Genomic DNA, 722,033 nt, shown 5'->3' with positions numbered 1-722,033 from the left:
TATGTCACCACCTACAACCACATGTCACGGTTCGGGCGCGGCATCTCCGCGGGCGCCAAAGTCCGTCAGGGACAGGTGATCGGCTACGTCGGATCCACCGGCCTCTCGACCGGCGCGCATCTCCATTACGAGGTCGTCATCAACGGCCACTTCGTCGACCCGATGAAGATCCGCGTGCCCCGCGGGCGGGAGCTCGACGGGCGGCTGCTCGCCGAGTTCAAGCGGCAGCGCGAGCAGATCGAGGCCGTGATGCAGAAATCGAAGAGCGCCACCGCGATGGCCCAGCGCGACGCGATGCGCTGACAATTCAAGCCTTGGCCGGGAAGCCGAGGCCGATGCGTACCGCTGCCGGACTGTCCCCGCGCGTCCGCAGATCGGCGAGGGAGACCGAGCCCCGCGATTTCGCGAGCTTCCCGCCCCCTCGTCCACGATCAACGCGTGGTGATGATAGGCCGGGCTCGGGAGGCCGAGGAGGCGCTGCAGGAGCACGTGCAGGTCGGTCGCCGCCTCGAGATCCTGACCCCGCACCACATGCGTGATCCCCTGCGCCGCGTCGTCGAGGACGACGGAGAGATGGTAGCTCGTCGGAACGTCGCGGCGGCCGACCAGCGCGTCGCCCCAGCGGGTCGGATCAGAGGCGACCCGGCGCTCGCCTCCATCAGGGTCGAAGACCGACCAAGTCTGCGGGCCGGGCGCATCGGCGCGGGCGCGCTCCATGTTGAGCCGCCACGTGTGCGGCTCGCCGGCCGCACGGCGGGCGGCCGCCTCTCCGGCCGGCAGATGGCGGCAGGTGCCGGGATAGTGCGGCGTGCCGTCCGGATCGGTCGCTCGGTCAATCTCCTCGGCGGCGAGCGCCGCGACGCGAGCGGCGACGGCGCCGCGGGAGCAGAAGCAGGGATAGACGAGGCCGCGCTCGCCGAGATTCATGAGGCTGGCACGGTACGCGGCGATGTGCTCGGATTGCCGGCGCACCGGCTCCGGGAAGTGCAGGCCGAGCCAGGCGAGATCCTCGACGATCCCCGCGATGTATTCGGGTCGCGAGCGCACCGGATCGATATCCTCGATGCGGAGCAGGAGGCGGCCGCCGAGGATGCCCGCGATCCTCGCGTTGAGGAGCGCCGAGTAGGCGTGACCGAGGTGAAGCCGCCCGTTCGGGCTCGGCGCGAAGCGGAGGACCGGTGCGTTCACCCGCCGGCGCGGCGCAGGCAGCGGAATACCTCCGGCGTGCAGGCAATGCCGGGCAGCGAGCAGGCCGGCCCCTCGGGCAGGCGCTGGCAGACCCGGCAGCCGTCACTCCATTCGAGGCAGGCGACGTCGCCGGAGGGCTCCGCTGCGGAGGCCGGACCCTGCGCCGGATGGCCGGGAAGAAGCGCACCGAGAAGGACCGTGGCGGCGACGAGCCCGCCCAGCGCGGCGACGACGAGACCGTCCCGCGATGCCGTCTTCGAATCCGGGTTCGTCATGCGGTTCTGTTCGCGCAAGGACGCCCTGCCTGTCAACGCCGCCGCTCAGGCCGCGCGACGATCGAGGAGCGCGGGCAGCGCCTTCAGGTTGAGGGGCTTGGCAAGGAAGCCGTCGAAGCCGGCCGCCCGCGCGGCGCGCTCGTCCTCGCGACCGGCATTGGCGGTCAGGGCCACGAGATGCAGCGGCCTCTCTCCCGACGCCGCCTCAGCGGCGCGGATGCGCCGGGCGGTCTCCAGCCCGTCGAGTCCTGGCATGCGGATGTCGATCAGCGCGAGGTCGAAGGGCTGGCGCGCGATTCCTGCCTCGGCGAGGCGCGCCAGCGCCTCAACCCCGTCGCGGGCCAGCACCACGCTGGCACCGAGGCGTTCCAGAGCCTTGCCGGCCAGCAGCGCGTTGATGGGATTGTCCTCCGCGAGCAGCACGCGGGCCTGAGCGTGCGCGGCCGCCGCGGGCGGCGGGAATGCGGCCGGCCCGGCATCGATCGGCGTGGCCGGCGCGAGCAGGCGGTCGAACAGGGAGCGGGCGCGCACGGGCTTGATCAAATAGCTGTCGAAACCCGCCGCGTGCGGCGCACCGAACTCGCGCCGGTCGAAGGGCGAGAGCAGGATCAGGCTGCAGCGGACCCCGCAGCGCCGCGCCTCGTCGGCGAGCCGCCGCACGGCCGCATCCCCCAGCGCCCGGTCGGCGATGAGGGCGTCGAAACTGGCACCGGCGAGCGCGTCGAGCCCGGCCTCGACGCTGCCCACCACCACCGCGGCGGCGCCGGAGCGCGACAGGCGGCGGGCGAGGTAGGGGGCCTGAAAGGGCGATTCGGCGACGATCAGGATGCGGCGGTCGTCGAGGATGACGCCCGGGGCCGGCTCCGCCTCCTCCGCCTCGGGCAGCGGCAGCACCACCCGGAAGGTCGAGCCGCGCCCGACCTTCGACATGGTCTCGATGCGCCCGCCCATGCGGGCGACGAGGCGCCGGGTGATGGCGAGACCGAGCCCGGTCCCCTCGTGGGGACGGCTCGCGCTGCCGTCGCCCTGCTCGAACTCCTCGAACAGAGTGGGGATCCGCTCTTCCGGGATGCCGGGACCGGTATCCGCGATGGCAAGGGCAAGCCCGCCATCCGCGCGCGTCAGGGTGACGCCGACGCCCCCGTGCGCGGTGAACTTGATGGCGTTGCCGGCGAGGTTGATCAGGATCTGGCGGACGCGGTCGGCGTCGCCGATCACGCGCGGGTTGAGGTCGTCGGCGATGTCGAGGGCAATCTCGATGCCCTTGTCCTGGGCGCGGGGCGCCAGGAGTTCGACGACGGCCTCGGTGAGCGCGGCGATGTCGAAGGGCTCGGCGGCGAGGTCGAGGCGACCCGCCTCGATGCGCGAGAAATCGAGGATGCCGTCGATCAGCGTCAGCAGGGCCTTGCCGCTCGTGCGCACCGACTCGACGTAGGTGCGCTGTTCCGGGTCGAGGCCCGTGTCGAGGACGAGGTCGGCCATGCCGAGAATGCCGTTGAGCGGCGTGCGGAACTCGTGGCTCACGGTGGCGAGGAAGCGGGATTTCGCGACGCTCGCCGCCTCGGCGTTGGCCAGCGCCTCGTCGAGGGAGCGCGCCGCCTCGACGCGGGTGGTGATATCGTAGCCCGCTCGCAGCCACTGGACCGGCCCGTCCGCGCGGGCGACCGGCATCTCGACGAGGGAGAACCAGCGCGGCAGACCGTCGACGGGCAGCACCCGGGCCTCGAGATGCCGCACGCCGTCGGGCCCGCGGGTCAGCGGCCCCTGCTCCAGGATCTCCAAGTCGACCGTCGCCCCGACGAGATCGAGGGGTTGGCGACCGAGAAGCCGGGCGAAGCCCTCGTTGGCGAAGGTGATTCGCCCGAGCGCGTCGCGCTGGACGATGACCTCCATCGTGGCTTCGACGAGGGCCCGATAGCGCTCCTCGCTCTCCGAGATCCGCCAGATGCGGTCGTGCAGATCCTCGACGCCGGGCTCCTCCCGTCGCGTGGGCCGCCCGCGCCAGACCATCGCCGCGAGGCTGAAGCCGGCGGCGAGCAGGGCGAGGACGAGGGCGATGTCCTTGAGGTCCATGCGGGTCTCTTCCCAGCGCGGAACGCGCCGGTCGGAGAGGGAGGATCGCAGGTGGGCCTGAAGGAGCGCTTGCGAAAGGTGTTTAAGGACAAGTTGCCGGAATGCGGAGGATTTTCTTGGATGTCCGCGGGAGCCGGCAGCGGCGGCCGGGTCTCCTAACGGTGCATCTTGTCCGCCGTCCCGATCGCGCATTGCTGGATGAGGAGAGCCACGAGGCCAGACCATCCGGTCTGGTGGGAGGCGCCGAGCCCCCGTCCCGTGTCGCCGTGGTAGTATTCGTAGAACAGCACGTGGTCGCGGAAATGCGGGTCGTCCTGCTCGATGCGGCTGTCGCCGTAGACCGGGCGCCCGGCGGGGCCGCGGGTCGAGAGCCCGACGAGGCGGCGCGACAGGTCGTCGGCAACCTCCTGCAGCGACAGGGTTTTCCCTGAGCCGGTCGGTGCCTCCACCCGGAAGTCAGGCCCGTAATAGCCGTGGAAGCGGTGCAGGCTCTCGATGAGCAGGTAATTCACCGGCATCCAGACCGGTCCCCGCCAGTTCGAGTTGCCGCCGAACAGCCGCGAGCGCGATTCCGCGGGCTCGTAGGCGAGGCCGAGGTCGCGGCCCTCGTAGGGGAAGCGGAAGGGAGCGTCCGCGTAGACCCGCGAGACCGCGCGGATGCCGTGGTCGGAGAGGAACTCGGCCGGGTCGAGCATCCGCCGCAGCAGCGCCTTCAGGCGGTGGCCGCGCAGGAGGGAGAGCAGCGCCGTGCGGCCCTGGCCCGGCTCGTTCCAGCGGGAGACGAGGCGGGCGAGGTCCGGCCGGTTCACGAGGAAGAAGCGCAGACGCTCGACGAGGCGCGGCAGGCGCGCGACGTCCGACTCCGACAGCACGGCGACCGCGAAGATCGGGATGAGGCCGACCATGGTGCGGACCCGGATCGGCCGGCGCTCGCCGCCGGCCGTCTCGATCACGTCGTAGAAGAAGCCGTCCCGCTCTTCCCAGACTCCCTCTCCCGTCGCCGCCGCGATCAGCAGGAAGTGCTCGAAGAATTTTTCGGCCATGTCCTCGTAGGCCGGATCCGCCGGAGCGATCTCGATCGCGACACGCAGAAGGTTGATCGCGAACATGGCCATCCAGGCGGTGGCATCGGATTGGGTGAGCGTGTCGCCGTTGGCGAGCGGCTTCGAGCGGTCGAAGATCCCGATGTTGTCGAGGCCGAGGAAGCCGCCCTGGAACAGGTTGTGCCCGGCGGCGTCCTTGCGGTTCACCCACCATGTGAAGTTGAGGGCGAGCTTGTTGAAGGCGCGCTTGAGGAAGGCGTGGTCGGGCACGCCCGTGAGCGCCCGGTCGAGTTCGAACACCCGCCAGGCCGCCCAGGCGTGGAGCGGCGGGTTGGCGTCGGAGAACCCCCATTCATAAGCCGGCAAAGCGGCATTCGGGTGGGTGTAGGCCTCGTCGATGAGGAGGAGGATCTGGCCCTTGGCGAAGTCGGGGTCGATCATCGCGAGCACGAGGCTCTGCAGGGCGAGGTCCCAGGAGGCGAACCAGGGATATTCCCAGGCGTCCGGCATCGAGATGATGTCGTTGGCCCGCACGTGCGCCCAGTCGCTGTTGCGGCCGGATTTGCGGCTCTCCGGCGGCGCCGGCTGGGCGGGATCGCCCGCGAGCCATTCCCGCACGTCGTAATGGTAGAGCTGCTTCGACCAGAGCATGCCGGCGAGCGCCTGCCGCTGGACGGAGCGCAGATCCGGATCCGCGATGCCGGCTTGGAGCGCCGCGTAGAAGGCGTCCGCTTCCGCCTCCCGCTCGGCGAAGACCGCGTCGAAATCGGCGAAGGGATCGTCCGGCGTGCCGGACGGGCGGAAGCGCAGGCGGAGCGTCCGGCTCTCGCCGGGGCCGAGATCGAGCCGGTGCAGGGCGGCGCATTTGGTGCCGTGCCGGGCCGGATTGACCGCACCCCTCTCGCCCTCGACGAGGTAGCGGCCGATGCCGTCCTTGTAGAAGCCACCCGGATCGCCGACGCCGAAGAGCCGGGGCTCGTTGGTGTCGTTCTCGGTGAAGAGCAATTCGGCCGGGCCTTCCACATGGAGGCGCATCGGGCCGAGGCTCGGATGGAGGGCGCGGACCGCTCTGTCCCCGTCCAGGGAGAGTTCAGGCCGCAGGGCGCCCGCCCGCCAGGACCAGACGTTGCGGGCGAAGAGCTGCGGCAGGACGCGGAGAGGAGCCGGCTCAGGACCGCGGTTCGCGATCGTGACGCGCATCAGGACGTCGTCCGGCGCGGCCTTGGCGTAGGCGATCTCGACGTCGAAGTACCGGTTCTCGTCGAAGGCACCCGTGTCGAGGATCTCGAATTCCGGGTCGTCGAGGCCCCGGGCCCGGTTCTCGGCGACGAGCCGCTCGTAGGGGAAGGCGGCCTGTGGGTACTTGTAGAGCATCCGCATGAGGGAATGGGTCGGCGTCCCGTCGAGGTAGTAGTAGAGTTCCTTGACGTCCTCCCCGTGGTTGCCCTCCTGGTTGGTGAGCCCGAACAGGCGCTCCTTCAGGATCGGGTCGCGCTCGTTCCAGAGGGCGAGCGACAGGCACCAGTTGAGGTGCGTGTCGCCGAAGCCGCCGATCCCGTCCTCGCCCCAGCGATAGGCGCGGGACCGGGCGTGGTCGTGGGGCAGGTAGTCCCAGGCGTCGCCCCCCGCGCTGTAATCCTCGCGGACGGTTCCCCATTGCCGCTCGCTGAGATACGGCCCCCAGCGTCGCCAGGCGGGATCCGTGCGGGCGAGCGCGAGACGGGCCCCCTCGGCGGTCTCGAAGATGCGGGGCGCCTCGCAGGCGCCGGATCCAGGGTCAGGCATGGGCGTGTCCGGTTCCGGGCTCGGCCGATGCTCAGCCATATGGGCCGCGCCGGACCCGCGCCCACGGCGGGAGGACGGGAAGGTCGGATAGCGCGCGCCTCGCGCTTCACGGGCGCGCCCCGATGGTGTAGGCGCGGCGGCTTGAGCCCGCTCCGGCTCCGGCCGGCCCGCGCCCACGAGCCCCCGCCCACGAGCCCCGCCCACGAGGCGCCCGAGACCGCAAGCGATGACGAGCCGCATCGAAGCCACTTTCGCCCGCTGCCGCGCGGAAGGCCGCGCCGCCCTCGTGACCTACGTGATGGCGGGGGATCCTGATCCCGAGACCTCCCTGAAGGTTCTGGAGGCGCTGCCGCGCTCGGGCGCCGACATCGTGGAGTTCGGGCTGCCCTTCACGGACCCGATGGCCGACGGGCCGGCGATCCAGGCGGCGGGCCTGCGCGCGCTCAAGGCGGGCCAGAACGTCGTGAAGACCCTCGACCTCGTGCGCCGCTTCCGGGGCGGCAACGGCGAGACGCCCGTGATCCTGATGGGCTACTACAACCCGATCCACACCTACGGCGTCGACCGCTTCCTCGCCGACGCGATCGAGGCGGGGGTCGACGGCCTCATCGTCGTCGATCTGCCGCCGGAGGAGGACGACGAGCTCTGCCTTCCGGCGCTCGCCAAGGGTCTCGCCTTCATCCGCCTCGCCACGCCGACGACGGACGAGCGGCGCCTGCCGGCCGTCCTCGCGAACACGGCGGGGTTCGTCTACTACGTCTCGATCACGGGGATCACCGGCACGGCGACGCCGGATTTCGGGAAGGTCTCGGACGCGGTCGCCCGCATCCGCCGCCACACCGACCTGCCCGTGGTGGTGGGCTTCGGCGTGAAGAGCGGCGCCCACGCGGCCGCGATCGCGCGGGGCGCGGACGGCGTCGTCGTCGGCTCGGCCCTCGTCGACACCCTGTTCCGCTCCCTCGACGCAGAGGGCAGGGCGCAGGGGGACAGCGTCGAGGCGGTGTCGAGCCTCGTGCGGGAACTCGCGGACGGCGTGCGCTCGGCCGCCTGAGGACGGCCACACTGGCGGTCTAGGGGCGCACACCTGATATCAGCTTCGGCTCAGAGCGAACGGCGCTTCATGATGGTGGAACCGATGAACTGGATCTCGGAGGTCGTGCGCCCCAAGATCAAGACCCTGTTCAAGCGCGAGACTCCGGAGAACCTCTGGATCAAGTGCCCGGACACGGGCCAGATGGTGTTCCACAAGGAGGTGGAGGGGAACCACTGGGTGATCCCCGGCTCCGAGCACCACCTGAAGATGAGCGCCCAGGCGCGCCTCAAGATGATGTTCGACGAGGGCACCTGGATCGACGTGCCCCTGCCCGAGGTCGCCGCCGACCCGCTCAAGTTCCGCGACGAGAAGCGCTACGTCGACCGCCTCAAGGAGGCGCGCACCAAGACCGGCATGGCGGACGCCTTCAAGATCGGCTTCGGCCGGGTCGGCGGCATCCCGATGACGCTCGCGGCCCAGGAATTCGGCTTCATGGCGGGCTCCCTCGGGATGGCCGCGGGCGAGGCCTTCATCCGCGGCGCCGAGACGGCGCTGGACAAGCGCACCCCCTACGTCCTGTTCTCGGCCTCCGGCGGCGCGCGCATGCAGGAGGGCATCCTCTCGCTGATGCAGATGCCGCGCACCACGGTCGCCGTGCGGCGCCTCAACGCGGCCAAGCTCCCCTACATCGTGGTGCTGACGAACCCGACCACGGGCGGCGTCACCGCCTCCTACGCCATGCTCGGCGACGTGCACCTGGCCGAGCCCGGCGCCCTGATCTGCTTCGCGGGCCCCGCGTCATCGAGCAGACGATCCGCGAGAAGCTGCCCGACGGCTTCCAGCGCGCCGAGTACCTGCGCGAGCACGGCATGGTCGATCAGGTTGTGCACCGGCACGCCCTGAAGGAGACGATCGCCCGGCTCTGCGGCCTCCTCATGAACACGGCCCCGGACGCCGCCCGCACCGCGACGCCCGCCCAGATCCCGGCCCCGATTCCCGAGCCGGCCTGACAGAACGCGACACGAGACCGCGACACGAGACATGGACTCCTCCGACGCGCTGATGGCGCGCTTCCTCGCCCTTCACCCGCGCACGATCGACCTCTCGCTCGGGCGCATCGAGGGATTGCTCGCCAAGCTGAACCATCCGGAGCGGCGCCTGCCGCCCGTGATCCACGTGGCCGGCACCAACGGCAAGGGCTCCACCATCGCCTTCATGCGGGCGATCCTGGAGGCCGGCGGCCTGTCGGCCCACGTCTACACCTCGCCCCACCTCGTGCGCTTCCACGAGCGGATCCGGCTCGGGGCGATCGGCGGCGGCCATTTCGTCGGCGAGGACCGACTCGCCGATGCCTTCGCCCGCTGCGAGGCGGCCAATGGCGGCGACCCGATCACCGTGTTCGAGATCACGACGGCCGCGGCCCTGCTGCTCTTCTCGGAGGCGCCCGCCGACGTGCTGCTCCTCGAGGTCGGCCTCGGCGGACGCGTCGACGCGACCAACGTGATCGACCGGCCGGCGGCGGCCGTCGTCACGCCGATCGGGCGCGACCACGCCGAGTATCTCGGCGACACGGTCGAGGCGGTGGCGGGCGAGAAGGCCGGCATCTTCAAGCGCGGCTGCCCGGCGGTGATCGCCGCCCAGGATTATGCCGAGGCCGATTCGGTGCTCTGCCGCCACGCGGAGGCGGTCGGTGCGACGCCGATCCTCGTCGGCAACCAGGATTTCTCGGTCCACGAGGAGAGCGGCCGCCTCGTCTTCCAGGACGAGACCGACCTGTTCGACCTGCCCAAGCCCCGCCTGATCGGTCGCCATCAGCTCACCAATGCCGGCACCGCCATCGCGGCCCTGCGGGCGGCGGGCTTCGGGGACATCGGCACCGCCGCCCTGGAGACGGGGTTGCGCCGGGTCGACTGGCCGGGCCGCCTGCAGCGGCTGAGCCGCGGCCACCTCGCCGAGCTGGTGCCGGCGGGTTCCGAGCTCTGGCTCGACGGCGGCCACAACATCGACGGCGGCCGCATCCTGGCCACGGCCGCCGCCGATCTCGGCGAGCGCAGCGACGTGCCCCTCGTGCTCATCGTCGGGCTGCTCGGCACGAAGGACGCGGAAGGCTTCCTGCGCAACTTCGTCGGCCTGTCGCGGGCGCTGATCGCCGTTCCGATCGCCGGCCAGATGGCGGCGCGCCCGGCCGAGGAAGTCGCGGAGATCGCGGGCAGCGTGGGCCTGAGCGCCCGCATCGCCCCGAGCGTCGAGGCCGCCCTCTCGCTCGTCGGCGACATCGCCTTCGAGAAGCCGCCGCGCATCCTGATCTGCGGGTCGCTCTACCTCGCCGGGGCAGTGCTGACGGCCAACGGGACGCCGCCGGTCTGATCATCCGGCGGTGCGAAACCTTCAACTGTGAAGTGCAGCCGGCGCACGGCATCAGAGATCGTCCGGCGACGGCCCTCCGGGACTGAAGGACGGGCTGGATCCCCGTTCTCCACCGACTCCCCGGGCAAGTTGTCGAGTGCCAGCCGGTGTGGCCTCAGCGCTACATCTTAACTGTGGAAAATCCCTTAGTTTCGCCACCGATCGGGCATAATGCTGGGGATCAAAAAGTGAAAAAGCTTCTCTCGACACTCGCCGCCTTCACGGCGCTCACCGCGGCCGCTTCGGCCGCCGATCTGCCGCGCCGCGCTGCGCCGCCGATCTTCACGCCGGTTCCGGTTTTCACCTGGACGGGCTTCTACGCCGGTTTCAACGCTGGTTACGCTTTCGACGCCGGTAACACCGTCGGCAACGGCTTCACCCAGACGCTTGGCAACCCTGTCACGCTGACGGGCCCCGGCGGCGCGCCGGTCGCCACCTCCATCCTGCCGGTCGGCGCCTCGCTCGCCTACCGCAATGCGGAGCGTGACGGCTTCTCCGGCGGTGGCCAGATCGGCTACAACTACCAGTTCACGCCGGGTTCGGGCGTGGTCGTCGGTATCGAGGCCGACGCCCAGTACCTCGACTTCGGTTCGGGCCGGAACAACCGCTTCACCACGAACGCGCCGATCGGCACGATCAACCCGAACTTCGTCCCGGTGAACGGCGTGCTCAGCACGCTCGACTTCTTCGGCACCGTTCGCGGCCGCATCGGTTACGCCTTCGACCGCGTCCTGTTCTACGGCACCGGCGGTTTCGCCTACGCTTCGGGCGACAGCCGCCTGAACCAGTTCGCGAACGTCGCCCGTGGCAGCGACTTCCTCACCGGCTGGGCCGTCGGTGGTGGCGTCGAGTACGCTCTCCCGACCGACTCGTTCCTGAACTTCTTCCGCTCCTCGGCGGTGACGATCAAGGTCGAAGGTCTGTACGTGAACCTCGATCGCGGTCGGGGCACCAACTTCCCGATCGTCGGCGGCCTCAACACCGCTGCGGGCCTGGTCCCGGTCTACAACACCCTCGGCACCGTCCGTCGCGAGACCGAGTTCGCCGTCGTCCGCGCCGGCCTCAACTACAAGTTCGGCACCTACTAAGCCGAATATCGGGTCTTGAAACCAGGAAGCCCGGCCGCAAGGCCGGGCTTTTCTGCTTCATGGCCTCGGTGAGTCGCCAGGTCAGCTCAGAACGTAAAAAAAGCCCGGCCTCGCGGCCGGGCTTCTCGCATCCTGAACGGGCGTTCGCGGGATTACGCCGAGGCGGACTGGATCCAGCGGGACAGGTCGCCCTTCGGCGCCGCGCCGACCTTCTGGTCCACCCGCTCGCCGTTCTTGAACAGGAGCAGGGTGGGAATCGAGCGGATGCCGTACTGCGAGGCGATGCCCGGATTCTCGTCGACGTTCACCTTGGCGATCTTCACGCGGCCCTGAAGGTCCGCGGAGATCTCCTCGAGCGCGGGGCCGATCTGCCGACAGGGGCCGCACCACTCCGCCCAGAAATCCACGACGACGGGCTCGGCGGACTTGAGAACGTCCTGCTCGAAGCTCGCGTCGGTCACTTTCACCGTCGCCATCACAGTCCCTTTCCGGTTTCGCGGGCGGAAGGACATTTCCGAACGGGTCCTCGCCGCGACTGCGGCAGAATTGGCGACGCCCCGACGCAGGGTCAAGGCGCCGTGCGCCCCGGGCAGGCCAGGACCGCACCCCATTCATGAAGCGGCATTGGGTAACCGGGCCGCGGCGATTCTCCCAGCGGAGCTGGGCCGAATCGTCTCGCCGAGGCGCCTCAGGCCTCGCCGTGGCGCTCGACGCGCCCCATCTCCCCGCCCACTGGCCGCCACCGAGCGGCGCCTGCCCTCGCCCTCGACGCCGTGTCGCGCGCCCCGCGCGGCCGGCACGACCCCGGCGAGGCGGACCGCATGGAGGAACACCGCACGTGACGCGCATCCAGCCCATCCTGCTCGCCACCATGGCCGCGCTGGGCCTCGGCCTGCCGGCCCTCGCCCAGAACGCCGCCCCCGAGCCGAGGCCCTCCCGGGTGGAGGGCGACGCCTTCACCGCTCCGAGCCCCGATTCGGCGGGCTCCGTCCCGGCCGAGACCGCGGAGCCGAACACGAGCTACAAGCCGCTCCTGCCGAATCAGACCCGGGCTCCGAAGCCGGCCGAGGCCGCGCGGGTCGACGTGGCGACGGTGGCCAAGGGCCTCGCCAGCCCCTGGGCGATGGAGTTCCTGCCGGACGGGCGCATGATCGTCACCGAGAAGGCCGGCAAGATCCGGATCGTCTCGAAGGACGGCAAGGTCGGCGCCGCCTTCGCCAACGTGCCGAAGGTCGATGCGCGGGGCCAAGGCGGCCTCCTCGACATCGCGCTGAGCCCGAACTTCAAGAACGACCGCACGGTCTATTTCAGCTACGCGGAGCCCCGCGAGAAGGGCAACGGCACCACGGTGGCGAAGGCGACGCTGACCGAGAGCGGCGACGGCGGCAGCCTCGACAATCTCAAGGTGATCTTCCGGCAGACGCCGGCCTACGAGGGCGACAAGCATTTCGGCTCGCGGCTCGTCTTCGCGCCGGACGGCAAGCTCTTCGTCACGGTGGGCGAGCGCTCGGACAAGGGGCCACGCGTGCAGGCGCAGGACCTGTCGAGCGGTCTCGGCAAGGTCTTCCGCATCGACACGGACGGCAACGCCCCGAAGGACAACCCCTTCGTCGGCAGCGAGAAGGCGAAGCCCGAGATCTGGTCCTACGGGCACCGGAACGTGCAGGGCGCGACGCTGGACGGCCAGGGCCGGCTCTGGACGATCGAGCACGGGCCCCGCGGCGGCGACGAGCTAAACCGGCCGCGGCCCGGCCTCAACTACGGCTGGCCGACCGTGACCTACGGCATCGAGTATTCGGGCGAGAAGATCGGCGAGGGCATCACCCAGGCCGGCGGCACGGTGCAGCCGGTCTATTACTGGGATCCGGTGATCGCGCCCTCCAGCCTCGCCTATTACGACGCCGCGCTGTTTCCCGCCTTCAAGGGCGACTTCGTGATCGGCGGCCTGATCCACCCCGGCCTCGTGGTGCTCAAGCTCGACGGCGACAAGGTGGTGACGGAGGAGCGCATCGACCTCGGCGATCGGATCCGCGACGTGAAGGTCGGCCCGGACGGGGCGATCTACGCGGTGACCGATGGACCCGACGGCAAGATCCTCAAGCTCACGCCGAAGAACCGGGAGGGGTGACGGCGATACCCTGAAGCGCTCCCCGCACCTCGGCCTCGCCGAGGCGGCGGATCACCGGGCCCGAGGTCCAGACCAGCATCGGCACGACGCGGTGGTCCGGATAGACCCGGCCGAGGAGCGCGGCGTAGAGGGCGATCTGCGCTGCGGCGGCCTCCGGCAACGGAGCGTCGTCGTCCGGCGGCCGGCCGGTCTTGAAATCGGCGAGCCAGACCGTGCCGTCGCGAACCGCGAGGCGATCGACGCGGCCGTAGACCGGGCGCTCGCTCCCCCGGCCAGCACGCGGCCTGACAGCGTGACCTCGGCGCGGGCCTCACGGGCGAAAAGGGGGCGAGATCCGGCGCGTCGATGAGGCGGAGCGCCGCCTGCGCGATGGCCCGGCGCTTCGGCTCGGGCAGGCCCGGTGCGCGCGCCCGCACGAAGGTGGCGGCGGCCTCCGCGCGTCGCTCGGGATCGAGGCGCGGCAGGTGCTCCAGGAGGGCGTGGATCAGCACGCCGCGGCGGCGCGCCTCCGCGTCCGCGAGACGGCGCTCGGCATCGCGCGGGCCCTCCGCTCCCCGCAGGCTGCCCGAGGGGCTGAGGGGCGGCGCCGCATCCGTCTCGGGCGCGACTGGCGCCCGCAGCCAGGGCGGCAGCGGCACGGGCTCGGAGGCCGCCCGCGCGGCGGCGAGGCTCAAGCCCTCGTGCTCTCCGTCCCGCCAGAGGGTGACCGGGCCGTATTCCGTCTCGACCGTCTCGCCGGGGCCGAACTGGCGCTCCAGACCCGCCTGCACCATCCGGCACCACGCGGTCTCGGCGGCCTCCGTGCGGCCCCGGTAGGGCGCGATCACGAGGCGGTCGGCGGCCCGCGTCATGGCGACGTAGAGGAGGCGGTTGTGCTCCTCGCGGGCGCGGGCCTGGATCTCGGCGCGCGCGGACGCGGTCGCGGCGCAATCGTGGGCCCGGGCGCTCGACCAGACGGGTGGCAGCGGGGCCCCTCCCCGGCCGGCATGGCGAGGAGCGGCGGGTCGTTACGCCCTAAGGGCTCGCAGCCGTCGATGACGACGACGACCGGGGCCTCCAGGCCCTTGGCGCCGTGGACGGTCATCACCCGCACCTCGTCGCGCCCGGCCTCCAGGTCGCGCTTGACCGTGTGGCCGCCCTCGCGCGCGGCCGATCCCGTGAAGCGGGCGAGGAAGCCGCCGAGGGAGGGCGCGTCGCTCCCCTGCTCGGCCTGGGCGGCGGAGGCGAGGAAGACGTCGATCGCGTCGCCGGCCTCGCCGCCAAGGCGCGAGACGAGGCGCGCGCGTCCGTTCATCGGCCCGAGCAGCGCCGCGTAGAATCCGAACGGCCCGTGCGCGGCGGCGAGCCGGATCCAGCCGGCGAGCGCCGCGCGGCCCCGGATCGCGGCCGGATCGCCGGCCTCTGCGTGCCGATGAAGCGCGTCCTCCAGGGTCTCGGAGAGGTCGCGGCGGGCCGCGATCCGAAGCAGGTCCTCGTCGGTCAGCCCGACGAGCGGTGTCTTGAGTGCGGTGGCGAGGGTCAGGTCGTCGGCGGGCAGGAGCCCGGCCCGCCCGGCCGCGACGAGGTCGTTGACCGCGATGTGGGCGGCGACGTCGAGGCGGTCCTGGCCGGCGACCGGCACGCCGAGTCCCTTGAGGGAGCGGATCACCTCCTCGAAGGCCGTGCCGCGCTTGCGCACGAGGATCAGGATCTCGCCGGGCGATCGGCGGCGCCCCTGCTCGTCGCCCGCCGCGATCCAGGTCTTTACCGCGCGGGCGATGCGGCGCGCCGTGCGGATCGCGGGGGCGTTCGTCTCGGGCGCGTCGACGGGGGCGGCCCAGGCGTCGGGCTCGATCTCCTCGGCGGGCTCCTCGATGCACCAGAGCTCGACGGCGCCGGCTTCCGCGCCGCGGGCGGTGGAGTGGACGGTACCGATCGCCGTGTCGTCGAAGGAGAGGCCGCGATAATGGTCGGGCAATGCGAAGGTGGCGTCGACCGCCCGCAGCACGCCGCGGGCCGAACGGAACGACAGCGTCAACCCGACATCGGCGAAGGCGTGGTCGGCGGCGCGCGCCTCGCCCGCCCAGGCCCGGCGCGTCACCTCGAACTCGCGGGGCTCGGCACCCTGGAAGCTATAGATCGATTGCTTGGGGTCACCCACCGCGAAACGGGTGCGGCGCACGAGCCTGGCGCCATCGCCCGCCGCGAACTCGGCGGTGATCCGGCGCAGGATCTCCCATTGATGCGGGTTCGTGTCCTGCGCCTCGTCGATCAGCACGTGGTCGACGCCACGGTCGAGCTTGTACAGGACCCAGGAGGCGCCGACCCGCGAGAGCAGGTCGAGGGTCTTGTGGATGAGGTCGTCGAAGTCGAGCGCGCCGAGCCGCGCCTTCTGCGCCTCGACGCGCCGGTGGATCTCGGCGGCGAGCGTGAACAGGGCGCGGGTGCGGGCATGGGCTCGCACTGCCCGCAGGCGCTCGAACAGCGCCTCCAGCCGGTCGCGCTCGGCGACGAGTGCCTCCCGCAAGCCCTCCGGCACCGCCTTGGTGCCGAGGCCTTTCGCCGATTTCGGCTCGTCCTTCTGGGTGAAGAAGACCGAGCGGTAGGCGTCGAGCGCGCCGACGGTGTCCTCCGCGGCGAGGGCCCGGCGCGCGTCGAGGAGGGCGTCGGCGAGCCCCTCGTCCGTGCTCTTGCCGGTGCGCAGGGCGTCCGCCTGCCCTGCGAGGTCGGGGAGCCCGTCGAGGATTTGCGCCTCGATGGCTTGCGCGTTCTCCTCCGCCGCCAGCCCGAGGGAGGCCGAGAGCGCGGCAAATAGCGGGTCGAGCCCGCCGCGCGCCCCGAGGACGTGCCGGGCCTGGATCGCGGCGCGGATGGCTTTCCGCAGGACGTCGCCCGTCGCCTCGGGCGCCACGAGGGCGTGGGCCTCCGTCAGGTGCGGATGGAGCGTGCCGATCGCGTCGGCCAGCACGTTGTCCGTCTCGACCGCGAAGGCCTCGCGGGACTGGTTCTCGTCGAGCACCACGAAGCGGGCCGGCACGTTCGCCTCGAAGGGGAACATATGCAGGAGCCGTTCGCACAGGGCGTGCAGGGTCTCGATCTTGAGGCCCCCCGGCGTCTCGACGGCGCGGGCGAACAGGCGGCGGGCCGCCTCCAGCGTCGTCCGCGAGGGTCGCTCGCCTGTCAGCTCGGTCAACTCGGCGGTGAGCGCCGCGTCGTCGAGGGTCACCCAGCGGCCGAGCCGCTGGAAGACGCGGATCGACATGTTGGCGGCGGCCGCCTTCGTGAAGGTGAGGCAGAGGATGCGGCCCGGCGCCGCCCCGTCGAGGAGGAGGCGCACGACGCGGTCGGTGAGGACTTTGGTCTTGCCCGCGCCCGCATTGGCCGAGACCCAGGCGGAGGCGCGCGGGTCCGCCGCCAGACGCTGGGCGGCGACCGTGAGCGCGTCGACGAGGAAGGGCGTGGTGCGGGCGGACATCAGCCCTCCTCCTCGCCGCCGAGCGACCATTCGATCACCCGGGCGAGGTGGTCGTAATCGCCGTAGGCGCGGGCGTATTTCGGGTAGGGCCGCGAGACGTAGGCCGCCTCGCCCGTGAGGAAGCGGGCGATGAGGCCGCGCAGGCGCTCGGCGTGCTCGGCCACGATGGCCTCGACGGGGCGCGCGTCGCCGCGGGGAGGCTTCACGGGCACCGGATGGAAAGGCTTCCGGCCGCCGGACGCGTACATGTAGAGGAGGTCGGGCGTCGCCTTCGCGGCCGGCAGTCCCTCGAAGGCGCCATGCATCAGCATGGCGGCCTCCAGCGTCAATTGCGGCGAGAAGCCCGCGAAGACCTCGCGGGCGCTCGGCGGCGCCCCGGTCTTAAAATCGACGATGCAGGCGCCCCCGTCGCGGCGCCACTCGATCCGGTCGGCCCGGGCGCGCAGCGTGAAGGTCTCCGAGCCCATCGGGATCACCCACTTGCCGGAGATCTCGGGATGCACGCGGGCGAGGTCCGAGCGGCGCTGAAGCTCCCAGGGCAGGTAGGCCGCCGCCATCCGCTCGTAGCGGGGCCACCATTCCGCGTAGAGCTCTGGATAGACGTCCTGGATCGGGCCGAAGGCGTTCAGCGCGAAGGCGAAGAGCAATTCCTCGGCCCGCGCCGGCAGAGCCTCGGGATGGGCCTGCGCGAAGGCGCCGAGGATCGCATGGATCAGGGTGCCGCGCTCGCTCGCCCCCGGCAGGGCCGCCACCGGCTCCAGCGGGTCGAGGCCGAGCACGTGGCGGGCGAAGATGACGTAGGGGTCGCGCACCAGTGTCTCGATCTCGGTGACGCTCAAGGTGCGCGGGAACAGGGCCGGATCGGCCTTCGGCTTCGGCTGGGTCAGGCGCGGCTGCGGCACCTCGGCGCCGCCGTCGATGGCGGCGGCATAGGCCGCGAGGCGCCGGCCACGCCCGAGCGCGTCCTGCCAAGTCACCTCGCCGACGAAGGCGCGCATGCGCTGGAGGAAGCGCGAGGGCACGGTCGGCGCGCCCTCGCGCTTGCCCGAGCGGGTGATCACCGCGTCGCGGCAGCCCAGCGCCTGCACGAAATCGTGGGCGCTCTGGCCGATGCGCCGCTCCGGCGGGTTGAGACCGACGCGCTCGCGCATCGGGCGGTTGAGGAAGGCGTCGGTGACCGTCTTCATCGGCCAGACGCCCTCGTCGAGGCCGCCGAGCACCACCCGGTCGACGCTGAGGAGCCGGGCCTCCAGGAGGCCGAGGATGCGCAGGCGCGGATGCGGCGCCGCGACGGCACAGGGCACCACGCGCTCGCGGGCGAGCGCCGTGAAGAAGGCCGGATAATCGCCGAAGCGACCGGGCAGGAGGCCCGAATCGGCGAGTTCGAGATCGTCGAACAGGGCGTCGAGGCAGGACAGCGAGGCGTCGGGCTCGGCCTCCGGCGCCTCGTCCGGCCCGAGGATCAGCCAGTCGCAGGTCTCCCGGTGGCGGCCCGCCACGGCGACGAGGTCGCAGATGCCGCGGGCGTCGTCGCCCGGGAACGCGGCGAAGGCGAGAGCCAGGCGTTCGACCAGCGCCTCGGCGAGTTCCCAGTCGACCGGCTTGAGCCGGCGCTTGGCGCGCGGGCGCCGCTCGCCGTCCCGCGGGTTCCGCGCCTCATCGAGCGCTCGGCGCAGGCCCTCGAAGCCCGGTGCGGGGGCGGGGCCGCGCAGCACGCCGATCTCGAGGGCGGCGGCGGCGCGCACCACGTCGTCGCGGTCGAGGCCGAGCCGGACCAGCGGGTGGGCAAGAAGCGTGATCAGGCGGGCCGGATGGAGATCCGCAGCGAGTTCGGCCGCGAGCCGGGCGAGGCGTCCGGCCGAGCTCTGCGCGAGAGCGAGTCCCGCCGAATCCTCGGCCACGATGCCCCAGCGGGCGAGCTCGGCCGCGACCCGGGTCGCGAGTCCGCGATCCGGCGTGACGAGGGCCGCGGTGGCACCGGGTCTCTCCAGCGTCTCGCGCAGGGCGAGCGCGGCGATCAACGCCTCCTCGCGCTCGTCCGTAGCCTCGGCGACGGCGACGTCCGCGAGGCCGCGGGACGCAATCTCGGAGCGCGTGGCCGGCTCGATCCGCGCCCAGGCATCGGTGGTCTCGGCCGGGCGCAGGGCCTCCGAGAGGAGGCGCGCCCGCGCCGCGAGGTCCGGCGCAGGTGCCCCGAGGGGCGTCACCGCCGGGCGCTCAAGGCGCAGGCCGCTGGGTCCGAGGAGCCGGTGCAGCACGGCCTGCGGGTGGCCGTGCGCGATCTGCCGCTCGAAACCCTCTCCGGTCTCGATCCCGTCCCAGCCCGCCGCGTCGAGGTCGAGGTCGAGCCCCGGCAGCACTACCGCGCCGCGGGGCAGCCCGGCCACCGCCGCGATCAGGCGGGCGGTTGCCGGCACCGAGCCCGTCGAGCCCGCCACGACGACCGGATCGGCCGGGCGCTCGCGCGTCAGGCGATCCGCCTCGGCGAGGACGAGGCGGCGCGCCCGGGAGACCGGATCGCTGAGGCCGCGCTCGGCCAGGATCTTCGGCCAGTTCTCGGCGGCGATGCGCACGAAATCGAGGGTGAGGCCGAAATACTGCGAATATTCCGCCTCGACGGCGCTGCCGATCTCGGACCAGGGCAGCCCCTCGACGGTGAGCGCGTCCATGAGCCGTTCGAGATCGGCCGCGAGGCCGATCGCGTCCGAGGGCGAGGACGGCACGAGGAAGGGCACGTCGTCGTCGATCGGCAGGAGCTTGCGGTCGACGGTCTCGGCCCAGGCCTGGACGAGGCGGGCGAGGATGAGGCGCCGCTCCAGCGGCGGCATCGAGGGGTGGAGGGCGTCCGGCCCGTTCTCCAAGAGCGGGTTCGCCGCGAGGTCGAGTTCCGCCTCGTCGGCCTCTCCGAGCGGGATCATCCGCGGCAGGAGGGCGGCCGCTCCGAGGCGCTCAGCCAGCACCGTTCCCAGCGCCCGGGCCGCGCGGCGAGTCGGCAGGTAGATCGTCACGGCGGCGAGCGCCAGCGGATCGCTCCCGAGGCCGCCGACGAGGCGCCCGTCGATGAGGGCTTCGGCCAGCGCCGGCAGGAAGGACGCGCCCGGCGGGATGGTGAAGACGCGGGACTCAGTCATGGGCAACGCAGCCGCCACGGATCAGGCGCGGGTCCCCTCTCGTTCCGAGAGGGACAGGGTGAGGGGTTCGCCGCATCCGAGGGGGTCGCCCCCTCACCCGGTGCGCTGGCGCGCACGCGACCTCTCCCGAACGGGAGCGGTGGGACGTCGAGACGAACCCGGGGATGGGGAGAAACCTGCCGGCCATCACCACGTCTTCGTCTCGCCTGCCGATCGCCATCGCCGATTGTCGCTGAAGCCGGATTACACGTAACCGTTCGCTCTTCGTTCCGCAATGAAGCGTGGCCTCACGGCAGCTGTGCGCTCGTCCGAACCCGATCCTCCGCGGCGGCGATCGCCTCCGGGGTGCCGACATGGAGCCACTGGCCGTCGAGGCGCAGGCCGTAGAGCCGTTCCCGGGCGATGGCGCGGTCGAACAGGAGGTTGAGGGAGAACGAGCCCTCGGGCGTGCCCGCGAAGAGTTCCGGCTTCAGGATGGCGACGCCCGCGTAGATGAAGGGTGCGACCTCGCGCTCGCCCCGCCGCTCCAGCCGCCCGTCCGGGTCCATCACGAAATCGCCCGCGCCCTCGTAGCCGAGGCTGGTCGCCGTCGGCGCGACGAGGAGCAGGATGTCCATCGCCGCCGGATCCCATTTGGCGATGAGGCGCGCGAGATTCGACTCCGGCCCTTCGAGCCAGAAGGAATCCGAGTTGAAGACCACGAACGGGTCGGCCCCGACGAGGCCGAGGGCCTTGCGCACGCCGCCGCCGGTCTCGAGGAGCGCGGCGCGCTCGTCCGAGACCGCGATCTCGGGCAGGCCGTCCCGCCGGGCGAGATGCCCCTCGATCAGGTCGGCGAGCCAGTGGACGTTGACGACGGCCCGCGTGATGCCGCCCTCGGCCGCCCGGTCGAGGGCGTGGTCGAGGAGCGCCTTTCCGGCGACCTCGACGAGGGGCTTCGGCAAGGTCGCCGTGACCGGCCGCATGCGCTTGCCGAGCCCGGCCGCGAGGACGAAGGCGCAGGTGATGGCGGGCGGATTCGTGACGTGCGCGCTCATGCGTGGGCTCGCGGGACCGGTCGTTGCAGGGGGTGGTTCAAGCCTCGGGCCTCGCCACGAGGGCGGCGAGGTCGGGCAGGTGCTCCTCGTGCCACAGGCGCAGGCGCGCGAGCGCCGGGTGGGCGAGGTTGCGGGCGAGGTAGCCCTCGATGCGCGGCAGGTGGGCGAGGTAGCCCGGCTTGCCGTCGCGCCGGTCGAGGCGGGCGAAGATGCCGAGGATCTTGGTGGCGCGCTGCGCGGCCAGCAGCGCGTAGGCGCGGGCGAAGCCCTGCATGTCGAAATCGGGCTCGCGGGCCCGGCGCTCGCGCACGTAGAGGCCGAGGAGCCGCAATTCGAACTCGGCACTCGCGTCGACGCGGGCGTCCTGCAGGAGCGAGGCGACATCGTAGGCCGGGTGGCCGAGCACCGCATCCTGGAAGTCGATCAGGCCGACCCGCTCCAGCCCGTCGCGCTCGGGCAGCCAGATCAGGTTCGGCGAATGGTAGTCGCGCAGCGTCCAGGTCGGGCGCTCAGGGATCGCGCCGCGGAGGGCCTCGGCCCAGAGTGCGAGGAAGTCGTCCCGGGCCGCGGGCGAGAGCGTGACGCCGCGGATCGCGGGCGCGTACCATTCGGGCAGCAATTCGGCCTCGAACAGCAGCGCCTCCGCATCGTAGGTCGGCAGGACGTGCTCGATCCCGTCCGCCACCGGCAGCACGTTCGGCAACTCCATGGCGTGGAGCTTGGCGAGCACCCGCACCGCCTCCGCGTAGCGCTCGGGCCGCGGGCCGCTCGCGTCGACGACCGGCTCGGTGCCGAGATCCTCCAGGATCAGGAGGCCCGAGGCGAGGTCCTCGCCGTAGATCCGGGGCGCCGAGAAGCCGAGCGCCCGTAGGCCGCGGTCGACGGCGACGAAAGCGTGCACGCTCTCGGCGAGCCTCACGATGGCGCTGTAGGGCTTGCCGTCGCGCACGGGCGGCCCGTCGGCGCGCGGCGGCGAGATGACGAGGATCGCCGTCGTGCCGTCGGTCTTGCGCAGGCGCTCGTAGGCGCGGGTGGACGCGTCGCCCTGCATGGGCTCGCGCTCGGCCTCGTCCCAGCCGGCGCGCACGAGGAGCCCCCGGAGGGCGCGGGCCCGGTCGAGGCGGGCGCGTATGCCGCCGCTGCCGTCGATGCTGGCGAAGCGCGAGCCCTCGCCGAACTCGCGCCGGAGCGACAGGTCGACCGAGAGGACCGGGCCCTCGCGCGGCGGCAGGCGCTCGGGCCACTCGACGAGGGTGATGGCCTCCTCCGTCATCTCGTCGAAGCCGAGTTCGACGAGTTCGTCCGGTCCGCGGAGGCGATAGAGGTCGGCGTGGACGATCGCACGCCCGCGCAGGCCCTCGTAGGGCTGGACCAGGGTGAAGGTCGGGCTCGGCACGTCGAGGTCCGGCTCGCCGGTCAGCTCGCGGATCAGGGCGCGGGCGAGCGTCGTCTTGCCGCCGCCGAGGCCGCCGGAGAGCGCCACGAGGTCGCCGGGCTGGAGCAGTTCGGCGAGGAAACGGCCGAGATCCTCCGTCGCGCTCTCTTCGGGAAGCACGATCTCCCAGGGGGGCGCGGTCGCGGGGCCGTGCGCCTGCATGTCCGGACCGTCCTCACTCACCGCCATGTCCTCCGAACCCTGCAGCGGGCGTTCTCACAGGGGGAAACGCACATGCAACCGTTCTTAGCGAAGGTTTCTTAACCAAAATCGCCCGGCGGCTTAAGTCGCGCGAGGGCGCATACGCGCCCTCGCGCTGGCGGTCACCGCGTGCGGCGGCGCGTCCCGTCGGCAGAGGCAATCTTCGGCCGGCGACGGCGTCAGTTCTTCGCCGAAGCCGTCTTCTCGGCGGGTTTGGCCTCGGCCTTGGCCTCGGGCTTCGACGTCTTCGCAGGGGGGTTGCCGCCTCCTTGCGGGCGGCCTGAGCGGGCGCCGGCGTCACGGCCTGGGCGGTCTTGGCGGGCGGCACCGGCTTGACGGGCGCCGTCGCCTTCACGGCGTGCGCCGGCTTGACGGGCTTCGGCGGCTCCGGAGCAGCGACGACAGCCGGCACGGTTGCGGCATCCGCGGCGGGCGTCGCGGGGGCCGGATTCCCCTTGGCGAACAGGTTGCCGAACACCTTCTGATAGGCAGAGGGGTCGCCGTCGGCGTCCGCCACGGTGACCCGGGCGGGCGTCGCCGGCTTGGCTGCCTCGGTTGCAGGCGCCGCCTGCGCCACGAGGCTCGGTTCCTCCTTGCGCGTGCCCTTCCGCTCCTCCTCGCGGGCCAGGGCCGCGGCCGCGGCCTTCGTCGGGATCGGCGCCTCGATGCTCGCCGTCATCAGGGGCCGGCCCTTGGCGTCGACCTCGATCTCGCGCGGGCCCGCAGCGAGGGTCTCGGGCCGGCTCACCTCCCCGAGATTGTGCCGGGCATAGTCCTTCGGCGCGTAGGCGACGCCCTCCTCGGCGCCGCTCCCGAGGCTCGCGAAGGCGCTCGCCTGCTGGGGCTGCTGACGGAAGACCGGGTTCTGGCCGCCGTCGTCGTAGACCACCCGCGTCGCCGTCGTGCCCTTGCCAACGAGTTCGGCGATCTCGCGGTTGTCGCGCTCGCGCTTCTCGGCGACCAGCGTATCGACCTTCGGGCTGCAGGAGCCCGCGGCCGCATCGGCGCCGCCGAACACGTAGCGGTTGCCGCACAGGCCGACGCGCGGCTCGTCCTTCAGAGCCTCGAAGTAATCCGACCCTTCCTTCAGGTTCTTCCAGAAGGCCGCATTCGGATCGTTGCGGAACCGGGCGAAGTTCTGCGCCGTCATCCGGAACGGATAGGACTGGAACTGGAAGCCCCGCTGCCCGCCTGCGAAGGCCTCGCGCGCGATGGCGTAGATTTCCGCCATCGATTCGTCGGTCATCGCGAAGCACCCTGCGGACGAGCAGGTGCCGTGCACCATGATGTAGTTGCCGTTGCGACCGTTCGCCCGGTCGAAGGCGTTCGGGTAGCCGGTGTCGAAGGAGAGATAATAGGACGAATTCGGATTCATCTGACCCGGCGTGATCGTGTAGAAGCCCTCCGGCGCCTGCCGGTCCCCCTGCTTCGTCTTCGGCCCGAGCTGGCCCGACCAGCGGCAGATCGGGAAGGTCTTGAGCAGGGCGTACTGACCCGACGAGCCGCGCTTCCACACCTCCATCTCCGCCTCCTTCTTGTAGGCGCGGATCAGGATGGGGTCAGTCTGCGACATGCCCTTCGTCTGCATCAAGGCGAGGGTCTTCTGCGGGATGGGCGTGAGATGGCGGGTCGAGCCGCCGCCGCCGAATGTGCTGTCCTGGCAAGCGCCGAGGGAGATCGCGAGCGCAACGAGACTCGCAGCCGCGAGCGGACGCACAGCCATGGGGAACCCCGGTCCTCGAAATCACCGCCCGCGGGATGGTCTCCCGTCGAACGTCACTCCCCAACCCATTAGCTTCGTTAAACTTACCCGCCCCTTACCGCAATGATCGGGAAGACACGCTCTCGACCGCCTGTGAACAGCGGTTACGGCGCGGCTTCCGCGGTGACGAGATCGGCGAGGAGGGCGTCGTCCTCCGCCCGGCCGAAGCGCAGGCCGACCGAGGCCGAGATCATCTCGACCCTGATCGAGCGCAGGTTGTGCCGGCCGGGGGGCATCGGGACGAGGCGCGCACCCTCTTGGCCGGGCACGAGATGCAGGAAGGTCAGCCGGTTCCCTGCACCATGATGCGCCAAAAGGTCGCAGATCTCGTTCGCGAGATCCGCCGGCGTCTCGTAGGCCGTCATCAACCAAAAATGGTTCGACGCGTCTCGGTTCGCGAGCGCGGAGCGCAGCCGGCGCACGCCCGCCGACAGGAAGGCGTAATCCGCCTCGCTTTCGGCGGGGTCGTGATGGTTGAAGACGCAGGGCAGCCCGTAGCGCTCGGCATAGAGCCGGTGGCGGCAGCGCTGGATGCCGGGCTCGAGGCGCTCGGCGACGGGGATCGTCTCGTAGTGCGAGCGGTCGAGCAGGGCCGCGAAATCGTCCGCGAGGCAGTCGCGGACCATGCCGGGCATGGTGAAGATCCAGTCGAACGGGCCCGACCACGTCCGCAGCCCGAGCGTCTTGAGCACCTGCGCGGTGTGGCAGTGGCTGCCGAGCGAGACGTGATTGACGAGCCCCGGCTCGCGGGCGTCGCCGCGCACGCGCCGGAGCGAGCGCAGCAGGCCGGCGGCGAGGGGGCGGATCCCGAGCGGCCCCTCCCCCGGGAGCCTCACAGCTTCCGGCCGATCTCGAGGAACTTCGCCGCGCGCCGGTCGCGGATTTCGGCGGCGCCCACGCCGTCGAACTCGGCGAGCGCCGCGGCCAGGGCATTGCCCGCCGCCGCGATCGCCGCCTCGCGGTCGCGGTGGGCCCCGCCCGTCGCCTCGGGCACGATCGTGTCGATGATGCCGAGGCGCAGCAGGTCCTGGGCGGTGATCTTCATGGCGGTCGCGGCGTCGTGCGCCCGGCCCTGGTCGCGCCACAGGATCGAGGCGGCGCCCTCGGGCGAGATCACCCCGTAGATCGCGTGCTCCAGCATCAGGACGCGGTTGGCCGTGGCGATGGCGATCGCGCCGCCCGAGCCCCCCTCGCCGATGACGAGGGCGATGTTGGGAACGCCGAGGGACAGGCAGGCTTCCGTCGAGCGGGCGATCGCCTCGGCCTGGCCGCGCTCCTCCGCCTCGATGCCCGGGAAGGCGCCGGCCGTGTCGACGAAGGCGAGCACCGGCAGGCCGAAGCGGTCGGCGAGCTCCATCAGGCGCACCGCCTTGCGGTAGCCCTCGGGCTTCGCCATCCCGAAATTGTGGCGCAGGCGCGTCTCGGTGGTCGAGCCCTTCTCCTGCCCGAGCACGCAGACCGGCCGGCCGCGGAAGCGCCCGAACCCGCCGACGATCGCCTCGTCCTCTCCGAAGCTGCGGTCGCCCGCGAGCGGCGAGAACTCGGTGATGAGCCCGGCGCAGTAATCGACGAAGTGGGGCCGCAGCGGATGGCGGGCGACCTGCGTCTTCTGCCAGGGGGTCAGGTTCGCGTAGACCTCGGCCAGCGCCTGGGCGGCCTTGGTCTCGAGCCGGCCGACCTCCTCGCTGATCGAGACGGCGCCGTCGCGGGCGCCCATCGCCTTGAGCTCCTCGACTTTCGCCTCCAACTCCGCGACGGGCTTTTCGAAGTCGAGATAGGAGCGCATCACACCGTCTGAAAATCGTTCGGGAGGGCACCGGACCGACAACGCGGACGTGCACGCCACGCGGGCCATTGGCAGGCCGATATGGCGACGATGCGGCGGCGCGGCGAGGAGCCGGCGCGCATCGGCCTCGCGGATGGCCGGTCCTCGAGCGGCGCGGAAACTGGCGAAGCGCGGCTGGCCTGTCAACGGCGGCCCGGAGAAGCGACAAGATCCGGCGAGCGTCAGGCCCTCCCCCCGCTCCCCCGGGTGACCGCGCCCGCTCCCTGCCGCTACAACGGGCGTCCGAGGCCGCGGCCGCTCCGCGCCACGGCCGCCAGCGAGGCGCACCATGATTCTTCAATCCAAGGCCGCCGTGGTCACGGGCTCGACGAGCGGCATCGGGCTCGCGATCGCCAAGGCCCTCGCCCGGGAGGGGGCGGACGTGATGATCAACGGCCTCGGCGATCCGGGCCAGATCGAGCGGACCCGCGCCGGCATCGAGGCGGAGAGCGGGGTGCGCGTGCTTTACTCGGGCGCCGACATGACGAAGCCGTCCGAGATCGCCGGCATGATGGCGGAGGCCGAGGGGGCCTTCGGCCGCGTCGATGTGCTCGTGAACAATGCGGGCATCCAGTACGTGTCGCCGGTCGAGGAATTTCCGACCGAGAAATGGGACGCGATCCTCGCGATCAACCTGTCCTCGGCCTTCCACACCATCCGCGCGGCCGTGCCCGGCATGAAGGCGCGGGGCTTCGGGCGGATCGTCAACATCGCATCGGCCCACTCGCTCGTCGCCTCGCCGTTCAAGTCCGCCTACGTGGCGGCCAAGCACGGGCTCGTCGGCATGACCAAGTCGGTCGCCCTCGAACTCGCGACCCATGGGGTCACCGTGAACTGCATCTCGCCGGGCTACGTCTGGACGCCGCTCGTCGAGAGCCAGATCCCGGACACGATGAAGGCCCGCAACATGACGAAGGAGCAGGTGATCGAGGAGGTGCTGCTGAAGGCGCAGCCGACCAAGGACTTCGTCACCGTCGATCAGGTGGCGGCGATCGCCGTGTTCCTGTGCTCGGACGCGGCGACGCAGATGACCGGCGCGAATCTCTCCGTCGACGGCGGCTGGACGGCGCAGTGAGGGGCGCCGCCCCCCCGGCCGCCGGGGCCAGGGGGGGCGCGCTCTCGTCCTATCGGCGGCCGTGCAGCAGCAAGGCGAGGCCGTAGCCGACGGCGCCCGCGATCAGGAGCGCGATGAGCGGGTTCTCCTCGACGCGCTCGCCCACGACCCGGCGGCCATCGCGGACATAGGCGCCGCCGCGCTCGTAGGCGTCGCCCGCGTAGTCCGACAGGTCGTCCGCCACGTTGCGGAGCGTGTCCTTGGCCTGCCCGTAGGCGTCCTGCGCGCGCCCCTGCGCCTCGCGGAAGCGGCCCTCGACCGAGTCGCGGGACGAGCCGGCGAAGTCGCCCGCCGCGCCCTGCACCTTTCCGCCGACTTCCTTGGCGGTCCCGACGATGCGATCCGTATCAACCATGGCTGATCTCCTCTCTCGGTCGCCGTGCGTCCGCGGGGGCGGGCCGCCGGCTCCGTCGGACTTGCAAACGCCCGAGGAGGCATTTGTGCACCGCCAAGGTCCGCACTTTTTGGTGCGGTGCCCGCGGACGAGGCCCGGATGTCGCTCCCCCGCGAGGGGCTGCTTCAGAAGCCTCGGCCTGCGCGCCGGGTCAGCATCCTCGCGACGGCGGCGAGCGCCCTGCCCGTCCGCTGCGGATCGAGGGCGGGCCGGGCGCCCGGCGGGCGGCGGGTGCGGGGACCTGGCGGAATATGGACGAACAGCACCGGGCAGGGTTCGGCGAGCGCCCGGAAGTAACTGGCGTTGCAGAGGTATCGCCCGGCATCCCGCGAGGCCGCGACCGGCACGCCGTGGCGGCGCAGGATCGCGACCGCGGCGGGAGCCGCCGGACTCGTCCGCTCGGAGGGCCCTACCGGATCGAGGGCGAGGCGCGCGGCCCGGCGCCCGGTCGCGTCGGGAAACAGCCGGCTCGCGCGGTTGCGGGCCCGGACTTCGATCCGCATCCGCCGGGCGCGGCCGGACACGCCGAACATGAGCACAGCCGCGGGAGTCTCCGCGAGGGCCGGCTCCAGGATTTCGGGTATGGCATCGTAGGCCGTCCGCAGCACGAGCACGCGCGGCGAGCCGCCGAGGGCCAGCCGCAGGGCCGGCAGGGCGCCGAGGCGCCGGGCGAGCGCCGCGCTGGGATTGCGCGTCATGCCGGGGAACGGCCCGAAACCGGTGACCAAGAGGTGCCCGCTCACAGCCCGATCAGGGTCGCGATCGCCTCCGCGCCCGCGGCCGGGGAATGCGTCCCGCCCGCGACGTCCGCCTCGGCCTGGGCGGTGGCCTTTCGCACCTCCGCCGAGCCGACGAGGCGCTGATGCAGGCGCTCGTGCACGAGGGCCCACATCCATTTCACGTCCTGCTCGCGGCGGCGCTTGGCGATCTCGCCCGTGGCGGTGAGCTTCTCGCGGTGGTCGACGATCTTCTGCCAGAGCGTGTCGAGGCGCTTGTTGTTGAGGCCCGAGACGGTGACGACCGGCGGCGTCCAAGTGGCGGAGGCCGGCGTCATGATGTGGAGCGCGGCCCGATATTCCGAGGCCGCCGCGTTCGCCCGCCGCTCGCCCTCGCCGTCGTCGGCCTTGTTGACCGCGATCATGTCGGCGAGTTCGAGGATGCCCTTCTTGATCCCCTGGAGCTCGTCGCCGGCGCCCGGCAGCATCAGGACGAGGAAGAAGTCGGTGAGGTCGGCCACCGCCGTCTCGGACTGGCCGACGCCCACCGTCTCGACGAGGATCACGTCGAAGCCCGCCGCCTCGCAGAGCAGCATCGTCTCGCGGGTCTTGGCGGCGACGCCGCCGAGCGTGCCCGAGGAGGGCGAGGGCCGTATGAAGGCGTTCGGATCGATGGCGAGCCGCGCCATCCGGGTCTTGTCGCCGAGGATCGAACCGCCGGTGCGCGTCGAGGACGGGTCGACGGCGAGGACCGCGACCTTGTGGCCGGCCTCCGTCAGGTTGGCCCCGAGGGCGTCGATCGTCGTCGACTTGCCGACGCCGGGCACTCCGGTGATGCCGACCCGGATCGCCTTGCCGGTCCGGGGGAGCACGGCGTCGATGAGGTCGCGCGCCGCCGCCCGGTGGTCGGCGCGCCGCGATTCGGCGAGGGTGATGGCGCGGGCCAGGGCGGCGCGGTCGCCCGCGAGCAGGCGCTCGCGGATCCGGTCGAGATCGAGGGGCGGAGGGGCCATGGCCCCTACATGCCGGGAGCGCGGCCGTTCGTCGAGGGGCGGCAGGAAATTGAAACGGGACGAGTCCGGATCGCGCCGCCGGGACGCATGCCCGGCCGCGCGAGCGATCAGGAACGCGACGCCGGCGCGTTGATCGCGATCATGCTCCACCGCGGCAGGAAACTCCGGGCGCGAGCCGCCCGCCTGTGCCGCGCACGCCACACTCCACCCCCTGCCCGCAATCCACATGCGGGCCCGTCACGCCCGTGCCCTGTCATGGCCAAGATTGTGGGCCAGGGGCTAGGGAGACCGGCCCGGCCTCCCTCGCGAGACCGGCCACCGAGCGGGGCCAGCGACGATGACGATGCGTGAGACAGACCGGCCCACCCGACGCAGATTCGTCCGTCTCGCGGCGCTTCTCGGCGCGACGGCCCTGGCGCCCGGCCTCGGCGCCTGCGTCGCCGACGGCCTCGTGACGGGTGCCGTCGTCGGGCCCGAGCGCCAATCGGCCCTCGACGTGATGCCGGTGCTCCTCGTGGCAACGACGCGCAAGCCGGTCGGCAGCCCGCCGAAGGCGCCCTATTTCAGCTCCGAGCGCGGTCGGGGCCTCAGCTTCGCCGAGGTGCGCCTGTCGCCGCCCGACCGCTCGCTCCTCGGCAAGGTCTCCTCCGTCGTCACCGGCGACTGGACCATCGGGGCCGTGCCGAAGGTCGAGACGGGCGGGGGCGCACCCGAGGCTTTCGCGCAGGCCGCCCTCGGGCGCGACGTGCTGATCTACGTCCACGGCTACCGCGAATCCTTCGAATCGGCCGCGGTCAGCGCGGCGCGCCTCTCGGACGGCATCCGCTTCCGCGGCGTCTCGGGGCTGTTCACCTGGCCCTCCGCGGCGGCCACCTTCGATTACGGCTACGACCGCGAGAGCGCGCTCTGGTCCCGCGACGCGTTCGAGGACCTGCTCAAGGCGCTCGCCGCCTCGCCGAGCGGCGGCCGCATCAACCTCGTCGCCCACTCGATGGGCACGCTGCTGACCCTCGAGACCCTGCGGATGCTGCGGGCCGAGGCGGGCGAGGCCGCGATGGCCCGGATCGGCGCCGTGGTGCTCGCCGCGCCCGACATCGACATCGACCTGTTCACGAAGGGCGTCGAGCGGCTGGGGCCGGACGTGAACAAGATCACCGTGATCTCCTCCACGAACGACCGGGCACTCGAATTGTCGAGCACCATCGCGGGCGGCGTCGTCCGCGCGGGCGCCGCCGACCGGGAGCGGCTCGAGGCGCTCGGCGTGCGGGTGGCCGACGCCTCCGATTACGGCGGCGGGCTCATCAACCACGACCTGTTCCTGTCGAACCCCGAGGTGCAGGGCGTGGTCAAGCGCGCCATCGCGCGGGTCGGCGGCGGCGCCTGACGCCGCGATCGCCGCGAGCCGAGCCGGCGCCCGGCGCCGCCATCACACGAGCATGCCGGGACGGCGCCAAGACGTCTTGGCGCGGCCCGGCAACCCTCGTACACGGGCGCCTCGGCAGACAGGGAGTCGCCCATGTTCACCCTTGAGATCGACGGAACCGCAGTGGCGGTCATCAACGGCACCGAGGAGGTGGCGCGCGACCTCTTCACCTGCGACGGCTTCAAGGAAGACATCCAGGCGATGACGAGCGAGGGCCGCCCGCTCTGGAACGGCACCTCCGAGCTGAAGGTGCGCCCGGCCACCGAGGACGAGATCGAGGTCTTCGAGGACGCGCTGGCCGAGGACGATGCGGACGCGGATTTCGAGACCGACCCGCGCCACGCCGAATCCGAGGAGGACGAGGACGAGGCCGACATCGTCTTCCTCCTCGACATCGACGAGGACGCGGACGACGACGCCCTCCACTCCTAGTCCGCCCGCAGCCACTCCGCGACGCCCGCGGCCGAGCGGAAATCCTCCAGCGCGTGGATCCGGGCCCCGGGCAGCGCCGCCCGCGCCATCGTGGCCAGCGCGTGGCCGGGCCCCAGTTCGAGGACCCGGGTCGCGCCGTATTCCCGGGCCGCCTCCAGGCAGGCGGCCCAGTCGATCGTGTGCGAGATCTGCCGGCCGAGCTTCTCCAGTCCGGCATCCCCGTCGAAGACGGGCGCGCCGTCGAGGCCGCTGAGGAGGCGCGGGGCGCCGCGGGGCGGCCGCGTCGCGGGCGCGCTCCGGAGGATGCCCTGGAACGCCGCCGTCGCCCCGGCCAGGATCGGCGTGTGCGAGGGCGTGTGCACGGGCAGCACCACGGCGCGCTGGGCGCCGGCCGCCAACGCCTCCGTGCAGACGGTTTCCAGGGACGGCAGCGCCCCGCCCACCACCACGCTGTCGGGTGCGTTCAGGATGGCGAGGTGGCAGCCCCGCGCCTCGGCCATCGCGCCGATCCGTGACCGGGGCAGGCCGCGGATGCCGGCGAGCCCCTGTCCGGAGGCGGCGGCCGCATCCATCGCCTCGGCGCGCGCCGCGGCGAGGCGCAGCACCGTCTCCGGCGCGAACCGGCCGGCGCAGCCCCAGGCGGCGAGGTCGCCGATGCTGTATCCCGCGACGAGGCTGCGCGCCGGGCTCGCGTCCCGCACCAGGGTCCATGCGGCGAGCGCCGCGGTGCAGACGAGGATCTGCCCCGCGCGATTCTCGTGGAGGCGGGGACCGCCCGCCCGAACCAGCGCGCGCGGATCGTCGCCGAGGAGGGAAGCGGCCGCCGCGAAGATGGCCTCCGCCTCCGGCAGATCGGCCGTGAGGTCGAACATGCCGGGATGCTGGCCGCCCTGGCCGGAGAGCAGGACGGCGAGGGTCACGCCCCGCCCCCCTCGACGGCGTCGACGAACAGCGTCATGGCGAGGAGGTCGGCCGCCCCGCCGGGGCTGAGGTTGCGGGCGACGAAGCCGCGATGCAGCGCCTCGGCGCGGACGCGCCAATCCGCGCGGCCCACCCCGCCCTCCGCGATGAAGCGGGCAGCCTCCTCGCGCGCGAAGGCGTAGCCCTCGGTGCCACCCCGGTGCAGCAGGTTGGTGTCCTCGAGCGCGGCGATCAGCGCGAGGCAGGTCTCGACGCGGGCCGCCTCCGGATCGCCGGGCCGCAGCCGGCGCCCCCGATGCAGAGCCGGCAAACCGACGCGGTAGAGAGTCGGGAACCCCGCAGCCGCCTCGGCCGGTGCGCCTCCGACTCCGTGCCGCCGCCGTGCCCGTGCCCCGGGGGCGTGGAGCAGTTCCGGCCCGTCGAGGATGCCCTCCGCGTAGCGCGCCCGGACGCGCGCGCCGAGCCGCCCCTGCGGCTCTGCGGGCTCTGCCGGGTCCCGGCCCGCGGCAGCACAGAGCAGGCCGAGGCCGAAGATGGCGCCCCGGTGGGTGTTCACGCCGCCCGTCGCCGCCCGCATCTCGGCCTCGGCCGCGATGCCGAGGCGGCGCAGGGCCGGCATCGGCTCGCCCGCCTCGCCAGCCCGGGCAAGGGCGGCGAACCAGGGTTCGAGGGCGGCGGCGCTCGCCCGGAAGGTCGCCGCCTCCATGTCCGCGTGGCTGCCGCTGTCGACGTGGCTGACGAGGCCGGGCTTCGGATAGGTCTCCAGTTCGAGGCGCAGGGCCTCGACCGCGAGCCGGCCGATGGCAGCGGCCCGGTCGTCGCCCCGCTCGGAGGCGCGTCGGAGCGCGAGCGCGCTCAAACCGCGCCCCCGGCCAGCACGGCGTCGGCGGGGCGAAGGGCGGCCCGGTCGATGCCCTTCACGAGCACGCTGGCGCCGGGTTCGGCCGCGCGCAGCTCGCGCCAGTTCACGCCGCTGCCGTCGGGCAGCAGGATCTCGCCGTCGAGGCGCATCGGTGCCCCGGCCTCGATCGCCGCGATGCCGTCGAGGAGGCCCGGCGGCACGGCGCCGGAGACGGGCCAGAGCAGGTCGAGGTCGGAGGTGGCCGAGAGGTAGGCGAGGCCCGTCAGGTGCTGCCAGAGGAGCCCGCCGAACAGGTGCGGGACGACGCCGTGGCGGCGCCCGAGGCCGTCGAGGTCTTCGAGGACCGGCCGCCATGCCTCGGGGGCCGCCGCGACGGCCCGCGCCGCGGCGACGGGTGCGCGCGCCTGCACCGATCCGGGCGGCAGGGCGAGGCCGATGCGGCGCTTCCCGTCGGCGGGCGGAAGGGGGAGGCCGACCGGCACGGGTCCCGCCGCCTCGCCCGGATGGCGCCGCCGCACGATGACGGGGAAGCCCCGCCGAACCCAGTCCGCCACTTGCGGAGCGCCGTCGAGGTCGGTGCGGCTCGCGAGCGCCGCCTCCCAGGCGCCGGGCTCCACGTCGAGGAGATCGTGGCGCCGGAAGGCGTCAGCCAAGGCTCGCGTCCCGCGCCACCTCGGCGGCGATGGCCTGCGCCACCGGCCGCCCGCCCCGCTCGGCGCCGAGGGCGTCGCGGGTGTCGGAGGCCGGCAGAGCGTCGATCAGGCCCGCGATCTGGGGCCCGAGCGGCTGCGCGGGATCGAGCACGGCGTGGACGGCGCCGGTCTTCACCATGTTGTCGAGGCCGGGGGCGAAGACGGGGGTGTCCCTGGCCATCGCCTCCAGCCGGTCGAGGGGCAGCTTGGTGACGCGGGCGACGGAGGGCAGGTCCATCACGCTCGGGCTGGCGCCGGGCAGGCCCGCCAGCACCCGGGTCGCGAGCGCGGTCGCGATGAAGGCGCCGGCCGCCGTGTGGCCGTAGACGAGGCCGATCGTCGGGTGGCCGCTGCGGTCGGCGAGTAGGAGGCACTTGGCGAGGTGGGCGAGATACTCGTTCAGACCGAGGAGCTCGTCGCGCCTGCTCATGCGCTGGCTGTCGGAATCGATGGCGACGAGGATCGGGGTGCCCCCGCCCCGGCGCACCACGTCGAGGACGGACCCCGCGAGGCGGGCGGCGCCCTCGACGCCGAGAGGGGTGTTGCCGTCGATCCCGACGACGGCGAGCCGGCCGTTCCGGAAGGGGCCGTCGCCGCTCACGAGGCCGTCCGCGACGGTGACGTCGTGGCCCTCGGGGAAGAGCGAGGCGAGGATCTCAGCGAGCGTCATGGGTGGTCTCCCGCAATCCCGCGACGAGGGCGTCGAAATCGGCCGCCGTCAGGCCGGGCACCTCGGCCGGATCGTTGACGCCGAGCCGGCCCCAGATCTCGGTCGCGTCACGGCAATCGCCGAAATCTGACAGGCGCCGCTCCAGCCGCGCCTGCTCGGCCTCGAGCGTCGCGAGGTCGAAGGCCGGGGCCCGGCCGATCAGGTCGAGGGCGGCCGCGCGGAAGGCCGCCACCGTGTCGTCCACGAAGGCGTCGGCGCCCCCGATCAGGCGGCGGTGCTTGCCGCCCATGGTGCGCCAGACCAGGGCCCGGTCGCGGGAATCGAACTCCTCCGCGCCCTTGTTGGTCTCGATCACCTCCGGGCCCGAGACGCTGATGCGCCCGCCCTCGGAGACGGCGAGCCGCGAGCAGGTGCCGGCGATGAGGCCGCCGCCGCCATAGGCGCCGGCCCGGCCGCCGATCAGGCCGATCACGGGGATGCCGGCCGCGCGCACCTCGGCGATCGCCCGCATCACCTCGGCGATGGCGGTCTCGCCGGCATTGGCCTCCTGCAGGCGCACGCCGCCGGTGTCGAACAGGATGAGGACGGCCGCCGGCTTGAGCGCCGGGGCGGCGCGCAGGAGCCCGACGAGCTTGGCCCCGTGCACCTCGCCGAAGGCGCCGCCCATGAAGCGGCCCTCCTGGGCGGCGACGAGCACCGGCCTTCCGTCGAGGCGGCCGGAGCCCACGACCATGCCGTCGTCGAAGGCCCGCGGCAGGTCGAAGAGCGGCAGGTGCGGGCTCATCCTGCGCTGCTCGGGGCCGAGGATCTCGGTGAAGCTGCCGGGGTCGAGCAGCCCGTCGAGGCGGGCCCGCGCGCTCGCCTCGTACCAGCTCGCGGCGCGGGGATCGGTGATGCGCTCGCTCAACGTCACGCCTCCATCAGCCTTGCGCCCTGGAGAAGGCGCAGGGACACCGTGTCGGGGCGGGCGCCCCCGTCGTTGATCGTGATGCGCAGGCCCCCGGGCTGCGCGCGGGCGACGAAATCCGCCACCACCGCCTCCCAGACGTCGCCGTAGCCGTGGATCGGCGTCTCGATCTCGACCGTGCAGGCATCGGGCGGCAGGGTCCGCTCCAGGAGCACTTCGAGGTTGCCCGAGGCGACGACGCCGGTGATCGCGAGGGGTTTCGCCCCGGCGAGCGGCGCCTTGGTGGCGTGCCGGAAGGTCAGTCTTTCCATGGCGTCAGCCTTCCTCGATTCCGGATCCGACCGGGGAAACGCGCCGCACCACCTCTCCCGTTCGGGAGAGGTCGAGTCCGCAGGATGCGGACCGGGTGAGGGGTGCGACCCGTCCGGACGAACCTGTATCCCTCACCCTGTCCCTCTCGGAACGAGAGGGGACCCGCGCCCTGTCCGGCGCAACCTGTTCCGGCGGTGAGCGGCATCGCCCGCGTCCTCACCAGTTCCGGAACCGGGCCGGCGGGTCGTAGAGGCCGCCCGACCAGTGCACGAGATCCTTGATCGACTTGGCCGCGAGCAGCGAGCGGTCCGCGTCGAGGGGCTCGATGCCGAGATCCTCCGGGCGGCGCACGATACCCCGCGCGCGCAGCGACTCGACCATGGCGCGGTCGCGCCCGCGCCCGACCTCGGTGTAGCCCGCGACCCCGCGGATCGCCTGCTCGCGCTCGTCCGCCGTACGGCAGAGGAGGAGGTTGGCGATGCCCTCCTCGGTGACGATGTGGGTGACGTCGTCGGCGTAGACCATCACGGGGGCGAGTTCGAGCCCGATCTTCTTCGCGAGTTCCAGCGCGTCGAGCCGTTCGACGAAGGCCGGCGCGAGCTTGTCGCCGAAGGTCTCGACGATCTGCACCACGAGCTTGCGCCCGCGCATCAGGGCCGGGTCGCCGACGATCTCTGCCTCGCGCCCCGCCTTCATCCAGGTGTCGGAGGGGTGGCGGCGCCCGTGCGGGTCCGAGCCCATGTTCGGCGCGCCGCCGAAGCCCGCCACCCGCGACTGCGTCACCGTGGAGGAATGGCCCGCGAGGTCGATCTGGAGCGTCGAGCCGATGAAGAGGTCGCAGGCGTAGAGGCCGGCCGTCTGGCAGAAGGCCCGGTTCGAGCGCAGGCTGCCGTCGGCGCCCGTGAAGAACACGTCCGGCCGCTCGCGGATGTAGCGGTCCATGCCGACTTCCGAGCCGAAGCAATGGACCTGCTGCACCCAGCCCGACTCGATCGCCGGGATCAGGGTCGGGTGCGGGTTGAGCGCCCAGTGGGTGGCGATCCTGCCCTTGAGGCCGAGCTTCTCGGCGTAGGTCGGCAGCAGCAGCTCGATCGCCGCCGTGCCGAAGCCGATGCCGTGGTTGAGGCGGCGGATGCCGTACTCGGCGTAGATCCCCTTGATCGCCATCATCGCCATCAGGATCTGCGTCTCGGTCATCGCGGCCGGATCGCGGGTGAAGAGGGGCTCGACGTAGAAGGGCCTGTCGGCCTCGACCACGAAGTCGATCCGGTCGCCCGGGATGTCGACGCGGGGCACGCGCTCCACGATCTCGTTGACCTGCGCGACGACGACGCCGTTCTTGAAGGCGGTGGCCTCGACCACCGTCGGCGTGTCCTCGGTGTTCGGCCCCGTGTAGAGGTTGCCGTCCCGGTCCGCCGAGACGCCCGCGATCAGCGCCACCTGCGGCGTCAGGTCGACGAAGTAGCGGGCGAAGAGTTCGAGGTAGGTGTGGACCGCCCCGAGCTCGATCTGCCCGCCGAACAGCATCCGGGCGATACGCCCGCCCTGCGGCCCGGAATACGAGTAGTCGAGCCGCTTCGCGATGCCCTGCTCGAAGATGTCGAGGTGCTCCGGCAGCACGATGCCGGACTGGACCATGTGCAGGTCGTGGACCTTCGCCGGGTCGCAGAGGCTCAGTGCCCGGGCGAGGCAATCCGCCTGCTTCTGGTTGTCGCCCTCCAGGCAGACCCGGTCGCCCGGCCGCAGGACCGCCTCGAGGAGATCGACCGCGCGCCCGGCCGGCACGACCTTCCCGGAGGCGTGGGCGCGCCCCGCCTCGATCCGCGCGTCCCGCTCCGCACGCTCCTGGCGCCAGCCCGACATCCGATCCGCTCCCTGATCGTGGGCTCATCCGCATACAGGGACCCTCGATCGGGGCGGCTCTGCATCCGGACGGCCGGTACGGCTCCCTGTCTGAGCCCGTGCGGGCCGGAAGTCAAATTTTTCGTATACATGACTGCCGGATGTACGGGGTTCGTGATACGGATGGCGGACGTATAGGGAGACTCGCATACAGGCGGGCCTCCGTCGGAAGGATCGGACAGGCCCCATGGACGAGAGTGTCGGAGCGCGCGGGCTGCTCTCGGACCAGATCCGCAACGCGCTGACGGACGAGATCGCGGCGGGCACGCTGGCGGCCGGCATCGCGCTCGACGAGCAGGACCTCGCCGACCGCTTCGGCGCCTCGCGCACGCCGGTCCGCGAGGCCCTGCGCCAGCTCGCCGTGAGCGGCCTCGTGGAGGTGCGCCCGCGCCGCGGCGTCGTCGTCACCCGGATGACGCCCGAGCGCATCATGGACATGTTCGAGACGACCGCCGAGGTCGAGGCGATGTGCGTGCGGCTGGCCACCTACCGGATGACGCCGCTGGAGCGGAGCGGGCTCCTCGACCTGCACGAGAGCGCGGGCGCCATGGTCGAGGCGGGGGATGTCGACGCCTACGACGCCCTCAACCGCGCCTTCCACGAGGCGCTCTACCGGGCGACCCACAACGCCTTCATGGCCGAGCAAGCGCTCGCGATCCGCACAAGGCTCGCGGCCTTCCGCCGGACGCAGCTCCGCCAGGGCGAGCGCATCCAGCGCTCGCGCATCGAGCACGGCGAGATCCTGGCGGCGATCGCGGAGGGCGACGGCGAGGCGGCCGCCCGCCGGATGCGCGCCCACATGCTCAACGCCGCGAGCGCGCTCGGGCGCTACATCGCCGAGCACACGGGCGACTGACTCCTCAGGTGATCACCACTACCTTGGTGCCGACGCCGACGCGGCCGTAGAGGTCGATCACGTCCTGGTTGATCATGCGGATGCAGCCCGAAGACACGCTGTGGCCGATCGAGGTCGGCTCCAGCGTCCCGTGGATGCGGAAGAGCGTGTCCTTGTTCCCCTGCCACAGGTAGAGGGCCCGGGCGCCGAGCGGATTGCGGGTGCCGCCCGGCACGCCGAGGCCGCTCTGGAGCTGGCTGACCTCGCGGGCGAGTTTCGGCGTGCGGGCGATCATCTCCTTGGGGGGGTACCAGTCCGGCCAGGCCTGCTTCGAGTTGATGGTCGCGTTGCCCGACCACGAGAAGCCCTGCTTGCCGACGCCGACCCCGTAGCGCCGCGCCCGCCCGCCCGACTGGACGAGGAAGAGGTGGTGGGCGCGCGGATCGACCACGATGGTCCCGGGCTCGTAGCGGCCGTTGAAGGAGACCTCCTGGCGCAGGAAGACCGGGTTCGCCTTCTTCCAGTTGAAGGGCTGGATCGGGAAGGCGTCGTCGGCGATCCCCGCATAGGCGCGGGCGAAGTCGATCGGGCCGTCGTCGATCGGGCGGTTCTCGCCGAGCTTGGGTACCGGCGCGCCCTTCGGCGGGGGCGCCTCGTCTGCGCTCTGGCGGGGCGGCGGGGCGCGCTCGGTGCCCGGCACCGGCCGGCCGTAGGATTCGCGGCCCGAATAGGGCACGTACTGGCCGCCGCGGCGGCGGTAGAGCTGTCCGGCCTCGTCGCGGTAGAGCCGGTCGTCGTCGTAGCCGCCGAAGCCGTCGATCGCGTCCTCGGGCGGCGGCCCGCCCTGGGCGAGGCCGGGGATCGTGGAATGGAGCAGCGCGAGGCTCGTCATCGAGCCTGTGAGCAGCGTGCGGCGCGTCAGTCTGGACATGGAATGCGAAACGTCCCTTCGGGGCCCGTGCCGTCGTCCGACCGTGGTTGGGCGGCGGGCCTTGGAACCGGGCCTTGGAGCCGAGTTCGCGCCGTCCGAGCGCGGCGGCCAAGCTCGGTCTTGACCTGCCTTAGCAAATGTGGGGCTCGCCCGTCACGTCCCGCGACGCGGAGCCGGGCCGCGTCGCGCGGGCAACGTTACCGATCCGACACAGGCCCGGCCGGACCTACACCTTCCGGGTGAGGCTCCTCTTCACCATTTCGGATGACGGCATGGGGAAAGAGGGGTCGCGGCGATTGCGGGGCGGTCGGGGCGAGCGCATATCCAACCGCGATTCGCCGTCTCCCCATCCTGGATTCGTCCCGTGCCGGTTCTCCTGTCTCGGCCCGTCCGCGCGACCTTCCTCGCGCTCGCGCTCGCCGCATCGTGGATGGTCGCCCCCGCCGAGGCGCGCGCGGGCAAGAAGCCGGCGGCCGCGGAGCCGGCGGCCGCGGCGCGCGCTGCGCCCACGCAGGCGTCCGCAAAGGTGCCCGGGGCGCCCCGGCCGTCACTTGGACCGCCGGCGAGGCCCCGGCGGCCAATTGCACCCGCAGCCGGCGCAAGCTCTGGCAGGAGGGCGAGGGCTGGATCGTGCGGACGGTCACCGCCTGCCGCTGAGGCCGGCGCGGTCCCCCTCTCCCATCCGGGAGGCCTGAGTCGGCGTCAGCCGACCGGGTGAGGGGTGCGCCTTCTCCGGAAAGACCTGAATACCGCATCCGGTGCGCTCCTGCGCACTCGACCTCTCGTGTCCGGGAAAGGTGGGCGGGGTTACCGCCCGTTTCCTGGGCAGGCTGCCTTGCGGTGCAGCAAACATCCGGATCGTCGCAGCGGCCCGGGCGCCGTCCGCTCCTGAGCGCAGCCATTCTCCCGTCCATGCCTCTGGCACATTTGCTGCTTTGCCGCCCCCGTCGCGCCCCGGCGCGGCGCGCGGGGCAACGGCGCCCCGCAATGCGGACGGTGTGAGTCCGGCTTCCCCGGCAGAGCGGCAGCGTGCGCGCGCCGCACCAAGAGACGAGCACCTTCGAATGGCCAGCTTCAAGACCGTGATGAAGTCGGGTCACCCCCCGACCCTGTTCGCCGCGTTCCTCTACTTCGATTTCTGCTTCGCGATCTGGGTCCTGAACGGCGCCATGGGCCCGTTCATCACCGAGACCTACCATCTCAGCCCGGCCCAGACCGGGTTCATGATCTCGCTGCCGATCATGGCGGGCGCGATCATGCGCTTCCCGCTCGGCGTGCTCGCCCAGTATATCGGCCGCAAGAACGCGGCGATCACCGAGATGAGCCTCATCATCGCGGCGATGGCCTTCGGCTTCTTCCTGGTCCACACCTTCAACGACGTGCTCGCCATGGGCGTGCTGCTCGGCATCGCCGGCGCCTCCTTCGGCGTCGCCCTGTCGCTCGGCTCCGGCTGGTTCCCGCCCCAGCACAAGGGCCTCGCCATGGGCATCGCGGGGGCCGGCAACTCGGGCACGGTGCTCGCCGTGCTGTTCGCGCCCCCGCTCGCCCAGGCCTACGGCTGGCAGGCCGTCTACGGCTTCGCGGGCGTCGTGATGCTGATCCCCCTCGTCGTGATGATCGTCTTCGCCAAGGAGCCGCCGGACCGCGAGCACCAATCCTTCCGCCAGCACGTCGCCTGCCTGTTCCAGAAGGACGGCTGGGCGTTCAGCCTCGTCTACATCATCACCTTCGGCGGCTTCATCGGCCTGTCGAACTTCCTGCCGACCTTCTTCTACGAGCAGTTCGCCGTCACCAAGGTCGAGGCCGGGCGCCTCACCATGCTCGCCGCCATCATGGGCTCGGGCATCCGCATCGTCGGCGGCTACTTCGCCGACCGGGTCGGCGGCGTGCTGGTGCTCACCGTGGTGCTGCTCGCGGCCATCGCCTCCTTCCTGCTCCTCACCTCGGCCCCCTCGCTCGCGCTGACCACGATCCTGTTCATGCTCTGCTTCGCGGCGCTCGGCGCCGGCAACGGCGCGCTGTTCCAGCTCGTGCCGCTGCGCTGGCCCACCAACACGGCGGTGGCCGGCTCGATGATCGGCGAGGTCGGCGCGCTCGGCGGCGCGATCCTGCCCAACGTGATGGGTCTGTCCAAGCAGTACACGGGCTCCTTCGCCCTCGGCTTCGTCGGCTACGCCGCCTTCGCGGCCCTGGTGCTCGGCTGTCTCGTCCTCTGGCAGCGCCGCTGGGTCGGCCAGTGGATCGGGCCGCGCGGCACGGTGCTGGCCGAGCCCGCGCCCGTTCCGGCCGGGCGGCTGGAGCCCGCACCGGTCTGATCCGCCGCGCCCGCGCGGATTGCGGGACGGGGGCCGGTCGGTCCCCGTTTTCGTGTCCGCGGTATGCGCAAGGGTGCCGTCCGCGCGGGCGCGCTTGTCAGCCCTGCGCGCCCATGCTCAACCCTCAGTATGTCGGACACAACCAGCTCCGTCCCGCGGCAGACCAAGCGCTTCGCCGAGAAGCGCCAGGCGATCCTCGACGCGGCGGCCAAGCGCTTCAACGAGCGGGGCATCCGCGGCACCTCACTCGCCGATGTCTCGGGCAGCGTCGGCCTGATGACGAACTCGATCACCTACTATTACCGCCGCAAGGAGGACCTCGCGGCGGCCTGCTTCCTGGCCAAGATCGCGTGGCTCGACGCGCTGATCGCGGAGGCCGAGGCGGAGCCGACGCCCGAGGCGCGCCTGCGCGGCTTCCTCGACCGCTACGCGCGGGGCCTCGCCGCCATGGCCGCGGGCGAGCGGCCGGCCCTGATCCGCTTCCACGACGTGCGCGCGCTGCCGAGTCCGCAGGCCGGGACGGTGTTTGCCGCCTACAACGCCTTCTACCGGCGCATGCGGGCGCTGCTCGTCGGACCGGAGGCGCTGCCCGGGCTCGACCGGATCGCCCGCAACGCCCGCACCCACCTCCTCGTCTCGGTGGTGCAGACCCTGCGCGTCTGGATCGAGCGCTACGAGCCGGACGACTACGCCCGCGTCGCGGAGCGCGTGGCGGATCTCCTCCTGCGCGGCCTCGCGGGGCCGGAAAGTCCCTGGCCGCCCACCCGCCGCGTCGAGGTGCCGGCGCCGGAGGCCGGGCCGACCGACGCCTTCCTGCGCGCGGCCACGATCCTCATCAACGAGCAGGGCTACCGCGGCGCCTCGGTGGAGAAGATCTCGGCGCAGCTGCGCGTCACCAAGGGCTCGTTCTACCACCACAACGACAACAAGGACGACCTCGTCGCCAACTGCTTCACCCGCACCTTCGACCGGATCCGCCGCACGCAGGACGCGGCGGAGGCGGCCGGGGGGACGGGCTGGGAGCGGCTCGGGGCGCTGAGCTGCGCGCTGGTGCGCCACCAGCTCTCGGAATCCGGGCCGCTGCTGCGCTGGATCGCGGTGGGCGCCCTGCCGGACAACCTGCGCGGCGGCGTCACCGGCACGATGCACCGGCTCTGGGACCGCGTCGCCTTCCCCATCGTCGACGGGGTGGCGGACGGCTCGATCCGCGCCTGCGACCCGGCGATCGCCGCCCAGGTCGTCAACAGCATGATCGACGCCGCGTCCGAGCTCGACGCCTGGGCGGAGGGCATCGACGCGGCAGCGGCCGAGCGCCACTACGTCCATCCGCTCCTCGCGGGGTTCTATGCGACGGAGGCGGGGTAACGGCCGGTCGCGACCGGCTCTGCCCGGCGCCGGGTGCTGGCTCCCGGGTGGTGAGCCGTCGTTGAGGCGCTGCCCGGCAACCGACACGCGGCACAGCGCCCCTTCGGGTCGTCCGGCAGACGCGCGCGGCCTCTCCGACGCGAACGTTCGCGGGCTGGGCGTTGTGGATCTCGCCGCCGATCAGGCCGAGGCTTGCCGACGCGAGAGCTGCGTGCTGCCTGTCTGGATCCGGGCTAGGGCCTCAGTGGCTAGACCGGCCACGGCCTCGACGCGGGCAACGGTCCCCTCATCCAGGAACGTCAGCGCGCACCAGTATGCGCCGAGTGCCGCAACCGGCTCGGGCGAGCCGATCGGGGCCATCACGAGGCTGCGTATCGCCTTGTTCTGGTAGGGCGCGACCGGGACGCGCGGGTCGAAGCTCACGTCCGGAACGACGGCCGTCTCCGCATTCAGCATCGCCCAGCCCGAGACACACGCCTCGAGCGGGAAGCGCTGGCCCTTCCAGAGCATCTGGATGGCGTCCTCGGCAACGTAGTTGCAGCAGCCGTCATCCCGCAGGACGACGGCGATGCCGTCACAGGCGATCGCCAGTCTTGCGGACTGGCCCAAGGCAGCCACGACATCGTCGAGAGACCGAGCCGCTGCCAGGCGTTCACCGACGCGCTCCAGTCGCAGATCGAGCTGGGCCTGATCATCGAACATGGTCGTAAGCTAAGGCTTGGACGGGCATTCCGATAGGGCTTGCCGATAGGGCTTGTCCGATCAGCGTTAGCAGGGCCGGATGCTCTCGCAGGCTCGGCGTCATGGAAGCTTGCCCCCTCCGGCCCTCCTGCCGCGACGCTGCGAAGGCCCGTTTCGAGGCAAAAATCGAAGGCGTTGCGCATCACCCGTGACGAAGATCCGGTTCGAATTCAGGCCTTTCGGGATCGGGCCTCCGTGAGGAGAAGGTCGACGAGCGCCGGGAAACGCCGGCGCAACTCCGCCGCGCGCAACCGGTTGGTGCGGCTGTTTCCCTGATCGACCTGATGGATGAGGCCCGCTTCCCGCAACACGCGAAAATGATGGGTGCGCGTCGCCTTGGTGACCGGCAGGTCGAACGAACTGCAGTCTCGGACGACGTCCGGGTCGGCGGCGAGCGTCATGACCACCTGGCGACGGAGCGGGTCGGCCAGTGCCGCGAAGATCGCTCCCAGGTCCATCTCGTCCATGGTCGGGTGGCTGAGTTCATCGGGCATCGCGCGGCTCGCAAGGTATGACTTGCATCGTACCTGAGATCGTGTGTGATATCGCGCCCTCTCATGGAGCCGCCCTCGCATGACCTCAAGACGCGTTGTCACCCTCGCCGAATTTGGCCGGCCGGACGTGATGTCGGTCGTGTCGGAGGAGCTTCCGGTACCGATGCCGGGCGAGGTGCGGGTCAGGCACTCCGCCATCGGCTTCAACTTCATCGACATCTACCAACGCAAGGGGATCTATCCGCTCCCGCTGCCGACCGGCTTGGGCTTCGAGGCGGCGGGCGTCGTCGACGCGCTCGGCGCCGGCGTCACGGGCATCCGGACGGGCGACAGGGTCGCCTACATGAACGCCGGCGTCGGCGCCTATACGGACCTTCGCAACGTGCCGGCCGACAAGCTTGTCGCACTGCCTGACACGGTCAGCGACGCGGCTGCGGCGACCCTCCTCTTCAAGGGCATGACGGCCCAGTACCTGCTGCGCAAGACGCACGCGGTGCAGGCGAACGACCTCTTGCTCGTGCACTCGGCCGCCGGCGGTGTCGGGCAGATCTTGACCCGTTGGGCGACGGCGCTGGGCGCGACGGTGGTGGGGACCACGGGCTCGCCACGAAAGCGCGAGGCGGCGCTCGCGGCCGGCTGCGTGGATGTCGTCGACCTCAACGACCCGGATTGGCCGCAAGCCTTCCTGGCAGCGACCGGGGGCCGAAAGGCCCGCGTCGTCTACGATGCCGTCGGCAAGGACACCCTGATCAGGTCCCTCGATTGCGCGGCGCCGTTCGGCCTCGTCGTCTGTTACGGCGCCTCGTCCGGCAAGGCTCCAGCGGTGGACCCCGAGCTCCTCAACAAGAAGGGGTGTCTCTTCCTGACACGACCCTCCGTCTTCCCCCACAATGCCGATGCGGCGACGTTCCGCGCCAATGCGGCCGACCTGTTCGACGCCATCGCCCGAGGCCACGTCACCGTCGACATCGGAGGACGCTTCTCCCTCGAGGAGATCGTGGAGGCCCACCGCGCCGCCGAGGAGCGTCGGATCGGCGGCGCCATCCTGATCACGCCGTAGGTCGGCGTTCCAGGCGGGCTTGCGCGCACGGACGTTCCACCTGCCGACGCACCGCGTGCCCCGGTCGCTCGCCCGAAGACCGCCGGTCCGCCCTCGGCCAGCGTCGGCCGTTCGGGGCCGGCGATCCGCCTGCGAGGACGCGGACCTCGTCGCGCGAGCCCCGTACGGACGACAAGGCCGTCCCCTGCGGGTTCTGCCGGGCCGGATCTGGATCGCGTCGCGCCCGCCCTACCCCGGCCTTCGGTCGAGGTCGGCGAAGCGGCCACCCTCCGCGGCGAGGCGCTCGATGAGGGACGAGGGCGCGTGGTCGGGTCCGTGGCTGTCCGCGCGGGCGCGCAGGCGGTCCCGCAGGGCGGGGAGTCCCTGCGCGTCCGCCCCGTGCATCGGGCCGCCCCGGTAGGCCGGCCAGCCGTAGCCCGCGAGCCAGACCACGTCGATGTCCGAGGCGCGCAGGGCCTCGCCCGCCTCCAGGATCCGCGCGCCCGCATCGACCAGGGTGTCGAGGCAGCGCTCCAGGATCTCGTCGTCCGAGACGGCCCGGCGGTGGTGTCCGGCGACCGGCTCGCCGTCCGGCGCTACGGCGCCGAGCCCGAGCGGGGCGGCCGCGAGCCCGAATTCCGTCAGGACGCGCGCGACCTGCTCCGGGCTCGCGCCCTCGCGGACGAGGCGGCCGGCCTCCTGCCGCAGGCGCCCGAGCATGCGCGGGCCGATGAAGCCGCCCCGCGTCACCACCGCGACCCGGCCGAGGCCCCGCGCGAGGCCCAGCGCGGTGGCGAGCACGTCCGGCGCCGTGGCCGGGCCGCGCAGGATCTCGAGGAGGCGGGCACCGGGCAAGGCTGCGCCGGGGTGAAGCCCGAGCACCCGCTCCGCCCCCGATCCGGCCGCGAGGGCGGCGGGATCGGGGGCGTCGGCCGCGACGGCGCGGATCGCCTCCGGGCCCGCGTCGAGGGGCGCGAGGTCCCGCATCCGCGCCGCGAGGACGAGATCGCAGCTCGCGAGATCGGGCGGGGCCGCTCCCGCGGCGCGCAGAACCGTCAGCCCGGCGTCCTGCGAGAGGATCGCGGCGAGGCGCGCGGCCGGGCCCTCCGCCGCCCCGGAGGACCCGGCCCCCGCGAGATCCGAGCCGACGAGCGCGACCTGCCGCACCGGCCGCTTCGGCGTCGCCGCCGGCAGATCCGGGATCTTGGCCGCCTCGCGCTCGGCGAAGAAGGCGTGGCGCTGCGCGATCGATTGCGCGCTCCTCATCAGCGCGAAGAAGGTGCGCTCCTCGAAGGCGAGCGCCTCCGCGAAGGGGAGCGTGCCGGCAGCCTCGACGCAGGCGATGCAGGCCTGCGGCGCCTCGAAGCCGCGATAGCGGCGCGCCGCCTCCTCCCGCGCCGCCGCGAACAGGCCGAGGCGGCCGGGCTCCAGGCGGCTGTCGTCCTCGCGCACGCGGCGGGGCCCCTGCCCCTCCGCGAGGAGCCGCTCAGCGAACGCCACCGCCTCCGCCTCCAAGCGATCCTCCGGGGCGATCGCGTCGACGAGGCCGAGGTCGCGGGCGGCGGGCCCGTCGACGGGCTCGCCCGAGACGATCATGGCCAGGGCCTTCTCGGTGCCGATCAGGCGGGGCAGGCGCTGCGTCCCGCCCGCGCCCGGCACGAGGCCGAGCTTCACCTCGGGCTGGCCGAGCCGGGCGGCGGGCGTCGCGATCCGGTAATGGCAGGCGAGCGCCAGTTCGAGGCCGCCGCCCAAAGCCATCCCGTGGATCGCGGCGACGACCGGCTTCTCCGTATCCTCCACCGCGTCGAGGAGCGCGCCGAGGCCGATCCCCTGCCAGGGCCGGCCGAACTCGGTGATGTCGGCGCCCCCGCAGAACATCCGGCCGGCGCCGATCAGCACGATCGCCGAGACCTCCGAATCCGCCTCGGCCACCGCGACCGCGTCCCGGATGCCGAGGCGCAGGGCTTCCGAGAGGGCGTTCACCGGCGGCGAGGCGAGGGTGAGGATCGCGATCGCCCCGGCGCGGCGCAGCTCGGTGACGGCCTTCCGGCTTCCGAGGGTGTTCGGGCTTCCCATGGCGGCTCCATCCGGTTCTCCGGCCTGCCCCTAGCACGGGACGGGCCGGAGGCGGAGGCGTAGCGGGGCCGGAGGGCGATGGGCCCTATTTCGGGTCGCAATCCATGCCGTTGCGCCGCGCGTTGGCGATGCAGTCGCTCTTGTTCACGTACGCCTCCGTGGAAGCGCCTACGGGTTCGCCGTTGCGGGCGGTCCGGCGCCAGCGCCACTGGCCGCCGGACTGGTAGATCTCCCAGGTGTCGCCGTTACTGCCGCGACAGGTGCTCATGCGGGTCGTCTCCAAATTTTACTCTAGGTTATTTTTCCAACCCTAGAGATGCAATCTCGCGCTGTCCAGCCGTTCGGCTCTCGCCGCTCCCGCGGCCTCGCTCCGTCCGCGGTTGCGCCCCCTGCCGCCGGCTCGCTATGGCATGCCAGATCGATGCGTCCCCGGCCGGACCGGCGCGGGGGCAGGCCGTACGGAGACGCGATGACAGCGACGACGAAGCCGCAGAGATCTGGCCCGCTCGCGGGCGTGCGGGTGGTGGAGCTCGCCCACATCATGGCGGGGCCCGTCTGCGGGCTGATGCTCGGCGACATGGGCGCCGAGGTGATCAAGGTCGAGAAGATCGAGGGCGGCGACGACACGCGCCGCTCGGTGCCGCCGGCCATCGCGGGCGAGAGCGCGGCCTACATGATGATGAACCGGGGCAAGCGCGGCATCGCCCTCGACCTCAAGAGCGAGGACGGCAAGGCGATCCTGCGCCGGCTCCTCGCGGAGGCCGACGTGCTGATCGAGAATTACCGGGCCGGCACGATGGAGCGGCTCGGCCTCGGCTACGAGACGCTGAGAGCGGAGTTCCCCGGACTGATCTACTGCTCCCTGTCCGGCTTCGGCCGCTCCGGGCCGTATGCCGAGCGGGCGGGCTTCGACCTCGTGGCGCAGGGCATGAGCGGGCTCATGAGCATCACCGGCGAGGGCCCGGGCCGGCCGCCCATGAAGTGCGGCCCGCCGGTCACCGACATCACCGCCGGCATCCTGGCGGGCATGGGCGTGCTCGCCGCCTACGCGCACAAGCTGAAGACCGGCGAGGGGCAGGTCGTCGACACCTCCCTGTTCGAGGCCGGCATCACGCTGACCTACTGGCAATCGGCGATCAGTATGGCGACAGGCGCGGCGCCGGGCCCGATGGGCTCGGCCCACCCGCTCAACGCCCCCTACGAGGCCTTCGAGACGGCCGACGGCTGGATCACGATCGGTGCGGCGAACCAGACGAACTGGCTGCGCCTCCTCGCCGTCCTCGGGGCGGAGGACCTCGCCGCCGACCCGCGCTTCGCGCAGAACCGGGACCGGATGGCGAACCGCGAGGCGCTGGCCGACGCCCTCGGCCCGCATTTCCGGACCGCGCCCTCCGCGGACTGGCTCGCGCGGCTGGAGGCCGGCGGCGTGCCGGCCGGCCCCGTCCTCGACGTGGCGGCGATGCACCGCGACCCGCAGACCCTCGCCCGCGAGATGGTGGTCGAGGTCGACCATCCCCGCGCCGGCCGGATGCGGACCCTCGGCCTGCCGGTGAAGTTCTCCGCCACGCCCGGCCGCGTCCACGGGCCCGCCCCGCTGCTGGGCGAGCACAGCCGCACGATCCTCGCCGACGCGGGCTACGACGCGGCCGCGATCGACGACCTGATCGCGCGCGGCGTCGTGCGCGAGACGCAGGCGTGATAGGCGGGGCGGCAGCCGCAACGACGGACGCCGCCCTCCGCGCAACGAAGGGCGGACGCGAATCAGGGATCCTGCGACGATGACCGACCCGACCTCCCCCACCGAGGAACTCCTGTTCACGAAGGACGAGGCCGGCATCGCCCGCATCGTCCTCAACCGGCCGCAGGCGCGCAACGCCCTCACCTTCGGCATGTACGAGGGGCTGATCACCCTGTGCGGGCAGGTGGCGGAGGATCCCACGGTCAAGGCGCTGATCGTGACGGGCGCCGGCGAGAAGGCCTTCGCCGCCGGCACCGACATCGCGCAGTTCCGCAGCTTCAAGACGCCCGAGGATGCGCTTGGCTACGAGCGCTTCATGGACCGGGTGCTCGGCACCCTGGAGCGCCTGCGCGTGCCGACGATCGCCGCCGTCGCCGGAGCCTGCACGGGCGGCGGCGCCGCCATCGCCGCGGCCTGCGACCTGCGGATCGCGACCCAGGACGCCCGCTTCGGCTTCCCGATCGCGCGGACCCTCGGCAATTGCCTGTCGCAGGGGAACCTCAAGCGGCTCTCGGCCCTGATCGGCCCGGCGCGGGTGAAGGACATCCTGTTCACCGCCCGCCTCGTCGGCGCCGACGAGGCGCTGGCGGTCGGCCTCGTCACCGAGGTGGTGGCCGACGCCGAGGCGCTCGAGGGCCGCGCGGCGGAACTCGCGACGCTGCTGGCCGGCCACGCCCCGCTGACGCTCCAGGCCACGAAGGAGGGCCTGCGCCGCCTGCAGGAGGGCGATACGGGCGCGGGCGAGGACCTGATCCTGCAATGCTACATGAGCCAGGATTTCCGCGAGGGCATGGAGGCCTTCCTCGCCAAGCGCCCGCCGCACTGGACGGGGCGGTAGGGCCGCGGACGCAAACGGCCCGGACCATCCGGTCCGGGCCGCTCGCGCGAAGCGTTCCGCCTGCGCCCGCTACCGCGTCGTCGGCAGGAGGGTATTGGGCAGCCACATGGCGATGCCGGGGACGAGGCACAGGATCAGGATCGCCACCGCCATCAGGATCACGAAGGGCAGCGTGCCCCAGATGATGTCCGAGAGCGGGATGTCGGGGGCGATGTTCTTGATGACGAAGATGTTGAGGCCCACCGGCGGGTGGATCAGCCCCATCTCCATGGTGATCGTCATCACGACGCCGAACCAGACGAGGTCGAACCCGGCGGCCTTGAGCGGCGGCAGGATGATCGGCGCCGTCATCAGGATGATCGAGACCGGCGGCAGGAAGAAGCCGAGGCCGATCACAAGAAGCAGGATCGTGACGAGGAGGAGCCAGGGCGAGAGCTGCATGGCGACGATCGCCGCCGCCGCCGCCTGACTGATGTGGAGGTAGCTCATCACGTAGGCGTAGAGGAGCGACATGCCGATGATCAGCATCAGCATCGTCGATTCCCGGAGCGTCGCCGTGAGGATCGGGCTGACGTCCTTCGGGCGCCAGACGCCGTAGATCACCGCGATCAGGGCGAGGGCCAGCAGGCCGCCGAGGCCGGCCGTCTCGGAGGGCGTGGCGTAGCCGCCGTAGAGCGCCACCATCACGCCGGTGAGCAGGATGACGAAGGGCAGCACCCGCGGCAGCGTCGAGAAGCGCTCCCGCATGCTGTACTTGTCCTCCGCCAGGATCGGCGAGGCGGTGCCGTTGCGCTCGTAGGCGACCTTCGCCGCCGCGAATTCCGAGCGGAAGCGGTAGACCGCCCAGCCCGCGAACAGCGCGACGAGGAGGATGCCCGGCCCGATGCCGGCGAGGAAGAGCCGGCCCAGCGACTGCTCGGCCGCCACCGCGTAGAGGATCATGGTGATCGAGGGCGGCAGCAGGATGCCGAGCGTGCCGCCCGCCGCGATGATGCCCGCGGCGAAGCCCGGCGAGTAGCCGCGCTTGCGCATCTCCGGGATGCCCGCCGAGCCGATGGCCGAGCAGGTGGCCGGGCTCGAACCCGCCATGGCGGCGAACAGCGCGCAGGCGAAGACGTTGGCGATGCCGAGGCCCCCGGGGATGCGGTGCATCCAGGCGTGCATGGCCGAGTAGAGGTCCTGGCCGGCCTTCGACCGGCCGATCGCCGCCCCCTTCAGGATGAAGAGCGGGATCGACAGCAGCGTGATCGAGGCCATCTCCTCGTAGACGTTCTGCGCCACGGTATCGAGCGACGAGCCGGGCATGAACGCGACCATGAAGGCCAGCGCCACGAAGCCGAGGGCGAAGGCGATGGGGATGCCCGCGAGCATCACGCTCAGCGTCGCCCCCGCGTAGAGGAAGCCGATTGCCGCGACGCTCATTGGTGCCTCCCCGTGGTCTGCGTGCCCATCACGTCGGGGCCGCTCGGCGTCAGGTCGGGACGGTCCTTCAGGTCCCGGTTGATGTCGGCGCCGACGCCGATCTTCGGCTTGGCCCAGCCGGCCTTGTCGGGGCCGTAGAGGATCGCCTCCGCAATCTGCAGGACGAACTGCACGGAGAGCAGGCTCATGCCCACCGCCATCAGCGAGTAGGGGATCCAGAGCGGCGGGCCCCAGGTCGATTGCGAGACCTGCCCGTCGACCCAGGCCTCGTGCAGGAGCGACCAGCTCTTCCAGGCGAAGAACACCACGAAGACGAAGCTGATGACGTCGGCCATCAGCAGGCGGGCCCGGTTCAGCCGCGGCGAGAGGAGGCCGGTCAGGGCCTCGATCGCCACGTGGCCGCGCTTGGCCTGGACGGCAGCGGCGGAGAAGAAGGTGGCGCCCACGATCAGGAACACCGCCATCTCGTCCTGCCAGTCGGTCGGCTCGTGCAGGACGTAGCGGATGACCACGCTGTAGCTCAGCACGAGGCAGGCGCAGACGAGCGCGACGCCGCCGAGCAGCATGATCACGTGGTTGACGGATTTGACGCCCCGATCGAGCGTGCCGAGGAGCCCCGGGATGCGGGGCTCCGGGGTGCTGTGGGTTTCGGCGGCGGCGGAGGCCGCGTCGAAGGCGTGGCTCATGACACCTGCTCCGCCAGCTTGAGGAGCTCGGCACAATTGGCGTTCTTGCCGGCGTAGTCCTTCCAGGCGGTCTCGCGGGCGATCTCGCGCCACTTGCCCATGGTCGCCTCGTCGAGGTTCTGGACCTTGGCGCCGGCCTTGGTGAAGACCTCCTCGACCCGGGTGTCGTCGGCCTTGGCACCGGCCTGCCCGAAGGCCTCGAGCTCCTCGCCGACCGACATGATCAGGTCCTGCTGGTCCTTCGGGAGGCCCGAGAACACGATCTTCGACATCATGATCGGCTCCAGCATGAACCAGTAGGAGCGCTCGCGGCCGGAGGTGAGGGCCTTCGCCAGTTCCTCCAGGCGGAACGAGATCAGGCTGGTGGAGGAGGTGATGACCGCATCGCACGCGCCCGTCTGCATGGCGGCGTAGGATTCGTTCGAGGGGATCGAGAGGGTGGCCGCGCCCGCCTGCTTCATCATCAGGTCCATCTCGCGCGAGCCGCCGCGGACCTTGAGGCCCTTGGCGTCCGCCGGCGCGTAGAGCGGCCGCTCGCGGCTCGCGACGCCGCCCGCCTGCCAGACCCAGGAGACGAGGATGATGCCCTTGGAATCGAGGATCTCGGTGAGCTTCCGGCCGACCGGCGCCTTCTTCCAGGCCACGCCCTGCGCGTAGGAGGTCACCAGGGCCGGCATCAGGCCGATGTTCAGCTCCGGCACCTCGCCGCCCGCGTAGGGCGAGGGATAGAGCGACATGTCGAGCGCCCCTTTGCGCATCGCGCCGAACTGGGCGTTCGTCTTCATCAGCGACGAGCCCGGATAGACCTGCACCTCCAGGGCGCCCTTCGCGCGCTCGGCGATCGTCGCGGCGAACTTGCGGCACATGCGATCGCGGAAATCGCCCTCGTCGATCGTGCCGCCCGGGAACTGGTGCGACAGCTTGAGGGTGGTGGCCGCCTGCGCGGCGCCGAGACCGAACTTGAGGAGGGCGGGTGCGGCGAGGCCCGAGGCGAGAATGTGGCGTCGAGTGAGAGGCATGGCGTGTTTCTCCCGCGGCGCGCGATGCGGCGCCGATCTTGTGCAGCGCAATATTTATACTGAATGCGCCTTCTGGTATTCAGAAAAGACCGACTTGTATATTTTGTCAACTCCCTTGCATAATGGCGGCGGCCGGAAAATGCTGCCGCTCGGGAGGATACCGCAATGAGCCAGGCCCAGCGCCTCAAACAGACGATCGAGGACGAGATCGTCGACGGTCGCCTCCCCCTTGGCGCGCGCCTCGACGAGGTCCAGCTCGCCGAGCGATTCGGGGTGTCGCGCACGCCGATCCGCGAGGCCCTGATCCAGCTCGCGATGACCGGTCTCGTCGAGACCAAGCCCCGCCGGGGCACGATCGTGAGCGCGCCGGAGCCGCAGCACCTGCTGGCGATGTTCGAGACGATGGCGGAGATCGAGGCGTCCTGCGGCCGCCTCGCGGCCCGCCGCCTGGTGCCGGAGGACGAGGCGGCCCTGAAGGAGGCGCTCGCGGCCTGCGCCCGCGCCGCCGAGGCCGGCGACACCGAGGCCTATTACCAAGAGAACTACGTCTTCCACACGGTGGTCTACCGGGCCTGCCGGAACGAGTTCCTGTGCGAGCAGGCCCGCACGCTCCACCGCCGCCTCGCCCCGTTCCGCCGCCTGCAGCTGCGCGCCCGCCAGCGGCTCACGCAGTCGCTCGCCGAGCACACGGCGATCGTGGACGCGATCGTCTCAGGCGACGAGGCGCGGGCCGCGGAGGTCCTGCGCGCGCATGTGGTGGTTCAGGGGGACCGCTTCGCCGACCTCGTGGCGAACATGCGCTCGATCAACAACGCGGCCGCGTGAGGCCAAGCCGACCGCGCGAGAGCCGACCGCGCGAGAGCCGGCCGGCCCGGCCTCAGCCGTCGGCCTCGCCGTAGCTCGCGGCGATCACCTGCTTCTTGCCGCGGATGTGCTCGCGCATCAGCGGAGACAGACCGGCCCCGTCGCGGGCATGGAGGAGATTGACCATCTGCTCGTGCTCGCGGACCGCCCGCTCCCATTGCTCGGCGGTCTGGTGCGCCTTGTAACGCGAGCGCTGGATGCGCCCCGACAGGCTCATGTAGATGCCGGACAACGTGACGTTGCGGCTCGCCTGCATGATCGCTTCGTGGATGCTGCGGTTGATGCGGAAATACTCCGCCTCGTCCGCCGCCTTCCAGGCCGCGACCATCGCCGCATGCTCGACCTCGATCGCCGCGACCTCCTCGTCGGTGATGCGGCGGCAGGCAAGTTCCGCGGCCGTCGCCTCGAGGCCGGCGATGACCTCGACCATCTCCTCGATCTCGCCCTGCGAGATGCTGGCGACGCGCGCGCCGCGGTTGGGCAGGAGTTCGAGCAGGCCCTCGGTCGCCAGGATCTTGATCGCCTCACGCAAGGGGGTGCGCGAGATGCCGAAGCGCTCCGTCAGCTCGCCCTCGTTGATGCGGGCGCGCGGCTCCATCTCGCCGGACTGGATGAGTTCCCGCATCCGGTCGGCGACCTCGTCGTGGAGGTAGCGCCGGCTGATGCCGAGACCCGGATCGATTTTATTCATCGGGCAACTGGGTCGGAGAGCACGGTCGAGATCATACGCTACGTTTAGGCTCCGCCGAAATCAGTGTCGAGGGACCAGCGCGCGATCAAGCACGCGGGCCACATGTTCTGCGTGAATCCCGAGCCCATCGTGGATCTGGTGGCGGCAGCTCGTGCCGTCGGCGACGACGAGATCGTCCGGGCCGGCCTTGCGCAGCGTCGGGAACAGGGAGAGCTCGGCCATCGCGAAGGAGACGTCGATCGTGTCGGCGCCGTAGCCGAAGGCGCCCGCCATGCCGCAGCAGCTCGACTCGATGAGCCGCACCTCGAGGCCCGGCACCCGGCGCAGCACGGTCTCGACCGAGCCCATCACGCCGAACGACTTCTGATGGCAGTGCCCGTGCAGATGCGCGACCCGGCCGCCCTGGTCGGCGAGCGGCAGCTCGATGCGCCCGGCGGCGAGGTCGGCGGCGAGAAGCTCCTCGAACAGGAAGCTGCTCCGGGCGAGCACGCCCGCATACTCGCCGGGCAGCAGGGCGGCGAACTCGTCGCGGAAGGTGAGGAGGCAGGAGGGCTCCAGCCCGACCACGCGGGCGCCGGCGCGGATGAAGGGGAGCAGCGTCTCCAGCGTCCGCCGCGCCTCGGCCCGGGCCCGGTCGGTCTGGCCGGAGGCAAGGTAGGTGCGCCCGCAACAGAGCGGCCGGCGGCCCTTTGCCGGGAAGACCCGGTGCAGGCGGTAGCCCGCGGCGGCAAGCACCCGCTCGGCCGCCTCCAGGTTCTCCCGCTCGAAGGCCCGGTTGAACGTGTCGCCGAACAGGATGAGGTCGCGGAAATCCCCCGTGACGTCCTGCGGGTGGGCGGCCTCGCCGGTCTCGGCCCAGGCCCGGCGCCAGCGCGGCAGGCTGCGCCGGGCCGAGAGGCCGGCGACGCGCTCGGAGAGGCGCGCGAGCGGCGCGTAGCGGTCGCGCAGGTTGAGGAGCGGCGCGAGCTTGGCCGCGATGCCGGCGTAGCGGGGCATCTCCGCCACGAGCCGCTCCTTCAGGGGCAACCCGTGCCGGCCGTGGTAATGGTGCAGGAACTCGATCTTCATCTTGGCCATGTCGACGCCGGTCGGGCATTCCCGGCGGCAGGCCTTGCAGGAGACGCAGAGATCGAGCGTCCGCTTCATCTCGGGGCTGGTGAAGGCCTCCGGGCCGAGCTGGCCGGAGATCGCGAGGCGCAGGGAGTTCGCCCGGCCGCGGGTGAGGTGCTGCTCGTCGCGCGTCGCCCGGTAGGAGGGGCACATCGCCCCGCCCGCGAGCTTCCGGCAGGTGCCGTTGTTGTTGCACATCTCGACCGCGCCGCCGAACCCGCCCCATTCCGACCAGTCGAGGGCGGTCTGCAGGGGCTGGCTCACGGCGTAGCCAGGCTGGAAGCGCATCAGGGAGCGGTCGTCCATCTTCAGCGGCCGCACGATCTTGCCGGGGTTGAGGCGGTTCTGCGGGTCGAAGGAATCCTTCACCGTCTCGAAGGCGCGGGTCAGGCGCGACCCGAACAGAGGCTCGACATATTCCGAGCGCGAGATGCCGTCGCCGTGCTCGCCCGAGTAGGAGCCCTTGTAGCGGCGCACCAGCTCCGAGGTCTCCTCGGCGATGGCGCGCATCTTCGCGACGTCCTCCCCCTCCTTCATGTTGAGGATCGGGCGCACGTGCAGGCAGCCGACGGAGGCGTGGGCGTACCACGTGCCGCGGGTGCCGTGCTTCGTGAAGACCTCGGTGACCGCGTCGGTGTAGTCGGCGAGGTGCTCCAGCGGCACCGCGCAATCCTCGATGAAGGAGACGGGCTTCGCGTCGCCCTTCATCGACATCATGATGTTGAGGCAGGCCTCGCGCACCTCCCAGACCGATTTCTGGCGGGCGGGCTCGGGCACCTCGACCACGGCGTCGGGGAAGCCGTGGTCGCCCATGCAGGCGTCGAGGCGTTTCAGGTCGGCCAGCAGCGCGTCGCGGTCGTCCCCGGCGAACTCGGCGAGCAACAGGCAGTTGGGCTTGCCCCGGGTGATGTCGGCGAGCGTCGTGCGGAAGAGGGGGATGTCGGCGCCGAGCACCAGCACGTTGTTGTCGACGAGCTCGACCGCGACGGGGTTCAGGTCGACGATCGCCTTCGTGGTCTCCATCGCCGCCCGGAAGGACGGGAAATGGCAGACCCCCATGACCCGGTGCGTCGGCAGCCGCGAGAGCTTCAGGGTGACGGAGGTCGTCGCGGCCAGCGTCCCCTCCGAGCCGACGAGGAGATGGGCGAGGTTCGGGCGCGCCTCGATCAGCGCATCGAGGTTGTAGCCGCCGACGCGCCGCTGCACCTGCGGGTACATGCGCAGGATCTCGGCGCGCTCGGATTCGGCAAGCGCCCGCATCCGCCGGGCAAGATCCTCCGCCCGGGGGCCGCCCGTTGCGCCGCTCGCCTCGTTGCCGGTGAGCCCGAAGCCGAAGGGTTCGCCGTCGTGGAACAGCGCCTCCATGCCGAGCACGTTGTCGCTCATCTTGCCGAAGCGGAGCGAGCGGGCGCCGCAGGAATTGTTGCCGGCCATGCCGCCGATGGTGCAGCGGGTGGCGGTCGAGGGCTCGACGGGGAAGAACCAGCCGTCCGCCTTCACCCGCGTGTTCAGGCGCTCCAGCACCATGCCGGGCTCGACCGTGATGGTGCCGCCCTCCGCGTCGTAGGCCAGCACCCCGTTGAAGTGGCGTGAGCAATCGACGACGAGGCCGCGCCCGATCGGCTGGCCGTTCTGCGAGGTGCCGCCGCCCCGCAGGATGACGGGCACCCCGTGCTCTGCCGCGATCTTGAGCGTCGCGGCGATGTCGGCCCCGTTGCGGGGAAAGACGACGCCCGCCGGCACGATCTGGTAGATCGAGGCGTCGGTCGCGTAGCGCCCGCGGGTGAAGGCATCGAAGCGCACCTCGCCCTGCAGCGCCTCGGCGAGGCGCCGCGTCAGCCCCGCATCGTTGCGCGCGGCGGCCCTCTGGCTCGTCGCCGGCTCGGGCGTCGCTCCCATCCCATCCTCCCGTGTGCCCGCCGGACCGGATCCTGACGCCGGCGGGCTTGTTGCCTCGAATTGAATTTGTAATACAAAATTCAATTCGGTTAAAGCCGCCGTCGCGACCCTGGGCATCAGGCCGCCCGCTTGTTAGGACGTCGGCCCGCCCGCTCGCGCGGGGGACCGCATATCGGATGACAGCCACCACGAGTGTAGCCCCGTGACGATCGATCTCTACAGCGACACCCAGACGCGACCGACCCCCGGCATGCGCGAGGCGATGGCCCGCGCCGTGGTCGGCGACGAGCAGTCGGATTCCGACCCGACGACGCGGGCCCTGTGCGAGCGGGTGGCCGCGCTCCTCGGACAGGAGGACGGGGTCTTCATGCCGTCGGGCACGATGTGCAACCTCGTGGCGATCCTGGTGCAGACGCGGGCCGGCGACGAGATCATCGTCGACGACCAGTCCCACATCTACAACACGGAGGCTGCGGGTTCGGCGGCGATCGGCGGCGTCTCGGTGGCGGCGCTGCGCACGCCCGCCGGCATCTACACGCCGGAGCAGTTCGAGGCGGCGATCCGCACGCCCGCCCGCACGGCGCCGCGTTCGGCCCTGGTCTCGGTGGAGCAGACCACGAGCTTCAGCGGCGGCTCGGTCTGGGACCTCGCCGACATGCGCCGCATCCGCGACATCGCCCATGCCCGGGGCCTGAAGGCCCATATCGACGGGGCGCGCCTGCTCAACGCCGTCGTCGCCACCGGCATCCCGGCGGCCGAGTACGCGAAGGGGTTCGACAGCGTCTGGCTCGACCTCAGCAAGGGCCTCGGCTGCCCGGTCGGCGCGGTGCTCTGCGGCACGAAGGACTTCGTGGTGGAGGCGTGGCGCTGGAAGTACCGGCTCGGCGGCGCCATGCGCCAGTCGGGCGTGATCGCGGCGGCCGGGCTCTACGCCCTCGATCACCACATCGAGCAACTCGCCGCCGACAACGCGAACCTGCGCCTCATCCACGAGGCGGTCCGGGACCTGCCGGGGCTCGCCTTCGACCCGACGGCGGGTCAATCGAACATCCTGGTCTTCTCGGTCGAGGGGCTTGGCGTCACGGCGGCGGCCTTCGCGGAGCGCTGCCTCGCCGAGGACGTGCGGGTGCGGGCGATCGGCGCCTTCCAGATCCGCGTGACCACACATCTCGACGTCGACCGGCCGGGCGCGGAGCGGGCGGCCGAGGTGATCCGCGCCGTGGCGCAGGGCTTCGCCGAGCGGCGATAGGATCCGCCGGCGAATCTGGTCAACGGGGCGGCGGGAAGGTCCAGAAGAACTCGCCGGTCCGGCCGCCGCCGAGCGTGGCCTGCCGCGTCAGGAACCGGCACTCGGCCTGCAGCGCTGCCTCGCTCCAGCCGGTGCAGGAGATCATCTTGAGGGTGACCGGGTCGTAATCGAGCCGGTGCTCGGGGGGCGAGCGCACCATCAGGCCGGAGGGCAGCACCACGCAGTGATAGACGCGCAGCGCGCAGGGGAGCCGGCGGGCGCGCTCGAAATTGCGCCGGAAGGTCTCGGGATTGTCGCCGGGCAGGCCGAGGATGATCTCGACGGCGAGGCTCGCCACGGCGTCGAGCTTGCCGAAGGTCTCGTCGAAGCGCCGCTCGTCATAGGTGCGGTCGACATGCGCCAGCACCGCGTTGTCGAAGCTCTGCAGGCCGATGCCCACGTAGGCGTTGCTGACCGAGCCGAGGAAATCCAGGTGCTCCTGGCGCACCGCCGCCGGATAGACCTCGCAGATCAGGCCGTGCCTCTCGAAGAAGCCGCTCTCCTCAGCGGCGCGCTTGAGGTTGAGGAAGGCGTTCCGGTTGAGGTTGAGCCCGGCATCGACGAGGAGCGCCGCATAGACGTCGTGGCGGGCGATCGCCTGCAATTCCCGGTCGAGGTGGTCGACCGCGCGCACGCGCTTGGGCGATTCCATCGTGCCCCACTCGCAGAACGAGCAGGTGAAGGGGCAGCCCCGGTAGGTCTGCAGCACGCCGAGCCCGCCGTGCTGGACGAGGTCGAGGGCGTAGGGCGAGGCGAGGCTGTCGAGGTCGGCGAGCGGGCGGGCGGGCGTCTCGCGCCAGCCCTGCTCCTCCTTGACGGCGACGCCGCGCAGGGCGCCGAGGGCGGACGGCCTGCGCTCCGTCAGCGAGACGATCTCCCGGAAGGTCTCCTCGCCCTCGTTGATGACGAGGACGTCGATATCCTCCTGGTACCCCGAGAAGGGCGGCTTGGCGAACATCACCGGGCGCGCGGAGGGCCCGCCGAACACGACGAGGCGCCCCGGATCGTCCTGCTTGATCAGCGCTGCCACCCGGCAGAGGAAGGGCAGCGACCAGAGATAGGCCGAGAAGCCGACGATGTCGGGATCGAAGGCCAGGATCTCGCGGGCGACCGTGCCCGCATCGCCCCCCGCGAGGTCCCAGGTCCGGCAGGCGAGATCGGGAAATCCCGCTGCGCGGATCGAGGCCTCGACCATGCGCAGGCCGAGATTCGGCACGAAGCTCGGCATCGCCGGATCGCGCTCCGGATACTGCGCGACGAGCGCGACGCGCCGGCCGGTGCGGAGCGCGCTCATCGCGCCGCGGCCTGCCGCCACGACCGGTGCAGGCTCGGGCGCTCCTCCTGCCGCGGGAAGGACCACCAGAATTCGCCGGCCTTGCCGCCGGCCGCGAGAGCCCGCCCCCGCAGCTCGGCGCGAACCTGCGCCACCGCCTCCTCGCTCCAGCCCGCGCAGGAGCGCATGGTGAGGGTGACGGGATCGAAATCGATGCTCCATTCCGGCCGGCTGCGGGTCAGCAGGGCGTCGGGCAGGACGAGGCAGTGGTAGACCCGCACGCTGGCGGGCAGGGACAGGGCGTAATCGAGGGTCCGGCGGAAGCCCTCCGGCGTGTCGCCGGGCAGGACGGCGATGATCTGCAACTCGATGTTGGTGACGCGGGCGAGTGCCCGCACCGCCGCCTCGAAGCGCGGCGAATCCGAGGGGCGGTCGTGCAGCCGCAGCACCGCCGGATCCATCGACTGCATGCCGACGCCCAGATAGGCGGTGCCGATCTCCTCGATGAAGGCGAGGTGCTCGTCGCGCACGACCGAGGGGTAGATCTCGGCCCAGAACAGCGCCTCCTTCAGGAAGCCGGAGCGCTGGTTGGCGAGCCGCAGGTTGCGGAAGGCGCCCATGTTCAGGTTGAGGCCCGCGTCGAGCAGGAACACGGCCGGCGCCTCGTGTTGGCGGAAGGCGTCGAGCTCGGCCGCGATGTAGTCGGCCGAGAAGGCCGCCTTGGTGTTCTCCTTCGAGCCCCATTCGCAGAAGCGGCAGGAGAGCGGGCAGCCGCGGAACGTCTCGAGATACGCGACGCCGCCCTGCGGCATCAGACCGTGCGCGTAGGGCGAGGCGATCCGGTCGAGGGCGGCGATCTGCGGACGCGGCGGCGTGCGGATCCAGCCTGCCTCGGTCGGCAGGGTCAGGCCGCGCACGCTCTCCCAGGCGGCGCGGGAGAAGGCCGGCAGCTTGGCGATGTCCCGGATGATCTCCTCGCCGTCGCCCTCGCAGAGGGCGTCGAGATAGGCGTGCGCCGGGCGGTAGGGGTCGAGATCGAAGAAGGCCGAGCGGGCGGAGGGACCGCCGAACACGATGGCGAGGGCGGGACGGCGCGCGCGCAGGCCGCGCGCCACCGCGATCAGGGTCGGGGCCGACCAGACGTAGACCGAGAAGCCGACGAGATCGGGCGCGAAGGCCAGGATCTCCTCGACGTAGCCCGCGACGTCGTCCTCCCGGCGGTCGATCAGGGCGACCTGCGCGTCGGCGAGATCGGGGTCGCTCAGGAGCGCGGCCTGGATGCGCCGGATTCCGAAGCTCGGAAGGCGCAAGGATCCGAGTTCCTGTGCGTCCGGACGTGGGGTCAGGCAGACGAGGGCGACGCGCCGCGCGGGAAGATCGGGTCCGGGCATGGGATCGGAGGTTTCGAGACCTGTCGCAGCCTGGCGGATGCCGGATGAGCGGGGAGAACGCGGCAGGAATACAGGATCGGCACCGAAGGTCCGCGCGGCAGGAGGCCGACCACGCAGTGTCTCCGGAGATTGATCCGACGCGATGCGCGCGCACAACAGTCGCGCCGGGCGCGCCGCCGCCGTCTCGTTGGTCGATCCGGCGGAACGCGGCGCCTGTTCAAGATGTCGCCGCGCAAAGCGCCGTTTCTGAGGCCGCCCCGCCAAGCCCGGCCGATGGTCCGCGAAATCGGCGACGGCGCCCGGCCCCGCTCTACCCACGGTCCTGGAGGCGGCGTAACCCTGACGGGCGCGCGGTGGGGCACGATCCCGCCGCTCCCGGAGACCCCGGCCGGGAACCGGGTTCAGCACAGGAGACAGCATGCAGGCCTACCTCGCCCTGGAACGCCGCTTCGCCCGGCTTCACGCCCTCGGCGACGCCTCCGGGATCCTCGGCTGGGACGCGCAGACCCTGATGCCGGACGGCGCCGCCGAGGGCCGCGCCGACCAGCTCGCCGTCCTGAAGGGCCTAGCCCACGACATCCTGACGGGCCCGAGACCGCCGACCTCCTGGCGGGGGCCGAGGACGAGGGCGCGGGCCTCGACCCCTGGCAGCGGGCGAATCTGCGCGAGATGCGCCGAGCCCACCTCCACGCCGCCTCCGTGCCGCGCGACCTCGTCGAGGCGAATTCGCGGGCGGTCTCGCGCTCCGAGATGATCTGGCGGCAGGCGCGCCAGGATGCGGATTTCCCGCTGCTCGCGCCCGCGCTCAGCGAGGTGCTGCGCCTGCAGCGGGACATCGGCCGGGCGAAGGGCGAGCGCCTCGGCCTCACGCCTTACGACGCGCTCCTCGACGCCTACGACCCCGGCATGCGCCAGGCCCGGATCGACCCGCTCTTCGCGGAGCTGCGGGATTTCCTGCCCGGCCTCGTCGGGCAGGCGCGGGCGCGGCAGGCGGCGGAGCCGGCGCCGCTCCCCCTCGAGGGGCCGTTCCCGGTCGACTTGCAGCGGCAGGTCGGCCTCGCCCTGATGGGGGCCGTCGGGTTCGATTTCGCCCGCGGGCGGCTCGACGTCAGCCTGCACCCGTTCTGCGGCGGCGCCACGGACGACGTGCGCATCACCACCCGCTACGACGCGGAGGACGTCACCCGCGCGCTCCTCGGCGTGCTGCACGAGACGGGGCACGCCCTCTACGAGCAGGGCCGGCCGGCGGCGTGGCGGAGCCAGCCGGTCGGGGAGGCCCGCGGCATGAGCCTGCACGAGAGCCAGTCGCTCATCGTCGAGATGCAGGCCTGCCGCTCGCGCCCCTTCACCGCCTGGCTCGCGCCGCTGCTGCGGGAGACCTTCGGGCGGACGGGGCCGGCCTTCGACGCGGAGAACCTCTACCGGCTGCACACGCGGGTGGAGCCGGGCTTCATCCGGGTCGACGCCGACGAGATGACCTACCCCGCCCACATCCTGCTCCGCTACGGCTTGGAGACCGCGATGATCGCGGGAGACCTCGCGGTGGCGGACCTGCCGGGTGCCTTCAACGACGGGATGCGCGACCTCCTGGGCCTCCACGTGCCGAACGACCGGCTCGGCTGCCTGCAGGACATCCACTGGCCGGGCGGAAGCTGGGGCTACTTCCCGACCTACACCCTCGGCGCGATGGCGGCGGCCCAGCTGTTCCGGGCGGCGGAAGACGCGGAGCCCGACCTCTTGCCCGCCCTCGGGCGCGGCGACTTCACGCCGCTGCGGACCTGGCTGCGGGCGACGGTGCACGGACGGGGGAGCCTCCTCGACACCGACGCCATCCTGGAGGAGGCGACCGGCGCGCCGCTCGGGACCTCTTCGTTCAGGCGGCACCTGGAGGCGCGCTACCTCGGTACGCCGTGAGGGCGAACCTGAGCCGCATTGCGGCGTTGGGGCGGGGAAGGAGAACCACGATGTCCGCGATACGCCACCTCGCCGCCGGCCTGACGCTCGCCGCCCTGTCGGTCCTGCCCGCCGCTGCTCAGGCCCCGGCCGAGACCGGGACCGGCGGCGGCCCGGCCTCGACGGTCACGGCGCCCAACACCTCCTCGGTCGGCCGCACCAAGCCGCCGGGCGCGGCGGCCGGCGGCACGACCTCGGGCGACCGGACGGAGCGGACGCCGCAGCAGAAGGAGGACGACCGGATCCAGAAGGGCATCTGCATCGGCTGCGGGCCGAAATAGCGGGGGCCGGACCCTGGGCCTCAGGCGCTGAGCTTGTGGGCTTCCCGCTGGATGCGCTCGTTCATGGCGCGCAGGCCGCCGGCCCGCTTCGAGGTGATGTGGTTCGAGAAATCGAGCTGGCGGAAGACGTCGAGGCCGTCGGTCGCGGCGATCTCCTCGGGGCTCTTGCCGGCGTAGATCGCGATCATCAGGGCGACGAGCCCGCGGGTGATGCTCGAATCGCTCTCGCCCTCAAGGGTGAGGATCGGCTTGCCACCGGATTCGTCGAGCCGCGATTCGAGCCAGACCTGGCTCTCGCAGCCGTGGACCCGGTTCTCCTCCGTGCAGCGCTCGGGCGGCAGCCGCGGCATCTCGCGGCCGAGTTCGATCACGTAGGCGTAGCGGTCCTCCCACTCGTCCATGAACTCGAAATTCTCGATGATGGTCGGCAGGGGGGCAAGCATCGGCGGCCGGTCGGGAGGTCAGCGTCGGACGGGATATAGGGGTGCGGGCCGGCGGATGCGAATCGCGCGGCCGTTTCAGGAGGCGGTGCCGAGCCGCGTCTCGGGGAGCTGCAGCTCCAGGGGGTCCGACATCGAGGCGGAGCCCCGCACGGCGATCTCGGCCTGGGCCGCGTAGGCGGCGATCAGGCGCGGCCCGAGCTTCGGCACGTCCGGGCGCCCGGCCTCCGCCGCCTCGCCGGCGCCCGAGGCGATGCTGAGGCTCACTGGGCCGCCCGCCGCGGCGTCGATAGTGATGGCGATGGTGCAGGCCACCGTCTCGGCCGTGGCGTCGAGGCACTCGGCCACCACCTCGGCGACGATCATGCCGAGCGCGTTGGCGGTGCGGGGCTCGACGTAGCCGGTGCCGCTGCCGTCGACCGTGACGCCGATCCGGCCGGCCCGCCGCAGCTGGCCGAGGCCGGAGGCGAGGCGGTGCAGGTACTCGCGCAGGTCGATCGAGGCGATGTGGGGCGCCTCGTGCAGATGCTGCTGCACCAGCGCGATCGCCCGGACGCGCTGGCCCAGCGCCTCGAAACTGCCGCGGCAGGGCTCCGGCGCGGCCCGGCCGTAGAGGCCGATCAGGCTGACCATCACCTGCAGGTTGTTGCGGACCCGGTGGTAGACCTCGGCGAGCAGCGCCTCCTTCTCGGCGAGCGCCCGCTCGATGTGCTCCTCCGCGTGCTTGCGGTCGGTGATGTCGAAGCAGGAGCCGAGATAGCCGTGGAATCCGGCATCGTCCTCGAGCGGCCGGCCGGTCTCGAGGAGCCAGCGGTAGGCCCCGTCGTGGCGGCGCAGGCGGAACTCGACGGTGAAGGGGCGGCGCGCGGCGTAGGCCTCGCCGACGAGGGCGGCGTGGCGGGTGAAATCGTCCGGATGCAGACCGCGCCGCCAGCCGTCGCCGATCTCCTCCTCGGCGCTGCGACCGGTGAATTCGAGCCAGCAATCGTTGTGGTGGACCGCGTGCCCCTCGGGATCGGCGCGCCACATCATCAGCGGGACGAAATCGGCGAACCGCCGAAACGCGTCCCCGACCTCGAAGCGGCCCTGGCCGATCTCGGACGCTGGTGTTTCCGCTGCCATGACTCTCCCGATTCGCCCTTTGCCCTCGCTGATGTGCGCAATGCAGGCGCCGGTCAACGTGCCGCGCCATGCGCCGTTCCGGCCCGAGCCGCGTGCGGATCCCGGCGGCCCCGTCGCGATGGCGTCCCGCCCCGTCGCCGCCGGCCCGGACCGCCCCATATGGAGGCCCATGACAGCCCTCGATCCGCTCCTGAAGACCCTCGACGGCCTCGCCGCGGCCGACGACCCCGCCGCCGTCGAGCAGGCGGACCGCGCCATCTGGGATTACCTCTCTGGCGTCGACGGGATCACGGCCCAGGCCCGGGCCGTCGACGCGCTGGCCGAAGCGCTCGACGCGTGGCCGGTGAATGCCTCGCTGAGCCCGGCGATCCGGGACGTGGTGGCGCGCCATCGCGCCCGGCTCGCCGAACCCTCGGCCTGAGGGGCCGCTTGGCCGGTTCCTCCGGCCCGCGACGCGCCGGAGGTTCGGGACGCGGCTCTCCGGCCCCGGCCAAGACCGGGACGGTGCTTCGGAAAATATGCCTTCGACTAGGTTTTTATAGTTGACAGCGGGACGCTCGTCCTGTACAAAACAAGAACACTCCAGAAGTGTGACGAGACGGCGGGCGCCATGTCGGGGATCGGCCGGTACCCGCCAGACCGCGTCGCCGCCGCCGAGGCGCTGGTGCGCGGCACACAGCGCAGCCTCAAGGCGCTCGCGGGCGAGATCGGAGTCGCGCCGCTCACCCTGCGGCGCTGGAACCGCGTGTTCGGCTGGCGCGAGACGGGCGGGGCCAAGCCGCGGACGGCCTGGACCCCGGAGCGCGTCGCCAGCCTCGGCCGCCTCCACCACAACCCGACGATCGACCCGCGCGACCTCGAAGCGGTGCTCTCCCCGAGCCGGGGGGCCGCCCGCGGCCTGCTCCGCTCCCACGGGCTGAGCGCGCGCCGACGCGCCGCCGCGGGCCGGACGATCCGGCGCGAGGCGGACGGGTTCGCCGGCCCGGCCCTGCGGGCGGCGCTCCACGCCCAGGTCGCCCGCCAGATCGTGCGGTTCGACGCGGCGCTCCGCGAGGAGGCGGCCCTGCCCGATTCCGCGCGGGTGCTGCGCGACCTCGGCGGCCTGAAGCGCCTCCTCGACGACCTCGACGCGGCGCCGCCGCAGCGTGACGGAGACGGGCATGCCGAGCGCCGAGCGGACCCAGAGACCGGCGAGCCGGCCGCCGACGGGGCCGGACCGCCCCTCGACCTGCCCGCCCTGCGCGCGGAGATCGCGCGCCGCTATGCGGCGTTCGCTGGCGAGCGGGCGGATGCCGGCCTTCCTGGAGAGTCTGCCGCCCCATCTCCTGCTGGCCCTGGCCCGTGACTGGCTGCACCTCGCCCGCGCCGACCAGCTGCCCCCTTGCGGGCCCGGTTCCGGGCGCTGGACCACCTGGGCGGTGATCGGCGGCCGCGGCTGCGGCAAGACCCGGACCGGCGCCGAGTGGGTGAGCGCCCTCGGCGACCCGGCCTTCACGGAGGAGCCGGTCGGCCGCATCGCCCTCGTCGGCGAGACCTTCGCGGATGTGCGCGACGTGATGATCGAGGGGCCCTCCGGCCTCCTCGGGCTGCCCCACCGGGGTGCCCGGCCGCGCTGGTCGCCCTCGCGGCGCCGGGTCGAGTGGCCGAACGGCGCGGTGGCGACCGCCTTCTCGGCCGAGGAGCCGGACTCGCTCCGCGGCCCGCAATTCGGGGCCGCGTGGTCGGACGAGGTCGCGAAGTGGCGCCATCCGGAGGCCGCCTACGACATGCTGCAATTCGGCCTGCGCCTGGGGCGGTCTCCGCGCGGGCTGGTGACGACGACGCCGCGGCCGATCCCGCTGATCCGGCGGCTGCTCTCCGACCCGCGCACGGTGGTGGCCCGCGCCCGGACCGTCGACAACGCCGACAACCTCGCGCCCGCCTTCCTGGCGGAGGTGGTCGGCCGCTATTCCGGCACCCGCCTCGGCCGCCAGGAACTCGACGGCGAGCTGATCGAGGACCGGGCGGACGCGCTCTGGACCCGGCAGGGTCTGGAGGCGGCGCGCGTCGCCGCCGCGCCCGGGGCGCTGGCGCGGATCGTGGTGGCGGTCGATCCGCCGGCCTCCTCGCGAGCGGGGCCGATGCCTGCGGGATCGTGGCGGCCGGCGCCCTCGGGCAGAATGCCTACGTGCTCGCCGACGCGACCCTGGCGCGGGCCGCGCCGCAGGCCTGGGCCTCGGCGGCGCTCGCCCTCTACCACCGGCTGCAGGCCGACGCCCTCGTCGTCGAGGTGAACCAGGGCGGCGAGATGGCCGAGGCGGTGCTGCGCGAGGTCGACCGGAGCGTGCCGGTGACGACGGTGCGGGCGAGCCGGGGCAAGTATCTGCGGGCCGAGCCCGTCTCGGTGCTCTACGCGAAAGGACGCGTCCGCCATGTCGGCGCGCTGCCGGCGCTGGAGGACGAGATGTGCGATTTCGGCCCCGACGGCCTCTCCACCGGCGCCTCGCCGGACCGCCTCGACGCCCTCGTCTGGGCGCTGACCCACCTGCTGCTTCGGGGGGCGCCGGAACCGCGCATCCGGCGGCTGTAGGCCGAGCGCCGACCACTGGCAGGCAGCCACCTCTCCCGTTCGGGAGAGGTCGAGTCGGCGTGCGCCGACCGGGTGAGGGATGCGACGCATCCGGAGCGGTCGCACCCCTCACCCCAACCCTCTCCCGGACGGGAGAGGGGGCCCGCGGCGTCTCTCGACAAGGATCCTCCATGCCGAACCTCATCACCCGGCTGGCGCGTGCCGCGGGATTCGTGCCGGCCGTGAAGGCCGCGCCCCTCTCGGGGCCGACCTTCGCCCTCTATGGAGACGGGCGCGCCGTCTGGACGGCGCGGGAGGGCACCGCGCTCGTCCGCGAAGGTTTTCAGCGCAACGCGGTGGTGCACCGGGCGGTGCGGCTCGTCGCCGAGGCGGCGGCCGCCCTGCCGCTGATCCTCACGGGGCCGAGCGCCGAGGCCGCGCGCCCGCTGACCGCGCTCCTCGCCCGCCCGAACCCCCGCCAGGGCGGGGCGCGGCTCCTCGAAGCGCTCTACGGGCACCTGATCGTCTCGGGCAACGCGTATCTCGAAGCCGTCAGCCTCGACGGGCGCCCCCGCGAGATCCACGTGCTGCGGCCCGACCGGATGCGGGTGGTGCCGGGCCCCGACGGCTGGCCCGCCTCCTACGCCTACGACGTCGGCGGCCGATGCCTGCACTACGACCAGGCCGGCGCGGGCGTGCCGCCGATCCTGCACCTGACCCAGTTCCACCCCTCGACGACCATTACGGCCTCTCCCCGATGGAGGCTGCGGCGGTGGCCCTCGACATCCACAACGCGGCCGGCGCCTGGAACAAGGCGCTGCTCGACAACGCGGCGCGCCCCTCCGGCGCCCTCGTCTTCGGCGGCCCCGGCGGCACCCTGAGCGAGGCGCAGTTCCACCGGCTCAAGGGCGAGCTCGAGGCGAATTACCAGGGCGCTGGCAATGCCGGGCGCCCCCTCCTCCTCGAAGGGGGCTCGACTGGAAGCCCCTCGCCCTCTCGCCGAAGGACATGGATTTCGTGGAGGCGAAGGCGGGCGCGGCCCGCGAGATCGCGCTGGCCTTCGGCGTGCCGCCGCTCCTCCTCGGCCTGCCCGGCGACAACACCCACGCCAATTACGCCGAGGCCAACCGCGCCTTCTACCGCCAGACCGTGATCCCGCTGGTGCGCCGCACCGCCGAGAGCCTCGCCCACTGGCTGGAGCCCGCCTTCGGCCCGGCGAGCCTGGAGCCCGACCTCGACGCGATCGAGGCGCTGGCGCCCGAGCGCGAATCCCTCTGGCGCCGGGTGCAGGCGGCGGATTTCCTCACCCCCGACGAGAAGCGCGAGGCGGTGGGCTACGGCCCGGGCGCCTGAGACGACACCGACGGCGCGACCGGCTCCCTCTCCCGTTCGGGAGAGGTGATCGGCCGTCGCTCAGGCGCGATCCGTCAGCGCGAAATCCTCGCCCTTGTCGAGAAGGCGGGCCCCGTATGCCCGGACGCAGGAATAGGCATAGCAATCGCCCATGTTGAGCCGGGCCGGGTGGCGGCCCTTGCCGAAGCGCGCGAAGGCCTCGACCGCCAGCGCGTGCTCGGCCTCGGATTTCGTCACGCCGACCGTGCGGGCGAGCTCTGCCACCAGCTCGGCCGTCGCGTCGTCCTTGATGGTGAGCGGCACGGATGCCTCCGGGATATCCCTTGTTGGAGATGGATATCCCTCGGCGCTGACTCAGCCCAGCCTTGGCGCCGTCACGTCGCGCCGCGCGCCCCTTCCTCGCGAGGTACCCTGATGGATGGCCATTTTGCCGGCTATGCCAGCCTGTTCGGCGTGCCCGATCTCGGGCGCGACGTGGTGGCGGCGGGCGCCTTCGCGGAGACGCTCCGCGCCCGCGGACCGGCGGGCGTGCGCATGCTCTGGCAGCACGATCCGGCCGAGCCGATCGGGCGCTGGATCGCCCTCGCCGAGGATGCGCGCGGCCTGCGCGTCGAGGGCCGTCTCAACCTCGCCGTGCAGCGGGCCCGCGAGATCGACGCGCTGATGCGGGAGGGCGCGGTCGACGGGCTCTCGATCGGCTTCCGCACCGTGCGGTCCGCGCCCGACCGGGCGGGCTACCGGCACCTGCGGGCGCTCGACCTCTGGGAGATCTCCCTCGTCACCTTCCCGCTGCAGCCCGGCGCCCGCATCGCCGGGAGCGACGCCGGCTCCCTCGTCGCCGAGATCCGCTCGCTCGCCCGGCAGCTCGCGCCGCCGCGGCGAGCCCCGAGCCTCCAGGCCCGCTCCCATCCCCGCCCCGCGATCCGGCTGCGGCCGGCCATGCGGGCCTGATCCCCTCTCACAACCGCGAGACGCCTCATGACCCGCACCGACACGATCGAGACCAAGACCGGCCCCGCCCTGGAGAACAAGGCGGGCGCCGGCGAGACCAAGGCGGCGCTCGCCGACCTCGCCACCGCCTTCGAGGCCTTCAAGGCGACGAACGACACCCGCCTGGCCGAGATCGACCGGCGCCTCTCGACCGACGTGGTCACCGAGGAGAAGCTCGCCCGCATCGACGCGGCCCTCGATGCCGCCCGCACCCGCCTCGACCGGATCAGCCTGGAGCGTGCCCGGCCGCCGCTGGCCGGCGCCGAGGCCGCGGCGCGGGACGGGATCGGGGCCGAGCACAAGGCGGCCTTCGACCTCTACGTGCGGGCCGGCGAGAGCGCCGGGCTGAAGCGGCTGGAGGAGAAGGCGCTCTCGGCGGGCTCGGGCCCCGACGGCGGCTACCTCGTGCCGCCGGCGATCGAGCGCGAGGTGCTGCGCCGGCTCGCCGCCCTCTCGCCGATCCGGGCGCTCGCCACCGTGCGCACCATCTCGGCCGGCCAGTACAAGCGGGCGATGTCGGTGACCGCGGCCGCGGCCGGCTGGGTCGCCGAGACCGCGGCGCGCCCGCAGACCGACGCCCCGACCCTGTCCGAGCTGAGCTTCCCGGCCATGGAGCTCTACGCCATGCCGGCCGCGACCCAGACGCTCCTCGACGATGCGGTGGTCGACATCGACGCCTGGCTCGCCGACGAGGTCGAGACCGCCTTCGCCGAGCAGGAGGGCACCGCCTTCGTCACGGGCAACGGGGTGAGCCGCCCGAAGGGCTTCCTCACCGCCGACACGGTGGCCAACGGCGCCTGGGTGCCGGGCAAGATCGGCTTCGTCCCGACCGGGGTCTCGGCGGGCTTCCCGGCCTCGACCCCCTCCGACGTGCTGTTCGACCTCGTCTACGGCCTGCGTGCCGCCTACCGCCAGAACGGCACCTTCGTGATGAACCGGCGCGTGCAGAGCACGATCCGCAAGTTCAAGGACGCGGACGGCAACTACCTCTGGCAGCCGCCGCTGGCCGCGGGCGCGGCCGCCACCCTCCTCGGCTTCCCCGTGGCGGAGGCGGAGGCCATGCCCGACATCGCCGCAGGCAGCCTCTCCCTCGCCTTCGGCGATTTTCGCCGCGGCTACCTCGTGGTCGACCGCGCCGGCCTGCGGATGCTGCGCGACCCCTATTCCGCCAAGCCCTACGTCCTGTTCTACACGACGAAGCGCGTCGGCGGCGGCGTGCAGGACCACGAGGCGATCAAGCTCCTGCGCTTCGCCTGAGGATGGACCGCGGGGGCGCCGCACGCCGCGCCCCCGCACGGGACACTATCCGCATCGCTTGAGTTGTCAAAACTTGTCTCTATCCCGTCACAATCCCTTGTTTTGATAACCTCAGGTGAATTTTTTTGGGAACACTTCCTTTCCCTCGCTCTTGATCGGGCCTTACATGCCGCATCTTGAGCAAGGGATTGGGCAGGTATGAACCTGGACGGGGCCAAGAACGCCAAGGCCGAGATCTTCGAGAAGGTGTTCAGGTTCGAGGAGACGCCCGTGGCGTTCTCGCCCGGCGTCTCGCAGGGCTCGTTCCTGCCCCGTCTCGGCAGCGAGATCGACAGCCGCATCCGGGAGGGACGTCTCAAGCGCCGGCTCGATCCCGTCGACATGATCGCGGTGGGTTTCGCGGTCGATCCGCGGCGCGAGCACCAGGTGAGCCTCGCCCTGCTTCTTCAGAGCAGGACGCTCCTGCATCATCCGATCGTCGAGGAGGCGGTCCGGCGCGTCGGCGATGCCGAGATGCGCCTGATCGTGACCGGTCCGGTCAGCCCGCGATCCGTGGCGAATGGCGGCCGCTGCCGCCCCCTCCGGATCGGGGCCTCCATCGGTCACGTGAACGTGACGGCGGGGAGCCTGGGCTGCTTCGCGACCTGCCGCAAGGAAGGAACCCTCGGCTTCCTCTCGAACAATCACGTGCTGGCCGATTCCAACAACGCGCAGGCCGGCGACCTCATCGTCCAGCCCGGTGTCGAGGACGGCGCCGATTGCGGGGATCCGGCCACGCATGTCGCGCGCCTGCACCGCTACCACCCGATCGACTTCAGGCCCGGGGCGACGAACTACGTGGATTGCGCCTTCGCCGAGCTGATCGCGGATGTCGAGCACGAGCCGGACCGGATCGGATTTCCCGCCGGCAGCCTGTCCGATTGCGTGCTGGGCGAGCCCGAAGACCTCGTCATCGACCAGATGCCCGTGATGAAGGTCGGACGGACGACGGGCCACACGCGCGGCTCGGTGACGGTCGTGAGCATCGACAACGTGACCACGGGCTATCCCGGGTACCGCTTCGCACGTTTCGACAGGCAGGTTGCCATCCGCGGCGCGACGGGCCCATTCTCCGCGCGCGGGGACAGCGGCGCCCTCGTCGTCACGCAGGACGGGCGCCCGATCGCGCTCCTCTACTCGGGCACCTCACATGGCATCACTTATGCGAACCCGATCCAGGCCGTTCTCGATACGTTAAGCGTTGATATTCAGACTCGTCCCTGAGGGATGCTGAGCATGGTTGACCAGCGCGAGCATTTGCGGGCTTCGAAGTCAGCGGCTTTGGCGGCCAAGGACGCCTTCGTCTCCCGATATGCGAGCGGGCGCGACGACCGCGCGGTCGGGATCGGCCTCAGCAGAAGCGGCAACGCCTGGGCCGTGAAGGTCATGGTCCACACGCAAGCGGCGGCCCAGGAGTTGCCCCGCCGGTTCCGTGATTTCGAGGTCGATGTCGAGATCGTCGGGCTCGCGGAAGCGCTCTGAGGCCACCCGGGCGGGCCACCCGGGCGCCGAGCCGCTCCGGGCGCGCTACCGCCGCCGGCCGGGCCGGGCCATCCAGTCGGTGCGGGCGGGGGCCCGGGCGGCCGCCTCGCCCGCCTGCACCTGGGAGAGTTCGGAGGCGCGGGCGCTGATCCAGCTCGCGTGCTCGCCGAGGGGCGTCACGGCCGTGAAGCCGCCGCAGGCGGTGCGGTGGCGGGTGTTCTGCTGCATGGCGCCGCTCGACCAGCTCACCACGCCGACGAACTGGTAGCCGCCGGGGCCGCCCCGCAGGATCGGGCCGCCGGAATCGCCGAGGCAGGCGCCCGCCCCCACCGTCTCGGCGAAGCGCCGCCGGTCCGTCACCACCGTGACGCGGTTGGCGACCTGCAGCGAGCCGATCGAGACGAGATGCGCCTGGCGGAGCGTGCGCGCGGTGTTGCGGCGGTTCTCCGCCACCACGCCGAACCCCGCGATGTCGACCGCGTCGCCCTTGGCGATCGAGCCGGCGCCGCGCGGGTCGAGGGGCTGGAAGTCCGGCCCCAGCGGCTGCGCCAGCTTGATCATGGCGAGGTCGACGCCGGGCTGGTCCTCCGGCGTCGTGCCGGGCACGAAATCCGGGTGCATCGAGGCCGCCAGGGCGGAGATGCGGCGCTGACGGAAATTGCGGTCGACGACGACGACGCTGTAGCCGGCCCGGTGCATCACGCAATGGGCGGCGGTCAGCACGAGGTCGGGCGCGATCAGGGTTCCCGAGCAGATCTCGCCCTGCGTGCTCTCGATCCGCACCACCGAGGCGCGCAGCCCGTTCGGGTCCCGCGAGACCTCGCCCTGGATCACGGCCTGCGCCGGCAACGCCCCGAGGGGGCTCAGCGCCAGCGCGGCGCCGAGGACGGCCTTGCGGAAGGGGATCGCGAACATCGTGTCTCTCTCGCGCAAGCCGGGTCCAAGTCGGGGCAGTCGTTCGAGGCAGTCGAACGGAGCGTAGCGTAAGGCAATGGGCCGGCCAAGCTCCGGTTCCCTCCGGCCGCATCACGGAGCGGTCGGGCCGGCACGCGGATGCTCCACAGGGTGGAGTGCTGAGACGCATTGCGGCACTGAGTGAGAACTTCGGTGAGAACCTCGCGCGAGGCCATGGGACGCGCGAGCGCGGGTCCTTCGCCCTCTCACTCCCAGACCGCCCTGCGCCCCCAGCCCTGCAGGGTGCGGTCGAGCCAGTCCCGCTGCGGGCCGACGAGAACGCCCTGCGAGATCGCGCCGCAGGGCCCGCCCCCGACCCAGGCCGTGACCGCGACGACCGCGCCGTCCCCGCGCGCGATCGGCCCGCCGGAATCGCCCTGGCAGGCGCCGGACGGGCCGGCGGCGGGCTTCAGCCAGACCAGGATACGGCTCGGGCCGTAGGGCTCGACCACGGGCAGGCTCGCGCTGCGGAAGGTGCCCGTCGTGCGCGCCGCGCCGGGGCGCGCGACGCCGTAGCCCGACAGGACGAGGCTCTCGCCGGCCCGCGGCCCGTCCGCGGCGAGGCGGGCGGGCGCGAAGCGGGCGGGCAGCGGGGTCGCCGTGCGCAGGAGCGCGAGGTCGATCGAGCGGCGGCGCCCGGCGATGGCGCCGGCATCGTAGCCCGGATGCAGCGCCCGGCCCGCGAGCTCGACCAGGACCGGCTCCGCGCCCTCCCGGTAATGCACCCGGTGCTCGGCCCGGCCGGCCGCGCAATGGGCCGCCGTCAGGACCGTGTCGGGGGCGAGCACCACGGCGCTGCAGACGCCCCCGTCCGAGGACAGGACCATGACGCTGCCGGAGGCCGCCTCGGGCGCCTCGCGGCCCCCGACCACCGCCCCCGCCGGCCCGGCGAGCGACCCGAGGGCGAGCGCGACTGCGAACCCGCCGAGGCGAGCCCCGACACGCAAGCCCCCCGCGCGCCGCCCGATCGGCCGCGCCCGGCCGGAGATGGAATCCATGAGCCCTGTCCTCCCGACGCCTCCGATACGGCTCGACGGCCCCGCCGTCGAGCCAGTGAGCCTCGCCGAGATGCGGCTCGACTTGCGCCTCGATGCCGACGACACGGCTGAGGACGGGCTCGTCGCCGCCCTCGTGACGGCCGCCCGCGCGCGGATCGAGGCGGAGACCCGGCGCGTCCTCGTGCCGGGCCGCTTCCGCCTCGCCGTCTCAGCCTGGCCGGCGGCCGGAACGCTGCCGCTGCCGCTCGGCCCCGTCGTCGAGCTTCAGGCCGCGAGCCTGATCGCCCGCGACGGCACCGCGACGGCGCTGCCGGTCGGGCTCCTTCGCCTCGGGCCGGACCTCGCCGAGGCGCCGGCCCTCCTCGTCGAGGGCATTCCGCCGCCGCTCATGGGCCGGACCCTCGCGATCGAGCTTCAGGCCGGCCACGGCGGGGTCGGGCCGCCGGTGCCGCCGCCGATCCTGCTCGCGATCCGCCGCCTCGCGGCGCTCTGGTTCGAGCATCGCGGGGACGAGCCGGCCGCCGGCCTGCCGCCGGACGTCGCCGCCCTCGCCGCGCCCTTCCGCCGCCTGACCCTCTGACCGCGAGATCCCGCCATGATGCGCTCCTCCCCGCGGCCCGCCCTCGGGGCGCGGCGCCGCCGTTTCGTGCTCGAACGCGTGGTGGAGGATCCGGATGGATTCGGCGGAATGCTCCGCCGCTTCGTCCCAGGCCCGGTCCTGTGGGGGTCGATCGAGCCCGTGGCCGAGGCGGAGCGCACGCGCCTGCGGGGCGGGCGCGCCGACGCGGTCGCCACCCACCGCATCATCCTGCGGGCGCGGAGCGGCCTCGCCCCCGCGATGCGGCTCTCCGCCGGCCCGCGCCGCTTCGTGATCCGCAGCCTCGCGCCCGCCGGGCCGCCGGGCCGCGACCTCGTCTGCCGCGTCGAGGAGGTTCCGGAGGAGACGCCGTGAGCGCGAGCCCCCTCCTCGCCCTCAGGGCGGCGATCCTGGCGCGGCTCTCCACCGACGCGACGCTCATCGGCCTGATGGGCGGGCGCCTGCGCCTCCACGACGAGCCGCCGCGGGGCGCCGCGCCCGTCTACGCGATGTTCGGCGATGCCGAGATCCGCGACGCCTCCGTCGACGGGGCGGCGCGCCACGCCCACAGCCACGCCCTCGTCGTCTTCGCCAAGCCCGGCTCCGCCCGCACCGGCCTCGACGCCGCCGCGCGCATCGCCGCGCTCTTGAGCGAGGGCGGCCTCGCCCCCGCGGGCCACGCCCTCGTGACCTGCCGGGTCGCGGCGCTGAGGGCCACGCGCGACGAGGCGAGCGGCGAGGCGCGCTGCACCCTCACCCTCGAGGCCGTCACCGAGACGGCCTGACCCCGCGCGACTGGAGCCCCCGATGACCGCCCAGAAAGGCAAGGACCTCCTCATCAAGGCCGGCAACGGCAGCGGCGGCTTCGTCGCCGTGGCGGGCCTGCGCGCCCGCCAGATCGCCTTCAACGCGGAGGCCGTCGACGTCACGAACGCGGATTCGGCCGGGCGCTGGCGGGAATTGCTCGCCGGGGCGGGCGTGCGCCGCGCCGCGATTTCGGGCGCGGGCGTGTTCCGCGACGAGGCCTCGGACCTGCGCCTGCGCCAGATCTTCTTCGACGGTCTGATCGAGACCTTCCAGGTCGTGGTGCCCTCCTTCGGCATCCTGGAAGGGCCCTTCCAAGTCGCGGCGCTGGAGTATCGCGGCGACCACGCGGGCGAGGTGACCTTCGACATGGCGCTGGAATCGGCCGGCGCCCTCGGCTTCACGGCGATCTGAGCATGGGCAACCGGATGGCCAACCGCCGCCGCGGCGAGGTGCCCCTCGACCTCGGTGGCGAGCGCCTCACCCTCTGCCTCACCCTCGGGGCGCTCGCCGAACTGGAGACGGCGCTCGGCGCACCCGACCTCGCGGGCCTCGCCGAGCGCTTCGCGGGCGGGCGCCTCGCCGCCCGCGACCTGATCGCGCTCCTCGGCGCGGCGCTGCGCGGGGGCGGCCACGACATCGACGATGCGGGCGTCGCCAGGCTGCCGCTGGCGGGCGGCATCGAGGCGGTCACCGGCGCGCTCGGCGAGGCCCTCGCCGCCGCCTTCGGGGAGCCCGCACCGGACCCCTCGCCGGACCCCTCGCCGGACCCTTGCCCGCCACGGGAGGCCGAGAGCCGGGAGACATCCCCGCCTTTCCGTGGGATTCCGCGCTGACGCTCGGGCTCCACGCCCTGCGCTGGCGCCCGCAGGACGTCTGGGCCGCCACGCCGCGGGAGCTGGCGCTGGCGGCCGGCGCCGCGCGCCGGCCCGAGGCGGCGGGCCGCGCCGACCTCGCGCGCCTCTTGGAGGCGTTTCCGGACGGGGCGTGAGGCAGTCCGCGTCCCGGCGCCGCCTCACCTCTCCCGTTCGGGAGAGGTCGCGTGCGCGTCGGCGCACCGGGTGAGGGATCAGGTCATTCCGGACAGGTCGCACCCCTCACCCTGTCCCTCTCCCGGACGGGAGAGGGGACCCGCGCTCGATCATCCAAGGACGCAGGCCGCGCTCACGACGGAGCCCCCATGACCGAGACCGACCTCGACCGCGCCAACGCGGCCCGCGTGAAGCAGCTCGACACCCTCGACCGGCTCGCCCAGAAATTCGGGCAGAGCCTCTCGACCGCGCTCGCCCGCAATCTCGGGACGGGGCGCCAGCTCGACAGCCTGCTCGGTTCACTCGCCTCGAAGCTCGCCGGCCTCGCCGTCAAGGCGGCGCTGAACCCGGTCAAGCAGGGCATCACCAGCCTCGTGAACGGGCTCCTCGGCACGCCCTCCCTCGGCGGCGAGGCGGCCTTCGCCCGCGGCGGCGTCATCGCCGCGGGCCGGGTGCGGCCCTTCGCGGCCGGCGGTGTCGTGGCCGCGCCCACCTATTTCCCGATGCGCGACGGCACCGGCCTGATGGGCGAGGCGGGGCCTGAAGCGATCCTGCCGCTGAGGCGCGGCAGCGACGGGCGCCTCGGCGTCGCGGCCGGGGCGGACCGGCGCCCCGTCTCGATCACCGTCCACATCGCGACCCCCGACGTGGCGGCCTTCCGGCGCTCCGAGGCGCAGGTCGCCGCCCAGCTCGCCCGCGCCGTCGCCCGCGGGCGCCGCGCGCTGTGACCGCCCCGCCGCCCGGGGCTCACGCCGCCAACCGGAGCTCCCGATGCCAGCCGATTTCCACGAGGTGCGCTTTCCCCTCGACGTGTCGTTGCGCGGCAGCGGCGGCCCGAGCCGGCTCACCGAGATCGTGACGCTGGCCTCGGGGCGGGAGCACCGCAACAGCCGCTGGGCGGATTCGCGGCGCCGCTACGACGCGGGCTTCGGCATCCGCACCCTCGACGCGCTGCACGCCGTCGTGAGCTTCTTCGAGGAGCGGCGCGGGCGGCTCTACGGCTTCCGCTATCGCGACCGGGTCGATTTCCGCTCCGGACCGCCGGGCCGGGCGATCGCACCGACCGACCAGCCCCTCGGCACCGGGGATGGGACCACCCGCGTCTTCGCGCTGGCCAAGACCTACGGCGGCGGGCCCCTGCCCTATCGGCGCCCGATCGCCAAGCCCGTCGCCGAGACGGTGCGGGTGGCGGTGGCCGGAATCGAGGTGGCGCAGGCGACGTTCGCCTGCGACGCCACGACCGGCCTCGTCACCTTCGCGAGCGGGGCCACGCCCCCTTCCGGCGCCCTCGTCACCGCGGGCTTCGCGTTCGACGTGCCCGTCCGCTTCGACACCGACGACCTCACGGTCAACCTCGAAGCCTTCACGGCGGGCGAGATCCCGAAGGTGCCCCTCGTCGAGATCGTGCCCTGACCGGAGGTTCCGATGCGCGACCTGCCCCCCGGGCTCGCGGCCCGCCTCGCCTCGGGCGCGACCACGCTCTGCCATTGCTGGTCGCTGACGCGCCGCGACGGCCTGCGCCTCGGCTTCACCGACCACGACCGCGACCTCACCCTCGGCGGGCTCGTCCACGCCGCCCGCACCGGCCTCGCGGCGGCGGAGGCCAGCGCCGAGCTTGGCTTCGCCGTCTCGGGCGGGGACGTCGCGGGCGCGCTCACCGCGCTCGGCCTCACCGAGGCCGACATCGCGGCCGGCCTCTACGACGGGGCCAGCGTCGAGACCTGGCTCGTCGACTGGGCGGAGCCGGAGGCGCGGCTCCTCCTCGATGTCGGCAGCCTCGGCGAGATCCGCCGGGCGGGCGATGCCTTCGTGGCCGAGCTCCGCAGCCTGATGGAGCGGCTCGACGCCGAGCGCGGCCGCAGCTTCCGCGCCACCTGCGACGCCGAACTCGGCGACGCGCGCTGTGCCGTCGACCTCGCCCCCGTCCGGACGACCGGCCGCGTGCTCGGCGAGCCGGAGCGGGGCAGCCTCGCGGTGAGCCTCGCCGGCCGCTTCGCGCAGGCGCATTTTTCCGGCGGCCGCCTCGCCTGGACGGGAGGCGCCAATGCGGGACTCTCCGCCGACATCCGGGCGCATGTCGCGGGGCGTGACGGGGTGCGCCTGGATCTGCGGGAGGCCCCGCCCGCGCCGTCGCGCCGGGCGACGCCTTCACGCTGGTTCCGGGCTGCGACAAGCGCCTCGCGACCTGCGCCGGGCGCTACCGGAACGCCGCGAATTTCCGCGGCTTCCCGCACCTGCCGGGCAACGATTTCGTGCTGCGCCAGGCGTCCGGCGGGGCCGGCGGCCCGGTGCTCGACGGCGGCAGCCTGTTCCGCGCCGGCTGAGGGAGGAAGACGCATGAATCTGGCGGACAGCGTGGTCGAGGCCGCGCGGGGCTGGATCGGCACGCCCTACCGGCATCAGACCTCCCTCAAGGGGGTTGCCTGCGACTGCCTCGGCCTCGTGCGCGGCGTCTGGCGCGACTGCCTCGGCCCGAGCCCGAGGCGGCCCCGCCCTACGCGGCTTCCTGGGCGGAATCGGCCGTCCCCGGCACCGACCCGCTGGCGGAGGCCGCCGCCCGCCACCTCGTCCCGGTGGCGGCCGGCGAAGGCTATGAGCCCGCCCCCGGCGACGTCCTGCTCTTCGCCTTCCGCGCCCACCTGCCGGCCCGCCACTGCGCCATCGCCACGGGCATGGGCTCCATGATCCACGCCCATGACGGGGCGGCGGTGGCGGAGGTGGCCCTCACCGGCTGGTGGCGCCGCCACCTCGCCCACGCCTTCCGGTTCCCGGAGGCGGCCGAGACTCAGCCCTGCGGGGAGACCGTCAGCCGCACGCCGAGCACGTCCATCACCTTGCGCACCGTCTCGTAGCGGACCTTCGAGCCGGGCGTCAGCGCCTTGTAGAGGCTCTCGCGCCCGAGCCCGGCCTCGCGGGCGATCTGGGTCATGCCGCGCGCCTTGGCGACGTCGCCGAGGGCCGCGACGAACAGATCCGGGTCGGGATCCTCGAGAGCCGCCGCGAGGTATTCCGCGATGCTCTCCTCGCTGTCGAGGAACTCGGACGCGTCGAACGGGGTGAAGCGCGCTGGGGTCGATGTCATGGGAAGCTCCGATCGAGATCGACGGCCATCGCCTTGGCCTTGAGGATCTCGCGGGACGGGCTGGATTTGTCGCCGCCGACGAGCAGCAGGTAGGAGCCTCGCCGCGACGCGCGACGTCGAGCCGGTATCCCGGCCCGTGTGGATGCGCATCTCGAAGAGGCCCTCGCCGACCGGCTGGACATCGCCGAAATGGCCGAGCGTCGCCGCACGGATGCGGGCCGTGATCCGCGCCTTCGCGCGCTGGTCGCGCAAGCCCGTCAGCCAGCGCTTGAAGGTGTCTGGCAGCAGGATGTCCGGCAACCGCGTTCGTATCCGGCCGGATACTTCCTTGCAAGCGTGGCCGTTCGTTTCCCCATCTCCGGAGCCCGCCATGGCGACCCTGATCCTGTCCACGGCGGGCGCCGCCCTCGGCACGGCGCTCGGCGGGCCGGTCGGCGGGCTGATCGGGCGGGTGGCCGGCGCCGCGGCGGGCGCCGCGATCGACGGGGCGCTGTTCGGGCCGGGCTCCGCCGCGCGCCAGGTCGAGGGGCCGCGGCTGACCGATCTCGCGGGCCTGTCCTCGACGGAGGGCGATCCTGTGCCCCGGGTCTACGGCCGCGCCCGCATCGGCGGCACCCTGATCTGGGCGACGCGGCCGCTCGAGGTCGCGACGAAGACGGTCGAGCGCGGCGGCTCCGGCGCCAAGGGCAGCGGCGGCGGCAAGACCGTGCGCACCGCCTACGCCTACTACGCCAACCTCGCGGTCGGCCTCTGCGAGGGCGAGATCGCCCTCGTGCGCCGGGTCTGGGCGAACGGGCAGGAGATCGACCTGACGACGCTGACGCACCGCGTCCATACCGGCCGCGCCGATCAGGCGCCGGACCCGCTGATCGTCGCGAAGGAAGGGCCGGAGAGCACCCCCGCCTATCGCGGCCTCGCCTACGTGGTGTTCGAGCGGATGCCGCTGTCCGATTACGGCAACCGCATCCCGCAGCTCGCCTTCGAGATTGTGCGGCCGGTGGCGGGGCTCGGCCGGATGATCCGGGCCGTCAACCTGATTCCCGGAGCCACTGAGTCCGGGCTCGACCCGCTCCCCGTCACGGAGGATCTCGGCCTCGGCGCGAGCCGGGCGGCGAACCGCGTCCAGCTCCAGGCGGCGACCGACGTCCTCGCCTCCCTCGACGCCCTGCAGGCGCTCTGCCCGCGCCTCGAACAGGTGTCGGTGGTGGTCTCCTGGTTCGGGGACGACCTCCGGGCCGGGCGCTGCACGGTGGCGCCGCGGGTCGAGGACGGGGCCAAGCGGAGCCTCGGCGCGGACTGGAGCGTGGCGGGCCTCGCGCGGAGCGCCGCCCGCACCGTCTCGCGGGGGCCGGACGGCGGACCGGCCTACGGGGGCACGCCGTCGGATGCCGGGCTCGGCCGCCTCGTGGCGGAACTCCGCCGGCGCGGCCTCAAGGTCGTGCTCTACCCGTTCCTGATGATGGACGTGCCGGCCGGCAACGCCCTGCCCGACCCGCGCGACCCGGGCGCGGGCCGCCAGCCGGCCTATCCCTGGCGCGGGCGCATCACCTGCGACCCGGCACCGGGCGTCGCGGGCAGCCCGGACGGGACGGCGGAGGCGGGCGCGCAGGTCGCGGCCTTCTTCGAGAGGCCCTCCGGCTACCGCCGCATGGTGCTGCACTACGCGGACCTCGCCGCGTTCTGGGCGGCGGCGGGCCTGCGCCTCTCCGGCTTCATCCTCGGCAGCGAGCTCGTCGGCCTCACCCGCGTGCGGGAGGCGGGCGGGCGCTATCCCGCCGTCGAGGCCCTGCGCGACCTCGCCCGAGCCGTGCGCCAGCGCCTGCCGGGAACCGCCCTCGTCTACGCGGCGGACTGGACCGAGTACGGCGCCGATGTGCGCGACGGGGGCGCCAGCGTGCGCTTCCCCCTCGACGCGCTCTTCGCCGATGCCAGCATCGACGCGGTCGGCATCGACTATTACCCGCCGCTCTCCGACTGGCGCGACGGGCCGGGCCACGCCGACCTCGCCGAGGCGCCCGAGATCTACGACCGCGCCTACCTGCGCCGCCGCCTCGGCGCGGGCGAGGCCTTCGACTGGTACTACGCGAGCGAGGCGGCGCGGCAGGCGCAGGCACGCACGCCGATCACCGACGGCGCCGCCGGCAAGCCCTGGATCCACCGGGCGAAGGACCTCGTCGCCTGGTGGTCGAACCCGCACGTGGAGCGCGACGGCGGGGTCGAGACCCGCACGACTGCCTGGCAGCCGCGCAGCAAGCCGATCTGGCTCACCGAGATCGGGGTGCCGGCGGTCGACAAGGGCACGAACGGGCCGAACGTCTTCCCCGACCCGAAATCCGCCGAGAACGCCGCCCCGCCCCTCTCCCGCGGCTCCCGCGACGACCTGATCCAGCTCCGCGCCTCGAGGCGATCCTCGGCCGCTTCGACCCCGCCGTGCCGGGCTTCGATCCCGCCCACAACCCGGTCTCGCCGGTCTACGGCGGGCCGATGGTGCCGCCAGGTGCCGTCTTCGTCTGGGCCTGGGACGCGCGGCCCTTCCCGGCCTTCCCGGACTACGCAGGAATCTGGGCCGACGCGCCGAACTGGGGCCTCGGCCACTGGATCACGGGGCGCGTCGAGGGGCTGGACCTCGACCGGCTGATCCCGGCGATCCTCGCCGATCTCGGCGTCGCGGCACCCCTCGACATCGCGGCCTCGGCCTACCTCGACGGCTACGTGATCGACCGGCCGCTCTCCGCCCGCGCCGCCCTGGAGCCGCTGGCCCAGCTCTACGGCCTCGACGTCTCGACGGTCGCAGGAAGCTTGCGGGTGCGCGGCCCCCGCCGCGAGGCCGCCGAGACGATTCTTGCCGCCGACCTCGTGCGCAGCGACGACGAGGCTCCGCTACGCCGCGTGCGGGCCGAGGACGGCGCGCTGCCCGCCCGCATCGAGATCGGCTTCACCGACGCGGAGAGCCCCGAGTACCGCCGGGCCGCTGCGGCGGCCGCGCGCGGGAGCGCCGGGCGGACCCGCGAGATCCGCCTGGAGGCCGCGATCGTCACGCGGCGGGCCGAGGCCGAGGCCCTGGCCGAGGGGCTCCTCGATGCCGGGCTCGCCGCCCGCGACACGGCCGCGTTCCGGCTGAGTCCGCACCGGCTCGCCCTCGAGCCCGGCGACCTCGTGGCGCTCCCGGAAACGGCCGCGCCGCACCGGATCCTGCGCATCGACGACGGCCCGGCCGGGCGCCGGATCGAGACCCGCGCCGTGTCCCTGCACCGGACCGGGACCCCGCCGACGCGGCCGGCGCCGGTCCGGCCGAGCCCGCCGCCCCCGGCGCTCCCCGGGCCGCCGCTCGCCCTCGTGCTCGACCTCCCGGCCGACCGCGGCGAGCCGACCGTGCTGCAATCCCTCGCGGTCGCGGCGACGCCCTGGCCCGGCGCTGTCGCGGTCTGGCGGGCGGAGGGCCCCGGCGCGCCGCTCGCCCTGCGCGGGATCGTCGACTATCCGGCCTGCCTCGGGCGGACGCTGACCCCGCTGCCGCCGGGACCGCTCTGGCGCTTCGACCGGGGCGCGCGCCTCGACGCCGCGTTCCGCCCCGGCGCGACCTTGAGCGCCGTCGACGACCGGGCGGCGCTCTCCGGCCAGAACCTGTTCGCCCTGATCGCTCCGGACGGCACGGTCGAGATCCTCTCGGCCGCGGGCGCCGAGCTGACCGGCCCCGACACCTGGCGCCTGTCGCGCCTCCTGCGGGGGCTCTCGGGCAGCGAGGCGGCGGCGGAACGGACCACGCCGGCGGGGAGCTGGCTCGTGCGCCTCGACGACGGCGCCCCGGTGCCCCTCGTCGATCGCCTCGACGAGGCCGGGCGCAGCTTCCGCTACCGGATCGGCCCGGCCGCGCGCGATCCCGGCGACGCGGCCTTCACGGAGATCGTCGCGAGCGCCGGCCTCTCGGCCCTGCGCCCCTTGAGCCCGGTCGGCCTGCGGGCACGGCGCGAGGCGGGGGGCGTGCGCTTCCGCTGGATCCGCCGGGCCCGGCGGACGGCGGACGCCTGGGAGCCCGTCGAGATCCCCCTCGACGAGGCCGCGGAGCGCTACCGCCTCGACATCCACGCCGCGGACGGGCGGCTCCTGCGCAGCCTCTCCGCTGCGCAGCCGAGCCTCCTCTACCCGGGCACCGACGAAGCGGCCGATTTCGGCGGCCCGCAGCGCGAGATCGAGGCGGCGGTCGCGCAGGTCGGCGCGGTCGCCGGAATCGGCGCCCCCCTCCGCGCCCGCGTGGCCGTGCGGGCGGGCTGACCCAGGACGTCGAGCCGGGGCCCTCTCGGGCCTCCGGGCCGGCGCCTCGGGCCTCGGCGACCCGGCCCCGCGGCCCCCTTCACCGTCCTGGAGACCCCGATGTCGACGACCCGCCACCTCGCCCTGCCGCTGCTGGCGGCGGCGCAGGCGCAGAAGCACGTGACGCACAACGAGGCGCTGGCCCTCCTCGACGCGCTGGTGCAGCTCGCCTGCCTCGACAAGGACCGCACGGCGCCCCCGGCGAGTCCGGCCGAGGGCGACCGCTACCTCCTCGCCGCGCAGAACCCGACCGGCGCCTGGGCGGGACTGTCCGGCCAGATCGCCTGCTTCGAGGACGGCGTCTGGATCGGGCTGCAGCCGCGGCCCGGCTGGCTCGCCTACCTCGTCGACGAGGCCGAGCTCTACCTCTGCACCGGCGGCGGCTGGACGCCGCTCCGCACGACGCTCCAGAGCCTGCAGAACCTCACCCGGCTCGGCATCAACACCGCGGCCGACGGGGGCGAACCGGCTCGCCGTGAAGGCGGACGCCGCCCTGTTCTCGTGGGACGACGTCACGCCGGGCTCGGGCCACATGCGCGTGACCCTCAACCGGCGCTCCGGCGCCGAGGAGGCCGCCCTCGTCTTCCAGAGTGGCTACCAGACGCGAGCCCTGCTCGGCCTCCTCGGCAACGACCTCGTCGGCCTCAAGGTTAGCGCCGACGGGACGACCTTCGCGCCGGGCTACAGCGTGCACCCGGTCAGCGGCTGCTTCGGGCTCGGCCTTACCGCGGCGCCGACCGCGGGTCTCCATCTCACGACGCTCCGCAACGGCACGGGGGCGGGCGTCGTCACGCAGGACGTCCAGATCAACAGCTTCAGCGGCGAGGCGGGCAACATCCCCCGGTCGTCTCCTTCGTGGCGCAGGTCGCCCGCGGAACGCCCGCGAACCCGGCGCCGATCAAGGCTCTCGACCGGTTCTTCGGCTTCTTCGGGGCCGGCTGGCGCACGGACGGCGCCTATTCCAGCAACGTCGTCGCCTTCAACGGCTTCGCGGAGGAGGATTTCACCGCCTCCGGCAACGGCACCGGCATCGACTTCCTGACGACGCCGGTCGGCGCCACGAGCCGGCGCTCCGCGGTGAAGTTCCGCGCCAACGGCGCCCTGGAGCTGCAGCCCCAGGCGGGCGCGCCCACCCTCGGCACCGCGGCCGGGCAGATCGTGTTCGACGCGAACGCGGGCGCCTTCAAGGGCCACGACGGCACCCGCTGGTGGCGGCTCACCAACCTGCCGCGGTTCTCCGCCACGACGAATGTCGACCATTACCTCGCGGCCGGCGCCTGGACGCGGATCCCGTTCAACGTGGCCGAGGCCAACGATCAGGGCGCCTTCGCGGCCGCGGCGGGCCGCTTCACCGCCGCCGAGGCGGGCCTGCACGCCTTCCACGCGAACCTCGCCTACAGGCGCAACGGGACGAGCGCGCCAACCGCCTTCGAGGCCCAGCTCTATCGCAACGGCGCCCCTGCCGGCGGGGCCGGGCGGCGCTGACCGGCGGCCTCGTGGACGGCGTCTCCTGCCTCGGCCTCGGCGCGGCGCTGACGCTCGCAGCCGGGGACACGGTCGAGGTCTACGCCCGCCTCACCGGCGCGGACGGATACGTGGCGGCGGCCGATTCGCAGTTCGGCGGCGGGCAGCTGCCGTGAGCTCGGATCGTCCGGCCGGCGAACCGGCACCGGAGCGTCAGGCGGCCCCGATCCTGGCCCTCACGTCGAAATCCGACCAGCTCGGCTTGCCCGTCGTCCGGCTCCGGTGGAACCAGAGATTCCCGTAGAGCTGCGTGCGCTGCGTTTCCAGATGGTCGTAGCGCGCCCGGACGGCATGAAGGGTGTCGTCCGCCGGCTGGAAGAGCACGATCGTATTGTTCCGGGTCTGCCTCTTGACCGTCTCGCACCAGCTCCACGGCACCCAGCACCGGTCGAGATCCGGATTGCCGTTCCAGAACGCCTGGACATACGCCTTCTCGCGCCGGAACCGCATGTAGTGGGTGTGGTAATCGATGTCCGCCGAACGGTCCGACGGGTTGATGTTGACCATGTAGGTCAGGGCCTTGGCCCGGATGTCGGCGTGCGGACTGATCTCGTATCCGTCCAGGTACTTCTGGATGCCCCCATCCGCGTAGACCGCGGCGCGATCGATCGCGAACTTGGCGGCGATGGCGTCGAGCCACGCGTCGGATCGCAGGAACGTCATCAGGTCGCCGATCAAGGCGGTCCGCGCCGATTGCAGGCGCAGCGTCACGCCCACGCCCTCGCAGAGGTCCCGGTTCGTCATCGCTCCGTTCTCCGGAACGTCGAGATCCCGCTTCGCGTGCCACGCGATGTAGGAGGCGAGGTCCGTCGTCGTTCCGGGAAAGTTGATCTCCCTGTAGCCGGCGGCGTGCAGGGCCTCGATCAACCCCTGGTCGTCCTCGGCGCGCCCGATGGCGATCTCGGCCGCGGACGTGATCGCCCCGAAATGCTCGTCCGAGAAGAAATCCTCGATGGAGACGTGGCGGAACGGCTCGTCTGAGACGGGCGCGTCGCGCAGCTTCCGGATCAGATACGCGAACATCCCTCGCCCCGCCCCGCGACGACTTCCGCCACGAGCCGAAAGGCTAATTTTCCCACATCGATCAAGTCACGATCGCGCGATGCGAGGTCCATCGCACGTCGGTGACGATCCAATTCCCGGAGATCCCCATGATGCTCACCCAGACGGGCCGCGCGGTCCTCATCGCGCGGGAGGGACGCCGCCTGTCCGCCTATCGCGACTCGGCCGGCATCTGGACGATCGGGGTCAGGCATACCTCCGCGGCGGGGCCGCCCCGGGTGACACCCGGCCTGACGCTGACGGAAGAGGCCTGCGACGCGCTCTTCGCCCGCGACGTCGCCCGCTTCGAGGCCGCCGTGCGGGAGACGGTGCCGCCGGACCTGCCCGACCACGCCTTCGACGCTCTCGTCTCCCTCTGCTTCAACATCGGCACCGACGCCTTCCGGCGCTCGACCGTCGTGCGGCGCCTGCGCGCCGGGGATCGCGCGGGGGCTGGCGCGGCGATCCTGCTGTGGAACCGGCCGCCCGAACTGATCCCGCGGCGGCAGGCCGAGGCCGACCAGTTCCGCACGCCCTACGCCGAGGGCCTGCCCCGTGCCCGGCGGGGCGACCCGGCCACCGTTCCCGGGCCGCCTCCGGCCTCCCTGCCCCCCTCCCTGCCGCCCTCGCGCCGGCCCGTGCCGTCCGCCCCCGTCGTCCGGACGGGCGGGCCCGGCCCGGCCGGACCGGGCCCCCTCGCCCGCCTCTGGCGCCGCCTGCGGGCGCGCCTCGGCCGGACCTGACGCGCGCCCTCCCCCCGCTCCCCACCACGGAACCGACGCCATGATCCTGCACAGCCCCGCCCGCGCCGCTCTCGCGATGCTCGCCGCCCTCCTCGTTCCGGAGGCCGCCCTCGCGGCGGCCGACCCGACCTCCGCCGTGCTGCCCTGGGGCGACGCGCTCGCCGCGGCGGCGCAGGGCGCGGGGAGCGCGGTGGTGCCCGTCGCCGCGGCCGCCGCGACGGCGGCGCTCGCCCGGGTCGCCGGTCCCCTGCGGCTCCTCGTGGCGAACACCCTCGTCGAGCGCCTCGTGCGGAATGTCGGGGATTACGCGCTCAACGCGGTCGCGGGCGCGGTGAAGGGCCGGACGCTCACCGTGCCCCTCGGTTCCGCCGTGATCGCGGCGGCGGTGCAGCGCGCCGCCGACCAGGCGCCCGCCTGGCTCCTCCGGGAGGCCGGCGGGCTCGAAGGTCTTGCCGAGAAGGTGTTCCGCAGCCTCTCCCTCGAGGCGGCGGCGGATGCGGCCAACACCCTGCGGCCGGCGCTCGATGCCGCCCGGCGGGGCGGCGCTCCCGCCTCCTGAGGCGGAACGGGACCCCGCGACCGGCGGGAGGGAGGGCAGGTCCGTGGAGAAGCTCGCGCTGGAGGCCGCCCGCCTGCTCTTCACCGAGGGCGGGGCCGGCTGGATCGTCGCGGCCCTGCTCGGGCTCGCCTGCCTGCATCTCCACCGCGAGAGCCTGCGGGCCCTGGAGGCCCGCATCGGGGACGCGGGCGCCGCAGCGACGGCCCTGGAGCGCACCGCCCAGACCAACGCGGCGGTGGCGGCGGCGCTGGAGAGCCGCACCCGCGTGCTGGAGGATCTCGCGCGCCTCGTCGCCGAGATCGCCCGCGGGGTCGACCGCAACGACGGCCGCGCCCGCGAGAAGCTCGACGAGATCCTGCGTCTCGTCGCCGATCTCCGCCACCCCGTCCGCTGAGCGCGGCGGATCCCGAGGAGCGAGCGGCCATGACGATCCTGGACGGACAAACCCCGGCGCGCGGCCGCCCGGACCGACGCGCGGATCGCGCCGCCGGCCGGCTGCGCGCGGCGCGGCGCGGCTACGAGCGCTCCGCCGCGCATCTGCGATCGGCGGCCCTCGATCAGGTCGAGCGCCACGGCCTCATCAGCGCGGTGCTCCGTGCGAGCCTGGGGCGCCTCGCGCAGTCGTGTCCGGCCGATTCGTGAGGCTCCGGGGGTCGGACGGGAACCGGATTGCGCCTCGCGCCGTAACCTCTGCCGGAACCCCGCTTGCAGACCATGAGATCGTCGCGTCCCCTCCCCCGTGCCTGTCCCCACCCTCGGGAAACATTCCCGCCGGACACGGATGCTGAACGGACTGGGCGCGGCGGTATTCAGGGCGTATTCAGTGCCCGGGGCCGAGATTCCTTCCCCATGCGCTACGCCCTCGCCCTGATCGCGGCCTGCCTGACGCTTGCGGCCATCGCCGCGGGCGATCTCGGCACGCTCGCCGAGGAGACGGCCCAGCCCGGCGCCCGCCTCAACGCCGTCCAGAGCGCCGCGCCGCCCCGCAGCGAGAACTGCCTCGCCCCGGCGGACCTGCGCGAGGCGGTCGCCGAGCGCCGGGTGATCGAGCCCGTGGCGGCGATCCGGGCGGCCCGGACCGTGATCCCGCGGGCCGACATCCAGCGCGCGAGCCTGTGCCGCCACGAGGACGGCCTCGTCTACATGCTGACCGCCTTGCGCCGGGACGGGCACTTCGTGCACGTCATGGTCGACGCCAAGACGGGACAGGTCGCCGGGCAGTACTAGCCGCCCGGCGCGGACTGAACGAACGGAGTGAGCCAAGGTGCGTCTGCTCGTCGTGGAGGATGACCGGGACATCAACCGGCAGGTTGTGAACGCCCTGGAGGAGGCCGGCTACGTCGCCGACAAGGCCTTCGACGGGGAGGAGGGCGCCTATCTCGGCGAGAACGAGCCCTACGACGCGATCATCCTCGACATGGGCCTGCCCAAGGCCGACGGCGTCACCGTGCTGCAGAAGTGGCGCCGGGCCGGCATCAAGACCCCCGTCATCATCCTCACCGCCCGCGATCGCTGGTCGGACAAGGTCGACGGGTTCGACGCGGGCGCGGACGACTACGTGACGAAGCCCTTCCATATGGAGGAGCTGATGGCGCGGGTGCGCGCGCTCCTGCGCCGCACCGCCGGCCACGCGACGAGCCAGATCACCTGCGGGCCCGTCACCCTCGACACCCGCTCGGGCCGCGTGTTCGTGGACGGCAACCCGGTCAAGCTCACCAGCCACGAGTACCGGCTGCTCTCCTACCTGATGCACCATACCGGCCGCGTGGTCTCCCGCGCCGAGCTGACCGAGCACCTCTACGACCAGGATTTCGACCGCGACTCGAACACGATCGAGGTCTTCGTCGGGCGCCTGCGCAAGAAGCTCGCCGTCGACCTGATCCAGACCGTGCGCGGCCTCGGCTACCTCGTCGATCCGACCCAGCCGGCCGCGCGGGTCTGAGCGCGCCGCCCAAGCGGCTCCCTCCCAGGTCACGAGGCGGCGACGCCGCAGCTGACCGCCTGGCTGTCGTAGACGGAGATCGTCCACCGGCGCAGCGTCCTGCCGGTCTGGCTCATGAAGGCGCGGGCGATGCCGGGCAGGAGCGTCCGGTAATCCGACTGGATCACCACGACGATCGCGGTGTCCCCGTCCGCGAGCACGGACTGGGCAGCCTGGGCCACGTCCGCGTCGAGGTAGGTCATCGGACCGGCGCAGACGTGGAGGGCGCCCCGGACCCGGGAGATCTGCGCGATGCCGACGGAGGCGGCGGACGGCAGGCCGACCAGCGCGTTCGCCTTCCGGTCGCGGTAATCCTGCATCGTCCGGCTGAGGCACCCGTCGCTGCCCTGGCGCGGGCAACTCGTCAGGATCGCCGCCACGTGCGTCGAGGAGCGCTCCATCTCCCGCATCTTCCCCGACAGGCTGACGAGGTCGATCACGCCGCCGAACACCACGAGGAGGATCGACGCCAGCAGCGCGAACTCGACGCCCAGTCCCCCCTCCCGGTCCGAGAGGCCGGCGCGCCATCCCTGCCCGGCCATCAGGTCCTCCGGTAGACCACGGAGGATTGCACCGTCACCGCCGGGACGAAGGGAATGACGATCGGGATCGGGAGCGCCGCGCGCAGCAGCATGACCTCCTTCGGCAGGCCCGCCGAGAAGCTGGCACCCCTGACCGGCGTCGGGGCCGTCGGGCTCGCCGAGAGGGGCGCTAGCTCCACGACGAGCCGTGCCTGGCAGGTCGCCGAGGGCACGACGACGATCTTCCCGCACAGGAGCGCCCTGTAGCCGGCCCGGTCGCCGAGCAGGAGCTCGGCCTCGGGCCTCGAGGCCGAGAGGTGCAGCCGGTCGCTGAGAACGACCTGCGCGTACTGGACGACGGCGTACTGGAGGATGCCGAGGACGAGGCCGATCATCGGCCAGGCCAGCAGCGCGAACTCCACCGCGGAGGCGCCGCGCGCGCAGGCGCCGAACCGCCGGAACGCGCCCGCGATGCGCAACCCCCGGCACCATCGCCGGGCATCAGAGCGGGCAGGCATTGCGGCAGATCCGGAGGTAGTCGATCAGCCCGCCATAGGTGTCCTCGCGGCCCGCCGCCCGCCAGCTGATCCGGTATTCCGAGGCGTCCTTGACGGTGAAGTTGACGACCCGCTCGGTCCACGAATCGGCCTGCACGCAGACGTCGACCATGTTCGCGGGCTGGAACGTGTACTGGCCCGATTTCTCGACGTAGACCTCGATGCGGTTGGTCTGCCCGGCGACCTGATACCAATCCACGTCGCTGCCCTTCGCGCCGCAGATGATCTGGCCGGGCCGGGCCGGGTCGCGCAGGCGGGCGATGTACCAGTAGCGGACCTGATAATCGCCCGGCGTCAGGTTCAGGATGCGCGACATGGTCGAGTTCGAGTGGCAGTCGGGGCTGCCGCGGGCGGCCCATGCGTACTCGCAGTCGCTGTCGAGCTCGGCGAAGAAGTCGCCGAAGCGGATCGAGTTGCTCGCCAGTTCCCGCTGGCCGTTGATCTCGATGCCGCCCGCCTGCGTGGTCCAGCCGTTCCAGGCTCGGCCGTTCCCGACCGTTCCGAGCACGGCCCAGGTGTTGTAGTTCACGCCGTGGCTCGGCCGCTCGAACGACTCGGAGATGAGCACCTCCGGCTTGCCGCTGCTCGCGGCCAGCTCGACCGGGCAGTCCCGGCTCGCGCCGATGGTGACGTTGTCCGTCCTCAGGATGCGGCCGAGGATGAGCGGCAGGGTCGCGCGGGCCTCCACGTGAAGGTTGGTGTAGGTCGGTCGCGTCACGGCCTTGACGCCGCCGAGATCCTTGGCCGCGAAGTTGCGCGCGGCGATCTCGTCGACCTCGCGCTGGTAGTCCCGCGTCAGCGTCCCGGCCTCGAAATCCGCGGCCCGGCGCATCGTCAGGAAGGCCTGCCCCTGCGTGCAGGTCAGTTCCACCGCACTGGTGAGACGGTGTCGGTAGGAGACGGCGCGCGACGCCTCGATGGAACCGCCCGCGCCGACGAGGAGCACGGGCAGCGCGATCGCGAGGATGACGGCGATACTGCCGCGTCTGTCGTCTGCGAACATCTCGGCACAGCTCGAAGTTTAGTCCGGTCGATGCGAGTGTAGCGCTGCATCGATAAAGGAAGACTGGCCGAGTCAACGGAATATCAGAGGACATTCCTCTGCTATTGGACAAAAACGGTTCATTTAAACCTGAAAAAGACGCCATCTCGTCAGTTCTGGCGAGGTTTCGCGCATCGCCCGGCGGGGCGATCGGGCCGAGGACGGCCATTGCGGGGCCGACGACCCGTCAAGATGGGGGCAGCGGACCGACTGGCTTAGGCCACGCGGAGGTCGGAACAATACAGCCTAGATCTGTTCATTACAACGTGAACTCGATCAATGTAGAATATTGTCAATGTTAATGTCTTGTTGATCATTCTTCGGCATTGCTTCGGACCACACGCATCGCGAGGCCGCTCTCAGTCATGCTGGGCAATCTTTCCCGCCGCTCCGCCGTCAACCAAGCCTGGGGCGAGGCGATCGACCGTTCGCTCGGAACGATCGAGTTCGGCTTGGACGGGACCATCCTGAACGCGAACGGCAACTTCCTCGCCCTCGTCGGCTACGGCCTCGACGAGATCCGCGGCCGTCATCACCGGATGTTCGTCCTGCCGGACGAGGCCGGGAGCGCGGCCTACGAAGCCTTCTGGCGCGACCTTCGTGCCGGCACGTTCCAGTCGGGCGAGTACGAGCGCGTCGGCCGCGACGGGCGCCGGATCTGGCTGCAGGCGACCTACAACCCCGTTCTCGACCCGCGCGGGCGCGCGGTGAGCGTGGTGAAGTTCGCCGCCAACATCACCGCCCAGAAGCGCCTCGACGCCGAGTTCCGGGGCGAGATCGACGCCATCGGCCTGTCGCAGGCGGTCATTCAGTTCGACCTTGACGGCAACATCCTGTCGGCGAACCGCAACTTCCTCGACGCCGTCGGCTACCGCCTCGACGAGATCGTGGGACGTCACCACAGCATATTCGTCGAGCCGGACTACGCGGAGAGCCCCGACTACGCGGCATTCTGGGCCGCGCTCCGGCGCGGGGAGTACGGGGCCGGCGAGTACAGGCGGCGCGGGCGCGACGGCCGCGAGATCTGGCTGCAGGCGAGCTACAATCCGATTCGGAATCTCGACGGGTCGGTCTTCAAGGTTGTCAAATACGCGACCGACATCACGACCGAGAAGCGGGCCAATGCCGACGCCGCCGGGCAGCTCGCCGCCGTCAACCGCTCGCAGGCGGTGATCCAGTTCGATCCGAGCGGGCGCATCCTTGACGCGAACGAGAACTTCCTCGCCGCAATCGGCTACCGGGTCGACGAGGTGCGGGGCCGGCACCACAGCATGTTCGTGGAGCCCGACTACGCCAGGAGCCCGGAATACGCCGCCTTCTGGGAGCGCCTGCGCCAGGGCGACTTCATCGCCGGCATGTTCCAGCGCTTCGGCCGAAACGGCCGCTCGGTCTGGATCCAGGCGAGCTACAATCCCGTCTTCGGCCCGGACGGGCGGCTCGCGAAGGTGGTGAAGTACGCCACCGACGTGACCGCCAGCATGGAGGCCCGCAAGGTCGCCATCGACGCGGCGGAGCGGACGCTCGACAACGTGCAGACGGTGACGGACGCCGCCGAGGCGATGGACGTGTCCGCCCAGTCGATCTCGCGGAGCATGGCGCGATCGAAGGCGGCGGTGGACGACATCCACGGCCGGACGCACGAGGCCGACGCCTCGACGGTGCGCCTGCGCGAGGCCGCGGACGCGATGGGCAGCGTGGTCCAGCTGATCACCGGCATCGCCGAGCAGATCAACCTCCTCGCCCTCAACGCCACGATCGAGGCCGCGCGCGCCGGCGCGGCGGGCCGCGGCTTCGCGGTCGTCGCGGCCGAGGTGAAGAGCCTCGCGACGCAGACCACCACCGCGACGGGCAAGATCTCCTCGGAGATCGCCGACATGCAGGGCGCCTCGGCCGACGTCGCGGCAAAGCTCGGCGCGATCACCGCGGCCATCGGTACGATCAGCGGCTACGTCGACGAGGTCGCGTCCGCGACCGTCCGTCAGAGCGCGTCGACCGGTGCGATCCTCGGCAGCATGCGGCAAGCGGCCAACGGCGTGTCGAGCATTAGCATGAGCCTCGACGACTGGACGGTGGGCATGGAGGAGCGCCGGGCCGACCGCCGCACCCGCGTCCTCCTCGCGGCGACGATCGACCTCGGCGGCGGCCGCACGCTGGATTGCACGATCCGCAACCTCTCGGCGAGCGGCGCCAAGATCCACCTGCACGACGCGCCCCCCTGCCCGATCGGATCACCCTGGTGACCGGCCATGACGGGCGGCGCCAGGCCTGCACGGTCACGCGGCGCGAGGGCCACGAGGTCGGCCTGCAGTTCGTCTGAGGGGCGGACGCCTTCTCGGCCGGGCCCGGGGGTGCTACCGCAGGGGCCCGACCTCGCGAGACCACAAGGCGGCCGGCCAGCGGCCCGGCCCGCAGCCCGCCATGACCGCCCTCCTCACCTTCTTCTCCCTCCGGCAGCGCTCCATCGCGGTGCGGCTTGCCGTCTCGGCGCTGCTGGCGAGTTCCGCGATCCTGCTGATCGCGGCCTGGATCCTGACCACCCTCTACCGCGAGAATACCGAGCGCGCCTTCGACAGCCGGCTCCTCGTCTTCGCCAACAACCTCGCCACCGATCTCGTCTCGCCGAGCGACCCCGAGAGCCGCTCCTTCTCGCTCGGCGACCCGCGCTTCGACCTGCCGCTCTCCGGCTGGTACTGGCAGGTCGGGCGCCCCGACGCGAAGCCGCGGGACCTGCGCACCTCGCGCTCCCTCGTCGGCGTGCCCCTGAAAGCCGCCACCAACCCGGACGGCCGGGCCGGAATCGGCCAGATCCGCCAGGGCTACGGCCGCGCCCAGGACGACCGGCTGCTGCGCATCATCGAGCGCGACGTCGATCTCGGCGAGGAGGGCCGCTACACGGTGCGCATCGCCGGCCCGGCCGACGAGATCGTGAACGACGTCGACCGCTTCCGCTTCTCGCTCTTCGTCACCTTCGGCCTGCTCGGCCTGTTCCTGGCGCTCACCACGCTCCTGCAGATCCGCTTCGGCCTCGCGCCGCTGGCGCAGCTGCGCGCGGCGCTCGGCGCCATCCGCCGCGGCGAGGCCGACCGGATCACCGGCTCCTACCCGCCCGACATCGCGCCGCTCGCGGGAGAGGTGAACCTCCTCATCGAGACGAACCGGGAGATCCTGGAGCGGGCCCGCACCCAGGTCGGCAATCTCGCCCACGCCCTGAAGACGCCGCTCTCGATCATCGTCAACGAGGTCGGCAGCGCCGACGCCCCGGAGGAGCTGTCGGCCAAGATCCGCGAGCAGGCGAGCCTGATGCGCGACCAAGTGAACTACTACCTCGACCGCGCCCGCGCGGCCGCGCTCGCGGGCACGCTCGGCACCTCGACGGAGGTCGAGCCGGCGCTCGCCGGGCTGGTTCGCACCTTCGGCAAGATCTACCGCGACAAGGACATCGCCTACGAGGTCAGCGTGCCGGCGGGCCTGCGCTTCCGCGGCGAGCGCCAGGATTTCGAGGAGATGGTGGGCAACCTCGTCGACAACGCCTCGAAATGGGCGCACGGGCGCGTCGCGATCCGCGCCGAGGCGATCGGGAAGGACGATTATCCCCACCTCCTCGTCGCCATCGAGGACGACGGCCCCGGCCTGCCGCCGGAGGCCCGCGAGGCCGTGATCGGCCGCGGGCGCCGCCTCGACGAGACGAAGCCGGGCTCCGGCCTCGGCCTCTCGATCGTCGCCGACCTCGCCGCCCTCTATCGCGGGCGCTTCCGCCTGGAGCAGGCGAGCCTCGGGGGCCTGCGGGCGGTGCTGGAGGTGCCGGGCGACGCGCCGGCCGCGGCGGCGCACCACTGAATTCCAGGTCCCGGCCGGCTGCCGGCCGGCCCCGCGCTTGTCACCGCGCCGTCTCGCGTGACACCGTGTCGCCCGGCGGACGCGTCGTGCGGGGCTCCGCGCGGCTTTACATGGATCGCAACACACGGGATCGCGTCCACGAGGATCGCGGGAAGGCGCGGGCGGGCCGGGACGGTCCGCGGATCCGGGCAATCTGAGGTTCGATGACGGCGATCTGGTTCATCCTGGCGTTCATGACCGGCGCGGCGGTTCTCGCCCTGCTCTGGCCGATGTCGCGCCGCGCCAACGCCGTCGCCGAGGCCGGGCAAGCCGCGACCGAGACCGGATTCTACGAGGACCAGCTCGCCGAGATCGAGCGCGACCTCGGCCGCGGCCTGATCGCGCCGACCGAGGCCGAGGCCGCCCGCACGGAGGCCGCCCGCCGCCTGCTGCGGGCGAACCGCGCGGGTGTCGCCACCGACGCGAAGGGCCTCGCCGAGCCGCATCTGCGCCAGCGCCGCGCGGCCTCCGCCTTCGCGCTCTCGACCATCCCCCTCGTCGCGCTCCTCGCCTACGGCCTCTACGGCTCGCCGAACCTGCCCGCGCAGAGTGCGGCCGACCGGCAGGCGGCGCAGACGAGCAACGACGACCTGATGAAGGCGATCGGCCAGATCGAGGCCAAGCTCGCCGCCGATCCCGGCGACGCCCGCGGCTGGGCCGTGCTGGCCCCCGTCTACATGCGGCTCGGCCGCTTCGACGACGCGGCCCGCGCCTATGAGGCGGTGGCCCGGCTCAAGGGCGAGACGCCGCAGGTGCTCGGCGATTGGGGCGAGGCCCTGGTCGCGGCCGGCAACGGCGTCGTGCCGCCCGAGGCGAAGGCCATCTTCGAGCGCGCCGTCGCCCTCGACGCCGCCTCGGCCAAGCCGCGCTTCTACCTCGCCCGCGCGGCCGAGCAGGCCGGCGACACGGCGGGTGCGATCCAGCATTATACGACGCTCGCCGAGGCGGGGCCGGCGGACGCGCCCTGGCAGGGCATGGTGCGCGAGAACCTCGCCCGCCTGAAGGCCGAGCCTGCGGCGCCGGGTGCGCCGCAGGAGGCCGGTGCCGCGCCCGACCCGAACGCCGCGATCCGCGGCATGGTCGACGGCCTCGACCAGCGCCTCGCCAAGCAGGGCGGCACGGTGGAGGAATGGCTGCGCCTCGTGCGCTCGCGCAGCGTGCTCGGCGAGCGCGACAAGGCGCTCTCGGCCTTGGAACGCGCCCGCTCCGCCCTCGGCGCCGACGGGACGGCGCTGGAGCGCCTCGACGCCCAGGCGAAGGAGCTCGGCCTCGCTCCCGGCAAGGCGACCGACACGAACCCCGAGCCCCGCACGCGGGCCAATCCGCTGTCCGGGACGGTGGCGAAACCCGCGGTGGCGGACGCCGAGTCGCGGGCCGACACCGAGGCGGCGGTGGCCGCCGTCAAGGCGATGCCGGCGGCCGAGCGCGACGCGGCGATCCGCGGCATGGTGGCCGGCCTCGACCGGCGGCTCTCCGCCAAGGGCGGCACCCCGGACGAGTGGCTGCGCCTCGTGCGCTCCTACAGCGCGCTCGGTGAGCGCAAGCAGGCGAGCCGCACCCTCGACCGGGCCCGCATGGCGCTTGCGGCGGATACGGGCGCGGTGGAGCGCCTCGACGCCCTCGCCCGCGAGCTCGACCTGCACGGGACGAGCACGAAGCCGTGAGCCACCCCTGACAATCGGTCCCGGCCGCGGCCCTTGACCCGCGCGGCGCCCGAGCCGACACCCTTCTCCCGTTAATGTATGCGAAGACCGGTGCGCGGGGCCGATGCCCGGTCGCGCCGTCCGCTCCGGCAGCAGGATCCCGAAACCGTGACCCGCAAGAGCCGCCGCCTCGTCCTGATCACCGCCTGCGGCGCCGTGCTGGCGCTCGCGGTCGGGCTGATCCTGTCCGCGATGAGCGGCTCGATCGTGTTCTTCCGCTCGCCCACCGAGGTCGCGAATCAGGGGGTGGCCCCCGGCACGCGCTTCCGCCTCGGCGGGCTCGTGAAGGAGGGCTCGCTCCAGCGCGGCACGGACCAGAAGATCGATTTCGCCGTCACCGACACCAACGCCACCGTGCAGGTCACCTACAAGGGCCTGCTGCCGGACCTGTTCCGCGAGGGCCAGGGCGTGGTGACGGAGGGGGTGCTGGAGCCCGGCGGCCTCTTCCGCGCCGACACCGTGCTCGCCAAGCACGACGAATCCTACATGCCCCGCGAGGTGGCCGACGCGCTGAAGGCGCAGGGGCGATGGCAGGAGGGTTCGGGCAAGGACGCGGGCAAGGACGCAGCCGGCAAGGACGCGGGCAAATCCGCGACGGCCAACGACAAGGCCCTCGGACCGCGCAGCGAGCGATGACGCGCGTGGGACAGGCAAGGGAAGGATAGCCAGTGCTCGTCGAGGTCGGCCATTTCGCGCTCGCGCTCGCGCTCGCGCTCTCCCTCGTCCAGGCGGTGATGCCGGTCTGGGCCGCCCGCACGGGCGATTCGGCCCTGCGCCAGGTGGCCACGCCCGCGGCGCTCGGCGCCTTCGCCTGCGTGCTCTTCGCCTTCGCGGCGCTCACCTACGCGCACGCGACCTCCGACTTCTCGGTCCAGAACGTCGTCGAGAACTCGCACACCACCAAGCCCTTCCTCTACAAGCTCTCCGGCGTCTGGGGAACCACGAGGGGTCGATGCTCCTCTGGATCCTGATCCTCACCCTGTTCGGGGCGCTGGTGGCGGCGGCCCACGATTCGGTGCCGCCGGTGCTGCGGGCCAACACCCTCGCGGTGCAGGGCCTCATCACCTTCGTGTTCGTCCTGTTCATCATCACGACCTCGAACCCCTTCACCCGCGCCATGCCAGCGCCGATCGAGGGCAACGACCTCAACCCGCTCCTGCAGGATGTCGGCCTCGCGGTGCACCCGCCGCTCCTCTACGTGGGCTATGTCGGCTTCTCGATCACCTTCGCCTTCGCGGCGGCCGCGCTCATCGAGGGCCGCATCGACGCCGTCTGGGCCCGGGCCGTGCGGCCCTGGACTCTGATCGCCTGGAGCTTCCTGACGCTCGGCATCGCGATGGGCTCGTACTGGGCCTATTACGAGCTCGGCTGGGGCGGCTGGTGGTTCTGGGACCCGGTCGAGAACGCCTCGCTGATGCCCTGGATCGCCGGGACCGCGCTCCTGCACTCCACCGTCGTCATGGAGAAGCGCGACGCCCTCAAGGTCTGGACGGTGCTGCTGTCGATCCTGACCTTCTCGCTGTCGCTGCTCGGCACCTTCATCGTGCGCTCGGGGCTGCTCACCTCGGTCCACACCTTCGCCACCGACCCGACCCGCGGCGTCTTCATCCTCGCCATCCTGGTCCTGTTCATCGGCGGCTCGCTGACGCTGTTCGCGTGGCGGGCGCCGCTCCTGCGCCAGGGCGGCCTGTTCGCGCCGATCTCCCGCGAGGGGGCGCTCGTGATGAACAACCTGTTCCTGGTCGCGGCCTGCGCCACCGTCCTCGTCGGCACGCTGTATCCCCTCGTCCTGGAGATGGCGACGGGGGACAAGATCTCGGTCGGTCCGCCCTTCTTCAACACGACCTTCGTGCCGCTCGCGGTGCCGCTCCTCCTGATCGTCCCCTTCGGCCAGACGCTCGCCTGGAAGCGGGGCGACGCGCTCGCCGCCACGCAACGCCTGTTCGCGGCCCTGGCGCTGGCCCTCGTCGTCGGCCTCGCCACGCTGGCCCTGACCTGGGGCGGGCCGGTCCTCGCCCCCGTCGGGATCGGCCTCGGCGCCTACCTCGTGGTCGGTTCGGCCCTGGAGATCATCAGCCGCGCCCGCGGCTACGGCTCGAACCGCACCGCCGCGCCCGGCCTGATCTGGCGGCGGGCCATCGGCCTGCCGCGCTCGGCCTGGGGCACGGCGCTGGCGCATGGCGGCGTCGGCATCGTGGTGCTCGGCATCGCCGCGCAGGGCTGGGCGACGGAGGGTCTCGCCACCCTCAAGCCCGGCGAGACGCTGGCGACCGGCCCCTACGTGGCGACCCTGGAGCGGGTCTCGCCGCGCTCCGGCCCGAACTACGAGGAGACGGCGGCCATCCTCACCGTCCGCAACCGGCACGGCGATGCGGTCGGCTCCGTCGATACCGGCAAGCGCTTCTACCCGAGCCGGCGCATGACCGTGACGGAATCCGGCCTGCTGACGGTCGGCGCCAGCCAGGTCTACGCCAGCCTCGGCGAGGTGCATCCGGACGGCACGATCGGCCTGCGCCTCTACTACAAGCCGCTCGTGCTGCTGATCTGGCTCGGCGCAGTGGTAATGGCGCTCGGCGGCGCCGTCTCGCTCACCGACCGCCGCATGCGCGTCGGCGCCCCGACCCGGGCGCGGGCGAAATCCCTGCCGCCGAACGCGGTGCCGGCCGAATGACGACGCGCAGCCACGCCCGGACACTTCTGCTGGCGGCGGCCCTGCTCGCGGGCGGCGCGGCTCAGGCCGTGCAGCCCGAGGAGGTGATGAAGGATCCCGCGCAGGAGGCCCGCGCCCGCGAGATCTCGGCGGGCCTGCGCTGCCTCGTCTGCCAGAACCAGTCGATCGACGATTCGGACGCGCCGCTCGCCAGGGACCTGCGCCTCATCGTGCGCGAGCGCATCCGCGCGGGCGACGACAACCAGCAGGTCGAGGATTTCGTGGTGCGCCGCTACGGCGAGTTCGTGCTGCTGCGCCCCGTCCTCGGATGGCACACGCTGCTCCTGTGGCTGACGCCGCTCGCCGCACTGCTCCTCGGCGCCCTCGGGATCTGGCGCCTGGCCCGCCGCAGGGCCCTTCCGCCGCCCGCCGGCCTCTCGGCCTCCGAGGAAGCGGAAGTGGCCGCGCTGCTGCGGCGGAAATAGAGGCCACGCCCGAGCGGTGCGATGTCTCCGGGCAGCTCGCACCGGGGCCCTGTCGCCTTTTCCCTTAACCCGGCTCTCGAACGGGCGACGGAAGCCGCGCCCCTCACGCCATGTCCTTCGCCACCTACCGAGACCGCAAAACTCGCTGCGGGATTCGGCGAACCTCGACTTCGAAAAATTTTGCAAGCCGGCCGCGTGCGGCTCAAGTTCGAATCACCAAGCCATGCATTCTTGTGCATTTATGGGTGAATAATCGCACAAGGTATGATTTCTGTGCATTTGTGCGCCGCGAAAATCATGTCTTCGCGGCGCAGCATCGTGCCGGCATAGTGCGGTCTCCCGGTGCCACCGGCTTTCCGTACGGGCGCTCCCGGCGGACAGTAACCGCACAGGACTCACATCATGCGTACCCTCTCGCTCGCCCTCGCCGCGGCCGCGCTCTCGCTCGCCTCGGTCACCGCGGCCTCCGCCGTCGAGCTGAAGCCGCTCAAGGCGAATACCGTCGATCTCGGCTCGTTCCGCGGCTCGATCTACTACACCGCCGAGAAGGACGGTTACCGGGTCGTGGCGACGCTCGCCGCCCTGAACGGCCACAGCGAGCAGCCGCAGGTCGTGCGCCTCGTCACGACGCTGAACGCCGACCAGACCGTCCAGCTCTCGGTGCCCGGCAGCATCGGCGCCGACGGCCGCGACGCAACCATCGCGTTCTCGCGCCGCGGCGACATCGTCGAGGTCGCCTCGGCCGACTGAACCGGCGCCCGAAGCGGGCGCAACGGATCCGGCAGGGCATCGTCGCGGCAAGGCTGCGGCGGTGCCCTTCGCATGAGCGGGGCGAAGTGCCCCGAAGGCGGGCCCTGGACACGACGCCCGACTTTCGCCCAACTGGACCGCGAGGAACGCGGTCAGCCGGGCGCCCCGTCGAGGGACGGCCGCTTCAGGTTTCGTTAACCCCGTCACGCGAGCGTCCCGCGACCATGCCGATCGCCTCGCCCCTCCTCCGCCGCGCGCTTCTCGCCCTAAGCCTGCCGGCCGCCGGCCTCCTCGCCGGGCCGGCTCACGCCCACCCGCATGTCTGGGTCGTCGCGAAGGCCGAGATCGACTACGCGGAGGGCGGCAGGGTCACGGGCATCCGCCACGCCTGGACCTTCGACGCGTCCTACTCCGCCTTCATCACGCAGGGTCTCGACAAGAACGGCGACGGCAAGCTGACGCCGGACGAGCTCGCCGGGCTCGCTGCCGAGAACACCGCGAACCTCGCCGAATTCGGCTACTTCACGAAGCTGAAGGTGGCGGGCAAGGAGCAGGCCTTCGCCGAGCCCGCCGAGCCACGCATGGCGGTGGAGGGCGGCGCCCTCACCCTGAGCTTCCTGCTGCCCCTGAAGAGCCCGGCGCCGCAGGGCCGCGGCGTCGTGGCGCTCGAGGTCTACGACCCGGCCTACTTCGTCTCGTTCAGCCTCGCGGAGGGCGCCGACGCCGCGCGCCTCGCCGGCGCGCCGGGGGCTGCGCCGCCACCGTCACGCGCCCGAAGCCCGCCGAGGCCAAGACCGCGGACGCCGCCAAGCCCGGCATGACGGAGGCTTTCTTCGAGGCGCTCACCGCCGCCTCGAATTACGGCGTGCAATTCGCCAACCGCGTGATCGTGGCCTGCCCGTGAGCCCGCCCGCCGTCCTCGCCGCCACCGGGCCCGCGCGCGTCCCGGGGGCCCGGCTCGGGGCCCGCCTCGCCCTCGCCGCGGGGGCCGTGGCCCTCGCGTCCCTGCTGCTGGCCGGGCTGATGTGGCTCGTGGCGCCCGGTCTCGCGGCGCCGCCGCCCCGCTCGCCCTTCGGCATGGGTCTGCGCGAGGCGGCCCCCGCAGCCACCGGCCTCGGCGGCTGGCTCCTCGCGGTGCAGGGAAGCTTCTCGCGCAGCCTCCAGGCAGCGGTCGCCGCATTCCGGAGCGAGGGCGGATCCTGGCCCATCGTCGCACTCGGCTTCGCCTACGGCGTGTTCCACGCCGCCGGGCCCGGCCACGGCAAGGCGGTGATCGCGGGCTACATCGTGGCGGGCGAGCGGGCGCTGCTGCGGGGCTTCGCGCTCAGCTTCGCCGCCGCGCTCCTCCAGGCGCTCGTGGCGATCCTCATCGTGACGGTCGGGATCTTCCTCCTCAACACCACCGCCGCGGGCATGAGCCGGGCCGGCAGCGTGATCGAGACCGTGAGCTTCGCCCTCGTCGCCCTCGTCGGTCTCGCGCTGACGTGGCGCAAGGCCGGTCGCCTCGCCGCCCTCGGCACGCCGGCCGCCGCCTGCGGGCCGGATTGCGGGCACCTCCACCTCACCGACGCGGAGCGCGTCAGCCGGCTCCGCACCTGGCGGGAGCGGGCGGGCGTCGTGCTGGCGGCGGGCTCGCGCCCCTGCGCGGGGGCGATCCTCATCCTCGTCTTCGCCGCCTCGCAGGGTATGCTCGGCGCCGGCATCCTCGCCACCCTCGCCATGGCGCTCGGCACCGCCCTGACGACGGGGGCGCTGGCGAGCCTTGCGGTCTTCGCCAAGGCGCTCGCCCTGCGCCTCGCCGGCGGGCGCGGACAGGCGGGCCCGGTGGCGGTGGCGGGCCTCGAACTCCTCGCCGCCGCCTTCGTGCTCGCACTCGGAGCCGCGATGCTCGCCGGCCTCGCCGCCGGGCCGGGCGCCTGAGGGCCGCGGGAACAGGCCCCTCGCCAAACGCCGTCCCGCCGTGCCAGTCTCGATCGGAGGAGGCGCGGGCATGAGCGCAGGCTTCGAGCATATCCTGAACTGGCGGCTGCTGCCGGGCTCCCACGCCTTTCCGGGGCCGGACGGCGGCACCTGCATCAACGAGGCGGCGATCGTGGCGGCCGGACTGCCCTACCGGTCCGTCACCGCCTCCTCCGACCTTCCGCCCTGCTTCTCGCGGCCGCTCGCGGCCTACGCGCTCGGTCTCAACGACGCGATGCCCGACGCCGAGCGGCCGCGCCTGATGGCCTTCGTGCTGCGCCTGTCGGGCTCGGCCGACACGGAAGCTGTGGAAGCGGAGCGCACCCGCTTCCTCGCCCGCGAGAGCATCCGCCGCATCCTGCCCCCGCTCCTCGACCGGGCCGCCATGCCCGACCTCGCGGCCCGCTGCGAGGGCGCGGACGACCTTCAGGCGGCGCTCGCCGCGGCGCGCGCGGCCGCGTGGCGGGGCGGGACGGCGGCCGAGGCGGCGGCCCGGCGCCGCGCCTGGATGGCGGGGGCGCTCGCGGCCTCTGTCGGGCGCGCCGCCACGGCGTCGATCGCGGCGGCGGAAGATGCGCGCTGCGCGGCCGAGGTGGCGGAGGGCGCGGCGCCCTTCGCGCCGGGCACCTGGGGGCACGCCGCCGCGATCCTCGACGAGGCGCTCGGCATCGGTCGCCGGGCGCCGTCGGTCGATGTCATCCGGGCGCGCGACCGGCTCGACGCCGCGAGAGCCGGACGCGCGGCGGCGCGAGCCTGAACCCGCAAGGCGGCCCGCGGGTTTCTCCCGCGGTCAGGCGGGCGCCCGAGCGGACGGCCCGCGCCTCACGCATGCCGGCAGGAAGCCATGTCCCCGAAAGCAACCGCCCTCGTCCTCGCCCTCCTCGCCGCCGGCACGGCGGGCGCGCTCGCGCAATCCGGCGCTCCGGCGGATCCGGCTCAGGCCGCCCGCGAGAAGGAATGCGGCGCCAAGGCCGACGAGAATGCCATGCAGGGCACGCTGCGCGAGACCTTCATGACCGAGTGCATCGCCGGCGAGAAGGTGAGCGAGCCGAAGGCGGGCGACAAGACGTAGAGCATCTTCCGCTGAAGCGGGTGCCGGTTCGGCGCGAGAGAATGCTTCCCACTCAGATAGCTGGAGCCCTCACGCCAGCGCCGGCTCGGCCGCGAGGTCGAGTTCCACGCTCCCGCAATTGTCGAGCCACTGCCCCGTCAGGTGGAAGAAGAAGGTCCCGTGCCCGACGACCGCGATGGTGCGCTCCGGGCGCGCGCTGAGCCAGGCGCGGAATTCGAGGACGCGGGCGTCGAACAGGTGGCGCGGCTCGACATGAATGCCGTCCGCGTTCGGCTCCCCGTCCGCGTGCCACCAGATCTCGGGCAGGTGACCGACCTGCAGGTGCGGGAACTCCGCCGCGATCTGCGAGGCGGCGCGGCCGACGTCGCAGCTGCTCTCCTGGCACTCCCGGTGCAGGACCTCGACGAGGATCCGGGGTGAGGCCGGGTGTTCCCCGAACAGGCCCATCGTCGTCTCGATCGCCCGCGTCAGGGGGGACGTGACCACGAGATCGAAGGGGATGTCGCGCAGGCGCCCGCGGGCCGCTCGCACCTGCCCGTGGCCGCGCTCGGTCAGCCGCGCGTCGGTGTGGAGCGGGTCGCGGCCGGTCGCCCGGTGGGCGGCGTTGAAGGTCGATTCGCCGTGGCGGATGCAGACGATGCGGGTCGGAGCGGTCATGGGTTCTCGGGTCGGGTCCAGTTCGCCAGGACCGTCGCGGTGGTGACGGTCTCGACCTGTTGGCCGTAGCGCGACCGGTACAGGGTGAGGAGGGCGTCGTGCGCCTCGTCGGAGGAGGAGCAGAGCGCATCGGTGACGATCACGACGCGGTAGCCGTGATCGACCGCGCCGAGAACCGTGCTGAGAACGCACACATCGGTCTCGCCCCCCGTCACCACAAGTGTGTCGATCCCGCGCGCCTGCAGGCGGGCGTCGAGGGCCCCGTCCACCCAGGGGGAGTAGAGCGTCTTGTCGAAGATCTCGCCGGGCGGCACGTGGCGGGCGAGTTCGGGCAGGAGCTCGATCAATCCCGGATCGAGCCGCTCCCGCGTCATGCTCGCCCAGCGCTCGTAGTACCGTGCCCAGGTTCCGCGGCCCTCGCCCGGATGGGCGGCCGGAATGAAACGGGTGAACAGCGTGCGGGGGGCCTGAGCCTCGACGAGCCGGGCGACGTTCGGCCGGACGCGGTCCATCCAGGGTGTGTGCCAGTCCGTCTCCTCCGCGAACATTCCCTGCATGTCGACGCACAGGTGCAGGCAGGTTGCGCCCAAGTTTCCGTGGCGCAGTTTATCGTCATCCAACGCAATCATGGCTGTTTTTTCTTGGAATGGGACGCCGATAACGGCGAGACCGCATCGATGTTCCGCGCGGTCGACGACCTACGGGATACAAGATCGGAAGCTGCACAGTCCGATACTCGTCGTGATCGACTGAAAATTGGTCTCCGACAAAGCTGGAAGCCCCCGGCGATCTGAGCTATGGAAGCAAGTGGAACGCGGTGCGTTCCGGCTCCGGTGCGCCGCGAGCGCCCGACCGGACACGACGCTGAGGCGCGAGCGAGAGAGTATCCGTGAGCGAGCGAGCGAACGAATCCGGGCCGACCGAAGACGCCGACGACGCGGTCGCCGAGAGCACCGCGCCGATGATCGTCGGCATCGGCGCCACGAGCGCCGCGATCGAGTCCGTCGACCGCTTCTTCGGGCATCTCGGCGAGAGCGGCAACCTCGCCTACGTCATCGTCCTGCAGCAGCGGGAGGCGGCCGAGCCGGAGCGCGTGCTGCGCGAGATCCACGCCTCGCCGCTTCTCACCCTCGCGGCGATCGTCGACGGCGCCCCCATCGAGGCCGACCACGTCTACCTCGCCGATGCCGGGACCATCCTGGCGGTGCGCGAGGGCCGCTTCAGCGTGGCGGCCGTCGAGGCCGATTCCGCCGAGCGCGGCTCGATCGACAGCTTCCTCGTCTCGCTGGCCGAGGACCAGAACGAGCGCGCGGTCGCGGTCATTCTCGACGGAACCGGCAGCGACGGGACGCTCGGCGCCACCGCCGTGAAGGAGCGGGGCGGATTGACGCTGGCCGAGCAGCGCGTGGACGACCGCGACACCGGCATCACCACGAGTAGCGCCGCGGCGGCGATCGTCGATTTCGTGATGCGGCCCGAGCAGATGCCGGAGCACATCGCGACCTATGCGGGGCATCTCGAGCGCATCACCCGGTCGCGCTCCGCCGGCGCGCTCCGTCAGACGGTCACGCGCAACCTCACACGCATCGCCGCGGTGCTGCGCAACAAGACCGGCCACGATTTCCACGGCTACAAGCAGAACACCTTCCTGCGTCGGGTCCAGCGGCGGATGCTCGTCGCCCAGGCGGATTCGATCGAGGGCTACATCGACTTCCTGCGCTCCGACCCGGCCGAGGTGCAGCACCTCTTCAACGACCTCCTGATCGGCGTGACCCAGTTCTTCCGGGATGCGGGCGAGTTCGAGTTCCTCGAAACTGAGGTCGTGCCGAAGCTGTTTGCCGGCAAGGGTCCGGGGGACCAGGTCCGTATCTGGGTTCTCGGCTGCGCGACGGGCGAGGAGGCCTATTCCATCGCGATCCTTCTGCGCGAGCACATGGCCAAGCTCGACTTGGTGCCGCAGGTACAGATCTTCGCCACCGACATCGACGGCCGGGCTTTGGCCGCGGCCCGCGTCGGCCGCTACACCGAGACCATCGCGCAGACCATGAGCCGGGAACGGCTCGCCCGCTGGTTCGTGCGGGAGGGCAACACCTACTGTGTCGTCAAGGAGTTGCGGGAGATGTGCATCTTCTCCCAGCACAGCGTGATCAAGGACGCGCCCTTCTCGCGCCTCGACCTCGTCTCCTGCCGCAACCTCTTGATCTACCTCAACAACGACCTGCAGAACCGGGTCATTCCCCTGTTCCACTTCGCCCTGCGCCCAGGCGGCTACCTGTTCCTCGGCAATTCCGAGAACGTCACCCGCCACAACAAGATCTTCGTGCCGGCAGACCGGCGCTACCGGATCTTTCGCCGGCTCGACAGCGTCACCCGCGTCCTGCCCGATTTCCCCCTAGCGGCGTCGAGCGATCGGAATGGGCCCGCGGCCGAGAAGGACGTGCGCACCCGCGAGGTCACCGGCACCCTGACGCGACGGGCGGAGCAGGTCGCCGAGCGCTACGCCCCGGCCTACGTGATCACGGATTCGGCCTACGAGGTGCTGCACTTCTCCGGCCGGACCGGGCACTATCTCGCGCCCTCGCCGGGCGCGGCGAGCCTCAACCTCCTCAATCTCGCGCACCGCGACCTGCGCCTCGACCTGCGGGCAGCCCTCCACAAAGCGGAGGCCGAGGGCAAGCCGGTGAAGGCCGAACGCATCCAGATCGGGCTGAACGGGCATCGTCGGGTGGTCACCTTGGTCGTCGAGCCGATCCGCCTGAGCCCGGACGACGCGACGAGCTACGTGGTCCTGTTCCAGGACGGCGAGATCCTGGAGGGCGACGAGGCCGCCGAGCCTGCACCGAACTTCGTCCGCGACGAGCACGTGCAGCGCCTCGAAGCGGAACTGCGCCTCACCCGCGAGCGCCTGCAGGCGACGATCGAGGAACTGGAGAGCACGAACGAGGAGCTGAAATCCTCGAACGAGGAATACCAGTCCGTCAACGAGGAGTTGCAATCGGCCAACGAGGAGTTGGAGACCTCGAAGGAGGAGCTGCAATCGACGAACGAGGAATTGCAGACCGTCAACAGCGAGCTGGGCCACCGCGTCAACGAGCTCGACCGGGCGAACAGCGACCTCAAGAACCTGCTCGAGAGCACGCAGATCGCGACCGTGTTCCTCGACAATAACTTCTGCGTGAAGAGTTTCACGCCGTCAGTCGTCGAGATCTTCCACCTGATCGAGAGCGACCTCGGCCGGCCGATCACCCACATCGCGCCGCTCATCGCGTACCAGGACCTTCAGGATGATATCCGGCGCGTCCTGCGCACGCTCGGCACCATCGAACGAGAGGTGGAAAATCCGAGTTCGGGCGCGCGCTATCTCGTACGTGTGCTACCTTACAGAAACATCGACAACTTCATCGCCGGCGTGGTGATGACCTTCCTCGACATCACGGCAGCCGCGCGGGCCGAGCGCGCCCTCAAGGAGACGCAGGAGCGGTACCACCACATGGAGCGGGCCGTGCCCGCCTTCCTGTTCACGATGACGCCGGAGGTCCAGTGCGATTACGTGCACCCGCGCTTCTACGAGTACACCGGCTTGGAGGACGGAAGGGCACTCGGCCAGGGTTGGACATCGGCGGTCCATCCGGAGGACCGGGAGGCGACGGACGCCGCCTGGGCCAAGGCAGGCGAGAGCGGCCGCTCCTTCGAGGTGGAGTTGCGGTTCCGCGACCGGAAGGGCCACTATCGCTGGTTCACCACGCGCGCCGAGGCCATGCGCGACGCCGACGGCACGATCGTGAAGTGGTTCGGCTCCTGCACGGACACGCACGAGCGGCGCCGCGCCGAGGATCGCCAGCGCCTCCTCCTCGCCGAGTTGCAGCACCGGGTGAAGAACATCCTGGCCGTGGTGCGCTCGCTCGCCAAGCGCACCGCCGAGAGCACCGCGACCCTGGACGGGTTCCTGGCCCATTTCGACGGGCGCATCGGCGCTCTTGCGCGGACCCAGAACATCCTGACCCGCACGGCCGATTCGAGCATCGACTTGGCCGAACTGATCGGCGACGAAGTCATCCACCACGCGGCCCGCGACGGCGCGCAGGTCTCCCTCTCGGGCCCCGGCGTGCGCCTGCGCCAGAAGGCCGCCGAGACCCTGGGGCTCGCTCTCCACGAACTCGTGACGAACGCGATCAAGTACGGCGCGCTCACCGGCCCGGACGGGCACGTGACGATCTCTTGGCGTGCCTTCGGCCAGGACGGCGACCGGCGCCTCCTGCTCGAGTGGCGCGAGAGCGGGGTCCGGATGTTGGATACCGGCCCGGCCCGGCGCGGCTTCGGCCGCGAGCTGATCGAGGACGGCCTCACCTACGAGCTCGGCGCGACGACCGCCCTCGAATTCTCGCCCGGCGGCGTCCGCTGCGTGATCGAGATGCCCTTGAGTGATTCCGCCGAGGCGGTCCTCATCGAGGTCGAAGCCCACGCGGCGGACGAAGCTGGGGGTTGAGCGATGGCGGATTCAGGCGACGCTGCCTTGCTCTCTGGCCGCCGCGTGCTGGTGGTCGAGGACCAGTACATCCTGGCCTGCGACATCGCTCAGGCCCTGGGCGCGCAGGGCGCGCAGGTGGTCGGGCCGGCACCGAACCTGGAGCGCGCTCTCAGTCTCAGCCGGACGCAGGCCGTCGACATCGCGATCCTCGATATCAACCTGCCCGGCGAGGACGTCTACCGTCTCGCCGAGGAACTCATGCGCAAGGATGTGCCCATCGTGTTCGCGACGGGTGTCGACGAGGGGATCCTGCCGCCGACCTTCAGCGGTGTGCCGCGCGTAGAGAAGCCGTTCCGGGCGGCCGATCTGATGCGGGCGGTGGCGAGGCTGATCGACCGGCCCGGAGGTCGGCTCTCGTGATCGCGGCCCGGGATGAGACCCTCTCGGCTCCGATCGAGCCGCTCGCCCGTCGCATCGAGGCGCTGGCCGCGTTCCCGTCCGGCGTCATGGAACCCCTCCGCGAGACGCTGGCCGGCCTCGGCCTGCGCGCGCGGTCCGCTCCCCCCCGCACCGGCCTCGCGGGCGCCGAGGGTCCGGCGGGCGCGCCCCTCCTCGTCGGGGCGGGATGGGGCGCGCGCCAGCGCATCCTCGCCGACGGGCGCAGGCAGATCCTCGGCTTCGTGCTGCCCGGCGACGTGATCGGGGTCGATCCGCACCGCGCGCCCCTGCGCTACGCCGCCGCCGTGAGCTTGACCGCCATGGTCGTGGCGGATGCCGAGCCGCTCCGGACGATGGGCCTCGCGCTGCCGAGCCGGGACGCGCCGCTGGCCCGGGCCCTGCGCGCCCTCGCCGCCGCCGAGGAGGCGCTCCTCTCCCATCAGGTGACGCGGCTCGGCCGGCAGACCGCCTACGAGCGCGTCGGCCCTCTCTTCCTCGAACTGCGCGAGCGGCTGTGCCTCGCAGGGGTCGAGAAGGGCGACAGCTTCACCCTGCCTGTCACGCAGGAGATCCTGGCCGACACGCTGGGCCTCAGCATCGTCCACACCAACCGGACGATCCAGCAATTGCGCCGCGACGGCCTCGTCCGCATCACCGGAACGCAGGTGACCCTCGTCGAGCCGAAGAGCCTCGCCGGCCTGACCGATTACGTCCCGCTCGCGACGATGCTGGGCCGCTCCTGAGGCTGCCCTCCGGCGCTCAGGCGAAACGGCCGCCCCGCTGGATCACCTCGATCTTGTAGCCGTCCGGATCCGTCGCGAAGAAGAACTTGGCGAGCGGCGTATCGCCGTGCTTCAGCTCCTTCACCGGAGTGGCGGGCAGGCCCTCCTTCGCGAAGCGGGCGTGCTCGGCCTCCACGTCGTCGACGACCACGGCGATGTGGCCGTACCCGTCGCCGAGGTTGTAGGGTTCGCTGCGCCCCTTGTTGACCGTCAGCTCGAGCTCGAACGGCGAGGCGGGATCGCGCAGGTAGATCAGGGTGAAGTCGGGAAAATCGAACCGGTCGGCGACTTCGAGGCCGAAGGCGCGGGCGTAGTAGTCGCGCGATCGCGCCTCGTCGAGGATGCGGACCATGCTGTGGACGGGCTTGGACATGTGCGGGAAACGCCTCTCTCTGAACGGCCCACCCGTATCTGGCGGCCATCGCCGATCCGGCGAGCCCCTTACGCTTCGCAACGGAGCGTCAACCGGCGCGAGCCTATCCCAATCGTGACCCACCACGCGGCAGGATCCCGGATGCCAGCTCCCCCGGCCCTCGACCCCACGCCACCCGGAGACGCGGCCCTGCGGGAGGCGGTGCGGGCCTGGGCGGACGGGCTCAGCCGCGAGCGCCGGATGGCGCGCAACACGGTCGAGGCCTACGAGCGCGACCTGCGCCAGTTCCTGCTCCATCTCGATGCGCGGCGCGGTACGCCCCGCATCCCCGACCTCGTCGCGCTGAAGCCGCGCGACGTGCGCGCCTTCATGGCGGCGCGGCGGGCGGAGGGCATCGGCGGACGCTCCCTGATGCGGGCGCTCGCCGGCGTGCGTTCCTTCGCCCGCTACTTGGAGCGCGAGGGCCACGGCACCGTGGCCGCCCTCGGCGCCGTGCGCTCGCCCAAGGTCGAGCGGCGCCTGCCCCGCCCGCTCGGGGTCGCGGCCGCTCGCGCGATGACGCGGACCGACCTGCGGGAAGGCGAGGACCGCGAGCCCTGGATCCTCGCCCGGGACGCCGCGGTGCTGGCGCTCCTCTACGGGGCGGGCCTGCGCATCTCGGAGGCGCTCGGGATCGCCCGCAAGGACGCGCCCCTGACCGGGATCGACGCCGTCACGGTGACGGGCAAGGGCGGCAAGGTCCGCATGGTCCCGGTCCTGCCCGTGGTGGCCGAGGCGGTGGCGGCGTACCTCAAGGCCTGCCCCTACACCCTCGACCCGGACGACGCGCTCTTCGTCGGCGCCCGCGGCGGCCCGCTCTCCCCCGCGTCATCCAGTACGCCGTGGCCGCCATGCGGGGCGCCCTCGGCCTGCCGGACAGCGCCACGCCGCATGCCCTGCGCCACTCCTTCGCGACGCATCTCCTCGCCCGCCGGGGAGAGCTGCGGGCGATCCAGGAGCTGCTCGGTCACGCCTCGCTCTCGACGACGCAGCTCTACACGAAGCTCGACGCCGCACGATTGATGAGCGCCTTCGACGCGGCTCATCCCCGGGCCGCTCAGCGCCCGTGACTCAAATTATCCTCCGTTGATTACGAAGAGACCGAAACTGGACTGCTTTGTTTCAGTCCGACGAAAATTTCATCGCGCGAAGCCGGGTGGACGCAACGGAAATTCAAGTTAAGGGCCCGCACACCTTTCCCGAGCTACGATCTGCCGGAAACGACCTTCGAGCCGACGGATTGCCATGCCGGACTCCCACCCCGCGCCGCGTGCCCCGGAGACGGGCACAGCGACCGTCCTCATCGCGGATGCCGATGCCGGCCGCCGGACGAGCCTCGCCGCGATCGTTCGGCGGTTCGATCCGGCCGCCACGATCGTCGAGGCGAAATCGGGCGAGGATCTCATCGACGCCGTCCTGACGCACCGGCCGGCCCTCGGCTTCGTCGGCCTGCAGCTCGACGGCCTGAGCGGACCGGAGGCGGTGGCCCTCGCCCGCAAGCGCGGCGCGACGCTGCCCTGCCTCGTCCTCGTCGCGGCCCGCGTCTTCCCGCAATGGCAGGAGCTTGCCCAGAGCCTCAACGCCTACGAGGTCCTGAAGACGCCTCTCGACCCCGAGCACATCGAGAACCTGCTGCGGGCGAATGCCCGTCGCCGGCAGCCGACCTCGGTGCTCTTGGCCTCCTCCTCGGAGGCCGGGCGCGGCATGATCGGGCGCGTGCTGACGCGCAGCGGCTTCAACCTCGCGGTCGATGAGACCGACAGCGGACGGCACGCTCTGAAGCTCCTGCGGATGGGGTCCTACGCGCTGGCCTTCATCGACGCCAATCTCGCGGGGCTCGACGGGCTCGAACTGGCCTGCCAAGTCCAGCCCCTCAAGCTGCCGACGCAACTGACCCTGATGACGAGCGGCGACCCAGAGCCGATCGCCCATGCGGCGCGCTTCTTCGGCGTGTCGTTCGTACTGAAGATGCCGTTCTACGCGCGCGACATCGACCTCGCGCTGCACCACGCGCTCGGCCTGCGCCGCCCCTATCTCCTCAACGCGCAGACCGCCGCGCCCGCGCCGACCGCGCTCCTGCGGGTCGCCGACTTCGTCCCGGCCCGGCGCAGCGCCTGAGGAGCGCCGTCAGATGTGAAGCGCGCGCTTGCCGACGGCGAGCGCCGCCTCCTTGACCGCCTCCGTGAGGGTCGGGTGCGCGTGGCAGGTGCGCGCGACGTCCTCCGCGCTCGCGCCGAACTCCATCGCGACCGCGACCTCGGCGATGAGGTTGCCTGCATCCGCCCCGACGATGTGGACGCCCAGCACCCGGTCGGTGTCGGCGTCGGCCAGGATCTTCACGAAGCCGTCGGTGGTGTGGTTCACCTTCGCGCGGCCGTTCGCCGTGAAGGGGAACTTGCCCGCATTGTAGCGGATGCCCTCCTTCTTCAGCTCCTCCTCGGTCCGGCCGACCGAGGCCACCTCCGGGAAGGTGTAGACCACGTTCGGGATCACCCCGTAATTCACGTGGCCCGACTGGCCGGCCAGGATCTCGGCGACCGCGACGCCCTCGTCCTCCGCCTTGTGGGCGAGCATCGGCCCTGCGATCACGTCGCCGATCGCGTAGATGCCGGTGACGTTGGTGGCGTACTGGCTGTCCGTCTGGATGCGGCCCTTGTTGTCGGTCTGGACGCCGACCGTCTCCAGCCCGAGCCCGTCCGTGAAGGGAACGCGGCCGATGGCGACGAGGACGACGTCGGCCTGGATCTTCTCGGCCTCGCCACCCGCAGCCGGCTCGACGGTGACGGTGGCGCCGCCCTTCTTGCCCACTTCGACGCCGGTGACCTTCGCCGACAGCTTGAAGGTGATGCCCTGCTTGCCAAGGATCCGCTGGAACTGCTTGCCGACCTCGCCGTCCATGCCCGGCAGCACCCGGTCGAGATACTCGACCACCACGACCTCGGAGCCGAGCCGGCGCCAGACCGAGCCGAGTTCGAGCCCGATCACGCCTGCGCCGATCACGACGAGCTTCTTCGGTACGCTTTCCAGTTCGAGCGCGCCCGTGGAGGAGACGACGACCCTCTCGTCGATGCTGACCCCGGGCAGCTTCGCCACGTCCGAGCCCGTGGCGATGACCACGTTCTTGGTCTCGAGGAGTTGGTTGCCGCCATCCTCGGCGATCACCTCGACGCGGCCGGCGCCGGCGAGGCGGCCGGTGCCGTGATAGGTGTCGACGCCGTTCTTCTTGAGCAGGAACTCGACGCCCTTGGTGTTGCCGGCGACGCCCTCGTCCTTGAAGGCCATCATCTTCGTGAGGTCGAGCTTCGGCTCGCCGACGATCACGCCGAGATCGGCGAAGTGCTTGCCCGCCTCCTGGAACGCCTCGGAGGCGTGGAGCAGCGCCTTCGAGGGAATGCAGCCGACGTTGAGGCAGGTGCCGCCATGGGTCGCCCGCTTCTCCACGACCGCCGTCTTCAGCCCGAGCTGGGCCGCCCGGATGGCGCAGACATAGCCCCCGGGGCCGGTGCCGATGACGACGAGATCGTAGCTGCTCATGGTATGCGGTCTTCCTTCCGGCATCTCGGGCTCGATGGCACGCCGCAGCTATCCTTGCGGCCCAGCGATGCCGGACACCTCGTCTTCCGGATCGGCGCGCGTCCCTCGTGACCCCGAGGGCTCGCGCTCTGAATGGGTGGGCTGTGAGACGCCGCGATTACAGGTCCAGCACGAGCCGGCCCGGATCCTCCAGGGCCTCCTTGACCCGCACGAGGAAGGTCACGGCCTCCTTCCCGTCCACGATGCGGTGGTCGTAGGACAGGGCGAGGTACATCATCGGCCGCGCCTCGATCTTGCCGGCGCGGACCACCGGGCGCTCCTCGATGCGATGCATGCCGAGGATGCCCGATTGCGGCGCGTTGAGGATCGGCGTCGACATCAGCGAGCCGTAGATGCCGCCGTTGGTGATCGTGAAGGTGCCGCCCTGCATCTCGTCGATCGACAGCTTGCCCTCGCGGGCCTTCTTGCCGAAGCCGGCGATCTTCTTCTCGATGCCGGCGATGGACAGATCGTCCGCGTCGCGCACCACCGGCACGACGAGGCCCTTGTCCGTGCCGACCGCGATGCCGACGTGGTAGTAGTTCTTGTAGACGATGTCCTGCCCGTCGATCTCGGCGTTGACGGCCGGCACGTCCTTGAGCGCGCCGATCACCGCCTTCGTGAAGAAGCCCATGAAGCCGAGCTTCGTGCCGTGCTTCTTCTCGAAAATGTCCTTGTACTGGGCGCGCATCGCCATGACGGCGGACATGTCGACGTCGTTGAACGTCGTCAGCATCGCGGCCGTGTCCTGCGCGTCCTTGAGGCGGCGCGCGATGGTCTGGCGCAGCTTCGTCATGCGCACGCGCTCCTCGCGCGCGGCGTCGTCCGGTGCGGACGGCGCCCGCGGCAGGGTGGGCCGCGCCTCCTTGGCGGGGGCCGGCTGGGCGGGGCCCTTGGCCATCGCCGCCAGCATGTCGCCCTTCGTCACCCGGCCGTCCTTGCCGCTGCCGTTGATGCTCGACGGATCGACGCCCGATTCGCGGGCGAGCTTCGCCACGGCCGGGCCGTGGTCGCTGCCCTGGCGGGCGCCGGCCGGCGCCGCGTCGCCGTGGTTGCCGTAGGCCGCGGCCGATTCCCGGGCGGGTGCGTCCTCGGCGCCCCGCTTCGGAGCCTCGCTGCGGCTCTCGGCCTTGGTCTCGGTCTTCGCAGCCGGCTTCTCGGGCGCCTTGGAGCCGCCCGCGCCGGCCTCCACGATCGAGCCGAGGAGCGCGCCGGGCTCCACCGTCTCGCCGTCCTGGACCAGGATCTCGCCGAGCTCGCCCGCGGCCGGGGCGTTGACCTCGAGCGTCACCTTGTCGGTCTCCAGCTCGACGAGGGGCTCGTCGGCCGCCACCGTATCGCCGGGCTTCTTGAACCAGCGGCCGATCGTGGCCTCGCTCACGGATTCGCCGAGCGTCGGGACGAGGATGTCGGTTGCCATGCTCTCTATGCCCCCGCTGCGGGGACCTCCTCTGACTAGTGCGCGGCCGGGCTCAATGGGGCCGCAGGATCAACGACGGAACGGCCGAGACGGCGTAGGTGAACCCGGCTGCCGCGAGGATGACCGGGTCGCCCTCCCCGAGGGCGCGCGCGGCGTCCTCGTCCTCCGCCTCGACGAGGGCGAGGCCCCAGGCGCCCGAAGCCTCGAAGACCGGCCCGACCGCGAGGGCGGCGCCGGCCTCGGCCCGCTCCAACCAGTAGGCCGCGTGCTCGTGGAACAGCGCCTTCTCGCCTTCCGTCGCGTCGAACGGGAAGGTCGGCCGAGGCGGCGTCAGGCGGAGCAGGAAGTAGGCCATCGTCCGCTCAGACCGCCAGCGCCTCGTTGAGGAAGGCCTGGAGCTGCGCCTGATGCTTCGACATCTGGCCCACCGCCGTCGAGGCGGAGGCCGGGCGGCCGACGTAGCGGACCCGCTTCACCGAGGCGCCGGCCTGGCCGAGCACCCACTCGAGGTAGGGCTCGACGAAGCTCCAAGAGCCCATGTTCTTGGGCTCCTCCTGGCACCAGACCACCTCCGCGTTGCGGAAGCGGCTCATCTCCGTGGCGAGGGCCTTGAGGGGGAACGGGTAGAGCTGCTCGACGCGCATCAGGTAGACATCGCTGACGCCGCGCTTCTCGCGCTCCTCGTAGAGGTCGTAGTAGACCTTGCCCGAACAGAGCACGACGCGCCGCACCTTGTCGTCCTTGACGAGCTTGATGCCGCCCTCCTCGTGCTCCGCGTCGTCCCACAGGATGCGGTGGAAGGTCGAATCCTCCGAGATCGCGTCGAGGCTCGAGACCGCCCGCTTGTGGCGCAGGAGCGATTTCGGGGTCATCAGCACGAGCGGCTTGCGGAAGTCGCGCTTCAACTGGCGACGCAGGATGTGGAAGTAGTTCGAGGGCGTGGTGACGTTGGCGACCTGCATGTTGTCCTCGGCGCACATCTGCAGGTAGCGCTCAAGGCGCGCGGAGGAGTGCTCCGGGCCCTGCCCCTCGTAGCCGTGCGGCAGCAGCATCACGAGGCCGGACATGCGCAGCCACTTGCGCTCGCCGCTCGAGATGAACTGGTCGACGACGACCTGCGCGCCGTTGGCGAAGTCGCCGAACTGCGCCTCCCACAGGACGAGGGCGTTCGGCTCGGCGAGCGAGTAGCCGTACTCGAAGCCGAGCACCGCCTCCTCGGAGAGCATCGAGTTGATGACCTCCAGGTGCGCCTGCCCCTCGCGGACGGAATTTAGCGGCGTGTAGCGCTGCTCGTTCTCCTGGTCGACCACGACGGCGTGGCGCTGCGAGAAGGTGCCGCGCTCGACGTCCTGGCCGGAAAGACGGACCCGGTGGCCTTCGAGGAGGAGAGAGCCGAAGGCCAGCGCCTCGGCGGTCGCCCAATCGATGCCCTGCCCCGTCTCCACCGCCTTGGCGCGGTTGTCGAGGAAGCGCTGGATGGTCCGGTGCAGGTGGAAGCCGGGGGGCGCCTGCGTGATCTTCTGGCCGATCTCGCGGAGCGTCTCGGCGGGCACGCCGGTGCGCCCGCGGCGCGGATCGTCCACGTCCTCGCGCACGGCCTTGAAGCCGGACCAGCGGCCGTCGAGCCAATCCGCCTTGTTGGCCTTGTAGTTGCCGGCGACGTCCAGTTCGCTGTCGAGCATGCCCCGGAACTCGGCCTTGCGGGCGTCGAGGGCCTCCTGCGTGACGGCGCCCGATTCGACGAGCTTGCGGCCGTAGGTCTCCAGCACCGTCGGATGCTTGCGGATCCGCTGGTACATCTTCGGCTGCGTGAAGGCGGGCTCGTCGCCCTCGTTGTGGCCGAAGCGCCGGTAGCAGAGCATGTCCACCACGACGGGCTTGCCGAATTTCTGCCGGTACTCGGTGGCGACCTTGGCCGCGAAGGTCACGGCCTCCGGGTCGTCGCCGTTGCAGTGGAAGATCGGCGCCTCGACCATCTTCGCCACGTCGGACGGATAGGGCGAGGAGCGCGAGAAGCGCGGGTCGGTCGTGAAGCCGATCTGGTTGTTGATGATGAAGTGGACGGAGCCGCCGGTGCGGTGGCCCTTCAGGCCCGACAGGCCGAAGCACTCCGCCACCACGCCCTGGCCCGCGAAGGCCGCGTCGCCGTGGATGAGGAGTGGCAGCACCTTCTTGCGGTCGACATTGGGCTTGGCCAACTGATCCTGCTTGGCGCGCACCTTACCCAGCACCACCGGATCGACGATCTCGAGATGCGAGGGGTTGGCGGTGAGCGAGAGGTGGACGTCGTTGCCGTCGAAGTTGCGGTCGGACGAGGCGCCGAGATGGTATTTCACGTCGCCCGAGCCCTCGACCTCGGCCGGCGAGGACGAACCGCCCTTGAACTCGTTGAAGACCGCCCGGAAGGGCTTGGCCATCACGTTGGTCAGCACGTTGAGGCGGCCGCGATGGGCCATGCCCAGCACGATCTCCTCGACGCCGAGGGCGCCACCGCGCTTGATGATCTGCTCCAACGCCGGGACCATCGATTCCGAGCCGTCGAGGCCGAAGCGCTTGGTGCCGGTGTACTTGAGGTCGAGGAACTTCTCGAAGCCCTCCGCCTCGATCAGCTTGTTGAGGATCGCGCGGCGCCCTTCCGGCGTGAACGAGATCTCCTTGTCCTTGCCCTCGATGCGCTCCTGGATCCAAGCCTTCTCGGCCGGGTCGGAGATGTGCATGAACTCGACGCCGAGCGTCTGGCAATAGGTGCGCTCCAGGATCTTCACGATCTCGCGGATGGTCGAGAACTCGAGACCGAGCACGTTGTCGAGGAAGATCGGGCGGTCCCAGTCCGGCTCCTGGAAACCGTAATGCTGCGGGTGCAGCTCCTCGTGGTCGCCGCGCGGGGCGAGACCGAGGGGATCGAGCTTGGCGTGGAGATGGCCGCGCATGCGGTAGGCGCGGATCAGCATGATCGCGCGGACCGAATCCTTGGTCGCCTGCTCGACCGAGACGCCGGTCTTGGCGACGATGGCGGCGCCGGCGGCCCCCTTCTCCTTGCCGGCGTCGCGCGCGACGATCTTGTCGCCGATCGCCTTCTCCAGGGCGCCCCAGTTCCCGTCGAGGGCGGAGACGATCTCGCCGTTGAGCGGCACCGGCCAGTTCGGCTTCTCCCAGGATGCGCCGGCGGCGTTCTTCTCGACGAGGGTCCCATCCTCGCCGAGGGAGCGGAAGAAGTCCTGCCACTCGGGATCGACCGAGCTCGGGTCGCGCGCGAAGGCCGCCTGCAATTCCTCGATATAGGCGGCGTTGCCGCCGTAGAGGAACGAGGTTTCGAGGAGCGCTTCGTTGACGTCCTGACGTGCCATCGTCCGTCCATCCCAGAGTTGCGCGGAGGATTCCTGGGGCCGCTCGCGCGGCCGGCTCCGCCTTGAACCGTCTTCGGACCGCGTCCCGGGCTATCGGCCGGAGCGCGTCTGCCGCTCATATGGGTACGCGGCGGCTGCGGCAGCCGCAGGGCAGCTGCCGGCGGGCCTCATCCCTTGAGGGTATCGACGAGGGTTGATCCGAGGCGGGCGGGCGAGGGCGAGACCCGGATGCCCGCCGCCTCCATCGCCGCGATCTTGTCCTCGGCGCCCCCCTTGCCCCCCGAGATGATCGCCCCCGCGTGACCCATCCGCCGCCCCGGCGGCGCCGTCCGCCCCGCGATGAACCCCACCGTCGGCTTCCGGCGGCCCCGCCGCGCCTCGTCCGCCAGGAACTGCGCCGCCTCCTCCTCCGCAGAGCCCCCGATCTCCCCGATCATCACGATCGACTCCGTCTTCGGATCCGCCAGGAACAGCTCCAGGACGTCGATGAACTCCGTCCCCTTGACCGGGTCCCCCCGATCCCAACCGCCGTCGTCTGGCCAAGACCCGCCGTCGTCGTCTGGAACACCGCCTCGTAGGTCAGCGTGCCCGACCGCGACACGATCCCCACGCTGCCCGGACGGAAGATGTTGGCCGGCATGATCCCGATCTTGCTCTCCCCCGCCGTCACGATCCCGGGGCAGTTCGGGCCCACAAGCCGCGACTTCGAGCCCACCAGCGCCCGCTTCACCCGCACCATGTCGAGGACCGGGATCCCCTCCGTGATGCACACGATCAACGGCACCTCCGCCGCCACCGCCTCCAGGATCGCGTCCGCCGCTCCCGGCGGCGGCACGTAGACCACGCTCGCCTCCGCCCCCGTGGCTTCCCGCGCCTCCGCCACCGTGTCGAACACCGGCAGCCCCAGATGCGTCGCCCCGCCTTTGCCCGGGCTCGTGCCCCCCACCATCTTGGTGCCGTAGGCGATCGCCTGCTCCGAGTGGAAGGTGCCGTTCTTGCCCGTGAAGCCCTGGCAGATCACCCGGGTGTTGGCATCGATCATCACCGACATGTCAGGCTCCCTTCACCGCGGCCACGATCTTCTGCGCGGCATCGTCCAGATCGTCGGCCGGGATCACGTTGAGCCCCGAGCCCCGGATGATCGCCTTGCCCTCCTCCACGTTCGTGCCCTCCAGCCGCACCACCAGCGGCACCGACAGCCCCACCGTCTTCACCGCCGCGATCACCCCGCGCGCGATCACGTCGCACTTCATGATCCCGCCGAAGATGTTGACCAGAATCCCCTTCACGTTCGGATCGGCCGTGATGATCTGGAAGGCCGCCGTCACCTTCTCCTCGCTGGCGCCCCCGCCCACATCCAGGAAGTTGGCCGGCTCCTCGCCGTAGAGCTTGATGATGTCGAGCGTGGCCATGGCCAGCCCCGCCCCGTTGACCATGCAGCCGATCGTGCCATCCAGCGCGATGTAGGCGAGATCGTGCTTGGAGGCCTCGATCTCCTTGGCGTCCTCCTCGGTCTCGTCGCGAAGGCCCACGATGTCGGGATGGCGGTAGAGCGCGTTGCCGTCGAAGGCGATCTTGGCGTCCAGGCACTTGAGCTCGCCCGTGGCGGTCAGCACCAGCGGGTTGATCTCGAGCAGGCTCATGTCCTTCTCGACAAACGCCCGGTAGAGATTGGCGCTCAGCGCCTCGGCCTGCTTGGCCTGGGCCCCCGACAGGCCGAGGGCGCGCGCCACCGCGCGGCCGTGATGGGGCTGGATGCCGGTGGCCGGATCGACCGGGATGGTGTGGATCTTCTCCGGGCTGTCGTGGGCAACCGCCTCGATGTCCATGCCGCCCTCGGTCGAGACCACGAAGGCGACGCCGCCCGTGGCCCGGTCGACCAGCATCGAGAGGTAGAACTCGGCCGCGATCTGGGCGCCCTCCTCGATGTAGAGGCGGTTGACCTGCTTGCCGGCCGGCCCGGTCTGCACGGTGACCAGGGTCTGGCCCAGCATCTCGCGGGCGTTCTGGACGACCTCCTCGGCCGACTTGGAGACGCGCACGCCGCCCTTGGCGCCCGGCGCCGCGCCCTGGAAGCTGCCCTTGCCGCGCCCGCCCGCGTGGATCTGGCTCTTGACCACCCAGACCGGACCGCCAAGCTCGCGCGCCGCGCCCTCCGCCTCCGATGCGTCGAAGATCGCAACACCCCGCGAGACCGGAACCCCGAACTCCCGCAAAACCCCCTTCGCCTGATACTCGTGTATGTTCATGGCAGCCTCGTCCGGGGGTGCGAGCAGCGGAAGGGGAGGCGGGCGGACGGCCTCCGGCCTCCCGCCCGAAACGCTCAGGCGAGCGAGGCGTTGATGCCCTTGCAGGCCTCGATCAGGCCCTTCACCGAGGCGATCGACTTGTCGAACATCGCCTTCTCGTCCCCGTTGAACGTGACCTCGAGAACGCGCTCGACGCCGTCCGCCCCGATCACGATCGGCACGCCGATGAACAGGCCGTCGATGCCGTACTGACCGGACAGGTAGGCAGCGCAGGGCAGGACGCGCTTCTTGTCGCGCAGGTAGCTCTCCGCCATCGCGATGGCCGAGGCCGCGGGCGCGTAGAAGGCCGAGCCGGTCTTGAGGAGGTTGACGATCTCGCCGCCCCCTTCCGGGTCCGCTCGACCATGGCGTCGAGCTTCTCCTGCGTCGTCCAGCCGAGCTTGACGAGGTCGGTCAGCGGCACGCCGGCCACCGTCGAGTAGCGCACCAGCGGGACCATGTCGTCGCCGTGGCCGCCGAGCACGAAGGCGGTGACGTCCTCCACCGAGACCTTGAACTCGTCGGCGAGGAAGTGGCGGAAGCGCGCGGAATCGAGAACGCCCGCCATGCCGACGATCTTGTTGGTCGGCAGCCCCGAGAATTTCTGGAGCGCCCAGACCATCGCGTCGAGCGGGTTGGTGATGCAGATGACGAAGGCGTTCGGCGCGTATTGCTTGATGCCGGCGCCGACCGCTTCCATCACCTTGAGGTTGATCCCGATGAGGTCGTCGCGGCTCATGCCGGGCTTGCGCGGCACGCCCGCCGTCACGATCACGACATCGGCGCCCTCGATCGCCGAATAGTCGCTGGCGCCCGAGAACTTGGCGTCGAAGCCGTCGACGGGGGCGGATTCTGCGATGTCCAGCCCTTTGCCCTGAGGCACGCCGTCCGCGATGTCGAACAGGACGACGTCGCCGAGTTCCTTCAGGCCGGCCAGATGCGCGAGGGTTCCGCCGATCTGCCCGGCGCCGATGAGCGCGATCTTGCTACGTGCCATGGAAAAGAAACCTCCGCTGCCAGAATGATGCCTGCCGACGGCCCTGTTCGATCGAGCCGCGGGATCTGCGTCGAAGCGCGCGCCTGTCACGGTCGCTGGCGTGGCTGGGTGTGTGGCGGAAAAGCCCCCCTGCTTCAACCCGACCGAAAGTCGGGCAAGCACGCTTCGGGCCAGAGAGAGGATCCCGGTTTCAAACCGGTCTGCCGCGAAACCTCAGCGGGACGAAGGCTTTAGGCTGGCCACGCGGTCCGGCTGGCCGCCGGGAGCACGAAGTGACAGATATTAAATCCTGTCACTTCGCCTACAAAATGCCCGCGCGCAGGACGCGCTGGATCGCGTGGATCACGGCGCCGAGCCGGGCCTCGACAAGATCGCGGGGCACGTCCGAGTCGTGCTGGATCGCGAGGGGATGGGTGAAGCGGTAGCTCGCGTCGAAGATGTAGGCGATGGCCCGCTCGCGGTCCCGGGCCGAGAAGGCGCCGGTCGCCATGCCCTCCTCGACGATCCGCTCCACGAGGCTGCGCAGCCGGACCCGGTGACGCCGTGCGATCGGGCGCGCCTCGACGGTCGCGTCGAGATGCACCGCGAACAGGTTGGGCTCGTCGACGAGGGCATCCCGCTGCACCGCCGAGAGGGCGCCGAGCAGCCGTTCGATCTTGTCGTCGGCGGGATCGGGCCCATCGGCGATACCGGCGAGGCGGGTCTCGACGTCGCGCAGCCAGCGCCCGGCCACGGCGTCGAGGAGCGCGTCCTTCGACGGGAAGTAGCGGTAGACGTTCGCATGGGTCATGCCGGCTTCGGCGGCCACCGCGACGACGGTGACGCGCTTCGGGCCGAGGCGGGCGAGGTGCTCCGTCGCGATGGCGAGCAGCCGAACGTCCGCAGAGACCGGCGTCGGGCGTGCGCGCGCCGCCGGACCCGTCAGGCGGGCCGTCGATCGACCGGGCATGCGGACAGGGCCGTGGGCCTCCTCGACCGCGACTGGCTCAAGCCTGTCTTCGCGGACGGTCTCGGTCCGTTCGGGTTCGTCGGCGCGTTCCGGCTGTACGAAAGGGAGAGGAAGGCGGGAGGGGGAGAGATGATACGGCGAGACAGACCCCCATCTGACCAACGGAAGCGCGCCACTGCACGCTTCTGACGACGTGTGCGCAGCCCCGCCGGGGCCGTGAGCGATGGAGCGTTTCAAAGCTCCACCGCTGTCATATGTTCAGTTTTGTTTGAGATGGCAATAAATTTTTCTTGAATGGTTCGGATCAGAACCGATTCTTCCACGCTCTCAGGGCCACGAACACCGCGGCCGGGTCGGCCCCGGGGCTGAGATCGACCGCACGGGCGAGCGCCGACTCGGTGCTGCGCAGGAAAGGATTCGTAGCCCGCTCGATGCCGAGCGTCGAGGGGATGAGGAAGCGGTTCTCCCGGCTCGCGCGCTCGGCCTCCTCGGCACGCGCTTTCAAGTTTTCGTTATCGGGCTCCGCGGCCAGGGCGAAGCGGGCGTTCGACAGGACGTAATCGTGGCCGCTGAAGACTTCCGTCCCATCGGGCAGGGCGAGAAAGCGGGTCAGCGAGTGCCACAGGGTCTCGGGCGGGCTCTCCATCACCCGGCCGCAGCCGAGGGTGAACAGGGTGTCGCCCGCGAAGACGATCCCGGCATCACGGAACCAGTAGGTGACGTGGTCGGCGCAGTGCCCCGGCGTCTCCCAGACCTGCCCCGCGAGGTCGCCGACCCGCACCGTGTCGCCCTCGGAGACGGCGACGTCGACCTCCGGCACCGCGCCGCCCGCCTTGGCGGGCGCCGTGACCCGGGCGCCCGTCGCCCGCTTCACCTCGGGAATGCCCTCGATGTGGTCGGCGTGGCGGTGCGTGACGAGGATGTCGGTCAGGCGCCAGCCCGTCTCGTCGAGGACCTTCAGCACCGGAGCGGCCTCGGGCACGTCGATCGCCGCGCAGGCCCCCGTGGCGGGGTCGCGCATCAGCACGCCGATATTGTCGCTGCGGCAGAGGAAGGTGCGGATCTCGGGCTTCGGGGCGGCCATGGCGGATCTCCTCGTCTGCCGACTCAATCCCGCGGAGAACCTGGGCCGGCGCGGCGAGTTCCGGGCCGACCCGCTTGCCGCGGGCGCTCGGCAACCCCATTGAAGCATTTGGAGCCATTCGGCGAGGGGTCCGGGCGGAGCAATCCCGTGCCGCCTCCCGACGCCGACGTATCGTAACCCGCCGCCCATGCGTCTCGACGTCACCGACCTGCGTGCCTTCTACGCGTCGCCCCTCGGGGGCGTGACGCACCGGATCGTGGGCCGGGCCATCCACGGATTCCTCGGCTCGGTCTCCGGCCTGCGCGTCCTCGGGCTCGGCTACGCGACGCCCTATCTCGGCCCCGTCCACTGTATCGCCGAGCGCACCCTCGCCTTCATGCCGGCGACGCAGGGCGTGGTGAACTGGCCGGGTTCCGGCCGTTCCTGCTCGGCGCTTGCCGACCCGACCATGATGCCGCTGCCCGAGGCGGCGGTGGACCGCGTGATCCTCGTGCACGCCCTCGAATCCGTCGAGAGCCCGACCGAGCTGCTGCAGGAAGTCTGGCGCACCCTGACCCCGGGGCCGGATGATTCTGGTGGTGCCGAACCGCCGAGGGGTCTGGGCGCGGCGGGAGGCAACGCCCTTCGGCCACGGCCAGCCCTACAGCCGCTCACAGCTCGGCCGCCTGATGCGCGACACGCTGTTCTCACCGGAGGGATGGGCCGAGGCCCTCTATATGCCTCCCGTGCGCGGGCGCCTGATCCTGCAGACGGCCGGCGCCTGGGAGCGGTTCGGCACGGCGCTGTCCCTGCCCTTCGCGGGGCTGCACGTGGTCGACGCCACGAAGCAGCTCTACCGCCCCGTCGCCGTGCGGCAGGTGCGCCGCGCCGCCCGCCTCGCGCCCGCCCGCGTGCTGGTGCCGGCCCCCTCCCCCGGCTGAGGGCCCGTTTTCAGGGCGTGCGCGCCTTAGCGGCGATCCGCTCCAGCCATCGGACGAGGCGGGCCCGGTTCCCGCCGAGATCGTGCAGCGCGACCTGGCTGCGGGAATAGAGGGCGAGCGTCGATCGCTCCTCCCCGGCGCCGATAATCGCCACGTTGATCGTGTCCGGCAGGCGCAGCCAGAACGAGCGGGTGACGTAGCGGTCCTCCTCCGCCCAGCGGGCCTGGAAGACGGGCTCTGTGCCGGGCATCTCCGTGGCCACCTCGGCGACGATGGCGCGCAACCGCTCGCCCGAGACCGGCAGCAGCGGCGGGACGAGATCGGGAACGGCGTTGCGGCAGTGTTCCGGCGGGCAGGCGAGCGCATCGATGGGGAGCCGCGCGCGCCGCAGCGTCGGAAAATCGACCGCCCCCAGGTCGGGCGGGCCGAGGAGCAGCCAGACCTCCTCGATGCCGCCGGGCTCCGCACCTCGCGCGACGAGGAGGAGGAGGCCCATCGCGGCGCAGCCGAGGCCGGCGAGCATCAGGCCGATCAGGATCCTGCCGATTTCCGTCCTCCTCCCGCGGGTCTCCCTCGCCGTCGAGACGCGGCGCGGCGGGCCTCCCGAGGAAAGCCCGCCCCTGCCGACCGATTGCTTCAGGCCGTTCGTCAGATCGTCGGCAGCGTGGCGAAGGTGCCGTAGAGGAGCGCGTGGCCCACATAATAGAGGGCGAGGAAGCTCGCCAGCGCCGCGCCGTAATAGGCGGGGGCCAGCACGACGTCCCGGCGGGTCGCCGCGGTGCGGGCGTCGTCGGCGGCGATGCCGAGCAGCACCACGATGATGCCGGAATGGCCCACCGCGTCGATCTTGCCGAACTCGAAGACCGCCGAGATGAAGATGGCGGCCAGCAGGATGGCGGCGACGCGGCGCACGAGGGGCGTCCAGATCAGCGCGAAGGCGAGGGTGAACTCGATGACGCCCGCGGCCTTCATGAAGAGCTCCGGGCTTGCCCCGAGCGTCATGGCGGGCTTGGCCGCGAGGAGCGGCGCGGTCCAATCCGGGTAAGCCCACTTCTCCACGGAGGCCCACATCAGGGTCACCGCGGCGGTGACGCGCACCACGTCGATCGGACGGATGCCGAACGGCGTCCGGTCGAGCCCGGTGAGCGCCAGGTAGGCGGCGATGCCGAGGAAGACCGGGTAGTCGGCGAGATGAAACGCACCGTAGGTCCAAGTCGCGAGGCCGAACAGGAACACGATGCCCAGCGCCGCGACGGGCAGCGTCCGCTTCCAGATCAGCATCGCGGCGATGCCGAGTTGCAGCCAGGAGACCCAGGCGGCGTCGGTCTTCAGTTCGGGCGTGAGGATGATGCCGCCGAGGTTCCACAGGGACACGAAGAAGAAGCCGCAGACGACCCGCACGAGGAGCCCGGTATCCGTCCGCAGCCGTGTCGTCACCCGGTCTAGGGCGTTGAGCAGCGCGGTGCCGAGGGGCGTGCCTTCCATGAGGCAGCCGCCCATCAGGCAGAGGAGCGCGATGGCGACCAGCCACTCGAAATTGGGGCAGAGGACGTTCTGCAGCCCCTCGGGCTGCCCGGCGACGTTGAAGGCGCAGAACCACTTCACGTGGGCCTGTGCCTGCGCCGTGCCAAGCACGCCGAGCGGCAGCGCGACGATCGCTGCCAGGCCGGAGTGAAGCAAACTCTTCCTGAAATGAGACATCGGCGCCTCGGCAGCGGAGAATTGATGAAGGCTGTCCGAGACAGTTAACTTGTGATTGAGGGATCGTGCCAACGATTTGTTAACAAAGCTTACCGAAAGGTTAACGCTGTGAGTCGCGTGCAGAACGGGGGCGGCGCTTCGTCTTGACGATGTTTGGAGCGCGACCGCGTTGCGCGCGCGTTCAGGCCATGCCCGCACGCAGGGGCACGGGCGCCAGGGCGCGATCCCGGATCAGGGGCGCGGCGTGTCCGGGGTGAGGTCGGCCAGCGCCGGCACCCGGCCGGGCTCCGACGAGAGCGTCCTGAGGAAGGCGACGAGGTCGGCCTTCTCCGACGGGGCGAGGCCGAGGGGCCGGATGTCCGGAGAGCGGCTCGGCCGCTCGATGCCGCCGCGGTCATAGAGATCGATGACCGCCTCGAGCGTCGGCACCGCCCCATTGTGCATGTAGGGCGCCCGCCGCGAGACCTCGCGCAGTCCCGGCGTCTTGAAGGCGTAGCGCAGGGCCGGCGAACCCGGGAAGAAGCGGCCGCGGCCGATATCCGTACCGGTCGCGGTGCCGATGTCGTGGAAGGAGCCGTCGCTGAACGACCAGCCACTGTGGCAGGCCGCACAGCGGGCCTTGCCGTTGAAGAGGTCGAAGCCGCGCTTGGCCGCCGCCTCGATCGCCCCCTCGTCCCCTGCGATCCAGCGGTCGAAGGGCGCGGGCCGCGAGACGATGAGGCGCTCGAACGTGGCGAGCGCGGCCTCGACCCGCTCCTTCGTCACGGCGGGATCGGGGAAGGCCTCGGCGAAGGCGCGGGCGTAACCCTCGTCCTCCGACAGCCGGCGGAGGGCCTCCGCGGTCGGGAGGTTCATGTTCGCGGGCCCGTTGATCGGGAAGAAGCTCACGGATTCGAGGGTCCGGAACTTCCCGTCCCAGCCGAGGCGCTCCTGCCAGGCGAGGTTGAGCAGGCTCGGCGTGCGCAGGTCCATGTCGCCGGCGTTGAGGTCGGCCGCCCGCGCCCGGCCGTCGGCCCAGCCGAGATTCGGGACGTGACAACTCGCGCAGGACCGGTCGCGGTCGCCGGACAGGATCGGGTCGAAGAACAGGCGCCGGCCGAGTTCGGCCTTCGCCTCGGTATAGGGATTGGATTCGGGAAAGGGGATCGCCGCCGGGGCGCGATAGTCGCGGCGCCAGATCCCGCGCTGCGTCGCATCCTGCCGTGCGGGTGCATGCTCGGAGGCGGGACCGACCGCGGCCGAGTTCGATACCCAGAGCAGCACGAGGAGCGACGCCAGCGCGCCGCCGACCTTCCACGCCATGACCGACCTCTCCTCCGCCCTCTACGACGCAACCCGTTGAGGAACGGTGAACGGATAGTTGCGGCCACGCGCGGACGCCCGTTTCCGGATCGTATCCGGCCGCGGAGGATCAGCGTGGATCGAGGGCGGCCCGGGTGAGGGCGTCGGCCCCGATGTCGTCGGTGCCTTCGAGCCCGAGTGCCTCGATGAGGCGCAGGCGAGCGCGGCTGACCCGGCTCTTGACGGTGCCGACCGCGACGCCGCAGATCTCCGCGGCCTCCTCGTAGGTGAAATTCTGCGCGCCCACGAGGACCAGCGCCTCGCGCTGCGCGAAGGGCAGCAGGTTGAGGGCGGCCTGGAATTCCCGCATCTCGACGCGGACCTCCTGCTCGGGCAGGCTCGTCAGGCGTCCGGCGAGAACGCCGTCGGCATCCTCCACCTCGCGCTTGCGCTTGCGCTGCTCGGAATAGAACAGGTTGCGCAGGATGGTGAACAGCCACGCGGTGAGGTTCGTGCCGCGGCGAAAGGTGTCGGCCTTGGTCCAGGCGCGCACGAGGGTGTCCTGGACGAGGTCGTCGCTGCGGTCGAGATCGTAGGTGAGCGAGAAGGCGAAGGCCCGGAGCGCGGGAATCGCACCGAGCAGGAGATCGCGCATCTCGGCATCGGCCCCGCTCGGCGTGCCGACAGGCGTCGCGGTCTGCATCATCGCGAAGGCTCCTCAGGCTCGAGAGACGCGGCGAGATCCGCGAGCAAAGTCTCGAAGCGCTCCGGCAGCGGCTGGGAGAGCACCTCGGCGTAGAGCGCCCGCAGGTTCTGGCCGATGCGCCGCCGTGCGGCGGGATCGAGACGGTTCCGGCGCTTCCGCGCAGCCGTTGCCGGGCTCGGCTCCGGCCATGACTGTCTGTCGTCCGGTTCGCGTGTCATCACCGCCCTGCGCGTGGATGCGACAGCGCCGGCCCGTCTCGTCCGTCGCCGTGCCGGCCGTCGTGAGACGGGCCTGCACCGGACGGACGCGAGGCGATCACCGTCGTGTCACCGCGGTGCTATCGAGACGGGATTTAACGGGTTCTGAAAAATGCATTCATCGGATCTTCAGCCGATCATCACGGCTTGAAGACCGGCGGACATCAGAGAACCTGAGCCGAATACCGCCGCCCTGTGAGCAGAGCTTGACGATGGCGACCTTGTGAACTGCCGCGCTTGAACCGAGTCTGAATGCGCGTGACGCCGCAGCGGAACGAAAGATTTTGCGGATCGGTCGGCGCGGGCCGGGTGTGGTGCCAGTGGAGAGGATCGAACTCCCGAGGAAACGACCACACGCCAGCTATTACAATGACTTACGAGCAACCCGGAGCCGCATTGTGTGAGACTCGCGTGTGACCGTCAAGCCGTGAGGTGAACGATAGCGTGGCGAAGGCTTACGGCACCGTGACCCTAACAACCATGAGAGACGCCTAGGAGCGAATCTGGGTGATATGAGCCTGCTTGCTACCGCGCTCAGCCATCAGTGTCGGTAAACCTGCGCTACGCCGCCGAGTTGTTCCTAGCGCCCGTGTCGCGATTGGCGGAGCTATCGGAGACGACGCCGACGGCATATCGTCCTTTGAGGAATAGCAAGGTGGCCTGACTTATTTGATATTTCTGGCGCATCTAGCCGATAGTGTTTCTATTGCTGCTTTCAGATCTACCTCGATTTGCGAAACGATATGCTTTTCATCTCGGCTGCTGCCAAAATTAATTTCAATGTACTTCGATAGCACGGTTGTGGGCGTAATATCCTGCTGCTTTGAGAGGAAGCTCATAAATTCCTCCTCCTTCTGCTCCCTAGTAGTCTTCTGACTATCAAATAGACGCTCAACTTCATCAATATCGTCCGAGCTGACCGAGCATATCGCTGCCTTCGCTGGTGAGGCGACTAGAACGACTGTGAGGAAGATCAAACCTCGCGTGGACATGGCTCGAAACCGAACGCAACTGACCTACGGCAGATCTGGTGATGGCAAATCCTGATTGGATTAATGTCGCCGACCCGCTGCCGGATCCCGGGGCTATGGTGAGGGTGCGGTCACGTTCCTGAAGAACCTACGGCATTCGAGGTCACAGCCATCAGCTCGCCTCCCTCTCAGCCAGCCTTGACCGTAGGAACCGAATCAGATTGTTCGCTCTTTGTTCTCACAGAGGGTCGGGCCATGGCTGACGCAACGAAGAAGCGCACTCCGGGTGACGTGGCAGCTATCGCGGTGGCCTACCTCGCCAAGAGCCGGGGTGATGCTGTCAGGGCTCTCCATGATGCCATCTCCGACGCCTTGGATGACCTCAGTGAGGTCGACGAACGGGAGAAGGCCAAGGATCGCCTGATTAGCCACGGTTACGTCCGCGCTTGGCTGCACCTGACCCGGCAATGAGCATCCCGGAGCGGCTGAGCCGGTATCCGTATGTGGTGGTCCGCTTTGACCGCATCTTCTGCCCTTGGAGAAAGGGGCGTTACCGGCTTGCACGATTGGCTGAACGGTTCGGGGCTGAGGCGACGCTTGATCATGTGCGGGATGAGATCAGCCGGAAGTGACAAGTCTGGTACACGGACCTGGTAACCGGTAGGCCACACGATGTTCCACGTGAGGAATAGATGGACCTGCGCCAGCTTAGTCTTAGTAGTTAGGCATTAATCACATGCCGTGATTGCATCGCCTCGGCTCATGCGAGATTGCGCTCAAGGCAACCGTACGTTATATGCTATTGATCTGAGGTTTTACTAGATTCATGATCGCGAATGAGCACGCAGTAGAACCTCGCTAAAAGAGGTCCCCACGATCGTCTGTCCTTGAGTCGGCCTGCAGCAGCGCTGAAGGGGAAGTGACGTCGATGAGTCAGAGAGGCCATATCGGAGTAATCCTGATTGCGGCATTGAGCTTTGTGCTGGCTTCTACGCAAGTGAAAGCACAATCTTGCCGATGGGCGGGGACGGCGCCATTCTGTGCCGGTGAATGTGGCTCGGACGAGCAGGAAGTATCTCGGCTCGACGCTATACCTAGCCATTGGATCTATCCATTCGTAAATGTGAATCCTCCATTCGGCGCGGGCTGCGCGACGGGCACAAAGGCTCTGTGCTGCAAAGTTCCTGGAGGATCATCTACGCGAAGTTGCCGCTGGGATGGGACGGCTCCTTTCTGCGCTGGCTCCTGTAACACTGACGAGAGTCGGGCGACTCCTCCTGAAGGTTCATCAAGTGGTGCAGGTTGCTGGACAGGATCGAAAGTTTACTGCTGTAAGAGTGCAGGCACGGTTCGGCAGCCGCTTACAGGTGCACGAGATTGCTCTTATGGGCCAGATACATGCGTACAAGGCTTGATCTGGCGCGAAGCCAATCCAAATGATCATGTATGTGTGACACCTGACGTTCGTGACCAAGCACAAAAGGACAACTCTCAGGCTGCGGCGCGGCGTAGTCCTACAGGCGGCCCCTCTGGTCCAGACGCCTGCATCCAAGGATTCGTTTGGCGGGAGGCATTCCCAGGCGACCACGTCTGCGTTCTTCCTGAAATCAGATCGGGAGCCGCGCTAGACAATGGCTGGGCCGATGTTCGGAAGGCCTGTCCTTAAGCCACAAGTCCTTCTGCCTAGCATCCCCGAATAGGCCGGCCGTGGGCGACACGAGATTCGGCCGTTCCTCGGGCTCTCCCGGATTAGACGCTGAGTCTTGCTTTGGTGCCGCTGGTGGTCGCGCCTAGGTGAAGGCAGAGCGTAGGCGACGAGGAATGAAGGCCAACGGCTGTTTGATCAGCCGCGGGTACGTCCGCGTTTGGCTGCACCTAACTCAACGCTGAGTGGCAGGCTCAAGCGGCTGAACCAGTACCCGTATCCCGTTTGAATGATGGTGCGCTGCCAGAACATGGGATGGCAGGCCTTGTTGAGCGTTTGGGCTTCCGATGGAACAAGTGGGCCCTTGCCTAGGGTTGGTTCCTCATGAGAGCCAGCATGAACGTAGACAGGCCGGACGAACGTTTCGCAGCCTTAGAGAGCTACATACAAGTTTTCGAAGACCCTATGTATGTGTTTGGCACCTGGATCGAAGAACACGATGATGATGGCCACGAGGTCACTAGGCACTTCGAACCTAGTGCAACTGCAGATGCCTTTGTTCATACATGTTACGCCCTTGGATGGATCCTCCCGGACTTCCCGTGGGCAGAGTGGACGCAATCGGACGAATGGCGCTCGCTGCGGGACGACCCTACAACCCTTGCCCGGGCGACGACACGCCAGATTGCGCAAGTGTTGACGGTGCTGGTCCGTCTAAATCGTTCCAGCGAGGGCGCCCTAGCAGAGGCGTTCAACAGCGGGCTTCTCACCATGATCGTGCGGCGAGTGAGGGAAATCCGGTTGGAAGAAACTTAGCTTGGCTAAAAGCCGCTAACTCACAAGGCAGCGGTTCCCAAAGCATCAAGCCAGCGCCTGATTTACATGATCAGAACGGAATGCGAGGCGATGAGTAACCGTTCGGCTGGCACCACGCCGGTGTGAGCGCGGCGTGCTAATCTGCTCTGATGGCGGTCGACGAGCAGCGCATTGACGAGGCGGTGCTCGCCCTTCTGTGGCTGACGCTCCACGACGAGCGTCGAGCTTGGAAGGGCTTCGACTGGACCGTGCTTAGACGTCTTCACGCCAAAGGGCTGATTGCGGATCCGGTCGGACGCGCCAAGTCGGTAGTGCTGACTGACGAGGGGCTGCGTCAATCCGAGGCGCTGTTCCGGACCCTGTTCACGCGGCCCGACTGATGTGAGAACCGGAGCGTTCTCAGGCCACAGCTTGGAGGGTGGGTGTGCTCGGGTAGCCCCAGGGCAGAAGCTCGTCGAGGCGCCGCTGCGGATGGCCTTGGACGATGCGGATGATGACGTCGGCCAGGTAGGCTTGCGGCTCGACGCCGTTGAGCTTGCAGGTTTCGATCAGCGAGGCGATCACCGCCCAGTGCTCGCCGCCACCGTCGGATCCAGCGAAGAGCGCATTCTTCCGTGTCAGAGCCAACGGACGGATGGCCCGCTCCACCACGTTCGAGTCGATCTCGACCCGGCCGTTCTCAAGGAAGAGCGACAGGCCGGCCCAGCGGCCGAGCGCGTAGCGGATGGCTTCAGCGAGTTTGCTCTTCTGGCTGACCAGCGCGAGCTTTTCCCGCAGCCAAGGCTCCAAGGCCTCGATCACAGGGCGGCTGCGCTCTTGGCGCGCTGCGCGCCGCTCCTCGGCCGAGCGGCCGCGGATCTCGGCCTCGATCCGATACAGCCCCGCAATACGGGCCAGCATCTCTGACGCGATGGGCGCCGGGCCGGCTTGTGCCAGCTCGTAGAAGCGGCGGCGGACATGAGCCCAGCAGTAGGCCAGTTGCACCGGACCGCGCTCGGCCAGAACCTTGTAGCCCGCGTAGCCGTCCACCTGCAGCACACCTTCGAACCCGGACAGATGCGCCGCCGGTCGCTCGGCCATGCGGTCGGGCGCGTAGAGGTAGACGACACCGGGCGGGTCGGTGCCGCCCCAGGGTCGATCATCCCGAGCATAAGCCCAGAGCTGGCCTGTCTTGGTGCGCCCGCGCCCTGGGTCGAGCACCGGCGCGGTGGTCTCGTCGGCAAACAGCTTGCCCGAGGCTTTCAGATGCTCCAGCAGCCGCGCGTGCACCGGCCGCAGCAGGAAGGCGGCGCGTCCGACCCAGTCCGCGAGGGTGGAGCGGTCGAGGCTGATCCCCTGACGCGCATAGATCTGTGCCTGACGGTAGAGCGGTAGGTGGTCGGCGTATTTCGAGACCAGCACCTGCGCAACGAGGGCGTCGGTGGGCAGCCCGCCCTCGATCAGCCGTGCCGGTGCCGGGGCTTGCACGACGACCTCCTCGCAGGCCCGGCAGGCATATTTCGGCCGGCGGATCACCAGCACCCGGAACTGAGCTGGCACGATGTCGAGGCGCTCGGACACATCCTCGCCCATCCAGTGCAGCGAGCCTGAGCAGCACGGGCAAGTTGTGCTCGCGATGTCGATGAGCCTCTCGATCCGCGGAAGGTGGCCGGGCAGTGCGCCTCGGTTTGTGCGCCGCTTGGCAATCCGTGCCGCCTTCACGGTCGGCGCCGTTTCCTCGCCGCCGGCGTGATCGGCGGCCTCGACCTGCTCGGCCTCCTCCAGCGCCAGCAGCAACTGGTCCTCGGGCCAGCTCTCGGCACGGCGTCCAAAGCGATGACGCTGCAGCTCCCGAATGATCTGCCGCAGCCGCTCACTCTCGGCGCGTGCCTCCAGCAGCATCGCCTTGAGGGTCTCAGGGTCATCCGGCAGGGGCTGCGTGGTCGCGCTCACGGAGCAGATTAGATCATACCGATCAGCGGCTTGCAGCCAGTTTGATGAGGTCTGGCGTTCTTTTCTGCTCAGCTTGCGACGAGCGGAACCGGCACCGCCCGCGGTTCGTGCACGCGTTTCCAGTCCAGTCCTTCGAGTAAAGCGGAGAGCTGCGCCGCGCTCAGCCGCATCACGCCGTCCTGCACCTTCGGCCAGCGGAACTCACCCTGCTCCAGCCGCTTGGCCACCAGCACCACGCCAGTACCATCCCAGAAGAGCAGCTTCACGCGGTCGCCGCGTTTGGAGCGGAACACGTAGACGGCCCCGAGAACGGATCGGCATCCATCGCCTCCCGCACCAAGCCAGCAAGCCCGTCCATGCCCTTGCGGAAGTCGACCGGCTTTGTGGCGACCATCACCCGTACCGCACCGGTCGGGCCGATCACGAGCCAGCCTTCAACGCGCGGATCACGGCTGTGATCGCATCGGGCTGCGCGCCGGCGCCGATGCGCACTACTGCGCCGCCGATCTCCACCTCGATGCCATGCCTCGGCAGCGAGCGACACGCTGGCTCGTGGGGTGGAACCGCCATGCGCGGCTCCTGCGGGATCGGTTCGACCACGGCCGGCACGAACAGAGGCGAAGGGGCAGCGGCCCGACGCGCCTGTCGGGCCAAGCGGCGCCAGGTGAACAGGTGTTGCGGCGAGAGACCGTGCCGGCGGGCCACCTCGGAGACCACCGCTCCCGGTCTCAACGCCTCCTGCAGGATGCGGTCCTTCGCCTCGTCCGACCAGCGTCGCCGGCCCGTGACCCCGGTGAAGAGTTCCAGTCGCCGTACGGTTCGCGGCTCAAGCATATGGTCGAGCATAGACACAAAACGATCTCCTCGGAGATCATCCTCGCCCCACATCGCAGCTGCCGGAAGGTGTGCTTCGAACACCGCTTACGGCGATGACGAGTTCTTGGCAATCTATCGACACTGCCCCAACAGAGGAAGGCACCAAGGCTTTGCTATTCGACGGTCGGGACCAGTTCGTGGGTGTTCTCACGCATTACAGCCGCAAGGGGCAATGGCGGCTATGGACGGGCGAAACGACGGTGCCCTGGGATGGTCCAAACCCGACACACTGGATGCCGCTGGCCGAACCACCGGAAGGGATTGAGCCGGTCGATGTAAGCCCTGAATCTGGCACCGCAGCCGCAGTTTGACCCTGCGACCCACCAGTGAAGACGCTCGAAGTGATGTGGCGGGTACTCAGAAGCAGTGTGTCAGTGAAACAACGGCAGGCTTCCAGCCAACATCGCGAGTCCGGCGATGAGAAGAGTTCCAGAAATGCTCTCTAGGCGCGACCCTTGTGCGGAACACCGCAGCGAGGCGTAAGCCGCACTTGCGGACAGCGTAAGCAACGCAGCGACGATCAGTGGCGCAAAATTCATAACGGCCCCCATCAAGGATGGGTTTACACTTCTCTAGAGGCTAAGCCAGGGGTGCAGCGCGGTTATCCCAAGGCATGTCGTGCACTAATCCAAGTTAATCGGTGCCACCAGATGCCAATCGCAACTACCTAGGGTTCTGTGGGGTGGGAACCAGCGAGTCCCTGAGTGCTGACGGTCTACTGGAAGCCTCGCCGGTAGATGGAGGTAGAAGACCCTGGCTTTGCTCCTGGCGATCAGAAGGGCATGCCACAAAGAAATAGCCCCGCCTCTGCGCCCGTTAAGACGAAGAAGCGAGGCTATCCCCGCACGTCGAGAAGTTAACATCCATCAGAGCCACACGAGACCATGCCACTAGCACTCGTGTATCGGTCAATCCTGGTGTAGCAGCAGGGTTCCTGAGGCATCCAGATAAGATTCTACCATTAATCTGCATCAAGGCTCCCATGGCTAAGCCTAAACGAGACTTGTGCTTGAGAGTGGCTGAGTCTGAGCGCTCTCCTGGTGTTGGCTAAGACAGCGACTCGGTTTGTCAGAGTTCGTACCGGGTCAGTGCCTCGTACGAGAGCGGACTCGCTCTATGAAACAAGTCTGGTTGAAGGTAGAAGAAGAATCGTTGCTGGAGGCGGCGTAGCCATATGTACTATCCATATTCGCCCATCATCCTCCTGGGTGCGCTTCTTCCTTTTCAGTTTGCGGTCGCGTATTTTCTAGCTTGGGTTGCCAACTAGCAGCAGCGAGTAAAGGGCAGCAAGCCGACCTGCTTGCTTCACCTCAGCAGCCTCGCTCGTGCAGCCGTAGTTCTGCCTCGGGGCTACTCAGGCATCCGAAACCACTCCGTTGCCGCCAGTGACGCCGCCCTGGTGATCAGCAGGCGCTTCCTTGGCGCTGCTCCGTGCTTGGCCGTCAGTAGTTAGCTTTCCCGGGTATGACCCCGCGGACGCCACCTCTGGGCTGCTCAACGTCACCACGGCGCCTCGGGATCAAGTGAATGTGCGCGTGAGGCACCGTCTGCCCGGCATCGTCGCCGCAGTTCATGCCGATGTTGAACCCGGTTACGGCTGGATCTGCGCTTCGTATTTGTGACCTCGCCTCATCCAGCAGCAGGTTCATCGCTCGCCGCTCAGGCTCATAAAGATCGAAGAAGGTCGCCGCATGCCGACGCGGGATGACCAAGGTGTGCAGTGGAGTGACAGGGTAGAGGTCGCGGAAAGCAACGGCGAGGCTGTTCTCAGCTACGAGTTCTCGTCCCGTGGTGTCACAGAAAGGGCAGCTGGCCTCTCGGGCGTCACTCTCGGCTCGGACAGCCCTGAAGTCGGTTGCGTCTTTGGCTCCCTTGTTCCCGTTGCACTGGTAGCAGAGGGCTTGGAGGTTGGCTCGGTCATCGCTCCCACCATGTCGCCTCGGAATGATGTGATCGACGTGCAAGAAGCGTTCGTCGGCGGGGACGCCACAAAGCTCACAGCGGTACCCAGCCCCCTTCAGCACCTCGTAGCGGTCATTGCCTGAGATGAAGCCGAGAGCGGCTTGCCGGTGAGCGTAGAGCCGTTTGCCGCGCTTCTCGACGTAAGCTGCTACTGCATCATCACAGAGCCGTAGGAGTTGCGCCTTTTCCTCCTCGGATAGCGCGAGAGCATCCGGGATCAGCCGAAAGCCACTACCCTCCCGCTCCACCAGCCCGTGGGCAGCCAGCACCCGTCCGGGCATCCGCTTCACGATCTCGGAGTAGTAGTCGATCTGGCTCTCGTCTCGCTCAAGGAAGGCCGAGGCGACCGTCCGTGTTGATGCCCAACCACCTCCCTCAAGAAGCGCCTTCAGCATCAGGGGTTGGTAGATGTGCGACATCCTCATCTGCTCGGTGATGAAGCGGCGCAGCTCGTGGAAGGGCGAGGTCATACAAGCCTTACAGCCTGACCCCGGAGAAAAGGGGAAGAGCGCAAGCGAAGGTGTGCCGGTACTCTCCCCATGTTTGGCCTGAGCGGCACCCCCGGGAAGTGCGCTCGTACAGCCGGGGTTCTGCCTTAGGGCTACTCAGGCACTAATGACGGCTCCGTCGCCGCTGCTGAGGCTGCCCTGGTGCTCAGGTTCGATCCTACGGCTGGATAGCTTCTCGGCCCTGCGTCTCTCCTTCAACGGGTAAGGCTCGTAGCTTCCCAGGGTCGGCCCATCTCGGCCATTCTCGACCACAGTCAGTTTTGCCGCTGAGCCGAGGGTGGACCGGAGTGAGTCATGGGCTGACCCTTGGTGCCTCATGGTCAGGCTGGTGTTTGGATCGTAGCCCCTTGAGAGCAGTTCTCGGGCTCCGTCGAAGAACGGGATGCGAGAGGTGGTCAGGAGGGTTTCACCGAGGTAGGCGTCATAGCGATGCCGGTGTCGGCTGGATGGGATGATAGTGATTTCGATAGACATGAGGGTTCGTTCACGGAAGCGGGGGTGAAGCCGCCTGTGTTGAAGGATCGGGATTTATTTGTTGTGGGAGATAGTTAGGTGCCCAAGAGAAGGACCGGAGAGATCCTTACGGGCTCTTATAAGGGATGGTTAGCTTGGTTGTGTTATCTTGGTATAGGTATCTATGATCCCATATGGTTTCTTGCTCTCTGTCTCATTCTCTATGTACCAAGGCTTATGCTCTACGATTGATTTTAGACCTGACTGCCTCCTGAACACATTGGCCATAACCTCCTCTGCTTCATGCCTTCTGGATCTAGGAACAAGGATGGCATCATGGAGAGGTAGAGCTATGACACCCTTCCTCCTGAGTTTGATCAGAACCTCCACCAGAACCTGACTCTCAAGATACTGGAGGTGATGGCCGATCCCTGTTTCGAAGTATGTAGATATCTCAGGGTGTTTGTCTCTCAACATCTGCACCAGCTCGGGTGCTGAGTACCGCCTAGGGAGCTGTCTGGCTGTACCCTTGGGCTTACTCTCGATGGTCTTTTCCATGAACAAGATCGCGTTCAGGAGCTTCTTGAGTCCCTTCCTGCACTCCTTCCGGTCTGGCTCATTGGCTAACTCCGGTATTGCGTAAAGATCTCCATCTGGAGGTGTCTTTCCGACTAACCCATAGAGTAACCGTGGAGCTATCTGACCGTAATCAAGCTCACTTGCTGGTTCTCCTTCGATGATGAGTCCATATCGATGCTCCTTCTTGAGACTCTGCCAGAACCCTCCGAAGAGCCGTCCACCTGAGGTGAACCTCTGTCTCGTGAAGATCCGTCTCATACCGGTCGACGGTGATAGCGACTCACGAGGTTTCGTATCGGCGGCGGATCTGGTTCGATGAGGCGAACCGGGAGGGTTTGCCATGTCCGCTGCGGTTGCTCTGCGTGAGGATTTCAACGCCGACGATCTTCGACGTCTGGCCAAGGCCAGCCGAGACGCGGGCCAGAGCCGCCGGCTGCTGGCGCTGGCCGAGATCTACGAGGGCGGCAGCCGCACGGATGCGGCTCGGATCGGGGTGGTAGGGTTGCAGACGGTGCGCGATTGGGTGCTCGCCTTCAACGCAGCCGGCCCGGCCGGGCTGATCAACCGCAAGGCCCCGGGCAACCCAGCCAAGTTGAGCGATGCGCAGCGTCAAGCGCTGGCGCAGATCGTCGAGAGCGGGCCGGACCCGGATCGACACGGCGTGGTGCGCTGGCGGCTGAAGGATCTCGCCGCCTGGATCTACGCCAGCTTCGGCGTGAGCCTGGACGAGAGCACGGTGGGCCGCACGGTGAAACAACTCGGCTTCCGCAAGCTGTCGGCACGCCCGCGCCATCATGAGCAGGACCCGGCCGCACTGGCAGCCTTCAAAAAAACTTGCCAGCCGAGGTGAGGGCGATCCGAGCCCGGCTGCCGGCTGGCGCGGCCATCGAGGTGTGGTGGTCAGACGAGGCTCGGGTCGGCCAGAAGAACACGCTGCCCCGCCGCTGGGCGCGCCGCGGCAGCCGGCCCTCGGCGCCCAAGGACCAACGTACGGCCCACGCCTACATCTTCGGAGCGATCTGTCCCGAGAAGGGCAAGGGTGCCGGCCTCATCATGCCGAGATGCGATACCGCGGCGATGAACGAGCACCTCAGGGAGATCAGCTGCAGCGTCGAGGAAGGCGCCCACGCCGTGCTGATCCTCGATGGGGCGGGCTGGCACGTCGCCCACGACCTCGTCGTGCCCGCCAACATCACCCTGCTGCCGCTGCCAGCCTGCGCCCCGGAACTCAACCCGGTCGAGAATGTCTGGCAGTTCCTGCGCGACAACTGGCTCGGCGACCGCGTCTTCTCGTCCTACGAGGACATTGTCGAGCAGTGCTGTCAGGTCTGGAACCGGTTCATCGACCAGCCTTGGAAGATCATGTCCATCGGCCTGCGTGACTGGGCCTATCAGTTATGATCACCACCGATTGGTATCAGGCATCGGTTATGGATGTCTACCGGGCTGTCTACCTGGGCGAGGCTTTGGTTGAACCCGATGTTGGCCCTGCCTAGCCAATCATTGATGAGCTGCATCTCTGTTCTCATCGAGTGAGTCTCTGGTGTATCATCGTAGTTGATAGCTTGTGTCTGATCCCAGTAGCCTTCCTTGGTTGACTTCAGGATGATGCACTCTGTTGGTGGTCTGTAGCGGATGTCCTCCAGTTGGATGTCATGCTCGGTAACCAGCCGTTCCAAAGTAATCCCAGGCCAGATCTTGGTGAGGTTCCCCTTCTTAGCTCCGGGTTCCCTGGTGCCGATCTCCTGTCTGATGAGGCTCAGCTTCGGGTCAGCCATCAGATCAAGGATGTCAGGCAGGGTCTTACCGATGAAGGATGGCTTGTACCGGGACTTTACCGACAGCAGCGCGATAGAGCGGGTTAAGACGATGCCTTCAGTGTGTCCGATGAGAACGCAGTGAGTCAGGTCGCACACAAGAGCAGACACGGCTTCGTTGAAGTTAGCCTGTGCGTCTCCCTTGCGAGTACGCTTTCTGGGCCTGGCCAGAACCTCGTGGGAGCGGAGGACGTAATCGATCTTGTTTAGAAGTTTCTTCATCTTCGGGCTGACAGGGACTCTCCAGGGTTCAAAGAAGCGGTCTTTGTGTTTCCGTTGCCATTCTCGGTCGTCAGGTGAGGTCAACAGGTTGTCATCAAGGTTGTCATCATGACCTGACCGGCTGGCTTTGGACCGGGCTGATTGCGAGGATCAGCCAGGATCGGAGGAGCTGGAAATGAGGCGAGGACAGAGGCCGAGTGCCGAGCAGGTGGTGCTGACGCTGCGCCAGATCGAGGTGCAGACAGCCCAGGGGCAAGAGCATCGCCATTGCCTGCAAAGAGGCGGGCATCTGCGAGCAGAGCTACTATCGCTGGCGCAAGGAGTACGGCGGCCTGCAGGTCGATCAGGCGCGTCGGATGAAGGATCTGGAGCGTGAGAACGCCCGCCTGCGGCGCCTTGTGGCGGACCTGTCCCTGGAGAAGCAGGTGCTCAAGGACGTCGCGGCGGGAAACTTGTAGCCCCCGAGCGACGCCGGCAGGCGGTCTCTGGCATCCGGGAGAAGTACGGCCTCTCGGAACGTCACGCCTGCCGGATCGTCGGCCAGCACCGCGGCACGCAGCGCTACGTGCCCACCGTGCTAGCCGACGAGGATGCGCTGACCCGCGCCATCATCAGCCTGGCGTCCGAGTACGGGCGCTACGGCTACCGCCGTGTCACGGCTCTGCTGCAGGCAGGTGGTTGGCAGGTGGGCAAGGATCGGGTTCAGCGCATCTGGCGTCGTGAGGGGCTGAAGGTCCCGCACAAGCACCGGCCACGCAGCCGGCTGTGGCTGAACGACGGCTCCTGCGTGCGGCTGCGGCCGCAGCATCGCAACCACGTCTGGAGCTTCGACTTCGTGCAGGCGCAGACCCACGATGGCCGCAGCTTGCGCATCCTGACGCTGATCGACGAGCACAGCCGAGCCTGCTTGGCGCTGAAGGTGGCGCGGCGCATCAACAGCCTGGGCGTGATCGAGGCGCTGGCGGAGGCGATGTGCCTGCACGGCATCCCGGAGAACGTCCGCTGCGACAATGGCCCTGAGATGGTTGCGAAGGCGCTGCGCAAGTGGGTCGCCCAAGCTGGATCACAGATCCAGTACATCGCGCCGGGCTCACCGTGGGAGAACGGCTATTGTGAGAGCTTCAACGGCAAGCTGCGCGACGAGTGCCTGCGCCAGGAGATCTTCTACTCGCTCAAAGAGGCACAAGCTGTGATCGGGCTTTGGCAAGCCACTTACAACCGCGTCCGGCCGCACTCGTCCTTGGGGTATCGACCGCCCGCGCCCGTCAGCTTCCCGGATCTGGCCTTCCGCCTACCCATGGCCGCTACCATGCAGTAGCCTCGCAACTGGCTCGGTCCAAAATGCCGGTCAGGTCAATCATCAGGGTTAGCTTTGTGGTTCATAGTGTAGGTACTCTCTGGTGTTATCGGGTTGAACAGAGTTGAAGACAGGCGTTTTACCCCCGCAGCACAGGCAAGCAGGCGCAAAGAAACTCCTTTGGTCTTGTTGGTGTGATGAAGGGGGGTGAAGACGGGCGGGCACCGGTTGGGCCACGGGCGCTTTTCTTCAGATAGTAAGGGACAACCCTAAGTGACTGACCGTGCTTGGCTTTTGTCGGGCGCGGGATGATTGGGATAAGCAGCAGTGGGGCCGCTTGGCTTCTATTAGTGGTGACAACCTCTAAGTGGCTGAGCGGGCTTGCAGATTGGCCCTGGAGGTGAGCATGGGGTGATGCTCGCTGTGGCCGCCTCCTACTTATAGTGAAGGGACAACCGCAGACCAGGGAGCAGCCGCCCTCTTCTGATAGTGGAGGGACAACCCCGGAGCAGAGCCTATGAACTTATGCCGGCCGGCTTCTAGAGTAGGCGACAACCCGGGCCAGCGGCGGCAAGTGAGGTGCAGCCTGTTCCCTAAAGGTAGGCAACAACCCTCTTCAGGCAGGGGCAGCACCCTTCTCCTCAGGTTCATTTCCATAATGGAGGGGACAACGCCTTTGCGCTGCAGGTTCGTCAGAGCCAGGTTTGCGGCGTTCTTCTGCTAAAGGGGAGGGACAAGCTGCCGGTTACGCGCCAAGGTTTTCAGCGTCTGTCTGGATATATGTGTCCCACAACCCCAGACACCGGTTTCCGTCGCTAGCCCTGCGGTCAAAAACGGCCAAGGCATCACCCGGGCAGGTGAACTACCTCAGGCAGCTATCGACCGTCCTGGGAGGCCGCATGAGCAAAGCCGCCAGAGTGCGTCTCCGCGGCTCAGCCTCTGTCTGCTATCAGCAGCCACAACCCTCAGGCACCCATTTTCTTCACCAGGGCAGCACTCAGAACGGCAAGGGTGCGGTCCGGGGGCAGGGAGCCTGAGCAGTCAAACGACCGCCTGTGAGGCCCTGATCAGCCAGTAGCCCCGTGTTAGGCCGGACAGCCGGGGTGAGCGACAATGGTTTCGGAGAGGTCCTACCGAGATACTGCCCTCAGAAAATAGCTCTCCCTGAGTACCCCGGGTGATTAGATACTCGACATACTCCCTCAAGCTCCTTCTCTTTACGGCGTGGCGGCGGTACGATGCGGATCCATGGCCTTCGGATACTATGCCCAGCGGAGGTCAGCAGTGAGGGGGATCAGATGATGTGGCCGTTCACAGTGGTGGCATCTTACGAGAGCGAGCTGTCACACCTCTCTGCAACCCAGATCAGCGAGAGAGTGGTGAACGCCTCGCTTGAGTACTATGAGGATCATCGTCGCGAATTCGCCGAAGATATGCGTGCGTCTGACATTGTGTATGACGTAGAGGACTTCCTCAGAGCCGTTGAAAAGAACGACGGCCGAGTTGCGATAGAGTGCTTGTACAAAGAGTGCTGCGAAAACGAGTGGAAGTTCGACGTATCCAAGCTGCTGCGTGAGGTCTATGGCAGCGACACCGACGCTTACTGGCCAAACAGGAACACTGCGACTAACGCTGAATCTGTTCTGAGATAACCGCATAGCGTGCCGGTACCCCTTTCCTTCACCAGGGCAGCGCCGAGAATGGCAAGGAAGGCATTCAGGGTAAGCGACCAGCCTGAGCACCAAGCGACCGCCCACGAGGCTGTACTCAGTTTGCCTGAGCCCGGCCTTCTGTTGCACCGGTCTCGCTCCTGAGAGCCCGGTAGACACTCGCCACTCCAATCCCGAGCTGCTTGGCTATCGCCTCCCGGGTCAGCCCCTGCCCAGCTAAGCGCCTCACCTCGTCAGCCTTGGCCATCGCCGTGGGCTTGCGGCCCTTGTAGCGCTTCTCGGCCTTGGCCTTGGCAATCCCCTCCCGCTGCCGCTCCAGCATCAGATCACGCTCGAACTCAGCCACGGATCCCAAGAGGTTCAGCATCAGCTTGCCCGTGGGTGTGCCGGTGTCGAGCGACAGGGCCAGCACCTTCAGGGATGCCTTCTTCGCCTGAATGGTTTTGATGATGCCCACGAGGTCGGCCACGGAGCGAGCCAGCCGGTCGAGCTTGGTCACCACCAGGGCGTCACCCTCTCGCAGGTAGTCCAAGGCTTCGGTCAGTGCCTTCCGTGGTCCGGTCGCGCTGGTCTGCTCTTGGTAGATCCGCTCCACCCCGGCAGCCCTGAGGTCTCGCTCCTGCGCCTCCAGGCCGGCGATCTGCTCGACCGTGCTCGTCCTGGCGTACCCGATCAGCATCACCCATCCTCCACGTTATCAATAGGATCGAGAAAGATGCGATCTGAAGCTATCAGAATTCCGATGTCAACGTGTGTGATAGGTTCTCGGCAGGGTTCTTCACCCTCTCACAAGGGCCTGCCCTACTGATCGGCTCAGCTTGGGAACGGATCGGCCGCGCTGAACGTAATGGGCTCCCCTCAGTGAGCCCTGCCATGGACACAGCATCCGAGACCCGCTCCCTCCACCCTCTCGTTGTCACCTGTCAGTCGCCCAGGATCGCAGGGGATGAGCCCGTCATGAAGCGCTGGGTTGTTCTCTCGGAGAGTGCTGAAGCGGCTGCGGAGTTGGTTCGCGAGAGAGTAGCCCCGGCTTGCGAGGTGGCGGCCACGGACGAGGTCCTGAGCCAAGAGGAGGCAGACGGGATCGGGCTAAAGCCCCACCATCCTGTAGCTCTGTGATGCGTTAAGCTGAGAGCAAAGAAGAGCCGCCCACGAGGAGCGGCCCGAGTCTATGGAGGAAACGCCCATCGCAAGGACGGGAGTGAGACGAAGCCAAAACCATGCCAGTGGCGCGGGTCGATAAAGAAAAGCCCCGGCAAGAGCCAGGGCTAAAGGAGAAGGACCGTTACATGCGCACAGCCGAAGGGGGGATAGATTCAGCCGTGCATGAACTAACGCCCCTCTACTTCAGCTGTTCCCCCGGTCCTACCCCTGCCGAAACGAAAGCACGGAGGGGGTGGCACGGGGGAACACGGGTGAACCGGGGTTAGCGGTAGGGCTCTGAGATTTTTGCGGTGGAATCGGGCTACCCTAAACCCCTCTCCCAACGCCATCTCAGTGATCGCTCGTGTGGCCACTGTGGGCCGGCTGCGATCTGATGCCTCGTGACCCGCAGTTCATCCAGGGAATAGGATCCGCCTGCAAGCACAGAACGAGTGTTCGGATTGATCCTCAGTAGGCCAGAGTCAAACATCCGGTGGTGCAGAGCGCATAATACCAGAGCATTACGATGGTCGTCTGCGCCATCATGTTCTTTAGGGACGATATGGGCGGCTTCCAGAACCTCTGGAATGCTCATGCTGCAAAACGCACACTCCATTCCTTGCTTGGAAATGGTGCCTTGCCTGAATCTCTGCTGAGCCGCTCGCGCCTTCACCATGCGAAGGTGTATCTGCAGATTGTTTGCAAAGGCCTGGAAGTCGCTTGCTTGATCCTCCGGGTTTACTCCTGTGGTTGTCAGCAAGTGCGAGATAAAGCCTTCTTCCGTTTGCCATGGCGAAGAACCGATACGCTCACTGGAGAGGCGCATCGTATTGCCGCGCATATGATACCCGTCAGCGAATGAGAAGTCTGCGCAGAAGTTTGTCCAAGGATAAGAGGTCAGTTCGCCTTGCAAGAATACCACGAGCGGGAAACGGGCTTCTCCCCATATGTGCCTTGATAGGTCCCAACAGGGCTCTGATAAGCGGTGCAGTACCTGTCCGACGAACTTGAAGTCCGTGTTTTCCAACAGCATCAGGAAATCTCCGTCCTCCATGTTCTTGATGGCATCCCGCGCTCCTTCAGGTAAACCCCAGACCTGAAAGCCAGTCGGTGCAAGCTCTGTCATCTTAGAGTGCGCGGCGGCCAGTTCAGAAGGAGGAATGTTCTGGAGGTGCTTCTCAATCTCTGGCAGCCGAAAGCGCCGTAATCCGCCCTCTGGTGTTCCAATACTTTTAGGTGCGTCACGACGCCAAAGAGCCTCACCAATGTGCTGGTAGAACACTGACATTCCATAGCCTCGCTGATTTTTACTGACGTTCCTAGAGATCAGCCTCAGATCTCATACCTGGGGAACCGCCTCATAGCGCCAGCCAGCATAGACAGTGAGGGTGTCTCGTACTTCCGCCCGACGGATGCGACCCGATGGCCTGTCACTGCATCCCTGAGCCGTTCTTCGATCCCAACCCCGAGCGCCCTGGTCTTCCAAGTGTGCCGCCATCCGTGATTGGGATCGACGTCAGGATCGAGCTTCACCGTGTCTCGCACCCACTTGGCTACCTTGTTCGCTCTCAGTTCAGCCGGTGAGGCAGCGGAGCCCTTCCCGTGCCTAGCAGAATCGTAGAACAGCGGCCCTGATCCTGATGCCTTCACGAACTCAAGGAAGCCCTGTTCGATGAGGTGGGCATGGAGCGGCACCGTCCTTGGCTCTCCGGTCTTCGTCACCCGTAGGTCCATCACGGTAATTCCGCTTTCAACCCGGATGTCACGACCCTCAAGGTGGGTAAGCTCAGCGATGCGGGCTCCGGAATAGGCAGCAAGCCAAGGACACCAGCGGCAAGCATCAGTGAGAGTAGGGTTCCTTTCGTCAGGCTTCACCGCTGAGGCTGCATTGAGGATCGCAGCTATCTCGCCTCCCCTGAACGTCTTTTCCCGCTTGGCGACCTTCCTTGGCTCATCAAGGTGTATGCCCTTCACGGGGTTCTCAGAGAGCAACAGCTTGCCTTGACGGCTTGCAGCCCACCCTAATACCAAGCCTCGTTGAGCAGGACTCACGCTGGGTAGCGGTGCAGAACGGGTCGTGATTCATTTCTCGGGTTTGTAGCCTGAGGAGGATGGGATGGCCGCTCCTGTGCCGCTGCGGCCAGACTTCGATGCCGAGGCCTTGCGAGCTCTGGCCAAGAGCTCGCGCGACCCGGATCAGACCCGTCGCCTGCTGGCGCTGTCAGCGATCTATGCTGGCGGCTCGCGCTCCGAGGCGGCGGCTCTCGGTGGGGTTGGCCTGCAGACGGTGCGGGACTGGGTTCTGGCCTTCAACGCCGACGGGCCGGATGGGCTGATCGGCGGCAAAGCCCCTGGCGCCCGCCCGCGCCTGAACGCTGAGCAGCGTGAGGCGCTGCGGGCCTTGGTTGAGGCGGGACCCACGCCGGCTGCGCACGGGCTGGTGCGCTGGCGGCTGGTCGATCTCGCTCAGTTCCTGGTGGAGGAGCACGGCGTCTCAGTCTCCGAGCAGACCTTGAGCCGGGTTCTGCGGGGCCTGGGCTACGCCAAGCTCTCGGCTCGTCCGCGCCATCATGCTCAGGATCAGGACGCCATCCCGGCTTTTAAAAAGCCTTCCCCGCTCGCTTGGCGGAGGTCGCGCAGGCTGTCGGCGGCAAGCCGATAGAGGTCTGGTTCGCCGACGAGGCCCGGGTCGGTCAGAAGAACTCCATCACACGTCGTTGGGCACGCCGCGGCACACGGCCTGCAGCCTCAAAGGACCAGCGCACCGCCTCCGCCTACATCTTCGGCGCGATCTGCCCGGCTCGTGGCACGGGAGCCGGGCTCGTCATGCCCCGCTGCACCACCGAGGCGATGAACCTGCACCTGGCCGAGATCGCCAGGGCCGTCACCGCCGGTGCGCACGCTGTGCTGCTGCTCGATCAGGCCGGCTGGCACATGACCAAGAAGCTCATCGTCCCAGCCAACATCACGCTGCTGCCGCTGCCGGCGCGCTCGCCCGAGTTGAACCCGGTCGAGAACCTCTGGCAGTTCATCCGCGAGAACTGGCTCGGCAACCGGATCTTTGCGTCATACGAGGCCATCCTCGATCATTGCTGCGACGCTTGGAACAAGCTCATCGACCAACCCTGGCGCATCATGTCCATCGGCCTGCGCGCCTGGGCTCATGAGTTCTGATCAGTGAGGGTTGGTATAAGACGGCACTGGCTGCCACAAAGTCGTTCTTGTTGATGGACTGAGGCGAAACCCCTTCGGCGTCCCTCCGGTGCTCAGCCCACGCATAGAGGTCATCAGGGGTCAGTGACCGAACGTCTCGATCCTTGGCGAACTGAACGAGAGATTGAAGGCTTCCCCTGTACCGCTTGATGGTCCCTGCCGCCTTCTTGTCGGCGTTGTAGGCAGCCCACCGGCCGAACAGCTCGACCACTGTGATGCGCTCAGCCTTGGCGTCACCGGAGGGTTCTGCACCCGACCGACTCTCCCACGCGGGGTACTTCAGCGCAGCTACATCGGGGGAGTAGTCGAACCGGGCGTTACGAGTGAGCTTCGCTGACGCATCGTCCATCGCTGAGGCAATGGTGCTGAGCAGGAGGTCACGGCTTTTCTGATCGACCACGAGCCCTTCACGAGCCAGGACAGCATCAGCAAAACCGCCGAACCGATCCTCCATCGAAGCCCGTTGGTTCGCCTCTTTCCCTATTGCCAGCCCGAGACCCAACTCCCCGGCACGAGCTTTGGCATTCAACCGAAGCGCCTTCTCCCAACGCTCAGGAGGACCAGGATCATCAGCAAGGACCGATGTGAAGGCCGTATAGAGTGTCCCGGCGAGAGCCACCGCCTCCCTTGTGGTCAAGCTGGTGGGTCCGGCCTCCTGTGCCTCCCAGAACCGCTTCAGCGCACCATCGGCAACCGCATGTCGCTTCCGTGCCTCGCTGGCCTCCTTGGTCTTCAGCGAAGCCTGAACGATGTCCCCGATCTTCACAGAGGCGAAGCCATCCGCCACCGGGAGAGTCACCGATTGTCCCCTCACGCGAGCCAATAGCTTACGAGGAGTGCGCTGTCTGAGATGATAGACCCCGGTGCTTGGGTCCTTCCAAGGGCGAGCAGTCATGAGGGCCATGTGAGGGACCGCTGTGTGAGAGTGCGGTGTAATTACCCACGCCTCTGATGGGGGCGCCGTTCAGGCGACGGTGGCGAGGATCGTCGCGAACGGGCTGGCGCCGGAGAGGCGGGCGGTGTCGACGACGGTGCGGATGTCGGCCTCGCCGGTAGCGGCCCACATCGCACGGTAGCCATTGGTCATCTTCCGTTGCACGACGGCGGGACGGAGCAGGCGCTCGCAGCCGTTGTTTGTGACCGCGACCGTGCCGGGATGATCGAGGAAGACCAGGAGTTGATCGCGGGCCCGACCAATCCTGGCCTGCAGTTCGTAGGTCAGGTCACAGCGGCTCGGGGCGGACAGGATGTCGGAAAGCCGCCGCTCCAGCGCCCGCCGTTTGGCCGCGAGCGTCGAGGCGGCCAGATCGGTGACGCGCTCGGCCAGGGCGAACACGGCCTGCAGCCAGAACTGGAGGCGCAGTGGCACCGGATCGGCGCTCACCTCGACGGCGTAGGCCACGTCGCGGGCGAGATGCGCCAGGCAGGTCTGGTGGCGGACGCCATGACCCTGCTGAGCGGTGTAGCGGTCGGAGATCCAGACCGCGGGCCGGTGCCCATCCATCATCTCCCGCACCACGACGGCGCCGCGCGTCGGCGAGGCTGTGTGCACCACCGCGTCCGTCGAGTGGAAGACCCAGTGATAGGAGTTCGAGCCCTCGATGCGCACCCCGGTCTCGTCCGAGGCGACGACCTCGGCACGGCGCAGCTTTGCGACGGCGGCCTCGCGGCCGGCCCGAAAGCGCGCCTGCGCGCGGCGGAGCAGGTTCATCAGCCCGCCCTGACTGAGCGTCAGGCCGAACAGATCCGACAGCGCCGCCTGCAGCCGCTCGTAGGACAGAGCCTGGAAGGTCTTCAGATACGTCGCCACCGCGTGCAGCCGCGGACCAAACGGCGTGCCCCGCGCGGCCTGCGGCACCGGCGCGACGCCGCGCCCCCCGCAGGACGGGCACTGCACGGCCAGCCGCCGATGCCGGGTCACCACCGGCGCCACGGCGGGCAACTCGATCCGCTCGGACACGCTCACGACCTCGGCGGGAAGGTCCCCGTGCAAGGCGCCGCCGCAGCACGCGCACCGATCCGGACGATGATCGACGACCGCGTCGGGATCCTCGCTCAGCACACGGCTATGGCCCTCGTGACCGGGCTTGGCTCCGCCGGGCTTGGCCTGCTCCCGCCGCTCCTTGCGGTCGGTGGACGGCGGCTTTGAGGAGGTGCGCGAGGTCTTCTGCGGGCGCTGCAGCCGCAGCACCAGCTCGATCAGTTCTTCCCGGCTCAGACGTTCGAGATCGCTGCGGCCCATCCCACGAACGAATCAGCCAAACCGGCCCCGCACAAGGCCCCCGCACGACCCCCGCGCCGCCGCACGTCCTTCGAACCTGGCGCTCAAACCGCGTGGGTAATTACAGTGCGGTTGCCCTTAAGCCGCTGTATGACACTAACTCTTTGCCCAGCAAGAGCGTTTGAGTGGTGCCGGTGGAGAGGATCGAACTCCCGACCTTCGGTTTACAAAACCGCTGCACTACCGCTGTGCTACACCGGCCCTCGCTTGGCTTGCTAGCAGGCCGGGATCGGGCGTTCAACCCGACGCCTGCCCGGCATGATCTACCTGTCCTGATCGCGCGATGCGGGCTGAGCTTGTTCCCCGCCAACGGGTCAGACATCGCGTGACCGGATCTTCATGCGTTGGGCGATGCCGAGGTTGGATGGGCGAGAGCGTCGCGCCAAACCGCGGTCCCTGCGCCGGCCGGAAGCCGAGCAGGGAGCGTCAGCACTGCGGCGGGCAGGATTTCCGAGCGCCTCAGGGCGGGCCGGGTCGTGCTCATGGCTGCAGCGGACACGCCAAACCCTCCGGTTCGCCGCATCGAATCAAACCCGTCGCCGCTGAGCACCTCGGCGGCCACGATCACCATTGGTTGGCATCAGATCGGGCCCAGAGCTTTAACGGTGCCTCGAGATCTGCCCTGGGAAGCTTTGCAAAACGTCGCTACCGGATTCAGACGCACCCAGGCCTCCTGGAATGGGTTCGTTCTGCCATTTGCTGTGCGGCTGTCCAGTCTGGGTTCCTCCTGATCGATCGCGGCGGGAGGGTGAGCGGCGTGGTCACCACCCCGCAGACGCGGCCCGTGCTGCACGAGCGTTTCACGATTTCGAAACGGAACTTGGTGGTTTTCCGTGCGATATCTTGTATTTAAAAATGATAATCTAAAATTTTTCAGGTAAACCATCCTGTATATTTATAAAAATGCTCTCGATCGAGCATTAACCTCAACCATCCATTGGAGATAATCGCCGTCGTCCTAGTGACTCCACTTCCACTCGGCATCTCAAAGAGGGGAGCCGCGCGATATCCTGCGCTTCGCCCTTCGACGATGGCGCGATTGAAAAGGCGACGCTGCTCCAAGGCATCCGCATCGATGCTGTGGCAGATAGCAAACGCTTGATCGCGAGCGTTCATCGCCGCGATCGCGGCCTCAGGATCCGGATGAAGATTGATGCCAAATTGCTCGGCCCAGAACTTACCTTCCGTCATGGATGTCTTGTACTGAGTTTTCAGATCGAACTTGTGCGAGTGATAGACGACCGCCTCATTGACATAGGCCTTCTGGAATCCAAGTTTCAACATTTCGTTCGCCCAAACCTGGTCTTCGCCCCATTCTATTTCAGGATAGGACAGCACTTTCCACGCCTCTCGAGACATCGCCGAATTGTTGTCCGAGTAGAAGTGCATCAGCATCTGCCATGTCTGACCTCCCGGATAGATGTAGCTCGGCAAGCCGTTGTCACGGTCGATCACGTCCGGCAGGAGCGCTAATCCGTCGAACATCTCGGTCATGTCACGGCGGGTAAAGGCGTCGTGCTCGGGATACGCTTCGTGGCGCCCGATGACGCCCGCCACCCGTGGTCCGCGGCTGAAGCCGCCGATGAGGTGTTGAAGCCAGTGCGAATTGCGCGGGCAGGCATCCTGCGTGATCAGGGCGACATACGCGCCCTCGGAGCGCTCGATTCCGAGATTTCGGGTACGCCCGTGCTGAAACTCGGCTTTCGGGATCCGCTCGATGCGGACGCCCCGATCCGCGTAGCCCTTCGCGAGGTCGTAGGTGCCATCGGTCGATTCACTGTCGATGATCAGGATGTCGTAGGCGAAATCGCAGGCCTGACGCGTCACCTGATCGAGGACTTGGGCGAACGACGCTCCGGCATTGTAGGTCGGGATGAGGACCGTCGCCTTGGGCTTGTCGACGACGACCGGCGCTGGAAAGGGCTCTGGCGACAGGGCCGTGTAGCCGAGTTCCGCGATGCGCTCGCGGATGGCGGACTCGACAGCCCTGGCACTGCGCTCCCACGAGGTGCGCTCCACGAAGGCGCGCCCCCGTTCGCGCTGCTGAGCTTGCCGGTCTTTATCGTTCAGCAGAGCTTCGATCGCATCCGCAATCCCGTAGGGCGTCGGCGACGCGAAGTAGACCTCATCGTTCTTGAAGACTGCGCGCGTGCTCGGCACGTCGATCTCGACGACCGGCAGGTCGCAAGCCATCATTTCAAGGGGGATCAGGGAATAGTTTGTCGAGGAAAAGACAACACCGATATCGCTGTTGCGGTACAGATCACTGAGCTCTTCATGCGTCAGGACACCGTGCTGCGTATGAGCAAAATCGAATTCAGCTTCGAGATTGGCCTCCCCGAACAACTCGACATGGAAATTCACGCCTCGGCGATGCAAAATCTCAAACGCTGCAAAGCCTAGTCCTACCGCGCGCCGAGGGGTGTAAGGCCGCGCATAGAAGGCAATGCGGATTGGCCGCTCGCCAACGGGCGGCCGGATACCTGGATAATAGACCTCGTGTTCGGCGCAGAGGTCCCAGCAACGCGTCCAGAGACCGCGCTCCCGCATCAGCTGGCCGAGCCATGGCCCGGCGCACAGAGCTGCAAATCCGAAATCGTACGTCGCTTCTGTCAGGATCTGAAGCTCGCCGGCCGGATAGAAGCTCGGCTCGAAGTCCTGCACGAAGTAGAAGCGCTCCTTGAAGTTGACCGCCAGCGAGGCCGGAAACGCGCTCCAGCGTTCGGTCGCAATCAACGCGTCGCCAGAGAGTTGCCGGATATCCTCGGGCAGGAAGCGGACGTGCACGTTCTGACCGATAGGCCGGTACCATTGCTGAGCGCGGCTCCGCGCTTCTGCTTGATCCGAAAAGTCGATCGCGCTTTGCAGCCACAGCGTCTGATGGTGGCCGAAACGCTCCAGGAACTCCACCATGCGGAAGATACTCATGTGGCCGCCGGCGCCCCTCGCGTTGAACGAGGGGATGATCCAGTGAATGTTCAGGCAGCGCTCATTGTAGACTCGACTTGCCGGTGCAGTCGGTAGGACCGGATGGCGCGCAATGTTCGGAGTATCGCCGATCCAGCGATCCGGAATATCCATATAGGTGTTCTCACGCGCCGGAAAATCGGCACGCGGAATCAGGCGAGATCGCCGAGACGTCGTGTAGCTGCAGACCCGATAGCCCGACGCGCGCACCACGAGCGGCAGGATCCGCTCCAAGGCATGCGCGAACGTGAAGTCGAGCTGCCTCGCTTCCTCCTCGAACTGATCGTAACTGTCGATGGATTCGGTGAGCGCGGTCAGCGCGCTGGTCCGATACCATGCCATTGATCCGGCAGGGTAGTCGGATTGCTGCAGCGTCTCTCTTCCATAGCCCAGGCGCTGCATCATCGCTTCGATGACCGACGTGTTGCCTTCCTTCTGCGTGAAACGACGGATTTTGCAGAAATTGCGCGGGTAGAGGCACCCCAAGTCTGCCTCCGCCTGAAACCGACTCAATACATCATTGACAAGCCCTTCCGAGCCAAACGTCTGATCGAGCAAGTATTCGCGCCAGTGCTTGCCCCAGCGGATGTGAGGGCTCACCTTCGTGTGAACGTGAACCACGATATCAAAGTCGCGCCATATGTCCCGGCACCCGATGAGAAAGGGACCGAGGTCGCGGCCGCGATTAGGAACTTGCCGAACCTCGACGGCTTGCGGAAAGGCCTCACGGGAGAGGCGTTTCTGTATGAACTCCTTGTCGGGTTCTGAGCAAGTTGTGATGACCACCTTGGCCGTGGCCGGCAAGTTCGCGAAGCCCGGCAGGACCTCGCTCAGGAGTTCCGGGTAATAGCAGTGTGCATGAACGCAGATCTTCAGGTCGTGTGTCGCGGGTGATATCGTCCGCGTATCGAGATTAATCGCATCCGCAGGTTGTGTCGCTGCACCTTGCGGCCGCCCTTGCCGAACGTAGTGAAAGATCGGGTTTCCAAGAAGCTCGTCCGTTGACCTGATTTTGCTTCTGTAAAATCCGATATCGAATTCCGGCGCTGGATCACGGTCCTCATATTGACCGCGATTGATAAAATGATAGTAGGGATCCTCACCAGCTTCGCAGGTGTCGATATTCATAGACCTGTAAAAGTCAGGATCAAATCTCGATTTGAAAGCGTGAACGACATCCTCTGGTAGGACGACGGAGCGATATTGCTCCTGTGTCCAATCGTAGCCACCATATTTCTCGACGCAAAACTCGGCTGGATTTTGAGTGCGCGGATCCAACTCAGCGTGCGCCGCACAAAATGCCGCGACGTCAAAATCCTTAACAGGCCATCTGAACTCCTGCGCGCCTTCCGTGAGGTAATGTACGAGAGGATTCGCTCCAACCTTTCGAACATCCTCGTAGGCGCTTAAGTAAAAATTTACATCAAAAAACCGAGATGGATTAAATCCTTTTTTCCAGCCAATTTTGCAAAAATGCTCGGCTGCATCTATGTGCCTGCTGAGGCCGTAGACCTGCGCGTAATAAGCACTGTCGAATAATATACTCTTCCTGACGATTGATTTGCTTCTCTTTAATCTTGCTCTTGCTCGAAAAAAATTCACCCGCATGGCATATTCCATAAATTTCCCGATAGACGGGTCTTGTAATTCCTGCAGAGATTTGGGTCGAGCGAACCGCATTTGCCCGACCTTGCACTGATTTTACTCTTGCGACGCGGCACCAGACCTCCGGCGGGTCGACCGAAGCCATAGCGCGAGGTGCAAAGCAGAGCTGCAACAAATTCGCCTATCGCTGGCCGACCATGGTTTGCCGTTTCGCCACGCCCGGCGCAACTCTTCGGGGTTGTCCGCCTCGTCAGCCGAAGACTCCTTTCCGTTGAGCGACTCATTGGCGCGTTTGACTAACGGATGAAGAGCGGGGTGGCACGCCACCAGGCGCCGAGTCCAACTGGCAAACTGCGCCATTTGGCTTCGTTCTGATAACTTCAGGAAGCAGTCGTGACAGTACAGTGTAGACTCAGAGGCGGCGTCTCGCTCTTTGGTAAAACAGATCAATACCTGAGCTTCCAACTTTGCTATTTGCTCTTCCGACAGCATCTACCTTCTCATTTAGAAGGGGAGATACGCTGTCCGCATCAATTGGCTCCAGAAATCACAGCCGGTAAAATCAATTCCGCCGCTTGAGTCCGTGGGCGCCTCCATCTTCACAAATGAATTCTATCCCTGCTTCTTCCAAAGCGTCTTTAATCGCCCGAACAGATTCGTCAGATACTAGGCGTCTCTCTTTTTCGAAGTCGACAATAGTCGACAACCCAAGCCCAGCAGCTTGTGCTAGTTCGGACTGCGTCATGCCTAGTAGCGCGCGAGCGGCGCGAGCGAGAGCTGGCGACACGCGATTCAACAATTTTTGTTGACTGGCTTCACGCCGGCCGGTATCAACATTTTATGTTGATTGATCATGGAGCGAGCTTTCTCATGTGCCATCGCCGTTCCATCTCGTGGTCCTCCGCGCTTCAGCACCTACGCGCTGACCGTGCGCAGATTTCATCCTGTGACCGTCGCGCCCAGACTGCAGCAGCAGGGTTTGCTAAGATCGCTGCAGCTCGCGCACAAGCTTCTATGCGAACGCGCCCACTCTTCGTGGGAGGCGCTTACAACCGCCGTGCTATCATGAGCGCCGCCACTGAGGCGGCCCGAGCCCGTCGCACGGTGACTGGCGAGTCCTGGAACATCTGTCTCTCCGCTGCCCTCAAAGGAACCTGGAAGGCCGCAAGGGAAGCTCGTGCATTCGCGGCTCGTCAGGCACAGCAAGCCGTCGCACCAGCGCAGCTGACGAAATCGCGAACGGCCTCGGATCAGGTAATCTCACCAGCAGCGGAGGGATACCCGGATTCGCCTCACAGCCCGCAATCGTCAACGATTCCCGATCCTCGGCAACATTCGCTACCCGAATCTGTCACGCATCACGACGTCAGGCCACCGCCACACCGGTGCATCTCAGTCCCTGGTCCCTGCGCTGCACTGAGCTAAGCCTGCTGACAAAGCCCTGCTGAGTCTCAGGCGTCAGCCCCCTCCCTATCCTTCCTAACAACCTGCGAGGCACGCCATGCCCAGCAAGAGACCGCGCTCACGCGCGATTGATCCCGCACGCCTGACTGTCGCGTCCTTGGGCCTTCGCGCCAAGCTCGTGCCCGAGGAGCAGGACGCCGAGCTCCGAGCCCTGATCGAGCGCTACGAGCAGCTCCTCTGCGACTGGGAGAGCCTCTCCCATCGCGCCCTCAAAGCCCTCTCCGGCCGCTCAACTCGCACGGACAAGCGTCATGCCCCTCATCACCCCTGAGGATATCGGCACGACGCCGCGCAGCCGCCTCTCCCCGCGCCGGCGTCTCCAAGCCTGGGAGCGCACGAACGGCAGATGCGTGGTCTGCGGCGAGCGCATCGACGGGGCCCGCGAGCGCTGGATCGTCGAGCACATCCGAGCGCTTGAGCTCGGGGGCATGGACGAGCTCGGCAACATGGGCCCCGCCCACGAGGCCTGCGGCCGTGAGAAGACCCGGGACGATCACGCTCGCACGGCGCGCGCCAAGCGGCAGAAGCTCCGCCACATCGGCGCGACCGCACCCGAGCGACTTCTGCCGGGTTCGAGGGCAAGCCCGTTGAAGCGTAAACTCAGTGGGGCTGTAGTGCCGAGAGAAACTGCGCTGTTCGGTATATCGGCCGGATCAGCTAAGAAGATGCCCGGATTTGGACGATCTTTGTGGAGGAAGGCGGCTGAAGCCGAAAAACCATTGGCAGAACGAATCGCGAACCTTCAAAAGTACGCGCCTGCGCAGGTCGCCGCGGCGCTGACGCACCAGAGGCCGCCTACACGCAACCAGTCATCCATCGGGTTTGGAATGTCGAGCGCGCCGAAGCGAGAGGACCAGCAGGTTCTGGCAGGAAGTCTGGAGGCGCTCATCCCACCGGAGATCGCTTCGCTTCTCACGCCACCACCGCTCCTGCCCGACGAGGACCCGGACGGCTACGGCCGGCTGCTGACCGCCGTGGGGGTGTCGGTCGAGCCCCGGGACACGATCGAGTGGCTGTGGGTCAAGGATGTCGTCGATCTCCTATGGGAGGCGCAACGCCTGAGGCGGCTCAGAACAGTGTTGCTCAGAACGGCGCGTCGGCAAGGTCTCAGCTACCTTCTAGATCTCTATGGGGAGCCTGAACAGGACACCTTCCAAATGAAGCGCGACGAGCTCGTTCGTGGGTGGAGCTCGGGGAAGCGAGAGGCGGTGCGCCAGGTTGCAGCGCTTCTCGCCAAGCACGGGCTCACCGACGAGGCAATCTCGGCCCAGGCACTCTCCGGCAAGCTGGACGACCTCGACCGCATCGAGCGCATGATCGCCAACGCCGACGGCCGCCGGAATGGCGTGCTGCGCGAGATCGACAGGCGGCGGTCGGCGTTGGGTGCCCGCCTGCGCGCCGCCTCTGACCAAGTCATCGAGGGCGAAGCGATTGATGCGTCCAGCGATCAACGCGGGTCGGCGCGGCGGTGACCTCACCCGCACAGACAGCCGCCAATCGCGAGAACGCGCGGAAGAGCACAGGTCCCCGTACGCGGGCGGGCAAAGATCGGGCGAGCCGCAACGCGTTCCGGCACGGGCTGGCCGTCGATCTCAGCGCAGACCCGCGATGGGGGTTGCAGGTCGAGGAGGTCGCTCGCGCGATCGCGGGGCCTCGAGCAGGAGAGGGGCCGGCGCTCGCCGCAGCCCGCCTCGTGGCAGAGGCGCAGCTTCACCTCGTTAGGATCCGGAGCATTCGTGCGGGGTTGCTGTCGGAACTGGACCGCCTGCTTCGGGAAATGGAGAAGGGTGGGGCGGAGCCATCAACCTTGACCCTGGTCAAGGCGGGCCTCGATGCGGGGCTCAACAATAAGGAAATCCACGCGATGGTGGCCGCTACCCGCAGATCGCAACCCGCGGCGCGGGTCAGCGGGCTGATCGGCCAACTCTCCCGACTTGATCGCTACGAGCGACGAGCTATAGCGCGCCGCAAGTCGCTTGTGCGCGAACTGGATGCTCCATAAGCGGCGGTCAAGCAGCGCGCGATCGAAATGACGGTGCCCGAAACGGGACCGCTTTCCCCCCGGCTGATGGCGGGTCGCTCGCAGAAGCCAGCCTTATGCCTCTCGCCAGCACCAGAGCAGGCACCCGCGCCCTCGCCCATGGCGTGCAGGCTGACGGCGGCTCTACCGGAGTGAGGCGCCCCGATCCACGCCCAGACGCAGGAGTGCTCGGGACAGTACTGCCGCTCCTTCGAGACCGCCCGATCGTCTTCAAACTACCGCCAATCCAGGCGCCGATGGATCTCCCTACGGCGACCGCGGCCTTGCTGCGCTGGGTAACAAGCGGGGAAATCACACCGGTGGAGGCAGAGGCGCTCCGCAAGGTAATCGAAACGCACAGCGCTGCCCTCAAACTTTTCAATCTAGCTGAACGCTTGACACTTCTTGATTAAAGTACGGAGCAATGATAAATTTTTGGAGTCATCGAGCGTCGAGCGCGAATCCATTAAAATCACCCCTAAAACTCATTATATTTGCTAGTCATTCTGACCTATTGTTAATAGAATACTCAATCCGAAATAGCGAAATCACCTGAGAAAAGCGACCTGCGTAACGTAAAAATCTTAATACTCGCAAAAGCTTTAGGAGACCGAGGTTTTCGATGTTGCAAAGGCGAAAACGACGAATATTAGGATTCAGGCAACATGCGCGCAACCGATGTTGTATGCCCAAGCTCTAAATTTCGTGATATAAGGACAGCGCTCTCGCGTGCATGCTAGCTTCTCAAGGCGATAACTGGCGCTTGACAGCGGCACCAAACAGCTGGCAGCCGGCGTCGACGAATGTCGGAGGCGATCGCCGTCTCGGCGGAGCAAATCACCGCGCAAGCGAGCATCCTGGATGAAGGTAATTCCCACAGACATTCCCGCGGTGACGCGTGTCGTTCCGCAGCGGTTCGGTGACGATCGCGGCTGGTTCTCCGAGACCTATCGCGCCGACGTCCTTGCCGATAGTGGTATCGACATCGCCTTTGTGCAGGACAATCAGTCCTTCTCCGCGCCGAAGGGCACGGTGCGCGGCCTGCACTTCCAGGTCCACCCGGCGCCCCAAGCCAAGCTCGTGCGCGTACTGCAGGGCGCTATCCTGGATGTGGCCGTCGACCTGCGCCGCTCCTCCGCCACCTATGGCCAGCACGTGGCGGTCCGCCTCGATGCGGAAGGGGGAGAGCAACTGTTCATCCCACACGGTTTCGCTCACGGCTTCTGCACCCTGACGCCCGACACCATGGTCGCCTACAAGGTCGATGCCTACTACAGCCCCGAGCACGACCGGGCGCTGCTCTGGAACGATCTGGCCCTCGCCATTGCCTGGCCGGTCGCGGCCGAGCAGGCTATCCTCTCGGACAAGGACAAGGTTGCTCCGCGGCTGGCGGACCTGCCGCACCTGTTCGACTAATCGCCCCATCGGCGACACGATCTTGGGTCAAGCGCCCGCACCACGGCCCGACTTTCAGCGAGACTGATCCCATGCGCATCCTGGTGACCGGCGGCTGCGGCTTCATTGGCTCTGCCCTCGTCCTCCACCTCGTCCAGGATCTCGGCCACGAGGTGCTGACCCTCGACGCGCTCACCTACGCGGCCAATCCCGTCTCGCTCGCACCGCTTGAGGCCAACCCGCGCCACCGCCTGATCGAGGCCGATATCTGCGATTCGGCCGCCGTCAACGCCGCCTTCCGCGAGTTTGCGCCGCAAGCGGTGATGCACTTGGCCGCCGAGAGCCACGTCGACCGCTCCATCACCGAGCCCGGCGCCTTCATCCGCACCAACGTCACCGGCACGCAGGTCATGCTCGATGCTGCCCGCAGCCACTACGAGGGCCTAACAGGCGAGGCGCGCACCGCCTTCCGCTTCCTGCACGTCTCCACCGACGAGGTCTACGGCTCGCTGCCGCCCGGCGGCTTCTTCACCGAGGACAGCCGCTACGATCCGCGCTCGCCCTACTCGGCCTCGAAAGCGGCCTCCGACCACCTGGCTCGGGCCTGGCACGAGACCTACGGCCTGCCGGTGCTGGTGACGAACTGCTCGAACAACTACGGCCCACGCCACTTCCCCGAGAAGCTGATCCCGCTGATGATCCTCAATGCGCTCGAAGGGAAGCCGCTGCCGGTCTACGGTGATGGGCTGAACGAGCGTGACTGGATCCACGTGGAGGACCACGCCCGCGGCCTCGTTGCCGTGCTGGAGCGCGGCCGGGTCGGACAGACCTACCTGCTCGGCGGGCGGGCGGTGCGCAACAATCTCGCGGTCGTGAAGGCTCTGTGCGCCGCCTTCGACCGGCTGCGGCCGCAGGCCGCCCCGCACGAGCGGTTGATTACCTTCGTGGCCGACCGGCCCGGCCACGACCGCCGCTACGCGATCGACCCGGGCAAGGCCGAGGCCGAGCTCGGCTGGGCACCGACGAGGAGCTTCGAGGCGGCCTTGGAGGACACCATCGCTTGGTACCTCGACAACGAGGCTTGGTGGCGCCCGATCCGGGAGGGCCGCTACCGGGGCGAGCGCCTAGGGCTGGCGCCAGCGCGCAAGGCGGGCTGAGGCACGATGGAGATCCTGATCCTCGGCGGTGCCGGCCAAGTCGGCACCGAGCTGCAGGCGCTCGCATGGGGCGAGGGCGTGCGCCTGCACGCGCCGACGCGGGTTGAGCTCGACATCACCGACGAGAGGGCGGTCGCCGAAGCTCTCACGGGGCGCGGCTACGCGGCGGTGATCAACACGGCCGCCTACACCGCGGTGGACAAGGCCGAGAGCGAGGTCGCGGCGGCCTGGCGGCTCAACGCGCTGGCGCCGGCCTACCTCGCTGCGGCGACGAAGGTCGCCGGCATCCCGCTGGTGCAGGTCTCGACCGACTACGTGTTCGATGGCAGCAAGCCGGGAGCCTACGAGCCGGACGACCCCATCGACCCGAGAAGCGTCTACGGCGCCTCGAAGGCGGCCGGGGAACTCGCCGTGCGCACCGGCAACCCGCGCCACGCGATCCTGCGCACGGCTTGGGTGGTGAGCCCGCACCGGGCGAACTTCGTCAAGACCATGCTGCGGCTCTCAGCCGAGCGGGAGCGGCTGAGCGTGGTCGAGGATCAGCACGGCTGCCCGACCTCGGCTGCCGACCTGGCTGACGCACTAAGGGTCGTAACACTGCGGCTGGTTTCGGACGCGGCGGCGCCGACCGGCACCTTCCACTGCGTGAATGCGGGCGTCACCACTTGGCGCAGCTTCGCCCGCGCGATCGTTGAGGGCAGCGCGCGCCGGGGCGGGCGGGCCGTGCCGGTGGACGGCATCCCGAGCTCGGCCTATCCGACGCCGGCGCAGCGGCCGGCGAATTCGCAGCTCTCGACCGCGAGCCTGACGGCGGCCTACGGCCTCACGATGCGGCCCTGGGCAAAGGCTCTCGAGGACATCCTCGACCGGCTCGTCGGGCCGGCCCGCGGAGACGACACGATGAGGGGCGTCAGATCATGAAGGGCATCGTCCTGGCCGGCGGCTCGGGCACGCGGCTGCACCCCGCCACGCTGTCGATCAACAAGCAGCTACTGCCAATCTACGACAAGCCAATGATCTACTACCCGGTCTCGGTGCTGATGCTGGCGGGCATCCGCGAGATCCTGATCATCTCCTCGCCCGAGCACCTGGACAACTACAAGCGCCTGTTCGGCACCGGCGAGCAGTTCGGCTTAAGCTTCTCCTACGCGGTGCAGCCGCGACCTGAAGGACTAGCTCAGGCCTTCGTGATTGGGCGCGAGTTCGTCGGAAACGACTCTGTGGCGCTGATCCTGGGCGACAACCTGTTCTTCGGCGCTGGCATGAGCGAGCTCTTGGCCCGCGCGGCCGCGCGGCGCGAGGGAGCGACGGTGTTTGCGTACCACGTCGAGAACCCGCAGGCCTACGGCGTGGTTAGCCTCGACGCGTCCGGCCGTCCGACCCGGATCGTGGAAAAGCCGCAGGAGCCTGATTCCACCTGGGCGGTGACGGGTCTGTACTTCTACGACAACCAAGTGCTCGACATCGCTGCCGCGGTGCGGCCGTCAGCGCGGGGTGAACTCGAGATCACGAGCGTGAACAAGGCCTATCTCGAGCGCGGGCAGTTGCATGTGGAGCGGATGAGCCGAGGCTACGCGTGGCTCGACACAGGCACGCACGACAGCCTTCTAGAGGCCTCTGAGTTCGTGCGGGTGCTGCAGCACCGTCAGGGCTTACAGGTGGCGTGCCTAGAGGAGATTGCCTACCTGCAGGGCTTCATCGGCCGCGAGCAACTGATTGCCCGCGGCGAGCTATTCTCGAAGACCAACTACGGACAAAACCTCCTGAGGTTGGCGCGGGAACACTGAGCCTACGGCCTGTGATCGCTTGAACTGTCTGATGCGGTTAGCGTTTCGCCTCTCCTGAGCGAGGAGGAGCGATGCTGTCGACTGGTCGCTCTAAGAAAAGGTTATCACGATTCCATGAAAAAGGCTCTTATTACCGGCATCACTGGCCAAGATGGCGCCTATCTTGCCCAGCTGCTTCTGGACAAAGGCTACGCAGTATATGGGCTTGTTCGTCGCTCAAGCACAACGGACGTGAATGACATACGCCTACGATGGCTTGGTATTGCAGACCAAGTCCGGTTGATCGATGGAGACCTGTCCGATCTTTCGAGTTTGCTGCGCGCAGTGCGGGAGGTTCAGCCGGACGAGGTTTACAATCTCGCGGCTCAGTCTTTCGTGAAGACGTCCTGGCAGCAGCCGCTCTTAACCGGCGCCATCACTGCCTTAGGCTGTGCAAATGTCCTTGAGTCGATCCGCATCGAGAAGCCAGACGCGCGCTTTTACCAGGCCTCCTCGTCAGAAATGTATGGCCTGATCCAAGAGCCGGAACAATCTGAGACAACACCGTTCTATCCGCGCTCACCTTACGCAGCTGCGAAGCTTTACGCGCACTGGATGACCGTCAACTATCGTGAGAGCTTCGGCATCCACGCCTCTAGTGGGATTCTCTTTAATCACGAAAGCCCACTCCGCGGCATCGAATTCGTTACCCGCAAGGTCACCGACGGTGTTGCCCGGATCAAGCTCGGGCTCGGGAACGACTTGCGCTTGGGAAATATCGATGCCAAGCGCGACTGGGGACATGCACGCGATTACGTGCGAGCCATGTGGCTCATGTTACAGCAGGAAGAGGCGGATGATTACGTCGTCGCAACCGGTCGGACGGTGACTGTGCGCGAGATGTGTCAGATTGCCTTCAATCATGCGGGTCTTTCGATGGACAAGCACTTGGTGATTGATCCCGAACTGTTCCGTCCTGCTGAGGTTGATGTGCTGCTCGGCAATCCGGCGAAGGCTAAGAGCAAGCTGGGGTGGGAGGCCGAGACAACGTTGGAGTCCATGATTACGGAGATGGTGGACGCAGACCTGAGGCGCCTGTCCGCCGTTAAGTAGGACGAAGAAACTGATCACCCGCACGTCGTGTGCTGAGGCGGTATGTTCGATCGAATCCTTGTGACCGGCGCCGCTGGCTTCGTCGGCTATCACCTGCTCCAGGTGCTCGCGTCTCGGGCCGACGCGAGTGCCCGCCTGTTTGCGGCACAGCGCACCCATGTTGTCCTCCCGAGCACGCGATGCGAGCTGATCCGGCTGGACATCACAGATCCTGAGCAGGTGAAAGCAGCGATCCGTGAGACGCGCCCGACGTGCGTCGTTCACTTAGCTGCTATCTCGGCTCCTCGGGTAGCGGCCCGCGGCCCGAGGCACACCTTCGACGTGAATGTTGCGGGGACTCTGAATCTCGCCGCTGCGATCCTTCAAGATGCTCCCGAAGCACGCTTCCTGTTCATCGGAACCTCTGAAGTTTATGGCGGCAGTTTTCAAAGATGCACGAGCCGCTTGATGAAACCGCCCTACTAGACCCAACAAGCACGTATGCCGCCTCGAAAGCAGCTGCTGACCTTATGATCGGACAGATGGTACGTGATGGATTACGAGCGATCCGGTTTTGCCCGTTCAACCATACGGGACCAGGCCAAACAGAGGCGTTTGTTACTCCAGCTTTCGCCGCGCAGATTGCGCGGATAGAGGCAGCTCAGCAACCGCCTGTTGTGCGAGTTGGCAACCTAGAGGCACTTCGCGATTTCCTCGATGTGCGCGACGTCGTAGAGGCGTACGTACAGGGTATCGTTCGGCCAAACCTTCCGAGTGGTGCTATCTATAATATCGCCTCTGGGGTGCCTCGTCGCATCGCGGATATTCTTTATAGCCTCCTCGCACAAGCTCGTGTTGCCATCACTGTTGAAGCTGACGCAGCGCGCATGCGGCCCAATGATACACCGCTGGCTATCGGTAGTTCGTCGCGAGCTGCCGTAGACCTTGGTTGGAGGCCACGCATCACGTGGGAAGCTACTCTTGCCGATACTCTTGCATACTGGCGCAGCAAAATTGCATCAGAGCATTCTTAAACTCGGGTGCAGAGCTTGAATTGGCGAATAAATCTCGATACAGCAGCACCCGAAACCCACCGGAGCACCTAATATCGTCAGAGCGGGCGCGCGAATTCGCGCGAATCAATTCGCTTGTGTGAGCGGTAGCAAACGCCTGCTTGAAAGATCTAACCGCTTTACGGATGAGTAATGTCTGATTTTAACGTAAATTCCGCAGTCTTTCCTGTGATCCTGTGCGGCGGCTCGGGCACGCGGCTGTGGCCCGCCTCCCGCGAGAGCATGCCGAAGCAGTTCTCGCGCCTCGTCAGCGAGCATTCCTCCACCTTCCAGGACACGGCCCGGCGGGTCACCGACGAGGCCACGTTCGGCCGCCTCAGCGTGCTCACCCACACGGAGGCCCGCTTCATCGTCGCCGAGCAGCTCGCCGAGGCCCGCATCCCCGCCGACATCCTGCTCGAGCCCGAGCGGCGCGACTCCGCCGCCGCGGTCGCTGTCGCGGCGCTCCATGCCGCCCGCGTCGATCCGCAGGCCGTCGTCCTGATCCTGGCCGCCGACCACGTCATCGGCGATGCCCGCGCCTTCGTCGCCGCCGTCGAGGCCGCCGCGGTCGGCGCGCGCGCCGGCCACATCATGACGCTCGGCATCGAACCGACGCAGCCGGCGACCGCCTACGGCTACATCCACCCGGGCGAGCCGCTCCCCGCGAGCCCCGGCACCTACAAGATCGCCCGCTTCGTCGAGAAGCCGGACCGGGCCGGCGCCGAGCGCCTGATCGCGGAGGGCGCGGTCTGGAACTCGGGCTACTTCCTGTTCCGCGCCGACGTGATGCTCGACGAGCTGGAGGCGCACGCGCCCGCCGTGCTCTCGGCCGCCCGGGCCGCCCTGGAGAACGCGGCGCGGGACCTCGACTTCGTGCGCCTCGACGCGGACGCCTTCGCGCAGGCCCCCAAGACCTCGATCGACTACGCGGTGATGGAGCGGACGCGCCACGCGGGCGTGCTGCCGGTCTCCTTCGCGTGGTCGGATGTCGGCACCTGGGACGCGGTCTGGAGCGTGCTGGCGCAGGACGAGAGCGGGAACGCGGTGCGCGGCCGCGTCGAGCTGATCGAGACCCGCGGCAGCCTGGTCCACAGCGAGGGCGAGCAGGTCACCGCGGTGGTGGGGCTCGAGGACGTCGTGGTGGTCTCGACCCCCGACGCGGTTCTGGTCAGCTCCAAGGCGCGCTCGGGCGAGGTGAAGACGCTGGTGGAGCGGCTGCGCGCGAAGGCTTATCCGGAGGCGGACGCGCACCGGCGGATGTACCGGCCCTGGGGCTGGTACCAGCGCATCGACATCGGCGAGCGTTTCCAGGTGAAGCGGATCATGGTGACGCCGGGCGGGCGCCTCTCCTTGCAGAAGCACTATCACCGGGCGGAGCATTGGGTGGTGGTGAAGGGCACGGCCGAGGTGACGCTGAACGAGCGGGTCGTGCTGGTCCACGAGAACGAGGCGATCTACCTGCCGATCGGCTCGATGCACCGCCTGTCGAACCCGGGCAAGATCCCGCTGGAGCTGATCGAGGTCCAGGTCGGGTCCTACACCGGCGAGGACGACATCATCCGCGTCGAGGACGTGTACGGACGCTGACACGAGCGAGTTGTCCTGAAGCAGGCACCCAATCTTAACCTCGGCTGAGCCGGCCAAAGAGGGGCAGACAGGATGAGACAGCGACCAACGCGGTGGGCTCCGCGCCCGATACCCGCGGCTCTCGCTCTCGGCTCCTGTCCGTCCCCGCGATCGCCGCAGACGGCCTGGACGTGCGCTGGCCTTCGCCCGAGGGCCGCGCCTCCATCGCCCAGCCCTTTGCTGGCTCGCAGATCGTCCTGAGCGCGTCGTCCCGCACGGCCGGCGCCATCGACAGCCTCGCCTGGAACGGCCGCGAATTCCTCAATCGCTTCGATCACGGCCGCGAGCTGCAATCGGCCGCCTCCTTCGACGGCTACGGTGAGTGCCTCAACCCGACGGAGGCTGGTTCCGACGCCGACGGCATGGGCCCCGAGAGCACCAGCCGTCTCATCAGCCTGCGTGTGCAGGACAAGCGCCTGCACACCCGGACCCGCATGGCGTGGTGGGTGGAGCCCGGCGAAACCTCGCGGGAATGCCCGAAGGGGCCGGGCGGCTACGCCTCCCCCCTCTCGGACGCGGTCCTGACCAAGGACGTCGAGATCGGCGTCCACGGGGTCGCAAACGCCATCGCCTACCGGGCCACCTTCAGCGTGCCCCACGCCTTCGCGTCGGCCAATTTCGAGGTCCTGACCGGCTACATGCCGCCCGACTTCTCCCGGTTCTGGAGCTACGATCCGGCGAGCGATCCAGGCGCTGTCGCGCACGCAGGCCTCGCGGCCGATGAAGCCGGGTCGGCCGGCAACCCGCACCCACGATTACAAGCGTCACGGCACCACGACGCTGTTTGCCGCCCTCAACGTGCTGGAGGGCACGGTCATCGGCCGCTGCATGCAGCACCATCGGCACCAGGAGTCCATCCGTTTCCTCAACAGCGTCGAAGCGGTGGTGCACGCGGGCAAGCTCGTGCATGCCATGCTCGACAACTATGCCGTTCACAAGCATCCGAAGGTACGGGCCTAGACCAGATGTTCGCCCGAGAGGGGGCGACCCGTCTCACATGATGCAGATTGACGAGGGTTGCGCCGGATTCCGGTGCCGAGCCTCATGCATAGGAGATGGGTCGTGGAGCAGGTTATCACGTATGTCGGACTGGACGTGCACAAGGACACGATTGCGGTCGCCCTTGCTGAAGCGGACCAGCGCGGCGCGGTGCGGGAGTACGGTAAGATCGCCAATACGCCCACGGCCGTGAAGACACTCGCGGCCAAGCTGGCGCGGACCGACCGGGAGCTGCAGTTCTACTATGAGGCGGGCCCGTGCGGCTACGGCATCCAACGTCAGCTGACGCTGGCCGGGCACGGCTGCGCGGTGGTCGCCCCCTCCTTGATCCCGCGCAAACCCGGCGAGCGGATCAAGACGGACCGGCGGGATGCGATCAACCTGGCCAAGCTGCATCGTGCCGGCGATTTGACCGCGGTCTGGGTACCCGACCCCAAGCATGAGGCCATGCGCGACCTCGTGCGAGCGCGGCAAGCCGCGGTGCGCGCCCTGCGCCAGGCGCGTCAGCAACTCAGCGGCTTCCTGCTGCGACAGGGCCGTCATTACAGTCGACCAGCTTGGACGCTGATGCACCGCCGCTGGCTGGCAGGTCTGCGCTTCGAGCAGGCGGTTCATCACATCGTGCTGGAGGATGGCATCGCGGCGGTTGAGGCGGCCACAGCCCGCCGTGACCGTTTGGAGACCCAGATTGCGGCGGCGCTGTCGGACTGGTCGCTTGCCCCGGTCGTGCGTGCACTGCAGGCGCTGCGCGGCATGGCGCTGATTGCGGCGACAACGCTCGTTGCCGAACTCGGCGACATCAGCCGCTTTGCCAATCCGCGTCAGCTGATGGCCTATCTCGGCCTGGTGCCGTCTGAGCATTCCAGCGGCAGCACGCGGCGTCAGGGCGGCATCACCAAGGCCGGCAACGGTGCGGCCCGTCGCACCTTGATCGAGGCAGCCTGGAGCTACCGGTTTCCAGCTCGGATCAGCCGCGAGCAACTCCTGAGACAGGAGGGACTGGCCCAGTCGATCCGCGATACGGCTTGGAAGGCGCAGGAGCGGCTATGCCGCCGCTACTGTACGCTGTCCCGGTCGGGAAAGCCCCCGACCGTCGTCGTCACCGCGATTGCACGCGAGTTGGCGGGCTTCGTCTGGGCGATCGTCCGATTGGAGCCGCCGATCGGCGCGCGTTGAGATGAACCCTGCCGCCCGCCAGAACCCAAGGAGGTCATCGCCGGCACATACCATCCAAGGCTGAGCAAGGCCGGAGGCACGATCCCGGTCAGGAGAACCCTCGCCACCACTACCAGACAGGTCTCATCCGACGCTGGATCCTAGACAGAGGACGCTCCGCGACGCATCCGGTCCGGCGGTATCCAACCCGCGCATCAGAGCAGGATCAACCGTCGTCTCAGGATCGTGCCTCCAGCCCTGCTCAGCCGCGGCCACAAGGATCAGCTCGACAGCGAGCAACGATTTGGCGTGCCCACATCTTGAAGTGGCGAACATGAGAGAGCGGTCTGAGTTAGAAGTGTGCTTGCAGAAACGTGCGACGTTGGCCAGGACCTCGTCGGCGGTCTTCGTCCAGACGAACGGCTTGGGATGAGCGTTCGTCTCGGCGATGTAGCCTTGAATGGCTGCCTCCAAGTCTGCTGTGCTGGTGAAAGCACCGCGCTCCAGACGGCGCCTGCTCAGCACCGCAAACCAGCACTCAACCAAGTTCAGCCACGATGCACTCGTCGGCGTAAAATGCAGATGAACCCGCGGGTGCCGCACCAGCCAGTCGTGAACCAGTTGCGCCTTGTGCGTCTTCAGATTGTCGAGCACGAGATGCACCTCAAGCTCAGGCTCAACGCGGCTGTCGACCTGCTCCAAGAACTTGCGAAACTCCACACTGCGATGACGCTGCTCGCAGCAGCCGATCACCGTGCCAGCTTTCACATCAAGTGCCGCGAACAGGTCGAGGGTGCCATGCCGGCGATAGTCGTGGGTGGCGCGTTCGGGCTGGCCCGGCCGCAAGGGGAAGGTCGGAGCTGTGCCTTGTGCCGCCTGGATCTGGGGCTTCTCGTCCACGCAGAGCACCAGCGCCCGGTCAGGCGGCGCGAGGTAGAGCCCCACGACGTCCCGCACCTTCTCGACGAAGGCCGGATCTGACGAGAGCTTGAAGGTCTCAGCCTGATGCGGCCGCAGGCCGAACGCGCGCCAGATGCGTGAGACCGCGGGCTGGCTCATGCCGCTGCGGCGCGCCATCGTGCGCGTGCTCCAATGGGTTGCGTTGTTGGGTGCCTTCTCCAGAGTGAGGGTGATCACGCGCTCAACAGCCTCGTCCCCGATGCTGCGCGGGGCGCCAGGCCGAGGAGCATCGACCAACCCCTCTAGGCGGTGTGCGGCAAAGCGGCTCCGCCATAAGGCGACGGTCTGCCGGCCCACGCTTAAAGCCGCGGCGACGCCCAGGTTTGTCGCTTCGGGCTGGGCACAGGCCAGGATGATGCGCACGCGTTGAGCCAGGGCCTGACCGGTCCCGTGCCGCCGTAACAGACGCTGCAAGGCAGCGTGCTCGTTCTCGCTCAGATGCAGAGCGACGGCCTTGGGTCCGCGCGACATGGCACACCTCCTGGCTCGGTGCGCTCCAGTCTGCGACCTTCGCTCGCAAATGCACTCACACTTCTAACTCAGACCGCTCTCTCATGTTCGCCACTTCAAGATGTGGGCACGCCAAATCGTTGCTCGCTGTCGAGCTGATCCTTGTGGCCGCGGCTGAGCAGGGCTGGAGGCACGATCCTGAGACGACGGTTGATCCTGCTCTGATGCGCGGGTTGGATACCGCCGGACCGGATGCGTCGCGGAGCGTCCTCTGTCTAGGATCCAGCGTCGGATGAGACCTGTCTGGTAGTGGTGGCGAGGGTTCTCCTGACCGGGATCGTGCCTCCGGCCTTGCTCAGCCTTGGATGGTATGTGCCGGCGATGACCTCCTTGGGTTCTGGCGGGCGGCAGGGTTCATCTCAACGCGCGCCGATCGGCGGCTCCAATCGGACGATCGCCCAGACGAAGCCCGCCAACTCGCGTGCAATCGCGGTGACGACGACGGTCGGGGGCTTTCCCGACCGGGACAGCGTACAGTAGCGGCGGCATAGCCGCTCCTGCGCCTTCCAAGCCGTATCGCGGATCGACTGGGCCAGTCCCTCCTGTCTCAGGAGTTGCTCGCGGCTGATCCGAGCTGGAAACCGGTAGCTCCAGGCTGCCTCGATCAAGGTGCGACGGGCCGCACCGTTGCCGGCCTTGGTGATGCCGCCCTGACGCCGCGTGCTGCCGCTGGAATGCTCAGACGGCACCAGGCCGAGATAGGCCATCAGCTGACGCGGATTGGCAAAGCGGCTGATGTCGCCGAGTTCGGCAACGAGCGTTGTCGCCGCAATCAGCGCCATGCCGCGCAGCGCCTGCAGTGCACGCACGACCGGGGCAAGCGACCAGTCCGACAGCGCCGCCGCAATCTGGGTCTCCAAACGGTCACGGCGGGCTGTGGCCGCCTCAACCGCCGCGATGCCATCCTCCAGCACGATGTGATGAACCGCCTGCTCGAAGCGCAGACCTGCCAGCCAGCGGCGGTGCATCAGCGTCCAAGCTGGTCGACTGTAATGACGGCCCTGTCGCAGCAGGAAGCCGCTGAGTTGCTGACGCGCCTGGCGCAGGGCGCGCACCGCGGCTTGCCGCGCTCGCACGAGGTCGCGCATGGCCTCATGCTTGGGGTCGGGTACCCAGACCGCGGTCAAATCGCCGGCACGATGCAGCTTGGCCAGGTTGATCGCATCCCGCCGGTCCGTCTTGATCCGCTCGCCGGGTTTGCGCGGGATCAAGGAGGGGGCGACCACCGCGCAGCCGTGCCCGGCCAGCGTCAGCTGACGTTGGATGCCGTAGCCGCACGGGCCCGCCTCATAGTAGAACTGCAGCTCCCGGTCGGTCCGCGCCAGCTTGGCCGCGAGTGTCTTCACGGCCGTGGGCGTATTGGCGATCTTACCGTACTCCCGCACCGCGCCGCGCTGGTCCGCTTCAGCAAGGGCGACCGCAATCGTGTCCTTGTGCACGTCCAGTCCGACATACGTGATAACCTGCTCCACGACCCATCTCCTATGCATGAGGCTCGGCACCGGAATCCGGCGCAACCCTCGTCAATCTGCATCATGTGAGACGGGTCGCCCCCTCTCGGGCGAACATCTGGTCTAGCTCGACCGCCACCTGCGCTGGACCTTCCACTTCACTCCGGCCTTTACCTCTTGGCTGAACGCGGCGGAGGGATTCGTTGCCAAGCGCACATCCCAGCGGCTGCGTCGAGGAGTGTTCGGCTCACTCGTCGAGGTGCAGGCCGCCATCAAGTGCTTCATCGCCCAAACCAACGGCGACCCGCGGCCCGCCGTCTGGGCTGCCGATCCCGATCGCATCATCAAGGCCGCCAAACGCGGGCACCAAGCGTTAAACTCAGGCCACTAGGCTGATAGGGTGCCCCGCCCCGTCCGCGGCCTCACTGATGGCCGCTTCAATTTCAACCCGAATATCTACCGCATTAATGGACGCAACCCAGCGCCGATCGAGGGCTGGCGAACATCCGGAGCTGACAGCAACATCCATATTTCGGACGCGATCATGCATGACATAACGGCAGCCTCCTAGACGCTCGAGTAGCCATGATCAGCGATACGGCAGCGCCGCTAGCTCGGCGCAGTGCGGCGGAATCCTACCTTCGCGTCCTGCACGCGCTAATGCTGCGCGATATGCGGACACGCTTCGGCGGGTCGCATCTCGGCTACGCGGTGGTCGTCCTCTGGCCAGTCGTGCATACTTTCATGCTGGTTGGGATTTATGTCTTCCGGAAAGTGCCGGCCCCGATCGGAGATAGTCGCGCCCTCTTCTTTGCCACTGGCGCCGTGCCGTGCCTGATCTTCCAATATGTCTCGCGCGAGGTGATGAAGGCGGTGATGATGAACCGTCCGCTCACATACTATCCGCAGGTAAAGGTTTTTGATGTTGTCCTTGCGCGCATCATCGTCGAGATTGTGACAGGTTTCCTTGGACTGCTTGTCGTTTGTGCGATATTGGTCGCGTTCGGAATCGATCCTCGGCCAGCCGATGCAATCATTGCGGTTGGTGGCTACTGCGCTGCGATTCTCCTAGGCATCGGCATCGGCACTATCAATGTCGGCATCATATCTTTCTTTCCAGCCTGGATTATGGGCTATCAGCTTTTTAGCATTGCGATGTATATCCTTAGTGGCGTAATGTTTTTGCCACAATATCTTCCGCCGGAAATCTACCACGTCCTTAAATATAACCCGGCCACGCAGATCATTGAGTGGGTCAGACTTGGTTACTATCCTAACTTAGGAGCTCAGGTCGATTATTATTATGTTATACTGTTCGCTCTTTTTTCATTAACGATCGGCTTGCTCCTGGAACGTTTCGTCGTTCGGCAACGCACCTGATCAAGGTTGATAACGACCTTGTCTACAGGTGGCTGTTACTCACAACCTTTGCAGCGATAATTCGCCGTCACAGCAGGCTCGATCTCAGTCGGCGGCCGCCATTGAGGAGGAGCGGGATGGGACCTCGGGCGTTTCGAGTCTTCGGGCTTCTTTCCATCCTCGCTCTGGTGCAGCCTGTGCTAGCCGAGGATGGGCCGGACGTGCGCTGGCCTTCGCCCGAGGGCCGCGCCTCCATCGCCCAGCCCTTTGCTGGCTCGCAGATCGTCCTGAGCGCGTCGTCCCGCACGGCCGGCGCCATCGACAGCCTCGCCTGGAACGGCCGCGAATTCCTCAATCGCTTCGATCACGGCCGCGAGCTGCAATCGGCCGCCTCCTTCGACGGCTACGGTGAGTGCCTCAACCCGACGGAGGCTGGTTCCGACGCCGACGGCATGGGCCCCGAGAGCACCAGCCGTCTCATCAGCCTGCGTGTGCAGGACAAGCGCCTGCACACCCGGACCCGCATGGCGTGGTGGGTGGAGCCCGGCGAAACCTCGCGGGAATGCCCGAAGGGGCCGGGCGGCTACGCCTCCCCCCTCTCGGACGCGGTCCTGACCAAGGACGTCGAGATCGGCGTCCACGGGGTCGCAAACGCCATCGCCTACCGGGCCACCTTCAGCGTGCCCCACGCCTTCGCGTCGGCCAATTTCGAGGTCCTGACCGGCTACATGCCGCCCGACTTCTCCCGGTTCTGGAGCTACGATCCGCGCAGCGGCCGGCGCGCGCCGCTCTCGGACGGACCCGGCGAGCAGCCGGTGCCGGTGATCCTGGCGACCGAGGATGGCGCCTACGCGATGGGCGTCTACAGCCCAGACCTGCCCCAGGCCGCGCATCCGGATGCGGGCTTCGGCCGCTTCCGCTTTCCCGCGCCGAGAGGCCCCGAGGGCAACGCCACCGTCAAGTGGAACTGCGTCTACCGGCACGGGGCCGGCGGGCCCGGCCCCTACGCCTTCACCTGCTACACGCTCGTCGGGACCCTGGAAGCGGTCGAGGCGGGCCTGAGCCGCCTCCACGCCGCCCTGAGCGGGGCGCGGACACCGGGCTCGCGATGAGCTATGCTGCGCCCCGGCCGCCCGGGCCGTTCATGAGGCCGGACGCAGGGGCAAGCCGGCCCGGAGGGAAGTGTATGCGCCTGATCCTGCTCGGAATCCTCGTGGCGCTCCTGCCCGTGCCGGCCGCAGCGACCTGCTCCTGCATCTGCGTCGGCGGCGAGGCGCGCTCCCTGTGCTCGAGCCCGACCGAGCTCGAGCCGGTCTGCGCCCGCATCTGCCCGCAATCGCTCGGGGCAAGGTCGGTGAGCCCGGGACCCGTGACGATGCCGGGCAGCATCATCACGGGCGGGGCCGATGGATCAGAGGACGGCGCAGGCCCTCCCCGCGGCGGGATGGGGCTCGGCGGCGCAGGGCTCGGCGCGGCCACGGGCCTGGGCGGCGGCCTGCGGTAGGCGGACTGCCCGAAGGTCGCATTTGCGCGGATTTCGTTCCTCGTGCATGCCGGCACGCGGGCGGCGCGCCACGCCGCCGAAACTGCCCCGTCTGCCCGGAGACCCGCGCCCGTGACGAACCCGACGCCGCGCCAGCCCGACCACGCGGTCGACCCGCTCTTCGTCGAGCGCCGCTCGCCGCGCGCCTTCACGGGCGAGGCGGTGCCCGAGGCGGAACTGATGCGGATGTTCGAGGCGGCGCGCTGGGCGCCCTCCTCCTACAATTCGCAGCCCTGGCGCTTCATCTATGCCCTGCGCGGCGACGCCAACTGGGACCGGCTGTTCGACCTCATCTCCCCCGGCAACCAGAGATGGGTGGCGGGAACCGGCGCCCTCGTCATCCTCGTCTCCAGCACCCGCATGAAGGTGGGGGAGAACCTGCAGCCCTCCTGGAGCCACTCCCTGGACGCGGGCGCGGCTTCCCTCGCCTTTCAGTTGCAGGCGATCCGCCAGGGCTGGCACGCCCACGGCATGACCGGCTTCGACAAGGAGCGCGCCGTCGGCGCGCTCAACGTGCCGGAGCATCACCGGGTCGAGGCGGCCTACGCGGTCGGGCGCGCCATCCCGCCGGCCGAGATGACCGACGAGCAGCGCACCCGCGAGACGCCGAACGGACGCCGGCCGATCACCGACTTCGTCTTCGCCGGCGCCTTCCCCGCCCGCGACGCGTGAGCGCTCCGTGCTGAGCCCCGCGCCCGACTACGACACCCTCCGCGCCCGGTTCCGCTGGGACATCCCCGCCCGCTACAACATGGGCGTCGACGTCTGCGACGTCTTCGGGGCGCGCGAGCCGGAACGACCGGCGATCCTGGAGGTCGGCCCCGACGGCGCGGTCGAGACGATCCCCTTCGGACGGCTCAGGGCGGATTCGAACCGGCTCGCGGGGGCTTTGCGGGCCCGCGGCGTCGGGCCGGGCGACCGGGTGGCGGTGCTGCTGCCGCAATCGGCCGCCGTCGTGGTGGCCCACGCCGCCGCCTACAAGCTCGGGGCGGTGGCCCTGCCGCTCGCCGGCCTGTTCGGCCCGGAGGCGCTGGCCTACCGGCTCGCCGATTCGGGCGCGCGGGCGATCGTCACGGACGCGGCGGGGCTCGCCAAGCTCGGGCCGCTCCGCGCCGGGTTGCCGGGCCTCGACCTCGTGATCTGCCGCGAGGGCGCGGCGGACGGCGCGCTCGGCCTCGACGACCTCCTCGCGGAGGGGAGCGAGAACTTCGCGCCCGTCGAGACGGGCCCCGACGACCCGGCCCTGATGATCTACACCTCCGGCACCACGGGCGCGCCGAAGGGGGCGCTGCACGGGCACCGGGTGCTGCCCGGCCACCTGCCGGGCTGGCGGATGATGCACGATTTCGCGCCCCACGGCGGCGACCTGATGTGGACGCCCTCCGATTGGGCCTGGGCCGGCGGCCTCCTCAACGTGCTGATGCCGAGCCTGCATCTCGGCATGCCGGTGGTGGCCCGCCCCGGTCGCTTCGAGGCTGAGGATGCCCTCGGCCTGATCGCGCGGCTCGGCATCACCAACGTCTTCCTGCCGCCGACCGCCCTGCGCATGCTGCGCGGCGTCGAGTCGCCGCGCGAGCGCTTCGACCTGTCCCGCCTGCGCAACATCGCCTCGGCGGGCGAGGCGCTCGGCCCCGAGACCTTCACCTGGGCCCGGGACGCCCTCGGGCTGACCATCGGCGAGGCCTACGGGCAGACCGAGTGCAACCTCGTGCTCGCCGCCTGCCGCGCCGCCGGAATCGCCCGGCCGGGATCGACCGGCAAGCCGGTCCCGGGCCATCGCGTCGCGATCCTGCGGCCCGACGGCAGCGAGGCCGGGATCGACGAGCCCGGCGAGATCTGCGTCGCCCGGCCCGACCCGGTGATGTTCCTCGGCTACTGGAACCAGCCGGAGGCGACGGCGCGGAAATTCCGCGGCGACTGGATGCTGACGGGCGACCAGGCACGGCGCGACGCGGACGGCTACATCCACTTCGTCGGGCGCGACGACGACCTCATCACCTCGGCCGCCTACCGGATCGGCCCGACCGAGATCGAGGATTGCCTCCTGCGCCATCCGGCGGTCGCGCTCGCCGCCGCGATCGGCAAGCCCGATCCCCTGCGCACTGAGATCGTGAAGGCCTTCGTGGTGCTGCGCGAGGGATATGCCGCCTCCGACGCCCTGCGCGATGAGATCCTCGAATTCGCCCGCGCCCGGCTCTCGGCCCATGAGAGGCCGCGCGAACTCGCCTTCCGGGCGGAGCTGCCGATGACGACCACGGGCAAGATCATCCGGCGCCAGCTGCGCGCGGAGGGATGAGGCGCGAGCCTTCGCTCATGTCCCTCCTTGGAGTTCGTATAAAGACATCTTTATGTCTTGATTGCCTCCCACGACCGTCCCTGTTATAGGCTGGCCTCAGACAGCCAACGGACACGGAGCATCGGGCACATGGCCAAGGACTACATCGTCAGGGACATCGGGCTGGCCGATTACGGCCGCAAGGAGATCTCCATCGCCGAGAGCGAGATGCCGGGCCTGATGGCCGTGCGCGAGGAATACGCGGCGCGCCAGCCCCTCAAGGGCGCCAAGATCGCTGGCTCGCTGCACATGACGATCCAGACGGCCGTGCTGATCGAGACCCTGAAGGCGCTCGGCGCCGACATCCGCTGGGTCTCCTGCAACATCTACTCGACGCAGGACCATGCCGCCGCCGCGATCGCGGCCGCCGGCATCCCGGTCTTCGCCGTGAAGGGCGAGACGCTGGAGGAGTACTGGGACTACACGTCGCGCCTGTTCGACTGGCATGACGGCGGCATGCCGAACATGATCCTCGACGACGGCGGCGACGCCACGATGTTCGTGCATCTCGGCCTGCGCGCCGAGCAGGGCGACACCGCCTTCCTCGACAAGCCGAGCTCCGAGGAGGAGGAGATCTTCTTCGCGCTCCTCAAGAAGAAGCTCAAGGAGAAGCCGAAGGGCTGGTTCGCGGGCCTCGCGGATTCGATCAAGGGCGTCTCCGAGGAGACGACCACGGGCGTGCACCGCCTCTACATCCTCGCCAAGGAGGGCAAGCTGCTCTTCCCGGCGATCAACGTGAACGACTCGGTCACGAAATCGAAGTTCGACAACCTCTACGGCTGCCGCGAATCGCTCGTCGACGGCATCCGCCGCGGCACCGACGTGATGATGGCCGGCAAGGTCGCCATGGTCGCGGGCTTCGGCGACGTCGGCAAGGGCTCGGCCTCCTCGCTCCGCCACGCCGGCTGCCGCGTGCTCGTCTCCGAGATCGACCCGATCTGCGCGCTCCAGGCCGCGATGGAGGGCTACGAGGTGGTCACAATGGAAGATGCCGCGCCCCGCGCCGACATCTTCGTGACGGCCACCGGCAACAAGGACATCATCACGATCGAGCACATGCGGGCCATGAAGGACCGGGCGATCGTGTGCAACATCGGCCACTTCGACAACGAGATCCAGGTCGCGGGCCTCAAGAACCTCAAGTGGACGAACATCAAGCCGCAGGTCGACGAGATCGAGTTCGCCGACGGCCACCGCATCATCCTCCTCTCGGAGGGGCGGCTGGTGAACCTCGGCAACGCGACGGGTCACCCGTCCTTCGTGATGTCGGCCTCGTTCACGAACCAGACGCTCGCCCAGATCGAGCTCTGGACGAACCCGGGCAAGTACGAGCGGCAGGTCTACACCCTGCCCAAGACCCTCGACGAGAAGGTCGCGCTCCTGCATCTCGAGAAGATCGGCGCCAAGCTCTCGAAGCTGCGCCCCGATCAGGCCTCCTATATCGGCGTGCCGGAGAGCGGCCCGTTCAAGCCGGATCACTACCGCTACTGAGCGCCCGGCCGGCCTTCCGCCAGCCACCAAGCCCTGATGAAAGCCCGGCCCTCGCGCCGGGCTTTCTCGCATTCGCGGGCCTCGCGGCCGCTCCGTGCACCCGCACCGATTGCGGCAGGTCCCGTGCGAAAGTGTGTCTTTCGTGTGTCGGGTTCGGTCCGACATGCACCCCAGGGTTCATTGTTCCGCTCGACCCCCTTCCGGCGCGATTCCGCACCGGGGTACAGTATCCCGATTCCTCAGATGAGGTGCCCCGCGGGACGGCCCGAGCGGCCGCTACGCGGGAACGGCGCGGTTCGCGCCGTGGGGCCGCGTTCGCGTGCCTCATCGAAGATTCGTGGAGGCGGTGCGGATCATGAGGGTCGAAGGAGCGGCGCGCCTCACGGCCTGCGCCGGCGCTCTCATCGTCGCTGCGACCGGGCCTGTCGGCAAGGCCTTGGCGGCCCCGCAGGCGGAGGCGTCCGGGGCCATCGCCGGCCTGCACACCCACAACCTCGCCGGGCTCTCGATCCTGATCGGGCTCACGGTCTTCGCCACGATCCTGTCCCTTCTCCACCTGCACGAGCGGTCGCGCTGGACGCGGCGCGAGCGCGAGCAGGCGGTGGCGCTCGGGGCGCTGCGCGGCGCGCATGACCGGGCCGAGATGCTGCTCAACGCCGAGCGTCAGGTCATCATCACCTGGGAGGGCCTGGGCGAACCGGTGATCGAGGGCGATGTCGGCCTCGCCTTCGACGGCGCCCGGCCAGCCGCGACCGCGGCGCGCCGCATCCTCGCCTTCGGCACCTGGCTCGCCCCCGCGGATGCCGCGGCGCTGGAGGCCGGCGTCGAGACCCTGCGGGTCCGGGGCACCGGTTTTCGGCTCACCCTGCGCAGCCAGTCCGGCCAGAGCGTCGAGGCGCAGGGTCAGGCGGTGGCGGGCCGGGCGCTGCTGCGCCTGCGCGAGACCACGGAGGAGCGGCGCGAGCTGATGGAGCTGCGCGAGACCCTCGACGAGGCCCGCCGCGGCCTCGCCGCGCTCGCCGGCCTTCTCGATGCGATCCCGCAGCCCGTCTGGCGGCGCAACCGCGACGGCGGGCTCGCCTGGGTGAACACGGCCTATGTCGGCGCGGTCGAGGCACCGAGCCGCGAGGCCGCCCTGGAGGCAGGTGTCGAACTCCTCGACCGGCCGGCCCGCGAACTGATCGCCCGCGAGGAGGCGAGCCGCCGTCCCACGGCCGGCCCGCGCCAGGCCCTGCGGCTCTCGGCGGTGGTGGCGGGCGGGCGCCGCATCCTCGACGTCACCGAGACGGCCCAGGAGAACGGCCGCGTCGGCATCGCGGTGGACGTCTCGGAGCTCGAGAGCGTGCGCGCCGACCTTCAGCGCCAGATGGACGCGAACGTCCGCACCCTCGACCAATTGCCCACCGCCGTCGCGATCTTCGATGCCCGCCAGCGCCTGATCTTCCACAACGCCGCCTACCGGCAGCTCTGGGACCTCGATCCCGCCTTCCTCGACGGCCGCCCCCTCGACGGCGAGATTCTCGACCACCTGCGCTCGCAGCGGAAGCTGCCCGAGCAGGCCGATTTCCGTTCCTGGAAGCAGGGCGTGCTCGCCGCCTACAGGGCGGCCGAGGCCAACGAGACTTGGTGGTACCTGCCGGACGGGCGCACCTTCCGCGTCGTGGCCGACCCGAATCCGCAAGGGGGGCTGACCTACCTGTTCGACGACGTCTCGGACCGGATGAAGCTCGAATCCCGCTACAACGCCCTGATGCGGGTGCAGGCGGAGACCCTCGACACGCTGAAGGAGCCGGTCGCGGTGTTCGGCGCCGACGGGCGCCTCACCTTCGCCAACCGCGCCTTCGCCACCGTCTGGCGCCTCGACACCGCGACCCTCGAATCGCGTCCGCGTATCGACGCGGTGATCGCCGCCTGCCGGGCGCTCGCCCCGGCCGAGGAGCCGTGGATGGACATCCGCGACGCGGTGACGGGCCTCGAATCGCGCTCCGGCCTCGCCTGCCGCCTGGAAGTGGTGGACGGCACCGTCCTCGACTGCGCCGCCCAGCCGCTGCCGGAGGGCGCGACGCTCCTCACCCTCATCGACGTCACCGCGAGCGTGAACGTCGAGCGGGCGCTCACCGAGAAGAACGAGGCGCTGGAGAAGGCGGCGCAGCTGCGCGATACCTTCGTCCACCACGTCTCCTACGAATTGCGCTCGCCGCTCACGAACATCATCGGCTTCACGCAGCTCCTCGGAGACGAGACCGTGGGCGCGCTCAACGAGCGCCAACGCGAGTATTCGGACCACATCCTGCGATCGTCGGGCTCTCTCCTGGTCATCATCAACGATATCCTCGACCTCGCCTCGATCGACGCGGGGTCCCTGGAATTGCAGCGCGAGCGGGTGGACGTGCGCTCGACCATCGAGGCGGCGGTGCGCGGCATCGAGGACCGGCTCGCGGAATCCGACGTCAGCCTCGACCTCGACGTGCCGGCGGACATCGGCAGCGTCGTGGCCGACGGCAAGCGCGTCCGCCAGATCCTGTTCAACCTGCTCTCGAACGCCGTCGGCTTCTCCCGCTCCGGCCAGCGGGTCGCGGTCACCGCCCGCCGCACCGCGAGCGACCTCGTCCTCACGGTGCGCGACGAGGGCCGCGGCATGCCCCCGAGGTCGCCGCCCGGGTCTTCGACCGCTTCGAGAGCCACACCCTCGGCACCCGCCACCGGGGCGTCGGCCTCGGTCTCTCGATCGTGCGCTCCTTCGTGGAGCTTCACGGCGGCCGAGTCTCGCTGGACACCGCGCCGGATGCCGGCACGCGGGTGACCTGCACCTTCCCGCTCGTCGAGCCGGAGCCGCATATGGAGGCGGCGGAGTAGACGGGAGGCACCGCGATGAGACTGATCCTGTTCGGCGCGACCGGCATGATCGGCCAGGGGGTGCTGCGCGAATCGCTCCGCGACGCGCGTGTCGATTCCGTTCTGTCGATCTCCCGAAGGCCCTCCGGACGGATCCACCCGAAGTTCCGCGAGATCGTGCGTGCGGATCCCGGCGACCTGTCGGGCCTTGAGGCGGAGCTGAAGGGGCGCGACGCCTGCCTGTTCTGTCTCGGCATCTCGTCGGTGGGATTGCGCGAGGCGCAATATGCCGCCGTGACGGAGCAGCTCACCCTGCGCGTGGCGACCGCCCTCGCCGGGCTCGATCCCGGCATGACCTTCGTCTACGTCTCGGCCGCCGGCAGCGACGCGAGCGAGCGTGGCCGGGTGATGTGGGCCCGCGTGCGTGGGCGGACCGAGAATGCCCTGTTCCGGCTGCCCTTCAAGCGCGTCTACGCGGTGCGGCCGGCCGGGATCCGTCCGCGCCACGGCATCCGCTCGCGCACGCCCTACGTCGACGCGTTCTATCGCCTGCTCGCGCCCGCCCTGCCGGTGATCCAGCGCGCGCTGCCCTCCGTCCTCACCGACACCGACGAGCTCGCCCGCGCCATGCTCCGGCTGGCGCGGGAGGGCGGCATGGTCCGGGTCATCGAGGCGCGGGACATTCCGGGCCTCGGGCGCACCGAACCCTGAGAGCCGCCGGCTCCTAAGGCCCGAGCAGATCGATCAGGAACGGGATCAGCGGCGCGTCGGCCGGCGGCATCGGCAGATCGCGCAGAGCGCGCGGACGCACCCAGCGCAGGGCCTGCCCTTCGAGCGAGCGGGGCGTGCCCTCCCAGCGGCGGCAGACGTAGAGGGGCATCAGGAGATGGAAGTCCGGGTAGGCGTGGCTCGCGAAGGTGAGCGGCGCGAGGCACGGCTCCTCCACCGTGATGCCGAGTTCCTCCGCCAGTTCGCGGATCAGGGTCGCCTCGGGGCGCTCGCCGGGCTCGACCTTGCCGCCGGGAAACTCCCACAGTCCCGCGAGCTGCTTGCCCGGCGGGCGCTGGGCGAGGAGAACCCGCCCGTCGGCGTCGACGAGCGCGACGGCGACGACGAGGAGGAGCCGCACGCCCGCGGACTCGGTCACGGCAGGATCGCGAAGGTGGCGGCGACCTCGGCACTCGCCTCGATGGTGCCGGCGACGAGCGGCACCGCGACGCCGCCGCGGCCCTTCGCCCGCATCGGCGCGGCCGCGGCCATCAGGATCGGGGGCGGAACGCTCGCGCGGGGGGGCGCCTGAATCGAAACCACGCGGCCGAGCCTCACTCCCGCCGCCTCGGCGAGCCGGGCGGCCTGTGCGCCCGCGTCCTTCATGGCGGCGATCCGCACCGCGGCCTCCGCCGCCTCCGGGTCCTTGAGGCCGAAGGCGACACCGTCGATGCGGTTGGCTCCCGCCTCCAGTGCCCGCCGCATCAGGTCGCCGAGGCGGCCCATGTCGGCAAGCCGCAGGCGCACCTGATTCGCGGCCCGGTAGCCGTCCGGCTTCTCGGTGACGGTGCCGTCCGGCTGGCGCATCGTGCGGGTGACGGGCTGGAGCGTGACGGCGGTGGTGCCGATGTCGCTCTCGGGCACCCCGAATTCGGACGCGAGCGCCACGATCCGCCGCGCCGCCTCGCTGGTGCCGTCGAGCGCCGCGGCCGGCGTCGCGCCCCGCACCTCGACGCCGATCTCAACGCTCGCGAAATCCGGCGCCGTCTCGGTGCGCGCCCGGCCGATCACGCTGATCAGGCCGTCGCCGACGCCGCCCTCTTCGGCGCGCAGGGGTGCCGCGAGACCGAGGGCGAGGAGGCCGAGGGCCGCGAGGGGAAGCGCCCTCATGAGCGGTAATCCCCGTTGATCTCGATGTAGCCCTTGGTCAGATCGCAGGTCCAGACACGGGCCCGGCCCTCCCCCAGGCCGAGATCGACCCGAACCGTGACGGCGGCCTCGCGCATGACGGCGCTCGCCGCCGCCTCGCTGTAGGCCGGATCGCGGGCACCGGCGACCGCCACCCGCACATCGCCGAACCAGATCGCGAGGCGGTCCCGGTCGGCGGGCTCGCCCGCCTTGCCCACCGCCATCACCACGCGGCCCCAATTCGCGTCCTCGCCCGCCACCGCGGTCTTGACGAGCGGCGAATTGGCGATGGAGAGCGCGATGCGCCGGGCCGAGGCGTCGCTCTCGGCGCCGCCGACCTCGACGGTGACGAACTTGCGCGCCCCCTCCCCGTCCCTGGCCACGAGCTGGGCGAGCTCGATCAGGAGGTCGTCGAGCGCCGCGCGGAAACCGGCGAGGCGCGGGTCGCCCGCATCCGCGATCCCGGAATTGCCGGCCAGACCCGTCGCGAACAGCAGCAGGGTGTCGGAGGTCGAGGTGTCGCCGTCGACCGTCACGCAGTTGAAGCTCTTGTCCGTCCCCTCCGTCAGCAGCGCCTGCAGTACGGGCTGGGGCAGGCTCGCATCCGTGAACACGAAGGAGAGCATCGTCGCCATGTCGGGGGCGATCATGCCCGCGCCCTTGGCGATGCCGTTGAGCGTGACCCGCGTGCCCGCGATCTCGGCCGTGCGGGTCGCGAGCTTCGGGAACGTGTCAGTGGTCATGATGGCGCGGGCGGCCGCATCCCACGCCTCCGGGCCGTCCTCGGCGCGGGCCGCGCAATCGGCCAGCACGCCCTCGAACTTGCTGGCGTCGAGGGGCTCGCCGATCACCCCCGTCGAGGCGATGAAGATCGCGTCCTCCGGGCAGCCGGCGGCAGCGGCCGCGATCCGGGCCGTGAGCGCCACGGCCTCGCGGCCCTTCAGGCCGGTGAAGGCGTTGGCGTTGCCCGAGTTGACGACGAGGGCCCGGGCCGATTCCCCGCGCAGCGCGTCGCGGCACCAGTCGACCGGAGCGGAGGGACATTTCGAGCGCGTGAAGACGCCCGCCGCCCGGGTGCCGGGCTCGAGGCCGACATACAGCACGTCGGTGCGCCCGGAATAGCGGATGCCCGCCTGCGCGGTGGCGAGCCGGACACCGGGAACGGGCGGCAGCGCAGGCACCGATTCGGGGGCGAGGGGCGATACGGGTGGCGACTTGGCGGACGACATCGATCTCGCGGGCTCCATCGCAGGGGCGCGGCCCTGTTGCCCGGCCCGATTGCCTGCGTCAACCGCATGCCGGCTATGCTTCCCTGCCTGAAAGACGGTCACTCCGTTCAGGCTTGCGGCGCAAATGCGGCAGGGGACTTGTGCGCCCACGCGGCCTCGGACTAGCATGGTGCAATGCAATGCGAACACGACGTCGAGGGCGCGATGGCTCGTCCTGAAATCGGATCCGCTGCCATGAGCGCCGTTGCCGGGGCGAATGCCAGGGCGAGCGTCTACGGTGTCCAGGTTCTCATTGCCGGCCGTCAGAAGCAGTGGCGCGACGAGATCGCGGGGCAGATCCGGCGGGCCGGCTACAGCGCCACGGCCTGCGATTGCGGGGTCGACGCCCTCACCGTGCTGGCCCTCGGGCTCCCGGTCGACGTGCTCGTCGCCGATATCTCGCTGACCGGCGAGCTCTGCTGCTCGCAATTGGCGCTCGAGGCGCGGGCGCTGCGGCCCGGACTTCGCATCGTGCTGGCGAGCGAGGTCGCGGACGCGGATCTGACGGCGGCCGAGCTGATGCCGGACGCCCTCCTTGTCGCCCGTCACCTGCGCGACGGCTCGGTGGCAAGCACGGTCCGCGAGGCGCTGGCGAACCGGAACTGACGGGACGCGCGCCCTCTACTTCTTCGCCTCGTCCTTCTTCTGCTGGCCGAGATAGACGTATTCCGGCGCGGCGCGCAGTTGATCCTTGTCGGTGTTGATCGTCGCCTTGAGCTTGTCGCCGTCGGCGCGGGCGAGGCGCAGCGCGCTCGGATCCACGGCGACGTACTTCGTGCCGATCCCGAGGAAGCCGCCGACGCCGACGATCCAGGCCTTCACCTTGGTGCCTTCGTCGAGGACCACGTCGGCGATCTCGCCGATCGTCTCGTTGCCGGCGTTCTGAATCGTCAGCCCGACGAGCTTCGAGGCCACCATGTCCGTCGGAGCCTGAGCCACGAAGGTCGGGCGGAGTTCCCCCGTCAGGGTCGCGGGCTGGCCCGGTGCCGGCTCCACGGGCGCGGCCGCCTCCGGCTTCGGGGCGGGGGCCGGCTGGCCCGCATCCGGCGCCTGGGCGAGGGCGAGGGACGCGCCCGTCATGAGAAGGACCGTGGCGGCGAGCAGGCTGCGCATGGACGATATCTCTCTCGGTGATCGATTGTGCACCCGCACAAGCGATACCCCGCCGGAAGGTTCCCCTGGTGTTGGACGGGACGCGCACGCAAACTAGATTGTGCGCCGGAGAATGCCCGCCGGGAATGCGCCATGACCCTGTTGCGCCGCCAAGCCCTCGTCCTGATCGGTGCCGCGCTCGCCGGCCCGCATGCCGTCGCTGCCGAGCGGAGCGGCGCGAGAGCCGGAACCTTCGCCTTCGACCGGCCGGAGGGCGGGGCCCTGCCCCTCAGCGACTTCACCGGCAAACCGATCCTCGTCGTCAACACCGCCACAGCCTGCGGCTTCGCCGGCCAGCTCGCCGGCCTGCAGACCCTCTGGACGCGCTTCCAGGACAGGGGCCTCACCGTGATCGGCGTGCCCTCGCCCGATTTCGGCAACCAGGAGCCCCTCGACGGGGCGGCGATCGTGGAGGCGGCGCGCAAGAACCACGGCGTCACCTTCCCGCTGACGGCCAAGACCCGGGTGCGAATGCCGAACGCCCACCCGTTCTATCAATGGGCGGCCGCCGAGAAGCCCGGCGAGACGCCCCGCTGGAATTTCCACAAGTACCTCGTCGCCCGCGACGGCACGCTCGCGGCGGCCTTCGCCACGCAGGTCGAGCCGACCGACCCGCGCCTCATCAGCGCTATCGCGAACGCCCTCGACAAAGCCTAGGATCGTCAGCGCGGCACCGCGATCGGGCCGAGCCCGGCGTTGCACGGGAAGAGATTCAGGCTGCCGCCGTTCGCGAGCCGGGCGATCCACGCCGTCACCGGGCGATCCGGCCGGGTGGCAGCGGACGCTCGCGCACGACCCGGCGGGGGCGGTGGACGCGCGGGCCTGGGCGCTCCACCATGACGGGCGGGGGCGCCGAGGGATGGTTCGAGGCGAACGGGTTCGTCGGCACGCCGGCGGCCGGCAGGCCGACGCTGCTCCCTGCGAATCCCGCCCCCATCTGCGCGGCGGCCGGGCCGGCAGCGAGCGCGAGCAGGGCGACGATGGCGGCGCGGATCGGCATGTCGGGTCTCCTCGACGTCGTCCGGCCGACAGATAGCGCGGGCCGCGGGCGGGACGAGGAGAGGATCGGAGGCAGGCATGGAGCCGCATCGTTTCGAGCAGGACGGCGAGCGTTTCGAGGCACGCTTCGAGCGGGCTGATACGGGTTGGCTCGCCCACATCCGCCGTCTGGACGACGGGCGCGTCCGGACGGTCGCCTTCCCGGACGGGGCGGGCTACGCGGAGGACGATCTGCGCGGCTCGCTGATCGCGGGCTGCGAGGCGGCGGTGGCGCAGCTTCGCGCCGCACAACCCACACGCCACTGAGCGCCCGGAGGAACCGGGCGCATGCCCAGCGGGTTCGCGCACCAGCGAACCGATGATGACGGAGGAGCGTCCATGAGCGAGATCACCTACCGGATCGTCGAGCACGACGGCGGCTTCGCCTACAAGGTCGGCGACGTGTTCTCCGAGACCTTCCGGAGCCGCGAGGAGGCCCTCCGGGCCGCCCAGCGCGCCGCGGCCGAACAGCAGGTGCCGGGCTCGACCGAGGGGATCCGCTATCAGGACGGCCAGGGAGCCTGGCACGACGAGACGTCGGACGGCCACGACCGCCCGATCGCGCGGGTGGTCGAGTAGCAGTCTCCCTCGGGCGTGCGCCCGGCGCTGGAGGAATCGGCGGGACCGATGGCACGCAAGCCCGTCGCGAAGGCTGAGCCCGCGCCGAAGAGCGCGCGCGCACCGGCGCGCAAGGGCGCACGGCGCACCACGCCCTCCGTCGAGACCCTGTCCGCGCTGCCGCCGGACCGGCTGATCGGCCTCGTCCTCGGGGAAACAGAGCGCAACCCGGCCTTCAAGAAGATCGTCAGCGCGGCGCTCGCCGCTCTGCAAGGGCCGGACGCGGTCGCCGCCATCGTCGACCGGCGCCTCGGGGCGCTGGAGGGCGCGCGCGGCTTCATCGACTGGCAGAAGCGGCGCGCCTTCACGGCAGATCTCAACGCCACCGTCTCGGTGATCCTCAACGAGCTGCGTCCCCTCGATCCGGGGGCGGCCCTCGACCGGCTGGTGCGCTTCCTGAACGGCGCCGCGGGCGTGCTCGGCCGGGTCGACGACAGCCTCGGCATCACGGAGGGGGTCTACGAGCGCGCGGGCGAGGCCGCGATCGAGATTGCGGGCAGCCTGCCCGAAGCGGAGGCCACGCGCTTCGCAGCCCGGCTCCTGGCCCTCGTCTCGGGCGACCCGGACGGGCCGCTCGGGATGCTCTTCCTCGACCTGATCCCCCGCCTGCCGGAGAGCGCCCTGCCCGCCCTCGACGCGGATCTCGGGGAGGCCCTCTCCGACCTGCCGGCGGAGACGGGCGATTGGCGCTCCGCCCGGGCGCGCGGCCGTCTGCTGCGCGCGCGCCAGGACATCGCCGACCGGCGGGGTGACGTCGATGCCTTCATCGCCCTCGAGGAGGCGGTGGCCGGCGCGGCAGCGGACAACCTCGCGGTCGCGGAGCGCCTCCTCGCTGCCGGCCGCACCGACGAGGCCCTGGAGCGGATCCGCCGGCCCCAGCAGCGCAATGCGAACGTCCTCAGCGGGGAGGCGCTGATCACCGGCCGCATCGACACCGAGGCGCCGGCGCGGGCGCGGACCGTCCTCACGATCCGCATCCTCGACGCGCTGGGGCGCGCGGAGGAGGCGCAGGCGCTGCGCTGGGAGCGCTTCTGCGACACGCTCGATGCGGAGATGCTGCGCGACTACCTCGCCAAGCTGCCCGATTTCGAGGACGACGAGGCGCTGCGCCACGCCTTCGATCGGGCGATGGCCTTCCCGCAGCCCTACCGGGCCCTGACCTTCCTCATCAACTGGCCGGATCTCGACCGAGCCGGCCGCCTCGTCCTCGACCGGGCGAAGACCTGGGAGGGCGAGCGCTACGAGGTTCTGGCCCCGGCGGCCGAGAGGCTGGAACAGGCGCGGCCGGAGGCCGCCGCCCTGCTCTACCGCCGGCTGATCGACGACATCCTGCAGCGCGGGCGCACGCAGGCCTATGCCCACGCGGCGCGCTACCTCATGCAGCTCGATGCGATCGATCCGGCCTCCGCCTCCTACCGCGACATCCTGCGCCGCGACCACGGCCGCAAGCACGGCTTCTGGAGCCTCGTCGGCGGCCGCTGAAGGCAGCGGCAAGTCGCCCGCGAAGCGGAACTCCCGGAGGGCGGCGAACCTTTTCCCTCCACTCAATTTCAGAGGGAATCTGCTATGAAAAATCATCTTCTAGTTGCTGCCTGCCTGGCTGCGCTCACCCTGCCCGCGGCCTCGCCCGGCCTGGCCCAGTCGCTCAGCGAAAAGAGCGGCCTGAACACGCTCGTCGGAGCCGCACCATCGACCGCGGACTTCGTGAAGGAGGCGGCGATCAGCGACATGTTCGAGATCCAGTCGAGCCAGCTCGCGGTCGAGCGGGGCGACGACGCCACGAAGACCTACGCCAAGCAGATGATCGACGAGCACAAGAAGACGACCAGCGACCTGAAGGGCTTCGTCGAGGGCGGCAAGGTGCAGGCGACCCTGCCGACGGAACTCGACAGCACGCACCAGAGCAAGCTCGACAAGCTGAAGGGCCTGCAGGGCAACGACTTCAACAAGCAGTACCACAGCGATCAGGTGAAGGCGCACAAAGACGCCGTGGACCTGTTCGGGCGCTACGCGAAGAGCGGCGACAATGCCGACCTGAAATCCTGGGCCGGCAAGACCCAGCCGCATCTCGACCACCACCTGAAGATGGCGCAGGACCTCGACAAGTAGGAGCAGGCGCGTCGCACCCACCCGGATCGGCTTCGCCCGGTCCGGACCAGCAAGGACCGATCTCGGGCACGCCCGAGATCGGCTAAAAGCGAGGGCGGGCCGCCTTCTACGCGTCCTCGATCGCGTCGACCTTGTCCGGGTAGAAGGCGAGGTGCCCGCGAATGGCGTTCACCGCCGGGAACGGGTCCTCGTAGCTCCAGACCGCGTTCGGGCGCACCTCGCCGTCGACGACGAGGTCGTAGTAGCTGGCCTCGCCCTTGTAAGGGCAGTGGCTGGTGCGGGTGCTCCTGCGGAACAGCTCGAACCGGGCGTCCGCCCGCGGGATGTAGAGGACCGGCAGGTAGCTCGCCTCGCTGAGGCGCAGGGCGCGGCGCGAATCGGCGACGGACTGGCCACGCGCGCTCACGCGGACGCGATTGGCGTGCGGCGCGATTCCGATCGGATGGTCGGGGCCGGGCTCTCTCATCGCTGGCTCCTCTCGGCGGGGGTGCTGTCGGGACCGATCTCGCTCGTGTTCAGGGCATCGGCGAGCCGCGCCTTGGCGCTGCCGGGCCGGAGCGGCTTCTGCTGGCTCTCGTGCGGCGCCCAGCCCGAGACCCAGAGGATCTCGAAGCTCGCCCGCAGGCGCCCGTCCGGGTCGGCGAAGCGGTCGGCGTAGATCTCGGCCGCGCGGACGAGCGTCGCGCGCCGCAGCGGCGTGCGGCGGCGCTCCGTCAGGATGTTGGTCAGCCCCATCGCGCGCAGATCCCGCATCAGGGCGAAGGGATCGGGATAGCGCACCGTCAGGGTCTCGGTGTCGGTGACCGGCAGGGCAAAGCCCGCCCGCTGGAGAAGGCCGCCGATCTCGCGCACCTCGGCGAAGGGCGCGATGCGCGGACTGATCCCGTCCTCGATCTCGCTCTCGGCCGCCGCGAAGGCTTGGCGCAGCTCCGTGAGGGTGCGTCCGCCGAGGAGGCAGCCGATGAAGAGCCCGTCCGGCCGCAGGGCCCGGCGGAGCTGGACCAGGGCACCAGGCAGGTCGTTGACGTGCTGGAGCGCCAGCAGCGAGACCGCGAGGTCGAAGCTCTCGGCGGCGAAGGGCAGCGATTCGGGGTCTCCGACGACGCGCAGAAGCCCGTCGGCCGCCTCCGGCACGGGCGCGAGGCGCAGGACGGATCCCGCGCGCCCGCCGGCCGCAAGGCGCTGTGCCGCCGCGGGCATCGGCGAGGCGAGATCGAGAGCGCGGGAGAAGGTCCGCAGCACGGCGGCGAGCCGATCCTCCAGATCCTCAATCGTGCGGGCGAGCAGGAAGTCGGCGTAGCCGCCCGCGCGGGCCCGGGCGAGGCGGCGGCGGCCGAGCGGCGTGTCGAACAGGGGAATCGGCGCGTCCATCGGCAGACAATGGGGCGATGGCGGTGCGGTTGCCAGCGGGCCGGGATGCTCGCGGCATGCGTGCGACGAAAGGCTCGGCCCCGAGCCTCCCATCACGCTTGCGCGAGACCGGAACGGCAGAGGAGCCGGATCGTTTCTGCTCCACCTTGACCGGAGTATTCAGCGATGAAGCGCATTGTCCTCGGAGCCGCGATGGTCCTCACGGCCCTCTCCCTCAGCAACGCGGCCGAAGCCAAGGGCTGCCTCAAGGGCGCCATCGTCGGCGGCGTCGCCGGCCACATGGCCGGGCACGGGGTCGTCGGCGCAGCCGCAGGCTGCGCCATCGGGCGCCACCGCGCCAACAAGGAGGAGCGCCGGAACAACGCGGGCCAGCCGCCCGCCCAGACGGCGCATTAGGAACCCGCGTGCGGGCACCGCTTCTCGCATCGGTGCCCGCGTTCCGGTCGCTGCTCCGCCACGCGCTCGGTCTCGTCTACCCGCCGACCTGCGCCGCCTGCGGCGCCGCGACCGCCGATCCCGGCGCCCTCTGCCCCGCCTGCTGGACCGGCCTACGCCTGATCGAGGCACCCTACTGCCCGCGCTACGGGACCCCGTTCGCCCTCGATCTCGGGATCGGGCCCCTCCTCTCGCCCCGCGCCATCGCCGAGCCGCCTGTCTTCGGACGAGGACGGGCCGTCGCTCTCTACGACGGCACGGCGCGCGAGATCGTCCATCGCCTCAAATACGAGGACCGGCTCGATCTCGCCGTGCCGATGGCCCGGATGATGGCCGCGCGCGGGCGCGAGCTGCTCGCCGAGGCGGATTGCGTCGTGCCGGTGCCGCTCCATCGCTGGCGCCTGTTCCGGCGCCGCTTCAACCAATCCGCCCTCCTCGCCCGTCCGATCGCCCGCTCGTCCGGACTGCCCTTCGAGCCCGGCGCGCTGAAGCGCGTGCGGGCGACCCGCTCCCAGGTGGGCCTGAGCCGGGCGGGGCGCGCCGCGAACCTCCAAGGGGCCTTTCGAGTCCCGGAGGCGGGGCGCCCGCGGCTGCAGGGCCGGCGTGTGCTCCTCGTCGACGACGTCACCACGACCGGTGCCACCGCGAACGCCGCCGCCCGCGCGCTGCTGCGGGGCGGAGCGGCCGACGTCGACCTCCTCACCTTCGCCCTCGTCGCGCAGGATCCGCTCTGAGGGGTCCGGTACCGACCGATTGCGGGCGGGATTTCGACCGCGGAACGGTTCGAGACGCGCTCCCGTTCCTGGTCCTCGATCCGACCCGAGCCGCGCATGACTGCCAGCAGCCGCGCCGCCGGCTTCGCGCGGCATCTTGGGCACGATAGTCTTTCCCAAAAAAATTGCACCCGATTCGTTGCCGCGCCAAAAATCATCTGCGCGATTGCCGAAAAACCATAAGAAAATTTCGGAACGATATCGGACAGCCGCGCATTTCAAGCCGCGAATATCGGGATTATGGCTCGATATCAGAATCGAATTTGGAGGAAATCTATGTTGCTGAAGCAGATTCGCGTCGCAGCCCTGGCGACCACCTTCGTCGTGGGCGGCGCGGCGCTCGCTCTCGCCCAGTCGAGCTCGACCGTCGGCACGGGCGGCTCCTCGGCCGGCGGCGGCACCAGCTCGTCCACGGTGGGCACCGGCGGCTCCTCGGCGGGCTCCGGCAGCGGCTCCTCCTCGACGCTCGGGACCGGCGGCTCGTCCGCAGGCAGCGGCAAGAGCTCGTCCACGGTCGGCACCGGCGGCTCCTCGGCGGGCAACACCACCGGCTCGACGGTGGGCACGGGTGGCTCCTCGGCCGGCTCCGGCAGCGGCATGAAGGACGGCCCCGGCAAGTCCGGCGAGCACGGCAAGGCGGGCGAGCACGGCCAGCACAAGGGCCTCGACAAGCGCTGACGCGCCGCGGGCGGTCCCGATGGGGCCGCTCGTTTCCGCATCCGGGAGATCCTGAGTCGACGCCCAGGGAGACGCTCATGTCGCGCTTCAGCTTCCCCAGCCTGCTCCTGCCCGTTTTCGGTGTCGCGGCCCTGACGGGCGCCGTGGCGGCGGGCTACGCGCAGACCAGCACCGTCACGGCCGGGCCGGGCGGGGTGTCGGGGGGCACCACCGTCACCAACAGCGAGGGCAAGCCCTGCCGTGTGGTGGAGGATCGCTCGAAGTCCGACGGCAGCGTGACGAGTTCCGTCACCGCCGGCCCGGCGGCACCACGAGTTCCAGCACGGGCGGCAACTCGGTCACCGTCCGCTCCGGCGACGGCCGTTCCAGCTCGTCCGTCAGCACCAGCGGCAACGGCTCGGCCGTGGTCGCGGGCTCCGGCGACTGCGTCGTCACCCGCCACCCCGACAAGAAGTGAGGCGACCCATGCTCCGCATCCTCCTGCCCGTGGCGCTCTGCGCCACCCTCCTCGCCGCACCGGTCCTGGCGCAGACGAGCGTCACCGGCGGCAGCGCCGGCTCCGCGGCCGCGGGCGGCACCTCGGCCTCGAGCGTCGGCACCGGCGGCACCTCGACGGGCGCGGACGGGCGCACCGGCTCCTCCCTCGCCACCGGCGGCACTGCGGCCGGCGACAAGGCGAAGAGCCGCTCGCACGCGAACGAGACCGGGCAGGGCCTCAACGGCCAGTCGAAGGCGATGGCCCATGACGGGGGCACCTTCTCGAAATCGCAGACCAAGACCAAGGTCCGGGACGGTGAATCCGTGGAATCGCGGACCAGGACGATGTCGCACGTGCCCGGCGAGAAGCCGGTGAAGTCGACCTCGACGACCGGCCGGTAAGGGCGCGGACGCGCGATGGATGCCCTCCGGTGCGCCGGAGGGCCGGGGGGCGGAGCCCGGGCCTCGCGGGGTCCGGGCTCTCGTGCGTCGGAACGGGTCTTCGTACCGGCTGCGCGTCAGCGCAGATCTTCGTGCCACGTGCGCCCGTCGCGCTCGATCAGGGCGATCGCCGCGGTCGGCCCCCAGGAGCCGGCGGCGTAGGGGCGCGGCGCCTCGGGCCGGTCGGCCCAGGCCTTCAGCAGCGAATCCGCCCAGGCCCAGGCGACCTCGACCTCGTCGCGGCGCATGAACAGGGTCGGGTTGCCGCGCACCACGTCCATCAGCAGGCGCTCGTAGGCGTCGGGGTAGCGCTGCTTGAAGGTCTCCTCGAAGGAGATGTCGAGGGCGGTCGGCCGCAGGCGCATGCCGCCGGGGCCGGGATCCTTCGTCATCACCTCGAGCTTCATGCCCTCCTGCGGCTGCAGGCGGATGACGAGGCGGTTCGGCTCGCGCCCGAAGGCTTCCTCGGGGAAGATCGAGAAGGGCGAGGCGCGGAACTGCACCACGATCTCGGACATCTTCTGCGGCAGCCGCTTGCCGGTGCGAAGGTAGAAGGGCACGCCGGCCCAGCGCCAGGATTGCACTTCGAGCTTGAGCGCCACGAAGGTCTCGGTGCGGCTCTGCGAGCCGGGGCCGAGGTCGGCGAGGTAGCCCTCCACCGGCCTGCCTTCGACGGCGCCCGCCGCGTACTGGCCGCGCACGGTGACGTGCTGCACGTCGTTGACCGTGATCGGCTTGAGCGCCCGCAGAACCTTCAGCTTCTCATCGCGCACGGAGTTCGCGTCGAGGTTGAGCGGGCTCTCCATCGCGGTGAGGCAGAGGAGTTGCAGGAGGTGGTTCTGCACCATGTCCCGCAGGGCGCCGGAGGTGTCGTAATATCCGGCGCGGCCCTCGACGCCGACGGTCTCGCCGACCGTGATCTGGACGTGGTCGATCACGTCGGCGGTCCAGAGCCGCTCGAAGATCGTGTTGGCGAAGCGCAGCGCCAGCAGGTTCTGGACCGTCTCCTTGCCGAGATAATGGTCGATCCGGAAGATCTGCTCCTCGGGGAAGACCTCGCCGACCGCGTCGTTGATGGCGCGGGCGGATTTCAGGTCCTTGCCGATCGGCTTCTCCAGGACGACGCGGCTCTTCTCGCCGATGAGCCCGTGGCGGGCGAGGTTCCGGCAGATCGCGCCGTAGAGGTCGGGCGAGGTGGCGAGGTAATAGGGCCGCACCTGATCCGGGCGCTCGGCGAGCTTTACCGCGAGATCCTCCCAGCCGTCCTCGCCCGCGCCGTCGACCGCGACGTAGTCGAGATGGTCGACGAAGGCCGAGAGCGCCTCCTCGGAGAGGTCGTGGCCTGGCACGAAGCGCTTGAGGGCGTCCCGCGCCCGCTCGCGGAACTGGTCTCCCGTGATCTCCGAGCGGGAGGCGCCGATGATGCGGCTCGTCGGCGGGATCTGCCCGTCCTTGTAGCGGTAATAGAGGGCCGGCAGGAGCTTGCGGGTGGTGAGGTCTCCCGTGGCGCCGAAGACGACGCAGTCGAAGGAAGCGACGGGGATGATCGTGGCCAAGGGCGGCTCCCGTGTTCGTGCGGCCACCGGGGCGGAGGGCAGGGCTCGCGGCCCGCGCCCCCTGCCCGGCGGCGACCCGGATTATACCCCTCGCAAGAGGTTCGCCAGCCGGGGCCGTCTCACGAGGGCGACACCGGGCTCACGCGGGCCGCCGGGCCCCGAGGCCGGCGGGCCGCGTGAGCCCGGCGATGCCGGTGAGCACGACGAGGAGAATGAAGGCCGGCATCGCCATGGTCACGGGGTCGCCCGCCCGCAGGTGGCTTCCCACCGCGCCGAGCATGATCACGGCGAGGAGCGCCGCGCCGAGGGCGGCCGTGCCGCGCATCGCGAGGAGCAGTGCGCCGACGACCTGGAGGGCGCCCACCACGTACATGAACCAGAGGGCGTAGCCGAAGCGCTCGAATCCCGCGACCTCGAACGCGGTGCCCGCGAACTTCATCCCCGCCGCGACGAGGAAGAAGAGGGCGATGAGGATCCGCAGGATCTGCCCCGCGGTTCCCGTGCTCACGCCTGTCGTCATGTTCGGTCCCGCCACTCGCAAGAGCGCGGCCGGAGATCGGCCGCGGGCGGGACGATTAGGTGAGGGCCATGTCCGGGCGATTGCGCGAAATGTTGCGTGGGCCGTGCGGCTCGTGCCGGACACGCCCCTTCAGCCCGCCATGTGCCGCCTGAACGCCTCGGCGTGATCCGGGTGCCAGCGCGACAGCGCCGGACGGTTCTCGATGATGTCGCCGGCCGCCCAGGCGATGCGGCGCTCGTCCTGCGCCCGCGAGGTCTCGTTGTCGGGGCAGAGGATGTAGAAATCGTCCAACCGCTCCAGCAGGAAGGCGATCGTCTCCTCCGGCGTCCAGGCGCCCTCCGGCTTCTCGGCGACCCCGCGGGCCCTGGCGAGGCCCGTATAGACGAAGCCCGGGATGAAGAGATGCGCGCTGACGGGGCAGCCCGCGCGCCCGCGCAGGTCGTGGGCGAGCGCCTCGGTGACGACCTTCACGCCCGCCTTCGAGACGTTGTAGGGCGTGTTGCCAGGCGGCGTGGTGATGCCCTGCTTCGAGCCCGTGACGATGACGGCGCCGGGCCGGCCCGCCTCGATCATGCCCGGCACGAAGGCGCCGATGCCGTTGACCACGCCCCAGAGGTTGGTGTCGAGGATGCGGTGCCAGAGGTCGAGGTCGGAGAAGAGCGTGCCGCCGCCCTCGATGCCGGCATTCAGCATCAGCACGGCCGGAGGGCCGCCCTGCGCGAGCATGGCCTCGCGCAGGGCGGCCACGGCCTCGCGGCTCCCGACATCGGTCGGCACCGCCCGCACCTCGACGGCCGCGAGGGCCGCGACCTCGGCGCGCGCGGCCTCCAGCGCCTCGCCCGGCAGGTCCGCGAGCCAGACGTTCATGCCCAGGCCGGCGAAGGCCCTGGCGGCGGCGAGCCCGAGGCCGCTCGCGGCGCCGGTCACGAGGGCGGCGCGGCCGGGGCTGAGGGCGGGATGCTGGGGCATGGGGACGGTCTCCGGTCGCGCTGAAGCCGCCGTGAGGGTGGGGCGTGCAGACGCGTTGTCGAGGGGATGCTCGCACGCCGCACGCGGTCGTGCTTACAATGTCTCTCCGCCTTTCCTCCTCCCGGACCGATCCTGTGCGCATCCCTGACCCGAGCCGGCGCGCGGTGATCGCCGGGCTCGCCGGTACCATCGCGGCGCCCGCCCAGGCCGGCGCAGGGCGGGGCTCGTGGTCGGCCGACAGCCTCCACGCGGCCGCCGCCCGCACCGGCCTCGCCTACGGCACCGCGGTTCCGGTCGAGCGGATGCAGGACCGGGCCTACCTCGCGGTCGTCGCCCGCGAGTGCGGCATCCTCGTCCCCAACACCCAGACGAAGATGCTGAGCATCCTCACTGCTCCGGGCGTCGAGGATTTCTCCGAAACCGACAAGGTGCTGCGGCTCGCCCGGGCCAACGGGCAGCGCCTGCGCGGGCACACCCTGGTCTGGCACGACGGCATCCCAGCCTGGGCGCAGCCGCTCATCGCCCGCGCCAGCGCCTACCAGGCGGAGAGCTTCCTGCGGCGCTGGATCGGCGCCGTGGCGGGCCATTGCCGCGGCCGGATCGAGGCCTGGGACGTGATCAACGAGGTGCTGGCGCAGGGCGAGATCCGCCGCGCCGACGGCCTGCGCGAGACGCCCTGGCTCGCCGCCCTCGGGCCCGACTACATCGACCTCGCCTTCCGGATCCTGCACGAGGTCGATCCGAAGGCCGCGGGCACTTGGAACGAGGACGCGGTGGAGCAGAGCGTCCCCTGGATGGAGGCGCGCCGCAACCTGGTGCTGCGCCGGATCGAGGGCATGCGCGCCCGCGGCGTGCCGATCCACCGCTTCGGCCTGCAATCGCACCTCGCGAGCCCGATCCCGATCGACGAGCGGCAATTGCGGCGCTTCCTGCGCGAGCTCGGCCAGATGGGGCTCGGCATCGAGATCACCGAGCTCGACTTCGACGACCGCGCCTTCCCCGCCGACATCGCGACCCGCGACCGGATGGTGGCGGATTACGCCCGGCGCTACCTCGACGTGGTGCTCGACGAGCCGGCCGTGCTCAACATCCTGACCTGGGATTTCTACGACCCCGCCACCTGGCTCAACCGTCACCCCGACCGCCGCCGCCCGGACGGGCTGCCGCAGCGGGCGCTGCCCTTCGACGCCGCCTACCGCCGCAAGCCGCTCTGGCACGCGATGCACAGGGCCTTCGCGGCCGCGCCGGATCATGGGGCGGCCCGTGAGCGCCTGCGCCGGGTGTGAGTCACCGCACCTGTCACCGAAGCTCGACGCGTTGTCCCGTCGCCGTTCAGGGGAATGGTAACCATCCCCGCCCATGATCCCGCGCACGCACCTCCGAAAGGCCCGCGATGCGCTCGCGTCTGTTCCCGTCCCCCTTCCGCCTGCGCGCGGGCCTCTCGCCGCTGGCGCTGATCGCGGCGCTCGGCACCGCCGCCGCGCAGACGCCGCCGATCGCGCCGCAGCCCGCGGCGGAGCCGCCCGCCGCCGCGGCGGCGCCCGCGCCGCCCGCCCCGTCCCTGCCCGCCCCGCCCGCGCAACCGCTGGCGGAGTCACCCGCACCCGCTGCGCCGGCGAAGAAATCCCGCGAGCCGGCGCCGCTCGTCTACGCCCGCGTCTCCGAGGATCCGGTGCCGACGCTCGCGCCCTCGACCTTCCTCGACACGCTCCGCATGGCCGAGCGATACCAGGCCTATGCCGAGGCGGGCGGCTGGGAGAGCCTCGCGGCGGATCTCGTGCTGAAGCCGGGCGCCCAGAGCCCGTCCGTGCCGAGCCTGCGCCACCACCTGACGCTCACCGGCGACCTGCCCGCGGACGCGACCCCGAGCGACCGGCACGACGCGGCGCTGGTCGCCGCCGTCAAATCCTTCCAGGCCCGCCACGGCCTGCCCGAGACCGGAATCGTCGCCCGCCAGACGGTGGCGGCGCTCAACGTGCCGGCCGCCGTCCGCCAGCGCCAGCTCGCGGCCTCCGCCGCCCGCCTGATGGGCTCGAACTTCCCCTTCGGCGAGCGCTACGTCACCGTGAACATCCCCTCCGCCACCGTCGAGGCGGTGGAGAAGGGCGCGGTCGCCCGCCGCTACGTCGCGGTGGTCGGCTCCACCGACAAGCCGACGCCCGCCGTCGAGACGCGCATCACCGACGTCAATCTCAATCCGACCTGGACGGTCCCGGTCTCGGTGGTGAGGAACGAGATCATCCCGAAGATGCGCAAGGATCCGACTTGGCTCGCCAAGAACCGGATCCGCATCCTCGGACCGGGCGGCATCGAGGTGGACCCGACCACGGTCGACTGGAAGACGGAGCGGGCGGTGAACTACACGCTGCGCCAGGATTCCGGCCTCGACAACTCGCTGGGCCAAGTGCGCATCGACATGCCGAACCGCCACGCGGTCTACATGCACGACACGCCCTCGAAGTCGCTCTTCGCTCGCTCGGTGCGATTCCACTCGCACGGCTGCGTGCGCGTCGGCCAGGTTAAGGAATTCGCGGGCTGGCTCCTCGCGAGCACGCCGGGGCCGAACGGGCCCGGCACCGCCTGGGGCCCGATGGAGATCGAGACCGGGATCGCCATGGGTGATCGCCGGGACATCAAGCTGACGAAGCCGGTCCCCGTCACCTTCGTGTATCTCACGGGCTACGCCACCCCGGACGGGCGGGCGCATTTCCGCGACGACATCTACGGGCTTGATACGCCGAGCGCCGCACCCGCACCGTCCGCCGCAGCGCCCGAGCCGCAGACCACCGGATCGATTCCGGCCCGGCCCGCCGCCCCGAAGCCGCCCCGCACCGAACCCGTGCCGAGCGCCGCTCCGAAGCCCGAGGCCCGCAAGCCGATCCCGCCCACCGCGGCGGCACCCAGGGCAATCGCCCGCGAGCCGGTGCTGCTGCCCCCGGGCCTCGTGGGCCCGCGGGCCTGAGCGCCGGCGTCCAGACCGGCGCCCTGTCCACGCGGATACCCCGCCCGTGAATGCCCGGTCGGACCGATGCCGGGGCCGGTGCCGGGGCTTCCGGACCCGCGCCCGCCTGGCCTTTCCGGGTTCGCTCTGCCAAGCTCGCGGCCCGGTTCGGGGGCGGCCTCACATGACGCGGCGGGACAGCAGGACTTTCGGCATCCGTCTCGGCGCGAGCCTGATCGCCGGCCTGCTGGCCCTCGGTCCAGCGGCAGCGCAGGCGCCCCCGCCGCCCGCCCGGCCGAAGCCCCCACCGCCCCGGCGCCCGCAGCGCCCGACCCGGGCTTCGAGGCGGCCAAAGCCGCTTTCGAGGCGCTGCCGGAGGCGGAGCGCAAGGGGCTGCAGGACGCCCTCGTCTGGACCGGCGACTACAACAGCGTGATCACCGGTACGTTCGGGCGCCGCACCTTCGAGGCGCTCGCGAGCTTCCGGACCCGGGCCGGTGCGGGAACCGAGGACCCGCTCGCGCCGCGCCTGCGCACCGCGATCCTCGCGGGCGGCGAGGCGGCGCGGAAAGCCGCCCGCTTCACCGTCAAGCCCGATCCGGCGAGCGGGGCGGTGCTCGGCGTGCCGGAGCGGCTGCTGACGAAGCGCACTGCCATTCCCGGCGGCAGCCGCTGGCAGAGCGCGGACGGGCGCGTGACGCTGGAAAGCCGCTCGTTCAAGCCTGGGGAGACGGGCCTCGACGTCCTGTTCGAGCGTGCCACCAATCCGGGGCCGGACCGCAAGATCACCTACAAGCTGAAGCGGCCGGACTTCGTCGTCGTGACCGGCGAGACGGGAGCGGGCCGGTCCTACATCCGCTACGCCGCGGGGGAGGCCGGCATCCGCGGCTTCACGATCGGCTACGACAAGGCACTGGCGGGCGAGGTGGACCGGCTCGTGATCGCGATCGCCAACGCCTTCCTCCCGTTTCCGGAGGCCGCGCCCGCCGTCGCGGCGGCTCCAATCCCCCCACCTCCTGTGCCGATCCGGGAGGCGCCGCCGGCCGCCGCGACGCCGTCGATCGCGGCAACGGGCCTCGCCGTCGCGCCCGGGCGCGTGCTCACGGCCTCGGCCGCGCTCGAGGGCTGCGCGGCGCCGCGGATCGGTGGGGCGGCCGCGCGCGTCCTCAGGAGCGATCCGGCCCGCGGCCTCGCCCTCCTCGAAGCCCCGTCCGCTCCGGGCTCCGTCCTGCCCTCGCCCCGCCCGGACCCGGCCGGGCCGGACGACGCGCTCGGCGTGATCGGCGCAGGCGCGGGCGGCACCACCCTGGCGCCGGGCACGGGCAGCCCTGCTGGCGGCGTGGTCGCGCCGCTGCAGCCGGGGGCTGCGGGAGCCCCCGCGATCGACCGGGCCGGGCGGCTCGCGGGCATCGTCGCCCGCTTCCCCGCGGCGCCGCGTCTCGTCGCCGGGGTCGCGCCGCCGATGAGCTATCCCCTGATCGCGGGGCCGGCTGTCGCCGCGTTCCTCGCCGAGACCGGCCTTCGGCCGGGCGCCAGGCAGGACGGCGCGGCGGCGAGCCTGGGCCAAGCCGCCGCGCCCGTGGCGAGCGCGATCGTCGCGATCACCTGCCCGCGCTGAGCCGCGCCGTCAGACCCGGCCGGTGACAAGGAGCACGATGAGGATGATGACGAGCAGGCCGCCGAGGCCGAAGCTCGGGCCCCGATAGGCCCCGCCGCCGAGGAAGTTGCCGCCGCCGAGGACGATCAGGATCAGGATGATGAGGAGGATGGTGGTCAGCGTCATGAGGGCGGTCTCCGCAGCACGCAGGGCGCGAGCTTGACCGTTCCAACGTCGCAGGGATGAATTCTGTTCAAGCTTCGTGCGAAGGCTCAACAGAAATCGTATTTTCAGTTCAGGCGCGCCAGTCCGGCAAGGGGTCGGTGGGGGCCGAGAGCCAGCCCGGCACCGGCAGGCCGCGCTCCGTGAGGAAAGCCGGGTTGAACAGCTTCGAGGCGTAGCGGGCCGCGCCATCGCACAGGATGGTCGCGATGGTGTGGCCGGGCCCGAGTTCGCGGGCGAGCCGGATCGCGCCGGCCACGTTGATGCCGGACGAGCCGCCGAGCGACAGGCCCTCCTCGCGCATCAGCCGGAACACGATGTCGAGGGCCTCCCCATCCGGGATGCGGAAGGAGTGGTCGGGCCGGAAGCCTTCAAGGTTGCCGGTCACCCGGCCCTGGCCGATCCCTTCGGTGATCGAGGAGCCCTCCGCCTTGAGGGTTCCGGTCGTGTAATAGGCGTGGAGCGCCGAGCCCTCGGGGTCCGAGAGGGCGATCCGGACGCCCGGATCGCGTGCCCGCAGCGCCTCGGCGACGCCGGCGAGCGTCCCGCCGGTGCCGGCCGCGCAGACGAAGCCGTCGATGCGCCCGCCCGTCTCCGCGAAGATCTCGGGGCCGGTGCCCTCGACATGGGCGCGGCGGTTGGCGACGTTGTCGAACTGATCGGCGAAGAAGGCGCCGGCCGCCTCCGTCGCGGCGAGCCGCTCGGCGAGGCGGCGGGCGACATGGACGTAGTTGTTCGGGTTAGCGAAGGGCACGGCCGGCACCTCGACGAGGCGGGCGCCCGCGAGCCGCAGGGTCTGCTTCTTCTCCTCCGACTGGGTCTCGGGGATGACGATGAGCGTCCGGTAGCCGCGCACGCTCGCCACGAGGGCGAGCCCGATGCCGGTGTTGCCCGCCGTGCCCTCCACGATGGTGCCGCCGGGCCGGATCAGCCCGCGCGCCTCCGCATCCTGGACGATGGCGAGGGCCGCCCGGTCCTTCACCGAGAGACCGGGATTCAGGAATTCCGCCTTGCCGAGGATCGTGCAGCCGGTCTCCTCCGAGGCGCGGCGCAGGCGGATGAGCGGCGTGGCGCCGATGGCGGCGAGGACGTCGGGACGGGGATGGGTCAGGCTCGTGCTCATGGACGCTTTTTCGGGCGGCGCGGCATGGGGTTCAAGCCGGCACCTGTTCGGTACGAAGGCGTCTTTGCCGGATGAGCCGCGGATCCCCAACCCTTCGGAGAGGGGACCGGCGCCTCACGGGGACCGGCCTGTGCCGCTCAGGCGAACACATAGCCTCCGTTGATGCGCAGGCCGACCGCGCGGCCCGCGGCGTAGCGGTCGCCGTCGAAATCCTCGACCACGACGAGGCGCCCGTCCGGCCGCTCGACCTCGACGCGCTGGCGGCCCTGGCTGCGGTGGGAGGCGCGCACCGTGCCGGAGAGTTGGGCCTCGGCCGGCTCGACGAACTGGAGCTGCCACGGCCGCACGTAGAGGCGCGCCGGGCCGATCACCCCGCGGGGCGCGGTGACCGGCGTCGGGCGCCCGTCGACGAGGACCCGCTCGCCCTCGACGATCGCCTCGAACTCGACCGCGTCGCCCAGGAACTTCAGCACCGTGGCCGAGGCCGGCCGGTCCTGCACCTCGTCGGGCGTGCCGACCTGCTCCAGGCGGCCCTTGTCGAGGACGGCGACCCGGTCGGAGAGCTCCAGGGCCTCGTCCTGGTCGTGGGTGACGAAGATCGTGGTCTGGCCGGTGCGGTCGTGGATCTCGCGCAGCCAGCGGCGCAGGTCCTTGCGCACCTGCGCGTCGAGCGCCCCGAAGGGCTCGTCGAGGAGCAGCACCCTGGGCTCGACGGCGAGGGCGCGGGCCAGCGCGATGCGCTGGCGCTGGCCGCCCGAGAGCTGGGACGGGTAGCGGTCGGCGAAGCCCGACAGCTTGATCAGGTCGAGGAGGTCGCCGACGCGGCGGCGGATCTCGGCCTTGCCCGGCCGGTCCGCGCGCTTCCGGGCGTTGAGCCCGTAGGCGATGTTGTCGGCCACGCTCATGTGCTTGAACAGGGCGTAGTGCTGGAACACGAAGCCCACCGCCCGCTGCTGCACCGGCAGGCCGGTGGCGTCGTCGCCCCCGAACAGGACGCGGCCGCGATCGGGGAAGTCGAGCCCGGCGATGATGCGCAACAGCGTCGTCTTGCCCGAGCCCGAGGGGCCGAGGAGGCCGAGCAATTCGCCCGCCCGCACGTCGAGATGGAAGTCGTGCAGGACGGCCGCCGTGTCGAAGGTCTTCGACAGGCCCTCGACCCGGATCGCCGTGGAGCCGGACCGGTCGGCCGCGCCGCTAGTGCCGGGCGCCGGCCGCGAGGTCCCCGGCGTAGCGCCATTCCAGGACGGACTTGATGACGAGAGTGACGAGGGCGAGCCCGGCGAGGAGGGAGGCGACGGCGAACGCGCCAACGAAATTGTATTCATTGTAGAGGATCTCCACGTGGAGCGGGAGCGTGTTGGTCAATCCGCGGATATGGCCGGACACCACCGAGACGGCGCCGAACTCGCCCATCGCGCGGGCATTGCAGAGGAGGACGCTGTAGAGGAGGCCCCAGCGGATGTTGGGCAGCGTCACCGTCCGGAAGGCGTGCCAGCCGGAGGCCCCGAGGGTGAGGGCCGCCTCCTCCTCGGCCGTGCCCTGCTCCTGCATGAGCGGGATCAGCTCGCGGGCGATGAAGGGGAAGGTCACGAAGATCGTGGCGAGTACGATGCCCGGAACCGCGAAGATGATCTGGATGCCGTGCTCGATGAAGAACGCCCCGAACAGCCCCTGCGAGCCGAAGACGAGCACGTAGATCATCCCCGAGACGACCGGCGACACCGAGAAGGGCAGGTCGATCAGCGTGATCAGCACGCTCTTGCCGGGGAACTCGAACTTGGCGATGGCCCAGGCCGCCGCCACCCCGAAGACGAGGTTGAAGGGCACGCTGATCGCCGCGACCGTGAGCGTCAGGCGGATCGCGGATCGCGCGTCGGGCTCCGCGAAGGCGTCGAAATAGGCCGCCCAGCCGCGGGCCAGCGCCTGCGCGAAGACGGTGAGCAGCGGCAGCACCAGGAACAGCGCGAGGAACACGATCGCGATGCCGGTGAGCAGCCAGCGCACGCTCCGCCCCTCGGAGGTGACGCTGCGCGGACGGGGCGCCGCCTCCCTCGTCTTGAGCGCGATGCCCTCAGACATAGCCGAACCTCCGCCGGCTCCAGGCCTGGATCAGGTTGATGGCGAGCAGCGTCAGGAACGAGATCCCGAGCATGATCGTGGCGATGGCCGCCGCCCCCGCGTAGTCGAACTCGGAGAGCTTGATGACGATGAGGAGCGGCGCGATCTCGGAGACGAAGGGGAGGTTCCCCGCGATGAAGATGATCGAGCCGTACTCGCCCACGCCGCGGGCGAAGGCGAGCGCGAAGCCCGTCAGCACCGCGGGGATGAGGGGCGGCAGCACCACGCGGGCCAGGGTCATCAGGCGGGTCGCGCCGAGGGTGGCGGACGCCTCCTCCACCTCCTTGTCGATCTCGGCGATCAGCGGCTGCACCGTGCGCACGGCAAACGGCAGGCCGATGAACACCATGGCGATGAAGATGCCCAGCGGCGTGTAGGCGGCCTGGATGCCGACCTTGGCGAGTTCCGCGCCGACGAGCCCGTTCGGGGCGTAGAGGGAGGCCAGCGCGATGCCGGCCACCGCTGTCGGCAGGGCGAAGGGCAGGTCGACGGCCGCGTCGACGATCCGGCGGCCGGGGAACTCGTAGCGGGTCAGCACCCAGGCGACGACGAAGCCGAACACCGAGGCCGTGAGCGCGGCCGCGAGCGACACCCCGAAGCTGAGCCGCAGCGCGCTCGCCACCCGCGGGTCGCGGGCGACCTCCCAGATGCCGGACAGGCCGAGGCCGGAAGCCTTCGCCACCAGGGCGGCCAGCGGCAGCAGCACGACGAGGCTGAGGCAGGTGAGCGCGTAGCCCAGCGTGAGCCCGAAGCCCGGGATCACGCTGGGGCGGCGGAAGAGGAACCGCCGAGGTGGCGTCGCGACCATGGGAAGACCCTCAGCGCCCGGCTTTGCTCAGTTGGTCGAACAGCCCGCCGTTGTCGAAGTTCTTCTTCTGGATGTCGTCCCAGTTGCCCTGCAGATCCTCGATCTTGAAGAGCTTAACGTCCGGCAGGAAGGCGAGATCCGCCTTGTTGGCCGCCTCGCGCTTGAGCGGACGGTAGCGGTGCTTGGCGAAGATCGCCTGAGCCTTGTCCGAGTAGAGAAAGGCGAGATAGGCCTCGGCCTGCTTGCGGGTGCCCTTGCGGTCGACGTTGGCGTCGACGAGGGCAACCGGCGGCTCGGCGTAGATCGACGTCGGTGGCACCACGATGTCGAACTTGTCGGCGCCGAATTCCTGCAGGACGAGAAAGGCCTCGTTCTCCCAGGTCGGCAGCACGTCGCCCAGGCCCCGCTGGGCGAAGGTGACGGTGGAGCCCCGCGCGCCCGTGTCGAGGATGGGCACGTTCTTGTAGATCTGGCCCACGAAGGCGTTGGCCTTCTCGGCATCCTTGTCCTGGTTGTAGGCGTAGCCCCAGGCGGCGAGGAAGTTCCAGCGCCCGCCGGCCGAGGTCTTCGGGTTCGGGGTGATCACCTTCACGTCGGGCTTGCCGAGGTCGTTCCAGTCCTTCACGCCCTTCGGGTTGCCCTTGCGGACGAGGAACACCACCGTCGAGGTGTAGGGCAGGCCCTGGTTCGGCTGCTTGTCGCGCCAATCGGCCGAAATCTTCTTGGTGAGCTTGACGATGGCGTCGATGTCGGAGGGGATGCCGAGCGTCACGACGTCGGCATCGACCCCGTCGATCACCGTGCGGGCCTGCGAACCGGAGCCCCCGTGCGAGGCGCGCACCGTGATGGTCTCGCCGGTCTTGGCCTTCCACTCCTCCGTGAAAGCCGCGTTGACCTCCCGGTAGAGTTCCCGGGTCGGGTCGTAGGAGACGTTGAGGAGCGCCGTCTCGGCGGCGAGGGCCGGAGACGCGAGGCCGAGCGCCGGTGCTAGGCAGGCCGCGAGCAGCAGGCTGCGGAGGCGGTAGGCCGGGCGGGTGGCTCTCGTCACAGGCGTCTGCATGGTTCGTCCTTCGGATACGGCCGAGGCAGCGGGACTACGTGGAGGGGATCCGATCGCTGCACCGCACGGCACGACCCAGCTTGTCGTTCGTTTTATCGAACATTGTCAAGCCACCACTACGCCGTGCCCGGCGACGAAACTTCCCTATGGAAGAGCATAGCAGAGGGCGTGAGAAGGATTTTTCTTTTCAAACGGTCCGTGAGAGAACGAGTTTGTCGCCGGACTGGCGTTCTCTAGAAAGAACAGATCGGTCGATCTGCGTGCTATGCCCCGGGCCCAAGCCTAAAATCGTCCTCCCACGCCGGGGCCCGGCCCGAAGCGGCCGCGTACCGGCGCCCGAGTCGGCGCATGGCGGGAGGATCGACGGGATGGCCGAGGCGGGAAGCGCATCGCGCTGCAGCGCGATCGACGCGCGCCCTGCCGGGTCGCCGTCGGCGCCAGATCCCGCAGGGGCGGCGGGACTCCTCAGGGCGCGGAACCCGGTTTGCGGGATGTTCTCTCGGGTTCGGCGGGCGCGGAGCCGGGCTCAGGCCCGCAGGTAGCCCGCCTCTCGCAGCGCAGTCTCGACGGCCTCGAACAGGCTCTCGTTCATCGCGTCCGGCGCGATGTCGTCTGGGCCGGCGCGATCCGCTGGATCGTCCGCATCCGGACTCGCCGCGCCGAGCGGCAGGAGGCCGGTGCGAAGAGCACCGAGGCCGAAGATGCTGGAGGCCGCACTCAGCGCCTCGCCGATCGACACCAACGCCATCGCTCCCTCCGCCGGTCAGGGCTCCATCGCGCGCCGAATGAACGAATCCTTAATCACACTGTCTCGGTTCGGAGCGTGAGGCAAGCACGCGGAGGGAGGCGTGGCCCGCGCGCATCGCCGTCAACCTTATCGCGCGCGACATGGGGGAAATCCGGTCGGTGTGGGCGCTTCGTGAACCGGTTGCCTCTACAAGCACGGTGCGCCGTACGGTGCCGTACACCTCTTCAGCCAGCCTTCACCTGAGCCCCAGACGCCATGACCGTGATCGCCCTCGTCCTCGCCGGCAATCTCATGCTCGCCGGCCTGTTCTCCCTCGTCGCCGTCGCGCTGGATTGAGGCGCGCGGCGCGCTGGATCGAGGCACGCGGCGCGCTCCAGGCGCGGTCGCACGCCGCGATGCCTGGCCTGTGGGAATGGATCGCCCGAAACGTCCGGGCCGCCGCCTCAGGACCGCCCCAGCAATCGGGCGAGGACGGCTTCGAGGCGCGGGCCAACCGGCGCCTTGAGCGCGTCCGCGTAGAAGGATTGCAGGCTCTGGCCGAGATGGCGGCGCACGCTGTCGCTCAGCGTGGGCCCGCGCATGTCGGCGTCGGGCTTCCGATCCGTCCGCATCTTGAGCATGGCCCCGGCCCGTCCTGCACACCCACGACGCCCCAGGCTGCCCTGCACATGGTTAAGAGATCGTAACCAGACAGGAGCGAATCCGCCGGGCTCGGATCACGATCCGACCATTTACTGTATTCGTCGGCATCCTCACCTCTTCACCATATTCCGCCGATCAGCTTGAAGCAGAAATATCGCGAGACTATCCTCCTGATATAGAACTTTCGAGGATCTCAGGATGTCGGCACGGTTAATCATCATCGAGAACATCGAGCAGGTTGCCGCGGAGCAGGAGAAGGCGCTCGCGCCGCTGACCGACGATCTGGTGCTGCTCGAATCCGGCCTCGATTCCCTCTGCTTCGCGATCCTGGTGAGCCGGCTGGAGGACGATCTCGGCGTCGATCCCTTCACGGCGTCGGACGAGATCGAGTTCCCCGTCACCCTCGGCGACTTCGTCGCGCTCTACGAGGCCGCGCGGGTCGATGAAGCGGCCTGACTCGCGCTCGCTGCGCGAGGCGCTGGCGCGGGAGGCTAGCGCCGCGGGGCAATCCCGGATGCTGCATGGGCTCGCGCACGGCGTCGCGCTGCCCGATCTCCTCGACCTGAGCTGTCTGAACGGCGACGTCGGCGGGCAGCGGCTCTTGCTCGTCACAGAGGACCAGTTCCTCGCCGGCCTCGCGCTGATCGCCGTCGACGGCCTCGCCGAGGCGGTCGTGCTGTGCCCGCCCGACCTCGCCGCCGAGCACCTGCCCGTGATCGCGGAGCGCGCGGGCGCGACCTCCATCCTCACCGACCGGCCGCGCTCCGCCCTGCCGGGCCTCGACGCGCTGCCGTTGATCGACTGCGCCTGGCCTCCCGTGCCCGCCGCCCGCGAGCCCGAGTTCGAGCGGGCGACGGAGTGGCTGCTCCTCACCTCCGGCACCACCGGCGTGCCGAAGCTCGTGCGCCACGATCTCGCGGGGCTGACCGCGGCGATCCGGCCGCGGCCCGAGGGGGAGGCGCCGCCGGTCTGGGCGACCTTCTACGACATCCGCCGCTACGGCGGCCTGCAGATCTTCCTGCGCGGTATCCTCGCGGGCGGCTCGCTCATCCTCTCGGGCGGCAGCGCGGAAGCGGTCTCGGACCATCTCGCCCGCCTCGGGCGCCACGGCGTCACCCATGTCTCGGGCACGCCCTCGCACTGGCGGCGCGTGCTGATGAGCCCGGCTCGGGGGCTGATCGACCCCGCCTATCTCCGCCTCTCCGGCGAGATCGCCGACCAAGCGGTGCTCGACGGCCTGCGCGACGCCTATCCCCGCGCCTCGATCGGCCACGCCTACGCCTCGACCGAGGCCGGCGTCGGCTTCGAGGTCACGGACGGGCTCGAGGGCTTCCCCAAGGATTTCGTCGGCCGGCCCGGTGAGGTCGCGATGCGGGTGGTCGACGGGTCGCTGCGCATCCGCTCGCGCCGCACGGCCTCGGGCTATGTCGGCTCGGACGATCTCGCGCTCGCCGACGCGGAGGGCTTCGTCGACACCGGCGACATGGTGGAGGAGCGCGTCGTCGACGGGGCGGCCCGCTACCACTTCGTCGGACGCCGCGGCGGCATCATCAATGTCGGGGGCCTCAAGGTGCATCCGGAGGAGATCGAGGCCGTCATCAACCGGCACGCCCGCGTGCGGATGTCCCTCGTCGAGGGGCGGCGCAACCCGATCACCGGGGCCATCGTCCAGGCGAGCGTCGTGCTCGACGAGGCCGCCGATCCCGCTCCGCCCGAGGAGATCCGTAAGGAGATCCTGGCCGCCTGCCGGGCCGAGCTCAGCCCGCACAAGGTGCCGGCGCTCCTTCGGATCGTGCCCCGCCTCGACGTCACGGCCGCCGGCAAGCTCGCCCGGCGCCCCGCCTGACCCGGAGAGACCGCGATGCCCAACGTCCTCGTCACCGGCGGCAGCCGCGGCCTCGGGCTCGCCATCGCGACCCGGCTCGCCGCCTGCGGCCACGACGTGATCGCGGTGGCGCGGCGGGATTCCGAGGGGCTGCTCGCGGCAGCCGAGGCGGCGCGCGCCGCCGAGACCGGCTCGATCCGTTTCCGCGCGGCCGACCTCTCCGACATCGAGACCCTGCCGGCGCTCGTGCGCGAGACCCGGCGCGAGTTCGGCAAGCTTTACGGTCTCGTGAACAATGCCGGCCTCGGCACCGAGGGGCTGCTCGCCACGATGCAGAACCCGCATATCGAGGCGCTGATCCGGCTCAACACCCTCTCTCCGATCATGCTCACCAAGTTCGTGGTACGGGGCATGATGGCCGATGGCGGCGGGCGCATCGTCAACCTCGCCTCGATCATCGCCGCGACGGGCTATTCCGGTCTCTCGGTCTACGCGGCGACGAAGGCGTCCCTCGTCGGATTCACCAAGTCGCTCGCCCGCGAGGTCGGGCATCTCGGCATCACCGTCAACGCGGTGGCGCCGGGCTTCATCGACACGGAGATGACGGAAGGGCTCGGCGCGGAGGGCCGGGAGCGCATCGTGCGCCGCTCGGCGCTGCGCCGCCTCGCGGGCGCCGAGGACGTCGCCCACGCCGTCGAGTACCTGCTCGGGCCGGGCGGCCGCAACGTCACCGGCACGGTGCTGACGGTGGACGCCGGCAACACCGCCTGAACCGGGATCAGGCGGGCCAGCGCGGCGCCCGCTTCTGCAGGAAGGCGTCGATGCCCTCCGCCGCCTCCTCCATCATCATGTTCCGGGCCATCACATCCGCCGTGTAGGCGTAGGCCTCCTCCAGGCCGAGCTCGCCCTGGCGGGCGTAGGCCGCCTTGCCGAGGGCGACGACCCGGCGCGGCTTCTCCGCGATCACCCGCGCCAACGCGAAGGTGGCCGCCACCAGCTCGTCTCCCGGCACCACCCGGTTGACGAGGCCGATGCGCAGCGCCTCCGCCGCCCCGATCGGCTCGCCGAGGAGCAGCATCTCGAGGGCCGCCTTGCGCGGGACCGCTCGCGACAGTGCCACCATCGGCGTCGAGCAGAACAGGCCGATATCGACGCCGGGCGTGGCGAAGCGCGCGTCCCCGGAGGCCACGGCGAGGTCGCAGGTCGCCACGAGCTGGCAGCCCGCGGCGGTGGCAACGCCGTGCACTTGCGCAATCACAGGCTGCGGCAAGCGGATGATCGCGATCATCATGCGCGAGCACGCTTTGAAGATCGCATCGATGGACTCGTGATCGCGGTCCGACCGCATCTCCTTGAGGTCGTGACCCGCGCAGAAGGCGGGCCCGGCGCCCTTCAGGACGACGACCCGCACCGCCGGATCCGCCCCGATCGCGTCGAGCGCGCCCTGCAGCGCCTCCATCAGGGCCAGCGACAGGGCGTTGCGGGTCGCCCCCCGATTCAGCGTGAGACTCGCGACGCCATCCCGGTCCTCCCGCAGGAGGAGCGGCGCTTCGGGGGAGGCAGCGAGGGCGGCAACCATGCAGACGGCTCCGGGCGGACAGCAACCCGGAGCAGTAGCATGCCCATTCGGCGCTGTCGGCCTCAGCCGACCACCTCCGCAAGCTCCCGCCCGATCATCGCCAGCGCCGGACGCCCGGCGGGAACGAGGCCGCCGAGGCCGTAGAAGAAGTGGATCATCCCCGGGTGGCAGGTGTGGCGGACGGGGACGCCCGCTTCCGTGAGACGGGCGGCGTAGGCCGTGCCGTCGTCCCGGACGATGTCGTGCTCCGCGGTGTGGATGATGGCGGGCGGCAGGCCGGCGAGGGAGGCCGCCCGGAGGGGCGACAGGCGCGGGTCGGAGAGGTCGTGGCCCGTCAATCCCAGGGCATCGATATCGCGGGCGATCGTCGCCGCGTCGAGGAAGTGGCCGCTGGCATAGTCGGTGCGGGAGGCGCCCTCCCCCACCCCGTCGAGGACGGGGCAGAGCAGAACCTGGGCGGCGATGGGTGGCCCGTGCTCCCGCGCCTCCTGGGCGAGGCGCGCCGCGAGCCCGGCTCCGGCCGAATCGCCGCCGAGCGCGAGGCGCGCGGGATCGATGCCGAGGGCCGGGCCTTGCGCGGCGACCCAGGCGAGGCTCGCGCGCGCATCCTCGAGCGCGGCCGGGAAGGGGTGCTCCGGGGCGAGCCTGTAGGCGACCGATACGGTGCGGCATCCGGAAGCCGCCGTCAGCGCCCGGCAGATCCCGTCATGGGTGTCGAGATCGCCCGCGACGAAGCCGCCGCCGTGGAAGAAGAGGAGGCCGGCGCGCGGACGCGCATCCGAACCCGGCGGTGCGTAGAGCCTGGCATGGAGCGGCCCGCCGGGGCTGGGCAGGATGAGGTCGCGGGTCTCGGCCGCCTCGGCGCCGCGGGCGGCGAGCCGGGCGAGATTGCGCAGGGAGACCCGCCGCCCGGCAACCGTCGGCTCGGCCACGCCGCCCAGGGCGATCATGTCGAGGAAGCGCCGGGCGTGCGGATCGAGGGTCATCGGCGGCTCGGTCGCCTCAGAGCCGCAGGGCGGCGCGCACCGTCTGCGGCCAGTCGGCGACGTCGCGCCCGTGCGTGGCGAAGAGGGCGACCGCGAGACGGTCCATCCCGAAGGCGACGCAGCCGGTATGGGCGGGCTCGCCGTCCGCGTCGCGCAGGTTCCAGGTCGTGCCGAAATGCTCGCGATGGTAGTTGAAGCTCATGCAGGCCGTGCCGGCGGCCTCGCCGCGCAGCGGCACCAGGAGCTCGAACTTCAGGGATTGCTCCAGCTGGCTGAAGGCCATGATCTGGCCGACGCGGCCGAAGAACGGGTCGCTTGCCTGCTCGATCCGGTAGGGCAGGCCGAGTTCGTCGGCGAGCGCCGTCGCGCGGATGATCCAGCGCTCGCGGAAGTCGCGCACCTCATCCGGCGTGCCGATGCGGACGTACTCCCGCATGCGGAAGGATTGCAGCCGGTCGAGATGCGACGACGGCTCGCGGCGAAAACAGTCGCAGGCGACGTCGAAGCGGTATCCGCCCGCCGGCACCGGACCGCGCGCGGCGGCGATCGGGTAGACCGGATAGCAGGCGGCCGGGGTCAGAACGAGGTCGGCGGTCTCGAGTTCCGCCGTCCAGTCGCCGCCCACGGCGTGCAGGTCGGCGGCGGCGCGGATCTCCGCCTCGCTGCCCTCGAGGCAGGAGACGCAGCCGAGGAGGTTCGGGAAGCTCTTCAGGTAGCCGTGGCGCTCCAGATGCGCCCGGCTCATCACGGGGGGAAAGCGGAAAACCTCCGTTTCCGCGTCGCGCTTCGAGGAGATGAGGGCCGCGAGCGCCTCGACCACCGATTCGTAGGCGCCGGTGCGCGCGTAGACGCCCTGCGCGTTCATCGGCCGGAACATCGCGTCGAAGAGCGCGTCCAGCGGATCCTGCGCCGGCGGCGCGGCCGGCACGTCCATGACCTTCATGTTCATGTAGGCGGTTCCTTTGAGCGATTTCTCGGCCGGTCAGTCCCGCAGGGAGGCGGCGACGGGGGACATCAGGGTGAGGGTGGAGAGGTTCGCGAGGATCCGGTCATTGTGGATCATGACCGGCGCCGAGAGGATGTCGCGCAGAGCCCGGCCGACGCTGAAATCGCCGTCCTGCCGGTAGCCCGCGAGGCCGTTGGCGCGTAGCGCGCTCGACACGGCGGCGACCGCGAGTTCGGAGACCTCGACCTTCAGCATCGTCAGCGTCGTCTGGACGTCGAGGGCAGAGAGCCGGGACGGGTCGTCGCCGGCCTGCGCGAACAGGTCGATCGCCTGCGCGATCAGGGCGCGGGCTTGGCGCAGGCTTGAGACGGCGCGGGCGTAATGGACGGCGCCGGGCGGTGCCTGGCCACCCGCTCCGCGAGCTGCCGTCCGGGTGAAGGCCTGCGCCCTGTCGACGGCGCCCGCCGCGATGCCGGCCCAGGCGCTCGACCACAGGATGTGCGAGACTGGGGTCATGGTCTGGCCGTGGATTTCCTGGTAGCGGGCGGCGAGCACCTGCTCGGACTTGGCCCGGGCGCGCAGGCGAAACCCTGCGCTGCAGGTGCCGCGCATGCCGAGCGTCTCCCAGCCGCTGAGGCGCTCCAGAGTGTAGTCCTCCTTCAGGAAGACGCAGAGCACCTGGTCGGAGGCGGCAGCGTCGGCGGACCGGCGCGCGACCGTGACGATCCCGTCGGCCTCCGCCCCGTAGGAGATCACCGTGGCGGCGCGCTCGAGCGTGACCCAGTCGCCGTCCGGCTCGATCGCGGCCGCGGACGAGCGGACGTTTCCGCCGCCCTGCCCCTCGGTGGTCGAGGAGGCCATAAGGAGTTGCTCCGCACCGATGCGGCGCATCACGCCCTCGCACCAGGTCTCGCGCCCGCCGTGGCGAACGATGCAGGCGACCTTGGTCTGGTGCATCGCGAAGATCATGGCGGTGGAGGCGCAGGCGCGGCCGAGCGCGTAGGCGACCTCGGCGAGGTCCTCCGTCGTGGCTCCCTCGCCGCCGAAGGCGATCGGAATGCCGGCGCCGAGGAGTCGCTCGGCGCGGAGTGCCTCCAGCGCCTCGGCGGGAAATCGCGCCTCGCGGTCCACGGCCTCGGCATGCAACGCTGCGATGGCGGCGGCGGCCGCCGCCCGCGCGCGCAGGTCGCTCCCGGTCTCGATGGAGGAGACCGCGTGCCCGTGCTGGATCGTCATGGAACCTCTCGCGCCGTCGCGGGCTTCGGGGCCCGGGCCCCCGGCCGCCAGAATGCGGGCCCGTGGTCCGGCCACTGAAGTACGGCTACTGCTAAAACACCCTTATGCTGATCCTCGAAAACTACTCAGATCGTCCGCAGCGCGGATTAACGAGGATTATCGTTAAATTTGCGCGCTTATTGATTCTGGAGATCGTAGCATCTATTCAAGCTGCAACGGACATCCGCGCGTTAACCTTCGCGCCGAACACAGTCGATTCAGGCATCGGAGGCGCGAGAGCAGCATGTCGCAGATCGTATCGAGTGAGGTGACCGACCGCGCGATGGCGCTCGCCCGCGACATCGCGGCTCAGCATGACGGGATCCGGGAATTCCGGCCGGGCGACGCGCTTGTCGATGTGGGTCTGACGTCCCTCGACCTCGTGAACCTGATGCTGGCGATCGAGGCGGAGTTCGACATCATGATCCCGCCCACCTGCCTCAACCCACAGAACTTCCACTCGATCGAGGCGATTTCCCGCATGGTCGAGGCGGTGCGCACCGGGGCGCATTGAAGGTGGGTGCACGGGCGCCGCGCCCACCATCGCGGGCCGGGGCATCCGAGCGGACGAGGCGGACCTAGAGCGTGGCGCCGGAGCTCCGGGTGACCGGCGGCGGCGCCCAGGAACCATTCAGCAGCGCATCCCGCGGCCAGTAGGTCCTCAGCATCAGGACGAAGGGGCCGGCCGGAGCGGGCAGCCAGTTCGACTCTCTCTGGGCGCCGGGGCTCTCGTGCTGGATGACGAGATCGAGCGAGCCGTCCGGATTGGTCTTGAGGTCGTTGCGCGGGCTGACCGAGTAGCGGTCGAGCGGGTTCTCCACGAAGAAGTAGTCCGCGTCGTACATCGTCAGCGACCAGAACCCGTCGACGGGCGGCAATTCGCCCGCCGGGAAGCGCATCACGTAGGACGCGGTCCCGTTCAGCCGCCGGCCCGCCGCATCGACGGTGGTGGTCGGATAGACCGCATCCTGCGGCAGGTTGCAGCCGAGTCCCACGGCGGCAATGAGGGCGCGCTGCAGGTAGTCTTTGCCGTAATCGCCACCGTCGGTCGTGAAGGTCCAGCCGTTCACGTGGCGGCCGGTCACCTTCATGTGTTCCATGTTCATGTGTTCCATGATGCGGGCCAGCGCCCGCTGCGGCGCCTGCTCGATCGCGCCTCGGACGGAGGGGGCTGGCGCGTCGGATCGAAGGGCGCGCCGGGCACGATGCCGAGGGAGGCCATCTTGGCGACGGCGACCCCGTCCGCGAGGGCCGGCGGATTGTCCTTCATCAGCGCGGCCAGCAAGTTGAAGTAGGTGGCCGCATCCATGCGGTTGACCTGATCGCGCACGGTCGTCTTCGTATCGACGCTCGGATCGACCCGCCCGGCCGGCGGGGTATAGGACCGTCCGGCCGCGCTGGCCGGGACGAGCCGGTACTGGTCCTGCAGCGCGTGGACGGCCTTGTAGTCGTCGGGCGTGCCCGTGCAGTAGGTCCGGCCGAGGATCCAGATCAGGCTGGTGGGCGCCTGGATCAGCTTCGCGCCCGAGGGCACGCTGCCGCTCCAGCCGGGCCCGGCGATGAAGTAGGTCTGCGGACCGGTGCCGGTCGTGCGCTTGCCGGGCACCGCGAAGACGTCCGTCCAGGCGCTCAGCATCGGCATCAGGAAGTAGCGCCCATCCGCCTCCGGGATGCTGAGCAGGACGGGGTCCTTCCCGACATCGACGAACGCGCTCGAATACAGTGTGTCCGCGTTGGGAGCGGTCACGGCCCGGAACTGGGCGTCCGGGTAGGTCCGCATATTGGCGAACTGCCCCATCGGGGCGCTCTTGTCCTCGGGCGCCGCCACGTTGGTGAGAACGCGGCGGGTCATCTCCATGGTCACGAGCGGGTAGCCGTAGATGTAGGCCTCGGTCGCGAGTTCCAGCGGATCCGCCACCGCGTTGTTGCCGATGAGCGGGGCGTCCTGCGCCGTGTTCTGGGCCCGGGCGGGCGGGCATGCGGCGCCGACGAACGGAACCGTGACGGCGCCTGCGGTGAAGATCAGCCGGGTGACATCCATGATCGCCTCCTCGGGATGACCCGCCGATACGGATCGCGCCAGAACCGGTCGATCCGTTGACCAAGTGGCCGACAGCAAGCTCGAAGACGCGCGAGGCTCCGTTCCGGGGCGCCGCCTGGGCCGCCCAAGTCGTGCTGCCCGAGTATCTGCTGCACAAGTCCTGCCGCGCGAACGAGCTTGCCGCGGGATGACTTTCAGAATTCAGGCCGGACCGTATCACCTCTCCAGCCGAAGACGACAAACAAATGCGAAGTGCTCCGAGTCGGCATATTCCGCTCCCTTGAGGCTCAAGCAGTACGGATCACGCACGTTCTTGCTTGGAAAAATCGGGTCCGACCGAAATCCTTTGCGGGGACTTGCATCGGGTCATCCTGCCGTTGAGCCTGGCGGAGGCTCCTGCCCTCACGGGTTCGAGACGACGGGCGGCTTTCCGTCCGTCGTGAATGCGGCCTCGAAGGCACCCCTCTCCGTGTCGGCGCGGCAGCGGACCGTGCCCGGCGGCTTGTAGGGGTTGGAGAAACGGCAGGCGCCGACCGCCTTCGCGCGCTCGGACCTTCCGCCCGTGCCGAAGATGATGCCGTCGATCGGCTGCACGGCGCTGTCGGAGTTCGGCTTCACCTGGTCGCTGCCCATCCCCGTGAAAGTGAGCGCCGCACCATCCTCGGCGATGAAGTAGAAGCCGACCCGGCCGTTTCGGTAGATCGTGTTGAGGAAGCGCCCCTTGCAGCTGCGCGACAGATCGCGGCCCGCGACGACGAGGCGCTCGCAGATGCCGTCGGCCGAGACGAAGGTCGGCAGCGCGGCCGGCTCCGGCGCCGCCCGAACGGCGCCCGGAGGGACGAGGATCGCGGCGAGCGCGAGGGCGGCGGGTCGGATCATCCGGCCACGATAGCCGTGCGCGTCCTCCTGTCGAGGCGCCCTCAGAGGCGCATCGTCCCGTCGCAGATCCGGGCGAAGGTCGAATCGTCGAGGGGGCGGTAGGCGTTCGCGTCCGAGACGAGAAGCGGATCGGACACCCGCGCCGGATCGAACCCCTCGGACGCGAGCGCCGCCTTCTTCTGCTTGAAGGTCTCGGTCAGCCCGATCTCGGAGCAGAGCCGCAGGGCGACCGGGCGCGCGTAAGGAGGCAGCCGCTCGGCGATCTCGGCGTGGAGGCGGGCGCCGTCGAAATGGGGCTCGACGGTGAGGGCCGCCATGCCGGCGCGGCCGTCGGAACCGGGGACCGCGACTCCGTAGACCATCGCCTCGCGCACGCCGGTGCAGGCGCACAGCGCCTCGGCGACCTCGGTCGTGGCGACGTTCTCGCCCTTCCAGCGGAAGGTGTCGCCGATCCGGTCGACGAAGTGGAAGAAGCCCTGCGCGTCCTGGCGCATCAGGTCGCCGGTGCGCATCCAGGCGTCGCCCGGCTTCAGCACATCGCGCAGCACCTTCCGGTCGCTGTCCGCCGCGCTCGTGTAGCCCTCGAACCGGTGCTCGGCCTTGGCCGAGAGGCGCCCGAGCAATTCCCCGGTCTCGCCCCGGTCGCAGGGGAGGCAGAAGCCGTCGGCACCGCGGACGGGCGCTCCGGCCTCGACGTCGTGGCGCACGAGGAGAGCGGGCGAGCGGTGGGCCATGAAGCTCGGCACGCGGCCCACAGCCCCCACCCTGCCCTCGACATTGTAGAGCGAGACCGTGCCCTCCGTCGCCGCGTAGAATTCGAGGATGCGGGGAATCGCGAAGCGGCTCTCGAAGCGCGCCCAGACATCGGGGCGCAGGCCGTTGCCGGCGCAGAGGCGCAGGGCATGCGCGCGCTCCAGCGGGTGTTCGGGGGCGAGCGTGAGGTAGCGGCAGAGCTCGCCGATATACTGGAACAGGGTGCAGTCCTCGCCGACCACGTCGTCCCAGAAGCGGCGGGCCGAGAATTTCTCCCGGATCACCACCGAGCCGCCGCCGAGGAGCACGCTGCCCGTCGCCACGACGCCGCCGACGCTGTGGTAGAGCGGCAGGCAATTGTAGGTCCGGTCCTCCGGCGTCGGCTCGATCAACCCGGCGAACCAGTGCGTCCACATCATGATGCGGTGGTGGCTCACGCGGGCCGCCTTCGGCAGGCCGGTGGTGCCCGAAGTGTAGATGAGGAGCGCCTCGTCGGTGAGGGTCACGGCGGGCGCCTCGTCCTCGGCGAGCGGTCCGCCCGCATACTCGGCGGCGGCGTCCCCGATCCGTTGGAAATCGGCGCCCGCCCCGTGCCACCAGACCGCGGGACGCTCGGCGAGATGCCCCTGCGCGCCCGCGAGCACCTCGGCGAGGCCGACCTCGACGATCAGGCAGCGGGGAGCGGCGACGGCGATGCAGTGGGCGAGTCCCGCTCCGCGCAGGTTCGTGTTGAGAAGCGCGACCCGCACGCCCACCCGGGTCAGCCCGAGCCAGAGGGCGAGGTAATCTGGCCGGTTGCGCATCAGCAGGCCGACCGTGTCGCCCTTGGCAAGGCCCTCGGCGAGCGCCCAGCGGGCGTAGCGGTTCTGGCGGGCGGCGAGGTCGGCGTGGCTCAGCCGCTCGTCCTCGCCGATCAGCGCCGGCCTGTCGCCGTGCAGGGCGGCCAGCTCGTCGATGACGCGCGGGAAGGTGCGCTCGGGCCGGGCGTCGATCTGCGCCGTGCGCTCGAGGGCGCCGATCCAGCCGAAGGTGGAGGAGCGCTTCGCGGGGATGGGGGCTGAGGCGAGCATGAGAATGCCGTGAGGACCGGGTCGTTATCGGTGGCGGTGCGGAAGCCGCGCCGCCCACCTCTCCCGTTCGGGAGAGGTCGCGTGCGCGTGAGCGCACCGGGTGAGGGGTGCGACTTGTCCGGAAGAACCTGTATCCCTCACCCCAACCCTCTCCCGAACGGGAGAGGGAGCCCGTCGACGGCGTCAGGAGCGATCGGTCTTCCCGCGTATCGCGTGGGGTCCTCCGAGACCGGCACGCTCGGCCGCAAGGTCCGCCGTGCCACCTCCCCGAGCCAGGCGCGGAACAGGCGTGCGGCCTCGGCCTGCCAGGCGGTCTGAAGGGGCGGGGCCGGGTCGATGGCGGGATAGTCCGCGAAACGACCGCCCCTGGAGACGAAGGCCGAGAGGTGCGCGGCCGCCTCCGGGGCGAAATAATGCGCGGGCAGCACCGGCGCGGTCGCGCGCTCGTCGGCGAGAAAGCGGCCGACATCGCGGCGATATTCCCGGGCGAGGCTGTCGCCGTCGTATTCCGGATGACCCTGCAGGAAGACGAGGAGGCTCGCGCCCTCGCGCGCGAACAGGTCGACGCCGACCTCCTCCGAGCGGCGCAGCACCGTGTAGCCGGCGGCCGTGAGGTCAGCCTCGCCGAGGTCGTTCCAGCGGGAATGGGGCACGGGCACGACGCGGGGCGCGCCCGCGATCAGGGGATGGCGCGTGGCGGCCGCGCAGGCGTAGATGCCCGAATGCTTGGCCTGGAGCGGGCGCCGCTCGACGCCATCGAGATGAAGCACCGCGGCGTGGGCAGCCAAGCACGAGAACAGGGTCGAGACGGTGTTCCGCGCGGCCCAATCCACGATCTCCCTGAAGACCGGGTAGTAGGGCTCGTCCGAGAGACGGGCAGCCCGCGGCTCGCAGCCCGTGACGACCAGCGCGTCGAGGCCCGCATGGGCGAGGGCGGTGTGGGGGGCGTAGGCCGCATCGAGATGGGCCTGCGCCTGCGCGCCGCGCTCCAGCCCGGCCAGCGAGAACAGGCGCAGGTCGACCGTGACGCCCGACGTCTCGAGCAGGCGGCGGAACTGGCGCTCGGTCGCGACGAGGGCCGCGTCCGGCATGTTGTTGAGGAGGCCGACGGTCAGGCGCGGTGCGGGAGCGGCGGCATGACTGGCGGCCTGCGAGCCGGGCGGCAGCACGATCGGCTCTCCCGCCCCGTCACCCTGCGGCACCTCCAGCATGTCGGCCTCTCCTCGGAATTCGGATTCAGGCGGCAAGTGAAGCGGGTCGGGCGGCCGCGAGCGCCTGCTCCAGATCGGCCTTGATGTCATCGATGTGCTCGATGCCGACGCTGAGACGGATCATCTCGGGGAAGACGCCCGCGCTGCGCTGCTCGTCGGACTTCATCTGCCGGTGCGTGGTGGAGGCCGGGTGGCAGGCGAGCGACTTCGCGTCGCCGATGTTGACGAGACGCTTCACGAGCTTCAGCGCGTCGTAGAAGCTCTTGCCGGCCTCGAAGCCGCCCTTCACCCCGAAGGTCAGGAGCGAGGAGCCCTGACCGCCGAGATATTTCCGGGCCATCGCGTGATGCGGGCTGTCGGGAAAGCCCGCGTAGTTCACCCAGTCGACGTCCGGATGCGCCCGCAGGTATTCGGCGACCTTGCGGCCGTTCTCCACGTGCCGCTCGACGCGCAGCGCCACCGTCTCGATGCCCTGCAGGAGGAGGAACGCGCTCAGCGCCGGCAGCACCGCGCCGGTGGTGCGCTGGTAGACGCTGCGCGCGCGGGCGACGAAGGCGCCGGGGCCGAAATGCTCGGCGTAGACGAGCCCGTGATACGAGGCGTCCGGCGTGCAGAACATCGGGAAGCGCTCGGGCTCCGCCATCCAGTCGAAGCGCCCGGCCTCCACGATGACGCCACCGAGCGTCGTGCCGTGGCCGCCCATGAACTTGGTGAGCGAGGCGATCACGATATCGGCTCCGTGCTCGATCGGCCTCAGCAGGATCGGCGTCGCGACCGTATTGTCGACGACGAGCGGCACCCCGTGGGCGTGGGCGACGCGGGCGAGCGCCGCGATGTCGCAGATGTTGCCGGCCGGATTGCCGATCGACTCGCAGTAGACCGCGCGCGTATCGGCATCGATGAGCTTGGCGATGTCCTCGGGGCTGTCGCTCGCGGCGAAGCGCGTCGTGATGCCCTGGCGGGGCAGCACGTGGGCGAGCAGCGTATGGGTGGTGCCGTAGAGCTGGGGCACCGAGACGATGTTCCCGCCATGGTCGGCGAGCGTCGCGATGGCATAGTGCAGCGCCGCCTGACCGGTGGCGACGGCGAGCGCGGCGTGGCCGCCCTCGAGGGCCGCCACCCGCTGCTCCAGCACCGAGACGGTCGGGTTCGCGATGCGGCTGTAGCGGAAGCCCTCCTCCTCCAGGTTGAACAGGGCGGCGCCGTGGTCGGCGCTGTCGAAGGCGTAGGCCACGCTCTGGTAGATCGGCACCGCCACCGCGTGCGTGGTCGGATCGTGCTCGAAGCCGGCGTGGACGGCGATCGTCTCGCTGCGCATGGAAGGTCCGTCGTGAGAGGCGCTGGGGGCGTCCTGCACCGGGCGATGCGCAAGGCCCGCGCCAAGCCTTGCTGTTCCACGCCGGTACGATTGCTGAAGACAGATGGTTAAGACTCAGGCCGCCCGCGGATGCGGTGAATCATCTGCGAAGATCTGATGTTTCCGGCTCGCTCTGCTTCTGTCCTTCATGACCGGCAGGCCGCCGGATCTCGGCGCTTTATCCGCACGGCGTCTCGTCGCGGGCCGGCAGTCGCGCGTGCGGAGCAACGACCCTGTACCGGCGCGAGACGGAATCGTCCCGACATTGGATGAGTGATCCAGCGATACCAATAAATCCCGGCCCAGATCAGAAAAACCAAGCCGCGACGCAATTAATCATGTCGCCATATCGGATCTTGCGGTCCGCGATGACCTGCCGCTTATAGGAAGGCACGGACCCGATCTTTCAGCCCGACGATCCAAGACAGGGAGCCTGCCGTGCCGACGACCCCGATGATCCCTTCCGTCACCACGGTGGACCTGAAACCCGCCCCGATCGAGCCGAGCTGGATCCGCGAAGGGCAGCCCGTGGCGCGCAACGCCACGCTCTCGCGGAGCGCGGACGGCATGGCGAGCACCCTGGTCTGGGATTGCACGGCCGGCACGTTCGACTGGTTCTACGACATCGACGAGACGATCCACTTCCTCGAAGGCTCCGCCACGATCAGCGACGGGCACGCGCCCCCGAAAACCTTCCGGGCCGGCGACGTGCTGTTCCTGCCCCAGGGCGCGGTCTGCCGCTGGCACGTGGAGAGCTACGTCCGCAAGGTCGCGTTCTGCCGGCGCGTTCAGCCGAAGGCGGTGACGCTGGCCATCCGCGTGCTGGGCCGCCTCAAGCGGACGCTCGGCCGCAAGCCAGCCCGGAAGACGTCCGGCTTCCTCGAAGCCGCCTGATCCCTCCCCCCGACCTTCCTGGAGGCGGCCCCATGGCCACGGCATCGCCCGAGACGACGTCTGAGACGACCTGGACCTTCTTCGAGGGCGCCTGGCACCCCGGCAACGTGCGGATGATGGGCCCGCGCACCCATGGGGCCTGGCTCGGCTCGACGGTGTTCGACGGGGCCCGCGCCTTCGAGGGCGTGACGCCGGACCTCGACCGGCACCTCGCGCGGGTCAACCGCTCGGCCGTGGCGCTCGGGCTCAAGCCGAAGGTCGCCGAGGGGGAATGGCTCGCCCTGGTCGAGGAGGGGCTGCGGCGCTTCCCCCACGACGCCGAGCTCTACATCCGGCCGATGTACTGGGCGGAGGACGGGTTCGCGGGGGGCGTGCGCTTCGATCCCGAATCGACCAACTGGTGCCTCAGCCTCTACCACGCGCCGATGCCGCTGCCCGTGGGCGCGCGCGCGACGCTCTCGCCCTACCGGCGCCCCTCGATCGAGACGGCGCCGGTCGATGCCAAGGCCGGCTGCCTCTACCCGAACGGGACGCGGGCCTTGATCGAGGCGCATGGGCGCGGCTTCGGCAATTGCCTGATGCGGGACGGGCTCGGCAACGTCGCCGAATTCGCCAACGCCAACGCCTTCTTCGCCCGCGACGGGGTGGTGTTCACGCCGGTGCCGAACGGCTCGTTCCTGGCCGGCATCACCCGGGCGCGGGTGATCGGCGTCCTGCGCGAGGCCGGCGTCACGGTGGTCGAGGCGACGCTGGCTTACGAGGATTTTCTCAAGGCGGACGAAGTGTTTACGGCCGGCAACTTCGCCAAGCTCGCCCCCATCACCGCCCTCGACGAGGCCCGCTTCGAGCCGGGCCCGATCTTCCGCAAGGCGCGCCAGCTCTACTGGGATTTCGCACACGGGTGAGGCGGGACCTCAGCGCTCCCGCAGCGCCTGCTCCCGGATCGCCGTCAGCGTCAGGCCCGGCGAGATGGCCTCCTTGGCGACCTTCAGGTGGATGATCGAGGGCTGGCCCGAGGCGCGGGCGGCTTCGAGCGCGGCGGGAAATTCCTCGGTCGCCTCCACCGTCACGCCGAAGCCGCCGAAGGCGCGGGCGTAGGCGGCGAAGTCGGGATTGCGGAGATCCGTCGCCGAGACCCGGCCCGGAAAATCTCGCTCCTGGTGCATCCGGATGGTCCCGTAGCTGCCATTGTCGGCCACGATGCAGACCAACGGCAGGTTGTACTGGACGGCGGTCGCGAATTCCTGAGCGCTCATCAAAACGTCACCGTCGCCGTTGATCGCGATCACGGTGCGGGCGGGGTGCAGGATCTGCATCGCCACCGCCGCCGGCAGGCCGTAACCCATTGATCCGGAAGTGGGAGCGATGTGCGTGCCGGGCTGCCGGAAGCGGTAGAACCGGTGGATCCAGGCCGCGTAATTGCCCGCGCCGTTGCAGATGATCGCGTCACCCGGCAGGGCGTCGCGCAGATGCACCATCACGGCGCCCAGATTGACGCGGCCGGGCTGGGGCGTCGGAACCTCGCTCCAGGCCAGGTACTCCGCGTGCGCGGCTTCCGTCTCGGCGGCCCAGGGGAGACGGGCGGGGGGTTCGAGCCGCGCCAGCGCCGCGGCGGTGCGGTTCGCCGAGGCGTTGACGGGCAGGTGCGGCACGTAGACCCGGCCGATCTCCTCCGCCCCTGGATGGATGTGGACGAGGCGCGTCCGCGGCCCCGGGATGTCGAGGAGGGCGTAGCCCTGGCTCGGCACCTCGCCGAGGCGCCCGCCGAGCACGATCAGGAGGTCGGCGGCCCGCACCCGGGCGGCGAGCTTCGGGTTCGCCGCGAGGCCGAGGTCGCCGGCATAGGACGGGTGCAGCGGGTCGAACAGGGGCAGGCGCCGGTAGCTCGTGGCGACGGGCAGCCGGAACCGCTCCGCGAAGGTGCGCACGTCCGCGCAGGCGGCCTCCGTCCAGCGGCTGCCGCCGAGGAGAAGGAGGGGCCGCTCGGCCTCCGCCAGGAGGGCTTCGAGCCGCTCCATCTCCTCAGGCCCCGGCGCGGCCTCGACCGGCTGCCAGGCCGGCGCGAGCGGGCCGGGGCAGGGCTCCTTCAGCATGTCCTTCGGCAGGGCGAGCACCACGGGGCCGGGCCGGCCCGAAGTGGCGGCGTGGAAGGCACGGGAGACGTATTCGGGCACGCGGGCGCCCTGGTCGATCTCGGCCGCCCACTTCGCGAGCGGCCCGAAGGCCGCGCGGTAATCGACCTCCTGCCACGCGTCGCGGTCGCGGTAGCCCCGCTCGACCTGACCGACGAACAGGATCATCGGCGAGGAATCCTGCTGGGCGATGTGGATGCCGGCCGAGGCGTTGGTGGCGCCCGGCCCCCGCGTCACGAAGCAGATGCCCGGCCGCCCCGTCGCCTTGCCGTGCGCCTCCGCCATCATGGCGGCGCCCCCCTCCTGGCGGCAGACGGTGACGGCGATGTCGGCGTCGTAGAGCGCGTCGAGCACGGGCAGGAAGCTCTCGCCCGGCACCGTGAAGACGTGGCGCACCCCGTTCGCCTGAAGCTGCGCGACGAGGGCCTGGGCGGCGGTGCGGGCTTCGATCGTCATGGGGCTCCGGTCTCCGCGGCGCGCGCCTCTCCCCGCAGGAAGGGTGCCGGCACCCTACCCGCGAAACGTTAGCGGGACGTCTCGGGCGCCTCGTCGCGCAGGGCCACGCCCTCGAACAGGTGGCGGCCGAGCGGGTCCATGCGGAAGCCGACGACGCTCCGGCGGAGCGCCATGTGCACCACGGTGTGGGCGAGGGGCACCCAGGGCGCCTCCCGCCGGAAGATCCCTTGCGCGTGCCGGTAGAGCGCCGTGCGGGCGGCGACGTCGCTCGTGCGGCGGGCCGCCTGGATGGCGGAATCGTACTCCGCGTCGCACCAGCGGGCGAGGTTGGCGCCGCCGGGCTCGGCGGCCTTGCAGCCGAGCAGCACGTTGAGGAAATTGTCCGGGTCGCCGTTGTCCCCGGTCCAGCCGTAGAGCATCGCCTGCGGCACGCCGCCGTAGAGGGCCGCGCGGTAGGCGCTCCAGGGCTCGGTGACGAGGCGGGCGCGCACCCCGATCCGGGCGAGGTCGGCCTGGATCATGTCGGCGACGCGGCGTCCGTCCGGGTTGTAGGGCCGGCTGACCGGCGGGTACCAGAGGTCGGTCTCGAACCCGTGCCCGTGGCCCGCCTCCTTGAGGAGCTGCAGCGCCTCCGCCCGGTCGAACGGGATGTCGGGCAGGCCCGTATCGCTGGCCCAGAGGCCCGGCGGCAGGGGCCCGCGCGCGACGAGGCCCGCCGCCCCGTAGGCCGCCTCCACGATGGCGCGCCGGTCGATGGCGAGGTTGATCGCCCGGCGCACGCGCACGTCGTCGAACGGCGCCTTTCGGGTGTTCAGCGCGAGATAGGCGACGTTGAGCTCGGCCTTCGAGATCAGCGTGAGGTTCGGGTCCGCCTCGATGGTGGGGAGGTCCGTCGGCGCGGGGAAGGCCATCACCTGGCACTCGCCCGCCTTCAGCTTGGCGAGGCGCACCGCCGGGTTCGGCGTGATCGAGAAGACGAGGCCGTCGATCGGTTCGAGGCCGGGCTCCAGCGCCTCGGGCGCGCGCCAATAGGCGGCAAAGCCCCGGTAGCGCACCGCGATGTCCGGCCTGTAGCCGGCAAAGCTGAACGGACCGGTGCCGATCGGCGCCCGTTCCAGCTCGTCGTGGGCGCCGGCCGCCGCGAGGATGTCGGCGTATTCGGCCGAGTGGATGGCCGCGAAGGCCTGGGCGAGGTTCGGCAGGAAGGTCGCGTCCGGCTCCTTCAGGCGGAAGCGGATCGTGCGGGCATCGAGCGCCTCGACGCCCTCCAGGAGGTCCGCGAGGCCGAGATCGCGGAAGTAGGTGAAGCCGCTCCGGGCGCGATGGAACGGGTGGTCCGGCTTCCACTGGCGCAGGAAACTGAACAGCACGTCCTGCGCCTCCAGGGTCCGGCTCGGCGTGAAGCGGGCATTGGCGTGGAAGCGCACGCCCGTGCGCAGGGTGAAATCGTAGGTCCGCCCGTCCTCCGAGACCCGCCAGGACTCGGCGAGGCCGGGCCGGATCACGGTGGTGCCGGGGCTGAACTCGACCAGCGTGTTGAACATCTGCCAGGTGACGTTCATCGCCGTCGTGGTGGTCACCGCCGCCGGGTCGAGGGATTCCGGGTTGCCCTCCGAGCAGAAGACGAGGGTGCGGGCCGAGGCCGGGAGGGGGAGCCCCGCGAGACCGACGCCGAGGGCGGCCGAGAGGGCGGCGATGGCGAGCCTCATCCGACCGCCTTCGCGAGCACGGGGCGCTCGCCCTCCGCGAGGGAGGCCGGGAACTCGATGCGGACGCGGGTGCCCTCCCCCGGCCGGCTCTCGATGGCGATGCGGCCGCCGAGCTTGGCGGTGACGAGGTTGTGGACGATGTGCATGCCGAGCCCCGTGCTGCCCCGCGAGCGGGCGGTGGTGAAGAACGGATCGTAGATCCGGTCGAGGTTCTCGGGCGGGATGCCGCGCCCGTCGTCGGCGATCTCCAGGCGGATCGTGCCGGGCCGAACCTCGGCGACCGTGACCGCGATGTGCCCCGGCCGTCCGCCCGCGAAGCCGTGCACCACCGCGTTGGTGATGCAGTTCGTGACCACCTGGGCGAGGGCGCCGGGATTGGTCTCGACGGAGAGGGCCGGGCAGGTGCGGGAGACGGCGTGGCCGCCCTGGCGCAGCAGGGGCTTCAGGCTCGCGAGGAGTTCGTCGAGCCACGCGTCGAGGGGAAGCGGCGCTGCTCGTCGCTGACGCGGTCGACGGCGACCTGCTTGAAGCCGTGCACGAGGTCGGCGGCGCGGGCGAGGTTGGTGCAGAGGAGGGCCGCGCCCTCGCGAACCCGCTCGACGTAATGGGTCAGGCGCGAGCGGGAGAGCTGGCCGGAGGCCAGCGTCTCGTCGAAGGCCCGGGTCTCGTCGCGCACGACCGTGGCGGTGGTGAGCGCGAGGCCGAGCGGCGTGTTGATCTCGTGGGCGACGCCCGCCACGAGCTGGCCCAGCGAGGCGAGCTTCTCGGCCTGGATCAGGTCGGTCTGGGCCTGGCGCAGGTCGAGGAGGGCGGCGTCCGCCTGGTCCTTGGCGCGGCGAAGCGCCTGCTCGCGCCGGGCAATCTCGGTGACGAAGACGTGCGTCGCCCGGGCGATGTCGCCGAGCTCGTCCCCGCGGGAGAGGCCGCTGACCTGTCCGCGCGCGGGGTTCGCCGCGAGCGCGATCATGTCCCCCTGCAGCGCCCGCAGCGGCGTCGTGATCGAGCGGGCGACCGCGAGCGCGACCAGGGTGCCGACGAGGAGGCCCGCCGTCGCCCCCGCGAGCAGGATCCGGCGGACGGAGGCGCCGAAGCTCTCGGCATCGCCGATGAAGGCGTCGTTGAGGCTCTGGGCGCTGGTGCTCACGGCCCCGGCGAGCTGGTCCATCTCGGCCAGCATCTCGTTCTGGCGCTCCAGGCCGCCGACCGTCGTGGTCAGCCGCTTGCGCCAGCCGTCGACGGCATCGACCATCTCGGCCTGGATCAGGGGCGAGATCGGCAGGGCCTCGGCGCGGGCCGAGAGGCGCTCGCCCTCCCCGAGCATCGCCTTGACCGCCAGAACGTCGCGGCGCCCGAGCGCGTCGGCGGTGCGCTGCCCGAGCCGCAGGGTGGTGACGGCGATGTTCTGGGTGGCCTGCTCGGTCTCGTTGGCCTCGACCGCGTAGGTGAGGAGCTGGGCCACCTCCTCGTGCAGGGTGCGCTGGCCGGACGCGTCGATCTTGAGGAGGCGCTCGGACCATTCCACGAGGTCGCGCCCCACGCGCTCGCGCGACGCCGCGGCCTCGTCCGCGGCGCGCTCGGCGAGGCCCGAGAGCTCGTCCGCCTCGCGGGTCCGTCCCTGCGCGCGCAGGGCCTCGCCGAGGCCGCGGGCCGAATCCCGCAGGCGCTGCCCGGCGAGCGGCTCGGAGGAAGGGGCCCCGCCGGGGCCGGCCTCGGCGGCGGCGGCCCGCACGCCGTTGATCTGGCTCAGCACCTCGCGGGTGGCGCTCAGGCGCTGCACCTTCTCGGTGAGCGAGAGCACGAGATCGGCGTTCGAGGCCTGCTGGCGCAGGCGGGCCCGGTCGGCGAGCTCGACGAGGCGCCCGGCCCGGGTCGCCATCTCGCTCACCAGGGCGTCGTTCTCGCGGGTGACGCGGACGAAATCCCGCATCCGCGCGAGGTAGCGGGCGAGCGCCCCGCGCGCGGATTCGATGCGGGCCATCTGGTCGGTGGTGCGGACGTAGAGCTTCAGGCCGTCGAGGCCGGTCCCGGCCTCCGCGGTGAGCAGGACGAAGCGATCGGCATGGGCGGCGCGCTCGCTCGCGCGGGCACCGACGTAATCGTCGCGCACCATCCGGGCCAGCGCGAGGACGCGGTCGACCTGGCCGGCGAGGACGGCGCCGCCGCGGGCGCGCTCCTCCTGCGCGAGGACGAGCCAGCCGGCCGCGGCGATCGCGGCGGCGATCAGGATCGGGACGCCGCCGACGAGGAGAATCTTCCGCCCGACCCGCATCGATACGCCTATCAAACCCCTCGCCCCGCGCGGCATCGCGGAAGGAGGGCCCGCGCGGGCGGAGGTCTCGCGGGAAACACCGGCTCCGGCGCGTGAAACCCGTCGAACGAACGGGCGCCAGTGTAGATTTTTCGTGCAGGCGGGCAAGCGCGAGGCTGCGCCGGAGGTCCGGCGGCCCGGCGCTCAGGGCGTCACGAGGGCCTTCGCGCGGGTGCCGGCGGGCGGGCCGCCCCGGGCGCCGGTCCGGCGCGGGCGCGCACCGGGGCGGCCGGGCTTGCGGTCCGGACCGGCCGCCGCCGCGCCGAAGCGCTCGGCGAGGCTCGGCACCGCGGGAGCGGGGGCCCCGCCCCCGTGCAGCAAGTCCGCCAGGCGCTGGGCGGCCTCGGGATCGGCGTCGAGCAGGCTCTTCTCGAAATGGGACATGGTCTCTGTCCGGATCCTCGGCGGATCGGCGATGAGGGTGCGGGATTCGCCTTGCGGGCTGCCTCAGGCGATCCGTCGAATTGCGCGGATCCCTCGGCATTTCGCGGCGGATCCGCCGCGATCAGGGATGCTGGCCGCCGCGCATCTGCGGCGGGGTGCCCGCGAAGGAGATCACCCGCACGAGGCGGCCGTTCGGGCCCGCCGTCCCGGCCGAGCAGGCGGCCACCGCGTAGGGCCACGCCGCCTCGCGGCAGAGGGGGGCGCGGGCCGGCTCCGCCGCCGGAGCGGCCACCGGCGCGGCGAGCGCGGCACGCGGCGCCTCCCGGACCACGTCCTGAACCGTCTCCTGAGCGGCCTTCGCGTGGTCTCCGGCGCCCGGCGTCGCGAGGGCGAGGCCGGCGGCCAGGGCGGCGCTGACGCCAGCGAGATGAACGAAGATCGACATGGCACCCTCCCGCCCCTGTGCGGCCGTTCCCGCTGCCAGGATGTAGCGCGTGCGCATGTCCGCCGTTTTGCGTCGGCCGTGACAGGATCCGGTGACGGGCCCCGAAATGTTGCGTCCGGCCGCGCCGACGCAACAAAGCGGGCGGCTGCGACGCCGCGAGCCCCGCGGGCCTGAGACGATTCGCCGGTCCGCGGCGCCTCGCGGCGCCCCTTGGTGGGGGCGGCGGCGTGATCTATCTCGCTTCCCGTCAAGCGGCCCGCGCTCCAACGAGGCCGCACCAGAGGAACGTCGTCCAGGATGCGCAAACACCCCACCCTCGCCGCGGGCCTTGCCGCGGCTCTCGCTGCATGTCTCGCCGCGCCGCCGGCCGAGGCGCAGATCCGCAATGCGCCGGCGCCCCGCGCGCTCGAATTCGCCGCCTATATCTTCGCGGCCTCGAACGTGTGCGGCTACCGCATCGGCACCGAGCAGTTCGAGGCGCTGCTCGCCAAGCAGAACACCCGCGCCGAGGATGTCAGCCCCCGCGGGCCCTTCGGCAACCGGGTGCAGACCATGTTCGCCCTGATGTCGAACCAGATGGCGCAGAACCGCGAGCGGGCCTGCCTCGCGGTGGCCGGCGAGTACGGGCCCGAGGGCAACGTCGCCAAGAACGTGCTGCTGCCGGCAGCCGCGGCGGCGCCGCAAGGGTCCGAGACGCCGGCCGCGCCGCCGGCGTCCGCGCCACCCGCTGAGGCTCCGAAACCCGCGCAATAGGGCCGGCCCACCCCGGCGCGGCGTCTGCTAAGAGGGGTCTCGACCGCGCTGGAGACCCGCCATGCCCGACGCCCTCAACCCCTTCCGCGACTGCCTCGGCGAGGGCGGCGTGCTGTCGGAGCCCGTCCGCATCGCCGCCTACACCCTCGACCACCGCGCGCTGATGCGGGGGGAGACGGAGGCGGTGCTGCGCCCGCGCAGCGTCGAGGCGGTGCAGGGGCTGGTGCGGCTCGCCCGCCGGCATGGCTACGGGCTCGTGCCGCAAGGGGGCAATACCGGCTATGTCGGCGGCGCGACCCCGGAGCCCGGCCGGCGCCAGCTCGTGGTGAGCCTGGAGCGGATGACCCGCATCCGCGCCGTCGACCCGCTGAACTTCACGCTGGCCTGCGACGCGGGCACGATCCTCGCCGAGGCGCAAGCGGCGGCGGCCGAGCACGACCTGCTGCTGCCCTTGAGCCTCGGCGCGGAGGGGAGCTGCCGGCTCGGCGGCAATCTCGGCACCAATGCGGGCGGCCTGCAGGTGCTGCGCTACGGCATGACCCGCGACCTCGTGCTCGGCCTCGAGGCGGTGCTGGCGGACGGCGCGCTGTTCTCCGACATGCGGACCCTGCGCAAGAACAACGTCGGCACCGACCTGAAGCAAACCTTCATCGGGGCCGAGGGCACCCTCGGCATCGTCACCGGGATCGTCCTGAAGCTGTGGCCGGCGCAGAGCTTCCGCGCCACCGCGTGGCTCGAACTGAGCGCGGGCGCGCCGCTCCCCGAGATCGCGGCGCTGGTGCGCCGGGAGACGTCCGATCTCGCCAGCACCTTCGAGCTGATCTCGGCCTCCTCGCTGGGCCTCGTCGCCGAGATGCGCGGGTCGGACCCTGGCGTGAAGGCCGGGCCCGGCGGGGCGGTCCTCCTCGAGCTCCAGGCCTCCTCCGCCCGCATCCCCCTCGACGACGTGCTGCTGGGGACCCTCGAACTCCTGATGGAGCGGGGCTACGTCGCGGACGCGGTGCTCGCCCAGTCCGAGGCGCAGCGCCGGGCGATGTGGGCGATCCGCGAGACCATCCCCGAGGGCGAGAAGCACGCGGGCGGCTCGGTGAAGCTCGACATCGCGCTGCCGGTCTCGCAGCTCACCGCCTTCCTGGAGCGGGGCGGGGCGCTGCTGGCCGCGCGGATGCCGGAGGTGCGGCTCTCCTTCTACGGCCATGTCGGCGACGGCAACATCCACTACAACCTCGTGGTGCCGCAGGGGCAGGACCGCCTCGCCTTCACCCGCGCGGTCGAGGCCGGGATCGCCCACGACCTCTACGCCCTCGCGATCGACCTCGGCGGCAGCTTCAGCGCCGAGTACGGCATCGGCCGCTTCAAGCGCGATCTCCTCGCCCGCTACGGCGACCCGACGCGTCTGCGCCTGATCGCGGCGGTGAAGCGCGCCTTCGACCCGGAGGGCGTGATGAACGCCGGGGCGATGCTGCCCGATTGAGGGGGCCCTCACGCCTGCGGCAGGTCCGGCACGATGCCGAGCGCGTCGAGGCCCTCGTCGAGGAGGTCGCCCGCGTCGGGCGTGCCGAGGAGCTCGTGCGCCGCGCCCTCGCCCACGCCCTCGCGCTCGCGGGCGAAGCGCACCGCGTCGGCCCATTCCTCGGGCTCGTAATCGCCCCGCCCGACGTAGAGGAGCGCCAGGAGGTTCGCCCGCTCGTCGTCGTTGAGGCCCGCGATCATGCCGCGCACCTCGCCCTCGGTGGCGTCGTCCGTGCCGGAGACGAGGACGTCCGTCGAGCCGTCGTCGATCGGGTTCGAGCCCGAATCCGGATCGGTCGCCCCTTCCTTCACCTCGATCGCCCGCAGACGCAGGATGATCTCGGTGACTTTGTCGACGGCGATGTCCATGGGTGACTCCTGAGACGGGAGGGGCGGGACGCCCCGGCGCACCGACAACCCCCGAGCGGGCGAGCGGTTCGGCCGCAAGCGCGCGCAGCCGCCTGTGGGCCGCGGCGCGCGCGGTCCTTTCCGGCCGGGCTTGGCCGCTCTAACTCGGCTCGCGTGCCGACGATCCTGCCAGACCTGCCCGCTCCCTTGCCCGCCCTCCGCCGCCGCGCGGCCGCCGGCCTCGCGCTCGCGACGATCCCGCTCATACCCCTCGGCGCAAGCGCGCAGGGCGAGGGCGCGGCGCCGGCCTGCTTCCTCACCGGCGGCGGCGGCCTGGAGATCTGCCGCAGCGGCGGCGAGGCGGAGGGCGTGCTGTTCACGCCGCGCCCCTGCGAGTACGCGGCCGGCGTCCAGGTGCTGCGGCTCACCGGCGTGAAGGGCGCGCCGGGCCCGCTCCAGGCCGTCTACCAGGGCGAGACCCCGCCGGAGCGGGCCCGCGGGCGCCGCGGAGAGGCCGCCCCTTGCGAGTTGCGCCGGGCCACGAACCCCCTCGACGGCGGCTCCGTCCGCTCCGGCCGCAGCCCCGAGCAGCTCGCCACCACCCTGCCGCCGACCGGCTACCGCCTCTGGGAGATGGCGCGCGAGGCCGCCCGGCCCGAGCGCCCCCGCAAGCGGCGCGGCGGGCGCGGGAGCGCGAGCGCGCGGAGGCGCCGGCCGAGGCCGCTGCGGAGGGGATCGGCGCCCGCGACCCCGTGGTGGTGACGGGCCGCAACTGGGCCGGCGACGAGTATTATTACGTCTTCCTCCTCGCCACCGCGACGACGGAGGGCGGCAACCGCCGCGTCCAGATCCAGGCCCGCACCTACGATTTCGAGCGCTTCGACGTCCGCGGCAAGGGCGAGGACGGCAACCCGGCCTGGGTGCCCTTCCAGCCCGAGGAGGAGCCGGGCCGCCGGCGCCGGCGCGGACGCCCGCGGGAGGCGGACAACCCGAGCCCGGCGGCGGTGCTCGACGAGGCCGGCAAGCCGATCCTCGGCCATTGCCCCGGCCAGGGCTTCGACACCCAGGGGCTCGTCGGCTCGATCAGCGTGGTCGATCAGGTCTACCACTGGTTCTACACGGACGTGCTGCCCTCCGATTGCAACGAGCCCGTCCTCAAGCGGCGCACCGCCCTGTATCTCCGCACCAGCCGCGACCTGACCGCCGACCGGGTCTGGTCGGCGCCCCGCACCGTGGCCGAGCCGCTGCCGGCGGCGAGCCGCGTGCGCGTAGCCAAGGCGAAGGGCATGGAGCGCTGGGCCGTGGCCTACGCCTGCAACCGGCCGGCCAACGCCCCGGGCGGACCGGTCGCGGATCTCTGCGTGCAGTACACGGCCGATCTCTCGATCGGGACGCTGGCCGGGCTGGCCTGGTACGCCGAGCCCGTGGCGGCGATGCGCTCGCCCCACTATCTCGGCCTGCGCTCGGGCGGCGACGGCAGCGGCCGCTACGGCCGGTCCCACCATTTCTGGATGACCGACCGCTACGGCAACCTCGACACGCCGGCGAGCTTCTCGGCCAAGGCCGGCTTCCTGACCTGGCTCGACCGCCTCGCGCCCCGGGAGGACGGGACGGAGGCGTCGAGCGTCTACGGCCGGCCGGTCTACTGGGCGACGTGGTCGGTGCGGGTCGTGGGCGCGCGGTAGCGGCCGGTTCGGGTGAGCCGCCCGAGCGCGGATGAAGCGCGGGTCACCTTTGCCGAACGGGAGAGGGCGCGCGGTCTGGCCGGCCGACCGGACTTGGCAGCCCCAGGCTGACCCTGTACCCCGCGCACAGGACGATCTTCGGCAGGATGGGAACGATGCGGCTCGTCGTGGTCGGCGCCGACGGGCGCATGGGGCGGATGCTGATCCGCGCGGTGGCGGAGGCGGAAGGGTGCACGCTCGCCGGCGCGATCGAGCGCCCGGGCTCGGCGGCGATCGGCCAGGATGCCGGCACCCTCGCCGGGCTCCCGCCGCTTGGCGTGCCCGTGACCGACGATCCCCTGCCCGTCTTCGCCGCCGCCGAGGGCGTCCTCGACTTCACGGCGCCCGCCGCCACCACCCACTTCGCCGAGCTCGCCGCGCAGGCGCGCATCGTGCACGTCGTCGGCACGACCGGCCTGTCGGAGGACGACCTCGCCAAGCTCGCGGCCGCCGCCCACCATGCCCGCATCGTGCGCTCGGGCAACATGTCGCTCGGCGTCAACCTCGTGGCGGGGCTCGTGCGCAAGGTCGCGGCGGCCCTCGGCGAAGAATTCGACATCGAGATCGTCGAGATGCATCACCGCATGAAGGTCGACGCCCCCTCGGGCACCGCCCTCCTCCTCGGCGAGGCGGCGGCGGAGGGGCGCGGCGTCAGCCTGCCCGACGTGCGGGTCTCCACCCGCGACGGCCATACCGGTGCCCGCCGCCCCGGCGACATCGGCTTCGCGACCCTGCGCGGCGGCACCGTCGTCGGCGACCACAGCGTCACCTTCGCCGGTCCGGGCGAGCGCATCACGGTCAGCCACCACGCGGAGGACCGGGCCATCTTCGCCCGCGGCGCCGTGAAGGCCGCGCTCTGGGCCTTCCCGAAGCGGCCCGGCCTCTACGGCATGACAGACGTCCTCGGCCTGTAACGGCGCCCAAGCTTCAGCGCCCTCCCCCCCTCTGCTAGAGCGCCCTTGTAGAGCGTCCCTGGAGACGCCCTGCCCGAACCGCACAAGGAACCGTCCCGATGGACCGCCTGCTCGTCCTCGCTCGCCACGGCCAGAGCGACTGGAACCTGAAGAAGCTGTTCACCGGCTGGCGCGACCCGGACCTGACGGATCTCGGCGTCGAGGAGGCCCGCCGGGCCGGGCGCTGGCTGCGGGACCAGGGCTACGGCTTCGACGTCGCCTTCACCTCCAACCTGAAGCGCGCGCAGCGCACCTGCTCGCTCATCCTCGGCGAGATGGACCTCTCCGACATCGAGGTGATCCGCGCCCAGGCCCTCAACGAGCGCGATTACGGCGATCTCTCGGGCCTCAACAAGGACGATGCCCGCGAGCGCTGGGGCGCCGAGCAGGTGCACCAGTGGCGCCGCTCCTACGACGTGCCGCCCCCCGGCGGCGAGAGCCTGAAGGACACCGCCGCCCGCGTCCTGCCCTACTACATCGAGACCATCCTGCCCCGCGTGATGGCGGGCGACCGGGTGCTGGTGGCCGCCCACGGCAACTCGCTCCGCGCCCTCGTCATGGTCCTCGACCGGATGACGCCCGCGACCATCGCGGCCCTCGAGATCGCCACCGGCATCCCCCTCGTCTATCGCCTGAAGGCCGACACCACGGTCCTGATGAAGACCGTGCTGGAGCGCGACATCGACCCGGATTGAGGCCGAGGGGGTGCGTCGCGCCCGCACGGGTTTCCCGGTCCCCGCCTCCGAGGCGCCGTCCTTCACCCCTCGGCGCGGGAGAGGGGGGCCGCTCCCGACGGGCGGAGATCCGCTCAGGGCGCCCGCCGGGCGTCCCGACAGGAGGCCCGCACGCCCGCGCCGGGACCCGGACGCGTTGAGCATGCGTTCAGGTTCTGATTGCTAACGAGATTGGAATCACTTTAATCGGCCAAGCTGTGCTACGGCTCAGCTTCCGCTGCCGAGGGTTTCGATCAGGTATGACAAGCAGCTTTCAAGAGAAGGACGCCGCGAGGCGGGTGGACGCGGAGGAGATCGCCGAGCTCGGCCGCGAGGATCTGTCGGCGGCGATCCGCAATTACCTCGCGGTGCCGCTGCAGGATTATTTCCGCCTCGCCGAGCAGGAGCCGCTGACCCCGCGCCTCGCGAGCCTCGTGACGCGCTTCGAGGCGGCGCTCGCTGCGCAGGGGCGCGCGGTCGCGGCCGGCTTCCGGGACGACCTGATCAAGGCACTGCCGGCGCTGCGGACCTTCGCCCTGTCCCTGTGCGGCAATGTCAGCCGTGTCGACGACCTCGTCCAGGAGACCATGATCAAGGCCTGGGCGAACCAGGAGCGCTTCCGGCCCGGCACCAACTTCACCGCCTGGGTGTTCACCATCCTGCGCAACCAGTTCTACACGGAGATGCGGCGGGCCAAGCGCGAGGTCGAGGACGCGGACGGCGCCCATGCGGGGCGCCTGACCGCGCCGGCAGACCAGGAGGATGCCAGCACGCTCCGGGCGGTCTGGGAGAAGATCGCCGCCCTGCCCCAATCCCAGCAGCAGGCCCTCATCCTCGTCGGCGCCGAGGGCTGCACCTACGAGGAGGCGGCCGCGCGTCTCGGCTGCCAAGTGGGCACGGTGAAGAGCCGGGTGAGCCGTGCCCGGGCGAGCCTCGCCGGCGCGCTCGCCGACGGGGCGGATGGGCTCCGGCCCGTCCCGGCCTGAGGATCGCCCCTCAACCCGCTTCCGCCGCGGGGGAGGCTTCCGCGCAGTTCGGGCAATCGGGAAACGGCTGCCAGTCGGTGAAGGCGTCCTGCGGGTAGCTGTGCTCGCAGAAGGCGACGTGCCAGGGTCTCGCATCGCCGCAGCGGCGGGGATCCCAGCGGATCACCGCGCGCCGGTCGGGATCGTGGCGGTCGATGGCGATGATCCACCGGCCGTCCTGGGGCGCCCGGTTCATGGGCCGCCAACTCATCATCGCGCGCTCCTGCCCAACCGCTTGCCCGAACCGCTTGCCCCAACCGTCCGCCGAACCGCCGGAGGCCGCAGAAACGCGCGAGGGTGCCGAACCGTTCGAACGCCGAGGCGGTACGCAGCGCCGCCTCGCATCGGACGCGATGTCGCAGGGTGGATCCGGCCCGAACCGTTTGGTCACCGCCGCCGTTCCTGCCCTCCCGAGGGTGCACGGCCGAAGGCTGCGTCGGCGACGCGGCCCGGACCAGGACAGGGCCCGACCCCGGTACATGCCGGGGCGTCGCGGCATGGCCGAATAGAGCCCGCGTATTCCCTGCCTGCGGATCGTAAAGTTCCGGCTAACAATTCCGCAACCATCGGTGATTGCAGGGCTTTTCCGCAAGATTGCAATTTACTGTACGGTATTCGCCCTCAATGTACTGGATCGTACTTGACACTCCGTTAAGCATTCTTCAGCTTGCCGACCTTGGCCGCAAGGGGGAAGACATGCGACAGATCTTGTCTGTGCCTTCGCGTGTTCGCGAGAACGAGCACGGCTCCTATAGCCTGTACGACGGGGACGAAGAGGTTATTTCCGGGCTATCCTACGACGATATGGTCGCTTTCTATTTCGAGACGACCAACGGAAAATTTAATCTCGTGCCCGCGGAACCGGCTGACATGACGGCGCGAGCGGTCCCCGAGACGCGCGCCGGCGAGGCCCGGCCGGCCGCACGCCATGCGCGGCGGCCGGCCCGGCGGCGCGGGCGGCAGCTCTCGCTCCTGCCCCACGCCGCCTTCGTGCGCAAAGCCATGGAGCGCGACCCCAACATCCGGCCGATGATGATGGCGCTGCTGCTGAACCAGTACGGCGTCAAGGTCCATTCCCTGAACCCGGTGCGCAGCATCATGGCCTATTGCGAGCGCTGAGGGCGCCGATGGGCGACGCGGCGATCCTCGCACCGGGTCTGATCCACCATCGGGGCCATCTCGACGCCGGGCGGCAGGCCGAGCTCGCGCGGGAGATCGAGGCGGGGCTCTCGCGCGCGCCCTTCTACACCCCGCGCATGCCCCGCACGGGCAAGCCCTTCTCGGTCCGCATGACCAATCGCGGCCCTCTCGGCTGGGTCTCGGACGCGGCGGGCTACCGCTACCAGCCGGCGCATCCGGAGACCGGCGCGCCCTGGCCGGACCTGCCCGCCGTCGCGAGGGACGCCTGGGAGCGCCTCGCCGCCTGGCCGGCCCCGCCCGAGGCCTGCCTCGTCAACCTCTACGCGCCGCAGGCCCGGATGGGGCTGCACCAGGACCGGGACGAGGAGGATCTCGACGCACCCGTCCTGTCCCTCTCCCTCGGGGCACCCGCCCTGTTCCGCTACGGGGGCCTGAGGCGGAGCGACCCGACCCGCTCGGTGCGGCTGATGCCGGGCGACGCCCTGGTGATCGGGGGACCCTCGCGCCTGGTCTTCCACGGCGTCGACCGCGTCCTGCCGGAGGAGGCCGACCTCCTCTCCGGCGCGGCTCCCGCGCGGCCGGGCTTCCTGCCCCCGGGCTGGCGCTGCAACCTGACGCTGCGCCGCGTGACGCGGCCGGGTACGGGCCGGACGGCTTGACACCGGCGCCACGGGCGCCGACCCATCGCATCCGGAGGAGACGTCGCCCGGGAAGGCCCGAGGCCGTTGCCTGGTCCCCGGCCGAACCGGGGTGAGATGCGGAGAAGCCTGTCCGATGCGGTTGCGTCACGCCACCCGTTTCACCGCGCGTGCCACCGCGCGTGCCTGCGCTCGCCCGCTCGCGGGCCGGCTCGCGGCACTCGGCCTCGCCGCGATCCTCGCCGGCCCGGCTCTCGCCGAGCCAGTCTTCCCGTCGGGCTCCCGCTTCGGCTTCGAGCCGCCCTCCGACATGGCGCCCTCGCGCCGCTTCTCCGGCTTCGAGCGCAAGGAGGGGGCGCCACGGTCTCGGTGGTGGAGCTGCCGGCCGCGGCCTACGCGGATCTCGAGAAGAATTTCACCGACGAGAACCTGAAGAGCCAGGGCTTCGTCGTGCAGAAGCGCGAGAGCCTCAAGGTCGCGGGGGGCGCCGACGCCGTCCTCTACACCGGCGAGCAGCCGCCGGAGGGCGGGACGGGCGGCCCGGCGATCCAGAAATGGCTCCTCCTCGTCGGTGATCCGAGCGTGACCGGCATCATCATCGCGCAGACCCTGCCCGGCTCCGAGACCGAGGAGACCATGCGGGGCATGGTGACGGGGGTGACGATCCGGCCCGCGCTGAGCCTCGAGCAGCAGGTCGAGGCGCTGCCCTTCCGCATCGGAAACCCCGGCGGCTTCCGGCCGGTGCGGGTGCTCGCCGGCAACTCGGTGCTGCTGACGCAGGGGCCGAAGGACCAGATGGTCAATCTCGAGCAGCCGATCCTGGTGCTCGCCCAGGCGGTGCAGCCCCCGCCCGCGACCGAGCAGCGCGACGGCTTCGCCCGCGCCGCGCTCTACGCCAACCAGACCATGAAGGACTTCGTGATCGAGCGCTCGCAGAGCTACCGGCAGAACGGCGTCGACTGGCACGAGATCGTGGCCCGGGCGACCGACCTGCCGACGAACGTGCCGGTGGTGGTCTCGCAGACGATCCGCTTCGCGCCGGACGGCTACCTGCGGGCGGTCGGCGTGGTGCGCGAGGACCAGCGCGAGGGCACGCTCGCGAAGTTCCGCGAGATCGTCGACAGCGTGCAGATCAAGTAGGCCGGGACCGCGCCGCCGTCAGATCGCGCCGAGGAGGCGCAGGACGAGCCCGGCCGCGGCGCAGGCGGCGAGCGTCGTCACCATCCCGGCCCGGAGCCGGAACACCGCGACGAGGGCGGCGAGCGCGAGGGCGAGGGCGTAGGGGTCGAGGCTCGCGAGGACCGGCGCGTCGATGCGCACCGGGCCGAGGGCGAGCGTGCGCACCTCCCGGAAGATCGTGTGGAGGGCGAACCAGACCGCGAGGTTCAGGATCACGCCGACCACCGCCGCCGTCACGCAGGCGAGCGCCGCCGCGAGGGCCCGGTTGCCCCGCAGCCGCTCGACGTAGGGCGCGCCGAGGAAGATCCAGAGGAAGCAGGGCGCGAAGGTGACCCAGGTGGTGAGCAGGCCCCCGAGCGTGCCCGCGACGAGGGGCGGCAGGCCGCCCGGCGTCCGGTAGGCGGCGAGGAAGCCCACGAACTGCGTGACCATGATGAGCGGGCCGGGCGTGGTCTCGGCCATGCCGAGGCCGTCCAGCATCTCGCCGGGCTTCAGCCAGCCGTAATGCTCGACCGCCTGCTGGGCGACGTAGGTGAGCACCGCGTAGGCCCCCCCGAAGGTCACCATCGCCATCTTGGAGAAGAACACCGCGATCTCGGAGAACACGTCGCCGGGGCCGAGGAGGACGAGCAGCGCGAGGACGGGCGCCAGCCAGAGCGTTCCCCAGATCCCGAGGACGCGCGGAACGTGACCGTGCGAGGCCCGCTCCTGCGGAAGGGCCTCGTCGCCGAGCAGGTAGGGGCCGCCGTCGTCCCTGGCCGAGGCGCCGTGGCCGCCGGCCCTGAACGGAGGCAGGTCGGCCCGGCCGCCGAGATAGCCGATCACTCCGGCCGCCAGCACGATGACGGGGAACGGCACGTCGAGGACGAAGATGCCGACGAAGGAAGCGCCCGCCAGCGCCACCATGACGGGGCCCTTCAGCGCCCGGCGGCCGATGCGCAGCACCGCCTCCGCCACGATGGCGAGCACCGCCGCCTTAAGGCCGAAGAACAGGCCGGCGACGAGGCCGACCTCGCCGTAGAGGGCGTAGATCCAGCTGAGCGCCATGATGGCGAGGAGCCCCGGCAGGACGAACAGCCCGCCGGCGAGAAGGCCGCCGCGGGTGCCGTGCATGAGCCAGCCGATATAGGTGGCGAGCTGCTGCGCCTCCGGCCCCGGCAGCAGGGTGCAGAAGTTCAGCGCGTGCAGGAAGCGGCTCTCGGAGACCCAGCGCCGCTCCTCGACGAGGATGCGGTGCATCACGGCGATCTGCCCGGCCGGCCCGCCGAAGGAGAGGGCGGCGATGCGCGCCCAGACCGGCAGCGCCGCGCGTAAGGTGACCGGTGCGACCTCGGACCGGGGCGGCAGGGTGGATGACAGGGTGGCGCCGGCCATGACGGGACGGATCCTCGTGGGGTGTTCGGGTCGGGAGCCGTGCCCCCTCTCCCGTGTCGGGAGAGGGCTGGGGTGAGGGACCTCAGGCGTCCGGACGGAGCACGACGCCCTGCGACCTCTGCGGAGAGGTCGTCCCCCTCACCCGGTACACTGTCGCGCACGCGACCTCTCCCGAACGGGAGAGGGGACCCGCGCTCGACGTTCCGCCGTCGCGGCGTCCTCGGGGCGTGACGGCGCCGGACGGGCCGTCACCGGCGGCGCTCAGGCCGCGATGCGGCCGTCCAGGGGGAAGACCTTGGCGGGGTTCATCAGCCAGGCCGGGTCGAACACGTTCTTGACCCGCATCTGCTGCTCGAGGTCCGCTTGGCTGTACTGGAAGCGCATCAGCTCCCGCTTCTCGATGCCGACGCCGTGCTCGCCGGTGAGGCAGCCGCCGACCTCGACGCAGAGCTTCAGGATCTCGTCGCCCGCTTCCTCCGCCTTCTGCAGCTCGCCCGGCTTGTTGATGTCGAACAGGATCAGCGGGTGCAGGTTGCCGTCGCCCGCGTGGAAGACGTTGGCGACCCGGAGGCTGTGGCGGGCGCAGATCGCGCCGATGCGCTCCAGCACGTGGCCGAGGCGCCCGGTCGGGATGGTGCCGTCCATGCAGATGTAGTCCGAGATGCGGCCCGTGGCGCCGAAGGCGGATTTCCGCCCCTTCCAGATCGCGGCGCTCTCGGCCTCGGAACGGGACACCTTGAGGCTCGTCGGCCGGAAGCCTTCGGCGATCGACGCGATGCGGCCGAGCATGTCGTCGATCTCGGCGTCCGAGCCCTCGACCTCGATGATCAGCATCGCCTCGGCGTCGCGGGGATAGCCGGCCTGCGCGAAATCCTCGGTGATCAGGATCGCCTCGCGGTCCATGTACTCGATCGCCACCGGGATGATGCCGGCCCCGATGATCGCCGCGACGCAATCGCCCGCATCCTCCACCGAGGAGAAGCCGACGAGGGCGGGCCGCGCCCCTTCCGCCGCCCGCAGGATGCGCACCGTGGCCTCCGTGACGACGCCGAGCTGCCCTTCCGAGCCGCAGATCAGGCCGAGGAGATCGTAGCCGCCGCTGTCGAGGTGCTGGCCGCCGATCTCGACCACGGTGCCGTCGTTCATCACCAGGGTGACGCCGAGCAGGTTGTTGGTGGTCACCCCGTATTTCAGGCAATGCGCGCCGCCCGAGTTCATGGCGATGTTGCCCGCGATGGTGCAGGCGAGCTGGCTCGACGGGTCGGGGGCGTAGAAGAAGCCCTCGTGGCTGACCGCGCCCGAGATCGCGAGGTTGGTGATGCCGGACTGCACCCGCGCGGTGCGGTTGGCGAAGTCGAGGTCGAGGACGCGGGTCATCTTGCCGACGCCGAGGATCACCGCGTCCTCCTGCGCGATGGCGCCGCCCGCCAGCGAGGTTCCCGCCCCGCGGGGCACCACCCGCACGCCGTTGCGGTGGCAATAGGCCATCACCGCGGAGACCTCCTCGGTGGTCGAGGGCAGGATCACGGCGAGCGGCATCTTGCGGTAGGCGGTGAGCCCGTCCGTCTCGAAGGCGCGGCGCTCGTCCTCGCTGGTGATCAGCGCCTCGGCCGCCACGAGGGGGCGCAGGCCCTCGATGATCGCCTCGCGGCGCGCGACGATCTCCGGGTCGGGGGCGGGGAAGGCGATCGACATGGCGTTCTCCCAGATGTTCGGCCGGCGGAAGGATCCGCCTTCAGCGCGCGCTCAGGTTCGGAGGCTCAAGGTCGCGCTCGGTCCCACGCGCCGTTCTAGCCGAAAGGCGCGCGGCGCGCATCCGGAACCGATTTGCGGCGTCAGGGCTTCCTTTCGTCGCAGATGCCCTAGATGCCGGCCTAGCGTTCGCAGTCTCGATCTGTTCTAAACGCCAAGCTCGGCTATAAGCCCCGGTGGTCTCACACGACCGTCACCACGGAGGAAAAAAGATGCGTCACCTCATTCTCGGCGCCGCCCTCGCGCTGATGCTGCCGATCTCCGCCCAGGCGCAGGACGCCGGCGACGCGGCGGCCGGCGAGAAGGCGTTCGCGCCCTGCAAGGCCTGCCACGCCTTCGGCAAGAACGGCGTCGGGCCGGACCTGAAGGGCGTCGTCGGCCGCAAGGCGGGCGTGCACGAGGGCTACAACTATTCCGCCGCACTGAAGGGCTCGGGCCTCACCTGGGACGAGGCGAACCTCAAGGAGTGGCTGAAGGACCCGAAGGCCAAGGTGCCGGGCAACAAGATGGTCTACCCGGGCCTGAAGGACGACAAGAAGCTCAGCGACCTAATCGCCTATCTCAAGACCCAGTCGTAAGGCTCGGGCCGCAGGTTCGGACGAACGGGCCGCCCTCGCGACGCGGGGGCGGCCTTTTCCTTGCCCGATCCCTGCACTCAGGCGGCGTCGGCGCTCTCCGGCGCCGGCTTCTCGGCGAGCGCGCCCTCGTGCAGGCCCGTCCTCAGGGTGACGAGGTGGTCGAGGAGGGCGTGGCGCGTGTCGAGGTCGAGGCCGGTCATGCCGCCGGCCTGATCGGGAATGCAGGCGAGGCGCTCCTGCAGGCTGCGCCCCTTCGGCGTCAGGAAGATGCTCACCTGCCGCTCGTCGGCCCGGTCGCGGGCGCGGCGGACATGGCCCGAGGCTTCCAGCCGCTTCAGGAGCGGCGTCAGCGTGCCCGAATCGAGGAACAGACGGGTGCCGATCTCCTTCACCGTCAGCCCCTCCTCCTCCCAGAGGACGAGCAGCACGAGATATTGCGGATAGGTGAGATCGTGCTCGCCGAGGAGCGCCCTGTAGGCGCGGCCGAACGCGTGCGCCGCAGCGTAGACGGCGAAGCAGAGCTGGGCGCCGAGGCGCTGGTCCTCGTTCGGCGCGACGGCGGAGACGGATCCCGCGCCGGCGCCCCTCGGTTCCCCTCCACGCGGGTCTGACCGGCCCGGCATGCGCGTCACTCCCCTCTCCGCGCCGCGACGCGGAAAAAACTCACGAACCCCAACATCCTAGTCAACTCGCCGGGTGCGCACAATCGAGGCACAACCCTCAATTCAGTTGCGCGCAATCGAAAAACATGCGAGAGACGGATATCGATCGTGCGCAATTGACCTTCGGGCCTCGGCAGGCTCGCGGTGCAAAATCCGGTCCGCCACACCGGAATGCACTATCACATGTCAATCCGGTCCTATTTTTTCGCTGTTTCCCGATGCGGCCGGGCCGCTCATCAGAGGAGTTCATCATGCAAGCGCTGTATACCGCTCATGCACACGCCACCGGTGGCCGCGAGGGCTCGGCCGCGACGGATGACGGCCGGCTCGACCTCCGGCTCGCCACGCCGAAGGAACTTGGCGGCGGCGGCGGTGCCGGCACCAACCCGGAGCAACTCTTCGCCGCGGGCTACGCCGCCTGCTTCCTCGGCGCGATCAAGTTCGTGGCCGCGCAGGACAAGGTGAAGATCTCCGACGACGCCAAGGTCGAGTCGAGCGTCGGCATCGGCAAGCGCGAGGACGGCAGCGGCTTCGGCCTCACCGTGACCCTGAAGGCGACGCTGCCGGGTATCGACCACGATACGGCGCAGGCGCTCGTGCAACGGGCCGACGTGGTCTGCCCCTACTCGCACGCGACCCGCGGCAACATCCGGGTCGACGTCTCGGCGGCCTGACCGGGCTCGCGCCGGACGAGGCAGGTGGCGACCCGGTAGGTGACCCGGGCGCCGTCCGCCTCGAAGCTCCGCAGCACCCGGCGCAACGCTCCCGGGGACAGGGGCCGGCCGCCCTCCCCGGGCGTGCGGGCCCCGATCGCCCGGAGTGCGGCGAGGAAGGCGCGCCCGTCCGGGTGCGCTTCCACGAACGGCTCCTCCGCCACGCTCAGCGTGCAGCCGGGCGGCGCCAGCGCCCGCAGCGTCCGCAGCGGCGGATAGGCCGGGGTGGCGGCCCGGGTGCCGGACGTCGCGTGCGCGCGGCCCCATTCACCGAAGGTACCCTCGGCCAGCGTCGCCAGGGCGAGCCAGCCGCCCGGGGCGAGGAGATGGCTCAGGCCCGCGACCGCGCCCGGCAGGTCCTCGAACCATTGCGCGGCGAGGCTCGAGGCGATCAGGTCGAAGCGGGGGCCGGGGGCGAGGCAGGGACGCTCGCCGTCCATCACGAGATAGCGGAGATCGGGACCGTCCGGCGCCCGCGCCTTCGCCCGCGCGACCATGCCGGGGGCGATGTCGGTAGCCAGGAGCGCGCGGGGGGCGAGCCGCTCGCGCAGGGCCCGCGTGAGGAAGCCGGTGCCGCAGCCGATTTCCAGCACACGGGGGCGGGGCCCCAGCGGCAGGCCCGCGATCCGCTCCACGAGGCTCGCCGCGACCCGCGCCTGGACGCCGGCGGCCCGGTCGTAGCCCTCGGCGCCGTCGAAGGCGCGCGCGACGGCCTGCTTCCATGACGACATCGGAGTGTTTCGGGACGGTTCGGACGCGGGAGCCGATCGCTTAGCGCGCGGTGGGGTAGGGCTCAACCCGGGGTGGCCCCGAGGCTGCCGGGCGCCTTCGGCGCCTCACGCCTCGGCCGGCGCCTCGTCCGCCTCGTCCATCAGCGGGTGCAGGTCGCGCACCATGCCCTTCAGGCGCTCGTCGAGGACGTGGGTGTAGATCTGGGTCGTCGAGATGTCGGCGTGGCCGAGCAGCTCCTGCACGATGCGCAGGTCCGCACCGTTCTGCAGGAGATGGCTCGCGAAGGCGTGGCGCAGGACGTGGGGGCTGACGCGGTCGGCCCGCAGGCCCGCCGCGCCCGCCGCGACCTTCAGGTCGCGGGCGAAGGCCTGGCGCGTCAGGTGGCCGCTCTCGCTGTCGGCCGGGAACAGCCAGGCGCTCTCGGAGGGGCTCGCCGCGAGGTGATCGCGCATGGCGGCCCGCGCCATCTCGGTCAGCGGGACGAGGCGCTCGCGGCCGCCCTTGCCCTTGACCACGAGGAAGCGCTCCCGCGCCGAGGCCGCGCTGCGCGGCAGCGCGATCAGCTCCGAGACGCGCAGGCCCGTGGCGTAGAGGAGCTCGATCAGGCACAGCATCCGCCGCGCCCGGCCGAGCCCCCCAGGGCCCGCATCCGCGGCCGCCGCCCCCTCGCGGGCGACCGCGATGAGGCGGTCCACCTCGGCGACCGAGAGTACCTTCGGCAGGGCGCGCCCGCGGCGGGGTCCGGCGACCGGCGCGCTCGGGTCCCCCTCAGCCATCCCCTCCGCGTAGAGGAACTTGTGGAAGCCGCGGATGCAGGAGAGGCGGCGGGCGGCCGAGGCGCTCTTCAGGCCCCGGGTGTCCAGCCCCGCCAGGTAGGCCCGCAGGGTCCCGACCTCGACCTCGGCCGGATCGACCCCCTCCTCGGACAGGAAGTCGAGATAATCGTCGAGGTCGCGCCGGTAGGCGTCGAGGGTGTTGCGCGCCGCCCCCCGCTCGGCGGCCAGCATATCGAGATAGGCCGCGATCTCGGGCGCCGGCTTGGCCTGCAGCTTGGCCTGCAGCTTGGCCGGTCTCCCGGCCCCTTCCGCGCGGTCGCGCCCGCGCGTCACCGGTTGCCCGGCTGGAGCTTCGCGGCGGGGATCGTCACGCTCATCTCCCGCGGGGTCGGCTCCACGAAGGTCGCCAGGGCGAACATGCCGGCGAAGACGAGGCCGGCCAGGACCGCGAGCGTGGCGATGAAACGGAACAGGGTCGGCACGTCGGGCGAACCTCGGGCGGGCGCGGGGGCGGGTGTTGCGCTGCGGCGTCAAGGGGTTCCATCACGCGAGCCGGACGATGGCAAGGTCCGCGAAGCCACAGCAACCGCTTCGCGGCGATCCGCCGGTCCCGGCGCGCGGACGTCGCGCCGCTGCGGGCGGAGGAACACGCCTCCGGTGTTTCACGCCCGCCGCAAAACGCGGTAAGACCCCTGCTTTCCGTGCAGACTGGTCGATGCGTAGATCCGAGCCATGACAGAGCCTGAACCGGCAGGCGAACCGATCGAACTGCGCTTGCGCCGGGCCCTCGGGCCGCGGTCGATCGTGCTCGTCGGGCTCATGGGTGCGGGCAAGAGCACGGTCGGCCGGCGCCTGGCCGGCCGCCTCGGCATGATCTTCAAGGACGCCGACAACGAGATCGAGGCCGCGGCCGGCCTCTCGATCCCCGACATCTTCGCGATCTACGGGGAGCCGAGCTTCCGCGAGGGCGAGGAGCGGGTGATCTCCCGCCTGATCCGCGAGGGCCCGATGGTGCTCGCCACGGGCGGGGGCGCCTTCATGCGCGAATCCACCCGGGCCCGCATCGCCGAGGGCGGCGTCTCGGTCTGGCTCAAGGCCGATCTCGACGTGCTGATGCGGCGGGTGCGCAAGCGCGGCAACCGGCCCCTCCTCCAGACCGAGGATCCGGAGGAGACGATGCGCCTGCTCATGGAGGCGCGCCACCCCGTCTACGGCGGCGCCGACGTGATGGTGCTCTCCCGCGACGTCTCCCACGACCGGGTGGTGCAGGACGTGCTCGAAGCCATCGACGCCCATCTCACCGGCCCCACCAACCGCGGCGTCGCCGCCCAGTGATCGAGACCGTGACCGAGACCGAGCGCGCCCCCCTCACCGTGCACGTCCCCCTCGACGGAGGACGCGACTACGACATCCTGATCGGGCGGGGCCTGCTCGCGAGCGCAGGCGCCCGCGTGGCCGCGCTCGGCGCGCGGGCGGCCGTCATCGTCACCGACGAGACCGTGGCCGCCCTCTACGGCGACCGGGTGCGGGAAAGCCTCGAGGCGGCGGGCCTACGCTCGGGCGTGATCGCGGTGGCGCCGGGCGAGGCCTCGAAATCCTACGCGACCTACGCCGCCGTCTCGGACGGGCTCCTCGCCCACAGGGTCGAGCGCAACGACCTCGTCGTGGCCCTCGGCGGCGGCGTGGTCGGCGACCTCGCGGGGTTCGCGGCGGCGACGCTGCGGCGGGGCGTCCGCTTCGTCCAGGCCCCGACGACGCTGCTCGCGCAGGTCGATTCCTCGGTCGGCGGCAAGACCGGCATCAATTCGCCGCTCGGCAAGAACCTGATCGGCGCCTTCCACCAGCCCCGCCTGGTGCTGGCCGACACCGCCGCCCTCGACACCCTCACCCAGCGCGAGATGCGGGCAGGCTACGCGGAGGTCGCGAAGTACGGCCTGATCGGCGATGCGGGCTTCTTCGCGTGGTGCGAGGCGAATTGGCGCGGCCTCTTCGCGGGTGGGCCGGAGCGCGACGAGGCGGTGGCGATCTGCTGCCGGGCCAAGGCCGCCGTCGTGGTGCGCGACGAGCGCGAGGACGGGGAGCGGGCCCTTCTCAACCTCGGCCACACCTTCGGCCACGCCCTGGAGCGGCTGACAGGCTACGATTCCGGGCGCCTCGTCCACGGCGAGGGCGTCGCGATCGGCCTCTCCCTCGCCTTCCGCTTCTCGGCCCGGCTCGGCCTCTGCCCCGGCCAGGAGGCGGGGCGCGTGGCCAATCACCTGGCGCTCGCCGGCCTGCCGACCCGCCTGCAGCAGGTCCCCGGCGGCTGCGGCGACGCCGAGGCGATCCTCGACGCGATGGCCCAGGACAAGAAGGTCCGCGACGGCGCCCTGACCTTCATCCTCGCCCGCGGCATCGGCAAGAGCTTCATCGCGCCGGGCATCGACCGGGCCGAGGTGCGCGCCTTCCTCGACGACGAGTTGCGGGCGGGCTGACCGCCCTCCCCGTCGGTGTCCGGGGTCACGCAGTCCGTCCCGGCGGGCCGGCATTAACGAATTGCGCCTATCCTGGCCGCGGTCCAGAGCGGCGGGTCGGCCCATGAACGTCCCCATCAGCGTTGCAAGAGCCGGAAGCGGGTTGCGGCGGGACCTCGCGGGGCTTCTGACGAGCGACGCCCGGCTGCACGCCTTCGCCCGCCGCGCCGCGCTCGCCCTGGTGCCGCTGACTCTCCTCATCGCCTTCGGGCTGCTCGGCACCGGGCCGGTCCCGATGCGGAACTGGCTCGGGGAGCTCCTCGGCTACGACTTCTCGCAGGTCTGGCTCGCCGGACGGGCGGCGCTGGAGGGACGGGCCGCCACCCCCTACGACCTGCAGGCCCATCTCGCCGCGCAGGCCGCCGTCTTCGGCCCAGACGCGGACCGCTTCGCGTGGCACTATCCGCCGGTCTTCCTGCTGCCGGCAGCGCTCCTCGGCCTCATGCCCTACGGGGCCGCCTTCCCGCTCTGGATGCTGCTCACCCTCGGCCTGTTCGTCCTCGCCCTTCGACAAGCGACCGACAGCCGCGACGCCGTCCTGATCGCCTGCGCCCACCCGCTCGTGCTGTGCAATCTCGCCTACGGGCAGAACGGGCTTCTCACCGCCGGGCTCCTGACGCTCGGCGCGCTGCGCATCGACCGGCGGCCGGTCCTGGCGGGTGTGCTCCTCGCCTGCGTCGCCTACAAGCCGCAACTCGCCGCCCTCGCCCCCGCCCTCCTCCTCGTCACCGGGCGCTGGCGCGCGCTCGCCGCCTTCGCGGGGGCCCTCGGTGGGCTCTGCGCCCTCTCCGTCCTGGCCTTCGGCCTCGCGCCCTGGCAGGCCTTCCTCGGCACCCTCGCCGAGACGAACCGCCTCGCGCTGCGGGAGGCGTGGTCGGGCCTCGACATCAACGCCAGCGCCTTCGGGGCGGTGCGGCTTCTCGGCGGCCCGATCGCCGCGGCCTGGGCCGCGCAGGTCGCGGTCGCCCTCCTGGCGATCGGCACGGCGTGGCGCGTCTGGGCGAGCGGCGCGCCCCTGACCCTGAGGGCGGCTGCCCTCCTCGCCGCCGCCCCCCTCGTCTCGCCCTACGTCCCCCTCTACGACCTCGCGCCGCTGGTGCCGGCGAGCGCGCTCCTCGCGATCGAGGCGCATCGCCGCGGCGGGCTGAGCGGGGCAGAGCGGGCCCTCCTGATCGCCTCGCCGCTCGCGTCCGCCGCGCTCCGAACGGTGGCCGGCGCGACCGGCCTGTCACTCGGTCTCGCCCTCGCCCTCGCGACGCTCGGCCTCGTCGCGGCCCGGGCGCTGCCGCGGACGGAGCGCGATCCCATCCCTTCACCCGCTCCCTCGCCCATCCCCTCGCCAGTCCCTTCGGGAACCGGAATCCTCTAAGACGGGCGCTCACGCCGCGCGGTTTCCTCGGCACACCGGCCGCGCGGAGACGATACGGGTCCGATGGAATCCCACACCGACCTCTGGCTCGCCGCGAGCATCGTGACGATCTCGCTCCTGCTCTCGGCCTTCTTCGCGGGCGCCGAGACGGCCTTCACCGCGGCCTCGCGGGCGCGCATGCTATCCCTCGAGACATCGGGCGACCCGCGGGCGGGCATCGTCAACCGGATCCTGGCGATCCGGGAGCGCTTCATCGGCTCCATGCTGATCGGCTACAACATCGTGGCGATCGGCGCCTCGGCCTTCACGACCAGCGTGCTGACCTCGATCTTCGGCAAGAGCGGCGTCCTTTACGCCACGGGGGCGATGTCGGTGCTCGTCATCGTCTTCGCGGAGGTGCTGCCGAAGACGCTCGCCATCTCGAAGCCCGATCGTGCGGCCCTCCTGATGGCCCGGCCCGTCGCCTTCACGGTGGCGCTCCTCGGGCCGCTCGCCATCGCCATCGAGAACCTCGTGCGGCTGATGCTGCGCCCCTTCGGCATCACCATCGGCGAGCATCAGTCGATCCTCTCGGCCACGGAAGAGATCCGCGGCCAGGTGGCGCTCCTCCACCGGGAGGGCGGCGTCGCCAAGGCCGAGCGCGACATGCTGGGCGGCCTCCTCGACCTCTCCGACCTCACGGTCTCGGAGGTGATGGTCCACCGCACCAAGATGCGCACGATCAACGCGGACCTGCCCTCCGAGGAGATCGTGCGCGAGGTGCTGTCCTCGCCCTACACGCGGATGCCGCTCTGGCGGGGCAGCTCGGAGAACATCGTGGGCGTGCTCCACGCCAAGGACCTGCTGCGCGCCCTCGACGCGGCGGGCGGCGACGCGTCCGGCCTCAAGGTCGAGGCGCTGGCGCTGGAGACGTGGTTCGTGCCGGGCACGACCTCGCTGCGCGACCAGCTCAAGGCCTTCCTCACCAAGAAGACCCACTTCGCCCTCGTCGTCGACGAGTACGGCGAGGTAATGGGGCTCGTGACCCTGGAGGACATCCTCGAGGAGATCGTGGGCGACATCGCTGACGAGCACGACGTCACGGTCTCGGGCGTGCGCCCGCAAGGCGACGGCTCGGTGAACGCGGACGGCTCCGTCCCGATCCGCGATCTCAACCGGGCGATGGACTGGAACCTGCCCGACGACGAGGCGACGACCATCGCCGGCCTCGTGATCCACGAGGCGCGGGCGATCCCCGACCAGGGCACCGCCTTCAACTTCCACGGCTTCCGCTTCCAGGTCCTGCGCAAGGCCAAGAACCGCATCACCACCCTGCGCATCACCCCACTCGGGCCGACGCCGCCCGCGCGTCGGTCGGCCGACCCGGAATCCTGAAGACAGTATTCAGATTTCTCGATGCAGTCCGGCCACAGGCCGCCCCGATCGAACCTGTCGGGGCGAAGATCAGGCCCGTCCTCGACCTGCAACCGTTGAGACCGCACCCTGCCCCGGGTAGGTTGCATTCGCGGGTTCGCCTTTACGAACCCGACAGCATGGGCCGTCTATCGATTCGACCGGCAGCGATGCCCGGGCGAGCCGGGCCGGCACCGGAACGGATCGATGCGTCTCGACACCCCGACCCTGCTGCTCGTGACCGTGATCGTCACGTTCATGGTCGGCACCCTGTTCCTCCTGTCCTGGGGGCAGGACCGCCGGGCTCGCTCGCTGGCGATCTGGGGCGTCGCGCACATCGCCGGCGCCGTGGCCTCGGGCCTGCTCGCCCTGCGCGGGGTGATCCCCGATGCGGTCTCGGTCGGCGTCGCCAACACCGTGATGATCGGGGCCTACGGCCTGATCTGGAGCGGCGTTCGCGCCTTCGAGGGGCGCCCTCTCCGCCTCGGCCTCGCCCTGTCCGGCGGCGCCCTCTGGGGCTGCCTCTGCCTCGTGCCCGAATTCTACGGCTCGCTGGCGGCCCGGGTCATCCTCGCCTCGGCCGTCGCCGGGACGTTCTGCGCCGCTTGCGCCTACGAGATCTGGCGCGGGCGGGGCGAGGCCCTGGTCTCCCGCTACCCGGCGATGATCCTGCTCGGCGCCTACGGGCTCGTCTACTACGTGCGCATCCCCCTGGCGCTCCTGACCCCGCTGCCGACGAACCAGAACCTGATGCAATCCGCCTGGCTCGCGATCCTGTGCTTTGCCGGCATGCTGTTCACGGTCGCGATCGCCTTCACCTTCATGGCGCTCACCAAGGAGCGGGTCGAGCGGGTGCAGCGGCAGGCGGCCGAGACCGACCCGCTGACCGGCGTCGCGAGCCGCCGCGCCCTGGTGGCGGGCGCGGAGGCCCTGCTCGCCGATCCCGCCCGGCCGGTGACCCTCCTCCTGTTCGACCTCGACCATTTCAAGAGCATCAACGACGCCCACGGCCACATGGTCGGCGACGGGGTGCTGGTGGGTTTCTGCTGCATCGTGCAGGCCCTGTTGCCGCCCGGCGCCCTGTTCGGCCGGATGGGCGGAGAGGAATTCGCCTGCGTGCTGCCCGGCCGCGACGTCGAGGGCGCGCTCCGCCACGCCGGGCTGATCCGCGCGGCAGTGGCCCGCCTCTCGGTTCCGAGCCTGCCCGCGCTCTCGGTCAGCGTGAGCATCGGCGCGGCGGGCGCCCCGGCTACGGGGCGGGACCTCGACGCGCTCCTGCGCCGGGCCGACGCCGCCCTCTACCGCGCCAAGCGCAACGGCCGGAACCGGATCGAGGTCTCCCCCGCCCTCCTGGCCGCGTGACCCGACAGGGCCGCGTGACCCGGCAGGGCCGCGCGATCAGATCTCGATCTCGGTGCCCACCTCGATCACCTGCCGGGTCGGCACGCAGAAGTAGGCGCCCGTGCGCTCGCCGTTGCGCTGCATGAAGGCGAACAGCTTCTCCCGCCAGTGCGACATGCCGCGCCGGTCGTCCCGCGGGATCACCGTCTCGTGGCCGATGAAGACCGTGACGTCCTCCACGAATTCGGGCGGCAGCAGGCCGTGCCCGACCGCGCAGGCTAGGCCCTCGGGGATCGAGGCGTCCTGCATGAAGCCGTAGCGCAGGACGATCCGGTAGAAGTCGGGGGCGATCTGCGAGACCTCGGCCCGCACGCTGTCGGGCACGGTCGGGGTCTCCTCGTAGAGCGCGGTGATGATGAGAAGGCGCTCGGCCAGCGCGTGGCTGCGCTCGAGGAAGCGCGAGAGGGGCAGCGGGATGCCGTGGGTGGCGGAGGAGAGGTACGCCGCTGCGCAGGGGAGCCGCACCGGCGGGTCCTGCCGCAGCCGCTCCAGGAAGTCGGCCTCCGGCATGCGCAGGGACGCGCGGGTCTCCTCGATGATCGCCGTGCCCTTCTTCCAGGTCAGCATCATCATGGCGACGAAGCCCGCCAGCACCAGCGGAAACCAGCCGCCCTCGAACAGCTTCACACTGTTGGCGCCGAGGAAGACGAGGTCGATGACGAGGAAGAAGCCATTCACGGCCGCCACCGCGACGGGGTTGTAGCCCCATTTGAGCGCGATCAGGGCGGCGAGCAGCGTGGTGATCGCCATCAGCATCGAGACCGCGATGCCGTAGGCGCCGGCCAGGGCGTCGGACGAGCCGAACACGACGACGGCGGTCAGCGTCGCGATGGCGAGGAGCCCGTTCACGGCGGGCACGTAGATCTGGCCGCGCTCGTCCGACGCGGTCTGGACGATGCGCATGGTCGGCAGGAAGCCGAGCTGGATCGCCTGCTGGGTCAGAGAGAACACGCCCGAGATGATGGCCTGCGAGGCGATCACGGTGGCGAGCGTCGCGAGCGCGATGAGGGGATAATGCGCCCAGTCCGGGGCGAGCGCGTAGAACGGGTTCTCGATCGCGGCAGGCTCGGCGAGGAGGACCGCGCCCTGGCCGAAATAGTTGATCACGAGGGCCGGCAGCACGAGGGCGAACCACGCGAGGCGGATCGCCCGGGCGCCGAAATGGCCGAGATCGGCGTACATCGCCTCGCCACCCGTCACTGCCAGGAAGGCGGCGCCGAGCATCGCGAAGCTGACGTGCCAGCCCGCATGCGTCAGGAAGTCGAACGCCTCGAACGGGTTCAAGGCCCGCAGGATCTCCGGCCGGTGCAGGATGCCGCCGACGCCGAGCAGCGCCAGCACGCCGAACCAGACCAGCATCACGGGACCGAAGATGCGACCGATGAAGGCGACGCCCTTGCTCTGGACAAGGAACAGCCCGACCAGGATCGCCAGCGTGATCGGCACCACGAACCGGTGGAGGGCGGGCGCGTCGACCTTGAGGCCCTCGACCGCCGAGAGGACCGAGATCGCGGGCGTGATCGCGCCGTCGCCATAGAGGAGGGCCGCGCCGATCAGGCCGACCACGAGGAGGAGCGCCTGCCAGGATCCGGGCTTGGCGTGGCGGGCGCCGAGCAGCGCCAGCATGGCGACGATGCCGCCCTCGCCCCGGTTGTCGGCCCGCAGGATCAGGACCGCGTATTTCAGCGAGACGATGAGGATCAGCGCCCACAGGATCAGCGAGACGGCGCCGATCACGGCCGCCGGCTCGGCGGTGCCGGTGCTGCGGCTCGCTGCCCGCACCGCCTCCTTGAAGGCGTAGAGCGGGCTCGTGCCGATGTCGCCGTAGACGATGCCGAGCGCGCCGAGCAGGATCGCGGGCCGGACCGTCCCGCCGCGCTGCCCACCCGCACCCTCGCGGGCTGCGATCTCATGGGTTGCGAGCTGGCTCACGGGAACGACTCCGCCGTCGGGCCGCGCCGATTCGGGTCTGGCCGTTTTCCGCGAAGGTAGAAGGCGGCGGCCGCTCGTCCAGGGCCGGGGCGCGGCAGCGGGACGGGAATCACGCGCTCGTGTCGGCCGCAGCCCGCGGCTCCGCTCACCCGGCCGCGAGGGCGGCCAGCGCCTCGGGGCATTCCTCCCCCCGCCGCAGGCAGAAGACGGGCGCGGCGATCCGGCCCGCGATCGCCCCGGCGACGGTTTCCGGCGGCGTCGGCGCACCAGCGCTCTCGCTCACCGCGACGGCGACGAGGGGGCAGGCATGCGCCCGCAGGGTCTCGGTCGCCGTCAACGCGTGGCTGATCGCGCCGAGATAGCTGCCGGAGACGAGGAGAGCGGGCAGGCGCAGGGCTTTGAGCCAGTCGAGGCCGGTCTCGGCCGCGGTGATCGGGCTCATCAGGCCGCCGACGCCCTCGATCACCACGGTGGTGCCGGGCTCCGCGGCCGCGATCTGCGCCGCGCACCAGCGTACCAGATCAGAGTGCGCGAGGCTGCGGCCCTCGCGGGCGGCAGCGAGATCGGGGGCGAGGGGCGCCAGGAAGCGCCAGGGCGAGCAGGCGGCGACCGTTTCCCGCGTCACTGGCAGGCCTTGCGCGGCGAGCAACCGGGCCGTGTCGCTCTCCGAGAAATCCGGATGGTCGAGGGACGGGACGCCACTGGCGAGGGGCTTCAGGGCGCGGACGGGGCGGCCCATCGCCCGCAGGCGCCGGACCAGCGCCGCGGTGACGTAGGTCTTGCCGATCTCGGTCCCGGCGCCCGCGACGAACACGGCCCGCATCGGGGCCGCCTATTTCTCGACGAAGGCCTTCTCGATGACGAAGTGCCCGGCCTCGCCGTGGTTGCCCTCCTCGTAGCCGCCCTCAGTCAGGAGCTGGCGCGTGTCGCGGATCATCTCCGGGCTGCCGCACAGCATGAACCGGTCCGCCTCCCGGCTCATCGCCGGCAGGCCCACATCCGCAAACAGCTTGCCCGACACCATCAGGTCGGTGATCCGGCCCCGGTTGCGGAACGGCTCGCGCGTCACGGTGGGATAGTAGACCAGCTGCTGGCTGATCATGTCGCCCAGGAACTCGTGGCGCGGCAGATCCTGCGTGATCGTCTCGCCGTAGGCGAGCTCGGAGACCTGCCGGCAGCCATGCACCAGCACCACGCGCTCGAAGCGCTCGTAGGTCTCCGGGTCCTTGATGATCGACAGGAACGGCGCCAGCCCCGTGCCGGTGCCGAGGAGGTAGAGGTGGCGGCCCGGCAGCAGGTTGTCGAGCACCAGCGTGCCGGTCGGCTTCTTGCCGACCATGATCGGATCGCCGACCTTGAGGTGCTGGAGCTTGCTCGTCAGCGGGCCGTTCGGGACCTTGATGGAGAAGAACTCCAGCTCCTCCTCGTAATTGGCCGAGACCACCGAGTAGGCGCGCAGGAGCGGCCGGCCCTCGACCTCGATGCCGATCATGGTGAACTCGCCGTTGCGGAAGCGGAACGAGGGGTCGCGGGTGGTGCGGAAGGAGAACAGCGTGTCCGTCCAGTGGTGCACCGACAGCACCCGCTCCTCGTTGTACTTGCTCATCGGTGAAGGTGACTCCGAATCTCGCCCACTTTTGGCGCGTCTTCTCGCATGTGCAGCACGCCCGTCAAGGCATGGCAGCACCGCATGCGGGGGATGGTTCTACTGTCTAGAACCGCTCTGAATTCTTAAGACCTCCGGTCGCCACTGGCTCACAGCGGCTTGAGTCCCGCCTCGATCTCGGCCCGGCGCGGCTCCAGGAAGGGCGGCAGGGCGAGGCGCTCGCCCAAGGATTCCAGGGGCTCGTCGGCGGTGAAGCCGGGTCCGTCCGTAGCGATCTCGAACAGGATGCCGTTCGGCTCGCGGAAGTAGAGGCTGCGGAAATAGTAGCGGTCGACCGGGCCGCTGGAGGGCATCCGCCGCGCCTTAAGGCGGTCGGCCCAGGCCTCGTAATCCGCGTCCGGGATGCGGAAGGCGACGTGATGCACCGCGCCCGCGCCCTGGCGTGCCGGGGCGGCGGCGTCCCGCATCACCTGGATTTCGGCGCCGGCACCCCCCTCCCCCATCGCGTAGACCCGGACCTCCCCCTCGGGCAATTCGAAGGTCCGCTCGTGGCGCATCCCGAGCACCTCGGTCAGCACCGCCTCGGTGCGCCCGATTTCCGCGACCGCGAGGCGGACGGGCCCGAGCCCGCGGATCTGGTGGGGCGCCGGCACCGGGCTGCCGGTCCAGGGATGGGCTGGGCCGGTGCCGCCATCGTCGACGAGGCTGAGGCGCTGACCTTCCCCGTCCTCGAAATCGAGGGTCAGGCGCCCGTCCCGCTCGATCGGGACCGCGTGGACGACGCCCTCGCGGGCGAGGTGCTCGCGCCACCACGCGATCGCGTCGGGGCCGGCAACCCGCAGGCCGGTGCGCACGATGCTGTTTGCGCCGCGCCGCTCGGGAGGCGCCGGCCAGTCGAAGAAGGTGATGTCGGTGCCGGGCGCCGCGATCCCGTCCGCGTAGAACAGGTGATAGGCCGAGAGATCGTCCTGGTTCACCGTCTTCTTGACGAGGCGCAGGCCGAGGATCCGGGTGTAGAAGGCGAGGTTGTCCGCCGCCCGGGCCGTGATCGCGGTGAGGTGGTGGAGTCCGCTGAGCTGCATGGGGTCCTGTCCGCTGGCGGCCGGGCCCCTTGAGATGGTGACGGCGCGCCCGGTTGCCAGCCTCTTGGGCAGGCGCGCCGCGGCCGCGCTCAGAAGTCCGTCGGCCGGCCGGCGGCGACGACGAGCATGCGCCCGTCCGCGAAGGTGCGGCCCGCGGCGCGCCGGATGTCGGCCTGGGTCACCGACGCCACCATGTCGTTGCGGCGCGCGATGTAGTCCATGCCGAGTCCCTCGAAGGCGATCTGCACGATCTGGTGCGCGATCTTGGTCGAGGTGTCGAAGCCGAGCGCGTAGGAGCCGGTGAGGTAGTCCTTGGCCTTCTGCAGCTCCTCGTCGGAGGGCCCTTCGGTGATCAGGCGGCCGATCTCGTCGCCGATCACGGCGAGCGCCTCGCCGACGCGCTCGTTCTTGGTGGCGGTGTAGCCCCAGGTCATGGCCGCCGAGCGGTGGCTGACGAGTGAGGTGCCGACCGAGTAGGCGAGGCCGCGCTTCTCGCGCACCTCCTGGAACAGGCGGGAGGTGAAGGCGCCGCCGCCGAGGATGTGGTTCAGCACGTAGGCCGGGATGAAGTCCGGGTCGCGCCAGGGCACGCCCGCCATGCCGAAGCGGATCACCGATTGCGGCACGTCGAGATCGACGACGACGCGGCGGCCGAGATCCTGCACGGTGGTGCGCGGCACGGCGCGCAGCGTTCCGGCCTCCGGCAGGGCGCCGAAGGAGCGGCTGAGCGCGTCGGCCAGCGCCGCTGCGTCGATGGCGCCCACCGCCGCGACCTTCACGGCGCCGCGCCCGATCACCTGCGCGTGCAGGGCGAGGAGATCGTCGCGGGTGATGGCCGAGATGCTCTCGATCGTGCCGGAGGAGGGCCGGCCATAGGGATGGCCGGCGAAGGCCTCCTTGAAGAAGCGCCGCGAGGCCAACACACCCGGGTCGTTCTGCTGGTAGCGGAGGCCCGCGATGGTCTGCGCGCGCACGCGCTCGATCGCGTCCTGGTCGAGCCGGGGCTTGGTCAGCGCCAGCGCGAGGAGATCGATCGCCTCGTCGGTGTGCTTCACGAGGGTCTTCAGCGAGCCGCCGACCGCGTCGGGCCCGGCATGGAACGAGAGCTCGATGGCGCGGGCCGCGAGGCGCTCCTGGAAGGCGTCGGAGGTGAGATCGCCCGCGCCCTCGTCGAGGAGGCGCGCCAGCATCTGGGCGCAGCCAGCCTTGCCCTCCGGATCCTGCGCGGCGCCGCCCTCGAAGGTGAAGGCCAGCGCCACCATCGGCACGACCGGAGATTCGACGTGCCACGCCTCGACCCCGCCGACGGCGGCGACGGATTTCGCCTGGGTGGGCGAGGTCGCGGTGCGGGTGGGCGTCTCGGCCAAGTTCATGGGAACCTCGTTGTTCTTGTGCGGGTGCGGCCCGGGATGTCGGCTGCGGCGCCTCAGGCGGCCGCGACGGTGACCGGGGCGGCGGGATCGCGCGTCTTGATGAGGTAGCCGGTCACGGAGCGGGCCGGGGCAAGGTAGCGCTCGGCCACCGCCGCGAGACGCTCCCTGCTCACGCCCTCGATGTCGACGGGCCAGCGGCGCACTTCCTCGATGGTCTCGCCGATGGCGAGCGCCGAGCCGTAGATGCGGGCGAGCGAGGACTGGCTGTCCGAGGAATAGACGGTCTCGGCCACCAGCCGGGTCTTGGCGCGCTCGATCGCCTCCGGGTCCAGCGCCTCGGTGGGTGCGCGGCGCAGCACCCGGTCGAGCGCCTCCTCCAGCTTCTCCAGGCTGACGCCCTCGGCGGGCACCGCGTAGACGGAGAAGCGGGTGTCATCGATCGCCGAGCCCATGTACCAGGCCCCGGCATTGACCGCGATGCCGGCTTCCAGAACGAGCTTCCGGTAGAGGTAGGAGGTGGCGCCCCCGCCGAGCACCTCGGCGAGGAGTTCCAGGGCGTGGCACTCGCCGTCGCGGGCCGTGATGCAGGAGGGCGCGAGGTAGAGCCGCTGCAGGGTCGGCTGCTCGACCTTCGGGTCGGCGACGCTGATGCGGCGAAGCGCTTTCGGCTCCGGCTCGCGGGCCCGGACGCGCTGCGGCCGGGCGCCCTGCGGGGTCACGCGGCCATAGGTGCCGTCGGCGAGCCGGCGCACCGCGTCCGGCGTCACGTCGCCGGCGACGACGAGGATCGCGTTCTCCGGCGTGTAGAAGCGCTTGTAATAGTCGAGGGCGTGGTGGCGGTTCAGCTCCTCGATCTCGTGCATCCAGCCGATGATCGGGGTGCCGTAGGGATGGTGGACGAAGAGCGAGGCCGCCATCGCCTCGGAGAGCTGGGCGGAGGGGTCGGTCTCGACCCGCATGCGCCGCTCCTCCAGCACCACGTCGCGCTCGGGCGCGACCACGGCGTCGTCGAGGACGAGGCCGGTCATGCGGTCCGCCTCGAACGCCATCATGGTCTCGAGATGGTCGCGGGCGACGCGCTGGAAATAGGCGGTGTAGTCGTAGCTGGTGAAGGCGTTCTCCTGGCCGCCGAGGCCCGAGACCGCCTTCGAGAAGGCGCCGACCGGGTGCCGCTCGGTTCCCTTGAACATCAGGTGCTCGAGGAAGTGGGCGATGCCGGACTGGCCCAGCGGATCGTCCGCCGAGCCGTTGCGGTACCAGATCATGTGGGTGACGACCGGGGCCCGGTGGTCGGGCACCACCACGACGTCGAGGCCGTTGTCGAGGGTGAACGACGAGACCTCGGGCCCGCCGGCCTCCGAGCGCCCGAACGGCGCGGCCTCGAGGCGCCCGGCATGGGCGAGCACGGGGGCCTCGACGCGGCTCGGCCGGCGCAGGGCCGTGACGGGCTTGGGCTTCCGGAAGAGGTGCATCCTGATGTCCTTTGCGGCCCGTCCCGCGGGCCGTCCGGTTCTGGCTCACGCCCCTGGCCTCGATCTCCGCGAGATCGAGAGCCGGGCAAATCTCATACCGCGGTCCGCGCGAAGATCCGGCAGCCGCTCAGCGTCCCCGCGACCTTAGATAGGTCCCCGGATCCGCTTCTTCCCGTTCCCGGCTCGCGTTGTTGACCGGCTCGCGGCCCTCGACCACCACCTTGCGCGGCGCCTTGCGGTAGCCGTTCGGCGGATCCGTGAGGGTGTCGCGGCTCGGCTCGGCCACGGACGGCTCGACCTTCTCCTGGCCGACGCCGCGCATCAGCTCCAGCGGGTTCACCCAGAACGAATCGCGGTTGTTGTCGCCGGGCTTGCGCTCGGGCTCCGTCGTCATGTTCGCGTCGGCGCGGCGGCCCGAGCGGATATCATCGACGCTGAGCGTCGCGTTGTTGTCGTTGTAGCGCCCGCGCGCCTGGTTGCCCTTCGGCACGCGGCGCTCCGCCTCGTCGCGCTCGCGCTGCAGCACCTCGGGCTCCTTCGGCCATTGCGGCGAGGCGGTGCGGGGCCGGGGCGCGGGCAGCGCCTTGCCGTCGAGCTTCGGCGGCATCACGAGCGGCGCGCGCTCGCGGTAATTGATCGCCGGCTGGTCCTTCTCGAGGAGGCCGAGGTTGCTCAGCGTGTCCCGCATGAGTTCGCCCCGCTCCTGGCCCTGGGCGGCTCCGGCGGCGAGGAGCCCGGCGACGGTTGCAAGGAGGAAACGGCGATACCCGGTCATGCTGCCCCACAGGTTCCGGCCGGGCCTCCGAGAGCCCTGGACAGGGCCCGGGGCGGTCGCGCTCGCGGCGATCTGATCCGGCCTCCTCGGCCTGATCCCGGTTTCGGGCGATCGTATGGCGCCTTGACTGCACTGCACCAGAGCGGAGCGGCGAGAGAACGCCGCTGTGGTTTACGCATCACACGAGCGGAGCATTTTTCTCCGCCGGCTTCGCGGATGTCCGCTGCGGCAGGAGCCCGTCGAGAATCAGCCCGATCACGCCCGCGACGATCGCTGCGTCGGCCACATTGAACACGTACCAGGACCATGTGCCCGCGTGCAGGTGCACGAAGTCGAATACCGCGCCGTAGGCGGCCCGGTCGACGGCGTTGCCGAGGGCGCCCCCCGCGATCAGGCCGAGCGAGAGCGCGAGCAGCCGCGACGGCGCCCGGGCCATCCAGATGCCGAGGCCGAGGGCCGCGACGAGCGAGAGGCCCACGAGGAGCCAGCGCCCGATCGACCCGTCCTGCTGGAACAGCCCGTACGAGACGCCGCGGTTCCAGACCACGACCAGCTCGGCATAGGGGCCGAAGCGCCAGGGCTGGGTCAGCACGAGGTCCGTTCCGAAATAGAGCCCGAGCTTCGAGACCTGATCGAGGACGAGGGTCGCGAGCAGCGCCGCGAGGCCGAGGCGGAAGGGCGTCATGGACGCGCGCCGAACGCACGCCCCTCCCCGCCCGGAGGCGGGAAATGGCGCGCGATGATCGAGCCCGGCCTCACGCCGCGCTCGCCGTGCCGTGCGCCGCGTCCCACTCGCGCAGGGCCCGGGCGTCGCGGGGCGTCACATCGGGATAGTCCCCGTCCATCCCGACATCCGGCGTGACGCGCCAGGAGCGGGCGCATTTGCGCCCTTCGGCCAGAGCCGGCACCACGGCGACGCCGCGGACCTCGTCGAGGCGGAAGGCGTCGGGCGGGCCCTCGCCGGCCTCGATCCGGATGGCCGAGGTGATGCAGACCTCCGCGAAGTCGATCCCGTCGAGGGCTCCGAGGAGGTCCGGATCGGAGACGTGGACGATCGGCGCGGCCTCCAGGCTCGCGCCGATGCGCTTCTGGGCCCGCTCGATCTCGAGGGCGCCCGTCACCACGCGACGCACCCGCCGGATCTTCTGCCAGCGCGCGGCCAGGGCGTCGTCGCGCCATGCCGCGGGCGTCTCCGGCAGGATCTGCAGATGCACCGAGCCGTCCTCGGACGGGTAACGGTCGAGCCAAGCCTCGTCGGCCGTGAAGGCGAGGACCGGCGCCAGCCAGATCGTGACCCGCCGGAAGGTCTCGTCGATGACCTGCAGCGCCGCGCGCCGGGCGGTCGAGGAGATCGGATCGCAGTAGAGCGTGTCCTTGCGGACGTCGAAGTAGAAGGCCGAGAGGTCGCCCGTCATGAAGCCGTTGAGGAGCGCCACCACCCGCTTCGTGTCGAAGCTGCGGTAGGCCTCGCGGATCTCGCCATCGAGCTCGGCGAGGCGGTGGAGGATGAAGCGCTCCAGCTCCGGCATCCGCCCGTGCGGCACGTCCTCGCCGGGCACGCGGTGCGCGAGGGAGCCGAGCATCCAGCGGAGCGAATTGCGCAGCTTCCGGTAGGTCTCGGCGAAGGTCTTGATGATCTCCGGCCCGATGCGCAGGTCGTCCGCATAGTCGGAGGCCGCCACCCAGAGGCGCAGGATGTCGGCGCCCGAATCCTTGATGACGTTCTGGGGTGCCACGACGTTGCCCTTCGACTTCGACATCTTCAGCCCCTTCGGGTCGAGGACGAAGCCGTGGGTCAGCACGATGTCGTAGGGCGCGCGGCCCCGCGTGCCGGCGGATTCGAGCAGCGAGGACTGGAACCAGCCGCGATGCTGGTCCGAGCCCTCGAGATACATCACCGTGTCGGCGCCCCCGTCGCGCCTGCGGCGCACACCGGCCAGCCCCGGGAACGCCTCCGGATCGTCGAGCACGAAGGCGTGCGTCGAGCCCGAATCGAACCAGACGTCGAGGACGTCGGTGACCTTCTCGTAGTCGGCCGGGTCGTGGTCGGGCGCGAGGAAGCGGGCACCGTCCGAATCCGTGAACCACGCATCCGCGCCTTCCGCCGCGAAGGCCTCCACGATGCGGGCGTTGACGCGCTCGTCGCGCAGCACCTCGCTTGTGCCCTTCCTGACGAAGACCGTGATCGGCACGCCCCAGGCGCGCTGGCGCGAGACCACCCAGTCGGGCCGGTTCTCGACCATGCCGTTGATGCGGTTGCGCCCCTGCGGCGGCACCCACTCGGTGTCGGCGATGGCCTGGAGCGAGACCTCGCGCAGGGTCCGGTGGCGCAAGCTCTCGACCGGCTTGTCGAGGGCGATGAACCATTGCGGCGTGTTGCGGAAGATGACCGGCTTCTTCGAGCGCCAGGAATGCGGGTAGCTGTGGCGCAGCACGCCGCGGGCGATCAGGTTGCCCGATTCGGTCAGGGCCGCGATCACCGCCTTGTTGGCGTCGCCCTTCTCGCCCTTATGGTTAAGAACGAGTTTTCCCGTGAAACCGGGCGCCTCCCCGGTCAGCGCCCCGTCGGCGTCGACGGTGTAGGGGATGCGCGTGTCGATGCCGCGCTGCGCCAGCATGCGCCCGCTCGCCGTCCAGATCTCGAAATCCTCGCGGCCGTGACCCGGCGCCGTATGGACGAAGCCGGTGCCCGCCTCCTCCGTGACGTGCTCGCCGTCGAGGAGCGGCACCGGGAAGTCGTAACCCGAGATGTGGCCGCCGAGCGGGTGCGACAGGGTGAGGCCGGCAAGCTCCTCCGGCGCCACGTCGCGCAGGCGCTCCTGCGCCTCGACGCGGGCGGCCGAGAACACCCCGGAGGCCAGGGTGTCGGCGAGGATGAACGTGTCGCCGGGCCTTGCCCAGTTGTCGTCCGGCGCCTGCGTGACCCGATAGAGGCCGTAGGAAACCTTCCGGGAGTAGGCGACGGCGCGGTTGCCGGGGATGGTCCAGGGCGTCGTCGTCCAGATCACGATGCGAGCACCGTCGAGGTCGCCCGCCGCGCCCTCGCGGATCGGGAAGGCGGCGAAGATCGTGTCGCTGACGTGGTCCTCGTACTCGACCTCTGCCTCGGCGAGCGCCGTCTTCTCGACGACCGACCACATCACCGGCTTCGAGCCGCGGTAGAGCTGTCCGGTCATGGCGAAGGTGAGCAATTCGCGGGCGATCGCGGCCTCGGCCGGGAAGGCCATGGTCGCGTAGGGGTGGTCCCAGTCGCCGGTGACGCCGAGGCGCTTGAATTCCTCCCGCTGCACGTCGAGCCAGTGGCCCGCGAAGGTGCGGCATTCCTGGCGGAACTCGATGACCGGCACCTCGTCCTTGTTCCGGCCCTTGGCGCGGTACTGCTCCTCGATCTTCCACTCGATCGGCAGGCCGTGGCAGTCCCAGCCCGGCACGTAATTGGCGTCGTAGCCCAGCGCACCCTGGCTGCGGACGATCACGTCCTTGAGGATCTTGTTGAGCGCGGTGCCGATGTGGATGTTGCCGTTGGCGTAGGGCGGGCCGTCGTGCAGCACGAATTTCGGGCGGCCCGCGGCCGCATTCCGGATGCGGCCGTAGAGGTCGATCCCCGCCCAGCGCTCCAGGAGATGCGGCTCGCGCACGGGCAGGCCCGCCCGCATCGGGAACTCGGTGCGGGGCAGGAACAGGGTCTGCGAGTAGTCCCGGGCGGCCGGGGCGGCGTCGGTGGTGTCGCTCATGGGGTCAGGCGTCTTCGCGCTCGTCTGGCGGGTCTGTCGGGCCGGCCGTCGACCGGCGGCTTCGCTCTCCCGGCATCCGGGGCTCCCGCGCGGGCGCGGAGCCTCACACGGAGGCCGGGCCCGTAATTCGGGTGGGGCGGCGCAAGCCGCGCGGATCGCAGACGTCGCGCATGGGAAGGCGCTTCTAGCAGCGGTGCAGGCTGGAGACCAGCGGCCATGCGCCCCCCGGCCTGTTGCGCATTCACCACGGAGCCGACTTACCCGCGCGGCCCTGCCACCTTTTTCAAGCTCGGCCGTTGATCCGGCAACCTTCCGGGTGCCGCGCGCCGGCCTCAGGAAGCGAGACAACGCAATGAGGAATCACTCGCCGTGAAACGCATTCTCGTCGCCGCCACGCTCGCGCTGTCGGCCCTCACCCTGTCCGGCGCCGCCGAGGCGCAGGGCCTGCCGGGCGGCGTCCGCCGCGGCGCGGCCGAGGGCGACCGGGTCGCCGGCCCGGTCGGCGGCATCGTGGGCGGCGCCGTCGGTGGCGCGGTCGGCACCGTCAACGGTGCGCTCGGCATCGATCCGGGCCGGCGCGCCTACCGCACCGACCTGCGCTCGCGCCGCCATTACCGCCACCACCGCCGGCATCACCGCCGCTGAGGCGCCCCGCACGGCCGGTTCCTCGGGCATTCGGCCGCGCCCGGTCCGCCAGCGCGGACCCAGCCCGCCCGATCCTCAAAGCGGGCGGGCCAGGACGTCAGGCGCGATCAGCGCCTCGTCCTCGTCCTCGCCGTCGATCTCGGCCTCCGCCTCGTGTCCCACGGCGCCCGTGACGTCGGCGAGATTGCGGGCCACCTTGCGCAAGAGCTTGCGCAGGCGGCGGCGCTCCTTGTTGTCGAACCCGTCGAGCAGCTCGGCCTCGACCTCGTCCCAGAGGCGCTCGATCGCGGCCGCCCGGGCAAGACCCGTCTCGGTGAGCCGCACCCGCACGATGCGGCCGTCGCCGGCCTCGGCCCGTCGCTCCACGAAGCCGAGGGCGGCGAGCCGCGAGATCGTCTTCGAGGCGGTGGGCGGGCGCACCCGCAGGGTCGCAGCGAGATCGCCCATCGTCATGGTGCCGGCGGCGGCGAGCGCCTGCACCACCTGCTCCTGGCCGGCGAACAGGTCGAGGGCGGCCAGCCGGTCGCCGATGCGGGAGCGGTGGAGGCGGGCCGCCTGGACGAGGGCCCAGCCCACGCTCTTGGCGCCCGGAGGCCGGAGGCGCCTCTGCGCCTCCCGCGCGGACCGGCCCTCAGCGAGGGCGGAATCCTTGCCGGGATCCTTGCTGGCTTCCTTGGCCGGCTTGACCTTGCCGCTCGCCTGCATGCCGGAGACTTCGTCGCTCGACGCGGCCGACAGACCATCCTCCGCCGCTCTCATCGCCTACACCTTCTCACGCTGCCTGTCCGGCCGAAACGGCCAAGGCCGAACGCCCGGCCCCGCGAGGGGTCGAGTCCGACCGGAACGGCATGTCGCGCGTTCGTGTGAAGCTGCGATGACAGCGCTGGGCGGCGATCCCTACCCGGGCCGCCTCAGCAGGGGAGCAGGCTCCTCAGCTGGTCGAGGATGTCCTCGCCGCTGCAGGGGCGGGCGATGAAGCGGGCGCCGGCCGGCATCCGCTCGGGATCCGGCGCCGCGCGGCCCGAGACGATGACGATGGGCAGCTGCGGCCGCGCTTCCGCCACCGAGTTGGCGAGGTCGAACCCGTTGGTGCGCCCCGACAATTCGACGTCGGTGACGAGGCCGCAGATGTCGGGCCGCGCCTGCAGGATGCTGAGCGCCCGCTCCGCGGAAGCGCATTGCACGGTCTCGTAGCCGCCGTTCTCCAGCACGTCTCCGAGATCCATGATGGTGAGAGCCTCATCCTCGACGAGGAGAATCACGGGCCGGTCGTCCGAGGGGCTCGTCGTCTCGTTCGTCACCGTGTGCGTCCTCCCAGGTCCAGGGCCGGCGCGCGGGGCAGGCGTCCCGGCAAACCGCGTCGCAATCCCAACTGTGGAACCATCCTCCGGGTTGCAGCACCGTCTCAGGCGGAAACCGCTTCCCGCACGCCCGCATTCACGCTCGCCAGCAGGTGGTCGAGATCGCCCGGCCCGATGGTGAGGGCGGGCGTGAGGTAGAGGATGTCGCCGAAGGGACGCACCCAGGTGCCGCGCGCGACGAGCCCGCGCTTCAGCGCCGCGAGATCGGGCGGCGATGCGAACTGCACGACGCCGATCGCGCCGAGCGTCCGCACGTCCCGGACGCCCGAAAGTCGAGCCAGCTGCGCCAGCCCCTCGGCGAGGCGGGCGCCGATGGCGCGGGCCTGGTCCAGGCGAGGCTCACGCTCGAATAGGTCGAGGCTGGCATTGGCCGCCGCGCAGGCCAGCGGGTTCGCCATGAAGGTCGGCCCGTGCATCAGCGCCGCGGCCGGATCGTCCGACCAGAAGCCCTCGAAGACCTCGGTGCGGGCGACCGTGGCGGCGAGCGCCATTGTGCCCCCGGTCAGCGCCTTCGACAGGCAGAGGATGTCGGGCACGATCCCCGCCTGCTCGCAGGCGAACAGCGTGCCGGTGCGCCCGAAGCCCGTGAAGATCTCGTCGAGGATGAGCGGCAGGCCGTGGCGGCGGGCGAGCCGGGCGATCGTCGCCAGCGTCTCGGGCGGATGCATCCGCATGCCGCCGGCCCCCTGCACCAGGGGCTCGACGATGACGGCGGCGAGTTCGGAGCCGTGGCGGGCCAGCGCCGCGTCGAGGGCCGCGCTCGTCTCCGCGTCGCGGGGAAGGTCGCGGAAGACTTGGCCCGGCAGATAGGCGCCGAAGCGGCGGTGCATGCCCTCGTCCGGATCGCAGACCGACATCGCACCCAGCGTGTCGCCGTGATAGCCCTCGCGGAAGGCGAGGATCCGGGTCCGACCCGCGACGCCGCGGTTGATCCAGAGCTGGACCGCCATCTTGAGGGCGACCTCGACGGCGACCGAGCCAGAATCCGTGAAGAAGACGTGGTCGAGGTCCCCGGCAACAGGGCGGCGAGGCGGGAAGCCAGGCGCTCGGCCGGGGCGTGGGTGAGGCCGCCGAACATCACGTGCGGCATCGCCTCGGCCTGGGCGACCAGGGCCTCGCGTATGTGGGGGTGGTTGTAGCCGTGCACCGCCGTCCACCACGAGGCGATGCCGTCGATAAGCTCCCGCCCGTCGGCGAGCACGATGCGGCTGCCGTGGGTGCGCACCGCCTCGAGCGGCGGGGTCGCCGCCTTCATCTGCGTGTAGGGCCGCCAGAGATGGGTGTCGTGCGCGGGCATCGCGGCCGGGATTGCGGCGCCCGGGCGGCGCGGTCAAGGGGCGGCGCAAGGGCCGGCGCTTGACATCCGGGCAGCAGCGGGAGCCTTCAGGCCGCATGTCCGATTCCGGAACGAGCCTCGAAACCTTCGCGCAGCGGAAGCTTGCCGAGCTCGACGCATCGGCCCTGCGCCGCCGCCTGCGGCCGACGATCCGCAGCGCGGGCGCCCTGGCCGAGCGCGACGGCCGCACCCTGGTCTCCTTCTCCTGCAACGACTATCTCGGCCTCGCGAACGAGCCGCGGGTGATCGCGGCGGCGCAAGGTGCGACGGCGCGCTACGGCGCCGGCGCGGGCGGCTCCCGGCTCGTGACCGGCAACCACCCGCTCCTCGCCGCGCTGGAGGAGCGGCTCGCCCACCACAAGGGCAAGGAGGCGGCTCTCGTCTTCGGCAGCGGCTATCTCGCCAATCTCGGCATCACGCCGGCCCTCGTCGGGCCCCGCGACCTCGTGCTCGCGGACGCGCTCTCCCATTCCTGCCTGTGGGCGGGGGCGCGGGTCTCGGGCGCGGAGGTGGTCCGCTTCCGCCACAACGATCTCGCCGACCTGCGGCGCCTCCTCGACCGGCACCGGCCGGCGCACAAGCGGGCGCTGATCCTGACCGAGCGGGTCTTCAGCATGGACGGGGACCGGGCGCCCCTCCCGGAGATGCTGGCGCTGGCGGCGGATTTCGACGCCTGGACCCTTGTCGACGACGCGCACGGCCTCGGTGTGGTCGAGGCCGGCACGCGGGCGCCGCTCGAGATGGGCACGCTCTCGAAGAGCCTCGGCTCCTACGGGGGCTACGTCTGCGCGAGCCGGGCCGTGATCGACCTCCTGACGAGCCGGGCGCGCAGCTTCGTCTACACGACGGGCCTGCCGCCGGCCTCCGCGGCCGCCGCCCTCGCCGCCCTCGACATCCTGGAGGCGGAGCCCGAGCGCCGCCCGGCCCCTGCGGCTCGCCCGCCGCCTCACCGCCCGGCTCGGGTTGCCGGAAGCCGAGAGCGCGGTGGTGCCGGTGCTGGTCGGCGAGGCGGAAGCGGCGCTCGCGCTCTCCACGGCACTGGAGGCCCGGGGATTTCTCGTCGTCGCCATCCGTCCGCCCACCGTGCCGGCCGGCACCGCCCGCCTGCGGATCGCCCTGTCGGCGGCGCATACCGAGGCGCAGGTCGACGCTCTGGCGGAGGCGGTGCGGGACTTGCGCTGATCGACGGCGCCCCCTCTCCCGTTCGGGAGAGGGGGCGTGCCGTGGGCTGCATGAAGCGGGTCGAGGCCCCGTCTCTCGGCCTGGATGAGCCCTACGCCGCCTCCACCGCCTGCGCCCGCTCGCGGGCGAGCCGCGTGACGCCGACCTGATCGACCTTGCCGGTACCGAGCATCGGGATCCGGTCGAGGATCACCACCTCGGCGGGGATCGCGATCTCGGTGGCCCCGCGGCCCTTGGCGAAGCTCTGGTACTCGGCCCGCGTCGCGCCCTTCCGCTCGGTGAACAGGATCAGCCGCTCGCCCTTGCGCGCGTCCGGCACCGCCGCGACGGCGCTCGGCGCATCCGGCCAGAGATCGGCGGCGAGGGCCTCGACGGCGGCGAGCGAGACCATCTCGCCCGCGACCTTGGCGAAGCGCTTGGCGCGGCCCTTGATGGTGATGAAGCCGAGGGGGTCGGTCGTCACGATGTCGCCGGTGTCGTGCCAGCCGTCCGCGGGCGGCTCCAGCACGCCCGGCTTCTCGGCGCGGAGGTAGCCGAGCATGATGTTCGGCCCGCGCACGAAGAGGCGCCCGCCCGCCTCGATGCCGGGCACGGATTCGAGCCGCGCCTCCATGCCGGGCATCAGCCGGCCGACCGTGCCGAAGCGGTTGAACATCGGGGTGTTGAGCGCCAGGACCGGGCCGCACTCGGTGACGCCGTAGCCTTCGAGGATCCGCAGGCCGAACTTTTCCGCCCAGGTCCGCCGGGTCGAGTCCTTCACCGCCTCGGCGCCCGCGAGCACGTAGCGGAGCGAGCGCAGGTCGTAGGCATGGGCGGCGCGGGCGTAGCCCGCCAGGAACGTGTCGGTCCCGAACAGGATGGTGCTGTTCGAGCCGTAGATCAGCTCCGGCACGATCCGGTAATGCAGCGGCGAGGGATAGAGATAGACCGGGACGCCCGAGACCAGCGGCAGCACGAGGCCGACCGTCAGCCCGAAGGCGTGGAACACCGGCAGCACGTTGAAGACCTTGTCGGTGCGGCCGAAATCGATGCGGGCGGCGGCCTGGGCGGTGTTCGCCAGCATGTTGCGGTTGGCGAGCACCACGCCCTTCGGCGTGCCCTCGGACCCCGAGGTGAACAGGATCGCGGCCGGGTCGTCTCCTTTTCGCGCCACGATGGGCTTGCGGGGGCGGAGGAAGCCCCGGACCTTGTCGCCGAGGGACACGGTGGCGCGAACGTCCTCGAGGTAGAGGATCTCGACCTCGCCGCGGATCGCCTCGATCAGGCCGGTCAGCCGGCCCTTCTCGATGAAGGCGCGGGAGGTGAGCACCGTGCGCACCTCGGCCGCCTTGCAGGCCGAGAGGATGTTGGCGGGCCCGGCCGAGAAGTTGATCATCGCGGGGACCCGGCCGGCCGAGGCGAGCGCGAAGAAGGTGACGGCCGCGCCGTTGGCGTTCGGCAGCATCACCCCGACGGGCCGGCCCACGGGGGCGAGCGGCATCAGCTTGCGGGCCAGGATGTTGGCGCCCATCACGAGGCGGCCGTAGGAGAGCGTGCCGCCGATCGGATCCTCGACCGCCGTGCGGCGCCAGCCGTGGCGGTCGCCCGCCTCGATCAGGGCCTCCATCAGGCCGCGGTCGATGTCGGCGGTGCGGAAGACGAGGTCCGACATGATGCCGTAGAGGGCCGCGCCCGCCGCCTGCCGCCGCGCCTTGCCCTTCAGCTCCGGGTCGACCGAGAGCCGGACCGGTTCCAGCACCGTCACGGTGACCTTCGGCCACCAGCGGCGGCGGACCTGGGCGCGCGAAAGACGCGAGAAGGCGGTCTGTTCCAGACCCTCGATCTTCACCGGGACCACCATCGCCCCCGACTTGTCGGCGATGAGGCCGGCGCCGTCGTAGACCTTCATCAGGCTGCCCGTGACCGTCAGGCGCCCCTCGGGGAAGATGATCAGCGTCTCGCCGGCCTTCACCGCGTTGATCAGCGTGCGGGTGGCGAGCGGCCGCGTCGGGTCGAGCGGCATCGCCTTGGTGATCTTCAGGAAGGGCTTCACCCACCAGCGCTGCGCGATGCCGTGATCGATGGCGAAGACGGGCTCCTGCTCCAGGAGCGAGAGGGCGAGCGGCGCGTCGAGGAAGGAGACGTGATTCAGGGCGATGATGGCGTTCGGTCCCGCCTTCTCGACGTTCTCCAGACCCCGCACCTCCAGCCGGTAGAAGGCGCGGAACAGGATCGACAGGAAGTCGCGGAACGGGCTCGTGGGCAGCGTCGCGAAGATCACCGCGCCGACGATCAGGTTGAGGATCGCGACGAGCGCCAGCAGCGCGGCCATCGAGAAGCCGGCGCCCTGGAGCGCGGCGAGCGCCAGGGTGCCCGCCACCATGAAGGCGGCGGTGAGCACGTTGACGGCGCCGATGACGCGGGCGCGCTTGGCCTTGTCTGTCCAGGCCTGCACCGCGGCGAAGGAGGGCACGATGTAGAGGCCGCCCGCCATAGCGAGGCCGAGGAAGTCGATCGCCACGCGCAGGCCCGTGCCGGTGCGCAGGAACTCGGCCGCGCCGACCATCGGGCCCGAGGCGGGGGGCAGGTGCGCCACCGTCCAGGCGAGGTCGAGGCCGAACAGGCCCATCAGCACCGCGCCGACCGGGACCGGCAGCAGCACGATGCGCCCGCTCGCGAGCCAGGAGGCGAGGCCGGAGCCCAGCGCGATGCCGACCGAGAAGGTGGCGAGGAGCAGCGTCACCACCGTCTCGGAGCCGTTGAGACCCGACTTCACGAGGACCGGCAGCAGCGACAGCACGACGGCGCCGACGAGCCAGAACCAGCTCACGATCACGGAGCCGCGCCACAGGCGCGAATCGGCCCAGAGGTCGCGCAGGAGGTCGCGGGTGGAGCGGGCGACGTTGGGATCGACCTTGAGATCCGGCGCGCCCTCCCCGGTCCGGGGATCAGCCGGGCCGAGAGCCAGCACAGCAGGGCGAAGCCCATGATCATGGCGCCGAAGGCCGCCCCGCTGCCGCCCGCGGCGGTGGCGAGCCCCGCCACGATCGTGCCGAGCAGGATCGCCAGGAAGGTCGCGCCCTCGACGAGCGCGTTGCCGGCCGGCAGCTCCTCGCGCCGCAGGTGGTCGGGCAGGATGCCGTACTTGATGGGACCGAACAGGGCCGCGATCACCCCGAACAGGCCGAGCGCCACGAACAGGACGGGCACGGAGTGGAGGAAGAAGCCGAGGACGGCTGCAGCGGCGGCGAAGATCTCGGCGAACTTGAGCCGGCGGGCCATGAGGGCCTTGTCGTAGCGGTCGGCGAGCTGGCCGCCGAGGCCGGACAGGATGAAGAACGGGCCGATGAAGACGGCGCTCGCCAGCGTGATCAGGATGCCGGAATGCCCCGGATCATGCGCGCCGATCTTGAACAGGATCAGGAAGGCGAGGGCGTTCTTGAGGAAGTTGTCGTTGAAGGCCGAGAAGAACTGGCACCAGAACAAGGGCGCGAAGCGACGCGCCGTCATCAGCGAGCGGAACATGGTTGCCTCCCCGGCTGAGCGCATGACTGCCCGCCGAATGGTGAAGCGTCAAATTCGGTTTCGTCCGCAGGTTGCGGCCGCCGTTTTTGAACGATGTGCAAAAACTAGATCCGGCCTATTCGGTCCGCAAGGTTGAATTTGCACGCCGTGCAATCTAGAAGGCCCGTGGAGTGCGGGTGCGCACGCGATTTCGAGGATACGGGACAAAGGTGGCGGGAAAGCGAGAGACGCGGCGCGGCACCGGTCCGCGCGGCGAGCACGACCGAGAGGCCTTCCTCACCCTGGTGACGGAGACGGCCGAGGGCCTCCTCCGGGCCGAGGGCCTGCGCGGCCTCGGGATGCGCCGCCTCGCGGGCGCGATCGGCTACGCGCCGAACTCGATCTACAACGCGGTCGGCGACCTCGATCAGGTGGTGCTGCGGGTCAACGCCCGCACCTTCGGGCGCCTGCGCGACACCCTCGTCGCGGCAACCCGGCCGGAGGTGTCGGCGCGCGACAACGCGCTGGCGCTGGCCGACGCCTACCTCGCCTTCGTGGCGGAGGATCCGGCGGTGTGGAGCCTCGTCTCGGAATACACGACCGTGCCCGGCGCCGCCTTCCCGGACTGGTACGCGGAGGCGCTCTCCGAAGCGATCCGCCCGGTCGACGCGGTCCTCGCGCCGCTGATCCCGGAGGCGGAGGAGCGGCGGCAGGCGGTGGCGGCCCTCTGGGCCGCGCTTCACGGGCTCGCCGCCCTCTCGACCTCCCGCAAGCTCGCCATGCTGACCGCGGAATCGCCCCGCGCGCTCGGGCGGATGCTGGTCGGGCGGTTCCTCGGGTGATCGGTGTTGAAAGGCGAGCGCATTCATGGCCAAGCAATTCCCACGGCTCGACGAGCGCCTGCGCGATTTCATCGGGCGCCAGCACGTTTTCTTCACGGCCTCGGCGGCTGCGGGCACGCGGGTGAACGTGTCGCCGCGCAGCACGCGGGAGTTGCGCATCCTCGGCGACACGGAGGCGGCCTATCTCGACCTCACCGGCAGTGGCAACGAGACCGCGGCGCATCTCCGCGCCGACGGGCGCCTGACCCTGATGCTCTGCGCGTTCGAGGGCCTGCCGATGATCCTTCGGCTCTACGGGCGGGGCTCGGTCCTGGCGCGGGGCGGCGCGGACTACGCGCGCCTCCTCGACACGGCCTTCGGAGGCACGGAGCCGCCCGGCGCCCGCCAGATCGTGCACATCGCCATCGACCTCGTGCAGACCTCCTGCGGCTACGCGGTGCCCCTCTTCGACTATGGCGGCGAGCGGGAAAACCTCGACCGCTGGGCTGCCGCCAAGGGCGAGGCCGGGCTCGACGCCTACCGGCGCGAGAAGAACGCCCGCAGCCTCGACGGCCTGCCGACCGGCCTGTTCGACGGGGCCTGAGGCCCGCCTAGGGGGCCTCGGCCTGCAGCGTCTTGTAGGCGCGCCCGTGTTCGCAATAGCCCTCGACGATGCGGCTCATCATGGCGCGCTTCTCGGCGTCGAGGGGACCGAGAATCCGGGCCGGGCGTCCGCCCCAGAGCTGGCCGCCCTCGAGGAGTTGGCCCGGATCGGTGGCGGCGCCGGCTGCCAGCATCACGTCGTCGGCGATGACGGTGCCCGGCGCGATGCTGGCACCGATACCGATCAGGCTGCGAGCGCCGATCCGGCAATCGGCCATGCGCACGTTGTGGCCGATCGTGGTGTCGCGGCCGATCACGATGCCCTCGCCCCGGCTGCGCAGGACGCTGTTGTCTTGGATGTTGGTGTCGGCCCCGACCACGATCGGGCCGGCCTCCGCGCTCAATTCGCAGGAGAACAGCACGGTCGAGCCGGCGCCGAGCGCGATGCGCCCGCGCAGCCGCGCGGTGCGGGCGACGAACACGCTCTCCTCGACGTCCGGCTCGTCGGCCGGCGGCACGGGGGCGCTGTCGCCGGTGGCCTCCCGCAGGCGCTCGGCCCGCTCGGCGATCTCCTCGGGCGTGAGCGGGCGCTTAGGCTTGGCGGGGCTGCCCGCGTAGACGAAGCCGGCGGCCAAGTTCGCGCGGGGAAACACCGTCGAGCCCGCCTCGATCACCACGCTGCTCTCGACGGTGGCGCCGTCGAGGATGACGACGTCGTCCTCGATCACCACGTCGGAGCCCACCTCGCAGGCATGGACCACGGCGTTGCGCCCCACCGTCACCCGGTCCCCGACGCGGGTGCCGTGGGTGAAGGTGGCGATGTGCACGGTCGAGCGGTGGCCGAGCCAGAGCCGGTCGCCGAGGGTCACGGTCTGGCCGTCGGCGCGGATCACGGCGTCGTCGCCGAGCCAGGCCTGCGCGCCGAGGGTCGCGGCGCCGATCACCGTGCTGCCCCGCCCGCACCAGACCGGGCGGGAGGCGAATTGCGGCAGCACGCCGTCATGGGGCAGGATCAGGTCGGGCGTCACACGGGTTGTCCTTCGAATCTCGAACGGGCCGGCCGCGACTCGCGTGGGCCCCATAGGCGCACGCGGATGCCAGCGGAGTCGAGCGTTTCCGCATCTCGCCGGGAGCCTCCGGCCCGGAGCCCTGGCGTCGGGGAGAGAGTTCTGCGACAGGCTCTTAGCGCCGATCGCGCGGATTTGTCACCCGAGCGCAGCGGCGCCCTCAAGCCACCGGGAAAAGCCTTGGCCACGTCCCCTCCCCCGTCAGCATCCAGGCCGAGCCCTTCGACGTGGCCGAGGAGATCGCCCGCCTGTCCGCCGAGACGGCGGGCCGGGCCGGCGCGGTCGTGACCTTCACCGGCCTCTGCCGCGACGAGGGCGGGCGCCTGACCGCCCTGGAGCTGGAGCATTATCCCGGCATGGCGGAGGCCGAGATCGCCCGCGTCGTCGAGGAGGCCCGGGACCGCTGGCCGCTCTCGGGCGTGCGCGTCGTCCACCGCCACGGGCGCGTGGCGCCCGGCGACGGAATCGTGCTCGTGCTGACCGCCTCGGCCCACCGCACCGCCGCCTTCGAGGCCGCGAGCTTCCTGATGGACTACCTCAAGACCTGCGCCCCGTTCTGGAAGCGGGAGCACCTCGCCGACGGCAGCGTCGGCGGCTGGGTCGAGGCGACGGCGGCAGACGATGCGGCCGCCGGGCGCTGGGAGGGCTGAGCCCTCAGTAGAGGACCGGCAGTCGCAGGTTCGGGATCGGGAACGGCCCGAGCATCAGGCGCCCGTCCGCGAGCCGCAAGGGGGGCAGTGGCTTGAGCGCAGGGTCTCCCGCCCGCCGCTCGCCCTCGGCCGGGGCGTCCGGCTCCCGGTCCTGGCGCCGGATCCCGCCGAGGAACTGCCCGACGAGGTTGCCGATCAGGGCGCCCTTCTCCGCGCCCATGCGCTGGCCCATGATCTGGCCGACGATCGATTCGAGGCCAGCGGCCCGCAGGTCGAGCTGGCCGGCCGGGCGGTGCGCCTCGTCGATGTCGAGGGTGCCGCGGGCCTGGAGGCGGCGGTCGCCCTTGGCGAAGGACAGCATCGTCAGGTCGAGGCTGCCATCGGCCTGCCGCCACGCTTCGAGCTCCTGCGGGACGGGGCCCGTGCGCAGCACCGTGGCGCGGTTCACGGTCGCGTCGAGGGCAAGGTCGGCCGGCGCCGCGCTGCCGACGAAGGCGTCGATGACCGGCAGCAGCACCTGCGCCGCGCGCAGGCTCACATCGACGGCGCCGTCCTTTTCGAAGCGGCCGGGCGTCGGGCGGGCGTGGAGTTCGAGGTGCTTCGTGGCGAAGTCGATCGGCTCCGGCCCGGCGCCGCGCACGCTGCCCTTCGGCTCGTCGACGACGAGGGAGGCCCGGACGAAGCCGCCCGACGCGCCGTGGAAGCTGCCCTCCAGGGCCTTCCAGGTCACATCGGCGCTGAGGTCGCCCTGGTCGACGTGGAAGGGCCCTTGCGCCATCAGGAGCCCGTGGCGCGGCTGGTAGATCTGAACGAGGGCCGTGACCGGCCCGAGGGTGAAGCCGCCGTCGGAGCGGGCAAGCTTGAGCGAGGCACAGCGCAGCTCGATGCGGAAGGGATAGCCGCCGAGGGAGCGGTCGGCGCAGGTCCAGGCGCGGCCGGCCGCGGCCTCGCGGGCGATCCAGGAATCCATCTCGCGCGCGGCGCGGTCGCGGATGAAGAACCAGCCGGCGGACCAGAGAACGACGAGGGCGAGAAGCAGGCCGAAGGGCAGGAAGAGGCCGATCCGCGAGCGGGGCTTGGCGGTCAGGGCCTGCTCGGCCCGCGCTTCCGGATCACCCACCATGTCGTCTCCGCTCCCTGAACAGGCCCGCGGGCTCAGGTCGTCCCGGCGGCGGGCGCGCCAAGGGCCTGATCGACCTCCCGGCGGCCTCAGGCAGCGTCATGGTCGGTCCAAGGGGGCGAAAGCATGGCGGGCCCGCCGCCTCGCGGAGGCGACCGGCCTCAGGCGCGGGCGGGCGCGCCCACGTCGCTCCTCAGGTCGTCGACGATGGCGCTGCGCTCGTCCGCGCTGCCGGCCAAGCGGTGCACGTGCATCTCGTTGGCACCGCTCGTGCGCACGCGAGCAAGCCAGTTGCGGTGCAGGCGCTCGCGCGGGCTCCCACCGGCGGCCGCCACCGCCACCAGCTCGGCGATGCCCGCCTCGTCGCGGCGCACCGCGATCACGACGGCCTCGCCCATCTCGTCGAGATCGGGCTCGCTCAGGTCGTGGACGCCGACGACGTAGCGCTTGCCCGAGCGGCCGCGCCACGCGCTCAGCGCCAGCGCCGGGGTGCCGCGCAGGCTCGCCGTCGTTCTCAGACGCTCTTCGCGCACGTCCTGTCTCCGTGAACGGTCGTCCTTGAGGTCGCGGAGCGCGGCCGACCAGGACAAAGCTCTCTTGTTCGCCATTTGTTCTACACTATCCCGCTCGATTCGCACGCGTCAAGAACGCCGCTACCGTACCCGGAAAGTGGGGATCACGGGGTTATCCACAAGCCGGACGAGGTCCCCCGAGGCGTCATATCGCACCTCGGACACGGGCTTTCGGTCCTGTTCAGGCGCTGCTCCGGCTCCGCTCGGGCTTCGGCGGCGTCTCGGCCATCGGCACGCTCAGCCCGGCCGCCGCGAGATCGGCGCGGCCGCTCGCGATCAGCGCGTTCGAGGCGGTCTCGATGCGCGCTTCGACGACCTCCAGGAAGGCGGCGCGTGCGAGCCCGTGCGGGATCGGCGGCAGGAATTCGATCACGGCAGTGCCGGGGCGACGCTTCAGGCTGCGGCGGGGCCAGTAGAGCCCGGTGTTGAGGGCGACGGGCAGGCAGGGCACGCCGAGCGCCACGTAGAGGTGGGTCAGGCCGAGCTTGTAGGCGGGCGGAGCGTTGGGCGGGCGGCGGGTCCCCTCGGGGAAGATGATGAGCTGGCGCCCCTCCCGGATCGCGCCGATTGCCGCCTCGTTCATCAGCGCCATGGCGCGGGTGCCCTTGCTGCGGTCGATCGCCACCATGCCGCTGCGCGACAGGTACCAGCCGATCAGCGGGATCCAGAGCAGCTCCCGCTTCAGGATGTAGGCGAAGTCGTCGAACATCGTGACGAGGGCCAGCGTCTCCAGCGCCGATTGGTGCTTGGCCGCGATCAGCACCGGCCCCTTCGGGATGTTGGCAAGGCCCCGGAACTCGACCCGCAAGCCCCCCACCACGCGCAGGAGCCACAGCGTCCCCCCCGCCCAGGCCTGCGCCAGCCGGATCACGGCGCGCTGCGAGACGAGGGTCGGCAGGCCGCCGACCGCGAGCAGCGTGGTGAAGAGGTAGAAGCAGATGTTGAAGGCGAGCGAGCGCAGGGCGAGCATGGGCGACCGGGATCTGCGCCGGGAGCGGCGCGGGCTCCCTTTAGCCTGCCCGGCGCGTCACCACCAACCGTCAGTATCCATCCGCCAGGGTGCCGCGCTGGCGCGGGTCCGAGGCGCCCGCGAGCAGTCCGTCGACGCGCATCACGGAATTCGCCGAGCCGGAGCTCGGCCCCACCTTCACCTTGTGGCCGCGGCTCCTCAGGATCGCCAGGGTGTCGGGGGAGAGGCCCTCCTCGGCCAGGAGCACGTCCGGCTGCCACTGGTGGTGGATGCGCGGCGCGGCAACGGCCTCGGCGAGATTCATGCGGAAATCGAGCACGTTCACGATCACCTGCAGCACCGTCGTGATGATGCGGCTGCCGCCGGGGCTGCCGGTGACGAGGAGGAGGCGCCCGTCCCTGAAGACGAAGGTCGGGGTCATCGAGGAGAGCGGGCGCGCGCCCGGCGCCACCGCGTTCGCCGCGCCCCCGACGAGGCCGTAGGCGTTGCGCGCGCCGGTCTTGGCGGAGAAGTCGTCCATCTCGTTGTTGAGGAGGACGCCCGTGCCCTCGGCCACGAGCCCGATCCCGTAGGAGAAGTTGAGGGTGTAGGTGTTCGAGACGGCGTTGCCCTCGGCATCGACCACCGAGAAATGCGTGGTCTCGGTGTGCTCGAAGGGCAGCGGGTCGCCCGCCTTCACGGCCTCGGCGGGTCGCGCCCGCTCGGGGTCGATCGCGGCCCGGAGCGCGTCGGCGTAGGGCTTGGCGATCAGCCCCTTCACCGGCACCCGCGTGCGGGCGGGGTCGCCGAGCCAAGTGGCGCGGTCGGCGTAGGCGGGCTTCATCGCCTCGGCCAGCGTGTGCAGGGCCGCGGCGCTCCCCGCACCCATCCCGGCGAGGTCGAAGCCCTCCAGCACGTTGAGGATCTCGATGAGGTGGACCCCCCCTGAGCTCGGCGGCGGCATCGAGACGATGTCGTAGCCCCGGTAGGTGCCGCGCACCGGCAGCCGGGTCTCGGGCCTGTAGGCGGCGAGGTCGGCCTCCGTCATCACGCCGCCGGCCCCCTGCACGGCGGCGGCGATGCGGGCGGCGACCGGCCCGCGGTAGAAGGCGTCCGGCCCGCCCTCGGCGACGGCGCGGAGCGTGTCGGCGAGGTCGCGCTGGACCAGCGTCTCCCCGCGCTGGAGCGTCCGGTCACCGGAGAAGAAGATCGCCCGGCTCGACGGCCACTGCCCGAGGAGGCCCGAGGCACGGGGCAGCGAATCGGCGAGCCCCGCCTCGACCGGGATGCCCTCGCGGGCGAGCCTTTCTGCCGGCGCGATCAGGTCTACGAGGCTGAGGCGGCCCGAGCCGTAGAGCCGGTGCGCCTCGGCAAGCCCCCGCACCGTGCCCGGCACGCCGACGGCCTTGCCGGTGCGGGTCGAGGCGGCGCGGTCCGGCTCGCCGTCGGGACCGAGGAACATGGTCTCGGTGGCGGCGGCGGGCGCGGTCTCCCGGTAATCGATGGCTACGGTCTCGTTGCGGGCCGCCAGATGCACCATCATGAAGCCGCCGCCGCCGAGATTGCCCGCCCGCGGCAAGGTGACGGCAAGCGCGAAGCCCACCGCCACCGCGGCGTCGACGGCGTTGCCGCCCTGCCGCAGGATCTCGACGCCGACGCGGCTCGCCCGCGCCTCCTGCGACGAGACCATGCCGTGGCTCGCCAGGACGGGCAGCATCCGCTCGTCGTCGGCCTGGATCGGGGCGGTCCCGGGCGCGGGCGGCGCCTGCGCACGGGCGGGCGCCGAGACCGCGAGAAGGAGGGCGAGGGCGAGGGAGCCGGTGCGGGTCATGGCGCTCCAGATAGGGCGCAAGCTTCGCGCCGGCCGCAACGGCTACTCCCCCTGGCGCCGTGTGACGAGGGTGCGGTTCGGCTCGACCTCGCCCTTGTCCTGGTAGAGGGGCACGATCGCGCGGAGCCAGCCTCGGGTCTCCAGGCCCCCGTAATTCCGCTCCACCACGTCGCGGGTGAGGTAGGCCTGCAGGGTCACGGGCCCGAAATTGTAGCCGACGAGGCCGCCCATCGCGAACTGCCCCTGCGGCCGGTAGCCCGCGACGCCGGTCGGCAGGTCGGAGGAGCCGAAGGCCACGGCACCGACCTGCCACCGGCCGAACTTGCGCGCCGCCGTGAGGTCGAGGTTGAGATAGTCCGGATAGAGGGTGCCGGTGGGCGAGCGGGTGTCGAGGAAGATCCCGTAGAGGAGGTTCGCCGTCAGGTTCCAGCCGTTGCCGGTGTAGCTCGCCGCGAAGCGGTGCGAGAGCGAGGCCGATTGCGTCAGGAAGCGGGTATCAGCGGGTAGGTAGCCGCCGAACAGGTAGCTGACGCCGAGGTCGCCGCCGAGATCCCAGGCGAGCTGGGCGGCGAGCAGGGTCTGGCCGAGCCCGCTCTCGTAGGGCGCGCCGCGCGCGCTCGCGGCGACGACGGGCTGCGTCACGAAAAAATGCAGTCGGGCATCGAGGACCTGCCAGGGCGTCGACCACGCGAAGGTCGGCAGGTTGACGTTCGACCTTGAATCCCGCGGCAGGGTCCCGCGCACGCCGAAGCTCGATGTATCGACGAGGTAGAGCCCCACCGGCAGCTGGGCGCCGGTCGGGAGGCCGAGGGTCTGGCCGGGCTGGGCGGCCGATCCCGCCAGCGCCCCTCCCGGGGAGGCGAGGCAGGCCGCGGCGGTGAGCGTGCGGGCGATCGTCAGGGATCGACGGTTCATCAGGTCTCCGGTGCGGGTCTTCGGTGGCGCCACCCTCCCCCTGTCTGACGGCCGAGCTTCGGCTCCCATCGCACGGACCCGTCGCCGCACCGACGCGCCGCGCGGCGGCGGCGGCGGCGCCCTCGGACCTAGCGGGCGTCCCCGCCGCGGCCCGCCACGAGCCAGTAGACGAGGCCTGCCGCGGCGCCCGCGAGGAAGAGGATCGCGCTGAGACGCCCCTCGGCCGCGAGGCGCTCGACACTGCCACCCGGCCGCGGAGCGCCCCGCATCAGCCAGGGCAGGGCCGCGGTGAGCAGGCCGCAGGCGCCGCCGTACCAGGCGAGGCTGCGCAGGCGCAGCGTCTCGCCGATCAGGGCGATCAGGACCGGCGGCAGGACGAGGAGCCCGAACAGCGCCTGCGCGAGGCCCGCCAGCACGATCAGCATCGTCTCGGGGGCGAGGCCGGCGGCGAGATCGGGCAGGAGCGCGTCGAGCCCGGCCAGCGCGCCGTTCGCGAGCCAGCCCTGCGCGGCCGGATCGAGGAGGAGGAGCAGGGTCAGCGCCCCGGCGCCGGCGGGGATCGCGAGGAGGAGGCCGAGGGCCATGAGGACGAGGCGGCCGAGGATGGGCATGGCCCCGTCATAGCGCGATCGGATCGTCCGGCCTCAATCGCCCTCGGGGCGGAAGACGTAGCCGAGGCCGCGCACGGTGCGGATGAAGCGGGGATTGGCCGGGTCCGGCTCGATCTTCTTGCGGATGCGGTTGATGCGGACGTCGATCGCCCGGTCGAAGGCGTCGGGGTCGCGGGCGTCGGCGAGGTCGAGAAGCCGCTCGCGGGAGAGCGCCCGCTTCGGGTGGTCCGCGAAGGCCTTCAGGAGATCGTATTCCGAGCGGGTCAGGGGCTGGGCGAGGCCCTCGTCGTCGCTGAGGCGCAGGGAATCGGGCTCCAGCCACTTCGTGCCGAAGCGGATCCGGCGCAGGGCGGGCGCGGATTCCGCGGGCGCCTCCGGCCGGGGCGCGCCCTGCGCCCGCCGCAGGACGGAGCGGACCCGCGCCACGAGCTCGCGCAATTCGCAGGGTTTCGGAAGGTAATCGTCGGCGCCGAGTTCGAGGCCGACCACCCGGTCGATCGGGCTCGCCGTGGCGGTGAGCATGATGATCGGGATCGCGCTCCGGGCCTTGAGGTCGCGCACGATCGAGAGCCCGTCCTCCTCGGGCATGTTGAGGTCGAGGACGACGAGGTCGGGCGTCCGCTCGGCGATGTGTGCGCGCAGCGCGCGGCCCCCATCGCACTGGACGACGTCGAACCCGTGCAGGCGCAGGTAGTCGCCGATCATGGCGCGGGCCTCGGCCTCGTCGTCGACGACGACCACGTGAGCGGCGCTGGCGCTCACGGGCGGCTCCGTCCCGGCTCGGTTCGGGTCTGGCGCATCGGGCTGGGGGGCACGCGGGTGTCGGGATCGGTCGCGGGGGCTCGCAACGGGCGGTCGGGCATCCGCGGATGCCCGGCGTTGCTACACCGCAGGATTGCATCATGCATCATCTGAGCCCCTCTGGCGACGCGCGCCCCGTCCTGTCAACGATCGCTTTTCACCGCCGGCCGGTTCCCCTCGGATCTTCGCGAAACCTATCGAGGGCGGTCCGGCCGGATCATCAAGCCTGAACGCAGGCCGTATGCCAGGGCGCGGTCGCGGCGTTCCACAGTCTTGAGGACTGGGAGGGGGCGGGGCGCACAGGCCGATCAACAGGTTAGGGATGCACGGACGCGATCGCTGTAGTTGGTGCTCTCCCGCACCGAACCCACCGTACGGCCGCCACAATGCGCTTTCATCTCCAGCCGGCTTGAGGACAATGCGGCCCCATCGGCGCCGGAGTCATGAAACCCGCGGTTGCGGCCCGATCGGAACGGTACGATGGACGACGATATCCTCCACCTGATCCCGGACGAGGTGCCGTCCCTGCCAGAGCGGGCCGGGACTTGGGCCGTCGCGGTCGTCGACGACGACCCGGCGGTGCACGAGGGCACTCGCTACGCGCTCGCCGGCTACATGCTCGACGGGCGGGGGCTCGAGATCCTCTCCGCCCATTCCGCCGAGGAGGCGCGCGCTCTCCTGCGGGCGCGCCGCGACATCGCCGTGGTGCTCCTCGACGTGGTGATGGAGACGGACGATGCCGGCCTCGTCCTCGTCGACTTCATCCGCCGCGAATTGCGGGACGAGACGGCGCGCATCATCCTGCGCACGGGCCAGCCGGGGCAGGCGCCGGAGCGGCGCGTCATCGTCGATTACGACATCAACGACTACAAGGCGAAGACGGAACTGACCGCCGACAAGCTCTTCACGAGCCTCACGGCGGCGCTTCGCGCCTACCAGCAATTGAAGCGGCTCGACGAGACCCGGCGGGGCCTCGAGATCATCATCGACGCCGCCCCGATGCTCCTCGACCACAAGTCGATGCAGCTCCTCGCCGAAGGGATGCTCACCCAGGTCGCCTCGCTCCTCAACGTCGATTGCGCGGGCATCCTGGTCCTGCGCGAGAACGGGGGCGCGGACGAGCGCTTCTGCGTGCTCGCGGGCTCCGGCTGCTATCACCATTACATGGGCCGCGAGCCGGCTTGGCCCCTCGACGCGGACGTGCACCCGATCGTGGCGCGCACCTTCTCCGAGCGCCGCCACAGCTTCGGGACCCGCTGCTCGACCCTCTATCTCGAGACCTCCAGCGGCAGCGAGATCGTGGCGCTGATCGACGCCGACCGCTCGCTCTCCGACACCGACCGGGCGCTGATCGACCTGTTCACGAGCCGGCTCTCGATCGCCTTCGACAACGTCATCCTCTACGAGCAATTGCAGCAGGCGAATGTCGGCCTCGAGCAGCGCGTGGTCGAGCGCACCGCCGAGCTGATCCGAGCCAACCGGCGCCTCGGCATGCAGCGCTCGGACCTGCGCCGGGCCAACGGCCTCAAGACCGAGATCCTCGGCACCATCGCCCACGATCTCAAGAACCCGCTCGCGGTCATCCTGGGGCGGGCCGAGATGCTCAACGACCTGACCGGGATGAGCCCGCCGCCCGTGGAGCAGATGCGCGCGCAGGCCGACCACATCCGCAGCTCGGCCAAGCGCCTGACCGGCATGATCGAGAGCCTGATGGCGGATGCCATGAACGACGCCCTCGACATCAGCCTGCGGCGGGAGCCCGTGGACCTCGCCGCCCTCGCCCGCGAGGTCTGCGAGGCGAACCGGCCGCTCGCCGACCTGAAGGGGCAGAGCCTGGAGGCGGCGCTCCCGGCCGAAACCTGGCTCTGCGGCGACACGGAGCGGCTGCGCGAGGCGATCGACAACCTCGTCTCGAACGCGATCAAGTACAGCTTCCCCAGCGGCGCGATCCGGATCGCGGTCGGGCGGGAGGCGGGCGAGACGGTCTGCGCCGTCAGCGACCACGGTCCCGGCCTCTCGCCGGAGGATGCGGGACGCCTGTTCGGGCGATTCCAGCGCCTCTCGGCGAAGCCCACCGCGGGCGAGGGCTCGACCGGCCTCGGCCTCTCCATCGTCAAGCGCATCGCGGAGCTGCACGGCGGCCGCGCCACGGCCGAGAGCGAGGGCCCCGGCCGGGGCGCCACCTTCGCGATCCGCTTCCCCGACGCGGCCGTGGAACTGATCTGAGGGGCCGCGTACAATCGGGGCATGGCCTCCCCTCTCTCGCGGATCTTCGTCCTTACCGGCGCCGGCATCTCGGCGGAGAGCGGTCTCGGCACCTTCCGGGACCGGGGCGGGATCTGGGACCGTTTCGACCCGTTGCGGCTCGCGACGCCGGAAGCCTTCGCGGCCGATCCCGACACCGTGCTCGACTTCTACAACTGGCGCCGCCGCAACGCGCTGGCGGCCGAGCCGAACCCCGCCCACCGGGCGCTCGCGCGGGCCGAGGCGCGGCTCGCCGCGGCGGGGGGAGAGCTGTTCCTGTGCACGCAGAACGTCGACGACCTGCACGAGCGGGGCGGCGCGCGCGGTGTGGTGCACATGCACGGCGAGCTCCTGAGGGCCCGCTGCACGGAGTGCGGCCACACCTTCGCCTGCCGCGACGACATCGCGCGCACGGATCCCTGCCCCCACTGCGCGCGCATCGGCCTGCGGCCCGACATCGTCTGGTTCGGCGAGATGCCGATGCATCTGGAGGCGATCGACGCGGCCCTGGCGCGCGCCGATCTCTTCGTCGCCGTCGGCACCTCTGGCTCCGTCTATCCGGCCGCGGGCTACGTCGCGCAGGCGCGCCGGCTCGGCATCCGCACCTGCGAGGTGAACCTGGAGCCCTCCGACAACGCGGCCCTGTTCGACGAGAGGCGCTACGGGCCGGCGGGGAGATCGTGCCCGCCTTCCTCGCCGGCCACGGCCTCGGTTGAGCTGCCCGAAAGGCTCGGCAAGTGGCTCGGCAGGGAGGTCGCAGGTGCTCGGCGAAGGGCTCGGCAAGGGGGCCGCGCCGCGCTACGATCCAGCGCGGGGTTGCCCCCGCTCCGTACGGAGACGTCCCTGCAACTGCAGGACGTAACTCGGCCCAACGACTTATCGGGCCGGCGCGGCCCCGGCCCCGTCGGGAGCCGCGCCCGAATCACCACGACCGCGCGCGTCAAGATATGGACGCCCCCGTTGCCGAAGGGTTACAACAGTCAAGCTTGGTTGAGTCGTCGCGCGGCCTCTCCCAAGCGTTCGTTGCAGCCTTAGGGGAATAAACGGCCCATGCAGAACATAACTGTGACTGCCCGCGAGCGTGATACCGTCCTTGCGGCTCTGCGCTATTACCAATTCTACCGGATGCAGGGGCATCCTTTCGATCCGAGACAGGATCATCTTATCGATGCTATCGCGAGCGAGAATGGTGACGCTCTGGATTTGACCGAAGTCGACGATCTGTGTGCTGGCCTGAACGGCAACAAGCACGCGCTGCGCGCCAGCGCCTGAGCGCGACTCCCGGGGCGGAGCGATCCGCCCCTATCCCGGAAGGCCCTTCGGCCGTCACGGCTCGGAATTCAACTTCCCCTTGTTCTCGGGCTCGACCTCAGAAGGTCGAGGCGATCCGAACCGGCCTTTCCCCCAATCCCGTCTCGGCCAGGCTCGGCACGACGAGCGCGTAGGCCGTCAGGATGGTGCCGGCAGCGAAGAGCTTGATGAGATCGCGCATCATGGTCGTCCCCTCGTGGTGGAGCCCGCGTCACGGCCGGCTCTCGTTGGGGACGGAGTTAACGGCGGCATATTGCAGGCCGATTGCGTCGCGAGCCCCGGGAGATTGCGTTGCAGGCGCAACCGACCCTTCGTCCCGCCCGCGCTGAAACCTTCCGCCCGCCCGTGCCGTAGGAGGGCCCGCTCCCGCAAGGTCGGGAGCCGCGGAAGACCGCCGCTCAGGCGGCCCGGGTCCGGGGGAAACTCCACGGAGCAGCGGGCGGGGCACCCGGCACGGGCGCCCCGCCCCATTCGGGCTCACGGGCTCGCGGCGAGTTCCTGCTTGGCCCGCGCCACGGCCGCCTCGCAGCCCTTGGCATCCCCCTTCGTGTCGGCGGTGCGCGCCTCGTCGAGGGCGACCTTGGCCTGCTGCGCCTTGTCCGCCCCCTTGCCGGCCTCGGCCGACTTGTCGGGGGGCGCCTCGGACACGGAGGGCTGTCCGGCCCGGCCGGGCTCGATCCCCTGACCCTCGCGGGCCGCGGCGACGGACTTGCCGCTCGTCGAGGCCGAGATCGCCTCCCGCGCCTCGTCCTTCACGCGCTTGTCGAGGGCCGCGATCTGATCCCCGCACGGCGAGGCCAGGGCTGCCCCGGGCAGGATCGCCAGGGCGAGGGTGAGACAGGCGGCGAGCGGCCGGACGAGACGCGTCATAGGCGGAGGATCCTCGGTTTCGGGTGGCGCCGTTTCGGGCGAGACGCCCCGGGATGGGAATCGCGGGAGGAACGCGTCACGGCGGTCCCGCGATCCCGGGGCGGACCTCCCCTCCCCCCCAATAGGAGGAGAGGAAGCCACGCCGTCAGGCGCTCAGCTTGTCGCGGATCGGCAGCTCGCGGATGCGCCGGCCCGTGGCCGCGAAGACGGCGTTGGCGATGGCGGGCGCCACGGGGGGCACGCCCGGCTCGCCGACGCCGCCGAGCGGGGCCCGGTAATCCGGGTTGGGCAGCAGATGGACGTGGACCTCCGGGGCGGCGTCGATCCGGACAATCTCGTAACCGTCGAAGTTGTTCTGCTGCGCCCTTCCCTGCTTGAAGGTGATCTCGGAGGTGAGCGCGAGGCCCATCCCCATCACCACCGCGCCCTCCATCTGCGAGCGCACCCGCTCCGGGTTCACCTGCGGCCCGCAATCGACCGCGATGTGGACGCGCTTGACCGCGACCTGTCCCTTGTCGCTCACCGCCACCTCGGCCGCGACCGCCGTGTAGGTGACGAAGCTGTAATGGCCAGCGATGCCGAGGCCGCGGCCCTTCTCCATCTTGCGGCCCCAGCCGATGCCGCCCGCCGCCGCCTCGATGACGCGGCGCAGGCGCCCCGTCTCGATCGGGTAGCGCTTCGGATCCTCGCCGTAGTTCCAGACATCACCGATCTCGGTCGGGTCGATCTTCCGGTCGGGGCCGATCAGATCGAGCAGGTAGTCCTTCGGGTCGCGGCCCGCCTCGTGCGCGAGCTCGGCCACGAAGGACTGGATCGCGAACGCGTGCGGGATGTTCGAGACAGAGCGGAACCAGCCGATGCGCACGTGGGCTGCGGCTTCCGGGTTCTCCAGCCGGATGTTGGGCACGTTGAAGGGCGTGTTGACGAGGCCCATGCCGAGCTCGAAGGGCAGCTCGTGCTTCGGGTCCGGCGCGAAGATTGAGCCGATCGTCGGCGCGGTCGAGCGGTGGAGCCAGGCCACCGGCATGCCCTTCTCGTCGAGGCCGGCCTCCACGTGCTCCACCGAGATCGTGTGGTAGTAGCCGTGATGGATGTCGTCCTCGCGGGTCCAAGTGAGCTTGACCGGCGCGCCGCCGACCGCCTGCGAACAGAGCGCGGCCTCGACCACGTAGTCGGGCTTCGACTTGCGGCCGAAGCCGCCGCCGAGCAGCGTGACGTTCACCTTCACCTTGTCGGCCGGGAGCTTGAGGGCCTTGACGAGGCGGTCATGGGCCGCCTGCGGACCCTGTGTGCAGGCCCAGGCCTCGCAGACCCCGTCCTTCACGAAGGCCACCGCGGCCGGGGGCTCCATCGGCGCCTGGACGAGGTGGGGCACGAAATACTCGGCCGTGAGCCGCTTCTTGGCCTTGGCCAGGGCGCCGTCCACGTCGCCCTGGTTGCGCACCACCTTGCCGGGCGCGCGGGCCGCCTTCTCCAGCTCGCCCCGGAAGGCGTCGGTGTCGTAGCCCGCGTTCGGGCCGTCGTCCCAGGTGATCTTGAGGGCGTCGCGCGCCTTCATGGCCGCCCAGGTGTTCTTGGCCACCACCGCCACGCCGCCAAGCGGCATGAATTCGGAGGGGATCGGCGCGCCCTCGATCTGGAAGATCTTCACGACGCCGGGGACCTTCTTGGCCTCCGAATCGTCGAGGCTCGCGACCTTGCCGCCGTAGACGGGCGGGCGGGCGATGAGCGCGTAGAGCATCCCGTCGAGGCGGGTGTCGAGGCCGTAGATCGCCTTGCCGGTCGTGATGTCCCGGTTGTCGATGAGGCCGATCTCGCCCTTGCCGATGTAGCGGAAGGCCTTCGGATCCTTCAGAGCGACACTCTCGCGGGCCGGGACGGGAAGCGCGGCGGCAGCCGCCGCGGCCTCGCCGTAGCCCATCTGGCGCTTCGACTTGGCGTGGGCGACGACGTGCTTCTCGGCCGTGACCTCGGAGACCGGCACGCCCCATTGCTTGGCGGCGGCCTCGCGCAGCATCAGGCGGGCGGCGGCGCCGACATGGCGGAAATGCTGGAAGAAGTGGCGCAGGCTGCGCGAGCCGTCGGTGTCCTGGTTGCCGAAGCGGGTCTCCTCGCCCCAGGCCTGGACGACCTTGACCTTCGACCACTCGGCCTCGAGCTCGTCGGCCACCACGAGGGCGACCGAGGTGCGCACGCCCTGGCCCATCTCGGAGCGATGGTTCGTCACCGTCACGGTGCCGTCGGGCGCGATGGCGACGAAAACCTTCGGATCGTCCTTCCAGCCGTTCGGCATGCCGTCGGCGCCGAATTTCTTGGGCTCGTCCTTCTTCTCCTCGGCCTCCGCGCGCTCACGCAGCGAGAGGGCGAGCGCGAAGGCGCCGAGGCCGCCCAGCACCGCGCGGCGGCTGACATTGGCGAGGACGGCCGGCACGGCGGCCTTCGGGGTCTCGGCCGCGAGTTCGGCCATCAGCTTGGCGTCGTGGATCACAGGCGCTCTCCCTTGGCTCCGGGGGCGGATTTGGGCTGGCCGGCGGCCTGGTGGATGGCGGCGCGGATGCGCGGATAGGTGCCGCAGCGGCAGAGGTTGCCGCTCATCACCTCGTCGATCTGGGCGTCGGTCGGCTGCGGCGTATCCTTGAGGAGGGAGGCCGCCTGCATGATCTGGCCGGGCTGGCAATAGCCGCACTGGGAGACGTTGAGCTCGCGCCAAGCGGCCTGGACCGGGTGCTCGCCGTCCGGCGAGAGGCCCTCGATCGTCGTCACGGCCTGGCCCTCGGCCGCCGAGACCGGGGTGACGCAGCCGCGCACGGCCGTGCCGCCGAGATGGATCGTGCAGGCGCCGCAGAGGGCCTGACCGCAGCCGAACTTGGTGCCGGTGAGCCCCAGCTCGTCCCGGAGGTACCAGAGCAGGGGCATGTCGGGATCGCCGTCGAAGCTGCGCTCAGCTCCGTTCACGGTGAGTTTGATCATCAGCCATCGTCCTGTCCGTGAGGCACGGGCCCGAGCGGGGCGGCGGGTGCCCCGGGCAGCGCAAAGCGGTGCCAGGGTGCCCGCGTCCGGATCCCCCGCACGGGAGACCAGAATCGCGACCGCCCCCGGTCCGCGCCGTCTTCAGAATGAATTCAATCTAGGGCACGCATCGGCCGCACGGCAACACGGGCAGGCCGTCCGAGAAGGCCCGAACCCTGCGCCGGACGCATGGTCTGTGCCCTTTCGCACAGGCCGCGTGGACCTCCTCAAACCGTGACCTGCGTGCCGACCTCGACGACGCGGCCCGTGGGGATTTGGAAGAAGTCCGTCGCGTCGTTGGCGTTCTTGGCGAGCGTGATGAAGATCCGGTCCTGCCAGAGCGGCATGCCCGAATGCGCCGCCGGCCGGATCGAGCGGCGCGACAGGAAGAACGACGTCGCCATGATGTCGAACTTGAAGCCCTGCTTGCGCAGGAGGGTCAGGGTCTTGGGGATGTTCGGCTGCTCCATGTAGCCGAACTTCATGACGACCTTCGAGAAATGCGGCCCGATCGGCTCGATGCGGACCTTGTCCGCCTCGTTCGAGCGGGGCGTGTCGACCGTCTCGACGGTGAGGACGACGTTCTTCTCGTGCAGCACCTTGTTGTGCTTGAGGTTGTGCAGGAGGGCGGCGGGCGCGATCTCGGGATCGCTCGTGAGGAACACCGCGGTGCCGCGTACGTGGTGGGGCGGGCTCTTCTCCAGCATGCCGACGAGCTCGACCAGCGGCACGTCTGTCTTGCGGGTCTTGTTGAACAGGATGGTGACGCCCCGCACCCAGGTCCACATCAGCACGATGAGGCAGCCAGCCACGAGCAGCGGCACGTAGCCACCCTCGAACACCTTGAGGAGGTTCGAGAGCATGAACAGGAACTCGACCACGATGAAGGGCATGATCGCCGCAGCGGCCGCGATCGGCGACCAGCGCCAGTAGCGCCAGAGCACGATGAAGGAGAGCGAGGCGGTGAGCAGCATCGTCCCGGTCACGGCGATGCCGTAGGCCGAGGCCAGCGCCGAGGAGGAGCGGAACAGCACCGCCAGCACCACGACGCCGATCATCAGGAGCAGGTTGATCTGCGGCAGGTAGATCTGGCCCGAATGCGATTCCGAGGTGTGGCGGATCTCGAGGCGCGGCAGCAGGCCGAGCTGGATCGCCTGGCGCGAGAGCGAGAAGGCGCCGGTGATCACCGCCTGGCTCGCCGTCACCGTCGCCAGCGTCGCCAGCACCACCATCGGGATCAGGCCCCAATCGGGGACGAGCTGGTAGAACGGGTCGGTCGTGTCGGGTTTCGCCAGCACCAGCGCGGTCTGGCCGAGGTAGTTGAGGACGAGGCAGGGCGCGACGAGGCCGAGCCACGCCACCTGGATCGGGCGCCGCCCGAAATGGCCGAGATCGGCGAACAGCGCCTCCGCTCCCGTCACCGCCAGGAAGACGGCGCCGAGCGCCACCAGCGCGCCAGAGCCGTGGCCGAGCAGGTAGTGGACCGCGTACCAGGGGTGGAAGGCCCAGAACACGCCGGGATTGGCGAGGATGTGCGGCAGGGCGGCCAGCGCCAGCGCCAGGAACCACACCACCATGACCGGCCCGAAGAAGGCCGCGACCTTGCTGGTGCCCCGGCTCTGCACGAGGAAGAGCGCGACGATGATGCCGACCGTGATCGGCAGCACCGAGTTCTCGAAGGCGGGGGTGACGAGCTTCAATCCTTCCACCGCCGAGAGCACGGAGATGGCGGGCGTGATGACGGCGTCGCCGTAGAACAGCGAGGCGCCGAGGAGCCCGAGGGTGAAGACGAGGCGCGAGCCGCCGAGCGACTTCCGGGCGAGCGCCATCAGCGAGAGGATGCCGCCCTCGCCGTTGTTGTCCATCCGCAGGAGGATGGCGACGTACTTGATCGTGACGATGAGGAGCAAGGCCCACAGGATCAGCGAGGCGGTGCCGAGCACCTCCTCGGCGAGCAGGATGTTGTCGGCGCGCGCCGGCGCCAGCGCCTCGCGGAAGGCGTAGAGCGGGCTCGTGCCGATGTCGCCGTAGACGACGCCGACGGAGCCGACGACGAGGGTCCAGAAGCTCGCGGGGGCGTGCCCCTCCTCGGGACTGTCCAGCACACCGGCCGAGGTCGCGAGGGCGCCGCCGCCCTCGCCGGGCGCGGGTCCGCCGGCCACGGGGGCCGTGCCGGAAGCGCCCGCGGCTGTGGCTTGAGCGGCGGGGACGCTCGGTGTGGCGGAATGCGTCATGAAGGGCGATCTAGGGTGAGGGCTGCCCGAAGGCTCGCGACGCGGCGCATCGAGGACGCCATGGGGACGCGATGCCTTCCGGCCACGCGCGCCCGGCGCTCGCCGGGCCGCTCAAAGGGATCGTGCCGGCACGCTTAGCACGCGGCCGGAGCGGCGGAAACAGCGACCTTTCGGCAAGGCGGCTTGGCAAGGTGGCTTGGCGAGGCGGCTCGGCAAAGTGGCGCGGCGAGGCGGCCACGCGGCCGGACGGACGGCCCGGCCCCTGGATCAGCGGGCGATCCTCACTCCGCCGCGCTGCGGGCGCCCTGGCCGAAGCGGCGCTCGATGTAGTCGATGACGATGGTCTCGAAGTCCTTGGCGAGGGTGGCGCCGCGCAGCGTCATCGCCTTCTTGCCGTCGATGAAGACCGGCGCGCTCGGGGTCTCGCCGGTGCCGGGCAGGGAGATGCCGATGTCGGCGTGCTTCGACTCGCCGGGCCCGTTCACGATGCAGCCCATCACGGCGACGTTCAGCCCCTCGACCCCCGGATAGGTCTTCTTCCATTCCGGCATCGAGGTGGTGATCCAGGTCTGGATGTCGCGGGCGAGCTCCTGGAAGGTCGTCGAGGTGGTGCGCCCGCAGCCGGGGCAGGCCGCCACCAGCGGCACGAAGGTGCGGAAGCCCATCGTCTGCAGGAGTTCCTGGCTCGTCTTCACCTCCAGCGTCCGGTCGCCGCCGGGCTCGGGGGTGAGCGAGTAGCGGATCGTGTCGCCGATGCCTTCCTGCAGGAGGACGCCGATGGCGGCCGAGGCCGCGACGATCCCCTTCGAGCCCATGCCGGCCTCGGTCAGGCCGAGATGGATCGCGTAGTCCGAGCGGCGGGCGACCTCGCGGTAGACCGCGATCAGGTCCTGCACCGCCGAGACCTTGGCCGAGAGGATGATGCGGTCCTTCGGGAGGCCGAGATCCTCGGCACGCTGGGCCGAGGAGAGGGCCGACTGCACCATCGCCTCGCGCATGACCGCGCGGGCATCGATGGGCCGCGGGGACTTCGCGTTCTCGTCCATCAGGTGCGTCAGGAGTTCGCCGTCGAGCGAGCCCCAGTTCGCGCCGATGCGCACGGTCTTCCCGTACCGGATCGCCTGCTCGATGATCGTCGAGAACTGGGTGTCCTTCTTCTCCTTGAAGCCGACATTGCCCGGGTTGATCCGGTACTTGGCGAGCGCCTCGGCGCAGGCCGGATGGTCGGAGAGGAGCTTGTGGCCGATGTAGTGGAAGTCGCCGACGAGCGGCACGTGCACGCCGATGCGGTCGAGGCGCTCGCGGATCTTCGGCACGGCGGCGGCGGCCTCGTCGCGGTCGACGGTGATGCGGACGAGTTCCGAGCCGACCCGGGCGAGCTGGGCGACCTGCGCCACGGTGGCGTCGATGTCCGCCGTGTCGGTGTTCGTCATCGACTGGACGACGACGGGGGCGCCCCCGCCGACGGTCACCGCGCCCTCGCCCTCGCCGACGCGCACGCCGACCGTGCGGTGCCGGGGGGCCGGCCCTGCGATCTCGGGGCCGGTTCCGCCGAGGGTCCCGGGAGCGGCTGCGGCTGTGGTGAGTTCCATCGATGGACCTTGTCTGCAGGATCTCGTCTGCGACCCTTCGGGGCCCGCGGAGCCCAGCCGGCAGGGCTCCCGCCCCGCCCGCGCCCGGGCTTCGCTGCCCCTGGCGGCTCGGGCCCGCTCGTTCGGAGCCGGCGCGCCGCCAGGATCAACTCAAGAGATGCGCAGGATACGCGCGCGTTGGTTTAGCTGAGATTGCCGGCCCGCAGCGTCAAGCCGCGACCGTGCATGGCAGCATCGCGCGTGTCATGTCGCATCCGGGCGCGAATGTCGAGGCGAAGCGACATTCCCCGCGATTCCAATGCCCTGCGACCGGGAGGCACCGGGCGCGCCCTCCCGCCGGCCGGGCGAAGGTCCGGCGCCGGCGCTCCGATTCGCGGAACGGAGACTCCGGCCGGCCGTTTGGCCTGGCCGTTGCTGTTGCAGCGCAACATCCCATGTTGAGAGGCATGACGGAACCGATGAACCGCTCCGAGACGCCCGCTCCGCCCGCGACGAGCCCGCACGGGCCCGAGCCGCACAACCCGGCCACCGCCGTGCCCGAGCCCCCGCGCTCCGAGGACGGGATCGGGATCCGGTCCGAGGCCAGGCCGCCGATGCACGTCCTGGCCGGCGCGCGCGCGGAGAAGATTGTCGCCCTCGCCCTCCAGGGCGGCGGCGCGCACGGCGCCTTCACCTGGGGCGTGCTCGACGCCCTGATCGCGGATGGGCGCCTCGGCTTCGAGGCGGTCACGGGCGCGAGCGCGGGCGCCATGAACGGCGTCGTGATGATCGACGGCTGGATCTCCGGGGGCCCCGAGGGCGCGCGCGAGGCTCTGGAGCGGTTCTGGCGCGAGGTCAGCCTCGACGGCGACCTCGCGCCCGCCCAGCGCAGCGTCTTCAGCGGGATGCTCGGCCTGTGGCAGGGCAACCCGGTCGCCGAGTTCTGGACGAAGGCGCTGATGCCGAGCCCCTACGTCGCCAACCCCTCAACGTGAACCCGCTGCGCAAGGCGCTGGCCAAGCAGGTCGATTTCGAGCGGCTGCGGGCGGCCGACACGGCGGGCGTCTACGTCTCGGCCACCAACGTCTGGACCGGCAAGCTCGCCGTGTTCGAGCGCGAGCGGCTCACCGTCGACCACCTGATGGCCTCGGCCTGCCTGCCCACCGTGTTCCAGGCGGTCGAGATCGACGGCGTGCCGTACTGGGACGGCGGCTATCTCGGCAACCCACCCCTCTACCCCCTGCACCGGGGCGCGCGGACCCGGGACATCCTCCTCGTCCAGATCAACCCGGTCGAGCGGCGGGTGACGCCGCGCACCGAGGCCGAGATCCAGGACCGGCTCAACGAGATCACCTTCAACGCCAATCTGATGCGGGAATTGCGCGCCATCGACTTCGTCGACAACCTGATCGAGGAGGGCGTCCTCGGACAGGGCGCCTACGAGCGGGTGCGGGTCCACCGGATCGACGGCACCGACGCGCTCGAGGATTACCGGGCCTCCTCGCGCCTCGACGCCCGCTGGCGGGTGTTCCAGCGCCTGCGCGACAAGGGCCGCGCGGCGGCCGAGGCGTGGCTCACGGAGCATTTCGAGCGGGTCGGCCGCGAATGCACCCTCGATCTGCACGCTGCCTACCAGTAATATCAAGCACAGCCCCGTTCGCCTTCGGGGCGGACGGGGATTAAAGGTGCCGCCGCACCCGTTTGCATCGATATGACCTCCGATAAGTTGAAGCGCCCCGACATCGTCGATCTGCTGGTGCCGCTGCGGCGGTACGCGCGCGCGCTCACCCGCGACACCCTGCGGGCGGACGACCTCGTGCACGACACCCTCGTGCGCGCCCTCGAATCGCAGGCGACCCTGCGGCCGAGCACGAACCTGCGCACCTGGATGATGACGGTGCTGCACAACGTCTTCATCGACGACCAGCGCCGCAAGCGGGTCGAGGCCCGCCACGCCGACGTGCTGGTGCAGATGAGCGACGAGGTCGCCCTGCCCGCGCAGGAGGGTCAGGTCCGCCTCGCCCAGATCCGCGAAGCCTTCCAGACCCTGCCCGAGGAGCAGCGGGCGGCCCTGCATCTCGTCACGATCGAGGGCATGGCCTACGCGGATGCTGCGGCGGTGCTCGGTATCCCGATCGGAACGCTGATGTCGCGGCTCGGCCGCGGACGGGCGGCGCTCCGGGCCTTCGAGGAGGGCCGGCCCGCCCGCGGCAAGCCGCCCGAGCGGGAGGGGGGAGGCTCGGAGCGACCGCATCTGCGCCTCGTGTCGCCGAGCGGTCAGCCGGAGATCCGGGGCATCCCGCCCCACAGCCACGAGAGCCGGGCCGTCGGGGAAGCCTGAGGCCCGCCCAGACCGGCCGCCGCAAGCCGGCCGGCTTCGCGATCGTTGAAGATGCGCCCGGACAGGGCATGAGGACGTGCCGTCATGGTCGACCCGATTACCGATTCCGATCTCATCGCCTTCGTGGACGGCGAGCTCGACGTCATGCGGCGCCTCGAGGTCGAGGCGCATCTCGCGCGCCACCCCGAGGTGGCCGCCCGCATCATGGCGGAGATGCACGACAGCGACGCCCTGCGCGCCGCCTTCGCCCGGCTGCCCGGGCCGGGTCCGGAGCGCAACCTCGCCGCGGCCCGCCGCCTCGACCGCTCGCTGCGCTGGCGCTCCGTCGGCGCCCGCCTGCGCCGCGCCGCCGCCATCGCGATCCTGGTGGGCGCCGGCTGGCTCGCCCACGCGGAGGTCGGCCTGTTCGGCGTGCCGGACACCTTCGCCTCGCCCATCGACCCCGCCTTCGTGGAGGACGCGGCGCAGGCCCGCCAGACCGCGCAGCTGCGCGCCCGCATGGCCTCGCAGCGGCCGACCCCGGCCTACGACCGGGCCGACATCGAGGCCGCCACCGGCATCCGCCTGCCGGACCTGCCCGCGGGCTGGACCGTGCGGGACGTGCAGGTCTTCCCCGCCCATCGCGGCGCGGGCGTCGAGGTCGCCATCGACGCGGGCAATCTCGGCGATGTCTCCCTGTTCGCGACGCATCGCAAGTCGGGCGCCCGCGAGAAGGAGGTCGTCCGCTCCGGCGACGGCACCACCGCCTACTGGACGGTGGGCGGCTCTACCTACGCCCTGAGCGGCTTCAAGGACGCGACCGACCTGCGCCAGGCGGCGGCCGGCCTCGCGGCCGAGATGGGCCGGGAGAAGCTCTGAGGCTGAGGCGCTGGCGAAAGCCGCGCCGCGCTTCCTCTCCCGTTCGGGAGGTCTGAGTCCGGGGGACGCGGACCGGGTCAGGGACCTCACGCGCCCGGATGACGCGGCGCCTTGCGCACGCTCCCGAACGCGCGGCCGTGAACGGCGGGCCCGCCGACCCTAGCGCCCGCCCTCCAGCATCGACGGGGTCCGGTCCTCCGCGAGGTGGGCGCGGGCCTCGGCCGCGTCGACGTCCATGCGGGCGATCAGGGCTTCGGCGCTCGCGAAGCGCTCCTCGCCGCGGATGAAGGCGACGAACTCCACGTCGAGCACCTGCCCGTAGAGATCGCCCGCGAAATCGAACAGGTTGACCTCGAGGAGCGGCGCCCCATCGTCGAAGGTGGGGCGCCGTCCGTAGCTCGCCACGCCCGTGACGATGCGCCCGCCCGGCAGCCGCGCCCGCACCGCGTAGATGCCGTGGGCGAGGTCGCAATCACTGAGCGCGATATTGGCGGTCGGGTAGCCGAGGGTGCGCCCGCGCTTGTCGCCGTGGCGCACGGCGCCCTGCACGAACCAGCGGTAGCCGAGGAGCGCGTTCGCCCGCTCGACGGCGCCGCCGGCCAGTGCCGCCCGGATCGCGCTCGACGAGACCGGATCCGCCTCCGCCGGCAGCGCGAAGGGCGGGATGACGCGGCAGAGGATGCCTTCCTCGCGGCAGAGTTCGGCGAGGAGGGCCGGATTGCCCTCGCGCCCGCGGCCGAAATGGAAATCGTGGCCGATCACGACGCCCGAGAGACCGAGATCGTCCCTCAGGAGGCGCCTCACGAAGTCGCGCGCGCCGGTGCCGGCGAGCTCCGCGTCGAAGCGGCGCACGACGAGCCCGTCGAGGCCGAGATGCCGGAACACGACCTCCTTCGCGCCGGGTCCGGTCAGCCGGAACAGGGGGAGGTGCGGCGCGAAATAGGCGCGCGGGTGCGGCTCGAAGGTGAGGATCACGGCGGGCCGTCCGCCTTCCGCGGCACTCTCGCGCACCGCCTGCACGAGGACGCGGTGCCCACGATGCACGCCGTCGAAATTGCCGATCGCCGCGACGGCGCCGCGCAGGTGCGGGGGCAGCGGCTCGTCCTCGCGGCAGACCGTGAAGGACCGCGCGGGCTTCTCGTCGGCGGACGACATCGGGCTCATCGGGCGTTGCGGGATGGGTTCGGCCGGGCTGCGGGGCATCTGGCCGGGCGGACCCTGTCGAAAAGCGCCCGGAGGGTCAAGCGAGGCACCCGGCCCCGGGCGGCGGCGCGCGTACGGAGGCGCGCGCAGTTAACCGGTTCGCAATCGGGCCTGCGGTAATTTCGCGGTCACGAGGCGCCGCGTTGCCGGGCGCTTCCCTCGATGCGCAGGGGACGCCGCCGCACCGTCCCCCGGGAATACGGAGCATACACCCCCATGGCCCTCGACCTCAGCATGCCGATCCTGGTCGTCGACGATTACCAGACGATGGTCCGCATCATCCGCAACCTCTTGAAGCAGCTCGGCTTCGAGGAGGTGGACGACGCCTCCGACGGCACCGCGGCGCTCGCCCGCCTGAAGAGCCGCAAGTACGGCCTCGTCATCTCCGACTGGAACATGGAGCCGATGACGGGCTACGAGCTCCTGCGCCACGTGCGGGCCGACGAGTCCCTGCGCACCACGCCCTTCATCATGGTCACCGCCGAGTCGAAGACCGAGAACGTGATCGCGGCCAAGAAGGCCGGCGTGAACAACTACATCGTGAAGCCGTTCAACGCGGCCACGCTCAAGAGCAAGATCGAGGCGGTCTGCGGGGCCTGAGGCGCCCGAACCCCGCCGAGGGCCGGCCTCCCGGAAAAGGGGCCGGCGCGCGTATGGCGGCGCCCCGGCGCCGCCCTGTGGAGTCAGTGTCCGATGCTGTTCGCACGCAAGCCGCGGGAGACGGCTCCCGAACGGACCCAGCCGGCGGTGATCCACGAGCTCGTGGAGATCGCCGAGTACATCAGCCACCTGCGCCAGGAGATCGCGGCGCTGCGGGCGAACGAGATCACCCGCGACCGCATCCCGATGGCGCACGAGGAGCTCGGCAACGTGCTCGAGGCGACGGCCGGCGCCACCAACCGGATCATGGCCACCGCCGAGGAGATGCTGTCCCTGCCCGACGACGCCGAGTACCGCGCGAATGTCGAGGGGAAGATCTACGAGATCTTCGAGGCCTGCGCTTTCCAGGACATCACCGGCCAGCGCATCTCGAAGGTGGTCGAGGCCCTGCGCCAGCTCGAATTGCGGCTCGCCCGCTTCGCGAACGCCGTGAAGGCGCGGGACGAATCCGCGATCGATCCGACCGAGGCCGAGCGCCGCGGCCGCGCCGAGCGCCTCCTCCTCAACGGGCCCCAGATCGGCGGGCCCGCCACCTCCCAGGACGACATCGACGCCCTGTTCGCCTGAGGTCTACCAGACCAGCCGCTCGATCAGCGCGTCCGGATGCACGCTCTGGCGGGCGAGCCAGGCGGCCGCGTCGCCGAGCCGGTCGTGCTCGCCGAGCACGCCAAGCTCCTCCGCGTGGATGCCGCGGGCGACGAGCAGGCTCGGGATCCCGAACGCGGCCGCCCCCGCGATGTCGGTGCGGAGCGCGTCGCCGATGGCGAGCACGCGGGCCGTCTCCGGCGGGCCCGCGCCGTCGAGGGCGCCCGCCTGCTCCAGCGCCGCCTCGTAGACCGGCCGGTAGGGCTTGCCCGCGTAGACGACCTCGCCCCCGATCTTCGCGTAGGCCGCCGCGATCAGCCCCGCGCAGGGGATGAGCTTCTTGTCGCGCTCGACCACGAGATCGGGATTGGCGCAGATCATCGGCACCCCGCGCGCCCGGAAGGCGGCGAGGGCCTCCGCGTAATCGTCTTCCGTCTCGCGGGTGTCGTCGAACAGGCCCGTGCAGACGACGAGCCCCGCCGCCTCGGCGCCGACGAGCGTGAGGTCGAGCCCCTCGAAGATCGGCGCGTCCCGCTCCGGCCCGAGATGGTAGACCCGCGCGCCCGGATGACGGGCGATGAGGTCGCGGGTGAGGTCGCCGGAGGTGAGGATCGCGTCGTAGGCCTCCCGCGGCACGCCGTAGCCGTCGAGGATCCGCTGCACGCCCGGCCAGGGCCGCGGCGCGTTCGAGACGAGGATCACCCGGCGCGGCCGGCCCTCGGGCGCGAGGCCGCGGAAGCGGATCAGAGCCTCGCCCGCCGGGCGATGGCCGACCGTGCCGTCGTGCAGCACGCCCCAGACGTCGCACAGGATGAGATCGTAGCGGAGCGCGATGCCGGCGATGCCGGACAGGACCGGGATGGCCGACGGGCTCCGGGCCGGAGCCGCCGCGGCGGATGGGGCTGACATGAACGGTTCCGAATTGGCGCTTCGCGGGCCCGGTTAGGCGGCCTGCCGGCCGATTGCAACGCCCGGGGCCTCAGCTCGCCCGGCGCAGGAAGTCGCGGAAGGGGCGCCGCTGCGGCGGCGGCTCGGGCTCGTCCGCCGGCGGCGGGGGCGGAGCGGGGGGCGCGGCGAGGACGTCCGCCCGCACGGCACGGGGGGCGGCGAAGACGCTGCCCTGCGCGAAGGGCACGTCGAGGTCGATCAGGTCCGGCACGTCGCCCTCGTGCTCGACGGCGCAGGCGACGAGGCGGATGCCGGCGCGGGCGAGCGCCGTCACGAGATCCTCGACCGCGATGTCGGAGAGGTGGCCCTGGCCCGGCGCCTGCCGCAGCAGCAGGTCGGCCGGCACCTTGATCTGGGCGACGCCGCGCTCGGCGAGCGACAGGGCGTCGAAGCGCAGATCGGTCGGCCGGTCGAGGGTGAAGCCGATCCGGCCGCGCAGCGCGGCAAGCGCCGCGACCTGCTCGGCGTCGAGGTTGCGCCAGCTCGCCTGCGGCAGCGCCACCACGATCCGCCCCGCGAGGCCGGATTCCGTCGCGACGAGGCGCACCAGCGAGCGCAGGAAGCCGGGCTCGTAGAGGGAGAGCGGCGACAGGCCGTAGGCCACCGCCGCCTCGCTGCCGCGGCCCGCGAGGTGCCGGGCGATGGTGGCGACCCGCTGCAGCATGCGGCGGTCGAGGTCGGTGGTGCGGCCGTGGCGCTCCAGCACGGGCAGGAACGCCTCCGGCGGCAGCAATTCGCCCTCGACGCGCAGCCGCGCCAGCGCCTCGTAGGAAACGACTCTGCGCTGGGGCAGCACCACCACGGGCTGCAGGTGCACCTCCAGCCCGTCGCGGTCGAACGCCGCCACGAGGGAACTCTCTCGGGCACTCTCTCGGGCATTCTGGTGCGATGTCCCGGCCCCCGCCGGCACCGCGACGACCGGCCCGTGGAAATCCTCGGGCTCCGGCGCCCGCGGCAGCGGCGGAATCGGGCGGGGCGTGAGGGCGGCGGGCCGCACGGGCGGGGCGACCGCGACGATGGCGGCGGGCGCCGGCATCGGCACCGCCGCCACGGCCGGAGCCGGCTGCGGGAGGGGTTGGGGGCTTGGCCGGGGCGCCTGCGCCTCGGCCTTGAGGCGGGCGATCTCGCCGTCCTGCGTGGCGACGACGGAGGCGAGATCGCGCACGATGCCGCTGAGGAGGCCGATCTCGACCGTCACCTCCTCGATGCCGGTGGCGAGCGCCGCCGCGTCGGCGGCTGGCTCGGCGGCCGGGGCGGCCGGGACGGGCGATGCCCCGGATTCGAGCCGGATCAGGCGCTTCGCGAGCACGTCGAACTCGGCCGAGAGCTTGTCGCAGCGCCGCGTCAGCGCGGTTGCCCGCCGGTGGGACAGGAGCGCGGCCAGGGCCGCCACCAGGGTCAGGGCGAGGGAAGCGGCGAGCGGCGAGACGATCGCGAGGGGGCCCAGCACGAGGAGCCCGAGGAGACCCAGGGCCAACAGGCTGCTGCGCCGGCCGAAGATCCGGTCCATCGGACGAAACCCAAACCCTCGCATGCGGGAACGTTCAAGACTGCACCGCACGGACCGCGCCGAATCGGGGCATCCCACCTTGTCGCCGAGGCGATACGGCGCGGCAAGGCGCGAGCCGGCGCCCGCATCCGATTTCCGGGCGGTGTGACATGGACTTGCGCGCCTCTCGGACTTGCGCGCCTCTCGGACTTGCGCGCATCCCGGACTTGCGCGGGTCCCGGACTTGCGCGGGTCCGGGGATTCAATTCCCGATCCCGCTTGCATCGGGCCGCCGGCCGCCCGACATGGGGAGGCCGGTCGGAACGAACGGGAAGGCGGAGCGCATGGACGGGACGCGGACGGACCTCCTGATGCAGGTCGAGGGCATGACCTGTGACGGCTGCGCGCAATCGGTGCGCCGCACGATCCGGCATCTCGACCCGGGCGCCGAGGTGGAGGTCGACCTCGCCCACGGTCGCGTCGCGGTGCGCACGAGCGCCCAGAGCCTCGACGTGGCGCAGGCGCTGACGAAGGCCAGCTACACCGCGACCGCGATGACGGGCTGACGGGCGCCCGATGCCCGCCCCGCGCCCGGGCCCACATCCAGCCCCCTTGCCGGGCCCGAACGACCTCGGCGCGTGGTGGATGCCGTTCACGGCCAACCGCGCCTTCCGCCGCAAGCCGCGCCTCGTCTCCGGCGCGGAGGGCATGCATTACATCACCCCGGACGGGCGCCACGTCCTCGACGGGATCGCCGGCCTCTGGTGCTGCAACGCGGGCCACGCCCGCGAGCCGATCGTCCGGGCGATCCGGGCGCAGGCGGGCGAACTCGACTACGCGCCGCCCTTCCAGTTCGGGCACCCGGCGGCCTTCGCCCTGGCGGGGCGGCTCGCGGCGCTCGCGCCCGCCGACCTCGACCGGGTCTTCCTGTGCAATTCGGGCTCGGAGGCGGTCGACACGGCCCTCAAGATCGCGCTGGCCTACTGGCAGGCCCGCGGCGAGGGCCGGCGCACCCGGCTGATCGGGCGCGAGCGCGGCTATCACGGTGTCGGCTTCGGCGGGATCTCGGTCGGCGGCATCGCGGCCAACCGCCGGGCCTTCGGGCCGGGGCTTCCGGGCACCGACCACCTGCCCCACACCTACGACCGCGAGACTCAGGCCTTCACGGTCGGCGAGCCGGACTGGGGCGCGCATCTCGCCGACGACCTGGAGCGGATCGTCGCCCTCCACGATGCCTCCACCATCGCCGCCGTGATCGTCGAGCCGATGGCGGGCTCGACCGGGGTGCTGCCGCCGCCGAAGGGCTACCTCGAACGGCTCCGCGCGATCTGCGACCGGCACGGGCTGCTGCTCATCTTCGACGAGGTGATCACCGGCTTCGGCCGCCTCGGCCACGCCTTCGCCGCCGAGCGCTACGGCGTCGTGCCCGACATGATCACCTTCGCCAAGGCGGTGAATTCCGGCACCGTGCCGCTGGGCGGCGTGATCGTGCGCGAGCCCGTCCACGCGGCCCTGATGCAGGGGCCGGAGCATATGGTCGAGCTGTTCCACGGCTACACCTATTCGGGCCATCCGCTGGCATGCGCCGCGGCGCTCGCCACCCTCGACCTCTACCGGGACGAGGACCTGTTCGCCCGTGCCCGGGCGCTGGAGCCCGCCTTCGGGCAGGCGGTGATGAGCCTGCGCGGCCTGCCCGGCATCCTCGACATCCGCACCGTGGGGCTCGCCGCCGCGATCGATCTCGCGGGCCGGCCCGACGCGCCGGGCTTGCGCGCCTTCACCATCATGGACCGCGCCTTCGAGGCGGGCCTCGTGGTGCGGGCCGCGGGCGACACCCTGGCGCTCACCCCGCCCCTGATCGTCCGCGAGGACCAGATCGGCGAGATGGTCGATCGCCTGGAGCCGGTGATCCGCGCGAACCCGTGAGGCGATCCGCCCGGCAAGGATTCGCCCGGCAAGAATGAAAATTTGCCGCCACCTTCAAAATTTCCGACGCGCAATTCCGGTCACCTTCGCGCAAACTGCTCCGATTGTTCAGGCTCGGCCCTTGGCCTGCGCGCCTCGCGGCCTATGAGAGGCGCAAGGCCCGGACCGACGGCCCTCGGGGGTAGCGCACCCGTCCCCGGCCAGAAACGTGAACGCCACACGACGCCTTCGTGAACAGGTGAGGAAACCATGCCCTCAGACATCGAGATCGCCCGCGCGGCGACCCTGAAGCCGATCGCACAGGTCGCCGAGAAGCTCGGCATCCCGGAGGACGCGCTTCACAATTACGGCAAGCACATCGCCAAGATCGACCACGGCTACATCGCCTCCCTGGAGAGCCGGCCCGAGGGCAAGCTCGTCCTCGTGACCGCGATCAGCCCGACGCCGGCCGGCGAGGGCAAGACCACGACGACGGTCGGTCTCGGCGACGCGCTGAACCGCATCGGCCAGAAGACCATGATCTGCCTGCGCGAGCCCTCGCTCGGCCCCTGCTTCGGCATGAAGGGCGGTGCGGCCGGCGGCGGCAAGGCGCAGGTCGTGCCGATGGAGCAGATCAACCTGCACTTCACCGGCGACTTCCACGCCATCACCTCGGCCCACTCGCTGGCCGCGGCGCTGATCGACAACCACATCTACTGGGCGAACGAGCTCAACATCGACGTGCGGCGCATCTTCTGGCGCCGCGTCGTCGACATGAACGACCGGGCTTTGCGCGCCATCAACCAGTCGCTCGGCGGCGTCGCCAACGGCTTCCCCCGCGAGGACGGCTTCGACATCACGGTCGCCTCCGAGGTGATGGCGGTGTTCTGCCTCGCCAAGAACCTCGAGGACCTCGAGGAGCGCCTCGGCCGCATCGTCATCGCCGAGACCCGCGACCGCAAGCTCGTGACCCTCAAGGACGTGAAGGCCACGGGCGCGATGACCGTGCTCCTCAAGGACGCGCTGCAGCCGAACCTCGTTCAGACGCTGGAGGGCAACCCGGCCCTCATCCACGGCGGCCCCTTCGCCAACATCGCCCACGGCTGCAACTCGGTGATCGCCACCCGCTCCGGCCTGCGCCTCGCCGACTACACGGTGACGGAAGCCGGCTTCGGCGCCGATCTCGGCGCGGAGAAGTTCATCGACATCAAGTGCCGCCAGGCCGGGCTTAAGCCCTCGGCCGTCGTCATCGTCGCGACGGTGCGGGCGCTGAAGATGCACGGCGGCGTCAACAAGAAGGACCTCGGCTCGGAGAACATCGAGGCCCTGGAGCGGGGCTTCGAGAACCTCGCCCGCCACGTCACCAACGTGCGCAATTTCGGCCTGCCCGTCGTCGTCGGCGTCAACCACTTCTACGCCGACACCGACGCCGAGCACGAGAAGCTGAAGGCGCTGTGCGCCGAGAAGCTGCAGGTCGAGGCCATCACCTGCAAGCACTGGGCGGATGGTGGCGCCGGCGCGGAGGCCCTCGCCCACGCGGTGGTGAAGCTCGCCGAGGGCGAGCAGAAGCCGCTCGCCTACACCTACGAGTCCGAGGGCAAGCTCACCGACAAGATCAAGGCCATCGCGACGAAGCTCTACGGGGCGTCCGACATCCAGATCGAGTCGAAGGCCGCCACCAAGCTCGCCGCCTTCGACAAGGAGGGCTACGGCCACCTGCCGGTCTGCATGGCCAAGACCCAGTACTCGTTCTCGACGGACCCGAACCTGATGGGCGCGCCGTCGGGCCACATCATCGGGGTGCGCGACGTCCGCCTCTCCGCGGGCGCCGGCTTCGTGGTGGTGATCTGCGGTGAGATCATGACCATGCCGGGCCTGCCCCGGGTCCCGGCCGCGGACACGATCCGCCTCGACGCGAACGGCCAGATCGACGGGTTGTTCTGAGCCGAGCGCGCCCCGGGTCTCGGCCCGGGGCGTCCGCCTCTGTCAGGCGGCGAGCGCCCGGTTCACCGTGGAGCGCAGGTCGGCCAGCGAGAACGGCTTCGTCAGCACGTCGGTGACGATGGCGTCGAGGCCGCGGGCGCGCTCGCGCTGGTCGGCGAAGCCCGTCATCAGCAGGATCGTCAGGTTCGGGAAGTCGCGCTTGGCCGCGAGCGCCAGCGCGATGCCGTCCATCAGCGGCATGCGGATGTCCGTGAGCATCAGGTCGAAGGCCCCGTCCGCCTCGGTGAGGCGGTCGAGCCCGTCGCTGCCGTCGATCGCCGTCACGACCGCGTGGCCGTCGATCTCCAGCCCCCGCTTGAGGAAGCCGCGGACCGTCTCTTCGTCGTCGACGAGCAGTATGCGCGCCATGCCGTCCCGTCTGGAAAAACCGTTGCGCCGACAAGCGGCTCGCGAATCACGCAAGTGCCTGTTCGCCTGTCAAGATTCGAGCGGCCGGAACAGTTCCGGCGCTCCACCTCTGTGCGCAAATGCCGCGAGATTTCTGAAGATGGGGTTGCGACCGGGGGCCCGCTCAGGTGCCGCCGAACAAGTCGGGCTCGCTGCTCTCGTAATCCACAAGGCCGACGAAGGGCAGCTGCCGGAAGGCGTGCGCCACGTCCATGCCGTAGCCGACCACGAACACGTCCGGGCAGGTGAAGCCGACGAAGTCGGCGTCGATCGTCACGGCGCGCTTGCCGGGCTTCTCCAGGAGCACGGCCGTCATCACGCGCTTGGCGCCGCGGGCCATCAGCAGATCCTTGGCGAAGACGATGGTGCGGCCGGATTCGAGGATGTCGTCGACGAGGAGCACGTCGCGCCCCTTCACCTCGCTCTCCACGTCGCGCAGGATCTCGACCTGCCCCGAGGAGACGGTGGCGGTGCGGTAGCTCGACAGGTGCACGAACTCCACCTGGGGCGAGAGCCCGGCCCGGTGCAGCGCCCGCAGCAGGTCGGCCGCGAACATGAAGCTGCCCTTGAGGACGGCCACGACGAGCAGGTCCCGCGGCTGCGTCGCGAGGATCTCCTGCGCGAGTTCCTCGTTGCGCCGGGCGATGGCGGTTTCGTCGAACAGGACGCGAACGCGTCGGGAGGGGCTGGTCATGGGCTTTTCATAGAGCATTTCGCGCGCCCCTGCCCACGCCCCGGGGTGCAAAAAGTCGGGGCCCGCCCCCGTCAGGGATGCGCCGCGCCCGCGATGGCCGCGAAGCGGACCTCGATCGCGCGGCCGTCGGCCGGCGGGTCGTCGAACCGGGCGGAGAAGCGGGCCCGCTCGGCCGTCTCCAGGGTCGGCCGCGGGGCGGGAATCGTGAAGATCCTGAGCGGGCGGCCGTCGGCGTCGCGCACCTCGACCTCGATCGGGGGGACCGGGACGGCGTGCGGGGCGAGGCCGAGGACGTCGCCCTCGACGCTGAGGCGCGCCGGCACGCCGTCCGAAGCGGGGCCCGGAAGGCGACGACTTCGCGCAGGTCCAGCCCGCGCAGGTTCACCGGCAGGCCGAGCCGGGCGTAGAGCCCCGCCGTCTGCGGCATCGCCCGCACCACGGTGGCGCGGCCGAGCAGGACGAGCGGCAGCGCCGCCAGCAGCGCGAGGGCGGCCGCGGTCGCGGGCGAGAGGCCGGCCAGGCCCTTGCGCCGGGCGGGCTTCCCGTTCGCCGGACGCCGGGCGGTCCCGAGCCGGCGCTTCGGCGCCGGGCTCGGCGGCACGTTCTCGACCACCGGGCCGGCCTCGACGGGGCGCGACGGGCCGGCCGGGTCGGCGCCCGCCTCCCACGCCGCCTCGAGCTCGGCGCTGCGCCCGGCGAGCACGTCGGCCGGGCTGACGAACCACGTCTCGCGGCAGGCGGCGCAGCGGACCGAGCGGCCCTCCATCCCGACGCGGTCCGCCTCGATCCGGTACTCGCTGGCGCAGGCGGGGCAGACGATCAGCATGGGTGTGGGGCCTCCGGCCCCGAATCGGCGGTTGCCGCCCGTGAAGAAACCACGCACATGGTTGTCGCGGCTCAGGGTTAATCCCCGGTGAAGCCGCCGGGCGGGGTCGATCCGGGGATCGCGGTGAGCACCACAGGTTGGGCGAACGGGTGAAGACAGGCAGCCTTCTCTCCGGCGCAGAGGAGCCGGTGGTGCAGTTCGAGAATGTCGGGATGCGCTACGGCCTCGGGCCGGAGGTGCTCTCCGACGTGAGCTTCCGCATCGCGCCGCGCTCGTTCCAGTTCCTCACCGGGCCCTCGGGGGCGGGCAAGACCACGCTGCTGCGCCTCATCCTGCTCTCGGTCCGGCCGACCCGGGGCCTCGTCTCGGTCTTCGGCGAGGAGGTGAGCGGCATCTCCAGCGAGGCGCTGACGGGCCTGCGCCGCCGCATGGGCGTCGTCTTCCAGGATTTCCGGCTGCTCGATCACCTCACGACCTACGAGAACGTGGCGCTTCCCTTGCGCGTCCAGGGCCGGGCCGAGACGAGCTACCGGGCGGAGGTGGTCGAGCTCCTGCGCTGGGTCGGCCTCGGCGAGCGCATGCACGTGCTGCCGCCGCTCCTGTCGGGCGGGGAGAAGCAGCGCGCCGCCATCGCCCGCGCCCTGATCGCCCGGCCGGAGCTGCTGCTCGCCGACGAGCCGACCGGCAACGTCGATCCCGGCCTCGGCCGCCGGCTCCTGCGTCTCTTCGTGGAGCTGAACAAGCTCGGCACCTCCGTGATCATCGCCACTCACGATTTCGGCCTGATGGAGCTCTTCCCGACGCGGCGGATGGTGCTCGGCCACGGCCGCCTGCACATCGAGGAATGATGGCCGCATCCCCCGCCCCGGCCGCGCCGGCCCACGAGCCCGCCCTGCCCCCGACGCTCCGCCGGAACGCGCCGCTGGTGCCGACGGATTCGGCCGCGAGCCGGTCGCTCGCCGCCGTCATCGCCATCCTCACCTTCCTGGCCGCCCTCTGCGCGGGGGCCGCCGAGATCGTCGCCTCCAGCGCCGACCAGTGGCAGGGCGCGGTGGCGCAGGAGGTCACGATCCAGGTGCGCCCCGGCCCCGGCCGCGATCTCGACGCCGACATCGCCAGGGCCGAGGCGGTCGCGAAGGCCGAGCCGGGAATCCGCGCGACCCGGATCTTCTCGAAGGCCGAGGCCGAGCGCCTGCTGGAGCCCTGGCTCGGCAGCGGCCTCGACCTGTCGGACCTGCCGGTGCCCCGCCTCATCACCCTGAAGCTCGCGGACAGCCCGGTCCCCGACCTCAAGCATCTGCGCGCCGCGCTGACCGAGGCGCTGCCGGGCGTCGCCAGCCTCGACGACCACGCCCTGTGGCAGCAGCGGCTCTCGACGATGGCCACGACCTTCGTGGGCGTCGGAATCGGCATCGTCGCCCTGGTGCTGGTCGCGACCGGTCTCGCCGTCGCCTTCGCGACGCGGGGCGCCATGGCGGGCAACCGCGAGGTGGTGGAGGTGCTCCACTTCGTCGGGGCCGACGACGACTACATCGCCCGTGCCTTCCAGCGCCGCTTCTTCGGCCTCGGCCTGCGGGGCGGCGGTATCGGGGCGGGGCTCGCGCTCGCGGCCTTCGCGCTCGCCGGGCTCCTCGCCCGCGCCTGGCGCTCGGGGCCGGCGGGGGAGGAAATCGAGGCCCTGTTCGGCGCCTTCCACATCGGCTGGCGGGGCTATGCCAGCGTCCTCCTCATCGGGGTCATCGCCTCGCTCGTCACGGGCGTGGTCTCGCGCCTGACGGTCCGGCGCTTCCTGGCCTGACGGAGGCGCGCGTTTCTCCCACCAGCGTACGGACTTGACCGGGGCGTTAACCCTTTGTGAACCTTTGGGGGAGCGGAATACTTGCCTCCGGAGTGCCGCAATCGACACTATCCTCTGGGAGCATGAACCCGCGGATGCCACGCGTTCCCGACATCAGGCCGGCCGACGCCTTCGGCTGGGCTTGGCAGGAAGCGGGCCGGTCCGCAGCCCCGCTCCCGCCGGCCGGTCCGACTTCTTCTGGTCCGAGTGCGGGCCCGAGTCCGGCACCAAGCCCGGCTTCAAGTCCGGAGAAGCCCGCCGCGCAGCTCGGCCTCCTCGGCCCGATCCTGCTCGGGTTCGGCGGCCTCGGCTGCGTCGCGCTCATCGCGGGCTTCCTCGCCTTCGTCGCCTGCCTGGAGCGCACCGAGCGGGTGCCGCCAGGCCGGGCCGACGGCATCGTCGCGCTGACGGGCGGCGCCGAGCGCATCGGCGAGGCGATCGACCTGCTCGCGGGCGGCTACGGAAGGCGGCTCCTCATCACGGGGGTCAACGAGCGCACCAGCCGCGACCAGATCGCCCGCCTCAATCCGAGCCAGCGCTACTGGATCGAGTGCTGCGTCGACCTCGATTACCGGGCGCGCAACACGATCGGCAACGCCATCGAGACCCGCCGCTGGATGCAGCAGAACCGCTTCAACACCGTGGCGGTGGTGACCTCGAACTACCACATGCCTCGCACCCTGATCGAGCTCGACCACGCGCTCACGGGCGAGGACCGGGTGGTGCCCCATCCCGTCGTCGCGGAAGGGTTCGACGCGGGCCGCTGGTGGTCCCACCCGCCCGCCGCCCGGCTGCTGGCCGCCGAGTACGTCAAGTTCCTGGCGGCCTGGCTGCGGACACGCTTCGAGACCGATCCCGAGCACTCGCACGCGGCGGTGATCATCGGCCGCGGCAAGCCCGTGAAGATGGTCGCCGAGCCCGTCGCCCGCGGCCTGGAATGAGGCGCGCCGGGACGGCCGCCACGCAGGCTGCCGGACAGGAAGCGATGTCGACGCGCGTGCTGCTTCATGCAGCCTCAGCAGCCCTGTGCGGCACGAGGGCTTCTTCGGACACCCAGACGCGCCAAGAACCAGTCGTCGTCTCGCGCGGCAACTCAACCAACGCAAGACCATCACGTTTGTCAATTGAGAAGCCGGCATCCACCGAGTTATCGACTATGGATCGGGCAGCAACCACAAGTCGCGCGGATCCGTCCGCAGTCCTGATCGCGACGACAACCTCGCTGGGATGCAATCCTTCGCTGGTACGTCCAATCTTGACACGCATCATCAGTCTCTCCGACCCCGCGTCAGGTTGTTCATGGCTACGCGATCAAACTATCGCAGTTCCAAATCTTGACCATTCCCGCGCAGGCGGTCGACCTCGAGAAAGCCAAGCTGTGGTCGGCCCGCAATTGGAACATAAAGCGAACATGAGCGGGGCGCCAAGTCTACGCCAAAGATAAGTTTCTGTGATGCCAATGGTTTAACGCCAGTCCTCGCGAGCCCGAGCGCGGACGCGCGCCGATCAGGCAGCGAAGCCGGCGCACGCAGCGCCGCGCGCACGATCAACACGATGATTTGAACCGGCCGGCCCGCGATGCCGCGTCCGATAGGCCGCCGGGTGACCGCGCATTCGCCGAGCGCGTCCCGGCCTCGTCACATCCCCCGGCAGCGGGTCTTGATCAGCCCCGAGAACTCCTTCTCCGAGCCCTGGACCTGGGCGAGCCGCTCCGTGCGCTCGCCTCCCGACAGGCAGCGCCCGTAGACGGTCGCCACCCGGCGCATGGTCTCGACGTGGCGGCGCCAGATGCGGCAGCGGGAAGCGTCGTCGCCCTCCGCCTGCTCCAGCTGGTCGACCGCCTGCCGCTGCATCGACTGGGCGACGAGGACGTCGCGGGCGCAGGCCGTATCCCCGCCCTGGGCGCGGGCGGCCGGGGGGCCAAGGCGAGGGAGATGGCGAGGGAGATGGCGAGGGGACGGCGAGCGGGGTCGCGAGCAGGGCGACGCGCGTGCCCGCGCGGTGGAAGGACGGTCGGCTCACGGGACAGGCTCTCACGCGGCCTGCGAGGCCGAGGTGTGGGTCAGGAGCGCGTAGAGGGCGCTGGCGTCGCGGGCGGCGCGGATCCGCTCCAGCATGCCGGGCTCGCGCAGGATGCGGGCGACCTGGGCGAGCGCCTTCAGGTGGTCGGCCCCCGCCCCCTCGGGCGCGAGCAGCAGGAAGGCGATGTCCACGGGCTGCCCGTCCAGGGCCTCGAAATCGACCGGCCGCTCCAGGCGGGCGACGAGGCCGAACAGCCGGTCGAGCCCCGGCAGCTTGCCGTGCGGGATCGCGACGCCGTCGCCGATGCCCGTCGAGCCGAGGCGCTCGCGCTGCAGCAGGGTCTCGAACACCTCCCGCTCGTCGAGGGCGGGCAGCCGGCGCACGGCCTGGGCGCTCAGATCCTGCAGCACCTGCTTCTTGGCGCGGGCGCGCAGCGAGGGCATCACGGAATTCGGATCGAGGAATTCCAGCACTGACATGGAGGACCGCTGCCCCGTCGGCAGGGCTCGCGATGAACCCCGCGCAGTGAGTGTGGTGCCGCGGGCCCCGGGCTTGAAGCCCGGACCCGCTCGGCCCTTTGGTCAATGAGCGGCGTCCGAGGCCGGTTCCGGCCCCGCTCCGCGCGCGTCGGTTTCAGGACGCGGCGTCGGGCGGATCGACCCAGCCGATCGCTCCGTCGCTGCGCCGATATACGACGTTGATGCGTCCGGTGCCAGCGTGAACGAAGACGATGACCGGCGCCCCCGTCATGTCGAGCGCGCTCACCGCCTCGCTGACCGAGCGGCGCTGGAGGGTCTTGGTGCTCTCGGCCACCACCGGCGGGTGGGCCGCGCCGTCCACCTCGTCCTCGGCCTCCTCCGGCTCCTCCTCGGGGGCGGCGAACACGGCGTAGGCCGCCTCGACCGTCGCGCCGTTGTGCTCGGCCGCACCGTGGTCCTTGAGCTTGTGCTTGTAGCGGCGCAGGCGCTTCTCCAGCCGGTCCGCCGTCTGCTCGAAGCTCGAGCGGGCGTCGTGGGCGGCGGACGAGGCCTCGATCGTCAGGCCGGAGACGAGATGCAGCACGCAGTCGGTCCGGTAGGCGGTGCCGTCGCGGCGGAGCGTGACGTGCCCGGAGCACGTCCCGTTCATGTGGCTGTCGAGGTATTTCGAGAGGGTGGCTGCCATCCGCTCTTCGACGCGCCCCCGCAGGGACTCGCCAAGGTCCAGGCCGTGGCCTGTGACGCGCAATGACCCCATGATTCCTCCGGTCTCTCGATGTGGTTACGCGGAGTTAAGGATTGCCGCCTTCAGAAGTCAACGCGCGCGCTCGCCCGATTCGGGGCGCGGCGGGTCAGCGCAGGGCCTGCGCGAAGTTCCCCCGGCGCCGCTCGATCGAGGAGGGGATGCGCAGCGACTCCCGGTACTTCGCCACCGTGCGGCGGGCGATGTCGATGCCCTCGTCTCGCAATTTCTGCACGAGCGCGTCGTCCGAGAGCACGTCGCTCGGCGTCTCCCCGTCCACGAGCTGCTTGATGCGGTGGCGCACGGCCTCGGAGGAATGCGCCGCCGCCCCCGCCGCGCCGGGGATCGCGGCGGTGAAGAAGTACTTCATCTCCAGCGTGCCGCGGCCCGTGCCGATCGACTTGTTGGAGGTGACCCGCGAGACCGTGCTCTCGTGCATGCCGATCGCCTCGGCCACGGTCTTCAGGTTGAGGGGGCGCAGGTGCGTGACCCCGTGCACGAAGAAGCCGTCCTGCTGGCGCACGATCTCGGTGGCGACCTTCAGGATGGTGCGGGCCCGCTGCTCCAGGCTCCGCGTCAGCCAGTTCGCGGTCTGCAGGCACTCGGAGAGGAACGCCTTGTCGCCCTCGGCCACCGAGCCCTTCGAGACCCGGGCATAGTAGCTCTGGTTGACGAGGACGCGGGGCAGCGCCTCGCCGTTGAGCTCGACGAGCCAGGAGCCGTCCGGCGCCGCGCGCACGAACACGTCGGGGATCAGCACCTCGACGGCGCTCGTGCCGAAGGCGCGGCCGGGCTTCGGATCGAGGCGGCGGATCTCGGCCAGCATCTCGACGAGGTCCTCGTCGTCGACGCCGCAGACCCGGCGGAGCGCCGGGAAATCGCGCTTGGCGACGAGGTCGAGCCGGGAGACCAGCGCCTGCATCGCCGGGTCGTAGCGGTCCTTCTCGCGGAGCTGGATCGCGAGGCACTCGGCGAGGTCGCGCGCCGCGACCCCCGCCGGGTCGAAGCCCTGGACGATCTTCAGGACGCGGGCCACCGTGTCGAGGCTCGTGCCGAGCCGCTCGGCGATCCCGTCGATCGATTCCCGCAGGTAACCCGCCTCGTCGACCGCGTCGATCAGGAAGCCGCCGATCAGGCGCTCGACGGGATCGCGGGTGGCGAGGTCGAGCTGGCCCGCGAGATGCTCGCGCAGGGAGGTCTCGGCCGTGAGCGACGCCTCGAAATCGGGCGCCTCGGCGTCGAAGCTGCCGCCCGTGTTGCCGTAGGGCGCGGGCGTCAGCGAGAGCACGTCGCCGGAGCCCGCCTCCCGGGCCGGGCTCGGGTTCTCGTCGGGGAAGACGTTGTCGAGGCGCGTGTCGAAATCGCCCTCGATCTCGCCGCGGTCCGGGCTCATGTCGTGGGTGAGCCAGGATTCGGGCTCGCCGCCCTCGGCCTCGCCGCCCTCGCCCGCCTCGCCGCCGCCGCTCTCGGGCTGCTCGGCCGATCCGTGGGCCTCGCCGTCGACCCGCTCCAAGAGCGGGTTGCGCTCGAGCTCGGCATCGACGTAGGCGGCGAGGTCGAGCTGGGAAAGCTGGAGAAGCTTGATGGCCTGCAGGAGCTGCGGCGTCATCACCAGGGCCTGACCCTGGCGCATCTCCAGCCGTTGCAGCAAACTCATCGCGAAGCCCCGATTCTCCGATGCGACGTGGAAACCCCTGCCGTCGGCGACGGCACGTTTCTTGCTTCTTTCCCGAGATCCAGATTTAGACCCATTGCGCGGACACGTCAAAGCGTGATCGCACACGGCGCGTCGCGGCGTGCCGCCGTGGCCGCGGCGGCACAATCGGCGCAGTCGGAAGTGTCGGACAGATTGCTTTCCGGTTGGTGTGCGGCCCGGTAGCCCCGATGATCGCGATCAACGCGCCCGCGTCGCGTTCGTGATCGCTCCCCTAGAGGCGGAAATCCTCGCCGAGATAGAGCCGGCGCGCCTCCGGGTTCGCCACGATCTCCTCCGGCGTACCTTCGGTGAGGATCCGGCCGGAATGGGCGATGTAGGCCCGGTCGATCAGGCCCAGCGTCTCGCGGACATTGTGGTCGGTGATGAGCACGCCGATGCCGCGGCCCTTCAGGTGCTTCACGAGGTCCTGGATGTCGCCGACCGCGATCGGGTCGATGCCGGCGAAGGGCTCGTCGAGCAGCATGAAGCTCGGCGAGGAGGCCAGCGCCCGGGCGATCTCGCAGCGGCGCCGCTCGCCGCCCGACAGGGCGATGGAGGGCGACTTGCGCAGGCGCGTGATGTTGAACTCCTCGAGCAGGGCGTCGAGCTTGCGGGCGCGCTCCTTCCGGTCGGGCTCGGCCACTTCGAGCACCGCCCGGATGTTGTCCTCGACGGTGAGCCCGCGGAAGATCGAGGCCTCCTGCGGCAGGTAGCCGATGCCGAGCCGGGCCCGCTGGTACATCGGCAGGTGGGTGATCGGCATCCCGTCGAGGGTGATGTGGCCCTGGTCGGCCGAGACGAGGCCGGTGATCATGTAGAAGATCGTGGTCTTGCCCGCGCCGTTCGGCCCGAGCAGCCCCACCGCCTCGCCGTTGTGGACGGTGAGCCCCGCCTCGTGCACCACGGTGCGGCTGCCGTAGCTCTTGCGCAGGCCCCGCACGCAGAGGATGCCGGGCCCGCCCTCGGCGGGCTCCCCGTCGGTGTCCGGGGCCGGGCGATGGCGGCCGAGCAGGCGGCCGAGGAGGGAGGGCGCGCGCACGCGCGAGGCCGTGCCCGCGGCATGCGTCCGCAGGGGCTGCGCCGCCTGGAGGGGTAGGGACGAGGCGCTCAACGGGGGCTCACGGAGCCTGGGCCCGCGCCTTCCCGGCGGGCTGGTCGGCGCCGTCCGGCGCCTTCTTGGCGATGTCCGGCTTGGCGGAATCCGGCCTGGCGAGGTTCGGCGGCGGCGGACAGCCCTTGGCGCCGCCCTTGGCGTCGCCCTTCTCGCCCGGCACGAACAGGGCGGAGACGCGCCCGCCCGCGACCGGGTCCATGTTCGCCCGGCCGGTGCCCATGTCGTAGACGAGGCGCGAGCCGCGGGTGACGTTCTGGCACTGGCTCAGCACGACGTTGCCGGTGAGCACGATGCGGCGGGCCGTCTGATCGAACACGGCGTTGTCGCCGGTGGCGACCTGATCCTTCTGGACCACGGTGACGGGGCCGGCGCACTCGACCTTCTGGATGCCGTTCTCGGCCATGGGGGGCTTCTCGGCCGCCTCCTCGCCGGGCGTGCCCTCCGTCTTCTTCGCCTCCTTGCCGCGCTTGTAATGCACGGTCAGGCTGGAGCAGCGGATGGTGCTGTCGCCCTGGACCGCCACGACGTTGCCGGCGAACACCGCCTTGTTCTCGCGGTCGAAGACATCGAGCCGGTCGGCGTCGATCTTGATCGGGTCCTTGCCGCCGCCACCGAGGGCGCCGAGCGGCGCGCTCTCCTTGCGGGGCGCCGGCGCGACCGCGGGGGCGGCCGGCTTCTGGGCGAGCGCCGGCACCGCGCCGAGGGCGAGGCCGCCCGCGGCGAGGGCCGCGGCGAGCCGGAGGGGAAGGCGCCGGCTCATGGGTGCCCGTCCGTCGGCTCGGCCGCCGAGGTGCGGATGCGGGCGCTGCCCGTCTCGGCCGCCTCCCGCTCTGGCGCCTGGAACACGGTGCGCACGTTGCCGACGAAGGAGATCACCTTGCCGTTCTCGACGACGTCGAGGCTGTCGGCGGTGACCGAGCCGCTCGGCACCGTCACGGTGACGGGCTCGCGCGACGTCACGGAGCCGGCCTTGAAGTCGATGGCGGCCGAGCGCAGCCGGATCTCCTCGCCCTTGTCGGTCCAGAGCCGGATGTCCCGCTCCAGCGTCAGCGCCTCGCGGCCGGTGTCGAACAGGCCGGTCGCCGCCTCGAGCCGGGCGATTCCGCCCTTGTCGTCGGTGGCCATGTGGCCGCGCATGGCCTCGAGCTCGATCAGGCTCGGGCGCCGCATGTCCTGGAGGGCCGCGGCCGCCGTGACCTCGTAGCCGCGATCACCCTTGCGGAAACCCGAGAGGCGCGGATTCTCCATCTTGACCTTGCTGCCCGTCAGGCTGACCGGACCGACCGAGACGGAGGGCGCGCTGCCGCCGAAGGGGTTGAGCAGGGCCGCCGCGAGGAGGAGCCCGGCGGCGCCCGTCGCCACCGGGATGACGAGGCGCAGCCGGCGCACCCGGGCGCTGTGGCTGCGCGCGCGGGCATGCGCGCGCGTCCGAAGCGCGCTCTCGCGGCTCGCGGCCTCCCTCGTCTCGACGGCGTCCACCACTGGCATGACTTTCCCGAAGGGACTGAGCCCGGACGATCGCGACCCGGGCAGCTTCACGCGCGCTTGCAGCCGCAGCGGCCATGAATCCCGCCATGAATCCCGCGTCGGCGGGAGCCGGATGCGCCCGCCGGGTGGCGAAGTTATGGCCTGAGCGTTTCCGAATGTTCAACCATGACGCGCGGTTGCGGGATGAAGAGACCCCCTCTCACCGTAGGGATGTGCGTCGTCGCACCCGGTCGGTCGCCGCATTCAGGAATGGGCGAAGATGTCGATCTCGGACCAGCCCGCCAGATCGAGCCGGGCGCGGGTCGGCAGGAAGGCGAAGCAGGCCTGCGCGAGGTCGGTGCGGCCCTCGCGGGCGAGCATCGCGTCGAGGCGCGCCCGGGCGGCGTGCAGGTGCAGCACGTCGGACGCCGCGTACTCGACCTGCGCCTGGCTGAGGGTCTCCGCCCCCCAGTCGGAGGATTGCTGCTGCTTCGACAGGTCCGTTCCGACGAGTTCGCGGACCACGTCCTTGAGCCCGTGCCGGTCGGTGTAGGTGCGGGCGAGCTTCGAGGCGATCTTGGTGCAGTAGACCGGCGCCGGCATCACGCCGAGATAGCGGAACAGCACCGCGAGGTCGAAGCGGGCGAAGTGGAAGATCTTGAGCACGGCCGGATCGGCGAGTACCCGCTTCAGCACCTCGGGCGCAGGCCCCTCGGGCAGGATCTGGACGACGTCGGCGCTGCCGTCGCCGCGGGAGATCTGCACGACGCAGAGCCGGTCGCGATGGGGGTTGAGGCCCAGCGTCTCGGTGTCGATCGCGATGGCGGGGCCCGCCTCGTAATCGGCAGGCAGGTCGCCGCGGTGGAGGCGGATGGTCGGTGAGGCGGGCATCGGCTCAGGTCTTTGAGGGACAAGCGGTTTTCGCCGCCTACCATCCGCGCCCGCCGCCCGCAAGCCCGGTCCGCGGGACGCGGGCCGGGCTCGGCCCCGGACGCCTATTTCTGCTTGGCGATGACCTTGTCCTTGATGGACTCGTAGACGTTCTGCGGGACGATCTTCCGCGACAGGAGCTCGTCCTTGCCCTTGTAGGGCCGGCCCTTGATGATCGCCGCCGAGCGCGCCGCGCCGATGCCGGGCAGCGCGTCGAGTTCCTCGGCGCTGGCGCTGTTGAGGTCGACGAGCGCGGCCTTGGCGGCGTTCGGCGCGCCCGCGACGGGGGCGCTGGGCTTCGTCGGCGCCGCGGGGGCGGCCGGCGCGGCCGGGGCCATCGGGTTCGGCTTGGTGGGCGGCGCGGGGGCCGGCGACTGCGCGAGCGCGGGGGCCGCGGCGAGGCAGAATGCGAGGGCGAGGCTGCGCACCAGGGACGCGGGGGTGAGCGACGAGGTCATGGCGGGATCTCCCGGCGCCGTGACGGCCCGGACGGCCGCATCGGCAGGCAACGGCTAGGCCCCGCGGCTTGAACCGGCCCTTAATGAGGCGTTCACCGGACCGAGCGCAGACGCGCGGGCCCCGCGCTCGCCATCTCTCGCCGCCGCCCTGCCGCCTCCCCGCGCCCCGCCTGCGGGACGGCTCTAGCCAGACGGGGTGCGGGCCGCTATAAGCGCGCCCTCGAATCTCCGTTTGAACACGGTGCGCGAGGCGATCCTTCGGCGAGACGGGGGAGCCGCCCGGGCGCCGCTTTGGCATAAGCAGGATCCCGCCATGGCCGTTCCGAAGCGAAAGACCTCCCCCTCGCGGCGCGGCATGCGCCGCTCCGCCGATGCCCTCAAGGCCCCGACCTACGTCGAGGACAAGGATTCCGGCGAGCTCCGCCGCCCCCACCACATCGATCTGAAGACCGGCATGTACCGCGGCCGTCAGGTCCTCAAGGTGAAGTCGGCCGAGGCCTGACGGGCTTCGCCGCGCGGGCGCGTCCTCAAGCGCGCCTGCGCGCGGCGTCGGCGTAGACCGCCGCAGCGCATCGGGTCCGCTCCGCCCGCGACGGGCGCAGACGCGGATCCTCGCTCACGATCAGCTGTGCCACGAAGCCCGCGAGCGGCCTGCGCGCGGGCTTTCTGGCGTGCGTGCCCGAACCGCACGGCGACACGATCGCGAGAGCGTTGCCCGGGCCGGCCGGTTCCGTTTCGGGACGATCGCCCGTCTCACCCTGCACCATCGCGCCCGCCCTCCGCGTTCCTCAACGCGGATGCTGCAAGGGTGGAGCCGCCGTTAACGCCCCGTCAACCGTCTTTGCGGGACGGCCGCAGCCTATTTCTTGGCAAGCGCCTCGAGGCGCTGCTGCATCTCGGCCATCTGGCGCTTGAGGTCGTCGAGGTCGCTGCCGGCCGGTACTGGAACGGGCGCGGGGGGCGCGGCGACCGGGTTCGCCGCCCCCGCCCCCTGCGCGGCGCCGCCGAAATTCGAGAACATCTTCATGGCGTCGCCGAAGAAGCTCATGTTGGCCCGCACCTGCTCCTCGAGCGCGTGCTGGAAGGCGGAGGGGCCGAAGCTCTGCGAGAGCTTCTCGCGCAGGCCATCCTGGTCGCGGGCGAAGTTCGCCATCGAGAATTCGAGGAAGCTCGGCACCATCGTGCGCATGCTGTCGCCGTAGAAGCGGATCAGCTGGCGCAGGAAGGCGACGGGCAGCAGGTTGTCCTCGCCGGCCTTGTTCTCCTGCTCGAAGATGATCTGCGTGAGCACCGAGCGGGTGATGTCGTCGCCCGAACGGGCGTCGTAGACGACGAAGTCTTCCCCGCTCTGCACCATCGTGGCGAGATCTTCCAGGGTGACGTAGGTCGAGGTGCCGGTGTGATAGAGGCGCCGGTTGGCGTATTTCTTGATGACGGTCTGATGTGCCTTGCCGTTTTCCGCCATCTGTGCGGCCTCTCCCGACCCGAACCTGCCGGCGCCGGCCTGATCGAAGGCTCGCGCGTCCGGGCAGGGCGCAGCTTTCGCGCCCGCGTCGACCTTAAGACTTTCGCCCGCCGACGAAAACAGCAATTTCCTGCTCATCCCCGCAGAATAATGCCGGCGGCGTCCGGTTCCAAGCATGTTCAATCCTGCGCCGACGTCACACGCCCCTGCTCAGCCTGCTTGACTTCATCTGGCCCAGGGCTTTCATCCGGAGAACGGCATCAGAGCGCGCGAAACCCGAAGAGCCCAAGCAGCGCCGGCCGCGAGAGGAGAACGTCAGATGGCAGGCAACGAAGAGATCGTGATCGTCGGTGCGGCGCGCACCCCGGTCGGCTCCTTCGGCGGTGCGTTCGGCAGCGTGCCGGCGCACGAACTCGGCAAGGTCGCGATCAAGGCGGCGCTTGAGCGCGCCGGCGTCTCGCCGGACGATGTGGACGAGGTGATCTTCGGCCAGGTGCTCACCGCGGGCGCCGGCCAGAACCCCGCCCGGCAGGCCGCCATCGCCGCCGGCATCCCGGAGAAGGCCACCGCCTGGGGCCTCAATCAGGTCTGCGGCTCGGGGCTTCGCACCGTCGCGATCGGCATGCAGCAGATCGCCAACGGCGATGCCACCGTCATCGTCGCGGGCGGCCAGGAATCCATGTCTCTGTCCCCCCACGCCCAGTACCTGCGCGGCGGCCAGAAGATGGGCGACGTGAAGCTCGTCGACACGATGATCAAGGATGGGCTCTGGGACGCTTTCAACGGCTACCACATGGGCACCACCGCCGAGAACGTGGCCCAGGCCTTCCAGCTCACCCGCGAGCAGCAGGACGCGTTCGCGGCCCGCTCGCAGAACAAGGCCGAGGCCGCCCGCAAGGAGGGCCGCTTCAAGGAGGAAATCGTCCCCGTGACGGTGCCCGGCCGCAAGGGTGACACCATCGTCGACACCGACGAGTACATCCGCGACGGCGCCACCGCCGAGGCGATGGGCAAGCTCAAGCCCGCCTTCTCGAAGGACGGCACGGTGACGGCCGGCAACGCCTCGGGCCTCAACGACGGCGCCGCCGCGATCGTGCTGATGTCGGCGTCCGAGGCCGAGCGCCGGGGCCTCAAGCCGCTCGCCAAGATCGTTTCCTGGGCGACCGCCGGCGTCGACCCGAAGGTGATGGGCACCGGCCCGATCCCGGCCTCCCGCAAGGCGCTGGAGAAGGCCGGCTGGAAGGCCTCCGACCTCGACCTGATCGAGGCGAACGAGGCCTTCGCGGCCCAGGCGCTCGCGGTCAACAAGGACATGGGCTGGGACGACGAGAAGGTGAACGTCAATGGCGGCGCCATCGCCATCGGCCACCCGATCGGCGCGTCCGGCGCCCGCGTCCTCGTCACGCTCCTGCACGAGCTGAAGCGGCGCGACGCCAAGCGCGGCCTCGCCACCCTCTGCATCGGCGGCGGCATGGGCGTCGCCATGTGCGTCGAGCGCCCCTGAGCCCTCCCCGCGCGGGCCTCAAAACCTCTTGAGGCCCGCCGCAATTTTATTGGCGTGCGGCCGGCCCGTACGGGCGGCAGAATGCGCCATCCGAAATCGTCATAAGAACATCAGGAGGAAACCATGGCTCAGGAACGCGTCGCCCTCGTCACGGGCGGGACGCGCGGCATCGGTGCCGCCATCTCGAAGGGTCTTCAGGCCAAGGGCTACAAGGTGGCCGCCAATTACGGCGGCAACGACGAGGCGGCCAACGCCTTCAAGGCCGAGACCGGCATCCCGGTCTTCAAGTTCGACGTCGGCGACATGGCCTCCTGCGAGGAGGGCATCAGGAAGATCGAGGCCGAGGTCGGGCCGATCGACATCCTGGTCAACAACGCCGGCATCACCCGCGACGGCGCCTTCCACAAGATGACCTTCGAGAAGTGGCAGGCGGTGATCCGCACGAACCTCGACTCGATGTTCACCTGCACCCGCCCCCTCATCGAGGGCATGCGCAACCGCGGCTTCGGGCGCATCATCCTGATCTCGTCGATCAACGGCCAGAAGGGCCAGGCCGGCCAGACCAATTACTCGGCCGCCAAGGCCGGCGTGATCGGCTTCGCCAAGGCGCTGGCGCAGGAGAGCGCGTCCAAGGGCGTCACCGTCAACGTGATCGCGCCGGGCTACATCGCCACCGAGATGGTGATGGCCGTGCCGGAGGATATCCGCAACAAGATCATCGCGACGATCCCCACGGGCCGTCTCGGCGAGGCCGAGGAGATCGCCCGCGCCGTCGAGTACCTCGCGGCCGACGATTCCGGCTTCATCACCGGCTCGACCCTGACGATCAACGGCGGCCAGTACTTCACCTGATCCGACCGGTAGCCGGGCCGCCCGAGGGTGGCCCGGCCTCCCGTCCATCAGTTCCCGCGTGCCCGTTCCGGTTCGAGCGCGCTGATCTCCAGCACGAATTTCTGGCGCAGGGCGCGGGCGAAATCGCCGTAGCCCTTGGCCGCGAGCAGGAAGGCGCCGGGGCCGGTGAGCACGTGGTCGCGGTACCAGCGGTCGAGCGTGGTCTCACCGCCCTGCGGCCCGATCGGCAGGGCGCGCAGGCCGTAGCCCGGCGAGCGGAAGGCGCCCGCCCCCACCACGTCGTTCTCGCCCGGCACCAGGATCGGCAGGCCGTTGATGGTGGCGCCGCCCCGCGCCAGGGCGTCGCGCTCGGCGTGGATCGCCTCGACGTCGGTGCAATTGTCGATGCCGTCGCCCGAGACGTCGATCACCACGCGATCGGCGGCGACCGGCAGGGCCGGCAGCACGCTCGCGCCGACCGTGCGCAGCATCTGACCGAGGCAGGTGAAATCCCCCGCCTGGCGCGGCACGGCCCGGACGAGGGCCGCCGCGGCCGCCGCCTCCCCGCGGCTCGCGATCCGGCGCCAGCCGACGGCGAGGCTGGCCTTGTCGGCCCAGGTCACCATCGCGAACATGATGCCCCCGGCATTGCCGGTGATGGCGGCGAGGACGGAGGGATCCTCCAGCGCCTCGGCGATCCCCTCCATCTGCAGCCGGAAGCGGTCCTCGTCGACGGATTGCGAGACGTCGACCGACACGACGAGGGCGGTCGCGACGCTCTCCCCGGCCGCGGCTGCCGGCCCGTGCCCGGCGAGGCCGACCGCGAGAACGAGGGCGCCGCGGCGGGCCCATCGCGCCGCGGCGCCGCGCTTTAGGATCCAGACCCCCATGCCGCCCCCTCGCCCTTGGCCCGCGGGCCGATCTCCGGCGGCCTCCCGGCCATTGTCGAGGCTCGGCCGCTGCCCGGCAAGCCCGCGCGGGCGCTGCCCGCCTCAGCCCCGCGGCGTCGGGCGCCAGTCCGGCGGGGCCATCTCGAAGCCCTCGAACTGGAAGGCCGGCGAGACCGTGCAGCCGACGAGCGTCCAGGCGCCGAGGCTCGTCGCGGTCTGCCAATGCCCCGCCGGCACCACGATCTGCGGATGCTGCGCGCGGGCGATGTCGGGGCCGAGATGCCGGGCGGTCGCGTCGTGCCCGTTCGGGCTCACGGTGAGGACGAGGGGGGCGCCCGCGTACCAGTGCCAGATCTCGGCGGCATCGACCCGGTGCCAGGCCGAGGTCTCGCCGACATCGAGCAGGTAGTAGATCGCGCTGCCGACGGAGCGGCCCGCGACGAGGCGCGAATCACGGAAGGTCTCGCGGTAATGACCGCCCTCGGGATGGGGCTGGAGTCCGAGGGTCGCGATCACTTCTGCGGCCGTCATCGTCGTCGACATGTCCGTCATCTCCGGGGCCGAACCTTAATCATCGGTGAAATCTCGAATCTTCCGATCGCTGTGCAAAGAACACGAACTGTCCTTAACCACGCTTACTGACACATCATCAGCATTTTCGTGATCAATTGACGGGTGACATCACCGAGACCCTGCCCGAGGACCTACCATGCCGCTGCGGCATCCCCGTTTCCGGACGGATCAGCGCGGAAACATCGCGATCATGTTCGGCCTCTCCCTCTTGCCCGTGCTGGCGCTCTCGGGCGCCGCGATCGACTACAGCCAGGCGACGACGCTGCGCGCCCGCCTGCAGGCCGCGACCGACGCCACGGCCCTGCGCCTGTGCCAGCTCCCGCGGACGACCTCGGCCGCCGACATCAAGACCAAGGCGCTCGCCTGGATGAAGAGCTATATGGGCAACGACCTCGTGACGATGCCGGCCGCCGACTTCAAGGTGACGGACGATCCGCGCCAGATCGAGATGAAGTCCCTGATGGCCTCGCCGACCTATTTCGGCAAGATCTACAAGATGCTCGGTTCGGGCCCCTCCCTGGACGGGATCCCGGTCGGCGCGTCGGCGCGCTGCGCCGCCCCCGTGCCGCAGGATTTCGAGATCGCCCTCGTCGTCGACACGACGGGCTCGATGGACGGGACCGACAAGAAGGGCGTCTCGAAGATTGTGTCCCTGCGCAAGGCCGCCAAGGACTTCGTGGATTTCGTCGCCGACAACCCGGCCTTCTCGGCGCAGACGCGGATCGCCCTCGTCCCCTTCGCCTCCTCGGTGGCGGTCGACCCGACCACGATCACCAACGCGGTCTGGCTCGACAAGGACGCAAAGTCGCCGATTCACTGGAACAATTTCGAGAGTGACAAGAAATACTTCAAGAGCCGCTTCGAGATCTTCGACTCGCTCAAGAAGAAATATACCGACTGGAAGTGGTCCGGCTGCTTCGAATCCCTGCCCTACCCGCTGAACGCCACGGATACGGGCTTCGATCCGGGCCGGAACGAGAGCTACTACGTGCCGCTGCTCGCCCCCGATGAGCCCGGCGATGCGAACACGTCGAACGAGGTCACCTATTACGGATCCGGCGACAAGTCGTCGTACTATTACGGCAGCTATGCGCAGATCAGCACGAACAGCTACATGAACGATGCCAGCAACGACAGCGGCTGCACCTCCCAGCCCGGCGATGCGGTCTCGGCGGAGCGGCGGACCTGCAAGTACGTCAATCCCAAGAATGCCCAGAATCGCCCCTCCTCCGGTCTCAGCGTCGGAAACGGGCCGAACTACAGCTGCACCAGCCAAGCCCTGACGCGCCTGACCACCGATTTCACCGGCCTGAAGGCGAAGATCGACACGCTCTACTCGCGCGGGGCGACCAATATCCAGGAAGGGCTGATCTGGGGCTGGCGCACGCTCTCGCCGAACAGCGTCTTCGCGGACGGATACGCCTATTCGCGGCCGAACTCGCGCAAGGTGCTGATCCTGATGACGGACGGCATGAACACCTGGAATCCGACCTCGCAGAACTACTCCATCAACAAGTCGGTCTACAGCAGCTTCGGCTACTACGTGAACGCGGACGGTTCGAAGGCGGCCGATTACGGAAAGCCGACCAACCGGTTCCCGGAAGCGACCGCCAATCCCGTCGACGCGGACGACGCCCGCGCGGCGATGGACAAGCTGACGAGCACCACCTGCGCCAACATCGCCAACATGTCGACGCCCATCGAGGTCTTCACCATCGGCTTCAGCGTCGACAACGACAAGATCGACCAGAAGGGCATCGACCTGCTCGCCGGCTGCGCGAGCAAGCCGACCACGAACCACGCCTTCGTCGCCAATGACTCGGCGGCCCTGCTCGCGGTGTTCCGGCAGATCGCGACCTCGATCGGGGCGCTGCGCCTGACGCAGTGACGGCCGGCCCCTACTCCGCGATCGCCCCCTGAGGGAGGCCGAAGGGGGGCGTCTGCGGGGCGGGCTTGCCCGCCGCCTTCTCGCGGGGCCGCGCCTTGGGAGCGGGCGCAGGGCCCTCGTTCACGGCGCCCGCCGCGCCCCCCTCCCCCTCGGGCTTGGCGGCGGCGCGGCGCGGGGGCTGGCCCTTCGCCGGCTCCTTCACCTTGGCCTCGGGCGCCGCCTTCACGGCCGGCGCCTCCGCGCAGCCGCGAAAGCTCAGGCTCGCCAGGGTCTCGCCGGCCTCCGAGACGATCGTGATCGGATCGGGCAGGGCGGGAAGGGAGCTCTCCCAGCGGATCGGGCCGCCGAGTTGCGCCTCGAGCACCGCCGGCGCGCTGCCGCGGCGCAGGGCGGCGAGATCCGGCCCGTAGGCCGTCGCGAGCTTGGCCCCGATCACCACCTGCAGCACCTGCGTGACCTCGGGCGTGAGCGGGAGCAGGGGATTCTCGACCTCCGCCCTGCCCTTCCGGGTGACGAACAGCGCGAAGCCCTTCTGGCCCTCGTAGCGGGCCGCCTGTGCCCCGCAAGGCCCCGGCGCCGGGCCGGCCGCGGGCGTGGCGACCGGAGCCGGGGCAGGAGCCGTGACAGGGGCCGGCGCACGGGCCGGGGCCGTGGCCGGAACAGGTTCGCGCGCCGCCCTGACAGGGGGAGAAGGGAGGGGCGGTGGATCGGCAGGAGGTGCATCGGCAGAGGGCACCTTGGCCACCGGCGGCTCAGGCGCCGGCACCTTGGCCACCGGCGGCTTGGGCGCCGACGGCTTGGCCACCGACGGCTTGGGCGCCGGCTTCTTCACGGGAGGCGCCTTCTTGGCGGGCGCCTTCGCGGGCGGCTCCTGATCGGTCTGTGTCTGGTCGGCCGGCGCCGGGTCGGCCGGCGTCTGCGCCAGGGCCGGGCCGCTGAGAGCGAGGGCGAGCGCCGCCAGGGCGCGGAGGGAGCCTCTCGGGACGTCTCGGTCCACTCGGTGTCGCCGCGTCATCGTTCCTCGCCGGGCCCCGGCCGGGCCCGCTCCGGTCCATCTCCCGCCGGGTCTCGCCCGGCTTCCGCTCGATCCGCTCGAAATCGACCGGCTCGAGATCGAGGATCTGGGCCGAGCGGTCGATCGGGCTCTCGCGCCGTCCCACGCCGTCGAGCAGGATGGCCTCGTCGCGATCGTCGACGTCGTTCGGCATGCGCATGGGCGGGCGCCGGCCGCGGGCCGTCATCGCGGCGACCATCGTGCCGGCGATCATGAGGGCCGCCACCGCGACCAGGATCAGGATGGTTTCCATAAGCCTTCCCTGCGCCGACAGCGTTACCCCAAGGCGGCGGCCGATGCACCCGCCTGGCGCGCCGGCGCGCCTGTGGTATGCCAGCCCTGCTCAGGGCGCGGCTTGGCCCTGACGGAACGGTCCTTGCGTCGCCGCTCCCGCGCGACGAGAACGGTGCCCGCGCGCGACGATGACGACGGGCGCGCCGGATTTGAACCGCGTGAGCGACCCGATGCCCGAAGGCCGATCCATGCGCACGGACGAGACCACCCGCACGCCCGAGGAGCTGGAGGCCCATCTCCTCGGCCTGATCGAGACCTCGCGCGAGCAGGCGAGCGAGGACCCGTTCCGCAATCCCGTCCTCGCCGTGACGCTCGCGATCACCCGCCGGTTCGACCGCGGCGAGATCGGCCCGGCGACCTCGACGCGCTGTTCGTGCATCTGCGCGAGCAGTCGCTGGCCGAGCGCGCGGCGCGCCTGCGCGCCTATGTCGGGCTCGACGCGGAGCCGGGTTTCGCGAGCGACGCCGCGATGCCAGCTCGGCTCGTCGCCGCGATCCCGAAGGGTCCGGGCGATTTCGAGACGCTGCGCGACCTCGTCGGGCGCACGGCCTTCGCCGTCGTGTTCACGGCGCACCCGACCTTCGGCATGCCGAGGGCGGTGGCCGGCCTGATCGCGGCGGCCGCGAGCGAGGCGAAGGGATCGGCGCGGGAGCCGATCGTCGCCGAGGCGGCCGCCCTCTCGACGCGGCCCGATCCCGTCATCACCCTCGACGGTGAGTTCGAGCAGGCCTGCATCGCGGCCAATCACGGCCGCGCCGCCCTCGACGCCTTCAACGCCGCCCTCCTCGACGCCGCCCGCGCCCGCTGGCCCGACCGCTGGACCGAACTCGTGCCGCGCCCCTTCGCCATCGCGAGCTGGGTCGGCTGCGACACGGACGGGCGCACCGACATCGGCTGGTGGGATACCCTGCGCTACCGGCTCGAATCGAAGCGGATGCAGCTGGAGCGCGTCGCGCGCGAATTGCCCGAGATCCCCGCCACCCGCGTGGTGAGCGAGCTCACCGGGAACGCGCTCTCCGCGGTCAACCGGCAGCTCGCCGTGGCGCCGCGCCTCGGCACGCAGCCCTCGCTGGAGGCCGTGCACCGCTTCGCCCTCGCCCTCATCATCGAGCGGGAGCGTGCCCAGACCGACGCGGGGCCCTGCTCGCCGGCCTCGCCGCGGCGATGACGGCGACGGATGACGAGGCGGACCGGCGCACCATCGCGATTCTGCGCTCCGGCATCGCGACGCACGGGCTCTCGAACGCCCTGCCCCATTTCCGGCTCAACGCGTCGCAGATCCACAACGCGGTGCGCCGGGTGATCGACCTCGACGGCGAGCCGACCGACGCGGCGCAGCGCCGCTCGCATCTCGCCACGATCCACAGCCTGCTCAACGACGTGCAGCCCGTCGCCGTCGATTTCGGGGCGCTCGCCGCCGAGCGCGCTTCGGCGGCGCGCCTGATGATGACGATCGCGCAGATCCTCAAGCACGTCGACGGCACGCACCCCGTGCGCTTCCTGATCGCCGAGACCGAGACGGGCTACACGCTGTTGGCCGCCCTCTGGCTCGCGCGCCATTACGGGATCGGCGACAAGGTCGAGATCACGCCGCTCTTCGAGACGGCCTCCGCGCTGGAACAGGGCATCCGCGTCCTCGACGACGCGCTCCGCAACCCGCACTGGCGCCAGTACCTGAAGCGGATCGGCCGGCTCGCCGTGCAGTTCGGCTACTCGGATTCGGGCCGCTACGTCGGCCAGCTCGCCGCGACCTTCTGGATCGAGCGGCTGCGCCTGCGGCTGACGGAACTCCTCGTGCAGAACGACCTCGCGGGCGTCGAGCTCGTGATCTTCGACACTCACGGCGAGTCGATCGGCCGGGGCGCGCACCCCTCCTCCCTGCGCGACCGGCTCGCCTACCTCGCGCCGGAGGATGCCCGCCGCCGCAACCGGGGGGCTGGCATTAGGGTGCGCCTCGAATCGAGCTTCCAGGGCTCGGACGGCTACCTGATGTTCGGCACGGGCCCCCTCGCCCAGGCGAGCGTCGCCCGCATCGCCGAGCACGTCTTCGCTCTCGACGTGGCGGACGAGGACGCGTTCGCCGATTACGTGCTCTCCGATCCGCAGACCGGGGCCGACGAGGCGGACGATCCCGTCTACGCCGAGACCGACTTCGCCACCGAGTTCTTCACGGTGGTGCGCCAGGACATGGAGGCGCTCGTCGACGATCCGGGCTACGCGGCGCTGCTCGGCACCTTCGGTCCGAGCCTGATCGACCGCACGGGCTCGCGCCCCGTCGTCCGGCAGTCGGATTCGGGCGGGCCCGCCATGATCACGCATCCGCGCCAGATGCGGGCGATCCCGAACAACGCGATTCTGCACCAGCTCGGCTACCTCGCGAATTCCCTGCACGGGATGGGCCGCGCGGCGGGCCGGGCGCCGGACCTGTTCCGGGACATGCGGCGCGACTCGGTGCGCTTCTCGCGCGCCTTCCGCCTCGTCCAGCACGCGGCGAGCGTCGGCGATCTCGACGTGCTGCGCGCCTACATCGACACCCTCGATCCGGCGGTCTGGCTGGAGCGGGCGCGGCGCACGCAGCGGGATACGCGGCGCGACGAGCTCGTGATCATCGCGGGCGCCCTCGACCGGCTCAACCTTGCCCCGAACCTGCGCCGCCTGTTCGGGCGCCTCACCACGGACTGGCTGAGCCTGCGGCAGGCCGCCCCCGACCTCGGCAAGATGTCGCTGCGCCTGACCCTGCTCCACGCGATTCGCCTCGCCCTGATCCACCGGATCTGGTTCCTGGCGGTCCACATCCCGGGCTTCCGGCCCCAGGCCGGCGTGACCCGGGAGCAGCTGCTGGAGCGCTTCCTGCGCCTCGACATCGATGCCTGCCTGACGCTGCTCGCCGAGATCTTCCCGGTCACCCCGGACCCGACGCTCGGCCTCAATTTCGGCGAGCCGGCGGGCCCGCGCGACGTCGGCACCTACGAGGCCGAGCATACCGGCCTGTTCGAGCCGATCGGCCGGATGTTCGCGCAGGTGCGGGAGATCTCGGGGATGATCCAGCACGAGGTCGGGGCGTTCGGCTAGGCGAGGCCCCGCGCCTGCCTCGCCCGAGACGCACCGGGTGCGGGTCTCCCCGTTCCGAGAGGGACAGGGTGAGGGGTGCGACATCTCCGGAAAGGACGCCCCCCGCACCAGGTCCGCGTGCCCCGGACTCGACCTCTCCCGGATGGGAGAGGTGGGGGCCGGAACTCACACCGGCGCCACTGTCAGAACCGTCCCGGTCATCCCCGTCACCCGCACACGCGCGCCGGCCGGAAGATCGGGCCCCGTGACGCGCCAGAGGGTGTCGTCGAAGCAGATCGACCCGGCGCCGCCGACGATGGCCGCCGCGAGCGCGCCCTCACGCCCGATCAGGCCGCGGTCCGCCCGGTTGAGGCCGGAGATCGGCCGCTTCGTGAGCCGGCTCGCGATCGTCACGCTCGCCACGGCGAGGCCGGCGAAGACGAGGAGCTGCGCTTGCCAGGGCAGGGTCACGAGGGCCGTCAGCAGCCCGGTCATGAGTGCAGCCAGCCCGAGCCAGACCAGGAACACGCCGGGCAGCGCCAGTTCCGTGCCCATCAGGAGAAGGCCGGCGAGGATCCAGGCCCAGGCGGGTCCGATTTCGGCCGTGAGTTGGCTCAGCATCGTCGCTTTCACGCCTTCGGAACGGTGCCGGCGTTCGGCGGCAGGCCGGAGCGGGCGCGGGGCGCCGGCGTCCCCTCCCCTCCGAACACGGCCCGCGTGATCTCGCCGATGCCGCCGAGGGTGCCGGCGAGGGCTGCCGCCTCGATCGGCACCATCACGACGCGCTGGTTCGGCGCGGTGGCGATGGCCCGCAGGGCCTCGACGTACTTCTCGGCGACGAGGAAATTCGCCGCCGCAAGGTCGCCCTTGGCGATCGCCTCGCTCACCATCGCGGTCGCCTTCGCCTCGGCCTCGGCGCCGCGCTCGCGGGCCTCGGCATCGCGGAAGGCCGCCTCGCGCCGCCCCTCGGCCTCCAGGATCGTCGCCTCCTTGCGGCCTTGCGCCCGCAGGATCTCGGCCTGCCTCTGGCCTTCCGCCTCCAGCACCGAGGCGCGCTTCTCGCGCTCGGCCTTCATCTGGCGGGCCATGGCGCCGGCGAGATCGGCCGGCGGCACGATGTCCTTGATCTCGATGCGGGTCATCTTCACGCCCCAGGGCGAGGCGGCGGCGTCCATCACCCGCAGGAGGCGCTCGTTGATCTCGTCCCGGTGCGAGAGGAGCTGATCGAGGTCCATCGAGCCGACCACGGTGCGGATATTCGTCATGGTCAGCGTCATCATCGCGACTTCGAGGTTCGAGACCTCATACGAGGCGCGGGGCGCGTCGAGCACTTGGTAGAACACCACCGCGTCGATGGTGACGCCGGCATTGTCCCGCGTGAACGCCTCCTGGCTCGGCACCTCGATGACCTGCTCCATGATGTTCACGCGCCGGCCGATCCGCTCGACATACGGCACGATCAGCCCGAGCCCGGCCTCGAGGTTGCGCGCGTAGCGCCCGAACCGCTCCACCGTGTAGACGTAGCCCTGCGGCACGATGTTGATGCCGATGGCGAGCGTCACGATGACGAGCACGGCCAGCGCCACCGCCACGGCGCTCAGGCCGATCGAGAGATCCATGCTCCGCCCCCGGAAGTCCGCCCCTGTCGGGGACCATTGAGGCGGAGGCTGCGCCGTTCCGCAAGGGGAGGCGTGACGAGGAGGCGTGACGGGAGGGCGCCTCAGCGCTTCCAGACGCCGAGGCGCTCGCTGCGCGCGTGATCCTCGGCGGCCACGAGGTCGGGCGTCGCCTCGGGCGAGGCCCGGCCGCCGCCGTTGAACAGCACCACTTCCGAGAGGTCGCGCCCCTCGACCTGGCAGAGCACGTTCTGGCTGCCCGTCACCGGCTGGCAGGTGACGGTGCGCCCGGCGAGGTAGCGCGTCAGGTCCTCGGCTTGGCCGCCGCGCACCCACTCGACGCCGAACAGGCGCACGAGCTTGCCGCCGACCCGCAGCGTCGCGGTGTCGATCACCTCGGCCGGGCCGCTGATCTCGTTGGGGTTCGCGGGGGTGCCGGCGGCGCCTCGCCCCCGGCCGCCCGGTTTTCGGGATCGGTGGAATTCGTCTGGCTGGCCGCCCCCGGAGCGGGCGCGGGATTCGTGTCCGCGCCGGGCGCCGACCCGATGCGGGCGGCGGACGGACGGCCGGAGGGCTCCTGGCGGCTCGTCACGAGCGCGGCCGCGCCGACGGCGAGGACCACGGCACCGAGGCCGGCCAGGAGATAACGACGCCGGGCGAGGTCGTCGGAGGCGAACGCGTCGCCGAGCCGCTCCCGGGCGCGTTGCAGCCGCTCGCGCCACATCCCCGTGCCCGCCTCCGGCGTGGCCTCCGCCCGCGCGGGCCCGGAGGCCGCCTCGGGCGCGGTCTCGGTCCTCGCGGCCCGGCGGGCGTCGAGGCGCTCGCGAAAGGCCCCGACCGAGGTTCCGAGCCGCGCCGCCAGCGCCCGCCCGCGGGCCGACGAGGTCGCGACGAGCGATTTCGCGAGGACGGATTGCGTCTCGACGAACCGCGCCGTCGCGGCCTTCACATCAGAGCTGGCCTCCGGCTCGGTCTCGGCCGCGGGCGGCTCCGGGGCGCGCTCGGGTTCCGGCAGGAACAGGGCGGGATGGCGCCGTCTCAGCTCGGCGACGAGGTCGTCGAGGCTCAGGGGCTCGTCGGCAGGGGCTCGCGTGGAGTCTTGCGCGGGAGCCTGCGCCGGGGTCTGCGCGGCGCCCTCCTCCTGCCGCTCCCGCAGGCGCGGCGCGCCCGTCCGCGGGTCGACGATCCGGTATCCGGCCGCCGAGGCGTCTGGCTCCACGGCCGCCTGCGCCAGAAGCTCCAGCGTGCGCAGCGCGACCGGCTGCGGCCGCGCGGCCTCGATCGCGGCCCGGATGCGCGCGCGCAGCCGCGCCCGCTCGTCGGCGGTGGGCAGGCTCGACGCGGATTCTGGCAGCGGGCGCTCGTTCAAAACCTCTGGGGCCTCCGACAACGTCAACGCGGATCCTCGATCTCGGCTCACGTCAGGCCCGGCCGGCCGCGGACGGCGCCGCGCTGTAGGCGGCGCCCCGGCGCAGGACGCGGCTCGATTCCGACACGATGACGGGCCGACCGCCCGCGAAGCTCACCTCGAGCGTCAGGTCGGACACGCCCTGTGAGAGCGCGCCCGTCGCTGGGTTCCGGGCCTGGAAGCTGAAGACGGCGCGCACGACGCAGGTCGCGGCGGCGCCGTTGCAGGCCGTGCGCATCGTGCCGGGCTGCAGCTCGTAGCGCCGGTCGGGCCAGCGGCGGGCGAAGCGCCGCTTCTCGGCCACCAGCGCCGGCAGCGACATCACGCGGCCGTGGAAGCGCACCTGCTCGGCGTAGAAGCGCGGCGCCGTGGTGGCCAGGCCCGCGCCCGTGCCCGAGACGCTGTCGACGTAATCGTCGGCGAGCCGCTGGGCCGTCTCGGCCCACTCGCCGAACCGCGCATCCGCCGCCGGGGCGGCCATCGCGGGCGGGGGTGCGGGCGTCTCGGCCAGCCGCCGCGACGGCGCGTGGCGGATCGGGGCGTGGTGGGCCTGCGCGCGGCGGCGCTCCGCGCGCTCGGTCCGGGCGGAGCGGCGGCGCTCGGCGCGGCGGCGGGGCGCCGGCTCGGATTCCGGGCTCGCGGCCTGCGGCGCCGCGGGCTTCGATGCCGCGGGTTTGGGCGCCGCAGCCTCGGGCGCGGGCTTCGCCGCCTTGCTCGGCGGGTCGACCCAGCCCGGCTGCGCCCCGGCCTCGCCGGCGCACAGCAGGGTGCCGAGCAGCGCGGCGACGGAGACGGTACGGAGGAAAGAGCGCATGCAGATCACCGGGTCGCGAGGCGACGGAGACGGGTTGCCGGGAGGTTCATACCCGGCCGGCCCGCTTCCCGAGCCGGAATGAAACGCCGCCGGAGGTGCGGAGGGTTCCATGAGGCGCGAGCCTGCCGCCCGATGGCATGCCACGGGCTTGGCCGCCGGAGCAAGGCTCCCGCGACGCTCTGCCCGCAATCCCGGAAATCCCCTGGACCCGCCGCGCCACGCGGCGCGCCGAGGGCTGCGGCGGGTGCGGCGCCAGGGCCGCACCAAGAACTCGTGAACCAGCCGCGGCACATTTCAGGCGCCGCCCACCCTTGAGATCGTGGCGTGGGCAACCAAGTTCCTCGGCAACCCGGGTCCGGGCCCCTCTGGCGGTCGAGGCGTCGACCGTGATGTCGGACCTCTTCCCTGCCTTTGCGTTGACGCGGCGCGAATGCACCGGAGAGTTCTCCTTGGCCGCCCGTTCGAGACGTCCCAAGCCGGCGGAGCCGTGCTCTGAGCCGGCGGAGCCCCGCTCATGAGCGCGGCCGCCCCGCCCCGCCGGGCGCTCCTTCTCGCCAATCCCAAGGCCCGCAACGGCGGCGCCGGCCTCGACGAGATCCGCGCGATCCTGCGCGGCGGCGGCATCGCGCCGTTCGAGCCGCCCGAGAATTCCGATTGCAGCGACACGATCCGGCGTCACGCGAGCGCCTGCGACCTCGTGATCCTCGGCGGCGGCGACGGGACCATGAATGCGGGGGCGGCGGGCCTCGTCGAGACCGGGCTGCCACTCGGCATCCTGCCGCTCGGCACCGCCAACGACCTCGCGCGCTCGCTGGGGCTCCCCCTCGACCCGGCTGCGGCGGCGCGCCTCATCACGACGGCCGAGCCGCGACCGGTCGATCTCGGCTGGGTCAACGGCCACTATTACTTCAACGTCGCCAGCGTCGGCTTCTCGGCGGAGCTCGCGGGCGACCTGACGGCCGAGTCGAAGAAGGCCTGGGGCACGCTCGGCTACGGCATCGCCGCGATCCGGGTCTTGCGCCGGGTCCGCCCCTTCACGGTGACGATCGAGCACGACGGCACGCTCGAGAAGGTGACGACGATCCAGGTCTCGGTCGGCAACGGGCGCCATTACGGCGGCGGCATGACGGTGGAGGAGGGCGCGGCGGTCGATGACGGCCTGCTCGATTTCTACAGCCTGGAGATCGCCCATTGGTGGCGGCTCATCGCCCTGCTGCCGGCGCTCCGCCGGGGCACGCAGGGTCAGTCGAGGGACGTGCGCGCCTTCAAGACCACCGAGATCGTCCTCCGGACGCGCAAGCCCCGTCCGGTGAACACGGACGGCGAGCTCACCACCCACACGCCGGCCCACTTCAAGGTGATGCCGGGCGCGCTCCGCATCTTTGCGCCCTCCCGCGCCGAGCAGGCGGCCGCGCAGAGCGCGGCCAGCCGCCTTCTCCCCCTCTAGCCTCGCCCTCTAGCCCCGGAACCAGGCCACAGTGGACAACCTCCTCCAGCTCGCCGCCGACCCCACCGTCTGGGCGGCGCTCGCCACCCTGATCGTGATGGAGGTCGTCCTCGGCGTCGACAACCTGATCTTCATCTCGATCCTGACGAACAAGCTGCCGGCCGAGCAGCAGCAGAAGGCCCGCCGGATCGGCATCGGCCTCGCCCTGGTGCTGCGGCTCGGTCTGCTCGGCACCGTGGCCTACATCGTCCACCTCACGCAGCCCGTCTTCGAGGTGTTCGGCAGGGGCTTCTCCTGGCGGGACATGATCCTGATCGCGGGCGGCCTGTTCCTGCTCTGGAAGGCCACCAAGGAGATCCACGAGAGCGTCGATCCGCATCCGGAGGACGAGAAGGGCGGCGCGTCCCTGAGCTTCGCCGCGGCGATCGGCCAGATCCTGATGCTCGATCTCGTCTTCTCGATCGACAGCATCATCACGGCGGTCGGCATGACCGAGCACGTGCCGGTGATGATGATTGCGGTCGTCGTCGCCGTGATCGTGATGCTGGTGGCGGCCGATCCGCTCTCGCGCTTCATCGCGGCCAACCCCACCGTGGTGATGCTGGCGCTCGGCTTCCTCATCATGATCGGCATGACGCTGATCGCGGAGGGTTTCGGCGCGCACGTGCCCAAGGGCTACATCTACACCGCCATGGCCTTCTCGGCGGCGGTGGAGGGCCTCAACATGCTGGTCCGCCGCCGCAAGCGGCGGAAGGCGGGCGGCAGCCCGGAGACGGCCGCGCAGGCCGTGCCGGTGCAGCGGCAGGCGAAGGCCTGACCGGCTTTATGCCCGGCCCGGCGCGAGCCGCCGCGCGGGGCCAGCCCGTCACCAGCGGTAGATCAGGCTGCCGATCACGGTGGCCGGCGCGCCGCGGTAGCAGAAGCCCGCCTGGCAGTTGGTGTAGTTGCGGTCGAAGATGTTGAAGGCGTTCACCTGCGCCCGGAAGCCCGCGTATTTCGGATCGAGCGCCGCGAAATCGTAGGCGATCAGGGCGTCGAACAGCGTGACGGTGGGGTTGCGCACCGTGTTCTCGTCGTCGGCGAAGCTCGAACTCGCGTAGCGGATGCCGCCGCCGATCTGGAGGCCGTGCAGGGGCGAGGAGGGCGGGAACAGGTAGGTGCCGAACACCTTGATGGTGTCGCCGGGGATGCCCGACAGGTAATTGCCGTCGATCGGCTGGCCGGTCACCAGCGAGGTCTGGCTCACGAACTGGAAGTTGAGGTGCGTGTAGGCGAGGGTGAGGTTCGTGCCCGGCGCGAGATTGGCGATCAGCTCGCCCTCGAAGCCGCGGGAGCGGACCTCGCCGGTGGCCACCGTGAAGGCGAGGTTGTTCGGATCCTGGCGCAGGATGCTGGTCTGGACGATGTCGAAGCCCGCGAAGGCGGCGGTGATGTTGGTGCCCGGGACGGCGTATTTCACGCCCGCCTCGATCTGATCACCGGTGGCGGGCCGGAAGGACCGGCCGCTCGCGTCCGCGCCGACCTGCGGCGTGAAGGTGGTGGCGTAGCTCGCGTAGGGCACGAGTCCCGGCGCCAGCGTGTAGTTCAGGCCGACGCGGCCGGTGAAGGCGGTGTCGCTCTGGGTGGTCGAGGGGCCGAGCGCCCCGGGCACGCCGCTCGCCGTGGTCTGCGAGACCCAGTCGTGCCGGCCCGTCAGCGTCAGCACGAAGCGATCCCACTTCGCCTGCTCCTGCAGGTAGAGGCCGACCTGATCCTGCGACTGGCGCGCCGCGAGCGTCAGGACCGGCCGCGGGATGAACTGCCGCCCGTAATTCAGGGTCGTGAGGTCGAGGTCGGGCGCCGTGCCGAAGCCGCCCACGCGGTCCCAGTCGTAGTGCAGGTAGTCGAGCCCGCCGAGGAGGGTGTGGGCGATGGGGCCGGTCTGGATGTGTCCCTCGATCTGGTTGTCGAGCGCGACCGATTGCAGGTTCTCGATGAACAGGCCCGTCGAGCGCTGTGCGGTCAGGCCGGTCACGGAATCGATCTGGACGTAGGGGAAGTCGCCGTTGACCCCGTAATAGCGGAAGTTCTGCCGGACGATCAGGTCCGGGGTGAACCTGTGCTCGAAGGCGTAGCCGATCCGGTATTGCTGCTGCGTGAAGGCGTTGAAGGCCCCGTCGCCCTGGTAGAGGCGCGACACCCGAAATCCGGGAAAATTGTAGAAGGCCGAGGTGCCCGGCAGCTTCGAGTTCTGGAACTCGGTCAGCAGGGTGAATGTGGTGTCGGCGGACGGCTTCCAGGTGAAGGCCGGCGCGATGTTGAAGCGGTCGTCGGTCGCGCCGGGCAGGAAGGTGTCGGACTGGCGCACGACGCCGGTGAGCCGGTAGGCCATCGTCCCGTCCGAGCCCTCGACCGGACCGCCGAAATCGAAATTCCCCTGGAAGCGGTCGTAATTGCCGGCCTGGAACCAGAGTTCGCCGAAGCGCGCGAAGACGGGGCGCTTCGTCGTCACGTCGACGATGCCGCCGGGCGAGCCGAGGCCGTAGAGGCCGGAGGCCGGCCCGCGCAGGATGGTGACGGCCTCCGTGCCGTAGGGCTCGATGCGCGGCACCGCGAGGCCGACCGCGGATTGGCGCAGGCCGTCGCGGAAGACGCCGTCGTAGGTCGCCGAGAAGCCGCGGATGTAGAAGGCGTCGAAGCGCGGGTCGAAGCCGAACACGTCCGTGGAGGTGCCCGGCGCGTAGGCCAGGGCCTGGTTGAGATCCTGGACGTTGCGGTCGTTCAGCTGCTCTCGGGTGACTACGGTCACCGATTGCGGCGTCTCGATCAGGGGGGTGTTGGTCTTGGTCGCGGTCGGGCTCGCCTTGGCGGTGTAGCCGACGACGCCGCTCGGGCCGCCACCGCCCCCGCTCGTTGCGGCTCCATTGCCGAGCCCGGGTCCCGGCTGCGGCACGCCGCTGCCCTCCACCGAGATCTGGTCGAGCTGAACGCTGCGCTCCTGCGCGGCGGCGCCGGCCATGTGCAGGGCGAGGGGCGCGAGGGCGACGGTGGCGGCCAGGCGGAGGGGGATGCGCATCGGCGAAACTCGGGACAAGACCTCGGACATTGCGCGTTTCCTGCGCAATCCGGGGAGACTTGCCCTGCCAAGCTTAGCCGATCAAGACAAAAAGTTGTTGTCTTATCTAGACTTAGAAGACTTACAATCTGCAGTTAGGCATCTCTCGGAAGATCTTACGGCACGCCGAGCCCCGGACGATCTGACCCGGCCCGCGCGCGGCCTGCCCTTCTCCCCCGATCGTGCGATCCCTACAGTTCCGGCATCCGCGAGGCCGCCTCCTCGCGGGCGCAATGGGCTTGGTCCGGCACCGGGCCGCCGCTCGCCATCGCCTTGCCGAGGTCGGCCCGGGCCCGTTCCAGATCGGCCCGGAACGTCGCGTTGGCCTGGAGCGCGGCGACGATCGCGGCTCCGTTGGTGCGGCCGGCCTCCACGTCGCTCATCCAGTGCACGCCGCAGACGACGCGGCTCTCGCCGTAGGCGCGGCCGCGCACGAGGATCGCGCTCGCCTTCTCGGGCACCAGCGAGGCCATGATCAGCGCGTAGGCCCAGCCCTGCGAGGCGTGGCCGGAGGGGTAGCTGTAGCTGTCCGTGAGCTGCTGGGTCCGCTGCACGCAGATCGGCGCTTCGTTGCCGACGAAGGGGCGCAGCCGCCGGTAATGCACCTTGGGGCCGCGGGTGCCCCGGGCGATGTCGAGCCGGGCCCGCTCGAGGAGCGTCATCAGCGTGGGCACGCGGGCCTGATCGAGCTTCGTGCCCAGCACGCAGGCGAAGTTGTCGAGGATCGCGGCGGCGCCTTCCGCCACGTCCGCGGCGGCAAGCTCCCAGCGGGTCGTCCCCTTCAGCGCGCGGGTCGCATTGAACGCGGCGCGGTCGGCCGCCTCGGCGGCGGAATGGCTGGCGGGCGGCGGCGGCAGGATCGCGACCGTGTCGGGCACCAGCGCGTCGGTCAGGTAAGGCTGGTGGGCGGGTGCGCCGGGCTTGAGCGTGTCGGTCCCCACGGAGGGGGCCGCCTTGTCCTGCGCGGAGGCGGGCGCCGGCAGGCCCGTCGCGGAGGCCAGCAGGGCGAGGGTGGCGAGGGCCGGCAGGAAACGGGGCATCGGAGGACCTTGGGCGGCGGAGGCCGGGCGGGGTTAGGATGGGTCGGTGACGGGCGCGTGACGAGGGGCTCAGGCGGCCCGGATCGCGGCGGCGACCTCGCCGGCATATTCCTCGTGCGGGCTGAGCGCGCCCGGCACCGTCACCTTGACGACGCGGCCGGTGGCGACGAGGGCATCCATCTCCGCGCCGGAGCGCCGGGGAGCCCGCTCGGGCCGCAGAACTCGCACGGGCGGTAGTTTGCCGTCAAACAAAGCCAGGAACTCCTCGCGGGTCTCGACCGGGTCGAGGGCGCCGGTGACGAAGGCTGCGGTGCCGAAGCGCCCGCCCGGCTGGCGGGTGATGGCGTGCTTGTCGGCGATGACGCCTGGCGTGACGTGGGCGGGATCTGCGTAGACGTGGGCGCGCAGCATCCGGCCGATCACCGGCGGACTGATGTTGATGCGGTAGAGCACGTCGCCGAGGAAGGGCGATTCGACGAGGCGGCGCAGGCCCCGGAACAGGCCGCGCCGCTCCGGCCCCATCACGGTCGGCAGGGGGCCGCGCCAGGTCGGCGCCACGAGGATCAGGCGGCCGAACCGGCCCGGATGGCGGCGGGCGGCCGCGACGAGATAGGGCGCGGCGTGGCCCGCCGCGACGCCGAGGGCGTAGGGGCCGGGCAGCGTTGCCAGCAGCGCGTCCAGGAAGGCGTCGAGGGTCCGCGGCGCCAGCGGCAGCCGCGCCCTCGGCTGGTCCCCGAAGCCCGGCCAGTCCGGGATCAGGCAGCGGAAATCGTGGCCGAGATCCTTGGCGAGCGCGCGCATCTCGGAGCGGGCCGAGATCGAGGAGAGGGCCGGCAGCAGGAGCGCCTCCGGCCCGTGGCCCACCACGTCGCAGGGCGTCGGGACCCGCTGGCCCGCCACGTCGAGGGACAGGGTACGGGTGGCGTGCGCCGGCTCGACCATCTCTCGCGGGTCCCTCGCTCAAGGTCGCCGGGCGGCTCGTGGCCGAATCGTGTCGGCTGCCCGCCCCGGCGAGATGTAGCGTGTTTCTCGGGCCTGATCCGCGCGACACGTCGCTCCGCGCGGGGGCGCGAGCCTCCGCTCAGGTCCGCAGGAGCTCGTTGATGCCGGTCTTGGCCCGCGTGCCCGCATCGACCCGCTTGACGATGACGACGCAGTAGAGGCTCGGGCCGGGGCTGCCGTCCGGCAGCGGCTTGCCGGGGGTCGTGCCGGAGACGACCACGGAATAGGGCGGCACGCGGCCGTAGGAGACCTCGCCCGTGGTGCGGTCGATGATCTTGGTGGAGGCGCCGATATAGACGCCCATCGAGAGCACGCTGCCCTCGCCGATGATCACGCCCTCGGCCACCTCGGCGCGGGCGCCGACGAAGCAATTGTCCTCGATGATGACGGGGTTGGCCTGGAGCGGCTCCAGCACGCCCGCAATGCCGGCGCCGCCCGAGATGTGGCAATTCTCGCCGACCTGCGCGCAGGAGCCGATCGTCACCCAGGTGTCGACCATGGTACCGCGGCCGACATGCGCCCCGAGGTTGATGAAGGAGGGCATCAGGACCGCGCCCGGCGCGATGAAGGAGCCGCGGCGCACGAAGCAGCCCGGAACGGCCCGGAAGCCCGCCTGCCGGAAGGCGGCCTCGTCCCAGCCCTCGAACTTCGAGGGCACCTTGTCCCACCAGGGCGCGCCGCCGGGGCCACCCTGGATCGGCGCCATGTCGTTGAGGCGGAACGAGAGCAGGACGGCCTTCTTGAGCCACTGATTCACCTGCCAGTCGCCGTCGACCTTCTCGGCGACCCGCGCCCGGCCGGAATCGAGGAGCGCCAGCGCCTCGTCCACGGCCTCGCGCACGGGACCGCGCGTGCCCGTGTCGATGCCGGCGCGCTCCTCCCAGGCGGTTTCGATGGTGGTCGCGAGGTCGGCGTGGGACATGGATGCGGTCTCGGAAGGCTGTCGCGATCGGATGCGGTGAGGCGTGCTTACAAAAGCCCGCTCCCGCTGTCACCTCGCCGGGGCCGGGACCGCGTCGAGCAGCCGGCGGACCTGATCCAGCCCCTGCACCAGCCCGGCGAGATCCTCGGCCAGGGTGTCCTCGATCGCGGCCGCGGCGTCGGGGAATTCCTCCAGCACGCGGCGCATCAGGGTGGGCGTGATGCGCATCACCTCGGCGGGGGCGGTGGCGCGGGCGTCCGAGGGCCGCTCGCCGCGCAGGAACAGGGCGAGCTGGCCGATCAGCGCCGAGCGGCCCGCCGCGACCGGCTCGCCGCCGGCCACCCGCGGCGCCAGCTCGATGATTCCCGACAGCACCACGAAGCCGCCATCGGCGGCCTCGCCCGCGCGAACAGGAGGTCGCCGGAGGCGAGGCTGCGCCGCTCGGCCGCGAAGGTGAGGAGGCGCAGGGCGTCGCGCCCCATCAGGCCGAAGATGGGCGCCGCGCCGAGGATCGCGATGTCGTCGTCGAGCGCCAACCCCGAGCTCCGCTGCTTCCAAGCCCCGGCCACGATCCGGTCGCGGGGTTGTTTAGCCGAAGGTTACGGCGCGCACCACGTTTCCGGCGCGGGAGGGCCTCGCGGGGCGGGCGCGCGCCTCAGGGCAGCAGCTTGTAGCCGCCGCCCTCCGTCACGAGGATCGCCGCGGTCGCCGGGTTCGGCTCGATCTTCTGGCGCAGGCGGTAGATGTGGGTCTCGAGGGTGTGGGTGGTGACGTGGGCGTTGTAGCCCCAGACCTCGGCGAGGAGCGTGTCGCGGCCCACCACCTCGCGCCCCGCGCGGTAGAGGAAGCGCAGGATCGCGGTCTCCTTCTCGGTGAGCTTCAGCTTGGAGCCGCGCTCGCCCACGAGAAGCTTCGCTCCGGGCCGGAACGTGTAGGGTCCGATCTGGAAGATCGCGTCCTCGCTCGCCTCGTGCTGGCGCAGATGCGCCCGGATGCGGGCGAGGAGCACGGCGAACTTGAAGGGCTTGGTCACGTAGTCGTTGGCGCCCGCCTCCAGCCCCTCGACCGTGTCCTCCTCCGAATCCTGGGCGGTGAGCATGATCACGGGGCCGCGGAAGCCGTTCCGGCGCATCGCCCGCACGGCCTCGCGCCCGTCGAGGTCGGGCAGGCCCACATCCATCACCGCGAGGTCGACGCGGTCGTCGGCGACCCGGTTGATCGCGCCGGTGGCGTCAGCCTCGCTCAGCACGATGAATTCGTCGTAGAGATCGAGCTGCTCGGTCAGCGTCTCGCGAAGCGTCGCGTCGTCGTCGCAGATCAGAATGCGATGGGGGTTCGGCATCGTCCGTGGGACTCTTCCAACAGGGCGCAGGCTTGTCCGAAGCCGGGTGTCGCCGGGTCCACCCGGCCCTTCATCGGGAGATGAGAAGATCGGAACGGGAAGGCGGCAGAGGTGAGGCGACGGGCTCGATCGCGGATCAGAAGCCCGGCCGCAGGGATCCGGGCATACGCATCAAAATAATGCGGTTTCGGCGGGTGGGAATTGGTTTGCGCACAATTCTACAGCATTTTCCGCCACGCAGACAGACACATCCGCCGGCCCGCCCTGCTTTGCCGGCTCCTCTGTTTTTCGGATAACAACGAGCAGTTGAATGCGTTTGAGACGGACAAGCCTGCCGAGCCTGCGCGTCCGGCCCGTCATCGGCGATCCGACCCGCGGCCACCTCATCGCCGGGCCGACGGTCATCTCCTGCGCCCTCGGGCGCTCCGGCCTCACCCGCACGAAGCGGGAGGGCGACGGCGCCTCGCCGAGGGCGCGCCTTCGCCTGCTCGGCGGCTTCTACCGGGCGGACCATTTCGGGGCCCGGCCGCGGACGAACCTGATGCTGCGTCCGACGGGGCGGCAGGACGGCTGGTGCGACGACCCGCGCGACCGGCGCTACAACCGCCCGATCCGGCTCCCCGCTCCGGGTGTGAGTGCAGAGGAACTCTGGCGCTCGGACGGCCTCTACGACCTCGTCGTCGATCTCGACTGGAACCGCGGGCCGATCCGCCCCGGGCGCGGCTCGGCGATCTTCCTGCACGTCGCGCGGCCGGGCTACCTGCCGACGGAGGGCTGCGTGGCGTTGAAGCGGGCGGACCTCGTGCGCCTGTTGCGGCGGCTCGGTCCGCGGACGCGCCTCCGCATCGGCTGATCAGTTAGCCGGCACAGCGTTTGGCAGGAGTGCGCCCTCGCTCCGGGGTCGCCCAATCACGAGGATCAGGGCCGCGCCGACGAGGCAGAGGGCGCCGGCGATGAAGAAAGCCGGCAAATAACTGGCGAGCTCCGAGCGCGACAGGCCGGCCCCGTAGGCAGCGGCCGCCGCACCGAGCTGGTGGCCGGCGAAGACCCAGCCGAAGACGAGGTTCGCGCGTGCCCGTCCGAACCGGGCGGCGGTGAGCTTCACGGTCGGCGGCACCGTGGCGATCCAGTCGAGCCCGTAGAAGACCGCGAACAGCGAGAGGCCCAGGAACGAGAAGTCGGTGAAGGGCAGCGCCAGCAGCGAGAGGCCGCGCAGGCCGTAATACCAGAACAGGAGCCAGCGATTGTTGTAACGGTCCGACAGCCAGCCGGAGGCGACCGTGCCGACGAAGTCGAACACGCCCATCGCCGCCAGCACGCTCGCCGCCTCGACCGGGCGCAGGCCGAAATCGGCGCAGAGCGGCACGAAATGGGTCTGGATCAGCCCGTTGGTGCTGGCGCCGCAGATGAAGAACGTGGCGAACAGGATCCAGAAGACGCGGGTGCGCGCCGCCTCCCGCAGAACCGCGACGGCACCGACCTGGGACGGGACCGGCGCGACCGTGGCGGCTGCTGGGGCGCGCTCGCCGTAGGGCGTCAGCCCGATCTCCTCCGGGCTGTCCCGCATCAGCAGGAACACGGCCAGGGCCGCGAGCCCGAGCAGGCCGCAGATGAGAAGGAGGGCCGCCCGCCAGCCATGCGCCTCCGTGAGGCCGGCGAGCAGCGGCAGCACGATGAGCTGGCCCGTCGCGGAACTCGCGGTCAGCAGGCCGACGACGAGGCCGCGCCGCTGCGAGAACCAGCGGGTCGCGACCGTCGCGCCGAGGACGAGGGCGGTCAGACCGGTGCCGAGGCCGACGCCGATGCCCCAGAGCAGCACGAGCTGCCAGACGCGCTCCATGGCCAGCGAGGCCGCGAGGCTCGCGCCGATCAGGGCGAGGGCGGACAGGACGATGCGACGGGGCCCGTAGGCGTTCATCAGGGCCGCCGCGAAGGGGCCCATCAGGCCGAACAGCACGAGGCGTATGGCGAGCGCCGAGGAGATCTCGGCGGTGCTCCAGCCGAATTCCTTTTGCAGCGGAAGGATCAGGACGCCCGGTGCTCCCACCGCGCCCGCCGTCACGAGCATCGTCAGGAAGGTCGTGGCTGCCACCACCCAGCCATAATGGATGCGGCGCTGCGCGAAGAACCGGGGCAGCGCCCCCTCGGCGACGGGTCCGGTCATGGTAGGATGGCCTCGGCGGGTTTGGCGTGACGGCACAATGCTCCGCCAGATACATGCATATGCACTCTTTACTCGCCGCTGCCAATCGGCCACAGGCCTTCTGGGGATTTATGCAATCCGGGGTTGCGTTCATGGACGAGAAGCTGACGCTGACGCCTTGCCACTGCCTCGCGGTTCGGCAGGCGGCGCGGCAGGTCACCCAACTCTACGACCGGCATCTCGCGCCGACCGGGCTCCGGGCGACGCAATTCGCCCTGCTCTCCGTCCTCGACCGGCTGGGTTCACTCGCGGTGCACGAACTCGCCGCCCATCTCGTCATGGATCGCACGGCCACGGGCCGCGCCCTGCGGCCGCTGGAGCGCGATGGCCTCGTCCGGATCGGCCCGGGGCGCGACGCGCGCACGCGCGCCCTCAGCCTGACGCCGGCCGGTCATGACCGCCTTGAGGGCGCCCGGCCGCTCTGGGAGCAGGCCCAATCCGCCTTTCAGGCGGAGTACGGCGAGGCCGAGGCCGACGCCCTGCGCCGCGCGCTGGGGCGGGTGGTCGGGCGGCTGCCGGAGCCGCAGGAAGGCAGGCAAGCCTGAGGGCGTCTGCTACGGCTTCGGACGCGCCCCGAAGATGGCGGTCCCGACCCGCACATGGGTCGCGCCCATCTGGATCGCGGCCGGATAGTCGGCGCTCATGCCCATCGACAGGATCGGCAGGTTGTGGCGTGCGGCGATGGCGGCGAGCAGGGCGAAGTGGGCCGAGGGCGGGTCCTCGGCCGGGGGGATGCACATCAGCCCGTTGATCGCGAGCCCGTGCGTGTCGCGGCACTCGGCGAGCAGCACGTCGACCTGGGCGGGCGAGATGCCGCCCTTCTGCGGCTCGTCGCCGGTATTGACCTGTATGAGGAGCTTCGGCGCGCGGCCTTCGCGCGCGATCTCCTTGGCGAGCGCCGCCGCGAGCGAGAGCCTGTCGAGGGAGTGGATCACGTCGAACAGGGCGACCGCCTCGCGGGCCTTGTTCGACTGAAGCGGCCCGATCAGGTGAAGCTCGGCGTCCGGATAGGCCTCCCGGAGCGCCGGCCACTTGGCGCGGGCCTCCTGCACGTAGTTCTCGCCGAAGAGCCGCTGCCCGGCCTCCAGCGCCGGGCGAATGCCGTCGGCCGGAACGGTCTTCGAGACCGCGATCAGGTGGATGCGGGCGGGGTCGCGCTCCGAATCCTCGGCCGCCCGGCGGATGCCCGCCCGCACCTCCTCGAGCCCGGCCACGACATCGGCGTGCTGCGAATCTACGGTCTCGGTCATGATCTCACGCGTATCGAGGAATTGGGGGATCGAGGCCGGGAGGTATCACCGGGGGCGCCCGGGGCAAGAGGCAGGCGAGAGAGCAAGGAGACGGGCGACGAAGCGGGGCGGGCAGGGGAGGCATGACGGATCGGTTGACCGCGCACCGTCCTCCTGTGGTAGTCCGGCCGCCTGCAACGCCGGCCAAAGGGCTGGCGCTCCACCCGTTTCCCGCCTTTCCGCATCGAGCCCTGGCGCCCTCCGCATGACGAACGCCGCAACCCCGTCCACCGCTCTGGAGCGCTACAACGCCAAGGAGTCCGAGCCGCGCTGGCGGAAGGCCTGGGACGAGGCCCGCCTGTTCGAGACGCAGAACGACGATCCGCGCCCGAAATACTACGTGCTGGAGATGTTCCCCTATCCGTCCGGGCGCATCCACATGGGCCACGTGCGCAACTACGCGATGGGCGACGTGGTGGCCCGCTACAAGCGCGCCAAGGGGTTCAACGTGCTCCACCCGATGGGCTGGGACGCGTTCGGCCTGCCGGCCGAGAACGCCGCGATGGAGCGGGGCGTCAACCCGCGGGACTGGACCTACGCCAACATCGCGGCGATGCGGACGCAATTGCAGTCGATGGGCCTGTCGCTGGACTGGAGCCGGGAGATCGCGACCTGCGATCCCGACTATTACAAGCACCAGCAGCGGATGTTCCTGGACTTCCTGAAGGCCGGGCTCGTCACGCGCCGCACCGCCAAGGTGAACTGGGATCCGGTCGATCACACCGTTCTCGCCAACGAGCAGGTGATCGACGGGCGCGGCTGGCGCTCGGGCGCGCTCGTGGAGAGCCGCGAGCTGACGCAGTGGTTCTTCAAGATCACGGACTTCGCCGACGACCTCCTCTCGGCCCTCGATCGCCTCGACCGCTGGCCGGAGAAGGTCCGGCTGATGCAGAAGAACTGGATCGGCCGCTCGGAGGGGCTTGAGGTGCGCTTCCGCCTCGCCGAGCCGCCGCCGGGTGCGGACGGGACGGTCACGGTCTACACGACGCGCCCCGACACCCTGTTCGGCGCGAAGTTCCTGGCGATCGCGGGCGACCATCCGCTCGCCGCGACGCTGGCTGCCGGAAACCCGGAGCTGCAGGTCTTCATCGAGGAATGCCGCCGTACCGGCACGGCGCAGGCCGCAATCGACACGGCCGAGAAGCTCGGCTTCGACACCGGGCTGAAGGTCCACCATCCCCTCGATCCGGACTGGCTGCTGCCGGTCTACGTCGCGAATTTCGTGCTGATGGAGTACGGCACCGGCGCCGTCTTCGGCTGCCCGGCCCACGACCAGCGCGACCTCGACTTCGCCAACAAGTACGGCCTTGGCAACACGCCCGTAGTCTGCCCGGATGGGCAGGACCCTGCGAGCTTCGTGATCACCGACACCGCCTATGATGGGGAGGGGCGCCTCATCAATTCGCGCTTCCTCGACGGGATGAGCACGGAGGCCGCGTTCGCCGCTGTCGCCGACCGCCTGGAGGCCGAGGCGATCGGCGACGAGCCGGTGGCGCGCCGCAAGGTGCAGTTCCGCCTGCGCGACTGGGGCGTCTCGCGCCAGCGCTACTGGGGCTGCCCGATCCCGATCATCCATTGCGAATCCTGCGGGCCCGTGCCGGTGCCGATCGAGGACTTGCCGGTGAAGCTTCCCGAGGAGGTCTCGTTCGACGTGCCAGGCAACCCGCTGGAGCGGGATACCGCTTGGCGCAACGTCTCCTGCCCGCAATGCGGAGGGCCGGCCCGCCGCGAGACCGACACGATGGACACCTTCGTCGACTCGTCGTGGTACTATGCCCGGTTCACGGCACCCTGGCTCACGGACGCTCCGACGGAGCGAGGTGCTGTCGATCACTGGCTCGCCGTCGACCAGTATATCGGCGGCATCGAGCACGCGATCCTGCACCTGCTCTACGCCCGCTTCTTCATGCGCGCCATGAAGGCGACGGAATGGTCGGGCGTGGCCGAGCCCTTCGCCGGCCTGTTCACGCAGGGCATGGTCGTCCACGAGACCTACAAGGACGCGGCCGGCGCCTGGGTGCAGCCGGCCGACATCCGCCTCGTCAGCGAGGGCGGGGAGCGACGCGCGTTTCACGTGAAAACCGAGGCGCCCGTCTCGATCGGCCCGATCGAGAAGATGTCCAAGTCGAAAAAGAATGTCGTCGATCCCGACGACATCATCGCGAGCTACGGTGCCGACACTGCCCGCTGGTTCATGCTCTCGGACTCGCCGCCCGAGCGCGACGTGATCTGGACCGAGGAGGGTGTCCAAGGGGCGGCCCGCTTCGTCCAGCGGGTCTGGCGCCTCGTCAACGCGGCCGCCCTCGCGCAGGGGTCGGGCGGCGCCGCCGATGCTGACCTCCGCAAGGCTGCCCACAAGGCGCTGGCCGCCGTCGAGGAGGATGTGGAGCGGCTGCGCTTCAACCGCTGCGTGGCGCACATCTACACCCTGGCGAACGCGCTGGAGGAGGGGCTGCGCGCCACCGTTTCAGCCGCCGCGGCCGGGGAGGCGGCCGGCATCCTGGTACAGCTCATCGCGCCGATGATGCCGCATCTCGCCGAGAGTTCCTGGGCACTGCTCGGCCGCACGGGCCTCGTTGCGGAGGCCGCCTGGCCCGAAGCCGACCGCGCCCTCCTCGTCGAGGACGAGATCACCCTCCCCGTCCAGATCAACGGCAAGAAACGCGCGGACGTCACCGTCCCGCGGGACGCCGACGCAGCAGCGGTGGAGGCGGCGACGCTCGCGCTCGATCCGGTGCAGCGAGCGCTGGAGGGCCGTGCGCCGCGCAAGGTGATCGTGGTGCCGGGCCGGATCGTGAATCTCGTGGTCTGACGCGACCTCCGCCCTGCTGTCGCCCTGAAGGAGTCGTAAAGCTCGGCGCTTCATATAGGAGTGACGCACCGGCTCGCCTCGGCGTAAGAGGCGGGGCTGGGTGCAAGCGGGGCGGCGGCGACTGATGATGCGTTTGGCTCGGGCCGGGATGAAGCGTGAAATCGCCGGCAGGGTGGCGCGGCTCGCGCTCGCCGGGGCACTCGCCCTCAACCTCTCGGCCTGCTTCCGCCCGCTCTACGGGCCGACCGCTTCCGGCGAATCGATGGGCGTCCTCCTCGCCTCGATCCAGGTCGATGAGATCTCGATGGCGCAGGGCCAGGAGCGCATCGGCCATTACCTGCGCAGCGAGCTGATCTTCGATCTCGACGGGTCCGGCCAGCCGTCCTCGAAGCGCTACCGCCTCAAGATGCAGGGCAGCGAGACGGTGCAGACGCCGATCGTCTCATCGCAGACGGGCCGCGCGGAATCCGGCACCATCATCGCGAACGTGAAATACGCCCTCGAATCCCTCGACGGCACCCGCATCATCACCGAGGGCGTCGCCACCTCCACCGCCACCTACGATCGCTCGGTGCAGCGCTTCGCCTCGCTGCGGGCTGCGCGCGACGCCGAGATCCGCCTCGCCAGGGTGCTCGCCGACCAGATCAAGACCCGCATCGCTTCGGTGATGGCGGCCAAGCCTTGACGGCGGTCAAGGCGGGGGACGTCGAGGGCCTGATCCGGCGCGGGCCCGATCCGAAGATCCCGGTGATCCTCGTCTATGGGCCCGATACCGGCCTCGTCGGCGAGCGAGCGAAGCGCTTGGCCGAGGGCGCGGTCGCCGATCCGGACGACCCGTTCGCCCTGGTGAAGATCGACGGGGACGCCCTCGCCTCCGATCCCGGCCGCCTGATCGACGAGGCCGGCACGGTCGGCCTGTTCGGGGACCGGCGCACGATCTGGGTGAAGGCCGGCAGCCGCAATTACGCGCCGGCCGTCGAGGCCGTCCTCAAGAGCGACATCACGGGAACCCGGATCGTCGTGGAGGGGGGTGATCTCGGCAAATCCGCGCCCCTGCGCACCCTCTGCGAGCGCTCGGCCCGGGCGCTCGCCCTGCCCTGCTACCCGGACGACGCGCGGGCGCTGGCCGAACTCGTCCGCCAGACCCTGCAGGATCGGGGCCTGAGGATCGAGCCCGGGGCCCGCGACCTCCTCGTGGCGAGCCTCGGCGGAGACCGCCGCGCCAGCCTGTCGGAGATCGAGAAGCTGGCGCTCTACGCGTCCGGCCAGGACACGGTCACGAGCGACGATGTCGAGGCCGTGGTGAGCGACGTCGCCGGCAGCGTGCTCAACACCCTGATCGACGCCGCCTTCACCGGGCGCGGCGGCGAGGTCGAGCGGGATTATCGCCGCTTCCGCCACGAGGGGCTCGACGGCTCGGTGATCCTCGGCGCGGCCCTGCGCCATGCGCTCACGCTGCTCGCCACGCGGCTCGACGGCGAGGGCAAAGCCCCGAGCCTGATGGCGGCGGGCTGGCGCGGCCTGCATTTCCGTAGGCGGGCGGACGTCGAGGCGCAGCTCGCACGCTGGTCGCCGGCGGCCCTTCGCCAGGCCGTTCAGATCCTGCAGGAGGCCGTGCTCGCTTCGCGACGGGTGGGCCCGGACCTCGCCCACGCTCACGCCTCCGCCGCGTTGCTGCGCATCGCGGGGGAATCGCGGCGCCGGGGGTAGGGCGGACATCCGGCCGAAACACGGGCGTGTTTCGAGGGCGCGTGCTATCGGTCCCCGAGCGACCGGTGCGGATCGGCCCGCTCTCCGGAGGATGCCATGCCCCCGTTCACCTCCCGCCGCAGCCTGTTCGCCGCGCTCGGCGCGGGTGCCGCCGGCCTCCTGCCGCGGGGCGCGCGGGCCGCGACGGCCATGGACAGCGGGGCCGAGATCTGCGTCCTGACGCCCCAATCGATCGAGGGTCCGTTCTACCGCGACCCGAAGCTCGTACGCGCCGACATCGGCGAGGGCCGGCCCGGCGTGCCCCTGCGGATGCGCCTGCGCGTCGTCGAGGCGGACTCCTGCCAGCCGGTGCCGGGCGCCCGCGTCGACATCTGGCACTGCGACGCGCAGGGGCTCTACTCGGGCTATCCGGGGCAGGGGGATTCGCGCAGCCTCGACACCTCCGGGCAGACGTTCCTGCGCGGCAGCCAGAATACGGATGCGGCTGGGTGGGTCGGCTTCGACACGATCTACCCGGGCTGGTACGCGGGCCGGGCCACGCATATCCACGTCAAGGTGTTCCTCGACACGCGCACGATGCTGACGGGACAGATCTACTTCCCCGACGCGCTCAACGAGTTCCTCTACACGCAGGTGCCCGCCTATCAGGGACGCCGGGCCGAGCGCTTCATCGTCAACGCCAATGACGGGATCGCCCGCGAGGAGGATCCGCACCGGCGCGCCTTCTGCGCCGTGAAGGAGGAGGCGGAGCGCTACGTGGCGACGCTCACCCTCGGGGTAGACCGCAGCCGCGATGGGCGGAGCGGCGAGCGCCGCGAGAGCCGGGGCGGGCGCCCCGAACGTCCGGAGCCGGGTCCGGACGGCGGCCCGCCGCCCGAGATGCGCCGCCCTGCCCGGCTGACGATGAAGGATCGCCTCGCCGCCCTGGTGCCGGGCCTGCGCCGGTCGCCCTAGGCTCAGTCGCCGGACGCGTCGAGGCGGCGCCGCAGCGCCTCGAGTTCCTCCGGGCTGCCGTAGCGGATGCGGATCTCGCCGACCCCTTCCGCCTTCGCCTTGATGACGACGACGCCCACCCCGAGGGCGCGGGTGAGGCTCTGCTCCAGGGAGCGGAGGGCCGCATCCTTCTCCGGGCCGCGGCGGGGACGGCCGGGGCGGGGCTCGTCGCTCTCGGGCACCTCGGCGGAGGCCAGCGCCTCGACCTCGCGCACCGAGAGCCCCTCCTCCACGATGCGCCGCGCCACGCCCTCCGGGTCCCGCATCCCGAGGAGCGCGCGGGCATGGCCCGCGGTGATCTCGCCCGCCGTCACCCGGTCCTGGATGGTCGGCGGCAACTGGAGCAGGCGGAGGGTGTTGGCGAGGTGGCTGCGGCTCTTTCCGAGGATGTCGGCGAGTTCCCGCTGGCTGTAGGCGAACTCGCTCATCAGCCGCTCGTAGCCCGCGGCCTCCTCGATGGCGTTGAGGTCGGTGCGCTGGACGTTCTCCAGGATCGCGTATTCGAGCGAGGTCTTGTCGTCGATCTCGACGACGACGACCGGCACCTCGGTGAGGCCGGCGCGCTGGGCCGCGCGCCAGCGCCGCTCGCCCGCCACGATCTCGTAAGTGCCGGGCACGTTCGCCAGCGCCCGCACGACGATCGGCTGGATGACGCCTCGCGTCCGGATCGAGGCCGAGAGTTCCTCCAGATCCGCCTCCTGGAAGCGGCGGCGCGGGTTGCGCGGGTTCGGCCGCAGGAATTCCACCGCGACCTTGCGCTGGCCCTCGGAGCGGCCGCCCTCCGCGGCATCCTGCCCGAAATCCCCGATCAGGGCCGCGAGGCCGCGCCCCAGGCGGGGGCGTGCCGATTCGTCCGCCATCGCTGCCACTCGCTCAAACTCCGTTACGCTGTTGGTACGCTGAACCGGGCGCCGCGTCAGGCCGCGACGGGAATGCGGCCTTCCCGCTGGATGACCTCGGAGGCGAGGCGCAGATAGGCCTGCGAGCCCGCGCATTTCAGGTCGTAGAGCAGGACCGGCTTCCCGTGCGAGGGCGCCTCGGACACGCGCACGTTGCGGGGGATCATGGTCTCGTAGACCTTCTCGCCCATGAAGCCGCGCACGTCCGCCACCACCTGCGCCGAGAGGTTGTTGCGCGGGTCGAACATGGTGAGCACGATGCCCTGGATGGTCAGGCGCGGATTGAGCGCGCCGCGGACCTGCTCCACCGTGCGCAGGAGCTGGCTCAACCCTTCGAGCGCGAAGAACTCGCATTGCAGCGGCACCAGCACCGCGTCGGCGGCGGCGAGCGCATTGATGGTCAGGAGGTTCAGCGAGGGCGGGCAGTCGATCAGGACGTAGGTGACGCCCTCCGTGCTGGTGCCCGGCGCGTTGATGTCCTTGAGGACATTGCGCAGGCGATGCGACCGGTCGGCGGCGCTCGCCATCTCCAGCTCCAGCCCGAGCAGGTCCATGGTCGAGGGCGCCACCGAGAGGCGCGGCACGGCGGTCGGGATCACGGCCTGGGACAGGGCCGCGTCGCCGGCAAGCACGTGATAGGTCGAGACCCGGCGCTGGCGCCGGTCGATGCCCAGCCCGGTCGAGGCGTTGCCCTGCGGGTCGAGATCGAACACCAGCACGGTCTCGCCGATGGCGGCGAGCGCCGTGCCGAGATTGATCGCCGTCGTGGTCTTGCCGACGCCGCCCTTCTGGTTGGCGAGCGCCAGGATCCGCAGCGGACGCTTGGTCTCGGCGGCGGAGGAGGGGGTATCGCTCGTCATGGCTCCACGCGGTCGAGGGCGGTGACGCGGACGATCCGCGCCGCCGAGTCGGTCTGGCTCGGCAGCAGATCGTAAACGAATCTCCACCGCCGCGCAGCTTCGGTCAATTCGGCCTCGACCTCCCGGCCCTTCGGAAACAGACCGGTGGTGCCCGATTTCAACACCGGCTCGGTCCAGGCCAGCAACTGGTCGAGGGAGGCGAGCGCCCGCGCGCAGACGATCTCGACACCGACGTGATCGGCGATCACCGCCTCGATCCGGGCGTTGCGGACCCGGGCCGGGGCGCCGGTGATGCGGATCGCCTCGGTGAGGAAGGCGCATTTGCGCGCGTTGCTTTCCACGAGATCGACCCGGAATCCGGGCCGTTCGGCACCCGCGATGGCGAGGATCAGGCCGGGAATGCCGGCCCCCGAGCCGAGGTCGAGCCAGGTCCGCGCGTTCGGTGCGAGGGCGAGGAGTTGGAGGGCATCGGCGACGTGGCGCGTCCAGACTTCGGACAGCGTCGCCGGGCCGACGAGGTTCTTTACGCTCTGCCAGCGCTGGAGCTGGCTCACGTAGAGGTCGAGGCGCGTGGCTGTTTCACGTGAAACACCGGCCGCCGTGAGGACACGCTCCCTGTCGGACATCACAATGCCGCCGCGCCGGCGCCCCCCGGCGGGCATGGGCGGCGAGCAGGGTGAGGGCGGCCGGGGTCACGCCCTCGATCCGCGCCGCCTGGCCAAGCGTGCCGGGACGCACCGCCTCGAGCTTTGCGCGCATCTCGTTCGAGAGCCCGGCGATGGCGGCATAGTCGAGACGCTGGGGCAGTGCCACGGCCTCGTCGCGCCGGAAGGCGGCGATGTCGGCCTGTTGCCGGTCGAGATAGACGGCGTAGGTCGCATCCGTCCGCAGCCTGTCGGCGACAAGCGGCGCGACCGCGTCGAGCTCCGGCCAGATCGCCGCGAGCCGCGCCCAATCGATCTCCGGGTAAGAGAGAAGCTGGAAGGCCGAGCGCCGGATGCCGTCGCGGTTGAGGCTGATGCCGTGGCGGCGGGCCTCGTCGGGCGTCAGGGTCAGGGCGTCGAGGCGCGCGCGCGCCGCGCACAACGCCTCCTGCCCGGCCGCGAAATGCTCCGCCCGGCGGGTGCCGACGCAGCCGAGCGCCAGACCGCGCGGGGTCAGCCGCGCGTCGGCGTTGTCGATGCGCAGCGACAGCCGGTATTCCGAGCGCGAGGTGAACATGCGGTAGGGCTCGCTCACCCCGTGGGTGACGAGATCGTCGATCATCACGCCGAGATAGGATTCGGCCCGGTCGAAGATGGCGGGGGCTGAATTCCCGGCGCGGCGCGCCGCGTTGAGACCGGCCACCAGCCCTTGCGCCGCCGCTTCCTCGTAGCCGGTGGTGCCGTTGATCTGGCCAGCGAGGAACAGGCCGGGCAGGCGCCGCGTCTGCAGCGTCGCGTCGAGCTCGCGCGGGTCGACGTAATCGTACTCGATGGCGTAGCCCGGCCGCACGATCGCGGCGCGTTCGAGGCCGGGGATCAGGGCGATGAGGTCGCGCTGCACCGCCTCGGGCAGGGCGGTCGAGATCCCGTTGGGGTAGACGGTCGGGTCGTCGAGACCTTCCGGCTCCAGGAAGATCTGGTGCCCGTCGCGGTCGCCGAAGCGCACCACCTTGTCCTCGATCGAGGGGCAGTAGCGCGGGCCCCGGCTCGCGATGCCGCCCGAGTACATCGGCGAGCGGTGGAGATTGGCGCGGATCAGGTCGTGGACGGCAAGCGTCGTGCGAGTGATGCCGCAGCGGATCTGCGGCGTGGTGATGCGCTCGGTCAGCGTCGAGAACGGCACGGGATCGGCATCCGCCTCCTGCATCTCCAGCCCCGCCCAGTCGATGGTGCGGCCGTCGAGCCGGGGCGGCGTGCCGGTCTTCAGGCGGCCGAGGCCGAAGCCCAGCCGTTCGAGGGTCGCCGCGAGCCCAAGGGCCGGCGCCTCCCCGACGCGGCCCGCCGGCACCTGGACCTCGCCGATATGGATGAGGCCGCGCAGGAACGTGCCGGTGGTGATCACGACGGCGCCGCAGGAGAGGGTGCGCCCGTCGGCGAGCGCGACCCCGGCCACGCGGCCCCCGGCCACGACGAGATCCTCGCAGGCACCCGCGACGACATCGAGGCCGGGGGTCTCTGCCACCGCGGCCTGCATGGCGGCGGCGTAGAGCTTCCGGTCGGCCTGGGTGCGGGGACCGCGCACGGCCGGCCCCTTGCGCCGGTTGAGCAGGCGGAACTGGATGCCGCTCGCATCCGCCACGCGCCCCATCAGCCCGTCAAGGGCATCGACCTCCCGGACGAGATGACCCTTGCCGAGGCCGCCGATCGCCGGATTGCAGGACATGGCGCCGATCGTCGCCGGGTCGTGCGTCACGAGCGCTGTGCGGGCGCCGAACCGCGCCGCAGCGGCTGCCGCCTCGACGCCGGCATGGCCGCCGCCGACGACGACGACGTCGTAGGATGAGGAAGAGATGTCGCGCATGGGCGGTGATTACGCGCGCGACGGGATTTCCGTCAACGCGCCGTCTCACCGCTCCCAGCGTGATGGCGGTTCCGCCCCACCTCTCCCGCGCGGGAGTGGTCGAGTCCGCGGCACGCCGACCGGGTGTCGGGTGCGACCTCTCCGGAAGGACTTGGATCCGTCACCCTGTCCCTATCCCGAACAGGAGAGGGAACCCGCGCCCGAGCCGTTCCACGCAGTGCTGAAGCATCGGGCAGAAGGCGCACTAAACTATTGATAGAAAATAACTTTCAAAAATCACTTGCCGATGCAAAATCACTTGCCGATGCAGAAGCCGGCGAACAGGCGGTCCAGCATCTCCTCGACCCCGACATGGCCGCCGACCTCGCCGAGGGCGCGCACCGCGAGGCGCAGATCCTCGGCGACGAGTTCGGGAAGCGGCGCGCCGGCCACCACCCGGTCGAGGCTCGCGACGCAGCGGGTGAGGGCGTCCCGGTGCCGCTCGCGGGTGATGAGGGCGTCGCCGCCGCCGAGATCGGCCCGAGCACGGGCCTCGATCGCGTCGAGCAGATGGTCGAGGCCCCGTCCGGTCACGGCGGAGACGGCAAGGCCCGCCCCGCCCGCCTCCGCCAGATCCGCCTTGGTCGTCACGAGGAGGCCGCTCGGGCCGCCGTCCGACCGCTCGCGCGCCGGCTCGTCCGCGGCCGAGAGATGCAGCACGAGGTCGGCGCTCGCCATCCGGGCACGGGTGCGCCGGATGCCCTCGGCCTCGACGCGATCCTCCGTCTCGCGCAAGCCCGCCGTGTCGACGAGGAGGATTGGCAGGCCGCCGAGATCGCAGCGGACCTCGATCGCGTCGCGGGTGGTGCCCGGCATGTCGGAGACGATCGCCGCCTCGCGCCGGCTCAGCGCGTTGAGGAGGGTGGACTTGCCGGCATTCGGCGGGCCGGCGAGCACCACGCAGAACCCCTCGCGCAGCCGCTCGCCGCGGCGGTCGTCGTGGAGCGCGGCGGCGATCTCGTCGCGGAGGGCGGAGGCCTTGCCGAGGAGGGCCGCGTCGAGCCCCGCCGCGTCGACGTCGCCCTCGTCGGAGAAGTCGAGGGCGGCCTCGGCGCCCGCGAGGCATTCGATCGCCCGGGTCCGCCACTCGGCCACCTGGCGGCCAAGCGCTCCGTCGAGCTGGCGGAGCGCCTGACGCCGCTGCGCCTCGGTCTCCGCGTCGATGAGATCGCCGATGCCCTCGGCCTCGGTGAGGCCGAGGCGCCCGTGATCGACGGCGCGGCGGGTGAAGGCACCGGGCTCGGCCGCCCGGCATCCGGGAAAGGCGGAGAGCGCCCGGATCACGCCCGCGCGCACGGCGAGGCCGCCGTGGAGGTGGAGTTCCGCCATGTCCTCGCCCGTGTAGGTCGCCGGGCCCGGCAGCCACGCGACGAGGGCGCGGTCGAGGATCTCTCCCGTGTCCGGATCGCGCAGGGTTCTGAGGCTGAGGCGCCGCGGCGGCGGGCAGGTGCCCGCGAGCGCGCTCAGCAGGGACTCGCAGGCCGGGCCGGTGAGCCGGATGACGGCGATGGCCGCCCGGCCGAAGCCGCTCGCGGGGGCGAAGAGGGTGGGGGGCTCGCCATGCGGGCGCGCGTCCGGCGAGGGCGGGGCCGCGCCGGGCGCGGCCCGCGCGGGCTCTCAGGTGTTCATCGAGTCGAAGAAGTCGCCGTTGCTCTTCGTCTGGCGCAGCTTGTCGAGCAGGAACTCGATCGCGTCGGTGACGCCCATCGGGTTGAGGATGCGGCGCAGCACGTAGGTCTTCTTGAGCGCGTCCGGCGGCACCAGGAGCTCCTCCTTGCGGGTGCCGGAGCGGGTGATGTCGATGGCCGGGAAGATGCGCTTGTCGGAGACCTTGCGGTCCAGGATGATCTCGGAATTGCCGGTGCCCTTGAACTCCTCGAAGATCACCTCGTCCATGCGCGAGCCGGTGTCGATCAGCGCGGTCGCGATGATGGTGAGCGAGCCGCCCTCCTCGATGTTGCGGGCCGCGCCGAAGAAGCGCTTCGGGCGCTGCAGGGCGTTGGCGTCGACGCCGCCCGTCAGCACCTTGCCGGAGGAGGGCACCACCGTGTTGTAGGCGCGGCCGAGGCGGGTGATCGAGTCGAGCAGGATGACGACGTCGCGCCCGTGCTCGACGAGGCGCTTGGCCTTCTCGATCACCATCTCGGCCACCTGCACGTGGCGGGTCGCCGGCTCGTCGAAGGTCGAGGCGATGACCTCGCCCTTCACCGAGCGCTGCATGTCGGTCACCTCCTCGGGCCGCTCGTCGATGAGCAGCACGATGAGGTAGCATTCGGGGTGGTTGAGGGTGATCGACTGGGCGATGTTCTGCATCAGCACGGTCTTGCCCGTGCGGGGCGGCGCCACGATCAGCGCGCGCTGGCCCTTCCCGATCGGCGCGACGATGTCGATGATGCGCGGCGAGAAATCCTTCTTGGTCGGGTTGTCCAGCTCGAGCTTGAACCGCTTCGTCGGGAAGAGCGGCGTCAGGTTGTCGAAATGGACCTTGTGCTTGATCTTCTCCGGGTTCTCGAAGTTGATCGTGTTGACCTTGAGGAGCGCGAAGTAGCGCTCGCCGTCCTTGGGCCCGCGGATCGGGCCCTCGACGGTGTCGCCGGTGCGCAGGCCGAAGCGGCGGATCTGGGTCGGCGAGATGTAGATGTCGTCCGGGCCCGGCAGGTAGTTCGAGTCGTTCGAGCGCAGGAAGCCGAAGCCGTCCTGCAGCACCTCGACGGTGCCGGAGCCGATGATCTCGACCTCCTTGGCAGCGAGCTGCTTCAGGATGGCGAACATCAGCTCCTGCTTGCGCATGGTCGAGGCGTTCTCGACCTCGACCTCCTCGGCGAAGGCGATCAGGTCGGTCGGCGTCTTCGACTTGAGGTCCTGGAGCTTGATCTCACGGATGCCGTCGAGATCGGCAGCGGCGATGCTGCCATCGGTCGGCAGGTCCGCGGTGGCGAGGACATCGGGGGTTTGCGTCATGTGGAGCGATAGACCGGCAAAGGGGGACGTTGACGGGACGGGAATGATGTTTCGCGCCGGGCGCCGCGGGGGCGCCAACAAGTCAGGTCACGCAGTGTTTGGTGGCCCCGAGCATCGACTTGGCTGAGCCCACGCGGCTCACGGATGCGGTACGGCGCTTGTAGGAGGGCACCTGTCCATACCGCGTTTCGTGGTCGGGCTCAAGTCCCGCTCGGGGCCGCCGGCTGCCGGTCGCGGACGGCCCGTCAGCGCCGGCGCAACCGGACGTAGAGGGCGCCTTCCCCACCGTGATGGCGCGCCGCCGCCTCGAAGCCCAGCACGATGCCGCGCAGATCCGGTCCGCGCAGCCAGTGGGGCACGCTCCGGCGCAGCACGCCGCGCTCCGAGAAGGCGTCGTCGAAGGACGGCCCGCCCTTGCCCGTCACGACGAGGACGTGGGCGTGGCCGGCCGCCCGGCAGCGCATCAGGAAGCCGACGAGGGCCGCGTGCGCCTCGGCCTGATAGAGCCCGTGCAGGTCGATCCGGGCCTCGACGGGCAGCGTGCCGCGCTTGAGGCCGATGCGGGCGCGCCGCTCCAGGCCGCCGGTCGCCGGGGGCGGCACGGGCGGGGGCGCCTGGTAGGGCGGCATCGTCGGCGCGGCGAGCCGGGCGGAGGGACGAACCGAGGCCCCTGGCACCGGGCCCTCCCGGACCGGAACGTTCGCCGGCGGTTTCACGGCCACCTTGCCCACGGGCTTGGCCACGGATTTGGCGGGCTTGGCCACAGGTTTGGCCGTGGCGGCCTCCGGCTCCGGGAGCTTCGGCCGCGCCCGCCCGCGCAAGGGGGTCACGAGCCGCGCGATCTCGTTCCAGAGGCGGCTCTCCGCCTCGGTGAGCGCACGGGTGCGCCGGGCGGTCTCATGGCGTGGCCGGCTTCGGCAGCAGCACCACGAAGCCCACCGCGTCGCGCAGGTTGCCGGCCGCCACCCCGGCCTCGGCGCCGGTGCCGAGATAGAGATCGCCCCGCGCCGGCCCGACGATCGCCGAGCCCGTATCGGCCGCGACGACGAGGCGGCCCGCCTCGGCAGCACCGCCCGGCAGGCGCCCCTCCAGCCAGAAGGGCAGGCCGTAGCGCCAGAGGTTGGCGTCGACGGCGAGGCTGCGCCCGGGCGAGAGCGGCGCGCCGGCGGCTCCCGGCGGCCCGAGCGCGGCATCCTCCACCGCCGCGAGGCGGAAGAAGATGTAGGAGGCGTTCTTCCGCATCAGGCGGCGCCCGTCCGCCGGGTTGTCGCGCAGCCAGGCCGTCCAGCGGGCGAGCGTCAGGCCCTCCAGCGGCAGCCGGCCCTCCGCCACGATCAGCTTGGCGACCGAGGTGTAGGGGCGGCCGTTGCGCCCGTCGTAGAGCACCCGGACGGAGCGCCCGTCCGGCAGCCGCACCCGCCCCGAGCCCTGCACCTGCAGCACGAACAGGTCGACCGCGTCGCGCAGGTAGAGGAGGGGCCTGCCCCGCTCGGCCAGGGCGCCGTCCTCGATCGCGGCCCGGTCCGGATAGGGCTCGAAGCCGTCCCCGACGGCGCGGGCAGCGCGGAGCGCCGGGTCGAGGCCCGGCCGGGTCTCGCCCGGCTCGAAGCTCACGAGGTCGTCCGGCCGCGCGAGGACCGGGGCGGTGTGGTTCGGATCCGGTGTGAGCGAGCCCACGAGTTCCGGCTCGAAATAGCCGGTGAGGAAGCCCGCGCGCCGCTCCGGGTTCGTCCCGTCGGCAGGCCGCACCACCCGGTAGGCCTCGAAGCGTCCCGCGAAGAAGGCGCCGGCCGCCTCGGGAGCCACGCTCTGCGCCGCGTCGCAGGCCGCCGCGAGATCCCCGGCCCGGCCCGCCACGGCGGCGAGCTGGAGGGCCGGATTGCCGGCGCAGGTGCGGCGGAAGGCGTCGAGGGCGGCGGCCGGATCGGCGCCGGGGAAGCCGGGCAGGGCATCGGCCGCGACGGGCTCCAGCACGGCGTCGCCGACGCGCGTCGGCCCGGCGGGCGCATCGCCGACGCGCAACGGCTCGGCCGCGCGGGCGGCCGAGCCGGCATGTGGGCAGGACTGGGCGAAGGACAGGGACAGGATCGCGGCCGCGAGCGCGGCCCCGGTCCGGGCCGCGCGGCGTCCTACCGTTTCGTCACGCACGGCATCAGCAGGATCAGTTGCCGGCCTCGGTGGCGACGAGCTGCCAGTTCGGGTCGCGGCTGCCGAGGGTGCGGGCGAAGGTCCAGACATCGGGCACCTCGACCACGGTCTCGGCGCTGCCGTCGACGACGGCGCCCTCGGCGTTGCGGGTCGCCGTGATCAGGTTCGAGAGGAAGCGCACGGTGATCTGGGCGACGCGGTTGCGCACGTCGACCGCGACGATCTCGGCCTTGTCGATCGAGACGAAGGTGGTCTCGACGGTCTGGCGGTTGCGCTCGCGCTCGCCGATGGCCCGCTCGAAGCCCTCGCCCACCTCGCGGGAGAGGAGCGTGCGCAGGGTCTTGCGGTCGCCCTTGGCGAAGGCGATGACGATGGTCTCGTAGGCGGATTTGGCGCCGTCCACGAAGGCGCGCGGATCGAAGGCCGGCTCGATCTGCACGACCTGCTCCAGGCCGCGGGCGACCGCCGAACCCGGCTCCGCGATGCCGCGCCAGTCCCGCACCTCGGCGACGGCAGCCTGACCCCGGTCGGCCGGCTGCGCCCGGTCGGCGCCCGGCAGGCGCACGACGTTGTCGCCCTCCTGGCGGCCGGCCGGCGGCTCGGTGCGGCTGCGGTCGAGCGGCTTGAAGGGCGAGCGCTCCGCGCCGGTCTTCTGGCCGAGCACGGAGCGGAGGCGCCAGATCACGAAGACCGCGAGAGCCAGAAAGATCAGGGTCGTAATATCGAAGGAATCCTGCATCACCGATCCGATGGTGGCCGCCGCACCGCTTGCCAGAGGGTCCGTCCGTTCGCCGCACGCCCCTTCATGCCCGTCATGACGCACCGCGAGCAAGGCGAAGGTGAGGCCGCCGGCCGGGCCTGAATGTCATGTCGGGCTCTTAACGGACCCCTGCGCAAGGATCGAGCCGGAGTTTGAAGGTCCGATCCGCATGATCGGGCATATGGGGCGTCGTGCCGGAGGGTTCCAGGCGCGCCGGCGCACGATCTGCGGGACCTGCACGCAGGCGTGGTGTCGCGCCGGCATCCCGGCCCGCGCCCGCCCCCGCGTCTTGCTTGTTCCCGCCGGGCGGGCATGTTAGCGCGCTCCCGCACCGGCTTCGCGGGACCCGGGCTCGCCGTAACCCGCGACCCGCCAGCGACGGCACCGGGATCCCGGCCGCTCCAGACGATCTTCGAGGAGGATGAACCGCCATGGCCGACTCTCCGGCACCGAACGGCAACGGTGGCGCCACGGCGCAGGCCGACAACGCGCCCGCGATCAACGCGCTGGCCCAGTACGCCAAGGACCTGTCGTTCGAGAACCCGAATGCGCCGCGCTCGCTGCAGCCGCAGGAGGGCCAGGGCCCGCAGATCAACATCCAGGTCAACGTCAACGCCCAGCAGCTCGCGGAGGCCGATTTCGAGGTCGAGCTGACGCTGGAGGGCGACGCCAAGATCAACAACGAGGTGCTGTTCGCCTTCGACCTGAAGTACGCCGGCATCTTCCGCATGCGCAACATCCCGCAGGACCAGCTCCATCCGGCGGTGATGATCGAGTGCCCGCGCCTGCTCTTCCCCTTCGCGCGTCAGATCGTCGCCGAGGCGGTGCGCAACGGCGGTTTCCCGCCCCTCTACATCGATCCGATCGATTTCGTCGGCCTCTACCGCCAGAAGGCGATGGAAGCGCAGGGCCAGCAGGCCGGCGGCCCCCTGGACGCCTGAGCTCCGCCGCGGCCCCCGGAACGCAGCCCGGCCGGATCGAGCGCGGGTCCCCTCTCCCGTTCGGGAGAGGGTCGGGGGTGACGGGTACAGGTCTTTCCGGAAAGCTCGCACCCCTCACCCGGTCGGCTTCGCCGACTCGACCTCTCCCGAACGGGAGAGGTGGGGGCACGATCACAGGAAAACGCCCGCGCGCGGGATCCATCTGGCCAGGCTTGCGCATTGAGGGGGGCGCGGCGCCGTCGCCGTCGCCGTCCCACCGCCAGTTTCCGGATTCATGAACGCCACCACCCATCTCGGCCTCATCAACGTCTTCATCGGTGACATTCAGGGCGGCCTCGGGCCGTTTCTCGGCACCTGGCTCGCGGAGACCGGCTCGTGGAGCCCGGCCCGGGTCGGCTTCGTCACCACCCTCGTCGGCATCGGCACCCTCTTCCTCAGCGGGCCCTTCGGCGCCCTCGTCGACCGGCTCGGGCGGCCGCGCCTCCTGATCGGGGCCGCCTGCGCGGCGATCCTCGCCGGGACGCTGCTGCTGCTGCCGGCCCGGGCCTTCGGAACCGTGTTCGCGGCCCAGCTCCTCGCGGCGGCGGGCGGCACCCTGCTCCTGCCCGCGGTGACGGCCCTGACCCTCGGCATCGTCGGCAAGGACAGATTCCCGAAGCAGCAGGGCCGCAACCAGGCCTACAACCACGTCGGCATACTGATCGCGGCCGGGCTCATCAGCGTCGGCACGCCCTATCTCGGGCCGGCGGTCGCCTTCTGGGTGCTCGGCGCGATGGCGGTGCTCGCCATCGTCGCCACCGCGACGACGCCCGGCCATTGCTACAGCGAGCGCCGGGCGGTCGGCTGGAAGGAGGACGATCCGGACGACCATCCCGAGCGGGCGGGCATCCGCAGCGTGCTGTCGAGCCGCAAGCTGATGGTGCTGGCGCTGGCGCTCGCCCTGTTCAACCTCGGCAACGGCGGCATGCTGACCCTGCTCGGCCAGAAGCTCGTCGCCACCGCGGCCGACGCCACGAGCTGGACCGCGCGCTACGTCATGGTGGCCCAGCTCGTGATGATCCCGGTCGCCCTGTTCGCCGGCTCGCTCGCCGACAAGCGCGGACGCCGCAAGCTCCTCCTGGTCGCCTTCGCGGTCCTGCCGGTGCGGGCCGCGCTCTCCGGCTTCATCGACGATCCGCTCTGGCTGATCTCGGCGGAGATCCTCGACGGCGTCGCCTCCGGCATCGTCGGCGTCGCGGTGCCGGTCGTGGTGGCCGACCTGACCTGGGGCTCGGGCCGGACCCAGACGGCGCTCGGCACCGTCAACGCCGTGCAGGGGATCGGCGGGGCGCTCTCCGCCTGGTACGGGGGCCTCGCCCAGTCCTTCCTCGGCTGGACCGGCGCGTTCCTGGCGCTCGGCGCCCCGGCCCTTGTGGCGCTCGCCCTCGTGATCTGGCTCGACGCCACCACCGAGCCCGGCCGCCGCTCCCGCCGCCGCGAGGCCCGTGCCGCCCTGCAGGCGGCCTGAGCCCCCGGGAACCGGCGCGACCCGCGCCGGTTCCCCGTGCGGATCGGCCCTTGCGGGAGAGAGGATGCGGCAGGACGCGACCGGACGCACCGTCACGGCCCACGAACCGCGCGAGACGCCGTGGCTCAGCGTGGTCCTCGGCTACGGGCCGATGCTGCCGATCCTCGCGGGTGCGGCCGCCGCCTGGGCGCTGCCGGGCGAGGCCGGCCGCCTCGCCGGCACGCTCGCAATCCTCTGGGCGAACGCGATCCTGCTGTTCCTGTCGGGCGTGCGCCGCGGTGTCTCCTTCCGCACCGAAGGGGGCCCGACCGCGATGCAGATCGGCACCATGATGCTCCTGTTCAGCCTCGGCTTCGCGGCGCTCGCCGCGCTGCAGTTCGGGCGGGAAACGGGGGCGATCGCCCTCCTCGTCCTCGGCTTCGGCGCGGTGGCGGTGCTCGACCCGATCGCGGCGGCCCGCGGCGAGGCGCCCCTGTTCTTCGCCCGCCTGCGCCCGCTCCAGATCCCCATCGGCCTCGCCGGCCTCCTGGGGCTCCTCACGCTGAAGCTCTCCGGCGGGTCGTGATCAGCGCGGGTCCCCTCTCGTTCCGAGAGAGACAGGGTGAGAGATACAGGTTCTTCCGGACAGGTCGCATCCCTCACCCGGTCCGCGTGCCGCGGACTCGACCTCTCCCGAACGGGAGAGGTGGGCGGCGCGGCATACCCTTCGCGGATCGCCGGCATGAGGATGAGCGTCAGAGCGTCCTGATCTGCCCCAGGGCATCCTCGGTATATTCGATCTCGCCGTCCCAGTATCGGGTGAGAACGTCGATGTTCTTCTCGATCCAGGCTTCGAGGAGCTTTTCCTCGTGCGGAGGTAGCCTGCGCCCGTCCGTATGCCGGCAGGGGCGTGCCGCGTAGGATCCCATCTCGTCGGCGCGCACCTTCGCGCTCGCGGAAACCTTGACCCGTACGTCGTGCCGGGCCCCATCCTTCTGCGAGATGAAGACCACGAACGGCAGGCCGGTTCTCTCGCTGCGCAGGTTCGCCATCCCGAACGTGGCCTGTCCTTGTCGGGCATGATCGGACGAGACGGGATGAAAATTCACGCTGACCTCCGCCGCTGTCCCTCAGGCGCGGAAGCCTACACGCGTCATCCGCCCGTGTCGCATCACGAATCGGATCCACCCGGCCTCCGGGATCCTGCAGGCCGGCGTGAGCCGAGCAACGAGACAAGAGCACGGCCCCCTGCGCTTGCCGCCTCCCCCGCGCGCGTTAGAGCCCGGCGGAATCCCGCGGCGCGAGCACGAAGCGAAACCGAGCCATGTCCAAGGCGGAGAAGGTCAAGGCCGAGACGGTCAAGGCCGACACCCTCAAGCCGCGCCTGCCCCGCGGCCTCCTCGACCGGCGCGCCGACGAGATCGCGGCGCAGGGCCGGATGCTGGAGGTGATCCGCGACACCTTCACGCTCTACGGCTTCGAGGCGCTGGAGACGCCGTTCATCGAGTACACCGAGGCGCTCGGCAAGTTCCTGCCCGACCTCGACCGGCCGAACGAGGGCGTGTTCTCCTTCCAGGACGACGACGAATCCTGGCTGTCCCTGCGCTACGACCTCACGGCGCCGCTCGCCCGCTTCGTCGCCGAGAATTTCGACGCGCTCCCGAAGCCCTACCGGAGCTTCCGCGCCGGATACGTCTTCCGCAACGAGAAGCCGGGGCCGGGGCGCTTCCGCCAGTTCATGCAATTCGACGCCGACATCGTCGGGGCGGGCTCCGTCGCGGCCGATGCCGAGATCTGCATGATGGCCGCCGACACCCTCGACCGGCTGGGGCTGAAGGGCCAGTACCTCATCAAGGTGAACAACCGGAAGGTGCTCGACGGGATGATGGAGGCGATCGGGCTCGCTGGCGAGGAGCAGGCCGGGCGCCGCCTCACCGTGCTGCGCGCCATCGACAAGCTCGACCGACTCGGGCCCGACGGGGTGCGCCTCCTGCTCGGCCCCGGCCGCAAGGACGAGAGCGGCGACTTCACCAAGGGCGCGGGGCTCGACGAGGCCGCCATCGAGCGCATCCTCGCCTACGTCTCGTTCCAGGCCTCCCCCAGCGACGGGGGCGACCGGGTGCATTTCTGGGAGCAGTTCTTCCGCTCCTGGAGCGACGTGGTCGGCGAGTCCGAGACGGGACGCGAGGGCATCGCGGAACTCCACGCCATCATGCGGCTCTGCGCGGCCGCCGGCTACGGCCACGACCAGATCCGGGCGGACCCGTCCGTGGTGCGCGGCCTCGAATACTACACCGGCCCGGTCTACGAGGCGGAGCTGACCTTCCCCGTCACCAACGAGGAGGGCCAGGTGGTGCGCTTCGGCTCGGTGGCGGGCGGCGGGCGCTACGACGGGCTCGTCGGGCGCTTCCGGGCGGAGCCCGTGCCGGCGACGGGCTTCTCGATCGGCGTCTCGCGCCTGTTCTCGGCGCTGCAGCTCGTGCGGAGCCCGCTGGTCCGGGGCGCGGAGAGCCCCGGCCCCGTGGTGGTCCTCGTCCTCGACCGGGAATGCATCGCCGATTACCAGCGCCTCGTGGCGGCCCTGCGCGGGGCCGGCATCCGGGCCGAGCTCTACCTCGGCGGCGCCGGCATGAAGGCGCAGATGAAATACGCCGACCGCCGCCGCGCGCCGGTGGCGATCATCCAGGGCTCGAACGAGCGCGAGGCCGGCGAGGTCCAGATCAAGGACCTGATCGAGGGGGCCAAGGCCGCCGAGAGCATCGCCAGCAACGCGGAGTGGAAGGCGGCGCGCCCGGCGCAATTCTCGGTGCCGGAGGGCGAGCTGGTCGAGCGGGTGCGCGCGGTGCTGGCGCGCCACTTCCCGCAGCCGGGGCCTTGAGCGCGGATCTTACGCTCTCGGCAATCATCCCGGGCGGTTGCGGTCGCCAAGCGTCGCCAAGCGTCGCTAAGTGTCGCCAAGTTCGGCCCCGGTTGCTAGAGAGCCGGTCGACAGCGAGCGGGTTACCATCATGATGCGAGCGGAGGCAGGCGGCCCGGCGGGCACCCACGAGGCGCAGGCGCGGCTCTCGGCGCATCTCGCCGCGGCGGGCTACCGCGCGGTGACGCCGCCGGTGCTCCAGCCCGTCGAGCCCTTCCTCGAACTCTCCGGCGAGGACATCCGCCGCCGCATCTTCGTTACCCAGGACGAGGCGGGCGCGGAACTCTGCCTGCGGCCCGAATTCACGATTCCCGTCTGCCGCCTGCACCGGGCGCTCGCGGACGGGCAGGCCGCCGATTACAGCTATCTCGGCCCCGTCTTCCGCCTGGGCGGACGGGAGCCCGACGAGTTCCTGCAGGCCGGCATCGAGTCGATCGGGCGGACCGACACGCCGGCCGCCGACGCCGAGGTGCTCGGCCTCGCCCTCGAAGGTCTGGCGCTGCTCGGCCGCCCGGACGCGGAGGTCCGGCTCGGCGACATGGGGCTCACCGTGGCGCTCCTCGACGGGCTCGGCGTGCCGCCGGCCGCCAAGCGCCGCACGCTGCGCGCGCTCGCCGCCGGCCGCGGCCTCGACGGGGTGATGAACACGGCCCAGAGCGAGGACCGGCACGCGGGGCTCCTCGCCACCATCCAGGGCCAGGATCCGAAGGGCGTGCGGGCCTTCGTGGAGGACGTGCTCTCGATCGCCGGCATCTCGGCGGTGGGCGGGCGCAGCGCCGGCGAGATCGCCGAGCGCTTCCTCGCCAAGGCCGCCGCGCAGGCCAATGGCGGGGCCGGCCTCAACGCCGAGAACCGCGCGGTCATCGAGCGCTACCGGGCGATCTCGGGCGATCCGGACGCGGCGGCGCGCGACCTGCGGGCGCTCGCCGACGAGGCCGGGCTCCTGCGCCACGCGCCCTTCGCGGGCGCGCTCGCCCTGTTCGAGGAGCGCACCGGCTTCATGGCGGCCCGCGGCCTGCCGGTCGAGCGCTTCCGCTTCGCGGGAAGCTTCGCCCGCAACCTCGACTATTATACGGGCTTCATCTTCGAGGTGACGGCGCCCGCCGGGGGCGAACGGCCCGGGCCCGTCCTCGTCGGCGGCGGCCGCTACGACGGCCTCCTCAGCCATCTCGGCAGCCCGGCGCCGCTCCCGGCCGTCGGCTGCGCCTTCTGGCTCGACCGCGCCGCCCGCAACGCCTCTTCCAGCGAGACGCCCGATGCCTGAGACCGATGGGGCCCTCGTCCTCGCCGTGCCCTCGAAGGGCCGGCTGCAGGAGAACGCCGCCGCCTTCTTCGCCCGGGCCGGCCTGAAGCTCGCGCAGGGGGCCGGCGCGCGGGATTACCGCGGCAAGCTCGTCGGCGTGCCCGGCGTCGAGGTGCGCTACCTCTCGGCCTCCGAGATCGCGGGCCAGCTCGCGAGCGGGGCCGCCCATCTCGGCATCACCGGCGAGGACCTGATCCGCGAGACCCTGCCGGACGCTCGCGGCCGGGTCGAGCTCCTGACGCCGCTCGGCTTCGGCCAGGCGACGGTGGTGGTGGCGGTGCCTCAGGCCTGGATCGACGTCCGCGCCATGGGTGACCTCGACGAGGTGGCCGCCGAGATGCGGGCCCATCACGGAAGGCGGCTGCGCATCGCCACGAAATACGTGAACCTGACGCGCCGCTTCTTCGCCGAGAAGGGCGTCGCCGATTACCGCATCGTCGAGAGCCTCGGCGCCACCGAGGGCGCGCCCGCAGCGGGCTCGGCCGAGATCGTCGTGGACATCACGACGACGGGGGCGACGCTCCAGGCCAACGCCCTGAAGATCCTCGACGACGGGATCATCCTGCGTTCCGAGGCGAACCTCGTCGCCTCCCTGCGGGCGGCCTGGGGCGAGAGCCAGCGGACGGCTTTGCGCGCCGTGCTCGGCCGCATCGCTGCCGAGGAGCGCGCCCGCACCACCCGCGAGGTGCGGGCGGGCCTGCCGGAGAGCGGCGCCATCGACCTCGCGACGATCGCCGGCCTCCACGAGGCGGAATTGCCCTACGGCGCCCCGCGGGGCCCGGACGGCGAGATCGTGCTGCGCTGCCCGGCCGACGCGGTCTTCGCCCTCTCCGACGCCCTGGTCCAGGCCGGCGCCCGCTCGGTCACGGTGCGCCGCATCGACTACGCCTTCGCGGCCGAGAACCCGCTCGCGGAGCGCCTGCTGGCGCGGTTGTGAAGGTGACGGCTACCGGCCCTCGGGCTTGGCCTTCGCGCGGGGACGACGCCCCGTAGCCTTCGCGCCGCTTCCTGCTCTCGCCTTCGCCGCCGTCATGTCCCCGAGAGTTTCGAGGCGGACCGGCGCATGCGCGGGAAGACGCACGATCAGTTCGAGTTGCCCGCCGACCGCCTCCACGTAGCTCCGAAGGGTCGACAGATACATGTCGGCCTGCTTCTCGATCTTGGAGACGGAGGGCTGCTTGATCTGGAGCGCCGACGCGATCTCGGCCTGCGCCCGTCCGGCCAAGCGGCGCAGCTCGCCGAGGCTCTCGACCTCGTCCTTCAAGCGCTGAAACCGGGCTTCGACGGCGTCGCGCCGCTCCTCCGGCAGCGCGGCGATCACGTCATCGAGATTGCGGCCCATCGCCGTCTCCCTTCGCGTCCGCTAAGCCGTCGAGATGGGCCCGATAGCGCCCATCGGCCTTGGCGATCAGGGTCTTGTAGAACCGCTGCTCGCCGAGTCCCGCCTTGTCGCCGGCGACGAGCAGGATCGCCTTCCGCCGCGGATCGAACGCGAAGGCCACGCGCCAGACCCCGTCGTCTGCGGAGAAGCGCAGCTTCTTCATGTTCGCGAAGGAGGACCCGTTCAGCGTGTCGACGTGCGGACGCCCGAGCTGCGGGCCGAACGCGGCGAGGAGCTTGGCCGATGCCAGCAATTCATCCTGCACCGGTCGCGGCAACGCTTCGAACTCCGCATCGAATGCGTCCCCGAAGGCGACATCCCAGCTCATATATAGCCTTCAAGCTATGTTCGTCCAGCCACCGGAACCGTCAGGCGACGCTCGCTCACGGCCCCTGCTTGGCGAATTCCGAGAAGACCGCCCGCAGGGTCTTCAGCCGGCCTGCATAGGCCTCCCGCAGGCAGGCGGCATCGGCCCCGCAGGCGCGGCGTTCGGTGAGCCAGGTCTCCTGGTCGTCCCGCAGCTTGCCGCGCCCGCCCATCGGCAGGAGCTCCTTCAGGATCGCGAAGCGCACCGCCATCTCGACGTCGAGGTCGTTGAGCGCCCGGTCGGCGCAGACCGCCTTCTCGTCGGCGGCCTGCACGCCCTCGCAGGGGAAGCTCGCCGCGCGGGCGGGCCCCGCGGCGAGGAGGAGGACCAGGGCGGCGGCCGGAACGCGGAGCATGGCGGGTCTCCTCTCGGGGCGCGGGCGAGATCCCGTCGTCACGGGTTCCCGGCCGCATCCCGTCGAGTGTTCACCATCCGAAGCTCGGTTTCACCACCGCCAGGATCACGATCGCGATCATCAGGAGCGTCGGGACCTCGTTGACGATCCGGTAGAAGCGGTGGTCCCGCCGGTTCCGGTCGGCGGCGAAGTCCTTGACCATGCGGGCGAACCAGCCGTGCATGCCCGACATCGCGAGGACGAGCAGGAACTTCGCCTGCAGCCAGCCCGCGGCGTAGAGGCCGCTCATCCAGGCGAGGCTCAGGCCGAAGATCCAGGTCGCGATCATGGCGGGCGTCATGATCGCCTTGAGGAGGCGGCGCTCCATCACCTTGAAGGTCTCGGATTGCGCGCCCGAGCCCGGCGGCAACGCGGCGTGGTAGACGAAGAGCCGGGGCAGGTAGAGCATCGCCGCCATCCAGGCGATCAGCGCGATGACGTGGCCGGCCTTGATCCAGGCGTAGAGCATCGGCTCAGGCGCCCCGCAGCCGGGCGAGCATCCGCTCCACATGGGCGACGGGCGTCTGCGGCGTGATGCCGTGGCCGAGGTTGAAGATGTGCGGCAGGCCCCGCGTCGCTTCGAGCACCGCGTCGACCGCTTCGTCGAGCGCCTCCCCGCCCTCGATCAGGATGTCCGGATGCAGGTTTCCCTGCGTCACGGTGCTCGCCGGCAGGCGCCGGCGCAGTTCCGCGAGGTCGACCGCCCAATCGACGCCGACGGCGTCGGCGCCCGTCTCCGGGACGACGCGGGCATGGCCGTCGAGGCCCGAGCCGCGGGCGAAGACGATGATCCTGGCGCCGGGCACCTCGGCGCGGATCCCCTCGATCATCCGGGATATCGGCCGGAACGACCAGCGAGCGAGCGGGTCCGCCCCGTCCGAGCCCGCCTCCGGCAGGGTGCCGGCATGCGATTCGAAGATCTGCACGGCGTCGGCGCCGGCCCGGAGCTGGCGCACGAGGTACTCCGTCTGCACGGCGACCAGCCGGTCGATCAGCGCGTTGAGGAGGGCGGGGTCGGCCTTCGCGAGCGCCCGGGCGGGGGCGAGGTCCGGCGTGCCGCGCCCACCGATCATGTAGCTCGCCACCGTCCAGGGCGCGCCGCAGAAGCCGAGCAGCGTGGTCTCGGCGGGCAGTTCGCGGCGCAGGCGCGCCACGGTCTCGAAGACGGGGGCGAGATGGTCGAACACGGCCGGGTCCTCGGCCGCCCGCAGCCGCTCGAACTCCGCCCGCCCGTGCAAGGGATCGAGCCGCGGCCCCTCCCCTTCCACGAAGCGCACGTCCTGGCCGAGCGCGTGGGGCACGACGAGGATGTCCGAGAACAGGATCGACGCCTCGAAGCCGAAGCGGCGGATCGGCTGCAGGGTCACCTCGACGGCGAAATCCGGGCTGTAGCAGAGGTCGAGGAAGGAGCCGGCCTGCGCCCGCGTCGCGCGATATTCCGGCAGGTAGCGACCGGCCTGGCGCATCATCCAGGCCGGCGGCGGCGAGAGCGCCTCGCCCGAGAGCACGCGCAGGACCTTGCGGTCCACCTGGTTCACCTCGGCCATGCCGTCTCCCCCGCATCCCTCTCCGCGTCGATCCGCGGGAGGCGCTGTCCGTTCCGAAAACCCCTTGGGGAGGCCGGTCGCTCGACCGCGACCTGTCCGTCCCCACCCCGGCTCTCTTCAGAGAAGAGAGATTCTAGGACTCTGTTTTTTCTCTTGGAGGCTGGATCGCGGGATCGCAACCGCGTCCACAGGCCGTCCCCGCCGCCACGGCGTTAAGGGAGCTTTAACAGATTGGGTCCAATGTCTGCGATAGGGCAGTCTCGCCAGCGGCTTGGATCGCGGGGCGGGCCTTGCTGCCGACGGATGTCCCGGATTCTCCCATCGGGCCCGATTCCGCGCGCCCTCATGACGCTGTGTTGACGGCGGAGTCGACGGTTCCGGGGCGGCTCGCGCTGGACCGTGGCGGCGGGCCGCCTTATCCACACTCATCGACTCCCTGACGGCGCGCGGTGGACAAGGCCCGATTCCAGCCTCCTCGCCCGGAGGAGACCGGGACCGGATGAGCCGCAGCTACTTTCACCTTCACCTCGTCTCGGACTCGACCGGCGAGACGCTGATCAATGTCGGGCGCGCGGCCGCCGCCCAGTACGAGGGCGTCTCGGCGATCGAGCACGTCTACCCGCTCGTGCGCTCCGGCCCGCAGCTGGAGCGGGTCATCTCCGAGATCGAGGCGGCGCCGGGCCTCGTCCTCTTCACCCTGGTCGCGCACGAACTCGTCGACCGGCTGGAGGCCGCCTGCCGCGAGACGGGCTCGCCCTGCCTCTCCGTGCTGCAGCCGGTCCACGCCCTGCTGCAATCCTATCTCGGGGCCCAGACGACGGCCCGGCCCGGCGCCCAGCACATGCTGAACGCGGAGTATTTCAAGCGCATCGACGCGATGAACTTCACGCTTGCCCACGACGACGGCAACCTGCCGGAGAACCTGGAGGAAGCCGACGTCGTGCTGATCGGGGTGAGCCGCACCTCGAAGACGCCGACCTCGATCTACCTCGCCAATCGCGGGCTGAAGACCACCAACATCCCTCTCGTCCCCGGCATGCCGCTGCCGCCGGCGCTGGAGCAGGTGAAGCGGCCCCTCGTGGTCGGCCTCATCGCCAGTCCCGAGCGCATCGTGCAGATCCGCCAGAACCGGCTCCTCAGCCTGAAGGCCGACGATTCCTCCCTCTACGTCGACCGCGACGCCGTGGCCGACGAGGTCGCGACCTCCCGCCGGCTCTGCGCCAAGCACCGCTGGCCGACGATCGACGTCACCCGCCGCTCCATCGAGGAGACCGCGGCCGCGATCCTTGACCTCTACCGCGAGCACCGCCTGCGCTTCATCGCGAGCTGAGGGGAGGCGCGCCGCACCCCCTCTCGCGTTCGGGAGAGGGTTGGGGCGAGGGATGCGACCTTTCCGGAAAGACCTGATCCCTCACCCGGTGCGCTGACGCGCACGCGACCTCTCCCGAACGGGAAAGGTGGGAGGCGCGGGTCCCCTCTCCCGTTCGGGAGAGGGACAGGGTGAGGGGTGCAAGGCTTCCGGAGAGGTCGCACCCCTCACCCGCTGCGCCGCCACGCATGCGACCTCTCCCGGGCGGGAGGGGCGGGGCTCCGCGCCGACGCGCGGGGCTCGATCGCGGGTGCCGCAACCCCGAAGGCCGGTCTCAAATGATGTTGTCGTGCGGGTCCGCACATCAGTATCCCTGGCGCCGGCCGCCGACGGAATCAGTCACGGCGCGGCCATATTCGCTCCCGAACACGGGTCCGGCCCGACACGAGCAGGAGCCTCAGACGATGAGCCCGAGCCTGAACGACGCGATCTCCCACGGCGCCCTCGCCTTCCGGCAGGCGGTCCCGACCCACGGCTGCGGCGGCTTTCCCGCCGCGCTCCGCGACGTCACCGAGGCCCGCCGCGCGGTCGAGCGGGAGCGCCTGCCGCTGATCCGCTCCAACGCCGCCTGGCTCGCGGTCTACAACCGGCTCCTCGTCGCGCAGGCGAGCGGCACCGAGGCCGACATCGAGGCCGCGCGCCAAGCCCTCGCGGCGGCGCTGGAGACCGATTCCACGCCGCAGCGGGCGGCCTGACCGCCCGAGCCTTGCGGGGGCCGGCCCGATCGGTGACAGGTCAGGGGATGGATCACGCTCCCACCGCCTGGGCCCTCCCCGCCCCTCTCCTCCTCGCCTCGACCAGCGCGACGCGCCGCCTCCTCCTGGAGAGCGCGGCGCTTCCCGTCGAGACGGAGCGGCCCGGCGTCGACGAGCGCGCCGTCGAGCGGGAGGCCGCCGGCCTCGCGCCGGCCGCGCTCGCGCGGCGCCTCGCCGAGGCGAAATGCGCTGCCGTCGCCGCCCGGCACCCGGACCGGATCGTCGTCGGCGCCGATCAGGTGCTGGACCTCGACGGCGAGGTCTTCCACAAGCCCGCCGATCCTGCGGGCGCCCACGCCCAGCTCGGCCGCCTCGCCGGCCGCAGCCACGCCCTCCATGCCGCGGTGGCGATCGGCGTTGGGAGCCGCGTCGCCGAGAGCTTCGTCGAGACGGCGCGGCTGACGCTGCGCCCCTCGATGCCGCGGCGATCGCGGCCTATGTGGAGCTGGCCGGCGCGGAGCGCGTGACCGCGAGCGTCGGCGCCTACCAACTCGAGGGGCTCGGCATCCACCTGTTCTCCGAGATCGCGGGCGACCACAGCACGATCCTCGGCCTGCCGCTCCTGCCCCTCCTCGCCCGCCTGCGCGAGCGCGGGTGCCTGCGCCTGTGAGCCTGCTTCGAGGATCCCGGACGTGACCGGACACGCACACGAACCCGGCCCCTCCGGCCATGATCGCGATCTACGCGGGGCGGCGCACGATCATGATCCCTCGGGCCACGACCATGATCGCGATCATCACAACCACAAGCATGGGCACGGCCACGGTCACGTCCACGCGCCGAAGGATTTCGGGCGGGCCTTCGCCATCGGCATCGGCCTGAACGCGGCCTTCGTCGTCGTCGAGGCGGGCTACGGCTTCGCCGCCAACGCCATGTCCCTGGTGGCCGATGCGGGGCACAACCTGTCGGACGTTCTCGGCCTCCTCGTCGCCTGGGTCGCCTCCGTGCTGGTCCGGCGCCGGGCCAGCGCGCGCTACACCTACGGGTTGCGCGGCTCCTCGATCCTGGCCGCCCTGTTCAACGCCGTCTTCCTGCTCGTCGCCACCGGGGCGATCCTGTGGGAGGCGCTCACCCGCCTCGTCCACCCCGAGCCCGTGGCGGGGCTGACCGTGATGGTGGTGGCCGGGATCGGCATCCTGGTGAACGGGTGCACGGCCTGGCTGTTCGCCGCGGGGGCCAAGGGCGACATCAACATCCGCGGCGCCTTCCTGCACATGGCCGCCGACGCCGCAGTCTCGGCCGGCGTCGTCGCGGCCGGCCTCCTGATCTGGCTCACCGGCCTCGACTGGATCGACCCCCTCGTCAGCCTCGGCATCGCCGGGCTGATCGTCTGGGCCTCCTGGGGCCTGCTCACCGAGAGCGTCGCCATGGCGCTGTCGGCGGTGCCCCCCGGCATCGAGCCGGAGCGGGTGCGGGACTACCTGCGCGGGCAGGCCGGCGTCGCCGACCTGCACGACCTCCACATCTGGCCGATGAGCACGACCGAGGTGGCGCTGACCGCACATCTTGTGATGGTAGAGGGGCACCCTGGCAACGGCTTCCTCCGGGAGGTCGCGGGGGAGTTGCACGCCCGCTTCGGCATCGCCCACGCCACCCTGCAGATCGAGGAGGCGGGCGGTCCGCCCTGCCTGATCGCGCAGGATTGCGCCGTGTGATACGCCCCCCGCTCCAACCCGAGATCCACGGTCCCGCATGAAGAAGGCCTTCGTCGTCGGCCACCCGATCGCCCATTCGCGCTCGCCGCTGATCCACAACCACTGGCTGGGCGTCCACGGCATCGCCGGCTCCTACGAGCGCCTCGACGTCACCCCCGACGCCTTTCCGGATTTCGTGCGCGCCCTGCCCGCGTCGGGCTTCGCCGGCGGCAACGTCACCATTCCCCACAAGGAGGCGGCCTTCCGCCTCGCTGACGAACTGACGCCACGGGCCGAGCGGATCGGCGCCGTCAACACCCTCGTCGTCGGCGCGAACGGGCGGATCCGGGGCGACAATACGGACGCGCCGGGCTTCATCGCCCATCTCGACCAGAGCCTCGGCGGCGACTGGCCGGAACGCACGGGCGGCACCGCCCTGGTGCTGGGCGCCGGGGGCGCGGCCCGCGCCGTCGTCGTCGGCCTCGCCGAGCGCGGGCTTCGTCGCATCCTCATCGCCAACCGGACGCCGGAGCGCGCCGCCGCCCTCGTCCCGCTCGCGCCCGGCGCGGCCGAATCCGTCGCCTGGGACGACCTGCCCGGTCTCCTCCCGGGGACGGGCCTCCTCGTGAACACGACCTCCCTCGGCATGACGGGGCACCCACCCCTCGACCTCGACCTCGCCCCCCTCTCCGCCCGGGCGGCGGTCGCCGACATCGTCTACGCACCCCTGGAGACGCCGCTCCTGGCCGCCGCCCGCGCCCGGGATCTCGCCGCGGTGGACGGGCTCGGCATGCTGCTGCACCAGGCGGTGCCGGGCTTCGAGGCGTGGTTCGGGCTGCGGCCGGCGGTCACCGACGACCTGCGCGCCCGCATCGTCGCGGATCTGCGGCCGGCATGAGCGCCGAGATGCCCCGCGTCCGGCCCTTCGTCCTCGGCCTCACCGGCTCGATCGGCATGGGCAAGTCCGCCACCGCCGCGATGTTTGCCGAGTGCGGCGTACCGGTCCACGACGCGGACGCCGCCGTCCACGCCCTCTACGGGCCCGAAGGCGCTGCCGGCCCCGCGATCGGGCAGGCGTTTCCGGGCACGGTCGGCCCGGACGGCGCCGTCGACCGGGCGGCCCTGCGCGCGGCGGTGATCGGGCATCCGGACCGGCTCGCCCGGCTCGAATCCATCGTGCATCCCCTCGTCCGGGCGGCGGAGGCCGACTTCCTGCGCCGCCACGCGGAGGCGCCCCTCGTCCTCCTCGACATCCCCCTCCTCTACGAGACGGACGGCGCAGCGCGCTGCGACGCCGTCCTGGTGGTGACGGCGCCGCCCGAGGTGCAGCGCGCCCGCGTCCTGGCCCGCCCCGGCCTGTCGGAGACGGATTTCGAGGCGATCCGCGCCAAGCAGATGCCGGATGCCGAGAAGCGGGCCCGGGCCGATTTCGTGATCGACACGAGCCACGGCTTCGCGCACGCGAAAGAGGCGGTGGAACGCATCGTCGCGCGCGTGGGAAGGGACCGGGACACAGCCGGTTGATGCCCGGCGGCGGTTCAGGACGCGCCTTTCCGACATGTCAGAAGGCGAGACGCCCGAGGAAGCTCTGCACAACGTCCGCTTCGCCATCGAATCCGGGATTGAGGTGGCGCGGGAACTCCGACATCCAGTTCCGGATCCGCCACGCCATCGCGAGCGGGCGGCCGGTTAACTCTGGCTTAGCCACTACTTGGCTCCTCTCAAGTTGCCGCCGATAGCCCCAGGACCCGACATGCTCCGCGAGATCGTCCTCGACACCGAGACCACCGGCACCGACGCCAAGGGCGGCGACCGGCTGATCGAGATCGGCTGCGTCGAACTCGTCAACCACATCCAGACCGGCCGTACCTTCCACCGCTACATCAACCCGCAACGGGCGGTGTCCGAGGGCGCCTTCGCGGTCCATGGCCTGTCCGACGCCTTCCTCGCCGACAAGCCGGTCTTCGCCGATGTCGTGGACGCGTTTCGCGACTTCTGCGGCGACGGCCGGCTCGTGATCCACAACGCGCCCTTCGACGTCGGCTTCCTCAACGCCGAGTTCGCGCGCTTCGGCGCCGCCGCTCCGCCCGCCATCGATCTGGAGGCGGTCGTCGACACCCTGATCATGGCCCGGCGCAAGCATCCGGGCGCGGCCAACAATCTCGACGCCCTCTGCAATCGCTACGGCATCGACACGACGCGGCGCACCAAGCACGGGGCGCTCCTCGACGCGCAGATCCTGGCCGAGGTCTACATCGAGCTCCTCGGCGGCAAGCAGACGAGCCTCGGCCTCGGAATGGTCGAGGTGAAGGAGGCGGTGGCCGTCGAGGAGGAGGGCGGCGAGCCGGTCACCGTCGGGGTACGCAAGGTGCGGTCCCGTCTTACGCCGGAGGAGCAGGCGCGTCACGAGGCCTTCCTGGCCGGCCTAGGGGCCCAGGCGATCTGGCGCGACTACCTCGGCGAGGAGGGCAGCGCCTGACGCGTGTTTTGCGTCGCAACAAATAATCCATTGCATCGCACAAAAAACCGCCCATATACCATCCACACGGATGGTCGATGGATGGAATCTTCACAGCGATGCTCGATCTGATGCCCCGCCAACGCCCGGTCGCCCGCTCGGCCGAGAGCGAGAAGATCACGATCAATCTCGGCTTCGTCGACCTCGGACATATCGATCTCCTCGTCGCCGAGGGAGTTTACGGCAACCGGAGCGACTTCATCCGCACGGCGATCCGCCGCGAGATCGAGCGCCACGCCGAGATCACGCGCCAGTCGGTTGCCCGCAAGAGCGTCGAGCTCGGGCTGCGCCCGATCCGCCGCGCCGAGCTCGAAGAGGCGCGGGCTGCCGGCCGCACCCTCGACATCCGCGTCCTGGGCCTCGCCAGCATCGAGCCCGACGTCACCCCCGACCTCGCCCGCGAGACCATCGCCTCCCTCGAAGTGCTGGGCAGCCTGCAGGCGAGTCCAGCCGTCAAGGCCGCTCTCGCCGACCGGCTGCGCTGAGGCGCGCTTCCGCCCGGCGCGAGGCTCGACCCCCGCGCCGCCCATCCCCGATTCCACGAAAGCCAGCCCATGACCGAACACGCAGCCCGGATGCAGGTGCGTCTTGCCGACATGCTGGAAGCCACCCGGTTGACCGGCGCCGGCCGCCTCGACGAGGCCACCGCCCTGATCCAGCGCAACCTGCGCGAGCGGCCCACTCCGGCCCAGGCTCCCCGGGCGGAGCGCATCGAGCCGCCGACGATCGATCTCGTGGCCGAGCGGGTCGGCGAGGAGCCCCGACCTGAGACCCCCCGCACCGGAAAGGCTGCCGCGGAGGAACCCTCCGCCGGTCCCTGGGTCGATGCCGAGATGTTCGGCGACGGCACGCACCCGGCGCTCATCCCGGAGCGCCTGCGCGAGGTGCTGCGCGGCCTCGGGCGCGGCGTCGCGCCGGTGCTGAAGGGGCTCAATGGCGCGGGCCTCGCTTCGGGTCTCGCTTCCGGCCTAACCTCCGGCCCGCTGCCCGGCATGCACACCGGTCGCCCGACCCCGCCGCCCGCGCCCGGAGAGGGTCAGTTCGTGGCCCGCTCGTTCTCGAGCCAGGCCGGCGCCCGCGACTACAAGCTGTTCATCCCGAGCCGGCCCGCGGCCGGCGCCGCCCTCGTCGTCATGCTGCACGGCTGCACGCAGTCGCCCGACGATTTCGCGGCCGGCACTAACATGAACGTCCTCGCCGGAGCCGAGGGGATCTACGTCGCCTACCCCGCCCAGAGTGCGCGGGCGAACGGTCAGCGCTGCTGGAACTGGTTCCAGCCGGGCGACCAGGGTCGCGAGGCGGGCGAGGCGGCGATCATCGCCGGCCTGACCCGGGCGATCCTGGCCGAGTTCCCGATCGATCCGAAGCGCGTCTACATCGCCGGCCTCTCGGCGGGTGGTGCCGCCGCGGCCAATATCGCGCAGGCCTATCCCGATCTCTACGCCGCGGTCGGCGTGCATTCGGGCCTCGCCGCCGGCTGCGCGCGCGATCTCTCCTCGGCCCTCATGGCCATGCAGGTCGGCGCTCCCGGCCAGAGCGCGCCGACGGGCTTCGGGGCTCCCGGCGAGGGCCTGCGCGTGCCGACCATCGTATTCCACGGCGACGAGGACGGCACGGTGAGCCCGCGCAACGCCGATCAGGTGCTGGCCCAGGCGGGGGCCGGTTCGCTGCGCGCCGAGAGCCGGTCCGTCGACGGTGACGGGCGGTCCTTCACCCGGACCCGTTACGCCGATGCGGCGGGCCGCGTCGTGGTGGAGGATTGGCGGGTGCGCGGCCTCGGCCACGCGTGGTCGGGCGGCTCTCAGGCCGGCAGCTACACCGATCCCCAGGGCCCCGACGCCTCCCGCGCCATGCTCGATTTCTTCGCCGCCCACCCGCTGCAGGCCGCCGACGCCTGATTCACACCGGCAGGTTGTCGATGAGCCGGGTGCGGCCGAGATAGGCCGCCGCGAGAACCCGCGCCGGACCCTCGACTCGGGGGAGCGGCGCCAGGGTCTCGGCATCGCAGACCGCGAGATACTGGACCGGCACGAAGCCGGCGGCCTCGAGTTCGGCGCGGCCGCGGGCGAGGAGCGGTTCGGCCTCGCCCCCGTCGCGGACCCCTGCCGCGATCTCCGTCAGGACCCCGTGGAGCCGCGGCGCCCGCGCCCGCTCCTCGGCCGAGAGGTAGCGGTTGCGGGAGGAGAGGGCGAGGCCGTCCGCCTCGCGGACCGTCGGCACGCCGCGGATCTCGAAGGGCAGGTCGAGGTCGCGCACGGCGCGGCGGATCACCTGGAGCTGCTGGAAATCCTTCTCGCCGAACAGTGCGATGTCGGGACGCACTTGGTTGAGGAGCTTCGTCACCACCGTCGCGACGCCCGAGAAGTGGCCCGGGCGGTAGGCGCCGCACAGGCCCTCGCTGAGGCCCGAGACCTCGATCCGCGTCGCGTAGCCATCCGGGTACATGGTCTCGGCCTCGGGCGTCCAGGCCGCGTCGCAGCCCGCCCCGGCGAGGAGCCCGAGATCGGCCTCGACGTCCCGCGGGTATCGCGAGAAATCCTCGTTCGGGCCGAACTGGGTCGGGTTGACGAAGATGCTCGCCACCGCGCGCTGCCCGATCGCGCGGGCATGGGCGATCAGGGCGAGGTGGCCCGCGTGCAGCGCGCCCATCGTCGGCACCAGCACGACGCGCTCGCCGGCCTGCCGCCACGCTGCCACCTGCGCGCGCATCGGCGCGAGGTCCGTGAAGCGCCGGCAGACCGGGGAGAGGGGCGGGGATTCGGGCACGGTGAAGGGCTCCGGCAGGGAACGGCCGGCACGACTTAAGGGCCGGTCCGCTCCGGCGCCAGAGCTGTCAGCGGCAATAGGGCAGGAGCGGGCGGCCGTACGGATCATCGATGCCGAGGGGCGGGGTCAGGCCGTAGTAGCTCGGGCGCGAGAGGCCGTAGGCGGAACCGACATAGCTCGGGTCGTCCGGCGCGTTGGTCGGTACCGGCACCCGGCGCGGCAGGCAGCCGACGGGGCGCGGGCGGGGCCGCACCAGCACGACCGCCTCCTCGGATCCGTCGCCGCGCGGGAAGTAGCGCGGCGCGGGCGGGTCGGCGGGATAGGGAGGCGGGCCCCAGATCAGGTCCGCCGCGGGGGCGCCCGGGCAGGCGAGAAGAAACAGGCCGAGCATCAGCGAAGCGCGCCGCGCCGCCGCATTCGCCCGTCCCGCCATGCCGCCCTCCGTCGAACGCGTCACCCTGACAGCGACAGGGTAAACGGATCGTCAACGGTCCGGTCAGGTCAGCGGGACGACGCGCGCCTCCAGCACGGCGACGAGGTCGGCCGGCCTCAGGCGCACCTGCAGGCCGCGGCCGCCGCCGTTGAGATAGATCTCGTCGTGGCCTGCCGAGAGGGCGGCATCGTCGATCAGCACGGGCAGGCGCCTCTTCTGGCCGAGCGGGCTTATGCCGCCGACATGGTAGCCGGTGATCCGCTCGGCCTCCGCTGGCTTCAGCATCGCGGCTGATTTCGCCCCGCAGGCAGCGGCGAGCCGTTTCAGGCTGACCTCCCGGTCGGAGGCTACGAGCACGCAGACGGGCTTGCCATCAGCCTCCGCCATCAGCGTCTTGAGGATCCGGTCCGGCGACAGCCCGAGGGCCTCAGCGGCCTGGAGTCCGATGCGCGGCGCCTCCGGGTCGTAGGCGTAGGCGTGCACGCTGTAGGCGATGCCGGCGCGGTCGAGGACCTGGGTCGCGCGGGTGGCCTTCGACATCGGGCAAGCTCCTCAGAAGGTCACGGCAACGAGCCGCCCGATCTCGGCATGGGCGGCGTCCCGCTCTTCCGCCGTGCTTATCGAGCCCGTCAGGTAGATGGCGGCGACAAGGGGCGCGCGGCCCGGCGGGCGCAGGATCGCGACGACATTGGCGGTGGCGTTGTCGCCGCTGCCCGTCTTGTCGCCAACCGCCCAGTCCTGGGGCAAGCCGGCCCGCAGCCGCTTCAGGCCGGTCCGCGCCGCGACCATCCAGCCCTCGAGCCGCCCCCGGCTCGCGGGCGAGAGGACGTCGCCGATCAGCAGCCGCTCGAGATCCTCGGCGATCGCGGCGGGACTCGTCGTGTCGCGCGGGTCGCCGGGAATCGCGGTGTTGAGGGTCGGCTCCGTCCGGTCGAGACGGCTCGTCTGATCGCCGATCCCGCGCAGCCACGCGGTGAGGGCAGGGGGCCCGCCGAGCGCCTGCAGCATCAGGTTCGCCGCCGTGTTGTCGCTCCAGACGACGGCCGCCGCGCAGAGGTCGGCGAGGCTCATCGTCCCAGCCTCCCCGCCGGCCTCCTTCAGGGCGCCGCCGGTCACCGGTGCGTGGCTGTCGAGGTCGGCGGCCGTGAAGGGCATCGTCCGCTCCAAGCGCTCGCGGCCCGCATCGACCCGAGCCAGGATCGCGGCGGCGGCGAGAACCTTGAAGGTGCTGCACATCGGGAAGCGCGCGTCGGCCCGGTGGAGGAGGGCGCGGCCCGAGCTGGTGTCGCGCACGGCGACGCCGAGGCGCCCCCCGAGGCGATCCTCGATCACCCGCAGGCTCTGCCGTGCCCCAGCCAGCGCGTCCGAGGCGAGGGGAGGGCGGGGCGCGGCGGCCAGCGCGGCCGCGGCGAAGCCAGCCCGGAGGGCGGTGCGGCGGGTCGGGATGAGCAAGCGATTCCTCGGGGCGGAGCGTGCGGGGCGGCCAGGAGCCGGGCAAGCTTGGCCGAATCGTGGCGGGGCTTCGCGCGGCGGCGTTCGGGTTCAGGGCCTGTCCGGCACCCCGTCGAGGGGTTTCAGCGGGTCCGTCTCCCGGACGCTGCCCGGCTGCCGGACCGGGCGGGAGAGGCGGGTGGCGAGGCGGCGGAGGTCGGGTGTCTCGGCGCCGCCCGGCGCGTAGACGGCCCGGTCGAGGGCGGCGAGGGAAGCGGCCGTCTCCGGCTGCCCCCGCCAGACCCGGGCGATCTCGGGCTCGGCCTGCAGGCTCTGTCCCAGAGCGGCGCGGAAGGCGGTGGCGTCGCCGGCCGTCGCGGCCCGCCTGAGGGCCCGACGGCTCGCGGCGTCGAGGCGCAGCCGTCCCGTCCCGCCGACGCCGTAGCCGAGGAGCGCGAGGCCGAGGCCGAAGGCGGCGAGCCCGGAGGCCGCGACCGCGTAGGGCGAGGCGGAGACCTCCCGAGGCGCCTCGCCCGCGCGGTCGGGCAGGCCGCCGCCGATCTGGCGGGCCGGGATCTCGGCCTCCCGCATGGTCCGCGAGACCGTGTCGAACCAGGGGACGGTGATGGCGTTCAGGGGGATGATCTCGTCGATGGCCGGCTTCACGTCCCACTGGTAGGTCACCCGGGCGACCGGCCCCTGCGGCGTGATGATCGTCTCGCGGTTCACCGGTCCGGCGAAGGTGAGGATGCCGCGGGTGCGCATGACGGGGCGGGGCGGCAGGCCCTCGGCGACCATGCCCTGCGCTTCGACGGTGACGATGCGGCGCGCCGATTCGCCGACCTTCAGCGTCTCCGGGTCCGGGCTCCAGGAATCAGTGATCGAGACGTCGCGGGCCGGCAGCCACCAGGGCTCCTTGGCGTCCGGCCCGCCCGCGCCCTTCCAAGTCGCGACCGGCAAGGAGATCGGGCCGGAGCGGACGTCCACCACCTTGCGCTCGCCCGCGTCGCTGAGGGTGAGGCGATGGATGAACGGGTCGAGGGTGAAGTCGCCCGCATGGTGCGGGAAGATCGCGATCACCCGGTCGAAGGCGATGGCGCTCTGCCCGTCGGAAAGCTTCGTGCGGGACCAAGCGTCGCGGCCGAGCTGCGTCCAGCTGAAGTTGGCGAGCGTCGGCTGCACCACCTCCTCCAGCAGGATCTGTTGCTTGTAGACCCCGTGGATGCGCAGCAGCACCATCTCGCGGGCGAAGGGGTCCGCATTGCCGTTGCGCTCCGGCGTGACGGTGAGCGTCAGGTCCCCGGGCTCGATCTCGGCGCGGGCAGGTCCGGCGGCAAGGGTGCCGAGCAGCATCAGGGTCAGGAATAGGCGGCTCACCACGGGTTGCTCCCCGCCGGCATGGCGGTGCCGGCCTCGATACGCCTTGCCTGCTCGGCCTTGAGGCGCAGCTTCAGATAGCGGCCCGGATCGTCCGGCAGCGTCTGCAGCCAGAGCCGGTCGGGCCGGATCTCGTGGGCCTCGAAGCTCTTCGTGACCCGGCGGGCCTCGCGCTCGGGCGCCGCCGCGACCATGGCCGAGCCGCCCCCTTTCCGTCCGCGCCCGGCCGCGTCGCCGACCGAGCCTCGGGCCTGCCCCTCGCCGGACTCGATCGATTGCTGCTCGGCCTTGCCGCGGCGGGAGACCGCGCTGTTGCCGGGGATCGAGGCGCTGGAACTCGATTCCTTGTTGCCGGCCAACCCCTCGCCGCTCGACGTGGCCTGGATGTCGTCGTTCTGGTCCTGGTTCGCGGTGTTGTTGTAGCGGGCGCCGTACTGCGCAGAGGCGTTGGCGATGCCGCCCCCCTTGCCGCGGTCGATCTCCTCGGCGAGGAGGCGGTTGATGAGGGAGCGGTTCGCCTGCGCGTCCGCGTCCCGCGGGTTGAACTGGAGGGCGGAATCGTAGGCCGCGATGGCGCCCGCGAAATCACCCTGGCGCGCGAGCGCGTTGCCGAGGTTGTACGAATTGCGCCGACCGCCCTCGCGGAAGATCGCGGCGGCCTCTGCGTAGCGGCCGGCCTCGTAGAGCGCGGGCCCGCGCCAGGCCGGATCGCTGATCACGCGGGCAGCGAGGTCGGGCAGGCCGATCCCCATCAGCAGGCGCCCGAACCCGGTGCGAGGCTCCGAGACGAGGGTGAGGCCGAGGATGCCGGCGCCCGCAAGCGCCAGGCCGCCCAACCGCGCCGAGCGGCGCCAGGCGCGCGGGAACGCTGCGGGGAGGGGAGGGCGCAGGGCGGATCCGGTCGGCATCAGGCGCTCCTGCGAAACAGGAGGAGGGCGGGGAGAAGGGCGGCCAGCAGGAGCCAGCGCCCGAGGTCGGCGTAGGCGAGCACGGTGTAGCCGCCGGCGGCGAGATGCTGCGCCGTGCTGGCACCGACCGCGTCGAGGATCGAAGCCGGCGCGCCGACATCCGCGACGAGGCCGCCGCCCGTGCCGACCACGCCGTCGAGGGCGGCGCGGTCGGGCTTCGGCGAGCCCGGCGGCAGCGCCTTGTCCGCCGGCACGAACAGGCCGTGCAGGCGCCAGCCCCTGTCGCGGAGCGCCCGCGCCTCGCGGGATGCGGCCTCGCCGATGCCGTCGCCGTCGGTGATGAGCACGACGTCGGCCGCAACCACCGCGGCCTCGCTCAGGGTCCGGCGGGCGAGCGCGAGGCCCCGCTCCGGGTGGCTGCCCCGGTCCGGCACCGTGTCGGCGTCGAGGGCGAAGAGCGTGGTGGCGAGGCTGTCGCGGTCGGTGGTCGGCGGCGCGGCGAGGTAGGCGTCCCCCGCGTAGACGACGACCGCGACGGAGCGGGTGCCCGTCGCATCGGCGATCCCCTGCGCGGCCTGCCGCACGGCCTTGAGGTCGCCGCCCTCGGCCACCGAGCGCGAGAGGTCGATCACGAGCACGGTGGCGTCGAGGTTGCGGAAGGTCGCGGAATCCGCTCGCTCCACCGCCGGCCCGGTCAGCGCCAGGGCGACGATCCCGGCCGCGATGGCCGCCGCGAGGTTCGCCTGCCGGCGCCCGCCGAGCACCGCGCCGCGGCGGGCCAGCGCCGCCATCAGGGCCGGGTCGACCACCCGGTTCCAATCGCCGAGCGGCGCCGAGCGCCACGCGGCGCGGAGCGCGAGCAGCGCGACGAGGGGGATCGCGGCGAGCCACCAGGGCCGCAGGATCGCGAGGTCGGCGAGGCTCATGCGGCCCTCCGGGTCGCCAGGAGGCCGGCGGCGCAAAGGAAGGCCAGAGCCGCCGGCCAGGGCCAGAGGTCGCGCCGCAGGGGCAGGGGCGGGGCCTGGGCACGCCCGCCCTCCAGCGCGTCGATGGCGTTCGCGACCCCGATCAGGTCGTCCGTGGTCTTCACGCGGAAGGCTCTGCCGCCGCTGATCGTCGCCATGTCGCGCAGGGTCTCGGCATCGACCACGTCCTGCTCGCCCTCGGCATTGGCGAGGTCGCGGGGTCCCAGCGCGATCGTGTAGACCTTCACCCCGAGGTCGCGGGCGAGCTCCGCCACGTCGCGGGGCGTGGTCTGGCCCGCATTGTTGGTGCCGTCCGAGAGCAGAATCGCGACCTTGGCGGTCCGCGGCCCCTCGGCCTCGCCCTCCGGCCCCTGGGGGGCGAGGCGCTTCAGGGCGAGGCCGAGCCCGTCGCCGATTCCGGTGGAGCGCCCGACGAGGCCGATGGTCGCCTCCTCCAGGGCGTGCGCGACGGTGGCGGTATCGAAGCTCGGGCTCGCCGCGACGTAGGAATCGTTGGCGAAGATCACGAGGCCGATCCGGTCGCCGGCCCGGCGGCGGATGAAGTCGGCGCCGACGCGCTTGACGGCCTCCAGCCGACTCACGGTCTGCCCGTCGAGGTCGAAGTCGCGCCGTTCCATCGAGCCGGACAAGTCCATCGCGATCATGATGTCGCGGCCGGATGCCGGCAGCGCGGTCGCCGACAGGACGAGGCGGGGCCCGGCGAGAGCCACGACGAGGGCGGTCCAGAGGATCGCGATCAGGACGAGCCGCGTGCGGCCCCGGGCGGCGATGCCGGCGCCGGCCCGCGCCTGCGCCACGACCGAGGCCGGAACGCGCAGCGCGCCGCTGCCGCCGGCCGTCTCGGCGGGCATCAGGCGGGCGGCCAGCAGCGGCAACGGCAGGAGGAGCAGCGCGAGCGGGCTGGCGAGGTCGAAGGCGGAGGCGAGGGCGCTGAACCAAGCGGGCATGGCGTCAGGCCCTGATCCGCGCGAGGAGTCGGGCGAGCTCGGCGTCGATCGCCGCGACGTCCGGCGTGGCGCGGCGGCCGTAGAGCCCGTCGACGAGGACGCGGCCCGCGCCCTTGCCGAAGAAGTCGGTGGCGAAGATCCGGTCGAGCCGGGCCGCCCAGTCGGACCCGCGCAGGTCCGCCACCGCATCTCCGTCGAGGGTGCGGGCGGTGCGCCGCAGGAGCCTCGCCTGCGCCACGAGGCGCGCCTCGGGCTCCAGGGCCCGCGCTGCCTGCAGGTCCCGCAGGGCGGCGCGGCGCACCGTGCTGCGGCGGCGGGCGCGCCAGTACCGGAGGGCGCCGACGAGGAGGGCGGCCGCGAAGCCGAGGATGATCGCGGCGACGACCTCGCCCTGGATCGCGCCGGCGGCGTTCGCGGGCAGGTGCAGGCCGCGCAGGTCGGCGAGGTTTGGGGCGGACTCGGCGGAGGGCGTCACGGCGCTTCTCCCTCACAGGACCGCATCGAGGCGCTCCATCAAGGGGGCGTAGACCTCCGGCCCCGCCTCGACGTCGAGGCGCAGACCCTCGATGCCGCGGCGGGCGTACTCGGCGAGGCGCTCCTCGGTCCGGGCCTCGGCGCCCCGGTGACCGCCCTCGAGCGTGCCGCGGCGCCCGTCCGCGGTGGCGAAGGGGTAGTAGCCGGCGGGCCGCGCACGCTCGAAGGCGTCGCTGACGAGGAGGAGGCGGATCGAGAGGCGCTCGGCGAGCACCGTCAGGAGCCGGTCTAAATCCGGCCCCGGGGCGTCGAGGGCGCTCGCGATGACGAGGTGGCCGCCGGAGGGCAGCAGGCTCGCGGCGAGCGTCAGCAGGGGATCGAGGGGCGGATCGTCGCCGGCCGCCGCAAGTGCGCGGGCATGCGCCAGGGCGAGGGCGCCCGTCACGGCGGTCATCGCCCGCTCGCCTCCGGCCGGACGCAGGGCGGCGGGCTCGCCCGCGCTGCCGACCACGAGGCCGACGCGGCCCCCGTCGCCGACGATCCGCCAGCCGAGGAGCGCCAGGGCTTCCGCCGCCGCCACCGAGCGCAGGGCGCGCCGCGTGCCGAACAGCATCGAGGGCCGGAAATCGGCGAGCAGCACCACGGCGCGGTCGCGCTCGTCGTGGTGGGTGCGCACGTGCAGGATCCCGGTGCGGGCGGTGGCGTTGCGGTCGATGTGGCGCATGTCGTCGCCCTCCGACCAAAGGCGCACGTCGTCGGGCTCCGAGCCGCGCCCGCGCCGCTTCGTGACGATGCCGCCGGGCAGGCCGGCCAGCGTGCGCGTCGCCGGAGAGACGCCGCGGCGGGCGAGGTGGCGCAGGCCCATCAGCGCCTCGCCGGAGAGGCGCACGCCGGGATGGTCGGACAACGCGCCCGCCGGGCCTTGCGAGGCGGCCACGCTCAGAGGGCCCGCACGCGCCGGACCAGCCCCTCGACGATGCCGCGGGCGGTCTGGCCCTCGGCGGCGGCGCGCCAGGTGAGGCCGATCCGGTGGCTGAGGGCATCGACGGCGAGGTCGGCCACGTCCTCCGGGATGACGTGATCGCGCCCGTGCAGATACGCGCGGGCCTTGCCGGCTACCATCAGCGCCAGCGTGCCGCGCGGGGAGGCCGGGTGCTCGATCGCCGCGCGCAGGTCCGGCGCGGCGGCGTCCGTGCGGGTGCCTGCCACGAGGCGCACGAGATAATCCTTCAGCGCCGGCGAGACGTAGATCCCGAGCGCGGCCTCGCGGGCCGCCCGCACCTCTTCGAGGGTCAGCTTCACCGGCATCGCCTCGGCGTGGTGGTTCAATTCGCCTTCGACGAGGTCGAGGATGCGCCGCTCGGACGCCTCGTCGGGCATGTCGACGACGACGTGCAACAGGAAGCGGTCGAGCTGCGCCTCGGGCAGTGGAAAGGTGCCCGCGTGCTCGATCGGGTTCTGGGTCGCCACCACCATGAAGGGGTCGGGCAGGGGGTGGGTGTGCCCCGCCACCGTGATCTGCCCCTCGGCCATCGCCTCAAGGAGCGCCGACTGCACCTTGGGCGGGGCGCGGTTCACCTCGTCGACGAGGATCAGCGAGTGGAACAGGGGTCCGGCCAGGAACTCGAAGGTGCCGCTGTCCTGGCGCCACACCGTCGTGCCGGTGAGATCGGCGGGCATCAGGTCGGGTGTGCACTGGATGCGGGCGAAGGAGCCGTCGAGCCCGTCCGACAGGCGCTTGACCGCCCGGGTCTTGGCGAGGCCAGGCGCGCCCTCCACGAGAATGTGACCGCCGGTGAGGAGCCCGATCAGCAGACGCTCCACGAGTCCGGTGCAGCCGATGAGGCCGTGCTCCAGCCCGTCGCGCAGGGCGAGGATGCGGGCGCGCAACGCCACATCGGCCGTGCCCTGGGCAGCGGCGGGGCGCTCGGCGAGGGTGGCGCCGCTCATGAGAGCGCACCCGCCGCAGGGACCGGAACCTGCATCCGAAACTTCTCCTTGCACGTCTCCCCACGGGCTCTTAGGCGGCCCATAAGACTTGCGGAAGGGTGTGCCCGCAGGGCGGCCCGGGCGTCAATCCCGCGCGCAATCGAATGGCGTCCCCGGTCAATTTGCCCGGGGAGACAACCGGATTTCCCGCTGTCACGGTTCCGTCATGGGGCGCCGACATGGAGACCGGATGAGCGCACTTCTCGCCGGGCCGCTCCCGGAATCCCTGAACTCCGCGATCAGCCTGATCGTCGCCTTCGTCCTCGGCACCCTGATCGGCGCGGAGCGGCAGTACCGGCAGCGCACGGCGGGCCTGCGCACGAACGTGCTCGTGGCGCTGGGCGCGGCGGCCTTCGTCGATCTCGGCATGCGGCTCGAGGGCGCGGCCGGCGGCACCCGCACGGTGGCCTACGTGATCTCGGGCGTCGGCTTCCTCGGCGCGGGCGTGATCATGAAGGAGGGCATGAACGTGCGCGGCCTCAACACGGCCGCGACCCTCTGGTGCTCGGCCGCGGTCGGCGCCTTCGCCGGGGCCGACCTGCCCGTGGAGGCTCTGTTCGTCACCGTGGCGGTGCTTGCCGGCAACACGCTGCTGCGCCCCCTCGTCAATACCATCAACCGGGCGCCGATTGACGAGAGCGCCACGGAGGCGACCTACGAGGTCCAGGTGACGACGGCGCCCGAGGAGGCCGGCCCCGCCCGCGACCTCCTCGTCGAGCGGCTGGAGGCGGCGAGCTACCCGGTCGGCGGCATCGAGGTCGTGGAGCGCGGCGAGGACGCGGTCGAGGTGGTGGCCACCCTCGTCGCCACGGCGGTGGAGGCGGCGGAACTCGACGCGGTCACGGCGGCGCTTGCCCGGATGCCCGGCATCCGCCACGCCACCTGGTCGGTGCAGACAGCGGATTGAGGCGCGTGCGCGCCCGCACCGCGCGGCCGGCCTCCGCCTGTCCGGCGGCCGCCGGCGCCCAACCTGCCCCACCCTAGGGCCGGCGGCCGGGCCGGTCCTGTCAGGAGATCCGAATCATGTCCGAGAACCGGAAGAGCGCGCTCATCGTCGGGGCCTCGCGCGGCCTCGGCCTCGGCCTCGCCGCGGCCTTCGCCGAGCGCGGCTGGCACGTGACGGCGACGCAGCGCTCGCCCTCGCCGGGCCTCGGCGCGCTCGCCTCGGATGCCGTGCGCGTCGAGACCGTCGACATCGACGACGACGGGGCCGTCCGGTCGCTCCGCGAGCGGCTGGGATCCCAGACCTTCGACCTCATCTTCGTGGTGGCGGGGGTGGCCACGCAGGCCCACGAGCCGATCCACTCCGTCCCGCGCGCCGTGGCGGCCCAGGTGTACCTCACGAATGCCGTGAGCCCGATCCGCTTCGCGGAGACCTTCAGCGATGCGCTGCACCCCCGTGGGATTCTGGCCCTGATGAGCTCGATCCTCGGCAGCGTGGCACTGAACGAGGATGGCGGCTGGGAGAGCTACCGGGCGAGCAAGGCCGCCCTCAACACCTACGCCCGCAGCTTCGAGATCCGCCACCGCGCGGCGGGCTTCGGCGTCCTCGTGCTGCATCCGGGCTGGGTCCGCACCGAGATGGGCGGTGCAGACGCGGATATCGATGTCGAGACGAGCGCCGCCGGCCTGGTCTCGGTCATCGAGGGCCGGCTCGGCCGCGAGGGCATCGCCTATCTCGACTACCGGGGCGAGACGCTCGCCTGGTAGGCGTCAGCGTCGTCCGTCGAAGGGCGGCCGGCCGCGCCGCTCCACCACCACGGGTGCCCGCGTGCGGCGCTCCACGATGACGGTTCGCGGCGCACGGGACGGCGTCGCCGGGCTCAGCAGGCGCTCGGGCGCCCGGTCGTAACGGGGCTCGGGCTTGCGCTCGGCCGCGAGCACGTGGGGCCGGATCTCGTCCGGGGGCAGGCCGATCAGGCCGGCCGCGATCTCCACCTGCTGATCCACGTCATCGGCGAGATCCTGCGCGGCGGAGACCGCCTCGGCGATCGTCGGCGGCTCCCGGCGCACGCGAATCGGCGGCAGGTCGGCCTGGGATTTCGAGGGTCTCTTCACGGCACGGCTCACGGTCGTCATGGCGCGAACATAGTCCATCGCGCTGATTTGTGCACTGCATCAGAGCACGATCTGTCGCCCGTGCAGCGCAACGGCCGATGCCAAGCAGGATGCATTCCAGATCGGCCGCCGCGCCAACGCATAGGATAAGCTTGGGTCGCGAAGAGTCCTGCCTGCGGCGCGAGGCCGCGGGCACGCGGATCTATCCCGCGCACGCGGTTGCGGATCGGGGCTTGCCCGCGATACGGCTGGGCCCATGACGAAGACGGCCCATGCCGACCGCGATCCGCGACTGACCCCGGCCCGCCCCGACCTCGCCGACATCGCCCTGAGAGGTCTCGTGGAAGCCGCCGCCTACGTGGAAGGCGTGCCACGCCGGATCTGCGCCCCCTCAGCCCCCCTGCGCCGCGCGCCGCGCGCCGATTCGGGCATCGACACCGAGGCGGTGATGGGCGATTCGGTGAACGTCTACGAGGTGAAGGACGGGTTCGCCTACGTCCAGCTCGTGCATGACGGGTACGTGGGCTACCTGCCAGCCGAGGCGATCGGCCCGGCGGAGCCGCCGCCGACCCATCGGGTGCGGGCGTTGCGCACCTTCCTCTACCCGGCGCCGGACCTGAAGCGGCCGCATCGCGGCCATCTCGGCCTCGGCGCCGCCTTCGCCGCATTGGAGCGCGAGGGCGATTATCTGCGCCTCGCGGAAGAATCGTTCGTCTTCGCCCCCCATTGCGAGTCGGTCGCCTGGCGGGAGCCCGATTTTGCCGCGACCGCCGAGCGACTCGTCGGGACGCCCTATCTCTGGGGCGGCCGCACCAGCCTCGGCCTCGACTGCTCGGGCCTCGTGCAGCTCGCGCTGGAACTTGCCGGCCTGCCCTGCCCCCGGGACGCCGACCAGCAGGAGCGGGCCCTCGGCCGGCCGCTTCCCCTCGAAGACCTCGGCTCCCTCCACCGGGGCGATCTCGTGTTCTGGCGTGGCCATGTCGGACTGATGCTCGATGCCGAACGTCTGATCCACGCGAACGGCCACCATATGGCGGTGGCTGTCGAGCCGCTCGCCGTTGCTGTCGCCCGAATCCGAGAAAAGAGCTACGGGCCCATCACCTCGCTCCGGCGCGTCACGCCCGTGTGAGAGCGAAGTCGAGCCTCGCAGACCTCATTCCCAAAGCTGGCCGCAAACCTGTCGGCTGTGAGGCCTGCCTCCGAACACCCGACGCCCGCCCACAGCTATGGATTGAACGAGAAACTATCTTCTACCTTGAACATAAACCCATTTGAAAGATTCCAGCGCTTAAAGATGACCTCAGAGGATAGAATCCGTCCGATCAAAATTCAAGCTATTCGGCAATCATTCTCCCAATAGAAGGAGTTCCGGGTGCGGGATCGTTTGAATAGCATCGATGCGATACGAGGAATTTGTCTGGTCAGTATTTTTACGGCTCATCTTGGTCTTCATGATCTGCCGTCCCTGACAATCGCGGGCATCGGCTTCATCGACAGCGCCGACATTTTCGTCCTGCTATCCGGGATTTCAGTTTTTTTCGCCTACGGATCGCTCGCGACAGAACGAAAATCAGATCAGCTTGTCGCAGTTCTATGGCATCGCGCCCTGAAACTCTATCTCGTCTATGTCGCGTTACTCGTCGCGACAATCTCGGTCTCGGCGGGATTTGCCACCGCATTCGGCTCGCAAGCGTTGCACGCCGAACTCCTTCGAGGTGAGGTCCTGGAAGTCGGAGGCTTCGACGGCCTGACGCTCAGGACGGTCTGGAGCCTCGTCACCTTCGAGCACCGCATCGGATACTCGGCGATCCTGCGCCTCTACACCGGGCTGATGCTGCTCGCGCCGCCCCTCGTCTGGCTCGCGGCGCGCCGCTGGTGGCTGCCTCTCCTGCCGGCCACCTGCGTCTGGCTCGTTGCCGGGCATCTCGGCCTGATCGTGTCCTGCCGGCTGAGCGGCGAGCCGCTCACCCTACCGATCCTGCCCTGGCTCGTCGTGTTCGTCCTCGGTCTCTCCCTCGGTGCGGCGATCCGGCAGGGCGTGCGGCTGCCCGCATCGCGCCTCGCGGTGGGCCTCGCACTCCTCTATCTCACTGGCGTCCTGCTTCTCTCCGTCGTTCTCGTCCGCTTCGTCCCCGAGGTGGCGGCCTGGACGGACCGGCGGCATGATCTGTTCTGGCTGGGTGCGAGCAAGCTCTATCAATCGCCGTTGCGCATCGCCCAGCTCGTCGCGCTCGCCTACCTCGTCCTCGCTCTGCCGCAAGCTCCGCTCTTGCGCCTGATACGCACGGCGCGGCCCGATTCCCTGTTCTGCCGGCTCGGGCGACGCTCGCTGCCCGTCTTCGCCGCCGGAATCGTCTGCGCGCTCTTCGGCAACGAGGTGCTGCACCTGCTACGCCCCGAGGGGGGAACGGCAACGGGTTTGCGGCTCGTCGCCGAGGCCGCCCTCCTCGGCCTCGGCCTCCTCGCGATGCTGGCCGCCGCCGAGGGAGTGAGGCCGCGGCGCCTCGCAACACCCTGGCCCGCGGAGCATCCTATCCCTTCAGCCGGCTCTTGATTCGGTAGATCAGGCCGTCGCGCACGTCGCGGTAGCCGTCGAGGCGCTGCTCGCGGCTGCCCTCCTGCAGGATCGTCGGGTCCGGCGTCGGCCAGTACTCGACATCTGCCGCCAGCGTCCGGGTCAGCTCCAGGGCCGCGTGATGGGCTTCCGGAGCGAGCGTCACGATGAGATCGAAGTTCAGGCCCTCCCATTCCTCAAGCTGCTCGAGGGTCCGCGGCCTGTGGCGCGCGGCATCGATGCCGATCTCATCGAGAGCCGCGATCATGAAGGGGTCGGCCGGCTCGCCGGAACGCACCCCCGCCGACTGGATGTAGATCGACTTGCCGAAGTAATGGCGTGCGATCGCCTCCGCCGCGAGCGAGCGCACGGCGTTGTAATTGCACATGAACAGGGCGGATTGCACCCGTTTCTTCTTCGGCGCGATCCCGTCCATCGCGGGTCCGGCCTCAAGCTCGGGGGACGCGCGGGTCTCGCCGCGGATCTGGCGTCGTCACGCGGGTCAGCCCTTCCAATGAAGGGCGAAGATGAGGGTGAAGAGGCGGCGCGCCGTGTCGTGGTCGAGGTCGACCTTGCCGTCGAGGCGCTGCTTGAGGGTCTCGGAGGCCTCGTTGTGCAGGCCGCGCCGCCCCATGTCGATCGCCTCGATCTGAGTCGGCGAAGCGGTGCGGATCGCGTTGTAATAGCTCTCGCAGATCATCTCGTAATCGCGGATCACCCGCCGGAACGGGGTCAGCGAGAGGAGGTGGGTGATGACGGGCTCGCCCTCGGGCGTCGCGATAGCGAAGGAGAGCTTGTTCTCGACGAGACCAAGGGTCAGGGCGTAGGGCCCCTCCTTGCCGGGGATCGCGAAATGGTTCTCCTCCAAGATGTCGAAGATCGCGATGGCGCGCTCGTGCTCCTGGTCGGGATTGCCGCGGCCGATCGAACCCTCGTCGAGGGCGACGGCCGCCAGCCGGTTCGACCCCTTCGCCCCCTTCCCATCGCTGGCCATGCGGACGCTTCCCCCTCCGTGCCGAGGCGTTCCCGCCGAGGACCCGGTCCGCCGAGGACCCAGGACCCCGCCCGGACGCCGATCATCCCGCCGTCACGGTTCTCGCGCTCGCTGGTATCACAGGTTCAGGCGGATCGCGACGGAGCGGGCATGCCCCTCCAGACCCTCGGAGCGTCCGAGGGCGATGGCGGCCGGCCCGATCGCCCGCAGGGCGTGCGGGTCGCAGCGCAGGATGGTCGTGCGCTTCATGAAGTCGAGGACGCCGAGGCCGGAGGAGAACCGGGCCGAGCGGGCGGTCGGCAGCACGTGGTTCGGGCCGCCGACATAGTCGCCGATCGCCTCCGGCGTGTGCGAACCGAGGAAGATCGCGCCGGCATTGCGCACCTTGGCGGCGAGCGCTTCGGCGTCCGCGGTCTCGATCTCCAGGTGTTCCGGCGCCAGCCGGTCGACGAGGGGGACCGCCTCGTCGAAATTGCGCACCCGGATGATGGCGCCGTAGTCGCGCCAGCTCGCCCGGGCGATCTCAGCCCGCGGCAGGGTCGCCAGCGCCCGCTCGACCGCGGCCTCGGCGGCCTCGGCGAGGTCGGCGCTGTCCGTGATCAGGATCGCCTGGGCGGCGGTGTCGTGCTCGGCCTGCGCCAGGAGGTCGGCGGCGATCCAGTCCGGGTTCGCGTGGCCGTCGGCCAGGATCAGCACCTCGGAAGGACCGGCGATCATGTCGATGCCGACCTGTCCGAACACCCGACGCTTGGCCGCCGCGACCCAGGCGTTGCCGGGGCCGACGATCTTGGCGACCGGCGCGATCGTCTCGGTGCCGTGGGCGAGTGCCGCCACGGCCTGCGCGCCGCCGACGCGGTAGATCTCGTCGACGCCCGAGATGCGGGCGGCGGCGAGAACCAGGGGATTGAGCTGCCCGTCCGGCGTCGGCACCACCATGACGATGCGGGGCACGCCGGCGACGCGGGCCGGGATCGCGTTCATCAGCACCGAGGAGGGATAGCTCGCGGTGCCGCCCGGCACGTAGAGGCCGACCGATTCGAGGGCCGTCCAGCGCCAGCCCGCGGTGACGCCGAGGGCGTCGGTGGCGCTGTGGTCGCCCGGCACCTGCGCCCGATGGAACGCCTCGATCCGCTCGGCGGCGAGCCTCAACGCGTCGAGGGCCTCGGCCGGGCAGGCGTCGAGCGCCGCGTCGACCTCCGCGGCCGTCACCGCGAGGCGGGCGGCGGAGAAGTCGTCCCCGAGCCGGTCGAAGCGGCGGGTGTAGTCGACGAGCGCCGCATCGCCGCCCGCGATCACGCCCGCGATGATGCCGCGCACGGTCTCGTCGACATCCTCCGAGATCTCGCGCTTGACGGTGAGGAGCCGCGCGAAATCCTGCGCGAAATCGGGATGGGTGCTGTCGAGGCGGATCATCGGGCGTTCGGCCAGTCGGGTGTGGAATCGGGACGTCAGGGCGTCGGCGCGTCGAGGACGGGTGCGCTGCCGGGACTGTGGGCCGGCCGCGCCTCCGCCTCCCAGACGGGCCCGAGATCCTTCATGCGGACCTCGACGCACTCGACGTCGAGGCGGATGGCGGCGCCGCCGGAGAAGACCAGGGTGACGGTGCCGGAGGGCGCGTCGCCGGGCTCGAAGGTGACGGCGAGCAGGCTCAGGGCCGCGTCCGAATCCTGGCCCGGCGCGATGCCGCGGGTGCGCACGCCGAGCACCCGCTCGAAATGCACCCCCGCGAGGCGGCGGCGCGGCGGCTCGCCCGCGGCGGCCGACCAGTCGAAGCGGCGCACGACGAGGACGAAGCGATGCTCGGCGGCGAGATAGGTCAGGTCGCCCGCCCGCAGGATCGCGTCCTGCAGATGGGCCGAGATGACGGTGAGATCCTCGGCGTCGAGGGCGGCGAGCTTGAGAAGCTCCATGGCGCGGCTGCGATACTCTCGGCGCGAAGGGCTCGCGCATGGGACGGGGTCCGGCCGGTAGGTAGCGGCGCGCCCCCCGTCCGGCAACCGCCGCGTGTCAGGCCCGAACGCGCCGGATCTCGGCTCCGCAGCGCCCGAGCTTGGCCTCCAGCGCCTCGAAGCCGCGGTCGAGGTGATAGACCCGGTTGATCTGGGTCTCGCCCTCGGCTGCGAGCCCCGCGATGACGAGGGAGACGGAGGCGCGCAGATCGGTGGCCATCACCGGCGCGCCCTTGAGGCGCTCCACGCCCTCGACGACGGCGAGATCGCCCTCGAGGCGGATCTTGGCGCCGAGGCGGGCCAGTTCCTGCACGTGCATGAAGCGGTTCTCGAAGATCGTCTCGCGGATGTGCGAGCGGCCCTTGGCCAGCGTCATCAGCGCCATGAACTGGGCCTGGAGATCGGTCGGGAAGCCGGGGAAGGGGTCCGTCGTCACGTCGACGGCGGCGATGCCCGCGCCGTTGCGGCGGATGCGGATGCCCTTGTCCGTCGAGGTGACCTCCGTGCCCGTGGTCGCCAGCACGTCGAGAGCCGAATGCAGGAGGTCGGCGCGGGTGTCCTCCAGCGTCACGTCTCCCCCCGCCATGGCCACCGCCATGGCGTAGGTGCCGGTCTCGATCCGGTCGGGCAGCACCTCGTGACGGGCGCCGTGCAGGCGTGAGACGCCCTCGACCACGATGCGCGGCGTGCCCGCGCCCTCGATCCGGGCGCCCATCTTGATCAGGCACTCGGCGAGATCGACGACCTCCGGCTCGCGAGCCGCGTTCTCGATCACCGTGGTGCCGTAGGCGAGGGCCGCTCCCATCAGGGCGACGTGCGTGCCGCCGACCGTCACCTTGGGGAAGCTGATCTCGCCGCCGCGCAGGCCGTTCTTCGTGCGGGCGACGACGTAGCCGCCGTCGATCTCGATCCGCGCGCCGAGCTTCTCCAGCGCCATGATCAGGAGGTCGACGGGACGCGTGCCGATGGCGCAGCCGCCCGGCAGCGAGACCTTGGCCTCACCGAAGCGGGCGAGCAGCGGCGCCACCACCCAGAAGCTCGCCCGCATGGTGGAGACGAGGTCGTAGGGGGCCGTGGTGTCGATGATGTTCGAGGCGGTCAGCCGGATGGTCTGGCCCGTCTCGGTCGTCTGCCCCGGCCGCTTGCCGACCACCATGTGGTCGACGCCGTGATTGCCGAGGATGCGCGACAGCGAGGCGATGTCGGCGAGGCGCGGCACGTTGACGAGCTCCAGCGTCTCGCCCGTGAGGAGGCTCGCGATCATCAGGGGCAGGGCCGCGTTCTTCGCGCCGGAGATCGGGATCACGCCGTTGAGCGGCGTGCCGCCGGTGATGTGGATGCGGTCCATTCCAGTCCTCTCGCGCGCCCGCGGCCCGTCTTCGGGCTCCGTCTCGTGCGCCGGTCATTCCCCTGAAGGGTGCCGCGTTGTGCGTGCGCCCCGTGCGTTACGGCCCTATAGGCGAGTTTTGGCGGAATCGGGACGGTTTCGATCGAGGATCCGCGCCGTCTTCAGGACTGCGCATCCGGACCCGTGTCCTTCGGCGCGGGCTCCGGATCCGTGCGCCCCTCCGTCCGCCCGCGTCCCTGCGCCTTGCGCCGGCGCAGGTTGTCCCGCAGCGCGGCCTTGAGGCGCTCCGCCCGCTCGCTGTCGTTTCGCGTGGTCATGAACGGTTGCCCTCAAGACGTCGTCAAACCGATCCGAACTGGTAAGGACGCGCGCGACCCATCGTCGCCAGTCCGATCCCAGCCTTTGCCCCACGCTACCGAAAGGTGCAAAGCAGCAATGCCACCGTGCACCTTGAACCGATTCCAAGTCCGCCTGTATCTTCTCCTCGGAGATCGCCTCTCAAGACGGTCGTAAGGAAACACCCTCACCTGATGCGAGATCGGGCCGGGCCTTGCATTCCAAGGCCGCCCGCTCGCGGGCTCGGACGAGCGGGCCCTCCTCGACGATTTCGCCCCGGGTCCTGGGATATGCACCCTGGAATTCCGGTCAGCCACGCGAAGGACGAGCCCTTGAACCGGATGCCCGCGCAAACGACGCTCACCGACACGAATTCCGGGCCAGGCAACAGGACCGATTACGAGGGCCATTTCCGCGCCGCGCTCGACCGGCTGCACGGCGAGCGCCGCTACCGCGTCTTCGCCGACATCGAGCGCATCGCCGGCCGCTTCCCGACCGCCAACTGGCGCAAGCCCGACGGATCGGTGCGGGAGATCACGGTCTGGTGCTCGAACGATTATCTCGGCATGGGCCAGCACCCGGAGGTGGTGGGCGCCATGACCCGCACGGCGGAGCGCTGCGGCGTCGGTGCGGGCGGCACCCGCAACATCGCGGGCAACAACTCGCCGCTCGTCGATCTCGAGCGCGAGCTCGCGGATCTGCACGGCAAGGAGGCGGGCCTCGTCTTCACCTCGGGCTACGTCTCGAACCAAGCCGGCATCTCGACGATCGCCAAGCTGATCCCGAACTGCCTGATCCTGTCGGATGCCTACAACCACAACTCGATGATCGAAGGCGTGCGCCACTCGGGCTGCGAGAAGCGCGTCTTCCGCCACAACGACCTCGTGCATCTTGAGGAGCTGCTGATCGAGGCCGGCGACCGGCCGAAGCTGATCGCGTTCGAGAGCGTCTACTCGATGGACGGAGACGTGGCGCCGATCGGCAGGATCTGCGACCTCGCCGACCGCTACGGCGCCATGACCTATCTCGATGAGGTGCACGCGGTCGGCCTCTACGGCGAGCGCGGCGCCGGCATCGCCGAGCGCGACGGGGTGATGCACCGGGTCGACGTGATCGAGGGCACGCTCGCCAAGGGCTTCGGCTGCGTCGGGGGCTACATCACGGGCTCCTCGCTCCTCTGCGACGCGGTGCGCAGCCACGCGGCGGGCTTCATCTTCACGACCGCCCTGCCGCCCGCCATCGCCGCGGCCGCCCGGGCCTCGGTGCGCTACCTGAAGCGCTCGCAAGCCGAGCGCGCGGCGCATCAGCGCCAGGCCGCCCGGACCAAGGCGGCCCTGGAGGCCGCGGGCCTGCCGGTGCTGCACACCGAGACCCACATCGTCCCGGTGATGGTGGGCGATGCCGAGCTGTGCAAGGCGGCCGCCGACCACCTGCTGGAGCGCCACGCCATCTACATCCAGCCGATCAACTACCCGACCGTACCGCGCGGCACCGAGCGGCTGCGCATCACGCCCTCGCCCTTCCACGACGAGACGAGCATCGCCCGCCTCACCGCGGCGCTCGCCGAGACCTGGGACACGCTCGACCTGCCGCGGGCCGGCACCGTCTTCGTCGAGGCGGCGGAGTAGCGCGTCAGATCGCCAGCACCATCCCGTCCTCGGCCGCGATGTAGCGGCCGGCCGGGTCGTTCGCGATCATCTCCGGGCTCATGTGGGTGAGCACGAGGCGCTTCGGCCGGATCTCGGGCAGGCGCGCGGCGAGCGTCGCCCAGCTCAGATGGAACCTCACCGGCCGCTCCACCGTGTAGCCCTCCGCGATCAGGAGGTCGGCCTCGCGACCGAGCGGGATCAGATCCTCCACCCATTCCGTGTCGCCGGTGTAGCTCAAGACCTTGCCGCCGGCCTCGATCCGCAGGCCGTGGGAGGGTGCCCCCGACGGGTGGCGCACGGAAAACGGCGTCACCGCGACGCCCCCGACCTCCGACCGCCGGCCCGCTTCGATCTCGACGACCTCGACCGTGAAGGCCCGCTCCGCCGTGCTGGAGCCCGGGAACAGCGCCTCCATCGCGGCGCTCAGCCGCGCCCCCGTCCCGACCGGGCCCGCGATCACCAGGGGCTTCGTACGCCGGCTCACGAGCTGCCCGTCGAGGATCAGCCAGGGCAGGCCGCCGAAATGGTCGCCGTGGAGATGGGTCAGCAACACCGCGTCGATCCCGTTCGGATCGACGCCGAAGCGGCGCATGGCGATGAGGCTCGATGCGCCGCAATCGATCAGGAAGCCCGGTCCCGCTCCGCTCACGTGGAAGCAGGTGTTGAAGCGCCCGCCCGAGCCGAAGGCGTCCCCGCATCCGAGAATCTGCAGCCGCATCGGTTCGGTCTCCTCGCTCGTGCCCGGCCCTGCCGCATTGCCTCCGGGCCCCGGATAGGCTGTGACTCGGCCCCAACGAATCAACGGGGGCACAGAGCATGTCGGGTGGTCACGGAGCGGTCGAGGGGTCCAACAAGCGCGTCGCGCTGCTCATCTCGGTCCTGGCGCTGTTCCTCGCCTTCAGCGAGACCCTGGGCAAGGCGTCGCAGACCGACGCGCTCGGCGCCAACATCGAGGCCTCAAACCTCTGGGCCTACTTCCAGGCCCGCACCATCCGCGGCACGGTGGTGAAGACGGCCGACGAGCTCGCGACCCTGCTGCCGCCCGGCACCAGCCCGGAGGCGACCCAGGCCAAGCGCGCGGAATGGGCCAAGACTCTGGCACGCTGGGAATCCGAGCCCGCCACCGGCGAGGGCCGCAAGGAACTCGCGGCGAAGGCTCAGGCGGCGCAGGAGAAGCGGGACCTGGCGCTCGAGCGCTACCACCATTACGAGCTGGCCTCGGCCGCCTTCCAGATCGGCATCGTCCTGGCCTCGGCCGAGGTCATCACGGGGGTGGTGGCCCTCGTCTTCGCCGGGGGCTTCGTCGGGCTCGCGGGCGCGGCTCTTCTGGGCTTCGGCTACTTCGCGCCGCACGCCCTGCACCTGTTCCACTGACGAGCCCATCACGCGAGAATTGATCACCCCTCCGGACCGCTATCCGGCTCGGCCGCTCTATCTCCCTCTCTTGGTCACGGCGCCGGGGAGGACGACATGGCCGAGGCTCCGGAGAACGAAGGACGCCTGACGCGGATCTCCGCCTTCGTCTTCCTGCACACCGAGCACGCGATCTACGCCGTGCTCGGGCTGCTCCTCGCTGTCACCGCGGTTCTCGCCCTCGTCGACGCGACCGGTCTCACCTGGGAGGCGATGCACGCCCTCGGGGGGGCGCCGCAACTCCTCGAAGTCGTGGATCGGCTGCTCTTCCTGCTGATGCTCGTCGAGATCCTGCACACGGTGCGGGTGTCGATGCGCTCCGGCAGGCTCACCTGCGAGCCCTTCCTGATCGTCGGGCTGATCGCCTCGATCCGGCGCGTCCTCGTCATCACGCTCCAATCCTCGGAGATCATGCACGCCAAGGAATGGTCGGCCGAGAAGGAGGCCCTGTTCCGCGCCTCGATGATCGAGCTCGGCGTGCTCGCGGTGCTGATCCTGACGATGGTCGTCTCGATCTTCCTCCTGCACCGGGCCCGCGACGATGACAGGCCGGCGGGCGAGGAGGAGCCCGGGCCGGAGTCGAAGGGAGCCTGATCCGGCCAGCCGGATCAGCTCTTGCGGCCGCCTTGCGGCTGGCCCTTGGCGAGCGCTGCCCGGCGCAGGGCCTCGGCCAGCGCGCCGCCGGATTCGGATGCCGGCTTTGCCTGCGGGCTCGGCCGCGTCGCTGCGGACCGCTGTCCACCCGCCGGCCGCTCCTCCCGCCGGGCCGGGCGCGGGGCCGCCTCGTCCGAGCGCATCGAGAGGGCGATCCGCTTGCGGGGGGCATCGACCTCGACGACGCGCACCTGCACCACGTCGCCGGGCTTCACCACATCGCGCGGATCCTTCACGAAGCGGTCGGCCAGCATCGAGATGTGCACGAGCCCGTCCTGGTGGACGCCGATGTCGACGAAGGCGCCGAAGGCCGCGACGTTCGTCACCACGCCTTCGAGCCGCATGCCGGGCCTCAGGTCCTGGATCGTCTCGACGCCCTCCTGAAAGGTCGCCGTGCGGAAGGCGGGGCGCGGGTCGCGGCCGGGCTTCTCCAGCTCCGCGAGGATGTCGGTCACCGTCGGCAGGCCGAAGGTCGCGTCGGTGAAGCGCTTCGGATCGAGGCTGCGGAGCACGGCGCCGTTGCCGATGAGGGCTCCGACCGGCTGGCCCGTGGCGGCGAGGATCTTGCGCACCACCGGATAGGCTTCCGGATGCACGCCAGAAGCGTCGAGCGGGTCGTCGCCCTCGCGGATGCGCAGGAAACCCGCCGCCAGTTCGTAGGCCTTCGGACCGAGGCCCGAGACCTTCCGAAGGCCCGAGCGGCTGCGGAAGGGTCCGTTCGCGTCCCGATGGACCACGATGTTGCCGGCGACCCGCTCGGTCAGGCCCGAGACGCGGGCGAGGAGGGGCGCGGAGGCGGTATTCACGTCGACGCCGACGCCGTTCACGCAATCCTCCACCACCGCGTCGAGGGAGCGGGAGAGCTTTCCCTCGGCGAGGTCGTGCTGGTACTGGCCGACGCCGATGGCGCGGGGCTCGATCTTCACGAGCTCGGCGAGGGGGTCCTGCAGGCGCCGCGCGATCGAGACCGCGCCCCGCAGGGTCACGTCGAGGCCCGGCAGCTCGGCCGAGGCGTAGGCGCTCGCGGAATAGACCGAGGCGCCGGCCTCCGAGACCATCACCTTGGTGAGGCGCAGCTCCGGCTGCTTGGCGACGAGCTCGGCGGCGAGCCTATCGGTCTCCCGCGAGGCGGTGCCGTTGCCGATCGCGATCAGCTCCACCCTGTGGGCGCGGCAAAGCTTGGCCAGCGTCACCAGGGCGCCATTCCAGTCGCGGCGCGGCTCGTGCGGGTAGATCGTGTCGGTGGCCAACACCTTGCCGGTGGCGTCGACCACCGCGACCTTCACGCCCGTGCGGTAGCCGGGGTCGAGCCCGAGGGTCGGGCGCGGGCCGGCGGGGGCGGCGAGCAGCAGGTCGCGCAGGTTGCCGGCGAAGACCTTGACCGCTCCCGCCTCGGCCACGGCCCAGAGGCGGGCACGCAGGTCCGTGTCGAGGGCAGGCTTCAGCTTGGTCCGCCAGGCCCGCCGCACGGTGTCCGCAAGGAAGCGGTCGCCCGGCCGGCCCCGGTCGGCGAGGCCGAAGGCTTTGGCGATGCGCAATTCCTGCCAGCCGGGCTGGTTGGGAGGGGCCGAATCGCCCGGCGCGTCGCCGATATCGAGGTCGAGCACCTCCTCCTTCTCGCCGCGGAAGAGGGCGAGGATGCGGTGGGAGGGGAGCTTCGTCAGGGGCTCGGCGAAATCGAAATAATCGGCGAACTTCTCGCCGGCTGCCACCTTGCCCTTGCGCACCGAGGAGCCGAGGCGGCCGCGCTGCCACGTCGTCTCGCGCAAGGACCCGACCAGTTCCGGCTCCTCGCTGAAGCGCTCGATCAGGATGGAGCGGGCGCCCTCCAGCGCGGCTTCCGTGTCCGCGATGCCCTTTCCCGCATCGACGAAGGGCTTGGCGGCGGCCTCGGGCACCTGCTCGGGCCGGGCGAGCAGCGCCTCGGCGAGGGGCTCGAGGCCGGCCTCGCGGGCCAGCTGGGCCTTGGTGCGGCGCTTCTGCCGGAAGGGTAAATAGAGATCCTCCAGCCGCGCCTTGGTCTCGGCCTGGGCGATGCGGGCCTCCAGCGCGGGATCGAGCTTGCCCTGCTCGCGGATGCTGTCGAGGATCGCGGCGCGGCGGCTCTCGAGCTCGCGCAGGTAGCCGAGGCGCTCCTCGAGGGTCCGCAACTGCGCGTCGTCGAGAGCGCCCGTCGCTTCCTTGCGGTAGCGAGCGATGAAGGGCACCGTAGCCCCGCCGTCGAGGAGGTCGACCGCCGCCGTCACCTGTCCTTCGCCGACGCCGAGTTCCGTGGCGATGCGCCGGGTGATGCTGGTCATGGGCCGCTCCCTCCTCCTGCCGGAGGGCCCGTTTAACGGGCGCGGGCCCTCGCTCCAACCCGGACGGCCTCAGGGGGCGGCATTTACATGTCTCACGTGAAAACTCTTCCTTAACCGCGTCTCTCAGTTGAGGCGCAGGATCGCCGCGTTCAGCAGCGTCGCGAAGGAGACCCAGGCGGCGTAGGGGACAAGGAGCCAGGCGGCGAGCCGGTCGTAGCGCCAGGACAGGCGGATCGTCCACAGCACCATGACGAGGAGCACCACGACTACGACGAGAGCCGCGCCGACCGCCTGGGCGGCGAAGAAGACCGGACTCCAGGCCGCGTTGAGGGCGAGCTGGACGTAGAAGGCGGCGAGCGCCAGCCACCAGCCGCGCCGGGATGATCCCATGCGAGCGATCACGCCGAGGAACCTCCACGCGTAGATCGCGATCATGGAGTAGAGGATCGTCCAGGCAACCGGAAACACCCAGTTCGGCGGGTTGAAGCTCGGCTTGTTCAGGCCCGCGTACCAGGTCGGGATGCTCTCCTGCGTCGAGGCGGAGCCGATATAGGCGGTCGCGGCCACCGGCAGGATCGCGGCGGCGGCGCGCAGCCAGGGCGACAGGACGGGCGCATCCGGAAAGGGCGTGGCCGTGGGCATGCGGAAATCCTCTCCATCCGGGAGGGCGTCCCGCCGGGTTGCGAGGTCGCGCCGGTTCGTGTCAGGCGGCAAAAACCGCTCGAAAGCAAGCCAGACCCCGTGCCGCAGGAGAACGCGATGCCCTCATCCACCCCGCCGCAGGACGACGCCGAGACGGGCCCGTCGCGGCGCAGCCTCGTGGCCCAGGCGATGGGGCGGATCGACCCCGTGACGCGGGGCGTCGTGCCGCCGCTCCACGTCTCCACCACCTTCATCCGCGATCCCGACAATGCCTACAGTTCGGGCTATTCCTACGCGCGGCCCGACAACGCCACGGTGCGCGAGGCCGAATCCGTCATCGCCATGCTGGAGGGAGCGGAGGCCGGGGCCCTGCTGTTCGGCTCCGGCATGGCGGCGGCGACCGCCGTGTTCACGGCGCTGGAGCCCGGCGATCACGTGGTGGCGCCGAAGGTGATGTACTGGGCGCTGCGCCGCTGGCTGCGGGAGGAGGCGCCCCGCCGCACCCTGGCGGTCGATTTCGTCGACGGGGACGACCTCGATGCGCTGCGCGCCGCGATGCGGCCCGGCCGGACGAAGCTCGTCTGGATCGAGACCCCGGGCAACCCGCTCTGGACGGTGACCGACATCGCGGCGGCCGCCGACATCGCGCACGCGGCGGGCGCCCGGCTCGCCGTCGACTCGACCGCGGCCTCGCCGATCCACACGCGGCCGCTGGCGCTCGGTGCCGACATCGTGATGCACTCGGCCACCAAGATCCTGAACGGCCACTCGGACGTGGTGGCGGGCGTCCTCGCCGCGGGCCGGGCCGACGCGTTCTGGGAGCGGATCGGCGCGATCCGAGCGAATGGCGGCGCGATCCTCGGCCCCTTCGAGGCCTATCTCCTGATGCGCTCGCTGCGCACCCTGCCGCTGCGCGCCGCCGCCCAGGCCGCGGGTGCCCTCGACCTCGCCCGGCGCCTGCAGCGCCACGCCTTCGTGGCCTCGGTCCTCTATCCCGGCCTGCCCGACGATCCCGGCCACGCGGTCGCCGCGCGCCAGATGGAGGGGGGCTTCGGCTACATGCTCTCGATCCGGGTGCGGGGCGGGGAGGCGGCGGCGATCGGCACCGCCGCTCGGGTGCGGCTGTGGAAGCGGGCGACCTCGCTCGGCGGCGTCGAGAGCCTGATCGAGCACCGCGCCTCCGTCGAGGGGCCGGGCTCGCCCTGCCCGCCGGACCTCCTGCGCCTCTCGACCGGCATCGAGGACCCGGCCGACCTCTACCGCGATCTCGACGCGGCGCTCTGGGCCGCGCACGGGGGTGACGCATCGCACCCCTGAGGCGAGGCTCGATTTTTCGCCCTCGTCAGCTGTGCCGATCGCGGGATCTGCGCGTTGTGCCCGATGCGGGCGCAACGATGCCGAGCTTGAGCGAGACCCGGGAGGCCGTCATGACCCATGCGAGAATGATCCTGGCGGGCGCCGCGGCGCTCGCGACCCTCGGCCTCTCCGTCGGCACCGCCGCGGCGGACGGACCGCCGAAGCTCGACGTCGACGCGACCTGCCGGTCGGCGGCCCGGGCCGAGGTCAGCGTCAGCGACAATGCGAGCGTCGAGGGCTGCCTGCGCTCGGAGCGGGACGCCCGAAAGGAGGCCGAGCGGCGCTGGGGCGATTACTCCTCGGCCGCCAAGCGCCAGTGCGAGCAGCAATTCCAGGCCGGCGGCTACCCGTCCTACGTCGAGATGGTGACCTGCCTCGAACTCGCGAGCGGCACGGTGCCGACCCAGTCCGGCGGTGGGGGCGCGGCGACGGCCGGGCCCGGCGCTCCCCAGAGGACCACGGGCGGCGCCGAGCGCGGCGCGGGCGACGTCACCCGCGAACCCTCCCCGAGCGACCGGACGAACCCGATCGAGGTCCTGAACAAGCCGTAGGCGGCGCCCGCCCCATCGCGATCGACGTGCGGCGCGCTCCCGCCCCGCAAGGGGAGGGTGCGCGCACCCCACGAATCAGGCGATGAGATTGCGGCCCGCCTCACAAGCCGAGGGCACCGCCGTCCGAGCGGGGGTCGTGCATCGCCTCGATGCGGCCGTCCTGCGGGTGGCGCACGAGCATGCCAGCATGGCCCAGCGAGTCGATGTAGGCGCCGCCCAGCTCCTCGATGTCGTGGCCCATGTGCCGGAGCGCGGCGATGTGGGCCGGATCGAAGCGGTCCTCGACCTTCACGGACAGCGATTCCGCGCCCCAGGTCCGCCCATAAAGCAGGCGGGGCGCGTCGATCGCGGCGGCGGGGCTCATCCCGTAATCCGCATAGCGGGTGAACACCTGTGCCTGAAATTGCGGCTGCCCGTCGCCGCCCATGCTGCCGTAGGCGGTGACCCGGCCGTCCTCGAAGGCGGCCAGCGCCGGGATCAGGGTGTGGAACGGGCGCCGGCCTGGCTCCAGCGGGTTCACGGCGCGCGGATCGAGCGAGAACGACATGCCGCGGTTCTGCCAGTGGATGCCGGTCTTCGGCAGCACGGTGCCCGAGCCGTACTCCCAGTAGATCGACTGGATGAAGGAGACGGCGAGCCCGTCACGGTCGATTGCCCCCATCCAGACGGTGTCGCCCTCGCCGGGATTGCGCAGGGGCACCGCGGCGGCCCGCCCCATGTCGATCGCGGCCGCCTCCCGCGCGAGGCGCTCGGGCGTCAGGAAGCTCGCCGGATCGGCGCGGAGCCGGTCGAAATCGGTGACGACCCGGTCGCGGATCGCGAAGGCGCGCTTCGTCGCCTCGATCAGGCCGTGGTAATGCGCGACCGTCTCCGGCTCGCGGATGTCGAGCCGGTCGAAGATCCCGAGGATCAGGAGGGCCGCGAGCCCCTGGGTCGGCGGAGGGAAATTGTAGATCGTGGCACCGCGCCGCCGGATCGACAGGGCGGCGCGCTCGGCCGCGCGGTAGGCTTCGAGGTCGGCCCGCGTCACGGGCGCGCCGAGCTGTTCGAGGTCCGTGGCGATCTCGCGCCCGACATCGCCCCGGTAGAAATCGTCGAGCCCCGCATGGGCGAGCTGTTCCAGCGTCGCGGCGAGCGCGGGCAGGCGGCGGGTCTCGCCGGCTGGCCAGGGCTGCCCGTCCTTCAGGAAGGTCTCGGCGAAGTTCGGCGCGTCGTGCAGCGTGTCGAGTTCCTTCGGCACGTAGCGCGCCTCCGAGGCCGAGACCGCGCATCCCTCGCGCGCATGCCGGATCGCGTCGCCGAGGAGGATGTCGAGGGGCAGGCGGCCGCCGAGCGCCCGGGCGAACTCCCGCGCCATGCTCCAGCCCCCGACCGTCCCGGCGACGGTGACGGCCGCGTCCGGGCCGCGCGCGGGAATCGCGTCGAGTCCCCTGTCGCGGTAGCGCGCGATCGTGGCGAGGCGCCCGGCCGGTCCGCAGGCCTCGATGCCGCGCACGCGCCCCCCGCATCGCGCACCAGCCAGAAGCCGTCGCCGCCGATGCCGTTCATGTGCGGGTAGACGACGGCGATCGCCGCCGCCATGGCGATCATCGCCTCGATCGCGTTGCCCCCTTGGGCCAGCACATTGCGGCCGGCCTCCGCGGCGAGGCTGTGCGGGGCGGCGACCGCGCCGTGGGAGAAGGTCGGGGTCTCGGGGCTCTGTGTCTCGGGCATGGGGATCCGCTCGCAAGGCTCGAACCGCGCCGACTTAGGCGAGCGGGGCGCTCGGGGAAAGGCATCGCGACCCGGCATCGCGGTCATCGGTGCGCCGTCGTCACCGCGACGAGCCCGCCCGCCGACGTGCCGCGCCGGCCCTTCGCGCCCGCCATCGCCGCCCTATTTTCAATCACGGAATGGTGATCTTCGAGTGGGTCGTAGGCGTCCTCCTGGGCGCGGTGTTGCTGGCGGCGCTCGCCAGGCGGGTGGGCGCTCCCTATCCCGCCTTCCTGGCGCTCGGCGGCGTGGCGCTCGCCTTCGTGCCGGGCGTGCCGAACCTGAAGCTCGATCCCGAACTGGCGCTCGCCCTCTTCCTCGCGCCGGTTCTCCTCGATGCCGGCTACGACACCTCGCTCCGCGACCTGAAGGAGAACTGGCGGCCGATCGGGGGCCTCGCCCTCGGCGCGGTGGCGGTGACGACGGTCGCGGTCGCGGTGGTGGCGAAGGCGATCGTGCCCGAGATGCCCTTCGCCGCCTGCGTGGTGCTCGGCGCGGTGGTGGCGCCCCGGACGCAGTGGCGGCCCTCTCCGTGCTGCGCCACGTGCCGCTGCCGCACCGGCTGACCACGATCCTGCGCGGCGAGAGCCTCCTCAACGATGCGGGCTCCCTGCTGATCTACCGACTCGGCGTGGCGGCAGCGGTCACGGGCAGCTTCCATCCGGGCGAGATCGCGCCGACCTTCCTGCTCGGCGTCGTCGGCAGCCTCGTGGCGGGCCCGGTCCTCGCCTTCCTCTACGTCGCGGCGATGCGCCACGTGGAGGATGCGGCGAGCACCATCGTGCTCCAGTTCGTCGCGGCCTTCGGCATCTGGATCGCGGCGGAGGGCGTCGAGATGTCGGGGGTGCTGACGGTCGTCAGCTTCGCGATCACGGTGGCCCGCTTCTCGCCCGGCATCACGCCGCCACGCACCCGCATCCTGTCCTACGCGGTCTGGGACACGTCGGTGTTCGTGCTGAACGTGCTGGCCTTCGTCCTGATCGGCATCCAGATCAGCCCGATCCTCGAACGGCTCAACGCGGCCGAGCAGACGACGGCGATGATCCTCGCCGGCATGGTGTTCCTCACGGTGGTGCTCGTGCGCATCGCCTGGGTCCTGCCCGCGAGCGGCCTCGACCGGCTCGAATTCTCCAGTCGGCGCCGGCCGCAATCCGGCCGCGCGGATTCGGTGCTCGGCCTCAAGGCGGCGCTCGCCCTGTCGTGGTCGGGCATGCGCGGCATCGTCACCATCGCGGCGGCGCTGGCCCTGCCGCAGGGGGGCTCGAACGGCGGCTTCCCCCACCGCGACCTCATCGTGTTCACGGCCTTCTGCACGGTGATCGGCACCCTGGTGCTCCAGGGCCTGACCCTCGGGCCGCTGCTCGCCCGGCTCGGGCTCGAGGACGACGACCCGGTCGGACGCGAGGTCGGGCGCGCCCGGGCGGAGGCCTATGCCGCGGCCCTCGACAGTCTCGATCCGGAGGAGGGCGCCTCGACGCAGGCCCTGCGGGAGGAGTTCGTGGCCGCGCTCGATGAGGCCAGGAGCCACGAGGAGGGCCTCGCCCCCGAATCCCTGCCGGCCGACGAGGCCCGCCGCCGCGCGATCGGCGCCGCCCGCGACCGCGTGCTGGCGCTGCGGCGCGAGGGTCGGATCGGCGACGACGCCTATTACGTGCTGGAGGAGGAGTTCGACTGGGCCGAGCTCAACGTGACGCCGCGGGCCGAGACCTGAGCCGCGCCCCTACCTCTCCCGTCCGGGAGAGGTCGAGTCCGCGAGAGCGGACCGGGTGAGGGATCAGGTCCCTGAGGCCTCGCACCCCTCGCCCGGTCCTTCTCGGAACGAGAGGGAGCCCGCGTCCGGTCCGTCCCGGTCGAGCGGTACCCGGAGAGCCCCCCGGATCTCAGGTCGAGCGGCCGAGCCGGCCCTCGATAGTGTCCCAGACCGCGACGGCGAGGTCGGGGCCGCCGAGCCGCCTGATCGCCCGGATGCCGGTCGGCGAGGTCACGTTGATCTCGGTGAGATGCCCGTCGATCACGTCGATGCCGACGAGGATCAGGCCGCGCCGCCGAAGCTCCGGGCCGATCGTCGCGCAGATCTCGCGCTCCCGCTCCGTCAGGTCGGAGGCCGCGGCCGCCCCGCCCCGCACCATGTTCGAGCGGATGTCGTTGAGGGCCGGGACGCGGTTGATCGCGCCCATCGGCTCGCCGTCGACGAGGATGATGCGCTTGTCCCCCTCGGTGATCTTGTCGAGGAAGCGCTGCACCACCCACTGCTCCCGGAAGGTCGCGGCGAAGAGGTCGAACATCGAGCCGAAATTCGGGTCCGTCTCCGAGACCCGGAACACCGCGGCACCCCCGTGCCCGTGGAGCGGCTTCATGGCGATGGTGCCGTGCTCGCGCCGGAACTCCTCGATCTCCGCCTTGTCGCGGGTGATCAGGGTGGGGGGCATCAGCTCGGGGAAATCGAGGACGAACAGCTTCTCCGGGGCGTTGCGCACCTCGGACGGGTTGTTCACGACGAGCGTGCGCGGATGGAGCCGCTCCAGGATGTGGGTGGCCGTGATGTAGGCCATGTCGAAGGGCGGGTCCTGGCGCATCAGCACCACGTCGGCCTCGGCGAGGTCGATCCGCTCGATGCCCCGAGGCTCGCATGCGCCCCCTCGACGTCGCGCACGGTGAGCGGCTCGACGCGGGCCGTGACGAGTCGACCCTGCAGGGAGAGCCGCTCCGGCGTGTAGTAGAGGAGCCTGTGTCCCCGCGCCTGGGCTTCCAGCAGGAGCGCGAAGGTGGTGTCCCCGGCGATGCGGATCGCCTGGATCGGGTCCATCTGGACCGCCACGGTGAGGGCCATGTTCGTCGTCGATGCTCCGCGATGCCCGATTGCGGGAGGCTGCCCCCCCCTGCGTCCCCGGACGCGGGGTTATGTCAGTTGTCGGGCATCGATTTGCTACCCGTGCGCCGGTCGTAATCGCCGATCGCGGCGCGGCACTCGGGGGACAGGCGCTTGCGGTTGCGGTTCATGCAGCGCTCGGCATCGTCGCTGTTCGGGTCGACGCCCGCGCAGAGCCGGAAATAATCGTTCGCGCAGCCGAGCTGCAGGCCCTGGTCCTCGCGCTGCGCCTGGGCGGGGCTCGCGGCCAGCATCAGCAGGGCGAGCGGTGCGACCTTCAGGGCGGCCGAACGGCCCGCGGAGAGGCGGTCTCGGACGTTCATCCGGGAGTGCGTCGGTCGTGGCATGTCCAGTCGCATCCAGCGGTGTCCTTCGCTGTGGATTCAGTGGGGAGGGCATATCGGTCAATCCGTCGGCTAGGCAAGCCGCCGCGGATGGCCGCGGTTCCGTGCACCTGCCCCTGAAACAAAAAGGCCTCGCTCGATGCGCGAGCGAGGCCGAGTGCAAGGGAGGAAACGCCCGCCATGGGCAGCGGGAGGCGATGCAAGTCGCAAGCCATCCCCGCCCCGGCGCCGGCTGCGGGATCAGCGAAACGGACCGTTAACCATGCCGTGCTGATCTGTGCCGCGCCGAGACACCGGTCGCCCGAAGCGGGCGCCCGGTCGAGCCCGGAACCGACACCGCGACCCAGGGCGATTGCCGGGATCATCGTCAGGAATCGAGTCATGAAGCCCGACACCACGCAGCCGCCGAGCGCCGGCAACGTCCTGGCCTTCCCGCCGGCGGGCGCGCGCCCGGTGCGCCGAGAGGCCGCGGCGGGCGAGGCCCGGGGCGAGATCCTGCTCTTCCTCGGCGTCCGCTACGAGCGCCTGCCCGAGCCCGAGGCGGTGCCCGCCCCCCGCCGGCGCCGCTCCTGAGGCGCGCGTCTCACGCTCCAGATTTCCCCGACCGCGCCGGGACGATGCCGGCCAGCCCGGATGCCGAGAGCCGTTGCCGGATGCCCAGAGTCCCGAGGTCCGTGCCCGCGTGCCCGCCGGAGCGCCCGCTTCCGGCGCCCGCGCGGACCCTCCGCGCCGCGCCCCCGTTCGCGGCGCTGGCGGCCCTCGCGCTCCTCGGCGCCTGCGCGCAGGAGGGCGATTTCGGCCGGCCCAAGGCGGGCGCCTGGAACAGTCTCGTCGATGCGACGGGCACGCTCGCCGCCCGCGAGCGCGGCGAGCCGGCCTCCGCCTTTCCCCTCACCGACGACGAGCGCACCCTGCGGGATCGGGCCTGGCGCTTCCTGATGCCGGCCGCGGGCCGGGACGCCTTCCTCGACGTGCTCGCCAACCTCACCCGGGCCCGCGTGCTGCCCCCGCCTTCGGGCGTCCGGCCGACATCGCCGCCTACCACGACACCCTGCTCGCCGAAGCCTTCCGCTCGCCGGTCTCGCGCTACCGCCGCCTGTCCGAGGACGCCACCGCCGACGCGCGCCTGATCCCGCCCTTCGCGGCGACGGCCGCCCGGGTGAACGAGGCCGATGCCCTGCGCCTGCGCAGCCTGCCCTTCGTCAAGGTGCTCGACGACGCGGAGGTGCGCCACGCCGCCATGCGGGTGGCCGAGAACCGCTGCCTGATCGCCTGGGTGCGCCTCGAAGCGGGCGAGCGGCTTGCCCGCTACCGCTACGCGCTGGAGCACCTCGTCATCGAGGTGCCGGGCCCCGAGGCTCTGCCCGTCGAGCGGACGCTCGCGGCGCTGAACGGCCGCCGCGCCCTCCTCGACCCGCTCCTGCCCCCCGACGCGGCGCTCCGCTGCGGGCTCGTCCCGCCGGAGGCCGCCATCGCCGCGCTGCCGGTCGTGACGAAGGACTGACGGGCGCGATCCGCGGCGGCCAAGCGGCCGCCGGCATCCGCCTACTTGGCGGGCTCCTTACCGGGTTCCTTGCCCGGCTCCTCGCCCGGGCTGTCGATCGTGCAGGAGACCGCCTGCACCGCCTCGTTCGCCGCCGCGCGCTGGCTCGGCAAGGCCGCGATCACCCGCACCGTGACGAACCCCTGGCGCTCCGGCGCGACGATGCGGACGTCGCGGCTCGGCTCGTTCTCGTCCTCGTTGGCAAGCGCCTCGTCGTACTGGGCGCGGGTGAGGATGACGAGGTCGAGGGCGCCCCGGATCGCGGCCTGGTCGGTCACCGCGTAGAAGGCGCCCCGCCGCCCGTGCGCGGCGAGCGAGAGCATCTGCGCCCCCGTGCGGGCCGAGACCCGCATCGGCCCGTCGTCGAGGTCGTAGGCGCAGACGCCGAGCGCCACGGCGGGATCGGGCGTCGGCAGCCACGCCTCGGCCGGGGCCGGGTCGTCGGCGGTGGAGAGCGTGTAGAGGCGCTGCGGGTGGTCGAGGGTCTCGCTGCCGCGGGCCCGCGAGAGCGCGTCCGTCTCCGACAGGAGCGGGATCGCCAGCACCGTGACGATGTGGACGAGGCCGGCCAGCACGAGGCCGCAGAGCGTCGCGTAGAGGAAGCCGAGTCTCATGCGCCGCATCCGAGCCGCGTGATCGCGGGCAGGCTGTCGCGATCGAGGGAGCCGGTCCCGGCCGCGACCGGGGTGTCGTAGAGGCGCAGGCCGAGACGGAGCGCGCCGGAGGCCGCCGGGCTCGGCAGCCAGTTGCCCGGCCGCGCCGCGGGGGCGAGGCTGATCACGAAATGCCCGTCGCGCTCGCGCAGGATCTCCGTTGAGGTGAAGCCGCTGCGCAGGGCCGGCCGGCCGGGCTCCGGCGCCCCGCGGCCGGTGACCGTCAGGGTCCAGCCCCGGGCCGGGGGCGTGTGGCCGGCGATGCTGTAGCTGCAGCCGGCCTCGAGCCCGCGCCCGGAATCGTCCGTCGTCGCCGAGAGCAGCAGCCCCTCGCCGACCGCGAGGGGGATTTCGCCGCGGCGCGCGTTGACGGCGCGGGCGTAAGGGTCGGCATTCGATGCGCCCGCCCGGGGCCACGCGGTCCAGGGGCCCACCGTGACGCCGCCGAACGGGTAGCGGCCCCGCGTCGCCCAGTCGGCGCTGACGAGCCCGAGCCCCGCGCCGAGGCCGAGCGCGTAGAGCGCGAGGCCGACTCGCGAGGTCTTGCCCAGGAGGTCGCGCACGCGGCCCGCGATCCGGCCGGGGAGGCCGCCCGCCGGATGCGGCCGGGCCGCGGCGCGCGCGGGCGTCCCCATCGCGTCTCTCTCCGCCACGCTCGTCACCGGCACGCCCTCAGCGGGTCTCGATGCGGCCGCCGCCGGAGCGGCTGCCCTCGGCGAGGTTGCCGGAGACGGGCTCCGCGGCCGCGGCCGGCTTGAAGCCCGCTTTCGGCTGGCCAGGCCCGGCGACGGCGGGCTCGACCGAGCGGAACAGCCCGTTGAGGCCGCCGATCACCTCGAAGGAGCGGCGCGAGAGCTTGCCCGCGGCGGTAGCCCCGCCGCCTGCCGGCGCGGCCGGGCCGCTGCTCGCCTGCGCGGCCGGGCGGCCGCCCTCCTTGAGGCCGGGCATCACCTTTAGCTCGATGCCCTGGTGGGCGGTTTCCATCACGTCGTGCCAGAGCATGGCGGGCAGCGAGCCGCCGGTCATCTTGTTGGAGGGGCTGTGATCGTCGTTGCCGACCCAGACCGCCCCGACGTAATTGCCCGTATAGCCGACGAACCACGCGTCGCGGTAGGCGTTCGTGGTGCCGGTCTTGCCCGCGACCTTGACGCCCTCGATCTGGGCGCGCCGGGCCGTGCCCTCCTCCACCACCTTGTTGAGCATGAAGTTCATGTCGGAGACGACCTGGGTCGAGAGCACCTGCTCGGGCTTCTCGTCGTCGTGGCGGAAGATCACCTCGCCGGCGGAGTTCTTCACCTCCATCGCCGCGTAGGGCTTGGCCCGCCGACCGCCATTGGCGAACACCGCGTAGCCCGCCGCCTGGTCGATCACCGTCACCTCGGCCGAGCCGATCGGCAGGGAGACCGAGTCGGTGAGCGGGGTGGTGATGCCCATCTTGTGGGCGGTCTCGATGATCTTGACGCGCCCGGCCTTGGCCGCCCGGGCCTCGTGGGAGATGCCCATCGCCTTGCCGAGCGCGATCGAGATCTGGATCGGGATCGTGTTGATCGACTTCGTCACCGCGACCGTGAGGTTCGTCGCCCCCGCGAAGGAGCGGCCGTAATTCTGCGGGCACCAATTGCCGATGCAGACCGGGCGGTCGACCACCTTCGTCTCCGGCCGGTACTGCCCGGAGGCGAGCGCCGCCGCGTAGACGTAGGGCTTGAAGGAGGAGCCGGGCTGGCGCAGCGCGTCGGTGGCGCGGTTGAACTGGCTCTCGCCGTAATCGGCGCCGCCGACCATGGCGCGCAGCGCCCCGTCCGGGTCGAGGATGACCATCGCCGCCTCGTCGACCTCGTACTGATCGCCGTACTGGCGCAGCACGTTCTCGACCACCTGGTCGGCCCGCTTCTGGATGCCGATGTCGAGGGGCGTCTTCACGGTCAGCACGCGGTCGCTGCGCAAGCGCCCGGCATCCGCCAGACCCTTGATCTCGTTGAAGGCCCAGTCGAGGTAGTAATCGGCGGTGATGTCGCGCTGGCGCGTCACCGGGGTCGCGGGGTTGCGCAGAGCCGTCTGGATCTGGCCTTCCGTGACGAAGCCCGCCTCCACCATATTGTGCAGCACGTCCACGGCGCGGGCGCGGGCGGCCGGCAGGTTGACGTGGGGCGCGTACTTCGTCGGCGCCTTGAACAGGCCGGCGAGCATCGCGGCCTCGGCGAGGCTTATGTCCTTGAGCGGCTTGCCGAAATAGTAATCGGCCGCGGCCACCGCCCCGAAGGTGCCGCCGCCCATGTAGGCGCGGTCGAGATAGAGCTTCAGGATCTCGTTCTTGGTGAGGTGGCTCTCAAGCCAGAGCGCCAGGAACGCCTCGTTGACCTTGCGCTCCAGCGAGCGCTCGTTCGTCAGGAACAGGTTCTTGGCGAGCTGCTGCGTGATCGAGGAGCCGCCCTGCGTGCCGCCGCCGCCGCGGGAATTGTTGACGAGGGCGCGCGCCGTGCCGATCGGGTCGATGCCCCAGTGCTCGTAGAAGCGCCGGTCCTCCGTCGAGACCAGCGCCTTGATCATGATGTCGGGGAAGTCGTCGAGCTTGAGCGAATCGTCGTGCTTGATGCCGCGCCGCCCGACCTCGGTGCCGTAGCGGTCGAGGAAGGTGACCGCGAGATCCTGCTGCTTCAGCCAGTTGTCGCTCGTCAGGTTGAAGGCGGGCTGGGCGAGCGCCAGCATCAGGATGGCGCCGCCGGTGCCGATCGTGACGCCCTCGCTGGTGAGATCGAGCGCGACGCGCTTCCAGCCGCGCACCGAGAACACGCTCATGCGCTCCTGGAAGCGCTCGTAGGCCTCGCCCGTGGAGCGGCCGCCGTCGTACAGGCTCGCGTTGACCCAGGCGTCGAAGGCGAGGGCCGCGTGCTTCACGCGCGTCAGGAGCGTCTTGGCATTCGGAAGGCGCACGGCGTGGTCCGGTTCCTCGGGCACCGCAGGGTCCGACGCCGGTCGGCACGGCGCCCCGCACTCTCTCTATCAAGCCCCGCGCCCGTCCGCGAGGCTTGCCGATGCGCGACCGTTGATATCGGCGGGCGCAAGCCCTCAACGCGCGAGGCGGCCGGGCCGCCTCGGACGGCGTTCCGCAAGGTCCGATTAACCTTGATGCGGGATTGGGGCGCCCCGGTGGCGGTGCCGCACGGCGTCTTCCGGCCTCGCTTGCACCGGCGGTGGGCTTGCGGCACAGGGGGGCCGGGCGCCACCGCCGCGGGCGGGTGCAGCGCATGTCTTCTGAAGCCACACGAGGAATCCCGATGGGGAGAGCCGGGCCCCGCGCCGCGCCCGCGCGGCCGCCGTCGAGCCGTTCTGGCGCACCAAATCCCTCGACGCGATGAGTGCGGCCGAGTGGGAGAGCCTGTGCGACGGCTGCGGGCGCTGCTGCCTGATCAAGCTCGAGGACGAGGAGACCGGCGAGGTGCACCACACCGACATCGGCTGCACCCTCCTCGACGGGATCGGCTGCCGCTGCCGCGATTATGCCCGGCGCCAGAAGCGGGTGCCGGATTGCGTGCGCCTGACGCCGGAGGCGGTCCGCACCATCCCCTGGCTGCCGCCGACCTGCGCCTACCGCCTCGTCCGCGACGGGCTCGACCTCTACGACTGGCACCCGCTCGTCTCGGGCCGGGCCGCGAGCGTCCACGAGGCCGGCATCTCGGTGCGTGGACGGCTGTCCGGCAACGAGGAGGAGTTCGCCGAGGAGGAGTATCCGGAGCGCATCGTCGCGTGGCCGGGCCAGGGCCCGGGCGAGGAGGATGTCGACGCGGAGGATCCGAGCGACGTGCCGACCCGGCCATCAAGTTGAACTGAAGTCAAGCTTAGGAACTTGCCCGTCCGCACATCGTTCTCCAGCCAACTTGGCGGATCGCGAACGATCAGCGTCCGCAAGCTCAAGCATTCAGGGAGATGGGCGATGGGACTCTTCACGACTCCGATCAAAACGATGGATGATTTGTTCACGCATATGCTGCAGGACATCTACTATGCCGAGCAACAGATCACCAAAGCTTTGCCGAAGATGATCGAGAAGGCCGGAGAGCCGCAGCTCAAGCAGGGCTTCGAGAAGCACCTGCGCGAGACCGAGGGGCAGGTCCAGCGCCTGGAGCAGGTGTTCCAGCAGCTCGGCAAGACGGCCAAGGGCGTCGAGTGCGCGGCGATCAACGGCATCATCTCCGAGACCAAGGAGATCATGAGCGATGTCGGCGACCAGCAGGTCCTCGACGCCGCCCTGATCGCGGGCGCGCAGGCGGTCGAGCATTACGAGATCACGCGCTACGGCACGATCATCGCCTACGCCAAGCAGCTCGGCCACACCAACGTGGTCGGCCTCCTGGAGCAGACGCTCGGGGAGGAGAAGGCGACCGACAAGACCCTGACGGCGCTCGCCGAGGCGAACGTCAACCGCAAGGCGGCCTGAGGGCGGGCCTCGGGCGGTGCCGCTCTCAGAGCCGCGCCGCGCCGAGGATCCGGCCGTCCGCCGCCTGCACGATCACGGCCGCCTCCGCCCCCGGCGGGAGCGGCTCGGAGAAGTCTCGGGCCGCTCCGGTCCAGGCCCCGAGGGCGCGGACGGAGCGCACGACGTTGGCCTGCGGAATCGTTCGCCCCGCATTCTCGCCGCGTGCGACCCGCGTCTCGTGGCGTGGATCGAAGCCGATGAGGAGGATCTGCCCGGTCCCTGCGCCCGCCCCGAGGCGGATCGCGAGCCGACCGCCTTCGCGGGCGAGGGCGACGGGCGTGGCCGCCTCCCGCTCGCCGCGGGCCTGCGTGATCGCCGTGCTCACCGCCTCGCGCCGGGAGCCGACCACGCTGCGGCGGCCGTCGACGACGATCTGCGGCGTGAAGGTTCCGTCGCCGAGGCGCGCCGCGTAGGCCTGCTGCCGCTCGGTCGCCTCGGGCAGCGAGAAGGTGTCGCGCCAGTTCAGCCGGTTCCAGTAGGTGACGTGGAAGGCGAGCGGCAGGACGTCGCCCCCGGCACCGGCAAGCTCCCCCAGGAGGGCCTCGGCGGGCGGGCAGGATGAGCAGCTCTGCGAGGTGAAGAGTTCCACGACGACCGGGCGGCCAGCCGCCCAGGCGGCATTCGGCAGGCCGGCGAGGGCGAGGAGCGCGGCTCCGGCAACGAACGGGATCGGTGAGGGCACGGGGGGCGTCTCCGGGCTGATGCCGATCGAATTCGCGCGTTCGCCCCCGGGGTTACGGCGTGGCGAGGTCGAAGCGGTCGATGTCGCGCAGGAGCGCGACGAAGGCGCGCGCGCCGTGGTCGAGGGCGGCGCGGCCGGCCTCGGCGGTGCCGAGGCGCGCGTCGCCGATCGCGCCCGAGGGGTGGAGGTCGCCCGCCTTCCAGGCGAAGGCGGCGGGGCGGCCGGCCCGGAGATGCGTGAAGCTGCGCTCCATCGCGACCGTGCGGGGCGCGAAATCCGCGATGCCCGCGCGCCGCACGAGGTCGGGCCGGAGCGCCAGCATCAGCGCGGTCTCGATGCCGCCCGCGTGGATGCCGTGGCGGATCTCCGCCTCCGGGAACAGGCCGTCGGGATAGCCGAGGCGGCTCCACGAGGTCGTCACCGCCACCATGTCGAGGCGGCCCCGCAATTCGCCTGCGACGAGGTCGATGAGCGCGCTGTTGCCGCCGTGCGCCGTGACGATGACGAGCTTGCCGATGCCGGACCGGTGCAGGCTCGCGCCGATCTCGGTCCAGGCCCGCAGGGCCGTCGCGGCCGTGAGCGTCAGCGTGCCCGGGAAGGCGTCGTGCTCATCCGACTTGCCGACGCTCTGGACGGGCAGCGCCAGCACGTCGAGATCGTCCGGTGCGAGCTCGGCGACGCGCGCGAGGTAGCCCTCCGCGATGAGGAGGTCGGTCGCGAGCGGCAGGTGGGGGCCGTGCTGCTCGATGGCGGCGACAGGCAGGATCGCGATCGTGCGCGCCGCCTCGCGGCCCGCGAGATCCTGCGTCGTCAGGTCGCCCCAGTGACGAACGGGCATGGGCTTGAGCCTCCGCGGGCCCTGCGACGGATATCGTCCCCGGGCCAGCCCCCGCCTCTAAGGGATCGACGCGCATGAAAAAAGGCGCCCCGCGGCGGGGCGCCTGGCTTCAGGCCGGTGTCAGCGGGCGCGGCGCGTCAGCCAGCCGAGGCTGAAGGCCGCGGCCGCGACGAGCAGCAGGGTCGCCGTCTTGTTGTCCTCGGCCCGGCGCGCGACGGCCCGGCCGCGATGCACGGCCTCGTTCCGGTAGCGCTGCCCGCGCTCCTCCAGATCCTCGGCGACGTCGCGCCCGCGGCGGCCGGCCTCCGCGACGAGATGCGCGCCGTCCCGGCGCAGGTCCCGCGCGGTCTCGCGCGCCTGACCGTAGGCGTACTGGGCCGCGCCCGCCACCTGATCGATCGCGCCCTCGACCTGCGGCAGCGGCCGCCCGGCCACGGCACCGACCGCGGTCTTCGCGCGGCCGCGGAGATGGCGGATGCCGCCCTCGACCCGATCCCTGTTCATGCTGGTGTCCTCGCGGTCTGCGGGGGCCGGCGGCGCCGGCCCGGATTCCCTCGAGGCGCGGACGGGGCGATGGGCCCCGTCCGCGCCCGTCGCGCGGCCGCGATCAGATCTTCTTGACGGCGTCGGCGGCACTCTGGGCGGCGTTCTTCACACCGTCCTTGGCCTCGCCCACCGTCTTCTGAGCCTCGCCCTTCAGCTCCTGCGCCTTGCCCTCGGCCTGGAGCTTCTCGTTGCCGGTCACATTGCCGACGCCCTGCTTCACGTTGCCGATCGCCTCGTTGGCGAGACCCTTGATCTTGTCGGTGGTGCTGCTCATCGAAATGCTCCTTTGCGAGCGCTGACGGGGCGGTGCGGCCTCTCGGATCAGGCCCGAGCCCCGGTCGAAGCCCGAGGCTCAAGCGTGGCCGCCCGCTCTCGGGAGGTCAGAACGGGGCCTGCTTCCGAATGTTCCATCACGAAGCCGAGCGGCGGAGCGATCCGTCTGATGCGACACAGGATGATCGGAGCGAAATACAACTCAGGGGCGAAATCCCGACAGTCGACGCAAATTTTTCCTGCGCTCCTGCCAAAAATTTTGCGCGGGACTTCGGGGGGCGATTTGGGCGATGCTTCTGGCATTCAAAATACTGTCGGCCTGAACCGGACCGGCCAGAAACGACCCGAGGACACGCCCTCGCTGACCGAGCAGCCCCCGAGCCCGCCCTCTCCGCGCGGCTCCAGCGACCGAAGGAAGGTTTCATGAGCATCGCGATCGTCGGCGCCGGCGCCATCGGCGGCCAACTGGGCGTCAAGCTCGCCCTGGCGGGCGAGAAGGTCACCTTCATCGCCCGCGGCGCCAATCTCGAGGCGATCCGGTCCGGCGGCATGCGCCTGATCGACGAGGACGGCACCACCCATCACGCCCGCGACGTGCGGGCGACGCAGTCGATGGCTGAGGCGGGCGTGCACGACATCGTGCTGCTGACCGTCAAGGCGCATCAGGTCGGCCCGATCGCCGAGGATCTGCGGCACATGATCGGTCCCGACACGGTGGTCGTCACCCTCCAGAACGGGATCCCGTGGTGGTACTTCGCGGGCGGCCACGGCGGCGCGCACGCGGGGACGCACATCGAATCCGCCGATCCGGGCGGCCTCATCGCCCGGAACCTCGACCCGGCCCAGGTCATCGGCTCCGTCGTCTACCCGGCCGCGATCCTGACCGAGCCGGGCGTCGTCCAGGTGGTCGAGGGGCAGCGCTACGGCCTCGGCGAGCTCGACGGCTCGAAGAGCGCGCGCGTGCTCGACCTCGCCGAGCGCTTCACGCGGGCCGGCTTCAAGGCTCCTGTCTTCGACGACATCCGGGCCGAGATCTGGCTCAAGCTGTGGGGCAACCTCAGCTTCAACCCGATCTCCGCGCTGACGCACGCGACCCTCGTCGACATCTGCCAGTTCCCCGACACGCGGGCGCTCGCACGGTCGATGATGGAGGAGGCGGAGACGATCGCGGGCAAGCTCGGCATCGGCTTCCGCGTCGGCATCGACCGCCGCATCGCGGGCGCCGAGAAGGTCGGCGCGCACAAGACATCGATGCTGCAGGACGTGGAGAACGGCCGGGCGATCGAGCTCGAGGCGCTCGTCGGCTCGGTGATCGAGCTCGGGCGCCTGACGGACACGCCGACGCCGCACATCGACACGGTCTACGCGCTGATGCGGCTCCTAGCCCGCAGCCTCGAGAGCGTGAACGGCCGCCTCGCGATCCAGGCGGCCTGAGCGGCCCAGGCGGCCTGAGCGGCCGCCGCAGCTCCGGAATCGCGGCTCATTCCCGGCGCAGCAGGAACACCCCCTGCGCGCCGATCAGGTTCCAGACCCACCAGGGCATCGAGAAGCGCATCGGATGGCCCCGCGCGTCGAGGGCGGTGGCCTTCTCGATGCGCGCGCCGACGACCCGGCACAGGCCGACGAAGTCGCGGATCGTGCAGTGGTGGATGTTCTGGGTCTCGTACCACGCCTCCGGCAGCATGGCGGTGACGGGCATGCGCCCGCGGAAGGCGAGCTCGGCCCGCACCCGCCAATGACCGAAATTCGGGAAGGAGATGATCACCTGCCGGCCGATGCGCAGCAGGTGCTCCAGCACGATGCGCGGGTTGCGGGTCGCCTGGATGGTCTGGGACAGAACCACCACGTCGAAGGCGCCGTCGGGGTAGTTCGCCAGATCCGTGTCGGCGTCGCCCTGGATCACCGAGAGGCCGCGGGCGAGGCAGGTGTTGACGCCCTCCCGCGACAGCTCGATGCCGCGCCCGTCGACGCCGCGCCGGTCGCGCAGCAGCGCCAGCAGGGTGCCGTCGCCGCAGCCGATGTCGAGGACGCGGGCGCCGGGCTGCACCAGCCCCAGCACGACGAGGTGGTCGACGCGCGCCCCCCCGGCCTCGCCGGAGCGCGGCAGGGCCTCGGCCGCGTCCCAGGGGGCGCCGGCATCGCCCATGATGTCGGGCTGCGCGCTCATAGGCCGCGCGCCCGGGCGGCCGCGTCGATGAAGCCCTTGGCGGCCGAGAATAGGGCGGGCTCGTCGAGGAGAAAGGCGTCGTGGCCCTTGTCGCTCTCCACCTCCACGAAGGCGACCGGCGCGGAGGCGGCGTTGAGCGCGTGCACGATCGCCCGGGAATCGGCGGTCGGGAACAGCCAGTCGGAGGTGAAGGACATCACGCAGAAGCGGGTCCGCGTGCCCCGGAAGGCGTTGGCGAGCACGCCGCCATGATCCTCGGCGAGGTCGAAGTAATCCATCGCCCGGGTGAGGTAGAGATAGGCGTTCGCGTCGAAGCGCTCGACGAAGCTGAGGCCCTGGTGGCGCAGGTAGCTCTCGATCTGGAAGTCGGCGTTGAACGAGAAGGTCGGCGCCGAGCCCGCCTGGAAGCGGCGGCCGAATTTCCGGTGGAGCGCGGCCTCCGACAGGTAGGTGATGTGGGCTCCCATCCGGGCGACGCCGAGGCCCTTCGCGGGGCGTGTGCCGGCCTCGAGGTAGCGCCCGTCCGCCCAGGCCGGGTCGGCCATGATCGCCTGCCGGCCGACCTCGTGAAAGGCGATGTTCTGGGCCGAGTGGCGGGCGCCGGTGGCGATCGGCATCGCCGCGAAGACCCGCTCCGGGTAGAGCGCGGCCCATTGCAGCACCTGCATCCCGCCCATCGAGCCGCCGATGCAGAGGAGGAGGTCGCCGATCCCGAGATGGTCGAGCAGCATCGCCTGCGCCCGCACCATGTCGCGGATGGTGACGAGCGGGAAGTCGAGCCCGTAGGGCCGGTCCGTCTCGGGGTTGAGGGAGGCCGGACCCGTCGACCCCATGCAGGAGCCGATCACGTTCGAGCAGACGACGAAGTACCGGTCGGTGTCGACGGGCTTGCCGGGCCCGACCAGCGTCTCCCACCAGCCGGGCTTGCCGGTGACGGGGTGCGTGTGCGCGAAGTGCTGGTCGCCGGTCAGCGCGTGGCAGATCAGAACCGCGTTCGAGCGGTCGGCGTTCAGCGTTCCGGCCGTCTGGTAGGCGACCTGGAAGGGCGCGAGCATCACCCCTGAATCCATCGGCAGCGGCCGGTCCGCCCCGAATCGCGCGACCGGGCTTTTCGGGTCGAGGGCCTGGGACGGCTCGCGGGCCGTGTCGCGGACGGCGGCAGCCGGATCCGCGCGGGAATCGAGGCAGGATTCGGGGGAAGTGTCCATGACGCGTCTTGAGGGATGCCGTCGCCGTCTTCGAGCCCGCGCCGGGCCCGGTGCGGCCGGCGAGGCGGGCCGTCTCGCACGGCTGCCCCCCGCTCCGTGGAGTTAGTGTGTGCGCCCGCGAGCGTCAACGAACGGCGCGGCAGCGGTCGCGCTCTGTCACGCCGGGGCGCTGGCCCTCCGGCTCGCCGGATCGTAAACACGGGCTGACGTCACCCCGGCCCCACGCGATCCCCGACCCCGCATGCGCTTTTCGAAGAGAGCCGCGCCGCCGCTCGACAACCTCGCGGATCTCCGCGCGGAGATCGACCGGATCGACGCCGAGATGCATGCCCTGCTGATCCAGCGCGGCTCGATCATCGACCGGCTGATCGCGGTCAAGGGCACCTCCGCCTCGGGCTCCGCCTTCCGGCCGGGCCGCGAGGCCGCGATGATGCGGCGGGTGGCCGAGCGCCACCGGGGCCTCCTGCCCCTCGACACGGTGGAGGGGATCTGGCGTGTCATCATCGCGACCTTCACCTACGTGCAGGCGCCGTTCTCGGTGCACGCGGACATTTCGGGCGGGGACGCGGCGATGCGCGATTCCGCCCGCTTCCATTTCGGCTTCACGGTGCCCTACCGGCCCCACCCCACCTGCGCGGCGGTGATCGAGGCGGTGGCGGCCTCCCGGGGCGATCTCGGCATCTTCCGCTTCGACCCACGGGGCGCGCGGGCGCCGCTCGCGGGTGCGGCGTGGTGGGACGGGCTCGTCGGCGCCGGCCGCCCGAAGGTGATCGCGCGGCTTCCCTTCATCGAGCGTCCGACCCACCCGGCCGGCACGCCGATCTTCGTGGTGGCCAAACCCCTCGACGATCCCTCCGCCGCCCAGCGCGACTGGGTGCTGCACGCCGCCCGCGTCGCCCGCTGGACACCGGAGGCCGAGCGCGCCCTGCAGGATCTCTACGGCGAGGTGGTGGCCCGCGCCGCGCCCCTCTCGGGCGAGGAGCGCCTCCTCATCGCGGTGCCCGGCGGGGTCGGGCCGCGCCAGCTGCGCGAGGGCCTCGAGCGGGCCGGCGCCGCTCTCGGCGCCCTCGACGAGACGGGAAGCCACGCCGCCCGCTTCCGGGTGTAGGGCGCATTTCACGGCAAGCGGTGTCCAAGGCGCCGCGAACCCTGTAGAGGGGCGGGCCTGACTCCTCGTTCTGCCCCAAGCCGCGCCATGACCGCCCCCGCTCCCCGAGACGCCGCTCTCGCCCGTCCGACGCCGCGCCCCGGCGTGCTCGCCATCGAGGCCTACGTGCCGGGCAAGAGCGGGGCACCCGGCGCGCACAAGGTCCACAAGCTCTCCTCGAACGAGACGCCGCTGGGGCCGAGCCCCGCCGCGGTCGCGGCGATGCGCGAGGCGGCGGGGAGCCTCGCCCTCTACCCGGACGGCAGCGCGACCCAGCTGCGCGCGGCCATCGCCCGCAAGTTCGGTCTCGATCCGGACCGGATCGTCTGCGGGGCGGGCTCCGACGAGCTGCTCTCGCTCCTCGCCTACGCCTATGTCGGCCCCGGCGACGAGGGCATCTTCACCGAGCACGGGTTCCTGGTCTACCGGATCGCGATCCTGGCCGCGGGGGGCGCCCCGGTCGTGGCGCCCGAGTGCGACCTCACCACGGACGTCGACGCGATCCTCGCCGCGGTGACGCCGCGGACCCGCATCGTCTTCGTCGCGAACCCCAACAACCCGACGGGCACCTACCTGCCCTTCGCGGAGGTGCGCCGGCTACACGCCGGTTTGCCGGCAAACGTCCTCCTCGTCCTCGACGGGGCCTACGCGGAATACGTCCGCGCCAACGATTACTCGGCCGGGCTCGACCTCGTGCTCGGCTCCGAGAACGTCGTGATGACCCGCACCTTCTCGAAGATCCACGGGCTGGCGGCGCTGCGCATCGGCTGGATGGTGGGGCCGGCCCCGGTGGTCGACGCGCTCAACCGGATTCGCGGACCCTTCAACCTGTCGGCGGCCGGCATCGCGGCGGGGGCGGCGGCGATCGCCGACGAGGCCCATGTCGCGGCCTCCGTCGCCCACAACGCGGCCTGGCTGCCGCGCCTGACCGAGGCGGTGACCGGCCTCGGCCTGCGGGTGACGCCGAGCGTCGGCAACTTCATCCTCGTGCACTTCCCCGAGGAGCCCGGCCGCGATGCGGGTGCGGCCGATGCGTTCCTGACGCGGCGGGGCGTCATCACCCGGCGCGTCGCCTCCTACGGCCTGCCGAACGCGCTGCGCGTCACGGTCGGCAGCGGGGAGGCGAACGAGGCCTTCCTCGCCGCCCTCGGCGATTTCCAGCGGGGGCAGGCGCATGCCTGAGGCGGGACTGCCTGAGGTGGGACTGGCTGAGGCGGGAACGGCCGAGCCGGTTCTGGACCGGCTCGCCATCGTCGGGCTCGGGCTGATCGGCTCCTCGATCGCCCGCGGCGCCCGCCAGTTCGGCCTCTGCCGGACGATCGTCGCGATCGACCGGGACGAGGCCGTCCGCGCGCGGGTGCGGGACCTCGGCCTCGCCGACAGCGTGACGGACGACGCCGCCGAAGGCGTCGCGGGCGCCGACCTCGTGATCCTGTGCGTGCCGGTCGGCGCCGCGGGCGCGGTCGCGCAGGCGATCCGCGGCCGCATGAAGCCGGGCTCCGTCCTCTCCGACGTCGGCTCGGTGAAGGGCGCGGTGGTGGCCGCGGTGAGCCCGCACTTGAGCGAGGGCGTCGTCTTCATCCCGGCCCATCCCGTGGCGGGCACCGAGTATTCGGGGCCGGATGCCGGCTTCTCGACCCTGTTCTCGGGCCGCTGGTGCATTCTGACCCCGCCGGAAGGCGCGGACGAGGCGGCGGTCGAGCGCGTGCGGGCGCTCTGGCAGGGGCTCGGCGCCATCGTCGAGACGATGAGCGCCGAGCACCACGACCTCGTGCTCGCCATCACGAGCCACGTGCCGCACCTGATCGCCTACAACATCGTCGGCACGGCCGCCGACCTCGAGACCGTGACGCAATCCGAGGTCATCAAGTTCTCGGCCGGCGGCTTCCGCGATTTCACCCGCATCGCCGCCTCGGACCCGACCATGTGGCGCGACGTCTTCCTGAACAACAAGGACGCGGTCCTGGAGATGCTCGGGCGCTTCAACGAGGACCTGGCGGCGCTGGCGCGCGCGATCCGCTGGGGCGACGGCGACGCGCTCCACGACCTCTTCACCCGCACCCGCGCCATCCGCCGCGGCATCGTGGCGATGGGCCAGGAGACGGCCGAGCCCGATTTCGGCCGGGCCCGTCCGGCTCCCGAGCCGCAGAGGGCGCCGGAGCCGCAAGAGGCGCCCGGCTCGCGAGAGGCCCGCCAAGCATGAAGCCGCAAGCACCGGGCGCCGCGCCCCTCCCGCCGGCCGCCGCCCGGACGCCGCGCGCGCTGGCTCTCGCCGGCATCGCGGTCGTCGCCTTCGCCGCGCTGCTGGCGCTCGCCTGGCTGTCGGCCGCGACGCTCCTCCTGATCTTCGCTGGAAGCCTGTTCGGCGTGTTCCTCGACGGGCTGACGCGAGGGCTCGGCCATGTCCTGCCCGTGCGACGCTCATTGCGGCTCGCCATCGCCAGCGTCGCGCTCGCCGCCTGCACGGTCGGCCTCGTCGCGTTCGGCGGGGCGACCGTGGCGCAGCAGGGGCGCGACCTCGGCCAGACCATCCGCCAGCAGACGGGCACGGTCAGCGAGTGGCTGAAGGCGCACGGCCTCGACGTGCCGCTCCTCAACGCCGTGGAGGGGACCGGGCAGGAGGGTGGCGGCGAGCCGGCCTCCGGTCAGGCCGAGAAGACGAACAAGCCGGAGGACGGGCACGGGCAGAAGTCCGGCGGCCTCGCCGGCCTCGCTTCCGGGGCGCTGAAGAGCCCCGGCACGCTCCTGTCGGACGCGGGCAGCGTGCTCGGCCCCGCGGCCTCCGTGATCCTCGGCCTGTTCAACGCGCTCGGCAACGTGCTCGTCATCGTCTTCCTCGGCGTCGCCTTCGCGGCCGATCCGGGGAGCTACCGGGACGGGCTCCTGCGCTTCGTGCCGCCGCGCCACCGCTGGCGGGGCGCCAAGGTGCTCGACGGCATGGGCGAGACCCTGCGCCACTGGCTGTTCGGCCAGCTCGTCACCATGGCGGTGATCTTCCTGTGCACCTGGGCCGGCCTCTGGTTTCTCGGCGTCGGCGGCTCGCTGATCCTCGGCCTGCAGGCGGGGCTCCTGGCCTTCATCCCGACGATCGGCCCGCTGATCGCCGGCATCGTGATCCTGCTGGCGAGCCTCGCCACGGGTCTCAGCGCCGTGCTCGGCGCGCTTGGCGTCTACCTCGCGGTGCAGACGCTGGAGAGCTACCTGCTCACCCCCATCATCCAGAAGCGGGCCCTCGACATCCCGCCCGCGACGATCTTCGCCGGCCAGCTGCTGCTCGGCGTCCTGTTCGGCCTCTGGGGCATCGCCCTGGCGCTGCCGCTGCTCGCCGTGATGAAGGTACTCTTGGAGCAGCTCTACGTCGAGGAGACGCTGGGCGAGGAGGCGAGCTAGCCCGCCGCCAGCCCCCGCTCGATCATCCGGGCGGCGGCGAGCGCCCGGCCGTCGTCGCCGAAGCGGGCGACGACCTGGACGCCGAGCGGCGGGCCGTCGCCCGGCACCGGCAAGTTCACGCAGGGCACGCCCATCAGGGTCCAGAGCCTGTTGAAGCGCGGGTCGCCCGTGGAGCCGAGGCCCTCCGGGGCATAGCCCGGGGCCGAGTAGGTCAGCAGCACGTCGAACTCCGCGAACAGGTCCTTGAGGACGCCCGGGCCCGGTGGGCGTGGCGTCGGGCGTCGTCGTAGGCCGCGGCCGTGATGTCCTGCGCCCGGTCGAGCTGGGCCCCGAGCTTCCCGGAGAGGGCCGCGCGATGCGCGGCGTATTCCCAGGCGAGCGCCTGGCGCGCCTCGAAATCCTGGATGATGCCGTGGCGGGCCCACGCCTCCGGCAGGGGCTCCGGCAGGGCGAGGTCCCGCACGCGGGCGCCTGCCCCTTCCGCGGCGCGGACGGCCCGGCCGAGCGCCGCCTCGGCCTCCGGGTCGGCGGCGCCCGCGAAGTCCAGGCGCACGAGGCCGATGCGCGGCGCGCCGGGCTCGGTGGCGGGCAGGTCGATCGCCGGCCGCTCGGCGATCAGCGCCAGCGCGTGGGCGACGTCGCGGATGCCGGCGCCGAACAATCCCAGCGTGTCGAGCGCCCAGGAGAAGGTCTTCACCCCCACCATCGGCAGCAGCCGGAACGAGGGCTTGATCGCCGCGACCCCGCAGAAGGCGGCGGGCCGGATCACCGAGCCGCCGGTCTGCGTGCCGAGCGCCAGCGGCAGCATCCCGGCGGCCACCGCGGCGGCCGAGCCCGCCGAGGAGCCGCCCGGCGTGCGCCGGGGGCGTTCGGGTTCAGCGTCGCCGTCGGGTCGAGGCTCGCGAAAGGCGAGGTCGTCGTCTTCACGAGCGGCACCGCGCCGAGGCTCTTGAGCCGGCTCACGATCGCCGCGTCCGCCTTCGGCTGCCAGCCCGCATAGAGGGGCGAGCCCAGCTGCGTCGGCAGATCGGCGGTGTCGATGATGTCCTTGATCCCGACCGCGATGCCGGCGAGCGGCCCCCCTCGGAGATCACCGGTGCATGATCCTGCGCGGCGATGGCCCCCACGTTGGGCTCGCCTTGCGCGATGGCTGCCTCGACCAGGCGGACGGCGCCGGCCGCCGTCAGCGTGCCGGCTTCGATGCGGGTGCGGAGATCGACGAGGGACAGCATGGCGGCGGAGTTCGGCCGAAGCGCCCCTCTCTGTCAACGCGTCGGCCCGCGGCCCCAGCGTTGACGGTCCCTTTACACAACCTGCGGCATCTTCCGGACCATGTGGCGTAGCGTCTTCGCGTTCTCCGCCCTGGCGCTGTTCGGCGCGGGGCTCACCGGCTGTGCGCTCAACAAGTTTGAGCGGCGCGAGCCGTGGCGCGACCAGGCGGAGCAGATCTGCCTCTCGCGCAAGCTCGTGCAGCAGACCGAGTTCGTGACGCCGGCCAAGGAGATCGACGGGCCGGGCCCCTGCGGCATGCAGCAGCCGTTCCGGGTCACGCGGCTCGGCAACGGCTCGGTCGCCCTCAAGCAGCGCATGACGCTCGCCTGCCCGGCGCTGGCCGAGGCCGAGGCGTGGCTCGCCGACACGATCCAGCCGGCGGCGAACCTGTATTTCGGCCAACCCGTGGCCGAGATCAACGCGGGCTCCTACGCCTGCCGCGGCCGCAACAACCAAGCGGGCGCCAAGCTCTCGGAGCATTCCTTCGGCAACGCCGTGGACATCATGTCCTTCAAGCTCGCCGACGGCTCCGTCATCACCGTCAAGGGCGGCTGGCGCGGCACCGAGGCCGAGCAGGGCTTCCTGCGCGAGGTGTTCCTCGGCGCCTGCCAGCGCTTCACCACGGTGCTGGCCCCGGGCTCCAACGTGTTCCACTACGACCACATCCACGTGGACCTCGCCCGGCACGACCCGCGCGGCCTGAAGCGCCTCTGCCAACCGCTGATCAAGTTCGTGCCGCAGCTCGGCGCCGAGGGCGCCCGCTCGTCCTATCCGCGCCCGCCCGCACGCCAGCCGGCCCCGCCGCAGGCGCCGATCGACGTCGAGGAGGACGATCCCTACGGCCTCACGCCGATGTCGGCGCGGGGCACGCCGACGAAGGTCGCCCGCTCGCCCGCGGCACCCGCGCCCTCGGCCTACACCGCCGCGCCCGCGCCGCGCCCCTACCGCCCGCAGGCGCCTGCCTCCCGCCTCGCCTCCGCACCCGCCTACGAGGAGCCCGCTCCGGGCTTCGAGGAGGAGCCGCTCTCGCTCACCGCCCCCGGCCTCGGCAGCGGCCCGATCTACTGACGAGGGGGTGTGCCCCGCACACCCCACTGGCCCGAGCGAGGGGTGTGCCCCGCACACCCCACTGGCCCGAGAAAGCGCAGCGTGAGGCGAGCCGCGGGTTGACTCCGCGGGGCCACCGTCCATCGTCGCAAGCTCAGGTATTTCCAGCGGAAGACGCCGGCATGCGCCCGTATCCCACCCTCGCCGCCCTGTGCCTCGGCCTCGCCTTCGTCGGCGCGATCGAGCCCGCCCTCGCCCGCTCGGCGCGCGAGGAGATCGAGCCCGCCGAGGAGCGCACCTTCCCGTTCGACGCCAACATCCCGGGCTGCCAGGACCCGGGCGTGCTGGAGAAGGTCGCGACCCAGTTCGCCGAGAAGGAGGCGAAGTTCTGGAACTCGTCGCTGACGATCGTCTCCTACGACCGGATCGAGCGCACGGCCTGGCGCCCCTGGGGCCTCGACTATTACCCGCGCCGCTTCTGCACCGCGACCGCCACCACCTCGGACGGGGTGCGCCGCAAGGTCGATTACTCGGTGCGCGAGAGTCTCGGCATCATCGGCTCGACCTGGGGCGTCGAGTTCTGCGTGCACGGGCTCGACCGCAACCTCGCCTACGCCTACGCCACGGCCTGCCGGATGGCGCGTCCGTAAGCGTTCGGTCCGGCTCGCTTCTGCCTCGGGGAGGGTGATGAAGCAGGGTGTTCGGGGATTCGCGGCGCTCGCCGCGCTGCTCTTGGCCGCGCCGGCGCCGGCGCAGGATGACGGCGGCTTCGGGCGCGGCCGGCCGGGCGATTTCGACTTCTACGTGCTGGCGCTCTCCTGGTCGCCGACCTATTGCGGGGGCGCGGGCGCCTCCCGCGACGAGCGCCAGTGCATGCCGGGGCGCGGCCTCGGCTTCGTGGTGCACGGCCTCTGGCCGCAATACACCCGCGGCTACCCGACGAACTGCTCGGCCTTCGAGCGCGCGCCGACCCGGCAGGCCATGGAGATCGCCGGCGAGGTCTTCCCGAGCGAGGGGCTCGCCCGCTACGAGTGGCGCAAGCACGGCACCTGCTCGGGCCTCGACCCGGCCTCCTATTTCCGCGCCGCCCGCGAGGCCCGCGCCGCGGTGACGATCCCCGACGCGCTCAAGGCCGCGGGCGGCGACCAGCGCCTCGCGCCGATCGAGATCGCGCGGCAATTCGTGCTGGCGAACAAGGGGCTGCGGCCCGACATGATGGCGGTGGCCTGCGCCCGCGGGCGCTTGCAGGAGGTGCGCCTCTGCTTCACCAAGGATCTGCGCGGCTTCACCTCCTGCCCCGAGGTGGCGCGCCAGAATTGCCGCGCCCCGGAGATCGCCGTCGAGGCTGCCCGCTGAGGCGGCGATCCCGTCGCGGCCGGCCCGAGCGAGCATGAACTACCGACACGCCTTCCACGCCGGCAATTTCGCCGATGTCCTGAAGCACCTCGTCCTGACGCGGGTGCTCGCCCACCTGCAGCGCAAGCCGGCGCCCTTCCGGGCGATCGACGCCTTCGCGGGAATCGGCTTCTACGACCTCGCCGGGGACGAGGCCGGGCGAACGGCGGAGTGGCGGGACGGCTGGGGCCGCCTCGACGAGCCCTTCCCCGCCGAGATCGAGGCGCTGTTCGCGCCCTACCGGGCGGCGGTGGCCGCGGTGATCGCGCGCTACGGCGCCAGCGTCTATCCCGGATCGCCCGCGCTCATCCGCGAGGCCCTGCGCCCGATCGATCAGGGCGTGCTCGTCGAGCTGCACCCGGCCGATGCCGAGACCCTGCGCACCCGCTACAACCAGGACCCGCGCACCAAGGTGCTGCACCTCGACGGCTGGACGGCGTTGAACAGCCTGATCCCGCCGCCGGAGCGGCGCGGCCTCGTCCTGATCGACCCGCCCTACGAGAAGCCAGGGGAGATCGAGCGCCTCGGCACCCGCCTCGCGAAAGCGGTGGCGAAATGGCCGACCGGCCTCTTCCTGGCGTGGTACCCGATCAAGGACGTCGCGGCCGTCGACCGCATGGTCGCCGACCTCGACGCCGCCCTGGAGCGGCCGGCGCTCCGCCTCGACCTGATGATCGACCGCCCGGATCCAAGCCGCCTCACCGGCACCGGCCTCGTCGTCGTCAACCCGCCCTGGACGCTCGCCGAGGAGGCCGGCCTGTTCCTGCCGGCGCTGGCCGAGCGCCTGGCCCGCGCCGATTACGGCGCCTTCCGCTGCGAGGCGCTGGGCGCGCCGGGGTGAGGAGGCCCTGCCGTCAATCGCCGTGATGGGACGCGCCGATGACGAGGGCTCGATATCCCCGTATCCCATTCTTGCCCCGCCCCCTTGCCCCGGCCCCGGTTCGCGTTTCGGCCGCTTTTCCCCTATATGCGGCGGATATCCCTCTCCGAAGGCTCCGAGACGATCATGGCGACGGCGTCGTTCGACACCGCCCGGCGCGCAGGCAGCGCCGTTCCCGCAATCGAGAAGACGCCCGAGTTCCGGCCCGAGGCGGATGCCCCCCTGCCGGGCCGGCGCGCCTCCCTCGTCGGGCTCACCCGGGCGGATCTGAAGGCGCGGCTCGTCGCCGTCGGCGTGCCGGAGCGCGAGAGCCGCATGCGCTCGGGCCAGATCTGGCACTGGCTCAACGTGCGCGGCGCCCGCGACTTCGATCAGATGACGAATGTCGGCAAGGGCCTGAAGGCGCTGCTCGCCGAGCACTACACCCTCGACCGGCCCGAGATCGTCACCGCCCAGGTCTCCCGCGACGGCACCCGCAAGTGGCTCCTGCGCATGGCGCCGACCGGCGCGCACGATCACAATCGCGGCGCCGAGATCGAGTGCGTCTACATCCCGGGGCCGGACCGGGGCACGCTCTGCGTCTCGTCCCAGGTCGGCTGCACGCTGACCTGCTCGTTCTGCCACACGGGCACCCAGCGCCTCGTGCGCAACCTCTCGACGGCCGAGATCGTCTCGCAGCTGATCGTGGCGCGCGACGAGCTCGGCGACTTCGTCGGCCAGATGCCCTCGCGCGACGCGAGCGGCGGCGGCGAGGTGGGGCGCCTCGTCACGAACATCGTGTTCATGGGCATGGGCGAGCCCCTCTACAACGTCGACAACGTGATCGACGCGGTCGGCGTGATGTCGGACCAGGAGGGCCTCGGCCTGTCGCGCCGCCGCATCACGGTCTCGACCTCCGGCGTGGTGCCGCAGATGCAGCGGCTCGGCGAGGAGGCGCACGCCATGCTGGCGATCTCGCTCCACGCGGTGCGCGACGACCTGCGCGACGAGCTGGTGCCCTTGAACCGCAGATACCCGATCGCCGATCTCCTCGATGCCTGCCGCCGCTACCCGGGACTCAACAACGCCCGCCGCATCACCTTCGAGTACGTGATGCTCAAGGGCGTCAACGATACGGACGCCGATGCGCGCGAGCTGGTGCGCCTCCTCAAGGGGATCCCGGCCAAGATCAACCTGATCCCGTTCAACCCCTGGCCCGGCAGCCGCTACGAATGCTCCGACTGGGAGCGGATCGAGCGCTTCTCCGAGATCGTGTTCAACGCCGGCTACGCCTCGCCCGTGCGCACGCCGCGGGGGCGGGACATCCTGGCGGCCTGCGGCCAGCTCAAGAGCGAGACCGAGAAGCTGCGCGCCCGCGCCCGGCTGATGCTGGAGGAGGGCATGGCCGAGCGGATGTACGCGGGCGGCGACGACGACTGAGCCCGGGCTACAGCCGCCATTCGATCGGCGCGAGCCCCCGCGTCTCCAGCCACGCATTCGCCCGTCCGAACGGGTCGGAGCCCGGGAAGTCGCGGGCCCGGTTCAGGGGGGAGGGGTGCCCGCTCTCGATCACGCAGTGGCGCTCGCCGTCGATCAGGACGGCCCGTCCCCGGGCCTGCGCCCCCCAGAGCAGGAACGCGGCGGGTTCGGGCCGGGCGGACACCGCCGCCACCGCCTCGTCGGTGAGGCGCGCCCAGCCGTAGCGCAGATGCGCCCCGGACTTGCCCGCCTCCACGGTCAGCGCGCTGTTGAGGAGGAGCACCCCCTGGCGCGCCCAGGGCGTGAGGTCGCCGCTCCCCGGCCGGCCCGGCGCCACCTCCGCCAGGATGACCTTGAGCGAGGCCGGCAGGCGGCCCGTCCCCACGTAGGAGAAGGCGAGCCCGTTGGCGTCGCCCGGCGTCGGGTAGGGGTCCTGCCCCAGGATCACGACCTTGACGGAATCCGGCGGGGTCAGGGCGAGCGCCCGGAAGATGTTCCCGGGGTCGGGCAGCACGTGCGCGCCGGACGCGATGCGGGCATCGACCCGTTCGGCCACCCGCTCGGCGGCGCCGTCGGCGAAGAAGGGAAGCTCGGCCCAGGGCGAGCCGGAGGCGCGGAAGCGCGCGAGCGCCGCGGCAACGGGCGTGACTGTCATCAGCGGACCAGGATGCGCTGCCCGGAGGCGACGTCGAGGGGGGCGTTGGCCCGGATGTAGGCCATCACCTCGTTGGCGACGAGCTTGCCGTCGGTGGCGCCGATGAGCGTGCGGCCCTTCGCGAGCACCCCGTAGCCGTTGCCCCCGTCGTAGAGGAAGCTGTTCGAGGCGACCCGGTAGGTGCGGCCCGGGTCGAGGGGTTCGCCTCCGACTGCGATCGAGACCACCCGCGCCCCCCGCGGCGCCTCCGGATCGAGGGTCACAATCAGCCCCGAGACCTGCAGCATCCGCCCGGCCGTGCGCCCGAAATCGGCGAGCCCGTTCTCGATCGCGGCGCGCAGCTGCGCGCCCGAGATCGCGACGAGCACGGTCGTGTTGCCGAAGGGAAGCTCCGTCAGGATGTCCCGCCGCGTCAGCACGCTTCCCGCCGGGTAGAGGCGGTTCCCCCGGATGCCGCCGCCGTTCATGATCGCGGCCTCGGCACCGGTGGCGGCGCGGAGCGCGTCGGCGACGAGGTCGCCGAAACTCGATTCGCGGGCCCGCACCGTGGCGACGCGGCTGTCGAGGGCCGTGCGCGTCGCGCCGAGCGGCGCGTCGAGCTCGCGGGAGAGTTCCCCTTCGAGCCGGTTCACGATCGCCAGCGTCTCCGGGTCCGGCGTCACGGTCGCGGTGTCGTGGATGCGGAAGCGCGGGCGCCACGTCACGCGCCGGGCCGGTCCCTCGCCCGTCACCGTCACGGTGACGTCGATCGAGGTGACGTAGTGGGCGTCGACGCTCGATTCCGCCAGCACCCGCTGCCCGTCGTAATGGACGAGGAGGTCGTGGTCGTGGCCGGAGAGCAGGATGTCGACGAGGCCCGCCGCCACGATCGCCCGGTCGGTGGGCCGCGCGGTGTGGGCGACGCCGACGACGATCTCCGCTCCTTCCCGGCGGAGCTGCTCGGCCTGGTCGGCGAGCGTCTCCATCTCGGGGCCGCAGCGGAGGTCGCCGCTCTGCGACTTTTCCGGGGTGCTGGCCAGCGAAATCCCGACGATGCCGACCCGGATTCCGCCGAGCTCCACGATGGTCCGGTCCTGCACGCCCGTGAGGGGCCTGCCGTCCGCGCCCCGGAGGTTCGCGGCAAAGACCGGGAAGGCCGCCTCGCGCATGCGCTGGAAGAACACGGCCGGGCCGAAATCGAACTCGTGATTGCCGGGCACGAACACGTCGGGCGGGGCGCGGTCGAGGAGTTCGACGATGTGCGCGCCCTTGTCGATGCCCGACATCAGGGAGGGCGAGAGCGTGTCGCCCGCATGCGCGTAGAGCATCGGCACGCCGCGCGCCCGCTCCGCCTTCACCACGGCGTTGAGCCGCGCGAAGCCGCCCCAGCCGTCGACCTCGGCCATCTGGTAGACGTCGTTGACGAGGAGCAGGCTGAAGGTGGCCTCGGGCGCGGCCGGGCGCTCCTCCGCCGCGGCCGGCAACCCCGCGGCGAGCCCGGCGCCGAGACCGAGGCCGAGGGTCTGGCGGCGGCTGGGTTGCGACATCGCGCGGCTGTCTCCGGAAGGGGGCCGATCGGTCTAGCGCATCAGCGCGACGCGAAGGTGTCGCGCACGGCCTTGGCGTTCCGGCGCACCATCGGCCAGATCCAGGCGCCGGAGGCGAGGTAGGCGCCGGGCGGCATCGGCTTCAATTCCTCAGCGAGGCGCCGGGCGAGGCCGGGGGCGGCGAGCCGGCCCACGGGCTCGTCCGTCTTCCGGTAGACGACCGTGGTGTCCTCCCGCCAGTAATCGGTGTGGGGCACGAGGCCGGCCCGGCGGGCGGTGAGATCGAAGGTCTCGCGCACGAAGCCGTGGACGTGGGCGAAGTGGAAGCGCTCGTGCGGGGGCTTGGCGGTGGCCGCCATGTTGGGCACGGCCGCGTAGAGCACGCCGTCCGGCTTCAGCCAGCGGGCGAGGCGCTCCATCACGTCGGCCGGGTCGCGCAGGTGCTCCATCACGTGGTGGGTGGTGATCACGTCGAAGTAGCCGGGCTCGAAGCGCTCGTCGCCCGCGTCGTCCAGCACCTCGACCCCGTGCGTCTGCCGGGCATAGGCCGCGTAGTCGCGGCCGGGCTCGACGCCGATCGCCTCGCAGCCCCGCGCCCGCACGGCGGCGAGGAACTCGCCCGAGCCCGAGCCGAAATCGAGGACGCGGGCACCCGGCCGCAGCATCGGCGCGAGGAGATCGGCGCGGAATGCCGCCTCCCGGGCCGAGCGGTTGAGGTGGTGGCGAGGCGGACCGCCCGCGAAGGCGAGCTGGTAATCGGCCCGGTAGGCGTTCGCGTAATACTCCGCGAGCTCGGCCGGCGTCGGCATCGGATCGGTGCGAATCAGCCCGCACTCCGTGCAGGCGATCGAGCGCAGGGTCTTGAGCCGGCGGTCCGTCTCCGCCACCGTGACCGCCTCTCGCGAGCCGCACAGATTGCAGGCCGTGGGCGCACCCGTGTAGGGGTAGCCCGTGAACGGCATGAAGTGGTTGATGAAGTAGCGGGGAGACGGCATGTCGCGGCCTGTCCTGTCGTGTCTTCGCTGGCAGGCTCCGTGCTCTAGATAGATATGGACGCGCGGACAACCGCGGCGTGGTCGCGCGCGGATCCGCCCCATCCTCACGAAACCGTGTCGCCGGCCTCCTCGGCGGCCGTGCCAGAAAGCGGCCCTCGGGCCGGAAACCGATGAACGAACGCGTCGAACCCGCCACGCTCCAGACCGGCCAGGCCATCCTGCCGCAGGCTTCGGCCGGGATTGCGGGCGCGCAGGGCGCACCGCTTCCCGCCGAGCACCCGCCGGTGCGCTGGGGCCGCGTCGGCGTGCTCCTGATGAATCTCGGCACGCCCGAGGGCACCAGCTACTGGCCGATGCGGCGCTACCTGAAGGAGTTTCTCTCCGACCGGCGCGTCATCGAGGTGCCGCGCCTGATCTGGTGGCCGCTCCTCAACCTGATCATCCTGACGAAGCGGCCGGGCCCCAAGGGCCGGGACTACGCCAGCGTCTGGAACAACGAGCGCGATGAGGGCCCGCTCAAGACCATCACCCGCGGCCAGTGCGAGAAGCTGCAGGCGGCGATGGGCGATTCGGTCGTGGTCGACTGGGCGATGCGCTACGGCAAGCCCGAGGTCTCGCTGCGCATCCAGGCGCTCCTCGACCAGGGCTGCGAGCGGATCCTGCTGGTGCCCCTCTACCCGCAATACGCCGCCGCGACCTCGGCCACCGCCTGCGACCAAGCCTTCAAGGCGCTCATGCAGATGCGCTGGCAGCCGACGGTGAGGGTCTCGCCGCCCTACCACGACGATCCCGTCTACATCGAGGCGATTGCCCGATCGATCCGCGAGGGACTGGCCAAGCTCGATTTCGAGCCGGAGGTGATCCTCACCTCCTTCCACGGCGTGCCGAAGAGCTACCTCCTCAAGGGCGACCCCTACCATTGCCAGTGCGTGAAGACCGGTCGCCTGATCCGCGAGGCGCTGGGCTTCTCGCCCGAGCGGATGCGCGTCACCTTCCAGTCGCGCTTCGGCAACGAGGAATGGCTGAAGCCCTACACCGACGAGACGGTGCAGGCCCTGGCCAGGAGCGGCGTGAAGCGGCTCGCCATCGTGGCGCCGGGCTTCACCGCCGATTGTCTGGAAACCCTCGAAGAACTGGACGGCGAGAACCGCCACTATTTCGAGGAGAACGGCGGCGAGCACTTCGCCTACATTCCCTGCCTCAACGATTCCGACCTCGGCATGCGTGTGATCGAGCACATCGTGCGACGGGAACTCCAGGGTTGGGTCTGAAAAGGGCCCGACGAAAGCTGCCGATACTTTCCTCTCCTGATTTGACTGCGTAGCCTCCCGGGCAGGCTCCCGCGCATCATCTCGCGCAGGTGCCGCCGGAGGGCCGATGCACCTCGACGATGACAGTCTACGCGGCATCGAGGAGACGCTGATCTCGGCCGCGATCCGGCCCGAGGCGTGGCCTGAGGCGGTCTCCCGGATTGTCGCGGCGACGGGCAGCCGGGGCGCCGGGGCGCTGCCCATCCAGGGCCGGGTGCCGGGCATACCGTCGAGCGACTCGATGGAGGCGCTGACGGCGGCCTATTTCAGCACCGGATGGTTCGAGCACGATTACCGGGCCCACGGCATCCCGAAGCTGATCCGCACCGGCCTCCTCGTCGACCAGGACATCACCACCCCCGAGGCGATGCGCACGAACCCGTTCTACAGCGAGTTCCTGGGCTCGCACGGGTTCCAGTGGTTCGCCGGCCTCCTCGTCACCGTCGGCGACGACGTCTGGTGCCTCACCCTGCAGCGCACGATCGAGCAGGGCCCGTTCACGCCGGACGAGCAGCGGGCCGTGCGGCGGCTCATCGCCCCCCTCGGCCGGGCCGCCACCCTGGCACGGGACGTCGGCATGACCCGGCTCGACGGGATCGTCGACACGATCGAATCGCTGCGCGTGCCGGCGCTTCTCCTCGACCGGACAGGGCGCGTGCTGCGCACCGGCAGCGCCGCGGAGCGCTTCCTCGGCGGGCCCCTCGACGTACGGCGGGGCGCCCTCGTGGTCCCGGGCGACCTGCGGGCGAGCGCAGCGCTGCAGGCGCATGTCGCGGCCGCGATCTGGTCCGGGCTGCAGCCCGACAGCCCGGCGCTGGCCCCCGTCATCGTCGAGCGGCCGGGCCGCCGGCCGCTCCTTCTGCGGGCCCAGCCCCTGCACAAGGCCGGGCTCCAATATTTCGACGGCGCCCGCGCCCTCCTCAGGATCATCGACCTCGAGGAGACCAAGCTGCCGGACGAGGGCATCCTGAAGCGGCTCTACGGCCTGACGCCCCGCGAGATCGCCCTCTGCGAGGCGCTGCTCTCGGGCCGCGGCGTGGCGGAATGCGCCGCCGCCCTCAGGATCTCGATGCCGACGGCGCGCTCGCACCTCAAGGCGATCTTCGCCAAGACCGGTACGGCGGGGCAGGGCGAGCTCCTGCTGCTCCTCGGCCGCCATGAACCACGCTGACACCGCGCCACCCTGAAACCGCGCCGCGCCGAGGCGGGCCGCCGGGAGCGGGTCGCGCTGCGAGCGAAGCCGTCTTGCTGAGACGGCGCACCGTCCTATCCTTGTACGGCCAAGGCCGATCAGGCCGTCGCTCACGAGGGATCAGATGGCCTTCTTCATCGGAATCGGCTGCCCCTGGCTCGTCCTGGCCATCCTGGAGCTGATGGCGCAGCGCCGCGCGGGGGAGATGAGCCCCGTCGTGTCGACGCCGGCGTCAGCCTCGTCCTACCTGACCCCGACGTCGCCTGACCGTCCGGCTTGATCGCGATCAACGCAGCGCGGTCAGGATAATGATCGTTGCGGCGAGGCCGAGGCCGGTGCGCACCGCGTGCAGGCGCGCCCAGCGCTCGATCAGGCGGCGGCTCTCCGGGCCGGCCTCGGCGGGTCTCGTCGCCATGAGGAGCCGGTTCGTCGGCAGGATGCCGAGGAGCGTGTAGGGCCAGTTGGCGAGGAGCACGAGGCCGCCGATCAGGAAGGCGCGGTGGCCGGTCTGCCACCACGCGGCGGCCGCGCACAGGAAGCCGAGCACGGCGAGCGTGGCCTGCATGGCGTAGCCGCGCCGGTAGGCCGGCTGCCACTGCGCGAGCAGGGCGCGGTCGTCGAGCCCCAGGCGGGCCGGCTGCTCGGCGACGTTGATGTAGAGCGCGGCGCCCGAGAACAGCGCGGCGACCGTGAGCGCGAGCAATCCGGCCAGCATGGTCCGCCTCCGCGAGGCCCGGGGTGGTGAGGCGAGGGCGGGCGTCCTCGCCTCGGCATCGCCGTGCCTCCGAAGGGAAGCCCGGTCCTCAGGGCTTCTTCGTCTCGGGCGGCGGAGGCGCCACGGCGGGGGCGGCGTCGGTGCGCTCCACCTTGGCGCCCTCGCGCAGCTTCACGATGAGGTCCTGCTGCGCCTTGCGGGTCAGGTACTGGTCGACCTGCTCCTTCATCTCCTCGAAGCCCGGGATCGGCTTCGTGCGCTTCTCCTCGACCTTGATCACGTGCCAGCCGAACTGCGTCTTGACCGGGTCCGAGACCTGGCCGACCGGCAGCTTAAAGGCGGCCTCGGCGAAGGGCGCCACCATGCGCTCCTTGGTGAACCAGCCGAGATCGCCCCCTTCGGTCTTCGAGCCCGGATCCTTCGAGGCCTCGGCCGCGACCTTGGCGAAGTCCTCGCCGCCCTTGATGCGCTCGGCGATCTTCTTCGCGTCGCCCTCGTTGTCGACGAGGATGTGCCGGGCGTGGATCTCCTCCTCGGGCTTCATCGCCTTGACCGTCTGGTCGTAGAGGGCGCGGGCCGCCTCGGGCGTCGCCGCCTTCTTGGCCTCGCGGTCGAGGTACTCGTCGAGGAGGAGCTTGTCGCGGAAATAGGCGAGCTTGCGCTTGAAGTCCGGCGTCTCGCCGACCTTGGCGGCCTCGGCCGCCTGCGCACCGACCTTGAGGTCGATCATGTAGTCGACGAGGAGGTTCTTCTTCTGCGCATCCTCGACGCCCGGCAGCGAGAGCGCCGGATCCTCGCCCGCCACGTTTAGGTCCCCCTGCGTGATCGGGGCGCCGTTCACCTTGGCGACGACCGTCTCGGGCGCGGCGGAGGGCGCCGGCGCGGCGGCGGGCGTCGTCGTCTGGGCCCAGGCCGTGGCCGGCAAGCTCAGGACCAGCGCGAGCGCGCTGGCGCGGCGCAGGGTGTGGAGGATCGGCATGCGGTCGGAATCCTTGGGCAGTCGGCCCCTGGGCCTTCGTCCGGGGCGCCGGCGGAGGTCTCGTTCGGGGCATCGGAAGCGGCGCGGCGGCCGCGGGCATCGGCGACACAGGTGGAATGGCTCGCGTCCGAACGCAAGCTTTGCCGCGTCGGAGGGCGAGGCCGGCACACCCGATCGTGAGGAACGCTTCGCGAAGCTCGGCCGTTCTCCGGCATCGGTCGACGGCCCCGCGGCAGCGGTCGCCGAACGGGGCCTCTTTCAGATGCGCCCGCCGATATTTACCTCTATAAGCCCGCCCCATTCGCTTTGACTGCTCGCACGACCGCAGGTTCACGATGCTCGGTGCCCTCGCCAAGAAGATTTTCGGTTCGTCCAACGACCGGCGCGTCAAGGGCTATCGTCCGCGTGTCGCCGCGATCAATGCCCTCGAATCCGAGATCGCCGCGCTGTCCGACGATCAGCTGCGCGCCCGCACCGACGCGCTGAAGGCCGAGCTCGCGGCCGGCAAGAGCCTCGACGACATCCTAGTCCCCGCCTTCGCCACCGTCCGCGAGGCGGCCAAGCGCGTGCTCGGCCAGCGCCATTTCGACGTTCAGCTCATCGGCGGCATGGTGCTGCACGAGAGCGGCATCGCCGAGATGAAGACCGGCGAGGGCAAGACGCTGGTGGCGACGCTGCCCGTCTACCTCAACGCCCTCGCGGGCAAGGGCGTGCACGTCGTCACCGTCAACGACTACCTCGCCTCGCGCGACGCCGAGTGGATGGGCCGGATCTACCGCTTCCTCGGCATGTCGGTCGGCATCATCGTGCACGGGCTCGACGACGAGCAGCGCAAGGCGAGTTACGCCTGCGACATCACCTACGGCACGAACAACGAGTTCGGCTTCGATTACCTTCGCGACAACATGAAGTACGAGATGTCCCAGCTCTCGCAGCGTGGGCACAACTTCGCCATCGTCGACGAGGTCGATTCGATCCTGATCGACGAGGCGCGCACGCCGCTCATCATCTCCGGCCCCGTCGACGACCGCTCCGAGCTCTACGTCTCCGTCGACGCGATCATGCCCCGCCTCGTGAAGGCGCATTACGACCTCGACGAGAAGCAGCGCACCGTCTCGCTCACGGAAGAGGGCAACGAGTTCGTCGAGGAGGCGATGCGCGAGGCCGGCCTCCTCAAGGAGGGCGACCTCTACGACGCGCACAACGTCACCCTCGTCCACCACGTGAACCAGGCGCTCCGGGCCAACACCCTGTTCACGCGCGACAAGGACTACATCGTCCGCAACGACGAGGTGGTGATCATCGACGAGTTCACCGGCCGCATGATGCAGGGACGGCGCTACTCGGAAGGGCTGCACCAGGCGCTGGAAGCCAAGGAGCGCGTCACGATCCAGCCCGAGAACCAGACGCTCGCCTCGATCACCTTCCAGAACTACTTCCGCCTCTACAAGAAGCTCGCCGGCATGACCGGAACGGCCGCGACTGAGGCCGACGAGTTCGCCGAGATCTACAAGCTCGAAGTCGTCGAGATCCCGACCAACAAGGAGGTCGAGCGCGTCGACGAGGACGACGAGGTCTACCGCACGGTCGAGGAGAAGTACGCCGGCATCATCGCGGAGATCGACAAGGCGCATGGTCGCCACCAGCCGATCCTCGTCGGCACCGGCTCGATCGAGAAGTCCGAGTACCTCGCCGAGCTTCTGAAGAAGCACGGCTACAGCCTGCTCGACTACTCGGACCCGCACGCCCTGACCGACGTCTACGCGGCCGCCCGTGAGGGCCGGGTCACGAAGCGCTTCGCGGTGCTGAACGCCCGCTTCCACGAGCAGGAGGCCTACATCGTGGCCGAGGCCGGCGTGCCCGGCGCCATCACGATCGCCACGAACATGGCCGGCCGCGGCACCGACATCAAGCTCGGCGGCAACCTGGAGATGCGCATCGAGAAGGAGCTCGCCGACCTGCCCGAGGGGCCGAGCGCGAGGCCGCGATCGCGCGGATCAAGACCGAGATCGACGAGAACCGCGCCAAGGTGCTGGCGTCGGGCGAACCGGCCGACGCGGAGGCCGGCCGCAAGAAGGCCCTGCCCGGCGGCCTCTACATCATCGGCACCGAGCGCCACGAATCGCGGCGCATCGACAACCAGCTCCGCGGCCGCTCCGGGCGCCAGGGCGATCCCGGCCGCTCGAAGTTCTACCTGTCGCTCCAAGATGATCTCATGCGCATCTTCGGCTCCGACCGCATGGACGGGATGCTGCAGCGCCTCGGCCTGGAGCAGGGCGAGGCGATCATCCACCCCTGGATCAACAAGGCCATCGAGAAGGCGCAGCAGAAGGTCGAGGCGCGCAACTTCGACATGCGCAAGAACGTGCTCAAGTACGACAACGTGATGAACGACCAGCGCAAGGTGGTCTTCGAGCAGCGCCGCGACTTCATGGGCCAGGAGAGCGTGCGCGAGACGGTCGACGACATGCGCCACGGCGTCGTGGACGATCTCGTGAGCGTGCACATCCCCGAGAACGCCTACGCCGAGCAGTGGGACGTGGCGGGCCTGCGCGAGCGCGTCCAGGGCGTGCTCAACCTCGACGTGCCGGTGGAGGATTGGGCGAAGGAGGAGGGCATCGCCGACGAGGAGATGCGCGAGCGCCTGCGCAAGTCCGCCGACGAGGCCTACGCGGAGCGCGTCGAGAAAAACACGCCCGAGGTGATGACCTACATCGAGAAGCAGGTTCTCCTGCAGACACTCGACCATCTCTGGCGCGAGCACCTCGTCACCCTCGACCATCTGCGGCAGGTGATCGGCTGGCGCGGCTTCGCCCAGCGCGACCCCCTGAACGAGTACAAGTCCGAGGCCTTCGACCTCTTCAACGGCCTCGTGGCGAACCTGCGCGAGCAGGTCACCGGCCAGCTTGCGCGCATCGAAATCGTCTACCAGGAGCCGGAGGCCGGGGGGAGCGGCCCGTTCGGCGGGCTGGAGAGCCCCGAATTGCCGCCGATGTTCGCCCAGCATCTCGACCCCGTGACCGGCGAGAACGAGATGGCCTATGGCGGCCGCGGCACGGGCAGCGACGGCGGAGCGGGCCCGGCCTACGGCTACGCGGCCCAGGAACTCTCGGCGGACGCGGCCGTGCTGGAGCGCGACCCCTCGGACGCCACGACCTGGGGCCGCGTCGGCCGCAACGAGCCCTGCCCTTGCGGCTCGGGCAAGAAGTACAAGCACTGCCACGGCAGCTACTCGGCCTGAGGGCATGGCGACGCCCGGCATCGCCTACGGCGTCGAGCCGGCCTTGAGCGCGGCGGAGTTCCGCCGCGTGCTGGCCGCTTCCGGTCTGGCCGCCCGGCGGCCCGGGGACGAGCCGCGCCTCGCCCGCATGCTCGCCGGCGCGAACCTGATCGTGACGGCCCGGGCGCTGGTGCCGGAGCGCAACCTCGTCGGCGTCGCGCGGGTGATCACCGATTTCGCGTGGTGCGCCTACGTCTCCGATCTCGCGGTGGACCGCGCCGTCCAGGGCCGCGGCATCGGCCGCCGCCTCCTCGAGATCGTGCGGGAGAGGACGGGGCCGGAGGTGGCGGTGATGCTCGCCGCCGCCCCCGGAGCCGACGCCTTCTACGAGCGCATCGGCATGCCGCGCCTCGCGGGCGCCTTCCGCTTCGACCGGGAGTCGTAGGCCTTCCTCGACGCACGCGGTGTTACCGATGGACGCCTGCCGCGGATCCGCCATTCTGATCCCGATCGGACGAACCGGTTCGATTGAGCGAGACTGTTGCCTCGCGGCGTGGCAGGTCGGCAGCGCTGGCATGGCGGCCGGAGCCACCTTCTTCGGTGCGGGAATCGCCTTCGCGACGTTCCTCGGCGCGTGAGCGCTACGCCGCCGCCTCGCCCCCCACGAGTTCCCGCACCTCCCGCGCCAGATCCGCGAGGCTCAGCGAGCCCTTGGCGATCACACGGTCCGCTTGTCCCGCGAGGCGGCGGCGATCCTCGGCGGTGATGTCCTTGGCGGTGAGAACCACGATGGGGATGTCGCGCCAATCGGCCCGGGCGCGCAGGCGGCGCAGGAAGGCGAAGCCGTCCACCTCCGGCATCATCAGGTCGAGCAGGATCAGGCCCGGCTTCTCGGCCGCCACGGCGGTCAGCGCGGTGCCGCCGTGCTCGGCCGTGCGCACGGGAAGGTTCTCGCGGGTCAGGTAGGCGGCCAGCCGCTCGCGGGCATCCGCGTCGTCGTCCACGACGAGGATCGGGCCGCCGCCGGGGCCGGGCCGGAAGCGGTCGGTGACCGCCTTCAGGTGGTCCCACTCGATCGGCTTGTGCAGGTAGTCGGTGGCGCCGAGGGAGAAGGCGAGGGTCTCCTCGTCGAGCACCGTGACCATGATGATCGGCGTCGCCCCGAGGTCCGGGTCGGCGCGCAGCGCCCGCAGCACCGACCAGCCGTCCATGTGAGGCATGGTGACGTCGAGGAGGATGGCGCGGGGGCGCAGGCTCCTGGCGCGCTCCAGGCCCGTCCGGCCGTCGCTTGCTGTGGCGACCCGGAAGCCGTCGCGCTCCAGGAAGCGGGCGAGGAGATCGCGGGTCGCGGCGTCATCGTCGATGACGAGGATGCCGGCGCCCTCGCCGCTCCCGGCCGGCGCGGGCAGGGGCGCCTCCTCGGCGGGCGGGACGTAGCGGGCAGGCAGGCTCAGGGTGAAGCGGGTGCCCTCGCCCTCCCGGCTCTCGACCGCGATGTCGCCGCCGAGCATGTGCGCGAAGGCGCGGGTGATCGAGAGGCCGAGCCCCGTGCCGCCGAAGCGGCGGGTGGTCGAGGCGTCGGCCTGGACGAAACGCTCGAACAGACGGCCGACCTGCTCCGGGTTCATGCCGATGCCGGTGTCGGTGACGGTGAAGCGGAGCGTGTCGTCCGCCTCCCGCGCGACCGCGAGCGAGATCTCCCCGCCCTGCGTGAACTTCGCCGCGTTGCTGAGGAGGTTGATCAGGCACTGGCGCAGCTTCGTCACGTCGGTGTGGGCCGTGCCGATCTCGCCGGCGACCGTCAGGTTCAGCCGGTTGCCCTTCTTCTCGACCAAGCCCTCGACGGTGGCGGCGACCTCCTCGACCACCTCGGCGACCGAGAAATCCTCTGCGAAGATCTCGACGCGCTCGGCCTCGATCTTCGAGAGGTCGAGGACGTCGTTGATGAGGCCGAGGAGGTGGCGGGCGTTCGACTCGATCTTGCGCATGTCGGCGATCAGAGCGGGCTCGCCGAGATCCTCCAGCTCCTCCTGCAGCATCTCGGAATAGCCGATGACCGCCGAGAGGGGCGTGCGCAGCTCGTGGCTCATGTTGGCGAGGAACTGACTCTTCGCCCGGTTCGCCTCCTCGGCAGCCTCCTTAGCAGCGGCGATCTGCGCCTCGGCCTCCTTGCGCTCGGTGATGTCGGCGTGTGTGCCGACCCATTCCCGCAGGGTGCCGCCTTCCTCCAGGATCGGCACGGCGCGCACGCTCATGTGGCGGTCGGCGCCGTCCCGGCGGCGCAGGCGGTGCTCGGTCTCGTAGGGGGTGAGGGTCTGCACCGCGTGGGCCCAGGCGGCACGGGTGTGGGCACGGTCGTCCGGGTGGACGGCGTCGAGGAAGCCGAGCCCCGCATAGGCCGCCTCGTCCTGACCCGTGAAGCGGGCCCAGGCGGTCTGGCGCGGGTGCAGGTTGCCCTCGGGATCGGCGGTCCAGACGATCGCGGCGGAGGCCTCGATGAGGGAGCGGAAGCGCTCCTCGCTGCGAGCCAGGCGCTCCTGCGCCATCCGCCGGATCGTCTCGTCGAGGACGACGAGGCCGACGCCCTCGACGTCCCGCTCGTGCGCCGCGCCGCGCAGCGGATAGAAGCTCATCGAGAAGTGGCGGACGCCGCCCGGCGCGCTCGGCGCCGGAACCGCCACCGGCACGTCGGGCGTGACGAGGCCCTCCTGCAGGGCGGCGGCGAGCTTCGGGGCGAGCTCTTCCCGGAGCGTCGGCAGCATCGCCCAGATCGGCGCCCCGAGATCGGCCCCGAAGCCGCGCTCGCTCATGGTGGCGAGCGCCCGGTTCATGTGGCGGATCTTGAGGTCCCGGTCGAGGAAGCCGAGGCCGACGGGGGCGTTGGCCAGCACTCCGTCGAGGAGGCGCGTCATGCGCAGCGACTCGCGGCGCCGCACCAGGGCGAGGCGGGCGAGGAGCACGATCGCGCCGAGCGCCGACAGTCCGCTGACGAGGGAGAGGAGGAGCGCGCGCAGGCGGTCCCGGTCCTGAATGCCCTCGATGCGGCGGCCGGTCTCCGCCTGGATCGCGGCGGACTCGGCCCGGATCGCATCCATGATCCGCTTGCCCTCCTCGGTGCGCACGAGGGCGGTGGCCGCCTCGAACCCCTGCTCCGTGCGCAGGGCCACGACCCGGGCGGCGAAATCGCGCTTCTCGGCGACCAGGGTGGCGAGCGACTTTCCGCCCGTCGCCGCGTCCCGCCCCGGCGCGGCGGCGGTGGCTCCCAGCGCGGCGAGCCGCGCGTCGATGGCGCCGAGCGACGCCGTGTAGGTGGCGAGGTAGCGCTCGCCCCCGACGATGACGTAGCCCCGCTCGCCGGTCTCCAGATCCTTCACCGAGGAGAGCAGGCGCTCCACGCCCGCGATGGTGCCGGTGCCGCGTTCCACCTCCGCCCGCCGCGCCTCGCCGGCGAGGTAGTTCCAGAAGCCGGCCACGAGGGCGAGCGCGAGGAGCCCGAAGGCCAGCGGCGCACCGAGCCACCCGCTCCGGCCGGGGGTCCCGCGCCAGGTCCAGCGGCGTAGCGCGGCGATCGGCACGTTCATCGGGACTTTCAGGATCCTGGCGGGGAGGGCCGGACGCGGCCGGGAAGAGGGCGAGCGCTGGTAAATGCGCCGCCGGCCCGGCTTGCCAAGGCTGAGCCCGGGCCCAATTTGCCGCTCCCCAGCCCCCGCTCAGGTCTCGACGAGGCCGGTGCTCGCCCCTGTCGCCTCGGAGTCGCCGCGCCCGTGCGGCAGGGCGAGGTACTCGGAGGAGCGCATCTCGATGAGGCGGGAGACCGTGCGGTCGAACTCGAAGGCCTCGCGGCCCTCCGTGACCGGGTAGAGGTCCCGCGCCTCGGCCTCGGCGGAGGCCACGAGCTTCACATGGGCGTCGTAGAGTGTGTCGACGAGCGTGATGAAGCGCTTGGCCTCGTTGCGTTGCGCCTCCCCCATCACGGGGATGCCCTCGACGATCAGCGTGTGGAAGGTGCTGGCGAGCGCCATGTAGTCGGAGGCGCCCAGCGGCTGCGCGCAGAGGTCGGCGAAGCCGAAGCGGGCGACGCCGGCCGCCTCCTCGGGCACCGCGACGTCGCGCCCCTTCACCCGGATCGTGGCGGCTCGCCCCTTCGCCTTGCCGGTCAGTCCCTTGAAGGCCCGGTCGAGGGCCGCCCGCGCCGCCCCGTCCGCCGGCACGTGGTAGACCGAGGCGCCGCCGAGCTTCTCCAGGCGGAAATCCGTGCGCGCATCGAGGCGCAACACCGCCACGCGCTCCGTCAGCTCCGCGACGAAGGGCAGGAACAGGGCGCGGTTGAGGCCGCCCTCGTAGAGCCGGTCCGGCTCGACGTTGGAAGTCGCCACCACGGTGACGCCGTGACGGAACAGGGCGCCGAACAGGCGCCCGAGGATCATCGCATCGGCGATGTCGGTCACCGTGAACTCGTCGAAGCAGAGGAGCTTCGCCTCCGCTGCGAGCGCCTCGGCCACCGGCGGAATCGGATCGTCGCCCTTCACCTCGCCCCGCTTCAAGGCTTGGCGGTAGGCATGAATGCGCTCGTGCGCATCCGCGAGGAAGCCGTGGAAGTGGACCCGCCGCTTCGGCCCCGGCGCCGCCTCGTGGAAGAGATCCATCAGCATGGTCTTGCCGCGGCCGACCGAGCCCCAGATGTAGAGCCCCTTCGGCGGCCCGCCCGCATCGTCCTTGCGGCCGAACAGCCAGCCGAGCGCGCTGCCTTTCTTGGCCCGGCGCCGCCGCTCGAGATCCTGAAGGAGTCCGTCGAGGGCGCGCACGAGGCGGATCTGCGCCGGATCGCGCTCAATGGCGCCGGAGGCCACCAGCGCCTCGTAGCGCTCGTGGACCGGGCCCCGGGGAGGGCGCCGGCGCGCACCTCGGGCGACGGGGCAGGGCCGGATGCCTGACTGGACAAGGTCACCTCGCGCGTTCGAGCCGGAGCCTCACCTCACGGAAACGATGGCGGGCGCGAGATGAACGGGAGCCGGCCCGGTCTGCCGCGGGTCCACGCCCGGATCAAGCCCGCTCACGCTGGGATCGGTGACAGGTGACACCCGGTTCCATCCAACCCACGCATGGCGGCCCTGGTGCCGGCGGGGTAGGTCGTTTTGCTGCATTGCACAATGTATTCGCCCATGCCAATTCAGCTCGGCCTTGAGGGAGGTTTCGTCCGGATCTGCAGCGCGTGCCTCGCGCAAACCGACCGGAGACCGGCATGGCACTGCCCCATCTTCCAGCGACCGGACAATTCCATGTCCGGCGCCTCTGGCCGAGCGACCGCGCGGCCATCGTCGATTACTTCCTGCGGCTCGATCCCGAGACCCGGGCCGGGCGCTTCATGGGCGCAGTGAGCGCGGCGGGCGTGCGCGCCTATGCCGAGCGCTCGGTGAGGGCCGAGGGATTGATGTTCGGCGCGTTCAAGGACGGAATGCTGCGCGGCCTCGGCGAATTGCGGCCCGCGGGCCCGCCCCCGCCCGGCATGATCCTGGGTCCGGAGGCGGAGGCCGCCTTCGCGGTCGAGCGCGACTTCCGCCGCACCGGCCTCGGTTCGGCCCTGTTCGCCCGGATCGCCGATGCAGCCCGCAATCGCGGCGTCAGCGACCTGCATGTGCGCTGCCTGACCCGGAACGGCCCGATGCGGGGCCTCGCGGCCAAGCTCGGCGCCGATCTGCGCCCGGCCGGCCCCGAGACGGAGGGGGCCCTTCATCTCGCGCGCCCGACGCCCTTCTCCCTCTGGCACGAGGGCATCGCCGAGGCTTTCGACCTGACGCTCGCTTTCGCGGCGGCCGGCCGGGGACGTGGCGGGAGGCATCGTAGCGCTCGAACGCTCAAGCTGCCTTCTTCCGGCCCGAGGCCTCCGCGATGGTGGCTCAGGGCCGCCCCGCCAGAGGGCGCCCGCACGAGGGGCTGACATCCATGCTCGACACCGATGCCTCGGCGGCCGTGGGCCGCCTGGAGCGCTCCGTCGACGCGACGTTGCGCGTCATCGCCGCCGCCCGCTCCGAGCGGCAGGCGGCGCCGGTCAGCGCGGCGCGCCGCGAACTGGCCGAAGCCTACGGCGCGAGCCGCCTGCGCAAGCGCCTGGAGCGCGAGCGCCGCGGCGCCTGAGCATCACGCCACCGCGTCCCAGGTTTCGCTGATCTTGGCGCCGCCGCGCACGAGGTGGGCACGCAGCACCACGTCGCCCGGCGGCATCTCGGCGGGCGGTCGCCACTCCACGTAGAGGCGCCAGCCGCCCGTCTGAGGCACCGGCTCGGTGACGGGATCGACCATCGTGCCGGCGCTCGCCGAGACGTCGGCCGTGATGCCGGAGGCGCCCGCGAGGCCGGGCCCCTCGAAATCCACCACGTAGAGGCGCCGGACGGGGCTCGGCGGGTTCGTCGGGCGCAGGCGCTCGGCCGAGCCGACCCGCGTCGAGACGACCCGGGCGAGATGGCCCGGCATGCCGGGCGCCGGCTCCGCCCCGACCGTCGTCAGCCCGTAGGCGAGGGCGAGCGGCCGGCCGGGCGCCGCGGGCTCGCGCGGCACGAAGGCCGCCACGATGTTGTCCATGTACTCCTCGCGGGACGGGATCTCGAAGAGTTGGACCTCGCCCGCCGCGAAGGCTCCGCCCGCCGCCTCGTCCCTGGCCGGCTCTACCCAGAGGCCGGGCCGCGATTCGTGGCGGGCCTGCACGTCGAGATAGGCGGCAAAGCTCCGCTCCCGCTGGAGCAGACCGAAACCTTTCAGCGGCTCGGCGCGGAAGGCCGAGACCTGCGGCGCCCGCCGCCCGTTGACGAGAGGCCGCCAGAGCCGGTCGCCCGGCGTCTCGACCGCGAGCCCGTCCGAATCGTGCACTTGGGGCCGGAAATCGTCGAAGCCGTCCGCTCCGCGGGCGCCCGGCCCGTTCTGCCCGTGGACGAACATGCTCGTCAGCGGCGCGAGGCCGAGCCGCTCGATCGGGCGGCGCGGGTGGAGCGCGGCGGAGACGGCGATGCGGGACGGGTCGCCGGGCTCGACGACGAAGCGGTAGGCGCCCGCGAGGCTCGGGCTGTCGAGCAGCGACAGGACCGTGATCGCGCGCGCGCCCTCCTCCGGCTCGCAGATCCAATGGGCCACGAAATCCGGGAACTCCTCTGGCGCCGGCAGGCCGGTGCCGATCGCGGCCGCCCGCGCCGAGAGCCCGTATTCCTGGCCCAGGCCCCGCAGCCGGAAGTAGGAGGCACCGAGGAAGACGAGGAACTCCTCCTGGGCCTGCGGTCGCGCCCGGTCGAAGGCGTAGTGCAGGCGGAAGCCCGCGAACCCGAGATCGCTCGGGAAGCTCGCACCGGCGAGCCCGCGCCCGAGGTCGAACAGGCGGCTCGCGTAGACGACGGGCTGCGGCGGCCCCTGGCGGGGCTGCACGAACAGGTCGACCCTCTTCCTCTGCAGGAAGCCCCGGTGGAAGAGCTGCGCCGAGAACAGGTTGCCGAGGCGCAGGCTCTCGCCGGGCCTGAAGGTGATGGCGCGGTAGCCGTCGTAGCTGAGCGCGGCGAGCGCCGGCGGCAGATCGTTGGCCGGCGGCCGGTAGGGGGCGGCAGCGAGGGCTCCGGCCCGGGTGCCCAGTGCCTCGAAGGTCATCGGCGCGGCCGCCGGCTGAACGGCCTCGCCCGCCATCGTTCTGGCGACATTCAGGTCGAAGGCGCTAGGTAGGATCGTGCCGGCAGCCGCGGTCAAGCCCGTCCGAAGCCCCGATCGAAGGAGATGGCGGCGGGAGAGCGCGGCGGGTTCGCCGGGGCTGGGGTCGGTCGGCTCGGCCGGTCCCGGTTCAATGTCGCGTCTCTCGGTGCGCTCGCTCATCGGCCTCTCGGGTCTCCGGTGACGGGTGGTCGGTGTCCCTCCTCGCTCGAGTTCCACGCCCCCCATGTCCACCACACCGTTGTCGCACGAGGACCCGGCGGTCGAAATCCTGCCGGACATGGTTTCGGCGGCCGAGCCCGCGCCCGCCAAGTCGGGCACGGCCAAGTCGGACGCGTCCAAGCCGCTGCCGGCCGAACTGACGGCGGAGGTCGCGGAGACCCGGGAGGCGTGGCACGCCGGCGGCCGCGCGCCCTTGCGCTGGCGTCGCCTTGCCCTGGCGCTGCCCTCGCTGGCGACTGGGCTCGCCATCGCGGCCCTCGCATTCGCCGCCTACGGCCCGCCCACGGGCTGGCTCGCCGGGACCGTGCTGGTGCTGTTCGGCCTCGTGATGGCGTGGCAATCCTTCGTCGCGTGGCAGTATCTCTACGGCCTGATCGCGGCCGTGCTCGGCGACCGGGCGAGATCCGCCCTGGAGCGGCGCTCCGAATCCGTGCCGGCCCGCCCCACCGGCCTCAGCCGCACCGCGGCCGTCGTCGCGATTCACGCCGAGGACGCGGTCGCCGTGTTCGCGGCGTTGCGCGTCATGGCGCGCTCGCTCGCCCGCGAGGGCGGCAGCGGCTCCGACATCGACATCTTCGTCCTTTCCGACACCCGCGACGGCGCCATCGCGGCCGTGGAGGAGCACGAGTTCGCCCGCATCGAGGCGTGGCGCCGGGCGAACGGGCCTGGCCTGCCGCAGATCCGCTACCGGCGGCGGCGCGAGAATGTCGGTCGCAAGGCCGGCAACATCGCCGAGTTCTGCGAGTCCCACGGGCACGAATACGACTACATGATCGTGCTCGACGCCGACAGCCTGATGACCGGACAGGCCATGCGCCGCCTCGTGCGGTTGATGGAGGAGAGCCCCCGGGTCGGCCTCATCCAGACCGTGTCCTACGCGGCCGGCCGCGACACCCTGTTCGCCCGCATCCAGCAATTCGCCGTGCGGCTCTACGCGCCGCTGGCGCTGCGCTGCCTGGAGACCTGGCAGGGGCCGGACGGCAGCTACTGGGGCCACAACGCGATCCTGCGTATCGAGGCGTTCGCCGACAACGCGCAATTGCCCGTCCTGCCCGGCAAGGCACCGCTCGGCGGCGAGATCCTCTGCCACGACATCGTCGAGGGCGCGTTCCTGCGCCGGGCCGGCTGGGAGGTGCGCCTGCTGCCGGAGATGGGCGGCACCTGGGAGGAGATGCCGACGAACCTCGTCGACCTGCTCGGCCGCGAGCGCCGCTGGTGCCAGGGTAACCTGCAGCACATGCGCGTCGTGCCGATGCCGGGGCTCGTCGCCGCGAGCCGCTGGCACCTCCTCGTCGGCATCCTGTCCTACGGCGTGCTGCCGCTCTGGATCGCGTTCCTTGCGGCCGGCACGCTGCTGGCCGGCAGGACCGGCGATCTCGGCCTCCTCGCCTACGGGTTGACCGGACCGGGCGCGGCCGCCCACGCGCTCGCCGCCCTCTGCGTCGCGGTGCTGGCGCTGCCGAAGCTCCTGTGCCTCGGCCACGTGCTGGCCTCGGCCGAACGGCGCGCGTCCTTCGGCGGCACGGCCTCGCTCCTCAAGAGCGCGGCCCTGGAGCAGGTGGTCTGGGTGCTGCTCTGGCCGGTGATGACCCTGTTCACCGCGGGCGCCGTGCTCTCAACCTTCGCCGGCCGCGTGGTGCGCTGGGATTCCCAGGCGCGCGACGACCGCCACGTGCCGTGGTCGGAGGCCTTCCGTCTGCAGGCCGACGCGGTAATCGTCGGCGCCGCGCTCGCCCTCGGCCTCGCGCTGGCGGGTGATGTCTGGCTCGCCCTCTGGATGGCGCCGCTCGCCGTTGCGCTGATCACGAGCCCGGCCCACAGCGTGCTGACGAGCCGGGCCGATCTCGGCCGCCTCGCCCGGGCGCGCGGTCTGTTCCTGACCGTCGACGACACCGATCAGGCCCCGGAACTCGCCGACCTCGCTCAGAGCCGCTCCGCGCCGCTGGCGTCGGCTCCGGCCGCGCGGGAAACGCAGGCCCGCGTCTGCCTCGCCACCGAGGAAGCTTGAAGGCTGGGCCGAGGCCGTACCCTCGTGCCTGCTTCCGCACCTGCCGCGCTGCCTGAGGCTGCATCGGGGTGCCTCGGGGGCGCTCGCCGAAGCAATGTCCGTAGGCACGCAGCGACGAGGCTGGGTTGCCGATCCTGCCACGTCCTTAGGCAGGCGCATCGGCATTCGAGCGGCGGGAGGCAGGCCGGACGGCTCCTCCGCCAGCGTCGTGCAGGGATGAGAGGTTCGGCCGGTCGCTGAGCCTCCAGCATCGCGAACATCGACCGCCGGGATCCTTCAGCGAAGAACCGAATGCTCCGAGAGGGGAAGCAGGCGACCGGGCCTCGCGAGGTTTCGCGGGCAGAGCCCAGGTCTTCGGACTTGCGAAGCACCAGCTCCATCTGCTGTTATCGCGTCGACCAACCCCGAAATCCGATCGGGAGGATGTATTTCAGGACGCGCGAAGACGCGCGCCCGTCGCGAGATCGCTTCATCCATCGCGACACGCCCACGCCTCCTGGCGATCGTCTTCGACGCTCCGGCTCAGGACCGGAACGGCTCCGAGCCTGATCTCGCCAGCTTCTGCGGGCGTCAACGCGGCACTTCCCTGGCACGGACGTTGCTAACGCCTGCAATCGCAAGGAGCGCATAATGGATACAACAACCTCGTCCCGCCGCTGGATACAACTTCTGCTTGGATTGATCGTCATGATGACGATCTCCAGCCCGCAATATGTCTGGACCCTGTTCGTCAAACCCTTCCAAACGACGACGGGCGCGTCGCTGGCCGCCGTCCAGGTCACCTTCACGCTGGTGATCGTGCTGCAGACCTTCTTCTCGCCGGTCCAGGGCTGGCTGATCGATCGGTTCAGCCCGAAGCTGATGATCGCGCTCGGCGCTCTTCTGAGCGGTGCCGGCTGGGTCGCCGCCTCCTATGCCGAGAGCCTGCTCGCTCTCTACGCCACCTACGGCCTCCTCTGCGGGCTCGGCACCGGCATCGTCTATGTCGGCATCGTCGGCCTGATGGTGCGCTGGTTCCCCGATCGGCGGGGCTTCGCGGTGGGCGTGGTGGCGGCCGGCTACGGCATGGGCGCGATGATCACGACCTTCCCGATCACCAACCTGATGGCGGCGACCGACTTCCGCCACACGCTGCTCGTGTTCGGCCTCGTCCTCGGGGCCGTCGGCCTCATCGCGGCGCTCGGCCTGCGCGCCCCGCGCCCCGGCGAGATGGAGGCGCTGCCGGACACGAAGGTGATCACGGCGGCCGGGGACACGGCGCCGAAGGCCATGCTGCGCACGCCGCTGTTCTGGCTGATGTTCGGCATGATGGCGATGATGTCGACGGGCGGCCTGATGGTTGTCGCGAACTTCGCCAACTTCGCCCGCGAGTTCGGCGTGGCGGACGAGACGCTGATCTTCTTCGGCGTCGCCTTCGCGGCCCTGCCCTTCGCGCTCACCTTCGACCGCGTCACGAACGGCCTGACCCGGCCCTTCTTCGGCTGGGTCTCGGACCATATCGGCCGCGAGAACACGATGGCGATCGCATTCGCCCTCGAGGCCTGCGCGATCTGCCTGCTGCTCTACTACCGGCAGAACGCCTACGCCTTCGCCCTCCTCTCGGGGCTGGTGTTCTTCGCCTGGGGTGAGATCTTCTCGCTGTTCCCCTCGATCCTCACCGACACGTTCGGGACCAAGCACGCGACCACGAATTACGGCTTCCTCTACATGGCCCAGGGCGTCGGCTCGCTGCTCGGCGGCCCGGTCGCAGCGCTGATCCACGACGCGGCAGGAAACTGGATCCCGGTCTTCGGCATCGCCATCGCTCTCGATCTGCTGACCGCGGTGCTGGCCTTCTTCGTGCTGAAGCCGATGCGGCGCTCGTGGCTCGGCGCCTCGCGGCCGGCCGAGCATGCGGCGCTCGCGAAGCCGGCGATGGTCTGAGCGACCGCAACGGCCCGACACGCGAAGGGGGCGGCATGGCCTACATCCCGCCCCCTTCGTCGTTTCGTGTCCGGGTTCGGGGTCGCGTCAGGCCTTGCCCGCGCTCACGGCCAGTTCCGGCCGGTGGTTCAGGGTCTGGAAGACCACGCAGTAGCGCTCCGTCAGCTTGAGGAGCTGGTCGAGCTTCTCCTGCGGCGCGTCCGTGTCGAGCTGGAAGGCGAGGCGGATGGCGCGGAAGCCCACCGGCGCCTCCTTGTCGACGCCGAGCGTCCCGCGGAAATCGAGGTCGCCCTCCGCCGAGACGGTGCCGGCGCGCAGCGGGATCTCCAGGGCGGTCGCGACAGCCTTCAGGGTCACGCCCGCGCAGGCGACGAGGGCCTCGAGCAGCATGTCGCCCGAGCACAGCTCCGCACCGGAACCGCCGGTGGCCGGGTGCAGGCCCGCGACGGCAAGCGCGCGGCCGGTCTCGACCTTGCAGGCGATGCTGGTGTCGTCGAGGGAGCCCTTGGCCTTCAGGGTGATCACGGCGTCATCGGGCGTGCTGCGGTATTGATCCTTCAGCGGAGCCTGGAGTGCGCGCAGGGCGGTGGCGTCCATGGGTGTTTCCTCGTTCTGGTCGACCAAGGCCCGCGGTCTAGCCTGCCCCGGCCCGCTCGGCCAGCGGCGCCCTACCACCAGTTCGCGTTCTGCGGGGCGGCCTCGGCCGGGCGCAGGGAGCGGTCGAGGGCCGCGAGGATCTTTCGCGCGGCGGCTTCGCTCTGGGGGGCGGCCGGGTCGCGCGGGCGCGGCAGGGGCAGCGGCACCGTCTCGTCGAGGCGGCCGGGCTTCGGGCGCATCACCACGGCCCGGTCGGCCAGAGCCACCGCCTCGCCGACATCGTGGGTGACGATGAGCACCGTCGGACGCACCTCGTCCCACAGGGCGAGGAGGTGCCGGTGCAGGTCGCGCCGGGTGAAGGCGTCGAGGGCTGAGAAGGGCTCGTCGAGGAGGAGCACCCGCGGGTTCGCCACGAAGGCGCGAGCGATCGAGACCCGCTGCTGCTGCCCGCCCGAGAGTTCCCGCGGCCAGCGCCGCGCATGCTCGGCGAGCCCCACCCGCTCCAGCGCGTGCGCGATCCGGGCCCGGCGCTCGCCGGCCGGCAGATGCGCGAGGCCGAAGCCGACATTGTCGGCGACGCTCAGCCAGGGCAGCAGGCGCGATTCCTGGAAGACGAGGCCGACGCCGGGATGCGGGGCCGTGATCGCCTCGCCGTCGAGCCGGATCTGGCCGGAACTCGCCCGGTCGAGGCCGGCGACGAGCCGCAGAAGCGTGGTCTTGCCGCAGCCCGAGCCGCCGATCAGGGCGACGATCTCGCCGGCTGGCACATCGAGGCCGATGTTCGAGAGCGCTTGCGTGCCGTCGGCGTAGGTCTTGGACAGATCCGCGACGGTCAGCACGGGTGGCCTCCGGCTGCCGGATCGCGCGATCGCATCGCATTCCGTGACGTGTCCATGAAACGAAATATTTCTCGGCGCATTGTCATGCTCGTGCGGCGACGGGCCGCACTTCGATGAAACGAGAGTGAGCGGCTGCGGGAAAGGCGTGTCGCGGGAGACGGTTTCACCATGGTCCGGAGCGATTTCAACCCACCCCACGCAGGTCCGGCCTCGGACCCGGTCCTGTATGGGGTCGCCAAGGGGCTCGCCGAACTGTTTCCCCCGGTGGAGACGATCCGCCCGCAGCGGCGTGAGCCGAATGCCGCCTCCGAGCACGAGGAGGAGCGGGAAGAACCCGAGGCCTGACCCCGGTCAGAGGCTGTCACGGGCCGTGTCCTGCCAGCGGATCAGCGGCCGGGTGAGCGCGACGAGCGTTGCGTCGGCGAGCTTGCCGAGGATCGCGAAGGCGATGATCGCGGCGAGGATCTGATCCGGCTTGCTGAATTGCTGACCGTCGACGAGGAGGTAGCCGAGGCCCTCCGACGCGCCCATCAACTCGGCCGCCACCACGAACAGGAAGCCGAGGCCGAGGCCCGTGCGCAGCGACACCAGGGTCGCCGGCAGCACGGCCGGCAGCAGGATGCGGCGCGCCAGCGCCGTCTTCGAGAGGCGGAAGATCCGACCCACCTCCACGAGCTTGCGGTCGACCGAGGCGATGGCGCCGGCGACGCCCACGTAGACCGGGAAGAACACCCCGACCGCGATGAGTGCGATCTTCGGCGTTTCCAGAATCCCTAACCAGAGGATGAACAGGGGGACCCAGGCGAGCGAGGGGACGGCGCGCAGGGCCTGCAGGCTCGGGTCGAGGAGGTGGCGCGCGAAGGGCAGCGTTCCCGTCAGCGCCCCGACCAGGATGCCCGCCACCGCCCCGAAGGCGAAGCCGAGGGCGACGCGCAGAAGGGTCGCCGTGACGTGGGTCCACAGCTCGCCCGAGGCGGCGAGCTCGTAGAGGGCCGCGCCGATCCGGCTCGGTGGCGGCAGCAGGCGCCCCTGCGCGAGCCCGTATCGGACCGCCAGTTCCCAGCCGAGCGCCAGCGCCACCGGCAGCGCGAGGCCGACGAGGGTGCGGGCCCCGTGCCCGAGGACCGAGGCGCCGCGGCGGCCGATCGCGGGGGAAACGGGCGCCGCCGCGCCCTCGGAAGCCAAGGTCTGAGCCGTCATGCGGCTCGCCCTACCACAGGCGGGCGCGAAAGATCAGACGGTCAGGGCTTCGCGCCGGGGTTGAACTGCGGGTCGATCAGCCCATCGACGGCGGCCGCGACGTTCGTGTCGGCCGGAATCACTCCGGCCTGCTGCAGGGCGAGGCCGGCGGCGCGGATGGCCTCGGCCTGGACCGGGCCGACATTCGGCTGACTCAGATCCGTCCGCTCGATCTGACGGGCGATCACCGGGTCGGGCAGCTTCGTCGCCGCGACGAGGGCGCTCTTCAGCGCGTCCGGATTCGCGATCGCGAAGGCGCGGGCCTTCTCGTAGGCCGCGATCACGGTGCGCACCAGCTCCGGGTTCGCCTTGGCGAAGTCCTCGCGCACGTCGAGCACGCCCCAGGTGTTGGCGTTGGCGTCGCGGAAGAACAGCACGTCGTCGTTCTCGATCTCGGCCGCCGCCATCATCGGATCGAGGCCGGCCCAGGCGTCGACGTCGCCGCGGTCGAGCGCCGTGCGTCCGTCCGGGTGCTGCAGCAGGACGAGCTTGGCGTCCTTCTCGGTGAGGCCGGCACCCTGGAGGGCGCGGATCAGGAAGATGTGCGGATCGGTGCCGCGGGTCACCGCGACGCGCTTGCCCTTGAGGTCGGCGACCTTGGTGATGCCGGTCTCTTTGCGGGTGACCAGCGCGGTCCATTCCGGCCGCGAGTAGGCGTAGACGACCTTGATCGGGTTGCCGTTGATGCGCGCGAGGAGCGCCGCCGCACCTGCGGAGGAGCCGAAATCGATGGCCCCGCCATTGAGGAATTCGAGCGCCTTGTTCGAGCCGAGGGATTGCGTCCAGCGCACCTTGATGCCCTGCGGCTTCAGGGCCTCCTCCAGGAAGCCCTTCTCCTTCAGGACCAGGCTGACCGGGTTGTAGGTCGCCCAGTCGAGGCGGACCTCCTTGACGTCGGCCGCCTGAGAGGGCCGGGGCAGGGCCGCGACGACGATGGCGAGGGCACCGAGGGTGTATGCAAAAGTCCTGCGGTCGAGGCGCAGCATCATCGATCTCCCCTGCCGAGCGCGCCTATTATCCCGCGCGTGAGGCGGATCAGCTAGGCAATTCCGTTCGTTTCGTCAAACAAAATTTCCGGATAGGAGAACGCCCTCCGGATTCCGGGCCCGGGAGAAGAAGCCCACTGTTCCCGCCGTGTTCCGCCCGCTGGCAGCTTCGGCGTAACGTGCTAACGGGATAGGCATGTTCGACGCTGCCGCCGCCCTGAGCAAAGTCCTCGACAACCTCGATCGCGAGGCCCGTGAGCCGACGAAGCTGCGCGCCATCCTCGTGCCGGAGCTGCGCGCCGTGATCGAGCGCGGCCACAAGGAGGCGGAGAAGCAGCTCCTGCGCGACCGGGACGGCATCGCCTGCGCGCAGGCCCTGTCGAACCTCACCGACGCCGTGGTGCGGGCGATCCACGACGCGGTCGTCTGGCGCCTCTATCCGAACGACAATCCCTCGACCGGCGAGCAACTCGCGGTGGTGGCCACCGGCGGCTACGGCCGGGGCACGATGGCCCCGGGCTCGGACATCGATCTCCTGTTCCTGCTGCCCTACAAGCAGACCGCGTGGTCGGAGAGCGTCGTCGAGGCGATGCTCTACGTGCTCTGGGACCTCAAACTGAAGGTCGGCCACGCCACGCGCTCGGTGGAGGAGTGCCTGCGCGAGGGGCGCGCGGACATGACGATTCGCACCGCGCTCCTCGAGGCGCGCTTCCTGTTCGGCGCGCGCAGCCTGTTCGAGGAACTCGTCACCCGCTTCGACGCCGAACTGGTGATGGGCACGGCCCACGAGTTCGTCGAGGCGAAGCTGCGTGAGCGCGATGCCCGCGTCGCCAAGGCCGGCGCCTCCCGCTACCTCGTCGAGCCGAACGTCAAGGACGGCAAGGGCGGCCTGCGCGACCTCAACACCCTGTTCTGGATCGCGAAATATACCTACCGGGTGCGCGATCAGGCCGAGCTCGTCGCGGCCGGCCTGTTCACGCCCGAGGAGTTCAAGCTGTTCGAGCGCTGCGACGAGTTCCTGTGGCGGGTGCGCTGCCACATGCACTTCGCCACGGGCCGGGCGGAGGAGCGCCTCTCCTTCGGGCTGCAGCCGCGGATCGCGGAGCGGATCGGCTTCGGTGCGCGCGGCGGTCTGTCGGGCGTCGAGCGCTTCATGAAGGCGTATTTCCTGATCGCCAAGGACGTCGGTGACCTCACTGCCATCGTCTGTGCGGAACTCGAGGCGCGCCACGCCAAGCGAACACCGGTCCTCGACCGCTGGATCGGCCGCTTCCGCGACCGTTTCCGGGCGACCGCCATCGAGGCGGAGGATTTCTGGATCGACCACGGCCGGGTGAACCTGCGCGCCGAGGACGCCTTCGAGCGCGATCCCGTCAACCTGATCCGGCTGTTCTGGCTCGCCGACCGGCACAACCTCGCGATTCACCCGGATGCCAAGCGCCTCGCCAACCGCAGCCTGCGCCTGATCAACCCCACGCTGCGGGCGGACGAGGAGGCGAACCGCCTGTTCCTCGACATCCTGACCTCGAAGAACTCGCCCGAGACCATCCTGCGCCAGATGAACGAGGCGGGCGTGCTCGGCCGCTTCATCCCGGATTTCGGCCGCATCGTCGCGATGATGCAGTTCAACATGTACCACCACTTCACCGTGGACGAGCACCTGCTGCGCACCCTCGGCGTGCTGGCGGCGATCGATTCCGGCCGGGCCGAGGAGGAGTTCCCCCTCGTCTCGCGCCTCATCGGCACGATCCACAACCGCACCGCCCTCTACGTCGCGATCCTCCTGCACGACATCGCCAAGGGGCGTCCGGAGGACCACTCGATCGCGGGCGCGGCCATCGCCCAGAAGCTCGGGCCGCGCTTCGGCCTCTCCCAGGCCGAGACCGAGATGGTGGCCTGGCTCGTGGAGCATCACCTCCTGATGTCGATGACGGCCCAGAGCCGCGACCTCTCGGACCCGAAGACGATCGAGAAGTTCGCGAGCGTCGTGCAGACGCTGGAGCGCCTGCGCCTCCTCGCCATCCTGACGGTGGCCGACATCACGGCGGTCGGGCCCGGCGTCTGGACCGCCTGGAAGGGCACGCTGATCCGCACCCTCTACGACGAGACCGAGGTGGTGCTCTCGGGCGGTCACTCGGAGATCGCGCGCACGGACCGGGTCCGCCTGATCCAGATGGCGCTCCGCGAGCAGCTCTCGGCCTGGTCCTCGGAGGAATTCGACGCCTATGCCGCCCGCCACAACCAAGCTTACTGGCTCAAGGTCGAGGCGGTGCGCCAGTTCAAGAACGCAGGCTTCATCAAGCGCCTGACCGGGGAGGGCCGGACGGTCGCGACCGAGGTCGAGACCGATCCGGTCCGCGGCGTCACGGAACTCACCGTCTACTCGCCCGATCACCCGAGGCTCCTGGCCATCGTGACCGGCGCCTGCGCGGCGGCCGGCGGCAACATCGTGGACGCGCAGATCTTCACGACGACGGACGGCTTCGCCCTCGACTCGATCTTCGTCTCCCGCGCCTTCGAGCGGGACGAGGACGAGTTGCGCCGCGCCAAGCGCATCACCGCGGCGATCGAGCGGGCGCTCAAGGGCGAGATCAAGATCGCCGAGCTCGTGGCCGACAAGCACCCCCCGACGAGCACCCGCGCCAAGACCTTCCCGGTGCCGCCGGACGTGTTCATCGACAACGCCCTGTCGAGCCGCGAGACGGTGGTCGAGATCACCGGCCTCGACCGGCCGGGCCTGCTCTACGAGCTGACGACGGCCCTCAGCCGCCTCTCCCTCAACATCACCTCGGCGCACGTGGCGACCTTCGGCGAGCGGGCGGTCGACGTCTTCTACGTCACCGACCTCACCGGCACCCGGGTCATCCAGCCGGACCGGCAGGCCGCGATCCGCAGCGCCGTGATGGAGGTGTTCGCGGGCGACGTGGCGGCCCTCAAGGCGGAGGGCCTGGAGGCGCTCGTCGCGGCGCCGCCGCCGCGGGAGGCCTGAGACCGGCCGCGGGTTGATTTCGCGGGCGCGCCGCCTGATATCAGCGGCCATCCCCGAATCCTTGGCCACGACAGAATCGCGATGATGAGCAACGACATGGAGCAAGACGGCCGGCACGAGGACGCGAGCCGGAACGCGGAGCAGGCGCCCGAGACCGGCCTGGACGGATCGGCTCCGGACGCGCAGCCCAGCGCGGACGCCGTCGCCGGCGTCATCGCCGAGCGGGACGAGCTGAAGGACCGCGTCCTGCGCACGCTGGCCGAGATGGAGAACCTGCGGCGCCGGACCGAGCGCGAGGTGGCCGACGCCCGCACCTACGCGGTGACGAACTTCGCCCGCGACATGCTGAACGTCGCCGACAACGTCCGCCGCGCCATCGAGAGCGTGCCGGCCGAGGCGCGGGCCGGGGCGGAGGGCGCCCTGAAGGGTCTCCTCGACGGGATCGACCTGACCGAGCGCGACCTCGCCAAGACCCTGGAGCGGCACGGGGTGAAGATCGTGGATCCCCAGGGGCAGCGCTTCGACCCGAACCGGCATCAGGCGATGTTCGAGGTGCCGAATGCCGAGGTACCGTCGGGCACGGTGGTTCAGGTGGTCCAGGCCGGCTACGTCATCGGCGAGCGCGTCCTGCGCCCCGCCCTCGTCGGCGTCGCCAAGGGCGGCCCGAAGCCGGCCCCGGCGACCGACGCGGGGTGAGACGGCGTCAATCCAGGCAGGGCAGCAGCATCGCCCCGTCCGAGATGAACTTCGCCTTGTCGCGGATCGCCCGCGGCACCGCCGGGTTGCGGGCGACGAGTCCGGCTTCCGCGTGCAGCCGGTCGTGACAGGCGCAGTGCGGAAGTTTGCCGGGCGGTGGCGTGCAGGCATCGTGGTGCATGCAGGCGAGGTCGAGGGCGTCGACCGGCGGGTAGGCCGGCCCGCGATTGCCCGGCCCGCAGTAATTGCCGTGGATGAGGAGGGCGCCGCGGCCGGGATCGAGTTGCGGCAGATCCTGGCCGAGGGCCGGGCCGGCGATCGTGAGCGCGAGGCCGAGAACCGCCGCGGTGCCGATCCGGCAACCCCTCGGGCGGGCGAGCATCGAGACGTTCAAGGCAGGTCCTTCCGTGTCCGGAATTGCCCCTCCGCCGCTCAAGATGGGAGCCTGCCGCGCTGCGGCAAGGCTCAGCTTCGCTCCAAGGTTGTGCAGAATTACCAGCGGTAGTTGAGGCCGGCGCGCACGACCGCGAAGCCCGGATCGGTGCGGCCGATGCCGTAATAGGCCGGCACGCTCGCATCGAAGACGGTCGCGGAATTCGCCCAGCTGCGGCGCAGATTGACGTAGAGGGCCTCGATCTTGGCCGACCAGCGGTCGGCGAAGGCATATTCGAGGCCGCCGCCCACCGCGTAGCCGATCCGGCTCGAATCCGGCAGCGTGCCGGTATAGGCGCCGGCATAGCCGGAGCGTCCGCCCCCGCCGTAGGCGAAGCCGCCCGTGCCGTAGATCATCACCCGGTCGAAGGCGTAGCCGACGCGGCCGCGGGCCGTGCCGAAATAATCGAGGTTCGGCGCCACGCTGTAATAGGGGGTCGTGCCCAGATAGGCCGCGTCGGCCCTGGCGAAAGCCGTGCCCTGGACGTCGGTCTCCAGGCCGAGGACGAGACCGGAGCCCGGGCTCAGCTGATAATTGTAGCCGGCCTGCACGCCGCCGAGAAAGCCGCCGCGGTCCCGGCTCGATTGCGTGACGGTGCCGTAGGTGGCGTCCCCGAACGTCGAGGGCGCGCCGCGGAAGCCGTAGCCTGCGTTCACGCCGAGATAGAAGCCTGTCCAGGTGAAAGCGGGCGGGATCGGCAGGGCCGGAAGCGGCGCCTCCCGGCGTGGCAGATCGGCGGCGGAGGCCCCGTCCAGGCTCGCGGGCAGCAGCGCGGCGAGCGTCAGGCAGGCAGCCGGAAGCGTTCTCAGCATCGGATCATCTCGTGTTGTGGGAAGCGGGCCGGCCCTCAGAGCGCCAGCATCAGCAGGGTGATGATGGCGACGGCGAGGATCAGGCAGATCGCGAGATCGAGGATCCGGGCGCCGCCGCAGGTGTCGGATTCCTCGACCCGGCACAGGGCCGAACCGACGGAGGCGGATCGCTCGCTCATGGGCGCTGCCGGAGATCGAGCGTCACGAGGGTGGTCCCGCCGGAGCGGGGACCGAGGGAGAGAGCCGCCGCCCCGCGCGAGGGGGTGAGCGGGGCGGCGGCCTGCGGCGTCCCGGAGCGGTTCGCGCGGTGGACCTGATCCGCGAGGCCGATTCCGAGGACGGGTAGGGCGAGGGCGACCAGGCAGAACAGGCCGCGACGAACGGGAGCGAGAGCGAAGACCGGCGCGATCCGAGAGCGGGTTGCGGCCGGAGGATGGAGCGGCGGCAGCGCGGCGTCTTGGAGATGGATCCGGATTGCGCTCATCGGCTCTCGTCCGTGGGAAATTTGACCACGCCAGAGACTTATGTGTGCAAAATTCCCACGTCAATTGAAAATCCGATTGTCCCGGTGCGAGAACGCACCTCGTGGGATTGCGTCCCACGCAGCGCTCCGTAAGTTCGGCGCATGAGCGAGACCGCCCCGACAGCCCCCGAAGGCGCAAGCCTGCACGCGCCCGTGGCGCGCCTGCTGCGTCCGCTGGTCCGGCTGTTCGTCGCGCGCGGCATCACCTTCCCGGCCCTGACGAACCTGCTGCGCGAGCTCTACGTGAATGTCGCGGAGTACGACTTCGCTCTGCCCGGCAAGGAGCAGACCGACAGCCGCGTCAGCCTGCTCACCGGCATTCACCGCAAGGAGGTGCGCCGCCTGCGCGGGGCGGGCGCACCGGTAAGCGCGGTGCCGGTCGCGGTCTCGCGCACAAGCCGGATCGTCGCCCGCTGGCTCGCCGACCCCGCATTCACCGACCGGGCCGGTCGGCCATCGCCGCTGCCACGCTCGGCCGAGGGCGGGGCGGCCTCCTTCGAGAGCCTCGTCGCGGGCGTGACGCGGGACCTGCGCCCCCGCGCCGTCCTCGACGAATGGCTCGACCGAGGTTTTGCGACGATCGACCCGGAAGGGCGGATCGTGCTCACCGAGAGCGCCTACGTGCCGAAGGGCGGGGGCGAGCCGCAGCTCTACTATTTCGGCCGCAACCTGCACGACCATATCGCGGCGAGCGTGGCCAACATCGTCGGCGACACGCCGCCCTTCCTGGAGCGGGCGGTGCATTACGACGGGCTCTCGGAGGATCTCGCCAAGCGCCTCGAAGCCCGAGCCCGCGAGATCGCGATGGAGGCCCTGCAACAGGCCAACCGCGAGGCGCACGCCGCCTGCGAGACCGATCCCGGCGGCAGCCACCGCTGGAACTTCGGCCTCTACGTCTACGCCGAGAGCGTTCCTCCCGCCGCCTCCGGCGATCCGGCGTGACGGCTCCCCGCATGCGCGCATCCGCTCCGACCCGCCGCGGCCTCCTGCGCCTCCTCGCCGGGCTCGGCGCCCTGTGGCTGCCGGGGCCCGGGCAGGCCGCGCCCGATGCCCCCATCCGCGACCAGGGAATCGGCGGCACGGGCGCCCGCCCCGGCGAGGGGGAGGGCGGCAGCCCGGGCGAGGGCGACCGCGGCATCGGCGGCACCGGCGTCATCGGCACGATCCGCCGATTCGGGTCGATCGTCGTCAACGACCTGCGCATCGCCTACCCGGCGGACGTCGCGGTGCGCATCGACGGCGCGGCGGCGGCGGCCTCCGATCTCAGGATCGGCCACGTGGTGCGGGTCGTCGCCCGCGATTCCGGGGGCGGCCTCTCGACGGGCCGGATCGAGGTGACGAGCGAGGTGGTCGGTCCGGTTGAGGCTGTCGCGAAGGGTGGCTTCACAGTCCTCGGCCAAGCCGTCTCGACGGCGGGGCTCGGCGCCGATTGGCGCAAGTCCTGGCCGGGCGGGCTCAAGGTCGGCGACCGCGTCGCCGTGAGCGGGCTGCGCCGTCCCGACGGGACGATCGTGGCGAGCCTCGTCGAGCCGCGGACGGGCGGAGCCGCGCGGGTCGCGGGCCCGGTTCGGAAGGCCAAGGACGGAGCGCCGACGATCGGACGGCTGCGCCTCGCCTCCCTGGATCCCGGCCTCGTCGGCCGCCGGATCCTCGTCACGGGCGAGCTGAGTCCGTCCGGCCTCACGGTCGCGAGCGTCGAGGAGGCGGGCGCGAAATTCGGCGCCGGACTGAAGCGGGTCTCAATCGAGGCCTATATCGGCCGGCGCGGAGACCGGCTCGCCCTCGGTTCGGGCATCGACGTGGCGGGGGCCCAAGCGCCGCGGTGCCGCGGCGCGGCAGCGTGCGCGCGGTCCTGACGACCGACATCGCCCGCGACGGTCGCCTGACGGTCGAGCGCCTGCGCATCGACGAGCGCGCCGCGCCCGGTCCCGCGCCGGAGCGGCAGCCGGGGGCGCCGAACCGCTTCGATCGCCTGCCGGACCGAATCGACCTTCGGAACGGGCTCCCCGGGCAAGGCGGACCGGACGGGTTCGGCCGTCCGGGCGGCGGTCGCGCCGGCGGCAGTCCCGGCGGCCTCGGCGGTGCCGGGCCGCGCGGGCTCGACATCGACCCACGCCCGTTCCAGGGCGACCGGCCGAGCGGATTCGGTGGAATCGGGGGCGGGCCCGGCGGCGGGCCGGGCGGGCTCGGCGGTCCGGGAGACGCGGTGCGCGGGGCGGGCTCGGCGGCCCGGGGGGCTGGGTGGTCCCGGCGGTCTCGGAGGCCCGGGCGGATTCGGCGGCCGTCGATGAGCGGCCTGCTCCGTCCGCTCAGGTCAGCATGTAGGTGAGGAGCGAGCGCAGCTGCGCCGGCTTGATCGGCTTATGCACCAGCTCCGCGCCGATGCCGGCGACCTCGCGCTCGATCTCGGGCGAGTAATCCGCCGTGGTGACGATCACGGGCAGCGCCGCCTGGGCGATGTTGCGGAGATAGGCCGCCACGTCGAGGCCGCAGGCGCCGTCGTCGAGATGGTAATCGAGAATGAGAAGGTCGGGCGCGACCGAGCCCGCCCCGACGCCCGCCGCGACGGCCGCGAGGTCGCGGTAGGCGGCTACCTCCGCGTCCCAGTTCCTCAGGAGGCGCTGGAGCGCGTCCGCCGTGGACTGGTCGTTCTCGACGATGAGGATGCGGGCGCCCGAGAGCCGCGTGGCGATCGGCGCGACGCGGATCTCCTCGGCCGCCTGCTCCGTGCCGATCGGCAGGGTCAGCGCCATGCGGGTGCCGTGGCCGGGACGGGAGGCGAGTTCGAGCGGGTGGCCGAGGGCCTGCGCCATGCGGCGCACGATCGAGAGGCCGAGGCCGAGGCCCGGCTCCTCGCCGCGCCCGCCCTCGCCGGCGGCTGCGCCGACCGCGCTCTTGCCGCCGCCCCCGCGGTAGAACTCCTCGAAGACGAGGTCGCGCTCGCCCTCGCCGATGCCGCGGCCGGTATCCACCACCTCGATCCGGCAGGTCCCGCCGCGGCGGCGGGCGGCGATCAGCACGCCGCCGCTCTCGGTGTAGCGGATCGCGTTCGAGACGAGGTTCTGCAGGATGCGCTGCAGGAGCACCACGTCGGTCGTCACCACGAGGCCGGACCCGCGCAAGGTCAGGCGCAGGCCCTTGCGCTCGGCGAAGGGCTTGAAGCTCGCCACGAGGCCGCCGAACAGGTCGCGCAGGGCGGCCGGCTTCACCACCGGGCGGACGATGCCGGCATCGAGCTTCGAGATGTCGAGGAGAGTCTTGATCAGGTCCTCGATGGTCTGGAGCCCGCGCTCGACTTGGCCGGCGATGGCGACGGCGTCCGGCGTCAGCGGAAGGTCGGTCAGGGCCGAGACCGACAGGCGCGCCGCGTTGAGCGGCTGCAGGAGGTCGTGGCTCGCTGCCGCCAGGAAGCGGGTCTTCGAGCGGTTGGCGTTCTCCGCCTCCTCCTTGGCCGCCACCAGCGCCTCATTGGAGCGTTCGAGTCGCCGCATCAAGCCGGTCAGCTCCTCGGTCCGCGAGCGGACGCGGCCCTCCAGCATGATCGCGGTCTGGAACAGGGAATAGGCGCCGCCCTGCTGGTCCATGCTGCGCTCGACATGGGCCATCAGCGCCGCGTTGATGCGCTCCAGCTTCTCGATGCGCCGCTGGAGCGTCTCGTCCGCGGCTTCGGCCATCGCGATCATGGCAGGCGGGCGGCCGGCTCCGGCGCCGAGCGCCCGATGGCGATGCCCGTGAAGGTCTGGTTGAGGTGCATCGAGCGGTACTGCTCGCCGTAGGTCTCGAAGCCGACGACGTTGTAGAGCCGGTAGAGATCGGCGATGCCGTGGCGCACCTGCCGGCTCTCGGCGTCGAGCCGGCGCAGGATGCACTCGAAGCCGATCACGAGATCGATGCCGCCGAGCGCCTCGTCGAGGCGGGAGAGTTCGGCCCGGGTCGCCGCCACGATGTCGCGCGGCTGGGCCAGGGTGAGCACCACGCCCTCATCGATGGCGCAGAAGAAGCTCAGCGAGCCGTCCGCGTTCATGCGCCGGATCGAGCGGCAGAAATACTCGCCGCCGATCTTCACGGCGAGCGGATAGGCGGCGAAGCTCATCGGCGAGAGCGTCTCGGGGTCGAGCCCCACCGCCATCGCGTATTCCCGGGCCGCCGGCTCGGCATTGAGCTCGTGGACGATGCGCTTCTCGTCGTCGGAGGCGGTCACGACGAACTTGGTGCCGGTCGGCTCGAAATTGTCGCTCTTGAAGATCTGGACCGGAAACTCCGTCTCGACGAGGATCACGACGGCGGCGTTGCGGTGGATCGAACCGTCGTGCAGCAGCACCGTGTCGCGGAAGGTGAGATCGTCGCCCGCCGAGCCGCCGACGAGGGGGATGCCGTCGAGCGCCCAGCCGATCGCCGAGACCACCGTCTCCTCCGCGTTGGCGAGCCCGTCGATCAGCGAGAGCGCGAAGCGGTGGTCGGTCGTGTCCCCGGTGCTGCCGACCTCGAGGGTGCGGCGCAGCGCCCGGACGGCGCCGGCGGTGCGCTCGACGTCAAGATGGTCGATCGCGTCGAGCAGCGTCGAGACGATGCGGAAGCCCCGGCGCGGGAACGCGATAGCGACGAGGCCGCGGTCGAGACCGCCCGCGGGCGAGAAGCCGCCGGACATGGTGCAGCCGGTGACCGCGGCACTGGGAAAGCGCTCACGAAAGGTCCGGTTCAGCTCGTCCGGATCGTAATCGGGAGAGAAGAACGCCACGATCTGCACGGGGTCGGCGCCCGCGAAGGAATCGGCGATCTCGGCCACCGCCTCGCTCGCCCGCCCCGCCTCGGTCCACGCCGTCCGGATCCCGCACAGATGCGCGCGCATCTGCGTGCCCTGTCCCACGTCCCGCTCCCGTCGATCTGTCGGGCGCGCAGGCCCTTTATCGTTGGGCGGGAGTATGTCGGGCGCGCTGAACCGGCGCAACAGGACACGTTCGACAGCCTTTCGCGGGGTTCGAGCCGGCCGAAGGGCGGTCGGCTGGCGCGGGCTCATCACGCCTTCGCGACGACCCGCATCGCGCAACCGGGATGCCGCGCCACGAGGTCGCGGCCCCGCCTCTCGCCGAGCACCATCGCCGTCGTCGAGAGGCCGTCCGCCAGGAGGCCGGTCGGCGCCGTCACCGTGACCGAGGCGAGGCTGCGCGGCGAGCGCCCGGTGGCGGGATCGAAGATGTGGTGGTCAGCATGGTCGGGCGAAAAGCTCGTGGCATAGTCCCCTGACGTCGCGGCAAAGCCCGAGAACGGCGCGATCACCTCGCGGATTCGGGCGGGCTCGCGCGGATCGGCGATGCCGAGCCGCCAGGGTACGCCGTCCGGATGCGCGCCCCGCGCGCCGAATTCGCCGGTGTCGACGAAGGCGTTGGCGATGCCGCGAGCCTCCAGCACCGCCATGACCCGGTCGGCGGCGAAGCCCTGGACGATTCCGTTCAGGGTGAGCCCCATCCCGGCGGGCAACCGGATCGCGTCGTCGGCGATCCTGACGCGGGTCCAGCCGACCCGGGCGAGCGTCTCGCGGAGCGCCGCCGCATCCGGGCGCCCGCCGCGGGCGGCGGCTTCCGCCCACAGGGTCCAGAGGGGCTGCACGGTCGGGTCGAAGGCGCCGCCGGTCTCGGCTGCGAGGTCGAGGGCGAAGCGCAAGAGGGCGAGGAGAAGCGGGTCGGGCCGCTGCAGCACGCCGTCCCGGTTGAGGCGCGAGAGGGCACTGTCCGCCCGGAACAGGCTCGCGGCGGCCTCGACGGCCCGGATCGCGCGGAACGCCTCCGTCAGCGCGGCCTCGGCCTCGGGTGCTTCCGCGGCGGCGACCGTGAGCGAGACGGTGGTGCCGAAGGCGAGGCCGGCGCCGGTGCGGGCCGCCAGCCCGCGGGCGCGGGCGAGCGTCCGGAAGGCGCCGGCGCCGAGGCTTGCGGCCGCGATGGCGCCCGCCGCACCGAGGAGCAGCCTGCGCCGCGGGAGGAAACGCCGCGCCGTCATTCCGCCGCCACCGGTTGAGGGATGATCCGCCGCCCGCGCTTGCGTGCCAGTACCTGCGGGACGCACTGACCCGGATCGTGGATGATCGTCACGCAGTCCATGCACTGGAAGCACTCGGCGTAGTCGACCCGCCCCGTGGGCTCGATGGCGCCGTAGCGGCAGCGCACCTTGCAGAGCTGGCAGGGGCTGCCGCACTCGGACCGCCGCGGGATCCAGTCGAGGAGGCGCAGGCGCCCGCCGAGGGCGAGGCTCGCCCCGAGCGGGCAGAGGTAGCGACAGAATCCCTTGTAGACGAAGAGGTTGAGGAGGATCAGCCCGGCCGCGTAGGCGACGAACGGCCAGGAGCGGACGAAATACAGGGTGATCGCGGTCTTGAACGGCTCGATCTCGGCGAAGCTGTCGGTCAGCGGCGAGGAGAGCGCCGCGGCGCCGAGGATCGCGGCAAGCAGCCCGTACTTCACGAGCCGCAGGCCCCGGTCGAGGGCGGGCGGCACTGCGACCTGCCGCAGCCCGAGGCGCTTGGCCGGCCAGGCTGCGAGCTCCTGCAGGGCGCCGAAGGGGCAAAGCCAGCCACAGAAGGTGCCCCGCCCCCACACGACGAGGCTCGCCAGCGCGAAGGCCCAGAGGAGGAGCGAGGGCGGATCGTAGAGGAGGAAGCTCAAGTCTCCGCTGCCGACGGCCGCCCGCACGAGCCCGACCAGGGTCACGATCGAGAGCTGCGCCTGCGCGTACCAGCCGATGAACAGGAGGGTGAAGGCCAGGAAGGCGAGGCGGAAGGGTTCGAACCGGCGCTGGTCGGCGACGAGGCCCCGCTGGCGCACCAGCACCGGGATGAGGAGGCCGAGCGAGGCCGCGATGGCGCCGAGCTCCCAGCCGCGTGCCGCCCAGGAATCGGCCCAGCTCGGCCCCGCATCCGGCTTCTCGCGGGTGAAGAGGGTGTCCGGCAGGGCGTAGCCGATCGCGAAGTCGCGCGAGACCTTCTCGGTGAGGATCTGTCCGCGCTCGCGGACGATCCTCTCGGACAGCGTCCAGGGCCGGCTCGGGTCGAAACCGGCCTGGGAGGCGATCTTCAGGATGGTCCAGGGGCCCTCGGGCAGGCCCGCCATGCCGGCGCCGCGGCGCTCGATCGCCATGTCGCGGGCGTTGATGACGAGGCCCTCCTGCTGGATCGCGATCCGGTCGGGGATCGAGCCCATCACGAAATCCTCGCCGAGCGGGTTGAGGGGCCCGGCGCTGACGACGAGCACGGCGTGGTCGCCGGGGCCCAACTCCCGCATCAGCGCGGAAAAGCGGTTCTCGCCGAGGAGGTTGCGGCCGATCGTGGGGACGTTGAGGTAGGCGATCACGAGATCGGTGAGGGGCGCGTCCGGCGGCCCTTCGGCCCGTCCCTCGACGCTCGTGCCCCGGAAGGCGGCCTCGGCCTCGCCGTTCGTCACGACGAAACGCCTCGCGTAGCCCTGCGCGATGAGATCATCAAACGTCATCGGCGCGTAGATCGCGATCTTCGCCTCGACCTTCAGGCCGACATTGGCGGCGGCCCCGAATCCGAGCTTCCGGCGCGCCACGGCGAGGGAGGCGTTGAGGATCGACTCGTTGATCACCCGGGTCGAGGCGGTCGCCATCGAGATCCCGTCGACGACCGATTGGGGCGCCGCCCCGTTCGCCCGCGCGTTCGCGCGGCCCACCCGGATCGCGCGGCGGGCGGAGAGGCCGACATACTGCTCGACGAAGGCGAAGAGCGGCTCCGAGCCCAATCCTTCGAGGAAGACGGGCTCGTGGTGGGAGAGCACCTTCACGTCCCGGAAGCTGCCGTCCGGCGCCAGCGCCACGAGGAGGTTCGGCGGGGTTCCCCCGAAGCCGGGAATGGGCGCGAGGTCGATCGATTCGAAGGCGTAGGCGAAGACCTCGTAGGACCCGGCCTCCTGCTTCAGGATCGGCCAGACCGGCACCGTATCGTCCCGCTCGCCGACGACGAGCGGCGCGGGGAAGAAGCGCTCGATCCCGGCCCGGTCGAGGCTGCCGGCGCGGGCGGGGAGGGCGAGGAGGAGGAGGCCGAGGAAGGCGAGCCACGCCGGATGAAGCCCCCGACGGGCTCCCTCTCCCGTTCGGGAGAGGGTCGGGGTGAGGGGGCGACCTCTCCGGAAAGTCCTGATCCCTCACCCGGTCCGCAGACGCGGACTCGACCTCTCCCGAACGGGAGAGGTGAGGGCCGCACCCGATCGCGCGACGGCGCCGGAAATCCTGCCCTCACGGCACCGCGCCCGCGGAGCGGTCGGTCCCGCTGGGGCGCACGGCCGCGCCCCAGGGGAAGCGGCCGACCTTGATGCTCTTGATCGCCTTCTGGGTGGCGACGTCGATCACCGTGACGTCGCCCGAGACGCCGTTCGTCGTCAGCATCCGGCTCTCGTCCGGCAGCAGGGCGAGGTGCCAGACCCGGCGCCCGACGAGGATGTAGTTCACGACCTTGTAGGTCTTGGCGTCGACCACGGCGACGCGATCCGAGGGGCCGAGCGCCACGAACGCGAAGCGCCCGTCCCGCGTCAGGGCGATCCCGACCGGCTGGATGCGGTCGCCCGCGATGCCCTTGATCTCGAAGCGGATCGTCTCGATCACCTGCCGGGTCGCCACGTCGATCACCGCGACGCTGCCGCCGATCTCGGAGGAGACCCAGAGTCGGCGGCCGTCGCGGCTGAACTCCGCGTGGCGCGGGCGCTGCTCGACGGCGGTCGCGTCCACCGCCTTCAGGCTCGGCACGTCGATCCAGTGGACCATGTTGGTGGTCTCGGAGGTGGTGACCGCGATCCGGCCGTCCGGGCTCACCGCCATGCCCTCGGGCTCGATGCCCACGTCGATCTGGGCCAGCACCTTGCGGCTCTCGGCGTCGACCACCGTCGTCGTGGCGTTCTCCTCGTTGGCGATGAACAGCGTCCGGTCGTCGGGGGCCAGCGCGAACTGCTCCGGGTCCTCGCCGGAGGGCAGGTTGTGCAGGAGCCGGCCCGTCTCCGGATCGATCACCTGCACGGCGTCGGAATCGCTCGCGCAGACGTAGAGACGCCGCCCGTCCCGCGAGAAGGTGACGCCGCGCGGGCGCCGTCCCACCGGGAAGGTGCGCACCACCTCGAGGCTCGTCCCGTCGATCACCGAGACGGTGTTGTCCCGCTCGTTCGAGACGAAGATCTCTTCCGCCGCAACCGGGGTCGCGACCAGCAGCGCGAGGAGGCAGAGCCGGATCATGCGCAATCTCCCGAGGTTCATCCGGCGCGTCCCCGAAGGCCCGGCAGGCGCTCTCGGGCTCGTCGAGGCCGAGCGTGTCGAGCTCGGTGCGCTTGTGCAGGAAGCCCTCCACGGGAGCCGTCGCGACGACCGCTCCCGGCCAGAGCAGGAAGAGGGGCTGCCGGAGCTGCCCGTTCCAGGGGCGGAAGCTCAAGGAGCGTCCCTTGAAGCCGCCGACCTCGAAGCGAGGCGAGAGCATCAGGGCCTGGATCGCGGCCGGATCGAGGCTCTTGAGCTTCGCGGCCGCGGTGCCGACCGCGTGGACGGCGAGCCATCCCGCGTAGTCGATGGGCCGCATCGCCCGGCCGGCGAGCTTGCGGAAGCGAACCTGCAGCTGCACCCCGGCCCAGGCCTCAACGGGCCGGCCCCAGGCGGCGGGGGAGAGCCCCTGCGTGCCGACGACGGGCCGCGGCGCGGCGGTGTTGTAGACGAGGTTCGTGCCGAAGGCGCCCGCCTCGTCGGCCACCGCCACGACGTCGTGGTCGGCTCCCCGCGTGACGAGGGCGAATTCGCGGAGCGCCGAGTCGCGGATGTCGGCCCCGTGCACGTCGAAGCGCGCCTCGCCGACGATCCGCGCCCCGAACTTGCGGGCACTGGCCTTGAGCGCGTCGGCATAGAGCGCGTCGGCCGGCTCCGTCCCCGAGACGAGGAGGATGCGGCCCCAGCGCTTGAAGACGAGGAACTGCACGAGCGCGTCGGCCAGCATGGCGCGGGACGGCAGCACGTGCAGGAGCCGCGCCCGGCAATCGCGGTCGCGCAGGCGCGTGTCGGGGGCACCGACGTTGAGGAAGACCGTGTCCTTCGCCTCGGGAAGGTCGGCAAGCGCCAGCACGTCCTCGGCCGGGGCGTTCACCACGACGAAGCGGGGGGCGCCGAGCTTGCCGAACGCCTCCGCCAGGTCCGCGCCGGGCTCGACGAGCGTGCGCGTCAGCGTGAAGGACAAGCCGAGGAAGCGCCCCGTCGCGTTCGAGTCCGCCAGGCCCAGTTCCGCCCCGGCCGCGCCCTCGTCGTCGGGGATCGGGTCCTCGTTGTTGAGCGGGCTCGGGCGCTCGACGCGCCGCTCCAGGTAGCGGATCGCCAGCGGCGCCTCGGCGGCGGCGGCAAAACCGGGGAGAAGAAGCCCGGCCAGGAGGGCGAGGCATAGGGCGAGGCATAGGGCGAGGCATGCGGCGACCCGTGCGGAAGCGGCGTGCCGTCCCGTCGCGCCGTGCCCGCGCTCACCTTCAGCCCGCATCGCGGCCGATCTCGCTTCCACCCTGGATCGTCTGTTGTCGGACGACGATAGGGGGCAAGAGCACCCGGCCGATATTGGACCAAGGTGCACAAGGTCGGAGACCTGAAGCTGTACCAAAGCACAATGGGTTCGGCGTGGGGGGCTTGCTACCGTCCTTCTCAAGATCAGGAGGAAACGGTATGCGGAAGGTCTCCCGGCTCGCGGGGAGCGCGACGCTCGCGCTCGGTCTCGTCCTCTCGGCCCAGCACGTGCTCGCCCATGGCGACGTCCAGCCCCAGCCCGTCGACACCACCGGCCTCGAACCCCTCGGCGACGAGTGGCGCAGCGAGAATCCCTATCGCGGCAACGCCAAGGCCGTCGCGATCGGCGATTCCGGCTACAATCAGAACTGCGCCCGCTGCCACGGCCTCCAGGTGATCTCGGGCGGCCTCGCGCCGGATCTGCGCTACCTGGAGAAGGGCCAGGAGGGCGACACCTGGTTCCAGGAACGCGTGCGCCACGGCGCCCTGATCAACGGCGTCACCAAGATGCCGGCCTTCGAGGGCGTGCTCTCGCAGGAAGCCCTCTGGGCGATCCGCAGCTACCTCGAATCGAAGCACGAGGAGTAGGATGCGGCTCACGCTCCGCGCCCTCGCGCTCTCGGGTCTCGCGCTCCTCGCGGCCGGGGCGGCCGACGCCCGGCCCCTCGACGAGGTCGTGGCCTCCGGCACCCTGCGGGTCGCGCTCTACGGCGACAACGCGCCCTTCTCGGAGGAGCGGGCCGGCAAGCCGCGGGGCATCGACGTCGATCTCGCGCGCGCCATCGCCGAGAAGCTCGGCGTGCGCCTCGACCTCAGGATCGTGGACGCGGGCGAGAACGTCGATGGCGATTTCCGCCTCAACCTGTGGAAGGGCGACCTCGCGGGCAGCCCGCTCGCGGACCTGATGCTTCACGTCCCCCACGACAGGATGCTCGCCACCCGCAACGAGCAGATCTTCCTGACGAACCCCTACTACGACCAGCACCTCGCCTTCGCCTACCGCAGGGACAAGGTCGAGGGATTGCGGGCGCTCGGCGACATCGAGGGACATTCGGTGGCCGTCGAGGGAGCGAGCGCCTCAGACCTCCAGCTGCTGACGGCCGAGGGCGGGCGCCACCGCGGCGCGCTCAAGCATTTCCGTAGCTTCGACGAGGCCGCCAAGGCGTATCTCGCCGGCGAGGCGCCGATCCTGGCCGGCACCCGCTCCTCGATCGAGGCGGCGCTCCACGCGGGCGGGGCCGCGCGGGACGAGAACCCGGTCGTCGAGATCGCGATCCCCGGCATGGTGAAGGCGCATTGGGACCTCGGCGGCGCCGTGCGCACCGATTCCCGCGACCTCGCCTACGCGATCGGCGACGCGATCACGGCGCTCACCGCGGAGGGACGGCTGAAGGCGATCTGCGAGACCTACGGCGTCAGCTTCACGGCGCCGAAGGGCTACTAGGCCGCGGGCCGGCCCTCCCCGGAATGGGCGGGATGATCTGATGAGGTGGCCTCCTGCCCAAGTCCTTGGGCCGGGCGGGTCAGGTTTTGTCCTGTCGCGAGCCGCCGAAACCTGAGAAAGATCTGAGAACTTTCGACTAATGGCCAATAAGAGCCCGCCTCGCGCCGCTCTACGCTCGGGCACAAGGGGCTCCTTCGAATCGGGGAGCGAGGCCCTGACGGCGCCCGGGAACCGGGGCCGCGCGACCATAACGGAGGAAACGCCATGAGGGTACGCAAGGAATTCCTGGGCGCGGCGGGGGCGCTCGCGCTCATCGCCGGCACGGCCGGCCTGTCGGCGCGGGCCGAGGGCGTCAGCGATCAGGACATCCTGAACGACGCCAAGACCACCCAGGACGTCGTCACCTACGGCCTCGGCCCGGAGGCCCAGCGCTACAGCCCGCTGAAGACGATCAACCGCGACACCATCAAGGGCCTCGTTCCCGCCTACTCGTTCTCCTTCGGCGGCGAGAAGCAGCGCGGCCAGGAGAGCCAGGCGCTCGTCAAGGACGGCGTCATCTACGTCACCGGCTCCTACTCGCGCCTCTACGCGATCAATTCCCGCACCGGCGAGAAGATCTGGGAATACGCCGCGCGCCTGCCCGAGGGCATCCTGCCCTGCTGCGACGTCGTGAACCGCGGTGCGGCCCTCTACAAGGACAAGGTGATCTTCGGCACCCTCGACGCCAAGCTCGTGGCGCTCGACCAGAAGACCGGCAAGGTCGTCTGGAAGAAGGACATCGACGATTTCAAGGCCGGCTACAGCTACACGGCCGCCCCGATCATCGTGAAGGGCAAGGTCATCACCGGCGTGTCGGGCGGCGAGTTCGGCATCGTCGGCCGGGTCGAGGCGCGCGACGCCGAGACGGGCGAGCTCGTCTGGCAGCGCCCGGTCATCGAGGGCCATATGGGCACCCTCAACGGCAAGCCCTCGACCATGACAGGCAAGGTCAACGAGACCTGGCCGGGCGACATGTGGAAGTTCGGCGGCGGCGCCACCTGGCTCGGCGGCACCTACGACCCGGGCACGAACCTGATCTACTTCGGCACCGGCAACCCGGGCCCGTGGAACTCGGCGCTGCGGCCCGGCGACAACAAGTGGTCGGCCTCGCGCATCGCGCTCAACCCGGAGAACGGCGAGATCGTCTGGGGCTTCCAGACCACGCCGCACGACGGCTGGGACTTCGACGGCGTGAACGAGTTCGTGCCCTTCGACATGCAGAAGGACGGCAAGACCGTGAAGGCCGGCGCCACCGCCGACCGCAACGGCTTCTTCTACGTGCTCGACCGGACGAACGGGAAGTTCATCTCGGCCTCGCCTTTCGTCGCCAAGATCAACTGGGCCAAGGGCATCGATAAGGACGGTCGCCCGATCTACGACGACGCGTTCCGCCCCGGCGATCCGACGAAGTCCGAGGACGGCAAGAAGGGCAAGACCGTGTTCGCGGTGCCGAGCTTCCTCGGCGGCAAAAACTGGATGCCGATCGGCTACAGCCCGGACACCAAGCTGTTCTACGTCCCCTCGAACGAGTGGGGCATGGACATCTGGAATGAGCCGGTGAACTACAAGAAGGGCGCCGCCTATCTCGGCGCCGGCTTCACCATCAAGCCGATCTTCGACACCCATATCGGCTCGCTCAAGGCCATCGACCCGACGAACGGCAAGGTCGTCTGGGAATACAAGAACAAGGCGCCGCTCTGGGCGGGCGTCCTCACCACCGCGGGGAACCTCGTCTTCACGGGCACGCCCGAGGGCTTCCTCAAGGCCTTCGACGCCAAGACCGGCGAGGAAGTCTGGAAGTTCCAGGTCGGCACCGGCGTCGTCGCCTCGCCGATCACCTGGGAGCAGGACGGCGAGCAATGGGTCGGCGTCGCGGCGGGCTGGGGCGGCGCGGTCCCGCTCTGGGGCGGCGAGGTGGCGAAATCCACCGCCGGCATCAACCAGGGCGGCAGCTTCTGGGCCTTCAAGCTGCCGAAGACCCTGGCCTCCCGCTGAGGTGAGTCCCCGCCGCCTTACGGCGGCGGGTTCTCCGGGACCTCGGGAGCCGGGGCGGTTTTCTCAACGCCCGTCCAGGCACCCGGGGTCGCCGGATCCGACCCAGACCGATCTCCTGGACCGTGATCGTCCGGGTTCCGGTCCCGATCCGGGTCCGTCTGCGAGGGAGGAAGCGAGTTGGACCGGGGCGCGGGATCGTGGGACAACGGGGCTCCCGCTGAGGACGGTGCGGGAGGGGCACCAATGCAACTCTTGATCGTCGATGACCACCCGCTGTTCCGGGATGCCCTCGCGAGCGCGATCCGCCTCGCCTACCCGGACGCGGTGCTCCACGAGGCCCACGGCATCGCCAGCGCCTGCGCCGTGCTTGCCGCCAACCGCGGCATCGACCTCACCCTCCTCGACCTCTCCATGCAGGGGGTGGCGGGCTTCGACGGCCTCGTCACCATCCGCACCCGCTTCCCCCGCGTGCCGATCCTCATCGTCTCGGGCCACGAGGATCCGCGCATCATGCGCGAGGCGCTCCAGCACGGGGCGGCGGGCTACGTGCCGAAGGCGGTCGACAAATCGACGCTGACGCGGGCGATCTCCGACGTGCTGAGCGGGGCGCTGGCGATCCCGCCGGAGCTCGCCCAGGCGGCGAGCGCCCCGGTCTCGGCCACGGGTCGGGGCAAGGCACCCCTCGCCGAGCGTGTGGCCCGCCTCACCCCGCAGCAATTGCGGGTCCTGATGATGATCCGGCAGGGCAAGCTCAACAAGCAGATCGCCCACGAGCTGCAGGTCGGCGACTCGACCGTGAAGGCCCACGTCTCCGAGATCCTGCGCAAGCTCGAGGTGATCAGCCGCACGCAGATCGTGATCGAGACCGCGCTCCTCGATTTCGAGCAGATCCACAACACGCATCCGGGCTGAGGCCGGGCGTCCCGCGAAAACATCGAACAATCTTGCGTCGACGGTGAACCGACCGGCGGGGTGGCGCGACCAACGGATGTCGGGGCCGCGATGGACGGCCCGGACGGTCTTCCGAAGGATCCCCGCCATGGCCCGCTCCGCCCTCCTGCCGATCGCCCTCTCCGCCCTTGTCCTCGCCGGCCTCGGCGGCGGCGCCCGGGCCGACCAGTTCAAGATCGCGCCCTGCGCCCTCTCCGGCACCTGCTTCGGGCCGAAGAAGGCCCCTCCGATCAAGGTCATCCCTGGCCTCGGCGTGAAGAAGCCGGGCGGCTACGGCTACGGCTACGGCTACGGGCCGGGCTGGGGCTACGGCGCCGCCGCGCTCGCGGGCGGCCTCGCCCTCGGCGCCATCGCGGCGAGCGCCGCCGAGGCCGGCTCCTGCACCATCGAGCGGCAGCGCGTCGAGGACGAGGAGGGCAACGTCTACGTCCGCCGGGTCCGCGTCTGCGAGTGAGACCCCGTCTTCGCGCCGGTCCGCCGCGTCCAGGCGATGCCGTGGACCTGGCGGACCGCCTCATCTAAAGTCGAGCTTCCCCGCGGCCTCCGCGCATGCGGGGCTCGCCGAAGGGGCCATCCTGCCATGCGGGAGCCGTTCGACACGCTGCCCTCCCGGGCCGGTCCGCTCGGCCGGCTCGCCGCCATCCTTCTCCTGCTCGCCGGCGGTCTCGCGCCGGCCGCGGCCCAGACCCGGCCCGGCGCCGTCCTCGACCGGGGCGTGCCCAGCCGCGGCGGCTACGGCGGCGGCCCGACGATCGGGCTGCCCGGCCTCATCGGCATCGTGCCGCGCCTGATCCCGCCGCCCCGCGCGGTGGTCGAGGAGGAGGACGAGCCGCCACCTCGCCGCCGCCCGGAGGCCGAGCGTCCGGCGCGGCGCCCCTCGCAGGTCCGCGCCGTTCCCGAATCCCGGCCGCCGCCCCCGCGCCGGCAGGCCGCCCCGGAGCCCGTGCGCAGGACGCCGAAACTCGCCCCGAAGCTCGTGACGAAGCCGCCCGGCCCGCCGCCGGCGCGGCCCGCACCGCGGCATGTGGCGGCGCCCGCGCCGGTCCAGGCCGCCTCCGCCGAGCCCGGCGAGGTCCCGGGCGAGGTGCTGTTCGCGCTCCGCCCCGGCGCCGGCGCGCTCCGGACGATCCTGACCCGCCAGCGGCTCGATCTCGTCTCCTCCGACACCTTCACGCTGGTGCCGGTGACGCTGCACCGCGCCCGCATCCGCGGCGGCCGGTCCGTGGGCTCGGTGGTCGCGGCGCTGGCGCAGGACCGCCAGGTCGAGACCGCGCAGGCCAACCACGCCTACAGCCTCGTCGGCGCGGCGCCGACCTTCGCGAGCGTCCAGTACGCCGCCGCCAAGCTCCGCCTCGACGAGGCCCACCGTGCGGCGACCGGGCGGGACGTGGCCGTCGCGGTGATCGATTCGGGCGTCGACGAGGCGCATCCGGCGCTCCTGGGCGCGGTCGCCGAGCGCTACGACGCGCTGGGCAAGGCCGGCCCCCCGCACCCGCACGGTACCGCGATCGCCGGCATTCTCGGGGCCCGGGCCCAGCTCGCGAGCGCCGCGCCCGAGGCGAGGCTCCTCGCCGCGCGGGCCTTCTCCGCGGAGACGGCCTCGGGCGCACAGGGCACCACGCTCCACATCCTGCGGAGCATCGACTGGGCGGCGCGGACGAAGGCGCGGGTCGTCAACATGAGCTTCGCCGGACCGCGCGACGAGGCGCTGGCCCGCTTCCTCGCGGCCGGGACGCGGGGCGGCACGGTCTACGTGGCGGCCGCCGGCAATGCCGGGCCCGACGCGCCGCCGCTCTACCCGGCGGCGGATCCGAACGTGATCGCGGTGACGGCGACGGATGCCGAGGACCGGCTGTTTCCCGCCGCCAACCGGGGTGCCCATGTCTGCGTCGCCGCGCCCGGCGTCGAGGTCCTGGTGGCCGCACCCGCCGGCGCCTATGGCTTCTCCTCCGGCACCTCGATGGCGGCGGCGCAGGTGAGCGGCATCGTCGCCCTGATGCTGCAGGCGCGGCCCGCGCTCTCACCCGGCGAGGTCCGCAGCGCCCTGGCCCGCGGCGCCCGCGACCTCGGTGCGCCGGGACCGGATCCCGAATTCGGCGCTGGCTTCGCCGATGCGGAGAACGTCCTGCGGGCGCTGCCCGCGCCCGAGGTCGCGGCGCAGCAGGCCTCCGGCGGCATGAGCGCGACCCCGGCCCGCGATCCGGGCCAGGAAAGCCCGTGACGGCCGGGCGGAATCGCGCGCCGGCCGGTGAACCGGAGGCCGGCCTCGCGCGACGAACCGGGGAGCACGGATGAGGGACATGCCGGACGCGGACCTCGTCGCGCGCATCGCCAAGGGCGACCGCGCCGCGATGCAGGCCCTCTACGCCCGCCACGCCACCGCCGTGTACCGGTTCCTGGTGCGCCTCCTCCGGGATGCGAGCCGCGCGGAGGATCTCGTGAGCGACGTGTTCTTCGATGTCTGGCAGCAGGCCGGCCGCTACGAGGGCCGGGCCAGCGTCACGACCTGGCTCCTGTCGATCGCCCGCTTCAAGGCGCTCTCGGCCCTGCGCCGCAGGTCGCATGCGGAATGGGAGCCGGAGGTGGCCGAGGCCGTGCCCGACGAGGCCGACACGCCCGAGACCGTCCTGCAGAAGGCCGGCAAGGCGGAGGCCCTGCGCCGCTGCATCGCTGCGCTCTCGGCCGAGCATCGGGGCGTGGTCGATCTCGTCTACTATCACGAGCTCTCCGTCGAGGAGGTCGCGCAGGTCCTCGCGATCCCGGCCGGCACCGTGAAGACCCGCCTGTTCCACGCGCGCAAGCGCCTGTCCGAACTCCTGCTCGCCGCCGGCATCGACCGCGGCTGGCCGTGAGGTGAGACCCCGATGATGCCTCCGCGCACGCCTCCCGGCGAACCCGACGATCTCGACCTCATCCTGCCCTGGCGGGCGACGGGCCGCCTCGGCCCGGCGGAGGCCGAGCGCGTCGAGGCGGCGCTCGCGCGCGACCCCGACCTCGCCCGGCGCCTCGCCCTGGCCGAGGCCGAGCGGGCCGGGACCGTCGCGGTCAACGAGGCGCTGGGCCATCCCACGGGCGCGGCCCGCGACGCGCTCTTCGCCCGCATCGACGCGGATCTCGCGGCGGATGCGCGGGCCGGCTCCCGCGGCTGGATCGCCCGCCTCGGCGAGGCGCTCGCCGCCCTGTCGCCGCCGGCGCTGGCCGGTCTCGGGCTCGCGGCCTGCCTCGTGATCCTGGCCCAGGTCGGCCTCCTGGCGGGCGCGATGCTGCGGGCCCCGACGGGCCCCGCCTACGAGACTGCCTCGCAGGGCGGCGCGGGCGCGGCGGGTGCCGGCACCTTCGCCCTCGTCGCCTTCGCGCCCGCGGCCACAGCCGCGCAGATCGCGGATGGCCTGCGGGAGGTCGGCGCCGTCATCGTGGACGGGCCCCGGCCCGGGGGCCTCTACCGCCTGCGCCTCGCCTCCGAACCGGTTTCCCCCGCGGCCGCCGAGGCAATCCTCGGCAAGCTGCGGGCGAGGCCCGGCCTCGTCCAGTTCGCGGCGCCCGAGGCCGCTCCCGGCCCCTAAGCGCGAGGCGGGGTGCGGCCCGGCTCGCCCGTACGGGATACACACAGCGTTAACCCAATCTTAACCGCCCGATTGCCGGCGGGCCCGGGGCGTGAGACGTTCGTTAAGGAAAGCTTAACGAATTGGGCGCGGCGATGCGGTTCGCAGGTTCGAAGCGGCGGGTTTCGGTGTCGGCCCGTCACGGGCTGAGAAGTGCGCTCGCGGGGCTCGCGCTTGCCGCCCTCGCCGCGCCGGTGGGCGCCCAGACCTACGCGGCGCTGCCGGCGGTGCCGAGCGCGGCGACCGTCTCCGGCGAGGCCCGGCCGATCTCCGCCTGGGTCACCTTCTGCCAGAGCTACGCGGCCGAGTGCGCGGTCGACCGCAGCGAGCCCGCCACCATCACCCTGACGCCCGCGATCTGGAACACTGTCATCTCGGTCAACCGCCGGGTGAACAAGGCGGTGCGGGCCATGACCGACATGGATCATCTCAACGTCCCCGACCGCTGGGACATGGCCGAGGACGGGATCGGCGATTGCGAGGATTTCCAGCTCCTCAAGCGCCACATGCTCGCCGAGGCCGGCCTGCCGCGCCGGGCCATGCGGATGACCGTCGTGATCGACGAGAAGGGCGAGGGCCACGCGGTGCTGACGCTGATCACCGACCGGGGCGACTTCATCCTCGACAACAAGACGAATGCGGTCCTGCCGTGGCGCCAGACGGGCTACGCCTTCATCAAGCGCGAGAGCCAGGACGCGGTCGCCTGGGTCTCGATCGGCCGCGCGCCGTCCCCGACCACGACGGCCAACCGTTAGGGGCGCGTCCCGAAGCGGGACGGCAGGGCGGAGGGATTCTTCAATCTTCGTCAAGCACGCTGCGCGAGGCTGGCCCCTGACCCGGAGCCGCCCCGCATGACGAAACGCCGCCTCGCCGTCCGGATGCTGGGGGGCTGCTTGTCATGTCCGCGCATCCGGCGCTCGCCGGCCAAGCCGCGGACCTCCATCAGGCGTGGCAGGGCTGCCTTCGGCGCAGCTTCACCCTCCAGGCCGCTCTCTCGAGCCGCGATCTCGCCGCGGACTCGGCGCTCCGGGCCTGCCGGGACGCCGAGACGGCCTACCTGTCCGCCCTGAGCGTCTCGCCGCTCCTCGACGGCGATGACGTGTCCCGCGTGCGCCCCGCCCTCATCCTGCGGGCCAGAGGCTGGCTCCTTCGCCGGAACGGCGCCCGCGTCCTGTGAACCGGTCGGTCGCGGCCGGTCAGGCCGCCACGGTGGCCTTGCGGCTCGCGCGCTTGCCGCTGCCGCCATTGGCCGGACGGCGACGCTCCTCGCCCGGTGCGGGGTGCGGCTCGGCCGGCGTCGCCGCTGCCGCATTGTCCGTCCCCAGCCGGCCCGGCTGACCGAGACCCAGACTCTTGGCGAGGGCGGAGCGCTGCGCCGAGTAGTTTGCGGAGGTGGTCGGGTAATCGGCGGGCAGGCCGTAGCGCTCGCGGTAGCTGTGCGGGTCGAGCCCGTGCTTGGTCAGGTGGCGCTTCAGCGTCTTGTAGGATTTGCCGTCGATGAAGCTGATCAGTCCGTCCGGACGGATCGACTTGCGGACCTGAGCGGTGCTCGGCTTCTCCACGACGTCGGCCTCCGTCTGGACCGGTCCGTTGGCGAGGCTCTTCAGTGCGTCGTGGACGCTGGTGATGAGAGCCGGGAGATCGGCAGTCGGGACGGAATTGTTCGACACGTAGGCGGAGACGACATCGACAGTGCGTTCGATGTCGACACTGTGCGGTGCTGTTGCAACCTCTGACATTTTCAGAATCCTCAACGCTGAATCCCCACCGCGACGCAAGTTATGACGATACGCGCGGAACGCAAGGACAAATGTGTAGCTGTTTGCTGGACAAACACCGAATTAGCATGAATTCACTCAGCGCATGCTCGAAACGAGTCCGGCAAATGTCTCGGATGCATGCTGCGAACGCTGCCCACTTCATGAGCGAATGTTGTGCTTCGTACGGTGGGATGCGCCGAGAGAGGTGATTAGTGTCCGGAAAAATTTGAAATCCCGCCGCCGCGGAGGCAATGCGGGCGCAGCGGCTGCCCGATCATCACCGCGCGGGTCGCGCGCTCCGCCCGAAAGCGTACGAACCGTGCTGGGCACCTCGGGACGAACGAGTCGGCGGCTCGCCGAGCGATATCCAAAACTTCTCAGATCGTCGATAGATCTCAAGATGACATAGAGCATATTATCGTCATTGAACCAGTTCACATTTTTGTGATCGGCATTAAATAGAAACTTTTCACGTCATTTTCAATGAATGCTGACCGATACAAGCACAAGGTGAAACGCCTCGCGCCGCGGTTCGGTCGCATCGCGACCGGAATGCGCCCGGCGTCCGCGATCGACATGCTTTTTGGGCGCGAATGCATTTTCGAAGCGACGATCACCTCTCGGAGGACACGCCGTACGCTGCCAGTGATGTGCGGCGGTCGTCTCTGCCCGAGCGGAGGCAACCAAGAATTAAATCACCGGTTGTGTTCGCGCGCCTTCACAAGCCGCGCATTCCCGCGTGCGCCGGGCGCCACGAGGTAGACCCATGAGAAAGTCCGTCGCCGCCAGCGCGCTCGCCCTTCTGATCGCCGCGCCGGTGCTCGTCACGCCGGCCCTGTCGCAGGGCCGCGATCCGCAGAGCTCGTCCGCCGCCTCCGGCAACGCCGAGGAGAACAACAAGCCGACCTCGAACAGCGCCGGCGGCGGCGGCGGCAGCGGCCGCTGAGGGACCGCGACGGCGGCCCGTGCCGCGGTTCGCCCCGCGGCACGGCCGGGATCCGTCGGACCGGCGTCAGGAAAAGGTCTTGCGCGGGTCGAAGGCGTCGCGCACCGCCTCGCCGGCGAAGATCAGGAGGCTCAGCATCGTCGCCACGACGGCGAAGCCCGTGAGCCCGAGCCAGGGCGCCTGGATGTTGTCCTTGCCCTGGGCGAGCAGCTCCCCGAGGGAGGGCGAGCCCGGCGGCAGGCCGAATCCGAGGAAGTCGAGCGAGGTCAGTGTCGTGATCGAGCCGTTCAGGATGAACGGCAGGAAGGTCAGCGTCGCCACCATCGCGTTCGGCAGGAGGTGCACGGCCATGATGCGCAGGTTCGAGAGGCCGAGGGCGCGAGCCGCCCGCACGTACTCGAAATTGCGGGCGCGCAGGAATTCGGCCCGCACCACGCCGACGAGCGCGACCCACGAGAACAGCAGCAGGATGCCGAGCAGCACGAAGAAGCCCGGTGCGATGAAGGCCGAGATGATGATGATGAGGTACAGGGTCGGTATGCCGCTCCAGACCTCGATGAAGCGCTGGAAGGCGAGATCGACCCAGCCGCCGAAATAGCCCTGCACGGCGCCCGCCACCACGCCGATCACCGACGAGATCAGGGCGAGGACCAGCCCGAACAGCACCGAGATCCGGAACCCGTAGATGATCCGCGCCAGCACGTCGCGCGTGGTGTTGTCGGTGCCGAGCCAGTGCCACTCGATGTCCCGGCACCCCGTGCCGCCCGTCCTCTTGGCGACGGGACGGCACTGCTCGTCGGTGAGCATCCAGGTGGGCGGCGAGGGCGAGGGCGTCGGCAGGCCGGTGAGGATCGTGTCGTAGGAATACGGGATCGGCGGCCAGACCGCCCAGCCGTTCTCGGCGATCTCCTTCCGGGTCTCCTGCGAGCGGTAGTCGGTCCGCGCGAGGAAGCCGCCGAACTTCTCGTCCGGATAGTCGATCAGGACGGGAAACAGGATCTCGCCCTTGTAGGAGACGACGATCGGCTTGTCGTTCGCGATCACCTCCGCGAACAGGCTGACGACGAACAGCGCGAGGAAGATGGCGAAGGACCAGAAGCCGAGGCGGTTGCGCCGGAAATTGGCGAGCCGCCGCCGGTTGAGGGGCGAGAGGCCGCGCCGGGTCACGGGCGCGGCGACGATGCCTTGAGCCCCCGGCACGGGCAGCGCGACGGCCTCGCCGGCCGGAGGCGGAGCGAGCTCGTTCACCGGCCGATCTCCCGAACCCCGGCCGCCATCAGTCGAGGCGCCTCGCCGTCCCGTCGATCTCGTTCGGGCGCACGGCGCCGCTGCGCTCTAGGTGCTTGCGCAGCAGCCGCACGTTGCGGCGGTTGGCCTTGAAGGCGGCGTCGAACAGGTCTCCCGCCAGCGGCACCACACCCACCGCCCCGTCGAAGGCGATGTTCAGCGCCATCCGGGCCAGCACCCAGCGCGGCACCCCGAGGCGCTTGGCCTCGAAGAGGATGTAGGACGAGAGCGCGACGCCCGCGATGTCGCCGATCACCGGCACGAGGCCGATCACCGCTTCGAGCCCGACCCGCCGGTTGACGCCGGGGATCAGGAAGGCCGAATCGAGAAGGTAGGCCAGCTTCTCCAGGCGGGCGAGGCTCGCCTCCCGGCTCGTGTCCGTGAAGCGGAAGGGCGGGCTGGCGCCGGGGCTCTGGCCGAAGGCCGTCCCGGGATCCCGGGGGAAGGCGCGGAAGGGCTCGGAGGTGCTCATGCGGCCTGATGTGGCCCCGCGCCCCGGCCGCGGCAAGACGCGCGGCAAGACGCACGGCAAGCCGCGCGCCCGCGCGATCCGTCGCGCGCGCTCTCACGCCGCCCTCCGGGCGAGGTGGCTCAGGCGGTCGAGGGCGGCGTCGATCGTCGCGTCGCTCTTGGCGAAGCAGAGACGCACGAGGTTGCGCACGGGATCCTCCGCGTAGAAGGCGCTGACCGGGATGGCGGCGACCCCGTGCCGGCGCACCAGGGTCTCGCAGAAGGCCGCGTCGTCGGCGACGCCGAGGGGCGCCACGTCGAGGTTGAGGAAGTAGGTCGCGGCACTCGGCAGCACGGTGAGGCCGAGGCCCTGCAATCCGTCCGCGAGGCGGTCGCGCGAGCGGGCGAAGTCCCGCCGCATGCCGGCGAAGTAGGCATCGTCCTTGGACAGCCCGTAGGCCACCGCCTCCTGCAGGTTCGGGGGCGTCGTGAAGGTGAGGTACTGGTGGGCCTTGGCGAGCACCCGCATCAAGGGCGGGGCCGCCATCACGAAGCCGACCTTCCAGCCCGTCAGGCTGAAGATCTTCCCGGCCGAGCCGATCTTCACCGTCCGCTCCCGCATGCCCGGCAGGGTGATCAGGGGGATGTGGGCGCGCCCATCGAAGACGACGTGCTCCCAGACCTCGTCGCAGATCGCGACCGCGTCGTGGCGGCGGCAGAAGCCCGCCAGCATCTCCAGGTCCGCGCGGGAGAACATCGTGGCGCTCGGGTTGAGCGGGTTGTTGAGGAGCACCACCCGGGTCCGCGGGCCGAAGGCCACGGCGAGCGAAGCCGCGTCGAGACCGAAGGCGGGCGGGCGCAGGGTCACGATGCGGGGCACGCCCCCGGCCCGTCGGACGAGCGGCAGGTAGGCGTCGTAGAGGGGCGCGAACAGCACCACCTCGTCGCCGGGCTCGATCAGCGCGAGGAGCGCCCCCGCCAGCGCCTCGGTGGCGCCCGAGGTCACCATCACCTCGGTCGCGGGATCGAGATCGAGCCCCTGGTGCCGGGCGTAATGGGCGGCGACGGCCTCCCGCAGGGCGGGCAGCCCCATCATCGGCGGGTACTGGTTGAAGCCCTCGACCAGGGCCTCGGCCCCGCGCGCGCGGATGTCGGCGGGGCCGGGATCGTCGGGGAAGCCCTGGCCGAGATTGATCGCCCCATGCTCGCGGGCGAGGCGCGACATCGTCTCGAAGACCGAGGTCTGAAGGTCGGCGAAGACGGGGTTCATGCCATCCTGGTCGGGCGTCGGGCGCAGCCCGGCGGGCGTCGGCCGCGGCCGGAAGCGGCTGCTCTAGCATGGGCGCGCGTGGCCGCGAAACGTGCGAAACGGCACGTCCTCGTCCCCTGAACCACCGACCGGGAGCCTTTGGCAACTGACGATTATTGACATTCATCAGCCGTGAGATACCTCTTGGGCACACGGCTGGAGCGGTGCTCTGCGGGGACGGAACTCCGCCCCCTCGTTCCGAACCCGCGAGGTACCGCTCCGGTCGTGGATCGGGCCGCCTGGATACGGGCGGCCCGCTTCGTGCGGCTCCGCGGGCGCCCCTCCGCCTCGCGGGCCGCCGAATGCGGCCCGGCCTGCCGCGGGCTCCCTTTTCCAACCGCGCATCCCCATCTCCAGGCTACGGCGTTCCGGGTCCCATTCCGCCCGTTATGGGCGCGGTGCGACCAGCAACACGCCGGAAACCTCGGTGCCGTACTGGTGGCGCATTGGCCGGGCATGGACGCCGGCCCCGCAGAAGCCTGACAGCGCACCCGATCCGTCCGGCGGAGAATGAAGTGCCGCACCAGGACATCTGCCGAAATCCTGTACACTTCGCGACGGCGCCGACCGAGGAGGGGGCGCGCGGGAGGGAGCGTCGCCCTCCACCCGGGCCGGGGCAAGGCCGCATGACGGAGCCTCCGGTCCGGCGCCTCCGGGGAACGCAGCAGCAAGCACGCACGGCATGAACGAGAGCTCACCGATCCGCACCGAGACGGCGCGCGAGTACCCCGCGGCGCCCGTGCGTGCGCGCCCGCGCCGTCGCAGCCGCCTCATCCGCTGGCTCCTGGTGCTGCTCGTCCTCGGCGCGGCGGGCGCCGTCGCGCATCGCTGGTACGACAAGTCGCGCACCGAGGTCGCGGGCGAGCCCGGCGCCACGAACGGCAGGGGTGGCCCGGGCCGCGGCGGGCGCGGGCACGACCAGCCGCAGGCCGTCGGCATCGCCTCCGTCACCAAGGGCGACATGCCCGTGGTGCTGCAGGGCCTCGGCACGGTGACGCCGCTCGCGACCGTGACCGTGCGCTCGCAGATCAGCGGCTACCTCACCGAGATCGGCTACCGCGAGGGCCAGATGGTCAAGAAGGGCGACTTCCTCGCCCAGATCGACTCGCGCCCCTACGAGGCGCTGCTCGCGCAGTACCAGGGCCAGCTCGCCCGCGACCAGGCCCTCCTGCAGAACTCGAAGCTCGACCTCGCCCGCTTCCAGCGCCTGGCGCAGCAGGATTCGATCTCGAAGCAGAACGTGGACACGCAAGGCGCCCTCGTGAAGCAGAACGAGGGCACGGTCGCGGCCGATCAGGCCCTCGTCGACCAGCAGAAGCTCAACATCGCCTACACGCGCATCACCTCGCCGGTCGACGGGCGCGTCGGCCTGCGGCAGGTGGACCAGGGCAACTACATCACGGCGGCCAGCACCGCGATCGTCGTCGTCACGCAGCTCCACCCGATCTCGGTGGTCTTCACGCTGCCGGAGGATGACGTGGCGCGGGTGATGCGGCGCGTCCGCTCGGGCGCGAAGCTGACGGTGCGCGCCTACGACCGGGGCGACGCCCACGAGATCGCCACCGGCATCCTCGACACGGTCGACAACCAGATCGACACGACGACCGGCACCGTGAAGCTGCGCGCCCTGTTCCAGAACGACGACGAGGCGCTGTTCCCGAACCAGTTCGTCAACGCCAAGCTCACGGTCGACACCGTGCACGACGCGGCCGTGGTTCCCACCGGCGCGATCCTGCGGGGCACGCCCGGCACCTACGTCTACCTGATGGACGGTGACGACAAGGTCGTGGTGCGCGCGATCAAGGTCGGCGAGAGCGACGGCGCGCGCACCGTGGCGGTCGAGGGGCTCGCGGTCGGCGACCGGGTCGTCGTCGATGGCACAGACCGCCTGCGCGACGGCGCCAGCGTGCGCATCACGGGCGGCCCCGCCGCGGGAGAGGCCAACGCGGAGGGCAAGCCCCGGGGAACGGCGCCACCGCGGGCGAGGCGCCGCCGGCCGAAACCGGGCGCCGGCAGCGCCGGCAGCGGTCGTCACCGTGAGCGGGGCGAGCCACCCTGCGGAGCGCGTCGCCCACCTCTCCCGTTCGGGAGAGGTCGCGTGCGCGTCAGCGCACCGGGTGAGGGGTTCAGGTTTATCCCGAGCGTTCGCACCCCTCACCCCAACCCTCTCCCGAACGGGAGAGGGGGCCTGCCGTGGATGTGAGGACGGTGCGGGCACCGCGCACGCGGACATGTCCCCATGAACCCGTCCCGCATCTTCATCCTGCGGCCGGTCGCGACGACGCTCCTGATGCTGGCGATCCTGATCGTCGGTCTCGTGTCGTACCTGAACCTGCCGGTCTCGGCCCTGCCGTCGGTCGACTACCCGACGATCCAGGTGCAGACCTTCTATCCGGGCGCCAGCCCGGAGGTGATGACCTCGTCCGTGACGGCGCCGCTGGAGCGCCAGTTCGGGCAGCTCGCCAACCTCAACCAGATGACCTCGCAGAGCTCGGCCGGCGCCTCCGTCATCACCCTGCAATTCAGCCTCGATCTCCCCCTCGACATCGCCGAGCAGCAGGTGCAGGCCGCGATCAACGCGGCCGGCAACCTGCTGCCCTCGGACCTGCCCGCTCCCCCGATCTACGCCAAGGTGAACCCCGCCGACGCGCCGATCCTGACGCTGGCGCTCACCTCGAAGACGCTGGCGCTGACGCAGGTGCGCGACCTCGCCGAGACCCGGCTCGCCCAGAAGATCTCGCAGGTCGCGGGCGTCGGCCTCGTCAGCATGGGCGGCGGCCAGCGGCCGGCGGTCCGGGTGCGCTTCAATTCCCGGGCGCTCGCGGCCTACGGGCTCAACATCGACGACCTGCGCACCACGATCACGAACCTCAACGTCAACACGCCGAAGGGCACGATCGACGGGCCGACCCAGTCCTACGCGATCAACGCCAACGATCAGATCCGCGACCCGAACACCTACAAGGACGCGATCATCGCCTACCGCAACGGCGCGCCGGTGCGCCTCTCGGACGTGGCCGACGTGGTGGACGGGCCGGAGAACACCAAGCTCGGCGCCTGGATGGACGAGACGCCGGCCGTCATCCTCAACATCCAGCGCCAGCCCGGCGCCAACGTCATCGCCACCGTCGACAAGATCAAGGCGCTGCTGCCCCAGCTTCAGGCGACACTGCCCGCCGCCATCACGGTGACGCCGCTCACCGACCGCACGGTGACGATCCGCGCCTCGGTCGAGGACGTGCAGTTCGAGCTCGGGCTGGCCATCGCCCTCGTGGTGATGGTGATCTTCCTGTTCCTGCGCAGCCTCTCGGCGACGCTGATCCCGAGCCTGTCGGTGCCGCTCTCCCTCGTCGGCGCGCTGGCGATCATGGACCTCTACGGCTTCTCCCTCGACAACCTGTCGCTGATGGCGCTCACCATCGCCACGGGCTTCGTCGTGGACGACGCCATCGTCGTCATCGAGAACATCGCCCGCCACGTCGAGGACGGCGACTCGCCGCTGGAGGCGGCGCTGAAGGGCTCGCGCGAGATCGGCTTCACCATCATCTCGCTCACCGTCTCGCTGATCGCGGTGCTGATCCCGCTCCTGTTCATGGGCGACGTGGTCGGCCGCCTGTTCCACGAATTCGCGATCACGCTCGCGGCCACCATCATCATCTCGGGCGTCGTCTCGCTGACCCTCGTGCCGATGCTCTGCGCGCGCCTCCTCAAGCACGCGCCGGAGGGTCACGCCCCGCGCCGCGAGGGCGTCCTGTCGCGGATGGGCCGGGCCGCCGTCGATCGCACCATCGCGGCCTACGGGCGAGCCTTGCGGGTGGTGCTGCGCCACCAGGGCCTCACCCTCCTCGTCACGGTCGGCACGGTGGTGCTGACCGGCTACCTGTTCGTGGCGATCCCGAAGGGCTTCTTCCCCGTGCAGGACACGGGCGTGATCCAGGGTGTCACCCAGGCCGACCAGACGGTCTCCTACGCGGCGATGGCCGAGCGCCAGCAGCGGCTGGCGAGCCTGATCCTGAAGGACCCGGCGGTGGCGAGCCTGTCCTCCTTCATCGGGGTCGACGGCCAGAACGTGACGCTGAACTCGGGCCGCTTCCTCATCAACCTGAAGCCGCGCGACGAACGGTCGGCCTCGGCCAGCGCCGTCATCGATCGGCTGAAGCGCATCTCCGGCGAGGTGCCGGGCATCCGCCTCTACATGCAGCCGGTGCAGGACCTCACCATCGACACCGCGGTCTCGGCGACGCAGTACCAAGTGATCTTGGAAAACCCGAACCTCGACGAGTTCGAGACCTGGGTGCCCCGCTTCGTCGCCGCGCTGCGGCGCTCGCCCCTCCTGTCCGACGTGGCGAGCGACCTTCAGGGCAGCGGGCTCTCCGCCTACGTCACGATCGACCGGGCCACCGCCGGCCGCTACGGCATCACGCCGGCCACCATCGACAACGCCCTCTACGACGCCTTCGGGCAGCGCATCATCTCGACGATCTTCACCCAGTCGAACCAGTACCGGGTGATCCTGGAGGCCGACCCGGAACTCCACAAGACGCTCGAGAGCCTCAACGCGATTTACCTGCCCTCCTCGGCGGCGAGCACGGGACAGGTGCCGCTCTCGGCGGTGGCGCGCGTCAGCGAGCGGCGGGCGCCGCTCCTGATCAGCCATCTCGGGCAGTTTCCCGCCACCACCGTCTCGTTCAACCTCGCCCCCGGCGCGGCGCTCGGGCAGGCGGTCGAGGCGATCGAGGGGGTTCGGCGGGAGATCGATCTGCCGCCGAGCTTCCGGATCGTGCCGCAGGGCTCGGTCTTCGCCTTCCAGGCGGCGCTCGGCAACGAGCTGTTCCTCGTGCTGGCCGCGATCGTCACCGTCTACATCGTGCTGGGCGTGCTCTACGAGAGCTTCATCCACCCGATCACGATCCTCTCGACGCTGCCGTCCGCCGGTATCGGGGCGCTTCTCGGGCTGATGCTGTTCGGGCTCTCCCTCGATGTGATCGCGATCATCGGCATCGTGCTCCTGATCGGGATCGTCAAGAAGAACGCGATCATGATGATCGACTTCGCGCTCCAGGCCGAGCGCGAGGAGGGGATGAGCCCGCGGGACGCGATCTTCGAGGCCTGCCTCCTGCGCTTCCGCCCCATCCTGATGACGACGCTCGCCGCCCTCTTCGCGGCAATCCCGCTCATCCTCGGCACCGGCGTCGGCTCGGAGCTGCGCCAGCCGCTCGGCATCTGCATCGCGGGCGGCCTCATCGTCAGCCAGGTGCTGACGCTCTTCACCACGCCGGTGATCTACCTCGCCTTCGACCGCCTTGAGCGGCGCGTCACGGGGCGGCGCGAGGGGGGCGTGCCGACCGGCGAGGCCGTCCCGTGAACGTCTCCGAGCCGTTCATCCGGCGCCCGGTCGCCACCACGCTCCTGACGATCGGGGTGCTGCTCGCCGGCATCTTCGCCTTCCTGAAGCTGCCCGTCGCGCCGCTGCCGCAGGTCGATTTTCCCGTCATCCTGGTCCAGGCGCAGATGGCCGGCGCCTCGCCCGAGACCATGGCGACGACGGTCGCCGCGCCGCTGGAGCGGCGCCTCGGCGCCATCGCCGACGTCAACGAGATGACCTCGACGAGTTCCACCGGCACGGTGCGCATCGTCCTGCTGTTCGGCCTCAACCGGAACATCGACGGGGCCGCCCGCGACGTGCAGGCCGCAATCAACGCGGCGCGTGCCGACCTGCCGACGGCTCTGCGCACCAACCCGACCTACCGCAAGTTCAACCCGGCCGACGCGCCGATCCTGATCCTGGGGCTGACCTCCGAGACCCTGACGCCGGGCCAGCTCTACGATTCGGCGGCGACCGTCGTGCAGCAGAAGATGTCCCAGCTCCCCGGTGTCGGGAATGTCGACATCGGCGGCTCGTCGCTGCCGGCCGTGCGCGTCGAGCTCGATCCGACGGCGCTCTTCCACTACGGGATCGGGCTCGAGGGCATCCGGGCGGCGCTGGCCTCGGCCAACGCCAACTCGCCCAAAGGCGCGATCGAGACGGATTCGCGCCGCTACCAGCTCTACGCCAACGACCAGGGCCGCACGGCGGCCGATTACCGCGACATCGTCGTGGCCTACCGCAACGGGGCGGGCGTGCGCCTCAACGATGTCGGCCAAGTGGTCGACGGGGTCGAGGACCGGCGCAATCTCGGCCTCATCAACGGCAAGCCCGGCGTCATCCTGTTCATCTACAAGCAGCCGGGCTCGAACGTCGTCGAGACGATCAAGGGCGTGAAGGCGGCGATCCCGCAGGTCCGGGCGGCGTTGCCAGGCGACATCGACCTGACCATCACGGGCGACCGCAGCGCCACGATTCGCGCTTCGCTGGCCGAGACCGAGCAGACGCTCCTCATCGCGGTCGGCCTCGTCGTGTTCGTGGTCTTCGTGTTCCTGCGCTCGTGGCGGGCGACCCTGATCCCGGCGGTCGCCGTGCCGATCTCCATCGTCGGCACCTTCTCGGCGATGTACCTGTTCGACTATTCCCTCGATATCCTGTCGCTGATGGCGCTCATCATCGCCACGGGCTTCGTCGTGGACGACGCCATCGTGGTGCTGGAGAACATCCAGCGCCACATCGAGCAGGGCAAGCCGCGCCTCGAGGCGGCGCTGCTCGGCGCCCGGGAGGTCGGCTTCACCGTCATCTCGATGAGCCTGTCGCTGGTGGCGGTCTTCCTGCCGATCCTGCTGATGGGCGGCCTCGTCGGGCGCCTGTTCCAGGAATTCGCCGTGACGCTGTCGCTGGCGATCCTGATCTCGCTGGTGCTCTCGCTCACCACCACCCCGATGATGTGCGCGCGCCTCCTGAAGCCGGAGCCGCACGGCGCGGCGCAGAAGCGCCCGAACGTCGTCTTCCGCGCGCTCGAGGACGGGTTCGACCGAATGCTCGGCGCCTACGAGCGCACGCTCGACACGGCCTTGCGCCACCGCCGCCTCGTGCTGCTGTCGCTCTTCGCCACGATCGGTCTCAACGTCTACCTCTACGTCATCGTGCCGAAAGGCTTCTTCCCCGAGCAGGATACGGGGCAGATGATGGGCGGCATCCAGGCCGACCAGCGCATCTCCTTCCAGGCGATGGAGCAGAAGCTCCGGCAGGCCACCGCGATCGTGCAGGCGGATCCGGCCGTCGACTACGTCGTCGGCTTCACGGGCGGGCGCGGCACCAACTCCGCGAACGTGTTCGTGAGCCTGAAGCCGCGCTCCGAGCGCCCGCCGATCTCCGAGGTGATGAACCGCCTGCGCCCGAAGCTCGCGCGGGTGGCGGGCGCGCGCCTGTTCCTGTTCCCGCGCCAGGATCTTCGCATGGGCGGGCGCCAGAGCTTCGCGCAGTACCAGTACACGCTCCAGGGCGACACGGCGGACGAGCTCTACGCGGCCGCGCCCCAGCTCCTCGCGGCGCTCCAGAAGAACCCGATCTTCGCCGACGTGACCTCGGACCAGCAGGAGGGGGCTTGGAAAGCCGGCTCGTGATCGACCGGGCCACCGCCTTCCGCTACGGCATTACCCCCGACAAGATCGACAACACGCTCTACGACGCCTTCGGCCAGCGGCAGGTCTCGACGATCTACAACCCGCTCAACCAGTATCACGTCGTGATGGAGATCGCGCCGCGCTACCTGCAGAGCCCCGAGACGCTCAAGATGATCTACGTCTCGACCTCGGGCGGCAAGGCGCGGGGCTCGGCGACGACGAACGCGGTGGCCGGCACGGTGGCGGCGAACGGCGCCGCCAACACCAACGGCACGGGCGCCGCCGCGACGACCGACACCACGGCGACCGACCCTTCGGCGACGGCCGCCGCCATCGCCAGCGATTCGGCGCGCAACGCCGCCTCGAACGCCATCGCGGCGAGCAAGGGCGGCGCCTCCTCGAGCGCGCCGGTGTCGAGCGCCAAGGAGACGATGATCCCGCTCTCGGCCTTCGCCCGGCTCGAGACCGGCAACGCGCCGGTCCAGGTGAGCCACCAGGGCCTGTTCGTGGCGACCACGATCTCGTTCAACCTCGCCAGCGGCAAGAGCCTGTCGGACGCCACCGCCGCGATCGAGGAGGCGATGGCCTCGCTCAGGCTGCCCGCAACCATCCACGGCGAGTTCGCGGGCGCGGCCAAGAACTATCAGGCCTCGGCCTCGCGCCAGCCGCTGCTGATCCTCGCCGCCATCCTCGCCGTCTACACGATCCTCGGAATCCTCTACGAGAGCTTTGTGCACCCGATCACGATCCTCTCGACCCTGCCCTCCGCCGGCATCGGGGCGCTGCTCGCGCTCCTCGTCTCGGGCACGGAATTCACGGTGATCGCGCTCATCGCCGTGTTCCTGCTCATCGGCATCGTGAAGAAGAACGCCATCATGATGATCGACTTCGCCCTCGATGCGGAGCGCACCCGCGGTGCCGCCCCGCGCGACGCGATCTTCGAGGCCTGCCTCTTGCGCTTCCGGCCGATCATGATGACAACGCTGGCCGCGCTGCTCGGCGCGGCGCCCCTGATCCTCGCCGGCGGCGAGGGCTCGGAGCTGCGCCGGCCCTTGGGCATCGCGATCGTCGGCGGCCTGATCGTGAGCCAGATCCTGACCCTCTACACGACCCCCGTCGTCTACCTGTACCTCGACCGGATGCGGCACCGCGTTCTCGCCCGCCGCCGCGGCTCGGGCACCGCCCCGCTTCCGGCCGCCGAGTGATGCGGGTTCCGAGTCTTCTGGCGGCGGCCAGCCTTGCCGCCTCCCTCGGCGGCTGCATGGTCGGGCCCGACTACGCGCGGCCCTCCGTCGAGACGCCGCTCGCCTTCAAGGAGGGCGGCCAGCGCGAGGACAGCGCCTCCCACGTCGCGTCGAAGAAGGGCTGGCGCCTCGCCCAGCCGAATGACGGGGCCGAGCGCGGCGACTGGTGGCGGGTGTTCAACGACCCCACCCTCGACCGGCTCGTGCGCCTCGTCGACGTCGACAGCCAGACCCTGCGCCAGGCGGTCGCCGGCTACCGGCAGGCACGCGCCCTCGTCGAGCAGGCCCGCGCCGCCCTCTACCCGACCGTGATCGGCGCGCCCTCGATCACCCGGGTGCGCACGGCGGGCGTCGAGCGGACCAACGTCTCGCTGCAAGGGCAGGCGAGCTGGGAGCTCGATCTGTTCGGCGGCATCCGGCGCAACATCGAGAGCGAGGTCGCCGCCGCCCAGGCCGACGCCGCCCAGGTCGGCGCCGTGCGCCTGGCGGTCCAGGCCGAGCTCGTCACGAACTACCTGCAGCTCCGCTACAACGACGCCCTGCAGCGGGTGCTCAACGAGAACGTCGAGAACTTCAAGAAGACGCTCGCGATCACCGAGAACCAGTACAACGCGGGCGTCGCCGCCCGCTCCGACGTGATCACCGCCCAGACGCAGGTCCAGACGACGCAGGCCGCGGCCATCGCGGTCGGCCTGCAGCGGGCGACCTTCGAGCATGCCATCGCGGTCCTCGTCGGGCGCCCGCCCTCCGAGGTCTCGGTTCCCGTGGCCTCCCTGGCGAGCCGCCCGCCCGCGGTTCCGGTCGGCATCCCCTCCGATCTTCTGGAGCGGCGCCCCGACGTCGCCCAGGCCGAGCGGGCGGTACAGCAGCAGAGCGAACTGATCGGGGTCGCCGTCGCGGCCTTCTACCCGACCGTGACGCTCTCGGCCTCGGGCGGCATCTCGGGTGATCCGCGCAACGGCCTGTTCTCGGCCGCGAACCAGGTCTGGTCGGTGGCCGCCGCCGGCACCGAGGTGCTGTTCGACGGGGCGCCCGCGCCGCCGCCCTCCAGGGCGCGCGGGCGGCCTATGACGGAGCGGTGGCCAATTACCGGCAGGTGGTCCTCACCGCCTTCGGCGAGGTCGAGAACGGGCTTGCCGGCGTGCGCATCCTCGCCCGCCAGCAGGTGGCGCAGGACGCCGCCCTCGCCTCCGCCCGCCGCGCCGTCGAGATCACCCTCAACGAGTACCGCGCCGGCACCCAGAACTTCACGACCGTCGTGACCGCGCAGAGTCTCGCCCTCAACAACGAGGTCGCCGCGTTGCAGGTGCGGCTCAACCGCTTCACCACCGCCGTCTCGCTGATTCGGGCGCTCGGCGGCGGCTGGGACGTGCGCAGCCTGCCGGGCGGTCCTGAGCTGAAGGGCCCGCGCCTGCCGATCGACCGGGGCGGCCAGGCCGTGCGGACGGACGAGTAGCGCCGTACACGGCCTCACGAACCCGGAACGGGCGCCGGGATCGCCCGTTTGACGTGCGAGCCCTCCGGCCGAGCTTCCGGCGGGCACGCACCCGGAGCCTGCCGATGGACCCCACCGTCACCCCGAGCGGGCGCGCCGCCTGCGGCACGCAGGCCGCGCCGCCCTGCACCCTCGTCATCTTCGGCGCGGCTGGCGACCTGACGAAGCGCCTCCTGATGCCCGCTCTCTACAACCTGTCGAGCGCGGGCCTCCTCGCCGACGGCTTCAAGATCCTCGGCGTCGACCACAACGACAACACCGACGAGGGCCTGCGCACGGACCTCACCGCGACGATGGACTCCTTCACGAAGGACAAGACCTCCGAGTTCCACGCCGACCGGATCGACCCGAAAGCCTGGGGCTTCGTGCGAGAGCGCATCCACTTCCTGAAGGGCGACTTCGAGGACCCAGCTTCCTACGCCGCGCTGAAGGAGCGGGTCGGGGGCAGCGTCGTCTTCTACCTCGCGGTGGCAGCCCGGTTCTTCGGCTCGATCGTCGAGCAGCTCGGGCAGGCCGGGCTTCTCGCCCAAGCAGAGGGCGCCTTCCGCCGGGTCGTCATCGAGAAGCCGTTCGGCTCCGACCTCGCCTCGGCGCAGGCGCTGAACGCCCGCATCCTGAAGCAGGCCGACGAGAGCCAGTTCTTCCGGATCGACCATTTCCTCGGCAAGGAGACGGTGCAGAGCCTGATGGCCCTGCGCTTCGCCAACGGCATGCTGGAGCCGGTCTGGCGGCGGGAATACGTCGACCACGTCCAGATCACCGCGGCCGAGACGATCGGCGTCGAGGAGCGCGGCGCCTTCTACGAGCCGACCGGGGCGCTGCGGGACATGGTGCCGAATCACCTGTTCCAGCTCCTCTGCATGGTGGCGATGGAGCCGCCGAACTCGTTCGACGCCGAGGCCGTGCGGACCGAGAAGGCGAAGCTCGCCGAGGCTGTGCGGCCGATCGAGCCCGGCGACGCGGTCCGCGGCCAGTACGTGGCCGGGATCGAGCAGGGGCAGGCGGTCCCCGCCTACCGGGACGAGCCGCACGTGGCCCCGGATTCGCGCACCGAGACCTACGTGGCGCTCAAGCTTTCGATCGAGAACTGGCGCTGGGCCGGCGTGCCCTTCTACCTGCGCACGGGCAAGCGCATGACGGACCGCCTCACCGAGATCGCGATCCACTTCAAGCCGCCGCCCTTTCACCTGTTCCGCGAGACCGAGGTGACGGAGCTGGCGCCCAACGTGATGCGGCTCACCATCGACCCCGAGCAGGGATCGAGCACCATCCTCAACGTGAAGCGGCCGGGCCGAAGATGGAGCTCGGCAGCGTCGCGACGCGCTTCCACTACGCCGATTTCTTCCAGGAGAAGCCGAATGTCGGCTACGAGACCCTGATCTACGATTGCATGGTCGGCGACGCGACCCTGTTCCAGCGGGCCGACAACATCGAGGCCGGCTGGGCCGCGGTCGACCCGCTCCTGAAGGCGTGGGCGAATGCCGACGTCGCCTTCTACGCCGCGGGCACGGACGGGCCGAAGGAGGCCGACGACCTCCTCGCCCGCGACGGGCGGCGCTGGCTGCCACTCGGCCAGGAGCCTTGATCACGCGCCCTGATCAACGGGCGCGGCCGCCGCGGATCTGCCGGACCGGATGGAGGTCGGGAAGTTCGTCGTGGTGGAGAAGATGCACGCCGGTCGCGGCGGCGAGCTTGCGGGCGGCCGGAGTGAATCCGGCATTGGTCACCACGGCCGCCATGTCGCCCGACCAGTAGCGGGCGGCCGCAGCGACCTCCTGCACGGCGGCGTTGCCCACCGGCTTGCCGTAGCGCTTGCACTGGACGACGAGGCGAACCCGGTCGCGCTCGGCCACGATGTCGGCACCCTGGTCGCCGCTCGCCCGGGTGGTGTGGGCGCGCCAGCCCGCCTCCGTCAGGCGGTCGGCGCAGAATTGCTCGTAGCCGACCCCGTCGTCGGGCGCCTCAGTCTCGTCGGGCAGCTCGACCGAGGCCGCCACCGCCTCGACGATCTCGACCATCTCGTCGAAGCGCTCCTCGGCATAGTCGGAGAAGCCCCGGTTCTCGATCTCGGGCAGAACCGTGCGGACGACGAAGTATTCCCGCTCCCGCAGCCAGCCGTCGCGGACGAGGTTGCCGTAGGCGTCGACGAAGCTCTCCTGGCGCTGTCGCAGGGCCAGCGTGTCGGCGTGCCGTCGCGCCACCCGGCGCACCAGCCGCCGGAACCGGGCCGGGCGATCGAGCGCCCGCAGCAGGACGAGAAGCGCGGCGAGACCGGTCGCGACGAGGGCCGGGCGCCCGAGCCAGAGGGCAGCCGTGCCGCCGACGACGCTCGTCCAGAACAGAGGTGCCGCGAGCGATCCCCGGCCGGCCATGATCCCATCCCCGTGGCCTCGACCTCGGGCCGCCACGCCGGAAAGCCTTGCCGCGGCCGGCTTGCCCGATCTCTAACGGGGCCGCCCGCCGGCACGGTCAAGCCGATCGACCTGTGGATATCGAGGCCCGTTCGCCGGGAACGAGCCTCGGCCGCCGGGACGCGCGGCCGGGCTTATTCCGCCTCGGCCGGCGCCGCCTTGGCGCGGCGCGCCCGCGGAGCGGCCGCCTTGCCGTCGGCCGCCTTCGCGCGCGACTTCCGACGCTGCTGGCCGAGGCCCATGCTCTTGGCGAGCTCCGAGCGCGCCGCCGCGTAGTTCGGCGCCACCATCGGGTAGTCGACCGGGAGGTTCCACTTCTGCCGATACTCGTCCGGCGTCATGTCGTAGCGGGTGCGCAGATGGCGCTTGAGCGATTTGAACTTCTTTCCGTCCTCCAAGCAGACGATGAAGTCGGGCGTGATCGAGCGCTTCACTGACACGGCCGGCTGCGGCGGCTCCACCTTCTCCTCGGTCGGGCCGTTCGAGAGGCGGCCCAGCGTCGAGTGCACGGACGCGATGAGTCCCGGCAATTCGGTGACCGGCACGGAGTTGTTGCTCACGAAAGCCGAAACGATGTCCGCGGCGAGCTCGATATAGTTCGGCAAACCGCTGTTCTCCGCCGTCATTAGCGTCCCCTGTGGTGGAAGAATGATCCCGGCCGGCTGTCCCGAGGCTTATGCCTGTCCACGCGGACCTGGAAAAGGTGGTGATTTGTGAGCGACTACGATGTCCGAAATTTTCGTAGCCGATGCAAGATCAATGGCGAGAATTATGGGAAAATTCAACTGGACAATAGCCGTTCACAACGCCCCATTTCCAAGAAGGACCCCTCTCGGGAAATGGAAGGTCGGGACCTTCCTTCCTCCGGGCGTCTCTGATGCGAACGTTGCATGGACGCCTGCCGCGGGGTTGGAACTTCGACGTGAGGGTGTTGAGAGACGATTATCGCTCAACTTTAGCAACTCAGAGTTGAAATATACGGGCTGCTCCCGCTGCGTGTGCGCAACCGCCCAGAACTGAGCGTTGCGTTCTCAGACCTCCAGGATCAGGCTGGAGGAACACCTTAGATCGCGTGAGATGACGCTTCGAAAAAGCAAAGGTCAGATCACATTCTCGCGATGATCCGATGAGCTGTGGAGAAACGCAGATCTCCGTCGCCGGCATTATGCTGCCATCTCACGAAAAAACCTGAGATGTGCGCCGGCGTGTGGCGGAAATTAACTTATGATGTCGAACTGATGAGATTCTACTAAGGACTATCTGCCCTGAGGTATCGTCAGGAAGCCCGACCGGTCTTCGATCCGGCGTCGATCGTGCGCGGCCCGTACGACTTGAACCGCTCCACGGTGCGGGCGATCTCCGCATCGTCGAGCACGACCGGCGTGCCGACTTGGAGCGCGATCGCGTACTGGCGGCAGAGCGCCTCGACCTCGACGGCGAGCCAGAGGGCCTTGGCGAGATCGGCGCCCGTCGCGATCAGGCCGTGGTTGGCGAGGAGGCAGCAGCTCCGCCCTTCGAGGGCGGCGAGCGCCACCTCGGACAGGGCCTCCGTGCCGTAGGGCGCGTAGGGCGCGCAGCGAATGGTCGGCCCGCCTGCCATCGCGATCATGTAATGCACGGCCGGGATCTCCCGTCCGCAGATCGCGAAGCCCGTGGCGTAGGGCGGGTGCGCGTGGACGACGGCACCGACCTCGGGCCGGTTCGCGAGGATGTCCCTGTGGAACCGCCACTCCGAGGAGGGGGCGAGGGGATGCGCGTGGCGCCCGGCGAAATCCATCGGCACGATGTGCTCGGGCGCGAGATCCTCGGGCGGGATGCCCGAGGGCGTCACCAGGAAGCCCTCCCCGAACCGGACCGAGATGTTGCCGGAGGTTCCCTGGCTGAGACCCAGCGCGATCACGCGGGACGAGGCCGCGACGATGGCGCTGCGCAGGTCGGATTCGGTCGGAGCGTCGGCGGGCATGCCCGGCCTCCTAGAGCATGCGGCGGCCAAGGGAAATGCGGCCGACCGGAAACATCCTGCGACACGGCCGGCGACGCCACCTCCGATGCAGGGGAGCGGTGCCCCGTTGACGGGCGCGCCGATTTCGCGTCCCCAGAGGCCGCGGAGCCCCGGCGCGGCCGGGCGCGGTATCGGGGGCCGGCCATGAGCACCTACCGCTTCGAGGCGCTGCTGCACCCGCGCTCGGTCGCCCTGGCAGGGGCCGGCGAGCGGGAGGGGTCGCTCGGCCGCGCGGTTCTGGAGAACCTGCGCCGATGCGGATTCGCCGGGCCGGTCTTTCCGGTGAACCCGCGCCATGCCGAGGTCGACGGCGCGCCCTGCTTCGACCGCGTGAGCGATCTTCCGGAGGCGCCGGACCTCGTCATCGTCGCGGCCCCGCCCCCTGTCGTGCCCGGCATCATCGAGGACGCTTGCCGCCGCGGCGCCGGCGCGGCCGCCATCCTCACCGCCGATCTCGGGGAGGGGCCCGACGATCCGGGCCCGCGCACGCAGGCGATCGCGCGAGCCCACGGCCTGCGGCTCCTCGGCCCCAACAGCATCGGCCTCGCGGTTCCGGGCCGGCGCCTCAACGCGAGCCTCCTGGCCCACATGCCGGCGCGCGGCGACCTCGCCCTGGTCTCGCAATCCGGCACGGTCGCCTCCGGAATCGTGGAATGGGCGGCCCGCCGCGCGGTCGGCTTCTCCGCCGTGCTGTCGCTCGGCCGCTCCGCGGATATCGACGTGGCGGATTGCCTCGACCATTTCGCGGGCGATCTCGGCACCCGGGCGATCCTGCTCTGCCTGAAGACGGTGCCGGACGCGCGCAAGTTCATGTCGGCCGCCCGCGCCGCCGCCCGCGCCAAGCCCGTCGTGGTCCTGCGCATCGGCCGGCGCGACGCGGACGGCCCCGCCCCCGAGACGCACACCGGCGCCCTCGCCAAGCCCGACGCCGTCTACCAGGCCGCCTTCCGCCGGGCAGGGCTGCTCGCCGTGCGCGACCTCGACGAGATGTTCTCGGCGGTCGAGACCCTCGGGCGCCAGCGCCCCTTTCCCGGCAAGCGGCTCGCGATCCTGGCGAACGGCCGTGGCATCGGCGCGCTCGCGGCCGACCGGCTCGCCGATCTCGGCGGCAGCCTGGCCGGGATCACCCCGGCCGACGGCTTCTCGGGGCGCAATCCCGTCGATCTCGGGGTCGATGCCGACGCCGACGCCTATCGGCACGCCCTCGCGCCGCTGATCGCCGACCGCGCCAACGACGCCGTGCTCGCGATCCACGTGCCCACCGCCCGCTCCGGCGGCGAGGCGGTCGCCGCGGCGATCGCCGACACGGTGCGGTCGGCCCGCGCCTCGGGCGGGCGCAAGAAGCCGGTCTTCGCCGTCTCCCTCGGCGAGGGCGAGGCGGCGAGCGAGCATCTCGCCGAGGCCGGGATCCCGCGCTTCGCCACCGATTCCGACGCGGTCGAGGGTTTCCTCCATCTGGTGCGCTACCGCGAGGCGCAGGACGACCTGATGCGGACGCCAGACTCGCTGCCGCGCGACTTCGCGCCGCGAGCCGACGAGGCCCGCGCCATCGTCGCCCGCGCGCTGGCGCAGGGCGCGACCTGGCTCGATCCGGTGAGCGTCGTGGAGCTGCTCGCCGCATACGACATCCCGAGCGTGCCGCTCAGCCTCGCTCCCGGCATCGACGCGGCGGCCGAGGCCGCCTGGCCGATCCTGGCCCGGGGCGAGACGGTCGCCCTCAAGGTCGTCTCGCCCGACATCGTGCACAAATCCGACATCGGCGGCGTGCGGCTCGATCTCACGAGCGAGGCCGACGTACGGGCGGCCGCCCGCGAGATCCTGGCCTGCGCCCGCCGCGAGCGCCCGCAGGCGCGCATTCAGGGCTTCGCGGTGCAGCCGATGGTGCGGCGGGGCCGGCGGCGCGAGCTGATCGCGGGGCTCGCCGAGGATCCGACCTTCGGTCCCGTCGTCGTGTTCGGCCGGGGCGGCACCGCGGTCGAGGTCATCGACGACCGGGCGCTCGCGCTGCCGCCCCTCGACCTCGCGCTGGCGAGCGAGCTGATCTCCCGCACCCGCGTCGCCCGGCGGCTCGCCGCCTACCGGGACGTGCCGGCCGTCGACCTGCGGGCACTCAGCCTCGTCCTCGTGAAGCTCGCTCAGCTCGCCGCCGACCTGCCGCAGGTGCGCGAGCTCGATCTCAATCCGCTGCTCGCCGACGATGCCGGCGCCGTGGCGCTCGACGCCCGGGTCCGGATCTCGCGTGCCGTCGGCATGCCGGGCCGCACCGCCCGCGGGGCCGGGCACCCGCGCTTCGCGATCCGGCCCTACCCGGCCGAGTGGGAGCGCACCATGACGCTGCGGGGGCGCCCGATCCAGGTGCGCCCGGTGCGGCCGGAGGACGAGGGCCTGTTCGCGACCTTCTTCCATCAGGTCACAGAAGAGGATTTGCGCCTGCGCTTCTTCTCGCCGGTGCGCGACTTCAGCCACACCTTCCTCGCCCGGCTGACGCAGCTCGACTATGCCCGCGCCATCGCCTTCGTGGCGACCGACGTCGAGAGCGGCGCGATGCTCGGGGCCGTGCGCCTCCACGCGGACGCGAACCACACGAGCGGCGAGTACGCGATCCTGATCCGCTCCGACCGCAAGGGCACCGGCCTCGGCTTCGCCCTGATGCGGCTGATGATCGACTGGGCCCGCGCCGACGGGCTGAAGCGGGTCGAGGGCTCCGTCCTGCCCGAGAACCGGCCGATGCTCGCCGTCTGCCGCCGCCTCGGCTTCACGGTGCACCCGGACCGGGATGATCCGGGCGTGATGAAGGTGGGACTGGAGCTGTGATCCCCCCGAAACGGAGGGAGCCCCGCACCGGGGGTGCAGGGCTCCGCGGATCCTGTCGGCGTCAGGCCGGCCGGTGCAGTCGTCAGTGGCCGCCGTCCGTGGCGTTCCGGGTCGACTCGTAAAGGAACCACGTGCGCTCCTCGGACTGGTCGATCCACTCTTCGAGGAGGCTCGTCGTCGAGACGTCGTTCGCCTCGTCCGTGACCTCGTGCAGCTCGCGCATGTGCGCGGTCAGCGCCTTGTTGTCGTCCCGCAGCTCGATCAGCATGTCGAGCGGGCTGACATACTCGGCATCGTTGTCCTGCACGCGCTTCAGCTTGCTCGCCTGACCGATCGACCGCAGGGTCGTGCCGCCGATCTTGCGGGCGCGCTCGCCGACCGCGTCGATGATCGCGAAGATCTGCTGCGACTGCTCGTCGAGAAGGAGGTGGTAATCGCGGAAGTTCGGGCCGCTGACGTGCCAATGGAAGTTCTTCGTCTTGATGTAGAGGGCGAAGAGATCGGACAGCAGGACCGTGAGGCCTTCGGCAATCTTCTTGGTGTCGGCCGGGTCGAGATCGGTCGGGGTGTTCAGGCGGTCGCTCTCGACGCGCACGGGCTTGGCCTTGGCCATGGTCTCAATCTCCGTCGATGTTGCCGATGGGTTTTCTTGGGCGCTGGCACGGGCGTGCGGCGCCTCTCGATCGGCAGAATGAACGGTGAAGCCGAATGTTCCGCGGCGCGGGTCAGCACTGCCGTGAGCGGATAGCTTGGAGCGGTTCCAAACAGCGGGGCGCCCGGCACGGGGGCGCAGCCTCGGCGCGCGAACGGGACGGCTCGATGGGAGGGATTGAGCGGGCTCGAACGCTCCCGAGCCGCGATCGTCCGGCACGCCGTTGCGGCCGCCCACGCAAGTGCTACGGTCGCGCCTCGACGGCGCCCTTCGAGGAATCGCCGGCCCCGTCGAGGCCGGCCGAGGCGCCTGACGCGCGAGGCGGATCATGGCGGGTTCTTCGAGGCTCGGGCGCCGGATCGGCCTCTGCGCGGCGCTCCTCACCGCAGGTCTCCTCGCCGGGACGGCGGGGCCGGCCGCCGCTCAAGCACAGCCGACGCCCGCCGCCCGCGTCGCGCCGAAGGCCGCTTCCCAGAAGACCTTCGTGCGCGAGGCGCTCGCCAGTTCCGGCGTGCGCCTCGAATCGGCCCTCAAGGCCGAGGCGGCCAAGCCCCTGAAGCCCGCCGCGCAGGCGCGGGCCGAGGGCGAGGCGCGGATGGAGGCGGACGACGCGAAGGGCGCGCTCGCGCCGCTCGCCGCGTCCGTCGCGGTCGACCCCGCGGATGCGCGCAACTGGCTGGCCTTCGCCCGCGCCGCCGACGCCCTCGGCAACGACGAGCAGAGGGGCGGCGACTACGCCGCCCGCTACCGGCTCCGCGAGCGGGCGCTCGCCGCCGCCTATCAGGCCTATCTGCGGGCGAAGGCCGCGCCCGACGAGGCCGAGGCGCTGGCCTTCCTCGCCGAGGCCTACGGCAATCAGTCCGAGTGGCGCCCGGCGCTCGAAGCCTACCGGGCGAGCCTCGCCCTGGCCGACGACGCGGAGGTCCGGCAGGCCTACGAGGAGGTCCGGGCCGAGCACGGCTTTCGCATCCTCGATTACAAGGTCGATTCGGACGCGGCCGCCCCGCGGGTCTGCTTCCAGTTCTCGGAGACGCTCGCGCCGAAGACGGATTTCGCCCCCTTCGTCGCCGTCTCGGGCGCGGCGAACGCCGCCGTGACGGCGGAGGGCCAGCAGGTCTGCGTCGAGGGGCTGAAGCACAGCCAGCGCTACGCCTTCGTGCTCCGCGAGGGCCTGCCCTCCTCGGTCGGCGAGACCCTGCTGAAATCGGTCGATTACGAGGTCTACGTCCGCGACCGCGCCCCCCAGGTCCGCTTCACAGGCCGCAACTACGTCCTGCCCCGCACCGGTCAGGCGGGCGTGCCGCTCGTATCGGTCAATGCGGGCAAGCTCGACGTCGAGGTGCTGCGCATCGGCGACCGCGGCCTGCTGCCGGCGCTTCGCTCGGAAGAGTTCCTGAGCCAGCTCAACGGCTCGACCGCGCGCACCATCGCCGACCAGAAGGGCGTGCAGGTCTGGAAGGGCAGCCTCGAAACGGCCAAGGCCGAGCCGAACCAGGAGGTCGTCACCGCCTTCCCCGTGCTGGAGGCGGTCGGCAAGCTGGAGCCCGGCCTCTACATCATGATGGCGCGCCCCTCCGGGAGCGGCTCTCCCACGGATGAGGGGGAGGGCGGCTACGAGCAGCAGGCGACCCAGTGGTTCGTGGTCTCGGACCTGGGGCTCACCGCCTTCAAGGGCCGGGACGGGGTGCACGTTCTCGCCCGTTCGCTGGCGAGCGCCGAGGCCGTCGCGGGTGCCGAGATCCGGCTCGTCGCCCGCAACAACGAGGTGCTGGCCACCCGCAGGACGGATGCCGCCGGTCACGCCGCCTTCGATCCGGGCCTCGCCCGCGGGGAGGGGGGCATCGCGCCGGGCCTCGTCGTGGCCCAGCTCGGGGACGATTACGGCTTCCTCGACCTCGCGCAGACCGCCTTCGACCTGACCGACCGCGGCGTGAAGGGGCGTCCGGCGCCGGGCGCCGTCGACGCCTACGTCGTCTTCCCGAGCGCGGGGTCTACCGCTCCGGCGAGACGGTGCAGCTCACGGCCCTCCTGCGGGACGCGCAGGGCCAGGCGGTCGCGGGGCTCCCGCTGACCCTCGTGGTGAAGCGGCCGGACGGTGTCGAGTACCGGCGCGTCCAGGTCGCGGACCAGGGGCTCGGCGGCCGCGCTCTGCCGCTGCCGCTCCTGTCCGGGGCGATGCACGGGACGTGGCGCGTCTCCGCCCACACCGACCCGAAGGCGCCGGCCATCGGCGAGGCGAGCTTCCTCGTCGAGGATTACGTGCCCGAGCGCCTGGAGGTGAGCCTCACCCCGAAGGCGCCCGCCCTGCGCCGGGGAGAACCCGCCGAGATCGCGGTGGCCGCCCGCTACCTCTACGGCGCGCCGGGCTCCGGGCTCGACGTCTCCGGCAACGTCGTCGTGCAGGCGGCGGTGGGGTCCGGCATCAAGGGGCTCGAGGGCTTCTCGATCGGGCTCGACGACGAGGCGGTGGAGGCGGCGAGCGCAGAGATCGAGCAGCGCGCCACCACGGACGCCAAGGGCGAGGCGTCGCTCGCCGTGCCGGTCGAGGCGCCGGCCGCACCCCGGGCGCTCGAGGCGCGGATCACCCTGCAGGTCGGCGAGCCCGGCGGGCGGGCGCTCTCCCGCAGCCTCACCCTGCCGATCCTGCCCGCCGCGCCCGTGCTCGCGATCCGCAAAGGGTTCTCGGGCGACCTGCCCGAGGGGGCACCGCGAGCTTCGACCTCGTGATGGCGACGCCAGAGGGCCGGCGCCTCGCCCGGCCCGGCGTGACCTGGACCCTGTCGCGGCTGGAGCAGACCTATCAATGGTACCGGGCGGACGGGCGCTGGTCCTACGAGCCCGTGAAATCCGTCCGCCGGGTGGCGGACGGGCGCGTGGACCTGAAGGCCGACGAGCCGGCCCGGATCGTGGCACCGGCGAGCTTCGGGAAGTACCGCCTGGAGGCGAGCGTGCCGGGCGAGCCCGGCGCCGGTGCGAGCGTGACGTTCAGCGTCGGCTGGAGCGGCGGCGAGACCGCCGACGTGCCCGACCTCCTCGACCTCACCCTCGACAAGGCGGCCTACGCTGGCGGCGAGACCCTGCGGGCGCGCCTCGCGCCGAAGTTCAAGGGCCGCGCGAGCCTCGCGATCGTCGGCGACAAGGTGCACGCGGTGCTGGATGTCGCGGTGCCCGACGGCGGCACCACGGTCGAGATCCCGGTGAAGCCCGAATGGGGGTCGGGCGCCTATCTCGTGGCAAGCGCCGTCCGGCCCCTCGACCAGGCGGCCAAGCGCCTGCCCGGCCGGGCGCTCGGCCTCGCGTGGTTCGCGGTCGACCGTGACAAGCGCGACCTCGCGGTCACGGTCACGGCGCCCGAGAAGACGCGGCCGCGCCGGGACCTGACCTTGCCCGTGCGGGTCGGCAACCTCGCGCCCGGCGAGGAGGCGCGGGTCACCGTAGCGCTCGTCGATGTCGGCATCCTCAACCTCACCCGCTATGAGGCGCCGAACCCGTTCCAGCACTTCTTCGGCCAGAAGGCGCTCGGCCCCGAGATCCGCGACCTCTACGGATACCTGATCGACGGCATGCAGGGGACGCTCGGCACCATCCGATCCGGCGGCGACGGCGGCGCGACGCTCTCCGAATCACCCCCGACCCAGGCCCCGCTCGCCCTCTATTCGGGCCTCGTCGCCGTGGGGGCGGACGGCACGGCGCAGGTGACCTTCCCGCTGCCGGCCTTCAACGGGACCGGCCGGGTGATGGTCAGCGCCTGGAGCGGCACGCGCGTGGGCCAAGCGCAGGCCGACGTGATCATCCGCGATCCCGTCGTGGTGTCCGGCACCCTGCCGCGCTTCCTCAACGTCGGCGACCGCTCGCGCATCTTCCTCGCCCTCGACAACGTCGAGGGGGCAGGGGGCGCCTACACGGTCGATCTCGACCTCGCCGGGCCGGTGCTCGTGGGGGCGGAGGCCCTGCGCCGGACGGTGACGCTCAACCCCGGCGCCAAGGCCGAGGTCGCGATCCCGCTCACCGCCGCCGGGCCCGGCCTCGCCCGGCTCGACGTGACCCTGTCGGGCCCGGGGCTTGAGGCCGGCATCGGCCAGAGCTTCGCGCTCGGCATCTCTCCCGGCACAGGCGCGCTGGTGCGGCGGGAGCTGCGCCCGCTGGCGCCGGGCGCCGGCCTCCAGATCGACGGGGCGCTGCTCGCCGACATCCTGCCGGGCACCGGCACCGTCTCGGTCTCGGCCTCGGTGCTGCCCGGCCTCGATGTGCCGGCCCTGCTCCAGGCCCTCGACCGCTACCCTTACGGCTGCTCCGAGCAGGTGGTGAGCCGGGCGATGCCGCTCCTCTACGTCAACCGCCTCGCCGCGATGGACCGGCTCGCCCTCGACGACAGGGCGGACCAGCGCGTCCGCGAGGCAATCGAGCGCGTCCTGTCGCGGCAGGATTCGAGCGGCGATTTCGGCCTCTGGTCGGTGGGCGGCATGAGCGACGTCTGGCTCAACGCCTACGTCACCGACTTCCTCACCCGCGCCCGCGAGCGCGGCTTCGCGGTGCCGCAGACGGCCTTCAACGCCGCCCTCGACCGGCTGCGCAACGCGGTGGCCAACACCACGGAGGTGCGCGAGGGCGGCATGGACATCGCCTACGCGGCCTATGTGCTCGCTCGCAACGGCCGCCCGGTGATGGGGGATCTGCGCTACCTCGCCGACACCAGGATCGGCGATTTCTCGACGCCGCTCGGGCGCGGCCAGATCGCGGCGGCGCTCGCATTGCTCGGCGATCGCGGGCGGGCGGGCAAGGCGTTCGAGTCGGCCCTGACGTCGTTGAAGGCCGAGCGCGACGCGAAGGCCTACCGGGCGGATTACGGCTCGCGCCTGCGCGACGGGGCAGGCCTCCTGGCCCTGGCGACGGAATCCGGCCTGACGCGGGAGGCGCTGCAGCCGGTCGGCGCGGTGCTCGCCGAGGAGCGGGCGAGCGGGCGGCTCACCAGCACGCAGGAGAACGCCTGGATGGTGCTGGCGGCTGCGGGCCTCACCAAGGAATCCGAGGCGCTCTCCGTCTCGGTCGACGGTGTGCCCGAGCCCGGCGCCCTCGCCCGGACTTTCCGGCAGGCCGCCCTCGACGCGAAGCCCGTGATGCTCCGCAACGAGGGCCGCGCGCCCGTGCAGGTCTCGGTCGGCGTCTCGGGCAATCCGGTGAGCCCGGAGCCCGCGGCCTCCCAGGGCTACTCGATCGAGCGGACCTATCACCGTCTCGACGGAACGGCCGTGGATCCGGCCCAGGGCTTGCGTCAGAACGACCGGCTCGTCGTGGTCCTGAAAGTGACGGAGGCGCAGGCGAGCGCCGGCCGCCTCCTCCTCGTCGACCGGCTGCCGGCGGGGCTCGAGATCGACAACCCGAAGCTCCTCGACGCGGACGCGCTGACCGGCCTCGCCTTCGCCAAGAGCGACGTGCAGCCGGTCCACACCGAGTTCCGCGACGACCGCTTCGTGGCGGCCTACGAGCGCAGCCCCGGCCAGTCGGCCTTCTTCACGGCGGCCTACACGGTGCGGGCGGTCTCTCCCGGCACCTACGTGCATCCGGGCGCGACGATCGAGGACATGTACCGCCCCGAGCGTTACGGCCGCACCGCCTTCGGCACGGTCGAGGTCGGGGCGGCGCGGTGAGCGAGGAGGGAGGCGCCCACCTTTCCCGTCCGGGAGAGATCGCGTCCGCCGCAGGCGGACCGGGTGAGGGGGACAGGTTTTTCCGGAGCGGTCGCACCCCTCACCCTGTCCCTCTCCCGAACGGGAGAGGGGACCCGCGCCGCGGACGGCGCACCGCGAGGCGGATCGCCCTCCTCCTGCCCCTCTGCTGCGCCCTCGGCCTCTGGCGCTACGCCGCCGCCCTGCCGCCCCTCGACCTCGCCCAGGCGGGCTCGCGCTCCACGATCGTCCTCGACCGGGACGGGCGGCTCCTGCGCCCCTTCGCCACCGCGGACGGGCGCTGGCGGCTGCCGCTCTCGGCGACGGGCGTCGACCCGCGCATGCTCGCCATGCTGACCGCATACGAGGACTGGCGCTTCGCGAGCCACCCCGGCATCGATCCCGTCGCAATCCTGCGGGCCGCGGGGCAGTGGCTGGTGCACGGGCGCATCGTGTCGGGGGCTCGACCCTGTCGATGCAGGTGGCTCGGCTCGTCGAGCCGCGCTCCGAGCGCTCGCTCGCGCAGAAGCTCCGCCAGATGGTGCGCGCCGTGGAGCTGGAGCGGCGGCTCGGCAAGGCCGGCGTGCTCGACCTCTACCTGGCGCTCGCGCCCTATGGCGGCGCCGTGGAAGGATTGCGGGCGGCGAGCCTCGCCTATTTCGGGCGCGAACCCGCCCGCCTGTCCTTCGCCGAGGCCGCGCTCCTCGTGGCGCTGCCGCAATCCCCCGAGGCGCGCCGGCCGGACCGGGCGCCGGAGGCCGCGCGCCGCGCCCGCGACCGCGTGCTCGACATCGCCGGCCGGCGCGGCGTCATCACCCGGGCGGAGGCCGAGGCCGCCAAGCAGGAGCCGGTGCCGACCGGCAGGCGGCCCTTCCCGATGCTCGCCGCACACGCGGCCGAGGCGGCGGTGGCGGCCGAGCCGGGCGCGCGGGTGCTCAGGCTCTCCCTCGACGGACGCCTGCAGGCGGGCCTGGAGACACTCGCCGCCGAGCGCGCGGCTTCCGCCGGGGCCGGGCTGTCGGCGGCGATCCTCGCCATCGACAATCGCACCGGCGCCGTCCTCGCCCATGTCGGCAGCGCGGCCTATCTCGACGCGTCCCGGCGCGGCGCCATCGACATGACGGCGGCGATCCGCTCGCCGGGCTCGGCGCTGAAGCCCTTCATCTACGCCCTCGCCTTCGAGAACGGGCTCGCCCATCCGGAGACGCTCCTCGACGACCGCCCGGCGCGCTTTTCCGCCACCTACGCGCCCGAGAACTTCGATCTCACCTTCCAGGGCACGGTGACGGCGCGCCGGGCGCTCCAGCTCTCGCTCAACGTGCCGGCGGTCGACCTGATGGAGGCGCTGGGGCCCGCCCGGTTCATCGCCCGGCTGCGGGGAGCCGGAGCGGGAATCGCGCTGCCGCGGGACGCGGCGCCAGGGCTCCCGGTGGCCCTCGGCGGCCTCGGCATCACGCTGACCGATCTCGCCCGGCTCTATTCCGGCCTCGCCCGGGGTGGGCCCGCACCGGACCTCGTGCGGCGCCTCGACCCGCCGGAGCCGCGGGCGGGCTCCACGAGCATGCCGGTCGCCGATCCGGTCGCCGCCTGGTACGTCGCCGACATCCTGCGCGGCGCGGCGCCGCCCGAGAACGCCCTGGCGAACCGCATCGCCTACAAGACCGGGACCTCCTACGGGTACCGCGATGCCTGGGCCGCCGGCTTCGACCGGCGCGTCACGATCGCGGTCTGGGTCGGGCGGGCGGACGGGGCGGCGGTGCCCGGCCTCGTCGGGCGGCTGGTCGCCGCGCCGATCCTGTTCGACGCCTTCTCCCGCTACGGGGGCGAACCGGAGCCGGTGAGCCAACCCCGCGAGGCGCTCGTCACTACAAGCGCCGGCCTGCCGCCGCCCCTGCGCCACATCCGGCGGGACGGCCCGAAGACGCTTGCGGCGACCCTCAGCGCGCCCCTGAAGATCGCCTACCCGCCGGACGGCGCCCGGATCGATCTCGGCCTGTCGGAGGCGGGCCATTCCGCCGCCCTCGCCCTCAAGGCGCTCGGCGGCGTGCCGCCGCTGACCTGGCTCGTGGACAGCCTGCCGGTGACGTCCGGCGCTCGGCGCCAGTCCGAATGGCGGCCGGACGGGGCGGGCTTCGCCCGGATCTCTGTGATGGATGCGGCCGGCGCCAGCGACAGCGTGGTGGTGCGGATGGAGTGAGGCTCGGCGCCTCACGCCGCCGGGGCGGCGCGGGACAGCTTCGGAGTGAGGGCGGCGGCCTCGATCAGGAGGGCGAGCTCCCGGCCCGCGGCCGCGACGCGCTCGGCGACACCGGCATCGGCCACGGCGCAATCCTCCATCTCCGCCCCGCCCGCATAGACCGAGGTCGGCGCGATGTGCGCGGCGAAGAAGCCGAACAGCGGGCGCAGCGAATGCTCCACGATGAGGGCGTGGCGCAGGCCGCCGCCGGTCGCCGTGAGCACCACCGGCTTGCCCACCATGTGCTCGGGCGCCACGAAATCGAGCATGTGCTTGAACAGGCCCGAGTAGGAGCCCTTGTAGACGGGCGTGCCGACGATGAGTGCGTCCGCCCCCTCGATCGCCTCGACGATGCGGGCAGCCGGCAGCGGAAGGGCCTCGCGGTTCGTCACGCCGATGCCGGGCCCGGCATCGAGAAGGTCGTAGATCCGCAGGTCGATCCGGCGATGGCGGGCGAGTTCCGCGGCCACCGCCTCGACGAGGCCGCGGGTGCGCGAGGGCCGGTTGGAGCTCGCGGAGAAGGCGACGACGCGGGGCAGGGACACGGGGCTTCGTCTCCGGGCTTCGGTTTCACCGTCTCGGCCCTCGCGGGCAGGCTGCGAGCACGCGCTCGGGCTGATACGGGAACCTAACGCTCCGATTGCAAGGGGCGGACCGGGGCGGAATGTCCCATAGCGGGAAAACCGCGCGTTTTTCGAGACCGATCCGGAACGCGGGTGCCGAGGCGCGAGCCCGCTCGAAACGGAGAGCCGCCGAAGGACCTGCTGCCTCGGCTGAACGGATCGCCTATCGGGTCGTGCTCTGCAGGCTGGTTGCCGGGCGGTGCGCATCCGGCTCTGAGGGTTGCGGCGTTATCGCGTGTGCGAACGTCATGCCGGCGGTGACGATCAGGATCAGAGCCACAATCCGCCAGGGCTCGATGATCGGCGGCAGGGAGGGGGTCGGCTCAGCAGACATCGGTCATAAACTCCGGATGGACGCCTTCGCGAACGGCATTCTTGGACGCCGTCGCAGGTGCGCGCCGTGTCACCCCGCACGCGGCGGGGCGGATGAAATCCGAGGCCGCGCTCCGACGGATTCCGATGCGAGCGGGCGGCGTGCGGGGAGGCACGCTCAGACGAAGTGCCGGTAGACGACCTGAACCTCCTCGGTTTCCGCCTTCATCCGGTCGTCGATGTCGGGCGGTCCGGCATCGAGGGGAACGAGCAGGGCCAGTAGCGCCAGCAATCGGCGGAGTGCGCGGGCGGCTCGCATGTATACCTCGTCGCTGGGGTCTGAGCGGCCCGTCGCACCGGCCGGCGGCCGAACCTCGCCCGGCGCACACATGCGCCCCCCGCGCCGCTTCGACCGTGACGGGCGTCACGGAAGCCCCCGTGCCGATCTCAGCGGCTCAGGCCGGTCTCGGCGTTCAGATGCCGCTCGACCTGGCCGATCACGAGGCAGGGATCGTAGCCGCGCTCCTTCGCGAGCAGCAGCAGGTCGGTCATGAGGTCGACGATATCGCAGGCCGGAATGCCCGCTCCCCAGCGGCGCTCGGCGGCTTCCGCTCGCAGGTAGGCCTCCAGCGCGATCCGGGCGGCCCTTGCAGCTTCCGTCGGCATGAGCGTCCTCCTCGGCCGTTCAGCCATCGTTTCGGGGGCCAGGGTGGCTGTCACGACATCAACGGGAAAGGCCGAGCCTGGCTCGTCGTCGGACCCGCTTCATTCACCGACGCACCGGTGCTCACATCGCTGCGCGCACCCCGTTCCAATCCAAGAAGAGTGCACCGGCATCGTTGCGCGCCTTGACGTGCGAAACGACGGCGAGGGCGGCCGCCAGAGTCAGCGCGATAGCCAGCAGAATGATGGTCGCGCGCTGCGGTCGGCGTGATGTCAGAGGTCGCATGGAGGGCTCCGTCTTTGAAGGGTCCATGCGGCGAATGCGGGGCCGTGTCCGTGAGGGATGTCACAGTTGGTGCCGGTGGCAGGGCTTGCGCCTGCGAGGGTGCAGAATAGCGCGAGCGGACACTGTTCTGCGGGAACCATAATGCAGAAATGTGGGGTCTCGGGTCATTCAGGAGGCGAGGCATGCAAACCGCGAATATGTGGCGTGTGGCATCTGGCATGCCAAAGAGTGTTGTGCGGTGCCATAAATGCTGCAACGCAAACACCACACGGGATGTCCACGATGCTCTCTCTCGTCATCACCGCCGCGATCGCCGTCGGCGCCGTCAACGTCGCTCTGGTTGCCTTCCTGGCCGACCGCCTGACCCCGAAGGCCGGAATCCTCGCTGCCGGCGAGCTTGCCGCCGTCGCCGAGAACGCGCCCGCCTCCGCCAAGGCCGCCGTCCGGCCGGTCAACGAGAACACCCTGGCCGCGGGTGCGCGCGTCGCCGCCTGAGCGACCGCAACCCATCCGCTCGGAAGCGAGCCCCGCCGATCCCGGCGGGGCTTTTTCATGTCCGGGCCGAAACGGGATCAGGCGCGGAAACGCCAGACGCTGGAGCGCTTGATCTCCGAATCCTCCAGCGCCCGCGTCACCGGCACCTCGTAGGTCGCGACGACGTCGAGGCGGTCCCGGGGCAGGTAGGATCGGCCGGGATCGCCGATCAGCACCGCGGCTCCGCCGGCCTCGAGTTCGGAGAGCCAGTCGCCGACGCGGGCGGCGAGGTCGCGCTCGTAGAAGATGTCGGCGGCGAGGACGAGGCCAGCGCCCGGCCGCGTGCCGACGAGATCGATCTCGATCGCCGTGATCCGGTCGGCGACGCCGTTCGCCGCGGCGTTGAGGCCGATCGCGGGGATCGCGAAGGGATCGAGATCGGTCGCGGTCACGTGCGCCGCGCCGGCCTTGGCCGCCGCGATCGCGACGAGGCCCGAGCCCGAGGCGAAGTCGAGCACCTGTCGTCCCACGGCGATCTCCGGATGGTCGAGGAGATAGCGGGCGAGCGCCTGGCCCCCTGCCCAGGCGAAGGCCCAGAAGGGCGGCGGCAGGCCGATCTCGGCCAGTTCCTCCTCGGTCCTCTGCCAGAGTTCGGTCGCCTCGTCGGCGACGTGGAGCACGATTTCGGGCGCGTGCGGCACCGGTCGCAGGCAGGTCTCGGCCCTGATGAAGGCGAGGGCCTCCTCGGGCCGGATCGGCGCGCTCATGCGGTGAGCAGTCCCGCGTACAGGTGAGCGACCGACGCCCTCGCGGGCTCGTCCGCGAGGCTGCCCGAGAGCAGGGTCACGCCCGTGTCGAGGGGGTCGAGGCCGAGCGCCCGCGCCTCGGCCGCTTCCTCGAGGAGGAACCGGGTGCGGCGCGTGGCGAGAGGGCCCCGGATCAGGCGGCCGAACCCGGCTCGGGCGAGGCGGCCGGCCGCGCCGCTCCGCCGACCCAGAGCCCCGAAGCCGGCCGGCGTGTAGATCCGCGCATCGACCCCTGCCATCGCCGCCGCCGTGCCCCCGACGAGGATGCCGCGCGGGCCGATCGCGTGGACGATGTCGGCCTTGAGGCCTTTCAGGGCCGCGGCGAGCTGCCCCGCCGCGTAGCCGGCCGTCATCGGATTGATCCCCGAGCCCTCGTCGCCGAGCGACACGACGCGGGCGCCCCCCGCCTCGATCGCCCCCTGATGCGGGCCGGCGCGCGTCGCCACGAAGACGGAGAGGCCCGCCCCGGCGGCGATCCCGGTCAGCCACCGGTAGCGCTCGGCGAAGAGCCGGTCGTCCGGGGCCACGAGCACGAGGCGCCGCATCGGCACGGGCGGAGCGGAATCGGCGCGCGGCTCGGGCGAGGGGAGGTCGGTCATGGGGCTGGCTTTAGCATGGCCCGCCCCGTCCGTGTGCGGCCGATTGCCGGGCCCGGAACAGGCCGCCCGCGTGCCCGGTTGACGCTCGACCAGTGTGGAGGACGCGTTCCATGGCCTCGGACGGGGACGAGTGCGGCGGGGTCGCCGATCCGCGGGAGGCGGCCGAGGAGGCCGGCCTGCGCTACGTCGACGACGGCATGCCGGGACTGACGCGCCGGAAGAGCGGAAAGGGCTTCAGCTACCGGGACGCCAAGGGCCAGCCGGTGCGCGACGCGAAGACCCTCGCCCGCATCCGCTCGCTGGCGATTCCGCCCGCCTACACCGAGGTCTGGATCTGCCCGCGTGCGAACGGCCACATCCAGGCCACAGGCCGCGACGCCAAGGGGCGCAAGCAGTACCGCTATCATCCCGATTTCCGGGAGGCGCGGGAGTCGAGCAAGTTCAGCCACATCATGGCCTTCGCCGGCGCGCTGCCCGGCATCCGGGCGCGCATCGATCAGGACATGCGCCGCGCCGGGCTGCCGCGCGAGAAGGTGCTCGCCACCGTGGTGCATCTCCTGGAGAGCACCCTGATCCGGGTCGGCAACGACGATTACGCCCGCGCGAACAAGAGCTACGGCCTCACCACCCTGCGCGATCCGCACGTGCGGATCGAGGGCTCGGACCTCACCTTCCGTTTCAAGGGCAAGAGCGGCAAGACCTGGAACCTGTCGGTGAAGGACCGGCGCATCGCGCGCATCGTCAAGGCCTGCCAGGATCTGCCCGGCCAGGAGCTCTTCCAGTACATCGACGAGGCGGGCGAGCGGCGCGACGTCACCTCGGCGGATGTCAACGCGTACCTGCGCGAGATCACGGGGCAGGACATCACCGCCAAGGATTTCCGCACCTGGGCCGGCACGGTGCTGGCGGCGCTCGCTCTGCAGGAATTCGAGACCTTCGACAGTCAGGCCAAGGCCAAGAAGAACGTCCGCACGGCGATCGAGTCGGTGGCCGCCCGCCTCGGCAACACGCCGACCATCTGCCGCAAGTGCTACATCCACCCGCAGATCCTCGACGGTTATCTCGAGGGCGACCTCCTCCTGCAGATCCAGGATGCGGTCGAGACCGAGCTCTGCGAGGATCTCAACCGGCTGAAGCCCGAGGAGGCGGCCGTGCTGAGCCTGCTGCGCACCCGCCTGGAGGCGGCGAAGGGGCGCCCGGACGGAGACGATCAGGGACGCGCCGAGGCCCGCAGGCCGGCCAAGCGGGCGAGCAGGACGGGGCGGGCCGGGAAGGGTGTTGCGGCCCGCGCACGGCGGGGCACGGCGCAGGGGGCCGGAGCCGCGGCGAGCGCCTGAGCATCCGACAACGGACCTGACGCGGGCCGGCGCGACGCGTCCTCCCCCGAGCGGGCACGGTGGCGCGCGTCCCGCTCTTGATGCCAACTGCACAAACGTCGTTTACTTCGCTCTCAGAAGCCCTCCAGGGGGCCGGGCCAGGAGACACGCACCATGGAACTCGACGCGCTCATGCTCTCGCGCATCCAGTTCGGGTTCACCATGGCGTTCCACATCATCTTCCCGGCCTTCACGATCGGGCTCGCGAGCTTTCTCGCGCGGCTCGAGGCGCAGTGGCTGTGGACCGGCAACCCGATGTACCGGAACCTCTACCAGTTCTGGGTGAAGGCCTTCGCCGTGTCCTTCGGCCTCGGCGTCGTCTCCGGGATCGTGATGAGCTACCAGCTTGGCACGAACTGGTCGCGCTACTCCGACTTCACCGGCAACGTGCTCGGGCCCTTGATCCAGTACGAGGTCATCACCGCCTTCTTCCTGGAGGCGGGCTTCCTCGGGATCATGCTGTTCGGCTGGGAGCGGGTGGGCGACCGCCTGCACTTCCTCTCGACCTGCATGGTGGCGCTCGGCACCCTGATCTCGGCCTTCTGGATCCTGTCGGCCAATTCCTGGATGCAGACGCCCGCGGGCTTCGTCGTCGAGAACGGCCGCGCGGTGGCGACCGACTGGCTGAAGGTGATCTTCAACCCCTCCTTCCCGATCCGCTACGCCCACATGGTGCTCGGCTGCTTCCTCACCACCGCCTTCGCGGTTGCGGGCATGTCGGCCTGGATGATCCTGCGCGGCCGCAAGGAGCCACCGGCCAAGGTGGCGGGCGCCCGGCTCTCGCTCTCGATGGCGCTGTGGTTCGCGGTGATCTGCACGCCGCTCCAGATCTTCATCGGCGATGCGCACGGGCTCGCCGTGCTCAAGCTGCAGCCGACGAAGCTCGCGGCGATCGAGGCGAACTGGGAGACGCAGAAGGACATGCCGCTCCTCCTGTTCGCGATCCCGAACGAGAAGGAAGAGCGCAACGATTTCGAGATCGGCATCCCGAAGCTCGGCAGCTTCATCCTCACGCACGATTTCTCCGGCGTGGTGCCGGGCCTCAAGGACGTAAAGCCCGACGAGCGGCCCCCGGTCTGGCCGGTCTTCTACTCGTTCCGCATCATGGTCGCGATCGGCATGGCGATGCTGGGCCTGAGCCTGTGGAGCCTGTACCTGCGCTGGCGCGGCACCCTCTACACGAACCGCACCTTCCTCACCTGCGCCATGATAATGACGCCCTCGGGCTTCGGCGCGGTGCTGTTCGGCTGGTTCACGGCCGAGATCGGCCGCCAGCCCTACATCGTCTACGGTCAGTTGCGGACTGCGGACGCTCACTCGCCGCTGACCGCCCAGGCCGTGACCACCTCGCTCGTCGCCTTCCTGATCGCCTACACGATCATCTTCGGCTTCGGCAGCTACTACCTCGCCAAGCTCCTGCGCAAAGGTCCGGAGCCGCTGGAAGAGGCGGTGCGCGGGGACGACGTCTCCCGCAAGCCCAAGCGCCCGCTCTCGGCCGTCAACGAGGACCTGAAGCCGAACCCGGCCTGAGCCACGGCCAAGCCGGGCTGCCCTCAGTGGCGGGCGGCCCCGTCCGGGCTGGTGATGCGCGCGCCGTCGCCCAGGCGGCGCGCGGTGTCGCTGTCGACGACGGGCGAGAGGCCGAGCTGACGGGCGAGCGACACGAGATCCTTGAGTCGCCCGGTCTGGGTCTTGCGGCGCAGGTTGAGCCGGTGCGTCTCCACCGTGCGCACGCTGAGGGTGAGGCGGCGGGCCACCTCCTTGTTGCTGAAGCCGGCGCTGAGGAAGCGCAGCACCTCGGCCTCGCGGGGCGTCAGCCCAAGGGCGTCGGGCGCTTCGGGAGCCGGAATCTCGCGGGCTTCGGCGAGGGAGGCCGCCCCCTCGACGAGGGCCAGCAATGCCGTGCAGATCGAATGCGGGGAGGCGGAGCGGGCCACGAAGCCATCGGCGCCCGCCTCCAGCAGGGTGTTCAGATCCGGGGCCGTCAGGGCCTCGAAGGCGATGAGCGTCCGAAGCGCCGGCAGCCGCTCCCGCAGGCCCGTGACGCGGGCCACCGCATCGGCGGCGCGGCCGTCCACGAAGACGAGGGCGACCGTGTTGTGGGGATCGGCCGTCGCCAAGTCCGCCTCGCCGATCGTGTGGACGGCGGGCAGATGCTCCAGCGTCGCACGAAAGGTCGGACACACCTCCTGGGGGCCGTCCACCACCAGAACTCCCACTGCTCGACTCATCCCGGTCACCCCTTCGATCCCGGCTCGAAACAGATTCGCCGGGTTGGAGGGGGTATTTCAAGAGTCATTCCAGGGGTTTAGGCGGGTTCAAAATGGTTAAGTGTGCGTGAAATTCGGATTCTGCGCCGGTGCAGGAAGAACGCTGTGCCGCAAAGAAACAGAATCTTTAACGGCCCCTGTTCCGAATCATGCCGGTGATCGCGAACAACGTGGCGCGGTCTGCGCGAGGACTCCTCGCGGACCGCTGACGATACCGTTTCGGGCTTCTGAATTCGGACGAGCCCGATCCCGTCGGGGCAGGAGCACCCGGATCCCGGCGCCTCGGCGAGCCTCGCACACCGGTGCCGCAGCCGCGGGAGGGGGCCTCGTCCGCTCAGCCGGCGCGCGCCAGGACGAGTTCGGTCTCGGCGGAGACCACGCGGTCGCGGCCCGTGGATTTCGCCTCGTAGAGCGCGATGTCGGCCCGCTTGAGCAGGCCCGCCACGGTCTCACCCTCGGTCCAGCAGCTCACGCCGAAGCTGCAGGTGAGGCGCACCGGGCCACGGCTGCCGCGGATGCGCAGGTCGCGGGCGAGAAGGCGCAGGCGCCCGGCATGGGCCTCGCCCTCCTCCAGGGAGCGGTTCGGCAGCGCGAGGGCGAATTCCTCGCCGCCGAGACGCCCAGCGATGCCCTCGCCGCTGAGAAGGCGCGCCACGGCCTGGATCGCCGCGTCGCCGACATCGTGGCCGTGCTCGTCGTTGATCCGCTTGAAATGGTCGATGTCGACGAGGATCGCGGACATCCGGCCGTGATTGCCGACCCGGTCGGCCGCCGCCTGGATGCGCGCGAAGAAGGCGCGGCGGTTGAGCAGGCCGGTAAGCGGGTCCGTCTCCGCGAGACGGATCAATTCGTCCTGCATGGTGGTGAGCCGCTCGGCGGCGCGCAGGCGCGCGTGCAACTCCTCGGCGCCCGGCGGCTTCTCGATGAAGTCGTCGGCGCCGCTGTCGAGGGCTTCGGCGAGATTGCGGGCATTCCGGGCCGAGGACATCGTGATCACGTAGAGGGGGCGGCGGGCCTCGGCGAGAAGCCGGGCGGACCAGCACAGTTCCAGCCCGCTCAAGGGGCGTACTTCGAGGCTGGTGATCAGCACCCGCACCGTGGCCGTGTGCGTGAGGAAGGCCAGGGCTTCCTCGGAATCCGTGAAGGCGTCGACCTGATACCCGCGCGGTTCGAGCAGTCCAGCGACGATCTTGAGCACGACGCGGCTCGAATCGACGATGACGATGTGCATGGGAGCAGGACTCGATGCGAGCGAATGGGTCGATCTTGGGCGCCAAGTCTTAATTTGTCGCGAAGGGCGAGCATCCCGATCCGGGTTCGCAACTCAGGAGTACGTGTCGGTGGATGAATTCCCTCGGCGAGCGGGAGGCCCTGCGCCCGTCACGCCCGACGGTCGCTACATCGTGGTGCGGGGTCGCCTCTGGCGCCGCGCGAATCCGGATCTGGCCGAGGAGCGCCGCGAGGCGCTGGTGCACGCGCTGATGGCGGCACGCCGGGCCGTACGGGATGCCAAGGCGGCGCAGCGACGGGGCGAGGCGCAGGCCTCCGCCAAGCTCGCGGCGGCACGGAGCGCGGTCGACGCCGCGAAGGTCGGGCTCGGCGAGCGCGGTCCGGTCTGGTGGCGGGACGGTGCGCCGGACGAGAATCGGCGTCTCGCGCGCAGCACCGGCTACGCCGCGTGGTACGCCGGCCTCAAATTCGAGGCGGCTGAGCCCGACGATCCGGTCAGCGGCGGGGGACGGAGACGGTGATCACGCGGACACCGCCCGCTGAGGCCGCGCCGGAATCGAGCCGCGACCATTGTCCGTCTCGCGCGCGAGACTGGATCCGCGACTTGGCCGGCGTCGTTCTGCCCGAGACTCTGGAGCGGGCGGCGGGCGCGTCGATCACGTAGAGTGTCGGCTCGCCGACCGGGGCTTGGCGCTTGCCGGAGAAGGTCGGCACGCCGTAGGTGCCGTAGGTCCAGGGGGCCGGCACGATCTCGCTCGGGCGCGGCACCCGGGTGAAGGGGGCGCCGATATAGGAGCCTCCGACCAGGCCATCCGCGAAGCCGTAGGCGCCGCCATATCCGGCATTGCCGTATCCGACGATGACGCCGCCCTCCCGATAGGGGTCCGCGAGGGCGGGCCCGGCGAGCGCGAGGCCGAGGGCGGTAGCGGCTACGAGACGGGCGCGAGAGTTCGAGGGCATGCGGCAACGCTCCGACGCGACGACAGCAATCCGGGAAACCCGTACGGCGCAGCCTCGTTCCGCGCGCCCGCAGCAGCCAGCCGCGCAGAGTGCGTAGGAGTGGGGGGCTCGACCCATGAAAAACCCCGCGGTGGACGCGGGGCTCCGGCGCTCAGTGGATCGGGCGTCGGTTCAACGGCAGGTGGTGACGCGCCGGACGATCCAGCCTTCGCCCTCGACCCAGAGGCGGCGGCGGGAGCGGCTGCAATTGGCCGTATCATCCTCGCCCTCGGTCACCGAAGCGACGGGCCGCACGGTCTGGCTCGCGTCGGCGACGCGGGTCGGGCTCTGGTCCGCCGCCGGAGCGGCGAGTGCCCCCGACTCTCCCCGAGCAGAACAGAGGCGGCCAGGATCGCGGACACAGCGGTTTTCTTCAGAATCATCGTTCTGCTCGCACGCCGATGACGGCGCGTCCTACGTTTCTGGATTGTACAGCGGCGTACTGCTGCCTGTCTGGATCGGTAATTCGCGACGGGGCCATTCGGTTGCAGGACTTTTCGGCTTTCGTTCACGCGCCCGTGAAGGCGGCGTACGGCCCTTGCTGCGATCGGCGGCCGGAGTTCGTGCAAGCCCCGCGCCCCTGCGCCGCGTGCAATCGTCTTGCCGCAACGCCCGCGCGGTACTAGTCAGGGCGCGGAAAGCAGATCCTCGATCTTTCTCAGATCTGACTCGTGAATCGTCCTTCTTAAGAACGCTTCTAAGCTTCGATGCGACAGGTTTGGGCCTGCCCGCATCTCATTCGAACACTTCTAAACTGGAGTCTCATCATGGCGGACGGATCGACGTTCGTTCAGGCCTTCACGATCCTGTTCCGCGAGGGATTGGAGGCACTTCTGGTCATCGCGGCGCTGGCTGCCTTCCTGCGGCGGGCGGGTGCGCCCGAGAAGATCACCCCGCTGTATGCCGGTGCGGCCGCGGCAGCACTCGCCAGTCTCGCGATGGCCTGGGTCTTCGAGACCTACTACGACGGCAACCACAACGACCTCGTCGAGGCGGCGGTGATGCTGCTCGCCGCTGCTCTGATGTTCTACATGAGCGGCTGGCTGTTCCTGCGGCAGGATCCGAGGGCCTGGCAGGCGGACCTGAACCGGATGGCCGAGCGGGCGCTCGGCGCGGGCACCGTCCTGTCGCTCGCCGGCATCGCCTTCCTGGCCGTGTTCCGTGAGGGCGCCGAGACCGTGCTGTTCCTGCACGCGCTGGCGCGGACGGCGAACGGCTTCGACGGCTCGCTGCTGGGCGGCCTCGCCGTCGCGACGGTGGCGCTCACGGCGATGTTCGTCGCCATGCAGTGGCTGGCGCTGCGCCTGCCGCTGCGGCCGATGTTCCTGATCACCTCCGCCTTCCTGTTCGTGATGGGCCTGCGCCTCGTCGGTCAGGCCCTGCAGGAGATGCAGGAGCAGACGATCGTGTCCGTGCACAATGACGGCGTGCCGGAACTCGTGACCGATCTCGGCTTCAACGGCAGCTGGGAAGCGCTCGGCGTCCAGGGCGCCCTCGTGGTCGCAGCCATCCTCTGCCTGACCCTGCTCTCGGTCCGCAAGTCGGGCCGGGCGTCGGACGGCAAGGCCAAAGCGGCGCAGGCCCTGTCCTGAGCGTGTCGGCCGGACGGCGCGCCCTCAGTTCGGGCGCGCACCATCCGCCGTCACGGAGAGCATCGGCAGCGTCACGGAGATCTGCGCGGGCTCGGGCGGACGCTCCCGCGGATGCACGGCGATGGCGCCGATGCCGAGGGCGAGGCTGAGGACGAGGAGCGACGCCTCGACGCCGCGATAGAAGCCGTCCATCCGAGGTCTCCGGAGCGGTCCTGAATCGCCTCCATCATCGCCCGGAAGGGGTGAGTAAATCGTGTAGGGTTCTCAGGCGCGGCCCGCCGCCGGCATCCGCGCGAGATCGGGTCCGCGCTCGGGCGCCAGCAGCGCGGCGGCGAGGTTCGCCTCCAGCACGATCAGGTCACTGTCGGGATCGGGCTCCCAGCCGCAGCGGCAGCCATTCGGCCCCTCGTGGGCGCGGGCCACCTGCGCATAGAGGATGCCCACCACCCGTGCCGCCGCCTCAAGCGCCGTCATCGGCGGCAGCGGATCGTTCCCGAGGCTCTGCCAGAATGTGCGCAGCAGGGCCTGTTCGAGCTTGCTGAGCCGTCGCTCCTCTTCCGCGCAGCAGGGCGCGGCCTCCCTCGCCACGATCGTCACCGGCGCACCTCCCGGCGCGCGGGGACCGGCGCGGGGCTCGTGGCGACGAAATCGATCAGGTCGGTGAGGCGGTGCAGGCGCATGTCGAGGCAGGAGCCGTCCCACCACGCGAGCCGCGCGCAGCCTCGTATCAGGTTCAGGGCCCGTGCCATCCTGGTCTCCTTCGCGCATCGCGGCGCCGCGAAGACAGATGGACAGTGTTGGCCCGAGTAATCAAGCGAATCGAGAAAGATTAGAAATCATTTAAGTTTGGGGAGATCGACAGTTTACAGTCGCTTCAAATTGGATTCGTTCCATCAACGGCGAAACCCGCAGGCATGCGCGCGGCTTGGATGGTTCCACGCGGCACGATGAACCGCTCCGATAGCCCGGTGCCTCAGCCCGCAAAGGCGACGAGCATCGCGCCCGCCGCGATCAGCCCGACGCCGATCCAGCTGAGGAACGAGAGCGATTCGCCGAGGAAGAGCGCGCCGAACAGGGCCACCAGCACGACGCTCAGCTTGTCGATCGGCGCCACACGGGCCGCGTCGCCGAGGGATAGCGCCCGGAAGTAGCAGAGCCAGGAGGCGCCGGTGGCGAGCCCCGACAGGACGAGGAAGACGAGGCTTCGGCCGGACAGGCTGCCGAGCCCCTGCACCTGTCCCGTCACGGCCAGGATGGCGCCGGTCAGGAGCAGAACCACGGCGGTGCGCACGAAGGTGGCGGCATCCGCACTGACCCCGGTGACGCCGACCTTGGCGAGGATCGCGGTGGCGGCAGCGAAGGCTGCGGCGAGGAGCGCCCAGAAGCGCCAGGATTCGAGGAGCGGGCCCACGGGGCGCCGGCCCTACAGGATCGCCCGCATCGCCAGGAGGCCGAGGAACAGGCCGCCGAGGCCGAGCAGCACCGAGCCGAGAATGTAGAGGAGCGCCGCGCCGACAGCGCCCCGCTCCAGGAGGACGACCGCCTCCAGCGAGTAGGTCGAGAAGGTGGTGAAGCCGCCGAGCACGCCGGTCGCCAGGAACAGCCGCGCCCCCAGTGCCCCGCCGCGCAGGGCGAACCAACCCGTGAGCACGCCCATCAGCACCGAGCCGAGGACGTTGATGACGAGGGTGCCATAGGGAAAGTCGGAACCTGCCCGGAGCGCGGCGAGGTTGACCCCGTGGCGGGCCATGCCGCCGAGGCCGGCGCCGAGGAACACGAGGAGATAGTTCATCCGGTCGAAGCCTCCGCCGCCCGTGCCGCGCTTACGCAGGACGCCCGGGTCTATCAAGCCCGACACCGCCGGTCGCGCTCAGATCTCCAGGAGCGCGTAGGGGCGACCGTTCGGCTTCTCGATGTGCAGGGCCACGTTGTAGACCGGCGCGCCGCCGGGCGTGCGCCCCTCGTAGGCGCCGCGATGGGCGTGGCCGTGGACGACCGCGCTCACGCGGAAACGGTCGATGGTCTCGGCGAGGCGCGAACTGCCGAGGAAGGGGAAGATCTCGGGCGGCTCGCCGGCGACGGTCTCAGGGATCGGCGCGTAATGCAGCACGACGAGGGCGCGCTCGCTGCGCACCTGCCGCATGGCGTTCTCCAGGCGGATCGTCTCGTTGACGCTCTCGGCCACGATCGCCTTGATGGCGGGTTCGCCGAAGGAGCCGAGCATCCGCCGGCCGAAACCGCCGACGAACCCCTTCACGCCGACGAAGCCGACGCCCTCGATCTCGGTGCTCTGCCCGTCGAGCAGGCGCATGCCGCCCTGGCGCAGGATACGGGCGACCTCCTCGGCGCAGTCGCTCTCGTAATCGTGGTTGCCGAGCACGGCGACGACGGGGATCGAGCAGGCGCGTAAGTCCTCGGCTAAGAGCTCCGCCTCCCGCGGCTTGCCGAGATCGGTGAGATCACCCGCGATCACCAGCACGTCCGCCTCGCGGGAGATCTCGCCGAACAGGTCGCGGTAGGACGCGACGGCATCCTCCTTGACGTGGAGGTCGCCGATCGCCGCCACGCGCAGGCGGCCCGAATCCGTCATGCCGTCTCTCCTCTCGTCCTCAGCGCCAATCGCCCTCACCGCCGACATCCGCGAAGCCCCATTCCTTCACGTCGATCTCGTAGTCGATGCGCGAGAGCATGCGCCCGCGGCAGATCTTCATCTGCGGCGGCGGCAGGGCACGCTGCTTGGCGAGGCGATCGAGCAGCTCGTCGAGGAGCCAGGCGGGGATGTGGTCGCGCTCCGTCGGGTAGATCCAGCGGAAGCTGAGGAGATGAACGAGCAGCAGCTCCCAGTGCACCTCGAGATAGGCGAGCAGCCGCATCCAGTCGATCTCGGCATGGGTCTTCAGGAGGACGTGCGCGACGTCCGCCCGTCGTAGCGGTGGCGCAGCTTGATGAAGGACTTGGAGAAGACGAGCTCGGTCGGCCCGACGATGCGGATCGGCAGGCCAAACGCCTCCGTCAGCCTCGCATGCTCCATCCAGCCTTCCGTCACCGGCGTCGAACCGCTCGGTGAGGCGAAGATCACGTCGAAGAAGTGACCGTCCTTGAAGACCTTGCCGAGCCAGCGCTCGTCCTCGATCTCGACCCGGTATCCCAGATCCTGGAAGTGGGCGAGGATGCGCGGCCAATCCCCCGCCTTGCAGAAGATGTCGAGGTCCTTCGTCTCGCGCACGATGCCGGTGTAGGCGCTCACCGCGAAGGTGCCGGCGAGGAGGAAGGGAAGGCCGGATTCGGTCAGGCTCCGGATCGCCTCGGTGTAGAACCCTTCGGCCTCCGGGTGGGCGAGCGTCGGCTCAGCCTTGGCATCGACGGTGGGAAGGTGTTCCGTGGCCTGCGAGTCGGGCGGGAGCATGGGACCGGAACGCGGGACGGCGGAGGTTTGATCCCGGGAGAGATCCCCTCCCCGCGAGGAGAGGGGGATGTTTCGACCTCAGCCGATGATCTTGTCGATCGTGATCGGCAGTTCCCGGATGCGCTTGCCGGTGGCGTGGAAGACCGCGTTGGCGACCGCCGCCATCGTGCCGACGATGCCGATCTCGCCGAGGCCCTTCACCCCCATCGGGTTCGCCTTGTCCACCTCGTCGACGAAGATCACGTCGATGTCGTGGATGTCGGCGTGGACCGGCACGTGATACTCGCCGAGATTGTGGTTCATGATCCGGCCGAGGCGCTGGTCGAGCATCGCCTCCTCCTCCAGCGCACCGCCGATCCCCATCACGACACCGCCGAGGATCTGGCTGCGGGCGGTCTTCGGGTTGATGACCCGGCCCGCCGCGATGGCGCTGACGACGCGGGTGACGCGCACTTGGCCCAGTTCCTCGTCGATCTTCACTTCGGCGAAAATCGCCGAGTGCGTGTAGGCCGAGAACTCCTTCTGGTGGCTCGAATCCGGCCCCGCCGATTCCGTGGCCTCGACCTTGTCGACACCGCCGGCCTTCATCGCCTCGACGAGCGAGACGCTGCGGGACGGGTCGTCGGCCACCGCGATGCGGCCGTCGCGGAACACGACGCGGTCGAGATCGACGTTGGCGAGCGGCGAGTGATCCATCCGGCGCGCCATCGTGAAGACTTGGCTCGCGATGGTGCGGCAGGCCTTCATCACGGCGGTGCCGGAGGAGGCCGCCGTCCAGGAGCCGCCCGCCACCGGCGCCTCGGCGAGCGCCGTGTCGCCGAGCTTCGTCGTCACGTCCTCCATCCTGAGGCCGAGCGCGTCGGCAGCGATCTGGGTCAGGATGGTGTAGGTGCCGGTGCCGATGTCGCCGGTCGAGTTGCCGACCACGAGCTTGCCGTCGGCGGTCAGCGTCGCCTGCGCGCTCGACTTCTGCATCAGCGATTCCCAGACGCCCGTCGCCATGCCCCAGCCGACGAGTTCCTTGCCCTCCCGCATGGAGCGGGGCTCGGGCGAGCGCTTGGCCCAGCCGAAACGCTCGGCGCCCTGCTCGAAGCAGGCCCGCAATGCCTTAGAGCCGAAGGGCTTGCCCTCCGTCTGGTCCATCTCGCTGTAGTTCTTGAGCCTCAGCGCGATCGGGTCCTGGCCCGTCGCGTAGGCGAGCTCGTCCATCGCGATCTCGAGGGCGAAGACGCCGGTCACCGCGCCCGGCGCCCGCATGTCGCCGGGGTCGGCAGGTCGAGATGGGTCAGCTTGTAGGTGAGGGCGACGTTCTCGCACTTGTAGAGGATGGCCGCCCAGTTGACGACGACCTCCTGGTAATCCTCGAAGCGCGAGGTGCCCGAGACCGCGTCGTGCCGCAGGGCCTTGAGGGCACCGTCCGCGTCGGCACCGAGGGAGACGGTCTGCAGCACGTCGGGACGGTGGGTGAAGGTGAACATCTGGTCGCGGGTCAGCGTCACCCGAACCGAGCGCTCCAGCTCCCGTGCGGCCATAACGGCGAGGAAGAGCTGGTATTGCGGCCGCAGCCCCGAGCCGAAGCCGCCGCCGAGATAGGGGTTGAGCACCCGGACCTCGTCCTTCTTCAATCCGAACACGCCGGTGAGATAGCCCTGGCTGTTCGAGACACCCTGGATCTTGTCGTAGACGGTAAGGTGCCCGTCGCCCTCCCAGACTACGGTCGAGGCGTGCGGCTCCATCGGGTTGTGGAATTCGATCGCGTGGCGATACTCCTGGCGCAGCTTGACCGGCGCACCGTCGAAGGCCGCGTCCGCGTCCCCCACGGCTCCGGCGGCGGCTTGATGCCGGCCCGCTTCATCGGCGGCGTGTAGGAGAGGTCGCGCTGACGCACGACGTCGGTCTCGGGCTCCTCCGCCTCGTAGGCGAGCTTGACGAGGGATGCGGCGTAGCGCGCCGTCTCGAAATCCTCGGCGACGACGAGGGCGACCGGCTGACCGCTGAAGTGGATCTTCTCGTCGTAGAGCGCCCGGAACGGCGAGCCGGGCGGCGCCACCGCGTCCTGGTAATTGTAGTCGAGCCAGGCCGTGCGCGGCCGATTCTCGTGGGTGAACACCTTGATCACGCCGGGCACGGCCTCGGCTTCGGCGGTCTGGATCTGCGCGATCTTGCCCCGGGTGATCGCGGAGGAGACCACGTAGCCGTGGGCGAGATCGGGCGCCTCGAACTCGCCGGCGTATTTGGCCTGTCCGGTGACCTTGGCGGGACCGTCGACGCGGCTGAGGGCGGTGCCGAAATAGGTTTCGGGGCTGCTGGCCATGGACTCTCTCACCTTCAGGCGATGCGCTTGTCGGATTGCGACTGGGGCGTGCCGGCGGCGGCCTGCTCCAGGGCGCGCACGATGGCGCGGCGGGCGAGCTCGACCTTGAAGCCGTTCTCGGACTGGGGCTTGGCCTCTGAGACGACCCGGTCGGCGGCGGCCGAGAAGGTCTCGCGGGTGGCGGGCTTGCCCAGCAGCATCCTCTCGGCCTCCTCGTTGCGCCAGGGCTTGTGGGCGACGCCGCCGAGGGCGAAGCGCGCCGCCTTGATGGTCTTGCCCTCAAGTTCCATCACCGCGGCGACCGAGACGAGGGCGAAGGCGTAGGACAGGCGGTCCCTCAGCTTCAGGTAGGTGTGATGCCCGGCGAAGCCCTCCGCCGGCAGGTCGACGGAGAGGACGATCTCGTCGGCGCCGAGCGTGGTGTCGCGCTCCGGCTCGTCGCCCGGCAGGCGGTGGAACTCGGAGAGCGGAATCGTGCGCTCGCCCGAAGGACCGGCGACCCGCACCGTGGCTTCGAGTGCCGCGAGCGCCACGCACATGTCGGAGGGGTGCGTGGCGATGCACTGATCGCTCGTGCCGAAGATCGCGTGGATGCGGTTGACGCCGCCGATGGCTCCGCAACCCGAGCCCGGCAGGCGTTTGTTGCAGGGTGTGCCCTCGTCGTAGAAGTAGTAACAGCGGGTCCGCTGCAGCAGGTTGCCGCCGGTGGTCGCGGCGTTGCGCAACTGACCCGTGGCGCCGGCGAGGATCGCGCTCGACAGGACCGGGTAGCGGTCCTCGACCCGCCCGTCGTAGGCGACGGCGGCATTCGTCACGAGGGCGCCGATGCGCAGGCCCCCGTCCTGTTCCTCGATACGGTCGAGGGGCAGGCGCGTGATGTCGACCAGGCGGCCCGGCCGCTCAACGTTGTACTTCATCAGGTCGACGAGGTTGGTGCCGCCGGCGATGAAGCGCGCGTTGGCGCCCGAGGCGATTGCTTGCACGGCCTCCTCGACCGTGCCGGCGCGGACGTAATCGAAGCGGTTCATCCCTGGGCTCCCGACTGCATCACGTCCTCGATGGCATCGACGATGTTGGTGTAGGCGCCGCACCGGCAGATGTTGCCGCTCATCGCCTCGCGGATCTCGTCTCGGGACTTGGCGTGACCCTCGGAGAGCACGCCCGCGGCCGAGCAGAGCTGGCCCGGGGTGCAGTAACCGCACTGGAAGGCGTCGTGCGCGACGAACGCCTCCTGGAGCGGATGCAGCCCGTTGCCGCCGCTGAGCTTCGCGAGACCCTCGACGGTGGTGATCTCGGCCCCGTCCTTCATGACCGCGAGGGCGAGGCAGGAATTCACCCGGGTACCGTTCACGAGCACCGTGCAGGCGCCGCACTGGCCGTGGTCGCAGCCCTTCTTGGTGCCGGTGAGGTCGAGCTGCTCGCGCAGGAGGTCGAGGAGGGTGGTCCAGGGCGCGACCTGCAGCTGGCGCGCCTCGCCGTTGATGGTGAGGCTGATCTCGACCCTCGTGTCCGCGGCGACGGGCGAACCGCTTTCGATGAGCATGGGACGTCCCACATGGCTTGAGGCCGGCCGCGCCGGATTGCGGGCCGGTCGGAATTCGAGAGACCGCGCGCCGCGCTGGGCGGCCGGGCATGGCCTGGAGCCGCGCGAAGGCGCGCCCTGCCCGAGGCCACTCGATAACCGTTCCAAGGTGCCGCTGTTCCCAGGTCGTACCGCGACGCGGCTGCAACGTCCGGTTATCGACGGCGGCGATTCCGTTTCCGGCCGGGCTCGGCTAACGCTAGCGCGGTTCCCGTTCCCGGCCGGACCGCGGCGCGGGGCCCTCGACGAAGGATGGACCGATGGCTGCGCTCGACCCGATCCTCAACGACATCGACCGCGACCTCGACAACGCGCTCGATCGCTTGTTCGAATTCCTGCGGATCCCCTCGATCTCGACGGACCCGGCCTATGCGGGCGAGTGCCGCCGGGCCGCGCAGTGGCTCGCCGGCACCCTCGACGCCCTCGGCTTCGAGACCGCGATCAGCGAGACGTCGCTCCACCCGGTCGTGCTCGCCCACGCGCCGAAGCCGGGCGCCCCTCACGTCCTGTTCTACGGCCATTACGACGTGCAGCCGGTCGATCCCCTCGATCTCTGGGAGACGCCGCCCTTCGAGCCGCGGATCGCCGAAGGGCCCGACGGCGCCAAGCGGATCGTCGCCCGCGGCGCCTCCGACGACAAGGGACAGGTGATGACCTTCGTCGAGGCCTGCCGGGCCTGGAAGGCGATGGCGGGCGAGCTTCCCTGCGGCGTCACCATCTTGGTCGAGGGCGCCGAGGAGAACGGCTCGCAGGGCTTGCCCGAATGGGTCGCGGAGAACCGCGACAGGCTCGGCGCCGACATCGTCCTCGTCTGCGACACCAGCATGTGGAACGCGGGCACGCCGGCCATCACCACCTCGCTGCGGGGACTCGCCTATTTCGAGGTGAAGGTCCGCTGCGCCGACCGCGACCTGCATTCGGGTTTCTTCGGGGGCGCGGCGGCCAACCCGATCCATGTCCTCGCCCGCATCATCGCGGGGCTCCACGACGCGGATGGGCGCGTCACCCTGCCGGGCTTCTACGAGGGCGTGCGCGAGACGCCGCCCGAGATCTTGGAGCAGTGGCGCGGCCTCGATCTCAGCCCGGAAAAATTCCTCGGGCCGATCGGCCTGAAGGAGCCGGCCGGCGAGCGGGGGCGGATGCTGATCGAGCAGATCCAGTCGCGGCCCGCCTGCGACGCCAACGGAATCATCGGCGGCTACACGGGGGAGGGGACGAAGACCGTGATCGCCGGTGAGGCGAGCGCCAAGGTCTCCTTCCGCCTCGTGGACGATCAGGACCCGGAGGTGCTGGCCAGGACCTTCGAGGCCTACGTGCGCGAGCGGGTGCCCGCCGACTGCTCGGTCGAGGTGATCTGCTACAAGGGCTCGCGGGCGATCAGCCTGCCCTTCGACATGCCGGAACTGGAGACGGCCCGCGCCGCGCTCGAGGCCGAGTGGGGCGTGCCTCCCGTGACGGTGGGGGCGGGCGGCTCGATCCCGATCGTCGGCGATTTCAAGCGCATCCTCGATCGCAACACCCTGCTGATCGGCTTCGGGCTCGACGACGATCGCATCCACTCGCCGAACGAGAAATACGACCTCCGGAGCTTCCACAAAGGCACCCGCTCCTGGGCCCGCATCCTCGCCGCCCTCGGCGAGGCCGGAAGGCGGGGCTGAGCCGGCCCCGGCTTGGCGCGCCCGCCCGCCATCGTGTATCGGGCGGGCCGCGAGACCCCGCCCCGCCGCGCGTCCCGCGGCCCTTCCCGTCTCCGGCCGGTGCAGGATGCGCCGGGCCCCGAGGATGACCCGCCTTGTCCCTTCTGCGCGCCGCGATCTCCCTTCTCACCGGCCGAACCGCCCGCCGCCGGGCCGCCGCCGAGGCGAAGATCCGCGCATCCGGACTGTTCGACACCGCCTGGTACGCCGGCCAGAAGGGTGGCCGCACCCGCGCGCCGCTACGCCACTTCATGGCCCGCGCCTTTCGCGAGAGCGCGCCTTGGCCGAACCCGCTCTTCGACCCGGTCTTCTATTGCGAAGGTCATCCCGACCTGAAGCGGATGCGCTTCAACCCGCTGCTTCACTACGCCGAGTACGGCGAGGCGGAGGGGCGGCGCCCGAACCTGTCGTTCGATCCGGTCTGGTACGCGAACGAGCACGGGCTCGACGGGCCGGAAGGCGCGCTCCGCCACTATCTCACGGAGGGGGCGCGCCTCGGGCTGCGACCGGCGCGGGACTTCGACCCCGAGGCCTACCTGGAGAACCATCCCGATCTCGGCCTCACGGCGGCCCAGGCCTTCGCCCACCACGTCCGGACGACGGCCGAGGCCAGCGCCGGCGCCAAGGGGCAGATCTTCAACGGCCTCGCGTACCGGGCCGAGGGAGGCGAGCGCCCGCGCTACCGTTTCGAGAAGGGCGTCCAGCCCTATTGCTACGTGCCTCCGCGCCGGCCCGACGACGTCGAGGCGCGGCTCGCCCATCTCGGCGCGCGGCCGCTCTTCTCGATCGTCACGCCCGTCTACAACGTCGAGCGGCGCTTCCTGGAGGCGGCCATCGCCTCCGTCGCGGCGCAGTGGTACCCGGATTGGGAACTCGTCCTCGTGGACGATTGCAGCACGAGGGCCGAGACCCGGGCGGCGCTGGAAGCGATCGACGATCCCCGCATCAAGGTGCGCTTCAGCCCGCACAACCGGGGCATCGCGCCGACGACGAACGCCGCGCTCGCCGAGGCCACGGGCGACTACGTCGTGTTCCTCGACAACGACGACGAGCTGACCCCCGACTGCCTCTACGAGCTCGCCCTCTGCATCGACCGGACCGGGGCCGACTTCGTCTACAGCGACGAGGACAAGATCGACGGCGAGGGCCTGTTCTCGATGCCGTTCTTCAAGCCGGACTGGTCGCCCGATGCCCTGATGAGCATCATGTACACCTGCCACGTCTCCTGCATGCGCCGCAGCCTGATCGAGGCGGCGGGCAGCCTGCGGCAGGGATTCGAGGGTGCGCAGGATTACGACCTGACCCTGCGGGTGACCGAGCGGACGACGGCGATCGCGCACGTGCCGAAGGTGCTCTACCACTGGCGCACCCTGCCGAGCTCGCTCGCCTCCGACATGGCGGCCAAGCCCTACGCCCACGATTCCGTGCGCCGCCTGAAGGAGGAGGCGCTCGCCCGCCGCGGGATTCCCGGCACGGTCGAGCCGGTCGCCGCGATGCCGGGCCAGTTCCGTGTCAATTACAGCCCGCGCGGCACGCCGACGGTTTCGATCGTGATCCCGTCGAAGGACAATCCGGCGATGCTCCGCCGCTGCGTCGACTCGATCCTCAAGGTCAGCACCTACCGGTCCTTCGAGATCGTCGTGATCGACAATGGCAGCACGCAACGCCCGGCGCTGAAGGCCCTCGAGGAATTGCGCAGGCTCGACGCCGTCACGATCCTGTCGGACCCGCGCCCCTTCAACTATTCGGCGATCAACAATCTCGGCGCGCGGACGGCACGCGGCGAGATCCTGCTCTTCCTGAACGACGACACCGAGATCCTGAGCCCGGACTGGCTGGAGCGCCTCGTCGGCTACGCCCAGCGCGACCACGTCGGGGCGGTCGGTGCACGCCTCCTCTTCCCGGACGGGAAGATCCAGCATTGCGGCATCGTCAATCTCTACGATGGGCCGGGCCACGCCTTCTACCGGCGCAACGACGATCAGGTCGCTGATTTCGGCCGGAACACCCTCGAATTCGACTGGATTGCCGTCACGGGTGCCTGCCTCGCCATCGAGCGGCGCAAGTTCGCGGCGGTCGGCGGCTTCGATGAGACGCTGCCCGTCGCCTACAACGACGTCGAGCTGTGCTTCCGGCTGGTCGAGGCCGGCTACTTCAACGTGGTCTGCCAGAACGTCCGGCTCGTCCACCACGAATCCGTCACCCGCGGGGACGACCAGGCGAGCCGCGAGAAGCGGGAGCGCCTCAGGCGGGACATGATGCGCCTCTACGCGCGCCATCCGGGCTTTCTCGCCCGCGACCCGTTCCACAGCCGCAACCTCAATCCCCTGAGCGGCCTCTTCCTGCCGAACCCGGTCTGAGCATGACGTTCGCCACCACCCTCGCGAGGCCCGCGCAAGCACCGGCCCCGGCCACCTCCGCAGGATCCCTCGCGGATCGCCTGCGCGACCGGATCGCCGCGGCCGAGGCCGTCTCCTTCGACGTGTTCGACACCCTGTTCGTCCGATTGCTGGCCTCTCCGGAGGACGTGTTCGACCTCATCGGCGCCCGCTACGGCATCCCGGACTTCCACCGTCACCGGACGGCCGCACAGACCCGCGCCTTCCAGGTCATGCACGAGCGCGAGCGCCAGGAGATCGACCTCGACGGCATCTACGAATGCCTGCCCGATCTCGGCGTCCCGGCCGAGACCTTGAAGCGCGCGGAGTGGGAGATCGAGCTCGCGGTGCTGCGCCTCAATCCCGAGATGGAGGCTGTCCTGCGGCTCGCGCGCGAGATGGGGAAGCGCTGCGTCCTCAACTCGGACATGTACCTCCCGCGCGCATTCTTCGAGGAACTCTGCGCTCGGGAGGGTATCGCGGTCGACGCGACCTACGTCTCGTCCGAGCGTCAGGCGACGAAGCGCGATCATGGCGCCCTGTTCACCCTGGTGGCGCAGGATCTCGCGCTCGCGCCCGCGCGCATCCTCCACATCGGCGACAACCCGGCCTCCGACATCCGGCGCGGGGACGAGATGGGGTTCGCGACGTTCCACTATGTCGCGAACCTGCCCGAGCGCGATGTTGCCCCCGACCCGGCCCACTCGCTGGCCACCGGTGTCTCGCGGTTCGCCGCCTATCATACGGAGCGCTCGCCCTGGTGGCGCCTCGGCTACGCGGCCGGCGGCCCGGCGCATCTCGCCCTCGTGCGCTGGCTGGAGGCCCGCACGCGAGCTGACGGGATCGATCTCCTGCTGTTCCTGTCGCGGGATGGATTCACGCTGCACCGTCTCTGGCCGAAGACGGGCGTGCCCAGCCTCTACTTCAAGTGCTCGCGGGTTCTGCTCATCCTCGCCTCGATCACGGAGCGCAATTTCGAGGAGAACATCCCGTTCCTGCTCTCGGGCGCAGAGGGGCTGTGCCTCGCCGACATCTCGGCGCGCATCGGCCTGGATCTGCCCGACGAGGGCTTTCTCGCCGATCTCGGGCTCGGGGCCGGCACCGTCCACGGGCGGGGCAACCGCAAGCGCTTCGAGTCGTATCTGCGGGTGATGCGCTGGCGCATCCTGCAGATCTGCACCGAATGTCGCCGGGGTCTCCACGCCTACGGCCTCAAAGCGGGCCTGCGAAGCGGAATGCGAATCGGCCTCGTCGATGTCGGCTGGAAAGGCAGTACGCAGACAGCATTCGTGCGCTTCGCCGAGCCCACCTTCGGCGTGAGCGTCAAAGGTTACTACGTCTGCCTGCACCGGGACGCCCGGCGCGAGCGGCCCGGCCTCGACATGGAGGCGCTGATCACGGAGCGGACCCATTCGGCGGAGACGATTCGGGATCTCTACGCGAACCGGGTCGTGGCGGAGCTGTGTTTCTCGGCGCCGCACGGCTCGATCATCGGCGCCGACCTCGGTGAGGACGGCAGCGTCGCCTTCGCGGAAGATCCCGGCCGCGGAGCGGACCCGCGCCTGCCCGGGATCGCGGCGGAAGTCGATGCGGGCATCCAGGCCGCGGTGGCCGATCTCGAGCGTCTCGTCGCGGACCTGAAGGATCTGCCCGTGGATCTCACGGTTCCCGCGCTCACCGCGCCCCTCCTGCGGCTGGCCCGCGCCCCGAGCCCGGCCGAGGCCGAGGTGATCGGGTCGATCCATAATTTCGACAGCTGGGGCAGCAGCGTGCTCTTCACGAACTACGCCGCCTCGCTGAAGGCCCGGGGCGCCGCCCGAGGCGATTCCTGGCCGGCAGGCCTCGCCGCCCTGAGGGCGGCGGGGCGCTGAGCGTTCAGATGCGGCGGCTCCCGTCGAGGCTGAGGGCGCCGGGGCCGGCCGCCGCGAGGTAGAGGAAGACGAAGCAGAACAGGATCGCCGCGTCGCCCCCGTTCAGGGTCGGGAAGAAGTTCTTCGGCGCGTGGAACATGAAGTAGGCCACCGCCATCTCGCCGCTGAGGAGAAGGGCGACGGGACGGGTGAAGAGACCGAGCACGATGAGCGCGCCGCCGACGAGCTCCAGGATGCCGCCGATCCCGAACAGCGAGAGCAACTCCGGCGCCGGGTTCGTGCGCGGCGGAATGCCGAGGAGCTTCTGCGAGCCGTGGGCCAGGAACAGCAGGCCCGCCATGATCCGGAGGGCGGCGAGCGCGTAGGGCGCGAGCCCCGAGAGGCGGGTGGTAAGGGCTGCCATGGGGAGTGTCGTCTCGGTGAGGGAGGAGAGCCCGCATCGCGGCCCGGAACGGACCGCGATGTCAAGCAAGCGCCGCCCTCGGTCGTGCGCGGACGCACAGGGCGTCCCGACTAACCTTCCTTGAAGCCGTATTCGGGCACGCCCTCGTCGTTGCCGTAGTACTTGTAGGGCAGGAACTTACCCGACATCGCGAGCTTGACCCGGTCGCCCTTGTTGTTGGGCTCGCGCTCCATCGTCATGTTGAAGTCGATCGCCGACATGATGCCGTCGCCGAACTCCTCCTGGATCAGCTCCTTCCAAGTCGTGCCGTAGACCATGACCAGCTCGTAGAAGCGGTAGATCAGGGGGTCCGTCGGCGGCATCTGGGGGATCGAGCCGCGATAGGGCGCCTCGTTCAGCATCCGCTCCTCGGCCTTCGAGAGGCCGAACAGATCCGCGGCCTTGGCGGCCTGAGCCTTCGGCAGCTTCATCTGGCCCAGGCAGGCCGCCGTGATCAGGATCGGCGAGATCCCGCCGATCTCCTCTTGGATGTGCTTCCAGGTCCAGCCCTTCTCGCGCTTGATGTCGAGGAGCTTCTCAGTGAGGTCTGCGCGCTTCATGGGGTCTCCGGGATTCAGGATCGCGGGGAGCGTCGAAGGCGCTCCCGGATGCGGGCGCGGTGCCGGCAGATCACGACGGTCCGGATTGGCAAGCGGCGTGCCAAGCCGCGGGCGACCGCAGCCTGTGCGGCACCCGCCCCCGGATTGGCCGGTTGCGCGCAGCGCGGTTAATGGAAAACGAACGCGTTTCGCCTAGCGCATGTTCGAGCGAAGCGGATTCCGGTTCGCGTGAAGAACATGCGTTGTCTCAAGAGGTTGAAGCATGTTCCATGATCCTTGGATCATGGAACATGCTCAAGGGCCGGTCGTCGAGGCGCGGCATGCGGGGTTCTGATGGCGCTGGTCCCGGTCTGGACGATGGCGGTGCTCGCCGGCACCATGATCGTCAAGCACTACATCGCCGACTTCGTGCTCCAGACCGACTGGATGGCGCGGGGGAAGGAGCAGGAGCACGGCTGGCTCCTGCCCCTCTCTGCGCACGTCGCCTGCCACGCCCTCGCGACGCTCTGCATCGCCCTCGTCGTCGCGCCGCGGCTCTGGTGGCTGGCCCTCGTCGACTTCGCGATCCATTTCTGCATCGACCGGACCAAGGGCGTGATCTCCCGCCGCACACGCTGGAATCCGGGTCAGGTCCAGTTCTGGTGGCTCCTCGGCTTCGATCAGATGCTACATGCGCTGACGGATCTCGGGCTCGCGGCCTCCTTCCTCAGCCTGTAGCGGGACGATGCCCGATAGGCGGATTGGCGGTCTCGGAAACCGACCCGAAAGCATTTTCCTAGATTCAGCTTCAAATTGTATTTGTCGTGTCGGGCCGTTCTTCGCGCGAGAGAAGATCATCGCGGGAATCGTGTGATCGAGCCGCGCTTCGATGCGGGCGCTTGAGGTTTGTTTAACGGGCCCGTGCCAGGAGGAATGCTGTCGCCTGGAGGCGGGCGAGGCGAAGACCTCATGCACGACCCCTACGCCCACATCACGCTCAGCGCCGGCACGATCCTCTTCGAGGAAGGGGACGCAGGCGATTACGCCTACCTGATCACGCGCGGGCGCATCGAGATCTTCCTCCGGCGGGACGGGGGCGAGGTGCGGCTCGCCCTGCGCAGCCCCGGCGAGATCTTCGGCGAGATGGCGATCCTCGATTTCGATCCCCGCTCGGCCTCGGCGCGGGCCCTGGAGGATTGCGAACTGGTGCCCGTGAGCGAGGCCCAGATCCGCCAGCGGCTTTCGGAATCCGACCCGGTGCTGCGCCTCTGCCTCGGCGTCGTGATGGCGCGCTATCGCGAAACCGTGACCCTCCTCAGGGAGCACGGCATCGCGGCCCGGCACGACCTGCCGCAGCCCGCCGCGCCGTCGCCCGCGGCGCGGGCGGATTTCGATGCGGCGATCACCGCCGTCGTGCTGGAGCGCGAGCTGCGCCGCGCCCTCGACCGCCAGGAATTCGAGCTCTTTTTCCAGCCGATCGTCCGGCTCGGCACCGGCATTCTGGCCGGCTTCGAGGCGCTGATCCGCTGGCGCCACCCGGAGCGCGGCCTCGTCCTGCCCGGCGGCTTCATCGCCGTCGCGGAGGAGAGCGGGCTCATCGTCGACATCACGGCCTGGGTCGTCTCCGAGATCGGCCGCGTCCTGCCCGAGATCATGCGGGTGGGCTTGGGCAATGCCGTCGCGGTCGAGGGCCCGCTCTTCGTCAGCATCAACGTTTCAGGCCACGACCTCGCCCGGGCGACCTTTCCGGCATGGTCTGCGAGATGCTGACCACCCGCGGAATCCCGGCGGGCAGCCTCAAGCTTGAGATCACCGAGAGCACGCTGATGCGCGATCCGGTGACCGCCGCCGACGCACTGACGCGCTGCCGCGCCAGCGGGATGGGCATCGCGATCGACGATTTCGGCACCGGCTACTCGTCGCTGAGCTATCTGAGCACGCTCCCGATCACGACCCTCAAGGTCGACCGGGCCTTCGTGCGGGCGATGCTCTCCGAGCCGCGGGACCACCGGATCGTCCAGACCATCCTGCGGCTCGCCGACGAGATCGGCATCCCGGCCGTCGCCGAGGGCATCGAGGAGCCGGCCGAGGCGCTGGCGCTCGCGGGGATGGGCTGCGCCTACGGCCAGGGCTACCTGTTCGGCCGCCCGGCGCCGCTGCCCGAGACCCTCGCCCTGATCCGATCGTGGAACCGCGCCGACGCCGCAGATCCTCGCGCCTCGGCCGCCTGAGGGGCCGTCCGACAGGCAGGATGGGTTCCGTCTCCCGACACGGAGAGCTGAGGCCCGACGCTTCGAAGGTCGGACTCAGCCCATGAAAAAGGGGGCCTTTCGGCCCCCTCTCGGATCTGCACCGGCGCGCCCGCTCACATGCCGCGGCGCATGTCCCGACGCATATCACGGCGCATCATCTCGCGGCGCATCATGCGGCGCTCCATGTGCCGGCGCATCATGCGGCGCTCCATCATGCGGCGCTCCATTGGCGTCATGTAGACCTGGGTCACCGCGTCGGGGGCGGCCACGCCCATCGGCGCGCCCGGAGCCGCGGAGGCAGAGGTGGCGAGGCCCGCGGTGCCGAGCGAACCCAGGAGGGCAATGGCGAAGGTGAATTTCCTCACGAACGAGATTCCTTTTCTCTGTTCCCCGAGCGCGGCACCCGGTCTCTTCCCCGAAAGCGACGGCTCCGGAGATGGCAATCGCGCGTCGATCGCGCGGCGGGCCTCCGTCGGGGCCCGCCCCGCTACAACTTTCGGGCTACAGATTCGTTTCCTCGAACGCCTTCACCCATTCGGCGCAGATGCCGGAGCGGACGATGTCGTCGCGGGTGAACTCCACGACAGGGATCGGCATCATCCGGCTCTTCACGAGGTGGATGACCGTGCGCAGCCCGCTCGTCTCGCGCAGGTCCGTCTGCGAGACGTCGCCGTTGATGATGACCTGGCAATCGTCGCCGATGCGGGTCAGGAACATCTTGATCTCGGCGGTGGTGGTGTTCTGCGCCTCGTCAAGGATCACGAGGCAGTTCTTGAAGGTGCGACCGCGCATCACCTCGAAGGGGACGATCTCGATGTCGCCGGTCTTGAGCGCGATCTCGAAGGCCGCCTGGCCCATCCGCTCCTTCATGGCCTCGGTCAGCGGGGCGACCCAAGGGGCGATCTTATCCTCCAGCGTGCCCGGGAAGAAGCCGAGCGAGCGACCGGAGGGCACGTTCGGCCGCGTGATCACCACCTTGGCGATGCGACGCTGGCGGAGCTGGTCGGCGGCACGGGTGCCGGCGATGAAGGTCTTGCCGGTGCCGGCGGGCCCCAGCACGATGACTTGCGCGTGAGAGGCGAGTGCTTCGAGGTATTGTCCTTGTCGTTCGGTCAGAGGTTGGATCGGGCTTAGGTGACGTTCCTCGTCGAACCGGGTCCGGTGCAGCCGGACCGGGCGATCTTCCACCAGCTCAAGTCGTGCGCGCCGTCTTTTCATCGATCAACACTCCACTTGGACTTGCCAACCTGGACTTGTCACTGCGCGAGCTTGTCAAACCTGTATTGCCGGATGTCTCCCGTCGTTTGTGAGCCAATCGCAAGCGAGCGCGCAGGTTCCATCGCGCCGCGCATTGCTTGTGGAGAGCACCCGGGTTCGAGCACACGCGGCACGAAATGCCGCATGCAACGCGCGCACCATGCCTGGCCCGCCATGACGGCGGTACGACGCAAACCTGCGCGTGTGACGAAAAAGAAACGATGAGCGAGGGAGGAGACGATCAGCCGCCCGCGAGGCGCCCGGCACAGTCGGGATGACGGAGCATCCGGCACGACCTCAGCCCTTGCTCGCCGCGTTCGGCGATGCCGGCCGGCCCTGCCGCCCCTGAAGTCCGGGCTTGGCCGGCGGGACAGTCTTCAGCCCTGTTGGACGAAGCTGTCGAGAACCATCTTGCGGCCGGCCTTGTCGAAGTCAACGGTGAGCTTGTTGCCGTCGACGCCCGCCACGGTTCCGGGCCCGAACTTGGTGTGGAAGACCCGCATGCCGCCCGAATAGGCGGAGGGCGTGCCCGTGGATTTGGCAACGAGCTCGCCCTCGATCTGACGCGGGCCGCCGCGGCCGCCCGGCGGGGCATTGTAGGACGAGCCGAAGCCGCGGCCGCCGCTGGCGGCGGTGTTCGCCTGCGCCCGCTGCCAGCCCGGCGTACCGTAGGAGGAGCCGAACGGTGCCGGGTTCCGGTCGAAGCGAGAGGCGCCGGCCGAGAAATGGGCGGGCGCCTCCACCACGTCGACACTGGCCGGCGGCAACTCGTCGATGAAGCGGGAGGGGATGGTCGAGGACCAGAGGCCGTGAATGCGGCGGTTGACCGCGAAGGACAGCTTGGCGCGCTTGCGCGCCCGGGTCAGCCCGACATGGGCGAGGCGGCGCTCCTCCTCGAGCCCGGCGCGCCCGCTCTCGTCGATGGCGCGCTGGTTGGGAAACAGGCCGTCCTCCCAGCCGGGCAGGAACACGGTGTCGAATTCCAGGCCCTTGGCGGCGTGCAGCGTCATCAGGCTGACGCGCTCGGCCCCTTCCGCCTCGCTCGCGTCCATGACGAGGGCGACGTGCTCCAGGAAGCCCGCGAGGTCCGGGAATTCCTCCATGGAGCGCACGAATTCCTTGAGGTTCTCGAGCCGTCCCGCGGCGTCGGCCGAGCGGTCCTTCTGCCACATCTCGGTGTAGCCGGATTCCTCCAAGATGGTCTGCGCCACCTCGGAATGCGGCATCGTCTCGATCGAGCGCGCCCAGCGGGAGAAACTCTCGACGAGGGCGCGCAGCGTGGAGCGCACGCGCGGCTTCAGCTCGTCGGTCTCGATGAGGCGGCGGGCGGCGAGCAGCAGCGGGATCCGCTCGGCGCGGGCATGGGCGTGGAGCTGCTGCAAGGTCGCGTCGCCCAGCCCCCGCTTCGGCGTGTTGATGATGCGCTCGAAAGCGAGGTCGTCGGCGGGGTTGGCGGTGGCGCGCAGATAGGCCAGCGCGTCGCGGATCTCGGCTCGCTCGTAGAAGCGCGGGCCGCCGATCACCCGGTAGGGGAGGCCCAGTTGGACGAAGCGGTCCTCGATCTCGCGCATCTGCGCCGAGATTCGCACCAGCACGGCGATCTCGGAGAGGGGATGCTTGCGGGCCTGCAGCGATTCGATCGATTCGGCGAGGAGCCGCGCCTCCTCCTCCGAATCCCAGGCGCCGCTGACGGTGACGCGCTCGCCCGCCTCGTCCTCGGTGCGCAGGGTCTTGCCGAGGCGCCCCTCATTCCTGGCGATGAGGCCCGAGGCCGCGGCGAGGATGTGGCCTGTCGATCGGTAGTTGCGCTCCAGGCGGATGACGGCCGCGCCCGGAAAGTCGTGCTCGAAACGCAGGATGTTGTCGACCTCGGCGCCGCGCCAACCGTAGATCGACTGGTCGTCGTCGCCGACGCAGGCGACGTTGCGGTGCCCCTGCGCCAGGAGCCGCAGCCAGAGATACTGGGCTACGTTCGTGTCCTGGTACTCGTCGACGAGGATGTAGCGGAAGCGGCTCTGGTAGTTCTCCAGCACGTCCGGGTTCTCGCGCCAGAGCTTGAGGCACAGGAGCAGGAGATCGCCGAAATCGACGGCGTTCAGCGTCGCGAGCCGCGCCTGGTAGGCGGTGTAGAGCGCGCCGCCCTTGCCGAAGGCGAAGGCCCCGGCCTCCCCCGGCGGCACCTGCTCGGGAGCGAGGCCGCGGTTCTTCCAGCCGTCGATGGCGTGGCCGAGGGCGCGTGCCGGCCAGCGCTTCTCGTCGATGTTCTGGTCGGCGATGACCTGCTTCATCAGGCGGAGCTGGTCGTCCGTCCCGAGGATCGTGAAGTCGGATTTCAGCCCGACGAGCTCGGCGTGGCGGCGCAGGATCTTGGTGCCGATGGCGTGGAAGGTGCCGAGCCAGGGCATGCCCTCGCCCGCCGGGCCGATCAGGGCGCCGATGCGCGCCTTCATCTCGCGGGCCGCCTTGTTGGTGAAGGTCACCGCCAGGATGTCGTAGGGGCGAGCCTTCCCGGTCGCGATGAGGTGGGCGATTCGCGTCGTCAGCACCCGCGTCTTGCCGGTGCCGGCCCCCGCCAGAACGAGGACGGGACCGTCCGTGGTCTCGACGGCCCGGCGCTGCTCTGGGTTGAGCCCTTCGAGATAGGAGGAGGCGCCGGGCCGAAGGGTGGCCATGGCGCGGGCCGCGATCGAGGTGGGAGCGGAATCGGGCTGCGGCCCGGGCGCCGCCGCCGCATCGGAATGCTTCTGCATGGCCCCTCACTGGACCAAAACGCGAACGGCGTCGAGGGCGCCGCGGCCGCAGAACCGGAACTTGCGCGCGTGCTGCCGCGTCGTCACATCGATCCCGGGTCTTCGGGTCCCGAGCCGTCCAGTCCCGAAACGTCCAGTCCCAATTGGTCCAGTCCCGAGTCCATGACCGAACAGAGGCCCACCGCCATGCGCGCCGCGCCCCTCGCCCTCCTCGCTCTCGCCATCGCCACGCCAGCGCTCGCGCAGGGGTTGCCGAGCTCGAACCTCAACAGCATCAACAATTCCCTCTCACAGCAGAGCCAGAACCGGCAGCTGCGCCAGCAGCAGCAGAGCGACACGGCCAACACGCGCATGCAGATCCGCCGCAGCGAATCGTTCCGGCAGGCTCCGACGCCGGCACCTATCGTCGTGCCGAAGCGCTGAGATCGCGCCGCCGGACCTCCGCCCGGATTGGACGGGCGCCGCCGCTCCGCTACGCTATGTCCAGAGGGGGGCACGGGGCGGACGGCCGGACGGTCGAGGCCGGTCGCCTTGGCGTGCACCTCGGGCACCCGCCACAGGAGCGGGACGTGAGGCGGAACGAGAACGGTGCGTGATATCCTGACCGCTCTTGCCGGCGCCGTCATCCTGATCCTCGTCGCGGCGCTCGCCGTTCCGCCCTTCGTCGACTGGCAGGGCCAGCGCGCGGCCGTCGACGGGGCAATCGCCCGCTCGCTCGGCCTGCCGGCCCGCAGCGAAGGGCGTGTCGCGGTGCGGCTCCTGCCCTCGCCACGCCTGCGGCTCGACCGGCTGCATCTCGGCGAGGAGTCCGACAAGCCCGCCCTCGATGCGCGCTTCGTCAGCGCGGAGATCGCGCTGACGCCCCTCCTCAAGGGCGAGATCCGCTTCACTGAGACCGAGATCCGGCGCGCCGAGATCAAGCTCCCCGTCGGCGAGGGCGATGCCCTGCTCGTGCCGGCGGACTTCGCCGAGGCCCTGCGGGCGCGCGACCTCGCTATCGACGACCTGCGCATCCGCCAGCTGTTCCTGACCACGTTCGTGCCGGCGACGGGCCGGACCGACCAGATCCAGGCCGAATCGCTGAGCCTGCAGGCTCCCTCCCTGGTCGGGCCCTGGCGCGTCGAGGGCGCGAGCGGCGGCGTGCCGTTCCGCCTCGCCACCGGCGAGCCCGCCGCGGATGGCAGCGTCATGGTGAAGCTCTCGGGCGGCGGCGACGCGCATCCCCGCTTCGAGGCCGACCTGCGCCTCGCCTTCGCGCCCGCTGGCGGTCTCGCCGCGGCGGGCGACGGCCCGCGCCCGCTGGTCCCCGAGGCGGAGGGCACGGCCCGCCTCGTCGTCGGGCCGCCGGCCCAGGTCGCCGGCGCCTACCTGCCCTTCAGCCTCGGCGGCAAGTTCACCGCGCAGGGGCCGCGGGTCCGCTTCGAGGGCGTCAACGCCGAGATCGACCCGGGCGGCCAGGCGATCCGCCTCGCCGGCACGGGCCAGATCGATCTCCGGGCGTGGCGGGCCGGCCTCTCGCTGGAGGCGCGCCGGGTCGATCTCGACGCCTTCCTCCTGTCGAGCACCGGGCAGGCCCTGATCGCCCGGGGCCTGCCGAGAGGCGGACGGGGGCTGCCCGTGATGATCGACCTCGATCTCGGCATCGACACGCTCGGGCTCGGCCTCGACGAGTGGACGGGGGTCCGCCTCGCCGGCACACTCGACCGCACCGGCGGCCTGCTCCTGCGCCGGTTCCAGGCGACAGCCCCCGGGGCCGCCGCGCTCGCGGCCAGCGGCGAGATCGACACGGAGCCGAGCCCCCGCTTCAACGGGGAGGTGTCGCTCCGCGCAGCCTCCTCCGACGGGCTCGGACGCTACCTGCGCAAGCTCGGCCTCGGCGGCCCGGTCGTCGCCGTGATGGACGGGCGGCCGATCCAGGCGAGCGCCGACGTCTCGGCCACCGCCCCCGACTTCTCCCTGCGCAACCTCCGGCTCGACCTCGGCGGCGCGCAGGTGACGGGCATCGCCCGCTACACGACGGGCGGCGGCGGCACCCGCGGACGCTTCGACGCGCAGATCAAGGCGCGGGGCATCGACATCGCGGGTCTGCCCTCCCTCACCGGGGCGCTCGAGGGGCTGCAGGGGCACGATCTCGGCCTGACGGTCCAGGCCCGCGACGTCCGCTACGGGCCGGCCGGCCCGAATTCGGGCAACGGCACGATCGCGGCGAGCATCCAGTCGGACGGGGCGAGTCTCGTCGTCGACAGCCTCGACGTCACCGACCTCGCGGGCGCCAACGCCAAGCTGTCCGGGCAGATCGCGCCGAACGGCTCGGGCCGGATCGCGGGGCGCGTGACCGCCCCCGTCGCCGCACCGCTGCTCGCGCTCCTCGACCGGGTCTGGGTTGCGGAGTCGCGGCTGATCCCGAATTTCCTGCGCACCGGACCCCTCGACCTCGACGTCACGGCCGAGCGGCAGGCGGGCGAGGCGGAGGCCCTGCGCACGGTGGCGAAGGGCAGGGCCGGCGGCGGCACCCTCGACGCCTCGCTCCTCAGCCGGGCCGGGCATGTCGAGAGCCTCGACGTAACCCTCGGCACGCCGAAGGCCGGCCTCTGGTTCGGGCGCGAGGACGAGGCGGCCCTGAACCGGCCCGCGACCCTCACCCTGACCGGACGGCAGGTTGCCGGCAGCACCGACCTCGGCGTCGAAGGGCGGGGGCAGATCGCGGGCGTGACCGTCGCGACCCGCCAGCCCGTCGTGCTCTCACCCGAGGTCGGCCCGCCCGCTCGCGGCGAGGTGCGGGTCGAGACCGCCGATCTCGGCCCCGTCCTCGCACTCCTCGGGACGGCAGCGGCCGGTCCGGGAGCATGGCCGGCCGATCTCACGATCGGGTTCGGCCGGGCGGGCAGCGACGCCCGCATCGGCCTCATCGGTCAGGCGGCGGGCAGCACGGTGAGTGCCGAGCTGACGCGGGCGCCGGAGGGGGAGATCTCCGGCACGGCGCGGCTCGCCCGGCTCTCCCTGCCGAGCCTCGCCGGGCTCCTCGTGATGCCGCAGGGCGGGCGGCCGGAGCGCACGGCCGAGGGTGGCTGGTCGAGCCGCCCCTTCGCGCCGCCCCCGGCGAAGGCGCCGCGAACCGCCATCGACCTGCGGGTCGAGGCACTCGATCTCGGGCGAGGGCTCACCGCGACGGGCACAGCTTTCAGGCTCGACCTCGACGACGGGGTGCTGAGCCTGCGCGACCTGACGGGCCAGCTCGCGGGGGCGGCTCGCCGCCTCCGCGACGCTGTCGCGGCACGGACAGGCCGCCGCGATCTCGGGCGAGGGCAGCCTCGACGCCGCCGCGCTCAAGGGGCTCCTGCCCGACAGCGCGATCCAGGGGCGCGTCGGCGCTACGCTCCGCTTCGGCACCAGCGGCGACAGCCCGGAGGCGCTCGTCGGCAATCTCTCGGGCAGCGGCGAGGTGCGGCTCGCCGACATCATGGCGCCGCGGGCGGATCCCGGCGCCGTCGGCCGCGCCCTCGCGCGGGCGCTCGCCGAGGACGATCCCCTGCGCGAGGGCCACCTGCTGGCGATCGTCGCGGAGGAGTTCTCCGCCGCCCCGGCCCGCAGCCGCGGGCCGATCTCCGCGCCCGCCACCCTCATCGGCGGCGTGCTGAGGGCCGGGCCCCTCGACCTCGATCTCGGCGCCGCCCGCTGGCGCGGGACGCTCGGCCTCGATCTGCGCGACCTCCGGCTCGACGCCCGCGGCGCGCTCACGGGCGGCGAGATGCCCAAGGGCTGGACCGGGGGCGCCCTGACAGTCCAGCTCGGCTTCGCCGGTCCGCTCACCGCGCCCGAGCGCACCCTCGATGTCGGCGGCCTCTCGAACGGGCTCGCCGCGGTCGTGCTGCAGCGGGAGCTTGAGAAGATCGAGCTTTTCGAGGCCGATCAGACCGAGCGCCAGCGCCGCCGCGCCCGTATCGAGATGGACCGGGCCCGCGCCGCGGTGAAGGCTGCGGCCGACCGGGCAGCGGCGGAGAAGGCCGCCGCCGACAAGGCCGCGGTCGAGGAGGCGGCGCGTCAGGCGAGGCTTCGCGCGCAGCAGGCCGCGGCCGAGGAGGCGGCGCGCCAAGCCCGCGCCCGCGAGGCCGAAGAGGCGGCCCGACGCGCCCGTAGCGACGCCGAAGGACCGGCACCGCCGCCCGAGCCGCCCCTCGACATCAGGCCGCCGGCCGCGCAGCCATGAGCCCGACATGAGTGCTTTCGTTGCCGCGGGCCCTCTCGACGCGGACGGCGGCGCTCCCGCAGGGCGGCGTCCTCACGCCCGCCCGACCGCCAGCAAGGCGAAGGCGTAGATCAAGCCAACCTCCTCCAGGCGGTCGAAGCGGCCGGCAGCGCCGCCGTGGCCGGCCTCCATGTTGGTGCGCATCAGCACCGGTCCGCCCCCCGTCATGGTGGCGCGCAGCCGAGCGACCCATTTGGCGGGCTCCCAGTAGGTGACGCGCGGGTCGGTGAGGCCGGCGAGCGCCAGAATGGCGGGGTAGGTCTTGGCCCCCACGTTGTCGTAGGGTGAATAGGACAGGATCGTCGTGAAGGCCGCCTCGCTCTCGCCCGGGTTGCCCCATTCGGGCCATTCCGGTGGGGTCAGCGGGAGGTCGCCGTCGAGCATCGTGTTGAGCACGTCGACGAAGGGCACGTCGGCGATGATGCCGGAGAACAGCTCCGGCGCGAGGTTCGCCACCGCCCCCATCAGCATGCCGCCCGCGCTGCCGCCATGCGCCACGATCCGCCCCTCCGCCGTGTAGCCCTCGGCCGCGAGCGCCCGGGCGCAGGCGACGAAGTCGCTGAAGGTGTTCGGTTTCTTCTCGCGCTTGCCGTCGAGGTACCAGCGCCAGCCCTTCTCGGTGCCGCCGCGGATATGGGCGATGGCATAGACGAAGCCGCGGTCGACGAGGGACAGCAGGTTCGTCCGGAAGGAGGCCGGCATCAGCGTGCCGTAGGAGCCGTAGCCGTAGAGGAGGAGCGGCGCGGTGCCGTCGAGGGGAAGGTCGCGCCGGTGCAGGAGCGAGATCGGCACCTGCTCGCCGTCCGGAGCGGTGGCGAAGACGCGCCGCGTCACGTAGGCCGCCGGGTCGTGGCCACTCGGCACCTCCTGGCGCTTGCGCAATTGCCGGGCGCGGGTGACGCAATCGTAATCGTAGGTCTCGGCGGGCGTCGTCATCGAGGAATAGGTGAAGCGGATCACCGCCGTCTCGAACTCGTGGCCGGGCTGGAGGCCGAGCGAGTAGGCCTCCTCCGCGAAGGCCACCGCATGCTCCTGGCCCTGCATGTCGCGCACGATGATGCGGGGCCGGGCGTTCTCGATCTCGAGCCGCACGAGGTGGCCGCCGATGACGTGCTGGTGGCGGATCATCACCCCCGCCCGGTGCGGGATCAGGTCGCGCCAGTTCGCGCGGCCCGGCGCGTCGAGGCGTGTCGTCGCGATCTTGAAGTCCTCGGCCCCGTCGGCGTTCGTCAGGATGAAGAGGTGCTGGCCCCAATGCTCCACCGAGTAGATCAGCAGCGGCGTGCGCGGCTCGACGAGGATCGGTGCCGCGGCCGGAGCGGCCCGGTCGATCAGGCGGACCTCCGAGGTCTCGTGGTCGCTCGCCGTGATGGTCAGATAGGCCTTCGATTGCGTCGTTCCGATATGCACGAAGTATCCCGAATCGGACTCCTCGTAGATGATCGCGTCACTCTCCTGCGGGGTGCCGAGGCTGTGGTGCAGGACGCGGGCCGGACGGTGGTTCGCGTCGACGCCGACGTAGTAGAAGGAGGCGCCGTCCGCCGCCCAGACCGCCTCGCCGGAGGTCGCCTCGACGCGGTCGTCGAGATCCTGATCGGTCGCGAGATCGCGCACACGGATCGTGTAGAGTTCCGAGCCCTTGATGTCGGCGCTCCAGGCGAGCCGTCCGTGATCGTCCGAGTGGACCGCGGCGGCGAGCTCGAAGAAGGGCAGGCCCTCGCCCTCCCGGTCGCCGTCGAGGAGGATCGTCTCGCCGGTCTCCCGCCCGTCCTCGTGGACCGTCTCGGAGGCGGTCCCCGTCAGGACGAGGAGGCTGCGCGGGCGCCGGCAGACGAGGGGGTGCTGCCCGCCCTCGCGGTGGCGCGTGTAGTAGGCGAAGGGCCCGTCCGGCTCGGGCACGCCGCTCTCGTCCTCCTTGATGCGGCCGCGCATCTCCGCGACCAGGGTCCGGCGCAGGTCCGAGACCTCGCCGAGCATCGCCTCGGCATAGGCGTTCTCGGCCTCTAGGCAGGCTCGGATGTCGGCGGGCAGGGCGGCCGGGTCCTTCAGGACCTCGCGCCAGTTCTCGGCCTTCAGCCAAGCGTAATCGTCCGTGAGCGCGCGCCCGTGCACCGTGAAGCCGTGCGGGCGGCGCTCGGCCGCGGGCGCCTCGGGGCGGGTGGTCGGGAACGTGCTGTCGGACGCCATGGCGGACACCTGAGCGAGAAGAGCGGGACGCGGTGGCCGGCCACCGGACGGGGTGCATGTGCCGCGCCGGGAGGTAATCGGCAAGGGATAGGGCCAAGGATCCGGGAAGGGATCGGAGAGGAGAGCTGAGAAGGGATCGGGCCGGGACAGGAACGGCGCACCGGTCGCGCCGCCGGCGCCCGGACGGGGCATCGGACCGGCCAGCAGGGCCCGACGCGCTAAGCACCGGACAATGCTGTCAAATTGAACTATCCTGCAGGAAAGTTGAGATCACGTATCCGCGCATGGCCGCTCTGTCTTGCGACTGAGACTTGAATAGCATAGAGAGAAGTTGTGGTGGGTGGGGCCATCACATTTCGAGAGCAAGAGCGGGACGACAACCACTGCGAGCGAAGCAGTTCGCAGAAAGCGGGGCCATGGTCACCTAGCGGTCGACGCCGCCCCGCACCGGTGCCCGCACCGCGCCAAGGGAACATTTCCGATCATGAACGAGACAGACACCCCGGTCGACTACGTCGAGCTGGCCGCCGACATCGTGTCGGCCTACGTGAGCAACAACCCCGTCCCCCCGGGCGAGCTGCCGCAACTCATCGGCCGCATCCACACCGCTCTCCTTCAGGTCGGCAACGGCCAGCCGGAGGCCAAGGCGGTCTCCGCCACGCCGCTGCAGCCCGCGGTTCCGATCAAGAAGTCGGTCACGCCGGACCACATCGTCTGCCTGGAGGACGGGCGCACCTTCAAGTCGCTGAAGCGGCACCTGCGCGCCAAGTACGATCTCAGCCCCGAGCAGTACCGCGCCCGCTGGGGCCTGCCGCCCGACTACCCGATGGTGGCCCCGAACTACGCCAAGGCCCGCTCCGACCTCGCCAAGGCGATCGGCCTCGGCCAGACCCGTCCCGGCGGCTACGACGAGGCTGCCTGAGCGGCGCCGGACCGTCCCTGACGCTGAAAGGTCTGGCCCTTCGGCCCCCGTGCGGGGGCCGGACCTTCGTCGATGCCCCGCGGCATCCGCCCGAGATTCGTCGTGCGGAAGCGGACCCGGTTCGGCGGCCTGACGGAACGCGCGCGGACCCTGTGCCATTATGCAGGATGGGCCGCGCTCAAGGTTGCATCGCCGGCCTCCCGGAGGCCGCATGAGCGACACGCCGCCGAAGGATCCGAACGCGGATCCGGCCGATCCGCCCCTCGTCGATCCGGACAAGCCCCCCGCCGATCAGATCGGGCGCGTCAACGCGCTGCTCGCCGAGTGGGCCGCCCGGAATGCGGCGGACAGCGACGCCCTGATCGAGCGGTTCGAGAGTATGGGCTACGCTGTGCGGGGCAAGAGCGAGGAGGAGATCGCGCAGGTGCTCAAGCAGGCCCCGCAACGCAAGCCGGTAGCGTGACGCTCCACAGGGCAGGAGCTGTCAAGACTTGCACTAGGATCATTTTCCGATACGTCAGGTGTGAGCGGACAACTTTGCCGCAGGCGTATCGGAACAAAACATGAACATTGTTGACCGATCATCCCGTCCCGCGGCCGAGCGCGTAGCGTTTCCCCGGCTGGAGCGGAGGCCGCACGCCTCCTCTCGGCGCTCGCCGGGAACGGCGCCTACGCGTTTCCCGACCCGATCGAGGGCGAGCGCCTGATCCTGCGGGGGGGTGGCGCGGGCGTCTCGGTCGGCAACGGCCGCTTCGCCGCGGAGGCCGGCGAGGCCCTCGTCGCGGCCGATCTCGCCCTGCGCGAGCCGGGTCCGCGCGCCCGGCTCACCATCAGCGAGGCGGGCCGAGCCCGGCTGCGGCGCGGCGCGGCTCCCGGGCACAGCGAGGGCGCGGCCTTCCTCGCCCAGCACCTCGACCTGGAGGAAGCGGGCGAGCGGGGCGCCGAGGGGCGCCTGCGCGACGCCTCCGAGAGTCCGCTCGCCTGGATGGCCCGGCGGCGGGGGCGCGACGGGGCTCCGCTCATCGATGGCGCCTGCTTCGAGGCGGGCGAGCGCCTGCGCCGGGATCTGGAGGCGGCGCGGATGATGCCGCGGATGGGGACGGACTGGACCCTGCCGCGGGTCGATGGCTGCGGGCCGAGCGACCCCGCCGCGGCCTCCGACCGGGTGGTCGGCGCACTGGCCCGGGTGCGCGCCGCCCTCGACGCGGTGGGGGGCGATCTGGCCGGCCTCCTGATCGACCTGTGCGGGCACCTCAAGGGCTTGGAGCGGATCGAGGCGGAGCGGCGCTGGCCGGCCCGCTCGGCGAAGGTCGTCGCCCGCATCGCCCTCGGGCGGCTCGCGGAGCATTACGGGCTCGAACGCGAGGCGTCGGGCCCCGAGCGGGCCCGCGGCCGGCTCTGGCGGGCGCGGAGGTGAGGCGAGGCCGGCATGGGTCCCCGAACACCGTCCGCCGACGCTTCGCGCGTCCCGGGACGGTGCCCCATCCCCGGACCGGCGAGAGCGGCGTGTCTCTCAGAGGTCCAGGACGTCGACCGCGTCCCCGAGCCTCGCCCGCGCGATCTCGGCGACGTGCCGGTGATGCGTGAACAGGATCGGCTGGATGGTCCCGCCGATCGCGGCGAGCGCCTCCAGGCCGTGGGCGGTGCGCGCATCGTCGAAGGTGAGGAAGAGGTCGTCGCCGACGAAGGGCGCGGGCTCGTTGCGGGCGGCGTAATCCTCGAGATGGGCGAGGCGCAGGGCGAGGTAGAGCTGATCGCGGGTGCCCTCGCTGAGGCCCGAGACGTGGACTGTCTCGCCCGAGGCGCGCCGGCCCACGATGCAGGGCCTGTCGGCCTCGTCGTATTCCTGGGCGAGCCCCGCGAAGGCCCCTCCCGTGAGCCCCGAGAACAGCGCCCCGGCACGGGTCAGGAGCGGGTCCTGCTGGCCTGCCCGGTGACGACCGATCGCGGAGCCGAGGAGCAGGCTCGCGAGCTTGAGAACCGCCCAGTGCCGGGCGGTTGCCTGCAGCTCCGCCTCGGCGGCCTTGCGCTGGGCGGCGGCGAGCTCCGCGCCGGTGCCGCCCTCCAGCTCGCTGCGGCGGCGCTCGCCCCGATCCCGGTCCGCGAAGGCGACCTTGCCGCGCTGGTCGAGATCGTCGTCGTCGAGGGCGAGCTGGGCGAGGGAGGCCTCGATCGCGTCGGGCGTCGCGGCGGCGAGATCCGCGCGCAGGCTCTCCTCCGACACGCCCTCGGCCGCGCGGGCGAGCTCCGCCCGGCGCCCGGCGAACTCGGTCCGCAGCGCGCGTCGGGCGAGGAGCCGGGCGTGAAGGCCCGCGGGATCGCGGCCGGGTTCCGGCAACTCGGCGCCGTGCGCGGCCAGCGCCTCGCGGGCGGCCAGCGCCGCGCGCGCCGCCGCCTCCAGGGCCTGCGCCGCGTCCGCCCGGCGCCGGGCGAGATCCTGGCGACGGGTTTCGTCGCGGGTGGCCGCCTGCAGGCGGCCTTGCAGCGCCTTCATGGCGCTGCTCGCGGGGAGCGGGCCGAGTTCGGGAGCGAGCATTGCCGTCAGCCCCGCCACGCTCCCGCGGTAGGTCTCCATGTCGCGACGGATGCCGGTGATCCGGCGCAGGTGGCTGTCGTGCTCGCGCAGCAGCGTGGGCACGGCCCGCCAGGCTTCGAGCGCGCTCTCGGCCTCGTCCGGCTCGGCCTCCGGCCGGAGGCCGAGACCGTGCAGGGCCGTGCTCCACTCCCCCCGCCACGCCTTCTGCCGGGCGGTGGCCTCCGCGCGCTCGACCTCGATCCGCGCGATCTGCTCCGCGATGGCCCGGGCCCGGGCCTGCGCCTCGCGGGTCGCCTCCCAGGCGGCGGACAGGGCCGCGACGCGGTCCTCCGCGCGGGCGAGGATCAGCCCGACATCGAGCCCGTCGAGGTCGGAGAGCCCGGCGCGGCGGCTGAGGGCCAGGAGCGGCGCGCGGGCCGTCTCGATCCGGGCGGTGAGGTGGGCGTGCTCGGCGCGCCGGCCCTCGAGGGCGAGCACATCCTCGACCCGCGCCTCCACCTCGGTCAGCCAAGCCGTCATCTCGGCGGGCGTCGCGGGCTCGATGCCGGCGGGCGCCCAGGCCTCGTGCCACGCGATGCGGCCCTCCTCCAGGCGCGCGTCGATCGCGGCGAGATCCTGCGCGGCCGCCGCTTCCTCGGCTTCCTCCGCGTCGAGGCGCTGCCGGTCGGCGCCGTGCTCGGCGGCGCGGGCCGCATCGGCCACGAGGTCGTCGGCGGCGCGGTCGACCGCCAGCATCGCGTCCTCGAACCGGGCGAGGTCGTCGGCGTTCCCGGCGCCGGGCTCGCCGGCGAGCTGCGCCCGCACGGGGGCGAGGCGGGCGTCGCGCTCGGTGCGGAGCGCGGCGAGATCGGCGAGCGTGGGGATCGGCCGCCCGGCCTCGCGGCGGCGCATGCGCTCCCGCGTCTGCCGGATCGTGCGGGCGGCGGCTTCCCGGCGATCGGTGGCCCGAATCCGGTCGCGCTCCAGCCCGTCCATCGCCCGGCCGAAGCGGGCGATGGTCTCGTGCGAGGGCCGGCGCAGGGCGACGAAGGCGGACAGATCCTGGATCGGCGGACTGAGCCGCGCGGCCCGCAGCGCGATCTGCTTGGCCTCACCCTGGATCGTGGCCGCGAGCGCGTCGCGGCGCGCCACGTCGTTGCGCAGGGGCGCGAGGGTCTTGAGGTCGGCCCGCAGGGACGCGGGATCGGCCGGCGGCGCGTCGGCCCCGGGCCTCGGCGAGGCGCGCGTGCTCGGCCCGGCGTTGGGCGAGTTCGCCACCGAGGCGCGCGAGCGAAGCCGCGGCCTCGCGCCCAGCCCGGATCAGGCCCTCGATCCGGGTGCGGGCCGCGTCCGAGGGCTGCCGGGCGCGCAGGGCGTCCGCGTCGGACAGGCCGATGCGGACCCGCAGCCGCTCCAGGTCCTGCGCGAATCCGTCCGCCTCGCCCTGGAGGCGGGGCAGGTCGGAAGCCCCCTTGTCGAAGCGGTCGATGCCGCGAAATCCCTCCAGGATCTCCTCGGCGCGCGCGAGCAGACGGTCGTCGACGGCGATGGCCGCGAGGTCGCGCTCGGCCTCCTCCAGGCGCGCGCGTGCCTCGGCCTCGGCGGCGTCCCGCGCCCGGACCTCGTCGAGACGCGCGCCGAGCCGGTCGGTCCAGCCCTCCGGCACCTCGACGAGGCCCGTCTCGGCCTCCGCCTCCCCGACGAGGCGGTCGATCTCGGCGATGAGCGGGGCGACGCGCCTCAGCCGCTCCAGCCGGGCCTGCTCGGCGGCGATGCGCACCCGTCCGGCCCGGATCTCGTCGAGCCGCAGGGAGGCGCCCTCGATCTCGTCGTTCAGCTCCCGCCAGTCGCTCGCCCGCAGCTCGGCCTGGCGGATCGCCTTGCGGGCCTCCTCGTGGCGCCCGAGCGCCTGGTAGAAGGTCCGGTGCTCCGCCTTGCGCGGCATGAAGATGCCGCCGGCCTCGGCCTCCAGCTCGGCCTGGAGCTCGGTGTAGCCGCGCAAGCCGGAGGCCGCCGCGAACAGGCTCGCGCCGACCTCGCCGTCGCTGTTGAGCATCTCGCCGCCGCCGTCCCGCAGGGATTGCGCGTCGAGGCCGAAGGCGCGGCAGAACACCTCGCGGGACAGGCCACCGAGGAAGGGGGCCAGCGCGTCGTCGGAAAGCCCCGCGTCGGCGGCATCGACGAGGGTGTTCTTGTTGCCCTTGCGGCGGCGGAAGGCGAGCCGGCGCCCATCCGCGGCCGCGATCTCGGCGCCGATCCGCATCTCCGGCATGGCGTGCAGGAAGGCGTAGCGGGTGCGCGCCTCGATGCCGAACAGGAGGTCGGTGACGGCGGCGAGCGCCGAACTCTTGCCCGCCTCGTTCGGCCCAGCACCACGTGCAGCCGCGCGTCCGGCCGAAAGGTGACCCGGCGTCCGGTGAAGGGACCATAGCGTTCGAGGTCGAGGGCGAGGAGGCGCATTCCGTGTGTCCGTGGGGCGTCCGCTCAGCATTCCCGCCCGCGCAGGCGACCGAGGATCACCGCCTCGGCCTCCGCGCAGAGGGCGTCGAACTCGTCGGCGAGGCCGTCCTCGACCTGCATCCCGCCCTGCGCCCCAGCCTGCATTCCGCTCGGCAGCTTGGCCGTGATCTCGGCGAGGGCGGCCCGGGCCCGGGCGCGGAAATCCGGGTCGCGGTCGACGGCCGCGAGGAGCTCCGCCGGATCGAGGCCGATGCCGGGCGCCGGATCGGCCGAGGCGGGGGCGCGGGGCCGCGCGGTCTCGATGCGCAGGCGCTCCAGCCAGATGTCCTCGTGGACGCGATGGGCGGCGGCCTGGATCTCGGCGGTCAGGCCCTCCCGGTCGGCGGCGAGGCGGTCGTGCAGCTTCGTCCGCCCCGTCAGGCTCACCCGCACCGCGATGAGCCGCCCCTGCGCGTCCTCGGAGAGCGGGCGCAGCGCGTCCTCGACGCGGGCGATCGCCTCGCGCTCGCTCACCGTGTCCGAGAGATCGACGGGAAGGGTGGCGAATCGGGCGTGATCGACGATCAGGCGGCGCACGGCACGGATCCGCCCGTCCGTCACCTCGACCGCGACGGCGCCCTTCTCGCCGCATTCGCGCACGCTGCGGCCCTGCAGGTTGCCGGGAAAGACGATCCAGGGGTCGCGGGACAGTTCCGCGTAGTCGTGGACGTGGCCGAGCGCCCAGTAATCGTAGCCGCGGCCCGCGAGATCCGCGACCGAGCAGGGGGCGTAGGTGGCGTGGGCCGCGTGTCCCGTGCAGGAGGTGTGCAGGAGGCCGATGTTGAACCAGCCCGGCACCGTGGCCGGGTAGGCCAGCGCGTAGTTCTCCTCCACGGCCCGGTTCGGGAAGCTGCGCCCATGCAGCGCCACCCGCAGGTGGTCGAGCCGGTGCGTGTCGGCGCGCTGCGTCGGAAAGGTCTTTACGGAGGGCGGCAGGGTGATCGAGCGGGTGATCACGCTCTCGGCGTCGTGGTTGCCGCGCACGAGGATGACGGGGATGCCCGCGCGGTCGAGGCGGGCCACCTGGCGGGCGAAGAACAGGCCGATCGTGTTGTCCGTCCAGTCGCCGTCGTAGACGTCGCCCGCGACGAGGAGGAAGGCGGCCTCCATCTCGATTGCCCGCGTCACGAGATCCTCGAAGGCCCGCCGCCCGGCCGTCGCGAAGCGCCGGGCGATGTCCGCGTCCTTGAGGGCGAGGCCCGCGAGCGGGCTGCCGAGATGGAGGTCGGCGGCGTGAATGAAGGTGAAGCTCGTCATGCGTCGCGTGAGGCGCCCGGTGAGCCCCGTCTTTAAGCGAATCCGCGCGCGCGGGCCACGAAGCCGGCGATCTCGGCGGGGGATGGCGGCGGGATCGCTCGGGCGTCCCGCGCGTTGCGAAGAGCGGCTCCGGCTCAGGTTGTCCGTCCGCGAGGCCTCGCCTCGCGGATGCGGACGCCGTAGAACGAACCGCCCAAGGTTCGCGTCCAGGCCCGTCCCGAGCCGTCCGGCTCACATGCGTCTCCGGAGATCGTCATGCGCCTGTCCCCCGGTTGCCGTACGGTTCGGCTGCGCCCGCGCGCGGCGGGTGGGGGCTCTGAGCGGATGAACCGGTTCCAGCGCTGGAGCGAGAGCCTCGCGCAGCGGCGCGCGGGCGGCCTCGGACGGCTCGGCAAATGGCCGGCGGCCAAGCGGGCGATCGAGACGCGGCCCGGCCTGATCGAACCGCCCCACGCAGCCCCCCCGGCGACGCGGCCGGCCTCCCCGAACGCCACCCGGGTCCCCGCCCTGCACCACCCCCGGCCCCACAAGATCGTGAGCTGGAACCTGCTGCGGCGCACCGGTGCGGCGGTCGCCGACGTGGTCGCCCTGATCGAGCAGGAGCAGCCCGACCTCCTGCTGATGCAGGAGGCCACCCGCGACATCGCGGCCATCGCCGACCGGGTCGGCGGCGTCTACGCCTGGGCGCCGCTGCCCGGGCGCATCCACGGCCTCGCCATCTGGAGCCGCCGGCCCTGGGGCGAGCCGCCCGCGATCCTGGCGCTGCCCTCGGGCGCGGTGGTGCACCGGGTCTGCCAGGTGCTCGATTGCGGCGATTTCGGCATCGCCAATGTGCATCTCTCGCACGGGCAGATGCTGAACCGGCGCCAGCTCCGCCACATCGAGCGGGCGCTGCCGCCCCGCGCCGCGGTGCTCGGCGACTACAACATCGTCGGCCCGGCCCTGCTGCCCGGCTTCCGGGACGTCGGGCCCCGGCATCCGACCCACGCCATGGTCGACGTGCTCCCCTTGCGCCTCGACCGCTGCCTCGTGCGCGGCCTCAACTGCCACGGCAAGGACGTGCTGCCCCGGGGCGCCTCCGACCACCGGCCGATCGTCGTGCACCTCACCCTCGGCGCCGACGAGGTGCGCCGCCCGCAGCGGAGCGTCAAAGGTATGGCAGCAGCAGTCGGGCGCCTGCGTCGCGGAACCGCTCCGGGAGCGAGCGTCCCGTGATTGCGTCCTTGGTCAGGCGGGTCTCCATCTTCCCGGCCATGAACGTGTCGAGCCGTCGGGCGATGCCGGCATCGTAGATCTCGACGTTCAGCTCGAAATTCAGCCGGAAGCTGCGGGTGTCCCAGTTGGCGCTGCCGACGAAGGCCCAGGTCTCGTCGACGACGAGGACCTTCGAATGGTCGAAGGGCGGCTCGTCGAGCCAGATCCGGACGCCGCTCTCCAGGAGCGGGTCGAGATGGGCCCGCGTCGCCCAGTCGACGAACCGATGGTCGCTCCGGCGCGGGATGATCACGTCGACGGTCACGCCCCGCAGGGAGGCGAGGGCGAGAGCGTTCAGCACGATCTCGCTCGGCAGGAAGTAGGGCGTGACGAGGCGGACCGAGCGGCGCGCGCAGGAGAGCGCGGCCAGAACCACGAACTCGATCTTCTCGATGTCGGCGTCGGCCCCGAGGTGACGACCCGGGCCGTGGTCTCGCCGGCCCGCGCGATCCCCGGGAACCAGCGCTCGCCGTCGAGCTCCTCGTTCATCACGAAGTTCCAGTCGGTGCCGAAGGCCATCACCAGCTGCTCGACGACCGGCCCGTCGATCCGGAAATGCGTGTCCCGCACGGGGTGGGGCGGCCTGCGCGAGACCCGGTTCGCGTCCGAGATGTTGATGCCCCCCGTGAAGGCGGTGCGCCCGTCGAGGATCAGGAGCTTCTTGTGCGTGCGCAGGTTCAGGAAGGGCATGCGCCAGGGCAGCGCCGAGTGCATGAAGAGGCCCGCCGGCACGCCGGCGCGGCGCAGCCGGCGATAGGCGCCCGGATCGAAGTAGCCGCCGCCGATCCCGTCGATCAGAACCCGGACCTCGGCGCCCCGGGCCTTCGCTCCGGCGAGCGCGTCGCAGAAGGCCCGCCCGGTCTCGTCGTCGCGGAAGATGTAGCTCGACAGGGCGACGCTCCGCGTGGCCCGGCCGATCGCCTCCAGCATCGCCGGATACGCTTCGTCGCCGTTGCGGAAGAGGAGGACGGCGTTGCCGGCGACGAGGGGAAGCTGCGTGATCTGCCGCCCCGCCCGCTCCAGGGGCGCAGATCCGCGTCGATGCTGGTCTCGGGCTCGCGCGGGTCGCTCGGCTGCTGCGAGGGTTTCGGCCGGAGGCGCCGGGCGCGGCGGGAGACGCGGTTGACGCCGAACAGGGCGTAGAGGCCGGTGCCGAAGATCGGCGAGAGCCAGGCGAGCCCGATCCAGCCGATCGCCACGCTGATCTCGCGCTTGCGCAGCAGAACGTGCCCGGAGACGCCGAGCGCCAGCACGAGCCCGAGCGCCGCCAGGACATCGGTCCGGATCGAGGCCGTCGCCTCAAGCCATCGATTGAGCGCTTCTTCCAACGCGGTCCGCCGCCCCGCCGCTCCGCGGCCCCGACCCCTCCATAGGCGAAGCTCTCGCCGGGAGACAGGCGCGCCCGCTCTCTTAAGGGTGGATGGTTCTCCTGACAGGGACCGGGACGTGTCAGGCCTGCGGCCCCGCCGCCGGCTGTGCACATCTGCGGTGGCCTTCCATAGTGTTGCCGACTTTGTGGTGTCCGATCGGCCCGGTGGGTGGACGAAAGCCCAAGCGTCGCGCATCGAGTTGGGAAGGATAGGCTTACATGCCCGTGATCGGACTCTCCCTCGCGATCATCCCGGTCCTTGCGGTCCTCGCGGCCCGCGCCCTCTTCAAGCTCCTGTTCCTGCCCTTCCAGCTCGTCCGCCTTGTGGTGCGGGGCCGGTCCGCGCTGACGCTTGCCCTGGCGAGCGGACTCTGCCTCTCGGGTGCGCTGGCCTGGACGGAATATGGCGGGACGGATTCCGCGCCCCGGCTCGTCGCCACCCGCTGAGGCGGGCCCGGCCGGACGCGGATCGAACGTCGGGCCTCGTCACACATCGCCTCGTCACATACCGGCGGTGTCGAAGCTTCCCGGTCGGCGCGGGACTCGCGACGCGTCCACTCTCCCGAATCGGGACGTTCTGAGCCGCATCGGCGGATCGGGCGCGCGGACAACGCCCGGCGCTTTCTCCGGACAATCCTGATTCCTCATCCTGCCTCTCTCCTGCACGGGAGAGGAGACGGGACCCGCGCTCGATCCGGACGGGCCGAGGCAAGCGGATTCACCCCACCTCTCCCGTTCGGGAGAGGTCGCGTGCACGTCAGCGTACCGGGTGAGGGGTGCGACGTCTCGGAACCGACCTGATCACTCATCCTGTCCCTCCCCCGAACCGAAGAGGGGACCCGCGCTCAGCGGGCCGAGGTCGAGGGGTGAAAACCCCTTTGCCGTGCCGCCGGGCTCAAGGTTCGAGGCGGTTCGCGTCGTCCTGAGGAAAACCCCGCGGACCCTTCGATCCGCGGGGCTGATCCCTCACTCTGCCGCGATCTGCACCGGGACGACCGGTCCGATGCGGGCGGCGCAGAACTTGAACTCCGGGATCTTGCCCATCGGGTCCAGCGCCGGGTTCGTCAGGAGGTTCGCCGCGGCCTCGGCGTAGCAGAACGGCATGAAGATGAAGCCGTCCGGCACGTCGCGGTCGGAGCGGACCTTCACGTTCACGGCGCCGCGCCGGGTCTCGAGGCGCATCGTGTCGCCCGGGCTGAGGCCGTGCTTGTGCAGCTCGCGGGGCGCCATGAAGGCCACCGCCTCGGGCTCCAGAGCGTCGAGGACGCCGGCACGGCGGGTCATCGAGCCGGTGTGCCAGTGCTCCAGCACGCGGCCCGTCGAGAGCACCATCGGGAACTCGGTGTCGGGCACCTCGTCCGGCGGCACGATGTTGGCGGGCACGATCTTGGCCCGACCGCTCTCGGTCGGGAAGCCGGCGTAGAAGATGATCTCGTTGCCGGGCTTGTCGGGTGCGTCCACGGGATAGGTCACCGCGCCCTCGCGCTCCAGGCGCTCCCAGGTGATGTTGTTCAAGGACGGCATCACCTGCGCCATCTCGTTGAACACGTCGGCCGGGCTCTTGTAGGTCCAGGACAGGCCCATCCGGTTGGCGACCTCCTGGATGATCCACCAATCCTGGCGGGCATCCCCGGGCGGCGGCACCACCGGCCGGGCGATCTGCACGCGCCGGTCGGTGTTGGTGAAGCTGCCCGCCTTCTCGGCGAAGGCCGAGGCCGGCAGCACCACGTCGGCGTGGAAGGCCGTCTCGGTCAGGAACAGATCCTGCACCACGAGATGGTCGAGCATCGCCAGCGCGTGGCGGGCGTGGTTGAGGTCGGGATCCGACATCGCCGGGTTCTCGCCCTCGACATACATGCCGCGAATCTCGCCGGCATGGATCGCCCGCATGATCTCGACGACGGTGAGGCCGGCCTTGCGGTCGAGCGACTGGCCCCAGAAATTCTCGAACAGCTCCCGCACCGCCGCCTTCTCGACGGACTGGTAATCCGGGTAGACCATCGGGATCAGGCCGGCATCGGAGGCGCCCTGCACGTTGTTCTGGCCGCGCAGGGGGTGCAGGCCGGTGCCCGGGCGGCCGATCTGGCCGGTCGTTAGCGCGAGCGCGATCAGGCAGCGGGCATTGTCCGTGCCGTGGACGTGCTGGCTGACGCCCATGCCCCAGAAGATGATCGAGGCGCGCGAGCGCGCGTAGAGGCGCGCCGTCTCACGCAGGGTCTCGGCGTCGATGCCGCAGACCGGGGCCATCTTCTCCGGGGTGAACTCGTGGATGCGCTCCTTCAGCGCATCGAAGTTCTCCGTGTACCCGGCGATGTACTGCTCGTCGTAGAGGCCCTCCTCCACGATGACGTTCAGCATCGCGTTGAGCATCGCCACGTCCGAGCCCGGCTTGAAGGCGAGGTGCGCGTGGGCGTGGCGCGAGAGGACCTGACGGCGCGGGTCCATGATGATGAGCTTGGCGCCTCGCTCCTTGACCGCGTTCTTGATGAAGGTCGCGGCGACCGGGTGGTTCACGGTCGGGTTCGCGCCGATGATCACGATGACCTCGGCGTCGAGGGCGGCCGAGAACGGCGCCGAGACGGCGCCCGAGTTCAGGCCCTCCATCAGCGCGGCCACCGACGAGGCGTGGCAGAGGCGCGTGCAATGGTCGACGTTGTTCGAGCCGAAGCCGAGGCGCACGAGCTTCTGGAAGAGGTAGGCCTCCTCGTTCGAGCCCTTCGCCGAGCCGAAGCCCGCGAGCGCCTTCGGTCCGTGCTGGTCGCGGATGCCCTTGAGGCCGCCGGCCGCGCGCTCCAGCGCCTCCTCCCAGGTCGCCTCGCGGAAATGCGTCCAGGGGTTGGCCGGATCGACCTGATCGTTCGCGTCCTTCGCGACGCCGTCGAGGCGGATCAGGGGCTTCGTCAGGCGGTGGGGGTGATGGACGTAGTCGAAGCCGAAGCGGCCCTTCACGCAGAGCCGGTTGCGGTTGGCCGGGCCGTCGCGCCCTTCCGCGTAGACGATCTTCTCGTCCTTGACCTTGTAGGAGACCTGGCAGCCGACGCCGCAATACGGGCAGAGAGAATCGACCTCGCGGTCGGGGTAGACCGTCCGGGTCTGGTTCGCGTCGAGATAGGAGGCGGGCATCAGCGCGCCGGTCGGGCAGGCCTGCACGCACTCGCCGCAGGCCACGCAGGTCGACTGGCCCATCGGGTCGTCGAAGTCGAACACGATCTTGGCGTCGGCCGCGCGGTAGGCCATGCCGATCACGTCGTTGACCTGGACCTCGCGGCAGGCGCGGACGCACAGGTTGCACTGGATGCAGGCGTCGAGGTTGACGCTCATGGCCGGGTGGCTGATGTCGGCCTCCCAGCGCTCCACCGCCGGGAAGCGGCTCTCGCTGATCTCAACGTGGTCGGCCTGGTGCCAGAAATGCGAGTCCGGATCGTGCGAGGTCTCGCGGGCCGGCTGGTCGGCGACGAGGAGCTCCATCACCATGGCGCGGGCCTTCACGGCCCGGTCGCTCTGCGACCTCACCTTCATGCCGACGCCGGGCACGCGCTTGCAGGACGCGGCAAGGACGCGCTCGCCCTCGATCTCGACCATGCAGGCGCGGCAATTACCGTCCGGCCGGTAGCCCGGATCAGGCTTGTGGCAGAGATGGGGGATGTGCGTGCCGAGGCGCTGCGCCACCTGCCAGATCGTCTCGCCGGGTCGCGCCTCGATCTGCTGCCCGTCGAATTCGAACACCACGCCCGGAATGCCGGTCGGGATGTTCTTGAGGCCGAGCGTGCCGCTCGCCGGGCCCTGCTGGCCGCCGGATTTCTGCCCCTGCGAGTAGGAGCCGCCCTGCGCCGTCGTGCCGGAGCCCTGGCCGCCCGCGTCCTGCGGGCCGCTCGGACCCTTCACGAGGGGGTCGGTGCCGCTCGGGTTGCTGTTCTGGGTGCCGCTGCTCATCAGGTTCCGCTCCCGCCCGCTGGGCTGCCCTTGAGAGGGCACGCTCCGGCGGCTCGTTCTCGTGGGGACCGCCGGATGCGGCGGCCCTGGCTTCGCGCGTGCCCGGCCGGGTTCCTGCCTTACTCCGCCGCCATCGGGCGCGGAGTGGGGAACAGGTCGGGGAAGAACTTGATAACGCTCGACAGCGGATTCGAGGCCGCCTGGCCGAGGCCGCAGATCGAGGCGTCCCGCATGCACTGCGACAGCTCGCCGAGGAGCTCGGTGTCCCAGATGCCGTTCTCCATCAGCATCCGGGCCTTCTGGGTGCCCGCCCGGCAGGGGGTGCATTGGCCGCAGGACTCGTCCTCGAAGAACCGCATCAGGTTGAGGGCCGCGCCCTGGACATCGTCCTTGTCCGACAGGATGACGACGGCGGCCGAGCCGATGAAGCAGCCGTATTTCTCGAGCTTGCCGAAATCGAGGGGATGTCGCCCATCGAGGCCGGCAGGATGCCGCCCGAGGCGCCGCCTGGCAGGTAGGCCGCGAAGGTGTGGCCGTCGGCCATGCCGCCGCAATGCTCGTCGATCAGCTCCTGCACGGTGAGGCCGGCGGGCGCCAGCTTCACGCCCGGCTCCCTGACCCGGCCCGAGACCGAGTAGGAGCGCAGGCCCGCCGAGCCATTGCGGCCGTGGCTCTTCCACCACTCGGCCCCGCGCTCGATCAGGTCGCGCACCCAGAACACGGTCTCGACGTTGTTGATGAGGGTCGGGCGCCCGAACAGGCCGACCTGGAACGGGAAGGGGGGCTTGTGGCGGGGCAGGCCGCGCTTGCCCTCCAGCGACTCGATCAGAGACGATTCCTCGCCGCATATATAAGCGCCCGCGCCGCGCCGCAGATGGAGGCGGGGGCCGCCGGCCGGGAGCTTGGCGATCTCGCGGGCCAGGATCTCGCGGGCGATCGGGTACTCGTCGCGGATGTAGAGGTAGACGTCCTCGGCCTCGACCACGTGCGCGCCGATCAGCGTGCCTTCGAGGAAGCGGTGCGGATCGGTGTTGAGGTAGAGCTGGTCCTTGAAGGTGCCGGGCTCTCCCTCGTCGCCGTTGATCGCCATCAGGCGGGGGCCGGGCTCGCCGCGCACCGAGCGCCACTTGCGGCCCGTGGGGAAGCCGGCGCCTCCGAGTCCGCGAAGCGCCCCGTCGTCGAGCACCTTGAGCACGTCCTCCACGGCAAGGTCGCCTGAGCGCAGGCGCTCCAGCACCTTGTAGCCGCCGCCGGCCAGATAGGCGTCGTAATCGATGTAGGCCGGGATGTGGGCGTGGGTGTCGCGCGCCTCGACTGCGGCCTTGACGCTCGCCACGTCCGCCCGATGCAGGAAGTTATGGCCGACCTCCGCCGCGGGCGCGTGGTCGCAGAGGCCCACGCACGGCGCCCGCACGACGCGCACGTCGGACCCGAGTTCCGCCTGCAGCGCCGCAAGAAGATCCTCGGCGCCGTGCATCGCGCAGGTGATGCTGTCGCAGACGCGCACCGTGAGCGACGGGATCGCGGCCTCGCCGTCGCGGACCACGTCGAAATGCGCGTAGAAGGTCGCGGTCTCGAACACCTCGGCGAAGGCGAGCTTCATCTCGTCGGCGAGCGCCGCGAGATGGGCCGCGCTGATCTGGCCATAGGTGTCCTGGATCAGGTGCAGGTGCTCGATCAGGAGGTCGCGCTGGCGCGAGCGGTCGCCGAGCAGGGCCTCGATCTCGACCTTGGCGGTGGGATCGACCTGTCGTCCCTTCGGCACGGGTCTCGCGCGCTCGCGACCGCGACCGGGATGATCGAACCGCTGGACGCGGGAGTTATCGTGCTGGTTCATCCCGCCACTCTACCCTCTGGCATACAAAATACAAGGGTGGCTGCCCAGCCGTCGCGCTGCGTCGAAGCGTGTCTTGCCGCGTTCTGACGCGAAGCGTGAAGGGCCATCGATCACGGCCGGGGCATCTATGCCGCGAGGGGCATAGCATGCGATCCTGAAGCGGAGAAGTTTCCGAAACTTAAGCTTTCGAGCAAGGCGGCTATCCATCGGGCGAATCCGGCCCTCGCCGACCAATCCTTCCAGGATGAAATATTTCCTTTTGCATCGCAGTGCTCTCGGCAAAATGTTGCCGAAACGGCGATCGAAGGCGGAGGGGATCGCGAAAATCCGCCTTTTGAACAGCTCGAAACTGAGATTCCGACGGCTCGGAACTTTAATTCCATAAGGTTGGCTGATCATCGTAGCCGCTGCGCCGCGCTTCCACGGCAGCCCACGCGGTCACGGACCCGCGGAAAAGGCATGCCTGCCCGCTCCGGTACGCATACCGTGACGCGCCGTCACCGAGCGACCTCAAGCGCGACTACTGGCCGCCGAAGGAGCGCAGGGGCCGTCCCGCCTCCGAGCGATTCGACATCCTGACGATCCCGGTCGCCGCATCGATCCCGACGAGGCGTGGACCTGCGACGGCCTCGAGCGAGAGCTCGAACGCGTCGAGCACCCGGTTGATGGCGTCGATGTTGGCGGGGTCCGCGGGATTCGCGCCTTCGAGACCTTCGGAGAGGATCGCCGCGCGGACCTGGTCGACGAGTTCGGGCGTGAGCGGGGGGCGCGTGCAATCGGCATAGGCGGCGGCGACGGCATCGGCCAGGGCCCCGGTCGACAGGCTGGATTGTGCGCTCATGATGGGCTGCCCCTCCTTCGTGGCCGGGCACGCGCCCGCAGCGCTCAACGTCGTGGGAGGCTCTGCGTTTCCGTCGCGTCGGCAGAGGCTCGCCGGTTCGGTCGCCGCCCAAGGCCGCGCATAAGAAAAACGCGCTCCCTGCCGAGAGCGCGTTTGAAGGTAGTCCCATGTCTCAGGAAGGACGCGGGATATCTAGCATTATTGTATACCAGATACCAGCCCTCAGGCGCAGGATTGCGCAGGACCGTGCTCGCGGGTGTCGCTGCACGGATGGCGTGGGCCAGGAGAGCGTCCCGGACGAGAAAAGCCCGCCAATGGCCGGCGGGCTCTCGATGGACGATCTCGCATGCGTCGGCGTCTCCGTCCTGCCGGCGGCCTACTCGAGATAATCGCCGTAGGTGTTGACGTGGGAGGCGAGGCCTAGCCCATGCTCCCGGACAAGGTTCTCGGCGAGCTCGGACTGGCGGGCTTCGAGCGCCTTGATGATCTGCACGTGCTCCTTGATCGACTTCTCGGCGCGCTCGCCCTGCCGCAGCGCCGTGTTGCGGATGCCGCGTACATGCATCAGGAGGTTGCTCGACAGATCCTCGATCACCTCGCACTGGCCGAGCGAGATGATCTTCTGATGGAAGCGGATGTTGGCATCCGAGTACTCGTCGAGGTGCTCGGAGGGCTTGCCCTCGTAGAACTCGGGGAACATCTCGCGCAGGGATTTGAGCTGGGCGTCGGTGGCCCGCTCGCAGGCGAGACGCGCGGCCATGCTCTCCAGCGCCGCCCAGGCGTGGATCATGCCGACGATCTCCTTCTTCGTCTTCTTGATGACGAAGACGCCGCGGCGCGCCTCGGAGCGCACGAAGCCCTCCTGCTCCAGAACGGTCAGGGCCTCGCGCACCGGCGTGCGGCTGACACCGAGATCCTGGGAGAGCTTGCGCTCGTCGAGCCGGACTTCCTCGGCGCGGCCGTAGATGTCCATGTTGGTGATGGCGGCCTTGAGCGCCTCGTAGGCCAGCGTGCGCAGGCTGGAGCTCGCGACGATCGGCGTGATGTTGAACTGATCGCTTTTCACCATGACCACACCCAAACGTTTCTCGGCTCCACGCCGGGTACCGGCGAAATCCACGCGCGCCGAGACCTACTGCAAAGCCTGAACACCGCCTAGTGTTCTGACCTCGCTGTCCTCGTGTTCCGGTCGAGCCGAGCCGAGTGGCTCTCGAGCGGACGCACATGGGCGGGCAGCCGCGCATGTGCGCGACCTTCTTGGACTCTGGTATACCAGATATCTGTTGTCAATTCATGCGTGTGCCGCGCGGATCCGGCCGTGGTGTATGAGCCGGCCGGACGTGGTCTCCGCGAATAGCTGAATATTGTGCGCGAGGACTTCGTCTCGAAGCGTCGGTCCTTCTCTATCAGGACACGGCACGGGCGGGACCAGGCCGACCATCCTGGGGCCGATGCGTGATGCTAGGCCGTGAGAGAAGGGCGCGCTTCCCATTCCGGACGAGCGCCCCGTTCTCCGTGTCGGTGGCCGGGACGTGTCCCGGCCACCGACAGGTCCTCATCCCTTGAGGGTATCGACGAGGGTTGATCCGAGGCGGGCGGGCGAGGGCGAGACCCGGATGCCCGCCGCCTCCATCGCCGCGATCTTGTCCTCGGCGCCCCCCTTGCCCCCCGAGATGATCGCCCCCGCGTGACCCATCCGCCGCCCCGGCGGCGCCGTCCGCCCCGCGATGAACCCCACCGTCGGCTTCCGGCGGCCCCGCCGCGCCTCGTCCGCCAGGAACTGCGCCGCCTCCTCCTCCGCAGAGCCCCCGATCTCCCCGATCATCACGATCGACTCCGTCTTCGGATCCGCCAGGAACAGCTCCAGGACGTCGATGAACTCCGTCCCCTTGACCGGGTCCCCCCCGATCCCAACCGCCGTCGTCTGGCCAAGACCCGCCGTCGTCGTCTGGAACACCGCCTCGTAGGTCAGCGTGCCCGACCGCGACACGATCCCCACGCTGCCCGGACGGAAGATGTTGGCCGGCATGATCCCGATCTTGCTCTCCCCCGCCGTCACGATCCCGGGGCAGTTCGGGCCCACAAGCCGCGACTTCGAGCCCACCAGCGCCCGCTTCACCCGCACCATGTCGAGGACCGGGATCCCCTCCGTGATGCACACGATCAACGGCACCTCCGCCGCCACCGCCTCCAGGATCGCGTCCGCCGCTCCCGGCGGCGGCACGTAGACCACGCTCGCCTCCGCCCCCGTGGCTTCCCGCGCCTCCGCCACCGTGTCGAACACCGGCAGCCCCAGATGCGTCGCCCCGCCTTTGCCCGGGCTCGTGCCCCCCACCATCTTGGTGCCGTAGGCGATCGCCTGCTCCGAGTGGAAGGTGCCGTTCTTGCCCGTGAAGCCCTGGCAGATCACCCGGGTGTTGGCATCGATCATCACCGACATGTCAGGCTCCCTTCACCGCGGCCACGATCTTCTGCGCGGCATCGTCCAGATCGTCGGCCGGGATCACGTTGAGCCCCGAGCCCCGGATGATCGCCTTGCCCTCCTCCACGTTCGTGCCCTCCAGCCGCACCACCAGCGGCACCGACAGCCCCACCGTCTTCACCGCCGCGATCACCCCGCGCGCGATCACGTCGCACTTCATGATCCCGCCGAAGATGTTGACCAGAATCCCCTTCACGTTCGGATCGGCCGTGATGATCTGGAAGGCCGCCGTCACCTTCTCCTCGCTGGCGCCCCCGCCCACATCCAGGAAGTTGGCCGGCTCCTCGCCGTAGAGCTTGATGATGTCGAGCGTGGCCATGGCCAGCCCCGCCCCGTTGACCATGCAGCCGATCGTGCCATCCAGCGCGATGTAGGCGAGATCGTGCTTGGAGGCCTCGATCTCCTTGGCGTCCTCCTCGGTCTCGTCGCGAAGGCCCACGATGTCGGGATGGCGGTAGAGCGCGTTGCCGTCGAAGGCGATCTTGGCGTCCAGGCACTTGAGCTCGCCCGTGGCGGTCAGCACCAGCGGGTTGATCTCGAGCAGGCTCATGTCCTTCTCGACAAACGCCCGGTAGAGATTGGCGCTCAGCGCCTCGGCCTGCTTGGCCTGGGCCCCCGACAGGCCGAGGGCGCGCGCCACCGCGCGGCCGTGATGGGGCTGGATGCCGGTGGCCGGATCGACCGGGATGGTGTGGATCTTCTCCGGGCTGTCGTGGGCAACCGCCTCGATGTCCATGCCGCCCTCGGTCGAGACCACGAAGGCGACGCCGCCCGTGGCCCGGTCGACCAGCATCGAGAGGTAGAACTCGGCCGCGATCTGGGCGCCCTCCTCGATGTAGAGGCGGTTGACCTGCTTGCCGGCCGGCCCGGTCTGCACGGTGACCAGGGTCTGGCCCAGCATCTCGCGGGCGTTCTGGACGACCTCCTCGGCCGACTTGGAGACGCGCACGCCGCCCTTGGCGCCCGGCGCCGCGCCCTGGAAGCTGCCCTTGCCGCGCCCGCCCGCGTGGATCTGGCTCTTGACCACCCAGACCGGACCGCCAAGCTCGCGCGCCGCGCCCTCCGCCTCCGATGCGTCGAAGATCGCAACACCCCGCGAGACCGGAACCCCGAACTCCCGCAAAACCCCCTTCGCCTGATACTCGTGTATGTTCATCGCTTCCTCTCCCGCACCCCTGCCGCGTCCCACGAGGACATCCGGGGTTCTGCCTGTGATACCTGCCGTTCTGATGACGGCTGTTTCAGATCTGGTGCCCTCCCTCAAGGAGCGAGTCCTGGCGCCGAACCCTTTTCCACGCGCCCTTGCGGCCGCGGGCGAACCGCGCGTCAGGTGTTCATACCTGACATCGTCAGAGATTTGAAACTGGTATGCCAGATTCCAGTATTGTCAAGGTCGCCGAACCTACTCCGGGCGGACGGAGGGATGCGCTTTGGGCAGGCTCGGCTAAGGCTCGGGTCAAGCGCCCAGGATCGTCCCGACGCTCAGGGCGCCGCTGGCCGCGAATTCACCGGCCGAAACCTTCTTGCCGCCCTCCACCTTCACCTTGAAGATCTCGATCTGGCCACCCTGCGCGGTGACGCGGAAGGATTCCGCCCCGATCTGGGTGACCGCGCCGATCTTGCCCTTCACGGCGCCGATCGTGCGCACCGGGTGCTTGCGCGCGTCGAAGATCTGGAGCGTCTGGCCGTTGAGCGTCGTCCATGCACCGGGCGCCGGATTCGCGGCTCGGATGATGTTGTAGATCTGGTCGATGTGGTTCGCCCAGTTGACCTGGGCCTCGCGGGCGCGGAACCAACCCTCGTAGCTCGCCTGCGCCTCGTCCTGGACGGTCTCGGTGTGGCGGCCCGCCACCACGAGGTCAGCCGCCTCCAGCATCGCGGCCACGCCCAGCGGGAACAGGTGGTTGAAATACACCTCGCCGATCGTGTCGTCGGGCCCGATCGCGCAGGTCTTCTGGAGGATCACCGGACCCTCGTCGAGCCCGTCGGTCGGCCGGAAGATCGACAGTCCCGTCTCCGTGTCTCCCTTGGCGATCGGCCAGTTGATCGAGGAGGGGCCGCGGTACCGCGGCAGCAGGGAGGGATGGTACTGGATGGTGCCGTGCGTCGGGATGTTCACGAAGCTCTGCGGCGCGAATTGCAGTACGTAGGCCATGATGCCGATATCGGCCTCGAGCCCCCGCATCGCCTCCTCGGCCTCCGCGCTCTTCAGGCTCGGGAACTGGAAGACCTGGAGGCCCTTCTCGACCGCCGCCGTCCTCAGCACGTCCGGCCTCGCCCCCTCCTTCTCGGGCGCGCAGAACACGCCCACCACCTCATCGCCCCGCGCCAGGAAGGCCTCGAGCACGGCCTTTCCGAAATCCTGCTGACCGATGAAAGCGATACGCATGGGGTCTCCGGGCTTGAACGCGATGCCCCTCCCGCGGACACGCGGGGGAAGGGATGGTGCCGGATAACGCCTGACGGCGCAGTCCGCACCACCCCACCGCCCGTCCGTCCCGAATTTAAGACGGACAGGCGGAGCCGTTCGTCACTCGGCGGCGATCTTCTGCACCGCGCCGATGGCTCCGGAGCCGCCGATCTCCACGATCTCCTCGTCCGTGTACTTCAGGACGTCGCGCAGGATCTCGTCCGTGTGCTCGCCGAGCAGCGGCGCGCGGGTAACGTCGGCGGGGCTTGCCGACAGCTTGATGGGGTTGCCGACGGTCAGGTACTTGCCGCGGGTCGGGTGATCGACCTCGACGATGGTGCCCGTCTTGCGGAGCGCCTCGTCCTCGGCGATCTCCTTCATCGACAGGATGGGCCCGCAGGGGATGTCGAACTTGTTGAGGATGTCCATCGCCTCGAACTTGGTCTTCGTCATCGTCCAGGCTTCGATGCGCGTGAAGATCTCGTTGAGGTGCGGCAGGCGGGCCTTCGGCGTGGCGTAGGCCGGATCCGTCTTCCAGCTGGGCTCGCCGATGATGTCGCAGATCGGCTCCCAGACCGCCGCCTGGGTGATGAAGTACAGGTAGGCGTTCGGGTCGTTCTCGTGGCCCTTGCACTTCAGGATACGGCCGGGCTGGCCACCGCCGGAATCGTTGCCCGCGCGCGGCACCGCGTCACCGAACGGGACGCCCTCGCCGAACTGGCTGTACTCCTTCAGGGGGCCGTGGCCGAGACGCTGCTGGTCGCGCAACTTCACGCGGCAAAGGTTGAGCACGCCGTCCTGCATGGCGCAGTCGACCCGCTGGCCGACGCCCGAATGCGTCCGGTGGTAGAGGGCGGTGACGATGCCGAGCGCGAGGTGCAGGCCGGTGCCCGAATCGCCGATCTGCGCACCCGTCACCATCGGCAGCCCGTCGCGGAAGCCGGTGGTCGAGGCCGAGCCGCCGGCGCACTGGGCGACGTTCTCGTAGACCTTGCAATCCTCGTAGCGCCCGGGGCCGAACCCCTTCACCGAGGCGAGGATCATGCGCGGATTCACCTCCTGGATCTTCTCCCAGGTCAGGCCCATGCGGGCGAGCGCGCCGGGGGCGAAGTTCTCGACGAGGACGTCGCACTCCTTCACGAGGCGCCAGAGCACCTCCTTGCCCTTGGGGTTCTTCGAATCCAGGGTGATCGACCGCTTGTTGTGGTTCAGCATAGTGAAATAGAGGCTGTCCACGTCCGGGATATCCTGGAGTTGCTGGCGGGTCGCGTCGCCGGCGCCGGGCCGCTCGACCTTGATCACGTCAGCGCCGAACCATGCCAGGAGCTGCGTGCAGGTGGGGCCGGATTGCACGTGCGTGAAATCGAGGATCTTCACGCCTTCGAGAGCCTTGCTCATGGGATACTCGCAGTCCTGAATGGTTGAACGGTGATCCGGCACCGCCCGGTCCGCTCGGGTCCGCAGGCGTCGCACGGCGCGTCTCTCGTGTGCGGGGCCGTCGCCGAACCGGGTGGTCCGGGCAAGGCCCTACAAATCGGGTCGGCTGTATACCTTATCACTTATACATGGTCTGAACCGCCTTGCCAGACGCGCTCGGGCCGCCATCGGCTGCGGCCGCGCACGGGCGATTCTTCGCGCGGTCGGACGCGCTTCGCGGGGCGATGGGCTGTCGGCTGCAGGGCCGGCGCTACCCGATCGGGCGGCCTGAACCCGGATGGCTCGGTCCATTGCGTCTCCTCCGGTGCTGCCTGCGCCGGGCCGCCATGGCGTGGCGGATTCCGGCGGGTCGGATCGACTCACACGCTGCGCGTTCGCGCGTGTGCGACGAAGATCGCCACCGCTGCGGCCGATCTGGCGTCGCTCGCAGGCTGGCGTGGGTCGGGACCGCCGCCGGTTCAGACCGGCCGATCGAGCCCGAACGGTGACGGCCTTTTCGGCCGCCCGTCAACAAGCGGGAAATCTGGCATACCAAATACCAAGTGTCAAACGGTGGGTCCTCGGCTCCAGATCGGATCGTGTCGGCGCGCCTCGTACGGACCGCGCAAAAGGAAGCGGCGGCGCCCGAGGGGCGCCGCCGCTTCCGATCAGAGCCTGCTGGTGGGTTCAGGCCGTGCGAGCCGAAGCTGCCGCGAGGGTCGCCTCAGGCGGCCCGTTCGCGAGGTAGCGCAGGCGCATCGGCTTCAGGACGAACAGGGCGAGCAGCGCCGCCGCGACGTTCAGGCCGATTACGATCGCGAAGACGGCCGTCCAGCCGTAGGCCGCCGAGACGAGGCTCGCGAAGGGGACGAGGAAGGCCGCCGTGCCCTTGGCCGTGTAGAGCATGCCGGCGTTGGTGGCGGCGAATTTCGAGCCGAAGGTGTCGCCGCAGGTCGCCGGGAACAGCGAGTAGATCTCGCCGAACACGCCGAAATACATCGCCGTCGCCAGGATGAACACCATCGGGTTGCGCCCGCTCGTCAGGAGCAGCACGACGGCGATCGCCGCGATGCTGAAGGCGATGAACATCGTGTTCTCGCGGCCGATATTGTCCGACACGTAGCCGAAGAAGGGCCGCCCGAACCCGTCGAAGACGCGGTCCAGCGAAATCGCGAAGGTAAGCGCCGCCATCTGCAGGCCGAACAGGTTGACCGGCACGTCCGCGACCTTGAAGTCGTGGGCGATGGGCGCGATCTGCGCCGCCGCCATCAGGCCGCCGGAGGCCACCATCACGAACATGGCGTACATGATCCAGAAAACGGGAGTGCGCACCGCCTCGCGCGGTGTCCGGTCGACCTGAGATTGCGGCAGGCGCAGGCTCTTGCGCGGCGCAGCCACCGCGACGCTGGGCTTGCGCAGGAAGAACGAGAGCACGAGCACGACGCCGCCCTGGATCAGGCCGAAGGTGAGGAAGGCGCTCTGGTAGCCGCTGGTGGCGATCATCTTGGCGATCGGCACGACGGTCAGGGCCGCACCCGCCCCGAATCCCGCCGCGGTGGCGCCCGCCGCGAGGCCGCGACGATGGGGAAACCATTTCAGCGCGTTGCCGACGCAGGTGCCGTAGACGGAGCCCGCACCGATGCCGCCGACCACGGCTGCGAGATAGAGCACGGGCAGCGTGGTCGCATAGGCGTCGAGCACCCAGGCGAGCGCGATCATCACGCCGCCGAAGGCGACGACGATCCGCGGACCGTAGCGGTCCACGAACCATGCCTCGATCGGAACCAGCCAAGTCTCGGTCGCCACGAAGAAGGTGAAGGCGAGCTGGATCGCCGCGCGACCCCAATGATGGGTCGCATCGATCGGGTCGACGAAGAGGGTCCAGCCGTACTGAAGGTTCGCAATCATCGCCATGCAGAGGATGCCGAAGGCGAGCTGCCACCACTTGGTGCTGGGTGAATCCTGAGGTTCCAGAAGGTCTTGGCGTTCCATCCCTGGTCCTTTCTCGGCTGCCTGAGGAGGCCGTTGCCCGAGGCTGATGCAGCGCGATCTGGTATGCAATATGCCATATTGCAGGGCTGGGTCGACTTTAATCCATCTCCAGACGAAAAAATTTTCGTGAGATGAGGCGCCTCCCGTTCCGCCCCCGTGCGGCCACGCGTCGAGAGGTCCGGCATGAACATCCCAGCAGCGCTCGTGCTCCAGAGCGTGCCCTTCGCGGGCTTAGCGCTCGCCCAGGAGACGCGCCGGCGCGACGAGATCGCCGTCGTCTACGTCGCCGTCTTCGGCCTCCTCGTCTCGCTCATCCTGCTGTTCGGCGACGTCGGCTCCCTCTCGTCGGACTTCGTCCAGGCCACCCAGGGCTTCGGCTACTGAAGGGGCATCAGGGCCGGTTTTTCGTTGAACGACCGGGAGTTGGAGCGTGACGATCGCGGGATCCCCTTGGCAGCCGGGGGCGACCGGTCCATCCTCCGGGCAAGGCCGAAGGAATGCGGCCCGGATCCGGAGGTTCGTCCATGCTCTCGAATAGCCGTCTGATCAAATCCGCCTGGATCGCGGTCGAAGTGACCAAGGAGCGCGCGGAGCGCGTGCTGGTGGTCGAGACCTACATCGCCGTGAGCCCGCTGGAGCAGAACTACGACGCCGAGAAGTACGACCGGGTTCTCGACTGCGTGCGCCACGTCCTCGCGTCGAACCCCGACATCGATCGGGCCTCGATTCTCAGCATGCACCGCGGCTCGGGCTGCACCAGCCTGTTCCGGACCACCCCCGCGGCGGCTTGAGCCGCCCTCAGGACGAGGAGGCCGGCATGGCCTCGACCTCGCTCGGCGCCCCGCTCGAGGCAGAGGAGACCGGACCCTGGTCGCCGGGGATCGAATCGGCGCTGCCCCGCGCGTTCCTGCCGCTCGCCACGATCTACCGGCCCGCGAATGTCGAGACGCGCCTGGAGGATGCCCTTGAGATCAGCGCCTTCAGCGGGTTGTCCCTGCAGGAGGTCGTCGCCTTCCGGCCCGAGCGTCTCGCCGTCCACGAGGTGCTGATCCGCGTGATGGCCGATCTCTCGGTCCCCGTCGGCGAGACCTACGGAGATCTCGGCGTCAATTTCCGTGCGATCGTGGCGCGGATCCTGTCGGGCTCGGTCGAGCCGCGCGCGGCGGAAGTCGCCGCCACCCTGGAGGCCCTGCGCGCCGAGGCGGCGGCCGCGCTGGAGACCGTTCTCTCCGAGATCTTCGCGCCGCCAGTGGCGCCGCCGGAGCCGGAGACCGGGCGCTCCTGGCGGTCGTGGCTCGGGCTGGCCCAGGCTCCGAAGGCCGCCCCCGCACCGGCCGCGGAATCCACCGAGGAGCGGGCGCAGCGTCACCTCGCGGCCTGGGCGGCGCGGGCCGAACCGGACACCTTGGAGGCGGCCGCCTGTGCCGCCCTCACCCGCGTCGTCTCGGCCATCGTGCGCCACCGCGGCAAGCTCATCGGCGACCGGGCGCTTCTCGTCTCGCTCGCCCGCACCCTCGTCTCGAACGACGAGGGCAGCCGCCGGATCGGTCGCCTGATCGAGCCCTGGTTCGACGAGGCGGTGGCGCGCGAGGGCTATCACAGCCTCAGCGCGCAGGAGCGGCCGGTGGTGATGAACGTGAAGGGCGCCTCCGCCTCGGGCAAGAGCACGATGCGCCCCTTCCAGCGGGCGCTCGCCGGGCGGATCGGGGTGCAATGGGCCGACTTCGCCCTCATCACACCCGACATCTGGCGGAAATATCTCCTCGACTACGAGTCCCTCGGGCCCGCCCGGCGCTATGCCGGGACGCTCACCGGGCACGAGGTCGAGATCGTCGACAAGAAGCTCGACCGCTACATGGCCCGCAAGGCCGAGGAGCGGCGGATGTCCCATCTCCTCATCGATCGCTTCCGCTTCGACAGCTTCAATGCGGTCTCCGGCCACGAGGACGGCAGCCAGCTCCTCACCCGCTTCGGCGACCTCGTCTTCATGCTGTTCATGATCACGCCCCCGGACGCCACGGTGGAGCGAGCCTGGAAGCGGGGCGAGCAGTTCGGCCGCTACAAGGCGGTGGACGATCTCCTGGCCCACAATGTCGAGGCCTATACGGGGATGCCGCGCCTGTTCTTCACCTGGGCGCTCAAGGCGGACAAGCGGGTCCATTACGAGTTCCTGGACAATTCCGTGCCCGAGGGGCAGCGCCCGCGCACCGTCGCCTTCGGCTGGAACGGGGAGATGACGATCCTCGACCTGAAGTTCATCCTCGACGTCGATCGCTTCCGGAAGATCAACGTCGATGCCGGCGGCCCGGACGAGGTCTACCCGGACGCGGGTCAGATGGCGCCCGAGCGCAACACCGACTTCCTCAAGCTCTGCGCCCGCAAGATGCGGACGATCCGCTTCGCGGAGCACGCCACGGGGCGGGTCTACGCCCGCCTCGACGCGGGCAAGCTCACCTGCCTCGATGGCGGGATCTTCGCGCGCGTTCGGGAGGACGACGAGATCCGCGCGGCCTTCGCGGCGCTGGGCGGCGACCGGATCGGGGACGCGGCGACCGGCGAGGCCGAGACGCTGCGCCCCGAGGAGACACAGACCCTCGGCGCCTGGGCCGGCGCCTGACCGATCAGTCCCGGCGCCCGCGGATCCGATGCCAGAGCCGCTCGATGCCCCGCGCCGCCTTCTCCAGCGGTACCTTGAGGCCCGGCACGTCCTGGGCGAGGAGCGCGAGCCCGAGGGGCAGCATCCAGAGCCCGAGGACCGGCAGGATCGAGAAGATGCCCCCGAGGATCAGGATGATCGCGGCGCCGACCCGGAGCCAGAGGCGGGAGGGCTCGCGTAGCCAGTCGATCCAACCCTTGAGGCGGTCGGGCAGCTTCTCCGACAGGCGCGTGACGCGCGCGTCCCAATCCTCGGCGGTGACGGCCATGATGCTCCTCGGGCAGGTTCGAAGGCAGGAGAACGCGCGCCGGGGCCGCTCGGCTCCGCGCCGCGGGAGGCTCTGCTCTAGCCTCCGGCTCCCCGACCTCTTAAACACCCGCCGCGGAGGCCGCGCGTCCCCGCGCGGTGCCTGACGGAGGAACCATGCCCCGCTCGATCCTCAACCTTGCCGGAGCCGCGCTGATCGCCATGACCACTGCCGCCAACGCCGCCGAGTACGTCACCACGCCCCAGGGTCTCAAGTACAAGGATGAGGTCGTGGGCACCGGCCCCGAGCCGAAGGCCGGCCAGCAGGTCACCGTGCAATACACGGGCTGGCTCGACGAGAGCGGGCGCAAGGGCAAGAAGTTCGACTCCTCGCGCGACCGCAACCAGCCCTTCACATTCACCCTCGGCGCGGGTCAGGTGATCCAGGGCTGGGACCTCGGCGTCGCCTCGATGAAGACCGGCGGCCGCCGCACCCTCGTGATCCCGGCCGATCTCGGCTACGGTGGCCGGGGCGCCGGCGGTGTCATCCCGCCCTACGCCACGCTGATCTTCGACGTCGAACTCCTCGGCGCGAAGTAGAAGCGCCGCGCTTCGGTCCCGGCGGGGGCGCCCCGATGCTGTTCACGCACCTCGCCGACGACCTCTTCCGCCCGCTCGCCTCGCCGAGCCGGGCCTTCAACGCGGCCCTCCTCCTGCACCTGCACCGGCGGGTGATGGCGGATTCGGTCGAACCGATCCGCAAGGGAGAGATCCTCGCCGCCATCGGCGATTTCGCCGCCGGCTGGTCGCCGGCCGAGATCGCCGACGACGAGACGCCGCTCGCCGACCCTGCCGAGCGCCGCTCCATCATCTACCGCCGCTTCATCGACACCGGCTGGCTGGTGGAACGGCGCGAGCGCTACGTGCCGGTGGTCGATTTCGACCCCGAGGCGCGCCTGCTGCTCGAGGAGCTGTCCCGCCTCGACCGCGGCGAGACCCGCTCCTACGGCGGCGCCGTCCTCGACGTGCTGGGGAGCCTGGAGAGCGCGGTGGCCAACCCCGCCGACCGCTCCGAGGCGCTGAGCAACGCGGCGAAGGCCGCCCGCACCTTCCTCGGCCACGTGCGGAGCCTCGCCGGCTCCATGCGCAAGATCGAGGAGCGGATCCTGCGCGAGGAAGACCAGCGCGCCGCCTTCCGCCTGTACTTCGAGGATTTCGTCGAGCGCCACCTGATCAGCGACTATCGGACGCTGCACACGCGCTTCAACCCGTTCCGGTTCCGCTCGGCCATCGTCCGCGAGGCGGGACGCGCCCTGCGCGACCCGCTCCTCGTGCGCGGGCTCGCCGAGGCGCTGGTTCGGGAGGCCCGCGCGCCGGACGTGCCCTCCGGCGAGCGGCGGATCCGGGCGGACCTCGCCGAGATCCTCGCGGTCTTCGAAGGGCTCGACCGGCATCTCGAGGCGGTCGACGGCGTGGTGGCCCGGCTCGAGCGCCGGATCGCGGCCGCCGTGCGCTACCTCGACCGACCGGACTCGCTCGCCATCGAGCGCACCGCCGCGGCGCTTCGCGCGGTCGGCGCCGCGGCCCTTCCGCCGGATCTGCCGGCCGAGGTGTCGCTCCTGCGCCCGCCCATCGGCGAGGCGCATCTCTTCACCCCGCGGAGCCGGCGCGCCCCGATCGAGGCCGAGCCCCTGCCCGAGATCCATCTCGATCCCGCCGTCGAGGCGTTCGTGATCGCCAAGGCGGAGTTTCGCCGCCGCACCACCGTGACGCCGGAAACGATCGCGACCTTCCTCGAGGTCAAGCTCGGCAGGAAGCCTGCGATCCGAGGTTCGCAGATCGCGGTCGACGACGTCGACGAGTTCGTCATCTTCCAGCGCCTGCGCGAGATCGACGTGCTGTTCGACGGCACGCTGGGCGAGCGCTACGCCCTCTCGCGGGCCGAGGGCCGCGTCTCGAACGGCTGGCTCGACTGCCCGGATTTCGTGGTGGCGCGGCGGGGCATGGCGGAGGGCGCTCCCCGTGCTTGAGGCCTTCCGCAGCATCGTCGACGGCGACGAGCCGCCGCCGCCCGGCGCCCGCGCCCCCAACGAGGACGAGCTGACCCGCGCCCTGCAGGTTCTCCTCAAGACGCAGGTGATCTACGCGAATTCGCCCGGGATCGGCCGCACCTACGAGCTCGCCCGGCACTACGCGCCCTTCTTCAAAGACTATTTCGCCTGCCTCGGCTACGGTTTCGAGGTGGCGCACCGGGACCAGATGGTCTCGCTTCGCCTGCCGCCCGAGGGCGTGCGCCACGACATCGTCTCCGAGCGCCTGCGCAAGGACGAGACCCTGGTGCTTCTCGCCCTGCGCATGGCCTACGAGGAGGGCCTGCGCGACCACCGCGTCACGACCGACGGGCTCGTCGAGTGCACCACCGACGACATCGCCGACACGCTGCGGACCGCCGCCCGCATCGACCCGCCCGAGGAGGCGCGCCTCATCGAGATCCTGCGCCTGTTCTCCCGCCGCGGCGCGGTGCGGCTCGGTGAGCGCGACCGTACGGAGCGCATCACCCCGCTCGCCGTGTTGCCGGGCATCGGCGTGATCGCGCCGGATGCGTGGCTCGACGCCATTCGGACCTGGGCCGAGGCGGGAGAGGGGTGAGGACGCCGGTGCCCGGCCCGCAGGATCCTCCCGTCCTGTCCCGTTCGTCCCCACCCGTGTCCCCGCTGCCCTTGTCTCGCCGGGAAGTTCCGGCCAACTGGGCACCCCTCGACCTCGCGCCGGCCCAGGCAGACGACCCGGTTTGTACCTGCTCACCGACATCGCCCTCTCCAACTGGTACCTCATCCGGCGCGAGCAGATCCGGATCCGGGGCGCATCGGCGCTCGTCGGACCGACCGGGGCGGGCAAGTCGACGATCTTCGACGCGGTGGGCACGGTGCTCGCCGGCAACAACGCGAGCCGGCTCGCGCTCAACGCCTCCGCCTCCGGGCGCAGCGCCCGCACCGTGCGCGACTACTGCCTCGGCTGGATCAGCGACCCCGCCGAGGGCGGTCGCCCGACCCGCGAGGCCTGCGAGACGGTCCTCTGCCTGACGTTCGAGAACGAGGTAACGGGGCGCATCGTCTCTGTCGGCCTCGCGCTCGCGGCGCGGGCCGAGGAGCAGAAGGAGGAGGTGCTCTCCCGCTTCGTCTGCGTCGGTCACCGCTTCGAGATCGAGGATTATGCCCGCACGACGCCCGAGGGGAGCTTCACCGCGCCCTGGGGCGAAATCGCCGCGGATCTCAGGGCCCGCGCCGAGCGCTTCGAAGAATTCCGCACCTCGGGGGAGCGCTTCACCTCGGAACTCCTCGCGACGTTGCGCGAGGGCGCGCCGGTGCCCGACCCGCGCCACTTCCTGCGCACCTTCTCGAACGCCGTTGCCTTCAAGCCGATCTTCGATTCGAGCGGCTTCGTGCGCTCCTTCGTGCTCGACCCCGAACCCCTCGACGTCGGCCGCATCCGGCAATCCGTCGAGAACTGGCGCCGGCTCCTCGACACGATCCGCGAATTGGAGGCGAAGCTCCAGCGTCTCGCCCGGCTGGTGGCCCGCTACGAAGCCTGGGGCGACGCGGTGCTCGCCGCCGCGACCCACGAGGCGCGGGCGAGCGTCGCCGACCTGCGGCGGCGCAGCCTCGACCTCGTCGCGATCCGCCTGCGGCTGCGGGACGGAGCCGACGCCCTGCGCATCGCGCGAGAGAGCGTGCGCTCCAGCCACGGGTTCGTGCGCGAGATCGACGGCGAGATCGCCGAGCGCAAGGCAATGATCGCGGGCAGCGGTGCGCAGGGTCACCTCGCCGCCGCCAATGCCGGGCTCGCCATGCTGGAGCGGGACCGGCGGGACCTCGCCACCCGCGTCGCCGATCTCGTCGGCCTCGTCCAGCAGATGGGCAAACTGATGCCGGTCGCGGGCGCCCTCCGGCCGATCGCACCCCAGGCCGCGCGCCTCGCCGAGACCTGCGCCCGCTCCGGATTGCGCAAGGAGGCGCCTCTCGACGAGATGCTGCGCTCGGACGGTCCGCTGGCGGGCCTTCTCGACGGGCTCGCCCGCCTCGACCCGTTCGACGAGGCCCTCGACCGGGCAGCGGAGGACGCGGCGCTCCAGGCGCGGTCGCAGGAAGCGGAGGCCGAGCGGACGGCGCCGCCCCTCGTGAGCGGCGCGCAGGTCGCGCGGCTCTCCTCCGACACGGTTTCGTTCCGGGCCGAACTCGCCCGCCTCGGCATCGACGCGGTGCCGGTCTGCGAACTCGCCGAGATCGTCGATCCGGTCTGGGGGCCGGCGCTCGAAGCGCTCCTCGGCCGTGCCCGCGAGGCTCTGGTCGTCGCGCCCGAGCGCCTGGAGGACGCCCTCGGCGTGCTGCAGGGCAAGCGCAACCTCTATCACCGCTGCATCCTCGTGAAGACGACGGACACCGCCCGCCAGCGGGCTCGGCGCTTCGACGAAGGCGCGCTCTCGGTGATCGAAACCTCGGATCCGCACGCCGAAGCCTTCCTCGCCGTGCGGCTCGGCGGCTACGATCTCGCCGCGAGCGACGCCGACCTGCGTCACATGAGCCGGGCGGTGGCCCCGAGCGGGCGCACCACCGCCGGCATGGCCTACTCGGTGACCCGCTCGGTCGATCTCCTGATGACGCGCGGCGAGCGCGGGCCGACGCCGGAGAGCCGGCGTCGGCACGAGGCCGCGGTCACGGAGGCGCGGCGCCTGCGCCAGGAGGCCGTGGTGCTGCGCGAGGCCGCCCGCACGGCGGCCGCGATCCGGGCACGGATCGCCCGCGGCGGCCTCGACGTCGATGCCCTGCGCGAGGAGGCGGACGGCCTGGAGGGCCGCCGCCGCACGCTGTCCACCGAGCGCGAGGCGATCGAGAAGCGCGACACCGACGGGCTCGCCGCCGAGATCAAGGACCTCACCGCCGAGCGCACCGCCTACCTGCGGGAACTCGCCGAGGTGCTGGAGCCGAAGCTCGATGCCCTCCTGAGCGAGGAAGCGCAGCTCAAGGCTCGCCTCGCCTCATCCCGCGAGGCGGCCCGCGCCGCGCTCGCCGCCCGCCGCGGCGCGATGCACCGCCTGCGCGGCGGGGACGCGCAGCGCATTCGGCTGGCCCGCTCGCAATCCCTCGATCCGGCCGAGGTGGCGGGCGTGCGGGGCGAATTGCGCGGGCTGGACCCGAAGGCCGTGACGACGCTGGCCAACGCCGAGCGGGCGCTGGCCAAGGAGGCCGCGGAATCCGCCCGCTCGTACGGGCGGGCGGCGGAGCGCGACCTCGCCGAGTATTGCGCGCAGTGGCGCATCGAGAACCCGCTCGGACGCAGCGATCTCGCGGGGCGCGGCGAGGCTCCGGCGACCTTCGGCTACGACTGGGCCCGGCGCGAGCACGACGACGTCGCGGGGCACGAACTGCGCCGCTACCGCGCCCAGGCCGAGCGGGCCGAGGGCGAGATGCGCCGCTTGATGACCGAGGATCTGCTGACGCGGCTCGCCGACAAGTTCGAGCGGGTCCATTCCCGCCTCGACGCCCTGAACGAGCGCCTGTCCTCGCAGACCTTCACGGGCCAGACCTACGCCTTCGAGGCCACCGTCGACCGCCGCTACGCCGCCGTTCACGCGCTGGCCACCGAGGTCGCCCGCTCGCCGGACGCGGCGCAGGCCCTGCTGCCGGCCTCCGGCGAGGGCCCGATGGCGGCAGCCCTCGAGGAGATCTCCGAGCTGATCGCGGGCTCGGAGGATGCCGCGCGGCTTGCCGATTACCGCAATTACTTCGTCTACGAGATCGGCATGCGCGACCGGGCGGGCAATCGCACCACCATGTCGAGCCGGGCGCTGCGGGGCTCCGGCGGCGAGGCGCAGGCGCCGTTCTACGTGGCGATCGCCGCCTCGCTCGCCAGCGCCTACTATCCCGGCGACCGGCCGGGCGACGAGAATCCGGGCCTCGGCCTCTGCCTCCTCGACGAGGCCTTCTCAAAGCTCGACGTGCGCAATTCGCAGGGGCTCGTCGATCTCTATCGCGCCTGGGGTCTGCAACTCCTGATCGCCGCCCCCGAGGACAAGCGCACGACGCTGACCGAGGTGATGGACACCATCGTCACCGTCTACAAGAGCCCGGACCTGCGCTCGGTCCGGATCGAGTCCGAGCACCCGCTGGAGGCGGCCAAGCGCGCGCTGGCGGCGATCAATCCGGAGCGCCGGGGCATCGAAGGATTCGACGCGGGCTCGCGAGAGCGCGACGCGGCGGAGTGAGGCGGCGAGCGAGATTCCCGTTCAGCCAACGCTGTCCCGGGAGCGCCGTTGATGCCCGGGCGCGATCGGAGCCCCCAGGGGGATCGGCACGGAACGTGCCTGACGGAGAAAGGGGGGCACCGCCGGCTCAAGCGATCGGGGGAAAGTTCGACCGGCGGTGCCAGCCAGATGAGAGGGGGGTTGGCTCATCCGACCAAGCTCCGGCCTAAGGCTCACGCGTGGAAGTGGCATTCACATACGTGAAGGCCCGGCCGAGATTCCGCTGCAGGATCGCGGGCGCTCAGTGAAGGAGCGGGTGCGGACGGGGGCGCTGACCGAGCACGGAGGCGAAGGAGAGGTGGAGGATCAGGCGGTGCTCGCAATCCATGATCGCGAAGGCGCTGCGGGCCCAGGTTCCGGGCGCGTCCGTCTCGGCGATCAGCCGCCGCACGAGGCCCGTGGCGTGGGCGTGCACGTGCGCGGGATCGGTGATCTCCACGCCCTCCTCGTCGCGGGTGAAGGTCCGGCCGGTCTGGAAGTGGAAGAAGTAGCGCGCCATGACGATCTTCCTTCCGATCATCGGCAGGTCGTTCCGTTGCTAACGACGCGGCGGCGCAGCAACATTCACCTGAGATAATCAGATTTCATCGTCAGAGCGAAGGGGCTCTCTTCTCTCCGCTCAAGCTTCATCCATGTGAATGCGTCCGCCGCGGATCGGCTGGACAGAGGGTAGGTCGGATCCGTTTCCTCATCCGACAGGCTCCGCCGGCAACAACCTGCCCACACCCGGCCGGCGGAGCCGCTCCGGCGATCGGCCGGAGCGGGCGCATCCCGTCAGTTCAGGTAGGTGCGGATCCAGTTCGGCGAGAGGATCTCGCCCTCCTCGGTGATGATCCAGGGCTGCTTGGCGGGATCGGTGAGGGCGCCAGCCGCCGCCGCGATCGCCTCGCGCAGGGTGTCGAAACGCTCGGGCTGCGCCAGCGGGGAGCTCGCCGGCACGGAGCGCCAGATGGTGAGATCGGCGGGTCGTTCGAGAGCCTCGGTTTCCATCGTACCTGTTCCCTTTGAACTCTGTCGTCCGCGTCCGGGCGTCTGACCGGCCATCCCGGCGGGTCAGCCAGAGCGGTTGCATTCGTGCCCGCGAATGGGAGCATCCGTGGGGCGGCATTGCGATCATTCCGGCCGCAATTGGCGGCCGGGAGGCAAGTGCGTAATTCTCACGGCGCTCGCATCATGATTTTGACATGATCCGTACCGCGTCCGCCCGGAAATGCTCTTCATTCAGCGCATGAAGATTGTGGTCCCGAGGGATGACCATTTCGTTAGCTCGGCCGCTGCGATGTAACGGTGCGCTGTCACACGCCGGTCTCCTCGTCCCCCGTCTGTTGAACCTCCCAGGCTGAACGCCCAGTTAAGGACCGCCTTGGCGGTTGCCTGCCGCTGCCGCGGGGTGCTCTAAGCGGGGCGCCCGCGGGTGCGCGGGTGTTGCCTCGTGACCACAACCGGGCCTGCTGCGGGAGTCTTGCCGTGCCGGATCGCTTCGCGCGCATCGCGTTGGCCGCGGTCATCGTCCTGCTCGCGCTCTTCGTCGCGCAGCCCTACCTCACCGCGCTCCTGTTCTCCGCCGAAACCCCGCGGGCGGTGACGGCGCGGGGCGACCTCGCGCCGGCCGAGGCGACCACCGTCGCCCTGTTCGAGCGGGCGAGTCCCTCCGTCGTCCATGTCTTCGCGCAGGCCGCGACGCAGGGCAGCGCCCTGATGAGCCTCGACGATCCGGACGAGCAGGAGCAGGGCCAGAGCGGCACGCAGACGGGCACGGGCTTCGTCTGGGATGCGGCCGGCCACATCGTCACCAACAACCACGTCGTCCAGGGCGCGACCCAGTCGGGCGGCTCGGTCTCGGTGCGTCTGTCCTCCGGCGAGGTGGTGCCGGCCCGCCTCGTCGGCACCGCCCCGTCCTACGACCTCGCCGTGCTCCAACTCGGCCGGGTCGCCAAGACCCCGCCGCCGCTCGCCATCGGCACCTCGGCGGACCTCAAGGTCGGGCAGGCGGCCTACGCGATCGGCAACCCGTTCGGCCTCGACCACACCCTCACCACCGGCGTGATCAGCGCCCTGCAGCGCCGCCTGCCGACGGGGGAGGGGCGGGAACTCTCCGGCGTGATCCAGACGGATGCGGCGATCAATCCCGGCAATTCGGGCGGCCCGCTCCTCGATTCCGCCGGCCGGCTGATCGGCGTCAACACGGCGATCTTCTCGCCCTCGGGCGCGAGTGCCGGCATCGGCTTCGCGGTGCCGGTCGACGTGGTGAACCGGGTGGTGCCGGACCTCATCCGCAATGGCCGCGTGCGCAATCCCGGCATCGGCATCATCGCCGGACAGGAGGCGACGGCCTCGCGCCTCGGCATCGACGGCGTCGTGGTTCTGCGGGTGCTGCGCGGTTCGCCGGCCGCCAATGCGGGCCTGCGCGGCGTCGACCTGCAGACGGGCGAGATCGGCGACGTCATCGTCGGCGTCGGCGACAAGCCGGTGCACCGGCTCGCGGATCTGACCGCGGCGATCGAGGCCGCGGGCCTCGGCCAGAGCGTCGACCTCGTGATCGAGCGGGGCGGCCGCACCCGCACGGTCCGCGTCACCACGACGGACGTGGCGGAGAACCGGCTGTGAGATCGCTCCGCCTCGGCCTCGCGCTCGCCCTGATGGTGAACCCCGCCCTCGCCGGCGACCGCTCGGCACGCCCGCGCCTCTGCCCGGAGGACGCGCCCGAGGGCGTTCGCCTTCCGAACCGGCCGGGCTGCGGGCGCGAGCCGGTCCGGGTGCCCGCCCGCAGCGACGGCTTCGTCGATCTCGGCAACGGAGTCGAGGTCCGGATCGGCGGTCGCGCGAGCGCCGATTTCGGCGTGCGGCGTTAGACCATGGCGCTGGCCCTCGGCGTTCTCGCCTGTCTCGCCCTGTGGTGGTTCTCCCGCCGCAACGGCCGCTTCGACGCCAGCCGGTTCTGGCCGCTGCTGCGCCGCGTCGGCGGCTGGGGGGCGCTGGCGCTGGCCTTCCTGCTCGGCCTGCGCGGACGGGCGGATCTCGCCCTCGTCCTCGGCCTCGCGGGCGTCTGGTTCCTCGACGGTGGCCGGGCCGCGGGGCAGCGCTTCGGCGATACTTGGCGCCGCCTCACCGGCCGCGCGCGGAACGCGCCGCTGATCGCGTTCACGTTCCTGCCGGACGGAAGCCCCGGCGACGGCCGGGTCCTGGCGGGCCCGCTCGCCGGCCGGAACCTGAGCGAGCTGCCGCCGCCTGCCCTGCGCGACCTCCTGCGAGCCTGCCGGAGGCAGGATCCCGCGGGTGCGACGGGCCTAGAGATGTATCTCGACCGCCGGCTTCCCGGCTGGCGTGTAGACGCTGAGGGAGACCGCGACGCGCGGACGGGCCGCCCGGCGCAACCAGGGGCGATGACGGAGGAGGAGGCTCACGAGATCCTGGGGCTTGAGCGCGGGGCGTCCCCAGAACAGATCCGCGCGGCTCACCGCACGCTGATGAAGCGGATCCATCCGGACCAGGGCGGAACCGCCGGGCTTGCGGCCCGCGTCAACGCGGCCCGGGACAGGCTTTTGAACCGACATCGCTGATACTCCACGCGCGTTGCCAGACATGAGCTATCGAGTCCCGCCGGGCCGGCGGGATCGGCGCGAACGGCGCCTCTCGAGATCCTGAATGCGGCGCCCGGTCAGGCGCGCGGCGCGACCCTCAGCTCCGGGTCGCGAAACAGTTGAAGCCGCTGCGCTTCAGCGCCTTGCAGGCGTCCTGCGCCGAATCCTGCTCGGAGAAGCCCGAGAAGCGGGCCCGGAAGAGGGTCGCGCCGCCGTGCTCCACCTTCACCGTGTAGGGCGCGGCCTTGGAGAGAGCCCCGCCGCCTCGGGCGCGGGCATCCGCCAGCATCGACTTCGCCTTGTCCTCGTCGTCCATCGCACCGAGCTGGATCACCCAGGCCGTCGGCACGACCCGCGGGCCGGACAGGGATTTCGGAGCCTCGGCGCGGGCCGGGCCGTCGACGGAGGCGAGGCGCGCCTCGGATTTGACCGACCCGGGGAACGGCGCCTGGCTCGCGCTCGCCGCGTAGGCCTGCGCGGCCTTGGGCAGGGCGGGGGCCGTCCGCGCGCCGAGGCCGGCGCTGCCGGGTGTCGTGGTGGCGCGACTCGGGGAGATGTCGAGGGGCTGGTTGCGGTCCGTCGAGGCGGTGGTGTCGACCTCGTCGTCGTCGGCGGAGGCGACCTGCGTGCGGGTGCGGGAGATCGCGTCGGCAACCACCGCGGGCCGGGTCCGCTCGGCGACCTCGACGACCGAGCCGGTCTGGCGCGCGCCCGCATAGGCACGGGGGAGGTTCGAGCGCACGAGATCAGCCATGATCCGGTCGCGGCTCGCGCCCGACTTGCCCCCGAGCACGATCGCGACGATCTGGCGGTCGTCGGACTTCGCCGCCGTCATCAGGTTGAAGCCCGAATCACGCGTGTAGCCCGTCTTGATGCCGTCGACGCCCTGCACAGCCCCGAGCAGGCGGTTGTGGTTGCCGATGACCCGGCCGCGGAAGGCGAAGGAGCGGGTCTGGAAATAGCGGTAGTAGCGCGGGAAGCGGTCCTGGATCGCCCGGGCGAGGATCGTCAGGTCGCGCGCGGTGGTGATCTGGTCGGCGTCCGGCAGGCCCGAGGCGTTGGCGTAGCGGGTCCGGCTCATCCCGAGGGCCCGCGCCTTCTCGGTCATCATCTGGGCGAACCGCTCCTCGGAGCCCGCGATGTTCTCGCCGATGGCGCAGGCCACGTCGTTGGCCGATTTCGTCACGATCGCCTTGATGGCGTCCTCGACCTCGATGGTCGAGCCGGGCCGCAGGCCGAGCTTCGAGGGCGCCTGCGCCGCGGCGCGGGCCGAGATCGTCAGCTCCGAATCGAGGGCGAAGCGGCCGCGCTCCATCTGCTCGAAGAGCATGTAGAGGGTCATCACCTTGGTGATCGAGGCCGGGTGGCGCAGCGAATCCTCGTTGACCGCGTGCAGAGTCTTGCCCGTCTTCACGTCGACGACCATCGCGGCGTAGGGCGGGTTGTAGCCGCCGCCGGCCCGGGCGTGGTGGCGGCGGCGCGCCTCGGCGGGGGAGGCGAGGGCGGTGAGGATCGCAGCCGCCGCGAGGGCGGCCGGAAGGGCGCGGGATGTCCGGGAGCGGCTTGGAACGCTACGCATCACGACTGACTGCCCCTGCCCGTCCGACCCTGCCGGACGCATCGCACCATCTCGGCGAGCCCGTGCCGCGGCACCGTGGCCTCGCTGCTTCAGTCGAAAACCGTAAGTCGGCGCGGTTACGGCGCGGTTAATGGGCTTCGGTCATTTCGAGACTGATTTCGCAATGCAACATGAGCTTGACGAATTATGTTGCAGTGCACATATTCGGCTTGCCGGCAGGCTCGCTCTCGCAAGTCCGTTCCGGCGCTTTTGCAACTCGCAGCAGAGGGGTGCCCCGCCGGGGTGCCGGACAGACACGATGACGACGAAGACCCTCGAGAAGACCGAAGCGACCGTCGCGAAGGCCGAGGCCGCGATGAAGACCGGCGTGGAATCGCTGCTCGCCGGCATCAGCGCCGCCTCGAAGACCGCCCAGACCATCGGCATCGAGTGGGCCGGCTTCGCGAAGGAATCCTATGAGCATTCCGCGGCCACCGCCGAGAAGCTCTCCAAGGCCGGCACCTTCGCCAAGGCGCTGGAGATCCAGACCGAATACCTGAAGGGTTCCTTCGAGCGCGGGCTCGCCCAGGCCGCGTCGCTGCGTGACCTCCACGTGGCGCTGGCCAAGGATCTGGCGAAGCCCTTCGAGAGCTTCGGCTTGCCGAAGGCCGCTTGAGGCGGGCATCGCCGCGGACGGGCCGGCTTCCGCGCCGGCCCTTCTCTTCCGGTGCGGGGCATGCCCCGCGCCCGTCGATCCACGGAGCGCCGGCCCCGCCGCGGGAGAGACACGGACAAGTGCGCGCAGCCGTCTGGCGAAGTCGCGCCCCGGCCTATAGATTGCCGTCGAAGCGAGCGCGCCTCGCCGGCGCGCCCCGCGAGCGTGATGTTGCCGCCAGATGGGGTCGGTGCGATTCAGATGTCTCAGGGCCCGATGATGCGGGGCACCGCATTCTCGCCCGCCGCATCGCGGCCGGGCAGCGAGAGAACCGTGACGGTGGCGGCCTCGAACCCCCGCGGGCCGGGCGGCGACGACCGCGCGAACACGGCCATCATCACCCGCACCAAGCCGCGGACGAAGCGGCCGAACCTCTACCGGGTCCTGCTCCTCAACGACGACTACACGCCGATGGAATTCGTCGTCCACGTCGTGGAACGGTTCTTCAACAAGAGCCACGAGGACGCTTACCAGATCATGATGCACGTGCATCACAACGGCGTCGGCGAGTGCGGCGTGTTCACCTACGAGGTCGCGGAGACCAAGGTGACGCAGGTCATGGACTTTGCCCGCAAACACCAACATCCTCTCCAGTGCGTTATGGAAAAGAAGTAGGCCCCCAACAGAGGCACGAGCTTTGCCCAGCTTCTCACGCAGCCTAGAACAAGCCCTCCACCGCGCCCTGGCGCTCGCCGGCGAGCGCCGGCACGAATACGCGACGCTGGAGCACCTGCTCCTCGCCCTCGTCGACGATCAGGACGCGGCCGCCGTGATGCGGGCCTGCAACGTCGAGATCGACGCCCTGAAGCGCAGCCTCGTCGAGTACGTCGACACCGAACTCTCCAACCTCACCGGCGACGGGCGCCAGGACGCCAAGCCCACGGCCGGCTTCCAGCGCGTGATCCAGCGGGCGGTGATCCACGTCCAGTCGTCCGGCCGCGAGGAGGTGACGGGGGCGAACGTGCTCGTGGCGATCTTCGCCGAGCGCGAGAGCCACGCCGCCTACTTCCTGCAGGAGCAGGACATGACCCGCTATGACGCGGTCAACTACATCAGCCACGGCATCGCCAAGCGGCCGGGCGCCTCGGAAGCCAAGCCCGTGCGCGGCGCCGACGAGGAGGGCTCGTCCGAGCGTCCGAGCGGCGACGAGGGCGAGGGACGGAGCAAGAAGAAGGGCGACGCCCTCGACGCCTACTGCGTCAACCTCAACAAGAAGGCGCGCGACGGCAAGATCGACCCGCTGATCGGCCGCGAGGCCGAGGTGCAGCGCACGATCCAGGTGCTGTGCCGCCGCCAGAAGAACAACCCGCTCCTCGTCGGCGACCCCGGCGTCGGCAAGACCGCTATCGCGGAAGGGCTCGCCCGCAAGATCATCCAGCACGAGGTGCCGGAGGTTCTGGCGGACGCAACCGTCTTCTCCCTCGACATGGGCACGCTCCTCGCCGGCACCCGCTACCGCGGCGACTTCGAGGAGCGCCTCAAGCAGGTAATGAAGGAGATCGAGGCGCATCCGAACGCGATCATGTTCATCGACGAGATCCACACCGTGATCGGTGCGGGCGCCACCTCGGGCGGCGCGATGGACGCCTCGAACCTTCTCAAGCCGGCGCTGGCCTCCGGCACGCTGCGCTGCATCGGCTCGACCACCTACAAGGAGTACCGCCAGTACTTCGAGAAGGACCGGGCCCTGGTGCGCCGCTTCCAGAAGATCGACGTCAACGAGCCCTCGATCCCGGACGCGATCGAGATCGTGAAGGGCCTGCGGCCGTATTTCGAGGAATTCCACAAGCTCAAGTACACGACCGACGCCGTGAAGGCGGCCGTCGAGCTGTCCGCGCGCTACATCAACGACCGCAAGCTGCCCGACAAGGCGATCGACGTGATCGACGAGACCGGCGCCTCGCAGATGCTGGTGCCGGAGGCGCGTCGCAAGCGCACCATCGGCGTCAAGGAGATCGAGGCGACCATCGCCACGATGGCCCGCATCCCGCCGAAGACCGTCTCGAAGGACGACGCGGTGGTTCTCCAGAATCTCACCGAGAACCTGAAGCGGGTGGTCTACGGCCAGTCGAATGCCATCGAGGCCCTGACCTCGGCGATCAAGCTCGCCCGCGCAGGGCTTCGCGACCCCGACAAGCCGATCGGCTCCTACCTGTTCGCGGGCCCGACCGGCGTCGGCAAGACCGAGGCCGCCAAGCAGCTCGCCGCCTCGCTCGGCGTCGAGATGCTGCGCTTCGACATGTCGGAGTACATGGAGCGCCATACGGTGAGCCGCCTGATCGGCGCGCCCCCCGGCTACGTGGGCTTCGACCAGGGGGGCCTGCTCACCGACGGGATCGACCAGCACCCGCATTGCGTGCTGCTCCTCGACGAGATCGAGAAGGCGCACCCGGACCTGTTCAACATCCTCCTGCAGGTGATGGACCACGGGAAGCTGACCGACCACAACGGCAAGCAGGTGGATTTCCGCAACGTCATCATCATCATGACGTCGAATGCGGGCGCCTCCGACCTCGCCAAGGCCGCCTACGGCTTCACGCAGAGCAAGCGCACCGGCGATGACGTCGAGGCGATCAACCGGCTGTTCGCGCCGGAATTCCGCAACCGCCTCGATGCGATCATCTCGTTCGGCCATCTGCCGAAGGAGGTCGTCGCCAAGGTCGTCGACAAGTTCGTCCTCCAGCTCGAGGCGCAGCTCGCCGACCGCAACGTCACGATCGAGCTCTCGGACGAGGCCCGCGACTGGCTGGTCGAGCACGGCTACGACGACGCGATGGGCGCGCGCCCGATGGCACGGCTCATCCAGTCGACCATCAAGACGCCCCTTGCCGACGAGGTGCTGTTCGGGCGCCTCAAGGACGGCGGCGCGGTGCGGGTCGTCGTGACGAAACCGGAGGACGTGGAGGCGAAGGCCGGCGCCAAGGACAGCCTCGGCTTCGAATTTCCGGCCGGGCCCGTGACGCCGAAACCCGAGAAGGACGTGACCAACGCGGCCAAGAAGCACAAGCGCTCGAAGCCCCGCGCCACGACCCGCAAGAAGGCGGAGAAGGACAAGGGCGGCGGATCCAGCGGCTCGGGCGGGGTGCGCACCGTGCCGAAGGTCCCGCTCGTCCGCGCCTGAGGAGCAGCCGGACCCCGCGGTCACATCCGCGACGGCGGGGTCCGGCTGAGGCTTTCGGGTCCTTTCCCGCGCCCGCGACACGGGCTAAGAGCCACACGCGATACGCCCGATGACCGGGCGATCCCCCGCTCGGACAGGTGGGGGTTTGGCAAACGGCTCTGAAGGCGCGCCGCCGCGGCCCGCGCGAGACGAGGGGGGCATCATGACCAGCGAGCTGCATGAGGGCCCCCTCACGCCCGTCGCCCGCTCCGTACCCCCGCCGCCCCAGAAGCTGACGCGCCGCGAGGAGCGCCGCCGCCGCCGCAGGCGCCGCCGCCGGGGCGAGGAGCTTCTCGCCTGGGTTCTGGTGCCGATCATCTGCATCGGGATCTACTGGGGCATCACCGCCGGCTTCGACCTCCTCGGCACCTCGCCGGGCCAGGTCTGGGACCAGCTCATGCAGGTCAAGGCGATGATGGAGAAGCGGGCCTAGCGTGGAGCCACAGCTTCACGCCCGCTTCAGCGCGTGCACCGAGAACAGGCGCTCGGGGTCGGTCCAGACGGTGCCCAGCGTCCAGCCCGCCGAGGCCGCGAGGCTGCGGAACCCGTCCACCGTGTACTTGTAGCTGTTCTCTGTGTGGATCGTCTCGCCGTCCGCGAAGCGGAACGGGCGGCCGGCGACCTCGACCGTCTGCGCCCGCGCGCTGACGAGATGCATCTCGATGCGCGATTCCCGCTCGTTGAACAGGGCTCGATGCGTGAAGCTGCCGACCGGGAAATCGCCACCGAGTTCGCGGTTGATGCGCGTGAGCAGGTTGCGGTTGAAGGCCCCCGTCACACCGGCCGCATCGTCGTAGGCCGCCTCCAGCACTGCCCGGTCCTTCACGAGGTCGACGCCGACGATCAGGCCCGCGCCCGGGCCGAGCACGGCGCCGAACTGGGCGAGGAGGCGCCGCGCCTCGGCGGGCTCGAAGTTTCCGATGGTCGAGCCGGGGAAGAAGCCGGCAACGTCCGTGCTCTCGAGGCCGTCGGGCAGCGCGAAGGGCTTCGTGAAATCGGCCGCCACCGGCTCGATGCGCAGTGCCGGGAAGTCGGCCCGCAGGATCTCGGCCTCGCTTCGCAGGAACGTCTCGGAGACGTCGACGGGCACGTAGGCTCCGAGGTCGGGCAGGTGGCGCAGCAGGCGCCGGACCTTGGCCGTCGAGCCGCTGCCGAATTCGACGAGGGTCGCCGCGCGGGGCAGCAGGGCCGCGATCTCCGGGCCCGCCGCGTCGAGAATGCCGAGCTCGGTCCGGGTCGGGTAATATTCGGGCAGCCGGGTGATCGCCTCGAACAGCTCGGAGCCGGCCGCGTCGTAGAAATACTTGGCGGGCAGGGATTTTCGGGTCGCGCTCAGTCCCGAGACGACGTCGTCGAGGAAGGTCCGGTCGTCGGGCAGGCGGCTGATCGGCGTCGCGTCCGCGAAGACGGGCTTGATGGTCACGGGCTTTCTCCGGAACGCGAGGACGATGTCAGGCACCGGCCTGCGCGAGGCGCAGGCCGGTGAATTGCCAGCGCTGCTGGGGATAGAAGAAATTGCGGTAGGGCAGGCGGGCGTGGCCGGCGGGCGTCGCGACCGAGGAGCCGCGCAGCACGAACTGGTTCGACATGAACTTGCCGTTGTACTCGCCGAGCGCCCCGGGCAGAGGCCGGTAGCCCGGGTAGGCGCTGTAGGCGCTGCGCGTCCATTGCCAGACGAGGCCGAACGCGTCGGCGAGTCCTCCCTCGCGGGCGGCGACCTCCCACTCCGCCTCGGTCGGCAGGTCGCGGCCCGCCCAGCGGGCGTAGGCGTCGGCCTCGTAGTAGCTGATAAGAGTGACGGGCAGGTCGGGATCGACCGGCTTCAAGCCGGCCAGCGTCATGGTGAGCCACGCCGCGCCCTCGCGCCGCCAGTAGCCCGGCGCCTCCCACCCCTCCGTCTGGGCCGCGATCCATCCGTCGGAGAGCCAGAGTTCCGGCCTTGCGTAGCCCCCGTCCGCCATGAAGGAGAGCCATTCGGCGTTGGTCACGAGGGCGCGCTCGACCCGGCAGGGCAGGATCAGCACGTCGTGGCGCGGCGACTCGTTGTCGAAGGAGAAACCCTCGCCCGCGTGGCCGATCCGGTCGATGCCGCCCGGCAGGACGACGCCCCCCTCCGCGGGCTGCGGAGCGGGGAAGCGCCATGCGGCGTCGTAGGCCGGCGCGAGCGGGTTCTGCGCGAAGGCGTGCAGGATGTCGGTGAGGATCAGTTCCTGATGCTGCTGCTCGTGGTAGAGCCCGATCTCGAGGATCGGCAGCACCGCCTCGAGACCCTCCGGGGGAGCCTCGGCGAGGAGGGATTCCACCGCCTCGTCCACGTAGGCGCGGTAGGCGGCGGTCTCCGCGGCGGTCGGCCGGGTGATCAGGCCGCGGCTGATGCGCGGCTGCCTCGGGCCCGCGGCCACGTAGTAGGAATTGAACAGGTAGTGGAGCCGCTCGTCGAAGATGCGGTAGCCGGGCCTGTGGTCGCGCAGGAGGAACTGCTCGAAGAACCACGTCGTATGGGCCCGGTGCCACTTCGTGGGACTGGCATCGGCCATCGACTGGACCTGCTGGTCCTCCGGCGAGAGGGGCGCGGCCCGCCGCTCGGTCTCGGCGCGTACATGGCGGAAGGCGGCAATCCAGGCATCGCGGTCGATGGGGCGGGCCGTCACCGGCGGGGGCGGGAAGGCGGGCCTCAGCTCGCGAGGCGCGGGACCCGCCGCCAGGACGGCTGCCGAAGTCACTGCCATGCCGTTGTTTCCCTTCTGGCGGGCGGAAGAGAATTCCGTCCTCGAAACGCATGCGGTCTGAGGAGATATGTGCCGCCCCTCGTTCGGCAACGCTCGTCAACCTCGGCTGGTTCGTCGCAGCCAAGCCGGAGGGTGCGGGGGCGGACCGACCGGGCTCCCGACGCCGGCCCCAACCGCGGGGTTACGAACAGGCTCACGGAGACGGCAGCCTTTTTGCAGCCTCAGTGAGGTGGCCTTAACCCTCCGCCGCGGACACTCGGGCTGATTGCACGGTGCCGGGCGCGTTTCAGATGCGGATCGATCTCATGGCCGGGGCCACCCTCTCCGCGGCAGCGCTCCACCCGGCGCTGCAGCCCTTGATCCTCGTGTTCGATTCCGGGCTCGGCGGGCTGACGGTGCTGGAGCAGGTGCGGCGCGCCCGGCCCGACGCCCGCTACGTCTATGCCGCGGACGACGCGGCCTTCCCCTACGGCCGACTCGCGGAGGCGACGCTCGTCGCCCGCGTGCTCGCCGTGATGGAGCGGCTCCTCGAGCGGCACCGGCCGGATCTCGTGGTGATCGCCTGCAACACGGCCTCCACCCTGGTTCTGCCGGCGCTCCGCCAGCGCTTCCCGACGCCCTTCGTCGGCGTGGTGCCGCCGATCAAGCCGGCTGCGGAGACGACGCGTTCGCGCCTCGTCTCGCTGCTCGCCACTCCCGGCACGGTGGCGCGCGCCTACACCCACGATCTGATCCGGACCTACGCGGGTGCCTGCCGGGTCAGCCTCATCGGCTCGGCGAATCTCGCGAACTACGCCGAGGCCGAGCTCGCCGGCAGGCCGGTGGACGACGGGGCGCTCGCCGCCGAGATCGCACCCTGCTTCGTCACCGACGAAGCCGGGGCGCGCACCGACGTCGTCTGCCTCGCCTGCACCCATTACCCGCTGCTGCTCGCCCGGTTCGAGCGGCTCGCGCCCTGGCCGGTGACCTGGATCGACCCGGCGCCGGCCATCGCGCGGCGCGTGATCCAGCTCCTCGGCTCTGGCGCGGCCGGCGACGCGCCCGTGATCGGCGCCTTCACCGGCGGCGCCGGCCTCGGCCCGGCCCTGCGGGCGTCGCTCGCCCGCCGCGGCCTGCACGAGGTCGCCGTCGAGGCGATGCCCCTCACCCTCCAGTAGGGGCGCTCACCAGCGCATGTTCCGGAAGCGGCAGGTGCGGCCCATGTCCTGGTAGCCGGCCGGGCAGCGGCGGACGCAGGTCCCGGCGGCGTATTTGAGCGGCGGCCGACAGGCATTCCGGAAGCGCTTCTCCCCGAACAGGTAGGATTGCGCCGGGCCGGCCGCGGCCGGCTGCGGGGCGCCGACCGGCAGCACCGTGGCGAGGGCGAGGAGGGCGGCGCAGGCGAGGCGAAGCGACATCGGGTCGTTCCTTGAAGCTGGGCGGTCGACGGACCATCCATCACAACGCGCGTCGCGCAGGTTGGCTCGCCCGTGTCCTCGCCTGTGTCGTGGAACAGGCGCGCCGCACGGCCGGTTGGCCGTTGAACCCGCCGCCCGTCCTGAGGGCGCGGGATTGCAGGCCCGCCACGAACGAAGAACGAGGAAACCGATGAAGCTCCACGCTCCCCTGATCGCGCTCGCCCTCATCGCGGGCAGCGCGAGCCTCGCGCTCGCCCAGGGCGCCGGCAACGCGCCGAGCAGCGGCCACAGCAGCGGCGCCAGCACCAGTTCCGGCAACAATCCGGGTTCGGCGACCGACCCGAGCACGCCCTCGAAGGGCGCCCGCTGAGGGCTCGGCGCCCTCCGGCGGATTGACGGGTCCGCCCGTTTGAACTATGGACGCGCAGTTCGCGGGGCTCCGATGAGGGGCCCCGTGGCTTTTTCACACGCACCCGTGGGCGGCCTCAACCCCGCCCTGTCGTCCGCCTCCGGGCGGAAGAGGAGGGCGCGTTCCTCGTAAGTGACTGTTGAGAGGATACGCGATGTCGAAGCGCGTTCAGGCGAAGCACAAGCTCGATCGCCGCATGGGCCAGAACATCTGGGGCCGCCCGAAGAGCCCCGTGAACCGCCGCGAGTACGGCCCCGGCCAGCACGGCCAGCGCCGCAAGGGCAAGATGAGCGACTTCGGCACGCAGCTGCGCGCCAAGCAGAAGCTCAAGGGCTATTACGGCAACATCACCGAGAAGCAGTTCCGCCGCTATTACGCCGAGGCGATCCGCCTGCGCGGCGACTCGGGCGAGAACCTGATCGGCCTGCTGGAGCGCCGTCTCGACGCGGTCGTGTACCGCGCGAAGTTCGTCGCCACGCCCTTCGCTGCGCGCCAGTTCGTCAACCACGGCCACGTCAAGGTCAACGGCCGCCGCGTGAACATCCCGAGCTTCCTCGTGAAGCCCGGCGACGTGATCGAGGTGAAGGAGGCGTCCCGCCAGCTCGAGATCGTGGTCGTCGCGAGCCAGCTCGCCGAGCGCGACGTGCCGGACTACATCGAGGTCGACCACCAGAAGATGACCGCCCGCGTCACCCGCGTGCCGGGCCTCTCCGAGGTGCCCTACCCGGTGCAGATGGAGCCGAACCTCGTCATCGAGTTCTACTCCCGCTGAGCGTCCGCACGGGACCTGCGTTTCGAGAGGGCCGTCCCGCCGGGGCGGCCCTTTCTCTTTGGACGCGAACGAACGGGCCGCACGCGCTCAACCGGACGCGTTCTCCACCGAGGCGGCCGCCCGGATGGCCTCCAGGGTCAGGAGCGCCGGCTCGGGACCTCCTGTGACGCGGGCGCGGTCCGTTCCCGCCGCCAGCATCAGGGCGAGCGCGTCCCGCAGCGAGGTTCCGGCCGCGATCTCCGGGCCCGAGGCCGCGAACCCGGGGCGTGCGGCCTCGCCCGCCGTGAGGAGCGCGAGGCGGCGCAGGGCTCGATCCTGCCCGACGAAATCGGCGACGAACGGATCGGCCGGAGCGGCGAGCAGCCGCTCGGGCGCGTCGGCCTGGACAAGGCGCCCGTTCCGCATCAGCGCGACGAGATCGCCCATCCGCATCGCCTCGTCGATGTCGTGGGTCACGAGGATGACGGTCTTGGACAGCCGCATGAGGATCGCGCCGATCTCGGCCTGCAGGCGCGCGCGGGCCACGGGGTCGACGGCGCCGAAGGGCTCGTCCATCAGGAGCACGGGCGGGTCGGCGGCTAGGGCCCGCGCCACGCCGACCCGCTGGCGCTGGCCGCCCGAGAGGGACTCGGGCCGCCGGTCGCGGTAGAGGCCGGGATCGAGCCCGACGAGGTCGAGCATCGCGTCGACGCGCTCGGCGATCCGGGTCCGCGTCCAGCCGAGCAGTTCGGGCACGGTGGCGACGTTGCGCCCGACGCTGTAGTGGGGAAACAGGCCGACGCCTTGCAGCACGTAGCCGATGCGGCGGCGCAGCGCGATCGGATCCGCGGCCCGGATGTCGGCGCCGTCCACCGAGATCCGCCCGGTATCGGGCTCGACCAGCCGGTTGACCATGCGCAGCGTCGTCGATTTCCCGCAGCCCGAAGGGCCGATCAGGACGCAGGTCCGGCCCTCCGGCACGGTCAGGTCGAGGTCGTCGACGGCCGGGCCGGGGGCACCGGGAAAGCGCTTGCTGACGGCCTCGAACCGGATCACGGGCGCCTCGCTCCGGCGCGGGCCAAGTCCGGGTCAGCAGCCCCGGCAGATCGAGCCCATCGTGGTGCGCATCTTGTTGTCCCAGGCCCGGTTGCGCTCGGCGGCGGCCTTCTCGGCCTTCGCCATCTCGCTGCGCACGGAGGGGCTCAGGTTGCTGCCGCCGGTCGAGGCGGCCGGCGGCTTCGTCACCCCGGTCGCGGTCACGTTGCGGGTCGCCTGCGGCGCCGCGCCCTTGTCGGACGGCTGGGCCAGGGCCGGAAGGGCGAGGGCCGTGACGAGGGCGGCTGCCAGAAGACGGCGAATGGGCATCGATGCCTCCCGAAAGATCCGCCCGGCGCCGCGATCGTCGCGGATCGGCGGGGGCATTTCGCGTGCGTTAGCACGGGTGAGGGCGGGAATTATGGCGCGGGCGCGCGTCGTGCTGTGCGGGCCCGCACGGGTCGGGAGGTCGGCGTGAGGCGGATCGGATCGGACGAGGGACCGCCGCGCGACAGACGCGAGACGGTCGGCCGGGCGCTGCGCCGCCTCGCCCCCCGCATGCCCGCCTTCGAGCACGAGGCGACCCTCGACCGGGCCCTGGCGAGTCCGGGCCTGCGGGGGGCCGCGCCGGAGACCGCCGCGCGCCTCGCGCTCACCGCGTATGCCCGGCATGTCTTCACGGATTACGACGATCTCTTGGACGAGGGTTACGATCGCGACAGCGCCCGCCACTTCGTCCTCGACGATCTCAACGAGACCCTCCGCGCCTGGGGCGCGGCGCCGATCACCGAAGAGGCGGCGGAGGATGGGGAGAACCGGCCCTGAAGTCCCGCCCGGCGCGGCCGCGGCGGGTGCGGGCGGCCGACCTCGTGTATAGGACGGGCCGGCGCGAGCCGCGCCGGCAGCGGAAGAGACCCGGAGTCCATCGATGAAAATCAGCGCGCGCAACGTCCTCAAGGGCACCGTCGTCTCCGTCGAGAAGGGCGCCACCACCGCCCATGTGAAGATCGAGGTCGCGCCGGGCCAGGTCGTCACCGCGGCGATCACCAACGAGTCGGTCGACGCCCTCAAGCTCGCGAACGGTGCCCAGGCCTATGCCGTCGTGAAGGCCTCCGACGTGATGGTGGCGGTGGATTGAGCCGATGCGTCGCGCAGCAGCGATCGGCCTCGCCCTCCTCGCCGTCGCCGGTGATGCGCGGGCGCAGGAGGCCGGTTCGGCCGGGATCCCGCCGGCCTGCACGGCCTTCGACTGGTCGCTGATGCGCGAGCTCGCGTGGTTCTCCGCGTCGAGCCTCGCGGAACTCGCCTCGGGCGCCACCGTCGCACCCGACATGCCCGGCGCCGTCCTGAAGCTGCGCCCCGACGCCGAGGTGGCGTTCCCGGTGCCGCCCTCCAGGGCGCCGGCGCCCGGCACCTACGGCGGCATCCTGCGCTTTCCCGCGCTGACGATGCCGGGGCTCTATCAGGTCACCCTCTCGGAGGATGCCTGGATCGACGTGAGCCAGGACGGCCAGACCACGCGCCCGCCCACCGCCTTCACGGTGAGGCGCGACTGCCCGACGATCCGCAAGAGCGTGCGCTACCAGTTCGGCACGACGCCGATCCTCATCGAGGTCAGCGGCGCGAAGCGCGACACGATCAGGATCGCCATCGCGCCCGCGGAGTGACGGGCGCCCGCTCGTCCGTTGCCCCTGCCCGGCCCGGCCGGGTAGGGTACGCCTCCCGTACCGGATCACAGCCCGCATGAACGTCCTCGGCATCGAGACCACCTGCGACGAGACCGCCGCCGCCATCGTCGCCCCGGGCGAGGACGGGCGCGGCCTGATCCGGGCGAACGAGGTGCTGAGCCAGATCGCCGAGCACGCGGCCTATGGCGGCGTCGTGCCCGAGATCGCGGCCCGCGCCCATGTGGAGGTGCTCGACCGGCTCATCGCCCGCGCCCTCGACACCGCCGGCATGCGGCTCTCGGACCTCGACGGGATCGCGGTCGCGGCGGGGCCGGGCCTGATCGGCGGCGTGCTGATCGGGCTCGTCACGGCCAAGACCCTGTCGCTCGTCGCCCGCAAGCCGCTGCTGGCCGTCAACCATCTCGAGGCGCATGCCCTGACGGCCCGGCTCACCGACGGGCTCGCCTTCCCCTACCTCCTGCTGCTGGCCTCGGGAGGCCACACCCAGCTCGTCGCCGTGAAGGGCGTCGGCGACTACGTGCGGCTGGGCACCACCATCGACGACGCGATCGGCGAGGCTTTCGACAAGGTCGCCAAGCTCCTCGGCCTCGGCTATCCCGGCGGTCCCGAGGTGGAGCGCATGGCCGAGGGCGGCAATCCCGAGCGCTTCGCCCTGCCGCGGCCGATGCTCGGCCGGCGCGAGGCGAACTTCTCCCTGTCCGGCCTCAAGACCGCCCTGCGCGTCGAAGCGGAACGGATCGCGCCGCTCGCCGAGCGCGACGTCGCCGACCTCTGCGCGAGCTTCCAGGCGGCGATCGTCGACGTGGTGGTGGACCGTCTGCGGGTGGGCCTGCGCGCCTTCGCCGAGGTCGCCGGCCACCCGACCGCCCTCGTGGCCGCGGGCGGCGTCTCGGCGAACGGGGCGATCCGGCGGGCGCTCGCGGCCCAGGCCGGTGAGGCGGGCCTCCCCTTCGTCGCGCCGCCGCTCAACCTCTGCGGCGACAACGGCGCCATGATCGCCTGGGCGGGCCTGGAGCGGCTGCGCCTCGGCCTCGTCGACGACCTCACGGCGCCGGCCCGGGCCCGCTGGCCCTTCGCCGAGCCGAAGGCCGCGTGAGGCTCCCGCGCACGGGCTGCCCGGCGACGGATGCGCAGGCGCGCTGGCGCGACCTCGTCGACCGGCGCCTGCCGGAGGCGGCCGGGGCCCGGCCCGACTGGCCGGTGCGGCTCGACCATTGCTTCGCGCGCATCCTCCTCGACAATGCCTGCGGCGGCCCCTGGCGCGAGAGCGTCGCCCCACCGGCTTGGGCGAACATGCCGGCCGAGCGCCTCGCCGCGGCGACGGAGCTCGGCGAGTCGGTGCTGGCGGGCCGCGCCGATCTTGCTCTACTCAACCGCCGCTCCCTCGGCTGGCGCGGCAAGGGCGGCGGCAAGGGCGGCGGCAAGGGCAAGGCGCCAGCGGCCCCCGACGCGCTGCGCGACGGCCCGCTGATCCTGCGGCGCTGGCGACGGGCGGACGATGCTCCCTTCGCCGCCCTCAATGCGGATCCGGAGGTGATGCGCCATTTCCCCGCGACGAAGGCGCCGGCCGAGAGCCTGTGGGAGGCGCGCAGCCTCGACCGGCGCTTCGAGGCGGACGGGTTCGGTCCCTGGGTCCTGGAGATGCCGGGCGAGCCCTTCCTCGGCTTCGTCGGCGCCCTGCGCCTCGTCCGGCCGATGCCGTTTGCCGGCGGCGAGCGCCCGGGCGCCGGCGTCGAGATCGGCTGGCGCCTCGCCCGCGCCGGGTGGGGGAGGGGGCTTGCCACCCGCGCCGCTCGGCTCGCGCTCGCCGACCTCTTCGGTCGCTGCGGCATCGCGGACGTCCTCGCCTTCACGGCCCTCGGCAACGCGCCCTCGCGACGGGTGATGGACCGCCTCGGCATGCGCCGCGACGCAGCCGAGGATTTCGATCATCCGGCCCTGCCCGAGGGGAACCCCTTGTGCCGCCACGTGCTGTATCGTCTCTCGGCGGCGGAGTTTCGCGCCGCGAACGGAGCCTGCGCATGACGCGATCGGACTCGCGGCCCATCGCCGTCATCGGCGGGGGCGCCTGGGGCACGGCGCTCGCCAACGCCGCCGCGGCGGCCGGTCATCCCGTGACCCTCTGGCTGCGCGACGCCGAGGCCGCGAACCGGCTGGAGCGGAGCCGCGAGAACGCCCGCTACCTGCCGGGCGTGCCCCTGCATGCCGGCATTCGGGCGACCGCCGAGGCCGAGGCGCTGGCCGGGGCGGGGGCCGTCCTCCTCGTCACCCCGGCCCAGACCATGCGGGGCGTGCTCGGCAGGCTCGGGCCCCATTTCGCGGCCGGCGCGCCCGTCGTCCTCTGCGCCAAGGGCATCGAGCGTGGCAGCGACGCCTTCATGAGCGCTGTGGCGGCCGAGGTGCTGCGGGCGGGCACGCCCGTCGCCGTGCTCTCCGGCCCAAGCTTCGCCGCCGACGTCGCCCGCAACCTGCCGACCGCCGTCACCCTCGCCGCCTCCGACGGGACGCTCGCGGCCGACCTCGCCCGGACGCTCTCGGGGCCCACCCTGCGCCTCTACCACACGGACGACGTGCGCGGCGTCGAGGTGGGCGGCGCCGGCAAGAACGTGCTCGCCATCGCCTCCGGCATCGTCGCCGGCCGCGGCCTCGGCGAGAGCGCGCGGGCCGCCCTGATCGCCCGGGCCTTCGCCGAGCTGATGCGGTTCGCCCGCGCCTATGGCGGGCGCCCGGAGACGTTGATGGGCCTGTCGGGCCTCGGCGACCTCGTCCTCACCGCCTCCTCGCCGCAATCGCGCAACTTCGCCTTCGGCCAGCGCCTCGGCGAGGGCGCGAGCCCGGAGGCCGCCGCCGGCGGCAAGCTCGCCGAAGGCGCCTTCACCGCCGCGGCCCTGGTGGCGCTCGCCCGCGCCCGCGCGGTCGAGATGCCGGTGGCCGAGGCGGTCGCCGCCATTGTCTCGGGCGAGGCCAGCGTCGAGGGGGTGATCGCACGGCTCCTCGCCCGCCCGCTCAAGGGAGAGGCCGAGTGAGCGCGGGGCCGATCCACGCCTTTCTCGACGGCTCCGGGCGCGACGGCGCCGGCCGCAGCCTCGCCGAGGTGCTGGCCTTCGACGATGCCCGAATCGAGGGCGTGCACGACTTCATCCAATGGTGCTTCCCCCTCCCGGAGGCGAGCCGGGCGGTGCCGGGCGCCCCCGTGCTCTCACCCGCAGAGGCGGCGGCGATCCGCGCCGACCCGGCGGCGCAGGCGGGCCTGCGCGCAGGCCTCGCGCGGATGCGCCGCTTCTACGCCGGGACGGATGCGTGGCTGCGCGCTTTCGACCACAACCACCTGCGCATCACCCGCATCCTGACGGCGCTACGCGATCTTCTCTCGCCCGAGGAGGCGCAAGCCTTCCACGCCTTCGTGACGGAGCGGAACCGGGCTGCCGGGGGACCGGTGAACCCCGACAGCCTGCGCTACTGGGCGGCGGCCCTCCGGCCCTGAGCCGCGCTCGACCCCAAACGTCGCGCCGGCCTCACACCGGCTCGACCGGGAAGGTCTCGCTCGGCGCCACGAACTCGTCCTGCGCGGCGACCGTCAGGATCTCGCGGGAGCCCGCCTCGGCCGTGCGGCGCAGGAGGCCGTAGACCGAGGCGCCCGCCATGCCGAGCGCCAGCGCCGCCGAGCCGGTGCGGGCGTAATGCACGAAGAACAGGGCCGCGATGGCGTCCCCCGCCCCGTTCACGTCGAGGTGCAGGCGCGGGGTGCGCAGGCGCCAGAAGGCGCCGCCCTCACCCGCGAGCAGGTCGATCGCGTCGTCCGGCGTCGCGTCGGTGACGAGGGAGGTGACCAGCACCACCCGGGGGCCCATCGCCTGCAGGGCCGCGACCGCCCGCTTCGTCTCCTCCAGGCTGCCCGTCGGCAGGCCCGAGAGCAGGTTCAGTTCGAAGGCGTTCGGCGTCGCGATGTCGGCGGCCGGCAGGGCGCGGTCCCGCATCAGCTCGGCGATGCCGGGGCGCACGTAGATGCCGCGGTCCGTGTCGCCGATGACCGGATCGCAGCAATAGAGCGCCGCCGGGTTCGCCGCGCGGACAGCGGCCACCGCCCCGAGGATCGCCGTGCCGATGTCGGGCGAGCCCATGTAGCCCGAGAGCACGCCGTCGCACTGGCCGAGCACGCCGCGCTCGGCGATGCCGGCGACCAGATCCTCGATCGCAGGTCCGTCGAAGACGCGGCCGCGCCACGCGCCGTAGCCGGTATGATTCGAGAACTGCACCGTGTGGATCGGCCAGACCTCGACGCCGAGGCGCTGCATCGGGAAGACGGCGGAGGCGTTGCCCACATGCCCGTAGGCGACGTGGGACTGGATCGACAGAACCTTCACGGGAGGCGCCTCCCCACGCGGTGCGGGACGGCCCCGCCCCGGTATGTCACTCACGAAACGCCCACTGCATCCAGGTGGCCGGGCGGGCCCCGGGAGTCGGGAATGTCGTGAGGAGCCCTTAGCGCCTTTCGGGAAGCCGTGCATCCGCGGCCGCGTCCCGCTTGCCCTTCCGCGGAGCGAGCCCACATCGGGGCGAACCGCCAAGCCGGCCGAAGCCGAATTTGCAAGGATCTCCATGGATTTCGAAGCCCTGCGCACCGCGACCCTCGGCTTCGTGGAGGCACACAAGGCGTGGACGCCCGTCATCACCGGGATCCTCGCCTTCTGCGAATCGATCGCCTTCCTGTCGCTGCTCGTGCCGGCGACCGTGATCCTCGTCGGGATCGGGGCTCTCGTCGGCGCGGCCGACATCCCGTTCTGGCCCGTGGTGCTCGCCGCCGCGATCGGCGCTACGCTCGGCGACTGGATCTCCTACGAGTTCGGCTTCTACTACAAGTCCGGCGCCAAGCGGATGTGGCCGATGCGGAACTACCCTGAGATGGTGGCCAAGGCCGAGGCGTTCCTGCACCGCTGGGGCGCAGGCGCGGTGGCCCTCGGGCGCTTCTTCGGCCCGGCGCGGGCCGTGGTGCCGCTGATCGCGGGCGTGTTCGGCGTCGAGCGCCTGCACTTCCAGATCGCGAACGTGCTCTCCGCCCTGGTCTGGGCCTTCGTGCTGCTCGCGCCCGGGGCCGGGCTCCTGACCTGGTTCCAGGGCTAGGCACGCGGCCTGCGGTGCCGGCGCCGCATCGACAAGGGCGGCCGCGGCTGGTTCGATGAGGCCGTTCCGATTCGGGACGCGTCACGCAAGATCCCGCCTTGTCCGCAGCCCTCGCCGCCGCCCTTCTCCCGCCCGACCGCCGGCAATCGCCGACCGCGGCCGCCACGCAGCGCGGTGTGCGCCGCCTCTTCGCCGAGCTCGGCCAGGTGAGCCTGCCCGAATTCTCGCTCGCGAACGGCCGCCGCGCCGATGTGATCGCCCTCACGGCCTGCGGCAAGCTCACCATCGTCGAGATCAAGTCGAGCGTCGCCGATTTCCGGGCGGACAAGAAGTGGCCGGATTACCGGGATTATTGCGACCGCTTCTACTTCGCGATTCCCCACACGCTGCCTTGCGAGCTGATCCCGGAGGAGGCAGGCCTCATCGTGGCCGACGCCTTCGGCGGCGCGATCCTGCGCCAGCCTGAGGAGCATCCCTTGAGCGGCGCGCGCCGCAAGGCGGTGACCCTGCGCTTCGCCCACAGCGCGGCGGGGCTGCTGCACACGCTCGCCGATCCCGGCGCGATCCGCGACGGGGCCCTCTGACGGTTCATCGAGCCTTCCCGATCGGAGACGCTGCGCTCAGCCCCGGCCGCTGCGGCGGGCCACGACGCGGGCGAGCGCGGCGAGATCCTTGTCGCCGTCGCCCTGCGCGATCGCCTCGATGAGGTTGTCGCGCAGCGCGCTCGCGAAGGGCATCGACACGCCCACCGTCTCGGCGGCGGCGAGCGCGAGGCGGATGTCCTTGGCGCCGAGCCGCAGGTTGAAACCCGGCGGCTCGTAGCGTTTCGCCGCGATCGAGGCGCCGTAGCCCTTGTAGACCGGCGAGGCGAACAGGGTGTTGGTCAGGAGATCGAGGAGGTCGGCCCCCGCAACGCCGTGCCCCTCGGCGAAGGCCGCGGCCTCCCCCATCGCCTCGATCGCCGAGACCAGCATGAAGTTGCCGGCGAGCTTCACGGCGTTCGCCCGCTGCGGCTCGGTCCCGAAGGGCCAGGTCTTCGCGCCCATCGCGTCGAGGAGGGGTGCGGCCCGCGCGATCGCCTCCGCCTCGCCCGACGCCACGATGTTGAGCGCGCCCGTCTCGGCGACGTCCGGCCGGCCGAAGACGGGGGCGGCGACGTAGGGCACGCCCGCGCGGGCGTGGATCGCGGCGAGGTCCTGTGCGAGCGCCACCGAGATCGTGCTCATGCTGAGATGCAGCCCGGGCCGCTCCGCCCAGTCGAGGAGGCCGCCCTCGACGATCACGGAGCGGAGCGCCGCGTCGTCGGCCAGCATGGTGACCGCCACGTCCCCGCGAAACGCCTCCGCGGCGGTGGCGACAGGGTTCGCGCCCTCGACCGCCCGCGCCGCCTCGGGCGAGCGGTTCCAGACCCGGACGCTGTGGCCCGCCCGCACGAGGCATCCCGCCATGGCCCGGCCCATCCGCCCGAGCCCGATGAATCCAACATCCATGGCCATCTCCGTCAGTGGCTGTTGAGGAAGTCGAGGCTGAGCGCGTTGAAGCGCTCGGTCGCCTCCATGTGGACGAGGTGGCCGACGCCCTCGATCACCTCGGCCCGGCCGTTCGGCATCTGCCCGGCAAGCGCCCGGGCATGGCCGGCATTGTCGCCCATGCGGGCCTGCAGCTCCGGCGGGGCGTAGGGCTTGCCCGGCGCGTTGCGGTCCTTGGCGCCCATGATGAACAGGGTCGGCGCGGCGACGAGGGGGATCTCGTGGACGACCGGCTGGCCCCAGATCGCGAAGTAGGAATTCACGAAGGATTGCAGCCAGCGCGGATATTCGCCCGAGCCCTTCACCCGCTCGCGCACCGACACGAAGGGCTCGATCGCCTCCGGCGGCAGGGTGAGCGCGTAGCTCGTGATCAGCTGCTTGCGGTAGGCGTCCGCCGTCAGCTCGCCCTCGCGCTTCAGGAGCACCTCGTTCGGCACCGGCGGCACGCTGAAGCGGTAATCCTCCAGCCCGATCGGCGCCTCGAGGACGAGGCTGTTGACGCGGGTGGGCGCGTTGCGGGCGAGCCGCACGGCCAGCATGCCGCCCATCGAGTGGGCCACGACGTCGACCCGCTCCAGGCCGAGCGCGTCGAGGAGCGCCACCGTGTCGGCCGCCATCGCGTCGAAGGTGAAGGGACCGACGGGCTTCGAGGACTTGCCGAAGCCGAGCTGGTCGATCGCCACCACCCGGTAGCCTGCGCCGCTGAGGGCCGCGATCACCGGCTGCCAGTAGCTCGACGGAAAATTGCGCCCGTGCAGCAGAACGACCGTTCGGCCGTTGGCGGTCCCGGTCGGCGCCACATCCATGTAGGCGAGGCGCTGGGCCTCGTGGTCGCGCCGCAGCGGCAGGAAGCGCACCGGATAGGGGTAGGGGAAGCCTTCGAGCCCGATCCCGAGCGGCGCGTCGGGCGCGTCCTGGGCCGGGGCCGGCAGGGGCGACAGCGCCAGGGCGAGGCCGACGACGAGGGCGGGGAAACGCATGCAACCTCCCGGGATGACGCGGCGCCGCGCGCCGTCAGCGGGGTGACATAGGGCACTTGAGGCGGCTCGGAGCGGGCGCTATCCGCGGGCCGGAGCGAGCGTGCAGCGCATGGCCGAGGGTTGAATGGCCGAGAAGGCGGGCGAGGCCGCAGCCCGGCACCAGGACGGCCTGCCCGCGCGCGAGCGGCTGCTCGCGATGCTGGCGATCGGGCTCGCCATGACGCTCGCGGTCCTCGACGGGGCCATCGTCAACGTGGCCCTGCCGGTGATGGCCAAGGACCTCGCGGTCGGCGCGGGCGAGGCGATCTTCGTGGTCAACGCCTATCAGATCGCCGTGACGGCGGCGCTCCTGCCGCTGGCTTCGCTCGGCGACAGCCTCGGCTACCGGCGGGTCTATCTCGGCGGCCTCGTCGTCTTCACGGCGGCCTCCGTCGCCTGCGCCCTCGCGCCGAGCCTGACCCTCCTCGTCGCCGCGCGGATCGCGCAAGGGCTCGGGGCAGCCGGCATCATGAGCGTCAACATCGCACTCGTGCGCTTCGTCTACCCGCACCGGATGATCGGGCGGGGCGTCGGCAACGTCGCCCTCGTGGTGGCGGTCGCCTCGGCCGCTGGCCCGACCGTCGCCGCCGCGATCCTGTCCGCCGCGTCCTGGCCCTGGTTGTTCCTCGTGAACCTGCCCGTGGGACTCGTCGCCCTCCTCGTCGCCTCGCGGACCCTGCCCGCCACGCCCCGGAGCGGGACGCGGCTCGATCCGTCGAGCGCGATCCTCAACGCGCTCACCTTCGGCCTCCTGATCATCGGCATCGACGGGCTGGGCTCCGCAGAAACGCGGCCGCTGGCGCTCGCCGAGATCGGCGCGGCGCTCGTCATCGGCACCGCGTTCGTGCGCCGTCAGCTCCGGCTCCCGGCGCCGCTCCTGCCGGTCGATCTCCTGCGGATTCCGGCCTTCGCCCTCTCGATGGCGACCTCGATCGCCGCCTTCGCGAGCCAGATGGTCGCCTACATCGCGCTGCCCTTCTACTTCCAGGACGTGCTGCACCTCACGAGCACCCAGACGGGCTTCCTGCTGACGCCCTGGCCCATCGCCATCGCCGCGATGGCGCCGGTCTCCGGCCGGCTCGCCGACCGCTGGCCCCCGGGCCTCCTCGGCGGGCTCGGCCTCGGCCTGATGGCGGCGGGGCTCGTCGCCGTCACCCTGCTGCCGGACGCCCCCTCCACCGCCGACACCGTCTGGCGGTTGACGCTCTGCGGGCTCGGCTTCGGGCTGTTCCAGGCGCCCAACAACAAGGTCATCATCACGAGTGCCCCGCGCGAGCGCAGCGGCGGCGCGAGCGGCATGCAATCGACGGCGCGGCTCACCGGGCAGTCGCTGGGCGCGGCCCTCGTTGCCGTCCTGTTCGGCCTCGTCCACGGTGCGGAGCCCGGCCGCGCGGTCGCCCTCGCGCTCTGGTCGGCGGTGGCGCTCGCGGCGATGGGGGGGCTCGCGAGCGTGCTGCGGCGGCACCCGGACGAACGCGGTTAACCGGCAGCCGCCTCGCGCGTTGTCGGGATCAGGCAGGGGGCTCTCAGGACTGGGGACGCAGATGGACTTGAATCTCACAGGGCGGCACGCGCTCGTGACCGGCTCGACCGGCGGCATCGGCTACGCGATCGCCCGCGAACTCGCCGATCTCGGCGCGAGCGTCGGCATCAACGGACGTGGGCCCGAGCGGGTCGAGGCGGCAGTCGCGCGCCTGAAGACGGAGGCGAAGGCCGGCGCGGTCTTCGCGGCCGCGGGCGACGTCGCGACGGCCGAGGGCGTCGACGGCCTCGTCGGGCGCCTCGGCAGCGTCGACATCCTCGTCAACAACACCGGGATCTTCGAGCCGAAGCCGGTCTTCGAGATCCCCGACGCCGACTGGCAGCGCTTTTTCGACGTCAACGTGATGAGCGGCGTGCGCCTGTCTCGGGCCTACATGCCCGGCATGGTGGAGCGCGGCTGGGGCCGGGTCGTCTTCATCTCCAGCGAGTCGGCGCTCAACATCCCCGTCGAGATGGTCCATTACGGGATGACGAAGACGGCGCAGCTCGCCATCGCCCGCGGGCTGGCCGAGACGGTCGCCGGAACCGGCGTCACCGTGAACAGCGTGCTGCCCGGCCCGACGCTCTCCGAGGGCGTGGCCGAGTTCATGAAGCAGATGGCGGGGGGCGCCGAGAATCCCGATCTCGACGCGATGGGCCGGAAGTTCGTGGCCGAGCACAGGCCGACATCGCTCATCCAGCGCTTGGCCGGCGTGGAGGAGGTGGCGGCGATGGTCGCCTACGTGTGCAGTCCTGCGGCGAGCGCCACGAGCGGCGCGTCACTGCGCGTCGACGGCGGCCTCCTGCGCCACATCGGCTGAGCCGGCGGGCCGCCGCGGCGGCGTCGCGGCGGATCCCGCGGGGACCCGCTGCGACGAAGCCGGGATTGGCCTTTCGCGAGATCAGGACTTCAGGTGCGCCGCGAGGTGCTTGTTCATCTCGAACATGGTGCACTTGTCCTTGCCGAAGACCTTCTTCAGCTTGTCGTCGGCGAGGATCTCGCGCTTGTTCTGCGGGTTCTGGAGATTGTTTTTCTTGATGTAGTCCCACACCTTGCTCACCACCTCGCCGCGCGGGAGCGGGCTGGTGCCGACGATGGCGCCGAGCTCGGCCGAGGGCTTGAGGGGCTGCTGGAGGGCGTTGGGCTTAGTCGCGCCGCCGGCCTTGGGAGCAGCGGCAGCCTTCGCCTTGGGGGCGGCGGCCTTCGCCTTCGGCGCAGCCTTGGTCTCCGTCTTCGTCGCCATGGGTTTCCTCCGATGCTCGCGCTCGAGAACGCGGACGCGTGGCGGCCCCGTGGGACGGGGCGCATAGCTGCAACAACTAAGCGGTGCTGCGACCGTTCCAAGGGGAAACTGTCGTTGTCCCCGGCCTCATCCACAGGTCTGGCGGATGCTGGTCCAGCCTCCGGCGATTCACCCGAATGCAATAATCCATCCTGATCTCGGAAAACTTGCAGCGCAAGCAACTGTACTTCGAGCCTCGGCCCGGCACCGGCCCGGGCCGGGAGCGGTCCCGTACGCAAGAAGAATTCGCATTCTGTGCAAAGAGTTAGCGTGTCCGTCGCCGGGCCTGCGCCGCCCCCGGCCCGGCGCTCGGCCCCGGCCTGCGGGCCCTGCGCGGCCTCTCGGCCGACCGCGCCCCGGTCTCCGGAGCCGGCATGTCGATTCGGGACCGGACCCGGTCCGCATCCGGAACCCGCCCGGCGACGCGGAATTTTCCCGGATCGACCGCGACGAGAGAAGAGACAGGATCTCCCATGCCTACGGACTTGCCCAACGAGCGCAGCCTGCGGAAGCCCGGCTCCCTGGAACTCGACCCCTCCGCCGAGGGCGTTCCGATCGACGAGACGCGGCGCCTGATCGCCTCGAACAAGGTCGAGGGCACCACGGTCTACAACGGGGCCGGCGAGCATCTCGGCGCGGTTCACAATTTCATGGTCGACAAGGTTTCCGGCCAAGTGGCCTACGCCGTGCTCGCCTTCGGCGGCTTCCTCGGTCTCGGGGAGAGCCATTATCCCCTGCCCTGGCGCGCCCTCACCTACAGCGTCGAGCTCGGCGGCTACGTGGTCGATCTCGACCGCGACACGCTCGCCGGCGCCCCGAGCCACGGTCCCGGCGAGGACGCCTTCGCCGACCCGGGCTATGGCGGGCGCCTCGACGATTACTACGGCGGCCGCCTCGCCCCGACCGCCTGAGGCCGCCCGCCCTCGGCGCCGATAGATCCGAGGACGCATCGGCGCCGACGGGACCGACGTCGAGACCGCTGCCGAGACGCGCCGGTGCGAGGGGCGTCTCCGGCGGACTCCGCGCGGACGAGCGAACCCGGCCGAGGGGCAGGGCGCGAGCCGCGGCCCGTCCGACCTCTGTTCAAAGATCAATTTGAAGTTGCAAACGTATTTGGCACGCACGATCCGCGAATAGTCTCGCGCGCTGATCTCATGAGTCCGAGGACGGCAAGAGGGCGCGCAGCAAAGAGATGCGGCAGAGTACGGTTGTGTGCCTTTTTCCTTGAATAAAACTTGGTTTGGTGTAGCTCTGATCAAGCAAGGTCAGCAATTGGGCTAATTTTGTCCTATCGCTGCCGAATTGATCATTGAAAAATCTCAATCAGACCCAAGATGCGCAAAATCCGCTCAGTGGCGCTGATCGAAAGAGCCGGTACGGGCTTATCGTCGCGCGCCGACCCCATCCGTCACATCGCGATCGCGGCGCCGGGACCGGCCGGCGACGGAGGGCGCCCTCCGCCTGGCCCCGCGCTCACGCGCGCCTCAGACGCCGCGCGATGAGTGCTGCCGTGCCGAACATCGAACCGTCGCTGCAACTGATCCCCGAACGTTCCGCGATGAATCCTCCGACCCTTGCGTTCTCGTCACGCGAATTCCTGCGCATGGTCGAGTCCTTCGGATTGTCCGGCAACTGGGGCTGGAACTTCGCGCGCAAGGAGTACGTGTGGTCTTCGGGCCTCTACAGGCTGTTCGGCATCGAGGACGGGACGATCCGTCCCGATTACGAACTCTTCCGCAGCCTGATCCATCCGGAGGACCGGGCGGTCCTGGAAGATGCGAGTCAGATCCTCAACGAGGGGATCCTGAGCGACCACACGTTCCGCATCATCCGCCCGGACGGCACCATGCGCATGGTGCTCAGCCGCGGCGACGTCTACTTCACGCCGGACGGCCGGCCGGCCGGCGCCGCAGGGGTCGTCGTGGACATCACCAGCGAGCAGAGGGTGTCCCTGGCGATCCGCGCGCAGAACGACCGCCAGCGGGCGATCTTCGAGCACGGCACCATCGTCTCCTGGGTCTGGACGGCCGACGGCGAGGTGCTCCACGCCCCCGGCTGGTGCGAATTGACCGGCCTCGCCCCGGAAGACCTGCTGCGGAACTGGCACCTTCCGATCGTCCCGGAGGAGCGCGCGGAGGTGCTGCGCCAGCACGCGGCGATGCGCGAGAGGCGGCAGCCCTTCACCCTTGACTTCAAGGCGCAGGTCGCCCGCGGAGGCCGCACGAGCTTCCGAACCCTCGTCGTGCCGGTGCAGAACGGCTCGGATGCGATCCGGGAATGGACGGGCCTGACCTTTCCCCCGTCGGCCACGGTGGGCGAGACGGCGACCGACGTCGGCTCCGACGTGCAGCACCAGATCCGCGGCGCCCATCTGCGGGCGGCGCGCGGCCTCCTCGACTGGACGCTCGCCGACCTCGCGAGCGCCAGCAAGCTCTCGCTCTCGACGATCCGGCGGCTGGAGGAGGATGCAGACGGACCGCTCGCCCGCAGCCGTCACGCCGCCGTCGACGCACTCCGGCAGGCGGGCGTCGGCTTCCGCCTGATCGAGGTCAGCATCGCGATCGCGCACATGCGCTGAGGCCGGGCCGCGGCGCCCGATGCCTGCGGCCGGAGACCCTGCCTCAGAAACGCCCGCCCAGGCCGACGCCGCCGCTGGCGCTGAGGGCCGGCGCCATGCCACCGGAGCTGGAGCCGCCCTCGCTGCCGCCCTCGAGTTCGTCGCGGCGGATGCGGCGGGAGCCGGAATCGGCGGTCCGCGATTCGCCGCGCGCGTTCTTGGGCAGATCGAGGCGGCGCGTCGGCGCCGTCTGCAGGGGCGCGCCGTCGGCGTCGACGGTCGCGGCGCGAACTTCCCGATTCGGCAGGCCGCTGCGCATCGACGGGGGCGGCCCGACCTCGCTGGCGGGCATCACGCCGCCGCCGCCGCCGAGCGCTTGGCAGCCGGACAGTGCGGCCGCCAGGAGCGCCGCGGCACAGGCTCTGGACGGCAGGGATCGCGACGGGAGAGACATGGGTCTGATCCTCTCTGTGGCCGCCTCGAACACACGGCCTCTTGTTCTGATCGGCGCCTCTGTACGACGACGTTTTGGCGAAAACCAGACTTGGCCGTGGGCCCGTCTGATCCGAGCGGGCGGCCGTCCCCGCGAGGACACACCGGCCCGGATCTTGCGGCCTTCACCCCGTGCCGGCCGCCGGATTCACAACTTCGCCTTGGTCGGTGGGCAGAGGGGCCCCTCCGCGCCCCGGCGGAACCCGCCCGAACAGCCGCGGTTGTGCCCGGAGCCGGTGCGACCACTTCATCGAGGATGCCGCGTGTTCAGACCATTCCGGATCATCGCGAGCGCGACGGCCGTCCTGTGGGCCGCGGGCGCGGCGGCGGAGACGGCGCCCACGGGCGGCGAGCCGGCGACGAGCCCAAGCCCGAGCCCGACACAACCCGCGCCGGCCTCCGCGCCCACCCAGCCCAATCCGGTGCCGCCGCCCGCCGCACCTCCCGTCGCGACCGTGCCCGTCCCTGCGCCGGCTCCGCCCGCCGCCCCGCAGCAGGGCACGCCCGCGACGGTGCTCGACACGCAGGATTACGAGGGCGTCCTCGGCAAGGGCGTGCGGGCCGCCAACGGTGACGAGCTCGGCCGCATCATCGACGTGATCATCGACAAGGACGGGCGCCCCCGCGCCGCGATCATCGATTTCGGCGGCTTCCTCGGCGTCGGCTCCCGCAAGATCGCCGTGGATTGGCGCTCCCTGCGCTTCTCGCCCGAGGGTAAGGCCGGCCGGGTCGTGCTGCAGCTCAGCCGGAATCAGGTCCGGGTCTCGCCCGAGTACAAGGCGGGCGAACCCATCGTGGTCCTCGGGCCCGCGAGCCCCGGCGGCCCCGCGCCGGACGGTGATCCGGCGGCCCCGGCCGCGCAGCCCGCCGCGACCCAGCCCGCCGCCCAGCCGCCCCAGCCGCCGCCGCAGGCTGCGCCGCAGGGCATTCCGCCGGGCTCGGCGGCCGCGCCCGTCCCCGCCGACAAGCCGCCCGAGAGGGCGCCGGATCGATGACGGCACCGCGCCCGAAGAGCCGGCGTGCCAACCTGCCACGGGACCGCCATATCCCGAGACCCGACTACCGGGCGCGCCCGGTGCGACTGAGCGAGGTGAGCGTGGAGGGGGCGCCGGACGTGATGCCCGAGCCCGTCCCGGTCTCGCAGACGATCTCGCGCGCGAGCCGCCGGGGCCTCGACGCCTTCGCCTTCTTCGTCGCGAACCTGCAGACGGGCTTCGGGCCGTTCCTCGCCGTCTACTTCACGCAGGCCAAGTGGACCCAGGCCGATATCGGCTTCGCGCTGACAGTCGGCAGCCTCGTCAGCCTGCTCGGCCAGGTCCCCGGCGGCGCCTTCGTCGACGTGGCGCGCTCGAAGCGCTTCGCTGCGGGCCTCTCGGTCGTCGCGATCTCGGGAAGCGCCTTCGCGCTCGCCATGTGGCCGAGCTTCCTCGTCGTGCTCCTCGCCATGGCCGCCCACTCGGCCGCGAGCTGCGTGCTGACGCCGGCGATCGCGGCGATCAGCATCGGCCTCGTCGGCCATGCGCGGGCGGGCGAGCGGCTCGGGCGCAACGCCAGCTTCCAGGCGATCGGCAACGCCCTCGCCGCGGCCGGAATGGGCGCCTGCGGCTACTACCTCTCGAACGACGCGGTCTTCTACCTGACGGCCGCCCTCGTCGTGCCGACGCTGCTCGCCCTCTCCTTCATCCGGGCCGACGAGATCGTCCACGACGCCCCGCCCCAGGCCGGCGCCGCGGCGCCCGCGGAGAGCGGGGGCCTGCGCATGCTCATGACGAACCGGGCGCTCCTGTGCTTCGCCGCCTGCATGACGCTGTTCTTCCTCGCCAACGCCGCCATGCTGCCCCTCGTCGGCAGCGTGCTGACGCTGCGCACGAGCGAGACCGCGACCGCGCTCATCGCGGCCTGCATCATGGTCCCGCAGGCGGTGCTCGCCGTCTGCGCGCCGGCCCTCGGGCGCGCGGCCGAGCGCTGGGGCCGGCGCCCGGTCCTGCTCCTCGGCTTCGCGGCGCTGCCCCTGCGCGGGCTCCTGTTCGCCTACACCGACAGCCCGTCCCTGCTGGTGGCGATCCAGGTGCTCGACGGCGTCTCGGCCGCCGTGCTCGGCGTGATGGTGCCCCTCGTCGTCTCGGACGCGACCCGGGGGACCGGCCGCTTCAACCTCGCGCTGGGCGCGGTCGGCACCGCGATGGGGATCGGGGCGGCGCTCTCGACCTCGCTCGCCGGGCTGATGGCCGACCGGTTCGGCAGCCAGACCGCCTTCCTCGGCCTCGCCGTGGTCGGCCTCGTCGCCTTCGGCCTCGTCGCCCTCATCATGCCCGAGACGCGCCGTGCGGAGCGCGCGTGAGGGAAGCGTACGCTCGCGAGGGGCCCGGAAACGCGGGCCGCTCAACTGGCGTTCAGGTTCGATGAATAAAACGGATCGCGAGGGCGGGCGCTTGCAACGTATGGCGACGCTTTTGCGTTGCCGCCTCGGGTATGAATTTCGCGTGTGCGCCGTCACGCCCCGTCCCACCGCCCCGCAGGTCCGCTGAAATCGAGATGACCATCGCGATGGAAGACCTCTGCCAATACGCCGACCGCCCCTGGGCCTTCGTCGGTCGTTACCTGAAGCGCCGCTGGCTGCCTCACCTCGTGATCCTCGTCGCGGTGCTCGGCGCCGTCGGCTTCTCCGTCTCGACGGATTACGCCCTCAAGGGCGTCGTCGACGCGCTGAGCAAGGGTCCGCAGGCGGGGCTGATCTGGGGCGCGCTCGCCGTCCTCATCGCCTTCATCGCCGCCGACAACATGCTCTGGCGCGTGGCGAGCCTCGTCGGCTCGTTCACCTTCGTGGGCGTGACCGGCGACATCCGCCGCGACCTGTTCCGGCACATGACCGGGCACTCGCCCTCCTTCTTCGCCGACCGGCAGCCGGGCACCCTGGCCTCCCGCATCACCGCGACCTCGAACGCGATCTTCACGGTCGAGAACATGTTCGTGTTCAACGTGATGCCGCCCTGCGTCGCGGCCATCGGCTCGCTGGTCTACATCGCCACCGTCAACGTCACGATGGCGCTGGTGCTCGCCGGCATCTTCGGCAGCGTCGTGGTGCTGATGTTCAAGATGGCGGCGGCCGGCAAGCCGCTGCACCACGATTTCGCCGCCAAGGCCGCGAGCGTCGACGGCGAGATGGTCGACCTCGTCGGCAACATGCCGCTGGTGCGCGCCTTCTCGGCCTTCAAGCGCGAGTTCAAGCGCTTCGACGGCACGATCGGCGTCGAGATGCGCTCGCGCCGCTCCTCGCTCCTCTATCTCGAGAAGCTGCGCATCGTGCACGCGGTGCTCACCGTGCTCGCGGTGCTGGGGCTCCTCTACTGGGCGATCACCATGTGGGAGGCGGGACAGGCGACGAACGGCCAGGTCGTTCTCGTCTGCACCCTCGGCATCCGCATCCTCGCGGCGACCCGCGACCTCGCGGTGGCCCTCGTCGACGCCACCCAGCACACCGCCCGCCTGTCGGAGGCGCTGCACACCCTGCTGCAGCCGCATGACCTGATCGACCATCCCGAGGCCGTGCCGCTCACCGGTCACGGCGCCAAGATCGACTTCCAGCACGTCGCCTTCGACTATCCGGACGGCCGCGGCGTGTTCACGGATTTCGACCTCGCCATCGAGCCGGGCCAGCGCATCGGCCTCGTCGGCAAGTCGGGCGGCGGCAAGTCGACCCTGTTCTCGCTGCTGCAGCGCTTCTACGACGTGAAGGGCGGCGACATCCTGATCAACGGCCAGGACATCAACCGCGTCACGCAGGAGAGCTTGCGCGAGGCGATCACGGTGGTGCCGCAGGACGTCTCGATGTTCCACCGCACCCTGCGCGAGAACATCCGCTACGGCCGGCCCGAAGCCACCGACGAGGACGTCTGGAAGGCGGCCGAGGCCGCCCATTGCACGGACTTCATCAACGCGCTGCCGGACGGGTTCGACACGATCGTCGGCGACCGCGGCGTCAAGCTCTCCGGCGGCCAGCGCCAGCGCATCGCCATCGCCCGCGCGATCCTGAAGGATTCGCCGATCCTGCTCCTCGACGAGGCCACCTCCGCCCTCGACGCCGAGTCCGAGGAGGCGATCCGCCACGCGCTCGCGAACCTGATGAAGGGCCGCACCGTCATCGCCATCGCCCACCGGCTCTCGACGCTCAAGGACTTCGACCGGATCGTGGTGCTGGAGGGCGGCCGCATAGTGCAGGACGGCTCGCCCGACAAGCTGACCCATCTCGACGGCTTCTACCGCGAGTTGATGAAGAAGGAATCGCTCTCGATGTCGCTCGCCGCCGCCTGAGGGCGGCGCGCTCCCTCTCCCGTTCGGGAGAGGGCTGGGGTGAGAGATCCAGGTCTTTCCGGAAAGGTCGCACCCCTCACCCGGTCGGCTGTCGCCGACTCGACCTCTCCCGAACGGGAGAGGTGGGCTTGGCCCCGCCAGGGAGCGGGAGACCCCTACTCCACCACCACCTTGTAGCCTTGCCCGACCTTCAGGGCCGCGCCCTTCTCCAGGCCGTTGAGGACGAGGAAGCGCTCGAGCGGGCGGTCGGAGACCGCCATGCGGCGGGAGAGTTCCTCGGCGCTCTCGGACGGCGCCTGGACCACCTGGATGCGCAGGGGCTTCAGGGTGCGGGACTCGTCCGGGTTCAGGGCCGCGAGGCTCCCCGTCCAGCGGCGGAAGGCCGGGTCCGGGTCGGTGGCGCCCTTGGCCGCCATGATCATCCGGAACACCGTGTCGCCGATCCGGATCGCGGCGAGGCGGAAGGTCCAGTCCTTGCCGCGGGAGAGCGCGACCGCGCCCTCGTGCCCGGCGATGGTCCGGCTCTCGACCGAGCCCGCCTCGAGCGCGTCGTTCCAGGTGGATTTCAGCACCGCGTCGAGACCCTGGCCGGGTCTGGCCTCGACCTGATCGAACAGCAGGCGGCGGCTGCCCTCGTTGGTGGTGCCGAGCACCGCGTTGCGGGTGTTCTCGATCGCGAAGCCGTCCGGGACGTCGAAGGCGATGCCGAGGCTCGGATGGACGAAGCGGCGCCCGCGCACCACGCCCTCGCCGGGATCGTCCCCGTAGGCGATCCCGTCAACCGCCGCGAGGTAGCGGGCGCGGTCGTCGCTGCCGATGCCGGGGGCGCCGATGCGTCGGGCGGCGCGGGTGACGAGGGCGACCCGTTCGGCGGTGGCCGGGTGGGTGGCGAGCATGTCCGGCTCGCCCGGGCTGCCGGTTCCGGCCTTGAGCGCCACCGTCCTGTTCAGGGCCGTGAGGAAACGGGCGGCGCCGAACGGGTCGTAGCCGGCCTTCGCCAGGGTGCGCACGCCGGCCCCGTCCGCCTCCAGCTCCTGGTCGCGGGAGAACCGGGCGATGGCGAAGCGGGACTGGCTCTGGAGCTGCGCGCCGGTCGCGGGATCGTTCAGCACGTCGGCCACGACGCGGCTGACGAGCTGCGAGCGCAGCTCCAGCTCCGTCCGGGCGTTCGCGTGGCTGAGCGTCACGTGCGCGATCTCGTGGGCGAGGACGGCGGCGATCTCGGAGGTGTCGCTCGCCAGCGCCACGAGGCCCCGCGTCGCGTAGAGCCGCCCGCTCGGCAGGGCGAAGGCGTTGACGACGGGTGAATCGAGGAGCGTCACGACGTAGGTCTGGTCCGGCCGGTCGCTCGCCTTGACGAGGCGGTCGGTGACGTCGCTCAGGAGACGCAGGGCCGCGGGGGCGCGGTATTCCCCGCCGAAGGAGGCGACGAGCTTGGCGTGGTCGGCGTCCGAGGCGGAGCGCTCGCGCCCGGTGGTGCGCGGCGCCTCGGCCGGCACCGTCACGGCGGCCGGCGTCAGCACGGCGCCTGTGTGCTCGCCGGCGCAGGCCGTGAGGACGAGCGCGAGGGCGGCCGATCCCGCGGAGAGGCGCGCGCGCAAAGGCCACGCGCGCGAGGCCGGCGCCCTGCGGCGCGCGCCCCGTGAACCGGCTTCCTGCAAGACCCCGTCCATGCCGTCTAGCGCCGCAGCGCCCGCTCCCTCTCCGGAACCGCCACACGCGGTTCCGTCCCGTCCGAATCCAGAACCTCGATCATCTCGGCGCTCGCGATGTCGAGGACCGGCCCGCGCCAGATCTCGACGATGCCCCGCACCCGGACGACGCGTCCCGTCAGCCCCGACGCATGGAAACCATGTTCCTGCAGCCGGCGCCAAGTGCGTTTCGACACGGTCACCGTCAGCCCGTCCTCGCCGCGGCGCACGAAATCGAGATAGGTGCGCGAAGGCCGCTCCCCGACATTGCGGATGCGGCCCTGCGCCACCACGAAGCGCCCGGCCTCTTCCCGCAGCGCGGCTCCGTCCTTAGCCTCCCGCACCGGTCGGCGCCAGACGCCGCTTCCGGCCCGGCGGGGTGCCTCCTCCAGGCGCAGGAGAGCCGGGCGGCAGAGCACGTCGCCCTCGCCCGCATCGACCTGGGCGAATCCCGCCGCGACGAGGCCGCCCGCGAGGTCGACCGCCTCCTCCGCATCCGCGGCGTCGATCCGGACCCGCCCCCAGCGGTCGGGCTCGCCCCGCACCACGACGTCGAGCGGCCGGCCGCGACGGCCCGCGAGCCAGGCCTCGGCGGCCGCCGCGGCCTCGGCCTCGTCCGGCCAGCGCAGAGAGCCGAGCACGGCGCGGGTGCCGGACGCGAGCACGATCTCGCCGCGGGCGGCGACGCCCTGCAGCGCGTCCCGGCGCGCCGGGGCGGCACGGCACTCGGCGGGGCCGAGGCGCGGCGCGGCCGCAGCCGGAGCGGCGGCGAGAACGGCGCCGAGCCAGGCTCCGGCCGCGCGGCGGGTGATGGGGCAGGCTCTCATCGGTCCGAATCAGAGCGCGGAATCGTAGCGGAATCCGGGCCCGGACCGGGCGGCCGACGCTGAATTCCAGCGATTGGGGCCGTCGTGCCACAGGCGCGACGGCGCGCCGCGCCGGGCGAAACACAACACCAGATTGTACGAAAGTTGTAATGTGTGTTTCTAGACAGTTTCGGATAGGATGCTGCCGATGCATGAGATGCCGGAACCCGCCATCATCGCTCAGGTCGCCTCGCCCAGCGAGGCGCCGCAGCTCGACGCGTGGTGCGCCGAGGAGATCGAGCGCGCGGCCCGCCTCCTCGACGGATACGGCGAGGCCGCGATGGCGGCGACGATGCGCGGCATCAGCCTGCTGCATCGGGTCCGGGCGCTGGAGCTCGGCCTGCGCGGCGTCGCCGGCCTCGCCGTCGCGGAGGCGGGCCTCCAGACGGAATGAGCGCCCCCGGCCGGGCCCTGCCGCGCCCGCGCGCTCCGGTTGGCCTCGCTCGGCGATGGTGCTAAGGACGGGGCGGTTCAGTCTCCGTAGCTCAGCTGGACAGAGCACAGGTTTCCTAAAGGCCAAATTGGGCGTCGCGCCGGGAAACCGCGCGACGGATCCGCTCAAATTCGGGGAAAGCTCACGGCGCGCAGGCGCCCTGCCGATCCCGAGCCAAGCCCGCCGGCTCGCCCGGCGGGAAGGTGTAGAGACTAGACGGGCGGCGCCTAAGGGCATCCCTCGCGGGGGTGCCTAGGGCGAAGGGATAGTCCAGGCCACGAACGCCCTCGCGGGCGGCGGCGAAAGCCGAGGTGGTATGAAACCTGGGGTCGCAGGTTCGAGCCCTGCCGGGGACGCCATCCACCTCTCCGATCGCTGCCGCCGGGCCGCCGGCGCGTACGCCCGCGAACCATCCCGGCCGCCGCGCGTATCTCCGTGCGGGCGGAACCGGATCCGGTCGCCCTCACGCGGAGTGCGACCTCGGACATGACGGCAGGAACCCTAGGCCCGGCTCATCGGCCCGCATGGGCACGGCGATGGGATCCGAGGTCCCGGCTCGGCCGCCTCCTCCGGCTTTCCCGCGCGACCGCTGCCCCGGGCCTCGGCCTCTGGGCGCTCGTCGTCGGCGTCGTGGCCGTCGACGCGCTCTGGCTCGCATTCCTGCGCGTCGCGGTCGCGCCCGCCGGGTTCGCCGCCTGCGCCGGCCTCGTCGCGGCCCTCCTCCTCGCCTCCGCGTTCTGGGGCTCCGTCCGGTCCGAGCCGACGCTCCGGGGCATGGCGCTGGCGAGCGCCTGCCTGATCGCGCTCACGCTCTCCGCCGCAATTCTGCACCTCCTCGCCGCCACCCTGTCCTTTCCGCTGGTCGACCCGGCGCTCGCCCGGATCGAGGCGGCCGTCGGCTTCGACTGGACGGCCTATCTCGGGTTTCTCGCAGACCATCCCGCGCTGTCGCGGTGCCTGGCGCTCGCCTACCATTCGAGCGGTCCTCAGGTCGCGCTCGTGGTCATCGCGCTCGCCACCGCGCGCCGGCTCGGCCGCCTCTGGCGGTTCGTCCGGCTGTTTGCCGGCACGCTCCTCGTGGTGATCGCGGTCTCGGCGCTGCTGCCGGCCGTCGGGCCCTACGCCCATTACGCGCCGGACAGGGTGCCGGCGGGATATCTGGAGACCATCGGGGCGTTCTGGCACCTCGAGCCCCTGGAGCGCCTGCGGAGTGGGAACCTCCGCTTCCTGGCTCTGGGCGACATCCGCGCCCTCGTGACCTTCCCGTCCTTCCACGTCTGCCTCGCGATCCTCACGGCCTGGGCGCTCGCCCCGCTGCGGCTGATCGGTCCGGCGGCGATCGCGCTCAACGCCGCCGTCATCGTCGGGACGGTCGGCGCGGGCGGCCACTACCTGCCCGACCTCGCCGCCGGCGCGCTGCTCGCCGGCCTCGCCCTCATCGCGTCGCGACCGCGCGGCCCCGCTCCCGCGATCGGCCGGCTCGCGCGCGGCGGGGGCATCGAACCGCCCGCTCCCGCGTTCCTCCCCGGAGGAAAGCCCGGCCCCCGCCGCCGGCAGAACAGGAAGGATGGCGCATGAGGAGTCCGTTCGGGACGTCGGCTCGGGCCGTGAGTCTGGCCGCAGCTTCGGCTGCGGCGGTGATCCTGCTCGCGGGCGCGGCAGGGGCCGAGCCGGCGAAAGTCGCGGTCTTCGATTTCCAGTTCGCGGGCGGCACCCCGGTGGCTCCGACGGAGGAGGATCGGGCGCGCCTGAAACGCACGAGCGAGGAGTTCCGCACCCTGCTCAAGGACAGCGGCCGATATGCCCTGGTGTCCACGGAGCCCGTCCGGGAGGATGTGGGACGGACGGCGGATCTGCGCGCGTGCGGCGGCTGCGCCGATGCGTTCGGCCGGAAGCTCGGCGCGGACGGCATCTTCGTCGGCGAGGTTCAGAAGGTCTCCAATCTGATCCTCAACATGAACGTCTACTACAAGCCCCTGAGAGAGGGCGCGCAGGAGAAGGCCTACAGCGTCGATCTGCGCGGCAACACCGACGAGTCCTTCGACCGCGGCATCAAGTACCTGGTGAAGAACCAGCTTCTCGAACGCTGAGACGTCCGGTCCGAGATGTTTCAGAACGGCCGCGGGCAACCCGAACCTGTGGCGATTGTGGCACGCCTCCGCGATGCGTATTACGTATTCGGAAAGGCGTGCCGTGACAAAGTCACGCCCGAACCTTAAGCGTAGCGCGCCAGCCTCTTGCCCGTAGGGCGGCGACCGACAGACGTGACGAGACATCCATGGCAGGCCAGAAGACCGACGATCGGGATGCCTATATCGGGCAGCGCATCGCCGAGGAGCGCCGTCGCGCGTCCCTCACCCAGCGTCGCGTCGCCCAGAGCTTCGGCATGTCGGCCGCCCAGCTCCAGAAATACGAGAAGGGCACGAACCGCATCAGCGCCGTGCATCTGGAGATCTTCGCGCGGATGACCGGCGTGTCGCTGGAGCATTTCTTCCAGGGCATGAAGCGCCTCGACGACATCCCGCCGCAGGGCTTCGGCGAGGACCGCCAGCAGGACATCGGCGGCAGCGGCGATCTCCAGGCGCTCGTCGACGTGCTCGCCCGACACCTCTCCGAGAACGTCTCGGAGGATACGCGGCGCGACATCGCGGCGGCCGTCCACGCCCTCGACCGCAAGCTGAACGGCTGATCGGACGGCAACGACGTCCGTTAAAACGGACGCGTTCGGCATTCCATCTTGACCATCCGCTCTCGCGGATGCGAGAACCCGGCATTGGACCGGGTCGAGCGCCGAGTGCAGGGCGCGCCCGCAAGAGGGGTGCCGCCATGCCGCGTTCCGACTACCTGTTCACCAGCGAATCCGTCTCCGAGGGCCACCCCGACAAGGTGTGCGACCGGATCTCCGACACCGTCGTGGATGCCTATCTGGCGGCGATGCCCGAGGCGCGCCTCGGCGTCGAGACGCTGGCGACAACGAACCGCATCGTGATCGCCGGCGAGGTGCGCGGCCCCGATTCCGTGACCTTCAAGGATCTGGAGCACCTGACCCGCGAGGCCGTGAAGGACATCGGCTACGAGCAGGACGGCTTCCACTGGAAGAACAACGACATCGCCATCCACCTGCACGCCCAGTCGGCCGACATCGCGCAGGGCGTCGACGCCGCCGGCAACAAGGACGAGGGCGCGGGCGACCAGGGCATCATGTTCGGCTACGCCGCCGACGAGACCCCGGAGCTGATGCCGGCCCCGATCTTCTACGCGCACAAGATCCTCAAGGACCTCGCCGACGCCCGCAAGGCGCGCCAGGGCGAGGCCGCCGTTCTCGGCCCCGACGCCAAGAGCCAGGTCACCGTGCGCTACGCCAACGGCCGCCCGGTCGAGGTGACGCAGATCGTGCTCTCGACCCAGCACCTCGACGACAGCCTCGATTCGGCGGACGTGCGCGCCATCGTCGAGCCCTACATCCTGAAGGCGCTGCCGCAGGGCTGGGTCAACGAGGGCACGGTCTGGCACGTGAACCCGACCGGCAAGTTCGTGATCGGCGGTCCGGACGGCGACGCGGGGCTCACCGGCCGCAAGATCATCGTCGACACCTACGGCGGCGCGGCGCCCCACGGCGGCGGCGCCTTCTCGGGCAAGGACCCGACCAAGGTCGACCGCTCCGCGGCCTACGCGGCGCGCTACCTCGCCAAGAACGTCGTCGCGGCCGGCCTCGCGCGCCGCGCCACGATCCAGCTCGCCTACGCCATCGGCGTCGCCAAGCCGCTCTCGATCTACGTGGATCTGCACGGGACCGGCACGGTGGACGAGGCGAAGCTCGAAGCCGTGCTGACGGACGCGATGGATCTCTCGCCCCGCGGCATCCGGACGAAGCTCGGCCTCAACCGGCCGATCTACGCCCGCACCTCGGCCTACGGCCATTTCGGCCGCGCTCCGGAGGCCGATGGCGGCTTCTCCTGGGAGCGCACCGACCTCGCCGAGGCGCTGAAATCGGCGCTGGCCTGACCGCGGCCCCGGGCGAGGGACGCGGCCTCTCCGGATACGGCGTATCCCTCACCCCAGCCCTCTCCCGCGCGGAAGAGGGAGCCTGTCGCGCCCGATCGAGCGGGCGCGCGTACGGAGCGTTGCGTGACGACAACCGGGCGGAGCACGCCTGAGGCGCCGGAGCGCGCCTTCTTCGGCCGGCGCAAGGGCAAGCGGCTGCGCGAGGCCCAGGAGCAGCGCCTCGCGGAGCTGCTGCCGCGGCTGCGCGTCGGCCTGCCGGAAGCGGGCGCGCCCCTCGACCCGGCCACCCTGTTCCCGGACACCAAGCGCGAGATCTGGCTCGAGATCGGCTTCGGCGGCGGCGAGCACCTCGCCCATCAGGCCCGCCTCCATCCCGAGATCGGGTTCATCGGCGCGGAGCCCTTCGTCAACGGCGTCGTCAAGCTCCTGCGGGAGATCGACGAGGGCGGGCTCGCCAACATCCGCGTCCGCGACGAGGACGTCACGGCACTCGTGGCCGCGCTCCCCGACGCCTGCCTGACGCGGGTCTACCTGCTCTATCCGGATCCCTGGCCGAAGCGCCGCCAGCGCAAGCGCCGCTTCGTCTCGGACGCGTCGCTCGCCGAGATCGCCCGCGTGCTGAAGCCCGGCGGCCTGTTCCGCTTCGCCAGCGACATCGACGATTACGCGGGCTGGACCCTGGTGCGGGCCGCCCGCTGCCCCGGCCTCGCCTGGACGGCGCGGGCCGCCGCGGACTGGACGAGCCCCTATCCCGGCTGGCCGGGCACCCGCTACGAGGCGAAGGCGATCGCGGCGGGGCGGCGGCCGACCTACCTCGAATTCGTCCGCACCTGACGAAACGCGCGTCGGTGCCGCTGCGCACAGGGCGATGTGCGGCCTCGCCTTGCCGCTGCGCGAGCCTGCGTCCATCTTGAGGCCGCCCGGCACGGCGGAGGTCGGCGCGGACCGCCTCCGCGACGCCGGGACCTTGCGAGGTACGGATTGGGCGACAGGGTGGACGACCCGGCGGCGGATGCGGGCGATCTTCATCGCGCGGCCTTCGAGGAGGCGGCGGTCGGCCTCGCCATCGTGTCGCCGGCCGAGAACCGCATCCTCGACGCCAACCGGCACCTGTGCCGCCTCCTCGGCTACGAGCCGGGGCATCTGACCGGTCTCCCGCTCTCCGAACTCGTCGCGCGTCCCTTCACCTCCGAGGGCCTCCAGAGCTGGCGCGGGGCGGACGGCCGCGCCGTCGAGGTGCGCGTCACCCGCTCCGGGGCGGCCGGGCGCACCCTCGTCGTCGAGGCGCTCGACCCCGACGAGGCGGTGCGGGCCGAGCAGAACCGCGAGGCCCTCACGGCCGCCGGCCTCGGCGAGTGGCGCTGGGACGCGGGCAGCGGCCGCATCACCCTGTCGCGCCGCGCCGCCCAGATCCTCGGCCATCCGCCGGGGCCCTCGCTGACCTGGCGGGCGCTGCGCGCGGGCCTCAGCGAGGCCGAGCGCGCCCGCATCGGCGGGCTCGTGCGGGACGCGCTCGCCCAGGGACGCGCCTCCTTCTTCGAGAGCCGCATCGTCCGTTCGGACGGACGCGAGGTGATCGTCGGCGTGCGCGGCCAGCCGCTCGCCGGGCCCGAGGGCGAGCTCTCCGGCATGGTCGGGGTGGTGCAGGACATCACCACCCGGGTCGAGGCGCGCGACGCCCTCCTCGGCCGCGAGCAGCGCCTGCGGGTGGCGACCTCGCTCGCCCGGCTCGGCATCTTCGAGTGGCACATGCTCGACGATCAGGCGATCTGGGAGAACGAGCGGATGTTCGAGATCTTCGGGCGCACGCCCGAGGACGGCAGCGTCGGCAAGACGGAATTCCTGAACGAGGTCCTGCACCCGGACGACCGCAAGCCCGTGCGCGGCGCGATCTCGGCCGCGCTCCGGGAGGAGGGGATCCTGCACGTCTCCGGCCGGATCCGCCGCAAGAGCGACGGGGCGTGGCGGACGATCGAGATGGCCGGCCGCTTCGAGCGCGACGCGCCGAACCGCCTGCCGCGCCGCCTCATCGGCGTCGTCGCCGACGTGACCGACCGGCGCCTCGCCGAGGAGCGCCAGAGCCTCCTGATCCGCGAGCTGCACCACCGGGTGAAGAACACGCTGGCGACCGTCCAGGCCATCGTCGGCTCGACGGCGCGGACCGCCTCCAGCATCGAGAGCTTCTACGAGGCCTTCGTCGGCCGCATCATGTCGCTCGCCCACACCCACTCGGTGCTGACCGAGGACACGTGGCAGACGGCGAGCCTGCGCTCGCTCCTCGTCAACGAGCTGAAGCCCTACGCCGAGGGGCCGATGGACGGGGGCGCGGACGGCCGCGTGACGCTCGCGGGGCCGTCCGTCGATCTCGCCTCCGAGATCGCGGTGCCGATCGGCATGGCGATCCACGAGCTGACGACCAACGCCGCGAAGTACGGCGCCCTCTCGACCCGCGGCGGCCGCGTCGCCGTCTCCTGGTCGGTCCAGCCCGGAGGCAGGGCGGGCATCCTGCACTTCGCTTGGCGGGAATCGGGCGGCCCGCCCGTCGAGCCGCCGCGCCGCCAGGGCTTCGGCTCGCGCCTGCTGCAGCGGGTGCTGACCACCCAGGTCCAGGCCGAGGTGACGACGGATTACGCGCCCGAGGGTTTCAGCCTGACGATGCTGGCCCCCCTGCCGCCCCGCAACGAGGCCCTGAACCCGCTGGTCTGAGGCGGTCGGGCGAGCCTTCGCCCGTCCGGCGAAGCTCCGCTCTCCACGGGAGGAGCCCCCGCTGCGTCCCGCCGCTCAGGCGGCCCCGTGGGTCTGGCCCTCGCCGCCGGAATCGACGAACGCCTTGAGCTCGTCGAGGGAGTTGAAGGTGTAGCGGCCCCGCGGCGTCTCCGCCTCGATCCCGCCGTCGGCGTACATCACGTAGGTGTTTCCGCCGGAGGAATGGGTGCCGACGATCTCGCGCGCCGGCGAGGTGGGGGCGGCTTCCGCGACATCCGCCTCGGCGGGGCGGCCCGCGTCCGCTGCCCGCTCCTCCGCCCGCTCCTCGGCCGTCCCTTCGGCCGGCTCCTCCCGAAGCGCCGGGCGCAGGGCGATGTCGTCCTCCGCAGGATGCGGGGCCGGTTCCGGGCTCGCGAACAGGTCGTCCTCGGGGCGATGCCGTCATCCGGCTCCGGGACGGCGTCGACGATGGGCTCGCGGCGGTCGGCGCTGAGTCCGGAATCGCCCGTCTGCTCGGGCTCGGGCAGGGGCAGTTCGGGCTCGGGAAGTTCGAGTTCGGGCAGTTCGGGCTCCGCGCCGCGCCGCTCCGCCCCGGCGGCCCGGCTCGGCCCGGTGCCGAGATCCGGCAACGCGACCCCGCCCGAGGACAGCGCGGCGCCCGCCGCCAGCCCGCCGAACGCCGCGCCGCCGAGGGGCGCGGCCGCGCCGAGGCCGAGCGACGGGCGGCCTCTCGGCCCGTCCGGCGCCGCCGGTTCGGACCGCGGCGCGAAGGCGTCCGGCGGCAGGGCGGCGCCGGGGAAGCCGGTGCCCGCGAAGGCCGGTGCACCGGATCGGGGCAGCGCGCCGAAATCGGGGGCGGCCGGCACCGCCGCGTCGAGGGCGAGCGCCCGCTCCACCCGGCGGATCCGGTCCGCCACCACCGCGAGGCCGGCGATGACCGCGCCGGCCGAGGCCACGGTCGCCCCCGCGATCACCATCGCGAGACCGCTCTCCAGGCGCACGAAGGGGAAACCCTGGATCACCGAGGCGGTGCCGCCGATCATCATGGCGACGGCGAGCGCGAGCAGCGCAACGATCATGATACTCTCTGGTACTGGCCGGACGGCCCGGCCCGGGAACAGTAAAACCCTGGCCCGGTTTTGCAAAATCCGAAACGGGGCCTCACCGGCCGAGGTCCGGATTCGTCCACGGGACTTCGCGCCGGGGAAAGCCACCTCCGCCGCGCCCCGGCATCCTAGCCCAAGGCCAAGCTTTCGCACAGGCGCGGGGCGGCCCGACGTTGCCGCGGCGGTGGCACCGACTTACCTAAGCGGCCGTTGCCTTCAGGACGGCGCGCCGCTGGCGTGCCGCCGGCACAGGTTCACCCGAGGACGCGGCCTCGCGAGAGGCCGCCTCCCACGCCCGGAGCGATGCCGATGACCTTCACCCTGCCGGAACTCCCCTACGCCTACGACGCGCTCGGCCCCTACATGTCGAAGGAGACCCTGGAGTTTCACCACGACAAGCACCACAAGGCCTACGTGGACACGGGCAACAAGCTGCTCGAGGGCACTGATCTCCAGGGCAAGAGCGTCGAGGAGATCGTCAAGGCGAGCTACAACACCAATCAGGCCCTCTTCAACAACGCCGGCCAGCACTACAACCACATCCACTTCTGGCAGTGGATGAAGCCGAACGGCGGCGGCGCGATCCCCGGCGCGCTCGCCAAGAAGATCGACGAGGATCTCGGCGGCGCGGAGAAGTTCAAGGCGGACTTCATCCAGGCGGGAATCGGCCAGTTCGGCTCGGGCTGGGCCTGGCTCGCGGTCAAGGACGGCAAGCTCGCCATCCTGAAGACCCCGAACGGCGAGAACCCGCTCGTGCACGGCGCCAAGCCGATCCTCGGCGTCGACGTGTGGGAGCACTCCTACTACATCGATTACCGCAACCGGCGTCCCGACTACCTGAAGGCCTTCATCGAGAACCTCGTGAACTGGGAGCACGTGGAGCAGATGTACGCCGAGGCGACGAAGTAGGCCGGCGGGCCCGAGCCGGCCGGTTCCGTCCGGGCTACGCTGTTCCCGCCTCCCAGGCGTCGACGTTGCCCCGTCGACACGGGAGGCACGACGCGCCCCCTCTCCCGTTCGGGAGAGGGTCGGGGTGAGGGGTGCGACCTCTCCGGAAAGACCTGTATCCCTCACCCGGTCCGCATCCTGCGCACTCGACCTCTCCCGAACGGGAGAGGCGGGTGCGGCGCCTCTTGAGATGCGGCGCGAAACCGGCTCTTGATGCGCGCCGCCGGGCCGGCCCGGCCCGAGACAGGGCGCCAGAGCCATTTCCTCCCGTTCGATCGAAGGCCGCGAAGCCGGCGCGCATTCCCGGGCCGCCTCCGTGGGCGGAAGACGGGGCGCCTGCCCGTGATCCGCTCCATCCTCTCCGTCGGCGGCTGGACGCTCGTCTCCCGCGTCACGGGCTTCGCCCGCGACGTGGTGATGGCCGCGGTGATGGGCGCCGGCCCGGTAGCCGACGCCTTCGTCGTCGCCTTCCGGCTGCCGAACCATTTCCGAGCCATCTTCGGCGAGGGGGCCTTCAACACCGCCTTCGTGCCGGCCTACGCGAGCCGGGCCGAGGCCGGGGCGGCGGGCGAGGCCCGCGCCTTCGCCGACCGCGTCTTCACCCTGATGCTGATCGTGCAGGCGATCCTCGTCGCGCTCGCGCTGCCCCTGATGCCCCTCGTGGTGCGGGCGCTGGCCCCGGGCTTCGCGGAGGACCCCGCCCGCTTCGACCTCGCGGTGGCGCTGACCCGCATCACCTTCCCCTACCTCCTGTTCATGACGCTGGTGACGCTGCTGTCCGGCGTTCTCAACGCGCACCGGCGCTTCGCGGCGGCCGCCGGCGCGCCGGTGCTCCTCAACCTCGCGATGCTCGCGTCTCTCGGCCTCGCCTTCCTGTTCCCGAACGCGGCCTACGCCGCCGCCTGGGGCGTCGTCGTCTCGGGAATCCTGCAGCTCGCCCTCGTCTGGTGGGATTGCCGGCGGGCCGGCATCGCCCCGCACCTCGCCCGGCCGCGGCTCGCCGACCCCGACATGCTCCGCTTCTTCAAGGTGCTCGGGCCCGCCGTGATCGGCTCGGCCGGGTTCCAGATCGCGGCGTTTGCCGACACCATCATCGCGAGCCTGCTGCCGACCGGCGCCGTCTCGGCCCTCTACTACGCCGACCGGCTCTACCAGCTCCCCTTCGGCGTCATCGCCATCGCCGCCGGCACGGTGCTGCTGCCCGAGATGAGCCGGCGCATCGCGGCCGGCGACGTGGCGGGCGCCCACGCGGCGCAGAACCGGGCGGCGGGCTTCTCGCTCGCCCTCTCGGCCCCCTTCACGGTGGCCTTCCTGACGCTGCCGGGACTCATCATGGCGGCCCTGTTCCAGCGCGGCGCCTTCAGTGCGGAGGATGCCGCCCGCGCGGCTTCCGTCCTCGCCGCCTACGGGCTCGCGCTGCCGGCCGTGGTGCTGGTGCGCAGCGCGGTCGCGAGCTTCTACGCCCGCCAGGACACCGCGACGCCGCTGATCGCCTCGCTGACCGCGATCGCCGTCAATGTCGGCCTGAAAATCCTGCTCACCGGCCCCTACGGCGTCACCGGCCTCGCGCTCGCCACGGCCGTCAGCCAGTGGGTGAACCTGTTCCTGCTCGTCGTGCTCGCTCTGCGCCGCGGCTGGACGGCGCCGGGCCGGGGCCTCCTCGTCACGATTCTCGGCGTGGTGATCGCCTGCGGGGGCTTGAGCCTCGTCGCGCTCTACGGCCTGCCGCTGGCCGACCGGCTGGTGCCGCCGCTGCCGCACCTGCGCGAGGTCGCCGTGCTCGCCCTCCTCGGCGGCGCGGGCTTCGCGCTCTACGGGCTCATCCTGCTCGCCACGCTGCGCCTGTTCGGCCTGCGCCTGCGGCGGGCGTGACGGCGGCCTCGCGTCCCCTGTCCGCGGGGCGAGGCTACGCCATATCCGGGGCCCGACCCGACGCGGTGCGCGCCCATGTCCGAGACCCTGCTCGCCGGCAAGTGCCTTGCCGTCTTCGACGCCTACGGAACCCTGTTCGACGTGCATTCGGCGGTGCAGCGCCATGAGGGGGCCGTCGGCCCCGAGGCCGTCCCGCTCTCGGAGACGTGGCGCACGAAGCAGCTCGAATACAGCTGGGTCTACGGGCTGACCGGGCGCTACCGGAGTTTCTGGTCGCTGACCGAGGCGGCCCTCGATTTCGCCCTCGCCCGGTACCCGGGCGTCGACCGGTCCCTGCGGGGGCGCCTCCTCGACGCCTACCGCGACCTCGACGCCTATCCGGAGGTGCCCGCCACCCTCGACGCCCTGCGCGCGCGGGGCCTGCGCACCGCGATCCTCTCGAACGGCGACGCCGCCATGCTGGAACGCGCCGTCGCCTCGGCGGATCTCGGCCGCCACCTCGACGCGACGCTCTCGGTCGATCCGGCGCAGACTTTCAAGACGAGCCCGGCCGCCTACCGCATCGCCTGCGACCGGTTCGGGATCGGGCCGGAGGCCGTGCTGTTCTGCTCCTCGAACCGCTGGGACATCGCGGGCGCCGCCGCCTTCGGCTTCGCCACCGCCTGGGTGAACCGAAGGGCCGCGCCCGACGAGTACGCCGACCTGCCGCCGACGATCGTGATCGGGAGCCTCGACGCGCTGCTCGTGCCGGCTTGAGGGCGCCCGGAGGGGGCCGTTCCGGCCCGCCGCGGGGATGATCGCGATCTACGCGCCGACGTCGCGAAACGTGATCGCGTGGATGCGATCACTCACAACGCACGATTGATTTTGCAGGTCCGCTTCCGGCCGCGCTCAACCGGATCGTGCGCGGCGCATTGGCGGATTCTTAAGCATCCGGGTGTTGGATTTGCCCCAACGCGAACCGGAGATTTCGAGCGTGTCCCTCAACCCGTCCGTCACCCTCGTCCGGGCCGCCCTCGCGGCGGCCCTCCTCATCGGCGCCGGGGTCCCGGGCGCCTTCGCCCGCGACGGCATGAACGCGGCGATCCTCGGGGGCGTGGCCGGCGGCGTCCTCGGCGGCGTCGCGGCGAACGCCCTCATCAACGGCGCCCAGCCCGCGCCCCCGCCGCCGCCCGCCTACCGGGCGCGGCCGGTCTACGTGGAGGAGGAGACCGTCGTGGTGCGCCCGCGCCGCTCGCCCGTCTGCCACTACGAGCGCCGCAAGGAATGGCTCGACGAGGACAATTTCGTCTACAAGCGGGTCGAGGTTTGCGAGTAGGATCAGGGCATTAGCCCGCCTTCGTCATGAGCCAGTCCTCCACCACGAGGGCGTCGAGCCCCGTGGTGTAGAACATCAGGATCGCGTCCTCCGCCGTGTGGAGGATCGGCTTGCCCATCACGTTGAAGCTGGTGTTCAAGAGGATCGGCACGCCGGTGAGGTCCCGGAACGCCCCGATCAGGGCGGCGTAGGCCGGATTGCGCGCGGCCGTCACGCTCTGGAGCCGGCCCGTGCCGTCCTCGTGCACCACCGCCGGCACCCGCTCCCGCACCGCCTCGCGCCAGACGAGCGTCCGCTCCATGTAGGGGCTGTCGGCGTAATCCTCGAACCAGTCGGGGCCGGCTTCCGCCAGGATCGAGGGCGCGAAGGGGCGGAACGCCTCCCGGTACTTCACCTTGGCATTGAGCGCGTCCTTGGCCCAGGCGGGGCGCGGATCCGCCAGGATGGAGCGGTTGCCGAGTGCCCGCGGCCCGAATTCCGCCCGGCCCTGCACCCAGCCGACGAGCCCGCCCTCGGCCAGGATGCGGGCGGCCTCGCGGGTCACGCCGTCATGCCCGAGCCGGCGCGCCCGCGGCTCCCACGCGGCCATCCGCTCGAAGGGCTCCGTCGAGACGCGGGAGCCCAGATAGGGGGTCAGCGGACGCGCCGTCCCGGGCGGGCCGCGCCAGTCCGGATGGTCCTCCGCGTAGGCGAGCCACGCCGCGCCGACCGCGTTTCCGTCGTCGCCCGGCGCCGAGGGCACGTGCAGGCGCCGGAAGCCGGAGCGGCCGAGCACCCGGCCATTGTAGGAGGAATTGAGCCCGCAACCGCCCGCGATCACGAGGTTCTCGTGGGGCGCGAGCCGCCACGCCTCCTCGACGAGGGCGTCCATCAATTCCGCGAAGATGTCCTGCCCGCAGCGGGCGAGGTCGGCCCAGCCGGATTCGAGGGCGTCGGCCGGGCGCCGTGCCAGGATCGCGGCGGCGACCGCCTGCACATTCGCCTCGTCGGCGAAGCGCAGGCGCCCGTCCTCGACCGAGAACAGGCGGCGCAGCAGCGCCATCAGCTCGGGATCGGTGCGGCCGTAGGGGGCGAGCCCCATGATCTTCCACTCCTCGCCCTTCACCTGGTCGAAGCCGGCGAGATCCGTCACGAGCCCGTACAGGAAGCCGACGGAGCCGCGCCCGCGATGGCGCCGCACCTCCTCGATCCGGCCCTCGCGCAGCCGGTAGAGGGCGGCGGCGCCCGTCTCGCCCATGCCGTCGACGATCAGCGCCGTCGCGTCCGAGAACGGGCTGCCCCAGAGGGCGTAGGCGGCGTGGGTGAGGTGATGGGTGTAGCGCCGCTGCTGGCTGATCCGGGCGCGGGGGCTGCCGCCGCCGCCGCGGATCTCCTGGTTGAGGGCGAGCAGCGTGCCGTAGCCGGCCCGCGCCTGGGCCTGGGCGAGGTCGGCGATGAAGATGCGCTCGGCCTGCTCGGGCACGAAGGAGCGGTTGAGATGGTTCGGGTGGCGGGCGAGGGCCTCGAGGTCGAAGGCGCCGCTCCCGGCCTGGCCCTTCAGGAAGTCCGTGAACTGGGGGCCCCAGCTCGAGGCCACCACGATCTCGGCCCCGTCCGGCACATGGGCCTTCAGCAATCCGACCATGCGCGAGGCCGGGTCCGGCTCGCAATTCGGGGCCCGCTTGTACTGCAGGTAGCGCTCCGCGGCCTCCGCGAAGAGGACGTCGCCGTCCGGTCCGACGAGGGCCAGCGCCGGGTCGTGGAAGGTCGTCGCGAGGCCGAGATAGTAGCGCATCGGGCGCCTCTCCGTGCGGTCGGCCGCGCGGGGCCGGATGGGCGGCGGGGTTACAGGCGGCGCGGCCGCACCGCAACGGTCAGGCCGAACTCCGTGCGGCCCCCGTCCGCTCGCGGTCCGCCGATAGGGCGAGCAACGCGGCTCCGACGATGCCCGACAGGATCGAGCCGCCGAGCACGCCGAGCTTGGTCTCGGTCTCGTGGGCGGCGTCCGCGAAGGCGAGGCCGCCGATGAACAGGCTCATGGTGAAGCCGATGCCGCACAGGATCGCCACGCCGTAGACCTGCGCCCAGGTCGCCCCCGCAGGCCGCGACGCGAGTCCCGCCGCCACGGCGAGGCGCACGCTCGCGAAGATGCCGATCTGCTTGCCGAGGAAGAGCCCGAGCGCCACGCCGAGGGTGACCGGATGAAGGAGCGCCTCGGCCGTGAGGCCGACGAGGCGCACCCCGGCATTGGCGAAGCCGAAGACCGGCACGACGAGATAGGTGACCCACGGGGTCAGGCCGTGCTCCAAGATGTGGAGCGGCGAGGCCGGGTCCTCCGGGCGGCCGGGGCTCGGGCGGATCGGGATCGCGAGGGCCAGCAGCACGCCCGCCACCGTGGCGTGCACGCCGGAGCGCAGGACGAAGACCCAGAGGACGGCACCGAGGACGAGGTAGGGTGTCAGCCGCGCGACGCCGAGCCGGTTGAGGGCGAACAGGCCGGCGAGCGTCAGGGCGGCGAGCCCGAGCATCGTCGCGTCGAGCCCGCCCGTGTAGAAGAGGGCGATGATGATCACGGCGCCGAGGTCGTCGACGATCGCCACCGCGCTGAGGAAGATCTTGAGGGAGACCGGCGCCCGCGTTCCCAGGAGCGCCAGGACGCCGAGGGCGAAGGCGATGTCGGTGGCGGCCGGGATCGCCCAGCCGCGCAGCGTCCCGGCGCCTGCATTGAAGGCGACGTAGACGAGAGCCGGCACCACCATGCCGCCGAGGGCGGCCAGGCCCGGCAGGGCCCGGGCGGGCCAGGTGCGCAGGCGCCCGTCGAGGGCCTCGCGCTTGATCTCCAGGCCGACGAGCAGGAAGAACACGGCCATCAGGCCGTCGTTGATCCAGTGGAGCAGGCTCAGCGGGCCGAGATGGACGTGGAGCGCGTGGGCGTAGACCTCCGCGAGCGGCGAGTTCGCGACGGCGAGGGCGAACGCCGCGGCCGCCATCAGGACGAGGCCGCCCCCGGCCTCGCCGGTGAGGGCGGTGCGGATGGCGGAGAGGGGGCGGGACCGGTTCATGGCGCCGGGTTGCCCGCTCGCGGGCCGCGGATCAATCCTTGATGACAAGCAGCGTCAGGACTTCGTGCTCGCGCCGAGCACCGCGCGGATCAGGCGCTTGCCGTCCTCACTCGACCACTCGGCCGGCCCCTTCATCACGCCGATCTCGCAGCCGCCCGCGTCGATGAGGAGCGTCGTCGGCAGTCCGGTCGAACCCGTGTCGCGCTGCACGGCCGGCAGGACGCGCCCGCCCGGATCGGCGTAGTAGGAGAGCCGCGTGATGCCGTTGTCGCGCATCCAGGCCGGCGGCCGGTCGAGGTTGCGGGTGTCGAGGTTGATCGCGACGACCGCGAAATCCGGGCCGCCGAGCTCGCCCTGCAGCCGGTCGAGGGCCGGCATCTCCGCCTTGCAGGGCGCGCACCACGTCGCCCACAGATTGACGAGGAGCGCCCGACCTTTCAGCGCCGCGAGCGAGGTGTCGGCGGCGTCCGGCCCCTTGAAGACGAGGTCCGGCGCGGGCTTCGGCACGTCAAGGAGTTGCATCGCTGCGACCTCGCCGCGGGTATGCGGGGCCGCCCGGGTGATCGCCTCGGCGGCACCCGGGCAGGGGCCGCCGGCCTCGGGCCCGTTGCCGCCGCGGCCCGTCCCGTATAGGGCGAGGCCGGCGCCGAGCGCGGTGACGAGGGCGGCTCCCACGGCGAAGGAGGCGAGGCGGCTGGGCCTCATCCTTGCGATCCCGCGATGGGCCGGTGCGGCGAGAGGGTCTGACAGGTCATGAGCAACCGGATGTGGGGCGGGCGCTTCGCGAGCGGCCCCGCCGAGATCATGGAGGAGATCAACGCCTCCATCGGGTTCGACAAGCGCCTCGCGCCCCAGGACATCCGCGGCTCGCTGGCGCATGTGGCGATGCTGGGCGAGACCGGCATCCTGCCGGCGGAAGATGTGGCCGCGATTCAGGCGGGGCTCAAGTCGGTCCAGGCGGAAATCGAGTCCGGGCAGCTCGCCTTCAAGCGCGAGCTCGAGGACATCCACATGAACGTGGAGAGCCGGCTCACCGAGATCGTCGGCCCGACGGCGGGGCGCCTGCACACTGCGCGCTCGCGCAACGACCAAGTCGCCACCGACATGAAGCTGTGGGTGCGCGACACCCTCGATAGCCTCGACGCGCAGGCGGAAGACCTGCAGCGCGCCCTGGCCGAGAAGGCGCTCCTTCATGCCGCCACGGTGATGCCGGGCTTCACCCACCTGCAATCGGCCCAACCCGTCACCTTCGGCCATCATCTCCTCGCCTATGTTGAGATGCTCGGGCGCGACCGCGGGCGCCTGCGCGATGCCCGCGCACGGCTGAACGAGTGCCCGCTCGGCGCGGCGGCGCTCGCCGGCACATCCTTCCCGATCGACCGGCACGCCACGGCGGCAGCGCTCGGTTTCGACCGGCCGACCGCGAACTCCCTCGATTCCGTGGCCGACCGCGACTTCGCCCTCGAAGCCCTCTCGGCGGCCGCGATCTGCGCCGTGCACCTGTCGCGCTTCGCCGAAGAGCTCGTGGTCTGGACCTCGGCCCAGTTCGGCTTCGTGAGGCTGTCGGACGGCTTCACCACCGGCTCCTCGATCATGCCGCAGAAGCGCAACCCGGACGCGGCGGAGCTGGTGCGGGCGAAGTCCGGCCGCATCATCGGCGCGCTCTCGGGGCTCCTCATCGTGATGAAGGGCCTGCCGCTCGCCTATTCGAAGGACATGCAGGAGGACAAGGAGGGCACCTTCGACGCGCTCCAGACCCTCTCGCTCTGCCTTGCCGCGATGACCGGCATGGTGCGCGACCTTGAGCCCGTGCCGGAGACCCTCATCCGAGCCGCCGGCTCCGGCTACGCCACCGCCACGGACCTCGCCGACTGGCTGGTGCGGGAGCTCGGCCTGCCCTTCCGCGACGCCCATCACGTCACCGGCCGCCTCGTCGGCGCGGCCTCAGCCCGCGGCGTCGGGCTGGAAGAGCTGTCGCTCGCCGAGATGCAGGAGGCGGAGCCGCGCATCACGGAGGCCGTCTACGCGGTGCTCGGCGTCGAGAACTCGGTGACGAGCCGGACCAGCTACGGCGGCACCGCGCCGGCCAACGTCCGTGCCCAGGCCGAGCGCTGGCTCGCGCAACTTGGCGGGGAAAAAGCCTGAAAAACGTGCAGGCAACCTCCACCTATCCGCGTGCGTTCACGGCTCAGCTATGTGAACCTCGCTAAGAGGCGGTCCGAGCGCATCGGAGATCGTACATGCCCCTGGAGAGTTGCATCACGCCGGACGAGACGGCCGCCCTCGCGGCGGCCGCGCGGGCGCAGATCGACGCGGCCCTGACCGGCCATCCGTCGACGGACCGCGAGGCCTACTGGGCCTCCGTGCGCAAGGCCTACAACACGCCCTACAACGATCCGCCGCCGCGCAAGCGGGCCGCCGCCGTCGAGATCCCGGCAGCGCCGCCTGAGCTGCCCGCACCGGCCGTGATCGCCGCGCTCAGTGTTCCGCCTGCCGAGATTCACGCGCCCTGAAGGATCGCGGAGCGGCGCCTCCGCCGCTCTCCACGGCATCGGGCCGGCCGTTCATCCGGTGCGCCCCTTGCCCATCGCGCGCCCAAGCTTCACAAGTTGCGCGAACGAGCCCTGCCGCGGCGTAGGGATCGCCGCGCCCGCGCCTTCTCGGCGTTTGGGCGGCGACGGTGCGTGCCGCCACTTCAGGATGTGTCGATGCTTCGTGTTGCGCGCTGCCTCACCGCCGGATCCCTCGCCCTGGCGGGTCTCGCAGCCCCGGTGTTTCCCGCAGGGTCCGGCGTCGCCGTGACGGCTGCGCTCGCGCAGGAGGCCGAGCCGGCGCCGACGTCGCGGCGGCGCGGACGCGAGCGTGGGGCGGCGAAGCCGGCCGTGGCCCCGCCCGGCACGCAGCAGGCCGTGCCGCTCGCGACCTACGGGGACTGGAACGTCTTCGTGAACGGGCAGGGCAGGGCGCGGATGTGCTACGCCATCGCCCAGCCGACGGCGCGCTCCCCCGGCACCCTCAAGCGCGACACCGCCTACTTCTTCGTGACGGTGCGGAAGGGCGAGAACGTCCAGAACGAGGTCGCGGTGATGCTGGGCTTCCCCTCCAAGCCGGCGGCCACCCAGGTGAAGCCGGGCGCGTCCCCGGCGGCGACGGACCCGACGCTCAACCTCGGCAGCACGCGCTACGGCCTTGTGGTGAAGGACGGCAACGCGTGGTTGCAGAACCCGGCCGACGAGGCCCGCGTGGTCGCCGAGATGAGCGCGCGCAACCCCAAGCTCGTCATCAAGACGACCTCGCTGCGCGGCAACCCGACGAGCGACGAGTACGCGCTCGGAGGCTTCGCGGAGGCCATGAAGAAGACGCGCGAGGAGTGCAAGTAGCGGCCGGCCCGGTCTCCGGGCCGCGAAGCTTCCCTCTCCCCGGAGGGGAAGAGGATCTGTGTTTCAGATCAAGCGCTGGCTTCGAATCTCGCCGCAGGCAGCCCAGCCATCGGGAAGGGCCACCCTGGACGCCCTGCCGTCACACCGCCTGCAACCGCCGCGCCGCCTCGTGGCGAGGGCGGTGCGCGCCGCGACGGGCGCGCTCGCGGGCGGCCCGGGCCGCCTGCTCGACGCTGCGGAAGACCGTGCCGTCGAGGGCGTCGAAATCGCGCGACGAAGAGAAGAAGCGCACGCCGCCGTGCTCGGGCACGGCGATGCCCGCGGTCTGCTCGCCGATCTCGATGATGCGGGTCGGCGCTCGCTCGGCGAGGGGCCGGGCGCGGCCCGGCTGGGAAACGGTGAACGGCTCGGCGAGCGTCAGCGACTCGGCGAGGGCGTGGCTGCCGGCGTGAGGATGGGACATCGGACGAAGAACTCCCTGGGCCGGAACGGGGCCGGCCGTGCGATAGCTGGACGATGTGACGGTGGAATGAGCGTCAGCGTCGACAGCAGTCGCGGAGTAGGCGCGGCTTGGCGCGAGCAACGGAGAGTCCCGAAAAGATCTGACCAACGGTCACGGCAAGTCATCCTTTCGTTGAAGGACCACGAGGCGCGAGCGCTTCGCGGTGCTTTAGCGTTTGGTGACGCGGCGCAAGCTACACACTTCAAATCACCGCGGCCGAACGACATCGGAAGACATCGCCCGACAGGTTTAGGATGGTGCTGCCAACCGTTTTCGTCAATGGCAAGGTTTTTCGAATGCAAGCGTGTCCGTAGGAGGGACATGGGCCCATGCCGGGTCCGCACGACCGCTTCCTTCGTCCCGCGTCAGGCCAGGGCGGCGATCACGGTCAGGAGGTCGCGGTAGTCGCGGAAGACCCGCATCGCGCCGGCCGCCGCGAGGTCGGCGCCCGAGGGGTCGTGTGCCCAGTGGCCGCCGCCCGTGAAGCCGACGACGCTCATGCCCGCGGCGCGGGCGGCGGTGACGCCGGGCACGCTGTCCTCGATGACGAGGCAGGCGGCGGGCTCGGCACCCATCCGCGCCGCCGCGTGCAGGAACAGGTCCGGGAAGGGCTTGCCGCGGGCGACCTCCGCGGACGAGAAGACGCGCCCCTCGAAGAGCGGCATGAGGCCGGTCAGCGTCAGCGTATGGCGCAGGCGGACGGGGTCGCTGCTCGAGGCGACGCAGGTCGGGACGCCCAGGGCGCGAACCGCCTCCGCGACGCCCGCCATCGCGCTGAGCTCTCGGTCGAAGGCCGCGAGGGTGTCGGCCTTGACCCGCTCCACGAAGCCGTCAGGGGCAACAACCCCGTAATCTCGGGCCACGTGCGCCATGATCGAGGGCATCGAGGTGCCGGCAAACCGCGCCCGCACCGTGTCAACGTCGATCGTGACGCCGATTCCGTTGAGGGCGGCGGTGAGGCAGCCGAGGCTGATCGGCTCGCTGTCGATGAGCACCCCGTCGCAGTCGAAGATCACGAGCGCGGGTCCACCCGTCTCCGCCGCGGCCGTCAGGCCGCCGCCTCCAATTCCGTCCAAGCGCAGAACCCCTCCGCTGAGCCTCGGGCGCCCTGTGGCACGGCGGTACCGAGGGGGCAATCGGTCCCATCGTCGCTTGCGCAGGGGCGGCCGCGCCCCTACTCCACCGCCGAGGGCGGTCCCTGCGGGCCGCGCCATGGGGCCCGAGGTCGAAGACGCGCGATGTTCCGCTTCCTGCTCCGCTTCCTCGGCTACCTCCTCCTCGCCGGCGGCTTCGTCGCCCTGGTCTATGACGGCGCCCGCTCGATCGCGAACAACGGCCTGCGGATCACGCCGCTGAGCGATCTCATCTTCACCCTGTTCAAGGACAAGGCGAGCGCCCTGCAGGCGACGGTCGAAGGGGTCGCGCCCTGGCTGTGGCAGGTGCTGGTGCTGCCGCTGACGCTGGCGCCGGCCTCGCTCCTGGGGCTTGGCCTCGGTGCGATCCTGCTCTGGCTCGGCCAGCCGGCCCGCGAGCCGATCGGCTTCCTGACGCGGCCCTGACGCGGGGCGCACAGGCCGCTTCTCGCGCGCTGGTCCAGAGCGCGAGCATGCCCCCTCCTGCGTCCGGATCTCCGCGCCTGCGCGAGGTCGCGCATGCGCGTGCTGCTGATCGATGCCGGCCGACCGGAATGCACCGGCGTCAGACCTCTGCAGACTGTCCGCTCCTGGGCATGCTACGAAACCGAGTGTCGGACGTCGTTGCTCCAGGGACGGAAACGGAAGAGCTCAAGCGGAGGCTTGCATGGAGCATCGGCAGTTTGGGCGATCCGGGCTGAAGGTGCCCGTCCTCGGCTTCGGGACGGCGACCTTCGGCGGCGTCGGCCCGTTCTTCGAGCGCTGGGGGCGAACGGATGCCGCCGAGGCGGAGCGTCTCGTCGATCTCTGCCTCGAGGCGGGTGCCAACTTCTTCGACACGGCCGACATGTACTCGGATGGCGCCGCGGAGGAGATCCTCGGCCAAGCGCTCAAGGGCCGGCGGCACCGCGCGCTGATCTCCACCAAGGCGACGTTCCGCTGCGGCGAGGATGCCAACGGCGTCGGCTCCTCGCGCTATCACCTGACGCGCGCCTGCGAGGCCAGCCTGAGGCGGCTCGGCACCGACCACATCGACGTCTACTTCATGCACGGCTTCGACGCGCTGACCCCGGTCGAGGAGACGCTGCGGGCGCTCGACGACCTCATCCGCGCGGGCAAGATCGGCTATATCGGCGCCTCGAACTTCTCCGGCTGGCAGCTCATGAAGGCGCTCGCCACCTCCGAGCGCTACGGGCTCGCGCGCTACGTCGCCTACCAGGGCTATTATTCGCTGATCGGGCGGCACTACGAGTGGGAACTGATGCCGCTCGGGCTCGATCAGGGCATCGGCCTGATGGTGTGGAGCCCGCTCGGCTGGGGGCGGCTCACCGGCGAGATCCGCCGCGGCCAGGCATCGCAGCGCGGGCGCATCGCGGCGGGCGGCGCGCGGGGCGGGCCACGGGTTTCCGACGCTTACCTGTTCGGCGTGCTCGATGTCCTCGAGGCGGTGGCGGACGAGACCGGCAGAACCATGGCGCAGGTCGCGCTGAACTGGCTGCTGACCCGGCCGACCGTGTGCAACGTCCTGATCGGTGCCCGCACGGAGGACCAGCTGAAGCAGAATCTCGGCGCGCTCGGCTGGACGCTGACACCCGAGCAGGTTGCACGGCTGGACGCGGCGAGCCAGGAGACGCCGATCTATCCCTACTGGCACCAGAAGGGCTTCGACGAGCGCAACCCGAAGCCGACCATCTGGTGAGACGGGCCGTGCCGTCTGTTCGCGCCAAGCATCGGGTGCGGCCTATGCGATGCTCCCGCGTTCGAGAGACCGGACGCGAAGAGCGATCCGACCGTTAGGCTCCGGACTGGCGCCCTGTCCGAGCGAGGCCCGAATGTCCGACAATCGCTATCACAAGAAGTCCTTGGGCGGCCGCCCGCTCCATCCCGAGACCCTGATGCTCGGCTACGGCTACGATCCAGCCTTGTCCGAAGGCGCCGTGAAGCCGCCGGTCTTCCTCACCTCGACCTTCGTCTTCACCTCGGCCGAGCACGGCAAGGCCTTCTTCGACTATGTCTCGGGGCGCCGTGAACCGCCGGCCGGCGAGGCGGCCGGACTGGTCTACTCGCGCTTCAATCATCCCAACAGCGAGATCGTCGAGGATCGGCTGGCCGTGTTCGAGGGAGCCGAGGCGGGGCTGGTCTTCTCCTCCGGCATGTCGGCGATCGCCACCACGATCCTGGCCTTCGCGCGGCCTGGCGACGTGATCCTGCATTCGCAGCCGCTCTACGGCGGCACCGAGACGCTGATCGCCAAGACCCTGGCAGGGTTCGGAATCGTGCCGATCGGCTTCGCCGATGGGATCGATCCGGCGAGCGTGCGCGCCGCAGCAGACCGTGCCGCCGAGGCGGGGCGGGTCAGCGTCATCATGATCGAGACCCCCTCGAACCCGCTCAACACCCTCGTCGATCTCGGGCTGATCCGCGCCGTCGCCGACGAGATCGGCGCCCGTCAGGGCGGCGAGGCCCCGGTGGTGGTCTGCGACAACACCCTGCTCGGCCCGCTCTTCCAGCACCCCCTGCGCCACGGCGCCGAGATCTCGGTCTACTCGCTGACGAAGTATGTCGGTGGCCATTCGGATCTGGTCGCCGGTGCCGCTCTCGGCACGGCAACGCGGATCAAGACGGTGCGGATGCTGCGTTCGGCGATCGGGACCGGACTTGATCCGCATTCCTGCTGGATGCTCGGGCGCTCGCTCGAAACCTTGTCGCTGCGGATGAGCGCCGCCAACCGCAATGGCGAGATCGTCGCCCGGATGTTGGCCGAGCACCCGAAGGTGTCGCGCCTTCACCATCTCGCTCACCTCGTGCCGGGTTCGGATCAGGCCCGCGTCTATGCCGAGCAATGCGCGGCGCCAGGCTCGACCTTCTCCTTCGACGTCGTCGGCGGCGAGGCGGAAGCCTTCCGGGTCCTCAACGCGCTGCAATTGTTCAAACTGGCTGTCAGCCTCGGCGGCACGGAATCGCTCGCCAGTCACCCGGCCTCGACGACCCATTCGGGCGTGCCGAAGGCGCTGCGTGATCGCCTGGGCGTGACGGACGCGACGATCCGGGTCTCGCTTGGGATCGAGCATCCCGACGACCTGGTGGCCGATCTCGCGGCGGCGCTCGCGACCCTCGGCTAGAGCGCCGCGCGGACGCGTTGGGGCGAACGCAGCTTGAGCGCTCCCTCGCATGGATGCTCCGGCTCGCGCGCGAAACAGCACGCTCCGTCATCGGCGATTCTGACCGGCGGCTCCGGGCAACGCTCCGAACCTGCCCCCGCTCCGGATGGCGGAACTCGGCTGGATCCGATCGATGCGGGAGATCTGCTCCGGGCCACCCGCGCCGATGTCGTCCGTGACTGGGACGATAGAAGCTCGCGGCCCGCTGCGATCTCAGACCGGGACCGCCACGGCGACCTCACCCTTGGAGGTTCGCGGCAGCTTCCGGTGCGCGGCGATGCAGGTCACCACGCTGAGCGCGACGAGAGCGAAGGCCGCCACCTCCAGCGGTCGCGGCAGGCGTTGCTCCCACAGGAAGCCGTAGAGCAGCGCGAAGAGCGTCTCGAACAGGATCATCTGACCGACGAGGGTCAGAGGAAGCAGCCGGCTCATCCGGTTCCAGAGTGCGTTGCCGGCGATCGAGGCCAGGATCGCAACCCCGATCGATAGGCCGGCGAACCATGCCCAGGCGGCGGAGCCGTGATGCGCCGTCCCGACGAGGAGCGCGACTGGGATGAGCACGACAGCCTGCGCGCCGGTCACGAGGCCGGTCAGCAGGTTCCAATCATGCACGGAGATGCCGCCCAGCCGCGCGAGGCAGCGGCTGTTGCCGACGGCGTAGCTCGTCCAGGAGACGAGGGCGCCGACCGCGCAGACAAGTCCTGTCGCTTGGGCCGTCAGGGAGCCTGAAGTCGGCGCAGCGATCGCGTGCCAGCCGATGCAGACCGCGCCACCGATGCAGAAGAGGAGCGAGAGGGCGAGCCTGCGGAGCGGCACTGCATCGCGATCCCGGCTGCCGATCATCGTCACGGCGACCGGGAGGAAGCCGATGACCAGCGAGGTCATGGCAATGCCGCCGGTCTGCACGGCCGCGGACAGCAGGATGTAGTAGACCGTGTTGCCGGCCAGGGAGAGCCAGGCGAGGTCGAGCCATTCCCGTCGACCGAGCTTGGGCAGGAGCGTGCGCAGCCGGGGCGCGATCAGGCATGCGGAGATGGCGCCGAAAGCCAAGTAGCGCCCGATCGTCAGGTCCAGAGGCTGGAAGCCGCGTGCCAGTTCCGGCGCGAGGAAGACGAGACCCCAGAGAGCACCGGCTCCCACGCCGCACACGATGCCGGCCGGGCTCGCATTGCCGGCCGGGGCAAGTCGGATCGTCGTCTGCATGATCGAGGGATATCATCACCCCGGCGAGCCGAGGGCTCTTGATTGGCGGGCGAAACGAGACTTTCACTCGCCACATGGCCCCTAAGCGTACGATTCCCCCGCGCGCGCTCGATGCGTTCGACTTGGCGATCCTCCGCGTCGTCCAGCGGGACAACAAGACGCCGCAGCGCGTCATCGCCGAGGCGGTAAACCTGTCACCGGCAGCCGTGCAGCGGCGGATCACGGCCATGGAGGCGGCCGGCGTCATCGTCCGGAACGTCGCCATCGTGGAGCCGGAAGCGCTCTCGCTTGCGATCACCGCGCTGGTGGAGGTGCGCCTGCGCGATGAGCGGGCCGCCACAGTGGATGCGGCGAAGGCGCTGTTCCGCGCCACGCCCGAAGTGCAGCAATGCTACTACGTGACGGGCGGCATCAGTTTCGTGCTCGTCATCATCAGCCGCGACATGCGCAGCTACGAGGCGCTGACACGCAGCCTGTTCGCCGAGAACGAGCTCGTCGACTATTACCGCACCAACATCGCTCTGGACCGCGTGAAGGCCGATACGGCGATCGCCGTCGGCTGAAGCCGATGCCGGTTCGAGGGACGCCAGGCCCTCGCAATCAGACACGCTGCAGGCCGAGTGATCCGGGAGCGGACTTCGCGCGTCAGATCTGCCTGCGGTGCTCCACCAGAGACAGGAACTTCTCGTACTCGGCCGGATCGACGCGATAGGAATGGTCGTCGTCCGGGAAGGCAACGGCCTTCACCTCCTCGACGTACGTGCGGATCCCCGCGACCGCCACCTCGGTGAGGTTGGCGTAGCGCTTCGTGAACTTCGGCTTGAAGTCCGTGAACACGCCGAGCAGGTCGTAGGCCAGCAGGATCTGGCCGTCGCATCCGGCGCCCGCGCCGATTCCGATCGTCGGAATCGTGAGCTGCTCGGAGATCAACGTCGCGATCGGCGCCGGAACGGCCTCGAATTCCAGCATGAAGCAGCCGGCATCCTCGATGGCGAGCGCATCTTCGAGGATCTTCATCGCAGCTTCGGCGGTGCGACCCTGGATCTTGAAGCCGCCGAAGGTCGCGATGGTGTGCGGCGTCAGCCCGATATGCGAGGCGGTCGGGATGCCTGCGTCGACGAGCGCCTTCAGGATGTGGGCTTGGCTCCTGCCACCCTGCGGCTTCACTGCGTCGCAGAGCGCCTCCTGCATGAAGCGTGTGGCGTTGGTGAGGGCCCGGTCGACGGTGTTGTAGCTCTGATAGGGCATGCAACCGAGCACGAACGTGCTCGGTGCCCCGCGCCGCACCGCCTGGGCGTGCAGGATCATCATGTCCATCGTCGCCGGGATGGTGCTGGCGTGCCCGTGAGCGACCATCGCCAGGCTGTCGCCGACGACGACGACGTCGACGCCGGCCATCTCCGCCCAGCGGGCCGACGTGTAGTCCGGGACCGACATGTAGACGATCTTCTCGCCCGTCCGCTTCGCCGCGCGGATGTCGAGAATGGTCCGCTTCTCGGGTCGCTGCCCGGCCTTGCCGGCGCCCGATCCGGTATCCGCACTCATGTCAGCCCCTCGCTGTTCGGTGCCGGCGGCGTGCGGCCTCAGGCGAGGCGCGCGAGGATCCGGTCGATGTCGGCCGAGGTCATCTCCCACTCGTTCTGGAAGTTGGCCACGACGCTGCGCATGAAGGCCGGCTGAAGCCCCTCCGCCCGTGCGGGGTCGCCGAGATGATCGACGAGCAGTGCGTAGGCGAGCTGCGAGGGCTCAGGGCCCTCGTAGCTCCACTCGAAGCCGTTGCGCGTGTAGCACTTGCTGTCCGTGTGCTCGTCGAGCGGCTCGCCATCGACGGTGACGACGATGCCGTCGATGGTGCGGTCGCCTGCGTAGTGCTTGGTCACGGGCGCGCCCCCTTCAGCTGGTGGCGCGGCGTGCGGCCCTCGGAGCGGGTGCGCATCACCTCCGGGAAGATCCACAGGCTGACGATCATGAAGGGGCCGAGGAAGGCCACGGCCCATTGCGGGCCGCTCTGGCCGAGATAGCCCATGTAGAACCAACCCCCGAGCGCGGCCAAGGCGACCGCGACCGACAGGCCGAACTTGATCGGAAACGGCATCGAATCCCTCCCGAGAATGGCTCGTTGTCAGAGACTGAAGACGGCGCCCACATGCTGGAGCAGGCCGAGTGACACGCCGAAGCTGGTGAGAACGATGGCGAGGCCGGCCATTCCGTCCCGCCAGCGCTGCGGCCAGACGTTGAACAGACCCGGTGCGAACAGAACCGCGAACCCGGCCACGATGACGAGGCTCGTCCAACGCAAATGCGCCGCGCCGTAGACCATGCTGCCACCGACGAGGGCGAGCAGCAGCACGACGTTGGCCGCGATCAGGGCCAAGCCGAGCGGACGGCTTCTCAGGTCGGGACGGGTCTCGAGCGGGAACACGCCCGTGAGCACGTAGAAGCCGATGCTGGCTACGCCCGCGAAGAGGGCGAACCAGAGCAGGGCCGCCACGTTCGGTTCGATCATATCCATGCCTGCCTCCCGCGGATTGATGGCGGCGTCGCCGCCCGATTGCGTCGGTTGCGGCCCTACTCGGCCGCCTGCATCGCCTCCGGCGATCCCGGCGTGCGGGCGGTCTTGCGCATGTCGGTCTTCACGAAGCGGGTGTCGTAGCCGTTGAAGAGCGTGCCGATCAGTCCGCGGTTGAGGTCGGAGGTGCCGAACAGCCAGTCCATGATCGGGAAGGTGAGGTTCATGTTGCGCTCCATCATGATCGACTGGTCGTGATGGGCGGTGTGGTGCCGCCGGTTCGTGTTGATGAACGGCATGTTGCGGACGAACCAGTTGTCCTCGACGTGACAGCAGAAATGCATGAACTCGTAGATCAGGTAGATGCTCGTCGTGGTGGCTATGAACAGCCAGCCGACATTCGGCGTGAACACTTTTCCGAGCACGATGGCGCCCGGGATCGACATCAGCGTGAAAGTGGCGAGCGCGTAGGGCGGGAAGAACGTCACCCGGTAATCCTTGTGATCGGCAAAGCGCATCTCATGGTCGGTGAAGAACTGATGATGCTGAAGCGTGTGCCGATTGTAGACCGCGCGCGCGATCGGGTTCTTCGAGGGGCGATGCATCACGTAGCGGTGCAGCCACCATTCGAAGAAATTGCAGAACAGGAATACGACCGGGACCGTCGCCAGCTCGGCCCAGCCCGGCGACTTGATGTTCGAGATGTAGATGTACAGCGCGGTCAAGCCGATCGTGTAGATGATCGCGATGTGCAGGACACCGTTGTACCAGCCCGCGACCCGCTGGCGGTAATTCGCTCGGTAGGCACGCTGGCGCTCGCTCATGCTCGTGATCGCGAGTTCCATGGCATCTCCTCCCTTCTTCGATCCCTTAGGATACCACTGATATATCAGATTGCAAATCGAAAGGGCATGCGCGTCGCGCAATGATCCGGACGCGGCGATGCCGGGTCCGTCCGTCAGCGGGAGATCGCCTCCAGCGACTGACCCTTCGTCTCGATACCGAGAACGGCCACGCTCAAGGCCGCGATCACGAAGGAGCCGGCACCCAGCGCGAAGACGCCGCCATGCCCCAGTGACGGCAGGATGATGCCGATAATGTAGGGCCCGATGAGCGATCCGACGCGGCCGACGGCCGAGGCGCATCCGGCACCGGTCGCACGGGCACGGGTCGGGTAGAGTTCCGGTGTGTAGGCGTAGAGCACCGACCACATGCCGAACAGGAAGAACTGCATCATCAGCCCGAAGGCGATGAGCCATTCGAAGCTGGGCGAGTGACCGTAGAGGTAGGCTGCCACGGCGCTGCCGAGCAGCATCAGGACGGCGGTCGGCTTGCGGCCCCAGCGCTCGACGAGAATGGCCGAGGTGATGAAGCCCGGTACGCCCGCCAGCGAGATCAGGATGGTGTAGACGACCGATTTGGTGACGCTGTAGCCGGCCTCCTGCAGGAGGGCGCCGAGCCACGTGGTCAGGCCGTAGAAGCCGAGAAGCGCGAAGAACCAGGTCAGCCAGATCATCACGGTGCGGCTGGCGTAGCCCGGGCTCCACAGCTCGAGAAACGAGAAGCGGCGTTCGCCCCGGGCCTGCTCCGGCAGAGGCTGCGGCTCGGGCAGCGACCGGCCGTTCAGCCGCTCGCTCACCTTCGCCTCGATGCAGCCCATGACCCGATCCGCCTCCTCGTAGCGGCCACGATCCGCCAGCCAGCGCGGAGATTCCGGAACGAGGAACCGGATCGCGAACAGGAACAGCGCCGGGACCGCCTGAGCCAGGAAGACGGCGCGCCAGTCGAAGTAGCTGAGCAGCACGTAGCTGAGGCAGCCCGCCGCGATGAAGCCGAGCGGCCAGAAGCCTTCCATGATGGCGAGGTAGCGCCCGCGGTTGGCGGTCGGCAGGAATTCCGAGACGATGGCCAGCGCCACCGGGAATTCCATGCCCATGCCGAAGCCGAGGAGCAGGCGGGCGTAGCCGAGGGTGGTCGCGTCGGGCGCGTAGGCACACCACACGCTGCCCAGGCCCCAGAAGATCATGCTGACCTGGAAGACGACCTTCCGGCCGAACCTGTCTGCCAGCATGCCGGAGATGCCGGCGCCGAGGAACATCCCGACGAAGCTCATGCTGGACAGCAGCCCAGCCTGCGCCGTCGTCAGTCCGAACTCCGTCTTGATCGAGCCGAGCAGGAAGGTGAGCGAACCCAGATCGATCGAGTCGAAGAACCATGCGGTTGCGATGATGAGGAAGATGTTGCGCTGAAACTGGGTCATCGGCAGGCGCTCCAGCCGTGCCGCGATCATCCCGTTCGACGCCCGCGCCGTCGCCGTTCCGACAGCCTGGCCCGGCAGCACATTGCCGGTTGGTATCGCGATCTGCCCGACCATGGGTTCGCCTCCCTCACGTATTATATGTGTGGGAAGCATGACGGATATGTCTGAGATGCGCAAGATATATCAGGCGTACACGGATTGAGGATAGGCGCCCTGCGCACGATGTGTCCGGGGTCCCGACATGGTATCCAGGGGCCGCTACGCACGGTGTGGACTGACGATGAACTTCGTGACCGGGAAGACCGCGGGCGTTTCGGCGACGGAGCCTGGGCGAAAACGAGCCCGCCGGGCGGTTCAGGAGGCACCTGAACCAACCTTCGGGCAGGACGACCTGCCCGACCTCACGCTGACCGAGAAGGCCTATCAGCAACTGGAGGAACTGATCACGACGCTTGTCCTGCCGCCCGGCATGGTGCTCGGCGAGCAGAACCTCGTTCAGCGCCTCGGGATCGGGCGCACGCCGATCCGCGAGGCCCTGCAGCGCCTCGCCCGCGACGGGCTCGTCGTCGTCATGCCGCGGCGCGGCATCCTCGTCTCGGAGATCAACATACGCACCCAGTTGCGCCTGCTCGAGACGCGGCGCGTCCTGGAGCGACTGATCGCCCGCCTCGCCGCCGAGCGGGCGACGCAGGAGGAGCGCGCGGTTTTCGCGGGCCTCGCCCAGGACATGCGCGAGGCGGCCGCAGCCTCGGACGACCTCGCGTTCATGCGCCTGGACAACCAGTTCAACGGTCTGATCGCAGCCGCCTCGCGCAACGAGTTCGCGGTGCGCTCGCTCGCCAATATGGCCGGGCTGTCGCGCCGCTTCTGGTACCAGCACTACAAGCAGGCCGCGGACCTGCCGCTGACCGCGAACCTGCACGCCGACGTGTGCGAGGCCGTCGCGAAGCGCGACGCCGAAGCCGCGGAGGCCGCGTCGGACCGTCTGATCGACTACATCGAGAGCTTCGCCCGCAAGACGCTCGACACCTGAGGTCACAGGTCGGCCCGCAGCGCTCCGGCGCTGCGAGGAGGATCCCGCGGGGGCAGGCTCGCGCACCGCGTCGCTGTTCCGGAGGACGAGCCATGTTCTCGGTGATCTTCGAGGTCCATCCCGCCGACGGGCAGAAGGATGCCTACCTCGCGCACGCGAAGGCGCTGAGACCGGAACTGGAGGGCATCGACGGTTTCATCGACAACGAGCGCTTCGCGAGCCGCACCCGGCCCGGCTGGGTTTTGTCGCATTCGACCTGGCGGGACGAGAAATCCGTGATCCGCTGGCGCACGCATGCGGGCCACCACCTGATTCAGGAGAAGGGGCGCTTCGCGGTGTTCTCCGACTACCATCTTCGGGTCGGCGAGGTGACCTCGGACAGCCATCCGCCGGCGGGGCACGCGGTGCGGGAGCAGCGCTTCGACGCGACGGAGGTCGGCCGCGCCAAGCTCTGTACACTGGTCGAGGTGGTGCCGGAGCCTGGGCAGCCTTCGCCCGCCGACCCGGCCGACCTCTGGACCTCGATCGGGCTCGGGCCGGAGGTGCCCGGCCTCGTCGGGCGGGAGGTCTACGATTCGATCTACACGTCGGGGAAGGTTCTGGCGCTGCTGTCGTGGTCCGGGCCGGGGGCGTCCTCCGCGCTCCCGCCGATCGAAGGGGCCGGGTTTCGCACGCGCTCCGTGCGGATCATCCGCGATTACGGGATGTTCGACCGGCGCGAGAGCCCGCAATTCTACCCGCCAGTTTCACGGATGCAGGACGGTTCCGAGGCGGGGAAGCCGTGAGGCGACCAAGCGTGCGGGCGGCCAAGCGTGGGGACCGCCGATCGGCAGGACGTCCCGCCAGTGTCGCGCCGGCATCACGAAGCCTATCGTCGCCCTGTGCTCTGACGGGCAAGCAGGAGGTATCCGCGTTCAATCCGGCATGCCCGCCTCGCGGAGGCTGTCGAGGTAGAAGGCCATCGGCGTCGCGTGGAAGATGGGAGCCCGCCGTTCGAGGAGAGCCAAGCCGAGGCCCGGCTCCAGTTCCAGAAGGTGGTCGATCGTCTCCCGCGCTTCGCGCGATCGGCCGAGCCGGGCGAGGCAGATGGCGTGGAAGCGGAGCGAGGGTGCGAAGCCCGGCCGCTCACGAAGGGCGCGCGTCGTCCACTTCAACCCGTCCTCGAAACTGCCCGTGAGCATGTAGGCGCAACCGAGAGCCGACATCGTGAAGAACGCTTCAGGGTCGAGCGGGCTCAGCCGCAGCGCCTGCAGGAGCGAGGGGACGGCTTCCTGGGATCGTCCGGCCCAGGCGAGAGCCCAGCCGCGGACCGTGAGGGCGGGCGCACAGTTCGGGTTGATGGCGAGCGAGCGCTCGTAGAGGTCGAGGGCGCCGTCGAAGTCGATCCGCAGCTGCCATTTCACGAAGCCCACCATCCACAGGACCGACGGATCGTTGCCGCCCTCCGCGAGTGCCTCGCGACCGAGGCGGATGGCGGTCATCTTCTCGAGGTCCGGAGCCGCTGCCCAGCCCTGCGGGTTGCGCCACGCGTAGCAGCGCGCCACGAACGCCTTGGCGAGCGCGAAGGCCGGGTCGACGGCGATCGCCTGTTCGAGCAGGGCGATGGCGCGGCCCATGCCGTCCTGCGTCAGCGTGTAGAAGTGCGGAAGCGCCCGCAGGTAATGGTCGTAGGCGTCGAGATGCTCGGTCGGCTTGCCCAGGGCCCGCTCGATCTCGGCTTGGCGCAGGGACGGCTCGACGGCCGCCACCAGGCTCGACGTCACTTGGTCCTGAAGCTCGAAGATGTCCGCAAGCTCGCCGTCGAAGTGGTTCGCCCAGATATGCTGCCCGGTCTCGGCCTGGATCAGCTGACCGGTGATGCGCACGCGGGTCCCCGCCTTGCGCACGCTGCCCTCGACGACGTAGCGGACGCCGAGCTCGCGCGCGACCTGACGGATGTCGATGGCCCGCCCCTTGTAGGTGAAGGCCGAGTTGCGCGCGATCACGAACAGCCACTTGATGCGGGAGAGGCGTGTCGTGATGTCCTCGACGATGCCGTCCGCGAAATAGTCCTGCTCGGCGTCGCTGCTCATGTTCTGGAAGGGCAGCACCGCGATCGAGGGACGCGCCGGGAGCGCGAGCGGCGATGCGTGCGCCCCGGATCCGGCCCCTGGCGACAGGGAGGCGTGGCCGAAGACGCGCACGGGCCGCGCGATGTTTCTGAGCACCTGTTCGCCCAGGTCGACGAAGGTCTCGGCGATCCTGTCGCGGACCTGCCGGTAGGCGTCCTCGGACAGGACGAGGCTGCCGGGCGCGCACAGGCCCTCCAAGCGGGCCGCGACGTTGACGGCATCGCCCATCAGGTCGCCGTCCGTCTCTTCGACCACGTCCCCGACATGGATCCCCATGCGCAACGCGATGCGGCGATCCTCCGGCACGCCGACATTGCGTTCGAGCATGCCCGTCTGCACCTCCAGGGCGCAGCGCACCGCCTCGACGGTGCTGCGGAACTCGACGAGCGCACCGTCGCCGGTGCGCTTGACGATCCGCCCGCGGTGAACGGAGATCACCGGATCGATGAGGTCGCTGCGCAGCGTTCTCAGTCGCGCCAGGGTGCGGTCCTCCTCGCTGCCCGCCAGCCGGGAATAGCCGGCGATGTCCGTGGCGAGGATCACCGCGATCTTCCGGGTCTCGCCCGTCTCGCTCGAGTCCGTCACGGCGGGAGCACCCGGCTCTCCGGCCGCCTCGCGGATCGCTCCGACGAAACGCAGCCCCTTGCGCGGCAGAGTGCGGATCAAGCGCTGCTCGGTGCCGGTGTCGCCGATGGCCGCGCGGGCTGCCGAGATGCGGCTGCTCAGCGTCGCGTCGGACACGATCCGGCCCTTCCAGATCGAGCCGAATAGGTCGTCCCGCGTCACGACGCGGTCCCGATGATGGATGAGGTATTCGAGAAGGTCGAAGACCTGGGGTTCGACGCGCACGAGATCCTCACCGTCGCGCAACTCGCGCCGGCCCGTATCGAGGACGAAATTACTGAAGGCGTACAACAAGGTAGCAGGAAGCCCCCGAGCCGCGGCAGGGTAGCACACGGCGTCTCACGGAAAAATCCAGGATTCCTGAAGATCAAATCAGGACAGCCTTCAAGCGGACGTCCCGATTTGCCGGCATCGTCCTCCGCATGGTCATCGCGCCGGTCCCGCTCGGATCCGGCCGCCAGAGGAGGATCCTATGCCGAATCTTTCGCCGACGCTCGACATGAAGCTCGAAGTCGTCGTCATCCCGGTCTCGGACGTCGACCGGGCCAAACGCTTCTACGGCCAACTCGGATGGCGTCTCGACGCCGATTTCGTCGTCGGCGACGCGTTCCGCGTCGTGCAGTTCACGCCCCCCGGCTCGACCGCCTCGATCCATTTTGGCAAGGGAATCTCGTCCGCCGCGCCGGGGTCGGCTTCCGGGCTCTTCCTGATCGTCTCCGACATCGAGGCGGCGCATGCCGATCTCGTCGCGCGCGGCGTGGCGGTGGGCGACGTGTTCCATCGCCAAGTGGGCGCGACGGCCGAGCCGGGCGTTGATCCTGCGCGTCGCAGCTACGCCTCCTACGCGACCTTCGTGGACCCGGACGGCAACAGCTGGCTGCTTCAGGAGGTCACGACGCGCCTACCCGGCCGGGTCGATCCCGATGCCGCCACCTTCGCCTCGCCCATGGCCCTGGCCTCTGCCCTGCGCCGGGCGGCGGCGGCCCATGGCGCCCATGAGACGCGCACCGGCACGCACGATGCGAACTGGCCGGACTGGTACGCGGAGTACCTGATCCAGGAGCAGTCCGGCGGACAGCTGCCGCTGTGAGCGGCGACAGGCGACGTCTCGCGTCGCCGCCGGATCGGCGCCCGCAACCATGCCGACAGCGAACCGAGGCGCCCACCGTAGGCGCGCCCACCCGACGCTGCTGGCGCCGCACGATCAGGACGTCGGGCACCGCCATCCATCGACGATTTGCAACGCGGAGGACCGAAACATGCCGGAGACGATCGACAGGGCACGCCGCCGCTGGATCACGACCGCTGGCGCCTTCCTGGCGGCAGCTCCCTTCGCCCGCGCCGGCTCGGCCTGGGCCGAGCCTGTCGGCGCGCCCGGCAAGCTGCCGCCCTTGGCCGCCGGCGCGCGCACAGGCTTCGGCGCGCTGAGACAGGTTGAGGCGGGGGCACTGAATGTCGCCTACGTGGACATGGGCCCGGCGACCGGCCGGCCGGTCCTGCTCCTGCACGGCTGGCCCTACGATATTCACAGTTACGTCGATGTCGCCCCGGCGCTCGCCGCGGCCGGTTACCGCGTGCTGATCCCCTACCTGCGCGGCTACGGCCAGACGCGCTTCCTGTCGGATGCGACCCCACGCAACGGCCAACAGGCCGCGCTCGCCGTCGACGCCCTCGATTTCCTGGATGCGCTGAAGATCGAGAAGGCGGTCGTTGCCGGCTACGATTGGGGCGCCCGAACCGCCTGCATCCTCGCCGCCATCTGGCCGGAGCGGTGCAAGGGTCTCGTCTCGGTCAGCGGCTACCTGATCGGCAGCCAGGCGGCGAACGCCAAGCCCCTACCGCCCAGGGCGGAGCTGCAATGGTGGTACCAGTTCTACTTCGCGACGGAGCGGGGCCGCGAGGGTTATGCCCGGCACACCCGCGACTTCGTCCGTCTGATCTGGGAGCTGGCATCTCCGAAGTGGCACATCGACGAGGCCACCTTCGCGCGCTCGGCACCGGCCTTCGACAACCCGGACCATGTGGCCATCTCGATCCACAATTACCGCTGGCGTCTCAGCCTCGCCGAGGGTGAGGAAAAGTACGCTGAACTGGAGCGCGCGCTCGCGGCCTTCCCGAACATAGCGGTGCCGACGATCACGCTCGAGGGCGACGCCAACGGGGCGCCTCACCCGGACCCGGCGGCCTATGCCGGAAAGTTCATCGGCCGCTACGAGCACCGCCTGATCACCGGCGGCATCGGGCACAATCTTCCGCAAGAGGCACCGCAGGCGTTCGCGCAGGCGGTGGTCGACGTCGATGCCTTCTGATCTCCGCAAGGGCCGGCGTCTCCTGATCCCGGCCGTCCTCGTCGCCGCGGGCCTCGCCGTCGCGGCGGCCGGCGCCGGACAGGGGGACGCCAAATCCGCCTCGCCGATCTTCGGGGTCACCGTGCCGGACGGCTATCGGTCCTGGCAGCTCATCGCTCCGGCGCTCGAAGGGGAACCGCTGAACGAGCTTCGCGCGGTCGTCGGCAACGACATCGCGGTGAGAGCCTCTGCGCGCGGCACCGTGCCGTTCCCGGACGGCACTGTCCTCGTGAAGCTCGCCTGGAAGCGGGTGCCTTCGCCCGAGTTCGAGCCGGCAACCGTGCCGGGCCGGGCGACGACCGTGCAGGTCATGGTGAAAGACGCCACGCGCTACGCGGCGACGGGCGGCTGGGGCTTCGGCCGCTTCATCGATGGCGAGCCGGTCGACGAGGCGCAGCACGAGACCTGCTTCGCCTGCCACGAGGCTCGGGTGAAGGACCGGGATTTCGTCTTCACCCGCTACGCGCCTTGACGATGCGTCCGTTGCAGGATGCGGCCGCCTCGGAATCCGGGAGGCGGCCGCCGAGGGTGAGAGGGGCTGAGCGTCCCGCATTGCGACGAGCCCTTCGCGAAGGTCAGGTGCTCAACGTCCGGAGCTCGCCGCGCGCGATCCCGGCGAGCGTCCGAACCGCGAGACCCGCGATCACGATGGACGCGAAGGCGAGCAGAGCCAGCGCGATCCCGTCCGCCCAGGCCGAGCCGGTGGCGTCGGCGTAGCGCAGTGCCGTGGCGGCCGAGGCCGAAAGTGGGAAGCTCACGGCCCACCAAGAGACCCGGAAGGGGCAGAAGGGCAGATTGCGCAGCCGCCCGACGAGCACGGCGAGGAAGAACAGGGTCAGCATGTAGAGGGCTTCGGCGAAGCCATCGACGCGACCGGTCACCGCGACGTAGCTGGAGAAGCCGACCGCGAAGGGGGCGATCAGGATCATCAGGGTCGGCCGCAAGGCTGCCGGCAGGGGCTCCTCGAACAGGAGCCGCGAGAAGATCAGGGTGAACAGCGGCAGGGCGAAGAAGAGGCCGACGCTGAGCGCGAACACCGCGACCGGGTGCGCGGCCGGCAGGTCGAGGGCGGGCAGCGCCAGGGGAATGTCGAGGAGGCCCACCACCGGCACCACCCAGGCGGGCGTGGCATGGGCGAGTTGCTGCCGGCTGCCCATCCAGCGGTTCACGATGGTCCAGGCGAAGACGACCATGCCGGCCGCGCCCGCGATCCAGATTCCCTTGGCCAGGGCCGGCGCGGACCGGACCAGGAGGATCGGAATGAGAAGCAGGCTGATCAAGATGGTGCCGAACAGGTTGCCGGCGATCGGGTGGTTGAATTCGGCCACGACCGTGCGCGGTGCGGTGACTGCCTTCGCGCCGTAGGCGACCACCAGCGCCGCGAAGGCGGCGAGGGCGATCCAGCCGATAGCGTCCGCGATGACGGAAGGTGGGCCGTAGCGGTGGCTTGCGAGGCGCCACGCCACGCTGAGGCCTGTCAGGCCCATGACCGACCCGAAGAGGCTCACCGGAAGATACTCGAAGACCTGCCTGCGGACGGTCCCCTCCGCGTCCATGGCGTCGGCAGCCTTCTCGGGGACGGACATCGTGCTCATGGCCCACACTCTGCTCGATCTCTGATCGACGAACGGAGAGCTAGGATTGGCGAGGCCCCGGCTCGATAGCCGATCGGCGCAACGGCATGTCCGGGCGGATCAATCGCTGCTATTTTCGGTTGAAGCGGGAGCGGCCCGCCTGGAGCCCTCCGTGCAGGCGAGCCCGAGCGACACGGCGACCGATGCCCTGAACGGGCTTGCGCCGATGCTGCGCGTGCGGCCGGAATTGCAGGATCTCTGCTGGTTCCGTGGGCCGTGGCGCTCCGTGCACGCGCGCGAAGCGGCGGGTTGGGCGCCGTTCCATATCGTCACGAAGGGCACGTGCGTGATCGACATCGCCACCTGGCGATCGGTGACGCTGAGCGCCGGCGACGTCGTCGTCCTGCCGCACGCCGACGCCCACGCCCTCGGGGACGGGTCGGAGGCCGTGGGCGCACCACCGGTCCGGATCGGCGCGCACGGCGGCGTCCGGCTCAAGACCAATCGGATCGCGGCGGACGATTCGGGCGAGCCGGAGACGGAGGTGATCTGCGGCCGGCTGCATTTCGGGCCGGGCATCGGCAGCCTCGCGACCGCGCTCCTGCCGCCGGCGATCGTCATGAGGACCGATGGGCAGACCGCGACGCGCACGCGCGCGCTGATCCTCGCGATCCGCGACGAGCTGGGTGAGGCGCGGGTGGGCTCGATGCCGATCGCGACCGACCTTGCCAGCGCCCTCCTGATGATGGTGCTGCGCGCGCATCTCGAGAACGATCGGACCGGAAGCCGCCTGCTCCGCCTCCTCTCGGAGGCCGCGACGGCGCGCGTTCTGTCCGCCCTTCTGCGGGAGCCCGGGCGGGCCTGGACGCTCGACGGGATGGCGGCGGAGGCGCACGTCTCGCGCGCGACCCTGGTCCGCGCGTTCCGCCGTGCCGCGGGCCTCGCACCGCTGACCTTCCTCACGGATCTGCGGCTCGGGCTGGCGCATCACCGGCTCGCGACGAGCGACACCGCGCTGGGCCGAATCGCAGTGGAGGCCGGGTATGAATCACCGAGCGCATTCAGCCGGGCTTTCCTGCGGCGCTTCGGCCTGCGTCCGGGCGAGATCCGTCGTGACGCGCGCCCGCAGGCCGACCGGCGCTGACCCGTCCGGCCTTTTCAACCTCGGCGACCTCCCGGTTCCCGGCCGATCTCTGCAATCAGTTCGGTCCGAAGCCCGCCGGTCAGGTCAACGCGAAATCGATGCGTGCCGTGAACCCGAGATTTTAAGAGAAAATGGTGGGCGCACTAGGGTTCGAACCTAGGACCCGCTGATTAAGAGTAAGCGGCACACGCATAACAATCTATACCAATCTCTAACATTTGCATTCCAATAACTCGCTGATATAGCTGAGTTTTTCCGGTTGCATCCTCATGCAGCCTACCATAGTGTCACGCGACATAACCCGTGCCTTTTGTTACCTCTGGGTTACCTGAGATCATGCCCAAGCTTCGTCTCACTACCGCTGCCGTCGAGCGGTTCCGGCCGCCCGAGAGCGGCCAGATCGAGTACTTCGATACCCACCTGCCCTCTTTCGGCCTGCGCGTGTCTTACTCGGGCACCAAAGCTTGGATCGTGATGACGCGGTTCGATCGCAAGCTCGCCCGCATCACCCTCGGCCGCCATCCGGCCTTGTCGCTGGCCGACGCTCGAGAGAAAGCCCGACATCTCATCCTGCACGCCAAGGCCGGACATGATCCTCGGCATCTTGAGGCCGAGGAGCGCCGCAAGAAGGATCAGGAGCGCCGGACCACCTATGGCGGCGTCGCAGCCCTGTTCATGGAGCGGCATGTCGAGCGCAACTTGCGCCCGAACACTGCCCGAGAGTACCGCCGCATCCTGCAAGGCCCGGACACCCAGGACTGGTGCTCGCGTCCCATTACCTCGCTCACAAAGCCGGATATCGTCGACCTGCTACAGCGGATCGAGGAGCGCGGCTCTCCGGCGTTTAGCAATCGTGCTCTCGCGTACCTGTCCAAGTTCTTCAACTGGTGCCTGGAACAGGACCTTATCACAACCAATCCCGCGACCCGTGTGCGCCCTTTGTCGACTGTTCGCTCCCGCGAACGGGTGCTTACGCCCGACGAATTGGCCTGGATCTGCAAGGGCCTCGGTGAATGGCACAGCCAGTTCGCTCCCTTGTTCAAGCTCCTGCTCCTCACGGGCCAGAGACGGAGCGAGGTCGGTGGAATGCGCTGGGATGAGCTGCGAAGCCATGGCACGGACGAGGCGGTCTGGGAGCTTCCGGCGAGCCGGACCAAGAACGGACAGCCGCATTTTGTGCCGCTCACCGAACAAGCACAGGACATCATCGCGTCCCTGCCCCGGACCGGACCGCTCGTGTTCACGACCCGTAGCACGACCTCGTTGTCGGGCTTTAGCAAGGCCAAGTCGCAGCTGGACGAGCGGGTCAATATGTTGCGAGCGGAGGTTGGGCAGCCTCCGCTCCCCTCTTGGACATTGCACGATCTACGTCGGACCATGGTGACGATGATGAACGAGCGGCTCGGGATTGCCCCGCATGTGGTCGAGGCCGTCGTCAACCATGTCAGCGGCTCAGCCAAGCGGGGCGTGGCTGGGGTCTACAATCGAGCTCTGTACCTGCGCGAGCGCAGGGACGCGCTGCGCGCTTGGAGCCGCTGGGCCACCGGGCATGATCTAAGCGGCCCAAGCTAGGGCAGAAGGCTTGATCCGAGCTTGACCTTTTGTTCTTGCGAGTATTTGCGCGCAACCCACACTCGTTCGCTGAAGTTATGCAGCCTGTTTGCGAAGGACAGAAATGACTAATCGTGCTTGGGACGAAAATCATCCTCATTTTTATCTGACCGATGAAGAATTTTTCGATGGCGACCCGCGAGCCGATCTCGGTTACTGGAGCAGGGCTGCATGCTGGACCATCGAGGAAGCAATTGCTCTTTCATACGGTTACGAGCCGCGGGTCGTGAACTGGGAATTCCTCAAGAACAGCGGCCATCCTTTCGCCGAGCTGTACGCTCAACGTAGAAGCTTGGCGATGCGGGCTCGACACATGGACCAGCTGAAAGAATTCAACGAACCAGAAGCGTTCATCAATTGGGCAAAAAGACAGGGTATGTCTTTCGACTCAGACCTTGAGAAATCTGTAAAGAATGGCAAGAAGTCCGCCAACACTGCACAGACTCAGGAGGACGACCATCTCAACCCGAAGACTAGACATAGCTTGCTAAAGCTCGTGCTCGGGGTGGCAGTTGAAAAGTACCGTTACGATCCCGAGAGAACACGCAGTTCCGTTGCTCGCGAAATCAGAGACAGTTTAGATCGGGTCGGCATCAGCCTGGACGAGGATACGATCCGTAGGCGGCTCGCCGAGGCGGCTGAAGAGTTCGGCCACCTCATCACAGCTAGCGACAAAGCTTCCTGACCGAAATCGGCTATCTCCTACCCGAGCTCGGCCACCACCCTGCCGCTCAAGCCTACAAGGCACCCGTCCATCACGAGACGGAGATACGTAGGTGCAATGTAAGTCGCCCGGCTTCGGGACCTCTGGAGCGCCAGGAGGTCCGGGCCGTTCAATCCGCATGACTTCGTCCGGCCAAAGGCTGATCGCGCCGGTGCAATCCTGGGCGCAGCCTGGAACGGGCCAGACCCGATCAAGCGCTACGCTGTGCCTGCTTCGATCCTGAGTGTCGGCGGTGTGCAATGAGCGCCTCGCTTCACTTAAGCAAAGCAGCGCAGGTTGCCGCTCGCCACAACCGTGCACTCTGGCGGGTGCACACCTTCCAACACCGCCGCATGACCGCCGGGCCGCACCGAGGCAGCCGAGAGCACCAGAAGCGTACGCGCTTTCGCGAAAGAGCGCAGCGGTAGCTCTGGCGCTAAGTCCGCCGACGATGCCGGGGCCGGTTGTAGGCGCCCGGCTGCTTAAGCCATGCCGCAGCCTAAGTAGCTGTGGGGCCACTCGCCCCATGACATTACATAGAAACTGGGTCCGAACCCCAGGGCTTGTGGCGGCTCCATCCTAGTCCACCGTCTCGTCGGCCTGCACAGAGAGGCCGGGGTGTCTGGCGTCGACATGAGAAGGTCCCATCGGACCAAGACGCTGGGCAAGACCAGCACGTCACCTGAAGTCCCTTGATCGGCTCAGGTGACCGCCGCCGTTTCAGCTTAATCCGCTGAGTGAACGAACACGTTAAAGGGCAACACGAACGGCCTGTCCTACCCTCGGGGTGTGTTGATCAAGTGTAGAGATCTTCGGCACTGACACGAGTGCCGAGATTTCAACACAGTTCTCCCTTGACGGGTGAACTGTGCCTTCCAACCAAGATGTCCATACCAAACATGAATGAGTATGTAGGACGGTCGAGCGACGAAGTCGCGAGGCGGCGAGCGAAGCGAGACGAAGGCCACTCGCAGTAAGTCGTGGTTGACCGTGGTTAGTTTACGGCCTCGGACCTTCGGTCCTCGCCCGGCTCGCTGCGCTCGCTGGTCGATCCACTCGTACCATCCTTCACTAGTGAACCGGACTCCCATCACATGTGAACGGATTTGAGGATTGCCGAGCGACGAAGTCGCGAGGGATCGGGTGAGACGACACCGATATGACTGGGCAGGTAGGAGTGATACGCGAGTAAGCCTTGGCCTCGGACCTTCGGTCCTCGTCCCGCTCACAGGTTGACTGCCGCGTACCACCCTATCTCATTGAGATAGACGTCGCAGTGCCGAGCGCCGAAGGCGCGAGGCGTGCAGTGAAGCGAGACAAGACTACCCACAGTTGCCCGCGGTAAGCTTGGGCCTCGGACCTTCGGTCCTCGCCCCGCTCACCATTGGACACCAGCTGATCGTCACGAGGAATGACTAAACGAGCTGATCTCGTTTTACACCTGTGATCTGAAGGCGAACAACTTCCAGAGCATCATCATGATCTAGCTGCTTCGGATTTGCAGAGTGTTTTGGACCGACTTGCCGCTCGCAGCTTTCGCCTCGAAGCCGCCACGACCGCCCGGCAGTAGTCGGTGTCTTCAGGAAGGAGCAATCGAGATCACGCGTCGATCCACGCTGTTCATCTCTGCCGCTCTTGTTGCGTTCTCGGCGGTGGGAACTGGCCTCTGGGTCTCGTACGGCTCTCGGTCTCAGGCAGACCGGGACAAGCCGCCAGCGCCGGTCGCTCACCTCTCCACGCAACAGCACACCACTACGGATCCGGACGGAGATCCCGTACGTACGGTGTACCCGGGTCCGCTGGGCGGGTCGGTGCAGCGCCCCAGCAGGCCGGCCCAGAACGAAGCGGTAGCCGCGGCGCTTCCGTCGGCTGAAGCGGCACCCCCTGCCGTAACAGTTGAGCCTGCAGCAGCTGAGCGTGCTGCGTCCGAACTACCGCCAACCCAGAAGCCGCACGCTAGTGCCCCAGCCGACAGCGCAGATGTGGACTCAGCTCCAGCGTCGGCAGCCGCTGAGCCAGCAGCCTCTGGAACCGGAATCGACCTCAACACAGCCACGGTTGAGGAACTGAACACCCTGGGCGCCGGCATGATCGGACGCAGGATCGTCGCGTTCCGGCCCTACAGCTCGCCGGAGAATCTCGTGAACAGGCGCGTCCTCAAGAAGTCGGACTTCGAGATCATCAAGGCTGCGGTGGCTGTGCGGTAGTTCGCTGAGGTGGTGCATCCTTCAAACAGGATGCGTGCCGTGGTGGGATTTCCTTGGCCGCTCCCGTCCTTCACCGTTGATAATGCTGGCCCTTCGTAGTGCCAGGTCAGGAGGCGCTTCGCGATGGGAAGTTACAGGTCGGGCATCGGACTCGCCGTCGTGGCACTTTGGCTGCTCACGCCGCAGCCATCGTCGGCGGCTCCGGGCGAGGACTGCAGCCCCAGCAACATGAAGAAGAAGGAGCGCAGCCAGAAGGCTGCGACCGACGCGCAGTCGGCGATGTCGCGTGAACTCGAGAAGGCGAACAGGAAGGGGAGCGGCGCCGGTCTCTCGCCCGCGTTCTGCGAGGCCGTAAAGCGCCGGATCGCGGCCCTGCAGGCGAATGTGGATCTACTCACGGCGAACCCGGATTGCGTCGTCTCGGGCGATCTGGCGACGACCCGGAAGGAACTGGATCTGGAGCAGAGCACGGCCTCGCTCTGCAGGTAGGCTCCCTCTCGCCTGTTCCGACGGCGGGCCCCTGGCGAGACAGGTTCGCGGAGAGCTACACCGAACCATTCCTCCCGGGAACGGCGCGCATCCATGCAGCCGAGCCTTCCGTACTGAGTTCGGCGTCGCCTCGATCTGCGCCGGCGGCGGCATCTCTCGGGCTTTCCTCGACGCGCACGCCGGACCACGCACCTCTCAGAGCCCTCAGAGGGTTGGCGTTGGGCACCAGGGCGAGGAGCGGGCCCCTACCCCGGCGATGCTGCGCTACGCCCAGAGCCTGGCCCAGCAGCGCGGCATTCCATGCCCACCTGCGGTTGAGTCGAGCTTTGCCGAGTGCCGACGGTTCCTCGATGCCCAAGACTTGGCCGCCGCTACTTGAACGGGAACAGCTTTAGCCGGCGCCATTCCAGACTTGTCGAAGCGTGGCGCTGAGGTCGCGGGGAGCGAGCGCCGATGTAGCTCGGCCGGCGATGGGGAACACAGGCCTCCCCGAGCTAGGCCAGCTCCCCGACGATTGCTTCCACCGCGCAAACGGAAGGGCTACGTTCGGATCGTGCGTCGCGTCAGAGCACTGCATGTTCGATTGGAACGACCTCACCTATTTCCTTGAACTCGCCCGGCATGGTCGGCTGATGCCGGCCGCGCGTCGGCTCAAGGTCGACAACACGACAGTCAGCCGGCGCATCGCCGAGTTGGAGCGGGGGCTCGACACAAAGCTCTTTCAACGCTGTTCCGACGGCTTCCTGCTGTCCGAGGCCGGTCATAAGCTCTTCGTGATCGCTGAGGCCATCGAGCAGAAGATGCTCTGCGTGCCGGAGGCGCTCGGCTTACAGGACGCAGCCCAGCCCGCGGGACGTGTGCGAGTCGCCAGCATGGAAGGAATCGCCGCCTTCTATCTTTCGGCCAAGTTTAGCGAGTTCGCCGCGACTGCGCCCGGCATCGTCGTCGAGCTCGTCACCGAGCGGCACCTGATCAACCTGACCAAGCGCGAGGCAGACATCTCGGTATCCTTTGTGCCTCCTCAAGGTCCGCGCCTCAAGGTGCGGCGGGTCGGCGAGTTCCGCCTAGCCCTGTTCGCCTCCAAACGCTACCTAACCCGACGCGGTCGACCGGAGACACGCGCCGATCTGCAGGATCACGACTTCGTGGACTATGTCGACGACCTCGTGGCTATCGAGCCGGTGCATTGGCTCCTCGAAGTCCTGCGGCCGACGAACGTGGTCTTCCGGTCGACCAGCATGGCGGCCCAGCAGACCGCCGCGGCGACCGGTGCCGGAATCGCCCTGTTGCCGCTTTTCTCGGCCAAGACGAACCCGGCCCTCGTGCCCATATTGCCCGACGACGTCGTCGTACGACGCGAGCTCTACCTCGGCGTCCATGAAGACATCGAGCATGTCGGCCGCGTTCGAGCAGTGACCCGCTTCCTGGCCGACCTGTTCACCCAAGAGGCAGACTACTTGAACCAATTTTGAGCATGCGGCGGCACGATTGCAGCGGCCATTGCGGATTTTCCATCTTCGCGAAGCCGGCGGCCTCTGCTGCAAATGCGGCATCCCGATCTTGGAGCCGCATAGATGTCCGTACAGTATCCGCAGTTCAAGGCTGCCGCGTGTCACGTTGCTCCGGTATTCCTAGACAGTACCGCTACGGCCGAAAAGGCGGTGGCGCTGATCAGCGAGGCGGCTCGTGCGGGTGCCTCGCTAGTGGTCTTCCCCGAGGGCTATATGCCGGGCTTCCCCCTGTGGGTAGCCCTGCGCGCGCCGATCCACAATCACGACCTGTTCAAGCGCCTAGCGGCCCAGTCCGTTCGACTCGATGGACCCGAGATCGGCGCGGTGCGCGCCGCGGCGCGCCGGCACGGCGTGCTCGTCTCGCTGGGCTTCAGCGAGGGCACCGATGCCAGCGTCGGTTGCTTGTGGAACTCGAACGTGCTGATCGGGCGGGACGGCGCCATCCTCAACCACCATCGCAAGCTCGTGCCGACCTTCTACGAGAAGCTTATCTGGGCAAACGGCGATGCCCGCGGTCTGCGCGTGACCCCCACCGAAATCGGCCGGGTCGGCATGCTGATCTGCGGCGAGAACACCAACCCCCTGGCCCGCTACGCGCTGATGGCGCAGGGCGAGCAGGTCCACATCTCGACCTACCCGCCTTCGTGGCCTACCCGCCCGCCGGGTGAGAGCGCTGCCTACGACCTGAAGCGGGCCATCGAGATCCGGGCCGGAGCACACGCCTTTGAGGCCAAGGTGTTCAACATCGTCTGCTCCGCCGTTCTCGACGAGGCCGCCAAGGCGATCCTCTGTGACGGCGACGCCGCTCTCGCCAACATCGTCGAGCGGACCCCCGCTGGCGTGTCCATGGTCCTTGATCCCACCGGCTCGCATGTTGTGGAGCCTCACCAAGGGATGAGAAGATCGTCTACGCCGAAATCGACGTCGCCACCTGCGTGGAGCCCAAGCAGTTCCACGACGTGGTCGGCTACTACAACCGGTTCGACATCTTTCAACTCAACGTCGACCGCACGCCGCGGGAGCCGGTCAGCTTCGACGCGGCCCAACCCACGGGGTACTCCACCGACCGTGTTGGTGGCTCTGATGCCTTCGGCCTAGGTGCCGCTACCGCGCAGTCCGGCCTTGGAGAAACTGCGGTCGAGCCGCCTCGGCGCGTCGGCCACTAAGGGTGTTCGGGCGCGGCGAGTCCTGAAGGTGATGCTGCGCCGGTTTCGGAGGCTGCGGCCTCTTGAAGGTAGTTCGCCAGACCACACGCCGATAGACGGAGGTGCAGCATGCTTTCACCGGACAGAGTAGTCCCTCATGAGGACAGCGATGATTTTGCGAAGCTCTCAAGAAGAAAATCGCGGGTCGCAGCGGCTTTGAGCGTCGTTATGATCGCGATGTACTTTGGATTCATGACCATGTTCGCATTCGCCAAGCCCACAATGGGAATGATCTTGGCGCCTGGCTTGTCCCTCTGCATCCTGCTCGGCGCGGGGGTTGTCGTTGGGTCGTTTGTACTCTGCCTCGTCTACGTGGTCTGGGCGAATCGCTTCTACGACCCGGCCGTGCGCCGCATCATGAATTGAGGAGGGGGAAATGCAGGCAGCGAACAACCCACTAGCCGTGACGTTCTTCTTCGTCTTCATGGCGCTAACGCTCGGCATCACCTACTGGGCCGCGAGGCGAACGCGCACCACGGAACAGTTCTTCGCCGCAGGCGGCCAGATCACAGCTTGGCAGAACGGCTGGGCGCTCGCGGGTGACTTCCTCAGCGCGGCCGCGCTCTTGGGCATCGCCGGCATCATCACGTCGAACGGATTTGACGGACTGATTTACTCCATTGGCTTCCTGGTGGGTTGGCCGATCATCTCGCTCCTGATCGTCGAGCCGCTGCGTAACCTCGGAAAGTTCACCTTCGCCGACGTCGTCGCCTACCGCTTGCGGCAACGCCCTGTGCGCATGGCCGCCGCCATTGGGACACTGACCGTCATCCTGCTCTACCTGATCGCCCAGATGGTCGCGACGGGCTCGCTGATCAAACTTCTCTTCGGCTTGCCCTACGCGGCGTCGGTCATCGTAGTCGGGACGGCCATGCTCACCTACGTGATTTTCGGCGGTATGCTGGCGACCACTTGGGTCCAAGTTATCAAGGCTGTTCTCCTGTCCCTTGGCGGCCTAATCTTGGCGGTCCTGGTGCTGGCGCACTTCGACATGAACCCGCTGAAGCTCTTCTCGGCAGCGGCGGACAAGTACGGCGAGCGTGTCCTTCAGCCTGGGTCGAAGGTTGCGGGAAGCGGCTGGGACGCGATCTCGCTCGGCGTCGGGCTGATGTTCGGAACCGCCGCGTTGCCCCACATCCTAATGCGCGCCTTCACGGTTCCAGATGTGAAGGAGGCTCGGATGTCAATCCTCTACGCCACCGGTATCATCGGCTCGTTCCACCTCCTGGTCTTCGTGATCGGCTTTGGAGCGATGGTCCTCGTCGGGCCCGAGGCGGTGATCAAAGCCGGCGGCGGCGGCAATATGGCGGCCCCGCTTCTCGCCCTCACGGTTGGTGGCAACGGATTCTTCGGCTTCATCTGTGCGGTCGCCTTCGCGACGATGCTCGCGGTTGTCGCCGGGCTGACGCTTTCCGGGGTGGCCACAGTCTGCCACGATCTCTGGGTCAACGTGGTCCGCAGCGGCCATGCGCCGGAGTGCGAGCAACTCACCGTCGCCCGGATCGCGACGGTCGCCATCGCCGTCCTGGCGGTGTTTCTCGGAATCGTGTTCGAAGGGCAGAACGTCGCGTTCATGGCGGGTCTGGCGTTCGCCGTGGCTGCAGCCGCCAATTTCCCAGCCCTGCTGCTGTCTATCACCTGGAAGCGGTTCACGACCTCAGCGGCAGTCGCCAGCATCCTAGTCGGGACGTTCTCCTCACTCCTGCTGATCTGCCTCTCGCCCACGGTTCAGGTGGACGTGCTGGGACGAAGCCTCGCAGAAGTGTCCCAAGCCTGGTGGTTCGTCCCGATGAAGAACCCAGCCCTCATCAGCATGCCCCTGTCCTTCCTCGTCGCCATAGCCGTCTCGCTCGTTACCGAGGAGAATGGAGCGGAGGGCACATTCCGGGAGATGCGTCGGAGGATCATGTTCGGTGCATCAGAGGAGGTTTGCTCCGGTCGCTGACCCTCGGTCGGACCTGCGTCGGGATGGGACGGGGTGAAGGACCCCCGTCCCGCTTCGTTTTGAGTGTGCCGTTCGAGCGAAGGCGCAATGACCGGAAGGCGATGCGCTGCCGCGGCCTAGGACTTCACGCCGAGCTTGGCGGCGGCGCGACGCGCGGTGGCCTCGCGCCGTTTTGTGATCCCAGCGACCGAGGCGCGTGCCTGTTCGAGGATGGTAGGAGGTGCCCTCTCCGGTGTGCCGCTGTCGAACGGCGGTTCGGGGGCGTAGGCCATGTAGAGCTGGATGGCCTTCGCCGCATCCTCACCGCGCAGCTCCGCCGCGAGGCGCAGGGCTCCGTCTATCCCGGCTGTCACGCCCGCCGCGAACACCCACGTGCCGTCAACGACGACCCGCTCGTTGATTGGGATCGCGCCAAAGTAGGGGAGCAGGTCAAATGACGCCCAGTGGGTCGTGGCTCGGCGGCCCCTCAGGAGGCCGGCGGCTCCACAGAGCAGGGCGCCGGTACAAACTGAAAAGACGCTCCTTGCGCCGGCAGCCTGGTGTCGGAGCCAACGGAGGACGGCCTCGTCCTCCATCAGATCCTCCTGCCCAAAGCCGCCGGGCACATGCAGCACGTCGAGCTGTGGGGCTTCGCCGATGGCCGCATCCGGTGTCAGTCTAAGACCCCGAACGTCACGAACGGGCTCAGCCGTCTTGCCGTAGATGCGGTAGGTCGAGTTCGGAATGCGCGACAGCACTTCGAACGGGCCGGTGAGATCGATCTGGTCGACGCCTTCGAAGAGGAGCGAGCCGATTTCCAGGTGCTTATCGGGCGGGATCATCATTGCCTCCGATGGACAGCCGGAGATTACAGCGGCAGACTCTGGCGCAAATGCCAAATCACCCTCGTTTCCCGCCAATGCAGCTTCGGCCCGTGGAGGTGCTCGCCTTCCCTGGCGTGCAAGTGCTTGACGTCACCGGACCGCTCCAGGTCTTCGCCTCCGCCAACGAGCACGTTGCCCGGTTCGGGGGCGTCCCGCCTTACCGTCTACAAGTTGTCGCGAAGGATGGCGGAAGTGTCACGTCCTCTGCCGGCTTGGCGCTCGCGACGGAGCCTCTGGTGCCGGTGCGTGGGGGAGTCGATACGCTGATCATCGCCGGAGGGCCCGGCGTCGAAGCGGCAGCCGCCGATTGCGAGTTGATCGATTGGCTGCGCAGGCGGGCGGAACACTCACGACGCGTTGCCTCCGTCTGCACCGGCGCTTTCATCCTGGCGGCCTCCGGCGCACTGGACGGCCGGCGCGCCGTCACTCACTGGTCCTACTGTGAAGAGTTTGCCCGCCGTTTCCCGGCGGTGCGGGTCGAGGCGGACCCGATCTTCCTACACGACGATGCAGTCTGGACCTCGGCCGGGGTAACCGCCGGCATCGACTTGGCGTTGGCGCTCGTCGAGGAGGACCTCGGTCGCGAGACGGCCTTGGCGGTGGCCCGCTATCTCGTCGTCTTCCTGAAACGTCCCGGTGGCCAAGCACAGTTCAGCGCGGCCTTGTCGCTGCAGACGGCCGGGGACCGCTTCGGCGCGCTGCATCGCTGGATGCGGGCGAATATCGGCGCTGACCTATCGCTACCGGTCCTGGCCGCAGAAGCGGGCATGAGCGAACGCAGCTTCAGCCGGCGCTATCTGGAGGAGACCGGGGTGACGCCGGCCCGCGCTGCCGAGCGCCTGAGGGTTGAGGCCGCACGCCAGATGCTTGCGGAGACCCGACATCCGGTTAAGCGGATCGCTCAGCGTTGCGGATTTGGGTCCGAGGAGACCATGCGCCGGAGCTTCTTGCGTCTGCTCGCGATCACGCCGCACGACTATCGCTCTCGCTTCGGCACAGATCCACAGGCCGCTGGCAATGTTCGCCCCCGGAAGACAATGGGCGGTTGAAAGCGGGATCTTGGATCGAGTAGCGGGACGGCCTCGAGCTATCCCGCTTGATGGTCCGCAACAGCTTGAGTCTGTGGTCGCCCACATCATTTACGCTACGAGGTCCGGCATCAGCAGTGATGCCGGACTGCCCGCAGATTGCCGTTGTGACCTGAGGGCCAGCAGCAGAACCCACGGTCGCTCTGCTTCCAGGTGAAAGGGGCACAACACCAACCAGGAAATTGTGACGCTGCAGGCCCGGACCACCTCGCCTCATCGCGAGATCGACTGCCCACCTTATGAACGTGCTCGATCCGACCTTGGAAGGGCCGCGGCGCCGCTTGGAGGTTGCTCGTTATGGATCGTGCAAGTCAGACTGCTGGCCTGAACAATGCCGGTGCTGAGCATACGTGTTCAGCACCCAGCGCAAAGCAGGCCGCGCGCTCCAGCGCTCGAAGGCACGTTCCATCTCGGGTTGAAGGCGCACCTGCCTATAGAGTGGAAGCGCGTCTGGTCGCGCCAAAGGCGCTAGTATGCTGGCCGCGGTGATCGCAGTGCGCCCGAAGCCGCGGCTGAGCGGGGCGCCATCCTCCACCAGCGCATCGGCCCAATCGAGTTCACTCTCGATCCGTCGCGCAAGGTCGGGCAGGCGCTCCGGCCGTATCCCCATCCTGTTCGCCATCAATCGGCGGATTACAGGCCAGCCCGCGCGACCAAGGGCGGCCTGCAAGGGCGAGACGCCGTGCAGCAACACCTCACGGACGCCGGAGCGCGGATCGTGAAGCGTCCCCGCATAGACGTACGCGCGGATGAGGGGACCGATCACAGTCTCGAAGCGGCGCTCCATCGCCGTGTCGCCATCGTTGAGGCCGGCCCAGGACAGGATGGCGCCACTGCCCTGCACGACCCGCTCGCCGGCCACGAGGATGGGGACATTCGTCTGCTTGGCGAGACGACGGGCGAGCGGCACGTGGAGGGCAGGCGCCCACGCCTGTTCATCGTAGCGGATGCCTTGGTAATCGAGGCCCCAGCGTGCCCGCTCGCAGTAATGCGAGATCTTCATCACGTAGAGACGCGGGCTCGTCTCCTTCGCATCGACGGATCGAACCATGATTGCCAAGCTCCCCACCTCGCGGGACGCCTTGCATGCGGCCGGCGGATCACCGACCGCACATCGCTTTTGACGGTTGAAACGTGCGCGGCCGGTGCCTGCCACCGCGGTCGCGCCACGGCGCCCGACAATGCTGCGCCCCATGGCCAGGGCCGGCAATCGGTTGGGAACGAACGCAGGAAGAGCGGGGATGGTTGGTCGTGCCGCCAACTCCCGCAAGTCTGTCTGACCGGCGGGCCAGCGTAGCCATGAGCAACGACGTACCGCACCCCTACAGCATCGAGGTCGAGCCCCTCACGAAGCCGGAGGGCCACTTCGCATGGCTACTTCGTCGGAGTGGTAAGCTGATCGAGCGATCGGACCGAGCCTACCGAAGCGAGGAGAAGGCTCGGGAAGCCGCCTTGGAAGCCACGGAGCGCGACACGAAGCCTATGCCGGGCAGGGCCGCCGCTGACGGATCCCTGTCCTGAGCGTGCGTCGATGACTATGCCGGATCGCGCTGCCGCGATGGTCTTGAGTGGCGAGGTTCAGAGCGTCCCGCGCAGCCTAGCCACGCCGCGCCGGTAGTCCGCCAGCGTCATCTGATCGATGGCCTTGTTGGCGGCTTTGTGCGCAACGTCCGCCAAGTCCCAGATGTGGTGCGCGCCACTCGGGAGGTAATGGTCCCCATCAGTCCAGTTGTGGCTGCCTTCGGTGCCGTCGATGGCCCCTTCCCAGCGAAACGTGCGGCCAAGCCGGCGTGCCATTGGGCCAGCGACGCGATTGTCGCGCGTGCGATAGAAGCGACCATCCTCCAGGTTCATCCTACGTCAGTCGCAGACGCCGCCGAAGCGGGCATTAACAACTGTCAGCCGCGCATTGAGTCAGCACCTGCTCGTCTCGCCCACTCGGCGGTGCATGCGGAGGCGGTGATGTGTACAGCGGCCTCTACCGCCGCCAGCTTCTCGGTTTCGGCTTCGGGATTGTCACTGGCTTGCCTGTCAGCGGATTGAGAACTGTGATGGTCATGCCAGCCTCTTTCGCGCCAAGGTTCGGCGTGGCTCATTGGCCACGTGTCAGATCGAGCGATGGTCAACGCTGCTGAGAGCTTCCGCAGCATCGGGAAAGCGAGAGAGCTGTCTAGCAGCCAATGCACTGTAGAAAGTGTCTATGCTGTGGTAATATTCGGCTCGATCCGGCGCAGAAAACGCGCGCGTTCCCACAGTTCGACCTCACAATTTTGAGCTAAGTCTTTGCAGAAGCGTATAGCCTGATCGTCATTTCGAGCTTGAATAATCTTGGCGGATGTAAAGCGTCCGCTTGGTCCGATCCAATAAGCTCGGTATACGCGCTCTTCGTCTTGCCTTTCAGCTTGGCGGCCTGACATGAGATCTCCTCGTCTGTCGATCTCTCCAATTGCTGAGCAGGCCGAAGCTGTGTTCCTAATGGTTAACAAAACGTTAACGTTGGTGTGTCTGTACGCATTCGGAGGCGCGCACTCCAGTAGACGTTCCTGCAGAAAGAGCGACCGCGGTGCTCAGCGGAAATGTCGTATCCAGGACCGGAAGCCCCGCGAGCCGTGAGGCTGCGGTGCAGATTGGTGTTATTGGGGAAGGTATCTACGACCCCGATTGCTCTAGATGTTGCCTCACACAGCAACTCAGTTGGCGCACCCTGCATCTCGCACCATTTTGCAAGCATGCACCTGATTGATGCGCAACTGAGTTGATGGCAACTTACCGGAGATCTGAATTTTGCTCCGGCCAAGCTGAAACTCTTCGCCATTCGCGCCATTCTCTGGAGCGAAACACAACATGGATTAAGCTCAAGTCCGATGCGTGAGGAGGGCCTCACCATCTGAAGGAGGATCGATGCGCCCAGTCAGCACTCTGCTGCCCCCTCGTTCAGATCCCATTGGAGCTATTACTCATGGCGTCGCACATGGGTTGGCTGACACCTGCAAGCTTCCAAGCGAGAACCTGCCGACGCGCTTGCATGAGCTTGTACAGTTTCTGCGAGAGCGGGAAGCGCCCGAACCCACAAAGCTCGTGGTGATCATCGAGGACGATCCTGAAGTGCGGGATATGGCCGTGGCTCTCCTTGAGGAGACTGTCCTTGATGTGGTCGTGTGCGAGAGCGGCGAGGCCGCAGTACAGTTGCTGCAGGAGCGAGCCAACGATGTGGCTATGCTCTTCACGGATGTGCGGCTTGCAGGTGCGATGAGCGGCGTTGAACTCGCGAAGGCTGTAAGCGGCCTCTGGCCGGGCATTCGCCTCGTTGTGACCTCCGGTCAGGTCGACGGCCAAATCGCGGACCTACCAGATGAGGCCGTCTTCATGGCCAAGCCCTGGCTGGCCCTGAATGTCCTGCAGCAAGTGGACCAAGCTGTGCGGTGTACCGGCCTGCCTGTGAAGTAACGAGGCGCGTTGGCTCCGTCTCTCATGGGTCCGCGGCCATATTGTTTTCATCCCACCTGCGCTGCCACACCCCCAGCGCCGCTGAGGCAGTCACAGCAGCGATCATCACCATGAAGGCTGCATCCGTGTAGCCGATTGCCCTGAGCCCTGCCGTGGCGCGATGAGCACGACCACGCCGCCAAACAGTGCCCAGAAGCAGGCTGGCACGCTCATCCGGGCTAGCCCGCTGTCTACGGCCGCGCAACCAAAGGAACGAGATCCATGTGCACCAGCACTTGAACGCCCGGGAGATCGGCCGGGACGTGGTCCGTCAGGCCGTCAACAGCGCGAAGTACCCACGCCACACGAATGGGATGGACTCGCACGGCGCTCGGCGCCCGCCGGGCGCGTACCATTCCTGACCACCGCATAATCCGAAAGGGCGACACTCGGCATCTTGCGTTGGTACAGGATGTCCCTCGTCAGCGACACCGACGCCAAGGGCCTGAGACGCGTGATCCGGCGCCTGTACATCTGGTGCCGGTTCTTGGTTCTCGCTTGGCGAGAGATCAGGGAGGCGCGGAGGTCAACCGCGGGCCGCGATGATGGGCAGAGAACCGAACCAGCGGAGTCGCACTATGCCCCGCCTGCCTACCGTCCTCGTCGCCTTGAGCCTCACCACAGTACTGTCGGCGGGAGCTTGGTGGGCGATCATCGTCGCGATGCAGGGACCCTTTGAGTGATGCCGCGTGACGCCAATCGGCCGTCAAATAGCCCTTGGCCTGCAGGTGCTCGGTAGCTGAACCATCACGCCTCAGCCACATCCATCTTCACCGAGCCCTCCGCACGATTGAGGACGCTGACGCGTGGACCACGGACCTCGCCGCTCTGCTGTTCCCAGGCATCCAGGGCAGCGTTCGCCGCATCAATGATGTCGCGGCCTGTCGCTCCCGGGACCTTAGACCGGATTGCTTCCACAAGTCGCGTCAGGAGCGTCTGCTCCGTCTGCGCGTGGCTGCCACCCTCAGCCTGCTGCATGTAAGCTGCGTAGACATTCTCGGCGATTGTGCGTGCCGTCCGATCAAGGTCAGGGGCGTCCTGCTGCATCTCTCGATCATCTCTGAGCTGCCGACTCTCTGGGGCACCAGATCGGCACCTCAGAACCGGCCCGGGATGGGCAGCGAGTCTCGCCCACGAGGCAGAGAAAAGCCCCTCGGCCGTTCATAGGGCGGCGGAGCCGGATAGATGCCTTGCGGTTGGCGATGCACGCGTACCGGTTGGCTACTTCGCGGTGCGCCTGAACCGTTGCGTGGGCCGGCAAAGCCGTGCGCACGTTCCGGTCCGGTTGGCGCCACCTGGTCCACTGGGGGCTTGTATGACCCGCCACGAGCCAGCGCGGCTCCGCAGAACCCTGCGGTGGCAACGCATGCCGCACAAAGCAGCCATCCGATCTGCCCTTGCACCAGCCAGCCTCTTGGTCTGAGTTGCTCTCTGTCAGCGGACAACCCGGCCTCCTCAGGCATGGTTGCTGCGACTCAGAAGGCCAGAAATGCGCGAGCCGATTCGCAGGGCGCGGGTCAATGTCCGAGCGCCCTCGCGCGCTAGGCACACTATCAACTCAGAGCGAGAGCGTCGGCCTACTCTCCTGGCGTCCAATCGATCGTGGGACGCTGTGACAGCATGCGGTCGAAGTAGTTCGCCACCGCCTGAGCACCGTCGGAGTGCATCATGGCCACCGGGTGGGCGAGGTAGGCGCGGGCAAGGTCGGGGGTGATCTGCCCGAACTGGAGGGCACTCAGCACCTCGTCTATGAACGCGTCGTTGGCCTCGTTGAAGTCGTTCGAGAGCTTCTTGCGGTCGTTGAGCGCCTTGATGGGCATCAGGGTCTCCGATGTTATCAGTGGGGGGTCTGCGCTGTTGGCAAATGCGGCATAGGCTATCCTACCTGCAGGAATCGGATCGCGGCCGCTCGGTCGTCGGTGAAAGCGCCAGCTGTCAATGCGCCGCCGTAGACGCAGCCTGTGTCGAGGTTGGTGCGGAAGCGACGCACGTCCGGCTCACCACCAAGGAGCGGTGTGTGACCGTGGATGACGTACTTCCCGAAGTCGTGGTCCTCGGTGAGGAACGGCTCGCGGATCCAGAGGCGCGCATGCTGATCCGGGTCCGGCGCCGGCACCTCGGGGCGAAAGCCGGCATGCACGTAGTAGCGCTGCGCGTCCTCGTAGACGGTCGGCAGGCTCTCAACCCAACGCACCACGTCGTCCGGCAGGTCTTCGGGACCGGCAACACCGAAAGACTGCAACGTCGCTGCCCCACCGTTCATCAGCCAATTGATCCGCAGGCCCGGCACCGAGTGGGCATGGATCATCAGATCCTCATGGTTGCCAATCAGGCAGACCACGTCCTCAGGATCACTCGCGTGCAGGTCCCGCAGAAGGCTGATGACGCCGGCACTGTCCGATCCGCGATCGATGTAGTCACCTAAAAGACGAGCTTGCGCGGTCGACCCTCGCGATGCTCCTCGATTCGTGAGAGCAGCGCGCGAAGATGGCTGTAGCAGCCGTGGATGTCGCCGATCGCGTAAGTTAGGTCCATTGCCCCTCGGTCCGAGAATTTCTGGCTTGTTGGAAATCCCGTACCGAGAGTTCCTCGTTCCATCGCGGATGAAGCGCCCGGCCATGAAGGATGTGGAACCCCGCGCTCCGTAGCTCCTTCTCCCGAGCAAAGAGGACCGATCGAGAAGCCGTGATGAGCAAGGATGATCCGAAAGCACCGCAGGACGTGATCGCCGAGGTTCCTGCTGGCACGCGGCCGTATCAGTCAGGAGACGTGGCAGACCGGCCGCAGGGCCCTTGGTCGCCGGGCCAGTCAGAACCCGGTGACATGGGCGCCTTCGACAACAAGGAGTACGAGGAGCCGCAGCACGAGAGCACGAAGGGCGACGGCGAGTCTGGCTACCGCGGCGGGTAACATCCGCGAAGCTTTCGCGACCGGCCGGCGATGCGCGCCACATGAGGTGCATTCCGCCGACAATGCGGAAGGCGCTCTCGGGCACCGGCTAGCATTGCTGGAGAGTAGACCCGTCGATAGATTTGAGCAGGTCACTGTTGTCGGGAGGACGCTGTGGCTGTCGTCTGGAAAGGCGCGGGTCGCCCCGTCAGGGGACGTACTCACGAGCCACCCGGCCCTGCAGGCCTACCTCTCCTTGGCAATCTCCTGGACCTGCGGCGCGACCCGCTCGCCTTCTTCACAGCGTGTGCCGATCGCTACGGGGACGTCGTTTCCCTCCACTTTGGCCCGAAGCCCGCTCTCTTGCTCAACGATCCAGCCGAGATTGAGCCTGTTCTGGTCGGCCGGCACCGTGCGTACCCAAAGCCCGACTTCTTCTGGCGGCAGGTCACGGCGGTCTTCGGCAACGGCCTGCTGATCAGCCAGGGCAGCTTTTGGCAGCGACAGCGCCGTCTGGCTGCACCCGCATTCGCGGGACCGAAGCTTGCCAGCTACGCCGACACCATGGTCCGTCTCACCGAGCAGATGCTCGACGGATGGCGGACGGGTGAGGAGCGCGATCTGCACACCGATATGATGGCGCTTACCCTCAAGATCGCCGCCGAGACGCTGTTCGGTGCGGCGTCTGCCGAGGACATGACCTGCATGGACGCGGCCCTGGCAGACCTCAGAGGCGAGATCGCCTCGCGCTTTGTGCGCCCCTTCCTGATCCCTGATGCGGTGCCACTGCCGGGGCACCTCCGCTACAAACGTGCCCTGCGTTGTGTCGAAGGGGTGGTCGAACGGATCATCCGCGAGAAGCGCTTCTTTCAGGATGGCGATGATCTGCTCACCGCCCTCATGAACGCCCGCGACGAGACGGGCGAGCCGATGTCGGACCGCCAGCTTCGGGACGAGGTCGTGACCTTCCTCCTGGCCGGGCATGAGACGACCGCGCTGGCGCTCACCTGGACCATGTATCTGCTCGGCCGGCATCCCGAAGCGGATGCCGCCGTTGCTGCGGAAGCCTCGGCCGTGCTGGGCGACAGCACCGCCACGGATGATGATGTGGCACGTCTGCGACTAGCCGAACGAACCGTCATGGAGGGCATGCGCCTATACCCGCCTGCCTGGGTGATCGGCCGCGAAGCTGGTGCGGATTGCGAGATCAAGGGCTACCGCGTTCGAGCCGGAACGCCGCTGTACGTGTCACCCTGGGTGCTGCATCGCGACCCGCGCTTCTACGATGAGCCTGAGGCGTTTCGTCCGGCGCGGTGGAAGGATGATCCCGTGCGTCGCTTGCCGCGCTTTGCCTACCTACCGTTCGGGGGCGGACCGCGTATCTGCATCGCGCACCGGTTCGCGATGATGGAGGCGGTGCTGATCCTGGCGAGCATCGTTCGCCGGTTCCGCCTTGAACCGTGCTCCAAGCAGCCGATCGCTCCGCTAGCCTCGATTACACTCAGTCCGCTCGGCAGTGTCCGGAACCGGGTTGAGGCTCGGCACAACCCGTTGATCCGGGGAGGTTCGCTCTGAGCCTGAGAGGGGATGCCATGATCGTCGTCGACAGCACGCATGGGTCAGTGTGGCTCTGGACGCTGATCGCCCTCATAGCCGCTCTCGTGGCGCTGGCGCTCGTGAACTATGCCGTCGCCCGTCTGGCCGAGCGCCGACACCCGCCCACTGGCGCCTTCCTCCAAGTCGGTAGCGTGCGCCTGCACTACCACGACCAAGGCACCGGCGCCCCCATCATCCTGCTGCACGGCAACGCAGTCTCAGGCGACGACTTCGACACCAGCGGGGTTGCTGAGCGGCTTCGTGCGACATACCGGGTCATCATCTTCGACCGCCCAGGCTTCGGCCACAGCACGCGCCCGCGTGGCCAGCTCTGGACCGCAAGCGAACAGGCCGACCTCATCCATGCGGCTCTGCTGCAGCTGGGCGTGCAGCGTGCTGTGGTGGTGGGACATTCGTGGGGCACGCTCGTCGCCTTGGCTCTTGCCGAGCGGCATCCGACCAGCACGGCAGGTCTCGTTCTGATTTCTGGCTACTACTTCCCGACGCCGCGCTTGGATTCGCTGATGGTCGCACCGGTGGCCACGCCCGTGCTGGGAGACATCCTGCGCTACACGATCTCACCGCTGTTCGGTTGGATGACGATGCCAGCGATGAAGCGTGCCATGTTCGCGCCGAGCGCAGTGACGGAGCGGTTCGACCGCGAGTACTCACCCGCGATGGCGCTACGGCCCTGGCAGATCCGCGCCACGGCCTCGGACGGCGCTCTGATGGTGATGGATGCGTCGAGGCTGAGCGGCCGCTACGGCGCCCTCTCGACGCCAGTGTCTATCTTGGCTGGCGATGGCGACAAGGTCGTCGGACCCGAACAGGCTCAGCGGCTTCAGCGAGTGGTACCAAGCGGAACAGTGGAGGTGATCAGGGCGGCAGGCCACATGGTCCATCATGTCGCGACGGAACGTGTGGTGCAGGTTATCGAGCAGCTGGCGAAGGTGGCCTACTCACGCGGAACAGATTGATCGCTGCTGACCGCTGCCGGACCCCATCCTCTGTGGGAGGCTGTCGCTGTAGCTGCCTTGCTGGGTGAGCGGCACACGAGGCTCCCCGCGCGGACGGCTGTGTTGATCATGCGCTCTGCAGCAGCGCACCCATCGGGAACACCTTCGAGCAGCATCAACGTCCTGCGACAGCTTCCCAAGCTGAATGTCGTCGGCTCGATCCCGATCGCCCGCTCCACTCAACCTATTGATCCTGCTGACGTTCTTGTGCCGCGAACGGTCGCGGTGTTCCCTATGTTCCCCATGGTGTTCCTCGCCGTTCCCCATCGCTGTCTGTGGTTCGTGCCCCGAGGTCCGATGGTACGGCTGCAGATCAGCTAGGCTGCTACCCACTCATCGTCGGCGATTGGGCCTGTGGCTCGCCGAACTCGCTTGCGCCCTACCAAAGTCGAATTGAGCTCTGACGCTGTTTGCTCAATCTGCCTTGAGGGCGGCAAATTGGGCAACGCATGCGAACGCTGATGGCACGCGAGTTGTGGGAGGCCGCTCAGACTCTTGGGCAGGAGGGCTCTTCGGCCGCCGCGGCAATCCGCCAGAGCGCGTACCGCATGTGGCTCGAGCTGACGTTGAAGGCGCTCAGCCGCAACATGGATCAGCAGGGCAGCGGATCACGCAGGCGCCGGAGGGTAGCCTCGGTCGCAGCGGGGAGCCGGCCGGAAGAGTGACGGTCGAAGTCACCGCTTAGGACGGCTGGCTGGAATCCTGTCCGCAGAGCCAAGTGTCCGTTAACCGAGACAAGCCTTGCGGACGCGCATTTGACCTTCTTTCCGTGCGTTCACTGAGGTATGCCCCAACGGACGAAGCTCGATATGCACGCAGCGCATGCTCGTTCCATCAGGATCTCGGAGGCCAGACGAACCTGCGTCCCGAGGCGTCCAGTTGGCGTGGCCCTCGCTGGAGATGGAACGGTCCACACGGGCAAGCTCTATCGGAACGCGGTCGCCATCTCCTGCAAGGGTTCACAAACGTTGTGGCATCTTCCGTACCGATCGGCGCAGAAATCGACCATCGCTGGCTCGATCCCTGGCTGCTGGCGCCTGAGAGATGCGTATGCTCCCGCCTGACCTGCGGAGAGCCATATGCCCCGCTACTTCTTCGACGTTCACGACGGCGGTCCCGACGTCGATGACACTGGAACCGAGTTGGCAGGCCCGGACGAGGCCTATGCCAAGGCCAAGTCTCTCCTGCCGAACATCGCCCGTGAGGACATCCCCAAGGGAGGGGACCAGAGCACGTTCACCGTGCTGGTGAGGGACGAGGACGACTATCCCGTCTACTCGGCCACGCTCACCTACTCAGGCGTGCGGCTGCAGCGGTAAACCCGCCCGTTCACTCCTTACGCCTCCTGCTGGCCCTGCCCCCGCGAGCGAAGGCGCGCCAGGAGCGCATAGGTCTGAGCCAGGGTGGCGTGCAGAGCATCCCGCTCACGGCTCACCGCCCTGTCCGCCGTCAGCGCTCCTGAGACACATCGAGGCCCTTCACGAACGGAGGATGGCTGGTTCATCGTAGTCCTGAGGCACGACGATGAAGCAGACATCCGGACTGGCACGCAAGCCGGCAGACGCGGTGATCAAAGACATCCGCCGGGCCACCCGCCGGCAGTTCTCGGCCGAGGAGAAGATCCGCATCGTGCTGGAGGGCCTGCGCGGCGAGGACAGTATCGCCGAGCTGTGTCGGCGCGAGGGCATCGCCAGCTCGATGTACTACGGCTGGTCCAAGGAGTTCCTGGAAGCCGGTAAGAAGCGGCTGGCGGGCGACACGGCGCGGGCGGCGACAGCAGACGAAGTCAAGGAGCTGCGCCGCGAGGCGGGCGCGCTGAAGGAGGTTGTGGCCGATCTCCTCCTGGAGAACCGCCTGCTCAAAAAAAGCATGAGCGGGGCTGGGGACGACGAGGCATGAGGTACCCAGCCCCTGAGAAGCTGGAGATCATCCGGCTGGTTGAGCAATCCCACCTGCCGGTGCGCCGCACCCTGGAGAAGCTCGGCATCACCCGATCGACGTTCTACCGCTGGTACGACGCCTACCTGAGAGGCGGTCCCGAGGCATTGGCTGACCGACCATCCCGGCCCAGCCGGGTCTGGAACCGTCTACCGACAGAGATCCGCGAGCAGATCGTCGCCCTCGCGCTGGAGGAGCCGGAACTCAGCCCACGCGAACTGGCGGTGCGCTTCACCGACGAGCGGCGCTACTTCGTCTCGGAAGCCAGCGTCTACCGCCTGCTCAAGGCCCAGGACCTGATCACCAGCCCCGCTTACATCGTCGTCAAGGCCGCCGACGCGTTCCGCGACAAGACCACGGCGCCCAACCAGCTCTGGCAGACCGACTTCACCTACCTGAAGGTTGTCGGCTGGGGCTGGTACTACCTGTCGACGGTGCTGGACGACTTCTCGCGCTTCATCGTGGCCTGGAAGCTCTGCGCCACGATGCAGGCCAGCGACGTCACCGCCACGCTCGATCTGGCGCTGACCGCGGCCGGGCTCGATCAGGTGCCGGTGGCGCATCGCCCGCGGCTGCTGACCGACAACGGATCGAGCTACGTCGCGGGTGACTTGGCGACATGGCTCGGCAGCCGAGGCATGACCCACATCCGCGGTGCGCCGCGCCATCCCCAGACGCAGGGCAAGATCGAGCGCTGGCACCAGACGCTCAAGAACCGCATCCTGCTCGAACACGCCTACCTGCCGGGCGAGTTGGAGGCCCGGGTTGCCGCCTTCGTGGAGCACTACAACCACGTCCGAGCTCACGAGAGCCTGGGCAATCTCACCCCCGCTGACGTCTATCTCGGCCGCGGCGAGGGCATCCTGCGCGAGCGGGCGCAGATCAAGCGTCAGACCCTCATCGACCGCCGCTTGCGCCACCACGCGCGGGCTGCCTAACCTCTCAACCCAGGTGGACCAGAGCCTCCGTTCCTGAGCGTCCCAGATCGTCTCAAATCATCTGACGACGGACAGCCGGCGATTAATCGTGACGTAGACGAACCGGGCGAAAGGCGCCTTGCGCTCTTTGCCGGCCCGGCTGCGCACGAAGGTCTGCAAGACGTCTTCCATCGCAATCACGCGGTCGCTGCGATCCGGATAGGCGTCCTCAAGCTCGTCGAGAGCTTGGACGACGCGGTGCGCAACATCGGAGGTTGTGAGGGCGGACAGGTGCTCGATGGTTCGCGAGCAGCGAGTGGCAGGCGTCATGTGCGGCTCTGGTTGGGCGAGGGCCTTGTACGCCATCTGAGCGGAGCGCGAACACAGCCCTGGCCTGTTGCCGGTGCAACAGATGTTAACAAGCAGGATAGCAACGGCAAGCGGGCGGTACGTTGTCGACGGTTGCGTCCCGCTGGGTACGGTCGATTTGTTCGCCTGCGTGAATGTCCTTCTGCGCCGACCGAGCTACGAGGCGAGATGCCCTGGTTCTACTTCCACCTGCGCACCCCTGCCGGTCTGGAGCGCGACGACGTCGGGCTCGACCTGATCGGGATTGAGGCGGCCTACCTGGACGCCTGTCGGGCGATCCCAACCCTGACAACCGAGTTGCTGGCGAAGAAGACGGACCCGTGGCGCTGCCGCTTTGAGATCGCCGACGCCGCGGTCATCGTCGCTATGATTGCGGCTCTCACTGCGGCTTCGGCGATCGGAACAGCAACTGCTTCGATCGATCCCGGCGACGAGATTGCGATCAACGCGGGGATGTAAGACGGGGGCGGGGTCTCACGGACTCCGCCCTTGCTGTCCAGCCTGAGCCTCTGGCGCATGCCCTAGCTTCCAATGAGAGGCTCGCTGGCGGCCGTCGTTGTGCGGCCGGTCTCAGCCAGTGGATCGAGCCTCGCTCCCAGCAGGGGCCGCCTAATTCGCGCGACGGGGCACACGGCGAGCCCGGCCGCGCGTTGACTCTGGACAGAGGGAGGCCCGGCATGCGGCACTTCCTGGAGTGGCACACCAAGATCCCCTTCCCCGCCTGGGTCGCCCTCTTGGTGGGCGAGACCCTCGCCTATGGCCTGATCGTCATCGCGATCTATGCCGCGGCAACTGCCAGCTTGCAGTGACGATGGGCAGGAGCGCGCGGGTGATCTACCACCGCTCACGGAACGGGCTGGCACGGTTGGCGCATTAGGCTCCTGCCAGAGGAGCACCGCCATTGCCTATCACCATGCAGCAGTACGTCCGCGCCTTCGCCATCATCATCACCGGGCTGGTGATCGTGACGACCGCTTCGGCTGTCGGGCAGGCCCATTATCCGTCGGCGCAAATCTCGGGATCCGGCGCGAAGTGATACTGTGAGGCGATGCTGCAGCCTGCCCCTGCCAGCGGGAGAGCGCATGCCCTGGTACTACTTCGACGTGCTGCACGATGGCGACGACGTGACCCGCGACCACAGGTAGTGCGGCGCGCCTAGCCATAGAAGGCCTGAGCCATCGCCTGGTAGAGCGGCAGTCCGAGCGCGATGTTGAAGGGGAAGGTGATCGCGAGCGAGCAGGTCAGGTAGAGGCTCGGATTGGCCTCCGGCAGCGCGAGCTGCACTGCGGCAGGAGCCGCGATGTAGGAGGCGCTCGCCGCCAGGGTCGCCAGGATGATCGCTCCGCCCATTGATAAGCCGACTGCATAGGCGATGCCCAGGCCGAGCGTCGCGTGCAGGAGCGGCATCAGCAGGGCGAAACCGACCAGGAACACGCCGGCTTTACGGAACTCGCTCGCCCGGCTCGCAGCCATGTGGCCAAGCGCCAGCAGGAACACGCACAGCGCTCCCGGAAACAGGTCGACGAAGAATGGCTTGACCTTCGTCAGGCTGGCAGAACCAGCAAGTGCGCCGATGGCGAGGCCGCCGATCAGGATCAGTACGCTTTTCGAGGACAGAACCTCGGCCAGCAGCGCCTGCCCACCCCCGCGCGTCACCGGTCTGTTCGCGCCGAGAAAAGCGCCGCCGCTACCCGTCGCGACAATCCCACCAGCCGAAGCCGTTTCCGCCACGCGCGCGAGACCGATCGCGACGATGATGGCGGGCACTTCCATGACCGCCAGCAGCGTGGCCGCGTAGCCCTCATAGGACACGGCTTGGCGGTCGAGCATGGCCGTCACTGCAGCGAAGGTCACAGCCGAGACCGAGCCGTAATGCGCGGCCAGCGCCGCCGAGTCCGGCACCGACAGTCGACCAAGGCGTCGCAGGGCTGCGTAGCACCACAGCGGAATGGCGCAGCAGATCAGGAACGCCCCGGCGATCGGCGCGGCCACGGCTTGCACTGAGACGTGACCAAGCTCTGCCCCGCCGCGCAGCCCGATCGAGAGCATCAGGTACATCGACAGGGCCGCGAAGACCGGTTCGGGCACGCGCAGGTCCGAGCGAGCTGCGACGGCCAAAGCGCCGAGTGCGAAGCAGAGCACGGGCGGCGAAAGCAGGTTGGCCTGCAGAAGGTCGAGGGTGGTCATCGCAGCGGGTCCCGGTGATCGAGCGGACAGTGCAGGCTTACCAGCATGTGCGATACGGCTATGTCTTGCAGTCTGTCATTGCGATCGGCAATGATTGACCATGCTGCCGAGTCTGAACCTCGATCTGGTCCGCACTTTTCTCGCCGTCGTGGACGCCGGCGGTTTGACGCGAGCGGGCGAGCGTCTGCGCCTCAGCCAACCGACGATCAGCTTGCAGATCAAGCGGCTGGAGGACACGCTCGGTTGCCGTTTGATCGAGCGTTCGCCACGCTCGTTCAGGCTGACCAGCGACGGCGAGGTCCTAGCCACTCACGGCCGGCGCATCATCATGCTATCGGACGAGCTCGTCGCACGCATGATCGAGCCGGCCGTATCCGGTCTCGTGCGACTTGGCACGCCGGAGGACTTCGCCACCGCGCATCTGTCGGGCGTGTTGGCCGCCTTCGCGACGGCCCATCCGAATGTTGCGCTTGAGGTGACCACCGACCTGACCTTGAACCTTATCGAGCGGTTCGGCGCAGGCGAGTTCGACCTTGTGCTGATCAAGCGTGAGCCGCTCGGTCCCAGCGAGGGCGTCCGGGTCTGGCACGAGGCGCTGGTCTGGGCCTGCGCGCCACAACGCGTGCCTGTCTTCGCCGACACGGAGCACGACCTGCCTCTCGTGGTCTCGCCGCATCCTTGCGTGTATCGCAAACGGGCGATGCGAGCACTCGATCGGCTAGGACGGCGCTGGCGGGTGGCCTATACTTCGACGTCGCTGGCGGGCGCGCAGGCCGCCGTGCGTGCGGGGCTTGGGGTGACGGTACTGCCCAAGGACATGGTGCCGGCCGACTTCTCGGTGCTGGAGGGACCGAGTATGCCGGACCTCTCGGCAACGGAGATCGCATTGATGGCAGCCTCGACGCTGTCGGTTCCGGCCGCGAAGCTCGCGGAGCACATCGTGCACTCGCTGGAACGCGGTGCCTGATCCCGGAGCGCGCGACCTCGCTGTATTGGTGTTGGATCACCCACCCCTCACAAACACGATGTACGAAAAACGACGGGACACTGCTGGCGAATTCCGGTGTGTGTCGTGCTTGGTGTAGGCTGGCGGTCCCGCTCGGAGGTCGCCGATGTCGCTCCGGCCGCAACCCCCGCTCCCACCAGTCCCTGAGGACACCGCCCACGTCGCCCAGACCGCGTTTCGGCGCGGCAATCCCTACCTGCTGCTGCGCGCCCGCCTCGGCACAATCTTCGCCGATGCCGCGTTCGCCGATCTCTATCCCATCCGCGGCCAGCCCGCCTACGCTCCTTGGCGCTTGGCCCTGGTCACGCTTTTGCAGTTTCGGGAGGGCCTGAGCGACCGCCAGGCCGCCGAGGCGGTTCGGGCCCGGATCGACTGGAAGTACCTGCTCGCCCTCGACCTCGCCGATCCCGGCTTCGACCCCAGCGTCTTGTGCGAGTTCCGCGGCCGGCTGCTGGAGCACGAGGCCGCCGGGCGGCTGCTGGCCCGCATCCTCGAGGCCGCGCGCGACCAGGGCGTGCTCAAGGCGCGCGGGCGCCAGCGCACCGACAGCACGCACGTGCTGGCGGCCGTGCGCGATCTCAACCGGATCGAACTGCTGGCCGAGACGCTGCGCGCGGCTCTCAACGCGGTCGCAGCCCTTGTCCCCGACTGGCTGCGCGATGTCGCTCCGCCCGATTGGCACGACCGCTACGATCACCGGATCGAGGACGCGCGCCTGCCGGAGACCGGGCCCAAGCGCGAGGCTTACGTGCTCCAGGTCGGGGCGGACGGCTACCGCCTGCTCGACGCGCTGGATGGCGCGGGCGCCCGGCCCCTCGCTGTCGCCTTGCCATCCGTCGCCGTGCTGCGCCGGGTATGGGCGCGGCACTTCGCGCGCGCAGGTGACGGCAGCCCACCCGCCGGTGCCGGCATCCGATTGCGCCCGGTGCAGGGGCGTGGACCCGGCGACCGGGTCGAGTCGCCCTACGACGTCGAGGCCCGGTTCCGAGCCAAGTCTGGAACCGACTGGACGGGCTACATGGTCCACCTGACCGAGACCTGTGATCCCGACCTGCCTCGGCTGGTCGTTCACACCGACACGACGCCGGCCAACGTACATGAGGCGATGCGCACCGGTGAGATCCATGCCGCCCTGGCGGGCCTGGATCTGATCCCCTCCGAGCACCTAGTCGATGCCGCCTACGTCAGCGCCGAGCATCTGGTCGCGGCGCATGAGCGGCACGGCATCGCACTGATCGGCCCCGCGCGGTCAAACCAGAGTTGGCAGACGCGTGAGGAGGGGGCGTTCCACGTCACCGACTTCGCGGTCGACTGGGAGCGCCACCGCGTGCGCTGCCCGGAGGGCCACGCGAGCACGAGTTGGGGCGCCTACCGGGACAAGGCGAGTGGACGCGCGTTCATCCGTGCGGGCTTCAGCCCCGCCGCTTGCCGCGCGTGTTCCGCCAAGCCGCGTTGTACCCGGGCGGGGAGCCGCCGGCTCAGCCTGCATCCACGCGCCGAGCACGAGGCGCTGGCGGCTGCGCGCATGCGGCAGGAGAGCGAGGAGGGCCGGCAGCTGTACGGACAGCGGCAAGGCATCGAGGCGACGATCTCGCAGGGCGTGCGCAGCTTCGGCCTACGCCGGGCGCGCTACCGCGGGCTGGCCAAGACCACCCTGCAAAGCGTAGCGACGGCAGCCGCTCTCAACCTAGATCGCCTCGCCGCCTGGTTCTCGCTGCGGCCGCTGGCACCCACGCGCACCTCACGCTTCAAAGCGCTCGCGGCATAGCTGTCGAATTCGCCAACAGTGTCCGACGGTTTTTGAGACCGGCGGCACCGGCGGCTCATCTTGCAGGTGCTGGCAGCGGCTTATGGATTTTACCGTGATCGGCGCGCGGACGCTCCATAACGCCCATTCTCTGAACCTCACTCGGGCTCGCGGGCGGGGCGACTTCGGCCTACGCTAGGCCATCACCTGTGCCTCACTCCTGGGCAGGTCGAGAGAGGTCTCTCCTTGGAGGGGCACCTCCGGAGCGGCCTCGTACATGGCTGCGGGGCCGCTCTGTCTCCAACAATTGAACTGGCGGGCGAAGCGTTTTCCAAACGCCCGCCTCGCGGTTCGGCCAGCGACCTACCCGACCTTCAGGTTGGCTGCGCTCTCCTTGCCCGATCGCCGGTCAGCCTCGACCTCGTAGGAGATCTTCTGGCCCTCAGCGAGGGTGCGCAGACCGGCACGCTCGACCGCCGAGATGTGCACGAACACGTCCTTGCCGCCGTCGTCCGGCTGGATGAAGCCGTAGCCCTTCGTTTCGTTGAACCACTTCACGGTGCCAGTGCTCATGGTCGGTACCTTAGCTGTCTCGGGCGAGCATATTTGGATGCCTCGGTAGCTCCGGCAAGCGAGAGACGCGTGCAGCCCCAGGCGCGAGATCTCCTGGCTGGGACGTGCACGTCGGAGGCCCTTGAAGGTTTGCGCGCCTCCAGCTCGTCAGCGTGACGTTCATCACGGCAGTCCCGCGGCCGCTGAGCCATAAGCAGCCTAGAGCCTGCGGATGCCCGTAGCTCATGATCCTTGAGGCTCCTGTGAAGCTCGCGCCTGCCAATCGCATTGTCGCCGCCCCCCTGGCCGAGGCGATGGCGGACGAGCTCGCCGCGGCAGCTCACGCTCACCAGCAGGAAGGTCAATTGGAGGCCACAGATGAGCTTCTCGACCAAGTCCGGCGCCATCGCGTGCAGGCGATCCGGCTGCGTGCTCAGGCGGTGGCCGAGGACTACATGCGTGCCGCGAGGCTAAGGTAAGGCGCATCGCCGCGCGAAACCCGCCTACTCGCAGAATGCGCGCGTTTCCCTTCGCGTAGGCACGTTTACGGAACCGCCAAGCCCCTGCGCGCAACAGCACGGAGGATTGCCTCTCTGTCGGGCCGGGCGGAGCATCATTGCGGAACAGACGAGAAGCGAGTGTCTGCGATGAGCGCGCAGGCTGCCTTTGAGCCCAGGATGGTTCTTATCTGGATCGGAGTGCTGCTTTTCATCGGCGGTATCATGCTCACAGCCTTCACGGCGCTCTGGGGCGGGCGCTTCGGAGCTAGGAGCCGAACTGACAGCGCGGCTGGCTTCAGCCCGCGGGCAAACTGGCCTGGGCTGGCGATGCTGGCGGTTGGCATCCTCTGCTTCCTGGCTGCGGCTGCAGTTTGAGGCCGAGATCCTTGTCTCGCGCAACACGCAGCGGCTCGCGGATTGGGCGTTATGGAGCCGGCCGCCTCGCGTCAGCGCGTTTATGGCATCTGCCCATGGAGACGAGGCGTAACGGGAGACCCGCGGCGGACGCGCTCAGGAATTGTAGGTGACGAGAGACGTCACCAACGAGCCATGCTCGCGGACAAGAGCTTGGCCCTCCGCATCGCTCGCTGCGGCTCTGCCGGGAGCCGAGTGCGGGATCTCGTAGACGTCGTAGTGTGCCGAATTGCTATCAGGTTTGACGCAGCCGAAGCCGCGGGTGGCACGGCCAGCGTGGCGATCAAATAGGCAAACTGCGTCTGCAGGCGAAACCACGTTTCCCGCCGAGCCAAACCGAGCCGTGTCGCCGTAGACGCGGCCTGTACCCCTTTCAACCGCAATGAAGCGCGCCATGCCGTTCCCTCTCTCAGTTCCTGAAACCGAGGAGGTGGGACCGCGTATCGTCCAACGCAAGGAAAGCGCGGCAGCTCCCTTCACAGGCGAGGCCACGGTATTCGCATACTCCGCGCGTTTCCCATCGCGTAAGGTCGCTTTATAAAACCGTAAAACGGGCCTTTGGACAGTCTCCAGAAGCTCAGGATTGTTATGGCGACCGGCTAGGCCATCGCTGAACCGTCAGGTTCCAGGCAGCCGGCCGCTCGCGTTGCAACGAGCTCCTGCACGGCCCTGACCAGCGCCTCGTCTTCGAACGGTTTGCGCAGAAACCGTGCGCCCTGCGGCATGGCCCCTGGCTCCAGCTGAACCACGCCAGACACAATCAACATCGAGACCTCTGGCCATCGAGCAGCCACTGCCTTAGCGAGGGTCAGACCTGTCAGCGGCTCACCGATGAGATCAATGTCGGTCACCATCACGCGGAGATCCGGATTGGCATCGAGCGCGGAGGTGGCCGCCTCGATGGTTGCAGCCTCCATAACGCGCATGCCGGCGTCTCTCAGCGCGCTTGTCGCTGCCATCCTCTGTAAGGGGTCGTCTTCGACGACGAGGACTGCCAACTCAGCCGAGGGGAAGCCGCTTGCCACGGATGAATCTCCATTCCTGCCCACAGCTACAACGCGACGCTTCCCTGCTTAGCCTCACGGCCCGCACCGCTATCCGTGCATGCTACGATACAGCTGAGGAGGGCTCAGGAGCCCGTCTGTTCCTCACTGAGCATCTGTAGGCGAAGGGCTATCTGAAGTGACCTTGGAGCACCGAACCAGCGATCTACGCCTCAGCGATGTCTCGCGCATGGCGACGGAACTTGCCGACCGATTGCTTATGGCGGGGCTTGCGGATCAGCCGGTCCTGACGGTGCAGGTTCACGCGCTCATCAAGGCCGCGAGGCTGCTCCAGGAGCGTGGCGAACCCTGGCCGCCGCTGGTCACTCAGGCGCTGTACGAACTGTCAGGCATGACAGAGGAAGAAGCAGCGGAGGGCGGCGAGCTGTCTTCGGAGCCGGCATTAGTACAAGACGATGCGACCAAGCCCGAGGCACAGGGTGACGAGCGCGGTGTGCGCCGCTTCCTGAAGCTGCTCAAGGGCGAATGAGGCCGATATCGTCCTCTTCACCGAGAAGCGCTGAGCAACCAAGCTGAGGAGGTTTGGCTATGGTGATCAAGAGTCGCGAGCTTGAACTCTCACCGCTCTCCGGTCCCGTCACGCAAGATGGCATCACGGTCGAGGTGAAGATCTATCGCTTCGTCGGCGACGCTGGCGAGTGGGCTCTTGAGGTTGTGGACCAGGACGACGGCTCAACGGTGTGGAACGAACTCTTTGCGACTGATGCGGACGCCTTCCAGGCTTTCAAGGCTGCTGTCGCAGAGGATGGCATCGCCTCCTTCCTAGAACCCCCTGACACGCTGCATTGAGCCACGCGAAGGGCTGTCTGACGTGAGCGGCGGCTGACTCACGGCTCGCGTAGTTTACGGCTTGGCCCACCGGCGTCTCGCGGCATCACTCGAAGGGGCCTTGCATCGCGACGATGATCGCCCACCAAGCTCCCGCCGATATGACCGCGGTTAGGCTCAAGGCGACGAGGACAGTGGGCAGGCGGGGCATGGCGCGACTCCGCTGGTTCGGTTCTCTGCCCATCATCGCGGCCCGAGGTTGACCTCCGCGCGTCCCTGATCTCTCGCCAAGCAAGAACCAAGAACCGGCACCAGATGAAGAGGCGCCGGACCACGCATCTGAGGCCCTTGGCGTCGGTGTCGCTGACGAGGGACATCCTGGACCAACGCCGGATGCTGAGCACAGCCCTTTCGGATCAGACCGCGGTCAGGAATGGTACGCGTCCGGCGGCATCCGCGTCGCAGAGAACAGCGATGGGCCGGGACAGCGGATAGGGAAGGTAGGTGCGAGTTCTCCTCGATGAGATGCTGAACGCAACGCGGTCCTGACGGTTGGCCTTTGGCAAGTATGTAGCTCGTAGAGATCGAGAGATGCAGCAGGACACGCCTGACGCCGATCGGACGGCACGCACGATCGCCGAGAACGTTTACGCCGCCTACATGCGGCAGGCTGAGGGCGGCAGGCATCCTCAGACGGAGCAGACGCTCCTGACCCGGCTCGTGGAAGCAATCCGGCCTGAGGTCCCAGGTGGGACGGCCCGCGACCTCCTTGATGCTGCGAACAGCGCCTTGGATGCCTGGGAGCTGCAGAGTGGCGGTGCTGCTGGACCTCGCGTCACTTCTCTCAATCGTGCCGACGGTTCGGTGGGGATGGATGTGACTGGGGCGTGACAGGCCAGCATGTCTCACCGATCACCTGAAGCGTGCCAAGTGCGCACGGCGGCCGTGCTGGCCCGGCCGGAGAAGCGATGATGTGGACCGCCGAGATCGTCGCTCGTGTCGAGCACCAACGGTCTCCGCCTTTGCAGACGAGGCATTGAGGTCGTCTGCCGTTGGGGAGCGCGGTGAGGGCAGCCGAAGCTGCCCCGCCCCTCGCTGAGTTCCCCACATGCGTCGATGATGAAGCTGGCGCCGTGACATGTGGCGGTGCATCCGGTGTTGCCGCGGCTTACTCCAGTCCCGCGTGCGTCCGCTGCGGCGCACCCCCGAACGTCGTGGTCCACATCGCCCCGCGCAGGCCCGCACTGAGGATGGGCGCCGCGCGGCCCTCGAGCGTTTCTGGGACCGCCAGAACCGGGCGCCACTGTGCGCCAACCCCTTCCACAACCGGGCGAAGCAGGCCCAAGAGAACAATGTCTGACGACCTGTCCCTCTGGCGTGCCGTAATCTCCCAAGCTTTTGCCGACGCCGCTACCACCGGCATGCGCCGCGAGACCGTGCTTGAACGTAGCGACGCGCGGCATTGGCTCACCACTCCAAGCCAAGACTTCCATGAGGTGTGCGCCCTTGCCGACCTCGAACCGACACAGGTGCGCACCCTCGCGATCAAGCACATTGCCGAGGCTGATGCCGACACCAAGGGCGAGAACCGTGGGCATCTTCGTGGTCGCGTCGGACAGCTGATCACTGACGCGAACGGTGAGTCCCTGACGGTCGCGCAGTGGGCCGAACGCCTCGGCATCGCTGAGAACACCATCACCCATCGGCTCCGCAAGGGCCTGCCGATCGAGCAAATGCTCGCACCCCGGTTCGAGAAGGCACGCGCCCATGCCTAAGCGCGGACCCACGAAGCTCATCACGTTCGCAGGTTGGTCACAGCACGAGCCTAGAGCCCTCCGGCCCCTGTACCTCACCTGTGCTCGGAAGGGTGCCAGCCGGCTTCCATGCCTGGGGCCGCGAGCCTGCCCCAATTTTCGAGTGCCTTGACCTGAAGGTGGTCTCTCTCAATACCTTGCTGCAGGTGCTTGGTGACACACATTGGCCTTCGCAAGCGCAGGGATACGTGAGGTTTTGTCCATTACGGTATTTCCCCAACGGACAGGACTCGAGCGTTCGAGCGGCGTCCTCGGGCAAAGAAAAGCCCCGCGGGCCGAGTGGCGGGCGGGGCTGAGGAAACGTCCTTGGGGTGCACGGGTTGGGGGCAATCACCGTGCATGAGGTCAACCCGCCGAAACCTTGACCGTTCCACGACCTGAGCAGGGAATCGGGGCCGGGACGCGTTGCGCGAGAGGCGGAGCTTAGTCCGCTTCGGATGATCCGTAGGGTGCCGCTCTGGTTTGAAAGGCTAAGCCGTGGGCCTAGCTGAGGGTGTCAGACTCGGTACCGGAACGGCTGTGCTTCCCCGAATGTTAGGAAGCTTGTCAACGTTCCGGGAGTTCGCCGTGAATAATATCATCTACCTCGTAGGCCTGATCGTCGTCGTGATGGCTGTTCTGGCGTTCTTCGGTCTGCGCTAGGCACACCCGAGCCAAACCGTTCCGCTGAGTATAGAACTGGTTGCGCAAGATCGTGCATAGTCACGCGTAGAGGTTCGTGCCGGGCACGAACCGGCCCTGCGCTGCCCAGTTCGGTATTCCGGTTGTCCGTTGAAGTGTGCCCTAGCGGGCAGACGGTGTTTCGATTGAAACACCCTTGCAGGGACGTGCTAAGCTACAGGATGGCTGCAAAGCACTCCCGTCACATCGCACTCACCGGCCCTCTCGCCGAATACGTCGAGGCCCAGGTCGCCAGAGGTGAGTATGCCTCCGCGAGCGAAATGGTCCGGGCTGCCCTCCGCCTTCTGATGGAGCGCGATCGAGCTGCAGCTCGCCTTATCCTCGCGGCCCAGACTTCGTCGGCCGATGAATAGGCCTGCGCCCGAACTCCACGCAGGTCACGATTTCCAAGCCGACCTTGTGGCCATCGAGAACATCGAGGTGGTGCCGACGATCTTGGAGACCGTCTGCCGTGCGACGGGCGTGGGCTTCGCCGCAGTGGCTCGCGTCACGGACGATCGCTGGGTTGCCTGCCAAGTGCGTGACGGGATTGCATTCGGACTGCCGCCCGGCGGTGAGTTGGAGGTCGCGACGACGATCTGCCGCGAGGTCCGGCGTGACGGAGTTGCTGTCGTCATCGACCACGTCGCTGAAGACGAGGTCTACTGCGGCCATCCAACTCCGGCGCGTTATGGCTTCCAGAGCTACATCTCGATGCCCATCGTGCTGCCAGACGGCACCTTCTGGGGCACCCTCTGCGCCATCGATCCGCAGCCGGCCCGCCTGAACACGCCCGGCACCATCGGCATGTTCAAGGCGTTCGCTGACCTGATCGCCTTTCACCTCGATGCGCAGCAGCGCGTGAGCGTCAGCGCTGTCGAGCGTGATCAGGCTTGGCGCCTGTCGCAAGATCTCCTCGTCATCGTCACTGCCGAGGGCATGCTTCAGGCCGCCAACGCAGCTTGGACGAGGATCCTCGGTTGGCAGGAACATGAACTCGTCGGCAGGAGCTTTGCAGATTTTGCGCATCCTCTCGAGATTGAGAACCTGACCGCCATCCGCACCTGCATCACCGAGAAGCCGCTGACGGACCCTTGCGAGATCCGGGTGCGGCACAAGGACGGCAGCTATCGTTGGTTCGCGTGGACGGGGGCCTTCGAGGGCGGGAAGATCTACGCGAACGGCCGTGACGTCACCACCCATCGTGAACAAGCTGAGGCTCTCGCCCGAGCGGAAGAGGCATTGCGACAATCGCAGAAGCTTGAGGCGGTAGGCCAGCTCACGGGAGGTGTGGCGCACGACTTCAACAACCTCCTGACCATCATCCGCTCATCTGTCGAATTCCTCCGGCGCCCCGATCTGCCGGAGGAGCGTCGTAAGCGCTACATGGATGCGGTCTCAGACACTGTCCAGCGCGCTGCCAAGCTGACCAGCCAGCTTCTCGCCTTCGCCCGCAGGCAAGCTCTCCAGCCTGAAGTGTTCGAGGCCGGAACGTGTTTGCGGGCCGTGGCCGAGATGCTCGATCCGATCATGGGCGCGCGCATCCGCATCGTGACCGAGGTGCCCGATACCCTCTGCTACGTGCGCGCGGACCTGAGCCAGTTCGAGACCGCCCTCGTCAACATGGCGGTGAATGCCCGTGACGCGATGGAGGGCGAGGGCACGCTGACGGTGCGCCTTTCCTGCCGCGATGGGATGCCGCCCATCCGCCACCACTCGGGTGCGTCAGGGCCCTTTGCGGCGGTATCGCTGACCGACACAGGCTCCGGCATCGAGCCAAGCCAGATCAGCCGCATCTTCGAGCCCTTCTTCACGACGAAGGAGATCGGCCGCGGCACGGGCCTGGGTCTTTCGCAGGTGTTTGGCTTTGCCAAGCAGTCCGGCGGCGATGTGGATGTCGCGAGCAAGCTCGGTCAGGGCACCACGTTCACGCTCTACCTGCCTGAAACTGAGGCCGAGATCACACAGGAGCCCGAGGAGGAGCTCAATCCATCAGCGGACGGCTCTGGGCAGCGGGTGCTGATCGTCGAGGACAACCTGGAGGTGGGTAGGTTTGCGACGCAGATCCTGGAGGATCTTGGGTATGTCACGACCTGGGCCCACAACGCTCCTGAGGCGCTGAAAGTGCTTGGCACCGATGGAGCGGTGTTCGATGCGGTGTTCTCGGACGTGGTGATGCCGGGCATGGATGGCGTTCATCTTGCCCGTGAGATCCGGCGCCTCCATCCCGGTCTGCCGGTGGTGCTGACGAGCGGCTACAGCCACGTGCTGGCGAAAGAGGGCCCGGACGGCTTCGAGCTTCTGCAGAAGCCCTACTCGGTCGAGGCGCTCTCGCACATCCTTCGCCGGGCAACAGGCAAGACGAAGCGCAGGCGCCTCCCGAAGCAGACCTGAAGGCAGCAAGCAGCGTCACGGCATGCGCGGATTGGGCGTTATGGAGCCTTTGCGCGACGGTCCGTGCCCGAAATACGTGTCGCTCCTAGGGCAAGCGATGCAGGTGCGCTGAAGGGCACGCTCAAGTCGAACCGCCCAGGTAGGCGTATGCTCGCAGTGTGTCTCAAAATCCTCACGCGTCCCTCGTCAGCTCGGATCTAGCATGACGCTCGCGATTATTAACCTTCTCCTCTGCGTCTCAAGCCGGCTACATACGTGGCTGATTGAGATGGCGCACATATGCAGCAGTGGCTCACCCCGGATCTTGCTCAGTACATGCCGCTGCTCGGGCTGGGTGCGGATGTGGCTCCCGCTATGCCCGCCAGCCGAAAACTGACGATAGCGACGGCTCCCCTCCTGCGGCCAGGGAAGATCGGAGAGGCCTACTTCGCACGCGCCTATCGCCGGCTTGAGGCAGGTCGGCATCAGCACGCTATTCGAGTCGAGTTCGCTGAGCGGTTCTTCGCACGTGAGTTGATGGTCGACATCGACCCAAAGCGGCTGGAGCATCAGCTCATCGACGTCGTGTCCACCGGCTCCGCTGCCCTTCGTCTCTCACACTGGTTCCTCGACAAGGGCGATTGGAGCAGGGCTCTGTTCCCGCTGAAGGCCTCACTGAAGGTCGCCGAGATCGACGCCGTCTTCGACTATGAGGGCCGGCTGGACGAAGCACCGATCTTCCGCGACTTGCTGGACCGTGCAGCGCAGGGACGGCCGGAAGAACGAAATGGTGTGCCGCTGACGAACCCCGCAGCAATCCAGGCCTATCTGGAGCACTATGTGGCGCTTCGTCGAAGCATCGAGGAGCATGGCTTTTGGCGTCGGTCAGAGATCACGGCAGAGACCACCAGCCGATTTTCCGGAACAGCCGTTCGCAGGACGAAGGACGAGCGGAACGAGCGCGAGGTTGGGATAGCAATCGGAGCTGACGGCACAGTGGCACGCATCGTCGGTGGGAACCACCGGACCGCGATTGCACAGCGGCTTGGTCTCAGCCGCATTCCCGCTCAAGTTCGGCTCGTTCATGCAGAGTGGCTGCGCGGCTGGATTGCACGCACCTGCTTGTCTCCTGCTCGCGCCCTAGCTCATGGTCTTCAACATCTCTGCCTCTTGCTTATGATGCAGAGCTCGATCTGGGTTGAGGTGATCTGAGGACCGCAGCGAAGCGATACGGAATGCCCTGCGGCTGTGAGGGCCCGGTCTGGACGCGCTCGGTTCGCCGCCGACCGCTGGCGCCGGTTCTCAACTTGAATGTGTTGTTGCCGGTCAGCCTCAGCCATCCAGCCGGCTGCCACCGGCACAGTTGAGGAACACCTGCTGGGTGCGCAGGCAGTTTTCCATTCCTCGCAGCCCCAGCAGCCCGGAGCGCGGCCGCCGTAGACGCGCCTGCGTGCGGCGCATTACGTGTTCGATCCATTTGACACTATAATGATGCCTATGGCGACCATGCACGCGGCCTGGGCAAGGAACAATGCAAAGCGCAGACTCGCGGCTGCGTTGGTTGGCGGAAGTAAGATGTGCGCTAAGGTCTGGCTCACCCGCGCGGCAAGTATGGCGATCGCCAACCAATCGACGGTCGAGCTCTTCAGGCCCGTAGCCATCAGAGCCACGACAAGGGCCGTGTAGACCGGAAGGTTTTCGACGCAATTCATGTGCGCGCGCATGGCGCGCTGATACCAGTCGCTTCCTTGGGGAAGGTCAGCCCGCCACTCGGCAATCGAAGCCCGACCGGTCAGGATGCGGCTCCAGCGGTAGACCCCTATGGTGCCAAACAGCGTCAACAGCGTCCAAGCCGCGAAGCCAAGTAGGACGAGAACCGGGACGCCCATCGTCATGCTCCTGCTTCCGGTTGCGCGACTGTACTACGGCGCAAGACGCCACCCTGGCAGGACCAACCGGCTCCGGCCACCACGAGCCAACCGGCGCCCTCTGCAGCCGCAAGGCATCGCGCGTGAACTGTCTCATGTGGGCGCGGGCGGAGCCGGACCGAGCGGAGCGGGCTGACAGGGGCGGCACATCGCTGATCTCCAATCCGGTCGCGCCCCGAAGGTGGGCCCTGGCATGGTTCAGCAGGCTCGCACAGAGTCACGGCCACGCTTCCGCACCTTGGGTGCCGCCAGACGCTCTCGGCTGTCTCTGCGGCTCTGTGCGGGTTTTAGGGCCCAAACGGGAAAAGCCCGCCACGTGGAGGTCGTGGCAGGGCTTCCAGTCAGGCCCTGGCGCACGGCACCGCGCAGCGCCAGGGTCACCCTTTAAGGTGGCAACGGGCCAGGTGAATGGGCCGAGTGCAATGGTGAAAGGCTGGCCGGGACAATGCTTCCGCTATGGACGCCTAGAACTTGGACCCACCGCGCCTCGCAGCTTCGACAGCGCTTCCTCGGCAGCTTGGTACCGCGTCCATCCCGGAACCGTGCCCGCCAAATTGACCTCTCCCCACTTTGGCTGAAAGGGCGGTTGCCGCAACTGCTGAAACTTCTCGAAGTAAGCTTCGATAAAGCGACCGACGCGACGGTATCTTTCGTTAGATTTTGGCCAATTGTATACCGCCAGGACAGTCGAGACAGCAACAGTGTTGACTGACTGCCCCGCTGGTATCAGCTCGGGATAGTCATCGTGGCTCAAGGATGTCGGCAGATATTAGTCCTCAAGTTCTTGACCGAACTCTATCGGTAAGAAGTGGAACCCCGGTTTATTCTTCAACTTCGCAAAGAGGTCGTTCGGCTTCCCTACGACGTGCACGATAGCGGCAATCTCGCCCGTGCGCATTTTTTCGATTGCCATGGCGTTATTGATAAGTACCCGCTCAGCCTCGATGCCGAGCCGGTCAAAAATGACCTTCCCCGTTAAGTTCGCTGCACTTCCCGGTGTGTTGAACGCAACCTTGCGCCCGCTGAGTTCTTTCAGAGACTTGATCTCTGGGCGGGCATAAACATGAACCTCAGCGAAGTAGAGGGGTGAGATGTACTGGATCCGCTTTCCAATGTCGGTCACCTTCAGATCGCGCCGGAAATGATCCAGGACGTCGGCTTGCGTGATAGCGATGTCGACGCCCCTCAGGTCCAGCAGGTCTTTCACGTTGCCCACAGCGCCATACGTGACCATCGGGATCACCCGAAGGTTGTCGCCATCATCCAGGACCTTGGCGAGGTCGGCCGCGTATCGAATGAAGCTGCCCTCCAGAAGGCCGCCAGCCAACCCAACCGTCCACGCGTTGGGATCCGGCTTTGAGGCCCGAACCGGTGCTTGGCCCACAGCGGCAGGAAGCGTCTGAGCCGCTGCCGGCAGCATGGCCTCAGCCAGCAAGGTGAGCCCACACAGAGCTACGATCCCGAGCCTCATCAGACCGCCTCAGCCTAAGCTTCTGAACCACCATACCTTGCTTGAGACGGGGCGCGGCAGAGCGCATCGGCCTGTGGTTTACAGGGCTTTAAGCCAACCTGTGCACGCTGAAGAGAGCGCCAAGACTTCGCCCGTTCAGCTCCGTGAACTCGGGCTCACACGAGTTCAGGAGACCACCATGGTGATCCTCGACCCCTGACCGGCCGGCGCGTCACGATCCAGGTGCCGAAGCCGCGGCCGGGCCTCTGAAGTATGGTCCGCTCTGAACTCGTCACCCGCCTGGCGACGCAGAACCCGCACCTCTACGAGCGGGACTGCGAGGCCATCGTGAACGCGATCTTCGATCGGATCGAGGACGCGCTCGCGGCCGGCAACCGGGTCGAGATCCGCGGCTTTGGAGCCTTCTCGACCAAGAACGTGCGGGGGCGCGAAGGCCGCAACCCAAAGACGGGCGAGAGCGTGGTCGTGGCGGAGAAAAAGGCCGTACACTTCAAGCCCGGCAAGGAGATCCGGCTGCGGCTGAACCCCGAGCTGCCTGACGCTCTGCCCGAGCTGCGACGGGCAGGCTGAGGGCGCCTCTCTTCGATCCACAGGCTGTCCACAGCTCGGGGAAACGCCGTAGAGCCTGTCCAGGCCGCCCCTTAGCCTGGGCCCTTCCACAGGGCCGGGCAGAGGATCATGCGCGCGATCGGCAAGGGCCTGCCCGTCCCTCGGCACCGTCGCAGCTCTCGGCGGGCCTATGACCACGAGGCCCGGGAGTGCGAGCCAGCCACTGTCAGCAACGTGCGCGAGGCAGGTGCCTGCGGGATCATTGCGCGGTGCGCATGCAATCACGAAGCCTTGCTGCCGTTCGTCATCCTGCGCCCTGAGGAGTACGTACCGGACATCGCCTTGCGGTGCCGCTGCACGGCCTGTGGTGACCGTCGGGCAAGCACCTACCCGGATTGGAGCGGCGGATGGCGAAGCCGCCGGCCGTGAAGCTGGCCGCTCCATATCGGGCCTTATGCGAAGGAAGCGGCTCCATAACGCGGCTAGTCCTGATCCACGTCGTGCGCGTGCAGACGCTTCACAGCGCTGCGGAGCTGGGCCGGCATGCCCCGGCACAGGTACTCTCGATAAGCCTGGCGAGGGCATGAAGCTGTGGCTCATGCAAGCACGAGACGCGGACAAGCCGAGGCAGCCATGGGTTCGTAAGCGACACCGGAGGGTCACGGGGCCGCCTCAGCTCAGACTCCGCCTAGGTAATCTGCTCCAGGATGTGCCCGCGGTGTCCGCTCCTACTGAGCTCTGTACAGGGCTACTGATGCCACTCCCTCGATGCCGAGCTTCCGTGCGCTTCCACGCGACAAGTCGATGACGTAGTTGCTCTTGCGCTGCGTGCGCTTGTTGGTCCGGTCGGTAATCCGCACGATCACAGAGTGACCGTTCTTCCGGTTGACCACACGCACCCGTGTCCCCAGAGGCAGGGTGCGATGCGCCGCCGTAAGCCCGTCCGGGTTGTAAGTCTCTCCACTCGCTGTGCGGCCGGCATGCTGGTACCAGACGGCTCGCCCGCTCCCGAGCTGATCCGAGCGGTTGGACGCAGGTGAGGCGGGCTGCTGACCGGCCGCAACCGGTGCGTTGGCCTGAGTGATCTTTGTCTTGCGGCCATGTTGCGGCCGGGCGACCACCCGGCAGGAGCAGTGCATCTTGACGCCTCGGCCGTATCGCCAGCTGGTGCGGACAGGCTGCTTACGGCGTGCCGGTACCGTTGCGGTCACCACCGGCTCTGACGGTCCGGAGCGAGCCTCGGTTTGGGGCGGGGGGGACGGCTCTGCTTGGGCCGGAGTGACGAGCGGGCTCTTGACCGTGCCCACGACGCCTTGGGTCTTCTCACCGCTATCGGCCGCGCTCTTCGCGTCCGAATCCTGAGGCTCGCTGTCTGAGACATTCGCCGCCGGGGCACCTTCTTCAGGCGGCAAGGAGGGAGGAGGAAGCTGCGACGAAACCTGCGGGAGCGTGAACACAGGAGCAACGCGCTCCGGCTCTGCGAAACGGTCACCCGAGTTGCTTGACGAAGAGCCCAGCGTCTGAGCCTTCAGGTGACCTGAACCTGCCAAAGAGAGAAGTAGCGCAAACCCTGCCGCAGCCACGAGATCAATTGCCGCGCTCGCCAGTGTGCTAGGAGATTTATTCACATCCTAGAACTCCGCTTTCACAGACATTCGAATATAAGTTAGATCATTTGGTTCCAAGAAACTTCCAAAATCCTCAAACTGCGTTCGCTTCTGTACAGGCCCAATATGCACTCCGCTCCAGCCATCTTCGGGTACGCCGCGACCAGATACAGCAAAGCTACTTACATTTAACTCTGCTGAGTACGTTAGATGCTGAACTGGCGGTTCGGTGGGTCTGAGGGTCCTTGCAGGCTATTCCGAGCGAGGGGCCGCTAGAGCCCAGTTTCCCCTAGTCACCGACGCGGAAATCACGTTTCGCTTCGCTCGGATGCCACTCGTCTACCCCGCGCAGGCGAACTCGCGGCTGCCTCGATTGCGACGGCACTCTGCTCCTCTGCGATTGCGGTAACCCCGCGTCAGGCATGCGGGTGGATCCCTCGGATCTCCAGAACCGGCCCGGTTATTAGGTGGGCATGAGCACCCCTATTCCCTTGCCTGCCCTGCGGACGATCGCAGCCTTGTCGCCACGCGATGCTGATGTTCTCCTGACCCTGGCGGAGCGGTTCTATCGTCTTCCGACTAGCCAGAACGCCCGGCAGGGTTTGCGACGGGTGGCGGCCTACCGGCGCTTCCTCAAGCTACCACCGACGCGCAATGAGCCTGGGAGCATGGCCGCCGACAGCAACGCCATGGTGGAGCAGCGCAGGGCTCCGCGTCAGGACCTCTTCCGGCTCGGGGAGTTGCACCCTGCGGGCGGGTCCTCCCCCATCGACTGTTTGGTGCGCGAAGCCTCGGCGGACGGGGCGCTGATCGAGGTGGGGCAGACGTCCGCTCTGCCCGACGCGTTCACGCTCAAGATCCAGAGCACGGGCCTGAACAAGCCGTGTCAGGTCGTTCGCCGCACCGAGCGATGTCTCGGCGTCGCGTTCACGACGGCATGACACGGAGAGGCTAGGACCGCCGACGCGCCGGGCGCGAGCTCACAGACAGCTACTTTGCGCGGCTGCTCTGCCGCTTCTCCGGCGAGGCAGGCAGCTTAGCGAACGCCTCCTCGCACATGCTGCCGAGGCTGCTACGCATCACGCCCCTGGCCCACTCGCGCCGGCCTTCGTCCATCAGCTTGATCGCCGTGTCCTGCGGCGTCTCCTTGGCGCAGGCCCGCATCACCTTCATCAGCGGGTACTCGGCCTCCCGCCCGCACCTCAGGGGACACTCCACTCCAGGCAAGCCCTCTCACGGCAGCCGCGGGTGAGCTTTCGGGGCTTGCTGCCTAGAAGCACGAAGCACATGGCTGCAGAGGGCAGCGCTGCATCAGCTAGCGGCCACGGGTGGCGAGGCTGAACTCGATCGGCTCCGGTTCGAGAGGAGTTGGCGCTGGCTCGCTGACAGCCGCAACGGCCGGTGACTGAGGCGGTTCGCGTCGCCGTCTCTCCCGGGTAGGTGGGAGGGCAACGTAGCGGCCGAGTTGGTGGGGTCGGATCAACTTGGTAGCACGCAGGCCGCGACGATGGGCCTGCTTCTGCGAGGGAGCCGGCGCAAAGACCAGAGGCAGTGGAGTGGTAGCAACCAGCTCAGGTGAGGAGCTTCCGGCCTCCACCGTTGCCGCTGCCAGGGCAGGAACGTCCTCGCGTCGTGCGGGCGGGTCAGCCCAGGTGCGAGCCGCTGCCCCAGTCCGACGGGCGTCGATGCTGGCAGTGGATGTGCGCTCCAGCGGAGCCGGGCGTGACGCCGTTTCGCGACGAGCCGAGGGCGCGACGTAGATCCCGAGTAGAAGGGCTACAGCCGCTAGGGACATGCCAATGATCGCTGCAAGCCTCATGGTCGGGCAACAGACCGTCGGGAGCGTGCGTTCCCGGCGGTCTTGGTCGTGACCGCAATACCGATCTCGCAGGTGTCGCGGAACCAGCAGTCCCGCCGCCTCCGCCGAACATCGACCGGCAAAGACGACGCAGCCGCTCTCGATCTCCGCGAGCAGCAGGGCTGTGACACGAGGCCGGTGACCGACGCCGCGGAGACGCCGGTCAGCGGCGCCTAATTGGCCAGTTGGGTTCCGGGATGCCTCTGAAGGACCGTGACACGAGTATATTGTGCAGCGCGGTCAGAAGGTTGTGGCTTGGCTATAACAGATGATGGTGAGTGTCATAAATTAATTTGGATCGAGTTGCCGTCACGCACCTTGAATAGAAGTGCCGCGGCGCAAGCTAGGTGCGGTGCGATATGCACGGCGAAACTTTTCGCCGGCCAAGTAGGACGTGCTTATGTTCTTATCGTGAGGACGCGGATACATCATTTTCCTGGGCAGGAGATCCTAATGATTCTCAATCAGATTACCGCTCGAGGCGATCAGCACGAGCTGAGCGAGAGGATCCTTGATACGGCAAGGTCAAATATCGATCAGGCGGCCGAGCAGGGCGAACAACTTGTTGACGCCGCTCGGGACCGCTTGAACCTGATGGTCGCTCTGCGTGAGCAGGTCACTGAGAACGCCAAGCAGATCGTGCAGAGAAGTGCCGAGACCGCCTCACAGCAGGCGCGGGAGGCGGCCGAGCGCTTCACCAAGACCCTGGGCTTCACCGGAGAGGATAGCGAGCGCCTGGCTCGTCAGTCCAAGCAGAACCTGGAAGCGGTCACGCGCTGCGGCACGGTCCTGACCCAGGCCTTCCAGGATGCCTCGCGCGGCTGGTTCGGCCTGGCCCAGAGCCAGTGGCAGCGCAACCTCGAGGGGCTGAACCGGCTGACCCGGGCCAAGTCGGTCCAGGAGTTTGCCGCGATCCAGAGCGAGCTGGCTCGCGAGAGCCTGCAGCACGTCGTGCAGGACAGCCGGGCGATCACTGAGACATCGGCCCGCGCCGTTGAGGAGGCTGGCAGATCCTTCTCCAGCATGGCTCAGCACAGCTCGACTGCCGTTCGCTGAGGCGTCCCCGCCTGAGCCGCGCACATCGAAGCTCGGCAACCTCCACGCTGGTGGGATCGCTTCAGGTTGCCTCCACGGAGCAGCCTGGGCCGGTGATGATCTCTGCGATCACGCCGCTTTAAACCCTCTGAACGATGCCAGCCGAGTAAAAACTAATCAGACTAGCAACGCGACACTCAAGCAGCTTTCAACATACTATGAGGCAGACATGGCTACGATCAGGCAGCTGATACAGACCAGCCCGACGAAGGCGAACGAGCTCTTTGCCGCACTCGCCGACACCTCGAACAATGCCGTGAAAACACGCGAGCGCCTCCTGGGCGACCTCAGGTCCGAGCTGGAGCTCTTGGCCAAGCTGGAGGAGGAGCACCTGTTCCCCGTCCTGCGGAAGCACAAGGAAACCAAAGACCTCGTCACCCCTGCGTTGAACGACAACAAACAAACCCGCAAGCTGCTGGCTGAGCTGGAGCAGATACCGAAGGGCAGCGAGGAGTTTGGTCCGAAAGTCGCCGAGTTGCGGAAGGCCTTCCAGCAAAGTGTGCGGGATGAACGCAAGGACCTGCTGCCAGCGGTCATGAAGGCGCTAAGTGACGAGGAGGCACAGGCCATCGTCGAGAAGATCGAGGAAGGGAAGGCTGAAGTCGAAGAAGCAAAGCGCGCCGAGGCTGAGCAGCGCCGGGCCGAGCAAAGGCAAGAGCGTGAGCAGACCGAGAAGCTCCTGGCCGAGCAGAAGGAAGCCGCCAATCGCGAGCGGGAGACCCGAGAGGCCGCCCGGCAAACTGCCGAGCAAGTGGCGCGGACCGCTGAAGCTGCCGCTGAGAGCACCCGCAAGGTGACCCAGAACGCCGCGGAGACCGTTCAGCGTGTCGCGACTGCCCCGTTGAGCACCGGCTCGCTGTTCTTCGACGCGATGTTCGGGCTGTGGGGGGTGCCGTCCGGCCGCTCCCTCGCGCGGTCCGGCAATGCCTCGGCATCCAGGAACCAGGTGTCGACCCAGGACGAGGAGGTCATCCCGCTCGCCGAAGAGACGTTGATTGTGGGCAAGCGCACGGAGAACAGCGGCACGACCACGGTCCGCCGCTATGTCGTCGAGGTGCCGGCCGAGCAGCAGGTGACGCTGTATGACGAGAAGGTCGTGGTTGAGCGGCGCAGACCTGTGACCGATAAGGCAACCGGAGAAGCCTTGACCGAGCTCACCGTCGAGATGGTTGAGACTTCCGAGGTGCCGCTGGTGGCCAAGGGGGTCAGGGTCAGGGAAGAGGTCGTGGTCCGTCGGGAGCGCACGAAACGTGTTGAGACGGTGCGCGACACGATCCGGCGCGACGAGGTTGAGATCTCGAACGCGAGTGGGCGCTCCGGCAACAGGCGGGCGGCGCTCGCTTACAGCCGCAAGTAGGTTCCGACCGCTGGCACAAGCGGGCCGCAGTCGATGTACCGATTGCGGCCTTGCTCGTTGTGGCCCCTGCCAAAGCCGTTTCGCGTAATCTGAGACTGTGGGAGGCAGTGAGGCAAACAAGGCCATGCGTCAGGGCGCAAGTGAACTGGTCGAGGTACTCACCGCAGCGGTTGCCACAGACGAGCGGGCCGCTCGGGATGTTGCCTCTGTTGCCGAGGTTGTTGCTCAAGCTGGATCACCAGCAGCGGCTGAGACACTGAGGGCGCTGAGCGGCATCCACGAGCGCAGGGCACATCAGGCAAGGCGCCAACTGGCACTCCTCACGGAGAGGTTTGGTCCGCTCCTGCAAAGCAAGTAATACCAATCGGTGGTGATCATAACTGATAGGCCCAGTCACGCAGGCCGATGGACATGATCTTCCAAGGCTGGTCGATGAACCGGTTCCAGACCTGACAGCACTGCTCGACGATGTCCTCGTAGGACGAGAAGACGCGGTCGCCGAGCCAGTTGTCGCGCAGGAACTGCCAGACATTCTCGACCGGGTTGAGTTCCGGGGCGCAGGCTGGCAGCGGCAGCAGGGTGATGTTGGCGGGCACGACGAGGTCGTGGGCGACGTGCCAGCCCGCCCCATCGAGGATCAGCACGGCGTGGGCGCCTTCCTCGACGCTGCAGCTGATCTCCCTGAGGTGCTCGTTCATCGCCGCGGTATCGCATCTCGGCATGATGAGGCCGGCACCCTTGCCCTTCTCGGGACAGATCGCTCCGAAGATGTAGGCGTGGGCCGTACGTTGGTCCTTGGGCGCCGAGGGCCGGCTGCCGCGGCGCGCCCAGCGGCGGGGCAGCGTGTTCTTCTGGCCGACCCGAGCCTCGTCTGACCACCACACCTCGATGGCCGCGCCAGCCGGCAGCCGGGCTCGGATCGCCCTCACCTCGGCTGGCAAGTTTTTTTGAAGGCTGCCAGTGCGGCCGGGTCCTGCTCATGATGGCGCGGGCGTGCCGACAGCTTGCGGAAGCCGAGTTGTTTCACCGTGCGGCCCACCGTGCTCTCGTTCAGGCTCACGCCGAAGCTGGCGTAGATCCAGGCGGCGAGATCCTTCAGCCGCCAGCGCACCACGCCGTGTCGATCCGGGTCCGGCCCGCTCTCGACGATCTGCGCCAGCGCTTGACGCTGCGCATCGCTCAACTTGGCTGGGTTGCCCGGGGCCTTGCGGTTGATCAGCCCGGCCGGGCCAGCTGCGTTGAAGGCGAGCACCCAATCTCGCACCGTCTGCAACCCTACCACCCCGATCCGAGCCGCATCCGTGCGGCTGCTGCCCTCGTAGATCTCGGCCAGCGCCAGCAGCCGGCGGCTCTGGCCCGCGTCTCGGCTGGCCTTGGCCAGACGTCGAAGATCGTCGGCGTTGAAATCCTCACGCAGAGCAACCGCAGCGGACATGGCAAACCCTCCCGGTTCGCCTCATCGAACCAGATCCGCCGCCGATACGAAACCTCGTGAGTCGCTATCACCGTCGACCGGTATAAGCCGTCTCCTAGCTCAAGCTGACTCCGGCATCAGCTTGCCGGTACCAGCCGAAGGATGGGCGGAATGATTAAGGGATGGTGGCGGCGATCGCGGACCAGCATACGGCGGGCGCTGACCTAAGACGAAACTCAATTGATCAGGCCGGAATGCTGCGGGCGACAAATAACGCTGCCTGCCAGTGACGAGGTATCCCTATCCTATTGGCCGCGCTCAGCGCAGCAATCGACGGCCTTTTTCGCAATACGATTTGTGTGCCGCCGCAGTCCTACTGCGCAACCTGAGAGTTCAGTCTCTCCAACACCCTTTGCACCGTTGTGGGATGCCACTGCCCTCCGGTGATCGTAGGCACGCCACGCTTGTTGAGAGCGTCCGCCGTGCGACGCACGCTGGTGATGCCCTTGGCTTGCAACTCGATCAGCACGGGCCGTAGCCTCGCTGCGTAGTCGTCGGCCCGCTCCCCACGTTTGGTGTTAAGCGCGGCTGCGTTCTTGCCCATCTGCATGCCCCTCATATTTGCAGCAGCCAGCGCGGCTCTCGTCCGTTCGCTGACTGCGCGGGCTCCCTGCTCGGCCACTGCGACCATGATGTGGAGCGTGAAGCGATTGGCCTGACGCATATCCAGTGCCAGGCGGTCTACCCCGCTCTCCATTGCGCATCCTCCCAGCGCTCAACGAGTATCTTCGTGACCATTCTCGTCAGCCTCGCTGCTGGGAACTCAGCCATCTCCGGCAGTTTCTTGATTCTCGCGGTGGTATCGGACTAGCAAATTCAGCTAATCTTGAGCGATCGGTCGAGTCAAGCTCTACTGATGCATTTTGGGCTTTGTATTTCTTCGCGTGCCCGCTGCTTTTTCCATCAAGATCTGCGCGGGCATTGGGTTATCCTGAGCGTCTTCGATCCGAGAAGCGACCATGCGCACACTCGGCATGCATGTGGTGGCCTTCCTCCTGGCTTAGGGAGGTAATTACCCACGCGGTTTGAGCGCCAGGTTCGAAGGACGTGCGGCGGCGCGGGGGTCGTGCGGGGCCTTGTGCGGGGCCGGTTTGGCTGATTCGTTCGTGGGATGGGCCGCAGCGATCTCGAACGTCTGAGCCGGGAAGAACTGATCGAGCTGGTGCTGCGGCTGCAGCGCCCGCAGAAGACCTCGCGCACCTCCTCAAAGCCGCCGTCCACCGACCGCAAGGAGCGGCGGGAGCAGGCCAAGCCCGGCGGAGCCAAGCCCGGTCACGAGGGCCATAGCCGTGTGCTGAGCGAGGATCCCGACGCGGTCGTCGATCATCGTCCGGATCGGTGCGCGTGCTGCGGCGGCGCCTTGCACGGGGACCTTCCCGCCGAGGTCGTGAGCGTGTCCGAGCGGATCGAGTTGCCCGCCGTGGCGCCGGTGGTGACCCGGCATCGGCGGCTGGCCGTGCAGTGCCCGTCCTGCGGGGGGCGCGGCGTCGCGCCGGTGCCGCAGGCCGCGCGGGGCACGCCGTTTGGTCCGCGGCTGCACGCGGTGGCGACGTATCTGAAGACCTTCCAGGCTCTGTCCTACGAGCGGCTGCAGGCGGCGCTGTCGGATCTGTTCGGCCTGACGCTCAGTCAGGGCGGGCTGATGAACCTGCTCCGCCGCGCGCAGGCGCGCTTTCGGGCCGGCCGCGAGGCCGCCGTCGCAAAGCTGCGCCGTGCCGAGGTCGTCGCCTCGGACGAGACCGGGGTGCGCATCGAGGGCTCGAACTCCTATCACTGGGTCTTCCACTCGACGGACGCGGTGGTGCACACAGCCTCGCCGACGCGCGGCGCCGTCGTGGTGCGGGAGATGATGGACGGGCACCGGCCCGCGGTCTGGATCTCCGACCGCTACACCGCTCAGCAGGGTCATGGCGTCCGCCACCAGACCTGCCTGGCGCATCTCGCCCGCGACGTGGCCTACGCCGTCGAGGTGAGCGCCGATCCGGTGCCACTGCGCCTCCAGTTCTGGCTGCAGGCCGTGTTCGCCCTGGCCGAGCGCGTCACCGATCTGGCCGCCTCGACGCTCGCGGCCAAACGGCGGGCGCTGGAGCGGCGGCTTTCCGACATCCTGTCCGCCCCGAGCCGCTGTGACCTGACCTACGAACTGCAGGCCAGGATTGGTCGGGCCCGCGATCAACTCCTGGTCTTCCTCGATCATCCCGGCACGGTCGCGGTCACAAACAACGGCTGCGAGCGCCTGCTCCGTCCCGCCGTCGTGCAACGGAAGATGACCAATGGCTACCGTGCGATGTGGGCCGCTACCGGCGAGGCCGACATCCGCACCGTCGTCGACACCGCCCGCCTCTCCGGCGCCAGCCCGTTCGCGACGATCCTCGCCACCGTCGCCTGAACGGCGCCCCCATCAGAGGCGTGGGTAATTACTTAGGGAGCCTTCTGGGCCACCATGCTCACCGCGCCACCGGAGTCGGTGGCCAGAGACCAGATCGTGCCCGCGGTGCACATTCCGCTGATGACAGAGCGGGCAACTCAGAGATACAAGGCAATGGATCCCGAGCGCTACGACGCGGATGAGAGGACGTGTTCTAGGGCGTACTTCCCCAGCATGCGGCCTTGTCGCCTCTCATAGCGCTCTACGTTCCATCTTCGGTGGGGCTGAGTGCGATTCAGCGACCATCAGGAGGTGCGCCATGCGGCTTCCTAGCTAGAACTCCATGCCGAACTTCACGCGCAGGTTGTGGCGCTCGAACTGGTTCAGGCCCAGGGCACGCCGCGCGTACGCCGGATCGGTGTCGCGACCCCAGACCTGCGCTCCGTAGGCCAGCGTCAGCCAGGCTTTCTCAGTGAAACGGTGGTGCAACGCAGGACCGATGAAGAGCGCCTCGCTCTCCAAGCGGTTGAGGAAGATCCCGTCATAGCCCCGCAGGTAGCGAACCTCCGGGCCCAGGAAGGTCTTCTCCGCGATCCGTCCAACAACGGCGTTCGACCACAGGAACGTCGAAGAGCGGTATCCCTCGCCGGAACCTCGCTGCCGCCCTGCGGCTGGCTCGAAGCTGATGTTGCTGCCGTACCAGATCTTGTCCGGCACCACCTGAACATCGAGTTGCAGCAGGCTTTCCATGTCGAAGATGTTGGCCCCGTTGCCTTCGATCGGCAGCACGCGGGTGAAGCGCGGTCGCACCTCGATCGCCAGCCCGAGGGGCTGCTCGGCAGAGCCCTTCAGGAACTGGTACTTGAGCTCCACTGACACCCCGTCGAAGGTGCCGAAGGACTTGTCGTCCAGATCCACGATGTTGCGCTGGCGACGGAGGTTGCCGAAGGCGCTCAACTCGACGCTGAACCTGTCGATGGGGTTGAACTGGTAGGCGAAGCGGGTGTCGAGCACACGGTAAGTCGATGGGCCTGGTCCGTCGCGGCGCTTGCTCAGGCGTGTGACGGTATCGACCACCACCTCCTGCTCGCCCTTCTCGCCCGCGTCGGCGCCCTCGGTGAAGCCGAACAGGTGCTCGGTATCGACGTCCTTCTGCTTGTCTGACTTGCCGCCCTCCTGGCCGTCTCCCTTGCCGCCCGCCGAGGAGCCGGCCTTGTCGGAAGCGCCGTCCTGCTTGGCTCGGGCGGGGAGCGAGGCGAAGACCGCCAGGGCGAGCAAGGCTGCGACCGCCTGGGAGACGCGACGTGCGAGCCTGAAACGTGCGGTCATGGTCCTGCGTCGGGCCCTCTGGAGGCGGGGTGTCTGCCTCTCCGCTTAGACACGAGGCTGGGCCGTCTGCCTGCTGCTGAAATGCCACGCGCCACGGGAACCTTGCGCCGGAGGGATGATGACCGGGGCGCGGACGTGCGTCGAAGACGGAGCCGCGACGCGTCATCCCGGCCGGACGGGCACTACCAACGTCCGTGTCCGGCGAACGATGCTGGCTCCTCGGCCGTTGAGGCGGCGCATCTGAGAGCGGGCTCGAACCGGCCGGAGGAACGTGTCCATGCCTACTCGTGCCACGACTGAGCTTTCGTCGGTCCGAGCATCGACCCAAGCATCGTTGCAGGCCTCGTTGCCGGCGAGCACGGAGCACGACTCGAAGACCGGCTTCTGGGCGCTGACGCTCGGCTCGGTCGGCGTCGTCTACGGCGACATCGGCACGAGCCCGCTCTACGCGCTGAAGGAATCCCTGCATGCGGCGTCCGGCGGGCACGGTCTCACCCGCGAGATGGTGTTCGGTGTCGTCTCGCTGATCCTCTGGGCGCTGATCCTGATCGTCACGCTGAAATACGTGCTCATCGTGATGCGGGCGGACAACGACGGCGAGGGCGGCACGCCGTCCCTGGTGGCGCTCGCCCAACGTGCCCTCGGACATTCTGGCGGCTTCGTCATCGTGCTCGGCATGGTCGGCGTCGCCCTGTTCTACGGCGACGCCATCATCACGCCGGCAATCTCGGTGCTTTCGGCCGTCGAGGGGCTGAAGCTCGTCACACCCGCCTTCGAACCGTATGTCCTGCCAATCAGCCTCGCGATCCTGATCGGCCTGTTCGCGGCCCAGAGCCACGGCACGGCGCGGGTGGCGACCTTCTTCGGGCCGATCACGGCCTTCTGGTTCGTCGTCATGGCGCTCGGCGGGCTCGGTCACATCGCGGACGACCCCGGCATCCTCGGCGCGTTCAACCCGGCCCATGGCGTCGCCTTCCTGCTCGGCCACGGCACGGCAGGCCTGCTGGCGCTTGGCGCCGTGTTCCTGGCCGTGACGGGCGCGGAGGCGCTCTACGCCGACATGGGCCATTTCGGCCGCGGGCCGATCCGGACGGCATGGTTCGCCCTCGTTCTGCCGGCGCTCGCCCTCAACTACCTGGGCCAGGGCGCCATGCTGCTGGCCCATCCCGAGCGGATCGAGAACCCCTTCTTCCTGCTCTACCCGGCCTGGGCCCTGCTGCCGATGGTGCTGCTCGCCACGGTCGCCACAATCATCGCGAGCCAAGCGGTCATCACTGGCACCTTCTCGATCACGCAGCAGGCTATGCAGCTCGGGTTGCTGCCGCGCATGCGCGTGCAGCGCACCTCAGAGACTGAGAAGGGGCAGATCTACATCCCGCGGGTGAACTGGTGGCTGCTGATTGCGGTCGTGTTCGTGGTGGTGCTCTTCAAGTCATCGAGCGCGCTGGCGGCCGCCTACGGCATCGCAGTGACCGGCGACATGGTCATCACCGCGAGCTTGCTCTTCATCGTCGCCTGGAGGGTCTGGCGCTGGTCGCCCGCCCTCGCGGCCCTCGTCATCGCGCCCTTCCTGCTGATCGAGTTGGTGTTCCTGTCCGCCAACGCCCTCAAGCTGCTCCACGGCGGTTGGGTGCCGCTGACGATCGGGGCGGCGCTCGTCACGGCGATGTGGACCTGGCGGCGCGGCTCGGGCCTCATCGCCGAGGAAATTCATCGTCGGCGCGTGCCGCTCTCCGAGTTCACCCGCATGGCCGAGACCGGCTCGGTTCAGCGAGTGCCCGGAACGGCCGCGTTCCTGACCGGCACGCCCGGCGACACGCCGGGGGCCCTGATGCACAACGTGAAGCACAACCGGGTACTGCACGCGCACAACCTGATCCTGCATGTGGTCACGGAGGATCAGCCGCGGGTGCCTGAGGCCGAGCGCATCACGATCCGGAAGCTCACGGACGCCTTCTCCTGCGTGACGGTGCGCTTCGGCTTCATGGAGCTGCCCGACCTACCGCGCGCCCTCGCCAGCGCTGGGCTCGACACCGGCAACCTGTCCTACTTCCTCACGCGGCGGGTCTTGGTGGCCTCGCCGGAGACCGGCATGCCGGTCTGGCAGGACCGCCTCTACATCGCGCTCGCCTGGACCGCGACCGACGCGTCCCGCTACTTCCGCATACCCGTGGACCGGGTCGTGGAGATCGGTGCGCAGATCAAGATCTAGAGGCGGCAAAGCAGCCAGATTTTTCCTAGGCCGCTATGAGCGTCCGCTTCTGCGGCCCAAATGCCGATAGCGGACAGGCCGCTCTCGGCCAACATCGGTCGTCTGCAGCCCAAGGTCGGGCTACTGAAAAGCGGACGCTCCTCGAACCCGTCGTAAGCCGATGAACGAATCGTACCTGCCATCGCCAGCAGGGCGGTCCTCAGGCGAGGCACCCGAACTGTTCGGGGTTGATGACCTTTCCGGCCAGCTTCGCGCCTCGGCTCGAAGCGAGGCCGTCTAGGGAGCGGGATCGGTGATACGCTCCGACCCATTCAGCCGAAGAGCTGATTGGAGAAGGTGATGCTGCCATCCACCCGCCGCCTGGCCACCCATAGCGGGACCTTCCACCTCGACGAAACCTTCGCTTACGTTGTCCTTCGACTGGCGCTCGGCCTGCGTGAGACCGGGCGAGATCATGAGCTTGTGCGAACCCGAGACGAGGCTGAGATCGCGCGAGCCGATCTGGTGTGGGACGTGGGAGCAGCCTACGAGCCCGCAGCGGGTCGTTTCGACCATCACCAGCGTGGCGCGTAGGTGCGAGAGGATGGCACGCCCTTCAGCGCGGCCGGATTGATCTGGCGCCACTACGGTGAAGCCGCCGTGCAGAACGTGCCGGGTCCCCCTGATACCGCGCAGTTCGATGCGCAAGTCGGAGCAGTGATCGATCGCGAGTTGGTGCGGCGCATCGATGAGACAGACAATGGGGTCGGCAGACCCGGCGATGCCCTGGGCCTTGCCGCGATTGTTGAG

The 722,033-nt window shown here is 70.4% G+C and carries 643 protein-coding genes, 1 tRNA gene and 52 pseudogenes (2 of these 696 running past the window's edge); 348 read left to right on the top strand and 348 right to left on the bottom strand.

The window, feature by feature from the left end:
• A protein-coding gene (locus DK389_RS12980; protein ID WP_109890121.1) for a M23 family metallopeptidase crosses the window boundary here: on the top strand, positions 1–303 show its final stretch. The gene continues 1,752 nt to the left of window position 1, outside the view; the window shows 303 of its 2,055 coding nt (coding positions 1,753–2,055); its start codon lies off the left edge, out of view; its stop codon occupies positions 301–303.
• A gap of 4 nt (positions 304–307) precedes the next feature.
• Here DK389_RS12980 and gluQRS read toward each other — a convergent pair.
• The 4 genes and pseudogenes from gluQRS to DK389_RS12960 form a co-directional block, all read right to left on the bottom strand.
• Positions 308–1,188, bottom strand: a pseudogene (gluQRS, locus tag DK389_RS12975) (tRNA glutamyl-Q(34) synthetase GluQRS).
• The gene (locus DK389_RS12970) at positions 1,185–1,463 is read right to left on the bottom strand and encodes a hypothetical protein (protein WP_109890119.1); all 279 of its coding nucleotides are present in this window, start codon (positions 1,461–1,463) and stop codon (positions 1,185–1,187) included. Before DK389_RS12970 ends, gluQRS begins: the two are co-directional and overlap by 4 nt.
• A gap of 45 nt (positions 1,464–1,508) precedes the next feature.
• Positions 1,509–3,536, bottom strand: a complete 2,028-nt coding sequence (locus DK389_RS12965) for an ATP-binding protein (RefSeq protein WP_109890117.1) — start codon at positions 3,534–3,536, stop codon at positions 1,509–1,511.
• A gap of 155 nt (positions 3,537–3,691) precedes the next feature.
• A complete protein-coding gene (locus DK389_RS12960; RefSeq protein ID WP_109890115.1) occupies positions 3,692–6,364 on the bottom strand; it encodes an MGH1-like glycoside hydrolase domain-containing protein in 2,673 nt (890 codons plus the stop codon).
• A gap of 226 nt (positions 6,365–6,590) precedes the next feature.
• Here DK389_RS12960 and trpA point away from each other — a divergent pair, with 226 nt between their 5' ends.
• The 4 genes and pseudogenes from trpA to DK389_RS12940 all read left to right on the top strand — a co-directional run bounded on the left by trpA (position 6,591) and on the right by DK389_RS12940 (position 10,891).
• On the top strand, positions 6,591–7,415 hold the full coding sequence (gene trpA, locus DK389_RS12955; protein ID WP_109890113.1) for a tryptophan synthase subunit alpha: 825 nt from the start codon (positions 6,591–6,593) through the stop codon (positions 7,413–7,415).
• 72 nt (positions 7,416–7,487) lie between these two features.
• Positions 7,488–8,407, top strand: a pseudogene (accD, locus tag DK389_RS12950) (acetyl-CoA carboxylase, carboxyltransferase subunit beta).
• Positions 8,408–8,438: 31 nt separating this feature from the next.
• A complete protein-coding gene (locus DK389_RS12945; RefSeq protein WP_109890112.1) occupies positions 8,439–9,764 on the top strand; it encodes a bifunctional folylpolyglutamate synthase/dihydrofolate synthase in 1,326 nt (441 codons plus the stop codon).
• A gap of 227 nt (positions 9,765–9,991) precedes the next feature.
• Positions 9,992–10,891, top strand: coding sequence for an outer membrane protein (locus DK389_RS12940; protein WP_109890110.1), 900 nt, complete (start codon positions 9,992–9,994; stop codon positions 10,889–10,891).
• Positions 10,892–11,043: 152 nt separating this feature from the next.
• On the opposite strand, the gene trxA is transcribed toward DK389_RS12940, so the two are convergent.
• Complete coding sequence (gene trxA, locus DK389_RS12935; protein ID WP_109890108.1) at positions 11,044–11,367, bottom strand: thioredoxin; 324 nt, start codon at positions 11,365–11,367, stop codon at positions 11,044–11,046.
• Between the two features lie 395 nt (positions 11,368–11,762).
• On the opposite strand from trxA, the gene DK389_RS12930 reads away from it, so the two are divergent.
• Positions 11,763–13,019, top strand: coding sequence for a PQQ-dependent sugar dehydrogenase (locus tag DK389_RS12930; RefSeq protein WP_418292059.1), 1,257 nt, complete (start codon positions 11,763–11,765; stop codon positions 13,017–13,019).
• Here the strand turns inward: DK389_RS12930 and addA are convergent.
• From addA to DK389_RS12895, 7 genes and pseudogenes are all read right to left on the bottom strand, one after another.
• A pseudogene (gene addA, locus DK389_RS12925) lies at positions 12,994–16,473 on the bottom strand (double-strand break repair helicase AddA). The gene DK389_RS12930 and the pseudogene addA sit on opposite strands and share 26 nt — an antisense overlap.
• Positions 16,473–19,604, bottom strand: a complete 3,132-nt coding sequence (gene addB, locus DK389_RS12920; protein WP_109890104.1) for a double-strand break repair protein AddB — start codon at positions 19,602–19,604, stop codon at positions 16,473–16,475. Before addB ends, addA begins: the two are co-directional and overlap by 1 nt.
• A gap of 287 nt (positions 19,605–19,891) precedes the next feature.
• Complete coding sequence (locus DK389_RS12915; protein ID WP_109890102.1) at positions 19,892–20,641, bottom strand: nucleotidyltransferase family protein; 750 nt, start codon at positions 20,639–20,641, stop codon at positions 19,892–19,894.
• Between the two features lie 37 nt (positions 20,642–20,678).
• On the bottom strand, positions 20,679–22,265 hold the full coding sequence (gene tsaE / locus DK389_RS12910) for a tRNA (adenosine(37)-N6)-threonylcarbamoyltransferase complex ATPase subunit type 1 TsaE (protein WP_194075199.1): 1,587 nt from the start codon (positions 22,263–22,265) through the stop codon (positions 20,679–20,681).
• Positions 22,252–24,000: a L,D-transpeptidase family protein gene (locus DK389_RS12905; RefSeq protein WP_109890100.1), complete on the bottom strand. Its 1,749-nt coding sequence runs from the start codon at positions 23,998–24,000 to the stop codon at positions 22,252–22,254. Before DK389_RS12905 ends, tsaE begins: the two co-directional genes overlap by 14 nt.
• A 143-nt stretch (positions 24,001–24,143) precedes the next feature.
• Entirely contained in the window at positions 24,144–24,875 is a 732-nt protein-coding gene (locus tag DK389_RS12900) for a DUF1796 family putative cysteine peptidase (protein WP_236960841.1), read from the bottom strand.
• Positions 24,872–25,825 (bottom strand): acetyl-CoA carboxylase carboxyltransferase subunit alpha, encoded by a 954-nt coding sequence (locus tag DK389_RS12895; protein ID WP_109890098.1) that lies wholly within the window; start codon positions 25,823–25,825, stop codon positions 24,872–24,874. Before DK389_RS12895 ends, DK389_RS12900 begins: the two co-directional genes overlap by 4 nt.
• Positions 25,826–26,153: 328 nt before the next feature.
• On the opposite strand from DK389_RS12895, the gene DK389_RS12890 reads away from it, so the two are divergent.
• Positions 26,154–26,939 (top strand): 3-hydroxybutyrate dehydrogenase, encoded by a 786-nt coding sequence (locus DK389_RS12890; RefSeq protein ID WP_109890096.1) that lies wholly within the window; start codon positions 26,154–26,156, stop codon positions 26,937–26,939.
• A gap of 49 nt (positions 26,940–26,988) precedes the next feature.
• Here DK389_RS12890 and DK389_RS12885 read toward each other — a convergent pair whose 3' ends face one another.
• The 3 genes from DK389_RS12885 to meaB form a co-directional block, all read right to left on the bottom strand.
• Entirely contained in the window at positions 26,989–27,333 is a 345-nt protein-coding gene (locus tag DK389_RS12885; RefSeq protein WP_109890094.1) for a CsbD family protein, read from the bottom strand.
• Between the two features lie 164 nt (positions 27,334–27,497).
• Positions 27,498–28,115, bottom strand: a complete 618-nt coding sequence (locus DK389_RS12880; RefSeq protein ID WP_236960839.1) for a pyroglutamyl-peptidase I — start codon at positions 28,113–28,115, stop codon at positions 27,498–27,500.
• Positions 28,112–29,101, bottom strand: coding sequence for a methylmalonyl Co-A mutase-associated GTPase MeaB (gene meaB / locus DK389_RS12875; protein ID WP_109896347.1), 990 nt, complete (start codon positions 29,099–29,101; stop codon positions 28,112–28,114). The genes DK389_RS12880 and meaB overlap by 4 nt, the downstream gene beginning before the upstream one ends.
• Positions 29,102–29,444: 343 nt before the next feature.
• Here meaB and DK389_RS12870 point away from each other — a divergent pair, with 343 nt between their 5' ends.
• On the top strand, positions 29,445–30,485 hold the full coding sequence (locus DK389_RS12870; RefSeq protein ID WP_109896345.1) for an alpha/beta hydrolase: 1,041 nt from the start codon (positions 29,445–29,447) through the stop codon (positions 30,483–30,485).
• Between the two features lie 132 nt (positions 30,486–30,617).
• Entirely contained in the window at positions 30,618–30,956 is a 339-nt protein-coding gene (locus DK389_RS12865) for a hypothetical protein (RefSeq protein ID WP_109890092.1), read from the top strand.
• Here DK389_RS12865 and DK389_RS12860 read toward each other — a convergent pair.
• The 7 genes from DK389_RS12860 to mdcA all read right to left on the bottom strand — a co-directional run bounded on the left by DK389_RS12860 (position 30,953) and on the right by mdcA (position 37,183).
• On the bottom strand, positions 30,953–31,876 hold the full coding sequence (locus DK389_RS12860; protein ID WP_109890090.1) for an ACP S-malonyltransferase: 924 nt from the start codon (positions 31,874–31,876) through the stop codon (positions 30,953–30,955). The genes DK389_RS12865 and DK389_RS12860 overlap by 4 nt on opposite strands.
• Positions 31,873–32,736 (bottom strand): triphosphoribosyl-dephospho-CoA synthase MdcB, encoded by an 864-nt coding sequence (gene mdcB / locus DK389_RS12855; RefSeq protein ID WP_109890088.1) that lies wholly within the window; start codon positions 32,734–32,736, stop codon positions 31,873–31,875. The genes DK389_RS12860 and mdcB overlap by 4 nt, the downstream gene beginning before the upstream one ends.
• Positions 32,733–33,392 carry a malonate decarboxylase holo-[acyl-carrier-protein] synthase gene (gene mdcG, locus DK389_RS12850; protein WP_109890086.1) on the bottom strand — a complete coding sequence of 220 codons (660 nt, stop codon included), beginning with the start codon at positions 33,390–33,392 and terminating at the stop codon, positions 32,733–32,735. The genes mdcB and mdcG overlap by 4 nt, the downstream gene beginning before the upstream one ends.
• Positions 33,385–34,101 carry a biotin-independent malonate decarboxylase subunit gamma gene (gene mdcE / locus DK389_RS12845; RefSeq protein WP_109890084.1) on the bottom strand — a complete coding sequence of 239 codons (717 nt, stop codon included), beginning with the start codon at positions 34,099–34,101 and terminating at the stop codon, positions 33,385–33,387. The genes mdcG and mdcE overlap by 8 nt, the downstream gene beginning before the upstream one ends.
• Positions 34,088–35,008, bottom strand: coding sequence for a biotin-independent malonate decarboxylase subunit beta (locus tag DK389_RS12840; protein WP_109890082.1), 921 nt, complete (start codon positions 35,006–35,008; stop codon positions 34,088–34,090). Before DK389_RS12840 ends, mdcE begins: the two co-directional genes overlap by 14 nt.
• Before the next feature lie 2 nt (positions 35,009–35,010).
• Entirely contained in the window at positions 35,011–35,319 is a 309-nt protein-coding gene (gene mdcC, locus DK389_RS12835; protein ID WP_109890080.1) for a malonate decarboxylase acyl carrier protein, read from the bottom strand.
• A gap of 217 nt (positions 35,320–35,536) precedes the next feature.
• Positions 35,537–37,183, bottom strand: a complete 1,647-nt coding sequence (gene mdcA / locus DK389_RS12830) for a malonate decarboxylase subunit alpha (protein ID WP_109890078.1) — start codon at positions 37,181–37,183, stop codon at positions 35,537–35,539.
• A 226-nt stretch (positions 37,184–37,409) separates the two neighbouring features.
• Between mdcA and DK389_RS12825 the strand changes: the two genes are divergently transcribed.
• Complete coding sequence (locus DK389_RS12825; RefSeq protein WP_109890076.1) at positions 37,410–38,078, top strand: GntR family transcriptional regulator; 669 nt, start codon at positions 37,410–37,412, stop codon at positions 38,076–38,078.
• 4 nt (positions 38,079–38,082) lie between these two features.
• Here the strand turns inward: DK389_RS12825 and DK389_RS12820 are convergent, their stop codons facing one another.
• A complete protein-coding gene (locus DK389_RS12820; protein WP_109890074.1) occupies positions 38,083–38,988 on the bottom strand; it encodes a L,D-transpeptidase in 906 nt (301 codons plus the stop codon).
• Between the two features lie 1,064 nt (positions 38,989–40,052).
• On the opposite strand from DK389_RS12820, the gene DK389_RS12810 reads away from it, so the two are divergent.
• Together DK389_RS12810 and DK389_RS12805 are read left to right on the top strand one after the other, a co-directional pair.
• Positions 40,053–41,303, top strand: a complete 1,251-nt coding sequence (locus DK389_RS12810; RefSeq protein WP_109890070.1) for an MFS transporter — start codon at positions 40,053–40,055, stop codon at positions 41,301–41,303.
• A 129-nt stretch (positions 41,304–41,432) separates the two neighbouring features.
• Complete coding sequence (locus DK389_RS12805) at positions 41,433–42,668, top strand: TetR/AcrR family transcriptional regulator (RefSeq protein ID WP_109890068.1); 1,236 nt, start codon at positions 41,433–41,435, stop codon at positions 42,666–42,668.
• Between the two features lie 180 nt (positions 42,669–42,848).
• Here the strand turns inward: DK389_RS12805 and DK389_RS12800 are convergent, their stop codons facing one another.
• Complete coding sequence (locus tag DK389_RS12800; RefSeq protein WP_109890066.1) at positions 42,849–43,370, bottom strand: GAF domain-containing protein; 522 nt, start codon at positions 43,368–43,370, stop codon at positions 42,849–42,851.
• Between the two features lie 209 nt (positions 43,371–43,579).
• Entirely contained in the window at positions 43,580–43,903 is a 324-nt protein-coding gene (locus tag DK389_RS12795; RefSeq protein ID WP_109890064.1) for an ArsR/SmtB family transcription factor, read from the bottom strand.
• A 79-nt stretch (positions 43,904–43,982) separates the two neighbouring features.
• Between DK389_RS12795 and DK389_RS12790 the strand changes: the two genes are divergently transcribed.
• Positions 43,983–44,963 (top strand): quinone oxidoreductase family protein, encoded by a 981-nt coding sequence (locus DK389_RS12790; RefSeq protein WP_109890062.1) that lies wholly within the window; start codon positions 43,983–43,985, stop codon positions 44,961–44,963.
• A 228-nt stretch (positions 44,964–45,191) separates the two neighbouring features.
• Here DK389_RS12790 and DK389_RS12785 read toward each other — a convergent pair whose 3' ends face one another.
• Together DK389_RS12785 and DK389_RS12780 are read right to left on the bottom strand one after the other, a co-directional pair.
• Positions 45,192–47,018 carry an enoyl-CoA hydratase-related protein gene (locus DK389_RS12785; protein WP_109890060.1) on the bottom strand — a complete coding sequence of 609 codons (1,827 nt, stop codon included), beginning with the start codon at positions 47,016–47,018 and terminating at the stop codon, positions 45,192–45,194.
• 85 nt (positions 47,019–47,103) lie between these two features.
• Positions 47,104–47,286: a YegP family protein gene (locus tag DK389_RS12780; RefSeq protein WP_109890058.1), complete on the bottom strand. Its 183-nt coding sequence runs from the start codon at positions 47,284–47,286 to the stop codon at positions 47,104–47,106.
• A gap of 201 nt (positions 47,287–47,487) precedes the next feature.
• Here DK389_RS12780 and DK389_RS12775 point away from each other — a divergent pair, with 201 nt between their 5' ends.
• Both DK389_RS12775 and DK389_RS12770 read left to right on the top strand, forming a co-directional pair.
• Positions 47,488–48,717, top strand: coding sequence for a CaiB/BaiF CoA transferase family protein (locus DK389_RS12775; protein WP_109890056.1), 1,230 nt, complete (start codon positions 47,488–47,490; stop codon positions 48,715–48,717).
• A gap of 79 nt (positions 48,718–48,796) precedes the next feature.
• A complete protein-coding gene (locus DK389_RS12770) occupies positions 48,797–49,594 on the top strand; it encodes an enoyl-CoA hydratase/isomerase family protein (RefSeq protein WP_109890054.1) in 798 nt (265 codons plus the stop codon).
• A 69-nt stretch (positions 49,595–49,663) separates the two neighbouring features.
• Here the strand turns inward: DK389_RS12770 and DK389_RS12765 are convergent, their stop codons facing one another.
• The 3 genes from DK389_RS12765 to dctP are packed head-to-tail and all read right to left on the bottom strand — an operon-like array spanning position 49,664 to position 52,721.
• Positions 49,664–51,016: a TRAP transporter large permease gene (locus DK389_RS12765; protein WP_109890052.1), complete on the bottom strand. Its 1,353-nt coding sequence runs from the start codon at positions 51,014–51,016 to the stop codon at positions 49,664–49,666.
• Positions 51,013–51,702, bottom strand: a complete 690-nt coding sequence (locus tag DK389_RS12760) for a TRAP transporter small permease (RefSeq protein ID WP_109890051.1) — start codon at positions 51,700–51,702, stop codon at positions 51,013–51,015. The genes DK389_RS12765 and DK389_RS12760 overlap by 4 nt, the downstream gene beginning before the upstream one ends.
• On the bottom strand, positions 51,699–52,721 hold the full coding sequence (dctP, locus tag DK389_RS12755) for a TRAP transporter substrate-binding protein DctP (RefSeq protein ID WP_109890049.1): 1,023 nt from the start codon (positions 52,719–52,721) through the stop codon (positions 51,699–51,701). Before dctP ends, DK389_RS12760 begins: the two co-directional genes overlap by 4 nt.
• 165 nt (positions 52,722–52,886) lie before the next feature.
• Between dctP and DK389_RS12750 the strand changes: the two genes are divergently transcribed.
• Positions 52,887–53,546, top strand: coding sequence for a GntR family transcriptional regulator (locus DK389_RS12750; protein ID WP_109890047.1), 660 nt, complete (start codon positions 52,887–52,889; stop codon positions 53,544–53,546).
• 52 nt (positions 53,547–53,598) lie between these two features.
• On the opposite strand, the gene DK389_RS12745 is transcribed toward DK389_RS12750, so the two are convergent.
• Both DK389_RS12745 and DK389_RS12740 read right to left on the bottom strand, forming a co-directional pair.
• Positions 53,599–54,276 (bottom strand): GntR family transcriptional regulator, encoded by a 678-nt coding sequence (locus DK389_RS12745; protein WP_109890045.1) that lies wholly within the window; start codon positions 54,274–54,276, stop codon positions 53,599–53,601.
• A 60-nt stretch (positions 54,277–54,336) separates the two neighbouring features.
• Entirely contained in the window at positions 54,337–57,285 is a 2,949-nt protein-coding gene (locus DK389_RS12740; protein ID WP_109890043.1) for an FAD-binding and (Fe-S)-binding domain-containing protein, read from the bottom strand.
• A 202-nt stretch (positions 57,286–57,487) separates the two neighbouring features.
• Between DK389_RS12740 and DK389_RS12735 the strand changes: the two genes are divergently transcribed.
• Complete coding sequence (locus DK389_RS12735) at positions 57,488–58,534, top strand: threonine aldolase family protein (RefSeq protein ID WP_236960837.1); 1,047 nt, start codon at positions 57,488–57,490, stop codon at positions 58,532–58,534.
• Between the two features lie 19 nt (positions 58,535–58,553).
• On the opposite strand, the gene DK389_RS12730 is transcribed toward DK389_RS12735, so the two are convergent.
• Both DK389_RS12730 and DK389_RS12725 read right to left on the bottom strand, forming a co-directional pair.
• On the bottom strand, positions 58,554–59,867 hold the full coding sequence (locus DK389_RS12730; RefSeq protein ID WP_109896341.1) for a B12-binding domain-containing radical SAM protein: 1,314 nt from the start codon (positions 59,865–59,867) through the stop codon (positions 58,554–58,556).
• Positions 59,864–61,237, bottom strand: coding sequence for a B12-binding domain-containing radical SAM protein (locus DK389_RS12725; protein ID WP_109890041.1), 1,374 nt, complete (start codon positions 61,235–61,237; stop codon positions 59,864–59,866). The genes DK389_RS12730 and DK389_RS12725 overlap by 4 nt, the downstream gene beginning before the upstream one ends.
• A 418-nt stretch (positions 61,238–61,655) precedes the next feature.
• Here DK389_RS12725 and DK389_RS12720 point away from each other — a divergent pair.
• Together DK389_RS12720 and DK389_RS12715 are read left to right on the top strand one after the other, a co-directional pair.
• Positions 61,656–63,151 (top strand): annotated as a pseudogene (locus DK389_RS12720) (carboxypeptidase M32).
• A gap of 50 nt (positions 63,152–63,201) precedes the next feature.
• Positions 63,202–63,471 (top strand): hypothetical protein, encoded by a 270-nt coding sequence (locus DK389_RS12715; protein ID WP_109890039.1) that lies wholly within the window; start codon positions 63,202–63,204, stop codon positions 63,469–63,471.
• 20 nt (positions 63,472–63,491) lie between these two features.
• Here DK389_RS12715 and DK389_RS12710 read toward each other — a convergent pair whose 3' ends face one another.
• Both DK389_RS12710 and DK389_RS12705 read right to left on the bottom strand, forming a co-directional pair.
• Positions 63,492–63,914 (bottom strand): SufE family protein, encoded by a 423-nt coding sequence (locus DK389_RS12710; protein ID WP_109890037.1) that lies wholly within the window; start codon positions 63,912–63,914, stop codon positions 63,492–63,494.
• Positions 63,915–63,989: 75 nt separating this feature from the next.
• Positions 63,990–65,033 carry a sensor histidine kinase gene (locus DK389_RS12705; protein WP_109890035.1) on the bottom strand — a complete coding sequence of 348 codons (1,044 nt, stop codon included), beginning with the start codon at positions 65,031–65,033 and terminating at the stop codon, positions 63,990–63,992.
• A gap of 169 nt (positions 65,034–65,202) precedes the next feature.
• Between DK389_RS12705 and DK389_RS12700 the strand changes: the two genes are divergently transcribed.
• The 4 genes and pseudogenes from DK389_RS12700 (at position 65,203) to DK389_RS12685 (ending at position 68,934) form a co-directional block, all read left to right on the top strand.
• Positions 65,203–65,454, top strand: a complete 252-nt coding sequence (locus DK389_RS12700; RefSeq protein ID WP_162560627.1) for a hypothetical protein — start codon at positions 65,203–65,205, stop codon at positions 65,452–65,454.
• A gap of 189 nt (positions 65,455–65,643) precedes the next feature.
• Entirely contained in the window at positions 65,644–66,378 is a 735-nt protein-coding gene (locus DK389_RS12695; RefSeq protein ID WP_109890031.1) for a hypothetical protein, read from the top strand.
• Positions 66,296–67,602: pseudogene (locus DK389_RS12690) on the top strand (DNA-packaging protein). The gene DK389_RS12695 and the pseudogene DK389_RS12690 overlap by 83 nt, the downstream one beginning before the upstream one ends.
• A gap of 170 nt (positions 67,603–67,772) precedes the next feature.
• A pseudogene (locus DK389_RS12685) lies at positions 67,773–68,934 on the top strand (phage portal protein).
• Positions 68,935–68,994: 60 nt separating this feature from the next.
• Here DK389_RS12685 and DK389_RS33410 read toward each other — a convergent pair.
• Positions 68,995–69,237 (bottom strand): type II toxin-antitoxin system VapB family antitoxin, encoded by a 243-nt coding sequence (locus tag DK389_RS33410; protein ID WP_194075198.1) that lies wholly within the window; start codon positions 69,235–69,237, stop codon positions 68,995–68,997.
• A gap of 111 nt (positions 69,238–69,348) precedes the next feature.
• On the opposite strand from DK389_RS33410, the gene DK389_RS12675 reads away from it, so the two are divergent.
• The 4 genes from DK389_RS12675 (at position 69,349) to DK389_RS12660 (ending at position 72,702) form a co-directional block, all read left to right on the top strand.
• Complete coding sequence (locus tag DK389_RS12675) at positions 69,349–69,885, top strand: HK97 family phage prohead protease (RefSeq protein ID WP_109890029.1); 537 nt, start codon at positions 69,349–69,351, stop codon at positions 69,883–69,885.
• A gap of 27 nt (positions 69,886–69,912) precedes the next feature.
• On the top strand, positions 69,913–71,181 hold the full coding sequence (locus DK389_RS12670) for a phage major capsid protein (protein WP_109890027.1): 1,269 nt from the start codon (positions 69,913–69,915) through the stop codon (positions 71,179–71,181).
• A 198-nt stretch (positions 71,182–71,379) separates the two neighbouring features.
• Positions 71,380–72,444 (top strand): chymotrypsin family serine protease, encoded by a 1,065-nt coding sequence (locus DK389_RS12665; protein ID WP_109890025.1) that lies wholly within the window; start codon positions 71,380–71,382, stop codon positions 72,442–72,444.
• Between the two features lie 12 nt (positions 72,445–72,456).
• Positions 72,457–72,702, top strand: a complete 246-nt coding sequence (locus DK389_RS12660; protein ID WP_162560626.1) for a hypothetical protein — start codon at positions 72,457–72,459, stop codon at positions 72,700–72,702.
• 45 nt (positions 72,703–72,747) lie between these two features.
• Here the strand turns inward: DK389_RS12660 and DK389_RS12655 are convergent, their stop codons facing one another.
• Complete coding sequence (locus DK389_RS12655; RefSeq protein ID WP_109890021.1) at positions 72,748–73,617, bottom strand: S1 family peptidase; 870 nt, start codon at positions 73,615–73,617, stop codon at positions 72,748–72,750.
• A 245-nt stretch (positions 73,618–73,862) separates the two neighbouring features.
• Complete coding sequence (locus tag DK389_RS12650) at positions 73,863–74,654, bottom strand: S1 family peptidase (RefSeq protein WP_109890019.1); 792 nt, start codon at positions 74,652–74,654, stop codon at positions 73,863–73,865.
• On the opposite strand from DK389_RS12650, the gene DK389_RS12645 reads away from it, so the two are divergent.
• From DK389_RS12645 to DK389_RS12600, 10 genes and pseudogenes are all read left to right on the top strand, one after another.
• Positions 74,653–75,234, top strand: coding sequence for a head-tail connector protein (locus tag DK389_RS12645; protein ID WP_109890017.1), 582 nt, complete (start codon positions 74,653–74,655; stop codon positions 75,232–75,234). The two genes, DK389_RS12650 and DK389_RS12645, sit on opposite strands and share 2 nt — an antisense overlap.
• A 15-nt stretch (positions 75,235–75,249) precedes the next feature.
• Complete coding sequence (locus DK389_RS12640) at positions 75,250–75,606, top strand: head-tail adaptor protein (protein WP_109890015.1); 357 nt, start codon at positions 75,250–75,252, stop codon at positions 75,604–75,606.
• The gene (gp17, locus tag DK389_RS12635; RefSeq protein WP_109890014.1) at positions 75,603–76,016 is read left to right on the top strand and encodes a tail completion protein gp17; all 414 of its coding nucleotides are present in this window, start codon (positions 75,603–75,605) and stop codon (positions 76,014–76,016) included. The genes DK389_RS12640 and gp17 overlap by 4 nt, the downstream gene beginning before the upstream one ends.
• Positions 76,017–76,038: 22 nt before the next feature.
• Entirely contained in the window at positions 76,039–76,449 is a 411-nt protein-coding gene (locus tag DK389_RS12630; RefSeq protein WP_109890012.1) for a phage major tail protein, TP901-1 family, read from the top strand.
• Between the two features lie 14 nt (positions 76,450–76,463).
• The gene (locus tag DK389_RS12625) at positions 76,464–76,871 is read left to right on the top strand and encodes a gene transfer agent family protein (RefSeq protein WP_109896339.1); all 408 of its coding nucleotides are present in this window, start codon (positions 76,464–76,466) and stop codon (positions 76,869–76,871) included.
• Positions 76,808–77,026 (top strand): phage tail assembly chaperone, encoded by a 219-nt coding sequence (locus DK389_RS12620; protein ID WP_109890010.1) that lies wholly within the window; start codon positions 76,808–76,810, stop codon positions 77,024–77,026. The genes DK389_RS12625 and DK389_RS12620 overlap by 64 nt, the downstream gene beginning before the upstream one ends.
• A gap of 189 nt (positions 77,027–77,215) precedes the next feature.
• Positions 77,216–77,794 carry a phage tail tape measure protein gene (locus DK389_RS12615; RefSeq protein WP_109890008.1) on the top strand — a complete coding sequence of 193 codons (579 nt, stop codon included), beginning with the start codon at positions 77,216–77,218 and terminating at the stop codon, positions 77,792–77,794.
• Between the two features lie 43 nt (positions 77,795–77,837).
• Complete coding sequence (locus DK389_RS12610; RefSeq protein WP_109890006.1) at positions 77,838–78,479, top strand: DUF2460 domain-containing protein; 642 nt, start codon at positions 77,838–77,840, stop codon at positions 78,477–78,479.
• A 12-nt stretch (positions 78,480–78,491) separates the two neighbouring features.
• Positions 78,492–79,390 (top strand): annotated as a pseudogene (locus DK389_RS12605) (DUF2163 domain-containing protein).
• A 13-nt stretch (positions 79,391–79,403) separates the two neighbouring features.
• Positions 79,404–79,918, top strand: a pseudogene (locus DK389_RS12600) (NlpC/P60 family protein).
• On the opposite strand, the gene DK389_RS12595 reads toward DK389_RS12600, so the two are convergent.
• Positions 79,852–80,148, bottom strand: coding sequence for an addiction module antidote protein (locus tag DK389_RS12595; protein WP_109890004.1), 297 nt, complete (start codon positions 80,146–80,148; stop codon positions 79,852–79,854). The pseudogene DK389_RS12600 and the gene DK389_RS12595 sit on opposite strands and share 67 nt — an antisense overlap.
• A gap of 370 nt (positions 80,149–80,518) precedes the next feature.
• Between DK389_RS12595 and DK389_RS34855 the strand changes: the two are divergent.
• The 4 genes and pseudogenes from DK389_RS34855 to DK389_RS32315 all read left to right on the top strand — a co-directional run bounded on the left by DK389_RS34855 (position 80,519) and on the right by DK389_RS32315 (position 86,099).
• Positions 80,519–84,420: pseudogene (locus DK389_RS34855) on the top strand (baseplate multidomain protein megatron).
• A gap of 99 nt (positions 84,421–84,519) precedes the next feature.
• The gene (locus DK389_RS34200) at positions 84,520–85,113 is read left to right on the top strand and encodes a DUF2793 domain-containing protein (protein ID WP_236960835.1); all 594 of its coding nucleotides are present in this window, start codon (positions 84,520–84,522) and stop codon (positions 85,111–85,113) included.
• Between the two features lie 201 nt (positions 85,114–85,314).
• Positions 85,315–85,944: a hypothetical protein gene (locus DK389_RS34195; RefSeq protein ID WP_236960833.1), complete on the top strand. Its 630-nt coding sequence runs from the start codon at positions 85,315–85,317 to the stop codon at positions 85,942–85,944.
• An 11-nt stretch (positions 85,945–85,955) separates the two neighbouring features.
• Positions 85,956–86,099, top strand: a complete 144-nt coding sequence (locus DK389_RS32315) for a hypothetical protein (protein WP_162560624.1) — start codon at positions 85,956–85,958, stop codon at positions 86,097–86,099.
• A 37-nt stretch (positions 86,100–86,136) separates the two neighbouring features.
• Here the strand turns inward: DK389_RS32315 and DK389_RS12575 are convergent, their stop codons facing one another.
• Positions 86,137–87,006 (bottom strand): hypothetical protein, encoded by an 870-nt coding sequence (locus DK389_RS12575; RefSeq protein ID WP_109890003.1) that lies wholly within the window; start codon positions 87,004–87,006, stop codon positions 86,137–86,139.
• A 128-nt stretch (positions 87,007–87,134) separates the two neighbouring features.
• On the opposite strand from DK389_RS12575, the gene DK389_RS12570 reads away from it, so the two are divergent.
• The 6 genes from DK389_RS12570 to DK389_RS12545 all read left to right on the top strand — a co-directional run bounded on the left by DK389_RS12570 (position 87,135) and on the right by DK389_RS12545 (position 90,268).
• Positions 87,135–87,767: a lysozyme gene (locus DK389_RS12570; protein WP_109896337.1), complete on the top strand. Its 633-nt coding sequence runs from the start codon at positions 87,135–87,137 to the stop codon at positions 87,765–87,767.
• Between the two features lie 40 nt (positions 87,768–87,807).
• Entirely contained in the window at positions 87,808–88,326 is a 519-nt protein-coding gene (locus DK389_RS12565) for a hypothetical protein (RefSeq protein ID WP_109890001.1), read from the top strand.
• A 43-nt stretch (positions 88,327–88,369) separates the two neighbouring features.
• Positions 88,370–88,720, top strand: a complete 351-nt coding sequence (locus DK389_RS12560; protein ID WP_109889999.1) for a hypothetical protein — start codon at positions 88,370–88,372, stop codon at positions 88,718–88,720.
• Between the two features lie 29 nt (positions 88,721–88,749).
• Positions 88,750–88,968 carry a hypothetical protein gene (locus tag DK389_RS12555; RefSeq protein ID WP_109889997.1) on the top strand — a complete coding sequence of 73 codons (219 nt, stop codon included), beginning with the start codon at positions 88,750–88,752 and terminating at the stop codon, positions 88,966–88,968.
• 207 nt (positions 88,969–89,175) lie between these two features.
• Entirely contained in the window at positions 89,176–89,553 is a 378-nt protein-coding gene (locus DK389_RS12550; protein WP_109889995.1) for a PepSY domain-containing protein, read from the top strand.
• 37 nt (positions 89,554–89,590) lie between these two features.
• Complete coding sequence (locus tag DK389_RS12545; RefSeq protein WP_109889993.1) at positions 89,591–90,268, top strand: response regulator transcription factor; 678 nt, start codon at positions 89,591–89,593, stop codon at positions 90,266–90,268.
• A gap of 29 nt (positions 90,269–90,297) precedes the next feature.
• On the opposite strand, the gene DK389_RS12540 is transcribed toward DK389_RS12545, so the two are convergent.
• The 3 genes from DK389_RS12540 to DK389_RS12530 are packed head-to-tail and all read right to left on the bottom strand — an operon-like array spanning position 90,298 to position 92,388.
• Positions 90,298–90,849, bottom strand: a complete 552-nt coding sequence (locus DK389_RS12540) for a hypothetical protein (protein WP_109889991.1) — start codon at positions 90,847–90,849, stop codon at positions 90,298–90,300.
• Positions 90,849–91,346: a TadE/TadG family type IV pilus assembly protein gene (locus tag DK389_RS12535; protein ID WP_109889989.1), complete on the bottom strand. Its 498-nt coding sequence runs from the start codon at positions 91,344–91,346 to the stop codon at positions 90,849–90,851. The genes DK389_RS12540 and DK389_RS12535 overlap by 1 nt, the downstream gene beginning before the upstream one ends.
• Positions 91,330–92,388, bottom strand: a complete 1,059-nt coding sequence (locus DK389_RS12530) for a TadE/TadG family type IV pilus assembly protein (RefSeq protein WP_109889987.1) — start codon at positions 92,386–92,388, stop codon at positions 91,330–91,332. The genes DK389_RS12535 and DK389_RS12530 overlap by 17 nt, the downstream gene beginning before the upstream one ends.
• 404 nt (positions 92,389–92,792) lie before the next feature.
• On the opposite strand from DK389_RS12530, the gene DK389_RS12525 reads away from it, so the two are divergent.
• From DK389_RS12525 to DK389_RS12475, 11 genes and pseudogenes are all read left to right on the top strand, one after another.
• The gene (locus tag DK389_RS12525; RefSeq protein ID WP_109889985.1) at positions 92,793–94,667 is read left to right on the top strand and encodes a methyl-accepting chemotaxis protein; all 1,875 of its coding nucleotides are present in this window, start codon (positions 92,793–92,795) and stop codon (positions 94,665–94,667) included.
• Positions 94,668–94,845: 178 nt separating this feature from the next.
• On the top strand, positions 94,846–96,264 hold the full coding sequence (locus DK389_RS12520) for a sensor histidine kinase (RefSeq protein ID WP_109889983.1): 1,419 nt from the start codon (positions 94,846–94,848) through the stop codon (positions 96,262–96,264).
• 203 nt (positions 96,265–96,467) lie between these two features.
• The gene (ccmI, locus tag DK389_RS12515; protein WP_109889981.1) at positions 96,468–97,967 is read left to right on the top strand and encodes a c-type cytochrome biogenesis protein CcmI; all 1,500 of its coding nucleotides are present in this window, start codon (positions 96,468–96,470) and stop codon (positions 97,965–97,967) included.
• 147 nt (positions 97,968–98,114) lie between these two features.
• A complete protein-coding gene (gene ccmE / locus DK389_RS12510) occupies positions 98,115–98,642 on the top strand; it encodes a cytochrome c maturation protein CcmE (protein WP_109896335.1) in 528 nt (175 codons plus the stop codon).
• A gap of 32 nt (positions 98,643–98,674) precedes the next feature.
• Positions 98,675–100,677, top strand: a pseudogene (locus DK389_RS12505) (heme lyase CcmF/NrfE family subunit).
• Complete coding sequence (locus DK389_RS12500) at positions 100,674–101,141, top strand: cytochrome c-type biogenesis protein (protein ID WP_109889979.1); 468 nt, start codon at positions 100,674–100,676, stop codon at positions 101,139–101,141. Before DK389_RS12505 ends, DK389_RS12500 begins: the two are co-directional and overlap by 4 nt.
• 402 nt (positions 101,142–101,543) lie before the next feature.
• Positions 101,544–101,891, top strand: a complete 348-nt coding sequence (locus DK389_RS12495) for a hypothetical protein (RefSeq protein WP_109889977.1) — start codon at positions 101,544–101,546, stop codon at positions 101,889–101,891.
• A 224-nt stretch (positions 101,892–102,115) separates the two neighbouring features.
• Positions 102,116–102,795: pseudogene (locus tag DK389_RS12490) on the top strand (DUF1007 family protein).
• Positions 102,792–103,811: a nickel/cobalt transporter gene (locus DK389_RS12485; RefSeq protein ID WP_109889975.1), complete on the top strand. Its 1,020-nt coding sequence runs from the start codon at positions 102,792–102,794 to the stop codon at positions 103,809–103,811. Before DK389_RS12490 ends, DK389_RS12485 begins: the two are co-directional and overlap by 4 nt.
• A 70-nt stretch (positions 103,812–103,881) precedes the next feature.
• Complete coding sequence (locus DK389_RS12480; RefSeq protein ID WP_109889973.1) at positions 103,882–104,607, top strand: hypothetical protein; 726 nt, start codon at positions 103,882–103,884, stop codon at positions 104,605–104,607.
• 87 nt (positions 104,608–104,694) lie between these two features.
• Complete coding sequence (locus DK389_RS12475) at positions 104,695–104,922, top strand: PsiF family protein (protein WP_109889971.1); 228 nt, start codon at positions 104,695–104,697, stop codon at positions 104,920–104,922.
• Between the two features lie 69 nt (positions 104,923–104,991).
• Here the strand turns inward: DK389_RS12475 and DK389_RS12470 are convergent, their stop codons facing one another.
• Both DK389_RS12470 and DK389_RS12465 read right to left on the bottom strand, forming a co-directional pair.
• Positions 104,992–105,579 carry a histidine phosphatase family protein gene (locus tag DK389_RS12470; RefSeq protein WP_109889969.1) on the bottom strand — a complete coding sequence of 196 codons (588 nt, stop codon included), beginning with the start codon at positions 105,577–105,579 and terminating at the stop codon, positions 104,992–104,994.
• Complete coding sequence (locus DK389_RS12465; RefSeq protein ID WP_418292029.1) at positions 105,576–106,208, bottom strand: cysteine hydrolase family protein; 633 nt, start codon at positions 106,206–106,208, stop codon at positions 105,576–105,578. The genes DK389_RS12470 and DK389_RS12465 overlap by 4 nt, the downstream gene beginning before the upstream one ends.
• 332 nt (positions 106,209–106,540) lie before the next feature.
• On the opposite strand from DK389_RS12465, the gene DK389_RS12460 reads away from it, so the two are divergent.
• Genes DK389_RS12460 through DK389_RS12450 form a run of 3 tightly spaced genes read left to right on the top strand, consistent with a single transcriptional unit; the run spans position 106,541 to position 111,228 of the window.
• Positions 106,541–110,065 (top strand): CheR family methyltransferase, encoded by a 3,525-nt coding sequence (locus tag DK389_RS12460; RefSeq protein WP_418292058.1) that lies wholly within the window; start codon positions 106,541–106,543, stop codon positions 110,063–110,065.
• Positions 110,066–110,092: 27 nt separating this feature from the next.
• Complete coding sequence (locus DK389_RS12455; protein WP_236960831.1) at positions 110,093–110,467, top strand: response regulator; 375 nt, start codon at positions 110,093–110,095, stop codon at positions 110,465–110,467.
• Positions 110,464–111,228, top strand: a complete 765-nt coding sequence (locus tag DK389_RS12450) for a Crp/Fnr family transcriptional regulator (protein WP_109889964.1) — start codon at positions 110,464–110,466, stop codon at positions 111,226–111,228. The genes DK389_RS12455 and DK389_RS12450 overlap by 4 nt, the downstream gene beginning before the upstream one ends.
• Positions 111,229–111,244: 16 nt before the next feature.
• Here the strand turns inward: DK389_RS12450 and DK389_RS12445 are convergent, their stop codons facing one another.
• Complete coding sequence (locus DK389_RS12445; protein WP_109889962.1) at positions 111,245–111,640, bottom strand: VOC family protein; 396 nt, start codon at positions 111,638–111,640, stop codon at positions 111,245–111,247.
• 141 nt (positions 111,641–111,781) lie between these two features.
• Here DK389_RS12445 and DK389_RS12440 point away from each other — a divergent pair.
• Positions 111,782–112,749, top strand: a pseudogene (locus DK389_RS12440) (tyrosine recombinase XerC).
• 175 nt (positions 112,750–112,924) lie between these two features.
• Positions 112,925–113,797, top strand: coding sequence for a response regulator (locus DK389_RS12435; RefSeq protein ID WP_109889958.1), 873 nt, complete (start codon positions 112,925–112,927; stop codon positions 113,795–113,797).
• A 9-nt stretch (positions 113,798–113,806) separates the two neighbouring features.
• Here DK389_RS12435 and lpdA read toward each other — a convergent pair whose 3' ends face one another.
• The 9 genes and pseudogenes from lpdA to gloB all read right to left on the bottom strand — a co-directional run bounded on the left by lpdA (position 113,807) and on the right by gloB (position 125,337).
• Positions 113,807–115,213, bottom strand: coding sequence for a dihydrolipoyl dehydrogenase (gene lpdA, locus DK389_RS12430; RefSeq protein WP_109889956.1), 1,407 nt, complete (start codon positions 115,211–115,213; stop codon positions 113,807–113,809).
• A 157-nt stretch (positions 115,214–115,370) separates the two neighbouring features.
• On the bottom strand, positions 115,371–116,672 hold the full coding sequence (gene odhB, locus DK389_RS12425) for a 2-oxoglutarate dehydrogenase complex dihydrolipoyllysine-residue succinyltransferase (RefSeq protein ID WP_109889954.1): 1,302 nt from the start codon (positions 116,670–116,672) through the stop codon (positions 115,371–115,373).
• Between the two features lie 52 nt (positions 116,673–116,724).
• Complete coding sequence (locus DK389_RS12420; protein WP_109889953.1) at positions 116,725–117,027, bottom strand: YciI family protein; 303 nt, start codon at positions 117,025–117,027, stop codon at positions 116,725–116,727.
• Positions 117,028–117,034: 7 nt separating this feature from the next.
• Complete coding sequence (locus DK389_RS12415) at positions 117,035–120,019, bottom strand: 2-oxoglutarate dehydrogenase E1 component (protein ID WP_109889951.1); 2,985 nt, start codon at positions 120,017–120,019, stop codon at positions 117,035–117,037.
• A 167-nt stretch (positions 120,020–120,186) separates the two neighbouring features.
• A pseudogene (gene sucD, locus DK389_RS12410) lies at positions 120,187–121,070 on the bottom strand (succinate--CoA ligase subunit alpha).
• A gap of 1 nt (position 121,071) precedes the next feature.
• The gene (gene sucC, locus DK389_RS12405) at positions 121,072–122,268 is read right to left on the bottom strand and encodes an ADP-forming succinate--CoA ligase subunit beta (protein WP_109889366.1); all 1,197 of its coding nucleotides are present in this window, start codon (positions 122,266–122,268) and stop codon (positions 121,072–121,074) included.
• Between the two features lie 74 nt (positions 122,269–122,342).
• Positions 122,343–123,304: pseudogene (mdh, locus tag DK389_RS12400) on the bottom strand (malate dehydrogenase).
• Between the two features lie 301 nt (positions 123,305–123,605).
• Positions 123,606–124,253, bottom strand: coding sequence for a TetR family transcriptional regulator (locus DK389_RS12395; protein WP_109889949.1), 648 nt, complete (start codon positions 124,251–124,253; stop codon positions 123,606–123,608).
• Positions 124,254–124,557: 304 nt separating this feature from the next.
• Entirely contained in the window at positions 124,558–125,337 is a 780-nt protein-coding gene (gloB, locus tag DK389_RS12390; protein WP_109889947.1) for a hydroxyacylglutathione hydrolase, read from the bottom strand.
• A gap of 187 nt (positions 125,338–125,524) precedes the next feature.
• Here gloB and DK389_RS12385 point away from each other — a divergent pair.
• Positions 125,525–126,257, top strand: a pseudogene (locus DK389_RS12385) (methyltransferase domain-containing protein).
• A 10-nt stretch (positions 126,258–126,267) separates the two neighbouring features.
• On the opposite strand, the gene DK389_RS12380 reads toward DK389_RS12385, so the two are convergent.
• The 5 genes from DK389_RS12380 to DK389_RS12360 form a co-directional block, all read right to left on the bottom strand.
• A complete protein-coding gene (locus DK389_RS12380) occupies positions 126,268–126,780 on the bottom strand; it encodes a DUF1499 domain-containing protein (RefSeq protein WP_109889945.1) in 513 nt (170 codons plus the stop codon).
• A 125-nt stretch (positions 126,781–126,905) separates the two neighbouring features.
• Positions 126,906–127,958, bottom strand: coding sequence for a hypothetical protein (locus DK389_RS12375; RefSeq protein ID WP_236960829.1), 1,053 nt, complete (start codon positions 127,956–127,958; stop codon positions 126,906–126,908).
• 231 nt (positions 127,959–128,189) lie between these two features.
• Positions 128,190–129,260, bottom strand: a complete 1,071-nt coding sequence (locus tag DK389_RS12370) for a cytochrome-c peroxidase (protein WP_109889943.1) — start codon at positions 129,258–129,260, stop codon at positions 128,190–128,192.
• A gap of 109 nt (positions 129,261–129,369) precedes the next feature.
• On the bottom strand, positions 129,370–129,945 hold the full coding sequence (locus DK389_RS12365) for a sigma-70 family RNA polymerase sigma factor (protein ID WP_210206753.1): 576 nt from the start codon (positions 129,943–129,945) through the stop codon (positions 129,370–129,372).
• Positions 129,942–130,163, bottom strand: coding sequence for a NepR family anti-sigma factor (locus DK389_RS12360; RefSeq protein ID WP_162560623.1), 222 nt, complete (start codon positions 130,161–130,163; stop codon positions 129,942–129,944). Before DK389_RS12360 ends, DK389_RS12365 begins: the two co-directional genes overlap by 4 nt.
• Positions 130,164–131,428: 1,265 nt before the next feature.
• Here DK389_RS12360 and DK389_RS12355 point away from each other — a divergent pair.
• The 3 genes from DK389_RS12355 to DK389_RS12340 all read left to right on the top strand — a co-directional run bounded on the left by DK389_RS12355 (position 131,429) and on the right by DK389_RS12340 (position 134,014).
• Positions 131,429–131,644, top strand: coding sequence for a hypothetical protein (locus DK389_RS12355; RefSeq protein WP_109889939.1), 216 nt, complete (start codon positions 131,429–131,431; stop codon positions 131,642–131,644).
• A 1,570-nt stretch (positions 131,645–133,214) separates the two neighbouring features.
• Positions 133,215–133,634 carry a DUF6508 domain-containing protein gene (locus DK389_RS12345; RefSeq protein ID WP_109889935.1) on the top strand — a complete coding sequence of 140 codons (420 nt, stop codon included), beginning with the start codon at positions 133,215–133,217 and terminating at the stop codon, positions 133,632–133,634.
• 149 nt (positions 133,635–133,783) lie between these two features.
• Positions 133,784–134,014, top strand: a complete 231-nt coding sequence (locus DK389_RS12340; RefSeq protein WP_109889933.1) for a DUF6429 family protein — start codon at positions 133,784–133,786, stop codon at positions 134,012–134,014.
• Between the two features lie 19 nt (positions 134,015–134,033).
• Here the strand turns inward: DK389_RS12340 and tnpC (DK389_RS12335) are convergent, their stop codons facing one another.
• The 3 genes and pseudogenes from tnpC (DK389_RS12335) to tnpA form a co-directional block, all read right to left on the bottom strand.
• Positions 134,034–135,515 (bottom strand): IS66 family transposase, encoded by a 1,482-nt coding sequence (gene tnpC, locus DK389_RS12335; RefSeq protein WP_418292057.1) that lies wholly within the window; start codon positions 135,513–135,515, stop codon positions 134,034–134,036.
• Positions 135,516–135,634: 119 nt separating this feature from the next.
• Positions 135,635–135,990: pseudogene (gene tnpB, locus DK389_RS12330) on the bottom strand (IS66 family insertion sequence element accessory protein TnpB).
• The gene (gene tnpA, locus DK389_RS12325) at positions 135,987–136,412 is read right to left on the bottom strand and encodes an IS66-like element accessory protein TnpA (RefSeq protein ID WP_162560622.1); all 426 of its coding nucleotides are present in this window, start codon (positions 136,410–136,412) and stop codon (positions 135,987–135,989) included. Before tnpA ends, tnpB begins: the two are co-directional and overlap by 4 nt.
• 83 nt (positions 136,413–136,495) lie before the next feature.
• Between tnpA and DK389_RS35605 the strand changes: the two genes are divergently transcribed.
• On the top strand, positions 136,496–136,753 hold the full coding sequence (locus tag DK389_RS35605) for a DUF551 domain-containing protein (protein WP_418292028.1): 258 nt from the start codon (positions 136,496–136,498) through the stop codon (positions 136,751–136,753).
• Positions 136,754–137,884: 1,131 nt separating this feature from the next.
• On the opposite strand, the gene DK389_RS34190 is transcribed toward DK389_RS35605, so the two are convergent.
• Together DK389_RS34190 and DK389_RS32310 are read right to left on the bottom strand one after the other, a co-directional pair.
• Positions 137,885–138,874 carry an HIT domain-containing protein gene (locus DK389_RS34190; protein ID WP_109889927.1) on the bottom strand — a complete coding sequence of 330 codons (990 nt, stop codon included), beginning with the start codon at positions 138,872–138,874 and terminating at the stop codon, positions 137,885–137,887.
• Positions 138,875–139,516: 642 nt separating this feature from the next.
• Entirely contained in the window at positions 139,517–140,203 is a 687-nt protein-coding gene (locus DK389_RS32310) for a hypothetical protein (protein WP_162560621.1), read from the bottom strand.
• Between the two features lie 82 nt (positions 140,204–140,285).
• Between DK389_RS32310 and DK389_RS12315 the strand changes: the two genes are divergently transcribed.
• A protein-coding gene (locus tag DK389_RS12315; RefSeq protein WP_109887384.1) for an IS630 family transposase occupies positions 140,286–141,346 on the top strand; the annotation gives its coding sequence in 2 pieces (ribosomal slippage) (positions 140,286–140,772 and positions 140,772–141,346; 1,062 coding nt in all).
• Here the strand turns inward: DK389_RS12315 and DK389_RS12310 are convergent.
• Positions 141,337–142,068, bottom strand: coding sequence for a hypothetical protein (locus tag DK389_RS12310; protein ID WP_162560620.1), 732 nt, complete (start codon positions 142,066–142,068; stop codon positions 141,337–141,339). The genes DK389_RS12315 and DK389_RS12310 overlap by 10 nt on opposite strands.
• A 91-nt stretch (positions 142,069–142,159) precedes the next feature.
• On the opposite strand from DK389_RS12310, the pseudogene DK389_RS12305 reads away from it, so the two are divergent.
• Positions 142,160–143,302 (top strand): annotated as a pseudogene (locus DK389_RS12305) (IS3 family transposase).
• Between the two features lie 1,277 nt (positions 143,303–144,579).
• Positions 144,580–144,933, top strand: coding sequence for a hypothetical protein (locus tag DK389_RS12300; protein WP_109889923.1), 354 nt, complete (start codon positions 144,580–144,582; stop codon positions 144,931–144,933).
• Positions 144,934–145,048: 115 nt separating this feature from the next.
• Here DK389_RS12300 and DK389_RS12295 read toward each other — a convergent pair whose 3' ends face one another.
• The 3 genes from DK389_RS12295 to DK389_RS12280 all read right to left on the bottom strand — a co-directional run bounded on the left by DK389_RS12295 (position 145,049) and on the right by DK389_RS12280 (position 148,086).
• Positions 145,049–145,630, bottom strand: coding sequence for a recombinase family protein (locus tag DK389_RS12295; RefSeq protein ID WP_109889921.1), 582 nt, complete (start codon positions 145,628–145,630; stop codon positions 145,049–145,051).
• A 786-nt stretch (positions 145,631–146,416) separates the two neighbouring features.
• The gene (locus tag DK389_RS12285) at positions 146,417–147,382 is read right to left on the bottom strand and encodes an HNH endonuclease (RefSeq protein WP_109889917.1); all 966 of its coding nucleotides are present in this window, start codon (positions 147,380–147,382) and stop codon (positions 146,417–146,419) included.
• A 44-nt stretch (positions 147,383–147,426) separates the two neighbouring features.
• The gene (locus tag DK389_RS12280) at positions 147,427–148,086 is read right to left on the bottom strand and encodes a site-specific integrase (RefSeq protein ID WP_162560619.1); all 660 of its coding nucleotides are present in this window, start codon (positions 148,084–148,086) and stop codon (positions 147,427–147,429) included.
• A gap of 124 nt (positions 148,087–148,210) precedes the next feature.
• Here DK389_RS12280 and DK389_RS12275 point away from each other — a divergent pair.
• Positions 148,211–149,268, top strand: a protein-coding gene (locus DK389_RS12275; protein WP_109889913.1) for an IS630 family transposase whose coding sequence is annotated in 2 segments (ribosomal slippage) — positions 148,211–148,703 and positions 148,703–149,268 — 1,059 coding nt in all. Because the reading frame shifts where the segments join, the coding sequence is not laid out codon by codon here.
• On the opposite strand, the gene DK389_RS12270 is transcribed toward DK389_RS12275, so the two are convergent.
• From DK389_RS12270 to DK389_RS12250, 5 genes are all read right to left on the bottom strand, one after another.
• Positions 149,228–150,106, bottom strand: coding sequence for a site-specific integrase (locus DK389_RS12270; protein WP_162560618.1), 879 nt, complete (start codon positions 150,104–150,106; stop codon positions 149,228–149,230). The two genes, DK389_RS12275 and DK389_RS12270, sit on opposite strands and share 41 nt — an antisense overlap.
• Before the next feature lie 165 nt (positions 150,107–150,271).
• Positions 150,272–151,549: an IS66 family transposase gene (gene tnpC, locus DK389_RS12265; protein WP_109889146.1), complete on the bottom strand. Its 1,278-nt coding sequence runs from the start codon at positions 151,547–151,549 to the stop codon at positions 150,272–150,274.
• A 165-nt stretch (positions 151,550–151,714) separates the two neighbouring features.
• Positions 151,715–151,789: transfer RNA gene (locus DK389_RS12260), tRNA-Thr, on the bottom strand.
• A 672-nt stretch (positions 151,790–152,461) separates the two neighbouring features.
• Positions 152,462–156,175 (bottom strand): rhamnosyltransferase WsaF family glycosyltransferase, encoded by a 3,714-nt coding sequence (locus tag DK389_RS12255; protein ID WP_162560617.1) that lies wholly within the window; start codon positions 156,173–156,175, stop codon positions 152,462–152,464.
• A 547-nt stretch (positions 156,176–156,722) separates the two neighbouring features.
• Entirely contained in the window at positions 156,723–156,947 is a 225-nt protein-coding gene (locus DK389_RS12250) for a helix-turn-helix domain-containing protein (RefSeq protein ID WP_109889908.1), read from the bottom strand.
• A 714-nt stretch (positions 156,948–157,661) separates the two neighbouring features.
• On the opposite strand from DK389_RS12250, the gene DK389_RS12240 reads away from it, so the two are divergent.
• From DK389_RS12240 to DK389_RS12185, 13 genes and pseudogenes are all read left to right on the top strand, one after another.
• A complete protein-coding gene (locus tag DK389_RS12240; RefSeq protein WP_109889906.1) occupies positions 157,662–157,895 on the top strand; it encodes a hypothetical protein in 234 nt (77 codons plus the stop codon).
• On the top strand, positions 157,876–159,096 hold the full coding sequence (locus DK389_RS12235) for an HNH endonuclease (protein ID WP_109889905.1): 1,221 nt from the start codon (positions 157,876–157,878) through the stop codon (positions 159,094–159,096). The genes DK389_RS12240 and DK389_RS12235 overlap by 20 nt, the downstream gene beginning before the upstream one ends.
• A gap of 335 nt (positions 159,097–159,431) precedes the next feature.
• Complete coding sequence (locus tag DK389_RS32305; RefSeq protein ID WP_162560616.1) at positions 159,432–159,626, top strand: hypothetical protein; 195 nt, start codon at positions 159,432–159,434, stop codon at positions 159,624–159,626.
• 879 nt (positions 159,627–160,505) lie between these two features.
• Positions 160,506–161,060, top strand: coding sequence for a dTDP-4-dehydrorhamnose 3,5-epimerase (rfbC, locus tag DK389_RS12225; protein WP_109889901.1), 555 nt, complete (start codon positions 160,506–160,508; stop codon positions 161,058–161,060).
• A 71-nt stretch (positions 161,061–161,131) separates the two neighbouring features.
• A complete protein-coding gene (rfbB, locus tag DK389_RS12220) occupies positions 161,132–162,196 on the top strand; it encodes a dTDP-glucose 4,6-dehydratase (RefSeq protein ID WP_109889899.1) in 1,065 nt (354 codons plus the stop codon).
• A gap of 6 nt (positions 162,197–162,202) precedes the next feature.
• Positions 162,203–163,117, top strand: a complete 915-nt coding sequence (gene rfbD / locus DK389_RS12215; RefSeq protein WP_109889897.1) for a dTDP-4-dehydrorhamnose reductase — start codon at positions 162,203–162,205, stop codon at positions 163,115–163,117.
• Positions 163,114–163,983 (top strand): glucose-1-phosphate thymidylyltransferase RfbA, encoded by an 870-nt coding sequence (gene rfbA, locus DK389_RS12210; protein ID WP_109889895.1) that lies wholly within the window; start codon positions 163,114–163,116, stop codon positions 163,981–163,983. The genes rfbD and rfbA overlap by 4 nt, the downstream gene beginning before the upstream one ends.
• 114 nt (positions 163,984–164,097) lie before the next feature.
• Positions 164,098–165,075: a GDP-mannose 4,6-dehydratase gene (gmd, locus tag DK389_RS12205; RefSeq protein ID WP_109889893.1), complete on the top strand. Its 978-nt coding sequence runs from the start codon at positions 164,098–164,100 to the stop codon at positions 165,073–165,075.
• Between the two features lie 42 nt (positions 165,076–165,117).
• Complete coding sequence (locus tag DK389_RS34850; protein ID WP_250645689.1) at positions 165,118–165,540, top strand: NAD-dependent epimerase/dehydratase family protein; 423 nt, start codon at positions 165,118–165,120, stop codon at positions 165,538–165,540.
• Complete coding sequence (locus DK389_RS34845) at positions 165,507–166,088, top strand: GDP-mannose 4,6-dehydratase (protein ID WP_250645688.1); 582 nt, start codon at positions 165,507–165,509, stop codon at positions 166,086–166,088. Before DK389_RS34850 ends, DK389_RS34845 begins: the two co-directional genes overlap by 34 nt.
• Before the next feature lie 171 nt (positions 166,089–166,259).
• The gene (locus DK389_RS12195) at positions 166,260–167,696 is read left to right on the top strand and encodes a mannose-1-phosphate guanylyltransferase/mannose-6-phosphate isomerase (protein WP_109889892.1); all 1,437 of its coding nucleotides are present in this window, start codon (positions 166,260–166,262) and stop codon (positions 167,694–167,696) included.
• Positions 167,697–168,419: 723 nt separating this feature from the next.
• Positions 168,420–168,692 (top strand): annotated as a pseudogene (locus DK389_RS12190) (IS630 family transposase); the annotation flags it as partial.
• Between the two features lie 105 nt (positions 168,693–168,797).
• A complete protein-coding gene (locus DK389_RS12185; RefSeq protein ID WP_109889890.1) occupies positions 168,798–169,910 on the top strand; it encodes an IS110 family RNA-guided transposase in 1,113 nt (370 codons plus the stop codon).
• Positions 169,911–170,255: 345 nt separating this feature from the next.
• On the opposite strand, the pseudogene DK389_RS12180 reads toward DK389_RS12185, so the two are convergent.
• Together DK389_RS12180 and DK389_RS12175 are read right to left on the bottom strand one after the other, a co-directional pair.
• A pseudogene (locus DK389_RS12180) lies at positions 170,256–171,320 on the bottom strand (IS630 family transposase); the annotation flags it as partial.
• Between the two features lie 398 nt (positions 171,321–171,718).
• Positions 171,719–172,831 carry an IS110 family RNA-guided transposase gene (locus DK389_RS12175; RefSeq protein WP_109889890.1) on the bottom strand — a complete coding sequence of 371 codons (1,113 nt, stop codon included), beginning with the start codon at positions 172,829–172,831 and terminating at the stop codon, positions 171,719–171,721.
• Positions 172,832–173,395: 564 nt separating this feature from the next.
• On the opposite strand from DK389_RS12175, the gene DK389_RS12165 reads away from it, so the two are divergent.
• The 9 genes from DK389_RS12165 to DK389_RS12130 all read left to right on the top strand — a co-directional run bounded on the left by DK389_RS12165 (position 173,396) and on the right by DK389_RS12130 (position 183,084).
• Complete coding sequence (locus DK389_RS12165) at positions 173,396–174,190, top strand: ABC transporter permease (RefSeq protein ID WP_194075197.1); 795 nt, start codon at positions 173,396–173,398, stop codon at positions 174,188–174,190.
• A gap of 200 nt (positions 174,191–174,390) precedes the next feature.
• Entirely contained in the window at positions 174,391–175,281 is an 891-nt protein-coding gene (locus tag DK389_RS12160; RefSeq protein ID WP_109889888.1) for a hypothetical protein, read from the top strand.
• Positions 175,282–175,355: 74 nt separating this feature from the next.
• Positions 175,356–175,673: a hypothetical protein gene (locus DK389_RS12155; RefSeq protein WP_109889887.1), complete on the top strand. Its 318-nt coding sequence runs from the start codon at positions 175,356–175,358 to the stop codon at positions 175,671–175,673.
• A 111-nt stretch (positions 175,674–175,784) separates the two neighbouring features.
• Positions 175,785–176,384 (top strand): nitroreductase family protein, encoded by a 600-nt coding sequence (locus tag DK389_RS12150; RefSeq protein WP_109889885.1) that lies wholly within the window; start codon positions 175,785–175,787, stop codon positions 176,382–176,384.
• Between the two features lie 7 nt (positions 176,385–176,391).
• Complete coding sequence (locus DK389_RS12145) at positions 176,392–178,008, top strand: AMP-binding protein (RefSeq protein WP_109889883.1); 1,617 nt, start codon at positions 176,392–176,394, stop codon at positions 178,006–178,008.
• 129 nt (positions 178,009–178,137) lie between these two features.
• The gene (ahcY, locus tag DK389_RS12140) at positions 178,138–179,538 is read left to right on the top strand and encodes an adenosylhomocysteinase (protein ID WP_109889882.1); all 1,401 of its coding nucleotides are present in this window, start codon (positions 178,138–178,140) and stop codon (positions 179,536–179,538) included.
• Between the two features lie 355 nt (positions 179,539–179,893).
• A complete protein-coding gene (locus DK389_RS12135; protein WP_418292027.1) occupies positions 179,894–182,341 on the top strand; it encodes a sensor histidine kinase in 2,448 nt (815 codons plus the stop codon).
• On the top strand, positions 182,308–182,394 hold the full coding sequence (locus DK389_RS35600) for a hypothetical protein (RefSeq protein ID WP_418292056.1): 87 nt from the start codon (positions 182,308–182,310) through the stop codon (positions 182,392–182,394). Before DK389_RS12135 ends, DK389_RS35600 begins: the two co-directional genes overlap by 34 nt.
• 15 nt (positions 182,395–182,409) lie before the next feature.
• Positions 182,410–183,084 (top strand): Rossmann-fold NAD(P)-binding domain-containing protein, encoded by a 675-nt coding sequence (locus DK389_RS12130; protein WP_109889880.1) that lies wholly within the window; start codon positions 182,410–182,412, stop codon positions 183,082–183,084.
• A 13-nt stretch (positions 183,085–183,097) separates the two neighbouring features.
• On the opposite strand, the gene DK389_RS12125 is transcribed toward DK389_RS12130, so the two are convergent.
• From DK389_RS12125 to argJ, 3 genes are read right to left on the bottom strand one after another with little or no spacing between them, the layout of a single operon-like run.
• The gene (locus tag DK389_RS12125; protein ID WP_109889878.1) at positions 183,098–183,520 is read right to left on the bottom strand and encodes a (deoxy)nucleoside triphosphate pyrophosphohydrolase; all 423 of its coding nucleotides are present in this window, start codon (positions 183,518–183,520) and stop codon (positions 183,098–183,100) included.
• The gene (locus DK389_RS12120) at positions 183,517–184,251 is read right to left on the bottom strand and encodes an SIMPL domain-containing protein (RefSeq protein ID WP_109889876.1); all 735 of its coding nucleotides are present in this window, start codon (positions 184,249–184,251) and stop codon (positions 183,517–183,519) included. The genes DK389_RS12125 and DK389_RS12120 overlap by 4 nt, the downstream gene beginning before the upstream one ends.
• Positions 184,248–185,498, bottom strand: coding sequence for a bifunctional glutamate N-acetyltransferase/amino-acid acetyltransferase ArgJ (argJ, locus tag DK389_RS12115; protein ID WP_109889874.1), 1,251 nt, complete (start codon positions 185,496–185,498; stop codon positions 184,248–184,250). Before argJ ends, DK389_RS12120 begins: the two co-directional genes overlap by 4 nt.
• 234 nt (positions 185,499–185,732) lie before the next feature.
• Here argJ and DK389_RS12110 point away from each other — a divergent pair, with 234 nt between their 5' ends.
• On the top strand, positions 185,733–186,143 hold the full coding sequence (locus tag DK389_RS12110; RefSeq protein WP_109889872.1) for a response regulator: 411 nt from the start codon (positions 185,733–185,735) through the stop codon (positions 186,141–186,143).
• A 15-nt stretch (positions 186,144–186,158) separates the two neighbouring features.
• Here the strand turns inward: DK389_RS12110 and DK389_RS12105 are convergent, their stop codons facing one another.
• Positions 186,159–186,650, bottom strand: coding sequence for a PRC-barrel domain-containing protein (locus DK389_RS12105; protein ID WP_109889870.1), 492 nt, complete (start codon positions 186,648–186,650; stop codon positions 186,159–186,161).
• 132 nt (positions 186,651–186,782) lie between these two features.
• Between DK389_RS12105 and DK389_RS12100 the strand changes: the two genes are divergently transcribed.
• Positions 186,783–187,346, top strand: coding sequence for a glutathione peroxidase (locus DK389_RS12100; protein WP_109889869.1), 564 nt, complete (start codon positions 186,783–186,785; stop codon positions 187,344–187,346).
• Positions 187,347–187,440: 94 nt separating this feature from the next.
• On the opposite strand, the gene DK389_RS12095 is transcribed toward DK389_RS12100, so the two are convergent.
• Positions 187,441–187,689 (bottom strand): hypothetical protein, encoded by a 249-nt coding sequence (locus tag DK389_RS12095; RefSeq protein WP_109889867.1) that lies wholly within the window; start codon positions 187,687–187,689, stop codon positions 187,441–187,443.
• A gap of 77 nt (positions 187,690–187,766) precedes the next feature.
• Here DK389_RS12095 and DK389_RS12090 point away from each other — a divergent pair, with 77 nt between their 5' ends.
• The 4 genes from DK389_RS12090 (at position 187,767) to DK389_RS12075 (ending at position 190,454) form a co-directional block, all read left to right on the top strand.
• Positions 187,767–187,994 (top strand): hypothetical protein, encoded by a 228-nt coding sequence (locus tag DK389_RS12090; RefSeq protein ID WP_109889865.1) that lies wholly within the window; start codon positions 187,767–187,769, stop codon positions 187,992–187,994.
• A gap of 72 nt (positions 187,995–188,066) precedes the next feature.
• Positions 188,067–188,306 carry a hypothetical protein gene (locus DK389_RS12085; RefSeq protein WP_109889864.1) on the top strand — a complete coding sequence of 80 codons (240 nt, stop codon included), beginning with the start codon at positions 188,067–188,069 and terminating at the stop codon, positions 188,304–188,306.
• A 48-nt stretch (positions 188,307–188,354) separates the two neighbouring features.
• The gene (locus DK389_RS12080) at positions 188,355–189,827 is read left to right on the top strand and encodes a DUF6880 family protein (protein WP_109896325.1); all 1,473 of its coding nucleotides are present in this window, start codon (positions 188,355–188,357) and stop codon (positions 189,825–189,827) included.
• A gap of 84 nt (positions 189,828–189,911) precedes the next feature.
• Complete coding sequence (locus tag DK389_RS12075) at positions 189,912–190,454, top strand: DUF4142 domain-containing protein (protein ID WP_109889862.1); 543 nt, start codon at positions 189,912–189,914, stop codon at positions 190,452–190,454.
• A 106-nt stretch (positions 190,455–190,560) separates the two neighbouring features.
• Here DK389_RS12075 and DK389_RS12070 read toward each other — a convergent pair whose 3' ends face one another.
• Both DK389_RS12070 and DK389_RS12065 read right to left on the bottom strand, forming a co-directional pair.
• Positions 190,561–190,920 (bottom strand): DUF427 domain-containing protein, encoded by a 360-nt coding sequence (locus DK389_RS12070; RefSeq protein ID WP_109889860.1) that lies wholly within the window; start codon positions 190,918–190,920, stop codon positions 190,561–190,563.
• Positions 190,917–191,825 (bottom strand): methyltransferase domain-containing protein, encoded by a 909-nt coding sequence (locus DK389_RS12065; protein WP_109889858.1) that lies wholly within the window; start codon positions 191,823–191,825, stop codon positions 190,917–190,919. The genes DK389_RS12070 and DK389_RS12065 overlap by 4 nt, the downstream gene beginning before the upstream one ends.
• A gap of 165 nt (positions 191,826–191,990) precedes the next feature.
• Here DK389_RS12065 and DK389_RS12060 point away from each other — a divergent pair, with 165 nt between their 5' ends.
• The 3 genes from DK389_RS12060 (at position 191,991) to DK389_RS12050 (ending at position 193,711) form a co-directional block, all read left to right on the top strand.
• Positions 191,991–192,221, top strand: coding sequence for a hypothetical protein (locus DK389_RS12060; RefSeq protein ID WP_109889856.1), 231 nt, complete (start codon positions 191,991–191,993; stop codon positions 192,219–192,221).
• A gap of 8 nt (positions 192,222–192,229) precedes the next feature.
• Positions 192,230–192,994 carry a ComF family protein gene (locus tag DK389_RS12055; RefSeq protein WP_109889854.1) on the top strand — a complete coding sequence of 255 codons (765 nt, stop codon included), beginning with the start codon at positions 192,230–192,232 and terminating at the stop codon, positions 192,992–192,994.
• Positions 192,995–193,309: 315 nt separating this feature from the next.
• A complete protein-coding gene (locus DK389_RS12050; RefSeq protein ID WP_236960826.1) occupies positions 193,310–193,711 on the top strand; it encodes a hypothetical protein in 402 nt (133 codons plus the stop codon).
• Between the two features lie 288 nt (positions 193,712–193,999).
• Here DK389_RS12050 and DK389_RS32300 read toward each other — a convergent pair whose 3' ends face one another.
• Entirely contained in the window at positions 194,000–194,146 is a 147-nt protein-coding gene (locus DK389_RS32300) for a hypothetical protein (protein WP_162560615.1), read from the bottom strand.
• A 30-nt stretch (positions 194,147–194,176) separates the two neighbouring features.
• On the opposite strand from DK389_RS32300, the gene DK389_RS12040 reads away from it, so the two are divergent.
• Positions 194,177–194,590 (top strand): hypothetical protein, encoded by a 414-nt coding sequence (locus tag DK389_RS12040; RefSeq protein WP_109889852.1) that lies wholly within the window; start codon positions 194,177–194,179, stop codon positions 194,588–194,590.
• Between the two features lie 116 nt (positions 194,591–194,706).
• Here the strand turns inward: DK389_RS12040 and zwf (DK389_RS12035) are convergent, their stop codons facing one another.
• The 3 genes from zwf (DK389_RS12035) to DK389_RS12025 all read right to left on the bottom strand — a co-directional run bounded on the left by zwf (DK389_RS12035) (position 194,707) and on the right by DK389_RS12025 (position 197,674).
• The gene (gene zwf, locus DK389_RS12035; RefSeq protein ID WP_109889850.1) at positions 194,707–196,185 is read right to left on the bottom strand and encodes a glucose-6-phosphate dehydrogenase; all 1,479 of its coding nucleotides are present in this window, start codon (positions 196,183–196,185) and stop codon (positions 194,707–194,709) included.
• Between the two features lie 139 nt (positions 196,186–196,324).
• Positions 196,325–196,693, bottom strand: coding sequence for a DoxX family protein (locus tag DK389_RS12030; protein WP_335645542.1), 369 nt, complete (start codon positions 196,691–196,693; stop codon positions 196,325–196,327).
• A 141-nt stretch (positions 196,694–196,834) separates the two neighbouring features.
• Complete coding sequence (locus DK389_RS12025; protein WP_109889849.1) at positions 196,835–197,674, bottom strand: SDR family NAD(P)-dependent oxidoreductase; 840 nt, start codon at positions 197,672–197,674, stop codon at positions 196,835–196,837.
• Between the two features lie 134 nt (positions 197,675–197,808).
• On the opposite strand from DK389_RS12025, the gene DK389_RS12020 reads away from it, so the two are divergent.
• The 3 genes from DK389_RS12020 (at position 197,809) to DK389_RS12010 (ending at position 202,232) form a co-directional block, all read left to right on the top strand.
• Complete coding sequence (locus DK389_RS12020; protein WP_236960824.1) at positions 197,809–198,960, top strand: endo-1,4-beta-xylanase; 1,152 nt, start codon at positions 197,809–197,811, stop codon at positions 198,958–198,960.
• Between the two features lie 107 nt (positions 198,961–199,067).
• A complete protein-coding gene (locus tag DK389_RS12015) occupies positions 199,068–200,636 on the top strand; it encodes a L,D-transpeptidase family protein (RefSeq protein WP_109889845.1) in 1,569 nt (522 codons plus the stop codon).
• 78 nt (positions 200,637–200,714) lie between these two features.
• Complete coding sequence (locus tag DK389_RS12010) at positions 200,715–202,232, top strand: serine protease (protein WP_236960823.1); 1,518 nt, start codon at positions 200,715–200,717, stop codon at positions 202,230–202,232.
• A 9-nt stretch (positions 202,233–202,241) separates the two neighbouring features.
• On the opposite strand, the gene DK389_RS12005 is transcribed toward DK389_RS12010, so the two are convergent.
• From DK389_RS12005 to DK389_RS33405, 8 genes are all read right to left on the bottom strand, one after another.
• A complete protein-coding gene (locus tag DK389_RS12005; protein WP_109889843.1) occupies positions 202,242–202,397 on the bottom strand; it encodes a DUF3309 domain-containing protein in 156 nt (51 codons plus the stop codon).
• A 109-nt stretch (positions 202,398–202,506) separates the two neighbouring features.
• The gene (locus DK389_RS12000; RefSeq protein ID WP_109889842.1) at positions 202,507–203,556 is read right to left on the bottom strand and encodes a cysteine synthase A; all 1,050 of its coding nucleotides are present in this window, start codon (positions 203,554–203,556) and stop codon (positions 202,507–202,509) included.
• Between the two features lie 137 nt (positions 203,557–203,693).
• Positions 203,694–204,719 (bottom strand): sulfate/molybdate ABC transporter ATP-binding protein, encoded by a 1,026-nt coding sequence (locus DK389_RS11995; protein WP_109896321.1) that lies wholly within the window; start codon positions 204,717–204,719, stop codon positions 203,694–203,696.
• A 31-nt stretch (positions 204,720–204,750) separates the two neighbouring features.
• Entirely contained in the window at positions 204,751–205,635 is an 885-nt protein-coding gene (gene cysW, locus DK389_RS11990) for a sulfate ABC transporter permease subunit CysW (RefSeq protein WP_109889840.1), read from the bottom strand.
• Complete coding sequence (cysT, locus tag DK389_RS11985; RefSeq protein ID WP_109889838.1) at positions 205,628–206,482, bottom strand: sulfate ABC transporter permease subunit CysT; 855 nt, start codon at positions 206,480–206,482, stop codon at positions 205,628–205,630. Before cysT ends, cysW begins: the two co-directional genes overlap by 8 nt.
• Before the next feature lie 10 nt (positions 206,483–206,492).
• A complete protein-coding gene (locus tag DK389_RS11980) occupies positions 206,493–207,542 on the bottom strand; it encodes a sulfate ABC transporter substrate-binding protein (RefSeq protein ID WP_109889836.1) in 1,050 nt (349 codons plus the stop codon).
• A gap of 526 nt (positions 207,543–208,068) precedes the next feature.
• Positions 208,069–208,290 carry a hypothetical protein gene (locus tag DK389_RS11975; RefSeq protein ID WP_109889835.1) on the bottom strand — a complete coding sequence of 74 codons (222 nt, stop codon included), beginning with the start codon at positions 208,288–208,290 and terminating at the stop codon, positions 208,069–208,071.
• Positions 208,291–208,733: 443 nt separating this feature from the next.
• Positions 208,734–208,910: a hypothetical protein gene (locus DK389_RS33405; RefSeq protein WP_194075196.1), complete on the bottom strand. Its 177-nt coding sequence runs from the start codon at positions 208,908–208,910 to the stop codon at positions 208,734–208,736.
• A gap of 220 nt (positions 208,911–209,130) precedes the next feature.
• Here DK389_RS33405 and DK389_RS11970 point away from each other — a divergent pair, with 220 nt between their 5' ends.
• The 3 genes from DK389_RS11970 to DK389_RS11960 are packed head-to-tail and all read left to right on the top strand — an operon-like array spanning position 209,131 to position 211,528.
• Complete coding sequence (locus DK389_RS11970; protein ID WP_109889833.1) at positions 209,131–209,388, top strand: phosphopantetheine-binding protein; 258 nt, start codon at positions 209,131–209,133, stop codon at positions 209,386–209,388.
• On the top strand, positions 209,375–210,778 hold the full coding sequence (locus DK389_RS11965; protein ID WP_109889831.1) for a class I adenylate-forming enzyme family protein: 1,404 nt from the start codon (positions 209,375–209,377) through the stop codon (positions 210,776–210,778). Before DK389_RS11970 ends, DK389_RS11965 begins: the two co-directional genes overlap by 14 nt.
• 15 nt (positions 210,779–210,793) lie before the next feature.
• Positions 210,794–211,528, top strand: a complete 735-nt coding sequence (locus DK389_RS11960) for an SDR family NAD(P)-dependent oxidoreductase (RefSeq protein WP_109889830.1) — start codon at positions 210,794–210,796, stop codon at positions 211,526–211,528.
• Between the two features lie 7 nt (positions 211,529–211,535).
• Here the strand turns inward: DK389_RS11960 and DK389_RS11955 are convergent, their stop codons facing one another.
• The 4 genes from DK389_RS11955 to DK389_RS11940 form a co-directional block, all read right to left on the bottom strand.
• Positions 211,536–212,336, bottom strand: coding sequence for an enoyl-CoA hydratase (locus DK389_RS11955; protein ID WP_109889828.1), 801 nt, complete (start codon positions 212,334–212,336; stop codon positions 211,536–211,538).
• A 62-nt stretch (positions 212,337–212,398) separates the two neighbouring features.
• Entirely contained in the window at positions 212,399–213,322 is a 924-nt protein-coding gene (locus DK389_RS11950; protein WP_109889826.1) for an alpha/beta hydrolase, read from the bottom strand.
• 16 nt (positions 213,323–213,338) lie between these two features.
• Positions 213,339–214,271 carry an amino acid--[acyl-carrier-protein] ligase gene (locus DK389_RS11945; protein WP_109889824.1) on the bottom strand — a complete coding sequence of 311 codons (933 nt, stop codon included), beginning with the start codon at positions 214,269–214,271 and terminating at the stop codon, positions 213,339–213,341.
• 33 nt (positions 214,272–214,304) lie between these two features.
• Positions 214,305–215,504, bottom strand: coding sequence for an acyl-CoA dehydrogenase family protein (locus tag DK389_RS11940; RefSeq protein ID WP_109889822.1), 1,200 nt, complete (start codon positions 215,502–215,504; stop codon positions 214,305–214,307).
• A gap of 283 nt (positions 215,505–215,787) precedes the next feature.
• Here DK389_RS11940 and DK389_RS11935 point away from each other — a divergent pair, with 283 nt between their 5' ends.
• Positions 215,788–216,057, top strand: coding sequence for a phosphopantetheine-binding protein (locus DK389_RS11935; RefSeq protein ID WP_109889820.1), 270 nt, complete (start codon positions 215,788–215,790; stop codon positions 216,055–216,057).
• Positions 216,058–216,121: 64 nt separating this feature from the next.
• Here the strand turns inward: DK389_RS11935 and DK389_RS11930 are convergent.
• The 5 genes and pseudogenes from DK389_RS11930 to DK389_RS11910 form a co-directional block, all read right to left on the bottom strand.
• A pseudogene (locus DK389_RS11930) lies at positions 216,122–217,584 on the bottom strand (DUF1254 domain-containing protein).
• A gap of 402 nt (positions 217,585–217,986) precedes the next feature.
• Positions 217,987–218,463: a hypothetical protein gene (locus DK389_RS11925; RefSeq protein ID WP_109889818.1), complete on the bottom strand. Its 477-nt coding sequence runs from the start codon at positions 218,461–218,463 to the stop codon at positions 217,987–217,989.
• Positions 218,464–218,504: 41 nt separating this feature from the next.
• Positions 218,505–220,286, bottom strand: coding sequence for a long-chain-acyl-CoA synthetase (locus tag DK389_RS11920; RefSeq protein ID WP_109889816.1), 1,782 nt, complete (start codon positions 220,284–220,286; stop codon positions 218,505–218,507).
• A 137-nt stretch (positions 220,287–220,423) separates the two neighbouring features.
• A complete protein-coding gene (gene metA, locus DK389_RS11915; RefSeq protein WP_109889815.1) occupies positions 220,424–221,497 on the bottom strand; it encodes a homoserine O-succinyltransferase MetA in 1,074 nt (357 codons plus the stop codon).
• A gap of 25 nt (positions 221,498–221,522) precedes the next feature.
• Positions 221,523–222,815, bottom strand: a complete 1,293-nt coding sequence (locus tag DK389_RS11910) for an O-acetylhomoserine aminocarboxypropyltransferase/cysteine synthase family protein (protein ID WP_109889813.1) — start codon at positions 222,813–222,815, stop codon at positions 221,523–221,525.
• 492 nt (positions 222,816–223,307) lie between these two features.
• Between DK389_RS11910 and DK389_RS11905 the strand changes: the two genes are divergently transcribed.
• On the top strand, positions 223,308–223,748 hold the full coding sequence (locus tag DK389_RS11905; protein ID WP_109889811.1) for a cupin domain-containing protein: 441 nt from the start codon (positions 223,308–223,310) through the stop codon (positions 223,746–223,748).
• Between the two features lie 32 nt (positions 223,749–223,780).
• The gene (locus DK389_RS11900) at positions 223,781–224,653 is read left to right on the top strand and encodes a branched-chain amino acid aminotransferase (RefSeq protein WP_109889809.1); all 873 of its coding nucleotides are present in this window, start codon (positions 223,781–223,783) and stop codon (positions 224,651–224,653) included.
• Positions 224,654–224,662: 9 nt separating this feature from the next.
• Here the strand turns inward: DK389_RS11900 and DK389_RS11895 are convergent, their stop codons facing one another.
• The 5 genes and pseudogenes from DK389_RS11895 to DK389_RS11875 form a co-directional block, all read right to left on the bottom strand.
• Positions 224,663–226,336, bottom strand: a complete 1,674-nt coding sequence (locus tag DK389_RS11895; RefSeq protein WP_109889808.1) for a thiamine pyrophosphate-binding protein — start codon at positions 226,334–226,336, stop codon at positions 224,663–224,665.
• Between the two features lie 68 nt (positions 226,337–226,404).
• Positions 226,405–228,045: an ABC transporter substrate-binding protein gene (locus DK389_RS11890; RefSeq protein WP_109889806.1), complete on the bottom strand. Its 1,641-nt coding sequence runs from the start codon at positions 228,043–228,045 to the stop codon at positions 226,405–226,407.
• A pseudogene (locus DK389_RS11885) lies at positions 228,042–230,314 on the bottom strand (ATP-binding protein). Before DK389_RS11885 ends, DK389_RS11890 begins: the two are co-directional and overlap by 4 nt.
• Before the next feature lie 183 nt (positions 230,315–230,497).
• On the bottom strand, positions 230,498–230,737 hold the full coding sequence (locus tag DK389_RS11880) for a hypothetical protein (RefSeq protein WP_109889804.1): 240 nt from the start codon (positions 230,735–230,737) through the stop codon (positions 230,498–230,500).
• A gap of 121 nt (positions 230,738–230,858) precedes the next feature.
• Positions 230,859–231,182: a hypothetical protein gene (locus DK389_RS11875; protein WP_162560613.1), complete on the bottom strand. Its 324-nt coding sequence runs from the start codon at positions 231,180–231,182 to the stop codon at positions 230,859–230,861.
• 297 nt (positions 231,183–231,479) lie between these two features.
• Between DK389_RS11875 and DK389_RS11870 the strand changes: the two genes are divergently transcribed.
• Both DK389_RS11870 and DK389_RS11865 read left to right on the top strand, forming a co-directional pair.
• Positions 231,480–231,935 carry a hypothetical protein gene (locus DK389_RS11870; protein WP_109889801.1) on the top strand — a complete coding sequence of 152 codons (456 nt, stop codon included), beginning with the start codon at positions 231,480–231,482 and terminating at the stop codon, positions 231,933–231,935.
• A gap of 61 nt (positions 231,936–231,996) precedes the next feature.
• A complete protein-coding gene (locus DK389_RS11865; protein WP_109889799.1) occupies positions 231,997–233,409 on the top strand; it encodes an FAD-binding oxidoreductase in 1,413 nt (470 codons plus the stop codon).
• Positions 233,410–233,417: 8 nt separating this feature from the next.
• Here the strand turns inward: DK389_RS11865 and DK389_RS11860 are convergent, their stop codons facing one another.
• Entirely contained in the window at positions 233,418–233,816 is a 399-nt protein-coding gene (locus tag DK389_RS11860) for a DUF3775 domain-containing protein (RefSeq protein ID WP_109889797.1), read from the bottom strand.
• A 186-nt stretch (positions 233,817–234,002) separates the two neighbouring features.
• Here DK389_RS11860 and DK389_RS34180 point away from each other — a divergent pair, with 186 nt between their 5' ends.
• From DK389_RS34180 to DK389_RS11840, 5 genes are all read left to right on the top strand, one after another.
• Positions 234,003–234,557 (top strand): hypothetical protein, encoded by a 555-nt coding sequence (locus DK389_RS34180; protein ID WP_236960822.1) that lies wholly within the window; start codon positions 234,003–234,005, stop codon positions 234,555–234,557.
• Positions 234,554–235,480 carry a hypothetical protein gene (locus DK389_RS34175; protein ID WP_236960821.1) on the top strand — a complete coding sequence of 309 codons (927 nt, stop codon included), beginning with the start codon at positions 234,554–234,556 and terminating at the stop codon, positions 235,478–235,480. The genes DK389_RS34180 and DK389_RS34175 overlap by 4 nt, the downstream gene beginning before the upstream one ends.
• A 155-nt stretch (positions 235,481–235,635) precedes the next feature.
• Positions 235,636–236,433, top strand: coding sequence for a 4-hydroxy-tetrahydrodipicolinate reductase (gene dapB / locus DK389_RS11850; protein WP_109896319.1), 798 nt, complete (start codon positions 235,636–235,638; stop codon positions 236,431–236,433).
• Between the two features lie 98 nt (positions 236,434–236,531).
• On the top strand, positions 236,532–237,167 hold the full coding sequence (locus DK389_RS11845) for a 2,3-bisphosphoglycerate-dependent phosphoglycerate mutase (RefSeq protein ID WP_109889796.1): 636 nt from the start codon (positions 236,532–236,534) through the stop codon (positions 237,165–237,167).
• 278 nt (positions 237,168–237,445) lie between these two features.
• On the top strand, positions 237,446–238,171 hold the full coding sequence (locus tag DK389_RS11840) for a sigma-70 family RNA polymerase sigma factor (RefSeq protein WP_109889794.1): 726 nt from the start codon (positions 237,446–237,448) through the stop codon (positions 238,169–238,171).
• 10 nt (positions 238,172–238,181) lie between these two features.
• Here DK389_RS11840 and DK389_RS11835 read toward each other — a convergent pair whose 3' ends face one another.
• Positions 238,182–238,424 carry a hypothetical protein gene (locus DK389_RS11835; protein WP_109889792.1) on the bottom strand — a complete coding sequence of 81 codons (243 nt, stop codon included), beginning with the start codon at positions 238,422–238,424 and terminating at the stop codon, positions 238,182–238,184.
• A gap of 482 nt (positions 238,425–238,906) precedes the next feature.
• Here DK389_RS11835 and DK389_RS11830 point away from each other — a divergent pair, with 482 nt between their 5' ends.
• The 3 genes and pseudogenes from DK389_RS11830 (at position 238,907) to DK389_RS11820 (ending at position 241,128) form a co-directional block, all read left to right on the top strand.
• A complete protein-coding gene (locus tag DK389_RS11830; RefSeq protein ID WP_162560612.1) occupies positions 238,907–239,329 on the top strand; it encodes a hypothetical protein in 423 nt (140 codons plus the stop codon).
• 8 nt (positions 239,330–239,337) lie between these two features.
• Entirely contained in the window at positions 239,338–240,009 is a 672-nt protein-coding gene (locus DK389_RS11825; RefSeq protein WP_109889788.1) for an alpha-ketoglutarate-dependent dioxygenase AlkB, read from the top strand.
• A gap of 115 nt (positions 240,010–240,124) precedes the next feature.
• Positions 240,125–241,128 (top strand): annotated as a pseudogene (locus DK389_RS11820) (hypothetical protein).
• 18 nt (positions 241,129–241,146) lie between these two features.
• Here the strand turns inward: DK389_RS11820 and chrA are convergent.
• Positions 241,147–242,541, bottom strand: coding sequence for a chromate efflux transporter (gene chrA, locus DK389_RS11815; protein ID WP_109889786.1), 1,395 nt, complete (start codon positions 242,539–242,541; stop codon positions 241,147–241,149).
• A gap of 261 nt (positions 242,542–242,802) precedes the next feature.
• Positions 242,803–244,236 (bottom strand): FAD-linked oxidase C-terminal domain-containing protein, encoded by a 1,434-nt coding sequence (locus DK389_RS11810; RefSeq protein ID WP_109889785.1) that lies wholly within the window; start codon positions 244,234–244,236, stop codon positions 242,803–242,805.
• Positions 244,237–244,505: 269 nt separating this feature from the next.
• Between DK389_RS11810 and DK389_RS11805 the strand changes: the two genes are divergently transcribed.
• Positions 244,506–244,871 (top strand): c-type cytochrome, encoded by a 366-nt coding sequence (locus tag DK389_RS11805; RefSeq protein ID WP_109889783.1) that lies wholly within the window; start codon positions 244,506–244,508, stop codon positions 244,869–244,871.
• Between the two features lie 77 nt (positions 244,872–244,948).
• Here the strand turns inward: DK389_RS11805 and DK389_RS11800 are convergent, their stop codons facing one another.
• Positions 244,949–245,494 (bottom strand): MarR family winged helix-turn-helix transcriptional regulator, encoded by a 546-nt coding sequence (locus DK389_RS11800; RefSeq protein ID WP_109896317.1) that lies wholly within the window; start codon positions 245,492–245,494, stop codon positions 244,949–244,951.
• Between the two features lie 290 nt (positions 245,495–245,784).
• Between DK389_RS11800 and DK389_RS11795 the strand changes: the two genes are divergently transcribed.
• Positions 245,785–246,207, top strand: a complete 423-nt coding sequence (locus tag DK389_RS11795; RefSeq protein ID WP_109889781.1) for an organic hydroperoxide resistance protein — start codon at positions 245,785–245,787, stop codon at positions 246,205–246,207.
• Here DK389_RS11795 and DK389_RS11790 read toward each other — a convergent pair.
• The 3 genes from DK389_RS11790 to DK389_RS11780 all read right to left on the bottom strand — a co-directional run bounded on the left by DK389_RS11790 (position 246,156) and on the right by DK389_RS11780 (position 248,236).
• Positions 246,156–246,977 (bottom strand): methyltransferase domain-containing protein, encoded by an 822-nt coding sequence (locus DK389_RS11790; protein WP_109889779.1) that lies wholly within the window; start codon positions 246,975–246,977, stop codon positions 246,156–246,158. The two genes, DK389_RS11795 and DK389_RS11790, sit on opposite strands and share 52 nt — an antisense overlap.
• A 105-nt stretch (positions 246,978–247,082) precedes the next feature.
• Positions 247,083–248,027: a site-specific tyrosine recombinase XerD gene (locus tag DK389_RS11785; RefSeq protein ID WP_418292055.1), complete on the bottom strand. Its 945-nt coding sequence runs from the start codon at positions 248,025–248,027 to the stop codon at positions 247,083–247,085.
• Positions 248,028–248,083: 56 nt separating this feature from the next.
• Positions 248,084–248,236 (bottom strand): histidine kinase, encoded by a 153-nt coding sequence (locus tag DK389_RS11780; RefSeq protein WP_109889777.1) that lies wholly within the window; start codon positions 248,234–248,236, stop codon positions 248,084–248,086.
• A gap of 250 nt (positions 248,237–248,486) precedes the next feature.
• On the opposite strand from DK389_RS11780, the gene DK389_RS11775 reads away from it, so the two are divergent.
• The 5 genes from DK389_RS11775 to DK389_RS11755 all read left to right on the top strand — a co-directional run bounded on the left by DK389_RS11775 (position 248,487) and on the right by DK389_RS11755 (position 254,390).
• Positions 248,487–249,089, top strand: coding sequence for a shikimate kinase (locus DK389_RS11775; RefSeq protein ID WP_109889776.1), 603 nt, complete (start codon positions 248,487–248,489; stop codon positions 249,087–249,089).
• 8 nt (positions 249,090–249,097) lie between these two features.
• Positions 249,098–250,228 (top strand): 3-dehydroquinate synthase, encoded by a 1,131-nt coding sequence (aroB, locus tag DK389_RS11770; RefSeq protein WP_109896313.1) that lies wholly within the window; start codon positions 249,098–249,100, stop codon positions 250,226–250,228.
• A 103-nt stretch (positions 250,229–250,331) separates the two neighbouring features.
• A complete protein-coding gene (locus tag DK389_RS11765; protein WP_109889774.1) occupies positions 250,332–251,636 on the top strand; it encodes a glycosyltransferase family 87 protein in 1,305 nt (434 codons plus the stop codon).
• A gap of 63 nt (positions 251,637–251,699) precedes the next feature.
• The gene (locus DK389_RS11760) at positions 251,700–253,010 is read left to right on the top strand and encodes an HlyC/CorC family transporter (RefSeq protein WP_109889772.1); all 1,311 of its coding nucleotides are present in this window, start codon (positions 251,700–251,702) and stop codon (positions 253,008–253,010) included.
• Between the two features lie 225 nt (positions 253,011–253,235).
• The gene (locus DK389_RS11755) at positions 253,236–254,390 is read left to right on the top strand and encodes a GGDEF domain-containing protein (RefSeq protein ID WP_109889770.1); all 1,155 of its coding nucleotides are present in this window, start codon (positions 253,236–253,238) and stop codon (positions 254,388–254,390) included.
• A gap of 36 nt (positions 254,391–254,426) precedes the next feature.
• Here the strand turns inward: DK389_RS11755 and DK389_RS11750 are convergent, their stop codons facing one another.
• From DK389_RS11750 to ileS, 9 genes are all read right to left on the bottom strand, one after another.
• Positions 254,427–256,361: a potassium transporter Kup gene (locus DK389_RS11750; protein ID WP_418292026.1), complete on the bottom strand. Its 1,935-nt coding sequence runs from the start codon at positions 256,359–256,361 to the stop codon at positions 254,427–254,429.
• A gap of 145 nt (positions 256,362–256,506) precedes the next feature.
• Entirely contained in the window at positions 256,507–257,184 is a 678-nt protein-coding gene (gene bioD, locus DK389_RS11745; RefSeq protein WP_109889768.1) for a dethiobiotin synthase, read from the bottom strand.
• Positions 257,185–257,193: 9 nt separating this feature from the next.
• Complete coding sequence (locus DK389_RS11740; protein ID WP_109889766.1) at positions 257,194–257,967, bottom strand: ferredoxin--NADP reductase; 774 nt, start codon at positions 257,965–257,967, stop codon at positions 257,194–257,196.
• A 149-nt stretch (positions 257,968–258,116) separates the two neighbouring features.
• Positions 258,117–259,049: a ring-cleaving dioxygenase gene (locus DK389_RS11735; RefSeq protein ID WP_109889764.1), complete on the bottom strand. Its 933-nt coding sequence runs from the start codon at positions 259,047–259,049 to the stop codon at positions 258,117–258,119.
• Positions 259,050–259,138: 89 nt separating this feature from the next.
• Positions 259,139–260,422, bottom strand: a complete 1,284-nt coding sequence (locus tag DK389_RS11730; protein ID WP_109889763.1) for a M16 family metallopeptidase — start codon at positions 260,420–260,422, stop codon at positions 259,139–259,141.
• 53 nt (positions 260,423–260,475) lie between these two features.
• Positions 260,476–261,894 carry a M16 family metallopeptidase gene (locus DK389_RS11725; protein WP_109889761.1) on the bottom strand — a complete coding sequence of 473 codons (1,419 nt, stop codon included), beginning with the start codon at positions 261,892–261,894 and terminating at the stop codon, positions 260,476–260,478.
• A gap of 127 nt (positions 261,895–262,021) precedes the next feature.
• Positions 262,022–262,669 (bottom strand): hypothetical protein, encoded by a 648-nt coding sequence (locus DK389_RS11720; RefSeq protein WP_109889759.1) that lies wholly within the window; start codon positions 262,667–262,669, stop codon positions 262,022–262,024.
• Between the two features lie 178 nt (positions 262,670–262,847).
• Positions 262,848–263,354 (bottom strand): signal peptidase II, encoded by a 507-nt coding sequence (gene lspA, locus DK389_RS11715; RefSeq protein WP_109889757.1) that lies wholly within the window; start codon positions 263,352–263,354, stop codon positions 262,848–262,850.
• Between the two features lie 70 nt (positions 263,355–263,424).
• Positions 263,425–266,403: an isoleucine--tRNA ligase gene (gene ileS / locus DK389_RS11710; RefSeq protein ID WP_109889755.1), complete on the bottom strand. Its 2,979-nt coding sequence runs from the start codon at positions 266,401–266,403 to the stop codon at positions 263,425–263,427.
• 369 nt (positions 266,404–266,772) lie between these two features.
• On the opposite strand from ileS, the gene DK389_RS11705 reads away from it, so the two are divergent.
• Entirely contained in the window at positions 266,773–267,048 is a 276-nt protein-coding gene (locus DK389_RS11705; RefSeq protein WP_109889753.1) for a hypothetical protein, read from the top strand.
• Positions 267,049–267,123: 75 nt separating this feature from the next.
• Here the strand turns inward: DK389_RS11705 and DK389_RS11700 are convergent, their stop codons facing one another.
• The 3 genes and pseudogenes from DK389_RS11700 to DK389_RS11690 form a co-directional block, all read right to left on the bottom strand.
• A complete protein-coding gene (locus DK389_RS11700) occupies positions 267,124–267,807 on the bottom strand; it encodes a MarR family winged helix-turn-helix transcriptional regulator (RefSeq protein ID WP_194075195.1) in 684 nt (227 codons plus the stop codon).
• A 152-nt stretch (positions 267,808–267,959) separates the two neighbouring features.
• The gene (locus tag DK389_RS11695) at positions 267,960–268,349 is read right to left on the bottom strand and encodes a response regulator (RefSeq protein WP_109889751.1); all 390 of its coding nucleotides are present in this window, start codon (positions 268,347–268,349) and stop codon (positions 267,960–267,962) included.
• A gap of 104 nt (positions 268,350–268,453) precedes the next feature.
• Positions 268,454–269,664: pseudogene (locus tag DK389_RS11690) on the bottom strand (adenosylmethionine--8-amino-7-oxononanoate transaminase).
• Between the two features lie 137 nt (positions 269,665–269,801).
• On the opposite strand from DK389_RS11690, the pseudogene DK389_RS11685 reads away from it, so the two are divergent.
• Positions 269,802–270,927 (top strand): annotated as a pseudogene (locus DK389_RS11685) (aminotransferase class I/II-fold pyridoxal phosphate-dependent enzyme).
• A 91-nt stretch (positions 270,928–271,018) separates the two neighbouring features.
• Here the strand turns inward: DK389_RS11685 and DK389_RS11680 are convergent.
• Positions 271,019–274,431 (bottom strand): annotated as a pseudogene (locus DK389_RS11680) (acyl-[ACP]--phospholipid O-acyltransferase).
• A gap of 209 nt (positions 274,432–274,640) precedes the next feature.
• Here DK389_RS11680 and DK389_RS11675 point away from each other — a divergent pair.
• Both DK389_RS11675 and DK389_RS11670 read left to right on the top strand, forming a co-directional pair.
• On the top strand, positions 274,641–275,252 hold the full coding sequence (locus tag DK389_RS11675) for a TetR/AcrR family transcriptional regulator (RefSeq protein ID WP_236960820.1): 612 nt from the start codon (positions 274,641–274,643) through the stop codon (positions 275,250–275,252).
• A gap of 25 nt (positions 275,253–275,277) precedes the next feature.
• Positions 275,278–275,835, top strand: coding sequence for a pyridoxamine 5'-phosphate oxidase family protein (locus DK389_RS11670; protein WP_109889750.1), 558 nt, complete (start codon positions 275,278–275,280; stop codon positions 275,833–275,835).
• Positions 275,836–275,842: 7 nt separating this feature from the next.
• On the opposite strand, the gene DK389_RS11665 is transcribed toward DK389_RS11670, so the two are convergent.
• Positions 275,843–276,862, bottom strand: a complete 1,020-nt coding sequence (locus DK389_RS11665) for a gamma carbonic anhydrase family protein (RefSeq protein ID WP_109889748.1) — start codon at positions 276,860–276,862, stop codon at positions 275,843–275,845.
• Between the two features lie 245 nt (positions 276,863–277,107).
• On the opposite strand from DK389_RS11665, the gene DK389_RS11660 reads away from it, so the two are divergent.
• Positions 277,108–277,551 (top strand): molybdenum cofactor biosynthesis protein MoaE, encoded by a 444-nt coding sequence (locus DK389_RS11660; protein WP_109889746.1) that lies wholly within the window; start codon positions 277,108–277,110, stop codon positions 277,549–277,551.
• Positions 277,552–277,555: 4 nt separating this feature from the next.
• Here the strand turns inward: DK389_RS11660 and DK389_RS11655 are convergent, their stop codons facing one another.
• The 7 genes from DK389_RS11655 to DK389_RS11625 form a co-directional block, all read right to left on the bottom strand.
• On the bottom strand, positions 277,556–278,674 hold the full coding sequence (locus tag DK389_RS11655; RefSeq protein WP_109889744.1) for a DUF2125 domain-containing protein: 1,119 nt from the start codon (positions 278,672–278,674) through the stop codon (positions 277,556–277,558).
• A gap of 158 nt (positions 278,675–278,832) precedes the next feature.
• The gene (locus DK389_RS11650) at positions 278,833–279,279 is read right to left on the bottom strand and encodes a hypothetical protein (protein WP_194075194.1); all 447 of its coding nucleotides are present in this window, start codon (positions 279,277–279,279) and stop codon (positions 278,833–278,835) included.
• A 145-nt stretch (positions 279,280–279,424) separates the two neighbouring features.
• Positions 279,425–280,213: a lysophospholipid acyltransferase family protein gene (locus DK389_RS11645; RefSeq protein ID WP_109889742.1), complete on the bottom strand. Its 789-nt coding sequence runs from the start codon at positions 280,211–280,213 to the stop codon at positions 279,425–279,427.
• A gap of 70 nt (positions 280,214–280,283) precedes the next feature.
• Complete coding sequence (gene ggt, locus DK389_RS11640) at positions 280,284–282,023, bottom strand: gamma-glutamyltransferase (RefSeq protein ID WP_109889740.1); 1,740 nt, start codon at positions 282,021–282,023, stop codon at positions 280,284–280,286.
• 42 nt (positions 282,024–282,065) lie between these two features.
• Positions 282,066–282,938: a transporter gene (locus DK389_RS11635; RefSeq protein WP_109889738.1), complete on the bottom strand. Its 873-nt coding sequence runs from the start codon at positions 282,936–282,938 to the stop codon at positions 282,066–282,068.
• Positions 282,939–283,066: 128 nt separating this feature from the next.
• Entirely contained in the window at positions 283,067–283,549 is a 483-nt protein-coding gene (locus DK389_RS11630) for a hypothetical protein (RefSeq protein WP_109889736.1), read from the bottom strand.
• Between the two features lie 33 nt (positions 283,550–283,582).
• Positions 283,583–284,311, bottom strand: coding sequence for a response regulator (locus tag DK389_RS11625; RefSeq protein WP_109889734.1), 729 nt, complete (start codon positions 284,309–284,311; stop codon positions 283,583–283,585).
• A gap of 519 nt (positions 284,312–284,830) precedes the next feature.
• On the opposite strand from DK389_RS11625, the gene DK389_RS11620 reads away from it, so the two are divergent.
• The 3 genes and pseudogenes from DK389_RS11620 to DK389_RS11610 all read left to right on the top strand — a co-directional run bounded on the left by DK389_RS11620 (position 284,831) and on the right by DK389_RS11610 (position 287,866).
• On the top strand, positions 284,831–286,576 hold the full coding sequence (locus DK389_RS11620) for an ATP-binding response regulator (protein ID WP_109889732.1): 1,746 nt from the start codon (positions 284,831–284,833) through the stop codon (positions 286,574–286,576).
• A 21-nt stretch (positions 286,577–286,597) separates the two neighbouring features.
• Positions 286,598–287,281, top strand: a pseudogene (locus DK389_RS34170) (SIR2 family NAD-dependent protein deacylase); the annotation flags it as partial.
• A 363-nt stretch (positions 287,282–287,644) separates the two neighbouring features.
• Positions 287,645–287,866, top strand: a complete 222-nt coding sequence (locus DK389_RS11610) for a hypothetical protein (protein WP_109889730.1) — start codon at positions 287,645–287,647, stop codon at positions 287,864–287,866.
• Positions 287,867–287,963: 97 nt separating this feature from the next.
• On the opposite strand, the gene DK389_RS34970 is transcribed toward DK389_RS11610, so the two are convergent.
• The 6 genes from DK389_RS34970 to ispG all read right to left on the bottom strand — a co-directional run bounded on the left by DK389_RS34970 (position 287,964) and on the right by ispG (position 295,610).
• Positions 287,964–288,089: a hypothetical protein gene (locus DK389_RS34970; RefSeq protein ID WP_257791941.1), complete on the bottom strand. Its 126-nt coding sequence runs from the start codon at positions 288,087–288,089 to the stop codon at positions 287,964–287,966.
• Positions 288,090–288,382: 293 nt separating this feature from the next.
• Positions 288,383–288,775, bottom strand: a complete 393-nt coding sequence (locus DK389_RS11605) for a hypothetical protein (protein WP_109889728.1) — start codon at positions 288,773–288,775, stop codon at positions 288,383–288,385.
• 145 nt (positions 288,776–288,920) lie between these two features.
• Positions 288,921–291,263: a xanthine dehydrogenase family protein molybdopterin-binding subunit gene (locus DK389_RS11600; protein ID WP_109889727.1), complete on the bottom strand. Its 2,343-nt coding sequence runs from the start codon at positions 291,261–291,263 to the stop codon at positions 288,921–288,923.
• Positions 291,260–291,745 (bottom strand): (2Fe-2S)-binding protein, encoded by a 486-nt coding sequence (locus DK389_RS11595; RefSeq protein WP_109889725.1) that lies wholly within the window; start codon positions 291,743–291,745, stop codon positions 291,260–291,262. The genes DK389_RS11600 and DK389_RS11595 overlap by 4 nt, the downstream gene beginning before the upstream one ends.
• A 266-nt stretch (positions 291,746–292,011) precedes the next feature.
• Positions 292,012–294,018: a potassium transporter Kup gene (locus DK389_RS11590; protein WP_109889724.1), complete on the bottom strand. Its 2,007-nt coding sequence runs from the start codon at positions 294,016–294,018 to the stop codon at positions 292,012–292,014.
• Between the two features lie 281 nt (positions 294,019–294,299).
• Complete coding sequence (gene ispG / locus DK389_RS11585) at positions 294,300–295,610, bottom strand: flavodoxin-dependent (E)-4-hydroxy-3-methylbut-2-enyl-diphosphate synthase (RefSeq protein WP_109889722.1); 1,311 nt, start codon at positions 295,608–295,610, stop codon at positions 294,300–294,302.
• 458 nt (positions 295,611–296,068) lie between these two features.
• On the opposite strand from ispG, the pseudogene DK389_RS11580 reads away from it, so the two are divergent.
• From DK389_RS11580 to DK389_RS11570, 3 genes and pseudogenes are all read left to right on the top strand, one after another.
• A pseudogene (locus DK389_RS11580) lies at positions 296,069–297,228 on the top strand (patatin-like phospholipase family protein).
• Positions 297,229–297,300: 72 nt separating this feature from the next.
• Positions 297,301–297,930 (top strand): sigma-70 family RNA polymerase sigma factor, encoded by a 630-nt coding sequence (locus tag DK389_RS11575; protein WP_109889720.1) that lies wholly within the window; start codon positions 297,301–297,303, stop codon positions 297,928–297,930.
• Between the two features lie 84 nt (positions 297,931–298,014).
• Complete coding sequence (locus DK389_RS11570; protein ID WP_109889718.1) at positions 298,015–298,788, top strand: anti-sigma factor family protein; 774 nt, start codon at positions 298,015–298,017, stop codon at positions 298,786–298,788.
• A gap of 159 nt (positions 298,789–298,947) precedes the next feature.
• On the opposite strand, the gene DK389_RS11565 is transcribed toward DK389_RS11570, so the two are convergent.
• The gene (locus DK389_RS11565) at positions 298,948–299,943 is read right to left on the bottom strand and encodes a bifunctional riboflavin kinase/FAD synthetase (protein ID WP_109889717.1); all 996 of its coding nucleotides are present in this window, start codon (positions 299,941–299,943) and stop codon (positions 298,948–298,950) included.
• A 264-nt stretch (positions 299,944–300,207) separates the two neighbouring features.
• Between DK389_RS11565 and DK389_RS11560 the strand changes: the two genes are divergently transcribed.
• Both DK389_RS11560 and DK389_RS11555 read left to right on the top strand, forming a co-directional pair.
• Positions 300,208–300,591 (top strand): response regulator, encoded by a 384-nt coding sequence (locus tag DK389_RS11560; RefSeq protein ID WP_109889715.1) that lies wholly within the window; start codon positions 300,208–300,210, stop codon positions 300,589–300,591.
• A gap of 93 nt (positions 300,592–300,684) precedes the next feature.
• On the top strand, positions 300,685–301,218 hold the full coding sequence (locus tag DK389_RS11555) for a protein phosphatase CheZ (protein ID WP_109889713.1): 534 nt from the start codon (positions 300,685–300,687) through the stop codon (positions 301,216–301,218).
• Positions 301,219–301,221: 3 nt separating this feature from the next.
• Here DK389_RS11555 and DK389_RS11550 read toward each other — a convergent pair whose 3' ends face one another.
• A complete protein-coding gene (locus DK389_RS11550) occupies positions 301,222–302,145 on the bottom strand; it encodes a TIGR01459 family HAD-type hydrolase (RefSeq protein ID WP_109889711.1) in 924 nt (307 codons plus the stop codon).
• Positions 302,146–302,215: 70 nt separating this feature from the next.
• Complete coding sequence (locus tag DK389_RS11545; RefSeq protein WP_109889709.1) at positions 302,216–303,694, bottom strand: EAL domain-containing protein; 1,479 nt, start codon at positions 303,692–303,694, stop codon at positions 302,216–302,218.
• 323 nt (positions 303,695–304,017) lie between these two features.
• Here DK389_RS11545 and DK389_RS11540 point away from each other — a divergent pair, with 323 nt between their 5' ends.
• The 3 genes from DK389_RS11540 (at position 304,018) to DK389_RS11530 (ending at position 307,522) form a co-directional block, all read left to right on the top strand.
• Positions 304,018–304,239, top strand: coding sequence for a heavy-metal-associated domain-containing protein (locus DK389_RS11540; RefSeq protein WP_109896303.1), 222 nt, complete (start codon positions 304,018–304,020; stop codon positions 304,237–304,239).
• Between the two features lie 10 nt (positions 304,240–304,249).
• Positions 304,250–305,599 (top strand): omega-aminotransferase AptA, encoded by a 1,350-nt coding sequence (gene aptA / locus DK389_RS11535; protein ID WP_109889707.1) that lies wholly within the window; start codon positions 304,250–304,252, stop codon positions 305,597–305,599.
• 249 nt (positions 305,600–305,848) lie between these two features.
• Positions 305,849–307,522, top strand: coding sequence for a formate--tetrahydrofolate ligase (locus DK389_RS11530; protein ID WP_109889705.1), 1,674 nt, complete (start codon positions 305,849–305,851; stop codon positions 307,520–307,522).
• Between the two features lie 42 nt (positions 307,523–307,564).
• Here DK389_RS11530 and DK389_RS11525 read toward each other — a convergent pair whose 3' ends face one another.
• The 4 genes and pseudogenes from DK389_RS11525 to DK389_RS35245 form a co-directional block, all read right to left on the bottom strand.
• A complete protein-coding gene (locus DK389_RS11525; RefSeq protein ID WP_109889703.1) occupies positions 307,565–307,930 on the bottom strand; it encodes a response regulator in 366 nt (121 codons plus the stop codon).
• Positions 307,931–308,093: 163 nt separating this feature from the next.
• On the bottom strand, positions 308,094–308,663 hold the full coding sequence (gene hpt, locus DK389_RS11520; protein WP_109889701.1) for a hypoxanthine phosphoribosyltransferase: 570 nt from the start codon (positions 308,661–308,663) through the stop codon (positions 308,094–308,096).
• 71 nt (positions 308,664–308,734) lie between these two features.
• Positions 308,735–308,986 carry a hypothetical protein gene (locus tag DK389_RS35250; RefSeq protein ID WP_335645568.1) on the bottom strand — a complete coding sequence of 84 codons (252 nt, stop codon included), beginning with the start codon at positions 308,984–308,986 and terminating at the stop codon, positions 308,735–308,737.
• 446 nt (positions 308,987–309,432) lie between these two features.
• Positions 309,433–309,489: pseudogene (locus DK389_RS35245) on the bottom strand (MJ0042-type zinc finger domain-containing protein); the annotation flags it as partial.
• Between the two features lie 149 nt (positions 309,490–309,638).
• On the opposite strand from DK389_RS35245, the gene ftsE reads away from it, so the two are divergent.
• The 3 genes from ftsE (at position 309,639) to DK389_RS11500 (ending at position 312,267) form a co-directional block, all read left to right on the top strand.
• Positions 309,639–310,337, top strand: coding sequence for a cell division ATP-binding protein FtsE (ftsE, locus tag DK389_RS11510; protein WP_194075192.1), 699 nt, complete (start codon positions 309,639–309,641; stop codon positions 310,335–310,337).
• Positions 310,337–311,287, top strand: a complete 951-nt coding sequence (locus tag DK389_RS11505; protein WP_194075191.1) for a cell division protein FtsX — start codon at positions 310,337–310,339, stop codon at positions 311,285–311,287. Before ftsE ends, DK389_RS11505 begins: the two co-directional genes overlap by 1 nt.
• Positions 311,288–311,421: 134 nt before the next feature.
• The gene (locus DK389_RS11500) at positions 311,422–312,267 is read left to right on the top strand and encodes a YdcF family protein (protein WP_109896301.1); all 846 of its coding nucleotides are present in this window, start codon (positions 311,422–311,424) and stop codon (positions 312,265–312,267) included.
• A 64-nt stretch (positions 312,268–312,331) separates the two neighbouring features.
• Here the strand turns inward: DK389_RS11500 and DK389_RS32295 are convergent, their stop codons facing one another.
• From DK389_RS32295 to DK389_RS11455, 10 genes and pseudogenes are all read right to left on the bottom strand, one after another.
• Positions 312,332–312,595 (bottom strand): hypothetical protein, encoded by a 264-nt coding sequence (locus DK389_RS32295; RefSeq protein WP_162560611.1) that lies wholly within the window; start codon positions 312,593–312,595, stop codon positions 312,332–312,334.
• Positions 312,596–312,963: 368 nt separating this feature from the next.
• Positions 312,964–313,221 (bottom strand): annotated as a pseudogene (locus DK389_RS11495) (hypothetical protein); the annotation flags it as partial.
• A gap of 138 nt (positions 313,222–313,359) precedes the next feature.
• Positions 313,360–313,827, bottom strand: a complete 468-nt coding sequence (ptsN, locus tag DK389_RS11490) for a PTS IIA-like nitrogen regulatory protein PtsN (RefSeq protein ID WP_109889695.1) — start codon at positions 313,825–313,827, stop codon at positions 313,360–313,362.
• A 154-nt stretch (positions 313,828–313,981) separates the two neighbouring features.
• Positions 313,982–314,584 carry a ribosome hibernation-promoting factor, HPF/YfiA family gene (gene hpf, locus DK389_RS11485; RefSeq protein WP_109889693.1) on the bottom strand — a complete coding sequence of 201 codons (603 nt, stop codon included), beginning with the start codon at positions 314,582–314,584 and terminating at the stop codon, positions 313,982–313,984.
• 94 nt (positions 314,585–314,678) lie between these two features.
• A complete protein-coding gene (gene rpoN / locus DK389_RS11480) occupies positions 314,679–316,226 on the bottom strand; it encodes an RNA polymerase factor sigma-54 (protein ID WP_109889691.1) in 1,548 nt (515 codons plus the stop codon).
• Between the two features lie 271 nt (positions 316,227–316,497).
• On the bottom strand, positions 316,498–317,337 hold the full coding sequence (gene lptB, locus DK389_RS11475) for an LPS export ABC transporter ATP-binding protein (protein ID WP_109896299.1): 840 nt from the start codon (positions 317,335–317,337) through the stop codon (positions 316,498–316,500).
• Between the two features lie 46 nt (positions 317,338–317,383).
• Entirely contained in the window at positions 317,384–318,139 is a 756-nt protein-coding gene (locus DK389_RS11470; RefSeq protein WP_109889689.1) for an LptA/OstA family protein, read from the bottom strand.
• Complete coding sequence (gene lptC / locus DK389_RS11465) at positions 318,136–318,867, bottom strand: LPS export ABC transporter periplasmic protein LptC (RefSeq protein WP_109889687.1); 732 nt, start codon at positions 318,865–318,867, stop codon at positions 318,136–318,138. The genes DK389_RS11470 and lptC overlap by 4 nt, the downstream gene beginning before the upstream one ends.
• Positions 318,868–319,110: 243 nt before the next feature.
• On the bottom strand, positions 319,111–319,737 hold the full coding sequence (locus tag DK389_RS11460) for a ribonuclease D (protein WP_109889685.1): 627 nt from the start codon (positions 319,735–319,737) through the stop codon (positions 319,111–319,113).
• Between the two features lie 104 nt (positions 319,738–319,841).
• On the bottom strand, positions 319,842–320,234 hold the full coding sequence (locus DK389_RS11455) for a ComEA family DNA-binding protein (protein WP_109889683.1): 393 nt from the start codon (positions 320,232–320,234) through the stop codon (positions 319,842–319,844).
• Between the two features lie 313 nt (positions 320,235–320,547).
• Here DK389_RS11455 and rpmF point away from each other — a divergent pair, with 313 nt between their 5' ends.
• Entirely contained in the window at positions 320,548–320,736 is a 189-nt protein-coding gene (rpmF, locus tag DK389_RS11450; RefSeq protein WP_003601373.1) for a 50S ribosomal protein L32, read from the top strand.
• Between the two features lie 25 nt (positions 320,737–320,761).
• On the opposite strand, the gene DK389_RS11445 is transcribed toward rpmF, so the two are convergent.
• Entirely contained in the window at positions 320,762–321,001 is a 240-nt protein-coding gene (locus DK389_RS11445; RefSeq protein WP_109889681.1) for a hypothetical protein, read from the bottom strand.
• Between the two features lie 92 nt (positions 321,002–321,093).
• Positions 321,094–321,699, bottom strand: a complete 606-nt coding sequence (gene phaR / locus DK389_RS11440) for a polyhydroxyalkanoate synthesis repressor PhaR (protein ID WP_109889679.1) — start codon at positions 321,697–321,699, stop codon at positions 321,094–321,096.
• Positions 321,700–322,018: 319 nt separating this feature from the next.
• Between phaR and DK389_RS11435 the strand changes: the two genes are divergently transcribed.
• Both DK389_RS11435 and phbB read left to right on the top strand, forming a co-directional pair.
• Positions 322,019–323,203, top strand: coding sequence for an acetyl-CoA C-acetyltransferase (locus DK389_RS11435; protein ID WP_109889678.1), 1,185 nt, complete (start codon positions 322,019–322,021; stop codon positions 323,201–323,203).
• A gap of 123 nt (positions 323,204–323,326) precedes the next feature.
• On the top strand, positions 323,327–324,055 hold the full coding sequence (gene phbB / locus DK389_RS11430) for an acetoacetyl-CoA reductase (RefSeq protein ID WP_109889676.1): 729 nt from the start codon (positions 323,327–323,329) through the stop codon (positions 324,053–324,055).
• Positions 324,056–324,102: 47 nt separating this feature from the next.
• Here phbB and DK389_RS11425 read toward each other — a convergent pair whose 3' ends face one another.
• Together DK389_RS11425 and DK389_RS11420 are read right to left on the bottom strand one after the other, a co-directional pair.
• On the bottom strand, positions 324,103–324,924 hold the full coding sequence (locus tag DK389_RS11425) for a DUF1194 domain-containing protein (RefSeq protein WP_109889674.1): 822 nt from the start codon (positions 324,922–324,924) through the stop codon (positions 324,103–324,105).
• A 102-nt stretch (positions 324,925–325,026) separates the two neighbouring features.
• Complete coding sequence (locus tag DK389_RS11420; RefSeq protein WP_109889672.1) at positions 325,027–325,467, bottom strand: cupin domain-containing protein; 441 nt, start codon at positions 325,465–325,467, stop codon at positions 325,027–325,029.
• Between the two features lie 166 nt (positions 325,468–325,633).
• On the opposite strand from DK389_RS11420, the gene DK389_RS11415 reads away from it, so the two are divergent.
• Entirely contained in the window at positions 325,634–327,385 is a 1,752-nt protein-coding gene (locus DK389_RS11415) for a TadE/TadG family type IV pilus assembly protein (protein ID WP_109889670.1), read from the top strand.
• A gap of 10 nt (positions 327,386–327,395) precedes the next feature.
• Here the strand turns inward: DK389_RS11415 and DK389_RS11410 are convergent, their stop codons facing one another.
• Positions 327,396–328,382 carry a hypothetical protein gene (locus tag DK389_RS11410; RefSeq protein ID WP_162560609.1) on the bottom strand — a complete coding sequence of 329 codons (987 nt, stop codon included), beginning with the start codon at positions 328,380–328,382 and terminating at the stop codon, positions 327,396–327,398.
• A gap of 521 nt (positions 328,383–328,903) precedes the next feature.
• On the opposite strand from DK389_RS11410, the pseudogene DK389_RS11400 reads away from it, so the two are divergent.
• Positions 328,904–331,805, top strand: a pseudogene (locus DK389_RS11400) (phosphoenolpyruvate carboxylase).
• 165 nt (positions 331,806–331,970) lie between these two features.
• Here the strand turns inward: DK389_RS11400 and DK389_RS11395 are convergent.
• From DK389_RS11395 to DK389_RS11380, 5 genes are all read right to left on the bottom strand, one after another.
• Positions 331,971–332,405: an NfeD family protein gene (locus tag DK389_RS11395; protein ID WP_109896297.1), complete on the bottom strand. Its 435-nt coding sequence runs from the start codon at positions 332,403–332,405 to the stop codon at positions 331,971–331,973.
• 8 nt (positions 332,406–332,413) lie between these two features.
• A complete protein-coding gene (locus DK389_RS11390) occupies positions 332,414–333,403 on the bottom strand; it encodes an SPFH domain-containing protein (protein WP_109889665.1) in 990 nt (329 codons plus the stop codon).
• A 101-nt stretch (positions 333,404–333,504) separates the two neighbouring features.
• Complete coding sequence (locus DK389_RS34165; RefSeq protein ID WP_236960818.1) at positions 333,505–333,795, bottom strand: thermonuclease family protein; 291 nt, start codon at positions 333,793–333,795, stop codon at positions 333,505–333,507.
• Complete coding sequence (locus DK389_RS11385; protein WP_236960817.1) at positions 333,792–334,769, bottom strand: hypothetical protein; 978 nt, start codon at positions 334,767–334,769, stop codon at positions 333,792–333,794. The genes DK389_RS34165 and DK389_RS11385 overlap by 4 nt, the downstream gene beginning before the upstream one ends.
• Before the next feature lie 52 nt (positions 334,770–334,821).
• Positions 334,822–335,622 (bottom strand): hypothetical protein, encoded by an 801-nt coding sequence (locus DK389_RS11380; protein WP_109889663.1) that lies wholly within the window; start codon positions 335,620–335,622, stop codon positions 334,822–334,824.
• Between the two features lie 514 nt (positions 335,623–336,136).
• Here DK389_RS11380 and DK389_RS11375 point away from each other — a divergent pair.
• Together DK389_RS11375 and DK389_RS11370 are read left to right on the top strand one after the other, a co-directional pair.
• Positions 336,137–337,069, top strand: coding sequence for a lipid kinase (locus DK389_RS11375; RefSeq protein ID WP_109889661.1), 933 nt, complete (start codon positions 336,137–336,139; stop codon positions 337,067–337,069).
• A 31-nt stretch (positions 337,070–337,100) separates the two neighbouring features.
• The gene (locus DK389_RS11370) at positions 337,101–337,886 is read left to right on the top strand and encodes a TerC family protein (RefSeq protein WP_109889659.1); all 786 of its coding nucleotides are present in this window, start codon (positions 337,101–337,103) and stop codon (positions 337,884–337,886) included.
• Between the two features lie 48 nt (positions 337,887–337,934).
• On the opposite strand, the gene DK389_RS11365 is transcribed toward DK389_RS11370, so the two are convergent.
• The 6 genes and pseudogenes from DK389_RS11365 to DK389_RS11340 all read right to left on the bottom strand — a co-directional run bounded on the left by DK389_RS11365 (position 337,935) and on the right by DK389_RS11340 (position 344,469).
• Positions 337,935–340,124, bottom strand: a complete 2,190-nt coding sequence (locus DK389_RS11365; RefSeq protein WP_109889657.1) for a TonB-dependent siderophore receptor — start codon at positions 340,122–340,124, stop codon at positions 337,935–337,937.
• A 230-nt stretch (positions 340,125–340,354) separates the two neighbouring features.
• Positions 340,355–341,203 (bottom strand): acid phosphatase, encoded by an 849-nt coding sequence (locus DK389_RS11360; RefSeq protein WP_109889655.1) that lies wholly within the window; start codon positions 341,201–341,203, stop codon positions 340,355–340,357.
• Positions 341,204–341,272: 69 nt separating this feature from the next.
• Complete coding sequence (locus tag DK389_RS11355) at positions 341,273–342,145, bottom strand: alpha/beta fold hydrolase (RefSeq protein WP_109889653.1); 873 nt, start codon at positions 342,143–342,145, stop codon at positions 341,273–341,275.
• A 139-nt stretch (positions 342,146–342,284) separates the two neighbouring features.
• A complete protein-coding gene (dapD, locus tag DK389_RS11350; protein ID WP_109889651.1) occupies positions 342,285–343,127 on the bottom strand; it encodes a 2,3,4,5-tetrahydropyridine-2,6-dicarboxylate N-succinyltransferase in 843 nt (280 codons plus the stop codon).
• A 69-nt stretch (positions 343,128–343,196) separates the two neighbouring features.
• A pseudogene (locus DK389_RS11345) lies at positions 343,197–343,663 on the bottom strand (cyclic nucleotide-binding domain-containing protein).
• Positions 343,664–343,782: 119 nt separating this feature from the next.
• Positions 343,783–344,469, bottom strand: coding sequence for a response regulator transcription factor (locus DK389_RS11340; protein ID WP_109889649.1), 687 nt, complete (start codon positions 344,467–344,469; stop codon positions 343,783–343,785).
• Between the two features lie 310 nt (positions 344,470–344,779).
• Here DK389_RS11340 and DK389_RS11335 point away from each other — a divergent pair, with 310 nt between their 5' ends.
• Positions 344,780–345,322, top strand: a complete 543-nt coding sequence (locus DK389_RS11335) for a L,D-transpeptidase family protein (RefSeq protein WP_109889647.1) — start codon at positions 344,780–344,782, stop codon at positions 345,320–345,322.
• Here the strand turns inward: DK389_RS11335 and DK389_RS11330 are convergent, their stop codons facing one another.
• Positions 345,323–346,633, bottom strand: coding sequence for an MFS transporter (locus DK389_RS11330; protein WP_109889645.1), 1,311 nt, complete (start codon positions 346,631–346,633; stop codon positions 345,323–345,325).
• A 131-nt stretch (positions 346,634–346,764) separates the two neighbouring features.
• Between DK389_RS11330 and DK389_RS11325 the strand changes: the two genes are divergently transcribed.
• Entirely contained in the window at positions 346,765–347,217 is a 453-nt protein-coding gene (locus DK389_RS11325; protein ID WP_109889644.1) for a MarR family winged helix-turn-helix transcriptional regulator, read from the top strand.
• Positions 347,218–347,226: 9 nt separating this feature from the next.
• Here the strand turns inward: DK389_RS11325 and DK389_RS11320 are convergent, their stop codons facing one another.
• The gene (locus DK389_RS11320; RefSeq protein ID WP_109889642.1) at positions 347,227–347,922 is read right to left on the bottom strand and encodes a YggS family pyridoxal phosphate-dependent enzyme; all 696 of its coding nucleotides are present in this window, start codon (positions 347,920–347,922) and stop codon (positions 347,227–347,229) included.
• A gap of 244 nt (positions 347,923–348,166) precedes the next feature.
• Between DK389_RS11320 and leuS the strand changes: the two genes are divergently transcribed.
• The 4 genes from leuS (at position 348,167) to DK389_RS11300 (ending at position 353,437) form a co-directional block, all read left to right on the top strand.
• Positions 348,167–350,773 (top strand): leucine--tRNA ligase, encoded by a 2,607-nt coding sequence (gene leuS, locus DK389_RS11315; protein WP_109889640.1) that lies wholly within the window; start codon positions 348,167–348,169, stop codon positions 350,771–350,773.
• 148 nt (positions 350,774–350,921) lie between these two features.
• Positions 350,922–351,458 carry an LPS assembly lipoprotein LptE gene (gene lptE / locus DK389_RS11310; RefSeq protein ID WP_109889638.1) on the top strand — a complete coding sequence of 179 codons (537 nt, stop codon included), beginning with the start codon at positions 350,922–350,924 and terminating at the stop codon, positions 351,456–351,458.
• Entirely contained in the window at positions 351,455–352,483 is a 1,029-nt protein-coding gene (gene holA / locus DK389_RS11305) for a DNA polymerase III subunit delta (RefSeq protein ID WP_109889636.1), read from the top strand. Before lptE ends, holA begins: the two co-directional genes overlap by 4 nt.
• A gap of 96 nt (positions 352,484–352,579) precedes the next feature.
• Entirely contained in the window at positions 352,580–353,437 is an 858-nt protein-coding gene (locus DK389_RS11300; RefSeq protein WP_109889634.1) for an intradiol ring-cleavage dioxygenase, read from the top strand.
• Positions 353,438–353,439: 2 nt separating this feature from the next.
• On the opposite strand, the gene DK389_RS11295 is transcribed toward DK389_RS11300, so the two are convergent.
• The 9 genes from DK389_RS11295 to DK389_RS11255 all read right to left on the bottom strand — a co-directional run bounded on the left by DK389_RS11295 (position 353,440) and on the right by DK389_RS11255 (position 363,627).
• Positions 353,440–354,336: a ParB/RepB/Spo0J family partition protein gene (locus DK389_RS11295; protein WP_109889632.1), complete on the bottom strand. Its 897-nt coding sequence runs from the start codon at positions 354,334–354,336 to the stop codon at positions 353,440–353,442.
• Positions 354,337–354,392: 56 nt separating this feature from the next.
• Entirely contained in the window at positions 354,393–355,235 is an 843-nt protein-coding gene (locus DK389_RS11290) for a ParA family protein (RefSeq protein WP_109889630.1), read from the bottom strand.
• Positions 355,232–355,861, bottom strand: a complete 630-nt coding sequence (gene rsmG / locus DK389_RS11285; protein WP_109889629.1) for a 16S rRNA (guanine(527)-N(7))-methyltransferase RsmG — start codon at positions 355,859–355,861, stop codon at positions 355,232–355,234. Before rsmG ends, DK389_RS11290 begins: the two co-directional genes overlap by 4 nt.
• Positions 355,815–357,740 carry a tRNA uridine-5-carboxymethylaminomethyl(34) synthesis enzyme MnmG gene (gene mnmG / locus DK389_RS11280; RefSeq protein ID WP_109889627.1) on the bottom strand — a complete coding sequence of 642 codons (1,926 nt, stop codon included), beginning with the start codon at positions 357,738–357,740 and terminating at the stop codon, positions 355,815–355,817. The genes rsmG and mnmG overlap by 47 nt, the downstream gene beginning before the upstream one ends.
• A 294-nt stretch (positions 357,741–358,034) precedes the next feature.
• A complete protein-coding gene (gene mnmE / locus DK389_RS11275) occupies positions 358,035–359,288 on the bottom strand; it encodes a tRNA uridine-5-carboxymethylaminomethyl(34) synthesis GTPase MnmE (RefSeq protein ID WP_109889625.1) in 1,254 nt (417 codons plus the stop codon).
• A gap of 108 nt (positions 359,289–359,396) precedes the next feature.
• Positions 359,397–360,740 carry a transcription termination factor Rho gene (rho, locus tag DK389_RS11270; protein ID WP_194075189.1) on the bottom strand — a complete coding sequence of 448 codons (1,344 nt, stop codon included), beginning with the start codon at positions 360,738–360,740 and terminating at the stop codon, positions 359,397–359,399.
• A 245-nt stretch (positions 360,741–360,985) separates the two neighbouring features.
• A complete protein-coding gene (locus DK389_RS11265) occupies positions 360,986–361,570 on the bottom strand; it encodes a Smr/MutS family protein (RefSeq protein WP_236960815.1) in 585 nt (194 codons plus the stop codon).
• Between the two features lie 67 nt (positions 361,571–361,637).
• Positions 361,638–362,762 carry a murein transglycosylase A gene (gene mltA / locus DK389_RS11260; RefSeq protein ID WP_236960956.1) on the bottom strand — a complete coding sequence of 375 codons (1,125 nt, stop codon included), beginning with the start codon at positions 362,760–362,762 and terminating at the stop codon, positions 361,638–361,640.
• A 139-nt stretch (positions 362,763–362,901) separates the two neighbouring features.
• A complete protein-coding gene (locus DK389_RS11255; RefSeq protein ID WP_109889621.1) occupies positions 362,902–363,627 on the bottom strand; it encodes a Tim44/TimA family putative adaptor protein in 726 nt (241 codons plus the stop codon).
• Positions 363,628–364,079: 452 nt separating this feature from the next.
• Between DK389_RS11255 and secB the strand changes: the two genes are divergently transcribed.
• The 3 genes from secB to DK389_RS11240 all read left to right on the top strand — a co-directional run bounded on the left by secB (position 364,080) and on the right by DK389_RS11240 (position 366,661).
• Positions 364,080–364,589 carry a protein-export chaperone SecB gene (gene secB / locus DK389_RS11250; protein ID WP_109889620.1) on the top strand — a complete coding sequence of 170 codons (510 nt, stop codon included), beginning with the start codon at positions 364,080–364,082 and terminating at the stop codon, positions 364,587–364,589.
• 274 nt (positions 364,590–364,863) lie between these two features.
• Positions 364,864–366,096, top strand: a complete 1,233-nt coding sequence (locus tag DK389_RS11245; protein ID WP_109889618.1) for an MFS transporter — start codon at positions 364,864–364,866, stop codon at positions 366,094–366,096.
• Between the two features lie 64 nt (positions 366,097–366,160).
• The gene (locus DK389_RS11240; RefSeq protein WP_109889616.1) at positions 366,161–366,661 is read left to right on the top strand and encodes a DUF3429 domain-containing protein; all 501 of its coding nucleotides are present in this window, start codon (positions 366,161–366,163) and stop codon (positions 366,659–366,661) included.
• Positions 366,662–366,830: 169 nt separating this feature from the next.
• On the opposite strand, the gene DK389_RS11235 is transcribed toward DK389_RS11240, so the two are convergent.
• Positions 366,831–367,184 (bottom strand): hypothetical protein, encoded by a 354-nt coding sequence (locus DK389_RS11235; protein ID WP_162560608.1) that lies wholly within the window; start codon positions 367,182–367,184, stop codon positions 366,831–366,833.
• 215 nt (positions 367,185–367,399) lie between these two features.
• Between DK389_RS11235 and hisS the strand changes: the two genes are divergently transcribed.
• The 3 genes from hisS to hisG all read left to right on the top strand — a co-directional run bounded on the left by hisS (position 367,400) and on the right by hisG (position 371,232).
• Positions 367,400–368,953 carry a histidine--tRNA ligase gene (gene hisS / locus DK389_RS11230; RefSeq protein WP_109889613.1) on the top strand — a complete coding sequence of 518 codons (1,554 nt, stop codon included), beginning with the start codon at positions 367,400–367,402 and terminating at the stop codon, positions 368,951–368,953.
• A 130-nt stretch (positions 368,954–369,083) separates the two neighbouring features.
• Positions 369,084–370,256, top strand: a complete 1,173-nt coding sequence (locus DK389_RS11225) for an ATP phosphoribosyltransferase regulatory subunit (RefSeq protein WP_109889611.1) — start codon at positions 369,084–369,086, stop codon at positions 370,254–370,256.
• Entirely contained in the window at positions 370,249–371,232 is a 984-nt protein-coding gene (hisG, locus tag DK389_RS11220; protein ID WP_109889609.1) for an ATP phosphoribosyltransferase, read from the top strand. Before DK389_RS11225 ends, hisG begins: the two co-directional genes overlap by 8 nt.
• Before the next feature lie 9 nt (positions 371,233–371,241).
• Here the strand turns inward: hisG and DK389_RS11215 are convergent, their stop codons facing one another.
• The 5 genes from DK389_RS11215 to hemE form a co-directional block, all read right to left on the bottom strand.
• Positions 371,242–371,637, bottom strand: coding sequence for an XRE family transcriptional regulator (locus tag DK389_RS11215; protein WP_109889608.1), 396 nt, complete (start codon positions 371,635–371,637; stop codon positions 371,242–371,244).
• A complete protein-coding gene (locus tag DK389_RS11210) occupies positions 371,618–372,004 on the bottom strand; it encodes a type II toxin-antitoxin system RelE/ParE family toxin (RefSeq protein WP_109889606.1) in 387 nt (128 codons plus the stop codon). Before DK389_RS11210 ends, DK389_RS11215 begins: the two co-directional genes overlap by 20 nt.
• 55 nt (positions 372,005–372,059) lie before the next feature.
• Positions 372,060–372,398, bottom strand: coding sequence for a lysozyme inhibitor LprI family protein (locus DK389_RS11205; protein ID WP_109889604.1), 339 nt, complete (start codon positions 372,396–372,398; stop codon positions 372,060–372,062).
• A gap of 70 nt (positions 372,399–372,468) precedes the next feature.
• The gene (hemJ, locus tag DK389_RS11200; RefSeq protein WP_109889602.1) at positions 372,469–372,906 is read right to left on the bottom strand and encodes a protoporphyrinogen oxidase HemJ; all 438 of its coding nucleotides are present in this window, start codon (positions 372,904–372,906) and stop codon (positions 372,469–372,471) included.
• Positions 372,907–372,910: 4 nt separating this feature from the next.
• On the bottom strand, positions 372,911–373,984 hold the full coding sequence (gene hemE / locus DK389_RS11195) for a uroporphyrinogen decarboxylase (protein WP_109889601.1): 1,074 nt from the start codon (positions 373,982–373,984) through the stop codon (positions 372,911–372,913).
• A gap of 499 nt (positions 373,985–374,483) precedes the next feature.
• On the opposite strand from hemE, the gene DK389_RS11190 reads away from it, so the two are divergent.
• The 6 genes and pseudogenes from DK389_RS11190 to coaE all read left to right on the top strand — a co-directional run bounded on the left by DK389_RS11190 (position 374,484) and on the right by coaE (position 379,266).
• A complete protein-coding gene (locus tag DK389_RS11190; protein ID WP_109889599.1) occupies positions 374,484–375,314 on the top strand; it encodes a pyruvate, water dikinase regulatory protein in 831 nt (276 codons plus the stop codon).
• A 443-nt stretch (positions 375,315–375,757) separates the two neighbouring features.
• Positions 375,758–376,048 (top strand): hypothetical protein, encoded by a 291-nt coding sequence (locus DK389_RS11185; RefSeq protein ID WP_109889597.1) that lies wholly within the window; start codon positions 375,758–375,760, stop codon positions 376,046–376,048.
• A gap of 47 nt (positions 376,049–376,095) precedes the next feature.
• Positions 376,096–376,718: pseudogene (locus tag DK389_RS11180) on the top strand (Maf family protein).
• Positions 376,719–376,740: 22 nt separating this feature from the next.
• Complete coding sequence (locus DK389_RS11175; protein WP_109889595.1) at positions 376,741–377,763, top strand: cation diffusion facilitator family transporter; 1,023 nt, start codon at positions 376,741–376,743, stop codon at positions 377,761–377,763.
• A gap of 37 nt (positions 377,764–377,800) precedes the next feature.
• Positions 377,801–378,640, top strand: coding sequence for a shikimate dehydrogenase (locus DK389_RS11170; RefSeq protein WP_109889593.1), 840 nt, complete (start codon positions 377,801–377,803; stop codon positions 378,638–378,640).
• Positions 378,637–379,266, top strand: coding sequence for a dephospho-CoA kinase (gene coaE / locus DK389_RS11165; protein WP_109889591.1), 630 nt, complete (start codon positions 378,637–378,639; stop codon positions 379,264–379,266). Before DK389_RS11170 ends, coaE begins: the two co-directional genes overlap by 4 nt.
• A gap of 37 nt (positions 379,267–379,303) precedes the next feature.
• Here coaE and DK389_RS32290 read toward each other — a convergent pair whose 3' ends face one another.
• Positions 379,304–379,450 carry a hypothetical protein gene (locus tag DK389_RS32290; protein ID WP_162560607.1) on the bottom strand — a complete coding sequence of 49 codons (147 nt, stop codon included), beginning with the start codon at positions 379,448–379,450 and terminating at the stop codon, positions 379,304–379,306.
• Between the two features lie 45 nt (positions 379,451–379,495).
• Between DK389_RS32290 and dnaQ the strand changes: the two genes are divergently transcribed.
• From dnaQ to DK389_RS11150, 3 genes are all read left to right on the top strand, one after another.
• Positions 379,496–380,221, top strand: a complete 726-nt coding sequence (dnaQ, locus tag DK389_RS11160; RefSeq protein WP_109889589.1) for a DNA polymerase III subunit epsilon — start codon at positions 379,496–379,498, stop codon at positions 380,219–380,221.
• A gap of 98 nt (positions 380,222–380,319) precedes the next feature.
• On the top strand, positions 380,320–380,745 hold the full coding sequence (locus tag DK389_RS11155) for a CopG family transcriptional regulator (RefSeq protein WP_109896291.1): 426 nt from the start codon (positions 380,320–380,322) through the stop codon (positions 380,743–380,745).
• A gap of 69 nt (positions 380,746–380,814) precedes the next feature.
• Positions 380,815–382,158, top strand: coding sequence for an extracellular catalytic domain type 1 short-chain-length polyhydroxyalkanoate depolymerase (locus tag DK389_RS11150; RefSeq protein ID WP_109889587.1), 1,344 nt, complete (start codon positions 380,815–380,817; stop codon positions 382,156–382,158).
• 1 nt (position 382,159) lies between these two features.
• Here DK389_RS11150 and panC read toward each other — a convergent pair whose 3' ends face one another.
• From panC to DK389_RS11095, 11 genes are all read right to left on the bottom strand, one after another.
• Positions 382,160–382,969: a pantoate--beta-alanine ligase gene (gene panC, locus DK389_RS11145; RefSeq protein WP_236960954.1), complete on the bottom strand. Its 810-nt coding sequence runs from the start codon at positions 382,967–382,969 to the stop codon at positions 382,160–382,162.
• Positions 382,970–383,093: 124 nt separating this feature from the next.
• The gene (locus DK389_RS11140) at positions 383,094–383,459 is read right to left on the bottom strand and encodes a hypothetical protein (protein WP_109889583.1); all 366 of its coding nucleotides are present in this window, start codon (positions 383,457–383,459) and stop codon (positions 383,094–383,096) included.
• Positions 383,460–383,522: 63 nt separating this feature from the next.
• Positions 383,523–383,999 carry a Cys-tRNA(Pro) deacylase gene (gene ybaK / locus DK389_RS11135; RefSeq protein ID WP_109889581.1) on the bottom strand — a complete coding sequence of 159 codons (477 nt, stop codon included), beginning with the start codon at positions 383,997–383,999 and terminating at the stop codon, positions 383,523–383,525.
• A gap of 12 nt (positions 384,000–384,011) precedes the next feature.
• Positions 384,012–384,911: a class A beta-lactamase gene (gene bla / locus DK389_RS11130; protein ID WP_335645541.1), complete on the bottom strand. Its 900-nt coding sequence runs from the start codon at positions 384,909–384,911 to the stop codon at positions 384,012–384,014.
• Between the two features lie 90 nt (positions 384,912–385,001).
• The gene (locus tag DK389_RS11125) at positions 385,002–386,243 is read right to left on the bottom strand and encodes a BatD family protein (RefSeq protein ID WP_109896289.1); all 1,242 of its coding nucleotides are present in this window, start codon (positions 386,241–386,243) and stop codon (positions 385,002–385,004) included.
• A gap of 20 nt (positions 386,244–386,263) precedes the next feature.
• A complete protein-coding gene (locus tag DK389_RS11120) occupies positions 386,264–387,175 on the bottom strand; it encodes a tetratricopeptide repeat protein (RefSeq protein WP_109889579.1) in 912 nt (303 codons plus the stop codon).
• On the bottom strand, positions 387,175–388,101 hold the full coding sequence (locus DK389_RS11115; RefSeq protein WP_109889577.1) for a VWA domain-containing protein: 927 nt from the start codon (positions 388,099–388,101) through the stop codon (positions 387,175–387,177). Before DK389_RS11115 ends, DK389_RS11120 begins: the two co-directional genes overlap by 1 nt.
• A complete protein-coding gene (locus tag DK389_RS11110; RefSeq protein WP_109889575.1) occupies positions 388,098–389,108 on the bottom strand; it encodes a VWA domain-containing protein in 1,011 nt (336 codons plus the stop codon). The genes DK389_RS11115 and DK389_RS11110 overlap by 4 nt, the downstream gene beginning before the upstream one ends.
• A gap of 4 nt (positions 389,109–389,112) precedes the next feature.
• Complete coding sequence (locus DK389_RS11105) at positions 389,113–389,583, bottom strand: DUF4381 domain-containing protein (protein WP_109889573.1); 471 nt, start codon at positions 389,581–389,583, stop codon at positions 389,113–389,115.
• A 12-nt stretch (positions 389,584–389,595) separates the two neighbouring features.
• Positions 389,596–390,519, bottom strand: coding sequence for a DUF58 domain-containing protein (locus tag DK389_RS11100; RefSeq protein WP_418292025.1), 924 nt, complete (start codon positions 390,517–390,519; stop codon positions 389,596–389,598).
• A gap of 2 nt (positions 390,520–390,521) precedes the next feature.
• Positions 390,522–391,532, bottom strand: a complete 1,011-nt coding sequence (locus DK389_RS11095) for an AAA family ATPase (RefSeq protein ID WP_109889572.1) — start codon at positions 391,530–391,532, stop codon at positions 390,522–390,524.
• A gap of 229 nt (positions 391,533–391,761) precedes the next feature.
• On the opposite strand from DK389_RS11095, the gene DK389_RS11090 reads away from it, so the two are divergent.
• Together DK389_RS11090 and DK389_RS11085 are read left to right on the top strand one after the other, a co-directional pair.
• Positions 391,762–392,478, top strand: a complete 717-nt coding sequence (locus DK389_RS11090) for an MgtC/SapB family protein (RefSeq protein WP_109889570.1) — start codon at positions 391,762–391,764, stop codon at positions 392,476–392,478.
• Between the two features lie 116 nt (positions 392,479–392,594).
• Positions 392,595–393,281 carry an SDR family oxidoreductase gene (locus DK389_RS11085; protein WP_109889568.1) on the top strand — a complete coding sequence of 229 codons (687 nt, stop codon included), beginning with the start codon at positions 392,595–392,597 and terminating at the stop codon, positions 393,279–393,281.
• Between the two features lie 3 nt (positions 393,282–393,284).
• Here DK389_RS11085 and DK389_RS11080 read toward each other — a convergent pair whose 3' ends face one another.
• Entirely contained in the window at positions 393,285–393,629 is a 345-nt protein-coding gene (locus tag DK389_RS11080) for a hypothetical protein (protein ID WP_236960813.1), read from the bottom strand.
• Between the two features lie 256 nt (positions 393,630–393,885).
• Between DK389_RS11080 and DK389_RS11075 the strand changes: the two genes are divergently transcribed.
• Positions 393,886–394,758: a C40 family peptidase gene (locus DK389_RS11075; RefSeq protein ID WP_109889566.1), complete on the top strand. Its 873-nt coding sequence runs from the start codon at positions 393,886–393,888 to the stop codon at positions 394,756–394,758.
• A 243-nt stretch (positions 394,759–395,001) separates the two neighbouring features.
• Complete coding sequence (gene opgC, locus DK389_RS11070; protein WP_109889565.1) at positions 395,002–396,183, top strand: OpgC domain-containing protein; 1,182 nt, start codon at positions 395,002–395,004, stop codon at positions 396,181–396,183.
• Here opgC and DK389_RS11065 read toward each other — a convergent pair.
• From DK389_RS11065 to DK389_RS33400, 6 genes are all read right to left on the bottom strand, one after another.
• Positions 396,161–396,619 (bottom strand): arsenate-mycothiol transferase ArsC, encoded by a 459-nt coding sequence (locus DK389_RS11065; RefSeq protein ID WP_109889563.1) that lies wholly within the window; start codon positions 396,617–396,619, stop codon positions 396,161–396,163. The two genes, opgC and DK389_RS11065, sit on opposite strands and share 23 nt — an antisense overlap.
• A gap of 66 nt (positions 396,620–396,685) precedes the next feature.
• Positions 396,686–397,177 carry a UPF0262 family protein gene (locus DK389_RS11060; protein ID WP_109889561.1) on the bottom strand — a complete coding sequence of 164 codons (492 nt, stop codon included), beginning with the start codon at positions 397,175–397,177 and terminating at the stop codon, positions 396,686–396,688.
• Positions 397,178–397,294: 117 nt separating this feature from the next.
• Positions 397,295–398,590, bottom strand: a complete 1,296-nt coding sequence (gene hisD, locus DK389_RS11055; protein WP_109889559.1) for a histidinol dehydrogenase — start codon at positions 398,588–398,590, stop codon at positions 397,295–397,297.
• A gap of 35 nt (positions 398,591–398,625) precedes the next feature.
• Entirely contained in the window at positions 398,626–399,087 is a 462-nt protein-coding gene (locus tag DK389_RS11050; RefSeq protein WP_109889557.1) for a DUF2948 family protein, read from the bottom strand.
• A gap of 97 nt (positions 399,088–399,184) precedes the next feature.
• Positions 399,185–400,474, bottom strand: coding sequence for a UDP-N-acetylglucosamine 1-carboxyvinyltransferase (gene murA, locus DK389_RS11045; RefSeq protein ID WP_109889555.1), 1,290 nt, complete (start codon positions 400,472–400,474; stop codon positions 399,185–399,187).
• Between the two features lie 161 nt (positions 400,475–400,635).
• The gene (locus DK389_RS33400; RefSeq protein ID WP_194075188.1) at positions 400,636–400,791 is read right to left on the bottom strand and encodes a hypothetical protein; all 156 of its coding nucleotides are present in this window, start codon (positions 400,789–400,791) and stop codon (positions 400,636–400,638) included.
• A gap of 360 nt (positions 400,792–401,151) precedes the next feature.
• Here DK389_RS33400 and hemA point away from each other — a divergent pair, with 360 nt between their 5' ends.
• Positions 401,152–402,438, top strand: coding sequence for a 5-aminolevulinate synthase (gene hemA / locus DK389_RS11040; RefSeq protein ID WP_109889553.1), 1,287 nt, complete (start codon positions 401,152–401,154; stop codon positions 402,436–402,438).
• A 4-nt stretch (positions 402,439–402,442) separates the two neighbouring features.
• Here hemA and DK389_RS11035 read toward each other — a convergent pair whose 3' ends face one another.
• Positions 402,443–403,177 (bottom strand): MBL fold metallo-hydrolase, encoded by a 735-nt coding sequence (locus DK389_RS11035; protein WP_109889551.1) that lies wholly within the window; start codon positions 403,175–403,177, stop codon positions 402,443–402,445.
• Positions 403,178–403,275: 98 nt separating this feature from the next.
• Between DK389_RS11035 and DK389_RS11030 the strand changes: the two genes are divergently transcribed.
• Both DK389_RS11030 and DK389_RS11025 read left to right on the top strand, forming a co-directional pair.
• Positions 403,276–403,833, top strand: a complete 558-nt coding sequence (locus DK389_RS11030; RefSeq protein WP_109889549.1) for a DUF4337 domain-containing protein — start codon at positions 403,276–403,278, stop codon at positions 403,831–403,833.
• A gap of 96 nt (positions 403,834–403,929) precedes the next feature.
• Entirely contained in the window at positions 403,930–404,466 is a 537-nt protein-coding gene (locus DK389_RS11025; protein WP_109889547.1) for a phosphate-starvation-inducible PsiE family protein, read from the top strand.
• Positions 404,467–404,480: 14 nt separating this feature from the next.
• On the opposite strand, the gene DK389_RS11020 is transcribed toward DK389_RS11025, so the two are convergent.
• Both DK389_RS11020 and DK389_RS11015 read right to left on the bottom strand, forming a co-directional pair.
• Positions 404,481–406,826 carry a Tex family protein gene (locus tag DK389_RS11020; RefSeq protein ID WP_109889545.1) on the bottom strand — a complete coding sequence of 782 codons (2,346 nt, stop codon included), beginning with the start codon at positions 406,824–406,826 and terminating at the stop codon, positions 404,481–404,483.
• A 123-nt stretch (positions 406,827–406,949) separates the two neighbouring features.
• On the bottom strand, positions 406,950–407,468 hold the full coding sequence (locus DK389_RS11015; protein WP_109896281.1) for a TspO/MBR family protein: 519 nt from the start codon (positions 407,466–407,468) through the stop codon (positions 406,950–406,952).
• A 117-nt stretch (positions 407,469–407,585) separates the two neighbouring features.
• Between DK389_RS11015 and DK389_RS11010 the strand changes: the two genes are divergently transcribed.
• Both DK389_RS11010 and DK389_RS11005 read left to right on the top strand, forming a co-directional pair.
• Entirely contained in the window at positions 407,586–408,785 is a 1,200-nt protein-coding gene (locus DK389_RS11010; protein ID WP_109889543.1) for a trans-sulfuration enzyme family protein, read from the top strand.
• Positions 408,786–408,895: 110 nt separating this feature from the next.
• A complete protein-coding gene (locus tag DK389_RS11005) occupies positions 408,896–409,375 on the top strand; it encodes a hypothetical protein (protein ID WP_236960811.1) in 480 nt (159 codons plus the stop codon).
• 100 nt (positions 409,376–409,475) lie between these two features.
• Here the strand turns inward: DK389_RS11005 and DK389_RS11000 are convergent.
• Positions 409,476–411,088 (bottom strand): annotated as a pseudogene (locus DK389_RS11000) (gamma-glutamyltransferase family protein).
• 179 nt (positions 411,089–411,267) lie between these two features.
• Between DK389_RS11000 and DK389_RS10995 the strand changes: the two are divergent.
• Positions 411,268–412,838: pseudogene (locus tag DK389_RS10995) on the top strand (cation:proton antiporter).
• A gap of 169 nt (positions 412,839–413,007) precedes the next feature.
• On the opposite strand, the pseudogene gshB reads toward DK389_RS10995, so the two are convergent.
• Both gshB and DK389_RS10985 read right to left on the bottom strand, forming a co-directional pair.
• Positions 413,008–413,957 (bottom strand): annotated as a pseudogene (gene gshB, locus DK389_RS10990) (glutathione synthase).
• A 74-nt stretch (positions 413,958–414,031) separates the two neighbouring features.
• Positions 414,032–414,319, bottom strand: a complete 288-nt coding sequence (locus tag DK389_RS10985) for a hypothetical protein (protein WP_109889541.1) — start codon at positions 414,317–414,319, stop codon at positions 414,032–414,034.
• A gap of 402 nt (positions 414,320–414,721) precedes the next feature.
• On the opposite strand from DK389_RS10985, the gene DK389_RS10980 reads away from it, so the two are divergent.
• Positions 414,722–414,913, top strand: coding sequence for a hypothetical protein (locus DK389_RS10980; RefSeq protein WP_109889539.1), 192 nt, complete (start codon positions 414,722–414,724; stop codon positions 414,911–414,913).
• Positions 414,914–414,993: 80 nt separating this feature from the next.
• A pseudogene (locus DK389_RS10975) lies at positions 414,994–415,844 on the top strand (hypothetical protein).
• 41 nt (positions 415,845–415,885) lie between these two features.
• Here DK389_RS10975 and DK389_RS10970 read toward each other — a convergent pair.
• Genes DK389_RS10970 through DK389_RS10960 form a run of 3 tightly spaced genes read right to left on the bottom strand, consistent with a single transcriptional unit; the run spans position 415,886 to position 419,467 of the window.
• Positions 415,886–416,497, bottom strand: coding sequence for a DUF1254 domain-containing protein (locus DK389_RS10970; RefSeq protein WP_109896277.1), 612 nt, complete (start codon positions 416,495–416,497; stop codon positions 415,886–415,888).
• On the bottom strand, positions 416,494–417,171 hold the full coding sequence (locus DK389_RS10965; RefSeq protein WP_109889537.1) for a DUF1214 domain-containing protein: 678 nt from the start codon (positions 417,169–417,171) through the stop codon (positions 416,494–416,496). Before DK389_RS10965 ends, DK389_RS10970 begins: the two co-directional genes overlap by 4 nt.
• 37 nt (positions 417,172–417,208) lie before the next feature.
• The gene (locus DK389_RS10960; RefSeq protein WP_109896275.1) at positions 417,209–419,467 is read right to left on the bottom strand and encodes a transglycosylase domain-containing protein; all 2,259 of its coding nucleotides are present in this window, start codon (positions 419,465–419,467) and stop codon (positions 417,209–417,211) included.
• A 391-nt stretch (positions 419,468–419,858) separates the two neighbouring features.
• Here DK389_RS10960 and DK389_RS10955 point away from each other — a divergent pair.
• Positions 419,859–420,359: pseudogene (locus DK389_RS10955) on the top strand (YcgN family cysteine cluster protein); the annotation flags it as partial.
• A 108-nt stretch (positions 420,360–420,467) separates the two neighbouring features.
• Complete coding sequence (locus DK389_RS10950) at positions 420,468–420,971, top strand: YciE/YciF ferroxidase family protein (protein WP_109889534.1); 504 nt, start codon at positions 420,468–420,470, stop codon at positions 420,969–420,971.
• Positions 420,972–420,996: 25 nt separating this feature from the next.
• Here DK389_RS10950 and DK389_RS10945 read toward each other — a convergent pair whose 3' ends face one another.
• The 4 genes from DK389_RS10945 to DK389_RS10930 all read right to left on the bottom strand — a co-directional run bounded on the left by DK389_RS10945 (position 420,997) and on the right by DK389_RS10930 (position 423,350).
• Complete coding sequence (locus DK389_RS10945) at positions 420,997–421,692, bottom strand: DUF1223 domain-containing protein (RefSeq protein ID WP_236960809.1); 696 nt, start codon at positions 421,690–421,692, stop codon at positions 420,997–420,999.
• Between the two features lie 52 nt (positions 421,693–421,744).
• Positions 421,745–422,530 carry a creatininase family protein gene (locus DK389_RS10940; protein ID WP_109889532.1) on the bottom strand — a complete coding sequence of 262 codons (786 nt, stop codon included), beginning with the start codon at positions 422,528–422,530 and terminating at the stop codon, positions 421,745–421,747.
• A 120-nt stretch (positions 422,531–422,650) separates the two neighbouring features.
• Complete coding sequence (locus tag DK389_RS10935; RefSeq protein ID WP_109889530.1) at positions 422,651–423,034, bottom strand: CsbD family protein; 384 nt, start codon at positions 423,032–423,034, stop codon at positions 422,651–422,653.
• Between the two features lie 103 nt (positions 423,035–423,137).
• The gene (locus DK389_RS10930) at positions 423,138–423,350 is read right to left on the bottom strand and encodes a CsbD family protein (RefSeq protein ID WP_109889529.1); all 213 of its coding nucleotides are present in this window, start codon (positions 423,348–423,350) and stop codon (positions 423,138–423,140) included.
• A 422-nt stretch (positions 423,351–423,772) separates the two neighbouring features.
• On the opposite strand from DK389_RS10930, the gene DK389_RS10925 reads away from it, so the two are divergent.
• Entirely contained in the window at positions 423,773–424,783 is a 1,011-nt protein-coding gene (locus DK389_RS10925; RefSeq protein ID WP_109889527.1) for a 2-dehydropantoate 2-reductase, read from the top strand.
• Positions 424,784–424,829: 46 nt separating this feature from the next.
• Here DK389_RS10925 and metW read toward each other — a convergent pair whose 3' ends face one another.
• Both metW and metX read right to left on the bottom strand, forming a co-directional pair.
• The gene (metW, locus tag DK389_RS10920; protein ID WP_418292054.1) at positions 424,830–425,495 is read right to left on the bottom strand and encodes a methionine biosynthesis protein MetW; all 666 of its coding nucleotides are present in this window, start codon (positions 425,493–425,495) and stop codon (positions 424,830–424,832) included.
• Between the two features lie 17 nt (positions 425,496–425,512).
• Positions 425,513–426,724, bottom strand: a complete 1,212-nt coding sequence (metX, locus tag DK389_RS10915; RefSeq protein ID WP_109889523.1) for a homoserine O-acetyltransferase MetX — start codon at positions 426,722–426,724, stop codon at positions 425,513–425,515.
• A 241-nt stretch (positions 426,725–426,965) separates the two neighbouring features.
• Between metX and DK389_RS10910 the strand changes: the two genes are divergently transcribed.
• The 4 genes from DK389_RS10910 to DK389_RS10895 all read left to right on the top strand — a co-directional run bounded on the left by DK389_RS10910 (position 426,966) and on the right by DK389_RS10895 (position 431,261).
• The gene (locus DK389_RS10910) at positions 426,966–427,832 is read left to right on the top strand and encodes a chorismate mutase (protein ID WP_109889522.1); all 867 of its coding nucleotides are present in this window, start codon (positions 426,966–426,968) and stop codon (positions 427,830–427,832) included.
• An 87-nt stretch (positions 427,833–427,919) separates the two neighbouring features.
• Positions 427,920–429,053 carry a pyridoxal phosphate-dependent aminotransferase gene (locus DK389_RS10905; protein WP_109889520.1) on the top strand — a complete coding sequence of 378 codons (1,134 nt, stop codon included), beginning with the start codon at positions 427,920–427,922 and terminating at the stop codon, positions 429,051–429,053.
• On the top strand, positions 429,046–430,074 hold the full coding sequence (locus DK389_RS10900) for a prephenate/arogenate dehydrogenase family protein (protein WP_109889519.1): 1,029 nt from the start codon (positions 429,046–429,048) through the stop codon (positions 430,072–430,074). The genes DK389_RS10905 and DK389_RS10900 overlap by 8 nt, the downstream gene beginning before the upstream one ends.
• Complete coding sequence (locus tag DK389_RS10895; protein WP_109889517.1) at positions 430,071–431,261, top strand: AI-2E family transporter; 1,191 nt, start codon at positions 430,071–430,073, stop codon at positions 431,259–431,261. Before DK389_RS10900 ends, DK389_RS10895 begins: the two co-directional genes overlap by 4 nt.
• Here the strand turns inward: DK389_RS10895 and DK389_RS10890 are convergent.
• Positions 431,258–432,493 (bottom strand): annotated as a pseudogene (locus tag DK389_RS10890) (amidase). The gene DK389_RS10895 and the pseudogene DK389_RS10890 sit on opposite strands and share 4 nt — an antisense overlap.
• 100 nt (positions 432,494–432,593) lie before the next feature.
• On the opposite strand from DK389_RS10890, the gene DK389_RS10885 reads away from it, so the two are divergent.
• From DK389_RS10885 to rlmN, 5 genes are all read left to right on the top strand, one after another.
• On the top strand, positions 432,594–433,601 hold the full coding sequence (locus DK389_RS10885) for an extensin-like domain-containing protein (protein WP_109889515.1): 1,008 nt from the start codon (positions 432,594–432,596) through the stop codon (positions 433,599–433,601).
• 161 nt (positions 433,602–433,762) lie between these two features.
• A complete protein-coding gene (locus tag DK389_RS10880; protein WP_109889514.1) occupies positions 433,763–434,230 on the top strand; it encodes a hypothetical protein in 468 nt (155 codons plus the stop codon).
• Between the two features lie 37 nt (positions 434,231–434,267).
• The gene (locus DK389_RS10875) at positions 434,268–434,936 is read left to right on the top strand and encodes a ribonuclease T2 family protein (protein WP_109889512.1); all 669 of its coding nucleotides are present in this window, start codon (positions 434,268–434,270) and stop codon (positions 434,934–434,936) included.
• 34 nt (positions 434,937–434,970) lie between these two features.
• Positions 434,971–435,816, top strand: coding sequence for a 23S rRNA (adenine(2030)-N(6))-methyltransferase RlmJ (locus tag DK389_RS10870; RefSeq protein WP_109889510.1), 846 nt, complete (start codon positions 434,971–434,973; stop codon positions 435,814–435,816).
• A 165-nt stretch (positions 435,817–435,981) separates the two neighbouring features.
• Positions 435,982–437,274, top strand: a complete 1,293-nt coding sequence (gene rlmN / locus DK389_RS10865) for a dual-specificity RNA methyltransferase RlmN (RefSeq protein WP_109889508.1) — start codon at positions 435,982–435,984, stop codon at positions 437,272–437,274.
• A gap of 7 nt (positions 437,275–437,281) precedes the next feature.
• Here rlmN and DK389_RS10860 read toward each other — a convergent pair whose 3' ends face one another.
• Genes DK389_RS10860 through DK389_RS10850 form a run of 3 tightly spaced genes read right to left on the bottom strand, consistent with a single transcriptional unit; the run spans position 437,282 to position 440,489 of the window.
• Entirely contained in the window at positions 437,282–437,968 is a 687-nt protein-coding gene (locus tag DK389_RS10860; RefSeq protein WP_109889507.1) for a uracil-DNA glycosylase, read from the bottom strand.
• Positions 437,968–439,494, bottom strand: a complete 1,527-nt coding sequence (locus DK389_RS10855) for a bifunctional metallophosphatase/5'-nucleotidase (protein WP_109889505.1) — start codon at positions 439,492–439,494, stop codon at positions 437,968–437,970. The genes DK389_RS10860 and DK389_RS10855 overlap by 1 nt, the downstream gene beginning before the upstream one ends.
• Positions 439,495–439,535: 41 nt before the next feature.
• Positions 439,536–440,489, bottom strand: a complete 954-nt coding sequence (locus DK389_RS10850; protein ID WP_109889503.1) for a class I SAM-dependent methyltransferase — start codon at positions 440,487–440,489, stop codon at positions 439,536–439,538.
• 170 nt (positions 440,490–440,659) lie between these two features.
• On the opposite strand from DK389_RS10850, the gene hemH reads away from it, so the two are divergent.
• From hemH to DK389_RS33395, 3 genes are all read left to right on the top strand, one after another.
• Positions 440,660–441,760, top strand: coding sequence for a ferrochelatase (gene hemH / locus DK389_RS10845; RefSeq protein ID WP_109889502.1), 1,101 nt, complete (start codon positions 440,660–440,662; stop codon positions 441,758–441,760).
• Between the two features lie 106 nt (positions 441,761–441,866).
• A complete protein-coding gene (locus DK389_RS10840) occupies positions 441,867–442,970 on the top strand; it encodes a helix-turn-helix transcriptional regulator (protein WP_109889500.1) in 1,104 nt (367 codons plus the stop codon).
• Between the two features lie 145 nt (positions 442,971–443,115).
• Positions 443,116–443,271 (top strand): hypothetical protein, encoded by a 156-nt coding sequence (locus DK389_RS33395; protein ID WP_194075186.1) that lies wholly within the window; start codon positions 443,116–443,118, stop codon positions 443,269–443,271.
• Positions 443,272–443,277: 6 nt separating this feature from the next.
• On the opposite strand, the gene DK389_RS10835 is transcribed toward DK389_RS33395, so the two are convergent.
• Positions 443,278–443,703 (bottom strand): anthrone oxygenase family protein, encoded by a 426-nt coding sequence (locus DK389_RS10835; RefSeq protein WP_162560987.1) that lies wholly within the window; start codon positions 443,701–443,703, stop codon positions 443,278–443,280.
• Between the two features lie 91 nt (positions 443,704–443,794).
• Positions 443,795–444,685 carry a peptidylprolyl isomerase gene (locus tag DK389_RS10830; RefSeq protein ID WP_109889497.1) on the bottom strand — a complete coding sequence of 297 codons (891 nt, stop codon included), beginning with the start codon at positions 444,683–444,685 and terminating at the stop codon, positions 443,795–443,797.
• A gap of 335 nt (positions 444,686–445,020) precedes the next feature.
• Here DK389_RS10830 and secA point away from each other — a divergent pair.
• The 3 genes and pseudogenes from secA to DK389_RS32285 all read left to right on the top strand — a co-directional run bounded on the left by secA (position 445,021) and on the right by DK389_RS32285 (position 448,543).
• Positions 445,021–447,926 (top strand): annotated as a pseudogene (gene secA / locus DK389_RS35865) (preprotein translocase subunit SecA).
• Between the two features lie 4 nt (positions 447,927–447,930).
• Positions 447,931–448,350, top strand: a complete 420-nt coding sequence (locus DK389_RS10820; protein WP_109889495.1) for a GNAT family N-acetyltransferase — start codon at positions 447,931–447,933, stop codon at positions 448,348–448,350.
• Positions 448,351–448,378: 28 nt separating this feature from the next.
• Entirely contained in the window at positions 448,379–448,543 is a 165-nt protein-coding gene (locus tag DK389_RS32285) for a hypothetical protein (RefSeq protein WP_162560402.1), read from the top strand.
• Between the two features lie 3 nt (positions 448,544–448,546).
• Here DK389_RS32285 and DK389_RS10815 read toward each other — a convergent pair whose 3' ends face one another.
• Both DK389_RS10815 and zapE read right to left on the bottom strand, forming a co-directional pair.
• Positions 448,547–451,486, bottom strand: a complete 2,940-nt coding sequence (locus DK389_RS10815) for a response regulator (protein WP_109889493.1) — start codon at positions 451,484–451,486, stop codon at positions 448,547–448,549.
• 129 nt (positions 451,487–451,615) lie between these two features.
• Positions 451,616–452,758: a cell division protein ZapE gene (gene zapE / locus DK389_RS10810; RefSeq protein WP_236960952.1), complete on the bottom strand. Its 1,143-nt coding sequence runs from the start codon at positions 452,756–452,758 to the stop codon at positions 451,616–451,618.
• Positions 452,759–453,147: 389 nt separating this feature from the next.
• Between zapE and DK389_RS10805 the strand changes: the two genes are divergently transcribed.
• Positions 453,148–453,843, top strand: a complete 696-nt coding sequence (locus DK389_RS10805; RefSeq protein ID WP_109889490.1) for a GNAT family N-acetyltransferase — start codon at positions 453,148–453,150, stop codon at positions 453,841–453,843.
• A gap of 5 nt (positions 453,844–453,848) precedes the next feature.
• Positions 453,849–454,040, top strand: a complete 192-nt coding sequence (locus DK389_RS10800) for a hypothetical protein (protein ID WP_109889488.1) — start codon at positions 453,849–453,851, stop codon at positions 454,038–454,040.
• A 3-nt stretch (positions 454,041–454,043) separates the two neighbouring features.
• On the opposite strand, the gene DK389_RS10795 is transcribed toward DK389_RS10800, so the two are convergent.
• Positions 454,044–455,531: an OpgD/OpgG family glucan biosynthesis protein gene (locus DK389_RS10795; RefSeq protein WP_109896271.1), complete on the bottom strand. Its 1,488-nt coding sequence runs from the start codon at positions 455,529–455,531 to the stop codon at positions 454,044–454,046.
• A gap of 283 nt (positions 455,532–455,814) precedes the next feature.
• Here DK389_RS10795 and mdoH point away from each other — a divergent pair, with 283 nt between their 5' ends.
• Both mdoH and oxlT (DK389_RS10785) read left to right on the top strand, forming a co-directional pair.
• The gene (mdoH, locus tag DK389_RS10790; protein WP_236960805.1) at positions 455,815–457,818 is read left to right on the top strand and encodes a glucans biosynthesis glucosyltransferase MdoH; all 2,004 of its coding nucleotides are present in this window, start codon (positions 455,815–455,817) and stop codon (positions 457,816–457,818) included.
• 630 nt (positions 457,819–458,448) lie between these two features.
• Positions 458,449–459,741, top strand: a complete 1,293-nt coding sequence (gene oxlT, locus DK389_RS10785) for an oxalate/formate MFS antiporter (protein ID WP_109889486.1) — start codon at positions 458,449–458,451, stop codon at positions 459,739–459,741.
• A gap of 87 nt (positions 459,742–459,828) precedes the next feature.
• Here the strand turns inward: oxlT (DK389_RS10785) and DK389_RS10780 are convergent, their stop codons facing one another.
• Both DK389_RS10780 and DK389_RS10775 read right to left on the bottom strand, forming a co-directional pair.
• On the bottom strand, positions 459,829–460,338 hold the full coding sequence (locus DK389_RS10780) for an OsmC family protein (RefSeq protein ID WP_109889485.1): 510 nt from the start codon (positions 460,336–460,338) through the stop codon (positions 459,829–459,831).
• Between the two features lie 71 nt (positions 460,339–460,409).
• Complete coding sequence (locus DK389_RS10775; RefSeq protein WP_109889483.1) at positions 460,410–461,177, bottom strand: ABC transporter ATP-binding protein; 768 nt, start codon at positions 461,175–461,177, stop codon at positions 460,410–460,412.
• A gap of 168 nt (positions 461,178–461,345) precedes the next feature.
• Between DK389_RS10775 and DK389_RS33390 the strand changes: the two genes are divergently transcribed.
• Positions 461,346–461,522: a hypothetical protein gene (locus DK389_RS33390; protein ID WP_194075185.1), complete on the top strand. Its 177-nt coding sequence runs from the start codon at positions 461,346–461,348 to the stop codon at positions 461,520–461,522.
• Between the two features lie 6 nt (positions 461,523–461,528).
• Here DK389_RS33390 and DK389_RS10770 read toward each other — a convergent pair whose 3' ends face one another.
• Complete coding sequence (locus DK389_RS10770; protein ID WP_109889481.1) at positions 461,529–462,377, bottom strand: ABC transporter permease; 849 nt, start codon at positions 462,375–462,377, stop codon at positions 461,529–461,531.
• Positions 462,378–462,418: 41 nt separating this feature from the next.
• Positions 462,419–463,402: an aliphatic sulfonate ABC transporter substrate-binding protein gene (locus tag DK389_RS10765; RefSeq protein ID WP_109896267.1), complete on the bottom strand. Its 984-nt coding sequence runs from the start codon at positions 463,400–463,402 to the stop codon at positions 462,419–462,421.
• A 196-nt stretch (positions 463,403–463,598) separates the two neighbouring features.
• On the opposite strand from DK389_RS10765, the gene DK389_RS10760 reads away from it, so the two are divergent.
• Positions 463,599–466,391 (top strand): [protein-PII] uridylyltransferase, encoded by a 2,793-nt coding sequence (locus DK389_RS10760; protein WP_109889479.1) that lies wholly within the window; start codon positions 463,599–463,601, stop codon positions 466,389–466,391.
• 81 nt (positions 466,392–466,472) lie between these two features.
• On the top strand, positions 466,473–467,087 hold the full coding sequence (gene grpE / locus DK389_RS10755) for a nucleotide exchange factor GrpE (protein ID WP_109889478.1): 615 nt from the start codon (positions 466,473–466,475) through the stop codon (positions 467,085–467,087).
• 7 nt (positions 467,088–467,094) lie between these two features.
• Here grpE and DK389_RS10750 read toward each other — a convergent pair whose 3' ends face one another.
• The 4 genes from DK389_RS10750 to DK389_RS10740 form a co-directional block, all read right to left on the bottom strand.
• On the bottom strand, positions 467,095–467,481 hold the full coding sequence (locus DK389_RS10750; RefSeq protein ID WP_418292024.1) for a hypothetical protein: 387 nt from the start codon (positions 467,479–467,481) through the stop codon (positions 467,095–467,097).
• A 98-nt stretch (positions 467,482–467,579) separates the two neighbouring features.
• The gene (locus DK389_RS10745; protein WP_109889476.1) at positions 467,580–468,332 is read right to left on the bottom strand and encodes an outer membrane protein; all 753 of its coding nucleotides are present in this window, start codon (positions 468,330–468,332) and stop codon (positions 467,580–467,582) included.
• Positions 468,333–468,367: 35 nt separating this feature from the next.
• On the bottom strand, positions 468,368–468,511 hold the full coding sequence (locus DK389_RS33385; RefSeq protein WP_194075184.1) for a hypothetical protein: 144 nt from the start codon (positions 468,509–468,511) through the stop codon (positions 468,368–468,370).
• A complete protein-coding gene (locus DK389_RS10740; RefSeq protein WP_109889474.1) occupies positions 468,508–468,816 on the bottom strand; it encodes a hypothetical protein in 309 nt (102 codons plus the stop codon). The genes DK389_RS33385 and DK389_RS10740 overlap by 4 nt, the downstream gene beginning before the upstream one ends.
• Before the next feature lie 141 nt (positions 468,817–468,957).
• Between DK389_RS10740 and DK389_RS10735 the strand changes: the two genes are divergently transcribed.
• From DK389_RS10735 to DK389_RS35240, 3 genes are read left to right on the top strand one after another with little or no spacing between them, the layout of a single operon-like run.
• Positions 468,958–469,797 carry a DUF6502 family protein gene (locus DK389_RS10735; protein WP_109889472.1) on the top strand — a complete coding sequence of 280 codons (840 nt, stop codon included), beginning with the start codon at positions 468,958–468,960 and terminating at the stop codon, positions 469,795–469,797.
• A gap of 11 nt (positions 469,798–469,808) precedes the next feature.
• The gene (locus DK389_RS10730; RefSeq protein ID WP_236960803.1) at positions 469,809–470,711 is read left to right on the top strand and encodes a DUF5666 domain-containing protein; all 903 of its coding nucleotides are present in this window, start codon (positions 469,809–469,811) and stop codon (positions 470,709–470,711) included.
• The gene (locus DK389_RS35240) at positions 470,696–471,184 is read left to right on the top strand and encodes a hypothetical protein (RefSeq protein WP_236961133.1); all 489 of its coding nucleotides are present in this window, start codon (positions 470,696–470,698) and stop codon (positions 471,182–471,184) included. Before DK389_RS10730 ends, DK389_RS35240 begins: the two co-directional genes overlap by 16 nt.
• Here DK389_RS35240 and DK389_RS10725 read toward each other — a convergent pair.
• The 6 genes and pseudogenes from DK389_RS10725 to DK389_RS10700 all read right to left on the bottom strand — a co-directional run.
• Complete coding sequence (locus tag DK389_RS10725) at positions 471,165–472,529, bottom strand: hybrid sensor histidine kinase/response regulator (protein ID WP_236960801.1); 1,365 nt, start codon at positions 472,527–472,529, stop codon at positions 471,165–471,167. The two genes, DK389_RS35240 and DK389_RS10725, sit on opposite strands and share 20 nt — an antisense overlap.
• Positions 472,530–472,534: 5 nt before the next feature.
• Complete coding sequence (locus tag DK389_RS10720) at positions 472,535–473,704, bottom strand: FIST N-terminal domain-containing protein (RefSeq protein WP_194075183.1); 1,170 nt, start codon at positions 473,702–473,704, stop codon at positions 472,535–472,537.
• 167 nt (positions 473,705–473,871) lie between these two features.
• Complete coding sequence (locus tag DK389_RS10715; RefSeq protein ID WP_109889467.1) at positions 473,872–474,849, bottom strand: FAD:protein FMN transferase; 978 nt, start codon at positions 474,847–474,849, stop codon at positions 473,872–473,874.
• Positions 474,846–477,002, bottom strand: a complete 2,157-nt coding sequence (locus DK389_RS10710; RefSeq protein ID WP_109889465.1) for a 4Fe-4S binding protein — start codon at positions 477,000–477,002, stop codon at positions 474,846–474,848. The genes DK389_RS10715 and DK389_RS10710 overlap by 4 nt, the downstream gene beginning before the upstream one ends.
• A gap of 94 nt (positions 477,003–477,096) precedes the next feature.
• A complete protein-coding gene (locus DK389_RS10705) occupies positions 477,097–478,083 on the bottom strand; it encodes a YVTN family beta-propeller repeat protein (RefSeq protein WP_109889464.1) in 987 nt (328 codons plus the stop codon).
• 34 nt (positions 478,084–478,117) lie between these two features.
• A pseudogene (locus tag DK389_RS10700) lies at positions 478,118–479,356 on the bottom strand (ABC transporter substrate-binding protein); the annotation flags it as partial.
• A 179-nt stretch (positions 479,357–479,535) separates the two neighbouring features.
• Between DK389_RS10700 and pedF the strand changes: the two are divergent.
• The 10 genes from pedF to DK389_RS10650 all read left to right on the top strand — a co-directional run bounded on the left by pedF (position 479,536) and on the right by DK389_RS10650 (position 488,584).
• Complete coding sequence (gene pedF, locus DK389_RS10695) at positions 479,536–479,964, top strand: cytochrome c-550 PedF (RefSeq protein ID WP_109889462.1); 429 nt, start codon at positions 479,536–479,538, stop codon at positions 479,962–479,964.
• A gap of 1 nt (position 479,965) precedes the next feature.
• Positions 479,966–480,820 carry a substrate-binding periplasmic protein gene (locus tag DK389_RS10690; protein WP_109889460.1) on the top strand — a complete coding sequence of 285 codons (855 nt, stop codon included), beginning with the start codon at positions 479,966–479,968 and terminating at the stop codon, positions 480,818–480,820.
• Between the two features lie 264 nt (positions 480,821–481,084).
• The gene (locus DK389_RS10685) at positions 481,085–482,854 is read left to right on the top strand and encodes a PQQ-dependent methanol/ethanol family dehydrogenase (protein WP_109889458.1); all 1,770 of its coding nucleotides are present in this window, start codon (positions 481,085–481,087) and stop codon (positions 482,852–482,854) included.
• Positions 482,855–483,097: 243 nt separating this feature from the next.
• On the top strand, positions 483,098–483,766 hold the full coding sequence (locus DK389_RS10680; protein ID WP_109889456.1) for a response regulator: 669 nt from the start codon (positions 483,098–483,100) through the stop codon (positions 483,764–483,766).
• A 127-nt stretch (positions 483,767–483,893) separates the two neighbouring features.
• Positions 483,894–484,259: a hypothetical protein gene (locus tag DK389_RS34150; RefSeq protein WP_109889454.1), complete on the top strand. Its 366-nt coding sequence runs from the start codon at positions 483,894–483,896 to the stop codon at positions 484,257–484,259.
• A gap of 126 nt (positions 484,260–484,385) precedes the next feature.
• Entirely contained in the window at positions 484,386–486,026 is a 1,641-nt protein-coding gene (locus DK389_RS10670) for a S8 family serine peptidase (protein ID WP_109889453.1), read from the top strand.
• Between the two features lie 70 nt (positions 486,027–486,096).
• Positions 486,097–486,657: a sigma-70 family RNA polymerase sigma factor gene (locus DK389_RS10665; protein ID WP_109889451.1), complete on the top strand. Its 561-nt coding sequence runs from the start codon at positions 486,097–486,099 to the stop codon at positions 486,655–486,657.
• Between the two features lie 12 nt (positions 486,658–486,669).
• Positions 486,670–487,368 carry a hypothetical protein gene (locus DK389_RS10660; RefSeq protein WP_109889449.1) on the top strand — a complete coding sequence of 233 codons (699 nt, stop codon included), beginning with the start codon at positions 486,670–486,672 and terminating at the stop codon, positions 487,366–487,368.
• Between the two features lie 134 nt (positions 487,369–487,502).
• On the top strand, positions 487,503–488,162 hold the full coding sequence (locus tag DK389_RS10655) for a transglutaminase-like cysteine peptidase (protein ID WP_109896263.1): 660 nt from the start codon (positions 487,503–487,505) through the stop codon (positions 488,160–488,162).
• A 143-nt stretch (positions 488,163–488,305) separates the two neighbouring features.
• The gene (locus DK389_RS10650; protein ID WP_109889447.1) at positions 488,306–488,584 is read left to right on the top strand and encodes a hypothetical protein; all 279 of its coding nucleotides are present in this window, start codon (positions 488,306–488,308) and stop codon (positions 488,582–488,584) included.
• A gap of 19 nt (positions 488,585–488,603) precedes the next feature.
• Here the strand turns inward: DK389_RS10650 and DK389_RS10645 are convergent, their stop codons facing one another.
• On the bottom strand, positions 488,604–489,146 hold the full coding sequence (locus DK389_RS10645) for a Ros/MucR family transcriptional regulator (protein ID WP_109889446.1): 543 nt from the start codon (positions 489,144–489,146) through the stop codon (positions 488,604–488,606).
• A 787-nt stretch (positions 489,147–489,933) separates the two neighbouring features.
• On the opposite strand from DK389_RS10645, the gene DK389_RS10640 reads away from it, so the two are divergent.
• A complete protein-coding gene (locus tag DK389_RS10640) occupies positions 489,934–490,113 on the top strand; it encodes a hypothetical protein (RefSeq protein WP_109889445.1) in 180 nt (59 codons plus the stop codon).
• 66 nt (positions 490,114–490,179) lie between these two features.
• Here the strand turns inward: DK389_RS10640 and DK389_RS10635 are convergent, their stop codons facing one another.
• The 3 genes from DK389_RS10635 to DK389_RS10625 form a co-directional block, all read right to left on the bottom strand.
• Complete coding sequence (locus tag DK389_RS10635) at positions 490,180–491,361, bottom strand: ABC transporter permease (protein ID WP_109889444.1); 1,182 nt, start codon at positions 491,359–491,361, stop codon at positions 490,180–490,182.
• Positions 491,362–491,389: 28 nt separating this feature from the next.
• Positions 491,390–491,872, bottom strand: a complete 483-nt coding sequence (locus tag DK389_RS10630; RefSeq protein WP_109896261.1) for a DUF4112 domain-containing protein — start codon at positions 491,870–491,872, stop codon at positions 491,390–491,392.
• A 93-nt stretch (positions 491,873–491,965) separates the two neighbouring features.
• A complete protein-coding gene (locus DK389_RS10625) occupies positions 491,966–493,120 on the bottom strand; it encodes an aminotransferase (protein ID WP_109889443.1) in 1,155 nt (384 codons plus the stop codon).
• 721 nt (positions 493,121–493,841) lie between these two features.
• Between DK389_RS10625 and DK389_RS10620 the strand changes: the two genes are divergently transcribed.
• The 5 genes and pseudogenes from DK389_RS10620 to zwf (DK389_RS10600) all read left to right on the top strand — a co-directional run bounded on the left by DK389_RS10620 (position 493,842) and on the right by zwf (DK389_RS10600) (position 504,977).
• Positions 493,842–495,362: an MdtA/MuxA family multidrug efflux RND transporter periplasmic adaptor subunit gene (locus DK389_RS10620; protein ID WP_236960799.1), complete on the top strand. Its 1,521-nt coding sequence runs from the start codon at positions 493,842–493,844 to the stop codon at positions 495,360–495,362.
• Between the two features lie 36 nt (positions 495,363–495,398).
• Complete coding sequence (locus DK389_RS10615; RefSeq protein ID WP_109889442.1) at positions 495,399–498,524, top strand: MdtB/MuxB family multidrug efflux RND transporter permease subunit; 3,126 nt, start codon at positions 495,399–495,401, stop codon at positions 498,522–498,524.
• Positions 498,521–501,858, top strand: a pseudogene (locus DK389_RS10610) (efflux RND transporter permease subunit). The gene DK389_RS10615 and the pseudogene DK389_RS10610 overlap by 4 nt, the downstream one beginning before the upstream one ends.
• Positions 501,858–503,353: pseudogene (locus DK389_RS10605) on the top strand (efflux transporter outer membrane subunit). Before DK389_RS10610 ends, DK389_RS10605 begins: the two co-directional pseudogenes overlap by 1 nt.
• Before the next feature lie 104 nt (positions 503,354–503,457).
• A pseudogene (gene zwf, locus DK389_RS10600) lies at positions 503,458–504,977 on the top strand (glucose-6-phosphate dehydrogenase).
• A 13-nt stretch (positions 504,978–504,990) separates the two neighbouring features.
• Here the strand turns inward: zwf (DK389_RS10600) and DK389_RS10595 are convergent.
• The 3 genes from DK389_RS10595 to DK389_RS10585 all read right to left on the bottom strand — a co-directional run bounded on the left by DK389_RS10595 (position 504,991) and on the right by DK389_RS10585 (position 507,766).
• The gene (locus DK389_RS10595; RefSeq protein WP_109889441.1) at positions 504,991–505,764 is read right to left on the bottom strand and encodes a restriction endonuclease; all 774 of its coding nucleotides are present in this window, start codon (positions 505,762–505,764) and stop codon (positions 504,991–504,993) included.
• Between the two features lie 173 nt (positions 505,765–505,937).
• Complete coding sequence (locus DK389_RS10590) at positions 505,938–506,429, bottom strand: Ros/MucR family transcriptional regulator (RefSeq protein WP_109889440.1); 492 nt, start codon at positions 506,427–506,429, stop codon at positions 505,938–505,940.
• A gap of 650 nt (positions 506,430–507,079) precedes the next feature.
• Entirely contained in the window at positions 507,080–507,766 is a 687-nt protein-coding gene (locus DK389_RS10585; protein WP_109889439.1) for a class II aldolase/adducin family protein, read from the bottom strand.
• 183 nt (positions 507,767–507,949) lie between these two features.
• Between DK389_RS10585 and DK389_RS10580 the strand changes: the two genes are divergently transcribed.
• Positions 507,950–510,619, top strand: a complete 2,670-nt coding sequence (locus DK389_RS10580) for a bifunctional acetate--CoA ligase family protein/GNAT family N-acetyltransferase (protein WP_109889437.1) — start codon at positions 507,950–507,952, stop codon at positions 510,617–510,619.
• Positions 510,620–510,701: 82 nt separating this feature from the next.
• Here DK389_RS10580 and DK389_RS10575 read toward each other — a convergent pair whose 3' ends face one another.
• Positions 510,702–511,232: a Dps family protein gene (locus DK389_RS10575; RefSeq protein ID WP_109889435.1), complete on the bottom strand. Its 531-nt coding sequence runs from the start codon at positions 511,230–511,232 to the stop codon at positions 510,702–510,704.
• Positions 511,233–511,599: 367 nt separating this feature from the next.
• Here DK389_RS10575 and DK389_RS10570 point away from each other — a divergent pair.
• Together DK389_RS10570 and pbpC are read left to right on the top strand one after the other, a co-directional pair.
• Positions 511,600–516,919 (top strand): annotated as a pseudogene (locus DK389_RS10570) (alpha-2-macroglobulin family protein).
• A gap of 164 nt (positions 516,920–517,083) precedes the next feature.
• Positions 517,084–519,134 (top strand): annotated as a pseudogene (gene pbpC / locus DK389_RS10565) (penicillin-binding protein 1C).
• Between the two features lie 11 nt (positions 519,135–519,145).
• Here pbpC and DK389_RS10560 read toward each other — a convergent pair.
• From DK389_RS10560 to DK389_RS32275, 4 genes are all read right to left on the bottom strand, one after another.
• Positions 519,146–519,712, bottom strand: coding sequence for an NAD(P)H-dependent oxidoreductase (locus tag DK389_RS10560; protein WP_109896259.1), 567 nt, complete (start codon positions 519,710–519,712; stop codon positions 519,146–519,148).
• Between the two features lie 574 nt (positions 519,713–520,286).
• Positions 520,287–520,427 carry a hypothetical protein gene (locus DK389_RS32280; protein WP_162560605.1) on the bottom strand — a complete coding sequence of 47 codons (141 nt, stop codon included), beginning with the start codon at positions 520,425–520,427 and terminating at the stop codon, positions 520,287–520,289.
• Positions 520,428–520,555: 128 nt separating this feature from the next.
• Positions 520,556–520,774 (bottom strand): hypothetical protein, encoded by a 219-nt coding sequence (locus DK389_RS10555; protein WP_109889433.1) that lies wholly within the window; start codon positions 520,772–520,774, stop codon positions 520,556–520,558.
• 121 nt (positions 520,775–520,895) lie between these two features.
• Positions 520,896–521,057 carry a hypothetical protein gene (locus DK389_RS32275; protein ID WP_162560604.1) on the bottom strand — a complete coding sequence of 54 codons (162 nt, stop codon included), beginning with the start codon at positions 521,055–521,057 and terminating at the stop codon, positions 520,896–520,898.
• A gap of 282 nt (positions 521,058–521,339) precedes the next feature.
• On the opposite strand from DK389_RS32275, the gene DK389_RS10550 reads away from it, so the two are divergent.
• Entirely contained in the window at positions 521,340–521,552 is a 213-nt protein-coding gene (locus DK389_RS10550) for a hypothetical protein (RefSeq protein WP_109889431.1), read from the top strand.
• A gap of 77 nt (positions 521,553–521,629) precedes the next feature.
• Here the strand turns inward: DK389_RS10550 and DK389_RS10545 are convergent, their stop codons facing one another.
• Positions 521,630–522,298 carry a class I SAM-dependent methyltransferase gene (locus DK389_RS10545; protein WP_109889430.1) on the bottom strand — a complete coding sequence of 223 codons (669 nt, stop codon included), beginning with the start codon at positions 522,296–522,298 and terminating at the stop codon, positions 521,630–521,632.
• Positions 522,295–522,936: a glycosyltransferase family protein gene (locus tag DK389_RS10540; RefSeq protein ID WP_109889428.1), complete on the bottom strand. Its 642-nt coding sequence runs from the start codon at positions 522,934–522,936 to the stop codon at positions 522,295–522,297. The genes DK389_RS10545 and DK389_RS10540 overlap by 4 nt, the downstream gene beginning before the upstream one ends.
• Positions 522,937–523,046: 110 nt before the next feature.
• Between DK389_RS10540 and DK389_RS10535 the strand changes: the two genes are divergently transcribed.
• Together DK389_RS10535 and DK389_RS10530 are read left to right on the top strand one after the other, a co-directional pair.
• Positions 523,047–524,273, top strand: a complete 1,227-nt coding sequence (locus DK389_RS10535; protein ID WP_109889426.1) for a DNA topoisomerase IB — start codon at positions 523,047–523,049, stop codon at positions 524,271–524,273.
• Between the two features lie 153 nt (positions 524,274–524,426).
• A complete protein-coding gene (locus DK389_RS10530; RefSeq protein ID WP_109889424.1) occupies positions 524,427–525,842 on the top strand; it encodes a cytochrome ubiquinol oxidase subunit I in 1,416 nt (471 codons plus the stop codon).
• 23 nt (positions 525,843–525,865) lie between these two features.
• Here the strand turns inward: DK389_RS10530 and DK389_RS10525 are convergent, their stop codons facing one another.
• Positions 525,866–526,543, bottom strand: coding sequence for a LuxR C-terminal-related transcriptional regulator (locus tag DK389_RS10525; protein ID WP_109889422.1), 678 nt, complete (start codon positions 526,541–526,543; stop codon positions 525,866–525,868).
• 373 nt (positions 526,544–526,916) lie between these two features.
• Positions 526,917–527,813, bottom strand: a complete 897-nt coding sequence (locus tag DK389_RS10520) for a GGDEF domain-containing protein (RefSeq protein ID WP_109889420.1) — start codon at positions 527,811–527,813, stop codon at positions 526,917–526,919.
• 109 nt (positions 527,814–527,922) lie between these two features.
• Between DK389_RS10520 and DK389_RS10515 the strand changes: the two genes are divergently transcribed.
• A complete protein-coding gene (locus DK389_RS10515) occupies positions 527,923–528,333 on the top strand; it encodes a hypothetical protein (protein WP_109889419.1) in 411 nt (136 codons plus the stop codon).
• On the opposite strand, the gene DK389_RS10510 is transcribed toward DK389_RS10515, so the two are convergent.
• On the bottom strand, positions 528,308–528,772 hold the full coding sequence (locus DK389_RS10510) for a hypothetical protein (RefSeq protein ID WP_109889417.1): 465 nt from the start codon (positions 528,770–528,772) through the stop codon (positions 528,308–528,310). The two genes, DK389_RS10515 and DK389_RS10510, sit on opposite strands and share 26 nt — an antisense overlap.
• A 171-nt stretch (positions 528,773–528,943) precedes the next feature.
• Entirely contained in the window at positions 528,944–529,066 is a 123-nt protein-coding gene (locus DK389_RS35235) for a hypothetical protein (protein ID WP_335645539.1), read from the bottom strand.
• A gap of 512 nt (positions 529,067–529,578) precedes the next feature.
• Between DK389_RS35235 and DK389_RS10505 the strand changes: the two genes are divergently transcribed.
• Positions 529,579–530,403 (top strand): FTR1 family protein, encoded by an 825-nt coding sequence (locus DK389_RS10505; protein ID WP_109889415.1) that lies wholly within the window; start codon positions 529,579–529,581, stop codon positions 530,401–530,403.
• 24 nt (positions 530,404–530,427) lie between these two features.
• Here the strand turns inward: DK389_RS10505 and DK389_RS33375 are convergent, their stop codons facing one another.
• The 10 genes and pseudogenes from DK389_RS33375 to DK389_RS10465 form a co-directional block, all read right to left on the bottom strand.
• Positions 530,428–530,595 carry a hypothetical protein gene (locus DK389_RS33375; RefSeq protein ID WP_194075182.1) on the bottom strand — a complete coding sequence of 56 codons (168 nt, stop codon included), beginning with the start codon at positions 530,593–530,595 and terminating at the stop codon, positions 530,428–530,430.
• A gap of 72 nt (positions 530,596–530,667) precedes the next feature.
• The gene (locus tag DK389_RS10500) at positions 530,668–531,000 is read right to left on the bottom strand and encodes a hypothetical protein (protein ID WP_418292023.1); all 333 of its coding nucleotides are present in this window, start codon (positions 530,998–531,000) and stop codon (positions 530,668–530,670) included.
• Complete coding sequence (locus DK389_RS32270) at positions 530,997–531,152, bottom strand: hypothetical protein (protein WP_162560603.1); 156 nt, start codon at positions 531,150–531,152, stop codon at positions 530,997–530,999. The genes DK389_RS10500 and DK389_RS32270 overlap by 4 nt, the downstream gene beginning before the upstream one ends.
• Before the next feature lie 224 nt (positions 531,153–531,376).
• Complete coding sequence (locus DK389_RS10495) at positions 531,377–531,814, bottom strand: EamA family transporter (RefSeq protein ID WP_109889413.1); 438 nt, start codon at positions 531,812–531,814, stop codon at positions 531,377–531,379.
• A 12-nt stretch (positions 531,815–531,826) separates the two neighbouring features.
• On the bottom strand, positions 531,827–532,195 hold the full coding sequence (gene crcB, locus DK389_RS10490; protein ID WP_109889411.1) for a fluoride efflux transporter CrcB: 369 nt from the start codon (positions 532,193–532,195) through the stop codon (positions 531,827–531,829).
• 78 nt (positions 532,196–532,273) lie between these two features.
• Complete coding sequence (locus tag DK389_RS10485) at positions 532,274–532,993, bottom strand: metallophosphoesterase family protein (protein WP_109889409.1); 720 nt, start codon at positions 532,991–532,993, stop codon at positions 532,274–532,276.
• A gap of 19 nt (positions 532,994–533,012) precedes the next feature.
• Positions 533,013–533,809: pseudogene (locus DK389_RS10480) on the bottom strand (nucleotidyltransferase family protein).
• A 78-nt stretch (positions 533,810–533,887) separates the two neighbouring features.
• A pseudogene (locus tag DK389_RS10475) lies at positions 533,888–536,123 on the bottom strand (xanthine dehydrogenase family protein molybdopterin-binding subunit).
• Positions 536,124–536,137: 14 nt separating this feature from the next.
• Positions 536,138–537,151 carry an FAD binding domain-containing protein gene (locus DK389_RS10470; protein WP_109889408.1) on the bottom strand — a complete coding sequence of 338 codons (1,014 nt, stop codon included), beginning with the start codon at positions 537,149–537,151 and terminating at the stop codon, positions 536,138–536,140.
• Positions 537,148–537,666, bottom strand: a complete 519-nt coding sequence (locus DK389_RS10465; RefSeq protein ID WP_109889406.1) for a (2Fe-2S)-binding protein — start codon at positions 537,664–537,666, stop codon at positions 537,148–537,150. The genes DK389_RS10470 and DK389_RS10465 overlap by 4 nt, the downstream gene beginning before the upstream one ends.
• Positions 537,667–537,965: 299 nt before the next feature.
• Between DK389_RS10465 and DK389_RS10460 the strand changes: the two genes are divergently transcribed.
• From DK389_RS10460 to DK389_RS10450, 3 genes are all read left to right on the top strand, one after another.
• Positions 537,966–539,363 carry a M20/M25/M40 family metallo-hydrolase gene (locus DK389_RS10460; protein ID WP_109889404.1) on the top strand — a complete coding sequence of 466 codons (1,398 nt, stop codon included), beginning with the start codon at positions 537,966–537,968 and terminating at the stop codon, positions 539,361–539,363.
• 134 nt (positions 539,364–539,497) lie between these two features.
• A complete protein-coding gene (locus DK389_RS10455; RefSeq protein ID WP_109889402.1) occupies positions 539,498–541,762 on the top strand; it encodes a glycosyltransferase family 2 protein in 2,265 nt (754 codons plus the stop codon).
• Between the two features lie 2 nt (positions 541,763–541,764).
• Positions 541,765–543,651 carry an HAD family hydrolase gene (locus tag DK389_RS10450; RefSeq protein WP_109889400.1) on the top strand — a complete coding sequence of 629 codons (1,887 nt, stop codon included), beginning with the start codon at positions 541,765–541,767 and terminating at the stop codon, positions 543,649–543,651.
• 4 nt (positions 543,652–543,655) lie between these two features.
• On the opposite strand, the gene DK389_RS10445 is transcribed toward DK389_RS10450, so the two are convergent.
• Both DK389_RS10445 and cynS read right to left on the bottom strand, forming a co-directional pair.
• Positions 543,656–544,054 carry a DoxX family protein gene (locus tag DK389_RS10445; RefSeq protein ID WP_109889398.1) on the bottom strand — a complete coding sequence of 133 codons (399 nt, stop codon included), beginning with the start codon at positions 544,052–544,054 and terminating at the stop codon, positions 543,656–543,658.
• 110 nt (positions 544,055–544,164) lie between these two features.
• Entirely contained in the window at positions 544,165–544,653 is a 489-nt protein-coding gene (gene cynS, locus DK389_RS10440) for a cyanase (protein ID WP_109889396.1), read from the bottom strand.
• 333 nt (positions 544,654–544,986) lie between these two features.
• Here cynS and DK389_RS10435 point away from each other — a divergent pair, with 333 nt between their 5' ends.
• From DK389_RS10435 to DK389_RS35580, 3 genes are all read left to right on the top strand, one after another.
• Positions 544,987–545,370, top strand: coding sequence for a DUF3307 domain-containing protein (locus DK389_RS10435; protein WP_236960797.1), 384 nt, complete (start codon positions 544,987–544,989; stop codon positions 545,368–545,370).
• A 231-nt stretch (positions 545,371–545,601) separates the two neighbouring features.
• Positions 545,602–546,402 (top strand): EAL domain-containing protein, encoded by an 801-nt coding sequence (locus tag DK389_RS35585; protein ID WP_250645687.1) that lies wholly within the window; start codon positions 545,602–545,604, stop codon positions 546,400–546,402.
• Entirely contained in the window at positions 546,396–546,863 is a 468-nt protein-coding gene (locus DK389_RS35580) for an EAL domain-containing protein (RefSeq protein WP_250645686.1), read from the top strand. Before DK389_RS35585 ends, DK389_RS35580 begins: the two co-directional genes overlap by 7 nt.
• Positions 546,864–546,997: 134 nt before the next feature.
• Here DK389_RS35580 and DK389_RS10425 read toward each other — a convergent pair whose 3' ends face one another.
• The 3 genes from DK389_RS10425 to DK389_RS10415 form a co-directional block, all read right to left on the bottom strand.
• Positions 546,998–547,249 (bottom strand): hypothetical protein, encoded by a 252-nt coding sequence (locus DK389_RS10425; protein WP_109889394.1) that lies wholly within the window; start codon positions 547,247–547,249, stop codon positions 546,998–547,000.
• A gap of 136 nt (positions 547,250–547,385) precedes the next feature.
• Positions 547,386–548,102 carry a PhoH family protein gene (locus DK389_RS10420; RefSeq protein ID WP_109889392.1) on the bottom strand — a complete coding sequence of 239 codons (717 nt, stop codon included), beginning with the start codon at positions 548,100–548,102 and terminating at the stop codon, positions 547,386–547,388.
• A 416-nt stretch (positions 548,103–548,518) separates the two neighbouring features.
• Positions 548,519–550,891 (bottom strand): ATP-dependent helicase, encoded by a 2,373-nt coding sequence (locus tag DK389_RS10415; RefSeq protein ID WP_109889390.1) that lies wholly within the window; start codon positions 550,889–550,891, stop codon positions 548,519–548,521.
• Between the two features lie 162 nt (positions 550,892–551,053).
• Between DK389_RS10415 and DK389_RS10410 the strand changes: the two genes are divergently transcribed.
• Together DK389_RS10410 and DK389_RS10405 are read left to right on the top strand one after the other, a co-directional pair.
• Positions 551,054–551,314 (top strand): hypothetical protein, encoded by a 261-nt coding sequence (locus tag DK389_RS10410; RefSeq protein ID WP_109889388.1) that lies wholly within the window; start codon positions 551,054–551,056, stop codon positions 551,312–551,314.
• 165 nt (positions 551,315–551,479) lie between these two features.
• Positions 551,480–554,776 carry an AsmA family protein gene (locus DK389_RS10405; RefSeq protein WP_335645538.1) on the top strand — a complete coding sequence of 1,099 codons (3,297 nt, stop codon included), beginning with the start codon at positions 551,480–551,482 and terminating at the stop codon, positions 554,774–554,776.
• Positions 554,777–555,170: 394 nt separating this feature from the next.
• On the opposite strand, the gene DK389_RS10400 is transcribed toward DK389_RS10405, so the two are convergent.
• Positions 555,171–557,324, bottom strand: a complete 2,154-nt coding sequence (locus tag DK389_RS10400) for a S9 family peptidase (protein ID WP_109889386.1) — start codon at positions 557,322–557,324, stop codon at positions 555,171–555,173.
• A 484-nt stretch (positions 557,325–557,808) separates the two neighbouring features.
• On the opposite strand from DK389_RS10400, the gene DK389_RS10395 reads away from it, so the two are divergent.
• The 3 genes from DK389_RS10395 to DK389_RS10385 all read left to right on the top strand — a co-directional run bounded on the left by DK389_RS10395 (position 557,809) and on the right by DK389_RS10385 (position 559,663).
• Complete coding sequence (locus tag DK389_RS10395; protein ID WP_109889384.1) at positions 557,809–558,246, top strand: Ros/MucR family transcriptional regulator; 438 nt, start codon at positions 557,809–557,811, stop codon at positions 558,244–558,246.
• A gap of 211 nt (positions 558,247–558,457) precedes the next feature.
• Positions 558,458–558,709 carry a hypothetical protein gene (locus DK389_RS10390; RefSeq protein WP_109889382.1) on the top strand — a complete coding sequence of 84 codons (252 nt, stop codon included), beginning with the start codon at positions 558,458–558,460 and terminating at the stop codon, positions 558,707–558,709.
• A 120-nt stretch (positions 558,710–558,829) separates the two neighbouring features.
• Positions 558,830–559,663 carry a DUF6456 domain-containing protein gene (locus DK389_RS10385; protein ID WP_109889380.1) on the top strand — a complete coding sequence of 278 codons (834 nt, stop codon included), beginning with the start codon at positions 558,830–558,832 and terminating at the stop codon, positions 559,661–559,663.
• Between the two features lie 96 nt (positions 559,664–559,759).
• On the opposite strand, the gene DK389_RS10380 is transcribed toward DK389_RS10385, so the two are convergent.
• The 3 genes and pseudogenes from DK389_RS10380 to DK389_RS10375 all read right to left on the bottom strand — a co-directional run bounded on the left by DK389_RS10380 (position 559,760) and on the right by DK389_RS10375 (position 564,517).
• Entirely contained in the window at positions 559,760–562,039 is a 2,280-nt protein-coding gene (locus DK389_RS10380) for an ATP-binding protein (protein WP_236960795.1), read from the bottom strand.
• A gap of 625 nt (positions 562,040–562,664) precedes the next feature.
• Positions 562,665–563,221: pseudogene (locus tag DK389_RS34145) on the bottom strand (ATP-binding protein); the annotation flags it as partial.
• Between the two features lie 24 nt (positions 563,222–563,245).
• Positions 563,246–564,517: a metallophosphoesterase family protein gene (locus tag DK389_RS10375; protein ID WP_109889378.1), complete on the bottom strand. Its 1,272-nt coding sequence runs from the start codon at positions 564,515–564,517 to the stop codon at positions 563,246–563,248.
• 507 nt (positions 564,518–565,024) lie between these two features.
• Here DK389_RS10375 and DK389_RS10370 point away from each other — a divergent pair.
• A complete protein-coding gene (locus DK389_RS10370; protein WP_236960948.1) occupies positions 565,025–565,732 on the top strand; it encodes an endonuclease/exonuclease/phosphatase family protein in 708 nt (235 codons plus the stop codon).
• Here DK389_RS10370 and DK389_RS35225 read toward each other — a convergent pair.
• Positions 565,665–567,099 (bottom strand): annotated as a pseudogene (locus tag DK389_RS35225) (phospholipase D-like domain-containing protein). The gene DK389_RS10370 and the pseudogene DK389_RS35225 sit on opposite strands and share 68 nt — an antisense overlap.
• A gap of 260 nt (positions 567,100–567,359) precedes the next feature.
• Between DK389_RS35225 and DK389_RS10360 the strand changes: the two are divergent.
• Entirely contained in the window at positions 567,360–567,587 is a 228-nt protein-coding gene (locus DK389_RS10360) for a hypothetical protein (RefSeq protein ID WP_109889374.1), read from the top strand.
• A 519-nt stretch (positions 567,588–568,106) separates the two neighbouring features.
• Here the strand turns inward: DK389_RS10360 and fdhF are convergent.
• From fdhF to oxlT (DK389_RS10315), 9 genes and pseudogenes are all read right to left on the bottom strand, one after another.
• Positions 568,107–571,073 carry a formate dehydrogenase subunit alpha gene (gene fdhF / locus DK389_RS10355; RefSeq protein ID WP_162560602.1) on the bottom strand — a complete coding sequence of 989 codons (2,967 nt, stop codon included), beginning with the start codon at positions 571,071–571,073 and terminating at the stop codon, positions 568,107–568,109.
• 119 nt (positions 571,074–571,192) lie between these two features.
• Positions 571,193–572,910: pseudogene (locus tag DK389_RS10350) on the bottom strand (NAD(P)H-dependent oxidoreductase subunit E).
• Positions 572,911–573,430: 520 nt separating this feature from the next.
• On the bottom strand, positions 573,431–573,751 hold the full coding sequence (locus DK389_RS10345; protein WP_109889372.1) for a hypothetical protein: 321 nt from the start codon (positions 573,749–573,751) through the stop codon (positions 573,431–573,433).
• Positions 573,752–574,127: 376 nt separating this feature from the next.
• Positions 574,128–574,820 carry a GntR family transcriptional regulator gene (locus tag DK389_RS10340; RefSeq protein WP_109889370.1) on the bottom strand — a complete coding sequence of 231 codons (693 nt, stop codon included), beginning with the start codon at positions 574,818–574,820 and terminating at the stop codon, positions 574,128–574,130.
• 486 nt (positions 574,821–575,306) lie between these two features.
• Positions 575,307–576,191, bottom strand: coding sequence for a succinate--CoA ligase subunit alpha (gene sucD, locus DK389_RS10335; protein WP_109889368.1), 885 nt, complete (start codon positions 576,189–576,191; stop codon positions 575,307–575,309).
• Position 576,192: 1 nt separating this feature from the next.
• On the bottom strand, positions 576,193–577,389 hold the full coding sequence (sucC, locus tag DK389_RS10330) for an ADP-forming succinate--CoA ligase subunit beta (protein WP_109889366.1): 1,197 nt from the start codon (positions 577,387–577,389) through the stop codon (positions 576,193–576,195).
• Between the two features lie 300 nt (positions 577,390–577,689).
• Positions 577,690–578,622: a methionyl-tRNA formyltransferase gene (locus DK389_RS10325; protein WP_109889364.1), complete on the bottom strand. Its 933-nt coding sequence runs from the start codon at positions 578,620–578,622 to the stop codon at positions 577,690–577,692.
• A 141-nt stretch (positions 578,623–578,763) separates the two neighbouring features.
• On the bottom strand, positions 578,764–580,041 hold the full coding sequence (gene frc, locus DK389_RS10320; RefSeq protein WP_109889362.1) for a formyl-CoA transferase: 1,278 nt from the start codon (positions 580,039–580,041) through the stop codon (positions 578,764–578,766).
• Between the two features lie 705 nt (positions 580,042–580,746).
• Positions 580,747–582,051, bottom strand: a complete 1,305-nt coding sequence (oxlT, locus tag DK389_RS10315; protein WP_194075181.1) for an oxalate/formate MFS antiporter — start codon at positions 582,049–582,051, stop codon at positions 580,747–580,749.
• Between the two features lie 183 nt (positions 582,052–582,234).
• On the opposite strand from oxlT (DK389_RS10315), the gene DK389_RS10310 reads away from it, so the two are divergent.
• From DK389_RS10310 to DK389_RS10300, 3 genes are all read left to right on the top strand, one after another.
• Positions 582,235–582,435 carry a hypothetical protein gene (locus DK389_RS10310; RefSeq protein ID WP_109889360.1) on the top strand — a complete coding sequence of 67 codons (201 nt, stop codon included), beginning with the start codon at positions 582,235–582,237 and terminating at the stop codon, positions 582,433–582,435.
• A 140-nt stretch (positions 582,436–582,575) separates the two neighbouring features.
• Positions 582,576–582,842, top strand: coding sequence for a hypothetical protein (locus DK389_RS10305; protein WP_109889358.1), 267 nt, complete (start codon positions 582,576–582,578; stop codon positions 582,840–582,842).
• A 26-nt stretch (positions 582,843–582,868) separates the two neighbouring features.
• Entirely contained in the window at positions 582,869–584,668 is a 1,800-nt protein-coding gene (locus DK389_RS10300; RefSeq protein WP_109889356.1) for a hypothetical protein, read from the top strand.
• A gap of 4 nt (positions 584,669–584,672) precedes the next feature.
• Here DK389_RS10300 and DK389_RS10295 read toward each other — a convergent pair whose 3' ends face one another.
• Positions 584,673–584,975: a hypothetical protein gene (locus DK389_RS10295; RefSeq protein WP_109889354.1), complete on the bottom strand. Its 303-nt coding sequence runs from the start codon at positions 584,973–584,975 to the stop codon at positions 584,673–584,675.
• Positions 584,976–585,130: 155 nt separating this feature from the next.
• Between DK389_RS10295 and DK389_RS10290 the strand changes: the two genes are divergently transcribed.
• From DK389_RS10290 to DK389_RS10275, 4 genes are all read left to right on the top strand, one after another.
• Positions 585,131–585,553, top strand: coding sequence for an FKBP-type peptidyl-prolyl cis-trans isomerase (locus DK389_RS10290; RefSeq protein WP_109889352.1), 423 nt, complete (start codon positions 585,131–585,133; stop codon positions 585,551–585,553).
• Between the two features lie 35 nt (positions 585,554–585,588).
• The gene (locus DK389_RS10285; protein ID WP_109889350.1) at positions 585,589–586,983 is read left to right on the top strand and encodes a Wadjet anti-phage system protein JetA family protein; all 1,395 of its coding nucleotides are present in this window, start codon (positions 585,589–585,591) and stop codon (positions 586,981–586,983) included.
• Positions 586,976–587,602, top strand: coding sequence for a DUF4194 domain-containing protein (locus DK389_RS10280; protein WP_109889348.1), 627 nt, complete (start codon positions 586,976–586,978; stop codon positions 587,600–587,602). The genes DK389_RS10285 and DK389_RS10280 overlap by 8 nt, the downstream gene beginning before the upstream one ends.
• Positions 587,603–587,744: 142 nt before the next feature.
• Positions 587,745–591,215, top strand: a complete 3,471-nt coding sequence (locus DK389_RS10275; protein WP_109889346.1) for an SbcC/MukB-like Walker B domain-containing protein — start codon at positions 587,745–587,747, stop codon at positions 591,213–591,215.
• A gap of 280 nt (positions 591,216–591,495) precedes the next feature.
• Here the strand turns inward: DK389_RS10275 and DK389_RS10270 are convergent, their stop codons facing one another.
• Positions 591,496–591,753 (bottom strand): DUF6894 family protein, encoded by a 258-nt coding sequence (locus DK389_RS10270; protein WP_162560601.1) that lies wholly within the window; start codon positions 591,751–591,753, stop codon positions 591,496–591,498.
• A gap of 275 nt (positions 591,754–592,028) precedes the next feature.
• A complete protein-coding gene (locus DK389_RS10265) occupies positions 592,029–592,244 on the bottom strand; it encodes a hypothetical protein (RefSeq protein WP_109889342.1) in 216 nt (71 codons plus the stop codon).
• A gap of 477 nt (positions 592,245–592,721) precedes the next feature.
• Between DK389_RS10265 and DK389_RS10260 the strand changes: the two genes are divergently transcribed.
• The 3 genes from DK389_RS10260 to DK389_RS10250 are packed head-to-tail and all read left to right on the top strand — an operon-like array spanning position 592,722 to position 594,814.
• Positions 592,722–593,861 (top strand): S1C family serine protease, encoded by a 1,140-nt coding sequence (locus DK389_RS10260; protein ID WP_109889340.1) that lies wholly within the window; start codon positions 592,722–592,724, stop codon positions 593,859–593,861.
• Positions 593,858–594,106, top strand: a complete 249-nt coding sequence (locus DK389_RS10255) for a hypothetical protein (RefSeq protein WP_335645537.1) — start codon at positions 593,858–593,860, stop codon at positions 594,104–594,106. Before DK389_RS10260 ends, DK389_RS10255 begins: the two co-directional genes overlap by 4 nt.
• Positions 594,107–594,109: 3 nt before the next feature.
• Entirely contained in the window at positions 594,110–594,814 is a 705-nt protein-coding gene (locus DK389_RS10250; RefSeq protein WP_109889338.1) for a J domain-containing protein, read from the top strand.
• A gap of 118 nt (positions 594,815–594,932) precedes the next feature.
• Here DK389_RS10250 and DK389_RS10245 read toward each other — a convergent pair whose 3' ends face one another.
• Complete coding sequence (locus DK389_RS10245; RefSeq protein WP_109889336.1) at positions 594,933–596,414, bottom strand: serine hydrolase; 1,482 nt, start codon at positions 596,412–596,414, stop codon at positions 594,933–594,935.
• Positions 596,415–596,712: 298 nt separating this feature from the next.
• Here DK389_RS10245 and DK389_RS10240 point away from each other — a divergent pair, with 298 nt between their 5' ends.
• The 4 genes from DK389_RS10240 (at position 596,713) to DK389_RS10225 (ending at position 600,701) form a co-directional block, all read left to right on the top strand.
• The gene (locus DK389_RS10240) at positions 596,713–597,069 is read left to right on the top strand and encodes a phasin family protein (protein WP_162560600.1); all 357 of its coding nucleotides are present in this window, start codon (positions 596,713–596,715) and stop codon (positions 597,067–597,069) included.
• Between the two features lie 258 nt (positions 597,070–597,327).
• Positions 597,328–597,723, top strand: coding sequence for an ATP-dependent Clp protease adapter ClpS (clpS, locus tag DK389_RS10235; protein ID WP_418292052.1), 396 nt, complete (start codon positions 597,328–597,330; stop codon positions 597,721–597,723).
• Between the two features lie 22 nt (positions 597,724–597,745).
• Positions 597,746–600,229 (top strand): ATP-dependent Clp protease ATP-binding subunit ClpA, encoded by a 2,484-nt coding sequence (gene clpA / locus DK389_RS10230; RefSeq protein WP_109889332.1) that lies wholly within the window; start codon positions 597,746–597,748, stop codon positions 600,227–600,229.
• A gap of 202 nt (positions 600,230–600,431) precedes the next feature.
• Positions 600,432–600,701 (top strand): hypothetical protein, encoded by a 270-nt coding sequence (locus tag DK389_RS10225; RefSeq protein WP_109889331.1) that lies wholly within the window; start codon positions 600,432–600,434, stop codon positions 600,699–600,701.
• Between the two features lie 15 nt (positions 600,702–600,716).
• Here DK389_RS10225 and egtD read toward each other — a convergent pair whose 3' ends face one another.
• Together egtD and egtB are read right to left on the bottom strand one after the other, a co-directional pair.
• Positions 600,717–601,691, bottom strand: a complete 975-nt coding sequence (gene egtD, locus DK389_RS10220; RefSeq protein ID WP_109889329.1) for an L-histidine N(alpha)-methyltransferase — start codon at positions 601,689–601,691, stop codon at positions 600,717–600,719.
• Between the two features lie 28 nt (positions 601,692–601,719).
• Complete coding sequence (egtB, locus tag DK389_RS10215) at positions 601,720–602,997, bottom strand: ergothioneine biosynthesis protein EgtB (RefSeq protein ID WP_109889327.1); 1,278 nt, start codon at positions 602,995–602,997, stop codon at positions 601,720–601,722.
• Between the two features lie 290 nt (positions 602,998–603,287).
• Here egtB and murI point away from each other — a divergent pair, with 290 nt between their 5' ends.
• Positions 603,288–604,154 carry a glutamate racemase gene (gene murI, locus DK389_RS10210; protein ID WP_109896245.1) on the top strand — a complete coding sequence of 289 codons (867 nt, stop codon included), beginning with the start codon at positions 603,288–603,290 and terminating at the stop codon, positions 604,152–604,154.
• 6 nt (positions 604,155–604,160) lie between these two features.
• Here murI and DK389_RS10205 read toward each other — a convergent pair whose 3' ends face one another.
• On the bottom strand, positions 604,161–604,394 hold the full coding sequence (locus tag DK389_RS10205; RefSeq protein ID WP_109889325.1) for a hypothetical protein: 234 nt from the start codon (positions 604,392–604,394) through the stop codon (positions 604,161–604,163).
• Positions 604,395–604,584: 190 nt separating this feature from the next.
• Here DK389_RS10205 and DK389_RS10200 point away from each other — a divergent pair, with 190 nt between their 5' ends.
• On the top strand, positions 604,585–604,764 hold the full coding sequence (locus tag DK389_RS10200; RefSeq protein WP_109889323.1) for a hypothetical protein: 180 nt from the start codon (positions 604,585–604,587) through the stop codon (positions 604,762–604,764).
• Between the two features lie 193 nt (positions 604,765–604,957).
• Positions 604,958–605,575: a 30S ribosomal protein S4 gene (gene rpsD, locus DK389_RS10195; protein WP_109889321.1), complete on the top strand. Its 618-nt coding sequence runs from the start codon at positions 604,958–604,960 to the stop codon at positions 605,573–605,575.
• 87 nt (positions 605,576–605,662) lie between these two features.
• On the opposite strand, the gene DK389_RS10190 is transcribed toward rpsD, so the two are convergent.
• Both DK389_RS10190 and DK389_RS10185 read right to left on the bottom strand, forming a co-directional pair.
• Positions 605,663–606,610, bottom strand: a complete 948-nt coding sequence (locus DK389_RS10190; protein WP_109889319.1) for an ABC transporter ATP-binding protein — start codon at positions 606,608–606,610, stop codon at positions 605,663–605,665.
• A gap of 33 nt (positions 606,611–606,643) precedes the next feature.
• Positions 606,644–606,919: a hypothetical protein gene (locus DK389_RS10185; RefSeq protein ID WP_109896243.1), complete on the bottom strand. Its 276-nt coding sequence runs from the start codon at positions 606,917–606,919 to the stop codon at positions 606,644–606,646.
• Positions 606,920–607,063: 144 nt separating this feature from the next.
• On the opposite strand from DK389_RS10185, the gene DK389_RS10180 reads away from it, so the two are divergent.
• From DK389_RS10180 to DK389_RS10150, 7 genes are all read left to right on the top strand, one after another.
• Entirely contained in the window at positions 607,064–607,414 is a 351-nt protein-coding gene (locus DK389_RS10180) for a DUF2293 domain-containing protein (RefSeq protein ID WP_418292022.1), read from the top strand.
• A 103-nt stretch (positions 607,415–607,517) separates the two neighbouring features.
• Positions 607,518–607,727 carry a TOBE domain-containing protein gene (locus DK389_RS10175; protein ID WP_109889317.1) on the top strand — a complete coding sequence of 70 codons (210 nt, stop codon included), beginning with the start codon at positions 607,518–607,520 and terminating at the stop codon, positions 607,725–607,727.
• A gap of 4 nt (positions 607,728–607,731) precedes the next feature.
• Positions 607,732–608,256 (top strand): hypothetical protein, encoded by a 525-nt coding sequence (locus tag DK389_RS10170; RefSeq protein WP_109889316.1) that lies wholly within the window; start codon positions 607,732–607,734, stop codon positions 608,254–608,256.
• Between the two features lie 76 nt (positions 608,257–608,332).
• The gene (gene tsaD, locus DK389_RS10165) at positions 608,333–609,373 is read left to right on the top strand and encodes a tRNA (adenosine(37)-N6)-threonylcarbamoyltransferase complex transferase subunit TsaD (protein WP_109889314.1); all 1,041 of its coding nucleotides are present in this window, start codon (positions 608,333–608,335) and stop codon (positions 609,371–609,373) included.
• The gene (locus DK389_RS10160; RefSeq protein WP_109889312.1) at positions 609,370–610,302 is read left to right on the top strand and encodes a GNAT family N-acetyltransferase; all 933 of its coding nucleotides are present in this window, start codon (positions 609,370–609,372) and stop codon (positions 610,300–610,302) included. The genes tsaD and DK389_RS10160 overlap by 4 nt, the downstream gene beginning before the upstream one ends.
• Positions 610,299–611,303: an NAD(P)H-dependent glycerol-3-phosphate dehydrogenase gene (locus tag DK389_RS10155; RefSeq protein ID WP_109889310.1), complete on the top strand. Its 1,005-nt coding sequence runs from the start codon at positions 610,299–610,301 to the stop codon at positions 611,301–611,303. The genes DK389_RS10160 and DK389_RS10155 overlap by 4 nt, the downstream gene beginning before the upstream one ends.
• Positions 611,300–611,761 (top strand): hypothetical protein, encoded by a 462-nt coding sequence (locus tag DK389_RS10150; RefSeq protein WP_109889308.1) that lies wholly within the window; start codon positions 611,300–611,302, stop codon positions 611,759–611,761. The genes DK389_RS10155 and DK389_RS10150 overlap by 4 nt, the downstream gene beginning before the upstream one ends.
• Before the next feature lie 31 nt (positions 611,762–611,792).
• Here DK389_RS10150 and pdxY read toward each other — a convergent pair whose 3' ends face one another.
• A complete protein-coding gene (gene pdxY, locus DK389_RS10145) occupies positions 611,793–612,641 on the bottom strand; it encodes a pyridoxal kinase PdxY (protein WP_109889306.1) in 849 nt (282 codons plus the stop codon).
• Positions 612,642–612,876: 235 nt separating this feature from the next.
• On the opposite strand from pdxY, the gene DK389_RS10140 reads away from it, so the two are divergent.
• Positions 612,877–613,398 carry a DedA family protein gene (locus DK389_RS10140; RefSeq protein ID WP_109889304.1) on the top strand — a complete coding sequence of 174 codons (522 nt, stop codon included), beginning with the start codon at positions 612,877–612,879 and terminating at the stop codon, positions 613,396–613,398.
• A gap of 98 nt (positions 613,399–613,496) precedes the next feature.
• Positions 613,497–613,982: an MmcB family DNA repair protein gene (locus DK389_RS10135; RefSeq protein WP_109889302.1), complete on the top strand. Its 486-nt coding sequence runs from the start codon at positions 613,497–613,499 to the stop codon at positions 613,980–613,982.
• A gap of 36 nt (positions 613,983–614,018) precedes the next feature.
• Here the strand turns inward: DK389_RS10135 and DK389_RS10130 are convergent, their stop codons facing one another.
• Positions 614,019–614,888 (bottom strand): NAD(P)-dependent oxidoreductase, encoded by an 870-nt coding sequence (locus DK389_RS10130; protein ID WP_109889300.1) that lies wholly within the window; start codon positions 614,886–614,888, stop codon positions 614,019–614,021.
• An 11-nt stretch (positions 614,889–614,899) separates the two neighbouring features.
• Complete coding sequence (locus tag DK389_RS10125) at positions 614,900–615,907, bottom strand: alpha/beta fold hydrolase (RefSeq protein ID WP_109889298.1); 1,008 nt, start codon at positions 615,905–615,907, stop codon at positions 614,900–614,902.
• A gap of 124 nt (positions 615,908–616,031) precedes the next feature.
• Here DK389_RS10125 and DK389_RS10120 point away from each other — a divergent pair, with 124 nt between their 5' ends.
• Entirely contained in the window at positions 616,032–617,429 is a 1,398-nt protein-coding gene (locus tag DK389_RS10120; RefSeq protein WP_109889297.1) for an MFS transporter, read from the top strand.
• Positions 617,430–617,490: 61 nt separating this feature from the next.
• The gene (locus DK389_RS10115; protein WP_109889295.1) at positions 617,491–618,288 is read left to right on the top strand and encodes an SDR family NAD(P)-dependent oxidoreductase; all 798 of its coding nucleotides are present in this window, start codon (positions 617,491–617,493) and stop codon (positions 618,286–618,288) included.
• An 81-nt stretch (positions 618,289–618,369) separates the two neighbouring features.
• Here the strand turns inward: DK389_RS10115 and DK389_RS10110 are convergent, their stop codons facing one another.
• Entirely contained in the window at positions 618,370–618,711 is a 342-nt protein-coding gene (locus tag DK389_RS10110; RefSeq protein WP_109889293.1) for an SWIB/MDM2 domain-containing protein, read from the bottom strand.
• 512 nt (positions 618,712–619,223) lie between these two features.
• Here DK389_RS10110 and DK389_RS10105 point away from each other — a divergent pair.
• A complete protein-coding gene (locus tag DK389_RS10105) occupies positions 619,224–619,661 on the top strand; it encodes a PRC-barrel domain-containing protein (protein ID WP_109889291.1) in 438 nt (145 codons plus the stop codon).
• Between the two features lie 692 nt (positions 619,662–620,353).
• Positions 620,354–621,328 carry a PAS domain-containing protein gene (locus tag DK389_RS10100; protein WP_162560599.1) on the top strand — a complete coding sequence of 325 codons (975 nt, stop codon included), beginning with the start codon at positions 620,354–620,356 and terminating at the stop codon, positions 621,326–621,328.
• A gap of 43 nt (positions 621,329–621,371) precedes the next feature.
• Here the strand turns inward: DK389_RS10100 and DK389_RS10095 are convergent, their stop codons facing one another.
• Entirely contained in the window at positions 621,372–621,761 is a 390-nt protein-coding gene (locus tag DK389_RS10095) for a hypothetical protein (RefSeq protein ID WP_109889287.1), read from the bottom strand.
• Positions 621,762–622,062: 301 nt separating this feature from the next.
• Here DK389_RS10095 and DK389_RS10090 point away from each other — a divergent pair, with 301 nt between their 5' ends.
• The 3 genes from DK389_RS10090 (at position 622,063) to DK389_RS10080 (ending at position 626,110) form a co-directional block, all read left to right on the top strand.
• Positions 622,063–622,794, top strand: coding sequence for a PRC-barrel domain-containing protein (locus DK389_RS10090; RefSeq protein WP_236960787.1), 732 nt, complete (start codon positions 622,063–622,065; stop codon positions 622,792–622,794).
• On the top strand, positions 622,791–624,140 hold the full coding sequence (locus DK389_RS10085; RefSeq protein ID WP_109889285.1) for an MFS transporter: 1,350 nt from the start codon (positions 622,791–622,793) through the stop codon (positions 624,138–624,140). The genes DK389_RS10090 and DK389_RS10085 overlap by 4 nt, the downstream gene beginning before the upstream one ends.
• A gap of 206 nt (positions 624,141–624,346) precedes the next feature.
• Positions 624,347–626,110 (top strand): ABC transporter ATP-binding protein, encoded by a 1,764-nt coding sequence (locus tag DK389_RS10080; RefSeq protein WP_109896237.1) that lies wholly within the window; start codon positions 624,347–624,349, stop codon positions 626,108–626,110.
• Between the two features lie 155 nt (positions 626,111–626,265).
• Here DK389_RS10080 and DK389_RS10075 read toward each other — a convergent pair whose 3' ends face one another.
• Positions 626,266–627,783 carry a M48 family metalloprotease gene (locus tag DK389_RS10075; RefSeq protein ID WP_109889283.1) on the bottom strand — a complete coding sequence of 506 codons (1,518 nt, stop codon included), beginning with the start codon at positions 627,781–627,783 and terminating at the stop codon, positions 626,266–626,268.
• A 5-nt stretch (positions 627,784–627,788) separates the two neighbouring features.
• Positions 627,789–628,628: a DNA-binding protein gene (locus tag DK389_RS10070; RefSeq protein ID WP_109889281.1), complete on the bottom strand. Its 840-nt coding sequence runs from the start codon at positions 628,626–628,628 to the stop codon at positions 627,789–627,791.
• Positions 628,629–628,815: 187 nt separating this feature from the next.
• Here DK389_RS10070 and DK389_RS10065 point away from each other — a divergent pair, with 187 nt between their 5' ends.
• The 7 genes from DK389_RS10065 (at position 628,816) to DK389_RS10035 (ending at position 635,811) form a co-directional block, all read left to right on the top strand.
• Complete coding sequence (locus tag DK389_RS10065) at positions 628,816–629,061, top strand: hypothetical protein (RefSeq protein WP_162560598.1); 246 nt, start codon at positions 628,816–628,818, stop codon at positions 629,059–629,061.
• Positions 629,062–629,586: 525 nt separating this feature from the next.
• The gene (locus DK389_RS10060; protein ID WP_109896235.1) at positions 629,587–630,678 is read left to right on the top strand and encodes a phosphatase PAP2 family protein; all 1,092 of its coding nucleotides are present in this window, start codon (positions 629,587–629,589) and stop codon (positions 630,676–630,678) included.
• A complete protein-coding gene (locus tag DK389_RS10055; protein ID WP_109889277.1) occupies positions 630,675–631,190 on the top strand; it encodes a DUF3280 domain-containing protein in 516 nt (171 codons plus the stop codon). The genes DK389_RS10060 and DK389_RS10055 overlap by 4 nt, the downstream gene beginning before the upstream one ends.
• A gap of 188 nt (positions 631,191–631,378) precedes the next feature.
• Entirely contained in the window at positions 631,379–631,789 is a 411-nt protein-coding gene (locus DK389_RS10050; RefSeq protein ID WP_109889275.1) for a helix-turn-helix domain-containing protein, read from the top strand.
• A 137-nt stretch (positions 631,790–631,926) separates the two neighbouring features.
• The gene (gene metK, locus DK389_RS10045) at positions 631,927–633,105 is read left to right on the top strand and encodes a methionine adenosyltransferase (RefSeq protein WP_109889273.1); all 1,179 of its coding nucleotides are present in this window, start codon (positions 631,927–631,929) and stop codon (positions 633,103–633,105) included.
• A 123-nt stretch (positions 633,106–633,228) separates the two neighbouring features.
• Positions 633,229–633,939, top strand: a complete 711-nt coding sequence (gene trmB / locus DK389_RS10040) for a tRNA (guanine(46)-N(7))-methyltransferase TrmB (protein WP_109889271.1) — start codon at positions 633,229–633,231, stop codon at positions 633,937–633,939.
• A 159-nt stretch (positions 633,940–634,098) separates the two neighbouring features.
• The gene (locus DK389_RS10035; protein ID WP_236960785.1) at positions 634,099–635,811 is read left to right on the top strand and encodes a sensor histidine kinase; all 1,713 of its coding nucleotides are present in this window, start codon (positions 634,099–634,101) and stop codon (positions 635,809–635,811) included.
• A 75-nt stretch (positions 635,812–635,886) separates the two neighbouring features.
• Here DK389_RS10035 and DK389_RS34965 read toward each other — a convergent pair whose 3' ends face one another.
• On the bottom strand, positions 635,887–636,012 hold the full coding sequence (locus DK389_RS34965) for a hypothetical protein (RefSeq protein ID WP_257791940.1): 126 nt from the start codon (positions 636,010–636,012) through the stop codon (positions 635,887–635,889).
• Entirely contained in the window at positions 636,009–636,890 is an 882-nt protein-coding gene (locus DK389_RS10030) for a hypothetical protein (protein ID WP_109889267.1), read from the bottom strand. The genes DK389_RS34965 and DK389_RS10030 overlap by 4 nt, the downstream gene beginning before the upstream one ends.
• A 336-nt stretch (positions 636,891–637,226) precedes the next feature.
• Between DK389_RS10030 and DK389_RS10025 the strand changes: the two genes are divergently transcribed.
• From DK389_RS10025 to DK389_RS10010, 4 genes are all read left to right on the top strand, one after another.
• Complete coding sequence (locus DK389_RS10025; protein ID WP_109896233.1) at positions 637,227–637,826, top strand: superoxide dismutase; 600 nt, start codon at positions 637,227–637,229, stop codon at positions 637,824–637,826.
• 381 nt (positions 637,827–638,207) lie between these two features.
• Entirely contained in the window at positions 638,208–639,737 is a 1,530-nt protein-coding gene (gene murJ, locus DK389_RS10020) for a murein biosynthesis integral membrane protein MurJ (RefSeq protein WP_109896231.1), read from the top strand.
• Positions 639,738–639,812: 75 nt separating this feature from the next.
• On the top strand, positions 639,813–640,493 hold the full coding sequence (locus DK389_RS10015) for a haloacid dehalogenase type II (RefSeq protein ID WP_109889265.1): 681 nt from the start codon (positions 639,813–639,815) through the stop codon (positions 640,491–640,493).
• Between the two features lie 220 nt (positions 640,494–640,713).
• On the top strand, positions 640,714–641,055 hold the full coding sequence (locus DK389_RS10010; RefSeq protein ID WP_418292021.1) for a hypothetical protein: 342 nt from the start codon (positions 640,714–640,716) through the stop codon (positions 641,053–641,055).
• A gap of 10 nt (positions 641,056–641,065) precedes the next feature.
• Here the strand turns inward: DK389_RS10010 and DK389_RS10005 are convergent, their stop codons facing one another.
• The 3 genes from DK389_RS10005 to tlpA form a co-directional block, all read right to left on the bottom strand.
• Complete coding sequence (locus tag DK389_RS10005) at positions 641,066–642,829, bottom strand: carbamoyltransferase family protein (protein ID WP_109889263.1); 1,764 nt, start codon at positions 642,827–642,829, stop codon at positions 641,066–641,068.
• A gap of 79 nt (positions 642,830–642,908) precedes the next feature.
• On the bottom strand, positions 642,909–644,096 hold the full coding sequence (gene nhaA / locus DK389_RS10000; protein ID WP_109889261.1) for a Na+/H+ antiporter NhaA: 1,188 nt from the start codon (positions 644,094–644,096) through the stop codon (positions 642,909–642,911).
• Between the two features lie 54 nt (positions 644,097–644,150).
• Positions 644,151–644,801 carry a thiol:disulfide interchange protein TlpA gene (gene tlpA / locus DK389_RS09995; protein WP_109889259.1) on the bottom strand — a complete coding sequence of 217 codons (651 nt, stop codon included), beginning with the start codon at positions 644,799–644,801 and terminating at the stop codon, positions 644,151–644,153.
• A 48-nt stretch (positions 644,802–644,849) separates the two neighbouring features.
• Between tlpA and argH the strand changes: the two genes are divergently transcribed.
• The 3 genes from argH (at position 644,850) to DK389_RS09980 (ending at position 647,476) form a co-directional block, all read left to right on the top strand.
• Positions 644,850–646,241: an argininosuccinate lyase gene (argH, locus tag DK389_RS09990; RefSeq protein ID WP_109889257.1), complete on the top strand. Its 1,392-nt coding sequence runs from the start codon at positions 644,850–644,852 to the stop codon at positions 646,239–646,241.
• Positions 646,242–646,336: 95 nt separating this feature from the next.
• Positions 646,337–646,609, top strand: coding sequence for a hypothetical protein (locus DK389_RS09985; protein WP_109889255.1), 273 nt, complete (start codon positions 646,337–646,339; stop codon positions 646,607–646,609).
• 195 nt (positions 646,610–646,804) lie between these two features.
• Positions 646,805–647,476: an invasion associated locus b family protein gene (locus DK389_RS09980; RefSeq protein ID WP_109889253.1), complete on the top strand. Its 672-nt coding sequence runs from the start codon at positions 646,805–646,807 to the stop codon at positions 647,474–647,476.
• Positions 647,477–647,615: 139 nt separating this feature from the next.
• Here DK389_RS09980 and DK389_RS09975 read toward each other — a convergent pair whose 3' ends face one another.
• Together DK389_RS09975 and DK389_RS09970 are read right to left on the bottom strand one after the other, a co-directional pair.
• Complete coding sequence (locus DK389_RS09975) at positions 647,616–647,939, bottom strand: hypothetical protein (protein WP_236960783.1); 324 nt, start codon at positions 647,937–647,939, stop codon at positions 647,616–647,618.
• 404 nt (positions 647,940–648,343) lie between these two features.
• Positions 648,344–649,030 carry an HAD family hydrolase gene (locus DK389_RS09970; RefSeq protein WP_418292051.1) on the bottom strand — a complete coding sequence of 229 codons (687 nt, stop codon included), beginning with the start codon at positions 649,028–649,030 and terminating at the stop codon, positions 648,344–648,346.
• Positions 649,031–649,216: 186 nt separating this feature from the next.
• Here DK389_RS09970 and DK389_RS09965 point away from each other — a divergent pair, with 186 nt between their 5' ends.
• From DK389_RS09965 to DK389_RS09955, 3 genes are all read left to right on the top strand, one after another.
• Positions 649,217–649,537 (top strand): PetM family of cytochrome b6f complex subunit 7, encoded by a 321-nt coding sequence (locus DK389_RS09965; RefSeq protein ID WP_109889250.1) that lies wholly within the window; start codon positions 649,217–649,219, stop codon positions 649,535–649,537.
• A gap of 241 nt (positions 649,538–649,778) precedes the next feature.
• Entirely contained in the window at positions 649,779–650,810 is a 1,032-nt protein-coding gene (locus DK389_RS09960) for an aldo/keto reductase (protein ID WP_109889248.1), read from the top strand.
• Between the two features lie 133 nt (positions 650,811–650,943).
• Positions 650,944–652,233 carry a cystathionine gamma-synthase family protein gene (locus DK389_RS09955; RefSeq protein WP_109889246.1) on the top strand — a complete coding sequence of 430 codons (1,290 nt, stop codon included), beginning with the start codon at positions 650,944–650,946 and terminating at the stop codon, positions 652,231–652,233.
• 252 nt (positions 652,234–652,485) lie between these two features.
• On the opposite strand, the gene DK389_RS09950 is transcribed toward DK389_RS09955, so the two are convergent.
• The gene (locus DK389_RS09950; protein ID WP_109889244.1) at positions 652,486–653,475 is read right to left on the bottom strand and encodes a DMT family transporter; all 990 of its coding nucleotides are present in this window, start codon (positions 653,473–653,475) and stop codon (positions 652,486–652,488) included.
• Positions 653,476–653,549: 74 nt separating this feature from the next.
• Here DK389_RS09950 and DK389_RS09945 point away from each other — a divergent pair, with 74 nt between their 5' ends.
• Positions 653,550–654,038: an Lrp/AsnC family transcriptional regulator gene (locus DK389_RS09945; protein ID WP_109889242.1), complete on the top strand. Its 489-nt coding sequence runs from the start codon at positions 653,550–653,552 to the stop codon at positions 654,036–654,038.
• Between the two features lie 82 nt (positions 654,039–654,120).
• Here DK389_RS09945 and panB read toward each other — a convergent pair whose 3' ends face one another.
• From panB to DK389_RS09915, 6 genes are all read right to left on the bottom strand, one after another.
• Positions 654,121–655,020 (bottom strand): 3-methyl-2-oxobutanoate hydroxymethyltransferase, encoded by a 900-nt coding sequence (gene panB / locus DK389_RS09940; protein ID WP_109889240.1) that lies wholly within the window; start codon positions 655,018–655,020, stop codon positions 654,121–654,123.
• Positions 655,021–655,058: 38 nt separating this feature from the next.
• Entirely contained in the window at positions 655,059–655,355 is a 297-nt protein-coding gene (locus DK389_RS09935) for a DUF6166 domain-containing protein (protein WP_109889238.1), read from the bottom strand.
• Positions 655,352–655,570 carry a hypothetical protein gene (locus DK389_RS09930; RefSeq protein WP_109889236.1) on the bottom strand — a complete coding sequence of 73 codons (219 nt, stop codon included), beginning with the start codon at positions 655,568–655,570 and terminating at the stop codon, positions 655,352–655,354. Before DK389_RS09930 ends, DK389_RS09935 begins: the two co-directional genes overlap by 4 nt.
• A gap of 27 nt (positions 655,571–655,597) precedes the next feature.
• Positions 655,598–655,987, bottom strand: a complete 390-nt coding sequence (locus DK389_RS09925) for a hypothetical protein (RefSeq protein ID WP_109889234.1) — start codon at positions 655,985–655,987, stop codon at positions 655,598–655,600.
• A gap of 56 nt (positions 655,988–656,043) precedes the next feature.
• Positions 656,044–656,829, bottom strand: coding sequence for a sterol desaturase family protein (locus DK389_RS09920; RefSeq protein ID WP_109889232.1), 786 nt, complete (start codon positions 656,827–656,829; stop codon positions 656,044–656,046).
• Between the two features lie 113 nt (positions 656,830–656,942).
• A complete protein-coding gene (locus tag DK389_RS09915) occupies positions 656,943–658,358 on the bottom strand; it encodes an MFS transporter (RefSeq protein ID WP_109889231.1) in 1,416 nt (471 codons plus the stop codon).
• Positions 658,359–658,524: 166 nt separating this feature from the next.
• Here DK389_RS09915 and DK389_RS09910 point away from each other — a divergent pair, with 166 nt between their 5' ends.
• Complete coding sequence (locus DK389_RS09910) at positions 658,525–659,277, top strand: GntR family transcriptional regulator (protein ID WP_109889229.1); 753 nt, start codon at positions 658,525–658,527, stop codon at positions 659,275–659,277.
• Positions 659,278–659,369: 92 nt separating this feature from the next.
• Positions 659,370–660,062 carry an antibiotic biosynthesis monooxygenase family protein gene (locus DK389_RS09905; protein WP_109889227.1) on the top strand — a complete coding sequence of 231 codons (693 nt, stop codon included), beginning with the start codon at positions 659,370–659,372 and terminating at the stop codon, positions 660,060–660,062.
• A gap of 129 nt (positions 660,063–660,191) precedes the next feature.
• On the opposite strand, the gene DK389_RS09900 is transcribed toward DK389_RS09905, so the two are convergent.
• Positions 660,192–662,306 carry a winged helix-turn-helix domain-containing protein gene (locus tag DK389_RS09900; RefSeq protein ID WP_162560597.1) on the bottom strand — a complete coding sequence of 705 codons (2,115 nt, stop codon included), beginning with the start codon at positions 662,304–662,306 and terminating at the stop codon, positions 660,192–660,194.
• A 178-nt stretch (positions 662,307–662,484) separates the two neighbouring features.
• Here DK389_RS09900 and DK389_RS09895 point away from each other — a divergent pair, with 178 nt between their 5' ends.
• The 3 genes from DK389_RS09895 to DK389_RS09885 all read left to right on the top strand — a co-directional run bounded on the left by DK389_RS09895 (position 662,485) and on the right by DK389_RS09885 (position 664,832).
• Complete coding sequence (locus DK389_RS09895; RefSeq protein WP_236960779.1) at positions 662,485–663,102, top strand: VOC family protein; 618 nt, start codon at positions 662,485–662,487, stop codon at positions 663,100–663,102.
• A 169-nt stretch (positions 663,103–663,271) separates the two neighbouring features.
• The gene (locus DK389_RS09890) at positions 663,272–664,321 is read left to right on the top strand and encodes an alpha/beta fold hydrolase (protein ID WP_109889224.1); all 1,050 of its coding nucleotides are present in this window, start codon (positions 663,272–663,274) and stop codon (positions 664,319–664,321) included.
• The gene (locus tag DK389_RS09885) at positions 664,311–664,832 is read left to right on the top strand and encodes a cytochrome P460 family protein (RefSeq protein WP_109889222.1); all 522 of its coding nucleotides are present in this window, start codon (positions 664,311–664,313) and stop codon (positions 664,830–664,832) included. The genes DK389_RS09890 and DK389_RS09885 overlap by 11 nt, the downstream gene beginning before the upstream one ends.
• A gap of 103 nt (positions 664,833–664,935) precedes the next feature.
• Here DK389_RS09885 and DK389_RS09880 read toward each other — a convergent pair whose 3' ends face one another.
• On the bottom strand, positions 664,936–665,916 hold the full coding sequence (locus DK389_RS09880) for an SLAC1 anion channel family protein (protein WP_236960946.1): 981 nt from the start codon (positions 665,914–665,916) through the stop codon (positions 664,936–664,938).
• A gap of 190 nt (positions 665,917–666,106) precedes the next feature.
• Here DK389_RS09880 and DK389_RS09875 point away from each other — a divergent pair, with 190 nt between their 5' ends.
• The 8 genes and pseudogenes from DK389_RS09875 (at position 666,107) to DK389_RS09840 (ending at position 676,749) form a co-directional block, all read left to right on the top strand.
• Positions 666,107–667,078 carry an AraC family transcriptional regulator gene (locus DK389_RS09875; protein ID WP_236960777.1) on the top strand — a complete coding sequence of 324 codons (972 nt, stop codon included), beginning with the start codon at positions 666,107–666,109 and terminating at the stop codon, positions 667,076–667,078.
• 336 nt (positions 667,079–667,414) lie between these two features.
• Complete coding sequence (locus DK389_RS09870) at positions 667,415–668,650, top strand: tyrosine-type recombinase/integrase (protein ID WP_109889218.1); 1,236 nt, start codon at positions 667,415–667,417, stop codon at positions 668,648–668,650.
• 103 nt (positions 668,651–668,753) lie between these two features.
• Positions 668,754–669,374, top strand: a complete 621-nt coding sequence (locus tag DK389_RS32265; protein ID WP_162560596.1) for a hypothetical protein — start codon at positions 668,754–668,756, stop codon at positions 669,372–669,374.
• 2,348 nt (positions 669,375–671,722) lie between these two features.
• Positions 671,723–672,088 (top strand): hypothetical protein, encoded by a 366-nt coding sequence (locus DK389_RS09860; RefSeq protein ID WP_109889216.1) that lies wholly within the window; start codon positions 671,723–671,725, stop codon positions 672,086–672,088.
• Between the two features lie 575 nt (positions 672,089–672,663).
• A complete protein-coding gene (locus DK389_RS09855; protein ID WP_109889214.1) occupies positions 672,664–673,560 on the top strand; it encodes a LysR family transcriptional regulator in 897 nt (298 codons plus the stop codon).
• A 102-nt stretch (positions 673,561–673,662) separates the two neighbouring features.
• Positions 673,663–674,765 (top strand): annotated as a pseudogene (locus DK389_RS09850) (carbon-nitrogen hydrolase family protein).
• Between the two features lie 108 nt (positions 674,766–674,873).
• Complete coding sequence (locus DK389_RS09845; protein ID WP_109889212.1) at positions 674,874–675,170, top strand: DUF485 domain-containing protein; 297 nt, start codon at positions 674,874–674,876, stop codon at positions 675,168–675,170.
• A 10-nt stretch (positions 675,171–675,180) separates the two neighbouring features.
• The gene (locus tag DK389_RS09840) at positions 675,181–676,749 is read left to right on the top strand and encodes a solute symporter family protein (protein WP_109889210.1); all 1,569 of its coding nucleotides are present in this window, start codon (positions 675,181–675,183) and stop codon (positions 676,747–676,749) included.
• Between the two features lie 116 nt (positions 676,750–676,865).
• Here DK389_RS09840 and DK389_RS09835 read toward each other — a convergent pair whose 3' ends face one another.
• Positions 676,866–677,570, bottom strand: a complete 705-nt coding sequence (locus DK389_RS09835; RefSeq protein WP_109896219.1) for a DJ-1/PfpI family protein — start codon at positions 677,568–677,570, stop codon at positions 676,866–676,868.
• A gap of 50 nt (positions 677,571–677,620) precedes the next feature.
• On the opposite strand from DK389_RS09835, the gene DK389_RS09830 reads away from it, so the two are divergent.
• Complete coding sequence (locus DK389_RS09830; protein WP_109896217.1) at positions 677,621–678,661, top strand: GlxA family transcriptional regulator; 1,041 nt, start codon at positions 677,621–677,623, stop codon at positions 678,659–678,661.
• A 334-nt stretch (positions 678,662–678,995) separates the two neighbouring features.
• Here DK389_RS09830 and DK389_RS09825 read toward each other — a convergent pair whose 3' ends face one another.
• A complete protein-coding gene (locus tag DK389_RS09825) occupies positions 678,996–679,895 on the bottom strand; it encodes a glutathione S-transferase N-terminal domain-containing protein (RefSeq protein WP_109889208.1) in 900 nt (299 codons plus the stop codon).
• Between the two features lie 104 nt (positions 679,896–679,999).
• Between DK389_RS09825 and DK389_RS09820 the strand changes: the two genes are divergently transcribed.
• Complete coding sequence (locus tag DK389_RS09820; RefSeq protein WP_109889206.1) at positions 680,000–680,221, top strand: hypothetical protein; 222 nt, start codon at positions 680,000–680,002, stop codon at positions 680,219–680,221.
• 57 nt (positions 680,222–680,278) lie between these two features.
• Here DK389_RS09820 and DK389_RS09815 read toward each other — a convergent pair whose 3' ends face one another.
• Entirely contained in the window at positions 680,279–680,554 is a 276-nt protein-coding gene (locus tag DK389_RS09815) for a hypothetical protein (RefSeq protein ID WP_162560595.1), read from the bottom strand.
• Positions 680,555–681,601: 1,047 nt separating this feature from the next.
• On the opposite strand from DK389_RS09815, the gene DK389_RS09810 reads away from it, so the two are divergent.
• Positions 681,602–682,147 (top strand): response regulator, encoded by a 546-nt coding sequence (locus tag DK389_RS09810; protein WP_109889202.1) that lies wholly within the window; start codon positions 681,602–681,604, stop codon positions 682,145–682,147.
• A gap of 786 nt (positions 682,148–682,933) precedes the next feature.
• Here the strand turns inward: DK389_RS09810 and DK389_RS09805 are convergent.
• From DK389_RS09805 to DK389_RS09795, 3 genes and pseudogenes are all read right to left on the bottom strand, one after another.
• Positions 682,934–683,233 (bottom strand): hypothetical protein, encoded by a 300-nt coding sequence (locus DK389_RS09805; RefSeq protein ID WP_109889200.1) that lies wholly within the window; start codon positions 683,231–683,233, stop codon positions 682,934–682,936.
• A 530-nt stretch (positions 683,234–683,763) separates the two neighbouring features.
• Entirely contained in the window at positions 683,764–684,006 is a 243-nt protein-coding gene (locus DK389_RS09800; protein WP_109889198.1) for a hypothetical protein, read from the bottom strand.
• 56 nt (positions 684,007–684,062) lie between these two features.
• Positions 684,063–684,721 (bottom strand): annotated as a pseudogene (locus DK389_RS09795) (metallophosphoesterase family protein).
• Positions 684,722–684,874: 153 nt separating this feature from the next.
• Here DK389_RS09795 and DK389_RS32260 point away from each other — a divergent pair.
• The 5 genes from DK389_RS32260 (at position 684,875) to DK389_RS09770 (ending at position 690,563) form a co-directional block, all read left to right on the top strand.
• Complete coding sequence (locus DK389_RS32260; protein WP_162560594.1) at positions 684,875–685,096, top strand: hypothetical protein; 222 nt, start codon at positions 684,875–684,877, stop codon at positions 685,094–685,096.
• A gap of 153 nt (positions 685,097–685,249) precedes the next feature.
• The gene (locus DK389_RS09790) at positions 685,250–686,650 is read left to right on the top strand and encodes a cytochrome P450 (RefSeq protein WP_109889196.1); all 1,401 of its coding nucleotides are present in this window, start codon (positions 685,250–685,252) and stop codon (positions 686,648–686,650) included.
• Between the two features lie 17 nt (positions 686,651–686,667).
• On the top strand, positions 686,668–687,648 hold the full coding sequence (locus tag DK389_RS09785) for an alpha/beta fold hydrolase (RefSeq protein ID WP_109889194.1): 981 nt from the start codon (positions 686,668–686,670) through the stop codon (positions 687,646–687,648).
• Between the two features lie 1,118 nt (positions 687,649–688,766).
• A complete protein-coding gene (locus DK389_RS09775) occupies positions 688,767–689,006 on the top strand; it encodes a DUF6894 family protein (RefSeq protein ID WP_109889190.1) in 240 nt (79 codons plus the stop codon).
• Between the two features lie 205 nt (positions 689,007–689,211).
• Positions 689,212–690,563, top strand: a protein-coding gene (locus DK389_RS09770; protein ID WP_109889188.1) for an IS3 family transposase whose coding sequence is annotated in 2 segments (ribosomal slippage) — positions 689,212–689,547 and positions 689,550–690,563 — 1,350 coding nt in all. Because the reading frame shifts where the segments join, the coding sequence is not laid out codon by codon here.
• 57 nt (positions 690,564–690,620) lie between these two features.
• On the opposite strand, the gene DK389_RS09765 is transcribed toward DK389_RS09770, so the two are convergent.
• On the bottom strand, positions 690,621–690,908 hold the full coding sequence (locus DK389_RS09765) for a hypothetical protein (protein ID WP_162560593.1): 288 nt from the start codon (positions 690,906–690,908) through the stop codon (positions 690,621–690,623).
• Between the two features lie 171 nt (positions 690,909–691,079).
• Here DK389_RS09765 and DK389_RS09760 point away from each other — a divergent pair, with 171 nt between their 5' ends.
• From DK389_RS09760 to DK389_RS34955, 3 genes are all read left to right on the top strand, one after another.
• Complete coding sequence (locus DK389_RS09760) at positions 691,080–691,370, top strand: DUF6894 family protein (protein WP_109889185.1); 291 nt, start codon at positions 691,080–691,082, stop codon at positions 691,368–691,370.
• Between the two features lie 218 nt (positions 691,371–691,588).
• A complete protein-coding gene (locus DK389_RS34960; RefSeq protein WP_257791939.1) occupies positions 691,589–691,720 on the top strand; it encodes a hypothetical protein in 132 nt (43 codons plus the stop codon).
• Between the two features lie 104 nt (positions 691,721–691,824).
• The gene (locus DK389_RS34955; RefSeq protein ID WP_257791938.1) at positions 691,825–691,947 is read left to right on the top strand and encodes a hypothetical protein; all 123 of its coding nucleotides are present in this window, start codon (positions 691,825–691,827) and stop codon (positions 691,945–691,947) included.
• A 119-nt stretch (positions 691,948–692,066) separates the two neighbouring features.
• Here DK389_RS34955 and DK389_RS09755 read toward each other — a convergent pair whose 3' ends face one another.
• Positions 692,067–693,098, bottom strand: coding sequence for a sodium-dependent bicarbonate transport family permease (locus DK389_RS09755; RefSeq protein ID WP_109889183.1), 1,032 nt, complete (start codon positions 693,096–693,098; stop codon positions 692,067–692,069).
• A 100-nt stretch (positions 693,099–693,198) separates the two neighbouring features.
• On the opposite strand from DK389_RS09755, the gene DK389_RS09750 reads away from it, so the two are divergent.
• A complete protein-coding gene (locus DK389_RS09750; RefSeq protein WP_109889181.1) occupies positions 693,199–694,065 on the top strand; it encodes a LysR family transcriptional regulator in 867 nt (288 codons plus the stop codon).
• A gap of 145 nt (positions 694,066–694,210) precedes the next feature.
• Entirely contained in the window at positions 694,211–695,872 is a 1,662-nt protein-coding gene (locus DK389_RS09745; RefSeq protein ID WP_109889179.1) for an IS1182 family transposase, read from the top strand.
• 342 nt (positions 695,873–696,214) lie between these two features.
• Here the strand turns inward: DK389_RS09745 and DK389_RS09740 are convergent, their stop codons facing one another.
• Complete coding sequence (locus DK389_RS09740; protein WP_109889177.1) at positions 696,215–696,424, bottom strand: cold-shock protein; 210 nt, start codon at positions 696,422–696,424, stop codon at positions 696,215–696,217.
• Between the two features lie 224 nt (positions 696,425–696,648).
• Here DK389_RS09740 and DK389_RS09735 point away from each other — a divergent pair, with 224 nt between their 5' ends.
• Together DK389_RS09735 and DK389_RS09730 are read left to right on the top strand one after the other, a co-directional pair.
• Complete coding sequence (locus tag DK389_RS09735; protein WP_109889175.1) at positions 696,649–696,882, top strand: hypothetical protein; 234 nt, start codon at positions 696,649–696,651, stop codon at positions 696,880–696,882.
• Positions 696,883–697,050: 168 nt separating this feature from the next.
• The gene (locus DK389_RS09730; protein ID WP_109889173.1) at positions 697,051–697,278 is read left to right on the top strand and encodes a hypothetical protein; all 228 of its coding nucleotides are present in this window, start codon (positions 697,051–697,053) and stop codon (positions 697,276–697,278) included.
• A 638-nt stretch (positions 697,279–697,916) separates the two neighbouring features.
• On the opposite strand, the gene DK389_RS09725 is transcribed toward DK389_RS09730, so the two are convergent.
• Positions 697,917–698,342 carry a response regulator gene (locus tag DK389_RS09725; protein WP_236960775.1) on the bottom strand — a complete coding sequence of 142 codons (426 nt, stop codon included), beginning with the start codon at positions 698,340–698,342 and terminating at the stop codon, positions 697,917–697,919.
• A gap of 208 nt (positions 698,343–698,550) precedes the next feature.
• On the opposite strand from DK389_RS09725, the gene DK389_RS09720 reads away from it, so the two are divergent.
• The 7 genes from DK389_RS09720 (at position 698,551) to DK389_RS09690 (ending at position 705,208) form a co-directional block, all read left to right on the top strand.
• Positions 698,551–698,850 carry a hypothetical protein gene (locus DK389_RS09720; RefSeq protein WP_109889171.1) on the top strand — a complete coding sequence of 100 codons (300 nt, stop codon included), beginning with the start codon at positions 698,551–698,553 and terminating at the stop codon, positions 698,848–698,850.
• Between the two features lie 59 nt (positions 698,851–698,909).
• Positions 698,910–699,170, top strand: a complete 261-nt coding sequence (locus DK389_RS09715) for a hypothetical protein (protein ID WP_109889169.1) — start codon at positions 698,910–698,912, stop codon at positions 699,168–699,170.
• A 570-nt stretch (positions 699,171–699,740) separates the two neighbouring features.
• Positions 699,741–700,040, top strand: a complete 300-nt coding sequence (locus DK389_RS09710) for a hypothetical protein (protein ID WP_109889167.1) — start codon at positions 699,741–699,743, stop codon at positions 700,038–700,040.
• 461 nt (positions 700,041–700,501) lie between these two features.
• Positions 700,502–700,924, top strand: a complete 423-nt coding sequence (locus DK389_RS32255) for a hypothetical protein (RefSeq protein ID WP_162560592.1) — start codon at positions 700,502–700,504, stop codon at positions 700,922–700,924.
• Between the two features lie 881 nt (positions 700,925–701,805).
• Positions 701,806–701,997, top strand: coding sequence for a type II toxin-antitoxin system ParD family antitoxin (locus tag DK389_RS09700; protein ID WP_109889164.1), 192 nt, complete (start codon positions 701,806–701,808; stop codon positions 701,995–701,997).
• The gene (locus tag DK389_RS09695) at positions 701,990–704,017 is read left to right on the top strand and encodes a GAF domain-containing hybrid sensor histidine kinase/response regulator (protein WP_109889162.1); all 2,028 of its coding nucleotides are present in this window, start codon (positions 701,990–701,992) and stop codon (positions 704,015–704,017) included. The genes DK389_RS09700 and DK389_RS09695 overlap by 8 nt, the downstream gene beginning before the upstream one ends.
• Before the next feature lie 279 nt (positions 704,018–704,296).
• A complete protein-coding gene (locus DK389_RS09690; protein WP_109889160.1) occupies positions 704,297–705,208 on the top strand; it encodes a ParB N-terminal domain-containing protein in 912 nt (303 codons plus the stop codon).
• A gap of 248 nt (positions 705,209–705,456) precedes the next feature.
• On the opposite strand, the gene DK389_RS09685 is transcribed toward DK389_RS09690, so the two are convergent.
• Together DK389_RS09685 and DK389_RS09680 are read right to left on the bottom strand one after the other, a co-directional pair.
• Positions 705,457–705,891, bottom strand: coding sequence for an MAPEG family protein (locus tag DK389_RS09685; protein ID WP_236960774.1), 435 nt, complete (start codon positions 705,889–705,891; stop codon positions 705,457–705,459).
• A gap of 802 nt (positions 705,892–706,693) precedes the next feature.
• Positions 706,694–707,395, bottom strand: coding sequence for a TAXI family TRAP transporter solute-binding subunit (locus DK389_RS09680; RefSeq protein WP_236960773.1), 702 nt, complete (start codon positions 707,393–707,395; stop codon positions 706,694–706,696).
• 252 nt (positions 707,396–707,647) lie between these two features.
• Between DK389_RS09680 and DK389_RS09675 the strand changes: the two genes are divergently transcribed.
• Positions 707,648–707,965: an integration host factor subunit beta gene (locus DK389_RS09675; RefSeq protein ID WP_109889159.1), complete on the top strand. Its 318-nt coding sequence runs from the start codon at positions 707,648–707,650 to the stop codon at positions 707,963–707,965.
• A 707-nt stretch (positions 707,966–708,672) separates the two neighbouring features.
• On the opposite strand, the gene DK389_RS34125 is transcribed toward DK389_RS09675, so the two are convergent.
• Complete coding sequence (locus DK389_RS34125; protein ID WP_418292050.1) at positions 708,673–709,029, bottom strand: septal ring lytic transglycosylase RlpA family protein; 357 nt, start codon at positions 709,027–709,029, stop codon at positions 708,673–708,675.
• A gap of 1,190 nt (positions 709,030–710,219) precedes the next feature.
• Here DK389_RS34125 and DK389_RS32250 point away from each other — a divergent pair.
• Entirely contained in the window at positions 710,220–710,492 is a 273-nt protein-coding gene (locus tag DK389_RS32250) for a PilZ domain-containing protein (RefSeq protein WP_162560591.1), read from the top strand.
• A 49-nt stretch (positions 710,493–710,541) separates the two neighbouring features.
• Here DK389_RS32250 and DK389_RS09660 read toward each other — a convergent pair whose 3' ends face one another.
• Positions 710,542–710,724, bottom strand: coding sequence for a hypothetical protein (locus tag DK389_RS09660; protein ID WP_162560590.1), 183 nt, complete (start codon positions 710,722–710,724; stop codon positions 710,542–710,544).
• Between the two features lie 1,279 nt (positions 710,725–712,003).
• On the opposite strand from DK389_RS09660, the gene DK389_RS09655 reads away from it, so the two are divergent.
• Both DK389_RS09655 and DK389_RS09650 read left to right on the top strand, forming a co-directional pair.
• Positions 712,004–712,465, top strand: coding sequence for a phasin family protein (locus tag DK389_RS09655; RefSeq protein ID WP_109896211.1), 462 nt, complete (start codon positions 712,004–712,006; stop codon positions 712,463–712,465).
• 208 nt (positions 712,466–712,673) lie between these two features.
• A complete protein-coding gene (locus DK389_RS09650) occupies positions 712,674–713,861 on the top strand; it encodes a YsnF/AvaK domain-containing protein (protein ID WP_109889151.1) in 1,188 nt (395 codons plus the stop codon).
• Positions 713,862–714,235: 374 nt separating this feature from the next.
• Here the strand turns inward: DK389_RS09650 and DK389_RS09645 are convergent.
• Both DK389_RS09645 and DK389_RS09640 read right to left on the bottom strand, forming a co-directional pair.
• Positions 714,236–715,296, bottom strand: a protein-coding gene (locus DK389_RS09645) for an IS630 family transposase (protein WP_109889149.1) whose coding sequence is annotated in 2 segments (ribosomal slippage) — positions 714,236–714,810 and positions 714,810–715,296 — 1,062 coding nt in all. Because the reading frame shifts where the segments join, the coding sequence is not laid out codon by codon here.
• Positions 715,297–715,648: 352 nt separating this feature from the next.
• Entirely contained in the window at positions 715,649–716,032 is a 384-nt protein-coding gene (locus tag DK389_RS09640) for a recombinase family protein (protein ID WP_109889147.1), read from the bottom strand.
• A gap of 414 nt (positions 716,033–716,446) precedes the next feature.
• On the opposite strand from DK389_RS09640, the gene tnpC (DK389_RS09635) reads away from it, so the two are divergent.
• The gene (gene tnpC / locus DK389_RS09635) at positions 716,447–717,724 is read left to right on the top strand and encodes an IS66 family transposase (RefSeq protein WP_109889146.1); all 1,278 of its coding nucleotides are present in this window, start codon (positions 716,447–716,449) and stop codon (positions 717,722–717,724) included.
• A 312-nt stretch (positions 717,725–718,036) separates the two neighbouring features.
• Here the strand turns inward: tnpC (DK389_RS09635) and DK389_RS09630 are convergent, their stop codons facing one another.
• The gene (locus DK389_RS09630) at positions 718,037–719,032 is read right to left on the bottom strand and encodes a hypothetical protein (protein ID WP_109889144.1); all 996 of its coding nucleotides are present in this window, start codon (positions 719,030–719,032) and stop codon (positions 718,037–718,039) included.
• Between the two features lie 277 nt (positions 719,033–719,309).
• Between DK389_RS09630 and DK389_RS09625 the strand changes: the two genes are divergently transcribed.
• The 3 genes from DK389_RS09625 to DK389_RS09620 all read left to right on the top strand — a co-directional run.
• Complete coding sequence (locus DK389_RS09625; protein ID WP_418292020.1) at positions 719,310–721,244, top strand: potassium transporter Kup; 1,935 nt, start codon at positions 719,310–719,312, stop codon at positions 721,242–721,244.
• A gap of 339 nt (positions 721,245–721,583) precedes the next feature.
• Positions 721,584–721,817 carry an MYG1 family protein gene (locus DK389_RS35860; protein ID WP_210206750.1) on the top strand — a complete coding sequence of 78 codons (234 nt, stop codon included), beginning with the start codon at positions 721,584–721,586 and terminating at the stop codon, positions 721,815–721,817.
• Positions 721,818–722,033, top strand: the beginning of a protein-coding gene (locus DK389_RS09620; protein WP_472436460.1) for an MYG1 family protein. Its footprint extends 504 nt past the window's final position; 216 of the gene's 720 nt are visible here — the first part of the coding sequence; the start codon lies at positions 721,818–721,820; its stop codon lies beyond the right edge, outside the window.

It is taken from the genome of Methylobacterium durans (assembly GCF_003173715.1).
Taxonomy (GTDB): Bacteria; Pseudomonadota; Alphaproteobacteria; order Rhizobiales; family Beijerinckiaceae; genus Methylobacterium; species Methylobacterium durans.
This window is presented reverse-complemented; position numbering and strand designations above follow the sequence as displayed.

Excerpts from the sequence above, each read along its gene's own strand:
- DK389_RS12355 (WP_109889939.1), top strand. The coding sequence starts at position 131,429 with ATGGCTGACGCAACGAAGAAGCGCACTCCGGGTGACGTGGCAGCTATC.
- DK389_RS12095 (WP_109889867.1), bottom strand. The coding sequence starts at position 187,689 with ATGCCGATCCGCGCCGCCATCGTCGCCCTGCTCGCGCTCGCTGCCGGC.
- DK389_RS32310 (WP_162560621.1), bottom strand. The coding sequence starts at position 140,203 with ATGAGACGGATCTTCACGAGACAGAGGTTCACCTCAGGTGGACGGCTC.
- DK389_RS12800 (WP_109890066.1), bottom strand. The coding sequence starts at position 43,370 with ATGTTCGATGATCAGGCCCAGCTCGATCTGCGACTGGAGCGCGTCGGT.
- DK389_RS10630 (WP_109896261.1), bottom strand. The coding sequence starts at position 491,872 with ATGAGCACCTCCGAGCCCTTCCGCGCCTTCCCCCGGGATCCCGGGACG.
- DK389_RS10685 (WP_109889458.1), top strand. The coding sequence starts at position 481,085 with ATGAGGGTACGCAAGGAATTCCTGGGCGCGGCGGGGGCGCTCGCGCTC.
- DK389_RS10970 (WP_109896277.1), bottom strand. The coding sequence starts at position 416,497 with ATGAGACTCGGCTTCCTCTACGCGACGCTCTGCGGCCTCGTGCTGGCC.
- DK389_RS10895 (WP_109889517.1), top strand. The coding sequence starts at position 430,071 with ATGAAGCCGCAAGCACCGGGCGCCGCGCCCCTCCCGCCGGCCGCCGCC.
- argH (WP_109889257.1), top strand. The coding sequence starts at position 644,850 with ATGAGCAACCGGATGTGGGGCGGGCGCTTCGCGAGCGGCCCCGCCGAG.
- DK389_RS12695 (WP_109890031.1), top strand. The coding sequence starts at position 65,644 with ATGTCGGGGATCGGCCGGTACCCGCCAGACCGCGTCGCCGCCGCCGAG.
- odhB (WP_109889954.1), bottom strand. The coding sequence starts at position 116,672 with ATGGCAACCGACATCCTCGTCCCGACGCTCGGCGAATCCGTGAGCGAG.
- DK389_RS11980 (WP_109889836.1), bottom strand. The coding sequence starts at position 207,542 with ATGCAGACGCCTGTGACGAGAGCCACCCGCCCGGCCTACCGCCTCCGC.
- DK389_RS10445 (WP_109889398.1), bottom strand. The coding sequence starts at position 544,054 with ATGGCAGCCCTTACCACCCGCCTCTCGGGGCTCGCGCCCTACGCGCTC.
- DK389_RS12655 (WP_109890021.1), bottom strand. The coding sequence starts at position 73,617 with ATGTTCGCGATCCCCTTCCGCAAGGCCGTCCTCGGCGCCGCGCTGGCG.
- DK389_RS12470 (WP_109889969.1), bottom strand. The coding sequence starts at position 105,579 with ATGACCGCTCCGACCCGCATCGTCTGCATCCGCCACGGCGAATCGACC.
- DK389_RS10815 (WP_109889493.1), bottom strand. The coding sequence starts at position 451,486 with ATGAACGTGCCGATCGCCGCGCTACGCCGCTGGACCTGGCGCGGGACC.
- murA (WP_109889555.1), bottom strand. The coding sequence starts at position 400,474 with ATGGACCGCATCCACATCACCGGCGGCACGCCGCTCAACGGCGTGATC.
- DK389_RS12085 (WP_109889864.1), top strand. The coding sequence starts at position 188,067 with ATGAGCGAGATCACCTACCGGATCGTCGAGCACGACGGCGGCTTCGCC.
- DK389_RS12395 (WP_109889949.1), bottom strand. The coding sequence starts at position 124,253 with ATGCCCGGTCGATCGACGGCCCGCCTGACGGGTCCGGCGGCGCGCGCA.
- DK389_RS12100 (WP_109889869.1), top strand. The coding sequence starts at position 186,783 with ATGACCCTGTTGCGCCGCCAAGCCCTCGTCCTGATCGGTGCCGCGCTC.
- DK389_RS12090 (WP_109889865.1), top strand. The coding sequence starts at position 187,767 with ATGGAGCCGCATCGTTTCGAGCAGGACGGCGAGCGTTTCGAGGCACGC.
- DK389_RS11575 (WP_109889720.1), top strand. The coding sequence starts at position 297,301 with ATGACCTCCGATAAGTTGAAGCGCCCCGACATCGTCGATCTGCTGGTG.
- DK389_RS12060 (WP_109889856.1), top strand. The coding sequence starts at position 191,991 with ATGAAGCGCATTGTCCTCGGAGCCGCGATGGTCCTCACGGCCCTCTCC.
- DK389_RS12480 (WP_109889973.1), top strand. The coding sequence starts at position 103,882 with ATGAGCGCAGGCTTCGAGCATATCCTGAACTGGCGGCTGCTGCCGGGC.
- lptC (WP_109889687.1), bottom strand. The coding sequence starts at position 318,867 with ATGCCAGTGGTGGACGCCGTCGAGACGAGGGAGGCCGCGAGCCGCGAG.
- DK389_RS11365 (WP_109889657.1), bottom strand. The coding sequence starts at position 340,124 with ATGCGCATCCCCCTCCGCCTGGCCGCCACCGTCGCCCTCGCGCCCCTC.
- hemJ (WP_109889602.1), bottom strand. The coding sequence starts at position 372,906 with ATGCTCTACGCCTGGATCAAGGCCGGCCACGTCATCGCGCTGATCGCC.
- oxlT (WP_109889486.1), top strand. The coding sequence starts at position 458,449 with ATGGATACAACAACCTCGTCCCGCCGCTGGATACAACTTCTGCTTGGA.
- DK389_RS34190 (WP_109889927.1), bottom strand. The coding sequence starts at position 138,874 with ATGACCTCGCCCTTCCACGAGCTGCGCCGCTTCATCACCGAGCAGATG.
- DK389_RS10420 (WP_109889392.1), bottom strand. The coding sequence starts at position 548,102 with ATGAAAAGACGGCGCGCACGACTTGAGCTGGTGGAAGATCGCCCGGTC.
- DK389_RS12130 (WP_109889880.1), top strand. The coding sequence starts at position 182,410 with ATGAGACTGATCCTGTTCGGCGCGACCGGCATGATCGGCCAGGGGGTG.
- DK389_RS11900 (WP_109889809.1), top strand. The coding sequence starts at position 223,781 with ATGGCCACGGCATCGCCCGAGACGACGTCTGAGACGACCTGGACCTTC.
- rsmG (WP_109889629.1), bottom strand. The coding sequence starts at position 355,861 with ATGTCCGACAGGGAGCGTGTCCTCACGGCGGCCGGTGTTTCACGTGAA.
- mdcA (WP_109890078.1), bottom strand. The coding sequence starts at position 37,183 with ATGTCGGGCTGGCGCCAGGAGCGTGCGGAGCGGGACGCGCGGATCGAG.
- DK389_RS12015 (WP_109889845.1), top strand. The coding sequence starts at position 199,068 with ATGCGCTCGCGTCTGTTCCCGTCCCCCTTCCGCCTGCGCGCGGGCCTC.
- DK389_RS32285 (WP_162560402.1), top strand. The coding sequence starts at position 448,379 with ATGGACGCCTGCCGCGGATCCGCCATTCTGATCCCGATCGGACGAACC.
- DK389_RS11875 (WP_162560613.1), bottom strand. The coding sequence starts at position 231,182 with ATGTCGATCTTCGTTCATCTCGCTGGCGTCAGCGCCGCCCTGGCCGCC.
- DK389_RS12195 (WP_109889892.1), top strand. The coding sequence starts at position 166,260 with ATGTCTGATTTTAACGTAAATTCCGCAGTCTTTCCTGTGATCCTGTGC.
- hisS (WP_109889613.1), top strand. The coding sequence starts at position 367,400 with ATGTCCAAGGCGGAGAAGGTCAAGGCCGAGACGGTCAAGGCCGACACC.
- DK389_RS11090 (WP_109889570.1), top strand. The coding sequence starts at position 391,762 with ATGAGCGCACTTCTCGCCGGGCCGCTCCCGGAATCCCTGAACTCCGCG.
- DK389_RS09715 (WP_109889169.1), top strand. The coding sequence starts at position 698,910 with ATGGTGATCAAGAGTCGCGAGCTTGAACTCTCACCGCTCTCCGGTCCC.
- DK389_RS10240 (WP_162560600.1), top strand. The coding sequence starts at position 596,713 with ATGACGACGAAGACCCTCGAGAAGACCGAAGCGACCGTCGCGAAGGCC.
- DK389_RS11390 (WP_109889665.1), bottom strand. The coding sequence starts at position 333,403 with ATGGATCTCTCGATCGGCCTGAGCGCCGTGGCGGTGGCGCTGGCCGTG.
- DK389_RS12650 (WP_109890019.1), bottom strand. The coding sequence starts at position 74,654 with ATGGATTCCATCTCCGGCCGGGCGCGGCCGATCGGGCGGCGCGCGGGG.
- DK389_RS11860 (WP_109889797.1), bottom strand. The coding sequence starts at position 233,816 with ATGGACATCGCCGTCGACAAAGTCACCGAGATCATCCTGCGTCTGCGG.
- DK389_RS10030 (WP_109889267.1), bottom strand. The coding sequence starts at position 636,890 with ATGATCGTTGCGCTGCTCGCGCTCGCCGTCGCCATGATGATCGGCGGC.
- DK389_RS09625 (WP_418292020.1), top strand. The coding sequence starts at position 719,310 with ATGCCTACTCGTGCCACGACTGAGCTTTCGTCGGTCCGAGCATCGACC.
- DK389_RS12780 (WP_109890058.1), bottom strand. The coding sequence starts at position 47,286 with ATGAGCACCTGTCGCGGCAGTAACGGCGACACCTGGGAGATCTACCAG.
- DK389_RS33395 (WP_194075186.1), top strand. The coding sequence starts at position 443,116 with ATGGCCTTCTTCATCGGAATCGGCTGCCCCTGGCTCGTCCTGGCCATC.
- DK389_RS11735 (WP_109889764.1), bottom strand. The coding sequence starts at position 259,049 with ATGCAGCTCAGCGGACTCCACCACCTCACCGCGATCACGGCCCGGGCG.
- DK389_RS11945 (WP_109889824.1), bottom strand. The coding sequence starts at position 214,271 with ATGAACATGAAGGTCATGGACGTGCCGGCCGCGCCGCCGGCGCAGGAT.
- DK389_RS12075 (WP_109889862.1), top strand. The coding sequence starts at position 189,912 with ATGAAAAATCATCTTCTAGTTGCTGCCTGCCTGGCTGCGCTCACCCTG.
- DK389_RS10575 (WP_109889435.1), bottom strand. The coding sequence starts at position 511,232 with ATGGCCAAGGCCAAGCCCGTGCGCGTCGAGAGCGACCGCCTGAACACC.
- nhaA (WP_109889261.1), bottom strand. The coding sequence starts at position 644,096 with ATGAACCGGTCCCGCCCCCTCTCCGCCATCCGCACCGCCCTCACCGGC.
- DK389_RS10300 (WP_109889356.1), top strand. The coding sequence starts at position 582,869 with ATGGCCTCGACCTCGCTCGGCGCCCCGCTCGAGGCAGAGGAGACCGGA.
- DK389_RS09920 (WP_109889232.1), bottom strand. The coding sequence starts at position 656,829 with ATGGAACTCGCGATCACGAGCATGAGCGAGCGCCAGCGTGCCTACCGA.
- DK389_RS11505 (WP_194075191.1), top strand. The coding sequence starts at position 310,337 with ATGGCCGCATCCCCCGCCCCGGCCGCGCCGGCCCACGAGCCCGCCCTG.
- DK389_RS12375 (WP_236960829.1), bottom strand. The coding sequence starts at position 127,958 with ATGTCTCATTTCAGGAAGAGTTTGCTTCACTCCGGCCTGGCAGCGATC.
- DK389_RS12525 (WP_109889985.1), top strand. The coding sequence starts at position 92,793 with ATGCTGGGCAATCTTTCCCGCCGCTCCGCCGTCAACCAAGCCTGGGGC.
- rpmF (WP_003601373.1), top strand. The coding sequence starts at position 320,548 with ATGGCCGTTCCGAAGCGAAAGACCTCCCCCTCGCGGCGCGGCATGCGC.
- DK389_RS12865 (WP_109890092.1), top strand. The coding sequence starts at position 30,618 with ATGTTCACCCTTGAGATCGACGGAACCGCAGTGGCGGTCATCAACGGC.
- DK389_RS10025 (WP_109896233.1), top strand. The coding sequence starts at position 637,227 with ATGACCTTCACCCTGCCGGAACTCCCCTACGCCTACGACGCGCTCGGC.
- DK389_RS12790 (WP_109890062.1), top strand. The coding sequence starts at position 43,983 with ATGACCTCAAGACGCGTTGTCACCCTCGCCGAATTTGGCCGGCCGGAC.
- DK389_RS09960 (WP_109889248.1), top strand. The coding sequence starts at position 649,779 with ATGGAGCATCGGCAGTTTGGGCGATCCGGGCTGAAGGTGCCCGTCCTC.
- DK389_RS10720 (WP_194075183.1), bottom strand. The coding sequence starts at position 473,704 with ATGCGCGCGCATCTGTGCGGGATCCGGACGGCGTGGACCGAGGCGGGG.
- DK389_RS10665 (WP_109889451.1), top strand. The coding sequence starts at position 486,097 with ATGAGGGACATGCCGGACGCGGACCTCGTCGCGCGCATCGCCAAGGGC.
- DK389_RS10880 (WP_109889514.1), top strand. The coding sequence starts at position 433,763 with ATGCGCCCGTATCCCACCCTCGCCGCCCTGTGCCTCGGCCTCGCCTTC.
- DK389_RS11015 (WP_109896281.1), bottom strand. The coding sequence starts at position 407,468 with ATGCCCACGGCCACGCCCTTTCCGGATGCGCCCGTCCTGTCGCCCTGG.
- DK389_RS10530 (WP_109889424.1), top strand. The coding sequence starts at position 524,427 with ATGGAACTCGACGCGCTCATGCTCTCGCGCATCCAGTTCGGGTTCACC.
- hisG (WP_109889609.1), top strand. The coding sequence starts at position 370,249 with ATGCCTGAGACCGATGGGGCCCTCGTCCTCGCCGTGCCCTCGAAGGGC.
- DK389_RS10550 (WP_109889431.1), top strand. The coding sequence starts at position 521,340 with ATGCTCTCTCTCGTCATCACCGCCGCGATCGCCGTCGGCGCCGTCAAC.
- DK389_RS11025 (WP_109889547.1), top strand. The coding sequence starts at position 403,930 with ATGGCCGAGGCTCCGGAGAACGAAGGACGCCTGACGCGGATCTCCGCC.
- dapB (WP_109896319.1), top strand. The coding sequence starts at position 235,636 with ATGCGGCTCGTCGTGGTCGGCGCCGACGGGCGCATGGGGCGGATGCTG.
- coaE (WP_109889591.1), top strand. The coding sequence starts at position 378,637 with ATGAGCGCCGAGATGCCCCGCGTCCGGCCCTTCGTCCTCGGCCTCACC.
- DK389_RS09740 (WP_109889177.1), bottom strand. The coding sequence starts at position 696,424 with ATGAGCACTGGCACCGTGAAGTGGTTCAACGAAACGAAGGGCTACGGC.
- DK389_RS09690 (WP_109889160.1), top strand. The coding sequence starts at position 704,297 with ATGCAGCAGTGGCTCACCCCGGATCTTGCTCAGTACATGCCGCTGCTC.
- DK389_RS11035 (WP_109889551.1), bottom strand. The coding sequence starts at position 403,177 with ATGCGGCTGCAGATTCTCGGATGCGGGGACGCCTTCGGCTCGGGCGGG.
- DK389_RS11700 (WP_194075195.1), bottom strand. The coding sequence starts at position 267,807 with ATGAGAGCGGCGGAGGATGGTCTGTCGGCCGCGTCGAGCGACGAAGTC.
- DK389_RS11445 (WP_109889681.1), bottom strand. The coding sequence starts at position 321,001 with ATGGTGCAGGGTGAGACGGGCGATCGTCCCGAAACGGAACCGGCCGGC.
- DK389_RS12040 (WP_109889852.1), top strand. The coding sequence starts at position 194,177 with ATGCTCCGCATCCTCCTGCCCGTGGCGCTCTGCGCCACCCTCCTCGCC.
- DK389_RS11905 (WP_109889811.1), top strand. The coding sequence starts at position 223,308 with ATGATCCCTTCCGTCACCACGGTGGACCTGAAACCCGCCCCGATCGAG.
- DK389_RS11420 (WP_109889672.1), bottom strand. The coding sequence starts at position 325,467 with ATGTCGACGACGATGACGGCCGCAGAAGTGATCGCGACCCTCGGACTC.
- DK389_RS10250 (WP_109889338.1), top strand. The coding sequence starts at position 594,110 with ATGGCGCTGGCCCTCGGCGTTCTCGCCTGTCTCGCCCTGTGGTGGTTC.
- DK389_RS09860 (WP_109889216.1), top strand. The coding sequence starts at position 671,723 with ATGGGAAGTTACAGGTCGGGCATCGGACTCGCCGTCGTGGCACTTTGG.
- DK389_RS12740 (WP_109890043.1), bottom strand. The coding sequence starts at position 57,285 with ATGGGAGCGACGCCCGAGCCGGCGACGAGCCAGAGGGCCGCCGCGCGC.
- DK389_RS09785 (WP_109889194.1), top strand. The coding sequence starts at position 686,668 with ATGATCGTCGTCGACAGCACGCATGGGTCAGTGTGGCTCTGGACGCTG.
- trxA (WP_109890108.1), bottom strand. The coding sequence starts at position 11,367 with ATGGCGACGGTGAAAGTGACCGACGCGAGCTTCGAGCAGGACGTTCTC.
- DK389_RS11115 (WP_109889577.1), bottom strand. The coding sequence starts at position 388,101 with ATGAGCCTCGCCGACCTCGCGATCCTGCGGCCCTGGTGGCTCGCCGCG.
- ahcY (WP_109889882.1), top strand. The coding sequence starts at position 178,138 with ATGGCCAAGGACTACATCGTCAGGGACATCGGGCTGGCCGATTACGGC.
- bioD (WP_109889768.1), bottom strand. The coding sequence starts at position 257,184 with ATGCGGGCCGTGTTCGTCGCGGGCGCCGGGACCGAGATCGGCAAGACC.
- DK389_RS10540 (WP_109889428.1), bottom strand. The coding sequence starts at position 522,936 with ATGACCGACCTCCCCTCGCCCGAGCCGCGCGCCGATTCCGCTCCGCCC.
- DK389_RS11125 (WP_109896289.1), bottom strand. The coding sequence starts at position 386,243 with ATGCTGCTCGGCACCCTTGCCGCCGGACCTGCCCGCGCCGAGATCGAG.
- DK389_RS10055 (WP_109889277.1), top strand. The coding sequence starts at position 630,675 with ATGAGGAGTCCGTTCGGGACGTCGGCTCGGGCCGTGAGTCTGGCCGCA.
- DK389_RS11155 (WP_109896291.1), top strand. The coding sequence starts at position 380,320 with ATGCTCGATCTGATGCCCCGCCAACGCCCGGTCGCCCGCTCGGCCGAG.
- DK389_RS10460 (WP_109889404.1), top strand. The coding sequence starts at position 537,966 with ATGGCTGCGCTCGACCCGATCCTCAACGACATCGACCGCGACCTCGAC.
- DK389_RS11870 (WP_109889801.1), top strand. The coding sequence starts at position 231,480 with ATGCGCAAACACCCCACCCTCGCCGCGGGCCTTGCCGCGGCTCTCGCT.
- DK389_RS11645 (WP_109889742.1), bottom strand. The coding sequence starts at position 280,213 with ATGCTCGCCCTGCGCTCGCTCGCCTTCAACATCTGCTTCTACCTCTTC.
- DK389_RS12340 (WP_109889933.1), top strand. The coding sequence starts at position 133,784 with ATGGCGGTCGACGAGCAGCGCATTGACGAGGCGGTGCTCGCCCTTCTG.
- DK389_RS32255 (WP_162560592.1), top strand. The coding sequence starts at position 700,502 with ATGTCTGACGACCTGTCCCTCTGGCGTGCCGTAATCTCCCAAGCTTTT.
- rlmN (WP_109889508.1), top strand. The coding sequence starts at position 435,982 with ATGGCGACGGCGTCGTTCGACACCGCCCGGCGCGCAGGCAGCGCCGTT.
- DK389_RS12530 (WP_109889987.1), bottom strand. The coding sequence starts at position 92,388 with ATGTTCGCAGACGACAGACGCGGCAGTATCGCCGTCATCCTCGCGATC.
- DK389_RS11725 (WP_109889761.1), bottom strand. The coding sequence starts at position 261,894 with ATGCACCTCTTCCGGAAGCCCAAGCCCGTCACGGCCCTGCGCCGGCCG.
- DK389_RS12500 (WP_109889979.1), top strand. The coding sequence starts at position 100,674 with ATGACGACGCGCAGCCACGCCCGGACACTTCTGCTGGCGGCGGCCCTG.
- DK389_RS10925 (WP_109889527.1), top strand. The coding sequence starts at position 423,773 with ATGAGCATCGCGATCGTCGGCGCCGGCGCCATCGGCGGCCAACTGGGC.
- DK389_RS10875 (WP_109889512.1), top strand. The coding sequence starts at position 434,268 with ATGAAGCAGGGTGTTCGGGGATTCGCGGCGCTCGCCGCGCTGCTCTTG.
- DK389_RS10060 (WP_109896235.1), top strand. The coding sequence starts at position 629,587 with ATGACGGCAGGAACCCTAGGCCCGGCTCATCGGCCCGCATGGGCACGG.
- dctP (WP_109890049.1), bottom strand. The coding sequence starts at position 52,721 with ATGCCTCTCACTCGACGCCACATTCTCGCCTCGGGCCTCGCCGCACCC.
- DK389_RS11910 (WP_109889813.1), bottom strand. The coding sequence starts at position 222,815 with ATGCGCAGCGAGACGATCGCCGTCCACGCCGGCTTCGAGCACGATCCG.
- DK389_RS10345 (WP_109889372.1), bottom strand. The coding sequence starts at position 573,751 with ATGAGCGCACAATCCAGCCTGTCGACCGGGGCCCTGGCCGATGCCGTC.
- DK389_RS10860 (WP_109889507.1), bottom strand. The coding sequence starts at position 437,968 with ATGACAGTCACGCCCGTTGCCGCGGCGCTCGCGCGCTTCCGCGCCTCC.
- rpoN (WP_109889691.1), bottom strand. The coding sequence starts at position 316,226 with ATGAGTTTGCTGCAACGGCTGGAGATGCGCCAGGGTCAGGCCCTGGTG.
- sucC (WP_109889366.1), bottom strand. The coding sequence starts at position 122,268 with ATGAACATACACGAGTATCAGGCGAAGGGGGTTTTGCGGGAGTTCGGG.
- DK389_RS11940 (WP_109889822.1), bottom strand. The coding sequence starts at position 215,504 with ATGACGATCCAGCACGGGCACGCGGTCTCCTCCATCGAGACCGGGAGC.
- DK389_RS10505 (WP_109889415.1), top strand. The coding sequence starts at position 529,579 with ATGGCGGACGGATCGACGTTCGTTCAGGCCTTCACGATCCTGTTCCGC.
- DK389_RS09830 (WP_109896217.1), top strand. The coding sequence starts at position 677,621 with ATGCCAAATCACCCTCGTTTCCCGCCAATGCAGCTTCGGCCCGTGGAG.
- DK389_RS10595 (WP_109889441.1), bottom strand. The coding sequence starts at position 505,764 with ATGGCCGGCCGGGGATCGCTCGCGGCACCTCTGTTCTGGACGAGCGTC.
- DK389_RS12065 (WP_109889858.1), bottom strand. The coding sequence starts at position 191,825 with ATGGACGCGCCGATTCCCCTGTTCGACACGCCGCTCGGCCGCCGCCGC.
- DK389_RS10125 (WP_109889298.1), bottom strand. The coding sequence starts at position 615,907 with ATGCGTTTCCCCGCCCTCGTCGTCGGCCTCGCCCTGGCGCTGTCGCCC.
- aptA (WP_109889707.1), top strand. The coding sequence starts at position 304,250 with ATGCCCGCCCCGCGCCCGGGCCCACATCCAGCCCCCTTGCCGGGCCCG.
- metW (WP_418292054.1), bottom strand. The coding sequence starts at position 425,495 with ATGGGCGATGCCGGCGCCCCCTGGGACGCGGCCGAGGCCCTGCCGCGC.
- DK389_RS10390 (WP_109889382.1), top strand. The coding sequence starts at position 558,458 with ATGAGCGACACGCCGCCGAAGGATCCGAACGCGGATCCGGCCGATCCG.
- lptE (WP_109889638.1), top strand. The coding sequence starts at position 350,922 with ATGAAGCGTGAAATCGCCGGCAGGGTGGCGCGGCTCGCGCTCGCCGGG.
- DK389_RS12000 (WP_109889842.1), bottom strand. The coding sequence starts at position 203,556 with ATGAGCACGAGCCTGACCCATCCCCGTCCCGACGTCCTCGCCGCCATC.
- DK389_RS10660 (WP_109889449.1), top strand. The coding sequence starts at position 486,670 with ATGATGCCTCCGCGCACGCCTCCCGGCGAACCCGACGATCTCGACCTC.
- DK389_RS10625 (WP_109889443.1), bottom strand. The coding sequence starts at position 493,120 with ATGAACCCCGTCTTCGCCGACCTTCAGACCTCGGTCTTCGAGACGATG.
- DK389_RS11790 (WP_109889779.1), bottom strand. The coding sequence starts at position 246,977 with ATGTCGTCATGGAAGCAGGCCGTCGCGCGCGCCTTCGACGGCGCCGAG.
- DK389_RS10800 (WP_109889488.1), top strand. The coding sequence starts at position 453,849 with ATGCTCGACACCGATGCCTCGGCGGCCGTGGGCCGCCTGGAGCGCTCC.
- oxlT (WP_194075181.1), bottom strand. The coding sequence starts at position 582,051 with ATGGAACGCCAAGACCTTCTGGAACCTCAGGATTCACCCAGCACCAAG.
- DK389_RS10780 (WP_109889485.1), bottom strand. The coding sequence starts at position 460,338 with ATGGACGCCACCGCCCTGCGCGCACTCCAGGCTCCGCTGAAGGATCAA.
- DK389_RS12420 (WP_109889953.1), bottom strand. The coding sequence starts at position 117,027 with ATGGCCTACTTCCTGCTCCGCCTGACGCCGCCTCGGCCGACCTTCCCG.
- frc (WP_109889362.1), bottom strand. The coding sequence starts at position 580,041 with ATGAGCAAGGCTCTCGAAGGCGTGAAGATCCTCGATTTCACGCACGTG.
- tsaD (WP_109889314.1), top strand. The coding sequence starts at position 608,333 with ATGAACGTCCTCGGCATCGAGACCACCTGCGACGAGACCGCCGCCGCC.
- DK389_RS11140 (WP_109889583.1), bottom strand. The coding sequence starts at position 383,459 with ATGGCGGGACGGGCGAATGCGGCGGCGCGGCGCGCTTCGCTGATGCTC.
- DK389_RS11530 (WP_109889705.1), top strand. The coding sequence starts at position 305,849 with ATGCCCTCAGACATCGAGATCGCCCGCGCGGCGACCCTGAAGCCGATC.
- DK389_RS12555 (WP_109889997.1), top strand. The coding sequence starts at position 88,750 with ATGACGATCCTGGACGGACAAACCCCGGCGCGCGGCCGCCCGGACCGA.
- DK389_RS12360 (WP_162560623.1), bottom strand. The coding sequence starts at position 130,163 with ATGACACGCGAACCGGACGACAGACAGTCATGGCCGGAGCCGAGCCCG.
- phbB (WP_109889676.1), top strand. The coding sequence starts at position 323,327 with ATGGCTCAGGAACGCGTCGCCCTCGTCACGGGCGGGACGCGCGGCATC.
- DK389_RS11085 (WP_109889568.1), top strand. The coding sequence starts at position 392,595 with ATGTCCGAGAACCGGAAGAGCGCGCTCATCGTCGGGGCCTCGCGCGGC.
- DK389_RS10340 (WP_109889370.1), bottom strand. The coding sequence starts at position 574,820 with ATGGTGAAAAGCGATCAGTTCAACATCACGCCGATCGTCGCGAGCTCC.
- DK389_RS12730 (WP_109896341.1), bottom strand. The coding sequence starts at position 59,867 with ATGAGCGCGCTCCGCACCGGCCGGCGCGTCGCGCTCGTCGCGCAGTAT.
- DK389_RS10485 (WP_109889409.1), bottom strand. The coding sequence starts at position 532,993 with ATGACGGATTCGGGCCGCCTGCGCGTGGCGGCGATCGGCGACCTCCAC.
- DK389_RS11960 (WP_109889830.1), top strand. The coding sequence starts at position 210,794 with ATGCCCAACGTCCTCGTCACCGGCGGCAGCCGCGGCCTCGGGCTCGCC.
- DK389_RS12675 (WP_109890029.1), top strand. The coding sequence starts at position 69,349 with ATGGATGGCCATTTTGCCGGCTATGCCAGCCTGTTCGGCGTGCCCGAT.
- dapD (WP_109889651.1), bottom strand. The coding sequence starts at position 343,127 with ATGTCCCACGCCGACCTCGCGACCACCATCGAAACCGCCTGGGAGGAG.
- panB (WP_109889240.1), bottom strand. The coding sequence starts at position 655,020 with ATGAGTGCGGATACCGGATCGGGCGCCGGCAAGGCCGGGCAGCGACCC.
- DK389_RS11830 (WP_162560612.1), top strand. The coding sequence starts at position 238,907 with ATGCGACAGATCTTGTCTGTGCCTTCGCGTGTTCGCGAGAACGAGCAC.
- DK389_RS11095 (WP_109889572.1), bottom strand. The coding sequence starts at position 391,532 with ATGAGCGGCGCCACCCTCGCCGAGCGCCCCGCCGCTGCCCAGGGCACG.
- DK389_RS12665 (WP_109890025.1), top strand. The coding sequence starts at position 71,380 with ATGAACCTGGACGGGGCCAAGAACGCCAAGGCCGAGATCTTCGAGAAG.
- DK389_RS12495 (WP_109889977.1), top strand. The coding sequence starts at position 101,544 with ATGCGTACCCTCTCGCTCGCCCTCGCCGCGGCCGCGCTCTCGCTCGCC.
- DK389_RS11630 (WP_109889736.1), bottom strand. The coding sequence starts at position 283,549 with ATGCCCATCCTCGGCCGCCTCGTCCTCATGGCCCTCGGCCTCCTCCTC.
- DK389_RS12770 (WP_109890054.1), top strand. The coding sequence starts at position 48,797 with ATGACCGACCCGACCTCCCCCACCGAGGAACTCCTGTTCACGAAGGAC.
- DK389_RS11435 (WP_109889678.1), top strand. The coding sequence starts at position 322,019 with ATGGCAGGCAACGAAGAGATCGTGATCGTCGGTGCGGCGCGCACCCCG.
- gmd (WP_109889893.1), top strand. The coding sequence starts at position 164,098 with ATGAAAAAGGCTCTTATTACCGGCATCACTGGCCAAGATGGCGCCTAT.
- DK389_RS10715 (WP_109889467.1), bottom strand. The coding sequence starts at position 474,849 with ATGACGGCGCGGCGTTTCCTCCCGCGGCGCAGGCTGCTCCTCGGTGCG.
- DK389_RS10545 (WP_109889430.1), bottom strand. The coding sequence starts at position 522,298 with ATGAGCGCGCCGATCCGGCCCGAGGAGGCCCTCGCCTTCATCAGGGCC.
- DK389_RS34970 (WP_257791941.1), bottom strand. The coding sequence starts at position 288,089 with ATGATGCGCGATCTCATCAAGCTCTTCGCTGCCGGCACCATCCTGACG.
- DK389_RS10805 (WP_109889490.1), top strand. The coding sequence starts at position 453,148 with ATGGCACTGCCCCATCTTCCAGCGACCGGACAATTCCATGTCCGGCGC.
- murI (WP_109896245.1), top strand. The coding sequence starts at position 603,288 with ATGCGGATCGATCTCATGGCCGGGGCCACCCTCTCCGCGGCAGCGCTC.
- DK389_RS12915 (WP_109890102.1), bottom strand. The coding sequence starts at position 20,641 with ATGAGCGCGCACGTCACGAATCCGCCCGCCATCACCTGCGCCTTCGTC.
- DK389_RS33400 (WP_194075188.1), bottom strand. The coding sequence starts at position 400,791 with ATGACCACGCGAAACGACAGCGAGCGGGCGGAGCGCCTCAAGGCCGCG.
- DK389_RS10725 (WP_236960801.1), bottom strand. The coding sequence starts at position 472,529 with ATGGCCGAAGCCGCGGACGAGACGCTCCAGCGGCGCATCGAGAAGCTG.
- DK389_RS32260 (WP_162560594.1), top strand. The coding sequence starts at position 684,875 with ATGAGCAAGGATGATCCGAAAGCACCGCAGGACGTGATCGCCGAGGTT.
- DK389_RS10155 (WP_109889310.1), top strand. The coding sequence starts at position 610,299 with ATGACGCGATCGGACTCGCGGCCCATCGCCGTCATCGGCGGGGGCGCC.
- DK389_RS12805 (WP_109890068.1), top strand. The coding sequence starts at position 41,433 with ATGTCGGACACAACCAGCTCCGTCCCGCGGCAGACCAAGCGCTTCGCC.
- gloB (WP_109889947.1), bottom strand. The coding sequence starts at position 125,337 with ATGGCCGCCCCGAAGCCCGAGATCCGCACCTTCCTCTGCCGCAGCGAC.
- DK389_RS11500 (WP_109896301.1), top strand. The coding sequence starts at position 311,422 with ATGCCACGCGTTCCCGACATCAGGCCGGCCGACGCCTTCGGCTGGGCT.
- DK389_RS11005 (WP_236960811.1), top strand. The coding sequence starts at position 408,896 with ATGACCCATGCGAGAATGATCCTGGCGGGCGCCGCGGCGCTCGCGACC.
- DK389_RS11215 (WP_109889608.1), bottom strand. The coding sequence starts at position 371,637 with ATGGGCCGCAATCTCGATGACGTGATCGCCGCGCTGCCGGAGGAGCGG.
- DK389_RS09965 (WP_109889250.1), top strand. The coding sequence starts at position 649,217 with ATGTTCCGCTTCCTGCTCCGCTTCCTCGGCTACCTCCTCCTCGCCGGC.
- DK389_RS10375 (WP_109889378.1), bottom strand. The coding sequence starts at position 564,517 with ATGACGAGCTTCACCTTCATTCACGCCGCCGACCTCCATCTCGGCAGC.
- DK389_RS12905 (WP_109890100.1), bottom strand. The coding sequence starts at position 24,000 with ATGGCTGTGCGTCCGCTCGCGGCTGCGAGTCTCGTTGCGCTCGCGATC.
- DK389_RS11300 (WP_109889634.1), top strand. The coding sequence starts at position 352,580 with ATGCCCCCGTTCACCTCCCGCCGCAGCCTGTTCGCCGCGCTCGGCGCG.
- DK389_RS09750 (WP_109889181.1), top strand. The coding sequence starts at position 693,199 with ATGCTGCCGAGTCTGAACCTCGATCTGGTCCGCACTTTTCTCGCCGTC.
- DK389_RS11525 (WP_109889703.1), bottom strand. The coding sequence starts at position 307,930 with ATGGCGCGCATACTGCTCGTCGACGACGAAGAGACGGTCCGCGGCTTC.
- DK389_RS11470 (WP_109889689.1), bottom strand. The coding sequence starts at position 318,139 with ATGAGCCGGCGCCTTCCCCTCCGGCTCGCCGCGGCCCTCGCCGCGGGC.
- DK389_RS11150 (WP_109889587.1), top strand. The coding sequence starts at position 380,815 with ATGACCGAACACGCAGCCCGGATGCAGGTGCGTCTTGCCGACATGCTG.
- DK389_RS11570 (WP_109889718.1), top strand. The coding sequence starts at position 298,015 with ATGGTCGACCCGATTACCGATTCCGATCTCATCGCCTTCGTGGACGGC.
- rpsD (WP_109889321.1), top strand. The coding sequence starts at position 604,958 with ATGTCGAAGCGCGTTCAGGCGAAGCACAAGCTCGATCGCCGCATGGGC.
- DK389_RS11975 (WP_109889835.1), bottom strand. The coding sequence starts at position 208,290 with ATGGCGTTGGTGTCGATCGGCGAGGCGCTGAGTGCGGCCTCCAGCATC.
- DK389_RS10110 (WP_109889293.1), bottom strand. The coding sequence starts at position 618,711 with ATGGCGACGAAGACGGAGACCAAGGCTGCGCCGAAGGCGAAGGCCGCC.
- DK389_RS10525 (WP_109889422.1), bottom strand. The coding sequence starts at position 526,543 with ATGAGTCGAGCAGTGGGAGTTCTGGTGGTGGACGGCCCCCAGGAGGTG.
- metA (WP_109889815.1), bottom strand. The coding sequence starts at position 221,497 with ATGCTGGAGGTGCCGCAGGGTGACGGGGCGGGAGAGCCGATCGTGCTG.
- DK389_RS09975 (WP_236960783.1), bottom strand. The coding sequence starts at position 647,939 with ATGTCCCATCCTCACGCCGGCAGCCACGCCCTCGCCGAGTCGCTGACG.
- DK389_RS09840 (WP_109889210.1), top strand. The coding sequence starts at position 675,181 with ATGCAGGCAGCGAACAACCCACTAGCCGTGACGTTCTTCTTCGTCTTC.
- DK389_RS09745 (WP_109889179.1), top strand. The coding sequence starts at position 694,211 with ATGTCGCTCCGGCCGCAACCCCCGCTCCCACCAGTCCCTGAGGACACC.
- DK389_RS10765 (WP_109896267.1), bottom strand. The coding sequence starts at position 463,402 with ATGCTGCGCCTCGACCGCAGGACTTTTGCATACACCCTCGGTGCCCTC.
- DK389_RS12345 (WP_109889935.1), top strand. The coding sequence starts at position 133,215 with ATGAACGTAGACAGGCCGGACGAACGTTTCGCAGCCTTAGAGAGCTAC.
- DK389_RS10270 (WP_162560601.1), bottom strand. The coding sequence starts at position 591,753 with ATGGCGCGCTACTTCTTCCACTTCCAGACCGGCCGGACCTTCACCCGC.
- DK389_RS12460 (WP_418292058.1), top strand. The coding sequence starts at position 106,541 with ATGATCGTCGGCATCGGCGCCACGAGCGCCGCGATCGAGTCCGTCGAC.
- DK389_RS09895 (WP_236960779.1), top strand. The coding sequence starts at position 662,485 with ATGCCGAATCTTTCGCCGACGCTCGACATGAAGCTCGAAGTCGTCGTC.
- DK389_RS10850 (WP_109889503.1), bottom strand. The coding sequence starts at position 440,489 with ATGCCGTCTCCCCGCTACTTCATCAACCACTTCATGCCGTTCACGGGC.
- hpt (WP_109889701.1), bottom strand. The coding sequence starts at position 308,663 with ATGACCAGCCCCTCCCGACGCGTTCGCGTCCTGTTCGACGAAACCGCC.
- DK389_RS10655 (WP_109896263.1), top strand. The coding sequence starts at position 487,503 with ATGCGGTTCGCAGGTTCGAAGCGGCGGGTTTCGGTGTCGGCCCGTCAC.
- DK389_RS11825 (WP_109889788.1), top strand. The coding sequence starts at position 239,338 with ATGGGCGACGCGGCGATCCTCGCACCGGGTCTGATCCACCATCGGGGC.
- DK389_RS12575 (WP_109890003.1), bottom strand. The coding sequence starts at position 87,006 with ATGTTCGCGTATCTGATCCGGAAGCTGCGCGACGCGCCCGTCTCAGAC.
- DK389_RS09630 (WP_109889144.1), bottom strand. The coding sequence starts at position 719,032 with ATGACCGCACGTTTCAGGCTCGCACGTCGCGTCTCCCAGGCGGTCGCA.
- DK389_RS12285 (WP_109889917.1), bottom strand. The coding sequence starts at position 147,382 with ATGTCAGTGTTCTACCAGCACATTGGTGAGGCTCTTTGGCGTCGTGAC.
- DK389_RS11540 (WP_109896303.1), top strand. The coding sequence starts at position 304,018 with ATGGACGGGACGCGGACGGACCTCCTGATGCAGGTCGAGGGCATGACC.
- DK389_RS10080 (WP_109896237.1), top strand. The coding sequence starts at position 624,347 with ATGGAAGACCTCTGCCAATACGCCGACCGCCCCTGGGCCTTCGTCGGT.
- DK389_RS12595 (WP_109890004.1), bottom strand. The coding sequence starts at position 80,148 with ATGACATCGACCCCAGCGCGCTTCACCCCGTTCGACGCGTCCGAGTTC.
- DK389_RS32270 (WP_162560603.1), bottom strand. The coding sequence starts at position 531,152 with ATGGCACGGGCCCTGAACCTGATACGAGGCTGCGCGCGGCTCGCGTGG.
- DK389_RS10065 (WP_162560598.1), top strand. The coding sequence starts at position 628,816 with ATGCATGAGATGCCGGAACCCGCCATCATCGCTCAGGTCGCCTCGCCC.
- DK389_RS10650 (WP_109889447.1), top strand. The coding sequence starts at position 488,306 with ATGTCCGCGCATCCGGCGCTCGCCGGCCAAGCCGCGGACCTCCATCAG.
- crcB (WP_109889411.1), bottom strand. The coding sequence starts at position 532,195 with ATGAACTATCTCCTCGTGTTCCTCGGCGCCGGCCTCGGCGGCATGGCC.
- DK389_RS34200 (WP_236960835.1), top strand. The coding sequence starts at position 84,520 with ATGTCGACGACCCGCCACCTCGCCCTGCCGCTGCTGGCGGCGGCGCAG.
- tnpA (WP_162560622.1), bottom strand. The coding sequence starts at position 136,412 with ATGCTCGACCATATGCTTGAGCCGCGAACCGTACGGCGACTGGAACTC.
- tnpC (WP_418292057.1), bottom strand. The coding sequence starts at position 135,515 with ATGCTGCTGGAGGCACGCGCCGAGAGTGAGCGGCTGCGGCAGATCATT.
- metX (WP_109889523.1), bottom strand. The coding sequence starts at position 426,724 with ATGGACACTTCCCCCGAATCCTGCCTCGATTCCCGCGCGGATCCGGCT.
- DK389_RS12080 (WP_109896325.1), top strand. The coding sequence starts at position 188,355 with ATGGCACGCAAGCCCGTCGCGAAGGCTGAGCCCGCGCCGAAGAGCGCG.
- DK389_RS10885 (WP_109889515.1), top strand. The coding sequence starts at position 432,594 with ATGTGGCGTAGCGTCTTCGCGTTCTCCGCCCTGGCGCTGTTCGGCGCG.
- DK389_RS12645 (WP_109890017.1), top strand. The coding sequence starts at position 74,653 with ATGAGCCCTGTCCTCCCGACGCCTCCGATACGGCTCGACGGCCCCGCC.
- DK389_RS12810 (WP_109890070.1), top strand. The coding sequence starts at position 40,053 with ATGGCCAGCTTCAAGACCGTGATGAAGTCGGGTCACCCCCCGACCCTG.
- DK389_RS11775 (WP_109889776.1), top strand. The coding sequence starts at position 248,487 with ATGACAGAGCCTGAACCGGCAGGCGAACCGATCGAACTGCGCTTGCGC.
- DK389_RS11835 (WP_109889792.1), bottom strand. The coding sequence starts at position 238,424 with ATGATGAGTTGGCGGCCCATGAACCGGGCGCCCCAGGACGGCCGGTGG.
- DK389_RS09925 (WP_109889234.1), bottom strand. The coding sequence starts at position 655,987 with ATGGATATGATCGAACCGAACGTGGCGGCCCTGCTCTGGTTCGCCCTC.
- mnmG (WP_109889627.1), bottom strand. The coding sequence starts at position 357,740 with ATGCGCGACATCTCTTCCTCATCCTACGACGTCGTCGTCGTCGGCGGC.
- DK389_RS10200 (WP_109889323.1), top strand. The coding sequence starts at position 604,585 with ATGAAGCTCCACGCTCCCCTGATCGCGCTCGCCCTCATCGCGGGCAGC.
- DK389_RS35580 (WP_250645686.1), top strand. The coding sequence starts at position 546,396 with ATGCTGACCACCCGCGGAATCCCGGCGGGCAGCCTCAAGCTTGAGATC.
- DK389_RS10245 (WP_109889336.1), bottom strand. The coding sequence starts at position 596,414 with ATGCGTAGCGTTCCAAGCCGCTCCCGGACATCCCGCGCCCTTCCGGCC.
- panC (WP_236960954.1), bottom strand. The coding sequence starts at position 382,969 with ATGCGCGCGCAGGTGGCAGCGTGGCGGCAGGCCGGCGAGCGCGTCGTG.
- DK389_RS10400 (WP_109889386.1), bottom strand. The coding sequence starts at position 557,324 with ATGGCGTCCGACAGCACGTTCCCGACCACCCGCCCCGAGGCGCCCGCG.
- DK389_RS09825 (WP_109889208.1), bottom strand. The coding sequence starts at position 679,895 with ATGGGGCGCAGCATTGTCGGGCGCCGTGGCGCGACCGCGGTGGCAGGC.
- DK389_RS10050 (WP_109889275.1), top strand. The coding sequence starts at position 631,379 with ATGGCAGGCCAGAAGACCGACGATCGGGATGCCTATATCGGGCAGCGC.
- DK389_RS12295 (WP_109889921.1), bottom strand. The coding sequence starts at position 145,630 with ATGCTGATCGGGTACGCCAGGACGAGCACGGTCGAGCAGATCGCCGGC.
- DK389_RS34850 (WP_250645689.1), top strand. The coding sequence starts at position 165,118 with ATGTTCGATCGAATCCTTGTGACCGGCGCCGCTGGCTTCGTCGGCTAT.
- DK389_RS09730 (WP_109889173.1), top strand. The coding sequence starts at position 697,051 with ATGAGCGCGCAGGCTGCCTTTGAGCCCAGGATGGTTCTTATCTGGATC.
- rfbA (WP_109889895.1), top strand. The coding sequence starts at position 163,114 with ATGAAGGGCATCGTCCTGGCCGGCGGCTCGGGCACGCGGCTGCACCCC.
- DK389_RS34150 (WP_109889454.1), top strand. The coding sequence starts at position 483,894 with ATGGCCCGCTCCGCCCTCCTGCCGATCGCCCTCTCCGCCCTTGTCCTC.
- mdcE (WP_109890084.1), bottom strand. The coding sequence starts at position 34,101 with ATGACGCTCGCTGAGATCCTCGCCTCGCTCTTCCCCGAGGGCCACGAC.
- clpS (WP_418292052.1), top strand. The coding sequence starts at position 597,328 with ATGCGGGGCACCGCATTCTCGCCCGCCGCATCGCGGCCGGGCAGCGAG.
- DK389_RS12370 (WP_109889943.1), bottom strand. The coding sequence starts at position 129,260 with ATGGCGTGGAAGGTCGGCGGCGCGCTGGCGTCGCTCCTCGTGCTGCTC.
- DK389_RS12570 (WP_109896337.1), top strand. The coding sequence starts at position 87,135 with ATGATGCTCACCCAGACGGGCCGCGCGGTCCTCATCGCGCGGGAGGGA.
- DK389_RS10170 (WP_109889316.1), top strand. The coding sequence starts at position 607,732 with ATGCGTCGCGCAGCAGCGATCGGCCTCGCCCTCCTCGCCGTCGCCGGT.
- DK389_RS09930 (WP_109889236.1), bottom strand. The coding sequence starts at position 655,570 with ATGCCGTTTCCGATCAAGTTCGGCCTGTCGGTCGCGGTCGCCTTGGCC.
- DK389_RS11620 (WP_109889732.1), top strand. The coding sequence starts at position 284,831 with ATGGACGACGATATCCTCCACCTGATCCCGGACGAGGTGCCGTCCCTG.
- DK389_RS34955 (WP_257791938.1), top strand. The coding sequence starts at position 691,825 with ATGCAGCAGTACGTCCGCGCCTTCGCCATCATCATCACCGGGCTGGTG.
- DK389_RS32280 (WP_162560605.1), bottom strand. The coding sequence starts at position 520,427 with ATGCGAGCCGCCCGCGCACTCCGCCGATTGCTGGCGCTACTGGCCCTG.
- DK389_RS12745 (WP_109890045.1), bottom strand. The coding sequence starts at position 54,276 with ATGAATAAAATCGATCCGGGTCTCGGCATCAGCCGGCGCTACCTCCAC.
- DK389_RS12750 (WP_109890047.1), top strand. The coding sequence starts at position 52,887 with ATGAGCCAGGCCCAGCGCCTCAAACAGACGATCGAGGACGAGATCGTC.
- pedF (WP_109889462.1), top strand. The coding sequence starts at position 479,536 with ATGCGGAAGGTCTCCCGGCTCGCGGGGAGCGCGACGCTCGCGCTCGGT.
- DK389_RS12380 (WP_109889945.1), bottom strand. The coding sequence starts at position 126,780 with ATGCTCGCCGGCCTCGGCTGCGCCGCGATGGGCCTCCTCCTCCTCGTC.
- cysW (WP_109889840.1), bottom strand. The coding sequence starts at position 205,635 with ATGTCTGAGGGCATCGCGCTCAAGACGAGGGAGGCGGCGCCCCGTCCG.
- ggt (WP_109889740.1), bottom strand. The coding sequence starts at position 282,023 with ATGACCCGCACCGGCTCCCTCGCCCTCGCCCTCCTTCTCGCGGTCTCG.
- DK389_RS11965 (WP_109889831.1), top strand. The coding sequence starts at position 209,375 with ATGAAGCGGCCTGACTCGCGCTCGCTGCGCGAGGCGCTGGCGCGGGAG.
- DK389_RS11635 (WP_109889738.1), bottom strand. The coding sequence starts at position 282,938 with ATGAACCGTCGATCCCTGACGATCGCCCGCACGCTCACCGCCGCGGCC.
- DK389_RS12960 (WP_109890115.1), bottom strand. The coding sequence starts at position 6,364 with ATGCCTGACCCTGGATCCGGCGCCTGCGAGGCGCCCCGCATCTTCGAG.
- DK389_RS11840 (WP_109889794.1), top strand. The coding sequence starts at position 237,446 with ATGACAAGCAGCTTTCAAGAGAAGGACGCCGCGAGGCGGGTGGACGCG.
- DK389_RS09695 (WP_109889162.1), top strand. The coding sequence starts at position 701,990 with ATGAATAGGCCTGCGCCCGAACTCCACGCAGGTCACGATTTCCAAGCC.
- DK389_RS10095 (WP_109889287.1), bottom strand. The coding sequence starts at position 621,761 with ATGTCTCTCCCGTCGCGATCCCTGCCGTCCAGAGCCTGTGCCGCGGCG.
- DK389_RS11555 (WP_109889713.1), top strand. The coding sequence starts at position 300,685 with ATGCTGTTCGCACGCAAGCCGCGGGAGACGGCTCCCGAACGGACCCAG.
- tnpC (WP_109889146.1), top strand. The coding sequence starts at position 716,447 with ATGGGCCGCAGCGATCTCGAACGTCTGAGCCGGGAAGAACTGATCGAG.
- DK389_RS09655 (WP_109896211.1), top strand. The coding sequence starts at position 712,004 with ATGGTCGCTCTGCGTGAGCAGGTCACTGAGAACGCCAAGCAGATCGTG.
- DK389_RS10745 (WP_109889476.1), bottom strand. The coding sequence starts at position 468,332 with ATGCTGAGAACGCTTCCGGCTGCCTGCCTGACGCTCGCCGCGCTGCTG.
- DK389_RS11375 (WP_109889661.1), top strand. The coding sequence starts at position 336,137 with ATGAGCGCGGCCGCCCCGCCCCGCCGGGCGCTCCTTCTCGCCAATCCC.
- DK389_RS12415 (WP_109889951.1), bottom strand. The coding sequence starts at position 120,019 with ATGGCACGTCAGGACGTCAACGAAGCGCTCCTCGAAACCTCGTTCCTC.
- DK389_RS09985 (WP_109889255.1), top strand. The coding sequence starts at position 646,337 with ATGCCCCTGGAGAGTTGCATCACGCCGGACGAGACGGCCGCCCTCGCG.
- DK389_RS10980 (WP_109889539.1), top strand. The coding sequence starts at position 414,722 with ATGAAGCCCGACACCACGCAGCCGCCGAGCGCCGGCAACGTCCTGGCC.
- DK389_RS12785 (WP_109890060.1), bottom strand. The coding sequence starts at position 47,018 with ATGGGAAGCCCGAACACCCTCGGAAGCCGGAAGGCCGTCACCGAGCTG.
- DK389_RS10410 (WP_109889388.1), top strand. The coding sequence starts at position 551,054 with ATGACCGAACAGAGGCCCACCGCCATGCGCGCCGCGCCCCTCGCCCTC.
- tsaE (WP_194075199.1), bottom strand. The coding sequence starts at position 22,265 with ATGGCGGTGAGTGAGGACGGTCCGGACATGCAGGCGCACGGCCCCGCG.
- DK389_RS33385 (WP_194075184.1), bottom strand. The coding sequence starts at position 468,511 with ATGAGCGAGCGATCCGCCTCCGTCGGTTCGGCCCTGTGCCGGGTCGAG.
- DK389_RS10120 (WP_109889297.1), top strand. The coding sequence starts at position 616,032 with ATGGCCGAGAAGGCGGGCGAGGCCGCAGCCCGGCACCAGGACGGCCTG.
- DK389_RS10735 (WP_109889472.1), top strand. The coding sequence starts at position 468,958 with ATGAGCGAGACCGCCCCGACAGCCCCCGAAGGCGCAAGCCTGCACGCG.
- mdoH (WP_236960805.1), top strand. The coding sequence starts at position 455,815 with ATGTCCACCACACCGTTGTCGCACGAGGACCCGGCGGTCGAAATCCTG.
- DK389_RS12970 (WP_109890119.1), bottom strand. The coding sequence starts at position 1,463 with ATGACGAACCCGGATTCGAAGACGGCATCGCGGGACGGTCTCGTCGTC.
- DK389_RS35860 (WP_210206750.1), top strand. The coding sequence starts at position 721,584 with ATGCTGCCATCCACCCGCCGCCTGGCCACCCATAGCGGGACCTTCCAC.
- DK389_RS10615 (WP_109889442.1), top strand. The coding sequence starts at position 495,399 with ATGAACCCGTCCCGCATCTTCATCCTGCGGCCGGTCGCGACGACGCTC.
- DK389_RS11890 (WP_109889806.1), bottom strand. The coding sequence starts at position 228,045 with ATGAGGCTCGCCATCGCCGCCCTCTCGGCCGCCCTCGGCGTCGGTCTC.
- DK389_RS11560 (WP_109889715.1), top strand. The coding sequence starts at position 300,208 with ATGGCCCTCGACCTCAGCATGCCGATCCTGGTCGTCGACGATTACCAG.
- DK389_RS10140 (WP_109889304.1), top strand. The coding sequence starts at position 612,877 with ATGGATTTCGAAGCCCTGCGCACCGCGACCCTCGGCTTCGTGGAGGCA.
- DK389_RS11330 (WP_109889645.1), bottom strand. The coding sequence starts at position 346,633 with ATGACCGGACCCGTCGCCGAGGGGGCGCTGCCCCGGTTCTTCGCGCAG.
- DK389_RS09805 (WP_109889200.1), bottom strand. The coding sequence starts at position 683,233 with ATGCAGCAGGACGCCCCTGACCTTGATCGGACGGCACGCACAATCGCC.
- DK389_RS10910 (WP_109889522.1), top strand. The coding sequence starts at position 426,966 with ATGCGCTTTTCGAAGAGAGCCGCGCCGCCGCTCGACAACCTCGCGGAT.
- DK389_RS12610 (WP_109890006.1), top strand. The coding sequence starts at position 77,838 with ATGCCAGCCGATTTCCACGAGGTGCGCTTTCCCCTCGACGTGTCGTTG.
- chrA (WP_109889786.1), bottom strand. The coding sequence starts at position 242,541 with ATGGCCGGCGCCACCCTGTCATCCACCCTGCCGCCCCGGTCCGAGGTC.
- DK389_RS11925 (WP_109889818.1), bottom strand. The coding sequence starts at position 218,463 with ATGATCCGACCCGCCGCCCTCGCGCTCGCCGCGATCCTCGTCCCTCCG.
- DK389_RS09905 (WP_109889227.1), top strand. The coding sequence starts at position 659,370 with ATGTTCTCGGTGATCTTCGAGGTCCATCCCGCCGACGGGCAGAAGGAT.
- DK389_RS10435 (WP_236960797.1), top strand. The coding sequence starts at position 544,987 with ATGGCGCTGGTCCCGGTCTGGACGATGGCGGTGCTCGCCGGCACCATG.
- DK389_RS11425 (WP_109889674.1), bottom strand. The coding sequence starts at position 324,924 with ATGGGGGTCTGGATCCTAAAGCGCGGCGCCGCGGCGCGATGGGCCCGC.
- DK389_RS12615 (WP_109890008.1), top strand. The coding sequence starts at position 77,216 with ATGACCGAGACCGACCTCGACCGCGCCAACGCGGCCCGCGTGAAGCAG.
- DK389_RS11895 (WP_109889808.1), bottom strand. The coding sequence starts at position 226,336 with ATGACGATCGAAGCCCGCACCGCCGCCCAGGCCCTCGTCGCGCAGCTT.
- DK389_RS11415 (WP_109889670.1), top strand. The coding sequence starts at position 325,634 with ATGCCGCTGCGGCATCCCCGTTTCCGGACGGATCAGCGCGGAAACATC.
- DK389_RS10285 (WP_109889350.1), top strand. The coding sequence starts at position 585,589 with ATGCTGTTCACGCACCTCGCCGACGACCTCTTCCGCCCGCTCGCCTCG.
- fdhF (WP_162560602.1), bottom strand. The coding sequence starts at position 571,073 with ATGAGCAGCGGCACCCAGAACAGCAACCCGAGCGGCACCGACCCCCTC.
- DK389_RS09710 (WP_109889167.1), top strand. The coding sequence starts at position 699,741 with ATGCAGCAGGACACGCCTGACGCCGATCGGACGGCACGCACGATCGCC.
- DK389_RS10535 (WP_109889426.1), top strand. The coding sequence starts at position 523,047 with ATGGCCTCGGACGGGGACGAGTGCGGCGGGGTCGCCGATCCGCGGGAG.
- DK389_RS11565 (WP_109889717.1), bottom strand. The coding sequence starts at position 299,943 with ATGTCGTCCGCCGACGAGAAGCCCGCGCGGTCCTTCACGGTCTGCCGC.
- DK389_RS32295 (WP_162560611.1), bottom strand. The coding sequence starts at position 312,595 with ATGATGCGTGTCAAGATTGGACGTACCAGCGAAGGATTGCATCCCAGC.
- secB (WP_109889620.1), top strand. The coding sequence starts at position 364,080 with ATGGCCGACTCTCCGGCACCGAACGGCAACGGTGGCGCCACGGCGCAG.
- DK389_RS11730 (WP_109889763.1), bottom strand. The coding sequence starts at position 260,422 with ATGAACTTGGCCGAGACGCCCACCCGCACCGCGACCTCGCCCACCCAG.
- DK389_RS11935 (WP_109889820.1), top strand. The coding sequence starts at position 215,788 with ATGTCGCAGATCGTATCGAGTGAGGTGACCGACCGCGCGATGGCGCTC.
- DK389_RS33375 (WP_194075182.1), bottom strand. The coding sequence starts at position 530,595 with ATGGACGGCTTCTATCGCGGCGTCGAGGCGTCGCTCCTCGTCCTCAGC.
- lpdA (WP_109889956.1), bottom strand. The coding sequence starts at position 115,213 with ATGAGCAGCTACGATCTCGTCGTCATCGGCACCGGCCCCGGGGGCTAT.
- DK389_RS11455 (WP_109889683.1), bottom strand. The coding sequence starts at position 320,234 with ATGACCTCGTCGCTCACCCCCGCGTCCCTGGTGCGCAGCCTCGCCCTC.
- DK389_RS11550 (WP_109889711.1), bottom strand. The coding sequence starts at position 302,145 with ATGTCAGCCCCATCCGCCGCGGCGGCTCCGGCCCGGAGCCCGTCGGCC.
- DK389_RS11075 (WP_109889566.1), top strand. The coding sequence starts at position 393,886 with ATGACGAAGACGGCCCATGCCGACCGCGATCCGCGACTGACCCCGGCC.
- DK389_RS10295 (WP_109889354.1), bottom strand. The coding sequence starts at position 584,975 with ATGGCCGTCACCGCCGAGGATTGGGACGCGCGCGTCACGCGCCTGTCG.
- DK389_RS09660 (WP_162560590.1), bottom strand. The coding sequence starts at position 710,724 with ATGAAGGTGATGCGGGCCTGCGCCAAGGAGACGCCGCAGGACACGGCG.
- DK389_RS12870 (WP_109896345.1), top strand. The coding sequence starts at position 29,445 with ATGCGTGAGACAGACCGGCCCACCCGACGCAGATTCGTCCGTCTCGCG.
- DK389_RS10820 (WP_109889495.1), top strand. The coding sequence starts at position 447,931 with ATGGCGACGCCCGGCATCGCCTACGGCGTCGAGCCGGCCTTGAGCGCG.
- ybaK (WP_109889581.1), bottom strand. The coding sequence starts at position 383,999 with ATGTCGAAGGCCACCCGCGCGACCCAGGTCCTCGACCGCGCCGGCATC.
- DK389_RS12155 (WP_109889887.1), top strand. The coding sequence starts at position 175,356 with ATGCGCCTGATCCTGCTCGGAATCCTCGTGGCGCTCCTGCCCGTGCCG.
- DK389_RS12640 (WP_109890015.1), top strand. The coding sequence starts at position 75,250 with ATGATGCGCTCCTCCCCGCGGCCCGCCCTCGGGGCGCGGCGCCGCCGT.
- DK389_RS12050 (WP_236960826.1), top strand. The coding sequence starts at position 193,310 with ATGTTGCTGAAGCAGATTCGCGTCGCAGCCCTGGCGACCACCTTCGTC.
- DK389_RS12710 (WP_109890037.1), bottom strand. The coding sequence starts at position 63,914 with ATGCTTGCCCCCCTGCCGACCATCATCGAGAATTTCGAGTTCATGGAC.
- DK389_RS09735 (WP_109889175.1), top strand. The coding sequence starts at position 696,649 with ATGATCCTTGAGGCTCCTGTGAAGCTCGCGCCTGCCAATCGCATTGTC.
- DK389_RS11765 (WP_109889774.1), top strand. The coding sequence starts at position 250,332 with ATGAACGTCCCCATCAGCGTTGCAAGAGCCGGAAGCGGGTTGCGGCGG.
- DK389_RS10740 (WP_109889474.1), bottom strand. The coding sequence starts at position 468,816 with ATGAGCGCAATCCGGATCCATCTCCAAGACGCCGCGCTGCCGCCGCTC.
- cysT (WP_109889838.1), bottom strand. The coding sequence starts at position 206,482 with ATGGTCGCGACGCCACCTCGGCGGTTCCTCTTCCGCCGCCCCAGCGTG.
- DK389_RS10705 (WP_109889464.1), bottom strand. The coding sequence starts at position 478,083 with ATGATCCGGCTCTGCCTCCTCGCGCTGCTGGTCGCGACCCCGGTTGCG.
- DK389_RS10130 (WP_109889300.1), bottom strand. The coding sequence starts at position 614,888 with ATGGATGTTGGATTCATCGGGCTCGGGCGGATGGGCCGGGCCATGGCG.
- DK389_RS10870 (WP_109889510.1), top strand. The coding sequence starts at position 434,971 with ATGAACTACCGACACGCCTTCCACGCCGGCAATTTCGCCGATGTCCTG.
- DK389_RS09760 (WP_109889185.1), top strand. The coding sequence starts at position 691,080 with ATGCCCTGGTTCTACTTCCACCTGCGCACCCCTGCCGGTCTGGAGCGC.
- DK389_RS09700 (WP_109889164.1), top strand. The coding sequence starts at position 701,806 with ATGGCTGCAAAGCACTCCCGTCACATCGCACTCACCGGCCCTCTCGCC.
- DK389_RS11795 (WP_109889781.1), top strand. The coding sequence starts at position 245,785 with ATGCAAGCGCTGTATACCGCTCATGCACACGCCACCGGTGGCCGCGAG.
- DK389_RS10900 (WP_109889519.1), top strand. The coding sequence starts at position 429,046 with ATGCCTGAGGCGGGACTGCCTGAGGTGGGACTGGCTGAGGCGGGAACG.
- DK389_RS10640 (WP_109889445.1), top strand. The coding sequence starts at position 489,934 with ATGAGAAAGTCCGTCGCCGCCAGCGCGCTCGCCCTTCTGATCGCCGCG.
- DK389_RS12445 (WP_109889962.1), bottom strand. The coding sequence starts at position 111,640 with ATGTCCAAGCCCGTCCACAGCATGGTCCGCATCCTCGACGAGGCGCGA.
- DK389_RS09945 (WP_109889242.1), top strand. The coding sequence starts at position 653,550 with ATGGCCCCTAAGCGTACGATTCCCCCGCGCGCGCTCGATGCGTTCGAC.
- DK389_RS09950 (WP_109889244.1), bottom strand. The coding sequence starts at position 653,475 with ATGCAGACGACGATCCGACTTGCCCCGGCCGGCAATGCGAGCCCGGCC.
- DK389_RS12630 (WP_109890012.1), top strand. The coding sequence starts at position 76,039 with ATGACCGCCCAGAAAGGCAAGGACCTCCTCATCAAGGCCGGCAACGGC.
- grpE (WP_109889478.1), top strand. The coding sequence starts at position 466,473 with ATGATGAGCAACGACATGGAGCAAGACGGCCGGCACGAGGACGCGAGC.
- DK389_RS12435 (WP_109889958.1), top strand. The coding sequence starts at position 112,925 with ATGCCGGACTCCCACCCCGCGCCGCGTGCCCCGGAGACGGGCACAGCG.
- meaB (WP_109896347.1), bottom strand. The coding sequence starts at position 29,101 with ATGGCCCCTCCGCCCCTCGATCTCGACCGGATCCGCGAGCGCCTGCTC.
- DK389_RS34845 (WP_250645688.1), top strand. The coding sequence starts at position 165,507 with ATGCACGAGCCGCTTGATGAAACCGCCCTACTAGACCCAACAAGCACG.
- DK389_RS10730 (WP_236960803.1), top strand. The coding sequence starts at position 469,809 with ATGCGCGCATCCGCTCCGACCCGCCGCGGCCTCCTGCGCCTCCTCGCC.
- argJ (WP_109889874.1), bottom strand. The coding sequence starts at position 185,498 with ATGTCGTCCGCCAAGTCGCCACCCGTATCGCCCCTCGCCCCCGAATCG.
- DK389_RS10105 (WP_109889291.1), top strand. The coding sequence starts at position 619,224 with ATGCCTACGGACTTGCCCAACGAGCGCAGCCTGCGGAAGCCCGGCTCC.
- DK389_RS09800 (WP_109889198.1), bottom strand. The coding sequence starts at position 684,006 with ATGCCCATCAAGGCGCTCAACGACCGCAAGAAGCTCTCGAACGACTTC.
- DK389_RS12825 (WP_109890076.1), top strand. The coding sequence starts at position 37,410 with ATGGACGAGAGTGTCGGAGCGCGCGGGCTGCTCTCGGACCAGATCCGC.
- DK389_RS11010 (WP_109889543.1), top strand. The coding sequence starts at position 407,586 with ATGCCCTCATCCACCCCGCCGCAGGACGACGCCGAGACGGGCCCGTCG.
- DK389_RS35605 (WP_418292028.1), top strand. The coding sequence starts at position 136,496 with ATGACGAGTTCTTGGCAATCTATCGACACTGCCCCAACAGAGGAAGGC.
- DK389_RS09720 (WP_109889171.1), top strand. The coding sequence starts at position 698,551 with ATGGCGACGGAACTTGCCGACCGATTGCTTATGGCGGGGCTTGCGGAT.
- DK389_RS10100 (WP_162560599.1), top strand. The coding sequence starts at position 620,354 with ATGGTCGAGTCCTTCGGATTGTCCGGCAACTGGGGCTGGAACTTCGCG.
- DK389_RS11920 (WP_109889816.1), bottom strand. The coding sequence starts at position 220,286 with ATGCTCGCCTCAGCCCCCATCCCCGCGAAGCGCTCCTCCACCTTCGGC.
- DK389_RS10580 (WP_109889437.1), top strand. The coding sequence starts at position 507,950 with ATGAGCACCTACCGCTTCGAGGCGCTGCTGCACCCGCGCTCGGTCGCC.
- DK389_RS10395 (WP_109889384.1), top strand. The coding sequence starts at position 557,809 with ATGAACGAGACAGACACCCCGGTCGACTACGTCGAGCTGGCCGCCGAC.
- DK389_RS10905 (WP_109889520.1), top strand. The coding sequence starts at position 427,920 with ATGACCGCCCCCGCTCCCCGAGACGCCGCTCTCGCCCGTCCGACGCCG.
- DK389_RS11170 (WP_109889593.1), top strand. The coding sequence starts at position 377,801 with ATGAAGAAGGCCTTCGTCGTCGGCCACCCGATCGCCCATTCGCGCTCG.
- rfbD (WP_109889897.1), top strand. The coding sequence starts at position 162,203 with ATGGAGATCCTGATCCTCGGCGGTGCCGGCCAAGTCGGCACCGAGCTG.
- hemA (WP_109889553.1), top strand. The coding sequence starts at position 401,152 with ATGCCCGCGCAAACGACGCTCACCGACACGAATTCCGGGCCAGGCAAC.
- DK389_RS10310 (WP_109889360.1), top strand. The coding sequence starts at position 582,235 with ATGAACATCCCAGCAGCGCTCGTGCTCCAGAGCGTGCCCTTCGCGGGC.
- DK389_RS10265 (WP_109889342.1), bottom strand. The coding sequence starts at position 592,244 with ATGGAAACCGAGGCTCTCGAACGACCCGCCGATCTCACCATCTGGCGC.
- DK389_RS09855 (WP_109889214.1), top strand. The coding sequence starts at position 672,664 with ATGTTCGATTGGAACGACCTCACCTATTTCCTTGAACTCGCCCGGCAT.
- DK389_RS11380 (WP_109889663.1), bottom strand. The coding sequence starts at position 335,622 with ATGCGCTCTTTCCTCCGTACCGTCTCCGTCGCCGCGCTGCTCGGCACC.
- DK389_RS11805 (WP_109889783.1), top strand. The coding sequence starts at position 244,506 with ATGCGTCACCTCATTCTCGGCGCCGCCCTCGCGCTGATGCTGCCGATC.
- DK389_RS11670 (WP_109889750.1), top strand. The coding sequence starts at position 275,278 with ATGGCCAAGCAATTCCCACGGCTCGACGAGCGCCTGCGCGATTTCATC.
- DK389_RS10510 (WP_109889417.1), bottom strand. The coding sequence starts at position 528,772 with ATGCCCTCGAACTCTCGCGCCCGTCTCGTAGCCGCTACCGCCCTCGGC.
- DK389_RS10470 (WP_109889408.1), bottom strand. The coding sequence starts at position 537,151 with ATGAACCGCTTCGATTACGTCCGCGCCGGCACGGTCGAGGAGGCCGTG.
- mdcC (WP_109890080.1), bottom strand. The coding sequence starts at position 35,319 with ATGGAAAGACTGACCTTCCGGCACGCCACCAAGGCGCCGCTCGCCGGG.
- DK389_RS10450 (WP_109889400.1), top strand. The coding sequence starts at position 541,765 with ATGACGTTCGCCACCACCCTCGCGAGGCCCGCGCAAGCACCGGCCCCG.
- DK389_RS11065 (WP_109889563.1), bottom strand. The coding sequence starts at position 396,619 with ATGGACGGGATCGCGCCGAAGAAGAAACGGGTGCAATCCGCCCTGTTC.
- DK389_RS09885 (WP_109889222.1), top strand. The coding sequence starts at position 664,311 with ATGCCTTCTGATCTCCGCAAGGGCCGGCGTCTCCTGATCCCGGCCGTC.
- DK389_RS11755 (WP_109889770.1), top strand. The coding sequence starts at position 253,236 with ATGCGTCTCGACACCCCGACCCTGCTGCTCGTGACCGTGATCGTCACG.
- DK389_RS11720 (WP_109889759.1), bottom strand. The coding sequence starts at position 262,669 with ATGACCGGGTATCGCCGTTTCCTCCTTGCAACCGTCGCCGGGCTCCTC.
- DK389_RS10930 (WP_109889529.1), bottom strand. The coding sequence starts at position 423,350 with ATGAGCAGCACCACCGACAAGATCAAGGGTCTCGCCAACGAGGCGATC.
- DK389_RS10070 (WP_109889281.1), bottom strand. The coding sequence starts at position 628,628 with ATGAGAGCCTGCCCCATCACCCGCCGCGCGGCCGGAGCCTGGCTCGGC.
- DK389_RS11605 (WP_109889728.1), bottom strand. The coding sequence starts at position 288,775 with ATGACGCGTCTCGTCCGGCCGCTCGCCGCCTGTCTCACCCTCGCCCTG.
- sucD (WP_109889368.1), bottom strand. The coding sequence starts at position 576,191 with ATGTCGGTGATGATCGATGCCAACACCCGGGTGATCTGCCAGGGCTTC.
- DK389_RS11205 (WP_109889604.1), bottom strand. The coding sequence starts at position 372,398 with ATGCTCCGCGTTCCGGCCGCCGCCCTGGTCCTCCTCCTCGCCGCGGGG.
- DK389_RS10175 (WP_109889317.1), top strand. The coding sequence starts at position 607,518 with ATGAAAATCAGCGCGCGCAACGTCCTCAAGGGCACCGTCGTCTCCGTC.
- DK389_RS33405 (WP_194075196.1), bottom strand. The coding sequence starts at position 208,910 with ATGCTCAAGATGCGGACGGATCGGAAGCCCGACGCCGACATGCGCGGG.
- hpf (WP_109889693.1), bottom strand. The coding sequence starts at position 314,584 with ATGGGGTCATTGCGCGTCACAGGCCACGGCCTGGACCTTGGCGAGTCC.
- DK389_RS32275 (WP_162560604.1), bottom strand. The coding sequence starts at position 521,057 with ATGCGACCTCTGACATCACGCCGACCGCAGCGCGCGACCATCATTCTG.
- egtB (WP_109889327.1), bottom strand. The coding sequence starts at position 602,997 with ATGGCAGTGACTTCGGCAGCCGTCCTGGCGGCGGGTCCCGCGCCTCGC.
- DK389_RS12945 (WP_109890112.1), top strand. The coding sequence starts at position 8,439 with ATGGACTCCTCCGACGCGCTGATGGCGCGCTTCCTCGCCCTTCACCCG.
- DK389_RS09870 (WP_109889218.1), top strand. The coding sequence starts at position 667,415 with ATGCCCAAGCTTCGTCTCACTACCGCTGCCGTCGAGCGGTTCCGGCCG.
- hemE (WP_109889601.1), bottom strand. The coding sequence starts at position 373,984 with ATGGCCGAGGTGAACCAGGTGGACCGCAAGGTCCTGCGCGTGCTCTCG.
- DK389_RS10965 (WP_109889537.1), bottom strand. The coding sequence starts at position 417,171 with ATGGGGACGCCCGCGCGCGCCGCGGCCCGGCCGCATCCGGCGGGCGGC.
- DK389_RS11460 (WP_109889685.1), bottom strand. The coding sequence starts at position 319,737 with ATGCCCGCCTCACCGACCATCCGCCTCCACCGCGGCGACCTGCCTGCC.
- DK389_RS12660 (WP_162560626.1), top strand. The coding sequence starts at position 72,457 with ATGGTTGACCAGCGCGAGCATTTGCGGGCTTCGAAGTCAGCGGCTTTG.
- DK389_RS09685 (WP_236960774.1), bottom strand. The coding sequence starts at position 705,891 with ATGACGATGGGCGTCCCGGTTCTCGTCCTACTTGGCTTCGCGGCTTGG.
- DK389_RS12005 (WP_109889843.1), bottom strand. The coding sequence starts at position 202,397 with ATGACGCTGACCACCATCCTCCTCATCATCCTGATCCTGATCGTCCTC.
- DK389_RS12110 (WP_109889872.1), top strand. The coding sequence starts at position 185,733 with ATGAGCGCCGTTGCCGGGGCGAATGCCAGGGCGAGCGTCTACGGTGTC.
- DK389_RS11650 (WP_194075194.1), bottom strand. The coding sequence starts at position 279,279 with ATGGCGAACAAGAGAGCTTTGTCCTGGTCGGCCGCGCTCCGCGACCTC.
- rfbC (WP_109889901.1), top strand. The coding sequence starts at position 160,506 with ATGAAGGTAATTCCCACAGACATTCCCGCGGTGACGCGTGTCGTTCCG.
- DK389_RS12105 (WP_109889870.1), bottom strand. The coding sequence starts at position 186,650 with ATGCGCAGCCTGCTCGCCGCCACGGTCCTTCTCATGACGGGCGCGTCC.
- DK389_RS10520 (WP_109889420.1), bottom strand. The coding sequence starts at position 527,813 with ATGCACATCGTCATCGTCGATTCGAGCCGCGTCGTGCTCAAGATCGTC.
- DK389_RS33390 (WP_194075185.1), top strand. The coding sequence starts at position 461,346 with ATGGTCCGGAGCGATTTCAACCCACCCCACGCAGGTCCGGCCTCGGAC.
- DK389_RS10590 (WP_109889440.1), bottom strand. The coding sequence starts at position 506,429 with ATGACGGCGGAGAACAGCGGTTTGCCGAACTATATCGAGCTCGCCGCG.
- DK389_RS12895 (WP_109890098.1), bottom strand. The coding sequence starts at position 25,825 with ATGCGCTCCTATCTCGACTTCGAAAAGCCCGTCGCGGAGTTGGAGGCG.
- DK389_RS11545 (WP_109889709.1), bottom strand. The coding sequence starts at position 303,694 with ATGGACCGGATCTTCGGCCGGCGCAGCAGCCTGTTGGCCCTGGGTCTC.
- ileS (WP_109889755.1), bottom strand. The coding sequence starts at position 266,403 with ATGAGCGACACCACCGACGCCGCCCCGGCCGCCCGGGACTACTCGCAG.
- DK389_RS11340 (WP_109889649.1), bottom strand. The coding sequence starts at position 344,469 with ATGCCGAACCCCCATCGCATTCTGATCTGCGACGACGACGCGACGCTT.
- DK389_RS11255 (WP_109889621.1), bottom strand. The coding sequence starts at position 363,627 with ATGCAGGATTCCTTCGATATTACGACCCTGATCTTTCTGGCTCTCGCG.
- DK389_RS11225 (WP_109889611.1), top strand. The coding sequence starts at position 369,084 with ATGATGCGAGCGGAGGCAGGCGGCCCGGCGGGCACCCACGAGGCGCAG.
- DK389_RS10935 (WP_109889530.1), bottom strand. The coding sequence starts at position 423,034 with ATGAACAGGGATCGGGTCGAGGGCGGCATCCGCCATCTCCGCGGCCGC.
- DK389_RS12795 (WP_109890064.1), bottom strand. The coding sequence starts at position 43,903 with ATGCCCGATGAACTCAGCCACCCGACCATGGACGAGATGGACCTGGGA.
- DK389_RS09835 (WP_109896219.1), bottom strand. The coding sequence starts at position 677,570 with ATGATCCCGCCCGATAAGCACCTGGAAATCGGCTCGCTCCTCTTCGAA.
- DK389_RS12520 (WP_109889983.1), top strand. The coding sequence starts at position 94,846 with ATGACCGCCCTCCTCACCTTCTTCTCCCTCCGGCAGCGCTCCATCGCG.
- DK389_RS09910 (WP_109889229.1), top strand. The coding sequence starts at position 658,525 with ATGAACTTCGTGACCGGGAAGACCGCGGGCGTTTCGGCGACGGAGCCT.
- ccmI (WP_109889981.1), top strand. The coding sequence starts at position 96,468 with ATGACGGCGATCTGGTTCATCCTGGCGTTCATGACCGGCGCGGCGGTT.
- DK389_RS09915 (WP_109889231.1), bottom strand. The coding sequence starts at position 658,358 with ATGGTCGGGCAGATCGCGATACCAACCGGCAATGTGCTGCCGGGCCAG.
- DK389_RS11295 (WP_109889632.1), bottom strand. The coding sequence starts at position 354,336 with ATGGCGGACGAATCGGCACGCCCCCGCCTGGGGCGCGGCCTCGCGGCC.
- rfbB (WP_109889899.1), top strand. The coding sequence starts at position 161,132 with ATGCGCATCCTGGTGACCGGCGGCTGCGGCTTCATTGGCTCTGCCCTC.
- DK389_RS11395 (WP_109896297.1), bottom strand. The coding sequence starts at position 332,405 with ATGCTGAGCCAACTCACGGCCGAAATCGGACCCGCCTGGGCCTGGATC.
- metK (WP_109889273.1), top strand. The coding sequence starts at position 631,927 with ATGCCGCGTTCCGACTACCTGTTCACCAGCGAATCCGTCTCCGAGGGC.
- hisD (WP_109889559.1), bottom strand. The coding sequence starts at position 398,590 with ATGATCCGCCTCGACAGCACCCATCCCGATTTCGCGCAGGATTTCGCG.
- DK389_RS11865 (WP_109889799.1), top strand. The coding sequence starts at position 231,997 with ATGCCCGACGCCCTCAACCCCTTCCGCGACTGCCTCGGCGAGGGCGGC.
- DK389_RS11740 (WP_109889766.1), bottom strand. The coding sequence starts at position 257,967 with ATGAGCAAGTACAACGAGGAGCGGGTGCTGTCGGTGCACCACTGGACG.
- DK389_RS10840 (WP_109889500.1), top strand. The coding sequence starts at position 441,867 with ATGCACCTCGACGATGACAGTCTACGCGGCATCGAGGAGACGCTGATC.
- DK389_RS10115 (WP_109889295.1), top strand. The coding sequence starts at position 617,491 with ATGGACTTGAATCTCACAGGGCGGCACGCGCTCGTGACCGGCTCGACC.
- DK389_RS12235 (WP_109889905.1), top strand. The coding sequence starts at position 157,876 with ATGCCCCTCATCACCCCTGAGGATATCGGCACGACGCCGCGCAGCCGC.
- DK389_RS10645 (WP_109889446.1), bottom strand. The coding sequence starts at position 489,146 with ATGTCAGAGGTTGCAACAGCACCGCACAGTGTCGACATCGAACGCACT.
- DK389_RS11240 (WP_109889616.1), top strand. The coding sequence starts at position 366,161 with ATGCGGCAGGACGCGACCGGACGCACCGTCACGGCCCACGAACCGCGC.
- DK389_RS10465 (WP_109889406.1), bottom strand. The coding sequence starts at position 537,666 with ATGCTCATCGAAAGCGGTTCGCCCGTCGCCGCGGACACGAGGGTCGAG.
- DK389_RS12535 (WP_109889989.1), bottom strand. The coding sequence starts at position 91,346 with ATGCCTGCCCGCTCTGATGCCCGGCGATGGTGCCGGGGGTTGCGCATC.
- DK389_RS11050 (WP_109889557.1), bottom strand. The coding sequence starts at position 399,087 with ATGGAGCTTCTCAAGCTCGCCGCCCTCGACGCCGAGGATCTCACCGTC.
- DK389_RS11810 (WP_109889785.1), bottom strand. The coding sequence starts at position 244,236 with ATGTCGATCGCCTTCCCCGCCCCCGACCCGGAGATCGTCGCGCGCCGC.
- DK389_RS35585 (WP_250645687.1), top strand. The coding sequence starts at position 545,602 with ATGCACGACCCCTACGCCCACATCACGCTCAGCGCCGGCACGATCCTC.
- DK389_RS10005 (WP_109889263.1), bottom strand. The coding sequence starts at position 642,829 with ATGCGCTACTATCTCGGCCTCGCGACGACCTTCCACGACCCGGCGCTG.
- DK389_RS09755 (WP_109889183.1), bottom strand. The coding sequence starts at position 693,098 with ATGACCACCCTCGACCTTCTGCAGGCCAACCTGCTTTCGCCGCCCGTG.
- DK389_RS10305 (WP_109889358.1), top strand. The coding sequence starts at position 582,576 with ATGCTCTCGAATAGCCGTCTGATCAAATCCGCCTGGATCGCGGTCGAA.
- DK389_RS32250 (WP_162560591.1), top strand. The coding sequence starts at position 710,220 with ATGGCCGCCGACAGCAACGCCATGGTGGAGCAGCGCAGGGCTCCGCGT.
- DK389_RS11655 (WP_109889744.1), bottom strand. The coding sequence starts at position 278,674 with ATGGTGGGTGATCCGGAAGCGCGGGCCGAGCAGGCCCTGACCGCCAAG.
- DK389_RS10770 (WP_109889481.1), bottom strand. The coding sequence starts at position 462,377 with ATGACGGCTCAGACCTTGGCTTCCGAGGGCGCGGCGGCGCCCGTTTCC.
- DK389_RS12135 (WP_418292027.1), top strand. The coding sequence starts at position 179,894 with ATGAGGGTCGAAGGAGCGGCGCGCCTCACGGCCTGCGCCGGCGCTCTC.
- DK389_RS11950 (WP_109889826.1), bottom strand. The coding sequence starts at position 213,322 with ATGACCCTCGATCCGCACGCCCGGCGCTTCCTCGACATGATCGCCCTG.
- DK389_RS09640 (WP_109889147.1), bottom strand. The coding sequence starts at position 716,032 with ATGGAGAGCGGGGTAGACCGCCTGGCACTGGATATGCGTCAGGCCAAT.
- DK389_RS12930 (WP_418292059.1), top strand. The coding sequence starts at position 11,763 with ATGGCCGCGCTGGGCCTCGGCCTGCCGGCCCTCGCCCAGAACGCCGCC.
- DK389_RS10830 (WP_109889497.1), bottom strand. The coding sequence starts at position 444,685 with ATGCCGATCCTCCACACCCTGCGCCGCGCCAGCGCGCTCGCGCTGGTC.
- DK389_RS11060 (WP_109889561.1), bottom strand. The coding sequence starts at position 397,177 with ATGGCCAGCGATGGGAAGGGGGCGAAGGGGTCGAACCGGCTGGCGGCC.
- DK389_RS10620 (WP_236960799.1), top strand. The coding sequence starts at position 493,842 with ATGAACGAGAGCTCACCGATCCGCACCGAGACGGCGCGCGAGTACCCC.
- DK389_RS12025 (WP_109889849.1), bottom strand. The coding sequence starts at position 197,674 with ATGCCCCAGCATCCCGCCCTCAGCCCCGGCCGCGCCGCCCTCGTGACC.
- DK389_RS09675 (WP_109889159.1), top strand. The coding sequence starts at position 707,648 with ATGGTCCGCTCTGAACTCGTCACCCGCCTGGCGACGCAGAACCCGCAC.
- DK389_RS10325 (WP_109889364.1), bottom strand. The coding sequence starts at position 578,622 with ATGCGTATCGCTTTCATCGGTCAGCAGGATTTCGGAAAGGCCGTGCTC.
- DK389_RS12705 (WP_109890035.1), bottom strand. The coding sequence starts at position 65,033 with ATGGCAGCGGAAACACCAGCGTCCGAGATCGGCCAGGGCCGCTTCGAG.
- DK389_RS11590 (WP_109889724.1), bottom strand. The coding sequence starts at position 294,018 with ATGACGCATTCCGCCACACCGAGCGTCCCCGCCGCTCAAGCCACAGCC.
- DK389_RS10950 (WP_109889534.1), top strand. The coding sequence starts at position 420,468 with ATGGGACTCTTCACGACTCCGATCAAAACGATGGATGATTTGTTCACG.
- DK389_RS11210 (WP_109889606.1), bottom strand. The coding sequence starts at position 372,004 with ATGAGCTGGGATGTCGCCTTCGGGGACGCATTCGATGCGGAGTTCGAA.
- DK389_RS12475 (WP_109889971.1), top strand. The coding sequence starts at position 104,695 with ATGTCCCCGAAAGCAACCGCCCTCGTCCTCGCCCTCCTCGCCGCCGGC.
- DK389_RS10555 (WP_109889433.1), bottom strand. The coding sequence starts at position 520,774 with ATGCCGACGGAAGCTGCAAGGGCCGCCCGGATCGCGCTGGAGGCCTAC.
- DK389_RS10075 (WP_109889283.1), bottom strand. The coding sequence starts at position 627,783 with ATGGACGGGGTCTTGCAGGAAGCCGGTTCACGGGGCGCGCGCCGCAGG.
- DK389_RS12165 (WP_194075197.1), top strand. The coding sequence starts at position 173,396 with ATGATCAGCGATACGGCAGCGCCGCTAGCTCGGCGCAGTGCGGCGGAA.
- DK389_RS12255 (WP_162560617.1), bottom strand. The coding sequence starts at position 156,175 with ATGGAATATGCCATGCGGGTGAATTTTTTTCGAGCAAGAGCAAGATTA.
- DK389_RS12465 (WP_418292029.1), bottom strand. The coding sequence starts at position 106,208 with ATGATTGCGTTGGATGACGATAAACTGCGCCACGGAAACTTGGGCGCA.
- DK389_RS12715 (WP_109890039.1), top strand. The coding sequence starts at position 63,202 with ATGTCCGCGATACGCCACCTCGCCGCCGGCCTGACGCTCGCCGCCCTG.
- DK389_RS12700 (WP_162560627.1), top strand. The coding sequence starts at position 65,203 with ATGACAGCCCTCGATCCGCTCCTGAAGACCCTCGACGGCCTCGCCGCG.
- DK389_RS10760 (WP_109889479.1), top strand. The coding sequence starts at position 463,599 with ATGTTCGACGCTGCCGCCGCCCTGAGCAAAGTCCTCGACAACCTCGAT.
- DK389_RS09820 (WP_109889206.1), top strand. The coding sequence starts at position 680,000 with ATGAGCAACGACGTACCGCACCCCTACAGCATCGAGGTCGAGCCCCTC.
- ptsN (WP_109889695.1), bottom strand. The coding sequence starts at position 313,827 with ATGTCAGTGCTGGAATTCCTCGATCCGAATTCCGTGATGCCCTCGCTG.
- trpA (WP_109890113.1), top strand. The coding sequence starts at position 6,591 with ATGACGAGCCGCATCGAAGCCACTTTCGCCCGCTGCCGCGCGGAAGGC.
- DK389_RS10415 (WP_109889390.1), bottom strand. The coding sequence starts at position 550,891 with ATGCAGAAGCATTCCGATGCGGCGGCGGCGCCCGGGCCGCAGCCCGAT.
- DK389_RS11320 (WP_109889642.1), bottom strand. The coding sequence starts at position 347,922 with ATGACCGAGACCGTAGATTCGCAGCACGCCGATGTCGTGGCCGGGCTC.
- phaR (WP_109889679.1), bottom strand. The coding sequence starts at position 321,699 with ATGGCGGAAAACGGCAAGGCACATCAGACCGTCATCAAGAAATACGCC.
- DK389_RS11800 (WP_109896317.1), bottom strand. The coding sequence starts at position 245,494 with ATGCCGGGCCGGTCAGACCCGCGTGGAGGGGAACCGAGGGGCGCCGGC.
- DK389_RS10360 (WP_109889374.1), top strand. The coding sequence starts at position 567,360 with ATGCCCGTGATCGGACTCTCCCTCGCGATCATCCCGGTCCTTGCGGTC.
- DK389_RS32265 (WP_162560596.1), top strand. The coding sequence starts at position 668,754 with ATGACTAATCGTGCTTGGGACGAAAATCATCCTCATTTTTATCTGACC.
- DK389_RS10290 (WP_109889352.1), top strand. The coding sequence starts at position 585,131 with ATGCCCCGCTCGATCCTCAACCTTGCCGGAGCCGCGCTGATCGCCATG.
- DK389_RS11245 (WP_109889618.1), top strand. The coding sequence starts at position 364,864 with ATGAACGCCACCACCCATCTCGGCCTCATCAACGTCTTCATCGGTGAC.
- rho (WP_194075189.1), bottom strand. The coding sequence starts at position 360,740 with ATGACGCAAACCCCCGATGTCCTCGCCACCGCGGACCTGCCGACCGAT.
- DK389_RS11955 (WP_109889828.1), bottom strand. The coding sequence starts at position 212,336 with ATGGTTGCCGCCCTCGCTGCCTCCCCCGAAGCGCCGCTCCTCCTGCGG.
- dnaQ (WP_109889589.1), top strand. The coding sequence starts at position 379,496 with ATGCTCCGCGAGATCGTCCTCGACACCGAGACCACCGGCACCGACGCC.
- DK389_RS11355 (WP_109889653.1), bottom strand. The coding sequence starts at position 342,145 with ATGGTCGAGCCGGCGCACGCCACCCGTACCCTGTCCCTCGACGTGGCG.
- DK389_RS11190 (WP_109889599.1), top strand. The coding sequence starts at position 374,484 with ATGAGCCGCAGCTACTTTCACCTTCACCTCGTCTCGGACTCGACCGGC.
- DK389_RS10585 (WP_109889439.1), bottom strand. The coding sequence starts at position 507,766 with ATGCCCGCCGACGCTCCGACCGAATCCGACCTGCGCAGCGCCATCGTC.
- DK389_RS10225 (WP_109889331.1), top strand. The coding sequence starts at position 600,432 with ATGACCAGCGAGCTGCATGAGGGCCCCCTCACGCCCGTCGCCCGCTCC.
- DK389_RS12760 (WP_109890051.1), bottom strand. The coding sequence starts at position 51,702 with ATGAGCCACGCCTTCGACGCGGCCTCCGCCGCCGCCGAAACCCACAGC.
- DK389_RS11595 (WP_109889725.1), bottom strand. The coding sequence starts at position 291,745 with ATGATCAAACTCACCGTGAACGGAGCTGAGCGCAGCTTCGACGGCGAT.
- tlpA (WP_109889259.1), bottom strand. The coding sequence starts at position 644,801 with ATGAGGCCCAGCCGCCTCGCCTCCTTCGCCGTGGGAGCCGCCCTCGTC.
- DK389_RS11845 (WP_109889796.1), top strand. The coding sequence starts at position 236,532 with ATGGACCGCCTGCTCGTCCTCGCTCGCCACGGCCAGAGCGACTGGAAC.
- DK389_RS09765 (WP_162560593.1), bottom strand. The coding sequence starts at position 690,908 with ATGGCGTACAAGGCCCTCGCCCAACCAGAGCCGCACATGACGCCTGCC.
- DK389_RS09650 (WP_109889151.1), top strand. The coding sequence starts at position 712,674 with ATGGCTACGATCAGGCAGCTGATACAGACCAGCCCGACGAAGGCGAAC.
- DK389_RS12820 (WP_109890074.1), bottom strand. The coding sequence starts at position 38,988 with ATGTCCAGACTGACGCGCCGCACGCTGCTCACAGGCTCGATGACGAGC.
- DK389_RS10690 (WP_109889460.1), top strand. The coding sequence starts at position 479,966 with ATGCGGCTCACGCTCCGCGCCCTCGCGCTCTCGGGTCTCGCGCTCCTC.
- DK389_RS11325 (WP_109889644.1), top strand. The coding sequence starts at position 346,765 with ATGGACGAGAAGCTGACGCTGACGCCTTGCCACTGCCTCGCGGTTCGG.
- tnpC (WP_109889146.1), bottom strand. The coding sequence starts at position 151,549 with ATGGGCCGCAGCGATCTCGAACGTCTGAGCCGGGAAGAACTGATCGAG.
- DK389_RS34960 (WP_257791939.1), top strand. The coding sequence starts at position 691,589 with ATGCGGCACTTCCTGGAGTGGCACACCAAGATCCCCTTCCCCGCCTGG.
- DK389_RS11290 (WP_109889630.1), bottom strand. The coding sequence starts at position 355,235 with ATGACGAGCGATACCCCCTCCTCCGCCGCCGAGACCAAGCGTCCGCTG.
- DK389_RS12120 (WP_109889876.1), bottom strand. The coding sequence starts at position 184,251 with ATGAGGGCGCTTCCCCTCGCGGCCCTCGGCCTCCTCGCCCTCGGTCTC.
- DK389_RS10855 (WP_109889505.1), bottom strand. The coding sequence starts at position 439,494 with ATGTCGCAACCCAGCCGCCGCCAGACCCTCGGCCTCGGTCTCGGCGCC.
- DK389_RS10940 (WP_109889532.1), bottom strand. The coding sequence starts at position 422,530 with ATGCCCGTTCGTCACTGGGGCGACCTGACGACGCAGGATCTCGCGGGC.
- DK389_RS12300 (WP_109889923.1), top strand. The coding sequence starts at position 144,580 with ATGATGTGGCCGTTCACAGTGGTGGCATCTTACGAGAGCGAGCTGTCA.
- hemH (WP_109889502.1), top strand. The coding sequence starts at position 440,660 with ATGAACGAACGCGTCGAACCCGCCACGCTCCAGACCGGCCAGGCCATC.
- DK389_RS10680 (WP_109889456.1), top strand. The coding sequence starts at position 483,098 with ATGCAACTCTTGATCGTCGATGACCACCCGCTGTTCCGGGATGCCCTC.
- lspA (WP_109889757.1), bottom strand. The coding sequence starts at position 263,354 with ATGACGCCCTTCCGCCTCGGCCTCGCGGCGCTGCTCGCGACCCTCGTC.
- DK389_RS11030 (WP_109889549.1), top strand. The coding sequence starts at position 403,276 with ATGTCGGGTGGTCACGGAGCGGTCGAGGGGTCCAACAAGCGCGTCGCG.
- DK389_RS09890 (WP_109889224.1), top strand. The coding sequence starts at position 663,272 with ATGCCGGAGACGATCGACAGGGCACGCCGCCGCTGGATCACGACCGCT.
- DK389_RS12670 (WP_109890027.1), top strand. The coding sequence starts at position 69,913 with ATGACCCGCACCGACACGATCGAGACCAAGACCGGCCCCGCCCTGGAG.
- DK389_RS11880 (WP_109889804.1), bottom strand. The coding sequence starts at position 230,737 with ATGTCCCATTTCGAGAAGAGCCTGCTCGACGCCGATCCCGAGGCCGCC.
- DK389_RS12625 (WP_109896339.1), top strand. The coding sequence starts at position 76,464 with ATGGCCAACCGCCGCCGCGGCGAGGTGCCCCTCGACCTCGGTGGCGAG.
- DK389_RS09845 (WP_109889212.1), top strand. The coding sequence starts at position 674,874 with ATGCTTTCACCGGACAGAGTAGTCCCTCATGAGGACAGCGATGATTTT.
- DK389_RS11185 (WP_109889597.1), top strand. The coding sequence starts at position 375,758 with ATGAGCCCGAGCCTGAACGACGCGATCTCCCACGGCGCCCTCGCCTTC.
- DK389_RS09810 (WP_109889202.1), top strand. The coding sequence starts at position 681,602 with ATGCGCCCAGTCAGCACTCTGCTGCCCCCTCGTTCAGATCCCATTGGA.
- DK389_RS09775 (WP_109889190.1), top strand. The coding sequence starts at position 688,767 with ATGCCCCGCTACTTCTTCGACGTTCACGACGGCGGTCCCGACGTCGAT.
- DK389_RS10670 (WP_109889453.1), top strand. The coding sequence starts at position 484,386 with ATGCGGGAGCCGTTCGACACGCTGCCCTCCCGGGCCGGTCCGCTCGGC.
- sucC (WP_109889366.1), bottom strand. The coding sequence starts at position 577,389 with ATGAACATACACGAGTATCAGGCGAAGGGGGTTTTGCGGGAGTTCGGG.
- DK389_RS09980 (WP_109889253.1), top strand. The coding sequence starts at position 646,805 with ATGCTTCGTGTTGCGCGCTGCCTCACCGCCGGATCCCTCGCCCTGGCG.
- DK389_RS11360 (WP_109889655.1), bottom strand. The coding sequence starts at position 341,203 with ATGCCCCGTTTCCTGCCGGCCCTCGCCACCCTCGCCCTGCTGGCCTCC.
- DK389_RS12765 (WP_109890052.1), bottom strand. The coding sequence starts at position 51,016 with ATGAGCGTCGCGGCAATCGGCTTCCTCTACGCGGGGGCGACGCTGAGC.
- DK389_RS12565 (WP_109890001.1), top strand. The coding sequence starts at position 87,808 with ATGATCCTGCACAGCCCCGCCCGCGCCGCTCTCGCGATGCTCGCCGCC.
- DK389_RS12240 (WP_109889906.1), top strand. The coding sequence starts at position 157,662 with ATGCCCAGCAAGAGACCGCGCTCACGCGCGATTGATCCCGCACGCCTG.
- addB (WP_109890104.1), bottom strand. The coding sequence starts at position 19,604 with ATGACTGAGTCCCGCGTCTTCACCATCCCGCCGGGCGCGTCCTTCCTG.
- DK389_RS09815 (WP_162560595.1), bottom strand. The coding sequence starts at position 680,554 with ATGAACCTGGAGGATGGTCGCTTCTATCGCACGCGCGACAATCGCGTC.
- DK389_RS09880 (WP_236960946.1), bottom strand. The coding sequence starts at position 665,916 with ATGGACGCGGAGGGGACCGTCCGCAGGCAGGTCTTCGAGTATCTTCCG.
- DK389_RS10015 (WP_109889265.1), top strand. The coding sequence starts at position 639,813 with ATGTCCGAGACCCTGCTCGCCGGCAAGTGCCTTGCCGTCTTCGACGCC.
- DK389_RS12540 (WP_109889991.1), bottom strand. The coding sequence starts at position 90,849 with ATGGCCGGGCAGGGATGGCGCGCCGGCCTCTCGGACCGGGAGGGGGGA.
- ispG (WP_109889722.1), bottom strand. The coding sequence starts at position 295,610 with ATGGAACTCACCACAGCCGCAGCCGCTCCCGGGACCCTCGGCGGAACC.
- DK389_RS12775 (WP_109890056.1), top strand. The coding sequence starts at position 47,488 with ATGACAGCGACGACGAAGCCGCAGAGATCTGGCCCGCTCGCGGGCGTG.
- DK389_RS11110 (WP_109889575.1), bottom strand. The coding sequence starts at position 389,108 with ATGCCCGCTTGGTTCAGCGCCCTCGCCTCCGCCTTCGACCTCGCCAGC.
- DK389_RS12365 (WP_210206753.1), bottom strand. The coding sequence starts at position 129,945 with ATGATGCAGACCGCGACGCCTGTCGGCACGCCGAGCGGGGCCGATGCC.
- DK389_RS10085 (WP_109889285.1), top strand. The coding sequence starts at position 622,791 with ATGACGGCACCGCGCCCGAAGAGCCGGCGTGCCAACCTGCCACGGGAC.
- DK389_RS11610 (WP_109889730.1), top strand. The coding sequence starts at position 287,645 with ATGCAGAACATAACTGTGACTGCCCGCGAGCGTGATACCGTCCTTGCG.
- DK389_RS12070 (WP_109889860.1), bottom strand. The coding sequence starts at position 190,920 with ATGAGAGAGCCCGGCCCCGACCATCCGATCGGAATCGCGCCGCACGCC.
- DK389_RS10185 (WP_109896243.1), bottom strand. The coding sequence starts at position 606,919 with ATGCCCATTCGCCGTCTTCTGGCAGCCGCCCTCGTCACGGCCCTCGCC.
- leuS (WP_109889640.1), top strand. The coding sequence starts at position 348,167 with ATGACGAACGCCGCAACCCCGTCCACCGCTCTGGAGCGCTACAACGCC.
- DK389_RS10795 (WP_109896271.1), bottom strand. The coding sequence starts at position 455,531 with ATGACCTTCGAGGCACTGGGCACCCGGGCCGGAGCCCTCGCTGCCGCC.
- DK389_RS10205 (WP_109889325.1), bottom strand. The coding sequence starts at position 604,394 with ATGTCGCTTCGCCTCGCCTGCGCCGCCCTCCTCGCCCTCGCCACGGTG.
- DK389_RS12550 (WP_109889995.1), top strand. The coding sequence starts at position 89,176 with ATGCGCTACGCCCTCGCCCTGATCGCGGCCTGCCTGACGCTTGCGGCC.
- DK389_RS10985 (WP_109889541.1), bottom strand. The coding sequence starts at position 414,319 with ATGAACGTCCGAGACCGCCTCTCCGCGGGCCGTTCGGCCGCCCTGAAG.
- DK389_RS11970 (WP_109889833.1), top strand. The coding sequence starts at position 209,131 with ATGTCGGCACGGTTAATCATCATCGAGAACATCGAGCAGGTTGCCGCG.
- DK389_RS11120 (WP_109889579.1), bottom strand. The coding sequence starts at position 387,175 with ATGCCGACCGGATCCGCCCTGCGCCCTCCCCTCCCCGCAGCGTTCCCG.
- DK389_RS09680 (WP_236960773.1), bottom strand. The coding sequence starts at position 707,395 with ATGAGGCTCGGGATCGTAGCTCTGTGTGGGCTCACCTTGCTGGCTGAG.
- cynS (WP_109889396.1), bottom strand. The coding sequence starts at position 544,653 with ATGAAGCGCGCAGACCTCACTGAGAAGCTCCTCGACATCAAGCGCGAG.
- DK389_RS09955 (WP_109889246.1), top strand. The coding sequence starts at position 650,944 with ATGTCCGACAATCGCTATCACAAGAAGTCCTTGGGCGGCCGCCCGCTC.
- DK389_RS11760 (WP_109889772.1), top strand. The coding sequence starts at position 251,700 with ATGGAATCCCACACCGACCTCTGGCTCGCCGCGAGCATCGTGACGATC.
- DK389_RS12725 (WP_109890041.1), bottom strand. The coding sequence starts at position 61,237 with ATGCCCGGACCCGATCTTCCCGCGCGGCGCGTCGCCCTCGTCTGCCTG.
- DK389_RS12890 (WP_109890096.1), top strand. The coding sequence starts at position 26,154 with ATGATTCTTCAATCCAAGGCCGCCGTGGTCACGGGCTCGACGAGCGGC.
- DK389_RS11335 (WP_109889647.1), top strand. The coding sequence starts at position 344,780 with ATGCGTTTGAGACGGACAAGCCTGCCGAGCCTGCGCGTCCGGCCCGTC.
- DK389_RS12885 (WP_109890094.1), bottom strand. The coding sequence starts at position 27,333 with ATGGTTGATACGGATCGCATCGTCGGGACCGCCAAGGAAGTCGGCGGA.
- DK389_RS11020 (WP_109889545.1), bottom strand. The coding sequence starts at position 406,826 with ATGACCAGCATCACCCGGCGCATCGCCACGGAACTCGGCGTCGGCGAA.
- DK389_RS12965 (WP_109890117.1), bottom strand. The coding sequence starts at position 3,536 with ATGGACCTCAAGGACATCGCCCTCGTCCTCGCCCTGCTCGCCGCCGGC.